Genomic DNA, 922,746 nt, shown 5'->3' on the forward strand with positions numbered 1-922,746 from the left:
CCGGAAATCTATGAAATGCAAGCGAAAGCGATTTTCTACGCTGTAGCTAAGCTCGCGGGCAAAGGAATTACTGTTAAACCAGAAATAATGATTCCGCTTGTTGGCCATGTAAACGAATTAAAGGAAATGCGCCAGCTTGTCATTGATGCCGCGGTTGCAGTCCAGGAGGAAACGGCTGTTGAGCTAGACTATATCATTGGAACAATGATTGAAATCCCTCGCGCAGCATTAACTGCAGACCAAATTGCAGAGGAAGCTGATTTCTTCTCATTTGGAACAAATGACTTAACGCAAACAACATTCGGTTTTAGCCGAGATGATGCCGAAGGGAAATTCCTACAAGCCTATGTAGAGAATAAAGTGCTTCCTGAGAATCCGTTTGAAGTTCTTGACCAAGAAGGCGTTGGTAAGCTCGTTGAAACAGGTGTTAAGCTAGGACGTCAAACTAAACCAAACTTAAAAACAGGTATATGCGGTGAGCATGGTGGAGAAAAATCATCAATCGATTTCTGCTACAGAGCAGGATTGGATTATGTAAGCTGCTCCCCATATCGTGTGCCACTTGCCCGTTTAGCTGCTGCTCAAGCAACGATTCGCAACGAAGAAATAGTCGATGAGAAACTTTTAGTTTCACAAAATTAAATAATAATTAGTAATGAGCTGTCCTTCCAATCAGGGAGGGCAGTTTCTGTTTTTACAAGTTTCATTTAGAGACAAATCCCCATAAAAAAGGTAGAATGTGATATTAGATTAGACAGCAAGGGGAAGATAGAATTATGAAACTCATTTCCTGGAACGTTAACGGGATTAGAGCCTGTGTTGGCAAAGGCTTTTTAGATTATTTTCATTCTGCTGATGCAGATATATTTTGCATTCAGGAAACGAAATGTCAGCCTGAGCAAATTAAATTAGAAATAGATGGATATTTTCAGTATTGGAATTCTGCCGAGAAAAAGGGGTATTCTGGAACTGCAGTTTTCTCAAAAAAAGAACCGTTATCCGTAAAGTATGGAATAGATCAGCCCCAATTTGATTCTGAGGGTAGAGCGATTACACTTGAATTTGAGCACTTTTATTTTGTCACGATTTATACCCCAAATTCTCAGCGGGATTTGGCACGCTTAGATTATCGTCTAACGTGGGAGGACTGTCTGCGAGACTATCTTTTAGAACTGGATTCTAAGAAACCAGTCATCCTGTGCGGTGATATGAACGTCGCCCATCAGGAAATCGATCTAAAAAATCCAAAATCGAACATAAAAAATTCTGGCTTTACACCAGAGGAACGCTCAAAAATGACGGAGCTGTTAGGCTCTGGGTTTATCGATTCGTATCGTCAGCTTTACCCAGATCAGGCAGATGTGTACACCTGGTGGTCTTATATGAACAAGGTCCGTGAGCGGAACATTGGCTGGCGTATTGACTATTTCTTAGTGTCTGAGCGCTTGAAGGATGTTGTTTTGGATTCACAAATTCATTGTGATGTAATGGGAAGCGATCATTGCCCAGTTGCATTAAAGTTAGATTTGTAATCAATAATGAATAAAGGCGATTCGTACATAAGTTAATGCGAATCGCCTTTATTTCGTGTTCCGTCATGTGTAAGGGTGTAGCCCTTCAAAATAAATCCTCATACAGCTCCGAAAATGCTTGTTCTGCGGCACTTTCAGATGAGTAAAGAGCATCATCCTCTTCGATCAGATGAAAGGATTCATTCAAAAACAAAGCTAGTCTGCCAGGATCGTGTGGATGCTGAACAATTTCCGCAGGTCTAATGTTCACGACAGATGGTGTATGAGGATTATGATAAAGTACAAACACCTCATCACCGGCCTTCGCATTTTTGGGATCAATCATATCCATTTTCCTTCCATCCTTTCTGTTCATTTTTTACTAGTGTGTGTTTATCGACTGTAATCATACAATTCTAATTCATAATGCCCTTCCTGCATGATTTTTATAAAAAAAGGAAAAGATGTTATTTTAAAACGATCAGGAATGGAATGACGTCAAATGATTCAACCTTTACGCAAAAAAATACTAATCCTCAGTATTCTTATCCCACTATTCGCTGGTTCGGCATCAGCCACCCTTCACCATGTATCTGGGCAAACGATTACAGAAATGGGCAGTCAATTAGACGCATTGCTTCAGCAAGAGCCCAATCTACAAGGTGCGATCGTTGGTATTAGTATCCGTTCAATGACATCAGGGGAGGTTCTCTATCAACAAAATGGCGATGTCCGCCTAAAACCCGCATCAAATCTGAAACTATTGACGGGTGCAGCCGCACTTTCAGTTCTTGGCGAAAACTATCGGTTTAAAACCGAACTCCTCAAAAGTGGCAAAGTAAAAAAAGGAAAGCTTAACGGCAATCTTTATTTAAAAGGAAAAGGTGATCCGACGCTATTAAAGGAAGATATCGATGAAATGGCTAAAAAAGTTCGGGAAGCAGGGATAAAAGAAATTAGTGGTCACCTCATTGGGGATGATACCTGGTATGATGATGTTCGTTATTCCCTTGATTTACCCTGGAGTGATGAGCAGACTTATTACGGTACCCAAATTTCTGCATTAACTGTGTCTCCAGATTGTGACTATGATGCAGGAACAATCATTGTCGAGATGCAATCAGGAAACGCAATTGGCCAACCTGGAAAAATAAGTCTTACTCCACCCACGAATTATGTTAAGATCAACAATCAAACAGTCACGATATCACCTGATGGAAAAAAAGAATTATCGTATGAACGTGAACACGGTGAGAATACTGTCACCGTTAAGGGCACCATTCCAATGAAAGCTGCACAGGAAAGGGAATGGGTGGGCGTTTGGGAACCAACCAATTATGCGATTGAGCTTTTAAATCAAGCGCTCGCCGATAATGGTGTCAAAGTATTGGGAGAACTGAAAACGGGTTCAACACCGAAAAGTGCCCAACTTTTATCAATCCACCGTTCGATTTCATTATCAGAATTGATGGGTCCATTTATGAAACTTAGTAATAATGGTATTGCTGAAATTTTAATAAAGGAAATGGGGAAAGTGGTGAAAGGGGAGGGGAGCTGGGAGAAAGGTCTCGAGGTTTTAGCCGAAAGGTTGGAGAAATTCGGCTTGAACCCAAACACATTAGTGTTAAGAGACGGATCTGGAATTTCCCATGCTGACCTTGTACCGGCAAATGAAATCTCAAAGCTGTTATATGCTGCACAAAAAGAAAAATGGTTTCCTGTCTTTCTTAATTCGTTGCCAGTCGCAGGGAACACAACAAAAGAAATTGGCGGCACGTTAAGGAAACGAATGAAGTCCCCCCAGCTAGCAGGAAAAATTAAAGCGAAAACCGGGACGATTTCCACAGTTAGTTCACTATCCGGTTATGTTGAAACGCAGTCAGGGGAGACGTTGATTTTTTCGCTTCTTTTAAACAACTTAATTGATGAAGAGAAGGGAAAAGCCATTGAGGACAAGATTGTTACACTTCTTGCAAAATGAAACGATGATTAGCTTTAAATTTATCTATTGACCAAAACGTAGCTTGAGAACCGCAAAAGTGGACGATAGAGAGCTTCTATTGACCAAAACGGAGCTAGAGAATCGCGAAAGTGGACGATAGAGAGCTTCTATTGACCAAAAAGGAGCTTGAGAATCGTAAAAATGGACGATAGAGAGCTTCTATTGACCAAAACGGAGCTTGAGAACCGCAAAAGTGGACGATAGAGGGCTTCTATTGACCAAAACGGAGCTAGAGAATAGCGAAAGTGGACGATAGAGAGCTTCTATTGACCAAAACGGAGCTAGAGAATCGCGAAAGTGGACGATAGAGAGCTTCTATTGACCAAAAAGGAGCTTGAGAATCGTAAAAATGGACGATAGAGAGCTTCTATCGACCAAAACGGAGCTTGAGAATCGTAAAAATGGTCGATAAAGAGCTTCTGCTATTGACCAAAACGTAGCTAGAGAATCGCGAAAGTGGACGATAGAGAGCTCCTATTGACCAAAACGGAGCTTGAGAATCGTAAAAATGGACGATAGAGAGCTTCTATCATTGACCAAAACGTAGCTTGAGAACCGCAAAGTGGTCAAATGACCTAATTTTCCTTGGATATTTCTCCTTGTTTTGAAAAAAGATAAGGATAATGATCTGTAAGGAGTGGCATTATGAGGAAAATAAAGAGGTCCGTAAGGGTATTAAGTGCAATAGCGATCATTCTAATTAGCGTTATTTCCTACAATGGGATAAAGCAAAGTCAGCGCAATTCCATTCAACAGGTGAATAATGACCAAAGTAGTCGATTTTTATATAAGACAACCAAGCTCCAAAATGTAGGGACTCAATCACATCTAATGAAGGTCAACAGCATTGCAATGGGAGAGACAATCAAAGGGCATTTGCGAAACGATCCGTCGGTCCATTTAATCAAACACACAAAAACAAATGAAAGCCATTTTAATAAAAATGAAGTGACGGTAAAATTTAAACAACATCCTACGCAAGCACAATTGAATCAAATAACACAGGAAATTCAAGGCAGGGTTTTGAAGAACTTAGATTCCACGATTGTGTTTCTCTCAGGAAATATGAATACCGATGAACTGATTCAATATTTTAAGAACAAAGATAACGTTGAATTTGCCGAACCTAACTACCTTTATTTACAAAATGAAACAGGTCCCAACGATTTGCTTTATCAAGAGCAGTATCAATGGAACTTGCCAGCTATACGGACAGAGGTTGGCTGGGATGTAACGCGGGGAAAGAGGATATTACGATTGCAGTCGTGGATACTGGAGTCGATTTAAATCATCCTGATCTTAAAAATCGCTTAATCGAAGGGTATAACGTGCTTGAAAACAACCATTATCCAGATGATGATAATGGACACGGCACCCATGTTGCTGGAATTATCGCCTCTGAGACAAATAACGAGCAAGGTGTTGCAGGCATCACGTGGTTTAATAAAATCATGCCCATCAAAGCGATGGAGGCAAAGGGCTATGGAACAACGTTTGACATAGCTAAAGGCATAATTTGGGCAACTGACCATGGTGCTGATGTTATTAACTTAAGCTTAGGGAATTATCAGCCATCAGCACTAATGAAACAGGCGGTTGATTATGCTTATAAAAAAAATGTTGTTATGATTGTTGCGGCTGGAAATGATAATTCAAAACAACCAAGCTACCGGCTTCCTATCCAGAGGTACTGGCTGTTTCTGCAGTTGATTCTTCAGGCAAGAGAGCTACTTTTTCAAACTATGGAAATTATATTGATGTGACTGCACCAGGTGTGCAAATACCAAGTACGTACTTTAATCAGCAATATGCTGCACTGTCGGGGACTTCAATGGCGGCACCACACGTTGCAGGACTTGCGGGATTGGTTCGTTCAGCTAATCCGAAGCTTTCAAATAAACAAGTAATGAGCATTATTAAAAGTACGGCTTATGATTTAGGTATTAAAGGAAATGATATTGAATATGGCAAAGGGCTTATCGATGTTCGAAAAGCCCTAGAAAAAGCAGAAGCAAAATAAATTGTAATGGTACGGTCACGAGCTCTTTCAGTAGGGCTCGTTTTTATTTTATGGAAAAAAACGGGTTTACACGTACATCGTACAAAGATTGGGAATATGAATGCATATAAGGAGGATGGTTCAAATGCCTACTTTTGATCAAGTTACAGTTACAGGTGATCTCACGGTTGATGGAAAGACACAATTAGGAAATTTATCGACGAACATTGTAACAATTACCGGAAATGAAACAGTTCAAGGAAATTTAGCCGTCAATGGAAATGCACAATTGGGGAGTTCAGCTATAAATTCAGTTAGAGTTACCGGGAATTTATCTGTAAGTGGTAATACCCAATTAGGTACATCAATTATTGATACTGTACAAATAGCTGGAAATTTGACAGTGAACGGAAACACTCAATTAGGAAGGTTGCTAACGGATACAGTGAACGTTGCTGGAAATGAATCCGTTCAGGGGAACTTAACGGTAAATGGGAATACACAGCTGGGTAATTCCCCATCAGATACGTTAATCGTATCGGGAAATGAATCCGTTCAGGGTGATTTAGTCGTCAGCGGAAATACGATTCTAGGTAATAAATCAAGCAATACAGTGAAAATAAACGGTGGCTTGTCTGTGTCAGGTGGGACACAACTAGAAGGACTAGAGGTTCATGGGAACACCCAATTTGGAACTGGCCCTTCCGATACAGTTAATATTAACGGGCAAGGCTTTGTTTCAGGAAATTTAGTTATTGATGGTTCGTTAATCGTGAACGAAAACACCCAGCTGGGTAACACTGGTTCCGAAAAAATTAATCTCATTGGCGAACTTGAAAATCGATTGGATGGAAATATTAAAATCCAGCCGAAAAACAATCTTGCATTCCTCGGTGCTGGAAATGGAATTATTTTGACTGCACCAAACAAAACATGTTGGCTATTGACCGTTGATAACAATGGAAAGTTAACAACAACCTGTGTGGATTGTCCATCTTAAATGAACAAATATCTTAAAAAGAATAGAAATAGCGCACTATTAGACTACTGATAATAGTGCGCTCTCTTTGTGTTTACATGTTGTAAATGTATCTTTGCACATGTTTTTAACGTCTTTTCTTTTTGGATTGATCGACGATAACATTGCTTTTTTTTACTGTTTCAAAAGTTACTTTGATATGAATCACTTTTTCACTAATACTCAAAACACTTGAGACCTTCCCTTTCCGACCTTTAATTTTTATATCGTCACCTACTGATGGGAATCGATTAAGAAGCTGGCATAATACAAGGTTTTTGTTATCAAAAAAATGAACAGCATACATGTTCTCTCACCTATTTCGTTTAGTATGTTGTACAAAAAAATGCAAAGTAAAAATCCTTCATAATAAATATATGAACCTCAAAAGAAATAGACCCCACCAATCTAAATAAATTTATTTATTGGACGATTCACGATATTAATTATTTATATTTCCAATCCAAAAAAAGGGAAATGCTTGTCTCATCAAGAAATGGTTACAAGGATATAAAAATTCTAGAATTGAGGCTGAGCATATGATTGAAAACGAATTAACCAAACTTTTAAATATTCAATTTCCAATTATTCAGGCCCCGATGGCTGGTGGAATTACTACATCTCAGTTGGTCGCGGCAGTATCAAATGGCGGAGGATTAGGGTTTATCGGGGCAGGATATATGAGTTCGGAACAATTACGGGACCAAATTCGTGAGGTGAAAAGATTAACCTCTCATCCATTTGGGGTAAATTTATTTGTTCCGAATGATTTTAAAGTATCAGAAAATGATGTCAATCATTCTAATAAGCTACTACAACCGATTCGGAATCAACTAGGTTTAGCTGAAACGAAAAACTATAACTTGCCAAATCAAGAGAGCAGTCTTGCCGAATTCGCTGAACAAATTAAGGTGTTGCTGGAGGAAAATATCCCAGTTTGCTCGTTTACCTTTGGGCTTCCTTCTCCAGAAATGATTGAAATACTTAAAGCAAAAAATGTTCGTCTAATCGGTACAGCAACAACGGTTCAAGAAGCTATTGCAATTGAGAAAATTGGGATGGATTTCGTGGTTGTTCAAGGCAGTGAGGCTGGTGGACATCGTGGGAATTTCATTAAAGGGGAGGAGGAAAGCTTAGTTGGTTTGATGTCGCTTATTCCACAAGTTGTCGATAATGTTGGCCTTCCTGTTATTGCAGCAGGCGGAATAGCCGATGGAAGAGGACTACTTGCGGCATTCTGCTTAGGAGCACAGGCTGTTCAAATTGGAACGGCATTTTTAACTTGTATCGAAAGCGGGGCACATCCCGTATATAAAAAGGCGATTGTTAAAGCGCATGAAGATGAAATGGTGTTAACCCGCGCTTTTTCTGGCAAATGTGCACGTGGGATAAATAACAAGTTTATCGAGGAAATGAGAGAGCATGAACCGTTTTTGCCAGAATTTCCAGTGCAAAATTCATTGACCCAAGACATTCGAAAAAAGGCTTCAGCTGAAAATAATACTCAGTACATGTCGCTTTGGTCTGGACAAAGTCCGAGATTAGCCAAAATGCAAACTGTTCAATCGCTTATTCAACAAATAATGGGAGATGTTGAAATAACACGGAGGAAATTTTGATTTTACCTTAGTTTTATTTTGTAGAAATAAATGCATAATGGTGTTTTTATAAATGATTGGCGGGATAAGACATGTTTATAACAATCGTGATCCTTGTTTCAGTATTTATCTTAATCACTTTTTTCGTACAGTAATGAATCGTAACTGGAGACTGATTTATTCGACGTTTGGCAACGATCAGTATTTTACTGTCATCGCAAAATTACAATCTGCTGGAATTAAGTATAAAGTCGTAATTCCCTTTAGCGGCATGGATACTCGTAATATTCGAGTTGTTGATAATACTCAATATGATATATATGTAAAAAAGGAAGACGAACATAAAGCAATCACAAAAATCACCTGCTGAGTTAGATGCTAAACAAAAGATAGATAGGTTAAAGTTATTTTTGCGATATCGGCTGTGTTAAACTTGTCCGTGAAATTGGAATAAATTTTGATGTTTTACCCAAGTCTTCTATAAAAATAGTAGTTTTTGAGTAAAAAAAGTAAGTTTTAACGAAGAAATCAATTATTTTTAGAAATAGAGGTTGTTTTTTATAAAAAGTGTAATGTTATATGCACGACCATTAGTTTATATGCACGTTTAAATGTGGATATGATCTAAGTTCAAAAATTTATGATACAACTTTTCAAATATATGCTCGACTTTTAAAATTTATGATACAACTTTAGAAATTTATGCACATTTAGTTACGGATATGCTCAGCTAAATGCATATATGCACGTTTTGAGCGAAGCATAACTTTAAAGGTCCTATTCTAAATAAAATACACATCAATGGTCACGTATAAAAACGTGACCATTATGTGGAAGTCAAGCAAGCTTCAAGCTCACCACTTTATGAACTTAAGTGCCTTCTGCTCAACTGCATCTTACTTACAACCACAACCTTATTTCCGCCCAAAGTCCGCCTTGATTTCTCCGAGGGTGTTTGTATCCCACTTCATAATTTTATTTTGATACGAATTTTCTTTCAGCCATTTTTCTGCCCGCTCAATCATCGTCCACACTTCTTCAGTACCGGCATTGCGTACAAGGCTTGTGTTCGCCTTTTTATTCCGGACCCAAGAAAGAGCAGTGACAGAATCTGTATATATATCAGTATTCAATCCGTTTTTATTCAGCAGTGAAAGGGCATGAACGATGGCCAAAAATTCACCGATATTGTTCGTGCCGAGTATCGGACCAAAGTGAAAGAGGACTTCACCAGTTTTCGTGGAGACACCTTGGTATTCCATCATACCGGGGTTTCCGCTGCAAGCGGCATCAACGGAGATACTGTTCTCGTTCACTACAGGTTTTTCCTGTGTTTTACTACCTCCACCAGCCTTGTTGGCAGTTGCAGTTTTCCCTTTAGAGGCAGCAGAATAGCTAGTTTTCCCCTTTTAAAGGCTTTTTCGGCCTCTGCTAAGGAAGGGAAAGATTTAAAGCTAGCGCCTTGAAAGCCTTTTGTTTGCTGTTCGCATTCAGCCCAAGTGTTGAATATTCCTGTTTTTCGACCTCTCCAAACAACATAATATTTTTTCTTTTCAGCCATGTAATCTTTCCTCCAAAAAACAATCTATGTACAGTTATTTCATTCATTATAACAAACCAATTCATCACCCTCCAAAATGTCTTTTTTCTTTTTATTGATTTATAATAAAAGAGAGGTGCGAACGTAGATCTTCTGCATATCAAACTGCTTAAGGAGGTGGTTTATTATGCTAAGAATGGTCTGGGGATTCTTTTTTCTAGGGAGTAGTGTTTTTAACCTAACCTACACGTTGTCGCAACCAGAATTTTATCAACAATTTGCTGAAATGGCACTCTTCAAAATTTACTCAGATATGATTGAAACAATAGTGGTGCCGTATGCCGAGTGGTTTACAATCATGCTCGTCATTTTTGAGTTGACTGTTGGGATTTTGGTTTTATCCAAAAACATCTATGCACAAATCGGATTGTACGCAAGTCTATTGTTTACTGTCGCACTTATCCCAGTGATTCCGCCGTATACGTTTGTAAATTTTGTCGTGGCGCTTATACCGATTTACTTACTAAGAAAATCCTATCCTAATCCTTTTTATAAAGATTTTTCTAACCTAATGCATCACCATCATCATGGGGTATGATTACATTTTTGTTAAAATTCCACAAAAAACTAGTTTTGTGGAATTTTTTATATAAACTGATAACATAAGTCGCTCGTACTTGAGGTGTTTTACATGATAAGAAAAAGAATCCGCCATATCCAACGCTATCGTGAAATTGTATATGCTTTTATCCGTTATGGATTCGGTTTTATCATAAAGGAATTAGGGCTGCTTGAAATCTTATCGTTGCCTAAACGGCTATTTGTCGAAGTGAAAACCGAGTCCCATACGAAAAATATAGGGGAACGCATTAAATTATTTCTCCAGGATCTTGGTCCGACCTTTGTAAAAATAGGGCAGGTTGCCAGTACTCGTTATGATCTTATCCCTGCTGAGATTATTGAGGAGCTAGAAAAGCTTCAGGACAATGCCCCCCAATTCGCATATGAAACAGTAGTCGAAACGATTGAACAGGAGCTCGGACACCCGATACATACAATTTTTGAGGAATTTAGTGAAATCCCACTCGCTGCCGCATCAATAGGACAAGTCCATTATGGTGTATTGAAAACAGGAGAAAAGGTTGCAGTTAAAATTCAACGTCCAAATATCACGCAAATGATTGAAACAGATTTAGAAATCCTGCATGACATCGCCTTATTGGCCGAACAGCGCCTTGACTGGGCAGCGCATTATGGAGTTCGTGATATTGTGGATGAATTCTCCAGGTCACTACGTGAAGAGATTGATTATACAGTTGAAGGTCGAAATTCAGATCGTATTGCCAAACAGTTTGTCGAGGAACCAAAGGTGATTATTCCAAAGGTGTATTGGGAGTATTCAACGAAAAGAGTCCTGACAATGGAGTATGTTGAAGGGACAAAAGTAAACGAAGAAGACAAGCTCAAACAAATAGGAATTGATAAAAAGGAATTAGCAAAGCGAATCATTGATTCCTTATTACATCAAATCTTAATCGATGGATATTTTCACGGGGATCCTCATCCTGGTAATATTTTAGCATTGCCGAATAATACCATCATATTTCTGGATTTTGGAATGGTTGGTAAACTCACACCAGAAATGAAATATCATCTTGCTTCCTTGGTAATTGCCCTCATGCGTAAAAGTACGGATGATATTATTAAATCGATCACGAATATGGGGATTGTACCTGACAATATCAATGTTCCTTCTTTAAGAGGGGAAATTGAGAAATTGAACGAAAAATATGTGGATGTTCCATTAAGTCAGACGAGTTTAGGGCAGGTAGTTAATGATTTATTTTTAGTGGCATATCGGCATAGCATCCGCATTCCCTCGGATTTAACTTTATTAGGAAAAACGCTTCTAACGATGGAAGGGATTGTCGTTAAGCTTGATCCGGAAATAAGCATTTTAAATGTAGCAGAGCCATTTGGAAAACGACTGCTTTTAGAGCGGTTTTATCCGAAAAAAGTGGCGGGTAGCCTATGGAATCAGTTGGTCAATTTCGGAGAATTGATTGCAGAATTTCCAAAAGGATTAAAAGAATTAACGCTTCTTTTTAAAAACGGGAAAATGCGCCAAGAAATTTCTTTGCCTGAAATTGATGTGATTCTAGCAAAAGTAAATAAAATTGGGAATCGGATATCCTTTAGTATCGGTCTCCTCTCGTTTAGCATTATCATGCTGGGGTTAATTTTAGGTGCTTCCATTGCTGGGCAATCTTCATTTTTGCTTATGAATATTCCAATTATTGAAATTGGGACTGGATTAGCGTTTTTTATGTTTTTTCTGCTGATTATTTCTATTTTTAGGTCTGGGAAATAGAAACGTTTAAAAGCATCGTTAAATTGTTCGTTGATTTCCGCTTCGGGTGCTCCCTTTCCGCGGGGGAGTCCAGGGAGCCTGTCTAGCTGCAGCGGCTAGGGGTTCGCAGGTCTACAGCCAATCCGTTAAGAAGGTCAAAGAACGACCTTCTTAACGGGTCGTCTTATGCCTGTCGCCCCTTGGCAAGCCGCTTCCGCTTTTCGTTCTCCTCGGAGCTATAGCGCCTGTGAGGTCTCCCAGGACACCTTCTCCCGCAGGAGTCTCGCACCTTCCACTCCAATCAACAGATTCCTAAAAAATCAACAACGCTCTTTAAAAAAGCCATTTTTAAAAATAATTCCCTCGCTTTAGGTAAACAATATTCCTATGTATTCAATTTGCTCAGCAAATTGGCAAAAAAAGCTAAAGGGGTCTGTTTACCATGGCGCTAACACCAGAGCAAAGGGTCGAATTACATGGTTTCAATAATCTTACGAAAACATTAAGCTTTAATATGTATGATATTTGCTATACTACCACCCAAAATGAGCGGGAGGCGTATTTTCATTATATTGATGAACAATACAATGCTGATCGGTTAACACATATTTTAACAAATGTATCTGATATTATTGGAGCTCATGTGCTAAATATTGCTAAGCAAGATTATGTTCCTCAAGGAGCCAGTGTTACTTTTTTGGTTTCTGAAGGACCAGTTGTCGAGGTACCTAAAGGCACGTTTGCAGAATCACCAGGTCCGCTCCCTGAAGCCGTGACGATTGCGCTCGACAAAAGCCATATTACTGTACATACATATCCTGAGTCTCATCCGGATGATGGTATTAGCACATTTCGCGCTGATATTGATGTTTCAACATGTGGAGAGATTTCACCACTAAAAGCACTGAACTATCTAATCCATTCCTTCGATACCGATATCATGACAATTGATTACCGGGTTCGTGGATTTACAAGAGACATCAGCGGTCATAAGCTGTTTATTGACCATGACATCAGCTCAATACAAAATTATATCCCCCACGAAATTAAGGATTTATATCATATGATTGATGTGAATGTGTATCAAGAAAATATTTTCCACACAAAATGTAAATTGCGCGAATTTGATTTAAACAATTATTTATTTGGTATTACAAAGGAAAACCTTAGTCCAGATGAGGTGAACGATATTACCGAAAAACTACAATATGAAATGGATGAGATTTTTTACGGGAAAAATATCATTTGATTATACAAATCCCTTTCGGTTGAAGGGGATTTTTTATATGTAAAAATTAAGCACATTTGTTTAAATTAAGTTGTTAATTGTTATATATTGTTAAGATAATACGGTATCATGTGTTTGCAATAGAGAGACGGAGTTTAGGAATGTATCCTGTTTAGTAATCTATTTCTTTTATCCGGAAAAGGAGGCTGGACCATTTGTATCGCAAGGAATTTTATGTGTTAGATAAAGAAAAAACGATTCCAGCAGTAATTCGAAATTACCAAGAAAAAGACTTTCCAGAATTGATCAATATTCAACGAGAAAGCTTTCCTCCGCCTTTTCCATCCGAGTTATGGTGGAACAACGAGCAACTAAGAAGTCATGTTTCACTTTTTCCAGAAGGAGCATTGTGCATTGAAGTTGATGGAGTATTAGCGGGATCAATGACGGGCCTGCTCGTTCATTTTGATCCATCACAACCCGAACATACATGGGAAGAGATTACCGACAATGGCTATATTCGAAATCATAATCCTAAGGGGAATACATTGTATGTAGTGGATATTAGTGTCCGTCCCACTTACCGGAAATTCGGCCTTGGTAAATGGCTGATGCACTCGATGTACGATGTCGTCATTCATTTGGGGTTAACAAGATTATTGGGCGGAGGGCGAATGCCAGGTTACCATAATCATGCCATTGAAATGTCACCTGATGAATATCTTGCAGCTGTCGTCCGTGGAGATCTAAAGGATCCCGTCATTACCTTTTTGTTAAGGTGTGGCCGAACGCCTGTAAAAGTGGTTGCCGACTATTTAGAAGACGAAGAATCACATAATTTTGGGGCTCTGATGGAATGGAGAAATCCTTTTAAGGTTCATGAAGAATCTCAAAGCTCGGTTGTTGAAAGGACATAGAGTACCTTATTTTGATAAAATAACCATTTTACTAGACTTAAGTGGACGAAGGATTCGTTATTTATATAAAAACAACTGAAAAGGGCAAAATAATGATAAAATAACGTACCTGTTGTCCAGGTTAGCCTTTCAAATCGACACTGTTTATGAGAATAACGGAACCTATGTCCGCACCACACCACAAGCATAATAAAAAAGACTACACGCAATCTCAATTAGACTGAAAGAGGCACTGAAATTTTTCAGTGCCTCCGTTTGCAAATTTAGCCTTGTTTAAGAGAATTTTTTTAACTCTTCTTCAAAGTAAAAAGTGCTGCGATCTTCTTTAATGGTATAAGAAAATCTTTTCATGTTCTTCACATATTTAAGATTTGAGATTGTAACAGTCTCACCAGTGTCTTTGATATGAACAGTTTCGCCTGTTTGATATAAGTTTTTTAAGTGTTTCAAATAGACACTCCTTTTTTAATCTCCTTTAACTATACCACAAAAAATCTAGGTTTGTATGTGTCAGTAAATGGATACTCGTAGTTTCATGGTAATTTACAGTTATATTTACTAGGCTTTCCAAACGTAGACTTGCCTAACCTTACCAAAACTGATATAATTAAAAAGAATTATTTTTGTTCCGTATGTAAGGGAAGAACATCAGTTTTCGCCTGGATATCATTGAGAGCAAGAATAGTAATACAATGTGTGTTTTACACACTAGGAGGCAACATACATGGAAAACGGTAAAGTAAAATGGTTTAATGCAGAAAAAGGTTTCGGTTTCATCGAGCGCGAAGGCGGAGAAGACGTATTCGTACATTTCTCAGCTATCCAAGGCGAAGGCTTCAAAACTCTTGAAGAAGGACAAGCAGTTACTTTTGACGTAGAGCAAGGCGCTCGCGGACCACAAGCTGCTAACGTTCGTAAAAACTAATTTTAACATTAAACACACAAAACAGACTCATTAATGGGTCTGTTTTTTTTATTAAGGCTATGTTAAAGCTCATTATTATTTTTGGCACGAGTTGATTGGAGCGGAAGGTGCGAAGACTCCTGCGGGAGCAGTGGGACAGGTGAGACCCCGCAGGAGCGTAAGCGACGAGGAGGCACACCGCCCACCCGCGGAAAGCGAAGCACCTGGAGCGGAAATCAACATTCTAATTTAACAACCTTTATTTAAAATATTTGATTTTCATATTTTAAACAGAACAGCTTTGGTAAGTTAGGAATAATTAAGCAATATCAAAATAAATATGCTATTATCGATAAGTATAGTTAAAAGAAAAGGAGAAATTAAGGTATGCGAATTCTTAAATGGATTGCTATGGCTGCAGTGTTAACATTTGCTTTATCAATGGGGACAAGCACCTTAGCATCTGATAACAACAATGACGACGATGTGATTAACGAAAAATACGGACTACCAATAGTAGTATATGGAGAAGCCTTATCAGCTAGTCAAAAGGAAGAAGTAAGATCCTTATTGGGGGTTGATGATCCAAGCAAGGTAAAGGAAATTACTGTTACAGGTGATGACCTTGTTACATACATCAATGGTGATAGGCACTCCAATATGTATTCATCAGCTAAAATAACTCGAAAAGATTCTGGTGAAGGCTTAGTTATCCGCCAGGTTACACCAGAAAATATTACTGAAGTGACAGATGAAATGTATGCGAATGCCTTATTAACTGCGGGTATTGAGGATGCAGAAGTAGAAGTGGCATCTCCTGTAAAAGTAACAGGTCACTCGGCATTAGTTGGAATTTATAAAGCGTACGATGCCGGTGAAGGTGCTGGGTTGAATAAGGAAAGAACTGAAGTAGCAAATGAGGAATTAAATTTAGCAACAGATTTAGCAAAACAAGAGGGCTTAGATCAAGATAAAGTTAGTGAGCTCTTAACAGAAATTAAGAAGGAAATTGCTGCGCAAAATCCAGCTACAAAAGAAGAGGTAGCGCAAATCATTGATGATAAATTGAAATCACTTGGAATTGAATTAAGTGATCAAGACCGTCAGCTTCTTATTGATTTGTTTGAAAAAATGCGTGGCTTAAATATTAATTTTGATAATGTGAAATCACAGCTAAATACACTTTCACAAGATATCCAAAATCGAATTAGTGAAACGATTGGGGACCCGGGCTTTTTACAAAAAGTCTCTGATTTCTTTAAAGAATTAATCAATAGTATTAAAAACATTTTTTCATAATGTTAAAAAATAAAGAAGGTAAGCTTCCAGCCATGGAACTTACCTTCTTTTCTTTATTTAGGCAGCACTTAGGGCATACACAATGTTTGTTTTTGTTGGTTTAATTGATATTTCTTTAATTTACGATAAAGGGTCGAACGGGCAATGTTCATCTTTTTTGCCACGGCAGATAAATTCCAGCCTGTTTCGTCTAATAAACGAATGAGTAGTTTGCGTTCCTCTGAATCAATTGGCGTTAGGATTTCTTTACTTGAAGCAGCAAGCGAGTTCATTTCTTGCTCCAATATATAATGGGGAAGGTCGGCTAATCTAATTTCATCTTCTTCACAAAATAACACCGCATGTTCAAGAACGTTTTGTAGTTCCCTAATGTTTCCGGGCCAATGATATTCATAGAAAAATTTACTTATTTCTTCTGAAATCGATAGTTTTTCTTTTAAATATTTTTGTGAAAATAAATCTAAGAAGTGATCTGATAATTGCTGTAGATCGTCTAATCGTTCTCGTAAAGGAGGGATATTGACTGTCACCACATTAAGACGGAACAACAAATCCTCCCGGAATTGTCCCTGTTTACAAAGGTCAAACAAATTTTTATTAGTAGCGGCAATAATTCTCACATTGACTGAGATCGGGTGGGATGAACCTAATCTCGTTACCTCTTTTTCTTGTAATACTCTTAGCAGGTGCACCTGTAGGTCTAATGGCATTTCACCAATTTCATCTAAAAATAATGTACCGCCATTTGCCTCCTCAAACTTCCCTTTTTTCCAGGTATTCGAAGCACCAGTGAAAGCTCCTTTTTCATAACCAAATAATTCACTACCAATCAATTCTTTTTGTATTGCTCCACAGTTAATGGCCAAAAAGGGTTGAGTGCTGCGTAAGCTCGATTTATGAATCGCTTGTGCGATCTTTTCTTTTCCGGTCCCACTTTCCCCTAAAAGTAAAACAGGGACATTAGAGGGAGCGGCTTTATTGCATTTAGATAATGAATTTACTAATATTTCGGATGTACCAATTACTTCTTGCCAAGGTTCCTCATTTAGTTTGTTCCGGTAAAATGTCTTGCTAACTTGATGCTGCCCTTTACCGATTAAAGAGTAGTTGGGCTGCAAATAATTCTTGGCTAGCTCGTGTTGTATCAATTGTGAAAGGGAAACAGCGAGGCCTAGAGTATGTGGTTGTGCATTTCCCCAAAATCCAGTTAAATCAATGGCTCCAATAATTTCTTTTGTAAATGGATGAGTAATCGGAGCAGAGGAGCAAGTCCATGGATGACAGCCTTGGCAAAAATGTTCTGCTGAGAAGATTTGAATTGGCTTTTTGGTGACGATACTTGTCCCAATTGCATTTGTACCAGCACTTGCTTCACTCCAATCCATTCCAAGTGAGAAGTTCATTCTTTCTGCCTCGCGCATAACATCGGGCTCGCCTTTTAAATAAATAATGCACCCCTCATGGTTAGCTAGAGTAATGAGGTAGCCTGTTCCCTTCATTTTGTAGAAGAAATCATCGATGATGGGCTTTGCATTTTTGAAGAGTTCAGATTCTGTCCATAAAAGTTTAAGATCATATTCCGATAAAATCGGTTTTGCCAGCATTTGTTGAGGATTGACTCCGGTGGTTTGACATCGCCTCCAAGAATCTAATACATTTTTTCTTAATTGATTAATTTCTTCTCCTGTTTCCCACGATTTTGTTACATATCTTTCCCATAAAGCAGTTAGTTCCTTTGTTTTATTGGGTATATCTTGGGTTGAAAAGATTGAAATCATCACTTACCCCCTTGAAACGAAGAGAATACTGAATTTTTAGAAAATTGCTACAACGGTTACATTTTACCATTTTTATTGGAAAAAATGTATGTGCCATTTTTACTTGTTTTGTCGTATTTGGATTTTTTGCAACACCTGTAGCGCTACACCTGTTGCGAATCACTACACTTGTTCATGATAAAAGGTTAGAAAATCTCACAACATCAGACTTTTAGAGTTTGGCACGGGACTTGCAACATAGATAAGTGGATAAACCAAAAGGTTTTAAGGTAAGAAAGGGAGAATCGGATGGAAAAAACGTCAGCTAGGAAAGCACAAATTCTTGCAATTGATGCAGGGGGAACGATGACCGACACATTCATTATTGATGATAATGGTGATTTCGTTGTTGGAAAAGCACAATCAACTCCTGAGGATGAATCAATTGGGCTATTAAACTCAGCAAGAGACGCACTAACCTATTGGGATACGACAGTTGAAGCAGAATTTCCAAAACTTTTAGCAGGTGTCTATTCAGGAACAGCGATGCTGAACCGGCTTGTTTCAAGAAATGGACGCAAGGTTGGTTTAATTGTAAATAAAGGGATGGAAGACTTTCATCGCATGGGCCGTGCCATTCAAGCTTACCTAGGTTATTCCTATTCAGACCGATTACACTTAAACACACATCGCTATGATCCACCTCTTGTGCCACGTGAACGGACAAGGGGTGTTACAGAGCGCGTTGATATTTTTGGTAACGTAGTAATCCCATTATATGAGCATGAAGTAGAAGGAGCGGTACAGGAACTGTTAGACCAGGACGTCGAAGCAATTGTTATCAGCCTCCTTCATTCTTACAAATATCCAGCACATGAACGGAAAATAAGAGATATTGCAAAAGAAACGATGAAGAAAGCTGGCAAGGATGTTCCGATTTTTGCATCCGTTGATTATTATCCTGTTAGAAAAGAATCACATCGAACAAACACGACAATTATTGAAGCGTATGCAGCAGATCCTTCACGTGAAACATTACTAAAAATCAATGATATGCTCCAGGACCATGGTTCCACCTTTGACCTGCGTGTTATGGCAAGCCATGGTGGAACGATCAGTACTCAAGCAAATGAGCTGGCAAGAACGCTTGTATCGGGACCAATTGGTGGCGTTGTAGGGGCGAAATATCTTGGGGAAGCATTAGGAATTCCAAATATAGCCTGTTCAGATATCGGCGGAACAAGCTTTGATATGGCGTTAATTACTCAAGGTGACTTAAGTATTAACTCAAGTCCAGATATGGCGAGATTAGTATTATCGCTCCCGCTTGTCGCGATGGATACGGTTGGAGCTGGTGCTGGTAGCTATGTTCGCATCGATCCGAATTTCAAATCTCTTACTCTAGGACCAGATAGTGCGGGTTCAAAGGTTGGAGTCTGTTATCCGGAAGGTGGAGTTACGACTGTAACCGTATCAGATTGTCACGTTGTCTTAGGATTAATCAATCCAGATAACTTCCTCGGTGGTGAAGTAAAGCTTGATCCGAAGCGTGCCTATGAAGCTGTCAAAACCCAAATTGCTGAACCATTAGGTTTAAGTGTAGAGGATGCTGCCTATGGTGTCATTGATTTACTAGAATCACAGTTACGAAATTACTTAGAATCAATGATTTTGGGCAAAGGATATTCACCATCTCAATATGTTTGCTTTTCATATGGCGGCGGTGGACCACTTCATACTGCAGGCTACACAAAAGGACTAGGCTTTGAGGATGTGCTCGTTCCAGCATGGGCAGCTGGTTTCTCGGCATTTGGTTGTGGGGCAGCTGACTTTGAATATCGTTACGACAAAACCCTCGATATCAATGTCGATGACAGAGCAGGGGATGACGTTAAGTTAAAAGCTGGAATTGAATTACAGGATGCTTGGGATGAATTAATGGAAAAAGTGGCAGCAGAATTTGAAAAGAATAAATTTGACCGTAAAGATGTAGACTTCCGTCTTTACTTCCGTATGCAGTACCAAGGCCAGCTAAATGACCTAGAAATTGAAGCACCTATTCAATCGCTTAAGAGCGTTAGCGACTTCGAGGCACTTGTTGAAGCCTTTGAAGAAACGTATACGAGGGTTTATGCGAAGGCGGCGAAATCACCTGAGCTTGGTTACAGTATTACAGGGGCGATTATCCGTGGAATTGTTGAGGTAGCCAAACCGAGAATACCGAAGGAGCCATTATTAGGAGAAAAACCTACTGGAGATGCCTTCCTGGGTCGACGAAATGTTTACTGGAAGGGCGAGTGGATCAAGGCCAATATTTGGGAAATGGAAAAAATTAATCCTGGCAATAAAATCGGTGCATTTTCGATCTTGGAATCACCGGCAACTACCTTTGTCATCCCACCAGGTTTTGAAGCGTATTTAGACGAGCGCCGTATTTTCCATTTGAAAGAACTTTAATGGGGGAGGTTTTTGAATGAAGAACACGACAGAACAAGGCTTACAAAGGAAGAGAAATATAGGCTGGGACGGTAAAACAGTAAAGCAAATGCGGCAGGAAATCGATACGCTTAGCCGTGAATCCGGGCATTACGCAGGCTTGAGAACGTTGCCGTTAAAGGAAACGGATCCCATCCGCTATGAAAAAATCTTTTCAAAATTACGCGGAGGAGTCGTTCATGCTCGTGAAACTGCGAAAAAAGTAGCTGCCTCCCCGATTGTTGAGCAAGAAGGGGAACTATGCTTCACCCTTTATACTCCAGAAGCCGATTCAGTCGTAACGAGTACGGGAATCATCATTCACGTTGGTACGATGGGCTCAGCGATCAAATATATGATCAAAAATGATTATGAAGACAATCCAGGAATCGAGGATGGCGACATTTTCTGTAATAATGATTGCCAAATCGGAAATGTCCATCCATGTGATGTTCATACCATCGTTCCAATCTTCAATGAAGGAGAACTGATTGGCTGGGTTGGTGGTGTGACACACGTAATCGATGTGGGTGCAACAGCACGGGAAGTATGACGGTTGGACCGGTCACCCGTTACGATGATGGTTATCAAGTTGCTTGTCGTAAAATCGGCAAGAAAGATACCCTTCTGAAGGATTGGGTCATTGAATCACAACGCTCAGTTCGGACGACTAAATATTGGCTTCTTGATGAGCGGACGCGGATTGCGGGCTGTCATATGATTCGTGACCTCGTGCTCGATATTATTAAAGAAGAAGGCGTCGACACCTATAAGCATTTCATTCGTGAAGTCATCGAGGATGGTCGTCGAGGCTTTGTTAACCAAGTCAAAAGCATGCTCATTCCAGGTAAATATCGTCAAGTATCATTTGTTGACGTACCTTATAAGGAATTAGATGTACCTCCTTACGCACGCGTGAACACAATCATGCATGCACCGACTGAAATGACGATTCATAAGGATGGTAAATTCCAAATTGATTTCGAAGGGGTTAACCGTTGGGGCTGGCACAGTTACAACGCAACCCCAGTCGCCATCACGAGTGGTATTTGGGTTATGATGTCTCAAACCTTAATTCCAAACGACCGTGTAAATGATGGTGCCCTATATGCATCACAATTTGATTTACCATATGGTTCATGGCTAAATCCTGACGATATTCGAACAGCCCATAGTTATGCGTGGCATTTCCTAGTTTCGGCATGGAGTCCGTTATGGCGTGCCTTGAGCCGGAACTATTTTGCCCGTGGTTACCTAGAAGAAGTAAATGCAGGGAATGCGAATACTTCGAACTGGCTGCAAGGCGGTGGGATGAATCAATTTGGAGAAAATCACGCCGTTAATAGCTTTGAATCCGCAGCTGAAGGAGTTGGGGCAAGTGCGGTTCGTGATGGCATTTCACACGCAGCTGCCATCTGGAATCCTGAAGGCGATATGGGAGACATGGAGATTTGGGAGCTTGCAGAGCCGTTGATCTACCTTGGTCGAAGCATCAAGCCAAATACGGCTGGTTATGGAAAATATCGTGGCGGTAGCGGCTATGAAACGTTACGAATGGTTTATGGTGCCAAGGACTGGACGATGTTCTTCATGGGCAACGGCTATATGTCCAGTGATTGTGGTTTAATGGGAGGCTATCCGGCTGCATCGGGTTACCGTTTTGAAGCACATAAAACGAATTTAAAAGAACGGATTGAAAAGAAATTGCCTCTTCCAACTGGCGGCGACATCGATCCTGACAATCCAAATTATGATGAGTTAATCGCTGGTGCGGAGATTATCCGGGATAAACAAGCGATTACAACTGAAACCATTTTCGAAGATTATGATCTGTACTTGAACTACCTGCGTGGGGGCCCTGGCTTTGGTGATCCACTTGAACGCAATGTCAAATCCATCGAGGAAGACTTAAAAGATGGACATCTTCTGCCACGATTTGCCGAGAAGGTATACGGTGCGGTCGTCATTCAGAATGAAAGTGGTCAATATATTGTTGATGGAAAAGCAACAGAGACTCGTCGACTCGAAATTCGGAAAGAGCGTTTGAAACGTGGTGTACCAGTATCCGAGTGGATAAAGCAGGAGCGTGAATCAATTGTGGAAAAGGATGCTTCTGTCCAAGTGCGCCACATGTATGCCTCTAGCTTTGCATTAAGTGAAACCTTTGCTCGTGAATTTAAAGAATTCTGGAACCTTCCAACCCAGTGGAAGCTAACGGAGGATGAATTGGGTGTTCCAGTGTTTGGACGTAAAATAGACCATAATAAATAATTATTATATGGAAAGAGTGGGGTGAAATCATGACACAATATGATCGCAAAACGATTGAAGAATTAATTGATGGAACGATTGATTTTTACAAACTAAAGGAAATGCTCTCAACCTTTAAAGATCATGATCGATTTGACAAATACATCAGTATCCTTCAAGAACGGGTTTCGTGGAAGGATCCGATTTTGTTACCAGCAGGGCTCCATTTATATTACGTATTAAAGCCTGGAGGAGAGCGCGTCGTCAAATGCGATTGTGGTCATGAGTTTTGTTCTGCAGACGATAATTGGAAGCTCCATGCGTTAATTAATGTACGTGATACTCCAGAAAAATTAGGTGAACTCTACCCGAAAATGCTTGCGCCAGACCCAGAGTGGCAGGTCATCCGTGAATATTACTGCCCGGAATGTGCATCACAGCTTGAGGTTGAAGCCGTTACACCGTGGTATCCAATTTTGAAAGACTTTGAGCCGGACATCGATGCATTTTATGAGGAGTGGTTGAAAAAGCCATTGCCTTTGTAAAATAACAAAAACAGGGATCGTAAACATCTTGTTTAGATTGGGCTATTAGTAAATGGGCGACAGCATAATTGCTGTTGCAGCAGATTGTCTCCGTAAGGGGTTCGGAATGGTCAACATTCCGAACCCCTTTTTAGAGTTTTCCATAATCGGATTGGCAAACCTAACCCAATCCATAATTGGACATCGCTGGTCCAGATTAATCTAAGCTAATCAAAGTGCGGTTATTGAACGGACATATAGGCCCTTATTTTGAGAAAATAACCATTTTGACAGACTTATGCGGACACAGGATACTCTATTTATATAAAAACCACTGAATTATGCCAAAAAATGATTGAATAGCGAACTTGTTGTCCGCTTAGCCTATTAAAACCACACTTTTTGCGGAAATAGAGGAACAAATGTCCGCTGCCTCATAAGTTTGTCTGGGGCGACAGCATTAATGCTGTCGCCTTTTTATGTGGATTGAAAATTTAGATAGGGCTATGTTAATTATCTACAACCAAAAAGAATATTTGCTATTTCCTTGTTAAACACTCATTATTAAAAGGATGAGTTAAAAAAGGAAAGTAGGGGTTTTGTTTGCCTGATTTTTTATCAATGGGTATTTCTGAAGAATTAGTAAAAAAATTAACGGAAAATGGAGTGGTGGTTCCAACTCCAATACAAGAACAAGCAATCCCATTCGTTATGGATGGAAAAGATATTATTGCTCAAGCGCAAACAGGAACGGGTAAAACGTTCGCATTTATTTTGCCGATTTTAGAAAAAATGGATCTAAATGCAGAGCATATTCAAGCATTGATCGTGACTCCGACAAGAGAATTAGCTCTGCAAATTACAGCAGAAGTGAAAAAGCTTATCAACGATAACGATGAAATCGATGTTTTGGCTGTATATGGTGGTCAGGATGTTGAAAAACAGTTAAATAAATTAAAGAAAAATATTCAAATTGTCGTCGGCACACCTGGTCGATTATTAGATCATATTCGGAGAGGTACAGTTGATTTCTCTAAATTAAATACACTTGTCCTAGATGAAGCAGATCAAATGCTTCATATTGGATTCTTAGATGAAGTGGAGGAAATCATTAAGGAAACACCGAATAGTCGACAAACGCTTGTTTTTTCAGCGACGATGCCACCGGAAATTCAGAAATTAGCTCGTACGTACATGCGTAATCCTCAAACTATTCAGGTGGAAAAAACTCAAGGGCCTGCACAAACAGTGAAACAAATGGCGATTTTTACAATTGATCGAGCTAAGCAAGCGACACTTATTGAGTTAATTGAAACACATCGGCCGTTTTTAGCAGTAATCTTTTGCCGGACAAAGCGTCGGGTCAGCAAACTTTATGATGCTCTACGTGCTCATGGCTTTAAATGTGATGAGCTTCATGGCGACCTAACTCAGGCGAAACGGGAACAGGTCATGAAAAGATTTCGAGATGCTGAGATTCAGTTGCTGATTGCCACCGATGTAGCTGCTAGAGGCTTAGATATTGAAGGTGTTACACATGTGTATAATTACGATATTCCACAAGACGCCGAAAGCTACATCCATCGGATTGGTCGAACAGGTAGAGCTGGGATGACTGGTCTAGCTATTACGTTGTATGCTTCCAAAGATCGTCCAGCTCTTGACTTAATTGAAGAAGAACTGAATATTACGATTAAAAAGCAAAATATAGGTAACATGATAAAAGCTGAAAATGAAGGAAATGAAACTGAGGATAAACCAGAATCAACTTCCACAAAAAAGAAAACCAAAGGTGGTCGAAAGGCAGCAACAGCATCAAGTAAACTTGGGAAAAAACCAGGGAAAAATCGTGCAGCTGCAAAAGATGGAAAAGGCGAAGGTCGCCCTTTTTCTCGAAAAAATAATAGCGATGAACTAGGCCGAAAAGAGAAAAAGTTTGATAATAAGACTCCTAAAGGAAGAAAGACAAGGGAAGACCATTTTCAATCGGCAGAACCTGGTCGTTCGAAGAAAACAGCTGGTACGTTTGATAAAACAAAAGGTTCAAGAGATGGCGAGGAACGTCGGTTTGAAAAAGCAAAAGGTTCAAGAGATGGCGAGCAACGTCGGTTTGAAAAAGCAAAAGGTCCAAGAGATGGCGAGCAACGTCGGTTTGAAAAAGCAAAAGGTCCAAGAGATGGCGAGCAACGTCAATTTGAAAAAGCAAAAGGTCCAAGAGATGGCGAGCAGCGTCGATTTGAAAAATCAAAAGGTTCAAGAGATGGCGAGCAACGTCGATTTGAAAAAACAAAAGGCTCAAGAGATGGCGAGCAGCGTCGATTTGAAAAAGCAAAAGGCTCAAGAGATGGCGAGCAGCGTCAGTTTGAAAAATCAAAAGGTTCAAGAGATGGCGAGCAGCGTCGCTTTGAAAAAACAAAAGGTTCAAGAGATGGCGAGCAACGTCAATTTGAAAAGCCAAAAGCTTCAAGAAATAGTAATCAGCGTCGCTTTGAGAAATCATCTGATACTGTCCGTGGTGCTACCAAAATAGGTTCCACTAGAAAAGGTGGAGCTTCAAAAAGAAAGTCACGGTAAAACATAAAGTCCAGTAAATAAAAACTCGTTAATAGTGTTATTTTTCAAAAAATAATCATCCCTATTGACGGGTTTATTATTTATTGGTACCATCACATTATTATTTAAATATTATAGTAAGCAATGAAGGTTATGGGTCACACTATAACTGGAGCAGCTTCTGGAGAGACCGCATCAAAGTGGCGCCGAAGGATTCACAATCTCAGGCAAAAGGACAGAAGAGTAACATAGGAATTAAAAAATATGTTATTCTATTCCCTGCTGAGATTGGAGTTAATCCAATCTTTTTTTTATTTTAAAATAATATAAGAGGTGTGTAGGATGAACCAAAGACGAGCAGTTGTAAGTGTAATTGGAAAGGACCAAGTGGGAATTATTGCAAAGGTGACCAACATATTGGCTGATAACAGTATTAATATTTTGGATATTAGTCAGACTATTTTACAGGACTTCTTTACAATGATGATGCTAGTAGACGTATCGAATAAAGAGAATCTTGACCAATTACAGAAGCAATTTGATGAAGTAAGTGCTGAGTTAGGTCTAAAAATAAACATCCAGCTTGAGGAAATTTTCCAAGCCATGCACCGGATATAGAAGGAGGGGCCACCTAGAATGAATATTGCGATACAAGAAATGATGGAAACCATCCGCATGGTTCAAATGGAAAACTTAGATATTCGTACTGTTACAATGGGAATAAATCTTCACGATTGTGCGGATTCTGATTTTGAAAAAATGAATCAGCGAGTATACGATAAAATCACAACTTACGCTAGCAGATTAAGAGAGGTAGCGGAAGAGGTTGAGAAGGAATTTGGTATACCAATCATCAATAAGCGTATCTCTATTTCACCAATCGCAGAAATATTGGGCAATGCAACGAAGGAACAGGCAGTGGAGTTAGCCAAAACACTCGATAAAGCTGCAAAGGTTCTCGGCATTGACTTTATTGGTGGATATTCTGCCTTAGTACATAAAGGAATTGCAAAAGGGGATCAAACCTTGCTGGATGCACTACCGGAAGCTTTAACGGTAACTGAGCGAGTTTGTTCTTCAATCTCTGTTGCAACAACGAGAACGGGGATTAATATGGACGCGGTAAGTAAGCTCGGACATATCATGAAGGAAGCGGCAGAAATGACAAAAGATCAAAATGGCCTAGCTTGTGCAAAGCTTGTTGTCTTTTGTAATTCCGGTTGAGGACAATCCGTTTATGGCTGGTGCTTTCCATGGCTCCGGCGAAGGAGAAGTCGTGTTAAATGTCGGCGTAAGTGGTCCAGGAGTGGTATTAAATGCACTTAAACGTCATAAAGATGCTGACTTAGGTGAAGTATCCGAGGTTATAAAAAAGACCGCTTTTAAAATTACCCGTGCAGGTGAGTTAATTGGACGAGTAGTGGCAGAGCGTCTTGGTGTTCCATTTGGAATAATGGATTTATCGCTTGCCCCAACGAATGCAATTAACGATAGCGTTGCGGAGATTCTTGAAGAAATTGGACTTGAACGTGTGGGTACACATGGAACCATTGCGGCACTTGCCTTAATGAACGATGCCGTGAAAAAGGGTGGAGCGATGGCGAGTTCTTATGTTGGTGGACTAAGTGGTGCGTTCATTCCTGTCAGTGAGGATAATGGAATGATTCGTGGAATTATCGATAAAGCCTTGACTCTTTCAAAGCTTGAAGCGATGACATGCGTATGCTCAGTCGGACTTGATATGATTGCGATCACAGGAGATGTTACGCCTGCAACACTATCAGCCATTATAGCTGATGAGGCGGCAATCGGAATGATTAATAAAAAGACAACAGCTGTTCGGATCATTCCGGTACCAGGCAAAGAAGAAGGCGAAATGGTGGAATTTGGCGGCTTGCTTGGACGCGCACCTGTCATGGGTGTAAATCCTTTTAGCTCTGAAAAGTTTATCCGTCGTGGCGGAAGAATTCCTGCTCCACTTCAGGCTTTAATTAATTAATGTTAGATCTTAATTCATAAATGTTTTAATTCATGCAAAAAGCATTGAAGGAACTATACCTTCAATGCTTTTTGTTAATTACTAAGTATTTCTTTGACCCTACCAACCTGTCCATCGAGAAGCCTAACCTTGATCCCGTGTGGGTGAAAGCTAGAGTTTGTGAGGATGTCTTTTACAACCCCATTTGTCAGTTTTCCGGATTTTTGATCCGCCTTAAGGACAATCTTGACCTGAGTACCTGGAGAGATGTTACTACGATTTTGTCCTCCCATTATACACCGGTGCGTCTACTTTGATTATTTGTTTTTTTAGTCCGTTGGCTTGTTAATTTTTTTGTTGCTGTTGAAGCATTAGCATAGGACTGATTTGCTGCCGATTTGTTTTTCTTATTTTCGAGTTGTTGCTTGATTGCTTCCTGGAGGCTCAATTTCTTTTTAGAAGTATCGGTTTTTTCTGGTTGCATTTGATCAGACATGGTATATTCTCCATTCGTTTTAGTATTTATATTAATGCTTTGTTAATTTTGTCTGTTGATTTCCGCTCTAGGTGCTCCAATCAACAGAGTGCTTAAAAATCAACAACTTTCTTTAACATAACATATATTATAATCTATTTTTCATCATTAAGGCATGAAGAATACGGCTAATTAATTATTGACTTTAAGGGGATTTCCCATTATGCTTATGTTAATTAAATAACGTATCCTCTAAAGGGGAGTAGCTTTAACAGCAAGGTCGTCATTTCAGAGTGTTTGCTCTCGGCTTTGTTGGCAGCATTGATGTTGTTAGCCAGACCTTTACCATTTTGGTAAAGGTCTTTATGTTTAGACCGTTACCAATCATAGGTAACGGTCTTTTTCGTTTATACTAATGCTTAATTTTTATTTAGGCTCTGTTAAAGCTCATAGTTGATTTTTTCACTATGTTGATTGGAGCGGAAATCAACAGGCAAACTTAACGGAGCGTTTAATAAAAAAATTTTACGGAGGTTAGGTAATCATGATTTTAAGAAAATACATGTCTTTAATGGGAATTGGTTCTGCTCAGGTCGACTTAATCATAGATAAAAATAGATATAGACGAGCTGAAATGGTGAATGGTCGAATTCATATTATCGGCGGAACGGTTGAACAACAAATCAAAAGAATTGAGTGTGATTTCGTCAAAACAAATCCGATTTTAGAAACGGAAGAAATAATTGATTCTGTGACAATATTAACGAAACAGCAAATTGATTCTGGAGAGAGGAGTCATTTTGAATTTCACTTTCAGCTTTCGGAGGATTTAGAAAGGACGTCACAAACAAGCTCATATCATTTTAAAACAAAGCTTATTTTTAATGAGGGTGTGAAAAGTCTGGATCACGATCCAATCTTTATCGTCGATTAAGTGAAATTGTTATAAGCATTGTACGCAATTTGCTATAATAAAGGAGAAATGAATTTAGGATAAAATTGGAAAACCTCTTTGTTATCGCATTTGTGTTATCTTTTTTGGAGGCGTTTCATGCAAACTTGGATTACTGATTTTATGGGGCAATTTGGTTATGTAGGTATTTTTTTGCTGATGTGTTTAGAAAATGTATTTCCGCCAATACCATCTGAGTTAATTTTACCTTTTGGAGGATTTATGACGACCTATTCTGACTTAAGTGTAATAGGGGTCATATTAGCTGCAACAGGGGGCTCGATAGCTGGTGCAATTGTTTTGTACGGAGTTGGACTGCTGCTTGATGTGGAACGGTTGTTAAAAATTATTGACCGCTGGGGGAAATATCTTCATGTAAAACAGGAGGATATTTTAAAAGCAGATGCCTGGTTTGACAAACATGGCTATTGGACAGTTTTGTTTTGTAGAATGATTCCTTTTATTAGAAGTATGATATCGATTCCAGCAGGGATGTCGAATATGAAGCTTCTTATCTTTTTGTTTTTCACAACAGTGGGAACACTAATTTGGAATTCGCTACTTGTTGGCGCAGGTGCGTTGCTTGGGAATTCGTGGGAAAAGGTCCTCGATTTTATGGGAGTTTACGCAAATATCATCTATATCATTTTTTTCGTAGTGGCATTGGTTTTACTTGTTTATTTTATATTGAAAAAAAGGGATAAAAAATAAATGGCTGACTAGGTGTCTGAATATTCACCTTGTCAGCCATATTTTTTAGGTTTCGTTTTTGTCAATTGTAACTTTATGATCCTTTGCTAATTGTTCAAGCTTATTTACATAGTCTTCAATAAGCTTTCTCCCTTTTTTTAGTTTTTCATTTGCTTTTGTAATCAGAACTGGATCTTGTGTTTCCAATGCTTTGATAATGATTGTAAATGCTTCATATTGAAGTTTGGCACCTTCGAGATAAATATCATGGATTTCCTTTAATTCTGTATTTTCTATTTTGACTGAGTTAAGCTCATCTAGAAATTTTTCATAATTCGGAATGACTTCATTTTTTAACGTCTCATACAACACCTGATCATTGGTGAAGTTTGCACCAGTAACACCTTCATAGGCTGATACGGCTTTCTTTTCGAGTTTATGAGCTGTTGTTAAGTCGCTATTAAGATACTGAAGTAATTCATCCTGAATCGGGTCATTGAAACAGCCTGATAGGATTACGAAACAAAATGCAAATAATACAATGATGCGCTTTCTCAAACCGTGCACCCCCTCATCCCTACTTTATGAGAACTGGGAAGTCCGATATGAAAGAAAATTAAATGGAAAAAAAGTGAAAAATGTTGACAAAAATATTTGTTTAATGATAATATAATAAATTTGATAAAAAAACTAATCTGTGTTAACCTTAATAAGGTACCTAATACGGAGGTGGATGTTCTGTTTAAAATCGGCGATAACATTGTATATCCAATGCATGGAGCAGGAGTCATTGAGGCCATTGAAGAAAAGGAAGTACTCGGAGAAACTCAGAAGTATTATGTCATTAAAATGCCTATCAATAACATGAATGTATTGATACCAATGGGAAAGGTTGAACGTTCGCGCATACGGATGGTTGTTGATATCCCAATCCTTGATGAGGTATTAGATGTTTTTTACCACGGAGAATCGGATCTATCGCTTACATGGAAAGACAGATATAGAATCAACATGGAGAAATTAAAAACGGGTGATATTCTTGAAGGTGCTGAGGTTGTCCGGGATCTTATGCGAATTAACAAAGAAAAGACCTTGAATTCAAGCGAAAGACAGATGCTTGATAGCGCTAGAAAAATTTTCGTTAGCGAACTAGGATTAGTAAAAGGACTCGATGAAATTCAAGCGATGGATATGTTGAGTGAAAACATTCCTTCATAAAAATATGAAATAAAAAGAGTGAAAAAGCTGAAAGGCTTTTTTTTTTTGCCTATTATTTTATTTTTTGGTAAGGACATGTTAAAGAATATTGTTTATGTTTGAACACTCTGTTGATTGGAGTGGAAGGTGCGAAACTCCCTCGCAGAAAGGGAGCACCTGGAGCGGAAATCAACAGAGTCTTTGTTATAAAATGATGTTTATAAAACCAAATCGATACCAGAATAATTGAACTCTTTTGAGGAAAAATAAAAGTTGTTGATAATGAATGAACTTCTGAAGTTCAAAAAAGGATGTGTTAATGTGAATAATAATTGGATGAATGTTTTGAATGATATAAGCAAAAATATAAATCTGTTTGGTAAAAGAAAAACGAGTAAAAAGGGAATTATGTTAGCGTCCTTTCTTGGCTTAGGAATGAGTGCTGCTGCGTATCGCATTGGTAAAAGCCAAAATCAAACCAACCAATCTGATCGCTTGCAAGGCTTAATGGATAATTTTCAAAAAAGTAAAAACATCTCGTTACCTAATGTAGCATTTGCTGAATTTGCCAAAGAGTTAACACCGAAAGTAGAAGATGCTGCATTTTCGAAGCAAAATACGAAGAATGAGGAATTCTCTGAGTCATTACCAACATCAGATTCACAACCTAAAAAAGAAGACTTTGATGATTTCGTTATATAAAATCACTAAAATAATTAGCAAAAAGGAGGTTTTCGACAATGAGCCAATCTAAGCATGAAAAAGAGCGGTTGTGGCGCGTAAAAAAAGAAGATCAACACCCTCATGGAAAAGTTAAGTCATTTGAACAGTTAGCAGAAGGTAAAGGAAATGATATCAAAAATAAATAAAAAAAGGACCAGGGTTCAAACCTTGGTCCTCTCGCTTTACTCGTCGGCTTCGTCGAAAATTTGGTCAAAAGCTTCTGAAACCATTTCAAATTCTTCATCCGTTTCAATAGCAGCAAGTTCTCCGTCTACATCGACTTTTAAAAAAAGAGATCAATATCTTCCTCTTCATCTTCGTTTTGAATATCTTCTACAAACCCAACAGCGACATATTCTGTGCCTTTTAGCTCAATGGTTCCTAGCACTTCAACTTCTTGCTCGTTTCCATCATGATCTTCAATCGTAAAAACTTCACCAACTTCAATTTTTTCCATTATGTATTCTCCCTTCTTATTTCCTATGGAAAGATCTAACTGCCTATACAATATCATCCCATAAATTGATTATTTCATACAAATTTGAGGACGGATTTATTTAATTGTTTGTTGTTGCAATCAATAAATTTATCTTTTAAGTCGAATGATGAGAGTATTCGACTATTCCTAACAATTTCCATATGTGATAAAATGATAAAGCTTTTGTTGTTCTGTATGTAATAACTAAATCTTAACTTAAGGGAAGTAATATTATGAGAAATATACGTAGCATCTTTTGTTGTTTCATCGTTTTAATTTTTATTTTGGCAGGCTGCAACGAAGAAAAGCAGATAGTTGAGACCGATATAAACCAACAAAGCTCGGGATCTAAGCAACCATCAACCACTGATAAAAAAGAGGCTGAAAATAAAACATCAAACTCTGCTGAACAAAAGGTCCAAAATAAGGAAGATCAGTCAAAAACAAAACACCAAGTAAAACAAGAAGAATCAGCATCAGCCCAAAACCAACCGAATCAAAACGAGGCTCAAAACGGAACTACCACGAGCAGTGGGGATGGCATCGAAGTGGTCGCTCAGCCTGGAGAGTATTCCAGTATTGGTAAATAAACAAAGAAAGCTTCCGGAGAATTATTCACCACAGGATCTCGTAACAACATCGATTCCATACCTTTCTTCAGCTACAGCGGAAAAAAGAAAATTGAGAAGTGAGGCAGCTTCTGCGATTTCCAGACTCTTTGATGGGGCAAAGGCTGATGGTATTAATCTCCTAGGAGTATCAGGTTATCGATCACATGCTACACAAGTATCTTTGTTTAATTACTATGTGCAAAAGGATGGATATGAAAAAGCGAGAACATATAGTGCAGTACCAGGAACAAGTGAACACGAAACTGGTCTTGCAATTGATGTTACCTGGAGGGGATGGAAGTTGTGCAGCCGAGGATTGCTTTGGAGGTACAGCGGAAGCAAAATGGCTCCAAGAAAATGTTGCTGATTATGGATTTATCATTCGCTATCCAAAAGGAAAAGATGCTATTACTGGGTACAAGTATGAACCATGGCACCTGAGATATGTCGGCAAAACGATTGCTTCAGATATTATGAATCGTGGAATAACCCTCGAAGAATATTTTAACGCGATACCAGTTAACAACTAATGATAAGAAAGGTTCTTGTCCTAAACCGTAGCTAAGTGCTTCGAAAAAGGACAGGGACCTTTTTCGTTTCTATAAGTATTTATTGAAAGATAATTACTAAAAAATTTGTTTCTAATTATTCTGTTTTATGATTAAATATTAGTAAGAATTTATTTTTATGCATAAAAATACTTTAGAAACTAAAGGTGAGATTGATGGTGGAGATTAGGAAGGCAAAGATTTCTGATATAGAGACAATACATAACCTAATAATTGGTTATGCAGAACAAAAGGTTTTATTACCAAGAACGAGAGAATCGCTTTATCAAAATATCCAAGCGATGTTTGTTGCTGTTATAGAAGGGGAAATTGTTGGGTGCGCAAGTTTAACGATTTTTGATCAACATTTAGCTGAGATTCGATCATTAGTCGTTGACCCAAACATGGGAAAGCGCGGGATTGGTAAACTCCTCGTAGATCAAATTATTGAAGAAGCAAAACGGATTGAAATTGAAAGATTGATTTCTCTAACGTACCAGGTGGAATTTTTCCAAAAATGTGGTTTTGAGGTTACGGTAAAGGATAACATGCCTCAAAAGGTATGGAGTGATTGTATCAATTGTCCAAAAATGCCTAGCTGTGATGAAATTGCGATGGTCTATTTTATAAAAAATTAATAGAAAACTAGTTAAACAGGCTAACTTTAAATGAGTTAGCCTGTTTTGTGTTTGTGGAAAAAACAAAAGACTGAAAATGGAAATTATTCTTTCGTTCAAAGAATATAGTTAGATATACATGTGGACGAGTAAGCACTATAACTTTATCAAAAGGGGTAATGTATGTATAAGAACCGGATTCCCTTTTATATAAATCTATATCGATCACGAAGGAGAAATCTTTTCAGAAGCGGTCTATTCATATTGGGAGGTACGGTACTAGTTGCGATTTCACTACAATTATTTTTAGTGAAAAATAATATCATAGATGGGGGCATTGTCGGCATCGCTATTATCCTCACTAAGTTTTTTCGCGTGAACATCGGAATTTTGCTGTTAATTTTAAATACACCATTTTTATTCATAGGATTCTATTTTCTCGGATTAAGATTTTTGCTGCTTAGTCTATATGCGAGTTTTTCATTATCAATTGGAACCTTTATCCTTGAACCTCAACCTGCCATTACAGATGATCCTGTAATAATTGTCCTAATTGGAGGTTTTTTATTAGGATTGGGTGTAGGCACGATTATTCGTTTCGGGGGATCACTTGATGGAACGGAGATTATGGCAATTCTAATTAGTAAACGTACTCCTTTTTCAATTGGACAGTCCGTTATGATTTTTAATTTCTTTATTTTTGGTTGTTCAATCTTTGTTTTCGGTTTGAAGGAAGCTTTCTTTTCGTTAGCAACTTTTTTCATTGCCTATCGAACCATTGATTTTTCAATTAAGCATAAATAATAAAACGATAATATAAAAGTATTTATTTGGAAAATAGGCAATGTACACTTTCTCTAAATCCCGAGGGTACATATATATACAAAGTATAAATGACTGTAGGGGGCAAATGAGAAATGCAAAAAAAGAATGTTGTATCCTATCTGGAAAATATGGTGGGTAAAGAATTAAAAATATATAAGGATGGACCAGAATCGAAAACAGGGAGATTAATCAGTGTTAATAAAGATTTAATTGCAATCAAAACGGAGGACAATCAAACCGTATATTATCAGCTTAAGCATATTAAGAGTATTATTGAAAACGCGAAGCATGGAAAGGGATGGGATAACACAGATGCTGACGATATAAATGAGATAAAGGCAACGAACTTTCAACATTTACTCAAACAATTGCTCCAGCAGAAAATTCAAATCAATGGAGGCGGCCCCGCGCATCGTATTGCTAAAGTGCTCGAGGTTAAAGAAGATTACGTCGTATTACTAATGAAAAATAATGAAGTGATTTATTATCAACTTGAACATATTAAAAGCATAAGTGCAGTGGATGAAAAGTCTTCATCTGATCGTGTGGAATCCTCTGAGTCGTCAGAAAGTGAATCTGAGAACATCGAGACTACAGAGTTTGACGAAACTCCTGACTACACGTCAGCTTCAGATTTTGAAAGCTTACTTAAAAAGTTAAAACATAATTGGGTTATAATTAATGGAAAAGGCCCAGAACATATTCATGGTATTTTAGTAGACTATGCATTGGACCATGTTGTTTTAGTTCATCATGATGAAGTGTTTCGCATCTATACGTACCACATCAAAAATATTAGTCTTGGCGCAAAAAAGGGTCACAAACAGCAAAAAGAAGAAGTTAATGGAAAGGAAAGAAAAGAGACTGAGCCTGAGGAAAAAGAAACATCAAAAAAACTTGTTAAATATAGTTCAAAAGTATCGAAAGTAAATGGCGAACCTGAGAAGAATACGAACAAGGGTAAGAACATGACTAAATTCCGAAGAAACCCTCCGGGTCCAAAGAAGCCATAATGTAACCGAACTGGGAAAATCATTTTGAAAAAATTCATTAACAGATTTAATTTAAAAAGGAGACTGCTACTTGAACTGCAGTCTCCTTTTAGTTTTACTTTTCTTGTTTTTTAGGACTGTCAATCAGGTCAATTTTGTTTGCATCACGGGTATCTAATGACGATCTTATAAAATAAAATAAAGTCCCGCCCGCCATCCCAAGACAAAGAACAAATCCGAACGTTAATACCCATAAATATGCCAAAAATCATCCCTCCTTAATCTGATATATATGCAACAAGATTTATGAACTTTCCATATGATAATCAGCGCTCTAGCAGAATTGGATATTTGTGAAAATGATCATAAACAGCTTTGTTTGTGATAAAAGTCATATCCGAACGATGGAGTGTATGGGTTAAAATATGGTTAGTAATTCCAATACTACGATTAAAAAAGTAGGTGGATGGGTTTGTATGTGAAAAATTTTCAAAACATTTCGAAAGAACAAGGGATAGTGGTCGCAGGTTCATTTGTATTGCTTCTTGCAGCCCTTTTTTTTCGTGAATCATTATATGGGATTTTTGGAGAACAGAACTACTTAACGATTCATTTGATTATGGAGATTTTTATCGTGTCGCTGGCTCTAACGATTGCAATCCAATCTTGGGTCGTATTTCCTCACAGCTTATCACGTTATCGTTTATGGATTGGGGCGCTATTCTTCTCCGTTTGGATATTGGAATTAGCTCATGCCATCGCCTATAAAGGAATGCCCTATTTCTTGTCAGAAAGTTCCTCATATAAAGCAACGTGGTTGTTTATAGCAACTCGTTTGACTGAAGTGGTGGGGATGATGTTAATCGTAGTAACTAGAGATAATTATGTAGCTTCAAATAGAAGATTTATTTCTTATAGCTCCACTTTTTTTACACCATTGTTTGGTTACTCATCATATTTTATCCAACTAAATTGTTACCTGAACTAGTGGTTGAAGGAATGGGAACGACTGCATTAAAGAATAACCTCCAATATTTTACGATGTTCAGCCAAATGATGGTCATTCTTTTGGTTGTCGTCCGCTCTTCGTCGAAGGAAATTTTTAGTTCGATGCTGATTTACGCATCCGCATTCTTGATCATTTCTGATTATTTTTTCACAGCTTATAAAAGTGTTTACGATATTAATAATTTTATTGGGCATGTGTTTCAGCTTGCTGGCTTTTATTTTTTACAAAGAGCTGTTTATCATACAGCTGTAATTGAACCGTTTCAGAAAAAGGCAGAAGCAGAAAATCGTTTAATTCAAAACAAAAATTATTTACAAACGATTACGTCGAATATGGGTGAAGGCCTTATAGTTATGGATGTCACTGGAAATGTTACTTATATGAATCTGGAAGCAGAGCGAATCCTCCAATGGTCCCATCAAGAACTTTTCGGAAAGAAGTTTCATGATATTGTCCATAACAAATTAGAAGGGGTAAACAACCTTTTTTGCAAATTTCCAAATGAAGATACAAATTCAAAAATGATCGTTTTTCAGGAAACGGACGATGTGTTTACGAGAAAAACCTGGAGAGAAATTTCCAGTATCCTATGTGGTAACACCATTATATGAGTATGGGCAAATTGCTGGCTCAATCATGGTGTTTCAGGATATTACTCAGCAGAAAAAAGATCAGGAATTGATTCAATACATGGCCTATTATGATGAATTAACCAGGCTCCCTAATCTTCGTTTTCTTAAAGATAGGGTGTCGGAATATTTAAATCCATCACAGAAAACAGCGATTTTATTATTTGATATTGACCGATTTAAAAAAATAAATGAAGCGCTAGGGCATTCATTTGGTGATAGTATCCTCCAAGCTACTGCAGCACGTATCAATAAAATGCTAACGCCAAGTATGGTTTTGGTTCGCCTAACAGGAGACGAATTTGCACTAATTCAATATTCGATTATTGATGAAAAAGACATCGAAACGACCTTGAAACAGGTTCAAGAAGCATTTATTGAGCCGATTGAAGCAAATCATTTGTTAATCAATATCTCTTTGAGCGCTGGTGTATCTATTTATCCGTCCCATGGTCAAAGACTAGAAGAGTTACTTCAACATGCGAACATGGCACTGACTGAAGCCCAACATCAAAATACTTCAATGAAATATTATAACCCACAAATGGACGGGAAAGCATTCGACCATCTCATCTTAGAAAATGATTTATTTCATGCCTTATCTAAAAATGAACTTTCGTTGGTTTACCAGCCACAAATAAACATACAAACAGGTAAGATAATCGGAGTAGAGGCATTATTGCGTTGGAATCACACGAAACATGGCTTTATTTCACCCTCGAAGTTCATACCAATCGCAGAAGATACGGGGTTGATCATTCCAATTGGAGAATGGGTACTGCGGACGGCTTGCAGACAATTAAAGGAATGGCAGGAACAGGACGGTCCGCCATTAATGATGGCGGTAAACTTATCAATTAGACAATTCTATCAACAGAACTTGGTTGAGATGATAAAAGGGATATTAACAGAAGTGGACCTTGAGCCGCATTTTTTAGAGCTAGAAATCACTGAATCAATGATGATGAATAGGGAACATACGCTGGAAACTTTACATTTATTAAAGGATATTGGAATACAAATTGCCATTGATGATTTTGGTACAGGATATTCCTCTCTGTCTTATTTAAAAGATTTGCCTTTTGATCGTCTTAAAATTGACCAGACCTTTGTTCGAGACCTACAACGAGATGAAAACGACACAACTATTGTTGAGACGATTATCTCGATGGCGCACCACTTCAATCTTACGGTTATAGCAGAAGGGGTAGAAACGGAGAAACAAAAGGAGATTTTGTTTAAACATGATTGTAAGCTAGTACAAGGCTATCTGTTTAGTCCACCGTTACCTGCAAATGAATTAATGATGCAATTGGAGCGCATTAAGAAAAAAGCAGATGCAAATAGCCGTAGCGAAAGCCCGAAGGCTAGTTAGGATGCATTAATTATATAGGAAAGATCTAAGTAGACCCAATTTACAGGGTCTATTTTTGTTTGTAACGATTGTTAGGGATATTATAAGTTAGTGCTAATTAATCTGGGAGATGAATAAAATGGAGCATGGAATTCATTTTAAAATAAATCATGGTGGTGTTATGTATGGTTTGTAACCATTGTGGAAAGCAAGTAGAGGGAGATGTGAATTTTTGCGATGGATGTGGTGCGCAATTAACAAGGCAAACTGGAAACCCAGACTCTCTCGTACAATCTGCTCCAAAAAATGATGCACAAGAGAACAAAGTGGTGTTTATACTTGCTTATCTTGGAATCTTATTTTTCTTACCACTTGTTACAACCCCAAACTCTCAGGTAGGTCGGTTTCATGCCAATCAAGGTCTTGTCCTTTTATTATCCGGTATTGCAGGTCAGATTATCCTTTCGATTTTAGGAGCAATTTTGTGGCGGCTATGGTTTGTGATCTCGTTGCTATCAACCCTGTGGGGACTGTTTCTTCTCATTTTAATGATTATAGGAATGGTCAACGCCAGTAAAGGAGAACAAAAGATACTGCCAGTCATCGGGAATATCAAAATTATTAAATAATGAATAGGAAACGCTAAAAAGCTGCCAATGAGTCAATGGCAGCTTTTTAGCGTCTGTGCAAACTTTGCAATCAATTCATTCATTTTTTTCGAAGAATTCTGTAACTAAATACTCCAATTGCTCAAGCTCTTTTTTTATGTTGTCTGGTTGATAAGATTTCATTGAAAAAATAGCACTTTCAATTAGAAATTTACGCGGATTTTTTGAATGTAAAATTTCATCATGAACAAAATGCAATAATTCTATAAAGGATGATAAGTCTTCATTTTCATTTAAATGGAGCTTTTTTTTCAATTGATGAATCGATTGATTAAGCTTTTGCTTGAAGGCCAGATCCGTTGAATGACAATCCGGTAGCCAACCATCAAGTGAAGAGGGTGGAATAATATTTTTACCAGTTGTGGACACTTCTTCAACCATGGCGACAATCCGCTCCACACTATAGCGAACGACATCATGGATGCTAACATTTATCCCATATGCCATCGAAAAATATCTCAAGTTGTGTTGTAAAATCCCCATGAACATAATCGCACAATCTAGTAAATAAGGCTTCTTACTTTCTCCAAAAAGATCAATAAATCGGAAGAATAACCAGCGAAGCTGCTTCAAGTTTCCAAATTTAATAAATTGCTTTAACTCCTCATCATTAGAAAAATTCATTTCTTCAAATAAGGAAACTAATTTATTGGCTCGATTCGTCTTCATCTGCAAGACAATTTGTTGAATAAAGATTTCTATATCTGCCGGGTCTTGACCGATTAGCAATTCTTTTCGGTCTACTTCTAGCTGCTGATAAATTGATTTTATTAATGCGATTAATAATTCATTTTTTGATGAAAAATAGTTATAGAATGTCCCTTTAGAAATACCGCTATAGTCCAAAATATCCTGAATCGATGTGGACTGAAAGCCTTTTTCTATAAACAATTGATGAGCCATTTTTATAACATGCTGTTTTCGATCATTCATTTTATCACCTTTAATCTTCGTTATACCACTAGTATAAATTTCATGATACAGGATTTTTTTAACGAAAACAATTTCATATATATAGCCAATAAATATGAATTGCATAATTTGAACTGATGGTATATGATATATTTCATCTGAACTGAGAGTTCAAAAAAATGTACTAATTGTCTAATAATTTAGGAGGTACAAAATGAGTCAAAATATAAACAAAACAGGTCGACCGCCTTATGGAGTGATTGCTGTTTTGATGGTTGGAGCATTTATTGCATTTTTAAATAATACGCTATTAAACATTGCTTTACCATCGATTATGAAGGATTTAGAAATTGATGCATCTGTTGCACAATGGCTTGCAACTGGTTTTATGCTCGTAAATGGTATCTTGATTCCAACTACAGCATACTTAATTCAAAAATTTTCTGTTCGACATTTATTTATCTTATCCATGAGTTTATTCACACTAGGTTCTATATTAGCAGGCTTTGCCCATGCTTTTCCTCTTTTATTAGGTGGAAGAATGATCCAGGCTGGTGGTTCTGCCATCCTAATGCCATTGTTAATGAACGTAATGCTCGTAAGCTTTCCTGTTGAAAAAAGGGGAGCTGCGATGGGAGTTTTCGGCTTAGTATTAATGGGAGCTCCAGCAATTGGGCCTACATTATCGGGCTGGATTGTTGAGCATTATGACTGGAGAATGCTGTTTCATTTCGTCACACCAATTGCCGCTGTCGTATTACTAATCGGCATTTTCTTGCTTAAGGATAAAAAGGGTAAAGTGGACATTCGTCTGGATTTATTATCAGTCCTTTTATCAAGTATTGGCTTCGGGGGCATTCTTTATGGATTTAGCTCGGCTGGAAAGGAAGGCTGGGATAGTCCATTAGTATACGGATCGATTGCCGCTGGCGTTATTTCGTTAATTTGGTTTATTTTACGTCAATTGAAGCTTGAGGCACCTTTACTGAACTTCAAAATTTATAAATACCCGATGTTTGCATTATCATCAGCGATTTCAATGGTTTTGACAATGGCGATGTTTTCTGGGATGATGCTTTTACCAATTTATGTACAAACGATTCGCGGAATTTCACCTCTTGATGCTGGCTTAATGATGCTACCAGGGGCCATCTTAATGGCGTTAATGTCACCAATTACGGGTAAATTATTTGATAAAATTGGAGGTCGTATCTTAGCAATTATCGGCCTTTCGATTACAGTTGTTACCAGTTATTATTTTAGTAAATTATCACTTGATACAACGTATACGCACCTTATCATTTTGTATTCTGTTCGTATGTTGGGGATGTCAATGGTTATGATGCCAGTTTCAACAAATGGTCTAAACCAATTACCAGCTCGTTTTTATCCACATGGTACAGCCATGAATAATACGATGCAACAAGTATCTGGTGCAATTGGTACAGCATTATTGGTTACGGTCATGTCTAATCGAACCGAATCAGCTGCAAAAGAAATTGCAGCCGATATGCAGAGTGCAGCTGCTGCAGCACCAACTGGAATACAACCAACACCTGAAATGATTGCACAAATTAAACAAGAAATTATGATGAAAGCCATGCTTGAAGGAATCAATTATGCCTTCTATGTGTCGATCTTTATTGCAGCGCTTGCCTTAGTGCTTGCCTTCTTCATCAAACGAGCTAAACAAGCAGAAGACACTATTAGTGATTCTAGCATGGAAAAAAAGATTGCACCAAAATTAGCCGAGAATAACAACTAAAAATATACAACAAGAGAAGGAATCTCCAACGTAGAGCCTTCTCTTTTTTTATGTATCGAATATAATTATTCTGCGTTCATACCCATTTTTAGGAGATTAAGAAATGTATCAAACCAATACCTTTTTTGAGAAGCTCAAGCAGCTTTTCTATTTGCTCATTCCAATACTAATTACCCAATTAGGCATGTATGCCATGGTCTTCTTTAATATTATTATGACAGGAAAATATGATTCAGCAGAGCTTGCTGGTGTCGCAATTGGCTCTTCGATATGGAATCCTATATTTACCTGGACTAAGCGGGATTCTTTTTGCCGTGTCTCCGATTGCGGCTCAACGATTCGGTGAAAAGAAAAAAGGGAAGTCTCAGCTGTGGCTGCCCATGGAATCTATATTTCTATTATTCTTGGTTTGTTTATCATTGTACTTGGCGCAATCTATTTGGATCAAATATTAGAAATGATGAAGGTTCCGGCTGATGTCCAACAAATAGCCCGTGAGTTTTTAGTTGGCTTAAGCTTCGGAATCATCCCTTTGTTTTTGTTTAATGTACTTAGATCTTTTATTTATGCACTAGGTAAGACACGAGTGGTAATGATAATTTTGCTCATATCGTTACCGATTAACTTTCTATTAAACTATCTACTCATATTTGGCCATGGCGGATTACCGGAGCTCGGTGGTGCTGGAGCAGGGTACGCGACTTCGATTACGTATTGGTTGCTTACGTTCATGTTAGTATGGGTCATTAAGTTCAATCGACCATTTTCAGAGTATATGCTGTTTTCCAGCTTGAAAGAGTTTTCCTTTTTAGAGCTTATCGGAATTTTAAAAATTGGTCTTCCTATGGGGCTTGCACTCTTTTTTGAATCTAGTATGTTTGCTTTAGTTATGGTGTTGATAAGTAAGTTTAGTATGACAACTGTTGCGGCTTATCAGGCTGCCATTAATGTTGCCGTGTTCCTTTATATGATTCCATTAAGCATCTCAATGGCTCAAACTGTTTTAATCGGGTATGAATTAGGAGCGGGACGTAATAAGGATGCAAAAGCGTACAGCTGGCTAGGAATCTATACATCTTTATTTATTGCAGCAGTTAGTGGGGTGTTGGTGTTTCTGCTTCGATTTGAAGTGGCAGCGTTCTATTCAAGTGATCCTTCAGTCATCAACGTAACGGCTGAATTTTTAGCATTCGCTTTGTTTTTCATTGTATCAGATGCACTTCAAGCAACAGCGTTGGGTGCATTAAGAGGTTACCAGGATGTTGTCATTTCCTTTTTGATAACGCTTGTAGGTTATTGGTTGATTTGTTTACCAGTGGGTTATTACTTGGCGAATTTTACAAAGTTTGAAGCGGTTGGTTATTGGATTGGATTGTCAATAGGACTATTTGCTGTAGGGGTGATTCTGTCGATTCGACTCTACTTTATTGAAAAGAAACGATTACTAGAATCAAAAGCTGGTGAAAGATTAGTAGCGGCAAAATAAGAAGGATGTTCTGAGTCAATCAGGTAAATACAACTATAAATGATATCGGTAATAAAAACAGCCCCTTTTTATGACACTAAAAGGGGTTGTTTATTATGGTATTGAAAAGGAGACGGATGAACTCTGTGTTAAGCGTTTACCTTGTTGTAGGTTGAGCTTTGCTGATCCCAACTGAAAATCCCTTCTTTCAGGCGGATGATGGAATCGAATGGACAAGGGATTATTGGAAGCTCATTATTTTTGAGGTGGTTATTTTCTTGCATCATCTGTACCCGTAGCTGGTGTAATTCAGTTTTTGATGCGACGTGGACAACCATTTCAATTGTAATTTCATTTTCTTTAATACCATGAGATGCACAAATACTATCTTGAAAGTTTTTATTGTATTTGATCATCATCGGCAAGTCCTTAAGACAAGCTACTCCAAAAACATCTTTAATAATGTCATCATATTTAAGCTGGTATCCAGTTGCAAATTTAATAAGTTTAGTTTCTGGGTTTTCCAAATAATAAATAGTTTCTATTTCATTCGTCAATGGAAGCACCTTCCTTTGTTTTGAGCATTTTTTGTGGATAACTATATTATGACATATTTTTCTTCATTATCGGGCTAATGGCGCTCAAAACAATCGAAAATTGTGGTAGTTTGTCATAATCTAGTGGAAGGAAAGAAGGGCGAGCTATCTCGTATACCGATTAGCATAACTTGAGGCAACAAATGCATCAGGCTTGATTTTCGGTTCAACGCCCATCGATTCTATTCTTGCAACCATTTCTTTAACAAAGGCACTTGTTTTATTACGGTTTCCTGCACCAATATCAATGTGTCCCTCCATCGCAAATGTTGCTCCTTGGTATAGGAAGGGCAGCACGATATTAATAAGCATTTCCTTTCGTTCTTTATCAAACAAGGCCACAATTTCTTCCGTAAGCGAAAGCTCATACGAAATTCGTTCATGCAATTGGTTCATTTTCCTAGGAATGGTAACCCTCTTAATACACGCCCACACACCTTTTCCTTCATTCTGAATCACAATTCCCGTAATAAACACAGTTTTCGTTTTGTGGACCTGAGAATCAGTTCCGACCATTAAACGAAAATTCCCACAAGGGGAAAGTGACATGAACTTCATAATCCTTTCTAACACTTGATCAAAGCTCATTGTATCTTCTTGAAGGTTTTGAAATATTGGTTCATTTATGTGACGATTTTTCATATAGCACCACCATAACTTCCCTTCTCCTAAGGGATTCCTTTTCTTATTCATATTTTATGAGAGTCGTTTTCATGTGTATTGGACGAAAGTTACTCAAATCTTTCGAAAAAAATTATATATTTACACATACTTGACCAAAAATATTTTCCAAATGTGTACCGAAATAGAAGTTCTTCCGTCTAATAGGTAGGAGGGATTGCGATGAAGAAAATCTTTGTGCTTTGCGGAATACTTATAGGAGTCATGCTTGTTGCGAGTTTTTTTCTTAATAATCGGTTTGACCTTGTAAATGAACAGGTTAAGCAAGTAAATGAAAACGCTTCAAAAGATAATGCTTTACCTAGGATAGATTCAAAGGAAAAATTAACAGGCTATTTTAAACAAATACTAGAAAATGGTGCTGAAAACAGTTATATCTTCGGAGCTAAAGAAGAGAAAAGTTCAAATCTTGCTGCTGCTGATTCGAGTGGAAAACAGGATGTATCTGAAACAAACGTCCAAGTTGAGGGAGTAGACGAGGCCGATCTTATTAAAACAGATGGGCAGTACATCTATCAGATTGGTCAAAATAAAGTGGATATTATCCAAGCTGCTCCTGTTGAAGCGATGAAGTACACGGGTAAGATTACCTTTGACAATAATTTTGCACCAACACAGCTTTTCCTTTATCAAAATCAACTGCTTGTTATCGGGAACACCATAAATATCAGCTCGCAAACTGAAAAAGCACCTGCAGGTACAGTAACAGATACGATGATGGCTCCAGCTTTTCAAGCGACCAATGCCATTTTATACAATGTTGAAAATCCTCAAAAACCCGAAAAAATCCGTGAGATAAAATTAGATGGCTCCTATGTTTCGTCAAGAAGGATTGACGGAATTGTATATTTAGTGACCAATCATTTCCCGAGCTATTGGCTTTTAGCGGAAAATGAAAACGTGGATATTCGCCCGATGATTAAGGACACTGCAGTGAGCACGAAGGAACATCCTATTGATTATAATGAAATCCAATACTTTCCGGACTCAAATGAAGCGAATTTTACCATCATTGCCGCATTGAATCTTGAAAAACCTACTGAGGAAGCATCATTCACAACCTATCTTGGTAGCGGCAGCCAAATGTATATGTCAAAGAAGAACTTATATTTTGCCGTTCCTAAATATCTTGATCAATCAATCGTTGAGAAAGGTGAGATGATATCACCAGACAGTACAATCTATAAATTCGCAATAAATGACACAAAGGTCAGTTTCCATAGCCAAGCAGAAATAAAAGGAACAATTTTGAATCAATTTTCAATGGATGAACATCATGGTCATTTTCGCTTGGTGACAACAAAAGGATATGCCTGGGATGAAAAGCAGCCTTCGACCAATCAATTGTATATTTTTGATAAAAATTTGAAACAGGTTGGTGAGATTTCGAACCTAGGTCAAGGTGAAAGAATTTATTCGGCACGATTCCTAGGTGATCGCATTTATATGGTAACCTTTAAGGAAACCGACCCGTTGTTTGTTATCGATGCGAGCAATCCAGCACAACCAAAGGTACTTGGTGAGTTGAAAATTCCTGGGCTTCAGTAATTATCTGCATCCGTACGATGAAAATCACATCATTGGCTTTGGTCAGAATACAATGCTTGTCGATGATAAGGCTTCAAACGGACCGCCTCGCGTAGTTACTGATGGTGTAAAGATGACATTATTTGATGTAAGCGATTTGAGAAATCCAAAGGAAAAGTTTACCGAAATCATTGGTGGTAGAGGGACATATTCCCCATTAAACTATGATCATAAAGCACTCTTATTTAACAAAAATAAAAATCTGTTTGCCTTCCCAATTTCCGTATATCGGAATAAGGCGGGAAGTGAGTATGAACAAATCTTTGAGTTTCAAGGTGCATACATATATAATTTAGATTTGCAAAAAGGATTTACGTTGAAATCAAAAATCACGCATGAAATGAAGAGGGACCAATACGAGAAATGGGAAAATGGCATCCAAAGACTCGTATATATTGATGAAATAATATATGCACTCTCGCCTAACCAAATAAGCGCACATGATTTGAATTCAAATGTTCAATTGGCTCAACTCAGCTTTCAGTAATGAACATTTTAAGTTATCACCAAAGAATGTAGTTGAATAGGGTTGACAGAAAAAGTGAGTTTATGATATTTAAAAAGTATTGGATTAGCACTCAGGAAACGTGAGTGCTAATTGTTTGTAAAATGGTTAGGATGTCAATCCTATATCGACCATGCTGTGTTCAATACACTTTGCACAGTTTACATAATGAAGGGAGAGATACACATGGAAAAGATGCAGTTTAAAGCAGAATCAAAACGGTTGCTAGAAATGATGATTAACTCTATTTATACTCACAAGGAAGTATTTCTAAGAGAATTGTTATCGAATGCTAGCGATGCCATCGACAAAATTTATTACAAGGCCTTAACCGACGAATCGTTGAGCTTTGATAAGGGTAACTATTTTATTAAAGTGATTCCGAATCAAGAAAATCGAACATTAACCATTATCGATACAGGAATCGGGATGACGAAGGAAGAATTAGAAACCAATCTCGGAACCATCGCGAAAAGCGGTTCGTTAGCTTTTAAGAAGGAAACCGAATTAAAGGATGGCTATGATATTATCGGGCAATTCGGAGTTGGATTTTATGCCGCTTTCATGGTGGCTGATGTTGTAACAGTAATCAGTAAAGCATTAGGTAGTGATCAAGCATACAAATGGGAATCGACTGGTGCAGATGGTTATACGATTGAAGCGGTGGATAAAGCCGAGGTTGGTACAGAGATTATATTAAAAATAAATGAGAATACAGAAGAAGAAAATTATGACGAGTATCTTGATGACTATCGATTAAAATCAATTATAAAAAAATACTCAGATTTTATACGCTATCCAATTAAAATGGATGTCTCCTGGAAAAAGACCAAAAGAAGGCAGCGAGGAATTAGAGGACTATACTGAAGAACAAATCATTAACAGTATGGTTCCGATTTGGCGTAAAAATAAAAGTGAGCTAACGGATTCTGATTATGAAAGTTTTTATGCGGAAAAGCGTTATGGTTTTGACAAACCAATCAAGCATATTCATATTAGCGTTGATGGAACCATTCGTTATAATGCGATTCTCTATATTCCAGAAAAGACACCATATGATTTTTACTCAAAGGAATTCGAAAAGGGCTTGGAGTTGTATTCCAACGGCGTATTGATTATGGACAAGTGTGCCGACCTTCTGCCAGACCACTTCAGCTTTGTCAAGGGGATGGTTGATTCAGAGGATTTGTCGCTTAATATCTCAAGAGAAATGCTCCAGCATGACCGCCAATTAAAGCTGATCGCCAAAAATATAAGCAAAAAAATCAAAAGTGAATTGCAAGCTCTGTTAAAAAATGAACGAGAGAAATATGAACAATTCTACCAATCCTTTGGTCGCCAACTGAAATACGGTGTGTACAGTGATTTTGGAGCAAATAAAGAGCAGCTCCAAGACCTTATTATGTTCACTTCTTCAAAAGAGAAAAACTTGGTAACCTTAGACGAGTATGTTTCTAGAATGCCTGGAGGATCAAAAATATATTTATTATGCATCTGGTGAGTCAATTGAGCGAATTGAAAAGCTTCCACAAGCTGAATTCGTATCTGAAAAAGGCTTTGAAATACTGTACTTCACTGAGGATATTGATGAGTTTGCCATTAAAATGCTGATGACTTATAAAGAGAAGGAATTCAAATCCATCTCTAGCGGGGACCTTGGCATTGAAGGCGATGAGAACAAATCAGAATCAGAAACGGAAGAGCAGGAAAACAAAGAGCTATTTGACTACATGAAGAGTATCCTAGCAGAAAAAGTAACTGATGTAAGAGCGTCAAAGCGCCTTAAATTCCATCCGGTTTGTTTAGCAACGGAGGGTGAAATCTCGATTGAAATGGAAAAAATCTTAGCGATGATGCCAGATAATCAAAATGTTAAGGCAGACAAAGTGTTAGAAATAAATAAAGATCATGAAGTGTTTGGAAAATTAAAGGATGCATTGGCCAGCGATAAAGATAAGCTTGATTTATATACTAAGCTTCTTTATAACCAAGCACTGTTAATTGAAGGACTGCCAATTCAGGATCCAGTTGAGTTTACAAATGACATTTGTAAAATTATGGTTTGATAAAGATTGGGAATCAGAAGAGACATTGTGCGTTTGGCGCAGTGTCTTTTTTGTTGATTTCTATTCATGATTATTTCTGATAACAGAGATATAATGGCAATAATGATAGTATTCATAATCGTTTACAAGAGTAGGAACATGTACCTGTTTTGAATTAGTTCTTTGTTACTGAAAGATATCATAAAGTGTAAATTATTTGTAAATATAATAGCTTCATTTACATCATTGTCATAAAATAAAGATTAAAAAATAGGCGATTATTTCAAGTATCTAAGTGTGAAGGAAGCTGATATGGTTTGTATGATGAATATGGAATTATTGATATAGGATCAAATACAATGAGATTGGTCATCTATAAGCGAGACAAGAGTGGACGGCTTAAGGAAATTGAAAATGTAAAAATTGTAGCACGACTGCGCGAATATTTAACTGCAGAAGGAGTCCTTTCTTCTCGAGGAATCTCTTTTTTAATCAATACATTATTAAGCTTTCAAGAAGTAACTAGGCATCACAATATTAATGAAGTGAAATGTGTTGCGACTGCATCGATCCGGCAGGCAAGCAATCAAAAACATATCCTTGCCGAAGTCGAAAAATGGACGGACTTTTCGATTCGAATCCTTTCTGAGTACGAAGAAGCCTATTACGGATATTTGGCCGTGACACATTCATTTTCATTTGATGAGGCGATTACAATCGACATCGGCGGGGGAAGTACGGAAGTTACTTACTATCAAAATCGGGAAATGAAGAACTACCACAGTTTTCCGTTTGGCGCTCTTTCGTTAAAAAAACAATTTATCGCTGGAGATACTCCAACATCTGCAGAAAAGGAATATATTAAGAAATATGTTCAGGAGAATTTTGAATCACTTTCATGGCTTAAAAATAAGCAGGTTCCAATTGTGGCGATGGGAGGCAGTGCACGAAATATGGCACAAATCCATCAAGCTATAAGGAAGTATCCATTGATGGACACACACCAATACGAGATGAGTCTAAGTGATATAGAAGAAGTAAAACAGACGATAACTGATTTATCTTATCCACAGTTATTAAAGGTTGATGGGTTATCAAATGACCGCGCAGATATTATTATTCCAGCAGTTGAGGTATTTGAATCGATTATGACGGTTACAGGCGCGAAAGCATTCCTCTTAAGCAGGAAAGGATTAAGGGATGGAATCTTTTATAAGGAATTAAGAAAGCCAAGCGATTTAAATGATTTTCCTAATGTAATCGAGCAAAGTCTATTTGAACTTTCACAGGATTATAATATCAATCAGACGGATGCAAAACACCTTTCAAAAATAACCCTTTCCATTTTTAATCAAATTCAGGAGCATGGGCAAATCAATTTTTCTGATCAGGACTACTTTTTTCTAATGAAAGCGGCTGAGATCTATAATTTTGGTGAATCACTTTCCTATGAATCAAGTAGTGAGCATACCTTTTATTTACTTACAAACAGAATGATTGATGGCATGAATCATAAAGAGCGGATTACCCTTGCTCTGATTGCCTCATTCAAAAATAAAACGTTATTTCGGCAATATATCGAACCTTATCAGGATTGGTTTTCAAAAACTGAGCAAAAAAGTATTCGCTTCCTTGGAGCCATCCTAAAACTAGCCTATAGTTTAAACAGCACGAAACGAAGTATAGTAGAGAAAATTTTGATTTATCCCGATTATGAACGGTTAGTGTTTAGAGTACTATGTGTGAAAGACTGGAAACCGGAAGAATACCAAGCAAATAAACAGAAAAAACATCTGGAAAAATGTTTGAAACTCAACATACATATTACTTTTCAAAGGCTAAAATAATAATTAACAAAATATTTACAAATCTTTTACTTATCCTTAATACCGAAAAGTGTTAATATGATAACATTTAGATATATATATCTATTTAAAATTTTGTTAATTTTCAGCGTATTAAGGAAGTGTATTAAGGTGTATGCAACAATTCCAACAAAAATCCAACTAGATAATCCGTTATTTTACAACAATAGAGAGTTAAGCTGGCTCGCCTTTAATGAAAGAGTGTTAGAAGAAGCAATGGATTCAGATAATCCGTTGTTAGAAAGGATTAAATTTCTTGCCATCTTTAGCTCTAATTTGGACGAGTTTTTCATGGTTCGGGTGGCGGGTCTCAAAGATCAGGTACAAGCTGGGTTTAACAAACCTGGAAAATAAAGCAGGCCTGACTCCTAAAGAACAGCTTAGTGCAATTTCTAAAAAAAACCATCGGCTGGTTCAATTGCAATATGAAACCTTTGCAGAAATCCTTCCAGAATTATTTAATGAACAGATAGAAATCGTTAATGACATTAGCCAGTTATCCCAGCTTAATCGGGAATATCTTGAAAATTATTTTGACGTACATATCTTTCCTGTGTTAACTCCAATGGCAATTGATGCTTATCGCCCTTTTCCCATGCTTCTAAATAAGAGCTTAAATCTCGCTGTTTTGCTCGAAGACCATGATGGCTCAGGGGAAGACCATCTTCGCTTAGCGATTGTGCAGGTACCTGCTGTATTGTCTAGATGTATTATTCTTCCATCTGAAGAGGGCTTGGATCGAATTGTTATGCTCGAAGACATTATTAGCTATCATATAGCTAAATTATTCAAAGGCTACCAAATTAAAGCTATTACACAATTCCGAATTACAAGGAATGCGGATTTAACAATCCATGAGGAAGGTGCTAGAGATCTACTCAAGGAAATTGAAGAAGAATTGAAAAAACGCAAATGGGGTGCAGCCGTTCGCTTGGAAATCAAATATGATACTTGTAATGAAACAATCTTCCGTTATCTGCAAGAAGAGCTGGAGATTCATGAGAAAGACACGTATATGATTGAAGGGTTTCTTGATTTGACATTCTTGTTTGATTTTTATAAAACCTTTTCAGGAGAAAAAGATCATTTGATATACGATGCAATGATTCCAAAATTATCGAGTCAATTACGGCCGCATGAAAATATCTTTGATACTTTGACCAAACGTGATATTCTTCTCCATCATCCTTATGAATCTTTCGAACCTGTTATTGATTTTGTTACCCAAGCTGCAACTGATCCTGATGTGCTAGCAATTAAACAAACTCTATATCGAGTAAGCGGGGATTCACCGATTATTAAGGCACTGGAAAGAGCGGCTGAAAATGGTAAACAAGTTACAGTCTTGGTCGAACTAAAAGCCCGCTTTGATGAAGAGAATAATGTGCAGTGGGCAAAAGAATTAGAAAAAGCAGGCTGCCATGTTATTTATGGCATGTCCTCATTGAAAACACACAGTAAAATAACTCTTGTTGTAAGGCGAAAAAACAATAACATCCAGCGTTTTGTTCATCTTGGAACAGGAAATTATAATGATGCCACCGCAAAGATTTATACAGATATTGGTTTAATGACCTCAAAGCGAAAGTTTGGAATTGATGCAACGAACTTCTTCAACTACTTAAGTGGTTTCACAGAGAAACCAAAGTTTTACCATCTATCAGTTGCACCATTTGATATACGTAAAGATTTTATCAGCCTAATTGACGCAGAAATTAACTATCATAATCGTTTTCGGAATGGAAGAATCATTGCCAAAATGAATTCTCTAACTGATAAGCAGCTAATAATGAAGCTTTATGAGGCTTCAAATGCTGGAGTTAGAATTGATTTAATTGTAAGAGGAACCTGCTGTCTCCGACCTGGAATAAAAGGTGTAAGTGAAAATATTTCGGTCCGAAGCATTGTTGGAAGATTTTTAGAGCACAGTCGAATTTACTACTTTCATCAAAATGGAGAAGAAAAGATCTTTTTATCATCTGCTGATATGATGACTAGGAATATGGAAAAAAGAGTGGAGATTCTATTTCCTATTTTTGAAGGTTTTCTAAAGCAAAAGCTGAAACAAATATTGATGCTTTGTATTTCAGATAATGTAAAGGCGAGAGTACAAAGCGATCAAGGTGTGTATCACTATGTAATTAGGGATCAAAATCATCCAGCAATAAATAGTCAAAAATTATTATACAAAATGGTAAATAATGTTTTAGAGGATGAAGAATAGAAAAAAAGCCTATATGGGCTTTTTTTTTCGATTTTTATAGAAATTGATGTAAGCCCTATCATAGGTATAGCGAATGATATTTTTTGTAAAACATGGTAAACAGAACAATGGATTTAACGAAGTCTAAAACACACTTGGTGACCAAATACACTTGAAATATTATTATTTTTAGTTAATAATAGTAGAGTTTTAAAAAATGAAAGTGGAGGTTTACAAGCGTTCCATGAAAACAAGGGAAGCCTATTATGATAACGCAAAGTTTATTCTCATTTTTCTAATGGTTTTTGGACATTTGATTCAATCCTACATTGATGATAATAAGTTTATCTTTACATTGTATACGACGATCTATTCTTTCCATATGCCAGCGTTTATTCTAATTTCTGGTTATTTTGCTAAAGGTTTTCGGAAAAATGGTTACTTATTAAAAGTTGCTAAAAAACTCATCATTCCGTACATGATATTTCAAGGAATATATTCGTTTTATTATTATGTTTTGCAAAATAAAGAAACGCTTGAATGGGATCCACTAAATCCTCAATGGTCTTTATGGTTTTTATTGAGTTTGTTTTGCTGGAATTTAATGTTGTTCCTATTTGCAAAATGGAAACCAATATATGGCGTTTTCATATCGATTGTTTTAGGAGTGTTGATTGGATATTTTAATGAAGTAAATGATTTTTTAAGTATCTCTAGAACTGTGGTGTTCTTTCCATTATTTCTACTTGGATATTATTTCAAAAAGGAAAATTTCAGTAAGCTATTAAATGTTAATATGAAAGTATTCTCTTTTTTCCTTTTTATTTCGATTTTTTTAGTTTTTTACTTTCTTCCAGAATGGAATTATAAATGGCTGTTTGGGTCTAGGCCTTACGATGATTTTGATGCCACAGGTTTAATTGGGGGAACAATCCGATTAGGTGTATATGGGTTAACGTTCCTTACAACTATTAGTTTTTTTGCTTTCGTTCCAAAAAAGCACTACTTTTTTACAAAATGGGGGACAAGGTCTTTATATGTCTATCTCCTGCACGGATTTATTATTAAGTATTTTCGAAACAGTGAACTAGTAAGCTTTTTTAATGAACCGTGGCAACTAATATTACTGATTGCTGTGTCCATTCTTATTATTGCTATTCTTTCAAGTAATTTCATTAATGCAATTGCTCAACCCTTTATCGAATTAAAAATATGTAGTTTGAAACGTTTTATAGTTAGTAGTTATGAAAAATTTAAAAATATGCCAAATAACGTGAGCAAGCAAGAAACGTACGAATAAATTTAATATCTAACACAAGATTTCAACATTTCATCCAGTTTTTCAACAGTGGCTTAAGTTGGGAGTGTAAGATAATGCCAGGAGTATAGAAATGAAAAAATTTACAGCCATCTTTTCCACTTTTTTCGTTATGATTGCACTGGTAATGATTAGTGCATCCGCTTTTCCTGAACAAGTCAGAATGGTTGCTTTAGGTGATTCAATCACCTTCGGAACAGGAGATCCACAAAAGCTTGGATATATAGGGCGATTTTCAGCAAAGTATGAAGCAGATAATGGGCGTTCCATTACCATCAGTAACTTTGGGATACCAAAGTATACAACGAATGATACTCTTCAGCAGCTCAAAGGGGAGCATGTAAGGCGGAGTCTAACTGCTGCCCAATATATAATCCTGTATATTGGAACCAATGATTTTAGGGTGTGTGCTGACTATAAATTCGGGGATCTTCAGAATGAGAAAATGAATCGTGGGAAACAAAGATTTTCGGACAACCTTAACAAAATCCTGACTGAAATAAGATCAGAAAATGATACTGCCCCGATTGTGGTATTAGGTCTTTATCATCCTTACACACAATATAAAAATGATCAACAAATCTATGCCACCATTAATGATTGGAATAAGGAAATATATGATTGTACAACGAAATATGAAAGAACAATCTTTGTACCAACAGCTGATTTGTTTTTTGATAAACCGAAACAAAGCTGTTTTAGTGATTCCCTCCATCTTAACGGTTACGGCTATGAACTAATGGCAAACAGACTTTTAGAAACGTTTAAAAGCATTGAATAGAGGCCCTAAATTCATTCATATGAATTTAGGGTTTTATTTTTTTGACTATGTTAATGAACGTAGTTGATTTTTTAGCACTCTGTTGATTGAAGCACCTACAGTGGAAATCAACAGACCCATTTAACAAAGCCAAAATAAGCTAATCATGAATAACAAGAACAGAAAAAAGGAAAAACTATTCCTTGAAGGAGTGATGAGGATGGAAAAAGATAATCAATATGTTGCAGCTGATCTATCGGCGAATTTAGTAAGTGAAATTAAATCGGTTGAGGAAAAATTAAGCAGACAGTCAGAGAAAGATGTTATTGTCATTGCTTATGAACGAGAGAGAAATGAATAATGCGGCGAAATCGCAAAAAAAGACGTCTATCTATAATGGAAAGACGTTTTTTTATGGAAAAATATTTTCATTCTATATCCTAAATTTGTAAAATAAACAAAAAACCAACTTGACACATAGGATTAATTTGGCTATTATTTAAATAAGATAAATATTCAGAATATTAGCTGACTGGACGACCAGAGGCTCTCGATAACAAAGGTAATTTTCTTTACCATCGAGAGTTCTTCTTTTTTAATTGGGTAATTATGATTCCTGGAGGTTCCTTAGCATGTTGTTACCGATTAGTAAGTATAGTCCACATTGTATATAAATTTATGGTCTAAATGACTGGATGGAGAAATAACTTTTTAGAGAAAACTATTTATTAATATTAAAACCAAGTTTTCCTATTCGATATTAGGGTAAAGGTGGAGGTAAGCAGTATGGAAACATTAGCATTAGATAAAGAAAAATTAAATCATATAGTAGCGTTATTAAGCAATATTGAGTATGGTTCCGTTTCTATTATTGTTCATGATGGGCAAATAACTCAAATTGAAAGTACAGAGAAGAAGCGGTTTGCAGTTGAAAAGAAGAAGAAACGGCAGAATGAAAACGTCCCAGGCAGCAATAATTTTATATCAACCAACAAACGATCTCTATGAAAGCAAAAGAGGCTGAAGCGTTTCCCAGCCTCTTAACTATTTCTCCAGTGATTGCTTGGAATAAAATCTCCAATAATCTTCATACTAACGAAGGATTATGACAGAATGGAGATGTTTAATTTGGATGAGTTATTTCCACGAAATGATACTGAAGCCGCTTTGCATGAATATAAGCTTGGACTAGGAACATTTACACAAAAAATGCCGGAAATTGCAGAAAAGTATAATGATTTCACTGCGGCATGCTTTAAGGACGGGGTCCTGTCACAAAAAGAAAAACAATTGATTGCATTGGGAATTAGCGTGTTTTCACAGGATGAATTTTGCATAATATATCATACAAAAGGGTGTTTGGATCAGGGGGCAACCGAGGAAGAAATATTAGAAACGCTTGGTGTAACGGTCGCATTTGGCGGTGGTGCAGCAATGAGTCAAGCAGTTACCCTTGTGCAGGAGTGTATCACTGATTTAAAGCAAATCAAACAATAAGATATTTTAAAATAATAATAACGTTCAGTAAAATAAAAAGATTTCAATAAGGTAAATGGTCCAGCTTGAAGAGTGTTGGTACCGTTTACCTTTTTTTATTATGGGTATAATTGAGTTTTATCAGCTTTTCATTTATTTGTAATTGTCGAAAAAATCTTTAAAATAATATTGTATTTTGATCACAGTCATAGTAATATTATCGTAATATATCAAATCTTGTCGAATTGAATTGCATTGCATAATCATATTGGACATCAATGGGGGTTACCTTATGGATAATAAATTACCATTTTCAAAGTATTTTGTTGTTGGAGTTATGTTGTTTGCATTATTTTTTGGCGCAGGAAATTTAATTTTCCCGGCTTCACTTGGTCAAAGTGCAGGTACGAATGTATGGATGGCCGTTTTAGGATTTCTCATCACTGGAATTGGTTTACCATTCTTAGGGATTTTAGCAATGGGTGTTTCAGGAAGTAAAAACTTACAAGAGCTTGCAAGCCGAGTTCATCCAATTTATGGAGTTGTTTTCACTGCCGTATTGTATTTAACAATTGGACCATTTTTTGCAGCACCAAGAACAGGAGCAGTGGCATACGATATCGGTATTGCTCCATTTGTTGGTGAAAGCTTTGGACAAGCTGGTCTAATCGTGTTTACATTGTTATTTTTCGTTGTCACACTTTGGTTTTCATTAAATCCTGCTAAAATCGTGGATAATGTTGGTAAAATATTATCTCCAGGTATCTTAATTCTTTTAGCTGTTTTATTAGTTATGGTATTCGTCAAACCGTTAGGCTCAATCGAAGCTCCTCAAGCCTCTTATGCAAACGGCTCGTTCGTCAAAGGCTTCATGGAAGGCTATAATACAATGGATGCTTTAGCTTCACTTGTGTTCGGAATCATTGTCATTAACGCGATCCGTGCAATGGGTGTCACTTCAACTCGTGGCGTTTTGATGGCATCGGCTAAATCAGGGATAGTGGCAACCGGATTTCTTGGTCTAATCTATGTTGGTGTTGCTTATTTAGGGGCTACTAGCATTAATCAATTCGGTCTTTTAGAAACTGGCGGACAAATCCTTGGGAAATCAGCGTCCTATTACTTTGGTACAGCTGGAACAGTTATGCTTTCTATTATTATCATCCTTGCTTGTTTAACAACTAGTATTGGGCTAATCACTGCCTGTGGGGAATACTTCAATACGTTATTTCCGAAAGTTAGTTACAAAGTGTGGGTTATTTTCTTCTCAACGCTATCATTTGGAATTGCGAATTTTGGTTTAGCAAACATTATTAATTACTCAATTCCTGTTTTAATGTTTTTATATCCATTAGCTGTAGCATTAATGCTCTTAACCTTCGTTTCGAAGTTCTTTAACCACGCTCGAATGGTTTATGTAGCGGCTATCGGGGTTACCTTCTTAATCAGTATTATTGATGGATTAAAAACCTTCTGTGCGTTGTTTGGTTTGGAATATTTCGGCTGGATGAAGCCTATTGTTTCATTCTATGAGAAGTCATTGCCGTTATACAATGAAGGGTTAGGCTGGCTAATACCAGTTATTGTTGCGATAGTGGTAACGGGTGCGATTGCTCATGTACAAAAAACATCTGAAAATCGTATCCAAAACAATACCGAAAAAGCAGCTTAATCTATTGAAAAGAGTAAACCTCTCCGATTTGGAGAGGTTTTTTCGTACGTTACAGCTATGGCTCGGATTTGTTTTGCAAACTGTGGGTTGAGCAGGGGATATAGGTTGCTTTTGTACATATGGGGAATTTAACCGCAGTGGATATTTGCGATTCGTGGAAACGTCCGTAAGAGAGTCTCATTCGGACAAACTGAGGAATGCACTATTTGGAAGTGTCCGCAAGAAGGCCGCAAAAGGACAAAATGAGAACCGCAACACGAAGAAATGTCCGCAAGAAGGGTGCATACGGACAAAATGAGAACCGCAACACGAAGTAGTGTCCGCAAGCAAGGATCAAACGGACAAAGTAAGAACTGCGATACGAAGAAATGTCCGCAAGCAGGCCGCAAACGGACACACCGAGAACAACAACCCGTACGATTGTCCGAAAGAGGACCGCAAACGAATAGGGCACTTAAGAAAGTAAAAAAGGATGCCGATTCATTTTGAACGGCATCCTTTCTAATAATATTATTGTTGTTCTTTTAGCTTTTCAATTTTTGGCTCAACACCAAACCACTCTTTGTAGATTTTTGAATATGTGCCATTATCAAGAACTGTGTTAAGTGCTTTATCTAAATCAGTTTTTAGCTCACTGCCTTTTGGTAATAATAAGCCATAGAATTCAGCCGCGAATGTATTTTCATCTTCAATTACGACAAGTTTGTCATTTGGATTGTTTTTCACATATTCCTCAACGACTGTGTTATCCGCAACAACGGCATCAACACCACCATTTTTTAATTCCATAATCGCTAATGGGATGTTTTCAAACTTTTTCACGTTCTCACTATTTGTTCCTAATATACCCTCAACTGCATCTTGTCCAGTTGTACCGTTTTGAACAGCAACTTTTTTATCTTTAAGGTCTGCAGCTGTTTTAATATCGCTACCTTCTTTTACCATAATCATATTTGTTGATAGGAAATATGGAACAGTGAAATCATAGGTTTGCTTACGATCATCATTAATTGTAATTGCTGAAGCAGCTAAATCTGCTCTTTTTCCTTTAATTTCAACGAAAATTGGATCCCAACCTACGTTATCCATTTGAACTTCATATCCAGCTTCTTTTGCGACAGCATTGATTAAATCAACATCAAACCCAACGATTTCGCCTTTGTCCATATATTCAAATGGGGCATACTCTGCAGCTGTTACAACACGAAGCGTTTTCTTAGTATCAGAACCACCTGTAGCTTCGTCTTTTTTATCAGCTGAACCGCATGCAGCTAGGATAAAAGTCAAAGATAATAATAGGGCAAACATCATCATAAATTTTTGTTTCATTGTGAAAAAAACCTCCTATTTTACATGGATGATCATACAATCATTCTAGTAATTTGTTTTTTGATATTCCTTATTGTAATCTTTGTTGCTTATTTATTCAATACCTTGCATAAAAATTCTTTTTGTAAAATAGTAATTTTATTTTGTCTACGTTTAGCAACCTAAAGTGGAAGAATCAAAAACGAGAATTCTCATTTTCGTTTCATGCACTAATTACTCGCTTCATAATTTCCCTCCTCGAAATTTATCATGCCACAATTCATGTAAGAAAATTACCTAAAAATTGGTTTATGCTTTTACCAAAGGGAATGTGATTCCAAATAAATGGAAAAAGTACATTTATCACGTTGGATATGGGAATGCTTCTATTGTACAAAAAGATTAGGAGATGGTTTCGAGTGGATATTGCCATTATGGGTGCAGGATTATCTGGACTCGCATGTGCCATTACCCTAGAACAGAATGGAGTTACCCCTACAATCTTCGAAAAACGAAGTAAAGTGGGGGATAGATTTGTAAATGGCGAGGTGCTGTTATCGATTTTTAATCTTCCTACTCATGACTGTATTGCATTTATGTCAGAAAAGTATGGGATTAACCTTAAACCATCAGCTAACATTCAAAAAATGATTCTTTCTTCAAAAAATGAAAAAACAACTATTGAGGCCCAATTGGGATTTACTAATATTCGCGGTCGAGAAGAGAATTCATTTGAAGCACAATTAGAAAGCCAGACTATGTCGACGATTCATTACAACTCTGAGAAAACCTATGAACAATTACTAAAAGAATATACCCATGTGGTAATGGCAACTGGTGATGGCGATTACGCAAAGAAAACTAGAAATTTTCGAGAGGATTTGACCGTTTCTATTAAAGGGGCAACAATTGAAGGGAGTTTCGATCAATATACGGTCATGGCATGGGTTGACTATGATTTAGCGCCATATGGCTACGGATTCCTTATTCCATTTTCAGAAAAGGAAGCATCAATTTCGGTGGCTATTCCGGATTTACCTAAAAATAATAAAGTAAATATCGAAAACCAATGGAATCTGTTTTTCAAAAAAGTAAGTTCTGATTTAAAGCAAACAATGAAGGTGACCGATCAGTTTCAAGTGACCGGCTATCCAATTGGAATCTGCCATTCTGCCCGAATCGGAAATACCTTTTATGTGGGAAATTGCTTCGGTAGCATGATGCCGTTCATGGGTTTTGGCCAATATGCAGCACTTCTAAGTGGGGTGTATGCAGCCTATGACTTATGTGGGTTGGGAAAATATGAGGAATTAATGAAACCACTGCGCGAAAGCTATGAGAATTCACTTGTTTTAAGAAGAATGATGGAGCTGTTGAATAATAAAGGGTTAGATAGAATCATTCATGGCTTGGAAGGCTATTGGGGTGAAAAAATATTTAATACAAAAACGATCGATCCATTAAAGGTCGCTAGTTATTTGTTACGACCGTATCTAAAAATAAAAAAAGGAGGGAGCATGTTTGAGTAATTCTGATTCCATTTCTTTAACATCTTCTGAACTTGGTTATCTCTGGACCGGATTTTCAATAAATGAATTGTCAAGATGGTTTTTAATCACTTTTCATGAACAAGCGAAGGATAATGATGTAAAAAATATCTACGCCAATGCTTTAGAAATTGCTGATAAGCTACTCGTAGGAAGGGAAAAACTACTTTCCAAAGAAGGATATCCCTTGCCAATTGGGTTTTCGGAAACTGATATCAATAAAAACGCACCAACTCTTTTTACTGACCGTTTTTTGTTAACATATATGTTGATAGGTTCGCAGCTTGGACTTGAATTCCATACTCGCGCATTGGGTTTCTCTACTAGGGAAGATGTTAGGAACTATCTATCTGAATGCTTAGAAGATGCAGTTCAATTAAATGGAAAAGTAAATGACCTCATGTTGAATAAAGGTATATATTGGCGAACACCTACCCTTCCAGCTCCTAAGAGTAACGAAAAAATTCACAAATCCAGTTATCTTGATGGATGGTTAGGAGATACTCGGCCGATGAATAGTATGGAGATTGCCAATCTATATGTGGTCATTGAACTTTTGATTATGATTGAGACCATTTGTATTGGTTTTGCGCAAATGTCAGAAGAAAAGAATATGACGGAGCTATTTTTATCTGGCGGCACACTAGCTAAAAATCAATATCATTCCTTGTATGAGCTATTGACAAAGGATGGTTTACCGATTCCACCTACCTATACATCAGAGATGACCGATTCAAATACTAGAGTCTTTTCTGATCGGATTATGGTTAGTCATTTGGCGGGTTTGATTGGATCATTAATCTCACAATATGGATTTGCACTTGGGTCTGTCATGAAACATGATTTACTTGCAACCTATTCTTCCTTGATTAGTAAGGCAGGTGCGTTTGCTGAGAAGCTCACTCGAATCCTTATTGATAAAGAATGGCTCGAAAAGGTACCAGGAGCGATCTCGCGTAAGGACATCGACTAAATAAAGGTGAGGATTCAAGTGCCTGAGTCAAACTATTAAGGTTTGGCCCGTGGCACCTGAACATCCTACTGTTATTGATACCAGTATGTTAATAAAATTGCTTAAAGCCTCTTTGCCTCGAAAAACAATCCGAACATTATCGTCCTTTTTCCTCTGAATCTGTTAAATTTTGTTCTTCCTTTATTTTAGACCATGTTTTGACATCGTCATTGCAAATACTTTGAAGTCGATCTTTATAGCGGACAAGAGTCTGAATTGAGATCTTTTCCTCAGGCATGCCAGCAATATAAAAATTAAGATCCCTTTTTAGCTCCTGCAAACTTGTTAACGTTTTGACATCCTTTATCCATAAGCTTCTGTGATTGTAGAAACCCTCAATTCCATTAAAAATAGTAATAAAGGCAGATAACATAAGAGCGAAATCGGAAATAAGGTTGTTCTGAATACTTTTTAAACCTAATAAAACAGTGACAAGAGCAGAACCGACGATTGAAGTTGTTTTAAGGAGTATCGCTTTATTTTTATGGCGCTTCCTCCTTTGTTCAAACATCATTATGTTTTCGTCGATCTCCTTTAGTAGAAGGACTAATTTTGTTTCGGTCTGCATACTTAAATATCCCCTTTTGAAATTGAAAATAAGGGAAAATTACTTCCTTTTGATAAAGTATGCAGACCGTTCCATTGGTGACTTGATGTCACATGAAATGTTTAAGCCAATAAAATATGGAATACACCCAACAGAATTGAAATAGTAATTAAAAATAGATGTGATTTCCGAGCGTTTTTTGATTTTTTGTTTTTGTTTAGGACTGTACCAAATAGTGCAGCAGTGAGTAGAATGACAACCGAACCGATTCCGGTGAACGTATTTAGTTCAAACTCGGCTTCTGTAAGTAGCATCGAAATACCATGTGAAATTCCTAACAGCAATGCAAAACTTCCGATTAATACATGATATTTACCTAAAAATTTTGAGATTGAAATAATCATTTCCTTCAAACTTGGTACAGTGGTAATTAACCTTTTCGTGGATCTTCTTAATGGAAAAATAACACCGGCTGTCCCCATTGCGATGGCGGTTCCCCAACCAACAGTTTTACCGATTTCCTCTAGTGCTCCCTCTTTCTCATTATTTTCTCTGAAGTCTTCTTTATATTCGTACACATCATCATCATCTGCAAAGACATAATGGCTACCAACATTGAAAACAAAAGCGAAAAGTATGGCAATAAATAATAATTGAATAGGTTTTTTCATCACTTAAACCTCCGATTGTTAAGCTTATTGGTTATAGGATATCCAATTAATCTGGAAAAAGGATGAAATTTGGACATGTTTAAAGCTCAAATCATCTATTCCTTGCTGACATGTATGTTTGCTTGATAGATAGTAGATTAACAGGATTAAGGAACAAGCTTATCCAAATAATCACTTCTAACGAGATTTACTATATAGCTTGATGTAAAATAAAATATGAAAGCTACTGTACCTTTTTAACCCATATAAACTTTGCATTTACTTTGAACGTTTTGGTAGTAGGGCTAATAAGAGAAAGGTGAAGAGAGATGAAGATTGGGGTTATTATCCATTCTCAGACCAATCATACCTATTTTGTGGCTCAAAGATTGAAAGAAGAGCTCTCTGCAACAGGACATTCAGTTTCTATTGTCAAAATAATCGCAGCAAACGATCGAGAGCAAGACATTAATAAAATTAAACTAGAAAATACACCAGATGTTTCTGAATACGATGGTATTATTTTCGGAGCACCAGTCAGAGGTTTTGCATTATCGCCAATTTTAACAGCATATCTTACTGGCATGAATACACTTAGAGGTAAAAAAGTTGAATGCTATGTGACTCAATTTTTTCGCTATCCTTGGATGGGTGGGAATCGAGCAATCAAGCAAATGAAAAACATATGTGAAGAAAAAGATGCTAATGTGATCGGGACTGGAATAATAAATTGGTCAAGCAAAAAGCGCAAGGTCCAAATTGAACAAATGGCAGAAAAACAAAAACAATTGTTTGTTTAAAAAGATGTAAAAAGCTTGGGGGTAGAATGTGCTTTAGCCCCCAAGCTTATTTGTGTGCTGAATTATTCAGTCTTGAAAAATCCCAATGCGTATTTAATGCCTTCTTCAATATCGTTTGTTTCATAACCAGATAAATCTTCATGGGTAATTTCTAAAGTCGTCCTTGTTAATGAATAGCCGCTGTCCAAATTTATATCAAGCATCACTTCAAACCCGTCTGCTGTTTGTGATATTTGGATAATGTCATAATCACGAATCGGCGTACCTGTTTCGTATTCTAACGGCTCTAATTCAAACATAATAAACACCTCCTCTTTATTGCTCCAAATCCTATTTAGGTTATACAAATCAAAAGTCAGATATTCTCGATAAAAATCGCTATCGAAAGCTTTTCATGTATAATGGAATCTAATCAGATTTTGCATATGAATAATTCACTGTGAGAACATATATAAGTCGGATAATATAAAAAAAGAGGTATATACATGAATGAATCAAGCTTTGAGAATTATGGATTAAGTGCGGAAATAACAAGAGCGTTAGCTGTATTGAAATACGATACGCCAACGGAGGTTCAAAAAGAAGTGATCCCGAAAGCATTGGAGAATCAAGATCTTGTCGTAAAATCGCAAACAGGAAGTGGCAAGACAGCAGCCTTCGCTATTCCGATTTGTGAGTTAGTCCAATGGGAGGAAAAAAAGCCGCAAGCATTAATCCTTACCCCTACACGTGAGCTAGCTGTTCAGGTTCGAGAGGATATCACGAATATTGGAAGGTTTAAACGAATTAAAGCATTGGCTGTCTATGGAAAAGAACCATTTGCCAAACAAAAGGAAGAACTGAAACAAAAAACACATGTCGTTGTCGGGACACCTGGTCGAGTGATGGACCATATTGAAAGAGGTACATTGGTCTTAGATGCGATTAAGTATCTTATTATCGACGAAACGGACGAAATGTTAAATATGGGATTTATTGATGAAGTGGAAGCGATTATCAATGAGCTCCCATCAAATAGGGTAACGATGATGTTTTCTGCTACTTTACCTAAAGATGTTGAAAATCTATACCATCGATATATGCAAAGTCCAATTAGCATTGAAATAGAGGCAACTGGTATTACAACCGATACGATTGATCATTCTGTAATCGAAGTGAAGGACGAGAACAAAATCTCTTTGCTTAAAGATCTTACGGTTGTTGAAAATCCTGATAGCTGCATGATTTTTTGCAGGACGAAAGAAAATGTTGAGTCAGTATTTAAGGAATTAGAAAGTGCTCATTATTCTTGTGAAAGACTCCACGGAGGCTTGGAGCAAGAAGATCGCTTTGCGGTTATGGATGGCTTCAAAATGGGCAATTTTCGTTATTTGGTAGCAACCGATGTAGCAGCACGAGGAATTGATATTGATAATGTGTCACTTATCATAAATTATGATGTTCCAATGGAAAAAGAGAGCTATGTTCACCGCACAGGAAGAACTGGTCGAGCTGGTAATAAAGGAAAAGCAATTATGTTCGTGACTCCATATGAAGGAAAGTTTCTTAGAGGAATTGAAAGATACATTGGATTTGAGATCCCGGTGATGGCTCCTCCTACTCAGGAAGAGGTTGAAAGGTGCAAAAAGGCGTTTGAAGAAAAACTCAGCGGGAGACGCGCTGTGAGAAATAATAAAACCGCACGAATCAATCAAGATATTATGAAACTCCATTTCAACGGAGGGAAAAAGAAGAAAATTCGCGCCGTTGATTTTGTCGGAACCATTACGAAGATTCCAGGTGTAAGTGTAGATGATATAGGAATTATTACGATTCAAGATAATTTGTCTTATGTGGATATTCTTAATGGAAAGGGTTCATTAGTCTTACAAGCCATGGAGAATTCAACAATCAAAGGGAAGAAGCTGAAAGTGAGCAAAGCAAGGAAATAACACATAGTAGATTCACTTTGAAAAGGATGGGAAAAATGAGCGATACAATAACAAAATTACAAAATCTACACAAATCAACGCAAAAATTAGAGGCGGCTTTACAGGAGTTTTGGGGCTTAGTTGATGAATTAGAGGAGGATAAGGAGTTCTCTGGATTCACTAAACAAAAGAACGCAAATAAGCTAAGTTCCAATTCAAATCTAGTGGTGCTAGCAGAAAAAATAGCTGAATTTAAATCCTGCTTGGATGAAATTCCCGAGGACGGAACGGTAGTGATTGATTTTGAAGATGCATTATCTGAACTGACGGATCTGATCAAGCAAAACAAATAGGATTGTAGGAGCAAGTACAAACAATTTTCTTTGCTGTATTTTCTTCTTACATTAACGAGATTTTTTTCCAAAATAGGTGTAAAATAAGGGTGAGAAATACTACACAATTAGACTTGCTTCTAATTATAATGAAGGAAGATGGGAAGCATGAACAAAGAAAAAATGTTATCCTACGGAACCTGGTGCTTTGTTGGCGATTATTGGATTAGGCGCAGTCGGTTGTGGAATGATGTTGATGGTGCAGCCTGATGGTGAAAGTATTGGTTTGTCGTTGAATCTTCTTGAAAATACACCATTTGAAGACTTTATGATTCCAGGAATTGTCTTATTCTCTATTAACGGAGTGGCTAGTCTTGTTGGCGCATTTTTATCCTTTAGAAACCATCGATATGCCGGGTTAGCAACGATGATTCTTGGGGTTGCGATGATTATCTGGATTACAGCGGAGGTATATTGGATCGGTGGGGAAAGCTTCCTACAGCCGACAATGTTTGCAGTGGGACTTGCTGAGTTGATATTAGGATTTTACCAGCAAACTCAACACCCTGATTATCATGGATTTTTTAAACATCAACACCATACTCATGCTCATTAGTTCTTACAAATACGAATAACCTTAAATAGTTAAAACCGATAACGATCAAATCGTCATCGGTTTTTTTATACCATTATTTTAATAAGGGATTGGTTTGCACTCCATTCTCTGAAATAATTCTTCCTTATTCCGTGGGACGGTATGTGTATGATCGGCCAAACCCGCTTCAATCATTGATTGAAATGTTTCAAACACCCATGGTTTTTCCAAATATGCCTGTAGCAAAAGGTGTTCTTGGTGAAAAATGTTTACCGGGTCGCCTTGGTAAATGATGTTTCCGTCATTCATGATTATGATTTCATCTGCCCACTCGTAGGCAAGATTTACATCGTGTGTTGAAAGGATAATTGTTTTTTCAGGCTGATGAAGTGAATCTAACAGGGCTACGATTTGTCGAGAATAGTATGAATCTAGGCCAGCTGTAGGCTCGTCAAGGATCCAAACATCGGGATCCATTGCCAAAATTCCAGCAATGGCAACGCGCTTTTTTTGCCCTAAACTTAGGAAATGTGTAGGTTTATCTTCAAGATCTAAAACATCTGTTTGCTTCATCGCCCAATTCACTTTTTCATGGACCTCAGTCAGTGGAAATCCTAAGTTAATTGGACCGAATGAAATATCCTGCCTAACATTAGCTGAAAATAACTGAATATCTGGGTTTTGGAAAACGATTCCCACCTGTCTCCGTAACGACAATAAGGACTTGCGGTCATAGCGCATTGGCAGACCTTTATAGCTAATCCGACCTGAAGAAGGCTGTAACAATCCGTTTAAATGAAGAAATAAAGTTGATTTTCCAGCACCATTATTACCGAGTAAAGCAATTTTTTTACCTAATTTGATGTTGAGATTAAGATTGTTTAATGCTCTTTTTCCATCGGGATATTGATGGGTTAGGCAATCGATTTCAAAAATATGATCTGTCATCCTACAGAAGCCTCCAACTATTTAGATAAATGAATAACACGCTAACTTGAATCCCGATGATGATACACCAATTGATTGGGGATAAATGGTACGTATTTTCATAAGAAGGGATATGTTCCTGATAGCCTCTTGCATCCATCGCCATCGTTAACTGCTTGGAGCGCTGAAATACACTAACAAATAAAACAGATATAAGATAACCAAAGGAATGGATTCCTCTACGAATGGTGCTATAACCTAACCTTGCATTTTGTGATTGATAAATATCGAGAGCTGTTTCGATAAAAATAAAAACATAACGATAGGTCAATTCGATCAATTCAATCAAAAGAATGGGTAATTTCAGCTTGCGTAGAACCATTAACAAATCCGTGATGGGGGTAGTCAACGTCAAGAAATATAAACTGCTAATCCCACTTAAAACAACAACAACTAGTTTTACCGATGTCCAAAAACTTTCTTCACTAATAAATATTTGCCAATCTCCTATTGGCGATGACCAGCAAATATCTGTTGGAAATACATTTCCTTTTGTAAAATGAATTAGTATCGTGAAAACACTACTTAGTAAAAATACCCCAGGTAGAATAAGTAATTTAGCATAATAGAAGACGGGGATTTTCGCAGCAAAAATAATTAATGAACTCATCACGATAAACGTAATGAGAGCCACCAATATATCCCTAACAAGTAATGAAAACAATAAAAGGGAGAGTGACAGGATCGTTTTTTCAAGCGGATGAACCTGTTTAAGACGGTTAATATAAGCATACTTATCAATGAGCAGCATCTGATGTCTGATCCTCTTTTTCTGGACTATTGGATTGCTTCTTTTTCTGATGCATGGATCCAATGAAATACCCGATAAAGCCTGCACCAATCGCTGCTTGAAGTGCAAAAAGCAAGCTTTCTGTTTCCCTGCCTGGGGGCTCCCAAATGTTTGTAAACCAAGCTTTATAGTTTGGTTGAATTTCAGAAATGGCTGCTTTGGCTTTGCTGTCTGCTCCGCCAAAATCTGTTTCTTTGATCGTTAGTAATGGAACCATTACTAGAATGATAACGAGTGAGAGGAGGAGTATACTTCTCTTCATTTATCGAACCTCCTTGGATATAACGCCAAGAAATTTTAACTCTTGCAGATTATATTTTTTCAAAAAATTCATAACGACAACAGTGAGGAGTCCTTCACTGATCGCTAACGGTATTTGCGTAAAAGCAAAAATTGCAGCAAATTTTGTAAAGGATGCAATGACTCCACCTACTTCTGATGGAAATGCCAATGCCAGCTGGAAGGATGTGACCAAATATGTACCTAAATCGCCCAACGATGCAGCTAAGAAAACAGCTACTGATAAGGACCATCCTAATCTTGTCGCAGCTTTAAAAATAAAAAAGGAAATAATGGGTCCACAAACAGCCATCGCGAACGCATTTGCCCCTAATGTTGTTAGACCTCCATGGGCTAGCAATAGCGCTTGAAACAAGAGTACAATCGAGCCAATCACGCTCATGGCAAGTGGTCCAAATAAAATAGTTCCTAAACCGACTCCTGTCGGATGGGAAGAACTTCCCGACACAGAAGGCAATTTAAGGGCGGACAAGACGAAGACAAAAGCACCAGAAAGACCAAGCATCATTTTCGTTTCGGGATTTGCCTTTACTTTGGCCTGTATCGATCGGTAGCCTATTATGAGGAAGGGAAGGGTGATAACCCACCAAAATATTGCCCATTCTATCGGTAAGAAGCCCTCCATAATATGCATAGCAGCGGCTTTATTTGGAACAATCCAAATGAAAAAAACAAAATAAATGATTTTCCAGTTAATCTTATACATAATTTCTCCTTTCAAACTTCTAAAATTGCAAAGCATAAGTGGTGAGGAGAAATGGCTGGCAAATAAAAAGCACTTCTTTCGAGTTGAAAGAAGTGCTAAAAGAACAGTAAATAACAAAAGGTAAAAAAACCAAATCTACTTGATCTGCACACCCATCCTCGTAGGTTGAAACAGTTACACGCTTCATGGCAGGTCTCCTGGCTTAGGATCATCGTCTTATTACATCCTTCCCATCAATGATTGACAGTGGATCTAATTTTGTAATCAGACTCCTCATTACAGTGGCGGGAACGTGCCGGATTTGCACCGACTTCCCTTTTAAGCTAAATCATTAACATTTAGCACCATTAAGCATATGAAGTTTTTGAAAATTTCTAATTTATCTTACCATGAGGTTAAGTTTCTATCAACAAATTCTAATTTACTTTGACAAAAATAGTAATCTTTCACATTAAAAAGGAGAGATTCGACATTTGTTAAGGTCGAATCTCTCCTTAATTTGCATAAGTTTAGCAAATTTTGCGCTTACCCCGGAAATAAATTGAAACAGGAAATAAACTATTTTAGTATGTCCAATTTATTATTTGTTCTGTGCAAATTAGAATGAGCTTCTACAAAGCCAAAATATCATTCTAGCTTAATTTAACACTTCAATTTGACTGCCAAGTAGAACAGCACGTAATGTGTTTGTTTCTTCATCATTTAATGGTAGCAATGGTAAACGAACGCCACCAACATGAATTCCTTTCATATTTAAAGCGGCTTTAACTGGTGATGGATTTGGAGCAGCAAATAATGCTTTCATGATCGGAAGAAGGCAACGGTGTGAAATACTTGCTTCCTCTAACTGTCCGTTCTTAAAGCTAGTCACCATGTCTTGCATTTCATTTCCAATAATATGAGAGGCAACAGAGACAACACCCGCTCCGCCAATGGCTAGAATAGGGATGGTTAAGCCGTCGTCACCACTATATACACTAAAATCACTAGGTGTTTCACGAATGATTTCCGCAATCGCATCTAAATTCCCACTAGCTTCTTTTATTGCAACAATATTGTTTATTTTTGAAAGTCGAACAACAGTCTCGGCAGAAAGATTGACGACACTTCGTCCGGGAATATTATAAAGCATGACTGGCAAGGAAGTTGCTTCTGCAATCACTTTAAAATGCTGATACATGCCTTCCTGTGATGGCTTGTTGTAATAAGGTGTGACAAGCATGATTCCATCAACACCAGCCTCTTCAGCAAGTCGAGTTAAAATGATCGAAGCTCGAGTGTTGTTGGAGCCCGTTCCAGCAATAACAGGAACTCTTCCATCAACAATTTCGACGACAAATTGAAAAAGTGCTACTTTTTCATCTGAAGTCAACGTAGGAGATTCTCCAGTTGTCCCAGCTACAACAATTCCATCCGTACCGTTTGCAATTAAATGATTAACAAGTGTTCTCGTTGCATTAAAATCAATTTCTCCATTTTGATCAAATGGTGTTACCATCGCAGTTAAAACCTGGCCAAAATTCATTATTCTCACCCTTTAATTAATTTTTTTCGTAATTTGAGGTGGATAGGCCTAACAAAAATCAACGCAAAAAAGCAGCAACGAGGGATCGCTGCTGCAGTAGAAACAAATTTAAAAATGAGTTCCTATGCGTGAGATAGCCCTCCATATAGGTACCCCCTATATGACAGTTCTGTATTTATTCAATAACAGACCCAGCAAATGGAAAAATGAGGTTCCAACTGCTTCGGCAAATTCCCCTTTCTGCAATTATCATAGGATCTCATTATCCTCAAATTGCTTACTAATGGTCTTTGCGCCTCTATGCTCACTTCAAAAGGTATTGAAGTAAGAAAATATTTAATTGATTGTAAATATAACAAAAATTTATGAATGTTTCAAGAGTATTTATGTAGATTGCGAGAAAAAAGAGAAATTTGACCTAATCATTGTGCTTGGACCTTCGGGTGGAATTGGACTTATGGTAGTGTAAATTTATTTGGCTATATAAACTTTGTTAGATTTTCTGACAAATTCATGGAAGTTCCTGACAAGCCTTGTCATAATAAGACTATTCAAAGAGATTATTAGAAATTCATACAATCAAAAACATCAAAATATGCTCATGAAAAGCAGTAGTTGTTCAGAATGAAAAGACCTGGTGTGTCTTTATCCTATTTATGACTACTGTTTTTTCATGGGCTTTTATTTGTGGAAATAGACCATTTGAATCGTAATATATATAATAAATGGATGAATGGATAAATTGGGGGAACAACAATGGAACAATATATTTTGTCACTAGACCAAGGTACAACAAGCTCTCGAGCAATTTTATTCAATAAAAAGGGCGAAATCGTTCATATTGCACAGAAGGAGTTCACACAAATTTTTCCAAAACCAGGTTGGGTTGAGCATAACGCAAGTGAAATCTGGGGCTCCATTCTAGCCGTAATAGCCGCATGTTTATCAGAATCCAATATTAAACCTGAACAGGTAGCCGGGATTGGGATAACCAATCAACGTGAAACAACTGTTGTCTGGGATAAAGAAACCGGAAATCCCAGTTTATAATGCAATCGTTTGGCAATCACGTCAAACAAGTGAAATTTGTGATGAGTTAAAGGGAAACGGTTACAATGATTTATTCCGAGGAAAGACAGGGTTGTTAATAGACGCTTACTTCTCCGCGACAAAGGTAAAGTGGATTCTCGATCACGTCGAAGGTGCACGAGAACAAGTAGAAGCAGGAAAATTACTATTTGGGACAATTGATACGTGGTTAATTTGGAACTTATCTGGTGGAAAAGCGCATGTAACTGATTATTCGAATGCATCTAGAACGTTAATTTATAATATACATGATTTGAAATGGGATGAAGAACTGCTTGAAATTATGAATATTCCAGCCTCTATGCTTCCAGAAGTCCGTCCTTCATCCGAAATTTATGCGTATACCGACAAGTCCCATTTTTTTAGTCAAGAAATCCCGATTGCAGGTGCGGCTGGTGACCAACAGGCCGCCTTATTCGGTCAAGCATGCTTTGAGCCTGGTATGGCGAAAAATACCTACGGCACAGGCTGCTTTATGTTAATGAATACAGGTGAAAAGGCTGTTCGTTCAGAGCATGGGTTATTAACCACGATCGCCTGGGGCTTAAACGGGAAAGTCGAATATGCATTAGAGGGAAGTATTTTTGTTGCCAGGTTCAGCCATCCAGTGGCTTCGCGATGGCTTGAGAATGCTGAAAGATGCTAAGGAAAGCGAGAATTATGCAACGAAGGTTGAATCTACCGATGGAGTTTATGTTGTGCCTGCTTTCGTTGGTCTCGGTACACCTTATTGGGATAGTGAAGTTCGAGGTGCAGTGTTTGGACTCACGCGCGGAACATCAAAGGAGCATTTTGTTCGGGCAACTTTAGAATCACTTGCTTATCAAACAAAGGATGTCTTATCTGCTATGGAGGCAGATTCAGGAATTGAACTTAAGACGCTAAGGGTCGATGGTGGTGCCGTGAAAAATCACTTTTTAATGGACTTTCAAAGCGGAATTTTAAATGTTCCTGTACAACGCCCGACGGTCAACGAGACAACTGCACTTGGCGCAGCTTATTTAGCTGGATTAGCAGTTGGCTATTGGGGAAGTCAGGAAGACATTGCGAAACAATGGGCAATTGAGCATTCCTTTGTACCAACAATGAACCAAGAAAAAAGGGAGTTGCTCTATACTGGCTGGAAAAAAGCGGTCCAAGCAACAATGGTGTTCAAATAGAATATATATTAACAAAACCGTACTGTTTTCTAAAAACGTATCAACTTTATCTTAAATATAAGTTAATACGTTTTAAGTGACTAGTTAAATTCAGAGAGACCAAAAATACATTTTCGCATATAGCGTCAGTGTGTTTTTGGTCTCTTTTATATATAGGAGGTAGACATGAAATTTACTACTCTTGACAGAGAAACGCACATCGATATTTTAAAAAACGAACGATTTGATCTGTTGGTTATAGGTGGAGGGATCACTGGTGCAGGCATTGCGTTAGATGCAGCAGCACGTGGTTTGAAGGTAGCTCTTGTCGAGATGCATGATTTTGCGGCTGGAACATCTAGTCGATCAACAAAGCTAGTTCATGGAGGTTTACGATATTTAAAGCAATTCGAAGTCAAGTTGGTCGCTGAAGTGGGGAAAGAGCGAGCGGTGGTATTTGAAAATGGCCCTCACGTGACAAAGCCAGAATGGATGCTTCTCCCCATTTACAGGGGTGGTACCTTTGGGATGTTCACTACCTCCATTGGAATCTTGGCCTATGACTTTTTAGCAGGTGTGAAAAAGAAGGAACGAAGAAAGATGCTAGATGCCAATGAAACCCTTAAACGTGAGCCATTATTGAGAAAACAAGGTTTAATGGGTGGGGCTGTTTATGTGGAGTATCGGACGGATGATGCACGGCTTACCATTGAAGTCATGAAAGCAGCGGTTGAAAAAGGAGCAGTAGCTCTAAATTATGCAAAAGCAGAGGCATTGCATTATGAAAATGGAAAAGTCGCTGGTGCCATTATCTCCAATGAATTAAATGGAACAAACTTTACGATCACAGCTAAAGTGGTCGTGAATGCGACTGGGCCATGGGTTGATTTTATTCGGGAAAAAGATCATTCAATAACTGGCAAAAGATTAAAATGGTCGAAAGGATCACATGTCGTAATCAATCAAACGAAATTCCCGTTACAGCAAGCCGTGTATTTTGATACACCTGGATGGAAGAATGATGTTTGCGATTCCGCGAGACAATAAGGCCTATGTTGGTACGACTGATACCTTCTTTGATGAGAAGATAACGCACCCGGAATGACGGAAAGTGAGTGCACCTATATTCTTGATGCGATTAACTACATGTTCCCTGATGTGAAGGTGACGGCAGAGGATATAGAGTCAAGTTGGGCAGGATTAAGACCACTCATTTATGAAGAAGGAAAGGATCCTTCAGAAATCTCGCGGAAGGATGAAATTTGGATTTCTGATTCAGGGTTAATAACCATTGCTGGTGGAAAGTTAACGGGTTATCGCAAAATGGCGGAATGGGTGGTCGATACTGTTGTCAAAAAACTTGCGCTATCTCATCAAACAGTGTTTCGTAAATGCGAAACGAGAACTATTCCTATTTCTGGTGGGGATGTTGGCGGTTCGGAAAGATTTCCTGAATTCATCCAATCTCAAGTCAAAATTGGGATGACATTGGGATTAACAAAAACGGAGGCGGTTCATTTGGCATCAAGGTATGGCTCTAACGTCCTGGAATTATATAAAATTGTGGAACAAAGAGGCGAAGAAGCAAATCGCTTTAACTTGCCAATCGTTTTATTTAGCAAATTAGTTTACGCGATTGAAAATGAGATGATTGTAACACCTGTTGACTTCTTACTTCGTAGAACCTGGAGATTTATTGTTTGATATTGCGGTAGTATATCGTTATATGGATAGAGTGATTTCTTACATGGCGCATACCTTAACATGGACGAATGATCAAATTATGTATTTCTCTAATGAACTTGAGCAGGAGATTAGACGTGCAACTGCTCAGTTCTAATGCTTCGATATTTACTCCAGCTTTGAAAGGTGATTTTGTTAGAAACCACTCAATGAAAATGGTAAAATGATAAAACATACAGAATTAAAGGGGCCAACTGGAATGAACAAAATTGATATCATTGCTCGTAGAATATTAGGCTGGAAATTAAATAGTTGGGACAAATGGTATGACTTTGAAAAAGATATGATTATTCATGATTCTGAGTTTCAACCAGAGCAAAACCTTGACCACGCGATGATCATTGTCGAACGACTGAAAGAATTGGGTTTTACTTATACGCAAAATGGAGATACAGAGGTTTGTTTCAATCAAATTTGCGCAACGGGGGATACGCTTGCTAAAGCGATTACGAATGCTGCTTACGAACTTGCAGAAAACAACCCCATTGCGGCAGAATGGCTGTAGAAAATTCAAACATACCATTAAGCAAGGAAGCAGGGGAAGGTGCTGCTTCCTTTTCTGTTATGTGATTTTATAGGTCCCGCTATTCGTTTACAGTATCAACCGTAAGCAATTGATCAGGAGGTCTTTTCCCACTTTGTAAATCATTAATGGTTAATCCAAAATCCATTTGCAAGTGGGGGTAATCTTTAAAATTTACCCAATCGCCACCCCATTCAAATCCAAGCTCTTTCGCAATTGTTACAACCTCTGTCCAATCTGAAGTCGCATTCCCGTTTCCGTCATATTGGCGATCCCAAATAACATCTCCTGTTGGTAGCTTGAGCGCAAAATCGATCGCTAGACCGAAATTATGGTACGACTCTCCTCCTTTAGCATTTGTAACAATTGTTCCTTCTGTTGAACGGCCTTGTTCGTATAATTTATTCTGATCGGCAGCGCTTCGAAAATCATCGGTAATGATGACGGTAATTCCTTTTGCAGCTGCTTTCTCTATGAGTTGATCCGTTCGTTCCTCGACGACTGGGTGAAGTGAGTCAGGCATTGGCGCATTCTCATTACCAACTGGAATTGACAGAAAGCGAAGGTATAGAATGATTCCAACTAGTGCGAGGAGTAACGTGATGAATGTGCTTCTAATCCGTTTCAGTTTCAAGTTAGCTATTCCTTTCTTTTAAACTCTTACTCTTACTTATTAAGACGATCAAAGACCTGAGAAAGATTCAAAAAAATAATAAAAAGGTCACATAGACGATTTATGTGTCTAAATGACCGATTCTTCGTTCGTATCTGCTTGTTCATTTTTTTCTAGCTTGATGCCTCCTCTTTTAAGAAGGTTCATAAATGCATCGGCAATTTGTGGGTCAAATTGTAGTCCTTTGTTCTTTTCTATTTCATGGATGGCAAACTCTATTGTATTGGCATCATTATAAACCCGTTTTGACGTCATTGCATCAAAGGAATCAGCTATCGCCATGATTCTAGCCGACACAGGTATTTCATTGCCTTTTAAACCTTTAGGATAACCATTTCCATCATATCGTTCATGATGATAATGAATCATATCTAATACCCCTAAATTTTGGATCAAAGAAAGATGTTTTAATGATTCGTAACCGATGCTCGGATGTTGTTTGATAATCTCATATTCTTCATTGTTCAATTTAGTAGGTTTTGTCAAAATCATCTCCTGGAACACCGATTTTTCCTGTGTCATGTAAAAGCCCCCCAATATATAGGGCTCTGCAAGAAGTTTTAGATAAACCCAATTCATTTGCAATCATCATCGAGTACTTTGCAACATTTTCAGAATGGTTTGCCGTATACGAATCCCTGGAATCCAATAATTTCGAAATCGTCATTATTAATTCTGTTTTATTATTTTTTTGAATGTGAAATTGTTTGGTAAATTCAACGGCAAGAAAGGTAACGGTAAAGTAAACAATCAATCGTATGATAAAGGTCAAGTTGCTATCAAGTTCACCCGTGCTGATGGTCCTTAATTCTACTAAAATAAAAGTAAAAAGAAGGTGAAACCATCTTGGTTTAGAGTAGTAGCCAACTCCTAAAAAAATTGCAATTAGCACGAACATTGAATTAAAGGAATCAAACCAGAAATTTAAAATGGGGATGGTTAATATAGAAGCATAAAAAAGACTCCGATATAAAACAGTATTATCGACAAAGAAGTTAAACTTGGAATCCAAAAAAAGCCCCCTCTGTGTTTATTTTTTTCAGCAAAAAGGCTTAGATTACACAGTGTATTTAATGATATTTTATAAGAAACTTCTAATAAAAACAGACACAATTCTTAACAGATTGTGACATTTGGAAGCATGAAAATAAAACATGTATTTATCTGCTAGGATTTTGGAATATTTAAGTAAATACGAGATTCGTAACTTTCCTTTTCAGTATTGAAACGAATTGGTATAGTTATAGAAACAAATATATTTCGTTTTTCAAAGGGTTGAGGTGTGGAAACGATGGATTTTATCGCAATTGATTTCGAAATTGCCAATAATGATTTAAGCAGTGCCTGCTCGTTGGGGATGGTATTCGTTAAAGGAAACAAAATAGTTGATGAGAAGTACTATCTCATCCAACCTCCGACACTTGTCATGGATGATAGGATGTCTAAAGTTCATGGCCTTACAATCGAAGATGTAAAAGACGCTTATCGTTTTAATGAAATATGGAATGAAATTCAGCATTACTTCCATGATTCGCTGGTCATTGCTCATAATGCACAATTTGATATGAGTGTGCTAAAGAGTTGTTTAGTAGAATATTCACTAGAAATTCCGAAGTTTCATTATACATGTAGTATTCCAATCAGCACACTCGCCTGTCGTGATATAGGGATTAGCGGCTCTTTGAAAGCTCGAACAAAATGGTTCGGAATCCAGCTCGACAACCATCATAATGCATTATCTGATGCAAGAGCATGTGCAGAATTGGTGATTAAATGTGTTGAGTTGAAGGAGAAAGAATCGATTCATTCATATCTTGAAATGCACGGGGAATTTATTTCTGTTCGTCTTTTTTCAGAGTTAAGACATCAGACTACCTTTTATAAAAGAAAACAACAGAAGAAGTTTTCGAAAATTGATATACATGAGATTACTGCTTCGATTAAGGAGTTTGATGACCAACATCCATTTTTTGAACAACAAATTGTTTTTACTGGGGATTTGCTGAGCATAGATAGAAAAGAAGCGATGCAAAAGGTAGTCGATGTCGGTGGTATAATAAAAAGTGGGGTCAGCAGAAAGACAAACTTTCTCATCGTTGGAAAGCAGGATAAATCACTCGTGGGGCCTTCTGGTATTAGTACTAAAGAAGTGAAGGCGAATGAACTAATTGAGAAGGGTTTCCCAATTAAGATTATTAATGAATCAGCGTTTTTAAGTCTACTTAATAAATAACGATCCTTCTTTATATAGAAAAGTAGAAATAGAAAAATACAATCGATGATGAAGCAACTGAAAGGAGCTTTGTCATGTTTTTTAAATTAACTAAAGAGCAACAACAAATGATGATATTAAATTGGTTGAATTTGGAATTACGATAAGATCGGTGCAAAAGATATTATTTTTGAAATGAAATTTACAAAACAAAAAGCGGTTGACCATCATCTGTTCTGAGGCCAACCGCTTTTATATTAGGCTGTGTTAAAGAACGATGTTGATTTTTGAAAACAATGTTGATTGGAGCACCTGGAACGGAAATCAACAGACAAATTTAACACAGCCTATATTTATAAAATAATACTTTACTACTGAAAAAATAGGTAGTAAACTAACTATATAGTTAGTGCGCTAACTATACAGGAGGAGAACATGGATAATATCGGTTATTTATTAATGAAGGTTTCAAAGGATTTAAAATACACACTATCAACAAAATTACTACAATATGACTTAACTACTGCTCAATGGAGTGTTCTTAAATGTCTAGACCTAGAGGAGAAGCAGCATACGACCCTTATAAGGAGAACAGCAGTTGAACTTGCAGCAAAATTAGACTTTGATAAGCCAACCATTTCAGGGATTTTAAAGAGACTCGCTGATAAAGGAATGATAGTTAAGGAATCTCATCCACATGACAGAAGGGCATCTGTTATTGTTTTGACTGAAAAAGCGAGAGGGTTGATTCCAATTCTTGAACAAATTAGTGATTCCATTATAGAAGAATCGTTACAGAGCTTTGACCAAGAAGAAAAAGAGTTGTTTATCATGTATTTAAAGAAAATGGATGCTTCATTATCTTAGGAGGGGGACGAATGTCTACTGTATTGGTCACAGGTTCAACAGGAAATATTGGACGGTATGTGATAGAGAATTTGATAGCAAAAGGTGTGGAAGTAAAGGCTGGAGTGACAAACATAGAAAAAGGCAAAACATTTTTTGTTGGAAAAAATATTAATCCGGTCTATTTTGATTTTTTAAGAAAAGATACATATCAAAATGCATTGCAAGGAGTTACAAAGATATTTTTGGTCCGCCCTCCAAAGCTGGCTTCGCCGAAAGAGGATATGCTACCATTTTTGGAACAGGCAAAAAGGATGGGTGTAGAGCATATTGTATTTGTCTCCTTATTAGGAGTAGAAAAAAATCCAATCGTTCCGCACTGGAAAATTGAGACGTATATTCGTGAACTAGGATTTCATTATACATTTTTAAGACCCAGTTTTTTTATGCAAAACATCAATACAACTCACCGCGAAGATGTTATACAAAGAAATGAATTATATATGCCAGTCGGTTCTGCAAAAACGAGCTTCATTGATACAAGAGATATTGCGGATGTGGCTGCGATTTGTCTTACAGAGAAAGGTCATCTCGACCAGGCTTATACGCTAACCGGGAATGAAGCGATCTCGTATTATGAAGCTGCTTCGATCATGAGTGAAGTACTTGGACGTAAGATAACCTATATCAATCCTGGAACCTTTGAGTTTCGAAGGACGATCATCAAACGTGGTACTCCAAAGGATTTTGCCAATGTGATGACGATGCTGTATTTCATGACCAAATTGGGGACTGCACAAATCATTACAAATACAGCAGAAATGCTTTTGAAACGACCGCCCATTTCATTTAAACAATATGTAGAGGATCATAAAAAAGATTTTATCAATCGCGATTAGAACATTCTATTATGATGAATCCATCCAATCAGTATCGGCTCCGCCTACGCCGTATACCATGATAGCCACGCATGCTATCCCCGCTACTCAATACTATAGCAATGAAATGTTAATTTTATACAAGCAATTTGTTTATGTCCTGTAAAGAATCTATTAACAAATAATGAATGAAAGATAAGGGGCATCTGAACCATTGCAATATAAAAAAATCATATTTAATGTTGCTAATTAGCTGAATATTTGTTAAACTAGAAAAAATCAAAAGGCTATGTGTAACTGGCGAAACGCGGATAACCGCGAGGGAGCACATAGTGTCGAAGCCGTTCGCCTGGGCAGAGGTAAGGGATTTTGATCCCTTACCTCTTTCTGCTTAAAGGAGATGGTTGTAAGGATTTGGGAAATTTACCTCTTTTAAAAAATGAACATCTTTTTGTAAAGCCAAGTGAAAGAACATTGTTGATTATTAAACAATCGGTTGATTGGAGCGGAAGGTGCGGAAATCAACTGACAAATTCAACGAAGTTTTTTGGAAAAAGCTTATTATTCATTTCAAAAATTAAAAATGGATCACAATGATGAAGGGGAGAAAATACAAATGAGCACAATAACTTTAGACACGGTGAAAACAATCAAAACATTAAATAATATTGCAGAAAATGGATTGAAAGTTTTTAATCAAGGTAATTTTACAATTGATAATAACAGTGAAAATCCAGATGCAATTGTTGTACGTAGCTTTAACATGCATGCAATGGAATTTGGAGACAATTTAAAAGCAATTGCTCGTGCGGGTGCTGGTGTTAATAATATTCCAGTTGATAAATGCACTGAAGAAGGAATTGTTGTATTTAATACACCTGGTGCAAATGCGAACGCAGTTAAAGAGTTGGTTCTTACAACATTAATGGCATCTTCTCGTAACCTTTTCGCCGGTGTGGCTTGGACCAAAACTCTAGCAGAAGAAGGTGACCAAGTTCCAAAGCTAGTTGAAGCTGGTAAAAAGCAATTTGTTGGAAAAGAGATTAAGGGTAAAACTCTAGGTGTAATCGGTTTAGGTGCAATCGGTGCACTTGTTGCCAATGATGCTTTAGATTTGGATATGGACGTAATTGGTTTCGATCCGTTCATTTCTGTCGATACAGCTTGGAATTTATCACGTAATGTTCAACGTGCAATGACGCTTGAACAATTATTCGCTAATTCTGATTATATTACTGTGCATGTCCCATTAACGAATGACACAAAGGGAATGTTCAATAAAGATACATTTGCGATCATGAAGGATGGCGTTACAATCTTAAACTTCTCTCGCGGAGAGCTTGTCAATGAAGTTGATATGGCTGTTGCACTTGAAGCAGGAAAAGTTGGCAGATATATTACAGATTTCCCAAATGAAAATGTATTGAAAATGGATAATGTTATTCCGATTCCTCACCTTGGTGCATCAACACAAGAATCTGAGGAAAATTGCGCAATCATGGCTGCTCGTCAAATTAAAGACTTTTTAGAAACTGGAAATATCAAAAACTCTGTAAATTTCCCGAATGCTTCACTTGAATTTACAGGGAAGCGTCGTGTAGCAGCATTTCATAAAAACGTTCCAAACATGGTTGGTCAGCTTACAGGAGCAATCTCAAGCTATAACCTCAACATTGCTGACATGGTAAATCGAAGCCGTGGTAACTATGCATACACAATGATTGATATTGATGAAAAAGTAAATGGTGACGTAGTTCCAGGCCTAGAGGAAAAAATCAACGCAATTGCAGGCATCGTTACGGCACGTATTATTTAATTTAATTTTTATATGATAAAAAAGCGAGTCGCATTTCATACTGAAATGCGACTCGCTTTTTTGCCTTTTAAGAGAGAAAAATTTCTCATGAATAATGCTTTGGCGGTTTATCTAAAAATAAGAAGAAAAATCGGTTAATATTTTTTCATTTATATATTTACATTCAGAAAATTTTTAATTAATATTAAATATGTGTAATTTTAATTCGACAAAATCCGGCAAAAATCGACAGAAATTTTAAGTTTGCATCTAGGAGGATTATCATGGATTTGTTTAGAAAAAAATCAATCTCAATGCTTATCTCGCAATCGGAAGCAAAAGGGGCTTCATTAAAAAAAGAACTTGGTGCATTTGATTTAACCATGCTCGGGATTGGTGCCATTATCGGTACAGGTGTATTTGTTTTAACAGGTGTTGTGGCAGCAGAGCATGCAGGACCGGCACTTATTTTATCTTTTATTCTTTCCGCGCTTGCCTGTGTGTTTGCGGCACTATGCTATTCGGAATTTGCTTCCACTGTTCCGGTTTCTGGAAGCGCTTATACCTACAGTTACGCCACTTTCGGTGAGCTGTTTGCTTGGATATTAGGGTGGGATTTAATTCTTGAGTACGGAGTTGCTTCCTCAGCCGTTGCAGCTGGTTGGTCTGGTTACTTTCAAGGGCTGCTGTCGGGGATGGGTATTCATTTGCCAACAGCTATTACGAGTGCATACAGCGCAGAAAACGGAACCTTTGTTGATTTACCAGCGATTATCATTGTCCTATTGATAACCTTCCTTTTAACGAGAGGAATAAAGAAATCAGCAAAGTTTAACACAATCATGGTTTTAATTAAGTTGGCCGTCATTGTATTGTTTATCAGTGTTGGGGCGTTTTATGTTCAGCCAGAAAACTGGACTCCATTTATGCCATTTGGTTTCTCTGGGGTTGCTACGGGTGCAGCCACTGTTTTCTTTGCATACATTGGCTTTGATGCCGTATCAACCGCAGCAGAAGAAGTACGTAATCCACAACGCAGTATGCCAATTGGGATTATTGCCTCACTCACAATATGTACACTTCTTTATATTATCGTTGCCCTAGTACTGACAGGTATTGTTCCTTATAATTTATTGGGTGTAAACAACCCTGTTGCTTTTGCCCTTCAATATATCCACCAGGATTGGGTGGCGGGTTTTATTTCTTTAGGAGCTATTACGGGCATTACCACTGTATTACTTGTCATGATTTACGGTCAGACCCGTTTGTTTTATGCCATTAGCCGGGATGGTTTACTGCCTCGCGTTTTATCGAAGGTAAGCAAAAAAACACAGACACCGGTCATAAACTCTTGGATTACGGCAAGCATGATTTGTTTTTTCTCAGGAGTCTTACCATTAAACAAACTCGCTGAATTAACGAATATCGGTACATTATTTGCCTTTATTGTTGTATCGCTAGGGGTATTAGTGTTACGAAAAACACAACCAAATTTGAAACGAGCGTTTATGGTACCGTTTGTACCTGTCGTTCCGATTCTCGCAGTAATATTCTGCCTTTACTTAACTTTACAGCTTCCGTTAACAACCTGGATTGGATTCACGGTTTGGTTAATAATCGGACTCGTTGTGTATTTCTCTTATGGACGAAAAAGAAGTAAATTAGCTGAAGAAAACGATATTAAACAAAAGATAAGCTAATATCATGAAATGAAAAAACCAGTCGGAAACCTGACTGGTTTTTTTGTTCAAAATGTAAAGAAACACTTCGGTTGCTAATCAAATATTACACAAGTTTTTGTCATTCAAAATCATGATATTTATACATCCCCTAGCATTGGAATCAGATTTATCCTAAGGGGGGATCAAGTGCCACTTGTTGTTAGAAGAATGCAAAAAAATTTCATAATGAGAAAAAGAATAGCAGCTCTTAGCTGGTTGCTGTTATTTTTTTCAATATTTATTGGGATCGGTAGACTAACTAGTTTCATAAATATTTCGAATTTCGTAATCTATGCAGTATTCTACTATAATATAATGAAAGTAGGTGCAAGATGAGTTCGGCATTAGAGGAGGATATTTGTGAAAGATCAGTACGAACATAATTTAAACAAAATAGAATATCTTCGCTCACAACTTGCTGAACTTGAAAGGAAGAATCAAGAGCTTACAAAGCAAATTAGGGTGAATGAAACGTTATTTCATAATGTTCTGGATGCGCTGCCTATTAATATATTTCTTGAGGACCCAGAAGGACATACGATATACGCCAATAAGCAGGCATGTGAATCCAACGGTCTTAAACGTGAGGATTTAATTGGGAAGACTGTCTTTGATTTTTTTCCTCCTTCGATCGCAAAAATTAACCGTGAATATGATCTTGAAGTATGGAAGCAGCGGAAATTGATTACAAAAGAAATTTTGGCTGGCTTCAAAGGGAAGGAACATCATATGTTTACCGGCAAAAGTATCATCCATAACCATGAATCAGAAGAAGATTTTTTGATTGGGTTTGGATTAGATATTACCGATCGGGTTAAAGCCGAGGAGCTTCTAAGAGAGAGTGAGGAAAAGTTCAGAACCGTCATCGAACAAGCTGTCGATAGTTTTTTCCTTATTGACATAGATGGAATGATAACTGATGTCAACCCAACTACGTGTGAAGTGTTGGGTTATGAAAAAGATGAGCTTTTACAAATGAATATCAACATGATCTTCTCTTGCCTTCCAGAGAAGATCAACGACTTACATCCTGATTCAAAGGACAGTTCTTCTGCTAATTTTGAAGATATCATGATTGAAAAAAATAATAACAGAATTCCTGTAGATATTAATATTAGACAGATTCATGTGGGTAAAACCTTGAAATACTTTGCGCTTGTCCGAGATATTCGTGACAAAAAAAGAGTGGAAGAACAAATCAGACATATGGCATACCATGATGCTTTAACAGGTTTACCAAACCGATGGTATATTGAATCGTATTTTGAACAATATCTTACCTACAAGGATAGTATTCCAGCAAGTCTCGGACTCATATTGCTAGATTTGGATTTTTTCAAAGTCATCAATGACACACTTGGTCATGATATAGGGGATCTTCTCTTAAAGGAAGTCTCAAAGCGTTTGCGACATGCAACTGACGACCTAGAAACAGTTCTTGCCCAGTTTGGGGGGATGAGTTTATCGTATTAGTCCCTCATATATCAGATGAGATGGAAATGTTGGTAATTTGCGAAAAAATCTTGGAGCAATTAGTGGAGACTTTTACTATTAATGGACATAAATGTAACATTTCAGGGAGTATGGGGATTAGCTTTTATCCAAAAGATGGAGAGGACCTCCATACATTAATTAAAAATGCTGATCTTGCAATGTATGGATCAAAGGATCAAGGAAGAGGCTGTATTAGCTTATTTCATCCAACTATGAAAAAACATGAGATTAATGCTGCGGAATTCAACAAACTAATTTAACAAAGCTTATAGCATTAAAGTTACACCGTCTTGTTATTTTATTAAAAATAGTGAGATGGTGTTTTTTAAAAATTGCCTCTTTTTAATGGTAGAATAGTTGTATCGTTAGCATATCACAACTACTATTTTTTCAATATTAAGAATGAATAGTTAAGGGAGGAGGCAGCAAATATGAAGTCTTCAAATACTGACACAATAGTCCCAAAACCTATCCAAATCATCCCAATGCTACCACAGGACTGGAATGATGTACGACGAATTTACCTTGAAGGTATTTCAACTGGAAATGCAACCTTTTCAAAAGAAGCACCTACTTGGGAGGAGTGGAATAATAGCCATCTAAAAGAGTGTCGTTTTGTCGCGCGTTTGGGAGATAGAGTAGTTGGGTGGGTTGCACTTAGCCCTACGTCAAATCGCTGTGTCTATGCTGGAGTTGCTGAGATAAGCATTTATGTTGAAATGAACAGCACAGGCCACGGTTTAGGAAGCCTCCTACTTCAAAAATTAATCGAAACAAGTGAACAACAAAGCATTTGGACGATTCAAAGTGGTATCTTTCCAGAAAATGTCGCAAGCTTAAAATTACATAAAAAATTTGGATTCCGTGAAGTAGGAAGACGAGAGCGTTTGGGTAAAATGGATGGAGTTTGGCGAGATGTACTATTGTTAGAAAGACGAAGCAACAAGGTAGGGATTGAATAAGGGCCGACCATTGAAAATAATGAGAAATTATCAATTGGGGTGTTTGTATTGGATAAAGGTATGGAGCAAACCTACCATTCAACTGGCTTTCACGAGAAGCTTAACCAATTAAAGGACATGATAGATAAGTCAAACTATACGGTCATTTTTTCAGGAGCGGGGATGTCAACTGAAGCTGGGTTACCGGATTTTCGTTCTTCCTCTACCGGTATTTGGAAAAATATCAACCCGATGAAGCTGGCAAGTGCGAGAGCGATGTATCAGAAAAGGGATGATTTTATCCACTTTTATCGCCATCGGGTTCATGGGCTCCAAAGTTGCCATCCTCATATTGGTCATATACTGTTAGCCAATTGGGAAAAAGAAGGTAGGATTCAATCGATTATTACTCAAAATGTGGATGGATTTCATCATCATGCTGGTAGCCAAAATGTAATTGAATTACATGGAACATTAAGAACCTGCCATTGTCAAGAATGTGGAGCTATCTTCAATATAAAAAAGTTTTTGGAGGACCCATTGGTTTGTAAATGTGGTGGCTTTATTCGTCCCTCTGTTGTTTTGTTTGGCGAACCACTTCCAGATGAGGCAATGGAACGAGCGGAGCATGACACAAATCTTGCAGAATTATTCATCGTTATGGGCTCATCGCTAATGGTTTCACCAGCAAATCTTTTTCCAATCGAAGCTAAAAGACATGGTGCAAAACTAGTCATATTAAATATGGAACAAACAGAACTTGACCATGAGGCGAATCTAGTGATTCATGGAGAAAAAATTGGTCATATTTTGCAGCTTTTATCAAATGAATAGTATTTGTCGAATAGCTTTGAAAAAAGGAAAAAAATACGAAAAAAGGAAATATTTCCTGTTAATATTTGTCTTTACGTTCATGTATTAAACCAAGTATGCTTTAATTAAGCATGGAGTATATTACATTGTAGTCATAATAAGAGGGTAGACAAATGGATTTTCAGACGAACAACATATTGTTACAAATGTTAATGGTTTTATTTCCAATAATTTTATATCAGGCATTGGTGAATAATCGCAAGCTTGAAAAGTATGAACCGTTTTACTGGAGTTTTGTCTTTTCAATCACAATGATTTTATGCCTAACCTTTGCCATAAAATTAGAAGATGGAATTTTGATTGATTTAAGAATGGTCCCGTGGTTTCTAGCCTACATCTATGGCGGAAAATCAGTAGGGATCTTTGTTACAGTCTTTTACGTCATAATTCGCTTTTTTATTGGTGGAGAAGGTATGATACCTGCCTTCACTGTTATCTTGATTGGTACGATTTTTATTTGGAGATTTCGTGATCGTTTTAGCAGGTGGGAACGGAGGTCAAGAATTCTTCACTCGATCCTGTTCTTAATCTTTTTGTCGACCCTAATCCCGATTTGTGGCTCACTGTTAATTGGGGAGTCAATTACCGGAATATAGAATGATCATTAATATAGGGTTTGTGGCAGTTAACGCTGTCACAGTGTGGCTTGCGGTTCATTTGATTGAATCGAATAAGGAAAAACAAGATCTGATCAAAGAAATGCAGAAAAACGAAAAATTACAGGTTGTTGGTCAGGTCGCAGCTAGTGTTGCTCATGAGATTCGAAATCCAATGACCAGCGTACGGGGATTTATTCAAATGTTGTCAGGCTCTAAAAATATCAGCACGGATGAAAAAAACTATCTTCATATTTGCTTGGACGAGCTTGATCGGGCAAATGCAATTATTTCAGATTACCTAAGTCTCGGGAGAAGCTATGAAATGGAACGGAAAAGAATGATTGATGTTTCTGAACTTGCGACACGTTCTGTAAATACATTAATTTCTTATGCGACCATTCAAAATGTGAATGTAACCCTTGAATCTTGTAATGGAGCGTATACCGTTGGAAACCCTAGCCGGCTTCAGCAAATGCTTATCAATTTAATCAAAAACGCAATAGAAGCTGTTCCCTCAGGAGGAAATGTTGCAGTCAGCGTTTCGAATAATAACAACATGGTTCAAATTTCGGTTCAAGACGATGGAGTGGGTATGACTGCATCGCAAATTGAGAACATTGGCCTACCATATTACTCTACTAAAGAAAAGGGGACAGGCCTCGGCTTAATGGTCACCCTACAAATCATCAAAGAAATGGACGGAGCCTGGAATGTAACAAGCACACTAAATAAAGGCACCGAATTCAAGATTACTTTCCCACTTAGGAAGGAAGGGGACGGCTCACCTCTATGAGCACAAAACATTAAAAAGCCAAGTAATCCGTGCGTATAGACAATGTCTACGAGTAAAAATAACAGAAAATCCATCAAATAAGTGCACATAGACCAGTTCTATGTGCACAAAACATGAAAAGGCCAACCAATGCATGCGTATAGACTATGGCTACGAGTACGAATATCGGAAAATCCCTCGTAAACACACATAATTTCCTAGGAACTTTGCATAATATCTTTAGATTCTATTATCTGTTTTTGGGGGTTTACTGGTGGAGGAGAATAATGATTATGTTCAACTAACAACGGGTGAAATTGCAAATCTATGGACCCAATACATGAATGATACAATAGCTGTTTGTTTTCTTAGTCATTCCATTAAAACGGTCCAAGATGAAAGTGTTAGAAACATACTTGAATACGCAAATGGGTTAGCAAAATTACACCTTAAAAAAATAAAATACTTTTTTGAGGAAGAAAACTTTCCCGTCCCTTTTGGTTTTAATGAAGATGATGTAAACCTTGATGCACCAGCATTGTTTACGGATACATTTATTTTAGTGTATATGTTAATTATGACCATTCACGGATTAACGGGCTATGCTGGAGCGGTCAGTATTTCCGTCAAACCTGAACAAAGGGCTTTCTTTATGGAATGTAATAAAGAAACAATGAACCTTCATGATAAAATTGTTAAACTCATGCAGAAAAAAGGTATTTATAGTCTACCGCCACGAATTAACCGTCCGAAACAGGTAGATTTTGTACATAATCAAAGCTATTTGGCAGGTTGGTTTTGTAAAAAAAGGCCGTTAAACGCGATTGAAATTAGTGGACTTAGCTACAATATGCAAAAAACAGTTGTAAAGGTCGTGTTAGAAATTGCCTTTGGCCAAGTTTGTCAGTCGAAAGAGCTACGGAAATATTTTCACAGGGGCAAGGAAATCTGTAAAAAGCAATTTGACCTGCTAAGTTCCATGCTGTCCAAAGATGATCTTTCATCACCACCTTCCTGGGTTTCTGAAATAACCGATTCCACGATTCCACCATTTTCGGATAAACTTATGCTATATCACACAGTCCTTTTAGTTTCAGCTGGAGTAGGGTACTTAGGAGCTGCTTTATCGGTCTCGCAACGGAGGGATCTGGCATTAAATTATACCTTTTTGATGGCAGATATTGGTCGTTATGCAGAGGACGGTGCAGAGCTCTTAATTAAAATGGGCTGGATGGAAAAGCCGCCGCTTGCTGACGACCGTGATGAACTGATGAAGCATGAGTAGTAGAGGTTGATTGGTTATGGACAACAAAATTGAACATCTAAATAGTTGGCTCTGTTAAAGCTTATTGTTGATTTTTTCACTATGTTGATTGGAGCGGAAATCAACAGGCAAATTTAACGGAGCGAAATAGTTAAAATGGTCTCATGAAGGTTTATGAGACCATAACAAAAAGAATGAGTTTACATAATTAATTTATGGTGTAGTCACAAACGCTATTATGCTACAAATAAAAAAGGAGCAGAGTCATGTACACTCTCGCTCCGTTAAGCTGTTTATTTTGAGAAGGTTGGACCAACCAATGATTTTGGCTTGATTCCGAGTAGTAGTAGACAAATGTTCGTAAAGCTAGCATGTTCGTACGTTGAAAGAATTTGTTTTAATGCAGGGAAATTTTCACTCTGTTTTAAAGTTTGCAATTCTCTTTTATAAAGGCGCAGTACAGAGTCATGAACAGAAATTGGAGTAAATTCAGTAGCTGGAATATCTAACAACAATGCCCCCATATATTGAAATTTAAAATTAAGTGCACGTGTAAGATAGACCATGTCGACCATTTTTTTGTAGAGATTTGGATATTCCTTTTCTAAACTTTTCAAAGCCTCGCTGACTTCTTCTAACTCATTGATACAACAAAAAGTAACCAAGAATTTTTCCCCTAATTTTTTTCCCCTAGTTTTTATCAAATAGAATCTGAACTATTTGATTTTATTTCTCTTTTCTAAATATTATAAATTGTACAAACAAGTCTACGACTTAAATCACTTCTTGTAAAATGGTTTTATTTTATGGTTACTATAGCTTTTGTCTATAGAAGCGAATTCTTTCATGTTTAAAAATCGTTCTGATAAATGGGCATGTTGATTTCCACTCCAGGTGCTCGCTTTCCGCGGGGAGTCCGGGAGCCTCCTCGGCGCTATGGCGCCTGTGGGGTCTCCCGTGACACCTTCTCCCGCAGGAGTCGAGCACCTTCCGCTCCAATCAACATTGTGCAAAAAATCAATATTGAATTTTTATACAGCAAAAAATAAAACGGTTCACTGTTTGAACCGTTTAGCTTAAAGTACGATTGTTCTGTTTTGTGCCATTTAGCCGGTTTATTGTGAAGTGAAGCCATTGTTTGGCCGCGTAGGAAATGTATTGATTTTTTGCCCAAATGATTGCTACGCTCCAACGAATTGTTGGATTTTCAACGCGAATGTACCGTACATTGGCTCCTAGTTTGGTACAAATACTTTGTGGCAATAACGAGACACCAAATTTGTTTGCCACCATTCCTTCTATAAATAGAAGGTGAGCACTCTCTGAAATAATGTGGGGCTGGAAACCAACCAAGTTACAAGCTTGAATAATCCGATCATTCAAAACAAAATCTTTATTAAACAAAATAAATGATTCATTCTCCAATTGGGCTAAATCGACGACCTCTTTGTCAGAGAGGGGATGGGAAGGATGAAGAATCAGCATTAAATCTTCTTCCATAAAAGCGTAATGATCAAATAATTCATTTTGAGTGGGCAAAACAATGACGCCAACATCTAAGAGATTATTTTCGATATCTTCTTCAATTTTTTTTGATCCAGATTCTTCAAATTGAAATGTAATCCCTGGATATTCTTCATGAAACATCCCCGTTATTTTTAGAAAATCCTCTGCATTAAAAATAGGTGGTAATCCGATGCGAATATGACCTGTTTTTAGACCAGTAAGATTGTCAATGTTCAATTCTAAATTATGAAAGGCTTGATCAACCAATTTTGCCTCTTCAAAAATGACCTTACCTACATCGGTTAAAACAAGTTGTTTTCGTGAGCGATCGAACAAAGTCACACCAAGCTCAGTCTCAAGATTTTTAATCATCTTGCTAATGGTTGGCTGTGTAATAAATAACCGATCAGCAGCACGAGTAAAACTATTCACCTTTGCAACCTCAATAAAATACTGCAACTGCTTAATATCCACCATCCAACACCTTACTTCTTATTAAAATACTCCTGTAATCTTAATTTTACCAAAATTCAGGAAGGAAAGGGGTGGTTCTCCTGCTTTCAGAAACATTTTTTAACAAAGGATCTACTAATTTTATTGTTGATTTCCGCATTTTAAATGAATGCAGAGGAGGGATCGATTTGTAGCTGTGACTTTTGATGTATGGAATTCATTTGTCATTATGCTATCTTTAAATACAAAGCAATAACGAATTTTGAAAAGACTGGGAGGATGCAATATGAGTTGTGGATGTTCTGTACTTGAGGATGGTCAGGCAATTGTGGATCACGTAAAAAGTAAAGGCAAAGAAAATTGGGAGCCTGCGGTAGCACATGAAATTACATGTGAGTGTGGGGAAACCTTTGTTTTAAAAACGGTTGTGATGAATTGTCCAAAATGTGAAATGACGTATGGAGTGCAGCCTTGCAGTTCAATGGATATTCATAATGTAAAGGCAGCCGGCATTCGCTATGCTTAACAAATCTTAATTACATATTGTTTTGGCTCTTGACATTATTGTAAGTGCCTCAATAAAACATAATTTAGCATCGTTATTTCTCTTCAAAAAATAACGATGCTAAATTTTTTTAAATACTCAAGTCCGATCTTCCGTTAAATATGGTTTTACATTGATCGGTTTAAAGTGAGTAAACTTATGCAACAGTGCACTTGGTTCTGTATCCACAAGGGCCATTGAACGAAATTTTTCATCCATAAACTGTTCTTCGGTCATATGATTAAATAAAGCAATAAGTGGATCATAATAATGATTGATATTTAATATCCCTAACGGTTTTTGGTGAAGCCCCAATTGCCCCCACGTAAAAATCTCAAAAAATTCCTCCATCGTACCAGGTCCTCCTGGTAGAGCAATAAAGCCTTCAGCTAAATCCGACATCATTGCTTTTCGTTCATGCATCGAATCTACAATAATTAATTCAGTTAAGTGGGGATGGGACCTTTCTTTTGAATCTAAAAATTTTGGCATGACTCCAATCGCTTTTCCACCAGCTTTCAATACAGAATTGGCGACAGCGCCCATAATGCCTAAACTTGATCCGCCATAAACAAGTGTAATACCTCGTTTTGCCAGTTCTTTTCCCAACATTTTAGCACCATCTATGTAAACTTCAGACCCTCCGTTTCTGGATCCGCAAAAAACGGCTAGACTTTTCATCATTTGTCCCCCCTAATAATTGGCATTGTCTATAAATATTCTATACACATTTTCATACATTATCTATAAAATAGTGGAGATACTGTTTAATACAACTCCAATCAATCGCAAGTCAAAGTTTCCGACAAAGTTTTTCAATTTTTTTGTTGCTATTTATATTATATGCTGATAATATAAAAGAGCATGAATTGGAAAGCTAATATTCAATATATCTGGATCTTTCCAAGCAGATAATTTTGACCACTTCCTAAGGGGAGTCAAGGCCATACGGACAGCCGGGTCAAATGCCGATTGGCAACTTTAGTTGCCTTATTGATTGAGTTAAAAGCTCAAATTTTATAAGTTGGTTACTTTACAACCAGTGCATTTTGCACACAACTTGTGAAACGGTCAATAAGAGTGGTAAAAGTAATTATTTGCTATATAGACTCTGATCCTAAAGAAGATATATTTTGAATATTAAAGTGCATTCTGCCATAATGCCTTCTGACGTTTATGGTGGACGAATACATATGGCTTTTTGTCATGGATATGCATTTTTTAATATGATGATTATATCTAAAGCAAGTGTTGTGCGCGATAATGCGTTTTGCACTTGCTTTTTTTGTTGAAAAAAAACATTAGAGGGGTCAAATCAATCTCTATTTCCTACAGACATAATGTTTGGGGACTCCTCAGTGCATCGAAAAATCTAATTGGTTAGGAGATAGGATAATGGGAAAAGCACTTATTATTGGAGCTGGCGGAGTAGCTTCCGTTGCCATCCACAAATGTGTTCAGAACAGCGAGGTTTTCGAAGAGATTTGTATCGCAAGTCGTACAAAATCAAAATGTGATGATTTAAAAGCGAAGCTAGATGGTGGAAAAACAAAAATTACAACTGCACAGGTTGATGCGGATAATGTCGATGAGCTAATTGCTTTAATTAACGAAGTAAAGCCTGATATCGTTATGAACCTTGCCTTACCTTATCAAGATTTAACGATTATGGACGCATGTCTAGCAACAAAAACACATTATATGGACACTGCAAACTATGAGCCAGAAGATACGGCTAAATTTGAATACAGCTGGCAATGGGCTTACCAAGAGCGCTTCAAAGAAGCTGGAATTACTGCCCTACTAGGTAGCGGCTTTGATCCTGGTGTAACAGGAGTATTCTCAGCTTATGCTCTAAAGCACTATTTTGATGAAATTGAATCAATCGATATTTTGGATTGTAATGGCGGCGACCATGGCTATCCTTTCGCTACTAACTTTAACCCAGAAATCAACATTCGTGAGGTTTCTGCTAACGGAAGATATTGGGAAAATGGCGAGTGGATTGAAACAAAACCGATGGAAATCAAGCGCGTTTATAACTTCGATGAAGTTGGCGAAAAGGATATGTACCTTCTTTATCACGAAGAGCTTGAATCTCTTGCAAAAAACATTCCTGGACTTAAGCGTATTCGTTTCTTCATGACATTTGGTCAAAGCTACCTTACACACTTAAAATGTCTTGAAAATGTTGGTATGACTTCTATCGAGCCAATTGAGTTTGAAGGAAAACAAATCATTCCGCTTCAATTCTTAAAAGCTGTATTACCAGATCCAGCATCTCTTGGACCACGTACAGTTGGTAAAACGAATATCGGATGTATTTTTAAAGGTAAAAAAGACGGCGTAGATAAAACATACTATGTATACAATGTTTGTGACCATCAAGAATGCTTTAAAGAAGTTGGTTCACAAGCCATCTCTTATACAACAGGTGTACCTGCAATGATCGGTGCAATGATGGTCATGAATGGAACTTGGAATAAGCCAGGCGTATACAACATCGAAGAATTTGATCCAGATCCATTCATGGATGCATTGAACAAGTGGGGACTACCATGGAAAGAAGACTTTAACCCAGTACTTGTCGATGATGAACCTATTAAAGTTAAGAAGCCGGAGCTAACTCGATAAAATGCGTTTTGAAGAGTTACCGACTCCTTGTTATGTCGTCGATGAAGGTCTTCTGGAAAAAAATCTTAAAATCCTGAACGGAGTCATGGAACGTACAGGTTGTAAGATTGTTTTAGCACAAAAAGCTTTTTCAATGTATTCAATGTATCCGCTGATTGCTAAGTATTTAAGTGGTGTTACAGCAAGTGGTTTATTCGAGGCACGTTTAGGCTATGAGGAAATGGGAAAAGAGAATCATGTCTTTTCCCGGCTTATCGTGAGGATGAAATCGATGAGATCATCTCGATTTGCGACCATATTATCTTTAACTCTTTTTCACAGGTAGAAAAATTTAAAGATAAAGCACTTAAGGCTGGCAGAAGCATTGGTTTACGGATTAATCCTGAGTGCTCGACTCAGATTGGGCATGATATCTATAACCCGTGTGCGACGGGTTCTCGCTTCGGTGTTACACTTGCCAATTTCCGTCCTGATTTACTGGATGGACTTGATGGACTTCATTTCCATACACTTTGTCAGCAAAACTCAGATGATTTAGAAACCACTTTAAATGCGGTGGAAGAAAAATTCGGTGAGTATTTACCGCAAATGAAATGGATTAACTTTGGCGGCGGTCACCATATCACAAGAGAAGATTATGATATCGCACGTCTAGAAAAGTGTATTAAGAGAATGCAAGATAAATATGGTTTAGAAGTATATCTCGAGCCAGGTGAAGCCGTTGCCCTTAACGCTGGCTATCTTGTAACATCTGTCCTTGATACACTTCATAATGGAATGGATATTGCAATTCTTGATACATCTGCATCTTGTCATATGCCAGATGTATTGGAAATGCCTTATCGTCCACCATTATTTGGTTCAGGAGAAGTAGGGGAGAAGCCTTATACCTTCAGACTTGGCGGCCAAACTTGTCTTGCTGGGGATGTCATTGGTGATTATTCCTTCGACCAACCATTAAAGAGTGGAGATCGCTTAGTATTTGGCGATATGGCAATCTACACAATGGTAAAGAATACTACGTTCAACGGTATGGCACTTCCAGCGATTGCTGTTCAAGATAAAGACGGCGAATGTCGCGTTGTTCGCGAATTCGGTTACCAAGATTTTAAAATGAGATTATAATAGAAAAAGAACCAGATTCGAAAATATGAATCTGGTTCTTTTTGTTTGCTTTTTTAGTTCAAAAATCAAAATTTTATTGAAAAAATAGGTATTGTTAAAAGAATAGGACTGCTTTTTTTAAAAATTGATTAAAATAGTCTCGTTATATGCACGAGTTTTTGTTCATATGCACGTTAAATTGTGGATATGATATAAGCGTAAAAATATATGATCCAACTTTTTAGATATATGATCCAACTTTTAAATTTTATGCACGCTAAGATGTGGATTTGCACGCGAAAATGGACATATGCACGTTTTGGACCACGTCAACCATCTTCGTAATCTTCCTCTTGCCATCGCACAACAGTCTCGTCCATTCGCAAAATTACAACTCCTTAATCTGCCAATCAATCTCCGCACTTCCAATTTCACGTAAAAAAGCATTCGCTCGTGAAAATGGCTTGCTGCCGAAGAAACCTTTGTTTGCAGAAAGTGGACTAGGGTGAGGCGATTGAATAATCAAATGTCTGGAATTCGTAATCATCTGTTCCTTTTGCTGAGCAAACCGCCCCCAAAGGATAAACACAACCGGAGTCTCCCTATTGTTCAGGACTTCGATAACCTTGTTTGTGAACTTTTCCCAGCCTAACGCTTTATGGGAATTTGGCATTCCGGAACGGACGGTTAATACAGCATTTAGTAATAACACTCCTTGCTTCGACCATTGCACTAAATATCCGTTATTTGGAAGACTACATCCGATGTCGGCTTGAAGCTCCTTATAAATGTTTTGCAGCGATGGGGGAGTCTTAACACCTGGTTTCACGGAAAAGCTTAATCCATGTGCTTGTCCGGGACCATGATATGGATCTTGGCCAATAATTACGACTTTCGTGTCTTGATAAGAAGTAAAATCGAGCGCATTGTATAGATCACTTTGATCGGGGAATATATCGTGTGTGTTGTACTCTTCTATTAAAGCTTGTTCCAAATGTTGATAATAAGGTTTTTCGAATTCTCCTTCAAGGAGTGGAACCCAATCATTTCTCAAATTATTCATTATGTACACTCTCTTTTCGTTAGTTGCGATACTCTATCCATTATAAGAACGATGTTGATTTCTTTCAATTAGGAAAAACTAAGCCCCATTCGCACAAAATAAAAAAGCACTCCTCGACATCGAGAAGTGCCTATATCTGTAGTATGCGGCCGCATATTAGAGGTTAATAGGAAGTTTTGTTTTATCTAGCTGGGTTAAAAAGCCATATGTTCATGAATTCCTCCTTTCTTGATTATATTTCTATCATAATCACCTGGACCGATGAATTGCTTTGCCTGAGGAGAGCAAACTCTAACTTTTCTCTTCACTTCCTCCATTTGTATTCGAATTAAGCTAGCCACACGGCGACCCTGCTTGGGGACTAATCCCCCTTGTATCGATTGTCTTCGGGCTTCGCTTTTCACTTTCTCGGTCGTTCTAAAACTCGTCATTACCTTGACCCGTGGCGGGACTTTCCGGATAAGCTCCTGAGCTTCTTTTCCTTCTGAACTGTTGGTTTCACTAGGAACCTTTCGTTGTAGCAGCATAAATAGTTTCATACTATCACTACCTTTCCGAAAAGAGATAGGGTGCTTTCCCTGTAGGTTAATAATTCCATGCCCACAGCAAAAAACCTTTCAAACTATGCATCTTTTTACTCGTCAATTTCTTATCATAATAGATATGAAGGGAGAAAATCTGAGATATCATTAATCGAAAGAAAAGGGATTTCTGGATAATTTGTTGGAAAAAGGATGAAGGCGCTGAGAAAATCCAATATTTTGAATTTATGTATTCTGTATTTTCCACAAGTTAGACAGTTTTTTCATGGTTTTTGGGAAGGAGATAATCTTTTAATATAGAAGAATTAAGAATATAAAACCAATGAATTTATGAATAGGAAGATGATCACAATGGAATTACATCGTCAGAAGAAATTCGATTGGAAAAGAATTATCGGAGCTTTCTTATTTATCTCGTTAATCGGATCGATTGTGTTCATTATTATTAAAATGATCTTGGCACCATCTGAGGCAGCAGAAACCGTCAATGTGAAAGTGAAACGCGATTATGTGCTAATGCTACTGCAATGCGTGTTAGGGATATTGGTAATGATGATTCCATCCATTGTCGAGAAACGGAAATCGATTGATATTCCTGATACAATGGAAATTATCTATTTTATCTTTTTATACTGTGCCATCTATTTAGGAGAAGTACAGGACTTTTATTATTTAATTCCCTATTGGGATAGTATTTTGCACACCTTTAGTGGAGCGGTTTTGGGGGTTCTCGGCATCATTTTAGTGCGATTTTTAAATGAACATGAACGTGTCGCTATTGATTTGAACCCATTATTTATTTCTATTTTCGCATTTTGCTTTTCCGTAGCGGCCGGTACGATCTGGGAGATTTATGAGTTTTTTGCTGATGGAATTTTGTCATTAAATATGCAGAAATTTATTTTAGTTGATGGCACCCAGCTCGTTGGAAGGGAAGCCTTGTCTGATACGATGTCCGACCTTATATTAGATACGATAAGTGCTTTAATCATTTCAAGCATTGCTTATCCAATTTTAAAGAAACAAAAGAAAAACTGAGGAAAGGAAAGCAAGCTAAATTTTTTACATAAGGGGTATCAAAACCATGATCATACATTGTACAAAGAAATTATTAGACCAACTGCAAGTAAAACCTGTATCAGATGTAGAAAATGAGGACATCTACTCCTGGCACGCCAACCTTCTAATGATAAATCGTAAAAAAATAGTGGTCCTCGTCAACAATCAAAATCGCTACACCATCAAAATTTGCCCATTGCAATACGCAATGGGTTTTAGCTTGTCGGCTGAAAGGGGCTCAGAATATCACTATTCCGAGCCCCTTTTTAGATTGTTTTACTCTTAGATAGAAAGATCAACTCAACTCATCTTTATGCTATTTGTGGGACTCGCCAAGTCCAGGTTAGACTTAGCTAATAAAAGCTAGGTTATTAATCGGACATAGAGTTCCTTATTTTGTTCAAATAACCTTTCTGCTAGGCATAAGCGGACATGGGATACCCTATTCAAATAAAAAACAATGAATCTTACCACATAATGAACTAATAACGTATCTGATGTCCGTTTATCACATCTAACCAACAATTTTTGTAAAAATAACGGAATGTATGTCCGTTACCACAAGTGATTTTGAAATGGTATCCAATTTTTCATAACATTACCTAAAAATAGGAAGGGTTGTCTGTTAAAATTGTGTATGATGAGGATTATAGATATTCATATTTTGATAAGGTGTTTCAAATATGAAGTCACGTAGCATGGTATAACGTGAAGCAAGCTCAATCCGCAAGTGAATATTCATCTGTTTGGGACGGGGATGATCCCGTGAAAAAGGAGGAACTGTTTTGAACGTATTTCTTGGCTATTATCTGGATTCAGACACGTATCCTGATGCACTTGGAGAGAAAGATGCATCGGTGGGTAACGTTGTAACGGGTTTTCATGGCTTAATCGGAATGATCGAAACACAGTTAGGTCTCACTTCACCAAAAATCTCAGAAAACCTGCGAATTGCTCAGTGGCAGGCGCTTCTTCGCCACCATGATACCTGGAAGTATGCCTTACTCTAAATCACTTGCAACCGACTCTTGGAATACGGCAAGAGAAATGCTGCGCCGTCGCGATGAGTTAGTTTTAGCTGGTTGGGATGCTAATGTTCATACAGGCGGAAGCATGTGGATTGATACACTTGCGCAATTAGAGCAAGCAAATACGAATAAAATAAACGGATTTTCAGATCGCGTTCGAGCAGTTTTAGCAGAATTACGTGATCGAGAACAGCTACAGATTAACTCGATTACAATCGTTGATGAAGAGGAATCGCTTTGGGAACCATGGGCTATTCAACTACTAAATGAATTAAAACGCATTGGCGTACAAATAACACGAGGTACTGCGCCAATAAAAAAAGACAATCAGCCGACAACGGACTTAGCGCTTCTACAATCCATTTTGTCTGGGGAAACCTCCTCGGGGAAGGCGAGCGGAGATGGGAGCTTGCTATTAATTCGTTCAGAGCAGGAATGGGATGCCGCTGATTTTCTGATAAGCTGGCTTCAGGAAAACGGTGGAGATGAGACAGTTTTAATAAAAAACGATGGTTCATTATTGCTACATGAGCTTCTACACCGGCGGGGTGCACCAGCTCCTGGTGTCAATGTTACGTCAAAATGGCGTGCAGTTCTGCAGGTATTGCCATTAACAATTGATACATACTGGCGTCCGATAAGAGTGGAACGAATGCTGGAGCTACTGACTATTCCGACTTCACCTGTTCCAGGACGCATTCGCAATCGGTTAGCCAAAGCACTTGCTGCAAATCCAGGGATTGGTGGTCCGGAATGGATTCAAGCGATCGATGAAGGAATGGCTGCATATGAGCAGGCATGGATTGAAGATAAGATCGATGAACAGGAAATGAAACGGAAGCGGAAAAACATCGAAGCTCAGCTTGAATTATGGGTTAATCACGATTATTACGACGCGAATGAAGGTATTCCTTATGAAAAATTGGTTCATATCTGTCAAAAGGTTGGGCAGTGGGCAGCAACTAGATTTGCGATGAACAATGACTTGATGTATGCACAAGCCTTGCAGCATACCCAAGAAGTTGTCGAGGGTGTTAAAACACTTGGCGTAACAAACGTAACACGCCTTCAGGTGGCAAGGATCCTTGAATCGGTATTAGGTGATGGTACCGTGTTGACTGACTACCATCAAGAGGCCGCAAAATGGAAGGTGGTCAATGAACCAGGTCAGATTTGGGGAAATGCTGACACCATTCTCTGGTGGGGATTTAATAAAAATATGTCAGGACCTACTATCAAAACTTGGACAAGTAAAGAACGGACATGGTTAAAGGAGCAGGGTGTCCATCTTCCGAATGAAGATATCCGTCGCCTGCGGGAAGCTTCTTCATGGCAGCGTGCAGCACGACTAGCCAATTCAAGACTCATCATGTTTGCGCCGATGAAGGCAAAGGGTGCAGAAATCCCAATTCACCCTTTTTGGGATGAAATTCGCTATGCCGTGGCAAAGGATGAGGCTATCGTCAATAAAATAACGATTGATGCTCAAGCATTGCGAAAACAGTCGAGTCATCCACTGTTTGGCAATCATGTTGAACGTTTGGCATTGAGTAAACGTAACCTGCCTGAGCCAATCCGAACATGGAAGGTGTCCGAAAATATTGTCTTGCCTCGTGTTGAGGAGTCAGCAACCAGCTTTGAAGGGTTAATTGGCTGTCCGCTAAAATGGACATTCAAGTATGCTGCAAACATCAAACCAGGAAGTATTCTCTCTTTGCCAAACGAGTCCCTCATGCTAGGGAATCTTGGACATATTGTGTTAGAATCCTTAATTAACGAAAAACCACTCTGGAACGGGGAAGAAGTGGTCATCCGTGTAGGAGAATTGTTTGATGAATTAACACCGATGCTAGCGGCTCCATTAATGGAACCACAAAATGGAATTCTTCGTAATCAAACGCGAACAAAATTGCAGACATCATTGCGGCAATTCTTTAAGGTGCTAAATCAGGCCGGAATAGCGATCAAGCATACTGAACATGAATTGCAGAAAACATGGAGTGACGGTGTGGTATTTAAAGGTCGGCTAGATCTTGTAGGTGAAACGCAAACAGGCAAAAAGATCCTTTTTGATGCGAAATGGTCAAGAAGACAAAGCAATTATAAAAAGCGACTGGAAAATTTGTCGGTCCAATTGACGCTGTACCATTGGCTGTTAGCTGAGCACGAAGATGAAGAATTACCAATTGCTTATTTTATGTTACGTAGCGGAGATTTTTTCAGTCTGCCACATGATGATTTTCCGACAGACTATCATGTAGCGGGTCCATCGTTACGAGAGTCACATGCAGTGGTGCGAAATTCAGTAGAGGAAGTTTGGGCACAACTTAGAAAAGGAACCGTTATTGCTTCAGGTGTACCGGTTACGATGGAAAATAGCGAGGATCCGTTTGTACCAACAATCGATCCACCTTGTGCGTTTTGTGAATATCAGAATCTTTGTGGTGTTAGGAGGCTGCCTGTATGAGTGGAAAATTAACGATGCTAAGTGCAGGGGCGGGTGCTGGTAAAACCACCCGCTTATCAGCGGAAATTTTAAAATCGATTCAAAACGGTGTGCCTCCTGAAAATATCGTGGCCACTACCTTTACAACAAAAGCGGCAGATGAACTGATTGAACGTGTACGACTCCAACTTCTTGAAGCAGGGGAGGCAACTTCGGCAGCCCGTATCCTTGATGGCTATGTCGGGACGATGAATAGTGTGTTTGGCCGACTCCTGCGTGAATTCGCGTTGGAATTGGGGCTATCCCCTGTACAGAAGGTCCTTGCAGAAACAGAAGCTACCGCGTTATTCCATACGATTGCAGCGGAAGTGAATGATAAATATTTTCGAGATTACCGTCAAGTATTCTATCGATTAGGTAAGGATGAACCAAATAGTGATAATGATTGGCGTAAAGATGTCCTTGCGATATTAAAAATTGCCCGTGAAAACGACATGAACCCGGAAGATGTTAAAGCCTGTGCTGATTATTCTTGGGGAATCATGTCAGCCTGGCTGCCAGAAACTCTTTCACAACCAAATCAATTAGACGAGAGGCTGAAAAGCGCATTAATAAATGCAAAATCAGAACTGCCTGGCGGTGATATGACGATAGCTACAGGAAAAGTCGTGGATGCTATTGTAGAAGCGTTAAGAGAATGGGAGCGGAACGGGTCGATTCCTTGGCAGCAGTGGGCCAAGCTTAGTAAGCTAAAACCCAGGTAAAAAGAGTGCTGACGCAGTCTCTCCCATTCATGGCGCAGCAGCTGTTCATGACCGTCATCCCGGGCTACACCAAGACTTGAAGGATGCAATGTATGCTTTGTTTCATTGTGCGGCAGAAGCAATGGAAACCTATCAGCTTGAAAAAAGCAAACGTGGCTTGATCGATTTTACCGACCAAGAATCTTTAGCCCTTCATTTACTGAAGGATGAGCAAAATGTAGAAGCCTTAAAAGACCGAATCTCCGATGTGTTCGTCGATGAATTCCAGGACTCAAGCCCACTACAAATCGCCTTAAATATGCAGCTTCGAGAGTTAGCCCAACGAGCAACATGGGTCGGAGATGTCAAGCAGGCTATCTATGGTTTTAGAGGGACTGACCCTGAGCTGATGCAAACAGCGATGACGAGCATCCCAGATTTGGATGTGGAAGTATTGGCTGCATCGTACCGTTCACGTCAATCCCTTGTTGAATTCGTCAATGATCTATTTGTACCAGTTTTTGAAGCTCGAGGCATGGCAAGAGACCGAGTTTCCTTAGATCCAAAACGTAAAGACTTACCTGGAGCAAGCCCCAGCATTGGAAACGTGGTCCTACTTAAATTCGAAAAATAAAGATACGGATGCAGCCCATATTGCATTAGGTGTTCAAAAAGTTCTCAGCCAAAAAGACCAATATATTATCGTTGATAAAATAACCCGTGGGCCTCGCTCACTAAGAGCAGGGGATATCGCAATATTGTGCCGAGCCAATGATGAATGTGTGGGTGTGGCAGAAGCACTTTCCAAGCTTGGGATTCCGGCTGACGGTAGGTGAAAGTGGACTGCTCGCAACACCTGAAGTCGTCTTTGCGGTCGCAGCAATGCGTTATTTAGTTGACCCAAAAGATACCTTGGCTCTTGTTGAATTGTTCCATTTTTCTTCCGATACTTGGGGTGAAGGGCGCTGGTTAACGGAGTGGCTTAATCCTGAAAAACGGGGAGAAATGCTAATTTCTGAACCTTTTATTCAGGATTTGGATGAGGCGCGGTCGAAAATTGCTCAGATGAGTCCTTCGGAAGTTTTAGACTTAGCCCTTGTAACGGCAAGAGTCGATGAAGTCTCATTAAAATGGGGCATGGAGGATCAGCGCTTAGCAAATCTGGACTCTCTTCGAAAAATTGCAGCTACGTATGAGGATACAGCTGCCACGAATGGGACAGCTGCTACCATAGGTGGATTTCTTTTATTCCTAAACGAAGTAGAAAAGGACAAGGACTTGAATCTCGTCGCTGAATCAACGGATGAGAACGCAGTCAGAGTGCTCACCTACCACAAGGCCAAAGGATTGGAATGGCCATTTGTCATTTTAAATTCATTAGGGAAATCATCCAAAAGAAATAAGCCACCCGTATTTGATCGGGTTACAGCTGTCAGTACAAAAGGGTTTAATGTTCAAGATCCGCTTAACGGAAGAAAACTCTACTATTGGCCGTGGCCATATGGGGGTCAAAGTAGTAATGTGGCTCTGGATGCTTTCGTTGAAAATGCGCCTGAACTAGTGCAAAGACAACAGCAGCTTATCGATGAAAATCAGCGGTTGATGTATGTTGGGATGACTCGGGCCAGGGATTATCTTGTTTTCACGGCCCGGGATTTTTCAAAAGTGGGTTGGATTGATGAATTGACAAATGCTGAGGGTCATCAGGTGCTAACACTCGGGGTTGCCAATGAAAATCAAGATGATCTTTCACCAGATAATCGGGATGGAAAAATCATCGTAAAAGGCAAGTCATTCCCATGTAAGGCAAGAGTGTTATCAATTGACGAGAGTTCCGAACCTGATATTGAACACGATGAAACAGAAGAGCTTATTTATGTCGGGCAAACAGTAGAGGGGCTCCCGTTTGTCCCAGCTCGATTTAGTCCAAGTGGACAAAAGATAGTTGTTAAACATGAAGATGAAACAAGACCTTCACCATCGACTGAAGTGGCAAATGATGCTTCAAAAATCCACCGAATCGGCAGTCGTTTACCGCTCTCAGGGAATCCGGACATGGCCGTGCTTGGTGAAATGGTCCATGCTTTCTTAGCGGCTGATGATCAAACTAAGACAAGGGATGTTCGTTTGGCAATGGCTCAGTCCATTCGAGATCGTTTCGGAATAAGTGCTCTATCAGGTGAGTCCATGCTCGAAGCTTCTGATCGATTGGAGCAGTTTATCACACAGCACTATTCAGAATTAATTTCTCAATACTTCGAGTATCCAATCCATTTGCGAAAAGGACTGCAGAAGGCTTCTGGCTGGATCGATTTACTCCTGCAAACATCTCAAGGGTGGGTAATTGTTGACCATAAATCGTTCCCTGGTAAAGAAGCGGACTGGTTATCACGTGGAACAAGCTACCTTCCGCAGCTTCAAACTTATGCAGAAGCCGTCTTCAAAGCAACAGGTATCCCAGTAATCGAAGCATGGATTCATATGCCCGTTGTTGGCGCAATGATTCATTTTACGAAGGAAGAATTGGATAGTAATGTCTCTTCCAGCAATACTTGAGGTAGCGGACATCTATTCTCTTATATTCATTAAAATGATTGTTTTGCTGGGCTAAGTGGACAACAGATACTCTATTTGATAAATATTCGCCACGATTCAATGATTTTTATATAAATAGGGTATCCTGTGTCCGCTTAAGTCTAGCAAATAGTTATTTTTATCAAAATAAGGACCGCTATGTCCGTTCAATAACCTAGCTACTATTTGCTAGACTAATCTGGACTTGTCTGGTTTAAAAATATCCTAAAAATCCAGTGTTGTTGACAACATAAAGCAAGCGATTCTTTCTTGCTTTTTGCCCTATTTTATGTCCGACCATAGTTAAAGTAGGCAGCCAAACGGTTGCTTGCTTTTTTTAATTACAAAAACACTTACAAAACTTACAGAAACTATTCATGTTTCAGGAAAACCACTAACATTAGCTACAAGTAGATTGGAGGTTATGAAACATGGAAACAGCCAAGCAGTTGGAAACGCTTCCGTTCATGAATGAAAAAGAAAAAAAATCTGGATTTTTAACTAAATTTAAGCAATTGAAGGTAGGGGTCATCCCGTTACCTCTTTATCTTGTAATAGCAGCGATTGTCTATGGTGCATCAGTCTATAACCAGCTTCCACCGGACATGATTGGTGGATTTGCGGTCATCATGGTAATGGGAATGTTACTAGGAGACCTTGGCATGAAGATTCCGATTTTAAAAGATATAGGGGGCCCGGCTATCCTTGCGCTTTTAGTCCCTTCTGTTTTAGTATTTTTTAACTTGTTAAATCCTGCTTCAATGGAAGCTGTTACGACGTTAATGAAAACATCAAATTTTCTTTATCTATATATTTCGTGTTTAGTAGCAGGAAGTATTCTTGGGATGAATCGAACCGTCTTAATTCAAGGATTTACAAGAATGTTCGTCCCGCTTATCCTTGGAACGATTGCTTCGGTTGTAGCAGGAGTATTGGTAGGCTCGCTGTTTGGATATGACATGAAGCATACTTTCTTTTATATCGTCGTTCCAATCATTGGAGGGGGAGTTGGTGAAGGAATTCTTCCGTTATCATTGACTTATTCTCAAATTTTAGGACAATCTGCAGAATCCTTTGTATCGCAAATGATTCCTGCAGCGGTGATTGGAAATATTGTCGCAATCATTTGCGCTGGTGTCTTGATGAAACTAGGCGAAAGAAAGCCGGAGCTTACCTGGGAATGGTGTTTTAGTTAAAACAAAAGGTGGAGACGGGATTAAGGAAGACACGAACATCAACAAGAATGTAGATTTCTCGTTAATGGGAGCAGGCTTACTAATTGCCTGTAGCTTTTTCATTTTCGGTGGACTTGCCCATGAGCTTCTTGGAATTCCTGGTCCAGTCCTAATGATCATTGCAGCTACTTTGGTCAAAAGTTTGAAAATCATGCCAGCCAAAATGGAACAGGGTGCCTTTCACATGTACAAATTCATTTCATCAAGTCTAACATGGCCGCTCATGGTTGGTTTAGGGATTCTCTACATTCCGCTTGAAGATGTAGTGAAAATCGTGACGCCTAGTTATATTGTGGTTTGTACTGCGGTTGTAGTAGCGATGGTAGGTACAGGTTACATTGTCGGAAAATTCATGAATATGCATCCCGTTGATGCAGCAATTGTTACTGGATGCCACAGTGGATTAGGCGGTACAGGCGACGTTGCCATATTATCAGCTTCGAATCGGATGTCCTTAATGCCGTTCGCCCAAGTGGCGACCAGACTTGGTGGAGCTTCGACCGTCATCCTGGCAACACTATTAATGAAATTATTAAGTTAATAGGGAGTTTCTTCGTAAAGGGAACTAAACTCTGTGAATGAACATTTATCGCTGTGGGGAAGAGAATTTTCTTCCCCTTTATCCAGAAACACTGAAATCCAATAATTCGACCAGCCTGTTTAGTCAACTCTCCCAAATACCTATCTTGTTCTGAATTTACTTCACAAATCCTGAATAAAATGGGCTATTACTCTAACTTCCTAATTTGTTTTGATTTTTAAATAAATACCGTAGATGTATAATGAAGATAGAAGGAATCGAAGTACATTTCGTCATCCTTTTCTAAGAATTGTCCCTAGTTGGACTGGGAGGATTGAAGAAGATGAAATGGATTAAAAAGCTTAAAAGTAGGCTAACAGGATTGACCGAAGCCGTTGGCAGGTTCCCGTTAACAACTCTTTTTCTGCTGGGAGCAGCAATCGTTAATGCTTATGATATTAGCAATGGCAAGTACATTATTTCAAAGCTTCTGTTAACATTTGTAGTTGGTGCGTTATTGAGTGCTGTGCTGCAGATGGTTTATGAGAGGTACTATTCAAAGCTTTCAATTCGTTTTGTCATAATGGGTTTGGTTGGCTTACTTACAGGTGGCTATTATCTGATTATAAGGCAAGCTCCTAAATTAAGCATGGAAATCGAAATCAGAACTGCCGTTGCCCTATTTGCTTTGCTCATTGCCTTTATATGGGTTCCAGTTATAAAAAGCAAAATTAGCTTTAATAAAAGCTTTATGATTGCCTTCAAATCCTTATTTAATTCCTTGTTCTTCTCTGGTATCATATTTGCCGGCGTCAGTATTATCCTACAGGCTATTTACCTATTGATTTTTCCAATTGATCAAGACGCTTTTCCGCAGACGGCAAATATTGTATTTATCTTATTTGCACCACTTTATTTTCTTTCCCTTATTCCTGTCTATTTAGGTCCTAAAGACGAAGCAAAGATGGAAGAAACGAAGAGTCCTCGCCAAGAAACAATCGAAAAGGCGGCGGGCTATCCTAAGTTTTTAGAAATTCTAATCTCATATATTATCATTCCGCTAATCGCTGTATTTACCATCATCCTAGTGATTTATATTATTAAAAATATTGGTGGGGAATTTTGGACCGATAACTTATTAGAACCAATGCTGGTAGCGTATGCAATCACCGTTATATTGGTCTATATTTTAGCTAGTGAGATTGAAAACAAGTTTACGGCTTATTTCCGAAAGATATTTCCAAAGGTATTGGTACCCATTGTAATCTTCCAGATCGCCTCATCCATATTAAGCCTGGCTGATACAGGTGTGACACATACCCGCTATTATGTCATATTGTTCGGTATTTTTGCAGCAATCGCAGGAATTCTACTTAGCTTTATACCTGTACGAAAAAACGGACTTATTGCAGCCATATTAATAGTTTTTGCGATTGTTTCCGTTGTGCCACCTGTAGATGCGTTTACGATAAGCCGAAATAATCAAATTAATATGTTAAAAAATGTTCTAAAAGAAAATAATATGCTCGAGAATAATCAAATCAAGCCTAATGGAAATATCTCAGATAAAGATAAGAAGCTTGTAACGAATAGCATTTATTACTTAACGAATATGGATTATACTAAGGAAATTAAATGGTTGCCGAAGGATTTTGAGGTTTACCAAGATTTTTATGATACGTTTGGCTTTTATGAGTATCAAGAGCCAGTGCAATCCAATCAACCAGTTTACCTTAATCTTGAACAGTATGCTCCGATTCGTATTAAAGGCTATGATACCTTTGTTCAAATGGAGCTTTATATGACTGAAAAGGATAGGCAAGAGAAGATTTGTGATTTTGAAAAGGATGGAAGAACATACACGCTAAAACGAGAATTTACGAAGGATCAAATTGTGCTTAAATTGATCGGAGAAAATAATAAAGAGTTGATTACTTTTAAAACACAAGAAATTTATGATAAGTTTTACGATTATAACTCTAACATTAAGGGCATGTTATCAGCTGATGAAGCCACCTTTACAAAGGAAAATGATCGTGCAAAACTAGTGATTGTGACTCAATATGTTAATATTGAAAAAGCAAATGCCGAAGCAAACAACGCCGGAATATATGTTTTCGTTGAGATCAAATAAGAAATTCTGAAAAATTTTCTGTAAGCAGCCAATGTGTTGCTTACTTTTTTTATTGGCTGTGATAAAGCTCATTGTTGTTTGTGCTACAAGTTGATTGGATCGAAGCACCTGGAGCGGAAATCAACAGGTCCATGTTAAAATATCATTGCAAAGTTAATCGGAAATAAGTCATAATAAATTAACCTTCCTGATAAAAAGAGATGATAAGGAGTAAACATATGAACGAACACAAAGAAAAAGATATCCAAGAAATACTTTCACTCATCCCATCTGATTGTGATCTCATTATTCCCCTTGGTAATGGAGAACCTGATCTCATTTTGTCCGCGATTGATGAGAATCCACAACGGTTTTCTTCCTTACACATACATCAAATGCTTGAATTAAAAGATCGAAACTACATGCATGGGCTACACCCACATATCCGTTATACTTCCTATTTTTTGAATGGTTTTGCTCGAAAAGCGTTCCTGAACGGAACGTGTGAATTAATTCCAAATCATTTTCATCAAATGCCTAAACTATTAGAAAAGACAACCAAGAACCCTATCGTAGTATGTCAAGCAACCCCAATCGATCAGGATGGGTACTTTTCTCTAGGAACTGAAGCTGATTATGCATCAAGCTTTATCGGAAAAGCACCATTTATCCTCCAAGTAAATGAAAATATGCCGAAAACGAAGGGGGATAACAATATTCACCTTTCGCAAATTCTGGGCTATGTTCGTTATGATGCTCCGTTGGTTGAACTCAAACCTGCCGTTATTTCAGATACCGATCGCAAAATTGCTGAACTGGTTGCCGAACGGATTGATCATGGGTCAACCCTCCAAGTTGGGATTGGTGGAATTCCAGATGCTGTTGTTAGTCTATTAAAGGGACATCATGACATCGGTATTCATACTGAAATGCTAACAGATGGTATTGGTGAACTATTCAAAGCAGGCGTCATTACAGGAGCAAAGAAACGAACCCATATTGGAAAAGTCATTGCAACCTTCGCCTTTGGATCTAAAAAGTTATACGATTTTATGGACCAAAATGAGCATATTGAAATGCTTTCCGTTGGTTACGTAAACGATCCACGAAATATCGCCAAAGAAGATAATATGATTTCAATCAATGCTACAACGGAAATTGATTTTTATGGTCAATGTGCTTCAGAAACCGTTGCAGGAAAATATTATAGCTCGACAGGTGGGCAAGTGGATTTTGGCACAGGAGTTCAATTTGCTCAAAATGGAAAAGGTTTTATTTGTATGCACTCCACCGCAAAAGATGGAACACTTTCAAGAATTAAACCAATGTTAACACCAGGTTCCATCGTAACCACATCCAAAAATGATGTCGATTATGTAGTCACAGAACATGGAATTACTCAGCTTAAAGGAAAGAGTCTCTCGGAAAGAACAAAGTCGTTAATTAATCTGGCACACCCGCAGTTTCGCGAAGAGCTGATGTTTGAAGCAAAAAAGATGGGATTGATTATATGATAGTTGACAGGTAGGAATTGTTGGTATTAGAATAGAAAATAATAAATATGTAACGTAAAGAAATCTTCGTTAGAGTCAAAAATCTAGATAAAATGTTTGTTTCAGGCTGATTGGACATCCAAAGGCTCCTGGACGCAATAGATGCGTTCAGGAGTCTTTTGTTTTTACTTGGAAGAAAGGGGGAGTAGAAATGAATATCGATAATCTTGAAGCGTTCATTTATGTTGTGCATTTAAACAGTATCCATAAAGCTGCCGACGCATTATTTTTGTCTCAACCAACGGTTACTGCTCGAATAAAAACACTGGAGCGTGAACTTGAGTCAGAATTATTTGAACGACAGGGTAGGAGCTTAGTCCTAAATGAAAAAGGGAAGGAGTTTTTCCCTTTTGCGGAGCAAATCATTACCACGCTTGAATCAGGGAAAAAGCAGTTAAAGAAGGCTTCGATTCATGAAGAAATAACGATTGGGGCAAATATTGTTACTTCTCAATACTTTATTCCTTATGCACTTCCACAATGGAAAAAAGCACATCCACATTTGCGATATAAAGTGATTTCTGCCTCGAATGATGCATTAGTAGAAAAATTACTACAAAAACAAATTGACTTTGCTTTTATTAAGGAAGTTGACCACAATAGTTTAATCAAACAAGAGGTACTTGATAATTCAGTGCAATTAGTCATTTTTCCAGGTCATCACTTTGAAGGGAGAACAGAAATAACCCCACAGGAATTAGCAAAGGAACCATTAGTGTTTTTTGAATGTGGTGCCTTTGATTGGAATCGGGTTCACAAAATTTTTGAGGTAAGTAAAATAGAACCCCGGATCGAATTTCAGGTCGATCACTTGGAAGTGGCAAAATCACTCATTCTCAGTGGCAATGGTATCGGATTTTTGCCCCGCTTATGTATAAAAAAGGAGGTAGAACAGGGCAAATTGATTGAGGTAGATGTTTCTGATTTAATCCAGTTAAAGCAATCAATCTATTTAACGCAAACTAACACGAACTCGGAACAATTTTTGTTTTGGGATGATGTTCGACAAGCAGTTGAAGAATTTGAAAAGCACAAAAATTCTGTTGCAGTTCAAATAGATTAATATTCTTTATTTATGAAAAAAATCTTTCTATCAGTGAAAGTATTGATAATCGAAATGTTTAAGTATAGGATAAGTCTCAACCAAAGAAAACACAGTAAATATACCTGATAAATTGGAATAAAAGCTAAAGGGGGAAAAATAAATCTGATTATCGACAAAGCTGGGATAAAAAAGGAGGAAGTGAATTGAGTTATGTGCTAGGGATTTTAGATCAGAGTCCAATTTTTCCAGAGACAACAGCCTCAGAGGCATTACATCAAACTGTTAAGCTAGCAAAATATGCGGAGGAATGGGGCTATTCGCGTTTCTGGGTTTCAGAACATCATCATACGGATCAGTTAGCTGGAGCATCACCTGAAGTACTTGTGTCTTACTTGCTCGCACAAACGAAATCGATTCGCATTGGTTCAGGCGGGGTTCTGCTCCAGCATTACAGTCCGTTTAAGGTGGCAGAAAACTTCAATGTTTTGTCTAATCTTGCTCCTGGACGAGTGGATTTAGGCATTGGGAAAGCACCAGGTGGTCTGCCTTTGTCAACAAAAGCCCTTCAATACGGTACTGTAAACGATGGCAAAGACTTTGAAAATCGTTTTTCTTTTTTAAAGCAATTAATTGAAAATTCAGTAGATGATTCTCACCCGCTCTATGGGATTCAAGCTACACCGTTACCACAAGAAACGCCCCAAACCTTCCTTTTGGGCGCTAGTTCATCAAGTGCAAATCTCGCCGCTATTCATCAGACATCATATGTTTACGGTCTCTTTTTTAATAGTGACCTTGACGAGCTTGAGGCTTCTGCGAGAGAGTTTCATCGTATTTTTCCTGAAGGACGTTTTATCGTCGGTCTTGCCGTTGTGGCTGCACCTACACAACAAGAAGCGGAACATCTTGCCAGTGATTATACCAAAATCGTTAAAGTTCATTTACAAAGCGGTCGGACCGTAAAGGTATTAACACGTGATCAAGCGGAATTATTTGGTGATCAATCGGGAGAACAGTATGAAATTGAGGAACAGGCTGCCCATATAGTGGCTGGAACTCCTGATTTAATAAAAGAAGTCTTAGAAGATTTACACAAAAAATACGATGTGGATGAATTTATTTTGCATACACCGGTTCAAAAGCAAGAAGAAAGATTTCGTTCTTTTAAATTATTGAGTCCCATTAAGGTTCCTGTATAAAAATGATTTGATCGTTTTTTGCCGCGGGTATTTAGAGAGGAGGCAATCTCATTGTCAAAGCAAAGAAAATTAAAATTTGGGGCACTTATTCACGGAGTCGGTGGCAACATTTCGGGCTGGCGACATCCAGACATACAAACTGATGCAAGTGTAAGTTTGGAGTTTTATACAAAACAAGCACAAAAGGCTGAACAGGGAAAATTTGATTTACTTTTCATTGCAGATGGATTGTATATTAACGAAAAGTCGATACCACATTTTTTAAACCGTTTTGAGCCATTGACGATCCTGTCAGCACTTGCTGCTGTCACATCACGAATTGGTTTGATTGGTACAGTTTCGACATCGTATAGTGAGCCATTTACGGTTGCACGGCAATTTGCTTCACTTGATCAAATTAGCGGCGGTCGAGCCGGATGGAATGTTGTCACGACACCACTTGAAAGCACAGCATTAAACTTTAACAAAACCGTCGCTGAACATCCAAATCATCCAAAACGGTATCGAATCGCTGCAGAGCATATTCAGGTTGTAAAGGGGCTATGGGATTCTTGGGAGGATGATGCATTTGTTCGAGATAAACAATCTGGGGTGTTTTTTGATCCTGCAAAATTGCATTCATTAAACCATAAAGGGGAGTTTTTCTCAGTACAAGGTCCACTTAATATTGGACGATCTAAACAAGGTCAGCCAATCATTTTCCAAGCAGGTTCATCGGAAGCAGGAATCAATTTAGCAGCCAAAGAAGCGGATGCCGTTTTCACCGGACATCCGACATTGGAAGAGGCGAAAAAATTCTATCAAGCCGTAAAAAATCAAGCAAAAGCATTTGGTCGTAACCCAGATGAGATTGTTATTCTGCCAGGTATCGCTCCGATCATTGGTGCAACACAGGAAGATGCAGAACGTAAATATCAAGAAATCGCCAATCTTGTATCCATTGATAAAGCGCTTGACTATTTAGGTCGCTATTTCGATCATCATGATTTCTCTCAATATGATTTGGATGCACCATTCCCAGAAATCGACGACATTGGACGTAACAGTTTCCAAAGCACCACTGACCGAATCAAACAAGAAGCAAACGCTCAAGGGCTAACACTTCGACAGGTGGCCTTAAGAGAAGCAACACCGCGAACATCCTTTATTGGAACAGCTGAAAAGGTTGCAGATTTAATTCAGAAATGGTTCGAAGAAGGTGGTGCAGACGGCTTCAACCTCGCTTCGAGCGTTCCTAATGCATTAGAGGATTTTGTTGATTACGTTGTACCGATTCTGCAGGAGCGGGGAATTTATCGTACGGAATATGAGGCAGATACTTTACGTGGTAATCTCGGACTTCCATTCCCAAAAAATCGATATACAATCGAGCCAATTAAACAATAACAGTTAACGAGATCCTATTGGTGTTAGCTACTTTAGACGGACTATATGAAGCGTGATTTCTTATATTTTAGGAGGAAAAGCAAATGAGTAAAGGTTTATCAGTGATTGTCTGGTCAAAAAAAGGATGCCACTATTGTTCAGAGGTAAAAGATTTTTTAGATGAAAAAAAGATTTCGTATCAAACAGTGGATATCACAAATCATGATGAGTATCGCGATATTCTAGAGCTAAAATATGGTGTCAGACATGTTCCAGTTGTGGAAATTGGAAGGGATGAAGTTTACGAGGGAGTAACGAAAGTCGGATTAGAACATCTCGAGAATGTCCTTAACCGTGCTCAATAAAAACCTAAATCCGATTATTTTTATATTAATAAATGGATATAAAAAGTCGGTTTTTCTATGAATAGTTTTTTCGAGCCCTTTCAGATTTTAAGTGTATTTAAGGTGAAAATTTGAAAGGGTCGAAAAGCTGTAGTGGCATATTATCAATCTGTTAAGTGTGGTGTAAGGAATGTTGAGGTTACTACTGAACAGAGGTATGACAGCGATTATTGTATTAATCGGTTCATTGTTTTTAGTATTTTCGATTAATTATTTTTTACCGAGTGATGCAGTTGATATATTATTGGCTGACAGTGGAAGTAATGAGGAAATAGCGAAAAGTTTAAGAAAGGAATTGGGCTTAGATTTACCCTTTCATGTGCAATTTATTCATTATGTAACCGGTTTGCTTCAAGGGGATTTTGGGCAATCCATCATGAATAATGAGCCTGTAGTGGACAGAATTCTCGCACAGCTACCAGCTACAATTATGCTAACAATTGCAAGTATCGTCATTGCCATTATCTTAGGAATCTCACTAGGAGTTTTAGCAGCGATTCATCATAATAGTTTGATTGATTATGTTGCTAGGATTGTTGGTTTATTCGGAATATCCATGCCGACTTTCTGGTCAGGTATTTTGCTCATATTAATCTTTTCGATAAACTTAGGCTGGTTTCCAGCGATGGGTTCGGAAGGCTTTACTACCTTAGTTTTACCTGCCATCACGTTAGGGTTAGTAGGGTCCGGATTTATTGTTCGAATCGTCCGAAATAGTTTGTTGGAAGTACTGAATGAACCATATATTTTAACACTTCGTTCAAAAGGTATGAACGAGGTAGTGGTTATTTATCGCCATGCATTACGTAATGCGCTCATTCCTGCGGTAACAATGATTGGTGTCGTAATTGGAGATTTTCTTGGAGGAGCAGTGGTCATTGAAACGGTATTTGCCAGACAAGGCATAGGGAGAATAGTGGCAGATGCTATTCTTGCGAAAGATTTACCAGTCGTTCAGGGAGTCGTTTTTTTTTCGGCCATCATCTATGTCGTAATTAATATTCTGGTAGACATCTCGTATACTTTCATCGATCCACGAATTAGGCGCGGTAAATTAGGAGGGTATTAGAGTGAGAGAAGTCGTATCGGTACCTGTAAAACAAAAAATAACCAAAATCCAGCAACAAAGAATCGTTACACTTAAGTTTCTGAAACTTCAATATTTGTTTCCTTCTTTGGCACTGCTTATGATTGTTTTTTTAACGATTTGCGCGGTCTTGCCAGAGTTTGTTGCTTCATATCCTCCAACTAAAATGTTTTCGACGCAAATCCTGCAAGGACCCTCTCCACAACATTTGTTTGGAACCGATTATTTCGGAAGAGACGTTTTTAGTGTTGTCGTGTATGGCAGTCAAACCTCAATCTTAATTGGTTTCACAGCTGTAATTGTTGGAGTGTTCGTTGGGAGTGTAATAGGAGCCGTTGCCGGGTATGTAGGCGGACTTGTAGATACAATTTTTATGAGATTGACTGAAATTTGGCAAACGATACCAGGAATGTTGTTAGCTCTGGCACTGGCGGCAGCCCTTGGTGCGAATTTTGTTAATATTGTGCTGGCGATTTCATTTGCATCTGTACCAGGATATGCCAGAGTTATGCGAGGGCAAATCATAAGTGTAAAAAATCGACCATACGTTTTAGCATCAAGATCAATTGGTACCTCTAACATGATGATTTTTTTGAAGCATATCTTGCCAAATTCATATCCACCTTTACTTGTTATGGCTTCGAATGGTCTTGGTGTAGCCATTTTAACAGGAGCAGGATTAAGCTTTTTGGGATTAGGTGTAGTGAGTGAGATTCCGGAACTGGGTGCATTTTTGTCGCAAGGAAGAGGGTATTTGGCTGCAGCCTGGTGGATTGCTACATTTCCTGGATTAGCGATTGCGATATTTGTACTCTCAGTAAATATTATTGGCGACAGTCTTAGGGATTATTTTGATCCCAAAAAACTGACATAAAGGAGAGGGGAGTTTGAAATCTTTATCAGTCAAAGATTTAACCGTAGATTTCAAAACGAAAAACGGGATATTAACTGCCATTTCCGATCTCTCTTTTGAAATAAACAAAGGAGAAACAATTTGTTTGGTTGGAGAATCGGGAAGTGGAAAATCGATTACATCCAAAGCGATTATGAGATTGATTGAATATGAAAATGGAACCATAGCAAATGGGCAAATTGTATTTAATGATGAGGATTTAGTTTTGGTTGCGAATAAACGTTTAAATAGAATACGAGGAAGAAAAATATCAATGATTTTTCAAGATCCTCTCTCTGCATTTGATCCAGTCTATACAATCGGTTATCAGTTAACCGAGACGATGGTTCAACACTTGAATGTAACAAAAAAGGAAGCATGGCAAAAAGGAATTCAATTACTTCGAAGGGTAGGAATTTCTGAACCTGGAAATACGGATGAAGCAATATCCAAATGAATTATCAGGGGGAATGCTCCAAAGAGCAATGATTGCCATGGCCTTATCGTGCGAACCTGGAGCTATTGATCGCAGATGAACCCACAACTGCCTTAGACGTTACATTACAAACACAAATTATGGATCTGCTTAACAGTTTAAAAAAAGAGTACCATATGTCGATTCTACTCGTTACTCATGATTTAGGGGTTGCTGCTCAACTAGCAGACAAAATTGTAGTGATGTATGCAGGCGAAATTGTCGAAGAAGCCACTGTTCATCAATTATTTGAAAAACCATACCATCCCTATACAAAAGGGCTTCTTCAATCAATTCCAAAAGCGAACCATTCAAGGTTATCAAAGCTCAACTCTATTGAAGGTTCCATACCAAGTCTTACCGAAATGCCTGAAGGATGTCGATTTCACCCGAGATGTTCTTATGCAACGGAAAAATGTAAATCTGAAAATCCGCCATTATCCTATATAGATAGGCGCCATAGTGCATGCTGGCATGCGAAATACTTGGTAAAGGAGAAAGATTGGTTTAATCCTCCAACTTTGAATCAATCATCATCTGTCATAAATCAAGTCGAAAAAACGAATGAAAAACCAAGTAATCACATTGAAAAAGATGATTTGTTTTTAATTCAGGAATTGAGTAAGTACTATCCTTTGGGCCATGGAGGAAAACAAATTAAAGCGGTTGATAACATTTCTTTTTCAATTAAAGCAGGAGAAAGCTTTGGCTTAGTTGGTGAATCCGGGAGCGGAAAATCCACATTAGGTCGTGCCATCCTTAAATTGGAAAAGATTACTTCAGGGGATGTTCTGTTTAAGGGACAATCCTTACAAAATCTAACTGGTCCCGAAATGCGAAAGATACGGAAAAATATGCAAATCATCTTTCAAGATCCATATGGCTCGATCAATCCACGTTGGACGATCGGAAAAATAATTGCAGAACCATTAAAAGTACATCAAAATGGTTTGAAGCAAAACGAGGTTGAAGCAGTAGTAAAAGAGCTATTAATCAAAGTGGGATTGAAGCCTGATTCGATTGAACGCTATCCTCACGAGTTTTCAGGGGACAACGTCAAAGAATTGGAATTGCCAGAGCAATCGCTGTGAACCCTGCCTTTATTTTAGCTGACGAAGCAGTATCAGCTCTAGATGTATCGGTGCAGGCACAAATTCTTAATCTTTTAAAAGAGTTACAACAATCGTTAGGGTTAACCTATCTGTTCATTGGTCATGACCTTAATGTAATGCGCTATATCTCAGACAGGGTGGGTGTCATGTACTTAGGAAGAATGATGGAAATAGCTCCAAGTGAAGAGTTATTTAAACGTCCTGCACATCCATATACGGAAGCATTAATAAAATCGATACCTCAAGCCGATCCCTTGAAAATGAAAAAGACAGTTGTTTCCATACAAGGTGAAATCCCTTCTCCAGCTAACCCGCCTTCCGGTTGTGTGTTTCGGACGCGTTGTCCATTTGCTACAGAACTTTGCAGTGCGGAAGTGCCTGAATTAAAAGAGTTTAAAGCAGGCCGTTTTGTTGCCTGCCACCACTATTCCAAAGTTTATAAGGAATAACAATGAGTGGTATTAATCAATAATCAATGAAAGGGGCAAATATTTTCATGATAAAGAAACAATCTTACAAATCGATCATCGTACTGACCGTATTACTCTTGCTCTTTTTAGCAGGTTGCTCAAGTTCAAAAAGCACGACGTCATCTAGTCCAGACTCAAAAGAAGAAACTAAATCAAGTAAGCCCATCGACGGAGGTGAATTCTCCTATGCCCTATCAACAGCTCCAGATACGTTAGATCCTCAAGTAAGTGGGATGGCTGTAGCCACGAGGGTCATAAAAAGTGTATTTGAAACGTTGGTATATCAGACGAAGGATCATAAAGTAGAGCCGTGGTTAGCAACAGATTGGGAAATATCGGATGATAACAAGACTTATACATTTAAATTAAGGAAGGATGTCACTTTTCACGACGGTTCGAAATTTAATGCAGATGTGGTGAAATTTAATTTTGATAGAATCCTAAATCCAGCGACGAGAGCGGCGACAGCGGCTGCATACATTGAAAAATTAGACTCGGTTGAGGTGGTAGATGACTACACCATTAAATTTCATTTATCAGGTCCATCTGCAACATTTTTAACCATATTAGCTCATTCCAATCTATCTATCGTTTCAAAAGAAGCTGTAGAAAAATACGGGGACCAATTTGCCACACATCCAGTAGGATCAGGGCCGTTTAAATTCGTGGAGAAGGTAGACAATGATCGGATTGTTTTGGAGAAAAATGAAAACTATCACGGGAACTATCCATTAGCAAAACATGATGGGACAGCATATTTAGATAAGCTAATCTTCAAGATTATTCCTGAAGAAGCCACTCGTATTGGCAGTGTTCAAAGTGGCCAAATAGATGCTGTTGAAACTGTACCGCCTCAGGACGTTGTTGCAATAAAAGCAAGTAAACAATTAAATATTCTAGACGCAGCAACCGCAGGATTACCGTATACATTATTCATCAATAACACGTCGGAGCCTTGGAATAATAAAAAAGCGAGAAGTGCCATTAAATCAGCAATTGATGTTGATACGATCGTTAACACTCTATACTTGGGAACGTACAAGCGAGCGTGGTCTGCGTTGGCTCCTTCTACTTTTGGCTATAATAAAAGTCTTGAAAAAAAGGAATTTTACAATCTGAAAAAGGCAAATGAGTTATTTGATGAATTAGGTTGGAAAAAGGGTTCAGATGGGATCCGCAAAAAGGATGGGAAGACTCTTTCACTTCGAATTCTTGATGATGCAGTAAATCGAGAGAAAAGGCAAGATATAACACTAATGGTTCAGCAGCAATTGAAAGAAGTTGGTGTAAAAGTAGAAATTATTACGACAAGTGATGCTAGGAGCTTCCTTAAGGATCCAAATGGATATGATATTCGTGGAAATAGTAGAGTTGCGTTAGATCCGGATGATTTACGGCTGTTCTATCATTCTCAGAAAACAATTGATACCTGGTGGAATCAACATTCCTTGGCTGAAAGATCAGGAGATTGATCATTGGTTAGAAGCTGCTGCAGTAGAATTAGACCCACAAAAACGTGCGGAATTATATAAGAAAGTACAACAGAAATTACTGGATCTGGCTGTGATTAACCCAATTTATGATTTCCCATACACGGTAGCTACTTCAAAAAAAGTTCAAGGTATTGAGTTTGACTCATTAGGTTACCCATTGTTTTTCGATGTTCATTTTACTAAATAGGCTTGAACAAATGTATTCCAGTTTTGGATTCAAAAAAAATAGTTAAAAGGGGGATACCTAAATGAAATTTGTCATTTTTTCACTTTTGAGCAATCATCCTAATGGGATAACGGGAGTGCCACCAACGGAGCAGCAATTGTTTCAAAAGGTACAAGACCAAGCGGTATTCGCTGAAAAACTTGGCTTTGATGGATTTGGTGTGGGGGAGAGGCATGGGGAGCCGTTCCTCTCCTCCTCTCCAGCAGTCGTTCTCGCGGCGATAGCAGCGAAAACCTCTAAAATCCGATTGATGACCACCGTAACCGTTCTAAGTATTCTTGATCCTATTCGGGTAGCAGAAGACTATGCTACGTTAGATCATCTTTCAGGCGGTAGATTTGAGATGATCATTGGGAAAGGGAACGACCCACGCCATTACTCGCTGTTTGGTATTACCGAGGAAGAACAATGGGATTCTCTTGCGGAGCGGTATGAACTACTAAAGCGACTTTGGAGTGAAGAGAATGTGACTTGGTCAGGAAAATATCGGACACCATTAAGTAATGTTACGACACTGCCAAGACCGTTTCAAAAGAGAATTCCAATCTGGCATGGAAGTGCATCAAGTAAGCTATCAACCGAGCTGGCGGCGAAAAATGGTGATCCAATTTTCTCGTCGAATACCTTTCATCACATGGCAAAATATAAAGAGCTGATTGAACATTATCGTGAGAGATTGGCCTATTATGGGCATGACCCTGTACAAGCAGTGATTGGATCTGGTGCGAGAGGGTTATATTTAGCCAACACTATGGAAGAAGCGATTAAAGGATACCGCCCCTATTATGATGCTTACAATCATACAGAGCCAGCTAAATACAACCAGTCTCCATTCGTTGATCTTGAAGACAATATTCAAAATGGCCCTGCATTAGTGGGCACGTCTAATCAAGTGATTGAGAAACTAATAAAATACCATAAAGCATATGGTCATCAAGTTCAGAGTATTAGTGTTGAAGGATTAGATGAAGCAGAGCAGCGTGAGCAACTGCAAAGATTTGCCGAGGAAGTCATACCTGTGCTTCGACGGGAAATACCAAATGCGATTTGGGAAGATGATAGGACTCCCAATCTCCAACAATAATAAAATATTTCTATCATTACAATAAATTTTTCTATCAGCAAAAGCATTGTCAGTAGCTTAGTTTAGGTGATAGGATAATTTTTAAATAACAAAGTTAATTAATCTTATCTGTTAAGTAAGAAAAAGACGAGGAGGTAAGATATGTCCAAACAGAAGGAAAAACAATCGCATAAGCAAATTGTGGTTTCAGAATTACTATCAGAGGATAAAGAATCAGTTGTAAAGGTATTAGTTCAAAGCTATCAACAATATGAACGGGAATTTTCAGATCCACAGGTATGGCAAGAATATTTAACGAATATTAAGGCTTCTGTTGCGAACCCAGACGTGGATAAGATATTGGTTGCAAAAAATGGACCTGGAAATTCTAGGTTCATTGCAACTCTTCACATCATCAGAAAAAGCATATGGAAAACCTGAGTTAGAAATCTTATCTCCAATCGTTCGCTTATTAGGCGTCCATCCTCAAGCAAGAGGCCTTGGTGTTGCCCAAGCGTTATTACAAGCAAGTGTTGACTACGCAAAAAAACTAGGATCAGAAAATTTGTACCTGCATTCAAGTGATAAGATGCATAAAGCCATTTCATTGTATGAATGGCTTGGATTTAAACGTGACCGTACGAAAGAATTTTATAATCATGATATTTTAGTAAAATGCTTTCGACTAGATTTATAGACTTGGAGGTGACAGAGTGACACCATCAGAATTAGAATCCAAATTAATTACAATAAGGCGACATTTACATCAATATCCTGGAAAAATCAAATGAAGAATTTGGAACAACGAAGTACATTCAAAAATGGCTTCAAGATGCCGGAATTCCTATTCGAAGCACTGGTCTTTCTACCGGAGTTTTTGCTGATATCGTTGGGGAAAAGCTTGGTCCGACAGTGGCAATTCGAGCGGATATAGATGCTCTACCGATTGAAGAACAAACGGGACTTTCCTTTGCTTCAAAAATCAAAGGTGTCATGCATGCGTGCGGTCATGATTTTCATACAGCCGCAGCCATTGGGGCAGCATTACAGTTAAAAGAATCGCAAGCTGAGTTGAATGGCACCGTCCGGTTTATTTTTCAACCTGCAGAAGAATCAGGCGGCGGTGCCGAACAGGTCATTCGGGACGGCCAATTGGAGGGTGTTGAAGCCATTATTGGGTTCCACAATAAACCGGATTTACCAGTTGGAACGATCGGTTTGAAGGCCGGACCATTAATGGCTGCGGTCGATCGATTTGTCATCACACTGCGTGGAAAAGGAAGTCATGCCGGCCTCCGACACACAGGTAAGGATCCTATTGTCGCTTCGACACATGTGATAACCGCTATCCAGAGTATTGTTAGTCGAAGCATTTCACCTTTGAAAAGTGCAGTCATTAGTGTGACGAGAATACAAGGTGGGAATACATGGAATGTCATCCCGGAACAGGTTGTATTGGAGGGCACGGTCCGGACGTTTGAGCTAACTCTTCGTGAAGAGGTTAAACAGAAGATGACACATATGTTGGATAGTATTGCTACAGCTTTTTCTCAAGAAGCTACGATTTCGTGGCACCCTGGCCCGCCTCCAGTAATTAACGATGAAGACATCACAGAGGTGGTCAGTCATTCGGCTCAGAGACAAGGATTAAAGGTCATTGTCCCGGAACCATCCATGGCAGGTGAAGATTTTGCATCATATTTAGAGCGTATTCCTGGTTCTTTTGCATTTTTTGGTACCAGCGGAACGGAGGATTGGCATCATCCAGCATTTACTGTAAATGAAGCTGCCCTTATTAAAGCAGCAAATTATTTAGCAGAAAGTGCAAAAAGTGTGCTGACCAGTTTAAGTAGTAACATAAGCGTGAATTAGAGCATACACTCATTTTCTTCTCTTCGTGAATACCAGAAGGGAGTCTTTTTACAATTAAAACTTAGTAAACTCATTTGAATAATCGAATTTTAAATAGAATAGGAGATACTGTCAATGAAAAAGATCAAATTTTTATCAATTACATTTTTCATATTGGTGTCATTTTTATTAGGGGCATGCGGCAAAGAAGAACAGGCATCATCCACATCAGCAGGAAAAACGGAAGAAAAGAAGGAGGTAACATTAAAAATTAGCGCCTCTTCCACACCTCATGCCGAAATTCTTGAATATATTGCTCCAGATCTTGAGAAAGAAGGCGTCAAACTTGATGTTGTCATTACACAGGATGGAATCCAGACGAATCAGCAGACAGCCAACAAAGAACTAGATGCAAACTTTTTTCAGCATACCCCATATTTAGAGCAAGTAAACAAAGATAGCGGGCTTGATTTGGTTAAGGTGGTGGGTGTACATATCGAACCTTTTGGTGTGTATTCAAAAAAAATTAAGAAGATTGATGAATTATCAAACGGTGCTAATGTAGCTCTTCCAAAGGATCCAGTTAACTTTTCACGTGGATTGTTATTGTTTGCAGATAATGGATTAATAAAGCTGGATTCATCAAAGAAAGGGAATTACACATTAGAAGACATTACTGAAAACAAGAAAAATATTGAATTTATTCCGGTAGATGGTCCAGTATTGGTTCGTTCTTTAGATGATGTGGAAGCATCTGCAATCAACACAAATTATGCCTTAGAAGGTGGATTCAAACCATTAAAAGACGCTCTTATTATTGAAGGAAGTAACTCACCTTATGTCAATATTTTAGTATCCCGACCAGATAACAAAGACGATGAAGCCATTCAGAAATTGGCAAAGGCTTTAACATCTGAAAAAGTAAAACAATTTATCGAAAAAAAATACGAAGGTGCTGTAGTACCGGCATTTTAAAAAACGGAACGAAGAGGAGGAACTGCTTTGATTGAATTTCGTCATGTTTCAAAAATGTTTGATAGTGGAGATAAGCAAATCGAAGCGTTGAAGGATGTTCATTTAACCGTTGAAAAAGGAGATATCTTTGGTGTCATCGGATATAGTGGTGCAGGAAAAAGCACGCTCATTCGAACAGTAAATTTATTAGAATATCCTACTTCCTGGAGAGGTCATTGTTGAAGGGAAAAATTTAGCACAATTGACCATAAAAGACTTACGGGAAGCAAAGAAAAATATTGGGATGATCTTTCAGCAATTTAATTTACTAAATTCTAAAACGGTTTTCGAAAATATTGCAATGCCCTTGGTATTGAGTAAAAAGCTGAGATGGGAAATAGAAGATCGAGTAAAAAAGCTCCTTCGCTTTGTTGGGTTAGAGGATAAAGCGGAGAATTATCCAAATCAGCTATCAGGTGGCCAAAAGCAAAGAGTAGGAATTGCTAGAGCATTGGCAACTAATCCTTCCATTTTATTATGTGATGAAGCCACCTCTGCTTTGGATCCACAAACGACGAAATCCATTTTGAAACTGTTAAAACGGGTCAACGAAGAATATAACATTACCATTCTCATCATTACACACGAAATGGAAGTCATTAAGGAAATATGCAATCGTGTGGCTGTTATGGAGGACGGTCGGGTAATTGAAACTGGAAGCGTGTTTGATGTTTTTGCCAATCCACAGACTATCACCACACGCAATTTTGTCCAGTCCGTTATTCACAATGAAGTTCCGTCCAGTGTATCCGGGATGATAGATGATAAGAGTTCTGAAAGCCGCATAATAAAAGTAAAATTTCTCGGTTCAGACACGGGTCAGCCGGTTATTTCAAGGACTGCAAAATATTATCATGTTGACCTTAATGTTTTATATGGCAATATAACGGAGCTCCAGGGCATACCCTTCGGAAATTTAACAGTGGAATTAGTCGGTGACGAAAATGAAATAGAAAGTGCTATTCACTATATTAAACAGCATGATGTTGAGGTTGAGGAGGTGACTGTAGATGGAAGTCAGCACAGAGCTTATTCTAAGCGCCTTGTGGGAAACGCTCTACATGGTTAGTATCTCCCTATTGTTTGGGGGACTTCTTGGGATTTTTCTAGGTGTTTTACTAGTTGTAACAAGAAAGGGCCATGTATTAGAGAATAAATGGATCTTTTCAATTGTCAGCCCGATAGTCAATATTTTTCGTTCGATTCCGTTTATTATTTTACTGGTGGCGATTATTCCATTTACGAGGTTAATTGTTGGTACGTCAATTGGTACGACAGCTGCAATCGTGCCCCTGGTCCTCCACATTGGTCCCTATATTTCAAGATTGGTTGAGAATTCATTGCTCGAAGTGGATGAAGGAATTATTGAAGCAGCAAAGGCAATGGGTGCAACCCCATTGGAGATTATTTTTAAATTTTTAATTCCTGAAGCATTTCCTTCGTTAATTTTAAGTATCACAACGGCAACAATTGGATTAATTGGGGCAACAGCGATGGCAGGAGCTATCGGTGGAGGCGGACTAGGGGACGTAGCGATTACTTACGGCTACCAGCGCTTTAGTACCATCACCATCTTTGCCACGGTCATCATTCTTGTTGCAATCGTTCAGGGAGTTCAAAGTCTTGGAAATGTACTCGAGAGAAAAATCAGAAGAGTTTGATAGCTTTTAAGAAAGGTAGACGGAAAAATATGAAGAGAAGAATATTATTTATTTTCCTTATGATAGGAATGTTATTAACAGGCTGCTCTAGTCAATCAACTAGTGGGACAGAAAACAAAGATTCAAAGCTTAAGAAAGTGAAGATTGGGATTAGAAGCTCGGAACTTCGAACATGGGAATATTTAAAAGATCAAGCAAAAGCAGAAGGAATTGAGCTTGAAATTGTTAATTTTTCGTCTGCCGTAGATCTTGACCAAGCATTAGCCTCAGGTGAAATTGATATTAACGCATTTCAACACGTGGCTTATTTAGATTTATTTAATAAAAACAATAAGACAGATCTCGTTCCAATTGGAACGACCATTATCGCACCGCTTGGTTTGTATTCAAATAAATACAAATCCTTGGATGAAATACCGAATGGAGCCCAAATTGCAGTACCTAACGACCCCTCAAACTGGGGGCGAGCACTTGTATTGCTGCAAGACGCTGGCTTTGTAACCGTTGTTGATGGATTTGATGGGAATGGCGGAGAGGATAAAATTAAAAATAATCCAAAAAACATTAAGATTATTCCGGTTGATGCAGCGACTACACCTCGAGTTATGGAAGATACTGCAGCTTCTATCATAAATAATGGTATTGCTGTTGAGGCCGGGTTGACTTTAAAGGATGCAATTATTCATGAAAGTAAAACAGCAAAGCCCTATATCAATGTAATCGCAGCTAGAAGTGAAGATAAAAATAATCCTACCTTGAAAAAAATAGTAAAACTATATCAATCTAAAGAAACTGCGAAATTTATTGAGAAAACGTATAACGGGAACTACATTCCAACATTCATTTCACTGGAAGAGTTAAGCACATATAAAGAAACCTATTCAAAGCATTAGGAGAGAGGGAAATGGGTAAAAACAGACAAATTAAGTTAGCTGCTTATTTAATTGGTACAGGAATGCATGTGGCATCATGGCGCCATCAGGATGCTAGTCCCAATGCCAGCATTGATGTTAAGGCTTTTCAAAAATTGGCTCAAATCGCTGAAAAAGGAAAATTTGATGTGGCGTTTGTAGCTGATAGTCTAGCAATCAATCATGAGTCGCATCCACAAATTTTGAATCGCTTTGATCCAACAGTTTTGATCACGGCAATTGCAGCCGCCACCGAAAAAATTGGCGTTGGTGCAACAGCATCGACAACCTACAGTGAACCTTATGTGCTAGCACGTCAATTTGCTTCAGTGGACCATATAAGCAATGGTCGTGCTGCCTGGAATCTTGTTACCACATCAGATGCAACTGGTGAAACAGCATTGAATTTTAGTCGTGAGACACATTGGGAACATGACCATCGTTATGAACGGGCAGAAGAGTTTGTCGATGTAGTGCAAGGTTTGTGGGATTCTTGGGAAGATGATGCCTTCCTGTATAACAAGGAAACCGGTGAATTTTACGATAAAAAGAAAGTACATGAGATTCACTATAAAGGGAAGTATTTCTCTGTTAAGGGGCCGTTAAATATTGCTCGCTCAAAGCAAGGTCAGCCTGTTATCGTTCAAGCCGGTGCATCCCAACCAGGTCAACGACTGGCAGCTCGTGTTGCAGAAGTCGTATTCGTTCATTGGGATAATATAGAGGAAGCCAAGCATTATTACAAAAAGCTGAAATCACAATTGCAGGATTTTGGCAGAAGTGAAGATGAGCTCCACATCCTTCATGGTATCTCACCAATTGTCGGTGAAACGGAAGAAATAGCACAACGTAAATATCAAACGTTACAAAATTTAATAGATCCATATGAGAGCTTGAATTTTGTGTCTGGTTATATGGGAAATGTTGATTTTTCAAAATATGACCTAGGTACTCCTGCAAGTGAGGTCGAATTTCCAGCCGTAAACAGCATTCAAAGTCATTTCAATGAAATGAAGAAGATTATTGACGAGGAAGATTTAACAGTCGGAGATTTATATAATCGCTTCTTTGGTCCAGGGAGAAGTGATGCATTCGTTGGGACGCCTGTTCAAGTAGCGGATGAAATGGAAAGATGGTTTACTGAAAAGGCTGCAGACGGCTTTATGCTCCAGTTCCCACTGTATCCTAACGATTTAGAGGATTTTGTAGAACTGGTTGTGCCCATCTTACAAGAGCGGGGATTATTTCGCTTGGATTATGAAGGAGATACGCTAAGGGATCATCTTGGTTTAAAGAAGCCAGAGAATCGCTTTACCCGTCAAAAACTAACAAAGTATTGATTGAAAAATCGAAATCATAGTAAAGTCAGTGGTATGTTGCAGCACAATAAATAGGGTTAAATTAATACACTTATGTCTTAATTCATATTTGACACATAGGAATTATTTGATATAATGATATTAATAAAACAAAGTATGCTGACTAGATCACTAGAGGCTCTCTTATTAAGATGGATTCATCTTAATTGGGGAGCTTTTTTCATTTTTTGATTACGAAAATATGTTAGATAGGAGAGTTTTGAATGGTTGAGTTTTTTAAAAGTGCGCTAGAAAGTAGAAGAGCAAAAATCATTGATAAACTAATTGCCTTAAATGTCTACAAGAAAGAAGATAAACATCTTTTTGAGCTTTCTCTCACTGAACTAGAAAATGAATATAAGAAATTTCACTAACCTGGACTTTTTTTAATTACAATTACGATAAAAACGGTAGGAATAGTATGTGTTTGCTGGACATTATTTTCAGAGGAGGATTGAGAATGAACTCATTATTAATCATCGGAGGAGACCATCTTGGAAAAATTACAAAGAAGTTAGAAGAAAAAGGATTCAACGAAGTGATTCATATTAATGGAAGAAAAACACAGATGGTACGAAAAGGAATTCCAAGGAAAGTGGATTTAATAATTGTGTTAACTGATTTTATTAATCACAATCTTTCTGGAGTAATTAAACGTAAAGCACATGAACAAGGAATACCGATTTGTTTTTCCAAACGTTCTTGGAGTTCAATCTATGAGGAACTACAAAATATATCAGCGTAAAATATACTCAATTAAGGGCCTCATTCAGTTATTTCTGAATAAGGCCCTATTTTTACCCTAATATAAACAGGACAATTGCGATGCTAAAGAAACTAACAACAGTGGATACAAACGTTGTACTTGAGACAAATTGTGGCTTCGCATCAAACTCGATTGCATACATCAAAACCGTTGCTGCAGAAGGCATGGCTGCTGTTAGGATTAACACTTTTACTAAAAGGGGCTCTAATGGGAAGAGCAAACAAATAGCCCAAGTAAGCAAGGGAGAGATGACCAAACGAGTCACTGTTCCAAGCGAAATCGCTTTCCAATCAAAATCCTTAAGCGTTAGCTCTGCCAACTGCATCCCTAACATAATCATCACGGTTGGAACTGAAGCTTGTCCGACCAAATCGAATGCCTGAAGGAAAGTGTTCGGAATACTAATATCCATGGCTTGAAATAATAATCCAATCACCATTGCGTATACACTTGGCATTTTTAAAATATTTATAACCGATGTGCGCGCACTTTGTTTCCCACGCGAGGCGAGATAGACGCCAAAAATACTCATCAGAATGAGATGAAACACCATAATTAACACGGCAAATTCAAAGCCAGACCGACCGAACGCGAACAAAACAATCGGTGCCCCATAATTACCGGAATTCATAAACACCGTCACCAACATCATCGCGCTTTCACCAGCTCCATCATAACGAAGCAAGCGACTCATAAGCTTCGTAACTCCCATCAGAGCAAACATCAGCAGGGCTGAAACGGCAGCAGCATACAAGATTTGCACATTTAATTTAATAGTATAAAAAGTATGAAAGGTTAAAGCCGGCAACATTATGTACAACGAAATAACCGAAATCCCTCGAATACTCACCTGAAATTTCTTTTGCACGACATATCCTGAAAGAAAGATCAAAAACGCAGGGAGCACAATTTCTAGTAAAACCATTTAAATTCCACCTACAAACGATTAATATTGATTAGAAGAATTTTCTTCTCGAAAACTGTAAATCACATTCAAAAACGATATTTTGAAAAACGAAGAATCATATATTATTAAATTAATATATCAAAAAATTAACATAAATATCTATAAAATAAATTAAAGATCTACAATTAATGCGTAAATGTACAATGTTATGGAGGGAAATATGAATGTCATCTTTAAATAAATTATTTCGGGCTAGAATTGGTTTCCCTGGCGATGAAACAATATCATTTGAAAACTTAGACACTATACTCGAAAAAACTGCTACATCCATTCCTTTTGAAAATCTGGCCATCATAAATAAAAGAAATAAAAAAATTACAAAACAAAACTTGATTGAGAAAATTTTAATTAAGAACGAAGGTGGTGTTTGCTATGAGATTAATACGCTTCTTTATTACTTTTTACTAGAGAACGGGTTGGAGGTGGAGCTTGTTCGCGCCCGCTCCTATACGGTGGCGTCAAGGTCTTGGAGTCAGGCGGGCAGAACACATATCCTAACTCTTGTCACTCATCAAGGAGAGAAATATGTGATTGACACCGGGTTCGGAATAAACCTATCATTGACACCGATTCCGCTTAACGGATGTGTAGCCACATCGAGAAACGGAGACTTCCGTATTAGCAGGATTGAAAGTGAAGATGGCGATTGTTATTTGGAACTAAAGCTGATGCATCGGGATGAAGATTGGGTTAGTGGGTATATCTTTGATTCCAATCATGTTTTAAAGGATGAAACGGAATTAAACGAGGTCCAACAAATTATTGTCGATCATCCATTTTCCCCGTTTAATAAAAGCCCGCTCGTTACGTTACTCACGGATTCTGGTAATATCGTACTCACAGAATCAACTTTTACACAGAGGGTTGATGGGAAAGAATACAAAGAGGAAATAGAGGGTGCCACATTTAATCGATACCTTCAACAACACTTTGGGTTGTATTGAATTTGGAACGTAAATATAACTATTACACAAAGGAGAATATGCGAATATATAAAGGATAAACGTAGGACCGTTGCAATTTTCGGTTTGCCTAGAAAAATAAATAAAGATGGTATGATACCTAATTTTGTCGATTTTATTCTGTTCTGAACATTACCACCAATAAATAGCATGGTATGGTAGTCCAAATAAAATCTATGAAATTAGGGAGATGAAATATATGAAAGCGCTTAGATGGCATGGAGTAAGAGATTTACGTTTAGAAGAAATTGAAGAATCATTCCCCAAAAAAGATAAGGTAAAAATAAAAGTAGAGTGGTGTGGTATTTGTGGAAGTGATTTACATGAATATACGGCTGGCCCCATTTTTATTCCGACCGAAGAGCCACATCCTTTAAGTGGTGATAAAGCACCAATCGTTTTAGGTCATGAATTTTCCAGGTAGAGTTGTAGAAATTGGAGAAGAAGTAACAAAGGTTCAAGTTGGGGATCGGGTGGTCGTAGAACCGATTTACGCATGTGGACAATGTGCAGGCTGTAAACAAGGGCATTATAATCTCTGTGACAAGCTTGGCTTCTTTGGACTAGCAGGTGGTGGTGGGGGATTTGCCGAGTACGCAGCGATTCCAGAAGTAATGCTTCACAAAATTCCAGAAACCGTCTCTTACGAACAGGGAGCCCTTGTTGAACCAGCAGCTGTCGCACTTCATGCTGTACGACAAAGTAGGTTAAAGGTAGGAAATAAAGCAGCCGTGTTTGGGACAGGCCCAATTGGATTATTAGTAATTGAAGCATTAAAAGCCTCGGGAGCATCAGAAATTTATGCAGTCGAGATATCCAAACAACGGCGAAAAAAGGCAGAAGAGCTAGGTGCAATTACGATTGACCCTACCGAAGTAAATCCTGTAGAGCAAATTCATAAATTATCAAATGGTGGGGTGGATGTTTCCTTTGAAGTTACAGGAGTTCCACCAGTCTTAACCCAAGCAATCAACGCTTCGAAAATTGGTGGAGAAACGATGATTGTTAGTATTTTTGAAACAGAAGCTTCTATTCATCCTCAAAATATAGTGTTAAAAGAGCGAACCGTAACAGGGATTATTGGCTACCGCGATGTCTTCCCTGCCGTTATCAGTCTAATGGCGCAAGGATATTTCCCAGCGGAAAAACTTATCACAAAACGAATCACACTAGATGAAGTTATTGAAGAAGGTTTTAATGTTTTATTAAGAGAAAAAGATCAAGTGAAGATTCTTGTAAAGGCTGAATAAGTAGTAGAGGCTGCCCCAAAGTTGGTTTTTGGAGCAGCCCTATTATTTATTCATTAACAGTCTGAGTATCACTTACAAAAGATGTATCGTGTTTACTTACTTTTTTGATCTGCCCATGTTTTTCTTGAACTAAAAGAATAGCAACTCCTCCAATAATACATGGAATGGCGAATGCAAGGAAATTCATTTGCAGTGGAAGCTGAGAACTCAATAGGAATCCACCAAGAGCAGGTCCAAGAATCCCGCCAATTCTACCAACTCCTAATTCCCAGCCAACCCCAGTTGAACGGATGCCTGAAGGGTAGTATTGTGAAACATACGAATTGGTGTTAATTTGTGTTCCAGTTGTCGTACCGCCAGCAATAAAGAGCAAAATATAAAGGAAGAAAACATTTGGTTTTAGACTTAATAGTGTTAAGGACAGAAATCCAAGGATAAAGGAGACGGCTAAAACTTTACGTGAGCCAAATTTATCAGCGAGCTTGCCTCCAAAAATAGCACCAGTGACAGCTCCTAGATTTAAAGTAACTAAAAATAGTAGACTAGATCCGAGCGGGTAACCAGATGCCTGCATCAGTTTTGGTAGCCAAGTACTTAAACCGTACATGACTAATAAGCACATAAACGCGGCAATCCAGAACATGATGGTGCTTAATCCGCGCTTTTCAGTAAACAATTTTTTGATGGACGAATCGGTATCATCGGCCGTATTCATGACAAATTGGTCATTTTCACTAAATTGAGACTGTTTATTGATTTTATTTAAGGTAGCCATTAATTTATTTGTTTTGTTTGTTTTAATATAATAACTGTATGATTCTGGTAGTGTTTTATAAAGGATCGGTAAGGTCAATAAGGGAATTCCCGCAAGAAATACAACAGCCCGCCAATCTGCAACAGGTAATATGACCATGGCTCCCAATGCAGCAAGGATTCCTCCGAAAGCATGACCGCTAAACATGATAGCTACAAGGGTGTTGCGAAGTTTCTTTGGAGCATACTCAGTCACTAGTGCAATTAAATTTGGCATAACTCCGCCTAATCCGATACCGGCAAGAAAACGTTGTACGCCGAAGCTGGATGGACCATTGGCAAAACCAGATGTAAATGTGAAAACGGAGAAGATAATGGTACAAATCAATATGACATTTTTTCTTCCGAATCGGTCAGCAAGGGGTCCAAAGACCAAAGCTCCAATCATCATTCCAAAAAGTGCGTAACTTCCCAATTGACCGCCGGTAACTGGATCCATTCCCCAAGATTCCATTAAGGATGGCATAATCGCACCTAACATGAACATATCATACCCATCGACCACAATTATGAAAATACAAGAAATTAGCAGTGATAAATGAAAGCGGTTAAATTTTTGGTTATCGATAAAATCGTTTATATTCATTTTCCTCATTCTCCATTGCCCCCTATACATAAATAATAAATAGATGGAACCTTTATACGAAAAAAAGGTTCAATTAAAAGTGATAAACGATGAAATTCGTTTTCGTTACTAGAAGATGTGAGTAGTTAATGATAAACAATAAAAACGGTTACATTTCCAGATATGCATCGTTAGAAAGTGAAAAATTGTAAAGCTAAATGGGAATCTTTTAACATTTTAAGGAAATAAAAAAGATTTTACGTTTTTATTAATAGTGAACTCGATTTCTTAATATGAATTATAATAGTCAGAAAATTAAAAATCAATAATTTTGTGAATTTTTTTAAAAAAGTTTCAGAAATTAAAAAGAGACTGTTCAAAATTGCCTAATCTCCTATTAGTGGGAGTTAGGTCAAGCTTGTAACAGCCTCTTTTTATTATGAACGATAGCCTAAATTACTGGAAATTTCATTGCTTATTTTCAAAATAAATTTACTTAGCTCTTCATCCTCATTCATTGGTATTTGTTCATTAAACCCAACCACTGCCACAGCCCCCATTAAATTTTTTTGATAATTAAAGACTGGGAACGATACAGAGGAAACAGAAGTCACAATCGGTTCATTCGCAAATGCAATTGACTTTATGCGTACTGTTTCAAGGTCCTTATCTAATTGTTCGATAGATTTCGGAAGCAGTTTATTTGTTTCTTTTTCTTTCCACTCTTTTATAAGATAAGGTTCTTTAAAGGCAAGGAAAATTTTTCCGGCAGATGAAGTTGCTGGTAATAGCGTTCCAATCTGGACACCGATATTAAAACCAAGATTATGATTAAACATTTTTATCACCATCGGTCCATTTTCGGTCCAAATCGAAAAAATAACTGAACACGCTGATTTATTATTTAATTCCTCCAGAAATGGAGTAATCCGATCAAGAACATTTTCTTGATCAGCAGCGATCAGACCGTACTCGATCAGTTTACTTCCGAGTAAATATGTACCTGTGTTTTTATCACGGTAAAGAATTTGTAATTGAACAAATGTATTTAAATATTTATAGAGGTTACTTTTCGTTATATTCGTCAGTTCTTGGATGTCAGTAAATTTCAATGGTCGATCTTGCTTTGCAATAACATCTAATATTCCTATCCCTATCTGTAAGGATTGAATGGTAGAGCCTGCTTTAATCACTTCCATCATGATCCTCCTCAATTATAATCACAACTTTAAATATAATCACTAGAATCTGAGTAATACAAAATAAATCTTATATGTTTCCAATTGATCTATAGAAATTATATCAACAGTTCTCGGACAAACCTAATAAAACTATTAAATTATTTGATTATTTAATTTTTAATAATTTTTTTATTGACAATTTTCTAAAAATTTAAGTATCATAATAGTGAACTCGGTTATCTTATTTTATAATTTTTAGCTAAAGGAGATTAAAAAAATGAAATTAGTCACATATAGTCGTGAAGGATTTACTCGAATTGGAGCTTTAATAAATGAAACAAATCAAGTGGTCGATTTAAATTTTGCTTATCAAGCTTTACTTCAATCTCAAGGGAAGCTTCGTTATGAAAAAATTGCTGAGGCTTATGTTCCTGCAGTGATGACTGATTTTTTACAGGGCGGGGATGAGAGTCTTTCTATTGCAAAGGAAGCAGTTGCTTATGCACTTGAACATGAAGGTACGTTTAAACATAAGCTTGTCTATGCATATGAGGATGTAAAAATCGAAGCGCCTGTACAAGCTCCAGGAAAAATGATTTGTGTAGGGCATAATTATCGCGAACACATTTTAGAAATGGGAAGAGAAATCCCGTCTCACCCAGTTATTTTTGCAAAATTTGCGAATACCGTTATTGGACCACAGGATGATATCCCGTTTTATCCAATTTCGGAACAGCTTGATTATGAAGCAGAGTTTGCTTTTGTCATGGGGAAACGTGCTCGGAACGTGTCAAAAGAGGATGCTTTAGATTATGTTGCCGGTTATACGATTGTAAATGATGTTACCTATCGTGATATTCAACGACGTACGTTGCAATGGCTGCAAGGAAAGACAGTAGAAGGTAGTGCACCAATGGGACCGTGGTTAATCACGACTGACGAATTGACTGACCCAAGCGGACTTGAAATGGTTTTAACGGTTAATGGAGAAGAGCGTCAACGTACAAATACAGCAAATTTTGTGTTTGATGTTAAGGATTTAGTTGAATTTTTATCTAATTTAATGACACTAGAACCGGGCGACGTGATTTTAACTGGAACACCAGGAGGAGTCGGCGTAGCTCGTAATCCACAAGTCTTCCTTAAAGACGGTGACGTTGTAAAGATTGAAATCGATCAAGTCGGTACTTTAGAAAATAAAGTTTCACGTGTGAAGGAGGGGCTGTAATATGGCAGAAAAAACAGTCCAAGGATATCGTGTATCAATTCAGAAGTCCATCGAACAGGTGGTACAGGTGTGCAAAAGTTTACCGGAAGAGGTCATTCTGTGGAAGCCTTCCGAAGAGGAATGGTCAATTTTACAAATATTATCCCATATTAATGAGGCGGTCCCATATTGGCTGAACGAAGTAAAAAGAGTAATTGAGAACCCAGGAAGTGAGTGGGGTAGAGGGCTACAAGATGAGAAGCGTTTAGCGGCAGTAACGAACACGGCCTCGTTATCAGTAGAATCTACTCTTAAAGCGGTAGAAGGACTAGAGGGAAAAGTTTTAACTGAACTATCACAATTGACAGAGGAACAATTAATAATTGAATCTCCCCATCGGAATTTTGCTAAATTTGGGAACAAACCTGTTTCGTTTATTATTGGTCATTTTATTGATGAGCATCTCGAGGGTCATCTTCAGCAAATTCAACGCAACCTTTCCAAAGTAGAAAAAGTTAAATAATTATTTTAGGGGGATAAAGGATGGCAACAAAAAATGAATTTATGAAGAGTCAAATCGTTAAGGATTTTACAAAATATATTCAGCAATATAATTTAGGTCCATTATGGGAAGCGATTCCAGAACTGATGGATCAAACGCCAGAACCTCATGCACAGGCCTACCTCTGGAAAGGTGAACTTTTAAGGAAGACATTATTGGAAGCAGCAGAAATTTTTACGCCAGAACGGGGCGGAGAACGTCGCGCCATTTATTTTCAAAATCCAGGATTAACTTATCGTCAGCCTTGGGGCTGGGCCTCAACAACCCAAACGTTGTATGCTGCAGTTCAGTTATTGCTTCCTGGAGAAGTTGCACCATCTCACCGTCATTCTCAAAATGCACTTAGGTATATTACGGAAGGGAAGGGTGCTTATACGATTGTGCAAGGACAAAGAGTTTTCATGGAAGAGGGGGATTTCCTGATTACTCCGAAAAACCTTTGGCATGGTCATGAACATATTGGTGACAAGCCGATGATTTGGATGGACGCACTTGATATTCCATTGGTGTATTCTATCGGCGGAACTTTCTTTGATCCATATCCAGGTAAGCTCGAAGATCCAACAGTACCAGATAATTTCTCAGAGCTTCGCTATCAAGGTGGGATGGTTCGCCCTATTTCGGACCGTTATTCTTCAATTGCCCCATTAGCGAATTTCAAATGGAGCCAAACGGAAAAAGCGATCAAAGGCTTGATGAATTTTGAACCCGATTTATACGATGGCTATGCTGTAGAATACATTAATCCTTCAAACGGACAAACAGCCAATCCAACAATGGGCTCATGGATGCAATTTTTACCAGCCGAGTTCCATGGAAAGGCCCACCGTCATACACATTCGTCTATTATTCATGTAAAAGATGGTGAAGGATATTCCATTATTAATGGAGTTCGTTTTGACTGGACGAAGGGTGATTACTTTGTTGTTCCAAACTGGGCATGGCATGAACATGTAGCAACAAAAGATACGTATTTGTTCTCGGTTAATGATTTGCCAATCATGGAACGTTTCGATCTCGAACAAAAGCAAGCTTTGGAAACAAACAATGGAAACCAAGAAGCACAATCAGAATTTAACGCGATTCTTACGTAATATGAAATGGAAAACACTGGAGAGCTGTAGGCACTTTCTGGTGTTTTTTATTTTTTTACGGTTTTACGCTGAAATTTTAGTAAGCTGAAAAGCACTTGCCGTTTGGATTTGAAATCAAATGAACTGTAAAATAAGAATCATAGAGTGTATCCCATATTCATTAGTAATGTTAGGAGAGAAAATGGAGAAAATAAAGGCTTGGTCAAAAAACTTGAAACGACAAATATTCATTCTTTACTTTGCATATAAGGATGAAAGAGTACCGTGGTATGTTAAATTTTTCACAGCGTGTGTGGTAGCCTATGCTTTCAGTCCAATCGACTTAATTCCTGATTTTATCCCGATTCTTGGCTATTTAGATGATGTGATTATTCTTCCGTTAGGGATCATGTTGGCATTAAAGATGATACCAAAGGATGTTCTTTCGGATTGTGAAGTGAAAGCAAATGAACTACTAAGAAACGGAAAGCCTAAGAATTGGGTAGCGGGTTCCATCATTATCTTACTTTGGATAGCTTTTATCCTATGGCTTATCTTTAAGGTGTTTGAACGATTGAGTTAAAGAGTGAATTCTAAAGATGCGGTTCGCTTTTTGGTCAGAGGATACGCATTTTTACGAAAGAGTCGACTATTTAATAGAGATGAAGATTGTTTTTTTACAATGAGAGGAAATTTCGGTCATTTTATGCTCGCAAATTTCGTGGTATGCACGTTTAAATGTGGATATGATTTAAGTTCAAAAATATATGATACAACTTTTCAAATTTATGCACGACTTTTTACCATTTATGATACAACTTTTGAAAATTATGCACGACTATTTGTGAATATGCACACCAAATTCGAAATATGCACGTTCAGTAACTTAGCAACGTTTCCCTCAAGACTCAAACATTTCCCTAGATTAAACAAAGCTGCATCATAACGAAGCAAACGGCACATTAGCTTCGTAATCCCCATCAGAGCAAACATCAGCAGTAATGAAACGGAAGCTGCATACAAGATTTGAACATTTAATTTAATACTATAAAAAGTATGAAAGGTTAAAGCCGGCAACATTATGTACAACGAAATAACCGAAATCCCTCGAATACTCACCTGAAATTTCTTTTGCACTAAATAACCAGAAAGAAAGATCAAAAAAGCAGGGAGTACAATTTCTAGTAAAACCATTTAAATTCCACCTACAAACGATTAAAATTTATTAGAAGTATTAGCATCTCAAAGTCAATACTGTATATACCCAAGAAAATATTTTGGAAAACGAAAAATTCGATATATTATTAAATTAATATATCAAAAAATTAACATATATATCTATAAAATAAATCAAAGAATATGTGATGGAGCACGAAATTACAACAGTAATCATAAAAAAGTTTCCTGAAGAGTGAAAGATACCCACCACAGGAAACTTAAATTTTCGCCTATTAGTCGGAAGCTGCCACCAACATTGGTTGCCCTGCTCCGACCCATTCTACAAGTTGCTCAACATTTAGCGGTTTACTAAACAGGTAGCCCTGTATCTCATTACAATGAAGCTCCTTTAAGCTTTGCAGCTGTTCATTCGTCTCAACACCCTCAGCAATGACAGTTAAACCAAGACTATGTGCCATAGAGATAATCGCTTTAACGAGTGCTTTATCACTATTGTTTGTCATGATATCCTTTACGAAGGGTTGAGCAATTTTTAAGCTATTTATCGGAAATCTTTTTAGGTAAATTAACGAAGAGTACCCCGTGCCAAAATCATCAATAGAGATTCGGACTCCTATATCGCGCAAAGCTTGCATTTTCAAAATCGCTTCTTCAGCATCGTATACTGCAACGGTTTCGGTAATTTCAATCTCTAAATAGTTAGGGTTCAAGCCAGTTCGCTCGAGAATGGAAGAGATCATTTCAATTAAATTTTCATGCAAAAATTGTAAAGGAGACAGGTTCACTGCTAGTTTTAAATCACAGTATCCCAAATCGTGCCAAACCTTAGCCTGCATACATGCTTGGTAAAGAACCCACTCACCGATTGGGATAATAAGTCTAGTTTCTTCCGCTAACGGGATAAATTCACCCGGTGAAACTAATCCTCCATCACTCGTACCCCAGCGAACTAATGCTTCGACGCCAATGAGCTTGCCGGTATCGATATTCACCTGTGGTTGATATTGAAGGATAAACTCATCATTTTCTAAGGCCTTCCGTAAACCATACTCAAGCGTCATTTTTCTTGTGATGTTTTCATTCATTTCCGGTGAAAAGAATTTGTAGCTGTTTCCAACTATTTCTTTTGCACTATACATGGCCATATCAGCATGCTTTAGTAGTTCCTCGATGCTACTACCATCTCTCGGATAAACGGCGATGCCTAAGCTCATTGAAACGTGCAGCTCATGATCATTAAGCTTTATCGGCTTTTCCACAATCGATTGAATTTTAGTGATGGATCGAATAATCTCACTTTCATCAGTAATATCATTTATTAAAACGGTAAATTCATCCCCACCTTGCCTGGAGATTATATCGGTTGGCCGTAGATTTTGCTGCATTTGCTTAGATACGTATTTAATTAGAAGATCTCCAACTTCATGTCCTAACGTATCATTGATATTTTTAAAGCGGTCCAAGTCAATAAAGACAATAGCAATTTTGGTAGAATTACGTTTTGCTGTTGCTAACGAAATGGTTAATTGCTCTAGAAAGTATCTTCTGTTCGGTAAACCGCTTAATACATCATGGTAGGCCATTTGTTTCATTTTACTAACTGCAGTCATTAGCTGTTCATTTTTATTGCTTATTTCCTCTGTTCGTTCAACAATCTTCATCTCTAATTTTTCAGTTAAAGTATGATAGTTTGTTAACAATGATTGATTTTCTAAGAGGGTAAAAATTTGTCGTAAAATCACTAAAAGAATGGCCACTGCTGCACCAATCATCAAACTGTTGATTTCTCGACCTTGGATGAGCAGAAAGATAAACAAAAAGATAACGCTTAAATAGGGCAATAGTAATTTTAACGAAAAAAAGTCAATTTTATATGTATTGTTAGTCTTGGCCACATCACGACTTTGCTCGACATGATCTGTTATCGCGAATGTACCCGCAACCCCCATCAATAAAAGGGCGAGCGTCCATAACGGATCATAAGGACCACCTGAAATATAGAGAGATTTAGCCGATAAGTATAAATATGCAGAGTCCGCATAGACCTGAATAATTAAACTTCCAACAAGAAAATAGAAAACCTTAGTAGAGAAAAAATGCTCAGAACCCATATAAATACTGATTGCTGCAAGAATAAGAACTAAATCTCCAATTGGATAGCCCATTGAAACAAATTTAAACAAAAAGGATCCATCTGACTGTGCTAATATATCTTTTATGATGTAGTGCCAGCTAAACGAGATAGCCACAGTCATAATAATAAAAGTATCGAGGACAAATTTTACTATATGCAATCGATTTCGCTTATACCAAATCTGAAACAAGAAAGCAAAAAGATAAAATAATATTTGAAGCATGTAAAACAAGTCTGCCCAACCCGGATAGGGAACCACTACTTTTAAGATTGTCTCATAATAAAACCAAATTCCTTCAGCAATAACATAGCTAAACGTCCCAAAAAGTATAAGTAGCCAAAAATACTTATCTTTGTTTTCCAGTTTTTTATAAACAAAAGATAATACAACGGACGCGGTGAGTGGCCCTAGTATTGAAAAAATATTACTACCAATGGTCCTCATCTGATCTTGATCTTTAAAATAATAAATCCAAATATAATAACCAACAGTTTGAAACACAGTGAAAAATATTAAAGTCTTTCTATTACAAAACGAATTCATTTTGTTCACTCCAATGAAGTACTATTTTTAAGGGTAAGTATCGAGAGTAAAATAAAAGTTATAGTGTAAAGTTGTAAGTAAAATTATATCATTATAAAAAGATAGTAAATATGGATAAAAAGGTAAATAATGGGCTAATCGTAAATTTTAAATTTGCTAGAAAATATGGTGGGATGCACATCAATTTTTTGGACTTTGTTTGAAGTGAATTTTTTGAGTATAATTTACACTCAATTTGACAGTATTAGGAGAAAACAATGGAGAAAATAAAGGCTTGGTCAAAAAACTTGAAACGACAAATATTCATTCTTTACTTTGCATATAAGGATGAAAGAGTACCGTGGTATGTTAAATTTTTCACAGCGTGTGTGGTAGCCTATGCTTTCAGCCCAATCGACTTAATTCCTGATTTTATCCCGATTCTGGGCTATTTAGATGATGTAATTATTCTTCCGTTAGGGATCATGTTGGCATTAAAGATAATACCAAAGGATGTCCTGTTGGAATGTGAAGTGAGAGCAAATAGTATGTTAGAAAACGGTAAACCAAAGAATTGGTTGGCGGGTTCAATCATTATTTTACTTTGGATTGTTTTTATCCTATGGTTTATCTTTAAGGTATTTGCGCGATGGAGTTAAAGAGTGGATTCTAACGATGAAGTTTGCTTTTTGGGTCAAAGGGATCCGCATTTTTACGAAAGAATCGGCTATTTATTGAGAAGAAGATTGTTTTTTGAAATGAGAGGAAATTTTGGTCATTTTTATGCTCGCAAACAACCTGATATGCACGTTTAAATGTGGATATGATTTAAGTTCAAAAATATATGATACAACTTTTCAAATATATGCACGACTTTTTACCATTTATGATACAACTTTTGAAAATTATGCACGACTATTTGTGAATATGCACACCTTAATGGAAATATGCACGTTTTGAGGCATACCCAAAATCCCCCTCACAAACTCAAACGTTTCACTTGAAATATCAAAAATACCAAAATTAACAATAGCTAAATAATAAAGTGCAGCTTAAGAACGGAAGGGATACATATGTCAATCAAAGTAGAGAATCTGCAAAAGCAATTTCGGGTTCACGTCAGGCAAGCAGGCTGGACCGATGCTGTACGGAGTTTGTTTAAACGGGAATATAAAACGGTAGAAGCGGTACAAAATATTTCATTCTCCATTCCATCAGGAGAAATTGTTGGATTTTTAGGGCCAAACGGAGCCGGAAAAACCACAACGATCAAAATGCTGGCCGGTTTACTTCATCCAAGCTCAGGCAAGATTCAGGTTGCCGGATTCACACCATTCGAGCAGAAAGCGGAATTCAAACGGATGATGAGCTTGGTGATGGGGCAGAAAAGCCAACTGATTTGGGATCTTCCACCGATGGAAACGTTTCTGGTAAACAAAGCGATTTATGAAATCGAAGACCGGGCCTTTCGCGAAACGTTAGACGAGCTGATTGAATTGTTAGAGCTTGAACATCTGTTAACACGACCTGGCACGAAATCTATCACTGGGGGAGCGGATGAAATGTGAATTAGCGGCAGCTCTTTTGCACCGTCCAAAGGTTTTATTTCTTGATGAACCTACAATTGGTCTGGATGTACATACGCAGGAAAAAGTTCGCAATTTTATTGGTAAATACAACAGAGAGCATAAGACTACGGTGTTGTTAACGTCGCACTACATGGGCGATGTGAAGGCACTTTGCGACAGAGTGTTAATTATTAATCACGGGAAGCTCTTGTATGATGGGGAACTGGACGTCCTAGCAGAAAAATTAACACCGTATAAATTATTAGAGGTTCAGCTTCGTTCGATTCCTGAGCTTTCATGGGAGTCATATGGCGAGCTGGTGTCTATTGAAGATGGAAAGGTAACGCTTCGTGTTCCAAGAGAACGAGTTCCAGAGGTGTCGGCTCAGTTTCTGCAGCAGTTTGACGTGACCGATTTAAATATCGAAGACCCGCCGATGGAAGAAGTGATTACGCTCGCGTTTCAGGAGGAGTCTCATGTTTCATAAATATGCTGTTCTTCTTCGGATGAAGTACGTAGAAATGTTTGCTTATCAATTAGCCACGATTGTGTGGATGACGGGAGCAATGGTACAGCCACTCATTACGATGATGGTTTGGATAAATATTTATCCAAAGCAGGAGAATACATTTATTTTTTATTTTGCGATGCTTATTTTTGTTGAACGGATGACAAGCGCCTGGGACGTTTGGGAGATGGAACGCGAAATTCGCGAGGGCACCTATTCTTATCAAATCGTCCGACCGTTTCATCCCATTCATTGGGCTATAGCTGAAAATCTCGTTTATAAAGGCTTATTTTTCGTCATTCTGCTTCCAGTTTGGGGCGTTTTGGCGTTCTTCGTGCCGGCGCTACGACTGGGACATATCACCGTTACACAATGGCTGCTTTTTCTTGTCGCTCTTCTTTTAGCCGCAGTGATTCGTTTTTTGTTCAGTTATACTTTCGGCCTCCTTGGTTTTTGGATCACAAAAGTGTCGGCCCTTTATGGTATGTTTGAGGCGGTGTCTCTTTTTTTATCAGGCCGAATTGCCCCGCTTTCATTACTACCGCCATACATTAAGGAAATAAGCTATTATTTGCCGTTTCGTTATATGATTGGATTTCCAATCGAATTGATCAATGGAGACGTACGCGGGACAGCTATCACAGCGGGCTTTTTAGGAGCTCTTTTTTGGAGTCTGTTTTTTATACTTGTATCAGCCCTGCTTTGGAAGGCTGGGTTAAAGAAAAGTCAAGCAGTGGGGGGATAGTGTGCGAAGGCATTGGCGCATTTTTCGTGAGTTTTTTCGAACTTGTTTAGTGGAGGAGCTCGAATATCGCAGTGAATTTATCGGCAATTTGCTGTCAAGCTTGTTTGGCATTGGCGTGGCAATTTTGACGATTCAGGTCTTCTTTTATCAAACCGATGCTCTTGGCGGTTGGGGATATGCAGATGTTTTGCTGCTACTCGGTGTGTTCAATACATTGCAGGGCTGCATCGATTTCGCTTTGCGTCCGAATATGTCACGCCTCTTACAACATATTCGGAAAGGAACGTTTGACTATGTGTTAACGAAGCCAGTTGACAGCATGTTTTATGTCAGCTTCCGCCATTTAATGTTTTGGCGCTTATTGGATGTAGGGCTTGGAGTCGGTCTTATTATCTATTCATTAACAATGAAGCAATATCTGCCAACCGTTTCGGATATGGTGATGTTTATCGTTAGTCTCGGATCGTCCTTTGTATTGATTTACGCACTCTGGATGATGCTGATGACGACCTCCTTTTGGGTAATTCGGATAGATGATTTATCGTTTGTGTTTAATTCCTTTTTTGAAACAACACGGTTCCCAATCGGGATGTATCGAGGCTGGCTGCGAGTTGTGCTAACCTACGTTTTACCAGCTGCTTTTATTACAAGCACACCAGCACTGTCGTTACTTGGAAAATGGAATGTCACGACAACCGCCATATCCATCGTCCTTGCAGGTTTATTCCTATGGCTATCGTGCCGGCTTTTGGCGCTTTGCCCTCTCATCGTATACGAGTGCGAGCAGTTAAGAAGCAGTGGTTGCATCTTGCCCTTTTTGGGAAGAAGTATTGCATAACATATTGAGACCCTATTTTGGAGAATCTAATTAGAAACGAAAATAGGGGTGTCATACATGAACCAAAACAATAATGATAACTATACCGTCGTGGGAACAGATATTGAGGAAGTAAAAAAATTAAACGCCCAATCTGGACTCTCATATAATGAAGCGAAAGAAGTGCTTGCTAGAATGACTGGTGGCCATGGAACGGCTATGTATGGTAACACTGATGAGGAGGAAGTAAGAGGGAAGAACGAGCGGTAACCTTTCGTTGGAAACCACGTATAACTTTAAGAATGCACATTTGGAGGATATTCAGATCCTTTATTTTAAAAATATGCAATGTCTGCCAAAAATCGTTAGTTTTCTCTTTGTAAACACTCATGAATGTTGTCAAATCAGCATTCATGAGTGTTTTTTATGGATTAATACAGGAAAGAACAGAATACATTGATAAATGTTGTGTTTCGGCATCAGAGTGATCACAATATTGCGGAAAATATTTAGAGGCATCAGCGTTTGTTATTCAGAGGTTTTTCCAAATCAAGACATAGATTTTTTTGAATTAGAATACAGCGGAAAATTATTTTTGGTTGCTGATTCATATTGTATGAATCCAGATTGTAAGTGTCATGAGACAGTTTTAAATTTTGTTCAAGTTTATCCAAGAGAAGGCAGGAAAGCTGACAGTTTTATGATAAGGTATAAACTGAACGGTAGGGGTTATAAAATTCATGCCCAGGGTAAATTCAATAGACATGAATTACGGACCATTGTTAGGCATTTTACCACCGACGACATGATTCTCCAACCTCTAAATGAACGATTTAAAGAAATGAAGGAAAAGGCAAAAGAGATGTTTAGTTAAGCACCAGTGAAGACGCCAATTTTTTAATATAAACCATACGATTTGGTGATAGTCTATCAGGAAAAATGGGTCATTTCCCCAGTAAGAGAAATTTTAATGTTGCGAGGGATTGACCCATTTATTCGATAAAATTTAATAGTTGTTTAGGGAGATATTCTATTTTGAGGAAAAAATCAAATTCACAAAGAAGTAAACAAATGAATTATTTTGAGCAAGATTCAACATTCTATTTTTGTGCAGGGGAAACTTCAGGGGGTGTACCCTATGGAATAACCTGGGAGGAAATGGTTTCTCAAGAATTAATTCTTAGGTTAGCCGAAAATAAAGACTCAAAGAAAGCTGCCGAACTTATTCATAATGCTATTACCGATATTGCCGAACAGTTAACAGGGCAAACGAAAACGGAAAATATCCGCGAAACATTAGCATACTTTTTTCGCGAAAAAAATAACCGTCTTAGCTTTCAAAATACGATTATTGCTGATGTATTGGATGAAGTAGTAGGACTGATTATAACTTATCCAGGAGACGATGCATCTGGCTTGGACGAGCCAATCCTTAGTAGATTAAGAAAGAAAAGGCGTAATCAGGAGATTTACTTTGATAAAGAAGCGGAACCAGGCGATTATTACATAGACACTGTTTCTGTAAATCCAAAGTTTCAAGGATATGGAATAGGAACAGCTTTAATTAAAGAAGCGGAAAAAGTTGCTAAAAGAATGGGGTTCAGTCGAGTTTCACTGAATGTTGCTAATGATAATCCAACGGCAAAAGCTCTATATAAAAAATTGGGTTATCATGTAGAAAAAGTCATCCAAATAAATGGGCATAATTATGACTATATGGTAAGGATTCTTAAAGGATAAACAATTCTAGTACTCTGACTCACACTTTATTAAACCGATTGATTAATGATCATCTTATATTCATCGGTTAAGTGCTGTTTTTTAGAGTAAAATGAACCTAAAGGAAGATTATTCGATTCTTCAACAAAAGCAAATAAAGGTCTTGAACTTATTGCATGAAAACGGAACTTATTTTGTAAGGTAGGAAGCCAATTTTGGTCAAGTCTAAATTATGGAGGAATCACCATGCCAAACACAAATCAAAAAATTGTTCCGCATTTATGGTATGACAAGGAGGCGAAAGAAGCTGCCGAGTTTTACGCTTCGATATTCCCAGATTCAAAAATTACAAATGTCACGACAATCCATGACACACCATCAGGCGACTCCGATATCGTTTCATTTGAGCTATGGGGGCAGAAGTTTAAGGCAATCAGCGCAGGGCCCATTTTCAAAATCAATCCGTCGATCTCTTTCACTGTTAATTTTGATCCATCACGAGATACAGACGCGAGAGAAAAAATTGATCAAGTATGGAGCAAATTGTCCGAAGGTGGCATAGCGTTAATGCCGCTTGACCAGTATCCGTTTAGTGAAAGGTTTGGCTGGATTCAAGATAAGTTTGGATTGTCGTGGCAATTAATCCTTACCAATCCAGAAGGTGAAGAGCGACCTGCAATCGTACAATCGCTTTTATTTGTCGGAGATAATTGCGGCAATGCGGAAAAGGCAATGGATTTTTATTTATCGGTATTTAAGAACGCTAAGCAGGGACTAATCACCCGTTACCCTAAAGGCATGGAACCTGACAAAGAAGGAACGATTATGTTTTCTGATTTTTGCATAGAAAATATGTGGTTTACGGCAATGGACAGCGCACACGACCATCAATTTAGTTTTAACGAGGCAATCTCATTTATGGTGAAATGCGAGACACAAGAAGAGATTGATCACTATTGGGAAAAGCTTTCCGCCGTTCCAGAAGCCGAACAATGCGGCTGGTTAAAAGATCAGTTTGGCGTATCCTGGCAGATTGTCCCAACAGAAATGGACGAGATGATGAGCAAAGGCACACCTGGAGCAACTTGCGCGTGTAACGAAAGCTTTTCTAAAAATGAAGAAATTCGATCTTACAGAATTACAAAGAGCATACAATGGATAATGAGAAAACAGCCTTTTAAGGCTCTGAATATAAATTCAGTTTATCGGGATGTAAATACCCTCTACATAAACACTCATAAATGTTGTCGTTTCAACATTTATGAGTGTTTTTTACTCCAACGGTTTCATGATAAAATGATAAAAGATGAGAATTGGAAAATTTTTAAAATTGAGAGATCGAAAAGGGAAGTAGATGATGAAAAGAAAACTACTGAAGTACATGAAAGAATTAACAGCTCTTACCGAAGAACAACAACAGGAAATTTTAGAGAGTATTTGTATTGAAGAAAATAAAAAAGGAACCATTCTCCTAAGACAAGGAGAGGTTTCCTCAAAATGTTATTTCGTTTTAAAGGGATGTATCAGACAGTATTCGATCGATGAATCAGGTAATGAGGTTACATCCAATTTCTATACAGAAGAACAGGCCATTGCGAATTTCGATTTTCATAAGCAAGATAAAACATCTAGGTACTCTTTAGTCTGTTTAGAGGATACGCTACTGGTCGTTGGTGATCTTGATACTGAAAAAGAAATGTATAACAAATATAATCAATTGGAAACTATGACACGGCAAATGATGGAGAAGAACTTTGGCGAAGTACAAGATGAATTCGCGGCATTTATCCGTTCTACCCCAGAAGAACGGTATAAAGCAATATTAGCAAAGCGACCTCATCTAGTTGATCGAGTACCTCAGCATCAACTGGCCAGTTTTCTGGGCATTACTCCTGAGTCCCTAAGTCGAATAAAGAAACGAATCAAGACCGAGAATGGATAGGAGTAATTATGCACTTTTTGGAGCCTTGCCACCTTTCACTAACAACCAGATTCCAAACCCCAACTCACCTAAAGCCATTGGCACACTAAGGATCGATTCAAGGATTCCTGTAATCGAATCAAGTTGTGGAAGAAATGAATAACAGAGATGAATCAACATATAGCTTATTGCCCCTATTAATAATAGAATACTAATGATTTTAGGTATGAAATCTGATCTGTAGACCAGGTATCCTACAATCAATAAATGTCCGCCAAAAATGATTAAACCAATAGACCAGGAAAAATCAAATGCCTCTAAAAATAGCATGACATACGTTTGAAGCTGGTCGGTTGTGAAGGTAGATAGATAGTCTGCTTTTTTCGTAAGAATCGAGACAAAGATTAAATTCAGGATGGCTATTCCTAAAATCCCCACATAAGTTAGGCGGAACCATGCACCGAGTAAGGAAAGATTTTTACTAATCGGTTTCAGGATGATGTAAAAACACCACGAGACTATAATGTCACATATGAGAATAATGAGCCAACCGAAAATACCAGCATTGAAAAGTTGGCTTGATGACAATATATTGTTTAAAGTTACGTTGGCATTGCCAGGAACAACCAGCTTACCATATACAAGCCCATAGGAAAAAAATGCAGCAAGTGCCATAATGATTAGAGATATACCGGCAGTCAGAGCAACCTTTCGTAGAAACGACACTTCTTTTTGTAAATGAGTCATAAAAATTCCTCCCTGAAATCAATTTTGTTTTATTGTAAAAGGGAGAAAATGAATTGTCATTGATTTAAGTTAAGGATCGAAAGCCGACAAGATTTATATTGGTAAGTTGGAAGTGGCTTCAAATATGATTAGGACCAAAGCTTTTTTTGCGGAAAGCGTAGGACTAATATGCTGATAAGTTAGGACCAAGTTCCCTTTTCGAAAAGGAGTAAATTTAAATGGCACGAGTACTATTTATTAATCTAGGATCAGAAGGACATATCAATCCAACAATTCGAGTTGTTCAGGAGCTTATTTCGCATGGAGAAGAGGTAGTGTATTTTACGATTGAGGATTTTCAACAACGTATTGAGAAGACGGGAGCTACTGTACGAACAATTGACGGTGAAAAATTTATTAAAGCCTTTATCTCAGGCGGGAGAAATAATTTTCTTGAAAGAATCAATGGTCTACTACGTACGGCAGATATCGTTATCCCTAAACTGCTTGAGCAAATCGAAGGTGAGCACTTTGATTATATGATCCACGATTCAATGTTTGGCTGCGGCTATTTACTTGCTCAAATCCTCAAACTCCCAGCAATCAATTCATGTACTTCTTTTGCGCAGACTAAACAATCATTCGATAAAATGGTTGAACAGCTTTCTAAAAATATTCCTTCAGAAACATACGCTGAATTTCAAAGGCTTAAGGCGGGGGTGGAGGAGAAATATGGAGTGGAAATCCATTCTCCTTATGAAGTGTTTTGTAATCCTGCATTACTTACAATCGTATATACCACAAGGGAGTTTCAACCTTTAGGAGATGAATTCGATCCAACTTACAAATTTATTGGCCCTTCCATCGTGTCCAGCGACGATTGTGACCTCACCGCTGTCATGGAGAAAAAACCAATTTACATTTCTCTGGGTACTGTTTTTAATCAAGCAATTGATTTTTATAAACTATGTTTCGAAGCATTTGCCAACACCGAACATACTGTGGTCATGTCGATTGGGGAAAAAATTCAAGCATGTGATTTGAGAGATATACCTGACAACTTCATTGTAAAAAATTATGTTCCCCAAACTGAGGTGCTAAAGCATACAAAATTATTTATCACACATGGCGGAATGAACAGTGTTCACGAGGGACTCTATTACGGGGTTCCGCTCATAGTCATCCCACAAAGTGCGGATCAGCCTGTTATTGCCGGTCAAGTTGCCAACACGAGAGCCGGTATTCAATTACAAATGCAAGATTTGACAGCAAATTTGCTGCGTGAAACCGCAGACCGTGTGTTAAATCAGCCCTCATTCCATATAGCGGTGGCTAAAATGAGCAAATCCCTGCAAAAATCGGGTGGGTACCAACAAGCCATTGAGGAAATTTTTGAATTTAAAAGGCAAAATAATATCTAACCTAAAAATCTCCATTCTTGTGAAACAAATCTATGAAACAAGAAAAATCAGGTTGTCACAGTGCTGGAAACGAAAATTTTGAGACATGATGGAGTACGAAGGAAACATGAATAAAACCATAAAACTAAGTTTTTTATATTCTCAAATATTATTTATTTTACTTTTGCCGGTATGGATTGAATTAACAAATTATCTTCATCCGATTGTGGTCGGAGTTGTTTGGTTTTGTATTTCTTTCCTTGTTTTATTTGGTGTGTGCTGGGTAAAAAAGGAAAAGATTCGTTTGTCAAAAAAAATCCTTCATGTTATTACTTTTCTTTATTCTATCGGATTGCTTGTTTTATTATTTTTCAGACCCAATGGTCAAGGTTATGGAAGCATAAATCTTATTCCTTTCGACACCATTTATTTTTATCTATCTGGTAAAGTCAATTATTTAATTGCACTTTATAATTTAGGCGCAAATATTGGTTTGTTTATACCATTTGGTTTGTATTATAGATACACAAAATGGGCACCTAGTATGAAACAATTGCTCTTGATCACCATATGTTCAATATGCACGATTGAATGGTTACAATTTACTACCAAAAGAGGAAGTTTAGATATTGATGATCTATTTCTAAACGTCTTAGGTGTGTGCTTTGGATATTTCGTTTACCCACTTTTTCGAAAAGTACTTGTTATTGAGGGATCCAAGGAAACGTAGAAAAATATGTAAACAAAAGAGCCCCCCATGTTTCTTTTGAAACCTCTCAACCCAGATGATTGAGATTGAGAGGTTAGTAGTTTTAAAATGATTATTATTTTTTAACAGCATGAATATAATGAATCGTTTCGAATGCAGATAAATAGTCTGTTCTATTACGAAAGAATTGATCATGAATGTTAAGCGGTGATAAATGTTCGTAAATGAGTAAACCTGCGTTTTCCAACATTTTCTCCATCTCATTATAAGTAAAACAAGACTTCATTGGCTCACCGGTTGCTGCAGCCATTTGAACCATATTTTGAACCCGATTAGAGAAGCCTTTTTCTTCAAATAATTTTTCGTCTGCATAATCAAAAACAATCGAACTTCCTGCTGGAACATTGGAAAATAATGAATGAATCAAGCTAGCATTTTCTTCTTTTGTTAAATAATAAGAAACACCTAATAAACTAAAGAAAGTTTTTTTGTAAGGCATAAAACCTTCCTCAACGAGATTTTGGACAGAATATTCTTTAGTGAAATCCATTGAAACAAAATGAAGATGATCTAGAATTTGAAAGTTTGCATCTTTCAATCTTGTCTTTTTAAATGCTTGTGTTGCAGGGTGATCCACTTCAAATATTTCAATATTGTCGGATAATTCTGGATGGCGGAAGCAAAATGTGTCTAATCCGGCTCCAAGAATGACGTACTGTTTTACGCCAAGCATAATTTCATTTAGTAGTACTTTTTCGCAATATGCAGCACGTGCTAGGGGAGTTGGTGAAAGCTGAACCTGAGTAATCCATTTTAAAATTTCATCTGAATTATCTTTAAACCTTTGAGAAATCTCTTTACTAAAAAACTGTATACCTTGAATCATGTTCTTGCTGATAGTTGAAAATTCATGTTCGGTCATTAAATCATTTGTAATAAAATCATTAAAAATTTTAGGTGTGTCATATTTACAGTGGTAGGCTCGACCAAAGGCTGATATTAAGGAAGTTAAACTTGATTCATTTTTCTTCATACCATAATCCTCCCTTATAACAAAAATAAGATTCCCCTGCCAGGAGAATCTTATTATACATACAAAAAATAAAGTTGTAGATTATAGCATAAATAAATTTATTTGTCAAGTTTTAAGTGTCGGAAAACAAGAACCACTAGGGGTGAAAGTGGACGAAACGGCCGAAAAAGCCGAATCGGCCACTGTTGGATTCCCTGTGAATTTATGTCAATACCCAGAGTCTTCCGATGTAAGATTTTCAATCATCTTAAAATCATACTTCTGTAACGGCTTTTCCGCCTGCCCTTCAACAACTTCACCGGTATACGAAAATCTAGATCCATGGCACGGGCAATCCCAGGTCCGCTCAGCGCAGTTCCATTCAACTTCGCATCCTACGTGGGTACATGTTGTATCTACAATGTGCAGAGTTCCTTCCTTATCCTTATAGGCACCCTTTCTTTCCCCGTTAATGCTTATGACAGCCCCTTCATCGTTAGGTAATAGATTTGGGTTTAGATTGGTTAATTCAAGTTTTCCTTTTATTAAATGTTTAACAACATCTGCATTCTCGACAAAGAAGTTTTTTAAGCTAGGGTTAATGTAAAATCTTGATGGATTAAACAGCTTTTGAAATTTGTTCTCTTTGCCCAAAACAGTGTCACATAATAGAAGGGCAGCGGCGGTTCCGTTGGACATTCCCCATTTTCTATAGCCAGTCGCGATCAATATTTTCGGCTGACCTGCTGTAACTGGCCCGATATATGGGACCTTATCCAATGTTGTTAAATCTTGCGCGGACCAGCGGTAAGGAATAGATTCGATTCCTAACACCTCGCGGCCGAAGGTTTCTAGTGCCTGGTAGTGTTTCATCGTGTTGTTACTTTGGCCAGTCTTGTGACCTTCCCCAACAATAAGGACCATTTCTTCTCCGTTAATGGTAACGGACCTTAATGAACGTGTTGGTTGGTCCGCACTAATATACATTCCACCCGAAAATTTACTTTTGGTTTTAGCCGCAAGAACATAAGATCGATCGGCATACATTTTCCCAGAATAAAGTCCGAGTCCTTCATAGAATGGAAAATGCGAACAAGCGAGAACATAATCGCCTGTAACACGGCCTCCGTCTCGAGTAAGGACTGTTGGCCGTGTTTCTGTCTCCACATTCACCGCTACAGTATTCTCAAAGATGAGTCCGCCTTTTTCGGTGATTTTTTGGACAAGATGCTTTAAGTATTTAAGGGGATGAAACTGTGCTTGATTTCGCATAATTAGCGCATTTTTAATTTTTATATCAAAGGGAATGGTATCAATCAGTTCTCCATCAATATTAAGTTTTTCATATGCCTTGGCCTCGTTTTTTATCTTTTGTTCATACTCTTCCGTGGTTGAGTATATGTAAGCGTCCTGTGTACTGAAGTCACAGTCGATTTGAAGTTGGTCAATTGTTTCTTTGATAAAGTTTAAGGCTTGAATGCTGGCTTCATAATACAACCTTGCCTTACTTTTTCCCATATTGGTTATCAATTCATCGTAAATTAAATCATGCTGGGCGGTAATTTTTGCGGTTGTATTTCCCGTTGTTCCATTCAGTACCCTGTCTGCCTCCACGATTGCAACCTTTAATCCTTTATTAGCCAAAAGGTAGGCAGTTGTTATTCCGGTGATACCGCCACCTACAATAACAGTATCAACATGAATATCATGATCTAGCTGGGGAAACTCTGGCAAAACCGTTGAATCTGTCCAAAAGGATTTAGGGAACTTTGGCAATTTCCCCTCTACAAATTCCTCGTTCGTCATCACATATCCTCCATTCGGTACTTTGGTAATATTAGGATTTCCATTCCTCACCAAGCTATACCACTCCATTAAACAATGAAAAGGAGCAACCTGAGGAGGAACTGCTATCAAATGGATCGATGTCATCGAAATGATGAAAAAATAAAGAAAGCTGGGTATCAAGAGGTTCTTGTTGATCAAGTAGTTATCAATAAAAATATGAAATTATTGTAGAAAAATGTCGTTAGTTTGAATTATTAAAAAAATAAGTGTGACATATATCACGTGTTATACTTTGTTTAGGAAGAAATCTTATATTATTTAGGGGAAAAGGGGCGGATTTCTATGTTATTAGAAGATTTAATACAACGTTTTACAGGAGAATTAAAACGGAATCCATTAGATGTTACGGAGCTGCATAATTATATTAAAAAAGGTTATCTTTTAGGTGAATTATGTATTGTAGAGTATAAAAATCTTTTTTTCGAACTAGACAAACACAACCCAGATTATATCCCTAATTAAACACTGAACTAATATCCTTATGTTTATAAGGAGCATTACCCCACGAACGCACTCTAAAAAACTGGCTCAAAGTTGAAAAAAGAGTAGAAAAACACACTTGACACATAGGATTTATTTGTATTATGATTAGTCCATGAAATTCAGATACCAAAAAATTCTGATATTGCCCACTGGTTAACCTGGAGGCTCATGTTGGTCCGATAAAAGGACTGATATGAGCCTCTTTTTATTTATTAGGCTGTGTTAAACTAAGTTTTTATTTTTTCATTCTGTTGATTGGAGCGGAATGTGCGAGACTCACGCGGCAGCAGCGGGCCAGGTGAAATCCCGCAAGCGCAAGAGCGCAGCGGAGGCTCACCGCCCGCCCCGCGGAAAGCGAGTACATGCAGCGGAAATCAACAGACAAATTTAACACAGCATACTAAATAAAGAAAGAAAGGGGGTTAAAAATGTTTTTTGTAATAGAAATCATTACTTTTTCAGATGACTCATTCGTGAATAATAAAACTGTTAGTGTCGACCGGTCAACCGATGGCTCTTTTTCTCTTGCTAGATAAGCATTTTGGAAAAGAGCTTTTTTATTACCCAAATAAAAGGAGAAAATGAATGAATGGAAATGTCGAATTTAAGCTGAATCCGAAGAAAAAATTAACTCTTCTTGATGCGATCAGCTCTACACTCGCACAAATGGCACCGGCTGCCGGTATATATTATGGATTTCCGGTAATATTTGCGGCATCGGGAATTGGTTCACCGCTCACCCTTTTAGTAGCATCAATAGCAGTAATATTGGTGGGTCTTAGCTTAACAAATTTCTCAAAAACCCATCCAAGCAGCGGCTCACTAATCCAATATATAAGTATGACGTTTGGAGATGTAGTCGGGATGGCGGCCTCGCTGGTCTTTTTAGTTGGAACCATTTTTCTGGCTGGATCTGCCTTTATCGAACTTGGAGGATGGACCGCAGATTCACTAGCATTATATGGGATACATATTCACTGGATTTACCCAACAATTAGTTTGGGATTACTCATCTGGGGCTTGACCGTTCTAGGGATTCATCGATCGACGAAAATTGCTGCTTTAGCGCTGTTCATCGAAGTTGGGGTACTAGTTGTGGTTTCAGCACTAGTGTTTATTTACCCTCCAGCTCCATTGTCGCTAATTCCGTTTGCTGCATCTTCAATCGAGGGAGGAATATCTGGATTGAGTCTCGCTTTTCCGTTAGCTGTTTATTTATTTATCGGTTTTGAAAACTCTGTTGCATTGGCTGAAGAGACGAAGAATCCAAAAAAGAATACGGCACGTGCGGTTCTTGTAAGTATCGCGATTATGTCAATCTTTTATATTTTTATAAATTACAGCATCATTAGTGGATTTTCTAATAAAGCCGAAGCATTGCTTAATAGCTCAAACCCTTTTATGGATCTTGCCAATCAATATTTAGGCAGTTTTTCCGTCCTTGCCACGATTGCAGGTTTTACCAGCATATTTGGGATGACCATTGCTTGCTTAAACGGTTTTTCGAGGATTCCTTTTCACACTGCACGTGAAGGGTTATTTAATAGAAAACTAGCTAAGGTCTCGAAATGGGGAACGCCAATAGGCTCACTTACCCTCTTATCCGGTGCAGGACTATTTGTAGCTGTTTTATTTGGCTTCCTCGGTGAGAGCTGGGTTGTTGGCTTTGGATATTTAGGTACGATTGGCACGATTCCGCTGTTGATCATTTATTGTTTATTGAATTTAGCCGTCATCTTTTATAAACAAGAAAAATGGCCGTTTCATAAGAAATTTTTGTTTCCTATCTTGGGCTTAATCAGTATTCTTGTTCCACTTTGGGCAATGATCCAACCTGGTCAGCCTGCACCTGTCAGCTTCTTCCCATGGCTGATTCTCGTATTATGTATGGCTAGTTATCTATTTTCATGGGTGAAATCGAAAAAGAAATCAGCTTCAGCAATCAACTCTGGAGTCTATGATGTCTCAATAAATAATGAACCTTTTTAAGGAGGAGAAAAGATGGTACAGACAAATACAATTAAAGAAAAATCAATAAGAGAGGATATTCAAGATTTAGTGGCTAACGTCATTCGTCCAAATGCAGAAATCATCGATAAGGAAGGCTCATTTCCTCGAGAAAATTTGAATCACTTAGCAAAGGCGGGATGGAACAGTATCCTTATCCCGGAAAAATATGATGGTCTTGGACTTGATTATGAAGCGTTTTCGATCGCTACAGAAGAAATTGCCAAAGGGTGCCCTTCAACCGCGTTAGTCTATGTAATGCATGTCGGTGCTGCGCAAACAATCGTTTATTATGGCAATGAAGATCAAAAACAGCGATGGCTACCTCCTGTTCGAAACGGGAATATTGGTACGCATTCAATGAGCGAGAAAGCAACAGGTGGACATACTTGGTTCAGTTTAAGTGAAGCCAAACGAGACGGCGAAGATTACGTATTAGATTTAGAGAAATCCTTTACCACAAGTGGCGGGCAGTCTGCGTTTTATATTTTGCAAACTCGAACACCTGGTGCAGAAAAGCCAACGGATTTAAGCTATTTTATCGTAGATGGGAAGCATCCGGGAATTTCAGCCGGGTCCTGGGATGCTTTAGGCGTTCATGGCAACCATAGCGGACCATTAAAACTGGAGGGTGTCACGGTTAAGCGGCAGGATTTATTATGGGAGGAAAATAAAGCAGTGGAAATTGCTATAAATGGAGTTGACCCGCTTTATATGCTCGGTATGGGCTCTGCATTCTTAGGTGTGGCCGAAGATGCACTGGAAAAAGCGATAGATCATGTGAAGAAAACGATTCATCGTGATTTTAATAAGAGCTTAGCTGATTATCAAGTGATCAGGGGGCAGCTGGCTGATGCCAAAATCTTAATCAGCAGCCTAAAGCCTTGGCAAATTGAGCTAGCTAAAAAATTCAATCAATTTGAGGCTGAAGGAAAAGCCTTTGGTGAATTGTTTTATGATTCGGTTGAATTTAAAGTGTATGCTACACAGGTGGCGAACAAGGTTGCAAATGTTGCGATGGACGTAACAGGGGGATACGGGTATAAAAAAGGACCAATCGAACGCCTGTATCGGGACGCAAGAGCAGGCATTGTTCTAGCTCCGTCCAACCTGTTAGCAAAAGATATCATTGGAAAAAATCTTGTTGGGTTACCTTCGGAGTTCTTCGAAGAAGGCGGAGAATAAAGTGGCATTCAAATTCCCATTATGAAGGAGTATGAACTAAAAACACACTTAACTTATAGAAATTGTTAACTTTATAAATGGTGGATGTAATAGTTATTAAAATGTTGAATACCTATCCAACTGGTCAACCAGAGGATCATATTAGTCCAAAAAGGACTTAAATGATCCTCTTTTTTAATAATTTTATTAGGAGGAATTTAGTATGGGATTAGAATTCGCTTATTGGGCACCAAACGTTAGTGGGGGATTGGTGATCTCAAACCTACCACAAAAAACAGGCTGGACCTTCGAGGACAACAAGCGCTACGCACAAATCGCTGAGGAAGTAGGATTTGATTATGTTCTGCTTCAAACTAGATTCCTAGCAAGCTACGGTGCAGAAAATCAACTAGAGGCAACAGCTCTAGCATCAGCACTTGCATCACACACGAAAAAATTAAACATTATTACAGCAGTTCTTCCAGGCCTTTGGCATCCAGCCGTTATTGCGAAAATCCTTTCAACTATTGACCAAATTGGTAACGGGCGCGCGGCTATTAATATCGTAAGTGGTTGGTTTAAAGGGGAGTTTAATAGCTATGGTGAACCGTGGTTAGATCATGATGAACGTTACCGTCGTTCTGAAGAATTTATCGAGGTCCTTAGAGAATTGTGGACAAAGGAATCGGCCAATTACCAGGGTGATTTTTACCGACTTAACGATACACCTTTGAAACCAAAGCCAGTCAAACAACCTCTGATTTTCCAAGGTGGAAATTCTAAAGCTGCAAAAGAAATGGCAGGCCGTGCATCCGATGTATATTTTGCTAATGGAGGTACACTTGATGAACTCAAAGCTCAAATTGAAGAAGTTCGTAGTTTGAGAAAAGCGAATGGGAAAGAACCAATCAAATTTGGCGTGAATGGATTTGTTATCGTTCGTGAAACAGAAGAAGCGGCGAAAAAGGTGCTTCGTGATATCGTCGAAAATGCCAATGTTGAAGCAGTGGAAGGCTTCCGCGATTCAGTTAAAGCAGCAGGTGCAGCTTCACCAGAAGGAAAAGGCATGTGGGCACAATCAAGCTTTGAAGATCTTGTTCAATATAATGACGGCTTCAAAACCGGTTTAATTGGCACGGCTGAGCAAGTCGCAGACCGAATTATTGAATTGAAAAAAATCGGAATTGATCTCGTCTTAACGGGTTTCCTTCACTATGAAGAAGACTTGCGAGCATTTGGTGAAAAAGTATTACCATTAGTTCGGGAAAAAGAACAACAACTGCAGGCTTCACTTCAAGCATAGCCTAATTAGGAGGAACGAATTTTTGCGAAAGAATAGAATCTATTTAAATGCATTTGATATGAATTGTGTCGCACATCAATCCCCTGGGTTATGGACCCATCCCAAGGATCAATCTCACCGCTACAATACGATCGATTATTGGGTTGAACTCGCTCAACTATTGGAGAAGGGACGCTTTGACGGACTATTTATTGCAGATGTGATCGGGATTTATGACGTTTATGGCGGGGATAAAACGGTCACTGTTCGGGAGGCGACACAGGTACCGGTCAATGACCCAATCTTACTTGTCTCCGCAATGGCGAACGCAACAAAACATTTGGGCTTTGGCATCACCGCCTCTACAACCTTTGAGCATCCTTATCCATTTGCACGGCGAATGTCGACGCTTGACCATCTGACAAACGGCCGCGTCGGTTGGAATATAGTCACTTCCTATCTTGAAAGTGGGACTAAAAACATTGATATAGGTGATCGCTTCCTTCATTCTGAACGCTATAGTATTGCTGAAGAATATTTGGAGGTTTGCTATAAGCTATGGGAAGGCAGCTGGGAGGACGATGCTGTCGTAAAAGATAAGGCTAAAAAAGTGTTTACCGATCCGACTAAGGTACATGAAATTAACCACCGTGGAAAATATTTCGATGTTCCGGGTATTCACCTATGCGAGCCATCGCCACAACGAACACCAGTATTGTACCAAGCAGGAGCATCATCATTCCGGAAAAGCCTTTGCTGCTAAACACGCCGAATGCACCTTTGTTTCCGCACCTACAAAAGAGGCTGTGGCCAATTATGTTAAGGAATTAAGAAAGCTAGCAGCTGAGAACGGGAGAGATCCAAAGAGCATTAAAGTGTTCACTCTTGTCACACCCATTGTTGGCCGAACTGAAGCTGAAGCATGGGCGAAATATGAGGAGCTTGAGAGTTACATAAGCTACAAAGGTGCTTTGTCATTAGTGAGCGGCTGGTCTGGGGTTGATTTTTCAGAATATGAACCTGACCAGGAAATCGAATATATTGAAACGAATGCGATTAAATCGTTGCTAGAGTCATTAACTACCTTAAGTACTGAGAAGAAGTGGACAGTGAGAGAGCTGGCAAACTTTGCGGGAATTGGCGGGATGGGACCTCTTATTGTCGGTACCCCACAACAAATTGCCGATTCTTTTGAAGAATGGATTGATGATACGGATATTGATGGGTTTAACCTTGCTTACGCGATAACGCCAGGTACATTTGAAGATTTCATTGAACTGGTTGTACCCGAGCTACAGCAAAGAGGTGTTTTAAAAACCGAATATGAAGAGGGAACACTTCGCGAAAAGCTAAATGGAAAAGGGGAAGCCCGCTTACCTGAATCCCACATCGCCCATCAATATCGAAAAATTAAAGCAAACGCAGCCCATGAGAATTAGAAATAACGCAAATTTATAAAAATAAATACTAGTATCCACATTGAATAAATACAAATAAGGGGTGTAAAAAGTATGTCAAAACAAATACAAATTAGTGCAAACAAGAAACCAGATCATCAGAAACTAACCTTTAATACCCAGGTTAAAATCGATTCTCCTGAATTTGAAAAACTATTGAGTGAAATCGAAAGAGACGCAAAGGCACGTCGTGAAGCTGGGAACAACGAACGACCATTTTATGCAATTGATTTAATTCGCCAATCGCGCTTAGGTGCGATTCGCTTACCCCTTGATAAAGGCGGACTAGGCGCATCCATTCGCGACCTTCTTTATGTGATCATTCGCCTAGCCGAAGTGGACCCAGATGTGGCTCATATTTTGCGTGCTCATTATAACTATGTAAACAATTTCCTTATTCATCCAAATGAGGAAGTCCGAAATCTATGGTTACAAAGAGTTGCTGATGGTGCCATTATTGGTATTGCTTTTACCGAAATTTCAAATAAAAATGTCGGAAGATTAATTTTCGAAACGCAGTTAACCCCAGATGGCGACAACTATCGATTAAATGGAACAAAGTATTTTAGCACTGGAACCCTGTACTCCGATTGGATTGTGGTCATGGCCTCTACTCCTGGAAGGCGAATTGGCAACTGTGATTATCCCTGCTCTGCGTGATGGTGTTGGTATCAAGGATGATTGGGATGGGTTTGGGCAAAAATTAACCGGAAGCGGCACAACTGTCTTAAATAATGTATTAGTGAACAAGGATGAAGTGATTGCATTTGGAGAAAGCCCAACTCCTTTTAATGCTTTCCTGCAATTGATTCTTCAAGCTGTTATTGCCGGGATTGTTCGCAATGTAGAAAAGGATGCAGCAGAGTTGGTGAAAAGCCGGAAACGTTCCTTCACATTTGCAGCTGGTGCCACACCAGCAGAGGACCCGCAGCTCCAACAAGTAATCGGGGAAATTTCAAGTATTGCCTATGCAGCTGAATCAATTGTATTAACTGCAGCAGAAGCACTAGATCGTGCTGTTAACTCAGCTGTTGATGGAGTGATTGATTACGCACTAAGTCATGAAGCTTCGCTACAGGCCGCGAAGGCAAAAGTCGTGATTGATTCTCTTGCGTTAAGAGCGGCATCTTTATTATTTGAGGTTGGGGGTGCATCTGCAACCAAATCATCAGCCCATCTCGATCGGCATTGGCGCAACATTCGTACCATCTCATCCCACAATCCAACCGTTTATAAAGCCCGAACCATCGGCAATTTAGTTGTAAACGAGATTGGATTACCGTTGGAGGAAGTGTATTTTTAGACGGGTTAAAAAGAACTCCGAGACATGTTGTATTTGCTCAGATTTGGAAATTGTAATCTAGAGGATTAACAAGAAATCATCGAATGGAAAAAAGGATACTGTTTATCGCTAGGACAAAAAGTCAGTTCACCTAATTTAGGGGAACTGACTTTTTAACTTTTGGCGATACTCATGTCGTCCTCGATGATTAGTAGTTTGTGCATGGTAAAAACTCCGTTCGATGGGTATGGTGGGTTGCATTTTTATTTTAGCTTATTGAAAAGGGTTGGAAATATTATTATATTTGGGAGGGTAATGCTAAATTTGAGAAAAGCAAGGACTTATTAAATTGGAGATTTTTCTATTCAGATCCCTTTTGTTGAAGACTAGGTAACCTGCAAAAGAAAAATAGGGAATGTCATTGTATTCTTTTTCGCTTAGTACTCGAATAGCAATCAAAAAATGAAGTGAGATTTTCGTAGCTAGAAAAGGCTTTTTCTCTATTTTGGAGAATACATAAAAAGAGGGTAAAATGAATTTATCAATATAGACAAATGGCCAATATTCCTGCTTTAGCTCCATTTATGGACTACTCTTTCAAATATTAACATACTATACTGTTATTTATTCTAAAAATATGAGGGGTGTATCGTATGAATGACAAAAAAGAAATCTTAGATAATGGTCCCTTTTTTCATGGTACAAAAGCAGAACTTAAAATTGGGGATTTATTAGAACCCCAAAACTTATCCAATTACCAAGATAAAAAATCAAACTATATCTATTTTACTGGAACATTGAATGCTGCTAAATGGGGTGCTGAATTAGCAAGATCTACAGCAAAAGAAAGAATTTATATCGTAGAACCATTAGGTGATTTTGAAAATGATCCGAACTTAACTGACAAGAGATTTCCTGGAAACCCGACACGTTCTTATCGATCTAAATCTCCTTTGAAAATAGTAGCCGAATTAGGGTCATGGGAAAGACATTCCGACGAAGAAATAAATCATATGCTTGCATCTTTAAAAAAGTTAACTGAAGAAGGAAAAAATGTAATATACGATTAATCCTTAAAATCCGGTGGTGCAACAACCATTAAAATAAGCACGGGAGATAAAAATATGAAACAATTGGGGACGCTATACTTTTTCTGTGGGAAAATGGGCGCAGGAAAATCAACTAAATCAAAAAAATTGGCGATAGATAAACATGCGGTACTTTTGTCTGAGGATGAATGGCTTTCATCTCTTTATCCAAATCAAATAGCATCATTTGAGGACTATATAAAATTCTCAGCGCGGCTCAAGCCGTTGGTGAAAAAGCATGTCCAAAACATATTAAGTGTCGGAACAGATGTAGTGATGGATTTTCCAGCTAACACTCAAAATCTACGAAAGTGGTTTTTGGATTTGGCTTCAGAGGTCAATGCAAGCCACCAACTAATTTTCCTTAATCTAGATAACGAGCAATGCTTACGTCAAATTGCACAAAGGCGTAACGAACAACCCGAAAGAGCAGCTTTTGATACGGAAGCGGTGTTTATTCATGTTACTAGATTTTTTGAAGCACCAGAAGCATCTGAGGGATTAAATATTTTAGAATTTAGTGGAAAAGAATAACAAGGAGCTTAACACAGCGTTGTAGAACCAGAAAGAACAGGTCATTAGATTATAAAAAACGCAGAGGATGCAACCTTTGCGTTTTTGGTGTGATTTAAGAACAGAGGGACGGTTACGCGATTTACTACGAAACTCATAAGTAGGAGGGAGGATTAACCCCCAATCACTCACACCAACCTTTTACCCCAACGGTCTTTCCCAAACCTTTCCCCAAAACAGGAAATAGGTCTTCCAAATCAAATTTGATATTCGTTATAGAAAATAAGCACAGTATTTCCGACCCCTGTTATTCACTTTAACCGGGGAATAATCTGAAATACTGTGCTATTTTTTTCAGATTATTCCTCATGTGCACTATCTTTTTCAAAATAATTAATAGTTAAACTTCCCCGTGTTTGTTTAAAGTTCTTGGTATTTTTAATATTATACTTCAAAAATATTAGATTAATAGTTTAATATAAGGATTAGAAAATAGTAATTTTTTATTTCATGCAAAAGAATGAGTGCAGAAAACAAATGTGTGAGGAGAGAATATTGATGGGGTTAAGACAAGGTAGGGTAGAAAGCACTACTACTACCACAACAGGAAATAGAGGTAAAGGGACAAATCTTTCAGTGCAATTATTTAGGCCTAATTTTAAATTTGGAAGAATAATAATTATTATTCTAATCGTCGGGCTTTTGGTTTCTATATTAGGGAATATATGGTTATTTTCAGGGGGAACTTTTAACCAAAAAACTACAATTTTTGTTGAAAATGTTCAAGAGTTAGCGAATCTTGCAACCGCTGAAGCGCAGGTTAAGACCGTAATTAAGCAAAAGGACAATAAATTATTTGGAAAAGATATCAAGCGGGATCTCCCTGGAACCAAGCAGGAATTAATATTGATTGTGCCTGCCACTGTAATTGCAGGAGTCGACTTAAAGAAGGTGTCCCCAAGCGATATTAAAGTAAATGACAAAGAAAAAGAAATTGAAATCGTTCTGCCGCGAGCTGACTTTATTCAGGACCCCGCAATTCAGATGGATAAAGTAATAACATTCTCTGATGAAGGATTATTGAGACAAGAACCTGATTGGGATGAAGGGTTTGACCTCGCGGCACATGCACAAAAGCAAATCAAGGAAGAAGTAAAAGAAACAGGACTATTAAAAACAGCAGAAAAAAATGCAGAAAAAGTATTAAAAGAGTTTTTTAAAAACCTTGGCTACTCAGTAAAAGTTTCATTTAAATAGAATCCTTAAATTTTGTTCTCTATAAAAATAGGATCCTTTATCCGCACAAAAAACCGTACTGTGAAAGCACAAGTACGGTTTTGTTTATTAGCTCCTAACCATTATCTTATGGACAAATTATGGGTGATGCGGTTTTACTTAGCCTTTCATTTTTTTACAAAGGCATTCGTCATTAGAATGTCGTTTATTTATTTTTGTAATGAAAGGATTTTGTCATTTATAATGGAGGTAAAATATATGAAATATTTAATCTCTGAATTATAGTACTTAAATTCCGAAAGATTTTAGGGGCATTTTAAGAGAATTTCTGTTTATAGATGAATTTTATGAAAACGGATTTAGGATACAGATTTTGATAACACTTAATTCTTATGAGTTTCTATTCATCAAAGTTTTACCTCATTGCTCACATTTTTCAGATGTAAGCGAACGACCAATAAGGGGGATAACTTTAATGCAAAATTCATTAGAACGATTAAGATTAGATGTGGAGTCTTTATGTAACTTTAATGTACATGTTATACCAATTGAAGATGCAGAAGCTTATTGTTTGTTTGAACAGAGCCCCGCTCAAGCTACTAATGAGGGAAACGTTTGGCAGATTTACCTTCTTGAATCCTTAACAAATGAAGATCGACTAGAAGCCGAAGCACATGAACTAGGCCATTTGTTGGTGTACTATCGACCACCTGGTCTCATAACAATGGATTCTATCGTGATGTTTGATGAAGACATGCAGGAGCTGATTGGTGAAATAGATAATGCCATTCAACATAAATTACTAATCGATGAGTTGAAAACTTATTATAACATTAATAGTAGTTTACACATCAAACTAATGGAGACATCATTAGAGGACATTTGTGCTGAGATAAGGAATTTAGTAGCCGAAAAAAATAATAAACTATTACATGCCATAGGTGTTTATTTATTTGACATTGCGCGTACAAACAAGAATGCTTCAGTAAGAGTTGACCAAAAGCTTCAGTTAAACACAACTGTTAAACATACCTTCGACGCAGCGCAGCTTTACTTATCCCAGATTAAATTAGGTCAATCACAAACTATTCAACGCTACTATGTTAATCGATTTATGAGAGATATCGGTTATGAGGAGGAACTGGATTATTTTATTTTGTGAATGAATGTACAAATACTGCTTTTGCAGAAAAGAAAAAAACCAATTATCAAAGAAGAAAGTAAAGGAACGACTTACAATTATTTAATGAATTAAACTATTGTATAGAAGAAACTACTTTTTAGGGTGAGTTATTAGAATAAATTAAGAGAATAAAAGCACCATCCCTATGTTTTAAATCAAGGTTACGATAAACATTACTACGAGTCATTTAGGATGAAAGAGTAGCCTTTCATTTGACCGACACGATATGGCAAAACAGCATCAAGACTCCTGGACAAATAAAAATTGAACCGAAGGAAGATGATGATAATGCTTGAAATTCAATGGGCGCAATGTGAATTTTCCTTTCAAGGAAGTGCTATCCTATGGAAATAACGTTATTGGATTTCATTTCTGAATTAAGCATATATCCTGCATTGATCATCACGACAATACTGACATTGGGCGTCATCATTGTCAATGGATGGACGGATGCTCCCAACGCAATTGCCACTAGTGTTTCCACTCGTTCAATTCGTACGGGTGCAGCCATTTTCATGGCGGCTGTGTTTAACCTGTTGGGTGTACTTGCCATGACTTTGGTCAATCAAAAGGTGGCTGAGACCATTTACAATATGGTCGATTTTCATGGTGATGTTGATGATGCATTGGTCGCGTTATGTGCGGCAATGATCGCGATTGTCCTTTGGGCAACTGCAGCTTGGGCATTTGGAATTCCCACAAGTGAAAGTCACGCCTTAATTGCCGGAGTTTCGGGAGCAGCCATTGCTTTACAGGGAGGATTCTCTGGAATTAATGGCAGTGAGTGGATCAAGGTTCTCTATGGTTTAGGTCTATCAACTGGCTTGGGTTTTGTGTTGGGGTTTGTGATGGTGAGGCTTGTTGAACTTATCTTCAGGCGTATGGATCATTTCAAAGCGGGCAAGTTTTTTGGAAAAGCTCAGATATTTTCTGCGGCAGGCATGGCTTTTATGCATGGTGCACAGGATGGTCAAAAATTCATTGGTATATTCTTGCTTGGTATGTTTCTTGCGAAAGGCCAGGCAGAAACTGCCGAAGTGATCATTCCAATATGGCTTATGGTCATTTGTGCTGCAGTAATGGGGCTTGGCACATCAATCGGTGGCTACCTGGATAATCAAGTCTGTCGGGATGGATATGGTCAAGCTGGAAAAATATCAGGGGTTTTCTGCTGAATTAGCAGGGGTTATGTGTTTATTTCTTTCAACTGCCACTGGAATACCGGTTTCGACAACACATACAATATCAACTGCGATTATGGGCGTGGGAGCTGCAAGGAATATCAAAGATGTCAATTTTGGCGTTGTCCGTGAAATGGTACTGACCTGGGTGCTAACATTCCCATTCTGTGGTTTAGTTGGGTACTTGATGGCTAAGCTGTTTATATGGGTTTTTTAAAACTGGAAATGGCGATATTGAAAGATCAGAAAACATCTGTTTCGCAAGAATGCGGCAGATGTTTGTTATTTTTAGAGAGTTTACATTTGTTGACCATTAACATTGGGCAGGTTCTATAAAGGCTCGGGTATTACTGAAGGTGGCTTTTCACTGTAGTTTGAAAATAGACGGAGAAATTACCGTTAAATTGAGAAATATCGATATTTACTTAAAAATAAAGGAAGTTTTTCCGCTTATCTGAACCAAATCCTTGGATTTTGGCATATTTTGAGCAGTTAGAGGAAAAATCTCCCCTTATTTCCGAATCTAAAGCTTCCTTTTTTACATTAGAGGAAAATTCTACGCTTATTTTTCTCAGGCACTGTGCGAAAAAATGCCTAGCTAAAATAAAAAAAGAGGGCAAAGTCTTATCACGCCTCGCCCCTAACTAACGATCTTATAATATTCTCTTGCTGTTAATATATAAACCAATGCATAAAACGCGGCAAAGATGAGAATGGTAGCTGCTGTACATAAGACAAAGAGACCAATATTGGTTAAGTTTAACAATGCCAGTAGTTTTGTAATGACCTTGAAGGCAAAGGCGATGTGAATAACAGCTGAAACAAGCGGAAGGAAAAATACAATCAGCACCTGGCTCATAATCGACTTTTTTATTTCATCTTTACTCAAACCGACTTTTTGCATAATCGAAAATCGTTCTTTGTCATCATAGCCTTCTGATATTTGCTTATAGTACATAATCAAGACGGTTGCCATGATGAATAAGGTGCCAAGGAAAAGACCGAGGAAGAATAAACCTCCGTATAAGGAATAAAAAGTTTCCCTTGATTCCTCTCTTCCTTCCGCAGAACCATCGATGGACAATCCATTCAATTTTTGCGATAAAGCTTTTGTAAACGCAATCTCATTTTCAGGGCTTCCTACAGTGTCAAAGCCGTAATAAAAGGATAAATCCTTCCATTCCACCGCATTCCACTCTCCAACAGGGTATAAGGATTTAATTGTTTCTATATCTTTTACAACGACTACATAACTGTCTGTCATCATTGCTGATGCATCGCCATTGATGGATAAGTCTTTTAACTGTTCTTTAATTTGAAATTTATGTCCTGCGATTGTTATGTTTTTTTTAACAGGGTCGCCCCTAAAAGTGTACAGAAGTACCTCGTTGTCTTTCAGGGTAGCGGAGAGTTTCTCCAATTGGTTGTACTCATCAAGCGGGAGTAGTTCAATCATCGTAATGTTTGAAATTGACTTTTTGGTTGTGCGATCTGTTTTAAACGTGTTTCCCACCCTTTGTGTCGGAAACATTGCAGAGCGATAAGACACTTGATCTTTTAATTTGATTTGGTATTTTCCTGCTTCCTCCTGGACCATTTTTTCCACTGTCTGTGTCTGCTCCTCAGTGAGATTTCTGGCTGAAATATCAATCTCTTTGGGAAAGCGATTTTTCAATAGATCTTCCATCCCAATATAGAGGGACACTGTGGTTGATAACATGACCAATACCATGGTTGATAGAATACAAATATTGGCTAGGCCTACTGCGTTTTGTTTCATCCGATAAATCATGCCTGATACACTGATGAAATGCTTTGTTTGATAATAGAAGTTTTTATTTCTTCGTAATAATTTTAACAAGGCGATCGTGCCGGCCGTAAACAAGGCGTATGTTCCGATAATGACGAGCAATACGGCAAAGAAAAATTTATTTAATGCAGCTATAGGTGATTCTGTTACCAGTGCGATATAGTATCCGGAATGATAGTGCTGCCACACCGATGAAGACGAGAATCCATTTCGTTTTTGGTTCTTTTTCACCGACCTGACCGCCACGCAGCAATTCAATCGGTTTTGCTAGATGGATATACCGTAAATTATTGAGAAGCGATAGGGTGAAAATGCCCCAAAAAAGGACCAAGGTCATTCCGATAGATTTTACCGAAACAAAATGCGTGAGCGGCACTTCAAAACGTAAGATGTTATTTAAAAGCAGAAACATTAACTTGCTCATGACCATTCCGCTTACTAACCCCGTGACCATACTGATGACCGTGACGAAAAAAGTCTCCCATATTACCACTCTAGCGATGTGCTTTTTCTCCATTCCAAGAATGTTAAATAGGCCAAATTCCTTTTTCCGTCGCTTGATTAAAAAGCTGTTAGTGTAAAACAAGAATATGACTGAAAAAATGGCAATCACAATGTTGCCTAAAAATAAAATCTGCATTAATGAATCACCGCCGGACATCTCTTTCAAACCCGGATTTCCAGACATAAAATGCATGATATAGAACATCGCAATCGTACAGATACAAGTAAGAATATAAGGGATATACGTCTTCCGCTGTTTATTGATATTGGTTAGGGCCAGTTTGAGATAGAAAAATTTACTCATTTCTGCCACCGCCCGTTGCAATGATATTTAATGTATCTGAAATTTTTTGATACATCGCTTCATTGGATAAGGACCCTTTATAGATTTGATGGAACACGGCTCCATCTTTGATAAACAGAACGCGGCTAGCATGGCTTGCAGCCTTTGTACTGTGGGTTACCATCAGAACCGTTTGCCCTTCTTGGTTAATTTGTGAAAAAATCTGCAGTAGATCATCAGAGGCACGAGAATCCAAGGCACCGGTCGGCTCATCGGCAAGAACGAGCTTCGGATTCGTAATTAAGGCTCTTGCAACCGCTGCCCGCTGCTTTTGACCGCCTGGAAACCTCATATGGGAATTTTGTTAAGATATCCATGATCCTTAATTTTTCGGCAAGCGGCTTTAAGCGCTTGCTCATTTCACTGTAGGATGTATCGGATAAGACGAGCGGTAAAAAGATATTATCCTTCAGTGAAAAGGTGTCGAGTAAGTTAAAGTCTTGAAAAACAAAGCCGAGATTCTGCCGGCGAAAGGCTGAAATTTCTTTTTCGCTGATGGATACGATATCGGTTCCATTAAGGAAAACCTCACCGCTGGTCGGTTTATCAAGTGCTGCTAAAATATTTAAAAGCGTTGTCTTTCCGGAACCGGATTCGCCCATAATCGCAACATATTCCCCTGCTTCAGCTGAAAAGCAAACATCTGTAAGTGCTTGAACATGATTTCCGCCGAAACGGGTTGTGTACACTTTTTTTAGATTTTTCACCTCTAGTAATGTCATGAAAAATTCCTCCGTCTCACGTTTATTTACATGTTCAGTATAGCAATGGGGGATATGCTCAGACATTGCTTTGGCTTACAAATATGCACTCAAACTTACATTATTGTAAGATTGGAAGCTCACGGTCTCATTCCACTCCAATTTCATTCGTCTCCAAATCAATGATGACCTTTGTTCCTTTTCCTACCTCCGATTCAATGGCGATACCGTGGGATAGCTTGGTCAATATTTGTTTGCATAAATACAAGCCAATCCCCGTCGATTGTTTTAACGCGCGACCATTGTATCCGGTAAAACCTTTATCAAATACCCGTGGCAAATCTTCTGCGCGAATGCCGATACCAGTATCTTCAATAATCAGTCGTTTATTTTTCATGAAAATCGAAATAGAGCCTTTCTTTGTATACTTCAACGCATTGGATAGAATCTGGTCAATCACAAAGAGCAGCCATTTTTCATCTGTTAACACGGTACAGTATACATCCGTATAGTTAAGGATGATTTTTTTTCGGATAAACATTTTGGTATTTTTTCGGATTGCCTGCTTGATAATGGTATCGACTTCATATTTTTTAAAAACAAGATCATTGGACATATTTTCTAAACGAAGATATTGCAGGACAAATTGAACATATTGTTCGATTTTAAATAATTCCATTTCAAGCTCGGAGGTTTGTACCGTTTGTTCCGATTGAAGAAGCAGCCGCATTGCCGCAATCGGTGTTTTGATTTGATGGGTCCATAGGGTAAAATACTCGACTAAATCCTTCTGTTTACTGTCAGCTTGGACGGTCAAATCGTGCTTATTTTTTAATAAAATTTGCAGCAGTTCTTGATATTGGTGTTCAATCGCATTCGTTGGGGCAGGCAATTGGCCGATTTGCAGCATAATCGTTTTTTGGGCGGTCTTAAGCAGCTTGTATCGCTTTCTAAATTTAAAAAAATCCACAACAAAAAAGATGAGTCCAATGTACAGACATAAAAGGGTACTGTAGAGAATCGGGGCGAGAGGGAGATGACTTAGCGAAAAAACAATGAGAAAACAGAGCGTAAAAAGAGCAGTGAGGGCTACCGGCTTCCAGTTTTTATGTATATATAGAAGAAATAAGTTTTCTTTATCATTTTTCATCTCAGTCCACCAAATAGCCGAGCCCTTTCTTTGTTTTAATAAAATCGTTCAGTCCTATTGCTTCTAGCTTTTTACGGAGCCGATTGATATTTACTGTCAGTGTATTATCATCAATAAAACTATCCGTTTCCCACAGCCGGGTCATCAGGACATCTCTTGACACAGCCTTGTCCTTATTTTCAAGCAGAACGTGCAGGATTTTTTGATCGTTTTTGGTTAATTCAATCCTTTGTCCACTAAAGGTGAGTGTTGAGTCACTTGTGTTCAAAATAGCCCCGCGGTGCTCGAGTAAATTGGTTTGTCCAGTGAAATCATACGTGCGCCGAAGTAAAGCCTGGACTTTGGAAGTAAGAACGTTTAAGTCAAAAGGTTTGGCAATAAAATCATCCCCACCCATATTCATCGCCATAACAATATTCATATTATCGGATGCAGAAGAGATAAAGATAATCGGCACCTTTGATAGTTTGCGAATCTCACTGCATAGGGTAAACCCATTCATAAAGGGGAGGGAGATATCTAATAATACCAATTGTGGATCAAAGGAAACAAATTGAGTCATGACGTTTTGGAAATCGGATATGTATTCGACCTCAAATCCCCATGATTGGAGGTGATTTTTGAGTGTTTTGGCGATGGTCATGTCGTCCTCGATGATTAGTAGTTTGTGCATGGTTAAACCTCCGTTCGTTGGGTGGATTGTATATTTATTTTAGCTTATTGGAATGGATTGGAACAATTATTATATTTGGGAGGGAGATAGTAACTTTATCATCAGCCACGGTGTTATAATAAAAGCAACAAAAGTCATAGCAGAGTTTCATCCGACTTATGTTTACAAAAAAATAATTGGGAGGGGATTTTTATGACCATAGCATCCAAAAAGGCATCTCTAAAATGGGTTCTCGTGGCTCTGGCTATACTGCTTGTGGTAGGATGTACTAAAAATAGTCCGGTAAGTGGAGATCAGAATCAAAAAAATAACTCCACCAGTAATAGTCAAAATCAACAAGATTCTTCCACCAATAATAGTCAGAATACCACTTCTAACGATTCTCCTTCTCCTTCGACTTCATCTGAAGATTCCAACTCAATTATCTATAAAAATACTCAATATGGATTTAGCTTTAAGCTTCCGGCAAACTGGGAAGGTTATTCAATTGTCACTGATCAATGGGAAGGTATTGCTTCAACTGACGGTTCAGTTGTTGAAACAGGTCCGATTATTTCTATTCGAGATCCTAAATGGACTGCTGAAACCCCGCGTCAGGATATCCCAATCATGGTATTTACGCTTAACCAATGGGATTCACTTAAAAAAGAAATATTTCATGTTGGTGCTGCTCCCGTAAACCCAAGTGAATTGGGTCGTAATAAAGATTATGTGTTTGCTCTACCAGCACGATACAACTATGCTTTTCCACCAGGGTTTGAAGAAGTGGAAAAAATCTTAGCTGATCATCCATTACAAACAAACGATGCACAATAAAAGGATTTACAGAAACAATTCAAATTCTACGTAGTATGTAGAACCAGAAAAAACAGTTCATTAGATTAGAAAAACGCAGAGGATGCTTTGAACTGCCCCCTGTCAAGTAGACAGTGGAAATAATAAAAATGATTTAAGCGGCTTTAGCTCTATATTCCATAGGGCTAAGGCCGTTTAATCGTTTTTGGTATCTCTCATGATTATAGAAATGGATGTATTCATCTATCGCAAGAGAAAGTTCCTCAAATGTTTTATATTTATGTAAATAATACTTCTCACATTTCAGTGTTCCCCAAAAAGATTCCATTGGTCCATTATCAATACAGCGACCAACTCGTGACATACTTTGTATCATCTTAGCCGCATCTATCTTACGTTTAAATCCTTTGGAGGTGTATTGGAAACCACGGTCACTATGGATAAGTGGATGTTCCCCAATTAATAGAACTTTAGCTTGGTCAAGCGTCTTAAATACAAGTTGATTGTTATTGGAATGTCCTAGAACATAACTTACTATTGATCCATCACAAAGATCACGAATCGCACTTAAATAGGCCTTCTTTGAATGGCCATACTTAAATTCTGTAACATCCGTAACCCATTTTTGATTTGGTTTTTCCGCAGTAAATTCCCGGTTTAGTATATTTTCTGCTACATGTTGTGGTGTAGAGCGTTTATATTGTTTTTTCTTGATTCGAATAACAGAGCGTAAGTCAGCCACTTTCATTAGCCGATAGATTCTTTTATGATTCAGTTTCTCATTAAACTTTCTATTCATGTGAAGCATCATTTGGCGATAACCGAAGGTGCCATCAACTTTTTCGTGGAGAATTTTCATTTCTTTGATAATTTCTTCATTTTGTATTGCTCTTGGAGAAGGAGGATGATTAAGCCATTTATAGTATGCGGATCGTGCTATTCCCGCGATTTCACAAAGTAAACTAATACTTAAAGTCTCTTTCTTGTTAAGCTCCTGAATGGCGATATACTTATCCTCAAATCGGATTTGACTTATTTTCGCCTCCTTTCGATCTCCTCTAACTTTTTTAAGAATAAATTCTCTGCACGTAACCGTTCATTTTCTCTTTCTAACTTTTTCATCTGAAGTTGGAAAAGCTCTACTGGAGTTAGTTCTGTTTCTTCTTTCTTCCTTCCGCGCTTATCTTTAAGTGCTTCATCGCCACCAGCTTCATACTTTTTAACCCACAGATACACTTGTTGATAAGAGACCTCGTAAGTCTCAGACGTGTATTGATAATCTTTTCCGTTCCCTAAGCAATCAAGCACAATTTGTACTCGTTCATCCCAAGTAGTTTTTCTCCCTTTAGTCATAGAGCTCGTCCTTCCTTGTGACGTATCTTTTATTTCACTATGACTATTATACTTTCTAATCCATTTTCTGAGGACAGAGGAATCTGATATATCATACATTCTAGCTACTTCACGAATAGAATATTTACCAGACAAACAATCTTTAATCGCGGCCAGCTTTAATTCTTTTGAATACTTTTTCCAGGTAGTGGACTCCTTTAGACCTTCCAATCCATATTTATCATACTTGTGTTTCCATTCCATAATTGTTGTAGGGTACACGTTGTATATTGACCCTAATTCATTCATTGAACAATGCTCTTCTAAAGCCATTACTATCTCGTATTTCTCTTCTGCAGAGTAAGATCTTTTCGACATAAAAAAACTCCCCTATAAATAGCCAGATTTTTATTTTTTAATCTGTCTACCTAAAGGGGAGCATATCACTTAACCTCTGCGTTTTTCTGTGTGATTTAAGAACAGTTGGACGGTATCAAGGCCACTATCTACCTGGCCTTGATACAATTAGCTTGTTACAAAAAGTCCTCCATTTAAGTGTAAAATTTGCCCCGTCATATAGGATGAGTCACTAGAAGCTAGAAAAACATATGCTGGCCCAAAGTCTACCTGGTTGACCTGCTCTTTTCATAGCGGTAGTACTGCCCCATTGTGCTACTTGATCGGCAGGGAAGGAGGAAGGAATAAGTGGTGTCCAAACCTTACCTGGAGCAACACCATTTACTCGTATCCCTTTTTGAGCTAAAGATTTTGCTAAAGATCTAGTGAAGGACACAATTGCTCCTTTCGTAGCAGAATAATCGATTAGTTGAGGATTTCCTTCGTAAGCAGAAACCGATGTGGTATTGATAATACTAGCACCATTTTTCAAGTGAGCAAGAGCAGCCTTTGTTAAGAAAAACATCCCAAAAACATTTACATGAAACGTTCGTAGTAGCTGCTCAGTAGGAATGAATTCAATTCCATTTTGTACATATTGAACAGCTGCATTATTGATAAGGATATCTAATTTGCCATATGCTTGCATCGTATCTGCTATCACTTTATTGCAAAAAGCTTCATCTGCGATATCACCTGAAATCATGATACAGCGGCGTCCGGTTGCCTCTATTAGCTGCTTCGTTTGCTCAGCATCCTTCGACTCATTATAAAAAACAATGACAAGATTTGCTCCTTCCTTAGCAAATGTCAAAGCAACTGCCCGTCCAATCCCACTGTCTCCACCTGTAATAACAGCAACTTTTCCTTCGAGTTTTTGGCTACCTATGTAATTCTTGTTTTCAAAAATGGGTAAAGGATTCATGTTATATTCCATGCCAGGATGTTCATTTTGGTGCTGAGGTGGGAAATTTGTCATGTTTGCCTCATTATTCATACCGCTCATAATTAAACCTCCACGTCTTTTATTCTGAAACGTTCTGCAATATGCATTCAATCATGCAAAAATAATGAACACAGGTTTGGACGAGGCCGAACTGCTAGCGGAGGTAAACCACAGAAGTTTGCAATTTTCTTGAGTTTTTGTCATTTTCCCCGTAATGTTTTAACTTCCACTTCAGGGTTTCCATATTCCGATTCTCCTTTTTAAAATAGCCAAATTTGAATTACTCAATACCTAAAAGGTTCCCAAAGCAAATATAGATAAATTATTAATTACTGTTTTTATAATTTCTATTTTTGTTTAAAAGGTATGATAAATAAAAGAAACCTCTCAATCCATTGAAAGATTGAGAGGTTTGTTGTTTATATAATCATTTTTTAACAGCATGAATATAATGAATCTTTTCGAATGCAGATAAGTAATCTGTTCTATTTTGAAAGAATTGCTTTTGAATAGAAAGAGGTGACAAATTCTCGTAAATGAGTAAACCTGCGTTTTCCATCATTTTCTCTATTTCATGATAATTAAAACAAGACTTCATTGGTTCACCGCCAGCTGCAACCATTTGAACCATATTTTGAACCCGATTAGAGTTGCTTTTTTCTTGAATTAATTTTTCATCTCCAAATTCAAAAACTATAGAACTTCCTTCTGGAACTTTAGTAACCAATTTATTAATCAACATAGCAATTTCTTCTTTTGTTAAATAACAATTGTACTCCTTGACCATTCTGTATTCTTCAAATTTTCATATTTCTTATTAACTATGTTTGAGCATTAGGTCATAATCATTGCCGTTTTCAAAAATTAAAAATGATTCCAATTGTTCAATAATTGGATGATTTTTACAAAAAATTTAGCAGTATAATTATTGGTAATTGAATGGAGGGAACAAAGTTAATGGAAGCCACAAGCAATGAATCTCTTAAGTTACCAAGAAAACTACGTGGAAGAAGTATACATACAAACATAATTCCAACCGTTTGCAAGGAACTAGTAGATTTTTATAACCTTAATCAACTAGGATTTTAAAAAAATAGATATTTATTCAGCAAGGACGGGGTTAGTTATACCACAATGAAATTAGATGTTTTTTTCAGATTGGTTTTATGCTGGATAACGTGGACAAGTATGAAGAAGAAATCAACATAGTAAATGAATATGCTGAACAATAATAGTCACTAAAAATATGAATGATCTGAAAAATAAATTTAATGAGGTTTGGTCTAGGATACTTGATAAACCAAAAGATTATTAATCCGATTTAAAAGAGAACGACTTCATTGAACTTAAGAGTGCAATTAAAAAAATTAATGATATCCTAACGTTTAAAACAACGATTCACCTATTGGATTTTATATCTGTTTACTTTAGTATCCCAAATTCAAGATACGAGGAAATAAAAAGTCAAATATTAAAAACCAAACCTAACAGTAATGGATATGATATAAGGATAGATAAGTATAAAATTATCGCTGAAGTTAAATGTAATATTCCTTTAAATAATGGAACTATATTTGGTAGACAGCAAAGTTTTTAACTCCAAAAAGATATTGAAAAGCCATTAAAAGGAACTAGCAAAATTAAAGAGATAATTAATGATGATCATTACAAGTTCCTAGGAATTTATAATAATGGTTAAGGAACAACAATTGCATTTAATAAATTTTTAAAAACAAAACATATGGAAGACCTTTATGAAAGTGTAGAAATATTAAGTGATACAACCGAATTGACTAAGGAAAAGGTATACATAGTATTGGTTTAAAAATGTCTACTCAGAAAAGCACTGATTGCTCAGTACTTTTTTAATTTCTTGAAGAATAGTAGAAATTTGGTAATATTTATCTAAAGACTACATTATTCGACGATTTTCTCTGAGAAAATTCTAAAGAAATACGGGGGAGATTATGAAACTAAAAAGCCTAGAAGTGAAAAATTTTCGTAATTTTGAAGAGGTAAATATTAATCTAACAAACCAAAATGTCATTTTTGGTATGAACGATGTAGGAAAAACAAATCTAATGTATGCTTTAAGATTCTTATTGGACAGAGATGTTAGAAAAAATGGATTTAAAGAATCTGATTACTTTAAAAACGATACTAGTAAAGTAATTAGTATAACATTAGGAATTGATTTGGAAGACAGGGAAACTGATAATGACTCAAAACACGTAATAGCAAAAGTAGGTAGAGCAAGATCTGGTACAGGTAGAAACTTAGATAATTTTTTTATACGTATTAAAGGTGTTTATGATGAAAGTGAAAATTTAGGAATACCTAAGATTTACTGGGGAAATAAAGTAGATGAACTAGAAGAACTTTTACAAAATGGAATATTAAGTCCACTTGATAGCCTATTTAAAGTTGTATATTTGGATCCTACAATAGACTTAGAAAGTACCTTTTCAAAAAACAGAAGAAAATTATTTGATCAAACTAAACTAAGTGATTCTGATGTAACTATTTCTAATGATATAAAAGGGATTGGCAAACAGTTAAATGAAAAAATTAGTAGTATGGAGGTTATTCAATCTTTTCAGTCTACTATTACGAGCGAATATAAAAAGTTAAAGAAAGAAAATATATCCATTGAAATGAAATCTGAAATATCCATTAATGGATATTTTGGAAATCTAATACCGTATATTAAAAGAGATAACGATGATAATATTTATCCTACATCTGGAGATGGAAGAAAGAAGATATTAGCTTACTCACTTTGGAATCATCTCATAAAAGCACAAGAAGGTAACAAGATTATTATTTACTTAATTGAAGAGCCTGAGAATAGTTTACACAGGTCAATGCAAATAGCACTTTCAAAACAACTTTTTGAATCAGAGGTATATACATACTTCTTTTTATCAACTCATTCTTCGGAATTACTTTACGAAATGGATAATGCGTCGCTCATTCGTATATATTCTCAAAACAAAACGAATTGTGAATCGTATATCTATCATGTTGAAGATAAGTATAAGGAAGTTAAGAAGGAGTTAAATAGATCACTCGCTACCGCTTTATTTGCTGAGAAAGTATTATTAGTTGAAGGTCCGTCGGAAAAAGTACTCTTTGAAAAGATTCTTGAAGAAGTTTATCCGACTTATGAGCTTGATGGAGGATACTTATTAGAGGTTAATGGTATTAATTTTGAACCCTATGTTAAGGTTTTAAAAGCACTAGACATAAAACCGATAGTTAAAACTGATAACGATCTTAAAGCTAAGAAAGGCTCTCCAAAAATATTTGACTTAATTGGGTTAAATAGATGTCTTAGACTTATTGAAGCTGGAGTAAAAGGCAGTGTTGAGATTAACTATTTTATATTAAATGATGAAAAAAAAGAGGTAAAAGATTTAGTACTAAAAGAAATTTTAGTAAAAAGTAAGAAACTTCAGATCTTCGGGGAATTTGAATCGGAAATTAAAACACTAATGGAAAATAAGATCTTCTTATCTAAGATTGATTTAGAGCACGATTTATTTGAAGCTATAGGTGAGAGAATGGTAGAAATTCTTGGGGATTCCCCAATTGATTATCTGCAAAATTCCAAATTATTGAATATGATTGAGTTAACAAAGGAGCTAACCAAAGAGGATTGTAATAATATTTTTAACCATGAATTGTTTAAGGCATTAAAGGAGTTGGTTCCAAATGCTAGTTGATCAAAAGCAAAGAGAAGAAATATTAGCCGATGACGGAAATATCGTAATTTCAGCAAGTGCTGGCTCAGGTAAAACTACTATCATGGTAAGAAAAATGAAACTTGAACTAGAAAATATTAAAGACCACAAAACAATTGCAGCAATTACTTTTACTGTTAAAGCAACGAGTGAAATTAGGAAAAAAGCAGGTAATCAAATTGAGAAGCAATTTGTGGCTATGACCAATGATGCCTTTATAGAACACGAAGTAATTAGACCTTTTATAAAGGATGCATTAGGAACTGAATTTAATGGGGATTATACCATTGATTATGGAGTAAAGTTCAATAAGTTTTACCAGGGATTGGAAACGCTGAAGTCAACAAATGTTTTAGGTACTTTTAGAGATAATAAAGAAAACTTCAATTTTAGACTTGCTTTGTTCATCTTAGAGAAGTCTATTGCCGCCCAAGAGTATTTAAAATCGAAATATCAGACTATCTTTATTGATGAGTATCAGGATTCAGATAGTGACATGCATCGGTTCTTTATGATGCTTAAAAATGATTTAAATATAAAGCTGTTCATTGTTGGCGATGCTAAACAGGCTATTTATATATGGCGAGGAGCAATGAGTAACATTTTTGAGCTATTACAAAAAGAGGAGTTTAACTACTATGAACTCGTTACTAATTTTAGATGTGATGAAGAAATAGAAAATTTTGCGAACCTTTTTCATAATCCAAAATATGTTAAGGACCTAAAGGATATTAAGGGCAACGTTATCTTTAAAGAGTTTAATAACTTCTCAAATTTCAGTGAGTTTAGTAACTTTAAAGGATTCGACGAGTTTTTTAGAAATCTTATAGGTGAAAAAAAGATAGATATTAGTAAAGAGATAACAATTATTTCAAATATAAATAACGATGCAGCTAGAATTGCAGAGCAATTGAATGAAGCTGGCTATAATTTTGTATTTATACCTAAAACCCCAATTGATGATGGTTTACCAAATGGATATTTACTTAAAGAGCTAGCACTCTTCACAAAAAATACAACCTATACAATATATGATTTTATTGAAAATACGAATATTGATGAAAGAAATCAAACACGATTAGAAGTTAATAAAATTATAAGTGATTTAAAGAAGGGAGATACCCTTAATTATAAAAAAATCGAAAGAATTTTATCCAATTTGGCAGAGTACTTAAGTATAAATATAAGTAAAGAGGAAACAGAAAAATTCCATGAAAGTGTTTGTGAAAGTAAATATGAAATGGCATTTACTCTTTTAGATGAAAAACATAAGGTAATGACCGTTTTTGCGTCAAAAGGATTAGAATTCGATCAAGTTATAAGTTTTGCTAGATACTATAATATCCATAATAATCAAAATATGCAGAACCATTACGTTTGTATTACGAGAGCTAAAGAAAAGTTTGTTATGTGCCTAGACAATGAGGATTATTTTCCTTTTGTTATAAAAAAAGCTACAGAAAAAGGTATTGAATATTTGTCTAAAGAGTTAGTAACTAATAGAAATTAGAAAATATAATAATTTTATATACGAGGGTTGAACCCTCGTATGTGTTTTAGATTTTCTTAATAATTCTTCAATCTATAAAAATATCCAATTTATATTATTAACTAAAACTTTCTAAATATATGAAGTAAAAAAACATTCAGAGGTGTGAGAATGTCGAGGAAAATAAAAGAGGTATTATCAGAAAGAACAGATATATCACGCTTTGTTGTACATCTTACAAAGAATACTAACGATGGTAATGCTTTAGAGAATTTAGTTTCAATACTTAACGATAAAGAAATAAGAGGACGTAACCATCATTGTCTATTTTCTCCAATGCTTCGAGCTGAAGAAGAGGATCTACAGGAAAGATTTAATGTTGTATGTTTTACAGAAACTCCCCTTGATAAAATTCATCTTTTAACAGAGATATCAAATCGAAAAGTTAATTTAGAACCTTATGGAATTGTATTTAAAAAAGAAAAGATTAGAAAATCCCGTGGAAATCCTGTTTTTTATATTTACGAAGAAAATCATATGCTAATTAGATATTTTAAAAAGCAATATGAGGAGTTTATTGAAGAATATTATAACGAAGATACTCTAGGAGCTTTTTTTACATTAGGTTCCATAATTAATATTGTTAAAAAAGGACATGATTTTCATTGGGAAAGAGAATGGAGAGTAAGAAAAAGACTAAGGTTTACTTATGATGAAATTTATGCAGTTATTGCACCCCGTAATAAGCATGAGAAAATAAAAAAGCAATTAAGAATTAACGATTTTAATTATATTCCATTTATAGATTCCAAATGGAATTACGAAGAAATGCTTGAAAGAATCTCTTACCAACTTTGGGAGATTGAGTAGTAGATAGAGATGCTCAGAGAAAAATGTATAAATAGTGATACTTATATAGTTTTAGGATAGTTTTCTTGAAGTAATTGTGACCGCTTGAAAGAGTTGACACAGTTTTTGCTTGATAAAATGCAACACTTTTTTCAGTTAAATGCTTCCTTTTTTATGGAAGTGTGGTTAGGATAGTCTTTTTAACAATCATACAACCACTATATGTCTTTACAATTATCAATACTAATATTTATACACATTTACGAAGTTGTGCTTGTTGCACTAAAGGGGCAGGTTAAATTAAGAAGGAAATGCTCTTTCAAACGTCGAATATCATGAGTAGATACCCATAATAGTTGATGAATATGTCATCAAAAAACCTATTATTTCAAGATGCTTTTGTTTTCTAACTTAAGGGGGACAAGTATGTCTAGAATACCAATTGGACCAGTTATTGAAGGTGTTAAAAAAACAGGGAAATTCGTTAAAGACAACAAAAAAGAGATTGGGGCATTTATAAGTGATGTAGGTAGTATTGGAGGAGCAGCAAAAAGTGGAAAAAAGAATCAAAAACAGACGATAAATTGCATCCAAGGCATAATAGTTATTTACATTATAAAACTAAAATACTAACGGAATTGGATAGTCAAAATAGGAATGAACTTTTTCAATATATAGATGAAATCGAACAGTTTATCCAACAGATAAAGAATGAGGAAAAAAGGGAAATTGGCGTAAAAAAGCCTATACATAAAAAAAGAATTAATAATTGGAATGATATTCTTATTCAAATTAAAGATAAGATGTCTACAAAAGATTATCTTGAATTTATTAAGATTTATAACAACCCAAATTATCAAAGTGAATATTTTAAAGGTTTTGAGGGGCAAGTCGAGAAATTCAAAAAACTCAATAATGTTGAAAATTATGATGAACTATTGAAATATATTGCAGAAATAACCAGTAGGAATATTGAAAAGATCAAGAAAGATTTTTTACTAAAAGACTAAAATATTACCCAAAATATTAAGCCAACATGGTTAAAATAAAGGGCTGAAGGGCTGCTGCATGATCCCAATAATTTGTTAAAAGGGAAATACAATACAGTATAGGCATGCTTCTTGTATGAATTTTTGAGCTTTCTCTGAGCAGAAAAGATAATGAAGGTTACAAAAAAGTGTATTGTGCATATTAAAGTAACGCGTGCATGAGTTAAAGAAATGATCGGTGCAGCGGTCATTTTTCTTATTGCGCTAACGGGGGCGATTCTTCCTTAAGGGAGATCGCTTTTTATAATTCGAGTATAGGGGCAGGTTACTTTAATAACATGTTTAATATTCTTTTATTAATTAAAAGGGAAAAATAGTAAGAACAACGTAAGCCCGAATTGCATCCTATAAACGATTACACGGTGAAATTGGCCAATTTTCTACGAACATAGACCATATGCCTGATAATCACAGATTATATCTGGATCATAATCCTGAAAATAATCTTAAGTGGGCAGAAACTAATGGGCCATCTATGATACAATTTGTTTCTTATATCTGGGAAACCAATGTGGAGAAAAAAGCATTAAATATTCTTAGCACATTAAGGAACTTAACTGCGAAATACTCCAAGAATGAAATAGAAAAAAGCGACAGAATCGTTACTTGAAATATCACCAAACCCTACTGTTTCTGTTTTAAAAGGCGTATTGGAGAGAAGTAAGAAGCGAAACCAAAAACGAAAAACAGATACTAATAGTCATCCTACCGACGTTAATGACTATGGATTCTTTCGTGGCGCTAAATACTTTGGGAGGGACCATAATTGATGAACCATAAATGATGAACCAAGAAACTTTACGCAAATTAACAGAAATGAAAATGGGTGCTATGCAGAGTTGTACCGGCAACAGAGTCAGAATAAAGAATACCGTAATATGGATTTTGATGATCGATTCAACTTGATGGTAGATTATGAGTATGATCGTCGAAAATCCAATAAGTTAGAGCGATTAATTAAACTGGCCACATTCAACGAACCAATGGCAGCAATTGAAGATATAGAATATCATCCTGACTGCAAATTAGATAAAAACCTAATACTAGAGTTAGCCACAGGGGTGCATCAGGAAACGGATAGACGTGGATTTCAAATGCCTATGGGGTTCATGCATTCCGACAATTTTACAAAGTAAAATATATTAGATTACCTGTATTACTTGATGAATTAGCTGTAGAAAAATATGAAGTAGATGGTAGCTTCCGTAAGTAATTCAAAAATATAGAAAGATTGATTTATTAATACTAGATGAGTGGTTATTAACAGACCTTTCAGAGGAAAATGTACTTCATGTGTTGGAAATTATTGAGGCAAGGTTTAAAAGAGCATTTACTATATTCTGTTCTCAATTTTCTTCAGAAGGTTGGCATTCGAAGTTAGGACAAGCACAAGTGGCTGATGCGATTCTGGACCGTATCGTTCATGATTTTTATAAGGTTTTAGTTGATGGGGAAGTCTCTATGAGAGAACGTCACGGATTGGCGGGAATTAAATGATTCCAATAGAAGTTGAGAATCGTATAGCTAAGTTTTTTTTCATAGGTATTTACCTAATGAAGTGATGAACCAAGTTGAATGTAGACTATTACCCTCCTGCATATGGACCGAAGATGAGGATTTGAATCATGATGAACTTGTTCGTTGGGCAATTGAGATTATTGACAGGGAGTTAGAGAATAAAAGATTTAAATAATACGATAACAGCTATTTGAACGGTCTCAGTTCTAATGGCTGTATACTCCTTTATTAACATTGGCTCCCTTTCACACAAAAACTTGCTCATTCATCCGCAAACCGTGGCTTAAAACTCCGCACCACTGGCTCAATTTATCTGCAATACTTAGATGAAAGGATTTTTGTGTTTTAAATCATATTAAATATATTTTATTACTATGAATAAAGAATGGATATTTAAAAACTTAAGGAGTGTAATTAAATGGAACGTCAAACATTAAGTGCAAAAGAAGCCGCAAAACTGGTTTCCAGAATTTCTTTGAAAATATGTGCTACCTAGAATCCGTTTTCATGCTCTTCGACATACTTCTGCTACATTATTAATTAATCAAAACGTACACATGAAAACGATTAGAGCCGCTTTGGTCATTCAAACATCCAAACTACCATGGATATATATGGACATTCTTTAAAAAGTGCTGATCAGGATGCAGCTGAAAAATTGGACTTTTTATTTAACAACAAAAGAGCAAGGGAACTTAAATAAAAAACAACAAACCTAAAGAGGATCTAAAAGCTCTTAAAGATGCCTATTAATTACTGAATCATTTCTTAGTTTAAGGCGGATTTGGAGCTTTTTTATGGTCATTTTTATTTATCTCAACATTAATTAATACTTGCTATACTCGTAATATAAATGTGAAGGTAATATATTTGTAGTAAATTATATTTATTGCAGAACAGGGTTTAACAACTAAATATTCATGACTTTTGACAAAACTTTTCTAAAATAATTGTCTTTTAATGGTATAATTTAGTATAAATGGTATCGTTTTTTCGCTTAAAGTGTCAGTTTTTGCAATGTAATATTGATATAGAGGAGAAAGATGAATAAAAGAGCAAGTCTTTCTATTTTTGCTTAAAAATGAGAAGATAACAAGTTTATAAGATATTTCAGAACTAAAAGGCATAAAAATACTTATTGATAAACGAACCCTTGATAAGATTATTGATCAAGAAATTATTAATTATTGGGAGAGATATATATGGCTCAAAAATTTGTTAACTTCTTAGCTTTCGTAGCTGTTATTGCAGGTGTCATATTCTATTCTAATTATGAAGATGAGGTAAAAGCTAAAAATCAATTAACTAATAAACAAGCCATAGAAATGACAAAAGAAATCGTTAAAACTCAAGGTCCATTGATATTAAAAGATTTAGGTGTTAAAGACGACGGGATTTTAAATAGAATTACAATAGATAAAGGTGTCAGAGATGATGATTATGCTGGATTATATACTGATAGAACTTATACAACTTGGAATGATAGTAATAAAATAACATATGACGAAGGCACTAATACTATTAACTTATATCCCTTTACATATCTTACTGAACGCGATGAAAACGGTGATCCAATTTTTCTTTCAAAGGATCAGTATCCTTCGAAGGTTGAATTTAGGAGATCGATGATTGAAACACTTGCACACGAATTACGACATTATTATCAAGATCGAACTGGTGAATCAATTAAACACCCATATGATGAAAGCATACCTCATGATGAACGTTGGGCAGAAAAAGATTCAAATAAATACATGGAAAAATATTATAAATCACTTCAAAATAAATAAGTAAGCGTTGAGCTTTCTTCATGTTGTCGAGAAAGAGGGAAGGTTTGCTAATTAAATTGAAAGGTTATAGCTTTATATATTTTATTCATCAGGGCTCTAAAAGGGAGGAAAAGAAGGCTAAGCGAAAAGATAATCACTTGGGGTGTTAATAATTATCCTGTTTTAGATTACCATCTTAAGTTATTTAGCCTTTTATGAAGTCGCAACTGGTAGTGTTTGGTGGCAATTTGGCGGCAAACCAGCTGTTCAATACTAATGGCTATAACAGGTAAAACAGAAAAACCCTTGCTATTGCAAGGGTTTTTGTACGTCCCAGAGAGGATTCGAACCTCCGACCTACAGTTTAGGAAACTTTTGCTTTTTGCGATTTATATAAAGGTTTATACCACTGAAAGTGTGATTTAGTTCCTACAGGCTTGCAGGTAGTAAGTCCTACGTTGCGAGAAAAATTTAAAAGAACTTTTCGTTAGCGATAAACTTATAGGTGGTTATTGGGAAATCTAGTATGATGCTACACTTGTTGGGTTTGTAAAAAAGGAAGGCAAGAAATATAACGCTTTAAACTATCATAAAAAACTGATTACCGAAAAATTCCCTTGGCTTACATTGGTAATAAAGATGGCAATGGTGGTAAAATCTTGTGGCGGTAATCAAAGATTCTTCGGTAAATACCTTGTACTGATTTTTTTAGCAAATTCAATTTATTTCCAATTATAAAATCCTAGTTGAAAAAAACAACCAAATAGTTAATAATTATAATTTTATATAGGACAATTGAATAGATATTTGATAAAATGAAAATATAAACATATGTTCGTATAGGAGGTAAATATGAGGGAGTTTACAAGTATTGACTTGTTTTCTGGTCCAGGAGGTTTGGCAACAGGATTTTTTTGGGCTGGAATAAAACCATTAATTGCTGTTGAATGGACTAATACCACAGTCCAAACATATTCAAAATCGCACAATGCTGATATATTTGAACTAGAGCAATACTTAACTGGTGAAATGAAAAATCCAGAACAGTTTTTTTTACCGAATGATAAAACCCTTTTAATACATGGTGACATAAATAAAGTATCAAATGAATTAATTATGAAATTATTAACTGAACGGTTCGGGACAAAGACGGTTGATATTGTTACTGGAGGTGCTCCATGTGAAAGTTTTTCAATGGCTGGGAAAAGAGCACATGAAGACGACAGAGATGAATTATTTTTAAACATACTTCGAATCTCAAGATTTGTAAAAAGTAAAATGATAATGTTCGAAAATGTTAAAGGATTATTATCCAAAAAAAATAAAGATGAATCAATTTTTGAAAACATTTGTGATGAATTTGAGGCGAATGACAGAGAAACTAATTACTTTCTTGCTAGTCGTAATCCAAAAGAAGTTCTTTTAAAAGCAAGTGATTATGGTGTCCCACAAAATCGAGAACGTGTTTTTTTAGTTGCAATACGACAGGATTTAAATGCAATATATAGTTATCCAGAAAAAACCCACGGTTCAGATAAAATTTTTCCATATGTAACAGTAGGTAATGCACTTTTGGATTTGCCCCAAATAAATGCTGGTGAAGAGAATAATGAATACAAATTTAGTCTTTCTGATAAGAATCTAGAAATTCAACAAAAGGAATTTCTATTTCAAATGAGGGGCTTAACTCTAGGTACACCTCAACATTTATCTGATAACGAAAATATTCTTTCCAGTCATAGAGCAGTGAATCATCGGGAAAAAATGATAAAGAGAATGGAATTAATAAGACAGGGAGAAAGTATGAAAACTGCTGCGGAACGTCTTATTTTAGAAGGAAAAGAAGATTTAAGGAAAGATGTATTTCCAGCAAAATTATATGGTGCGAGGAATAGGCGTTTAAAAGAAGATAATCCTAGTTTTACAGTAACATCACATTGCTTAGATGAAATGATTCATCCACTAAAAGATAGGGGCTTAACCCCAAGAGAAGCGGCGCGCTTACAAAGTTTTCCGGATTGGTATGTGTTTGAAGGGCCATATGTTAAATTTCATTCGGATCCTGAACAGGATCAATATGAACAGATTGGGGACGCTATTCCACCCCTGTTAGCATTTGCTTTAGCAAAAGAAGTAGTGAAAACTCTTGAACAAATATATGAGCAGTGGTCAGAAGATGAAAAACAAGAAGAATTAATAAATATATAAAATTTTCAACAAAAAGAGTAGAATTATATTCTGCTCTTTTTTTATGGTATCCTAATAACAACAACCAGAATCCAAAATATAGGAGATGTTAGGGTCGTGGAGGAAGAAAATAAATACAAAAGTGAGCATGGATTAAAAAATAAAAAAAATCTATCTTCGCTTTTAGAAATGTATTATCAAAAGGGATATATAACTCAGAATAAAATAAAATATTCTGAAGGATATAGTATTAATCCTACACAATTTAAGTCGGATCATTTAATAGAATTCGATGATGGAGAACAATGGGCTATACATTCCACTTCAACAATTAGAACAGATAGAGCTAAACAATTACAATGGGATGCAATGCATATAAAAAATTTAAATAATAAAGTTACTAAAGTGCTTTTAGTTTTTCCTGATAGTTTACCACCAAAAGAACAGCAAACCAGCCTTAGTTATCAAAAACAAATTCGAGAGCATAAAATATATTCTGCAATTGATGATTGTATTAGTACAAGTGAACTGGATCAATTAATTGAAGAAAAAGCGCTTTATTCATTAGAAATCGGAAAAAGAAAAGCTTTTGAGGGAACGAATTTTGAGGAAAAAATTGTAAATATCCTAAGTCATAAAGGAAATATAGAAAAGTGGAATACCGCCAGCAGAACACAGGATGGATTTCAATATTTATTTTTTAAGAAGGTAATAGAACTTAATGGTATAAAAAAAGGGAAAAAATTGAAAACATCAATGTGACAAATGATATTCCAAAATTACCATCTAATGGACAACCTAAAACAGATGTATTGTTAATTATTAAAACTAATAAACAAAGAATCCAGGTAACATTTTCTTGTAAAAGATCGAGTGCAAAAAGGGTTTCTATTCATCAATATAAAGCAGAGTCATTTATTAAGGTTTTAAATATTACTGATACTTCATTAAAAGAGGCATTTTTAAAATTTCAAGAGTGTGGTGGATTTAAAGAAATGAAATTAAAGTATCAAACATTATTTGAATATATGAAAGAAAATTTATCTAAATATAATAAAAAGCTTACAGAATGGGCTTATTCAGGAGCAGGGGAGAAGGGGATCCTAATATTCATTGGGCAAATTACATGTTAGTATATAAAAATCACTCTGATGAAATTGATGTTTACCCAATGGAGGAATATATTGAAAGTAAATTATCTAAACCAAATGGTCAATTGGGTACTCCATTCCAATGGACATTTCCTTCAAAAAACAAGGGGAAAAGTATCCAGTTAAAAGGCAGTATATAATGAGCAAATATACATTTCAAATTGACGAACAGTTATTACAAAATATTCCCCATCAAATTTGAAAGGGTGTTTTTATGCTATGAAGTAATTTTTTAATATTATACTGCAACTCACCAATATATAGTGGAATTAAGCTACAACCTTGGCTATTTTACTAAACACAGAATACGGATCCAAGAGAAGGAAGCAAACATGGCCATAAACTATAAGCAATGACCTAACTGTTTGCTCACGAATGGAAAAGATTATTTCCTTTATATTGACTTGCACAAAGAGGCAGATGTTGAGGAGAGACTGAATTACAAGGATGAAATAGTAGACACACGTCATTTCCAATGGCAAACACCACATACAACTGCCCAACATAAGAATTCTGGTCAAAAAACATTATTTACAATAAGAGTAGGGGAACTAATCTTCATTTATTTGTGAGAAAGTATAAATAAATAGATGGAAAAAATGAACCATTCATTTATATTGGCAAAGGTAATACGATTCGTTTTGAAGGGAATAAGCCCATAACCGTACAACTTGAGTTAGAAAATGAATTACCAGTGAAACTCTATACTGAGTTCACTAAAAAGTATAGTCTTCTCCGCGGAGAAGACTATTTTACATGAACTAATAATTCAACAGCTGGTATATCAGCAGGAGCCCAAACTAAAGAGAGAAGATTTTCTCTTTTAAGCCATATTAATTTGGAATGCTCTGTTGGTGTTGGCGTTCCGCCGGTGATGCTACATTTAATCGCAATCAAGTTAATGATAAAGGTTTCATACTCATGAGTGATATAATTATGTAATTCCTTCGTTTCAATCTCACAATGTAACTCTTCCGCAATTTCTCTTTTTAAAGCTGTGAAGATATCTTCGTTTTGCTCCACTTTCCCCCCAGGAAATTCCCACATATTCGGTATCGCCATTTGGGGTGATCTAAGGGCACAAAGAATTTCGTTTTGATCATTTTCGATAATGGCTGCTACAACTTTTACTGTTTTTTCAAGTTTATCACCTACTGTTAGTTACTAGTCTTAATCATAACATGGATTCTTGATACGAATAAACCTTCATTTTTTCGTTCTCTATGTATAGTAACTGTTTAATAAACCTTTTTTATGATTTGCAAACTTTTCCCGAATTAACAATATTTAAATGAATGATTACGGCCACAGAAATGTACCAGCTGTGACAAAGTTTTTACCATTAAATGACAAAAAATGCACCAATGAATGACAACAAGTTACCACGTTATACCTTCATGATCAAAAGTTAAATAACAGTAGTTTTGGGAATAAAAATTTTATATTTTTTAAATGAATTTGATTGATTTTCATTAAGACGGTCTTCCGCAAACGGGCCCCATATTGTAGAGTAACTCTTATATTGCATAGTAGACTCTTACTGCGCAGCAACGAACTTTAACTTTTAGATTAGATGATTTGCTTGAATGGTACCTCATAAAACGACATTGGTACCTTTTCATTTTCAAGGAAATTATTTCACATTTATGAATAATTAGAACAACGAATTGTAATTATCTGTTATTATTTTAGTGTGAAGATAGGTGAAATAGTGAAATTTTTCACTTACACTAACGAAGCAGTTTAGTTTTCTCGGACTGTGCCAGAAGGTAAACTGCTTAGCTTATTGAAAGAATATCTTGAGCAGAATGATATTATGCCGTTAAAATGGGCAACTACATATTGGTGTATAGATAAGGTTCTTAAGCTTGACTCAAGCAAAGAAGATTAAAACTCTATTACAGTAATAAACTATGAGGGAAGGTAATCACATGTTTAATGCAAAGTTAAGAAAGAATGCAATCGACAATTATAATGCAGCGGTTGAACGTTATGAAAAAGTCGCCAATGATTTAGGTGAAAATACGAATGTTCTTTATAAAGAGCGTGAAAAAGCTTTAAAACTTGTTAAATTAATAGAAGAACGAATTAATAAATTAGCAAACACTCCAAAGGAATTCAAAGTAACACTTAAAAAAATTGAAATTGAAGTGGTAAATTTCAAGACAAAACAACAAGAAATTAAAAAGGCAGAAGTTGAAGCAAAAGCAGCTGCTGGAGGTTCTGGAGCGGGTGCAACTTTAAGTGCTCTTGGAGTTGCTGTAGCGACAATGGGTCCAACAGCAGCAATGGGCATTGCCACTACTTTTGGTGTTGCATCAACAGGTACTGCTATCTATACTTTATCAGGAGCCGCTGCGACTAATGCTGCATTGGCATGGCTTGGTGGTGGTGCATTACTATTAATAGAGTTACAAAAGTTGGGGACAATCCCTGCAATGGATATAAATAGTTATGCTTCTGCTTTAGATTCTATATAGTAATGAATGATGAAGAGGTATTTATACTATCCAATAGTACACAAAGCAAGTTTATATTTCTCTAAACGGGTTTAATCTTCGGAACAGAGCTGCTCATGGCTTAATTAGTATTGAATAATGTATAAAATAATATCATGTGCTTAACTATATTTGTTATTAGTTTGTTTTTTCCTAGATGAGAATAATAGTTGAAATTGCAATTAATAAGTAGTTCCATAGATAACTAATTTAGGAGGACATAGCCATGCAACTTGCACAAGGTCCTGTTTGGACAACCTCTAACGTTAATACAATAAAAGGTGAAGATCATCTTGGTATTCGGTTTGTTGGAATTAGCATTGCTGACACACTTCAGTCTGGTATTACAAGTATCACACCCCGTGCTAGATATTGGTCCTTTTTTGCTTGGGTCCTTTATGATTTCCTTCAATATAGTTCATCTGAAAAATCGTTGAAAGAGTTTAAGAGATTTCTAAAAACACAAGAGTGGTTTTACATATTGTCCAATATCGGTTGGGCTGTGAAAAGCAAAACCGTGACAAATGCCTTAATTGGAAGTAAAAAAGGGGTTTCGGCTTGGGTGAGCAATCAGTCTGCTTTTGAGCCTGTCTTAGATTATGTTAAGGATTCCTTTGGAGGTTATGGAACTTATCGAAATGTAATGAAAATCATAGGATTAACAAGGGAATCTAATGCCGATAAAGGTGTTCAAATAGACCGGTTGACACCATTTGGTAAAGAACTGGCAGAGTCATTTGAAAATACTATAAAAGGTACAGCCTATTATCAAAGATATCGTCATTCTGATGTTCCAATTCCAAGGGATGTCCTAGTGGAATACGGATCCGTCGCGGGACTTTCGAGTATGAAGTTTGGAGTTTCAAAGGACCTTCCTATTCTGATAAACCTCTTTATTCCAAAAGAACCGAAGAGTGATCGAGCAAGGCTAAGAAAGCAATCATTGCTTTATTATATGAATATTATTAATCAGCTACCAGGACAAAAAATGTCTTTTAAGATCTGGCAAAAAACGATGTATGATGGATATTATCATCAGAAGCTTCAACTACCAAAGGAGCTTCAGACGGTTGCGATTGGCTGGGAAATCTATCATGCTCGTCAAATGTTTACGTATAGTTTAGATAGTATGTGGTCGTATGTACTTGATCTGATGTCTAGGAGGATATACACAACCTCTGAATTAATTACGCATGTTTTAGATGAATTAACGACTGCTGGGTATGATTTAAATCAAAACGTTCATCAATTGGGAGATCTCATCCCACTTCATCCAGATACTCGTCAGGAGTATGTACAGAATATGTCCTTCGATGAGAGGGGTGTGGTGACACATATTTGGGATGCTTTATTAGTGCTTTTAGATGTACGTAGTCGTCTACAAAATAGAAGTGAATTTAATGAAATGCATAGTAGCCTTTTAAAGCTAGGTGGGAGAGAGAGTATCTCCTTTAAATCTTGGGATCTTATTTGTGAGCAATATCAGGATGAATTAGTAAGTGATTTTGTGTCATATATTTTAAAATATTATATTTTAGACCAACATCAGAAGGTTGCCTTAAACAAAATCATAACGACAAAGAACGACACGTATCATTTTGTTGAAAATGATGGCAAGCTTTATTTTATAAGTGATGATCGACCTACATTTAACGTTTTTCGTGTGAACCAAGGCTTAACGATTTTAGAGGACTTACAGTTAATAAAAGGAATAAACGGTTCCTTTTCTGTAACACCTTATGGTCAGGTGAATTTAAATGAAAACAGTTAATCTTATCCATGAGTTAAATGAACCAGGATATAAAGTTTCGTTGTTCACTTCCTACTCGATTGATCTCGTCTTCTTTGAAAAGATGATCATGCGGCATTTGATAGAACAAAACTGTACGTATGTAGGGTTAGTAGTGGATCAAAACTGCTTGCAGGAGTCAATTCAAAAGCCCAATATTAAAGAGCTAGGTACTCATTATATGGTGAAAGGTGTAGAAACAAATCAGGCCTTTCACCCTAAGATGTATCTTTTGTTAGGTGAGAAGAAGGCCAAGCTCATGATTGGAAGCGGAAATTTAACACCAGCGGGCTTTATTACAAATCACGAGGTTTTCAATGTATTTACATATAATGAAGAAGAGCTGGACACAGAACATCTAGCTATTATTCAAGCAGCGTATCACTTATTTTATTCTCTCCATCACGAACAAGATCAGAAGCTTTGGAAGTTAATCTTTCAAAAGCTAGCAGGATTTCATTACTTGTTTCAACTAACAAACTCAAACGGATTGGTACATATCTTACATAATCATACCCGCTCTCTTCAGGAACAACTGGCTGGAATTTTACCAACCAACATTCGTTTAATCGAGTGCTTCTCTCCTTATTTTGACCGTTCTCTTTCAGTATTAAATACATGGGAAAATGCTTTTATTGATAGTGAAATTAAGGTGTTTTTGCAAAACGGAACAACAAACTTTCCAAAACACTTTCTGCAAAGTACTAGATTTTCTATCTATGAGGCTGTCTTTCATAAGGATTGGGACAAGCGGTACCACGGGAAGGTTTTTCGATTTGTCGGTGATGAGGAGGAAGTCATTGTTTATGGTAGTGCCAATTGTAGTCGTCAGGCATTTTTACAAACATTTAAGGATGCTGGAAATAGTGAAGCGATAGTTGTAGAGAAGGCTGCTAGAGGAACATTTGAATCGTTTTTTTCTCAAAGTATACAGATTAAACAGCTCATTCCAGATAGCTTTTCTGTTCTTGAGGAAGATGAGACCAACGAAACGTCTTTAATTCCCGTTCGCTTTGTGGAAGGAATCTATGAAAATAAGTGTCTTACAGTAAAAGTGAAAACAAATGAGTATATAGAACGTTTTTCTTTAAATGGGATAGAAGGTCATGTTAAGGCGATAGTCGCTCAGGTTTGGACGTATGAGTTTAAGGATTGTACTCCTTCTTCTATTGTGGAGTTTGTAGCCTTTATAAATGGGGAATCGCTTATTCTATCTGGATGGGTTCATCATATTGAATTACTTCAACAGCATTTTGAAAACGTGAAGAAGCTGCCATATGAGAGTTTGAAGGAGGACCCTTATTTAGAAGATTATCAAAATATCGTTAGTTTACTTGAAGATTTACATTATAGGCTAGTTCTTACAGAAGAGGATATGGAAGAAAAGAAAACCGGGTTTAAAACAAGTTCAGCTGTTCATCAACATATTGAAATAAGTGAGAGTAATGTTACAGAAATTAGTGTAAATCTCGAGGACTATTATGTTGATGAAAGCTTAGAAGAAATTAAGTATGGCTCTGTTGGTGGGGTAGATGTATTGGGAAGCCTTATCCATTCCATTCTAAGTCAATTCAACAAAGTAGGGGCAACGACTCTAGAAGTAAGCAGTGAGCAATCACCCCATCAGGGAAGTGGTGAATTAACACATGATCTGAAAGAAAAGCTGTTAAGAAGAATGTACCGATTTACAAAAAAGCTACACCAAGGTATCACTTCTTCCGCCTTTTTAGAAAAAATCTCTCCTGACGCTTTTGTGAGGAACTTGACGATTTATTGTGGTTTCTTACTAAAGGTGTATTATAAACTAGGCAATGAGTTTTACTCTAAAAATGAGATTGTGGAGGAGTTGTGTAAGGTTGTTAAAGCTCTTGAAGAGTATACTGAGCATCAAACTCTAGATATCCAGATTGAAGAAGTACAGTATTTACTTGTGCTGGCCCTATCTTCTATTGTTGCGAAAGACTTACTGTTAAAGGATGATGAAAATTACCAGCAGGTACGTGCTGAAAAAGCCAAACTAGGACTTCATCTGAAACTCATTCATCAGCGCATGCATCCGATTCGAGAATCGTACACGGAATACACAGACTTAATCCAACAGCAATTACAGATTCTTCAATTACAAGTAACGAATGAAGACATCGAAAAAACAATTGAGGAACGCTTTCCAATACTAACCCATAATCAATTTGTTGAACGATTAAAGAAGTTTGAGGGTGTTTCTGAGGATAACCTTCCTAGTGTTAATGAACCGAAACTCACATGCGACCGGATCGTAAGGTTAAACAATGACCTTAATCTAATGCAGCTATCTTTACTATCTTCTATGTTATCGGTAGACGAATGGGAGGATCACACGAGCTTTTATTTGATTTGGAGGAACACCGATCAAAGCTCGAACTTAAAAAGATTTGTTCTCTATTACAATCAAAAAAAATCAATATTAAGAAAAAAGTTTGTTTATCGAAATGGGCTTGAACCAAGAAAAGAAGAGAAAGTAAACGTAACGAAGACTAATCTCCTATCAGCTGCAAGTAAAGGAGCAGTATCCATTTTGGCTGACGGGTTCAAGGGGATAAGGGACAAATAAAAGGCTATGATGTTGAACGACTGAACCCTCTATTTTCCTTTCTAGATAACAAATTGAAATGCAACATAATTAAATTGGAGAGAGAAATATATGAATGGGGCACTTCCAGAGACAAAGCTTATTTTTAAAAAGCTTTTGAATGAAGAACAAAGAGGATATATTAAAACTTTCCTAAATGAAATAGAAACAAAGAAAGAAAAATATGAAACACAAGTTTTATGGTTAATGGATCAAAAAATTGGAGGAATTGGTGGCTACTGTATGCCCGCTGATCCGAAGAAAAACCCTTTCCCAGGAGGTTTGGAGAGGGAGCTCTTTCGACCTTTACAGTATGCAAGGTCAGAAATTGATGTTTTAGATGTTAGATTGCATGCTAGGCATGTTATACATTATAGTGGTATGCATTTAGAAGCTGTTATGAGGCTCTTTGTTGTCAGTACAAAATTAATGGGTAAATTAAGATTTTCCAAATCTACTTTAGGAAAATTAGCACATGAAGCAAAAGAAAAAAATATTTTTGATGAAGTGCTCATTAATTCATTATTTAATTTTATCGTTTTATTTAACAAGGCAAAACATGAAGTTAACATGCGTGATGAGAGGGCCAGATTATTTTCAGTAGAAGATGCAATTGTTAGCTATTTTGCAGCAAGAATAATAGGGAAAACTGTACTTACAAAAATAGAATACCCACTGTCTTTGCATACATATGAAATTAACAATGACCCATTTGTGTTTTAATTTAGTTTGTGAAAGGATACTACATGTTATTAGGTCGCAGTCTATGAAAATTAAAGAAATTCAGGGTATGAGATAATATGTGTTAGTGACTGTTATTAGAATTTCTACACTTCATGATTCCCTACTAAAATACATTTTTGCGAAGTGTTAGCATAAGTGAAAAGGAGTTTAACAATATTTCTAAACAAAGACTAGATGAGGAGCAGGAACTGATAGCCACACTGCCATACACACTTGAACAACTAAGAGATACGTGATGTAATTCTGAATGCTTACAATAAATATGATTTGCATCTAGCTTGAATTGAAATAAATCATATTATAATAATATTAGAAACAACAATAAAAGAAGCAGGGACCAATAGGGTTTTCCTGCTTTTATTCAAGTTGTTACTGAATCAATCATTGATCCTTTTTTAACACAATTAATTGAGTTAAAATTTACAAAAAAACTCTTTTTACAAAAATATCCTCGGCTATTTAGCAGGTGCGGTGTACCCTTCCATAACAGCTTATTGGTAAAACTGTAAGTTGCCTCTGAATTGATATATTTCTTACCCGAATATTATTGTAGACCTTGGCTAAATCGGGTCCCACAGGCACTATTCTTGTGTAAATATAAACCAAAATATAGTAAAATAGCAGGAGTGAAATTCCTAAAATAGCAACTCTTAGGAAGTAGTAGAGCAGGTTCTAATGGGATGGTTAGATGATTACGGAAAAGGTAGAATAAAAGCCTTGTATATAGTATCCACTTCTGTAAAAAGGCTAATTTAACACTTGGAAAAAGTCACTCAAGATATTATCCTCCACCAATAAATTATGTAGAAGAATATTTTCTTTGTTCCGAGTGGTTTGAAGTAACAGTCAATAATGACCGCCCATATTTAATGTAGTGGTTAGCGTTACATCAATAAAGTAAACATATTTTAAAGTAGTATAGGATGAATTTGGGTGAATTAAAGGAAAGGCTGTACTTCAATAATAGAGCTTAGGAGAAGGACAAATATGGTAAAATACAATTTAGAGCCAAGTGAATCAATTCTTATTCAGAGTACCGGTGTTTGTGAAGGAAGCGGGCTTATGACCGCATTTACCGATGAACTTATTCTTACTAACATGAACATTATCCATGTTAGTAAGGGCTTGCTTGGAAATACAAAAAGTGTGCGGAAGTACCCACTTAATCAGGTGAAAATCATAAATGGCGAAGCACAGGCTATTATGGGTAAAAGTACTAATGGTATACCTAATCTTCAGATATATTTTACAAATGGCCAATTGACTTTCAAATTTCAAAGCTCAGCCAAAAAGGAAATTGTGAAATATGTTAATGGAATTAGCAAGGTATTAATTGGGAGAGAGTCAAATTTAGTAGCAAATCAATTTGCAATTCCCGGAGCAGAAATTGTAGCAGAAACGCTTAAAGATACTATAGGTGTTTTTAAAGGAACATTAGGAATTAAATCGAAAAGCAAAGCTGCGGATGAACCAGGTAAAGGCTACAAAAAAATGTATCGGTTGTATGTCACCTCTTACTGGAACCAAAGGTCAAAGCATTCGCTGCAGTTATTGTGATACAGACCAAATATTATAATGAGAGAGGTTGATGACTATGGGAGTTTTAAAAGCAATTACTGATTCGGTAGGAGGATCCTTTACTGATCAGTGGAAAAAACTAATAACTGCTGGATATTTTGATGAACATACAGCTGTAGCACCTGGAATACTTAAAACGAATAACATTGGGCGTGGAGTCAATATGCATGGCTCAATGGATGTTATATCAAACGGCTCAAAAATATTTATGCCTGAAAATACAGCAGCCTTCATTTTTAGCCAAGCCGGAATTGAAAACATTATCACTACTCCTGGCGGCTATGAATATCAAGATGGTGAGGAAAGCGTATTTAATGGTAATGGTATAGCAGCATCAATCTTTAAACAGGCAAAAGACAGAATCGGCTACGGTGGTATCTCTTCTTCGGAAAAGAGAATTGCATTTGTCAATTTACGTGAAATTCGTGATATTAAATTTGGAACACGTGGCCCTCAGGTTTATAATGATATGTATTATGGTTGCGACCTCGAAATTTATGCATATGGTAGTTTTTCTATTAAAATTGTTGATCCTGAGAAGTTTATAAAAAACTTTGTGCCAGCTAACGTAAGTAGCTATTCATTTGATAATCCAAAAGTGAGATCACAAGTCCTTTCAGAATTTGTACAATCATTTATCGTTGCATTGAATTCACTTTCAACTACATATAGGATTTCTCAATTGCCTTCACAGGCAGCTGAAATTTCAAAGAGAATATCTGAGGATTCATATAATGCTGGCAAATGGATAGACCGATTCGGTTTTGAACTTGTTAAGGTTGCGGTTGAAAATATCGAGTTTTCACCAGAATCTAGAGAGCTTGTTAACCAGTTCTCTGCAAACAAGATGAATATGAGAGCGTATGAAGATGTTTCACAGAGAGCTTCCAATATTGCCGCACAGCAAAAAATTGCTCAGGGTATTCAAGATAATGGACTTGGAAACGGCGGAGGTATGCTCTTTGGAATGAACATGGCCCAGAATATTGGACCTCAAGGCCAGCCAGTTTCAACGTCAAGTTCTTCAATGTCTTTTGACGAGCAGATCGAAACATTGAAAAAGCTAAAAGAACTTGTTGATATGGGTGTTTTAACAAAGGACGAGTTTGATGCTAAAAAGAAAGAAATTATGAGGTTATAATAAAGTATCACAAATCAGATTAATAAGGGTCACAACAAGAATTTGGAGATGTATATTAGTACTGATGCTTTACATGAAATAGTGGTTACTTAAATAACATTCTTTGTCGGCTTTTCATAACCTTAGGTGTGATGCGTAATTACTTGATGAATTTATAAATATTCTTGAAATTATGTAGATATTATACAATACATTATTCATATGTAATACTCATCAACATCCCATGTGTTACCACATACACTTTGGACAAGTTGAAGCTGTTGCAAAAATTGTACAAATAAAGCTAAGAAAAAAAGTCCAATCTTAATGGTTGGACCTCTTTTCTTAGCTATTCTTAAAAACTCTTTGTGAACAATTTTTATGAAACAAGATTAAGCGAGGCGTGCCAGGCGATGAATCCAATAACTTCGTTGATTATTTTGAATTACTATTTAATAGATTAATTGAGACATTCTTAAGTCCATCAATTACAAACATTTCTGTTGCACATTCAAAGTGGACTCGGAATTGTCCATGTTTTTTATAATGCTCAATAAAAGACTCTAGTCCGCCCGTCTTGCTATCGGTAATCCCTGCAATTACATATTTCTCACCAAATGTTATTTTTATCAATACATTATTTTCACGTTCATCAATATTTACCTTTATATCTTTTTTAAAATCAATATATCTGGGTTCATCAAAATATCTAAATAGCTCTACTGAATCTTGTACTTTGGTTTTGACTTCGGCAAATTCTACTTCATCCCTGTATAATTTTCCTACTACAGGATATAGTATAGAACCTGTGGAATCCTTTAGCTCCGAAGAACCAATAAAAATCAAACCTTTTCCTTTATTCATATTCAAAGGGATTGAGAGTCCGTTGATAAATACTGTAATGTGATTTTGGTTTTCGTACTTAACTTCAATAAATCGAGTCTTCTTATATCCGATATCCACGATTTGAACGTTTCTTCCAGGAACCCCATTATTATCAATTAAATTATTTAAATAGTATTCAAAAAATCTCTTGAAATAGATGGAAGATTGAGAAATGTCTCCTAATATGGCAAAACTAATAGATATGCCTAACAGAGCTTGGTAGTTTTTGGGGTTCAGTTTCAGGCATTTTACAAAGTATTTTATAGCTTCATCATGTTGATCTATAAAACGATAATATTCCCCTTTTCTTCCATAAGCCTGATACATATTCGGTTCTAATCTGATTGCTTCATCGATATGAAATAATGATTCTTCCAAGCGCATCATGTCAAAATAACAAACTCCTGCATTTAAATGCGCCGATGCATAGTCGGGATTAATTTCTAAGCACTTATTATAATGCTTAATTGCAGACACATAGTCTTTCTTCAACCAATTGATATAACCCAAATTATAATGCAGTGGATAAGATTTTTTTAACTCTAATGCCTTTTCAAATATTCCCATAGCACTATCGTAATGTTTCAACTCACCTAAGCTTGTTCCTTTTATGAAGAGTGCTTCAAACTGGTCTTTTTCCAACGACAAAACTTTATCAGTAAATTCAATTGCTTTTTCATGTTCATCTAACATTTGGTACAAAGTTGCACATGCTATGTAAGCAAACTTTTTTGGGTAAAGCTTGGATAATGCTAAATAAATTTGTAAAGCCTCTTGGAACATTCCCTGCTTAGCTAACTCATATCCCTTTAATAGGTTCTCATTTAAAGTACTAAGTATTTCTTGTGGACCGTTGTCCCCTAAGTCATTATATAGACCCAAAGGATTTAGGTGATTCATTTCATTATCATACTTCAACAAGTCATTAAATATTTGCCTGTCCATTGGAGAGATACCAAGAGCAACGTAAACCTTTTTAAGGCTCTTTGTTTTACTAGGTTTTTCTTCCTTTTCAATTCTCCGAATAGTCTTTTCATCAACTCCGACTTCAAAAGCAAGATCTAATATGGAAAGTCCTTTTTCTTTCCTCTTTTTTCTTAAATACCTACCTATATGCATTTGTAATCTTTCCTCCTATAAACTCATAGCAAGAGTATAATGAATTATAGGAATAACTGGAAGGGCAAAACTCGGACATTTTGAGTATTAGTTTGGAATTTTATACTCTAATATTAAAAAGTCAATAATTATATCGGATAAATTCGGTATGTAGCGAGGGATAGTCACCTAGTACGGTAACTGCGTGATGTGGCGGGTGACTATATCCATTGGTCGAAATTAAACAGGAATTCAGGGAGCAATTTGATTGGACTCAAAGTGTTGGAGAATACTTCTTAATAAAAGAAATTCAGATACTTTATTAAATCCTAAGGATTTACGTACGAAATAAAGAGTTTAAATAGCCCAATTACATTATGATTTTAAAGAATATATAGAAAGTACTGGAACTTGGTTTAGCAAGAATTAACTTTTATGTTATTTACAGTAGGTCTTTATTTACACTACTAATAGAATTGTAAAAAATTGTAAAAAGAAGATAAAAGAATTTATTTTTTAGAACAACTGGGGTCCTATTTGAAGCTTTCTGAATATCGTTCATTTTATAATACTGTTTTAGTGAGGCTTATAAAGAGTTAAGGAAATAAAGCTAAAAACCTGCATTAGTTCTGCAGGTTTTTAGCTTTATTTTTAGTAGAGTGCATATTTACCATATTACACTCTTTTATTTGTGGTAAAATTTGTATCGTAAGTTAATTTATAATGAGTTGTACTAACTAAAATATTATATCAAATAAAGCTAAACAAGGTTCAATGCAATTTTAATATAATATTTAGATGTAGAAGGGAAATTGTTTTATGTATGAATTTACCGAAATTACCGATGAGATGATTAGTAATCTACTTACTCATACTGACTCCTTAATGAATCATATTTACCTTATAAACCAGTCTTTTAATTTAAAGCCTAATAAAAGACACTATGGAACTTGCATCAATTATGTGGATTTACAAGAATATAGGGAAGAATTTTTAGAGGAACTCGTAAATACAATTTGTGAATGGGTTTATTCAAATACCAAAGCACAAAAAATAATTGATCAAATGATTAATGAGGAAAATCGTTCTAGTCAGAATGCAAATTCGAAACTTCGAAAGTTGTCTTTAAGCTATTTTCGCGATAGAGATGATCGAAAATTAAATTTACAGGGTCAAATTGGCGAACTTATTTTATTTAATTTTATTCAACATTATTTTAAGGCTGTACCTTTAATAAGGAAAATGCCGATTACAACGTCCACTGGTCATGAAAGATTTGGTGCTGATGCGATTCATTATAAAAAAGAAAATGATAAAAATATTATAATTCTTGGAGAATCAAAAATTTATACAAAAGCTTATAGATTTAAAGCTGCTTTTGAAACCTCCATTACCAGTATTTTATCAACTTTCGAAAATCATAGAAAAGAGATTGGATTATATATTTACAATGATTTTCTGGACGAATCATTAGAAAAGGTTGCTAGGGCTTATAAGAGGGGGATACTCAAAAATTCTGAAGTTCATTTAGTTTGTGTTATCGGCTATAACGAGACTTCTAAATTGAAATTAACCAGTGAAGACGAGATAAAAGCTCAAATTGAAAATATAATAATAGATCAATGTAAAAAAATAGAAAATGAATTATTTGAAACAATTGAAGAAGGTTTATTGGAAAGGATTAATTATATCTTATTTCCAGTTTGGGAACTAGATGTTTTAGTAAAAGAATTTCAAGATCAGATTCGTTAATCAAATGAGGTGATACATTTGTTAGGTGACTACAAAATGAACCAATACGATAAAAGGTTAGTAACCAAGTTACTTAAATATGATTTAGAGTTTGTAGCGAATAAGCTTCAATTCATTGATAATCGAAAAATTACTTTGGAAGATAAGGAATTACCAGAACTAATCGGTTTAATCGATGAACTATCTATGAACTCAGATGAGATGTCTCAAAAAAATGTGACATTGTTGTGTACTTTACTTTTTAAATATAAGCGTGAAAATTGGACTGGGCTGACCGAATTCTTAGTTATAGCACTTTCAAGGATTGGTTTGTCTCCAACAGCAATAATGGTAGATGAAAACTATGATAGTATAAATAACAAACACTTACGGTTTAGTAGTTTTATATCAGAATTGTCAGTCTCGATTAATAGAAGGAACTTCGAAGTTGAAATCAGAGAGAATAAATTTACTTTAACAAAATTTCAAAAGGAAGTATGGGATAAAATTGATAAATATAAAATTACTGGAATATCAGCACCCACTTCTGCAGGTAAGTCATTTGTAATTTTATTAAAAGTAATAGAAAAATTACTTTCCAAAAAAGGTACAGTTGTATATATTGTCCCTAATTTGAGTTTAGTATCTCAGGTTTCTTCTGATTTTAGAAAAATTTTAAATAAATTTGGCATAAAGGACTACAAAATTTATAATTCTTTCGATGAGAATGAGAGATTAGAAAATAGAATCTATGTACTTACTCAAGAAAGGACAATAGGTGCCTTTGCATATATGGAAGACCCATTCCCAAATTTAAGATTTTTGATTGTAGATGAGATACAAAATATCGAAAGGGTGGCATCAGAAGACGATGATCGTTCTAAGACCCTTTTTGATACTTTAATTGAATTTAGAAATAATTCATTACCTGATAAAATTTTAATATCAGGGCCAAGAATAAAAAAAATTGAAGAATTAGCTAAAGATATTTTTGGAGAAGATGCAATAGAGCAAGAAACAAAACAGTCACCAGTAGTGAACTTAACATACTCTGTTAGCAAGAAAGGAAATAAATATTATTTAAAGCAATATTCAGATGTAATTGACAAGCCAAACGTCTTAATAATAAATAATACTGAATACATAAATGGAATAGGCAAGCAAAGGTATACAGAAAGTTTTCATAGATACTTAAAGTCAATAATAAAAGGTCTGGGGAAGAATCAATAAACATAATTTTTTCGCCTAATGCAGTTCAGGCGAGGAAAACAGCGCTTGCAATAAAAGAAGAATCTATAAATACAACTAGTTGTGATAAAGTCTCCGAATTAATTGATTATGTAAAAAGGACTGTTCATCCAAAATACGATTTAGTTGAAACTTTAAAGTATGAGGTAGCATATCATCATGGAAGGTTACCACATCATATTAGAAAAGTCCTTGAAAGTGCGATTACAAATAAGTTCATAAGAAATGTTGTCTGTACTACTACTTTAATGCAAGGTGTAAATTTACCGGCACAAAATGTAATAATAAGAAATCCAAATTTATTTGTCGATAAAAGAGGGGATAATCCTCCGAAGTTATCTAATTATGAATTTGCAAATCTGCGTGGTAGAGCAGGTAGATTAATGAAGGACTTAATAGGAAGAACTTTTGTCCTCGATGAAAACTCTTTTGAGATTGAGACTAATAAGCAGGAGTCACTATTTGAATCGTTTGATAAGGAATTAAGAGCCGGGTATGAAGAAAATTTTAATTTTAATAAAGATATTCTTATAGATTGTTTAGTGAATAATACCCCTTCCAATGATGATATAGACAGTTCCTATTTGTTGCCATATGTAAGATATAATTTGTTGAAATATGGGTTAAAAGCTAAAAAGAGATTGGATGAAGTAGGAATAAATATTCCTGAAAACCAATTAGTTAAAATCAAAAAAGCTGTAGAAAGTTTGTCAGTCCCAAAGGATATTTGTATACTTAATCGATATTGGGATCCAATTGAGTTGGATAGATTATATAATGAGAAAAATAAACCTTATTTACCAAGTTCCCCTAGTGAAAGAAATATTTCTAATAATCTGTACTATCTAATCTTATACATGAAAGATAAAGTTCCCTTCTACTACAAAAAGCATTTAGGAATACAAAATGAAGGCTTAATTTTTTCTCTTTGTATTAATGCTGAAAAGTGGATAAAAGAGACTCCTTTATCCGAAATTTTGGATACAGAATATCATGATGATTCAAGTAAAATTGAAAAAACTATTTCCTTGCTTCAAAATACGATTACGTACAAACTTCCAGCGTTATTAAAACCACTTTACAACATTTTCTTACCTGAAAGTAGTTTTTTGTCTTATTTGGAAATGGGATCTTATAGAGTTATTACAAGAAAATTAATTGAAATGGGAGTACCGAGAGAGACTGCATTATCTTTATCAAATAATTATTTAGATGATATTGATGTAGAAGAAATAAACTTAGATGAAATACTATATAGTAGATTAAGAAACATTAATAATCATATTAATTACTGGGAAAAAGTCCAGTTAGAAAGTATTTTATAAATATTTTCAACTTTTTTATCGAAGTATATCATTAAGAATGCAAAGGGAATTCTTTAAACTAATCTTATAAAATAAGGGTGCGAAAACTACCATTATCGCACTCTTATTTTTTGTACTGAATATTTGTTTATTCATTATTTAAAACATAATTCTAGTTTTTTCGTGCTTTTTCGACATTTTTTGGTTTTTTAACATTAATATTAGTATAACGACTATTAATCTAAACAAATTGTTTTCGTATTATATTTATCACTTGTTAATACTGAAAAGATCTATCTGAAATGTCAAATTGGGAAAATTAATTGATGTTTTTGTGCAGATTGTTAAAAATAATGCGCAAAAAGAGTAGTAGAAAACTCAGAGTAAGGCACTATCTAGAGATAAAAAATAAAGATTTATCTACAATATTTATGTAAAAGAACCTAGAGGTGTAGTTTTGAAAATTTTAAATTTGATCAAAAGGAGTGAAAATAATGATTGATGCACAACTAGATGAGGGATTATTAAAAGCGTTACGCCCATATCAGATAGAGGCCCTCTCAATGATTAGACAATATATTTCAAGTGATTCAATGAAACAGGCACTTGTTAAAATGCCAATGGGTACAGGGAAATCAACAGTTATTGCAGTAACTGGAAGCGAGCTTACTCCTAATCAGTCTGTAATTGTAGTTACTGCTACAAAAGCCGTCAGAGATCAAATAGTAAAAGATATATCAAATGAAGTATGGGTTAAAATGGGGCTTTCTTTTCGTCTTACTAAAACTATTCATATGATTATTCCATCTAAATTAACAAGCGTACCAGATTCACCAACTATTTTTATTTGTACCATTCAATCATTACTTACGCTTAAAGAAAACCACAATGAACTATATAGAGGCCTTAAAAACAAAGTAGATTTGGTATTGTTTGATGAAGGACATAAGGAACCCGCTAATACTTGGCAATCCGTCATAAGATCATTTGAGAAAAAATATTATTTTATTTACTGCAACGCCGGTTCGTAATGATAGTAATAAATTTCAACTAGATAATAATTATACTTATTCATACTATATGAAGCTGCGAAAACTCAGGGGTTATTAGAGATATTGCGTTTGAATATATGAACATTGATAACGAAATAAAGACTTTCGCTGAAAGGATATATAATAGGTATAGTGATTATGTTCTTGAAGAATCTTGTGACGAAAAAGAAATTAAGTGTATTATCCGTTGTGGAAGTGCCGATGAAATACGTGCAATGGTTGAAATATTGAAGGATAAGGTGTCAGTAATTGGTATACATGAACGCTTTAAGAATGATAGTAATGAATTATTAACAGTCCATGTTCCAGAAGATTTTAGAACAAGCGATGTAAGGATCTGGATTCATCAAAATAAACTCATAGAAGGTATTGATAATCAACAGTTTTGTATATTAGGTATTTATGAACCACTACCTGATCCACGTTCATTAATACAACAAATTGGTCGGGTTATCAGACAAGGAAGCGAACCTAGAAAGGCAATAATATTGCTAAGGGAGAATGAAACATATCAAAAAGATTGGTGGGACTCATATACAGAGTATGAAAGATTAATATCTTTAAACCCTGAAGAAATAGTATTCAGATACTATGATTATTTTATGAAGGTCAAAGATGCTAATCCTTCTACAACTTATCTTAATAAGAAGTTTTTAAAACGTTTTTCTGTGAATGATGACCAGACAATTGAAGAAAGAATAAAAAAATATCAATTACCAATGAAGGCAAATGTTTTTGAAGCCATTGAGGATATTAATGATGTAGAGTCGTATATTAATGACTTTAGCGAAAATATTATAGATGAGTTTAATAGTTTAGATTTCTTAATACTAGAAAAAATTAATATAGGAGATAAACAGACTGCCTGTATCGTATATTCAAGGTACGAAAATAGTAGTATTTTGGTTAATGATAGCTTTCTTGAAATCAAATTAGAAATTGCAGTATTTCGTTTACTTCAAAATAAGTTGTATTATTATTCTAGTAACCAATATATACCTTCTCTCATTTATGATAAGTGGAAAAAAGTTAATGCAGCTCAGTTAAAGAAAATTTTATCGAATGATTCTCATATTTCCTCAGTGACTATACAAAATGGGAGTATAAATTATAATAGTTTCAACAGAATGATTGTGGATTCACAAGATGTATCTACAATGGTTCCTGATGTAAATGATAAGTTTAATCTTTGTACTACCTTGGTAGGAAGTAGGAAGAAAAAGATAGGGACTCCGAGTATAAGGAATTACATAGGGTTTTCTAATGCACGTATATCACAAGGTACAGAATATATAACTTTACCTTCATACTTAGATTGATTAGAAGAGATAGATACGAAAATAACAAATACATCTTATCAAGAGCATGGAATTTTTAATCGCTTTGCTCCTATATCAGATATTCCAGCAAAAGTAGTCCCAAAATCAATTCTACTCCAGTCAAATGCAGAAGACATTGATTTAAGAACAAGTTATGGAACTTTAACGGAGCTAGACCAATTATTTTATACTATAAAAGATTCGAAGTTTGAACTTGAGTGGGATGGTAATTCATATGAGATAGAAATTAAATTTTCATTAAAAGAAGGTAAGTATATCCTTATATACACCCAACCTACAACTGATCCAAATGTGTATATTTTAAGAAAAAATAAAAGTAAAATTCAATTATTAGATTGGTTGAATGAAGAGCAGGCTTTTCAAATTATCGTAGAAGGTAATACCCACCGCTATTTTAGGGGGGATTTCTATAAAACTGGTATTCCTTCTGATTATAGTTGGCTTGAAAACTTTTTTGATGAATATGAATTAGCCCTGCCAACTCGAACAAAAAAAATAAACGAAAAAGGTAAAAAGAAAAACGGTACTAAGGTTTATAAAACAATGTGGGATCCAAATTCACTGTTTTATTTGGTTGCAAAAAAAGGAGCCAATATTACTACTAATACATCTACGATAAAAACCCTTTTACAAGAGGCTGATTATGTTATTTGTACGGATTTACAATCTGAGATTGCTGATTTTATTACAATTAGTGAAACAACAGATACAGTTTGTTTCATTCACTGTAAAGCGGGTGAATCCAAATTGTCTGCTTCAGCTTTTCAAGAGGTTTGTGGACAGATTGTTAAAAATCTTGATTATGTTAATAAAGAAAGCGAAAGAAGACCTAATTACTCTTATTGGGAGAAGGAGTGGGTTAACAAGTATTATAAAGTAAAAGCAAATAGGAAGATTCTTAACCCAAATAATTTGACAGCTGAGGAGATTTGGAGAAAGTTAAAGGAAGTTCAAAATAAACCAAATTCTCAAACATATGTCATAGCCTTAGTAGGAGATGCTTTTTCAAAGTCTAGATATTTATCTGAAAAAAATAAAAAGTATGAAAAGCAAAAAGCTGAAGTAATTCAAATTGACTATCTATTAAATCAAACTGCTGTAGCTGTTGGGCGAGCGCAAGCAAAATTTATTCTCTCTTTTAACAAACTATAGGAATTCTTAGAAATAATAGAAGTTGGCATGATTATGCGTTAAATTAGTGGATTAGGTAAAAGTATTACTCATATAACCCAATTCAAGTTTCTTTGTAATGTCGATAAATTTACAAGAGTAATCTAAACGCAATGTCATGAAGAATGGTAATTTTCCGTTAAAGATGTTGCACCTATAATTTAATTCCTTGAAATAATGGACTTTATGTATAAAACGTTCTAGATATTACACACTCTCAACCTTCGGAGGCATGATGTAATATTGCCTTTCACATGCTAACATGATTATTATTTGAAAAGTATAGGGTAAACATTACTACATCTATAATTTTATGCGACCACCACTCAAGCCATGTTGAGTGTGGAAACATTAAGATTGAAATTCTTCTAGCTTACCTAACTTGTGGAATGGTTCACCGTGGTTATTTAAGAGGCAAAAACGGCATTGGTAAACAGTACCTTCCGATGCCGTTTTATGGTTAACCGTCATTAATTTTATTAATTAATCGCCATTTTTCTGAAAAAGTTTATAAGTTAAACAATGATTTCTGAACAGTACAACGATACTATTCAATAGAAAATGATATTCCACAATCGGCGTGACTGCTGAAGACCAAAAGCCTAAATCCTAAAAATGAACTATACCCTGGATAACGGACACTGATAAAAAAGTGCCCCTATCCGGGGTTTTTTGTGTTTCAATAGATTTAATGAATATGGGCGGAGGATTATCATGAGTAAGAATATTTATAATGAATTCCAAATTAAAGAGCTTGAGAAGAATCCTAATGTTGTGAGCGTTTCTGAAAGGTCAATCTCGTATAGTCCTGGAATTTAAGGTAAAAGCAGTTACGGATTACAAAAGTGGAAAAACACCATCACAAATCTTTATTGAACATGGCTTTGACCTCAACATGATCGGTAAAGATCAACCTAAACGTTGTCTTAGGCGTTGGAGGGATTCGTATAAAAGGTTTGGAGAGGATGGTTTCCTTACAGAACGCAGAGGCAAAGGGAGTACAGGACGCCCTTCTTCAAAGCATCTTTCCGTGGAAGAGAAATTACGAAAAGCTGAGGCAAGAATTAAATTCCTTGAGGCAGAGAATGACTTCCTAAAAAAGCTGGAAGAGTTAGAAAGGCAGGCGCTGAAGAAGAAACGATTTTAACGGCAGCTGAAAAGTTTTCTCTAATCGAGAAAACGTTAAGAATACATCAGTTAAAGAAAGCTGTTTCCTTCCTGTGTAAACTGGCAGGTGTAAGCCGTAGTGGCTACTATGATTGGTTGAAGGCTGCACCTTTACGTGCACAACGTGACGAGCAGGATGAATTGGATATAGAGTTAATCCAAGAAATTTTCATTAGCAAAAAGGAAAAAGTAGGTGCCCTCCAGATTAAAATGATTATGGAGAATGATTATACAGCCATAATGAATCACAAAAAAATTAGGCGTCTAATGGCAAAATATAATCTTGTAACCAAAGTAAGGAAGGCCAATCCCTATCGTAAGATGGCCAAGGCAACCCAGGAACATCGAACCTGCCCTAACCTTCTTAACCGAGAATTCAATCAGGAAGAACCAGGGAAAGTCCTGCTTACTGACATTACTTATCTCTATTTTGGAAAGGGTCAAAAAGCATATTTATCTTGCGTAAAGGATGGAGCTACAAGGGAAATTATTGCGTACCACTTGTCCACATCTTTAGAGATGGATATCGTCTATAAGACGTTAAAAAAGTTAAAAGTAGCTGTCAGCAATCATTTTCACCCAGAAGCCATGTTACATTCTGACCAAGGTGTCCACTATACGCATCCTCTATTCCAAAGCAAAGTGAAAAAGCTTGGCATAACTCAATCAATGTCCCGAAAGGGAAACTGTTGGGATAACGCACCAATGGAAAGCTTCTTTGGACATTTTAAGGATTTAGCAGAGTATAAATCCTTAGATAATTTAAAAGAGGTTAAGAGAGAAGTAGATCGAGTAATCGAAGAATATAACCATCACCGTTATCAATGGGGCTTAAATAAAATGACCCTGGTACAATACCTGGGCCACTTATTAGCTGCATAGGCGCTTTTTTAAACTGTCCGTAAACGGGGGCACAGTTCAAAAAAGGAGCATTTAGGCTTTTTTACTTCAAAATCTTTGATGTTTTTCTATTGGTAAATACTTGGACAGCAAGTGTTAAATTTCGTGGCAACTGCTGGTAAAAAACATGGCAGAGATGGTACATTCTTGTGGCTGTAATCATCCAAAAGACCACAAACAAGCGGTGCATCCTCATATATGGCATGGAGGGCGATCGGTTTATCCCATTTCTTTGCCAACTTAATAAAATTCTCCAGCAGTTCAATATAACCACCGTACTCCTGTTAGGTTATTTTCTTTTCATATTTTAAAAAGTAAGGTAACCCCATCTTGCCTACGGCAATCATATCCGATTGATACTTTTTATAGATATAAATCTTTTAGATATAGGGGAAGAGGGGCTGATTTCTATGTTATTAGAAGATTTAATACAACGTTTTATAGTAGAAATGAAACGGAATCCATTACATGTTACTGAGTTACATAATTACATTAAAAAATGTTATATTTTAGGTGAATTATGTATTGTACAGTATAAAAATCTTTTTTCTGAACTAGACAAACGCACCCCTGATTATCTGCTAAATTAAACACTGAAATATAAATTTTTATGTTTCAAATGGACAAAAATGAAGTCTTAAAGTCAAATATATAAATCATAAAACGGTAGTGGATTATTCCACTGCCGTTTTTGTCATTTTATAGCAAGCAGAAAAAAATAAGTATCTCCTTAAATTTGAAAAGGGTTCTCTCAATATACGGTTTTTAAAACAAAATATGTAAAAATATATTTTTCTGAGGAGAGTTATTGGTCGCATAAGCGAACACTTTTCCTTCAATAATGCTTTTATCATTACTTACATAAACACTATCGGGTCTGGCAAATAAGGAGACTATTTAAAACATTGATCAAAAAATTGATTTTTTTCAAATGATTGAGCACATTCACAATATCTTAAGATTTTCGTTAACTTTTTCTTAAGAAATATAGAATATGATGAAAAGGAACAGAGAAAAGGTATTTTGCCAAAGAATGCGGCCCATTTCCTTGCTCTTTGAGATTAGGAGGGAATTGTATGAAGAAGGAAACGATAAAATCATATTTACTGACAGTAAGCTCTCTTATATCCATCCCATTGCTAGGTCTAATTTATGTTTACCTCAATCATCCCGGGCCTAAGGTACATAGTCTTGTCACCGATTTAGATCGTCAAATACCATTTATTAAGATATTTGTGATTCCATATCTATTTTGGTATGTTTTTATATTTATTGGTTTCCTATATTTGGCCTATAAGAATCGAAAATTATTTTTTCAAACATTGTTGCAGTTTAATATTGGTCGTTTGATTTGCTATGGCGTTTATATTGTCTATCAAACTCATGTCCCTCGGCCGCAGTTAACTGGAGATAATTGGCTAATCAATTTAGTTCATTTTGTTTATCGTTCAGATGAACCGTTTAATTGTTTTCCAAGTATCCATGTTTTGACGTCCTATTTGATGATGAAAGCTTATCTGGTTGGTGAGGGCATACCTCGTATTTATAAGGTTTCAGTTACATTGATGTCTGTTTTAATTATCGCTTCCACTCAATTTATTAAACAGCATGTGCTTTTGGATATCTTAGGAGCGATCGTGGTAGCAGAAGTAATGACGTATTTTATGGCTAAACTAGACAAAGGAATATTTGTCCGACACCTTATGCCGTCTATACAGACAAATAGGGTCAGTGGAGTAACGAAATTGGAATAGAGTAAAGTAGCAGGATAGGGATGAAAGTGCTAATGGAAAGGATTGACAAATAAATATAATTTTGATAAATTTATTGATAAAGTTAATAGTTTCTTTGGATTCAATCCAAAGATGGCATCCAAATAAGTTCCTTATTTGGTATATAAAATTTTATTTTATAGCCACCTAGTTAAAATAAAGTGTCCCATTTTCGAGGGCCTTTAATTTAACAGGTGGCTTTTATTTTTTTAAAGGAGCTGGAAACATGGGTAATATTGCTAAATTTAATGAAGAAAAAATCTTAAACGAGTATTTTGACTACTTAAAATCTGAAGAGGCAACCATCGTGTACATTACAAAAAACTTAGTCAAAGGTATTGATACTAAAAAGAAATGGATTGATGTTATTGACTTTGATTGCTGGGGTTCAATAGGAAAAAAACTGCCTTCAATTATATTGTTGTGGAATTATTTGATAGAAAGTTAAATCCTGAGTATCCCGAAAATGCCAATTCTCAATTAAAAAAGGCTATAACATGGAGAACTTGCCATAATGATATAGGTCAGCAAAGATCCAAAGGGATTCGGGGACAAATGTTTGTATTTACATGTCAGTTAATTAAAAAAAAGGGTTAAAACAGAAATAAAATCAAATTATAAAACGGGAGGTTTGGCTAAAGGTAAAGGACCCAATTCAACGATGACCCGAAAAGTTGAGGTAGAACCTAAATGGGAATACAGAATTACCAGGATGCCGGAAAATCAATGACAAAAAATTTAAATGGATAAAGAAAAACTATGGACATATATATGACCGTATATTTAACGAAAAACATGTATTAATAAACTGGTTTTTTGAGAATAGGTAGCAGATCAAATAGAGGGATAAATGTACAAAAAAACGCATGAATTGCGTTTTTTTTGTATTTCTATTGCAATTCTAATTGGAATTTCCAAAGCTTTTTAGTATTTTCTCGTAATGGGACCGTTTGTGTAGTTGTCTTCATTTTCCTTTTTGTTTAGATTCCTTTGTGGAAGGCGTATACTCACTTACAAAATATATGTTTCCCGATTTTTTTAATTTGGGGTCTGCCCCAAATCCATTTACTCGTTGCAGTTGCAGGATTAAAATAGTATATCGCTTCACCAGTTGGATCCCAGCCATTTATTGCATCCTGCACTGCCTTCTTAGAATTAGCATTTGGGGTAAGCCAAATTTGGCCATCCGCCACGGCCGTAAAAGCCCCAGGTTCAAATATAACCCCAGAAACTGTATTCGGGAAGGATTGACTATTCACTCTGTTTAATATCACAGCAGCCACAGCAACCTGACCAATATACGGTTCTCCTCTAGCTTCACCATGAACGGCATTTGCCATTAACTTAATATCATTTTGCGAAAAGCCATTTGGTAAGTTTGTGGATGTAACTTTAGTCGTATTTTTGGCCCCGGCAGGTGCTGGTTTATAGTTTTTAGTTGCCTTAACAAGTTTGGTTTTCGTTGTCGGACCCGCGACACCATCAATGGGAAGACCAAATTCATATTGAAAATTTCTTAATGCCCAGTATGTTCTCCATCCGAACACTCCATCGATTTTACCCGTAAAGAAGCCTACATGTTTGAGTCTTGATTGTAGTTCTATTACGTCACCACCCGTTGCTCCTCGCTGAATGATCCTGTTGGAAAAAGAACTGGCCTCATTGGGTTTTATTAAAGATAGAAACACAATTAAAAGGGAGATAACGAAAACAGATCTAAAAAAAATATACTTCTTGAACATAATAGCAACCCCCTAGTAAAAACTTTCTCAGTATCCTATTTTTTATAAAAATGGCATTTATTATTCGTGGTTTGTTTTGTCTTTTTGATCACAAACATGTGAAACTTCGATCCAAAGAAGTGTTGAGCAAAACTTTGCAAGTAGTTGTGTGTAACCGATAAAAAAATGAACTAATTCTGATTTATTTTTGCTGTCTTCTGGACAGCAATTGTTCTTGAGTAATATATCACGCTGATTTCGGTTGATTTTATTTTGCTAAAGCTTAAGAAGGAGGATGAAAATGGCAAATGAAATGAAAATGGATTGAGTGATTCTAGGCTCGTTAAGTCATGATTCATTGACTGGATATGAAATAAAAAAAGAATGGATACAATATTCAAGTTTTTCTGTAGTTCTAGCTATGGAAAAATACTACAATCCTAATTCCAATACTTAAAAGAGGAGCTTGCAATTTAAGCATGGTAACAAAATAAAGTATTTGAAAAATATTACTTGAATTGTCATAACGTTCTAAAACGGGTAATCTTTTAAAAGGTTTGAAAAAGATGTTGAAAGCTCAGGCAGAAAAAGCCATACAGTTTACTGATGAAATTAATATTAATACATACAGAACACTGATGACTCGAGGGCAGAAGGGGAGTTTTGTTTATTGTACAGATTCTAATCTTGTAGGATATTTGAAGGAAAGGTTTACAAAGAGAAGCGCTATTTATGAAAAGAACGAGTTTTATAAATCAGTAATTAAGGTCCTGAGGATAATGAAAGTTATTAATGTAACCTGAAAAGGTTGATTCAACCTGAAGTCTACTATTTAAAAGAATAAAGCTAGGAGAAAAAATAATTCCCCTAGCTTTTCTATGTTATATAAACTTTTTCAAATTATTATTTTCCTACAGAAGCTAAGTTCGATGTTTCCCGTGAATGATTACGAAGTTGTTTAAGTGTTCTCATTAAATTGACATGTTTTACACCAAAGTAGTCATGCATCTCTTTATAATATTTAAAAAGAGTTTCATAGACAGCTACACTTTCTGCATTTGGATAGTATGTCTTTTCAAGAGGCTGGGCCATATGCTGAATAGCCTGTTGTATATCGCTATATCCACCATTTTCCTTGTCTGCTACTACTGCTCCTAATATGGCAGCACCAATTGCTGGGGCATATTCGGACTGTGAAATTTGGATCGGCATATTGAGAATATCAGCATAAATTTGCATTAAAAGAGTATTACGTTGCGGTAATCCACCACATGCTACAATTTTTTCAACGTTCATTCCCCATTCTCGGAACGTTTCTACGATAATTTTGGCTCCAAATGCCGTGCTTTCCATATAGGCGCGATAAATTTCTTCGGGTTTTGTATGAAGAGTTAGACCGATTAATACACCCGACAGATCAGCATCAGATAAGACTGAACGATTGCCGTTATGCCAATCTAGTGCAAACATCCCATTTTCTCCTGGTATAAGGTTGCTAGCTTTCTCTTCCAGGAGATTGAACACAGATACGCCTAATTCTTGTGCTTCATCGTAATAGGATTTCGGAACATGTTTTTTAACATAGCTGCCAAATAAATCACCTACTGCGGATTGACCTGCTTCATAGGCATAAAAGCCGGTAATATTCCATCCTTAATGACACCTGAAATTCCAGGAACCTCTTTTACTTCGGAGTGCATCATCATATGACAAGTTGAAGTTCCCATCACCATAAGGAAGGTTTCAGGTTGATATACTCCTGTTCCCAGTACCGCTGAATGTGCATCAATAATCCCCGTTGCTACGGGCAATCCCTCCTGGAAGTGAAAGTTTCTCCGACCATTCCTTAGAAAGAAATCCTGCACAAGTACCAATATTTTTAATCTCTCCATCCAATTTGGAAAGAATGGTGGAACCAAATTCAAGATTCAGTTCTTTAAAGAACTCTTCAGGGAACCCATCTGTTTCACTCCAAAATGTTTTGAATCCTAAGGAGCAATTGTTTCTAATTAAGGTTGAAGTAAGAATCGAGACAAGCCAATCTACTGCTTCTATAAAATATGTCGTTGCGTTATACACATCTGGTGCATCCTCAAAAACTTCGAGCATTTTTGGGACCGCCCATTCTTCTGAGATATTATAACCTAACCGACGCATCCATTTTTCTTTTCGCTGAGTTGCCAATTTATAAATTTTTTCGGTTTGAGTTTTTGTATGATGATGTTTCCAAAGTTTCAACCAGGCGTGATGTGAATCTTGCCATTCCTTGTGAAGACATAAAGGTTTTAGGGTTTCATCGACGGTTATTAATGTTGAAGACGTAACGTCAATACCTAACCCAATAATTTGCTCTGGTTTAATTCCAGCTTTAGAGATTGCTAGGGGAATTCCTTGTTCTAATACCTCAATATAATCATTGGGGTGTTGTAAAGCACTTCCTTTTGGAATCTTTTTTGATGAATTTGGTAGAGTTTCCGTAATGACTCCGTGTCGATAAGGAATTACTTGCATTCCTTTTATTTCTCCAGTTGTTATGTTTACAATAAGAACCCTTCCTGATTCAGATCCATAATCAATTCCAATTGAGTACTTAATATTTTTCATATGTACAGCCCCTCCCTTATGAAAGCCTTTACATTACTATGTATCATTTTAACAGAATCGAGCAATATTGAGCAATACCTTTGTGTAAAAAAATCAGAATAGCGAACATATATGAGCATGAAATTGCTTGATATGTGAAAAATACTAATTTTTTATTTTATATTGGCTTGACACCCCACAAAACTCTCCGTATATTTTAAATATCGAGTATAAATGAACATTAAAAAGCAAAAACGAGCAACGAGTTACATGGTAAGGGTTAAAATGTGACCAAACAATTTTTATCGAAATGTTTATTAGGGGAGAAAAAATGCAACATACAGAGACAGCGTTTCAATCACGTACATTTAGACTTTTAAGTCCTGGTAAAGTGGAAGAAGTCATTCTTGAGCGAAAAGTACATGAAGGAGAAGTAGTGGTTGAACCAATATTAGGAAGTATTTGTCATGCGGATTTACGATATTACATGGGTCTTAGAAGTCCAGAAGTAATGGCCAAAAAATTACCAATGGCTTTGATTCATGAAGGAATTGGTAGAGTGATAGATAGCAAATCAGATAAGGTGAAGGTTGGACAAAGAGTCGTGATTGTCCCTAATATACCTGGGAGTTATTAGGGGAGGGAGACACGAAAGAATGTAGTCTTCTTTGTGAAAAAGAATTTATCGATAATTACAGTGAAAAAAATAAGTTTTTGGGAAGTGGCTATGATGGTATTGCGCAAAACCGTTTAGTTATACCAGCAGATTGCGCGATCCCAATACCTGACCATGTACCTGATGAAATTGCCGTTTTATCTGAACTGTGCACAGTTTCTTATCAAGCATTGAGCCGAGTAAAGCGTCAATTAAATTCACCAAATACTACGGTAGCTGTTTTTGGAGATGGACCGGTTGGCTATTTAACAGCTGCAATGATTCATCATGTTTATGGTCTTGATGCGACCAGATTAACCGTGTTTGGGGCCATTCCAGAGAAACTTGCACAGTTTGGATTTGCAAAGTGTGCTCTAGTTCAGGAATATGATTTTAAAGCAGGAAAAAGAATGGATGTTGTGATCGAGTGTACAGGAGGTAAATTCAGTGAAAGTGCTGTGAACCAAGGAATCGATCTATTAGCCCGTGGTGGTACTTTAGTGCTAATGGGAGTATCTGAGGAAAGGGTACCGATTAATACTCGAGACGTTTTAGAAAAGGGGCTTTCATTATTCGGAAGCAGCCGTAGTTCTTGTCCAGATTTTCATGCAGTACTGTCTGCGATGGAAGACACTGAATATCAAAAGACGTTGAGAGCAATTCTTCCAGCAGAATTTAATGCCATTCATAATGCCAATGATTTTATGAAAGCAATGGATTATGCTGCAGAGCATAGAAGCTGGGAAAGAGTTATTTTGGACTTTAACTGGTAATCAATATAAAACCATCACTACTGCCTATCTTCCTCATTTTCTTGGGGGAGGTAGGCTTTTTTTGCATAAAAAAATAGGCAGAAAACGCTAACTATAAGTTAGTATTTCCTGCCCGTTGGTCGATTTGTAGAAGAGTTTCACTGGCTTTTATAGTTGCGGGAAAATTCTGTTGTTTGGTACATTTACTTCAACTGTCGTTCCGTCCTTACCAACAAAATTTATGGTCCCACCTAAATCACTCGTAACAATTCCTTGTAAAATCGTTAAACCAAGGCTTTCTCCTTGTTTTAAATTAAAATGCTCAGGTAATCCTCTTCCGTTGTCACTAACCGCTAAATAAATTAATTCATCATTCCGTTTGCATTTTATGTCAATTACACCGGAATTCATGTTTAAGAAGGCATGTTTAATACAGTTGATGACTAATTCATTTATAATTAATGCAATAGACGTAGCCTTGTTATAGGGAATTAATATATCATCCAAATCTAATTGAATGATAATATTTGGATCGGTATTTATAAGGTCTATCACCGCTTCGATTATTTCTTTAGCATTAATTATACTTCTCCCTAATTTGTCTTTAGACAAAAGATTGTGGACAGAGGCAATGCTTTTTACCCTAGAAATAATACTATCTAATGCATCATCGATCGAAATGCCGGGGTTGTTTTTAACAAATACCTTTTGTAGGTAAATAAGTCCAACAATGGATTGAAGATTATTTTTTATTCGATGATGACTCTCCTGTAAAAAGGCTGACCTTCCAATTAATCTAGTATCTTCAATCGCAATAGCAGCATGACGGGCTAAAGTCGACAAGTATTTAGCTTCTTCATTTGAATAGACATATAAGTTTTCGTAATATAACTGGATGATACCGGTCACTTGGTTTCGTATTAATACTGGAATACAAATAAATGTTTTTACATTCTCAATTTTTTCAAACAACAAGTTAAATTCTTTATCGTTTTCATTTACATAAAATATATCGTTTTCCTTTGCAATGTTAACGATCGCTTCTTTTTTTAATTGGGCTTTTAAATTTTTCTCATTGATACCAAAATCATCGATTATGCTCCATGTTTGCTCGTCAATTAATTTGATCGAACAACCATCAGCATTCATTACATTTCTTCCTTCTTTAGCCAATAATAATAATACATCTTTAAGTTCATATTCAGATGTTAAGAATTCTGCAGCCTTAAAAATTGCTTCAAGAACAGTTTGTCTATCGTCATCCTTATACATATTGTTGTCTTTAAATTTATAATCTTCAATGGCTCTTAACAATTTTTGAGGATCCCTTTTTGCAATTTCTGCGGGTATTTCATTTCGAATTTTTCCTTTTGAAAGTATCGATATCCGATCAGATACTTTAATCGCTTCTTCCCATTGTTTCGTAACATAAATGATACTTCCGCCATCATCTTTAAACTGTTTTAATATATTATGTAACTTGGCAGCATAATTTGCGGAAAGACCCTCCATTGGTTCTTGCATAATAATAACTTCGGGTCTTTCCATAAATATTCCGGCAATATAAACGATTCTTTTGTTTTCCTCAGACAATTTGTTTACTTTGGTATGATGATTTATTTGAAAATCTAATTTCATTAAGATATTTTCCGCTCTTTTTCTAACTTTCCACCAATTTATTAAAGGCAAATATTTACGTGTAGGTAAATTCGAGTAATTAAGATGTTCGGCTACTGAAAAGTGATTAAACAATAATGGTTTTTGCTGCATGATTAATATCTTATTTTTTCTTAGATTATTGTTAACTATGAGTTGATCCTTAAATTTAAATACTCCTTGTTCTCCCAGTTTTTCTTGTGTGTCCTTTAACGAATTTATAAAAACATTCTGTTCAGAGCTGCTTTTTATAATTAATGCATGAATTTCTCCGTACCCAAGATTTAAACTAACGTTTTCCATATTTCCGTTAGAACTTTTATATGTTAAGTTTTGAATTTCAAAAATATACTTTGACAATGTAAACCTCCAAATATCATTTTTTTAAAAATTTTTTAAGTAATTAATATGTTATATTTAAATATGTGTTATACTAATAGTGTTATTTTATATCATATTAAAAAATATCTTTACAAAAATGTTTAAAAGTATTTAAGATTAATAAAATGAAAGCGTATTCTATATCGGGAGACTATCCCAAAGTAAGGGCAGAAATGATTCCAACGGAAATATCAGGTTAAAGCTATATTACCAAAAAATATCATCATGGAGAATCCTGTTACATAACTATTTTTCGATAATTAAATGCTTACTTGGGTGGGGAAGATTACATGAAAAAATCGTTACGTATTTTACTTGCTGAAGATGAATTCTTGATTTTAATGGCGTTGAAATCATATGTTGAAAATTTAGGACATGAAGTGGTTGGAGAAGCTACTGACGGAGAAAAAGCTGTAGAATTAGCACTAGAGAAAAAACCAGATCTTGTGATTATGGATATTAATATGCCTAATCTTGATGGGATCGAAGCGATTAAAAAGATAAATGAAAAATTATATATTCCAAGTATCATTGTTAGTGGTTATTCTGATGAAAAACTAATCAATAGAGCTACAGAAGAAGGCGTGCTTTATTACTTATTAAAACCAATCGATATAAAAGAATTGAAAATAGCCATAAATATTAGCATGGCTAAATTCGAAGAAATACAAAAACTGCATGACGAGTTGAACGACACCAAGACTGCACTTGACGCACGTAAACATATAGAGAAAGCAAAAGGAATTATCATGAAAAGAATGAATTTACAGGAACCAGAAGCAATGAAACGACTACAAAAAATGAGTAGAGATAACAACAAGAAGTTAGTAGTGGTAGCGAAAGAGCTTATTCAAGCAGAATCATTGTTTTATAGTGAGTAAAAACATTTTTTTGAAAAAATGTTATATATTAATTAAAAATAATCTTGACTATTGTAATACAGATTTATATAATTCAATTAACTTAAATAACTTTGTTTCTACTCTTAAGTTCACAGTAATGGAAAATTGAAAATAAAATATACGATAAATTTTATACTTACGGCTGGTATAAAATTTATCAAGGCTATGGGTGCCTTGTTTAATGAGCTTATTATGTTTTGTTTTATGAAACATAATAGGTTTGCTAAATGAGGCACTTTTTATTATGTCCTTTTGCAAACGCATTCATTACTTGAAGGGGGTGATTAACGAGGATAATTTGATTTGTAGTCTTTAATTAAAAATAAAAATTATTTCGGGGGTTACTAATGAAAAAGAAATCATTGGCATTTTTAATTGCTTTAGTTTTTTCAGTCATGTTCGTTGCGGCAGGTTGTTCTTCTGATAAAACAAGTGGGGAGAAAAAGAATCAGAAGGAAAAAGCGCAAGTGATAAAGAGCTGTTAATTGGTATGTCATTTCAAGAGATGAACAATCCTTACTTTATTTCGATGAATGAAGCATTTGAAGATGCTGCAAAATCAGTTGGCGCAAAAACAATTATTGCCGATGCAAACCATGATGTTAGTAAACAAATAAATGATATTGAAGATATGATTCAAAAAGGTATCGATATTTTATTAATTAACCCTACTGATAGTAAGGGTGTTGAAAGTGCAGTAGAAGCTGCCAAAGATGCTGGTATTATTGTCGTAGCAATTGACGCTCAAGCTGAAGGTCCAATTGATTCGTTTGTAGGATCTAAAAACTATGATGCAGGATACCTTGCTGGAGAACAAATGGTAAAAGACTTAAACGGAAAAGGTCAAGTAGCTATTTTAGATGGTATTCCAGTAGTACCTATTTTAGAGCGTGTAGAAGGTTTCAAAGCTGCTATTGCTAAAAGTCCTGGAATTGAATTAGTAGATACTCAGAATGGTAAACAAAACAGAGAAAAAGCAATGAGCGTAACTGAAAATATGTTACAAGCACATCCAGATCTTAAGGCAATTTTCAGTGTTAATGACGAGGGTGCTTTAGGTTCACTAGGAGCAATCGAGGCCTCTGGTCGTGATGTATTCCTTTATAGTGTAGATGGTCATCCAGAAGCGATCAAAGCAATTTTAGCAGATGGTCCATTTAAAGCGACTACTGCACAATTCCCAAGAGACCAAGTAAGAATCGGACTTGGAATGGCTTTAGCTAAATATTGGGGTGCAAAAGTAGTACCAACTGCCGTACCTATTGATGTTAAATTACAAACAAAAGAAAATGCAAAAGGCTTTAGCTGGTAATTTATCTACAAACGAGCGCTTTAAGGATTTTTCTTAGAGCGCTCTAATAATAACTGTAGGGAAAAGAAAGGTGATTTCATTGGATTATATATTGGAAATTGAGAATATAACTAAGGAATTCCCTGGGGTTAAAGCACTTAATGGCGTTAATTTAAACATAAAACGCGGTGAAGTTCATGCCTTAGTAGGGGAAAATGGCGCAGGTAAGTCAACGTTAATGAAAATCCTTTCGGGTGTATACAGCCCTACTAAAGGTAAAATTCGGTTAGAAGGAAAAGACGTTATCTTTAAAGATCCTAAGGAAGCACAAAAGTTAGGGATTAGTATTATCCATCAAGAGTTTAGCTTAATTCCATATTTAAATGGTGTTGATAATATTTTTCTGGGGCGTGAACTGAAGAAGGTAAATGGTTTATTGGACAAACGAAAAATGAAAAAGCAAGCTGAGGAAGTTTTGCAAAGATTAAATGCGAAAATTGATCTTACTAAATCGGTAGCAAGATTAAGCATTGCCAATCAGCAATTTATTGAAATTGCTAAAGCGATTGCCATTGATACAAAAGTGTTGATCTTCGACGAACCTACAGCGAGTTTAACTGGGAAAGAAATTGATAAATTATTTGAGTTAATTGATACGTTGAAAGCAAATGGTGTAACCATTATATATATTTCTCATCACTTGGACGAAATCTTACAAAAGTGTGATCGCCTAACGTGCTTAAGAGATGGCGAATATGTTGGCACAAGAGAAGTCGCTGATTGTACCAAACAAGATATCGTGAAAATGATGGTGGGAAGAGAAATTGTTAATGCATTTCCTGATCGGCCAACTCCTAAAGGAATAGATGAAAAACCACTCTTAGAGGTTAAAAGGTTAAATAATAGTCATGTTAAAGAAATTAGTTTTTCATTAAAAAAAGGAGAAATTCTTGGGGTCGCAGGATTAGTAGGTTCAGGCAGAACAGAAACGGTTAGAGCTCTTATAGGTGCGGACGCTGCAAAAGATAAGGAAGTCTATTTGAATGGAAAAAAGGTCCAGATAAAAAATCCTTCAGATGCTTTAACACACGGGATCTGTTTAATTCCAGAAAGCAGAAAGACACAGGGCTTAGTACTTGACATGACGGTTAAGAATAATATTTCTTTACCGATCATTAAGAAACTTTCTAAAAGTCTCGGTTTTATTGATAAAAAGAAAGAGGAAGAGATGGTTACCCAATCTATTAAAGAGCTGCTAATAAAGACCCCAAGCAGTAGGCAGAAGGTCAAACACTTAAGCGGTGGGAATCAACAAAAAGTCGTTTTAGCGAAATGGCTTAATACACAATGTAATATTTTAATTTTTGATGAACCTACCCGTGGAATTGATATCGGGGCTAAGGAAGAAATATATAAGTTAATGAGAAATTTAGCTGATAAGGGAATTTCCATTATTATGATTTCTTCAGAATTACCTGAGATATTAGGAATGAGTGACAGAGTGCTTGTTATGCACAAAGGAAAAATCCAAAAAGAAATAGATGGAAAAGAAGCAACTTCAGAAAACGTAATGCACTATGCTGTTGGGGGTGTCGCTATATGAATGGAGTACAAAATGAAACAAAGGCAATTCAGTTAAATAAAGTAAAACCATTTGCTCTAAAAGAAACCTTTAAAAACCCAGAATTTTTAACCTTACTTGGCTTTTTTATTCTATGTATCTTTTTCAGTTTTTTTACTGAGGAATTTTTTTCAGCAACAAACGTTTCGAATATTGTAAGGCAAGTATCGATTAACGGAATCTTAGCAGTTGGGATGACTTTTGTCATTTTAACTGGTGGAATTGATTTATCAGTGGGATCAGTGTTGGCCTTAACCGGAACGATCATGGCGGGTTTAATGATAAATGGTGGAATGTCGCCAATATTAGCCGTATTAATTGGTATTTTGTTAGGTGCTTTACTTGGTTATATTAATGGAATCTTTGTATCCTATGCAAGAATTCCAGCCATCATTGTTACTTTGGCTATGATGGAAGTGGCAAGAGGAATTGCACTCCTATATACAGGTGGATACCCTTTGTCAGGTGTCCCTAGTTCATTTGCTTTTATTGGAAAAGGATACCTTTTTAATGTAATTCCTATGCCGGCTGTGATCATGATTTTGGTTTTTATCGTCGCATATATTATTCTTAATCATTTACCATTCGGCCGCCATATTTATGCGATTGGTGGAAATGAGGAAGCGGTTCGTTTATCTGGTGTTAAGGTAAAAAGAATTAAGACTTTGGTTTATCTCATCAGCGGAATAACGGCCAGCATTAGTGGCTTGATTATGACAGCTCGACTTTCCTCAGGTCAACCGATGGCTGGAGAAGGATACGAATTAGATGCGATTGCTGCCGTTGTGTTAGGTGGAACTAGTATTGCCGGTGGCCGTGGACATATTTTTGGAACGTTATTGGGTGCTTTATTAATGGGTGTCTTAAGTAATGGACTAAATTTAATGGGAGTTTCTCCGTATGTTCAACGGGTTTTAAAAGGTGTCATTATCGTTGGTGCTATCTACTATAGTAGTAGAAGCCAAAAGGATTAACGGTATAGAAGAAAAGAAAATATCTGGTCAGCATGAGAGATTTCCATGCTGACTTATTAATTAAAACTCTTTATTTTACAAAGAAATGTATATATGTAAGGGAAATTAGCGTGGAAAATCTATGGAAATAAGGGAGAAGTCTGTGATGAATGGAAAAATGCAAGCAGCGGTGTTACACTCACTCGGCCAGTTTCAAACTGAGCTAGTAGATATACCTCAAATAGATGAAAATGAAGTATTAATTAAGGTAGTTTATTGCGGAATATGTGGTTCGGATGTTCCACGTGCAATGGTAAGTGGTGCGCGAAAGTATCCGCTGATTTTAGGACATGAATTCACTGGTGAGGTCGCAGAAATCGGCGCAAATGTGAAAAATGTTGAGGTTGGAGATCGTATTGTCGTTGCTCCGCTCGTACCGTGCGGTGAATGCAAATATTGTAAAGCTAGTGACTATGGCTTGTGTGAAGACTATAACATTATCGGAACAGGCAGCAACGGCGCATTTGCCGAGTATGTAAAAGCACCAAAAGAACATGTTCTGCGAATTGATGATGATCTAGATTTTGAAACTGCTGCTGGAATTGAACCTGCAACAATTGGTTATCATGGTTTGCAAAAAGCAGATATTCAACCAGGTGAAACAGTTGTCGTAATGGGCTGTGGTCCGATAGGGCAATTAACCATTCAGTGGGCTAAAATCTTTGGTGCATCAACGGTTATTGGGGTAGACATATTCGAAGATAAGTTAGAGTTGGCAAGAGAACTAGGTGCAGACCTCACGATTAATGCAAAAGAACACAATGTCGTGGAAAGAATTCGCGAATTAACGGATGGTGGAGCAGATGTCGTTGCTGAAACAGCAGGAAGCAAAATTACTCAACAGCAATCGATTTTAGCTGCTAAGAAAAAAGGTCGTGTCGTATTCATTGGCATCTCGCATTCAAACCTTCCATTAGAAGAAGAAACAACAGAACATATTCTTCGCGGTGAAATTAAAATTCAAGGTACATGGAATTCATACACCGCTCCGTATCCCGGTATTTCCTGGAAAGCAACTTTAGATTTTATGGCAAAAGGTGATCTGAAATTCAAGCCAATGATTTCTCATAAAATTAAGGTTAATGAAGTTGGCCAGTATTTAAAAGGCATGGCTGATCGAACTTTACACTATAACAAAGTTTTAGTCTCATTTGGAGATAAATAGAAGCTTACTAGTATTCAAGCTAAAAAACGAATATGAAAAATATAGAGATGAAAGGTGAGATACGATGCTCCAAAAATTAAAAGAACAAGTGTTAGAAGCCAACTTAGGATTACCTAAACATAATTTAGTGACTTTTACTTGGGGAAATGTAAGTGGAATCGATCGTGATTCAGGACTTGTCGTTATTAAACCAAGTGGAATAGAGTATTCGAAGCTTAAAGTAGAAGATTTAGTCGTAGTTGATCTAGAAGGGAATGTCGTTGAAGGAAAATTAAGGCCTTCATCTGACACTAGCACTCATTTAGTGCTGTACAAAAATTTTAAGGATATTGGTGGAATTGTTCATACGCATTCAACGTGGGCAACCATTTGGTCACAGGCAACTAGAGATCTACCAGCGCTTGGTACCACCCAGGCTGATACATTTTATGGTTCAGTTCCGTGCACACGAAGGTTAACAGAAGAAGAAATTAATGGAGACTACGAGTTAGAAACTGGAAATGTCATTGTTGAAACGTTTAAACAGCGTGGGATTAATCCAAATGAAATACCATCTGTATTAGTATATAGTCATGGTCCATTTGCTTGGGGAAAAATGCAGAGGATGCACTCCATAACGCTGTTATTTTAGAAGAAGTATGTAAAATGGGTTATCACACACTTAATCTTAGTCCATCAATCCCGCCAATGGATCTAAATTTATTAGATAAACATTATCTTAGAAAACATGGTGCATTTGCGTACTATGGTCAAAAGTAAGTATTAGGATAATATAATGAAAGAAAACATTATTTAATGTTAAATTTGACTGTCGACAAATTCGAAAAATCGAACTTGCCGGCAGTCATTTTTTTTACTCTTAATATTAATAATTTGTTGTAAATTGCTCGCAGACTTGACATTTCTTCAAAATTGAACATAATCTAAATATAACCTAAGCAAAAATAAACAAATTGTTAATAAATATTAAGGAATGGTTTTAGTTAAAGGAGTAACCAGAATGCTAGCTGCTGAACGGAAATTTAAAATCATAGAGTATGTTAAAAAAAATAATGTTGCTTCTGTTTCACAATTGTCGGAAGAGTTTAATGTTCATGAAGCCACCATCCGAAGAGATTTATCAGAAATTGAAAAGGAAGGGTTTTTAAGAAGGACTCACGGTGGCGTCGTGCTTGCAGAAGGAGTTAATTCAGAGCCATCTTTTACCGTTCGTGTTACCGAAAGGGTTGAAGAAAAACAGCGCATTGGTGCAAAGGCGGCAGAGATGGTTCAAGAGGGAGAGCATATTATTTTAGATTCAGGGACAACGACCCTACAAATTGCAAGACATCTAGTGAAGAGATCAAATATTACGGTTGTGACAAATGATATAAATGTAGCAGCAGAGTTTAGGGATTCAAAAGGTATTAAAGTAATTGTCACAGGTGGAATTTTATATCCTGAGAGCTTCATGTTAAATGGTATGTTTACGAATGAGGTGCTCAAGACATTGCATGTTCATAAAGCTTTTGTAGCTACACCTGCCATCCATCCGAAATTTGGCCTTACCCATTTTGAGGAACAGCTTGTACCGGCAAAAATCGGTATGATTGATGCAGCCCAAGAGGTTATCGTTGTGGCAGATCATTATAAAATAGGCGGAATTTCCCTTCATACAGTTGCACCCCCTAAAAAAATACACAAGCTGGTGACTGGAACGGAAGCTACAGACTTACAAATCCAACAGTTTGAAGAAATGGGAATCAGTGTATTTACCGCTTAAGCAAAATGAAGCGGGACTAAACAAAGATTTTGGATAGAGTTACAAAGGGTTGGTTATTTTGTTCAACCTTTCGACTCTATGTGAAATCTTTTTTTGTTTTATGACTCATTTTACGTTTGTTCATATTTGTTTGTTTTTGTATAAATACTGCTTGATTTTTTTGTCTAATGACATTAATATAGTGCTATGATACCGCTTTCTTTTGTGTGGTAGAGTTAGTTTATATGAGTACTAGAATAACAGATTATTAGGCTTTCTAAAATGGAGGAATGAACAATGAAGTTTTTTATCGATACTGCAAACCTAGAAGATATTAAAAAGGCATATAAAATCGGAGTTTTATCAGGGGTGACCACGAATCCTTCTTTAGTTGTCAAAGAGGGTGTTAAATTTGAAGATCGAATTGCAGAAATTTGCCAAGTAGTACCCGATTGCGAATCTGTTTCTGCGGAAGTTAGCCCAGAAGCAGTTACGGCCGAAGAAATGATTGCAGAAGCAGAAGAATTAATTAAAATTAACGGTAATGATGAGAAAATAACCATTAAACTTCCAATGAATATTGCGGGATTAGAAGCTTGTCGATATCTTACAAAAAAGGGTGTTAAAACGAACGTTACACTTATTTTCACTGTCAATCAAGCACTTTTAGCAGCTCGCGCCGGGGCTACTTATGTTTCACCGTTTTTAGGTCGTTTAGATGATATTTCAGAAAATGGAGTTCAATTAGTTGTAAATATTGCTGAAGTATTCCGCATTCACAATTTAGAGTCCCAAATTATCGCTGCTTCTGTCCGCCACCCAGACCATGTAACTCGTGTAGCTTTGGCTGGAGCGCACATTGCGACTATTCCATTTTCAGTAATAGAGCAACTTACGAAGCACCCATTAACAGATCAAGGCATTGCAAAATTTGCTGCCGATTGGGAAAAAACGGTACATATTTAAGGGTATTGAGTTCGATAAAGAAAAAAAGCCGTCACTTTTATTACGGGGGAAATGGATACCCTGGCAGTGGCGGCTTTTTACATATTGGGTACAGTATCAAAAATTTTCCTTCAAAAAATAAATCAAGCAGATATATGCAGCACTTGTATTTTTGATTTAAAACTCAGAAGTATAACAATTTCAAGGGAATCCAGTGCACCATTTTTTATTTTAAGAAAAGCTTAATTTTCTTCAACCCGTTTTTGACATTGGGATAACGGTATGGGAGATCAAATCGGGTAGTTTGCTTTAGAACACTTTTTGCATGTGAAAAAGTATCGAAGCTGCCTTTTCCATGGTAAGCCCCAATACCGCTGGAACCAACCCCTCCGAACGGTAGGTGAGGGGAACCAAGGTGATAAACTGTATCATTAATACAGCCGCCCCCGAACGTAACCCTGTTTAAGATCTCCTGTTGAATTGTTTCACTTTCGGAAAAAATATAAAGAGCAAGTGGTTTTGGATGATGTTCAATTCCTTCTATTACTTCTGTTAAACTGCGGTATTCAAGAACCGGAAGGATAGGACCGAAAATTTCATCCTGCATTATGGTGTCCTCCCAGTTAATATCAGTAAGGACAGTCGGCTCGATCACTAGCTCTTCCTTCTTTACTTTTCCACCAACGAAAGTCTTACCATTATCTAAAAAAGAACAGAGTCGGTTATAATGCTTTTCACTAACGATGTGAGTATAGTCTTTATTCTCAAGTGGGTTTTCACCGTACAACTCTTTGATTGCTGATTTAAGCTCCTGCAAAAAGTCATGTTTAATTTTTCCATGAACATATAAATAATCAGGTGCCACACATGTTTGGCCGGCATTAATAAACTTCCCCCAGGCAATCCGCTTGGCAGCTAGTTTTAAATGGGCATCGTCATGAACGATACATGGGCTCTTTCCGCCTAATTCCAATGTCACTGGTGTCAAATTTTTTGATGCCGCTTCCATGATGATTTTTCCAACGGGAACGCTTCCTGTGAAAAAGATATAATCGAATTCTTCGTTTAGGAGGATCTGGCTCGTTTCTACCCCACCTTGTACAACGGATATGTATTCCTCTGGAAAGGCTTCCTGAATGATTTTTGCCAATATTTCCGAAGTTTTTGGTGTTAATTCTGATGGCTTAATGATCGCACAGTTACCCGCAGCTATTGCCCCAATTAGGGGTGCGACAGCTAATTGGAAAGGGTAATTCCAAGGTGAAATAATGAGCGACACTCCGTATGGTTCAGAGTAAATGTAGCTCGTCGAACCAAAATGAGTGATTGGGGTTTTTACTTTTTTCGGTTTTGCCCATGAACGCAGATGACTCACGGTATAACGAATTTCTTTAAGAACGATGCCAATTTCAGTTGTGTAGGCTTCAAACTCAGATTTGTTTAAATCCGCTTTTAATGCATCCATGAGTATTTTCTCATGATGTTTAATAGCAAGTCTTAGCTTGTTGAGAGCATCCAAGCGGAAATCGATATCTTTTGTTTGATCAGTTCGGAAAAATGCCTTCTGTTTTGTTACTAAGGCTGTCACTTTGTTCATATGAGTCCTTCTTTCACCGTGAAAATTACTATTACAATTATATCTAAAATCCTTATTAGTATCTAATTTCATGGTAGGGAATACATGGCTACTCAATATAGTTCAAGTTTCAATTTATTAACTTATACACTACTTCCTCCCACCATTTTCATCACCATAGTAAACTATCCCTTATTCTCATCTGAAACCGAAAGTTTTAACACAAGAATCCATATTAGAGAAGTTGAAGAAGATTTTTTGTGGTCGGACCGGCTCGAATTCCATTTGATTGACTTGAGTAGTTTCATGGTACAATGGAAAAAATACCGACGGAAATTGAAAGATCGAAATGGCCAGGAGTTGCCATGGCTGATGATGTTGTCGGCTGCTGACGCCAAAAGGAAAATTCTCTATAGTGAAATTTTGGCTGAATTGGAGGAATGGGCGATGAATATTGAAGAAGTTCGCGAAGCGTTAATCGAATGGGAAAACTTAAGTGCTCAAAAGAAGAACCGTGTTGAATACGAAGCTCGATTAAGGGAACTGCGTGATCAATTAAGTAATCTTCAGGGCTATCATCGCAAAGGAATAAAAGAGGGATGCAAAAACATTGCCAGGAAATTGTTGAATAAAGGATTTCCACTAACGGAAATAGCTGAATTAACAGGATTGACAGAGGATGAAATTCGGGAGTTAGGGATATAATGTAGTGCATTGCATACTTAGATCAAACAAATCAAAAAAATGAAAATTTGGTTAATTTTGATCTACCACTAACCAGACAGATTGATAAAAGGCTTAATGAGTAGCTTACAAAAATGAATCTTATAATTCTTTAACATGCTAGGATTAATCCAACAACGGATTGTTCCTAGCATTTTTATGTCCGTTTTATTAAATTTACCTAAGCAGTAGGGATTTAGTGAAAAAAATAGAATACCTGAAGGGAAAGGGGTGTTTAGTATGGCGAAAATGATTCCTGACCTAATCCCGAGTACTATCGAAAACGCTGGTGAGCGGTATTTTTACGAAAAAGCGCGTGAACTTCCCGAAACATATACTGTTTTTTATTCCTATAAATATTCTATTGATGATGACCGAACCGACCCTTATGGCCTTCGGGAAGCCGACTTTGTCATTGTTCATCCTAACTATGGCTTTGTTGTAGTGGAGGTAAAGGAGGGAGAGGTCCAGTATTCAAATGGAATCTGGCAAGAATTTAGGAGCGGTGGTTATCGGCAATTGTCAAAAGATCCTCTGAAACAAGCCCGCGATTCCATGTTTGCCATATTAAATCGATATCGAGCAGTGAGCCACGACCATGACTTTCCACTCCAGGTTCCGGTATGCACTATGTTTCCCTGACACGACTAGAAAAACAGGGATTACCCCTGAGGATTTGCATGAAGAAAGCTGTTGGACATCATCGGATATGGAGGACCTGGAAGGAAAAATTAAAGCCTTATTTGCAACTTATGATAAAAGAAATCCAATTGATGCAACGAAACAACTGATCACAAAGGTTCTATCCCCGTCATTTAAAATGTTTTCAACTCTTGATGACCAGTTCACCAGGCTCACGAATCAAGCTGCCATTATTTTAACTGAGGAACAGGTACGGATTCTCGAGGAAACAGAAGAGGACCACCGTAAAATTTTCTTTGGTGCAGCCGGCACAGGTAAAACATTCATTGGAATGAAAAAGGCACTCGACTTGGCGAACCAAGGGAAAAAGGTATTGCTCACTTGCTACAACAAGCATTTGGTAACAGTGTTTAACAAGTACGCAGCACATCAGAACATTATCAGAACAAATTTTCATGACTTTTTGTACGATACATTAAAGAACAACAGATATAGCTTTGATGATCCCGTTGATTGGAATGAGTTTTACGGAGAAACTCTGCCGAATTTAATGTATGATTTGTATACCTTAAAAGAGGAACAGGAAAAGTTTGATGCGATCATTGTAGATGAGGGCCAGGATTTTAAAGGGAATTGGTATTTATGTTTGGATCAAATGTTAAAAGAAGACGGGCATTTTTATATTTTTGCTGACCGGCATCAGAATCTGTTTGGAAATGGATTGGACTCACTTAAGGATTTTCAGATGTCGAAACACAAGCTCACGATCAATCTTAGGAATACGCAAAAAATTAACGAATGGTGCCAGCCGTTAATTGGAAATTCCAAACTGAGGTACCGACTTACAGGAGGCATGCCTGTTGAATACTTTGGCTGGAAGGATTATAAGGATGAAAAGCGGCTAGTTGAAAAAGAATTAAACAAGCTCATCAGCCAAGGACTTTCACCCCAAAAAGTTACCATCCTCTCAACCCACAGAAAAGAAAAAAGTTGCTTAAAAGAAATCTACAAAATCGGTTCTGGGGAATGGCCAATCGTCCAATTAGACCAACCGAACGAGTATGGTATAACATTCAGTACCATCCGCTCCTTTAAAGGGTTGGAATCTGATGTGGTGTTCATTATTGGGGTTAAGAAAAACAGCCCAGTTTGTACCCTAGCGGATATATATGTCGGCGGAACACGAGCGCGGTTTCTTTTGAAGATCTTTCACCATGAGGATTGGTCGATAGACGAAGTGGGAAATAATCAAGTATAGAATTGTTTTTAGAAATAGGAGGAAAAGGAATGGATTGTATTGAACAAGCGATAATATTTGCAGCAACAGCACATAGAAATCAGAACCGAAAATCCACTGAAATACCCTATATTACCCATCCCTTTGCAGTAGGAATGCTTCTGCAAAAGGCAAGATGTAATGATGAAGTGATTGCAGCAGGGATTCTTCATGACACACTAGAAGACACTTCGACTACATATGCACAATTGGAAGAACAATTCGGTACGCGGATTGCCAATCTTGTGCGGGCGGCTTCTGAACAGGACAAGAGTTTATCCTGGGAGGAACGGAAGCAGCATACAATAGATGGGTTGAAAAATGCATATTTAGAAGAAATTCAAGTTATTACAGCGGATAAATACCATAATTTGAAGTCCATTCAAACAGATTTAAACCAATTTGGCGAGGAGACATGGGGACGCTTTAAACGTGGAAGACGTGACCAGCATTGGTATTATGCTAGCATTGTAAAAGCGCTGTTACCTAGAAAAAAGAATTCAAGCTGATTGCTGAATTAGAGAAAGTAGTAAAGGAGGTTTTTGGCTCCTTAGAACTCTTCACTAAAGATGAAATTTCACTTCTATTTTCCTGCACATTCGACATTGATGAAAATATAAGCCATTCTCTTGAAAAATATGGGTTAGTTCATACCGTATCTGAATTAAAAGCAGAAGCAGATTCTATTTACCGTCATAATTACGATGGGATTGTTTCTAAATTGGCTGATCTCGAACAAAGAGGAATGTGTTTTCAGTCGAATTCAGAAGGTCCTTTTCTACTAGCATCGTACTGTATCGCCTTGCAAAAGAAAACGATGTGGTCGGACAATGAGCTTTATAAATATATGAAGATGAATCGTTCAAAATTATAATTCTTGATGAGCTGTCAGCAGGACCAGTTTTTCCTTTTCTAAAAATGGACACCAGTTTTTTAATAAAATAATAAACCTAACTAAGTCAAGTCCGATCCATGGAGGTGACCAAACTGGAAGCCATTATCTTAGCTGCCGGATATTCCAGTCGAGCAAATGCCTTTAAGATGACTTTACCACTAGGGCAAATGACCGTGTTGGAGCATACTCTTTCAAAATTTGAAAGAATATGCAGCAAGGTCATCGTAGTCGGTGGGTATCAGGCCAATATCATTCAAGCTGAAGTCACAAAAATTCACAAGAAAGATATCTATTCGTTTCAACTGGAGTTTGTTTATAATGAAAACTTTGACCAGGGAATGTTTAATTCGATTCAAAAGGGATGTTCAAAAGTAAAGGAATCGACCTTCTTTATTACCCCAGGTGATTGTCCTCTTGTCAAAAAAAAGACAGTTCAGCTTTTAGCTGAAGAACAAGGGAATTTTGTCATTCCTAGCTTCAATTTTAAAGGTGGCCATCCAATTAAATTAACAAGTGAAGTGAAGCAAAATATTTTAGATACGAATCCAGATAGTAATTTGCGTATGGTCCTTAACAATTATGAAAAGAAATACGTAACTGTTGACGATCCGGGGTTCTAATGGATGTGGATACGCCGGAGGATTATCAAAAAGCGGTGGACTATTATAAAAAAAACAATAAAATGTGAAATCCGCTAGAGCCATCCCTATGTATCAAAAATAGTTCTTTTTCCTGCTTGATCTTAATTAACAGAACATTCAAACTATAATTAGTGTGAATAAATATGGCAAAGGAGTGGGGAAATGGAATTTTTATCTTTTCGACAAACTGAGGATATTGCTTATATCACTTTAGAAAATCCAGCTGAATTTAATACTTTATCGATGAAACTCCTTCAGGAAATGGACGAGCTGTTAACAAAAATCGGGGAAAAAAGAGAAGTGAAGGTAGTTGTTATTGAAGGCTCAGATAAAGTATTTTGTGCCGGGCATAGTTTAAGAGAGATTGAGGCAAAAACGGAAAATGAAGTGTTAAAGCTGTTTCAAACCTGTCAAACTGTGATGCGGACGATGCGAGACATTCCTCAGCTTGTGATTTCAAAAGTCCGAAAAGCGGCTGTTGCAGCAGGATGCCAACTAGTTGCTGCCAGTGATATGGCGATTGCCAGTGATGAAGCGAAATTTGCTACTCCTGGGATTAATAGTGGTTTGTTTTGCAGCACACCAGCTGTATTTTTAAGCAGAAATATTGGGCGTAAAAAGGCGGTAGAACTATTATTCACAGGGAACTTTATGACTGCAGACGAAGCTTTACAGCATGGCTTAGTAAATAAAGTGGTCCCTGTGGAACAGTTAGATGAAGAAACAGAAAGATTAGCGAAACAGGTAACTAAGCAAAGCTTAAATATTATTGAATTAGGCAAGAGACAATTTTACCAACAAATTAATATGGAAGATTTCCAAGCACTCAATTATGCAACAGAAGTAATTGCGCTTAACACCAAACATCCTGATGCCCAAGAAGGAATTCGAGCATTCCTTGAAAAAAGACCACCTGTTTGGAATGATACCAAGAAACCAGTTTTATAGAATAAGTTGTTTTCACAATGATATCCGATCTATTTTTTTGGATTTGTATATATTTCCATCCTGATCACTATAATAGAGAGGAAATATATAGGAATTTAGTGAATATTGGTATAGCCAATATTTCTTTAATAGGAGGTAAGCATGGGTAGAGTTATTCATTTCGAAATTCATGTAAATGATATGGAGCGGGCTAAGAGGTTTTATGGAGAAGTTTTTGGTTGGTCATTTCAGGATTGGAGCGAATATGCAGGAACACCATACTTTGGTGCAGTGACAGGCAATGACAATGAGCTTGGAATTAATGGTGCCCTCATGCAACGTCAAAGTGCGCCACTGGAATCAAACCAAAGCATAAATGCATTTGTTTGTACGTTAGGTGTGGGAGATTACGATTCAACTGAAGCGAAAATTCTTAACAATGGTGGGAAGGAAGCCATGCCTAAATATGCTTTGCCTGGAATGGCGTGGCAGGGGTACTATTTAGATCCTGAAGGAAATATATTTGGAATTCATCAACCGGATGAAAATGCAAAATAGTAGAAAATAGAATTCAAAACCCAGCTTTGATAAATTTTCAAAGCTGGGTTTAGTTATTTTAATGATCTTCTTTTGCCTGGCTATAGCTTATTCTCTTAGCCTTTTTATTGTCTTCTAAAATTAACGCTTTTTTACTCGGCATGAAAAGTGTCACGATGAAGGCAAGGATTCCTAAAATAGCAATAAACATATATGCTTCACTTGCGCCATGGATGGAGGACTCCTTCATTAGCTCGGCCTTAGACATGACATCTCCTGATTGCATCAACTTTGTAGCATAGTTCGTACTGCTTGTTGTCATGATTGTGACGACTAGTGCTGTACCAATCGCTCCTGCTACCTGACGAACTGTGTTCGTAACGGCTGACCCATGTGCATTGAGTTGCTTCGGAAGAGAATTCAGACCGGCAGTCGTGATAGGCATCGTTAACAGGGACAGACCCAAGCGCAAGACAACGGTTCGGATCATCAAATAGCTGTAAGATGTTGTTTCAGTCAAATCGGTCACGCCCCAGATGGCTGCAATCGTTAAAATTAAACCAATCAGAGCAAGCGGCTTTGCCCCGAATTTATCGAATAAACGGCCTGAAATAGGTGACATAACAGCATTTAATAAAGCTCCTGGCAACAGTAATAAGCCCGTATCAAGGACGGAAAATCCCCGACTTGCCTGTAAGTAAATGGGCAACAGAATCATATCTGCATACATGACCATCGTTAATAACGTATTCATGATGGCTGTCACCGTGAACATTTTTTCATTGAAAACGATAAGATTTAGCAGCGGGTCTGAAGATCGTAGCTGCCGCCAAATAAACAGGCCGAGAAAAATAAGACCTCCGCTTAAATAAGACAACAGGAATGTGCTTCCCCAACCATGATTCCCAGCACTGCTAAACCCATAAAGTAGCCCGCCGAATCCTAACGTAGAAAGAAGGATGCTTGTCATATCGAGTTTTGCCTTCGATGTCTCAGATACATTTACCAGGTATTTAAGCGATAGAAGTATGACGATTAAAGCTAATGGGAACATGCCGATAAAAATCCAGCGCCATGAAAAAAATTCGATCACGAGCCCCGCTAAGGTTGGGCCAATCGCTGGTGCGAATATCATAACAAGGCCAATCGTTCCCATTGCTGTTCCGCGGCCTTCTGCAGGAAATACCATAAGAACGACCATCATTAGTAAAGGCATGATAATTCCGGCACCTGCCGCTTGTATCAAACGGCCTGTTAATAGTATAGGAAAGCTTGGGGCGATCGCGTTAATGAAGGTACCAATTAACAGGAATAACATCGAACTGATAAAAAGCTGCCGTGTACTGAAACGCTTCATCAAAAAGGCTGTCACTGGGACTAAAATTCCGTTTACGAGCATGAAGCCAGTTGAAAGCCATTGAACTGTAGTTGCTGTTACCTCAAATTCCTTCATCAAATCTGGTAAAACCACGTTTAATATCGTCTGATTTAATACCGATAAAAATGAGCCTAAAAGCAGAACAAAGAGAAGAACTCCCCTTTTTATTTGTTGTTCAGGTTGATCCATCGTCTATTTCACATTCCTTCCATTTCATAACTGTAATTGACAGAGTGTCTATAAGTTGATATTGTGTCAATAAATACTAACATAGGAAATATGATAATAGCCATCTACAATTTTGGATGAAGTGTAAACTAATTGACATTTTTTTATAGGATGTCAAATAAGTGGAAGATAATAGACGAAGGGTTGATAAAATGTCTAAAAAGGAAAAGGTGGATCCGCGAATTATACGGACAAAACGAATGTTTACAGAAGCACTAATTTCATTAATTCAGGAAAACGGTGATAAAAGTAAGCTAACGGTCCAGGATATTGCCAATCGTGCCGAATTAAATCGAGCAACCTTCTATTTGCATTATCAAGATATTGATGATTTGATGGAGCAAATGATTGAGGAAAATCTTGAAGAATTAAATAAGACCATGAAAACCTTATCCGAGGAAAATCAGTTAAAGACAAAATCTTCAGCATCCCAGAACCGTCTTGACTTATTCCTGGACCAGTTATATCAGAAGGCTGGGCTCTACAAAGTGATGATGGAGAACAAGGACTTCCGTAATCGAGTGTTTAAGCTTTTGTTAGAAATTATTGAATTTTGGGATGAACATCGAAAAGAACAGGGTCGGTCGTTCAATGTACCGAATGAGATCCTTGCATCCTCAACCCTTGGTATTTTGTCATGGTGGTTAGAGGAGGGCACTCCTTACAGTCCAAGTTATCTAGCCAAGCAGATTAGACAAATGCACTATTAAATCTTGAGTAAAAAATTGTCATTAGCTTTAAACGTGTTAATAGTAGAGGTGTCAAGGTGAGTGTTACCTTGACACCTTTTTATTGATCTTAACAATCAGAATAATGATGTAGATTAAAAAGTTAATAAATAAAATATAAGACACATAATCAGAGTGAAATCACAGAATATGGTAAAATAATAGGTGAAAAGAGGCGATATGAATATGAAAATATTAAGCTCAATTGTTATCATTGTACTTGCTGTTCTTTTAGCTTTGGTGATTGGTATTATTGGCTATTTTTTTATTTTGTATCGAAAAACGCACCGAATGGACATCAGCCAACAGCAGCATGCGATAAGAAGAAATTATCCTGTTATCAGCAGGATTCGTTATTTTATGGAGCAAATAGCCCCAGAAATTAAGCAATACATACTTGATGAAGATCATGAAGGCAAACCGTTTTCCCGACTAGATTTTCAACAGATTGTGAAATTGGCGAAGTATGGGAAAAACATCATTTCCTTTGGCAGTAAACGAGACTTTGATCAACCGAATCAATTTTATCTTCGTAATGCTTTCTTTGCGAAGCAGCTAACCGATTTGGAAGCAGATAATGCAGAATACATTCATACGAAGCAGTATATCGATGCCCCAAACACTAAGCACAACAAACTGACAGAGTACCAGGAATTATTTTTTCCAATGAATGAAAAATTGATCGAAACAGAAATGAAGCCTTGGCTTTATAAGGATAAAGAGGCTATTGTGATTGGGGAGAAGACATGCAGATATCCTTTTGTGTTGAAAAGTCCGATTGGCATGTCGGGAATGTCGTATGGGGCATTAGGAGAAAATGCGATTGAAGCCCTAGGATTAGGATTGAAGGATGCATATTCCTTCATGAATACTGGCGAAGGTGGAATCTCTCCTTTTCATTTAAAAAGCGGAGTTGATCTCATCGCCCAAATTGGCCCTGCAAAGTTTGGTTTTCGTAATCCAGACGGAACTTTCTCTTGGGAGGATCTGCAAAAGAAAGCACAAATTCCTCAAGTTAAAGCGTTTGAACTAAAATTAGGCCAAGGTGCAAAAATTCGTGGCGGCCACTTAGAGGGTTCGAAAGTAACGCCACTGATCGCCGAAATTCGCGGTGTGGAGCCATGGAAAACGATTAACTCGGCGAACCGCTTTGATGAATTTTATGATTTTGATACGATGTTTGATTTTATCGAAAAAATTCGCTCGGTATCAGGAAAACCTGGTCGGAATTAAAATGGTGATTGGCAGCCAGGAGACGTTTGAAGAGTTTGCGCAATATATGGCCTATCATCAACGATATCCAGATTACATTGCCATTGATGGTGGCGAAGGCGGAACAGGAGCCACTTATCAAGCAATGGCGGATTCAGTAGGCTTACCAATTAAGCCTGCATTGATGATTGCCCAAGACGTGTTAACTGGTTATCAGGTCCGCGATAAACTTAAATTATTTGCTAGCGGAAAGCTATTTTCTCCTGATCGAATCGCGATTGCCTTAGCGATGGGAGCGGATGTCGTAGTCATCGCAAGAGGACTCATGATTTCTGCAGGCTGTATTAGTGCCGGCGTATGTGCGACGGGCAATTGCCCTGTTGGGGTCGCAACTACCAATCCAAAGCTTCAAAAAGCGTTAGTAGTAGAGGAAAAACGCTATCGTGTGACTAATTATGTGACTACTTTACGGGAAGAATTGTTCGCGTTATCGGCATCAGCCGGTCTCACCTCTCCAAAACAATTCAAGCCACAGCATGTTGTTTATGTGGATAGCAGCTTTCATGTGGTAAATCTAGCTGATTTGCCAAAATATGAATTAAAGGATCATAGGGTTTTGATTTCGTAAATATGAGGTTGAGGAGGACATCTGTTCCGTTATTTTCACAAAAAGTGTGGTTTTGATCTGCTAAACGGACAACAGATACTCTACTTGCTAATAAATTGGCATTATACAGTGGTTTTTATATAAATAGGGTATCCTGTGTCCCCTTAAGTCTAGCAAAAAGGCTATTTTATCAAAATAGGGTCTTCTATGTCCGTTCAATAACCTGCTCTGTAATTAAATTATTGATTAGCTCAGACCAATCTGGACTGGGCTTTTTTTCATTATCAAAAAAACACCTAAATAGTAGCAAACGGGCAAAAAAAAACACATAAAAATGTGTGGATTTATGTATTGAGAAAATCATCATTGAGGATTGGCTTCATCCACTTTGTCTAAAAGAATAACTTTATATACACTGCTGTAAGTAACAGGCAATCTTTTATATAACCGAAAGCCTTGCACGTTTAGCAATAAATTATTCTTCGTATTTATACAAAACCGGAACATTTCCAATACTTTTATAATGCTTTGGTGTGATGCCATATTTATTTTTAAAAAGTGCAATGAAATAGGAGATATTCTCATAACCCAGTTCGTAGGCCACTTCAGTAACATTCCGAGTTTTCAGTAAATTCTTAGCGTGAGTCAGTTTCAGGTTTGTTATATATTCCTTTGGCGTCGTTCCAATGATCTTTTTGAAAGAATTGCAGAAATTTGCCTCAGACATATTAAGATCGTGCGCCAATTTACATATGGTTAACGGCTGCCTGATATTCTCCTGTATATACTTGATAGATTGGTATATAGGATGATTGTGTTCAACATTAATGATCTGTTGTATCCCTTTAATCTGAACTAGATGATAAACCATTTCCTGTACGTAAAGATCAATCAGGAATTCTTTATTTTTATCGGCTTTTTCAGAAACATTGGTAACTTTATTCAAACATTTTCTGAACTCGTCATTAATTTTACAAAGTAAAAATTTTTCCTCATTAAGAGAGTCATAATCTGCATCTATTTCAATACTTATTTTCTCTGTCACCTTTTTTAATAGGCTGTCGTTGAGCTCAAAAACCAATGCCTTTGTAGGGCAATCAATTTCCATATGGACATTCGAGTGGGGTGGTAACACAATAAACTGACCCGGATTATATGTAAAATGAATGTCTTTGTTTACTGAAACATGCTTACAGCCATCTAGTATGGTACATAGCCTTGTATATTCATACGATTTGTAATCACATTTCATTGGAGAAAGATCATAATATAACAATCTAGTATAATCCGTTTCCAACCCGTCCGCTAATTCTATACCTCGGTTAAAATTCGTCAGCACCCTTTAAACACCTCCTTATTCAATACATTTACATCTTTATAGTACTATGAGGGTCAATATTTAAGATATGGATAATTCGTGACAAAAAAAATAGGATTACTTTTTAAAGATAATTGTTAGTTTTTAAAAATATTAAAGAATATAGTGAAAGCGTAATCTATATTACGTTTCGAGGAGGTGTAACTGGCATCGCTAATGCGGTTTCCAGGATAATCATGAGCAAAATTTTAACGATTTCTCCTGAAAAATGCACGAATTGTAGAAGCTGTGAGTTGATTTGCTCCTTTATTAAAATAGGAGAATTCAATCCGAGGGAATCAGCTGTAAATGTCATAGCTTACGAGGAAGCTGCCATTTCAGTACCTGGTCATGTGTATGCAGTGTGAAGATGCTGCGTGTATGACTGTTTGTCCCGTCAATGCGTTTTCGAGAGATGAAAACGGTGCAGTAGTATCAAATGGTGAAAAATGTATCGTATGTAAAATGTGTATTAGTGCTTGTCCCCTTGGGAATATTTCCTTCAGCCCAAGCCAAAAAAATATTGTGAAATGTGACTTGTGTGACGGAGATCCTCATTGTGCAAAAGTCTGTCCATCAGGGGCAATACAGTATGTAGATGGATCCACTGCCAACATCAACAAGAAAAGAATCATTGCTGAAAAGTTTAAGGATTTGTTTGCGGAGGTGAAGAGTTAATGAACGGTTGGAATGGAAAGATTATCCGCGTTGATTTAACAAATGAAACAATAAAAACCGAACCCCTAAATATGCAGGATGCAAAGCTTTATCTGGGAGGCAGGGGCCTTGGGACAAAAATCTATCAAAATGAAGTAGATCCAAGGGTAGGAGCTCTAAGTCCTGAAAATAAGCTGATTTTCATGACCGGTCCGTTAACCGGTACAATTGCAACCTGTGCAGGAAGATATGAAGTGGTAACAAAAGCTCCTTTGTCCGATACGATTGGAGCAAGCAGCTCAGGCGGACATTTTGGACCAGAACTGAAATTTGCAGGTTACGATGGAATCATTTTTGAAGGGAAAGCTCAAAAGCCAATCTATCTCTATATCAATGATGATCAAATGGAACTTAGGGATGGGAGTCACCTATGGGGGAAGGAAGTTCCTGCTACTACTAATGAATTGCTGAAAGAAACGGACGAGGATGCAAGAGTAGCCTGTATTGGACCTGCCGGTGAAAAGCTTGTATTGTTTGCCACCATCATGAATGATCTAAATAGAGCCGCCGGACGCTCAGGACTTGGAGCGGTAATGGGTTCCAAAAACTTGAAGGCAATCGTTGTAAAAGGTACAAAGTCGATTACCGTAGCGAAGCCAAAGGAATTCCTGAATGCTTGCATGGATTCATTGAACAAAATCAAAGCAAATCCTGTAACTGGTACCCGGATTGCCTACATATGGAACAGAGGTACTCGTTAATATTTTGAATGAGTCGGGAGGACTTCCAACCAGGAACTGGCAGGAATCTGTTTTTGAAAAAGCAGACGATATTAGCGGCGAGGCCCTTGCAGAAAAGTATCTCGTAAGAAATCGGGGCTGCTTTGACTGTTCGATCGGCTGTGGAAGGGTCACGAAAATCGAGAGATCACAATATACAAACTTTGGCGAAGGACCTGAATATGAAGCTGGCTGGTCGTTTGGAGCTGACTGCGGCATAAGTAATTTGGAAGAGGTATGCGAAGCAAACTTCCTCTGCAATGAGCTTGGCATGGATCCGATTACCATGGGTTCAACCATAGCCTGTGCAATGGAATTGTATGAGAAAGGTTACGCAACAAAAAATGATATTGGCAGGGATTTACCCTTTGGTGATGCAAATGCAATTGTTGAGCTTACTAGAATGACCGGTTATAGAGAAGGTTTCGGAGACAAGCTTGCATTAGGCTCCCATAGAATGGCTACAGAATTCGGACATCCTGAACTGTCAATGACTGTAAAAAAACTAGAAATGCCAGCTTACGACGGACGCGCCTTACAGGGAATGGGGCTGGAATATGCTACTTCTAACCGTGGAGGCTGCCATGTTCGCGGGTATATGACATCACCTGAAATCCTTGGCTTGCCTGTAAAGATGGATCCACTTGTGACCGAAGGAAAGGCTGCGATGCTAAAAAACTTCCAGGATCTAACATCTGTTGTAGATTCTGTAGGAATTTGTCTCTTTACTACGTTTGCAATTGGTCTCTCTGAGATTTCAGAAATGGTCCTGGACAGCCACAGGTATCAACTATACGGATGAAGAGGTCCTACAACTTGGTGAAAGAATATGGAACCTTGAAAAACTCATGAATATGGAATTCGGAATTACAAAGGAAGATGATACTCTTCCTCCAAGACTTTTGAATGAACCAATCACAGAGGGTCCAGCAAAAGGAAAGGTTACCGAGCTGGATAAAATGCTCCCAGAATACTATTCCTTAAGAGGATGGGATACAGAAGGTGTACCAACGGAAACGAAAAAGAATGAGCTTTCGATAGAATCATATGAAAATACAACAGTTTAAAATGATCTGAATAAAAAAGAGTCGTACCTTCCGACCTGTGCAAGAGAATTGTTTGCCGCAAATCATCACACAGATAAGTCGTACGAGTTATTTTAAAATAACACATTATGGAATATAAGTAAATGATTTACTCATATTGTGCGGCAGGTTTATACAGTAACGTATAAGCCTGCCAGCAACTTCAATCTCAGGTGATAGTTTATGATAATTAAATTTTTTGCCTATATACGGGATTATACCCACACGAAAGAAACCAATATGGATCAATGCGAAACACTCGAGGAACTCTTAAAGAAGCTTTGTCATAAGTACGGTAAAAAATTCGAAGATAAAGTATTTGAGAATAACAACCTTAGTGTAGAAATCATCATTCTTGTAAATGGACGGCATATAGAGCACTGTGAGGGGATCCATACAAAATTAAAACAGGAGGATGTCATTTCTATATTCCCTGTTGTTGCAGGAGGTTGATTCATATCAACCTTTTTAATTTAAAGGTTGTGTTAAAGCTCAGTGTTGATTTTTTACACAATGTTGATTGGAGCGGAAGGCGCTTGACTCCTGCGGGAGCAGGTGTCATGGGAGACCCCACAGGCGTTATGGCGCCGAGGAGGCTCCCAGACTCCCCCGCGGAAAGCGAGCACCTGGAGCGGAAATCAACAGCCCGATTTTACAGAGCCAACTTTTTAATAGTAAGGGGGAAATACTTTGAATGCATTGCCATTATTTGGCGTAATCATTTTGCTGCTCTTTGAAATATTAGCAGTTACAAAAACAAAAAAATTAATGGCATTACTGATCTATTCTTCGCTTGCCGAAGTAGGATATATACTTCTTGGTTTCGGCAGCGGCACTTTTGCCGGGCAAACTGGGGCGTTTCTGCATTTGGAATATCAATTTCTGATGAGGGGCTTAGTTTTTCTTTCAGCCTTCCTAATCATAAAGCGCGGCGGATCACCATACATTGAGAAATTAAGAGGAATGGGACGGACTTCACCATTCATTGCGACGATGTTTGCTTTTGGGATCTTTTCGGTCATGGGTCTTTCCCCATTTAAGGGATCGATTAGCAAATTTTTAATACAATACTCCTACATTGAAACCAGTCAATATCTTTATGCAGCCGCCGCAATAGTGGGCAGCGTTTTGGAAGCATGGTATTTTATCAGGGTCATCCATCAAATCTGTTTTGCTGAAGCAGAGGAGGGTGCACAAAATCCCGTTCAGACGGAAAAGACATTTGCAAGGTTTAATATAATCCGTTACGCGTTTGTAATGGTTCTGGGAACCCTTACTGCGTTAACTTCATTGTTCCCTGAACCATTAATTGGGTTTAGCGAACATTTGGCCACTTCACTATTTGGAACAACTGAGCTTGAACTACCAGTATTTGATTCACAATGGCCGATTACAGTATTAGTACCCTATATCGGGGCTTTTATCGTTTTCATCGTTGGTCATTTTTTGCCGAAGCTGACAGGAACACTTTCAGTCTGTATTGGAGCGGCGACAGTCGGTATGGTTTGGATGGATGGGACGATAGACGACCTGTCCAAATTTTTTACGCTAATCATATCAGGAATGATCCTTTTGGCGATCATCTATTCGATCGGATATTTTAAGAATGAAAAACACAACAATCGTTACTTTTTCTTTTTGCTATTGACTTTGGGGAGTTTGATCGGGGTAGCAACGAGCACGAAGTTTGGCAATTTCTATGTGTTCTGGGAACTGATGACCTGGGCGTCATATCTGCTTATCGTTCATGAACCAACAGAGAAGGCTTTACGTGCTGGGTTTAAGTACTTTATGATGTGTGCGACCTGGGCCTATATTATGCAGTTTGGTATATTATTGCTGCAACACAACGCAGGTACGCTCGACATGGAAATGGTTGCGAACAAACTGCCTTTCATAGAGCCAAGTCTGTTAATTGCAGTCATTTGTATGGTTGTTATTGGAACCGGTGTTAAAACTGGTCTTGTACCATTGCACAGCTGGCTGCCTGAAGCCCATCCTGCCGCGCCATCACCTGTATCATCTATTCTTTCTGGTGTCCTTACAAAAATAGGTGTTTATGGGCTTGTGAAGATTTTGTTTGCTGATTTCGGGGTGGGTTTACTGACTCAATTAGGATCTGCCGGAAAGCTTTCCTCTACTGGATTAGTACTAGCCATATTAGGAATCATAACGTCCCTATATGGAGAGATAATGGCTTTACGTCAGAAAGATGTTAAACGACTGCTAGCCTATTCGACTATGGGGCAGATCGGTGAGATTGTCGCCACACTTGGATTGGGGACTTATCTAAGTATGGTTGCCGGCCTTTACCACGTATTGAATCATGCGATTATGAAAGGCTTGCTGTTCCTTGCTGTAGGTATACTCGTACACAAATTGAAAAGCCGAGATATTACAGCTTTAAAAGGAGTCGGAAAGGTCATGCCTTTCACCGCAGGATGCTTGACTATCGGTATTCTTGCCATAATGGGTTTGCCTCCGTTCAACGGTTTCATCAGTAAATTTCTAATGCTCTATGCTGCTGTGAAATCCGGCGACTGGTATATCGCCGCTCTCCTCTTGTTTGGAAGCATTCTCGGGGCAATTTGTTACATCAGACTCATCAAAACGATATTCTTTGAAAAATATGAAGGGTCTTCCGTAACGGAAGGATCTTGGACCATGCTGGTTCCAATTGGTTTCCTTACTGGGTTGGTGTTCTTTAACGGGTTGTTCCCTCAGTTTGCCTTGAAGCTGGTTGTATCTGCAGCAAATTCTCTTGCGGCTAACGGCGGATTAACGGTAACCGCGGTCCCGCAGATTCAGGTGAGCTGGCCTGTGTTCATCATCATCCCAATGCTTGGCAGTTTGCTATCGTACTTTTTGGGTAAACGTTCCCCGAAAGTTGCAGGCTGGATATCTGTAGTTGTGATGTCGGTAACACTTGCTGCTATTGCTGTTTTACATACAAAGTTGGATATTTACTCATTAAGTTTTGCAGTGCTGATAGCCTTTGTAGGCCTGCTTAATATGCTGTACTCATTAGGATATATGGAGGCACACGGACATGCCCAGAACCGCTATTACATGTTTTTCTTAATGATGATAGGCGGGTTAATTGGAGTTGCGACAAGCAAGGATTTCTTCTCCTTCTTTATTTACTGGGAGATTATGAGCAGCTGGACGTTGTATTTTTCAATCATCCACGAGGAGACGAAGGCTGCGTTAAAAGAAGGCTTCAAATATTTCTTATTTAACTATATAGGCGCTAGTATTGCATTTTTAGGGATACTCATTTTAACTGCCAAGACAGGGGCCTTTGACATGAGTGTGCTAATGGAACGTTTGAAAGGAATAGATCTAGGTTCAGCAGGATTGGGCTTGACCTTGATCACAATTGGTTTTCTTATGAAAGCTGCGGTCCTGCCTTTCCGGATTGACTATCAGATGCACCCTTCAACCGCGCCGACACCTGTTAGCGGATATATTTCTTCCGTACTTTTAAAGTGCGCGCCATATAGTCTAATCAAGCTGTTCTTTATCATGGGAGGCGCTGTTGTAGTAGGTCGCCTTGGAATGGTCTTTAATAGTTCTGTTTTAATGTACATCGTGTCATGGATTGCTGGTCTGTCTATTGTAGGCGCGAGTGCAATGGCGCTTGTACAAAGGGGAATAAAAAGAATGCTGATTTACAGTACCGTCAGCCAGATTTGTTATATCATCCTTGGTTTAAGCCTAGGTTCAACGCTTGGACTTACCGGTGCTATGCTGCATTTTGTCAACCATATGTTTTTCAAAGATCTTCTTTTCCTAGCTGCTGGTGCCATTATGGTGCAAGCCCATATCAAAAATCTGGACGACGTCAGCGGTCTTGGCAGAAAAATGCCGGCAACATTAACGTTTTTTATGGTAGGGGCCATGTCCTTGGCAGGTATACCTCCTTTCAGCGGATTTACGTCCAAGTGGATTGTTTATGAGGCGGCAATGGAAAAGGGCGAGGTATTCCTTGCGATCCTATCACTTGTGGGAAGCGTTTTGACGATGGCATATTTTTTGAAATTTATGCATTCTGCTTTCTTTGGTATTCCTTCACACAATTCAGAACATGTCAAAGAAGCATCATGGACGATGCTGGTTCCGATGGGAGTATTATCTGTCATCAGTATTGTTTTCGGCATCATGCCAGGATTACCGCTAATGGTCATATCAAAAGTGTTATCGATAGCAGGTTTCGCCCAACCGTCCTTTACTTTGTTTCGGATTGATACGCCGATTGGGGTTTGGCAGGTTGGCATCATCACAATGACCTTACTTTTGGCGTTGATTGTTGGTTTGGCACTCCTCTTCTCCGGAAACAAAAAAATACGATATACCAACGCTTATACTTGCGGTGTATCAGACATTGATGCAGATAAAATCAATGTCTCGTCACAAAACTTGTATGAAACTCCTACAAAGCTGGTGAAGAAATTACACCACCAGGTGATCGTACCTGTTTTTGGTAATGGCGAGGAGGAAGAGGACTAATGGATATTGTAAAACTACTTTTTAATATATTGATCTTTCCGGGCGGCCTTTTTGCCATTGTCTTTGGTTTGTTTCTTACTGGTGTTGACCGAAAAATTTATGCTCGCCTTCAAAGACGGGTAGGCCCGCCAATTTTCCAGCCGTTTTTTGATACGATAAAACTTTCGCGAAAGGAAATTTTAGTACCTGTAACGGCCAACTTTACTGCTTTTAGGTTTGCTCCGTTGATGGGCTTTGCTGGTATGCTAGCGGCGATTGCCATCATTCCTGTTACAGGAATTTACTCCGGACTTTATCAATCTGGAGACCTGTTGGTGTTATTGTATTTGCTGTCAGCGCCAGCACTGGCCATGATGGTCGGGGCGTCAGCTTCAGGGTCACCTTACAGTTCTGTGGGACTTTCTCGAGAAATGACCATTATGCTGGCTTATGAAATACCTTTAGTGATTGTTTTCCTGACAATTGGAATGAGGGTCGGAATGGCAAGTGGAGGAATGGCCGAGTTTTCGCTAAGCAGGATCTTGGATTTCCAGCTCAGTAATGGATCCTTGCTTTTTGATTGGCCGATGTTGCCGGCCTTCTTGGCCTTTATGTGCTGCATCCTGGTACAATCGGAGTTGTGCCCTTTGACATACCTGAAGCGGAGACGGAAATTACCGAAGGGCCTCTTCTAGAGTATTCAGGAATGGGACTGGCCATGTTTAAACTTACTGGCGGCTTGAAGATTCTAGTATTGTCTGCCTTGTCAATCGCTCTGTTCTTTCCTTCAGGAATTGGGAACAGTTGGCTGTTAAATCTGTTATGGTTCATTTTTAAATGCATCGTTATAACTTTTTTTACAATTACACTGATTCGCGCTACAAGAGCCAGAATGCGGATGGATCAGGCATTCAAGTTCTACCTTTTATTTCCGACCGTTTTGGCTGTAATCAGTCTCGTATTAACGATGCTTTTTTTCTAAATTTAACCTTTTGAAGGGAATAATTTTTATGTCAGAATTACTTCAAAAAATTGTGAAAAAGTCTCCTTGGATTTACAGAATCAATGCCGGCTCATGTAACGGATGCGATGTGGAAATGGCAACAACCGCCCTGATTCCCTGGTACGATATTGAACGTCTTGGGTGCAAGTATTGCGGCAGCCCGAAGCATGCGGACATTGTACTAATATCGGGACCTGGTTACAGCGGTTGTGAAGGAGAAGGTTTTACGTGTTTATGATGAAGTACCGAATCCGAAGGTTGTTGTTGCAGTCGGTATTTGTCCTATATCGGGAGGCGTTTTTAGGGATAGTTATGCTATTGAAAAGCCATTGGATGAGTACATTCCGGTGGATGTGAATGTACCAGGCTGTCCCCCTCGACCTCAGGCCATTATCGATGGAGTTGCAATGGCAGTTGAAATATGGAAGACCAGGTTCTAGGGGGGATATACATGAGTAAAACGTTGAAAATGATTTTACAAAATATCATTAAAGGTCCGTCTACTATTAAATACCCCTTTGAAGATTCACCTGCACCTGGAAAAACTGAGAGGAAAAATCAAACATAACCCGGTGGCTTGTGTGGCATGCCATATGTGCGAGTATGTCTGTGCAGGGGGTGCCATAAGAATACAGGAGTCCGACGATAAACAAGGCATAGACTTTGTAGTATGGCACAACACCTGCACATTTTGCGGGTTATGCGAACATTACTGCCCCACAAAGGCAATTCGATTAACCAATGATTACCATACAGCGCATTCGCAAAAGGATAAATACAACTACACCGAAAGAACTTTGGTTAAAAAACAACCGTGTACACGCTGCGGTGAACCGATCATACCGTTTCCTTCTTATTTAATCGAGAAGTTATATGGAAAAGACGGTGACCAGAAAGGACTGACCAAAATGTGTGAGAACTGCCGCAGAAAAGCCGTATGGGAAGGTGGTGCCATTAAATGTTGACAGAAGAAGTCATCAATAATTTTAGTATGGAAATCAACCTGGAATTAGGCGGGAGATTAGATTTGAAATGGGATGTTAATAAAAAAGGCGTTGTATGCGGATGGTGCGTGCTTGTTGACCACGACGATATCTATAAGGTTGCAATGTTAATTGCTAGTTTTAAAGGAAGAGTCATGACAATTACCCCATTAAATACTCCAGCCATTATCGCCGACAATGCGCCAGGTGAGGAGTTAGTAAAAGAAAAATCGGTCAACTTGATTATCAATTATCACTTCTTTTTTGAGGGAGTAAATTTTACTGTTCGTATAACGTTGCCGGATATGGATAGAACAGTAAAATCTATAACCCCTGTTCTGAAAAGCGCAGACTGGCATGAGCGGGAAATGCATGAACTATACAACATCAAACTAGATGGCCATCCTAATTCCAAAAGACTATTTTTGGAAGAAAACATATACATGACAGATCACACTATGATCCCACTGTCTGAAGCAATGACGGGCGCAAGCACCAATACGTTGTGGGAAAAAATAATGAAGTCTGACAGTAAGGGAGCGAAAATCGGTGAGTAGCTACACTATTCCTATTGGTCCGGTACACGTAGTCCTGGAAGAACCCATTTATTTCAAACTGCAGGTGGAGGGCGAGACGGTTGTCGGTCTTGATATAAATGCCGGCCATGTCCATCGCGGAATTGAATTCCTAGCAATGCAGAGGAATTTTTACCAGAACCTAACGCTCACTGAAAGAGTTTGTTCGCTTTGTTCTAATAACCACCCATTTACCTATTGTATGGCAATTGAACAAATTGCTGGAATTGAGATTCCAGGTAAGAGCCGAGTATTTAAGAACCATTGCCGATGAAATTAAACGAATTTCATCCCATCTTTTCAATATTGGCTTGATTCCGCATATAATCGGTTTCGATTCTCTGTTTATGCATGCAATGGAGCTTAGAGAGACGATGCAGGATCTAAAAGAATCGATTTTCGGTAATAGAATGAATTTATCCGTCAATAGTATAGGCGGGGTTAGATATGATATTTCTGACGAGCAAGGCAGGTATATTCTTAAAACGCTGGATGATTTAAAAAAACCGCTTGAAGAAATTACGGGAATCTGCAAGTCTAATGCATCGATTCGCCGCAGAACTGAAGGCATCGGCATCCTTCCTAAGGATAAAGCCATGCTATATGGCATCGTTGGGCCAGTCGCGAGAGCTTCGGGTCTTGGATATGATGTGAGGGTGGACAATCCTTATGCAGCTTATGACAAATTAAAGGTAAATGCAGTGACAAGGGAAAATGGCGATGTCTATTCTAGATTTATGGTAAGGCTGGAAGAGGTTGTTGAATCTATTCATATCGTTGAGCAGTGTATAAAGCAGATGACTAACGGTCCAACCTGCTTGGATTATATGCCGGATATTCCCGAAGGTGAAGCAATTGCAAAATCGGAAGCTCCTAGGGGTGAATTAATCTATTACGCAAGTACAAACGGAACGGCGATTCCCGAACGGATCAAGTGGAGAGTCCCTACTTACCCGAACTGGGAAGCCTTGAATGTCATGCTGCCTGGAAGTAAGATTGCGGATATTCCTGTTGTAATAGGCAGTATTGACCCGTGCATTTCCTGTACCGAGAGATAAAAAACATCGATTTTTTCTAGAAGGAGGTACCGCAAGTTGCATGAGCTGGCAATGGTAAGAAGCATTTATGATGTAATAAGTGAAAAAATTAAAGAGTATGGCGTTAAAAAGGTGAAAGAAGTCAAACTTATCGTAGGGGAACTGACCGGCGTAGAAGATATGACCATGAAATCCTGCTTTGAGATCTATGTTCAGGCAACACCTGTAGAAGGAGCAAGTCTTGTTATTGAGCGCGTTCCGGTTAAAGTACGGTGCCGAATATGCGGGAATGAATACGAAACGAAGATTCCATTTTCTGAATGTGATATTTGTGGAAAGAAAAGTTTTCAAATCATTGCCTGGAAAGAATTATATATTGAAAGTTTGGATGTAGAGTAAACTTACATATTCAGTGAAGGTGATAAAAATGTGTGTAGCGGCTTTCGGGAAAATTACAGAACTCATGGGAAAAAGTGCAATAGTCAGTTTCAGGGGAGCGTTGAAGGAAGTTTCAGTTGCGCTGCTTCCAAAGGTCGGTATAGGTGATACGGTTGTTGTTCATGCAGGCTTTGCAACCGAAATACTCAAAGATCCTCAAAAGATGTATCGTGATGTGGTTGCTACAGATGCTTATGCAAGACAGCTGCTAGATGCCATTGAAAAAGAAAATAAAAGACTTCATGAGCGGGAATTAAAGATCATGAATTTTTGCGGTACCCATGAAAATACCATTGTACAATACGCCCTGCGCGATCTTTTGCCTGCCAATATACAATTAATCAGCGGTCCTGGTTGCCCTGTTTGCGTTACGCCTGAGGAAGAGATTGCTATCGGGTTGAATCTGGCAAAAAGAAAAAATATTATTCTTACAACCTATGGGGACTTATTAAGGGTGCCAACAAGATGGGGCTCTTTGGAACAATTAAGGCTTGAGGGGATTGACGTGAGAATGGTCTGTGATATCTCGCAGGCTCTTAATATAGCAAAAACAACAAAAACTGAGGTGGTCCATTTCGCGGTAGGCTTTGAAACGACCGCCCCAGGTACAGCCGCAATTATTCAGGAGGCCGGTAATATAGAAAACTTCTCGATTATTTCTTCCCATCGGATCACCCCTCCTGCAATGGAATATGTAGTTTTGAATTCAAAAATGGATATATTGCTCTGTCCCTGGACACGTAGCAATGGTTACAGGAACAACTCCTTTTGAAACAATTGTAAAACAATATGGAATCCCTTGTGTGATAAGCGGGTTTGAACCAGTTGACGTTTTAGAGGCCATACTGCAGGCAATGGTCCATTATGGTAAAAACGAGTGTGTCCTAATGAATCAATATGATCGTGTCGTAAAAGAAAAAGGGAATATCCTTGCACAAAACTTAATAAATGAAACTTTTACTCTTAAAGATGCAAGTTGGAGAGGTGTGGGGACGTTACCTCAGTCCCGCCTAGTACTTAAAAGTGAATACAGCAGATTTGACGCCGAAGCTAAATTTGATATACAGCTACCTGATATGGTAGAGACAAAAAGACAAAACTGCCTATGCGGTGAGGTACTTAAAGGGATGAAACCTCAAATGTGTCCTAATTTTGGAAAAGAATGCACACCAACGAATCCAGCAGGACCTTGTATGGTTACAAATGAAGGGGCCTGTAGCATTGCCTATATGAACCGTTCAATGTTATAAAATGATAGCTCTATACAGGGGAATACACTTTTATTATTGCAAATGAGGAGAATAAACGATGAGTGAGATAAAAGTTGTAACCAAAATTCTAAAAGCAAACGATGAGATTCATTCCCTAAATAGAAAGAAGCTTGATGAAAAGAAGATTTATGTACTAAACGTGATGAGCTCACCAGGTTCAGGTAAAACAACGATCCTTGAGAAAGTTATATCCATGTTAAAAGCGGATATTAAAATAGCTGTCATTGAAGGAGATCCCTATACGAGTTTGGATACCCAAAGAATTGAAGTGAAGGGGGTGCCTGTTGTTCAAATCAACACCTGGAGGAGCCTGCCATCTCGATGCTAACATGATTCGGAATGCTATGGATAACCTCAATCTTAATGCGATCGAACTGTTGATTGTAGAGAATGTTGGCAATTTGGTTTGCCCTGCCGAATTTGATATTGGTGAAGATATCAAAGTAACGGTAATTAGTACAACCGAGGGGACTTATAAGCCTCTGAAATGTCCTTTGGCCTTTGAAAAGTCAGGAGTTGTCATTTTAAACAAAATTGACTTGGTTAAGTATACCAACTTCGATATAGATGAATTTTATAAAAGTGTAAGATCACTTAACGAAAAAGCCATCATTTTTGAAACATCCTGTACTCAAGACTTGGGATTAGATGAATTATGCTTTTGGCTAAAAAATAAAGTACGAGAGAAACAAAATGAATAGTTTACTAGTATTGGATTATGTGAGGAGGTGGCTGATGTGAGATACGAAAGACAATTGATAATCCCTCAAATCGGGCAGGAAGGGCAGAAAAAACTGGAGCAAAGTACGGTTACGGTTATTGGTACAGGAGGGCTTGGTTCTCCTGTCCTTACCTATCTCACCAGTGCTGGAGTCGGAACGATTCGAATCTTTGATGATGATATCGTATCGGAATCTAATCTGAACTGGCAGTTTTTACATAACACAGAGGACGTGGCAAAGCTAAAAACTCAATCAGCAAAAGAAAAATTGTCTAAGCTAAATCCGAACGTAAAATTAGTTCTAATCAATGACAGACTGAATACGGATAACGCAGAAGAATATATCGCTGGTTCAGATGTGGTAGTAGATTGTGTTGATAATCTAGCGACAAGAATAACGGTCGCCCGAACTTGTATGAAACTGGACATACCGCTAGTCGAAGGCGGTGTTTATGGTTTTTCTGGATATGTAATGGATATTGGAAGAGAATGCGCTTGCCTGTCTTGTATCGGTTTTGACAATGTAATCCCGAAAACACCAATCCCTGTTTTGGGCGTTACAGCAGGAGTCATTGGCTGCATGCAGGCAAACGAGTGTATAAAACTTCTGTTAGGAATCGGCGAGCCTCTTTACGGACGTATGCTCAACTATGACGGACTTAGGGGTACTTGGGATGAAATAGGTATAGAAAAATCAGACAGCTGTTCGGTTCATGGAATTTATAAATAATAATTATAGAGAAGTACAATTTATTTAGAACCGAAGGAAAGTGCGGCAAATTTTACAGGGATGGCGACATAATATGATGATGGATGCGTATAACAGAAAAATAAATTATTTGCGGATTTCGGTGACAGACAGATGTGACCTACGGTGTAACGGTGTAAGTACTGTATGCCGAACAGCGGTGTTCAACCCCTGGCCTGTCAGGAAATTCTTTCTTACGAGGAAATTCTCTGGATAGCAAAATGTTTTGCTCGGCTTGGTGTAAGCTGAAACCTAGTCTATGTTTCAAATTGGTGGGGGAAACAAAAACTAACTACTGATGGATTGGAAAATGCCAGTCTTGAATATTCGGCGTTCAGGAAACCGATAGAATATTGGCATCAAAGCATATCACGTGTAAATTTCAAACGTTACCCCTATACTAAAGAGGATTAAACATCAGGAGGGATAAACGTGCATATTGAAATGTGGACTGATTTTGCTTGACCATTTTGCTATATTGGCAAAAGGCGTCTGGAGGACGCATTAAAGCAGATTGATCATCCAGTTGAAGTGACATACAGATGCTTCGAATTGGATCCGACAGCGGGTCGGGATATAAAAGAAAATGTATACGAAATGTTAGCGAAGAAATACGGAATGAGCATTGCTCAAGCTAAAGAAAGTAACGATAGATTGGTACAAACGGCAAAGGAAATTGGATTGGATTATCAAATGGATACTCTAATTTTGACGAACACGTTTGATGCTCATCGTTTAACCATGTACGCAAAAACACAAGGTTTAATGAAAGAAATGACCGAGCGGATTTTACGCGCCTATTTTACCGAGTCCAAACATATTGGAGATCATAAAACTCTAACAGAGTTGGCAGTGGAAGTCGGATTGAACCGAGATGCTGTTGAAAACATGCTGGAAAGTGATGAGATGGCCGATGCTGTCCGAGCAGATTTGCAAGCAGCGAAACAGTATGGCATTTCAGCTGTACCGTTCTTCCTTATTAATAAAAAATACGCTTTGACTGGCGCCCAACCAACAGAGGTGTTTGTTCAGGCTTTGAAAAAAATCATCGCAGAGGATGAAATCGTCGTTTTAAACAACCAGGACGGAGCAGTCTGTGATGACGATGGCTGTGAAATCCCTAATAAGGAGTAGAGCCTGGTAAGACTTCTTTTAAAACATAATCAATATTGAAAAAATAGACTAGTCTCCAAGTGTGGAGCTAGTCTATTTTATTATATAAACATATAGCAAAATCAAATAAATTAAGAAAAATTTAAGATAATTTTAATTGGGATTTTTAATTAAAAGCCAATAATATATATAGAAATATTGAGCGCATATACAGAATGAGAGGAGAAAATACACGATGCTTCTTTATGCAATCATAACTATAAATTTGGCTTTTGTATTATACACGATTGGTGTCTGGAGTGAAAAACAGCAGGGTAGCTTGAAAAAATGGCACTTATTAATCTTTTGGTTAGGTCTTATCTTTGATACTGTTGGAACAACGTTGATGAGTATCAATGAAAGCGGTTTTGTATTTAATTTACACGGTATTACTGGAGCGCTTGCGATATTATTAATGTTATTTCATGTTGTATGGGCATCCATTGTAATCATTGCAAACAACCGAAAAGCTCAAATGCGCTTTCATAAACTAAGCTTAGTGGTTTGGTTGATTTGGATTATTCCATTTTTTACTGGGGCTATTATGGGGATGAGTGCATAATCTTAGTTTGTGAAGAAACCGAAAGAGTTAGAATATAAAGTGAACAAAGTTCTTCTCGTTAAGAGTAGCGATATATGAAACAGCTTATATAAGTTCGAGTATAAAAGCAGTGGATTTCACCCCGAAATCGCACTGCTTTTAGCATTTTTCATTTCTAAAATAGGATTACTGTCATCAAATTTTACTTTGTTGAACTGAAAGTCTATTCTTTATAGTGGAGAAAATCCTTTTAATTTAACATACCTATTGGTTAAAAAACTAACAATCTTAAAGGGTGAAAACAAGATGAATAAGAAATCCGCACTGATAGCGGGAGCTACTGGTTTGGTAGGAAATGAATTACTGCATATCTTAATCAATAGTCAAAAATATGAAAAAATTTATGCTTTAGTTAGGAGACCACTTGAAGTTAAACATCCTAATCTTATTGAGGTAATTTGTGATTTTGAGCGACTGGAAGAAGTCGAGCAGTACTTTACTGTTGATGACGTGTTTTGTACATTGGGAACAACAATCAAAAAGGCTAAGACAAAAGAAGCGATGTATCGAATTGACGTAGAATACCCGATTGCTATTGCTGAATTGGCAAAGGAGAAAGGTGCTAAGCACTTTCTAATTGTAAGTTCTTTTCAAGCAAATAAAAATTCACGTTTGTGGTACCCAAAGATGAAGGGGGAACTAGAGGAGAAACTAAAAGGAATTCCGTATGAAGCTATGTCTATTTTCCAACCTCCTCTGCTATTAGGGAAACGTAGCGAGTTTCGCTTGTTCGAAAAAATAGCTATTGATATTGTTCGTGGTTTAGGGTCTATAGTAGGTAATCAATTAAGGAGTCAAATGGGAATAGAAGCGAAGACAGTTGCTGCTGCAATGTTTCTGGTTGCTCAGAAGGAACAAAGAGGCATCGAAACCTATTTAGCTGGCGATATGGAGAGAATCAAATCCTTAGCGTAGTCACTAACTTTTACATTTTGAGAAATACCGTTCCCTTCTCAGGTGGGAAGGGAACAGCAATCTTATTAAAGAATCTAAACCACGATCGTTGTCCCTTAGAGACTTTCATAATAATTAACCCCCAGGTACAAATCTCATAATTGGATAAAATTTACTTCTGTTTTCCGTTTTTAATTTACACTTCCATATCCTCAAACATTGCCACCAAAACAAGATGTGGCTCGGCTTGTTCAAACACCCTTTGCACTAGGTCAAACCGAATCACTTAAATAGATTTAATAATCATCAAAGGAAATTATAGGAAAATGCCTCTTGCTGTAGTAGAATAGTAGTGAAAATAAGGAAATATTCTCCTTTAAGGTGGGTTGCTTATGTGGTGGCTAATTGGGATTGGAGGACTTTTATCTTTTGGATTCTTAGTCGATCTTTGGTATAAAAAAAGGGGGATTTATCTTAACCCTGAAGAAAACGCCAAGCATGTATCAGAATCAGAAAGAATTTATACAGAGTCGTATATGCACAATTTGAAAAATAATCATCAAGATAACGGTGGTTTTTTATAGAATGGATACATTTTGATTGAAATCGAAATCCTTAATGAAACAAAAGCGATACTTCATTTTCGGGGTATCGCTTTTGATACTTATTACTAAAGCGGGATTGAACGGAAAAGCGGGTGTAATGATTGAATGATAAAATAGGTTTTGTGGTTGTTGGTATTTTTATTATTGGTTTAATTTACGGCTTAATTAAACAGATTCAACATACAATACGTATCCAAAAAGCTAGTAAACCAAATAATAGATTACTTTTTGCTAATTATCTAACATGCTTTTCTTTAATTGGATTTATCGTTTCATATGGATTAAATGGTTTAGTTGGAATACAGGAAATCCAATCTAATTTCATTACAAGTAATAATACAAGTTTCAGCTGTTCTGTATTCCTTGCACTACTTTTAATCTCGAGGTTTATCATAACCCCAAAATATTAATGACCTAATATTTATTCACTGATTTGTGACATGAAACTGTTTATTCTACTATATAAACGGAGTTGATCATATTGAGTAAAGAGCTTAAACTCTCCTCCAAACAGCGTCTCCTCAAATTACAAAATCTAATGTCTAAATACACCGATCAGGAAAGACAACTTACATTAGATGAAATCCTTGATAAATTTTATCAAGAATACAAGATCCATGCAGGTAAAAAAGCGATTCGTGATGATTTAAAGGAATTAGAAGATTCGTTGTTGTTCAATGTTACGGTTAATCAAGAAAAAGAAGGACTCGAAAAGAAATATAGCCACCAGGATAGGTTATTTGAAATACATGAATTGCGTATGCTTGTTGATGCGGTTTCAGCCGCAAAGTTTATCTCAAATGCTGAAACAGAAAGTTTAGTTAATAAAATAAACCAGTTAACGAGTGAAAATCAGGCCCAGCAATTAACGAATCGTATTTACCTTCCTGAAAATGCAAAAAACGAAAATCAACAGATAAAATATAGTATTCATGAGTTACATATAGCCATTTCAAACTTGCAAACCATTCGGTTTCAATACGGAAAATACGACCTAAATAAGAAGTTCAAATTAAGTCGCAACGGGGATTATTATTCTGTAAAACCTTATGCCCTTGTATGGAATCATGATTTTTACTATTTAATCGGGGAATATTTACCAGAGGAAGAAATACGCCATTACCGAGTCGACCGAATGAGAAATGTTACGGCAACCGAGGAAAAGTTTCAACCTGATCCCGATTTTAATAAAAATAAATATACGGAAAAGCTGTTTCATATGTACTCAGGTGAAGAGCATTTAGTCGAAATTGAATTTGATGCAGGTCTGATCAATGTCGTGATCGATCACTTTGGACGAGGCGTTTCCATTAGGCAAGTTGGAGAAAATTCATTCAGAATTTCCACGCAAGCAATTACAAGTGATGGGCTAGTAAAATGGCTGTTAACCTGGGGATGTGAAGCCAAAGTGTTAACACCACCATCATTAGTTGAACGGATGAAGGAAGAAGCAGAAAAATTATATAAAAAATATCATGGATAAGCACAGTAATTGTCTTCCCCTCACTGAAAATGGTGAGGGTATTTTGCATGCTTTTAATAAAAGTAAAATATTAAGAACATAACTGGACCCTTCCTAAATAAAGGATGGGTTAGATCCAATTAATCTGTAAAATATGGGTTATTGATGAAGTTTTGGTCGTAATAAAAATCGTTGCGTTCAAAAAATCTATTTTCAAGGAGAGGTTAGGATGAAAAAATACCTACTGGTGTTACTAACTTTTGTGTTGTTAGGACTTTCAGCTTGCTCGTCAACTGAAAAAGCAGCTTCGGATAAATCAAGTGATGATACTAAAAAAGAAGATAAAAGCGAAGCTATCCAAGTTGATAAAGGACTGCTGAATGTCGAGATTACTCTACCGGCTTCCATGTTTGAGGGTGAAGAGGCCGGAAATGATATTGCAAAAGCTGAAGCCAAAGGAGTTAAGGTTACGAAAAACGAAGATGGCTCGGTCACATACAAGATGTCTAAATTAAAGCATAATGAAATGATGAAGGAAATTGAAGCAGAGCTGACTAAAAACATTACAGATATGAAAAATGATGAAGAATTAGCTTCAATTCAAGATATTACTTACAACAAATCGTTTTCAGAGTTTACTGTAACAGTGGATAAACCGGCTTATGAAAATAGCTTTGATGGGTTAATGGTGTTCGGACTTGGGGTGTCCGGTATGTATTATCAGTTTTTTAAAGGCATTGATTCCGAAGATGTAAAAGTTAACATTTCCGTTATAGACGGAGCAACGGGTGAAGTATTAAGTGAGGCTGTCTATCCAGATGCATTAAAAGATATAGAGCAGTAGGCAGTCTAAATTTTCAAAAGGGAGATGTTAAAAATGATGAAAAAGGCTTTCTCGCTAATTCTTCTAGTATTCCTGTTGGTTACGGTTGGCTGTAATAATGAATATGCTGGTTCTTCAGAGGATAACAATAAGACAAATGAAACCGAAGCAGTGAAAAACGGAAAAGAAGATAAGGATGAAAAGAAAGAAGAAGCAAAGTTAGAAATCGTTGATCAAACAAGTGGTGCTTGGGTTGACTCTATTGGTAGCGTGTGGGTGCATTCAGCTGCTGTATATAAAAATACAGGAAATGTTCCTGTTGATATTGGTGAAACACAAATGACCTATAAAGGGAATGATGGTTCGGTTCTTGGGACGAGTACGATGATTTATTCTGTCCCGGAAATTGTTCAACCAGGAGAAACTGCTTTTGTTGGTGAAAGTACAATTTTAGATGGTCAAACTGATGCTAATAATTTCAAAGAAACAGGCTACAATTTTGGTTTTGATCAAACCAGTGATGATCCAACCATTCTTGAAACATCGGCAGTTCAAGGCATCAAGGGGGATCAGTATATTCCGTACAAGGTTACGGGTATGGTAAAAAATACGACCAAAGTTAAGCAAGATGATATCCGACTCGCAGCAGGATTATTTGATGGAGCTGGAAAGCTCGTTGGAGTATTAACTGGTTCAGTTGATATCGGGCTAAATCCTAGTGGAGAAGCAGGATTTGATTTATCATATCCAGAAATACCAAAGGAAGCAGTAGATAAAATTGTAAAGGTAGAGGTTAAGGCTTATGGGTTTAATTTTTAATATTAATTGTTAAGGTGGCCGGTATGTATATTCAATTCTTTGCTCCATATTTTAATGCGCCTAGAGGGAATTCAACAACGATTAAGCGTCTTGTTCACTTTTTACAACATAAAAATATCAATACGTCTGTTATTCCATACCTGGAAGACGATCAATGGTATCATGCGGATGCAGATATTTATCATATCTTACATGCAACCCGATTTATCAAATGGAAAAAAGAAAACAATTTTAATTTAAACCGTTCGTACCTTGTTACAATGGGTGGCACAGATATTAATGTCGATTTACAGGAAAGCATGGATGATGAGATGTTTTCCTTCTTAAATCATGCTGCATTTATTACTGTTTTTACAGAGGATGCGAGGGATAAAGTCATTCAGTTATTCTCTGGGTGGCGCAATAAGACGGTTGTAATTCCCCAAGGTGTTTGGCTCCCTTGGAACATTTCACCAATTAATAAAAGGATGATTCCCCGCATTCTTCTACCTGCTGGTTTACGCCCTGTAAAAGATGTTTTGCATGCTCTTCCTGCTCTTGATGAGTTGATTCATGAATTTCCGAATATGGATTTCTCTATTCTTGGGGCGAAATTGGACGAGACGGTCTATCAACAGGTACAGGTAGAGTCTAAGAAACGTAACTGGATGAGGTATGTTGGGGTTGTCCCATATGAAGTGATGAAGGTTTGGTACGACCAAGCTCAAATTGTCATTAATACTTCAATATCTGAAGGACAATCGCTTGCGCTAATGGAAGCTATGGCAGTAGGGCGTCCGGTAATTGCACGAAAAAATGAAGCCAATCTCAGTTTGATTCGCCATAAACAAACTGGCTGGCTTTATGAAACCATGGATGAATTTAAAGAGGCCGTTCATTCTATTGTAAATGATGTCTCATTACGTGAGAGTGTGATTCAGCAGGCAAAGGATTGGATATTGGAATACAGTTCACCTGATAAAGAAACACTTTCTTATCTCAATTTATATAAGCAGTTAAATAAATGATAAATGTTGGTTGATTAACTTTTTCATGGCTTAGAAATTCAGATGATTCAAACGTTCATGATAAAAAAACAAATTAACAAAGATGCCAGGGGAGAAGAAAAGGGAGCCTATTCTTCTCCTTTAATTTCTTTAACGATTTCTTTTGCAAAATGCCCTAGACTCCCTTCACTATATCCTCGAATCACTTCGGGAGCTAAAGAAGTTAGCGCTCGTTTAATGTATTGGGATGAAAACCCTCTTTTAGTAAACTCCTCTTCAATCTCAATCGCTGCTTTGATCGCAAGATAGGTGGCTAATTTGTTCACATCCATTAAAGCTTGTTCACTATCTATTTTTAGCGCTCCAAGACACTGATAGAGCTCAGCAATTTGCTCAGGTAAAGGGCTGTCGGTAATAAATAAGCCATTGCCATGCTCCATTAAGTCTCTCGAGTGACCCATATATTTCACTCCGAATACGTTAAGGATTGGAAATTTTGCCTTAATTTCCTTCGTATCCAGAGCGGTTGCCATATTAATTAATAGGGGAGCAGAAGCCGGGTTGGTTTGTGAATATAATGAAGAAATAAACGGAATAACACCTGTAGCAGGCAATGCTAAAATCAATACATCCGAGCGCCTTAGCTCGCTCTCTGAAAGACAATAACTATTAGAAAATTCATCAGCAAAATGTTGCGCTTTTGACATCTTAGGATGATAGGCCCCCATTTTAATATTATTCTTCTCCCAATGGGTCATCATCGCTGTACCTAATTTTCCTATACCCACTAAACCTATTTTTAACTGCTTCATTATTAGCACCTCAAATCAGACGTAGTCTAAGAATATTATTTATCATTTTTATCTTATATTCATCATTTAATTAATTCAGCTATAACTCCATCATTTTTGTTTTATCTAATCTATTTTAAAATAATAACTATCCAAAAATTCAAAAAATTGGCACAAATAAACGATATTTCCTTTATGCTTTTTCTTATAATATTACTAGAGGGAATCAAGATTATCTTTTCCCCTCAATAAAAGGAAAGCAGGTGTTATATATGTCATTCGCTCATTTTGATGAACTGTTGGAGATTTGTTGGGGAATGGCAGAAGAGAAAGAGAATCAAATGATGATTAAGCCAGTTATTGAACAGTTAGATTTCCTGCAAAATTATGATCCAAATCATTTTTGGGAAAAGGAGGAAAAGGAAATAGTTAAAGAAAGGGAATTGATGCATGTCTAGAACATATATAGAAAGTCATTAATCATCCGTCCAATTTTCCGTAAAAGGAAAAAGGGGGGATGATTTTTTTGTTGCTTGGATGTATGAGGACGGTACTTCTGCTTCTAAAAATTTCCCCAATAGTCGTGTTCAGGAAGCAACCGAAGTCCGAAAATCCCACACGCAGAATTAACGAAAAATTAACAAAAATATAGTTATTAAAGTAAATAAAAATGTAAAATATTAGTAGAAGTATAATTTGTAAAGATCTTAACAGAGGTGGTTTGATGAAATTAAAGAGTTTCATAGTTGCATTTGGGTCGTTTGTATTGACATCTACTTTATTTTATTTAGTTGGTTATTTATTTACTATACCTTGGTTAATGTTTCAATTTGAGTATACACACAATCCAAATGGGTTCTTTGTTTCAACAGGTTCATTGATTCCGATAATAATCGGTTTAGTGGTCAGTTTTATTGCCGAAAAGTATTATTTATACAAGTACGGATAAAGACTTGGTTAGGATCAATTATGATTTGTATTTGCATGGGTTAAATCAATAGTATACCCCAGTGAACGGACATCAGATCCGTTATTCTCACAAAAAGTGTTGTTTTCATAGGTTAAAAGGACAACAGGTACGTTATTGAATAATTTACTAGCAGTATTGAATGTTTTTTATACAAATAAGGCGTCATATGTCCTCATAAACCTAGAAAGAAGTTAATTTTATTAAAATAAGGCCCTATATGTCCGATCAAAAATCGTGCTCATTCCAATCTGGACTGGGCTTTTTTTCATTTCTCAAAAGATTAAAAAACCTAGTCGGAAAATCTTACATAAATAGATAAAGAATCACGAAATAAAAATATAATGATTAAACAACGTAATTAAACTTAAAAATTAATCATAAAATAGCATTCTCATTTATAAAATCGAAGGAAGAGGCTTGTATTAAAAAAATGAGTCGAAGGGTGTTGTTGTAATGACTCGGAAAGACATAAGCACCTCCGTGCCAAAAAAAGACCATAAAGGAAAAGTATCAGGGCAGCTGCCTTATATAAGTGACGTTAAATTACCAAATATGGTTTATGGTGTTTTATTCCGATCACCAATAGCGTATGGAAAAATCAAATCCATTCACTTGCCAAACCTTCCTGAAGGGTATGATGTGGTTGGAGCAGAGCATATCCCTGGACCAAATTATGTAAAAATTATACAACCAGATCAGCCTATTTTTGCCAATGAGTTCGTTAATTATATAGGTGAGCCAATCTTAATGCTGGTCGGACAAGAATTAGAAGTCCTGTACCGCCTTTTAGATGAAGTGAAAGTTGAATTCGAAGAACACGAAGCTGTTTATACACTTGACGAAGCGATCATGCAAAAATCAGCCCCCAGGGATTACGATGGCAACCTATGAATTTGGCGAAAGCATGGATGTTATTTCAGCGATCGAGCAGGGAGCGCACCAAGTGATCCATGAAGAGTATGAAACAGGTTATCAGGAGCATGTATATTTAGAGCCACAGGGAATGCTTGGGATTTATAAAGCTGATGAAATCGAAGTCCAAGGCTCAATGCAGTGTCTTTATTATATAAAAAACGCATTAATAAGTGCATTGGCCTGCGGTGATGACGAGGTAAGAGTCGTTCAAAGCCCAACCAGGCGGTGGTTTTGGCGGTAAAGAAGATTATCCTTCGATGATGGCTTGTCACGTAGCGGTAGCTGCAAAAGCACTAAAAAAATCAGTAATGCTTGTATTTGATCGATCAGAAGATATGGTTGTCACAACAAAAAGACATCCGGCAAAAATCAACTATAAAACATCGGTAGATAAAGAAGGAAATATTCAAAGCATGCAGGTTGAAATCTTCCTTGATGGCGGAGCGAATTTAGGCTTAAGCTCTGTCGTTCTGCAACGAGCCTTAATCAATAGTGCCGGTGTGTATAACATTCCGCATTTTCATGCAAAAGGGTATGTCTTAAAAACAAACACCGTTCCAAACGGTGCGTTTAGAGGCTTTGGTGCACCGCAAAGCTTCGCCGGAATTGAAAGCCATATCGGACATCTTAGTAAACTGGCAAAAATCGATCCACTCCAATATAAACGTAAATACCTTGTCAAACAAGGAGACCCCACCATCACAAAAGGTCAATTCCGCGATCCAATCTTAATGGAACAAATGATTGATGACTTACTGAATAAAACCAATTACCAAATAAAAAAGGAAGAGTTTCATCGCTTTAATCAACAAAATCACCGATATAAAAAAGGAATAGGGACCTCTCTTTTCCTGCATGGATGCGGATTTACAGGCAGTGGTGAACGGGATCATATTAAAGCAACAGTAAAGCTGGCTAAAACAAAGGATGACAGAGTATCCCTAATGATATCCAACTCTGATATGGGACAAGGTATTTTAACGACATTAAGTAAAATTGTGGCTCAAGAATTAGACCTTCCATATGAAGACATTATGTATCCTTATCCTGATACAAAAGTAGTTCCTGATTCTGGTCCGACAGTTGCTTCCAGGACTACTATGATTGTTGGAAAATTACTGGAACGGGCCGCTAAACAGCTTAAGTCTCAGTGGCAATCAGGGGTAGAACAGGAAGTCGTTGAGCACTATGTTCACCGCGAAATGATTCCATGGAACGAAAAGACTTTTACTGGAGATGCCTATCCTGCTTATTCTTGGGGCGTAAATTTCGTCGAAGTTGAAGTGGATAGTTTGACAGGTAATGTGAAATTAGAGAAGGTTTACGGAAATTATGAAGTTGGCAAAGTGATAGACGAACGGATTATGAAGGGTCAAATTGACGGTGGATTGGCTCAAGGCCTTGCATACGGTTATTTGGAAAAAATGACAACCAAAGAAGGCAAAATACAACAAAAGAGTATATCGGATTACGGGCCACCTACCTCAATGGATGTTGTCACGATTGAAAGCAAGGTTTTTGATAATCCTTATGCTGATGGGCCATATGGGGCAAAGGGTGCAGGTGAATTAACCCTAATTGGTGGTGCGCTGGCAATCCAATCGGCGATTGAAGATGCACTGCAAACATCATTTACGCAAATCCCGATTACACCTGGAAGTCATTATAGAAAGTCTAGCGATGAGAGAAGGTGAACATGTTGATTAAATTTACTCTTAATGGTCAATCGGTAGAAACTGACGCTCCTGCAACAGGAAGATTACTAGATTTATTAAGGGAAGAGCTTGGGTTAATTGGAACAAAGGAAGGGTGCGGAGAAGGGGAATGCGGCGCCTGCAGTGTTTTTGTTAATAATCTTCTGCAAAACAGCTGTTTAATTCCAATCGGCTCGATTGCTGGTGCGGATATTCAAACGATTGAAGGTCTAAGTGAAACCGAGCAATTTAAGCTTTTAGATGAGAGTTATTCGATTGCTGGTGGAGTGCAATGCGGATATTGCATCCCGGGAATGATCATGGCAAGTGCGGCACTTCTGTCAAAAAATCCTCATCCATCCGAAGCTGAAATTCGTGATGGCATTTCCAGGTAACCTGTGTCGGTGTACAGGCTACAATATGATTGTAGATGCGATTTCCTTAGCTGCTAAAAAGGGTGATGGCTTATGGTAGAGACAGTCCTCTCGTATCGGTACGATCATTTAAACCAAACCATCGACAGGTTAAATAAGGAAAACTGTGCCATCATGGCAGGTGGAACCGATATGATGGTTCTTCACAAAAGTCGGCGAGGAGTGCCACCTAATATCAATAAACCCATTATTTTTATTGACCATTTGACCGAATTAAAGCACGTAAATTCTGTAAATAACGACCTTCATATCGGGGCCTGCTGTACCTATAGTGAATTACTCCAACATCCGTCGATTCCCTTGCCCTTAAAGCACTCGATTAAAAACATTGCAGCACCTGCGATTCGAAACAGAGGGACATTAGGCGGGAATATCTGCAACGCCTCCCGGCAGGTGATACGCTGCCATTATTATATGTATACAATGCAAAACTACTGTTGCGCTCTGTCAATGGTGATCGCATGGTAGAGATTCGCGATTTTATTCAAGGTCCACGACGGGTTCAACGAAATCAAAATGAACTATTAGTTGAAATCATTTTACCGTCAGTGTTAAATCAGGACTCCCATGTTGTATTCGAGAAAGTAGGCAACCGAAACGCTGATGCGATTGCGAAAGTTTCGTTTGCCGGTTTAATAAGAATAAGCGAGAATCAAATCGTCGACGTCCGTTTTGCCTTTGGAGCTGTCGGTCCCACCATTGTTCGTTCCTACGACATTGAAAAGAAGGTACTTGGTAAAACCCTCCCATTAGCTAAGAAAGAAATTACTGCTATTATCGCAGATTTTGCACAAATCCTTAATCCAATTGATGACCAACGTTCTACCTCAGTATACAGAAAAAGGGTTGCGCTCAATCTGTTGCGGTACTTCCTCGAATCGTATTGTTATTAAAATCCTCTATTGACAAAAACGAAGCAGGGAGAAAGTCAAAGTGGTGAATAAGTTGCTTCTATTGACCAAAACGAAGAGGAGAGAAAGTCAAAGTGGTCAATAAGGAGCTTCTATTGACCAAAACGAAGGGGAGAGGACGTTCAAAGTGGTCAATAAAGAGCTTCTATTGACCAAAACGAAGGGGAGAGAACGCTCAAAGTGGTCAATAAAGAGCTTCTATTGACCAAAACGAAGGGGAGAGAACGCTCAAAGTGGTCAATAAAGAATTTCAATTGACCAAAACAAAGTAGTTAAAAGACTTCTCTGAATTTCAATGCCGCATCGAAATTCAGAGAAGACTAAGAATAAACAGGTGGTGAATACCAAATGTTGCTTATGGAAAAAGTTGCCATACTGACACGTCAAAATAAAACCTTTGCTTTGGCCATGATTATCGAATCAAAGGGCTCGACACCTAGACATGTTGGAAAAATGATTGTTTACCGTGACGGCTCAATTGAAGGGACTGTCGGCGGGGGCTTAGCGGAACATTATGTGATTGAAGAAAGTGTGAAGGCGATTCAAAAAGGACAATCGACAATTGTTGAATACAAATTGAATAAACATGCGAAAGACGGCATTCAAATGAATTGTGGCGGTACGTTACGTGTCTTTATCGAAGTCTATACATGCAGGCCAGAACTCGTCCTGGTTGGGGCAGGACATGTGGGCTATGCAATGGCAAAGCTCGCCGATCTTCTTCAATATCCATATTACATTGTTGATGATCGAGTTGATTATTGCACGAAGGAACGATTTCCGAATGCCACTAACCTTTTTGTTCATGAAAATATCGAAACAGCCTTACTTCAAGCAAACCTTAATGAAAATTCCTATGTACCGATTTTTACGAAAGACTGTGATGAATTGGCATTAAAAACGGCTTTAAAATTTCCATGTGCCTATATCGGGATGGTCGCTAGTAAACGAAAGGTTATAAATATATTCGAAAAGCTAAAAAGCGAAGGTGTTACTCTAGAACAACTGGATCGGGTCTATTCACCTATTGGACTAGAAATCGGCTCAGAAACATCAGAGGAAATCGCGATCAGTATAATTGGCGAGATTATAAAAGTAAGCAGAACCATTAAGCCTATTAAAGTAAAACAATTAAATCGATAAAAGAAGTAAGAATCTTTTATATAGAAGGCTCTTATTTTGTTTTGAAATTATTTGATATCATGTAAGAATCAGTTAAACAAAATTTGATAATTATTCCATCTGTATAATAAAAAAAGCTTAATAACCTTCACCTTTTTGGGTGAAGGTCCTTTAGGTGGAATAATGTACAATTAGTCTATGTTTATAGAGGTATAATGAATCTATAAAACTATCACTGTTAAATACGAAGTGTAATTTGGAGGAATAAATATTGAAATCATTAAAACGAATGCTTTATGAATTAACGATGGATAAAGAGTTTGTTGCCTTAAAATTTCTCATTGATCGCCCAAATGTATTCCATGTTGCAGGTGCTACCCATTTAGAAACCTGGCACTCACGGTTTTTAACCTGGCTATTGGATCCAACGGAAAGACATATGCTCGGCTATTATCCGTTTCAGCGCTTTTTAATGGCTGTTGCCGAATCCGCCGATGAGAATTTAGATGCTATAACAGATTTAGCGATGCTTAATGTAAAGCAATTCAGAGATCCAGAAGTGATTGCCGAAAAGGATATTAATAAGCTAGATGTGCAGGAGGCAGAAACGCTGGAGGAAACAGAAAAAAATGACAATCGAGGAAGGCTTGATTGCTTTTTTAAGGTAAGCATTGTTGATCAACAAGATCCTAGTAAAGAAAAAAAGCTTATCCTTGCTGTTGAACAAAAGGTCTACGCAAGAGTAGATATCAACCAATGCAATAAATACTTAAAAAAGTTTGAAGAAAAATTCAAGGACGAAACATTTTTACTTGTTGGCCTAGTTCCGAAAAGCCAAATGAAAGAGTCAAATGAAGCGACCTTCGGGAGCTCAAAATGGTTTGGAATTGATTATCAGCAATTAGTTGACATTGTTCTCATGCCATGTTTAGAAAATTCCGGATTTAAATACATATGCCAAACCGATCATTCAGCAATATTTAGACGCGTTACGAATGCCATATAAAAATAAGCGTGAAAAATTAGCTACAATTGAAGAAGAGCGCGTATTAGTTCGATCACTTTTCGATCGATTTGAAGATGTTTTTAAATCGATAACGAAAATTTCAAATGAAGAAGAAAGTGAAGAACGGAGCTATGTTAGCGCTATTGTAACTGAAACTTATGGCGATGTTTTTAGAACCATAAAATGGATCCTTGATGAGGAAAATGATGTTGATGAGATATGGAATTTTTCAGCTCCATTCACCAGAAACATATATAAAAGATGGGACGAATTGCATATCATCATTTCCTACAAAGGGGAAGAAACCGTTATTAATGGGAAGTCTGTCCCGGAACTTTGGAAAAGAACTTTAGTGTGGATTGAAGAACATAATTTACCTCTTCACCAGCTTGTAGAAGAAGGTTTTGTTTTAGGTGAGAAGGATCACGGTAACCGCTTTGCGATTGCCTTAACGCCAAATCATAAAAACAGAAAAAAATTCGCATCGGTTCATACTTACGATTCAATCCTTACTGGACAGACCTACTACCTTGAAACAAAAATAAACCCACATAGTGGGATGAAAACCATTGCAAAACTATTAAGAAAATTAGGTGTAACAGTCGAAACACCTTTGTTAAATGACCTGCAGTAGAAGTGGATTCTACTGCTTGGATTCATTTGGCTGTTGCTTTTTTCTTCGTCTATAGCCGAAATAATATACGCAAACCCATTCATGATAAGGTAGATTGCGTTCGTTTGTGCTCGTTCATTTTGACCCAAATATATGTTTAAGATTATGGCAAGGGAAAAGAAAATGACAAAAGATAAGGCGATTTTATTTAAGATTTTCATCGATAGCGCCTCCCTTACTGTTAGATACATAATATAAGCATATTAAATATTATTCACACTTATTCATATAAAAATACTGTAACACTGGAAATTAAAAACAAGGTTGATGGTTTCTATCCCCCAACCCCAACATTCACTCCGGAAGATATCTTCGTCGCTGTAGAGCGAATGACATGGAACGAATAAAATTCTCTTATAAAGGTCCATGAACCTTCGATGTGTCAAGGACAAGGGTAAATGTTAATAAATTTTTATATGAATTATGGTGTTAAGGAATATTGGATCGTGAATCCAATGTTGAATGCCGTCGCTGTGTACACATTAAATGAAGAAGAGTGTATGAACAGCATGATATGAAATCAGAACATGGAAAAATTAAAACCAAATTCCTTGAAGGTTTTATTATCGACTTAGAACAAATTTTTTAATCAGCTTTTAAGAGGTAGGTGCCAGGCAAGTCAGTTAACTGGATGATGCCGGGCACCTTTTTTAGAGAGCATTGTAAAATAACTTTGAGTTAAAAAACAAGCCTAAAATGGTAATATGTTAAGTATATAAATGAATCCGAGGAGTCGGGAGGAATCCAATCATGCCACTAGAAATCGTTCGCAATGATATTACAAAAATGAAGGTTGATGCGATTGTAAATGCGACAAATCCTGCATTGAAAATGGGCGGGGGAGTTTGTGGGGCCATCTTTCAATCTGCAGGTGCTAAAGAGCTGCAAACTGCTTGTGATGAAATTGGTGGGTGCCCATTTGGACAAGCGGTAATCACAGACGGTTTTCAGGTTACCCGCAAAATATGTCATACATACTCCTGGTCCAATATGGCAGGGCGGTTCCAATAATGAAGAAGAACTTTTAAAGCAATCCTACGAAAATTCGTTACAACTGGCGCATAAACAAAAATGTGAGTCGATTGCGTTTCCTTTAATCTCTACTGGTATTTATGGTTATCCAAAAGAAGATGCACTACAAATTGCGATTTCTGCAATCGGTACATTTTTATTGAACCATGACATGCTTGTGTACTTAGTTGTATTTGATAAAAAAGCGTTTGGTTTAAGCAAGAAACTATTTAAGTCGATTTATCAATACATTGATGAGCACTATGTAGAGGAAGCCGAAATTGTATTCCAACGGGTAAGAAATATAGAGCTGTATACGTTGGACTCAATCCAAGAAGCAGAAATTTCTGAACAGGATCTTTATAAAAAAGAGGAGTATATACCTAAGCAAAGAAATTTAGCGGATCTTGTAAATCAGCTCGACGAATCCTTTTCCCAGCGGCTGCTTCGTTTCATTGATGAAAAAGGAATGACTGACGCCGAGACCTATCATCGGGCAAATATTGACCGACGTTTGTTCTCTAAAATTCGTAATGGTGCCGATTATACTCCAAAGAAGAAAACCGCGATTGCCTTTGCGGTTGCATTAAAATTAAATTTGGATGAAACAATCGATTTATTGGCTGCAGCTGGTTATACATTGTCTCGAAGCAGCAAATTTGATGTTATCATTGAATACTTTATCCATGAAGGCAATTACAACATCCATGAATTGAATGAAGCGCTTTTTGCATTTGACCAACCGTTATTAGGTGCTTAAATGTCGCTTCGAAAGCGACCATAACGATTCTCTACTTTGTTATCCTTAGTTTATAAAGAACGGAGGATGATAAAGATGAAAAACAATCTAACTGAATTAGTATTTATTTTGGATAAGAGTGGTTCAATGGCCGGGCTTGAAGCCGATACAATTGGTGGTTACAATTCCATGCTGAAAAAGCAGCAAAATGCGGAAGGAGAAGCAATTGTTACTACCGTGTTATTCGATCATGACTACGAATTATTGCACGATCGAATTAATGTAAGAGGCATCTCTCCGATTACCGAAGAAGATTATCAGGTTGGTGGCACAACTGCTTTGCTTGATGCAATTGGAATGACCATCCAGAAAATAGTCAATGTCCAAAAAAGAACGAGTGAATCGGAACGTGCGGATAAGGTACTATTCGTGATTACAACAGACGGAATGGAAAATGCTAGCCGAGAATATTCTGCTGCCAAGATTAAAAAAATGGTTCAGCATCAAAAAGAAAAATACGGTTGGGAATTTATATTTCTAGGTGCAAACATTGACGCTATATCAACGGCAGAGCAATTTGGAATTAACGAGGACTTCGCTGTAAATTACCACGCAGACAATATTGGAACAGTATTAAATTATGAAGCGGTAAGTGAAGCAGTTATAAAGCTACGAAGCGGAAAGAAAATTGACCAGGAGCTGGAAGGAAAATATCGAAGAGGATTTTCATCGGAGATCTAAGAATTAGTTTAGATCAATACTAATAGAATTGTAAAACATAACAGTACAAGACACCTGATTTTTATGATTATCAGGTGTCTTTTTTATCTAACAATTGAATCCTATATAAACTTTTTAACAACCTCTATTAGTTTATCTTTATACAAACTAATATCAGAAATTTTATCGATATTAACATATGACCTGTCTTCATCATTAAATTGGATATACTTTTGGGCTTGGTTAAAACCAAGTCGACAAACCCATTTTCGTATACTGTTATCTAGAAGAATATTAAAGTAGCTCAAGTTATCACGATAAAATATACGATCTTCATCCACAATATCTTTTAGGAGCAGCTTAGTAATGGCATAACCTTCAATTTCTTCCTCCGAGGTTTTAATTTTTACTTCATTTTTATCTTCGTTCTCCGTTACTGAAGTTAATGTTGTTTCTTCCTGATTTTCTTCAGAATTAGTATTTTTCAATGCAGCGTTTAGTTTGTCGTTAACCAATTCGTTAATAAATTGTTTAAAGGCTTTCTTAATGATTGGTTCAAATTTCTCAATGGTATTTTTTGTTTTAACACCTGTATAAATTTGTCCTAACATAAATTTTATAAACTCTTCTGTAGGTGTCTCCCACTGATCGTTTAGAAAACTTTTAAGTTTACTTAGATATTTTAATTCTGAAGCTGTATTAAATATCTTATCAATTTCAAAACTACTTTTTTTGAATTTTGCTAATTCATGAATGGCGCTATCCTTTAGTTCAAGGATATTAAATTCAAAGAAGGGAGAGGTATCCATTTTATTTTGTTCTTCAAGATCGGTATAAAATCTGTATAAAATACCATTCGTAAGGATTGCAAATTTAGCAGAAGTTGTCCCAAAATATCTAAAAAGTTGAGAATCATGTTTTTGGAGTTTTTCATTTATCGACTTTGCTTCAATTAATATAACTGGCATTCCATCGATTATTATAGCGTAATCAACCTTTTCACCTTTCTTAATACCAACATCTGCAACAAATTCAGGTGTGAATTCTTCAGGATTAAAAATATCATAACCAAGTGTTTGAAAAAAAGGCATAATAACAGAAGTTTTTGTGGCTTCTTCGGTAGTTATTGAAGTCTGTAATTTCTCAACTCGTTTAGATAAAGTCTTAATTTGCTCTACAAAATTATCCATTGACAATCCTCCATAATTTTTTTTGGAAATATATTAGAAGAATATGTAAGCGGTTAAATCAACTTAATATTATCATATTTATTCAATAATTATGGATAAATTCAAAATATCCCCAATTTGTTAACAAATAATGTTATTTACAATCTTATATAAATAATCTGCTATGATTACTGCTACAATTTCCCAGTATCTCCCTATCAATCCTTCTATTAAAATAGTATTACAACTATATTTCTATTTTAATAGAAAAGGCAGGGATTAGAAATGAAAGCGCATAATCGCCATTTTCCATTAAAGCTTTTATTTTTCATGATTACGTTAATCTTGATGGGTAGTCTTATTAATTTTAATGTGGTTGAAGCAGCAAAACCCGATCGAATTGCACCAACAGCACCTACTAATTTACATGCAACAGGAATAAGTGATACAAAAATATCATTAGCTTGGAATAGCTCAACGGATAATACAGGTGTGAAAGCTTATGATATATACCAGAATAATAATCTAATAGGAAATACAACTTCTACTCAATTTACTGTACAAAATTTAAGTTCTAATACAGCTTATAGCTTCTATGTAAGAGCACGAGATCTGAGTGGCAATGTATCTGCACTCAGTAATACCATTAAAGTTACAACTGCAGCATCAATAATAGACGCATCACCGCAAGTGGGTTCAATCCAGATTTCCCCTATTGCAAGTGACGGTCAAACTATCAGTGGAACAGTCACGTTATCAGTGACTGCAAGCGATGATAAAGGCATCAGCAAAGTGGAGTTTTACAGCAATAATGGAGGATATTTAATTAAAACGGTGACCACTGCACCCTATAGTGTGAATTGGGCTACAGATCCTTGGGTGCCTGATGGGGAACAGACCTTAAAAGCAATTGTTTATGATACATCAAACCAAATTTCCCAGACCTCAAAAACAGTTATCGTAAAAAATTTAGTAACTCCTATTCCAAACACGTTAAAAAAGGTCGGATATTATACTGGATGGTCTACTTATTCTAATTATCAGGTAGCCAATATCGATGCAAGTAAACTAACGCATTTAAACTATGCATTTGCGAATATTTCGGCAGATGGGAAAATTGCCTTAGGAGATTCATGGGCTGATGTTGAGAAGCCTTTCCCAGGCGACACAGCTGATCAGCCTTATAAGGGGAATTTCTATCAATTAACTAAATTAAAGCAGCAGTATCCACAATTAAAAACATTAATTTCTGTAGGCGGCTGGACATGGTCAGAACGATTTTCAGATGTAGCGTTAACGGAGGAATCGAGAACTGTTTTTGCCGATAGTCTCTTACAATTCATATTAAAATATAACTTTAATGGAGTCGATTTGGATTGGGAATATCCTGTTTCCAGGTGGCGAATCAGACAATATTAACCGACCAGAGGATAAGCAGAATTTTACATTGTTATTAAAGAAAATACGGGAAACCTTTGCTGCCCAAAGTGCAAGGGATGGAAAGGAATATTTACTAACTATAGCTGGTGGAGCTGGAAGTAGCTTTGCTACTAATACTCAATTGAGTTTGGTTCAACAGTATGTTGATTACATCCAATTAATGTCTTATGATATTCATGGATCCTGGGATCTTATAACTGGATTGAATGCTCCACTATACAGGGACCTAAATTCGGGGTTTGCCTTTGAATGGAGTGTTGAGGATGCCGTTAACCTTTATCTAAATAACGGGGTTCCGGCAAATAAGCTCATCATGGGTGTTCCGTTCTATGGCAGAGTTTACAATCAGGTCAATCCATTAAATAATGGCTTATACCAGTCTTTTATAGGTGGAGGATCGGCAATGAGCTATTCCGATCTTGAGGCAAACTATGTAAATAAAAATGGTTTTATCCGATATTGGGAAACTGATTCAAAAGTACCATGGCTGTTTAACGGGTCACAATTTATTAGTTATGACGATGTTGAGTCGATCGGGTATAAAACAGCTTTTATTAAGTCGAAGGGCTTAGGCGGCGCTATGATGTGGGAGCTGAGCCAAGATCCCAATAAAGTATTATTATCTAAGATATACAATGACCTACAATAATACAATAGGTTCTGAGGATTCCTTTACGGAGTCCTCTTTTTTCATGAAATCATTTTAACAGTTAAATAATAATCATGTACTTCGAAGTATAGACGCCTTCATTGTAATTGACAGCAAGGAAAGTAATCTCTATATTATAGACATCTAATATCTATAATATGGTTAAATGGAGGCAATGTTTTGAAATATTCAAAAGCAACGAATTATGCATTGCATACAATTGTGTACATGATTCAGCATGCACAATATGGGAAATTAAGTGTACAAAAGCTTGCGGATCACTTTAATGTATCTACAACCTACCTTTCAAAGATTTTGACTCAGTTAGTGAAGGCTGGTTTGATTGAGTCAACCTCAGGTGTAAAAGGCGGATATGTTCTAAGTAAAAACATAGAAGATATTTCTTTTTTAGATGTCATAAATGCAATTGAAGGAAATGGCGCCTTTTTTAAGTGCGAATTTCAAGAAAGTAGTTGTTTGATTAATAAAGTGATGGAAGAAGCAGAAGACCTAATGGGAAATTATTTGGCAGAAAAAAAGCTATATGAAATTGCTAATCTGGATAACCGTGAATGTCACGGGGAGGATAAGCATGGAATAATACCAATGTAAATCTAATGAACTGGAACCTTATAACTAAGAGCATAACGATACAGTAAGGATCTAAGGTTTATTTATTGAAAAAAATGTGAGGTAAGACAAATTATGAATTTAAAGGTACATCTGTTATGGGCTTTTATCATTAGTGTAGTTTCACTAATTGGTTTCAGCATGATGGCTTTAACAATTAGTTCCCATCATATTGCGCTATTTGATAAAGCTGTAATATCCTTCGTTCAAGGATTTGAGAATCCAACTCTAACATCTATAATGAAAATTTTCACGTATATCGGAAATACAAAATCCGTTATCGTAGTTTCTTTACTCGTTCTATTCTTTTTATTTTTGACACTTAAAAACCATTCTGAATTTGTTCTATTCACGATTTTCATTATAGCAACCCCGATTCTCAATGGGATTTTAAAAAACTTTTTTCATCGGGCACGTCCAGATTTACATCGTTTAATTGAAATTGGAGGCTACAGTTTTCCTAGCGGTCATGCGATGAATGCGATGGCAGCCTATGGGATGATTGCGTTTTTATTGTGGCGACATCTTCGTTCAGCATTAGGGCGAACCGTTCTCATCCTGATTTGCAGTGTATTCATACTGATGATTGGTATTAGTCGGATTTATTTAGGTGTTCACTATCCTAGTGATATTATCGCAGGTTATTTTGCAAGTGGGTTTTGGCTTTCTACTGTGATTTGGTTTTTCCAGAGATACAGAGAAAAGCTGTTTGAAGCAAGAATCATCCCCAAAAAATAAAACATAAAGGGTCGAGATATAATGGAATTTTGGGAATCAAGTTTTATCGAAAAACAAACGATGTGGGGATATGAACCTTCAGACTCCGCGATTTTGACAAAGGATTTTTTTCTTGAAAGAAATGTTAAGGACATCCTGATACCTGGTATTGGATATGGCAGAAATGCAAAGGTTTTTATCGAAAATGGAATAGATGTAACAGGTATTGAGATATCAAAAACGGCGATTGATTTAGCGAGGAAAAACGGTCTTGATATTCCTATTTTTCATGGTTCTGTAACGGACATGCCTTTTGATAACAAACTCTATGACGGTATCTTTAGCTATGCACTTATTCATTTATTGAATCGTCGTGAGAGAGATCAGTTTATAAAGGATTGCTTTAATCAGTTAAAGCCGAATGGCTATATGATTTTTACAACTGTTTCAAAAAAAGCCCCGATGTTTGGAAAGGGCAAACAATTGGATAAAGACTATTTCGAGATAATTGAAGGCGTCAAAATGTTTTTCTATGATACTGACTCCATAAAACATGATTTTGAAAAATATGGACTGATAGAGATTTCAGAAATTGACGAGCCAAATAAGAACATGAAAAATAAACCTTCCATAAATTTTCACTTTGTAAAATGTAAGAAAGAGCGTTAGACAAAACCCAATAATGCTTATTTGTTCTAGTACAAAAAGAGAAGGGACCACATTTCATGAAAATCATTGGAATTGATTTATCAGGACCCGCAAACCACAAAGATACTGTTATGACGATTTTTCAAATGGAGGAAAATGAACTTATTTTTGAGAAGGCTCTAACAAATGCGAGTGATGAAATGTTGCTTGAAGCCATTATGTCAGCAGCATCTCTTGATAAAGTGGTAATTGGGATTGATGCCCCGCTATCCTATCAAGATGGCGGAGGGGATCGGCCACAGGATAAGAGCATACGAAAAGTTCTTAAGGAGTATGGTCTTTCTGGCAGCTCGATTATGCCGCCAACCTTAACTAAAATGGTCTATTTAACACTACGAGGAGTCGTTTTAACAAGGACCATAATGTCAACAAAACTTGCGGATAAAATAAAAATAGTAGAAGTACATCCTGGTGCAGCCATTGGAACTCGAATTGATAAAGAACGTTTTGAGCATGCTCGAGAATATAAAAAAGATCTGGAATCGTGCAGAGTGATTCTCGAATGGTATAACGAAATAGGATTAAAGGGAATCCCAACTGAATTTTCCGATACAACACATCAAATTGATGCATGTGCAGCAGCCCTGGCTGCGTGGTATCTGGTTGATCCGACTAAACAGCCAGTGTGGCATTGGGAAAAAATTACCCATAACCATCCTTTTGAGTTTTGTTGTTAACAAACGTGGGGGAAGATCAATTGAATCAAGGTTAGGTTTTTTGAGCGGACATATAAGACCTTATTTTGAAAAAATGCCCTAATTATTAGACCTATGCGGACGCATGGTTCCTTATTTAAATAAAAACCACAGAATCTGGCCAATAGATTTCCAAATAGAGAACTGGATGTCCGGTTAGACTATTAAAATCAACACTTTTTGTGTAAATAAGGGATCTGATGTCCACCACAAAATAATTGCAATCAAAATGCAGAGGTACCCACTAACGTGGCACCTCTGCATTTTTGATTTTTGCGAAGAAAATTGAACGTATTACCTTCTATTAATTCACTGTTTATTGTCAAAAAAATGATTGTAAGCGCATACATTATTAGTAAGACAATGGAGGTGATTGATTTGTTTTTCCAAATGAGCTCTGAGTACATCCAGTATTTAAACGATCCTAACCGAAATGGGCTAAATTATGATCAATGGAAGGAACGGAAATTACGGCAGCAAAAATCTGAAACTAGCAAGAATAAGTAGAGTAGAAAATAACGGAGTCCAATATCGAAAGAAAACCACAATCACATAAATCTATGTCTATTATTATTCAACTACACGGCATTCTACCAAAAGAATGTTGTTTTTATTTTGTCGACATACGTCGTATCGACCAGAAATAAACCAGCAGTTTTTTTAAGTTTAGCAGATAAACATTCATTAATTATTATATTTAATGCATATTTATTAATGTTTAGACGACGTTTGATGAGATTAAAGGTCGATTTTGTATGAAATCGTTTTCAAAAAGATTGGTATAAATATTCAAAAAAATAATAAAAAAACTGTTGTCAAATCGTGTAGATTTAAATATAATCTAAATATCGAGATTTTGATGTAATAAAACACTACGCGAATATGAGAGGTAATGTAACATGACTTTATCAAATACAACAGCGAATTCAACTTTAGATCAAATTAAAGAAACAATTAAAGAAAAAAATGTTGAACTATTACACTTGCAATTTGTTGATATTGAAGGGATTTTAAAGCATGTAACGGTAACATCCCTACAATTAGAAGATGTAGTAGAAGGTAAAATGATGTTTGATGGATCTTCTATTAAAGGTTTTTCTCCAATTAACAAATCCGACCTTTATTTACAACCAGATTTATCAACATTTGCTGTTCTCCCTTGGACAGAAGAGCCAGGCTATTCTGAAGCACGTTTCTTATGCTCTGTAACAAACCCGGACGGAACGCTTTTTGAAGGAGATACAAGAAACGTTTTAAAGAAAACTGTCGATCGCGTAGCTGATCAAGGTTACAGCATCTCAGTTGGACCTGAATTGGAATTCTTCCTTTTCAAAAATGATGACAATGGTTATGCTACACAAGAATTAGGCGATAAAGCAGGCTATTTTGAGCCACAACCACATGATCTTGGCGAACGCGTTCGTTTAGAAATCTATCGTGCTTTAAAAGCAATGGGCTTCACAATCGAAGCATCTCACCACGAGGTAGCTGAAGGACAACACGAAATTAACTTTAAATATGCTGATGCACTAACTGCAGCAGACTTATCAACTACGTACAAATGGGTTGTTAAAACAGTTGCGAAGAAATTCGGATACCATGCTACATTTATGCCAAAACCAGTATTTGGTATCAATGGATCTGGTATGCACGTGAATATGTCATTCTTTAAAGGAAACGAAAATGCATTCTTCGATCCTTCTGATGAGTTACAATTATCAAAACAAGCGTACCACTTTATTGCAGGTGTACTTGAAAACGTTAAGAGCTTTGTGGCTGTAACAAATCCACTAGTAAACTCTTATAAGCGTTTAGTTCCTGGTTATGAAGCACCAGTTTATCTTGCATGGTCTGCTTCAAACCGTTCAGCGCTTATTCGTATCCCAGCTAAACGAGGCCTAGCTACTCGCGTAGAATTACGTTGTCCAGACCCATCATCTAACCCATATTTAACTTTTGCAGTAATCGCTTCTGCAGGTTTAGATGGAATTTTGAAAGAACTTGAAGCTCCAGCTCCAGTTAACGAAGACATCTTCCATATGACTGAAGAAGAAAGAGCGTTTAAAGGAATCGAAAACCTTCCTGGAAGCTTAGAAGAGGCTGTTAAAGAATTAGAAGCAGGAGAAATTGGTTCTAAAACTCTTGGAGAGCATGTTTATACTGAGTATGTAGCGATGAAAAAAGCAGAATGGGATAGCTATCGCATTGCCATTTCTTCTTGGGAAATCGAAAACTATCACTCTAAATTCTAATAATATAAAGGGCTTAGCCCATGAAAGGCTGTCGACATTGTCGGCAGCCTTTTTGATCTCTAAAAATAAAGTGATATTATAATAGTGACCTTTCATTTTAAAATATGAACTTTGCAATAAAGAGGGCAAAAAAGGCAAGCGGTGCTTGTAAAACAAAACCTATTAATAGGTAAATATAAAGCTTTTTCATTGTTAATACTCTTTCGGCAATCAGAAACTTGGCAGTAATAAAAGAATAAGGAAATAAAATTAAGATAGATGTAATGATTCCTGGTACATAGGCTCGGAAGAAAATAAATTGCAAAAGGTGACCAATGCCGTTTGCCAATAGTATTCCTGGTACTAAAAATGAAAGATAAGTAGTTGGCTTCATCCCGATGAATTGTTTATTTTTTAAGGCTTTAAAACAACCGATTGAACCTATAATCCATAAAAGTGTAAAAGCAATTGAAAACTCTATTGTCGTTACACGAAAAGGGATAATATTGGAATGAACGTTAAGGAATTTCTCTACAGTTAGAATCTCCTCCATATCATGGATTAAATATAGGGGTGGAAAAAGTTTTAATAGCATCGTAAATTTTGAAAAATATATTTTTTTACTATTATTCACAAATTCCCCCCCCTTTTAAATTATCTATTCGATGACATTATAGAAACTCCTCTTTGGTTCCTTTTTTTCTATTAACTCACCCGAACGTTTTTTATAAATCATCAAATTTATTGATTATAATGAAATCATAACAAGAATTTAAAATTAGTAGATTAATTGTTGTGTTTTTTTCTAATATAATAAACGATTTTGGAGGAACACTTATGCCTAACTGGTTATTTATCTCATTGCTTGTCATTATTGTACTTATTTTTGTCGTGGTTTTTGCTTCAACAGTAGCCAATAATCTTTTCGAGCAAAACGCCAAAAAGGAAGTAAGTAGGTTATTAAGCAATATTCCAGAACAGAAAAACGATTACTTACAGGAAGAAGATTTGACAGGATTGCCTGACCCTGTTCAAAGATGGCTTGAAAGCACGAATATAATCGGGAAAAAGAAAATCATCTCAGTCCGTTTGAAGCAAACAGGTCGCATGAGGACGACGATTGATGGACGTTGGATGGAGGCTAGCGCTGAGCAATACTTCAGGATAGACGAACCCGAGTTTGTTTGGAAAGCAAAAGTGAAGATGGCTCCGCTTTTCTCTTTAGCTGGGTTGGATAGGTATTCAAATGGTAAAGGCAAGATGAGTATAAAATTGCTTTCCTTATTTCCTGTCGTAGATGCTGAGGGGCCGGAAATAGATCAAGGCACATTGTTGCGGTATCTCGGCGAAATGCCATGGTTTCCGTCTGCAGCGTTAAGTCCATACATAAAATGGGATTCAATTGATGTCAATAATGCAAAAGCGACGATGAGCTATAAGGGGGTAAGCGCATCGGGAGTTTTTACGTTTAATGCGAATGGCGATTTAGTACAGTTTTTTGCAAAAAGGTACAGAGAGGTAAAGGGAAAATATGAATTAATGGATTGGGGTGGGGTCACGAAAGAGGTTAAAGAAGTAAATGGGATTAGAATTCCGACCAAGAGCGACATCATTTGGAAAGAAGAAACTGGAGATTTTAAATGGTTTGAGTGTGAAATTGCAGCTATTGAATATAACAAACCAGAAGATGTATTAGCCTAGGAATTTGATGCTCAGGAGGGAATCCATATGAGATGGGTTGTCACGATTGTTATGATTTTTCATGGATTGATTCATATAATGGGTGGAGTTAATGAACTTGGTCTTTCAAAAATAGAGGAGCTTTCCGTCGGAACATTGATTGTACTTCCAAACTTATTACAACGGATGCTGGGAATAGTTTGGTTTGCTGCTGTTGCTTTGTTTCTCGTTTCTGCTATCGGTTTGATCATGAAACGCAACTGGTGGAAAAAGATCGCCATCAGTGCGGTCATTGTGTCACAACTACTAATTATCCTTTGGTGGCCAAGCGCTAAATTTGGAAGCATCGCCAATGTCATTATCTTAATTGGTTTGATAAATATAAAAGGAACGAGTGATTTTGGAGTAAATACTGGAATAAAAAATATCGAAACTCTTTATGAAAAATGATCTAATCTCTTAAACTGTTATTAATAAAATTCAATCATCGTAAATACAAGCTAAGTAATGCAAGTAATCATTCGTTGAAACTCCAATTAGAATAAGAATAAAGGGGGGGGGCAGTGGGACGCCTTAAGCTTGTCATAATATTAATATTTGTGCATATATTTAAAACATGTAAACTTACCTAATTATTGATTAACACTTTGACAAGATTGTAGAGAAAAGGGTTTTAAGGTAGGTGCGAATGGTCCTGGATGTAAATAAGTTGGCTAAAAATAGGGCGAAAAAACTATGTCAGAAAATCTAACACAAATGATTGCACTCGAATTTTCATTATGATATATTACTATATAAATAATCAAAAGGTTGAATCTTTTCCGAATCATCAATTAATTAACAAGGGGTAGCATCATTGAAAGGGAAACATTATTGTATGAGCAAACCATTTGATCTCGAAGATTTTACTCAATTGACAGATGAACAGTGTTGCGTGATTTATGAGATGGTCAAGAATCTACAAATTATTGCTGATCTTTCTCAAGCTGATATCTTTATAGATTGCTTGCTACCTAATCAAGACGCAGCGATTGTTGTGGCTGAAGCAAACCCTCGAACAACACAATCGTTATACAAAAACTCCGTCGTTGGGCAAATTGCTCATGATGACACAGAGCCTGGGGTATTGTTCAGTTTAAAAACGGGGAAACCCATCATCGGTTCGAGAGGGATTTCACAAGAAAATGTAGTCATGCAGCAAGATATTGTACCGATTAAGGATTCAGTAGGTAATACGATTGCTGTACTCATTAAAGAGCGTGATATCTCACAAGAGATTCAAACTGAGCAAAATATGAAAACCTTGATGAAGACGGATAACTTTAGTGAGAAAGAGAGTGTCTTTCAAACGCTAGTCATTCAAGAAATTCATCATCGGGTAAAGAATAATTTACAAGTAATCGCCAGTTTACTGCGGCTGCAAATGCGAAGATCTTCTTCAAGTGAAGCAACTGAAGTATTTCGTGATAGTGTTTCTAGAATCTCAAGCATGGCTTTAGTGCATGATTATCTTGCTCAGCATGGTATTGAAGAAGTAGATGCAAAATTTGTAATGGAGCAAATTGCCGCATTGCTTATTTCATTATCAAATAACCAGGAAAAAATGTTCGAGGTTTCTATTCAGGGAGAACCGTTATTTTTACCTTCTGATAAAGCAACATCGGTTTCTCTTGTTGTAAACGAACTTGTACAAAATTGCATAAAGCACGCTTTTCCATCACAAGAGACAGGGCTAATTAAACTGAGTGTTCATCAGCGAAAGCAAATGGCTTATATTACAGTAGCAGATAATGGGACAGGAATGGATAGTAATTTAACTGGTTTTAAAACCTCCTCTTTAGGCTTGCAGCTGGTCACCATGCTTGTAGAGGAAGAATTACAAGGTGAACTTTCGTTATTTCATTCCGAACGAGGTACTAAAGTTTCGATAACATTTCCAATTCCGGACAGGTGATGTAAATATGCAAGCAAAAATCATGATTGTGGATGATGAACCAATTACCAGAATGGATATAAGAGAAATGTTAGAGGAAAATGGCTACTATGTCGTTGGCGAAGGTAAAAACAGCGAAGAAGCAATTGAAAAAGCTTATAAACTTAAGCCTGACCTGATCATCATGGATGTTAAAATGCCAAAAGTGAATGGAATTAAAACTTCTTCGGTCATTCGAGGATTTTCAGATTGCGCAATCCTACTGTTAACCGCCTATAGTCATCGTGAATTAATTGAGCAAGCAAAACAATCCGATATTAATACATACCTTGTCAAACCTGTTCGAGAACATGATTTATTGCCAGCAGTTGAGATGACGCTTAATCAGCGCTCCCGATTTCAAGCTCTACAAGAAAAAATGGGCAAGCTTGAGCAGAAAATGGTGGAGCGGAAGCAGATAGAAAAGGCAAAAGGGATTTTGATGCAGAGGCTTATGTGCACCGAAGATGAAGCGTACAGGTATTTGCAAAAAAGAAGCATGGATACACACACTCCTTTGGGAACGCTCGCCCAACAGGTCCTACAAGAATAAATGTACTAAAAAGTAGGCTGTGTTAAAGCACAATGTTGATTGGAGCGGAAGAGGCTCACCGTCTGCCCCGCGCGGCGCTGAGCATCTGAAGTGGAAATCAACAAACAAAATTAACACAACCAAAAAGATAATAAATGAAGCAACGGCGCTTTGAACCACTCTACTAATTCGTAGAGTCGATTCAAGGCGCTTTTTATTTCACAAGCTTTTTATTTGCAACATCATACAGTAAATCTATAAGTGAGGTGATGAGGTTGGAAGAAAATTGGATTTCTAGTATTGGAATTGATATAGGAACGAGTACAACTAAATTTATTGTAAGTCAGCTCCTTATTAGCGAGGCAGGAAACAGTTTTAGTCTTCCGAGCTGTCAAATCGTCGACAGAAAGGTGATTTACTCAAGTCCGATTTATACTACTCCGTTTATGAATGAGACTGAAATTGATATCACTAAGCTCGCACAAATTTTAGAAAAAGAATACAAGGATTCACAAACGAGTATCGCAGAGGTTAAAGCAGGTGCGGTGATTATTACTGGTGAAACGGCACGGAAGGAAAATGCTGAATCGATCCTTCATTACTTGGCTGATCGGGCTGGAGACTTTGTTGTTGCAACTGCAGGGGCTGATTTAGAAGGTATTTTAGCCGGTAAGGGATCTGGAGCAGCTTTGCGGTCTAAGGATGTCGAAGGGATTGTCGCCAATGTGGATATTGGTGGAGGAACGGCAAATGTCGCACTGTTTCAGAACGGAAAAGCGGTGCAGACTATGACCTTTCATGTAGGCGGGAGGCTAATTCGGCTTACAGATGCAGGTGAAATTACGTATATCTCACCGCATATTTCCAAATGGCTTCAAGCTAATCATTTTTCCTTGAAAATAGGTAAGAATATCACATTTTCCGAATTAAAGGATATTTGTAAAACTATGGCGGAAGGTATGTTTTCACATTTAAGTGGGAAGCGAAGATATTTCGCAGATCTGTTATTGCTAGATGCAGACCCGATAAAAATTTTCCCAATCGATGAAATCATGATTTCCGGCGGGGTGGGTCAGATGCTGAAAGCAGATCGTCCTGCCACTATCCCGGAAGTAACCAAGCACGGGGATGTCGGCCCTTTATTAGCCTCTACTTTAGCTGAGGCAGTTCCTAAATTTCCCTTTGTATTTCAGTCAGCTAAGGAAACGACCAGGGCCACAGTTATTGGGGCAGGTATGCAAAATACTGAAATAAGCGGGGCAACGATTCACGTTAACGAAGCTCGATTACCAATGAAAAATGTGCCGATTGAAAAGATTCCTGTTGCGGAAAAAGGTACCTGGAATCAGGCAGACTTTCGATTGAGGCTACACAACTTACTGTTGCAGGCCGTACAGCTATACGACAAGGATCTCGATCCCCCAATTGCCCTTGCTTTATCAGAGATTCCATATTGCAGTTATGCCATGCTACAAGGATTGGCTAAAACCATTGTTGCCGAATTTTCTTTCATTTTTCCTTGTTCAAATAGTCTGGTGGTTCTATGTGAAGAGGACATTGCAAAAGCTCTAGGGCAGGCGATTACAAGGTATGGCAAGGGAAAACTTGATGTGATGTGTGTCGATCAAGTCGATTTTACTTATGGCGACTATATTGATCTGGGACTTCCGGTCGCGGGAGAGGCGATTTCAATTTCAGTCAAGACATTGGCCTTTTAAAAAACAAGGAGGTGTGAAAGGTGCACAAAAAAACAACTTTATTAGGAAATACGTACCAGTTTAATAGTTTAAAAGAAATACTGGCTAAGGCAAATGAAGAGCGTTCAGGGGACACTTTAGCAGGCATTGGTGCTGAAAATATGAAGGAGAGGATGGCGGCAAAATCAATTTTGGCTGACCTATCGTTAGCCGATTTTCGAAATTACCCATTGCTGCCACCAGAAGAGGATGAAGTAAGCAAGGTAATAGAAGAGGGAATAGATGGTCAGGTGTACAACGTAATCAAAAGCTGGACAGTGGCTGAACTTCGTGAGTTTATCCTTGATGATGCTCAATCTGGGCCTGATTTATTAACAATTAGTAAGGGATTGTCGAGTGAAATGATTGCGGCGGTCACAAAGCTAATGTCCAATTTGGACCTAATCCAAGCGGCATCAAAAATAGAGGTTATTACCCGCTGTAATACGGAAATTGGCCATAAAGGTACATTGGCCGCAAGAGCACAACCGAACCATCCGTCTGATTCCCTTCAAGGAATGCGAGCTTCGCTTTATGAGGCTTTAAGCTATGGAGCTGGTGATGCTGTAATTGGAATCAACCCTGTAATTGATACGACCAGCAATATTCACGGGCTTTTGAGTGAATCAAAGGAAGTGATGAATCAGTTTGCGATTCCAACTCAAAATTGTGTCCTTTCCCATGTAACAAGTCAAATGAGAGCGATTGAAAAGGGAGCACCAGCTGATTTGATTTTCCAAAGTCTGGCTGGTACGCAAGCAGGAAACGAATCATTTGGGATTTCTGTTTCCTTGCTGGAGGAAGCAAATGCCCTAATTCATCAAAAAGGGACAGCTATTGGTCCGAACCGCTGGTATTTTGAAACGGGCCAAGGATCTGAGCTGTCTTCAGATGCACACTTTGGCATTGATCAAGTAACGCTTGAAGCAAGATGCTATGGTCTAGCAAGAAAGTTCAACCCTTTTATGCTGAATACCGTCGTTGGATTTATTGGGCCTGAGTATTTGTATGATAGCAAACAGGTAATTCGAGCCGGTCTTGAGGATCATTTTATGGGAAAACTTCATGGTCTACCGATGGGGGTCGATGTTTGCTATACCAACCATATGAAGGCAGACCAAAATGATATGGATAATTTAAGCATGCTACTGGCAAGTGCAGGGGTCAATTTTGTCATTGGTGTTCCGATGGCGGATGATTGTATGCTCAATTATCAATCGGTCAGCTATCACGATATTGCCACGATTCGGAGTGTGTTGGGGCTAAAGCCAGCCGCTCAATTTGAAAAGTGGCTGAAGTCTCAGGGAATCATGAAAGATGGGAAATTAACAAAAATAGCAGGTGACCCAACGCTGTTTATAAATCGGAAATAGGTTAGGAGGGATGACAAATTGAAGGAAGACTTATTATCGGAATTAAAAGGTTTAACCCCGGCTCGAATCGGTGTTGGAAGAACAGGCACCCGGCCGTTAACCAAGGATTATCTCTCCTTTCGCATTGACCATGCTGCTGCCGTTGATACGGTATATGGAGAGGTTCCAGCTCAAACTCTGGAACAATTTGAATTGTTTACAATTGATACCTGTTTTGGAACGAAAGAGCGCTATTTGACCCGTCCTGATCAAGGAAGAATCTTCTCTAAAGAAGCAGAACAGTTAATCATTGAGAAATGTGTGAAAAAACCAGTGGTTCAGATTGTCATTTCAGACGGTTTAAGCGCCAATGCTATCGAAGAAAACATCATGGATGTATACCCCGCATTGCTGGATTCTCTTGAACATTATGGCTTAAATACAGGAACACCATTTTTTGTTAGGGGAGGAAGGGTAGCTTGTATGGATGTGATCGGGGAGCTACTAGAGCCAGAGGCTTTCATTTTATTAATTGGTGAACGACCTGGGCTTGTTTGTGCTCATTCCCTCAGTGCCTATATGTGTTATCGGCCACGTAAAGGAACTAAAGAATCCGATCGCATGGTCATTTCCAATATCCATCGTCGTGGGACGACCCCGATTGAAGCTGCCGCCCATATGGGGACCATGATTCACAAAATGCTGCAGCAAAAAACGAGTGGAGTAAATTTAGTTGTTTAGTAAAGACGGGACCTAAATTTAGGCGGAGGCTTAATCACGGAATTTTATCCATGTTTAAAAATCTCATTAACGAGTTAATAATTTTTATTTTTAGTGCTGTGTTATAGCTCAATGTTGTTTTTGGGCACAAGTTGATTGGAGCGGAAGGTGCGAAGACTCCTGCGGGAGCAGCGGGACAGGCGAGACCCCACAGGAGCGATAGCGACGAGGAGGCTCACCGCCCGCCCCGCGGAAAGCGAAGCACCTGGAGCGGAAATCAACACTCTATTTTACACAGCCATTTTTATAAAAGGGAGGAAAAGAAATGAGTATGGATCATGAATTAAAGAAGCATTTAAAGCCCATTCATTTATGGGCAATAGCAGTAGGTATGGTGATTTCCGGACAGTACTTCGGATGGAATTATGGGTTTGAACAGGGCGGGATTCTTGGCCTCGCGATTGCTGCATTGATTGTTACATTATTTTATACTACGTTCATGTTTAGCTATGCTGAGCTCTCGACCTCGATTCCACATGCGGGGGGCCCGTCGGCTTATGCAAGGAGAGCAATGGGTCCATTTGCTGGATTTATCGCGGGAATTGCTTGCTTAATCGAGTTTGTTTTCGCTCCACCAGCTATTGCGGTTTCGACAGGGGCTTATATTAATTTCTTGATTCCTGCTATTAACCCGGTTTATGCAACAGTCGGTGTCTTTATTCTTTTCATATTGATCAATTTAATTGGGGTTAAAGAAGCAGCGATTATTGAATTAGTGGCAACGATTGTTGCTTTGGTCGGTTTGGCAATCTTTTATGTTGCTGGTTTACCGCATGTGGAAATGTCGAACATTGTGAATAGTTCCTCGTTTGTAAATGGCGGGACTGGCATATTAGCAGCGATTCCATTTGCGATTTGGTTTTATCTGGCGATTGAAGGTGGGGCGATGTCCGCTGAGGAAGTAGAAAATCCGAAGAAGGACATTCCGAAAGGGTTTATTAGTGGAATTATTACATTAGCGTTTGCTACCTTATTTACTCTGTTTGTGACAGCCGGTTTAGGTGGCGGAAGCGGTGAGTTAGCAGATTATCCATTACCTCAGGCGTTGGCATCGATTTATGGCGAGGGAAGTGTGATTCCAACCATCGTGGCTATTATAGGATTATTTGGTTTAATTGCCAGTCTTCATGGTATTATAATTGGTTATTCTCGCCAAACGTACGCCTTAGCTCGAGATGGCTATATTCCTCGCTCATTAGCAAAATTAAACAAGAAAGGTGTTCCAGTGTGGGGCTTGTTAATCCCAGGTGCGATTGGAGTCATCTGTGCTGGATCAGCGACATTCGCCAACGCATTAATTATTTTAGCAGTGTTTGGAGCAGTCGTGATGTATTGTATTAGCTTGGTATCATTGTTTATCTTAAGAAAGAAAGAGCCGAATCTCGAACGTCCGTTTAAGGTGATGTACCCGGTTGTTCCAGCCATTGCCCTTATCCTTGGTCTCATTTGTTTGTACAGTGTGATTAAATACAGTATTTTAACGACTTCCCTTGGTATTTTTGGAACGGAAATACCCCTAGTATATGTTATTGGTGTCACGTTCTTAATCTCAATCTTATATTATGTTTTTTATGGAGCAAAAAGTGTACAATCCGTTTCAGAGGAAGTCAAAACACAGGAAGTATCGCTAGAAATTGGTTAAAATGAGAGGGTAACAGCATCATTCAGTTAGTTGGACTGGTGTCTGTTACCCTTTTTATATAGGTTTGACACAAGCATGATGTTAGAATTATTGTAAAGAAGCAACATCTTTTGGAAAGGTTGATTTGTTCATGCACAATGACAATTTAAATAAAAGTCTCAATATCCTTCGAAAAATATACTCTGATAATCTTTCTGTTACCTTAATTGCTGAAGACTTAGTTTCGTGTTCATTAGAAGATGATACGAAAATAATAAAATCCAAGATGGATGAGCTGGATTTTGATTATTTTGGAGTGGAATCTGGTGGAAAATTGATCGGTTATGTTGTGAAAAATGAACTAGGAGAACAATCGATTGCCGAATATATTCGTTATTTTGCAATGGAGGACCTCGTTTCGGAAGCGACTTCCCTAATCGAATTATTACAAATCTTAAAAGAAAAACACCCCGTCTTTATCCTGGAAAAAAATCAAGTCCGTAAGTTAATTACAGTAGCCGATCTGCAAAAGCAGCCAATCCGCATGCTTGTGTTTGGCTTAATTTCCCTGCTCGAAATGGAACTTGTCCGCTTGATTCAGAACTCCTTTCCGGGGAAGAATGGAAAACCTGTTTAAGTGAAGGAAGACTGACGAAATCCATTCAAGTATATGAATCAAGGAAAGAGAAAAACGAGAGCTTAGGACTGATTGATTGCCTGCAGTTGTCGGATAAAGGAACAATCATCAAACGAACACCTCAGCTATTGGAACAACTAGGATTTGTCTCAAAAACCGATGTAGGTCAATTCTTTCGCTCAGTCGAGGAATTGCGTAATAATACAGCTCATGCTCAGGAATATGTATATGAGGATTTTAACGAATTTCTTGAAAATATTAGTCGCGTGGAGAAAATATTGAATTTGATTTAGATATTTGCATTAAATCTTCTTGTTTTTTCATCCGACACTGATTATTCATTCGACCATATGATAATTAGGAAAATCAAATGGGGAGAAGTAAAAGGATGAAAAGTCAATTAGCTATGATGCGTTTATTTCCTGCTTCAATAAAAACTGCGGAAGGAACGAAATGGGGGTATATAAACGAACTCGGTCAGTTTGTTATTTTACCGAAGTTTGAGAATGCTTATGATTTTCAGGAGAATGGACTTGCAATCGTCTGGAGCGATGGACTCGCTGGAGTGATCGATCAAAATGGTCAGTTTGTCATTCATCTAAAATATGAATCGATTCAACCATTTTCTGAAGGTTTTGCGGTTGTCCATGAGGAAGGTCAAGGTATGAAAGTCATAGATGAAGCTGGGAAAGAAATAACAAACAAAGCTTACTCTTTTATCAGTGCCTTTCAGGAGGGCCGTGCTGTCTTTCAGGATCACATTCACGGGAATGATATTCGGTATGGCTATTTGAATTCAAAGGGAAAAATCATCATTCCACCACAATATGAATTTGCAAATGATTTTCACGGTGGGAAAGCACTCGTCCGAATAAATGATAGGACATTTGCGCTGATCGATATGAATGGCAAACAATTACAAACCTTTCCATTTGAACAAATGGGTGTGCAAAGTGAAGGTTTGGTTTCTTTTAAAAAAACCAATAATGAGAAAACTGGATATGTAAACGAATCTGGCGAAATCATGATTCCTCCTCGTTTTTCGAATGCGATGCCATTTGAAAATAGTAGGGCAGTTGTTAATACATCTGAAGACATTCGAAACCAGTACGGTCTTATTTATAAAAGTGGTGAATTTGTCATACCGCCAAACTATAATGAAATCATTTTATTAGGTGGGAATCGGGCGGCTATTGGCGAAGCAATCGATGCGAATTTTCCTTATATAGGCTCAAAGTTTTCGGTTGCTGATACAACGAATGGACGATTTCTTACTGGTTTTGATTTTGATCATGTAAATGCTTATGAAGGAGAATATAGCTCTGTAACGAAGGGATTAACCTCTTACTTTATCAACCGAAATGGTAACAAAGTTTCAAACCTTCCCAGTATAAAGGGCGTAGGAACACTTAGTCTGGAAGGAAATATCATTAAGGCATTTGTTGATGAACGAATTTCTTATTATGAACGAAACGGTAAACTTGTTTGGAAGCAGAACTCTAGTATTCCAATAACAAGGAAAGTTCGGATTGTTGAACGGAAATATAGGCCTAATAAGGATTACCTCGTTTACTACCCCCAAATTGAAGGGATGAAAGATGAGAGCGCTCAGGCAAAAGTCAACCAAACATTAAGGAAGGAATCCAAGGTTAAAAAATTACCGAGCAATGAGCAAATGAACTATAGTTATTCAGGGGACTTTTCTGTACAATTTTTACAAAAGAATTTACTCGTCCTGGAATTGACAGGCTATGAGTATCATTTTGGTGCTGCCCACGGTATGCCCAGTAAGGTAAATATTCATATTGATTTGAAATCCGGCAAAATTTATCAATTAAAAGATTTGTTTCTTCTACGTAGTGACTACGAAAAGGTTCTAAGTGGAATGATTGAAAAGAAAATCAAAGAACAGCCTGATAACTATTTTCCATTAGATAAACCAATCGAGATTAAAGAAGACCAGAGTTTTTATGTAACAAAAGATAAACTGGTGATCTATTTTTTACCTTATGAAATTGCTGCCTTCGCTTTTGGCTTTCCTGAATTTCACATTCCATACGAACAAATTAAAAGTCTCATTAATGTAAAAGGTGAGTTTTGGAATTCATTTAATAGAAACCCGTAAGTTAAAAAGTGCCTAGTACGCTTACGGACTAGGCACTCCTTAAATTCAATAAGTAAAAATGATCTCTCAAGGAGGATGGCGTTATGCCCCAATTAATTTTCAAAGGAATAGCTGTTGAACAAGTAAAAGCAATAAGCTCTGTTCTGGTTAGAGAGCTAGCAGAGTTGTGTCATTGTGAAGAAGATAATTTCACACTTGAAATCCCGCAATCTACATATGTATTTAATCAAGAAGAGGTGCCTGCTTTTCCTTTTATCGAAGTGAGATGGTTTGAACGTGGTCAAGGAATGCAGGATCAGTTTGCTGAGATCCTTACAAAACATATCCAGTCTCTAAGTGTTCCAGAGGTAGAGGTGGCCTTTAGTGTTTTTAGGGAGGCAGCCTATTATTATAACGGGAAACATTTTTAGGAATTTGGTGTGAAATTGCATCTAACTAACTTTTAAATTTTTTTGGAAAAACTAATTAAATTTATGCAATTTAGTTGTTTTTATACAGTCAATATGCAGGAAAATCACCTACTTTCATCGAATTAATAGACTAAAAGGAGGGAACGAGCAATGAGCTATATGGAGAATGAATTAAATGATTTAAAACAAGGAACAATTTATACGACTGAAGAAATAGCCAGTATTGTGAATAACAAAAAAGATGCATTGGTATTAAGTGAAGACACTTCTGTTTTTGGTCTAGAAGATACTTCATCCCGCTATTTAGTCATGAATAAATTAGAAACCTTTATCCATCGCAATGATGGAGGATCGTATTATATCCCGAGCTCAAAGCAACTTATTTATATCGTAAAAAAATGTATGTAAGCTGTTCTCTTATTGAAATTATTTAATCTTTTAATAGAAATTAAGTCCGAGTTCTTGATTCCGATTGAGTTGAATTAAGGGCTAGGACTTATTTTCTGTATGGGTAAATAAGCAGTGCTGATTAGAAAATAAAAAACTGGGAACCCTTAAAGGAATTCCCAGTTAGTTGTACCTCAACCACCGAAAAATAAATCAAGTAGATTTGAAGCGGTACTTGTTTTTTTGTTATAAAACTCCGAGTATCCACAGTTTTTACAATACACAACGGTGAAGGTATTGTGCTGTAGATCAAACATTTTTGATAGTCCTGTCCCCGTCATCGCGACCTCTTTTGTGCCCGCATCCTTGCTTCCACATTTAACACAACCTGAACCTGATCCGCTCATCAGTATTTCCTCCTTGAGATAAATGGATTTCTTCTTACTATTTACGAATAAAACTTCCAAAAAGTTTCAAAGCACGTTTCCAGCAATGTCTTAACAGAAGATACTGAGGAGGTTGTTAATTAATGAACGACTATAGTGCCCGCATCCGCGAAAAAAGTGCTATGACGGTAACCAAAAGGCGACTATGGTGCCCGCGACTCGGGAATGTAAATTATTTTGTGTAAATGATTTAATTACAATAATTTTGACTACACTTAAACTATAGTGCTCTTACTTACTAGGGGGATAGGGCAATGCTGGGGAGCAACCCGAGCACCTAGTAAGGTTCTGTACAAACGGGAGAGGTGTATTCACCTCTCTTTTTCCCTTTTGGGAGAACAAAAAGCGATAAACCCTAGGGCGCAGCCCTAAACTAAACAACAAACTTAATCGTTAATTCCAAGACGATCACTAAACATGATTTCAAACTGCTGTCTACATTCTAACCAACCTGGGATAGCGTTAGTCCATGTGTCTGTTACCCCAACAGTCGCCAAGTAAACTATCTTTCTAAGAGCATTGTCGGTTGGATAAGCCGTCTTTGTTTTTGTGACTTTTCGCAGCTGTCTATGGAATGCTTCGATGGTGTTAGTTGTATAGATTAACTTTCTGATTTCAACCTGGATAGGCAAAGAAGGCCGTTAGTTCTAGCCAATTATTCTCCCAAGACTTAACAACCGATGGAAACTTTTTATCCCACTTTTCTTTGAACTCAGTAAAAGCCATTTCAGCCTGTTCCAGCGTAAATGCCTTATAGACTTTTTTTAAATCATCCATAACCTCTTTACGATGTTTGGTAGGGACATACTTTAAATTATTGCGTAGTTGATGTATCACACACAATTGAATATCAGTCTTTGGGAACGTAGATGTTATGGCGTCTGAGAAGCCGGAAAGCCCGTCTTTACAGGCAATTAGGATGTCTTGAACTCCTCGGCTTTTCAATTCCTGGCAAACGTTTAGCCAGAAACTAGCACTTTCATTTTCACCAATCCAAATGCCAAGAATATCTTTAACACCATCGGTGTTGATGCCTAATACCGTATAGGCAGCTTTATTGATAATCCGATTTTCATGCTTAACTTTGAAGTGAATCGCATCAAGAAACACGATTGGATACACAGGGTCTAATAAACGGGACTGCCACTCATAAACGAGCGGTAATATTTTATCAGTCACCTTACTAACCAAAGAAGGTGAAACACTAATACCGTAGATATCTTTCATGTGATCCTCAATATCGCGGGTAGACATTCCTTTTGAGTAAAGTGAAATAATTTGATCCTCTAAGCCGTTAATAGAGGTCTCGTACTTTTTAATTATTTGAGGTTCATATTCACCTTTTCTGTCCCTAGGAATCTTTATTTCTGTTTCGCCCAACTTAGACTTGATAGTCTTCTTACTGTATCCGTTTCTACTATTTCCTGAGTTGTTTCCTTTCACATTGTGTTTTGAGTAACCGAGGTGGTCTTCAATCTCAGCCTCGAATACCTGTTGGAGTGTTTCTCTAAATAAGTCTCGAATCATAACTTGAATGTCATCCACTGTTTCACATTGACTGGCTAATTCTCTTATGGTCATATCACCAAAGTTTTGCATAAACGATCATCTCCTTAATTGGAAAGTATAACCATTTACACAAAAATATAGACGTTCTCCGCGACTCCAAAAAAAGTGCTCGGAAGGTAACGATCAGACGTCTATCGTGCCCGCGACTCCAAAAAAAGCGCTCGGAAGGTAACGATAAGAAGTCTATCGTGCCCGCGACTCCAAAAAAAGTGCTCGGAAGGTAACGATAAGAAGTCTATCGTGCCCGCGACTCCAAAAAAAGTGCTTGGAAGGTAACGATAAGACGTCTATCGTGCCCGCGACTCCAAAAAAAGTGCTTGGAAGGTAACGATCAGAAGTCTATCGTGCCCACGACTCCAAAAAAAGTGCTCGGAAGGTAACGATCAGACGTCTATCGTGCCCGCGCCCTCAAAAAAAGCGCTCGGAAGGTAACGATCAGACGTCTATTGTGCCCGCGACTCCAAAAAAAGTGCTTGGAAGGTAACGATCAGTCGCCTTTCGTGCCCACAACCTCAAAAAACCACGCCCACGAGTGGTAAAGATAAACCACCTATGCTGCCCCAAACACAAAAAGCTTAAAATCCGTAGCCCTATAAACAGCTCACAAAGTAATTAAACTATCAACAAACACTTCAACGCAATTTCGCCCTCTCTTTTTAGAAGCGTAAAGGGCATCGTCCGCCTGCCTGTAGCACGTATCAAATGTATCGGTTAGTCTTGCAACGCCTAGACTAGCTGTAATTTCTAGCGGCTTTCCTTCAAATTCAAAACCATAATCCTGTATAGCTCTTCGTAAGTTCTCAGCTAATTCTTTTCCAGTCTGGAGATTTGTTTCTGGCAAAAGGATAATAAATTCCTCCCCACCGAGACGTGCCGCGACATCAGTCTGTCTGAGTCCGTAACTGATGATTTTTGCTGTTTCTTTAATCACTTGATCACCTGCTGGATGTCCAAAACGATCATTAATTTTCTTAAAATAGTCCAAGTCTAACAGTATAATACAAGCTTCGCTAATAGCATCCATATTTTTTATGATTTCTTCATTAACCAATTCCGTAAAATAACCTCGTGTGAAAAGTCCCGATAAAGGATCGTGAATGGCCAAATAATGGAGGTACTCGTTTTTTTCTTCGAGTTCCCTTTTTTGCTCTTCGATTATTTTCTGTTGTTGTGCTCTAAAAAAATGATTTCTCCAAAGTATCCAAGAAACACCAAATCCCATTCCAGTTGCTGTCAAACTATTAATTCTTACATGTTCTAACAAATCTGGGGCAGTCTGTGTCCATGTGACCATCGAAAAAAATAAGAGAAATGTAATGATATAATAAGCTGCTGACACAATCGGGGGAATCAAAAATATTACACCCACACCGATACAGGCTGTTAAAAGTGGATTGATATTTGTCGTAACGAGTTGGTCACTAACGCAAAGGGAAATTCCAATAAGAAGGTTAGTTAAAATACTAAGACCTTGTATGAAATATGAAATTCTCTGGCCTTGTTTTCTGTTTTTCTCAATCCAGTAAGCTATAAATCCCAAAAAACTATTAAAAAGGAACATAATAGCATGAAAGAAAATGATGAGATAATGCCAATGGATCACGTATTTAGGACTACTCGTAATGTTAATCCAAAATACAACGATATGTACAATATTTATAATCCCCATAATAATACCCATCAAATACATTCGACGAATATTTAGTGCACTTAAATCCTCAAAAATCTTTACATCATATTTGTAAAGAGTCTTTTTAATAAAACTCATTTTGATCACCTAATTGATTTTCAGAATAAAATCTAATGAGATTACACTCCTGAAAGTTTTTTAAGGAATATTTAAAATAGTTAAAATATATCCCGCGAATATAGTATATTACTAAAAAATACTTCCATCAATTGGGAGAATACTGAAAACGTAACGCGGAGCTTTACATTCGACTAGTATTTTGTAATTTGCTTACTAATAGGTGACAAAAATAATAGTAATTTTCACTATTTTGTAACAATATTTTTAATTTTCACACAAATACAATTGCATATGTCAGAAAATTTTGATATATTATCTTCAAGGAAGCAACAAATTCCGACAAGAAATTGTCGAAAGGGGCAAGTTTATATGAGAAAACAACATTTAAATATGCAAACACTAATTAATAATAATAAACGAGATATTATTTCAAACAAAGAAGAAATCGCTCGAATCGAAAGACAGATTGATGAAAAGCACATGAGTCAGCTTCAAGACTATAAAACGTATAAATAATATGATTCAGTGAGGAGTAATCTTAAGAGATTACTCTTTTTAAATTCGTTGATTGAAAGAGCTAGAAGTAGATAAAGTGCAAAACAAAACCCATGCACAAAGGTTATGGGTTAATTGTGAGTTCATTTTTTGATCGTTTCGTTTTCAACGACAGGTATTTTGTGTTTGTTTTTTTCACGAAACATTACCCATACCAGCAAGCTTAAGGCTATCAACAGTCCTTCCAACGAAAATATATACCATGGATACGGTCCAAGTACATCTAGTAAACTTGGACTTTTTGGTTTATGGGCTAAAAACATGTAATTTCCGTTAACCGTTCTATTAATCAACATAATGAATGGCATGAGAATGTTCAAAAAGACAAACAATTTAAAAACAGACCAAATTGTCGGTCGATATCCCTTTACCCAAGTAAAATAAAGCACGACCCAGATCGACATTAAGTGGGTATAAAAGAAGTGAAAAAATCGAAAATGTGGGAAATCGTAATTAACGAGTGGTGTAAATATTGCTTGTGATGCCCCCAATAGTGCTGTAAATAATAAGATTTCATAGATGATTTTCTTCCTTGTAAAAAGAAGTAGCACGGTTAACACAAGGCTTATACTGCACAATTCCAATGGGATTGCGTGACTCACATTCCAACTGCCATTTATGAGCATCCAAATATGATAGGTGACTTCAAATAACACTAAAGATATGCCAACAATTATTTCTGCGATTCTCCCGGTGGGTTTATTGAGATGATTTCGAAAAAATAAAGAGCGAATGCACCAACAAAAAGTAAGAGCATGATAATAATATGACTTACCGAAAACATTTCAAAATCAAAGTCTTGATAACTGCCACCAAACCAATCCATTATTTCCCACCCCCCAATTCCATTTTATCATTAGGCCAACATTCATCCAATCTATAATTTCCTAGTTTTAATATTGGGAAAATATAGGGTATTTCTACTAAAAGATAGAATCGCTAAGATTTTCCCCAAATTTTTATTATTATCATCTAATTGGAAGATTTTAAGAAAAAAATCAAATTATGTAGCCGCTTTCATGAATAAAAAGGTAAAATGAAAGTGTTGAAGTTTTTCATTTTTCGATTAGGTTATACCATTTAACGATGGTTTGTCCAACAAACAAACGAGGGGAAGAGGATGCTCCAAATGGAAAAACAATATTATCCGTTGATGCAGTTTTTTGATGGCTACGTTCGGAATTATCGAAGAATGAACCTAACCACCTTGCACAACCGGTCGATGTTCACCAGAAGAGAAGTTGACTATTTTGCTAACCTAGGAGAAATGTTAGGATTTGATGCGTTTGTCGAAGATTCTAAGTATGATAAAGAATTAGGACGGTCCAGACCGATGGATTTAGCCTGGTGGAAATGGGATGCTCGTTTAGACGAAGAAAATTACATATTTCTTGCTCTGCATTTAGAACGTGAAAATGTTTGGAAAAAAGATGTCGAAACCATTGAAAAGCTTTTCTCTGATACCGAAGAGGGGTTTGTGCCACATAATGTAATTGGTATTCAGGCAATTGAATCAGAGGAGCGAATTGATTTATTAAATCGTTTTATATTAGAAAAGAATACCGTTCAAAAATCAAACGCGTTAATGATTTATCGATATTATGATGCTGAGCTAGAGATTGATCGAGTAGCTGCTTACTTTTTTACACCTGAAGGATTGTCTGATTCTAGGAAAGCTGTGTTTACGTCAGATCAAACAGGTTGCTGGTTTATGTGCTTTGATGAGGAATATGTTCCATTTAAAGACAGAGCATTGGCAAATCAGAAGTAATATTCACCCCAAAATAATGAAGAAAATAAGCTGTTGATAGCGCTCAACAGCTTTTTTTATCATCTATAAAGAGATTTTTTTCTAACATTAAAAATATAGATAAAGGAAACAGATTTATGAACCACGAATTTCCGTAAAGTACCAATTATTTTGGAGGTGATCGAGATGAAGGAGTTTGTTGGCATTTGTGATAGCTGTCGTAAGAATATTTATTGTCTAGATGGTTTTCTAAATGGAGTGCATATAATGGAGCAGGGGATTGTTTGTTTCGAATGTTATGAGAACCTGCATACAACATCAAGCAACTTGACATGTGAAAATCAAAAAGACGGACGAGCATAACTAGGAAAAAGTCATTTATGCTAAAAACATCATGTGGAATTCACAAAACCGATTGACGATTGTGATGAATCCCATTATTCTTCGACGAAAAAAAGGGATAGGAAAATTGTAGTCGAATAATATAAATAAAGCCTATATGAAAAGGATGGGTGTTATGAATGAGGAGAGAATAGCGAATGATAATGTAATCCAGTTTACCCAGTCCGAAACAAAAACTAAGACATTCCGACATGATTATCCTGTATCTGACGAGCTTCGAAATGTAATGGTACACGAGGTATTTAGCGATTTTATGAAATTTGGATTAGAGCGCTATTATAATGATTTTCTTTCAATTTCAAAAAGATTTGCAGATGATCATCAATTAAAGGGACGGAAACGAGATGAATTGATTCACAATTTGTTCTGGTGGCGGATTCTCTATGATTCAAGCACAACCTTTTGCAATAGCAGTATTGAGGAATATATAGCCGAAAACAGCCAACGCCTAAAGAAAAGGCATTTTCTGATTTCATGGCTCCGGGAATGCGATAAAGCCGTACCGAAATTTTATCATGTTGGGCATAAGTTTAATGACCGTGTTCTGGTTGTTACAGATCTACTAACCAGAAAAAACCACAACGTCATTGTTTATGATCCTTTAGCGATTCCAGCTCAAAAGGGTGAAATCGTTATGGGAACCTTAATGCCACAAGGGAACAGATTGTATTTCCCGATTGTTGATTTTTACCATTTTGACTATGATGCAAGAAAAGAAATTTCGATCAATTTAAACTACTACTATAAAAAGTATTTAGAAACCTCACCAATGCTTGAAGCCTTTATCCATGTACTTTCCGCTATGTTGCAAATTGAACGATTTGTCCACATAGATAATCAGGAAAAAACATCTTCCAATTGAATTCTTCAATATATTTTAAATCCTGTTTGCACTACATTTTATCTCAATAAAGGAGTTCCGTTGACTTGGAAAATGCAAATCTAATTTTAGCTAAACAACTGCGTCATGAACTGCATCAGCATCCAGAGCTCTCCAATCAAGAGATTTGGACAAAGCAGCATTTAATAAATTTCTTACAAAAATACACCAAGCTTGAAATTGTTGATAAGGGCAAGTGGTTTTATGCGATATTTCGCGCTGATGAAAGTAAGAAAAATATTGCATTCCGTGCTGATTTTGATGCCCTCCCAATCCCCGAAACAATTGATATTCCATATGCTTCGCAAAATCCTGGTGTATCTCACAAATGTGGACATGATGGGCATGCAGCCTCCCTTGCAGGCTTTGCGCTGGAAATTGACCAAAGCGGAGCAGATAAAAATATCTTTTTTCTTTTCCAGCATGCAGAGGAAACAGGGGATGGAGCTGCACAGTGTATTGAATTAATTAAAGAACATAATATTGAAGAAATATTTGCTTTTCATAACATGAGCGGGATGGCTTTTAACTCCGTGAACGTGATTGATGGAAGTGCTCATTGTGCATCCAAGGGAATGACAATCAATATGGAAGGCACCCTGGCACACGCCAGTCAACCCGAGGATGGGGCCAACCCTTCTTTCGCGATTGCAACGATTATTAATGCGATTCCTGATTTTATTTCAACAAAAAATAATGATGGATTGGTTCTTTGTACTGTAGTTCAAGTAAGTATTGGTGAAAAAGCTTTCGGCATTTCCGCAAGTAAAGGGGACTTGCTCTTAACGATCCGTGCACTATATCAAGCAGAATTAACAAAGCTCCAACAAAATTTAGAGGAGCTGGCCAAGCATCAAGCTGAACTCTATGGGCTAAAGGTAAGTTTCTCATACACCGATGTCTTTCCGGAAACCGCGAATCATAAAGAAAGCTCAGACAAAATCCGGAAAGCATGTCTGGAGAAGGGATTTCAGCTTGTAGAAATGAAGGAAGCGTTCCTAGCCTCAGAGGATTTCGGACACTATTTACGGGAGACAAAAGGGGCGATCTTCTACATTGGCAACGGTGAAGACTACCACCATATCCATACTTATGAGTACGATTTTCGCGATGAAATAATCGAAACCGCAGTCGAGCTTTTTAAAGGTTTAGCCGCGTTATAGGGATTTTTTGTAAAAAAATAGAAATCAAAAGAACCATATTACCTTAAAACCACCTTTTATCATTAGGAATATTAAAAAATGAAGCGTAGACAATATAAAGGTGTCCACTTATAATGATCATGCATATGAAGAAAAATACTTAAAAGGATTTGGAGCAATGACAAAAAAACAAACAGAAATAGGCTGGAGCTTTGATAACAGCTATGCCCGTTTACCTAATAAATTCTTTTCAAACCTCGAGCCAACTCCCGTTTCATCACCTGATTTGGTCATAGTGAATTCTACCCTAGCCAAAACACTAGGATTGAACGGAGAGGAACTAAACAACGAAGAAAATGTAGGCGTATTTGCTGGAAACAGGATTCCCGATGGAGCTTCTCCATTAGCTCAAGCCTATGCGGGTCATCAATTCGGCCATTTTAACATGTTAGGTGATGGTCGTGCTATTTTACTGGGTGAGCAGATCACGCCCGATGGTAATCGGGTTGATATTCAGCTCAAGGGACCTGGTCGAACACCTTATTCTCGTGGTGGCGATGGACGAGCGGCGCTGGGGCCGATGTTGCGTGAATACATTATAAGCGAAGCGATGCATGCTCTCGGTATTCCAACAACCCGAAGTTTAGCTGTTGTGACAACAGGGGAGAACATTGTTCGTGAAACGATGCAACGGGGTGCCATTTTAACACGAGTGGCCGCAAGTCATTTACGCGTTGGGACCTTTCAATTTGCAGCCGCTTGGGGAACGGATGAAGAGTTTCGAGCTCTCGCTGATTATGCGATTGAAAGACATTATCCACATGTACGGGAGGATGAAAATCGCTACCTTTCCTTACTAAACGAGGTGATTAAAAAACAAGCTTCTCTTATTGCAAAATGGCAGCTCGTTGGATTTATTCATGGAGTGATGAATACCGATAATATGACAATCAGTGGTGAAACCATTGATTATGGTCCTTGCGCCTTTATGGATACATATGACCCAGGCGACGGTTTTTAGCTCGATTGACAGGGAGGGCCGCTATGCTTACGGTAATCAACCGGGTATTGCTGGCTGGAATCTGGCTCGCTTTGCAGAAACCTTATTGCCATTGTTGCATCAGGATAAGGATGAGGCCGTTAAAATCGCGCAAGCCGCCGTTTCAAATTATCTCAAGCTTTATCAAGAAAATTTCCTTGCGGGTATGCGATCTAAGCTTGGAATTTTTAATGAAGAAGCTGAAGACGGTGCGCTCATCGAGCAACTCCTCGATATAATGAAGCAGAATCGTGCCGATTTTACCAATACGTTTCGCTCACTAACGATCAATCGCCCAGACGAAACACCAATGGCAGGGTCACCAGAATTTACGCAATGGTATGATACATGGCAGGCAAGACTGGAAAGACAGCCTGAATCAAAGGATACCTCGCAAAATTTAATGGAGGGTTCAAATCCAGTTGTTATACCACGCAATCACCGTGTCGAGGAAGCATTGGCTGCAGCGGTCAATAATAGCGATTACAGTGTAATGGAAAAGCTCTTGGCTGTACTAACAAAGCCATACGAGTATACAACGACACATAAAGACTATTGTAATCCACCTGAGCCCACGGCTAAACCGTATCGGACATTTTGTGGTACATGATTGAAAAGGCATTAACGAATCGAACCGTTAATGCCTTTTAACGTGTTGTTCGATAAGAGCCTAAGCTTCAATTTATTGTAAAAAAATGAATTCATTTGATAAAATATTAATAAGAATATACATCTTATTTTGATGTTCTCATCGTTTCAAAAACTAAAGTTGAATCCCTTGGAACAGACATGCTTTGTTAGACAAAACACTAACAAAAAGGAGCGTGGCTTTGATGGATTTTTGGGATAGTTATGGGACATCATTTGTTAATGCAGTACGCCAAAAGAAGGAAATTGATAAATACATCAGGCAGTTTCAGGTTTACACAACGGAGCAACTAGAAGAAATTATCGTTCAAGGGCAATATAATCAAGCTCAGCGAACAGCTGCGGAAAAGCTCTTAAGTAAAAATAGTTAGTTAATACGAAAGAAGAAGCCTCTTTTTACGAAAATAAAAGAGGCTTCTTCTTTTATTTTTTCGGTTTCTTGTGAGAAATGAGTCCGTCATAATTCGTTATGTAAAATTCGATGGTTGGCACTTCATCTAACAGCTTTTCTTGGACCAATAAATACCCATTGACTCGATGTAGGTTGTCATATGGCAAGATTGGATATTCCTTATGGAGTTTGACATACTGATCAACAGCTTGTTGGACCTTATCCATTAGTGGGGGAATGTGACGCTCGTGTTCTTCAAAAATTTCATAGGTTTCCTTTGACATATAAAACTTTTGCGTTGGTGTTCTTGGTAAATAACGACGGAGCTGCTCAAAGTCGATGCTGTAATCATCATGAACTAATATAGTTCGGTACGTGCCTTTTGGAAGGTTGTCTGAAAATTTTCTTACCGCTTTAACCACTTCTTCTTTAGTAATATCATCTTCGAATTTATCGTCGTCTCTTTTTTTCATTTTTCGTTTAGACTTAAAGATAGAAAAAAACGATGACGATTCTTCTGTGTCAGAAGATGTTTCAATTCGATACAAAGTTCGTGCGATTAACAGCAAACAGCTTTTTGCCTGTTCTTCAGTAAAGTAAAGTAAATCAAAAATAAACGAAATTCCCTGTTTTGTACTATCTATATGATTTACTTTCACCATGTCTTCTGAGTATCCATTTATACGCAATTCTTCTTCAATCACTTTTGCCGTTTCTATAGCGTGTTCTGTGTCCACATAAACAGTAGGATACTGATTGCTGTCCTCAACAAACGAAAAGCCATCAGGAAGATGGTTCTTTAAATAATGCTCGTACTCCTTTTGTAACTCGTCTTCTTTTGATAACATCGGAATTCCTCCATTCTCCAACTACAAATAATCCCCCCATTAATGTAGGAAACAAGGAAAGTAGGAACTAGGTGTTATACTACACTACTATTATACTACTTATGTCATAGAATAACGGAATCAAATTCGTAAAATTCTTAAAAAAGGTAGTTATGGTAAATGATAAGGTTTGCGGATTTAATGGCGGAAGTAAAACAGCCTAACACCGAAAAGTGTAGGCTGCATGAAGTGAATTTTTAATCTTTTTCCTTATTAATTTTTATGGCAGGAGTATTATTGTACATATACGTATTTGATAGTTCTTCAGCATTTTGTCCACCTGCATTCATCGCTTCTTGCAACTTAAGATTTGCCCCAACCGATTCAGGAAGCCCATTAGTAGAGGTATGTAGTTCACTATCCTCTAACTTCCTATTCAATTCAATATTTGCCTCATTCGTTTCTTGATCGAACATATTTTTATCCAAAGTAATCCCTCCAAACCATATTTTTACCAAAAACGATCCTTTCATTCTGGGATCCTTATTGATTTGGAAAAACTCCCTTACACAGTCCATATATACTATTATTCCAACTGCAACTCTTTAAGCTTTTCAATTGCCAGCTTTCTTTGTAAATTATGTGATTGCCAGCTTGCGTCCTTATCTGTAAGGAACGTCTTTCTTTCCTTAAGCAAATCCTTGAGCCCAGGTATCTCACTATTTTTATCATAGAGCTGTATTAACCCGAGTACACCAGTATAAGATAAGCTGTTTAAATAATAAGGATCAATCTTACCAGTTTGTTCGTACCGTTCGATATTTTTGGTGACGATGAACTGATTTACATCCACAATATTCATTGCTGTGTAATAGAGGAGGGAGCTAATAAAATAAAAGTGAAACAAGGACAGCTTTTCAATCCATATTTTAAACAATGTGTACATGTAGATCACGATTAGAAAAATCATAAAGGAGTGTGCCATAACTCGAATAAATGTAAAACCATAGGCATCCTCATACATGCTTAACCGGATAAAAGCAGAGCTTAACATGACAAAACTGGTGAATACTAGAGCGGTCAAGAGGACCTGAATCAATCGTTTCATTACAGCCTTTCTAGTTTCTACAAAATATAGCACCAGTACCGTAATCGATAAATTGATCAGTGTTACAAACAACAGTTCGAAAAAGCCCTTTCTAGCATATTCAGCATAGGTGAGCCCATCTGTTAGAGATCCGCTAAAAAAGTATTTAAATTGAACAATTGTAAATAGTAAATAAACAGCATTAATTAACACAAGAACAGTTACACTAATGATCGCATCAAATGAGACTGCTTTCTTTTCATTATGCATGATTACCTTTATTTTCTTTGTAAACAAAACCTGCAGTAGTCCAAAAAATGCAAAGGTATAAATGAATACCACGATAGTTCGAATAATATTTTCTGGGTTAAAGTCTTTAAACAACTGAGGAATTTCACCCATCATTAATTCAAATTGCGAATCTGCAGACATGAGGAGATTAAGGACCACAAATAAGACAGGGACAGAGATGATACAGCCAATCAAAATCTTTTTCCAGACAATGTATTTGCTTTCGTTTTTCCCTTGGATAAAAATCTTTCCGATTATGGATGCAAAACCGAAAATATATTTTACAGACTCCAATAATCTAACAAAGATATAGCGTAGAAAAACAGGCTTGCTCCAGGTTAATGTTTTCTGACTCGTAATCAATATGAGATGAAATATTACTAAAAAAGGAATGGCTAGTATATTCAAGCCATAAAAAAACTGATTAAATTGAATGAAAAAACTAATCGACAATAGCCAAATACAGATCAGTACAAGATAGCCAAACCGTTGATGTGAAAATGAAAAACCACGAAAGCGCCAAAAGAATACGGCGTAAAAAATGAAAATAAATAATAGGTAGGAGATACCGATTTCATCTCGAAAAAAAGCTTCTTCTGCAGTGATCCCAAGCCCTAAACACAGAATGAAAAAGATCCAATCAGATTTGGTTAATTTGAGTTCCATTCTTATTCAACTCCAAATGTAGAATTTCTATATACATTGCTAAACTAGGTATATAACTAAAAAAATATGCTCATATCGAGACTTTCTTTCCCCATCGATAGGCAATCCAGGTTAATGGATAAAGGGTGATGGTCAGAATGATACAAGCAATAATAAAACGATCTGACAGAAGTGGGGCAAACCATGAATGCGGAATAATTTCTAAAACCGTTAAAAACATTAGAGTAAGGTTTGGTATTAAGGCTGCAAAAAACGTTTTATTTAGTAACTTTTTTCCTCGATGACCAAAGCCTTTCCCAATTTCATAGCCTAGTAGCGCCCAAAAAAACATATAAACAACGGCAATGATCATCGGAATCGCAGTCAAATGACTCCAAATCATCGATAACCAGTTCCATTCGTAAACATTATGTATCAATGTTAATAGGCTGCCTCCACCAAAGAACAGGATGTTAATGAGGATAAACAACCATTTCATATTACTAGGTGTTACGGATAACTCTTCCTTCCAAGCCTCAGCAATCTCTGCAGGAGTGCCGAGTCGTGAGGTAATTTGTTCCATTACCTCCGTCTCGCTCATACATTTAGGTGCTTCTAAGATCATCTCATCAATATGAATTTCATATTCAAGTAAAATGCTGACTTTATCTTGATGATTTCCGAGTCTTTTTTTAGTTCAGCTAAAAACTTAATTTTCTGCTGTTCCATTATTCGATCTCCCTATCACCTTGTTCATCACTTTCACAAATTCCTGCCATTCCTGTGTTTTTTCATCCAGTACTTCTTTCCCCGCAGCTGTGATTCGGTAATACTTCCGCGCTGGCCCTTTTTCCTGCTCTTGCCAATAGCATTCGATGTATTCTTGCTTTTCAAGCTTGTGAAGGGCAGGGTACAACGTGCCTTCTTTTACACTTAAACCATTTTCACTGCGCTTTTCTAATTCCTTCACCAATTCATACCCATACATATCACGTTCAGTTAACAATTGCAGCAAAATAAGCGAAGTACTTCCTTTTACTAATTCCCGATTAAACATTTCATCACCTACCTAGAAATATTAGGTACATAGAAATTCTACATCTGCACTATTTATTTGTCAAGGGAGTAAGCGACAGGTTATCCTGCATCCTGCTACAACCAAAATAATTTCCCAACTCCATCACCTTTCCAATTTGGCAGGAAATCTCCGTTTTCTTTGTTAGATATCCTGCCAACTTTATAGACTCCCTTTTGTTATTGATAGATAATTTAGAAAATTATTGAATCGTACAAATCGTATAGATTGCTGTCGATAGGGGGTGACTACATTGTCTCTAATTCCTTTTGCGGTTGAAATGACTAATATTGTAAAGAAATTTGGAGATATTACCGCAAATGATCATGTGAATTTCACTGTAAAAAAGGGAGAAATTCACGCTTTACTCGGTGAAAACGGTGCAGGGAAAAGCACCATTATGAGCATGCTGTCTGGTACGTATAAGCCTGATAGTGGAAGGATATTTGTTCATGGGAAGGAACGTCGGATAGTTTCGCCAAAGGAAGCGTTAAGTTTAGGTATTGGAATGGTTCATCAAAATTTTCGACTTGTTGAAACATTGACTGCACTAGAAAATATCATTCTAGGTGAAAATGGTAGAATCTGGCGCGGCAAAGCAGCCATGAACAAAATGAAGCATGAAATAGAACGGATTTCAGCAAGGTTTGGCCTTCGTTTTCCAATTGATGTACCGATCTGGCAGCTTTCAGTTGGTGAGCGGCAACGTGTTGAAATTGTCAAAACTCTTTATCGTGGGGCAGACATTATTATCTTTGATGAGCCAACGTCCGTATTAACTCCCAGTGAAGCCGAGCAGCTTTTTCTAACGATGAAGGAGATGCAACGAAATGGAAAAACGATGATTATTACTACCCATAAATTGAAGGAAGTTATGGCTGTTGCAGATCGGATTTCGGTCATGCAAAAAGGGAAAATGATTGCCGGAATGAATACCAAAGATGCTTCGATCGAGGAAGTAGCGAAGCTAATGATGGGTCGGGATGTTAATGTTGTTAACTACACCGTACCAGTGCCTGACATAGGTAAGCCAATTCTTAAGCTAGAAAATCTAGTTGTACGAGCTGAACACGGTGGGAAGGCACTAGACAATCTGAATTTCACAATCCATGAGCATGAAATTGTCGGGATTGCAGGTGTTGCCGGGAACGGACAAAAGGAATTAGCTGAAGCTTTGACCGGGCTGATCCGTTGGGAAAGTGGTCAGGTTCTCTTTAAAGGTGAAAGACTGTCAAAGCCAACCGTTCAAAGCTTAATCGAAAAGGGCATTGCTCACATTCCAGAGGATCGCATGAAAAGCGGCCTTGCCGGTAGCCTCGGGTCTTTAGACAACTTATTGTTTAAATCGTATCGAACGGAAGACCGCTCTAGGTTTGGATTGCTTAAAAAGAAACATAACCAACAGTGGGCAAAGAAATTAATTGAACGATTTGATGTTCGAACCTCTGATCTTCATTGTCCTGTTCAACAGCTTTCAGGCGGGAACCAGCAAAAGCTCTTATTTGCTAGAGAAATTGATCAAAATCCTTCCTTAATGGTCGCTGTTCATCCAACTCAGGGCTTGGATGTTGGGGCAACGGAGGCGGTACATCAAATGTTGATTCAATTGAGAGATTCTAGCAGTGGAATCCTCCTTATTTCTGAGGATTTAGATGAAGTCATGAAGCTTTCAGACAAAATCCTCGTGTTGTTCAACGGTAAAATTTCCGGAGTTCTAAGAAGAGAGGAGGCTGATAAAGACATGATTGGCCGCTTCATGGCTGGATTAACTGAAAAGGAAGGAGATGTGGTATGAGTTCAAAATCAACTTTAGAAACCTCAACCGTTGATCGATTGGATCATGTACCTCGAACAAGCCGATTCACACCATTTCGACTTGTTTTTGATCCTCATAAAAAATCAAATAGTTGGTGGGTTCCGATTGTATCGATTCTATTCGCACTCGTCGTTTGTGCCGTATTTATCGCGTCAAATGGGATCAACCCATTTGTTGTTTATACAAAAATGGTACAGGGTGCGTTTGGGTCAAGCTTTGGAATAAGTGAAACACTGGTTAAAGCAACTCCTTTGCTGTTATGCGGTTTGGGAATCGCGATTGCCTACAGAATTTCGATTTGGAATATAGGTGCAGAAGGTCAATTTATTTTAGGTGCTGTGGGTGCCACAGCGGTAACAATCTATTTGCCAAATTTACCTGGACCGATCTATATTCCGTTGATGTTTTTCGCTGGAGCAGTTGCTGGTGCGGTTTGGGGATTGTTTACGGCGATCCCGCGCACTTACTTTCGGGTAAATGAATTAATTACCTCGCTCATGCTTAATTACGTAGCATTGATATTGCTCGATTATTTCGTGTTTGGTCCATGGAAAGATCCAAATGGATTTAATTTTCCGGGCACACCGATTTTTATGCCCTCGCAAATGCTCGCCAACATTGGATCGACACGACTTCACTTAGGCTTAATCATAGCTATCATCGCAGTCGTTATTTTTGCATTCCTACTTTCAAAAACGCGATGGGGCTATGAACTGCGACTGCTAGGGGCTAATCCTAATGCTGCGACCTATTCTGGGATAAAAATCAACAAGCATATTCTGGTGGTCATGTTGATTAGCGGAGGACTAGCCGGCATCGCTGGAATGATTGAAGTGACGGGAGTGGCGCATCGGCTCATGTATGGAATTTCACCTGGTTATGGCTATACCGCAATAATTGTTGCCTGGCTCGCCAAATTAAACCCTTGGGGGATGATTGTTACTTCAATTCTAATTGGTGGCTTGATTGTTGGCGGCTACAGTGTGCAAACAATGGGATTGCCAGCCTCCATGTCGTTAATGCTTCAAGGGGCTATTTTATTTTGTTTAATTGGCGGTGAGATGTTAAGTAAATACAAGGTGGTTCGCAACCGCTAAGTTAAAAAGGGAGGTCGTTGCTATGGATATGACTATTTTGCTCATTGCTGCCGCGCTATCGGCGGGGACCTCGTTGTTGTTTGCTGTTCTCGGAGGCATCTTGAGTGAAAAAGCAGGTGTGATTCATTTGGGTACTGAGGGAATTATGCTTATGGGAGCTGTGATATCGTGCATGGTTTACCTAAAGTCAGACAGCTTGCTCATTACACTAGTAGCGGCATTGCTCGCGTCTGGTGGCTTGGGCATTATTCACGCGTTCCTATGCATAACCCTTCGTGCTAATCATATTGTAAGCGGATTGGCGCTCACCTTATTTGGAACCGGATTAAGTGCCTATTTAGGAAAATCAGTGGCTGGTGTAGCTTTGCCGGTTACAGTTCCTAAGCTGAACCTTGCTGTGCTTAAGCCAATTCCTCTAATAGGGGAGCTATTTTCTGATTTGGATATTTTTGTTTGGATCAGCATCGGACTAGCACTTCTATTATATGTCTACATGTACAAAACCTCATGGGGGCTCCATTTAAAAGCAGTCGGGGATAGTCCATCAACCTCTGATGCAATGGGGATTTCGGTGCTTGGATATCGCTATGTTCATGTTGTGGTTGGTTCAATGCTAATGGGATTAGCGGGTTTTTATTTAATCATGGTGTATTCACCAAACTGGATGGAAGGAATGACGGCTGGTAGGGGCTGGATTGCCGTTGCGCTAATCATCTTCTCGCGCTGGAATCCAGTTGTTGCCTTATTTTGTGCCTATTTCTTCGGTGGTCTCGATGCATTAGGATTTCGAATTCAATTAATTGATGTAGGCATTCCTTCGTATTTTTTAAAAATGATTCCATATGTCGCAACGATCTTCGTCTTAATGTTTATTGGCTGGAAAAATCGGCATAAACCACCACTCGAACCAAAAGCATTGGGCATGCCATTTTTTCGTGAACAACGGTTTTGAATGTGAAACTGCGTTGCAAGGAGGCGGTCGTCAAGTAAAAAAAGGAAATCGGCAAGTAAGAGTTCAAAATCGGCTAGTAAACTCATAAAACGGCAAGTAAAAGTTTAAAACCCGCAAGTAAACTCGTAAAAACGGCAAGTAAATTCTTTCTTTGTCCTTGAAGCATAAACCTAAGCATACGAAAGCGTGTCCAACAAACCTGAAAGTAGGTGATGAACTCAACCACCACTATATTTTATATAAAAAGGGGGATTACACTTGAAAAAATGGTTCAAATTATTCATCGCGATGCTGATTTTCACACTCGTAACGGCGTGTTCCCAGGAATCAGCCAATCAAGCGGAATCGACGAAAAAAGATGACAAGCTATCTGAGAAATTGGAAAAGCCAAAGGTAGCCTTTGTTTATATTGGGGTGCCAGGCGACGGCGGATGGACATTCGAACATGACAAAGGCCGAAAATTAGTCGATGAGACTTTCGGGATTAAATCAACTACAGTCGAGAATGTACCAGAGGGTCCTGACGCAGAGCGAGTGATCGAAGAGTTGGCCCAGTCCCACGATATTATTTTCACAACGAGCTTTGGCTATATGGACCCAACCTATAATGTTGCGAAAAAATACCCAGATGTTAAATTCATGCACGCAACTGGATATAAAACTGCCGACAACCTATCTACATACCAGGGCAGAGGCTATCAATCTGGCTATTTAGCTGGAATTGCAGCAGGTAAATTAACAAAAAATAATAAAATTGGTTATGTTGGGGCATTCCCAATACCTGAAGTGATCTACACCATTAACGCATTTACGTTAGGGGCTCAAAGTGTTAATCCTGATGTTGAGGTTTCAGTCGTTTGGAGTAACACTTGGTTCGATCCGGCAACCGAAAGACAAGCAGCGATTAGTTTACTAGACGGAGGGGTAGATGTTCTAGCAAACTACCAGGATTCACCTGCAGGAATTCAAGCAGCGGCAGAACGTGGTGTTTGGGGAATGGGTAATGACTCTGACATGAACCGTTATGCTCCTGAAACGTATGTAACGAACCCGACTTTAAACTGGGGACCATATTATGTCGACGTCGTTCAAAGTGTCATTGATGGCAAATGGAAGTCAAAAGCAGTGTTTGGCGGTCTGAAAGATGGGATGGTGGATATCGCTCCGTTTGGTAAAAATGTACCGAAGGATGTACAGGATTTTGTTAATTCAAAGAAACAAGAAATGAAGGATGGCAAGTTTGATGTATTTGAGGGGCCACTTTATAATCAGTCAGGCAAGCAGATGTTATCTGAAGGAGAACAAATGCCTGATAAGGATATTCTTAGCATGAGTTGGTTTGTAAAAGGAATAAAGGGAACGATCCCAGAATAAATCGAAAGGATCAAGTCGATATGATGGTACAAGATCCAGTCTTAATCCAGCAATGGCATCCAGTATTTTTAGCAAAAGATTTAACAGAAAAACCCAATTCGGTAGAGATTCTTGGAGAAAAAGTAGTCGTGTTTCGAACAGAGCATGGTGTACATGCGTTTCGGGATCTATGTATTCACCGAGGAGTACCTCTTTCACTAGGAAAGGTAGTTAACAATGAAATTGTATGTCCATACCATGGCTGGAGCTACAATCATCACGGGAAATGCACCTGTATTCCAGCTCTGCCAAAGGATAAAACAATTCCTACAAAAGCTGTAGCAAAAGCCTATTCTTGTTGTGAAAAATTCGGACTCATCTGGGTTTGTTTAGGTAAGCCTGATCACGATACACCCAATATAGGAACGGAGTCACTGGATCATCCAGATTACGCAATAATTCAAATGGGACCTTATGAAGTAGATGCGGCTGGCCCTCGAGTCGTCGAAAATTTCCTTGATGTTTCCCATTTAATGTTTGTCCATGAGGGTCTATTAGGGGATAGCGATTTTGCGGAAATTGGTGATTACCAGGTCCATCAGGTTGATGGGGTACTCCTAACGGATGAAATATTCGTTTACCAGCCTGACCCTGATGGAAGAGGCTACGATGTTCAATCGAAATATACGTACAAGGTTTATCAGCCATTAATGGTTGGATTTACAAAAAAAATTACAGATTCTGAAGATTTTTTTCAATTGTTCATGATTGTCCTTCCGGTAAATGAGCATAAAAGTACGGCTTTTATGATTATGGAAAGAAATTATGCGTTAGATGAGGATGAACAGGTTTTTATCAATTTTCAAAATACGCTCATTGAACAAGACAGAGTCATTGTCGAAAATCAAAAACCAGAACTTCTACCACTTGATCTGCAAGCTGAACTCCACTTAAAAAGTGACCGGCTTAGTATTGCCTATCGGAAAATGCTACGAGAACAAGGGATAACGTTTGGTACGGAATAGGAAGCGGGAGGTAGAACTCCTGCTTCCGTTATAAAAAATTAAGATTGGGTCGAAATAAATGTTTTAACTAAATCCCAAACAGCCTTACCAAATTCTTTGCAAAAATGGTTAAAGCATAACAGGAGTCTTTTTGATTTTTCCTAATTGTGACGCCAGGATAACTTGATCACGACCATTGTTCTTCGCCTCATATAAAGCTACATCAGCAAAATGAACCATTTCCTGTAAAGAATTCTGCGCCTGATTGTTACAACATATCCCAATGCTAACGGTAATCGTCAATGTTTGCCCATTATCCAGCAAAAATGGCTGCTTATGACAAAGCTGAATGAATGACTTGGCAACCTTATCTGCCTCTTGTTCGGATGTATTTGGTAAATAAGCGATAAATTCTTCCCCACCATAGCGCCCAACAATTCCGTATTGATTAAACATATACTGTAATTGTTTTCCAAGAAAAACTAGTGCTTGGTCCCCAACCAAATGACCGAATTGATCATTAATGGTTTTAAAATAATCTACATCAATTAACAGGAGGGAATCCGGGTTTTTCTGTTTCCCTGATAACTTATATAATTCATTTGCCTTATTAAAAAACATTCCGCGATTAAATAATTTTGTTAATGGATCAAACATTGCCAGTTTTTTTAGGATCTCTTTTTCAATCGTCACTCGCTTAATTTTGTCAGCTAGACCAAGTGATAATAACATGACTTCAATAACCGCGCCTATTTTCGGGGCATAAAGTGAAATTGCTGTTAAAGGGATAACCTTATATCCAGCAAGTAAATTCAATGTGATTCCAACAATGAGAGGTACCCAAGCAATCATGTAATATTTTGCCTCACGCGTTGAAAATCGGAGAACAACGATAATCGATATAACCAATAGAGTAACAGCAGCTACTGCTGCCATACTCAATAACGTAGCTACCTTAACAGATAGAACAAATGGTGCAAGTAAAAACAATGAAAAAACGAATGATAATTTTTTAACAACCTTATGTAAAATAGGTATATGAACATCTAGTTGTAGGAAATGGCTCGTAAATAATAATGAAAAAATTGCAGTGAATAAAATAAAAAATGCATTCGACCTCAGAGCCCACCACGGGAAAGCTCCCCATAACCATTGAAAGGCAAATCCATCCCAAATTAATTGAACAAGCATAAATCCTAATAAAAACATAATATAGTAGAAATACGTTTTTTCTTTTAATGAAAAAAATAAAAAGCCATTATAGACAAGCATTGCCAGCATAATTCCATAATAGAGACCAAATACTGTTTGCGATAAATAGTTGTTCATTGAGAATGCAATTGGATCCCATAATGTAACAGGCGCCTGAAAGAAACTGTCAGTATTAATCTTTATAAAGTACGTTTTTGTTGAGTGAGTTGGTAATGGTAGAGTAAAGACCATATTCCTATGTTTTATCGTTCGAACATGAAAAGGGAATGCATAACCCATATTTTCGATGAGTTTAAGATTACCGTTTTTTTGTGTATATAAGGAAACCGCGCTTAAATGGGGTTTTTTAAGCTCTAGCACAATATTTTTCTTCTCTGCAGAAGGATTTTGAATAACAAGTTTTATCCAATAGGTTGCTTTAGATAAATCGCCCGATACCTTTGCATCTTCAATGGGGACAAACTGTTTATCTTGTACCAAAATCTCGCTTTTTGAGATTTTACTGGTTTGATCAACTAAAATCGTTAATTCATTTGTAACATCCATTTCCGAAAAGCTTTTAGGTAGAATGATTGTTTTTGTATTTGTTGAAGCATAGCATCTCTGCTGAAAAAAAATAAAAGATCCGATAGCAAAGATAGAGAATAATAGAATGAAATATTTGAAATAAGAGCAGGTTTTCATAGAATAGTCCCCTAACATTTGTTATCTAAAAATATTATATCATGAAGAGTTCGCTATTCGATGATTCAAAAATAAGGAAAGCTGAGGGGGTATCATTACATGGGAAAACCATCCAAAAGCATTGTTTGGATGGTTTTTTTCATTTTTATAACCAAAAGTCTCGACGATCATTGCGTCTTCTATCACGGTCACGATTACGACCACGACTAGTTCTTCGATCATTGTCCTCTTCGCGAATCACGACATTTTCTGCGTTGATTATTACATTTTCAGCATTGATTACGACATCATCAACATTAATTTCCACTCTACTTCTACTTCTATTTCTATCTCTGTCTCTATCTCTTCCTCTAGACATAAATTTTCCCCTCCTTTCACACGTTTACAATACAATATGCTTGTCTTAAACCAATTGTTTGGGTAAGCAGGTAAAAAAAGCAGGAGATTAATCAATCCCTGCTTTCAAATAAATATTATTCTGTAATTCATAGTGCATTCTCAAGTTGACAAGACAAATGTATCAGTTGATTTTGTGTTATGAATAGTCAAGAAATTTTCAATGTCTAAAACATTTATGGGAGGGCTAAATAAGTAACCTTGCAGCTCATCACACCCTAGTCGATATAGCGCATCTCTTTCATCGATTGTTTCAATTCCTTCGGCTACAATATTAAGATTAAGCCCATGTGCTAGGTCAATGAGTGATTTGACTAATAGTGCTTTCTTTTCATCATAATCAATATTTTTTATAAATTGTTGATCTATTTTGATTTCATCAATAGGCAATTGAAGCAAATGGATGAAAGCAGAATATCCTTTTCCAAAATCATCAATTGAAATTTGCACACCTAAATTTTTGAGCTCGTAGATGACATCTGCGACCTGGGTAGGGTCCTTAATAAACACACTTTCCGTGATTTCAAGCTTCAAATATTTTGGTTCTAGTCCAGAGATCGTTAATGCTTTAATTATTAAAGGTACTAAATGTTCCTGTTCAAAGTGTTTCGCTGATATATTTACCGCCACCGGAATTTTCCAGGCATGTTCATCCTGCCATTTCTTATTTTGCCTACAGGCTTCGATTAATGCCCATTCATCAATGTTCGTTATCAAACCAATTTCTTCTGCAATTGGAATAAAGATTGAGGGAGCAACATTACCTAGCTCGGAATCATTCCAGCGCAATAATGCCTCCAAACTCGAAACTTGTCCAAATTGAAGCTTTGGTTGATAAAATATTTCAAACCCACCTTTATCTACAACAGCTCGCAAGGAATTTTCAACGATTAGCCGTTCCTGAAATCTATCTCGCATTGACTCATTAAAAAATTGAGCCACGTTTCCTCCGTTCTCCTTTGAAACATACATCGCAATATCGGCACATTTCAAGAGTGAATCTAAGTCGCATCCGTCCTCGGGGTATAAGCTAATTCCAATACTTCCTGTAATATAGAGTTGTTCTTCGTTGAGCTGAAATGGGATAGAAAACTCTTGTTGAACTAAATTTAATGTATGAGTAATTTCAACGCGAGAAACATATTTTTGGACAATAACAAATTCATCACCACTGAGTCGAAAGACTATCCGGTTTGTATCTAACAATTTACTAAATCTAATAGCGGTCAACTGAAGTAAAGTATCGCCTGCATTATGCCCCAATGTGTCATTAATCTGCTTAAACTGGTTCAAGTCCATAAAAATAATGGCTATTTTGTCAGAGATGTTGTGGGCAATTAGGTCTGACACATAATTTTGGAAATGAAGGCGATTGGGAAGGTCGGTCAATACATCATAGTACGCCAATTGATGTAACTTTTCCTCTGATTCTTTTAACTTTTTTGTTTGAATGGTAAGAACGTTGTTCATTTCAATGCTTTCTTGGAATAATTCCTTTAGTTTCTGTGCCATTTTTTTAAGATTTTGTGTTAATGACCGAAGCTCCGAAATGTTGCTTTGTGGCCATTCAACCTTTTCGAGATTGACAAGTTTTTGCGGAAGGTTAGTTGAAACCATCGTTAACCGTTCGATGTTTTTTATAAATAGCCGACTAATAACTTGGACAAAGATAATCGTGAAAATTGAGAATAATACTGACAAACGTAGGTAACTTAAAAATTCTTTAAAGATATCGTCCTGATACTGAGAAATAGGAAATTGTATAAAAATTTTTAATGATAAACTATCTGCATTATTGATGTAAATTAACTTACCTGAACGCCACTTCATAATCGGAAAAACATCATTTTGGTCCATTGGTAGCGCTTCATAATAGTGGTTAGCAAGTTGCCTTGTATCATAAATTTCATTCCAATTATAGAATGAGCCTTTAATCGGTGATTCCTTTGTACTTGTCGAGAGTACTTTATATTGATCATCCGTGATGATGATGTTGTAATCTAATGATTGATATTGCTCAATCAGTTCATCCAATATGTTAGGATGTCGTGTGTCCTTCGCTAAAAAATCGGGGTCCGTTTGCTCCAATTGATAAAGGTCTTTCATCATATGGTTCATTGTATTTTCAGCATTGAGATAGGTTTGACTTGTAATTTCCTCATGAACATGCCAAGTGTTTGTAAGTGTACTTAGAAATAATGGAACAAGAATTAATATGATGGTGATATGGGTTAAAAATTGATGGACGGAAACATTGTTTTTATTTAACTCTATAGATTTGAGAAACCTATAAAACGGGAAATACGCGAGTGCCATATCAGCAACGAGAACATTAAATAATCCATTAAGGATATCTTTGCAAATCTGAAAGTATAAGGTTTGACCAGCTAATGAGGTCTTATTTAGTGTGAAAATTAATAAGAGCCCTAGTGATAACCAATAGCCTGCATCTACAAAAAACATTTTGCCGTTTTTTCTAAAATAAAAATATAGACCAACAACAAGAATTTCAAGAAATAATATGATGTTATAAGCTATATAAAGAAAATCATTTTTGATGAAGAAAAAAGTAAGTAAACAGCTAATTAGGGCGTAAGGAAGTCCATATAACCGAAAGATAATAAAGGTGAAAATACTTGTAAAACTGAAGCTTAGACCAAACACGAAATTCACAGGAAATATTGTTGAAAATTGGGTTAATCCTAACAGAACTAAATAGAGTAATGTGTCACGATTTAAACCTAGTTTGAAGTTTTTTACTGCTATCATGCCAATCTTCCAATCTATTGAAATTAATAGTAGCGATACGATATAGATTAACTTAATTTTTTTAAATAGAAATTCAATATATTAATATATTATCAAATCCATTTTCATTTGGGGGAAACACCAAAAACAACTCGATATGAAATTCATAAAGTTTCACAAAGCAGACATAGTTAATGAAACGGGAAAAACAATGATAATTTTTGTTAAAACATTTGATTCCTCCATCAAAGCACAATTATTATTGTATTATAAATAAATGACTATTTAAAAGGAGCCTGTTATGACGATTATTGATAAATTAAAGCTTAATAAATACACCAATCTAGCTGTTATTAATCAGCCTGCTGACTATGATGTGTTTCAAGAGCTGTCGACTATTTTTTCAAAGAATCATGATGCGATTTTTATCTTTATTACCACACTCGAGGAGATGGTATCGCAAATTAATTTCATCATTAAAAATGAGCAGATATTACAGGAGAAAGGTTATCTTTTCTTCGCTTACCCGAAAAAAGGAAATAAGCGCTTTGATACATATATTCATCGAGATGAAATGTTTCCCGCACTGAACGTTGGTGAGGATGGTTACATCGGAACAAGCGATATTAAATTTTCGCGGATGGTAAGTATGGATGATGTTTTTACGGTTGTTGGGATGAAGCGAGAAAAAAGAAAAGAGAAGAAAAGTTTGGCAAGCAGTCAATGTGTTGCTGACTATGGGGATCATGTGGAGGACGTCAAAGCACTGTTGGAAAATCATCCCGCTGAACTCACATTTTTTCAAAACCTAACACCAGGGTACCAAAAGGACTGGGCACGTCATATTTACTCAGCAAAGCAACAAGCAACACGAGACAAGCGGATTCAGCAGATGGTCGATATCCTTTCACAAGGATATAAAACGCTAGATTTATACCGCCAAAAGAAGAAATAAGAAACCTCTCTAAATAAACAACACAGCCAGGTAAACGTAAACCAAGTTCATTTAAAATATGGACTTGGTTTTTTTATTATAAAGGTTGATTCATTGACACATAAATGATGAAAATAACCTAACAAAATTATCCACTTTTGTTCATATTTCAAACAGAAATGACCATGTTTTAGAAGTATACTAGAATAACAACTAGATAAAATACCTCCAAGCAACCCAATTCAGATTGCTCATCGACTTTCATACTTCTTGGTAACCACACAAATCACCTAAATGAATCCCGTCTACACTTACATAAAGGAGTTACTTATTATGTCACAATACTCTTGGCACGAGACACTAAATGTAACAAGCAATCTCTCAATGAAAAACGATCAACGACTTCCTGTCATTTGGATCAGCGCGTTGGATTGTACAGGCTGTATTGAAGCATTCATCCGTAGTAATGAACCTTCATTTATTGATAGCCTATTTAATTTTATCTCATTAGAGTATAGTGAACTGTTATCAGCTCCAAGTGGAGAACTGGCAGAAGCGCACAAGGAATCCATTTTCGAAAAATATAAGGGTGACTATGTCCTTGCGATAGAAGGTGGAATACCTGGTAGTGATGAGTTTCTTATGATAGCTGGGAAATCAGTAACAGAGGAAATTATTGATGCGGCCAAAAATGCTAAAGCCGTTGTTGCAATAGGAAGCTGTTCATCTTGGGGTGGAATCGCTGCGGCAGGTGGGAATCCGACCAATTCTGTTGATGTGATGGCCATCTTGCCTGACGAGGTACCCGTTGCCCTAGTACCTGGCTGTCCCCAGTTCCTGAAGCGATAATCGGTACACTGCTCCATATCCATTTTCACAGGGAATTACCGGAGCTAGATAAGAAGCTGCGCCCAAAAGCTTTTTATCAAAAAACCGTTCATATGACCTGTCACCGCAAACCTTACTTTGATCAGAAATTATTTGCTGAATCTTTTGATGATGAAGGTGCACAAAAAGGCTATTGTTTGTTTAAACTCGGCTGCAAAGGACCACAGGCCTTTAATATGTGTGAATCCTACGGATTGGAACGTTGCATTGCCTCAGGATTTCCTTGTATCGCCTGCTCGGAGAAGGGTTTTTGGGATAAAGGGGGATTATTTGGGAAGAAAAGAGGCAAATAAAAAGTAGACAACTTGCAAACAGAAGGTAGTCGACAACTATTCATGTCGATTGCCTTCTGTTTTTGTTTTAATATAGATAATTCTGCGCTTACCCAGGAAATGAACTGAGAAAGAGGAAATTTTTTTAGTAAATTCAATCACCCGTTTACAGAATATTATTTGTAAAACTCGGTCAAAATACCTTTTGTTAATTAGGTAATCTCAGATTAAGATTTCAATTAACCCATAAGGAGCTGGGAAAATGGATAAACGGTATAATACTAGTGATGATGCTACTAAGGAATTGAAGAAAGCGTTAAGGAAAAGTCCTCCTAGAAAATATCCGAACATGAGCGACGCTGAGCTAAAATTAAAATTTAATGGCAATAAAAACTAAACAAATATCTTCTTAGAGGTGAAAAAGGTGACAGATAACAATCCCATTGAATACACAGGAAAAGCTCTTGATCAAAGAAATGATTTAACTGGTCCTCACGAAGGCAAAGGTTCATTCCCTGAACGTCCTAAGGATATTTCTATTAAACAAAAGGAGAGTAAGTCGGGTAAATGATCGGCAGATAATGAACTAACCTCATCATTGTATTGGATGGCATTTCCACTTGAAGGAAGTGCATACCAATGATAATATTAGAACTCCCAGCAGCGAGTTGATACAAAATGGTCAATAAGTTGCTGGTATATCTTCATTTCTTCTTTTTATAATTGGTGAAAATTTTCAATTGTAAAATAGAAAAGAAGATGTTATTATTAAAAAGTCGCACTTTTACGGGGGGAATTAAGTAACATAGTAAACTTGAAAAACTTCAAAAGTTTTTATTGCTTTCACTGTGAATATGTGATATATTAATATTTGTCGCTTCGCAGTGGCGCAAAGATAACATGCTTTGTTGCTCTTTGAAAACTAAACAAACAAACGTCAACAAACAATAATAATCATGTTTCTTCTATAATAATAGAAAACATGAGCCAACGTTTTAAAACGAGCTAAATCAACTTTCTTGGAGAGTTTGATCCTGGCTCAGGACGAACGCTGGCGGCGTGCCTAATACATGCAAGTCGAGCGGATATCAGGGAGCTTGCTCCCTGATATCAGCGGCGGACGGGTGAGTAACACGTGGGCAACCTGCCTGTAAGACTGGGATAACTTCGGGAAACCTGGAGCTAATACCGGATAATCCTTTCCCTCTCATGAGGGAAAGCTGAAAGACGGTTTCGGCTGTCACTTACAGATGGGCCCGCGGCGCATTAGCTAGTTGGTGAGGTAACGGCTCACCAAGGCGACGATGCGTAGCCGACCTGAGAGGGTGATCGGCCACACTGGGACTGAGACACGGCCCAGACTCCTACGGGAGGCAGCAGTAGGGAATCTTCCGCAATGGACGAAAGTCTGACGGAGCAACGCCGCGTGAGCGAAGAAGGCCTTCGGGTCGTAAAGCTCTGTTGTTAGGGAAGAACAAGTACCGGAGTAACTGCCGGTACCTTGACGGTACCTAACCAGAAAGCCACGGCTAACTACGTGCCAGCAGCCGCGGTAATACGTAGGTGGCAAGCGTTGTCCGGAATTATTGGGCGTAAAGCGCGCGCAGGCGGTTCCTTAAGTCTGATGTGAAAGCCCCCGGCTGAACCTGGGAGGGTCATTGGAAACTGGGGAACTTGAGTGCAGAAGAGAAGAGCGGAATTCCACGTGTAGCGGTGAAATGCGTAGAGATGTGGAGGAACACCAGTGGCGAAGGCGGCTCTTTGGTCTGTAACTGACGCTGAGGCGCGAAAGCGTGGGGAGCGAACAGGATTAGATACCCTGGTAGTCCACGCCGTAAACGATGAGTGCTAAGTGTTAGAGGGTTTCCGCCCTTTAGTGCTGCAGCAAACGCATTAAGCACTCCGCCTGGGGAGTACGGCCGCAAGGCTGAAACTCAAAGGAATTGACGGGGGCCCGCACAAGCGGTGGAGCATGTGGTTTAATTCGAAGCAACGCGAAGAACCTTACCAGGTCTTGACATCCTCTGACACTCCTAGAGATAGGACGTTCCCCTTCGGGGGACAGAGTGACAGGTGGTGCATGGTTGTCGTCAGCTCGTGTCGTGAGATGTTGGGTTAAGTCCCGCAACGAGCGCAACCCTTGATCTTAGTTGCCAGCATTTAGTTGGGCACTCTAAGGTGACTGCCGGTGACAAACCTGGAGGAAGGTGGGGATGACGTCAAATCATCATGCCCCTTATGACCTGGGCTACACACGTGCTACAATGGATGGTACAAAGGGTCGCGAAACCGCGAGGTCGAGCCAATCCCATAAAACCATTCTCAGTTCGGATTGTAGGCTGCAACTCGCCTACATGAAGCTGGAATCGCTAGTAATCGCGGATCAGCATGCCGCGGTGAATACGTTCCCGGGCCTTGTACACACCGCCCGTCACACCACGAGAGTTTGTAACACCCGAAGTCGGTGGGGTAACCGTAAGGAGCCAGCCGCCTAAGGTGGGACAGATGATTGGGGTGAAGTCGTAACAAGGTAGCCGTATCGGAAGGTGCGGCTGGATCACCTCCTTTCTAAGGATATTGTCGTAAAGACAATCGGAATGCAGACCTTCTGGTCTGTACTGTTGACCGCTTTGTTTGTTTAGTTTTGAGGGAGCAATTCCTCAAAACTTAAGGTAAATTAGAAGCGAGCAGTTCTAGGAAGCAAGCGAGGGAAGGCCGGAGTGTACTTAGCGTACATGAGGACCTGAGTAAGCGCAGCTGACAACGAAATGCGAAGCTTATCATTTACCGTTCGTTCTTTGAAAACTAGATAATCGTAAGAAGAAGAAAACAAGAAACACCACATTAGTTTTTTCTCTCTTAATAATAAGAGAATTAACCTTTAGGTTAAGTTAGAAAGGGCGCACGGTGGATGCCTTGGCACTAGGAGCCGATGAAGGACGGTACTAACACCGATATGCTTCGGGGAGCTGTAAGTAAGCTTTGATCCTGGAGATTTCCGAATGGGGGAACCCACTACTCGTAATGGAGTAGTATCTTTACCTGAATACATAGGGTATTGAAGGCACACCCTGGGAACTGAAACATCTAAGTACCCTGGAGGAAGAGAAAGCAAACGCGATTCCCTGAGTAGCGGCGAGCGAAACGGGACATAGCCCAAACCAAGAGGCTTGCCTCTTGGGGTTGTAGGACACTCAACATGGAGTTACAAAGGAACGGGGTAAATGAAGAGATCTGGAAAGGTCCGTCAAAGAAGGTAAAAACCCTGTAGTTGAAACTTCGTTCCCTCCTGAGTGGATCCTGAGTACGGCCTGACACGTGAAATCCGGTCGGAAGCAGGGAGGACCATCTCCCAAGGCTAAATACTCCCTAGTGACCGATAGTGAACCAGTACCGTGAGGGAAAGGTGAAAAGCACCCCTGGAAGGGGAGTGAAAGAGATCCTGAAACCGTGTGCCTACAAGTAGTCAGAGCCCGTTAATGGGTGATGGCGTGCCTTTTGTAGAATGAACCGGCGAGTTACGATTACATGCAAGGTTAAGTTGAGAAGACGGAGCCGCAGCGAAAGCGAGTCTGAATAGGGCGTATTAGTATGTGGTCGTAGACCCGAAACCAGGTGATCTACCCATGTCCAGGGTGAAGGTTGGGTAACACCAACTGGAGGCCCGAACCCACGCACGTTGAAAAGTGCGGGGATGAGGTGTGGGTAGCGGAGAAATTCCAATCGAACTTGGAGATAGCTGGTTCTCTCCGAAATAGCTTTAGGGCTAGCCTCACGTAGTAAGAGTCTTGGAGGTAGAGCACTGTTTGGACTAGGGGCCCTCATCGGGTTACCGAATTCAGACAAACTCCGAATGCCAAAGACTTATCCGTGGGAGTCAGACTGCGAGTGATAAGATCCGTAGTCAAAAGGGAAACAGCCCAGACCACCAGCTAAGGTCCCAAAGTATACGTTAAGTGGAAAAGGATGTGGAGTTGCTTAGACAACCAGGATGTTGGCTTAGAAGCAGCCACCATTTAAAGAGTGCGTAATAGCTCACTGGTCGAGTGACTCTGCGCCGAAAATGTACCTGGGCTAAACGTATCACCGAAGCTGTGGATTGACATCTACGATGTCAGTGGTAGGAGAGCGTTCTAAGGGCGTTGAAGCTAGACCGTAAGGACTGGTGGAGCGCTTAGAAGTGAGAATGCCGGTATGAGTAGCGAAAGATGGGTGAGAATCCCATCCACCGAATGACTAAGGTTTCCTGAGGAAGGCTCGTCCGCTCAGGGTTAGTCGGGACCTAAGCCGAGGCCGAAAGGCGTAGGCGATGGATAACAGGTTGATATTCCTGTACCACCTCATTATCGTTTGAGCAACGGGGGGACGCAGGAGGATAGGGTAAGCGCACTGCTGGATATGTGCGTGTAAGCAGTTAGGCTGGAAATGAGGCAAATCCCGTTTCCGTAAAGGCTGAGCTGTGATGCCGAGGGAAATATAGTACCGAAGTTCCTGATTCCACACTGCCAAGAAAAGCCTCTAGCGAGATAAAAGGTGCCCGTACCGCAAACCGACACAGGTAGTCGAGGAGAGAATCCTAAGGTGAGCGAGAGAACTCTCGTTAAGGAACTCGGCAAAATGACCCCGTAACTTCGGGAGAAGGGGTGCTCTTTTGGGTGTTAAAGCCTAGAAGAGCCGCAGTGAATAGGCCCAGGCGACTGTTTAGCAAAAACACAGGTCTCTGCAAAGCCGCAAGGCGAAGTATAGGGGCTGACGCCTGCCCGGTGCTGGAAGGTTAAGGGGAGAGGTTAGCGCAAGCGAAGCTTTGAACCGAAGCCCCAGTAAACGGCGGCCGTAACTATAACGGTCCTAAGGTAGCGAAATTCCTTGTCGGGTAAGTTCCGACCCGCACGAAAGGCGTAACGATCTGGGCACTGTCTCAACGAGAGACTCGGTGAAATTATAGTACCTGTGAAGATGCAGGTTACCCGCGACAGGACGGAAAGACCCCGTGGAGCTTTACTGTAGCCTGATATTGAATTTTGGTACAGCTTGTACAGGATAGGTAGGAGCCGTAGAAACCGGAGCGCCAGCTTCGGTGGAGGCATCGGTGGGATACTACCCTGGCTGTATTGAAATTCTAACCCATACCCCTAATCGGGGTAGGAGACAGTGTCAGGTGGGCAGTTTGACTGGGGCGGTCGCCTCCTAAAAAGTAACGGAGGCGCCCAAAGGTTCCCTCAGAATGGTTGGAAATCATTCGTAGAGTGTAAAGGCACAAGGGAGCTTGACTGCGAGACCTACAAGTCGAGCAGGGACGAAAGTCGGGCTTAGTGATCCGGTGGTTCCGCATGGAAGGGCCATCGCTCAACGGATAAAAGCTACCCCTGGGATAACAGGCTTATCTCCCCCAAGAGTCCACATCGACGGGGAGGTTTGGCACCTCGATGTCGGCTCATCGCATCCTGGGGCTGTAGTCGGTCCCAAGGGTTGGGCTGTTCGCCCATTAAAGCGGTACGCGAGCTGGGTTCAGAACGTCGTGAGACAGTTCGGTCCCTATCCGTCGTGGGCGCAGGAAATTTGAGAGGAGCTGTCCTTAGTACGAGAGGACCTGGATGGACGCACCGCTGGTGTACCAGTTGTCTTGCCAAAGGCATAGCTGGGTAGCTATGTGCGGACGGGATAAGTGCTGAAAGCATCTAAGCATGAAGCCCCCCTCAAGATGAGATTTCCCATAGCGCAAGCTAGTAAGATCCCTGAAAGATGATCAGGTTGATAGGTCAGAGGTGGAAGCATGGCGACATGTGGAGCTGACTGATACTAATCGATCGAGGACTTAACCAAAAACGTTTTTCTTCTTCTGCATTATCTAGTTTTGAGGGAATGAAATTACTCAAATTAATACTTGTCTGGTGGCGATAGCGAGAAGGTCACACCCGTTCCCATACCGAACACGGAAGTTAAGCTTCTCAGCGCCGATGGTAGTTGGGGGCTCTCCCCCTGTGAGAGTAGGACGTTGCCGGGCATCAAAAAAACAGCCAAAAGGGCTGTTTTTTTGTTATTGTTACATTTTTAGGTATAGATTAATAATGAAATATTGAGTTCTTATTATAACAAAAGAGAAATATCCTTTAATTATACAGCATATAATTTGGGCTTTTTCCATGTGAAATAGCCATCCGTTATTCTGTGAATGAGATATACCACTCTGTTAACAACAAAGTTTATTATTGTTGATTTGCTCATATACAAGAAGAAACCTATGAGCAGGCCAATAATAAAATATTTGATGTCGCCTTATTTATGAAATAGATTTGGGGGGATTGTTTTTGAACCTGCAAGTGATGGCATAATTGTTAAAGCTTATCGGAAATGTTTTTCGTGAATTTATTTAATTATTTACTGGTTTATATAAAATAGTTCCACTATTCGGGCTTCGCTAATAGAAGTCTTTTTTTTCATTACTAGAAAAAAATGTGAGGATTCCTCTAATAAATTCCATTTAAAAGCACCTTTCTTTATATTTTGTAATCATTCGTGGTATGTTATGAATTATTGGGATAATAGCAATATAGTGGATCGAAGTGTTGGAGGTGTTTTATGGAAATTGGAATAAGTACATTTGTCGAGACCACACCTGATGTTGTAACTGGTGAGGTAATAAGTCATGCCCAGCGCATACGGGAGGTAGTTGAGGAAATTGTCCTCGCTGATCAGGTAGGCTTGGATGTTTTTGGTGTTGGTGAACATCATCGAGAGGATTATGCAGCTTCATCACCAGCGATTATACTTGCTGCAGCGGCTTCACAAACAAATACGATTCGTTTAACAAGCGCGGTTACCGTCCTTTCCTCTGCGGATCCTGTAAGAGTTTTTCAAGATTTTGCAACCGTTGATGCCATTTCAAATGGGCGCGCAGAAATTATGGCTGGTCGCGGTTCCTTTATCGAATCTTTCCCCTTGTTTGGTTATGATTTAAATGATTATAATGAGTTATTTGAAGAGAAACTCGAACTATTATTAAAAATTCGAGATTCGGAAAAAGTAATATGGAAAGGTGGGCATCGACCCGCTATCCAGAACTTAGGTGTATATCCGAGGCCAGTACAAAATCCATTACCCGGTTTGGATTGGGAGTGGAGGAAATTCGGAATCTGTCGTTAGGGCAGGTTATCTCGGGCTACCATTGGTTTTGGCCATTATTGGTGGACACCCAACTCAGTTTGAACCACTTGTACGACTATACAAGCGAGCAGCAGCAAAAGCTGGTCATGATATTACTAAGTTGTCGGTAGCCTCACATTCACATGGGTTTATAGCTGAGAGTACCCAGATAGCTGCTGATAAATTTTTCCCTTCAACCCAATTTGTTATGAATAAATTAGGTCGAGAACGGGGATGGGGACCATACGATCGTTCAAGCTTTGATTTCGCGCGGAGCTTTGAGGGAGCTTTATACGTAGGGGATCCAGAGACGGTAGCTGCAAAAATCATTCATCTTCGAAAAAATGTTGGGATCACTCGCTTTATGCTGCACGTTCCAGTCGGGACGATGCCTCATGATGATGTGATGAAAGCAATTGAATTACTTGGTAAAGAAGTGGCGCCGATTGTGCGAGAGGAAATTACGAAATGGGAAAATGCAGGTGGTGAGGCGTCATCTTCTTAACGGATACCTTTTTTTCAAGGGACCTTATATTTTATAAGGTTCTTTTTTTCGCTCAGTGAGTTATTAAACAAGAAAAAATATATATGATAGAAACTTTTTGTTGGATAAGCCGTATATATTAAGGTAGACAAATAATTCATACGACTAACTCTTATTTATTATTTTCAAGCTAATTAACAATAAGATAATAGAAAATAAGTAGTAGTATAGTCGCAGAACTTGAGAGGATGATTTTTTTGAAGCCGAATAATCTTATTACTGCAGGTGTGCTTGGCGTCATTGTCATTGTACTTTTATTCTTTTCTGTAACTACCGTTCCATCTGGTCATAGGGGGGTCCTTTTACAGTTAGGTGAGGTCAAGAGCAGTATCTTAGATGAGGGATTCCATTTTAAACTACCATTTGTGCAAACTGTTCAACCGATTGAGGTTCGAGTTCAAAAAGAAGAAAGCTCGCAAACCGCAGCCTCAAAGGATTTACAAACGGTTACAGCAACAGTAGCTGTTAACTTTTCAGTTGATCCTGCAGGAGTAAATAAGTTGTATCAAGAAATTGGATTAGACTATAAAGGAAGAATCATAGACCCAGCGATTGCGGAGGCTTTAAAGGCTGTAACTGCACAGTACACTGCTGAAGAGTTGATTTCAAAAAGACCTGAAGTATCAGCTAAGGTTAAGGATATGCTAGAAGAGAAATTAACGAAGTATTTTATGAAATTGGAAGAAATCAACATTAAAGAATTTGCTTTTAGTGAAGAGTTTAATAATGCAATTGAACAGAAACAAACAGCAGAGCAAAATGCTTTAAAGGCTACAAGAGATTTAGAACGGATTAAGATTGAAGCAGAACAGCAAATTACTCAAGCACAAGCAGAAGCAGAATCCTTGAGATTAAAGAAGGCAGAGGTTACGCCTGAGCTGATCCAATTAAAAGAAATTGAAGTACAAGAAAAAGCATTGCAAAAATGGGATGGTAAGTTGCCTAGTGTTACAGGTGGAGCTACTCCTTTTATTGATGTAAATGGATTAACCGGAAATGAATAATTGTTAACGATCCATTTGGCTGTTGAGGTTTACTCAACAGCCTTTTTCTATCTCGGGTAAATGATATAATGACAACTCTTATAAAAACTAAATTTGCTCTATATCAGGATGAATGCTGTTTAATTTAATAAATTAAACAATATCATTATAATGTTTTTTTGTTGACTTATTTACTAGTTTGATATATTATGAATTCGAGATAATTATTTTAAAGATATTTGAAGGAGATAGAGAATAATGAATGTATTAGTTGTAAAAGCAAATAATCGCCCAGCTTCAGAAGCTATTTCAAGTAAAATGTACGAAACTTTTATGGAAAATCTTGAAGGTGTAAATGTAACGACTTATGATGTATTTGCTGAAGATATGCCTTATTTCGGCCAAGATTTATTTAACGCATTTGGAAAAGTTCAAGCAGGGGAAGAATTAACTGACTTAGAACAACGCCTATTAGCTGCAAAGCAAAAAGCTATGGATGCTCTAACAGCTGCAGATGTGGTTGTTTTCGCGTTTCCATTATGGAATTTAACAATCCCAGCAGCATTACAAACGTTCATTGACTATGTATATGCAGCAGGTTTCACTTTCAATTATGATGAAAATGGTCAATTAGTTAGCTTAATGACAGATAAAAAAGCTGTTATTCTAAGTGCGCGTGGTGGAATTTATTCAACTCCAGAGGCAGCTCCTATGGAGATGGCAGCAAACTATATTAAAAACGTTGTTGGCGGCGTTTTTGGTATGGAAATTGTCGAAGAAGTTATTATCGAAGGTCACAATGCAAATCCAGCACAAGCTGAAACAATTATTTCTGAAGGCTTAGCGAAAGTGGCTGAAGCAGCAAAAGCTCTATCAGCAGTAAAAGCTTAATAGAACTATAAAAGCAAGAAAACCATTTAAGATGCCGACTCATATATAGGGTCGGCATTTTTAATTGAGTACATAAAATACGAGTATTATTCATAAATAAGAAGAGAAGGAGGGGATAAAATGAAATCAATCGGAATCTTGGGCATCGGTCAAGCAGGAGGTAATATTGCAGAATTTGCATCTGCCTCAGGGTTTCAAAGTGCTCTTATCAATACGAATAAGCGAGATGGAATGGTAAATACAAAGGTTGAGAAAAAGTATTTTGTTCAAGGCTATATTGGCGCTGGGCAGGACCGTTCAATCGGCTTGCGGGCAGTACATGATCATTATCAAGAAATGATTGAATTTGTTAAGAAATCCTTTAAAAATATAAAGCTCTTGTTGGTTGCCTTCTCAACAGACGGAGGAACAGGATCTGGTATGAGCCCAATCTTAATTGACCTGCTTATTGACCAGCTTCCTGATGTGAAAGTTGGCGCAATCGCCGTTGTCCCAGAACGAAATGTGTTGGCAGGAAACCGGATTAACACAGCTGAATGTCTTGAGGAGCTTTCAAAAATAGATTCCATCGCTTCAGTATTTTTAGTCGATAATGACCAGGTGCGGAAGCTGAACCCTCAATCGAGTAAGCAGCAGATTTATCAATATGCAAATCAGCAGGTAATAGAAGCTATTAACAACGTATTTAAAGTGACTCAAAAAAGTTCTGTATTCGGAAACTTTGATGAGACGGACCTCTTGAATATCTTATCTACACGGGGAGTAACCCTTATTTGTCAAACACCCATTACAGGTGCCAATACAACCGCAGATGTCACAGCGAAAGTACAAAAATCCTGGTTGCACTCGATTTTCTGTCCAGTTGAAGCCCAAGGCGTCATCCGAGCTGGCCTGATTTACGATGGACCAGAAACGATTTCAAAGCTTATTAATGTCCCTGCAATCTTTGAAAAAGTCGGAGAACCGCTTCAGTTATTTGAAGGGACTTATTTTACTGAAACAGACCCCACCATTACAACCATACTATCAGGACTATCCTTCCCATCCCGTCGTCTCCAATCCCTTGAAGAAACACTTGAAAAAAATCGTGATCGCTTGCAAGCGCTTGTTAATAAAGAATTTACACAGAAATATAAATCACGGGTTACATGGGCATCCAACCTTAAAGCGAAACGTCCTGAAAAAAAACCGGAAACGCCAACGACAAAATTGTCTAAGTATCAAAAATAAATTCGTTATGTCTTACAAAAACTTTTAAAACTCCTGATACGGTGAGTGATCGATAGGATTACTCACCGTTTTTTCTTTTCTTATAACATCAGAATCTAAAATTTTTCTAAAGTGTGAAGGATTTTTCAGGTATGTTAAGGAAAAAGACCAATAGGGAAAAGCAAAAAGTATACAGTTTTTTGACCTTGGTAGTTACATATTTGGAGGGATGAAGCAGATGAAGCAACCTCATTTTTCGCATCGGCCGACAACAATGGCTCCGAATGGCATAATTACGGCACCGCATTATTTGGCCTCGCAAGCTGGTATGAAGATTTTGCAAGAGGGAGGAAACGCACTTGAAGCTGCAATTGCCGCGGCTTCGACGATAGGTGTTGTTTATCCTCATATGAATGGAATTGGCGGAGATAATTTTTGGCTGATTTATAATGCCCATGAAAAAGAATTAAAGGCTCTAAATAGCAGTGGCCGGTCTGGAGCAATGGCGACGATTGATTTTTATAAAAAGCTTGGGCTTGGGAAAATTCCCGCAAGAGGTGTGCTTGCTGCAAACACAGTTCCTGGTGCAGTTGCAGGCTGGGAAAAGGTGTATTCTTATTCAATGGAAAGAATGAAGGGGAGTAGGGATTGGGACGCGTTGCTTCAAACAGCGATTGGATATGCTAAACATGGCTTTCCGGTCACACACAGCCAAGAACATTGGACAAATGTCAATCTGGATGAAAAGGACCATCAATTTCGACATCTGCAACGATTCTCTGAATTTAAGCGGATTTTTACAAAATCATCCGGTTTATCCTATCGCGCAGGAGAGTTAATGAAACAAACTGATTTAGCCCTTACATTAGAAGGTATTGCGGAAGAAGGAAGTGCACTTTTTTATCAAGGTACTTTAGCAAAAGTGATAACGGAGGATCTTCAAGGATATGGAGGTGTTTTAACCTTTGATGACTTTGTATCGCATCGTTCAGATTGGGTTCAACCAATTAAGGTTAACTATCGCGGCTTCGATGTTTACAACCTCCCACCTAATACACAAGGCTTTGCCTCTTTATCGATTTTAAATATATTAAATCATTTTCATTTACCGTCGATTGAGGAAGGTTCAGCAGATTACTATCATTTAATCATTGAGGCGATTAAACTAGCATTCGAGGATCGAGATCAATATTTAACTGATCCAGATTTTTCACCCATTCCATTAGATGAGCTGTTATCTATTAATAGGGGCAAGGAGTTGGCTGCGAGAATTCAATTTTCAAAGACGGTCAATCTCAAAAATCAATTGGATCCAAAGGGAGATACGGTTTGGCTTGGTGTGGTTGATAAGGATGGAAATGCCGTTTCGATGATTCAAAGTATATATCATGAATACGGTTCTGGTATTATTCCAAAGGGAACAGGAGTCGTACTCCAAAATCGCGGTAGCTTTTTTTCATTAGACAGAAGCCACGTGAACTGCTTAGAGCCAAACAAAAGAACATATCATACGTTAAATCCAGCCATGCTTTTTAAAAATAAGCTACCTTACTTAGTGTATGGTACGATGGGCGGGGAAGGGCAGCCGCAAACTCAGGCAGCACTAGTGACGAGAATACTAGATTACGATTTTCCAGGTTCAGGCAGCAATTGAAGCGCCAAGATGGTTATACGGTCGAACATGGGGAGCGGAATCCAATAGTGTGAAAATCGAAGCAAGAATTCCGACTGAAGTATCCCAAGAACTTGAAGCGCGCGGTCATGTGGTGGAGGTTTTAGAGGATTATACAGATGTCATGGGCCATGCTGGAGCGATAAAAATTGACCAGGAAAGTGGAATTAAATTTGGAGGTGCAGACCCGAGAGGCGATGGAGCTGCACTTGGATATTAAGGTTAAGGTGATCCCCAGTCAAAACGGCTGGGTTTATTATTTTAAAATAAAAACAGCCCATTTAAGAACAGCTGCTCTAAAAAAGGATGCAATCTCTTTTTCCTTTTATTAACTCCCGCGATACACTTGATATCCCCAAGGTGATACGAGCAGTGGGACGTGGTAGTGTTTGGTTGGTTCGGCAATGCCAAAGCGTACGGGTACTTGTTCGAGGAATGGGGGTTCAGTAATCATAACTCTTCGGCTTCTAAAATAGTCGCCTATGTGAAAAACAAGCTCGTAGCTTCCTATTTTCATTTCTTCGCCAGAAAGAAATGGTTGGTCAAGTCGACCGTCTTGGTTTGTCACAGCCGTTTTTAACAATGTCCAATTCGAATTCGCCGCCCTTGTGGTTGCCTCAGATGTTACACTAGCCTCCTGGTAAAATAATTCAATTACCACTGCGCTTGCGGGAGTTCCATGGGTAAGATCTAAAATATGTGTCGTTAATCCACTCATGTTTGCTCCTTTACTATTTTGACATTTTCGTAAAATTGATGATGTGATATAATTTGACTCATTAGTTTTATCCATTCAGCTACGAACTCCATTTATTATATTCAATATGAGGAGGCAAACAGACCATAAAGCATCTGTTTTCTTGGTAGGTCACTTCCCGAATCGTTGCGCTAATCTCAGCTTTGCGATTTTATAAATTTCTGAAAGGGCAGACTCGAACTCTTTCTCACCAGTGTTTTCAATTCTTGTTTTCATCGCTTCGTAAATTTGGTGTTTATTTTTTCCGCGAACAGCCAAGATAAATGGAAAGTTAAATTTCTCCATATAGCGGTGGTTCATCGAAATGAATCTCTCATACTCTTCGGGTGTTAAATCCTGTAAACCGGCACCTTCTTGTTCTTTAACTGAATCCTTTGTCATAGCTACTCGATCCCCTAAATTGGGGTGAGCTTTGATTAGTGATAGCTTTTGCTCGAGTGACGAGCTCTTTACAACGGCTACCATTTCTTGGTGTAAATGTTCCAGAGAATAGAAGGGTTTTGCATTTTCTGCTTTTTCGGCAATCCAAGGCGAATGCTCAAAAATACCATCTAGTAATGTCATATATTGTTCATGAGTAGCCTGGTTAATCATTTTTATTGTTAACATGCTTATAATGCTCCTTCCGTTTACTCCATTTACATATATTAAATATATCATCTATAGTCAGAATAATTAAATAATAATAAAGATTAGTTTGGTTGTCATTGGCATAATAACTTAAAATTTTTTACAGGCTCATTCAATCTGTATAGAACATAATGACTAAAGAAATTGGTTTGTCATGTATGCAAAATGAGAATGTGACATATAGATGTAAATAAAGATTACATAAAATACTAGGGAGGAGTGAATTAAATGTCCATTCAAATTAATAGTCAGTCAGAAAATGGTCAGGTTGGAGAATTAATTGAATGGCTTGCTTCAATTGGCAAAACTGAGGATGGTGGAGTAACAAGATTATTGTACAGTAGCGCCTGGTGTGAAGCACAGCAGGCTTTAAGAAATAAAATGGATCAAGCAGGGCTAGTTACATATTTTGATTCAGTCGGAAACCTGTTTGGAAGAATACCAGGTAGTAAAGAAAATGAGAAAACGGTCCTGACAGGCTCCCATATTGACACGGTTGTAAACGGTGGGAAATATGATGGTGCCTTTGGAGTCATTGCTAGCTTTATAGCGGCCGTGCGACTTTTTCAAGAATACGGTTATCCCAAGAAAACAATTGAAGTTGTATCATTATGTGAAGAAGAAGGAAGTCGGTTTCCGTTAACCTTTTGGGGATCAAGAAATATTAGTGGTGCATACGATTTAGATCATGTACAGGATGTAAAGGATCCGGATGGCATTCCTTTTTTACTTGCAATGGAAGAAGCGGGTTTTGATCCCGTTAAGTATATCCCTCCTATTCGAGATGATATTGAAAGATTTGTTGAAATTCATATAGAGCAAGGAAGAGTCCTTGAAAAAAATAAAAAGCAAATAGGGATTGTAACTCATATTGTCGGTCAGCGGAGGTATCGCATTCAAATAAAAGGAGAAAGCAACCATGCTGGTACGACTCTAATGCATTATCGGAAGGATGCTGTCAGTACAGCAGCGCATTTGATTTCATTTTTAACTGAAATAGCAAGGAATACGGATTCTCAATTAGTCGCAACTGTAGGAAAGATTGATGTTTTGCCAAATGTCCCAAATGTTGTGGCAGGGGAAGTGGAATTCAGCTTGGATATTCGACATCACAAGGAAGATGTGATTGAAGAGTATTGTAATGAAATTTTTAATGAATTTAAACGAGTTACAGAAAAGTTAGAAATGGAAGTAACTATTATACAATGGTTGGATGTCAAACCAGTAAGAATGGATGAACAGATGTGCCAACTTGCTACGGAAATAGCTGAGATGAAGCAGTTGCGCTATCAGAATATCATTAGTGGTGCTGGACACGATGCACAAGTATTTGGTCAAATTTGCCCAACGACATTATTATTTGTACCAAGTCAAAACGGAATTAGTCATTCTCCAATGGAGTTTACTAGTTTACAAGATTTAGAAATAGGTATCGAATTATTAATGGAAGTTTTATATAAATTAGCTTATTAAGGGAAGCGTCAGTTGGGTATTAACGAAATAGAGGTGAGAATAAATGGGAGTATATGATCTTTTGATTCGAAATGGTCTGGTCGTCCTCGAAAATGGGGTTTCGAAAATGGATATTGCGATCAAAGACGGAGTTATCATCGGAATAGACAAACAGCTTTCAGGAACTGGATTAATCGAAGTGAATGCAAGTGGAACGTATATATTCCCTGGCGCGATAGATGTTCATGTGCATTTTAGTGAACCTGGCCGGGAGCATTGGGAAGGGTTTGAAACAGGCTCGCAAATGTTGGCAGCTGGAGGATGTACAACCTATTTTGATATGCCGTTAAATGGAATTCCATCGACGGTGACGAAAGAAGCTTTGCTCCAAAAAGCAAAAATCGGCTTTGAGAAATCGGTTATTGATTTTGAACTGTGGGGTGGATTGGTTCCTGGGAATGAGGGTGAATTACAGGGACTTGCAGAAGCCGGAGCGATTGGTTTTAAAGCCTTTTTATCCGATACCGGCAATGAAGAGTTCGAACGAGCCGATGATCAAACACTGTTAAATGGAATGAAGGAAATAGCCTCGCTTGGAAAAATTCTAGCTTTACACGCTGAAAGTGCTCCCATTACAAATTGGCTCGAACGTAAAAAGAAGGAAAAAGGACTTAATAGTGCCGATGATTACTTAGAAACGCGACCCGTTTTGGCAGAAGCAGAAGCGGTCGAGCGAGCCATAACCTATGCAAGACTAACAGGATGCGCCCTCCACTTTGTACATATTAGCAGTGAAGCGGCGATTGACAAAATTGAAGCTGCTAAACGTGAGGGCGTGGATGTAACGGTCGAAACATGTCCCCATTATTTACTATTTAATCATCAGGCATTAATCGAAAAAGGTCCTGTTGCAAAATGTGCTCCACCATTAAGAGTGAAACAAGAACAAGAAAAACTAATTAAGTTATTAATAGAAGGAAAGTTTGATATGATTTCCTCTGATCACTCTCCTTGTCCTTTTTCCATGAAGGATCCAACCAAGTATAATTTGTTTGATGCATGGGGTGGAATTAGCGGGGGACAATTTACCTTATTATCTATGATTCAATTAGCTCTACAATACGATATACCATTTACAAGTATTGCTGACTGGACAGCTTCAGCTCCAGCTCGCCGATTCGGTTTGACCAAAAAAGGGAAAATCGAAGTAGGGTGGGACGCGGACCTAGTGATTGTTACGCTAGAAGATTTCACTGTCACAACTGAAAACTTCCTTGCTAAACATAAACAAAGTCTCTATATCGGACACACATTCCCATGTCAAATCACCAGCACGATCAACAAAGGTAAAATGGTCTACGAAAACGGAAGGCAGAATTTTCGTAGTTCCTTTTAATAAAAACACGTATCAGGATAGGGTTTTCCTGATGCGTTTTTTAATTTTTGTTAACTGATAGTAATGGAATGATTAATCAATTGAACCTTTCAAAGAAAGTTTCTAAAAATTCATTGACACTGATAATCATTTTCAATTAAAATATAATTAAGTGATAACGATTATCAATAAAGGTTTCGTAAACCTAAAAGGAGAAATGAAAAATGGCTTCGTTATTAATTGTTGGTGCAGATCATTTAGGTGTTATTCCGGAAAAATTAACAACTGTTGGATTTGATAAAGTCCTACATATAAATGGCAGAAAAGCTCAAATGGTAAAAAAGGAGTTACCAGAAAAAATAAGCTGTATCCTTGTTTTAATTGATTACGTAAATCATAATCTGTCAACTGTAATCAAGAAACAGGCGAAAAGTCAATCTATTCCCATTTTTTATGCAAAGCGCTCCTGGTGCTCGATCTATAATGCATTAAAAGACGTAGTGTAGATAAAATTTTTTTGCTTTAATTGAGAATTATTTTCATTTTGTAAAGAGTCAGTCAAGTAAATAGTAAAGGATATAAAAATGGAATATAATGATAAAGAGCACTTCGCTTTGGAGTGCTTTTGTTATTTGTATTGTTGCAATAACACGTACAAAATGGAATAGCAGTAGTGTTAAAGGTAAGTAGAAGGGAAGTTAACGATAGTGGCTAATACGCATTCATTTTCAAAAGAGGAAGAAATATCAAATTCAATAACACATGGGATTGGTGCATTGTTAAGTATTGCGGCTCTCGTCATTCTAATCGTTTTTGCATCACTTTATGGAACAGCCTGGCATGTTGTTAGCTTTACCCTGTTTGGGACAACGATGGTCCTACTATACACAGCGTCAACGCTCGTGCATGCTTTGCGACCAGGTAGAGCAAAGGATTTTTTTGAAATTATGGACCATTCTGCCATCTATTTTTTTATTGCGGGGACGTATACTCCATTTATGTTAATTGCGGTAAAAGGCTGGTTAGGCTGGACTTTATTTGGGATTGTCTGGGGAATCGCTATTGGTGGAACTATTTTTAAATCTTTTTTTGTGAAGAAATACATGTTCACTTCCACCGTTCTCTATGTCGTTATGGGGTGGTTGATTGTTTTTGCTTGGCGGGATTTAGTAGAAAATATCCATCATACTGGATTTTTACTTCTTGTAATAGGTGGGTTATTGTATACGATTGGTGCCATTTTCTATATGTGGAAATTATTCAAACACCATCATGCTGTCTGGCATTTATTCGTACTTGGCGGGACCATTTGCCACTTCTTCTCGGTACTTTATTTACTTCGATAATAAAGGAAATGGAAAGCTAATCGGGTGAATATTGGGTCCATTTAATAGTTTTCTTTTCAAGGAGAATGTAATTTATCTTTTCTGTATTTTTACAAAAGACAGAAAAATATAACGATTGTTATTGACATTCTATTTAAAGTTATTTATGATAATAAACAAGAAAATAATCTGACCGATCGGACAGCCGAAGGTCCTTAGCCTTATTAGTCATTAATGGGTTAAGGACCTTTTTTTATTACTTAATACCAAGTTATCCAATAAGTATAATTATAATGTCTGGTGATGACGACTAGTCTTCTAGAGTCATAATTAATACTAAGGCATAAACACTACTTTTAAGGATTAAACTGAGTAAATGCATTTGATTAATATAATTAAAGGAGACGATTTATATGACAAAAGTATTAATAGTATCAGGAAGTCCAGCTCGTGTTTCGAGAACATCAGCTCTAGCTTCATTTATTCACAAGGAATTATCTGATAAAGGACATGAGGTAGAGTTTTTGTCCCTTCGTGATTTACCAGCGGACGCACTCGTTCATGCACAATTTAATGATCCATCGATCCAGGCTTCACAAACACTAGTAGAACAAGCGGAGGCACTGATCGTTTTAAGCCCAGTATATAAAGCAAGCTATCCGGGTATTTTAAAAAGTTTTTTTGATTTAATTCCGGAAAAAGGTTTAGAAGCTAAAAAGGTATTACCGATTGCAACAGGTGGTACAATCGCTCATTTATTATCACTGGAATATTCATTTAAACCGTTATTTTCGGTACTTGGTGCGAGAGAAGTTCCCCAAGGTGTCTATATTGTTGATTCACAGTTGAGTTATGTAGAAAACGATATCACCTTTATTGAGGAAGAGATTAAATTGCGGATACAATCAGCGATTGATGATGTTTCAGGTAACCGTTCGGAGAAGATTCAGTCACGATAGGAGACAATTTCCGCAAATATAATGTAATGCACTACCTTGAATGCTATTTATATGATCAGGAGGAAAGATTAATGGCTCTAACTATTAGAAAAAAAGGAATACTTGTTCTCATTTCGTTATTTTTTTTACTTTTATTAAGTGCTTGCAATTCTGAAAAGCAGAGCAGTGAAAAAGCTTCAGCAAAAAATGGTGAAACCAAAACCATCCATATCGGTTATCAAAAATTCGGAACCATCAACTTTTTAAAAGGACAAAATACGTTGGAAAAAGAATTAAAGCCACTGGGTTATAAGGTTGAATGGACGGAGTTCCCTGGAGGTCCACAGCTGCTAGAGGCATTAAATGTTGGCAGCATAGACTTGGGCCATACTGGAGAAGCACCACCAATTTTTGCGCAAGCTGCGGGAGCACCACTTGTATATTATGCAAATGAACCTGTGAATCCAAAAGGTGAGGCTATCATTGTTCCAAAAGATTCTCCAATACAGAACGTTAAGGAGTTAAAAGGGAAGAAGATTGCCTTAAATAAAGGTTCAAACGTTCATTATTTGCTTGTAAAAGCATTGGAAGCAAATGGATTGAAATATGAAGATATTGAAACAGCTTTTTTACCACCCTCTGATGCTAGAGCAGCGTTTGAAAAAGGGGCGGTCGATGCTTGGGTAATCTGGGATCCATTTTTAGCAGAAGCACAGCAAAAAACGGGTGCTCGTATTATCCAGGATGGAACAGGTTTAGTTGAGAATCGTGAATATTTCTTATCATCTAAGTCATTTGCGAAAGAAAATCCTGAGGTCCTTGACGTTATTTTCAACGAACTGGCAAAAGCAGAAAGTTGGGTAGATGAAAGCCGGAGCGAGGCAGCTAAATTCTTGGCACCACAAATTGGGATGGATAAGGAAACACTAGACATCGTTCTAAATCGCAGACCTTATGGAATCGAAAAGATTACCACTGATCGCTTAGAAAATCAGCAGAAAATAGCCGATAAATTTTATGATTTAAAGCTTATTCCGAAGAAAATTGATGTATCCGAAGCAGTTCTACCAGCAACCAATTAATAAAGGGGGAATCAACGATGAAATGGAAACAGTTTTTACCATGGGTTCTTCCGATTATTTTAATCGTCACGTGGCAATTAAGCTCATCATTGGGCATTCTCTCAGCAAGAGTATTACCAAACCCACTTGATATCTTTACTGCTGCGGTAGAGTTAACAAAGAGTGGTCAGTTGTTTACTGATGTTTGGACCAGTACAAAAAGGGCATTTACTGGATTTTTAATTGGCGGCGGAATTGGCTTTATGTTAGGGCTGGCAAATGGTTTGTCGAATATTTCGGATCGTTTACTGGATTCTTCGATTCAAATGATTCGAAATATCCCTCACCTTGCCCTCATACCGATCGTGATTTTGTGGTTTGGGATTGGCGAAGAAGCGAAATTATTTCTCGTCGCGTTAGGAACTTTTTTCCCAATTTATCTAAACACGTACCATGGGATCAGGTCGGTTGATCGTTCTTTAATTGAAATGGCAGAAGTTTATGAGCTTAAGGGATTTTCATTGTTTTGGCATATTATTTTTCAGGCGGCGTTACCTTCCATTCTTGTTGGTGTCAGATTTGCGCTAGGGATAACTTGGGTAACTTTGATTGTGGCAGAAACGATTGCAGCTGATTCAGGGATTGGATATTTGGCGATGAATGCGAGAGAGTTCATGCAGCTGGATGTTGTGGTTCTAAGCATCATTCTTTATGCATTGTTGGGGAAACTGTCCGATGTTGCAGCAAAAGTAGCGGAAAAACGATTTTTAAAATGGCATCCAAGCCATCAGAAATGATTGGAGGGTTTTGATGATGGCAGTAAAACAATCAATCGTTGAGCTTTCAACGATACAAAAAGTGTTTGACGGAAAAGAAGTATTAAGGAAAATTGATTTGCAGGTACAACAGGGCGATTTTATTGCTGTAGTCGGCAAAAGCGGATGCGGAAAAAGTACATTATTAAGACTTATAGCTGGTCTAGAAACAGCTACTACAGGTTCGATCACGGTCAATAAAGAAAAACTGAAAGGCCGAAATTTATTAGCAAAAATGATGTTCCAAGATGGTCGGCTCTTGCCGTGGAAAAGAGTGGATGAAAATGTCGCGCTCGGTTTAAAACAGGATGAGCAAAGAGCACAAATCCCGAACATTCTCGAACAAGTAGGATTGGCTGACCGTGCTAAGTCGTGGCCGGCCCAACTATCTGGTGGTCAAAAGCAACGTGTCGCACTTGCAAGAGCACTAATACATGACCCTGAGCTTTTGCTGCTGGATGAACCGCTTGGTGCGTTGGATGCATTAACAAGATTAGAAATGCATGAACTGATTGAAAAACTTTGGCGGGATAGGCAGTTTACAGCCATTTTAGTGACTCATGATGTGGAGGAAGCAGTAGCGCTTGCAAATCGAGTCATTTTAATAGATGAAGGACAAATTGTCTTAGATTTACCAATTCGCCTACCATACCCACGGCAACGAGACAATCCGCATTTTTCAAAGTTAGTTTATCAAGTTTTAAATAAAATTATGGGAAATAGGTGGGCAACCTCCCATGAGCCAGAAGTGAATGTAAGATAGCTAATTTCAACAATATTTAACAAATGCGAGATCATGACTGAGGAGGGGATGTCATGTCTAGTGAAAATCAAACAGTGAAACCATTTATCTATAAAAATAGAGGATTTAAGACAGGATTCAAAGATAGTGAGCTATTAAATTTACCTGATTTACACTTTTTTCTCTATTGTCAAAGAAATTATAAAATCAACAAAGGTGTTTTTAATACGATTGACAATTGGTTTTTTGAATATGGGATTATCCAGGTTCTTAATCGGAGAATTCATATTTTAGCATTTTTAGATTTTGTACTTAATGAAACATCTCGATTGGCTGATGATTCCAATCGCAGGAAATTTTTACGATTTGGTGTTGGAGGATTGTCAAAGAAACTGTCCGAATTCATTTCTGATACAGAGTCTGGCGGATTTATAATCTAATTTTCATTTGATAAAAGATTTTCTACTATTTTTGGATAAGGGGATGTTTTTAGTGGAAGTATTTTGGTTTATTCCAACTCATGGTGATGGAAAATATTTAGGAACAAGCGAAGGGGCAAGAGCCGGTTACCTATTCATATTGCAAACAAATCGCGCAAGCTGTTGATGAATTGGGTTATAGTGGGGTGCTAATTCCAACAGGGAAATCGTGCGAAGATTCCTGGATTGTGGCCTCATCGTTATTGTCCGTTACTGAAAAGCTTAAATTTTTAGTTGCTGTGCGCCCAGGTTTGATGGCACCTAGCTTTGCAGCAAGAATGGCCGCAACGCTAGATCGTTTTTCTAAAGGAAGATTGCTAATAAACGTGGTGGCTGGTGGAGATCCGGTAGAATTAGCAGGCGATGGACAATTTCTTGACCACGATGCTCGATACGATCAAACAGATGAATTTTTAACGATATGGAAACAGCTTTTTGAAGGAAAAGAGGTAGATTTTCACGGAGAGCATTTAAGTGTGGAGGGTGGTCAATTACTTTATCCTTCTGTGCAACAACCATATCCGCCACTTTACTTTGGGGGTTCCTCGCCAGCAGCTTTAAATGTAGTCGCGGATCATATTGATGTTTATTTGACTTGGGGCGAGCCACCCGCTCAGGTTGCTGAGAAAATAAACAACATTAGAAAGCTAGCAGCGGAAAAGGGTCGTACTGTCCGATTTGGCTTGCGCGTTCATGTTATTGTTCGTGAAACAGAAGAAGCAGCTTGGCAAGCAGCGGAAGAATTAATCCAGCATGTTGATGATGAGTCCATTGCTGCGGCACAAAAAATCTTTGCGCGGATGGATTCTGAAAGCCAAAAATTAATGACTCAACTAAATAAAGGTGATCGATCAAATTTGGAGGTTAGTCCGAATTTATGGGCTGGTGTTGGTTTAGTTCGTGGAGGTGCTGGAACGGCTCTAGTTGGAAATCCTGATCAGGTTGCACAACGAATGAAGGAATATGCGGAGTTAGGAATCGAAACCTTTGTTCTATCAGGTTATCCTCATCTTGAGGAAGCGTATCGGACGGCGGAGTTATTGTTCCCTAAACTTCCAATCAAACAAGCAAACGATTCAAATGAACGCGCTTTTGTAAGTCCTTTCGGTGAATTAATCGCTAACCAGCATCCACCAAAGCAAAAATCAGTATTAACAAAGTAGCAGATCATCTTTAACGTTAATATTTCGGAAAAATGACCATCAATAAATTAAAAGTTTGTTGTGAAACCACAGGGCTAACGATGATGGGAAGTCTTTCTTAATTGTGACAAAAATGTTTAAAATAATAGCAAAAACATTGTTTGGAAGCACATGAACCCCCAATGTGCTTCCAAATGTCATAGTTATATCACAAAAACAATTGAACCTTTCATTTATAATAAATATTGGAAATAATTTTTTTCTGAGACTATGTGAAATGTTTAACAAACTTGAAGGGTGGTCGCTTAATGAAGTTTAATCGTTTATTTGAAAAAGGGAAAATTGGACAGCTAACATTAAAGAATCGGGTTGTCATGCCGGCAATGGGTACGAGCCTGCCAGGTCCTGATGGAGAAATGAATGATCATGTCATTGCTTATTATGAAGAACGAGCAAAAGGTGGAACCAGGTTTAATTATTGTTGAATACACATCGATTGATTATAAATTAGGTCGTGCAAATTTTAACCAGCTTCGAATTGATGAAGATCGCTTCATGTCGGGCTTTTATCGCCTTGCAAATGCCGTTCATAAATATGACGCAAAAATCTTTGTACAGCTGCAACACCCAGGCAGGGAAACTACATCTCATAATTTAAATGGTAATCAAATTGTTGCACCAAGCCCTGTGACCTGTGCTGCCATTGGTGAGCAACCAAGAGAATTAACGACTGAAGAAGTAAAAGACATAGTCAATCAATTCGTAATGGGGGCAGTGCGCTGCAAGATGGCTGGTATTGATGGAGTCGAGCTCCATGGTGCGCATGGTTATTTAATTAATCAGTTTATGAGTCCAGGAACAAATTTACGTAGGGATGAGTATGGTGGTAGCTTTGAAAATCGGATGAGGTTTGTGGAGGAGATTGTCACCGGGATAAAGGAACAATGTGGTCCGGATTTCCCTGTTACGATTCGGATTAGTGTTGATGAGTTTGAAGAAGGCGGCTTGAATATTGAATTAAGTCAGGAAATAAGCCAATATTTAGAAAAAATTGGTGTTGATGCGATTCATGCAAGCTGTGGAAACTATAATTCTATGGATAAGATGGTTGAGTCTATGATGTTTGAGCAAGGCTGGAGAGTGTATTTGGCCGATGCTGTTAAAAAGGTAGTCAATATTCCCGTCATTACTGTAGGGGTTATCCGTGAGCCAGAATTTGCTGAAACCGTATTATCAGAAGGTAAAGCTGATTTTATCGCAATGGGAAGAGCCCATATCGCTGATCCTGAATGGGCAAAAAAAGCGTACGAAGGTCGTGAGAAAGAAATCAGAAAGTGTATTTGCTGTCTGAATTGTACAAGAACTGCAGGTCACGTAAAATGCTCTCTAAACATTCGTGCAGGTCGAGAACTAGAGTTTAAGGAAATGAAGAAGATAAACGAAAAGCGTCATGTAGCCATTGTTGGGGGTGGTCCTGGCGGAATGGAAGCAGCGAGAGTTCTGACATTAAAGGGCTATGATGTCACTATTTTTGAAAAGGATTCCAAGCTTGGAGGACAATTGAACCTAGTCAATCAACCACTCGCTAAAGAAAAAATGAATTGGATGATCGACTATCATCGCCACGAAATGGAACGATTAAAAGTAGATGTTCGTATTAATACAGTCGCCACGATCAACAGCATAAAGTCATTAAATCCATTTGCAGTTTTCTTAGCAACAGGTGCAGTACCAATTGTATCGCACGTAGAAGGATATGATTTAGCAAACGTTTGTGATTATGAAGATGTGTTGTTAGAAAGAAAAGCTTTTGTAAACAAAAAAATGGTGGTTATGGGTAGCGGAATGGTGTGCTATAGTGTTACGCATCAGTTGGCAAAGCAGGGGAATGATGTAACCTTAATTGAGGTGCCTACTGAGACTGGAAGCAAGGTAACTCCGCATACAAGAGCAATGCTATTGAATCGTTTAATAAAAGAGGATGTTAAGCTGATAGAAGGTCAAACAGTGGTTAAAATTCTTCCGAATACCGTAATCATTGAAGATGATGAAACTGGAAATCAAATAGAGCTTGAATTAGATTATTTTGTATTTTCAATGGGTACAGAAGCATATAATCCACTAGAAGAGCTCTTTCAACAGCATTTTGATAATGTTTTTGTTATTGGGGATGCGATAAATCCTGGATCGATTACGAATGCAATTAAGGATGGGTTTGAAAAAGCATTTGTCCTCGAAGACATAGTCACAACAAGGGTCAAAGAGAAAGTGTTAGAGGAAGTATAATAATAAGCATGTTAAGAGAACGATCATCTTGATCGCTCTCTTTTTTATGTTTTGTCACAGTTGATTGGAGTGGAAGGTGCGAAGACTCCTGCGGGAGCAGCGGGACAGGCGAGACCCCGCAGGCGCGAAGCGGCGAGGAGGCTCACCGCCCGCCCCGCGGAAAGCGAAGCGCCTGGAGCGGAAATCAACAGACTAATTAAACACAGCCTTCTTTTTGGGAAGTCTGATAAATCAGTCTTTTTTGCGCTGGTTTGGACTATATAACGAAAAATCATTGTATAATAAGGGTAGGAGAAAATGGGACAGAAGATTGATAAATTTATAAAGGGGAAATTTATATGAAAAGGTTGATTACCCTACTAACCGTTCTACTTCTCATGATCGGTCTCATTGGCTGTACCTTGAATAAAGACAATACAAGTGACGAGAACCAAAACAATGAAAAGACAAATCAAAACAGCAATAACAATAAAACAGACACTAAAAATGATAGTGATGGAGTTAAGGAACCTAAACAAACGAAAGAAACTCTGCCAGATATTAGCGAATACTATCCAATCACTAAAAATACACGATATAGCTATGAAGGTATTGGAAATGAATACTCAACTTTCACGGTCTATCCTGATTATATTTCTGAGACAAAAGTCCAACAAAGAGTTGAGAATGGTGGAACAGTGATGGCAAATGTCTTGGAGATAAAGGACGGAAAACTAACGAAGGTCTATTCTAGAGGAGAAGCATACTATCGAGAGAATCTATTAAAATTGACCGGCGAGAATCAGGAAATTATGCTGATGGAGCCACTTAAAAAGGGGACAACATGGACGTTAAAGGATGGAAGTATCAGAACGATCACGAATATGACGGTGGATCTTACGACTCCTTCAGGTAATTATAAAGCAATTGAAGTAACGACAGATAAGGGCAATGATAAAACCTTAGATTACTATGCTAAAGACGTTGGCTTAGTGAAATCTGTTTTTGTTACAGGTGAAACTGAAATCTCCTCGACCTTATCAAAAGTAGAGGAAAATGTACCACTTGTTCAAAATATTACTTTCTATTATCCGAATATTAATGACGATAAAATATATTATCAAAGCAGGCCTGTTAGCTTTTACACAAATGAAATTACAAGAAAGGTTTTGACAGCAGCATACAAAGGGCAAAGTCCGAATCAATTAGGAACGGTTTTTTCAAAAAACACAGAGATTAATAGCCTATATTTAAATCAGGATGGAAATGTTTATCTTGATTTGAATAAAGCCTTTATTGAGGAAATGAGCGCTGGTGCAGCATTTGAAGGATTAATTCTTCAATCAATTGTTAATACGGTCGGACAATATTATCAATGTGAAAAGGTATTTCTAACGATTGATAATCAACCTTATGAATCAGGTCATATTTCGATGAATAAAGGAGAATCCTTTAAGGTTCAAAGTGCTGGAACGATTGAAATTAAGTAGAATTCCAGAATTTCCATATCTAAGCTACTATGTTAAAATAAATTAAATAAATAAGGTTATCGAGAGTGAACGAGAGTGCTGGCTCCAGGACTTCACAGCAACCTACTATTTGTAAGGTGCTCCTACCAGTAAAGCCTTGGCTTTGAATGATAACGACACCATCGAAGACTCTTAGGTGCATACTGTGTGCTATAAGAGTCTTTTTCGTTCTTAACTTGAAGCCTTCGAAAAAGGAAGGGGGGATAGTTATTATGAATATTAATGGAGTAGCCAGAGAGTATATGGCCCGTTTTCAGAGTGGGGAGGAATTTTTCAAACAGGTTGCTGACCAGATTGAAAGGCAGCTAAAGGAATGGGATCCTCAATATGAAGTATTTTTAATGAGGTTCTCTTATTACGAATTAGTCATTAAGAACGGTGAGCAATACTACAACATTCAACTAACTTATTCAGAATTAGATAGTCTGCAAAAAAAGGCACCATATGCACTTGATCGAAAAATATGGAAGGACTTAAATGCTCTAGGGCTGCCAATTATAAAAGGGTATGGGAATTATATTGAATCGATTCTATAGTTATACCGTTATAATCCTTCCCTTTTTTTCATTATAATAAAAAGCAAGAAGCCGTCAATTTGTGCAGGCTTCTTGCTTTTTTATTAATCGTAATAGGTATAAAGAATTTTGACAGCATTAGAGATTCTTAAACCCGTATTTATAAAGAATTTTCATTGATTCTTGGGTTTGGAGGTATTCAAAAAAATTCAGTGCTTCCTCTGGATTTGCAGTCTTCTTCAATATCCCGACTGGATAAACAATCGGGGAATGTAAGTTGTTCTGTGCTGTGGTCATTACTTTAACTTTATTTGAAGTAAGAGCATCCGTTTTATACACCATTCCTGCGTCAACATTTCCTGTTTCAACATATGTAAGCACTTGGCGTACATCTTTTGCAAAAACTAGCTTGGATTCGACTCTTTTCCAAATGTCTAAATTCACCAAAGTCTCTTTGGCGTATTTCCCAGCCGGGACTGTCTCGGGGATTCCAATCGAAATCTTCTCCGCCTTTTCTATGTCTTGAAATGATTGGATACCTGTCTGTGCTCCCTTCGGTATGATTAAAACGAGCTCATTCCCAATTAAATCCTTTGATTGATTCTTTTCAATGAATCCATCATTGACTAGTAAATCAAATTGGTCTTTTGCTGCTGAGAAAAACAGGTCAACCGGTGCTCCCTGGATAATTTGTTGATACAATGCACCCGATCCGCCAAAGTTATAGGTTATATTCACATTAGAATGTTCTTTTTCATATTTTGCTTTAATCTCATTTAAGGCATCTTGCAGGCTTGCTGCAGCTGAAATCGTTAAATCAACCTGCTTAATAGTAGCTTCCTGTTTATTTGATTCATCATTAGAACAGCCAATGACAGTTAATGTGAACACAAAAATAAAGAGGAGGATAAGGAATCGCTTTTGCAATAGAATCACCCTTCTTAAAGTATGTATGATAAAGTATGTAATTTAAAGTATAACTTATTATAAAGAGAATGGTTCAATAAGAAAAGGAAGCAAACGTTATTTTAAAAGAATTTTGATGGTATGAGAAATATTATTAAAGGAAAATTACGGATTGTGTCGAATTACTTATTAATGTTTTTTCTGTAGATTTTTAATAATGAAAATTCTTTTTGACAATTGAATGATTGTCTCTGCCGATAACTAGAAAAAAATATAGGGCATTCACGAAATGGAGCACATCAAAGATGGATAAAAAATCCAGATCAATAAGAGGGATTATTAGCTTTTCTTTTGTTTTTTTAATGGTTAGCACTCTCCTTACGATTGGTTATATTATTTTCTCTAATTGGAATGATGCTTCTGAAAGCGTAATTAATCAAATAGAGAATGATGCGGCAAAAGATATCACCAACAAAATTGATAATCTCATCCTTATTCCATCAAATACAAATCAGGTTAATCATTATTTGCTTGAGCGTGAGATGATTGATTTTCAAAATAAGAATATTCGTGATGCATTTTTTGCTGGAATCATTAATTCGAGCAGTAAAGAAATATATAGCTTTAGTTACGGGTTGGAAAATGGCGAATATTACGGAGCACGTAGAAACGTGTTTAACGAAATCGAAATATATCGCAGTAATCCCGAAACAAATGGTCATTCCTATTATTATTCTGTCTCAAAAGAATTGACAGAGGAAGATTTTGTTGAAGATTTTGGAGCGTTTGACCCACGTACTAGACCTTGGTACACTCTGGCAAAGGAAGCTGGGAAACCAATCTATTCTCCACTTTATAAGCATTTTGTTAAGGATGACCTTGTGCTCACATCAGCCTATCCAATATATAATAAGGAAGGAAATCTTAAAGGAGTACTTGGCACACACATCACATTATCAAGCTTAAACAGTTTTTTAAAGGAAGTCGTGTCAGACCGTAAGGCAACCGCCTATGTAATCGAAAGAAATACTGGTGATATTGTAGCCAATTCTGTTGAAACAGCAAACTTTAAAAAAATGGAAGACGGAACTTATGAAAGAATTGGTATTGAAGATATTGAAACTACTTCGATTATCGATGCCTACAAGTCCTACAAAAAAACAGATAAGAAAAACTATGTTGGTAAGGAAGCTGGAGAAACCTTTCAGCTTAAGCTAACCGAATATAAAAAGGATGGTTTAGATTGGTTAATTATAACAGCAGTACCTGAAAGTCTATTGAAGAGTGAAATCAATCAAAATATCCAAACGGCAAGTGTATTATCAATTATCGCACTATTTATTTCGTTTTTTATTTATAAAAAAAGCACGGACGTCATTTTAAGACCAATAAATAATTTGATTGATGTAGCTGATCGTTTTTCAAAAGGTGATTTAAGTCAGAGGGCCTACATATATAAAAATGACGAAATTGGAAAGCTGTCAAATGCATTTAATAATATGGCTGAAGAATTAAATGTACATATTAATAGGTTGGAAGAAAAGGTTAAGGAAAGAACGGCAGAAATTGAAAGGGCTAATCATGAATTAAATTTAGCAAAAATTGAAGCTGACAAGGCAAATGAAGCTAAAAGCGAGTTTCTAGCAAATATGAGTCATGAAATTCGGACTCCACTTAATGCAATTATTGGATTCAGTGAACTGTTATCCAATACAATGAAAAACGAAATCAATCAAAATTACATTAAAACCATTAACAGTGCAGGAAATAGTCTCCTTACGATCATTAATGATATTCTTGACCTGTCTAAAATAGAAGCAGGTAAAGTTGAATTGCAGTATAAACCCGTCAAATTTCCTGCAATTTTTAAAGAGATTGAAACGATTTTTAGTCAAAAGCTTGAGAGCAAGGGAATTAAAATGATTCTTGACATCCAAACTGATATGTCAGATGTTTTTCTGTTTGATGAGGTAAGGATTCGTCAAATTTTATTGAACTTAGTAGGAAATGCTGTTAAGTTTACCGAAACAGGATCTATCAAACTGTCCATAAAAACATTGACTCCAACGTCTCATAATCAAAGTACGGTTAATTTATCACTATCGGTTGAGGATACGGGAATTGGAATACCAAATGAAGAAAAAGAAAAGATATTTGAGGCATTTACACAAATATCGGGACAAAGTATTAAGAAATATGGTGGTACAGGACTTGGGCTTTCGATTACAAAAAAACTTGTTGAAATGATGAATGGCATTATTCATTTAGAAAGCACAGTTGGTAAGGGCAGTATCTTTACCATTGAATTTACCAACGTTCAAATAGCTGCAACTGAAATGCTACCTGAAGACATAAAAAATTCCGATTTCTGCAAATATGTATTTTCGAAAGAAAAGATATTAGTGGTCGATGATATTGAAACCAATCGCTTTTTATTAAAAGAATTACTTTCTAAAGCTGGTTTAACGGTTCTTCAAGCAGAAAATGGTCAAGAAGCTTTAAATATTTGTGAAATAGAAAACCCAGTCTTAATTATTACGGACCTTGTTATGCCATTAATGGATGGATTTGAAGTGAGCTCGAGATTAAAGCAAAACAAAAAGTTTTGTGATGTTCCGATCATCGCATTAAGTGCGTCGGCTCATCAGGTAATACTAGAAGAAACAGAATTTGATGAATATTTAATGAAACCAGTGAATGCAGAGGAACTATTGGGGAAAATAGCTCAATATATTAAACCCGCTTCAAAGAGGGAACCTAACTGTAAACAACCTGTAGTAACAACCATGATACAATTCGAAAATTTAGAACCAGAGATACTTGTGGATCTAAGGGTTCAGTTAGAGCCATTACTGAAAAAATTAGACTCCTCGATCATTATCGGGAGTGTAAAAGCCTTAGCTGAAAGATTAATCCGATTAGGGGAGCAGCATCAAACGGAACTAATCATTTCAATTGGGGAAAATTTAATGTTAAGCGCTGATTGCTATGATATAGTAAACATTAAACTTCAAATCAAACAAATTGAAAAAATATTAACTGAGGATACTAGAAATGGAAAATCAAACGAATGAATTGATCTTGATTGTTGATGACAACCCTAATAATATTCAGGTCTTAGCAACTGTGATGGCAGAATGCGGGTATGAGGTTGGAATCGCCCAGAATGCATTTGAAGTATATAAATTCCTTGAAGAGAACAGACCAGAGCTAATTCTATTGGATGTTGAAATGCCTGAGATTGACGGGTATGAGGTTTGTTATACCATTAAACAAAATACAAAATATAAAGATATCCCAATCATCTTTTTGACTGTTAAAAGTGAAATTCAAGATATTGTAAAGGGTTTTGAACTTGGTGCAGTCGATTATATGACAAAGCCTTTTAATCGAAAAGAGTTAATATCTAGGGTGAAAACTCATATTTCGCTTAAACGGTCTAAGGATGAATTGGAAAGGAAAAATCGTGAACTCAAAGGTGTTATACGGGAAAGAAAACGGCTTGAGCGGGAAAAGGATTTATTAACCTTAGAACTGCGAAAGCATCGAGATATTTTAGAAGAAATGGTGGATGTGAGGACGAAAGAACTGGCTTCTGCTAACGAAAAAATTATTAATATTATTGATAGTATAACGGATGGATTTATTGCTTTAGATAGAGAATGGAGATGTATATACGTTAATCAATTTTTCCCAAGGGTTGATACTCCTTATAATTTGTTAGGGAAGAACTTTTGGGGGCTCTATCTTGAAACGGTAAATTCGGAAATGTATCATGAACTTCATCGGGCGATGAAGGAAAGGGTAGCGACTCATTTTGAAACACGTTCAATTTATGATGATATATGGTATCAAATTTCAGTATTTCCTTTTAATGATGATGGAATCTGTTGTTTTTTTAAGGATATAACGGAAAAAAAGAAAATGGAGAATGAAATGAAACGGTTGTCTGGTCTTGATCTGATCGGTCAAATGGCTGCTGGAATCAGCCATGAAATCCGTAATCCAATGACAACGGTGCGAGGATTTTTACAGCTATTAAACAAAAAAGATGAGTGCAAGGAGTTTAATGAATACTTCGAATTAATGATTGACGAGCTAGACCGTGCCAATTCGATTATTTCGGAATTTCTCTCAATGGGGAATACTAGAACAACAGATTTACAAGACTTAGATTTAAATTTAATTATTTATGATATTATTCCGTTACTCAATGCAGATGCATTTAATCAAAATAAACAGGTCCAGTTGGAAACAACTGACATCCCAAAGTTGCGATTAAATCGCAATGAAATTAGACAATTGATATTAAATCTTTTCCGCAATGGCTTGGAGGCCATGGAGCAAGATAAAATATTAACGATTAAAACTTATCAAGAAAATGATAGTGTGGTTCTTGCAATCGAGGATCAAGGTGTTGGAATTGAACCTGAAGTATTAGAAAAATTAGGAACACCATTTTTCTCGACGAAGGATAATGGGACAGGCTTAGGCCTGGGTGTCTGTTATGCCATTGCAGCACGACATAATGCAAAAATCGAAATTCAAACCGGAAAAGAAGGAACGACTTTTTATGTTAAATTTAATTTAACATAAGCCACTTGTTATTATAAACACAATAACATTTATCTAAGGTGCTATTCAAAATGAATAGTGCTTTTTTTTAGTTTTTTGTGCGTTTAAGAACGAAGTTGATTTTGAGCAATCTTTTGATTGGAGTGGAAGGTGCGAGACTCCTGCGGGAGAAGGGGTCGCGGGAGACACCACAGGTGCTTTAGCGCCGAGGAGGCTTCCGGACTCCCCGCGGAAAGGGAGCACCTGGAACGGAAATCAACAGACAAACTTAACAAAGACAAACTTTTATAGATGGATAAAAATTGGGAGTTAATAAATACTAAGTCTGTTTAATCAAACGAAAAGGAGTAAACAACATGAAAAAACGTTGCAGTTTGATTCTCTTACTCATAATGCTCATTACAATGAACGCTTCTCCTATTGTGGAAGCAAACGGAAAAGTAGCAACAAATGAAACGTGCCTGAACGAATCTGTAATCAAATTAAAATATGATATGCAAAAGGCCTGGATTGAACATGCGTGGTGGACGAGGAGTTTTATCGTTAGTAATTTAGCAGGGCTCGAGGATCAAAAGGATGTCTTAGATCGCCTTATGCAAAACCAAGTCGATATCGGAAATCTAATTAAACCATATTACGGAGAGGAGGCAGGCACCAAGCTGACCAATTTATTAAGGGAACATATTGCTATTGCTGGTCAATTGATTGATGCAGTTAAAACGAAAAATCAGGTCAATACGGAGAAATACAATAAGGAATGGGTTCGAAACGCAGATGAAATTGTCGCTTTTCTAACAAAGGCCAACCCAAATTGGTCAAAAAAAATCCTTACAGATATGTTTTATACTCATTTAAAGCTAACGACTGAAGAGGTTCAATCCAGACTCAACCGCAATTGGAAGGGCGACATAAAGGTTGCTGATATAAACGAACAACATTTAATAAAAATGGGAGATCTATTAACTGACGGCATTGTAAAACAGTTTCCTAATCAATTCAAATAATGATAATCCAAAAATGAAGCAAGGGTGTACCTTTTGTATATCTTTGCTTTTTTTGTTTTGTACTATTCCTATAAAATATAAAAAGTGATATATTGGTATAATTATAAAGAATATTTAGATAACGGATTTGTGTGTCATAGGTTGCACAAAAGCATCAAGGAGGAAACAGTGTGAAGGGTCAAGCAAAAATGATATTTACTATGCTCATCTTTGGGAGTATTGGTGTGTTTGTAAAAAATATTAATCTTTCATCTAGTGAAATAGCACTTTTACGGGGCATTATCGGAAGTATATTTTTATACGGTATTAGCTTAATTTTGAAAAAACAACTTTCATTTTCTATGATTAAGGAAAATATTGTGTTATTATCCCTTTCTGGTACTGCAATCGGCTTCAATTGGATATTCCTCTTTGAAGCTTATCGTTATACAACGATTGCTAACGCAACAGTCAGCTATTATTTTGCACCAATATTTGTCATGGCATTAGCTCCGTTCATATTGAAAGAAAGATTAACACCAGTAAAGGTAAGTTGTATCGTACTTGCTATGCTCGGTTTATTTTTAATTGTTTATTCTGGAGGAGGAGATGTACAAGGGAATTATCGTCACCCTATTGGGATTTTGTATGGATTGCTTGCAGCAGCACTGTATGCGAGCGTCATCTTAATGAATAAATTTATTAAAAATCTCTCTGGCTATGAAACGACATTTTCTCAATTAATGATTGCATCGGTCGTGCTACTACCTTATGTATACATAAAAGAAGCCATGACTTTTTCTGCACTAGACTTAAAATCGATTGTATTCATTCTTATTCTTGGAATTATTCATACTGGCTTTGCTTATTTCTTATATTTTAGCTCACTTCAAGAACTAAAAGGACAAACCATTGCAGTGTTAAGCTATATTGACCCGATTTCGGCTGTTGTGATTGCGGCGATTATTTTACATGAAGCTATGAACACAATGCAGATTGTCGGAGGCATTTTAATATTAGGTTCGACCTTTTTGAGTGAGACTTCGTGGAAAGTTAGAAAATTAGAGGTGTAGAGATCATGGTCATTAAAAATATTTTAGTTATTAGTCCGATGTATAAAGAAGTTCAACGTCTAATAGAAAAAGAAGCATTGCCATATTGCATTCATTATTTAGCTGAAGAAAGGTTAAATGAAGCTGAATTGGACTGGGCGGATGCACTCGTTTGTTTTAATTTGAAGGCTGATATTGATTATAGCGGGGTGAAATGGGTGCACTCACTAGGGGCTGGTGTTGACCGATTTTTATACGGGAAGAAGTGGGATGAGAAGGTATTATTAACGAGAACCATCTGTTCTTTTGGGCAGAGAATTGCACAATACAGCTTGAGTTATATTCTTCAGGACCTTCAAGCACATCAGAAATTTGCTGAAAACGAAAAACAAAAGAACTGGCAACCGTATACTCCTGGTTTACTTAGCGAACAAAAGCTGATGATTTATGGAACAGGTGAAATTGGGCAAACCGTTGCTAAAGTATTGTCAAGCTTTGGTGTAAAGGTATATGGGGTTTCATTAAGCGGTACGAAAAAGGACTATTTTCATGAAGTGCTTTCGATTGATACACATTACACTCGTTTAAATGAAATGAATTTTGTTATCAATACATTGCCGTTAACGGAGCAAACCTACACCCTATTTAATAAGGATATCTTTCAACATACGCGCAACATCGGTTTTATTAATGTTGGCAGAGGGGCGTCTTTGGATGAAATAGCTCTGCTCGAAGCGTTAGCTGCCAATCAGGTGCGATTTGCTGTTCTTGATGTTTTTTCTCAAGAACCCCTCCCAAAGGAACATCCATTTTGGGAACATCCAAGCATCGTGATTACACCTCATATTTCTGCTGTTACCACACCTGAAGAAGGGGTGGCCTGTTTTATTGAGACGTTAAATAATATAGAAGAAAATAAACCGCTACGAAATATTGTTAATCCTTCAAAAGGATATTAAAAAGGTGTAAAGGAGGCCATTTAAAGAAATGGCCTCCTTTTGTCATTATTCCATCATTTCAGATTGAACGTAATGATAGAGTAGCTTAGCGGTATTTTCAATAGAATCCCGATGAGTTCGTTCGAAAGCATGGGAGGAATCAATACCAGGGCCAACCAATCCATGGATGATATCATGACCAGAACGGATCGCCGCAGAAGCATCTGAACCATAATATGGATAAATATCCAGCTTATACGCTATGCCATTGTCATTTGCAAGCTTAACTAGTTTGTTTCTAAGACCTAAATGGTAAGGCCCACTTGCATCCTTTACACAAATCGAGACCGTATATTCATCTGTTGATTGTCCATCGCCAATTGCTCCCATATCAACGGCAAGATATTCTACCGTTTGGGTTGGAATATTGGAATTTCCGCCATATCCGATTTCTTCATTGTTGGAAATAAGAAAATGGGTCGTATAGGGTAGCTGAATTTTTTCTAGGACGATTTGTTTTATAAGCTGAAGGAGTATCGCCACACTTGCCTTATCATCAAGGTGTCGCGACTTGATAAAGCCGGAAGATGTGTATTCTACCCTTGGGTCAAATGAAACAAAATCTCCAACTTCAATTCCAAGTGCTTTTACATCATCCGCGTTGAGCACTTTCTCATCAATCCGCACTTCCATATTATCTTGATTGCGTTCAGCTTTATCGGCATCTTTATATACATGAACAGATGTTTGATGCATTAAAATGGTACCTCTATATTTTTTACCGGAGGAGGTAGCGATCTCACAATACTCTCCTTCAATCGAATTAAATTTAAAGCCACCAATTAAATCCAGCTTGAGTCGTCCACTTGGTTTTATCTCTTTCACCATGGCTCCCAATGTATCCACATGGGCTGTAAGCATTCGATGGTTTTGTTCATTCTGACCAGGTAGAGATGCAATCAACCCACCTTTGTGATTACGTTTAGTTTCAACACGATACTCCTTTAAAAAGTTCTCTACAAAAGTAATCACTTCATTTGTGTTCCCAGAGGGACTAGGAATTTCAACTAATGATTTTATTAAACGAACGGTTTCATCTGTGTTTGGATATGTCATTTCAAGCACCTCTCTATGTACATTCATTATCTGTCTTATTATAATCCTTTCCACCAAGATTATCTAAAAAGAACGACGCATCAAGGTTTAAAAAAATATTTGGTAAAATAGGAACAGAGTATTTAAGTTTGGATCGAAAGGATGAGATTTTTTGAATTCAAAATCGAAATGGAATAAGAAGTATCAGGAACGAGTAGTAAACCTTCCTAAACTTACCCCAAATGGTCGATTAACAAATCTGTCGCCGTATTTAAAAGGTGGATTAGCCCTCGATTTGGCGTGTGGACTTGGTGCGAATAGTCTGTTCTTGGCCCAATCAAACTATGAAGTGCAGGCAATTGATCTCTCAGATGTGGCCGTAAACTATCTTAACGAACAGGCTAGGGAGCAATCTCTACCAATTAAAGTTAAAGTCTGCGACCTTACAGACAAGAATGAACTTCATTTTAAGCAAGAAAAATTTGATCTAGTTGTGATCACCTATTATCTCGATCGTTCTCTCTTTCCACTAGTAAAAATGACTGTTAAACAAGGAGGATACTTTTTTATGGAAACTTATTTTGTTTCAGCAGAAAATAATAACAGAGAAATATCTGATCATTATAAACTTTTGCCAAACGAGTTGTTAATGGAATTTGGTAATTGGTCGGTCCTCTTTTATGAGGAAAATGAGCAGGAGGGGAGACAAACAATTTTTTGTCGGAAAGAATAGTATAAAGGTTTATTTTGATAGTGCTTAAACGCATAACTGTGTTATTGCACTAAAGTTTTTAGCATTTTTACAATATTTTTTCTTTATTCCGTATTGTTATTTCGAAATAATTCGGTTGTTTCCTTTACTATCATTTATTCTGTTAGAAATATTTTAATAGAGGTAGTTACGCATACTTTTATTTTTTAGCATAATATTTCAATATTATATAACATTTTTCTCAATTTTTTAACATTTTGTTACCTCGTTCACAAGTGTTCTAGTTCGTGCTACTATCGAGATGCGTTGAATTGCTTATTTGCTTTACAGTAAATTTCTTTGCTCAAATATGCATCAAAAAATTTCAATAGGGTGGGACAGAATATGAGTTGTATGAAGCTGGAAAGAGAATCGATTCAAAATGAAAATACGAACCTATTATTAGAGATCCTTTATCTTAAAATCCAATTGCGTGATCTATATGAAAAAACTGGGCCGGGTAATTCTGAATATATTTCTCTTTCAATAAAACTTGATATACTGCAAAATGAATATATCGATAGTAAATTAGTCGATATTATTGGACATACAGAAAAAAAAGAAACGAAAAAAATATAATTTCATTAGGAAAAATTATGATGAACATATAATCGGCGGGCTTGAAAAAAAACGCAGCAACAAGCCCGCATAATATTTTTTAAACGAAACGAACTTGAACCCATTTTCGGACACTATTGATAAACCAAATTTTTGTAGCATAGTTTAGATCTTCAATAGAAAGAGTTCTTTCCCGTATTTCCTTCGTTTTAATTAATGATTCGCGGAAGGTTCCAGCTAATAAGCCGCTTTTTACAGATGGTGTCCAACGTATTCCATCGATTTCTAACACGATGTTCCCGTTTGTAAATTCTGTTATTTCTCCATTTTCATTCCAAAGTAATATATCAAATATTTCAGCGGGTTTATTCTTTTGATACTGATAATAGATGTCACGATTTGTTGTCTTATGGTAAAGAAAAGGGTTATTTTTATGCACAGGTGAAGTCGCAACGATTACTTTTTTAGGCCCAACTGATTTGCCCACCTCGTTCCCTTCAATGTTCATTTCCCCATTTTTGGCTAATAAAAACCGAACCTTTTGTTTTTTCTCCTTTTGTTGACTAGCATACTTTAGTAAATATTTTTCGGCATCGGCTATTTGAAATTGAAACCCGAAATATTGGGCTGAATTTTTAATCCGATTTAAATGCTCTTCCAATAAAAAATATCTTTCATTCTCTAATAGCAAGCTTTCAATTAATTGAAAATCAGGGAGATCTTGTTTAAGTAGACTTGCCTTTGCGAGAATTTCATCATATTCGCCTTCAGCAGTAGAATCCCAAGTAATTCCACCTCCAACACCATATGTTGCTTGCCCTGTCTTGTGATCAATCATTACCGTTCGGATTGGCACACTAAAAGTTGCCTTGCCATCTGGAGAAATATAGCCGATTGCACCACAATAGACCTCTCTGGGTGCCTTTTCTAATTGGGTAATAAGTTCCATTGTGCTAATTTTCGGAGCACCTGTAATGGAACCACACGGAAACAGGGCTTTAAATATCTCTGTTAGCGTTACATTCGGAGATACCTTTGCACTTATCGTTGAAGTCATTTGATGAACAGTTGGATATTGTTCAATATTAAAAAGTTTTTCCACTGTTACTGTTCCTGGTTCTGCTATTATTCCTAAATCATTTCGTAAAAGATCGACAATCATCACGTTTTCAGCACGGTTTTTTTCTGAGTGATAGAGCCAGCTTGCATTCTCTTTGTCCTCGTTGAATGTATTGCCGCGTTTTAATGTTCCCTTCATCGGACGTGTCGTAATGTGATTTCCGTTAAGTTGAAAAAATAATTCAGGTGATGCCGACAAAATACTATGTTCTCCTGTATTTAGATAAGCGCAATAATTGGAGGCTTGAGCTCGTTTGAGTTGTTCGAAAAAAGCGATATCGTCACCTGCGAATTGAGAGTCTAACCTAATCGTATAATTGGTTTGGTAGGATATTCCGTTTGCAATAGCCTGTTTAATTGCGGAGATTGCAGAACGATATTCTTCCTGAGTAACAGAGGGCATCCATTCTGATAAAGAATATGGATGATTACTGCTAATTCCAATATGATCGGGTTCACTGAAAATGCCAAACCATAACAATGGCATGGATCCGCCTTCCCTAACACTAAACGCGGGTTCAAAAGCAGCAGCTCCTTCATACGAAATAAATCCTGCCGCATAATATCCCTTTTGGACTGCGTCTTCTACTAATTGAAGACAAGAAAGGACATCTTCTAATTTTTCAGTTGTAATAACCTGTACCGGATTTTTAAACGTTTTTGGCTTTGTTTCTCCATCCGGAGTGGGAAATTCAAATGATAAAAGTGGTTTTTGCTTCATAATATCAGGCATGTGAGATTTCCTTTTCATTTAGTGATTTCACAAAAAAGTTTTGGAGCATGTCGAACCCCTTTTGCGTCAATATCGCTTCTGGGTGAAATTGAACACCTTCCACTCTAAAGTGTTTATGCCGGATTGCCATTATTTCACCATCCACGCTTTTTGCACTAATCTCGAGACAGGAAGGAAGGGAAGACTCTTCAACTACTAGGGAATGGTAACGAGTAACCTGGAGCGGGGATTCCAATTCAGCAAAAATAGAACGTTGATCATGATGCATAAGTGAAATTTTACCATGCATTGGCTTAGTTGCTTTTATGATGTTCCCACCAAAAGCTTGAGCAATAATTTGTTGCCCAAGGCACACACCTAATAGAGGAATTTGCTTATAAAAAGTCTTAACCACTTCCAAGCAGATTCCAGCATTATTTGGATTTCCTGGTCCTGGTGAAATCAAAATGGCATCTGGGTTCATTTCTTCAATTTCATTTATGGAAAGCTGGTCATTACGGATGACAATGATGTCACTGCTTATTTGACGTATATATTGCACTAAATTATAAGTAAATGAGTCGTAGTTATCGATTACTAGTATCAATGTTATTTTTGGCTCCGTTTCATTAAAAGGATAAAAAGAAAATATTATCACTTTAGGTTATTACATTAGGGCTGTTTTTTCAATACATGAAAGATATTTGTATAGGTAAGGGGAATATTGGCATAAACGAAGAAGGCAGGGTGTAAATGTAAACAATTTAGAAACATAGACGTATATTCTGTAATTTTGGCTCAAAATTAATGTATAATAGTTGAAATGAGCTTACATAATCCTATAAATTGTGATGATAGAAAGTGAAAAGGAAGGTAACAAATGTTAGTTGAAAACGAAAACATTACAAGAATCTATCAAGATGGCAAGGAATACATTCTTATCGGTACTGCTCATGTGTCAAAGCACAGTGCAGAGCTAGTCAAAGAAGTAATTGAAGCAGAGAACCCAGATTCAGTTTGTATTGAGTTGGATGAACAACGGTACCAATCGATTATTGATGGTAACAACTGGAAGGATATGGACATTTTTAAAGTAATTAAAGAAAAGAAAGCCCCTTTGCTACTAATGAATCTTGCTTTATCTTCCTTTCAAAAACGGATTGCCAATCAATTTGGCATTAATGCAGGTCAAGAAATGATTCAAGGAATTCAATCAGCAAAAGATGTTGGTGCAAATCTCGTGCTGGCTGACCGAAATATTCATATTACCTTTTCAAGAATATGGAGTGGAGTGGGACTAAGAGGCAAGTCACTTCTGCTCGCCCAAGTTATTGCTAGTGTTTTTAGTAATGAAACCATTTCCGAAGAAGAACTAGAAAAAATGAAAAATCAAGATACGATTAACGCGGTTCTTAATGACTTCACACAAGCTTTCCCTAGATTAAAGAAGCCACTTATTGACGAACGTGATCAATATTTATCGCAAAAAATTAAAGAGGCACATGGACCAAAAGTTGTTGCTGTGTTAGGCGCCGCCCATGTTCCGGGAATAACAGAAGAAATTAAAAAGGAACACGATTTAAGACTACTTAACGAAGTTCCCAAAAAATCAAAGGCACCAAAACTGATTGGCTGGCTGATTCCAATCTTTATTATATCGATGATCGCTTATACTTTTTACAATAATCCGTCAGCTGGCATACATCAGACAATGAGCTGGGTCCTTTTTCACGGGACATTCTCTGCGCTTGGAACAGCGCTTGCATTCGGTCATCCACTGGCAATATTAACTGCATTTATTGCTGCCCCGATAACGGCATTAGATCCGATTACTGCTGCGGGGTGGTTTGCAGGATTTGTCCAGGCGTATTTTAGTAGACCAAGTGTAAGGGACTTTGAAAATTTAGCTGATGATGTTTTTAGTTTTAAGGGATTTTGGCATAATAAAGTGACACGTGTATTACTTGTTGTTGTTTTTGCTAATTTAGGAAGTTCATTAGGGACATTTATAGGTGGGGCAGATGTAGTCCGGTTGTTCTTAAAACACCTAATGTAAGAATAGAGTTGAACATTAGAGAGGTTCTCCTACGAGATTCCTCTCTATTTTTTTAGTTCTCCTAAGAGAACCGCTTATTAGATGTTCATTGATTCGGTAATTAATATACCATAAAATTATTATGTTAACTCAGCCTGTGCGAAAAACGGAAGATTGTAAACGTAATCTCCCGTTTTCTGTTTAATCTTGAAGATGTGCACCATCAATCACTTTTTTTATTAGTGTTTTATAATTCTTTTTGAGGGTATCAACCGATACAGAAAGCTGTTTTGATAAATGGACAAGATAGTCATTATCATACCGTAGCCATGAAGTGAAATTTCTCTTTACGAAATGTTCTGCCGCTTCATAGGTAGGGAAATGCTCGTCTGCTTTATTCCCGTTATGAATAACTTCAAAGTGTTTGTCATTATTTTGACGAATAAAAGTAATGTCACCTATGCGATTTTCATAGGAAGAACCGTAATGTGCTGCTTTAACATTGATTTCATTTCGATCGGCATCTAATTTAGGTGGAACTATACTGAATACATTAACAACAAATTTGTCAAAAGCATCCCGCGTTAGCTCACATCCTGATGCCTTCGGATGACCTCCGCCCCCAAACCTTGTGGCAAATTCAGACACATTTACATGATCGTGAATCGTTCGAAAACCAACCTTTTTCGTCCCAACATTAAGTAGGATAATCATATCGAGGTGGGGATTGAGTTTATTTAATGCATTTCCTAGCTCTGATAAATATTGCTCTGCATGAATGATTCCAACACAGTATTCATCGGCCAATGTTTGAACCATTTGCCTGTTTTTCGAGTTAATATAACGTTCAATTTTCTTCTCTTCAACATCTAACAACATATTTTCTGTTTCAGTTAAGGCAAAGCTATTAGGATTTTCCCGTAGTCTTTTCAAGATGCTTTCTTCAAAGGGTTCACGGTCAATAATATAAAACAAATCATTAAGCCTTTTTGCTGTCACATTATTATTTGCATCCCATTCCCATGTATCATACTGCCTGACTAAATCAATAAATTCCTCAAGGCTTTTGCTTGGCTGTATTTTCTTTTGTTGCAGCAGGTAATCATAAAACAATGAGGTTGCACATGTCTTTTTGCCACTTTCATATTCAGGGATGACTGTACCCCAAGCATATTGATTAAAATGCATCGCTGTCACGTGATGATCGATCATTTTGATCGGGCGACCTGCTTTATGGCGCTGTTCAAGTTTTTTTTCAATACTTTCGTTCACAGCCAGGTCGGTAATATAAGTTTCTGTATTAAAAAAATCTGGATTCTCAATAAAATTTTCGACACGTTGATTTAATATTCGGTATGAGCAATATGAAACATAAGCATCATCGCCAAATGCCAATTTCGCAATGATTCCACAGCCGAGCCCATCAAGGTCGATATCAGTAAAAAGTTTCATGAGGTTAAGTCACCATCTCCTGTAAAATTTTCCATAAAGCTTATTTTAAACTAGGTTGTGAAACTTATACAGTCCTTTATAAGAATTAATATATAAATAAGTGCTTAAATAAAGATTTTACTCCTAAAAAATTATTAATGCTGTTAATTTCACATTCATTAATACTGCCTTATCCGTAAAATTAGACAAAGCATGCTGCACGAACTATACTTTCATTGAAATGACTTTTTGGAGAAAAATAGGGTAAATTTTGAGATGTTTAGTTTTCGGAAAATTTTGTCATTATGATTGTTTACCACTTTACTTGAAGTAGAGGGGGAAGGAAAATGACGCCATATATTATCTTGTTAATCACAACGTTTTCATTCGTATTAAATATGATTGCTTCTAGCACTTTAAAGAGATTAGTGGAACGCGCACGAGAAGCAACTGTTTCTGGTGATGAAATTGCGAGGGCTATTTTAGGTATGAACAAGCTGCAAAATGTAAAGATCAGAAGAACAGACGTTATTGGAGAAAATTTATATGATCCTCTTATAAAAGTGATTGTATTAGATCCTGAGGTATATGGACGAAAAACTATTTACGCACTAGCTGTCGGTTGTCATGAAGCTTGTCACGCATTAAAATTTCAATTTCTAAGGTTTGTATTTACTCCGATTTCCCTAATCGCAAAATATATTTTTATTCCTCTCTTTCTTCTTGCCTTTTTTATTGATTCCTCCCTGTTGCATCATTGTGTTCTATTGGTTTATATTTTTCTTTTTATTTTAAGATTAATCATTGAAGTGTTGGATGAGGTCAAAATAAACACAATGTCAATTAGACTACTTCACAAATCTAAGCTTGTTTGCTTTGAAGAAATAAAGGAGGCACAGAAGCTTTATTATTTTTTTAACTTCACTTACCTCGCAAGTTTACCATTAAAAATAATGATCGGGTGATAAGTTAACATCAACCAAAATTTGTCCATTAATATAAATCAGTCCGACGATCCTCAAAAATTGGGATTGTTTTTCGAACGGAATCGACCTCATTTAAATTAAGTTCCACATAAAAAACACCTTCACTCTGATTGTCACTCAGGAGAAGTTCTCCCCAGGGGGCTATGACCATCGTATGCCCATTAAATTGGTTGTTCGGGTCACTTCCAATGCGATTTACCCCGACTATATAGCATTGATTTTCGATTGCACGCGCTTGAAGCAATATACGCCAATGATCGATTCTTGGTTTTGGCCATTGCGCTGGAATAAACATAATTTTAGCACCTGCAAGAACATGGAGCCGAATCCACTCAGGGAAGCGTAAATCATAACAGATGACTCCACCACAGATCGTTCCATCTAACTCGAATACATTTCTTTGCTGTCCTTCATTAATGAATTGATGCTCATCCATAAGCTTAAACAAATGGGCTTTATCATACTCTGCCACTATTTTTCCGTTTCGATTGACAACATACATTGTATTATAAAAGCCAGTAGCTTTTTTTGTTGCAACTGAACCGGCGACAATATTTATCCTGTAGTGCTTTGCTAGTGATGAAAGCATCGACTTGGTTTTTTCTCCATTTTGATCAGCAAGTTCATTCAGTACATCGAGGGCATAGCCTGTATTCCACATTTCTGGAAAAACAATGACATCAGCACCAGCTTCAGAACATTCTTCTATATATTTCTTAGCTACTTCATAGTTTTTTTGGGGATTTGCATAATCAATATCCATTTGAACGCATGCGATCTTCATTATTAAACACCTCAAATCATTATTGATTTAAGATTATTAAATTTCAAACAATCCTGCAATACGTAACGATACAGTTGGACAAAAAATGAGAGGCACATTCTCGATTAGAATGTGCCTCTTAAGTATGAATTAAATAAACATGGTTCCAGCAACGATAAAGCTGAAAAGAGAACCTAAAACGATGCTTACAGCTGACAAGAACATTAAAATAACACCATGTACAACATTGCGTTCATGATATGTCATGAAGCCCATCGCTAAGGCAGCTGTACCAAATAATAATGGGATAAACAATAATGAAACTGTAAAAAACACCCATCCTAATGCAGCGTAAACGATTCCTGATTTCTTGTTTTCGCTAATCTCCTGAACCAGCGTGATGTTACCACAGCTTTGACAAATTGCACCATCTTGAGAATTATACATACAATCCACTCCAATTCCTTCTTAATTTAATTTTTAGAGCCTTTAATAGAAGTTCATAGAAGTTATTTTTTTAAACCAAAATGTTCACAAAGTTGATTAATAAAATTCACACAATAGACAAAATTTAATGATTTATCCATAGATTAACATAATATTAAGAAAAATCAAGACAAAAACTCAAAAAATATTATTGTAATAAAATGTAATTACTACCGCGATAGGGATAACGGAAGTTAAGCTGATCTTCCTAGCGATAAGGGATTATAAGAGCATTTGTAAGGTTTGTGTTATGTTTATTAACGTTTATTGTTAGAAAAGTTATGATTGTTCCCATTTTTACAATAAATCAACCTGAAAAGAGTTTATTCTATGTGTATACCAAGCAACAAACACTAAGCAACTAAATCTTAAATTAGTAATAGGAGGTTATAAAATGTGTGGTATTGGCGGTGTGATCTTTAAAAATCCTAAACATGAAAAGCAAACTGGAAAAGTAATCCTAACGATGCTTGATAGTTTGTACCGAAGAGGTCCAGACTCAACTGGAGTCGCTTTACTTCATCCTAAAGAAGAAAATGTTCTATATGTTGATGTGAATTATGAAAGAGCAGGTAATGGGCAACGGATCTTAACTCTTTTAACAGAAAGTGCTGAAATTCTTCAATCTTCAATCCATGGCAATTATGTTCGAGCAAAAGTATATTTTACAGGTGATGAACAAAGCTTGATCAATGAGCTAAACGAACTGGATCGAGATGTGTCAGTCGCAAGCTTTGGTCAACAAATTGAGGTATTGAAATATTTAGGTGGTGCAGCAAACCTGGAATCACAATTTGAATTGTCAAATTACAATGGTCAGGTAGCAGTTGGTCATACGAGAATGGCAACAGAAAGTAAGGTCGATATCTCGCATTCACAGCCACTATGCTGCTATGAGAGTAAAGATTTAACCATTATTCATAATGGTCATGTGACTAATTATATTAAACTCCGATCCTACTACGAAAGGAAAGGTTATACCTTTCTTACTGGGAACGACTCGGAGGTCATCGCAGTGTATTTAGTAGATGAAATGAAAAATGGTGCGAGTTTAGAAGAAGCAATGAGATCTTCGGTTACGGACTTAGATGGATCCTTCAGCTACATTGCCGTTACCCCTAGTGCTGTTGGTTTAGCGAAGGAGCCATTCGGAATGAAGCCGATGGTTTTAGCAGAAACAGATGAGTTCATCGCTTTTGCCTCTGAAAGCTTAGCGATAACACGAGAATTTGGTGAAAACTTAAAAATCAGTGAACCAAAAGCAGAGGAGGTTCTTGTATGGAATCTGTAAAAGATGCGATATTAATAGATTGTAAAAAAACACCATTAACACAAATTAACCAGACGATTCGTAAAGCTGCTGCCGAAAAGGTGAAAGAAGTCGTAGTCGAAAATCCGATGGCAAGTCATAATCTCGGGGTTGGGATTACGGATCCTATTAATATTACTATCAATGGGGATGTTGGCTATTATGCAATCAGCTTATGTGACAACGTTACCGCTAAAGTTAATGGAAATGCTGGCTGGGCTATTGGTGAAAATTTAATGAATGGTGAGATTATCGTCGAAGGAAATGCTTCATCAGCCTGTGCGGCTTCCCTACGTGGCGGAACAGTAGTCGTAAAGGGTGATGTTGGAGCTCGCGCTGGGATTGGTCTTAAAGGCGGGAAACTAATCATCGGTGGAAGCTGTGGCTATATGACCGGCTTTATGATGCAAAAAGGAACGATGATCATTTGTGGTGATACAGGAAAAGCAATTGGAGATTCTTTATATGACGGTGCCATTTATGTTGGTGGCCAAATAGAAGAACTTGGGAATGGGACAAAAATTGTCGAGGTAACTAAGGAAGAGTACGAAGAAGTAAAAAGTTTACTTGATTCCTATAACGTACAAGCACCACCGAGCTTTAGAAAAATTATACCAAACGGAATGCTTCATAATTTTAATAAAAAGGAGTTTAGCGTATGGAAAGAAATATTATAAGAAAAAGCAAAGTATGGAGTCCGGAGAAAATTGAAGAGATACAAGAAAAAGCAGAGCTAGGACGTTATCGTATTCGCGGTCAAGCAACAAAAAGACAGGATTTACCATCCTTTGATGACCTTGTGTTTACCCCTGCTGGACTTTCGCGGGTTCCACTTGAAGGCTATCGCGAAAAATGCGAAACAAGAGTTGTGATCGGTGAGGGCAGAGTAAAACGCCCATTAGTCCTTGAAACACCCATAATGGTGGCTGGTATGAGCTTTGGCGCAATTAACGCTAATTCAAAAAAGGCGTTAGGAATTGCCGCAACCCGCTGCGGAATCAGCACATGTACCGGTGATGGAGGCATGCACCCTGTTGAACGAGAAGCATCTGAAAAATTAGTGTATCAATTGCTGCCGAGCCGATATGGCTTGAACCCATATGATCTAAAAAAGGCTGATGCGATTGAAATCGTTGTGAGCCAAGGGGCTAAACCTGGTACAGGCGGAACATTACTTGGGCATAAGGTTTCTGAGGAAGTGGCCAATATGCGAGACCTTCCTGTTGGTGTAGATCAGCGGAGTCCTTGCCGTCATCCAGATTGGATGGGACCAGATGATTTGGGGGTCAAAATCCAACAAGTTCGAGAAGCAACTGATTATGAAGTTCCGATTTTCATCAAAATTGGTGCTGGTCGCGTCTATGATGATGTCAAGCTGGCTGCTAAAGTCGGTGCTGAAGCAGTGGTTATTGATGGAATGGAGGGAGGAACGGCAGCCTCTCCCGAAGTTCAGCTTGATCACACAGGTATTCCAACGCTTGCCGCTGTAGTGGAGGCTGCTGAAGCACTTTACGATATCGGCATGAAGGATGAAGTGAAGCTAATCATTGGCGGTGGAATTTGTAATGGTGCCGATGCAGCTAAAGCGATTGCTTTAGGAGCAGATGTAGTTTATATGGGGTCTGCAATGCTCATTGCCTTAAATTGTAACAGCGCACAATACATTGATGATTATAAGGCACTTGGTACAGAACCGTCTGCGTGCCACCATTGCCACACAGGCAAGTGTCCTGTCGGAATTGCGACGCAAGACCCAGAATTAATGGCCCGTTTAAATCCTGAGGAGGCAGCTGATCGCGTAGAAAACTACATTAATTCGATCACAATGGAGATGCAAATTTTCGCTCGCTCCTGTGGTAAGAGCAAGGTAAGTGATTTAGATCCAACCGACCTTCGCTCACTGACTTTAGTTTCCTCTTATATTACAGGTGTGCCACTTGTGGGCCTAGGTCGTAAAAAGCCTTATTACGCTAGCTTCGAAGAATCACATCACTTAGCAGATTTATTGAATCGATAAAAAATGGAATAAAGGGTGATGAATATTGATCGGAATTGCTGAAAGCAACAAAGGGGTAATGGAAGAAACGATAAAGAAAATGGAAAATCAAGATATTCAGTTTATCCTAGCTTCATTTTCTGATCTAAATGGCGCTTCACGTGCAAAGCTTGTACCAGCTTCAAGAATTGAGTCTGTTTGTAAGAACGGAGCAGGATTTGCTGGATTTGCAGTAGGTGATCTCGGTCACGAACCACAGGATCCCGACCTATTATGCATTCCAGATTTGCGATCGATGACCGTCCTTCCTTGGAAAAAAGACATCGCCTGGTTTGCAGGAACTCTAACAGAAGATGGAACAGCCTGGCCGTTCTGCTCACGAACGATACTATTAAAGGTAGTTGAAAGAGCAAAGAAATTAGGATATGTCATGAAAACAGGAATTGAACCGGAATTTTTCTTGCTCAAGCAGGATGAAAACGGAATGCTTAAGCCTCATGATGAGTTTGACATGGAGCAGAAGCCTTGTTATCAGCAACAAGCATTGATGCGAAATATTGAGTTTTTGAGCACGCTTATAACCAATATGAATGAGCTTGGTTGGGGAGTTACCCAAGCTGATCATGAAGATGCAAACGGTCAATTTGAAATTAATTTTGACTTTTCGGATAGTGTTACTTCGGCAGATCGCATAACCTTTTTTAAGTACATGGTCCGTTCCATGGCAGAAGAGCGTGGGCTTATATCAACCTTTATGCCTAAACCTTTTTCAAGCCTCACTGGAAATGGTAGTCATATGCATTTAAGTTTATGGGATACAGATGATAAAAGAAGAAATGTGTTTGAGGATCCTTTTGACCAAAGAGGATTCGGTTTATCTAGAACTGCTTATCATTTTATTGGAGGCATTCTTAACCATGCAAAGGCGTTATCAGCATTAGTTTGTCCAACCGTAAACTCTTATAAAAGATTAACGGCTATGGATTCCGCTTCAGGAGCCACTTGGGCACCAAACATTATCGGGTATGGCGGGAATAACCGCACTCAATATATTCGAATCCCTGCTTCGGGTAGAATCGAATTCCGCGCAATGGACGGGTCTGCCAATCCTTATTTAGCCACTGCCGCCATCCTTGCAGCTGGTTTAGACGGAATAGAAAAACAATTGGACCCGGCGAACCTTCGAGCGGTAATCTCTTCCGTAATGGCGGTACAAATACCGAGTTAAATCGGTTGCCATCAACATTAAAGGAAGCAATTGAATTATTAGAGCAGGATGATGTGTTAATGACATCGCTAGGAAATAATTTTATGAACACCTTTATAGCGAGTAAGAAGGCCGAGTGGGCACAATACCATAGCTATGTCAGCTCATGGGAAATTGATAAATACCTAAAAGGTTATTAACTGATGATCGAAAGGGGGTGTCAAATAAGAACTCTCTTTCGACTCATTGATAACGATGCCAAATAAATACGGGAGTGGGATAAGATGGGGAATGAAACAATTTACGATACAATCGTGCTCGGAGCAGGATCAATGGGTTCAGCTGCTGGGTATTATTTAGCGAAACAAGGTAAGAAGGTATTGATGCTCGAACAATTTACAAGTCCAAATTTAATGGGCAGTCACTCTGGGGAAACAAGAATGCTTCGGTTCGGTTATGGTCAAGGCGAAAAATATGTTCAGCTTGTCAAAGAAGCTTTTCGATTGTGGAAGGAATTGGAGGAGAAATCCGGGAAAACCTTATATTACCAAACTGGGGCGTTAATGGCCGGAAAGCCAGGTTCTGATTTTGTAGCAGAAACGATTAAAAGCTCACTTAAAAATAATCTGCCAAACGAAGAGTTAACTGCACAAAAGGTTATGGAACGTTGGCCTGGGATTCAAATTCCAGAGGATTATGTTGCTTGTTTTGATCCTCAAGCTGGATTTTTACTTTGCGAGGAAGCGATCGTCACTTTCTGTGAAGAAGCAAAAAAATTAGGTGCAGACCTAATTGAAAACAATCCTGTTTTAAACATTTCGTTGGACAAAGAGATCGTAGAGGTTATAACGGAAAAAGGGAGCTTCCAAGCTAAGAATCTCATTGTGACGGCTGGAGCTTGGATTCCTAAAATGTTAGATAAACTAGAAATACCGATAACAGTGTTACGAAAAACAGTTGGCTGGTTTACCCCAGATGCTGAGGGAAAATTTGACCATGGTAAATTTCCAGTGTTTGTTTTTGATACAGAGGATGGACATTATTATGGATTTCCAAATTATCGAAACACTGGCTTGAAAATCGGTAGACATGATACGGGAATTGAATGCACGGCTGATACTGCTGATAGAGTATTCGGTTCTTATTGTGAAGATGAAGGCGATTTGCGAGGATTTTTAAGTAAGTATATGCCAGATGCAGCGAATGAATTAGCCGATGGGAAGGTAGGTTTGTATTCTTTAACTCCTGATTCCGATTTCATTATTGATTTCCATCCTGAGTATTCAAACGTTGTGATGGCAGGTGGCTTTTCTGGACACGGTTTTAAGTTTTCCAGCGTTGTCGGTAGCATATTAGCAGATTTATCTATTAAAAAAGAAACGGAACACGACATTTCCTTCTTTGGATTAAAAAGGTTTGAAAAAGCTGAAATTAAGAACTAATATAGAAACGAGCACTGCTATACAGTGGTGCTCGTTTCTTGTTAGTTTATGACAATCATTTGTGAAGGGCTTTTAGATTATGGGACGATCTTTCCAGATGCTTTGTAAAGTTGGTACCATTCTTCCCTTGTCAGGGTAATTTCTGAGCCTTTACACGCATCCTTTAGTCTATCGGCATTCGTTGTACCAAGAACAACTTGAATGTTGGCAGGATGGCGTGTAATCCATGCTGTAGCAATTGAAGTGGTGGAAACGTTATATTTGTTTGCTAGTGCTTGCAGTATCTCATTTAATTCAGGGTAATGCTCAAGATCACCGAGAAACGGTCCTTCAAAAAAGCCTTTCTGGAATGGGGACCAAGCCTGTATGGTGATATCTTGTAAACGACAATATTCCAACACGCTGTTATCGCGATTAATCGATTGCTCAATATTCATATTTAGGGCAATTCCTGAATCGATCATCGGCGTATGTACGACGCTAAATTGAAGCTGATTAATAACAAGTTTTTGTGATAGATCCTTTTGGAGCAATGCTATTTGCATAGGGTTAAAGTTGGATACACCAAAATATTTAACTTTCCCACTTTGATAAAGGTGATCAAAAGCCTCTGCAACCTCTGTTGGCTCCATTAACGGATCTGGACGATGCAGGAGGAGAATATCAAGATATTCTGTTTTCAATCGCTTAAGGATTCCATCCACAGATTGAAGGATGTGCTCCTTTGAAAAATCAAAATAGTTTTCCTGAGCACGTATTCCGCATTTGCTTTGGATAATCATTTTCTCACGAACACGGTTATTCATGCCTATTGCTTCCGCAAAAAGTTCCTCACTTTTTCCTCCGGCATATATATCCGCATGATCAAATAAATTGATTCCTTCCTCCATAGCCGTTCGAATCAACCGTTCTGCTTCTGTTACTGATAATTGCGGTAATCGCATATTGCCCATGATCATATTAGAGACAGTAAGCTCAGTATGGGCGATTTTAATATACTTCATCATTATAACCTCCTTGATGCTTAGACCTAGATTGATTTTTCAGTGCTTTATTATATTATCACATCAAAATGAAAAGAGGTAATGTTCGGTCGCGCGATGACTAGGTTTAGTATGAATCCTTTGTTCAAGTTTATTGTTGATCTTGCAATCAATGGAAGATTTCTTTTTGTAATACCGATGGGAATAGCTGAATAGATTTGAAAATGGCAATATTTTTCCTGAAATATACGAAAAAGGTCGGGTTGATGCATGATGAAAAAGCGATTCTGGATTATTTTATTCATTTTTATCACAATTTTCATGGGACTAGCTGGTTGTACCGAGAAATCGGCAAAGGAACAAGCATTAGAAAAAAAAATCAACGAATTGGAAAATAAAATCGATCAAGGGAAAAAAGCAAAACAAAGTGTTGAAGTACCAAAATCGATTGTCGTGAACGTGATCGATCCTAATAATAAAAAAGTGCTTAGAAGTATTAATCCGAAGGAAATGGGATTTGGAAAGGATGATAGCATGTATAGGCAGGAGCTCGAACAGTGGGCGAAGGAACTCGCTCGCGGGTCAGAAACAACTCCTGGCTATGATCAACGGAATATTCCAGATCGAATCGGTCCTGGACGGTCAAATTATAAAAGGTACACCGCGCGTGATCCTTGAGGAAGAAGAGCTGGTAAATCGAATTATTCAAACATCTGCCAAAGGAGGGACCGTTGAAATACCATTAACCGTTCAAGAGAGTGGTTATAATGCAAGTGAGGCCACTTCATTAAATGAAGTAGTCATCGCAACCTATACGACCAAATTTAATCCTACTGTAACCGGAAGAAACAAAAATATTGAACTGTCTGCTGCAGCGATTCATCATGTTATCGTCGGAGTAAATGATTATTTTTCATTTAATACGACAGTTGGACCAAGTGATGAGGCACATGGCTATCAGCCTGCTCAGGAAGCAGTGGATGGCAAATTAGTGATGGGAATTGGTGGAGGTATTTGCCAAACATCATCGACATTATTTAATGCAGTGGATCAAATTGGAGTAAGCTATGTTGAGAAACATCATCACTCAGTAACAGTCGGTTATGTCCCAGCAGGTAGAGATGCTACCGTGTCTTATGGGGGGTAGATTTCCGTTTTCAAAATACTACCGGTGCACCCTTCTTGATCTCAACTATTTACGGTAATGGAACATTAACGGTTGAAATTAGGACTTCATCACAATATGCTGGAGTCGTGAAGAGGGCAATATAGGTAATTGGAAATTTAGTCAGTCATTTATAGACGATAAAAAGCAGCACTAGATTTAATCTAGTGCTGCTTTACTATTTACTCCGTGATTTTCGATTTTGCACCTTCAGAAAGATTGTAATTATATTTTGTCCGATCAACAGGAGTGAAGTTTTCTGGTGTATAGAAACGCAATAAATCTCCGTTAACAACTTTGTCTGAAAGCTGTAATTTTTGCTCTACACTATTTTGCATTTTTTTAGCCTCTTCAATTTTTTCCTGTGCTAAATCCAACCCTGTTGTAGAATCGTAATAATTCCCATCAATTGAAGTAATGGTCGAACTTACAAAGTCACCATTTCTAAATGGCACAAGATCATCATGTTGTTCTGAAAGAAGGTCTGTTCCAAATTGAATATACTCTTTTGAATCAATCCCTAGTAAGTGAAGTAGGGTAGGGAGTATATCGACTTGACCACCATATTCATGGTTGATGCCACCTTCGATTCCAGGAACTCGAATGAATAAAGGTACACGCTGTAAACCAGTGCTTTCAAATGAGTTAATTTCCTTTCCAAGCACCTGCTCCATTGCCTGGTTATGGTTTTGTGAAATACCATAATGGTCACCATACATAATAATAATAGAATGATCATATAGACCTGATTTTTTCAAATAAGCAAAGAATTGTTCCAAGGCTTCATCAGCATAGCGAACGGTTTGGAAATAGTTATCGACTGATTGATCACCCGTTGTGTTAGGTGCAATCGTTGTATCTTCTTGGTCCATGTTATACGGGTAATGGTTCGAAACAGTAATGAATTTTGTATAAAATGGCTCTGGCACCGTTTCAAGTAATTTTGCAGACTGCTCATAAAACGGTTTGTCCATTAAGCCATAATCCGCTAGGTTTTCATTTGTCATTTGATAAGAATTTTCATCAAAGAATTTATCAAAACCAAATGACTTGTATATTTCATTGCGGTTCCAGAAGCTGCCAGAATTGCCGTGAAAGACTGCTGATGTATATCCTTGCTGACCCAGAATAGCAGGGGCAGCCTGATAAGTGTTCAATCCTTTTGTCGTATAAGCAGACCCTTGCGGTAAGCCGTACAAAGAGTTTTCTAATAGAAATTCCGCATCGGCTGTTTTTCCTTGTGCTGTCTGGTGGAAGAAGTTATCAAAATAAAGTGTATTTTGTTCACGTACAAGTGAATTTAAAAACGGTGTAACTTCTTCACCATGCAATTTGTAATCAATAATAAACTCTTGCATTGATTCAAGATGTAAATAAATCACATTCATTCCTTTACCAGCACCAAAATACTGAGGATTTGGTTCAGCATAATTAGATTTTGTAAAGTTAATGACTTCAGTAATGTCATTACTATCTGCTAAAACTCGCTGTGCAGAGGCCTTTGTGCTTTGTACTGCATCGTAAATGGTGTAATTATACATACCTAAATATTTTACAATATAATTACGATCAAAGCCTCTAGTTAACAATTGGGGCCGGTCAGCTTCAGCTAATCCAAGATTCGCAAAGGAAATCCCTAGTGCTAATGTAAAAATGGCTGCTACTTTACTGCGGCTCATATCTTTTCGTTCTATTTTAATAAATCGGAATGAGAGCAATATGACTAAAACAATTAAGTCAATAAAGAATAAAATATCATATGGTCTTAATAATGACCCTACACTTGTGCTGACATCACCAAAGTTTTGGGTCTGAGTTAATGTTGGCAGGGTGATAAAATCATTAAAAAAGCGATAATATAATACATTCGCATATAAAAGGAATGATAAAAGGAAATAATTGAGCATTAGAAATGTATACTTGTTTCTTCCTCTAAAGAATAACGCAACGCCAAGAAATATTATAGAAGATCCTAATGGATTAATTAATAATAGAAATCTTTGAATTGTGTTTTCGATTCCTAAGTCAAATTGCGTCAGTTGAATCAAATACGTTTTCAACCAAAGCAGGATAACAGCCATAAAGAAAAAGCCAATATATTTATTCAAAATACCTTGACCCTTTTGAAATAAGCTATTCATGTAAACACCTACCTTCTAGCAAATAATTATTGCATAGTTTTACTCATTTTTAAATATGTTATTTGAACTAAAAAAGTTAGTTTTTGTCAGTTATGTTAATGATTGAGCAAAATGAAATGAAATAAAATTGTCTTGCACAGGAGATTACTATACTACTTTTTAATAATAAGTCAAGAATTTATATGTAATTTTTTATAAAAAACACTCTCGTAACCTTCACGATAGTTGATTATACTAGAATAGTATTTTTTTTTACAACTATATAAAGAAAGAGTGACTGGTTAGATGTGGTTTTTAGGGGCAATTTTAACAACCTTTTGTTTCGGGATTAACAACACGATTTTTAAATGGAGTACAGGTAAAGGTTTTTCTAAGATCCAACTTCAATTTTTCTTTTATTTCACTGCATTTATTTTGACCCTTTTTTCGGAATCGGGACAAGCTCATTTCAACTGAATATAACAACCATGTTACTCGGAGGAATTATTGGCATTTTGAATACAAATGGAAACATACAACTTTCCAAAGCTTACGAAAATGGACCTGCTAGCTTAACCGCTCCAATTGTTTCAGCGAATGCGATTTTTCCTGTATTAGGTGCCTGGGCTCATTTTTCATGAAAAGATAACGACCATTCAGTGGATTGGAATATTATTAATATTGTCTTCTGTAGTCGCAATCCAATATACCCCGAAAAGACTAAAGCACAATACACAATATTCAACATGGGTTTTTCGAATTGTTCTAGCTTTTCTATCTTTTGGTATTTTAGGTGTGCTCATGAAATTAACATCGTATCTCCATATTGAATCGATAAATATTCTTATTTCATTATATGGGGGAGGAAGTGTTTATTTATTGGTACACATGCTTAAAAACAAGGAAGAAATCAATTTACCTGGTAATGAAGCTTGGTGCAATTGTCGGTATTATTAGCATTATCGGCTATAGTAGTTATTTCTTTGCTCTTGAGACGGGTATCGCTAGCGTGGTCTTTCCTGTTGTTAGCTTAAATTGCCTCGTTGTTGTATTTGTCGGTTGTGTCCTATATAAAGAGAAACTGAAGGTCTATCAGGTCGTGGGACTTTTCTCAGCCTTGGTAGGAATCGTTTTAACAAAAATATAATGTATTATAGTAATTTAGCGGTTCTTCTTTTTAGAAGGATCGCTATTTTAAATGGACAATCAATCATACGCAAAATGAATTTCATGACATATGTTATGTATTGATTTGCCAAATATGCAGGCTTGTTTTATAAAAGGAGATATATTTTATTGATTGATCAGAATAAATTTTAATAAATAATAAGAATCATCCATCTCATCTGAATATTAAACAAAATGTTCGACCTTCGTGTTATTTCCTTACGAGTCTTATTGATCCAATTCACACATAAGCATATTGATAGAAGGATTTTTGGAAAACGGGTAAAATTTAACCAAAATGAATGGAGGGAATTTCATGACTACCTATAAGTCAAGAACAGAAGTTCCAATCAACGAAAAATGGAATTTAGCGGACCTATACACTGACCTTAACAAATGGGAAGAGGACTTAGCTAAAATTGAAATAATGGTAGGGAAACTTAAAGAATTTGACGGAACCATTCATGATGGAAAAAGCTTATATCAGTATTTAAAACAGAGTGAGGAGTTATCCTTTTTATTTAACAGAGTTTACGCTTATTGTATGTTAAAGGTGGATGAAGATACACGAAATACGTCGTCCCAATCATTATTGGATCGAGCGAGGAGTCTTAGTGTAAAGGTAAGCTCGGCGACATCCTTTTTCATGCCTTATTTATTGAGCTTGGATGAGGAAACCTTAAAGAGTTATATTTCTGAAGAAGAAGGCTTAGATTACTTTGCAGAAGATCTGTTTGACTCCTTTCGCTATAAGGCACATGTATTAAGTAAGGAGCAGGAATCGATTTTATCTCAGTTAGGGGAAGCTTTATCAGCACCGTCCAATACGTTTGGCATGATTAATAATGCTGATATAAAATTTGGAGATATTGTTGCTGATAATGGTGAAAAAATTGAACTAACACGTGGGATGTATTCGAAAATAATAGAGGATGAAGATCGTAACAAGCGGCGGGAAGCCTATAAGGCTTATTACAAACCATATGTGTCTGCTAAAAATACGATTGCTTCAACCTTATCAGCTGCAATTAAAACCAATGCGACCATGGCGAGAATTAGAAATTATCCTTCTGCATTAGAGAAAGCTTTATTTGGTGATAATGTTCCAAAGGATGTATATACAAATCTCATTCTTTCCACTAAAAAAAACATCGCCCCTTTGCACCGATACACGAATATTCGCAAGGAAAAATTACAATTGGACGAACTTCGTCAATATGATCTGAGCGTGCCTTTAGTCAAGGGTGTAAAAAAGGAAATCCCTTATGAAGATGCCTTTAAGTTAATGCTCAAAGGATTAGAACCGTTGGGGAGTGAGTACCTCAACATACTCCAAGAATTTAAAAATTCTCGCTATATTGATGTGCGTGAAACCCCGGGAAGAGGTCTGGGGCTTATAACTTAGGGGTTTATGGAGTACACCCATACATTCTTTTAAATCATCAGGACGATTTAGATAGTTTATTTACATTAGTACATGAATGTGGACATGGAGTACATAGCAAATTAAGTTCACAGCATCAGCCACAGATCACCGCTCGCTATAGTATATTTGTTGCCGAGGTCGCTTCAACTGTGAATGAAGTGCTGATGATTAATTATTTAATTAACCACGAGCAAGACCCAGAAATGAAACGTTTCTTAATTAATCATTTTATCGATAAGTTTAAAGGGACCTTTTTCACTCAAGTGATGTTTGCTGAATTTGAAATGAAGACTCATGAATTGGCCGAAAAAGGGCAGCCGCTAAATGTGGAAGTTTTTAATGAATTATATGAAAGCTTATTTATTGAATACAATGGACCTGAGGTTGTATTAGATGAAGAAGTAAAATTTGGTTGGTCGCGCATTCCGCATTTTTATCGACCATTTTATGTATATAAATACGCAACAGGCTTCGCGTCTGCTATTCATATTGCAACGAAAATTCTTGAAGGTGATCAAAAAACCTTAACGAGTTACCTAGAATTCTTAAAAAGTGGCAGCTCAGATTATCCGCTTCAGTTGCTGCAAAAAACAGGAGTAGATCTCACTGCATCAACACCTATCGAAAACACTCTAATGAGGTTTGAAGAACTGGTCAAAGAATTTTCAAATTTGTAATGAACAAAAATGAAACCAGACAACAGTCAAAAAGTTGACCACTGTCTGGTTTTTTCTTATTGATGGCATAGGTAAACTTTAATATTGAAGTAGACGGTAAAAACGAAACCGATTGTAAAAAAAATCACGCCACTGATTGAGGTCGGAGAGAAGAAATCCATTAGCGCCACTATGGTTCACCACCTTTAACGAGTATATAATGTAAACAAAATTCACCAATTAATAGAATAAAATGGTGAGACGAAAAAATATATCTTAATACGATATATTGTGATATTTTATATTATATCGTGATAAGATATATTTATCAATATGAAAGTAGGGAAAATAGTTGAAAAAACCTGTTTCGAAGGAAGTTTATGAATATTTAGCAGAATTTCGCTATCAATTACGTAAGTTTCAAAAATTTAGTGAAACAGCGGCCAAACAGATTGGGATAACACCACAGCAGCATCAATTGATATTAGCTATTAAAGGCTTTCCAGGTCGGGATTATGTTACGGCAAGAGAGTTAGCGGAAAGATTACAAATTACCCATCATGCTTGTGTTGGATTAACGGACCGATGTGAGGCACTTGGGTTAGTATCTCGCAGGAAAAATCCCGAAGACGGCCGAAGCATTCTTATCGAAGTAACTCCGCATGGAAGTCAATTGTTAGAAAAGCTTTCTGAGATTCATTTAGAGGAAATAAAACAGATCGGCTTTTTTAAAGAGTTTTAAAATAGGCTGTAAAAAGAAAGGTCTTGATTTTTGAGCACACTGTTGATTGGAGCGGAAGGTGCGAGACTCCTGCGGGAGAAGGTGTCGCGGGAGACCCCACAGGCGCTAAGGCGCCGAGGAGGCTCCCGGACTCCCCGCGGAAAGGGAGCACCTGGAGCGGAAATCAACAGTCAAATTTAACCCAGTTTAAAATAAAAAAGAGTGCCCTTTCCTCTTAGTAATACAGTGTATTACTTAAAGGGAGGGACACTCTTTTTATTATGATTTTTATCTTACACCCTTCATATAACTTTGAATTTTCGGTGCAAGCATTAATAGAATAATACCAAGTAAAATTGAAGCTCCACCTATTCCTCCAAAATAAAGAGTTTCAGTGTCAGCAGAGTAAAACTTAACGAGCTGGGCATTAATCGCTTGTGCAGCAGCACTTGCTAAGAACCATAAGCTCATGATTTGTGCAGAGAAAGCAGCTGGTGCTAATTTGGTAGTTGCAGATAATCCTACTGGAGATAATAATAATTCTCCGAATACACAGATTAAAATACTTAGCGCTAACCATAATGGGTTAACTAATGAATCATCTCCACCAATCATCGCAGGTAAAAGAATCACAAGGAATGAAAAACCTGAGAAAAGCAATGATAACGCAAATTTTTGTGGAATCGTTGGTTGACGCTTTCCTAATTTCACCCACATCCAAGCAAAAATTGGTGCAAAGGTAATAATAAATAATGGATTTAATGATTGGATCCATGCAGGAGAGATATTAAAACCTGCAAAATTCAACTGTGTACGTGTTTCAGCATAGATTGCAAGAATCGTTGAGCCTTGTTCTTGAATTGCCCAAAACATTACGGCAGCAATGAATAGTGGAATATATGCGATCAAACGTGAACGTTCAACAGCAGTTGTTTTTGGACTGCGATACATGATAATGAAATAAGTAGTTGGAATCAGAATCGCGAGAATTGTAACTAGATTAATAAAGCTTTCAAAAGTTAAAAGTCCCATTGGAATTAATATGGCGAATAAAATAGCGATAATCGCAACAGCTAAACCAATAAAGGTGAAGGTTTTCTTCTTTTCTGAAGGCGAAAGCGGATTCGGAACATTTGTTCCAGCTAGCCCAAGGTTCTTTTTCTTTGTTAAAACAAACATAACTAATCCTAAGAACATTCCAATTGCAGCAACACCAAAACCTAAGTGGAAGCTTGTTTTCATTATAGATCCGACAATTAGCGGAGATAAGAACGCTCCCATGTTAATTCCCATATAGAAGATTGTGAAACCTGCATCACGACGATTATCTTGCTCACTGTACATATCACCAACTATGGTTGAAACGTTTGGCTTCAATAAACCAGTTCCAAGCACAATCAGGACCATGGAAAGGATAAACATCGTAAAGCTTCCAGGGATAGCTAAAACAATGTGACCTAACATAATTAATATTCCACCGTAAAATACCGCTTTAGATGGACCGAATATCCGATCAGCTAACCAGCCACCGATAATACCACTCATATAAACTAATGAACCGTAAATGGATACGATGGATGCTGCGAGGGATTGGTCAATCCCTAATCCGCCTTTAGAGATTTCAAAATACAAATAATATACGAGGATCGCTTTCATCCCGTAGTAGGAGAAACGCTCCCAAAATTCTGTGAAGAAAAGAGTGAATAAGCCTTTAGGATGTCCAAAGAATCCTTTTTGCGGAACACTATCCACAATTTTCTGTCTATTAATTCCTGACATGTTACAACCTCCTTGTTATTTTAATATAATACTTATACGAGTTTGATAATGTCAAAACCTATTTTTTAGTGACATTATCGATGAATGAAAAAACATTGAAATTGCGGCATTTATCGCGGTCTTTACGGAAAAAGAAAGTTTTTTTAGAAAAATAAAGTTTTTTTGATATAATAAAATTTTATAAATATCCAGAAATTTAAGGGCGTATGATTTAGACCGTATAGGTGTGTGTTTTGATCGATTAATCTTTTTAGTGGCAGCTAATTGTGGTGGGCATTGAAGGTTGACAGAGGTCTTTTTGTTGGATATTGTAAAAATAGATAAACACGGAAGGGTGACCCAATTAAATGATTTTATAATCCTATTTTTCGAAGACTATAAATTAATGACAAGCGAATTAGCGGTGAATATACTGCTCTAATTTGTGTTGTTTTTAATTTGCGTTTTCAGGATAGGATTGGCTTCATTATGTGGGTTCAAATAGGGAGATCTCCCTATATATTTGTGAACCTAAGCCTCCTATCCTGAATGCAGGTAGGAGGCTTTTTTATGAGTCTCCATCATATTTGAAAATGGAGATGATCTTATGCTATTAGAAGCAAATCAGATAAAGCAATACATGAAAGACAAAATTTTATTAGATATTGAACATCTAACGATTGGGTCAAATGATCGAATTGGCCTGGTAGGCCGAAACGGTTCAGGGAAAACAACCCTATTGGAGATTTTAGCAGGTAAGAGGACTCCCGATAGCGGCGTCATCACCATAAATACATCTTTAGAGTTTCTACCACAGCTGAAAAGGACAAATACAACCAAAAGTGGTGGTGAAGTTACGCAGGAATATATTAACCAAGCGATTACGAGTAATGCAGAGATTCTGTTTGCGGATGAGCCAACAACCCATCTTGACACAGCGCATATTGAATGGTTAGAGGAAAAGCTTGCGAATTGGCTTGGAGCGCTCGTTCTTATCTCACATGACCGCGCCTTTTTGGATTCGCTTTGTACAGTCATTTGGGAAATAGATAACAAAAACATAACGGTGTACAAAGGAAATTATTCTGATTACGTTGACCAAAAAGAGCTGGAACGGCGGACACATCAGACAGAATATGAAAAATATGAAAAAAAGAAAAAGCAACTGGAAGAAGCAATTATTTTAAAGGAACGAAAAGCAGAAAAGGCGACAAAGAAGCCGAAAAATGTGAATTTAGCTGAAGCGAGGAATTCAAAACCTTATTACGCAAATAAGAAAAAAAAGCTGCAACAAACGGCCAAAGCAATGGAAACTCGTCTAGAAAAGCTAGAAAAAGTAGAAAAGGGTGGAGAATTGGCGCCAATCAAGATGAATTTGCCCAATGAAGCCATCTTTAAAAATAAGATTGTTCTTCGAGTTAACCATCTGCAAGGAGCAGTCGGTAAGCGAATTTTATGGAAGGGAGGGAGCTTTACTGTTCGAGGCGGGGATAAGCTGGCCATTATTGGTGCGAACGGAAGTGGGAAAACGACCCTACTAAAGAAAATGATTGAGGGAGATAGTGCCATTTCTATTTCGCCGTTGATGAAGATCGGTTACTTTAGTCAAAATCTCGATAGCCTTTTAGCCGAAAAATCAATATTGGAGAACGTGCAGCTAACCTCAAATCAGGATGAAACGTTTATCCGCACCGTATTAGCTCGACTTCATTTTTTCAGAGAAGATGTTTATAAGAAAGTTGGAGTACTAAGTGGAGGTGAGCGAGTAAAAGTTGCCTTTGCTAAATTGTTCGTTAGTGACATCAATACATTGATTCTAGATGAACCAACAAACTTCTTAGATATTCAATCGGTTGAAGCATTAGAATCACTGCTTGAACAATATGAGGGAACCATCATCTTCGTTTCCCATGATCGCCGGTTTATTTCGCAAATAGCCAATCGAATCATCGAAATTAAGGATGGACAGCTCCAGCTATTTGAAGGTCCCTATAACGAATTCATTCAGTATAAACCAATGCAAGCAATCCAGGTTGATTACGAAGAAAAACGTCTGCTGATTGAAACGAAAATAACCGAGGTGTTAAGTCGCCTTAGCATTGAACCATCTCCGGAATTAGAAATTGAGTTTCAAAGATTATTAGCGGAAAAGCGGACTATGTCCTAACTATTCAACGATTCTATTCCGTTCATTCTGTGATTTTCGAAACGATTTCTGCTATACTTGAAATAGAACATATATTCTGTTGTTTGGTATTAGGAAGTTGGTGTTTTGTGTTAAACGAGGTATGTATTTCAGTTAGAACGCTAGTTGAATATGTGTATAGCAGCGGGAGTATTGACTCTCGTTTCCGCTCGCAATCCACGTTCATTGATGGCACAAAGATTCATCAAAGTGTCCAGAAAACCTATGCTGAAGGAGATTTGAAAGAACTGTATCTTCGGGCAGAGATACCATTTGAAGATCAGATTTTCATCATTGAAGGCAGATGTGATGGTCTACTATTTCAGGACGACGGAAGTGTTATGGTCGATGAAATCAAATCATTCTCACTGCCGCTTGATCAGATCGAGCCCGAAGGATATCCAGTACACTGGGCCCAAGCTAAAATGTATGCCTATCTGTATGCGCTTGATCACCATCTTGAACAAATATCTGTCCAGTTGACTTATGTGCATGTTGAAACAGAAGAAAAAAAGTATTTGAAAAATAAATACCATATCGATGAACTCGAAGTTTTTGCATTAGAGGTGTTAAAGGGGTATGCACCGTTTTCGAAACTACAACATGCACATTCGCTGAAACGGAATCGGACGATATCCCAATTAACCTTCCCATTTGTAACGTTTCGAGAAGGGCAAAGAAAGCTTGCGGCAGCAGTTTTTAAGACAATCTTAAACGAAAAAAACCTTTTTGTTAAGGCGCCAACCGGAATCGGAAAAACAATATCAACGCTGTTTCCTGCTGTTAAGGCTTTGGGAGAAGGGCATATCAACAAGATATTTTATTTAACAGCAAAAACCATAACGAGAACGACGGCCGAGGAAGCTTTTCGTCGGATGCAAGCGAATGGTGTTGAGTTGAAAACGGTCACAATTACGGCCAAGGATAAGGTTTGTTTTCAAGAGGAAACGAAATGCCAACCAGAGTATTGTTCATTTGCTAAAGGTTATTATGATCGGATTAATGAAGCAGTCTTAGATATTCTTGCACATGAGCATAGCATGACTAGGGGTGTAATTGAGGAATACGCCCGTAAGCATTCTGTCTGTCCATTTGAGTTTTCAATTGATTTAGCCTATGCTGCTGATGCGGTTATATGTGACTATAATTATATTTTTGACCCGCGCGTGTCCTTAAAACGTTTACTAGAGGAGCAAAAAAAATCTACTGTGCTGTTAATTGATGAAGCACATAATCTCGTTGATCGAGGTCGAGAGATGTTTTCTGCTTCATTAAATAAAGCTGATTTTCTTTCACTGAAAAATGAACTTAAAGGTCGACAACATGAACTTTACCAGATTGCAAATAGCTTGAATTCTGCGTTTAATAAGATAAAAAAGGAAATGAATGATCAAAAAGAGTATGTACTTTCTTCACTTGATCCTGAATTCAAAGATAAATTAACCCTATTTATCAGATTGGCGCAACAAGTTCTTGTACAGGATGATACTTTTACCGAGATTCTATTGGATACCTACTTTAATGCTCAAAGGTTTTTGAGAATTTATGAACTTGTTGACGAACATTTTGTTATTTATGCTAAGAAATATAGAAATGACTTGATGCTTAAGTTATTTTGCCTTGACCCATCCAGTCTTTTAAGGCAAATGACCAAAGGGGTTCGGGCAAAGGTGTTTTTTCTGCAACACTTACGCCATTGCCATATTATCAAGAAATACTTGGTGGAACAGAGGAAGACTACCTTTTGTCCATTCCTTCACCGTTCAAACAGGAACAGGTCGATGTCTATATTCAGCCTTTGTCTACCCGATTACCACATCGTGAGCGAACGAAGGAACAGATTACGGCGATGCTCCAATCATTAATAAAGAGTAGACAGGGAAATTACTTGGTGTTTTTTCCATCGTATCAATATTTAATCACTGTGTTTGAACACTTCAAACAGATCGACACGAAAACGAAAACGTTAGTGCAAACAAGAGATATGAATGAAGATGACAGGGAGGCGTTTTTAGAGACATTCCATGCTGACGAAAAAGAACCATTGATCGGTTTCGCGGTCCTTGGCGGAATTTTTTCAGAAGGTGTTGATTTGGTTGGTAATTCATTAAATGGAGTGGTCGTGGTGGGTGTTGGCTTACCCCAACTCAGTTTTGAACGTAATCTAATGAGGGATTTCTTTTCAGCAAATAACAAAAACGGGTATGAATATGCGTATGTGTATCCTGGAATGAATAAAGTGTTACAAGCTGGCGGAAGATTGATTCGATCAGAAGCCGACCAAGGGACGATTGTTCTTGTGGATGATCGCTTTTTAAAGAATCCCTATTTACCCTTACTTCCAGTACAATGGCAACATTTCACCATTATATAAAAGGAAAAAGCAAGAATCTCTGTTTTGAGAATTCCTGCTTTTTCCTTTTATTACTAAGACTGGCAATAACCTATATGTTTATTGAATAAAATAAAACAACAAGTGCTATAAGTCATTGTTTTTGACAATGTTTTATTTCTATTATTAGATTAAATTATTGAAATATTAAAACAGTGTTTTTGTCGCCATTCAATTTTTGTGAATCGTATACTAGCGGGGGAACGATAATGATTAGATGCGCTGTTTCAGCTGTAGTGGGGTTTATCCTGATATTTATTGAATCGATGATCGTGATGAAATTAAAAGGGTACGAAACAATCGAATTTGGTGGAATTGCGCCGTTTATGAATGTTTGGGCGATGAATTTCGTGTTCGTGTTCGCTATCCTAACTCAGGTCATAAATTGGTATGAGACGAGAGAGGAATTAAAAGAAGATAGGAATATATAAATTTATGTAAACAGAGACCTAATCCGGGTCTTTTTCTTTAGCCGTGGATTTTAATTGGAAAAAAGTTGTAATGAAGCTCCACGATAAATTTCCGCAATTTTCAACCAATTCAGATAAAATATGGTATAATGAAACAAAAAGGAGGTAATGGTGTGGCAGAGACGATTGAAAAGGTTGTAAATGCAATTCAAGATGAGTATCCAGATGATTTTGCGTGGTGTTATGGATGTGGTCGACTAAATGAACACGGACATCAGCTTCGGACAGGTTGGCAAGGGGAAAAAACATTGACAATTTATGAACCGAAGCCAGAGCATACAGCTCTACCAGGTTTCGTTTATGGTGGTGTTGTTGCTTCTTTAATTGATTGTCACGGGACTGGGTCCGCGGCATTGACATTACATAAGAAGAATGGACATGAGGTCGGAGATGGCGTCGAACCGCCTCGTTTTGTAACCGCTTCCCTAAAGGTGGATTTCCTAAAGCCTACGCCTCATGGTGTACCACTAAAAGCTGTGGGAACGGTCCAAGAAATCCATCCAAAAAAGTTTAAAGTCGAAACAGAAGTATATGCAAATGATACCCTTTGTGCTCGTGGTGAGGTTGTCGCTGTTGTGATGCCGAGTACCTTTGTAAAAAAAGACTAAGATTATGATTGTGATTATGTACTAAAAGTGGGGAAATTTGCTCTTCTCCACTTTTTTTCTTGCTTTTATTTATATAGACAACTAAAAGAATTTACCACTAGTCACACAAGCGAAACTTTAAAAGCGTATAATAAAGATAAGGTAAATGTTTTTATCCCTAACAGCTTGAACGAAATATGATTTCAAAACAATCACTTGGGGGAGTCAAATGGAAGCCTTCTTGTTAGGATTTAACTGGGGGATTGGGGACTCATATTGGTTGGTTTTCTTATTTGGGGAATGATTATTGCTTCAGGTCTGTTTTTCCTTCATGCCATTTGGAAAAAATCATGGAAATCGTATGTTTACAGTGGTTTGTTATTTTTAATCCCTTCAATGATGTTATTTACTCAGCCAGGATATACGAGACTATTTATTCTTTTGCCAATCATAGCCTTTATTTTGGCACTTTACACAAAAGGTAAACGATAATAACATTATGTTAACTATTCGGATAATTAGTTGGTAAGGAACTCATGATAGTATGGGTTCCTTTGTTTATTTGGAACGATTACGTTCTTATTCTTGTGTCTATTTATACAAAAACTCCGTTTAAAACTGTATAATTAAAGGTGCGAAAAATTAGTCTCCAATAATGGAGGAGGATCAATATTGTATCAAGCTGCAGAGCAAATATTAAAAACGCATTTTGGCTATGATGAATTCCGCGATGGTCAAAAAGCCACGTTGAAACACATCTTTAGCGGTGACAACACACTTTGTGTAATGCCTACAGGAGGAGGGAAATCTCTCTGCTATCAAATCCCCGCACTTGTTTTTTCTGGAACAACCATCGTCATCTCTCCACTTATTTCCTTAATGAAGGACCAAGTCGATACACTTCTACAGCTAGGAATCTCTGCTACATACATCAATAGCAGTTTATCAAGTGCAGAAATGAATGAAAGGATGATGCTCGCACGAACAGGTCATTATAAGCTCATTTATATCTCTCCTGAACGTCTGGAATCAGGGCAATTTTTAAGTGAGTTAGAAGGAATCGAGATTCCGCTCATCGCTGTCGATGAGGCGCACTGTATCTCGCAATGGGGCCATGATTTTCGTCCGAGTTATCTCTACATCTCTAGCATCCTAAACCACATTCAATCAAAACCGATTATTCTTGCGTTAACAGCAACAGCGACAACACAGGTTCGGAATGATATTTGTCAATCACTACATATCTCACAGGAAGTTGTAACAAGCTTTGAGCGAAATAATCTTTCCTTTTCAGTCGTTAAAGGACAGGATCGAGATCGATTTTTGCTTGATTATTTAAAGAAAAATGAAAAAGAGTCAGGGATTATTTATGCAGCAACACGCAAAGTAGTCGATACGCTTTATCAAACACTTCAAAAAGCGAATATAAATGTTGCACGTTATCATGCAGGCTTAAGTGATAATGAGCGATTTCAACAACAAAATGATTTTTTACAGGATGAAAAACCGGTCATGATTGCGACAAATGCCTTCGGAATGGGGATCGATAAATCCAATGTTAGATTTGTTATTCACTACCAAATGCCTCGAAATATGGAAAGCTATTATCAAGAGGCGGGTAGGGCTGGTCGTGATGGTTTAGAAAGTACCTGTATATTAATGTACGGTCCAAGCGATACACAAGTACACCGTTTTTTAATCGATCAGTCATTAGAGCGTGACCGAATCGGGCTCGAGCTCGAAAAGCTCCAGCAAATGGTTGCATATTGTCATACGGAGCATTGTCTTCAATCATGGATTGTCGAATATTTTAATGAAGCCTCCAAAGGTCCGTGCGGACAGTGCAGTAATTGTACCGATATAAGGCAGTCAGTTGATGTTACGAAGGAGGCGCAAATTGTCCTGTCCTGTATCGTCAGAATGGGGCAGCGATTTGGCAAGGCCGCTGTCGCGAAGGTGTTAACCGGATCTAGAAGCAAATCGGTTACACAATTCAGATTTGATCAGTTAACAACGTATGGAATGATGCAGGAGAAAAGCGTGAAGGATGTAACAGAATTTATTGATTATTTAATCACGGAAGATGTTATTGGAGTAGAAAATGGTCAGTTTCCAACCATCTATGTTTCAACTAAAGGAAAAGCCGTACTTACCTGGAAAACAAACGGTTACGAGAAAAGAAGAAATTAGGGCAAAAACCATTTCTAAAGCTGATCCTTTATTTGAGGAGCTTCGTTCACTCCGAAAGACGATTGCTGAACAGGAGAAAGTACCGCCTTTTGTGATATTCTCTGATTCTAGTTTACAAGATATGTGTAAAAAACTGCCTAAAACAAACGGAGAATTTTTACAAGTTAAAGGTGTTGGTGCTCATAAACTAGAAAAATATGGACTTCCGTTTCTTCAAGCCATTCGAACTTTTTGCGAAAATCATCCAGATCGAGAACCAAGCTTAGTGGAGGAAAATGGATTACATTTAGAGGAAGAAAAACTTTCTAGAACAAAAAGAGAGCAAAGTGGTGTGAAAGAAACAAAGCCCTCACATCTAATCAGTTATGATCATTACATGGAAGGAGTATCCTTTGCTGATATCGCAAAAGTGCGTAACATGTCCCTTATCACCATTCAATCTCATATTATTCGATGTGCAGAGGAGGGGCTCGACATCAATTGGGACAAGGAGTTACCGTTGGAATACCGACCGAAAATTGAAGAAGCGGTTAGGACTGCCGCGACTGATAAACTTAAACCAATTAAGGAACTGCTTCCAGAAGAGGTTTCATACTTTATGATTCGGGCTTATTTCTTCCTAAATCAACCTAAATAATCAAAAACCCGACTATTCGAATAGTCGGGTTTTTGATTAAAAGAAGCCCTGCAGTAATTGTCTAAAGCTAAAAGCCCCTAATGAAGTAACACTCATGATCAAAACAGCCAGCGATAAGTATAGTGAATAGCTAGATTTTCTGAAGATGCGGTATAAAAAGTAAGAAGAACAAACAATGCCAAACAAAAACAAAATCGTCCAAAGAGAATTAATTAATGTAGCACTTTCAAAATGGAATATGTAATAAAAATAATAGTAGAGATTTGAAAGTAATAATACGCTCAGAATGAGCTTGTCTAACCTTATCACCTTCAACATGTCATCATCACCCCCGTCTAACATTACCCATATTTTAACATTATTTTAGTATTATTACAAATATTCTGACATTAAATCCAATCGCATTATGAATGTTAGAAAAAAAGAATTATTTTCCTATTCACCAATAGTGTTGTAGAACAGTATGTTATAATTACAAAGACGGAACATTCAATCAATTGTTGTCGGAAATTGTGCGAATTTAATTCTGGTTACATATAAAATGTTCGATAATCATTCGGTAAAGGAGAGAGTACGGATGCGGGTAGGAATTAAGAGAATGACGGAGGAGCAAGCGAAAATTACTTTACAGGAAGCTGCTGGGCTTGCAATCATTACGATTCATCGTCCTCAGAAACGTAATGCGTTGACTGCAAATATGTGGGATCAATTGGCACAAATTGGAGAACAGGTTTTAGAAAATCCCAAAAATAGAGTATTGCTGCTTAGAGGAGCAGGAGAGCAATTTACAGCGGGTTCGGACCTAGGTGAATTTCATGAAATGACATTAGAAGAAGCGGAGAATGCCTTTGTGTTAATGGAAAAAGCCATTTCCACAATTGAAGGCTTGCCTCTACCCACCATTGGAGTCATAAATGGACCAGCAATGGGAGCTGGATTAGAGCTTGCGCTTGCCTGTGACATAAGAATCGGATCCGATAAAGCAAGATTAGGAATTCCAGTTGGGAAATTAGGGATCACCTTAAATAATAAATTTGCCAAGCGAATTGTTGATTTAGTGGGTCCAAGTGTAACAAAAGAACTAGTCTATTTAGGAAGAATATTAAAGGCTGAAGAGGCATATTCCTTAGGCATGCTAAATTATTTAGTAGAAGAATCAGAATTAGACCGTTATGCTTTTAAAATGGGCAAATTAGTTGCATCAATGTCACCTGCATCACTTCTTGCTGTGAAAAAATCGGTCAATGAATGCATTAATAGTGCTCCTGTCCTATGGAATGGTTCTACACCTTTTGTTGATGAGCACGATTTCCCAGAAGGAGTAGCAGCGTTTGTTGAAAAACGTGCCCCTCAGTTTATGCGTCGCACATAAGACTCATCAAGATATTTGCAGTTTATACTTAAATAAAAAATGGAAAGCTCAAAGATTTCTAGAGCTTTCCATTTTTTTTGCGAGATGGATAGTAAGATTTACGGAATATAGTTCAATGTTTAAGTTTTGCTGAAAATGGTAGCGAATGTCTTTTTGCATTTCTTCAATCATTTCAATGATATTACCACCAAAGGGGTATTTAATCGAGATGCTTGCACGGAGGATCGGTAAGCCTTCCAAATGAAACTCAACCGACTTGCATTCCTCAATGAGAGGATATTGAGAACAAATGATTTCGATCATATTTTGAAATACTTTCTTATGTATTTTTATCGCTCCACGGTGAAAATCGGGATGAACAATCGTGTTTTCGCCAATTCTTTCTTTTTTTGATGAGAAAATATCAACGCCCCGCTGAATAAGCTTCTTAAAGAAATTTTGGTCAACTTGTTTGTATGGAATGGGAATAATGTGTTTTCCCTCTGTTTTGCGAATAAATTGTGCAAGTTTTATTTCACTAGAAGTACGGATATCCTCAACATAATAATAGTGCTTTATATTACCAAGCTTTAACCGTTCTGCGATTAAACGAGTCATCTTATCTGAAGTTCCGATTATCAATATCCGGTCTATATAGTAATTACTGATGGCCATTTGGACTTCCTTTAAGTGATCTTCATCAAAAAAGGTTGCCCGCTTAACGGCAGTGAGTGCATTCTTCTCAAACTTGGCCGATGTACCGGCAATTCTTTGCCCGTTGAAAATTAGCAAGCCATCATCAATGAGTGCGGGGATTCTATGCTTATGAGCAAAAGCTATGGCGCTTGTACTTTTTCCAGTCCCACTAGCTCCACTTAGAGAAAAAACTTCCATATAGACGCTCCTAAATAGTTTGACTTTTCTATATTTTATTGTATTTTCCGTTTTATGTCATCAAAATGCGTTTGACAGATTTTTCAGTCGTAAAATGAAATAAGGAGGGAGCTTATCCTTATTTTTTCAGCATAATTTTACCCTTTAAAATAGGTTTACCAGAACATAAACCGTTCAATAAAATCATCTCATCATTTTTCTCCACATTTAGTGTAACAATATCACCAACAAACACTGGTGCGAGAAATTTAAGTTCGTACTTTTCCGGCCAAGCGCTATCCGTAAGTAAATGACAAGAAAGAACACTCCACACTTTTCCCATTGATAGCATTCCATGGGCAATTTTATCCTGATACCCATGATCCCGAGCGTAATTGGAATCTAAATGAACGGGATTGTAGTCGCCGGATATGTTTGCATACCCTTCAATATCAACCTCCGTTATGATGAAGCCAATCGTTTTCATGAGAGATCACCTGCAATAAGTTGTGAAATTCCTTCAAAACAAAGGACTTGATCACAATCAACAATCCGAAGTATTTGGTTAACCACTTGATAGTTTTTCCGCATTGTTTTCTCCTTTAAGAGAACCTGTGCAAAATATGGTGTGTTAATATACATTGTTTGATGATGAATACATTCCTGTGACCGATGAATAAGCGGCTCTTTTAGTGTCCATGGTATCTCAATCCATTTATAAGCAATCATCGGCATCGTAGGAGGAAGCGGAATGGTTTGATGACCATTGCTTTGAGCGCTTTCAATATTTGTGTAAATTGGATTACGGTCATCTGTAACTTTGATGTATTGCCTTACATCCTGTTCCCGAAACACTATTTCTATACTCTCTGTTTTCACATAACCACCTCAAAAAGTATTGCAACGCCGATTCCTCCGCCACTGCCCACCGCTGCTATTACATATTTTGCATTCTTTCGCCTTTTTACCTCATGAACCAATCGGGTGACAAGGATTGCACCAGATGCCCCGTATGGGTGTCCCATTGTTAAGGCACCGCCACATACATTCAGTTTATCGGACGGGATAGAAAGCTGTTCTTGGCAGGCAACTATCTTTGATGCGAATGCTTCATTTATTTCGATTATATCAATATCGTCCATTACCAATTTGTTTCTTGATAAAAGCTCTGTTATTGCAGGGACAGGGGATATGCCTGGAAAATTTGGATGTACGCCTGAAACGACACTATCGACAAAGCGTATCACAGGATTAAACCCATTCATCTTGGCCAATTTCTCTTCCATTACCAGTACAGCACTGGCACCATCATTAATCCCACAACTATTTGCAGCGGTCACAGTACCATTTTCTTTCATAAAGATTGGCTTTGCTCGTTTTAAAAGAAGTTCATAATTACGCTTCTTCGAAAATTCCTCATCAACGGATTGAGTGGAAATCGGTACAATTTCTTCATTAAACAAGTCTGCTTGGAAAGACGCCCAGCTCCGCTCATAGCTTAATAAAGCAAATTGATCTTGTTTCGTTCGACTTATCCCATACTCTTTCGCTACTAATTCTGCAGCGACTCCCATATCTGGATCACCAATACTGTCTGGAGAAAAACGGGCCCGTTCTGGAAATGGTGAGGTGCTTGAGCTTTCAACACCACCCGCAAGGTAGCAGTTTCCTGCGCGACCTTGAACAAAATAACAAGCCATGCGAATCGCTTCTAACCCAGCACTGCATTGACGGTCAATTGTTATACCTGTTACAGAAAGAGGTAGGCCAGCTTCGAGTGAAGCAACCCTTGCTACGTTTCCACCAGGACCGACGACATTCCCTAATATCACTTCATCTATTATATTTTCTAAGCCTTCTGCAAGACTTTGAAGAACAGGCGCTGCAAGCTCATGTGGCTGAATATGTCGGAGCATTCCATTTTTTTTCCCAATCGGTGTGCGTTTGGCTTCAACAATTACTGCTCTGTTAATGGCTCATCACCTCTCTTTCAAGTTGTTCCTTTAATTGAGCTCTAGCAATTTTTCCACTGATCGTATAGGGCATTTTATCGACGAATACCCATTTTCTCGGTATTTTATAAGAGGAAAGTGCTTCTTTACAATAGCGAATCAACTCTCGCTTCGTAACGTTGCCAATGATTACTGCGCAGGCAATTTGTCCCCAATATTCATCCTGAATTCCGATAACCGCCACTTCTTCTACCTGTTCATGGGTGGAAATTACTTTTTCAATCTCCTCAGGAAAAAGATTAATCCCACCATATAAAATCATGTTTTTTCTCTTCCTACTATAAATAAATAGCCGTCCTGATCGAGGTAGCCCATATCATCTACAGTTACCCAACCATTAGAATCAACAATGGAGTGGATGGTAGGCAATTGGTGTTGGAGATAGCCAAGAAACAGCATATTGCTGCGAATATATATTTTCCCGATCTCAAAAGGATTGGCCAACTCAAGATTATTACGGCGAATTTGAAGCTCAACACCATAGCACGGCTTTCCAACCGAGCCAGGTTTTATAAGATTCTCATTTTGTGATAGGACGGTAACAAAGCTCAACTCACTTGCACCATAAAATTCAAAACTAGTTAATTGCAGGAACTTTTTATGGATTAACTCTTTTGATCTATCCTCCCATTTTGCACCGGAGGAAATTAATTTAATAGGTTGTGAAATCGTTATGTCTTCCTTTAAGAAAGCATGAATCATTGTGGGTACAACGAACATGGTTGTAATAGACTGTGCTTGAATAATGGAAAGTGCCTGTTTCGATGTGAATTTTTTTAGTAAAGAAACAGTTCCACCTAAATACAAGGTGCTAACGGCTCCATATAAAAAATGTGAGTGGATGAGTGAACCAGGAATGAGAACCCGTTCTTGTTCATTCATATGAAAGTCAAACCTATTACACTTGAAGCTTGCGATCCATGATTCATGGCCGCGAATAAACGCCTTTGGTTCGCCCGTTGTACCTGAAGTAAAGCCCATATAAAATGGGAGATCGGCATTGATCTTTTTTGGTAGAATCTCTTTAAAACTCAAAATTTCTTCCATGCAATCTTCGATCATGATGATATTCGTGCATAAGTGTTTTACCTTTTCTAGCAAAATTCTCGATGTAATGAAGAGGGAGGGACGGGAAATGGCAAATCGTCTCTCGATTTCGATCGGATTCCACCTTGGGTCAAAAAGGACAGCGGTCCAACCAGCAGCAGCTGCGCCTGAAAAGAATTGGAGGAAGGGGACACCATTAGGAAGATAGATTCCAAGTGTTTTATGTTCATCACCGAACGAGTCAAGCCACCGTGCAGTTTTATTAATTAAATTCGCCCATTCGTGATATGTAATCTTTTCCTCTTGTGTTTGAAGTGCTATTTTATTTGGGAATTGCAAAGCGTGCTTTGCATAAGGTTCTGTAATATTACCCATATATCTCACCTTCTTAGTTTTCTAGCTTCATACAAAAGAGACACAATAAATGTGTCTCCGTAGAATTAGGATGCTTTTGCTAATTTTTGTTGGAATGCAGGATGTTTTCTTAAGCGATAAACGATATAGGAAGCAAGTGTTGCTTTTAATATATCGCCTGGGATGTAGACAAGACATAATTTAGCAGCATCCAATACTGGAATATCCATAACGAACGCCTGTACGGGAACTCCAAAAAGGTAAAGCATGAATATTCCAACCGTTAAATTTACTAATAAAATATTTCGTAATTTAACTGAACGAAACCGTGAAATCAGATAACCGATTACGAATGCAGTAAGCGGATAGGCAAATAAGTAACCAGCACTTGGTCCAACGAATACACTAATTCCACCTCTACCACCTGATAACAATGGCATACCTGCTGCAACGAGCAATAAGAAGACGGATAAACTTGTAGCTCCTAGTCTTGCTCCTAAAATCCCTCCAGCAAGTAAGACTCCCAAGGTTTGCAGCGTAATCGGTACTGGTGTGAAGGATAACATAATTGGTGGAACGATTCCAAGTACACCCATAACAGCTGCAAACAATGCAACATAAGTAATTTCCTTAATTTTCATCATAATACCCCATTTTTCATTATTAATAGATAATTTGGACTTTTTTCATAATCCTATTTTAGATGGGATGAATATAATATGTCAACACATTTTATTTTTTGGTTAACGAAGATGACTTTCAATGAATGACGGAGGGTATGGCAGGTTATTTCTGTTTTACCATCTAAATAATTGTGTACAAAAATGAATGAACGAGGTGTTGGGTTGTGGGGAAAGAAAAGAAAAGGGCAATCAATAGTAACCATGGTTCAAATAATGTGAGCCCAGGTATTGTTTTAAGTTCAGGTCCAATTGAAGCCACACCAAATACAGTTATTATTTCGCTAAATATTATTAACATAGACCCAAAGCAAACAAAAGAGGTCATCATTGAAATGAAAAATTGGACAACTTGTCCACCAGAGGAACTAGGAAAAACGGTTTTGTTAGGTGGGGAACCTCTTGATCCAGAAGATATTGGCTATGAAGAGGCAGGAGATGAGGAAGGTGTTGAATTTGATCCAACCATCCATCCGTTAGATATGTTGGAAAATTTCCATGTCATAACAAAACCACTATTTTTCAAAATACCACCGCAAATGCAGTTAACCGTTCTGGCGGATTTCCCCCAACCGCCTTTATCGACATCAAATCCTTGTTATGAGGTACGAATTTCAGTTGTGAATCTAGAAAACCTTTTAATGAGTAGTTATGGTGTTAATGAAGAATTCGATCCACAAGTGGGAAATACAGTGTTACACCAACAGTTTTATTCCAATCCCTATTTGCATTTACCATTTCCAGAAGTTCCAAATAAGAAAAAAAGCTAAACAAGTTCAAGAAAGAGTGAGGTTCCTCATTCTTTTTCATTTTATATATTGAATAATATTATATCGATAAAGTATAATTATGATTTGTTGCTGAATGATAATGTAATTTGTTAAATAAATATTCATATATTTGCGATTTAGGAAAGAAGGGAAAGACAAGTTGGATCCACTTCAGTATATTGATCAGCATAAAGAAGCATTGCTGAATACGTTTCATGAGCTACATGCACTGGCAGAGCCAAGCTGGGAGGAGAAAAAAACCTCAGCTTATATAGAAAATCTTCTTAGAAAAGCTGGACTAAATGTAAAAACCTTTAACCAACATTACGGGATTATTGCTGAGATACCTGGACTGACACAACACGTTGTTGCACTCCGTGCCGATTTAGATGCACTCTTACAAGAGGTGAACGGGGTTGTCAAAGCCAATCATTCCTGTGGTCATGATGCCCACAGCACGATGGTTTTGTACACCGCACTGTCCATTGCTGCTAGTGGTTTTGTGCCAAAGCAGACTCTACGCTTTATTTTTCAGCCTGCCGAAGAGAAGGGTGAGGGCGCACTTCAGATGATAAAAGAAGGTGCACTTAACAATGTCTTTTCTTTATTTGGAATTCATTTACGTCCAATCTTTGAAATTCCACCGATGAAAGCATCACCAGTTATTGTTCATGGATCAGCCGGAACGGTAAAAGGAACGATCCAAGGAATACAGGCCCATGCTTCAAGACCGCAGGACGGAATCAATGCGATTGAGGTTGCGGCGATGCTTGTTGAAAAATTAAGAAATGTTTCACTAGAAACAGATGTACCGTACTCAATAAAAATGACACAGCTACAGGTTGCGAATGAGGCTTCCAATATCATTCCTGGTTTGGCGGATTTCAGTCTTGATTTAAGAGCCCAAACAAATGAGGTAATGGATGAGCTTCAAAAAAAATTGACACAAATCGTGTCCGAGGTTTCAACGCTTAGCGGCGCGAAAATAAATTGGAAATTAGCTGACCTCGTACCAGCAGCCATCCAAAATGAAACGGCTAAGAAAATAGCTACACAAGCAATTGTAGACATTTTAGGTAAAGAGAATATTATCCCAGTTTGCACCTCAAATGGTGGCGAGGATTTTCATTTTTATACGGCAAAGAGTAAAGGATTAAAAGCGACAATGATCGGATTAGGGTGCGGCCTAAGTCCTGGGCTACATCATCCAGAAATGACTTTCCATTTGGATGCCTTATTATATGGAACAAAAATATTAACAAAAACGATATTGCTAGCATCAGAACAATCATCATAAAACTTATTACAGCTTAGAGGTGTATCATGTCAAATTCACAACATGCAAGACAACCATATTATGAAGAAAATAGCAGCAATCCATCATCACAGTCAGGGGAACTGCTTGAACGAAAGCTTAAAACAAGACATCTTTCCATGATTGCGATTGGCGGGACGATTGGAACGGGTCTCTTTTTAGCAAGCGGAGCGACAGTTGCCCAAGCAGGACCAGGTGGAGCCTTGGCCGCCTACCTTATTGCCGGAATCATGGTATTCTTTCTGATGACAAGCCTAGGAGAAATGGCTGCATTTATTCCGATAACAGGTTCATTTAGTACGTATTCATCTAGGTTTGTTGACCCTGCATTAGGGTTCGCAATTGGCTGGAATTATTGGTACAACAATGCGATTATCGTGGCTTTAGAATTATCGGCTTCAGCTTTAATTATGAAATATTGGCTACCAGATGTACCAGGGATTATTTGGAGCGCTTTGTTTTTAGTCCTTATTTTAGGGTTAAATATATTGTCGGTTAAAGGGTATGGAGAATCTGAATTTTGGTTTGCTTTAATTAAAGTGGCAACGATAATTATTTTTATCGTAATCGGTCTATTGATGATTTTCGGTATTATGAATGGTCATGAGGGTGGCTTTGAAAACTTTACAAAAGGGGAAGCTCCATTTAAAGGTGGGGTTCTATCTATTATAAGTGTCTTTATGATTGTTGGTTTTGCCTTTCAAGGTACAGAGCTGGTCGGTGTAGCAGCAGGTGAAAGTGAGAACCCTGGGAAGGATATGCCAAAAGCGATTAAACAAATCTTTTGGAGAATCCTATTGTTTTATGTATTAGCAATCATTATTATTGGTAGTTTGATAAGCTACAATGATCCACAGTTATTAAGCTCAGATTTAGAAAATGTCGCGGTTAGTCCATTTACACTTGTGTTTAAAAATGCTGGTTTAGCCTTTGCAGCGGCGTTGATGAACGCTGTCATCCTAACATCTGTTTTATCTGCTGGAAATTCTGCGTTATATGCAGCAGCACGAGTACTTTGGGTATTAGCGAAAGAGGGTAAGGCTCCAAAATTCCTGAAAAAGGTTAATAAAAGAGGATTGCCGGCAAATGCCTTATATGTGTCTACATTTATCGGTATGTTCTGTTTCCTTACCTCACTGTTCGGTGACGGAACGGTTTATACGTGGTTATTAAATGCCTCTGGTTTAGCCGGATTTCTATCCTGGCTAGGTATTTCGATCACACATTATCGCTTCCGTAAAGCCTATGTAGCGCAAGGCCGAGATTTAAATGATTTGCCTTATGTTGCAAAGTGGTATCCATTTGGGCCAATTTTAGCGACTGCATTATGTATTGTTGCCATTTTGGGCCAAAATTATGGAGCCTTTTTCGGACCTGGATATTGATTGGTATGGAATTTTAGTTTCCTATATTGGACTTCCATTATTTTTATTGACTTATCTTGGTTATAAATGGGTCAAGAAAACAAAAGTCGTTAAACTCAACGAGGCAGACTTTAGTCAAGAGTAATTAGAATACTAAGTTAAATGTTTTAGCGCCCATTTTCAAAAAAGAACGGTTTTGTCTCACCATGTAGACAGACTGTCCTCTTTATAATGTGGCGCTTTTATTTGAATGGAGGTAGATCTCAGTGAAAAACAACGATGAGGATATTGAAATACGGGCCCTATACGAAAATAGCGAACTAGAGCAGGTTCGTGCCCTTGAAGCAAAGATTTGGGGAGAACATGATTCGATTCCTACCCACCAAACGATTACCGCAGTGAAGAATGGAGGTTTGGTTTTAGGTGCCTTTTCTGATGGACAGCTGATCGCATTTCAATATAGCTTTCCTGGATTTAATGGACAAACCGTCTATCTCTGTTCGCATATTCTTGCCACTTTGCCAGAATATCGTAATAAAGGGATTGGTGAAAAATTAAAATATGCACAAAGAGAAGCGGCATATAAACTTGGTTACGAATTGATAACGTGGACGTATGACCCATTAGAAAGCATTAACGGCTATTTAAATATTGGAAAACTAGGCGGTCGATGCTCGAGTTATATATCCAATTGCTATGGAGAAATGGAGGACTTGCTAAATAAAGGAATTCCGTCTGATCGTTTTCTCGTTCATTGGCAAACCCTGGCACAGGAGGGACCAAATTCATCCATTGTTTGCGCTGAATCTGATGGATGTTCAAACACAATCAATTCGTGGGAAGTTCAAGAAGATGGATTGGTGTATCCTGGAGCAATCGAGTATAACAAAATCCCGAATCTTAGTACAGAGCTAATTTATGTAGCGATTCCGAAAAACTTCCGGGAAATTCGTGAAACCAATCATGCCGCGGCACTTTCATGGCGAATGCAAACGAGAAAGATTTTCACACACCTGTTTCAGTGTGGCTGGGAGGTTACGGGTTATCAGAAGAATAATCAGCCTACCATACCTGTGAATTTTTATGTGCTAACAAAGCGTGAAGGATAGAGGAGTGTCGATGATGAAGATTAAAAGAGTAATTCTGCGCCATATGAAACTCGATTTACTTACTCCGTTTACAACTAGCTTCGGAACTGAATATGATCGAGAGTTTATTTTGGTTGAAGTTATCAGCGAGGACGGAATTTCTGGCTGGGCCGAATCAGTAGCGATGCTTGATCCTTTATATAATGAAGAAACATTGAAATCGAATTGGCACATTCTTGAGGATTATTTGATCCCCATCCTATTACAAAATACAATCAATCACCCTGATCAGCTTACCGAACATTATTTTCAGCACATTCGTGGAAACTACATGGCAAAGGCTGCGCTTGAAGGAGCTGTTTGGGATCTTTATGCCAAAATGCAAATGGCCCCGTTAGCGACTGTAATTGGTGGAATGAAAAAAACGATTGACGTTGGCGTTAGCATTGGAATTAAAGAAAGTATAGAGGAAACATTAGAAATCATTGGCCAACGACTATCAGAGGGATATAAAAGAGTTAAGTTAAAAATCAAGCCAGGCTGGGACGTCGAATTAATAGATCGAGTTCGACAAATTCACCCAGAAATTCCGCTTATGGCTGACGCTAATTCGGCTTATACGTTAAACGATATTGATCGCTTAGCAGCCCTTGACCCGTATCATTTAATGATGATTGAGCAACCACTAGCTTATAACGATATTATTGATCACGCCGAATTACAAGCGAGACTCACCACTCCGATTTGTCTCGATGAAAGTATCCACTCTCTAGAGGATGCAAGAAAAGCGATAAAGCTTGGAAGCTGCAAAATTATTAATATTAAAATTGGTCGTGTAGGCGGAATTACTCCATCACGAAAAATACATGATTTATGCCAATCTGAAGGAATTCCACTATGGTGTGGCGGAATGCTAGAATCTGGAATCGGGCGGGCACATAATATTGCGATTACCTCATTGCCTAATTTTGTTTTACCAGGGGATACTGCTGCGTCCTCGCTTTACTGGGCGGAGGATATTATCGAACCAGAAGTAACGGTTGAGAACGGTACTATTAAGGTCCCAATTCAGCCTGGTATTGGGTATGAAGCAAGCTTAGAAAAAATCGAAAAATATACCATATCCAGTAAAATATATAAATAAACCAGATTTAGCCTACATATTTTCCAAAACAAAAAGCACATTATGAGTGCTTTTTGTTTTGGATGAAATGAATTGCAGTGTGCGTTTTACATTAATATGTGTGATTGATACCCTTAAGACTTCTGTCGATTATAGCCTCTGTCGCCATAGGGCATAAGCTGTTGTAACCATTTTTCCTCTAGTTTGGCTAATTCTCGCTTTTCATCAAAATATCCTGTTTCTTTTGGTTTGAGGACTTCTAGTATTTCTATTTCAAAGGCATCACTGCCGTATTCCGTCCATTCTTTTTGAAGCAATGGGTTATTATTATCGCTTCCGTTATCTAACATGAATTTCTTTCCATTTAGTGTTTTAAAATTTCTTGTGGCACTAATAAAGATTTTTCCGTTTTTTGTATTCTTGATTTGATAAACACCAGCTTCGATTTTTGTTTCTTTATACAGCTGTTTCAGCTCTTTTTTTCGCTCCATCGTATAATCTCCTTTTTGCTAATTTATCTGTTGATTTCCGCTCCAGGTGCTCCAATCAACAGATTGAAAAAAAATCAAATCGTTCTTTAATACTTCTTTTTGATTTTTCATTTTTTAATCCAGTACTCACTGCCATCTTTTTTTCGATCCATGAAGCCATATTCAATTAAGTAGCGTCTTAGAGTGACAAAATCAGGATGAATGAGCTCTAAAATATCATTTATCTCACTTTCAGTATAGGTTTTATCAGCTGTAAACCTAGTTCTGATTTCTTGAAGGATAATCAGTTTTTGTTTTTCTCGGGACGGAAATACTTTTAGAGGCCCATTTGCGCCTTCTGGAAAATATTTTATTAAAATTTTATGTTTTTCTTCCTCGGTTACATTGTAACGGTCATCAATCATCGTAGCGGTTTTGTGGGGTGGAAGAAAGGTAGGGGCGTGCTGATCTTTTTCCTTTAGCAGTTCCATCATGGTTAAAAACAACTTAGCTTGGCGCTCTTTTTCCTTTAATACAAAGCGGTGATTACGAATTGTTGAAGCACTGCCAATACCCATTTCTTGTTGAATTTCAGCATCGTTTTTTCCTTGGTAAAAAAGGCGTAAGAGTCGACTCTGATGCTCTGTCAAACCTGGTTAATTTTTTATTAAGTCCAATTAAATAATCAAAGACTGACTGATGTTTGTCTTGAATATGGATAGTCATAAATTTCTCAGCTTCAAATAAAAGATCATCCTTTGGATAAATGATACCTTTTTCAATTTTATTTCCACAAAGCAAGCAAACTAAGTGATGGGTTTCTTCTATATAACCACGTTTAAGAGCTTCAAGATCGGCATTCCAAAATAATTCAGTACCTTCCATTTTCCAAACACATCCTTCGTTTGTTTGTATCAATATAAACATTATATAATTATGTTGATTAAATAACAAACATTTATTATGTTTGTTTATAAAATGATAAATTAAAAAACGCACACCACTTGGTATGCGCTTAAATTTTTGGCTGTGTTAAAGAACAATGTTGTTTTTGAGCAATCTGTTGATTGGAGCGGAAGGTGCGAGACTCCTGCGGGAGAAGGTGACACGGGAGACCCCACAGGCGCTATGGCGCCGAGGAGGCTCCCGGACTCCTCCGCGGAAAGCGAGTACCTGCAGCGGAAATCAACAGACAAATTTAACAAAGCCAAATTTTTAAAAAAATAGTTGTTAATAAAATAATATTTCTTTTGTTGCCCGGGTACTCGCTTGGTGTTAGACCAACATATTTTTTAAATACATTGCTGAAATAATTTGGGGTATTAAATCCTAACTCCTCGGCAATTTGTTCTAGCGTTGCATCAGAGTGTCGAATCAAGGCGATCGCTCTTTGCAATCGTATGAATTGAACATATTCGACATAGCTACGACCCGTCTCTTTTTTAAACAGCCGACTGAAATAGGTTGGACTAAAATTAATATGAGCAGCTACTTTTGTGACAGTGATTTCATCTGCATAATGTTTATCGATATAGTCAATGCTCTTTTTTATTTGTGGTTCTCTGGCTGTTTCATCAAAATATCGGAGCACTAGACGGTTGTAGGGTGGTGTCCGCCTTGCTGATTTAGCTTCAATATAAGATAAATGCAGGTTTTGTGGTTCACTGTAAATGGATCCCATTCCGATAAACAGATAAATTCCGAATACATCTTGTAATTCTTGAATGACGGTTAAGATGAGATCCTCACCTTCCTTCCAAAACCGTGGGGAGCAATAAACGGATGGAACACGGATCAGCATGAGCAAGTGCTTTCGATAGGGAACAAAGAAAACTTGTCTATCAACTCTAGAAAAATATTTATTAAAGCACTCCTGAATTACTTGTGGAGCTTGAAAACCCTCATTTGCTTCACGATAAGGATCTTTTACAAAGCCTTGAATAAAACAGACTGTATTTGGAATCGAATTGGTAGTAGAAAATAGTTTTGAATCAATGATTTCTTGTTCAGAAGTAACATCACCGCGAAGCAATCGCCTAAGAAACAGTTCCTGAAGGGCTTCATTATCATCGAAATCGTGGTATTCAAAAATTGGTTGAGAACTTTGATTTTTTTCCTTTGCAGAATGATCTTTCAGCATAGCTTGTTTAATATTTCGGATGAAATGACTTTTCTTTAGTGGTTTCACAAAGAAATGAGGTAATTTCAGTTTGATTGTCAGCGCTGCTGTATGTAAAAGATTGTGATTAATAATTGGAAAAATTAAAAGTTGATTATTTTGTTTTTTTAATCTGTGAATAAACACCCAATCAAGTAGTTTACTTATTTCAATGACAAGTATTTGCAAATCATGCGTCGGATCTAAACTTTGCACTACTTTTGAGTTTGATTGAAATTCCTCGTGAATCCAGTTTGAAATGATTTCCTTTTCATGATTATCATGGATGAGTAGCTGAATGCTATACAAGTAATCCCCCTCCATTCAACATTCATCGTTACTTATCCCTTTTCTATCATAACATATATAAATTTTGAATATAGCAAATATTTATAAATTTATGACAATTTAGTGCAAGGTATTGCAAGAAAATATAAAGTAAAATCAAAACAAGCAATCATCCATCAATTGTTGCTGTTTTTCGTAAAGGGGGAAAGGTTTTAAATCAAGGGGGTTTACTGATTAAATTTTTACCGAAAAGAGGGGGAGAAGAACCAATGGCAGGAGAATTTACAGAGTACGATTATGTCGAAGCAGGAAAGATAGACGTAAAAGATTTACCACCATTAGATGCCGAAACAAGTAGTATCATGAAAAATGAGTTTGGGACCGGTATTAAGCTTACAATATTCTACTATTTATTTGTCTTCACCATTCCGGTATTAAACTGGTTCGCTCCAGATTTTATGTTTTCGCGTATGTGGGGTGGAATGAGTTACTCTTGGTTTTTCACAAGTATAGTTTCAATGGCTATGGCTTTTATCATCGCTTTTGTACATACGCATCTGTATGAAAAACGTTTAAAAGTTAATCAGAGCCTTGACACTAACGCGAACAATTCGAAAGACGGGAGGAGTGTTGTATGATTCAAATGCTGCTTGAACCAAAGATGTTAATGACGATACTTCTGATGGGAACGATCGTCTATATCACATATTTAACAAAACGGAATACCAGTTCATCTGACTTCTTTGTTGGCGGAAGAAGCTTTGGTTGGTTTACAAATGGCTCGGCAATCGGTGGAGACTACTTGAGCGCAGCAACATTCCTAGGAATTGCAGGTTTGACTTTCCAATTAGGCTATGATGGTGCATACTATGCATTCTGTTTCTCAATTGGATTAACCCTATTAGCCATTTTCGTTGCTGGTCCACTCCGCCGATTTGGCGCATTCACTGTACCTGATTTTCTAGCTTACCGCTTTCATAGTAAACGTGCAAGATTAGCAGCTGTAACAGTTGTATTAGCGATTTCAGGATTTTATGCTGCACCACAGCTTTTAGGTGCTGCTCAAATTTTAACGATGTTCTTTGGAACCACTTATGAATTTGGAATCATATTTACTTGCGCAGTTATGATCTTCTACGTTGGTGTTGGCGGAATGAAGGGCACAACACTAAACCAAGCGCTTGAGCTTTGGATCCGTCTTGGCTGTTTCATTCTTATGGTTGCTGCGGCGATTTACGGAGGTTTACATTACCCAAAAATTTTAGCATCTCTGACTGACTTTACAGGTTCAATTAAAGGAACTGCCGCCTTTGCTTTAGATGGCAAAGATGTCGTTCATGATGGAAATTCTTGGTCTGGAACAGGAAACTATTTCCCAAGCTTCTGGCAAACTATTTCGATGACAATCGCTCTTTCACTGGGAACAATGGGTCTTCCACATATCTTATTACGATTCTATACAAACCCAAGTGCAAAAGCTGCACGTAAAAGTGCTCTTATGGCGATTGGAATCGCTAGTGTATTCTTCTTCTTTGCAGTTTACCTTGGTGCTGTAGGACGCGAAATTTATCTTTCCGGAAATGCAGACCCACAAGTTATCAAAGACCTGGTACTTGGTGGTAATAACATGGTAATCCCTTCAACAGCTCAGGCTCTTGGTGGTAAATGGTTATTAGGTTTAGTTATCGCTGGTGCGTTTGCTGCGATTTTCTCAAATCTATCAGGTTTATTTATTGCTAGTTCTGGTGCACTTGCTCATGACCTATATGCAACGTTCTTCCGCAAAAACATTACAGAAAAAGAACGTGTTATTGCAGGTAAGGTTTCCATCGTAATATTAGGAATTTTATACGGTGCGCTAGGTTTAATGGTAAAAAATGCGTCTATTGGGCATCTAGTTGCTTTAGCATTTACCGTTGCAGCTAGCACCTTTACACCGATCTTTATTTTGGGAATATGGTGGAGAGGGATGACAGAGAAAGGTGCCATTGCTGGTCTAGTTATCGGATTGTTAGTTTCCATGTATTGTATCTTCCTTCCAACAACATTACCAGAGATTTTACAGTTCAAAATCCCGGGTATTATTACCGTTCCAATTGGATTTTTATCTGTCTTTATTGTTTCTAAGCTAGACCGTAAAGTTCCTGCCGATGTAAACGACTTTATGAAAAAGGTTCACTCCAAAGAATCAGAAGTAGCATAATATACAATATTTTTTTGACGACGCTTACACTGCTCAACAAACAATAGAAAGCAATAAACAAATGGACGGGCTGCAAATTGTAGCCCGTTTTTAGTTCATGATGATAAAAAATACATCAATGAAAGAATGACTCCAATTAAACCAAGACAAGAAAGTACAGAACGGACCCAATCTCTTCCCTTTTTTTGAAATAATGCCACAAAACCGAAACTAAATAGGAAACTAACAATAAATAACATAAGGACAAACATCATTGCTGGCATTGTTAAATCCCCCATAAATAAAATATCTTTCTATTTATACATATCTTCTTTGCAGCTAGTCTAATGAGCATTAATCCATAAATTTAATATAAATTTCTTACCTTCACTTTTTAAGGAGAAACGTTTATAATGTTATATGAGATATTATGACCTAGTCATAAAAACTACAATGTTAGGGTGATGGAATGAAACGAGTTGGAATTATCGGAATTGGTACATATGTTCCAGAACAAATTGTTACAAACGCTGATTTAGAAAGTAAAATAGATACAAATGACGAATGGATTCGTACCAGAACAGGTATTGAAGAACGCAGAATAGCTAATGAAGATATTGACACCTCGCACATGGCGATTATCGCTGCGGAGCGAGCACTAGAAAATGCTGGACTACAGGCAACGGAAATCGATATGATTCTTGTTGCGACGGCTACACCGGATCATCCCTTTCCTTCGGTAGCTTGTATGGTGCAAGAGGCACTTGGCGTAAGAAATATTCCGGCAATGGATGTGAGTGCTGCTTGTTCTGGTTTTATATATGCAATTGCAACCGCTAAGCCATTTATTGAAACGGATACGTATCAGAATGTTTTAGTTATTGGGAGCGAGAAATTTACGAAAACGCTGGATTGGTCTGACCGGACTACCTGCGTCCTTTTTGGCGATGGGGCTGGTGCCGTTGTTCTAAGTGAAGTCTCTAGTGACAAAGGAATATTATCAGTTGATTTAGGGGCAGACGGCAGTGGTGCAGATCATTTATACATTGATGCTGAAACTGGCAAAATTAAAATGAATGGTCGCGAGGTTTATAAATTTGCTGTACGGCAAATGCCGGAGTCTAGTCTTCACGCTATTGATAAGGCTGGGCTAAAAAAAGAAGATGTCGATTTTCTAATTCCGCATCAAGCAAATATTCGTATTATCGATGCAGCAAGAGAACGATTAGGTTTAGCGCAGGAAAAGGTTTCGACCACTGTTACTAAACATGGAAATACCTCTGCAGCCTCCATTCCACTAGCATTGTTTTCGGAAATCGAAAATGGCTTGATTCAAGATGGGGATGTCATTGTCCTAGTAGGATTTGGTGGGGGCCTAACGTGGGGCTCGATCTGTTTAAAATGGGGTAAATAAATAGTCATTGGGGAGAAAAAGCGAATGAAAAAAAGAGTAGTCGTAACAGGTATTGGAGCTATTACTCCACTTGGAAATGATGCTTTTACCACTTGGGAAAATATTAAAAATGGGGTTTCCGGAATTGCACCCATTACAAAATTTGACATGGAGAAATTCAATGTCAAGGTTGGTGGAGAAGTAAAGGAGTTTAACCCAGAAGATTATATGGATGGAAAAGAAGCAAAAAGAATGGGTCGTTATACCCAATTCGCAGTTGCAGCAAGTAAGATGGCGATCACAGATGCAGGCGTTAAAGTAGGAGATAATATCTCAGCAGAACGTATTGGCGTTTGGATTGGCTCAGGAATAGGCGGATTGGATGAGTTTGAAACTCAGCACAAACGCTTTTTAGACAAAGGACCTAGACGGGTGAATCCTTTCATTATTCCGATGCTAATTCCAGATATGGCTGCAGGCAGGGTCTCCATTGAGCTTGGCGCAAAAGGAATCAATAATTGCTCCGTTACAGCATGTGCCTCTGGAGCAAATTCAATTGGAGACGCCTTCCGAGTCATTCAAAATGGAGAAGTTGACATGATGGTGGCAGGCGGAACAGAAGCAGCGATTACAGAAATGACGATTGCAGGCTTCTCAAATATGACTGCACTTTCTACCAATCCAGATCCTAATTCAGCAAGTAGACCGTTTGACAAAAACCGAGATGGCTTTGTCATTGCTGAAGGAGCGGGCATATTAATTTTAGAAGAGCTTCAACATGCAGTAGCTCGTGGAGCGAAAATTTATGGAGAACTTGTTGGTTACGGTGCAACAGGGGATGCTTACCATATTACAACGCCTGCACCAAATGGCGAGGGTGGGCAACGTGCGATGAAACTAGCCATAAGTGATGCAGGAATTACGCCAGAACAAGTGGATTATATTAATGCACACGGTACAAGTACGTATTATAATGACCTGTATGAAACAAAAGCGATTAAAGAGGTTTTTGGAAATGCAGCTTACCAATTAAAGGTTAGTTCCACAAAATCGATGACGGGGCATTTACTAGGAGCAGCCTGGGCAATCGAAGCTATTTTCTCTTTATTCATCATTAATGAAGGTATTATTCCACCAACCATTAATTTAGAAACAAAGGATGAAGAGCTAGATTTAGATTATGTTCCAAATGTTGCAATCAAGCAGGATGTTAATGTAGTTCTATCCAATTCATTAGGATTTGGCGGACATAATGCTTCATTAATATTTAAAAAATACGAATAAAAGATATCACTGCATTTCGTGGCAAACAAATTGGCTGCGAAATGCAGTTTTTTTTACCTAAAATGAAAACAAAGCCCTCAATGGGGCTTTGAAACAGGAACTTTCTCGATCTGCGGTAAATAATTTTTCTTGTTTAATAGTAAAGGAAGCATAAGGATTAGCGCTGAGAAGATGACTGCTGCCTTTAGTGATACAAATGCCCAGAGCGAAATTGAAATGGAGAAAATAGTACAAAATGAAAGGATTACTTTATACTTGTTAATTGCTCTTGTTAATTTTAATTTCTTTCGTCTTTTTTTATATTCGGCTAAATCATAAACGTTTTTCATATTTCCTCCTCAGCATTTCTAATTTTCAGATAATTAATACTATTAATAGCACTACATTTTTCTTTTGTCAAGTGCATAAATTTACATTTTTGTGAAGATTCCTCACGGTAAATCGCTATTTGTGTAAAAATAGTAATGGTATTGTTTGGTTTTATCTGTAAAATTTGAAGGTTTTGTTAACTTTGTCATATTGGAAAATAAAAGTGATATAATAAAATAAAGTCAAATAAACACAGGAGTGATTGCCATGAACGAGGCAAAAGAAAAATTATTAAAGCTAATAAACGAAATTCCAGAAAGTGAAGTAGCTGATGTTTTAGACTTTGCAGAGCATTTACCAGAATTACATTTATATAAGGAATTAACTGATGAAAGTAAGGATATGGCGATCCAATATTTCGATTGCGACATCTCTGATGAAGTTTGGCAGGATATGTAGCTCTATTCCATAAACACACAGCATTTTAAAATGCTGTGTGTTTTTTTATTTTCATCTTGTGATTATATTAAGTTTTAGCATGTTTTTCCTTTTAAAAGAGATAAATAATTTTCTTTATGAGGTGAATGTTAAAACAGAGGTGATCATTTCATGGATCTATTTAATAAACACCAACTCATCCCGGTAGAAGACGGTTATAAGATCGTTTTATATGTAAATAAAAATGCTACCGAATTTAGTACCGATCTGGATGTCAATCAGAAAACTAAATTAGTAACGATGGATCATGCTATACAAATTTATATAAAAGAGAAAATCCCCAAAGGGCTAGTCGTTAAATCCGTGCAAATTATGATGGGAACAATCTTACTTACCACTATTAGTATTATGGGTAATGACCAGGATACGGCAGCTGCTTCCACTTCAACTGTGAGTACCACTAATGGATCAACGTATACGGTTGTGGCTGGTGATAGTTTATGGGGGATTGCCAATCGATTCGGTATTACTGTAAATATGTTAAAAAGCGCCAATGGTTTAACAACGGATCTCCTTCGGATTGGTCAAACATTAGTGATTCCCTCCGCATCTGCAACGAGTGAAACTACTAACCCTTCCTATAGTAATATCACCTATCAAGTTGTTTCAGGTGATAGTTTATGGGGGATTGCAAAAAAATTTGGTACCACAGTAGAGGCGATTCAAAAAACAAATCAGTTAACAACGACTACCTTATCGATTGGGCAAACATTATTGATTCCAACTTCAGCCACGAATCCCAATCCAACGCCACCACCTGGTACCTGCACCTGTCCAAACCATAACTTATACGGTGAAGGCTGGAGATAGCCTTTATGCTCTAGCAAGGCAGTTTGCCACCACCGTTGATAAAATAAAGCAAGCGAATCAATTAACGACTGATATCATTAATATTGGACAAATTCTCGTCATTCCAACGGCTGTCACACCAGCCCCTACTACTGGAACTGAATCAAGTGCAACCGTCATTCAAAAACAATTGCAGTCACTTGGTTACTACGCAGTTCCAACGATGACAGGAACTTACGATTCAACCACTATTCAAGCATTAAAGAACTTTCAAAGCGATTATGGTCTCACTGTAACGGGGACAGAGGATTCCGCAACGGTAACAGCGATCCAACATGCACTAGTGAAAAAAGAAATCGTTAGAGATACAAATAATTATATCGGTGTCCCTTATTTATGGGGCGGGGCAACACCCACAGGTTTTGATTGCTCAGGCTTTGTCTATTTTATGTTTAATAAACATGGAGTAGAAATGTCAAGAACGACATCGAGTAATCTCTATTTACAGGGCACCCCTATTTCGCGGAGTAAATTACAGCCAGGGGATTTAGTTTATTATGCTGTAAATTCACCAGGTGTGATCTCGCACGTAGGTTTTTATGTTGGAGATAATAAATTTGTATCGGCAACAAGTTCCAAGGGAATCCAAGTTGTTTCTCTAGATAATTCCTATTGGTCACAATATTATGTTGGTGCCAAAAGAATCTATTAATGTTTATTGAGAGCTCACTCTGTTGAGCTCCTTTTTTAATTTGGTGATTATTTCAAAAACAGAGCTTTTCATTTTATGGATGATGCATTATAATCAAACTGTATTACGTTTGATAGTACACTTAATACACGTAGTACACGTAGTACACATAGTACAATTAATACAGCTTAATACTTAGTCTGTAAACGAAGTGGTGCTAGCCACCAGATTGGAGGGTTTTATGTTTGAGCTAGACTTAAGGAGCCGAAAACCCATTTATGAACAACTCGTCGATAAGTTAAAGGAACTTATTATGAACGAAATTCTCAAACCAGATGAGCAGCTCCCATCAGTTCGGATGCTGGCAACTCAGCTCACGATTAATCCGAATACCATTCAGAAGGCTTATCGAGAATTAGAGGTTCAAGGCTTTATTTATTCTGTAAAGGGTAAAGGCAGCTTTGTCAATCCGAGTAATCAAACAAAGGATGTAGAAAAAATCGCAGGGGTGAAAAAAGAATTGGAAAAGCTGATCATAGAAGCTCTCTATCTAGGTGTTTCGGCTGATGAATTGGTCGAACTTATTCTAAAATTAGACGCTGCAAAAAAGGGAGGGGATCAAAATGATTAAATTAACACGTGTCAGTAAAGCATTTGATACCTCACCAGCGATTGAAAACGTCACCCTTTCGATTGCTAAAGGTTCCATTTATGGATTAATCGGCTCGAATGGTGCTGGAAAAACAACCTTGATGAAGCTAATTGCCGGTGTTTACAAGCAAGAACAGGGTAGCGTTGAGATTGGTGGTTCACCAATCTTTGAACAGGTTGAGCAGAAACAAAAGGTTTTTTATCTTCCTGATACACCTTATTTTTTGTCTCAATATACAACCAAGCAAATGGCTCGCTTTTATAAAAGCATGTATCCATCATGGAGTGACGAGCGCTTTCATAAATTAATTGCATCATTTGAGTTAAATATTCATAAAAAAATTCTGTCATTTTCCAAAGGCTGGCAACGCCAAATTGCTTTTATTCTAGCTCTTTCCTCTAAGCCAGACATTTTGATTCTAGATGAACCGATGGATGGACTTGATCCAGTTGTACGAAAGAAAATAAAAAACATTTTGATTCAAGATGTTGCTGATCGAGATATGACGATTTTAATCTCATCACATAATCTCCTTGAAATAGAGGATATTTGTGACCATATAGGCGTGATTCATAAAGGAAGGCTTTTATTTGAAAAAGAACTGGATGAATTAAAATCAGATGTTCATAAGGTTCAGGTAGCTTATAAGTCCGGAACTGTGCCTGAACAGCTTTTACAACATCTTGAAGTTCTCCACAAAGAGCAAAGAGGGAGTGTTTACCTTTATATTGTAAGAGGGGAAAGTGAACGAATCACAGAACAAATTGGCGCAACAAATCCCGTCCTATTTGACCTGCTACCGCTAACACTTGAAGAAATTTTTATTTATGAAATGGAGGATATTGGCTATGCAATCAAAAACATCATCGTTTAATAAAGAGATTCTCCTCCAAGTTGTTCGGAGTGTGGGCTGGGTATCAATTGTATATTTTTTGGGTCTGTGTATTGCTTTACCAATTCGTATGATGATGACGTACTCTAGAAAACAATTTGTTAACGTTCAAGTCGACAGTTTATTTCAATATGATTATCATATTCAAGTGGTTTTATTGGTGGTCATTCCCATAATAATGGCAGTCTTCTTATTTCGTTTTTTACACGTAAAACAAGCTGCTGATTTAATTCATAGCTTGCCAGTTAAGCGTTCAAAAATCTACCAATATTATGTATTAACTGGTCTTGTGCTACTTATTGTTCCGGTCTTATTAAATACGATATTGATTCTACTTACTCATGGCGCACTTGATCTTAGTCCTTATTTTGGGGTCAAAGACATCTTATATTGGACTGTTACGACCATTCTGATGAATATAGTTCTTTTTTTATCCGGTGTTTTTATCGCAATGATGACCGGTATTTCCGCTGTGCAGGCCGTATTAACCTATGTTTTTTATTTTTCCCAGTTGGGATAACGCTGCTTATTTTTTATAATTTGAGACTGCTGCTTTACGGATTTCCTAGTGATTACTTTTTAAATAAGGATTTGGAGAAATATTCACCGATTACTTATGCATTGGTGCTTGATAACCGTCCACTGCAGTGGAGCTATGGTATTAGTTATTTTGCATTGGCACTTCTTTTGTATAGTTTATCTTTCTATTTTTATAAAAAAAGGAAAATCGAAGTAACCTCCGAAGCAATTGCCTATTCAAACTTAAGAGTCGTCTTCAAATACGGCGTTACAACCTGTGTTATGCTATTCGGTGGTGTTTATTTTAGTGAGGTTCAAAATACGGATTTAACATGGATTATTTTCGGTTATTGCTTAGGAGCCATGATTGGCTATTTTATCGCAGAAATGGTGCTCCAAAAAACGTGGCGTATATTCGGAAATTTAAAAGGCTTAATTGTGTATGGGATCATTGTTACTGTAACGATTGTTTTTGTACAATCACTTGGTTTTTATGAGAAAAAGTTGCCAAAGCAAGAGGATATAAAAAGTGTCATTTTAACCAACCAACCGTATGTATTTTCAGATAAAAGTGAGTCATACGCACCGTATTTTGTGCCTTCTGAACTCGAAAGCAAGAACAATATTAAAGAGGTGCTCGAGCTACACAAACAAATTATTGCAGATAAAAGCCTCAATCAGAAACTACAAGAGGGGCAATATGAAATAGCGTTTTTCCTCTACACACTTAATGATGGGAGCCAAATTTCCCGCCAATATCGAATCAATCAAGAACTTTATGAGGATTCGTACCGAAACATCCATGAGTCTAAAGAGTACAAACAAGCATCCAATGAAATCTTTCATCTGAACGTAGAAAAAATTAATCAAATAAAAATTTCATCAAACTCTTTCTCAAATCACTTTGTGACGTTATCGAATTCACAACAAATAGCGGAGGCAATTGCTGCTTTAAAACAAGATATTTTATCTGAGTCCTATCTGGATGAGCGTTATTTTGAAGGCCGCGGTTCGGGGATTGAAATCTTTTTTGGTAAAGACCGTTCTGTTTATTTAAACCATAAACCAAACTATGAACATTTTACCCAATGGCTCATTCAAAATGATCTTTTTGAGCAAGCTAGTGTGCAGGCTGACGATGTTGAGAAAATCGTCGTCGCTGATTTAAAAATGGATCCATTTACCGATCAGTATAACGACCCACAATTGTTTATTAATGAAATAGAAAATCAAAAAGAAAAATTGACCATCACGGATAAGAAACAGATCGAACTCTGTTTAGCGCAAGCAAGCTCAATGCCAAATCACAAATACTCTGCTGTTTTTTACTATAAAGGTGAACATCTTGCTGAAACCTACTTTTTTGATGAAGAGCATGCGCCTGATTTTATTAAACAACACTTTAAATAAGGGGATATTATTATGGCAGAAATTGATATTGCGCTCATCTATTCCCTGTACTCAAGGAGATTACACACAATAGCATACTCTGTCTTAAAAGATCACTTTCTTGCTGAGGATGTTGTGCAAGAAACCTTCTTAAAAGCTTATAAAAATATCGATAGTGTTTGTGACCAACAAAAAATTGCACCCTGGCTTGCACAAATTGCGGTCAGGACAGCTATCGATTTTCTCAGGGCAGAAAAAAGAAAAAACTGGCTTCCATCTGATCAAAGTATGATTGAAGCGATATTATTTGTATCAAACAGTCAGGATTTAACAGAAAAAGAGGTTGAACAGAATTTTTTTCAAAAAGTACTGAATGATTCCATGGCGCAGCTAAAAAAAGAGTACAAGGAAGTATTAGTATTGCAACTTAAATACGGACTAAAGGAAAAAGAAATTGCGTGTCAATTACAGCTACGTTCCTCTACGATAAAAAATCGATTGTATCGTGCAAGAAAGCAATTACAAGCCGCTTTAATTAATAAATTTTCGGCTTAGCCATTTTTGCATGAGTTAAGACTCATTTCTTGCTTGAGACCAGCCAAACGAGCGACAGAAGTGGATGTGCTGCGGGCGATGCGTAGAGTAGTTTAGCAAAATTTGATGACGCATGATTTCCCTTTTTACTGGATAAAGTAACAATTAGGCGGAATAACCAAGGAGGGATATCATGGAAAGCACTCATCAATTTGTTGAGAAGCTTAAACAAAATCAGAAGAAACAAGAAAAAAACAAAAAGACACATGGAAGTGGTCATCCAGAACGACATCTTCCACAAAAGCAGCATGATTAAAGTTTAGCTGAATTTAATATTATAGTTTTTACAGGTGATAGCATCGGTAGCAAAGCGTACCGATGCTTTTTTGTGCATCCTTGAATATCGTTTCCAAATCAGGGCAACTTATGAAAGGTATGGCAATTCAACAACGTAATAAAGCCAGAGCCAAAAAACTTTTTGATGGAGGAAGCCGATGAATTACCGTAGATTATGGGTAACATTAAGTCTCGTTATTATTATTTCTTTTGCTATTTTAGGCTATTACGGTGGAAGAATCTATCAGGTAATGCCGCCGATTCCGGACCGTGTCGTAACAGATGATGGGACAGTATTATTCAACAAACAGGATATCCAAGCTGGACAAAATGTTTGGCAATCAATTGGTGGACAGGAAGTCGGAAGTATATGGGGACATGGAGCCTATGTAGCACCTGATTGGAATGCCGATTGGCTTCATCGCGAATCAATGTTCTTATTGAATAAATGGAGCACTGCTCAATTTGGTATGCGTTATGATGATTTGAACGAAGAGCAACAAGCTCAGTTACAAGCACGGCTAAAAAAAGAAATGCGTACCAATACGTACGATAAAGAAAAAAATGAAATAACGATTTCAAGTGATCGTGCCGATGCCTATCGCTACTTAAGTGGTTACTATGCTGGAATATTCATGAATGACCCAGATTTAGATGAATTACGGGACCATTACGCTATCCCGGTCAATACGATTAAAAATCAAGACCGGATGGATGATATGAATTCATTCTTTTTGGAGCACTTGGGCTACAGCTACAAACCGACCAGGAAGTGATATTACTTATACGAATAACTGGCCGAATGAAGATTTAATCGATAATCGTCCAACCAGGAGAAATGGTGATTTGGTCGGTTGTAAGTTTTGTGATGCTTCTTGCAGGAGTAGGGGCACTTACATGGTATTTTGCCGTCCAACGTCATCACGAACCACATGTTAAAGAAGTATATCCAGAGAAGGATCCGTTGCTCGCCTTGTCTCCGACACCGTCGATGAAGGCAACTTTAAAATATTTCTGGGTGGTTGCAGCTTTAGTTGTCGTGCAGGTTGGTCTTGGCGCCGTTACAGCTCACTACGCCGTTGAAGGTGCAGGATTTTATGGAATTCCAATCCAAAAATGGCTTCCTTATTCTGTTGCTCGCACATGGCATACCCAATTAGGGATTTTATGGATTGCGACCGCTTGGTTAGCAGCCGGTCTATTTATGGCTCCCGCCGTTTCTGGTTATGAACCGAAATTTCAAAGATCACTTGTAAATGTTTTATTCGTCGCACTGCTAATTATTGTAGTGGGCTCCATGGCAGGTCAGTGGATGGGGGTATTCCAAAAGTTTGATCACAAAACAAATTTTTGGTTTGGACATCAGGGCTATGAATACGTTGACTTAGGTCGCTTTTGGCAATATTTCTTAACTATAGGTTTGTTTATCTGGTTATTTTTAATGGGAAGAGCTTTATTACCAGCATTTAAAAAATCTCGTGAAGATCGCCATCTACTCGCCATGTTTCTAATCGCTTCAACTGCGATTCCGTTATTCTATGTTCCTGGATTGATGTGGGGCCAGCATACGCATCTCGCGATGGCAGAATATTGGCGCTGGTGGGTTGTACACTTATGGGTAGAAGGATTTTTTGAAGTATTCGCGACTGTTGTTATCGCGTTTTTATTTACTAGAATGGGATTACTCAGAACAGCGACTGCTTCTTCCTCAGTACTATTTTCAACCAGTATTTTCTTGTTTGGCGGGATTATCGGGACGTTCCACCATCTTTATTTTAGCGGCACCCCATTAGGTGTACTAGCTTTTGGTGCAGTATTTAGTGCGTTAGAGGTCGTACCTCTTGTGATCATCGGCTTTGAAGCTTATGAAAATTTAACCTTAAGCCGTACAAAACCTTGGGTTAAAGCTTACAAATGGCCAATCTACTGCTTTGTAGCGGTTGCGTTTTGGAATTTAGTCGGAGCTGGATTATTTGGGTTCTTCATTAATCCGCCAATTGCCTTATATTATATGCAAGGCTTGAATACAACACCGGTACATGGTCATACAGCATTATTTGGCGTATATGGGATGCTAGGCATCGGATTAATGCTTTTCTGTTTAAAAGGACTAACAGGGCAAAGAAAGTGGAAAACAAAGCTTTTAGCCTTTTCATTTTGGGCGATAAATATCGGACTTGCGTTAATGGTGTTAATAAGCTTAATTCCGATTGGCTTAATGCAGACGTGGGCTAGTGTTGAGCATGGTATGTGGTACGCAAGGTCAGCTGAATTTTTACAACAGGATACCGTCCAAGTATTCCATTGGTTCCGTATTGTGGGGGATACAATATTTGCAATTGGAGTTGTGACATTGGGTTGGTTTATCCTAGGCCTGAAAACCGGCTGGTCGTTTATTGAACAAGCAAGAGATTTTGATCATTCAATTAAAAAATAGAAACGTTTCATTTATAAAAAATGAACATTTCTTCGGATGGATAAATTACAAAAATATGAAGCAAAATAGAGCTGGGAGTAAATTGCCAGTGCTCTTTTATAACGATGAATAGCCAGGAGGAGAGAGTATGTCAAGCGTTAAACTAGCGATTATTTACTACAGTTCAACCGGAACAAATTATCAGTTAGCAAAATGGGCGGAAGAAGGAGCAAAAGAGGTAGGTGCAGAGGTTAAGGTCCTTAAAATTCCCGAAACCGCTCCACAAGCTGCCATTGATTCGAACCCGGCTTGGAAGGCACATGTTGACGCAACAGCTAACGTGCCTGCGGTGACACTAAATGATTTAGAGTGGGCTGATGCGATTATTTTTAGTGTTCCAACTCGCTTTGGGAATGTACCAAGTCAGGCGAAAGCGTTTATCGATACGACAGGTGGACTATGGTTTAACGGGAAGTTAGCCAACAAAGTAGTAAGTGCAATGACTTCTGCACAAAACCCACATGGTGGTCAGGAAGCAACGATTTTGGCTCTTCATACAACATTTTATCATTGGGGATCAATTGTCGTAGCGCCAGGCTTTACAGATCCATCTATTTTCGGTGCAGGTGGTAACCCATATGGAACAAGCGTTTCTGTTGATCAAAATGGTAAAATGATTGAGGATGTTCAAGGTGCGGTTAAACACCAGGCGAAACGAACGGCTACCGTTGGTGAATGGGTTAAAAAAGCGAACCAATAAATTATCCTTTGAAAACAAACAATCCCCTTCAACAAAGGAAGGGGATTGTTTGTTTTAATTAGAACGCTCAGTTAACCATTGGTCAACTAATGGATAGGTTTTTCTAACCGCTGTACCACCAACACAAACGGAAACATGACCAGTCGGCATGACTTCGAATGTTTTGTCCTTACTAGATACTTTATCTAATAAAGGTTGGACTTGGTTTGGAGCGGCAATATGATCACGCTGTGCCGCAATATTTAAGATGTTCGCTTTGATATTGCTTAATTTAACTTGACGGCCGCGAATATATAATTCGTCCTTGATTAGTTTATTTTTTTGATAAAACTCACCAATCCATTGTCTAAATGCTTCACCAGGGAAAGGAATGCCATCGGCCACCCATTTTTGCATCAGACTCCAGCTCTTAATGAATTCTTCATTTTCGTAGCGATCTGCCAGACTTACATATGGTCCAATATAATTTACTAATGGTTTTAATAATTTGTTTCCTAAGTCAATCATTTCACCAGGGATGATTCCTAATGTGTCGACGACTTTATCTAAATTAAAATATCGCTCGTCGAGCCAGTTTGTAAACAACCCAGTATCCTCAAAGTCAAATGGGCTCGTTAAAAAGACTAAATTGCGAATTGGCCAATCTTCATGCAAGGATGCAAAGATTGATGTCAGCGTACCACCCATACAATAACCAAGCAGGCTAATTTCGTCAGCACCTGATTTGCGTAAAACTTTTTGAACGGCACGAGGGATATAATCTAAAACATAATCATCAAATTTTAAATGACGATCCTCATATCCAGGAGTACCCCAATCTAATAGATAAACATCATGTCCTTGATTGGTTAAGTATTCAATAAAGCTACTTCCAGGTGTTAAATCTAAAATATATGGTTTATTAATAAGTGCATAGATAATCAAAAGCGGGACTTTTTTCGTTTTTTCAAGTGTTGGCTGATAACGATAAAGCTTAGCTTTATTCTTTGTCCAGATTACTTCCTTTGGAGTTAAGCCCACCTGCGGTTCAGGCTCTCTTGTCAAAACTTCTGATACACGAGCAAAACGGTGATAGCTTTTTTGAACCTCCTCAGGCATTACGCTTAACCAAGATTCAATATCTTTTGTCGTTGAAAAAACCATCTTTCTCCTCCTTTAAACCTTATAATTAGCTCGATAATTTTTTATATAATTAAACAGATAAGTTCACTCGGATACACTACTTGCGGTTATGTCATCAAGTATGGATCGCAATTGCTGTAGCGTATCGAACATCATCCGCCGAAAAAAATTACATGTAAACGCCACCATTTACATTGATGCATTGTCCTGTAATATAATCGCTGTTAGCAAGGAATACGCAAGCATCTGCGATTTCAGTTGTCGTTCCTAAACGTTTCATTGGAATTTTTGAAACAATTTGTTCCATGATATTTTCCGGAATTTCCGCTGTCATTTCTGTAAGGATATAACCAGGGCAAATCGCATTTACAGTAATCCCACTTTTTGCAGTTTCTAATGCAAGTGATTTAGTGAAACCAATCATTCCAGCCTTTGCAGCAGCATAGTTTGTTTGTCCGAATGCACCAGCTTGGCCAACAATCGAGCTGATATTGATAATACGTCCATATTTTTGCTCAAGCATTGTGTTAATAACAGCAGAAGTAGTGTGGTAGATACTATTAAGGTTTACATTAATAACTTCGTTCCATTCTGCTTCACTAAGCTTACGGAAAGTACGGTCACGCGTAATTCCTGCATTATTAATTAAGATATCAATGCGGCCAAACTCATTTATTGTTTTTTCAATCAATGATTTAGCTTCTTCAATGTTTGAAACGTTTGCTTTACAGCAAATAGCAGATCCACCAGCTTGGGTAATTTCATCTACAACGTTTTCAGCAGCAGTTGAGCTCGCGTTGTAGTTGATAACAACCTTAGCTCCTTTTTTCGCGAATTCCTTAGCGATTGTTGCACCAATTCCTTTAGAACTTCCAGTTACAATGACGACTTTATCCTTTAAGCCATATGTATCCTCTAACGTATTTAACTGGTCTTTTTCGATGATTGCCATGTTCATGCTCCTTTTCAATTTGTTTTTGTAATAGATAGTAGTAATCTAATTATTTTTCCACTGGAGTGGAATTTCGGACTGGTTCTTCAGTGATTTGAATTGCTTTTAATAACGTATCGATTTTTTTATCTAGCTTGGCAATGCTAGCTTTAAGTTTATTAATTTCAGATGCAGCACTGTTCGTTAATAATTCTTCTTCGATTTTCTCATCTAAGTTTTCGACCTTTTCTTCGAGATTAATAATCAAAGAAGCGATGCTTGAAATTTCTTCTCTAGTTGGCATATTTGCTTGTTTTAAATAGCCTTCTGTCGTTTTTTGAACCATTTGTTGATATTGTAAATATCCGTTTTGTACTTGACCCATCCACTCAGAGAAACCTTCCTTTTGCATGGTTTCATGAATTACTTCATTCCATTTTGTTTCCGTTTTGTCATACATACTTTTCCAAACTTGAAACGGATCTAAAAAGTTCTTTTCTGTCACTAGGTCTCTACCCCTTAAAAATTTTCTAGCTTTTTAGAATCTTTAAAAAACTATTCTTTCAATAGCATAAACTATTTTGTTAATATATGGTTAGCAAAAAAAATACTAAATTACGCCTAATCTCACTAAAATACGACATAATTTTAGTGAAAGTCGTAATTTGACACCATTATTTGTCTATTCTTGCAAGAAAAGTAAAGATTGACAGTGTTAACAAATAGGTGTAAATTACACCTAAGAGTAAATTAATTTGACCTAAATTTGCTAGTTTATGAATAGGTTAAAAAATAGGTCAAGTTTCGCTTATGAATAAAGGGAGGGTTTTAGATGGCTTCTAAAAAAGAAGAGACTCAGTTAGTAAACGTATTGGATGTATTTTGGGATGGCTGGTTTAACAGCTACCGTACGTTCCATACAATCCAAAATGGAGTAGAAGAGAAATCACTGCAAGCGTTCGAAAGTCAAAAAGAATGGATTAAATCAACTGGTGATACACTTGCTAAATTGGAAGAGGATTCTAAACGTTTGACAACAGAATGGATTTCTAATTTACAGGAGGTCTTTAGTAAAGCACATCTTGACCTTGGATACCAACAGACGTCTGAGTGGACAGAGCGTATTGAAGAATTCGGTCATAAAGCGCAAAGCTTAGCATTTGGTCCAAGCAAGGGTTCATTGGAGGTTGCTGAAAAAACACTTTCGCAATTAGAAGAAACTTTCAAAAACGTCATTGATCAACAACAAAAAAATCGTGAAGAAGTATTAAAAGCAGTTGAAGGATTTGTTGATACATTAAAGCAATCTCAGGCTAGTGCTACAAAATCATTAGAACAGTACAATCCTTTGATTGCGAAGTAAGGGTAGGGGTTGAGAACATGCAAGAGCTTTCCTACAAGGATATAAATATTGGCGATAAAGCAAGCTTCGAAAAAACAATAGCAGAATCCGATATCTATCAATTTGCAGGAATAACGGGTGATTTTAACCCATTGCATGTTAACGCTGACTTTGCGAAAAATTCTTTATTTAAAGAACGAGTAGCTCATGGAATATTAACAGCGGGCTTTATTTCCACCGTATTGGGGATGAAGCTTCCTGGAACAAACTCAGTCTATTTATCGCAAACGTTAAACTTTCTGGCGCCAGTAAAAATTGGTGATACAGTTAAAGCTGAAGTAACAGTCATAGATAAGCATGATGAAAAAAAAATCATTCGACTTAGGACAGTGGTGAAAAACCAGCTAAGGGTGACCGTAGTGGATGGTGAGGCAACTGTACTGAAGCTAATATAAATCCCTGTAAACAATATGTCCTACTCATTTGCAAATCTAACTAACCGTACAAAACATTGCCGGAATACATGCATGTTTTGTACGGTTTTTCCACATAAAAAGCGAGTGGGGAAACCCAAACTCGCTTTTCTTTATATATTTCTGTTCTGCTCCAATACTTCAAAAATGGTACTCGTTAAACTTTGTGGACCTTCTGCATCAAGACCAACCTCCCAAAGCATCATCCCACCAAATCCGTGATCTAGAGCTAACTGAGTCTTTCGTTTCATGGTACTACCACCATTAAAATAATAGGTTATACCATTTAGGACCATCATATCCTGGTTAGCGTTGTTTGGGTTGCTTTTGATAATGGTTTCATAAGAAACCTGTTTTTGTTTTGGATCCTCTGGTTGAGCATAAAAAGGTACACCTAATACCAGTTTTTCTTTTGATAAGTTTTGAGAATCAAATAATTGTGTCCAATAGCTTACGATTTTTTCAGTAAATGGGTACGGGGATAAATTAGCTCCATTATAGCCACCATCCCACTGACCATCATAGGCCATAATATTTACATGATCTACATATTGAAACATTGAAGGCTCATATTTCACAAATTGAGCTTCGGTAAGAGTCCCACCATGGATTTTTGCATGGACAGCGATTGAAAGCTCTTTTGCTGATGGATGAAGCACTTCTGATAATTCTTTGATAAAAAGAGTTAAGTTTTTGGCATCCTCAAGTGACCGTGGATGCTCGAAATCTACATCGATCCCATCTAAACCTTCACGTTCAGCGATAGCGGAAAGTTCTGACACGAGCTTTGTGCGTGAAGTTGGATTTGATATCGCACTTTTAAAATAGCTATAGGATTCACCGCCACGGATATGATACCAGCCACCAACGGCGAGCATCACTTTTGTCCCGCTATTGTGAGCCAACGTTTTTACCATTTGTAAATTTTTTTGTGCATGATCGCCATTTAACAGGATTTCACCATCGCTTGTTGGATGAGCAAAAGAAAAGATCACATGAGTTAATTTCGAATATTCAATAACATTTGGATCACGGAAATCCTGAACATAGCCAATCAATACAGATTGTTGGTTCTCAGTCCATTTAGGCAGCTGCTTTTGCTCAAGTTTTTTGACAGAAACTGGTGTAGGAGTTGATGTACGGGATGCCTTATTTTGAGAATCAGTTGAGAATAGTTTTCCTGCTAGAAACCCACTTGAAAAAACGAGAAGGAATAGAAGAACCGTAAGGAGAGTCCATTTTTTCATAAATATTAACCTCCCTAAGTTTAATTCACCTTAGAAAGTGTAACAGAAATAATGTATTGTGGGGATTGGTAAAATACCCCTTTTCATATTTTTGAAGAGTTTTAGATGGAGGGCTTTGCAATTTGCGGATTGTCTTACAGCATTAGCGCAAATATTTATTTTCTAATGCTTTTTTGATTTGCTCTGGCATAATCGCAGGCATGTTAGGTGGCTTTGGCCAATGCATTCCTGTCGGGTACATTAAATTAGCTGGTGATACATTATGTGCTAAATCGCCTAAAATTGGATTAGGATCTGCATAGTCTCCATAGCGATTGTTATTAAATAGGAAATGACCTAATTCATGAGCAAGGATAAAGTCATTCAATCTTGCACCATTTGATAAAATAATGATTGGATAGTCAATATACGTAATGGCGAGAACTCGTGCGCCATCCTGTTGCATACTGCCGATTCGTTCACCATTCATATAATAAAGATAAACATCGGCCTCTGCACAAAACTTTTTAGCTAACGTTAACAAAAGCTTGCCATTTTTATCAAGCTTGCGTTGCTTCATCGCGATCTTCTCAGAATTCACATCGATTCCATTAATCCGTTGCTCAAATATGATCGTTTTCAGTAAATTGAACTTTATGCCTAGCTGCTTGCCGTCTATTTTTTTATTCCATATCGAATTTGCGCAGGCTATTTCTCTTTTTATCCGGATTGGTGTACTATTTTTTGCAGGATTGGATTCAACCTGAGCTCCAGGAAATACTAACGCACATACATTTAGTGTTCCACTAAATCGTGTTTCACGATTCTTCTTCATTATCGACCACACTTTCACTTGTATTTCTATTTTTATATGAAAAATTATCAAAGTGGTGTGGACAAACTCACTACGATGTGGAAGTATAATTTAATGAAGTGAGTACTACTATCATTGTGTTAAATTCTTTATCACTTGTGGTAGCTAATATAGGTAAATATAATGAGTAAAAAGTCGAAAGGGTGGACGTTGCATTGAAATTGTATAATTCAGTGTTGGACTTAATCGGAAATACACCGATTGTCAAAATAAATAAATTACCATACTCAAATGGGGCAGAAGTATTCATAAAATTGGAGTCATTTAATCCAGGTGGAAGTGTTAAGGATCGTGCTTCCATTAACATGATCGAACGGGCTGAAGCAGAGGGAAAGCTCATTCCAGGTAGTAGCACCATCATTGAACCTACCTCAGGTAATACTGGTATCGGAATTGCGATGGTGGCAGCGGTAAAAGGTTATCCATGCATCATTACGATGCCTGATAACGCAACAGAAGAGCGGGTTAAAATATTAAAGGCGTACGGGGCGAAGGTTTATTTAACTCCCGCTAGTCAGAGAATGCAGGGAGCAATTGATAAAGCAAACAGCTTGAAAGATAGCATTCCGAACAGTTTTATTCCAATGCAGTTTGAAAATCCGGCCAATGCTGATGCACATCGTCACACAACCGCCGTCGAAATTCTTGAAGCATTTGATGGTAAACTAGATGCACTTGTCTTAACAGCAGGAACCGGCGGGACTGTAACAGGTGTTGGAGAAGAACTAAAAAAACAAATACCAGAATTGAAAATATACGTGGTTGAACCATTCGGATCACCTGTTTTATCAGGAGGAAAACCAGGATCTCACAAGATTCCCGGAACAGGTCCTGGTTTTATTCCTAAAATATTAAACCGTGACATATACGATGAGATTCTTCATATAAAAGATGAAGATGCACAGGTGATGGCCCGCCGATTGGCAGCAGAAGAAGGAATTTTTGTCGGTGCTTCTGGGGCATCCTCAGCATACTTTGCGCTGGAGGTCGCTAAAAAGCTGCCGCAAACCGCAAGAGTCCTTTGCTTAGCACCTGATACTGGTGAGCGCTACCTATCATCAGATTTATTCCCAAGCTAAACGAGTTTATTTTCGTTTCGTTTGAATATTTATTTTCGGTGAGGCTGGTCTCGAAAGGGCTTGGTTGATCAAATCTTGGTCAATTAAGCCTTTACTTATTAACTTTTCCAAATCAACGGTTAGGTTAGCACTTTCCATATGGAGATTCTCGATTGTAATCTGGTCGATTGTCATTTTAGAGGGAACCTGCTGTTGGCTACCTGACTTTAGCTCTTTAATTTCGATCGATTGTTTTAGATCGATTAATTCATTTTCCAGGATATCTAACCTATTTTGCAATTTAGAATGGTCCTCACCTGTTTTTTCCAAAACAAGGGAGAGGATTTTGCTTACAAATTTGTTTAATAGAAATGCAGGAATCATCCAATCACACACTAACATTTTGTAGTAAAATTCACTTAATGGTACAATATGCAGCAGCAAATCAAGAGGTTCATTGTGTTTTGATTAAATATCATCAGTTGTCTAGCAATCTACGCCAAAATCTGCTAAAATATTATGAAATTTCTTTTTATCGAAATATTAATTAATGGTAAACTGATAACATCACATTTCAAAAAAAGAGAGGCATACTAGAACATGATTAAAGCTATTTTTTTCGACTTAGATGATACATTGCTGTGGGATCAAAAGAGTATTAAGGATGCATTTATTGCTACATGCAAGATTGCTGAAGAACGATACAATTTAAATCCAGACCAATTTGAAGAGGCCGTTCGGGATGCAGCTCGCGAATTATATTCTTCCTATGAAACCTATGGATTTACCCAAATGATTGGCATTAATCCTTTTGAAGGACTTTGGGGTAATTTTTTAGATGAACAAGAGGATTTTAAAAAAATGGCGGCGATTGTGCCAACCTACCGTAAAGATGCCTGGACAATTGGTTTGAAGAAAATGGGAATTGATGACCCTGAATTCGGTCATGAACTAGCTGAACGATTCCCAGAAGAACGCCGCAAAACTCCTTATGTTTATGAAGAAACATTTAAAATTTTGGATGAGTTAAAGGGAAATTACGGTTTATTAATGTTAACGAATGGTTCTCCGGATTTACAAAATACAAAGCTATCGATAACACCTGAGCTTGTTCCGTATTTTGATAAAATTCTCATTTCTGGTGATTTCGGAAGAGGAAGCCTGACCCAACTATTTTTGAGCATGCCTTAAAATTGATGAATGTGCAAAAAGATGAAGTATTAATGGTCGGGGATAATCTCATGACAGATATACTTGGTGCTAACAAAGTGGGCATCAAATCTGTTTGGATTAATCGCCACGATAAAGAGCGGAATGAAGTGATTCCAACCTATGAAATCAGCCATCTGGACGAGCTGTTTCAAATATTAGAGGATCTTAAAGTAAAAGCATAGGGATGAATAGAGGAAAAGGATTGCAGACATGCCAGGATTTGGGTGTTTAGCAGTCCTTTTTATTTATTGGGGTTATCAAGTTTTATCACAATACCTTAACTGCTATATTTGATTTTTTAAAAGAAGTATTTAGGGTATGTTTGTACCCTAAACAAATATTAATAGATTTTTACATTACAGCTAAGGTGATTGTAGAATAAGACAAAAAATAACACAATACGCTTACTGATGAAAGAATATTCATTTAATTTCGATAAATCTAACAGGAAAATCAGAACATATACTCGAATACTATCCTTATAGCAATTAAAGGAGGTTGGTTCGGGTGCCTTACGGATTTATAAGTCATATAGAAAATAAGGGCTATAGTTCAGAAACAATTAAAAGCTATGAAAAAGTCATTGGGCAATTTTTCTATTACATCAAGAATACATATCCTGATAACAAGGAACCGTTTCAAATTTCTCCTTTAGATATCAAGAATTATTTAGAGGAACAGCTCGAAAAAGGTAAAAGCATTACAACGATCAATAAAGAATTGGCGATTATAAAAACGATGTTTAACTATTTTTGGGAAATTGATAGAGTCCCAGTGGATCCAGCTGTAAAGATAAAGCGGTACAAAAAACATGAAAAGCTCAAACTTGATCTAAGCTACGGTCAAATTACCGAGCTTTTACATCGTACACTCCATCACGATGAATACTCATCTCTTCGAAAAGCGATTTTTTTGTTGGCAGCAAAAGGACTAAAAACTGCAGATTTTCGTTTTAAAAAAGAGGATGTATCGGTTTTACATGACACCAGGTTCAGTGGAAATCCTGTTAAAAAACCGCACGATTACTTTAGAGGGGATCGAAGCCGACAGCTTCTTAGAGTACTTTCATGAGTGTTTAACGAATAATAGTGATTATGTGTTTGTTACCACCCCGCGTGGGGCAGAGAAGGGTGGGCCGATACAGGTCATGTCAATCCTCATTCATTTACGAGCTATTTCGAATGATTTTCTGGGTGACAGAGTCCCGCTAACCCTTATTGCAATGAGGCGTGCAATGGCATATGAGCTATACCAAAAAAAATACTCGATTCAAATGATTGCCCGTGAGCTTGGAATTGAGGAGAATTCAGCGTCTAATTATTTAAAAAATATAACCGAAGCATTATATCTTCAAAAATTATTATAATTCTGTTTTTAAGAAAGGTAGATTTTAAAGCGATGAGAGTTATATCCTTATGCCCGAGTAATACAGAAATCATGGAGTTTCTAGGGTTAACACAATGGTTAGTTGGCGTTGATGATTATTCTGACTGGCCAGAGTCAATTGTTAACCTGCCTAAATTAGGTCCTGATTTATCAATTGATATCGATCTTGTTGAAAAATTAGAGCCTGATCTTGTGCTAGCTTCATTAAGTGTCCCAGGTATGGAGAAAAATGTTGAAGCTTTAGAGGAGCGTGAAATTCCACATATCATTCTTAATCCAAATGGATTATTGGATATTGAACAGGATTTAATCACCACGGCAAATGCTTTAGGTAGACCCGAGCTTGGTTTAGTAGCAGCGAATGCTTTTCGTGGTCGACTTGAAGCAATAAAACAAAAATATTCAACTGTACAGTACCGCCCTAAATTATATTGGGAATGGTGGCCAAAGCCGATTTTTACCCCAGGGAAACTTAACTGGTTAACTGAGCTCTCGGAGGCTGCAGGGGCGATTAATGTTTTTGAAAACGTGGATGCAGCAAGTGTTCAACGCGATTGGGAGGAGGTAGTAGCTCGTAAGCCTGATTACATTTGCCTCGCTTGGGTAGGGGTTCGCAAAGAAAAGGTTCAAAAAAGTGTTGTATTGAAACGTCCGGGATATGAGAATCTACAACTTGAAAATGAGGATAAAATTCTTATTTTAGAAGAAGAATTGTTTTGTCGTCCTTCGCCAAGATTACTCGAAGGTCTAGAAAAGTTAATTTCACTAATCCATCCTGACAATGAATAACAAATTTACTATGAAGCATGATTCTTACAACTAAATTGGGGATCATGCTTTTTGCTGTCAAAAAATCACAAGAAGAAAACCCCCTGAACTAAATAAAATAGTGCTATAATAAATAATTGTGTGCAAGAAAAGTTATGAGGTATATTTAGGAGATGGATTTAATTGAAAAGTATTTTTCAACAAAAATGGGTGGTCATTGGACTAGCTATTTTCTGTTCGTTGCTGTGGGGCAGTGCATTTCCAGTTTTAAAAATTGGCTATGTCGAGCTGCAAATGGCAAAGGATGATACGATTGCCCAAATTGTATTTGCCGGGATGCGTTTTTTTCTTGCAGGAGTCCTAATATTAGCATTTTTATTTATAACAAACCGGAAGCAGCTGTTTGTGAAGCGCTCCTCGATTGTTATATTGGTATTATTTGGTGTTATACAAACTGCACTGCAATATTTTTTCTTTTATAATGGCTTAGCAAAGGTTTCTGGGATGCAGGGATCGATTCTGACTTCTAGTGGGACGTTTTTGGCTGTTTTTTTAGCCCACTTTTTCTATCAGGATGACAAATTAAATTGGAAAAAAGCGATTGGAATCTTAACAGGAATTGCAGGAATTATTGTTGCCAATTGGGGTAAAGACCTTCAGTTTACATTTCATTGGACCGGGAAGGTTATATAATCCTATCGGCTTTAACAAGTGCGATTACTACAATCATGGCTAAGGAATTAGCAAAAGAAATTCACCCGATAACACTAACCGGCTGGCAGTTAACGATTGGCGCTTCGTTGCTGTTGTTGATTGGAGTTCCACAGTTAGACGATCATTCGCTCACGTTTACACCATTTGGCTGGGGATTACTACTATATGCTGCTTTGATTTCATCGGTTGCCTTTGCCTTGTGGTTTTCGATATTGAAGTACAATAAGGCTGGGGAAATGAGCATCTATAATTTCTTAACACCAATTTTTGGAGCTTTTTTATCAGCGTTGTTTATTCCAGGGGAAAGAATGACGATTTTTATGTTTGTTGCGATGCTGTTAGTAGCAGCAGGAATCATCGTAATTAATTACCGTGGGAAAGAAAACAAGATTGAAATGCTTACCAAGTATAAGAACATAAGTTGATTTTCCGAAACATTAATAGTAGTAAAAAAAGCCATGATTTTAATCTTGGCTTTTTTTACTATTTCTTTGTTAATAATGCACTACAAAAATACGTAACTAGAACAATACAACAACAATAGAAACAAGCACCAGATTATTTAATATTACTAATAGAATCTCTTTTATTCGCATATAAATGATTTGTATATTTGTGAATAGAAGGGAGTCATTATTTTGGAAATAACGTATTTAGGCCATGCTGGTTTTTGTGTTGAGACGGAGAAAACTATCATTATAATGGATCCCTGGCTTTCACCGACGGGTGCTTTTGAAGGTTCCTGGTTCCAATTTCCGCAAAATCATCACCTTGCGGCCTATGTTCATGAGAAGTTAAATAATACAAATAAGGATCGCTATATTTATGTTAGCCATGAACATAAAGATCATTTTGATCTTAAATTTTTAAATAGTTTAGAAAATCGGGATTTTACACTAATTATTGCAAAATTTCGTAGAGCTGAATTACGTCGTATTTTTCATGATTATCATTGTAACAAAGTCATTAGTTGTGCCGATGGAGAAGAAGTTGTAATAAAAGACGGGTCTATAAAAGTGTACTTAATTGATACGGAAGTTAATCGCGACTCATCCATTTTAGTCAAAACAAATACAGGTTCTTTTCTTAATCTCAACGACTGTAAAATGATGGATAGGCTCGCTGAAATTATAAAAAACGAAGGGAAAGTCGATATATTTACCTCACAGTTTTCAGGGGCAATCTGGCATCCAACCTGCTATGATTATTCCAAAGAACAATATGGGAAAATTTCTAAAAAGAAGGTCCGCAGTAAGTTTGAAGCTGTTGCGAGGTCGATTGAAACAGTAAAACCTCGTTTATGGCTGCCATCCGCTGGGCCGCCGTGTTTCCTTGATCCAACTTTATTCCATTTGAATTTTGAACATATTAATATTTTCCCTCGTGCTCCTGAAGTGATTAGATTTTTAAAGAAACGATTAAAGACAATGACAATCGAAACACCTAATATTATGCCTGGCGATATTTTAGATGTAAAATCAGGGAACTTCATCCATCTTTCAAAAATACGGGTTGATGAGGCCAATGTGGAAAGCTACATAAAAGAATATGCAGCCAAGTTTGAAAGTTTTTTTGTAGCAAGGAAAAAAACTTATTCAACAATAGATCCCCAAGTCATATGGAGTAAGCTTCAAAAAGAATTGGAAGATAAATTAACACATTTACATTTGCATAAGCGAATAACCGTACCCCTTTATTTTTGTTTTAATGATCAGCCAGACAAAGTCCTGCGAGTTAATTTCCTAGAAAAAAAACTTGAATTTGTAAAAGATATTCAAGATAAACAATATTATTCTATCCGAATAAATTCCTGGGATATAGCCCGTATTTTTGACAATAAATTAACTTGGGAAGATTTTATGCTGTCTTTCCGGAATGAAATTAAATCGGGAGCCTGATATATTTCAAGCACTAATGCATGGATTTTTAATAAATGAAGCAGAGGATATTAATCCATTTTGTGAAAAGGTATTAGCCAATGAATTCAATCAAGAACGTATAGTCGTTGAGGCAAATGGAACCCGTTATGCAATAAATCGCTATTGTCCACATGATGGAGGGGATCTTTCACAAGGATGGATTGCTGGTAAGCAGGTCATTTGTCCAAGGCATCGCTGGGTATTTGATTTAGAGAATTCTGGAAAATGCACGACGAATGATTGCAGCATCCATTCATTTCCTCTGGAAGATGATTAAAAAATCGTACAATATTTTTTCCTCCCTGGTTAATTAGGCTTAAGGTTAATTGTTAACATGTATATTTACGAATTCAAAACAATTAAGCAGCCTACTCTCCTTAAGAATAAGGAGAGACGGCTGCTTAAATTTACCTATTATATCTTTGAAAGAATATCTACATAACGGTCAACATAAACATTTGGATGATAATCATATTGAATAGTGGATAGTGCGTTTTGAATAATTTTTTTCCGAAGTGGAGTATCTTTTAAAATTTTTTCTATACAGTTTACACCCATATTAATATCACCTAGTTTGTATAGCATGCCGTTATGCTCATCAATAATAACTTCGTTTTTTCCTGGACTGTCTGAGCTTACAACAGGACATTTACATGCCATCGGTTCTAATAACGAATTTCCTAACCCTTCTCGCAAGGAGGTAGAAAGTACACAGCCGCCTGAATCTGTTATTATGGAGTAAATTTCAGGCATATTTTCATTAAAAACATGGATCACTTTATATTTTAATTGATGCGTTGAACAAAGCTTATGCAAATTTTCAATACTGTTTGATGATTTTGGATTACTTAAAAACCAGGCTTCGACCGGATATTTTTCTCAAGCATTCTATAAATCTTGACGAATTCTTTCCAGTTCTTTAAGCCTTCTACTCTTCCAACAAAAGCAATAACGGAATGTCCCATAATAGGCTTTGGTGATTCTGCCCAGGTTCTTTTTGAAGCATTTAGATAGTGAAATATTGGATCAACTGTATTTCCATCTATAAATATCGGAACATCCTCTCTAAAGTATGGTTTCACTAATGGTTCCAAATATTTAGCAATGCAAACAATTGCATCAACAGATTTACTTATATTTTTTTTCTTAAGTTGTTTTACTACACCCTGGCTCCAACCACGAAGTTCATAAATTTTCTTTCCTTGATAATTGTTTGGCAGGTATTTAAGATAGTCAAGAGAATAAACGAAGATAATACAATCATAACCTCCTTTTTCAACCATTTGCTGAAAATGACTAGTATTTTCAATATAATAATGAGGAATTTCTCTAAACATTTTTGCACCGTCACCACGGGCCAAAAAAAACACTTCTGCCTCAATTCCTCTGCTTATGAATGCATTGATGCGATTCCGCGTCGAACTTACCACGCCACCATCTGTTGATTTATTAATAACATATAGGATTTTAACCATTCATTATTCACCAGCCTTTTTTGTTAAACTGAACAAAGTACAGTGTGTTTCGATTCCATTTTCAAATGGTAGCTACACCTTATTTGAAATACCATTAATGCTATTCTATTCATCACTTAATAAAAAAGTATTAGGGCTAAGGTTCAAAAATCCTTACAATAGTAAGTTTTTAAATTGTCGTTTTGCAATACAATCAAAAATTTGTAAATGAAGTTAGTAATTAAGGATTAATTACTACATATGCCGTTTCCATTTTAACTTTTATTCATTAGATATAATAAATACGTCCAAAGGAGAGTTAGGTATGAAAAATCCTTTTTGTATGTCAGTCTATGTATTTGGAGATTACACAAAATATATACCTTACTATATATATAGTATTTTAAAAAGTTATCCTGATTATTTTGTAAAAATTTTTTGTATGGATCATTTGTCAGAGCAGGAGAATCTTTGTCTTGATTTAATAAGAAAGAATTTATCAACTAACTTTGAAATAAAAGAAAAATATTTTCCTTTCCCAAAATTCAGGAAAAATAAATTAGGAAAACCTTTTCGATTTTTAATCCCCCATGAAGAATTTTCAGAGTTTGAAAATGTCTATTTGGGAGATGTTGATTATCTGATTGTAAAAGAAAACCCTTCTATTTTAGAAGGGCATTTAGAACATTGCAAAAAAATCGGTCTTCCTTATAGTAATCAAATCCGTCCTAATACCAAAAGACTAACCGGACATCATTTTTTAATAGTCAAAGAATATTATCATTTAATGCAACCAATTATTGAGTACTATCAAAATCACCTTGATGAAGTTTACAATGAAATGAAGTTAAATCGTTCAGATGAAAAATTTCTATATAAAATAGTGGAAAAGGGCATAGGCTTTGGAAAAATGAAAGAGAATCATTACAGACCGCACCATGGTTTTCATTTAGGAATAATGAGAACGAATGGCTTTAAAAAATACGTTCAAGAAGGACCTACTAATCCATTTAGCAGCCTTCCACCATACCCAATATTAAGAAAGCAGTTATTAGAGTATTATCAAGATCCCTTATTTCAGGAAATCATCAATAATAACCCTATCCATGAAATCATTAGTCTTAAGGAAAAATTACAAAAAATATCAGAAATTGAATAAGTCATTTCTAACTAAATAAGACAATATAAAACACCACCGATTGATGAACTTTAAAAACAGTAAATTAATCGGTGGTGTTATTGTTTGGAAAAGAAGTATATTCAAGAGAAATCGTTCTTGAACTATTGTTAGAGGAGTTTCTCGAATTTTTCAAACTCTAAATGGATGTAAAAAACTCTTCCCATTCCTTCCAGCACGATTTCCAAGTCCATTCCTTTAGAATTGTTTCACGAATTGATTGTCCCATTGATTTCTGTTTATCAGGATGTTTTATTAAATGTTGAAGGGCTTCACGGATCGATTGTGGGTTTCTTTTAACAATAATACCGTTCACATATGGTTTGATAAGCTCTGGAACAGACCCAACATTCGTTGAAATAATAGGTACTCCGCACGCAGCAGCCTCAAAAACCGGGTTAGGATGACCCTCAGAGATACTAGAACAAATAAAACAGTCTAATCCCTGATAAAATTCCACCATTTTCTCTAATGGGACATAATTTTCGGTAAATGTTCTTATATCAAGCTTTATATCTAATCCTTGTATTGCGGAAGTAACTATATCAAAACCTTCAAATGAACGACGTCCAGCCCCGTCAATTCGGCCTACCCATCCCACAGTAAACGTAGACTTTGAAATTGGGTATTCAGAAGGTTGAAAAAAGTTTTCATCAATTCCCACTCTCGTATGATAAATGCGGCGGTGAGGAGAGAAAAGTTGGAATAATTCATCTGAAAGAGAATTAACCCCCCTTAACCCACTAAAAAATGTGATGAAATCAGTTTTATAGGTACCTTTGCTCGTCATATGCCGCTTAAATTGCCGAACAGATGTAAGTCCTGCAGCCATTTTATTGACAGGAATCCCTTTTTGATAGAGACCTATTGCATGCCCTACTGACATCGCATAAATTAAATCATATTGGTTAATGTCCTTTTTTGTAACTTGTTTATAATATTTTATATCAAATTGTAGTTTATTAGTCGGTAAGCTCATTATTTTCTTTGCTCGATTATCAAATGCCCATCCAGGATGGTCAGGTACCAATAAAATCTTCCTAACAGGTAACTTCGATTCATTCATAATGTTTTCTCATTCCTGTCCTCTGTCCATATTTATTATCATTGCATTATTAATAGTATTCATAATTCATAAATAAGTTCTAGTTCAAAAATAAGTAAATCCATTAGAATTAATACGCTTGGTAATTAATGTCCATCTTATTTTTTATGAAGGAATAGGAAAAAGTCCCTCATTTACAGTTATTCACTGTAACAATAAGGACTTTTTTTCGGAATTAGAAAGGGTAATTAGATTTGGCTTTCCCTAGCTTTAAAAGCAAGATAGAGGCAATAATCTTTCACTTTATCAATATCTAAATCCTCAATTCTAATATGATCGTATTCACCGCGTTCAAATCGAAATTTAGAAAAAATATCTTTTGTATGCCAACAATGGATGTGTGCATGATCATGTACCGAATCAGATGAAGTGCTGAGAAAATCCAAATTCTTTTTATCAATTATAAAGTTTGGAATGTAGTGATTCACCGCAATTTCATTACTATACATATTAATAACACCGCCGTACCACCCTGGCCATTTACCCTTTTCATCTTTAAAGTCATGGGTTAGTAAATACTTTGCAATCTTAACGGCCTGTTGCGATACCCTGATAACTTCATTCGGCGGACCATAATGTGTTGCACCAATATTATGGCGCCCTTTGTGGTTTAAACCGTGAATTTCAGCAACTCGTTTAATGTTTTCTTTTACTTCACTGGTAGAAACATAGCCGCCTTTTCCAGTCGTGTAGTGTTCAGGATAATAATCATTCCAGGCAGGTGTCAGGAATATGTCGGCATCAGTCCTTAAAATATAGTCATATTGATTTAAAATATCTATTTGCGGGTCAAGATAGTAGTGTATCGAATTGATTCGCGGATATTTTGCAACTTCTGGAGGTTCACTGGCTTTTTTAACTTCAACCTTAATACAATCATCTGGAATATTTGTAAGAGCATCCTTTGTCCCAAATACGACCAATTCAGTATCACTAGATTGAATGTATTTAAGTGAAGTATAAAGCCAGCTAAACTGTAGCAACAATCTCTTTCTATTTTCTAAAAAAACAACCACTGCTCTTTTCAATTATTTCACTCCTAGTATGATTATTTACTTATTTATATTCAGAAATAATCGAATGGGGTGGGGAAAGCATTTTTAAAAGTAATTATGTTAATAATTATTGTTTCATTGGAATCTCAAAAATCTAAACTATTTTATAGTAGTCTTTATACCAATCAATGAATTTTCCAATTCCTTCCTCAATTGATGTTTTTGGTTGAAAATTGATTTTACTAAATAAATCTTCAACATCAGCAAAAGTTTCAGGAACATCTCCATCCTGAAGGGGTAAAAATTCTTTCTTAGCATTAATGCCCAATTTTTCCTCGATAGCATCAATAAATTTTATTAAATTTACTGGACTGTTATTTCCAATATTAAAAATTTGAAATGGCGCTTTACTTTGGTTAGGTTGTAAATTGCGGCTACTATTTGGAATAGGGGGGAGTGGGATCAATCTAACGATGCTTTCAATAATATCATCTACATAAGTAAAGTCACGTTTCATCAGTCCATAATTAAAAATCTTGATTGGCTCATTGTTTAAAATTGATTTTGTAAATAAAAACAATGCCATATCTGGTCGTCCCCATGGTCCATATACTGTGAAGAATCTCAGTCCAGTAGTAGGCAGTCCAAATAAATGGCTATAAGTATGAGCAAATAGTTCATTTGTTCTCTTGGTGGCTGCATATACACTGATAGGATGGTCCACAGGTTGTTCCGTTGCAAATGGCAATTTGTCGTTCATTCCATAAACTGAACTTGTTGAAGCGTAAATAAGATGCTTAACCTTTACGCGCTTGCTCTCTTCTAAAATATTTAAAAATCCAGTAATGTTAGAGTCTACATAAGCGTGTGGATTTGTAAGGCTATATCGTACTCCAGCCTGGGCACCTAGATTAATAACTACTGTAGGCTGATGGTGGTTAAATATTTCATTTATTTCTTGTTTATCTTCCAAATTTACTTTTTTAAAAGTGAAACCGCTACAAGGCAATAATAGGTTTAGACGCGATTTTTTTAAAGAAACATCATAATAGTCATTTAAATTATCGATACCGACGACCTCGAAGCCATCCTTTAGAAGTCTTTTAGTTAGATGGAAACCAATAAAACCTGCACATCCGGTAATTAATATCAATATTTTTCCTCCTAGTACTTGTCTAAAAATGAATTATACTTTTCTAACTACATTTGCATTTTTTATAAAATGCGATTCTAAGGAAGTAACAAGACACTTTGCAAAAACAAAGCATCTTGTCATGATTATTTACTCTCTAGTCCTTGCTGGGGTTACTTTCTTGCGATTAGTTAAGTGATCTTACTCGTAATTTACTGAACTCTTTTCTTAGTTCCGGCAGTCTTTGTCGCAACTGCGATCGTCGTTAGAGCGGCAGTCTTTGTTAGAGTGTGGCTTTGGCTTGTGCGGTGGCTTTGGCTTGTGCGGTGGCTTTGGCTTGTGCGGCGGCTTTGGCTTGTGCGGTGGCTTTGGCTTGTGCGGCGGCTTTGGCTTGTGCGGTGGCTTTGGCTTGTGCGGTGGCTTTGGCTTGTGCGGCGGCTTTGGCTTGTGCGGTGGCTTTGGTTTGTGCGGCGGACAAGGTGGTGCTGCCGTTGTCGTCGGTGCTGCTGTTGTTGTTGGAGCTGCGGTCGTTGTCGGTGCTGCCGTTGTCGTTGGCGCTGCTGTTGTCGTTGGCGCTGCTGTTGTTGTCGGTGCTGCGGTCGTTGTTGGAGCTGCGGTCGTTGTCGGTGCTGCGGTCGTTGTTGGTGCCGCTGTTGTTGTCGGAGCTGCCGTTGTTGTCGGTGCTGCCGTTGTTGTTGGCGCTGCGGTCGTTGTCGGTGCTGCTGTTGTTGTCGGTGCGGCTGTCGTTGTTGGTGCCGCTGTTGTAGTCGGAACTGCTGTTGTTGTCGGTGCTGCCGTTGTTGTTGGCGCTGCTGTTGTCGTTGGCGCTGCTGTTGTTGTCGGTGCTGCGGTCGTTGTTGGTGCTGCGGTCGTTGTTGGTGCTGCCGTTGTCGTTGGAGCTGCAGTCGTTGTCGGTGCTGCCGTTGTCGTTGGTGCAGCCGTTGTTGTCGGCGCTGCTGTTGTCGTTGGCGCTGCTGTTGTTGTCGGTGCTGCGGTCGTTGTTGGTGCTGCGGTCGTTGTTGGTGCCGCGGTCGTTGTTGGCGCTGCTGTTGTTGTCGGTGCTGCCGTTGTTGTCGGTGCTGCCGTTGTTGTTGGCGCTGCTGTTGTCGTTGGCGCTGCTGTTGTTGTCGGTGCTGCGGTCGTTGTTGGTGCTGCTGTCGTTGTTGGTGCTGCCGTTGTCGTTGGTGCCGCTGTTGTCGTTGGTGCCGCTGTCGTTGTTGGTGCTGCGGTCGTTGTTGGTGCTGCTGTCGTTGTTGGTGCTGCCGTTGTCGTTGGTGCTGCCGTTGTCGTTGGTGCCGCTGTTGTCGTTGGTGCCGCTGTCGTTGTTGGTGCTGCCGTTGTCGTTGGTGCCGCTGTTGTCGTTGGTGCCGCTGTCGTTGTTGGTGCTGCGGTCGTTGTTGGTGCTGCTGTCGTTGTTGGTGCTGCCGTTGTCGTTGGTGCCGCTGTTGTCGTTGGTGCCGCTGTCGTTGTTGGTGCGGCTGTCGTTGTTGGCGCAGCCGTTGTTGTTGGAGCAGCGGTCGTTGTCGGTGCTGCCGTTGTCGTTGGCGCTGCTGTTGTTGTCGGAGCTGCTGTCGTTGTTGGTGCCGCTGTTGTAGTCGGAACTGCCGTTGTTGTCGGTGCTGCCGTTGTTGTTGGCGCTGCTGTTGTCGTTGGCGCTGCTGTTGTTGTCGGTGCTGCTGTCGTTGTTGGTGCTGCCGTTGTTGTTGGAGCAGCCGTCGTTGTCGGTGCTGCGGTCGTTGTCGGTGCAGCCGTTGTTGTCGGAACTGCCGTTGTTGTTGGTGCTGCTGTTGTCGTTGGTGCCGCTGTCGTTGTTGGTACTGCCGTTGTCGTCGGTGCAGCCGTTGTTGTTGGAGTTGCGGTCGTTGTTGGTACGGCTGTCGTCGTTGGTGCTGCTGTTGTTGTTGGAACTGCCGTCGTTGTTGGAGCTGCGGTCGTTGTCGGTGCTGCGGTCGTCGTTGGTGCCGCGGTTGTTGTTGGTGCGGCTGTTGTTGTCGGTGCCGCGGTTGTTGTTGGTGCTGCAGTCGTTGTTGGTGCAGCCGTTGTCGTTGGTGCGGCTGTTGTTGTCGGTGCTGCGGTCGTTGTTGGTGCTGCAGTTGTTGTTGGAGCAGCCGTCGTTGTCGGAGCTGCGGTCGTTGTTGGTGCAGCCGTTGTTGTTGGAGCAGCCGTCGTTGTCGGAGCTGCGGTTGTTGTCGGAGCCGCCGTTGTTGTTGGCGCTGCGGTTGTCGTTGGCGCTGCTGTCGTTGTCGGTGCTGCCGTTGTTGTCGGAACTGCCGTTGTTGTCGGTGCTGCGGTCGTCGTTGGTGCCGCGGTTGTTGTCACTTCAGGACATTCCCACACACCACAAGCACAGCCACTAGTACATTCACACGCACCTTCACTTAATACTCTTTGAAACTGCGCACAAACACGTTTACCATTTAACAATTCTTCTGAGAATGTTCCAGCTGATGCACAGATTTCAAACGTTCCGGATGTGTTTATTCGTAATTTTTCATCATTGTCATTGCTATAATATTTATATCTAAAATCGCCACAATCCATTGGAGATACAAAGCCACCATGATTGGCACAAAAACTCCATGAGGGAGGACTGGCACTAGATTTAGCAACTGAAATAAACGGTCCATTAAAATCAAAGAAAAATTTGTCAATTAAAGGGCTCGGTTCATTTGGATCATTTGGATTTAGTTTTAAAGTATTATTGGTTACCACAAATTTGATACATGAACCGTCATCATTAACTGTCGCTACAACTGTTGCCCGGATTTCCCTGCTGCCAACCATTCCTGATAGCTGAAGATGGCATACCATATATTTCTCACTCCTTTACATATCTTTTCAGGGACATTTTCTCAATACTCTGTCCATTTACCATATGTAATAACAAAAAATATGAATAGACATTTATATCTATTTTTAAACAAATTATTGGTCTCTTTCACACCACTGTTATTTCGGACACATATACATATTCAAGGAAATGGTAAAAGGAGTGTTATCATGGGTATTGTTGAAGAAAAGCCGCTTGTTTCTATTGTATTGCCAGTAAAAAATGAAGGTGAGAACATTAAAAATACTATCAACTCTTTATTTAAAACTAAAACGGACTACCCTTACGAAATCATTGTAGTTGATGACAACTCAGAGGACGGGTGTTGTGATTATTTAAAAAAATCTCAGGATAAAAAAATCAAACTGGTTCATGCCAATAATGCAGGAGCTGCTTTAGCTAGAAACATCGGCGGTGAGCAAGCCACAGGAGAGTATGTCATATTTTGCGATTCACATTTGTTTTTTGAGGATTACTGGATGGATAGATTATTAGAACCTTTAAGATCTGGAATCGCTGATGCAATAAATCCAGGCATTGCTAGCGCCGATAGTCCTGACAAAGTTGGATATGGTTATACATGGAATGAAAATTTAGAACCAAAGTGGAATATTGGAAAAAGGGGACTATTTGCATCCCCACTTATAGCTTCAGGATGTTTGGCGATGAGTAAGAAAGTATTTGATGACATTGAAGGATATGAAAGAGGATTCCGGGTATGGGGCAAGAACGATGATGATATTTCTTTGAAACTATGGTTATTTGGTTACAACTGCTATGTTTTACCTGAAGTAAAAATCCGCCATATTTTTAGAAAGAAATCCCCGTTTAAGTTAACATGGAATGATATCAATTATAACTTTATGCGTATGGCTTACAGCCATTTTAACGAAGAAAGAATTGAAAAGTGTAAAAAGCTGATCAAACATTCGGACGCAGACAGAATCGTAGAAGAAGTGTTAAAAGGTGATGTTTTAGAGCAGAGGGAACGATACTTTAAAAAACGGAAGTATGACGATGATTGGTATATGAAACGGTTTAATATTCAGTTCTAAAATGATAACCTCTCCGAAATTAAGGAGAGGTTATTTCTTTTGTAAAAAAAAGAACTCAATCACATATTCCCTCCGCGAAAGCCGTTTCCAATTTCACTTTTGTCCATATTATATCTTCGAAAGAACTGAAAGGAGATTGAAATGGGTGTTCCCAAAAAAACCTCAAAAGTATCTGTAATTATTCAAGCCCAAAATGAACAAGAAACAATTGGGGGACTAATCAATGAAATCAAAAGACTAAACCCTCATGAAACCATCGTTGTGGTGAACGGCTCAACCGACGATACAGAAAAAATTGCAAAAAATCTTGATTGCAATGTCATAATTTTTTCTGAAGCATTAGGGATCAATGTAGGCAAGTCAATAGGCGCATTAAAAGCCGAAGGAGACATACTTCTTTTTTTGGATGGTGATATGGTAATAAAGGCTGAAAAATTAAAACCCTTTATTACCGCAATAGAAAATGGTAATGATGTTGCATTAAACGATTTAAATATTTTGATTAGAAAAAAGAGAATTTTTACAACTTCTCTTTGTAAGGTTGCCTTGAATACTTTACTGAAAAGGAGAGACCTGCTTGTCAACTCCTTTGTTGCGATACCAAATGCAATTAGCAAGGCAGCCCTCCGCAAAATTGGCTGGTGGAATTTAACTGACCCGCCAACAACTCAAGCGATGGCGGTTCTTCACAATTTAAAAATAACTATACCAACAAAAATAAATGTAGTCGGACTTAACCCGATCAGGAAAGAAACACATAAAACAAGAGAAAGAAATTCACCCTATATGAAATCAACAAGCCGAATAGTAGGAGATCACATATCAGCTCTAAACCTGCTTATTAACGAAAGAGGGAAAAGAGGTGGCTTTACGGGAGAGAGAGATTTTACTGTCTTAAAAAAGGTGAACTCTTATCCATTCCAATTTGAAAAACACTCTAAAGTAAAACGAAGTGCAGTAATCTCAGTAGATTCGAAAAAGAAAAACTTAGAGTCAAACATCCGGCAATTACTTCATGCAAATGTGGAAGACATTGTCCTACTTATTGAAAAGAATAATTTGGATTCAATAAATAAGTATACAGAAATGGAACAAGTTACTCTGGTTGAACTTCCTGAGACATACCAGCCGTTCATGTCAAGGGTTTTAGGTGCCAATAACGCCACTGGTGAAAACATTCTATTCATAGAAAGCGATAAGCCTATAACGTCCTGGGAGGTATTGAATTTTTATACTGAAGCAGAAAAAGGAGTCGGTATTGTTTTAAATAAAGACTCCCATTTCCTTGAATCGATGTATCCTATATGTCAACAAACCATCATTAAATGTTTTCTAAATACGATTATAAAAAAGCCTTCCTTTTTAAATAATTCTCTATACAGCACACCTCATGTTTTGAACAGAAAAGTACTCGAACAGATTGGAACTGAATCTCTTATGATTCCAGCGTTGGCTTATACAAAGGCAATAACTGCAGGTTATACAATTTCAGCACCTTATGCGATAGGGGAAGAGGGGATTCAATTGGATGATGATTTAGTACTCGGTGATCATCTGGAGGCTATTAAATATTACCTATCAAAAGCGGGCATAAGGGGTGGCTTTAATGACGGTGGGAAAAACCGTAAATTGTTGGAGCAATTAAAAATTGAAGAAGGAGATCTTGATGTTGAGTAAAATTGCTATTATTGGGTTGGGGTATGTGGGTCTTCCACTTGCCCAATTATTTTTACAAAATCATCACACTGTCTACGGTATAGATTATGATGTAAAAAAGATTGAATCAATTAATAAAGGGAAAAGTTATTTAAGTGATTTCCAAGATGAAGATATTGAAGGAATGGTTCAGACCGGAAATTTTCAAGCAGGAAATTCTTATGAGGTAATTTCAAAGGCCGAAGTAATCATTCTTTGCGTTCCAACACCTTTATCAGAAGATGAAACACCAGATATTTCCTACATTAAAAACGCTATATACAAATCACTTCCATTTTTAAAGGAGGGACAATTAGTTATTCTCGAAAGTTCTACTTATCCTGGAACAACCGAAGAAATCATTGTTCCTTTAATCAGCCAAAACAAGGAATTTTCTATTGGTAAAGATTTTCATATCGCTTACTCACCAGAAAGAATTGACCCTGGTCAGAAGCAATTTGGTTTAGAGGATATCCCTAAAATAGTGGGAGGGGTCACTCAAAAATGTACAGAGAGAGCCAAAAGTATCTATGAAACTATTTTTAAAAGTGTTGTAACCGTTTCATCCCCTAAAGTTGCGGAAATGAGTAAGCTCGTTGAGAATACCCAGAGACTTATTAACATTTCTTTTATGAATGAGCTGGCAATCTTTTGCGACGAAATGGATATCAATCTTTGGGAAGTTATCAATGCTTGCAGTACAAAACCATTTGGCTTCACTCCATATTTTCCTGGACCAGGAATTGGTGGGCATTGTATTCCAGTAGATCCACTCTATTTATTATGGAAAGCCGAAAAACATCATTTCGAATTGACATCCATTAAAGTTGCTCATGAAACAAATCAAAAAATGCCTCAATTTGTTGTAGAAAAAATTGCAAAACACATTAAAAAACCATTATCAACTGCCAATATATTTGTCATTGGCGTCACGTATAAAAAAGACGTAAATGATGTACGAGAATCAAAAGCACTAGATATTCTGACAAGCTTGGTGGAACTGGGATCGAAAGTTGATTACCATGATCCATTTATACCCCAAATATCTATTAAGGATTCAGAACTCCAATCCATACCCTTATCTACTGAAAAACTCCGAGCAGCTGATTGCACATTAATCCTTACTGATCACTCCAATATTGATTATGACATGATTTTAGAAAAATCGAATCTAATCATCGACACAAGAAATGCAATGAAAAATAAAAAGCACCTTGGAAAGGTTGTTTTATTGTAATTTTGGTTCATATGAGAGGTACTGACTGGACAAAAGCACGTAACTTTGGCATAGAGGATCGCAATAATATTGAGGAATATTCATTCAAAGAGAGGGGAGGGTTTAGAACCTCTCTTTTTATAGTAAAAATTCTTTACCTTCCATTCTCAAGTGGGTTAAAAACTGCATTTGAGAACGAATATTCCTATAATAAGTTTAGATGACATATAATTAGGTAGGTATTAAGGAGAAACGAAACCTAGAAATTTCAGAAATATTAGGCTGTATTCAGAAGGAATAAGGTACGGAAGAGATTGCTCTTTTAGAAATTTTTTAACATTCAAACAAGAAAATTTAGAAATAGAAAAACTAGTTGACTCACATCATAAAACTAAAAAACCTGGTGTAATGGTGAGAAAGCAAATGTTTTTAGAAATCGTAATGTAGTCGAAGTTTGTGCATCAGTGGGAATCACTTTATAAACGTTTCAAAAATGGTTAAAAAACTAATTTAAAATAGGTGAAGATAAGTGAACAACATATATAAGATAAAAATCGTTTTTTAAGTTTACATAATATCTATTTAAGGAAGTTAAATATAAAACCGATTTAATATCTCAATTCCTAAGAATACTTAAGAAATTGAGACAGAAACGAAATTTTTAGTTTAAAAAATATTTATCCATTAGATTACTTATGTACATATAAACCGCGCGAACATGAACTTTTAGTCCGTGCGGTTTAATTTTTTTCACACAAATCACTTTCAAATGTTCGCTGTCTTATTTTGGTTTCACTTGCTTTACAATGGTATTTTGCAATTCCCAATGATGATTAGACCATTTCCAGGTTGAATCTACATACCCAATCATTTCATCATTATAACCATCACTAATTAATTGTCTTCCTTTAAGACCAATTGACAAATCCCTTAATCTTACTGGTTTTAACGTTTTTAGACCACTTACCATTAATTCAGTTGGTTCATTCAACATTCCATTTTGATAAATTCCTTGCTGATCATATCGCTTTTTTTGTTTGTTTAAATCTATTACAAACGTTTGACCTGTTTGATTGATTTGAACTGATGCTTTATATCCATTCTTAAATTGTGCTGTTACCGGTAATTCTTCCGGCACAATCATCCTGCTTAGGTTTTCATCTTTTAATGTATATATAATATAAGTTGCTGCTTTGTCGTCATCCTTGCTAGAAATGTATATAAAAATGTCTTTTATTGAATCCTGATTCATGTCTTTAAATATTATCTTTGGCTCTATCCCTTTTGGTAAAGGAATTTGATAGCTTTTTTTTGAGACAATAACCATTTCCAGCCGATCATTTTCTTTTTTAATTAACTGAATTTTCTCTAAATGACGATCACCAGTAAGCTCAGTCCTATATGTTGCTATACTACCCAGTCCTTTATCCTTTGCGTACACACCGGATGTCGAAATAAGACAAAGTAAAAGGCTGACGTTAATAAAAAAAATCAGATGTTTCCTCATTGGATATCACCTTCCCTACTCGTAATGTATCCAACATCAGGAAAATAATGCAAAAACTAAAGCTTATATGTAAAAAAATAACACCTCATATCAACTTATATGAGGTGTTACACGTTTTAGGTTTTAAGACTCTGATTTTTCCTTATAAAGTCTGACTAATTTTCCATTATCTGATTCATCCATAAAGAAAGACCCATTTTGATATCGATCATTAAATCGTATATCAGCACATAGAATCGATTCTGTTTGTCCTTTTTCGGATTCGATGTGAACAATATCTGGATTATGAACCGTTTCAAATCCAATCACACGATGTGGATTTGACTTAAGCTCTCTCAGTACAACTACGCCACGTTTTGCACGTGAAGATAATTCGAATTCATTTAACTTCATTTTTTTCACAGCTCCACGTTGCGTTGCGATCACAATAGACTCCGTGTGCTCCGGTTCAACCAATTTTCCGCCGATTACGTAATCCCCATCTTTTAAGTTCATACCTTTCACACCAGCTGCACGGGCTCCAACAATACTAATTTCCTCTTCATTAAACCACAAGGCGTAGCCATAATGTGACATTAGGAACAATTCCATCTTACCTTCTGTGAGATGGACGTCAATGACCTCATCATCCCCCTTTAGATTAACGGCTACAAGTGGTTTTGAATAACGTTGTGCTTTATAATGATTTAACTCGGTCTTTTTAACCATCCCATTTTTGGTAACAAACAATAGATATTGGTTTGGATTAAAATCCTTAATCGGTAATGCTCTAATAATCGATTCATCTCGATCAATTGGGATAATGTTTGCAATATGCTGTCCCATGTCTTTCCAGCGAATGTCCGGCAATTCATGAACAGGACAATATAAGTAGTTTCCTTTATTCGTAAACAACAGCAATACATCGGTTGTGTTCATATCAAGCTTTGCCAATAATCGATCAGAATCCTTAATCGCGAAATCCTGTCCGTTTGATGCGGCGAAAGACCGTTGGCTAGTACGCTTTACATAACCATGCTCCGTTACCGTCACGATAACATCTTCGTTAGCAATCATAACCTCAAGATTAATTTTAATTTCTTCTATTTCAGCTTGTACAATACTACGACGTTCGTCTGTAAATTTCTTTTTCACTTCTTTTAATTCTTTTTTTATTACATTAAGGAGCTTTTGTTCGCTTCCTAAAATGGCGGTGAGTTCTTCAATTTTTTTCGCTAGTTCCTCTGCTTCATTCCGTAAAGCAGTGATATCTGTGTTCGTTAACCGATATAGCTGCAAGGATACAATCGCTTCTGCTTGCGCCTCAGTAAATTGAAATCTAGCAATCAAGTTATCCTTCGCATCTCGTTTATCCTTTGAAGCTCTAATTGTGGCAATCACTTCATCGAGAATGGAAAGAGCTTTCATTAGACCTTCAACAATGTGCTGCCGTTCACTTGCTTTTCTTAGCTCATATTGTGAACGTCTCGTAACAACTTCCTTTTGATGTTCAATATAAGCTGAAAGAAGCTCTCTCACACCCAATTGCTTCGGACGCTTGTTATGAATGGCAACCATATTAAAGTTATAGGTCACTTGAAGATCACTATTTTTATATAAATAATTTAAGACACCCTCTGCATCAGCGTCCTTCTTCAATTCAACAACAATTCTTAAACCCGTTCGATCCGTTTCATCGCGAACTTCAGAAATACCCTCTAGCTTTCGATCTAAACGAAACTCATCCATCTTTTTAACTAAGTTCGCTTTGTTCACTTCAAACGGAATTTCAGTAATGACAATTTGCTGTTTACCGCCACGAATGGTTTCGATTTCCGACTTACAGCGGATAATAATTTTCCCTTTACCTGTCTCATAAGCCTTTTTAATTCCCTCAACACCCTGAATGATCCCGCCAGTAGGGAAATCTGGCCCCTTCATGACGGTCATAATTTCATCAACTGTCACATCAGGTTTGTCCATTTTCATAATGACGGCGTCAATTACTTCTCCTAAATGGTGTGGTGGAATTTCAGTCGCATATCCAGCAGAAATTCCTGTCGATCCGTTAACCAACAGGTTTGGAAAGCGTGCTGGAAGAACGGTTGGTTCCATTGAAGTATCGTCAAAGTTTGGTACAAACTCTACCGTCTCTTTATCGATATCTCTTAAAAGCTCTGTAGCAATCGCCGAAAGTCTCGCTTCAGTATAACGCATTGCCGCTGGAGGGTCTCCATCCACACTACCGTTATTCCCATGCATTTCAACTAGAACATTGCGAACCTTCCAATCCTGGCTCATTCGGACCATGGCTTCATAAACGGAAGAATCACCATGGGGATGATAGTTACCAATTACATTCCCGACCGTTTTAGCTGATTTTCGGAACCCTTTGTCATGCGTATTCCCTTCAACATGCATCGCAAATAAAATACGGCGTTGAACTGGTTTTAATCCATCACGAGCATCAGGTAATGCCCGTTCCTGAATAATATATTTACTATAACGGCCGAAGCGGTCACCTAGAACCTCTTCAAGAGGAAGATCGCGGAATTTTTCTACTTGACTCATCCTTCAGTCTCCTCCTCTGCTACACTGATATTCTCATTTTCAAGAATGTTACCATCCTCTTCTAAACCGAAAGCCACATTCGATTCAATCCATTTTCTTCTCGGTTCTACTTTATCACCCATTAACGTTGTGACACGACGTTCCGCTCTGGCTGCATCATCAATGCGAACGCGAATGAGTGTTCGGGTATCAGGATTCATCGTCGTATCCCATAGCTGATCGGCGTTCATTTCACCAAGCCCTTTATAACGCTGAATCATGTAACCACGGCCAATCTTTTTCATTGCATCCTGAAGGTCATCATCACTCCAAGCATACTCAATGACTTCCTTTTTTCCTGCTCCTTTACTCACTTTATATAAAGGTGGCAGCGCAATGAAAATCTTGCCTTTTTCGATTAATGGCTTCATATATCGATAAAAGAAGGTTAATAGAAGAACCTGAATATGCGCGCCATCTGTGTCCGCATCGGTCATGATGACGACCTTATCGTAATTGATATCCTCTATGCTAAAATCAGAGCCAACACCACCGCCAATCGCGTGGATGATGGTATTTATTTCTTCGTTTTTAAAAATATCGGATAGCTTTGCCTTCTCCGTATTAATAACCTTACCTCTTAATGGCAGGACGGCTTGAAAGCGCCGATCGCGCCCCTGTTTTGCAGAGCCACCTGCGGAATCTCCCTCAACTAAATATAGTTCATTTTTTTGGGGATTACGGGACTGTGCTGGAGTTAATTTACCAGAAAGGACCGCTTCAGAGCGTTTTTTCTTTTTCCCACTTCTTGCTTCTTCACGTGCTTTACGTGCAGCTTCACGTGCCTGATAAGCCTTTACTGATTTTTTTATCAAAAGGGAACTAATATCGGGGTTTTCTTCAAGAAAATAGGAGAGATGTTCCGATACCACCGCGTCTACTGCAGAACGAGCTTCACTTGTTCCAAGCTTACCTTTTGTTTGTCCTTCGAATTGCAATAATTCTTCTGGAATCCGCACGGAAATAATCGCTGATAAGCCTTCACGAATATCCGCACCATCGAGATTTTTATCCTTTTCCTTTAACAATCCTACCTTGCGAGCATAATCATTGAAAATCCGAGTCATCGCTGTTTTTGATCCAGCTTCATGGGTACCACCGTCTTTTGTTCGAACATTATTAACAAAGGATAGTACATTTTCAGAATATCCATCGTTAAATTGAAACGAAAAATCGACTTCAATCCCGTTCTGTATGCCTTCAAAGCTAACAACAGGGTGAAGGACATCCTTTTCCTCGTTTAAATATTCAACAAATGCTTCGATTCCGTTCTCATAATGAAAAACCTCTTGAACATCGTTCCGTTCATCAATCATTTCAATTTTCATGCCTTTTAACAAAAAGGCGGATTCACGCAATCGTTCACATAACGTTTCATAATTGTACGTAGTTGTTGAAAAGATGGTTGGATCGGGTTTGAAATGGATGGTCGTACCTGTTTGGTTTGTTTTCCCGATTTTCTCCAGTGTTGTGACTGGTTTTCCTCCATTTTCAAAACGCTGCTCATAAATAAATCCATCACGTTTAATCGTGACGATGAGCCATTCTGATAAGGCGTTTACGACGGATGCACCTACACCATGCAAGCCACCGCTCGTTTTATACCCACCTTGACCAAATTTCCCACCTGCATGGAGGACAGTAAGAATGACCTCAGGGGTTGGTTTTCCGAGCTTATGCATCCCAGTTGGCATGCCTCGTCCTTTATCCTGGACACTAATTGAATTATTTTTATGGATTTTTACAATGATATGATTTCCGAAACCTGATAATGCTTCATCAACAGAGTTATCTACTATTTCATATACGAGGTGGTGAAGACCGCGGGCATCGGTGCTGCCAATGTACATTCCAGGCCTTTTCCGAACTGCCTCGAGCCCCTCGAGCACCTGGATGGCGTCATCATTGTAATCAAATACTTGCTGGTTCCTTGCCACGAACATACCCCTTTCATACTTACAAAACCTAAATGGTGTTACACCATCATAATCATGGAACACCATGTTGTCTAACTTTGATACTATTCGTCTAATGATTCGTATTTTCCTGTTGTTTTTTTGAAAATATCATTTCAGAACGAACGTTCGAGATAGTATATTTTATCATACAAAGTTGAAGTGTCTATGCTTTATTGTATCGATTTATTTGTTTTTGGCAAACGGTTCTTGGAATTGCTCACGAATTTGTAGAAATTACATGAAACTGCAGACCTTACCAATTTTACCTTTTTTATTGTTTTTTTACATAGCTATATAAATCTGTCAGTTGCTTTCCGCTCCAGGTGCTCCCTTTCCGCGGGGAGTCCGGGAGCCTCCTCGGCGCCTTGGCGCCTGTGGGGTCTCCCGAGACACCTTCTCCCGCAGGAGTCTCGCACCTTCCGCTGCAATCAACAGTTCGCTCAAAATCAACAAGGGTATCAAACACTGCTTTTTACAAAATAAATTGGCATGAGATCGGTCTCATGCCAATTTTCATTCCTATTTGGTTAATGCGTGCTCGACCTTGATACAACGATCCATAATGACCGTGTAGCCTTTTTCTGTAAGCTGTTTAAATACTCCCTCGTGTTCTACACCCAGTTGGGCCCAAAAGATATCAGCATCTACTTTCAGGAATTCCTCAGCTACCTGTGGTAAAAACTCTGAGCGACGAAAAACATTGACAATATCAATATGCCCCTCAATGTCGGTTAAACTAGCAACTGCTTTCACCCCGAGAACTTCTTCTACTTGTGGATTTACAGGAATGATTTCATAACCAGCATCCTGCATAGCTTTTGAAACAGTGTAGGATGTTCGTTCAGGATTGTCACTTAATCCAATTACTGCAATTCTTTTTGCTTTTTTTAAAAATGCACCGATTTGTTCTCGACTAGGATTTTCTATTGCCAAATTTCAACACTCCCACCATCAATAGTCAACTTGTAATATTATTTTACCTATATTAAGGAAATATTCCCATTAACTTGCTTGGCGATGTTTACCGATCTTAACAACAAAATGACATTTAAGCTTAATACATGTTAGTTATTCTTGAGCAACCTCTTTATTTGGTATTTGCAGAGCGGACCAAGCTGTAGGTGCTGCAAAATATCGAGACCAGCTTGCTACACCAGCAAGCTGGTATTTGGTAACCAATTCTGATCGTTTTTTCAATGATACCTCATCTTCAAGCCAAACCTTATAGGTGGCATGATCCGGTTCAGAATAATATTCCGCATAGTTTTGTCCACTCTCTTCATCATAAACAGGAGTAAGCTGATGCTCCTGTAACCACTGGCTAATTTCTGTCATCGACATCGCTTTTGAGGTAACCTTTATCGCACCATCAGCATCGGTTTCTTCCTTCCATAACCTTGTATAGAGCGGAACACCAAGTACTAATTTTTCATTTGGAACTTGTTTGAGCAGACTTTGCAGGTTATTTTCAACCCAAGGCAGGCTTGCCACACTTCCCGAAACAGGAGAACTTCCCCAATGCTCGTCATAGGCCATAACAACTAAATAATCTACGATTTCGCCAAGTTTTTCTCGTTCATAAAACCCTGACCAGTTTCCACTTGATGAAATGAAGGTGATGTCCATTGAAACATACAATCCCGCTGCATGTAAATACGGTGTAGCCTCTCGCACGAATTGCGTAATAAGCGGTCCGTCCTCATCGTTAACGTTTTCGATATCAATGTTTATTCCATCCAAGTGATACATTTGACTAAAGGAAAGAAGCTGACGAATAATGTTTTGTCTTGTTTCGAAATTAGTTAAGGCTGCGTGGGTTAAATCAGGATTAAAGTCATTTGAAAAGAGCCCCCATACCTGATAACCTTTTCCCTTTGCCCAGTTCACATAATCAATTGACGCGATATTATGAACCATACCATCTGCCGCCGCTAGCTTGAACCAAGTTGGAGAAACAATATTAACACCTGGCATATCAGCAATTGAATTCGTATTAGGGTTCTTTGAATAAACCGCTTCCCATGTCAAATGGAATGGACTTGCTAAAACAGGTAGTGTTACTTTAGTGTTCGAACGCTCAACGTATACCATCTCTGTTTTTTTTGCTGATACGAATTTCTTATTGATATACCCGGCTATTCCGTTTTCTTTTCTCACAAAATAGTAATCTCCCCTTTCGCTCTCAATATAAATTGACTCATTAGCCTTTGTTTGCGCAGTATAGGGGGACATCAGCGTATTTTTCAAGCGCAGACGCAGGTTTTCCTCATTGGTGTCTTTCGTCGTAATGTTCGCAGGTTTAAGCTTTTCTCCGTTTTTCCTGATAAATACAGCTTTTGTATCTTCTGAAATTTCGAATTGAATCGGATAAAACGGCAGTATCGTTTTAAGTGCAATATAGTGCTCGCCAGCCTTTTTTGTCAATGCAGGAATCTCGATGTTTACCGGCTTTTGGTTAATAAAGTATGTTAACGATTCAGACGGCATTTGCACCACTTTATCTGCAGTAGTAATAATCACTGACTGTGATGTTTCATCAAACCATACACTGTTATCAAGTTTCTTTAAGAATTGAAACGGAATGTAAATGTTCTCATCAATTAGTATGGCATTCCCTGTTTGCTGTCCTGAAAAAACGATTGGATATTCCCCTTTAAAATATGCCGCTTTTTCTTTTGAGGCAAATGGATAAAAGAATAGCAGAATACTAGATAAGACCAAAAGGACACCAAAAATAATACCAGCAATTAGGTAACCAGTAGGAATTGATTTTTTCTTGTGAAGTTGTAATCTTGCCAGGCAAATCTCCTCCTAATAAACAAAATCTGTTTTATTTAAGTACAAATAAAATATATTTATAAGACACTAGATTAATCTTATCAAAGGATTTACTGGAAAAAAAGCGGATAATTGAACTACAATCTACACAAAAATATAGTTTATAACCTTAAAACGAAAGAAAAGCTACGGAATACACATGGAGTTTTTGAAAAAAGATGATACAATATAATAACGAATTATGAATAGGTTGAAGGAGACATTTTATGGCAATTAACGCAATTATTTTAGTCATCGCATACTTACTTGGCTCAATTCCCTCGGGTCTTATTGTTGGAAAAGTATTTTACGGAATTGACATACGTGAGCATGGAAGTGGAAACTTAGGTGGGACCAATACATTTAGAACGTTAGGTAAAAAAGCAGGAATGACCGTCACCTCTGCTGATATTTTAAAAGGAACCTTAGCTGTCTTGCTGGCAAAATGGTTTGGCGCTGATTTACATCCGCTGATTGCAGGCGTTATTGCAGTAATTGGACATATGTACCCCATTTTTGCCAGGTTTCAGAGGAGGAAAAGCAGTTGCAACCTCTGGTGGAATTCTATTAGCATATGCCCCATTTATGTTTATTATTTTGTTAGTAACCTTCTTTATTAGCTTGTATATTACTAAATATGTTTCCCTATCATCCATGTTGGCAGCAGTAGCCGCTCTCACCTATGCACTGATTGATGGAGATCTAGCATTAATTATAGTTGTCGGAGTACTAAGCTCTTTTGTTATTTACCGTCATCGAGCAAATATAAAACGAATTATCGATAAAACCGAACCTAAAATAAAGTGGCTGTAGCCAACTTCCTTGAAGATGACAACGATTAAAATTCTAAAGAACCTTTATGAAGGTTCTTTTTTATTTCAATTATTAAAATATAAAGAATATTTGACATTTTTTTCGTAAATATCATGTCCTTAATTGGATTTATTTGGTATGATATCTGTACATTGATGTGATGAATATCACCGACAAATATTTTTTCAATAATCGACATACTTTAATCTTCTTCTTCATAAAATTTTTGTAGATTAAACGATAGATGAATGAACAGACAACAAACTACAAGCATAAGGATGGTTGGTAATGCAAATGGATAATTCGCTTTTTGAACAAATGCCTTTTCCTTACTTTATCATTGATACAAAATATCAAATTTTGTTTTCATCGAAGTCTGCAAATGAACGATTTTCAGATTCTATTTCTTTTTTGGAGTTAGTCCATTCTTCGCATTGGTCGATCGTAAAAGAGTTCTTACAAAACAATGTCGAAGCTGATTTATTGGATCTCAAAATGCTGGTAAATGACAACCAAATTGGATTATTTAACGTATACAAAATCATCCCAAGTGACGGTTCCACCCATTTACTTTGTGTACCGTCTGTTGTATCTTCACCAGAGATTCATGAAATGCTGGATACTGTAGAAAGAAAAATATCTCATTTAAATGTTGAATTAGAAGCAAATAAGGATTGTTTTACTCAAAAGATGACTCAAATGAAGGATGCTGCTATTCTTTCAGAGCATTTGGCCACGATTGGACAACTCGCAGCAGGGATTGCCCATGAAATTCGGAATCCACTTACAACAGTAAAAGGGTTTATCCAGCTAATCCAACCTCATTTAGCTGAAATTGGCAAAGAGGAATATGCCATTATCGCTTTAGAGGAAATTGATCGGGCAAATGAAATTATTTATGAATTTTTAAATGCAGCAAAACCCCAACAAAATAAAAAGCAAATCATTGAAGTGGATAAATTAGTTAAAGACATCGTCATGCTTTATGAAAGTGAAACCATTCTCCGGAATATTGAGTTAGAAATGTACTTGGATGATGTAAAAGCTCAGCTTTATATTGATATAAAGCAAATCAAGCAAGTGTTGGTTAATCTGGTGAAAAATGCGATTGAGGCTATCGATCAAAATCCGAACAAAGAAAGCGGGTTAATTCGAATCCAATCGATTATCCAAGACGGTTCAGTCATTCTACGGATTGAGGATAATGGAATTGGGATGGACAATGAGACGATTGAAAATCTTTTTGTACCTTTCTTTTCGACGAAAGCTGAAGGTACAGGGATCGGACTTACTGTTTGCAAAAAAATCATTGAGGATCATGCTGGAACGATTACTGTAACTAGCATCCCTTCTCTCGGAACATCCTTTGTCATTCAACTACCAATCTATCTAAACTAATGCTGTTTAATATTTTCCATTTTATGTTATCCTATCTAATCGTGTGACTTATGTCTATGAGTCATGAATTTGTCAAAAAATAATGAAAATTCCTTCCTGTTACAGGATAAAATAATAGTAACGAATGGAGGAAGGTGTTATTTATGATAAATTCAAAAGGTAATCAAGATGAGTTCATCTTTTCTACTACTGCAAGTAGCGTGAATGGTGATAGTCCGGTTGATGAATTCATATTGGAACTTTTTGATTACTCTCCCAATCAGACTTGTGACGGTTCTCCTAAAAAAGTTATTACCAACTTTGAGGAACTAATTGATTTTTTTGAGACAATTGATTAATTCACCTTTGCCAACCGATAGAATTCAAAAAGGGTCTGACTCACTAAGGCAGTTTTATGAGGTTTACACCTCTGCTTTAGGAATCAACCCTTTTTTTGTTTCGATATTTATAATTAAGTAAATTTGAATGCACAAAATATATTATAGTAAAATAAACGATACTTTTTTACTTTTAAGGAGTCTATTATGAAAAAAAGTGCAATGATTACAATTTTCCTATCTATTGTTACGATTGGAGTTGTCTCTTTCTTCTTTTTGCAAACAAGTTTAGGCACTACCGCAAATAATGAAACAAAAAAGGTCAAAGTTACTGCCCATTCAGCTCGAACCCAATTTGATTCAAAAAAAGAACTTGTCCAAACCGCTACAGTTGGTGCTATTGGAGATATTTTAATTCATGACTGGGTATATGAGGATGCTAAAACAGGTTCTACCTATGATTTCAAACCTATGCTCTCACCTATAAAATCCTATTTGCAACAGCCAGATTTCCTAATTGCAAATCAAGAAACCATTCTCGGTGGTGTTGACCTGGGACTTTCTAGTTATCCGACCTTTAATAGTCCGCAGGAAGTTGGAGATGCTTTTATTGATGCTGGCGTCGATTTTGTGACAAATGCAAATAACCATAGTCTGGATAAAGGAGAAAAAGGGATACTTACTGAGATAGACTATTTTAATAAAGTGGGCTTGCCTTATGTTGGTGCGTTTAAAGACGCACAGGACCAGCAGACGATAAGAGTGATGAACATAAATGGTATAAAGGCAGCCATCCTTTCCTATACATACGGAACGAATGGGATTCCCATTCCAGCCGGAAAAGATTACCTAGTTAATTTAATTGATCAGGAAAAAATGAAAGCAGAGATCGCGCGAGCAAAGCAAATGGCTGACGTCGTTATAATGGGTGTGCATTGGGGCAATGAATATCAACGGATGCCTTCTGTTGCTCAAAAAGATCTGGCTCAATATCTAGTTAATGCTGGCGCTGATATCATCATTGGGCATCATCCTCATGTCCTTCAGCCAATGGAATGGCTGAAGGCTGATGACGGACGTGAAGCATTTGTTTTTTACTCACTAGGAAATTTTCTGTCAGGTCAAATGCATGATTATAAGGACATTGGTGGACTAGCGACAATTACGATTAAAAAAACGATTAAATCGACTGGTGTGGAAATACAATTGTCAGATCCTTCCTTTATCCCAACTTATGTTTCCAATCAAGAATTAACCGACTATCGTGTTGTTCCACTTAAAGATGCTACTGCTTATGGATTACCTAATGCAGCAGAGAAAAATGAAGAAATCACAAACCATATGGCACAATGGCTTACCAAATAATAATATTTTACATCTATCAATACCGAATTGGTTTTACAGCAAATGCAATAAAATCTTTTTATCCGTTTCGTGGCAAATGTATTACAGAATCTTGAATTTACTATGTATATAGGGGTTTTGTCATCGACATTCGTATTTCACACTTTTATAATAAAACCATACCAAGGAGAGGAGTTTTTCAGAAATGAAAATCCACGTAAGTCATGAAGCAGCAGAATGGTATAAGGATGAATTGTATTTAAATAAGGGTGATTACGTTCGTTTCTATGCTCGTTATGGTGGAGTAAGTACATTCCAAAAGGGTTTTTCCCTCGGTCTCTCAACTGATGAACCAATGGATATCGGAGCAAGTGAAGAAATAGATGGAGTGACTTTTTTTATTGAAGATAAGGATTTATGGTATTTTGATGATAAAGATCTTTATATTGATTTTAATACAAGCTACTCTGAACCAGAATTTCGTATTTCTGAATAAAGAAAGCAGGCACCCTCGCCTGCTTTTTTTGTATTATTCTTTCGTTACCAGATTAACTCTTCTAATCCTTCTTTCAGAAGAATCTCTTTTTGTTTTTCACCAAGTAAATCAAAATGAGGATATTGGATATTTCGACCATCAATCCATTCGGGTCTTAAACCGTATTGCTTCCCCCATGAAATTAACTTATCAAGATCACTGCAGCCAACTTTTGTAACTGTTTTACACTCTGGAAACCGGTCATCAATCCAGTAATGTGTAATAAAAGCAATTTTCCCTTCAGACACCTTCTGCTTCCACTCTAATAATTCTTTCCGCTTTATTCCAAAAGCCATAATCACACCTCTTGCTAACTTATTCCGGTTGCTTTTTTGCTTTTTCATAAGCCGCGTGCCACTCAGGGTAAGAGCGCTTAATCGAAATCGGGCGGAATGAATCCTTTTTGACACATACATGTTTCGATTCGCCTGTTACCGAAAGTTCGTTACGATCATTAAAGATTTCATAACCATAGGTTACGCGAAATCCGTCGTATGCTTCAATCCAAGTATGTATAACGGCTGATTCACCATAGCGCAACGGTTTTTTATAAGAAGCTGCGATATCGATAACAGGCGAAATAATACCGTCTTTTTCCATTTCAGCATAATTATAGCCTAAGTCCTGAATTAATTTTGTTCTCCCTAGCTCCATCCAAACGAGGTAATTTGCATGGTACACTACTCCCATTTGATCCGTTTCCGCATATCGTACTTCTATTTCCTTTTTTGAGACTAGCATGTAGTGATTCCCCTTTAACTAAATATTTAAGCTTCCGAACCAACAAACTTTGTTATCATCATTTTACAAATCAAGAAAATGGTCCTAATCTCCATTTAATAGTTTTTTAAAAGCGATTTTTATATCTTTCGTATCAATCAGACTTGCAATTTCTGAAAATGTCCCATTGTAAATTTCATCTACGATTCTTAAGGCTTGTGCTTGAATGGCTTCGTCGATCACATTGGTTGCTAAACGACCATTTCCTTTTGGAGAGTTTTCTTGTAAATACTTGTAAACATATTCCTTTGCCTCTTCCGTCAGCTCATATTGATACAAACCTGCATAGCGAACCATAATTTGAAGCAGTTCTTCAATTGTATAATCTTGAAAGGTAATGAACTTTTTAAAACGGGAACGCAAACCTGGGTTGCTTTCTAACAACTGATTCATCTCATTTGGATAACCAGCGAGAACAACGACCAAATTTTCATTATGCTTCGTCATCTCATCAACTAGCGTATCAATCACCTCTCTGCCAAAATCTCCATTTGTTTGGCCTAAAAGGGAATACGCTTCATCAATAAATAAAACGCCGCCAAGTGCATCACGGATTTTTTTCTTAGTCTTGATGGCTGTTTGTCCAACATAGCCTGCAACAAAATCAGCACGACTTGCCACGACTAAATGGCCTCGTTTCAGAATCCCACAATCCTTTAGCAATTCCGCATATATTTTTGCGACAGTGGTTTTACCTGTACCTGGATTTCCAGAGAAAACAGCATGCAATTGAATCGGTACCACTGGAAGCCCATGTTCTCTTCGATGCTGTTGGATCTTAACAAAAGAAACAACAGTCGCGACCTCATTCTTCACTTCTTGAAGCCCAATTAATTGCTGTAATCGTTGTGATGGAACTTCATTCTGTGTTGGCTCAGTTAATTCAAAATCTCCCTTTTCTAGGAGCGTGTATTCGATCATGTTGTCACTAAGGTCGTTTTCTGCACCCTTTTTAAATATAGCATCTATTATGATATTTTTGACAGTCCTTGCATTTCCAAACGTTTCATCTACTCGCTCTTTATCCAGCCTATTCATTATCTCATGCTTTGCAGTATCCGTTAGAAGATAATCATTATCACCGGCTACCTTTTCTGCAATCAACATTAATTCTTCATTTGAATAATTTGGTAAGTGGATTTGATTAGAGGAAGGAAAACGGCTTCGCAGACCAGGATTTGCCTGCAGGAACGTCCGCATTTCCTCAGGGTAGCCCGCAAGTACAACAGCAAATTTCCCTCCGTATTCCTGACCAGTCATGAGCGAGACGAGGGTATCGATGGCGGTTTGTCCATAGTCATTACCCGATTGTCCTTCTCTGCTTAAGCTATAGGCTTCATCGATAAATAACACTCCGCCTAATGCTTTTTCAACTATGGCTCGAACATTTTCTTCCGTTTGTCCTACAAAGGCTCCAACAAGTTGAGACCTGTCCGCTTCTATTACCTCTTCTCTCGGTAAAATTCCAAGTTCATAATAGATTTTAGCCAACAGTCGAGCCAGTGTCGTTTTACCCGTTCCAGGATTCCCTGTTAAAATCATATCCAATCTAATTTCATCGTGGATATGAAAACCAAGTTCTTTTCTTTTTTTATTGTATTTTAAAAAGCGATACAATTGATTTACTCTTTCCTTTACTTCGCTAAGGCCAACCATTGATTGGATTAATTCCAACGAGCTTAGCTCCGGTGTTTCCTGTGTGATTGAATTCTGCCCTTTTTTATTTTCCCACTCGGATTTTACTTGCTCAAGCAGAAGGAGCTGATATTTCATTTCATCATAGCTTGCGGAATGATAAAAGACGCCGGTTAGTGATTGTTCAAAGCTCTCTGTTGCTTTTTTTAACTCAGTGACAATTTCAATCCCTTCATTTATCAGATTAATGAGCCCATGATAGTGTTGGATCAGCTTCTCATTAGATAGAGATTCAACAACCTCTAAGCGCTTATGTAAATTTTTTAAATGTAGCTCTGCTTCACTTAAAAAATGGCGACATAAAGAAAGGTAGTGGTCTGCTCCTTTCTTTTTGGCCTGTTTGTTATCCGTTTCTCTTAAGGGAGGAAATGTTAAGTGTTCAAAAAGATTCATTCTATTACTCGCATCATTTTGTGCCAAATAAGATATTGCCTGTTGATTAAGCGGATTTAAAGTTAATGCTTTTTCCATCCAAGCATATCCTAGTGAATCCGCCTTACTTCGTCCTGCCCTGGATAAGGCAGCAAGAGTTAGCAGCTTCGAAATTAACTGAGGATTAGAATCTTCATCGATATTTTTCATCAATGAAAATAGATCGGCCTCATCTACGAGGTAGCCTTTCTCATTGATCACTTTCTCCCATTCATTAATTTTCGAAATAATCTGTTGCTGATTCTTCTGTTGTATCACCATGTATCACTTCTTTACATTAAATTCACTATTCTTATCTTACCCATTTGCTTATTGAAAAAGAAAGTACTTTGCTTATGAGAAAAATTTGAGCGAATGAGGGAAAACAACGATAGAAAAGACCCATCCAGCTTGGATAGGTCTTTTCTATCACTACTATATTATTTGCGGGCGCGTGCTTCATCCTTTACTTCTAATCGCATTGCATCAAGGCTTTCCCGTCGCCGTTCATTTTTTGCTTCGATTTGTTCTTTTTCCTCAGAACTAGCAAATTCCAAAGCCGCTTCAGCTTCTTCCATGTTTTCAATCGTGTTGCAGATCATTTCCTGAAGCTTTTCTACGTTATCGCTGCGGTCATCTGGGTTTGGCTTGTTGTTGTAGTTTGCCATCCTTGGTCCTCCTTTGTAATGGGCTTGTTACAAAATTAGTTTGTTACGAAACGGAAAAAATATAAAGGAAAACATTTCAAATTTCCTACCTGAATCGTTTTAAGAGAAGCAAACAAAAACCCACCGATTGGTGGGTTGAATCCATTTATATTATTCCCCTTTGGTTTGGATAACTTGGGCATGCTTACCTGATGTATCCTGCATTTGCTTCCCCTTATTTCCTCCAAAGCCACGGGGTTGCGTTCCAAGGGTTTCTGGTTGAAAAGCTTGATGTCTCTTCTTTTGATTTCCCATTAATATCCCTCCTCAAAAATAGCTTACCCATTTAAGAGGGAATGATAATTAGGAAATAGAATCAAATTTACTCAGCTTTTTCCAATCTCTTTTCCTCGATACGATTTTCGATTTTTTCCATTGCAGCACGATCACTTAATAGTTGACGTTTATTTTCTGAAACTAATTCTGCAAAGGAACGTTTTCTAGGTTTTCTCATGTTAATCACCTTCCTTGTGTTTATTGTATCAGCTATTATGGACGGAAACGGTTACAATTATTACAACTTTTTGAAAATTTCTTTAAGTATTTTTTATAGTAATAATCTTAATTACCGAATTTTATATATTTAAGCTAAAAAGAATATAAAAAGGACCAACTGAAAAAGTTAGTCCCTACAAAAATTAATTATTGTTTTCCATATCCTCTAATTTCATTTGACCGTTAATTTTATGTGTAATAACTCCTTGTTCATCAATAAAAAACGTTGTCGGTATAGAGACGATTCCGTAGTCCTGATTTACTTCATTTTTTTCATCTAATAGGATGGGAAATGTATATCCACCATTTTTAACAAAGCCAGCTACATCGTTTTTAGGATCCATATTAACCGCTAAGATTTCTACGTTTTCTTTATTAGACACATAAAATTTCTGCATTTCAGGCATTTCTGCTTTACATGGAGGACACCATGTAGCCCAGAAATTCAGCATTACTTTTTTACCTTTGTAGTCAGATAACTTAACTGAATCTCCAGTTAAAGTTTTTAATTCAAAATCTGGCGCTTTATTTCCGACCTCAATGCCAGTTTTTTGTGAATTGGTATTGGTTTCTTCTTTATCCATTGCATGCACCATGGCAACGGCAAACAAGGCCACTAAAATAACTGCAGCAATTACTTTTTTAACCATGCTGCGCCCCCTTCATTTCTTTAAAATATATTCTTCATTATTTTAACCTAATAATTAGTGAAAAATAAAGATATTAACAAGATAAATATGTTACAATTCTGAAACCTAAATGCTGGCACATAAAAAGACGTCCGATCTATGATGACCGGACGCCCTTAAAGGAGTTAATTATTATCCCTTAATTTTTTCACGTAATACCATTTGTAAGATACCACCGTGACGGTAGTAATCGATTTCTACTTCAGAATCAAAGCGAACGATTACTTCGAATTCTTTCTTATTACCAGCTTCATCAGTAGCCGTAACTTTAAGAATGTCGCGTGGTCTTACGTTTTCATCGACTTGAACATCGATCGTTTCTTTACCAGTTAAACCAAGTGTTTCTGCACTTTCGCCTGCTTTGAATTGAAGCGGAAGAACACCCATTAACACTAGGTTAGAACGGTGGATACGCTCGAAGCTTTGAGCGATAACAGTTTTGATTCCTAATAGGTTAGTACCTTTTGCAGCCCAGTCACGAGAAGATCCCATACCGTAATCGTTACCAGCAAGGATTGCTAGACCAGTACCATCTTCTTTATATTTCATACATGCATCAAAGATAGAGGTTACTTCACCTGTTGGCCAGTAAGTAGTGAATCCACCTTCTGTACCTGGAGCCACTTGGTTACGAATACGAATGTTAGCGAATGTTCCTCTCATCATTACTTCATGATTACCACGGCGTGAACCGTAAGAATTGAAGTCACGAGGAGAAACGCCTTTTTCTAGCAAGTATTTACCTGCAGGTGTATCTTTACCGATTGATCCAGCTGGTGAAATGTGGTCAGTAGTTACTGAATCACCAAATTTACCAACTACACGTAAACCGGATAATGGCTTAACTTCTTCTGGATCTGGTTTTAAACCTTCGAAGAATGGAGGGTTCGCAATATAAGTAGAATCCTCATCCCATGTGTATAATGGCTCATTGCTAGTTTTGATTTCGTTCCAACGAGCATTGTCACCGAATACGTTTTCGTATTCTTTGCGGAACAATTCAGGTGTAACTGTTTGTTTAACCACTTCGTTTACTTCAGCAGTTGATGGCCAAATGTCTTTGAAGAATACATCGTTGCCAGCTTTATCTTTACCAATCACATCGTTTTGAAGGTCGATATTTACGTTCCCAGCTAATGCATATGCCACTACAAGAGGTGGAGATGCAAGGTAGTTACCTTTTACGAGCGGATGGATACGTCCTTCAAAGTTACGGTTACCAGAAAGTACTGAAGTAACAAGAAGATCGCTATCAGCAACAGCTTTTTCGATTTCATCTTTTAATGGGCCGGAGTTACCGATACAGGTAGTACATCCGTATCCAACTGTATTAAATCCTAATTGCTCAAGGTATGGAAGTAAACCAGAATCACGAAGGTATCCAGTTACTACTTTAGAACCAGGAGCTAATGAAGTTTTAACAAATTTAGGTACTTCAAGACCAAGTTCAACTGCTTTTTTCGCAACTAAACCAGCACCAACTAGTACGTATGGGTTAGAAGTGTTTGTACAGCTAGTGATTGCAGCGATTGCAATCGCACCAGTTTTCATAACAGCTTCATCACCATTGTCAAACTTAACAGTGATTTCTCTGTCAAGCTCAGCTTCAGTTAAGCCGAAACCTTGATTTCCTTGTGGTGCGCTAACTGCATTTACGAAAGTTTCTTTCATTTGAGAAAGTGGAATTAAATCTTGTGGACGCTTTGGTCCAGAAAGATTTGCTTCGATTGCAGTTAAGTCAATTTCAATTACTTTAGTATAAACAGGCTCATCGCTTGGATCTAAGAATAAGCCGTTTTCTTGGCAATATTTTTCTACTACTTTAACGGCTTCTTCATCACGGCCAGTTAAACGTAGGTATGCTAAAGATTCGCCATCAATTGGGAAGAATCCGCATGTAGCACCATATTCTGGAGCCATGTTTGCAACGGTTGCACGGTCTGCTAAAGGTAAAGAAGATACGCCAGGACCAAAGAACTCAACGAATTTACCAACAACGCCAGCACCACGTAGAACTTGGGTTACTTTTAATGCAAGGTCAGTAGCCGTTGCTCCGTTTGGAAGCTCACCAACAAGTTTAACCCCAATAACTTCTGGTACTGGGAAGTATGAAGGTTGACCAAGCATACCAGCCTCTGCTTCGATACCACCAACACCCCAACCAAGAACACCGATACCGTTGATCATCGTTGTATGGGAGTCTGTACCAACTAAAGTATCAGGATATGCTTCAAGCTCACCATCTTCAGTTGTTGCAACATGAACAACATCAGCAAGATACTCAAGGTTAACTTGATGAACAATACCTGTTGCAGGTGGAACTGCACGATAGTTGTTGAATGCTTTTTGTGCCCAGCTTAGGAATTGATAACGCTCAGCGTTCCGTTCAAATTCTAATTCCATGTTAGCTTCTAAAGAACTTGCTGTACCATAGTTATCAACCTGTACTGAATGGTCGATTACAAGGTCAACCGTTTTTTCAGGATTGATTTTATCAGGATCTCCACCCATGTCAGCCATTGCTTTACGTAATGAAGCAAGGTCAACTACTGCTGGTACCCCAGTGAAGTCTTGAAGAATAACACGTGAAGGTTTGAAAGGAACGTCGATATCTTTTACTTCGCTTGTTCCCCATTTTGCAAGGTTTTCTACGTGCTCTTTCGTAATAACGCGTCCGTCGTATTGACGTAACACAGATTCAAGCAACACTTTAATGGAATATGGTAGTCTAGAAATGTTTCCAAGACCCGCTTCCTCAAGCGCGCTCAATCGATAATAATTGTACTTTTTGCCGTTCAAATCAAACGATGTCCGTGATTGGAAAACGTCATTTTTTGCTAAAACATCATTTTTTGACATATGTATTACCCCCTATTCGTACTCAATTATACCAAAACAAGGTTAATTGTCGAAAAGTTTGAATTTTTTCATCCATCCGAACTTTTCTTGCAATTCCAATTTTAATACATTGTGAGTTATAAGTAAATAACAAGAAAGTTATTGCTTTTTATAAGTTTTTCTTATTGTATAAAATATTTTAATCATGGATAGATAAGAAACCTTTATTTTAGAAGGATGCCTATTTTGCCAAGATGCCCCATCGACTTGTAGCTATTATATAAAAATAACATTAAACCTGTTGTATGACATTTTTTACCTTGGAGAAAATATCAATCGGAGGTGAAAATTTTGTCTAAACGAAAAGCAAATCATGTCATTCCAGGGATGAATGCAGCTAAGTCTCAAGGGATCGGTGCGGGTTTTAATGAAGAATACTCAAACGAGCCTTTAACGGAAATGCAAAAACAAAATAATAAAAAACGAAAGAAAAATCAATAGACGCTGGTCGCTAGAGCTAGACAATTGAGATAGGGGGAGGCGACTAACCTCCATTTATCCCTCTCACACCACCGTACGTACGGTTCCGTATACGGCGGTTCCAGTTAAGTCAAACGCTGTGAGTCATATCTTGCAGTAATACTTTTTAATCCTAAGGAATGCCAATAGGTATTCCTTAGTGTTTTCTGTAGGATAGGGCTTTTAGATATTCTCCAGTAAGCCTTTCTCGTATTTCCCCATTCATATGCTTTCCCTTTTGGTACTCCCAGTTCGATAAGCTTCTTTACCTTAGTTTTTGGGAGTTTCCATTCTTTCCATCGAATCATCCTTAACCTTCGGTTTAACCATCCTTCTAGTTTTGCAAATACGGAGCGTGTATCCGCAAGGTGATAATAGTTAACCCAACCAACCAGATATTCATTAAGCTTATTGATCCTTACTTCCATTGCGATTGATTTACGTCTACTCGTTAGCTTCCTGATTTTATCCTTAAATCGCTTAATAGACTGTGGTGAAATCCTAACCTTCGGTTTTAAGTTGCTTGAAAAGCTAAATCCAAGAAACTTCCTTTTCCAAGGTCGGTCAACAGCACTTTTTTCCCTGTTAACTTTCAACTTAAGTTTCCCTTCAATAAACCGAGTCATCGCAACCATTACTCTCTCTCCTGCACGTTTGGATTTGACGTAAATATTACAGTCATCTGCGTATCGAACGAATCTATGTCCTCTTCGCTCGAGTTCTTTATCCAATTCATCCAAGACGATATTAGAAAGCAAGGGGCTTAGCGGCCCTCCTTGCGGAGTTCCTTCAAGATTAGGACTGACAAGTCCGCCTTTCATTACACCCGAGGATAAATATTTCCGTATCAAATGGAGTAAAGTTTTGTCTTGAATTCTAGTAGCTAATTTACTCATTAATCTATCGTGATTAACTTTATCAAAGAATTTTTCAAGGTCGATGTCTACAACCCATCGATATCCTTCCTCTATATAACTTTGGGCCAAAATTACTGCATCATGGGCTCGCCTCCTAGGACGAAATCCAAAGCTACATTTTGAGAAACTTGGGTCATATATTTTGGTTAGCACTTGGGTGATTGCCTGTTGAATGAAACGGTCTGTCACGGTTGGGATTCCTAATTTCCTTTTTCCTTTGCCATCTGGTTTCGGGATTTCGACTCGACGGACTGGGAGAGGAATATAGGTCCCATCTGCTAGGGATTGACGCAGTTCATTCCAGTTAAGCATGATATGTCCGCGTAGAGCCGTGACGGGCATTTCGTCAACTCCATGTTTCCCTTTATTCTTTTCTACTCTTTTAATAGCGTTAAGTAGATTATCCCGTGACAGGACTTGTTCCATTAACATTGATATAACCTCCCGCGTAAGTAGGTGTTCTGTTTGTGTTCTTTCCGTTCTCCACCCTGTTTAGGGACCCCCATGGGTTCACCATTTCTTTCCGTAAACAGGTTCATTGTTTTCTGCTTCATTGAAAAGAAAGATACGCCTAGTTCCTACTTTCCATAACTGGTTCAGCCCTTCCTTAACCTCTTAAGCGATTAAGTACTATGGCTTCTGCTGACGCCTGTCGTTCAACCAATCCTCACGGATTGGCTTACCGCATGAGTACGGCATATCGACAGGTTCTCCCCGGGTAAGAGTGCAGACTTTCCTTCCATGTCCCCGCCTCATTTACTCTGTGACATCTTCGGCAGTATGGGCTTTATCTTGTATTGCAGACTCATCCAATGTCACCTAGCCTTATATGAGATTCGTGTTCCTCGGGGCAGAAGTTTGCCGCCGACTTCCTTCAGGTATGAGGGTCACCCCTCATACCCTTGTCTTAAGCTACAGCTACTACTGCCTTCGCTGTTCGGGACTTTCACCCTAGAGCCTGCACCCATGCCGGGCACACAATGAAAAACAAGCGGCTAATTAATCATAGCCGCTTGTTTCTTTAATATTCATTACTTGGAAGATTTACCTCATGGATAATGTTTTCTAAATCTGAGCGAAATCGTTCTAATTGAGCACGTTGATGGTCGGATGCCACCTCTAATGCATTTTCAATTTGCTGATACGCTTCATTAACCTCATTTTTTAAATGCTTTAATTGATGACCGTAGCTTGCACTATCTTGTACAATTTCGCTATATAATCCTTGTACATCCTCAATTCCTTGTTGTGCTGCTTGAAAGGCTTGCTGCTTATTTTTATGGTAAGGCATTACATTTTCACTCCTAATACAATGTTAACGTTAAATTGTGCAATTTTATTAAATAATATTCAGTATAAATATTACGGTGAAATCGCACCCTATCCATAGGAGGGATGAAGATGAACAAAAACGATGGGAAAGATATGCGAAAGAACGCTCCAAAAGGTGGCAACAGCGGCCAACCAGAGCCTTTAAGCGGTTCTCATAAAGTTAAAAACCGAAACCACACAAGACAAAAACATAACCAACATCACGACATGTAGAAAAGCGGAAGCGACCGTTCAGCGGCGTATGGACTGAAAAGTGGAAGCCCCTAGCCGCTGGAGCTAGACAGATAGAAAAGCGGAAGCGGCTTGCTCAGGGGCGACAGGCATAAGGCGAGCCCTGCAGGAAATCCTGATTTCCGGAAGGGATTGACTTATGACCCCGAGCCCCTAGCCGCTGGAGATAGACAATAAAAAAAGGTTGCGCTGGTTAGGAGCCAGCTGCAACCTTTTTAAATGCATCAATGATGATCATTTCTTCATCTTTCGTTACAGTGCGTAGATCTAGATGAATTTCTTCGTTTTGAATTCGAACAATAATCGATGGGACATGTTCCAATCGAAGCTTTCTCGCTAAGTGCTCAGCATTTATGTGAGTATGCTTCATTGCAACGACAGTAGTTGGCAATTCAACATCCGGCATCGTTCCCCCTCCAACTTGGCTGGTACCATTTAGGGTGCGGACTTTAAACTCACTAGGTACTTTTAACGCAAAAGCTTCGGCACGAACCATTAATTCTTCTTGGGTATATAATAAATCACGAATCGTCGGGATATTTTTTAAATCCGATCCGCCTTTAACGTAATCGATTAATGTTCCTTCCAATGCGGCTAATGTCATTTTATCGACCCGAAGCACACGAGCCAGCTGATGTTTCTTCAGCCTATCAATTAACGCTTTTTTTCCTGCAATAATTCCAGCTTGTGGCCCGCCAAGAAGCTTATCACCACTAAAAGAAACGAGATCAGCACCCGTGCTTAAAACCTCCCTAACAACCGGCTCATCCCCGATTCCATGCTGTTTAAAATCATACAAAACTCCACTACCAAGATCCTCATAAAAAATGACGTCGTCTTGTCTTTGCGCTAATTGCACTAATTGATCTGTTTCCACAGATTTTGTAAAACCGATTGTTTTAAAATTACTAGTATGTACCTTTAATATCATAGCGGTATCGCAGGATAATGCATTTTCATAATCGTATAAATGGGTTTTATTGGTCGTCCCAACCTCTACTAGTCTAGCCCCGCTTTCTTCCATTATCGAGGAAATTCGGAATGAACCACCTATCTCAACGAGCTGCCCTCTTGAGACAATCACTTCTTTTTCAAAAGCTAATGAGCGTAGCACAAGATAGACCGCAGCTGCGTTATTGTTAACGACCATAGCTGCCTCTGCTCCGGTGATTTCCTTAATAAGTGTCTCAACATGACTATGTCGCGAGCCTCGTTCTCCTTCTTCAATTTTATACTCAAGGTTAGAATAATTTTGGGCAGTGTCAAGGACATGCGCTGCAGCACGATCACTCAACCGTGCTCGTCCCAAATTTGTATGCAGGATTGTTCCTGTCGCATTGATAACCCGTTTTAATGTGTAGCTTGTTTTATTTTTTACAGTGGCCTCGACAAGAGCATACAATTCCTCTGTGAAAAATGCAGTCCCCGGTTCAGAGCCTTTCCAAATACCCATTAATAATTCTTCTCTCACTGTATCGAGTGTCTGTTTAAGTATATTCGTTAAATAGCTGGACTCTACCCCGTTCTCAGAAGCCATTTGTAAAAACCGTGGCTCTCGTTGAAGCTCATGAACAGGGGGTAATAACCGAAGTAAATGTTTCAAAAAATCCCCTCCAAACAAATTAACCATTGTTATTATACCAATAATTCTAACCATGAAAAAGAAAGGGTAAAATCTTCAAATATATTTCACATAAAAGAAAAGCCGATGGCCCTTTCGCTCGTCACACATCAAACTTTTTACACCTTCTTATCTTAATAAAGAAAGACCGCTTTTATAAAAAGTCGGTCTTTAAGCAAACTAGTATGATTCCATTTTGTCAATCAGTTCATTTGAACTCGGAAATTTTCCTGTCTCTTTTTTGGAATAGATTTTTTCATTGTTAACAGTGACTTCAAAAACACCACCAGATGAAGGTATTAGTTCTAATTTTTCAATTTCACCTCTAAAATGGGTAAACAATTCTTCCGCGATACTCGCGGCTTTAGGTGCAAAGTTTCACATCATACAAAATTCTACAACAACATTAAATTTTTTCAATTTCCTGCTCCTTTCTACCTGTTTTTATTATACATTAACAGCATGAAGTAAAAATATTGTAGTATAAACTCGTAACACTCTGCAAAATATCTGTTTGAATATGTGCGAGATTGTTTAAATAAAGGTATACTAGACACTGGAGGTGGAAAATGGTGAGCGAACAAGAAAAAATACGCCTAACTTCATTATCTTCTAAGGCTGGCTGAGGCTGTAAAATTGGTCCTGAGGACTTGGCGCAAGTGTTGCGTCTTTTACCAAAACAAGAGCCAGTACCCGAATTATTGGTTGGGCATGAAACATCTGATGATGCTGGAGTTTTCCAATTAACGGACTCGATCGCGTTAATTCAAACCCTTGATTATTTTACGCCGATTGTGGATGATCCATATAAATTCGGACAAATTGCTGCGGCAAATGCTTTGAGTGATGTGTATGCGATGGGCGGGGTTCCTAAAACAGTCCTTAACATCGTAGGTTACCCAGTTAAAAAATTGGGACCTGAAATACTATCAGAAATATTACGAGGGGCAGCAGATAAAGTAAAAGAAAGTGGTGCGGTAACAGTTGGTGGACACTCAATTGATGACCAAGAGCCTAAATTCGGTTTATCTGTAACGGGAATTGTACATCCAGACCATATTTGGAAAAATATCGGTGCAAAGCCAGGTAATGTACTGGTTTTGACCAAGCCAATTGGGGTTGGTATTCTAACAACAGGTATTAAGCGTGGTGCAGTAACAGCTGAGCAAGAACAAATCGTAACAGAAACGATGGCTTATCTTAACAAAATTGCCGCTGAAAGCTTAGCCGGGCTAAACCCGTTTGCTGTAACTGATGTAACAGGCTTTGGATTATTAGGTCACGGAAGTGAAATGGCTCGAGGAAGTAATGTAAGCTTCGAAATCACACTTTCAAAAATACCAGGTACTAGAGGGAACCTTTGAATTAGCTGCTCAGGGCGTCATTCCTGGTGGCTCCAAGGCTAATCATAAGTGGCTACTAAATGATGTAGAGTATAACGGAATCTCAGTAGATGAGCAGTTAGTCCTATGCGATGCTATCACTTCAGGTGGATTACTCGTTGCCCTTGATGAAAGCGAGGCACTTCAATATATTGAAAACTTAAAGCAAAAAGGGCATTCCATCGCTGAAATTGTTGGTATTGTAACAGAAAAGAAAGACAAGTTAATTTATGTGAACCGATAAATACAATCGTTATATTGTTGATTAGTATAATGAAAGTAAACAAGTAACCCCCCTTTGCCTTGAATATGGCACTGGGGGGTTACTTTAGTTATTAAACAGTAGTCGTTTTCGCTTGTTTAAGTTTTTCAAGCTCTATTTGAACTTCGTCTTGAAGGGCTTTATTTAAATACTGTGCTTCTTTTGATAAATTCATTTCATAAAAGGACTGTGAAGCACTGGCTTTTGCCTCTAAATTTAATATTTGCTCCTCCATTCGTGCAAAACCTTTAACTGCACTCTCTGGAGAAAACGATGCAAGAGATCCATTTACTTGATTCGTAACCTCAGCAACATTTGCTCTTGCGATGAGAGCAAGTTTTTTTGTTGAAGCTCCTCGTATGTTTCTTTTAATTTTTTTACTTGTGCATAAACGGTTGTCGTTTGCTTTTTTACCGTTTCGTATGTAGCCTTTGCGATCGTCAGTTTTTTCTCCTGAGCAATTTTATCCTGCAATGCAAGTTTCGCAATGTCTTCTTCATTTTGATCCACGGCTAATTGCGCTTGTCGAGCTCGCTTTTCAATCACGCTTTGTGCTTCAGTAATCAGGGCTTCATATTTTTTTTCAATAAAAAGCTGATTAGCTAGGGCATTTTCTCCCTTTTTGATTTCTTCTTCTAACTCTCTTAAATATTGCTTCAACATAGTAGTAGGATCTTCCATCTTATCGATTGCACAATTGATATCGGCAACTACTATACTTTTTATTCTTTTAAAAATACCCATTTATTTTTCCTCCTTATTATTAATACTCCGCTCCCATTCATCAAGGAAATCTAGCTTTTGTGTTGGTAAAGTAATATAGCTTTCTGGCATATTCATTGATGTGTTTGTTGATTTATTTGACTTATACCAGTAGTAAGCGCCAACTATCAGACCTAATAGAACAATCCAGTTTGGTAACAACCCCCAAAGACCGATAAAAAGAAATCCGACGCCAATTCCCTTAACGATTGCCTTTTTAGCTGCCAGCTTGTAAAGTGTAAATCCAACTCCTGCCAATCCGAAGTAAAACAAGAACGGGAATAATAGGCTACTGTGTGCGGTGTAATCCATTTGAAATCTGTGCTGGCCTCCCATCATGTACCCCGAAGATCCTCCAAAATGTCCAAATCCGCCATTTTGAAAACCATGTCCGCTGAAACTCTGTCCTGGTGATGAAAAGCCTGCCATTGAAGTTGAACTACATTGAAAAACAGCCAACTTCACTAGATGAATGAACACAAGTGCCGCTATTGCAACGGAGATCATCCAAAAAATCTTTTTTTTCATCATTTCACCTCCTTTCAAATTGGAATGTTCATCTGGGTGAGTTATTTAGCTAACGTAACCGTAAACGTTTTTAATTCTCCATTTCGATAAACTTCTAACTTCACTTTGTCTCCGACTTTTACATCTGTATAAAGAATTTTTCTTAAATCACTTGCTCCTTCGACCTTTGTTCCATTAAAGGATACAATCACATCTTGGACCTCAAGACCTGCTTTACCTGCATTAGAACTTGAATCCACATTTGTTACCATCGTTCCATAGTTAATATTTTCTGGTAGGTCCTGTAGATATTGTGCAGGGATTTGCTCTAGATCAGCCAGGCTAACTCCTAAGTAAGGTCGAGAAATTTCACCTTTTTCGATCAATTCATTCACAATCGGAATGACATCATTACTAGGGATCGCAAAGCCTAAGCCTTCCACACCATCTTCTGAAATTTTCAAGCTGTTAATCCCAATAACAAGCCCTTCCGTATTTAAAAGTGCACCGCCGCTATTGCCTGGGTTAATAGCCGCATCAGTCTGAATGACATTTAAATCCCATTCTCCACTTGAGGTTGACACTGCCATAGAACGATCGGTTCCGCTAACAATCCCTTGAGTAACGGTACCTGAAAGATCAAGACCAAGTGGGTTACCGATTGCAACGACCTCATCTCCTGCACGCAATGTTGATGAATCACCAAAGCTGAGCACGGAGCTCACATATTTACCATCAATTTCTAGTACTGCTAAATCGGTAAGCGCATCAGCACCGATAATTTTTGCCGACGTTTTTTCACCATCCGCAAGCGTAATCTCCACTTGACTAGCACCTTCAATGACATGATTATTCGTCACGATATAGGCCTTATTTCCATCTTTCTTAAAAATAACTCCTGAGCCTGTCCCGCTTTCGACCTCCTGTACTTGCTGGGAAAAACGGTTACTTGACTGTTGAATATTTGATACACCTACGATTGATTGTGATGCAGATGCCACCATGTCGGAAATCGATGAGCTTTGAGAATTATTTGTTTTTTTTGCTGTAACCGGTGTGGTTTTGGTCGCCACATTGGTAGTTTCTGTTTTTGCGGTTTGTTGAGTTTCGTTCCCAATATTAATATTTAATCGATCGAGTACTTGGCTTGAATAAGGACTTGTAATAACGGCAAGGGTTAGCACCGATCCAATAATTCCACCAGTTACAGTTGATACAAATTGTTTTCCTTTAGACTGTTTATGAACGACGATTTGACGTTCTTGACCTTCATAATTTTCCATGCAAAATACCTCCAAAAATCGAATTTATGTGACCTTCTTTGTAGAAAATCTAAAGTGATTATTTATCTGCTATCATCTTACCGAGAAAATATGACAAACTTATTAACAAACTTGGAAAAGAAAATGAATAGTCATGAAAAAATCATTAAAAATGCAAAAAAATGACTACCTCGTAAGGCAGTCATTTTTTAAAACTCATTTACATTTTCTTATTTGGGATGATGATGACAAACTTTGTCCCTTGCCCTTGTTGACTGTGAACAGTAATCTCTCCATCGTGTAACTGGACGAGCTGTTTTACGATCGACAAGCCTAAACCAAATTCACCATATTGATTATTTTTACGAGACAAATCTGCTTTGTAAAACCTCCGCCAAATCGATTCGATCTCCTCTGGAGGTATCCCAATTCCACTATCTTCAATTTCAATAATTGTTTGATTTTCTGCTGTTTTTCCGCGCAACCAAATATGTCCATTATTTGTGAATTGAATACTGTTTTTCGTAATATTTATTAAGATTTGAATCATACGGTCATAATCTGCATGGACAACTGTTCCAGGTTCTACCTCTACGACTATTTGGTTATTTTTCTCTTCAGCCTGGAACAGAAGAGTTTCCCGAATAATTTCTAGTAATTCATCTAATTGTATTTCTTCCTTCATTAATTTAATTTGATTTGAACGAATTTTTTCATAATCAAGATTTTCATTGACTAGTCGAATTAATCGTTTGGTTTCTTTGCTTACGAGGTTAATCCCTTTTTCCTTATCCTCGTCAGAGATCATTCTGCTTCGCATTCCTTCAATGACACCGCTGATAGTGGTTAACGGTGTCCGCATTTCATGGGAAACATCAGCCATGAATTGCCGTCTCCGATTTTCTAAACTATCGATTTCGTTGCTTGAACTTTTTAATTTTCCAACCATTTCATTAAAGTCATTAGCAAGCTCACCAATTTCATCAAAGCTAGACGATGGCAGCTTCACATCATAATTTCCAGTTGAGACCATCGAGGTGGCATCACGAATACCTTGGATTCTTCGAACATGAATTTTTGAGAGAATCCAACTCATCAACAACGTAACAGATAATGAAATGATAACGGTATAAAGCAAATAGTCATTGATTTGACTAATCATTTCACGTGAACCCTTTACGGGAGAGAATAGCAAAATTCCGCCTAGAAAATTGCCCTCTTTCATGTATGGAACTCCAACAAGGGAAACATCAGAATCGTATCTTGTGTCCCGCTTCACAACGAGGGTTTCTCCTTCAGTAATGACTTTCCATTCACTCTCTTTTAATTCAATTCTCGGAATTTTGCCGAAGTCAGGATAAACGACTCTTCCTTCATTATCAAAAATGATAAAATCAATCTGCCTCGCCTTTAAAAGCGAGCTATATTGATTTAATATTTGTCTGCTTCCAACCTGCATTCGGTCAAATTGCCTCAGAATATTTTCACCATAGTTAGTAAGCTCTTCTGCTTTGTTTTTATAAACATAATTCTCAACATAATTGGTAAAGATGATGCTCAAGATAAGGAAAGCGACGATAAGAATACTAAGATGGCTAATAAAAAGCTGATAAATATACCTGAGCTTAAGCTTCATCCTCTACCACCGACTCATCAAACTTATAGCCTACACCCCAAACGGTTTGAAGGAAGGGCTGCTTTGCTGTGCCAATTTTACTGCGTAACCGTTTAATGTGGACATCGACGGTCCGTTCATCCCCATAATATTGATAGCCCCAGACACGCTCCAACAGCTGTTCACGCGAAAATACCTGACGGGGATGTTCGATAAAATAATAAAGAAGGTCGAATTCCTTCGGAGTGAGATTGGTAATCTGTTCATCATTTAGAAATACTTCCCTTGTTTCTTTACTGATTCTAAAAAACTGTGTCTCTAAAAAATGATTACGAAGCGATTCATCCTCCTTTGCTGCATTTCCAGCTCGGCGTGAAACTGCTTTGATTCTTGCCATTAACGCGAGTGGACTAAACGGCTTTGTCACATAATCATCGGCACCCATCTCAAGCCCTAATACCTGATCGGATTCAGTGTCTTTCGCCGTGAGCATGATAATCGGAATGGTTTTGTTTTCTTCTCGGATTTTCCGGCAAATGGTTACTCCATCCATATTAGGCAGCATCCAATCGACGATCAGTAAGTCCCAGTCACCGTCCTTATACCGTTGCAAGCCTTCAAGACCATCATTTACAAATTCACCTTGTATGCCTTCTTTAAGAAAGAACATTTCAACCATCGAACAAACGCTCTCATTGTCCTCAATCATTAATATTTTCATCCATAACACCTTCCTGTAGGTAAAGCTTTTACTAAAAAAGCTGATATTTTCTTAAGATAACACATTTATTTTAGAAGTTCTAAATCAAAGGTAAATCGTATTGGCGTAAGGTTCAACCGTTTTTTCAATTTATCCTAAATATTTAATACAGCAGCAACAGTTTGTTAATAGTTTGTTCATTTCTAGTGGAAAATCTTTAAGTTATTGGGTTTGTAGTAATATTCTTACAAAAGAGATCAAAAAAAGGATGACCCTGAATCATCCCTTCAATACTTTAATGTATTCTTTTTAACAGTATATCTTTACCTTGTATGTGTGGTGGTTTTCATCCAGCGATCACTTGTTCGTTTTATTTCAACTAATGTATTTTCTCCTGTTTTGTTTTTATAAAAAACATAGCCACTATCATCCTTAACGAAAATAGCCGGCCTTCCGACACATCCATCCTGACAGCTGGAATAAACGATGTCTAATAGCGATAAAGAGCCAACATCCGACTTGCCATTGTTTATGATTTCGTCCGTTGTGACCTCTGTATAACCTTTTAGCTCAACATTAAAGCTTCTTTTAACATTTTCAACGATAGGGATATTGAGCTCCTGAGCATTTTGTTCCATTTGTGCAAAGGTCACCAAATCATTTTGATAAATAAATTGAATATACCCAACTCGGATGATGAAAAGGGCAAACACACCAGTTAACAGCAGATATATAGTGCGAACACGTTTCTTGGTTCCTTGATTCATTTTGTCCACCAGCGTCCCTCCGCAACTTCTTTTCTACTAATATATGCTCGTCTTTTTTTCAATAGAATGAGAAGGGAAGTTCAAATACGTTTTTTTCAAAATGTTAAAAGACCATGAACATTGCAAGGTTCACGGTCTTTGTCAAGAATTAATATTTTTTTATATCGGCATCTGCTTTTTTATCCTCTAACCAAGAGGTATACTCCGTTTGCAGTTTTTGATCTATTAGGGTTGCTTTAATTTCTTCTTTATGATCCTCATATTTCGCCTCTGCGGCATCCTTCTTTTCTACCACTTTAATAATATGGTATCCATAATCAGTTTTGACGGGATCACTTATTTCATTCACAGCTAAAGCAAAAGCAACTTCATCAAATTCGGCAACCATTTCACCCTCAGCAAAGAATCCAAGATCCCCACCATTATCCTTAGTGGTCGTGTCGGTTGAATACTCCTTTGCCAACTTGGCGAAATCTTCACCTTTATCAAGTTTTTCCTTCACTTCTTTAGCCGTGGCTTCATCTTCAACTAATATATGACTCGCCTTTACTTGTTCTCCTTCATTGAAGGTTGCTTTATTTTCCTCAAAGTATTCTTTCATTTCCTTTTCGGTAACCTTAATCCCTGGCTCTAATAGTTTTTTGGAAGTTAAATAGGATTTAATATCATTTTTTACATAGTCTAGTGTATAGCCACTTGATTCTAACATTGATTCAAAGGCCTCTTTTCCTCCATAAGATTCCTGTAGTGCAGCTATTTCTTCATCGATTTCACTTGTGGAAACAGAAATTTTTTCTTTATCTGCTTCTTGTTGTATTAATTTTTCAGAGATAAGCGTATCTAATGCTTCTTCTCCATACTGTTCTTCAAGCAGGCTATACAATTCATCCTTTGTGATTTTCTCACCATTAACTTCTGCAGCTATATCTTTTTTCAAACTGAAATAGGCAATTAGGATGATCGAAGCAACAAGCAATACTCCTGATGATATAAATAAAATCCCTTTGCGTGTTTTTAATTTTGCTAACATAGTTCATCTCCTTAGTGTTTTCGTTCTTCTATATGTTAAACACTAAATGTGAACAAATTATTTCAAAACGATGAAAGGGGTATGAAAAATGAAAGTAGTTACCCAATTCCCTTAAAAAACAGCCCGATAGGAGGAATATGTTTCCTAAAGGGCCGTACGTTTAACTAGCTACTGATTTCTTTGGGCCAAGCTTATCAAGCATATCAATCGTCATATCAGGGAGTTTATATTTTGCTGTAAAGCCCCATTGTTCGAACGCAGCGCTTGCATCAATGCAGTTTGGCCAGCTATCAGCAATCCGTTGGCGAATCGGATCTACGTTATAATGAAGCTTAAATTCAGGTATGTGCTTGCGGATTTCTGCTGCAATCCCCTCTGGATCGAAGCTCATTGCCGTCACATTAAAGGAATTTCGATGCTTTAGCTTAACTGAATCTGCCTCCATTAAGTCGATTATTGCCGCTAATGCATCTGGCATATACATCATATCCATATAGGTGTCTTTCGCGATATAAGAAGTATAGCTCCCTTGCTTAATCGCATCATGGTAGATTTCTACTGCATAATCCGTTGTTCCGCCACCAGGTGGAGTTTTATAGGAAATCAGACCCGGGAACCGTAACCCGCGTGTATCTACGCCATAGCGAAAATAATAGTAGTCTGACAAAAGTTCGCCTGTTGCTTTATTGATTCCATACATTGTTGTTGGGCGCATGAGAGTGTCTTGTGGGGTGTTATTTTTTGGGGTTGTTGGGCCAAAAGCGCCAATGGAGCTTGGGGTAAATAACTGACATTGCCAGTGCTTGGCAGTCTCGAGAGCATTAACAAGTCCAGCCATATTCACTTGCCAGGCTAATAGTGGATTCATTTCTGCTTTTGCCGAAAGAAGTGCAGCTAAGTGGATGATACTATCAACACTGTACTTTTGTGCAAGGCGATACATTGAATCACCATTGAGAACATCTAAAATTTCAAATGGACAGGCTTGGATGATTTCGTTATCGGTTGGACGAATATCCGTTGCCAGAACATTATCTTGGCCGTACAAACGCCTTAACATCTCGGTTAATTCCGTGCCAATTTGACCTAAGGCTCCTGTAATCATAATTTTTTTCATTGGATTTCCTCCGATATAAGGAGATATTAAATAATACCCATTTCTTTTCCGACTCTTCCATATATCGAAATGACGACATCAAGCATGTCTTTCGTATGAGCTGCTGTTGGCATATTCCGGATACGGCCAGTACCTTTGGCAACAGTCGGAAAAACAATGGCTTTCGCGTATACCCCTTCTTCTAGTAATCTTTTACTAAACTGCTGAGTTTTAAGTTCGTCCCCAATTATACAAGGCGTAATCGGTGTTTCGCTATTTCCTGTATTGAAGCCAAGCTTTTTTAATCCAGCCTTTAAATAACTACCATTTTTCCATAATCGCTTATTTAGATCATCACTAGTACTTAAAATTTCTAGCGCTTGGATACAAGCTGCTACATCTCCAGGTGTTGTGGCCGTCGAAAATAAAAACGGACGACTTCGAGTTTTTAACCAATCTATTAGATTTTTCTTTCCAGCAACATATCCACCGACAACACCAATGGCTTTCGATAAAGTTCCAATTTGGAAATCAATTTGATCGGAAAGCCCAAAATGCTTTACAGTACCTGCACCTCCACCTAATACGCCAGAACCATGGGCATCATCGACGTACGTAATCAGGTCAAATTCTGCTGCGATTTTTACGATTTCGGGCAGCTTTGCAATATCACCATCCATCGAAAATACACCATCTGTAATCACCATTACTTTGTTGTAGAGTCCGGATTCGGTCGCAGTCTTAGCTATTTGGTATAAATCCTCCATATCTGAATGGCGATACGTAATGATTTTTGCCTTAGAAAGTCGACATCCATCAATTATGGAAGCATGATTTAATTCATCAGAAAGAATGGCGTCATGTTGATCCATTACCGCAGAAATTGCCGCCATATTGCAATTAAAGCCAGATTGATAGGTAACTGCGGCTTCTGTTTGTTTAAATAAAGCTAATTTCTCTTCAAGCTGTACATGAAGCTCAAGCGTTCCATTTATCGTCCGAACAGCACCCGCTCCTACCCCAAATACTTCAATAGACTTAATTGCTGCCTCCTTAAGCCGTTGATCAGTCGCTAGCCCCAAATAATTGTTAGAGGATAGATTAATGAGCTTTTGACCGCTAATTATAATCATCGGGCCATTTGATGACTCAAGTGGATCGATGTGATGGTATAAACCTTTACTCTTCAAATCCAGTAAATGATCCGTTAAAAATTGCTCTAATAAATGACTCCCCATCGTTCTACCTCCTCGCCTTGCTTACTACATAATCTATGCAGTTTTCCTGAAAAGTGTATTCTTCGAATTTATGGAATCACGAGGAAGCAGCGGTATGTCTTATAGTAAATGGACTGAAACAGTTACATATAAAAAGCGGAAGCCCCTTTTCATTAGGAGCTTCCGCCTTTTCTGCTATGTAATTAACTTACATTCCTCAAACCACGCAGCAGTTTACCTTCGCTTGACTTTTGATTTCTTCGATGAACAAGTATGACTAACTGAATAAATAAGAGCGGTAAAAATGTTTTATTGTAAGCTAAATACCTCGACTCCCATTGTGGAGTAAATTTATTTTTATATTCATGTAATCCCTTAAACTTGTAAAACATGTGGCCGTGCTCAAACACAAGACGAGCCAGTTTTTCGTACATGGATGATTGCTTCGTTACACCGACATTAGCAAGCGGTGACATTCCCATACTGCACCAATCATAGCCATGGTCCTTACACCATTGAAAAATTGATAAAAATAAGAAATCCATCGTCCCATGTGGACAATTCTCTACATGTCTCATTAAATCAATTGTGATCGTTTGCTTTCTTTTTTGCTTATCACAAGCAAGTGAAGTAAACGCAATGACTTCTCCATTTGGATTGGTTATCGTAGCTATCGGAAATCGAGCAAGATAATCCTTACAGAAAAAGCCGACAGAATAACCCTTTTCTTTTCTGCCACCCAGCCAGGAATCTGATATAGCTTGAACTTTTCCGAGTAATTCATAAGAATGAGGCGGATAGGATACTTTAAATTGAAACTCATTCCGTTCAAATTTATTTTTTCTCGTTCTTAGCTTTGCACCCTTTTTACCTGCCAGAGTAAATTCATCCAAATCAACCTTTGCTTCTTCACCAAGCTTGAATAATTGATAGTCAAAGTTTCGATAATGAAGGAGAAATCGTTCTGAAACCTGATAAAAAACAAGATTTTTCCTCAAACCTTTACTAAATTCAGTAAATTCAACCATAGCTTCTCTAATATATTCTTCTTTTCCAATTGGGTCACCTAGAACAATGAACTTATTCCCTATTTTTTGATAAACGAATAATACCTTATTATTTTTTGTTCGATACACTTCTTTATCATTAAGGAATGTTAAGTGGGATAGATGAGTTCCTCCATTGTTTTCAATAAAGGCTTGCACATCATCCAAACTCTCTTCTATTCCAATAAATTGCTTTGATTTTATTAATATAAGATTGATAAAAATTAGAACTATTATTCCGACAAAAATGAGAACAAACGATTCCATAGCACCCTCCCTATCATAATTATTCAAAAGCATTAAAATCATATCATACATTGCTTTAGCACGCGATATTATTTTTCTATACAAAAATCGATGACTTCAATAAACCCACCCTTTTATCCTTCTATACCATTATTGGTGCTCATAAACATAAAAACTATTTAAAGAGAGCTGACATTTTCGTCAGCCCCCAAAGGATTAATCCCATTTTTTATACCAGTGGACAAGCTTTTGCTTGAGAATGGTTAAGGCCGTTGTTTCTCCCCTCGCTGACTTTTGTTTATGCCATTCATTGTAGCTGGCAACTGCGATGAGGATTGAGCCCGTAATTAATAAATAAGCCCACCACGGCATATTCCCCCAAAATGGACGGGTTTGTAAAAATACGTTCAATAAAAGAACTCCTGAACCAACAAGAAAATAAGATTTAACCTTCATAAACATTCCTGAAAGCATGGAAGCTAGTGATAATGATCCTAAAATTAACGCATCATAGACCGTTGAACTTTCCAACCCATCCTGAATGAGTGCTAATGAAATGAGGATCAATACGAACCAATGAAGTCGATTCATAAGCTGCTGATATTTCCCATTTAAGCAACGTCCTAAGTAAATAACGACAATCAGCCATGGTAAGACAACGATTTCCCTTTCGAGCAATGCTGGCAGTTGAAGGTTCAAGACCGTTGAATAGTAGGGCTCGAGTAAATAAATTCCTGCTATAAGTTTAATCCACACCCTATAGCGTTCTGGAACTCTATTAAATTGCAGCGCTAAACCTACTGAAATCAATATACCTGGGATAAATTTAGACCAGATAGCGTCTGATATAAATAAATAACCCGAACCAAGATAAAGAAAGGCTGTAATGGTATACCCATCAAGCTGGATAACAGTACCTTTTTCATCCTCTTGGTAAAATTGGTTGTAGACGATTTTTCCGATAATAAATAACAGGATACCGAATATGCTGACAATCAAAAGTTTGGTCTCAGTTGGATAATCAGCATTTTGTAAATACTGCATGGTCGCCCCAAAGAGCAATAACAATGGTAAGACTGTCATTTTCCCCCATTCGACTTTGATTAAATATAGGAGTAAACAGACACAGTATAGGATCGTAACAATATACAAGTTTATCGAGTATGGATAACTACTTATAAACCCAGCGATCCCAATCATCGAAAATGGTACTAGATAGTATTTCGTATAATGCTGAAATCTATGTCCTGCCAATAACCCATATACAGCGATCATTAAACTTGTAATGAAAAATGCATACGACAATTCTAATTTAATATGATAGTTCATCATTCCCGTTAACACTGTTAAGTAAAGTGTAGTAAATCCTGCATATAAGAACGTTTTACACTTCCACTCGGTTTTGACCAAATATGCACTAGTCATATATAGGACAATGCCGATTAGAAAACTAATAAACGATTTTTCCACAAAGCTAAAAAAGCTTAAACCAAATGCTAATGGGAGGTATATATGCCCAACCCATGCAAAGCCATTGGCGATACTCGCGCTATAATTTTTCATTAAATAGGATAAAGAGAGTAAAAGTACAGCTGCAATGATGTTTTCTAGGTAAATTATACTTGTTGGGACCATTACCTTAAGGTAAATCGACTGTAAAATCGTAAAATAGGAAATCAAAGTCGTTACTGCTATAAGGTAAGGGATCCACTTATACTTTGTCAGATTGAAGAACGCCACATAAACTCCAATACCACCTAAGAAAACCAGCGGGCGCATCCATAGCTCATTCACATTAAAGGTGACCACAAACAGGATCCCGAAAGTGTAAAATAGTTGTGCAATCATAAATGAGTTCCAAGCTAATTCCTCTTTTTTAACTTTTTTCCAGCCGAAATAGGATATAAAGCAAATTGCACTTCCTAGAATAGCATTCATCGATATCCCTAAATATTGTTGATAAAAGAATGAATTTAGACGTAGCACTTCACCAAATGCGGAAAATGCCACTGCATTGGAAAGTGGCAAAAGCCAAGAAGCAACATTCTTATACCCCTTACGATCCTCTAAATGGATACATAAGTACAGTGGTACAGTAAATAGTATTAGGATGATACCTAGCTCGAGCTGATGTTGATCGATGAGTGCAAGAAAGATGATAGCCGACATGACGAGTAAGCCAATATCCCGCGAACTCTTTATGATACTTGAAAGCATCGGGAAATGGATGACACTGCCAAGTATCGTATACAAGCCAAAACCAATAAGAAAAATCGGTGTATGCAAATCGTCAAGACCAAACCAGGAATTGAAGAATTGTATCAGTTCATACATTCCTGCAACAATGAAGATAGGACTTAAATACTGAAATAACAAAGCCTTCATTTCATTAGCTAAATAAAGAAATTGACCAGATAAAAGAAAATATGCCAGAATAAGTGCCCAAGATGGATTTTCCATCCTCATATTCGTAAACAATGCATCCATACTGATATAGACAAACGCAATCATAGACACTATAGAACTTGTCAGCTGAAAAACTTTCTTCCACTGTTGTTGTTCATCCAATAATTTAGGCACTGCCAAAAAACTAATACCAACAAGAACAAATAAAACCTCGTAATAATCGACTAACACAGAATTTTCAATTACTTGATATGCCCCATAAACAATTAACGCACTAAAAACGAAGTGATACTCCTTCCGACCACTTACGTAAACCATTGCTAAATACACAGCTGCCGTAATAAAAAGGTTGATTCCATTTACTAGATGATTTTCATAAAAAACCATCGTTATCAACGAGGACAAAATCAGTTGGATTTGCGCAAACACTACCAGTTCCTTTGTGAAGAGTTTGTAAGCATCCTTTGTTTTAAAGCGATGAAATAGAAAAACAGTTAAAACATTGTAAAGCATGAAGCCAAAATAAAACCAATCACGCTCTAATTTAAACGAAGCAATCAAATAGGCAACAGCTACTGTTGTAGCCAGATAAGAAAACCAAACAAACAATCTTGATGATAGCCTTTTAGCAATCAAAAGGTAGATTGGAATGACTAGAAGACTACTTATAAATCCAAATAGAAAGCGTCCCTCGCCAGTAAAGGAGTAATAACCACCTATTAGTTCGAACCATCCAATCGATAATAGAAATATTGGTAAAAACAAACTACCTAGAACAATAAAAGCAAAACCAGTTTTTTCAATTTTTAGTACCTTGTTTGCTAAGTAGGAAATCCCAAAAAAGAGGAGTGATACAAGTCCAATTAACCCGCTTTTCATCCAATTTTCCATCGTCGCCCAATTACTTGTGGCCACGAATAGCCCGCCAATTAATAACAAAATGACTCCAAGATTTAAGGACCAAGATATATTTCTTTCCCTTTGCTCCTCCTGTGACAATCTTTTCTTTTCTTGTATTTGCTTTGGTGGAATCGGTTTAACATGCTTTTGTTTTATTTGTTCTGGAACTTGCCTAGAACTTTGCAGTTGTATTTCCGGTTTTTTCTCATGCGGTATTTCCATTCTGTTATCTTGCTGAACAGATAACTCAGCGTAATATCGTTGATATGCTTTAGCCATTTCATTAAATTGTTTGCCTGAAATGTAATCTTCTTCAACTAAATGATGTAATTCAGTCATAAAGACTTTTTTCCGCTCTTCCTGTTGACTCATTGTCTACCTGCACCCCCTTGTTCTTTCCAAATATTTCTTAAGTGTAATTTTACACTATTTTTAAAATAATTCAATATGTTTCGAAACTATCTTAATACAGTATTTCTCGACGCGTTTTTTAATAAAATACGTTCATTTGTATGTAATATGTCACAGTTAGACAATATTTTGAAACAGCTTTTCGAACGTTTCATGACACAATCCTTAATTTATAGAATTACCTTCTCTTTTTATATACGATTAGCACATAAACATTACTAACACAAGGATAGAAAAAACGCATTATTCTCCTATGTTATTAACTTTAGAGGTGACAATAAATGGTGAAATACGACTTAGTTTTATTACATGCACCAAGTGTATACGATTTCAGAGAAAATTCCTTATTAGCAGGACCGATTAGCGATGTGGTACCATCCTCGCCTGCTTTTGAAATGTACCCAATAGGTCTTACCAGCATTGCAGACTATTTAGAGCGTTACGGCCTACGAGTAAAAATCATTAATATTGCCAACCGCATGCTAATGAACTCCAATTTCAATGTCGAGAAAAAATTAAAAGGCATTAAAACAAAAGCGTTTGGAATCGATCTTCATTGGCTTCCTCACGCACACGGCAGTATTGAACTGGCGAAAATCGTAAAAAAACTACATCCTGATACACCGATGATTTTTGGTGGCTTATCAGCAACGTATTATCATAAAGAATTACTTGAATATCCTTTTATTGATTTCGTCATGCGTGGTGACTCGACTGAAAAATTAATGCTCATGTTAATTGAAGAAATCAAATTCGGTAAAAAGAATTTTTCTGATATTCCTAACCTAACTTGGAGAAAGGAAAATGGGGATGTAATCTACAATCCAATTTCTTATGTTCCTGATAGCTTAGATGAATTCGATGTACCCGGTTACCGCTATTCAATTAAGTCAGTCTTTAAATATCTCAACTTTAAAGATCCACTTCCATACAACGGCTGGTTACAATATCCGAATACAGCAATTTTAACTGCCCGTGGTTGTACACAAGGTTGTTTGATTTGTGGTGGATCAAAGCAGTCTTACGAACAAAACTGTAACCGACCAGGTTTGGCTTTACGTTCTCCAGCTAAGCTAGTAGAGGACATCCAATTTATACAACGTTTTAGCCGAGCACCAATTTTCATCCTCCATGATATTCGACAAGGTGGAAAAGCCTATGTTGATGATTTCTTAAACCGATTAAAACAAATTAATCTAAAAAATGAACTTGTATTTGAATTGTTCCAATACGCAGACGAAGAATTCTTTAAACAAATTAATGAAGCAGTTCCAAAGTATAGCATGGAGCTAACTTTAGAAACTCACGATGAAGGAATTAGACGTTTCAATGGGAAATTCCGTTGTACCAATAAAAAGGTAATTAATACTTTAAACTATGCGTTAAAGCACGGATGTGCAAAAATTGATTTGTTCTTCATGGTTGGTATTCCAGACCAAGATTATGCTAGTGCACTCAAAAATATTGACTTTGTTGAAGAAATACACAATTCTTGTAATCAGGACCGTCGCTTATCGTATTTTGTTGCACCATTAGCACCATTTTTAGATCCAGCGAGTCCAGCCTTTGAGAATCCAGAATTATATGGATACAAAAAGTTTTGTCATACACTCGAAGATCATCGTGAAGCGATAAAGGCGCCTTCTTGGAAATACATGTTAAGCTATGAAACAAACAAAATGACAAGAGATGACATTGTTAACTCTACCTATGAATCTGCTAGTCTACTAAATGACTTTAAGCTCAAGTATAACTTGATTGACAAAGCTACACATGAAGATGTAAAAGGGAAAATCACTGCATCGATGAAATATATTGAAAAGATTGATCATTTAATGACTCTTCCTGAAGCTGAAAAAACAGCTGAACTATTGAAGATTAAAAAAGAGATTGAAGGCATTAATGAATACAGTATTTGCGGAGAGCACGAGTTAAAATGGGAAGTTAAAAAGCATTATGCTGATTTCTTGTCACTCACAGTTGTCGGCATGGAACTACTTCTAGAAGATATTACCGTAAATTTGAAAAAACAACTTTCGTTCAAAACACGTACTCAAGTTAATTTAGACAATTAATAAAAGGACAAAAAAAATCACACGTTCATTCGTGTGATTTTTTTTGGGAATGATTTCTTAAATTTAATCTTCCCCTTTTTCAGAAAGCATGAGAATGGCTTCTTCATTTTGAGCGATTTTTGTTAGATGGGCATCTAATCGTTTATGGATTAAATGAAGATCTTCATGGCGATGAATTTCTTTAATTTGCTTTGCCATTGGAAGAACTTCCTCTCGTTGGAATTCTTCCATTTTCTCAACAATTTCTTTAATATCTGATAAATCGATTTGATTGACCGAAACGCGATGTTCAATACTATCCATCTTTTCTAAGCGGGATAACCGTTGTTCCAAGGCATGAATCGAATCATCAATCCTTGACACGTTTTCTTTAATATCTTGTACATTTTGAATTAATTGTTTAAGTAATTCCTCCATAGCTGTCTCTCCAATCAGTTTACGCATTAAAGCTATTTTATCATTTATTGAACTTGAAAATTTGTGAAGATTTTATTACTTTTCACCTATAGCAACGATGTTTATTCTAATAAGACAGTTTATCTACTATATTTTCCACAAAAAAGCCTTTCATACCTAATCGGCTGTTTTCCATCATATAAATCAATAAAAGGTTATAATAGAAATAGAATATTTAAAACCATACTATTATAGGAGGTTGTTTATGAGTTTCTATCAACAGTTGAATCATTACTATGATCTTCTTTTCCCTGCTAATCCTGCTCAAATACAATTTATTGAGAAACACTGTGCACCAGGGGCACGGATTCTAGATATAGCTGCGGGAACAGGCAATCAAGCGCTTCTGTTAGCTAAAAAAGGGTTTGAAGTAACAGCAACAGATATCGAACACGAAATGGTCGAAAAAATGAAGGAAAAGGCAGAAAACGATAATGTTGACCTAAATGTCATGAAATTGAGCATGGAAAAAATCGAGTTACTTGATACCGTTACATTTGATATGATTATTTGCATCGGAAATTCAATCGTGCATTTACAATCCCTCGAACATATACGGCAAATGATAACCAATCTGTATAAAATGCTTGAAAGCGATGGTACATTGATCATCCAGTCAGTTAATTATGACAGAATTATTGCTGAACATATCACTAGCTTACCTATCATTAAAAAATCAGAAGGAATAACCTTTGAAAGAACCTATGATATCCAAGATAATAAAATCCTATTTACAGGTGCTCTCACAGTTGAAATGAATGGAGAAACCCAATTCTTTGAAAACACAGTTGAACTATATCCCCTTCAGTCCTATGAAATGGTATCTGTACTCCAAGAGGCAGGATTTTCAGAAATAGCACTATATGGAGATTTTCAAGAACATGAATACACGGTTACTTCCCCTGCTATGATTGTGATAGCTAAAAAGTAAAGGCTGCTGATGATTAGTCAGACAGCCCTTTTACTTTATTGTCAGTAGAGTCTTTGATCACAAATTTATCAGGAGGAATATTTGTCATGAATGGACTAACATGAACAATCGATGCAATGTAAAGCTCATGCATCGCACGCGTACAAGCAGTGTAAAATAATTTCCGTTCACTTTCCTCAATATATTGGGAGCTATCATAAATGATCACAGCATCAAATTCGATTCCTTTAGCAAGATAGGAAGGTATGACAACCACTCCAGCTTCAAAGGCAATCGTACCTTTTTCAACCAAGCGAATCGGGATCTGGTCTTTTAATGCAGCATATGCGTTTTTACTTTCTAAAGCGGTCCGGCAAATAACTGCTATCGTATTGTGTCCTTCTTTTTTATATTGCTGAATTTGATCAAGCAAGTTAAGGTGAAGTTCTTGTTTCGACGGAAGAATTGCAACCACAGGTATAGTTCCTTCACGATTAAACGGGACAATTTTTTCTCCATCCTCGACAATATAACTTGTAAATTCGACAATCGGCTTAGTAGAGCGATAGGTTTGATTTAAAACATAAGTAGCAACAGAATCCGTCTGCTCAACCCTTTCGGTTAAAGATTTTGCTGTGCCACTTGACTCTGTGTAAATCGCTTGATTGATATCACCGAGCAGGGTCATTTTACTATATGGAAACATTTCTTTTATAAACGCAAGTTGAAATGGGGAGTAGTCCTGAGCTTCATCAATAAAAATATGCCGAATAGAGCTATTGGTTCTTTTCCCAAGAATCAAATCCTGTAAGTACACAAAAGGTGTCGCATCCTCATATAGGATTGATTTATTTTCTAAATTCAGATTGGTCATTTTGCATATTTTTACCCAATTTTCGATTGGCTGAGGATTTTCTTCTTGAAATAATTGCTGATAGATCGCTACCATATCGACAAAATGAAATGCTTTTACGCGATTAAAAAGCGGCTTCATTTTTTGCTTAACAAGCATCTCAGCTAACAGCTCTTGCTCGCGTTCAAAGTCATCAAACGAGTTAGCGGAATAAAAACCTTTTTCCTCTAATTTCTGATACGCATCGATAAAATCGTCCTTGTCTAAAAATTGAACAGCTTCCTCTACCCATTTTTTCTTTTTTTCAAGTTTAGCGTATTTTTTCAGTTCTTTAAATAACCACTCTTTAACAAGCTGAATACGATTTGGTATTGAGAATCCTCGATCTAAGCTATAGAAATAATCATAGATTTGTTCTTTTGAAACAATCATTTTCTTCCGAAAAACAATTGGTTTGAAAAATAAACCCTTTTCGGCTAATTCTTCAACATGAGCTTCAATAAGTTGTTTGAATGCCATGCTACTCTTATAGCGAATGCTTACAAGTCTTGTTTGATATTCCGGTGCTTCTTTTTCAGTTAACAAATATTCAATTTGATTAAATGGGTCTTCTAGCATGAACGCTTTGCTTAACCGCTGATCAAGATATTCTTGAAAGGTGCTTTGCTGCATATTTTCCTCTCCCAGCTCTGGGAGCACCGTTGAAATGTAACTATTAAATAATGGATTTGGTGAAAACAAAATGATATTTTCCGGTGATAACGTATTACGGTAACGATAGAGCAAATAGGCAACCCGCTGCAAGGCCGCAGATGTTTTCCCGCTTCCCGCTACTCCCTGCACTACTACAATCTGACTCCGCTCATTACGAATAATCTCATTTTGTTCCTTTTGAATGGTTGCGACAATACTTTTCATTTGTGTATCGGCATTATTCCCTAAAACCGCCTGAAGCATTTCATCACGAATGGTTACCCCAGAATCAAACATCCCAGTAATTTGACTATCTTTAATGATAAATTGCCGTTTTAAATTCATTTCGCCACTTATGGTTCCAATGGGTGTTTTATAATGTGCTGGACCTGGTGGAAAATCGTAATACAGACTTGAGATTGGAGCCCGCCAATCATAAATGAGGAATTCTTGGTCGTCTTGATCCATAAAGGATGCAATTCCAATATAGATTGTTTCAGCAGCTCTTTCACCATCTTCGAAAAAATCAATTCTGCCGAAATACGGTGAATACTTCAAACGGGTTAACGTTTGCATTTGTCGATGAATATGAGTATGGTTTCGTTCACGTTCACCTAGCAATTCCGCTTGCTGCCTTAAGCTCGTATGCGTTTCGATAACGTCATCCGGTTCATCCATATTAACGGTAACATCACTCCAAAATGTTTCGCGCAGCTCTTTTACATCTTTCCGAACGTTGCCGCCTTTTTCCTGCAAAAGCATCATTTTTTGATCAATTTCTGTAACTATGCTATTTACCCTTTCCTGTTCCAAACCCCATTCAGGATGTTTATCGTGGCTCATCGAATTCCTCCCAAAAATTATTTCTAAACAAATCGTTGACTTTCATGTTTGTTTGTGTTAATGTTATTATAGGATATATTTAAAGAAAATGTTTCGGTATTATATCACCATTGATTATCATATCATGGCTATTCATTATTTACAATTCAAAATATAGTGTTTCCATTTCAAACGACAAATTAGCGTCGTTTTTTTATTTGTAAATTTTTAAAGGACCTTCCTCAAAAGTGTAGAAGGTCCTTTATTTTATACTGGGCTGATAGTAAGCAACCGTGTTCTTTCCTTTATTTTTTGCTTCATACATCGCCTTATCTGCACGTTGTATCAGTAATTCCTCATCCAATCCATCATCTGGTGATATGCTTGCTCCAATACTTGCTGTGATTTGCACAGATCGACCATTTAGGATAAAAGGCTTTGAAAATTTGTTTTTAACACAGGCGACAATCTCAATTGCCGAGCTCTTATTACAATCAGTTAGCACGATTATAAACTCGTCTCCTCCCAGCCTGGCAACCATATCTTTCTCACTTATACACGATTTCAGAGTGCTTCCAACCTCTACCAGTAGCAAATCACCAATATAATGGCCAAATTCATCATTTACTACTTTAAATCCATCTAAATCGATGAATAACACAACAAACGACTTATTATCCAGTTTTATTTGTTGGATTGATTTTTTTAAAAATTTATATAGTAGGGAGCGGTTGGGAAGCAATGTTAATTCATCATAGTAAGCCATCTGCGTCAGTTGCTTTTGTTTTTTCATTAACTCTTTATGATAGAAATCGGCCTTGTCATACTGCATTCCTAGCCAATAAATAATCATCGTAACAGCGATTAAAACAGATAAATCAATTTCTAACCTTAGGATGCTATGAAGTGAAATAAAGTTGTATATACAATAGGGTATGCCGACTAACAAACTGATAAACGTTGTTATTATTCTTCCTTTATAGCCCATCATTCCACCGCCGAATTATCAATTTTTACGATGAAGATCCACTTTCGTGAAATATTTTGATAATCATTATTTTAACATAGATTATTTAGACATAGCGAAATTTCATGAAGCTTGTCCTAATCATTTATAATGTTTATTTTTTTATCATAGTTTATATATAATCGCTATGCTTTTTTCGTTTATCCACCCTTCATAAAGCATAAAAAACCCTGCTCCGTTTAATTGTAAACGTGCAGGGTTTTATGGTTTGAGTTCGACATGGGATTCCGTCTTAATCACTTCCTAATCAATAATTTGATTGCTTACTATATTCATGAATTTGTTCATTTGTTAAATTCTTAATGAAATAAGTAAATGAAATATACTCCATCCCATAGTTTTCACAAGCACTTTTGTAATTTTCATAAGCTTCGCGATATATTTCCATCCGTTTATCCTCCTTTTAACTGTTATATAACAACTTATTTAAGTTAATACTAATATATGACAGATTGAATGATTCGTCAATGAATTTTTCAAAAAAAGTTCAAAATTTAGCCACAAAAAAAGACAGACCTGTTAAATTGAATTAAAGGTCTATCTTTGTATGTATTATTCGCCTAAATCAACATTGTGGTACACACGTTGAACATCATCTAAATCTTCAAGCGCATCAATCATTTTTTCAAACTTTGCTAGTCCATCTTCCGGTAACGTTACGTCATTTTGCGCTAGCATTGTCAGCTCAGCAACCGTGAATTCTGAAACTCCAGCGCTCTTCAATGCTTCCTGTACGGCATGAAACTGTTCTGGCTCTGCATAAACGATAACCGCATCATCCTCTTCAATGATGTCACGAACGTCTACATCTGCTTCCATTAGTATTTCTAGAACATCATCTGCTGTTTTTCCTTCAAGTCCTATAACTGCAGTAGCATCGAACATGTAAGCAACAGAACCACTTACACCCATGTTACCTCCATTTTTCCCGAATGCTGCACGAACATCAGACGCAGTACGATTGACATTATTGGTTAATGCGTCGACAATGACCATCGACCCATTTGGTCCAAAACCTTCATAACGAAGCTCAGAGTAGTTTTCTTCAGAACCGCCTTTTGCCTTATCAATGGCACGATCGATAATGTGCTTTGGTACATTGTACGTTTTTGCACGCTCAAGTACGAATCTTAATGCTTGATTTGACTCAGGATTGGGTTCTCCTTGTTTTGCTGCTACATAAATTTCAACGCCAAACTTGGCATAAATACGACTTGTATTTGCATCCTTTGACGCTTTTTTGTCCTTAATATTGTTCCATTTACGACCCATCATGAACACTCGCTTTCAACTTTTGCTTGTATACCAATAAAACTTGGCTAGATTCAACTATTATATTATACCTTAATTACACCATTTGTTAAGTGCTTGGAACATAAAAGGAATCGAGAACATTCATTGCGTTTAATTTTTATTCCGTATTATGTTGGATGAATTGTAGATAATGGAATGAATTAAATTCAGAGCCAATATGATTAATAATAACGATTTACTTTGCGGAGGTGTAAATGATGAGCTTTTATCTCCCATTTATTATCGGTATTCTTTTGTTAATCGGCATCTCCATTTATTCTCTGTTCTGGTTTACGAAGAAAAAAACAAATTCAGTTAGAAAAAAAATCTTAAGTGGTGATAGGACATATTTATCCCATTGGACCTATGATGATTCTATTAATTTCGCCTCCTTCCAAGGAAGGGCTAGTGCTTTATCGTGGTATAAAAAGAAACTTGAACACGTAAAAGAAGTCTATATTTGCCCGGATGGAGTGCTAATCGGAGATGTTATATTTTACAGTTGGAATCGTTTTGCTTATTTTAAGGATTTAAAGATTACAAACGGGAATCCAGCATGCATTTTTATCAAAATAGAATTTTCAGCTGGAGAGACAGAAACGGTTGCTGAATTTCAAATTCCTATACCTCCTGGAAAAGAACAAGAGGCAGAAGAAGTTCTAGACACATTGTATGGAATTGTTCGGTTTTGTTATTAAGGGTCGTTTTTCATCACAAAAGAAAACAGAGTCTCCATTACTTGGGACTCTGCTTCTCACTTTTTGTATTCAAATTACTAATCGTGATAAGAACAACAATAATCAACCACACTTGTAACCTTCAATAAGAATGACTCATTTGCAGGGACAAAGAACACGCCCGTACCATTGATCTCCTGCCATTCCTCACCCATTAATTTAAATTCCAATTGACCAGAAAGGATTTCCATTTCCTCTTTCTGTGAGGTTGAAAACTCATATTCTCCAGGAAGCATAATTCCCAATGTCTTTTTTGTACCATCTGAGAAAAATACTGTTCTGCTCGTTACTTTTCCATCAAAATAAATATTGGCCTTTTTTGCTAAACTAACATTTGTAAAATCCATCAATATCACCCTTTCAAATCCCAATTTATCATAAAATAATAAAAATTTAAACAAGTCCTTTAGTGAGAAAATTGAATGAGCGAGCATGGCCATTCCAAAATTATGATAAATATGATAAATTTAGATATTATTGATTTGATTGTTAGGATGTGATGGCTATTAAAAATAAAAATGCTTTAATGATCCTCTTCTTTATTATGTTTCTCGTTTATGTCGGATTTGGAATCATGATTCCAGTCCTTCCGTTCTACGCTGAGGAGATTGGAGCTTCTCCGACCGAACTCGGATTGCTCATGGCAATCTATTCGTTAATGCAACTTATCTTTGCACCAATGTGGGGTAAAGTGTCTGACCGAATTGGTCGGAAGCCGGTTCTGTTAATCGGGATAGCCGGACTTGCCCTTTCATTCTTTATGATGGCGGTCTCAACCAACCTATGGATGCTTTTTCTAGCCAGAACGATCGGAGGTGTTCTTTCTGCGGCGAACATGCCAACGACGATGGCGTATGCCGCTGACATTACAACACCAGAGGATCGTGGTAAAGGGATGGGAATGATTGGGGCTGGAATTGGATTAGGATTTGTATTCGGACCAGCAATCGGAGGTATCTTTTCTAAGTATAGTCTCACCCTACCATTTTATCTGTCTGGGATTTCTGCACTGTTAACACTTGTGATGGTCGTTCTATTTTTAAAAGAGTCATCAACAATTGAAAGCCGAATCCATAATAGCACAAACAAAGGATCGATCTGGGATGCTTTTAACGGCAACCTTTCGATTTTGTTCATTTTACAATTATTCATTTCTCTCTCTTTCAGGTCTGGAAGCAACATTTGCTTATTTTGCGGCTGAAAAAGCTGGAATGGATTCGACCGAAATGGGATATGTGTTTATGATTATGGGGCTAGCTGGTGCATTTGTACAAGGCGGCTTAATGGGGAAATTAACAAAGAAATTTGGAGATGGACCAGTTATCCAAGGCGGAATTATTATTTCTATCATTGGATTTGCGTTAATTCTGCTTACCAATAATTTTGTAACGGCAGCTGTTTATTTAACCATTTTTGGAATAGGAAATGGCGTGATTCGCCCAAGTATTTCTTCTGTTTTAACAAAAAGCTCTTCAATCGGATATGGAAGCACAACTGGACTCCTTTCTTCCTTTGATTCAATCGGCCGAATTGTTGGTCCCGTACTTGGTGGATGGTTATATTCTCTATCAATCGGACTTCCTTACATTTCCAGGAGTGGTTCTATCCGTTATTGCGCTAGTCCTTTATCAAGTATACAAAGTAAAAGAAAAGGCATTACGTACAAATCCTTCTTTATAAATTGGCTCTATTTAAGAACGATGTAAAGTTTTGAGCGCTCTGTTGATTGGAGTGGAAGGTGCGAGACTCCTGCGGGAGAAGGTGTCACGGGAGACCCCTCAGGCGTAAAACGCCGAGGAGAAAGAAAAGCGGAAGCGGCTTGCCCAGGGGCGACAGGCATAAGACGAGCCGGCATGAAGGTCGTTCTTTGACCTTCTTGACGGATTGGCTGTAGACCTGCGAGCCCCTAGCCGCTGCAGTTAGACAGGCTCCCGGACTCCCCGCGGAAAGGGAGCACCTGGAACGGAAATCAACAGACAATTTTAACACAAAAAAATTAAAAAAGTCGACTCAAATGGCAGTCGACTTATTTAATTTATGTACATTTTACTCATCGATTGGATCGGTGCGAAATGTGTGAAATTTATTTGAACTGCCAAATGCTTTGTCTAGAAAGTGTACAGAAATATACAACCAAAAAATGGCTACAGTAGAAACAACTAAGAACCAACCGTCCCTAATAACAAACCAACCTAAACGATAACAAGTAAAGTATATTAAATAGAGAAAAAAGATCACGATTGCCTGTATAACCCAGTGTAATTTTTTTAAAATGATGATAATCATTATAATTGAAAAAACAGTATAGTTCATTATAACAATGCTTGAACGACTCCAAATTGGGTTAGATAACCATTCTGTATTAAAGCTTTGTATTCTAAATAAAATAAAAATCCCCCATAGCAGTAACACAGTATACAAGGGAAATAATGCAAGCAATATATATAAATAATAGGCAATCGACTTCATCCCCTGTTTCAATTTAGCATACATCATATTTGCAATCCAAAAGAAAATTGAAATTAATACGAGGGTCATCCACGTACGATACCAGTGATGCTGATAAATATTTAATGCCAAAAATAATTCTTCAACTAATCCATAAATCCCGGCAAAAATAAAAACCCAATAATACCTTAGATTAAAGATGACATATAACAGAGCAGATGCGGAGACAGATACTTGAGAAAAGACATTCCCTGCAAGGTTATCATCAAATGCAAGAGGAGGATTCTTGGTAATCTTCGGAAAATACTCATACGAATCTAAATAGATAAGTACGACTGTTTCAAAGATAAAAGTTAACCCTAAAATCGACAAGAAATAGGCAAATGTAAACAGTTTCCTATCAGCATGATAAATCACGACAAATATTTCAACGATCGATACTAGTCCTAAAAGTAGGTACCAAATGGTATTTGTCCAAAAAGTGGCTTCCATAATTACCCCGTGTACTGAAAATTTATGATAAGTATGCAGATATAGTTATCGTTTACAAATTGAAACCACAATATTCGACTAAAAAACCACCTTATCGAATAACAGACAAGGTGGTAATGATTTTTATAAATTTAACTATCTTAATAAACGTCTTTTCTCATAAACATGAAAAAGGATACAAATGCCCCAAGTGCTCCCCAGACGAGGAGTACCAATAAAGTAAATCCAAGATTCATGCCTTCAATTGGAGGAGTTCCCCCTGTTAGATAAATGGTAGGAGTCAAATTCACCATAAACAAATATTTGGCTGATTCCCAAGAGGAAACCATATTCGTTAAAATCATTCCTGCGATTAAACAAGCAAGCATGACACCCATTCCAGCTGCTGTACTTTTAATCAGGGTTGAAAGCATAAAGGATAATGTACCGACTACTAGTGAGACAAACCATGCTAAGCCAAATACCATTAACAAAAACTTCCACTGTGGAACAAGATGTACTGCCTCTGTGCTCAGTTCACCATTTTTTACAGAAAAACCAGTTAAGAGCGGCGCCGACCATCCGCTATAACCAAACACAATTCCTGAAATGACATAGGACAAAACAGCAAAGGACATTATCAAAAATGATACAGAAAGAATAAGCGTAATGTATTTACTTAATAGGATGCGCCACCTCTTCACCGGCCTTGTTAGCAAAAGCTTAATTGTTCCTCCACTATGCTCGGAGGATACGATGTCTGATGCTATAATCATCACGAGCAATGGAAGCAACAGCTGAATTGCATGCTGGAGAAATTCGCGAACAAACGTTGGGGCTCCAGGTTCTGTTGGATTGACATCATGATCTAAATAATATTGCTGTTGCTTAACAGAAATTTGTAGCTGTTGCTTCCACTCTTCGGAGATTCCCGTACTGGTTAGACGATTTTGCTTATTAATAATATCCTGCTGCAAAGTTGTCCGCCAATCTCTTGTCCCAAGCGTTTCTTGAATGCGCTCCTGCTCACGAAATTGTGCGTAAGTAAACATAGAAATCAGAACAACCATAATCAGGATCACGACAACCAATTTCTTTTTTCGTACAATTTTCAATAATTCATTTTGGATGAGATTAATCAATCGAATCTCCTCCTGTCATTTCTAAAAATAAGTCTTCAAGTGAAGGAAGCTTCCGATTCATTTCTAACACCGCTACGTTTGCATTCACCAATGTCCGGTTCCACTCACCAACTTCACCCTCGACGTATGGTGTGAAGATTAATTCCCCTTCCACTTTCAAAATCTCTGTCATCTCTTTTAATAACTTTATTCCTTTATCACTCGGTTTCAATCTCCAAATTAGTCTTTCCTGCTGGTTAAGCAAATGTTCAACCGTGTCTGTTTTGATGACACGACCCTTGGAGATAATCGCTACCCGATCACACATAAGCTGAATCTCGCTTAACAAATGACTTGAAACTAAAACACTTAGACCTTCTTCTTCTGCTAAATAGCGAATGAATTGACGCATATCGCGAATTCCTGATGGATCGAGGCCGTTCGTTGGTTCATCAAGAATTAACACTTTTGGTCTTCCTAAAAGTGCTTGAGCAATACCTAGCCGTTGTCTCATTCCTAATGAATAAGTTTTAACCCGATCATGGATTCTTTCTTGTAATCCTACCATCTTCGTCACCTCAAGAATACGTTCATCCCCCACATTGTTTAGCATTACGGCAAAATGCTTTAAATTCTCCCATCCTGTTAAATAAGGATACATTTCTGGATTTTCAACAATACAGCCGAGATTTTGCATCGCTTCTGTAAATTCCTTTTCCACATTATGACCACATATATGGATAGACCCAGCGCTGGGGCGAATTAAACCGACCAGCATTCGAATCGTAGTTGTTTTCCCTGCACCATTAGGACCTAAAAACCCAAAAACCTCACCTTGTTTTAAAGAAAAATCAATCCCTTTTATGATCTCTTTTTTGCCGATAACCTTCCGTAGCCCTTTAACAGACATCGTTATTTCGCTCATATACTCCCTCTTTTACATTGTGATTAATGAAGCAACCCGTTCAGCAATCAATTGATAGCCTTCAGTGTTCGGGTGAAAATGATCAGAAAATAAGTAATCATTCACATTTAATTGAAATAAATCAAATGTCGGTACAAATACGGTATTAGGATACATTGCGCTTATTTCCGCACTTTTATAGTTCCATTCACGAACAACCTTAGAGGTATCCTCTGCTTTTTCTAAATCTATAAATGGATTGTACAATCCAATGAAGAAAATATCTGCAGTCGGGTTTACATTTCTGATATCAGTAAGAATGGTATGTAGATTTATATCAAATGCTGCTTCAATTGGTTGCAAGCTCTCTGGACTCATATCGCCCAAACCTTGACCACCTCGAAATAAGTCATTTCCGCCAATTGTAATTAAGAGAATATCTGCATTTTCAACTTGCCTTTGCACTTCCTTCTGTTTAACCTGCTGTGCTAATTGTTCTGTAGTAAGTCCCTTTATCCCAAGATTTGAAAGAGCAAGCTTTTGGTCAGTCTTTTTTTCTAGGTTTTGGACTAAATAACCAACATACCCTTTCCCTTCTGTATCCCCTGTTCCTCTCGTTAAAGAATCGCCTAGGGCCACAATTTGCACCGCTTCCTCCTCTTTTTTCGTTTCCTTTTTCACAACCTTCTCTGTGTTTAATGTGGTTGGGTTATCAAAATAGTCAATTAAAGTAACCCCGAGTCCAACAACACAAATAAGCAACGCTATACATGAGGTTATCGCTACAAATAATACCGATTTATTTCTCAAATCTATTTCCCACCTTTAACCTATCATTTCGACTTAGTTGGTTTAAGCTAATACTGACATTATATCCTTATCCTTTGTAAGAATAGAAAAAAATAAGGAAATTTTTTCTACAATCGACTATCGCAACAAAAAAAATGCTGAGGATTAGCTGGCTTAGTAACCAGTTATCCTCAGCATTAAATATTTTTTATAAAATTTTATATTTTCATTACTCCGCCAGTATTAGCTGAAGTAACAAGCTTCGAATAGCGAGCCAGGTAGCCCTTCTTCACCTTTGGTTCAAAGCCCTTCCAGTTTTCTTTACGTTTTGCCATCTCTTCATTAGAAATTTCAAGCTGGATTTTACGGTTATTCAAATCTAGCTCAATGATGTCTCCATCTTCAACAAAAGCAATTGGTCCACCTTCTGCTGCTTCCAGGTGAAATATGGCCAATCGAGATTCCTCTCGATGCCCCGGAGAAACGACCATCTGTAATCAAACCAACCTTGGCACCAAGTCCACGCCCAACGATTTGGGAAGTAGGTGCAAGCATTTCTGGCATTCCAGGTCCACCCTTTGGCCCTTCATAACGAATGACAACCACATGACCTTCCTTTACTTTTCCTGTAATGATTCCTGACAACGCTTCTTCCTGAGAATCAAAGCAGATTGCCGGACCACGATGATAGCCTCCAACAGCTGGATCAACTGCCCCAACTTTAATGATTGATCCATCTGGAGCTAAATTCCCGAATAACACGGCTAATCCCCCACGTTCTGAGTGAGGATTATCTAATGGACGAATGACATTCTTATCTAAAATTTCAGCACCGGAAACATTTTCGCGTAGTGTTTTACCAGATACAGTTAAACAATCACCGTTAATTGCGTCCGGTTTTTTTAATAACTCATTAATGATTGCACTTACGCCACCGGCATTATGAACATCTTCAATATGATAATCAGATGCAGGAGCAATCTTGGCAAGATGCGGTACACGAGCAGCAATTTCATTAATACGTTCTAATGAATAGTCAATTTCGGCCTCATGTGTTAGAGCTAACGTATGAAGAACCGTATTGGTTGAACCGCCCATTGCCATATCCAATGCAAATGCATTATCAATAGCATCGATTGTAACAATATCACGAGGCTTAATATCTTTTTGAATTAATTCCATTAATTGTTTTGCAGACTGTTTAACAAAGTCTTTTCTCTCTTCTGCTACGGCTAAAATCGTTCCGTTTCCAGGTAAAGCTAATCCAAGTCCTTCAGCCAAGCAGTTCATAGAGTTTGCTGTAAACATTCCAGAACAAGAACCACAGGTTGGACATGCCACTTGTTCAATTTCTTGTAATCGAGCTTCATCAATTTTTCCAGCTTGGAACGCTCCAACACCTTCAAAAACGGAGGTTAAATCGAGTGGGTTCCCTTGAGAATCTACCCCAGCCTTCATCGGCCCACCACTTACAAAGATGGTTGGAATATTGATCCGTAACGCTGCCATCATCATCCCAGGTGTGATTTTGTCACAGTTTGGAATACAAACCATCCCGTCAAACCAGTGTGCATTTACAACGGTTTCAACGGAATCTGCAATGATTTCACGACTTGGAAGCGAATAACGCATTCCGATATGCCCCATCGCAATTCCATCATCCACACCGATCGTGTTCATTTCAAAGGGTACTCCGCCAGCTTCTCTGATCGCATCTTTTACGATTTTACCAAACTCTTGAAGGTGGACATGTCCTGGAACAATGTCAATATATGAGTTAACAACGGCGATAAACGGTTTGTTGAAATCTTCTTCCTTTACCCCTGCAGCACGAAGCAAACTGCGGTGAGGCGCACGATCGAACCCACTTTTTATCATGTTACTACGTAATTCAGCCAAATTCATTACCTCCACAAATATTACTCTATTCAGTAAATTTTAATTTTTTACTATTGTACCATTATTTCTACTATATTTATAGATTTTACGACAATTCTTTATCTTTTTCGTTCGATTTCATTTTTTATAAACAAAAATATAAAACCTAGCATACACTAGGTTTTAAACTTTATTTTATTCTATTATGATATACCCTCTAGTTCTTTTACTAATCGAAGAAATTCAGGTTTGTTTCTCTGTGCTAAGGAGATGTCGATCTCTTTCATAATTTGTTCTTTTCTAAAATCACATAGGGACTTTTCGAGTAGCATTTCCGCAATTAGTGCATCCGTCATGTTGTCTTTTATTTCCAAGTGTCGTGGAGCCTTCGGCATGTTCTGTCTCATAGAATTCGGCAACTTATGTTCCATAGAGATCAACTCCTTGTCCTTTTTTATATTATAATATAATTATTAGAAATTTCAATACTTTTTATTTAAAATTATATAAAAAATTTAAAAATTCTGAAATTTTACCATTAATCTCCTATTTTCAAAATAGGCCTCCCATTTCTGATGAACTGTAGCAACAGTTTTGTTGGATTTCATATAATACTGTAGATTGTCCAAAGGGGGTGAAATTATGAGCTATAATTCAGGTGGCTACGGAGCAGGATTTGCGCTAATTGTTGTTCTGTTTATCCTATTAATCATTGTTGGCACTCGTTTTGGATACTAAGGATCCAAAACCTATGACAACAGACTAACGAATAATCGTTAGTCTGTTTTTGCTTTAATCTATTAATTCAAGAAAATGATGTAAAATTCTTGCAGTTAATCCCCAGATAACCTTGTCCTCATATTTGTAAAAATACTCATCGATATGGGTTTTATGCCAATTATAATTTTCTCCACCAATAATAAGTTCATACGGAAAATCTTGTTCAGGTTGGGCAATTAAATGGACTTTATAAATTTCTGGTTGAACATTTCGAAAGAATTCAAGTGGGACTGTAAATACCTCTGCGACTTCAGATTCATTTGGTACGATAAGTTCAGGCTGATCAATCACACCAACAAAGGGGTAAATGATCCTTCCTAAAGCATTGACCATGTAATCTAGAGGAACGACGTGACGAATGCTATTTACAGAAATCCCTAATTCCTCAGAGGTCTCACGAAGGGCCGTATACTGCTCGTTATGATCATCCGGATCAATTCTTCCACCTGGATAACAAATTTCTCCTGGCTGTCGTCTCATATTAAAGGCTCGTACTTCAAAAAGAATATGAATGCCATCTTCCTTCTCTATTAAAGGCAATAGTACGGCAAACTTTGAAAACTTAGCGCTATCTAAAATGGATAATTGGCGATTTTCTAATTTTGTGATAATTTGATAAATGTCCAAAGAACCTCCCCCTTCATCAAATCGTTCTTTTATCTCTATTATACTTCTATCTATGTTCTCTATATGACAAATGATAACGCTTGTACAATATTTAAACAATGTTTTTACACCGTGATTGCATAGGGCCTGACTATTTGTTTTTATTTTCCCCTAATTTGTCTTTATTTGGTAATGTCGGGCTTGCAGCACCAACAAATCCTGTCTTGTTTCCGCGATTGGCGGACATTGGATCTTCTACAATGCTGGATGCGATATTTGATTTTGGTAATTGTGAAAATTCTTTTCCTCTTGGCATAACTTTACCTCCAATGTAAAAAATTTATTGACCATCGAATAAAAAGACTTGTTAAAGCATTCGATGAAACAAGACCCAAGAACATGTCCTAACTCCATACACATATGCATATATTGTTGAGAAACTTTGAATTAGTGAGGAGGAACAGGAATGTTTGAAAAAGCTATCCTTAGTATGTCATTGCTACGAATACTATCTGGGAGCATTGAAATAATGGTTGCCTTGCTTTTTCTCAAATACAATAACATCGAAAAAGCTTTAGTTTTAAATAGTAGTCTTGCTCTTGTTGGGCCAATTATCCTGATACTAACAACTACGATTGGGTTAGTTGGAATCGCCGAGAAAATTTCCTTTATTAAAATCCTTTGGATATTTACTGGTGTTGCTTTTATTTTGTATGGGGTGAAGAGTAGCTAACTGTATTGTTACTCTTCATTTTCTTTTATTCGTTACGAGATAATAATGCCCTTTCTAAATTATAAGACTCATCGATCATTGTTTTATTTGATGATAGATACGGCGTAGATGGTAATTGAAAAGTATTTAAATCAACGATATATTTCGGTCGTCTTTTTGCTTCCGTGTATAACTTTCCGATATATTCACCAATTAACCCGATGGCTATAAGCTGCAACCCTCCGATCAGCCAGATTGAGGTAATGAGTGAAGTCCATCCTGTTACAGTCGTTCCAAAGAATTTTAAAGAAAAGAAATAAAGGCCAAATAACAGACTGACAAAAAAGGAAATAAAACCTGAAAAAAGGACCAGTCGTATTGGAGTAACCGAAAATGACGTTATGCCATCGAGTGCAAAAGCTAACATTTTTTTAATTGGATACTTAGATTCACCTGCAAGTCGCTTCTTCCGTGCATAGTAAACAGAGGTTGAACGAAATCCAATTAATGGTATAATGCCACGCAAAAATAAATTAACCTCTTTAAACCTCTCTAGTTCCTCTAATGCCCTTTTACTCATTAGTCGATAATCTGCATGATTATAGACCAATTTAACCCCCATTTTTTCCATTAACCTATAATATCCCTGTGCTGTAGTCCGTTTAAAATACGAGTCAGTTTCTCTGTTATCGCGAACTCCAAATACAATTTCATAACCCTCGTTATATTTCATGACAAATTCTCGGATAACTTCGATATCATCCTGCAGGTCTGCATCAATAGAAATTACACAATCGGACATATCCTTTGCTGTTAATAATCCAGCCAGCAATGCATTTTGATGTCCCACATTTCGAGATAATTTGATGCCTCTAACCCTTTCATTCTTTAATCCTTCCTTATAAATGATCATCCAAGTATGATCCTTGCTTCCATCATCAACAAACAAAAGTCGGCTTTTCTTCGATATCATGCCCTCTTTCATTAACTGTTCTAATAAACCATTTAATTGTGAAATTGTGGATTCTAGCACTTCTTCCTCATTGTAGCAAGGAATTACAATTGTAAGGGTTGGTTCCATCATAATCGTATCCTCCCAGATGCTTAAAACACTTTATATAAGTAAATTTTCCATGCAGAGTTCTTTGATTCAAAAACCTTTTCCAGAGTTAAACCATTCTCTTTAGCATTTAATATTGGAATACCTGAAAACAGGTACTGTCCACCCATCTCCTTAAAAGGTTCTAAGTTAAGACTGACTCTCGATAATTTCTTTTTTGAGTGTTTTTTTAACATATATGATTTTCCAAGTTCATCTGTAAAAAAATAACAACGCCCACCCCATTTATCAAAGTACTTTCGAATCCTTTTATCTTTCTTCAATTCCTTTTCAATTATTGTTCGGAATTGGTGTTTATACTTTAAGGGATAAAAATTGTTATACGTATCGAGCGTATAAAATCCATTGTATTGAGCAATTGCAGGATGGAGTCCGATACTGGCAACCCGATATTGCTCAACCGGCATATTAATATAATTTTTAATCGCTTGGAATTGATTTTCGGCATAAAATTCCTTTACGGTGGGTTTTTTATGATAAATGATTTCGTCATTATAAAGGAATAACAACAAAATTTGAGCTGCTATTAAAAGATTTACAAAGTGTTTCATTCCTTTTCGATATTCCCATAGAACGCTTAATCCGAGTGCAAAGCTTACATAAATGACAAGCGGCCTTAGGAAATGGAAGCGAGCAAAGTTAAAGGTGTTCATAAAATGAAAACGTTTTGTTATTGGCTCCCAACCCTTATAAAACCAAAAGGCATACCACAACGATAAGCCAAAATTAAGAATAAAGAAGTAGATGAATAATCTATTTCTCCTCCATTGTTTATGAATTATTACCAAGATAAGCGATGCAACAAGAACAGGTAAAATAATCAATGTATGACCCGTCATGACATGTGTGTGTCCGTAAAGAAAATTTTTAAAGGTAAGTCTCATGACCCTCCATAAAGGCAAGTTTGTATGGAAATATTCATCGCGACTATTCGGTTCAACCGAAAATAAGAAAGAATACACCAATCGATATTCAACAACTAAGAAGATGAATGTCATATAAGCAAGTGCTGAAATAAAGCGAAGGTTCCAATTTTTTGATTTTAAAACATCCCATAGCCAAAGCATTGCCATAGCTGTTAAGAAAAAGAAAAAACCTAGGACGATGCTTGCATAAAAAGGCAATAAGGTGAGAACTAAACTATTTCCCCAGGTTTTCTTCCCTTTTCGGATATTGAGGAAAGCCCAAAGCGCAAGTGGCATACCTAATGTACTGAGCATTCCAGATGGCCAAAAGGGAGTTAATGAAAATGCTAGGGCAACTCCTACTGTGATCGGCTTGTCTTTTTCATCCACTAAAAAATGGTCTTTAAGTAAAAGCCACATTCCAATAAATGCGAAAATTCGAGTGATGGATTGACTTAAGGCATATGCGGTCATCGTTGGAAATAAAGCATACAACCATACAATCCCACTAAATTCAGACCCAAAGGCATTTCTTGGTAAACCGTTTATGATTTGTGGAATGGTTGCATTAAAGCCTCCAAAAAGCTCTCCACTCTTTGCTAATACCTTATACCATGCAATATTTGAATCTAAATTATCATGCACTCTAATATGAGCATTTTCTCCTAAAATAAACAGGGGCGACAAATAGATGAAGATAATTAGGAAGGCAAACAAGATTAAGATAATTTCATTATTTTCCCATTTTTCTTTCACTCGTTACACCTCACCGTACTCGTTCAATCGAAAATCCTTCAAGATTGTTTTTAAGTTTTGCTAAATCAAATATTTTATTCCTTATTAACGACAATTTGGAAGGTAATTTCCAAAGCTGTTTTAAAAATATTTGTGGTACAAGCAACGGGAACTGAATAAACTGTACGAGCATTTGTTTTAGGCAGGAGGAATGTTAATGTCTACTTTTATTAGTTATTTGTTTTTAGGACTATCATTAGCCGCACCTATTGGTCCAGTAAATGCAGCGCAAATTGAGAAAGGGATTAAAAGTGGATTTTTCCATGCGTGGTTTGTTGGTTTAGGAGCCATGGTTGCCGATGCGTTTTATATGTCACTTGTTTATTTAGGCTTTGTTCATTTTTTGGAAAAGCCAATCATCCAAGCATTTCTTTGGTCATTTGGATGTTTTGTCCTCATTTATACGGGTGTAGAAAGCTTAATTGGTGCTGGGGCTATTAAGACTTCCCATACCCGTAACTCCGAACCATTAACAAAATCTTTTATGTCTGGATTTTTTATGTCAATATCAAACCCATTAACCATCCTCTTTTGGTTAGGGATTTATGGATCGGTATTAGCTAAAACCGTGTCGAATTATAGTTTGGACCAACTGATTCTTTATAGTGCTGCGATTTTCTCAGGACTCCTTATTTGGGATCTATCGATGGCCTTACTTTCCAGTACATTTCGTCAATATTTATCGAGTTCATTACTAACCTTAATTGCCTACATATCAGGACTTTCCCTTATTGGTTTTGGTTGCTATTTTGGCATAGAGGCCTTCCGAGCATTATTTCTCCTCTAATAATTCGAATTTTTCAAATAGTGAACTTGGATTTGGTTTTTTGCCTTTTTTCGATAAAAAGTGAATAATAACGGAAACAACCCCAACAAGTACAATGAAACATATACTGACAAAAAATCCGGGACGAACAGATTCATGAAATAACGTCCCGCTAACAGCTAGTAATATTAGTAAAATGGCAATAATCCTTTTGACATGTCCGAACCATGTAATTTTTATTAATCTTTTCACAGAAACCAAAACAAATAACCAATTATATAAGAGCATTAATCCTGCAGCTGTTGTAATATACTCGTATATTTTGTTTGGCATCACAAGAGCCATTACAATGGATACGATTAGGCCGCACACAGTTAATGCAAGCGCGTACATTGGAGTTTTAAGCTTTCCTTTCTTTGCAAAACGCTTTGGAGCATCTCCGTCTTCGGCTAGAGTTACTAACATGCTCGTGACTGCAAACAGGGATGCTGACATAGTTGAAAATCCAGCAATAATTAACGCTCCATTAAAAAGGTGTGGAAAAAAAGCCAGATTGTAACTTTTCATTGCAATAACAAAGGGACTTTCTTCCGAATTAAAGCTTTGCCATGACACCATACTTACAGCAAATCCAATCGAGATAATATAGATCGTGGTTAAAACCAAAATCATAATTTTTCCTGATTTTCCCGCATCTTCTTTGTTTTTGAGCCTGACGGACATGATGCCCATTATTTCTATACCTCCAAAGGCATAGAATGCAAAGATTAGTCCTGACCATAATCCTTTAAGACCTGAAGGAAAAAAATCATGAGCCTGACTCGGAACATTGAATACTTCCTTTCCATTGTCAAGAAAACCTAGTAACCCAGCACCAGCAAGAATAATAAACATAAGGATCGCAGCAATTTTCACAACAGCAAAAAGATTCTCCATTCTTTCAAAGCCTTTAACACCCGTTAAAACAACAATAATTCCCAATACAGCAAAAATAGTTGCAAAAACCCATAAAGGTATGTTTGGGAACCAAAACTTTGAAAAGATCGATAATGCTGTTAGCTGGCTACCCATTATCAACATTTCAGAAAACCAGTAAACCCAACCACTACTAAATCCCGCCCACCTGCCAAACGCTTTTTTTGCATAGGACCGAAATGAACCCTTTTGGGGGTCATTTGCATACATTTTTGATAGTGCGTCAAACACAATATACGTTGCAATGGCAGCTAAAATAAAGGCAAGGAGCATGGAAGGTCCTGTAATTCGAATCCCAAGTCCAGAGCCCAAAAAATATCCTGTTCCAATAATGCAACCGACACCAATTAATGATAGCTGCCACCACTCTAACAAATTTTCTCCCTGCTGGCTTCTACTCTTTTTATCGGTCAATTGAAGCCTCCTTTAGCCAATTCGACGTACGTCTCAGTAGAATTTACAGACAGTGTTATTTTGTGTTGGAATTCGATGGCTATTCTAAATTAAGGGTTGAAACATTTTACTCATAAAAAAAGACATTTTCCGACATGAAAATAGGAAAAATGTCTTATCTTGCGCTTTCCCGAGAAATAATTTTCAAAAAGTCAATACTTTCCAGGTGGTTTTTTCTTTAAACTTTGAACTTTTTATGATTAATTCTTATTGACTGCATCTTCAAACGGTGCATAGAATACACCTTTTGGAGCTAAATATTCCCCTTCTTGAAATCGGGTCTCCCCATTCACGATATAGTCACCAGGATGGAAATAGTCAAAAAGCCCACTTATACTATGTAATAGGATAAAATTCTCATTTAATTCATCCATTAATTCACGGTATCCTTCATAATCGATGATCTCAAAATCCTCATCCAGTTCGAAATTTTCCTTAATTGATTCAATAAATTCATCATGGTTACTCGTAGCTATATAAAGATCGACATCTAAACAATCTAAACATAAGAGTACCTCTTCACCCTTTATCCGCTCATAAGAACGATTTACTATTTCTTGTAATATAGAAAGGATTTTTTCGGAATTAACAAGCTCTTTCGTCGTTTTAAGCATAATGTTACCTCCTTTGTATGTGTTTCGTGTCCTTAGTGATTAACCTTATTATTCCACAGACTATTTTCCATTTTGTATAAAAACCTGTCAATAAAAAATTACATATATGAAGAACAAATATTCGCTTCTCCCAACAAATCCCCATCGTTAAATATTCATGAAACAATCAAAAATATACATACTATTACAAAAGAGTGCAATTGAAAAGGAGTAGGTGAACCATTAAATGAAGCTAAAATGTATATGTAGTCTGTTTCTTTTTTGCTGCTTGAATACAATCTTCCTGGCTAATTCTCCCGTTAATGTGTATGGAAGAATGATTGAAACAGAACAAAAACCTGAACCTGCCTATGCAAAATGGGGCAGACTGGCCATGAAGAAAGCAAAAGAACATTATCCTAAAGCAGATATAATAGACTATCTCCATGTTGGAAGAATTGAAAGTGCTAAAACCACAACCGAAACCTTTAAACTTTGGTTAAAGGAAGGCAGTAAGGAATTCGGAGTTATCATTAAAATTGAATTTGATACAACAACAGAACAAGTAAAACGGATTTCGTATCAAAAAACATCACGCTAACTTTTAAGATCAGGACGAACACTGGATAAAATTCAGTGTTTTTTCATTTCAAAAGAAGATTCCTTAAAATGTTTTTCCGACAAAATGAAATGAATTAATATTTCATCCGACAAAACGCGCATTGTAATCGTTAACATAGCAGGAATTTGTCGAGCGTATGTTCTTGATTATCTATTGCTCCAGTCATATACTAATAACAATATATCTTGATACACCGCCTTTTTCCTAAGTTTTATGTATTTTTAAAGGCAGTCTTCTTTTGTGTATGCCACTCGATTAATTCCTTTTTAAGGCTATATCGCCAAAGTTGTTTTTCCTCATTTACAGCGGAAATGAACCGCAATTCGAAAAAGATTACTTTTCGTAGAAAAATTTCAATTTATTAAGAAAGGGAGTATGAAAATGATTAAAGTAACTGTAACAATTAACTACCAGGGTAAGAACTACGTAACAAATGTTTTAACTGATAAAGAAACAGGTGAGGAAACGATTAAGCAAATGGCATTTGAACAAGTAAGAAAACAGTGGTCAAGATAATACACAACAAAGCAACATCAATTTAAACACCTCTTCCTCTTTTCTAAACCAACTTAAGCATAAACAGGTTTAGAACGTAAAGAATACTTAAGGAGGAGGTGTTTTTTTGGTTTCATTAACTGATATATTCGTTGCTCGCGAGAATATGCGTGGATTGATCCATGTAACTCCACTTGATTATTCTAAAACGTTTAGCACGCTTGCAGGCAATGAAGTGTACTTAAAGCTTGAAAATCTTCAAAAAACTGGTTCTTTTAAGGTGAGAGGTTCTTTTAATAAAATGCTTGCACTAAAAAACGAGAATGTACATAAAGGGGTCATCGCAGCATCTGCAGGAAACCATGCCCAAGGAGTGGCTTTTTCTTCTAGTCTACTCGATCTTCCTTGTACGATTGTCATGCCGAAAGGAGCTCCTATAAGTAAAATATTAGCAACCCGAAAATATGGTGCAGAGGTTGAATTGCATGGAACTGTTTTTGATGACGCGCTTGCTTATGCCTTAAAACTAAAAGAACAAAATGGTTCAGCCTTTGTCCATCCCTTCGATGATCATTATGTTGTTGCTGGACAAGGTACAGTCGGATTAGAAATACTTGAACAACTTCCTGATGTAGAAGCGATTGTTTGTCCAATTGGTGGAGGTGGATTAATCTCCAGGACTTGCAATGGCCATTAAAGAACAAAAACCATCTGTTAAAATATACGGAATTGAAGCTGAAGCATGCCCGAGCATGAAGCAATCACTTTTAGTAGACCACACCGTGACGGTTGATTCTCAACCAACGATGGCAGACGGCATTGCTGTTAAAAAACCTGGTGAGCTCCCCTTCCAAATTGTACAAAAATATGTTGATGAAGTTTTTTGTGTAGATGAAATGGAAATTGCAAGAACCATGTTAATGCTATTAGAACGCAGCAAACTACTTGTTGAAGGATCTGGAGCCTGTTCGCTTGCATCATTACTCTACCAAAAAATTCCTATTGCTGGAAAGAAGACCGTGGCTGTCATCAGTGGAGGAAATGTCGATGTAAGTTTTATTTCGAGAATCATTGAACGTGGAATGGTAGAGGCTGGAAGATTTGTTCACTTTAGTTTATTTTTAAAGGACAAGACCGGGCAAACTCGAGAAACTCCTCCAAAATATCACCAATTTAGAAGCGAATGTCTTGAATCTTTCACTAGACCATATTGGTGAAAAAATATTTCCAGGATATGCTTTGCTTCATCTATCATTGGAAACTAAAGATCATAGTCATGTAGAATATATTTTTAAAGAATTAGCAAAAAAAGGATATGAAATCCAGCAGTGATCAATTGACATAAGAAAAGCTAATGGCGCCTAGAGCATGACACCCATCAAAGTTTTAGACATTCCTGACTCAAAATGAAAAATGGCTCCGAATCTCATTTGGTGGCCATTTTTTCATTTTTCGAACTAAAATTGGTGATGAAAATAAGACAAACATAGGACTGTTTGTGTTATTCTTGAAAGTAACGCAAAAGCAAAATAGAAAATCAACAAATAAGGAGTTTCAGCATGAAGGATTATCAAATACTATTTTTAGATATTGACGGAACGATATTGCGTCCCGACCATACGATTGAAGATACAACGATTAAGGCCATAAATGAAATGAAGGAAAAAGATATTCATGTGGTATTATCCACTGGTAGACCGCTTCATGAATTGACCGAAATATCAGCTGAGTTGAATGTGGATTCATTTATCGCCTACAATGGCTCATATGCTATTTATAAAGGGAAGGAAATTTTTAAAAAGTATATGGATGACAGCATTCTATCCCATTATTTAGAGATAGCAGAAGAAAACCAACATGACTTTATCCTTTACTCTAACAGCCATAACCTATCGACAAACCTTAATTCTCAGAAATCTATGGATTTTTATACTAAGTTCGCATTAACCAAAAACAAACAATTTCTCCCGGAGCATTTGAGTCATATTTTATCAGCAACAGTTCTTACTAACGATCAAAATGAACAAGCCCTTTATCCAGAATATGAGGGAATTTTCTTTTCACCTGTAAATGTAAATGGAATGCAAAACTGTTTTGATATCTTAATGGATGATATTAACAAAGGAGTTGCAGTCCAATCGATGCTTTCATATTTAGATATCCCACGTGAGCATGCAATTGCCTTTGGCGATGGACTAAATGATAAAGAAATGCTTTCTTATGTAGGTGAGGGCTTTGCAATGGGAAATGCCCATCCAGCCTTATTTGAGTATGCTAAGCATAAAACGACAGATGTTCATAATTCTGGTATATACAATGGTTTAAAAAAGTTAGGTTTACTCATTTAAATAACACAACAGTAAAGAAGGAGTCCCTCATATAGGATGACTCCTTCTTTATTTATTTGTATCCCCTTTTCAATTTCCAGTAAATTGAGGCTTCCTTTTCTCGAATTGTGCCCTTATTCCCTCTTTGTAATCTTCTGTCTGGAGGAGCACGGTTTGGACCATATTTTCATTCATTAATGCCACGTCAAGATTACTTGACCCAGCACGGTTTAATAAATGTTTTACATATTTATTACATAACGGAGCACCGTTAATAATAAACTGGGAAAAATCAATCGCTGTTTTAAGAAGGTTGGCGTTTCCGTTTATTATTTGATTCACGATTCCTTTTTCAAGTGCTTCCTCTGCAGATATTTCTTTACCTGAAGAAATCCACTCTTTAGCAACCCGTAATGGAACATGTTCGACTAAATGCTTTGTCATACCAAGATCTGGTATAAGCCCTAGCTTTGAATAATTTAATGCAAACTTTGCTTTTCTTTCAGCAATAATAAAGTCCGATGCTAAAGCAATGCTAAATCCTGCACCTGCTGCATAGCCCTGAACCGCAGTTATCACATATTTATCTAAATCGACGATTGTTTTTGCTAATGATGAGGTTAACTCAATCCATTTTGTGGTCTCTCTTGCATTCTCCAGAGACATCATCACCTCTAAATCTGCACCAATACAAAAAGACTTTCCCTCTCCAGAAAGGATAATGACTTTTACATCTGGATCTTCCTCAGCTACACGTAACGCTTCTACAACCATAACAACCATTTCCTCATTCAAAGCATTTGTATGGTTAGGTCGATTCAAGATGATGTGTCCAATTTGGTCTTCAACTCTGTAAATGACGGGACTTGACATTTTGATTTCTCCCTTCAACTAATAAGTTTGGAGGCCGGGGACTTTGACTCATCGTTCTATTTCCTGTCACGGCTAAGTACTTATTTTATATAATTAACATTCCATTTTACGAGCTAAATCCCTTTTCGATTCGAGAGTCATTTCTTACAACTTTATGTCAAATATTACCACTATCATTATGTTCACTACGATAATATCCTACTGAATCATGAAATGAACCAGATATATCGATAAAAAAACAGGCGACTCTTTTTTGGAGTCACCTGTACTTTTAATTCTTGCTAAGGTCTAGTTTATATATACCAAATCCCTGTTCATCTAGTTCTTTCGTAAATGAAATTCGACTTCCTGCTTTAATATAGAGCGCTCCTTTTGGTGATGTCGTAAAGCTAATTTTAACATTGTTATTAATCGGAGCTATTGACCAGTTTTGGTCTACCTTTGGTGTAATTTCCTTTAGTTCAAATATATATTTCATTAAAATTTGCCGATTTTGATCGACAGAATCAACGACGATCTCATTTCCCCCTAATCCAGGAAAATTACCTCCTCCATCCGCGCGATAGTTGTTGGTGACAACAATAAACTCTTGTTTTGGATCAATTGGTTTATGATTATAAGTAAGATTAATCACCCGACTGGACGCTGGATTAATTAGTTTACCAGTTAAATCATATTTTGGAGGTTTCGTCACATCAAATTGGTACTGTATCCCGTCAATAACGTCAAAATTAAAGACAGGATAATTCGTGTTTAGTAGAGCTTGAACATCTGTTTTTATCGGGTCAATTGTATTAAATTGCCCTGCAGACATTTCAAGCCATTCCTTCACTACTGCCCCTTTTACCTTAATAGCCTGCAAAGTATTGTCGTACAAATACAAATCGCCAGTACTCCGAATCGATAAATCCCCTTTTTTAATTTCTGTATAATCTTCAAAGCCATTTCTACCTGCCTTAAACGGCGCACTAACTGAAAGGATTGGCAATTGACGGTATTCTGGCTTATTCTTTTTTATGTAATTTTGTACGTACCATTTTTGTGCATTCGTGACAACTTGAATGGAAGGATCATCCTGCACTAATGCAAAATAACTTTGAATATCATCATTTGTCCTTCCCATTGGTGTATTAATGTAATTTATCGTTTCTCGATGATCTCTCATGACTGCTTTAACGATTGACTTGTCTTCTTCTACAATACTTTTCACATTAAGATTTCCTAAAGCTGTATCCATATCTTCAAGCCATATTTCTCGTGTGAAGGATTGTGAATCGACAACTTTCCATTTTTCATTTTCTATATTTAACTGTAAATCAATAATTCCAAGTGACCCACCACCATAACCAGCTTGAACAGCGGGAACACCATTAATGGTCCCCTTTCGATTGTCTATGCCAGCCAATGGTTGCTTATCTGGGCCTAACAATGTTCCATCTTGTGCAGTTGCCGCTTTCAGCCGGAAATAGTTTATGAGTATGGGAAAATGTAATTGCATCTATCCCTGGTATTTCGCTTAGCGGAAAAACAGCATTTTCGGTTTCACTTCTTGAGGGTCTTAACCCAGTATGAGCCAATACAATAACAAGATCGGCTCCTTTCTTTCTGATTTCTGGAATAAACTTTTTGGCAGTCTCAACAATATCTTTAACCACCACTTTTCCTTGTAATATCCCTTTATCCCATTGCATTGCTTGTGGAGGTAGAAAGCCGATAAACCCAATTTTTAGCACATGCTTTTTTCCGTTTTCATCAATGAACATTTTCTTCATAATACGGTATGGCTTGAACATATTTTTATCGTTTTGCGGATTTGCATCATGGTCATCGATAAAAACATTTGCATTCACATAAGGAAATTCAGCATCGTTATATGCTTCCTTAAGAAAATCAAATCCAAAGTTAAATTCATGGTTACCTAAGGTTGCTATATCATATCCCATCCTATTCATCGCTTTAAACACCGGATGGACCTCGCCAGGCTTTAATACATTATATTTTGCTTTATAGGTGGCAAGCTGAGTGCCTTGAATTAAATCACCATTGTCAACAAGAATACTATTCTTTACTTCCTTTCTGGCATTTTTAATTAACGTTGCTGTTTTCGCTAACCCGACCTTTGGATAGACTTCATCCTTATTGTAGTCATAGCTTAAAATATTTCCATGTACATCTGTTGTTTCCATAATTCTTAGTTTTAATAAAGCAGGTGTCGTTCTTTCATCCTTCATGGTGGCCAAGATTACCTCCTTGCCACATGCTGTTTGCTCCGCACCAAAAGCTGAGAATAATCCGATTGCCAGGCTAAATCCAAGAGAAGCTGATAGAAGTTTTTTTAGATGTGGCTTTTCCAAAAAAATCGCTCCTTGTATCATCATGCTTACATATTTCGATAATGCGAACCCATGTAGTTAAACGCGGTTTGTAATGATGATATTGTTTCCAAAATCTTGTTTTAATACCAGAAAAGTTTCGAAGCAAATATTTATTGAGATTTAACTTGTTTATTAATGTGGTGATTTATGTTAACCTACATTTAATAAAGTTTACATTTCTTAGTTTATTCAATTTTTTATAGGCGGTGAGTTTAATGTTTTTAAGAGGGCATCATCTTTTGTGTATTCAAGGTTTTCGCGGCATGGGTTATAGTGAGGATTTTGTTAAAAACATGACTGAAATAGTCGCTGAAATTCAAGACAGAGATAATGATTTTCCTATTAGAGTGGTAGCTGGTTTCGATAACGCTTGTATGTCCTGTCCAAATCGCGGAGATCGAATTTGTGAAGCAAATGAAGGCTCTCAAAAACATGTCATCACGATGGATTTGAATGTAATCCAGCACTTAGGTTTAATTGTTGGGAAATACTATCAAAAATCAACATTGATGGATCTTGTCGCTAAAAGAGTAGATCCTGATGATTTAGATGAGCTTTGCAAAGGCTGTTCCTGGCTACAATATGGGGTATGTAAGCAAGGAATAATCGAAATGAAGGATCGATTTGGAGTAATTGAAAATCAACCTATCATGGCAAAAAAGAGATGACGTAATAATAAATACGTCACCTCTTATCCCTTATAATTTATCCCCTAATTTGTCCATTTCCGTATATATAAAACTTACTAGAAGTAAGCGCTGGTAAACCCATTGGTCCACGTGCATGGAGCTTTTGTGTACTTATTCCAATTTCTGCCCCATAGCCAAATTCAAATCCATCAGTAAAACGCGTTGAAGCATTATGATAAACAGCCGCAGCGTCCACTTTTGTTAAAAAGACATCTGCATTTTCATTATTCTCGGTGATGATGGCTTCTGAATGTTTTGTTCCATATTGATTAATATGCTTGATAGCCTCTTCAACACTATCAACAACCTTCATGCTAACTTTTAGCGCTAAATATTCTGTGTGCCAGTCTTCTTCGGTCGCATGCTTTGCTGCTTGAAAAGTTTGACAAACCTTTTCATCACCGAATACTTCAACACCATAGTCATCAAGCGTTTTTAATAGTTTTTCCCCATTTTCAGCAAACCATTTTTCATGAATTAAAATGGTTTCAATCGCATTGCATACGGATGGACGCTGTGTTTTGCCATTTATAGCGATTTGCTCTGCCATTTCAAAATTAGCAGTTTCATCAATAAAAATATGACAATTTCCTGCACCAGTTTCCAAAACTGGTACGGAAGCTTCACGAACAACTGTATCAATTAGGTTTTTTCCACCTCGAGGGATCAGTACATCCAAATACTCGTTGAGATGGAATAATTCATTTGCAGTTTCGTGACTCGTATCTTCTATTAATTGCACCGCGGTTAATGGTAGATCAGTTTGTGCCAAGGCACGATGGATTGATTGAACTAAAGCCATATTTGAAAAACGAGCCGAAGAGCTTCCGCGTAGGATGACCGCATTGCCAGTTTTTAAAGACAAGGTTGCTGCATCAATGGTTACATTGGGTCTTGCCTCGTATATCATCCCTATGACGCCAATTGGAACTCTTCGTTTCTTAATGACAAGCCCATTATCTTTCTGAATACTTTCAAGTGTTTCCCCAATTGGATCTTTAAGCTCTATTAGCAAGCCAATTGCCTCTGCCATATCCTTGATGCGTTTTTCGTTTAATAAGATTCTGTCTAGAATCGATTCATTAAAACCTTTCAATTTTCCTTGCTCTATATCTTTTTTGTTTTCAGCAATAATCGTTTCTTGGTCCTTCAAGAGCTGCTCAGCAATTTTTGCTAACGCATTGTTTTTTTGTGCAGTCGACACCCCGATTAAGGCAAAGCTCGCCTTTTTGGCTAATGCTCCTTTTTCTTTCACTTCACTCATTTTTTTCTCCCCCTTTACACTTTTACCCATTTATCACGATGAATGACAGCAATTGCTGCAGTTGTTGTAAGCTCGTCTGTCCGCTTGCCTTTGATTTTGTTTAAATCAGCTGAAGAATATAAAACTTCTCCCTTACCCAGTAACCCAGATGAACCATACACTTCCACGACTTCACCTTTTTCAAATGAACCTTCAACTTTATAGATGCCGGCAGGTAATAGACTTTTACCATTAAATAAAAGTGCTTCCTCTGCCCCTTGATCCACATGAATTTTACCAGAAATCTCAGAATGTAAGGCAATCCATTGTTTATTATTCGTTACGGTCGGTAGTGCATCACCACCGATATAAGTCCCATCGCCTTTGCCTTCTAAAATCTCAAGTAATTTCATCCTTCCTTTTCCATGACCAATAAACACTCGAACACCTAATAATAAAGCCGTTTTGGCAGCGATGAGCTTTGATAGCATCCCACCTGTTCCAACATTCGAGCCTGCTCCTTCGGCAACATTCAGCATTTCGTCTGTCACGACATGAAGAAAATCCAACTTCTTCGCATCAGGATTGGTTCTAGGATTCGCATCATATAAACCATTTATATCCGTCAAAATAATGAGCTGTTCTGCATGAACAAGACCACTTACTAATGCAGAAAGCATATCATTATCACCAAATGTCAGCTCTTCAACGGAAACCGTATCATTTTCATTAATAATCGGGAGAATCCCTCTTTCTAGTAACTCTGTCAAAGTTGAATAAGCATTTCGATATCGGTCTTTCTTTGAGAAATCCTTTCTCGTAAGTAAAATTTGCGCGGGAACGATATTAAATTTGCCGAGTTGCTCCATGTAGGATTGGATTAATAGGCTTTGCCCAACTGCAGCAGCAGCTTGTTTCCCTTTTAAAGTGACAGGTCTTGAAGGATAGCCGAGACGTTTAAATCCAGCTGCCACAGCACCTGAAGAGACTAGCACTACCTCGTGTCCTTCTGAGCGAAGTGCGGCAATGGCTTCAATATGATCGGTGAATTTTTCATAATCGATTTCACCTTTTGAATTAGTTAATGAGCTACTTCCGATTTTTACGACTACCCGCTTTTTTTCCATTTTTTCAAGCCTCCGTGATTGTTAAAAGTGCAAGCGATGTTGCTTGCAGAAGACATTTTTATTTTTTAATAAAATGTGTTAATGACGTTGTTGATTTTTAAGCAATCTGTTGATTGGAGCGGAAGGTGCGAGACTCCTGCGGGAGTAGCGGGACAGGTGAGACCCCACAGGAGCTTATGCGCCGAGGAGGCTCACCGCCCGCCCCGCGGAAAGCGAGTACCTGGAGCGGAAAGCAACAGACATATTTAACAAAGTCAAAATAAAATAAAAAGCCCTTTTCGTCTTAAATAAATAAGGACGAAAAGAGCTTGATTCCGTGGTACCACCTTTTTTGGATGTAGCAAATACATCCCACTTTAACTGATAACGCATGACCTGCGCCTATGCTTTGTACATAGGACTCAAAAGGTAGGTTCTGCGGCTTTAATGTGACGGGGTCTTCCAGCTCCTAAACCCCGCTCTCTTGCACTTAAGTGGCACGCATACTAGTCCTTTTTCAACGTTCATTAATTTTAATTTATTATGGCAGAACAATCGGAGCAAAGTCAAGAATGTTCGGCCTACTTTTTTAAATTATTATATGAGCCGCCATATTTCGTAATAGGATTATACTGGAACGGCGACGAAAAACTCTTCGTAAAGTGCTTGAACAGCACGTTTTTCTAAGTCTTCTTTTACAGCAAACATCATGCTAACTTCAGAAGATCCTTGGTTAATCATTTCAATATTGACATGAGCTTGAGCTAACGCTTTCGCAGCACGTGAAGTTGTCCCTACATTATGGCGCATTCCTTCACCAACAACCATAATAAGGGCTAAATCATGCTCAATTATTACTTCATCTGCATTTAGTTCACTATAAATTCGATTAACAATTTCTTTTTCTGCCTCTGCACTCATTTGGTTTTGGCTTAAGATAATCGAAATATCATCAATTCCAGATGGAATATGCTCATAGGAGAAGCCAAAGTCCTCTAAGATTTGTAATAATTTCCGTCCAAATCCAATCTCTCTATTCATTAAATATTTACCAACATAAATACTACAGAATCCACCATCACTTGCAATCCCAACAACTGGACCGACTGAGCTACTACGTTTGTTTACAATTCTTGTCCCCGGTGCTGAAGGGTTATTCGTATTTCTTACGTTTACTGGAATTCCTGCTCTAAAGGCTGGAAGTAATGCTTCCTCATGAAAAACAGAAAATCCTCCGTAAGATAGCTCACGCATTTCACGATACGTCATTTCTTTAATTTCTTTTGGTTGATGAACAATATTTGGATTCACAGAATAAACTGCATCGACATCCGTAAAGTTTTCATACACTTCAGCTTTTGTGGCATTAGCTAAAATAGAGCCAGTTATATCCGAACCACTTCGTGAGAAGGTCAATACTTCACCAAACTCGTTATATCCAAAGAAACCAGGGAAAATAACAATACCAGAATTGTCACGAAGCGAGTAAAGTCGTTCATAGGATTCAGGTAAGGCTTGAGCATTTCCAGGTTCATTACTTACAAGAAGACCTGCATCTTTAGGGTTTACATAAGAAGCATCTACTCCCTTATGTTGGAAGTATGCTGCAATTAGCTTTGCGTTGTTATCTTCACCGCTCGCTTTAATTGCGTCAAGATAACGCTCAGGTGAGCTCTTATCACCATCCAATAATAGCAGTAGATCTTCTCTAATTTTATTAATAATTTCAAAAGGAATGTTCAATTCATTAGCTATAGTAGAATATCTTTCTACAATTTTATCAACTAGATCGCCTGCTTCACCATGCTCTAAATAGCGCTCAGCACATGCGATTAACATGTCAGTAACTTTTATATCATCAGAATATCGTTTTCCCGGTGCAGAAACTACAACTATTTTTCGCTCAGGATCTGATGTAACAATATTAAATACTTTTTCAACTTGTTCACCTGATGCCAATGATGAACCACCAAATTTAATGACTTTCATTCTAACAACCCCTGCTCATAAAATTCTATTGTCAAATTTATTTCTTATTATCACTCTTTATTCCAAAAGAATCAAGAACTTTCTTCTTCTGATGTACATTTGTTTTTTTCAGGAGGACGTTTATTAAAATTTTAATAGAAAAAAGGTTAGTTCTGGCCTTTGAAAGCTAAACTAACCCAACTCACTTACTTATTATATTAAAAAAACTTAACATTTGCACGTTCTCATTTTATCAGTTATACATTCCTTGATTCTTGTTAAAAGTGTACCTAACTAAAATGTTGTGGAGTATCATTTACTACACGATTTAGTTCTTTTATATCGGCCTCATGCTGAATCGAACGGGAAGAAAGAAGTTCAATTGTTTTTTGATTAGAATTGATTGATTGCAACCGTTTTATTTCTTTGCTAATAAAAGATTCCAGATGTTGGTATTGAACAATAATACTGCTGATTTTCCGATCCTTTCTAGCTTGATCATGTTCAATTTTATCGAGACATTGTTTCATTTCATCGTAATTTTTTTCGATAGCCTCTATTCGTGAATGAACATTCTCAATGTCTGAGCCTAGCTTTTCGTACCATTTTACTGTTTCGCATTTTAATTCAATCAGATCCTGTTCCATTGAAGTTAACGTTTTCTCAAAGCTGGTTAGTTCTTCCCTCAAAACATCACGCAATAATGATTTGATTTCATCGCTCATTCTCTCTTCCTCCATTAATAATTTTCCATTATGTATGTGGGTCAAAGGTGATCGATTCAATCATGTAAGCGCTTAAAATTTTAATGTTTAATTACAATTTATTAGTACCTTACTCTTTTATTTTAACATTTTTCAGAAAATGTGTACTCTTCTTCACAAAATGGTCATATTGTTTGGACTGATTCATATAAATGAAAAAGAACAATGTAATCACTCCTTATGCTTCAAAAAAATAAAATGATCGAACATTTTAGCTAGGGGTGGTACCTTAAGCTAGAAATCGATCATTTCTTTTTTTAATAAATGCTGAAAGTCCTCCCAACGGGAATTACTGTCTAAGTAGTCATCACTTAAAATGGTGGAAAGCAGTTGGTGCTTTTTTATGGGATCCTTAACTTTTGCTAAAATAGTCATTCGAGCCTCATACAAAAATTCTATATAAGCGTCATAGCGATCATCAAATAATTGTTCAAGCTGCTGCTTTAGCTTCTTTGCTAAAAGCGGACTAGCACCTGAAGTGGAGATAGCAAGTGACAGTTTTCCACGTTTAACTGTAGCGGGAATATGAAAGTCAGAATGGTCTGGATTATCTATTAATGAAACAAGCTGATTTTCCCTTGCAGATGCTTTTACGAATTGATTAATGTTACGATCGTTCGTTGCAGCAAACACGAATGTAGCATGCTCGATATCTTCTGGTTCAAATCGCTTCCTTTTCCAAGTAAACACGTTATCTTGGGCTAGCTTTTCAAGCACACCCGTCAATTCTGGACTCACAAGCTCTAACCTAGCACCAGAATCGATTAGGGAGCACAATTTTCTTTCAGCAATTTTCCCCCGCCAACAACGACAACTATTTTTTCAGCTAAATTCACATAAATAGGATATAAGTTACCCATAATCAGACCATTCCTTCTTTATTTACTTGCTAGTTATTTTTCTATTTTTAATGTTTTTCTATTTTTAATGTGATACTTTATCAAGCAAACAATCAATCACGGATTCCTTGTTTGGCTTTTTTATAATTTTACTTGGAACAATTGCGTTGGCAATGGCAGTTTGGGCTGTTTTTTCGCCCATACAAATAATCTCTGATGTTTCTAGTAAAGTTTTAGAAAATATAACACCTTTCTCTATTTCAGCTAAAAATACACCTATTGACTGACTACTAGGAAAAATGATTGTATCAAGTTTCGCTTCCTTAAGCATCAACTTTATTACTGGATCAAATTTATCATCATTTTGAAGTTTACTCGTAATCAACAGTTCGCTCTTCTCGTACTGTTGAATATAACGACCATCCCCGACAACGAGAAGTTTTGAATCATCAATTAGGTCCTTTTCTATATCTGCCATGATTCCTCGCATATTAAGTGCTTGAAGAGATTTTGTAGAAGCAGCGTAAATTTTCGCGTTAATCTCTCTTATATCGATCTTTTCCCTAATTAATAAATTAAAAAAGTCATTTACACTTTCTGGCGATGTGAATAGGATTTGTTCATATTCACTAATATGTTTGAGTGTTTGCTCATTATCTGTGGAGTCAATTTTCTTCCATTTCGGATATTCATAAACGTCTGCACCGAGACTTGTCAGCTTTTGAGCTAGTTCACTTTGTCCTACACCTGTACGGACTAACAGAATTTGTCTTCCAAACAATGGTTTTTTTTCAAACCAACTAATTTTATTTTTGAGTGAAACTATGCCACCTACGAGTGTAATCGCAGGATTCGTAAAGTTCAAACGTGTAGCTTTTTCCGCGATCGTAGATAATGTCCCTTGGAGTGTTTTCTGACGCCCAAACGTTCCCCATTGAATTAATATAACTGGTGTAGTCGCATCTTTGCCATGCTTTATTAAATTATTGCAAATATTGGGTAGATTGGAAATACCCATATAAAAGGCAATGGTGTCAATTCCATTTGCGAGACTTTGCCAATCTAATACAGGAATCCCCTCAACTGATTTATCATGTGCAGTTACAATTGCAAAGGTTTCACCAAATCTCCTGTGTGTGACAGGAATTCCCGCATACAGTGGAGCAGCCATTCCTGATGATATCCCAGGGATCATTTCAAATTCAATTTTGTGATTTGCTAATGCTTCGGCTTCCTCTCCTACTCTGCCGAACACACCCGGATCACCGCCCTTTAATCGGACCACCCGCTTACCCTCTAACGCCTTTGAAACTAACACTTCATTTATCTTTTCCTGACGCATCGTATGACGGTCGGGTAACTTTCCACAATAAATAAATTCACATTCATCCGGGCGAATTCTAGAAGTTTAGGATTGGCAAGGCGGTCATACAAAATCACTTCGGCTGACTTGATTGCTTCTATTCCTTTTAAAGTTATTAAACCAATATCCCCCGAACTGGCTCCAACTAATAATACTTTTCCTTTATTCATGGTGTTTTCCACCTTCCTCATGCCAAACATTTTTGTATGTAAAAGGGGAACTGCCAATGAGTTCCCCTTTATCACTTTATATTATGTTATCATACCACATTGAACAAATTTTCTTGATTAAATTTTTTGGATATATACACCATCGGTAACAACTTCAACAGGATAAACTTTAACTTGTCCGGAATCAGGCGCTTGGACCTTGCCATCTAGTAGTGAAATTTTCCAGTCATAGACCGGACAATAGATAAAATGCCCGCTAACTAAGCCGTCAACAAGTGTTCCTCCCTTTGGGTGGGGACTACGGTTCTCGACAGCCTTCACATCTCCATTTGAAAGACGAAATAAGACGATTTCTTCATCCTTAATTTTTACAATTTGACCTACCCTTTCAGGAAGTCTTGAATAAGATGCTGCTTCAATTTTCTCCATTTTAGTCCCTCCACTAGTTTAACACTGGAACTTGCGTTGTCTGATAATATTTCTCACGGATATCTTTATTGTCGATAGCTTCTTTCCATGGCTCAATGTATTTGGATAAGGTTCTATCCATTCGCTCATTTAATTCTTTTCGTGTTTCCTCATTAGCCAAAACCTCTTTAATATGGTCAAGACCAAGACGTTCAATCCAAGGCGCAGTTCGCTCTAAATAGCTAGCTGTTTCACGATAATATTGCATATAAGCTCCAGTAATTCCCATTACTTCATCTTGTGTTTTCACTGTACATAATAGATCTGCTGCACGAAGATCCGTTCCGCCATTTCCACCAACATAAATTTCCCAGCCACCGTCAACACCTACGAAACCAATGTCTTTAATGCCAGCTTCTGCACAGTTGCGCGGACAAGCTGAGACGCCCATTTTAACTTTATGTGGTGTATCTAAACGTTCAAATTTCTTTTCCAAGTCAATTCCTAGACTCATTGAATCTTGTGTTCCATAGCGACAGAATTGAGCTCCAACACATGTTTTCACGGTACGAAGCGTCTTTCCATATGCATAACCTGATGGCATTCCAAGTTCTTCCCAAACCACAGGTAAATCTTCTTTTTTCACACCGAATAGTCCAATCCGTTGACCACCAGTAAGTTTTACAAGTGGGACTTCATATTTTTCTGCCACTTGTGCAATCTTTCTTAAATCCTGAGCATTCGTAACTCCGCCATACATTCTTGGCACAACAGTATACGATCCATCTTTTTGAATGTTTGCATGCATTTTTTCATTTACTAGGCGGGAATCACGATCATCCTTGTATTGATCCTGATAAATCATTCCTAAATAGTAATTGATAGCCGGACGGCATTTCGAACAACCTTCCTCTTGCTTCCAGCCTAAGACATACATGACTTCTTTTATATTAGATAAGCCTTTTTCTTTTATCTGAGCAACGAGATCATCTCGACTTAAATCGGTACAAGAACATATGCCTGCTTTTTTTGCCCCTGCATCATATTGATCTCCAAGTGTATGTTCCAGGATATCTGAAATCAAGGATTTGCAACGACCACATGAACGCCCGGCATTTGTACAACTTCCCACTTCCTCGACTGTTGTTAGGCCAAGTGAGTTAATCGCTTCGACGATGGTTCCTTTTGTTACTCCATTACAACCACAAACGAGATCATCTGCTGACATAGAAGCGACATCACTTGCTAAAGCTTCGCCACCACAGCCTGTATGCAGCAATGAAATGCTTGTCATTCCGCTAATATCCTCTTGCGTGCTCAACATTTTATACAAGCGGGTACTATCCTTTGTATCCCCATACAAGACGATTCCAACGACTTTGTTGTCACGGATCAGAATTTTCTTATAAACACCATCAAACTCGTTGTGGACCTTAATTGATTTCGTCGTTGCTGAGTCTAAAATTTCACCTGCTGAATAGAGATCAACATTTGATACTTTCAATTGTGTTCCAGGTAACAGAACCTTCATAAGGCTTTGTTTCGGCTCCACATAGATGTGCTGCTAGAATTTTCCCTTGTTCATATAAGGGTGCAACCAATCCGTACACCGTTCCACGGTGCTCTGCACATTCACCAACTGCATATACATTCGGAATGCTTGTCTCCATGAAATCATTAACCACAATCCCACGATTAACTGGAACACCGCTTTCTTTAGCAACAGCTGTATTTGGTTTAATTCCCACGGCCATTACAACAAGATCCGCATCGATTTCTGTTCCGTCAGAAAAACGTAATCCTTGAACACGATCATCTCCAAAAATCTCGGTTGTCTGTTTTTCTAGCAAGAAATTCATACCTTGCGCTTCTAGTTCAGCTTTTAACATCGCAGAAGCATTTGGATCAAGTTGTCTTTCCATTAAATCAGGCATTAAGTGGACGACATCGACCTTCATGCCCAAGTTCAACAAACCTCTAGCGGCTTCTAAACCTAGCAAGCCACCACCGATCACGACAGCTTTTTTATATTCTTTTGCCACTTTGATCATCGTTTCACAATCATTGATATCACGGAACCCAGTAACCCCAACTTTATCTGAACCTGGAATAGGTAACATAAATGAGCTTGAGCCTGTTGCAATGATGAGTTCATCATATTCAACTACTCGACCTTGATCTGATTTTACAAGTTTTTTGTCCGGATAAATTTGTACGATGGCCTCACCAGTATAAAGTTGAATATCGTTTTTTTGATACCATTCCCAACTATTCATAATAATTTCAGGGAAAGATGTATCTCCTTGTAAAACGGTTGAGAGAAGGATTCGATTGTAGTTGGGATGTGGTTCATTTCCAAATATCGTAATTTCAAATTCATTCGGAGACAGTTTAATTATTTCTTCAATTGTACGTACCCCTGCCATCCCGTTACCAATCATTACTAAACGTTTTTTATTCATGAATGTTCCTCCTTGAAGAGCACATTTTTATTTAAATTGTCTGTATGTACATATAGTAAATCTAAAAACGATTTAAGTTTGTGAAGTTCGTCACATAACAAATAGAAATTGTTCATTTTTTCACATATTTATCATTTTTTCTAAATTAATAGGAATAATGCAAATAATCATGACGACAGTTTTTGCATACACATACATTTCACCTATAGTTTTGGAGAAAAACGTCTTGTTTTGATAGCTTTTGTCATGAGGCAGGAAAATCAGGTATGGGATGATGAATACTATCAAAAAGGAATTTAATAGACCTGAATCTAGTAAATAGACTATGAATCATATAGAAAGGGTTGGCATAAACATGAATAGTCCATATATAAAAACATATACCCTCCAAGAAGTAGCAAAACAAATTTGTGTACCAGTTGGTACGATCAAGAGATGGGAAAAGGCGCTGGATGAATTACTTATTGTTCCAAGGACAAAACAGGGAGCTAGGTATTACACAGAAGTCGAGTTAACTTTTTTAGAAAAAGTTAAGGATTTACGAGAACGCAACAGTATGAACCAAATTAAAACCATACTACTGCAGCAATCTAATCTAAAACAAGATCAGTTTAATGAAGAATTTCTTCCCCTCCTCCAATTTGTGAGAAGGATAATGAAACTGAGCCATCCGCTGAAAATGTGGAGCTGAACCATACTCGACCAATCATCGTTCATTGGCAAAAAGCCGAGTTAGAAGCGGCACTGGAACGGAATCAGTCAGAATCATCCATACCACTAACAGAAGAAGTAAAAAACGAAGAAAAAAAACCGATCGGGAACATTGACGAGGACTTTGAAACCTCCCTTATCACGAGATTATCAAGCAGCGAGGTAGAAACAAAACAAGAGACAACAAATTTAGAAGAGTTTTTCAAGGTTATGGATGCGTATAAACAAAGCTTGTTAGACGAAGTGAAGTTAGAAATTCGCAATGGAATCCGAAAAGAGGTCATTGAAGAAGTGAAAAAGGAGATTTCAAAAGGCTCCGTCCAAACTGTCAAAGCTCTTTCCAACTCGATTTATAAATTGAGTGAGAATACCAAATCAGAACTCCAAGAGCTCTCTAATAAAATTTATGAATCCTCAGAAAACACAACTGAAAACATCATGACACTATCCCATGTGATAACCGCAACTTCAGAACACACCTCTGAAACGATTGAAACACTTTCGAATCAACTGATGACAAATTCTGAATCGACTTCAGAAACCATTTCAGCCCTTTCGAATAAAATTGAAGCCAACTCTGAAAACACGAAGGAAAGAATTGACTATCTAACAGAAGAAATTGCGGCATCTTCATCCTCTACAACAGAAACAATTGCAACGCTATCCGATAGAATTGCACAAAGCTCTGAAAATACGAATGAAACCATTGCAACTTTAACGAATCAAATTGCAGCAACATCTGAAAACACATCGGAAACCATTACATTTTTAACAAAAAGTTTCGCTTCAGCCTCTGAGGACACGAAGGACTCGATTCAGTCACTAGCAGAAGGATTCGCTATCTCCACAAAAAATACAAACCAATCTGTTCATACGCTAACAAGAGCCCTGCATCAAGCAACAGATGAGACCCATCATGAATTACGAAATTTAGTTGATGCGCTAAACAAAGATAGAGAACTCTACATTGAAACGCTTCACCAGGAAAGGATGCATTTTAAACAAGAAATCCGAACCCGTGAAACGATGTTCCAGGATATGGTCGCCAGCTTTAGAAATACAGCAGGAACAAAAGAAGAAGCAGACAAGAAATGGTGGAAGTTTTGGAAATAACAAATCGTAAAGTACGAATAAAAGGAGGATCTCATTTTGAACACAAGTGAAGTTGCAAAATTATTGGGTGTTTCAGTGAGCACGGTAAAACGGTGGGTGAAGCAGTTAGATTTGCCAATGGAACGCAATGATCGCGGTCACTATTTGTTTAACGATGAGGCTATCAAAAGTTTAAGGTTTATCCAAAATCAAATTAATGATGGCGTACTTCTTCATGAAATCACGACTTTACCTGAAAAGACCATTCGCTCAGGAACATTAAAAACACCAAAGGAACATGATCAACTGGTGGAGGAATTAACATCAAAGCTGAATAGCTTAGAACGAAGATTGGATGAAAAAGCTGATTCAGTTACATCCTACCAGCTTTTGCAACACAGAAGAGAAATCGAGGACCTACAAGAACTTGTTGCCTCCCTTTCGACTCAAGTTGTAGAATTAGAAATCGAAATCAGTGAATTAAAAAAGCAAAATGCAACGGAACGACCTCTTGTTTTTGATCAACCTAGAGGTACAAAAAAGAAAAATATTTTTAGTAGCATATTTGGGTTTTAATAGAATTAGCATTTAACTCCTTCCAAGCATTCAATCCTATGATCGAACCGATATAATGTTAATTAAAAGGGCATGGTTTCTTACACCATGCCCTGCTCATATGTGTTTAGTTTCGATGAAAGAATCCCAATACATCTGATGTTTGTGTAATATTCACAAATGAATGAGGATCAACTTCTTTAATAATCGCTTTTACATCTGCCAGCTGATATCTTGTTATCACGGTCATTAATATCTTCCGTTTTTCTCCTGTATATGCACCTTCACCATCTAGCATTGTAATTCCACGATATAGATTAGCGAGCAGTTTATCCTTTAATTCTTCACCCTTACTTGATACAATCATCAGCGTCAATTTAATATGCTTTGTATGAATCATATCGATGACCTTACCGGATGCGTAGATTCCAAGGAGTGTATTTAATGCAGCATCCCAATTAAAAACAAAGCCGGAAATAACCACAACGACTGCATTTAAAGCTGAAAATAATACTCCTAGTGGAAAATCTCTTTTTTTGCAATCAGTAAGGCAACTATATCAAAACCACCTGTACATCCAGAGGCTCGAAAGACAAGCCCTATCCCAATCCCAGAAATAACACCGCCGAACAAAGATGAAAGGATCGGTTCTGATGAAATTGGTATAACCGGAATTAAATATAGACTCGCTGATAAAACACTTACAGATAGAATGGTATAGCCAATAAATTGCCTACCTAAATGATAGAAGCCAACAATTAATAACGGGAGGTTCATAATAAAATTTAGTAAACCCGTATTTAAAGGAGTAATAATTCCCAATAAGATAGCAAGCCCACTTAGACCAGCACTTAAAATATGATGTGGGATTAAAAATAAATTATAAGCTACCCCAATAATAATAGAACCAAATATGATAACAAAAATTCTACCCATACTTTCACCTCTTAAGCATACTTTCTTCATTATAGAGGAGAAAGAAGAAATAAAAAATTAAAAGTAATTTCTGACAGATTAACCGAAAAATGAGAAATAAATTTACAGGTCAGACGCATTATAGACAATTTTTATTTTTGAAACAGCCTCTTCCGCTCGATTTCGGGCTAATTCAACTGTTTCTGCAGCATTTAATGCGACTGCCATTCGGCGACCAATCTTTGTTTCTGGCTTACCGAATACTCTAATTTGTGTATTTGGTATGGCAAAGCTGTCCTCAATTCCTGTGATTTGATAGGATTTGCTTTCCTCCCATGCTTTTACGGTTCGACTAGCTCCAGGAGAAAGCAATTGGATTTGTGGAATTGGATAGCCTAATATTGCTCGTACATGTAGAGCAAATTCTGACAGATCTTGAGTTACGAGCGTAACCATTCCTGTATCATGTGGTCGCGGTGATACCTCGCTAAAGTAGACACAATCCGGCGAGAGGAACAATTCTACTCCAAAGATCCCATAACCGCCAAGAGCGTCTGTGATTTTTTTTGCTACAGCTTGAGCTTCTGCAATTTGCGCCTCTGACATTGGATGTGGCTGCCAGGACTCTATATAATCTCCATCCTTTTGAATATGGCCTATTGGAGCGCAATAAGTTGTACCAGAGACAGATCTCACGGTGAGCAACGTAATTTCAGAGTCAAAATGGATGAATTCCTCAACAATCACCCTTGTCTTCTTACCTCTTCCACCTTCCATTGCCTCATTCCATGAGTTTTCAACATCATCCATACTGCGGCAAACGGTTTGACCTTTTCCAGATGAACTCATCACAGGTTTAATGACACATGGTGTACCAATTTCAGAAACTGCAGCCTTTAATTCATCTAACGTATTTGCAAACGCATATTTCGCAGTTGGCAATCCAAGCTTCTCACTCGCAAGTCGGCGAATACCTTCACGATCCATGGTTAGGTTTGCAGCTAAAGCAGTTGGAACAACCTGATAACCCTCCTTCTCAAGTTCAATTAAGGTTTCAGTTGCAATTGCCTCAATTTCAGGAACGATTAAATCCGGCTTTTCCTTTTCAATTACACGACGTAATTCAGCCCCGTTTAGCATATCAATACAATAAGAGCGATGTGCAACTTGCATCGCAGGAGCGTTTTCGTATCGATCGACCGCAACGGTCTCGACACCGAGGCGCTGTGCCTCAATAATAACTTCTTTTCCTAATTCCCCAGAACCTAATAAAAGTATTTTTTTAGAAAAACCAGTATATGGCGAACTTACCATAATAAACCCTCCCTCAATGTCTGTTATTTAATTATTCCACTTTACATTTTAGATGGTTTCACAAAACAAAACAACGTTAAACACGAATATTATCTACTTTTCCACCAAAATAATTCGTATTCCGAAATAGCAGCAATACACTTGTCCTCGTTAGATGGACAATAAATAATTTTGAAACCCATGACACGTGATTAGTCACTATCTAAACTTTTGTCATTATATATAGTAATTTCTTTTGAGGAGATGAGCATATGTCCTTTTTTCAAGCAATCGCCCCCAGATGTTGTAACAGTTATGTGGCAAAATAATCCACTTCGTAATACTTCTCCAGGTATAATCATTGACGCAAATATAATTGGCAGTGCAGATCCTTGTTCAAACGTTCTTCGTAGAGGTAGACGCTTTAGAGTAGCGGAGGATTGTCTTTTGGAAAATGATTTTTTAGTGGAGTATGAAAAAAGATTTGGCGTATTCGGTGTAACTGTGTTTATAAGAAAGAATTGAAGACACTTTTTTGGACCAACACTACACTAAATAGTTGGTCCATACATAGAGAAATCAAAAAAATGAAAACTTCTTCAATAATTGTCATGATTGACTTTTATTCATGACCAAAATTGGATAAAATTTTACCAGAATGGAGGTTTTCATTTGCGGAGATTATTCCAATACATCATCATCATCTTTGCTTTCATCATTGCTTGGCCAATTGTAAAAAATCAATTAGAGCAAAGCCAATACGGCATGTATTTTCAAAAAATCTCGTCTGGTGTAAAAGTAGTACAAAACACACCAGAATATGAGCAAGCAATCGATTCGTTTTTCGAGAGTATCCATGAACTTCTTATCTTTCTTGATCAAACCATCGAACAGAAGCCTGATGAGAAGCAAGATACAAAGAAAGTTCCGGCTAAACCAGAGCTGAAACAACCAGCTTCGAATAACTTCTCGATATATAATATTGAGCTTGGAAATCAGAGACAGTCTGTTGAAGAAATAATGGGAAGCGAACAGCGCTCGACGATGAATGAGTATGGACTACAATGGAGTGCATACCATCAAAACTACCACAATTTCGTGATGGTGGCTTACGATAAGAACAATAAAGTAGTAGGATTATATACAAACCAGGATCTTGTTAGCTCAAAAAAGGAATCACGCTTGGAAGTTCTAAGGATACAGTCCGAAAACAACTTGGCGAACCGTTATCAAAACTTGAAAAAGGAACCGTTTATTTTCAATTTGACAAAAAGCGTGACTATGATGTTTACCATTTAGATGGAAGCTACATCACCTTTTTTTATGATAAGCATGAGCACAATACCGTTACGGCTGTCCAAATAATCAATGAAAAAGTTGAGCAATCAAAGCAGGATTTTTATGCGTCTGAATCAACGCAATTACGAGAAGGCTTTGAATACCAGCTATTCGATTTAACTAACGCAACAAGAGTCAAGTTTGGTTTACCTGTTTTAACTTGGAATGCTAATGTAACGGGTACAGCGCGAGAGCATAGTTTAGATATGGCTGAAAATCATTACTTTGATCACCAAAATCTTAAGGGTCAATCCCCCTTTGATCGTATGAAAGAAGATGAAGTTGTTTTTACCTCTGCTGGAGAAAATTTAGCGTATGAACAATTTAGCAGTATTTTTGCGCACGAAGGTTTAATGAATTCACTTGGTCATCGTGAAAATATATTAAGGACAGAATATGAATTTTTAGGTGTGGGTGTCGCATTCAATACAGAAGCCCAACCCTACTATACAGAAAACTTTTTTGCTAATTAAAAGTAAGAAGCGGAGTGATTGATTTTCTCACTCCGCTTTTTAAATCTTATATTAATTTAAAAACATCTCGAATTGCATAGGTTATTCCATCTTCATCATTGCTCTTGGTTACAAATGATGCTTGGTCTTTAATCTCCTGTGGGGCATTTGCCATCGCGATTGAATGGGTTGCGACCTCAAATTGTGACAAATCGTTTCCACCATCACCAAAAGCATAGATTTCATCAAACTGAAGCTCATTAAGTTGTGCAAAGCGATGCAAGGCAAGACCTTTATGTGCCTCGATCGAAGTGATTTCAACATTATTTGGGAATGAGGACGCCATCGAAATTTTTTCAAATTGTGCAAGTTCCTTTTTTACACGATCTACTTTTTCAAGCTGATGTGGATAAACTAGTGCAATTAACTTATAAATTTTAAGGTCTTGTTTTTCCAATAATGCCTCATAATCAAACGAATCGAAAAGATTGTCTAGCTCTTCCGGGGTTTTATGATGGGTCGGTGGGAGTGTAGATGGAAAACCGCCTTGATCCGTATAAATCAAAATTCCTACCCCTAACGATTTTAGGCTCGAAAAAATTGGCATATAGATCGAACGATCAAGTGTAGCTTCAAATAACAATTCTCCTGTTTTTGAGAAAAGAATGGCCCCATTTACACAAACAATTGGACAGTTCAATTCCTTAATGCCAGGAACTTTGATTACATCACTAAATGCCCGCCCTGTATTAATGATGACTTCAATTCCCTTTTCCTTAAGCCCGACAATAGTTTCCAGACTTGCTGATGTAATTTCTAAATTTGTATTTAATAAAGTCCCATCAAGATCAAGCGATACACATTTCACTCTTAACATACACCTCAACTATTATGAATTTTTCAATATACGTTTAATTTTAGTTGAAGTTCTCGGAATGGTCAAAAGAAACCATCAATACAATTCTCCACAACAAAGGAATACTCAGCATACAAAAGCACTACAATGAAGTAGCGCTTGAGGAAAAAATATTATGATTCAGTTTAAAATACTTTTCACTGAAATCATCCAAAATTAATTCAGAAACAGGGACTATTTTTATTTGCTTTTTCTTATAAAGCTGCATTGATTGGACAATACCACGAGAGCAAACCTTGCCTGTTATTCCAACATGCCCGATGGCAATTCCCCGCCCATTTTCTTCAGTAATTTGAGCGAGAAAACCCATTTGTTTGGCAACATGAGCACTGGATGAGATATCATCGAGAAATACATCCCTCACTAAATATGGAACACCTAACTCTTTAGCAATTTTAGGGATTTTGGATTTAGGAGAAGTGGCACTATCGACGAGATAAAGTTTTTTTTCTTTGGCAACCTCCACAATACCTCTGACAATTTCTTCATTTTCAATCGCTAACGAACCCATATGATTGTTTAATCCTTTTGCATACGGTACGCTCTTTATGGCTTCTCTAACTCGTTTTTTTACTTCAATTTTGGAGAGATTAATTGTAATTGGTTTTGGACCAAGCCAGGACAGCTTGCCTTTTTTGGGTTGCATTGGTAAATGCACCATAACCTCAAATCCGTTTTTATGGGCCCATTTTGCATGCTCCTTTGATTTTTCCGTAAAGGGCATGACAGCAGCAGTAATATTGATGTCACCTTCCAAAAAATCCTCTACTCCCCCTATGCCTCCTCCAAAATCATCAATGATGATTGCTGCTTTTAATGGTTTTGTTTCTGCCTTTCCATTACGAATGGGAAGATAAGTACTAATTAACATTACCGAGAAAATGATACAGAATATTTTCTTCATAAATATCCTCCAATTTTCTGTTTCCGTTAATTTAACCAAACAGACATGGAGCGATACATTTCATCCCGCCACACTTTATCGTATTTTTTTACGAGGCTGTGTTAAAGCTCAATTTGTTTTTGTGCACAAGTTGATTGGAGCGGAAGGTGCGAAGACTCCTGCGGGAGCAGCGGGACAGGTGAGACCCCGCAGGAGCGATAGCGACGAGGAGAAGGAAAAGCGGAAACGGCTTGCAAAGGGGCGACAGGCATATGACCCCGAGCCCCTAGCCGCTGCAGCTGGACAGGCTCACCGTCCGCCCCGCGGAAAGCGAAGCACCAAGAGCGGAAATCAACTCTCAAATTTAACACAGCCTTTTACAAAAAAATCACACGGATAAAACGTCCCCTTCGGAGTATTCTATAATTTGTGTTTTAAAAAAAGGAGGAATTTCCATGACAATTGATACAAATAAACTGAAACAAGCTGAGGCAGCTACATCTCTTGCAAAGGATTCCATCACCCAGGCGATTGAACAATCTGCAGCGAACACTACTCTGGCTAAAGAAGCATTGAAACAAGCTGCTAATGAAATTGCTCAAGCCCAAACCTGTGTTAGCCAGGTTCAATCTGAGCTTCAAACGGAAGAATCTTCAAGTTAAAAAACATCCGCGGAACTGACTCGCCAATTTCTAAAAAAGGAAAAACCACTCAAAAGGTCATTGATTTACGATCCTTTTGAGTGGTTTTTTGTGTAATGATTTTTGATAAAAAACTATCTTTATCTTTAAATCTCACCCCGCCCTGCGGAAAGCGAAGCGCATGGAACGGAAATCAATGGACAAGTAATAGGCATAATACGCAAAAGAACGGGTTGCCTCTAAAAGTTATACGCTTTTCGCTTATTTCGTTTTATATGCCATTTTTCTAATGATTTGTTCATGCTGAGGAAAATCCTTCAGTAATTCTTCCTGCTCAAACAACTCAAAATCTTCAAAATCAAATCCAGGTGATACCATACAGCCCACCAATGAGAAGGATTTCTCTTCCATCACTGATGATCCAAAAATTGAATTCTTTGGAACCAACACCTGAGGTACCTCTCCCTCTTCAAGGTTTAATCCTAATTTGATTTTTTTGTATTCCCCGAGCTCATCGATCACGTGAACAATTAACGAGCTTCCTCCGTGGTAATACCAAAGTTCATCTGATTTCAATCTATGAAAATGAGAAATATCCTCTGACCTTAACAGGAAATAAATACTCGTATATAACTTGCGCTTTTTTCCATTACCAATAATTCCACTATCCGTAATGATGGTTTCCGACTCATATGTACTTTTAAAATATCCGCCCTCTGGGTGGGCACTTAAACCAAGGTGATGGATCCAATACTCTGCATTCTTATTATTCATAACAATGTCCTTTCAAGTATATGTATTTGTTAGCAGCAGACCTAACACTATCTTAGCAAATTGTCTTAAAAGTAACAAAGGGACAGTTCTTTTAAGAGTCAATCGAAAGTTCTCGCGAAAATAGGCACGACTAGCGGATTATTCTAGTTGCGCCGTTAATATATGGAAAAGAGTTGAAGTTGTGAACTAATTCTGATTATATTCATATTTATATTTGTTTTAACGTAGGCGACAATAATTTACAAAATAAGTCGAATTACTCCCCTTTTTTTCCTTCCTATCTTTCATTCTTTGTATTATGCTAAATATATAGAAAATTCAGAACAAACGAGGTGAAGTTTGAATGAACACAATGTTTATTGCTGGTCATGCAAAATTACCATCTGGAATGGCTGCTAAAAGTGTATTTGAAACATTGACGATAACAGCTGAAATTGATAGGAAATATGGGGTAATTGTCGCAGCGTCATGTACGCTAGCCACGGATCACGGGAAGGAATATATTTCTAGAATGTTAAAAGGACACAGTCTGCGTGATGGGATAGATGAACCTCTCAATCACATTCGAGATAGCTATTTAGGAAAAGCGAATAATGCCCTAATTGCCGCTTTAAAAGATTTATATAAACAATATGAACTACAGTTTAAATGTATCGGCGAAGTGAAAACGAATTAAAACAGAAAGACCGAAGTCTTCACTCGGTCTTTCTGTTTTTATGGAAATGGTATTTGAGAATTGTTGAGCCCTTCTTATTTTTATTAATTTTTAACCGCTTCTTTATCACTTTCAAATGGCCATGCAGGCAATGGTTGATTTAATGGTTTGTCTTCGCGGTAGCCGAGTGCATATTCTGCTTGCATGATCGTATGGATTTCCCGAGTTCCTTCATAGATAACCGGTGCTTTAGAATTTCGGAGGTATCGTTCTACTGGATATTCGCTAGAGTACCCATAAGCACCATGGACTTGAACCGCATCATCTGCGGCGTTATTAGCAAAATCACAAGCAATCCATTTAGCCAGTGAGGTTTCTCTAGTGTTTCGTTTGCCTTGATTCTTTAGTTCCCCTGCTCGATATACTAATAGGCGACTTGTTTGTAAGCCAGCTTCCATTTTGGCAATCATTTGTTGAACAAGCTGATGTTTACCAATTTCTTTTCCAAATGTTTGTCTTTCATGGCAATACTTCACGCTAGCCTCCATACTAGCCATAATCAACCCAACCGCTCCTGCAGCAACTGTAAATCGTCCGTTATCTAGCGCGGCCATCGCAATCTTAAATCCATCCCCTTCATTTCCAAGCAGATTTTCCTTTGGTACCCTTACTTGATCAAAGAATAGTTCGCCCGTATTTCCTGCGCGAATTCCCAACTTCCCTTTGATCGCTTTTGATGAAAATCCTGGCATCGTCCGTTCCACGATGAATGCGGAAATTCCATGGTGGCGCTTTTCTTTATTGGTATAAGCAAATACGATAAAATGGTCAGCATAATCACATAAGGAAATCCATGTTTTAGAGCCATTTAAAATGTAATCATCCCCATCTTTTACCGCAGTTGTTGCGATGGAAGCAACATCAGACCCTGCACCGGGCTCCGTTAATCCAAACGCAGCAATTTTTTCACCCTTTGCTTGAGGAACTAAATATTTTTGTTTTTGTGCTTCAGTACCAAATTGCAATAATGTTAAGCTGTTTAAACCTGTGTGAACTGAAACGGCTGTCCGGAATGCCGTATCTCCTCTTTCAAGTTCTTCACAAACAATTGCCAGTGAATTATAATCCATGCCACTGCCTCCGTACTGCTCCTGGATACATACTCCCATAAGATTTAACTCAGCTAAACGTTTTAATATATCAGCATTAAAATACCCTTTTTCATCCCATGCTTGGATGTTCGGCATAATTTCTTTATCGACGAAGCTTCTTACCATCTTCCTTAACATCACTTGCTCTTCTGTAAATTCAAAGTTCATCTTAACGTCCCCCTAAATAATATGATTTTGTTTGAAATACTCAATTTCTTTTATGTCATAACCTAAGTTTTGTAAAATTTCATTCGTATGTTCCCCTGCCATTGGCGGATAGCGTTTCATTGTTACTCCTGTCCTTGATAGTTTAATAGGTGAGCCGACAAGCTTGATCTCTCCTGCTTCTGGATGATCCATTTCCACGACCATTTCTCGTGCAGCAATTTGTTCATTGTAAAAAACTCGGTCCATTGCATTAATAGGTCCACACGGAATATTATGTTTGGAAAAAAGCTCAATCCAATCATCCATAGTGCGATGAGAGAGTCGATCTTCTAGAATTCCAGTTAATTTCAGACGATTTTCAACCCGTGCTGAATTCGTTCGAAATTTTTCATTTTCGGCAATTTCTCTAAGTTCTAGTAATTCACATAGGGTTGCAAACTGACGATCATTTCCGACAGCAATAATCATTTCGCCGTCCTTTGCACGGAATGTAGAATAGGGAACAATGTTTGGATGTTCGTTGCCAAGTTTTTTCGGAACTTTTCCGGAAATTAGATAGTTACTTGCTATATTGGCAAGCGATCCAACTGCGCAATCAAGCAGAGACATGTCAATTTTTTGACCCAAACCAGATTTCTCTCGTTCAAGTAATGCAGCTTGAATGGCAATGGCAGAATATAAACCTGTCAAAATATCAACCATTGCCACACCGATTTTTAATGGACCACTTTCATCTGTCCCCGTGATGCTCATAATTCCACTCATTCCTTGAATAATAAAGTCATATCCAGGTAAATGCCGATAAGGTCCCGTTTCACCAAATCCTGTGATCGAACAAAAAACGATGTTTGAATTTATTTGTTGTAAATGATCATAATCTAGCTGCCATTTTTCCATTGTCCCCGTCTTAAAATTGTGAATGACAATATCTGCATCTTTGACAAGCTGGCGTATGATTTCTCTCCCTTCTTCCGTTTTTAAATTAATCGTCAGACTCCGTTTATTACGATTTGCACAAAGAAAGTAGGCGCTTACATTATTCTTATAAGGAGGTCCCCAGCCTCTTGTTTCATCACTTCCACCCGGTCCCTCAACCTTTATAACATCTGCCCCAAGATCTGCTAGGATCATCGTACAATATGGGCCTGCTAGCACCCTAGTTAAATCTAATATTTTTATACCTGAAAGTGCTCCCTTCACGATCTTCCCTCCTTTTTGATGAAGTTTTTAAGCCATACAAAAAGCCAGCCCTAACACATCCAAAAATGTGGAAGGACTGGCTTATGATTCATGAGTAACATCCAGGTAAAGAATGTGCAATGAATCTTAACAGTCAAATCATGTTCTTGCAATAAAGTAAAGCTAATCAACATTCTTCTCTTCCTTCTGTTGAGTGACAGATAGGGTGAAGAACTTACTTTTATTATACAGAATTTTCTGAATACAGCAAGTTATTTTTTAATTTTTACAAAAAAAATGCACTATTGTAATTTGCTTTTGCAGCATTCATATATAGCATGTTATCAAATCAACGGACAAGGTAAACGTTCGAAGTGCAAAAAAGAGGTGCCCCTAAAAGTTATATTTTGGGGACACCCTCTTAATACCTTATTTATGAATATAAGCTAATACTTCCGAACGTTTCGTAGCATCGTCAACGAAAATTCCACGTACCGCAGACGTTACAGTTTTAGCTCCTGGCTTATTCACACCGCGCATGGTCATACACATATGCTCAGCTTCTACCACAACCATCGCTCCATGTGGTTCAAGCGTCTCCATAATGGTATCGACAACTGTAGCAGTTATTCTTTCCTGTAATTGCGGGCGCCGCGATACCGCTTCAACAGCTCGTGCTAGCTTACTTAACCCAGCTACTTTTCCATTACGAGGAATATAAGCTACATGAGCAACTCCATAAAATGGAACGAGATGATGCTCACACATCGAGTAAAAAGGTATATCCTTCACTAATACCAGTTCTTCGTGGTTTTCGCTAAAAATAGTATCAAAATATTCCTTCGGGTCAATCGTCAACCCCGAAAACACTTCCTCATACATTTTTGCAACCCGTTTCGGAGTATCGAGCAGACCTTCTCTGTTCGGATCCTCACCAACTGCTTCTAATATTAAACGTATCCCTTCTTCAATTTGGGCACGATTTACCTTTGACATTTTGTTTCCCCCTACTAATCATTCATTCTTTCTATACGCCGCGCTTGTTACCCCAAATATAGGTGTGCAGCTGCGGCAGGACCTTAACATTTTGAAATTCATCATCCGACATAACCTTATCAATCAGCCATTCATATCTATCGAGAAGCTCCATTACAAGTTGCTGTTGATTTTCTGTTTTACTATCAGCATTCCCAACTTGAAGAAAAAAAGGCACATCCTGATATCTTAGATGAACTTGTTTTGCAAAACGATAGTCTTCCTCATCAAAGACTACGACCTTTAGACTAAAATGCTGTTCCCTATTACCACTTTTTAAATTTTCAATAATGGAGTCTAATTTAGTAAAGTCCGTATTCATTTTAGAACTTGGTGGTTTTGGTGAAATCGTTAATTCATCAATGTCTAAAAACCAGTTCTGCCATTTGCTCCCCTGCGTTTCGACACCAATTTTAATTTGGTTTTCTTTTAAAAGACTAATGAGTTCACTCATATCCTTGAGCAAGGCAGGATTGCCACCTGGAAATGGTTACAAATGAAAAACCGTTTCCGCCAATTGCTTTTAGCTCTGACCAAATTTCATTAGCATCCATTTGCTTAATCAAGTGTTTTCCTGTTCCGTCCCATGTAAAGGCTGAATCGCACCAAGAACAGGAATAATCACAGCCAGCAGTACGAACAAACATCGTCTTTTGGCCAATTACCATTCCTTCACCTTGTATCGTTGGACCAAAAATCTCCATTACTGGCAGCTTACTCATTCTCCATCCACTCCCGTCTTGCCTCAGCATAGCTGGTTGGGGTTTCATAAAGACGAATAAATTCCACTCTTGCACCCAAATATTGCTGCTGTCTTTCTTCTTTTTCTAAAGCTTCCTTCATTTTTTCATAAATCCAAACAACCATATTTTCAGCCGTTGTATTCATCGGCGGCAATGTTTCATTTAAATAGCGATGATCAAGAAAAATCTCAATTTCTTCTTTCCAAATTTGTTTTAAATCAGCAAAGTCCATCATTAAACCGCGTTCATCAAGAAATCCACTTATCCCAAAGATCACTTTATACGTATGTCCATGAAGATTCTTACATTTCCCCTCATAGGCATGCAAATGATGAGCGGCATCAAAGGTAAATTCTTTACTAATCATGACACGTCTGGAATGATATTTTAGCTGGTCACGGCGAATATCTTCATCAATTTTTTGGAGCTTATCCACGATGCGAAAGCCATACATAAGTTTAGCGCTCCTTTCTGTCTAATAAATAATCCTGTAGGCCTTTTTGGCGGAGCTTACAAGCTGGACATTCACCACAACCATCTGCAATGATTCCGTTATAACACGTTAAAGTTTTTTCACGCACAAAATCAAATGCACCAAGTTCATCCGCTAATTGCCATGTTTCTGCTTTATTTAGCCACATCAGTGGTGTGTGAATGACAAATTGATAATCCATTGAGAGATTCAATGTTACATTTAAAGATTTAATAAACACATCCCGGCAATCCGGATAGCCACTAAAGTCTGTTTCGCAAACACCCGTAACAATATGTTTTGCACCGATTTGATTCGCCAATACTCCTGCGAAGGACATGAATAATAAATTACGCCCAGGGACAAACGTTGATGGCAGACCGCCTTCATCCCCTTCCTTCACAGCAATATCAGCTCTAGTTAAAGCATTTGGTGCCAATTGATTTAATAAAGACATATCTAAAATATGATGTTTTATTCCAAGTTCACTCGTTATATTTTTTGCGCACTCAATTTCTGTTATGTGCCTTTGATTGTAATCGAATGTCACAGCAACAACTTCTTTAAATTGTTTTATTGCCCAAAATAAACAGGTTGTACTGTCCTGGCCTCCACTAAATACAACTACGGCCTTATCGTTTTTCATAAATTTTCTACTCCTTTACATCAAAAAAACAGCACTACTAAGAAAGCAGTCCTGTTTTCCTTAGTTTTTTTGAGAGGGTAGCTAGAACCTCTTTATATCATTGTGATTAATATTTTAACATAATTTGAAACCAATTTATTATATCATAACTCATTCAAAAGTACATATATAAAATAAACTTTGCTTAATTTCCTTTAACCTGACTTTCCCCTTTTGAATAACATATATGTACAAAGAGGAGGGATTAATTATGTATTATTATGGTTATGGATTTGACCCAATGCATCCAAATACAAGAGATAGTGAAATTAGAAACGTTAAAGGTGCCTGTCAGAAGTTTATGAATTACCATGTACTCGGTCAAATGACAGACGGAACACAAGTTGAGGGTATTATTGAGGACATGGATAATGAAAATGTTACAATGTTAGTGCCCGAAATGGTTGAAGAGGAGGTTCATGAATCTCCAGAATCTCGGGTTTACGGAGATTTTGGCTATTATGGCGGTGGCTATGGCGGCGGCCGAAGAAGATATAGACGTTTCCGGCGGTGCCGGCTCCCTATACGGTTTTTGTTTACCCATTCATTGTCCCGTTTCCGTATTATTATTAATTCGATTTAGACATAGTTTAAATTTATTAAAGGTTTGAAAAGGCTGATCATCAGAAGATCAGCCTTTGCTTTTTATATCATTTGGTGCTCAGCTTCTAGACTCATCGCTGGACCAAAAAATTCATAATGAATTTGTGAGTCTGTAACTCCTAACTCATTTAGATTTAGAACAATAGCCCGTAAGAATGGTACAGGTCCACAAACGTAGTAGTCAGCATTATCAACTAGCACATTTTCCTTTAGCCATGCCTTATCAATATAGCCTGCTTTTATAAAATAATCCTCATTTCGATCAGTCTCTGAAGGATTTTCATAAACGTAAGAAAGCTGATAATGTGTAAGTTTATCGGTTAAAGAGGCTAATTCAGTTTTGAATGGTTGCAAATTGCCGTTTCGTGAAGCATTGATAAAGTGGATCTCGCGATTTGATTGCTTATCAGCAAGATTGTTTACCATACTCATAAACGGAGTAATACCAACCCCACCGCTTAAAAAGACAACAGGCGTATCTGTATCGGTATTTAGAATAAAATCACCAGCTGGAGCCGTTACTTCTAATTGGTCACCTGTATGAATATGATCATGCAAATAATTCGATACCTTCCCTTGCGGAGTATTTTCCTCTGCTTCACGCTTGACGGAAATTCTGAAATAGTCTTTTCCAGGTGATGCGGACAGGCTGTATTGGCGATTTAATAAATACTTCTCGCCTGGAATTTGGATTCTAATTGTAATATATTGCCCAGGTTTAAATTCAGGTACACTTAAATCATCCGTTGGAGCGAGATAAAAGGAAGTGATTACTTCACTTTCTACTACTTTCTCTATTACCTTAAATGGTTTAAATTCACGCCACCCGCTTAATGATGCAGCTGCCTCATCATACATTTCCTTTTCAATATCGATAAAGACTTGCGAAATAACACCATATGCCTCACCCCAGGCATTTAGGATTTCATCAGTAGCCGCATCCCCTAGCACCTGCTTGATCGCTCCAAGTAAATGCTCGCCCACGATTGGATAGTGCTCCGGTTTTATAACAAGACTACGATGTTTATGGGCAATTTGCTTCACGACCTGGAATGATCATTTCCAGCTTATCAATATAAGTGGCTGCAGCTAAAACGGTATTTGCCAATGCTGTTTGCTGACGACCTCTTTGTTGGTTGGCATGATTGAAAATATTTAATAGCTCAGGATGATTCGTAAACAAATTTTGATAAAATACGGTCGTAATTTCTGTTCCCTTCATCTCTAATACAGGAACTGTTGCTTTAATGGTTTCAATTGTTTTTTGCGATAGCATCTCGAAATCCCCTTTTTCGAATAAAGTAGTATGTAAAATACATCTTTATAATATAGAAAATTTTCTGGAAATGCAATATATAAAATACATCTTTAGAAAAAATGGAGATCATTATGCTAAAATGGTAGTAGCAATTGAATGTGAGGGAAAAAATATGCATTTAACTACTTATTCCGATTATTCGCTTCGTGTTTTAATATTTTTAGCGACAAAAAACAATCAGGACTTATCCAATATTCAGGAAATCGCTGAAACATATGATATTTCTAAAAATCATTTAATGAAGATTATTCATCATTTAGGGAAATTGGGCTATATAGAAACCATTCGAGGGAGAAATGGGGGCATTCGTTTAGCCAAATCACCGTCAGAAATAAATCTGGGTGAAATCATTCGCCATACCGAGGAAAATTTCTTTATCGTCGAATGTTTTGAAAAACACAATAATAAATGTGTGATGACGCCAGTGTGTTCGTTAAAGCATATTTTTCGAACTGCCCTAGAACAATTTCTTCTGGTGCTTGACCAATATACACTTGACTCAATTGTCCATGAAAATCCTCTAATGAAGGATTTTTTCGGAACACAAATGAAATCTTCTGAAACACAATCTTCATAATCTAAAAACTCATCGGGTAACCGATGAGTTTTTTATTTGGATAAATATTAAAGCGCACACTCTTCAATTTCAAAACCAAGATCCTTAATCATATCCCAATCCGCTGTTGGTTCTTGGCCGGCTGTTGTTAAGTAGTCTCCTACGAAGATTGAATTTGCAGCATAAAGTCCTAATGACTGCAAAGAGCGAAAATTAACTTCACGTCCCCCAGACATCCGAATTTCCTTCGCTGGATTAACAAATCTCATCATCGAAAGCAGCTTCAAGCATTTGCGCGGATTCAGTTGTTTCTGTCCTTCTAGTGGTGTACCTTCGATTGGATTTAAGAAATTACATGGAATCGAATCAGCATCTAATTGACGCAAGGTTGTCGCAATTTGAACCGCCTCGAGATCGCTTTCACCCATTCCAAAAATCGCACCTGAGCAAGGTGACATCCCTGATTCCTTCGCTTTCTCAACTGTATCAACACGGTCTTCATATGTATGGGTTGAACATACATTTTCGTAATTGCCCTTACTCGTGTTTATGTTATGGTTATAACGATGAACACCAGCCTCTGATAACTTCTTAGCATGCTCTTCATTTAAAAAGCCAAGACAGCAGCAAATCTTAAGGTCAGTTGTTTCGCGAATTTCTTGGACAGCCTCAATGACATGATCAATTTCTCGATCTGATGGGCGGCGTCCAGATGCAACGATGCAATAGGTACCCGCTTTTCGACGAATCGATTCCTGAGCTCCTTCGACGATTTTCTCCTTTGTTAACCAACCATACTTTTCAATCGGGGCATCAGAAATAATTGATTGGGAGCAATAGCCACAATCTTCAGCACATAGTCCTGACTTTGTGTTGATAATCATATTTAACTTTACTTTGTTGCCAAAATAATGATGACGTATTAGGTAGGCCGCATTCAGGATTTCAAGTACTTCCTCTTCCTTTGCTTGAACAATCGCAAGTGCTTCCTCTTCCGTAACTTGATATCCTCCAATCACGTTCTCAGCTAAGGTTTTCCAGTCTCTTTTTGTTTGAATTTCCATCCTTTATTCCCCTTTTCTGTTGTAAAAACATTTCAATAAATACATTTATAATTATGTTAACTTAAAATATTATTTAGTTAACATATAAAGAAAAGTACCATAAATTGACACGATTTACAATTATGAATTTTCATAAATCATTAATTGTTTTACAAAAGTTAACTTTGAAGGCGAATAATTCTATACATCATTATGCACAAATCGGTGAAATTAAGATTGAGTTATTTTTTATAAATAGCTCAAACCATTTGGCGGGAGTGATGGATCATGGCTAGAAACAAACTTTTGGTTCCTGGATCAGAAAATGCGCTACAGCAAATGAAAGAGGAAATCGCCAACGAGTTTGATGTTCAACTTGGTGCTGATACAACCGCACGTGCTAATGGTTCTGTCGGCGGTGAAATGACAAAGCGTTTAATCGCCCTCGGAGAACAATCCTTAAGAAATCAACAAGGACAATAATGCTGATTTCTATATGGAATGGAGCCCATTTTTGGGCTCTTTCCTCATGCTTTGAAGGGAGGTCAAGATTCATGACAAATAAGAATGATAACCGAGAACGTCGAAATAAATATCCTCGTAACAAAACGCAAGATACAGAGTTTAACAAGGAAACAGATATTAGAAGCGAAATCACAAAAAAAGACTTAAAATCAAAAAAATCAAATTAATATCGAAAGCGGCCCTTAATATCGAGGACCGCTCTTCCCTTTTTCGGATCTCTTTATTAAGCTTTGTATGATTGAGTCAATGGATTATTTAGCATACAATGGTGAAAAGAGTGCTGAAGGAGAGAAAAATGAGCAATAAAATAGCAGTGGTTACGGGGGCTTCAAGTGGATTTGGGCTCTTATGTTCTATAGAACTAGCAAAGAACGGATTTCATGTCTTAGCAACAATGAGAGATAGCAAAAAATCAACGGAACTGTTAGAAACGGCAAAACAACAAAATGTAGCGCAACAGTTGACAATCCACACACTTGATGTAACCTCATCTAAATCAATTAAAGAATTCAAATCAAATCTTCTTCAATATCCTACAATTGACGTCCTCGTCAATAACGCAGGGTTTGCGCTTGGTGGTTTTAGCGAAGAGGTGTCCGTCGAGGAGTACCGGTTACAATTTGAAACCAATTTCTTTGGAGTAATTTCAATTACTCAGGAAATCCTCCCAATCATGCGTTCACAGGGGTACGGGAGAATTATTAACATGAGCAGCATAAGCGGCAAAATTGGCTTTCCCGGTTTATCACCATATGTGGCCTCAAAGCATGCATTAGAAGGATATAGTGAATCATTGCGTCTTGAATTAATACCGTTTGGAATCGACGTCGTTCTTATCGAACCAGGTTCTTACGCAACAAAAATTTGGTCAATTGTCGATAAAATAAAAATAGATTTAGAATCACCTTATAAATCCTATTTGACAGGAATTATCAATGAAATCGAAACTGGAAAAACGAAACATGGCAACCCGCTTGACGTGGCAAAGTTAGTAGCACTAATAGCATCCGATCGTAAAAGACCTCGTTTCAGATATCCAATCGGAAATGGTGTCAAATCAACGATTCGGTTGAAAAGCCTTCTCCCTTGGGAAGCAATTGAAAGAATTATTTTGAAAAAAATAGGGTCTAAATTGGATAATAAATAGAGAAAAGCTCATAGTAAATGACATAAGAGATATGACACTTTAGGAGGTAATTATCTTGGAGCGTGAACAATTCGAACGACTAGGCGATCAATTGCGAGAAATTGGTCATAAAAGACGCCAGCTTGCTGAACAGGTGTTTCACGAGGTACAGGAAGGCGATGGACCCTCATCTAAGGACCTGTATCAGCAATTGAGCCATATTTCTGATCAAGCAATAGAGATCATTACCCAACAAAAACAACTTTTTGATGCAGAAGTGCAAAGAATCTAACCATTTGTTAAAGACACAACAGATTCTGGTGTGTCTTTTTTGTTGTATTTTCATCCAGTTGATCTCTTTACGGCTGTGTCCTTGAGAAAAAAACTGGTTGCTTTCGTTGCAATCTAAGATACAATGAGAAGAGCAATGAACGTGAATAAGTACATTTTTGAAAATCACCCAACATATGGATAATTCATCAAATATTGGGGAAAATAGAATTTGAACAATGAATTGGATGAACAACTGGAGGCAACTAAATGTTGAAATTAGTAACAAATATGGAATTCGAAATAACAAGCAGCTTTATTCCCAATCTCAGTAATGCAGACAAGTTAAAAATTGTGGAGGTTACACCTGGAAGCGTCGTTGTACAAATGCAAAATTCTAACTGCAGGGGAGTCTTTCCAGTCGATAATTTTCAATACTGGATCAAGCGCAGCTCCCTCATTCATATTGTTGATTGTGAAGAAAAATCCTCGTAATAAAGACATGAAACACTGATCATTGATCAGTGCTTTTTTGTTTAAGTGCAGTTAAAAAAGGCTTTGAATAAAAACATCCGTCACCATAGACGACGGATGTACTCATATACTTATTTTTCAAGCCATTGATTATGATAAATCAACGGTTCGAGTTCATGCCTCTTTTCCCAGTTCGCTAGCTCTAATAAAGGCTTCTCTGGGTAGTGATCGGTGTACCCGATCGAAATGAGAGCTAATGGATCAATATGTGGTGGAATATTCAGGATATCACGAACATCATTCTTTTTATAAAAGCTAACCCAACCCATCGCAAGTCCCTCTGCACAGGCAGCAAGCCACATATTTTGGATCGCACAAGCTGTCGACAGGGCATCCGTTTCCGGTATCGAATTACGCCCTAGTACATGCGAACCCCCTCTAGTCGGATCACAAGTTACACAAATAGTTAAAGGTGCTTCTTTCAGTCCTTCAATTTTTAAATCAAGAAATTTGGACTCCTTTTCCCCGTCCTCCTCGTAATGGATCGCCAGCGCCCGCCGCTCTTTATCGGCAGCCCAAGCTAATTTATCTTTGATATCTTGTGAAGTGATTAAAATAAAATTCCACGGCTGACTAAAACCAACTGATGGTGCATGATGAGCAGCATTAAGGATTCGATTAAGCTTTTCTTCTGGAATCGGATCTGGCAGGAAACTACGAATATCTCTTCTGTTATAAATCACTTTATAAATTGAATCTCTTTCCTCTGTTTTAAACAAACTCTACTCCCCCTTTTGTTTATCTTTAAAATGGACATTGATGACCATAACCTCAGCCTGTGAGCCGATACGGATTGGTGGACCCCATAATCCAAACCCGGACGAAACAAGGGAATGCATGCTCCCTTTTTTCAAATAACCATAATCATTTTCATAGATTAAATCGGTTAATAGATTGGCTGGTGCTAATTGGCCTTTGTGAGTATGGCCAGATAGAAGGAGGTCAATTCCATTCAGCTCTGCCTCTTTTAGATCTTTAGGCTGATGGTCCATCATAATCATTGGTCTTGTAGCATCTAGTCCTTTTAAATATGTACTTAATACTTTTCTCGTTTTATCTGTATGTTCCTTCCTTCCAATTAAATAAAAATCATTAATCAAAACATACTCATCCATTAACACCCGAATACCCAGATTATCCATTTCTGCTAAAATAGCATCCTTATCATTTCCGTAATAATCATGATTGCCTAGTACTGCATATACACCTAGTGGAGCATCAATTTTCCCCAAAGTCTCCCCCATATTTTTTTCTAGATAAGGCTGAATGTTATCGTTGATTATGTCACCCGGTAATAACACAATATCCGGTTTTTCCTGATGGATTAAGCTAATAAGGCGATCTAGATGGGACTTACCTACCATTTGACCTAAATGAAGATCAGATGCCATAAAAATCTTGAGATTTTTATTCTGTGCTGTTTTATTAACTTGAATATCGTACGTCTTAACAACGGGAACCCACGCATTATAAGATCCATAAATAAAGATAAACAGGTAAAAGGACAGGACTGCTATTCCGATCCAGAACACCTGTTTCTTTTTTAATAAGAAGTGGACAATATTTGCAATAGGCAAAACGATAAAGCTATACCCTAAAATCGCCATCCAAAAACCGCTTATCCATTGCAGACCGGCATAAGGGAGATAAATTCCTATAAAAATAGAAAGTGATAAAAACACCATTGAAGTTACATAGCTCTTTTTATATTTCGCAAATTTCGCAGACTTAAGCCAAGCCCAGCCATTAAAACCAATGTAATAGCAAATCAGTCCGTAGATAACAATACTAATAATAATGGAGAAAATAGATAGAATGGACATGTTTGTTTACACCCTTTAATAAGAAATTATTGTCGTTTGCACTTTGATAGATTCTCATGAATAAAATCTTACAAGTAACGAGAGTAGAATTCAAATAATGAACGATGAATAACTAAAAATACTTTAAATATTAATCAAATTTTGAATGAAATCCCGAATTGCTTTGAAAATGAAACACGACGTTGTAAAATAAGCGAAGAAAGGATGTGAAATTATGGCGTTAATTTTGCCGCACATAGAAGATGCCAATACAACCAACTATATCCCTCCGAAGGGTGATTACATACAATTTTTAGATGAAGCTCATTATACTGAGAAGGTACGTGAATGGGGTTTAAGTGGATCCAAGGAAGCAAAGAAGGAGTTCTGGTACAAAGAACGCACGCTTCAACGAATAGTTTCGATTAAAGGATATGAGTCATATGGAATAACCGGAGAGTACAATACATTAGTGATCCAATTCAAGGATGGAAACTTATCCTGCATCCATCCTGCTCTTCTAAAAGAAATGCAGTCTGCAAGCTTTGGGAAGGAAATGATTACACAACAATCTGTAACCACATTAGACGAAATCGCTGTCGAGGATGCGCCACAGACTGATCCTGCGGACACAAGCCCTACTCCGGCACAGATAAATACGGATCAGCCTAAGCCGAAAAAATCAGCAAAGGAAAAAAAAGAAAAAGCACCAAAGCTAGTTCTTCCGGCAGAGAAGGTTCATTTTACCGCTCAAGTTAAACAGTTTGCCCTTAGCTGGAACCATTTTAATGAGGAAAACGACGAGGTGATAGTACTCGAAAACGTTGTAATTGAGGCAGAAGAACCACTTGAAGTGGGACTTGCTTGGTGTGCACATAGTAAAACATTAAAAAAGTTTGAGCTTTCGGTAGGAGAAAAGCTTGAATTTGATGGAAAAATTGTTAAAAAGTCATTACCAAAAGGCAAGGATGTTGAAGACGAAGCACTGCTACTCGAGACTTCTGTTTCCTATAAAGTCAACAACCCTTCAAAAATAAAAAAAATATAAATAATTCAAACCCTACACTTTACACTGTTGTAGGGTTTTTGCTATTCAATGGATCTCATTATCGACTCAATGCAAGAGCATAATCCCACATACATATTTCATTTCTCTTTTGCAAATAATGAGGCAAAGTATCTCCAATTTACTTCATTTTAGGAGGTGAATCTTTTGCCAACCGTCAATCTTGAAGGGGTAAATGTATACTTCGAAGTGAAAGGTCAAGGTGTCCCGATTGTTTTCATCCATCCCCTCTTTTAACCAGTGCCAATTTTAAATATCAAATCGAGGAATTATCGAAGTCATTTCAAACAATTGTGTTTGACATTCGTGGTCATGGAAATAGTGCTATTTCCGATTATCCGCTCACCTATGCCCTTATTTGTGATGATATTGTCCATCTATTAGATAAATTAAAGATTGAGAAAGCCTTTATTTGCGGTTATTCTACTGGTGGTTCAATTGTTTTAAACTTTTTACTATCCTATCCCGAACGAGCTATAGGTGGTATTTTAATTAGTTCGATGTCAGAAGTAAATGACTGGTTGTTAAGAAAGGAAATTGCCCTAGCTGCGTTTTTATCGAAAAAAAAATGGATGAAAGCTCTTGTGACATCTGTTTGTTATGGAAATTCCGACACAAAAGAGACCTTTACAGAGTTGTATAACGAGGCCAAAAAAGGAAACGCCAAAAATATTCAGCAATATTATCAGCATAGTTTAACGTATTGTTGCACATCGCAATTACCGAGGATAAAACATCCTGTTCTCCTGTTATATGGTGAAAATAACAAACAATTTCAGCCGCATGCGCAATTAATCAGTAAAAGTCTTCGAAATAATGAATTAATCTTTATAAAAAACGGCAAACACCAACTCCCTACAAAATCTGCTTCCGAAGTTAATCGAGTAATCAAGGAATTTGCACTTAAGTATACATAATTATTCATACTATTATTTAAACACTACAAAACCACGCTGAGCCATTGTGGTTTTTTTAATATGGTTTTGAATGAAAAATAAACACTGAATGATAGAAAAAGCCAGGTAGAGACCTGGCTCTTATTCGATATAGCCTTTTTCTTTTAACTGTGCATATGCTGCATCTTTATTTTCCTTTGAAACTTGATATTCCAGCTTGTCCTCTACTACTTTTGCACAAATCCCACCAAATGGCTTTAAGTCGGCTTTAACCTCTTTAATATCAAAAGATCCTTTTACAGGGTATTTTACCTTCATTTTCTTCACCTCCATTAATTAAATATAATCAAATACCCACTGGATTTCAGTTACATAGATTACAGTACTATAAAAATCGCCAATTTTTAGGAACGTTTTTGATCGTTCTCTCTTATTAGAACCAATTATACCAAGAAATATTAATGGAAAATTTTTTCAACAGTAAATATGAATAACTCAGAAGGATTCTTTTGTATAAATGCAGAATATTGAAACATCAATTACACTCCCAAACGTGGAAACCATTCTTAACTTTTAAGGAGATTTGGTATGTCTATCCAAAATAATGAGAAAGAGACACAGGCTCCATCAACAAAAATGATTCCCTATAATCATACTCTGGCTCCACTGTTTATTCGTGATGCTCTGTTTTCCCTCATACCAGAAGGAACTGAGCATATTTATGTGATCGGAATAGGGTCTAATCAAATTAGTGGTGACAGTCTTGGTCCATTTGTTGGCACATTACTATATGATATTTATCCAAACCATCTGACCATTATCGGTGACCTACAGAATCCATTAGATGCATCAACTATTCTGAAAGAAATCTCACGATTAAAACTTCCAAAAAACACCTTTATTGTAGCCATTGATAGTGTTTTAGGCTCGGAGGAATTATTAAATTCCATTGTTGTTCAAAATGGATCTATACGACCAGGTCAAGGACTTGGGAAAATCCTCCCATCGATTGGGGATTGTCGAGTAATGGGTGTTGTGTTGGAAAATGATCCGGTCAGAAATGAATCCCTTCTTTGTACCAATCTTCATCTCATTTACACGATGGCAACCAATATAGCAAAGGGTATTTCTCTAGCGGTTCGGCAATATTATAAATATCCCGCCCAGCATCCAGTATTACTTTAATAGTGATTGAATTTCTATTTTTATTAAGACATGTTAATGAATAGGTCTGAATACAATGGAATGTTGAAATTAGGGGCCCTTTTGTGGGGCGATAGTGAAAGGAAGGATATATAATGTTTAAAAAAATTGCTGCGGATGCGCTAGGTTTATCAGATATTGGTAAGATCATTGATCCATCTGACTATGATAAAACAGATGCAGATGATTACGTCATGCATGAAGATAACGAAAAAATATACTTTTTGATCAAAACGAAAAAAGATGAATATTGTTTCACCAACCTTGCATTAATTCATGTTGATGGAGAAAGTGCTGTTTCCTCCAAACGAACGTTAAAACGGTTTCCTTACTCACGTAAGCCGATTTCGAATGTTTTACTGGAAACAGCGGGTAAAATTGATCTGGATGTGGAAATAAAATTCAAAATGGGTGAGGTACAATTTGACATTGATGTCCAAAAAAATCAAATTGAGAAATTAAAAGATTTATATAAAACACTAATTCATATATCTGATACTAATCACGAAAATGGAATAATCAGCAGAATGGCGGAACAAAGCTTAGACAAAGCAATAACCATATTGCAAAACACTCGAACAAACTCTGATGGTAATCTCGCCTCACAATACGAGGAGCTAACTGAATACGGGTTTAAATGGTTAACCACTATCCGTGAGCAGTACCACGAAAAAGACTTTGGCAAAGTTTTTGAAAAGTATATTAATAATTAAAGGATTGAAGTTCATCTTCTATTCTAGTGAAAGAACATCCTTTCTTAAAACTTGGTTGATCTCCAACCAAGTTTTTTTGAGTGTCTAGCTTTCAATTTTTACACAAAAGTTGATTGAATGGGTAAGCAACCTCAAACTTTTAGATACATTCAAAAAACCATGTTAGATTATCTAACACGTTCATTGCCCCCCACTTTCTCTTCCCTTATACTTCAAACTATCAACAGGATAAAGTGTTCAAAATTGAACGACAAATGCTCTCTAGGGTTCCGTTTAAAGATGAATCTTTAAAGTCTGGTCCGAGAGAGGGCGTACAGCACATTGCTGTATACACGGAGGGAGAAAAGCCCGGGAGAATTTCACAAAATTCTTCCGGGCTTTTCTCTTTTCCGAATTCAATTGGAAAAGGGGAAATGAAAATGGAACAAAATACCACACTGGTTAAATCACTCAAACTTCATCAAGTTGTCTTTATGGGGCTTGCTTGGATGACACCCATGATTTTCTTCACAGTTTATGGTGTTGCTCACGAAGCTGCTGACGGAATGATGGCTGCTGCCTATATCGTCGCATTTATCGCCATCTTCTTTACTGCCTATAGCTATAGCAAGATGGTTATGGCCTACCCGATTTCGGGCTCAGCTTATACGTATACAAAAAAGGCGATCTCGAAGAAAGCAGGGTTTCTAGTTGGATGGGCACTGCTATTGGATTATATCTTTTCTCCTATTATCGCAATCCTAACTTTCGGGATTTTTATGAATACTGAATTTCCTGCTATCCCTGTTTTTATCTGGATTTTAATTATGAATGCTGTGTTAGCGGTCGTCAATATTGTTGGAATAAAATCGGCAGCACGCGTTAGTGGGATCTCTGTCATCGTGCAAATTGGTTTTATTCTACTGTTTTGCATCCTTGTCGCCAAAGATATTTTAACAGGTGATACTGGCCCGATCTTCTCTCTAGCCCCATTTTTTGGTGATGACGTTTCATTTGGTGCTGTTTTTTCAGGCGCTGCTCTAATTTGCTTCTGTTTTCTAGGCTTTGATGCAGTAACGACGATGGCGGAAGAAACGATTGACGCTAAAAAGACTATTCCTAAGGCTATTTTTCTCATTGTGCTTATCGCTGCGACAATGTATATCGCCATTTCGTATTTGACCCAAATAGCCTATCCTGATTTTACATTTACGAACTCTGACAATGCAGCCTATAGCCTTGTTAAAATCGTTGGTGGGAACCTGCTTAGCTCGATTTTTATAATGACCTTAATGATTGCAACCTTTACTCAGGGAGTTTCTTCCGTCACAAGCGTCAGCCGCTTCCTTTATGCACTTGGACGTGAATCGATTTTACCGAAAAAGTTATTCACCTCCCTACACCCTAAATACAATACACCAGTCGCTAATATCGTTTTCGTTGCAGTGATCTCCATGTCAGCTGTCTTTATCAATCTCGATTCAGCGGTGATGTTTGTAAGCTTTGGGGCTTTAACAGCATTCACCTTTGTTAACTTGTCAGTTATTTCGCATTACTATATCAAATTAAAAATGCGTTCACCAAAAGAAACGTTGTTTTATCTCATTTTCCCGCTTGTCGGTGCCAGTTTTATCGGTTGGCTTCTAACCTTACTTGACAAATTCACCTTATTTGTCGGAGTTATATGGGTTGCTGTTGGTTTTGTCTACTTGTTTATTAAAACAGAGTGGGCCAAAAACAGACTCAAAAAGGTCATCGTCTCCCCTGTTCGGCCATTTGAGAAAAAAACCATGTAAGATTATCTTACAAGTTGATTGTTTACAAACGATTCTGACATATATACTAAGAATAACTCTACTACCCCTAATTAAATATAGGTTTCCAACTATACTGGAAACAAAAAAGCTCTCTAGGGTTCCGTTTGAAGAAGAAATTCTTTAAAGACTGGTCCGAGAGAGAGCGTACAGTCGTATGACTGTATACACGGAAGGATAAAAGCCTGGGAGATCTACATCTCTCCAAGCTTTTATCCTTTTTTCTTTTTTGAGCTTAAATGCAGCAAAAATAAGGAGGAAATTATATATGAATACACTTTCTGCAACAACTGTAACTAAAACCATTCCTGCTGGAGGAAAATGGTCGGCTCGTATAAACCGCGGGAAACTTTTAAGTATTACCGCTCTAGAAGACGGCGCCAATTTATCCGTTTTATTTTATAACGCAAATGATTTATCTGAACGCTATAACATGCCTGATACATTAAAAGCACAGCACACCTCCCATTTAACAACTGGAAATGTGCTCATGAGTGATAACGGTCGCGCGATGGTCAGCATCATTGAAGATTCACTTGGTTGGCACGATACAATCACAGGCTATTCTACTCGCAAGCTGATTGATGAGAAATATGGAAAAACAACCTATCAAGAAAGTCGGAATGATTGGTTTCGAAGCGGTGAGGAAAATTTTGCGATTGAATTATTTCGCAATGGTTTAAGCACACGTGACCTCGGACCTGTCCTAAATTTATTTTCAAAAGTGTATTGCGATGAAGATGGCAACATGCATTTCGTAGCAGGACACGCAAAAAAGGCGCCACGGTCACGCTTAGAACAGAAATGGATATCCTCATGATTCTATCGAATACTCCAAATCCGCTCGACCCAAATCATATTTACCCATCTGCTTCGATCAATGTATCAATATCGGATGCAGAACCTGTAGCCGAAAATGATGTTTGCTTGAATCACCGCCCAGAAAACCGACGAGCATTTGAGAATACATTCGATTATTTGTTACTTACTGAAGGAGGAAGAAAATAATGGCCGTTCTAAATTATGTTGTGAGTGATCGAAAATTAATAGATGTTGTTTATAATGAGACCCTTCTTGCTGGTGATGGCTGGACCTACACTTTGGAACGTGGTCAAGTTCTTCGTATTGTCGATTTAGGTGGCAATCAAGCCGCTGACACCCTTTTCTACGATGCTGATAATCTCTCCGATCATTACAGTGCCGTAAACACAATTGGACGCCAAGGGAATGTTTATTTATCAACCGGTTCTGTCCTTGTCAGCCAATCCGGTAAGGAACTTGTCAAGATCGTCGCAGATACTTGTGGTCGCCACGATACACTTGGTGGTGCCTGTTCTGCCCAAAGTAACACAGTGAGATATTCGCACGATACATTGCCAATGCATAATTGCCGCGATACCTTTATGCTGCAGCTATCAAAATACGATAATCGCTTTTCAAAGCGCGATTTAGCCCCAAATGTCAATTTCTTTATGAATGTCCCATTAACACCAAATGGCGGACTGACCTTTGAAGATGGTGTTTCCTCTCCAGGATTGTATGTGGAAATGCAATCGATCAATCGGACCATCGTGGTCATCAGTAATTGTCCACAATTAAACAATCCATGTAACGCCTATAACCCGACCCCGGTTCAACTATTAATATGGGAAAAATAATAACAAGGAGTGAACATCATGTTAAATAAAGTACTGATTGCTAACCGCGGCGCCATTGCCGTACGAATACAACGAACTCTACGCAGCATGGGGATCGCCTCTGTGGCTGTCTATACAAAAGCCGATCAGGACAGCTTGCATGTCGACCTTGCTGATGAAGCCGTATTAATCGGTGAAGGTGCGGCGAAAGATAGTTATTTAAATGCAGACCTAATCTTAAAAGTAGCCGTAGAAGCTGGTGCAGATGCCATCCATCCTGGCTATGGGTTTTTAAGTGAAAACGCAGACTTTGCTCGTGCTTGTCGCAAGCAAGGGATTGCCTTTATCGGTCCAACTCCCGAACAAATGGAATTATTCGGGTTAAAGCACTCTGCTCGTGACGTTGCCGAGAAAGCAAGCGTTCCTCTACTACCTGGAACACCATTGATAACTGATTTAGATTCAGCACTAAATGAGGCGAACACAATTGGATATCCAGTTATGATCAAAAGTACGGCTGGTGGTGGCGGAATCGGAATGCGTGTCTGCCATGATTCTCAATCATTAATCGATGCATTTGATTCCGTTGGTCGCCTTGCGAAAACGAACTTTAATAATGGTGGTGTATTCCTAGAAAAGTTCATCCGAAAAGCACGACATGTTGAGGTTCAAATTTTTGGAAATGAATTTGGTGAAGTCGTAGCCCTTGGTGAACGAGATTGCTCAATCCAACGTCGCAATCAAAAGGTGGTAGAGGAGAGTCCTGCCCCATGCCTCTCCCCTGCTGTCCGCGAAGAAATGTGTGCTGCCGCGAAACGTTTGGCTAGTGAAGTTGGCTATCGCAGCGCTGGTACGGTTGAATTTTTATATGACCCTGAAGCCGAACGTTTTTATTTCTTAGAAGTGAACACTCGGCTCCAAGTAGAACATGGTGTAACGGAAGAAGTATTAGGAATTGACTTAGTAGACTGGATGGTTCGTGAAGCTGCTGGTGAGCTGCGTGAACTAGATTCGCTTGTAAATACTCCGAAAGGCCACAGTATCCAGGCACGAATTTATGCTGAGGATTGCCTAAATGATTTCCGTCCAAGCGGTGGAAAGCTTGATCACGTTTATTTTTCAGAACATGCAAGAATTGAAACATGGGTTCGGGACGGACTTACTGTTACCTCCCTCTACGATCCTATGCTCGCGAAAATTATTGTTCACGGTGATACACGTCAAGAAGCATTAGAAAAATTAAGTGTTGCTCTAAGTGAAACAAGATTATATGGCATCACAACAAATCTTCAATATTTACAAGCCCTATTAAAAGAAGAAGACTGTCGCTCTGGTAATGTGCATACGCAAATGCTTAAAAATTTTCATCCTAGTGAACCTGCAATCGAAGTGTTAGACGGTGGGATTCAAACAACGGTTCAAGATTGGCCGGGACGCGTTGGCCATTGGGATGTTGGTGTTCCACCTTGCGGGCCGATGGATCCACTCTCTTTTCGCATCGGGAACCAATTGCTTGGTAATAAAAAAAGTGCAACAGGTCTTGAATTAACGCTACGAGGTGGAGCGTATAAATTCCGCGGTGATACGACCTTTTGCCTAACTGGTGCGGATATGAAGGCTGTGCTTGATGATGAGATGGTCCCTATGTACAAGGTGATCAAAGCAAATCGTGGCCAAGTATTGTCCTTCGGTGAAGCCGCTCAAGGGATGCGTACGTACTTCCTTGTAGAAGGCGGATTGGATATGCCTCTTCATCTCGGTAGTGCCTCCACCTTTACACTTGGAGGCTTTGGCGGTCATGGAGGTCGTTCACTTAGAACAGGTGATGTGTTAGCTTTTCATACGAATCATAAAACAGAAAATGCAAGTATGTTTGCTGAAGAGCTTCCTATGCTCAAGCGTCCTCCGATGACGAAGGAATGGACAATTGGGGTCATTCCTGGACCGCATTGTACAGAGGAATACTTGTTACCGAATTATTTGGAACAGCTTACAGAAACAAGCTGGGAAGTTCACTTCAATAGCTCACGTACAGGAGTTCGCTTGATCGGTCCTGCACCACTTTGGGCTCGAGCAGATGGTGGCGAGGCTGGTCTTCATCCTTCAAATATCCATGATAATGCATATGCGATTGGAACACTTGATTTAACGGGTGATATGCCAATCCTGCTAGGTCCTGATGGCCCGAGTCTTGGTGGCTTTGTTTGCCCCGTTACAACAGCTTCGGCTGAGTTTTGGAAAATCGGTCAATTACATCCAGGTGACAAGATTAAATTTAAATTACTAACTTTAGAGGAAGCAAAAGAACTGCGTGATGCTCAAGAGCAATTTTTGAATGAAATTGGTCAGAATCAAAATAAACAAGATGCTCCCCTTCCTTCCTTACCAGATCGTGAAAAACTGTTTTCACCGAACTATCCAGTGTTAGTTGAGCGGAACGATGGCCGTTTTCCAATGACGATTCGTGCTGCTGGTGACGAGCATGTCCTGATTGAATACGGAGAAATGGAGTTAGATCTTCTTTACCGGTTTCAGGTTCATGCATTAATGGATGGTATTAACGCTCGTAAAGATATTCCGGTCCTTGATTTGACACCTGGGATTCGCTCCTTACAGGTTCATATTGATTCTACTAAAATGTCGATTTCCACTCTTTGTGACACAATCGAATTCATTAACCGGAGCTTGCCACCACTAGAAACAATGGAAGTGCCATCAAGAATTGTTCGTCTGCCTCTTTCATGGGATGACCCAGCAACGCAGCTTGCGATTGAACGCTATCAGAAAAATGTACGTCCCGATGCGCCATGGTGCCCTAGCAATCTAGAGTTTATCCGCCGTGTGAACGGCTTGGATCAACTTGACGATGTAAAACGAATTGTTTTTGATGCCAATTATCTAGTCCTTGGTCTTGGTGATGTATATTTAGGCGCTCCTGTTGCAACACCAATTGACCCGCGCCACCGCTTAGTAACAACCAAATATAACCCTGCACGGACTTGGACACCTGGAAAATGCCGTTGGAATTGGCGGAGCTTATATGTGTGTATATGGGATGGAAGGTCCTGGTGGATATCAGTTTGTTGGTCGAACCGTTCAAGTATGGAATGGTTTGCGTGAAACAGAAAGCTTTTCCGATGGTAAACCATGGCTACTCAGGTTCTTTGACCAGATCCAATTCTACCCTGTTTCAGCCGACGAGCTGATAGAAATGCGCGAAGATTTTGTTCGCGGTCGCTTTGAAGTTGACATTACAGAGACAACATTTAACCTAGGAGACTATTTGTCATTCTTAGATTCCATTAAAGAAAGTGCAGATGATTTCCGAACTACTCAGCAAACTGCCTTCCGCGCAGAACGAGATCGATGGCAGGAGCTTGGACTCGCAGAATATGTTTCCGAGCACGATGTGGCTGAACCGGTTGAAGAAGTAATCCCTAAAGGGTCAGAAGCAGTTCGTTGTTCCTTACCGGGCAGTGTGTGGAAGGTACTTGTTGAACCAGGCGATGTCGTTCAGAAGGGTGATACGTTGATGATTGAGGAAAGCATGAAGATGGAGTTTCCACAAATTGCTCCGTTTGTTGGTGTCATAGCTTCCGTAAATGTTTCGCCAGGTGACGAGGTTCATGCTGGTCAATTGATTCTTTCTATTAAAAAAGAAATGCGAGGTGCCGTTAATGAAAACGACAAGCTTCCCCCAAACCCTGTCTATTCTTGAATTAAAAGAAAAATATAAAACTGGAAAACTAACACCGGATAACGTAATAAGTGACATTATTGCTCGTACCGCGGACGATAATGAATTTAATATTTGGATCACTCCCCCTTCTTTTGAGCTGATTCAACCTTATTTAGATAGACTAAAAAAGATGGACCCAGAGCAAAAACCGCTCTGGGGAATCCCATTTGCGATAAAAGATAATATCGATTTAGCGGATGTGCCGACTACTGCCGGATGTGCTGAGTATGCCTTCAAACCAGATGAACACGCTACTGTAGTTGCTAGATTAATAGATGCTGGAGCCATTCCTGTTGGTAAAACCAATCTCGATCAATTTGCAACCGGACTAGTTGGAACGAGAAGCCCTTATGGAGAAACGAAGAATGCGCTTAATCCTGAACTGATCAGTGGTGGTTCCAGCTCCGGTTCAGCTGTTAGTGTTGCGCGTGGGCTTGCTGCTTTTGCTTTGGGTACAGATACAGCAGGGTCTGGCCGTGTACCTGCAGGCTTAAATCGACTTGTCGGCTATAAACCAAGTCTTGGTGCATGGCCTGTTAAAGGCGTAGTTCCAGCTTGTGCTAGTTTAGATTGTGTAACTGTATTTGCAAACACTTTAGCTGATGCTGAGCTCGTTGATCAGGTTGCACGTGGCTTCGAGCAGATGGATCCATGGTCACGTACAATTGAAAGAAAAGCAAACGCTATGCCAGAGAAGATATACTTGCCACAGGTTGCTCCTAGTTTTTTCGGAAGTTTTTCGGTGGAATATCAGCTTGCATGGGATAAAGCAATAGACCGACTGAAAAGCTTGGGAATCACGATTGAATATTTGGAAACTTCTTATTTGTCTGAGGCAGCCGCTATTCTATACGACGGTCCTTGGGTAGCAGAACGATGGGCTGATTTAGGAGAGTTTATCTCAGCTAACGAGGGTGTCACTTTCCCTGTCACTGAAGCAGTGTTGCGAAGTGGGGCAAAGCCAGAATATGATGCTCCTTCCATCTTCAAAGCAATCCATAAGTTACAGAAACTAAAGAGCAAAGCACATTCACAGCTGCGGAATGCTGTTCTAGTTTTACCTACATCAGGCGGAACATGGACCCGAGATGAAGTTCGTGATAACCCAATTGAAACGAATAGCAAAATGGGCTTATATACGAATCATTGCAACCTTCTTGATCTTTGTGCTGTGGCCGTACCGTCAGAAGATGCGGCTGATCATCTTCCATTTGGCATTACCTTATTTTCTGAGTTTAACAATGAACATTTGATAATGGGGTTAGCTGATTTATTTTTAAATGGGACTAGTGCTTCTGTTAAGAGTGATACGACCTTGGTCGCAGTTTGCGGTCTTCATATGCGCGGCTTCCCGCTTGAACAACAAATGATTGAGCACGGAGCTCAGTTTATTCGCGAAAGTAAGACGGCGGAGAAATATAAGCTGGTGAAATTGCCGACGGCACCTGTAAAACCTGGTTTAATTCGTACTTTTTCTAGTGAAAATGGTGCCGCTATTGAGCTTGAGCTTTGGGAAATGCCACTTTCGACATTTGGAACTTTTGTAGCAGGAATCCCGGCTCCGCTCGGTATTGGAAAAATTGAACTTGAAGATGGCTCGTTTGTACCAGGTTTCATTTGTGAACGTTCTGCTGCCGCAACTGCAGAAGATATAACAAAATTTGGTGGCTGGCGCGGTGTTTTTGTATCATCATAAAATTAAGGGGAATCGCGTTTGTGCGGATTCCCCTTTACTTATTTGAGAAAATCTTAGGTATATTTAAACACTGCTTTCATATCAATGAGGTTTCAATATGACTTTAATACAGCCATCAGTCTTAGTATCGAAAATCTCATACCCTTTTTTGGCTTCATCTAGTGGAATGGTGTGAGTCACAATATCACTTGGGTCGACCGTTCCTTTCGCAAAAAGGTCGTAAAGATACGACATATAAGGGATAACGGGTGCCTGTCCGGTTCGGATATTGATATTCCGTGCAAAAATGTCCCCGAATGGGAAGGCATTATACCGCATTCCATAAACCCCTGTAATTTGGATGGTCCCCCCTTTGCGAACCGCTTGGGTCGCTGTTACAATTGCACCCATTGATCCACCATGTAGCTTTAAACCTGTAGCTATAAACTCTAATGGAGTCATTTTTCCATCCATTCCAACACAGTCAATCACAACATCTGCTCCTCCATGTGTGATTTCTTTCAGATAATTTCCGACATGCTCTACTTTTTCAAAATTTATAATCTCTACATTGTTCGTTCGTTTAGCATGTTCTAGACGATAATCAATATAGTCGACAGCGATGACACGTTTAGCCCCTTTAAACCAAGCAAATTTTTGAGCTAACAGTCCAACTGGACCGCACCCTAAAATAATGACCGTATCTCCATTCTTCACACCCGCGTTTTCAACTGACCAATAAGCAGTAGAGGCAGCATCAGCTATTAAAATCAGCTTTTCATCTTCGACTTCACAATTCTCTGGTATTTTAAAAGGTGTAAAATTCCCATACGGTACTCGTAAATATTCTGCTTGTCCACCAGGGTATCCTCCAGTTGTTTCTGAATAACCAAAGAATCCTCCCGTATCGCCATGCGGGTTAGAATTATCGCATTGGCTTGTTAAATCGTGTTGACAATACCAACAGTTCCCACAGCTTACATTAAAAGGGATAATGACACGATCGCCTTTTTTAAGCTTCGTCACTTCAGGGCCAACTTCCTCGACAATCCCCATTGGCTCATGTCCAATAACGTAATCCTCATACATATTTGGAATCATTCCATGAATTAAATGTAAATCCGATCCACAAATGGCGGAGCTTGTTACTTTAACAATGATATCGTCCGCTTTTTGAATCGTAGGATCTTGGACCTCTTTCACAGCAACATCTTTTATCCCCTGATAGGTTACAGCTTTCATTATTTTTCCTCCAGTTACTGCTTATTTATTTGGTGTTGCAAATGTTCCCTGGCGATCTGTATCGATTGGGAATAATTCCATTCGGGCAATACTGATGGCCATATCAGCTGATTTCAAATCTAACTCGATTTGCTTATTGACATCATTTGGATAGAGCCAGCCTTTACTAATCATTAAGTCAGTCAATTCTCCATGTAAATCAATTGCTTCCTCCATTTGCTTATAAAGAACTGCGCGCAATTCCGGAACTCGTTGTTTCTGTTAATGTGACAGCGTAATATCGAATTCCTGTTTTAACACCTAATAAAAAGTCAACAGCAAAGGCAGAATCAGCCATCTTCGGCATACCTTCAGCATATTTAGGATCCAAGTAATCTTGATTCATGTTGCATCTCCCATCACCATTTTCCTGTTTTAGCTTTTGAATACAGTTCTTTCAGTTCTTGAATCGCTAACAGTGACTGTTGAACATCTTTTTCCATTAATGCTTTCAGATCATTGTCAAAGCAAATCCCTATCATTAGCTTACTTTTCATTAAACTGGCTGTTTTAAAATTTAACATTTCATGTGTATCCATCGTTTCATGGAAAGCTAAGGCTGATTGATCCAATTTTTACCGCCCCTTTCAAAATACTAACTGTGGTTAATTTGCCAACATTCCATCATTTTATTTGATTATCGGATATTTCCCTTAAATTAACAGTTCTTATTCAACACAATCTGTAAACAATGAAAAATAGAGGGAATATGAAAGGAGCTTAATTATGAAGAAATACATGGGTTTACACGAAACCCTGGAAGTACACGAATTGATTACCTTTAAAAATCTTTGTTTAACAAAAGCCTTTATCATGAGTAAATTTGCACAAGACCCTGAACTAAAAGTGATTCTATCAACTGATGTTGTATCAGGGAGACAACACGTTGGACTGTTACAGGAGTTCATAACAGATCGGAGTGAAGAAAATGAATAACCTAGTAAAAAGTTTGATGGGTATGGGTGGGATGACTGACCAAGTGATTGCCTCAGACTTTTTAATCTCTGCAAAAGCTGGTATTCGTAATCTTGCCTTTGCCATTACGGAATGTGGAACGCCTGAAGTAAGAACTGAGCTGCGAAGTCAATTAAAAGCAGCGGTGGAGACCCATGAGAAAATTTCAAATTTCATGGTATCCAGAGGGATGTACCATCCTAATGATTTGTCGGAACAATTAAATTTAGATCTTTCGATTACAGAGACGGCCCTTAATTTAACTGGTGACTCAATGGATTCTTAATAAATTTTCAATATAAAAATACCTTGCAGGTGAACGCAAGGTATTTTTGATGTTTAATTTAATAATTCATTTGTGGATAGATTTTCTTCGTTAGACATCCAAATGGACGATAATGAACCATTTAATTTTTCTAGTTCGGCAAAGACAGCGTCATAATCTTTTTTCTCATCTGCTTTAAATGACGTATTTAAATACGTTATTACACCTTCTTTATTTACAACAAACACTGACCGTATCGCAACCTCACCTTTATCATTAAAAACTCCATAGCTTTTTACAGTTTGCTTGTGCCAATCTGATGCAAGTGGATAAGGAAGTGTTCCCATACTCGCTTCAAATACCCTGTGCGAGTGAATATGATCTACACTAATCCCAATTACTTCTGAATCAAGGCTTTCAAATTTTTTATAATCCTCTTTCCAAGAGGCGATTTCTTTGATTCAGCCTGGTGTAAAATCCATTCCATAAAATGCGACGACAAGGTTCTTTTTGCCGCGATATTCACTTAAGGTCAGCTTTTCTATTTTTGTTGAAGGTAACGTAAAATCAGGTGCCATTTCTCCAATTCTTAACGTTGACTGCCCCATATAATCCCCCCTTAAACTTTAATTGAGTTCATTCCTCCTTAGTATGAGCTATTTTTAAAACTGTCATGTTTTCCAGCTTTTTTTGTTTTTACCATTATTGAAATCCTTTTAGATTTGGTAACACTAAGTTGAACAATAGGAGGTGTTTTATGAAGGACTTTGAAATACAGCGGGACTTCATTACCGTCGAAGATCTTGAAGGAGTCGAAAAACGATTAGCGATAGAAGCTTTATTTGATATGGAAGATAAAACCTATGCTTTCTTAAGATCTCCACTCAATAAGAATGATTTATTTGTCATGAGGGTAGAAGATGACGAAGATGGACAAGTACTAACCAAAGTAAAAAATCAAAAAGAAAAAGAAATGATTTTTGATGCCTACGAGATTGCAGTATCTGCAAATCCCGCAGAATAATGGGAAAAAATGATGAAAAATATTATTGACGTGATCGATCAAAAAACAAAGAAACAATTGGAACAAGAGATCAATGGATTAAAATTCACAAAAAACTTCCGTTCACCAACAGCTGAGGAATGGTATATTTTTTTACCGAGTTATAAAGATCCGATAACAGGTGGGGCGGCTGGCAAAACCATCATTCATTACAATCTTTACGATACAAAACATTTCTATATCAACACGACCATCATTTTTGATGATCCTTTACTATTTCATCGCGAAGTTCATCCGCTTGTTTACGGAATTTGTGATGAGATTATTAATCGTCTTGTCGGTTATGCAGATACTTTGTTATCGGTTCACTGTGGTGAGAATTCCTATTCTGCTGAATACAAACAATAAAGATTGAGGGATACAAATGATAAACGAAACATTAATACATGCAATAAAAGAATATTCTATCCCACTTAATCATACTAGTGATTTAGATTTTTTGATTCAAAATATTCAGAACCAAAAATATGTATTACTTGGAGAATCCTCTCATGGGACCTCTGAATTTTACAAAATTAGGGCAGAGTTATCTAAAAAGCTCATAAGTGAGAAAGGATTTACTTTTTTGGCGGTTGAGGGTGATTGGCCCGCTTGTTTTGAAATCAACCAATATATAAAAGGAATCGACCATGTGGACTCCAATGCACGTGAAGTACTGAAATCCTTTAATCGATGGCCAACCTGGATGTGGGCAAATGAAGAAATGATTGAATTAATCGATTGGTTAAAAACTCACAATCAAACTCTCCCTAAAGAAAAACAGGTTGGCTTTTATGGCATTGATATTTATAGCCTTTGGGAGTCAATGGATGAGATCATTAAGTACTTAGAAAAAATCAATTCACCGGATCTTGAAAAAGCAAAAGAGGCGTTCTCCTGCTTTGAACCATATAATCGTCAACCCGAAAAATATGGGGTCTCAGTAGCGTTTTATAACGAGGGATGTCGGAATGAAGTCATAGGTCTATTAACAAAAATGAATGAAGAAAAAAGAAAGCACATAAAAAACGAAGAAGACCGCTTAAATCTTGAAGTGAATGCACTGATTACAGCAAATGCGGAACAGTATTACACAACGATGATTACAGATGATAACGAATCATGGAATATACGCGATCGTCATATGGTAGAAGTAATTAATAAAATAACACAAACGTTAGATAGTAATGCAAAGGGAATCATTTGGGAACACAATACCCATGTCGGTGATGCCCGAGCGACAGATATGGCTAATGAAGGGCTTGTAAATGTAGGACAATTAATGAGGGAGCAACATGGTTCCCATGAAGTATTTATTGTTGGATTCGGAACCCATCAAGGAACGGTAATCGCGGCAGACCAATGGGGCGTGAATCTCGAGGTGATGATCGTTCCTCCTGCACAAAAAGGTAGCTGGGAAGATTTGCTCCACCTTGCTGGGTCACATGATAAGCTGATTATGATAAATGAAGAAAACAGGTCCACTTTTAAACAAAGACTTGGACATCGTGCAATTGGAGTTGTTTATAATCCAAGGCATGAGCATTTTGGTAACTATGTACCTTCAGTTATTTCTGATCGCTATGATGCATTTATTTTTGTAGACCATTCTAATTCCCTAAACCCACTAAAAATAGAAAAAGTGTATTTATAACAAAAAGCAGATCACGGTCTGCTTTTATGTATTCTTAAAGGCCAACAATATTTTTCGGTATAATAAATAATACCAAGACTCCCCACGAGGCTTAGGGTGCGTTTTTTTGTCTTTAAACATAACTTTTGAGTTGCGAAATTTCTCCAAATAATAATGTAATAATTCTTCCACTTCCTGAAATTGTTCATTTTTTCTTACGTAAGCAGGAAAGGAAATAATTTCATCAAACGCAAATTTCTCTGCGCCGATGACGATTTTCGTTAATACCGCCCCAAAATAAAATGATATTGGTAAAGGGACTTCCTTTTGATACACTAACAATTCGTCAAATATATTAGCAGCAACTTGAAAATTTTGACGTTGTAATTGTTCAATCGCTTCATTATTTTTATCATACAAACGATCGTATAACGGAAGCTTCTGCTCCACTTTTTCTACTGCCTGCAGTATATCAATATCCTTCACTTCACGAATAACCTTCCATTTCTCGATGGCCTGGTGAGGGAAACCGGTTAACACATCAATCAAACCGAGCGCCCATACAGCGTCGACAAAAGACGGCTCCTCTTTAAGGATGGGTTCAAGCAGATTAGACGCCTCTTCGTACATTTCATCCTGCATATAGGCAATGGCACGGTTATATAATTGAATTAATTGTTCCATTTGACATCCCTCAATTATGATCTATTTATCCGCACTGTCATCACTTGAGTCGACATAGATTTTGTTTTCCAAGGATGATTCTTTTTCATTATTTATTTTTAGTTTAATCGGTTTTAATTCCAACAATCTTTTTTTAAATTCCTGAATGTAATCACTTTCTGATTGCATTAAAATCCCTCCATAGCACAGCTATACTTCGTTATCGAATGGTTTTCTAAACTTAAGTTACTACAATCTAAACTATCCGTCTACAAATAAAGAAAAGCGCAAGGCGCCCGTTTATCGGCGACAAGCACAAGACGCGCCGGCCGAAAGGTTGTTCTTTGACCTTTTGGACGGAGTGACTTGTGACCTCGAGCCGATGGCGCCTGGAGCTAGACACCGATCAAAGTTTTTACTTTATTAACTTTTATAATAAAAGAAGAAACTTAGGTTATTCCATAGTTTCTTCTTTCGTGTTAGTCTATCGTTAAAATTAATTAATGACGACAATTATCAATATCTATTACCTTCTTCGACGATGGTCGTTTTTTCCGTATCGTGTATCGAACCAGAAATAATCGAAATCATCTTTTACTCCGCTGCTCGAAGTTTCTCTTCTGCCCGTTTTTTTATAGTCCTTCTCTTCATCCTGGTGTTTTTCTTTATCTTCTTTATGTTCTTTTTTTTCATTTTTATATTTATTGTGTTGATCTTTTTTTTGATCCTTCTCTTCTTCTTTATATACTTTAATCTCTATTTTCTTATGGCTTTTTTCCTCGACTTTATATTTTTTTTCATGATCTTTTTTATGATCCTTCTCTTCGTCTTTACATTTCTTGTCTTCGTCCTTTTTCTTGCCCTTCTCTTCATCTTTTTTATGATCTTTCTTTTCAGCTACACATTTTTCTTTTTTGGATTCCTTATCATGATCTTTTTTACACACTTTCTTACAATGCTCTTCTTCCCCATCTTTAAATCCATCTTTAAAACCTTCACGATAGCCTTCTTTGTATCCTTCTTTTAAACCATCATAGTAACTCTTTTTTGAGTGGTCTTCCCAGTTATTCATATCTCCCATTTGTTCCTTCGATCTCCTTTTTATATAATTTAAAAAACCTTATATAAGTTATTCGAAAGGTGATTATTATCTTGTACATATACCCAGCGAAAGGAGAATTGGTTGCTTTACTCAAAAAATGGTGAATTCCATATATTCATCCAACCACTCACACTAATTGAAGCTTGCTAAAAATAATGATTAAATACAAAAAGCATGTCTCTTTTAATAAGAAACATGCTTTTTGCAGATCATATCACTAATTTAAAATAATCACTTTAACTGTTCTGACTCCCCAGTTGAAGGCTGCGGCTTTTGAAGGCATCAACACATCAATTTTGTGTCCAACAATAGCTGAACCAGTATCGCCAGCAATCGCTTCTCCATATCCTTCCACCCACACCCTTTTACCTAGTGGAATTACAGATGGGTCAACAGCGATTAGCTTCATATTAGGATTTTGACGAATATTATAACCTAATTTTGTAACGGCGCCAGATTCCTCCTGGAACTGTATGCGGTTGCAGTAACATAAATTTCTTTTCCATTTCCAGCTGGAGCAGCTGCTGTTTGTTGAGGAGCGGCTGCAACGGCTTTCGCTGCCGCCTCACGTTCAATGCGAATCGCATCTTGTGCTGCTTTTAATTGGGCTTCTATCCCATTCTCTTGCTGTTCAATTTGGCTGTATTTTGCTTGCATCGCCGATAACGTTTCTTGGCGAGTTTGCAGGTTTTGATTTAATTTCGTTTGTTGTCCTGCAAGTACAGCTTGTTCTTCTTCAAGTTTTTGTTGTTGCTGATCAATTTCCTTTTTGTGATCTTCAATTTGCTGTAAATCTAGCTTTTGAGCTTCCAAAATATCATTATCAGCATTTAAGATTGCACTTACGGCACTGGCACGTTGAAGAAAATCATCAAAACTCTTTGACTCTATTAAAACTTTAATCACCAAATTGAGATTATTATCATTTTGAAGAGCCTTAAGTCTGTTTTCCATAACGTCTTTGCGATTTAGGATTTTATCCTCAAGGATGACGATTTGCTGTTTATTTTCTTCAATCAGCAGATTCATTTCGTCAATTCGCTTTTGGGTGTTTGCCATCGATTGTTTATTCTCTGTTATATATTGATTCAGAGAGTCCATTTCTCGTTGGATATTGTCTATTTCAGTAGAAATAGACTGCTTTTCTTTAGCTTTTTGTTCAAGCTCTTGTTGAATATTCTGTATCGAGCCTGTGTTGGCTTGTGCTGTAGACACAAACGAACCAGAGATACATAACATCGATGTAAAACTAAAGAGAATCATACGCTTAATATCTGGCATGCACTTCTCCTCCTTGCCAACTAATTATAACAGAAGAATTAAACTGTTATGTTACAAAAGGATTAAAAATGCTGTAATAGTACGTACAAATATTGGTAAATATGTCGTATGCAGCATAATAAATGACAAAAATGTCATTGCAATAACAATATGAACAACTCCAAAAAATCGGTCGATAATAGCCAAAAGCGCGGCTCGAACAAGCCGAGTTTTCGGCTTTTTTCGTTTATATGTATTGATTTTACCGAAATGTAAGCGTTTTATATTTTGGCACACTAATTGCATTATTAAAATGGTGAATACAAAAACAAAGGGGTTGTTGAAATGAGTAGAAGCGAAAATCAAAGCAGTGTTGTAGAAGCAGGACAAGCGACTCGATTAATGAAAGCAGCAGTAATAAGCCAATTTCATCAAAAGCTTGAAATCAAAGAGGTTCCTGTACCAGAGCTTGGCTATGGAGAAATCCTTGTGAAAATTAAAGCTTGCGGAGTTTGTCATACAGATTTACATGCTGCACATGGGGATTGGCCAGTTAAACCTATGCTTCCACTTATTCCAGGTCATGAAGGTGTAGGGATTGTTGAAGCGGTGGCAGAAGGTGTAACGTCGATTAAGGTGGGCGACCGTGTTGGTGTCCCATGGTTATATTCCGCTTGTGGTGAATGTGAGTATTGTTTAACAGGGCGTGAAACATTATGTCCAGATCAATTAAATGCTGGCTATTCCGTTGATGGTGGATATGCTGAATATTGTAAAGCACCAGCCAATTATGTTGTGAAAATTCCTGAATCCCTAGATTTTCACGAGGTTTCCCCGATTTTTTGTGCAGGTGTAACAACCTATAAAGCGTTAAAGGTTTCAGAAGCAAAACCAGGAGATTGGGTAGCCATTTATGGAATTGGCGGGCTTGGACACGTTGCTCTGCAATACGCCAAAGCTATGGGCTTTAACGTAATTGCTGTTGATATTCAAGATGACAAGCTCGAGCTTGCGAAACAATTAGGAGCAGATCTTACAGTGAATGGATTAAGAGTGAATCCAGCTGAAGAAATTCAAAATCAGGTAGGTGGCGTCCAAGCAGCAGTTAGTGTTGCTGTGACAGCAAAAGCTTTTGAACAAGCATACCGTTCCGTTAAACGTGGTGGAACACTAGTCGTCGTTGGTCTACCTAATGCAGATCTACCAATTCCAATTTTTGATACAGTCTTAAATGGAGTAACGGTGAAAGGCTCTATCGTTGGGACAAGAAAAGATTTACAAGAAGCGATTGAATTTGCCGCTCAAGGAAAAGTACGAACCAATATTGAAGTACAGCCTCTCGATAATATTAATGAAGTATTTGATCGTATGGAAAAAGGTGGAATCAACGGCCGAGTCGTTCTTACATTAGAATAGTCCAACCTGTCCTCTTCAATACATGATGAAAGGTCAACGAGTCCAATCTCGTTGACCTTTTAATTTGATTAATTGATGCTGCAGTCCAACAATCCAATATCATATTCCACTTACCTTTTCTGATTCCTTCTTCTCGTTTAATAAATAGCGAAGCTTTCTCATTGTAATTTGCAAACGTTTTGCTGCTTCTTTACGGTTTCCTAGAGTTTCTTTTAATGTTTTTTGGATAAATGCCTTTCCAACAATTGCTTCAAGTTCCTTTATCCTTATGAGGATTTCTTCTAAATTTATTTCTTTCTCCTGTTCGAAAGTCAGCAGCAAACTTTCTACCCAATTTTTCAAAAAATCCTCTAATGGGTGTTCCTGATGTGTTTTTTTGCTAATCAGATTCTTTATCGGTGTATAGGAAACAGAAGGAAGCTTCAGTACCGGTAAATCTTTTGCCGTGATTAGTCCATCGGTAGTTTCTGAAAGGGTGACGACTCTTGTAACATAATTTGATAGTTCGCGGATATTTCCAGGCCAATCATATTCCTGCAAAATCTTAATTGCATCGCTTGAAAAAGAAATCGGTATAGATGTCACTCGTCCCACTAAATATTGTAACAAGTGAGGAAGATCCTCCTTCCGTTCTCGTAAAGGAGGAATTTTCAAATGGACAACATTCAACCGGTAATATAAATCCTCACGAAATTTTTTATTTTGAACCGCTTCCAATAAATTTTCATTTGAGGCTGCGACAATCCTAGCATTTGTACGAAAAGTCTTTTCACTTCCGACACGCATGAACTCTCTTGTTTCTAAAACCCGTAATAGCTTTACTTGAATCGATAGTGTTGCTTCGACAATTTCGTCCAGAAATAAGGTCCCTTTGCTAGCAATTTCAAATAAACCCTTCCGCTGCTGAGTAGCACCTGTGAAAGCTCCTCGTTCATGACCAAAAAGTTCACTTTCTAATAACGATTTTGAAATTGCTCCACAATTTACCCCAATAAAGGATTCTTTGCTTCGTTTGCTAGATTCATGAATAAAACGGGCCAGGACCTCTTTTCCTGTACCAGTTTCGCCTTCAATTAATACATTAATATTCTTTCTTGCCACCTTATAAGCGGTTTGAATGAGATAATTCATTTCATTTGTTTCACCTATAATCAAGCCGACTTGATGAGCTAAATCGCTGATGTGCTGCTCCGTTGTCTCTTCGGATGTAGCTAGCAAATTTTCGATTTGCTTTTCTAAAACATCAATATCATCAAACGGTTTCTCGATATAGTCAATCGCACCAAGCTTCATCGCTTCAACAGCCGTATTAATCGTACTGTAGCCAGTCATAATGATCGCCTTACATCCTGGCTGCTGCTTTTTTAACGCACGCAGTATGCTTAATCCATCCGAGTTAGGGAGTTTTAAATCAATCATTGCGGCATGAAAAATTTGTTTATTAAAATCAATCTCAAAAAATTCATATCCGCTATTAATCACCGTAACTTGATAGCCTTTTGAGGTAAACAAATGGGATAGAAAATTTCCAATCGCGATTTCATCATCAACAATCAGAAGTCTTGTCACTATCTCACCCCCACAATCTTAGCCTGATGAAGTGGAATTCGTAGTGTGAAGGTACTCCCATTATGAATTTGACTGAGAACATCAATCGTTCCCCCATGACTTTCTGCAATCCCAAAACTAACTGATAATCCCAATCCAGTCCCTTTATCACTCTCTTTTGTTGTATAAAACGGATGAAAAATTTCCGAAATCCGATGTTTTTCAATCCCTATTCCATTATCCTCGACTGTCAAGTGTACTTCATTGTTTAAAAGGAACGTCCGAATCCTCATGAGTTTCAGCGGTTTATTCGATAATTCTAGTGCATCTCTCGCATTCAGAATGAGATTCACAACCACTTGCTCAATTTGCTGCTGACTTCCTTCAATTAATGGCAAGTGCTCTAGTAAGTCTAGTTCAATCTCAATATCGCTCTTTTCCAATTGATATTTTAATAAATACATAACCTGTTCGATTGCATCATTTAACGAAAATGACTCAAACGTATATTCATCCTGCCTTGAAAAAGTTAGTAGACTTTTAATGATTTGTTTACAGCGGTCTCCACAGTTTTTAATATCCTTTAAGAGCTGATGGGATAGTTCATCTGTAGGACGATTTCTAAGGAGCAGCTGGGAATTCCCCAGTATCGCAGTAAGAGGGCTATTAAGTTCGTGTGCAACTCCTGCTGCCATTTCACCGATTGCGGCCAATTTACCAGAATGAAGAAGCTGGGCTTCCATTTTTCTTTTTTCTGTTACATCCTTCATATATAAAATCACACCATATACTTCCTGTTGATTGTTTTGGATAAGATATGTATGTGATTCACAAATCTTGCTGTGATGAAAATATAAATCCATATAACCTGGCTTTTGAGTCCGAAATGTGTCAAGAATAAAGGCACGACACGATTCCCCCAAAAATGAAAAGGAAGGGCATTCCTCCGTAAGATTAAAGAAGGATTTCACTTTATCATTACACTGAAGGACATTTAGATTATGATCAAAAATAAAGATCATATCATCGACTGCCTTAAAAGTATCTTCCCATTGCTGCTTGCGCTTTAGTACTTCATTATATAATTGTGTATTTTCAATACTGATGGCTAAATGATCGGTTAGCTGTTGTAGAAAAGCAACATCGTCCTCACTCCATTTAGAATCATCCTGTCTACCGATACTAAATACACCAATTTCTTTATTCTTCATAGTCAATGGCAGAACAATGACTGTTTTAATCCCGCTATCAATTAAAGATTCTTTTTCAAAAAAGTTGTCTTGGGTATTTTTCAATTGTTTATGTATCGTTTGATTATTTTTTAAGGCTGACCAATAGAGTGAGTGTTCAAATGGAATAACCGAACCGAGCATCAAATGCATCGAATTTTCTGGGTAAACATTTGATAGAATGAGTTCATCATTTTTTAATAGCAATAGACTTACTCGGTCACATGGCATTAGTCCCCTTAATTTATCAATGACATTTTTTAATATTTGATTGAAGGTTGAATTGATGTTGATGCTCTTCATCACTTCATTTATGATTTCTAATTGCATGTTTTTCTTCTGAAGCTGCTCAACCGTATTCTTCATTTCGGTATAATAATTTTTCTTTGATGACTTTACTCCCGTGAGTAAAGCAATCATATCTTTTTTATCCTGTAACATATTTCACCACCTACAAAGCATTGGTTAGTAATTTTTTGGCATCCACTAGTGTCATATCACGTGGATTTGTGATCATACATGCATCCTGCAAAGCTAGTTTACTTGCCCAATCTATGATATCCTCTGTCATGCCAACTTCACTTAACGTTTGCGGAGCACCGATATCGGCAGCAAGCTCTTTTACAAAACGAATTCCTGCTCTCCCAGCTTCCCTTTGGGTTAATCCTCTAGTATCAATCCCCATACATTCTGCGATTTCAACAAATCGGTCTGGTGCAGCAATAAAATTAAAATCCATTACATAAGGAAGAAGAACGGCATTGATTTCTCCATGAGACATCGGTAATTTTCCGCCAATCGCATGGGAAAGAGCATGGACTGCTCCAAGGATTGCATTAGAAAATGCAAGTCCAGCCTGAAGACTTGCCATCGCCATCGCTTCTTTTGCTTCTTCATTCGTTTTCGACGCAACAGATGGCCGTAAATATTTTGATACAAGCAGTAAAGCATTTTTCGCTTGTACATCCGTAAGAGGAGTAGCAGCAGTACTTACATACGCTTCGATTGCATGGGTTAAAACGTCCATACCAGTTGCTGCGGTCAAACTTGCATCCTTTGTAACAAGCGTGTAAGGATCAATAATTGCGATATCTGGGACTAAATTTTTAGAAACGATAATCATTTTTTTCTCTCTTTCAGAATCTACAATGACAGAAAATTGCGAAACCTCAGACCCCGAACCTGCGGTCGTCATGATCATGATCATAGGTGGTAGTGGTTTTTTAATCTTATCGACCCCTTCATAATCATTTATTTTCCCACCATTCACACTGAGGATGGCAATCGCCTTTGCAGCATCTAATGCACTGCCACCACCTAATCCAATGATCGCGTCACATTCATTCTCCAGATATAAGTGACAGCCCGCCACAACATCATGATCACGTGGATTAATACTTACATCGATGAAGGTTGCAAACGGTAAATTCGATTCTTTGCAGACAGTCATTAATACTTCTAACCAACCTGCATTAGCAACTCCTAAATCACTTACAATCAACACTTTTTTTGCACCAAGACGGAGACAAGCATCCCCTGCTTGCTTGATTGAGTTCTTCCCAAAGATAATCTCGGGTGTTACAAATTTATTAATGTGCATAGAATCACCTATTAAATAGTTTTGTTATTACAATATTAACCAACATGCGCTAAAATTTCTGTTTCTTTTTGTCGTTTTTTTAATATTTAGTATTTTTAAAAGATAATAAAAAACGACAGCAATTTTGCTGTCGTCAGATTGTCGAGAAAGGATACTTTTCTCGGAAATTTTTATTTTGTCATACCAACTGGCCGGTTGATTTCCGTTCCAGGTGCTTCGCTTTCCGCGGGGTGGGCGGTGAGCCTCCTCAGCGCTTTTGCGCTTGCGGGGTCTCACCTGTCCCACTGCCCCCGCAGGAGTCTTCGCACCTTCCACTCCAATCAACCGGGTGTATCAACCTGAGGAATGGCCACATACTTTTTCTAACCTTGCCAAGTGTGTGGAGACAATTCAAATCGGGCGGACAATGAGTGCGCTATTTCCCTAAATATCACCTTTTATGGAATCATTCCGGACATTTGATGCGTTATTTTGCAAAAAGTAACGTTAATAGGCTGCCAAATAGCTAAATAAAAGCTTCTATGTCCGATAGAAATTTAAATGACCGCATTTTATGACAAATAGCGTATCCTATGTCCGCCTTCCACCAAACTAACGCTGTAAACTTAAAAAGAAAAAGGCTGTCGAGAGATTCTCGACAGCCTAACGACAGCAATTTTGCTGTCGTTCTGTATATCTTATGATCGTAATAATCTTAACCCATTTAGTATTACAAGGATGGTGCTTCCTTCATGCCCAAGGACCCCGATTGGCAACGCTAGGAACTGCAGGAAGTTGGAAGCTATTAATAACATGATTACCGTTATTGAAATGACCACATTTTGTCTAATAATCGTGTTCATTTTTTTCGAAAGCTTCACTGCTTCGGCAATTTTTGGCAAATCATTTTTCATTAGGACGACGTCTGCTGTTTCCAGTGCAACATCCGTCCCTTCTCCCATTGCTATGCCAACATTTGCTGTTGCAAGTGCAGGAGCATCATTGATCCCGTCTCCAACCATGGCAACAATCTTGTATTTTTCCTTTAATTTTTTGAGCTCCTCCACTTTCGTTTCAGGAAGGCACTCAGCAAAGTACATATCAATTCCACTTTCAGCAGCAATACTGGAGGCCGTTTTTTTACTATCACCTGTTAGCATAACGGTATGGATTCCTTCGTTTTTTAACGCTTGAATCGCTTGAAGTGCTTCTTCACGAACACTGTCTTTTAATGTTAATACTCCGGCAATCCCTTTTTCATCACGGGCAAACACGACCGTTTTCCCCTGTTCTTGAAGGGTGGAAGCAATACCGTTTTGAAACTGCTCTGCTTCTATGCGGTTTACAAAATCTGCTTTACCGACCTTCCATTGAACACCATTAATGGTAGCCTGCACACCATGACCCGCAATGTCCTCCATATTTTCTGGTTTGACCAATTCAGTAACCTTTGTTTTGGCAAAGCGGACGATAGCAGTAGCAAGTGGATGGTTCGAGTACGCTTCAAGCGATGCAATATGAAGCAGTAACTCTTCCTCTGTTAAATCCTCTCGTACAATACAATCCGATACTTCAGGTTTCCCCTTGGTTAATGTACCTGTTTTATCAAAAGCAATTGCTTGCAAATTCCCGAGATTTTCAAGATGCACACCACCCTTAAACAGGATTCCGTGACGGGCACCATTCGAAATCGCTGATAAAGTGGCTGGCATAATCGAAGCAACTAGAGCACATGGAGATGCAACAACAAGTAAAATCATGGCTCGATAAAAGGTTTCAGTCCAGCTCCAGCCAAGTGCAAAATGCGGAACAAACATCATTAATGCAACTATCAATAATACTGTTTTAACATATTTCCCCTCAAATTGTTCAATAAATTGTTGAGAAGGTGATTTTTCACTTTGCGCTGATTGAACAAGCGTGATAATTTTTTGAAATAATGTTTCGCTATTCGGTTTTGTCATTTCCACCAAGATTGATCCACGAAGATTGACTGTTCCTGCAAACACTTCATCGTGAAGCGATTTACTAACGGGCATCGATTCACCCGTTATCGCGGCCTCATCAATATTTGTTTGACCTTCAATTATGGTACCATCAGACGGTACTCGCTCACCTGGCTTAATTAACAGAATATCCCCAACAACAAGGTCGGAAACGGACACTTTTTCTTCAATACCATTGCAAACACGCAGTGCTTCTTCAGGCTGTAAATTCATTAAAGCCGAAATTTCTTTATGACTTTTGTTCATCGTATACGTCTCAAGTGCACCACTTAAGGCAAAAATGAAGATTAAAATTGCACCCTCCGTCCAGTAGCCTATTATGGCCGAACCGATTGCCGCAAAAATCATCAACATCTCAACATTTAATTCTTTATTTTCAAAGGTTTTTTCGATTCCTTCCTTAGCTTTTGAAAATCCACCAATTAAATAGGCAACAAGAAAAATAGCAACGGACGTGGTGTGCCAATTTGCAGCCAGAAGCCATCCAATGAAGATAAGCAATCCACTAAACAGAGCGGCAACTAATTCTAGATGTGGTTTTATTTTTTCAAAGAAAGGAGTATCAATCTGAACTGTTTGTTCAACTGGTTTTATTTCTGCAAGCATACAATACCTCCAAATTTAATATTCATCGAGACAGATTCTCATTTACACAATAATTAGTTGAGAATACTATTTTAGAAAACTATTCTTATTGTTTATAATGATGTGAAAAACCCGCATGATTTCAACTTCATAATTATTTTATAAACCTATAATAACATATACATAGAATTAAATAAATAGTAATTATTATAAATTAATAATTACTATCGATAATGATTTTCATACTCAACTACACTTGTAAATCACATTTCCTATAGTATGGTAAAATGTTCGGAACGGAACATGATCCTCTTCCATTAATAGAGTTTAGGAAGCCTGCTAAAATTAAAGAATTTATAGAGGTAAATTGGAAAAGAAATTTCGTTAAATTCTGGAAGATTCTTGATGTTTACATAATTAAATTATCGCAAATAACATACATGTTAAAAAAATAATAAATGGAATGGTACATCCCTTCTTTTGAATAGCTTTAATGAAAAAGCTCTCTAGGAGGAAGCATTGTGGGACATTATGTTCAAGTTGAACAAGATGTTTTTGTTTATGTTGAGGACCTAAATCCCAACAGCGACAAGGCGATATTATTTCTACACGGTTGGCCAGCAAATCATAAAATGTTTGAATACCAATTTGACCACCTCCCACGAATGGGCTATCGTTGTATCGGCTTAGACCAACGTGGTTTCGGAAAGTCAGATAAACCTTGGAGTGGCTACGACTATGATCGCTTAGCAGACGATGTTCGGTGTGTCATTGAGGCGTTTTCATTAAAAAATATCACGTTGTTAGGACACTCCACTGGCGGCGCTATAGCCATTCGTTACATGGCTCGGCACAATGGGTTTGGAGTTTCAAAGCTCGCACTTTTAGCAAGTGCTGCACCGAGCCTCATCCAACGCCCTTATTTTCCACATGGATTAAATAAAGATGTTGTGCTGAAAATCATTCAAGACACCTATAAGGACCGACCTAACATGCTCCGTGACTTTGGGAACATATTTTTCTTCCAATATGTAACAGACACTTTTTCAGATTGGTTTTTCAACTTGGGGCTCGAGGCAGCCGGATGGGCAACAGCAGCCATTGCGAACACTTGGTTAGGCGAAGAAGGACTATTTGAGGATCTCAATAAAATTAATGTACCGACGCTTATCCTTCACGGTATTCACGATCAGGTATGTCATTTCGCCTTGGGAGAGGCACAGAAGCAAGGAATTAAAAATTCCACGCTAATCCCTTTCCAATATAGTGGTCATGGACTTTTTATAGATGAATGGGAGAAGGTGAACAAAGAACTAGCTAAGTTTATTGGATAGGCCATATTTTCATTGGTGTGAAAAAAGTTTGTTAGATAACCTTACAAACCTATTTCACAATACTGAAATCAAGGATAAAGTATGGTTAATCAGTGAGATTCTACAAAATATTCAAAATGCACCAAACTTTACAAAACGATAACAAAAGCCACACACCGTATTTACAGAATAGATCTATAATAATCCTAAGGAGGAGATACCATGACAATTAATGACAAAGTTCTATATTCTGGAGATGTTTATAAAATAATTTTTGATTATAAAAATGGGCACTTTGAAATCATGCGAGACGATTTATTAAGAAAAGTAGAATTAGTTAAAGAGAATGAAATTCAAAGATTGTAGCGTGGTAATGATGTGCAAAAGAAAAAAACAGGCATCATCCCACAATAGGATGACGCCCGACACCTCTACTATTAAAATGCTTTACGGTAAATATCTGCCATCTCTGAAATCAGTGGATAGCGAGGGTTTGCAGTTGTACATTGGTCTTCAAAAGCACGTTCTGCCAACCAATCTACCTTTTTGTCAAACTCAGCTTTATCTACACCTGCAGCCTCTAGTGTAAGGGGCATACCTAGCTCCGTTGCCAAATTTATAATGGCTTGAATTAGACTTTCGACACCTTCTTCGGTCGTACGTGCAGGTAATCCGAGCATTCGTGCGATTTCAGCATAACGCTCGTCAGCAATAAACCGCTCGTATTTAGGGAAACTCACAAATTTCGTCGGCTTCGTCGCATTATAACGAATAACATGAGGCAGCACAATCGTGTTCGCACGGCCATGCGGGATATGGAACTCTGCACCAAGCTTATGAGCTAAGCTGTGATTGATGCCAAGGAACGCATTCGTAAACGCCATCCCGGCAATCGTCGATGCATTATGCATTTTCTCACGAGCTAATTCATCACTGCCATTATGGTAAGCTTTTGGCAGATATTCAAAAACGAGCTGGATCGCCTTCATGGCTAATCCATCTGTATAATCACTCGCGAACACAGAAACATAGGCTTCAATCGCATGGGTTAACACATCCATGCCAGTGTCGGCTGTAATATGCTTCGGTACAGTCATCACAAATTGTGGGTCAATGATCGCAACATCTGGTGTTAACTCATAATCAGCGAGCGGATATTTCATTCCTACCTTTTTGTCGGTAATAACCGAGAAGGCCGTTACCTCAGAACCCGTGCCCGATGTGGTTGGAATCGCCACAAATTTGGTTTTAATACCGGAATGAGGGAACTTTACAATCCTTTTACGGATGTCCAAAAACTTCTGCTTTAATCCAAAGAAATCAGTATCTGGATATTCATAGAATAAGCGCATTCCTTTGGCAGCATCCATTGCTGAACCGCCACCAAGAGCAATAATCACATCTGGTTGGAAATTGATCATTTTTTCTACACCTTTAACTACCGTATCGAGCGACGGATCAGGCTCAACATCAGAAAAAACATCAACATGAACAAAATCTGGGCGTTGTCTTAAGTAGTATTGAATTCTTTCAACATAGCCTAACTTCACCATTCCAGGATCAGTCACAATGAGGGCTCTTGAGATTCCTTCCATTTTGGCTAAGTACTGTGTGGAGTGTTTATAGAAAAACATTTTTGGTGGAATCTTAAACCACTGCATATTCACATTCCTTTTCGCCATCGTTTTTGTGTTAACCAAATGCACGGTGCCAACATTTGCACATACTGAATTTCCTCCATAGCTTCCACAGCCTAGTGTTAACGAAGGAATGAAAGCATTATAAATATCTCCGATTGCCCCTTGCGATGAAGGTGCATTTAGAATAATCCGCCCTGCCTTCATTCTTGTACCAAACTCTTTCATAACGGCATCGTCGTTTGAATGAAGAACCGCTGAATGACCTAATCCACCGAATGTAAGCATTTCTTCAGCTCTTGTCATTCCCTCATCTAAGCTATTTACTTTATAACAAGCAAGGACTGGGCTCAGCTTCTCACGAGATAATGGATATTTCGGGCCGACACCCTTCAATTCTGCCACTAGTATTTTAGTAGATTCTGGCACAAATACGCCAGCTAATCTAGCAATTTTTGCAGCTGGCATTCCGACGATTTCGGCATTAACCGCGCATGTATTTTCATTAATCACCAGCGCTTCAACTTTTTTCTTCTCTTCCTCATTTAAAAAATAACAATCATTTGCGAGCATTTCTTTTTTAACATCGGCATAGATTTCTTTATCAATAATAACGGCCTGCTCTGAAGCACAAATCATTCCATTATCAAAGGTTTTCGATAAAATTAAATCATTTACCGCTCGTTTAATATTTGCGGATTTTTCTATATAGCAAGGAACGTTCCCGGGTCCAACACCAAGTGCAGGTTTTCCAGAGCTATAGGCGGATTTAACCATACCCGAACCGCCGGTCGCTAATATAAGTGAAATATTTGGATGGTTCATTAATAATTTAGTAGCTTCTAAAGAGGGTTTTTCGATCCATTGGATACAATTTTGTGGTGCGCCTGCTGCTATCGCTGCATCTCGTAAGACTCGTGCGGCTTCACTGCTGCATTTCTGTGCTGAAGGATGGAAGGCAAAAATGATAGGATTTCGTGTTTTGATCGAGATTATTGCTTTAAACATCGTAGTGGATGTTGGATTGGTTATTGGAGTAACCCCCGCAATCACTCCAATGGGTTCTGCGATTGAATAAGTACCTGCATGTTCATTTTCATGAATATACCCAACGGTTTTATTCTCTTTAATATTGTTAAATATGTACTCTGTTGCAAAGATATTTTTTATTATTTTATCTTCATAAACACCGCGTCCAGTTTCCTCGACAGCAAGCTTTGCTAACGGCATATGTTGATCTAACCCTGCAACAGCCATTTGTTCAACTATATGATCAATATGAGCTTGATCAAACTCCATAAATTCTTTTAATGCTTGGTTTCCATTTTCGACCAGCTTACTGATCACTTCTTCTACGGTATTGATTTCTTCAATTGTTTGGACATTTTTAACCGTTTTTTCTTTTACTGCCATGTTAATACCCCCATTTTGTCGAATTCAATTTGTAAAAACAATTCTTCAAATGCTTTTTTGAGTATTTCTTCTGGTAGTTCTGAAAGCGATTACAACTCTGTTCAAACTAAACTATTTATCCCCCCTTCTTACTTTATGTATGTAGAATAACAAACAAATTATTTTCTTAATATTACATTTATCACTATTATTCCCTTTATTATAAAAATTTCAATAATTTCAATTTTATATTAAAAGATCGTTTAACGCTCCTTCAAGCGTCGGAAACAAAAATGCAAACTGTTCTTCCATTAATTTTACTGGAATAACATGCTGCCCTTCCAGAACGAGAGCACTTTTCTTTCCGAGTGCCATTTTCAGAGCAAACTCAGGAACTGGCAACCAGTGTGGCCGATGCAACACTGAAGCAATCGTTCTCCCGAAATCCTCCATCTTAACCTGGGTTGGAGCGGTAACATTTACTGGACCCTTCAGTGCTTGATGTTCCAGTGCAAATACAATGGCACGAACCACATCCTGTACATGAACCCAGGACACCCATTGTCTTCCCGATCCTACCGTTCCACCACCAAATAGTTTATATGGAAGGACCATAAGTGGTAGTGCTCCACCCTCTCTTCCGAGAACAACTCCAAATCGCATATACACAGGACGAATTCCTAATGCATTCACGCTTTCTGCTTTCTTTTCCCAATCACAAACGGTTTTTCCGAGAAAATCCGCTGCTACCTCCTTCGAATCTTCAGTATAAATTGCAACATTTGATGCGGGATAAATACCAATAGCACTGGCATTTACCAAAACTGCGGGTTTAACAGCTAATGCAGCAATGATTCTTAATAATTCATTTGTTGCTTTCATTCGACTATCATAAATTTGCTTCTGATGGCTTTCGTTCCAGCGACCATCGTTGATCGAAACTCCAGCTAAATTTATGAAGGCATCTGCTTCGTTAATTTCTTTTTCTGGACAAGCCCCATGTTGTAGCCATTTAATATAGGTGACTCGACTATTAGACGGTTGTGCTTTCCTTGTTAGGCAGACAATGTCATGTCCGTTTTCAAGCAAAAGCTCGGTCAGTTTTTTTCCAATAAACCCAGTGCCCCCAGCAATCACAATTTTCATCTATTTCACCTTTTTCTAATTTTGATATTTAAATTATCTCATAATCCCTATGTAAATAGACAAATACTATGTCTTTGATTACGATTATTTCTTTTTTGCATATAGTATCGTATTAAACCTAAAGGATGTTGTTAGATGTGTTGGAATTTTAGTAGACAGCAAACCAATCCAATGATTGGGCAAGCATGGACAGGAAGACATGTGGTATTAGTGCAATGCTCGATCGATAGTCAGTTCTCTCACCTATATAAAAGTAAGCATGCACCTCTTGAGCCCCCTCAATCCAATTGCGCAGAAACCCTATCCCAGCTGTTAAGTATTGGCTATCGGATTCATGCAAGTGCACCAATCTCTGCCAATCAAATTCAGTATTTTCTAGTGCTATAAATGAAAAAAAGGCTGAAACCAGTTGTTTGAACTGTGCTTCAGCCTTTTTTCTGTATTTTTGAGATTTCAATCGCTAGTTTCAAAAAATCTGTCATAACCCTCCTATGTAATAAAATCTTCTTTGCTGATACTTACAATAATTATCAATTACCTGGGCAAATTGCTTAACTTGTAAGAAAATGTTCAAAAACAAATATTAAATGCGATGATTCGTGAGGTAAAGTTAAACAGTATGTGTATTTATGGTCTTATAACTTAACAATAGGGTTTACAGTTTTTATAGGAGGAGAGAAAATGCCAAACAACAAAGAAATGGATATCGTATGTACTCAACGTCTTGTCATGGATTTTCTTGCGGTATCCCAACAAGCAGCGATTGCCTCTTATCCTTGGATAGGTAAAGGAAATAAACATGACGCTGACGGTGCTGGTACCGGTGCGATGCGTGACAGAATGAACCAGATTGATATGTGTGGAGTCATTGTCATCGGTGAAGGCGAAATGGATGAGGCACCGATGCTTTATATTAATGAAGAACTCGGAACGAAAAATGGTCCCCACGTTGACATTGCAGTTGATCCGGTTGAAGGTACGACATTAATGGCAAAAGGACAGGATAACTCCTTGGCAGTCATTGCGGTTGCTTCCCGTGGAGCATTATTACATGCTCCGGATATGTACATGAAAAAAATCGCAGTCGGGCCAAAAGCTAAAGGCTGTATTGATATTGAATTACCATTAATAGACAATATGGTAGCCGTTGCGAATGCACTTGGCAAAGAAGTACAGGATTTAACTGTCATGATTCAAGACCGAGAACGACATAACGCCATCATTCAGGAAGTTATTTCTGCAGGTGCTAGAGTGAAGCTTTTTTCCGATGTCGATATAACGGGTGCAATTGCAACCGCATTTGATGAAATAGATGTTGATCTAGTCGTAGGAATCGGTGGTGCACCAGAAGGAGTCATTGCAGCAACCGCTCTAAAATGCTTAGGTGGAGATTTTCAAGCTGTGCTGATGCCACAAAATCAGGAAGAATGGAATCGTTGTATAGAAATGGGAATTCCCCATCCTGACCTCCCATTGAAGCTCGAAGAAATTGTTAAAACAGATGATTGCTTCTTTGTTGCGACTGGTATTACAGATGGAACCTTTTTAAAGGGTGTTACAAAAATCAAAGAATCCGGTGCGATGCAGACTCATTCAATCGTAATCGCCGGCGGAAAAATGAAAAGCTCACAATTTGTTGACGCAACGTTTTATTAGAGTAGAGCTGGAAGTGCAGAATAGCTGTTTTCTTTTTGGACCTGGGTTTGGGCCTGGGTTTGAGCCTGAGACGTGCATATCTGAATTGAGATGAGCATATCTGAATTGAGATGAGCATATCATAACTGAGACGTGCATAATTTCTAAAAGTTGGATCATATAATTTAAAAGTTGGATCATATAATTTTTGACTTGTATCATATCAGGTTCTAAACGTGCATATCGTCATAAAAATATTCATATATTCTGAGCCAGAACCTTCTTTTATATTAATTTATAAATTTTTTTTAAAAAAACACACTTTTTAAGTCGAAAAAATCTAGTAACTGCATAAGAATGAGTAGAATCTTTAGCTCTAATGAAAAAAGGGTGTCAGGTTAAATCCTGACACCCTTACTTTTCTAATAAGAATGAACTATAATCCAGCAAATTATTGATTTACACTATTCTTGGTTGGATCTTATTCCCCAACAATTTTAGCATCCTTCGTCATGGCTTCAGTAAGGGTAATTCCTTCTTCTTTCGCTGCTTTTTTGTTGATATACAAATCTAGCGTTTCAGGGAAACCGACCGGAATTTCACTTGGTTTCTTACCTTTAAGAACATCAACCGCCATATTACCAGTAGAATACCCTAGGTCATGATACTCAAAGCCATAAGATGCAAAGGTTCCGCGTTTAACAGAATCCCCTTCCCCAACGAAAGTAGGAGTATCATGGTCATTGGCAACTTTTATGATAGATTCAAGCGATGCGACAACTGTATTATCCTTTGGAACATAGAACACATCGACACGATCTACTAATGATTCTGCTGCTTGCTTCACTTCTGAACTAGTCGAAATCGATGCGAAAACAGGCTCTAATCCAATTTCCTTTAGCACTTTTTTGGCGTTTTCAACATTCGTAACGGCATTTGGTTCCCCAGAATTATAGACAATACCGACTTTTTTTGTATCTGGGAAAAATTCCTTAATCGATTTAATTGTATTCTTAATCGCATTTGGATGAGTATCTGACGTTCCAGTAACATTTCCACCTGGCTTTTCTAAGCTTTCAACTAAATTTGCACCAACCGGATCAGTAATCGCTGTGAAAATAATCGGAATATCCTTAGTTGATTTCGCCGCTGCTTGAGCACTTGTGGTCGTAATCGCAAAAATAAGATCACTTCCATCTGCCACCATGTTTTGGGCAATCGTCATATTGTTATTGATATCTCCCTGTGCATTCTGATAATCAATCGTTAAGTTCTTTCCTTCTATGTACCCTGCATCTTTAAGTGCATCCACAAATCCCTCTCTTGCTGCATCTAGCGATGGATGCTCAACGAGTTGAAGGATGCCAATTTTTACATTTTCCTTTTTTGTCTTAGCACTGGTGCTGCTTTCTTTACTAGTTGAACTACAAGCTGTAAGTACAAGCATTAGAACACTTAATATAGCTATTAGTTTTGTTTTCATTATGTAACCCCTTAATTAGTTTTAATTACTTTTATGATAAAACCGTAATCTCCCAATAATTATTTTATAAAAATACTCTTCCTTACACCTCACACCCCTTCCAACTTCTATAGTTAAAAGCATTAATGTTTCGACGCGTTAAAGCGTGTTGGTATTTTCATATAATAAACGAAACTATCAATCTTGTCAATTAATTATTTGAAAATTGTAATTTCATAGACAACATGCATAATATTTTATGGAACGGGGAAAAATAAAAATCGTTTGCTAGTGAATTTGTACTTGGCTAGGTACCGTTTTACTGGGCTTTTAATTGTTATTTGCTCACAGAACTGGCCTACGCGCACTAATTCAGTGAATTTTCCATTTTTGCATTCATAGTCCTTAGCTATGTGCACATTTTATTGTCCTTTTCTTTGTTTTGCACTTATAGAACTAGTATAGGTGCACTAATTCAATTAAATTTTTCAATACTTGCACTCGTAGACCTTGGCTATGTTAATAAGCAGTCCCTTGACATGAAACCAAATGGTTTTATATAATAAAATAAGCGAAACCAAATGGTTTCATTTTTACAAAAGAAAGTAGGAGATTCCATGGAAAATACACTACAGGACATTAAACAAACAGTTGTCATGAATGCACCTATTCAAAAGGTATGGGAAAAAGTAGCCACATCAGAAGGTATTGCCGCGTGGTTCATGCCCAATGATTTCAAAGCTGAGCTTGGTCATGAATTTCACTTGCAATCCCCTTTCGGCCCCTCTCCATGTAAAGTAACAGAAATCGATCCTCCAAATCGTCTTTCATTTACTTGGGATAAGGATGGTTGGTTTGTCACGTTTGAATTGAAGGAAATAGAGGATAAAACAGAATTTACGTTGACACATGGTGGCTGGAAGCAGGCAGATGAAATCATTGCCAAAGCAAATCAAAAAGCTTCAGTTATCCGCGACAATATGGCATCAGGTTGGACAGGTATTTTAGAAAAACTACGTCAGTTAATGGAGAACTAATATGTCCTCCTCAGCAAAAAAGCATGATGTATTTCAAGCGATTGCTGATCCAACTAGACGTGAGGTGCTTCGCTTATTGGCAGAAAAAGAACGGCCGATATCGGAAATTTCATCCCATTTTCCAATCAGTCGAACGGCAATCGCCAAGCATCTGCAAATTCTGACTGAAGCCGAGTTGGTAAGCGGGAAAAAATCCGGAACGCGAAAAAATCTTTCAACTTCACCCCGAACCGCTAACTGAAATTAAACAATGGCTAGCCTTTTACGAGCAATTTTGGAGTAATAAGCTTTCAATACTCAAGCATCTTGTCGAGCAAGAAGACGAGTTTGAAATCGAAGAACAGGACGAATAACATAAAAAGAACGCTAGTCACATCCCATAGCAATGGGTAGATTCTAGCGTTCTTTTTGATAGCCCTAGTCCCTTGTTTCAAAAGCTGTCTTACCAACAACCTCTTCATGCTTCATTTTAATCAATGGAATTAACAGAAGCGTTCCAATCAAGAATAAAGCTCCAGAAATTAAATAAACACCAAATAATGTAACCGGCGTTTTGAGGAGACCGGAAAGAGTCATTCCCACGACCATCATGCCCATAAACATCGGATTTAGCACACCATTAACCCGGCCGACAAATGCCTCATCAGAATTTTGAAGAATGAGAGTGTTGATGCCGATGTGGATGCATGGGAAGAATAGCCCATTAAAAACCTGTAAAACGATGGTGAGGGTAGAACTAGTGGACCAGCCAATCCCAATCGTAGCAATCATACTAGCGAAAATACCAATTGCAAGTAATTTTTGCGGTGAAATTTTCTTTGAAATCGCCATAACGATGCCACCACCGACTAACATCCCTATACCATTGGCAACGAGGAGCCACTGTAGAAAATCTTTGGTCATACCAAGATTTTCAATCGCAATAAAAATCCCAAGCGGTTGGATAAGACCTACCGCTAAACCACATACTGCAAACATTCCGCCCATAACTTTGAGAACGGTCTTTGACATAACATAACGGAATCCATCTGCAAGCTCTTTCTTAAAGTTGTTCTCCGTTTTTTCTGCTTTTTCAAGGTCGCGAGGTAATTTTGATAAAACTAAGGCAGATAAGAAGAACATAATGCCCATGACAGCAATCGAAACGTTAATTCCATATTTCTGATATACAAATGTGCCAATCATTGGTCCAACCACCATAAAAATCGCCATTAAGGATTGAAACATGGCCATTACCGATTGAAGCTGCTCTTCTGGAACATGCCGTTTAAACAATCTCATCGCTGAAGGCATGGAAAACTGTGATAAAATGGCTGATGCCAAGGTTGCGAAAAATATCGCATGCCATGATCCATAGACAAGCGCTAACAACACAGCAAACACGGAAATTCCTGATAAAATATCGCACCATACCATCGTCAACTTCGGTTTCCATCGGTCTGCAAAGGTACCACCAATAAAGGAAAAGATAAAGATTGGTACAAATTCTGCAACAGAAATTAACGATACATAGAGCGGATCATTGTTGGTAATATCGGTTACGTATAGGAGGATCGCAAAGTTCCTCACCCAAATACCTAGCTGCAATAAAAAATTAGATGTCATAATCGCCAAAACGATTTTATTTGCAAAAATACTGCCAGTTTGTTGCCTATTGGTGCCTTGGCTTCCTTGATTTTGAGACATTTCCAACATCATCACCCTTTCACCTACCATTGACCAGGCAGGTCATTATTCGAAAACAAGAATTCATATTCTATCAGAAATAATCATAATTTAACAGAGTTTTTTCCAAAATAAAACACAAACCCTCCATATTTTGACCGACATTTTACGAGACCATTCGCGAAGATGGTAATTTTTCCAATTAAGAATGGCATGAGATCGTTAGTAAATAATAGAAACATACTAAAAAAATCTAAAAATAAAGGAGCGAACGACATGAAGAAAAAAGAATCAAAAAAAGAACAACTCCAAGACCAAGCCTATGGTGATGAATGGGGCCCGGTCGAAAATGTTTCATATAATGAAAAAACAGGACAGCCGGTGCCCCAACCAAAGGATTACGATGAAATAGAATATTAATCAGAAAAGCGCAAGGCGCCCATCAAATATCTATTCATTCTAATACTAAGCAGAAAAAACTGCCCCAAACATAATAACTTGGGGCAGCTCTTAAGTCTAAAATTAACTTGTTAGCTGTAACGAAATGGTCACCGTGAACCTTGACTTCCTTCGCTTCTGTTTCTAAAGTAAGCCCATTTAAATCGATTACTTTTTTCATTCCTTCATATGTACCAAATGTTACATAACGTCGAAGCTGGGATTTTACCCTGGCGACAAGCTCCATCGGGTTAAACGGCTTAGTGACATAATCATCAGCCCCAACCTGGAGACCGAGAATTTTATCGGTATCCTCACTTTTCGCACTCAATATAATAATCGGAATATTTTTTTGTTCACGTATTTTATAGGTGGCAGCAATTCCATCCAACCTCGGCATCATTACATCCAAAATAATCAGGTGAATCTCCTGCTCATTTAAGATTTCTAATGCTTCAATCCCATCAGCTGCTTTTAATACGGTAATCCCTTCATTTTTTAAATAAATTTCAATCGCATCTCGTATTTCTTTTTCATCATCGACAACGAGAACATTGTAATGATTCATATTCACCCTACTTTCTATGTGCCATCATTTCTATCATAAGTGTAATCAACAAATCTTAACATTTTTTAAGGATAAATCTTAAGAAATTCTGAAGATTTTTGAGGTCAACATTTAAACGTAAAATCTTTTTCTTGGAAATCCATAAATTAAAGTATAAATGAATTCGACCTTGAGTTACTGTCGTTTTTTGCCGTATTTCGAAAGAATTACTCTATCTATATAATTATTTGAAAGGAAATGTAGAGAAGTTTTTTATGATGGTAGCAGGAAAAAACTAAGTCTTTCCCAAAATAGTATAGTAGACGAAAACGTGGAAGGGTGGTTATAACCTTGGCTTCAGAAATATCCTTAAAGCAAATCGTAGAAGGTATTCCTAGTTCCTTGTTAAGTGCCTCGGACCGTGATTTAGAAGGCTTCCAAAAAATCATTGACGAAACCATTAAACTTAGAGAATCTCATCGGAATCTTCAAAAAATGATTCGTAATTTCTCGTCCTCCACCACAATTAAAAGCTCTTAATTCTTTCGATTAGAACCATTTGGGGAGGTCGGAATACCTTCCCACTGTTCTTTTTTTATACAAAAAGAAGAAGTCGAAGTTTACACTATACACGACTTGTAAACGTTCATATATTTGTCAAAAATAAAGAAGTATTCAAGTGTAAATCTATAGTAAAATAGTTAAAAATAAACATTTATTGAAATGAGGATAAAATTATGGAAGGCTTATTGACTGTTAATCTATGTGATCTGCAAAATAAAATTGAGTCTTTAAAGAATCGAATGATTGATACAGGACTTAAGCATGGCCTTAACCATGGCAAAACGATTCAGATCAGCCAAGAGCTTGATGCATTAATCTTTGAATATCAGCATTTAATTCGTAATTAATCACATAGTTCCATCGCTTTTTTAAGTTTGTTTAATTTTTCATCCAATCATACAAACTTCCTTGTTATTTATAAATGTATCTTCATTTATAAGGTGGTTTAATCATGCTTGCCACCTTAATTTATAAATATTTATTTCAAAGAAAACGTTTTTACTCCACTATATATTTCTCCCCTGTTTCCCAACCCATTACAATTTTCCATAGATTCCCAAGCAGAAGTTTCATATAATAAATTATAGCTATCCCATTTATACTAAATTATCTGAAACGGACTGGACAGATTGAATAAGAATAAAAGGATCAAAAAGATGCTGATCATACTATTTTGCTTTGCTATTATCTATTTCGGGTTTTTACAATTTAAAATTTCCCAATATAGCCATTTAGGTGTGCCTGATAATGTCGATTATCTGATCGTACTTGGGGCAAGGGTTAAGGGTACCACTCCTTCATTGGCTCTTGAGGAACGTATTGCTAGTGCAGCTGATTATTTGAAGAAAAACAAGGATACATTTGTGATTGCATCAGGAGGACAAGGAGCCGGTGAGGACATTTCAGAGGCTGAATCAATTAAACAAGAGTTGATGAAGCGCGGCATTGACAAATCTAGAATTAAACTAGAAGACCGCTCAACCAGTACCTATGAAAATATTAAATTTTCTAAAGCACTCCTCCCTAGTAGTGCAAAATCAGGATTGATTGTCACAAATAATTTCCACCTATACCGTGCTCTATTGATTGCGGAGGATTACGGACTAACCATCTCGGGGATTCCTGCCAAAACACCACTGATTGCGATTCCAAAATCCTTTTCTCGCGAGTATTTGGCTATTACGAAGTACTATTTAATGAAGATAATAGATTAGCTTTTTGTATTTATGAAGACGACTGAGCCCTAGCTAATTAAGTAGCTAGGGCTCAGCGTTTTAAACCTCAATCTTTTGTTAACTAAACAAAGCTTAATACGTCTCTAACAGACTTAACAATCTGGTTTGCCTTAGATAAATCAAGGTTTCCTGAATCAGGATTGACATAAGCAATGGTTCTCATTCCTGCGCTATTCCCGGCATCGACACCGTTATTTGAATCTTCAAGGATTGTGCAGTTTTTAGGAAGAACATTTAATCTTCTTGCTGCCTCTAAAAAGATATCCGGAGCAGGCTTTCCATGCTCAACTTCATCTCCATTTACGATTGTGTCAAAAAAGGAGAGAATTTCAAATTTATTCAGTACAGCCTCAATAAATTCCTTTGGAGATGACGAGGCCAATGCAATACGGTAATTTAAATCTTTTAGCTTATTAAGAAGCTCACGTATTCCATCAATCGGTTGTAGTTCATTTTGCTCTATGTATTTCACTTTTTCTTTATCGGCCACTTCGACAATTTGTTCAGCTCTTAAGTCGAGCCCATCCTCTTTAATAATCGACTCCCAAACATCCATCGAGCGCATACCCACATATTTCTTCATTCGTTTTTGATCAATGTTTATGGAAAAATATTTCGTCGCAACGTCCAGTTCAATTCGTTCGTGCATCGGCTCACTGTTAATTACTACGCCGTCCATATCAAAAATAAATGCTTTCTCCATTCCTTGCACCTCATTCTTGTGTACTTTTCTGGCTTTAAGACTCATTATAAGCCAAAGGAAGCATTTTATTTAAAGAATGAAAATTTAAATATTATAGTGCAAGCCAGTGTTGAATAGATTGTTACAATGAAGGCTTACATATATAGAAAGTGGGGCTAAGGGATGAAGGCAAAAATCCACCGATGCAATTGCCGCAACACTTGGTCTATTCAAAATAGAAAAACAAAAATGACAGCAAAATCAGTACTGCTAAATGGAGAATGGGCAGTTGAATTAAAACCCGAGCGCCATCGAAACCCGAAAGGCTTCGTAGCAGCAAAGGACAGTCGTCAGATTATCTTAAACCCTTCTAGGGAATTACTGGAACAGTACAAAATTGTCACCAAATTAATTTATGATAAATATCGTGTTAATTTTAATTTTAACAATGGGAATGATTTATTTTTTGCCGAAGATGGTGCCTGCTATCTTGTTCATAAATCAAAATAAGGAAGCAGGCGAACGATTCTCCTGCTTCCTTGCATTTCTATATATTTTTGCACATATCATACCAGACCACGCCACCATGAACTGATTTAGATACTCCATAGTTTTGATAGCCATGCTTTTCATAAAACGGAATTAAACTTTCTTTACAAGTTAGCGTGATGGTCTCGCGTTGCTTATCTTTTGCCTCTTGTTCAAGCCTTTCTAGTAATATAGAAGCGATTCTTCTATTTCGAAAATGGGGATGAACGGCCAATCCTAAAATCGATTGGTGACCGCCCATGGTCGGATTCGCTGAAATTTCTCCGAATAAGTCATCTGTGATAAATGGTGAAGGAATAACGGGACCATTAATTAATCCTGCTAAAATCCCATCCTCTTCAGCTACAAGAAAGCTATCGGGTATGACCTTGATTCTTTGCTCAAACGCTTGGTGTGTTGCAGCTTCTTCAGGGGTAAAACACAATTGCTCGATCTCAACTAGTTTTAATAAGTCATCTCTTTGTACGTTTCTGATTTTTAACATTACTATAGTTGCCTCCTAAGACTAAGTTGTCGGAATGTTTTTATCCAGATGCATAACCTGTTTTATTTTCTTAAATATCTTCAAATCAACCTGTATTTTTCACAAGTCCTGGCCAAAAAGGTATTGACGATAAACTGAAGTGTTCCATCTAGATCAATCGGCATTCCAAAGCCACCTTTTTGTTCAATAGAAGCGAATCCATGCAGTAAACTTCGCAAACCACGGACCGCGTGAATCGCATCATCATCCTCCAAACCAAATTCATAGATGACATTTAGAATAAGCTTCACAACTTCTTCCGCTGCATACTTATACTCTCCATCACCTTGATCAGGGGTGCGGATTGTAGCTTCATAGGTTCCCGGATGATTCCGTGCAAAAGCCACATATCGATTTGCGATTGCTGTAATAGCCGCCTCTTTTTCGTTTCCTATTATCGCTTCAGACATTTCTACCCTCAATTGCCGAAGTTCCGGAAATAGCTAGCCTATTTCGCAAATCATTTAAGCTTTTAACATGGTTGTAAAGAGATGGTGATCGTATGCCTAATTTTTTAGCAACCATCGCTAATGTAACGTTTTCTAATCCAAATTCATCAGCTAATTCAGCAAAACTATTAAGCAATATCCCTGAATCTATCCCTACTCTTGGTGACATATGATATTTCAACTCCTTAACGCTTCATCAAATTATTTTCTGCTTTTATAATGGCCTGCTCGAGCTCCATCATTGGATTCCGCAGCATATCCCCATGACCAACAGCAAGCAAGCTAGGCTGAAATTCTCTGATCTTCTTAGCACTCTCGACTGCAGCATGTTTATTCCATGTTGCAAGGGCTGGAAATGGAAACATAAGACTGTATTGGCCAGAGACATTGATTCCACCCCTGATTTGTATGGCGTCGCCGGCAATCATTGAGCCATTTCTTGTATCAAAGAAAGCCATCGACCCTGGTGTATGCCCAGGAACAGCAATCGATACAAGCGAACCGATTTTATCTCCATCATTCAAGAGCACATCAGGTGTTGTTTTGATTTTCTTTGGTACACCACCTTTTATAGGCAACTGCGGTTCAGTCTCATTTAATGAACAGTCACCTGCTAACAGGCGTGAGTCTCGTTTTGAAATGTATACTTGAACATTCGGCAAAATCCTTTTCAAAGCATCCAATGCCCCGACGTGATCCCCATGGGCATGGGTAAGGACGATTCTTGTAATTGGCTTCCCGATTTTATTCGCTGTTTCAATAATCCCCTTTGAACTATAAGGAAGTGCCGCATCAATTAATGTCAATCCCTCTTCTTCCTCAACAAAGTAACAATTAACCTGGAAAAAAAGTGGCAGGAAGGTCATCTGTGTAATCGTTCCTTCGTGAATTACTCTCATAAAATCCCCTCTTTTCGTTAATCAACGGAAAAACTAATACCATTAGTTTTATCGTAACTAATGGTATTAGTTTTCGCAATAAAAAATTCCAATTTTTTAAAAATCAATGTTTAACTTCACTCGAATGATATATTTTATCAATATTGGTTTATAATGGAGATTGAGTTGAGTTATTCGATGGATGGCTTGATTTCAAACGCAGAAAATCATTATCTAATCAAATTCAAACAATCCGGAGGTAGAAGAACATGACATTGCGATTGAGCCCGTATTTAATGATGAATGGAAATGCAAATGAGGCAATTCAATTTTATTCAAAGGTTTTAGGTGCGGAGGTCCTTTTCAATCAGACCTTTGGTGAAATGCCGGAAAATCCTGAGTTTCCTTTACCGGAGGAAGCAAAGAATTTAGTTTCACATGCGATGATTAAAATTGGCGAATCTGATTTAATGTTCTCAGATAATTTTCCAGGTCAACAAAGCCAAAGCGGCAACCAAGTAACGATTTGTATTACAGTAAAAGACGCTGACAAATCAAAGCAAATTTACGAAGCACTCCTTGAAGGCGGTGAGGTAAAAATGCCATTTCAGGAAACCTTCTTTAGCCCAGGCTACGGCATCGTCACAGACAAATTCGGCATCACCTTCCAAATCTTCACCGAAGGAGAACATTAATTTAGCAAGGAAGCATGAGGGTTCTCGTGCTTCTTTTTTTATTGGCGTGGGTTCGAATTTATCGGACAGTTCGGCGACTTGGCTGCTTCAGTTTGTCCGATACAGCCTTTCTATCGGACAGTTCAGCGCTTTGGCTGCTTCAGTTTGTCCGATACAGCCTTTCTATCGGACAGTTCGGCGACTTGGCTACTTCAGTTTGGCCGATACAGCTTTTCTATCGGACAATTCGGCGACTTGGCCGCACCAGTTTGACCGATACAGCCTTTCTATCGGACTGTTCGGCGACTTGGCCGCTCCAGTTTGACCGATACAGCCTTTCTATCGGACAGTTCAGCACTTTGGCTGCTTCTGTTTGGCCGATACAAGACCATTCCATCAAACAAAATCACAAACCTCAAATATATTTAAAGTATTCGCATCATCAACCAGAAAATAGCAAAATAAAAGACTGAGGATCTATTGCTCCCCAGCCTCTTGATCAACCAACTTCGTGCGACATAAAAACTCAATCCAACGAAATAGAAATAAACTTTGTTTCCAAAAACTCTTCAATCCCATGATGACCACCCTCGCGGCCTAGTCCACTTTGCTTAAATCCGCCAAATGGCGCCTGGGCAACTGACGGCAACCCATCATTTAAGCCGACAATCCCATACTCCAACTGTTCACTTACCTTCAAAGCCCGGCTCAGGTTTTGAGTAAAGACGTATGCCGCTAAACCGAATGGCGTATTGTTAGCTCGCTGAACAACCTCCTCAGCACTTTTGAAGGTTGCAATTGGCGCTAGCGGTCCAAATGTCTCCTCGTTCATGCAGACCATATCATCACTAGCATCAAGCAGCACGGTCGGTTCAAAGAAATAACCCCCGTTCAAGGAAAGTCGCTTTCCTCCAGTCTTAACAGTACCGCCTTTTTCCAATGCATCGGCAATTTGCCCTTCGACTTTCTTCAACGCCTCCCCATCAATCAATGGCCCGACCACAACACCTTCCTCCATGCCATCACCAATTTTCATTTCTCTAACAGCCTCAATGTATTTTTCGCTAAAAGCATCAGCAATCGATTCCTGGACGAAGATTCGGTTCGCACAAACACAAGTTTGTCCTGGCATTTCTAAATTTCGAAGCAATTGCTCCAGCAACTGCCTTATCAAGATTCGCATCATCAAATACGATAAATGGCGCGTGCCCACCTAACTCCAATGAAACCTTTTTAACCGTCTCTGCCGCACCGCGCATCAGGATTTTTCCGACTTCAGTTGAACCAGTAAAAGTGATTTTGCGAACTCGTGGATCCTCTAGCCATGCTTCCCCAATTGCTTTTGGATCACCGGTAACGATTTGCAAAACACCATCTGGAATTCCAGCCTCTGCCGCTAATTGGACTAATTTCAACGCCGTTAATGGCGTTTGTTCGGCTGGCTTCACAACTGCCGTACAACCTGCCGCTAACGCTGGTGCAACTTTGCGTGTGATCATTGCAGCTGGAAAATTCCAAGGTGTAATTGCGGCAATGACACCGACTGGTTGTTTTAACACCAATATTCGTTTGTCTTCATGAGAAGCAGGAATCGTTTCTCCGTAAATCCGCTTTCCTTCTTCCGCATACCATGAAATAAAACTATTCGCATAGGCCACCTCACCCAATGCTTCTTTAAACGGTTTACCCTGCTCGCGTGTCATGATTTTTGCAATCTCTTCTTTATTTTCATCCATTAATCTGTACCATTTATTTAATATTTCGCCGCGTTCAGCAGCTGTTTTTTTTGACCAAGCTGGCAATGCTCCATATGCCGCGTCGACTGCTTGTCTTGCTTCAGCCGCACCACCGTTCGGCACGGTTGCAATGACCTCTCCATTTGCTGGATTGATGACAGGAATAACCGATAATCCATCTTTATCTACAGATGATTCTGATAAATATGTTTGTTTTGCAGTCATTTCAATACTCCTTTCCTATTAAAAATTTAGATTCGAGAAAAGTTTATCAAATAACCTCGTTTCATCTCAAATATTAAACAACGTATCTTCTATAAATTTGAAGTCTTTTCTTTTAATAGAGAAGACATACGACCTTTTTCCTTGCGCATTCCGATCCCAACAAGTGTCTCGTCACTCGCATCTGAATCAGTCACAGCTTCTGGATGCTCTACTTTTTTAATAAACGATCGGGTCCGTTCATGCTTAGGGTGGTGGAACAATTGCTTTGGATGACCTTCTTCTACGATAATCCCCTTGTCCATAAAAATGATGCGATCTCCGATATCCTCAGCAAATTTCATTTCGTGTGTCACGATGACCATGGTCATGCCTTCTTCTGCAAGCTCCTTCATAACATTTAATACTTCCCCAACAAGTTCAGGATCAAGAGCCGAGGTCGCTTCATCAAACAACATCACCTTTGGTTCCATTGCAAGGGCTCTTGCAATCGCTACACGTTGCTGCTGTCCTCCTGAAAGCTGACTTGGATAATGATTCATTCGATCAATTAATCCAACCTTTCGCAAATAGCGCTCCGCTGTTTTCCGAGCTTCCTCCTTCGACTTTTTCCGGATTTTCATTTGAGCGGCCATGACATTTTCTAATGCAGTCATGGTTGGGAAAAGATTAAATCTTTGAAAGACCATGCCAATCTCTGTTCTTAATTTTGCGACGTGCTTTTCATTATATTTTTTCGATGGTTCCACGAAATACTCGCCCTCGACCTTCACAAAGCCCGTCGAAGGTGTTTCAAGAAAATTCAGACACCTGAGCAAAGTCGATTTCCCTGAACCGGATGGCCCGATGATGACCACCTTTTCGCCTTTTGTAACCTTAAAGTCGATTCCTTTTAAAATCTCATTTTTCCCAAACGACTTGTGCAATTCTGTAACCTCGATCATCACCTCATGCATGTTTTAATAACCTCCGTTCCAGCAATCGTATAATTTGTGCCATTGGTAAACTAATTATTAAATAAGCTAGTGCTAAAAGTGTATAGGATTCGATTGTTAAAAATGTCTGAGAAGCGTAGGATTGTGTTCGTAGGAGTAATTCATTAACTGTGATAAAAGCTAACAAAGAAGTATCCTTTATCATCATGACTAGATAATTGCCTAAGACAGGAATAGAAGATCTGGTTGCTTGCGGCATAATGATGGACCACATCGATTGACGTTTTGTATAGCCTAGTGCCAGGGCTGCTTCGTTTTGACCTTTGTCGACCGATAAAATGGATGACCGTATTACTTCTGATAAATAGGAACCGTAGTTAATTCCGAGCCCTAACATCCCAGCCATAAATGGACTAATTGTAAACTGAAATTCCGGGTTCCAAACTTGAACAAATAGCTCAATCAATAACGGGACAACATAGTACATATAAACAAGTTGTACGAGCAGTGGGGTTCCGCGAACAATTTCTAGAAAAAATACTAGTATACCGTTTAATAGTTTTGATTTTGAAATCCGCCCAAGCGCAATGAACACTCCGAGCACTATCGCTAAGGCAAAACCGCTGATTGTTGCTTTAATCGCAATCCACATTCCTTCAACCAGGATCGGCAGAAGATCTGCCGATGCCGTCGTGAAATCCAAATTTTCAATAACATTCATTTGAAACACCTCTTTTCAGTTTATCCAACTATACTGATGGTTTTACCAAAGTTATTCTTTTTCCTCATAGACATAATCTTCATTTAACCCATACTTTTTCAATACTTCTAAAATAAAGCCGTCTTCCTTCATTTTCGCCATTTCCTTGTTAACCGCTTCAACCAATGTCTTGTCCTCTTTGCGAGCTGATGCGGCAATCTTTCCTGTTGCTTGCGCTTTATATGGTGAAACGATTTTTAGACTTAAGGTTGGATCCTGTTTAATCGTGTAAGCTGCGACCACACCATCTGTTAACGTTGCATCGATTTTGCCCGTATTCGCTGCTAACAGTAGATCAGCTGATGACCCATAAATTTCAACACTGCCAATTTTGCCTTCTTTTTGAAGATTTTGAGCCAGTTCTAAAAAGGTTACCCCTTTTTGTGCCCCAACTTTTTTCCCTTTCAAATCTTCAATTCCCTTAATTGTTGAATCTTTTGGAACGACTAATGCTTCACCCTGTTGGTACCAAATATCTGTGAAAAGAGCGATTTTCTCTCGTTCAGGCTTGCGGTACATTCCATCTGTGACCATATCAATGCTACCATTGTTCAACTCTAGTAATAGATTCTCAAACTTAACTTCTTTCATTTCAACCTTAGGAATCCCTAAACGCTTGGCGACTTCCTTAATGATCTCCGCATCAATCCCTGTAAATTCCTTTGTGTCCTTGTCAATATAGGCAAATGGCGCATCATTTGAGGATCCTACCACCAATACCCCTTTTTCTTTCGCCTTTTGTAGCGTATCTTTTTTATCCGCGGATGCGCTGGTTGAGCTTTTTTCACTACTTCCGCCACATCCAGCCAGAATCCCCGCCAATAACGTGACCAACAAAAACAAATTCAATACTTTTTTCATTTCCATTCCCCCAATAAATGTTTTTACTAACACGAATGTTTACAGTCATTCATGTAAGATTGTTTATCAATTGTTGATAGATTCTTTTGTAACATAGGATTATAGACTTCAAATCTACTTAAATTGCTGTTTATCTTATTCTACAAAATATGCCCTAGCTCTTACTTTTTCGAGGTTATCACGAATATTCAAATTATTCCAATTACATGTTAGATAATCTAACAGATATTTTCAGTGAGATTATCTTACAAATTCAACTTTGTCTCATCGTAATGTGTGGAACGCCGTCCTTTCGCTCGGACTTTCTTCCATGAAGTGTAAAGTATAAGAAGGTACAAGCAAATCCAACTATGGCAGCAATGACATAAATCCCTCTCAACCCGACCAGTGGAATAAAGAAGCCTAACAAATATGGACCAAAGCCAATTCCTCCATCGATAAAGACAAAGAATGTCGAGGTCGCTAAGCCGATCCGTTGTCGTGGGGCTACTTTGACAGATATTGCTTGGGCACTAGACATAAACGTACCAAACCCTATTCCAATCAAGGCTGCGGCGATTAATAAAAGCAAACCATGTTGTGCCTGGCTTAAAATCCATAAACCAATTGAAAAAATAACGAAGGCTGGGTACATCACAAAGTTTTCACCCTTTTTATCAAACCAAAGGCCAGTAAATGGTCTAGAAATTAAAATGAATAACGCATAAACGATGAAGAAAAAGCTGCCGGCCTCAACCAGCCCAATCTCAAATGTATAAGAGGTTAAAAAGCTTAGAACTGCTGAGTAGCTAAAGCCCATCAACACACTGATAAGGGCAATCGGCAATGCTTTTGGTTCAATGAAATTAGTCAATTGGAAACTCTTCAAGTTGACAATATATTCATTTGATTTCGGAAGCTTCGGTACTTTTAAGAAAAAAGAGGAGAGAAAACAAATTAGTAAGACGGCGGTACACATGATGAAAATCAGATTAAATTGGTCAAATCGTGATAGGTACATCCCGATAAAAGGACCAATCGCTGAGGCGAGTGTGGTGCTCATCGCATAATAGCCTGTCCCTTCACCGCGCCGTTCGTCTGGGATAATCAACGAGATAATGGTACCAGTAGCTGTAGAAGCCACACCAAATCCTGCTCCGTGTAAAAAGCGAACAACAAACAAAAATGCCAAACTATTAACGACAAAATATAATAAGGTAGTAATTAAGAATAAAGTAAGTCCTATATACAGCATTCTCTTCATGCCGACAATCTCGATCAATTTTCCTGCAAACAATCGGCCAACAAGGGCCCCGACGATGAAAATTCCTGATGCTAGCCCTGCCTGACTTGGTGAGGCTGCAAAATATTTGACAGCAAATACAGTCATGACCATCATTAACAAATAGTAAGTTAAGTAAATAAAGAAATTTGTTAATGAATTAATCAAGAAATCCTTCGTCCATAAACGTGGTCTATTCATCAAATTTCCTCTCTTAATAGTTTTTCTTTTTTTAAAGATATTCAGGGTGGGGAATATGGCGTAAGTAAGGATTCACTTACTTACGCCTTGCACTTATACATTCACAATTTTTTTTGAAAAAATGCTCTCAACTGGAATATATGGATATCCATGTGCTTTTGCGACAGATTCATAAGTAACATTCCCATTGAGAACATTGATTCCTTTGGCGATGGCTGGATTATCCTTTGCGGCATCAACGTACCCTTTATTTGCGATTTGAACTCCGTACGGAACAGTCACATTCGTTAGCGCGATCGTTGATGTTCGAGCGACAGCCCCAGGAATATTCGCAACTGCATAGTGGATCACACCGAACTTTTCATAGGTAGGCTCACTATGGGTTGTAATATGATCAATTGTCTCGATTGATCCACCTTGGTCGATCGCTACATCCACAACGACTGAGCCTGATTGCATCGTTTTAATCATGTCTTCCGTAACTATTCGCGGTGCGCGTGCACCCAGAATGAGAACCGCGCCGATAAGCAGGTCCGCTTTTTTAACAGCGGCAGCGATATTATAGCTATTGGACATGAGTGTGTTTAGCTTTCCTTGGAACAAATCATCAAGCTGGCGAAGTCGGTCCACATTCGTATCAAGAATCGTAACCTTTGCACCTAAGCCAATCGCCATCTTTGCAGCATTCGTTCCCACAATTCCACCGCCAATAATCGTGACTTCAGCAGGCTCTACCCCTGGTACACCACCTAACAAAATCCCTTTTCCACCTTTATGCTTTTCAAGATACTGCGCTCCGATTTGAACGGCCATTCGACCAGCAACCTCACTCATCGGTGTTAGTAATGGAAGTGCCCCATTATCAAGCTGTACTGTTTCATAGGCAATGGCTACTACATTGCTATCTATTAGCGCCTGTGTCAATTCTGGTTCTGGTGCAAGATGTAAGTAGGTGAAGAGGATCAAGCCTTTGCGAAAATATTGATACTCTGAAGGCAACGGCTCTTTTACTTTCATCACCATATCTGCACTCCATACTTCGGATGCTGATGGTACGATTTTCGCACCAACTTTGATATAATCCTGATCGCTAAAGCCACTTCCCGTACCGGCTCCAGTCTCAATCCAAATTTCATGCCCATTTTTCACGAAGTCTGTAACACCGGCTGGGGTAATACCAACACGATTTTCATTATTTTTAATTTCCGTAGGGATTCCAATAATCATGGTCAACACTCCTTGGTTTTTTATTTGGAGAAGTCTATTTGATTGAAGCTAATTCAATAAGGAACCTATTCGGGCCGAAGCATCAGCTAAAAGACGCGACTGCCTTCCACTTTGGTGTCCATGGTTACATCTAAACGTGCATATTTCCACTTTGGCGTGCATATTCACATCTAAATGTGCATAAATTTCAAAAGTTATATCATAAATTTCAAAAGTCGTGCATATATTTGAAAAGTTGTATCATATATTTTTGAACTTGTATCATATCCACATATAGACGTGCATATCGACTAGATAACGTGCATAAAACACTCTCATCTTTTTTAAAAATCAACTTTATTTCTTAAAAAAGCCGTTTTCTTCACAAAAATTTATATATTTTCAAGAGAAAATAGCTATTTTAATAGACAATGGGACAATTAATCTAAAAATATCTGACATTTTTAAAACTCGAGCGTATTGAAAAGCATTTACCCTCAAGGTTTGGATGTAATCTTCTGAAAAAGCTTTAGAGCGACAGGGATCCTTTAGCTAGCTCTTGCTCTACCGCTGTTAACGTTTCATCTAATATTTCAATCATTTGTGCGATTTCTTCTTTCGAAATGATTAACGGTGGGGCAAACACGAGTGTGTCCTGGTCAAAGGTTACAGCACGGATGATTAGACCTCGTTTTGCAGCTTCTGATACGATTTTTGGAGAAAGAATCTTTTCAAAGCCTTCACCTGTCTCCTTATCCTTCACGAGTTGAATGCCACCCATTAAACCAAGTGCTCTCACATCTCCGACAATGGAATGCTTTTCTTGAAGGTACTGGAAGCCCTTCAGCATTTCCGCCCCCATATTTTTGGAGTTTTCAACCAGATTGTCGCGTTCGATAATTTCAATATTTTTCAAAGCAACAGCACAGGCAGTTGGATGTCCGCTGTAAGTGTAGCCATGGAGCAGAGTATCCTTCGAAAGCTGAATGAAATCCTGGTGCATTTTATCGGATAACACAACGCCACCCAGCTGTGAGTATCCACTCGTAACCCCTTTAGCAAAGCTCATCATATCGGGAACGATTCCGTAGTGCTCGATTCCGAAAAACGTGCCAGTTCGGCCAAATCCGGTAATGACTTCATCTGTAATCATTAAAATTCCGTATTCATCACAAATGCTTCGAACCCCTTGCAGATAGCCTTCAGGTGCTATATTGACTCCACCGGCTCCTTGGACAGGCTCTGTAATGAAGGCGGCGATTGTTTCAGGTCCCTCTAGTTCAATCGCTTGTCTCAATGCCTCTATCGAGGAACCATCAACATAATAGAAATCCGGCGCTAATGAATTAGTGAAATCTCGGAATGGCTTTAATCCTGTAGCACTTGTTGCCCCCATTGCCACACCGTGATAGGACTTTTGACGAGAGATAATTTTTTGGCGGTTTGGTTGACCCTTTAAAATCCAATAATGGCGCGCTAGTTTAAATGCCGTATCATTTGACTCTGAACCACCAGATGTAAAGAACACAGCGTTTAGATCACCAGGTGCTAGAGAAGCGATCTTTGCTGCTAGGCGAATCGCTGGCTCATTACTGAGAGTTGAAAAGCAAGAATTGAATGCGAGCTTTGCCATTTGGTCATATGCCACCTGAGCGAGCTCCTTATTTCCATGGCCAATGTTGACATTCCAAAGCGAGGACATTCCATCGATCACTTTTTTTCCTGAAATATCGGTTAAGAACACGCCTTTTCCTTCAGTAAAAATAAAGCTTGGTCCGTGTTCCTGTTGTTGAGCGATTGAGGATGTGGGATGCATAAAGTGCTTTTTATCTAATTCAACTAATTCCTGAGCTAATGTAACATCTTTTAACATATACGACACGACCTTTCTTGTATTTGTTTGCCTTTACTAACTTACTAGCAAACATCATGCCAAAGTTGATTTGCTGTAAAATCAGGGTTTTTAAGGTGGATGAACTCGAAAATGATTCAAAAATGAATCATTTTACTACTTTTGTGATTCATTTCTTGATTGTAAACCCTTTTATGATTTATATTTGAATCACCACATCGGGAATAATATTATTTTCAAGAAAAAAGGAGTGGTAAATTTGCAAAAATCTGTTGATAAAATGCTTTTGGACCTGATTATTGAAACTTCGAATAATAATATTACGATTGCTGATGCCTTGGGCTACATTGTCCATTCCAACCCAATCCATTGGTCGATATATGGGATTACTCCGGAACAATATAAAGGAAAAACCGTTTATCAGCTTCAAGATGAAGGCGTGCTTACCCCTTCAATTACTGTGATGGTGTTAAGAGAAAAAAGAAAATGGAAATCATGCAAAATACACGTACCTGGAAAAATCATCATGACAACCGGCTATCCGTTATTTGATCAAAATGGTAAGCTCCTATTTGTTCTCAGCTATTCACAAGACCAAACAGAGATTAGTAATTTACAGGATCGGTATGAACAATTAGAACGAAAATTAAAAGGATACCAGACTGAAGTCGAGGAGCTCCGTGGCAAAGAAGTTGGCATCCTGTACCGTAATAAGGAAATGGATCAAGTAGTCAAAACGATTCAGCGGGTCGCCGAAACGGACGCGACAGTGTTGCTATTAGGGGAATCTGGGGTTGGTAAAAGTATGTTCGCTCGCCAGCTTCACAACCAAAGCGGGCGTCATAAAGAACCGTTTATTGAAGTCAACTGTAGCACCATTCCTGAAACGTTGTTCGAATCAGAAATGTTTGGTTATGAAACAGGAACTTTTACTGGTGCCCAAAGGCAAGGAAAACAAGGGCTCATTGAGCAAGCGCACAATGGAACACTTTTTTTGGATGAAATAGGTGAACTCCCGTTAGCCATGCAGGTTAAACTTTTAAAGGTACTGCAGGAAAAGAAGTTTATGAGACTTGGTGGCAATCGCGAACGCCATGTTGATTTTCGCCTTGTTACAGCAACCAATCAAAATTTAGAGGAAATGGTCCAAACAGGTACCTTCCGACTAGATTTATATTACCGTCTGAACGTGATTCCGCTCCAAATCCCACCGTTACGGGAGCGAAAAGAGGACATAACCTTCTTAATAAATCACTATCTCGAACTAATAAATAACAAATACGGAACGAGGAAACGTCTCCATGCCTCCACCTATGAAATACTCATTCAATATAGTTGGCCAGGAAATGTCCGTGAACTGGAAAATATTATTGAGCGACTTGTTCTAACAACTGAGGAAAATATTATTTTCCCTTCTACCCTCCCTTCTTCCATTATTGGAGACCGGGAACCTGATGGTGCCACAGGATCTGAGCTCGAACAAGTTATTGGCGATGAATTTGATTTGAAGACCGTTCTGGAAAAGGTTGAGAAACTTTTATTTACGAAGGCGGCTAAGCAATGTAAGTCAAGTTATGATATGGCTAAACTGCTCGGAATCAGCCAGCCCTCTGTTGTTCGGAAAATGAAGAAATATCGAGATTAAATATCCGAAGCCTCCATGCATTTTGCAGTGGAGGCTTTTCTTGCGCCACTATTTACAATGTTAGATTTCCTAACATCACACTTGAATCCGCCACAATTACGGGTAAGATTAAGTCAATAGCATGATTCAAATAATTTCGACAAAATGATCAAAAGAATAGGTGAGGTAAATGAATTTAAGAATGGAATTATCACAAAAACAAACACAGAATCTGACATTGACTCAAGAATTGAGCCAATCAATAAATATCCTTCAATATTCAACATTTGAGCTCGTCGATTATCTTCAGCAACAGGTTGTTGAAAATCCTGTCTTAGAGGTTAAGGAACGTTGGATTTCTATTGCTGGACTTCATCAAACTAAAAATACAGCTAATCAAAATCAGAAATTTGATCCTATCCTACACTACGCTACCCAACAAACTTCACTTGAACAGCATTTAATGGAACAAGTTATGATGTTGCCTGACATGGATCCTACAAAAGAAAAGATGCTTTCTTTTTTAATAGGAAATATTAATCATCTTGGATATTTAGAAATAGAACCTGCCATTGCTGCGAGAATTTTCGAGGTTTCTTTATCAGAAATGGAACAGGTTATCGGTATTCTTCAATCACTTGACCCAATTGGAGTAGGAACTAGAAATTTACCACAATGTCTACTTCTGCAAATTAGCAAACGATGTGATGCTCATCCATTAGCTGCTCCTATCGTAAAAAATCACCTAGACGATCTAGCCTCAAAGAATTATCGAAAAATCGCAAAATCTCTAAGTGTTGACATTCATAAGGTGCAGGAGGCGGAGGATTTCATCAAGACGCTTAACCCACGTCCATGTAGTGAATTCAATTATGAAATGACTCATTACGTGACTCCAGACATAACCGTAAAAAGACTTAACGATGACTATAAAATCATCGTAAATGACAATTTAATACCTGAACTCAAGATTAACCAATATTATGGTTTGAATTCTAGTGAAATGGACGGCGCGAATGATTTTTTAAAGGAAAAATATCATGAAGCCATGATATTAATGAATAGCCTGACCCAAAGAAATCGTACACTTCTTAAAGTAACTCAGGTAATCGTTGCAAAACAATCTGACTTTTTTAAAATGGGGTTAAGCGGATTAAAACCAATGACATTAAAGGATATTTCAGAGCAATTAGGTTATCATGAATCAACGATTAGCCGGGCAACCAGCAATAAATATATTCAAACACCACACGGAATCTTTTTACTACGCAGCTTGTTTACGAGTGGGCTGAACACCACCAATGGACTAGAAACAGAATCCTCTACTTGTATTAAAGAGAAAATCAGAGCATTAGTCGAAAAGGAAAATAGGTTAAAACCCTATTCCGATCAACAGCTAGTGCTACTTTTAGAAAAGTACGGAATTCTTATTTCACGCCGAACCGTTGCAAAATACAGAGAAGAAATAGGGATCCCAGGCTCCTCAAAAAGAAAAAGATATTAAACACGTCGCTTTAATAACCTCATCTCCCAACTGAAACCCTGATCAACCAAGAACAGCAAACAGCTTGCGTTTTATCAGGGTTCCTTGCTCTATCCCCTTATATAAAACTGATACTCCCCTTCATCAGTTTCGACCTTAAGCATGCTAATTTGTTCCTTTCTGTCGAACGAATTTCTGGCAATTTGGCTTTATTTTCATCAGAATCACTTGATTATGAAAGCGTTTTCAAATATACTAATAGTGGGAAGGATGACATCGGTGGTCATCAGGGTATTCAGCGTAGGTGGGGCTGATACTAATTGATTTTTTTAGGAATTGTGAGCGATTGGCTCTATTTCTTTAACTTCTAATGGGAGCGTGCATATGTAATCGCATCCCAATTAACATGAAAAGGCACCTTCCAATTAAAACTTGGTCGGTGCCTTTTTTTGGGATTTTTTCACGTGAGCCTCATTCGTAAGCATCTCTATTATGCTACCTTTTGTTCCATTTCTTTTTTATACTGAACGGCTGATAATAGTTTCAAGCCTCTTAACTTCCTTATTTGTTCTTCAAGCATAGCGAATGCCTCTTGTTTTTTTCCAGAATGCATTAGCTTTTCAATATCAAGATAGGAACGGTGTAGCGGATCCTTAATGTTAGCTAGATTCTCTTCAAACGTTGTAAGATCATTATCTTTTAATGCTAACATTGCGCAATAGTATGATTTGAATTCGTTATCCATTAACTTTGGGAGATACTTTTTCGCTTCGGTAAGTTTATTTTGATTGATAAGTAGTGCCATATTAGCGAAATGTTGGAGTTGTTCATTTTTGATTGTTTTAACAGCCTTCTCAGCTTCTGCCAAATTACCACAGTACAAATGGAACAAAAATTGGTTGTGTTCGTTCTTTGATTTCTTTAGGTAGTTCATTATTTTATCGATATTTTTTTCATAGAGCGCCGGATACAATGTCATATACATGACAGCCGCGATGAAAATAATAAATACTATAAACATGATCCAAGATGGAGCATTTAGTAATCCCATAATAAATGAAATGAAAATTAAAAGTGTAAAAAGCCAAACCAATAAAATCCCCCCTTTTATATTATAGGCACTGTTAAATTTGTCTGTTGATTTCCGCTCCAGGTGCTCCCTTTCCACTCCAATCAACAGAACGTTCACATAACATAAATTCTTTAACATAGCCTATTTATAAGTAAATCTTATTACAATTTTGTTCTTCTGGAAATATTATTTTCTAAAATTTCTATTTTTTCTGATATTTAATTTAAATGATAATTATTTTCATTAATCCCCTTTCAACATAACACTTATTCAATTATTATAGTAATATTGCTAAGTAATCGAAAAAGAATGAGAGGCACAACACATGCTGCGTAACAGAAATGTTTGGATTATATTAATAGGAGAATTTATAGCCTGGGTCGGACTTTGGCTTGGAATAATTGGGAATTTAGAGTTTATGCAAGAGAAAATACCTTCTGATTTCTTAAAATCGTTACTCCTCTGTACCTGGATTGTTAGCAGGAATTATTGTCGGTCCATATGCTGGCCGAATGACAGATCAAACAAATAAAAAAACCGTCATGCTTATAGCTGGCTTTATTCGAATGATTAGTGTCATCTTCATGCTAATTGCTTTGGCAACCTGGGTCGATTTGGTGGATGATTGTTTTTCTCGTTTTACTGCAAATCTCAGCAGCCTTCTATTTTCCTGCGCTGCAAGCAGCGATTCCTCTCGTTGTCGCCGATAAGGACTTGATTCAAATGAACGGGATTCATATGAACGTTTCAACCTTATCGCGGATTGCCGGAACAGCTCTTGCGGGACTATTGTTAGTCATCGTACCACTGTCTATCGTCTATGTAACCTCCCTAGTGGCATATCTTGGTTTATTTATTTTGACCATGTTCTTAAATATCGAAGACCAGAATGATAAATTGCCAACTGTAAAGGAAAAAGCAACTAAAACGAGCTTTAAGGATGTCTTTCCGATCATTAAGCGCCTCCCAGTTGTCTATATGACGCTAATTATGACACTTGTCCCATGTCTGTTTTTAGGTGGCATTAACCTTGTTATTATCAATATTAGCGAAATACAGGATAGCGCTGCGATTAAAGGCTTGATTTACACAACAGAAGGAATTGCCTTTATGATTGGGGCATTTTTTATTAAAAAAATTAGTGATAACGTTTCGGAATACGTTATTTTGTTTGGGACGGCCATTTGCATCGGAATATCACAAATGATGCTTTTCTTTGCCGAAAGCCAGGTTGTCACCTTGTTGGCGTTTGTACTGTTTGGCTTATCCGTGGGCTCTTTCTTTCCAACTGCTGCCACGATTTTTCAAACAATGGTACCAAAGGAATTTCATGGGCGGTTCTTTTCGTTTCGCAATATGCTCGATCGGGTCACCTTCCAAATCGTCTTATTGATTACTGGATTCCTGCTAGATTTAATGGGCTTACAGCTAATGAGCGTCTTATTTGGGGGCATTTCGCTCCTGATGACAGCAATCTTTTTATTAAAAACAGTGAAGCTAAGAGGCACACCTAAAGGTGAGATGAAAATAGATTCGTAAGGCTTGGTTACAAATCCTGCGTATTGGGTTTTCAGGGTTAATTTGCTGATTCTTGCTTCTTATTAGCCGATTTCTGGGTTTTATTAGATAATTTTCTCGTTCTATTAGATGATTACCGCCTTTTATTAGAACATTCTTGTGTTCTATTAGCCGATGATATATTTCTGTCACATTCCGAGTGATAATTGAAACCTACCTAAACAACATGAAAGCACAATCCCAACTATGTGGATTGTGCTTTTGTTTAGTCATCCTGTTTTCCTTTGCCTTTTTCTTTGTCGTGCTTCTTCTCTTCTTTTTGTCGACCTTTTTCATACTCTTTTTCTTTTTTGTCATCCTTCGAATCTTCGTCTTCTCTATTCTTCTCATTTTCCTTTTTACGATTCTTTTCTTCTTCCTTCAAACGAGCTTGGATTTGCTTTTCTACCAGTGACAAATCAAATTTCTCTTTAGAGAATTCCGACATTGATCCTGTCATAACTTCTTTAAAAATCTTTGTCACTGTTGCTCCACTTGATCCAGACAAATAGTGATTTTCATCCGTCTGATCATAGCCTAACCAAACTGCGCCAACAACTTCTGGAGAATAGCCGACAAACCAATGGTCCTTTGTCCCACTTGTATTGGCAAAAGGAAGCTCGGTCGTGCCGGTCTTTCCGGCTATTTCTAACCCTTGAACTTTCGCGCTCTTACCAGTACCTTCTTCGACGACCCCTTTTAGCATATAGGTCATTTTTTGGGCCACGTTCGGTTCTGTTACTTTTGTAGCTGTTTGCTTCCATTTCGCGATGACTTCGCGATCAGCATCTTCAATTTTTACAATGGAATGCGCGGCGACCATTTCTCCGTTATTCGGGAAAGCAGAAAACGCTTGTGCCATCAATAACGGCGACACTCCCTCACTCATTCCACCTAGAGCTAAACTAGGGGTGTAGTCTTCCTCCGTTAACGATATTCCAAAGCGCTCAACGGCACTGGTCCCCGCATTCAAGCCCATTTGCTGTAACAACCATACTGGCGGTACGTTTAAGGATTTGATCAATGCTTCATACATTGTCACCTCACCGCTGAACGTCCGGTCATAATTCATAGGCCTATATCCATTAATATCTAGTGGAGAATCCTTCAGCTTATCGAAAATTTCATATCCTTGTTCCAATGCTGGAGTATAAACAGCCAATGGCTTCATCGTAGATCCCGGCTGACGCTTCAGTTGAGTCGCATGATTAAAGCCGCGAAAAACATGCTCTCCTCTCCCGCCAACTAAAGCGTTGATTCCTCCTGTTGAAGGATTAATAAAAACAGCCCCGCTCTGCACCAATTGATCTGGTGTACTAACTGGAAACATTTCTTCGTTCTGATACACCTGCTCGGCTGAAGTTTGAATGGTTGGATTTAATTCAGTGTAAATATGAAGTCCACCTGAAAGGATCTCATTTTCTGTAAGACCATATTTTTTGATGGCTTCTTCAATAATATAATCGACGTAATGTGGATATTTTCCTTTATATTCATCATTCGCTTTTCCTTTTAGGACCACCGTTTCTGCTTTTGCCTGTTCAACATCCTTTTGCGTAATATAGCCTTCCTTCTCCATTAAGGACAAGACTAGATTTCTTCGTTCGATCGACTTTTCCATTTTTTTAACAGGAGACAATACTGATGGTGCTTTGATTAATCCGGCCAGCATCGCAGACTCACCGATTGTCAATTCATTCGCATCTTTACCAAAATAGGTTCTGGCTGCAGTCTGAATACCCCATGCCCCTTCGCCAAAATAAATCTGGTTTAAGTATCGTTCCAGTATTTCTTCCTTTGAATAGGTTCGTTCAATTTTCTTCGTTAAAATGAGTTCTTTTATTTTCCTTGTATATGTTCGTTCATGCGTTAAAAAAGCGTTTTTTGCAAGCTGCTGTGTGATGGTGCTGCCTCCTGCGACAACTTCACCACTTATCATGTTCTGAGTCAAAGCACGTACAATGCCGAGATAATTAACTCCATTATGCTTATAAAACTGCTGATCCTCTGTTGCCACGACAGCATAAATCATATGTTTTGGTATTTGATTAATATTAATACCTTCTATGTTCGAAGAGGCAATTTTACTCGCAATACGACCATTTTTATCATAAATAATGGTGGGCTGCGGCGCTGGTTTATCTAATTTACTAACATCACTGGTCCAAATAAAAAGATTCACGACAAGTAATCCAATCATGATGATTGCCGCGCCAGCGATTAATACCTTTTTGATAGGGATTGTTCGCAAGTGCTTCCATATATTCTTTGATGATTTTCGTTGTTGCCTATTTTCCACTCTTCCCACTTTTATTTCACCCTCAAGTCTTTTCTTTAGTAAATCTTTCTTAAATGGATGAGACCCTTTAATGTTCCCCACACAAAAAACATCTAACCATGATGGGTAGACGTTTAAATTGCACTTATATTATTCTTGAATGTATTCCATTTTGTGTCCGTAAGAGTTAACTCAATGTTAGGAGATCCTAACGGCGTTCAGCATAAAGAAAAAACTGCCCCGTTTTCTGAGCAGTTTTTCCGAGAATAACAATCTATAAAACTTTTATTTCATTACCATTTTTCCATGGGGTGCTCTTCTTCTCCGTCTCGTCTGCGTTTTCCGCATCGCCTGAACGAGGGTGATCAACGAACCGAAGACCATTAGACCAACGCCAATATCAAATCTGTAGTCAAGCACCTGGGTTCCGGCGATAACGAGGCCCATTCCAAAAATAGCAAAGATGAGCTTTTTATTATTAGCATCTTGTTGCGCCATGATTTTGTTCTCAAAGGCAACCGAAGGACGGACACGTAGCTCGCCGGATTCCAGTTGATCAATCGCAGAAAAGATTTTCTTCGAAGTAGGGAGAATTTTCAATACCGTATCCTTTACTTCATCCAAAATCGTATCCTTACCGACGTTGCTTCCCTCACTTTTCATCATATCCTCGACGTATGGTTTTGCCAAAGAGATTAAATCAAACTTGGAATCCAAGCCCATACAAATACTAAACACTGTAATGATGGCCTTGCCTAAAAAGGTTGTTCGAGATGGAATTTGAAACGGCTGCTGATAAAGGAAATCTCGCATTTCCTCAAGGAAATCGTCATTATTGAGCTTTTTCACATCAAAGCCATTACCAGTGAAGTTTTCTAGTAAAACCTTAACATTTTTACCTAAAGCAGCTTTATCGGCGTGCTTTCTTAAAAAGCCAAGGTCATCAAGCGAATCAACGACCCCATTGCTATCCTTTAAATAGACCGACATCGCCAGTTTAAACATATTTTCCTTCATTGAATCAGAGATATTTCCAACCATCCCAAAATCAATATAAGCAATTGTCCCATCTTTTTTAACTAAAATATTGCCTGGATGTGGATCGGCATGGAAAAAACCATCCTCAAGTAATTGCTGTAAATAGGAAAGATAGAGTATTTTTGCTAGTTTATGTTTATTGATCCCTGCTTCATCAAGCGCGTCAATTTCATTAATTTTTACTCCATCGATAAATTCCATCACGAGCATTTTACTAGATGAGTAGTCGCCATAAACCTCCGGGACCGTGACCCCTGGAAAGCCTGTAAAATTTTCACGAAACTTTTCAATGTGCTGTGCTTCCTTCTCATAATCTAGCTCTAGCGTGATCACATCTTCAAATTCCTCATAAACATCCTTTAAATCTACAAACTTTCCTACTTTGGTGAAGCGACGGGCAAACGCAATCAACACTCTTAACGTTGCTAGGTCCAGTGTAACAATTTCTTCGATCCCAGGTCTCATTACTTTCACGGCAACCTTTGTTCCATCGGCAAGGGTTGCTTTATGAACCTGGCCTAAGGATGCAGCAGCAACAGGGCTTTGATCAAAGCTTGCAAAAACATCCATAATCGATTTTGACTGTTCTTGCTCTATTCTATGAATAATCGCTTTCGTATCTACCGGTGAAACAGAATCCTGAAGCTTTGAAAGTGTATCCGTATATTCCTTAGGTAAAATATCGACGCGCGAGCTGACAAATTGGCCAAGCTTGATGATTAGCCCACCCATTTCTATAGCTAGTGCAGTAAATTGATTAGCCTGAGAAAGATAAAGATCATGATACTTTCGTTCTTTTTTCTCGTGAGACATAAATCTTTTCGTTTTCCCAAGCCACCAAAACTGGAGCATAAAACGAAAGAACATCAGGCTCGTTTTGCGAAATCTCTTGTTGCGGATTAAGCGGGCGATTTCACGCATACCGTTTCTCCTTTTCTACAAATGCTCATTACTCTTGCTCTTCGTCTTCTTTTTCTTCCGTTTTATCAAAAATCTCTTGAGCGATTTTTTCAAAACGTTTTGATTTGTTGAAGAAGAAGTTTGCAAACTTGTTCATAATTTCAGATTTAACCAAAATGACTGTGCCTTTACGCGCATCGCCAAAGACGACGAATTTTTCTCCGGGTTGAATATTTAGCTCTTCTCGTGCTTCGGCCGGAATCACAACCTGACCTCGTTCTCCTACACTTGTTGTTCCGAAAATTTTACCATGATTCATCATAATATAATCGCCTCCTACTTGTAGGATAAATCATACTTTTCATACGAACCATATATTTCACAAATTATACATATGGCGATTAGGTGACTTGTTTTCATTAAATGATTTCATAATTTTATAAGGTAGACATGAGTAACTTATCTTTAATTTCCCCTATTGCAGACGTCAGGTTGACTATTCCCAATCCATCATCTAAATTTCTATTTATAATAGCCTACATATTTGTGCACAAAATGTCGGATGGATCAATTCAACACCTGTTATTCTTTTGATGAAGGAGGTCGACTAAATGGATTTGCTAAAGAACATGAATGCTGCGCTACTATATATAGAAGATCATCTTACAGATGGTATTGATTATAAAAAGGTTGCGAGATTGGCTTGTTGCTCAGAATATCACTTTAAAAGAATGTTTTCTTTCCTTGCGGGAATTTCGTTGTCCGAATATATACGGCGCAGACGGCTCACCCTTGCAGCGTTTGAACTCAAGGATAGCGATAAAAGGGTAATTGATGTTGCCGTAAAATTCGGCTACAACTCTGCCGATTCATTTACCCGAGCCTTTCAGAGCTTGCATGGAATCACTCCAACTGAAGCAAGAAATAGCGATCATCAGCTAAAGGCATTTCCACCAATGACCTTCCAGTTAACGATTAGAGGAGGAACAGAAATGAATTATCGTATCGTCGAAAAAGATGCCTTTCGCATCATAGGGCTTAAGAAAAGAGTGCCAATCGTCTTCAACGGCGTTAATCCGGAAATTGCAGCAATGTGGGCAAGTTTAACGATGGAAAAAATCGATAAGCTAAAAAAATTATCAAATGTTGAACCAATTGGAATCATTAGTGCATCCACCAATTTTTCAGAGGGCCGGATGGAGGAAAAAGGTGAGTTAGACCATTATATTGGTGTGTCAACCTCCTCGGATTGCCCTGAGGAATTCGCTTCACTGGAGGTTAACAAATCAACCTGGGCCGTTTTTGAAGCCGTTGGACCATTTCCTGAAACCCTACAAAATGTGTGGGGCCGAATCTATTCTGAGTGGTTTCCTTCTTCTAATTATGAGATTGCCGAAGGTCCTGAAATCTTATGGAATGAACACAAGGATACCAGCTCGCGTACATTTAAGAGCGAAATATGGGTACCGGTTTTAAGAAAATAATCATTGTATTTTGTAGTTTGGGCACATGGGACTCCATGTGCTTTTTTACATTACATCTCAGATATTCATATTATTATTTTAAAAACATTTCAAATCAACGCCATTAGTAGTAAAATGACTAAATACATTGAATTCCAAAAACTTCTGTAGTTTTAACATTGTCGTGAGGTGACGAATATGAAAATCGGAATCATTGGCTTAGGTGATATTGCAAAGAAAGCGTACTTGCCGGTCCTTTCGGAAAAAGAAGGAATTGAACTAGTGCTATGTACAAGGAATGAAGAAACGCTTAACACCCTTTCAAAAAAATATCGAATCAAGGAAAAAGTTCAGACTGTTGACGAACTGATCTCTTTAGGAATCGATGCTGCCATCCTAAGTGCTGCAACAGACGCGCATTATCAGATAGCAGAAACATTGTTACAAAACGGTATTAACACTTACATAGACAAACCAATCTCAATGAATTTTCTCGAAACTGAAAAAATCGTTAAACTAGCAAAACATAGTGGTAAAATTGCGATGGTTGGCTTCAATCGAAGATTTATTCCGATGGTGAATGAACTAAAACAGCATGGGAAAGCAAATCTCATCCTTATGCAAAAAAATCGGTTCGCAGCTCCAGACTTTGTTAGAAGATTTGTTATTGATGATTTTGTACACGTAGTGGATACACTGAGATTTTTAATGGATACAGAAGTTAAGGATGTTAAGATTGAGTTCCAAAAGTCTGGAGAAAAATTGAATCAATTAGTGATTCAACTCATCGGTGAAGGCTGTTTGGCTATCGGAATAATGAACCGAAATAGCGGTGTGACGGAAGAAACAATCGAGTATCACACTGGCCTCGATAAATATGTAGTAAACAGCTTAGTTGAAACAACACATTATCATAATAAAAAAACTAGCATCACGAAATTTGGGGACTGGGAACCAACTCTATATAAACGTGGATTCTATCAGATAACGGATTATTTCATTGATTGCGTCCAAAATAACAAAATGCCAAGTCCATCGATGGAGGATTCCCTTATCACACATGAAATATGTGAAAGAATCGTAAAGTATATAGATTCAGAAGCTTAAAAAAAACGATGACACTAAAATTAGTGTCATCGTTTTTTGTATGAACGTATTCCCTCAATGATAACAAGATTATTCCATTAGAGTCCTTCAACTTGGTCCCCATTTTTAAAGAAAGTAGACTAAGTACCCTTGAATCATACAAAGGCCATATGGAATAATAATTTGTAAGTGTTTGTTAAAAGACATCTAACATGAATTGGAGTGATAAAATGATTACAAATTTGGGTCAGGTTATGGTGTATGTCCAAAATCAAGAAGAGACAGCGAAATTTTGGACAGAAAAATTTGGGTTTCACGTGATTTCTGAACAAGAACTCGGAGAAGGAATAAAAGCAATCGAATTGGCTCCTTCACCTAATGCAGAAACGAGCATTGTCCTCCACAATAAGGAATTCGTTGCCAGCATGAACCCAGATATGAATCTTAATACTCCTTCGTTAATGTTTGTCACTGATAATCTCGACCAACTATATGAAGATTACAAAAGTAAAGATGTAACAGTTGGCGATATTGTCCATCTTCCAGGTGCCAGAGTTTTTAACTTTGCTGATAATGAACAAAATTATTTCGCCGTGATGGAAAAAGAGAAATAAAGCATTTACGTTACTATATGAATAAGAAAAAAGTGCCAGGTTTCATCTTAATTGACGAAAACTGGCACTTTTTTGGTATTATAAACTGTATTTTTCAATTATTTTCATTGCGCTTTTCATTGTTGCATTCGTTAGTTTCGTTTTCTTTGTATTTTTTACAATAGTGGTTAAGTTGTGACATAGCTTTATTTGGTTTGTTTTACGGTCTAGTTGGCTTAAGGCATGTGCCAACGCAATAATTGGCCGCTTGTTTTCTGCTATTACCTTATTATTATTCAATATGTACCACGTATCATTCTCTCTTTTTGCTTTAAGCGCTACATTTATGGGTTTAGATTCATCTTTAATGGGTTTAGATTCATCTTTAATGGGTTTATGCTCCTCTTTTATGGGTTTAGATTCCACTCTAATGGATTTAGATTCTTCTTTGATATATTCGCGACTTAATTCATGAGCATATTGCAGATACTTTTTATCTTTAGCCTCGTCTTGATAATAAATTTTGATAAGAGGCCGTGGCTGTTTTGTCTTTTCTCAATGATATAACGGGTAATTTGAAAATTGGGATATTAAATCGATGTAAAGATTTCTAATATGTTGGAAGTATTGATTAGCTTCCTGTTTCGCGAAGTATTGGCTATTCGAAAATTCGATTTTTCCATTATAAAGAAGGATTTGATGAAGTTTTTGACAATCAGTATATATATCTATGAGTTCATTTTTATGGAGGTCATTTTGCTTAATCATTTCAAATGTCTTTTCTAGAGAGTACCCTTCTGCAATATTTGAAGAAGGATTGATGTGCTCAACGTTAAAATGATATTTTTCAATAAAACCATATTCATTTACTTTTACGATCCCAACTCCGATCATTTGATCCTTCGTCGAACCGTCAATATAGTACTCAATCATTTAGTACACCGCTTTCTCTGATATCGTCCATGAACTTCCCGCCTTAGGAAAACACTTTAAGTTATTCTAAAAAAACATTATCAATCTCATTTCTGTATAACACCTTATAAATCCTTTAAAAAAAGAAAATTTTCACGTTACCACACTAAAGCGATGGGGGACAGTCCCCCATCGCTTTAGTGTGGTAACGTAGCTTGATTAGAGCATTGTTATGGCTTCTTTTATATATTGGATAAAGGCCTTGGCTTCTTCTGTTTCTATTTTAGATAGGATATAGGTTGATGATGTTGGAGGAATGATTTTTTCTGGATTTAAATCTATTAATCTGTGTGCCACTATATCCTCTTGCACCATCGAAACAGGCAAAAAGGAAACACCTAGACCCTCTTCGATGAATCGTTTCGATACCTCTACCTGATTTACGGTCATCGTTTTGACCAATGGGTAGTGCTTTTTGACTTGAGCTAGTAACCGCTCCCAATAGTCAGGATGATTATCCGTAATCAATCGATATTTCTGCAAAATTTGCTCCTCGGTTACACTCTCTTCATCCTCTGAATGATGGGGTCCCACAAATAAAACGGGCTCCTCGTGTACAAGCTCGCATTTCAAACTTAGTTGAACAGGTCTAATTCGGGTTAACCCAATATCTGCTCGTCCAGCGCTAACTTCCTCCCCAATTTCATAGGATTTCAGCACATTGATAATCACTTCGATCCCAGGATTTCCCTTTGTAAAAGTCCGCAATAACGAAGGAAGAAACGACGAAGCGATTTGAGGAGCCGTCGCAATGATCAGTTTTCGGTTGAACCCTTGCTTCCACGATTCAAAATTTTGCATTCCTTTCTCATATGTGGAAACTAGCTCGCTCGCAAACATTAGAAATTCACGACCCGCAGCAGTTAGTGATATCTTTGTCCCGATTCTTTCAAATAATAATGTATCGATGCTCTCTTCTAGTCTTTTAATATGCTTCGTAACGGCAGGTTGAGTTAGAAACAATTCATCTGCTGCTTTCCGAAAGTTTTCATATTTTGCGGCAATGACGAACGTCTGGATCCATTTGATTTCCATTTAAACGAGCTCTCCTCTCTAATCAATAACAAACTGTTATTAAAAATGAACGTTTTTGTTATTTTTCATTATATGTAAATTTTTGTATAATTCAAATAACAATTACACAAAGGGGAGATATAATATGACACAAATTCAATCAAGAGCATTTATTGCCGAGAAATTCAATCATCACGCCAATCAATATGATGAACAAAGAAGGAAGTTGATTCCATGCTTTGATCATTTTTACTCAATTCCCATTTCCCTTATAAACTCAAAAACTTCAACACCAGCTGTTTTAGATGTTGGAGCAGGTACTGGTTTATTTTCATCCTACATTCTAGAAAAATATCCAAATGCCTACATGACCCTAATTGATCTATCAGAAAATATGCTTGAAATCGCAAAACAGCGTTTCTCCACTTTGTCAGATGTGAATTATATTGTGGATGATTATACAACACATCCATTTCAACAAAAGTTTGATATCATCGTCTCCTCTTTGTCGATCCACCACTTAACTGATATGGAAAAGAAAGATTTTTATCGGCAGGCTTATTCAATGCTTAATGACGGCGGAGTTTTTATCAATGCGGACCAAGTATTAGGACAAACTGAATTTCTTGAAGAGCTTTATAAAAAGGATTGGAGCATTAAGATTGAAAACAGTGGTCTAACTCAGGAACAAGTAACTGCAGCCTATGAACGAACTAAGCTAGACAAAATGTCCACATTAGCAGACCAATTATACTGGTTAATGGATAGTGGATTTCAGGATGTCGATTGTGTTTATAAGTATTTTAACTTTGTAGTGATGTTTGCGAGGAAATAATTACTGCATTTCGGACTTATGAGACTTTCATAAGTCCTTTTTTCTTACTTTTAAACCCTCTCTCTCACAAAATCCATTTATCACCTTTTACTTTTCTTATAAGCCAAAGGTGTCATATTCATGATTTTCCGAAATTGATCAATAAAATAGCTCGTACTATTAAATCCAACCTCATAGGCAACCTCGGTCACATTGGATGTTTCTTGCTGCAAGAGAATAAGGCTTTGATGGATACGATGGTTCGTAACATAGTTCATCGGGGTTTCTTTTAACATCCGTTTAAAATATCGACAGCACTCAGAACGACTCAATTGGCCGGCTTGTGCAATATCCCCCAACGTAATTTTTTCATGATAGTGTAGATGAATCCAGTGGAGCATTTCCTTCATGCGTTGACTTTTAGCAATTTCTGTTTGGGCGTATTCGAGTTTAAAGCCATGAATAATCAGGCTTTTCCAGATAGACGCAAGCTGGACCGTGACATCAAGCTCATACAATGGGTATTTTTCCATAATTAATTGATAGATTTTAAAAATTAAGTCTAAAATGTTTCTTCCCCATGTGTCTTTTGAATTTAAATAGACATATGGTTGATTGGTAGCTTGAATATAGGGATAGACATAAGTGTTATATAGCTCCTGAGATAAAACAAAGTGCGGAGTAACATTTAAACAAATATAGGTGCAATCCGATTCGTTGTAATCTTCTGCCATGTGCAAACATCCACTATTCAAAAATAAGCCATCACCTTCTTGGACTACACACTTTTCCTCATTAATTTGAAACAGTGCTTCCCCTTTGATCACGAAGACAAATTGAATTTCATCATGCCAATGAAGCGGGATATAACCATGAACATTTTGATTTATGGTTGTTTCATAGCATGCAAGCGGTAATACAACAGTACGATGCTCCGTTAGCTCCTTTAAGCTCTGATCGATAGCGAAGTTTTTTATTTGCAATCGAATTCACCTCAATATCCTGATATTTTTCTCTCCAATATCGGTATTTTTTCGTCCAAATTTCTATTATTATAACACTATTATGATATTTCGGATGGAGAAACGACTATGAAAACACATAATCGAAAAACAGGATTTATTCTCGTTATTACAGGTGCCATCTTTTGGGGTGTTGGCGGCACAACTGCCCAAAAGCTCTTCCAACAATTTGGAATCGAGGTAAACTGGCTCGTAACAACGAGATTGTTGGTAGCTGGAATGTTGCTTTTAATGGTGCAGTACTTCAAAAAGGACCGCTCACAAATTCTTGGAATATGGAAAAAGAAAAAAACAGCCTTGCAGCTGTTAACTTTCGGATTGTTGGGTATGTTAGCTGTGCAATACACATACATGGCATCGATCAAACACGGGAACGCAGCGGTTGCGACTTTATTGCAATATTTGGCACCCGTGATGATTATCCTTTATCAATTTTTACGAAAGCAATCGCTGTTCACGCGTCAAGATTTTTTCACCGTTTCCTTAGCTTTGTCTGGAAGTTTTTTCTTATTAACAAACGGCTCCTTTGATGATTTTTCGGTTTCAACCCCTGCCATTGTTTGGGGACTACTTTCAGGTCTGGCACTTGCTTTTTATACATTAAATGCTATTCCATTATTAAAACAATTCGATTCACTTGTCGTCGTCGGCTGGGCGATGATTTTGGGTGGATCTGCACTAAGTTTTGTTCACCCAATTTGGCGAATAGAAATAACACATCTTCCGCTTGAAGCCCTTCTTTATTTGATTTTCATCGTCCTATTTGGAACGATGCTGGCATTTTGGTTTTATATCGAAAGCCTGCAAAGCCTCTTACCAAAAGAAACGAGTCTTCTCGGAAGCCTTGAGCCACTCGCGGCTGTCCTCACCACCGTTATTTGGTTAAAGGAACCGTTTGGAATGTACCAATGGCTTGGAACAATCTGCATTATCGGTATGATTTTTTTATTAGCCTTAGGAAAAAGAAAAATATAGAAGCTTCCAAACCGGAGCCCTCACAATAATATATATTGTGGGGGTTTTCCTTTTTCGCACGAAAATAATACATTCATAAAGATTAATTCGCCCCTCCACAGGCAATATTAATAAATAAACTCATACTTAAAAAGATTTTTGTTTAAGGAGGAAATGAATCGTTTTGGAAAATAAAAAAAAGCCGTTGCTAACTGATGAATTTTTAGATGAATTAGCCAGTGAAATAAATCAGGAGTTTGGAGGTATTGAATTTAAAATTAAGAAAGAAGCAGTTTCAGAGACAAGTACAAGCGATGAAAACGAAGTGTGAAGAATGTGGGAATGGCGGTCACCAGGACTTAGTCATTTTATTAGACAAACCCCTTATTGACCTGTTGCTCTTTCGATCGACTTCCGTTTTGGTCGATAGAGGCTTGCTATTGACTACTTTCTCTTTCGATTGACTTCTGTTATGGTCAATAGAAGCTCGCTTTTGACCACTTTCTCTTTTGATTGACTTCGGTTTGGTCGATAGAAGCCCAGGTATTGACCACTTTCTCTTTTGACCGACTACCGTTTTGGTCGATAGAAGCCCAGGTATTGACCACTTTCTCTTTTGACCGACTTCCAGGTTTGGTCGATAGAAGCCCCCTATTGACTACTTTCTCTTTTGACCGACTTCCAGGTTTGGTCGATAGAGGCTCGCTATTGACCACTTTCTCTTTAGACCGACTTCGTTTTAGTCGATAGAAGCCCCCTATTGACCACATTTTCTTTCGATCGACTTCGGTTTAGTCGATAGAGACCCTTTATTGACCACTTTCTCCATTAACCCGACTTCGGTTTGGTCGATAGAAGCCCCCTATTGACCACTTTCTCTTTTCACCGACTTCCGTTTTGGTCGATAGAGACCCTTTATTGACCACTTTCTCCATTAACTCAACTTCGGTTTGGTCGATAGAAGCCCTTTATTGACCACTTTCTCCATTAACCGACTTCGGTTTGGTCAATAGAGACCCTTTATTGACCACTTTCTCCATTGACCGATTTCGGTTTGGCCCTTTATTAAAACTCAATCGATTTTCGAGTTTGGTCCCCTCAATAAAAACGGAAGGTACCTATGCACCTTCCATTTACATTAATTTTATTTTTACTGTCTAGGTCCGCCAAATTCAACTCCTAATTCAGCAAGCTGTGTCTGGGCTTCTTCGCGTGTGATTGTTCCTGCACGTTCCTGCTCCATGATGGCTTCGACTTTTATTCGAGTTTCCTCATCTAAATCGGCAAACCGATCACCTGGGTTACCGCCACCACCGTCTGGAGCTCCGCCACCCATTCCACCAGGACCACCACCGGCACTGTTGCCAGTTGTGACGCCTGATTCATTTAGCCATGTAACAGAATCGCTTACTGTAAATTCTACGACTTTTGTTCCACCCTTTTCCGTTGTACCATCTTTATATATGCCGTTTGATTCACTACCAGTCACCGTTCCACCTGAAAATAGTGTATAGGACTCATCCTTCTTTATTTTATCAGAGCTAATAAAAACGGATTGATAGTCCTTGGCTGGCTTAAAGGTGACGATATTGTTTCCTTCGCTATCCTCAAGATGTACAACCGTTCCCGCTTCCTGGGTTTCCGGATATGTCATTAGAATCGAATTTTGACTTGATTGTTCGGATGATGCTTGTGCCATTCCCGAACTACCGGCAGCGATCAATAACCCACCATTCATTTCAAAGCTTGAATCATAATCAAGTGATCCATTGCCAGATGAAGTTGGTCCGTTTACAAAGACTGTTCCAGCTGTCATTAAAATTGAACCGTTTGCATCTAACCCATCTCCATTTGCGTTAACAACAATATTTCCGCCATTGATCGAGAGTAAATTACCTTCGGTGGTTGCTTGAATATCCATACCTGATCCGTCGGCTCCTCCGCCAACATTGATTCCATCATCACTTGTTGTCACATTAATTTCCCCATCAAAAATGGTAATCGAATTACCTTCGATTCCTTCATAGCTCTTTGTAACGTTAATGGTTCCACCTGATGTAATAACCGATGTATCTGCATGAACTCCATCGTCACCACTGGCAATTTTCAATTCTCCCTCAACGATGTTCACGTTTTTGTTACTGTGGATCGCGTCGTCAGAAGTATCGAGATTGAATTGACCACCACCAATTACAATATCTACAGTTGCTTTTAAGCCTTTTGCACTGTCTGATTCGGTAGTATCTGTTGTGGTAGTAGAGGTTGTGGTATTCGTTCCGTTACTCATCCCTCCATTTTTGCCGCCCATTCCCATTCGATCATCATTTGTCTTAATGGTTTCTGGACTTCCGCCACCCGTCGCAATGGTGTAAGCACCGTCCGTAATCCATAGTGATGATTCCGCTTGGACACCGTCATTAACGGCTGTGATGTCAATTGTACCACCTTGAAGGACAATGGCCCCTTTCGATGTATCCTTATCGTTCGATGATTTAACACCATCCCCACCAGCATGAACCGTGATTGTTCCCTCTTTCACCGCGACGATGTCTCTTCCCATTAAACCATCGTCTTTGGCATCGATTTGAATGACCCCACCGGTAATTTTCAGCTCATCTTTACTGGTGATACCATTATTGTAGTTAGCATCGACGACCAGTTTCCCTTCACCATTTATCGTCAAATTGTCCTTACTAAATAGTGTTGCATTTGGTTCATCCGTGGATGAATCATCAAACACATAATTTCCCCCATCTGAGAGAAGGTTTTCAGTTCCACCTTCAAGCGAAATGACAGTTTTCTCTGCCTTGGATACAAAAATCGCGGCTGAATCATTATTGTTAATTTCCACTCCATTTAATACAAGTCTTACAGTGTTCTTGTCCTCGGCATCGACTACAATTTGTCCATCAGCCAAGCTGCCACTCAAAACATACGTCCCTCCCGCTTTGATCGTAAGGATATTATTTTGAAAAATTACAGCAGCTGACGTGTCAAAGTTTGCTTCTGTCCCATTTAGTTCAATGTAGGTGGGATTTTCATTTTTCCAAGCGATATAGGCATCGTCCTCATCATACTTTACAAGTTTACTGATGCTATCATTAATATCGTCAGCGGTCATCGCTTTTACATTTTCTGCCTTTGCTACTAGGCTTGTTGTACTTGATTCGCTATCGCTATCACTATTGCTGCATCCAAATAAAAATGCTGTGCATACAAGTGAGGTAGCGGCTGCTTTATAAAAACTTGTTTTTTTGTTCATTCTGCTAGTCTCCTTTATCTAATTCCCTATAAAATGGTGTCGTTCTCGCCCATGGACCATATTATTACGGACGAACCTTAACAAAACCTTAAAAAACAAATAGGAATAGAGAGTCGCCTATCATTCCGATTTTTTTCATTTGCAAATCTGAAAAATAGCCCTATAATCAAACCTAACAAAATCGACAAAATTCCAGGTTGTGCTGAATGTAAAAAGGAGTCCGGCGAATGAAACTATTAATTATTGAGGATGACCAATTTCTCTCCGATACAATAAAGGAAATGACACAGGCAATGTTTGATACAGAGCAGGCGTTTGATGGTGAAGAGGGATTATTTCTCGCACAACAAAATATTTTCGATGTGATTATTTTAGATATCATGCTTCCACATATGAACGGTTATGAAGTACTCCAGCAGTTACGAAATGAGAGCATTTCTACCCCTGTCATCATGCTCACGGCGAAGGATGGTATTGATGATAAAATTAAAGGTTTTAAAGTCGGAGCAGATGATTATTTAGTGAAACCCTTTCATCGCGATGAGTTATTATTGCGATTAGAAGCCCTTGTCCGAAGATCTGGTGGGGAGTTTAAGGAAAATGTGCTGATTTTTAAAGAGTTAAAAATGAATTTAAAAACCAAAACTGTGACTATAGGCGATGAGCTTGTGAAATTGAATGGAAAGCAGTTTGATCTGCTTGAGTATTTACTCAACAATAAAAATAATATTTTGACGAAGGAACAAATTTTTGACCGAATTTGGGGCTTTGAATCAGATACGTCCACCACCGTGGTCGAGGTATATGCGAGCAACTTACGAAAAAATTTGAAGAAATTTCAATACGATCACTATATCAAAACGTTTAGAGGCTTAGGATATATGTTGACAGATAATGGTGACGATAATGGTTAAACGAAGATTTTTCCAAAAAGAACAACTAAAATTTATGGTGCTGAATTTAATTGCATTCACCGTTATTTTTTCAATTTTTGGTGTGATCATCTATAGCCAGGTTGAGCATACATTGATTTCCAAAACCGACAAAGAGCTATTGGCATTCAAAGAGAAAATAAAGAATGGACCGCAATTAGATGGAAAATCCGCTCAGCCAAATCCAGACTTTACAAATAAACAAAAAGATAAGCCGAGGGATAATATGAATCCCCGAATTATGGTGGTTGATTGGAATGAAAAGGGAGAAATTATCAATCAAGAACAAATCGGAACACTATTCTATGAAAACTATCTTACCCAATATCAGCTCGACAAAAATACGCTTAACACGATTACCAACATAACCATTAATGATAGTGATTTCAGGTATATACTCGTTGAGAATACCAATAAAAATGATGAAATCGCCTATACTCAGCTCTTGTTGAACATTGATCCAGAACAAGCGATTCTCAATAACTTTGGTAGATTGCTCATGGTTTGTTCCATCATATTTGTCCTTTTATCCATTTCAGCAAGTTTTATTTTATCAAAAAGGATGATGAAACCGATTATTCACTCTTGGAATAAACAAGCAGAGTTTGTTGAAAATGCATCTCACGAACTACGAACACCTTTAACGATTATTCAAAATAAATTGGAGCTATTGCTGACAGAACCACAGGCGAAAATTATCAACAAATTTGAAAATATTGCGTTAAGTCTTTCTGAAACAAGGCGCTTATCGAAGCTGACGTCGGATTTGTTGACCTTAGCCAGAGCCGATTCTGCGGAAACGGAGCTTGTGAAAACAGAGGTGCAGGTGGATTCCTTTGTTGAAAATCTCTGTGCACCCTATATGGAAATTGCCGAGTCACAGGATAAACATTTTTGGCTCAATTTAAATTGTAAAACGAATATCAAAGCAGATGAAGTACGACTCCATCAGCTTCTCGTGATTCTGCTTGATAACGCGTTAAAGTACACTGGGGAAAATGATAGCATCGGTGTCAAAACTTACAATGAAGATCATAGAATTGTCCTTGAAGTAACGGATACCGGAATTGGAATTAAAGAAGAAAATCTTCAATATGTGTTTGAACGATTCTTCCGAGAAGATAAAGCCCGTACGAGAGAAACCGGTGGTGTTGGGCTTGGTCTATCCATTGCCCAATGGATTGTAAAAAAGCACGATGGATCAATCAAAGCGAAACGAAATGAAACAAAAGGTACAACTTTTATAGTTAAATTACCAATCTAAGGAAAGTACATTTTAGTTAACGAGTACCGTTACCTATTGTAGGACGTAAGCGACTATTTTGTTTAACATGGTAGAGGACATACGTTCCGCTATTTTCACAAAAAATGTTGTTTTGATTGGCTAAACGGACATCAGGTTCTCTATTTGATAATATATTGGCATTTTTATATATTTTTAATCTAAATAAGGTATCCTATGTCCCCTCAAGTCTAGCAAATAGGATATTTTATCAAAATAAGGTCCTCTATGTCCGCTCAATAACATAGCTTAGGAATTAGCTCAGATCAATCAGGTCTGGGCTTTTTTCATCTTCAAAAACACCAAAACCTTGCACTTATGCAAATTCACGTATTTCGTTAGGAAAAGAAGAGGAACCCTCTCCACGTAATTTGCTCCTTTTTTCTTTTAAGGTTTGTTTAAGGTTTGTCCTTAATAATGTGAAACGTGGTACTTGAGAGAGAGAAGGAGTGCTGAAAATGAAAGCCATGAGTTTAAATGGCATTAAAGGCCGAACTGAATTAAAGCATGAAATAACGAAGATGGATTGTCATCTCTTACGTGAAAAATTAAAACATGTGATGAAAACCGATCCCCATGCCAAAACGGATGGAAAATATTTAATTCGAAGTGTCTACTTTGATAATTTTGAAAATAAAATTCTCCAGCAGAAAAAGGAAGGCATGCTAGATCGTGATAAATATAGAGTCAGGCTCTATGACTACAATCCAAACCTATTAAATCTCGAAAAAAAAGCAAACGCAATAATTTAACCTATAAGGATAAATGCAGAATCACCTCTGAAGAGTATGAAAAAATTCGATTCGGTGATATCAGTTGGATGGAACATGATTCAAGACCACTTATTCAGGAATTATTTTTTCAAATCATGATGTTTCAAATTAAACCCGTAACAGTGGTAGATTACGAACGTGAAGTATTTATTTACGAACATGGCAATGTCAGGGTTACTTTTGACAGCTCGATTAAAACAAGCTTTCGAAATAACGATGTACTAAATCCCGATTTAGCAATGGTTGAAACGAACCCCGAAATCGTGATTTTAGAGGTAAAATATGATGAATATTTGCCAGAGGTGATTCGGCGATTGCTTCAAATCGGATCGCGAAAAAAAGGTACGTACTCAAAATATCAAGTTAGCAGAATGTATGGATAACAAAAACTTTAACATTTTTGGAGGTATACAGCATGGAAAGTATTAATTTTAACGATATTTTTAAATCAAGCATACTCGAAAAGACAAGCAGCTTTTCTTTTATCGATGCCCTTCTGGGTCTGTTGATAGCATTTGCAATTGGTGCATTCATTTATTTTATTTACAGGAAAACATTTACAGGTGTAATTTATTCGCACACCTTTAATATTTCTTTGATTATCATGACAATGGCTACAACGCTGATTATTTTGGGAATTTCTTCGAACGTCCTGTTATCGCTTGGTATGGTTGGTGCCTTGTCCATCGTCCGCTTCCGGACACCGATTAAGGATCCAATGGATATTGTTTACCTATTTTGGGCGATTGTTTCTGGGATTTTATGTGGTGCGGGCTTTATTCCACTTGCGATTATGGGCTCGATTCTAATTGGCATGGTGTTAGTCTTGTTTATGAATCATTTTAAAATTGAAAACCCATATTTATTGGTCATTAAATATAGCGAATCAAATATTGAAAATTCATTAGAGCATATCATTTCTGGTCATTCAAAAAAACATTCCATCAAATCGAAATCGATTATGCCAGGAAATGATTATGAAATAACCTACGAAATCCGTGTAAAAGAAGGCGAAACAAACTTCATCAATAGCATCTCCAGCTTAAACGGAGTAAAATCTGCGATCATGTTAAGCTATGACGGGAATTTCACAGCTTAAAAACCAAAGGAAGTAGGAGCATTATCTCCTGCTTCTTTTAATGATTATTCCCACATCGGACTTTGATTACCAAGATAGTTCCCATGCCTGGCACACAAGTAAAAGAGCGTAACCATTTCTGATTACACTCTTTATTACATATTTGACCTTTAACAATCTAAACCAATCGAAATATATTTCACTTCTAAAAACTCTTCGATACCGTAATGACCACCTTCCCGGCCAAGACCGCTTTCTTTGTACCCACCGAATGGAGCTTGGGCAGTTGATGGGAGGGCATCATTAAGACCGACAATACCATATTCCAGCTGCTCGGTAATCCGAAAAGAACGACTTAAGTTTTCTGTATAGACATAAGCTGCAAGTCCGTAACGTGAATGATTTGCCCGTTCAATAACTTCTTCCTCGGTTTTAAAAGTAGAGATTGGCGCCAGAGGCCCAAAGATTTCCTCCTTCACACATTCCATTTCATCGTGAACATTGGTCAATATGGTTGGTACATAAAAATAACCATCATTTTCGTTTGGCATCTCACCGCTATACTGAATCTTTGCCCCTTTATTCACTGCATCCCTAACTAATGTATCCACTTTAGAAAGAGCTGCCAGATCAATTAACGGACCTATATCGGTTCCCTCGTTAAGACCGTTTCCCACCTTGAGCTTTTCTAATTCTAATTGAAAAATAGTAATAAATTCATTTGCGATACTTTCCTGAACATAAATTCGATTCGTACAAATACAGGTTTGACCCGCATTACGGAATTTAGATTGGATTAGTCCTTGAGCTGCTTTTCGTAAATTTGCATCGTCCATCACTATAAATGGAGCATTTCCACCTAATTCCAGCGATATTTTCTTAACATTTTCTGCTGCTCCACGCATTAATGTTTTGCCAACTTCAGTCGATCCGGTAAAGGTAATTTTCGTCACTCGATGGTCCTTCAGCCAAACCTCCCCAATCTCTGCAGATTTACCGGTGATAACATTAATAACTCCTGCAGGAATTCCAGCTTCATGAGCTAACTCAGCCATTTTTAAAGCTGTAAGTGGAGTCTGGTTTGCGGGCTTGATTACGCAAGTGCAGCCAGCGGCAAGGGCTGGGGCCACTTTTCGAGTAATCATCGCTGCCGGAAAATTCCAAGGGGTAATCGCTGCTACCACCCCAACAGGTTCCTTTCTAATCAGAATTCTTTTGTTATGGTGGGATGCCGGAATGGTTTCTCCATACACCCTTTTTCCTTCTTCAGCATACCAGGACACGAAACTGTTAGCATACTGAACCTCGCCTAAAGACTCGGTTAAGGGCTTTCCTTGCTCTAACGTCATGATTCTGGCAATTTCTTGTTTATTTTCATCCATTAATTGATGCCATTTCATTAATAGACGATAGCGCTCATCTGCTGTTTTTTTCGACCATGTTTTAAACGCTTTGTACGCAGCTGTAACAGCCTCTTCCGCTTCCACTGCACCTCCTGTTGGAACCGCCCCAATAATCTCCTTGGTAGCCGGATTGATAATCTCTGTAAAAAATTCATAATCGTTACCGACCCAATGCCCATCAATAAACATAGGATAAACTTGATATTTTTGTTTGACTCTGTCCATTTCTTACCTCCTAGCAGATACAGCAGGATGATTTTGATAGACTGCTTCCACTGCTTCCTCTAGAATTTGTAATCCTTCTTCTAATTGATCATCTGTAATCGTAATTGGCATGAGGATTCGGATGACGTTTCCATACAAACCGGCACTTAATAAGAGAAGTCCGAGTCGTTCGGCTTCTTTTACGATTTGAGAAACCGCTTGTTTATCTGGTTTTTTAGTTATTTTATCTGTAACGACTTCCATGGCACACATTGCACCAAGTCCTCGGACATCCCCGATAAAGTCAAATCGATATGACAATTCCTCCATCTTTTCGATTACTCTATTACCCAATAACCGAGCCCGATCATTTAAATTTTCCATTTCAATAATATCTAAAACCGCCAACGCAGCTCGGCAGCCAAGCGGACTTCCCGCATAGGTTCCTCCAATTTCACCAACATCAGCTGCATCCATAATTTCCGCTTTGCCGATTACCCCACTTATCGGTACGCCTGCTCCCATGGATTTTGAGATGGTGATAAGATCGGGAACTACTTCAAAATGATCAATCGCGAAATATTTACCGGTACGGAAAAACCCGGTTTGGATTTCATCTGCTACAAACAATATCCCATATTGAGTACATATTTCTCTCACCCGTTGTACAAATCGAATATCCGGAACAATAAAACCACCTTCTCCTTGAACCGGCTCCATTACAACAGCAGCGACTGTCTCCGGTGCTACTTCTGCGAGAAGAAATTGTTCAAATTGCTCGATGATCATGTCAGTGTATTGTTGTTCAGTCATCCCATTTGGGCGGCGATACACATATGGGTAAGGTGCCTTATATACCTCAGGGGCAAAAGGACCAAAACCAAGTTTGTACGGCTTCACCTTGCTTGTCATCGTCATCGTCATTAATGTTCTACCGTGGAAACCTCGTGTAAATGAAATGATTCCTTGACGTTTCGTATATTTTCGTGCCATTTTCACAGCATTTTCAACCGCTTCTGCACCACTATTGAAAAAAGCAGCTTTTTTTGCAAAATCACCAGGGGCCAACCGGCAAAGGCGTTCAGCCAGATTGATGTAGGATTCATACATCATCACATTAAATCCAGTATGAATAAATTGACTAATTTGCTCCTGAAGGGCGTTGGTTACATGAGGATGGGAATGCCCAACATTAATCGTTCCAATCGCTCCGGCAAAATCAATAAAGGTATTCCCATCGACATCCTCAACTAATGCTCCGTCAGCTCTATTTACAAATGCATGACTATTATTACTAATCCCTTTCGGAACATATTGCTTTCTCCGCTCCAATATTTCCAGCGATTTTGGTCCCGGTATATTGGTTTGGAGTTTGACATATCTCTTTTTCAATTTGGAATCCTCCATTTCTATCAATATACAAATATCACTCTACTAGATCTTTACTTGGTTCAGTACCTCCTTAAAGGTAGCAACAACTTGGTCGACTTCTTCATAGCTAATCGTTAAAGCTGGTTCAATTCGAATCGTTTTTGAATTGATAAGTGTTCCCGCTACAAGAATACCCCTGTCAAACATTCCTTTCGAAACTTCATAACCAATTTCGTCTTGATGGAATTCAATTCCAATCATTAGACCTTGACCACGGATTTCAAGAACCTTTTCCTCATGTCCTTCCGCTGCCTCTTTAAGTTTGTTTAAGAAATATGCACCTACATTTGCCGCTCTTTCTGGTAGGTTTTCTTCTATTAATACACCAATTGTTGCAATAGCTGCTGAACAAGCCAACGGATTACCGCCAAAAGTGGTGGTATGCATAAACGGATTTGGGAACCAACTCTTAAATACTTCTTCTTTTGCAACGATAGCTCCAGCCGGCATTACTCCTCCACCAAATGCTTTTGCTAAACAGATAATATCCGGCACCACATCATATAATTCAGCTGCAAACATTTTACCGGTACGACCCATTCCAGTTTGAACTTCGTCGAAAATTAATAAGCTACCATATTCGTCGCAAAGCTCTCGAACTTGTTTCAAATAATTTTCCGGTGGTAAAATAATGCCACCTTCCCCTTGAATCGGTTCAAGGATTACAGCTGCCACGTCTTCTCCAACAGACGCACAAACTTCAAAGGTTTTTCTCATCATCTCAATATCACCAAACGGGACATGTCGGAAGCCTGGAATTAACGGAAGGAATGGTTTACGGAACATTCCTTTTGCAGTCCCTGATAATGAGCCAAGGCTCTTACCATGAAACGCACGGGTTGTGGAAATAAATGTAGTTCGCTCACTGTACATTTTTGCTAGCTTTAACGCCGCTTCCACGCTTTCAGTCCCACTGTTGGTAAAGAAGGCATATTTAAGATCACCAGGTGTTATGTCTGCTAAAATTTTTGCAAGCATGGCACGAAGAGGATCCAGTAGATCCTGACTGTGCAGGGCTTGACGCTTCAATTGATCTGTTACCGCCTTTACTACTTTTGGATGACGGTGACCAACATTATAAATGCCGAATCCACCAAGACAATCGATATACTCTTTGCCATTTACATCCTTAAAACAAGCACCATTATCAGACCACTCAACCGCCGCAAACTGACCATCCTTGGTTACCGTTTTTCGATAAGAAAGGAAGCCCGGGTTCACGTTTTCACGAAATCCATCGACTGTCTCCTTGGTAATCCAAGCGGCTTCCTCCTGAGTAATGTTCTCTTTTTCTATTAAACTCAAAACCTTGTTAATATAGTCCGTCACCTGGTGCTTCTTCTCACTGTTAACCTCTCGCGTTATCTCAATAGTCATATTATCGCTCCTCTTTTTAATTGATTTACTTACTGTTCAATCCATCTTTAATGTTTTTGGCAGACAAAACTCACAAATCATTTTCTCAAACCTATTAATTTGAAAACCACCCGATTGGCTCCACTTGTAGATTGATATTAATTTGTTTGATTTCTTGGAATTCCTCAAGTCCGAATGTTCCGAGGCTGCGCCCAATTCCACTTTGTTTATAGCCACCCCACGGGGCTTCATTATAGGTTGGGTGATATGCATTAATCCAAGTAATTCCGGCACGGACCTTCTTAATGACTCTTAACGCCTTGGCTCCATCCTTAGAAAACACCGCTCCTGCTAACCCATATACAGTGCCATTTGCCAATTTAATCGCTTCTACCTCATTCTTAAACTTCTGAATGACGACGACAGGACCAAATATTTCCTCTTGAACAATTCTCATCTCTTGAGCTACATCCACAAATACTGTAGGCTCAACGAAATAACCTTTATCCAAACCATTCTCCATGATGCGTTTTCCACCACATGCTAATCTGGCACCTTCCAGCTTTCCAATTTCAATGTAAGATAGGACTTTTTCTAAATGTTCCTTGCTTACAAGCGGTCCCATTTCCGTTGATGGATCATGCCCAGGTCCAACTTTAATTTTTTGCGCCCGTTCAACAAACCGGTTAACAAACTCATTGTATATCGCTTCTTCGACTAAAATTCGGGAACCTGCAGAACATACTTGGCCCGCACCGGAGTAAATTCCGAAGAGAGCATAATCCACCGCTGTCTCAATGTCGGCGTCAGCAAAAATGATATTTGGCGATTTCCCACCTAATTCCAACGAAACCTTTTTCATCGTATCAGCAGCATTTTTCATGATATTCTTTCCTGTTTTGGTACCCCTGGTAAAAGAAATCATATCCACATCCTGGATGGGTAGTGATTTCCTGTCCGACTACCGGACCAGCCCCCATGACCATGTTGGCCACCCCTTTTGGTAATCCTACTTCTTCAAAAATCTCGAACAATTTTTTCGGAGTAATCGGTGTCACTTCTGAAGGTTTAAACACGATGGTATTGCCGGCAGCTAAGGCAGGCGCAATTTTCCATACACTCATTAACAGCGGATAATTCCATGGTACGATAAGACCACAAACTCCTACCGGCTCTCGAACAACCATTGCCTGCATTGGATCAGCGACATGATAAGTTTGACCATCCGGCTTTGTAATAAGTCCTGCATAATAGCGGAAACATGCGGCTGCGTCAGCGACATCATAGCCAGCTTCCCTAAGCGGTTTTCCATTATCCAGCGTTTCAAGCTGCGTTAGTTCTTCTGCATATTCTTCTATTTTGTCAGCAATTTTGAATAAATATGAGGCTCTTTCAACTGGTGCAATTTCGGACCATATTCCTTGTTCAAAAGCAGTTCTTGCTGCAAAGATAGCAGACCGAACATCGGCGATCGATCCTTCAGGAGCAAACGCGATAACTTCACCATTTGCCGGATTGATTACTGGGCGTGTCGTTTGATTTTCTGAATCCTTCCATTCACTATTAATAAACATCCTTAATTGAATTACATTATTTTTGATCTCAGCCAATTTTGAATTCCTCCTTTTTATCTCTTGCTTATTATTAATGCAAGAAGCGTGCCAAACATAAAAGCTATAAAACAATCCACTTTTTTTAAAGTGAATCTATCTTTCTATGCAATTTTGCATAGGTTTATGTCATTTTGCATAGCATTTAGGTGCAAAGGTATCAGTGTCATTTTTTTAGAAAGATCCTCTCTATAGCTTAATAAAAAAAGGGGATAACAAAAAAAGCCGCCTCAGATTTTTCAATCTGAAGCAGCTTTACCATTATCGGGTCGAAATATTTTCGATTTTTATATTTTTCTCATTCATTATTTTTTGATATTTCCTACTGACTGAGGATTGACTAATTCCAAGTGCTTTGGCCGCCCTAGTTGTCGTTTTATACTGTTTCATCGCTAAAACAATCAGCTGTTCCTCTACCTGATCAATTGCTTCTTGAAGTGGAATAACCCTTGAAATAATCGGTTTCATTTTCTTATATTCATAACCTAATGATAAAAACTGACTGACAAACTCTGCATTAATAGCAGGATCATCCGCTGTCACAACTAACCGTTCTATGATGTTTTGGAGTTCTCGTACATTACCCGGCCATGGATAAAATTCAAGGACATTAATTGCATCAGGTGTGAGATGGTAATTTCGCTCATATTTTTCATTCAGTTGTTGTAGAAAATGGAATGCCAGCAAGGAAATATCCTCCAGGACGCTCTCTTAATGCCGGAATATGAAGGGGAATGACATTTAAACGATAAAATAAATCCTCACGGAATGTGCCCTCTTCGACCATTTTTTCCAACTTCTTATTAGTGGCCGCGATGATTTGAACGTTTACCTTGAATGGTGTTGTACTCCCAATCGGAATAACTTCCTGCTCCTGCAGCACCCGCAATAACTTTACCTGAAGATGCATGGGCATCTCTCCAATTTCATCCAAGAATAAAATCCCACCATCGGCCTGTTTGAAATATCCTTCCTTTCCATTTTTATCAGCACCTGTAAACGCACCTTTTGCGTAACCAAAAAGTTCACTTTCCAATAAATTTTCCGGGATGGCTCCGCAATTTAACTTAAGAAAAGGTTGATGTGATCGTTTTCCAAGCTGGTGAATGGCTTGGGCAATTACTTCCTTTCCAACTCCAGACTCTCCGTGCAAAAGTACTGTTGAGGAGAAATCAGCAATTTTTTTAACCTGACTCATAATTTTTTCCATTTTAGGACTGCAGAAAATTAATTTTTTCATGAAACGGTCTTTATTTTTAAAATTATCTAATTCCTTTTTATACTGCTCTGATATTTTTCGGATTTCCTGAAGCTCATTTTTTAAGCGAGTTGTTTCAGTTATATCACGGGATGCAATGATAATTCGATCTAATTGATTATTTTCATTAAAGATTGGATTGCCAACTGCAAGAATTTTCCTGCCTGTTCTTGTTTCTTGAACAACCGAAACCTTCTTTCCTTTTTCCAACACTAGCCTTGTTACTGAAGGGGTAAATAACCCCTTGTCTTCTAAATCGAGAATGTTTTTGCCGATCATTTCTTTTAAATCAACCTGCCAGAAGTCACGGATAATATTTTCGCTATAACGAATTAATTCCCCCTTTGCATTTACCACTAGGATTTCATCATAAATACTAGATAAAATCGCATTTAAATCTTTATTTAAATCTTTAATGTATTCGATCTCCATAGCCATTTCTTCGACCATTGGAAGATCCTGGACAACAATGACAATTCCTTCGACTTCGTTATTATAGTTTTGGATGGGGCTGTAATCGACCAACACACCCATCTCATTCGTGATTTCAAGTTGATTTAATATAGTTTTACCCGTTGCAAAAACATTGTTAATATGATTTCCGCTAAATATCTCATCACTGGGAAAGTTCAAAACTTTATCTGCGGTAGATTTAATCATTTTTAAGCCCGCTTCATTACAATTAATCACTCGTTTTTCTTTATCCAGAACAAAAATCCCCATCGGAATCGAGGTTAGGAGAATCTTAAGTAAATCAACACTTTTATTCTCCTGCCTAAGAAGCTCAGCTAAAGCATCTTCCCTTTGAAGGTAGCCTTTTGGTTTTCCATCCTCATCTTTAATAATCACAATTGGTTCGCCAATTATTTGAAACAGTGCAGGCAGAGAAATATTTTTACCTAGTTGACAAATATTTGAGATGGACTCAGATTCTTTTAAAAGAGTTTCTATTGAAAAATCTGAGCTATTGAGATTTTGTAGAACTCGATTATTTAACTTAACATAAGCAAACAATTGACCCAGTTTTTCTAAAAAAACAATCGGTTCTTTTATTTGCAATAAAGATGACTTAATCGACTCATTTTGATCAACTGATATTGTAAGAATTGGTTTGATTTTTTCTTTTGCGACGGAAAACATATTTTATCCATCCCTTCATAAAGCCTATGAATCTTATATTATCATATTATTTTGAATTTTTTAAATATAAAGTCGGTTGCTAAAGAATACTCTCCGATTGTTGAGCCTTTAGGCGAAGGCAGAGGTGGAGTTGCACTTACACCTAAACCCTATAATTGGTCACTACGTCACTTTCTTACGTATAAAAAAAGAAGATGATTGCTCATCTTCTTTTTTCTTCTTATTAGTCACTCCCTGTTACGAATAAATCCTCTTTAATATACGCTAATACCATTCCAGGAATTACGCGGTCACCAACTTGCACCTCGAGCGATTGAATTTCCCCACTTACTCCTGTACGAATAGGCTGTATACTTCCGTTAACTCCTTTGATCTGAAACAACGCATCCCACTCATAAATCCTTGCCTCATTCTGAACAGAAACGCTTTCGACCTTTCCATAAACTGGGCTTATGACTACTCCATACTCCATGTTCATCACTCCTATATTAATATTGCTCCTGAAATGGTTGAGACTGCAGTACCATATTGAAGAAATCCTGGAACGCGGGAATGTCCTCTTCTACTACTCCCAGTTTTTCTGACCAATGGCTATCTTCGTGGGAATCCTCCTGTGAGAGCAGAACCATGTTCCCAGATTGCATCGAGGTAACCATCGCTTTTCCAAAAAAGTGCTGTGAATAGCCAATAATTAAATCATATCGATGCTGGTTGGAAATAAGGCAAAAGTAATGTACTAACTGTCTCCCTTTTTCTTCTGATAAAATGTCTAATTTCATCATGATTCCCTCCATTAATATTATTTATATTTCAACCAGCCTCTTAATCTTGATGCTTCAGCTAGTCTTCTTACCCCTTCCATATAAGCGGCTACCTTCATATTGACGTGATAGGTTTTGGAAGTGTTATAAACATTGATAAAAGCTAACGTGATTTTTTCTTTTAAACGGGTATCTACCAGTTCTTCGTTCCAGTAATAACCTTGATTGTTTTGACACCATTCGAAATAAGAGACGATTACCCCACCGGAGTTGGCTAAAATATCGGGAACGACCAAAATTCCACGCTCATCAAGAATAGACAATGCTTCCTTTGTTGTTGGTCCATTGGCAGCCTCAATCACTATTTCACAGTTGATTTTATTGGCGTTTTGGATGTTAATTACTCCTGAAATAGCTGCCGGAATGAGAATATCACATTCTTTTTCTAATAATTCAAAATTGGAAATAGAGTGAGACAAAAGGTTCGAGACGATCCCAAAGGAATCTCGGTTATCAATTAAATAGGGGATATCTAACCCATTTTCATCGTATAATCCGCCTGTTGCATCCCCAACTCCAATCACCTTCACACCTAACTCGTATAAATAACCAGCTAAATAGCTTCCAACATTGCCAAATCCTTGAATAATGACTCTCATATCTTTTAATGATTTTTTCTTTAACTCGCATACCATTTGAAGGGTATATAGTACACCTTTTGAGGTAGCCGTTTCCCTCCCTTTAGAGCCTCCTAGCGCGATGGGCTTTCCAGTAATAAAGCCTGGATTATCAAATTCTCGAATATGATCATATTCATCCAACATCCAAGCCATAATTTGCGAGTTTGTATACATGTCAGGAGCCGGAATATCCTTTGTCGGTCCTACCAGTTGACTGACTGCCCGCACATATCCCCTACTCAATCGCTCTAGTTCATCCAGACTCATTTTACGTGGATCACAAACGATGCCACCCTTTGCTCCGCCGTATGGTAAATCCGTTATCCCGCATTTTAGACTCATCCACCCAGCGAGAGCTTTTACTTCTTCCGGTGTCACATCTGGGTGAAAACGAATCCCACCTTTCGTTGGTCCTGCGGCATCATTATGCTGTGCCCTGTACCCATGAAATATCTGAGTTTGACCATTATCCATTCGTACAGGAATACTAACTTCAAGGAATCTCATTGGTTTTTTTAAAAAATCATAAACTTGTTCTGGATAATTGAGGATACTAATGGCTTCCCTGAGTGTTTCCTGGAAATCCGATAATGGGGAATCCTTTTTCCTTTCAACTGCTTGACTCTTCGATTCAACCGACATCCTAACACCTCATTTAGTTTTGTTATTAAAGGTATAAGCAAGATTCGTGCCAAACTGTTAAATTCATATTTTCCAATGGGTGATTTCTTTTTTTAAAAAAACAGATGATTGTTTTATGAAAAAATAGCTTACTTATGCAAGATTGCATAAATGTTCCGAAAAAAGAAAGCGCATTCATTTTGATGAATGCGTTAAGAAAGTAGTTATTAGATTTGTTCTTCTGCTGTAAATTGTGGCGGTGCCACCCGGAATGCTTTGGTTAAAACCAGAAGATAGATAAAACCTAGACTGAACCAAATGATTCCCATGACAAGAGAGCTGACCTCAAGATTAATCCAAAGGATTCCAACCGATCCAGCGCCCAATAACGGCATAACGATGTATTGAAAAATTTCTCTTGGAGACTTATATCTTTTTTCTCTAATGGCAAAATGATTGATCACGGAAAGATTGACAAATGTAAAGGCCATTAATGCACCAAAATTGATAAGGGATGTAGCCGTCACCAAATCAAAGAACCATGCAGATAATGATATTACACCTACAATAACAACATTAATTGCCAGTGTCCTCCATTTTGGATGAATATAAGCAAACCATTTATCCGGAAAGACCTTATCCCGTCCCATTACATAAAGAAGACGTGACACACTCGCATGTGAAGCAAGGCCTAGACGCCAAAGTATTTACAAAGGTGGTACACAAGAAAATCGATTGGAATAACTTCCCACCCACATATAATGCAATTTCTGGCAAGGCGGCATCAGGTTCTTTAAATCTTGAGATATCCTGGAAAAAACAGCTGAATAAAGAACGATGTGGTTATAAAAATGACTCCCCCCACAATGCCGTAAGCATGATCGCTTTTGGAATAGTCTTTTCTGGATTTGGGGTCTCTTCCGACAAGGTTGTAACAGCATCAAAGCCTAGGAATGAAAAACAGAGAATGGTTGCCCCTGTTACTAGAACAGGCAGGTTCATTCCTTCCACGAAAAATGGTTGGAAACTGAAAACCGTTCCCGTTCCTTCCCCTTGATTGAGTCCTTTAATCACTAGAATAATGAACACAACCATAATTAAAATTTGAACGAACACAAATAATGTATTGAAATTGGCCAAAACATTAACGCTTCTCAAATTTAGAAAGGTGACGATCCCAACAAACAGTAATACCCATATAAAATCTGGAACAGATGGGAACATAGCATTTAAGTAAAGCTTTGTTAATAACGCATTCACCATAGGTAAAAAGAGATAGTCAAGTAACGACGACCAGCCGACTAAAAAACCAAGATGGCGATTCATTGCTTTTTGCGTATAAGTATAAGCTGAACCTGCTTCGGGAAATACCCGTACCAATTTTCCATAGCTTATCGCAGTGAAAAGCATCCCGATTAAAGCAATAATGTACGCAGTTGGGACATGTCCTTGTGTTTGCCCAGAAACTATTCCAAAAGTGTCAAATACGACCATTGGTGTCATATAGGCTAAACCCATAATGACAACCTGCCACAGTTTTAACGATCTTTTCAGCCTAACGCCATTTTCCACATATCATTCCTCCAGTTTTGTTTTTCAACTTTTGAACGTCAACATTTGTAAGTAGCCCCTTAGTTGTTTCTTAATTTTCTTTTCCCCCTCTCAAGTTAAGTCATGATGTAATGATGCAATAACCGTGCCAAGTTGGTTCTTTCTATGTAACAGTATTTTTATAAGTTCAGGTATTGATTTTTCATTATTTTAAATATTTTGAATTATTCATCTGTGCATACATTATTCCACATTAAATAAAAATTGTCATTCCTATATTGCTAAGGGCATGTGTGTAGTCTTTTTTTGATTGGCACAAAACTTGCATTTTATAATTATCAAACGAAAGCAGGAGGAGATTATTGATGCAATATCCGCTATCACCAGATGTTCAACCCGAATTCTGTACAACAGGATCGTTTATGCGTTTGCCTTCTAAAAGAGAAAATGCAAAGTTAGCTATTGTAGGTATGCCGTTTGACACAGCTGCCTCCTTCCGTGTCGGGGCACGGTTTGCTCCTCAGGCGATTCGTCAAGCTTCAATGACCTTATTTCCTTACCACCCAATCCATAAGGTTTATCCTTTTGATGATTGCCAAGCTATTGACATTGGAGATGTATCCGTCATTCCGCACAATATTCATCGAAGTTATGATGTAATTGAAAAAGCAGTAAGAGGTTTGATGGAAAAGGGGATCATTCCAATTGGACTTGGAGGAGACCATTCGGTTACGCTAGCAAATCTTCGTGCTGCTAAAAAGGTGCATGGACCAGTGGCAATGATTCATTTTGATTCGCATACGGACACGTGGGATACTTACTATGAGGAAAAATATTGGCATGGCTCCCCATTCATACGTGCATATGAAGAGGATTTGTTAATTCCGGATAAGGTTTTTCAGGTAGGAATTCGCGGAACACTGAATCATCCGGGAGATATCGACTCTAGCAAGGAGTTAGGCTATCACGTGATTACAACCCCAGGAATTAAAAGAACGCGGATACCATGATGTCGTGAATGAAATGAAAGAGAAAATCGGGGATACTCCCTGTTTCCTAAGTTTCGATATCGATTTTGTAGACCCATCCTGTGCACCCGGAACTGGACACTTGAAGTCGGAGGGTTAAACAGCTTCGAGACCTTACAAATGGTTCGTTCCTTAACAGATTTTAATTTTATCGGTTTTGATTTAGTAGAGGTGCTTCCTCCATATGATCCAACCCAAATTACATCATTGCTAGCCGCAACAATTATTCATGATTTTGCTAGTTTAGTTGCATTAGGGTTAAAAAAATCCTCAGTTATAAACGAGTCTTAATATGATAAAAGAGCTATAGGATTTTTACATTCAACATTTTTAGCCTACAAAAGTAAAAGAGACAGGTACCATCCAATTTTTGGATACCGCCTGTCTCTTTCTTGTTTATTAGAAATAGTGGTAACAAAGAAAAAAATGTAAAAAGTTCAATTTGTAAAATGTGGGTTTGATACAATAAAGAATTTGTTAAAGTGATTCCCCAATGAAGAAAACTCATAGCGAAAAAAACAAATATAATCCGAACTATCCAATTTATAATGAATTTTTCCTCCTGTTTTTAATCAGTCATTTGACTCACGAATTTTAAAACTAATTTCATATCAAATTTACATTCACATCAAACTAGCTAAACAATCAAGGATTATGATGACATTATAAATAATGTAGCTGATGGGGGTGTTGTTATCATGCTAGAAACGGTGACAAGAGTGGTAATTTGCATATGTTTTTGGTTGTTTAGCTTCTAAAAGCCGAGATAAGTTTTTGTTGGGTTTTGCTCTATGAATTAATTTTTTAAAAAAATTATTTTGTTTTACATCTCCCTTTCCTCCTACCTATCCCACTATTTTCCTTCCATTGAACTTATATTAATCTTTCACTGCTTCTTTTTTTATTGGTACTTTTACCGTATTTGTATTATTCTAAATATTAAGACAAAGTCAAATGGAGGTGGTTAGATTGAAAAAAGGGCTTCATATTTTGTTCGGTAAACCATTTAAAAAAGGTGATAGCTTCTTATCAAAATATTTTCGTTTTACTTATTGGGGTATGATTGTTTTTTACTTTTTTTCCTTAAGCATTCTTGGACTTGGTTCCTACTATAATCCCAATTCAATTACTGGCTTAATTATTTGGGCGATCTTTTTGCCTTCCGTGTTTCGATTAACCTATAATTTGGTTGGAAAACTTAATGGTTTAGAAAAAGACGCTTAATTTCACTTCTGATAAATGCTACCCATTAACATTTTTTGTCATGAAATCCTCTCCTCCACCATAAAAAATAATATAGAATGTGGAAATGGAGGGCTTTTTGTGAGTCGAATCTATCATTTGGATGCCGGATATATCACGATCCCAGCTGCTAGTAAAATTGTTCATCATTTTCTTGGAATTGTTCAAGAGGATAAAAGCCATTATATTAAAATTTTGCGTGGTGCGAAAAAAGGCTGGTTTGGCGGGAAAATGCATGGTCGAAGAATGTTCCAGGTCCGTCGCGAGGAAATTATTAATTACGCGAAAGAACTCCAAAGAGCTGAACAGTACAACCTTTTTACTTTTGATAGCAGACAAAAGGACGGTCCTCCTCCTCTCAGCTAAAAAAGAGGCAGAAGAACTGTCCTCTTTTCTATTTTCCTGAATAATAGGGACAAGTTATGATGTGGTCGTCTATGATTCCAATTGCTTGAAGGTAGGAATAGATTGTAACTGGTCCAACAAACTTAAAACCTCGTTTTTTCATATCTTTACTGATTTGCTCTGATAATTCACTCTTGGCCGGTAGCTGATCTACAGATGTCCAGCTATTGATGATTCGTTTTGAATTAGTGAAATGCCATACATAATTTGATAGGCTGCCAAACTCCTCCTGAACCTTTTGTGCTGCAATTGCGTTTGCACGAACAGCTTTTATTTTTAATGGATGGCGAACTACTTCACCTGTCGTTACAATCTGCTCTAGCTCTTCATCCGTTAATGTTGCACAAGCGTTTATATCAAAATCTCGAAAAGCTTTACGATAACCATCTCTTTTCTTTAAGATGATCAACCAGGATAGCCCGGATTGTGCACCCTCAAGATTCAAAAGTTCAAATAAATAGGTATCATCATGACTTGGTACACCCCATTCTTTATCGTGATACTCTTTCATCAATGGATTTGATTGTGCCCAAGCACAAATTTTTTCTAAATGGTCCACTTTGATTTCTCCTATCTGTTGTTTTTATTGTTATGTTGCTTATGTCCGCCTGCTACTGGACATTTTAATTAAGTTAGGACTAGAGTTTGTCCGATTAGCCGCTTCTATCGGACACTTTGGCAATGTTCGGGCTCGAGTTTGTCCGATTAGCCATCTCTATCGGACATTTTTAAGATGGCCGTGCTTGGCTTTGTCCGATTAGCCGCTTCTATCGGTCACTTCGACGATGGCCGGGCTTGAGTTTGTCCGATTAGCCGCTTCTATCGGTCACTTTGGCGTTGGTCTCGCTTGGTTTTGTCCGATTAGCCGCTTCTATCGGACACTTTGGCGTTGGCCGTGCTCGACTTTGTCCGATTAGCCATCTCTATCGGACACTTCGACGATGGTCTCGCTTGGTTTTTTCCGATTAGCCGCTTCTATCGGTCACTTTGGTGATGGCCGGGCTCGTTTTTGTCCGATTAGCCGCTTCTATCGGACACTTTGGCGATGGTCGAGCTTAGGCTTGTCCGATTAGCCGCTTCTATCGGACACTTTGACAATGTTCGGATTCGAGTTTGTCCGATTAGCCGTCTCTTTCGGACACTCTTATGAAGTTCGCCCTCAGTTTTGTCCAATAGCCGTTTATCTAGTCTTTTACAAAAGAGCCTATCTCTCTACTCCCTACTGTTTCTTTTCTGTACTTCTAAAATCTCTTTCAATGTACCGTTAATGTTATTGAGTGCAATCAGAATAACCCCTAGCATGATAAAGGTTACGAGCTCCTTTGTGTATACTGCTACAATTCCTAAAACAAACAAATAGACCGTATTCATCATATTTTTCACCGACACATTCCTCCTCAAACTATCTTCAAAAACCTCAAATTGTATTAATTAAATTATACAGTTATATATCATGTAGTTAATTATTAATTTCTATTTTTTAACGACGAAACCATCCCTACTTTCTAACAATATCTAGCTTTCGTAATCCATCCTGGTACTCAAAAGCCAAAAGCAAGACAGACAATTCACCCAACTACATTACTTAGTAAAATAGGAAGCAGAGCCTGCCTTTGCTTCCTTTTCTATACATATCACTCAGTTGTTTGGAAAAAATATGTAGCGTGCTTTTGAAAAAGGATGTGTTCTTTTATGGAATTTTTTGTTGCACAGGCCTCCCTTTCCTCAATGCAATGGATTTTAAGAGCCATTCTCGGCTTTCTTTACCTTATCATCATTGCAAAACTTATGGGCCAAAGATCGATTTCGCAGTTAAGATTTATTGATTTTACAATTGTCATCTTAATTGGCAATATCATAGCTCACCCACTATCTGATGAAGGACTTGGTCTAAAGGGATCGATGCTCACCATGTCCGCTGTCGTCGTACTTTATGTCGGTGGCGTTTTATTAAGTTTGCGCTGGGCGTGGTTAAGACGGTTCTTTGATCCATCGCCCCTTACGCTTATTAAAGATGGTGAAATTCAATTCACGAACCTTCAAAAAGCAAGACTCTCCATCGATACTCTGTTATCGGAATTACGGAAAGAGAAAACGGAAGATATTCAAAAGGTTGCACTCGCTTTGTGGGAACCAGGAGGAACAATCTCAGTTATTTTAAAATCACAGCACCAACCAATAACACCAGCTGACATGTCTTTATCAACCAAACCTTTTCAACTACCTCAAACGATTATTAAGGAAAGGAAGATAGAGTACAAAGCACTTCAACAGCTTGGAAAAAACGAACAGTGGCTATTAGAGCAACTCAGAGTTAGCTACAACATTGAGCTAAATAATGTGTTACTTGCAACGATTGATAACAATTTCAACCTCAAAATATTCTTGTATTAAGGGAGAATGCTTCGCTTCCCCCTCTTTTTCTCGGTTTGGGAAAGTTGTGTACCACCCAAACCTACCATCGAATTACCTCAGCAAAATCAACAATCACTTCCCCAGAAAGGATTGACCAATTCTATCTTGTATGGTTAAAATTAATAAGAGAAAAAATGTGAAATAATTCACAAATTAGACACATTTTCTCAAAATTTTATTTAGGAGCGTACATACATAATGAAAAGAATCGTAACACTTAGCACTCGTAAATTAATGGACACTGCAAAGCACGGCGGTTGTGGCGCATGCCAGACATCTTGCCAATCAGCTTGTAAAACTTCTTGCGGAGTTGCAAATCAAAAGTGTGAAAACTCATTAAACAACTAGAAAAAGAAAGTTACCGCCCAACTGTAATCAGCTGGGCGGCAATTTTTATTTTTAAAGGAGATTATGATTCAATATGATTCATCAATATAAATTAAATGGCTACAACATCGTCCTAGACACATACAGTGGGTCCGTCCATGTCGTTGACGACCTGGCGTATGATGTGATCGGACTGTATGAAAATACACCGATCGAAAAAATCGTCAGCTTAATGCTTGAAAAATATGATGGTAACGCCGAAATTACCGAAAATGAAATTCGTGAAACGATCACCGCTGTTGACGAACTAAAAACGGATGGACAGCTTTTCACAGAGGATGAATATCAAAACCTGTCGATAGATTTAAAAAATCGCAAGACTTATATCAAAGCACTTTGCTTTAACGTCGCCCACACCTGTAACCTTTCCTGTGAGTATTGCTTTGCAAGCCAAGGAAAATACAATGGCGACCGTGCCATCATGAGTCTTGAAGTAGGAAAAAAAGCAATCGATTATCTGCTCGAAAACTCAGGTCACCACCGCAATCTTGATATCGACTTCTTTGGTGGCGAACCGTTAATGGCTTGGAATGTCGTCAAGGAGATCGTCGCATATGCGCGAAGCAAGGAAAAAGAATTCAAAAAGAATTTCCGCTTTACGTTCACGACGAACGGCATGTTACTAACCGACGAGGTCACAGAATTCCTCAATAAAGAGATGTACAATGTTGTCTTAAGTCTTGATGGCAGAAAAGAAGTTCATGATAGCCTTCGCAAAACGGTGAATGGGAAAGGCAGCTATGATCATATCGTTCCGAAATTCAAGGAGTTTATCGAGAAGCGTGGCGACAAGGAATACTATGTACGCGGAACGTACACACATAACAATGTCGATTTTACTAACGATATTTTCCATATTGCCGACCTAGGCTTCGATAAATTGTCGATGGAGCCTGTCATTTGTGACCCGAAAGAACCATATGCCCTAACTGAAGCCGATCTACCTGAAATATACAACCAGTACGAAATTCTTGCCAAAGAAATGATCAAACGCGGGGAAAACGGCAATGGCTTCACTTTTTATCATTACATGCTTGACCTTTCTGAAGGCCCTTGTATTCAAAAAAGATTAACTGGCTGCGGCTCAGGAACAGAATATCTCGCAGTCACACCTTGGGGCGAGCTTTTCCCTTGCCATCAGTTTGTCGGTGATCAAGAATTCAGCATGGGTAATCTTTGGGAGGGCATCACGAAACCAGAGATTCAAACTCAATTCAAGCAGAACAATTGCTATTCGAAACCAGAATGCCAGGACTGTTGGGCGAAGCTATACTGCAGTGGCGGCTGTCCTGCAAATGCATTGCATGCTACAGGCTCTCTAAATGGTACGTACGATTTCAGCTGCGATATCTTTCGCAAACGAATCGAATGCTCGATGATGGTAAAAGTAGCTGAATCGCTTTCAATGATGGAGTAATATAACATAAACAGGAGGCTCTTCCAACATCATAGGAAGGACCCCCTGTTTTTTCAATTTCTCCATTCGCTCACTTATGCATATTTTTGTAGTTTTTCATAACAAATGACATCGTCATACGATGATAGTAAGTTTTCAAAGATCCCCTCCCACTTTTGTGTTAAGGCGTATTTTCGACCTTCCATTCCCATTTGATATCGAAGGCTATCGTATTTGAGCAAAACGAGGATGCTGTAAATAAAGTCGGAAACATTTCTTGGCTCCACTAGCTTTCCAGTTAATCCAGATTGGACGATGCTTTTAACCCCACCAGAATTTGCCCCAACAACCGGTGTTCCGCATGCCAGCGCTTCAAGGACGACATTCCCAAAGGTTTCCGAACTCGAAGGAAAAACAAAAATATCGGATGCGGCATATGCCTCTGCCAATGCTTCCCCTTGTAAATAACCTGTAAAAACCATGTTACCCGGTGCTTCTTTTTGCAATTCTGTCCGCAACGGACCATCCCCAACAATCAACCATTGAACATCTTGGTTGATTTCTTCAGGTTGCGATTTAGCTATCAAAAGAACAAGATCAACATTTTTTTCGGGAGCTAAACGACCAACATAGGGTAGAAGGTACTTTTTTCAATTCCCAACTTTTTCCTGACTTGTTGTTTATTATAGTTAGGATGAAAGAGCCGGCAATCAACACCCCTAGGCCACAATTCGAGATTATTAAACCCATGGCTTTTAAGCTGTGACATTGTTTCAATTGAGGGAACGAATATTTTTTTAAAATGACGGTGGAACCAATTTAGGTACTTCCAGAGGTATTTTGCAAGAAATTGAAGGTCGTAATATTGTAGATAATAATTAAAATCCGTATGGTAGGAACCAACAAGGGGACTGACACAGTGCCTCACCTCCCCCATAAGAATTCAGAGATATTATCTACTGAAAGGACAAAGATGATTCATCCGCCATGACTTTTTTCCAATTCCCCCCACATTACAACGGAAATAGTCCCGAACTTATTTTACTAGTATAATCAATCAGCCTCTTATCATCAGAAATCTACTCTATTTTCCAATTTTCGAGATGTTATTATAATAATATTTGTCATTAATTGAGGAACAAAAAGACTTGTTTCGCTTTATTTTTCGGAATATTATGTAAATATAACGATACAAAAACGAAAGGGTGAAGATGATTTTGAAAAATGTTTTAAAAACTAGTTTTGCCTCCGCTCTCCTTGCTAGCACATTATTCACTGGAACCACAGGAACTTTCGCATCAATAGAGGATGGAAACCTATTACATCAATCTGAATCCAACCCTCAAACCACTCATTCCAAAACCGCACTAGATTTAGCGATCGTAAATGATGAAAAACTAATAGACTCCTTTATTAAAAGAGGTCTTCTATCCGCTACTGCATCAGAAAAAGAAAAACAAACCTTTCTTACAAATTATCTTAAAGTAAAAGGAAAAGTAACCGAAAATAAGGAGTCCGATCCCCTTGCTGCAAAGGTTAAAGCGAGTGATGCAGTAAAAGACAAGAACTTTAAAGAATACAATAATGGTCTAGTAAATGGGAAAGGTCAGAAAAATGGCCAGTTAAAGGGCACTCCTACTCCTATTAAGGAAGCTTCTTATAACGGGGAAAAGCGTGAAGACAATGTCCTCGTCTTAACAGTTGAATACTCTGATTTTGCGCATAACCAAATCAAGTCAACAGAAACTGACAATTACTACAAGGATTATACTCTTGGACATTATGAAAATATGATCTTTGGTGAAGATGGCGTTGAAGGTCCTAACGGTGAGGATTTTGTCTCGATGAAACAATATTATCTCCAACAGTCCAGGTGGTACATATTCTGTTAAAGGGAACGCTTATGGATGGTTAAAACTACCTGGAACGGCTGCCTTTTATGGTGGGGACAGAGAAACTGGACACGATAATGTGAATCCTGGGGGTTCGAAACAGGTCATTGTTGATGCATACGAAGCAGCATTGACAGCTGGAGTACCGCTTGAGAACTATGACAGCGAGGATCCTCACGATTTAGATGGTGACGGCAATCTGTTAGAGAAGGACGGGCTCGTAGATCACTTAATGATCATCCATGCAGGTATTGGCCAAGAGGCAGGTGGTGGCTCATTAGGAGATAATGCCATATGGTCTCATCGTTCCGCAAAGTTTGTTGACCCAGATGGATTAGACCCCTCTTCAGGTAAACCTGGATTTTATGATTACACCATCATGCCTGAGGATGGCGCAGTTGGAGTATTCGCTCATGAATATGGACATGACCTCGGCCTTCCAGATGAATATGACACCATCTACTCTGGGGCTGGAGAAGCCGTTGCGTACTGGTCAATTATGGCGAGCGGTTCTTGGGCCGGGGCTGTCCCTGGAGCAGAGCCAACTGGCTTTTCTCCATATGCGAAAGAGTACTTCCAATCCTATTTAGGCGGAAACTGGACAAATGACACGGTTGAATTGGATTGGGATAATGTTTCATCAAAAGGGACTCAATTTCTACTAGATCAAGCAAACTCACCAAACGGGACAAACTCATCTATTTTGAAGGTGAATCTTCCTCAGAAAAAAGTATATGTAAATAAACCGAAAACCTGGAAGCTATGAATATTGGGGCGGTCAGAAGGATGAAATGGATACAAATATGGTCACTGCCGTTGACTTAACTGGAAAGACAACCGCAACTTTAACATTTGATGCTTGGTATGATATCGAAGAACAATGGGATTTTGCTTTTGTTCAAGTTTCAGAAGACAATGGTACTACTTGGACCTCATTGGGCAATGATCATACCCGTTCAGATGTCGTTCCTGAGGGGTACCCTACTATTCTAGATTCAATGCCAGGCTTCACTGGAACTTCTAATGGAGAATGGCAAGCGCAAAGCTTTGATTTATCCGCTTATGCTGGGAAGAAGATTGATTTACGTTTCCGTTATGCAACTGATTGGGGTACATCCAACGTAGGTTTCTTTGCAGATAACATTAAAGTGACAGCAGATGGACAAACACTCGTTGATGATGGCGCTGAAAGCACCGCCTCTTCCTTTGCATTAAATGGTTTCAGTCGCTTTGACGGAAACAAGCTTGGTGACCACTATTATCTAGTAGAATGGCGAAACCATGCAGGTGTGGACAAGGGACTTGGTAATATCCGCCGCGGGTATTCGTTAATGAGCTATGATAGTGGTTTAGTGGTTTGGTATGTTGACCCAACCTATACGGATAACTGGACAGGAGTACATCCAGGCGAAGGTTTCCTTGGGGTCGTTGATGCACATCCAGAGACGAAACTAGTCTTCAGCGACGGTGCCGTTGCGAACACTCGATTCCATGTTGCAGATGCGGCATTTGGTTTAAACCCTACCTCAGGGCTTGCCATTGATTATGGAAATAATTTAACGTTAAATTTAGACCCACAGAAAAATGTGTCCTTATTTAGCGACAGCAACTCCTTCTTAAATTCGTTCTTACCAGACGCTGGCAGAGAACTTGGAAACTTCGGACTAAAAATTCGAGTAAACGGTCAGTCATCTGATAAATCTGTTGGAGCCATCGTAATTTACAAATAAAATAATAATAAACGGAGCTGTCATTTTGACTGCTCCGTTTTTATGGTACTAGTATTATTTTGATAAATGATATGGCACAGTTGTAACAATTACGTTTTTACGGTAAAGCAAGAAGGAAGAAATCAATAAGCTTGATTGGTTATGCAGAACATTCTCCCAGCTATGCTTTGGAATAAATTGTGGAATAAAAACAGTCACACGGAAATTTGATTCACTAGCTTTATGTTCAACCGTATCAACAAATTTTGTTAACGGTGTAATAATGCTTCTGTAATGAGAATGAAGTGTTACAAGCCGAACATTCTGGCTGAAAATTCTTCCATTTTTCCTCAAACAGTTTTTCATCCTGTCTTTCAAAAGCTACATAAACGGCAATTATTTGATCTGGCGAAAGAGATTTAGCATAGTTCAGCGTGTTTTCCACCACATTCGTAATCCCTGCCACGGGAACAATGATGACATTCCCTTCAATTGGTATAACTGGCATCCGATTTGCAATTCGAAGCTGTTCCCCCACCGCATCATAATGCTTTTTAATTCGATGGAATAAAAGAATAATGATGGGAAGAAAAACTAATATGGACCAAACTTGTGCAAATTTCGTTAAGAAAAATATGATCGTAACGATACAACTAATGGCAGCACCGGTAGTATTAATGATAAATTTAATGATCCAACCTTCTGGTTTTTCACGAATCCATTTAACCATCATTCCAGTTTGGGACAATGTAAATGGAATAAATACACCGACTGCATAAAGCGGGATGAGGTGCTCGGTTTGGGCATGAAAAGCAAGAATTAAAATGATGGATGATAGTCCTAAAATGATGATCCCATTGGAATAGCCTAATCGGTCTCCACGAACAAGGAACATTCTTGGAATAAATTTATCTTTTGCAAGATTAACCGCAAGAAGCGGAAAGGCAGAATAGCCGGTGTTTGCAGCTAAAATCAGGATTAAGGCTGTCGTTCCTTGTATAAAGAAATACATAAAATTCCGACCAAAAATTTCCTCTGCAATTTGAGAAACAACGGTTACCTCAGCTTTTGGAGTAACACCATAAAAATAGGCTAATGTCACGATTCCTGATAAAAGAATGGCAAGTAAAACCCCCATCATCATTAACGTTTTCGCCGCATTGTTTGGTGCAGGGTCCTTGAAGTTCGGAATCGCATTTGAAATGGCTTCAACTCCAGTTAAAGCAGAACTTCCTGAAGCAAATGCCCTTAAAAGGATAAATAAACTAATTCCCGCAATCGGTGTTCCAATCGGGGTGTGTAGTTCTGGAGAAACACCACCCGTAATAATATTGTAAACTCCAACACCAATTAAAATAAATAATGCTAACACAAATAAGTATACGGGATAAGCTAAAATGGAAGCAGACTCGGTTACGCCCCTTAAATTTAACAATGTAATAAGGATGACAAATACAATGGCAATTTCCACATTAAAGTTATGTAAGGTTGGAAAGGCTGAGGTGATCGCATCTGTTCCTGCCGACACACTAACGGCAACAGTTAGGATATAGTCTACTAATAGAGCCCCTCCTGCAATTAAACCTGGATTTACCCCAAGATTATTTTTTGATACAACATAGGCACCACCGCCATGAGGATAGGCAAAAATGATTTGACGATAGGATAAAATAAGAGCGGCTAAAAGGATTAATACTCCCACAGCAATCGGTATCGAATACCAGAATGCTGCAGCACCTATAGTCACCAGGACAATCAGGATTTGTTCCGGACCATATGCCACTGAGGATAGGGCATCAGATGAGAGAATGGCTAATGCCTTTGTTTTGTTAATTTTTTGTTCCCCTAATTCATGGGATTTTAACGGATGTCCAATAAGAAATCTTTTTACTGCTGAAAACATTAATGCTCACCTTCCAATAATGCTGATTAAAAATATCTTGCCCTATTTAACTTAAATCTCGCAAAAAGAGCCATATTTTTTTATAAAAATAAAAAAGTGTCTACAAGTCATCGAAAAAAGACCTGTAGACACTCTATTTTCTTTGTGTCACAAGCTCCACTCCTTCTCAATTAACGCTTACGAGGTTAGCTGTCGGATTCGGACCTTTGAGTAGCCCTACCTTAAAAAGGATTCACCCCAGGATTATTGTTAATCCATAAAAATGGGTCCCCCGTACCATATGGTTTAAGCGATTTAGAAATTGAAACTGTGATTATCTTACTCCTGAATTCTGTAAAAGTAAATAATTTTTTTGGTATTCGAAGAAAAATCCTCCACAGTGATAAATGTCCTATACAAGCTCGCCCTATTAACATACACATAGACTATAACGAGTTTGTCCGAAAGGAGTAAAACCATGTCAAAGGACATAATTTCAAATGTTAGAGTAGCCTTGGCCCACACAGTACAAGCTATTCGATTTGCCAAAAGTACTCTAAGCCTGTTTCAAAAATTGTCCTCATTTCCTTCAACACCAAATCCATTAAAAGAACTATATTATCAAGATGCGCTCGATAATCTCACAGAAGCATATCTTGGAATTAAAGCGTTACTTTTCGATGCTCAGTATCCAATTGATCCAAGTTATCCAACTCCTCCTATCATTCCCCCAGTACAAGATAACCAACTTCTTATGAAACTATCCAACAATCGTGCGTCACTAGTGCTTGCTCGAACGAACAATGCTATTGCAATGCTTGACCAAGCAATTTTGTTGAGTGATGAAAACGATTCATTCAACGGCCAACTCGTATTCATTCGATGTGATCTTAATTCAGCACGAGATGCTCTAGTTGCAGGGTTTAATTCAGCTTTTTTCGTATCGGATTAAGTTAGTTACCTTAAAAGGTAAAAAAGGGACGATTCCAATCGTTACAGGAACGTCCCTTTTTAGTTCGTCTATTGTTTTAAAAATTACTCGTTCAATGAAAATAATCATAAGCATTTTTCGCTAATAATATAAAGGTTACGAAGATAAAAAGTGCACGGACGTAGCCGCTTCCCTGCTTGATGGCAAATTTTGAGCCACAGATTGCACCGGCAAGTTGCGCAAGTCCCATTGGAATCCCGTAAGCATAATTGATTTGGCCTAAATACATAAACATAAGTAATGCTGCTACATTACTTCCAAAGTTTAAAAACTTGGCATTCCCAGCTGCCTTTAAGAAATCAAAACCGACCATTAAAAATGTAAAAATTAAGAAGGATCCTGTTCCAGGTCCGATAAATCCATCGTAATAACCAATTGCAAAGATGGCCACTAAAAACATACTCATGTGGAAAGCCGATAATTTTTTATCACTTGAAATGCTACCCCAATTTTTCTTAAACATTGTATATATGGCCACAACAGCCAGCATGATAAGCATCAAGGGCTTCAGAATTTCTGGATTCATCAAATGGACGGTCCAAGCGCCAAGCATCGACCCCAAAAAAACAAGCGGAAAATATTTGGACACCGATCTCAAGTCTAGTTTACCTGAACGATAAAACATGATTGTGCTCGTTAACGAACCAATCGTCCCGGCCAATTTATTTGTTGCTACGGCGGCCGCAGGCGTTAGTCCAGTGAATAGCAAAGCTGGCAATGCAATCAGGCCGCCACCTCCCACCACCGAATCGATAAATGCAGCTAAAAAACCAAAGACAAGCAAAATAACTAATAATGAAGGATCTAATTCAACTGGCATCCAATCAGCCTTTCTATGTATATCAATCGGGTGAAGACCAATAATTATTTTTATAAAATCATCATTGATCCAAATATTAATATAACATGTCATTTTCTAATAAACGTTATTTTAATATATTTTATTTTTCTCAACCAGAAAAAAACGTTATAGAAACCTAAAATTCCTCTTACACAAGGCACCGCCCCCTGCTTCCGAGCATGATTTACGATATAATAGAATAAACTGGAAGTAGTAAAAGACTATTTTGCTGAAAAGAGTGATATTGATGGAACCGATTACTTTTAAAGCATTTGCCATTACGAATGAAATTGACTTGAACAAAATCGCGATTCATTGTGGGATTCCAAAAAATTCACTTGGGAAGAACCGTTAATTTTGAGAAGCACCATGCTAAACAAATTCCTTTATCAGAAAGTGGACGAAACACAACAGATTCTTGTTTTTTCCTTCGGCTCTGTTGTCTTCATTAATAACAAAGGTAATGATGTAATAAAAGAGTTTTTATCGTTTATCCATTCATTTGAACCTGAAATTGATCTACGCAAGTTTGAACTATATACGGATGACTACAGTCTCCACCTCGGGGAATCAGATAAAATGGAACTAACGGACAAATATGTAATTGTGCCTCAATATGAAGAGTTTTACCCTGAATTGATTTCCACTGTGCTCGCAAAATCAGTGGCGCTTGAGAAAACGGAAGAACAGCTAGGAAATATCCACGATAAACTCGAAAACATGATTGACCGTTTAGAAAAAGGAAAGCTACGAATCGGCAACAAAGAATTAGCCAGAACGACAGCGAAAATTGTCCGGCACGAGTATAACACCCTTTCCTATATCATGATTTTGGACAAACCTGATATTACCTGGACGAGCAGCACAGCTGGAGAATTTTATGACAACATGTTTGATTTTTTCGAATTAAACGATCGCTATAAAATCTTAAAAAGCAAAACAGAAATCCTTTACAATATTATGGATGGTTTTTCAAACATCAGCCATTCGATTCGCGGGTTGTTTGTTGAATGGATTATCGTCATTTTGATTGTATTTGAAATTGTCCTTACGTTATTGCAGATTGCCGGCATCATTTCCTAAATCGAATAAAGAAAAATGGACTTTGCTTGGAAGAAGCAAAGTCCAACATTTATATATGATATGTTTTTCCATCTAGAGCTCTCAAGACTTATGCAATTCTGGAGGCCACGAGGTGGTTGATAAACGTATAATCTCGGTATTGACTGAAATAAAGCTTTTCGGCCGCCTCCCTATTATCTAGCTTGAGCCAGCCACCATCTCTTTTTAACACTCCGACACCTTTATACGGAGTTTCAGCCATTTTTTCGGTATAGATACAAACTTTATGTAAGGAAAATCTCTTGGTTGGATGATCAATGTTTACCCAAACTTTTTGCTTATCTACAAAAAGAATACCCATCTTTCTCACCCATTCATATTTAATTTTTCCCAAAAGCAATCTATGACCAGCAACTACTACTATTCTTATTATAGCGAAAAAGCGAGAAAATTGGTAATATTTCATACATAATCGAATAAAAAGAAAAGCCCTTCCAACGAAATGCTGGAATGAGCTTATGTTTTGTCAATTAACGTCTATTAAATTCGTTCGGATTTGGACCTCTACGTCGATTGATGTTTAATTGATTAATTTCTGCTAGTTCGTTTGAAGTAAGCTCAAAATCAAACACATTGAAGTTTTCTTCAATTCGTGACGGTGTAACTGATTTTGGAATAACGATGGAATTGTTTTGGATATGCCAGCGTAGGATGACTTGTGCTGGTGTTTTACTATGTGCAGCAGCAATCTTCACAATGACCTCATCCTTCAGTACATCTCCGCCTTGCTCCAGGGGACTCCACGCTTCAACATAAATGTTATGCTTTGCACAAAATTCCTTTAACTCGCTTTGGACAAGGTATGGGTGGCATTCAATTTGGTTTAAGACAGGTGGAACTTCACATTCCTTCAATAATCGTTCTAGATGCTCAATTTCAAAATTACAAACACCAATTGCTTTCACTCGACCTTCATGATAAAGCTTTTCCATTGCTTTATATGTATCTACATATTCATCATATTGTGGTGTTGGCCAATGAATTAAATATAAATCGACATAATCAAGACCTAATCTTTCAAGGCTTTCATCAAACGCACGCAATGTATTTTCATAGCCTTGATCACTATTCCAAACCTTTGTTGTTATAAAAAGCTCCTCGCGCGGTACAGAGGCTTCCTTGATTGCTTTTCCTACACCTTTTTCATTCTGATAGATCATAGCTGTATCGATTGACCGATAACCTACTTCAATGGCTTTCGCTACTGCAGTAGTTGCTTGGTCATCCGCTACCTGCCATACTCCATACCCTAGTTGTGGCATTCGTAATCCGTTGTTTAATGTAACAAAATTCATCTGACATTTCCTCCTTACGATTCTACCATGAATAATATCTGCGATTTCAAACTCTTTACTCAAGTATGTTATCACCCAATAGTAATCATACAAAAGATAGGGAAAAATGTTAAATATTAAGCCTTTTTCAAAACAATGTAATTAGTCGTGCGTGCGCCTAGGGCATCATCTACAAGTACGAATTTCGTAAAATTCCTCAACATAATGCATGTAGACCAGGTCTATGTGCACTAAAAATAGAAAAGACTAGTCTAGCGTGCGCATAGCCACCATCTACGAGTACGATTTTCATAAAATTCCTCTACAAAATGCACGTAGACCCGGTCTATGTGCACTAAACATAGAAAAACCTGTTCATTCGTGCACCTAGACAAAGTCTACGACTTTCGAGTTCGAATTTCCAATTATCTGGAAACTCTATCAAAAGCAAAAAGAAGCAGGAGAGTCCCTGCTTCTTATCTATCTGAAACTGTATTCGAATAGTGAGCTTACTGGTTTTTCATCATGTATCCGTTTAATTGCTTCAACAAGCAATGGAGCTGCTGATAAAGTGGTTATTTTCTCTATTACTTTCTCTTTTGGCATTTGAATTGTGTTCGTCACCACTAACTCTTTAATAGGGGAAGCTTCAATTCGGTCGACTGAACACCTGGTAAGAACAGCATGAGTTACACATGCGTATACCTCTTTTGCCCCTTCATTCATTAATGCATTAGCTGCAGTCGTTAGAGTATCTGCCGTATTGACTAAGTCATCAATAATGACGGCCGTTTTCCCTGCAACCACACCAATAACCTCAATTGTTTCCTCGCAGTCTGGTTCAGGATCTCGTTTATCAACAATAGCAATCGGAGCATGCAAATGATTCGCCATTTTTCTCGTTCTTATTACACCATTTTTATGCGGAGCGACCACCACAATATCATCCAAATTTTTATCCTCAATATAATGTGTAAGGATCGGAGCTCCAAATAATTGATCGACCGGAATGTCAAAAAATCCTTGGATTTGTGGTGAATGTAAATCAATCGTTACCACTCTTGTGGCTCCAGCGCGTTCTAATAGATTAGCGACAAGCTTTGCTGTAATCGGTTCCCTTGCACGAGCTTGTCGGTCCTGTCTGGCATAGCCAAAATAAGGAATCACCACATTAATTTCTTTGGCTGAAGCTCTTTTAAGGGCATCCAACATGATTAGAAGCTCCATCAAATGTGTATTGACTGGCTGCGATGTGGATTGGACAACATAAACGTCACAACCACGAACCGTTTCTTCAATATTGATTTGAATTTCCCCATCACTAAATTGTTTCACTGAACACTTCCCAAGCGAACAGCCTAAAAGCTCAGCCATCTCAGCAGCAAGCTCATGATTAGAATTTAATGCAAAAATCTTTAACTCTCTCTTTTCGTGAACACTCACTATTTCTCCCCCAATCAAAAAACAAACACTAATCTTTTATTCTAATCTTACTATAAGTTTCCAAGGATTAAAAGGAAGCGGAAGAAACAAGTCCCATTTCTTCCTAATGTACGTAGTTCTGAATTACTTCTGGTACTTCAAGAAGTGTGTTTAATGTAAAAAAAGCCCTTTTTGGTTCCACATTGACATCAACTTCGTTAAATTTCCATTCCGTTTCGGCGGGAATATAGATTGCATTAATTTCTTTTTCAAGAGCTGGTACAATATCTGTTCTTAGTGAATTTCCGACCATCCATGTGATTTCAGGGTCTGCATCAATGGTTTTTAATATATCAGATAAAGCAGTTGTATCCTTATGTTCAGAGATGAAAATTCGATGTTCAAAATAGGTTGTAAGCTCTAGCTGAGTTATTTTTCGACGCTGATTCGCCTCATCTCCACCAGTGTGCAAATACAATTCATGCCCTGCGTCTTTTAATTCTTCTAACGTTTCATTCATGAACGGAATAGGCTCTACCGGAATCTTAAAAACAGTCATTCCCAACTCCCTTAAATAATCGATATCAGACCGTTTCGTTTCTTTTCCAAATTGGTTGCAAAAGTATGTATACGTATCAACAAACGACTCAGGAAACCGGCTCTGAACGCAAACCGTGCTCGGAAATAGCCTCCAAGTCAATTTCGAGTTGTTTTTGTCTTATTTCTTCCCTTGTCAAATGGTCAAACCATGAGGTCATTTGGGTAGCAAACATATCCGTCACCTGGTTAAAATAACGATTACAATAGGCAAGTGTATCATCTAGATTGAACAAAATCGTTTGTTTTTCCATGATTATCCCTTCCTTCTACGATGCCTTCTTGCTTCTATTATTTTCCCAAAGGATAAAATACATAATACACTTTCCTACTTTCTTTAATGGAGAGTTAAATTTGTCTGTTGCTTTCCGCTCCAGGTGCTCCAAACAACAAAGTGCTCAAAAATCAACAAACTTCTTTAACACTGCCTTCTTAAGAAATATAGAGGAGTTCTTTTTTTACGAAAGTACTATCACACATTAGAAAAAATTTGATGGATCACTTTTTCCGATTTTTCATCGGCTAAAAGAAGGATTGAATCATTCGGTTCAATTACAGTCTCTCCGCGCGGAATGATAACATCCTTATCGTTCCTTAAAATGGCGATTAAAACACATTTAGCTGGTATATTTAAATCCTTTATTGCTTTTGACACCGCAAGCGCATTGGGATTTACAGAAATTTTCACAATCGAAAAATTACCACGATTTAATTTCATTAACGTTGTTAGATTCTCCATGTCCATTTCTTCTACAACAATATGTGCCAAAAGCTCTGATTGATTAATTGAGACATCAACGCCCATGTCATGATTATAGAGCCAAGAATTGCGAGGATTGTTTACACGTGCGACTACACGTGGAATCCCAAATTCAAACTTGGCGATAGTAGAAGAAACAAGATTTATTTCATCACTTCCTGTTACAGCTACTAGTACATCCGCATGCTCGATCCCTGCCAATTCAAGAGTGGCAGGATCTGTGCCACTACCATAAATAATTCTTTCTTTAGAAAAATCCTGGTTTAATTTTTCGATGAGAGGTTCACGATTTTCGATTATCTTGATATTCATATCATTTTCTAGTAGTAATTCAGCAATATGTGATCCAGCTTGACCTCCGCCGATGATGATAACCTCCATTATATTCTCCCCCTTATATTAAACCCAACATGGCCTTTAACTTACCTTGTGCAGAACAAGCAGCTACAATATAAAGGACATCATGTGCTTCTAATATCGTACCTGGATACTGGGATAAAGGCTTTATTGCCTCGAGCAATGCTGACAATTCTTATTTCCCCCATAAATGTAAACTCACTTACTGGATGACCAATTAATAAAGCAGGTGTTTCGATTCTAATCATTTCCACATTCCCATTTTCAGGAGACCAAACACTATCAAGCTGGTTATAGCTTAATAATTCAGATATTCGATCAATCCCCCATAAAATGGGGGATATCGTTTGAATGCCAAAACTTTGATAAATATCCGCTTTCCTTGGGTCATAGATTCTAGCAATTACACGAGGAACAAAATATCTATTTTTAGCAATACGGGCAATTAGTGCATTCGTTTCATCGTTATCAGTACAAGTAATGACTGCATCAGCCATGTTGATGTTTGCTGCCTCTAGGACTGCCTTATCAATCCCAAACCCAACAATTGTTTGTCCATGGAAAACACTGGGCAACTTCTCAAACCCATCCTCATGCCGGTCTATTATCGTTACATCATGTCCCTTCGCCTGCAATTTAATTGCTAAGCCAGCTCCCATATGACTGCATCCAACAATAATATCCTTCATCTTTTTCACCCTTTTCCACATTTTCTTTTGCCTCATTATTTATGAGCGAATCCTCTGGAAAAAGCTTTACGTATTTCTTCAATAACTAGAATAATAGGTGGAATACAGAATAGGAAAAGCCAGCTTTTCCATCCTATTTCTGCAGTACCAAATACCTCTTGTAAAATAGGAACATACATGATCATAATGAGCAGAAGAATTTCAAGCACAATCCCTAAATTTATGGTTCGATTTTTAAACAACCCTTTTTTAAATACAGATTGGATTTCTGTGCGGCAATTCATAACAGCTCCAATTTGACTGAACACAATACCTGGATAGGGTCATCGTCGTAGCTATGATGTATATTTCACTACCATCTTTAGCCCAGATTCCGTGTGAATAACCATTAATATAATTGACAAAGAAGTAGGCAAACATCGAGACTATTGATTCTAAAATTCCATACCAACAGAAGGCTTTTAACATAATCCTTTTATTTAATAAAGGCTCCTTCAAATTTCTTGGCGGCTTGTTCATAATTCCTTTTTCCGGTTCTTCAGATCCTAATCCTAATGCAGGAATTAAATCAGTACCAAGGTCAATAAATAAAATCTGCATAATGGTTAATGGCAAAGGGATCGCCCCTTTTGACAATAAGAAAAAGGCTGACGGCACTGCTTCTGGAACATTACTATTTAAAATGTACAGTAAGAATTTGCGAATATTGTTATATACGGCGCGACCTTGTTCCACTGCGTGAACGATTGAAGCAAAATTATCATCAGTTAAAATCATGTCGGCAGCTTCTTTTGCTACGTCCGTTCCAGCAATCCCCATTGCAACACCAATATCGGCTTTCTTTAAAGCCGGTGCATCATTCACACCGTCACCCGTAACCGCGACGATTTCTCCCATTTGCTGTAAATTATTAACCACTCGGTACTTTTGTTCGGGAGCAACCCGCGCAAAAATGATATCCTCTTTTAATGCCGTCTTTAACTCATCATCAGACATATTTTCTAATTCTACTCCGGATATCACACGTGGATGGTCGCTTTTGACAATCCCAATTCTTTTGGCAATGCTTTCGGCTGTTAATCCGTAATCTCCTGTAATCATGACAATTCGAATTCCTGCCTTATGAGCTTCGGCTACAGCATCGGTTACCTCAGGACGAGGAGGATCGGCCATGACAACTAAACCAACAAAGGTCAGCTTTTGTTCGATATTTTCTGGTAAATATGAGCTTAAATTAGCCGGGATATCATTGTCATCTTTTCCAATATAACGAACAGCGATTGCTAAAACACGCAAACCTAAACGTGCATAATCATCATTAGCCGCGATTGCATTATTTCGAATAGTATCTGACATTGGTTCAACTGTTCCATTAACATATACTGTATCGCATAAATCGATTAATTCCTTAGGTGCCCCTTTGGTAAAAGCAACGCGATTTTTTCCATTTATGTGCTCCTCTAATTGATGGATGGTCGTCATTCTTTTCCGTCTAGAATCAAAGTGTAATTCACGAATTCTCGGAAGTGCTTTTTGTAAGTCTTCAACGCGTAGCCCTGCCTTTTCCGCAACCACCCCTAAACACGCTTCTGTAGGGTCACCAAGTACGGTATAGCGTGAATTTTCTTCATTTGGTGGAACAATTCTTGCGTTACTACAAAGACTGGCAGCTGTTAAAATTAATTTTAATGCCTCATTGGACTCGATTGAAATGAACTGACCATTATCAACCATGTTCCCTTCCGGTGCATATCCAGTACCAGTGACTTCAATTTCACGGTCCGGTAACCAAATATGGTTGACGGTCATTTCATTCTGGGTTAATGTCCCTGTTTTGTCCGTACAAATAACGGATGTACATCCCAGTGTTTCGACTGATGATAGATTTTTTACTAAGGCATTTTTCTTTGCCATTCGTTGCACACCCTGTGCTAACGCAAGCGTGACAGTCGGTGATAATCCCTCAGGAATAAAGGCTACAATCATACCAAGGGCGAATATAAACGATTCTGCAATCGGATCTTTTACAAAGAAAATAGCTAATAAAAAGAAGGCCACACCAAATGTAAGAGCAATAATTGAAATTTGTTTTGTCAACCGATTCAGTTCTTTTTGTAAAGGGCTCAATTCTTCCACAACATTTTGGGTCAATCTTGCAATTTTCCCAAATTCGGTTTCCATTCCCGTTTTGATCACAACAGCTAGTCCTGAACCACTGGAAACCGTGCTTCCTGTGAAAATCAAATTAGAAGTTTCAAAGCTTGTTAAATCCTCGCGCTGGATCGCATCAGAAAATTTTCGAACCGGGTTTGATTCACCAGTCAGAGTCGATTGATTCAGCTGTAAATCACTAGCATGTATCAGCCTAGCATCGGCAGAAATTTTATCGCCTTCTTCAACCAGCATCACATCACCTGGAACAATATCATCAGCAAGAATTTGTGCCTCTTGTCCATCCCGAAGGACCCGAGCATAGGAAGAAAGCATTCCTTTTAATGCTTCCGTTGCTTTACTTGCGCGAAATTCTTGAATAAAGCTAAATATGCCATTAATTATATTGACACAAAACACAGCAATACCAAGTTGGGGCATCTTTGCTATAAACGCAAGCGAACCACTAATCCATAAAAGAATGGCCATCATACTTGTGAAATGAGCTAAAAATTTTATATACAGAGGTTTTCCTCTTTTTTCTTTAATTGTATTTTTTCCGTACTGTACAAGTCTTTTTGCAGCTTCTTTAGTCGATAAGCCTCCTTCACTTATATGAAAATGTTCAAAGACTTCACTTGGATTTAATTTAGAAATCGCTGATTCATTCTCTTCGAATTTCATTTTCGCATCCATTTTAAAGTTCCTCCGTATAATAACGTTTTACGAACTCATGAACTTTCTATTAAAATGCTAAACTTATAAACACATCTAAAGTGGTTGGGTAAACATTTGAGTAGATGCAGCCGCAATGCCTGAGGCAGCGTCTGCATTCGCAAGAAGTTATTTATGAGGATAAAAAGAGAGTATTGTTAATTTAATATTACTCCCGTTTTTTGTGAGTGTAAATTTTTAATTGTAGGAATTTTCCTTATTCTTCAATAGATGCTTTAGGTTCAAATTATGTATGTTAACCAACATATTTTTTCCCTGAATGAATCTTAATTCATTCATAGGTGATGAAACTTGTTCCAACATTCTGTACAATAGAGCAACAAGCTTTTTTACTATTTTCGTAGGATGTTCAAAGGGGTGAAGACTTGAAACGAATTCATTACAGTTGGATTATATTAATGATTACATTCTTTTCCATTATTGCAGCAGGCATCGTTCGATCATCATCAGGCGTATTTATTGTCCCGTTTGAGAATGAGTTCGGTTGGGACCGATCGACCATCTCCTTCGCCTTTGCGACGAGCTTATTTCTCTATGGAATTTCCGGACCGTTTATGGCTGCACTAATCGAGGCCATCGGTTTAAAGAAAATGATGATCCTTGCGATGACAACACTAGTAGTTGGTGTTTTACTTACATTTATAATGGAAAAACCTTGGCAATTGCTTTTGATTTGGGGAATTATCATCGGCTTAGGCTCTGGGCTTTTTTTAACGGTGTTAAGCCCCTATATTGCAAATCGTTGGTTTGAAAAGCGGAGAGGATTAGCGGTGGGCATTTTAACTGCCAGTACTGCCACTGGACAATTAATCCTACTGCCAGTACTAGCAATCATTATTGAATCCCATTCTTGGAAGTGGGCAATGGGACTTATTTTAATTCTAAGTACCATAATGTTAGTGATTATATTACTTTTTATGAAAAACTCACCTGGTGAGATCGGTATTCTTCCATATGGACAGGAAGAAGCAAAACAGATACAACAAATTGCCCCAAAGAAAAATCCAATAATAATCGCTTTTCAAACATTATTTGAAGCGGTAAAAGTGAAGGAGTTTTGGTTGCTTGCTGGGAGCTTCTTTATTTGCGGGTTATCGACGAGCGGATTAATCGGAACTCATTTCATTTCCTATTGTATCGGCTTCGGTTTTACAGCTGTGACAGCAGCATCGATGCTTTCTTTTATGGGAGTCTTTGATTTAATTGGCACTACTCTTTCCGGCTGGTTATCTGATCGCTTCGATAATCGCTGGTTATTGTTTTGGTATTACAGTTTAAGAGGAGCCTCGCTTGTCTTTCTTCCATTTGCACTAGATAATGGTTCACTAATGTTCCTCATTATTTTTTCTGTGTTTTATGGCTTAGATTGGATTGCAACAGTCCCACCTACGATCAACATATCGAGGCAGGTATTTGGAATCGAGAAAAGCGTGGTCGTCTATGGCTGGATCTTTGCCGCACATCAAGCTGGTTCTGCTGTCGCTGCGGGCGGCGCAGGAATCATCTACAAAGTGTTCAACTCGTACACATGGGCATTTGTATTAGCAGGGGGTTTTTGTTTATTGGCTAGCCTATTTGTCATTGTTCTTAAAAAACAAAAAATTGTATTAGAATAAACATGCTGCCAACTCGGTAAAAAAGCTATCCCTTTCAACAGTAGATAGCTTTTCTGTTCTTATTAATATCCCGGTAATTTGGCTACTACATTTCCTTTGCCATTTCAGTTCTATTAGGAGCAAGCGGCGGCTGTTCTAGCCATTTATTTTCGACCATTAGACTAAACCATTTCTTTGTTAACATAAGGTTTTTCAGAATCGTTCCCTCATAAGCTGCTACAAGATCGGTTCTCATTGAAGATGCTAGTCCTGCCCCATGATAGTTTTGAGCAGCTTGGACCAAGAAACCGATATGATACACCATTAATTTATCCGAAAAGGGAGAATCCGTTGAAGTTGTCACTTCTGTTTCCCAAGATTTCGGAACAGGCAAGTTATCATTTTGCATAATTTTTGCAAAGGTTTTTATTTGTTGATCTGACGTTTTTTCGGAATCCGTTAAGAATTCCCTTACTTCTTTTGAGTATGCTACTTGACTGAAAGCAATTGAAAGCGTTTTGGCCATAATGCTTTTTTTAATATTGAAAGAGATCGTAATGATTTCTGTTGCAGCTAATTTTCTCCCCTTTCCAAAAAATCCATCTGAGAAGTCTTTACTTGAAATATATTCAGGGTGTTCAGATGGATAGAATAAAGGGTCTCTTTGAAAACTTCCTTTCTCGAGCAGTAGATCAATTGTTTGATTATACATCTTTTTCGCATCGTTATCACATGAATCATAAAAATCCCTTAGATCTTTTCTGACAGATACAGAAAATGCTGTACTGTGGCCAAGCAACCCATGCAGTGTCATAATATGTAAATAATTCAGACAAAAGATATCCGTAAACAATCTTGGTTTACCTTGAAACAGGTCCGATTCATTAAATCCAATTGGTACTGGAAATCCCTCTTTCTCTATAAAGGATATGATTTGTTTCTTATGATTATCGAATATTTGAATAGCTTCCTCAAAAATGGCTTTAATTTGCTTGTCTTCAATAATTGTAACCATGTACCTATTTACCGCATCCGTCATTGTCCCGTTCATAAACTCTCCCCATAATGTGCCTATTTCGGAGGAAGTTAGTTTTAAATTATTCACTTCCACAAAATCACCTCAATCGTATTTTAAATATTTGTTTCACTATCCAAGAAATTACAAATATTCTTTACCTTTGATATGAATTTAGTCTTTCCTATTTAAATTAATTCATTTATTTTATTCGTGAATATCATAATTTTATTGAAGGAACACTTGGTTTTACTACTTGTAAAAAGGAAGTAAGCATTTCAGAATGAATATTCCAATTCAAATGGTACAATACAGAAAGAATATTCAAAAAACGGGAGGTTTTTAATCATGAACATATTTGCAATCGTTGGAAGTTTAAGAAAAGAGTCTTATAATATGCAACTCGCAAAAACATTACAGGAACGGTACAAGAACAAATTAAATATTGAAATCGCCGATATCCGTTCACTTCCACATTTTGACCAAGATGAAGAAAATTATCCACCCCAAGCCGTTAAAGATTTTAAACAGGCCATTGCAGATGCAGATGGAGTGATAATTGTTACTCCAGAATTCAATTGGTCTGTTCCAGGAGTTCTGAAAAACGCAATTGATTGGGCTTCTCGGGTAGATAAGGTGTTTATTGGAAAGCCGGTCATGACTATTGGCGCTACTCCTGGAATGCTTGGCACTGTAAGGGCGCAAATGCATTTACGCGAAATTCTGGCATCCCCTGGTGTTCAAGCTAGAATTCTTCCACCTGGTGGAAACGAAGTATTGATTAATTTTGTTAATCAGAAGGTTGATGAACAAACAGGTCAACTTGTAGATGAAGCAACTCTTGGATTCTTAGATGAAAAAATTGGGAAATTTATTGAATTTGTTGGGTGAACGAAAACGTTTTGATAAAAATGGAGCGAATTTATAGTAAATATGAGTCCTCAGCTTTTTGGTTGGTCTCATTATATGGGTATGTGCACATTTTTTGATGAACAAGTTGATAGGTAAATGGCTTAGGAATATGATGCTTTGAGATTAAAAAAGCAAAGGAGCCTAAATTTCATGTTCCCTAATCATTTCCATCCTTATCTTTATCATCCATATGGTTACGAAGCTTATCCTACCTTACCAATGTATGAAGAAATTGATTTTCCTGAATTATATGATGAAAGAATTTTCGGAGGAGGATTTCCACCTCCGTTTTCACAACCTGGTCAGGGTCCTGTTGGTGGTCCGCCATTTGCACCACCAGGTCAAGGTACTGTTGGTGGTCAACCAACTGCACCACCGCCTTCTGGACCGCCACCATCATTTGTCCCAACACAAACACAACAAGCTCAAGCCTTTGCAGTTGATCCTGGTGGGATTAGAAGATGTTTGTTCAGATACACGTATGTATGGCTTAGAGGATTTCAGCAATTTTGGTTTTATCCAACCTTTGTTGGCCGAAATTCTGTCTCCGGATATCGCTGGACAGGATTTAGATGGGTGTATTTTGGTATAAGCTTACGACAAATTCAATCTTATACTTGTGTTTAAAAAATAATTACAAGTTTCCCACAAACAACCCAAAAAGCAGTGTGAATTCAAACGGAATCACACTGCTTTATCTTATTTATTGGTTTTCTTCAACTACCGGGTGACTGGTTCAACAAGAGTGACGTCGCCTATTGCTGTACATACGGACATTCGTTCCGTTAAATTGACAAAAAGTGTTGTTTTAAATGGCTATCCGGACAATGGATTCCTGATTCGTGAATAAGTCAGCATGATTTATTTGTTTTTATTTAAATAAGACACCCCATGTCCGATTAGAGTAGTAAAAAGGGAAATAAATCAAAAATAAGGTCCCATATGTCCGCTAAAAAGTTCGTTTCTCATCATGACTTAATAATAGGTTTAAATTATACCTTGTTCGACCATAGCATCCGCTACTTTTAAAAATCCAGCAATATTCGCACCAATCACAAGATTTCCTGGCACCTCATAATCGTCTGATGCTTGCATGCTCTTTCGATAAATATCCTTCATAATATTTTGTAATCTCGAATCTACCTCTTCTAGTGTCCACGCAAGTCTGGCGCTATTTTGTGCCATTTCTAATGCAGAAACTGCAACCCCACCTGCATTAGCTGCTTTGGCAGGAGCAAACAAAACATGCTTTTTGATAAATGTTTCGACTGCTTCTTGGGTAGAAGGCATATTTGCCCCTTCACCCACTGCAATTACACCATTGGAAATTAGAATTTCTGCTGCTTCCTTATTTAACTCATTTTGCGTTGCACAAGGTAAAGCTATATCGCACGGAATGGACCAGATGCCTGTACATCCTTCTTGATAAATCGCATGCGGATGTTCTTTAATATATTCGCAAATTCTTTCATTACCTACTTCTTTTAATTTTTTTACTGTATCTAGGTTTATTCCATTACAATCATAAACATAGCCACTTGAATCACTACAAGCGACCACTTTTGCACCAAACTGCATCGCTTTTTCCATCGCATAAATCGAAACATTACCTGAACCTGATACTACAACAGTATTTCCACTAAAGCTTAATCCCTGACTTTTTAACATTTCATCGACAAAGTATATTAACCCATACCCAGTTGCTTCTTTCCTACCTAAGCTACCTCCATACCCAATGCCTTTTCCAGTCAGGACACCTGCTTCATAGGCGCCTTTTAATTTTTTATACTGCCCGAACATAAAACCGATTTCTCTTGCTCCAACTCCGATATCACCAGCAGGAACGTCAATATCTGGTCCGATATGTCTGCTAAGCTCAGTCATAAAGCTTTGACAAAAGCGCATAATTTCTAAATCAGATTTACCTTTTGGATCAAAATCAGAACCGCCTTTTCCTCCGCCAATTGGCTGCCCTGTTAATGAGTTTTTAAAGATTTGTTCAAACCCAAGAAATTTTATAATGCTTGCATTTACCGATGGATGAAATCTTAGTCCACCCTTATACGGTCCAATCGCACTACTAAATTGAACACGAAAGCCCCGATTCACTTTTACGTTTCCGTTATCATCTACCCACGGAACTCTAAATGTAATCAAACGCTCTGGTTCAATCATTCTTTCAAGGACTCCGAGTTTAATATAGTTCGGATTTTTCACAAGAACAGGTACTAAAGATTCAAGTACTTCTTTAACCGCCTGCTGGAATTCCCATTCATTTGGGTTACGCATTTGAACACTCTCAAATAAACGATTGACGTAATTTTTGACGATTTGTGTTTGACTCTCTTCTACTTTTTCCAGCACTTTCATCACTTTCAGCCCCTAATGTATATAAAGTTGATATTGCCTTTTCATAAATGTGTTTTCATTTTATAATTTAATAATTAATAGTTTCAATATTCATTTCCGATGAAATCAATGCATTTGACGCATAAGACGGAGTGGTTAAAAAATGGAAACAAGACAAATCCAATATTTCTTAGAAGTGGCAAAAAGAGAGCATGTAACAGAGGCAGCAGATTCCTTACACGTAGCTCAATCTTCCGTTAGCAGACAAATATTAAATTTAGAAAACGAATTAGGTGTGGAACTGTTTATCCGAGAGGGAAGAAGCGTAAAGTTAACCCCGTTAGGCAGAATTTTCTTTGAGCGGATGAAGCAAGTGTGGAACTTGATGGAGGATGCAAAGAGAGAAGTTGAAGAATCGTTAAATCCTGAAAAAGGGACCGTTCGGATTGCATTCCCGATTAGTTTAGCAGCTTACACCGTACCTTCTATTATATATGCATTTCGAACTCGGTACCCTGAAGCCAAATTTCAAATGAGTAACGCACTTTATCATGATTTGATTGAAGGTGTTATAACTGGGGAATTCAATTTGGCTATGATTGCACCTATGCCCAATCTGGAAAAAGAGAAAAAAATAACAGGAGCCACTCTTTTCACTGAAAACATTGTGGCACTCATCCCTATTCATCACCCATTGGCAGATCGGGAATCGGTTAGGCTACGGGACTTAAGGGATGACCCATTCTGTGTTCTGCCTGAAGGGTTTGTTTTCCGCGATCAAGTGGTTGAAGCATGTCTTCATGCTAACTTTTCACCACAAATTGCATTAGAAGGAAAAGATATTGATGCTCTAAAAGGCTTGGTCTCTGCAGGTTTAGGTGTAGCATTAATGCCAGAAATGACCTTGGTAGATAACACGCCTCGATCTACCGTCATCCTACCATTAACTGATGCGAATCTTACACGGAATGTCGGTGTCATCTACCCTACCCAACGAAAACTGCTCCCAACCGAAGCATTGTTTTATGATTTCCTGCTTGAGACGTATGAACGATTGAATGAATTTAAAAAATAAAAAAAGGATATTTGGTTTTAGCATAGGCTTTAGTTAGTTAATAGGAAGGATGCGGACAATTATTCAACTCGATTGAAGAGTTTTGTCCGCAAGAGACAGTGTTGCGGACAGTTCTCGGACTCTGATGTAGCGTTTTGTCCGTAAGCTTAACTGTTGCGGACAGTTCTTCAGCTCGATTGCAGCGTTTTGTCCGTAAGCTTCTCCGTTGCGGACAGTTCTCCGGTTCTGATCCTGCGTTTTGGCCGTAAACTCGGTGTTGCAGGCATACTTAATATTCAATCAACGATTAGTGCTGAAATATTTTACAAATAACATAGGTATAAGGAATGTACTGAAGCTAAGTATAGATTCTAAGATGATATGATCCGTCTGAACAATACCAACAGATTTTAATGAAGCATCAAAAATTAGAAAGGAAATAGACGATAAGAAATACCAAAAGTTGTGCGCCTCAAAAATGATTAAAATAGAAACAATCATTCCAAACAGGATTCCTATCGGGCTTGTAATCGTTGTGCTTTGACGTGTTAATTGTGTAATCCATTCCACATGGATTGTTCTTAATTTTAAGACAGCATATAAAATAACGTTTAATTGAGTGAATATGGTATAGAAGGCGGAGACTAAAGTAAGAAAGGAAAGCAACTTTTTAGGCCTTTGTTCTAATTTTCCCCACCACGTTTTCATCATCGGAAAAAACGGAACAAGTAACACAAAGGTAAACCACTCTTTCCACCAATGTCCCTTAAAAATCTCCAAGTATCTAAATAAGAATTCTATCCCTGTAAAGAAAGCAGCAAGTACAACACTCCAATACCATTTGCATTGAAAAGCAATGTACAAAATTGAAAAAGATGGGATTATTTGTGCATTTATCAAAGCGCCAATATGTGTATCATATTTTCCCTTTATGATTCCGGGATAATACGTATATGCGTTTCCCCATGAATAAACAATATAATCGAAAAATAAAACTGCTCCAGAAACGGCAAAATAGTGCAATAGTAATAATTTATTTGGATTTTTCCAGTATGCTAAACCAACCACCAATATTGATAAGATTATTAAAGTTAAATAACACCAAGCCCCAACACCCACTCAATATTCCTCCGATGTCTTGGTTTGTATTTTTGGAAAAAAAATTTCATTTAAAGAGTTTTTGACATTATAGATTATCATCGTTTTAGTGTTTCCCGCATTTCTTACTTTAAATCACAAGTATGGACAAGATTAATTACATTTTGTAAAATTAAATTGTGCACAATATAATTAATGATAAGGAGCGACATTAGTGGATGCTGAGCATTTTTTAAAGCTTGAAAATCAATTATGTTTCGCCATTTATGCATGTTCCCGAGAAATAACACGCCTGTACCGCCCTATTCTAGAGCAGCTCGGCCTTACGTATCCTCAGTTTTTAGTGTTGACGGTTTTATGGGAACATAAGCGCTTAACAGTTAAAGAAATAAGCGAGCTCTTGTATTTAGACAGTGGAACCCTAACTCCGATGCTCAAACGCATGGAAGCAATGGAACTTGTGATTCGGGAGCGTGCCAAGGACGATGAGCGCAAAGTGTTTATCGAACTTACAGATAAAGGCAACAATCTAAGAGATGCTGCGATCGAATTACCTGAAAAATGCATCCCCCATTTTGGACTTAATAAAAATGAGTACCTTGATTTACTCACAAACATCCATAACATGATTGAAAATCTGCAAAAAACAACAAGAACAACTTAAGAGGTGAACACGATGAATGCACTACTACAACACCATATCGAGGGAGAAGTATCCTTTAAGGACATCATTCTAAATCAAAAAAACTTAGTCGTATTCGTAAGACATCCTGGCTGACCGGTTTGCCGAGAAATGCTTACGCAGTTGCGTGAGAGGTATCAAGAATTAACTGCATCAGACTACCAGGTTATAGTGATTACTCCGTCTACTAGCTCTTACCTTGAACAATTTGTTAATGCATTTGGTCCCTATCCATTCCCAATCTATGGTGATCCAAAGCGTGAGCTATATAACAATATGGGACATTTAACGATGCAAAAATCGAAGCTGCTTTTGAAGGCGGCCAAAATTTTTATCACAAAAGGTTCTAAAGCCTTTTTTCCCGAAGATGTAGACCAAAAACAGCTCATTCAAACAGCCATGAAAACTCATGATGTTTTTATTCAAGGTGGAACGTGGTTATTTGATGCACATGGAAACGTTCTTTGGAACCATATTGACACCGCACCTGAAGACCATGCATCAATTGATTTAATACTCTCTAAAATGAATCGCTAAAAAAAGCAGTGAGATTTGGAATCTCACTGCTTTTTTTGTTCGTGAAGCTGTCAATTTGCACCAAAATTATGCTGTTGTTGAATAAAAGTTAATGATTCTATGAATTTTGGTCAAAACAAATGACACTTAAGAAGCAGGAGAACAGCCCCTTGCTTACCACTGTGTGAATCTTAACCTGTTGATTTAAGAAATTTTGTTTTTAATAAATCTGACTATTTTTTAAGGATTAGCAGTAGATCTTTATAAAAATATCGATTTTTTCTAAAGAAATTGCTGTTTTTTTAGATTTTAGCCTTTTATCTTAATAACAGTGAGGAGATTTCGGTAATTTTATGCACGAAAGTGACCTGATATGCACGTCTAATTGTGTTTATGATATAAGTTAAAAAATATATGCACGACTTTCGAATAGTTATGATACAACTTCTGAAATTTTTGCACGTTTTATTGTGTATATGAACGAGAATGTAGATATATGCACGTTTTGGCTTTGGCTACAATTCCCTTAGTGGCATGTTCCTGACTTTTGGAATATTACCAATTTTAATAATGAAATAGATCATACCAGTTTTGAAAAAGTTTATGGCAACTCCTTTTCATGTTACAATAGAAGGAACGTTTGTTCTTTACAAAAACTTTTTCAATAAATAGATATAAGCAATGCATTGGGAGGGTAAATTTAATGCCTGTTTCTTGTTTATTAGAATTAGCACCAGGAAATTCCTTTGAGGGTTTTTGTCTTGTAAAAGAGGTAAAGCAGGAAAAAACGAAAAAAGGTGATCCTTACCTCAACATCACGATCGCAAAAAAGCACAAATTAGTAGCCTGCAAGCTGTGGAATAATGGGTTTGGAGGTCGATCCGTTGAAGAGCTGTTAGCTATTTTCTCAAATGGAGCGATGTTGCACATCACGGGAGATGCATCTGAGTATAATGGGCAAGTGCAAATGACGATTAACGGATACCGTTTAGCACAAAAGGACGAAGTTGATTATCGGGATTTCATTGAAGCTGCCCCTGAAGCGGTTGAAAGCATGGAGGAGGAAATTCATTTCTTCATTAATGAAATCAAAATCCCGATCCTGCATCAAATCACGTCAGAGTTATTTGAGGAAAATAAAAAGTACTTCATGCAGCATGTAGCAGCCGTTAAAATGCACCATAATTTCAAAAGTGGACTCGCCTTTCATACATTATCTCTACTTAGAATCGCAAAGAATATTTGTGATCAATACGGTGAGGCTGTAAATCGCAGTAAAATGTATGCAGCCTTAACCCTGCATGATATGGGAAAAATCATCGAGATGACTCGTGATTATACAGCTCCTGAGTATACCCTGTTTGGACAATTTTTAGGGCATATTCAAATTGTGAACCAAATGATTGACCGAAAACTCGTCGCGATTCGTAATGAACGCTCCGTTACCTTAGAAGAAGTGACGGTTGTTTATGAGTTAATGAATATTATCTCCAGTCATCACGGTCCGCTAAGCAATGGCTGGGGCAGCACAGCCGAACCAATTACACTTGAAGCACACCTTTGCCATATGATTGATAACATTGATGCGAAAATTAATATGATTTCAAAAGCGATGACCGATATGCAAGAAGGTGAGGTTCAAAAGGTTTGGGGTCTTGGAAAGATCTATAAGCCAAAGGAAGTAGATTACTAGAATCTGCTAGAAAATGAATGACCATTACCCATAAAAAAATCAAACTATCCGATTCCAAACCTTACGGACTGGTGAAACGTTGATTTACTTGGGCATGGTCCTTCTTTTTAAACTAACTAGCCCCCACAATGAATTGGAGAAGTGGCTTCAACGTTAACCTTAATATACTTTTGATACCTTCTTAACAATTTCTACATCTTTCATTTTTCCAATAACGGTTGTATCCGATGCTTGAAATCCTGTGCCATTAAAAGCATGGCTTTTTTTTGCTTCCATTCCAGATCCTGAGACAAGTAAGTCGATAAACTGCGGCACATCTTCAGGAACCATATCCTTATACCAATTTCCATCAGGGTATGAAATAACTACGCATTTATCATGGCAACGCCCATTACAGAGTGTTCTAGTTGTATGAATGACTTGATCTAACCCGCTTGTCGAAATCTCATTTCTAATCGATTGGGTCAAATCTTCTGCACCTGCCTTTTTGCAGCTGCTTCCGTTACAAATAAATAGATGATGCTTAGTTGTAGATAAATCCCAAGTCGCCATGTCCTATCCCCTTTTCGTTTCATTAAAGTTTTCGTATCTAATTATTTATAATTCTATGATAAGTACCTATTATCCATAGCCAGCTTAGTAAATTGATTCACCTGATCTATGGATATTTCACTCCCCACTCGAGCCATCATGAAATTCACATCATAGCATGCGATATCGGGCTCATTTGTTCGAAATTCTTGAAATCCAACTGACTCCAGAACATGTTTCAACATGCTTCTATATTGAAGAGGGTCGCCATTCGTCATCTTTAAGTCCCAATGCCAGCAACATTCTAAAGAAATGACTATGGACTTTTCTGTTTCTTCGAGAGAAAACAAATCCTGAAGCAATTTTTTCGCCACTTTTTGATTTCGCAACCGAGGTGCTACCTCAATCACACCTAACATTTTTAAAAAATCTAGCCCTCTCCACCTTTCATCCGTTTCAGGTTCAAGAATAATCGTGTAGCCAACAATAGAATGATTGTGTACCGCAAGGGCCATTTTCCCCTGCTTCGTTTCCATTGCCTTACACATCGCCTCTTGTTGCTTAATTGGATCACGAAAACGATTGAGATGGTGGTCAAACTGACAATATTCTAATGTTTTCACTACATCCTTTTGATTAGTAATGATGGTGTAAGACATGGAATCACTCCCCTTTTTTCATTTTATAAAAATTGGAAATGAATCATGACCAAAATAAAAAGAGCATACAAACCTCATAGGTTTATATGCTCACATTAAACAATCGTATGCTTTACAAAAAATAAATGCACCCAAAACTGTCATGATAGTAAACACCTTCCTATTTCCCGTAGGTCACGTCATGTTCAATAAACAGGCAGGTCTCCTGACTTAACATCGTTGCTCCCTGCGTCTTCCCACTTTACGAATAAAGCAGTGACATTTTGCAGATTGCTCCGAATTACAGTGGCGGGAACCGTGTCGGACTTTCACCGAACTTCCCATTTAAGCTATGCATTTTAAAATGCACAACACCTGTTTAGAAAATATTGATTTTTCTCATAATACATGATTGATATTTTTATGTCCACTATTAAGTCTTAAAAAAATACCAATTCAACTAATTACTTGAACATTTCATTTTCTAAAACAATCACATTTTCATTGAAAGATGCTCTACCTACATGTTTCGTGTTTTCAACCAAGCGATAAATATTATCACAGCATTGTTTTGCACCAATGAGTAATAACGGTACACCAATAAAGTCAATTTTCAACCCTCTCGAAAAAATCCCCCCAATGACATAGCAATGGGAACAGTTGGTGAAGTATTAGAGAAGACTATTTTCTCAGAGAAATGGAAATTATTTTGTAATAGTAAAGCCAATTCTTTTAATGCTGGTACAACGAGTTTGTTCCTTTTCCTTCCGATGGAATAAACTGGGTTGCCTTCTTCATCTTTGCCATGAAAAATGATTTTTCCAAAATCCTCTTTCGTTAATTGATTAAAATATTTTACATTTAAAATTTCTTCTGAGGTTAGCTTACGTTCCGATTGAGGTAATTGTTTTAAATGATAAGCTGCCGCTAAAGACGTGGTATGTGTTCCGCCGTAGTCATTATAAATATAAATCAAAATAACCATCCTTTACCATCATTCATCTGTTTGTTATTATGCACATTGATTCTTTTTTAATTCGAATGAAGGAAATTGCGGCGATGGTACCAATGGATATTGCAGATGCGGAAGGATATGAGCATCATCGCTTCCGACTCGATAAAATTATGACCATTCACTAGGTGTATATGGATTCAATTGTAATTTATATAATATGAAAGCCCATATCTCCAGCTATGAAATGGGCTTTTACCGTGGTATAATCAAGACTTAAGTTTCAGCAAGAAATATCGCAAAAATGGAGGTTTTTTTTTGAATGCGATCGTAAACCAATTTAGTAATATTTCTAATAAAAGGAAAGTTGGATACATTATCCTTATCCTAAGCTTTGTCCTGTCAGTTCTTTTTGTTCAACACAATTATTCCTTCTACCAACAACCAATAGCAAAAGTAATCAAAACAGACATAGTAAATAAAACTGAACAGACGGATGCGTATGACAATAAAGACCTACTATACACACAGGCTATAATTGCAGAATTAAAAAATGGAGACGAAAAAGGGAGTCGAATCTACTTAACGAATGAATATTCAGCTTCCGGAGCATATGACCATGAATATCATATTGGAAATGAATTATTTGTTTCGGTCGACTCCAATAATAATAAAAATAATCAAATAACCGGATCGATTATCAATGTTAAACGCGACAAATACGTTGTAATTGTAACATGGGCTTTTATTTTCACCTTACTCCTTGTTGGGAAAAAGCAAGGCTTATTTTCGATTATAAGTTTAGTAGTCAACGCAGTACTTTTGTCCTATGCATTGGATGCTTACATTGATTCATCCGACATTAGTTTGTTGTTGATATGTAGTATTAGCGCTATTTTATTTACTTGTATTTCTTTGTTACTTGTTAATGGTTTTAATGAAAAAACCTATGCAGCAATCGTTGCGACCTTATTAGGGACTTTTCTGTCACTGTTTATTGCATATCTTGCACTATGGTTTACTGACGAACAGGGTTTGCGTTATGAAGAAATGCAATTTATCACGCGCCCTTATAAAATCGTATTTTTGACAGGTTTATTGCTCGGTTCATTAGGTGCCGTAATGGATATAGCCATAACAATGTCTTCCTCTATCTTCGGGTTGTATGAAAAAAATATCAACATTCCAGTTAAAGCTCTTAAAGCTTCAGGAATTGACATTGGTAAAGATATTATGGGTCCAATGACAAATATATTGTTTTTTGTTTATATTAGTGGTTCGATACCTATGCTTATTTTGTATTTAAAAAACGCCTCACCATTAGGGTTCACCCTTTCCATGAACCTTTCACTTGAATTCGCTCGAGCACTTGCAGGTGGCATTGGTATTGTATTAACCATCCCAATTGGTCTTTACACCTCCATTTTCTTTGTTAATCGAAAGAGGGCAAAATCATGAATGTATTAGTGCTATTGGCAGCTATTCTATTTGTTTTGATGATGTTAATTGGTGGTAATAAAGGTGTCCGATCTTTTCTTGCCTTATTTTTTAACTTTGGCGTCCTCTTTCTTTCCATTATCATTATGACCAATCCAGCGGCTAATCCCATTATCATCACATTGATTGCATGTATCGTGATTAGTTGTATCAATCTATTTTTTATCAATGAAGTGAACACAAAAACAATAATTGCCTTCATTTCAACGATTATAACTTCAGTAATTTTAATTTTCTTCATAGTCATTGTGGCGAAAGGTGCGATGATTCAAGGATTTGGAGAAGAAGAAGTAGAGGAACTTAGTATTTTTTCACTTCATATTGGTATTGATTTTATGAAAATTGGGGCTTCCGTGATTATAATTAGTACAATTGGCGCCATTATTGATGTAGCGATCTCGATTGCCTCACCCATGCGCGAAATATTCAGCCATAATCCGTTAATAAGTCGAAAGGACTTATTCCTTTCTGGATTAAGTATTGGGAATGATATTTTGGGTACATGTGCAAATACGTTGTTTTTCGCCTTTTTTGGAAGCTATTTGGCATTGCTTATTTGGTTTAAAGATTTATCTTACTCCGTTGGTGAGATTATGAATTCGAAAATTTTCAGTGCAGAAATCATCAATATCCTATTTGCCGGTATCGGCGTAGCCTTAAATATCCCCATTACCGCACTGTTGACGGCCTATTATTTAGTTAAAACAAGGAAAAATAACGAATCAGTTTAGACGGTGAAATGTGTCCAATGGGCATTCCAGGTGCAGAATGATATGAACATCATCGAATCCCACCGATAAACAGCCAAAAGCCCATTTCAGCTGAGCCTGAAATGGGCTTTTGGATTAGAAGCAGGAGAACCGTTCCCCTGCCTCAATAATGGAATCCTTGTTTTTTTATTGTCGGACTTGAGTTCTTTTGATATTCGTCAAAGCCGATATCATAAAAACGGGCGATTTTACTTGACCAATCGCTGGAATCTTGGCCGTTTGTCCGTTCTGACATATAGGCTGACATCGTCGCATCATATTCGTCCATGCTTTCCTTTTGAACTTCGACATTATACTGCTCTTTAAGATGAGTTGCCTTAAGTGGCAGTCTTGGTTTTTGCTCTGGAATGGCTCTAGGTACTCCGACAACCAGTCCCGAAACCGGAAAAACATATTCTGGCAAATTCAACAAATCCACAAAGGCTTGCGGATTTCTTCTGACTCCACCAATTGGAACAATTCCAAGCCCCATGGACTCCGCTGCTATAACCGCGCTACCAAGAGCGATACCAACATCAGTTGAGCCGATCAATAAAGCTTCTATATCTTCGACAAGCTGAAGCTGAGTATCATGCTTTTCAGCAGCCAGCTTCGCGCGGTAAAAATCTAGACAAAACACAAGGAAAACCGGCGCCTCTTCAATCCATCTTTGGTTGCCCGCAGCCTTTGCCAATTTTGCTTTCTTTACAGGCTCCCTCACTTCGATAATGCTAACTTGCTGACCATTAGCCCAATTTGGCGCCGCCATCGCCGCCTTAATCATCGCTTCAACCTGTGCTTTGCTGACATCTTTTCCAGGATCGAATTCCCGAACTGAACGATGGTTTGTTATTAGATTAATTATTTCATTCATGATAAAATCACTCCTCGTATATACTCTACTCCACGAGTTGCTGAAAATTCAAACATTGAAGATTGTTTTATCCGATAAAATATCATGGTGTATCCGAATTTTTAGTAGGATCTCGCTTTCGGTTTGTCTGCTTGAAGCTTGCTTGCGGAATGGTTCACTCCGCGCTCGCTTCGGTTTGTCCGTTTGGTGCCTGCTTACGGACAATTTCACTGTCACTAGCTTTCGGTTTGTCTGTTTGAAGCTTGCTTGCGGACAATTTCACTGTCACTAGCTTTCGGTTTGTCCGTTTGAAGCTTGCTTGCGGACAGTTGCACTCGCACTGGCTTTCGATTTGTCCGCTTGGTGCCTGCTTGCGGACAGTTGCACTGTCACTAGCTTTCGGTTTGTCCGTTTGAAGCTTGCTTGCGGACAGTTGCACGCACACTAGCTTTCGGTTTGTCCGCTTGAACCCAGCTTGCACCTAGTTCATATTTGAGTAAATGAATAAATATTTCCTGTCTATAGTATCCTATACCGTACCTTAACTTACTTAATACCTTCTAAACTTCTTTCCACAGCATGGCCGCCGAATTCGTTGCGCAATGCAGCGACTACTTTTCCTGTAAACGTATCATGGTCTAATGAGCGATAACGACTTATTAAAGACATGGCGATGACAGGGGTCGCAGCTTGAAGGTCTAGTGCTGTTTCGACTGTCCACTTTCCTTCTCCAGAAGAATGCATGACACCTTTGATTCCAGCTAGTTTTGAATCCTTCGAAAAAGCCTGCTCTGTTAGCTCCATTAACCACGAGCGGATAACGGACCCATGATTCCAGACTCTCGCTACTTTTTCATAATCAAAATCAAATTCACTTTTCTCTAATACTTCGAAGCCTTCTCCGATTGAGGCCATCATTCCGTATTCGATTCCGTTATGAATCATTTTTAAAAAATGACCACTGCCTGCTTTGCCAGCATAGATGTACCCATTTTCCACCGCTGTATCTCTGAAAATCGGTTCAACCCTAGTCCATGCTTCAGGATCGCCGCCAATCATATAGCAGGCTCCATTCCGAGCACCTTCAGTCCCCCCAGACGTTCCGACATCCATAAAACTTACGCCAATTTTCTGTAGTTGTTGATAACGGCGAACCGAATCCTTATAATGCGAATTTCCCGCCTCGATCACAATATCTCCTTCATTAAGAAAAGGCGTGACATCGCTTATAACCGAATCAACAACTGAATGGGGTACCATAATCCAAAGGATTCGAGGTTTTTCTAATGATTTAACAAGCCCTTGTAAACTATCGGCTCCCTCACCACCATATTGATTCATTTCTTCTACTGCTTCTACATTCACATCAAACGCCGCAACATCGTAGTGATGATCGATTAAGTTTTTTCCTAAATTCAGCCCCATTTTACCTAAACCAATTAAACCAATTTTCATGATTTTCCACCTCGTATTTCAATTATTTTTTACCACCATTTAAAACCATCTTCCTGCAATAATCTGTCCGAAGCCTCCGGTCCCATTGAACCAGCTTCGTAATATTGAAGCGGGACGCTATTGTCAGCAAACGCCTCTAAAATGATTTGTACCCACTTCCAAGACAATTCCACTTCATTCCAATGAGCAAAAAAAGTAGAATCTCCCCTTAACGCATCATAGATTAATAGTTCATAGGCTTCAGGTACGTCGATTTTACTAGCTGAAAAGTCTACAATGATTGGTTCGATTATTCCATTCAATGGATTTTTACTATTTAATTGCAGGGATACCCCTTCATTCGGGTTTACATGGATGATTAATAAATTCGGTTCCGTTTTTTGGACGATGTCGCTATACAAATCCTTCAATGGATTGTTGAATTCAATGACGATCTTTGTTGATTTTTCTGTCATTCTTTTTCCTGTTCGAATATAAAATGGAACGCCCTCCCAAAAGGGGTTATCAATCCATAGACGGGCAGCCACAAAGGTATCATTCACCGAAGATGTCTTTACTCCAGGTTCTTCAAGATATCCAACAACTGGCCTCGATTTGATTTCCCCGATCGATATTGTCCGCGCACGACATTTTGAGCTACTTCATTTTTCGTTAATAAGCGCAGTGATTCCATTACTTTTCTTTTTTCCTCGCGAATCTCTTCTGCATTAATTCGCTTCGGTAAACTCATAGCAGTCATCATAAGGAGCTGCAGCATATGATTTTGCACCATGTCACGAATGGCCCCGGCCTTATCATAATAGCCTGCCCTCTCTTCCACCCCAACAGTTTCACTTGCCGTAATTTGTACATTTGCAATATATTGATTGTTCCATAATGACTGCAGGACAGGATTAGCAAATGCTAACGCTTCTAGATTTTGAACCATTGGCTTTCCAAGATAATGATCGATTCGATAAATTTCATCCTCTTCAAAAACTTTGCTTAGTTTATCATTTAAGAGTTGGGCGGATTTCAAATCATGACCAAAAGGTTTTTCAATTATTAATCGTTTCCAACCATCCGTCGTTCCTAAGCCACTTTCCTGAATGTTAAAGGCAATCACTTCAAAAAATTCAGGCGCAACCGATAAATAGAACATCCGATTGTCCATGATGTCCAAGTCATTTTCATTTTGTTTAAGAACCGCTAATAACTGCTTATAGTCTTCTGCATTGTTAATATCCAATTGACTATATCGAAATTTCTTTACGAACTCGCTCTTTTTGGATTTATCATTAATTAAATGCCTCGAGTAGGTGTACAACGAATCGGTTACACGATTTTGAAACTCTTCATCTGATAGGAGGTTTCTCCCAACACCAATGACGGAAAAAGAATCAGGTAATCTTTGATTTAAAAATAAATTAAACAAAGCAGGATAAATTTTTCGCTTCGCTAAATCCCCTGTTGCCCCAAATAAAACAAAAGTCATTGAGTCCACTGACTGTTCCCTTTCGACATTTCGGGAATTTCTCTTCTCATGATGAACATGTGAAACGATTGATAAATTACTCATCATCCTCTTCCCTCCAACCTCGATCTTGCATCGGTATTTTTGATTTTCACAGTGCCATCTTCTCTACATGCAACAGTATATCGTGCAAAATTTCACATGATAAGTACGCACTTAAACTTCATATAGTGTGCAAAAGTATACTAACTGAAATCACTTTTATTGAGTTAAAAACGTCGATAGCAGTATACTTTTCCACACTATCTGATTAAATTGTGCCTACTTTTTTTTCGTAAAAGGGCTTTTATGATGGATGTAAGCTTTCAAAAAACTTTTACGAAAAAGGGAGAGACCATGATGAAATTACAATTAGCTTTAGATCTTGTTGATATTCCAGGAGCAATCGAGGTTGTAAGGGAAGTAGAAGAATACATTGACGTCATTGAAATTGGTACACCAGTTGTGATTAACGAGGGACTTCGAGCAGTTAAAGAAGTAAAAGCTGCTTTCCCGAACATTACGGTATTGGCTGATCTTAAAATTATGGATGCAGCTGGTTATGAAGTTAGTCAAGCGGCGGCAGCTGGTGCTGATATCATCACGATTCTTGGCACGGCAGAGGATGAGTCAATTAAAGGTGCTGTGGTAGAAGCTAGAAAACAAAATAAACAAGTGCTTGCTGATATGATTGCCGTAAAAGATATTGCCAGTCGGGCAAAGGAACTGGATGAGCTTGGCGTGGATTATATTTGCGTTCATACTGGTTACGACCTTCAAGCAATCGGGAAAAACTCTTTTGAAGACCTTTCCACAATTAAAAGCGTTGTAAAAAATGCCAAAACGGCGATTGCCGGTGGAATAAAGCTAGAAACCCTTCCAGATGTCATTAAAGAACAGCCTGACCTTGTCATCGTAGGTGGAGGAATTACAAGCAAGGAAGATAAAAAAGCTGTTGCCGCTAAAATGAAAGAATTAATTGCATTAGGATAAGCGCAGAATATGCAGACGACCCAATATTTGGATAAAGTGATCACAGAATTAAGTCAAACGGCCCCTTTAATCTCAAATCATGAGGCAGAACAGTTAGTCAACAAAATGTTAGAATCAAACAAAATATTCGTTGCTGGTGCTGGTCGATCTGGATTCATGGGCAAATCATTCGCAATGAGAATGATGCACATGGGAATTGACGCCTATGTAGTCGGTGAAACCGTGACCGCTAATCTAGAAAAAGAGGATTTGTTAATCATCGGCTCTGGTTCAGGCGAGACAAAAACGTTAGTTTCGATTGCTGAAAAGGCAAAAAGCATTGGAGGAACCGTTGCCGCCGTAACGATAAACCCTCATTCTACTATCGGTAGTTTAGCTGACATTATCATTAAATTGCCTGGATCCCCGAAAGATCAATCAGCTGGGGATTATAGAACAATCCAACCAATGGGATCCCTATTCGAGCAAACGATGTTGTTATTTTATGATGCATTAATTTTGCGCATTATGGAGAAAAATGGGTTAGACTCCAATACGATGTATGGGAAGCACGCAAACCTAGAATAAGGATTTTTAGTCGGTATTAACAAGTAATCTCACGCCAAAAAAGATGGACACAATATTGAAGCTGTCTCCAAACTATGAGTTGGAAACAGCTTCTTTTTTTGCAAAACCCTAATAAAAGTTCTGATTTTTACAATATAAAAGAAACAAAGATTAGTATACTAACTGTTGTTAGAGTTGATATGTACGATTTTTAACGTTAGTGTGCAAAAATATACCATCGGGAGGGTAACAATGAATCATCTGCGAAAAAAAACCTTGTACTGTGAAAAAGAACTTACACTTTCAATCATCGGTGGAAAATGGAAAATGCTCATTTTATGGTATTTAGGGAAAGAAGGAACAAAACGATTTGGTGAGCTTCGAAAGTTGATTCCAGATATTACGCAAAGAATGCTGGTAAATCAATTGCGAGAATTAGAAGAAGATAACATCGTCGATCGTAAAGTTTATCCAGTTGTTCCACCTAAAGTGGAGTATTCATTGACTCAACAAGGAGAAAGCTTATTGCCTATATTAGAAGAAATGTATACATGGGGTAAAAATTATATGGAAACAAATCAATCAAATGAATTACACTATCATGATGGAGCTCAAAAATAATGCACTCATGAAAACGGGAGGTCTAGTCACTTGAAAAAGTGTGGTTATTAGTGGACTGGAACTTTAAAGAGGACAATGAATGATCTTGCCTTAATCGATTAACCAGCGAAAAAAAATAAGGGGAGATTTTTCCACTAAATTCAGAATGTGGCTCAATTCGGGGTAAATAAGGGAAGGTTTTACGCTTATGCAGAGCAAAATCCCCGATTTTTACTATTTTGGAATCAATAGAGGGAATTTCTTCCTCTATTTAAGCTATTTTTGATTGCATTTCCAAATTAAGAGAAATTTTTCCTTCTATTTTTTTGATAACATTCACCCAATTGGATAAATACCGTCTATTTATCCAATTGGGTGCTTAACCTGATCCCCCAATCGATATGAGCGGACCCTCTTGACCCTGGATGCGGGAATCAGCATCATTTTATTGACTAGTTGAGAAAGTACTTTTATTACCGTCTTATTACTTAGCCTTAAATACTCCGCGACTTCTTTAGGGTATATGGCTTCCCCTTTCCGTATCGCGAGCCGAAGCACTTCCTTTTCGACAAAGGACAGAGATGTCTGGTCCAGTTCATCCCCCAGCCATCGGCCAATCACTTGCTGAACAATTTGTTGACATCGACGAGGATTCTCTTTTACCTGATCATAAGAAAAGCGGATCACGGTCCATCCATCTATCACCAACTGGTTTTGACGTTCCAGGTTGTCTGAAAATTGCCATCTGCTAACATTCTTTAGGTGAGGACCATATCCGTCGACCTCAAGGCAAATTCGAATGGCCGGACGAATATAAGCAAAATCCAAATACCTTTTGCCATCCTTGAAATCGTTGACTTCAAATTCTGGATGGAGATACCGGAAATGGTAAAATAACGGCCACCACACTTGCCTCAAAAATAACATTTCAGCATGGGTGTGACCTTCTTGTAAGCGCCGTAACCGTTCTCCGGTTCTCGCCTGCAAGTGGGCATTCATAAAGGACTGATATTCTTCTTCAAATCCCATAGCATCCCTTCTCCTATCTTTTGTTCTTGTTTTTTACAGCACCCTTTATATACATCAAAAAGATGGACTTCTCATGAGTTTTGTCATAATCATCTTCAAATGCAGAACGTCCACGACATGGGCATTTATCGATGCAACGAATGAATGAATGAATGAATGATCTCCTCCATTTATTCATTTGAACTTCGGACAGATTTTTATAATTAATGAGTGTTAAGGCGAGTGAAAAAAGTGGTTTAATATGGCTTCAATTGAAGAAAGTAAAAGGTCAATAAAGCCTTGCGGATTAGCTCTTATAAAAAAGAAGAAATTGAGGAATTAGAACTATTTTCAGTTTAATAGAATTCTTACAATTGTCAATCCATTTTCTTAATCATTCGACAATACCATTCTGCCCCTTTCTATTTCCAGGTAAAAAACTTATTATGTTCAGCCTCCCCAACCTTAAGGAGAGGCTTTTGGCTAAAAACTTCAGTTAATATCGTGGGGTTCACCGCCATTAAGCTTGCAGCTGAAATGCACGTTGTGAATATGCTTGCAAATTTTAGAAGAAGGATACACAAAAACCCACCCTCTCCTTCAAATCTAGCTATTCCACACTCTTTCCCGATTCAATCAAGACCTTGTTGGTGGCTAAGAAAATGGCCAGAATCATCACGAGCAAGCCAGTCCCGATCAATAGCCATTCGATTGCGATCACATCTGCCATTGGACCAAAAATCAGCATCCCCGTCGGCATCATCGACGTTGAGATCATCCCAAACACACCAAAAATCCTTCCTAAATAATTCTCATCAACCGACTCCTGTAATAACACCGTTGTTGGCGTATTAAACATCGGCATCGCAACTCCGAAAATCCCCATAAAGACCAGGTAAATCCAGAATACCGGCACAACCCCTAGCGCTACAGTGCAGACACCCATAATAATGCTGGAAATTGCCATTGTTTGTACCTTGTTCTTGAATCCTCCCCAAGCAGCGATCAAACCGCCGCCAGCCATCATTCCAACCGAAAAGGCAATTTCGATTGCCGTCAGGCGCCACACATCATCGCCAAAGCTACGCGTCACCTGTAGTGGGGTTAAGAACGCTGCGGGGGCAAATAACACAAAGAATATCGCGAAGAATGAAAAGAATGTTTTCAAAAAGTCATGATTTTTAATAAAAAGAATGCCTTCTTTTAAATCATGAAAATAACTCGTTGTTTGCGGTTCCGTTGCCTTCGTATGTATAGATATTTTCAAGAACAATAGTAAAATTAAAATCGCAATCGCCGCCGTCACTACATCAATAAAGAAAATGATTTCAATCGAAGCCAGTGACAAAAGGGCAGCACTCACCATCGGAGCAACAAACATGTTGACAGCTTGCAACGTTCCATTGATACCATTTACTCTTGTCAGTTCATCTTTAGGTACTAATTGGGGCAAAATCGCGCCAACGGCAGGTGTTTGAATCCCTGTCCCGACCGCCCGAATCGCAGCCATGACAAACATGAGCCACACCGATTCGTAACCCATCAAAAAGAGAATCGCTAATATTAGCGTCGCCGCTGCAATCATCGCATCCGATAACATGATCAACCGTTTACGATTATATCGATCGGCCCAAACCCCGGCAACAGGCGATAACAAAAAGGTCGGGATGAAGCCACAAATAATAAACACGGTCATCATAACACCCGACTCCGTCTTCAACGTCACATACCACATAATCGCATATTGAACTAAAGACGTACCAAATAAAGAAATAGTCTGACTGCTGAGAAAAAGAAAAATACCCTTCCTCCAATGCTCCATAAGCTGCTCCGTTGTACTTGTCATCTCATCACTACCTTTTCTGGAAGCAAAAAAAACGGTTCTTCTGCTTCCTAATAATAATGATTTTGTTTCTCCTAAGCAAAATGATATAGGATTGAATGCTAATATCAAAGTAAAAATTACGTACTAGCTGATTTTTTGAGGAATGATTATGATGATTTGGATTGCCAAAATCCTTTAGTTTAAGAAATAATAGACTTCACCTTTTCTTACAAAAAGAAGCCGCATTTCGATAAATGCGGCTTCCTTCTATTTTATAAGATTCTTTTTCCTAACTATTTATCACTAAAAAACAGGACATGGCCACTCGGCCCCATTTCCCCCACCGAATAGGTGCTTGAGAACATACAACAAGATTTTTATCTCAAACGTCTTTTTTAAATAGAATTCTTCTGGCTAAACAATTGATTAACAGACAAAAACTTGCTGTCAGTGATTACTAGATAAACTGCCATTACTAGAAATGCAAGATCTAATTCATACCCTGCCATTTGTCCATTACCCAATAAACCAAGGGAAAGTTTTACTTTTAGTATTGCTCCAATCATTAATAATGCATACAAAGCGGATACGTATCTAGTAGCCAAACCAATAATTAAAGCGACACCACCGATGATTTCAAGCAAAGCAACGCCATACGCCATAAAACCTGGCAATCCGATGCTGCTAAACCAGCCTACGGTATTTTCGATTCCACCCTGAAACTTTACAATTCCATGGATTAAAAATAATACCCCTAATGTTACTCGTAAAATAAATGCTCCGATTTCGTTTTTAAAATTCAATGTTATACTCTCCTTATTTATGTTTTTTATTAAAAAATCTCAAAACCAATTATTATTAATTCGAGATAGATTAGAAAAAATTAAGATAATATTATTTAATTATCTTGTCCATTCCTTATATGCAATCCACCACTTGGATGACTAATGATCTTCGCACATCATAATAAATCCAAGATTCATAGGACAACGAAGTTCATCAATCATTTCAGTTTACATTTGTGATACCTCCTTCAAAATAACCCATTGTAATAACCAAAAACCATAGCTAAAAATGGGTTCAAACACAAAAGTTTCCTCATATGAATCATTGTTCTATTATAAAATACTAAAAACAAGCATGAATTGTCAACTTCTTTTTTATTAATATGAAATAAAGTTTGTTATTAGAAAACTATCTGAGAAGAATATAGGTGTAACCTTTTCGATCGGCTCGATCCTAATTCTTATTGGTGTTCTATTTGTTATGAATGAGAGAAAATAGCATTAATAAACCCCTTCAATTGAATTTGAAGGGGTTTAAGTACTCATATTTTATTTATCTATAAAGTAATGACTTTTACTAAAAATAAACCTTTTTCCCTCGTACCAGTTAACATAGCTACTTAACAAGCTAACTTAACACCTTACATATTTGCGTTTAAACCCGAGCTTGCCTCGATCGAGTTCCTTTTGAATAGTTTCAGCTGCTAGGAGGATACTGCTTTTTTTATTGTCCCGCTTGATTTCTACTGGTCCGATTGCCTTTGCAGTTTCCAACGCCTTATTATGTAGAGGCACATACGAAATCCCGACTGTGTAGATAAAATTATTCATAGCGGATTTCGTTCGATCAGGAGAAGCGTGAATCGTTTGTTCCACCCTATCAAGCATACTGGCAATCTTACTTTCACTAAATTCACTGTCCAGGCGATTCCCCAATAGCCAGCAATAACAGCTCCAGCCTGCCGACATTCTTAGTTCCTCCCCGCTAGCAATCCATTTATCTGCAACAGCTTGCGCAATATCAGTTTCAGCTAAAGTTACTGCAACCACATAATCGGATAGCATATAAAAGTATGCCCCATCAATCCACCGCTCAAAATCCGTCTCAGTCATCATCTTGGGGTCTGCAATAATGCCTGCAAAATACATCGCATCGTAATTACCGGTGGCATAAAGCTGTTCGGCTAAGGGCTGATCTTTCTTGATTTTCTTAGCGATCGGCTTCATTTTGCCTGTAGCGACGCCAAAAAGTGGCTCATGTGCACCATTGCCTATATAAGTCTTTTTGTTTCGTTCACTGCCGAGTGTTGAGAGTTCCTGCATCACAGTTTCAAAGTTCATACTTTTGCACTTCCTTTATTTTTCATCATATCCACTTATATTCGTTTTTTCCAGCTTGAATATAGCACTCCAAAAATTCCGAGAGAAACTACAAAATATAATAAAATCTCTTCTAAAATCGCTCCATTAATAAGATCAAATAAATTCAGTACTATAAGAATGATGACACCTAGGTAAAGGATTCCAAATAAAAAACTATTGGTTTGGAGTTGGATAAGCTTTCCTCTTTCATCTTTTCCCTCAGCACTATCTTGAAACTTAAATTGAATAAAATGACTAACTGTGATTAAAAGTAATAAAGCAATTTTAAAGATTAACATATTCTTATTCCTCCTCATAATCAAATACATCTGTTATTGGTTTACCGAATGCTTTTGCAATTTTGAATGCTAATACTAATGATGGGTTGTATTTGTTTTTCTCCAAGGCAGCGATTGTCTGTCGGCTAACCTCCACTCGATCGGCGAGTTCCTGCTGTGTCCAGCTTTTTTCTGCCCTACATACGACTAATTTATTGCTAAGCACCATGCTCACCTCCTAAAATAAGAATATCCTTTTTTTAACAATTTGTCAAAAATATATTACATTTTGACAAGAATATATTACATTCGGATTAGAAAAAACCAATCGTTGAAAGCAAAGTGGGTGAGATGTTTAGCAATGATAATTGTGAGATATATGTTCTTTTAAAATCACTATCGGGAGATTCACATTCAATGCTTACAGTACAATGGACAAAAGCAACATGTCCCATAATCCTTTTAGTTGTTTTTATTTCTTTTAAACCTTGCCAACTATTCTAGTACACACTTAAATACTTATTTGCTATTATTAAATTAATGGAAAAATTATCTAATGGGGATACGGCTTGGATTAGTCTATTAAATTAAGAGGTGGCTTTTATGACAGGTACAATCGCAGTTATTATGATTTTCTCCATACCTATTATCGGAATTCTGACAACTCATTTTCAAAAACAGTCTAAAACTAAACTTAAAATGATTGAATCTCAATTAGAACTTGAAAAAATCAAACAGGAAAACTTTGTTTTAGAAACTGAAAAAATGCGCTTGGAGCTCGAACAGATGAAACTTGAGAATTCCCAAGACAAGATCAAGCTTCTTTAATTGGATTTTTTAGCTGATTCTATTCTCAACAGCGAAATTAATTGAAATAAACCCGCCCGTTTAATATTTGCGGACAAGGAGTACGCTATTTTAATTAAATCAGGTATTTTGAAGGTGAATGCGGACATCAGGTACGCTATTTACTAAAAACGCGTGTCAAATAGCTCTATTTTAGGCCAATAAAGGAACGTATGTCCGTTTGACCTTTTAAAATATCCTTTTTTCAAGAAATAGCGGAACGTATGTCCGCTTCCGTTTATTTATGGATTGGGATTATCATATACGTTTTAAAAAAAGAAATAAGGAAGCCGCATCGAGCAATGGATGCGGCTTTCATTTTGTTGATTCTTGGTTTCTTGAAGGTTCAATTAATTACACAGATCTGTTTAATGGCGAAGAAAATTTTAGATGAAATTTAAGGAAAACCAATCTATAATGGATTTCCCCACCTTTGCTAATTATATCTTTTCTGGAAATAGATAACTTATTCATTTAAAATTCACAAATGTTGTAACCCCATTTTGAATTTAGCCTGTGCTAAAAAACTCTAAGTACAGTCCTCAGTCTAACTACTAGTAAATTCTAAGTTTTTGAATGTTGTCTTGTCATCTTAGATTTTTCCGTTGCAAGAACTTTTCGTTGTTGTTGCAGATCTGCCATATAATTTTCCAAACTTTGCATTAATGAATCTGGACAAAGACGTTCAAGCTGCAATTTTTTTAGTTTGAATTGTATCATCTCCATGTCGATGCGATTCATTGTACTAATAATCTCGGAAATTTCTTTTCGAACACTCCGTACCCTTTCTTGTTTAAACTGTTGCTGCTTATGCTGAATTAGCTCTTTAGCCTTTTCGATTTCATGTGCTGTAACCAAATCGAGTACGTATTTGACAATTTCTAAATTACTCATCTTTTAACACCTTATCAATAACTCGGTCAAACATTTCCATCGCTGCTTTGCGATCTTCTGTAGATAGTTGTTGACTAATTAAAATGGGAGTTAACTCCTTTAATATATCCGTTACAGCTTTCCCCTTCGCTTCAATCTTCTCGCGAGCTTGACGACGAGAGGCAATTTCTCGCTCTGTAATTTGCTCAAGCTTTCTAATTTCCGCATCGATTTCATCTATTTTTGCTTCACTATTCGCACGGATCTCCATAATATTCACGAGTTGTTTTCCTATTTTCATTACATCTGATGCAATGTCCATTTTGCGCATGTCTAATGCATGTTTATTTTCGATTTCCTTCATTTGAAGTTCTGTGTTTTCCTCAAATTTAACAGGGGTAATCACTTCACCTGTATAGACTGGCTCTTCAAGTTGCAGTCGTTTTCGTCTCGTTGTCATACGGTAACTCGCTCCTTCTCCATTTTTGTTACTAGTTCTTGAATCTCTTTGATATTCCGCTCAATGTCTTCTACATAGGTAACACTTGATGCATTTAGATCTTGTGAATTCATCATTTTTAAATAGTCATCGAAGTTTTCATCCATATTTTCATGATTCACTTTTCGCAATTCCTTTAAATCCTTTATAACCGTTTCAACTGTATCTTGCTCCCATTTTAGGGTGCCTTTCTCAACATCGCCAATTAAACGAATCTGCCATCGATTTGCCTCGATGACATAGAACACCCCTTCAATAAAGATGCTGACAGCAATGGACAAATTACGTGTGGAAGTCGCCCCAATTTTTTTAAGGAAGCTGGCTAAAGCATTATGAGTCTCACGAGAAAAGGTTTTTCCCACTAGTTTTCCGGCATATTTCAGCCCTTTTTTGGCAACATTTGCAACGCCTGCTCCGGCTCCACCACGTCCACCATAGCGAGCTAAAAAGGTTTTTAATGCTCCATCCGTTGCCCGATGAGCAATCTTCCTACTTATGCCTTCTACAATTGGCTCAAAATGATTACTAATCATTTCAATTTTAGTTTGAAAGTTTACAATGGCTTCATTCACTAACTCTTCTAATTCCATATTAAGTTTCGTTAGTTCCTGCTCTATATAATAAGAAATTTGCTTTCGTTCTAATTTTTCATAACGAGGCATTAAATGTGTCTGAACATAACCCGTACATTCTTCTGCTGACGCCCATTTATTAGAACTGAGTATTTCCCTCTCTATGACTTGATTCATTTTTTTACGGGAATCCGCAAAATATTTCGGGATTTGACGGTCTAACCGTTCAAAGGTTTCATCGATCTTCAAATTCGCTTTCGTTTTTTTCAGTTGTAATTCCTGAATGGATTGTTGAAGCAATACAAGTTCTTCATTACTAACTTTCGCTAAAGCTAATAGTTGTTGCCAGTAATATTCAGCCTGTTGCAGTAGTTGAATTTGATAGTTTTGAAGTACATGCTCTACTTGGTGTTTACGATGCTCTGATTGCACCTCTTGTCGGACTGCATTCCACAGATCGTTTGCAACAGGAAGTTTAACGCCCTCTCCAGGAATACTCGGTATGATAAAATACGTCACATCCGTATGCAATAAATCTTGAGCATATCGGATAATTTCTTTTATTCGAACATCTTTTACGGTTGCCGTTTCAGGTGCACGGTTAATTACTAAGAAAAAACGAATATCCTCTTGTAGGAAATGTTGTATGTATTGTAAAAACACTGCATCATTTTCTCCGAGACCCACTCGATAATTGACGACGTAAATAATCACATCGCTGTTCGGAATAAAATCTTTTAATACATCTTCGTGTTCCTTATGAATTGACCCATAACCTGGAGTGTCAAACAAACGCATCCCTTGTAACCCTTGTGGCATATTTGGAATGTTTAATCGTAATCTTGATACCTCACTCGAGCTTTGTGCTGACTCATCACGAAATTGTTCCATCGTTAGTTGGCGAAGACGGGCATTTTTTAACAACGCATATGGGGTTATGTCAGTCTCCTCTTCATACTCATATAGCTCAACGACCGTTCCAGTCGTAGGACTTGATGATACGGGCAGCACTTCCTTGCCAAGTAACCCATTAATTAAGGATGATTTTCCCGAACTCGTTTCACCAAGAAGCGTTACAAAGCTTTCAGGATAGTCAATTCGTTCCTGTAATAAATCGAACATGGGCTGAAGCTCTGGATCCTTTGTTTTTTCAATGATTGGTAAAATCGCATCCATGTTTTGCTGTAGGAACATAATTATTTCAACTCCAAGGATTTAATGTAGGCTAAATCGTCCATTAACTTCTGTTGCTGCACTTTATATTCATCCATTTCAACGAAGCGAATTCTTCGTTGTTCTTCATATGTATCCTCTAGAATTCGTTCTTGTTCTACTTTAATCTTTTTGGCTGTACCACGGATTGAGAAGATGTAGGATGATAATTGTTCAGTCAATGATTTATCTATTTTTCTCGCGAAGTTGTTAATCGGTTCTTCTAATTGATCCATCGTGTTCCGCTGACGAGATTCCTGTGTGACTTGCTTGGCTTTTTTCCCAATCATACCAGCTATAGTCGTAAATAAGACGGTCGCTCCAAGTGCTGCCCAGCCAAACGGATTGCTAGAAAGCAATAGGACGGCAGCTCCTGTACCGAGTGTAAAAACACTCTGAATTCCTTTTTCAAATTTAATTTGTTCTTTTTTTGAGAAATTTTCAAAAGAGTCAAAAGAACCGTCCATATCCCGTACTTGTAAATGATGAAAGGACTCCTCCACCCTAAGCTTTAAGTCGGTCATCTCTTCCAAATATGCTTCTAAAATGTCATCAGTTACGTCTTTTTGACAATCTTGAAATGCATTTGATAAACGTTCACCGTCAACGACATTTCCTTTGACAATCCGTTGCATATCAGCTCGCAAATTTTCTTTTCCATCACGGACAATGGTTCGAACAAATGTAGATAATCTTGCTTCCTCCTCCGATAACATCTTCTCTAACGAACGGAGCACTTTATTATTCTCTTCGACCATTTTCTCAAGTTCTTCTTCTTCACGTCTCAACCACTCATAATGCTCATGTGGTCCTTTTTCAAAAAGCTCAATTTGTTTTTGCAGGACTGTTTTAACATCCGCAAAGGCCTTTTGCTGAATAGACCTTAGCTCGTCATCAAGTGCAGTTGACCACGAGGTTGAAATCGCTGCAAATAAGTGCTCAAATGCCGAAAGTCCAGAGGTTTCACGTAATTGGGAGTCATTTGTTAACTGTGCCTTCAAAGCAGCATAAACGTTAATGATACGTACGTCGATTGGTTGGTTCATCCGATGTGCATCGCGAATATCTTCAAGCACTCGGATGTTATGAGCCTTCCCGTCTTCCACCTCTTGTTGGGATTCATCATTCCATTGGTTCTGGATAAACCACGCTTTAGACAGCTTTGGCCAAACAGCTTTTAGAAAATTCGCCTCCTGTTTCGTAATAGGCGGCACGGTCCGGAGCATGAAAATAGCGGCTGATAGCTTTTCGATATAATCCATGGTCATTTTAATATTGCTTTGGGTAAGACTTCCTACACCAGGTAAATCAACAAATACCACACCATTTTTTAATAGTGGATGGTCTTTAAATACTTGAATAAACGTTACCTTTTTTTCATTACCAGGATTATAGTCATTATGTACATACTGCACGAGTTGCTCCGGATTTGAAATGGATATAGGTGGCTCATGTTCGAAATGAACCATAATGGGAGCTCCCGATTGACCGTATCGAATCTCGACCGATACGCAAGTAGTTTCATCGGCATCAACGGGTAAAATGAGCTCGTCCATTAACAAAGCATTCAAAAAACTACTTTTTCCTGTTCCTTGAATACCGAGGACCGGCACATAAAACTCCTGTGATTTACTGTTTTTAATTTTGTGCTGAATTGTTTGGAAATAAGATAGCTCTGTATTCGAATCTGGCATTCCTAACACTTGGTTAAAAATATTAATGACCCGCTGTTCTTCAAATAAGGCTTGAATCATATAATTTACGACTCCTTTTTCACAAACCATTTTTTATAAAACGGTAAGTTCACGTATTCTAGTTCCTTTTGCACTTCCTCCAGCTTTTTCAAAATTGGCTGCTGATTTAAGCTTGATAATAAAGTACCTTCGATTTCAGCAATCGACTGCTGCACGAGATCAAAGGGTACGGGGTTCGTAATCTCCTTTGCCAGCTGTTCGCGTGTTATCTCAGCTTCCGCTACCACTCGATTAACGATTTCACATTGCTCTCTTTGAATCGACTGCAGCTGTTCCTTTTGTGCATCCTTTAAGACTTTTACAAGCTGTTCTCGATTTTCAGCTAAAGTTTGGAGTTGTTCTTCAAAACTATTTTGTTGGGCTGATAAAGCAGTCATAGAAACTTCTAATAAAACCTGTTTCATCGAGTCAAATTGTGCTTTTTGAGATTCTATCACTTGTTCAAATAATACTTTAATAGATTGTAGTTCTGCAGCACGCTTTGCCAATTCTTCCTGTTGCTGTTGAAGGGCATTAAATTGTATTTCAAGTTTTGTTGTGACAACTGTCGTCATATCCTCGAAGCTTTGTTTTATGACGGTCACTTCTTCCGCTAAAACATTATTGGCTTTTTTCGTTTCATTGATAAACTCCTTCATCGATTCATCTGCTGATGCTTGTTGCTTTTCAATGGCTCGATTAAAAATTGTATCAACCTTCTCGTTTATTGCTTGAATGGTGTTCTCCTGAATCTGTTCCACCTTTTCAAACTTTGAATCGACAGATGATTTTACTTTTGATAATAAGTCTAATACGTCAACTACATCCCTGGAAAGACGAGACATCGGCTTTTGTGAATTCGCCAACACTTCTTCAAGTGTGGACAACTGAGACGAAAGAACAGATTGCAGTGTTGTAAATTGATTTTGGCTATCCTCGGACAGACGACGTAGCCCTGCCGTTACTCCACCTTCAATATTCGAGGCAAGACTCGTTTGGAGGTCATTCATAATTCCTTTTGTTGCTTCATCTATATCGATCATTAATGATTTTCCCATTTATTTCACTCCAGTTTGGTTAATCAAGGCATTTAAATATTGATTATAGGCATACATCATCATCCCTGAATCAATCAGGTACGGCATTTTCTGTTGGATAAACCTTGTCAGTTGGGTCGAATCATGCACAATGGCATTAGAAGACCCGAGCTCTAAATGCATGATGGAAAAAAGTGGACTAGCATCATTAACCAACACCTCTCCTTGCCTAAACATTTCTGATTGTTTTAATTCCATTAAAATATCAACGGCTTCTACATACGCTCCGTTTTCAAAAAACTCTTTAAAAGACTGCATCACCAGATTACAAACAGTCTGACGGACTACTGGCATCCTTAACAACTGACTATTTTTAAGCTGTGATTGAGCCTGACCCGCTTGAACAATATTCACTAAAACATACATGTTAAAGCCACTTTGCTTCATCATAAGCTCTAGGATTTTTCTATTTGCCTCTTGCAGTTTCATTTCATATACAATAAAAAGGTTTCCTTTAATAAGCAACCCCGTATCAACTAAATTTTTTTGCTCTTCATTCGATAAGGGCTGATTGAAGTATCGTTGCGAAAACTGTGCTAAGGCTAAATCATCCCAACCTAAAAGAACTGTTTGTTTATGTATTTTTTGTTTTCGATTTAATGTTTCAACATGATTCGTACATTTTTGAAAAATCGTTTGCAGGATGGATCTGCTCATTTCATATAACCGAAATGTCGATTCATCAACTTCCATTTGAACCATGTTGCCAGACTGGAGAATCAGTTTTTCCTTTTTGATTTTCACAGCATTTTGAAACATGGTCTTCTCGTTTGCTTTTAAGGCTTTATCTAATGAATTTTGAATCTGGACAAACACATGCATAATCGCTTGAAGGTCATTCAATTCATTGTGATGCCTTTTCTTCTCTTTTAATGCCGCCTTTTTATCCTCTTGCATTGATTGGAGCTCGACCATTGCACCTTGAATCTGATTCTCCCATTCCATTAATTTCTGGGAAAGTGCCCCAGTAAAGCTTCGTTCAAACTGTTGAAGATTTCTCTTAATCCCTGGGCTTATCTAATACTTCAACATCATAGTATTCGGTTTCATAGCCCCAATCTTTATTGAAAATAGATCCCAATAAACGCTTTGTTTTTCCTAAAAACTTACTTGATTCGACTCGACGTGTTTTTGTTTCCGTTTTTGATTTTAGCTCAAAAAAATTATGATGATTTTGTCTTGTGGAACGAACCGCAATCGAGCGAATGATTTCAGTTAAATTTAAGCCTTGTTTTTCCATAAACTTTGTTACATCTGAGTTCACCGTCTTTATCGTTGTTAAAAATTGATTTTCTATTTTACTCGACTTGTCCTTCATTTCATTTAATATGTATTTTGCTTTATCTAAATCACTATTGCTTAAATGATCAATTTTATGCTCGAATGACGAGATATCCTTTTGAAACTGTGTTAATGTATTTTCTAGCTCCAGCTTTTTTTGTTCGACCTTTTTCCTCTTTTCTTTTGATGATCGAAGCTGTTCCCCGAGTTTTTCTCTATTTGTTGAATTTCCTGGTCAAACGACGCCTGACTACCAGATAGTTTTCTCTCTTCCTCAATAATAGAAGCAATCATGGTTTTTAAACTATTCCCCCGAGTATGGAAAAGCTGCGGCCCCTTTTTTTCTTGGTATGATTGAATCATATGTATTAGGTTTTGAATTTGCGATTCTTTTATCTTTTGTGATGAGCCTTCGCGCCGTCCATCCACTGCTCGCTTGGCAGAGAGCTGAACGATTTGAACGATTTCATGCAAGTTTGTATCTATCGCATCCAAAATACGTTTCGTTCGATTCATATGCTCTTCGGCAATCACCTTCCGAGTTTTTTCCACTCGACCGTTTTTACCTAGCTTTGGTTCAAGTGAATCCAACATGTTTTGGACAATAATCATCGGCTTATGTTGGTCATTGATTTGGGCAAGGATCCTTTTTGTTGTTTCGTCTGAATTTGTTTTTAATGTAACGACATACAAACAGAGGTCAATCGTCGGTAGAAGCGTGGATAATGTCAATTCCTCATGTCGCTCGAGCCCATATGCATCCAATCCAGGGCTATCAATAATTTGAACTTCTTTTGGTAGTAAAAAATGCTTGGATTGCAAATGGATTTCTTTTACCTTGTATCGATTGTTCTGATTTTCTGATTCATCACCATATTTTTTTAAAGCAGCTGCCACATTTTCCTCATCCACTTTTACATGACGGTCGTCTTCAAATATTATTTTTGCATTAGTTGTTGGTCCTTTTGAACAAATAATAATAGAGCCAGAACTTGGCCTGACGGCTGTAGGCAGAATATTATCACCTAGTAAGGCATTCAATAGAGTGGATTTCCCACTACTAGTAACTCCGACAAGTCCAATCCGAATCGTCTCGTCTTGCCATCTCTCAAGTTTCGAATCCAAATCAATGGTATGGTTTTTAAAATATTTTCTTGAAACCTCATCCCTTTTTAATAGGCTATTAATCTTTTTTCCAAAATAGATTTCATTCAATAGATTCATTCCTTTTTTTAATAGCAGTAAACAGATTAACCTTATTGTACAATAATTGTTAAAATTTAGGGATGTTGTATCAAAAAAATAATTTTGCAAATTTTAAAAACTAGACAAATAAAGCGATCTCATCAATACTTTATTTACTTGATTCAAGTTCATAAATCTAATATCAACAGTAACAAGGCTTTAAGAACTAAAAAAAGAAGTTCATCCAAAATTTGCCACACAAAATTAGAGATTGGACAATGATCCCTATACCTATCTGTGGTGATTTAAAAAAGGAGTACCTTGGATTTGATTACCCTTGCTATAGGAGCATTACCAGCGTTTATAGCTGGGATTGGAACACATTTTTATATAGGATATACAGATTTTCTCCATTTACTTCCAGTTTATTTTTTAGTCATTTTATATTTGGGAGGATTGGGATTATCTTATCCTTTTTTAAAAAAGAAATAAGGAAGCCGCATCGAGCAATGGATGCGGCTTTCATTTTGATCTTAATTTCATTTTTCATGTTCATTCTATAAGTAAAGGACGAATCGTTATCAATTTCTATAAAGAACAATGATTGTTCCAACAACGAATATGGTAGTAAAAATCAGTTTGTTGTATTTGGCCAACCATTGCGGCAAATAGATGTCAAAGCCAACCTTAGGATTATCTGCGTATTTATATCCTAGAATGGTAAATGGGCATTTTCCTTTGAATACGACTAGCACAAGTCCCTCAAAAATAACCAATCCGATTGCAATCCAGGTGTACAGGTTAATTCGATTAAAGATTCCAGAGTAGAGAATATAAAAAATGGCCGTTACATAAAAAACCCAAATAATAGTATGGACTAATTTAATATAAAACAAATTATTCTTCATTTTTTTCCCTCTCCATTCTTACTGGACTTCCCCCTATATTATATCGTTGCATAAAATTAAATTGGAATTTTTAATTCTTTAAAGTAACTTCTTCAATAATTTAAACCCGTTGCAGTTACCGATCTAGATGAACTTACTTCCTTGCTATGTTAGCACTACTGTAATAGGTACCAAATCTGTTGGTATACGAAAAAACATCCCTTGTTTTAAGGAATGTTTCACGTTAGCTTGCTGTTTTTAATGTTAGTTTGAAAGCTTCTTATATTTTCAAATAAGGATTGAAACCCGTAAAATAAAAATGCCTTAGAAAAGAAGTAGAGAAAAAACTGGAAGCTATTCATTCGGACTAAAGTATAATACCTATATTTTTTTGCAAAATATGATATCGGAAATGCAAAGAGAAAATTTGTTATTCCGTTGAGTAAAATAAACCGTTTAAAATTTCCATACGACCATTTTAGTAACCAAATAGAGGCTGCTAAAAAAGGACCAAATTGAAAGGGGAATTCCCCAAAAAGAAAGGAATTGGGCTTATTATAGAAAACCCACCACCTCTTTTTTTTCCCAATTCGTGCATGAAGTAGTTCTACAATGCCAATTAATATGGATGCAGGAAAAAATCTTTTTATGTTCCGGGATCCTAATAAGGGTATTGTCAACCATGATAGTAAGACCATAGCAACATTAAGGTATCTTTGAGCTTTTATTGTCATAGCCCTAATCCTTCCTTTCTCAAAGAGTAGTTTCCCCTTTACTTGTAAAAATATCTCATAATTTACTTGTATCTTCTTCAACTCCTGAAAGCATTTGGAAATTGGCTGAACTCTACACCGGAATTGAATCTGTATTTTTCTCATTTTCTAATATCACGTTTGCTGTTTCGATTGGATGACTCAGAGGAAAATGATGCCCATATGGAACCTGCATGACATCTCCCAGTTTTGCAGGCAATTCATAAGCCCGATCATGATTTCCCCAAATAATCTCAATATCACTACTCACAACATCGTTCAGTTCCATTCCTTCCAGGTTCGACAACCATCCATCCATTTGAACTGTTGTATTCAATATTCTTGGTGAGGTAAAACTACTTTTGACCTTTGCCACATAGTTTGGAGGCATCTCATCTCCACTACGAAACATTCCTGTATCCAAGAAATATTTTTCTAACATATTCAAACTCGCTTTCTTTACCATCCATTTTTTCAAAAAATCCGGTAACACGGGGAGCCTCTTTTTCAACACTGGCGGTTGCAGCAGTGTGATGGTGTCTTGTGGACGAAAATAATGTTGTTTGCATGCAGCCAGCAACACTATCGCTCCAAAGGAATGTCCAATTAAGTGCGCACCTTCAGAAGCATCAGTCAAAAGTCCTTTAACTGCTTCAAGATAAATATCCATCTTATTTTTTCCTTTTTTAAAAGGAGAACGGCCTAAACCCGGAAGATCGACGACCCACACAGGTCGACCTGTTTTTTCATATAAATGTCTCGCTAATGGAAACAAATCCTCGCCATCACTGAGTAAACCATGGAACAAAATAAATGGTTTGCCTTCACCACTTTTTTGATAAACGACAAGGTTTTCGATCCTTACTCTGTCAAACTCGTTATCGAGCTTATTGGTAGGAAACGTTAGACGATAATCTAAATCCGCTATCACCACAGGTAAAAAAATCGCTGCACTATTTTCTTGGAACCAACCCTTCCCCATTACCGTTTCCACCATATCATTTGAAAAATCTCTTTTCGTAATGAAATTTAACCCATCCGCCGGGATTCCTGTTAGTTTACTTCCTCCAGCATTTAATAATGCTTTCATCATTTGGATGGGAACAGATTTAGTGGGTGTTTTCACATTCAGGCTTTCCGTCATGATTTCAAGTAATTCGGGCATAGTAAGATCATTACTTCGGTCCGGAACAAGTGTATAGGTTCCGCTCTTCGGTTCTCCTTGTTTCAAAATCTCAATAATAAAATTTGCTAATAAATCGTTAGCAATAAGCGGTAAGCGGTAGTCTCTTCCTCCAGGTACAACGGGCATAAGACCTTTCTGTAAACTTTTCACTAGCAACCCTACACCTGCCAGCTGCTCCGTACTCCCAGTCTGACTCGGACCAACCACTGTCGGAGGATTTATGACAGAAATAGGGTAGCCGACTTTCATTGCTTGCTGGCGCAGATATAGGTCTGCTAAAAATTTCGTCCGTTCATACGGATTTTTTATGTTTAAATACTGCTGTCCATCATGAAATACATCAATATCCACGTTGCTATTGTGATCATCAAAAGGACTCATATAACCGACGACATGAATCAATTGCTCTAAACCTTTTGTAATATGAATGGTTTGTGCCAGTTCGCTCACATGCTTTGCGCCGTTTAAAAATGCAGCAGTTGCCTGTTGTTCAGGGACGGTAATGTCCATTGGACCACCAGCATGTATGATTACATCGCTCTTTAATACCAGTTGAGTATCTTCATCCCGTAGCCCTAAACCTGGTTTTGTTAAATCCCCTTCTACAAACTGGAGGCGATGCACTTGATCTAGGAAAATCGCCTTTGCTTTCGTTATGGACCTTACTAATAGGATGATGTCTACCTGCTCTGTAAATAATTGTTGGACAAGCTGCTTACCAATGAATCCCGTACCGCCGATTATAAAAACTCTTTTCATCCGTATCCTCCCCTTTTTAGTACTACTTAGTTCTAATTTTGTGTAAAAAAAATTGCCTCTTTAGCGAAGCAATCTCATAAATTGTTGAGCTGTTTTCGTGATGATGGTAGCATCTTTTTGAGTTTCTGCAAGAAATAATGAGCCTTCCAAATTAGTGATAAATAACGCAGCTACTTCATCCGGCTGTTTCGTATGACGAAATTCTCCTCGTTCCATGCCTTGTTTAAAGAGGATACAAACCTTTAATTTCAATTCTGCGAAAAACAATCCGATTCTCTCTTTCAGTTGATTAGCATGCGCTGGGCATTGGATCGCTAGTGTTATAAATGGACAGCTACCTTGATACTCCCTGCCTCGCACCCCTTGTGACAATTGCGTTAAAAAGGTCAACACTCGTTGTTCAACTGATAATTGTTGCTGATTCAGTACTTCATCCAATGCTTGATTGTATACCGTAATCCAATAATCAACGACCGCTGCTAATAATTCATCTTTATTTGAAAAATGATAATACACATTTGACTTTGACACCTTACTAACGCGAACTAATTCATCCATGCTCGTATAGGCAAAGCCCTTTTCCAAAAATAAATTGGCCGCTACTTCAATCACACGCTTTTGATTCATTAATTTATTCTTCATCATAATTAGTACTATACAGTACTAATTCATTTTTCACAAGTATAATTTACTGAAAAAATTAACAATACAATAAATACAAAACATAGCGTTAGAGACTTTAAATGTAACTCAAGGCCCTTTGTTCTTGATGTTTATGATGCATATCACAGAAGAAAATCCATAATGGGTATAGTATCGTGAATGTAGAGACATCACGGGAGGCAAGATTATGGGACGATATGAACAACAGAGAGAATTTTTAAAATCAAATTTTCTCGAATTCAAACACATTAAAACCGATAAGGCTAAGGGGTTGCCAAAACCGCTGACTGTTAAGCCCTATGACCCCTCATCGATCATAATAGATCTGCCTGAAATTTATGAGGATATGATAAAAAGACAAAGTATTTACGAATGCATAAAGGAAAGGAGAAGTACACGGCTTTATTCTGAGGAAAGATTAACCCTTGAGGAGTTATCTTATCTATTGTGGGCTACACAAGGTATCACTGGTACCAATAAAGGCGGACTTATGCTCCGAACTGTCCCCTGCAGTGGAGCCACACATACATTTGAAACCTATCTATTCATTATGCGGATAGAAGGCCTTCAACCTGGGATTTACAGATATCTTCCAGTAGAGCACAAACTTTTATTTATGGATGAATTGTCTGAAATAGATAACAAAATCGATGCTATTACACTAGATCAGCCATTTGTACCTAACTTTGGCAAACGAGCTGCAGCAGTATTTGCATGGAGCACAACTCCGTACCGTTCGGAATGGAAATATGATATTTCAGCACACAAGAAAATTCTTATCGATGTTGGACATATATGCCAAAACCTATATTTAGCTAGCGAATCCATCAATGCAGGAGCATGTGCGATTGGTATTTATGACCAAAAATTAATTGATGAGGTTTTAGGTTTGGACGGAGATGAAGAGTTTGTCCTATACCTAGGCGCCGTTGGAAAAAAACGAAAATAAAACAATAGGCTAAAGGGTTATATTTGGTCATTATTGTAAAGCCTGTATCGACGATTACTTGGTAATCAACGATACAGGCTGCTTTTTATCAGTTTTCTTATTAAAAAAATTTTTTTGTCATCAGCAATCACGATTACTGTAGTTCCGACAAATACTAGATCCCTTTTTCAAAATTTTATTTAATTCTACTATTCGCCCATTCTTTCAAGATTCATTGAAAAACTATCGAGCAACCCACGCACTTCATCTGTTGAATTCGTGTTCATTAATTGATTTCTTAATTCACTAGCTCCTCGAAATCCTTTGACATATATCTTAAAAAAGCGGTGAAGAGCTTTGAACGGACGCAGCTCTAATTTTGAGTATTGATCATGTAGATCCAGATGCAACCTTAAGAGATCAAGCAATTCCTTACTGCTATGATCTTTCTGCTCTATTTCAAAGGCAAATGGATTTTTAAAAATACCTCGCCCGATCATAACCCCATCAACACCATATTGAGAGGCAAGCTTCAAGCCAGTTTGACGGTCAGGAATATCCCCATTAATTGTCAGGAGTGTATCTGGTGCCACCTTGTCACGAAGTTTCTTGATCTCTGGAATCAACTCCCAATGAGCATCTACTTGGCTCAATTCCTCTGTTGTCCGCAGATGAATGGAAAGATTTACAATGTCTTGTTTCAATATGTGTGTCAACCAGTCGTGCCATTCGTCAACATCATTGTAACCAAGCCTTGTCTTTACACTTACAGGCAAACCACCTGCTTTTGCTGCTTCTATTATATTCGCTGCAACTTCCTGGAACGAAGAATAAGGCCGCTTCCCTTGCCATTCTGTGCCACATTGGGTACAGGACAGCCCATATTGATATCGATACCCCGAAAGCCTAGTTTCGCCATACCCATACTCATTTGCCGAAAGTATTCAGGCTTATCCCCCCATATATGGGCTACAATGGGTTGTTCATCCTCCGTAAAAGTCAAACGCCCTCGCACACTTTTGATCCCCTCTGGGTGACAATAGCTTTCTGTGTTTGTAAACTCTGTAAAAAACACATCAGGTCTGGCTGCTGCGCTTACTACATGACGAAAAACAACATCCGTCACATCCTCCATTGGTGCCAATATAAAAAAAGGTCGTGGTAAATCACGCCAAAAATTATCTAACATCTTCAATTTCAATCCTCTCATAATGGGATACCAAGCTAGTCCCTTATCCCAAAATTAAAAAGCAGAATGTCCCTGCTTCTTTTACACTTATACCATGGTTAAGTACTTTTATCAAACAATCTAAAAAAGACAGATTGCTAAAACAGCAACCTGCCTTCACTCTTACTTCTCGTTTTTCTTTAATACCTCAACAATACTTGCCTCACTAACATTTCCAGCCGCATCAGTGGCCGACACGGTTAATACATTTTTATGTTTTTGCTTTGACACCAATACCTCAAACTTCCCGTTAACATCGGCTACAGCTGTTCCTAGCTCTACATTGTCCATCATGACCTTCACACTTGCACCAGCTTCCGTTGTACCTGTCACCACGGTATCATTTTGGATGACATCATGGACTTTTGGTGCTTCTGGTGCGGTTACATCGATAACTATCACGACTGTCCCGTCACTTACATTGCCAGCAGCATCTGTGGCTGTAACCGTAAGCTCAGTTCCAGCTTTTTGCTTTGCGATTTCGATATCAAAGCTACCGTCCTCTGATGCAGTACTAGTTCCAACTACAGATCCAGCAATAGACACTTCAACCGTTGCACCTGCTTCTGCCTTGCCAGTTACGTTTGTCGATTGGTCGGTCACTTCATTTACAGAAGGAGCATCTGGAGCAACACTGTCCTCAACTTGTTGGACAATTCTACCTTCCACCACTGGTGAAACAGGGTTGGACTTTTCCAAATAGGAAGTAAACACCTCAAAGTCGACAATGTATAACTCGGTGATTCGTCCTTGGTCTTTCGCCGTTTTAAACATGCTGTAACCATCGCCACCGTCCGCTGTGAAGGCATTCGTCGCGATGCGATATGTTTTATCAGGTTTGAGTTCTTCATAACCGTCAGCTGTTAAAGCCTCGACATCCCAGACGCGATCACCTACTGGTTTCGCCGGATCGTACTTGAACTTCAATCCTGAAACCTGCATGAATCCACCTGCACCAGGAGTGCTCACACTGTGCTCTAAGGCAGCAAGAATTTCTGCACCAGTTAGGTCAAGCGTAACAAGGTTGTTGCCGAAAGGTAGTACCGTTAACACTTCTCCTAACGTGATATCCCCCTGATTAATCGAGGCACGAATTCCACCGCCGTTTTGCATCGCAATATACGTAGGGATGAACTCATTTGCTTTCGCGACCATGCCGTCCGCAATTAAGTTCCCTAGATTGGTTTCCTTGCTGCGAACATCACCACGTTCCCCATTTAACGCAACTGATGTACTTCCGACTACCTGTTTTTGTAGTTCAGTTAATGGTGCTTTATACTCCTCCACCTTCGCTTTTGCTTCAGCATCCTCTGGGTAATTACTTAATGGCTTTAACTCACCAGCGTAATCGGCAATCACACCTTTTTCATCAAAGGTAACGTCAAGTACTCCAAGATATTTTAAATACTCATTTGCTTGGACGATTAAAGTTGGCTCCGCTTTTTCTATCACAACAGGAGCATCTAGTTTTGTATGGGAATGCCCGCCAACAATCACATCAATTCCGTTTACCTCTTTTGCCAGATCCAAATCTGATTGATAGCCTAAGTGGGATAAAGCAATAATTTTGTCCACACCCTGTGCTTCAAGCAACGCTACCGTCTCATTAGCTTTTTGGACTGAGTCTTCAAACTTAATATTATCTCCAGGATTCGCAAGGAATGATGTATCTTCTGTTGTTAAGCCAAAAATCCCTACCTCTTCTCCATCCACTTCTTTTATAATAGCCGGGAAGATTTCTCCTTGTTCATTCGTTCCACCGACTGAGTTTTTGAATAGTGGCCCTAATTCAGAATCATTTGTCATGTTGACGTTGGAAGACACAATTGGGAACTTAGCCTGCTTAATGAAATTCGCTAGCGTTGCTGAATCCTTATCAAATTCATGGTTTCCAAGTGTCATCGCATCAAACCCTAATTGATTCATAAAATACAAGTCTGCTAGACCGAGATATCGTCTGAAGTATAATGTTCCTGAAAACACATCCCCAGCATGTAGCAACAAGCTATTTTCCTTTTGGGAACGTAACTCGTTCACAGCCGAAATCAGTCGTGGGAATTGCTCTACATAGGCATGTGAATCGTTTACATGAAGGAGTGACATCGTGAATGGCCCTTCTTCTACGGCTAAATCTAACTGCGCAACAAGGGCATCATGGTCACTAGCGCGTCCATGCTCTTCCATATATGGAGAGTTAAAGTTCACGATATCCAGTTTCGCTGCTCCAGCTAAATTGTTGGATACTAAAATATGATCCAATACTTGTGCATTTCCTTGATAGTTGTAAGTGTATCTTTCAGAAGCTGGTAGCGTTTCGACTAGGTTCGTTAAGTCATCACCTTTTAATGCGGCTAGTGGTGCAGAAAACTCAAAATCGTTTAAGTCTCCTAATACGACAACATTGGCATCCTCGTTCTTTTCTTTAACGTCAGAGACAAAGTTATTAACGATTTGGGCAATTTGTACTCGTTGTGCTTCACTTTCAAGTGTCGGCGGTTGATTTTTTCCAAATAAAGGCTGATCTCCACCTTTAGAGTTAAAGTGATTGTTAATGACAACAACTTCTTCACCATGGAACGTAAACTCCGCGGCTAACGGCTTACGGCTACTGTTGAAAGCAGCATTTGTTGGGTCAATCCGACCTGGGTTTAAAGTAAGCGAGCCATTTTCATAGGCAACTGCCGTAGTGGCATCTCCTTTTGGTGCCTCGTTTAACTGCACACGATCCGGATTGTATAGATAACCGACACGGATGTTTCCACCTGGGACTCCTCCATCCTTCCCATCCTCAGGAGCAATTTCTGTCCAAGCATAGGTCGGCCCACCAAACCCTTTAATTGCCTCACTTAATGCCATATAGTTTGCATCTGCCTTGACAACACCGTCGTTCGTTTCCCCACTTTCGTCAAGCACCTCAACAAGACCAATAATATCAGGAGAACCTAAGTTATCAACCACTGATTTTGCTAGCTTATCGCGTTTGACGGTATCGGAAGCGGCGAAGTTTTCAATATTGTAGCCGGCAATAGTTAGTTTATCTTCTTCTTTTTGAATCGTCGTGACTTCATTCGTTATTTCCTTTTCTACTAATTGAGGTAAATTAGCTGCTTTTGTTAAGATTTTAAAATTACTAAACGAATAACTCACCACTCCAGTAACGGTTCCAGCAAAAGAGTCTCCTGCTTTTGTTACAAAGCTTCGATCATCAAGTTGTAGAAGCATTTTCTCAGGATTTTGGTTTTCCTTAGTTAATAAAGGTGTTCCTTCTTTTGTATATTCCTTTCCAGCAATAGGACCTGTAATGACCGGTACTTCTCCATATTTTTGTGGTCCGGTTACAGTAGGATTTTCGATGGAAACAAGCATTCCTTCTAAGCTCTCATAAAAATCAATCCCATCTTCAGCTGGATCAAATGCTGCAAATTGATCGTTATCAATGTCGGATGTTGGTGGTATCGCGTCCTTACCGATGATAATTGGTGTTGGAAGCTCGTTGCCACTAGAAACCTTTGTAATTTTTCCCGATTGAGCATTAATTTCTGTCATCGCTAAATCCGTTTGCAGCTTCTCGGCATAACCATCTAGTACCCACTCTTTGACAAGTCCCGAAACGGTTACACAATCCCCCACGGCAACACCGTGTGATGGCTTGTAAACGAGAAGACCTTCTGAGGTATTAGAATTGTCATCTGGGTTTGGATCCTGGATGTAAAAATTGCTACTGTCTACAACATAAGTAACTACCCCTGGTACATCTACTACATTTTTATCTTTATAAGGTGAAGTATGTGATTGACCCTGAATGTCGCGAATGTTTAATCCTAGTTCGCCATCAATAGGTTCGTCATCAGGAGGTGGCGTTGTGCCATCAAATGAAAAGGCCGTTGGCGATTTTAGACCTGGTACGGAAAAATAAGCTTCAAGTGAACCGGGTAACAAAAACCTTTTGACCGACGATTGAGGGATTCGTTAATAAACCATAGTTTGAACGAAAACTAGTAGGAATTTGAACGGGTAATAGTTTCGTTGCATCCCGTTCCGTTGGGCTATCGGCAATAGCAAAGTTGGTATCTGCTGCAAATGGAGCATCAAAATCATATGTAGCTTTACCACTACTGCCGCTTGTTGTATAACCGACAATATACCCAACAACGGTAGCTGTCCCCGTATTATTCGCAATGGCTTGTCCAACTGTAATTGGTTCAGACGCCAATGCCCGATAGGGGAGAACTAAACTAATCAATAAAACAAACAAAGTCGTTAGAGCAACAAGCTGTTTTCTAAGCCTCTTCAAGTGTGTTCCTCCTCTTTTTCTCATATAGTAACTTTATAAAATAGTACTTCCAAATCTATGAAATCTCTCCTCCTTTCACATAAAGGAAGCACTAAAATATACTACTAAATTACCATTTCTCTTTATTAATTCGTTCTGATTAACGAAAATATCACACACTCTCTACAAAACTTTAAATATCTTTACAAAAGGAAATTTCGGATTTCTAAATTTTCACCACTATCATACTATTTATGAATCGATTTTTAATGAGAACTATTGCCTATAACCGGCCCCCTACCTTTCACGCACATATTAGCGCACAAAAGACGATTTCAACCAATTTACGATTGTTCAGCAAGTGTTGGGCCGATGGTTGGAGGATGAACTGGATCATACCTCTCTGTCGTTGTCGAAAAGGAAGTGCATCGGTTAGTGATTCGAAAGGGATATCTTAAAAAAGTCGAGGAGTATTTGAGACTAAGTGCCAAGACGATAAAAAAGTACTTTCTCAACAAGTCGATAAAATGATGCGGATTCTTGCATCTGGGGTCAATGGGGTCCGATGTTATCGGTTGGGGGAACAGGTTAAGCACCCTATCAGATCAATAGACGGTATTTATCTGTTAGTGAATTTCATCGAAAAAATAGAAGCAAAAATTCCACTTAATTTTGAAATCTCATCAAAAAAAGCTTAAATAGAAGGAGAAATTCCCTCTATTGATTCGAAAAAAGAAAAAATAGTTGATTTTGCTTTGCATAAGGGGAAAATCTCCCTTTATTTACCCCGTAACGAGCCATATTCTGCATTTAAGGGAAAAATCTCCCCTTATTTTGCTCTCGCTGGTTAATCCAAGGACCATTCAAGCTACTCAGGTTCCAGTCCATTAGAATACTCTCCTTAAGGAGGAACAACTGGATAAACTATACAACCTACAACATTTACTTTTTCTAATTCTCGTAATTGTTTTACCAGCATTCTTTGCTTGATATTAATGAATCTACATAACCAAAGCAAGTTCACAATATATGGTAACGTGCAGTGCTATAATAAAAAAATACTGCCTTATGAAACAAAATAGAAAATTGGGGTTTAAGTATACCAATGTAAGTGGAGTGGAGTTGATTTTGAATGAAAGAAAGAGCTCACCCATTATTTCTCATCCGGGGTGTAATTTTCATAACAGCCTTTATTTTTTACATACTTAATTTAATATTCCCAACAACACGGCTAATTGAAGTATGTTTAAATACGACAGCCATCCTTCTACTCGTAAGTGCACTAATTGGCGTATCACGGTTTTATTTCGTTCTATCCGTTAGCTTTTTAGTAAGCTCGCTTTTTCTTACCTATTATTATCATGGGTTATGGAGTCAAATAACTGAAGGTTTTTCGTTAATGTTAAAACTGATTTTGTTCATCGGAATGATTCCACTTATTTCTGTGCCAGTTGATGACCAGATTGGAATGATTCAAAAATTGATCAGAGTCTTAAATCAAAAGGTTTCATCCTTTAAAGTATGTCATATCTCTTCTTTTCTATTAGCCAATTTCATTAATATGGCCGCTCTACCAATTTCAAAATCTATTTTTTACCATAAAGGAACTGAACCTGCCGAAACGGTTAATGCCCAACTTTCGTTTCGGTCCTTTGGATTAGCGATGATGTGTTCACCAATTGGTGCAGCTATTGCCCTAGCTGTCGATATATCTGGCACGACTTGGCTATCCTTGCTTTCAATCAATCTCTGTCTTGTAGCGATTGGACTCTGGCTATCTTTTTTCTTTACCAAAAAAGATCGACTTCGCAGTGAACAAAATAAATTAAGCCAACAAATACAGTTAGAAAAACAAGATTATTTGTCTTTACTGACGATATTTCTACCATTCTGCGTTTATTTTTCATTCTTACTTGTCTCAGAACGATTTTTCTCGAGCTGGCATGATGGAAACCATTTTATTTAGCGTCCTGCCCTTCACTTTTTTCTGGAGTATTGGTATAAAAAAGTTGATCAATTGGTGGAATGCATGCCGTGTGCAAATCTTTAAGATCACTCCGAGTTTTTTTGGTCAATTTTCGGTCATTATCACGGCCGGTTTATTCCTCCATACCGTTGAAGCACTTGGATTAAGCCAATCATTAGTACGTTTTTTACCAGGTTTAGGAACGGATTATTCAGCCATCTTCTATATCCCTGCTATCATCGTCATTGTGCTGAGCCTATCCATGCTAGGTGTCCATCAATTTGTAGCAATGATATTTGTAGGTCAAATTTTAAAACCAGAGGCGATTGGAGTCTCTCCAGCAATCTATGCCAGTGCACTGCTCGTTGGATTTGCGACTGGAATGCTGGCTAGCTCCTTTAGTGGGGCATCCATTACAATGAGCAGTTTACTTCCTGGAACAACATCTTACCAAATCGCAAAAAGAAATTACCCTTTTTCATTTACGTTCATTGCCATTTCAATGTTATTTCTAATCCTCGTACACTACTTAATGTAAATGACAATTGGGGACGATTCTTTAGCTTTAAGTAGCCAAGAATCGCCCCCATCCGTAATCTGAGACAATAGATTAATTGTTGGGAATTTGAATGCCACGCCAGCCATTTACATCGCATTGGCCATATTCATTATCCCCTACAGCCACCACCGTGCCGTCCGATTTTAGGCCGAGAGTATGAGCGCAACCCGCAGCTATTGCCACAATATCGCGCCAACCGTTTACATCGCATTGGCCATGCTTATTCAAACCCGATGCTACCACCGTGCCGTCCGCCTTAAGCCCGATGGTATGATAACTTCCCGCCGCTACCGCCACAATATCGAACCAGCCGTTTACTTCGCATTGACCATGTTTATTCTGACCCACAGACGCCACCGTCCCGTCCGATTTAAGACCGATGGTATGAAGGTAACCCGCACCTACCGCCACTATGTCGCGCCAGCCACTTACATTGCATTGGCCATACCGATTATTTCCCACAATCGTCACCGTGCCGTCCGATTTAAGTCCAACGGTATGCCAGTCACCCGCACCTACCGCCACCATATCACGCCAGCCGCTTACATTGCATTGGCCTTCAGTATTTCGACCCACTGCCACCACCGCGCCATCTGATTTTAGCCCGATGGTACGACGCCAACCACCCGCAACCGCTACAATATCGCGCCAGTCGCTTACTTCGCATTGGTCCTGCTTATTCCAACCCACAGCCACAACCGTGCCGTCCGTTTTTAGACCGATGGTATGGGCATTACCCGTGTTCTTCGCCATATGCACATTACCTGTCGCTACCGCCACCATGTCTCGCCAGCCGCTTACATCACATTGGCCATATTTATTATCACCAACAGCCGTCACTGTGCCATCGGATTTAAGACCAACAGAATAACGGTTTCCAGCCGCTATGTGGTGTTTAGGCCACCGTTTCACCTTTAAAGTCGCTAGTTCCTTTGAATCGTAATCCAAGTTTTACCTCCCTCTATTAATGAAAGTTTTTCTATGAATTTCGCTGTAATACTACCATTTTCTCCAATGATATTGTTACGCCTCAATTTTATTTTTGATATGTTCTTTCCTTACTTTATCTCTTTTTGTTATTAATAAAAAGTTTAAATTGCAAGTGCTGACCATATGAGATATGATCAAAAAAGTGATTTTTAAAAATTAAGCCCCAGTTAGTAAAAATGCTTAAACTCACCATTCTTTTGCTATAATAGGAAGGGTAAAAATAGATAGAGGTGACCTTTCTTGGCTATTCATGTTGTACTATATCAACCAGATATTCCGTCTAATACTGCAAATATTGCACTAACTTGTGCCGCAACGGATACGTCCTTGCATTTTATCCGACCACTTGGCTTTTCAACAGATCCAGAAATGTTAAAACAAGCTGGTATCGATTTTTGGGACGCAGTAAATATAACGTATTATGACTCCTTGGATGACTTTTTTCAAAAAATCAAGGTGAGTTTTACTATATTGAGACCTTTGGTGAAACAACCCATTCGTCCTTTGATTTCAGTGATGTAACAAAGGAACATTATTTTATGTTTGGTAAAGAAACAACCAGGTTTGCCAAAGGATCTACTTTACCAAAATAAAGATCATTTTTTGAGAATACCCATGAATGATCATGTTCGCTCCCTGAATCTATCGAATACAGCTGCAATTTTGGTGTATGAAGCTTTGCGTCAGCAAGGATTCCCCAATCTAAAATAAAAAATCTTCCACATCGGAAGATTTTTTATTTTAGCTATTCGCTAAGGTAAAGTCCTAAGTTCCTATTCTGTATTTATTCTCTACGATGATAAGTATTCTCCCCGACAGAAATCAGCTTCTTACATTTGACGAACGACTGTAAAGTTACCTATACTTGTCAGGTAACTGATTAGTTTCTTATATTTGAAGTCTTAATATTTCTTTTAAGGAGTAGATATTTATGGAAAAGGTTACACCATTCTTAATGTTTCAAGATGGTAAGGCAGAAGAAGCAATGAATCATTACATATCAATTATTGACGATTCAGAAATTACCAGTATTGTTCGTTATGGAGCGAATGAGTCTGGGGATGAAGGAACCGTAATGCAGGCTACTTTTTCCTTAAAAGGGCAAGAATTTATGTGCATTGACAGTAATATAAAACATCAGTTTTCCTTTACACCCTCATTTTCTCTTTATGTGACTTGTGAAACTGAAGAGGAGCTTGACACTCTTTATGAGAAACTCCTCATAGATGGTCAAGCACTTATGCCGTTAGGTGACTATGGTTTTAGTAAGAAGTTTGGCTGGTTAAATGATAAGTTTGGTGTTTCGTGGCAACTAAATCTTCCAAAATAAATATAAGCAAGGGGATGGTTCTATTGTTTAGCTGATATTTACCATTTAGGTAAAATAGGAAAACAGAAGAACTGTCCCCTGTTTTCTGTCATGAATGAAAAATGCTATTACTCCGCGAAATAATCAAAATCCATATTTATTGTATACAACACCAAACACCAATATTGTATTCCAACATGTATATTGCAAGGTATTTCCCATTTAAACTCCGAATTCATAAATAGTGTGAAATTAAGTATAGTATGATTAGTATTTTTCAAAGAAATCCACGTCTATTGTTAACAATCCAATGGGTCGCCTTAATGCCAAAACAAATTTTCAGAAAATTACAAATAAAAATGTATCCGCTTTCATAAAAATCTTATATAATAAATTTATCTACTTTTTTAGGGAGGTAATTTATTGATTATTCCGAGAGAGGACATTCATTTTCTAGTAGAACAAATAAGAGAAAAAGATACCCATCTGGTATACCAGCTTATTAGTTACATTATTCAAAAAGGCAATTTTGAAGACATCGGGTTGGATATGGATTTTTCTCCATTACCAGAAAAAGAAAAATCACTGCTAAATTGCGCAAAAATGAACACTGAAATCGACGAGCTTGTCGTATGGTATGAACAGAATATATAGATGAATATTGAATATAGTGGGAACAATGATTACTTCCGTTCCCATTGTTCCCATTTTACCTTATAATACATAGAACACTGTATGGGTTTTTTTACTTTATTTCTTCCCATAAGAGTCTTAATTTAGATAAAATAACATTGCTTACTTCATTATTAGCGCTATCCACATTCCAATTCCAGGTTGATCCTTACCACTTTTGAAATGAATACTTATTTAAACTTCATTTTATATGAAGCCACGAAGGATTCTTCAGGTTCAAGTTTATTGATCCCAAATTTCTCCTTCAAACTTCCAGATGTATTATATTTGTCTGCAATACCGTACCATGGCTCAATACAAACAAACGGAGCCATCTTGCCATCTATGTATTTCGACCAAATCCCAACAAAAGGGAATTCTTCAAACATTACCTCTACACCATGCTCTGACTTTTTAGATACCAGTGTAATTTGATCTATATTACTATAAACAAGAGCATCATGCGCAAATAGCGAATCTGTTAGTGGAATCTTTGTAATTTCATTCGCAGATCCTTTCTCGTAAATTAGCCCTTCCTTTAATTCATATTCCATTACATCAATATTCGCAGCAGGCACAAGGAGTAAACTATAGTCCTCAATGGTCTCATTTTCTAAAAGCGGAATCCTAAATGCAGGATGAGCACCAATCGAAAAATACATCTCTTCCTCGTTGGCATTAATTATTTTCCAATTTACGGTGAGTGAATCGTGATTAAGACTGTAACAAATAATCGCTTCAAAATCATACGGATAAACATCAAGGAAACGTCCTAAAGAATTAAAGCGAAATGAAACGTCTGTTGTGTTTAGTTCATCTACCTCAAATTCAACATCACGTAAAAAGCCATGTTGAGACAACTTGTAGGTCTTTCCCTCGAGCTGATAAAGATTATCCTTTAATTGCCCGACAATTGGAAATAAAACTGGAGAAACACGTCCCCAATAGGCTGGATTCCCATTCCACATATAGCTCAGCTTATTTTTCTTGTTCTTCACATTACGTACTTCTGCTCCATTTTTACTGATTTCCACCTTCAACCAATCATTTTCAATTACAATCATCTTCCTATCCCTCATCTCAATTGAATGCATTGTTTACTCTTTTTATGTTTAATCGTGCCAACGCCCTCTTCACGGTGGTAAAAGCAACTATAGAAAATTTTCACCCCACTTGCCTTTTACCACCCACTCTATTATAAGCTTTTCTAGGGTAATAATTGCTTGCATTAATTTCTTTTTTGTTCGGCATGATATCTATCTTTTTCAAATTCTACATTAGATGAATTCAGTCTTCTTCATCAGTCAAATTACGCAACCCAAACGATTAATAATGTTATTAAAAACTAAAAGGAAAAATCGTTATAAATGTCGAATCATTTTTAAAGAGAAAATTTCTTTACTTACCACACTCCCCCACTCTTACTTCAAACTATCCTCGAAAGGAAGATCCCTAATGGAAAAGGAATACCTTGATTTAAAATTGGACTTTATGTTCAAACAATTATTTGGTCAGAAAAATCGGAAGCATATTACCATTGCATTTTTAAATGATTTGTTAGGCCGAAAAGGCGATAATCGGTTTACTGATCTACATTTTGAGAATACGGAAAATGTAAAGGACCGTCCAGATGGAAAAACAGTCATTTTTGATGTAACAGTTTTTACCTCATTTGGAGAGCGTATAAACATTGAAATTCAACTAATCAATCAACAAAACATGCCTGAAAGAACTCTTTATTACTGGTCGCGGATGTTTTCCTCAAGTTTAAACTCCAGGAGATTCTTATTCAGAACTTCCCACTACTATTATTATCCCTATCTTAAACTATCCCTTATTTTCAAGCGAAACAGAGCGATTCCATACTGTATTTCATATTCGAGAAGACCAAGAGGGTTATTTGTGGTCGGACAGGCTCGAAATTCATTTAATAGATTTAAGTAAATTCATGTTACAATGGAAAAAATACCGCAGGAAGCTTAAGGAGCAAAACCATCAAGAACTGCCTTGGCTGATGATGCTTTCAGCTGCCGATGTCCAAAGGAAAAAACTGGATGATGAAATGTTGGCTGAACTGGAGGAATGGTCAATGAATATTGAAGAAATTAGAGAAGCCTTAATCGAATGGGAAAATTTAAGCATTAAGAAGAAAAACCGCACTGAGTATGAATCACGCTTAAAAGAACTTCGTGACCTTCTGAATAATTATCAAGGCTACCACAGAATGGGAAAAGAAGAAGGTATTGAACTGGGTAAGCAAGAAGGTATCGAACTTGGAAAACAAGAAGGAATTGAACTTGGAAAACAAGAAGGAATTGAGCTTGGACTCCAAAATGTAGCAAAAACCATGCTAAAAAAAGGAAAATCAATTTCTGAAATAGTTGAATTGACCGGATTAACTGAAAAAGATATTAAAAGACTTTAACAACTCTTTTTTCAAACGCCTGCCTTAACCCAAAAAGCCTTTCCGTTATCCATGAAAAAACAGTTAATAAATGGGGTTACAATCAGGATAACTCCAAATTGTAACCCTATAACTCTATTCAGCTTAAAGCAACTGCCTCAACTCTTTTGTCATTTGCTCAACTAATTCGGGTCTGCCATGAAACTGAGCTGGCGTATTTTGAAATAGTTCAATTTGCCAAATACAATCCTTTTTCACTGCAACTAGCGTCTGGTGAGCATTTACATTAGGTTCAATATCTGTTTTTCCTGGTGGAATCATCCCTGCAATCGCGTGTAATAAAGCCGCTTCAGTACCTAACGCTCGTATAGATTTAACTTTCGTTACAAAAGGAGCGGTAGGATGGTTATCAAATATAGGTTTAACATGGGACAAAATCTCCGCTTTTCCAACTAGCTTACTTCCATCAAAACCAATTTGTACGCCCTGTTCAGAATATAGATTCGCCATACCCTCGGCATCACGCTTATTCCATGCCTCAATTAATTTATGATATAGTTCTTGGATTTCATTATGGATTGAAACGGTCAAATCTAAATCCCCTCTCTGCAAAAAAATGGTGAATCGATAATTGGGATCATCTCTATCTCCGGTAGATTCTGAAAAGTACCCTGTACTCTCATTTCCCACAACAATTGTTATATTTTTATTACTACCACATGGTCAAAGTTCATTTAAGCCTATTTATTGATTAATTCTGTCCCATATGAGTTATCAATTGCACAAAGCCATTCGCCTTTTTGATTTTTCTTAAAGACATATGTTGCCCTTCTATCCATTGAATATTCCGAATCCTCTTTATCAGCAGCAAGGAGCGTTTGGGATAACACTAAAGCAGTATCTCCTGTTTCTAAAATAATCATTTCCCCTTGTGTAGGTACAACACTATTATTAAAGTATTTTGCAATCGCGATAAATGCTTTTTTGATTTCGTCTTTGCCTCGTGCAATCATTCCAGGTTTAACAACTAAAATGGCATCATCAGTATAATAATTCATCAATGTCTCAAAATCTTCTTGTTTTATTGCAAGGTCACATTTTTTAATTAGCTCCATTAATTCATGTTCCATTAAATATCCACCTCCTGAAATCTTCCACATGTAGAACTCCTTTTAAAATACAGCAAAATGATGAAAAAAAATAGAGAAGAAACACCTCTTCTCCATTTTTATAGGCTTTTTAAATTCCCTTAATTAATCTTCTCAATCATATCCTTTTTCTTTTTTCTCTCTTGTGAAAATATGCTCCAAATACTGGGTGAATTCCGATTCTCCAGAATAGGACAAACACAGATATTCCTTCGCTCGTGTCTTCCCCTAATTGGGATCAATTCATATAGCGATATTCTCTCAGACTATTCAATATAGAGATTTCCTGTAATAGTTTCTCTCCAATATTCGTTTCTCTAACCTTTTTTCTCTTTAACTCTTGATCTACCACCCTTTTAATGGATAAAACGTCAGTCCCGTTAAGTAAGACATCTTCTTTTGAATTAAAAAGCTTATGGGCGACCAGCTGCATACCGTAGGAATTATATAGTAACGTATATCCTGCTATGCCTGTTGTTGATTGATAAGCTTTGGAGAAGCCTCCATCTATCACGATCATCTTACCATTGGCTTTAATTGGATTTTCTCCCTCAATTTCTTTAACTGGTGTATGCCCATTGATAATGTGACCCTGGTCAGGATTCAGACCAAATTCTGTTAGGATCTTGCGGCAAATTTCTTCATTTTCACGTAAATAGTAATATGGATTCTTTCTCTCTTTATGGGTTGCCTTTTCCTTAATAAAGTACCTCTCAAAAGTGGTCATTTCTCTTTTTCCAAAAAGTGATGAATATTCTCCTGTCCATAAATACCAGACCATATCCGTCGCAAGATCATCTGTCGCTTCAGGGTGTGCAAAAGCATGCCGCAAATACTGTTCAAAAACATCAAGTAATTCACGACCTGAATAAGTATTATTTTCAATCACCATTTTTTCCATATTCCCTTTTTCATCTAAAGGAATACAGCCATGTATTAATAGGTTCCCATTATATTTTAAATAAAGACTCCCTTTCTTCATAAGGAAATACATATGTCTGGCCAACTTTTCCGAATGCTGGACTGAAAATAATAATCTTTCCATAACCTGCCTTTCTTCTTCTAATAATTGATCAGGCTGCTCTGGATTTACCGTTGTAAAGCAAGTATTTTCTAGAGGGTAGGTTTTCCCATCAATCGTTATCTCGTTCTTTTCATAATCAATTTTCTCCAGCAATAGCCTTTCTGACATATTAAAATACGGGCGTCTCTTGATTATAGGCATTTCGAGTTTGAACTGAATCATCGCAATGGCTTGATGAATTTTCGTTATTTGTAATGTTTCATGATCAGATTGTTTCTTATCGAATTGTACCTTAGGTCTGAAAGCCGGATTGTCCTGATAGTATTTCTCCGCAAGATTTAAGAGAGGTCTAAGATTGATTCCATATACATCTTCAATAATATCCAGATTGTCATATCTTGCGCTGATTCGAATGATATTAGCCAGACAAACCATTGAACCTGCAAAAGCACCTATCCATAGTACATCATGGTTTCCCCACTGAATATCAACAGAATGATAATTGATCAGAGTATCCATGATTTTATCAGGTTCAGGTCCACGATCATAAATATCCCCCACTACATGGAGATGATCGACAACCAACCTCTGAGTGGTATACGCAAGCCCTGTTATGAGTTTATCAGCCTGACCTAAGGAGATAATCTGCTCAACAATTTCTTTGTAATACTGTTCCTTATTTGTAGATTCATTTGTTTTGTATAACAGTTCTTCTATTATATATACAAATTGACTCGGCAATGCTTTTCGTAATTTCGAACGTGTATATTTGAAGGAAGCATGAGAAATAAGCCTGATCATCCGCTCGATGATGACTATATACCATTGATTTAATTCTTGTTTATTACTAAAATGACTTTTCATTAATTTTAATTTTTCTTCAGGATAATAAACTAATGTCGCAAAATCATTTATTTCTTTTTCAAATAAAACATCTTGAAACAAGTCTCTGATTCTCTTTTTTACATTCCCTGAACCATTTCTTAACACATGTTGAAAGGCTTGATACTCCCCATGTAAATCACTGACAAAATGTTCTGTTCCCTTTGGCAGATTAAGAATCGCTTCCAGATTAATAATTTCAGTTATTACTTTTTCTTCACAATCATATTTTTGGACAAGTAAATCTAAGTATGTTGAGTTCAAAATCATGTGTCCCCTTTCAAAATCACCATTTATTTACTACTTTGTAGATTAAGTATCATTTTTATATTATTTAAAAACTTAGATAATAGTTATTTTACTATATATAACCCTTCTGTAAACCGGTTTCTTAAACGGTGGATAACATGTGAAGTTAAAACAAAAATTCCAACAAGTTCTGAATTCCGATGAGTTAACCGCAGAAATGGATACATCTGTTTGTTGAATTGAAGTGAAGTTATGTCTAATTTAACCATGGGGACGTCTCTCCTATTTCCCTAATATTTTACACTATCTCCACTAATCCCGTAGCATTACAAATTATGGAGTGAATATGATATGGGATTTAAGGCACATCAAAAGTGTTTTAACCCACCCTTCAGGGAATTAAAAAGAGGTTTCCCAAAGATTTGGGAAGCCTCTTTCATTAGACCTTTTCTTAAGAAACGCCTCATTTATTTTTTTCAGATTGTCATAGCCCTTTGATTTGATGATTTGAGCACCTCCATCAGGAGAGGCTATTCTTTATACTTCCTATTAAACATTTTTCTTTCTTCTCTTAAGAATAAAAAACAAACTTATCACTACTGCAACAAGTCCAGCAACTAATAAAACAATATTTAATGTATTTACTTTTTCAAATTCAAACTCAACATCATTTATTTCATTTGGAATAAACACCCATTCTAATGTTTTCCCATCGTTTTTAACTTCTGAAGCATTATTTTCTCCTGCTTTTACTGGTAATACTAAAGTAAAACTTAAATCCATCTGATTTATGACGGATGAAGCAATTTCTGCATCCATGCTGTCACTATCGATTTGCTCAGTCATTCCTGTAAAATCAAACTCACTTTTTACAGCATAAGTATTTTTGAAAAATCCTTTTTTCTCATTAACATTAAATTTGAATAATTGTTGTTCATCTGTTAAATCTGAGGATACTTCCTTAAAGTCTTCAAAGTGCTTTGTAACTTTAACACCCAAGTAATCATCGTCTTTATAATTACTTGCTTTAAATCCTTTTTCTTCAGCACCTTTTTTTAATTCATTAAGACTTGAATTTACATCGCCACCGAAAGAAGCAATCTGTTCATCTAAAGCATAAATTAAAGTTAAATCACTGCTACCGTCCTTATTAATCTTCAAATTAGATTTTACTTTAACACAACCTGTGGTCATCAATATAACTAATAACGCCATTAGTGTTAAAAGACCTTTTCTCAGTCTAATTCTTGACATATTTACCCACCCCTACCAAATAATATAAAAACATTTAATATTATTGCAAAACGATAGTAAAATAGTACTCTTATTTGTACTATTAACTCTTTACATACATTACTATAATCACAAACGAATTAAGGCAAAATTAACTGATATGAGTACGGTTAATTATCGGACTCATACCCAGACAGTAACCTAATATTCGTGTCTAACCTTTTGGCTTCAGATCAAGCCCGCCCCGTCCCCTTTTGAACATCATACAAAAAATCAATAAACAATAACCATCACCGTGTACCTAGTCACTTTTAATCTACAAAATCAAATAGTGTTTCTGCAATTGTAATATGTTGATATTCTTTTCTAAGTAAATCTAATTGCTTATGGTAAAATCTTGGATATAATTCTAGTAAAACAAACTCAAGTTCTTCTTTGTTTAATTTTCCCAATGGATTTTTTCCTTCTGGCCCATTTATATTGGTTTGAAAATATTTATCTACTTTTTTGTAAATATTAAAAAGGATTAGGGATCCATTTGAATGATTTGTATTTATTGCTGCTAAAACATATGCCATCTGTTTTACTGCTTTTCTATATCGTTCTAATAGTTGATTCTTTTGGATGTTTTCAGTTTTATAGGTTGGATGAATTTTATGATTAGATAGAACGTCCCATCCCTTTTTAATATAAAATTCACGTGCTTCATCTTCCATTCTATAAAAATCATCGTTTTGGTATTCAGGACTGTCCATTTTCTTCAATATGATAAAACGTGTTCCTTTATTTAAATACAGATGAAGTCGTTTCGGATCATCTTGATAATAGGAAATCCTATTTAAATGTTCGATCCAACGAATAAGGAAATTCCTCTCAGTTTTCCCTACGTATACCGTATTTAGTTTTTTATTGATGATTGCATATACGCCTCTGCTTAGCAAATCATGTTTCACATTAATACCCCATTTATTAAAGCAATTATCTGGCACTATTTATCCTTTAGCTTTCTTTATTTCTGCTTCCCTACTTACCTCTTTTTTTCCATTCATTAATTCATTTAAAGTATAGTACGTATGAGACAGAAAATTTTTCTCCTTAGGTTTTGGTAAATGATTAAGAAAGTGCTCCACTTTAAGTAAGTAAAATTTATACTCCTCTTTTTCTCCAAATCCGAATGTACGCTTCCGTTCATGAATATATCCAAGCAAACGATCTTTCCATTTATCATTTAGAAAACTGATATCCTTTTCTAATTCAATTGATTCCGGTTTTAGTACAAATGCACATTCTACGCTATAAAGTGAATCCATAACACCTCCAGCTTTACGGAGGGCCATATATTTCGCTTCTTTATATTTTCTAGGATGTGGATGAGCATGGACCAGGTATTTCTTGATAATATCTTGAGTTTGTGCAGCTGGGAGTGAAATTACTTCCTTCATCAATAAGACCTCCTGATATGAAAGTTCATCAAAACCATTTTATAAAACCTAATAATAAACATCAGTTAAACTACTATAGCTAAGATAGATTTCTATACTCAATTTTATACCCCTTCCATTAAACAGGAAAATTACCAACATTATTGTGAAATGTCAATTAACTTCAAATCCGGTACACAGTTACCGCTGACACCTATTTCTCAAGTTACCAGGCGTCTAAAAATGAAAAAAAGACAAACGATTAAATATTCCCATCGTTTGTCTCTCTATTAATCAATGTATTTATCATAAAACAATTAACAAACTCTTAATCGTAAAAAATAATCTCCAACCTCTTCATAATTCCAAGTACATCTTCCATTAATTTATGTTCTTCTTTATTGTTTAACTCGAAGGGAAGAGCATCGAGGCTCTGTTCTACCTCATCTTGTAGTAGCTTCTTATCCTGTGTATTTCGCAACTAAAAAGTGAGCCATTTCGCAATTTAATTTTGAGCCACTACTTCCTCACTTAATTTCATCCATTCTTGCGCTTCTTTCATTCTAAAAGAAGGACCATTCATATTTAGTACATGGGATTTATGTGTTAGGCGGTCTGTTAATGCTGCAGTAAAACTGGATCATGGAATATCTCTTGCCACTTAACGAAAGGTAGGTTGCTAGTGATTATGGTCGATTTCCTACCAGCTCTTAATGACAAGTGCGTAAATAATAGCTCGGCCCCTTCTTTATCAAAGGAAATATATCCGAGTTCATCTATAATAACGAGATCATACTTTTCAAATTTCAATTCAAATGATCTTAAAGTTCTTTCAGAACGGTACTCCTTTAACTGATTAATGAGGGATGGCACTGTCGCAAAAAACACTTTATATCCAGTTAAACAAGCCTCAATGCCAAGTCCTATGGCAGTATGAGTTTTACCCTTATGAAAAGTTTTCCATAAGGGTAAAACCCACTTGGCCACTTCTATAGGAATTGCCGCAGCAAAGAAACGGACAAGCACGTATTTTATCAAGTGCCATGACCTCATTCAAAATCTGAAGAGAGCACGCTTGGAAAATCGTTTAGAAGCTTGTTTGAAACATTATACTAAGTACAAGCTTCTCATTATCGATGAAATTGGCTATTTACCGATTGACGCGGAAGATGCGAGCTCTTTTTCCAGCTGATTGATATGCGTTACGAAAAGCGAAGTACTGTATTAACCACAAATGTGAATTTTAAATCTTGGGATGAGATCTTTCAAGAGCCGAAGTTAGCAAACGCAATTTTAGACCGAATTTTACATCATGCGACTGTGGTTACAATCGTAGGGGAGTTATATCGTTTAAAGAATCATTTTGCGAAGGAAAACGAATAATTTTGTACGTTCTTATACAAGCGAAAGTGTACATATTTGTGTTGACATTTATACCCGTAATAAAGAATATGGAAAAAGAGGTCAACAATTAGCTCACATTTGGCAGAATTAGTTTATAATATCAGTTTACTATGGAAAAATGGGGTCAGCACCCCACTGTAGTAACGCTTTACTCCACCAGGGGACTAACCCCAAAACTCCTCTAAAATAGTCTTTGTAATTTATTATAACGAAAGTGTCCAATTTACCGTGTCCGTTTTTTAGTCTAACATCAATACATACTTTTTCAATTACGTTTTTTTGTTCATCTAATAACACAAATTCATCATTTCATCAAAAAGTAAAACCATCGTTTAAACTAATTTATTTTGAATTGAGGATTTTTCCATTTTCAATTGCCTCTGCAATTTCTTCGGCGTCCCCTTCCGAGACTAGTTCTCAAGTTAAGTGTTGATATACAAGAGTTTCCTACATTGAACAGCATCCCCCCAGTCCTAAAAAACTGTAAACATAAGGTCTATAACATGCTCCTCCAGACGTTTGTGTACTTCCATCTGTATAAATTACTCTTTCTCGTGACCAGCCATATCTCCATCACCAAAATTAACATACATTTATTACTCTAACTACCAATTAAATAAATTCACGAAATAGCTTTAATTTGATGATTATTTATAAGAAATTTGTTCCATATTTGTATTTGTATATGAGATAATAAATCCAAATATTTCAAATATCTAAAAGTTGTAAACTCATGTCATTTAAGAACATTAATTTTAAAAATGAGTATAGATCATTATAACTTTTATATTATTCATTAAACTTCTTTCTTCGAATAAAAGTTTGTCTCTCCAATGAATCACTAAAGAAATTTATTAGAATATTACATAATTAGTATATAATTCCTATTATTTCAAATCGCATACTCAATAAAGGAGGGAGGCTTTTGCTTTCTATTAAAGAAATAATACATAGAGCTGATGAAATTACTATACAAGAAATTATAGGCAGTCAAACTGTTAAAATTTTAAATTTAATCAACGAAAGTAACTATAATAGCAAATTCAAAAAAATTATTTTAGAGTTCCATTCAGAAGAAAAAATACTTTCTGATAAAAGATTGAGAGATATAGTAATAGACTTATTACGGCTAGAAGAAATTAAAGCTTTAGCAAAAATTTTAGGTGTATATAACTCTCATGATGAAATATACGATATCTACAAAAAGGTTAAAAATATAAATTTCAGAAAAAACTCAGAGAGTATGAATTTACTTTTTTCTATATTTAATGTAGATAAAAAAATTTTTCCCGAACAATTAGTAGAAACACCTTTTCATACTGAAATCACTGGAAATTACCAACTGTTCAAGCACCAAAGAGATGCTGCAACAAAAGTAATGAACATCTTAAAAGCTGGAAATGAAAGAGTATTACTACACATGCCAACTGGATCAGGTAAAACTAGAACAACGATGAATATCATATCTGACTATCTTCGTATGAATGAAAAAAAAATGGTGATTTGGTTAGCGAATACCGAGGAATTATGTGAACAAGCAGCCTCTGAATTTGAAAAAGCTTGGTCTTTTTTAGGGAATAGAGAAGTTTCTGTTACTAGATTTTGGGGAAGTTCTGAAATTCAATTAAAAACACTTGATGATGGTCTACTAGTTGCCGGACTACCTAAATTAATAAGTAAATCTAAAGGAAGTATCGGAAGAAGGTTTATGGCCGAGTTAGCTAATAAAGTTTCACTCATTATCTTTGATGAAGCTCACCAATCTGTTGCACCTGTTTACAATGATATAGTGAATATTTTGTTAGATATTGGGGATTCAAAAAAACTAATTGGTTTAAGTGCCACTCCAGGTCGTAGCTTTGGAAATCTGGATGCCGACTTAAAGTTATCACGCTTTTTCCACAAGAAAAAAGTAAAGCTAGAAGTAGATGGATACGACAGCCCAGTAGATTATTTAATTGATGCTGGGTATTTAGCACATGTTAACTTTAAACCATTGATTTATGACAACCAAAAAGCAGTATTATCTGAAACCGAAAAAGAAGATTTAAAAAGAGTGCTAGAATATCCAAAATATTTACTTAATAAGTTAGCTGAAGATGAAAAACGTAATCTACTCATCATTAATGAAGCTATTCGTTTAACATCACACCATAAGAGAATTATCTTGTTTGCTCCATCTGTTGAAAGTTCTAATACTATTTCCTTCATATTAGAATCGCAAGGTATTCATTCCCGGTCTCTTACTGGTGAAACAGATAATAATACAAGAAAAGATATTATCGAGGATTTTAAAAGTGATGATTCTACTCCAAAAGTACTTTGTAATTATGGAGTTTTAACAACTGGATTCGATGCACCTCGGACTAGTGCAGCTATAATTGGGAGACCAACAATGTCACTGGTACTATATAGCCAAATGGTAGGTCGCGCTATTCGTGGAATCAATGCCGGTGGAAATAGAAATGCAGAAATTATAACAGTAATTGACCAAGATTTACCGGGCTTCAGATCGGTCGCAGAAGCATTTGAAAATTGGGAGGATGTATGGGAATGAATAATGCACAAAGTATAGATCAATCTTATGTACCAGCACACTTAGCTATCGAAGCAATGAGAGATAACGGATATAAAAATACAGCATATGCGGTTGCAGAATTAATTGATAATTCCATTCAAGCAAATGCCAATTATGTTCAGATAATGTGTAAAGAACAGGATATGTTAGTTAAACAGAAAAACCTTCCTAGATTGACAGAGTTGGCTGTCTTAGACAATGGTGATGCTATGGATGCTGATGTATTACAACTTTGCTTACAATTTGGAAATGGTACGAGACTTGAAAGATCAAAAAGGACTGGTATTGGAAGGTTTGGTATGGGGCTTCCTGCCTCTTCAATTTCTCAATGTACACGTGTTGATGTATGGAGTTGGCAAGATGGTGTAGAAAACGCATTACATACTTATCTAGATATTTTAGAAGTAAAAGAAAGTAAAACAGCTGAAATTCCAACACCAACAAAAAAAGAAATTCCTTCTATTTGGAGAAAAGAAGGCGTTATTTTTGAAAAAACAGGAACATTAGTCGTTTGGTCTAATTTAGATAGATTTATGTGGACAAAAGGACAAACACTAATAAACCATTCTGAACTAGTAATTGGAAGAATGTACAGAAAATTTTTAAATGATGGGCGGATAAAAATAGATTTTACCATTTTTAATACAAGTAGACCCGGTGATGAAGCTACACATCACTTTTCATTACCCAACGATCCTTTATATTTAATGGAGAAAACGAGTTGCCCTGCCCCATATAATGAAGTACCAATGTTCGAACCATTTGGTTATGAAAAGTGTTTTGATATTACTTGGAATGAGGAAATCCATCCTGTATTTGTTAGACTCTCAGCTGCCAAAGATGAAGCGCGTGAAAGTGACGGAATTGCGGCAGGTTCTAAACCTTACGGTAAACATGCTAGTAGTAATATTGGTATCTCCATTCTTAGAGCTGAACGAGAACTTGACATGGATATAACTCTAGTAAACAACTATGATCCTAGAGAACGTTGGTGGGGAATCGAAGTTGAATTTCCACCAGCCTTAGATGAATTAATGGGCGTATCTAATAATAAACAAGCCGCGAGGAATTTATCTGATGTTTTAAAAATGATAGATGATGTAAAAAAAGAACAAGAAAAAGGTCGTACTTTACTTGATATAAAAGCAGAATTAGAAGAAGACGACGACCCACGAGCTCCTTTAATTGAAATCTGCGAGTATATTAATCGACACTTAAGTAATTTAAGAAAAGTTGTTAAAGGACAAAACAAAGACAGTAAAGCTACCATTAATCAAGCAAAAAATGAGAAAGTGGAAAAAAAGGCTACTGAAGTTACAAATTTCCGTAAAGAACAAGGCTATGTTGGTCAAAGTGATGAAGATGAGAAGAAACCACCTCAACAAAGAAAAGAAGAAATTACAGAAACGTTGATTGAGACTGGTATTGACGATGAAAGCGCTCAAAAAGTTGCTGAACGTTCAGTAACGAATAACTCAAAGTTCAATTTTATTGAATTTGCATTTGAAGGTAATGCATTCTTTACAGTACGAACTAAGGGTGGAGCAATTAATGTTATGATTAATAAGTCCCACCCTGCTTACGAAAATTTATTAGAAGTACTTAATGAAACTATAGAAGGAACTAGTGTAACAGATTTGAAATCTAGATTAGATAAAGCATCTATGGGCTTGAAATTATTATTGGCTGCATGGGCAAGATATGAAGATGAAACCCCAGATGGATTACGTAGAGATCAAGTTCAAGAAGTACGTGAAGACTGGGGTAAATATGCAAAGCAGTTCTTGAGATACTAAATATGGCTAGTTCAGTTATTCATACAAAAGATATTTTTCCTTTTCTTGAACTGGAATTATTAAATATGAAGCGACAGCTTATTATTGTATCCGCATTTGTCAAAACCGAAGCTCTTAAGAGAATTGATCAATGTATCAATACCGATATCGAAAAAATCTTATTAGTACGCTTCAGGAAAATCGATTTAATTTCAAAAGCGACTGATTTAGACCTATTTAATTATTGTAAAAACAATGGTTGGAAGATGTATTTTAATCTAGGTCTTCATTCCAAAGTTTTTGTTTTTGATAAAAAAAGATTTTTCATAGGTAGTTCAAATGTGACTTTATCAGGTTTAGGCATTTCTGATAATCCAAATATCGAAAGTGGCGTAAGTGGTACATTCGAACAAGATGATTACCTAAGAATCCTAAGCTTCTTTGAAATTTCAGAACTAATGACAACTAGCATTATAAACGAATTAGACAAACAGTTAATAGAATTAACAGATATTGAACCTATACCTGAATGGAATCTTGAAAATATGAATCTATTTAGAGAAGATTCTCTAAAAAAATTATGGGTTTTAGAGTTTTTATCAAGTGCTAGTTCATTCGATGTGAGAAGCAGTGATTTAAAACTCTTAGGCCTAACTAGGACCCAATCTTATGACGAAGATTTATTAAGAGAAACGTTTATGAATTTAAAATGTTATAGATGGTTACTTAGTTCATTCGAAGACGAGATATATTTTGGCGACTTAACGACGAAGCTTCACAACACTCTAATTGACGATCCTAGGCCCTATCGAAAAGATGTAAAAAGCATTCTGACAACTTTGTTAAATTGGATTATTGAATTAAAAATAGATGGTATTATAATTGATCGACCTAATTATTCACAACGAATTAGAAAGGTTAACATATTTTAAGTTTTTCATTGGAGTTCATCCTCCAATGAAAAACTCCCAACTTTAATGCTGGAAAAGCAACTGAGGTACTAACAAACATAGCAAATTTTATAATCTAAATTGCTAATGAATAGGAGGGCTTTTTAATGAACATTAATAAAGCAAAAACTAAAAAAACCAATGATAAATCGAGCGCTCTTAGTATTCTAAATGCAGGGAATCTTGATTCCATTAGTAATCGTAAACCTGTACATATAGCAATGTTCAGTGGTGGTGCAGCATCCGCTTATGTAGCATATTATATTGTACAAAAATATGGGAAAGAAAATTGTGTTTTATTTTTTACCGATACACTTTGGGAAGATATCGATAATTATAGATTTATGGAGGAAGTAGCCGAATATATTGGGCTTGATATTACTTATCGTACAGATGGTCGAACACCTGAAGAGGTATTTTACGATGTACGCTTTTTAGGAAATTCACGTATGGCCAAGTGTTCCGAAGAATTAAAAGTACGTCAAACTCTAATTTACTTAGAAGAGCTTAGAGATATACATAACCTAGAACCTATTCTATACTTTGGTATTGGTCCACATGAACAACATCGAGCAGTTAATCTTCAAAATTTTTATGAACACAATCCGATAGAGCCTATTGCAACACGTTTTCCTATGATTGAAACGTTTAAGGAAGATTTAGATGCAAAAAAAATCATTCGTGATGAATGGAAGATCAATCTTCCACGAATGTATGGGCTTGGCTTCTCACATGCCAACTGTGCTGGTCGTTGTGTACGTGGCGGTCTAGGGCATTACGCCTTACTTTATAAAGTTTGGCCAGAACAATATATAGAGCAAGAAGCAATGGAAGAACGTTTCCGTGAAAAGTTTAATAAAGACGTTTCTATATTAAAGCGAAATGGTGGACCTTTTACTTTACGTGAATATCGTGAGTTTATGGATCGTGATGGCGTAGAGGTATATCTAAGCGAAAAAGAAGATACGATTCCTTGTATTTGTTCATATTCTTAAAAAGTCAAATGCAGCCATTCGATTATCGAATGGCTGCATTTATTTATTTCACTTCTTTTAAAATACGATATAAAATGTATTTCACTTCTTCCGGATTCATCGTTCGACCACCAGCTGTAACTATTCGGTGTAACTGATTATAAATTGTATTCCCTTTCACCGATAAGTCCATTTCCTTAATAGTAGAAATAACCTGCTCGCCCTCGGTTACTCTAATCGTTTCTGAATCCACGATCGTTAATAATTGTGTCAATGTCGCAAAATATGAATCATACGTGACATCAGACCAATCTTCTAATTGAACACCCACCACATTAACAATAAATGAATCAAAGTTTTGTTCCTGCTCTAAAATTTGAACTAACTCTTTTAATTGTGGTGACTTTTGAATAGTGTCTGCATGCTTCACTCGTATTTGTTCGACATTTTGAACTTCAAATACCGCAAATGTTTCTTTCAATAAATCCTTTTTGAACGATTCTACGAAAACTTCTAAATACTCTTTAATTTCATGATATTGCTCTATTGATAGTGCAAAATTCATGAATTCTTTACTCGCCACTAATGGATCCATTTCGCTTGAGCGAATAATTTGTTTAACCTTTAAAACTTCAGGTGGTTGTTTATTTGTAATTTGTGTGAATCGAGGTAATTTTAATAACCATTGATTTAATTCTTTAAATAAAATATTGGGAGGCAGCGTATTTTCACCATCTAAATAGATTTCATTCAAATACTTAAGCATCTCCATAGTCTCTTCATTTAATGAGTAAATTTCATATTCATAAAATTCAGCTGACTGTTCAAGAATCTCATATAACATCTCCGCATTCATTTCGGTAAGACTGAAATCATTCGAATAAAATGCCATCTGATGCCACTTATCTTTAAGTAGTGCAACGACTAGTAAAGGTACTAATGGTGCACGAATTCCGAATGGTTTTAATAAAGCAATTGAAAATAAACCATAAATAGAATTTCTCTTTGAACCTTCTAAATGTTCTAGAAGTCTTTTTCGCAATTCTGTAAGCTCATGGACAGATTGTTTGTCTAACTCAACAAAGTTAAAGTTTAAATTTTTAAAAGTTGTTGCATAAATTAAATAATCCGTCCGTTTCCTGTTAAATTAAATGTACCATCAAACGTTTGTTGTAGAATTTGTTCTAAAATACTTACTGCTGATTTACGTTGTATTGACATAATAGAGCGTTTATTAAAGCTTTCATTACGGATTTCTGGTGTAAAAGGGAAACGATCAAACATCCATTTATCTAGGAATGATTCAAATTGATACACGTTGTTAAAAGAAACTTCTTGTCCTCCCAAATAATGACGAACGCCCTCTTTATTAAATTTCTTTAACAGCTTCAACATTTGTTGAACAACAAATGTAATTGTTTCAATTCGTAGTGAAATTTCTTTTTTCAAATTTGCGTCTTTTTGTAAGATTTCTGGCATTTGTAGTATTTTATTCAATATTAAGTATTGATTGATATGCTCACTTATTTTTACGAAATTAATGTTAGTTACACCGAACAAGATATCATTATGGGTGTAATTCTTTATTCTTTTTTCTACTTGCTCTAGTTCATTTTTACTTCGTGTTATTACATACAAAAGCATCCCATCTTCATACTGATCAATTTCAAACGGCTGCTCTCCAAAGATAAATCGCGTTTCAATGTAACGAGTCATACTTTTTGTATTGTTATAACCTAATGGAATGTAATACTTCTCTCCAAAAAGATCTTCAATTGCTTTAATTCGCTCTTCATCGGTTAAAACCGATGATTCTTCTACCACTCTATACACATCTTCAAATGCTACTAAAGAGCCTTCATATAACTCATATGCTTTAGTAAACGGATTTAAACGAAATAGTTTTACATGCACTAACTCTTCAATCGCTTGATGTGCTATAGCCCCATCGATGCCTAATGCAAATTGTAAAAACTCAGTTGTAATTGAAAAACGATTATTTAATAAATTCAATAACGTCGCTAGTTTAACAACACGTAGAGATATTTTCGACACTTTATAATTAATTGCTAATCGATAAAATTTCATGGAATCGAGGGTTAGAATCATAGAATCGTCTGGATAAAAATATTCAAATAATCTATCGGCATAATACCAGGACCCTTGCATATTGTCTACCTTAAATTCATTTAGAAACATATACAAAGTTCGATCATTTTGCCCAAGTAAATTCGATACACCTGGTAATAGTTGTATTGTTAAAGGATGAATGGGCTGACATCCTTCAATGATAGTCCCCCCTATTTCCTCGGTTGTCATATTTGGGAAAAGATTATATTTCATAATTAAATAATGCAAATGTTCGTAGTCGCTTGCTAAAAACATATCTGGCTCATAATCTTTCGGTTTGTTGAGTAATTTATATGCAGATCGATAAAAAACAGACGAATCACTGTCTAATCGATGCTCAAAAAAACGCTTCTCTACACGTTCTAATTCCTCTTGAGTTAAGCTCGTATTAGCATTTACATATTGCTGTAATCCCGTATGTGTAATCATTAACAAGAATGCATTTTGTTGTCGATTAACCATCTCAGCTAAATCCTGTATATGCTGCATAGTTAAATGAATTTGCGTATTAGAAACTGTTTGTAGGAACCTTCCAAATTCATCAAATACAATTAATAAGCCAGTTTTTTTCTTCGCCAGCTGTTTAAAAATATAATGTAGTTGTTCTGAAAATGCGATTTTATGTGGATTATGATACGCTGTTCCAAAAGCAATATCTGGATAGATTTCTTTAAATAACAGAATCGCCGACTCAGAATCATTATTTAATTGTTCATTAAATTTCTCTATCGTGTACTGTGATTTTTGAAGATATTTTTTCAAACTCACATAAACATCTGGAAAATTCTGTTCCCAAATATCTATTAATTCTAAAATATAAGCAGTATCATGTTTAAATTTTAATACAATGCCATTTTCTTCGCATTTCCTTTGAATACTTTCTAAAATAATAGATTCAAAATCACCCGTTTTGCCCGTAATCGTTATAGGCAACCATTTTACTTTGTTTTTTATTAATTTTTCGCGTAAATTGATTTCTAATTCTGGACTTACCGTATGTACATCTTGAAAGAATTGTTTTATAGCTTTATTAATTTTATTCTGTGTGAGTAAAGATGTAGTCATCGCACCCACTAAGGATTTTCCGGCTCCGTATGGTCCCACTAGTAAGTGCGCATGTTGCTCTGTTTCAACTAAATCTTTGATTATTCGATTCATAATATCTAATTGTTTTATATTCGGAACATAATTCTCAAATAATTGGATTTTTCCAATATCATGCATAATATTAATACTTGGTTGAAAGGACATTATTTAAATACCTCGTTTTCGTAAGCTACTTTCATTTCATCTAACCACGATGTATCTGTATTTAAACGAATCACATCTAAACGATTTGTTCTAGTAAATATAATTGGATAGTGTTTTTGCACTTCCTCTAAGTACTTAATAATAGCATCTCGATTTAAATTAAATACTTTCCCCCACAACTCTTCCCCGTCTATTAAATCGTTAAGGCTCACTTCTTTTATGTCATGTTTCTCTGAATATTTTAAGAGAGTTATGTAGAGAATATTTGCTATTAAATTATAAGGCGTTTCTGATTTAACGAAATTTGCACCTATCGTTTGATGTATTAATCCTAATGATTCGAATGGACTTCTAATTACATCTTCAGGCGTTTGGTTGCTATAGTCTTTCGTTGTATAAAGTTGAATAAGACAATCTACATCTCGTTTTAATGAGTTCAGCGATACTTCTTTTTCAAAGTTCTCCTTCACCCATTTTTCCAATTTTCCTACAAGCATCTGTTTTGTAAAAACACGTTCATTAAATACATTAAAGAACCAATACCAAGTTGATGCTTCATTTTTTTCAGTTACTAGAATATAGTGCAATATATACAATGTATATCTATTTTTTATATATGGATCATATTTAAAAATAACTCTAGCTAAATCCGTCATGGCAAATTCAGTTTTAATAGAACGTTTTTCCACGATTAGTTGTGTTACGTTTAGCCAATGTCTAATTGATTTGGCCATATTTTTACCTACACCTAAAATTTCAAAATGCTCAGGTTCATAGAAAAATCGGGGATTCTTGTTTACTTCTATTAAACCTTTAGTAAGCCATTGCTGCCTTAAATAGAATGTTTGGTGTTGACCAAAGCCCATTTTTTAAACGCCACCTTAAAATCTTTTTGTTTTTCACAAGAAAACATTTAATTCCATTTTAACCTAAAAGTACCCTAAAGAGAGGATTATTTTAAACATAGTCTCAGAAACCCCAAATAATAGATGATTAAATTTTTTGAGGAAGGATATAAATATATTTATAACATCGAGGAATTATCTCATTAATAACAAACAGAATAGCTTTGATACAGAATGCTCAGTAATCTTTCTTTAAAATTTATCAGACAATAAAGTTACTATTTAATTGCATCATAGAGGTGTAAATCATGATATATGTATTGTGTGGAAAAGAACTTAAAAATGGACAAGCAGTTAGAGTTTACAGAAACATTAGAAAGAATGTATTTTCAATTCAGGACAAAAAAACAAGAAGGATAATTGCATATGCCGATAGTCTTCTTTTAACTGATGTAGAAATGAAAATTGGACGAGCCTGAACAATTGAGAACTAGAAAAGAACGACAAAAAAATATTCATGCTTTTATTGTTGGTACCTATTTAGAAAGTAATAAAGAAATAATTAAATCTAGCAATTGGAAACCAGTATATTATAATCCATATAAAACAGATACATTCATTAATTTAGAAAATGGTATGCCCGTCTTTAAAGCACTAAGTAGCTACTTAGAAGACGGCAAATGCTTCGTTTTAATGGAAGAACATTAACAACGCTAAGTTATATAATGCCATAGCATTACATGCTGTGGCATAAAGAATACTCCTTGCCATTTCATTTTTCCAGATTCTCTATTAGTGAAATTTTCAACTTCAAAATAATAATACAAAGAAGCTGTTTCAATTTGCTCCAACATCTGCTTTCCGAGATTATTGGTTATTAACCGAACTTTACTCATCTTCAACCTCGATTAAGAAGATTTTTTCTTTGAAGCCACCCCGCTTTTCTGCCTTATGCTTACGGACTGCCTCTAATTTTTCGAAAGATGTACCATGACATTCAGCGAGAGCATGGATAATTTCTTGTAGGCCAGCAGCTCTTCGATGGCGTCATCATCATTTTAAGCTTTAATATATTCCTCGAGTTCTTCATAGGATTTTTTCTTTAGCTCTTTTATGTATTCATCGTCAGTTAATATTCGAGTAAAGAACTGTTTTCAGTTTTTTTTGATTATTTCTGGAATGCGAACACTGACTAGTTTGTTGTGAATTGGCATGGTACCCCACCTAATAAATCTTCAACTACATCCTTTTTTTACTAATAACCTTACTAATCTATGAAAAGCTGCAGGATTTACAGCCTGAACATCTATAAATGCACCCGTAAATAGTATTTTTAATGATTTAAATTGAAGAAGCTATCCCTATACAAAAGTGGGACAGCCACGTCGTATTTCTACCCCAACTCTTTGACCCTTCGTTAATCCGTCAATATAATAATTTATCATTTTGTACACCGATCCTTTAAGTATCATATGGTAATGGCCTCATAGAAAAAACATTTATATTAAAAAAACAAATGAGTTTCTTTTCTATAAAACTCCCCTAATTTCTTTTTATCAATGAAATTTACCATTAGCCTCCAAAGACACGACAAATTACTTCTTACTCGACTGGAATCCCAACTGCTATATGATACGATTTATGATCTGCCTCTTAAGCAACCGATCGTTATATCAAGTTAATTATATTTTTACTATTGATATGTCATTAATTTAGATTTATTATATTAGTAGAGTAATAAGATTGTAACAAAAGTTTCATAAAGTTTATCAATCACGCAAAAATGTAACCGCTCACAAAATCATTCATGAGTCCTTTTACTAGGAATTCTTTTCGTATTTAGGAGGCCAGGAGTATGGAGAATCCATTTATAACTGCACTTGAAGCGATTTTAGATCGCAAATATATCATTACCAACCCCTCAAAAACCTTACGATATCGCAAAGGCTATCGCTCAGGACGCGGGGATGCACTAGCTGTCGTTAAGCCAGGAAATTTGACAGAGCTCTGGCAAATCCTAAAAGCGGCTGTCAAATTTGACAAAATCATCATTATGCAAGCGGCAAATACAAGTTTGACAGAAGGCTCTGTTCCTGCAGGCGGCTATGATCGTGAGGTCATCATAGTGTCAACCACACGGATGGACAACCTTCAGTTAATCAACCAAGGCACTCAAGTTTTGGCCTTTCCAGGCACAACACTCTATACACTTGAAAATGCGTTGAAACCGCTTGGGAGAGAACCACATTCTGTGATTGGCTCGTCATGTCTCGGTGCATCAGCCATCGGCGGGATTTGTAATAACTCGGGCGGCTCACTTGTCAAACGCGGCCCTGCTTATACTGAGCTGTCACTTTTTGCCCGTGTTGATGAAAATGGCGAGTTGCAACTGGTGAATCACCTTGGAATCGACCTAGGCGATACACCTGAAGAAATCGTTGCCAATCTTGATGCTGGAAATTTCGATCTGGATGCTGTCCCTGAATCCTCAAAACACGGGCACAATCATACTTATCAAACGCGCGTGCGCGACATTGATGCAGATAGCCCTGCTAGATACAACGCTGACCCCAATCAGCTCTATGAATCTTCAGGTTCTGCTGGCAAAATTGCTGTTTTCGCCGTTCGGCTCGATACTTTTCCGAAAGAACAAAATGAAAAGGTTTTCTATATTGGAACCAATACCCCGCGCGTGCTAGAAATGATTCGGAGAAAAGCACTATCGGAGTTCGAAAACCTCCCTGTCGCTGGCGAATACATGCACCGTGAGATATATGATATTGCCAAAAAATACGGTAAAGATTCATTTATTGTCATCAATAAACTTGGTACTGACCGTTTGCCTTACCTTTTTGCCTTAAAAGCGAATGCAGAGCGGATTTTGGACAAAATGAAAATCTTTAAGCCTTATCTTCCTGACCGTATCTTGCAAAAACTCAGCTATCTTTTCCCGAACCATTTGCCAAAAAGAATGGAAGAATTCCGCGAAAAGTATGAACACCATCTAATGCTCAAAATGTCAGGCGAAGGTGGCGCTGAGGCGGAGGCTTATCTGACAGAACTTTTTAAAGAAGCTGAAGGTGATTTCTTTGTTTGCACGCCAAAAGAAGGGGCGGATGCTTTCTTGCATCGGTTTGTGGCGGCAGGCGCTGCGATTCGGTTCCAGGAGGTGCATCAAGACGAAGTCGATGATATTTTGGCACTGGATATCGCCTTGAGACGTAATGATATGGACTGGTTCGAAGAACTGCCCGAGGAAATCTCCAGCCAGATTGTGCATAAGCTTTATTATGGACATTTCCTTTGCCACGTGCTGCATCAGGACTACATCGTGAAAAAAGGAGTCGATGCGCATGCCTTGAAGGAAAAAATGTTGAAGCTTCTGGATGCACGCGGTGCGATTTATCCAGCGGAGCATAATGTCGGTCATCTATATGAAGCCGCACCATCGCTGGTTGATCACTACAAAAATGGCGACCCAACCAACAGCTTCAACCCAGGAATCGGGAAAACTTCTAAACTTAAAAATTGGGCTTAATCATCATCATATAGAGTGCACCTTTTGACAAATTTGGTTTACAAGTAAGACTTAGAAAATATGCTGAATTTTAATTTATTGCGATTGAAAAAGAAAAACTGAAAGTCCACCACGGGCTTTCAGTTTTTTTAAAATAAAATTTTAATAAAAGACTGATTCTATTAGTAAAAATATTAGTACTAAAATCACCTAGTTTTTAGACCCAACTGTTGAAAGCAAAGATGAATGGTTAAACCTTCAGATTTATTCTAGTCTAGTGAATCTGCTTTTCAAACAATAAGTATCGGTCATTATTTTTTGCAATAATGCTCCATAACACCAGATTCACAATGAATAGTCCTACTGAAATCAGAATGATTAACTGAACTCCAAGTAAAAACAGTCCGCTAACCTGGCCAATCAACAGTGCAATGACTGGTAGAAGGATAATGCCTCCAAAGTTCTGGGCCTCCTGATACGTTTTCACCCTTGATGATATAAGGATATTCAGCAGTACCGTCAGCAGGATCACCATTGGGGAAAGACCGGTGATTAATGCCACCCAGTTACCCGATGGGAAGATCAGCTCACCAAACAATTGATACCCCAAAGAATTGATAATGACTCCACACAGTACAAAACTGATGACAGATACACAAAATGGCGGTAAGAATGATGCGATTGTCTTGCTCAAGAATAGCTTTTTAATGGAGATTGGAGAAAATAATAAACTTTCAAGCGTTCGGTTTTCCTTCTCTCCAACAAAGCTGTTAGCGGCCACTGACATCGCTGTAATAATCGGTACCAGCAAAAATAAGTTTGGTAGCATAAAATTTATGAACACATAAATAATTTGCTGCTCCATTGTATAAGAAGAAAACTTATCACCCGTAGTACTCTTTAGAAAAGAATCTATTAGTTTCTGTACATCATTTCCGGCAATTTTTTCGGCATCAAAAAATAGAGCACTTCCCACCAAAATGGAAGGGAAAATAACCGAAAACAGAATCGGGATGATAATCATGGTTACCAGCAATGTTTTACTTCTAAAAATATCTTTTAGATCTTTTTTAATCAAAGCTTTGCTAATATAGGTACCCATTATTTATACCCCCTTACCTTGAAATAAATCGATTGTAAATCATTGTTCATGATCGTAACCGAATAAACAGGATCCGTTTTTAGCAAGCTATTTAGCACATCGGGGATATCATTTTTTGAAGGCAAATCGAACGCCACCATGGAATCTTCTATTACTCTGCAAGGAAACCCAGAGAAATGGTTATTTTGTGGTTTAAATGTCGTATTCACTTTAACGGTGACATTTTGAACATATTTTTCCTCTAACTCTGTTAATGTTCCTTGTTCCGCTATCGTTCCATTTTCGATAAAAGCAAAAGAATCACAGATTGTCTCCAATTGATGGAGGACATGTGAACAAATAATCATCGTGGTCCCTGTTTCCTGATTATATTTTTTCAAATAGGATAAGACCATCTGAATTCCATCAGGATCCAATCCATTTGTCGGTTCATCTAAAAACAGAATGTCGGGTTTATGTAACAGCGCTTTAGCCAATGCCAACCGCTTTTTCATTCCAGGTACTATACTTTCCCACTGGTTTATCGCGATGCTCTGTCAAATCAAACAGGTCAAGTAGCACTGTCACTCTCTTCTTATCTGTGACCCCATATAATTCAGCGAATAATTCCAGGTTCTCTTTTCCACTCATCTGGTGATACAGTCCCGCACTTTCCGTCACGATTCCAGATATTTTTCTAATTGAATCTCCCTCTGTGTCTGGGTCCATTCCATTTAATAAAATCGACCCCTTTTCCGGTTTAATCACTCCGTTCAAAATACGGATAAAGGTCGTTTTCCCTGACCCATTGGGGCCCAATAACCCTACTATTTCCCCTTTTTCCACCTTGAAGTTAACATTTTCTAATACTTTTTGTTGACCAAACGATTTATACAAACCAGATACGCTTATGAAACTAGTCATTTATTTCACGGTCCCTCCAGGTCTCTTAGGGATTTTTTCCCATTATATATATTCAATACAAAAATCTTAAATACCTTTATGGTTTTCATTTATTTAAAGCAAGGCTCTAACCTGAAAAACCTAATTTTTATTTTTTAGGGAGTTAAGATATGTGGCATTAGTTGAATGGTTGCAAATGGTGAATGATTACATCGAAGATTATTTACTCGGTAAAATTTACAATAACTAGACGATTGATATTGCCGATAAATATGGCTACGATATTCCTGAAGGATGTTTAAAAGCATTTCGTAAACAGCAAGGATAAGACAAATGAAGTAGGAAAAGACAATGCAAGTCTAAAATCCTATAACCGCCAGATCTAACTGGTTAGTTTGAAAGGAGCCGAACCAATGAAATACAAAATGATAGAAACTGAGGCATTCCAAGTAATTGGTATTAGAGAGAACATTTCATGTACGACAAAGGACACCGATGCAACGATTCCAAAGCTCTGGGGAAAAGTCGCTCAAGATGGAACCCTTGATTCATTAGCCGAACTAAATAGCGGGTCTATAAAAGGAATATTAGGAATTACCGATAATTATCAAGTAATGGAAGACAGAATGGATTATTGGATCGCCACAGCCTTTAGAGGAGACCATGTACCAAATGGCTTTTCCAGCCTTGAAATACCTGCTTCGAAATGGGTGGTATTCGAGGTAAACGGTTCAATACCAGAAGCCATCACTCATACGTGGAAACAAATATTTTCAGAGTGGTTCCCAGCTAATGGATACCAACCTGCTAGTATCCCCTCTTTAGAGGTATATGTTGGAGCTTATCCGAATCCATCCTGTGAAATTTGGGTACCAATTAAGTAGAGGCTAAGCGTGCATAGTTCCACCATGTACAAGTATAAGAAAAACCACTATCTCTGATTCATTAACATTTTTGCCTCTTTTAGATCGATTTTGGCCTGATGTCCATGCTTATGGAGAAGGTGTAACAGATTGCTGCCATTTAATAATGTGAGTGGCTTGTCCTTTACAAAGCTGTATGCATCAGGACCAAAATCTGCGGTCGAGACTAAGATACCTTTTGTCGCACCTTCATTCATTACGGTTCCATATAAATCACGAACTGCGGACACACCCACGACATTTGTATACCTTTTTGCTTGAATGACAATTTTCCCACCTCTAATCGGATCGGGATCAAATGCTATTGCGTCCACTCCACCATCCCTACTAGCCCTTGTAATCTTAACTTCTCCACCCGAACTGTTAAATTCTTTCTCGAAAAGCTCTCTTATTAAATGCTCAAAATCCTGCCAGTCCATTGCAGCTAAATTGGTTTCATTGTCAATATCGGCCGTTACGCCATATGATTCAACAAATCGGCTATCCTCTTTGTTTATTTTAAGAATTGGGGCAATTGGGGTCAGACTAAATAATTTACTACTGCCAACCCCTTTTAAGTTTTTAAAACATGTTTTTGAGTCTACTAATTTCAAATTAATTTCCATAAACTCTGGCTTATTTGTTTGTATCGAGAGAATACAAATGTTCTCATTTTTACCAGTTGCTTTATTTATCGTATTAACCCAACCGTTATATACAATCGAGTCAACTGCATTAATTTTGTCTGCTTCAAACAATTCATGCAGGGTACGCAATGTAATATCGTAAAGGAGTTTATCGTACATTTTTCTTAGCGCTGCTTCAGTAGTAAACGATTCTTTGTATTCATCTTTTGTTGCGACATATTTTACCTCTTTTAGAGTAGGCAAATCCGAAAGATCAGGGAGACTGTATTCAACGATTAATGTCCGATTGGCAGGATTATAATCAATTTCAAATTCTTGTGGAAAATAATCAGGGTATACGGAATTTGATAAGACAATATCACAGTATTCAATGATTGCTTCTGTTTCTCCAGTTAAATACTGCTGCTTTTTCTTGTCAATTGCATCGTTCTTTTCGTTCTTTTTCGTCTCGAATAAATTTTCTTGTTTCTTCCATTTTTTCAAGTCTTCTTCATATATAGCATAATCTCTTACATACTTTTCTTGAATACTCTTCACCATAACTTGATGTTTCTCTAATGCAGCCTCGTATGCTTGGTTAGCCTGATCCATTTTTTTATGTTTACTTGAGAGTAAAATTTTATCAATAAGACTTAATGTTGGCATAAAGGACTTTTTCTCTGGCTTAGGTGGATAGGATGGATCACGTGGGCTTTTCGGTTTTGGAATTGAAAACTTCGAACGATCCTTTAAAGAATTCCAATCGACTTTGTCATCGATGTTTAATGTATGTAGTAATGTATTATCAATCATTTCCAGTTGTTTTTGTGCCTCTAGTGTTTGCTGTTCGGCCATTGACTTTTTCTGGGCTTTTTCCATCACGGCATTTTCACGTTCACGCTTTTTTCTTTCCGCTTCCTGTTTCTTTTCCCACATTTCATCCCACTGCTGCTTTTGAATAAACGCTTTTTGCTCCACTACATTCCTATCATTTCCTTTAATCATACGGTACTTATGTAATCCTTCATGCCTTATCTCGATCGAATACATGAGAACCACTCCTTATAAGATAAGTTTCTCCGTTGAGGGCTTTTACTCTTTATTTTTTCACAAAAATCATTATTGTTCTTATCGGCCAATTAGTGAGATAACAGGATTTTTCCCGTTCGATAATGGAATCATTCATGATAAAAAGTTCCAAACTGCCAACAAAACAATAAAAAATATTAATTCATTCCTTGTGGAACACTAAGCCTGAAGTAAGGTCACATACCTTTGATTGATAATAAATTCTGAAAATAAGGTTCTAGAAAAATATATACGTTAAATATCAAGGTACAAAATGCGGAGGGTAAGAAATGAAAAAAGTCTTAAAAATCATTGCTGGTATATTCGCGGTATTCTTCTTGACTGTTGTTGTTATTTTAATCATTGATATTTCCAACGATGTTGAGTATAAAATTGTAGAAGAGGACCAGCAAGGAAATGGTTTGTATTTACGAGTGACAACAGAAGCAACAAGTGAGGATGATTTGAGGACCATTGTGGAGGAAGTGAAAAAAGAAAAAAGAAGCACTGGAATTGATGCCATTTGGGTGTGGATCCATGACCCAAGTAAGAAACCATTTGGGAATTTACTGGCATTCCGGAAGAATTCCCTATAACCAAAGAGGTCAAATCATGCTTGGTGCAGATGACAGTAATTATTTATTCGAAATGAAATAGCGCCCCTCTAAGTTATATACAAATTCCCAAATGAATGAATTGGATCATTCGCAGATGACTAATTATCACTAGAAAACTTAAGTCGCTATTATGAGGAGATGAACCGATGAAAACGTTCGATTTAAAATCAGGAACAAAAGTGATGGTTGATGAGACAAGGATTGTAATTGAAAGGACTGGTGGGAAAAGTGCGATGAAGGGATTGTTTGCCGGTCGGACAATGGGGCAAATGACCATCAAAACGTCGGCGCTGACGGGCTTGATTTTTTTTGCAGACTTTTTGGTGATTTGCGCATCTGGGCTCCCCACTCCTAATGATTTTAAAATTACAAGTGTGGCAGAGATTAAACAATATCCGAATTGCATTGTGGGCAAAGAACAAGAATTAGAAGAAATTTATCAATACATCAGTGGATTTGTTAAATAACCTACCTTCATTTCAAGTGCAATTCGTAACCAAATACTTTCCCTATAGTTAATATTGGAGAATATTCAGGTTGACACAGTGACTTAAGCATATATTTGAACAGCAAGTAACATCAATCTGAGGTGAATCATATGTCATTAAATCTAAACGAATTTACTATTTATGATGAACATAATCGAGAAGTTATTGGCCATTTTCAAGGTAAATATCACGAGGACAAAAATTTCTATAAAGGCAGACTTGTCAAAGGCTCACTGTTTACAACATTTTTTGAATTTCACGACGCTCGACCAGGTTGGGAGAATGAAGGTGTCGAGTATTCTTTCAATTCTGTCTCACAATTACTTATTGATTATAAAACGGAAGTAAGGAAAGGGTTAATTTTTAGTAAGACATTACATATTCTATCTGTTGGAGTGGATTATTCTAGTGTAAATCCCAATGCTCGTTTGTCCATTTTTGAATTCGAAGTAGATGAAGCTACAGCAAAAAGAGTTATTGAGAGATATAATCTTTCTAAATCAAAGTACAAACCGGTTGAACAAGTTCCTACTACTATTAATGATATTGATCTTATGTCAGGCTATGAATTTGAAGATTTTTTGGGTGACTTTTTTAGCCAACGCGGCTATAAAGTATTGCCTACTGGCTATTCTCAAGATCAAGGTATTGATTTAATCATCGAAAAAGACGGAAAGAGAATTGGAGTTCAAGCTAAGTGCTATTCAAATCCTGTTGGAAATAAAGCAATTCAAGAAACGGTTGCAGGTATTAATTATCATAACTGTACACACGGAATGGTTATTACAAATTCCAGTTACACTAGACAGGCTTTAGATTTAGCGAGTAAAAACAATATCATCTTATGGGACCGAAATAAGCTTAATGAAGAGATACATAGGATTGTGTAGAATTAAGTGGACATACGTTCCGTTATTTTGACAAAAAGTGTGGTTTTCGTAGGCTAACTGGACACTAGATCCTCTATTTGCCAGAAAGTGAGCAATATTCATTGGCTTTTATTAAAATAAGATATCTCTTGTCCTCCTAGAGTAGATAAACGGCGGAAAAATCAAAAATAAGGTCCCTCATGTCCGCCTTATTCACATGCTTCAAATTTTTAAATTAGCCTTTTTTTGTTAAAACAAAAAAGGTGACAAGCTCCATCCAAGTTTCTGGATGATGCCTGTCACCTGTTGTTCTTTGGGCTCTATATATTCGCATTTTTTACAGGTATCATCTACATTTCCCTTATAAAAATTGACCATTCCCGAAATCATTCGGAAATGGCCAATGGATTTAACTCCTGCAATAATTCCACAACCTGATCTTCATTATAAAACGCGACTTCCTCTTGACCCGTCCACATCCGAAGTCGTTTCTTTAAAACCTGAAAAAACTCGGTGTAGGAATAGTCCTGCCCTTGCATCGAGCAAAGTCCCTCAATAACACTTCTCGGCCCATGATAATCAAATACTTGGCCGTCTATTACAAATTTTTTCAATAAGTCCACCACCCGTGTTGACTCTTTTTATTTACCACATTTCATCATATATTCAGTCCACTTTGTGAATGACCCCACCTATCTTCGAACCTATTCCATTTTTTATTTTCCTAAAAAAACAATAGACTATTATAATAAAATAAATACAAACTTGGGGGTATGATTATGTTCCTACACAAGATTGATGAGAAAGTTTCATTAAAATTAATTGAGTTAAATGATGCTGAAAGAGTTTTTGAACTAACAGACAAATCGAGAAATTATTTACGAGAATGGCTGCCATGGCTTGACATCACCAATCATGTCGAAGATACGAAAGAATTTATCCGAGGCTGTTTAAAAGGATATTCTGAAAATAAAAGTTTAACTACGGTTATTTTATTCAATGGTGAAATGGTTGGAGTTGCAGGCTTTAATAGTCTTAATTGGTCCAACAAGACGGCCTATATTGGATATTGGCTTGGAGAAGAATATCAAGGAAACGGGATTATGACCAACGTTGCTAAAGCGTTGACCAACTATGCTTTTCATTATCTCCACTTAAATAAAGTAGAAATTCGTGCTGCCGTCGAGAATAAAAACAGCAGGAATGTCCCAGAAAGATTAGGCTTTATTAATGAAGGAACGATCAGGCAAGCTGAATGGCTTTATGACCATTTTGTTGATCATACCGTTTATGGAGTATTAGCAAGCGAATGGAGAGAAATTCATTCATAACAATAATATTAAAAGTTATATCTCTTTTTAATATTATTACAGATAAACTAGGGACGATCTCCTAGTTTTTATATGTTAACATAATCATACTATCGTTAACAGTATTTTTTCGAAGTCCCTTGGTGGACATATATTCTCAAATTCCCTTTCTAAAACTTCATAAATTTATTTTTTCTAAATAAGGATGATTTTCAGTCACTTTTACAGGGGGGACGGTCGATCCCCTGTTTCAACTGATAGTTATAACAACATTCCCTTTTTTGTGTCCTTTTTCAACATATTTGTGAGCTTCGATTATATCTTCGATGGAATAGGAGCGGTCGATTAAGGCTTTTATTTTCCCATTTTCAATAAGGACTTTGAGAAAGTTTAACGCTTCAGCCGTTTCCGGTGAATTTCGACTTAATAGTAATTTTTTACTACTTGTCAATTTTGTCCATAGCATCTGTCCACTAGGAAGCGGTTCGGTGATATTGATATAAGTACCATTGTCTTTTAAAACTTTCATACAAGCTGAAAAAGAACTTTTGTTTACTGCTTCAAAAATAACATCATAAGTTTCGCCACTACTAGTAAAATCCTCAGCAGTGTAATCAATGACCTTATCGGCTCCCAAAGACTTCACCAAATCTAAATTGGCTGAACTGCATACACCCGTTACATAAGCCCCAAAATACTTTGCGAGCTGGACGGCATAACTTCCAACACTTCCTGAAGCACCATAAACGAGAACCTTTTGGCCTCTTTGAATGTTGGCTTTTCTTAGAAAATATAATGCAGTACGTGCCCCAATTGGAATGGCTGCTGCTTCCTCATAGGTAATATTGGATGGTTTATGGGTTACGGGTCCGTTTTCTGCTAGACATATATATTCTGCGTAAGCACCAAAACCATTAAGTGAAGCAGCAAATACCTGATCGCCTTTGTTAAACCTTTTAACCTCTTCCCCTATCGACTCCACTTCTCCAGCTAACTCCATCCCTAATATCTCTTTTTTAGGTTTTCTAAGACCAAGAGTGATACGGGCAGGAAGCCAAATCATTCGAGGTACTGAAAAACTTCGAGATCGAATATCTGCTACTGAAACAGTTGTTGCCTTCACTTTTACTAATATTTCTTTTTCTTTTGGAACAGGTTTTTTAACATTTTTCAGTTGAAGAACCTCTGGGGGTCCGTATTTTTCATATACAATTGCTTTCATTCATCTTCCTCCAATTCGTCATACACATTTAATCTTACGAACCAGATGAAAAAATAGAACAATAAACAGGTGGAGGGTTATTCTGCCTGGAAATACTTATGGACATCCCATGGGTACTCTTTCATTGACACAATAAGGAGTGGACAATAAAATATAACAGGTAACTCATTTAACAAATGTGTTAAATATAGAAATCAGAGAGGAGTGGAATCCGAGAATGAAACAATATAATACGAAGGCAATCATGTCGTCTCTGCTCATCTGTGGTTTTGTTGGTATGTTCAGTGAAACAGCACTCAACATCGCAATCAGTAATTTAATGGTTGTATTCCAAATTACGGCTGCTACTGCACAATGGTTGACGACGGGATTCCTGCTTACTCTTGGCATTCTGATGCCAATGACAGGCTTGCTCCTACAGTGGTTTTCGACGAGACAATTATTTATTGGTTCTCTTGTGAGTTCGATTTTGGGTACATTGATAGCCGCACTGGCGATCAATTTCGAAATGCTGATGTTTGCTCGCGTTCTACAGGCGGTCGGTATGGGTATATTAATACCGCTTATGTTCAATACAATCCTCGTTGTGTATCCACCTGATAAGCGTGGTGCAGCGATGGGATTTGTAGGATTAGTCATTATGTTCGCTCCTGCGATTGGCCCGACTGTTGCAGGGCTTCTAATCGAATATTTCACATGGCACTATATCTTCTGGCTATCACTACCGTTTTTAGTCTTCGGTCTGTTGGTAGGGTTAAAGTACTTGGAAAATGTATCTGAAGTTACAAAGCCTAAAATTGATCTCCTGTCAGTCGTATTATCAACGATCGGCTTTGGCGGGGTTGTTTTTGGTTTTAGCAAAGCGGGTGAAGGTGCGGAGAACTGGACCAGCCCAGCCGTTATTTATTTCATCATCATTGGTCTGGTTGCTCTCGTCCTGTTCACGCTGCGCCAAGTGTATATGCGTGAGCCAATGATGGACCTAGGTGTGTTTAAATTCCCAATGTATAATGTTGGCCTGCTTATGGTATTGTCTTGTATGATGATTATCTTATCTAGCATGATTATCCTGCCAATGTTTCTTCAAAATGGGATGAAGCTATCCGCGTTCACCGCCGGGCTTATGCTTTTGCCGGGAAGTGCCCTAAACGGTATACTTTCTCCGCGAATGGGGCGTTTATTTGACAAATATGGTCCAAAATGGCTCGTGATTTCTGGTCTTGCAGTCGTTGCGTTTATGTTATGGGGCCTTTCCGAGATTACGCCTTCTTCTTCGATTGTGTATATCGTAGCCCTGCATATAGGACTGATGGTTGGGATCTCGATGGTTTGGATGCCGGCACAAACCAATGGACTGAACCAACTGCCGCCAGAACTTTACCCGCATGGTACGGCCGTCATGAACACGCTACAACAGGTTGCGGGTGCAATTGGTACAACTGTTGCAATCATTATTTTAACAAGTGGTATGGAGCAATATATGCACAAGTCCACAGCTCCCACCGAGCCAACTGAAGTTGCTAATGCCATGACGTTAGGTTCGCAGAACGTGTTCTTGTTTGCAATGATTGTGACACTGATCAGTTTGTTTCTAGCATTCTTTATCCGACGTGTCATCGTTCAACATTCGGCAATGAATTCGATGCATTAATAGTTCAAAAGGGAGCATGAATATGGCTCCCTTTTCATTATGTAAACCTATCTCTTTTCAATTTTATCATCAGGATAGTGGGCAAATCTTCCAGGAGTTACGTTCATTTACTGGATCTGGGCGGTTCCATGGCCTGACTCCAAATTTTGTTTTTTGATAATCCCAGAGTGCTTCGCGAATCTCTTCTTCTGTGTTCATTACAAACGCACCGTACTGTGCAATCGGTTCAGGAATTGATTCACCTTCTAAAACTAAAAGATGACTTTCTGTTGCTTCATTTAAAACATTTGAAATTGCATTAAGAGATTTTTTTAAAATCTAACGTCTTCTCTTATTTTATCTAAGGATTAATCTGAGGATATTTAATAGGATATGCTGAAATAATATTATTTTTTTTCAAAGAAAACTATTGGATTTGCAGGTTTTATAAATGAAGGAACTATCAGGCAGAGGCTGAATGGTATTATGACCATTATTTTGATTATACCGTTAATGGAATATTACCAATCGTACGGAGAGAAATGTTTTCAAAACACTAACGATAAAAAATTTAACGGGTTCCGTTTCCTTTCGCAATAATTGAATTTGCAATCGAAAATGTAACTAATTTTGTTTTTTGCATATTTAATTTTACATTACTATAGCATTAATTTTGTTTAAACTTTTCAATATCTCTTTTATTTTTCTGCACTTGGATATTTAATCCATCTAGATCTGCATCAATCATACGTACCTGTCTATCTAAGCGGTCAAAACGCTCGTGAATTTCATTTTTGCTGTCTTCAACATGTTTCTCCACGTTTTCAACATATGGTGTCAAATCTTTAACAATTGAGCTTCTAAGACTATCAATCTTAGTTTCTAATCGATTTTGACCAATTTCTAATCGATCTTGACCAGTTTCTAATCGAACTTGACCAGTTTTAAGGCCTTTGAGCTCGCCCAATATTTGTTCCAATATTTTTTCCACATTAAAACCTCCCCTAATTTTTATTTTATTATACCAGCTAATTAGAATTTCCGCAGAGAAAAAAGGTGACAAGATGTCAGGCACCATTCGATTTGTTCCGTTTTACCAAACAGAGCGGGTGTTCTATCTATTTTAATTGGTATGATAAAATGGTAGTATTAGGCCTGCATTAAAATTAATGACAAGAACAAAAAACTATTTAGTTTCTGTATTCTTTTTAAAGATACCAACTAGGAGTGTAATAAGCCCAATCAAGAAAAGAACGCCAAACAACATTACCATAGCCCCTGCTCCAGCGAAACCATCACCGACATACACTCCAACTGAAATTCCTACTAACCATGAAAGGAACGGAGCTATTCCAAACATTATGGCTATTCCCCAAATGATTAATTTTCTTTTCTCTGACATACCACGACTTGATTTATAACCTAGTAATATTGATCCAGTCAATTCAAGTAACGCTACTCCTATTGCCACTTCTTCACCCCCCTATATATAAACTTTACCACAATTAACCAAAATAAATTTAACATTATTCTGAATCATGAAAACTTATATACAAATTTTGCATACTGTAGCTGAGACAACAAAAAATAGGATATGAAAATCATTTTGATTTCACATCCTATTTACCGAGCTAATTTATGAGTTAGCAAACCGAAAAGAGAACACGTTAAAATTAAATCAGGTTCCCTTTCTCATTATGTAAACCTATCTCTTTTCAATTTTACCATCAGAATAGCGGGCAAATCTTCCTGAGTTACGGTCATTTACTTGGTCTGGTCGGCTCCATGGCCAGCCTCCAAATTTTGTTTTTTGATAATCCCGAAGTGCTTCGCGAATCTCTTCCTCTGTATTCATTACGAATGGGCCGTATTGAGCAATCGGTTCAGTGATCGGTTCACCTTCTAAAACAAGAAGATGACTTTCTTTTGCTCCATTTACGATGGTCAGTTCTTGTTCACCTGCCAGTTTGGCCTGATTCCCTCCTGTAATCACTTCATCCTCAATTTTTAGTTCATTTCCTTTGTAAAAATATAAATTGCGATTGAGTGTCGCTGAAACAGCCGGTAATGTAACGGATGCTTCTGGTTCCATAGAAATGAGGTAAATCCCCACATGATGGTTCTCGTCTTTGGCCCATGATGCCTTATTTGGTTCAAGACTTTCCTTTCCATCCAGTGATCCTGAAATAAGCCTGATCGTTGTTTTCTTCCCGTTATCTGCCGTTAACTCAATCACCGGAATGTCCTCTGCCCATAACATTTTATATTCCGGATCTGCCATTTTATTTTCAGAGGCAAGATTTAACCAAATTTGAAAAAGCTCAAGCGGATTGTCCTGATCCTGATGAACAAGTGGAAACATCTCTGAATGCAAGCATCCCTTCCCCGTTGTTAACCACTGGACATCACCATTTCCATATCGCCCTGAAGCTCCCGTTGAGTCAAAATGGTCGACGAACCCTTCTAAAACTACTGTTACCGTTTCAAAGCCCCTGTGAGGATGGTATGGAAATCCTGGAACTGTTTGTCCATGATACATCCGAAATCCGTCTTTTCCAGTAAAATCTTCGCCTAAATTTCTTCCTGCTAACGAAACATTCGGTCCTTGTGATTCATTCCCTGCTGGATAGGCATCATTGTGATGAACCGCAAACAAAAATGGACTTTCTGCCTTCCATTGAAAACCTAACTTCTGCTGTTGAAGCACTTTTTTATTGTTCATAGTCTCGCTCCTCATTTCTTTGTTCTTGAAAAAGGCAGGAATACTTATCATAATCAAGCATTAAAGTTTTCCCAACTCGTCCAAAAAGGCAGGTCTTTTTTTATTTAAGGACATTAGTTCGTTAATCAGGTCCACTTGTTTTGGCTTTCCTGCTATTTTTTTATATTCCTTAATTTTACGACATACACCTTGATATTCTCTGCGATTGGATGAATTTCTTGCAATGGAGGTAATATATTTTTGATAAATTTCAATGACTTCTTCTTTATATTGCTGTGATAGCTTCTTAGAGTAATTTTCAATATAACTAGGATTTTTTCTGACGAATTCCAACATTTCTTCCAAATCATTTTCAAACTCGATCATTTTGAGGAATATGTCTCTGTGATTCCAGCCTTTTTCAGTTTTCAGTTCTTCTTTTAATTTTGTATAGAAATCACCCTGATGTTCTTCTTGGGCTATTTCTTTTAAGTCATGGTAATAATCAAAATCACCCGCTAACAAAAGTTCCTTTGCTAATTGACTTTGTTCCTTTTTTAATGAAAGAGATTTATAGGCTGTATACCGATATTTCTTCCATTTAGATAGTAACCCTCGATATTGTTGATCCTGAATTTCTCCTTCTTTCGCCACTTCGATCACTTTATGGTAATTTTCCGCTTGTAGATAGTTAGTTATTAATTTCTCTCTGAACGATGAAAACTGAAGGTGTTCGTAAATAAATTGTTCGGCATCTTCCTGTGAACCGTATTGCTCAATCAGTTGAAACAATAGTTTGAGTAAACTTTCATTCCAATAGTCAGTGTATCGATCACTTGAACGATCAACAAGCATGGACTCCATTTTCAATCTTAGCTCTGCCCTAAAATTATCTTCATCCGCAAATTCAAAGCAAATTTGAAGTAACTCGATCTTGTAATCCTCCCAACCATCAAAAACCGCTTGATCGAGCTGAACTAATAGTTTTTCAAATATTTCTGTTCTTCGATGGCTTTTCTCGTTCTGGTTAGTAACAATTTCTTGTATTAATTCTAATGTTTCCGTGACAAGATAACCAATATCACCATCGGAATCATCCGCATATTGAAACGCCCCAATTGCTTTCTTAAGCAATAGTAAGGAAAGCTCTAGTGCAAGTAGTACATCTGCAGTATCTCTTATCTTATCTATAACATCTCCCAATTCATTAACAAACGCGCTCGTCTCTCGATACTTTATAAATCCTTCTCTACCTTTATACTTCCTGATAATGGCATTGATTAACTCCTGACATGACTCAAGCTCATGCTCATGATCACCCTTTGCGTACTTGAGGATGAGACTGGTTTCTAATGTCGGATCATTACTTGCGATATTTAAAATAATATTGACCAATTCTTCTTTTGGTAACTGACTCATTACTTCTTCAATTGTAATTCGTTTCTGGTTTTTTTTCGTTTTCTTCCCGCTAGACGGGACGGGATTTAACATTTCATTTAATTTATAATAGGAAGCAACCTCATGTTTACATACCGGTCCAAAATCATAGGGACAATCACACTCAGAATATACAATATCACCGTTATCCCCAAGCTCAACTAACACCTCATAGTCATCGCTTCCTTCAATATAAAAAGCATAAACATTATTGCCTTGTTCAAAAGCTTCTGCGACATGTCCATTTATGTAATAATTGTATCCCCTGCTTACGATTGTTTTGTCTATCTTGTTTTCAAAATTATTAATGTTCATCTCATGTCCCTCACCAGTTCCACTGATTAACTTTTTCTTTTTCTATCTCTAATCTATTATGTATTATTTTTGTTTAAAATCCTACAGGAGAGACAGGCCCTTCACTAGCATTTTCATCCCTTACGCTTTGATATATGATTATTAGTAAGAAGTTTCTTTAAGGAGTGTGCATTAGGTTGAATGAACAAACAAAAATATGTGCGGAGCTTATTCAAAATGCCAAAAACATCGTTGTTTTAACAGGGGCAGGCATTAGTACAGAGTCAGGGATTAAGGATTTTCGTTCACGAACTGGGATTTACCAGATGGCACCTGGAAACGATTCTGTCGATTGATTATTTTTATCAACATCCGGACCAATTTTATCTTTTTGCTTTTGACCATCTCTATCACCCTGCTGCTGAGCCAAATGCTGGACATAGAATTTTAGCAAAATGGGAAAAAGAAGGCCGCGTTACATCCATCATTACCCAAAACATTGATGGACTTCATCAAAAGGCGGGAAACGAGCATGTTATTGAATTTCACGGAACGATGAAAACGGCCACCTGTCCAAACTGTCAAACCCAATATAGCGCAGACGAAATGGTCCTGCGCAAAAGCAAAATGCCCGACTTCTATGTGTGCGACAAGTGCCAAACCGGTCATCCTCAGGAACGCTACATTAAACCGGATGTTGTCCTTTTCGGCGATACGGGCGAATGGTTTACTGAGGCTGGTTTCCAAACGATTCTCGGACAAATCGAACAAGCTGATTGTGTATTGGCTTTGGGAAGCAGCTTAAAGGTCACACCGTTCTCTCATTTTCCGGAATATAGAGGTGCTGGTGTCCCGTTGATCATAATTAATATAGGAAAAACAAGGTATGATTTTCTCAATGATACCTATGTCGTTCGGGAGTCAATTGGTGAGTCGTTGATACAAATCGATAACTTTTTAGAAAGATAAAAAAGGTGACAGGTACTATCCAATTTTCTGCATGACGCCTTATTCTTCTAGACCGAGTGAAATTTGTTATCGCCCGAATTTCTCGTTTGCCAGACCATTAAGTTATCTTAACTATAGCAAAAACACGAAAGTCTGGTTTCACTTTTCCTTGGAAATTCGATTATTCATTATTTTGAAACTGTTTTTCCGTTTGGTTTCTATTAAAATAGGATTAAGTACATATCAGGAGGTTGGTTTGAACTTGGAAAATTTAGCTCATACACTTGAATTCGTCTCAGGGAAAATTTATATGGTTGAAGCTCAAGACGGGACCGTTGAAAGATATAGAGTACTAGCGGAAACGCCTTCCCATTTTATCTTTTATAAAGGGAATGACGAAAATGTCGATGTCATTGAAAAAGCAAAAAATGAGATCGTTGGAATTTATGAAGTGAAGGATTGGGTTGATTCACAGGAAATTTGAAGCATTGGTACGATTCTTTTACTTTGAAAAATTTGATTTTCGCCGTTTGCTCTAATACGTTTAAGTAGGTTAAACCAAGGATTTTGAAAAATTTCGCAGAAAAGGGAAGCACACAATAGTGGCTTCCCTTTCTTATATATACGGACATACGTTCCGCTATTTTGTCAAAAAGAGTTGTTTTGATAGGCTAAGTGGACATAGAATCCCTTATTTGTAGATATATAGGCAATATTCATTTGTTTTTAGTTAAATAAGAGACTCCATGTCCGCTAAAAGTAGCAAAATGGTGATTAAAACAAAAATAAGGGTCCTCATGTCCACCAAATCCAGATGAAGTTCCATGTTGATAAATGGCCTTAGATTATTTCTCGCCTCAATACAAAAGGTTTACTTATTTAACCCTAGTCTTACTTCTTTTATCCTCTCAACATACTTTCTTGCTTTTTGAGTGATATTTTCATAATCTCCCATTTTAGCAGCTCCAGGTTAAATTCCCGCCAACACCTACTGCCACACAGCCTGCCTTGTACCATAGCTCCAAATTGTCGAGAGTCACACCGCCAGTTGGCATAATATTAACCTGTGGAAGAGGTGCTTTAACTGCTTGTACAAACTCAGGTTTATACATGTTGCCAGGAAACAGTTTAATGATATCGACACCATATTGGAGAGCTGTTTGCATTTCCGTAACGGTCATGCAGCCTGGCAAATAAGGAACTTGGTATAAATTGCACAGCTTTGCCGTTTGTTTATCGAAGCTAGGACTGACAATATATTTGGATCCGGCAAGTATGGCAATTCTAGCCGTTTCCGGGTCCAATACGGTTCCTGCACCTATGACGACCTCGGAATTCTCAGCATAACGGTCCGAGAGTTCCTTTATTGCCACGATGGCATCCGGTGTTGTAAGTGATAATTCAATGGTACCTATTCCCCCTGAATGAGCGCATCAAATACTTTGATCGCCTCTTCCTTCGATTCTGTTCTAACAATTGCAACTACCCCGGAATCGGCTATTTTTCTCAAAACGCTTACTTTTTTCATAATATCCCCCATCATATTTCCCTTTTTCGTAAACTTATTTGTACTACCTGTATCTCCTACTGTACTTAGGCTGAACAAATAAATCTTATTACATAATTGTATTATAAAAATCACTCACCACAAAGGTTCATCTTTACTAGTTAATTTCCATAATCGACCGAAGGGTTTCAAATAATTCCTAAACTCTCAATCCGCGGATTTTACACACTCTTAGGTGCGGATGTCCTTTTTAATAAATAGTTAAAAGACATAACCCAGTTTTCTGGATGATGTCTTTCACTATTGCCCTTTCTGATTGATTAAAGTCTTTTCTTTAATTCTTCAATTACTCTAAAATCGAGCTTTGTAATCTTTGCGATTGAGTTTAAACTAATCCCCTCTTTAAGCATTTCTAGGGCTATCTCACTTCTTGCTTGTGTACTACCTTCTTTTATTCCTTTTTCTCTCCAAGAATTAGGCAACTTAAATATTTGCTCCGATTCTTGCTTATCCAGTTGATTAATTTCTTCCATCAATTTTGCCTCCTCCTGTGTATTTAAGATTAAATATGTTTCAAAGAAGCCGTTTATGAGTTCTGCTTTAGCTGGATTTAGTTCCATTTTTACTAACATCCGTAAAAATTCCTTTTTACATGAACCTTTTCCTTTTCAGTGTACCCCATTTTACTAAGGAGAGCCGCAGCTACAGGATTATTGGTTTGTACATATTCACGCCAATTCATTTTCTTTAGTTCTAGCATCAGGAACTGAAATGTTAAAACATGAAAAAAGGGGAAAGTAACATTGAATTGGTTTAGTTCATTACGTTTTGATCATAAGTAAAGATGGCAATTGGTAAAACTGATTTCCTAATATCTATTATAAAGGAGACTGAAATATTGATACATTCTTTCATGAAACTTAGTCTGTACATAACTTTGGGGCTCAACGTGGAAGTTTAATTTCAATTGTAGTAGTTGGGAGTATAAAGTAGCGAAAGATGAAGAAGGAACAATTCAATAAATATTATCCAAAATACACACTTACACACCCCTCTTTTTGGGCTGTTGCTAAACAGTTTAGTATAAAATTCTGGATTTGTTTTTGATCCCAATCTTCAAATTTATTTTCAGACTGTGATTCTTCATTTTTATAAAATTGATTAAATTCAATCAAAGCCTTTTCAATTTGATGTATTGAAAATGTTGAGCTGTCGCCCGTTCCACTAACTCCTGCATAGTAATTATTTGCATCAAGTAAATTGTATAGTATTGTAGCATTGTAGTTCCCCATGCTAAAACGTGCATAAGCAATTTCTTCTCCTGCATTATTGTATCCAGAAATATCATGACCCATTTAAAATCCTCCTTAAATTGATTTACCAGAATTGTTGTGCTAGACGATTAGTTTCTAAATGCAAATAAGTAGATTACATGTTTTATCACTCCTTTCAGATTGATTTTTCATTAAACATTTATTTTAAAGGCTTTGTTAAAGAAGAATGTTGATTTATTGCATTGTTGATTGGAGCGAAGGGTGCGGAGGAGTACGGGACTGGAGAGACCCCGCAGGCGCCTTAGCTCCGAGGAGGCTTACCGTTATCGCCCACGGAAAGCGAAGCACCCGTATCCGAAATCAACAGTCAAGTTTAACACAGCCATTTTAAAAAGCATGGAAGAAAAAAGTGTTAAGGTAGAAAAATGGTGAAGACTCAATTTGGAGGTTACAAGAAATGGTTTTGAATAATTGATCAGTGGGAATTTAATAAGTACAAAAATTTTAAGAAGTGTTTGAAAGAATAAGAGGAATGCGAGAGGTTTTCCATTTAATAGTTTCATAATTCAGCAAAATTTTCAAGATTATTATTATAAAAAAACCACCCAATGTATTGGATGGTCGTTTAACTTATTTTATCGACGAAAACTGGAACACAAGAACCGCGCTTATGAATCAAGTACAAATTGATATCATAAGAACCATTACAAAGGCTAGATTAATCTAAGCTAATCAAATCTAGGTTTTTGAACGGACATAGAAGTCCTTATTTTAATAAAATTACCAATTTGCTAGACTTAAGCGGACACAGGATTCCTTATTTATCTAAAAACCAATGAATCATACCAAATAATGATCAAATAGAGTATCTGATGTCCGCTTAGCTTATCAAAACAACACTTTTTGGGAAAATAACGAACCTGATGTCCGCCCCGACAAGTTTGTCTACAGACAACGACTTCATAGCACTATAAGCATTAAGTCTTCTCTCTCTTCTTCCCTTAAAAAAGCTTAAATCTTGCTTACAACTCAGAACTTGCCCAAATTCCCTGTTTCCATTGATCACGATCTTCATCGCTCAGCCTTGGACCTCTGTAACATTTCCTTACCGCACCTTTTGTTTGATAATAAAGACAACATGAAGGTTTTAAAAATATTGACTTCCCATTTTTGGAGATTTTAACAAAAAAACAAAGAGAAAGCCGACTCTCCTTTTAATATAAGCGAGTCGGCCTTTTTTACAGGAATCCTTTAACAATCTCTTTAAAATCCTGTTCCTTATTTATAATGCTTTTTCCTCAAAATTTAAGTTAACTTCCTTTTTTCTAAAAACAAATTTCCCCAGTGTACTCGGTAAGGCAATCATTGCTGGCAAAAAGATTGGAAGCAGTACAAAGCAAAGTACAACGAGTCCAGTAATGACAGCTATGGCCAATTCCGATAAAAGCACCATTCCAGAAGGCATCAGTGTGGCAAAGGTGCCCCCAAGTATAATGACGGCAGCATTTATGACACCGCCGATATTCGCTGAAGCAAGAACAATGGCTTGTTTCGGCGACATGTGAGGGTACTCCTTAAAGCGCATCATTAGAAAGATACTATAGTCTACTCCTAAGGCCACTATGATGATAAAGGAGAAGAATGGAACAAAGGAAGATAAACCTTCATAACCGAGTATGTCTATGAAAATAAAGTTGATGATGAACATGGCTGCATAATATGCTCCTACAAGGGATGCAGTTATGAAAACCGGTGTCCAGAACGATCTGATCACAAAGAACAACACAAGCAATACCCCGATAATGACAATCGTCGTTGTTCTATTAAGATCCCTGCTCAATATATCATTCATATCATTGGTGGTCGCACTTGGTCCCGAAGTACCAAATTTGGCATCGGAAAGCTCTGTACCTTTTAGCCCATTTGCAACCGTTGCATTTATTTTGTTGATTGTACTCAATGCTTCCTTTGAATATGGATCATCTTTTAAAACAACGATCAGCTTGGTAATTTTTCGATCTTCGGACATGAATGTGTCGATCGATTTTTCAAAATTCTTGTCTGCCAATGCTTCTTTCGGAATAAAGAATGTTTTATTTGTTTTATACTGCGTTAAGAATCCGTTGGTTTGGCCCAGTCCATCAGATATTTGTTTTAAACCACCGTTAACCTCGGACAGTTTTTGCCCAAAGACACTGAACCCAGTTAGACCGTCCGCAAGCAGCTGCTGACCCGATTTCATCTGGCCAAGCCCGACGTTTACACGATCCATATTGGTTACGATGGTGCCAATTCCCGAAGAAGCTTGACCCAGTCCGCCTTCAATTTCTTTCAAGCCATTTGCCATTTGCGATAAACCGCTGCTCATGCTGGAAAGACTTTTGTTTGCTTGGCCGAATCCGGCAGTTACGGCATTATAGTTGTTATTTAAGGCATGGATCCCTTCAGGGGTAATTTGGCTTAACGACGATGTTAATTGATCAATTGTTTGTTTTAATGCCTGGTAATTTGGGTCACTATTGGCATTGGCATAACTGCTTCCTAAAGCAGTCACCATCGATTGCATTTGAGACAGTGCACTTTTCACACCAAGAAGAGCCTCTGCTGCAGCTTGGTAATGGGTACCCATCTCCGAATATCCAGACTGCATTTTTCCATAGTTATCAGCCAACAGTGCGACTCCACCGCTCATTTTTGATAGATTCGTTTCGATGGTAGCAATACCACTCGTAATGGATTGTGCTTTACTTGAGCCATTATCTATTCCGGCTTGGATTTGGACTAATCCATTGGATAAGGCGGTCAATCCATCCTGAAGCTTAGCAGTACCATCTACCATTTGACTAACCTTTGAAAAATCCGCAGATGCAAGCTTTTCTTGGGCCTGCTTTAATCCGTCATTAATTTGATCTACACCATTTTGCGTTTTTGAAATTCCGTCTGTAACAGATCCCATTTGATTGTCGACGTAAAAACCATCAATTGGCTCTCCCTGAGGTTGTGTGACTGAGGAGACCTGTTTCACGCCTTTCATATTTTTGAGTCTTTCCGTTACGTTATCAACGACAGCTAGCGATTGATTATTATTTAATGCATCGCTATTTTCAATGACAACCGTAGCAGGCATTGCCTGGCCTTTGCCAAAATGGTCTGCGACAAGGTTAATACCCTTGGAAGAAGGATACTTATCTCCTAGTTCTCCAATTGTATTAAAGTTGAGTTTTTCCTCATGCAAATACACCATTGGTCCAATAATCAAAAGGATCACAATCGCTGTAACAAGAGGATGCTTAGTCCCGAATGTGGATGTTCTTCCCCAGAATTTGTTTTCCTTATGTCCTAATACATTCTTGGATGGCCAGAAAAGTTTTTTTCCTAACACTTTCATGATAAACGGTGTTAACGTCAAAATTTCAAGCAACAGGATTGTAACACCAATTACGACAACAACACCTGATTTATAAATAGGAGATTCGGCAAATACTAAGGCAAGGAAAGCAATAAATACTGTTAGGATACTATAAGCAATTGTTTTACCTGCTGTTTTATAGGTGTTCACAATCGATTCATCAATAGAGCGGCCGTGAGATAGTTCCTCCTTAAACCGATTAAACAAAAGGATGTTGTAATCAGTACCGATACCAAAGAGAATCAGCACCAGCAGCATCTGAGTAAGGCTAGTAATCGGAAATCCGGCTTTATCAATTAATTGTGCGGCGATTCCCATCGAAACGAGATAAGAAAAAGCTACTGCAACCAAAGATACTAAAGGTGTTACAACTGACCTAAACGCAACAATCAGTACGACTAAAATAAAAATAACGGTCAACGCAGCGCTCTTTTCAACTCCCGATAAAGACGCCTTTAGATAATCGTTATTGATGAAGTCTTCCCCGCTAAGATAGTATTCAACAGGTACAGACTCTAGCTTCCTGTCAAAATCTTGTTTTATATCATCTATTTCTCTTGCTTTCTTATCAAGCTTAAAGCTCACCATAAGAGTTGTGCCATCTTTAGAAACTAATGAGCTTTTTGCATCGGGCATACTAAAAGGATCAATCATATCAGTAATACCCAGTTCTTTGTGACTATCGTTAATGTCCTTTACTACATCACCGATTTTTTTCATTTCTTGCTGAGAAATTTTATTTTTATCATAAAAAACGATTAAGTTGTTCGTACCCTTAGTCGTATCCATCTTTTTCAGGATATTATCTGCAATAACTGAAGGGCTGTCGTTACTCGTTCCTTGTTGCCCTTTTGACCGCAGTATGGCATTAATGTCCGGCTGGATGACTGTTAGTAAAATCGTTGATACCAGCCAAATAGTAAATATGGCCCAACGCCCTTTTATGATGGTTTTCAATTTAGTGCACTCCCCTTATTTTGCTTTAATGTTTATGTCTGTGTAGGATTTATCCCAAAAATACTAAACATGAAGCAATTCTTCCTTCACTCTTGACACTATAGCAAGGGAAAAGGAAGGATTCAAAAAGCAAAATAAAACGAGTGCATTAAAATAATACATTTATCACAATTTGTATTATGAGAACATCACCTGATTAAAGATTTCAAATAACTCCTCTTTCTCGTATTTATATTCTTTGCTAATCCAATTCTGGAGAATCGTCATAAATGACGTTGCATATAAATCACACATGACATCAGGATACTTAGACTGATTGATTTTGGTTGAAATGGGCTCATTTCCTGTTATTGAATGTTCCCGCATGATATCACTTGCGATTTTCACCATGCTCTTGAATAATATGTGCCCATCCGACCCTAATAAAGTATTTTCGAATAAGACGAAATGATCTTCTACATAATCAACCAGTGATTTAAAAATGTTTGAATCCGATTTTTGATTCAATTGAATAAGCTCTTCAGATATATGATAAATAAAATCTCGTAATAAACTATATTTATCTTCATAATAGCGGTAAAACGAAGTACGGTGAATTAATGCATCCTCACATATATCTTGAACCGTGATGGAAGAAAACCGTTTCGTTTGCAGAACATGGATAAAGCTCTGTATGATTTGGCGTCGAGTGCGTTCAGTCGTATAGTTCATCGTACACATCCTAATTTAATTTTGGGTTATAAGTATTTATGGAAAGGTATATTTGTTTCAAATTTTAATAAAATCAACGCAAAGAAGGATAATCTGAGCGTTTTGTTTTTTATTCTTATCCAATAAAAAAACGCTTAAGACCTTGATCATATACTTTTAAAGCAATTTTACACAATCATAGCGGATTGCTTCAAGAATGCTGAAATTCTTTTCTACTTACACTTATTAAAGAAGTACCAGCATCGTCCCTATGATTCCTCATAAAGTGCTATAATTATATAATTCTATTACAACGTATTTATGAGGTGGCATCATTTGGGAAAAAGAATAGGGATTTATTTAGTAGGGCTAGCTTGTACTGCTTTAGGTATTGCTTTTATCATTCTCTCCTTACAAGGAGCAGGTCCATGGGACTCTGTCGCTGTAGGTTTAACCAACTCTTTTGGGTTAACCATCGGAACGTGGTCAATTATATCTCAAATTGTTTTCACTTTAATTACTTGGATTCTTGAAAAAACCAGATTTAGAATTGAATCTATGATTCCAATCATAATACGTAGCTGTTTTTTGGATTTCTGGTTTTATTTCGTTTTAAAAAATGTGGATTTTTCAAATTCTTGGGAGCTAAAGTGGTTAAGTCTAATCCTCGGAGTACTTCTAGCAGGTGTAGGAATGGGTATTTATATGGAGGCTAAATTTCCGAAAACACCCATTGACGGATTAATGGTGGCTTTAAGCAATAAATTAAACTGGAGTCTCACTATTTCAAGAATGAGTATTGAAATATGTGGCGTAATCCTTGGATTTTTGTTAGGCGGACCTGTGGGAATTGGCACGTTGGTTACAGCTTTATTTTTAGGAAAGATCATCCAGACATCTAATCATAAAGTAAAAAAGATATTACAATTTCAAACCCAAGCACTATAATGATTAGGTAAAATTTAAAAAGGATGCCAGGCATCCTTTTTTTATTTGCCCTAGGTTTCCGATATAGGAGAATTTATTTTATAAAGAATCTTTGAATTGAATTCTAGACCATTTTATTTGAAAATTAGGAATTTTTGCTTGATTTTTTAATCTACAAGGTTATAATAAATAGCATAATCTAATTATTCATATCAGAAAGGTCGGTTTTAAAACATGCCAAAAGCTACATTTAAAGCAAATGCTCATTTACAATCAGGAGTCCAAGTGAAAGTTAAGTCCAGAAATTTCGAAGTAACCATTGATGAACCAAAAACACTCGGAGGAACGGATACTGGTATGAATCCTGTTGAACTGGCGCTTTGTGCCTTAGGAGCTTGCCAAGCCATTGTGGCACGAGTGTATTCTAGAAAGTTTAATATTCAACTTGACGATTTCAGAGTAGAACTTGAAGGTGATCTCGATACGGATGGCTTCTTGAATAAATCTGATGTCCGTCCAGGTTTTAGTGATATTCGCTATAACATTCATATTGAAACAGATGCGCCAAAAGAAAAGGTGGAAGAGTTTATCGCCTTTGTAGAAAGTAAATGCCCTGTAGGCGATACAATTGCTAATCCAGTAAACTTAAAGTTAAATCAAATACTAATTAGTTCTAGTGTTAAGTAATGATTGAATAATCGTTTGCAGAAAAGGGAAGCACACAATTATGGCTTCCCTTTTCTTAATTTAAGTCATCCTCATATATACGGACATACGTTCCGCTATTTTGATAAAAAGTGTTGTTTTGGTAGACTATGTGGACATTGAATCTCTTATTTGTTGGGAATTTGGCCTAATTCAATTGTTTTTAGTTAAATAAGATACTGTATGTCCGCTTAAAGTAAAAAAAATGTGATTAATTCAAAAATAAGGTCACTCATGTCCGCCAAGACCAGATGGAGTTTCCAATTGTTCGATTTTCACAAAAAGTCCTGGTGTTTTATTTCTCTAATAAAGCAACTGCCCGAACCGGTGCCCCATCAGAGTTCTCGTATTTTATCGGAAAGGCGCAAAATGTAAATAACTCCGTTCCAACCTCCCCTAATCCCTTCAGATTCTCAATCACAACGATATCGGTTTCAACAAAAATCCTTCGATGGATGGTCAGGTTTTCATCAGATATTGCATCAATGCCCATTACATCTAATCCCACTCCCTTCTTTTTGCTGCGGATTAAATAGTCAGCAACTTCCTCGGTGATTGTCGGGTACTCTCCAAAATAGGTGTCTGTTCCCCAATACTGATCCCAGCCTGTATAAAACAAAATGAATTCTGCCTGCTCTACCCTTCCCTTTACACCTTCAATATATTTCATCGTGATTTTTTGTCCTTCTCCTAAATCACTGCAATCTATAACTATTCCTTTACCAATAAATTGATCAACGGGAAACTCATCTAATGTGGTTCTATTTGCAAAAACATGTGAAGGAGCATCCATGTGCGTACCTGAATGGGAAAAAAGGGTCAGCAATGTTCCTTTGAAACCGTGCTCATCGTAAGAACATGTAGTTTCCAATTTCGGATTGTCATCCCCTGGGTAAACGGGCATTTTTTCGGAAATGGTATGTGTTAAATCAATTACTTTCATCAACAACCCTCACTTTTACTATTAGTCATGTTTAATCCTATTTTTATTACATATTTTAGGCAATATTTTTGCAAAAATAAAGAATCCAAAGATGTATGATAGATAAAAAAGGATTAATCTAAATGTATGGAAAACAATAATGATTAAACTTGATTTTTTTATGGTAAATACACTCTCAACCCCATCATCCCCAACAAAACATTACGAGTTCATTTTTTATGCCCTTGAAGTAATGTCATTGATTATAAGAAAAGGAGGTGGATAACATGGGACATTTGGGATTTTCATATGTAGGTTTCATCTATTTATTGATGCTGTTTATACCTAACCTTATATGGACTAAAAATAAACCTGGAAGGCTATGAGGATATTGTTGTAAAGGAAAATAAGTTTCTTTTGTTTTTCGAACGGGTTGGGCAAGTTTGCGTAACGTGTGCTGCGTTGATTTTTAGTGATTTTAATATTCGTTCGTTTAATTTATGGAGTAGTTGGCTTGTTCTTTCTTTTATACTAATGCTTATGTATGAGATGTACTGGATTCGATACTTTAAAAACGAGCATACCCTAGAGAACTTCTATAGTAGTTTTGGTGGCTTTCCTGTAGCAGGAGCAAGTCTGCCGGTATTGGCCTTTCTATTATTAAGTATTTACGGGAAGGTAATTTGGCTTAGTGTTTCGGTAATTATGCTCGGTATTGGACACATCGGAATCCATTTGCAACATTTAAAGGCGATTACAAAATGAGATTATCAATTTCAGGTCAAAATATGAAAAAATAATACTAATTATGATTACTAGATTTCATATTTCATATATAAATGACAATAAAAAAGGCTTACCATCTGAAAAGAGTTTTGGCAAGCCTTTTTTAAGTGATTTGTATCGCAATGGCAATTATTTTAATTCGCATTTTCGACTAAACACCTTTTAATTGAAAAATTTATCAAATTAAAATTCCTTACCCCATTCATCATCTAAAATTTCACCTTTTTCAGTAATATATTCCATAATGACCGAACCACGTTGCAATTTAGCTTCACTTTTTAAAAAAGATATGAACTCATTAAGAATTTTTTCGTCCTCATCGTTTCTTTTACGGGGAACAACAATACGGATCGTTGGTGCAACATCGAACTCTTTATAACTTCTAGGATTACCAGGATCAATACCCAGTTCTTGCCCAATTTTTTCATTGATAAAGAAAACATGGAAATCGGTTGTTTTTCCAAAAGTCTCCTTAATAAAAGGACGTATTTCAGTTTCTAATTCATCAGTCCATTTATCAGCAATATATGTATCAACCATTTGTTCTGCTTCATCATCGTAATAAACTAGAAATTGTGTATTAGTTTTCTTATCCCTAACCTTTGCGGCATATTCAAATTCAAAGTTCCCCATATTATCATACAAAGTGTCATATATCTCGAAGTTATTATTAAATTTATCTTCTAAATATTGCTCAGCTTGAATCTTTATCTTTTCCTCTTCATCTTTATCAGGCTTCATTTCTAACACGAAGGCAACTACAAGTAGTCCAATTCCTAATATAATGACACCAAAAACACCAAGTGTAATTTTTAGAAGTTTATTCAAAACATCCTCCTCCCCTATATAATAATTTACCACAAAAACCCAGTAATCCCTCTTAAAGTATTTGACAAAAGTGTATTATTAAATCTTTGCTGATAATCTACGGATTCATATTTATCATTTGTGTTTTTCCGGAAAATCTGACTGTCCATATTATATTTTCAATTGATATAAGCATGCTTTATTAAATACGAGTTTTTTTCATCTATAGTACCCAAAACCTGGAGGTTTGCGGAATCAACTTTGAACACCCGAACCATCCCTCTATTGCAAATTTGACATGGGATTGACCTAGTGTTATCTTTTGATTGAACAATGTTCAAAACTTTGTTCAGTTTATAAAAATGGAGATTGATATGATGAAAACTTCCCAAGTAAAAGAACGGATCATCAATGCTACAACCATATTAATTGAGGAATGCGAATCCATAGACAATGTGACGATACGAGACATTGCTGCTAAAGCAGATGTTGGTGTAGGACTTATTAACTACCATTTTCAAACAAAAGAGAACCTGATAAATCAATGTGTTCAAAAAATAATAGGCAACATTATTAATAGATTTGAGGGTATGTCCGAAGGTGTTTCTTTAGAGCCTTTGGAAAAACTCCGTTTTCTTACAAAAGCAACCTGTTCTTTCTTAGCTAATAATCAAGGGATTTCTAGGGTATCTATTCTTTCTGACCTATCCGCCGGAAACACCTTAGACAACACATCCCAAACGATAAATGCCTATCTGCCTATGATTAGGTCCATATTAGGTGATACAAAAACAGATGACGAGCTGTACATTTCTACTCATATCCTTATTTCGACTCTGCAATCAGCATTTTTGAGAAGAGAGGTTTTTCTCCAGAATGTACAAATTGATTTCTACGATACTGTTCAGCGGGAACTATTCATCGATAAGGTTATAGATATGCTTTTCCGTTAAAAAGTACTGCCACCCACTATGGACGATTATTAAATTTTTAAAAAGGAGATTTTTAAAATGAAGGTAGTTGCAATAATGGGAAGTCCTCATAAAGGTCAAGGGTATAAAATTGTTAAGGAAATTGAAACGGAATTAAAGTCGTTGGGAAACGTAGATTTTAAATACATTTTCCTTAATGACATCAATCTCCACACCTGCAAAGGTTGCTTTGCTTGTATTTCTAAAGGGGAAAGATTTTGCCCATTAAAGGATGAAAAGGTACAGATCGAACAAGAGCTTTTAAGCTCAGATGGGGTCATTCTTAATTCACCAGGTTATGCACAAAATGTTAGCTGGTTAATGAAAAATTTTATTGACCGTTTTGCGCATAGTTTACATAGACCGAAATTCTTCAATCAATCGTTGATGCTTGTGGCGAACGGAGGCTCAGGTTTGAGTAAAGTCATAAAGGCCCTTTCACTTACATTGGGTGGAAGCAAAATCATTTGCAAACTTTGTATCACGACTACTCCTTGGGAAGCAACTGAAAAGTATAAAAAAGAAACGAAAAGAAACATTAGCCGATCAACAAAGAAATTTTTACAGTCAATGAAAAAGAAAAAACAAGGTCCTCCTAATTTAGGTAATTTAATATGGTTTAAAATTTTCAAAAAAATGGCTGCCCTTTCAAGAAAAAATCTACCTGCTGATTACGAGTACTACAGTGAAAAAGACCATTATTTCTACGATGTTAAAGTGAATCCTTTTAAAAACGGCATTGCCCATCTCATTGCGCATATCGCTGTATGGAGTATGAAAAGGAAGGTTGTATTCAAGTAGTCATTATTAAAATTCCCCACGTATTAAAATATAGGTTTTAAATAAAGGGTGAATGAACGATGTTTACACGAAAAACAAACTATATTTCTGGGAAAGATAGTGTTGCAGAATTAACGAAAATGAATTTCGGAGGCTTTGAGCAGTGGCTATTAATACGGGGTGAAAGTGGAATGAATCCGATTCTATTATTTCTACATGGTGGACCCGGTACACCCAATATTGGAATTGCTGCTGATACTCAAAAACAGTTAGAAAAGAACTTTATTGTTGTGAACTGGGATCAATTAGGTGCCGGTCTTTCCTATAATCATGAAATTCCAAAAGAAGCTATGACAATTGAAAAAATGATTGGCTATACAAAAGAAGTTATCCAATATTTGCTAAAAAGATTTAAAAAGGAAAAATTATTCTTAGTGGGGCATTCTTGGGAAGTTTACTTGGAATATTAACAGCCAAAAGACATCCGGATTATATAGAAAAATATGTTGGGATTTCTCAAGTTGTAGGTGGACCTGAAACGGAGAAGCAGTGCTACGAATATTGCTATAAAACAGCCATTGAGCGAGGTAATAAAAAGGCAATCAGAAAGCTCAAACAAATTAAGGAGCCCCCATATGATGATTGGAAAAAAGGCCTGCAGGTTCGATCCGCATTAAGCAATAAGTTTGGAGCATCCGTAAAGAACGGCGGTCTCCCCTCTTTATACTTTAAAAGAATGTTGTTAAGTCATGAATATACTATATTTGATATCTATAAATTCTTAAAAGGATTTTCATTTAGCTTGGATTGTCTTTGGCCTGAGATTATGAAAATGAATTTATTAAAAGAAGTGGATAACTTAACCATGCCTATATATTTCTTTTTGGGAAAGCATGACTACTCTGCGCCTAGCTTGTTAGCTGAAGAGTTTTTAAGCAATTTAAAAACTAGTCAGAAGCAAATTGTTTGGTTTGCTGAGTCTGCCCATATGTGCAATCTAGAAGAACAAGAAAAATTCACGGCTAATTTGGAACATGTATTATCGCTTTAGAAAAAATTAAATATCATATCATTCCTTATCCTTCTAATTTTTTACCTAAATTTTTGTTACAATTATTGCTGTTATATATTTTATTATCGGTCCAAACGACGAGAGCTTTAACGACGAAACGAGGTATAATATGAAAATTGATATTCCAAAAATTTCTCATGATTTATCTGCGAAGAATTTTCAAGATATTTATTTTGAGGAAGATCCAATGTTTGAAATGTGCTTGATCATCGATTCTGAATTTGTAAATGAGGCTGTTAATAGAGTCCGACTATCTGATTCAGTAATCAGAAATTGCAAATTCACTAATACGGATTTTAATAATATTTCGATTACAGATGTCCGTTTCGAAAACTGCGATTTATCGAATGTGAATATGAGCAATTCTTCCATTCATCGAGTCGAATTCATTAATAGCAAATTACTCGGTTGTAACTTTCCAGATTCTTATATTGGGAATGTTAAATTCGATAACTCGATATTAAACTTGGCTACATTCGGGCATTCAAAGCTAGAAAAAGTCATTTTCAAAGAAGTTTCACTACAAAGTACAGATTTTTATGACTGTAAACTTAAAAAAGTAGAATTCGAAATATGTAACCTTAATGGAGCAAATTTTGAACAAACATCACTTAAAGGAATCGATATTAGTTCATCTAATTTTGAATCGCTTATGGTTTCAATTGAAGATTTAAAAGGATGTAAAGTCTCAACCTATCAGGCGATTCAGTTTGCATCGCTATTGGGCTTGATTATTAAAGATTAGACGTTAAATTTCGTGTAAGTATGAGAATTTCCTAATTTAAACGGAATTTTTCCCTTTATTTTTCAAACATAGCGAAATCTACATTCTGCTATAACAAAGATTAATAGCCGTAATATTGCCGAAATAAAAAATGCATCGTGCTACAAAATAAACCCCCTTTCATTCCTTGTACTTCATGAAAGGGGGCTTATCATTTTATTTATTTTAGATTTGCAAACCATCCCATTACCGCAGAAAATGCAAAGTTTATACCATTAAATATCAAGTTTTCGGGTACCGAGCCATTTTACCATTTCGGGATCCCAGTGAGAAAAGAACAAGCTTTCCTTCGTGTCTAAAGTAGCAATTTTTTCCATATCCTCTAAACTTAAGTCAAAGTCAAAAATATTGAAATTTTCGATGATTCTTTCCTGCCGTACCGATTTCGGTATCGCCACCACTCCCCTTTGTGTCAACCACCGTAAGATAACCTGCGCAACAGATTTATCGTGCTTTTTAGCAATGGAAGCTAAAACTTCATTCTGGAAGATATTGTTTTTTCCTTCAGCAAATGGTCCCCATGACTCGATTTGAACATTATTCTCTTTCATAAGTTTAGAACTTTCGATTTGCTGACAGAATGGATGTGTCTCTATCTGGTTTACAGCAGGAACTACTTCATTATGAATAATAAAATCCGTCAGACGATCCGGATAAAAGTTGCTGACTCCAATGGCTCTAATTTTTCCCTCATGGTACAGCTCCTCCATCGCCCGCCAAGAACCGTAAACATCGCCATATGGCTGATGAATTAAATATAGATCTAAATAATCCAGTTGCAGTCTTTCCAGTGATTTTGTGAATGCTTTTTTTGTATTTTCATAACCAGTGTCCTGAACCCAGAGTTTTGTCGTAATAAACAATTCCTCTCTTGGCACTCCACTTCGCTTTATGGCTCTGCCTACCGCTGCTTCATTTAAATATGAAGCAGCGGTGTCGATGAGACGATAACCAACTGTAATAGCATCGTAAACAGCTTGTTCACATTCTTTTTCATCTTGAATTTGAAAAACACCAAAGCCAAGTATTGGTATCTCTACACCATTGTTCAATATAACTTTTTGCATTTTGGAAAACCTCCAGTTTATGAAAGATTAAGTGTCTATTATTTTCCCGTTCTATTTGCGTATTTTGCAGGGTAACGATCCCCCGAAATTTTAATTATTGATAGTGCATCATTCAATTCATCTAATTCCCTAGGTGCCAGTTCAACTTCTGCTGCACACAGATTTTCCTCAAGTCGTTCACGTTTCCTTGTACCAGGAATGGGAACAATCCACGGCTTCTGGGCAAGCACCCATGCTAGTGCGATTTGAGCTGGTGTTGCATCTTTCTTTGCAGCAATCTTATTGATCAATTCAACCAATACCAGGTTTGCCTCGATATTCTCTCGCTTGAAACGTGGTACAATACTGCGGAAGTCGGAGCGATCAAATGTTGCATTTTGATCAATTGTTCCGGAAAGGAAACCCTTGCCTAGAGGGCTGAACGGTACAAAGCCAATTCCTAGTTCTTCAAGGGTTGGCAGAAGTTGTTCTTCTGGACTTCTCCACATCATGGAGTACTCACTTTGAATCGCCGTCAACGGCTGAACCGCGTGCGCACGGCGAATCGTTTCCACTCCTGCTTCTGATAGCCCCCAATGTTTCACCTTCCCATCCTTGATTAGGTCTTGTACCACTCCGGCTACTTCCTCGATTGGGACATTAGGATCAACACGATGTTGGTAGTATAAATCGATCGTGTCAACTTTAAGACGTTTAAGCGAGCCTTCAACGGATTGCCGAATGGTCTCTGGCTTGCTGACTAGCTCCTGATTGCCGTCTACCATTTGGATACCGAATTTAGTGGCAATGACCACTTTCCCCTTGTAAGGTTTAAGCGCTTCTCCAACCAACACCTCATTCACATATGGTCCATATACTTCTGCTGTATCAAAGAACGTAACGCCTTGATCAACTGCTGCATGAATGAGCGATATCATGTCGTTCTTATCCGCTGCTGGACCGTATCCATAACTCATTCCCATACAACCTAGACCGATCGCAGAAACTTCTAATCCATTATTTCCCAACTTACGTGTTTGCATGATGTAACTTCCCTTCAGCGTTATTAACGATTAGATTTTTAGAGTTGCTTTTTGCTATTTACATTGACATCGTTTTCTTTAAATCATGTGTTTCCGAAAAAAATTATGATGGGTGATAGCTTGCATCCTCATTATGCAATAATTGAAATTACGGACGATATCACAATCGTATCAAATCATTGCATAATCCTCTCACAACCGTTTACGCGGAAAGAATATTAGCTTTATAATGAGACCATCAAGGATGAGAATACAAAGGAGATTATTATGTTTGAACAATTATATAGACAAAGAGTAGAGCTTACCAAAATCATCGAGGATCATATAGGACAAGACGGTTCTCAAATTACTGCTATTCCGACTTTATTTTTCTCCCGTTTCTCAAATATGACTGGACCAAACTATGGAGTTTACAATCCATCCTTATGCATTATCGTTCAAGGGATGAAGGAAGTGTTGTTATCACAGGAGCGGTTTCAGTATGGTCCTGCTGATTACCTTGTAGCCTCCGTTAATCTGCCAATAAGTGGACAAGTTACGGAGGCCTCGACCGAAGTTCCTTATCTGGCACTAAAACTTGAATTTACACCGAGTGAAATATTGGAGGTATTACGTGAATTCCAAATGGAAGAGAAAAAGAAGGAAAATGCTAAACGTGGTTTGTATGTCAGCAAAATAGAGCCCTCTCTGTTAGACGCGGTAACAAGATTAGCTCGGCTCTTAGACCAGCCTAAGGATATCCCGGTACTTGCCCCACTAATTAGAAAAGAAATTATCTACCGAGTTTTGCAAGGTGAACATGGAGGTACACTAAAACAAATAGCAATAGAAGGAAGTTCGACCAATCAAATCAGTGATGTGATTGAACATATCATGAATAACTATGAAAAATCTTTTAAGATTGAGGAGCTTGCGGAAATAGCCAAACTGAGTGTTTCTTCACTGCATCGGCACTTTAAAGAGGTCACTGCGATGAGTCCGATTCAATTCCAGAAACAATTGAGACTACAAGAAGCTCGGAGCCTGTTACTATCCGAATCAGCGGATGCAGCAGAAGTGGCGTTCCGGGTTGGATATGAAAGTCCATCACAATTTAGCCGTGAATATTCGCGAATGTTTGGTTTTCCACCAAAAGAAGATATTAAGCGTTTGAGGGCGAACGATGATGAATCTGAAATGAATAATCTTGGATAACCACAAATAGGGATTTTGTTAAAGAGAAATCAATTGTTTAATAATGTGATTGTAAAGGAATGTAATAAATTCCGAGGTTTCATGATAAAATTATAGGACCAAATTAGCCATTGATCTACAAATTGGGTTTATTGTATGTAATGGTTTACTCATAATATAAGGCTTTTTTGCCAAGGATAAAAACCGAATCGTTTCAGCAATTTTTTCTTTGGAGGAACGGAAATATGAATTCGAATAATGAAATAATGTTGTCATCCTTTACGCTTCCGAATGGAGTGGAATTGAAAAACAGAATCGTTATGGCTCCGATGACCAATTTTTCTTCAAATTCTGATGGAACTGTTACAGATGCAGAGGTGAGATATTATGGTCGTCGATCAAGCGGAGCCAGTATGGTGATTACTGCTTGTACATATATAACGCCTAATGGAAAGGGATTTCATGGAGAATTTGGCGGAGATAGTGATGATATGATCCCTAGTTTAAAGCGAATAGCTCAAGCTATTAAAGAAAAAGGTGCCAAAGCAGTCCTTCAAATATTTCACGGTGGCAGGAGTTGTCCACCTGAATTGGTACCAAATGGCGAAATTGTCAGTGCCAGTGATGTTCCAGCAGAAAAAAGTGGTGTGTCAACAGAAGAACCTGATGTTAAGCCAAGACCGTTAACTGAGCAAGAAGTAGAAGATATGATTACAGCATTTGGCGAAACGACCCGGCGGGCGATTGAAGCAGGATATGACGGGGTGGAAATTCACGGCGCAAACGGCTACTTAATCCAGCAATTCTTCTCTCCCCATTCGAATCGTCGCGAAGATCGCTTTGGCGGGAGCTTGGAGAAGCGAATGACTTTTCCTCTAGCCGTAGTCGACAGAGTAATAAAGGTTGTAAATGAGCATGCCCCTTCTTCCTTTATTGTTGGCTATCGTTTTTCACCAGAAGAACCAGAGTCACCCGGTATTACAATGGACGAGACGCTTATGCTAGTTGATGCTTTAGCAGATAAAGAGCTCCATTATCTGCATGTTTCGTTAACTGATTTCTTTTCCAAGCCTAGAAGAGGGGTTGCGGACCTTAATAAAACAAGAATTCAATACCTGCTTGAAACCATTGATAATCGGGTTCCATTAATTGGTGTTGGCTCCATTTATTCTGCTGAAGATGCTCGAAAAGCCTTTGATACTGGTGTTTCTCTCCTGGCATTGGGGCGAGAATTGATAATTGATCCTGATTGGGTGCAAAAAGTAACTGAAGGAAAAGAGATCGAGATTGTGACCAAGATCGATAAGGACAAGCAACAAGAATTGATGATTCCTGACCCATTATGGAAAGCGATCATCCACACACCGGGATGGTTTCCAGGGATTTCATGATCGAAGTGTACTATCAGATAATATTTCGAATAGCTCTTTTCAATCAAATAGAAAAAATGCCCACTCATCTAGTTGGGCATTTTTTTCATAAAACTTTCGATTGTACCTATAAAAAATTTATGCTGCAGGGTTTACTTCTAATTCCACTTTGATTTTGATATCTTTCCCTACAAGTACGCCACCTGTTTCAAGAGCTGCGTTCCAAGTTAGGCCGAATTCTTCACGGTTAATTTTAGCTTCTGCTTCAAATCCGTAAACCTCTACGCCCCATGGATTTGTCCCTTTACCACCAAATTCAACATCAAAAGTAACTGATTTTGTTACATCCTTAATTGTTAAGTCACCCGTTACTTTATAATCATCTCCATCCTTTGAGATGCTGGTTGATTTAAAATCAATCGTTGAGTAATTTTCAACATCAAAGAAATCTGCTGATCTTAAGTGATTATCACGATCTTCGCTACGTGTATTAATGCTTGCCACGTCAAATTTGAATCCAATTGTAGCTGTAGTAAGATCTGTTAACTCTGCCGCTTCTACTTCTGCGGTATACGTTTCAAAAGTCCCTTTTACTTTTGATACCATCATGTGTTTAACTTCAAATCCAATGCTTGAGTGTGATTGGTCTACTGCCCATTTTGTCATTTTAAACTCCCCCAATATATTTTATTTTTTATCTCGAATTCGAGATATATATCCAAAAAATTGTTTACCCAGTCTTTTTAAAACCAGGTAAACCCGTAGAGATTTTTAATCCGATCTATAGTTCTGAGGTATATTTCGAATTAATTTATCTCTAATTCGAGATAAATTTACCATATTTTCATTTTGATTGTCAATGCTTTATGAAAAAATATTTATAAATTTTTTTAGGTTGATTTTTATTTTTCTTTCGCCCATTTTACTCTTCAAAATGAAAACGAAGACATGAATCCACCGGAAAAGGTTGTCTCCTTTACATTATCTTATAGAAAGTTGGGGATAATAGATGAAAACACTCGAAAGGAGTGTGTTTATGCATGTCACTCTTACCATACTAACCATTTTGGCATCCTTAAAGTGGGCTGATTGGAAAAACTGGAGAAACTACCATGCAAGTATGTTCATCATTTCAACAGGCGGCCTTCTTTATGAGTACATTGTACAAGAAAATACCTTATGGAAGTTCCATTCGGATTTCATATATGGAAATCAAATGGTTGTGATAGTTTACGCTGTTATTACGATGCCAATTAGTGTCTTGATTTTCCTGACTCATTTTCCAGAAAAATGGATTAAAAGAATCTTTTACATACTGCTTTGGTCTGGAACTTATATATCAGTAGAGTGGATTTTATTAGTATTTGAGAGAATTTCTTACCAGAATGGCTGGCATATTTGGTTTTCTTTTTTCTTTGATCTTGTCATGTTTTCTGTTATTGCGCTGCACCACTACAAACCAGTTGTGGCTTATATCCTATCTATTTTTATTATTATCTTCTTAATCCATTACTTTGATATTCCATTTAAGTTCATAGCATGATATTGATTCCTTGTTGATCCCTTCCCTTCTTATAAAAAAACATGTAACTTATCTTTTTTCAAATCACGGTTCATGATATTTGAATTTACAGAAAGAAATACTATTTGTGGGATTTAATTAATATGGAGGTTATTTTATATGACAAAGAAGCCAGTCCTTACGTCCTCTGAACTTGGAACATTATGGCTGACATATCAAGAAAAAACAATGAAATTACATATGTTGGATTATTTTATTGAAAAAGCCGATGATGAAGAATCGAAAGATATTTTGACTAATTTGCATAGCGAAACAGAGCTTTATGTTGGGAAAATAACGGATATGCTTAAGAGTGAAGGTGCCGTAATTCCGGTAGGGTTTTCTACTCAGGATGTAAACATAGAGGTGGAGAAGTTATATGATAACGGTTTCGATATCCTATTCATACGCCTTATACAAGAAATAAGTATGGGGATGCACTCATTAAATATCACGATGGCCTATCGAGAAGATATTGTCTCAATGTTTAAAGATCTTACCGCATTGACTCAAAAGTATTACAATCTTTGTACGCAATATTTGCTTAATAATGGGATGCTTGCCCGACCACCCTATGTTTCCATGCCAAAATCAGTTGAGTATGTGAAAGACCAAAGTTATTTGGGGGGACTTGCGATTCATCCCTTTAGTGACAAAAGAACGCTAAATACGGTTGAGGTTGCTCACATTCATCATGCAATTGAATCAAATATCATTGGGATGCAAATGATTACGGGTTTTGCCCAATGCGCAAAGGAAGAAGAAGCCAAACAATTCTTTCACGAAGGAGCAGAACTTGCGAAAAGCATTGTAAAGGATTTGAGTGAAGCCTTGCTGCATGATGGGATACAAGCCCCAGTACCATCAGGCGGTCATGCTACCCGGTCAACTGTGGCCCCATTTTCAGACAAATTGATGATGTATTGCACAAGTCTTTTCTGCAGCTTTTCGATGGGCAGCAACTCATTAGGAACCGCTTTTAGCTTACGAAATGATTTACCAGCTAAAATGTCGATTTTTATGAAAGATATTTTTGAATATGGCCATAAGGGAGCCAAAATCATGATAAAAAATGGGTGGATGGAAGAACCACCTCAAATGGAAGAACGACAGCAAATATTGAATAAATAAAATTCCAAAACACTTGTGAATGAGTTCTCCGCAAGTGTTTTTTCATTTTCAATATTATCTTGTGGCTACTGTTGACTCTTTTCTATTTTTTAAGACTTGCCGAATATTTGAGATGGTAAACATCGCAATCGCTGACCAAATGCAAGTAAAGGTGACAACATGGTCTTTTGTGAAGGGTTCCCCGTACATAATTACCCCAAGAATCAAACTAATGGACGGAGCAATATATTGTAGGATGCCCACCATGTAAAGAGGAATTTTTTGTGCACCAATTCCAAACCACAACAGTGGTAAAGCTGTAGCGATACCTGATCCGAGTAAAAATAAATCAGTTTTAAGTGACATTGTCGCAAAGCTATTCTGATCATTTATACCTAAATAAGCTAAAAACAAAAGGGCAAAAGGTAAAATAAAAATAGTTTCCAAGAGCAAGCCTAATATGGAATCTACTTGTATTAGTTTTTTCGATAATCCATAAAAACCGAAGGATAAGGCTAATACTAGTGCAATCCACGGGAACTTTCCAATCGATAGCGTCATATAAAGAACACCGATTCCAGCTAAGACAAATGAGATAGCCTGAGACATATTTATTTTTTCACCTAATACAAAAACACCTAACATAACAGCGATAAGTGGATTAACATAGTAGCCTAGACTCGCCTCCACAATGTGGTTCGTATTGACAGCAAAAATATATGTGACCCAATTAATACTTATAAATAAAGAAGCCAGTAAAAGTCCGAGCCAAGTTTTTTTCTGTCTCATTTGAACTTGAAAAAAGTTTTTTAATCGTTTTCTCTTTAAAAGAAATACGATAATGAGGACGAAAAAAAACGACCATACGACTCGATGGGCTAATATTTCAAGTGCAGGAACTTCACCTAGCATTTTCCAATAGATTGGTAATACTCCCCACACGATATAAGCACCTGCTGCAAAGATCATACCTATTACATTTTCACGTTCCATTCTTTTTTCTCCAGACGTTTTTATTAGAGTTGTAATACTCCTTTTAAGCTTACGTTTCATTCCAGTATTAAATCCCCTAATCACTCCTAGTTTAGAAATATTGACCTTTTATCTTGAGTTTCCCAAAAAATTTTCTTTCGTTTTCCCCTATCCCTCTGGCATATGTTTACATTCTATTAACTTATGATATATTTGTATAATATAACAAATGCTCAGAAAAAAGGACAAAATCTAGCATTTTAAAGTCAGATACAGAAAGTAGATTTTATATGAAACTTTTCTTTGCCCGTTTATTGCGTTTAATATTTGGACTGTTTTTATATTCTCTTGGAATCGTCGTGACCATGAATGCCCATATTGGATATGCCCCCTGGGATGTATTACATGTCGGGTTGGCCAAAACAATTGGTATGAGCATTGGCACCGTTTCAATCATAGCTGGAATCGTGATTGGAATCGTAACCGTATTGCTTGGTGAAAAACTCGGACTCGGTACCCTGTTAAATATGGTGTTAATCGGAGTGTTTCTGGACATCCTTATTGGATTTGATTTCATTCCTGTTGCAAACAATTTCGTGTTTGGAATCATCATGATTATCATTGGTTTGTTTATTATCGCGTTAGCTTCTTACTATTACATTGGCTCAGGATTTGGAGCTGGCCCAAGGGACAGTTTGATGGTGGCACTTACTAGAAAAACAGGCTTACCAGTTGGTGTCTGTCGGGGCACAATCGAGCTTTTGGCGGTCTTTGTCGGTTGGAGACTCGGAGGTATGGTTGGGATCGGAACGATTCTTTCTGCGTTTGTCATTGGCTTTTGTGTTCAGTCAACCTTTAGATTACTTCAATTTGATGCCACTACCGTTAAACACGAAACATTAGACCAAACAATAAAATTACTCATTGGCTTAAAAAAAGAGCCATTGAAAAATACAGATTTTCCTGGAAATCATTAATTTCCGCAATTATAAATGTACATTATGGCACGAACACTGATGGACAAAGTCCCTACCTACCGACATAAATATAAATAAATTAGCTTTATCCTAGAGTTGCTATGTGTAGCAACTTTTTTTTCATTTATTTCAATGCCTGATATTGTAGTTTTACAAATAAAAAGAATCCATTTTGACAGCAGTTTGTTCAAAAATGGATTCGTCTTAAGTACTTAAGTATTCAATTTTCAAGGTATATTAATTTGTCCTTACTTTGCACGAAGCACCCCATTCCGGGTCGACCAATCCTGAAAAAGACCATGTTTTTCCTTGGTCCTGAGAAGTAAACTTCGCCAATACCTTTCCGCCCAAATAATCCCCATCTTGACCTTGATTCACTAACAAAGTACCTTCCGATCCATTAAAGGTAGGAATCTCAGCTACTTTGAAGAAGCCCTGATATTCTGCCGGTATCGGAACCTCTACGCGTTCCCAGTTTACTCCACCGTCAGGAGTCCGATATAAATTTGGACTTGGAGGCTGTCCTTCATAGTTATATACACCAAAAGAGACAAACCCTAATTGATTGTTAATGAACCCTCCATCTGTTACTAAATTACTGGTGCCATCGACCGACCCAACGTTGTTCCAAGACTGACCACCATCGTTTGTTTTAAAAATAAAGTTTGCCTCCCAACTCATTGTTTTATCCCCTGTAACGATGAGATAACCATCCTGAGCTGACGTGAATCCTAGTATTTGTAACCGCAAAGCCGGCAGCTGGTCCGAAACCAATACCTCATTCCAAGATTCCCCTTTATCCTTACTAATAAGAACGCTCAATCCTTTGTTAAGTACAAACGCAGTTATGTCCGGTGTAATCACATAGCTGTCATCAACTAGTTCCGAAGTGTTGTATCCATCAAATAATAAATATTCGCTCGGAACAGGTACCACCCGCCACCTTTTACCCTTATCATAAGTAACCCTAAGCTTATTATCCCGAATCTCATAATCAATGCTTTCCGATTGTTCCTCAATTCCGGCTTTCTTTCGATATTCCTCCATTGATTCAACAGGTGGCAATCCGATTTGAGTATCAGTTATTCGTTCAATATTTGTTATTGTGTAGGTTAAGTTTTCAGCCTCCTTATTGATTGTCAGCTTCCAAACGATATTTGGAACCCTTCTATTTTCTCGCATTCTTCCCCAGCTGTAATCGATTTTTGGGGTCCCTTCAGGTAACCAAACATCAAAAACTACCGCAACAACAAAAGAGTTATCATCTCCCGATAACTTTGTAAATCTTGTAAAACCAGTACCAGCAATCGCCCCATCACTCTCTAGTTTTTTCATGAAATCGAATAAGATTCGGTAAGTAATGTCTTCTGGTTTTTGATCATCTTCATATACTTGGCGGGTGTATGGGAGTTTGGTGTTTATATCTACCTTTTTTACCTCGACTGGTTTTGTATTTGGAATTTTAGTATCCTCATTATTCATTTGAAAAATAATGAAGGTAACGATAAATATAGAAGTAGAAATTAGTAACCAACCCTGTAATTTATTCATATGAATCATCCTTCAATAATTTACTCATTATTTGTCTAAACCGAAACATCATCTTCACGGTAAAACTGTCTATATACATAACGCTTTGGAATAATCAGATCCTCCTTGCCTGGAACATATAAGGAGATTGATGGTCCTGAGTTTACCATATCAGGTGTGGAAGGAATATGTATTTTTCCCTTTTGATCTATAAAGCGAATCCCTTCCGAACTACTCCAAGTTCTTATTCCTTTATACAGGACAGCATAATTATCTTCATTCCAATCTTTTACTTCACTTTTGATAGGAATCAATTTCAGCATATTAATAACAATCGATAAATCATTGTTCGGATCGTAAACCGTTGTTCCTTGCCCATTCCAATCTTGTTTATGAACCTTTACCTTATTACCCTTTGTATAAATTAAATATCCTGATTGCAATTTTTGATTTTGATCAAACCCGTAAATATACATATAAATTTCTGTGATCGTCCCGTCTTGTTCAAATTCTATTTCTAAGTTATTAGTCATTAAAAACGGTTCTAGTTCCATCTCTTCTTTTACAGAAGCTAGGATTCCATCGAGCTTCGTTGTATAAAAATTATCATTTTTCAGCTTTATTCCAGTATCTGTTTTTAACTCGTAAATTTTCCAGGCTAATGCTCCATTAAAATTAACAGCATTTGAGCCAACATAATATACTCCCAAAAGGGTTGACAGTGAAATGAAAATAGCACTCCATTTCCAATAGATTGGAAGAATGGGCTTAATACTATTAAAATATATTTTTATCTGTTCAAGAGACTGTTCTGTTTTCTTCGAAATGGGGATAAATGTTTCACCATGAAAGTAGAGAAAGTACCATTTTTTATTTTCCTTTATTTTTGTTAAACTTGCCAAGGGAAAATCATGACGGTCCGTGGAATTTCTTGAGACAATCACCAATTGCGTATCATTGATATCAATCTGACTGCCAACTTCGAATATATAATCTTTTTTCATATGCTTGCGATAAACAATAAAAATACGGATAAACATTATTAATAGCAGAAAACTGATTCCGATAAAGATCGGAATATTAGTTTTCAATTGTCCAATTTTTGTAATTGTGTACAATACCTTCCACAACATTACATAAAGAAGTAGGATTATCAGGCTACTTTTTCTTCCAAAAATTAAATCCAATAGTATCAGTCTTCTATATAATTTTTTTGTCAATTTATTTTCAATTACCATTCTAATTACCCTTTCCCTCGATTTTTTCAATCATTCAATCCTTATCGCCTTCCTGAAATCCAAATTTTTCCCATTTCTATCGTAACATAAATAGAATCATTTGTCGGGAGTGGGCTCCTTAACATAGCACTGTTAGATACTAGATTCATTAGCAGAACAGGCCTTATTCCATTAATGGTTAAAACATAAAGAAAGAACACAATTCTAGCTGTAGAATCACGCTCTTTATGGGGTAACTAAAATATTTATCTCAATAGCAAAATCAATTAATTCTGCCTTCATTAACTCTCCTTTATTTAGCATTTGATGTGCCTTTGCTAAAAATTTCACATCAGATAATCTGGATTATCTTGTGGACCTCCATCTTTAATTTCCTCAAAAATATTTCCTTTTTCTTGAGAAGTGGTTTGTGTTGTGTTTTGTGCCACACCTGGGATTAATGGAAAATACAACTCAACTAGTTTCTTGAACTCTCCGACAGTTAATGGTTTCGCATTTTCATTTAGTTCGTACCCAATAAGTCCATTCGGTTCAATCGTTGCTATTTTGACATCTCCAATATTCGCTATACCATGATTTCGCAATCTCATTTCCAATTGGTCAACGGTTAATCGTAATTTTTTAAGATTCTCAGTATTTAATGTACCGTTTTCAATCACTATTTTAGCTTTACCGGTGATGAATTTTTCAAAAAAATTAAATTTAACTTCTAATACTTCAATCAGAATACTTGAAATGACAAAAATGGCAGCCCCTAAAACAGCCTTTATTACACTTTTTTCTACAATAGGTTGCACGATAATTGTTCCAATTGAGATCATAACGATTGTTTGAGCAAGGGTCATTTGGGATATTGATTTTCTTCCCGCCAATCTCAAAAGCAATATTCCAGATACAATTAATAAAAATGACTGCCAGATAAAGGACATATCCATATTTTCAACCTCCAAAACAAGCTATTCAACTGAGCTGAAAGATCACTTTCTATGACCCACACTTATGAATTTTCGTAATTGAACTTCTGCTGAATTTATGATTCCTTTTGCATTCAATAGTTCACATAATAATGAGCATTTATATTATTTCCTCAGCTTTTTAAATTATTTTAGATCTTAACTTAATTAGTCTGATTCGATATAGAATAATCGTAATCATAATCAGCAAAATAAGTTTAAGGATGTGAGTAAAATGCAGAATGAAATAATCGTTGAGGAATTGAATACGTTACTGAGAGGAACCTACATGGGAGTACGGGCACTTGAGCACCATATTCATCAGCTCGATAATGCAGATTTGAGGCAGTATTTCCAATCTATACAACAAGAGGCAAAGCAGAATGCATCCAAATTAGCTGAGCGAATTCAAAATCTAGGAGGAATGCCTGCCGATGATGAAGGGATTTCCGGTTCAATGCACAGCTTCATGCACAAAGTAATGCTTCCTCATGATAATAGGAAAATCATTGAGGATGCTTTAAAAGGCATGGATAACTATGGTGTAGATTATTCAGAGGAACTTGTAAGAGGAGATTTAGATGCAGAGAGCAAACGAATTGTTGAAGATGTAATAAACACCAACCGTAGACATGTTGAAAAGTTACGGGAACTACTTCATTAAACGTGCAAGGACCATCAAAGCCAGTTGATGGTCCCACTTTATTCTCACCGATAGCTATTAAATCAAATGAAAAAGCTTCTTCCTGTTCATATATCCCTTGATTCATCGTTCTAATTCTTTGATTACCATTAACACCCTGCCGGTTTGAACTCAGCAGTTATCGTTTGATGACCTTGATTCTGTTCATATTCTTGCTGTTGCTCAAGCTTGAATTTTTCTAAAATTGGTAGATCATTCGTTGAGAAAAGATAACTTTCCACTGTTGCCACATGTTCGTGCCAAGCCCAGTTGGGAACAACAAAGTAATCCCCTTTTGACCAATCAAATCGAACTCCGTTAATGATCGTGTACCCCGATCCTTCATGAACGTGATAGATTGAAGCATGAGTATGTCGATGCGCCTTACCTTTAAATCCGGCTGGGAGCATTTGCATCCAAGCAGCAATGGTTGGACAGGCTGTTTCGCCATTAGAAGGATTGATATATTCAACAGCATAGCCATCGTGTAGATCTGGGTCATAGTTTGATAAACCTTTTAGAGCAGCTTCCGTACCTACCCATTTAAAGGCGGCAAGCGGAGCCTTTTTAAAATATCGATCAGAAATCGGACGAACCATCCCACCTTGATAATGCCCTGCCGAATAATTATCTGGAACCTTTGGCTGCTCAATTTTTTCAGGATACGGTTCGAAGAAGGTGCCACCAAGATAGTAAACGGTTGGGATATCAAGACAATCCATCCAAATCATTGGTTTGTCGCCAGGATGACCATGACCGTGCCAAAGCCCGCCTGGTGTGGTTAAGAAGTCCCCTCGTTCCATATAAATGCGTTCACCTTGAACAATCGTGTAAGCCCCTTCTCCTTCCATGATAAAACGAAGGGCGTTTTGGACGTGGCGGTGTGATGGTGCCGTTTCCCCAGGTAAAATAAGCTGAACAGCAGCATAAAGTGTTTGGGTAGTAGATGCCCAGCCCCACGGTTTTCGATAGTTGAGCCCTGGATTTTGCAAATATATGGCTCGACGTTCTCCACCTCTTTCAGGAGTAAAAATTTCTGTGGCTTCCATTAATTTATTTTGCAATAGTTCATATTTCCATAGATATGCTTGTGCATGTGGCTCAGGCGTATGCTTCATTAAATCGGGAATGGCATTCCATAATGGCCCCAAATTGTATTGCTCAAGGTCGCGATTGAAATCTTGGACAAGCTTACTATCATAAAATTCAAGTTTTTCAGCCATATGTTTTACTCCTTTGCTCTCTTTAGGATAATGAAACTTCTCTCAGTACGGATTAACTGCCCGTTAATCTGCAATAAATTTGACTAAGTTCCGCTGGATTTGTCCGTAATGCTTGATCACATGCTCGACTAGCAAGTGATCAACAATAAAGGATATTGGTTTCATTCCAAAGCGTGGATTTCGGCTTGGCGCTTCTACCTTTAAAAAGTCTTCATCAAGCTTAGTTAGGGTCATTTCCACTTGTTTTTTTATAATGTTCAGTTCATCAAGAACCTCGGTAATCGTGCGGGTTTCTGTATTTGAAACAGCTTCAAGTCGGTCATAATCTTGTAAACCCCTCCCCAGACGTTCCCAGGCGAAGCTAAAAGCATTTCAATCTCAGTCAACCAATAGGGAACTGCCTCTGCGACATGGCAAACAATTTGCATTATAGACCATTCTTCCGATGACGGTTTCCATAGGATTACCTCTTGGTTTAAGTCCTGGACCTCATCTATAATTTGGTCAATCGCTTGGTTAATTTGTTCAATGGATTTATGAATAATGGTTTGCGTCATTATACTAATACCTCCGCAGTTTGCTTTACTCGATTTTCTAAAGCACCAATCTTGGCAATTTCAATTTTTACAACATCGCCATCCTTAAGGAATACTTGAGGATTTCTAGCAACTCCAACTCCTCCAGGTGTCCCTGTGAGAATGACATCACCTGGTTCAAGTGTCATCAAGCCGGATAGAAACTCAACTAAATACTGCACCGAGAAAACCAGATTGGCTGTATTGGATTGTTGACGAACCTCACCGTTAACAGTTAATGTCACCTCAAGCCCTGATGGATTTTCTAGTTCATCCGCGGTGATGAGCCATGGACCCATTGGAGCACTTCCATCCACCGTTTTCCCTTGCAGCCATTGGATCGTTCTACGCTGGATGTCGCGGTATGTAACATCATTTACGATTGTATAGCCTGCTACATAATCAAGTGCATCAGCTTGTGAAACATTCCTTGCTCGCTTGCCAATAACAAACGCAAATTCCGCTTCATAATCTAGTTGTTCAGAAACAGGGTAAAATGGGATATCCTCCTCTGGTCCAATCACCGTATTGGCAAACTTTGCAAATACAACTGGAACTTCAGGTAATTCTCTGTTCATTTCTAAAATATGCTCGCGATAATTGTGACCTACGCAAATCATTTTCCCTGGGTTTGGTACTGGAGCATTTACCTTCACAGTATCTTTTTGGTGAACAAGTTCTTTTCCGTTATATTTTTGTTTTTCTAATGCAAAAGAAATGGCTTTCTTCGCTTCCACTAAGCTTTCTTTTCCGCCTTGCAATAAACCAACTACATCAACCGGAACATATGCCTCGGCAATTTGCTGCGCTCTCAATTTTCCTTCTGATTCTAATAGAGCTTGATAAGCAAGATGTAAGTCCACTACTTGATTGTCGATAATGGCGCCTGCCCGAGAAACACCTGCTTTTGTAAAAGTAATAAGTTTCATTGCCATTCCCCTTTCGATCCATTCCGTTTTGATTTTTTCAGATAAAGATGAATATTTTTATCTGTAAATTACGAATATTATGCATTTATAATATCAACGATGGTTTTTTATAAAAACGAGATTGTTCTTCTATATGGAACTGTCGAAAAAAATTTAAAAAATGTCTCGGTTTTAATGGCAATTTAACACAGGCCATTCCTAGAAAACGTATTAGTCTCTTCCAATGTTTAGTCAAAACAGAAAAGCATGAATAGAAACATATCTATTCATGCTTTCATCAACACTTCAATTTAATTTCATTACTTCCTAACCAAATTGTAATTCAAACCTTTCTTCTTTCGCTTTTTAACAATTTCAGATAAGTTTTGTCCGGCCGTTTTTACTTCCTCAATCATCCACTGTTTTTTCTTAAGACGCTGCACTGGTCCAACAATGGAAACAGCAGCTATTACCCGCTCCTGATTATCCCAAACAGGGGCACCAATCGATATATAATCTTCGCAATATTCCTGTACACAAATCGCATATTTCTGCCGTTTAATTTCTGTTAGTCTCTTCTCTAATTCCTCTCGTGTTCCAACCGTTTTAGAAGTATATTGTTCAAGTTTGTTAGGTACTAATTTAGCAATGGTTTCTTCATTTTGAAATGCTAGCACAACTTGCCCACTACAAGTACAATGAATGGGCAGGCGCATCCCAATGTGAACAGCAGGTTTTACAGGATTTTCAGATTCAATTTTTTGTAAATAGATCATGTTAGTTCCTTCTAAAATCCCAAGCAGGGCTGTTTCTCCTGTTCTTTCCGTCAGTAAATTTAAAATTGGGATAGACTCGTTGATGATCGGTAATTGATAGTTTACGATATTGGTTAATGCTAATATTGAGGTTCCTAAGCTATAGCGGTTTGTTTGCGCGTCTTTATGAACAAATCCTTCACTGCCCATGGAGAGCATTAATCGATGAACTGCACTCTTACTTAACCCTAAAATTTTGGCCATTTCGGTTACACCGAGCTCAGGATTATCCATTGAAAAGCACTTTAAAATCGCTAAAGCATTTGCTAATGATGAGGACCTTTCCTTTTTCAAGCTTCCTCCCCCTAATTCCTAAAAGCATTTATCTAGCCCGTTTATCTTACTTCCTAGAAGAGAATTAGAACCAACCCATTGGATTGGTTCTATCCTAATTTATAAGCGCTCCCAAATCGAGGCAATTCCTTGTCCTCCACCGATACAAACAGCAGATGCACCGTATTTCGCATTGCGTCTTACTAATTCATATGCAAGTGTTAAGGTGATACGGGTTCCACTTGCAGCAAGTGGATGGCCTAAAGCAACAGCTCCGCCATTAACATTGCCAATTTCCGGGTCGAACCCTAACTCTTTTTGACAGGCTAGGTATTGAGCTGAGAAAGCTTCATTTATTTCGATTAAATCTAAATCCTCTATTTTAAGCTTTGCTTTTTTCAACGCATTTTGAATTGCCAGAACCTGTCCAATGCCCATATATTTCGGCTCAACCCCTACAACATCCCATGAAACAAGGCGAGCGATTGGCTTTAGACCTTTTTCTTCTGCATAATCGCTGGTGGTGATAATCATTGCTGCTGCACCATCTACCATCCCACTTGCATTCCCAGGTGTGACAACACCATTCTCAACAAAACGTGCTTTTAATTTACCAAGTTGTTCCATGCTTGTGTTTCTAATATGTTCATCTTTATCAATTACTTTATCGCCTTTTCGGCTTGAAATCGTAACAGGAACAATCTCCTGTTGGAAATACCCTTTTTCCGTTGCAGCTATAGCCCGCTCATGGCTTGATAGTGCATGGGTGTCAGCCTCTTCACGAGAAATGCCATACTTTTTTGCGATATTTTCTGCAGTATCTGCCATAGTACATTCGCCTACTGTGTCATATAAACCATCAAATACCCAGTCTTCAATGACAGGACCACCTAGCTTGCTCCCCCATCTCATCCCTGCAATTACATGTGGGACATTGCTCATACTTTCCGTTCCGCCAACAAGTACAACCTTAGCTTCCCCTGTCATGATATACCGAGCTCCCGTTAAGATCGCCTCTATTCCACTACCGCATAATCGATTAATCGTTATTGCCGGAACATGAATGGGTAGACCCGCCTTTAAGGCAACATGTCGGGCAAGAAGATGGGCATCTTTACTAGATTGCTGGACATTGGCGAATACTACCTGATCAATTTCCTCAGGATTTAGCTTTGCTTTACGAATCGCTCCACGTGCAGCTTCTACCCCTAAATCTGTAGCAGAAATTGAGCGAAAAGTTTCCGCTATTTCCGTAAACGCTGTGCGAGCTCCCTCTACTAAAACGATGTTAGTCATTTTTCCATCCCCTCTTTCTAAGCGCTTTCATAAATACTATTTTTAACCCCTATAAAGTTCAAATTCTATCTTTATTTTAAACACGATTTTCCCTCAATGTTATCCGCATTATATAGGAAATCAGGTGTGATTCTTCGTTTGTTTTGTCTGAGAAACCTAAAATATCGCCATCGTAATATTAGAGATAGTATAATGATAGGTAAAGAATTACGGGTGGTGATCATTTGGTGACTAGTAGTTCAGAAAACAAATACATCTTGTCCTCCGTAAAAAATGCGATGAGGATTCTCCGTCTCTTTAAAGTAGGCAGAGAGGAATTTAGCGTAACTGATATAGCAAAACAGACTAACTTACCAAAAAGTACTGCCTCGCGACTGATCACCATGATGGTCGATGAAGGGTTTTTAACAAAAAATCCAAAAACCAATCAATATCGACTGGGATTATCCATCCTCAGTTTGGGAGGGGTGATCAACAGTCATCGAGAATTGTATATGGAAGCTCAACCCATTGTTCATCAGATTGTAGAGGAACTAGGCGAAACTGCTCATATCTGTCTTTTGGAGAATGATGAAATTGCCTATTTATTCCGCACGGAAGGTAAAGAATCTGTCCGTCTCTTAACCTATATGGGTCGAAAAAACCCCGTTCATTGTACGAGTGAGGGCCTTGCCATATTAGCTTTTCAAGATGAAAAAGTCATTCAAAAATATTTAGAAAAAGATCTTTATGCCTATACGGAATCAACTATTACTGATAAGGAACAATTACAAGATTTTTTGCTTAGGATTCAAAACGACGGTTATGTCGTTTCTAAGGATCATTATTACGAGGGGTTTGTAGGAATTGCTGCGCCTATTCGTGATTATACTGAAAATGTTGTTGCATCAATTTCAGTTGTTGGTCCAACCTCCAGAATTACTGAAGAAAAATATCCATATTTTATTAAAAAAATAACAAAGGCTGCCGAAGAAATTTCCATGTTAATGGGGTATTATTTTGATTAAAAAAGTAACTCTATCTCAAGTTTGAAATAGAGTTACTTTAATGTCTATTATAATAGGTAAAAAGTGTTTCCTTCTGGTCCTAATGGTAAATGCCCTTCTTCTAAAAGCTCAACAATAGTAGATAAATAACTTTTTCCACTTGCCACTTCTGCCGTGCAGGCAAGGACGCTTATATACATCGCATGCCCCACCAGAAATTTTATAACTTTCTCATCAGTGAACGTTTTAAATGCCTGTGAGTATGCTCGATGAAATATAGCTTCTGGTACTCTGTCCACCACATCATGTAAAATCTGCTCATTGCCTTGGGAGATAACATCCTTCTTAAGTTGTTCAGGTACTTCTTTTAAAACGTCCCAGAGCTGACTTCCTTCAAAAGTGATCTTATCTATTGTTTGGGACACTTGCTCCTTTGTGATCCATTTAATTTCGTATTTTTGAACACCCATTTCTTCCATAAATCTGTCTAATTTACTTTCCGCTTCTAGATCAAAGTTCCCTACTTTTGAATACCAATCAATGGTGGTTAGTTTTTCAATCAAATCGTTAACAGTACGGGCAACTGTCCCGTATTTTCCTTCATTAATTAATTCGGCTATTGCCATAGTATTCGCTCCCTTCACTTCAATGTACTGGCTTTTTAATATTTCGTTGTTAATTCTGGTGGTCCGAATTTAGGACCATATGGACCTTCCTCTAACCAGCGACCAAGTCTTGGAGCCACAGGAACAAGAGATGCAGCAAGCTCGCGCTTTAAATTCATTTCTGGCGAATCTCCCTGAAGGTGATGTAGTGCGGTGGTTGAGCAATCACGGTTCCAATTCGCCGCAATCCGACGTTCATTAGCAGCAGCATAAATTGCCTGTTTACGTTCTACCTCTGACTCAGCTTGAAGTGCTTGCTCAATCCCCTTAACCGCAATGACTACATCTGGCACCCCTGAGTTTAGTCCTCGTGCGCCAAATGGAGCAAATAAATGCGCTGCTTCACCTGCAAGAATCACTCGGCGCTTTTCATCAGTAAACGAATTCGCCACTACTTGGTGGAAACGATAAGTCGATACCCAAGTCACTCGATCAGCGTATTTCGGATCCATCACCTTCGGAAGCCATTGTTTCACTCCTTCGATGCTAGTAAAGTCATCCGGATTATCACCTTCCAGTAATTGAAGATCTACTCGCCAACCACCTTTAAATGGTACGAACATAACATTACGACCACCAACAGCTTGATGTTGATAATGGAAAGTACGTTCTAACGGTAATGGATTTTCTTCATCTTCTTTTACATCAAGAACAAGGAATGTATCCTGTGTCCGTGGACCTTCTAAAGCGAGACCAGCTTGTTCTCTTATCACTGATCGGGCACCATCGCTACCAATGACATATTGAGCTTCCCAGGTTTCTCCTGATGCAGTCGTTATGACAGCTCCATGATCTGTTATTTCAAGTTCCTTTACTGGTGAATCCCAAACAATCTCCACACCTGCTGCTAGACAAGCTTCGTACATATGTCTTTCAATTTCATCTTGATGAAGTGATGTAAAATGAGGTAATTTGTTAGGATCTTGATTATTCGTAAATCCATAATTCCGAACATAAACTTCCTTTCCTTTGTACAGCGTACGATTGATTGGCCAAATAATGCCATTTGCCGCAAGAGTAAATCCTAGACCTTTTGAAACTTCCTCTAGGTGTGCTAATGTTGCGTTGTGGATATATATTGCTCTACTGCCTGGACGTGGACGGCCATGTGGATCTGCTTCAATTACTACGGAATTTATTCCCTTTTGTTTTAATGCGAGACCTGCTACTAATCCAACTGGCCCTGCTCCCACAACGATAACATCTGTTTTGTTTGTTTTTCCCATAATTCTCCAGCTCCCCTTTAACAATTAACTATTGTGTTTAATTTGTTAATTAGATTATAGAAAAGATCATCTGTTGTAAGAATGTGATTGTTCTTCTATGTGGGACACTTTGTTTTTATTTTTATAAAATTCAGAAATTTATATCCGTAGATTTCAGGGTTCTATCAGAAGATCTCAGGGCTCTATCCGTAGATTATAATTATTCTAAACATATACAACCCCGACACTCTATTTTTCAACTCGAGAAAACGAGAAAAAACAACAATAAAGCCGTTCAATAATGAACGGCCCATTCTATCAATCATCTATTTACTAGCAGAACTATACTCTGTCACGCCAGCATATTGTACATCTACTGTAAATTCTCCAACCTTTTCAATTTCAATCCGGATGCGGTCCCCAGCTTCAATTGGACCTACACCCTCAGGTGTTCCAGTAGCAATAATGTCGCCAGGATTAAGGGTCATATTATGATTTGCTAGTTCAAAGCATTTGAAGCAATCATAAATTAAATGCTTTGTACTTCCATCCTGTCGGAGTTCATCATTTACCCATAGCTTCATCGCCAAGTCATTTGGATTTTCAATTTCATCTGCTGTCACAATCCATGGGCCGATAGGGGTAAATGTATCAAAGGATTTTCGCCACGTTCTTTCTTCATTACCTCTCACCGAAATGTCAATTAGTGCAAAATAACCAAAAATATAATTCTTAACTTCTGATGCTTGAACATTCTTAGCTTTCTTCCCAACAACATAGCCCAGTTCAGCCTCATGGTCGGTTCTACGGTCTTTAAAAGGTAATAAAACGGGATCAGAAGGACCAGATAAGGATTCAGGAGATTTTAAAAACAGCCCAAGTTCTTCAATAGTTCGAGGAGCATTATTGAACAATTTGTTCATTTCGATTTGGTGGTTTCGATAGTTTACAGGAGCAGCCCAAATTTTCCCTGTTGTCGGAACCTGGGACTTAAACTGTACTTCACCTATTGCGAAAGCTTGGCATGCATCTAATTCTAGCTCAATCTTTCCCTTTAACTGGTCAAAATTTTCAACCAGATTAAGAAAAGATTCAGGGGTATTTTCTGGTTTCCACCCTACTACATTTGAAATATCAACTACCGCTTCACCTTTCACTACACCGAGGAGATTATCATTAAAGATTGCTATTTTCATTCTGTTTCCTCCTATTTATTCAACGTCTCCTTCAGGGACAAACACTTTCTCGATTGTTTGATGACCATCGTTGGCTTTATAATTTTCACTAAATTCAAGTTCTAATTTTTCCATAACCGGTTTATCGTTAAATGAGAAAAGATAGACATCACTATCGCCTGTATTAACGTGTTCATGATAGCTCCATGGCGGCAAAATAAAGAAATCCCCTTTCTCCCATTCAAACTTTTGACCATCAATAATCGTATAGCCTTTTCCTTTTAAGACATGAAAGATAGCGCTGTGTACATGACGATGTGCCTTTGTTTGTTGTCCTGATGTTAATTTTTGCATCATCGTACCGATTCTGGAATCAGCAGAACCTCCCGTTGTCGGATTAATATATTCAATCGCGTATCCATCAAATGGATCGTAATCTGCTTCATTCATTTGACTCAATAGATACTTTACCCGATCAAATTTATATCCATAGATAGGGGATGGGTATCCTGGTGTTTTGTTTTCATTTAATTTCTTAAATGCACCCAATGAGAACTGCTTGGTAGAATAATTATCAGGAGATTCTAATGGATAGGATCCTTCTTCATAAGGTTCAAAAAAGGACGCAGCTAGGGTTCGAACTAACCCTACGTCAAGACCATCCAGCCAAAATACCGGTTCTGTCCCTTCATGTTTATGTTCATGCCATGTCCATGCAGGAGTTAAAACCATATCTCCGCGCTCCATGTAGGTTTTTTCACCATTTACGGCTGTATAAGCCCCACTTCCTTCAATAATAAAACGGATCGCCGACTGTGAATGATGATGGGAGGGAGCACTTTCCCCTGGAAGCAATAGCTGAATTCCAGCATAAAGGGTATGAGTTCCATATCCAATTAGGCCATACTTTAATAAACTGGGGTTTTGCAAATACACAACACGGCGTTCTGCATCCTTCCCAGGTTCTAGTAGATCGCCGGCTTTCAATACATATTCACGTAACGTTTTCCATTTCCACAAATAAGGTTCAACATGATGAACAGGCTCTTTTGTTACCATATGTCCAAGGTCATACCAAAGTGGTCCAAGGTGATTTTTTTTCATCCCTTCATAATACTGATCCAAATCATCCTGAGTTGGGACAGAAGGTTTCTCCATTACTATCACTCCTATTGTGTATTAGGATAAGCTTTAACACTTATAACGTTCGGCTTGAATGACATAATTAGCAATTCTTCGCTTAACTTCGATGATAGTTTCATAGCTGCTCATAATCATTCGGCTAGCAGTTCGAGAGAATAAATCCTGATCCTCAAGATAATTAATGATGTTCAAGGCTCGAATCCCAATTTGTTGAGATGTTTCATGAGTGAACACCTTCGTACAATCAAGTTTCAGTTTATTTTCCACTTCACCAGTTTCAAGCACTGCTTTCTCTGCTCTAACGATTGCACTTTCTACACCATAAATCGAAATCACCAAATCTGCTAAAAATGCCGCGATTTCCTGCTCAATATTAAAATTAGTCAAGTCTTTCTCCTTTATCGTTTTAACAGTTGCGATAAATAGTTTTTTCATAAGCTGTAATACTTGTTTTTCACGTACAAGTAACCCCTCTTGCCTCTCATTTTTCTCTTCTAGCTCTTCAAAATATTTTAGTACTGAACTAGCAATAAGAATTCTATTAATCTCGTTTGTTCCTTCAAAAATACGATTAATTCTAGAATCCCGATAAAGCGTTTCGATTTCATATTCAGACATGTACCCATAGCCACCGTGAATTTGCAAAGCCTCATCTACAACGAAATCGAGTATTTCTGTCGACATCACTTTATTAATAGAACATTCTACTGCAAATCGCCCGATCGTTGATCCATAATCTGCTCGAGTTAGTTTCATTTCCTCAAAACCAGCTTGCATTGCGCCTGCGGTACGATAAACTGCACTCTCATTTACGTAGGTTTTAATCATCATGTCTGCTAGTTTATTTTTGATTAAATTAAACTCGGATAAGGATTGGTCAAATTGCTTACGTTCCTTTGCATATTTCACAGCTAGTTCAATTGCCCGTTTAGCTGTACCCAGGGAGGTCGAGGCAATTTTATGCCGACCGATGTTCAGCACGTTAAAGGCAATAACATGGCCCCGACCAATCTCACCAATTATATTTTCAATTGGGACATGAACATTTTCTAGGATAAGGGAACGAGTTGATGAACCTTTTAGTCCCATTTTTTCTCTTCTATACTGGTTGAAACACCTGAATAGCTTTTTTCAACGATGAAAGCAGTAAATTTTTGTCCATCTACTTTTGCATAGACGATAAATACATCAGCAAAGGCAGAATTTGTTATCCATTGTTTTTCTCCGTTTAAAATATAGTACTGACCACATTGGGATAAAACGGCTGTCGTTCTTGCACTTAACGCATCTGTACCTGGAAGACGGTTCCGTTAAAGCGTAAGCAGCAATTGTTTTACCATTTAAAATGTCAGGAAGGTACTGCTCTTTTTGTTTTTTTGTTCCAAAATAAGCAATTGGAAGGGCACCGATCCCGGTTTGACCTCCGAATGTAATTGAAAACGATCGTCCTGCAGCCATTTTTTCAGAAATTATGGTCGCACTGACTTTACCTAACTCCAATCCGCCATCCTCAGAGGGGATATCTGCACTGATTAGGCCAAGCTCTCCTGCCTTTTTTATTAAATTAATTGTTTCAGAGAATTCCTGATTCTCTATTCTTTCTAGTTTTGGGTACACTTCGTTCATAACGAACTTATTGGTCATTTCCGCCAACATGATATGTTCATCTTCAAAATCCTCAGGGGTAAAAATATCCTCAGGCAAAATTTCACTATATAAAAAATTTTTCTTTTCTTGTTTTATCATGCCTTACCCCTCCACAGTTTCAATTATTGGAGCCATCTTTTCGCGAATATATTCAGGGATTGGTTGCGCTTTTGGCCTTTCTCCTGCAAAGGAAGTCCATGCACGCATTTCGTAACCTTCTGCAACAATTTGATCCTTTCTAACAAAAACATGCTTAATTTTAAAAACTTTATTATGTAGCTCAATAACTGAGCTTTGTACGGTTACGTTATCTTCAAACAATAATGGCATTTTGAAAACACAATGTGCCTCTAATAAAGGTACACCAATTTGAAGTTCAGCAAATAGCTTGGAAGAAGGATAACCTATTGCAGATAAATAAGCATGGGATGAATCATCCATCCATTTATAAAAATTTGGGTAAAAAACGATACCAGCTGCATCTGTGTCTCCCCAACGTACATCAAACTTAAATTCATTTAACATACTAAACCCCTCTTTTCATGATTAAATAGTACGACTAATATTTGCACCAATTTCTTCACGAAGTTTTAATTTTTGAATCTTACCACTTGCAGTTACAGGAAATGCATCAGTAAAAATCACCATTTGCGGAACTTTAAAGATCGCAATGTGTTCTTTTAAATAAGAAATAATCTCTTCTTCCGTGCAAACGTTTCCACTTTTCAATTTAATAATGGCACAGACAATTTCCCCTAATGTTTGATCAGGAAGTCCAATGACTGCTGATTCAACCACTTTTGGATGCTTTGCCAGTACCGCCTCTATTTCTCCCGGATAAATATTAAATCCGCCACGGATAATCATTTCCTTCTTCCGGCCGACAAATGTTAAATAGCCTTTCTCATTTAAAACGCCTAAGTCGCCACTATAAAACCATCCGTCATTGTCTAGGACCGCTGCTGTTTGATCCGGCAATTGATAATATCCCTTCATCGTCCCGAAGCCTTTGATTGCAATTTCCCCTGTTTCTCCTGCTGGGAGGGTTATCCGGTTCTCATCGACAATTTTTAGTTCCACTCCAGGAATTGGTCTACCGAGTGTTTCTGTAATATTTCGTTCTTCATCTTCATATGGTGTCATGGTAACAGTTACCGTTTCTGTAATACCAAAGGATTGGCAGAGATTAATCCCCAATCTGTCTCTTATTTCTTTAACCTTTGATGCAGGAATTGGCGATGCGCCAACGATTCCAGTACGTAACGAAGTTAAATTAAAATCATCAAAATTCTCTGTTTCTAATAGTTTAATAAACATCGTTGGAACACCATTTAGGATCGAAACCTGTTCTTGTTCAATAAGACTAAAGACTTCCTGAGGCTGAAACCGTTCTAATAAAACAATTCGAGAACCAAAAGACACCGCACAAAACAAATTAACGGCCATTCCAAAAATGTGGAATAGTGGCGATGGTAGGATTAAAACATCATTTTCTGTATATTTCAGTTCTGTTGCCAAGGTTAATGCCGACTTTACAATTGCTTCATGAGTAATCATGACGCCTTTCGGAACACCCGTTGTCCCAGAAGTATATAAAATACAAAACACATCATTTTGTGCATCAATACTCGTTTGTTCTAGTTCTGTTTGACTCTTAGCCACGAGCTGCTGATAAGGGATAAAATCATTTCCTTCAAATCGAACAGAAATGACAATAGGAACATCAAAAAGTAGTTCCTTTAAGTGGTTATTTTTTCGAAATTCCTCTGTGACAAACACAGCCTTTGGCTCAGAATTTTTAAGGATAAAGTGAACCTCATATGCTTTATACATTGGATTAAATGGGACAAGTGTTGCCCCTATTTTGGCAACAGCAAAAAATACAACGATTGTTTCGTACCAATTGGGAAGGGCAATTGCAACTCGGTCGCCTTTATTAATTCCTCTTTTCGCTAAAGCTGCTGCGAGCTTATCTGCGTCCCTTTTTATTTCAGAAAACGCTATTCTCCTTTTTAAATCATATATTGCTTCCTTGTTGCTAAATGCTTTATCGGCCATTTCCAGCAATCCATAAACCGATAATAGATTTGGGTTATGATGGTTCAAAACATTCAACTCCCCACTCATTTTCTAAGACAGAATTGATGAAAAATGAAGTATCCGGGTCATGATCCGGATACTTCATTTGTACTTTTTACTTGTACAATCGAAACCCTTCTCTTTATTTACCAACATAGACTGGTTTTCTTTTTTCAACAAAGGCCGTAAGCCCCTCTTTCCGATCTTCAGTTGAGAATGCATTTCCAAAACAAGTACTTTCAATAATTAAGCCTGACTCAAGATCAGTGTTCCCACCGGTGTTCACAGCAAGCTTTACCATTTGCAGAGCAACTGGAGGTTTTTGTGCTAATTTGCGTGCCCACTCCTTTGCAACTGGTAACACCTCTTCTACTGGAACAACTTTATTTACAATGTTTAGTTCTAAAGCACGATTTGCATCGAACATTTCACCAAAATATAGAAGCTCTTTGGCAACTCCTTGACCCACAATTTTTTGTAAGCGTTGAGTTCCGCCTCCGCCAGGAATGATGCCTAATCCAACCTCTGGAAAAGCAAACTTCGCCTTTTCTGAACTAATTCGCAAATCACATGCTAACGCAAGTTCAAGGCCCCCACCTAGTGCAAGTCCGTTTAAGGCAGCAATCACAGGCTTATCCAAATTTTCAATTTTTGAAAATAGCTCTCTTGAAATTTTGTTCATTTTATTGATACCTACTAGATCAAGATTAGCCATTTCGTTAATATCGGCGCCAGCTACAAAAGCTTTTTCTCCTCTTCCAGTTAGGACAATTGCACGCACCTGATTATCGGCCTCAAGCTCACCAAACAAATTCGATAGTTCATTAAATACCTTTGTGTTTAATGGATTGACTGGTGGACGATTGATGGTCACAACCGCAACCTTATCATAAATTTCGCAAATTAAATATTCATAACTCATTGTCTTATCCCCCTATTATTCGTAGTCGTAGAATCCTGCGCCTGTTTTCTTGCCATGTCTTCCCGCTTTAACCAATTGCTTTAATAACTGTGGAGGAGCATAATAGTTTTCGCTAAATTCTTCTTTAAAATATTCCATCACGTGGTAGCCAATATCGACGCCTGCAAAGTCTTGAAGTTCAAATGGTCCCATTGGATAATTCAAACCAAGCTTTACTGCTTTATCAATATCTTCATAGGTAGCTACTCCCTCTTGTACCAATCGAATTGCTTCAATAAATTGGGGTAGCATAATTCTGTTTACAATAAAGCCTGGTGAATCTTTTTTCACTTCTACTGGTTCTTTAGATAACTCCTTAGATAACGCTTTCAATTGTTGTACAGTTTCATCGCTTGTCTTTAAGCCTCGAACGACTTCCACTAGCTTCATAATTTGGGCTGGGTTAAAGAAGTGCATCCCGGCCACAAGCTCCTGGGCGTTTCGTCGCTGACGCAATTTCTGTGATGGACATAGAGGAAGTATTGGTTGCGAGAATTACACCTTCTCGGACAATATGATCAAGAGACGAAAATACCTCTTTCTTTAGGTTTAGATCTTCAAGCACTGCTTCTATAACAACATCGACATCTTTAAAATCTTCTATGCTCGTTGTTGTTTGAATACGATTTAAGGCTTCCTGCTTCTGTTCCTCTGTCATTTTGCCTCTTGCAACACTTTTATCCATAAATTTACTGATCCGATTTAAAGCGCTTTCTAAAAATCGCTCCTCTATATCTCTTAAAATAACGTTGAAGCCATTCATCGCTGCAAGATTTGCAATCCCCGATCCCATCGATCCCGCTCCAACTACTCCAATTGTCTGAATTGACATATCAGCATCTCCTTATTGATTGACTTTTATTAATATTCTGTAAATTAATTATACTGAATATCTCATATCCAGTTGTACCTACAAAATGAAGGAAAACTATTCACATTTTTCGTCAAAATTACGGTAAGAAATATGTACGATATTCTAAATATTATATCGGGAAAGAACCAAAGTTTCACCTTCCGAATACAACCAGAAATCCAGAAGAACGGCTCTTCTGGATTTCCTAATTATTTAACAGCTTCTTTTTCCTTGCTAGTTGGTCCAACTATCTGTTTAATTTTAAAAGTAATAAGAGCATTCCAGCTTCCAGAGGATTGCCCATCCGCCAAATAGACTGGCTGGCTACTTTCATCAAGCATACTAATCAGCATTGCTAAATGCCTTCCTCCTGATTCAACCTTTGCCATACGAGCATACTCAGGAAGCATTGCGTAGGCGGCTTTATAATCCTTATTCATTATGAATTGAATAAATTGTTTGTCAAGTGCGTGCTCTACCACGGTAGGTTTATTGTGTCTCCCTCTAACTAAGTTATGGGACAGAGCACCACTCGATACAAAGACTACTTTTTTCTCACTTTGACGGAGAACTTTCCCAATCGCTTGCCCCCACTTAAATGTTTCTTCTAGACTAGCAGCTAGCGTTACAGACAAATTAATGACCGGAATATCTTCCTCTGGAACAAGGTAACGTAAAGGGACAACGGTTCCGTAATCCCACAAATAGTACGGATCATCAACCCCTTGAACCTCTATTCCGGCTTCTTCCCGGCCTCTCACCATTTCATAGGCAAGGTCTGAATCTCCTGGAATATTTATATGGAACATCTCGAATTAAATCTGGTGCTTCAAAAGCAGTAAGAATTCCTTGATGAACTGGAGTACAATCTACATAATGAAAAAAAGTTGATGGCCAATGACACGAAACGAGGACGATAACATCTGGTGAAATTTTTTTTATTTCCTTTGCGACTTCCTTCATAGCTGAAACCATGTCCTTTTGAAAGTTGGGTACCTGAGATTCATGGCAAATACTTGGGACATGCGGTACTAGCATACTTAATTCAATTGTCATTTAAGTATCCTCCTAAACTAATTTTCTATTTTTTTCAGACATAGGTACTCCCGCTACACCCCAATGAGTATTTGGTAATTCCGTTACTAGAACTCGAATGCTTTCCTTCGGAGCATCTAAAGTTTCAGCTACTGTATCGGTAATATTTTGAATCATTTCTGCAATTTTTTCCTTTGGTCTACCTTCCAATATTTGAACATTTATGATCGGCACGAGAAACCCCCTCCCATTCTAACTCTTGACTGAAACCAGATGAAGTTAATTCGCTACTGCAAAGGACACATCTCCAAGTCCATCAAACTTTCCCGTTACCACATCACCGATTTTTAACATAATGGCGCTTGTAATAGCACCTGACAAGATGACATCACCTTTTCGCACTTTCTCACCTTTTCGACAAAGCATCCTTGCCAGCATGGCGATTGCTGCAGCTGGATGACCCAAAACAGCCGCACCTGCACCTAGCTCCTTAATTTCTCCATTAATAGCAAGCGTCACTCCAAGGAGGTCGAGTTCAAATTGTTCAGTTTTTTTTAAAGAGGTACCAAAAACCACTCTAGAGGTAGATGCATTATCTGCAATAACGTCCTGGAAGAGTGAAATTGAAGTTCTCGTAGCGGCTATCGATAATTTCAAGTGCCGGAACAACATATTCTGTTTTCCTCAGCACATCCGCAATAGAAACCTCAGGTCCCTCAATATCTTCCCCGATGACAAAAGCAATCTCTGCCTCCACCTTTGGATGAATTTGATCCTTTAAATGTAGTTGTCCACCATTTTCAATGACCATATAGTCAAATACATAACCATAAATCGGTTCATTTACATTCATTTGGACCATTTTCGCTTTGCTGGTCAGTCCCATTTTGGGCCCGATCATTCTTTTTCCTTCCTGCAGCTTCATTTTCACAAGTTCCTTCTGAATGTTATACGCTTCATCTACAGTTAGTTCCGGAACTAAGGTGAGCTGTTATCCTCTCAATTTCTCGCTGTTCCATTTCTGCTTTAACTAAATAATCCGCCAATTCCTTATATTTAACTGTCATGTTGTCCCCTCCCCTAAACCCTTGCGGTTGTGGTACGTTTGGCAATTTCAGCCGCAACATCAACAATCATATCTTCTTGACCACCAACCACATTTCTTTTGCCAAGCTCAACTAATATATCCCTTGAATCAATTCCGAACCTTTTCGCTGCGGATTGCGCATGTAATAAAAAGCTGGAGTAAACACCAGCATATCCTAGAACGAGGCTGTCCTTTGTGATTTCTTGTGGCTTTTCTAAAATAGGAGCAATGATGTCTTCGGCAAGATCCATCATTTTGAAAAGATCAATCCCTGTTTTAATTCCGAATTTTTCACATACAGCAACAAGTACTTCTGTTTGGGTATTTCCTGCTCCAGCACCAAGGCATCGGATGCTTCCATCGATCCGCGTTGCACCTTCTTCGATTGCTGCTAGCGTATTGGCCATCGCCAATGACAGATTGTTATGACCGTGAAAACCAATTTCTATCGATAAACTTTGTTTGAGTGCCCGAATACGTTCTGTTACTTGGTGGGGTAGAAGAGCTCTGGCAGAATCAACCACGTAAACAATATCCGCACCATAGCTTTCCATCAGCTTTGCCTGTTCTACAAGTTTAGCTAACGGGGCCATGTGCGCCATCATTAAGAACCCTACCGTTTCAAGTCCCAATTCTTTTGCTAAAGAAATATGCTGCGAGGATACATCTGCTTCCGTTACATGTGTCGCAACCCTTGCCATTTTGGCTCCTAATTTCGCTGCTTGCTTTAATTCAGATTTTGTCCCAATCCCAGGTAATAGTAAAACCGCAATTTTTGCTTTTTTTACCGAAGAGGCGGCTGCTTCGATCAATTCCATTTCATTTGTTCGCGATAATCCATATTGTAAAGACGAACCCCCTAATCCATCACCATGTGAAACTTCTATATAAGGTACATTCGCTTCATCTAAACCTTTGGTTGCTCTCAAAATTTGTTCAACGGTAAATTGGTGGCGGATAGCATGGCTTCCGTCTCTTAGAGCAACCTCAGTTATGAAAATTTCTTTATTTTTGTTCATCAAACTTAGTCCTCCTTTCCTGATAGGACAGTCTGCGAAATTCGATGCTTTGCCCATTCTTCCGCCACTTTAACGGAAGCTGCAGTCATAATATCCAGATTCCCTGAGTATTGTGGCAAATAATCCCCTGCCCCTTCTACTTCTATAAATATGGTAACCCTTTGTCCATCAAAAATCGGATCTTGCCTTAATCTGTATCCTGGTACGTATGACTGGACTTCTTTTTCGATCTCCCTAATGGATGACGTTACTCTTTCTTGATTTATCTCAGACCCACTGATTAAAACATGAACTGTGTCTCTCATCATAATGGGAGGCTCGGCAGGATTTAATATAATGATTGCTTTGCCTTTTTTTGCCCCTCCAATTTTTTCGATTCCTCTAGCAGTTGTTTCTGTAAATTCATCTATATTTGCACGCGTTCCTGGCCCGGCACTTTTACTTGAAATGGTTGCTACGATTTCGGCATATTCCACAGGATGAATTCGATTAATTGCATGAACGATTGGAATCGTAGCCTGACCACCGCATGTTATAAGATTAATATTATTAGCCTCGAGGTGAGCATTTAAGTTAACTGATGGTACAACCAAGGGACCTACAGCTGCTGGTGTCAGGTCTAGCACCTGTTTTCCTGCTTCCCGAAGCAGTTTTGCATGTCGAATATGTGCTTTTGCCGATGATGCATCAAAAATAATATCAGCAAGCTCCGGCCTTTCTAGAAATCCCTTTATTCCCGTATCAATCGTTTCGCATCCAAATTCCCTTGCTTTTTTTAGTCCATCTGAATCTGTGTCGATGCCAATCACTGTTGTCAATTCAAGAATGTTAGACTTACCCAGTTTTATCATCAGATCGGTTCCAATATTTCCAGATCCTAGAATCGCCACTTTTACCTTTCTCATGACTCCACCCCTCATTAAAAATGAACCTTGACTGATCCAATGTGAGCAAATCGTGCAGTAAATGTTTCTCCTGCCTTTGCTTCTACAGCCGCTGAAAGAGCTCCTGATAGGATCACTTCCCCAGCTTTTAAAGTAATGTCAAAATCCGCCAAACGATTGGCCAGCCATGCTACACAAGTCGCCGGGTTTCCTAGAGCGGCTGACCCCACACCTGTATTGACTATCTCGCCATTTTTTTCAAAAACCATGCCAAGTAATTCTAAGTTCACATCCTCAATCTTTGTTCGCTTTCCACCTAATACATAGAACCCGGACGAAGCATTATCGGCTATTGTATCTGGAAGTTTAATCTTCCAATCTTGAACCCTACTATCGACAATCTCCAATGCTGGGACAATATAATCCGTAGCCTTTAACACATCCAATGTGGTCGTATTCGGGCCCTTTAAATCCTTTTTTAAAATAAAGGCAATTTCAGCTTCCACTTTTGGCTGAAGCACTTGATTTAGAGGAACTTCCCCCCATTTTCGATCACCATACTGTCAAGAAGGTGGCCATAGTCCGGTTCATCAACACCAAGAAGCTTTTGCATCGCTTTTGAGGTGAGTCCAATCTTTTTGCCTATAATCTTTTGACCCTTTGCCATCTTTTTTTCGATATTATTCAGTTGGATTTGATAAGCTTCGTTAACCGTTAAGTTTTTATCAATTAAGGTTAGTGGAAGAATTCCGACTCCCGTCTTTTCTGCTTCTTCTAAAAGATTAGCAAACTCATTAATTTTGTTTGTTAAAATCGTCAATCTTCTCCATCCTTCCTACAATTTGATTGTAATGTTTGAAAGTTCCGAGTAGAAATCAAGACTGTGCATACCGCCTGTTCTCCCGATTCCGCTATTTTTCATCCCACCAAATGGGGTCCTCAAATCGCGGAGGAACCATGTGTTGACCCAAATAATTCCTGCTTCAATTTGATGTGCAACACGGTGAGCTCTTCTGAGATCATTTGTCCAAATCGTTGCACTAAGCCCATAATGCGTATCGTTAGCTTGCATTATGACCTCTTCTTCCATATCAAATGGCATCACCGTAACAACTGGTCCAAAAATTTCTTCACGAACACATCGCGAATTTCGATCAAGCTCGGTAATAATAGTGGGTTCAAGGAAGTAACCCTTTTCCATTCCTTCAGGTCGTTTTCCCCCGTTAGGATTGATCCTTCGTTCCGAGCAATTTCAACATAGCTCATGACACGTTCATAGTGTTCTTGACTTACTAAGGCGCCAACATCCGTATCTTTTTCTCCTGGCAGACCCACTTTTAACTCCTTCACCTTTTCAGTGAATTTTTCTAAAAACTCTTGATAGATTGGACGCTCCACATAAATTCTTGATCCACATAGACAAACTTCCCCTTGATTAATGAAGCTTGATTTTATGGTAGTTTCGATTACTTCATCCAGATTAGAATCGGCAAAGATGATATTAGGATTCTTGCCGCCAAGTTCATAGGATAGTTTTTTCAAAGAATCAGAGGCAGCTTTCATGATGGCTGAGCCAGTACCTGGCTCACCAATAAAGGATATCGCATCAATATCTGGATGTTCTGATATGGCACCACCCGCAGAGTTTGCCCCGAAACCGTGAACAAGATTGACAACACCGTCCGGTACTCCAGCCTCTTTGCAAATTTCCATTAAAACCGTTGCTGTCATTGGAGTCCACTCCGCTGGCTTAATAACAGCTGTATTTCCCATACCTAGACAAGGTGCTAGTTTCCATGTAAGGAGCAGTAAAGGTAAATTCCATGGTTTTATGATACCGACCACCCCAACCGGACGTCGGTATGCGTAATGAATGGCTTGATCATCTTGTTGATAGGAATCATTCCCAACTGAAGTAATATAGTCGGCAAAAAAGTGGAAATTATAAGCGGCACGTGGGATATCAATCTTATTTGCAAGTGAAAAAGGTTTTCCAGTGTCAAGCGATTCTAAGTGAGCCAGCTCTTCTTGTCGTTCTAAAATTAGGTCACCAATTCTACGAAGGATTTTTGAACGTTCATTTAATGTCATTCTTTTCCACGGACCGTTTAAAGCTCTTCGTGCGGAACGTACTGCAAAATCCACCTCAGCTTTTCCGCCCTCCGCTACTGTTCCAAGGACCTCCTCTGTTGCTGGATTAATATTTAAAAACGTTTTCTGATTCGTAGACTCTACGAATTGTCCATTAATGAAGTGTAAACAATTGATTGATTTCACCTTTGTTTCTACGTACATATTAAAACCTCCTATAATTCTGAATTTTTAGTATTTTCTTAATACCAATGTTACCGTTTACAAATAAAGACGACAATCTTGTTGTTGCTCTATGTGAAACAAAGGGAATTATTTTCAAAAAAATTTTTAATAAAAGTAAATTTAATAGTTTTTATAATTTTCAGAATTTATTTCTTTCCAAAAGAAAACTAATTTGATATATTCTCCACATATAGACGATTAGTTTCTTATCAAGATCAAGGAGGATTTTGTTTGGAAAATCAAAACGAGGATTCCTATTTATCTTCCGTAAAGAATGCTTTGAGAATCATGCAATGCTTTTCAGTCGATGAACCTGAGAAGAAAGTTGGTGAAATTGCAACGAAACTTGGAATCAATAAAAGTACAGTTAGTAGAACCCTTGCTACACTTGCAAGTGAAGGATTTGTTATGAAAAATCCAGAAACGAAAAACTACCGTTTGGGTCTTACCATTTTGACATTGAGCGGAGTCGTTAATACGCAATTTGACATCTACCAAGAGTCCCAGCCCGTGTTAACCAAATTAGTCCAAACAACTGGTGAAACCGCTCATATTTCTATCCTTGATCATGATGAAGTTATTTACTTACAAAAAATTGAATGCAGTCATCCTTCTAAGGTTTTAACCAATATTGGGCGACGAAATCCCCCGTATTGCACGAGTTCCGGAAAAGTCCTACTTGCCCACGGGGAAAATGAAATAGTCGAAAGAGTGATATCAAAAGGACTAAAAAAAATAACATCAAAAACAATTGTCGATCCAGAAATTTTTCATCAGCATCTAACCCAAATTAAAGAAAGCGGTTACGCAGTAAGCATCGAAGAATTTAGTGAAGGTGTGAACTCAATCGCAGCTCCAATCTATGACTATCGAGGTAAAGTGATCGCCGCATTAGCCATTGTTGGTCCGAAACAACGGATACAGTCTACTAAACTACATGAACTAATCAAAAAGGTTATTCATGGAGCGATGGAAATCTCTAGCAGAATGGGTTACAGAAAACGATAATATCATAATTTAGGAGCGTGATTTTATGTATGACTTTCATACCCACTTCATCCCAGAAGAAGTCATTTTTTGGTTAAAAGACAATATGCAAGCAGTGAATGCAAAATGGATAAAAAAGGAAAATAGTTCAGAAGACTTCTTATTAGTTAATGGAAAATGGGGATTTGAGTTAAAAGAAGTATTCTATCACTTAGATTTATTTTTACACGAACAAGAAAAAGCTGGTGTAAACCATTCGATGATATCTCCAGTACCTCAGCTATTCATGTACGATTTTCCCATTGAAATATCAATGGAAGTCTCTAAACTCTACAATCAATCATTATCTAAACTGGTAAAAACTCATCCAAACAAATTATCAGGTTTAGCAACAGTCCCATTAACGAAACCTGATTGTGCTGCACAAATCTTAAATGAGGCAATGCATAATGGCCTCCAAGGAGCCATTATTGGTCCAGGCTTACCAGGTCATTTACTTTCGGATCCGTTTTTCACTCCATTTTTTGAAGAGGCTAACCGCCTTAAAGCCATTCTTTTTATCCATCCCTTATTAAGTGAGGACCCACGATTAAAGAGTAAAATGATGCCTAATTTAATCGGTGTCCCTTGGGAAACAACTGTTTGTGCGACGGATCTACTGTTAAGTGGTATGTTGGATCAATATCCAAATATGAAAGTTCTACTTGCACATGGTGGTGGTTTTCTTCCATATCAAATAGGGCGACTTGATAAAGGCTTTGAAAAATGGACGGCAGTGTCTACCAATTTACAAGCACCACCATCACAATACTTGAAGCGATTCTGGTTTGATAATGTTCTTTGGAACCCAGAAAGCTTGGAGTATCTCATCAAAACGGTGGGTGTAAATCGAGTGGTTCCAGGTTCAGACTATCCGTTTGATTTATGTGCTTGGCCACCAAAGGAAACACATTATCAAGGGATTAAAAGTTTACTTGAATAAGCATTTGTCGATAATTATTACCATCAGCCTTCCCGCTTCAATTTAAAATCATGTTATTGACGGGTAATAAAAAATGAAACTGCATCCTCGATTGTTAAATTGATTTCCTATCGAAGGTGCAGTCTTCATGTTTTACTCTTTACTATGGATGCATGATCGTATTTTTCTCTATCTCATTTCCATACATATCATAAAGCTTAAGTGCCATCATTAAATTAAATCGAACCTCAGCGTCACTTAATTGGACCTCCAATAAAGATTCAATTTTCTCCAAACGGTAGAGTAACGAACTTCTGTGAATATAGAGCTCTTCTGCAGTACTTTTTACATTGCCATTATTTTGAAGAAATGTATGTAGTGTATTAACCAGATCCGTATTTTTTCCTTCAGAATAGCTCAACAGGGGACCTAGTTGTTTTTTTACAAAAAGGTCAACAGCAATAGAATGATTCAAATGATGTAAAATAGCATAAGAACCAAGCTCATCAAATAATGAAAAACCGATATGATTTAATCGGCTACTAACTATGTTTAGTGCCTGAATGGCTTGTTGATAGCTTACGAAATAGTCATTGATTGTAGTCGTTTTTCCTCCTACCCCCATTAATAGTTTGCTTTTAATAGAGGTTTCTTTAGCCCAACTACTAATCTTATTGAAAAGTGTCAGCCAAAACTTCTTCGAAAGGCTTCCTTCGCTATTCTCTGGGACTATTAGTATATACTTCTTATCATGGTAGGAAGCTAAAATCGAAGGATTATCCTTCTTAAGATTGGACTTAATATAATCCCATATAAGGTCTTTTTTCTTCTCCTGGTCAAAAAGATTGATGCCTTTTAATTCCGATTCATCAAGTATCATGGAAAAAACAGCAAGTTGATGACTTTGAAAGAGATTCCATTGAAAGAGATTAGCATATTGAATAATTGTATTATTATCTTCAATTTTTTCTGTTAACAGTTTATTGATAAAACTATCTTTCGCCTGTTCTTTTGCATCAAAAACAAGCTTTTGCTTGATAAATTGGATTGAGCAAACATTCCTAGCTAACTCGATGGTTAAGCGATCAAATTCATCTAAATCCTCTATAGGCTTTCGAAGAGCTAAATAACCAACTGCATTCCCTTCACCTTTTATCATCCAAAATGTGTATACCTCTAAACTGTTTGGATCGTCTATTGTAAAATAGTCCCGGTTAGTAACATGATTTTTTTCTGTGATGGCAAATGAAGAAATACGTTCCTGAGCTTCCTTTCCGATTTTCTCAACTAAGGTATCACAAGCAATCATTCTCATAAAACGATCAAATAAGAAAATTGGATTTTGAAACAGGTTTGCAAGCATAGAAGTAATTCCATCAAAATTGTCAACCTCAACAGATTCCTTGACGAGTGCCTGTTGATATTCCAGAAAAAATTGAAGACGATTCTTATGTTCTTTCTCATTATTAAATAAGCGTGCATTTTCAATAATGGTAACTACATGATTAGATAACAGTTCCAACATTCTTAAATCATCTTCTGAAAAAACTTCATCTTTTTCGTTCTCTATGTGGAGCACCCCGATAGTATTTAAGTCAATCACCAAAGGAATAGTCAATTGTCGACCGCCAGTTTTTTCTAAGTAGGGAAAATAATTTAGTAAATAGTTTTCTTTAATTATGATTTTTTGAGGATGTTCAATATTTCCATAGGAAGGTTGTTGAAAAACGAAACAGTTATCTTTCTCGTTAAATAAATAAATACAGGCAAAATCTGCATTTGTTCCTTTACCAGCTCTAGATGTTACTTCGGCTATATGCTTTTCGATTGGGGCGTTAAGGGACAGATTCTTACTTATCCATTCAATTCCCTCTATTTTTTTAATTTGAGATTTTTTTTGACTTACCATTCTCATTGCTAGAGCAACGTCTTTTCCAAATTCCTCAAAATGTTTTTCCATATCTAAAAGCGGGATATAATTTAAAAAGCCAACAATGCAAAATCCCAATTGTTCGTTCGCATCATTTAACGGAACTGTAAACCAAGTTTTAACATTCGCCTCTTTTAAAATTTTTGAAAGCTGACAGAAATCCGGTGGATCAGCATTTTCATAGGTTAAGCTTTGAGAAAATAGCTTTGGGGAGCACTGATTTATATAAATAGGAAAAGAATCTGACACGGATGTTAAGTTTTCGCTCCAAGCTTTCGGAACAAATTTTCCATCCTTGCTAAGGATTACACCGACAAAATCGCAATATAACTCGGCGTGGAAGGATGAAGTCAAATATTGAAGCACTTCTTCCTCCGTATCAAATTTTATTAGGTGTCGTGCTGTTGATCGCAGGTGATTCTCTAATTTTTTTATTAATCGATCTTTCTCATGAACTGGCACTTCACATCCCCCTTTCTTTCCCATCATTATTATTGTAATGCAAAAATATGATTTTTAATAATAATAATTTTCGTAATTTTTAAATTATTTATCCATTACCAAATCACCACATTAAAAAGTCCAGAAGGTTATTTTCTTCTGGACGATTCCATCATCTCTAACTGCTTTTAGCTTATATTCGAATGTTAGTTGGATTAATAGATCTCATTGATTATTCTCCTTAGATGGAACAGTAATCATACTTTACATTTGACTAACAAGCCTCAACTTTCAAACCAAGGTAAGCTGACATCACCTGAGGGTTGGCAGCTATTTCCTCGCTTGAACCATGTAAAATAATGTTCCCTTGATCCATTACATAAGCCCTATCTGCAACTTTAAGAGCGGCTTTAACATTTTGTTCGACCAAAATAATCATTGTACCTAGGTCATTCTTAATTACCTTTAGTGTATCTAAAATTTCATTGACAATTTTCGGTGCCAAACCCATAGAGGGTTCATCCAATAATATTATTTTCGGATTCGACATTAAGCCTCGGCCAATAGCTAACATTTGCTGTTCGCCTCCGCTTAGGTTTCCTCCAATATTATTCAAATGTTTTTTTAAACCTGGAAACATATCCAGTATTTTCGTTAAATTATCCTGGGCAAGATTCTTTTCTTTATAATATTTGGAATACATCCCCAACATTAGGTTTTCTTTTACAGTCAGATTCGTAAAAATCTGCCTGCCTTCTGGAACTAAGCTTAGTCCCTTCCCCACTACTTTATGGGCAGGGTATTTATTCATTACCTTGTCATCTAGCATGACGGTTCCAGAAGTTGGTCTGTAGAGGCCTCCTAAGGTATTTAGTAAGGTACTTTTCCCAGCCCCATTTGCACCGATAATTGCCACAATTTCACCTTTATTTACTTGTACGTTAACTCCGTGGAGAATCTCAATTTTCCCTATATGAGTAGTTAGGTCTTGAACTTTAAGCATATTCAACCGCCTCCTCTCCTAAATAGGCAGCAATCACCTGTTCATTTTTTTGAATTTCTTCAGGTGTACCCTCGGCAATTTTCTTGCCAAAGTCAATAACGACAATTCGGTCAGCAAGCTCCATAATTGTTGCCATTTTGTGTTCTACGAACAGAAAGGAATGACCTTTTGCCTTAAGGTCTTGAATATATCCAGCCATCCGATTTGTTTCTGTATCATTTAATCCAGCCATCGGTTCGTCTAACATAATAAATTCTGGTTCATACACAATCGCCCTGGCGAATTCTAATTGTTTTTGCAAGCCGTAGGACAGCTGTCCCGCCTTCTCAAACATTAACTCTTCTAGCTCAACCATCTTTATTGCTTTTAAAGCTAAGTCATAGGCTAAATTTTCATCCTTTTTAATTCTAGGTAAACGAAAAGCAGAATTTAATACATTTGTCTTTAATTTAACGTGAGCTCCCATCATCACATTTTCCAGAACCGTCATATTTTTGAAGATTTGAAGGTTTTGAAAGGTTCTCGAAATCCCCTGCTCAGCTAATTGAGATATTCTTTGTCCTGTTAGTCTTTTACCTTTAAAAACTACCTCTCCTTTCGTTGGAGGAAGGAAACAGGAAATCATATTAAATAGAGTGGTTTTCCCTGCACCATTTGGGCCAATGACAGCTACAATTTCCCCTTCACCAACTTCAAAACTAACATCTGAGACAGCAGTAACTCCACCAAATTGTTTTGTTAACCCTTTAACTTCAAGTAAATTGGGCATATTAAACTCCTTTCTCAGAGACCATCTCTTTTTGAAGCTTCGCAGCTAGATGCTTTTTATTTTTATCCTTTTGAAAAAGCTTTGTTATTGAGGGCATTAGCCCCTTCGGCAAAAACATCATCATTAATATAATGATAAATCCGTAAACAACAATCTCCACTTCCCCACTGATCCCAAAATACGTATGGCCTACAAAACGAATGGCTTCATTTAAAAACATGATAATGGTTGTTCCTAAGACTGCTCCCCAAATGGAACTTGCTCCTCCAACCATAACCATTATTAAAAACAGGATTGATTTTGTTATATAAAATGTGGGCGGGGCTACAAAGGTAATGTAATGAGCATAGACACTTCCAGCTAATGAGGCGAAGGCGGCACTTAAGGCAAAAATGGCAACTTTGTATTTTGAAACTTGTACGCCGAGCGTTTCAGTTGCAATTTCACTATCATGAATACTCCTTAAAACTCTTCCTACATGTGAGCGCACGATATTCAGGGATAAAATTAGTACGAGAATAGCAATCCCCCAAACAAAAAAGTAGAAAAACAACTTATCAATGAGTGATATCCCAAAAATAGAAAGAGTAGGTATGCCAACTAATCCAGCAGCTCCTCCCGTCCATTCATTCAAACCTAAAATTAAAATATAGAAAATAATGTTAATTCCAAGTGTAGCTAAGGCAAGAAAATGCCCCTTCAGTTTTAAAATGGGGATCCCTATGACATAAGCAAGAATGAACGTAAAAACCATCCCAATCAAAATGGCTAGCCAGGGAGATATTTGATAGGTTGTTGTTAGAACTCCAGAAGCGTAGGCTCCAATTCCAAAGAATGCGGCATGGCCAAGCGAGATTTGCCCGGCGTAACCGATTAATAAACATAAGCCAATCGCCACAACTGAATAAATCCCAATTAAAATTAAAATGGTAAAAATATACTGAGATTGAATAACGAAAGGAAGGATTAAGACCAGTGCTGTTAAAAACAATAGTGGCTTTGCCCTACTGCCATGTAATTCATTTTCCAACTTCATTATATACACCCCCTATTAAACTCTTTCTCCCGAAGCTCTGGCGAATATTCCATTAGGTTTAAGGAATAAAACCAGGATTAAAACAGCAAACGTAATCGCATCACTATAGAAGGTCGATATATAGGCGCTTGAAAAGGCTTCCAACAATCCAACAATTAGTGCCCCTGCTACAGCTCCAGGAATACTGTGCATTCCTCCTATCACCATTCCTACAAAGCCTTTTACTCCAATCAAAAAGCCCATCTCATAGGTTGCATCAGTAATAGGGGCAATCATAATCCCGGCAATCGCACCTAAAGCCGCAGCAAGTGTAAAGGCCAAGGCCGACATCGTACTTGTATTGATCCCCATCAGCTTTGCCGCACGCGGATTCTTTTCACTGGCTCTTAATGCAGATCCAATATAAGTTTTTTCAAAAAACAGGTAAAGAACGGCAAGCAGGATCAATAATACAACAAAGATGATAATACTTTGCGGATTGATCATGGCACCCATGAACTGAAATGGTTCTCCCTTAATAATCGGAGCCAATTGTTTTGGATTTGTTCCCCATACGATGAGCCCCATACCTTTTAAAAAGGTCGACAATCCAATCGTGATAATGATCAAGATGATGACGGAGGTGTCTCGAGCATATAATATGGCCGTTCTTTCAATAATCAATCCAATTACTGCTGTAATCAGGGTTGCAAGAATAATCGAAACAAACATCGGGAATCCAGCATTTGCAAAGGTAATGCAAGTTAATGCCCCAATCATGGCAAATTCACCTTGAGCAAAATTTAAGACTCCCGTTATGTTATATATGGTTACAAAGCCAATAGCCAATAATGCATAAATACTCCCAACGGTTAAACCCGTTACTAAATACTGCATTAGTAAGTCCATTCTCCCACCCCTTTCATTATGCAGATGACATATAAGAGGACAAACCATCTTATATGTCATCCTCTAAACTATGAAACTTACTTTTAGTCGTTATACTTCCATTGATTATTCTCAATTCCAAGGATGGCAAATCCATCTTCATGTGGTCCGACATAATCAGACTGTAAATTAAACGTACCTGTTAAGCCTGCGTATTCTTTTACATCCTTCTTTAAATAGTTATGAATCTGTTCCTGGAGTGGTATTTCCAGCTTTGATAGCATTAATTAATATTTGAAACCCATCTGCAGCATGGGCTGTAAAGTTATCTGGATCACTATTAAACATTTCTCGATAATCTGAGCGAAATGCAGCTAAACGCTGCTTTTGATCTCCATCCGGCAACTGATCTACAACACTTAATTTACTTCCAATGACATATAGATTTTCATTATTATCTTTAACTTGGTCTAAGAATCCTTGATTGGCCGAAGCAGAAGATTGAATCATCGGTATTTCGAATCCTAAAGATTTAAAGTTTCGAGCTACAATTCCAGCTCCAGGAGTTCTTGACCATACAACCACAGCTTGTGGGTTCTTTTTACGAATATTAGTCAATTGAATCGTCATATCTGTTGCAGTGGCATCGAATTCTTCGTGTGCTACGATCTCAATCCCATTCTTTTTCGCAACCTTTTCAAAGGATGGAAGCCCATCAACACCAAATCCATCACGTGCATTGATCCATGCTACCTTTTTGATATTGTTTTTCTTAAAGAACTTAATCATTAAGTTTGAATTGGTTTCGTTGCTTGGTGCCATTTGATAGATTCCTTTTGTGCTAGGAGCCACTGGAGCTACAGTCATTAATGGCAGCCCTGCCCCAGTTACCTTTGGTAAAATGGCCATTGATGTACTTGCCTGCGTTGCTCCAACTATTGCCACTACACCTTCAGAAATAAGTTTATCTGCTGCAACCACAGCTTTTGTATCGTCTGTTTCATAGTCTTGCATTACGATTTCTATTTTCTTACCATTAATTGGTCCTTCGTCATCTAATTGTTTTTGGAGAACCTTTACTAAGTTTGCTTGCGTTGAACCCAAGGTTGATGCAGGACCAGTTTGAGCAAAAATAGCTCCAATCTTAATCACGTCTGCCTTAGAGCTTCCTGAACTTGTTGTGGCTGAATTACTAGAATTACATGCAGTAAAAACTAATAATAGAGAAACAATTAAACCTAACAACCCAAACTTCTTCATTTGTTTTTCCCCCTTTAGTTAACTTCGGTTTTAATGTAGTAAAAAAAGAGAATCATCACGCCAACTGCGAAAATGAACTAATATCTTCGCATTAAATCCTCCTTTACCTTTTTTGTGTTTTTTCTGAGCACATTAGCTTGTTTATTAATTATGTAAGGATCCCTCAGAAATGTAACCGCTTTCCTAAAAATCCATTAACAAAGGTGATAATAGTGTTTTTGAACCAGTTGGCTTAAACTATCCCTATTATAGATTGAATTTTCAGAATACAATACCGACAAAACAAACGAATTGACTCTCAATTTTTCCGCAAATTTGTGGAAATAAGAATAAAGTAAAAAGCGTAATCGGGTGACAAACCGATTACGCTTCTTTCTAAAACAACTTAGGGTATTATAGGGAACTAAGACAAATCAAAGCTTAATATTTCATAGATTGTATGATCATTTTGAGTATATAGGCTATTTCAGGTTCCTTTTTAAACAATTCCGTACCTGTTAAATTCCCTTGCTTTCTTTTAACCTAGTGGTTCTTCTCCAAATCTTTCCCATAGAACTGGGAATATTTCTTCTAAATCATCTTCTTCCCAATCAAATTCTATGTCAGTTATTGGTTGTAGCCCCTTCTTGTCAAGAGCTTCTAATAACTCATTATGGATTTCGTCATTCCATTCAATATCACCCGTCTTTATAAGCGTATAGGCATCTAGCCCAACTGAGAGTAATTCTTCATTTTGAGGAAAGCCTTCATCATCAAGGTTATCATCATTTATGTATTCTGCTAAAAATTCGGGGTCTTCCATTACCTTGTTATATATTTCTTCTCCCTGACCAATCAGCCATCCTCTGAAATAGTCAAAAGCATCGTCAGAACAGCCACCCATCAAAACATATGCCGCTCCCCATAAACGGGATTGATAACTAGCGTACATTATTTCTTGAAATATAAATTCAAAGTCTACTACTTCTTCTAATCTCTTTTGAGCTAATTCCTCTGTTAACCATTCTGCTTGATCAAATTCTCTGGACTTTTCAATTAATCTCCAAAATTCCTTCTTTTCCAATGTATACACCCTTTCCTTAATTAATTTATCTCTAAGTATTTATTCATACTCATCACTTACCAAGAAATCAATCATAACAGAAACAATTTCACTAGACGCGTCCTGTTTGAAATACACTTGATATAAGCCATCGCCATAACCTGACATCGCTACCGCTCCACCGGGAACGATCCCACCTTGCTGTTCAGAAGCAACTGCATCACAGCATGCAACATAGTATTTGGAAACATCGTCATCCATCTCAATATCGTACACATTTTCTACTTCATCAATTATTTTTTCATCAACGTCAAAAAAGGCTAAATCAAAAATCCCGGCTTGGGCTGAATCGACCGCGATCAACTGATTGATTGGGATCCATTCCTCTTCAGGCTCAATATTTCCCCAAAAAACTACAAGTTTTTGGACAACCTCTTCCTCATTATACGAAATAGCAACTGACCAATTCCCTCGTTTAGCTGGCTTTAGAAGAACCTGCAAACCTTCACTATTTTCTTCATCGTAACCATAGCAAGGATCGCTTATTATAAGCTTGCCACTCGTCACCTGGAATGTCCCTAGTAACATAGTTTCATTTTTATATTTAGAAACCTCATTTTCGATAAATTCTTTCAAAGACAAGGCTACACTCCTAGTGCTGGTTGTTTCATGATTCCAGATATATACTTGACTTTGCATGAACTTTTTTCTAACACGAAAGCATAGTTTATCTCCTGTTCCGTTCTCACCAATCGCTATTAAATCATTTGATAAAGCTTCTTCTCGTTGATCAAGGTTTTGTCTTACGATATCGTCCCACGTGTGTTTTAGATTTTTGGTATCCTTAATCGGATAGAGCATCCATTCACCAATCTCTGGGTTATTTATCAACATAAAAAGTTCTTTATATTCGCATGGAAACAAAGCACCTAGCTTCTCTTCTGCTGCTTTTATATGTATTTCATCCACTCCTTTTTTTCTTGTTGGGAGAAAATCAATTAGATTCTTCATGATTGACCTACCTTTATCAAATTATAAAAAATCAACATAATTATCCTATTAATGGGTACTAATTAAAATATAATATTCTTTCAAGTAAAACGAATAATTGTTTATCAAGCTATACATTTCTTATTTTCAACCATTCATTTTCTATAATACTCATTTCCCACGAACTCCAATATTCATCACCAATTTTTGCAGAATCTCTAAGTAAGCCCTCTTTTTTAAATCCTGCTTTTTCATAACAAGCTATGGCTGGAGCATTAAAGTCATATACTCCTAGACTAACTCTATGTAAATGTAGGTCCTCAAAGGCAATTTTAAGAATTTCCTTCATCATTATCTGACCTATTCCTTTTGCTCTGACATTCTTATTACCAACTAATACTTTACCTACTCTTCAGATTTATTGTTTCTATCAATTTTCCCTAAAGCAATATGACCAATAACATCTTTAGTTTCTTTATCTATCACTTTATAAATTAAACTATCACAATTATCACTATTTGCATTCTCAATATATTCTTCCAACTGATTAACAGTTAATGGAAATTCGAATGTAGGTCCACCCCATTGTAGCAAGAACTGAGGAGACTCAATCCAATTAATCAGCTGTTTAAAATCCATTCTTTCAAAAAATTTGAGTTCAATCATTTTTGATTCTCCTCATATTATTTATGAATGTCTCTTTAAATCTGGTCGGATCATCCACTCTAAGAGCTACTTGCTCAAATTCTTTTTCTTTCCCCATTAAAAGGGTTGCTCTTAACGGATGCTTTAATTGCAAAATAATATTTGGGTGTACCGTTTCAAAATCCCTCGCTATAAATTCAATTGTATTTTTTGAACATTTCCGTTTTAACAGCTCTGGTTCATCGATCAATTTCACAATGTCAGTCCACTTTATTTCCATTCGTTTCATCAACCCAAGTGAAAGATACATACCTACTTCTGTAACGTGCAGGGCATTATGGCGAACTGCCTGTATGTCCCCCACAAAGAAAATGACTGAATAGATATTTATGATGAGTAAAACAATCGAAACGATTAAAACCTTTTCATGCAGCCACCAATGAATCCCTATTGTTTCTAGGATAATTGCATGAATCATCATTATTTGAAAAGCAATTAAACTCGAATTGCGGTGTATTGTAAACTTGTTATTACTTATATGCGGCTTCTTGCTCCAGCTTGCAAAAGCATAGTAAAACATTAGTATTTCGGAACAAATAATTCTAATAATTGGAGCAGCCTTCCTGTGATGATCAACTGCGGAAGGAAATGAAAAAACAATTGGAAGAGAACTCTGCTTAACGGAACGTATAACATTTGGAAAATTTTTAAATAACGACACAAGAATGTATATCTCAAACAGGATAAGCGCACCCTCAACCCCAAATCCAATCCATGGTACTGCTTCATATGTCCCTAAATACTCCATCGGAATAATGAAACGTACTAATACAAGACCACCTGCTAAAGAGATAAGGATATTTTTCCAGTTCCAATGTCGCTGCCATGCAATATACAAAATGGGAGCAATCAATGCTAAATCAAGGATTGAACCAACTACTGCACCATTTGGATTATCAGCTAAAAAATTGACTCCAAATGAAGTATGATACAAAGAAAAATTAGTACCCAGCACAATCAGAAGTAAAAAGAGCAGACTATTTTGATAGAGAACTCTATTTAAAGCCATAATAAACACCCTTTCCCTTTTCATTAAATGATACCATAAATTTCCATGTTTTATATCTAATACTTTTCCTTCAAAAAAATAAACAATGACCACTTTTTCTGCATTGAGCCCATTTAAAACAGACGCAATCTTCTAGATTTGCGCCTGTTTGTTGAAGAACAATATATTTTTCATTTATTGCAGTAATTCATATATATTTCATAAAAACAATTCTTTTATCAAGATGAATTTATCAAAGTTTATGATTTGAATTTCCTTTTACATTCAATTAGGAATTGGAATCCATACAGGAAAAAAGCTTTATAAAATAAATAAATACAAAATTGAAATTGGTTTAATTCAACTAATTTAGCTACTTTTAACTTTTCCGTCAACTTTGTAATAACAAAAGCGAAGAATGCATTAATACTTGCATTGAGAATGATAAACTTTTTAAAATTACCATAAGTCAGCTTTAGTATCCAAAATGTACGTACCTCTAAATAATATCTTGTACAAAAAACAAAGTCTCTGACCTAGGATCAGAGACTTTGTTTTAATTAATATTATTTTTTTGTATCGATAAACTCCTTTTCAACAGGAAGTTGTAAGTTGGATACCATATTGTTAACGGCACTAAACAAGCCTTTTACAGAAGAGGTCATGATATCAGTGTCCATTCCGCAACCCCAATAAATAACACCGTTCGTTGCAGTAATTCCTACATAAGATACAGCATTTGACCCTGAGCCTGCTTCTAGTGCATGCTGCTTATAGACCAAATCTGTAAAGTTGATACCTAATTTGGTTTGAAGTGCATTGCTGATTGCATCAAGTCTTCCGTTGCCCTCACCCGAAAATTCATGTACTTCATCATTCATCTGGATCGATACAATCGTTTCATAATGACCATTTTGCGTGTATTGGTATCGGATAAATTCAACAGGAGCGTTAATATTCACATATTCGTTGACGAAAATGTCATAGATTTCATTCGGCATAAGTTCTTTTTGATGATGATCTGAAACATTTTTCACACTATATCCAAAGCTTTCACGCATTTTGGCAGGTAAATCCATTCCATACTTTTGCTGAAGGATATAACCAATTCCCCCTTACCAGATTGACTGTTAATTCGGATGATATCTCCTTCATATTCTCTTCCAATATCCATCGGATCAATTAATAAATAAGGTACTGTCCAATACTGACGCTCTTTTTCCTCACGCCATTTCATCCCTTTAGCAATGGCATCTTGATGGGATCCAGAAAAAGCAGTAAAGACAAGCTCACCAGCATATGGATGTCTTTCGTGAACCCTCATTCGTGTTAATTTTTCATATTTAGAAATAATAGAAGGGATATTTTCAAAATTCAGCTTTGGATCTACTCCATGTGAAAACATATTTAATGCTAGCGTGACGATATCGACGTTCCCTGTTCTTTCCCCGTTTCCGAACAATGTTCCTTCGACTCGTTGCGCTCCGGCAAGCATTCCTAGCTCGGCATCTGCTACCCCAGTTCCTCTGTCATTGTGTGGATGCAATGATAGGATGACGTTTTCCCGGTTGGTCAGATGATCACTCATATACTCAATTTGACTTGCATAAACGTGTGGCATTGACATTGATACAGTTGCTGGTAGGTTAATAATGACCTTGTTATCAGCTGTCGGCTGCCAAATATCAAGAACCTTGTTACAGACTTCAAGCGCAAACTCCACTTCTGTACCCGTGAAGCTTTCTGGAGAATACTGAAATTGGAAATTCCCTTCCGTTTCAGCAGCGTATTTTTTAAGCAAATTTGCTCCAGTTACTGCAATATCAATAATTTCTTCCTTAGATTTTCTAAATACCTGCTCACGCTGTGCCACAGAGGTGGAATTGTACAAGTGTACCACTGCTTTATTCGCACCCTGTAACGCTTTAAATGTTTTTTCGATAATGTGTTCTCTTGACTGTGTTAATACTTGAATAGTCACATCATCCGGAATCAAATTTTCTTCAATTAATGTACGTAAAAAAGCAAATTCTGTTTCCGAAGCAGCCGGAAAACCAACTTCGATTTCCTTGAAACCTACTTCTAGCAGCAACTGAAAATACTCTAACTTTTCTTCTAGACTCATCGGAACGATCAAAGCCTGATTACCATCGCGAAGATCCACACTACACCAGGTAGGAGCTTCTGTAATATACTCTTTCTGTGTCCATTTCAAGCTTTGCACTGGGGGCATAAAGTAACCTCTAGAATATTTATCGATATTTTTCATTCTGACTCCCACCTTTTTATTTATTCATTGTTAGTTTTAAAATAAAAAAAGCCTCGTCTCTATAAAAATATAGAGACGAGGCTTGGCTCGCGGTACCACTCTAATTGATTAATCATCATAAGATTAACCCACTCATTTTCGGTGGCTATCACCACCTATCTTCATAACGGTAGAAAACCGACATCCCCTACTAAAGATTTCAGGGAGTAGCTCTTGGATGAGTTCGAAGGTTATAACTACCGATTTTCACCAACCATCGGCTCTCTGAAAAGTTTATAGATCCTTTTACTATTTCCAATCTTTGCTTATGATTATGTAATTAAATTTGATAATATATCGATTAACCCGAGATGTCAATACTAAATTTCCGAAAATAAAGATAACTATGAATGTTTAACACTTATTTTTAATAATAGCCCCTAAATTTTAAGGGTTTTTACATGTACTATTATTTCTGCTTTTAGGAATACTTCCACATAAAAGTAAATCTCCTAAACAGTGTGATGGCATTGTGCGGACATGCATTCCGTTATTTGAATAAAATTTGATGATTTCACTTTTTATCGGACATACGTTCCCCTATTTCTCTTGAAGGTTCCTCCTTTGCTTGATTTTTTAGCAAATAAAGAATTCAATGTCCGAAAGTATTCAAAAAATAGAGTTTATTTTTAAAATAACGTACTCAATGTCCAATCTTGTATTATATCTGGATCGGCCCAACAGAAATAGACGTGATCATCTAACTGATAATCACGCCCGAAGATTGAATAAGAAAGCTTGTCATGGTGCTACATATAAATCTCACATTGGTTTAAAAAGTACCAATTGTAATCTTACTATAATTCTTTCCACCTGACAACGTAACAGATCACCATTGGCTGGTACCCAAATCTTCATTTCATCCATTCTTGGACTTCATCTTCTTTTTTTTCTGTTTTGTTCTTTGATGAATTTCCTAGCGTTTTTCATTCCACCCATACTATTAAACATTTCATTTATCTTTTCTTTTTCAATCATTTTAGAATTCAAGCCTTCATACTTTGTTTCCCTCTTAAGTTTCCAATAGCTTTCTAGCCTTTCAATTGGCAACGTTCCGTCTTTAATTGCGTTCTGCACTGCACAGTTTGGCTCCTTTGTGTGAGTACAGTCGTTAAATCTGCAATTTGAAGCAAGTTTATCAATATCAGCAAAGGATTTCGTTAAATCCGCATTAATAATTCCAAGTTCCCTCATACCCAGGAGTGTCTATCACAACTCCCAAATTCGGCAACATAATCAGTTCACGCCTTGTTGTCGTATGTCTGCCCTTATCATCATTTCTTAACCCATTTGTATCTAAAACATATTGTCCGAGGAGACAATTGATTAAAGTCGATTTTCCAACCCCTGATGATCCGATAAATGCTACTGTCTTACCATTAGAAAGGTATCGTTTTAATGATTGATACCCTTCATCAGTTGTACTTGTTACAACAAGCACGTCGACACCTATTGCAATAGAAGATATTTCGTCAAGCCTTACCTCAATTTCCCTACATAAATCTGATTTTGTAAGAACAATAACCGGTATTGCACCACTGTCCCATGCAACAGAAAGGTAACGCTCTAGTCTACGAAGATTATAATCATTATTCAGTGACATACATATAAAAACTGTATCAATATTTGTAGCTACAACCTGAATATCTTCCTTAGCACCTGCAACTTTCCGTGCAAAAACACTTTTCCGTGTAAGTATATGGTGAATAATTCCATTTCCTTTTGAATTATCGGTTCTGTCGACCATAACGAAATCTCCAACGGCAGGATATTCAGAAGGTCCCTTAACATTATAGTGAAATTTTCCTGATATCTCAGCAGCAATTTCACTATTTTCCGTAATCACCTTAAATAAATTTTTATATTGCGTTGATACTCGACCAATAAAAAGATCTTTATATATTTTAGACTCTTGTATAAATTCTTCAGAAAGTCCTAGATTTTTCATATTAAAATTTTTCAACTTGATTTCCTCCTAAAGTTTAGATCATAACCTTTGGGAGGTTCTATGCATGTTTTTATTTTGCACATACCTCCCCATTTGTTACAATCTCAACGTTTTGCTTGCTATTCATAAAAACAACAACTCCTTTCCAATATTTATAAGTATAACTATATCACGATGTTCAACATTTTTATTTAAGAACTATGCTTGAAGATACATATTAACCTCTAATAAGTAAAATATTTATAAAAAAAATGAGCTGCTTAGCAACCCATTTTGAGATTCGCACCCGATAATCGAGTATTGACTTCTATTTATGATTTATAAGACGAGTGAGTATACTTCCTATCAGCGAAATGAATAGATAAGCTAAAAGTAATACAATATAGGTATCATTCGTTACAATTGGAAAAAAAACTAGCAATACAATGAGTGTGATGCAAGGCATAACGTACCAAGAATTCTTAATGGAGCCAATAATTGAAATCACCAAAACGATTAGGGGATAAATAAACAGACCAAAAGCTAGGTCCTCCCCATATATATCAAAATCTCCACCTTGCCTAATACCTTGTAATAAGAAAGCGATGCACAATATAACAAACAATGAAATAAAATATAGAAAATACCTTCGATTAATGTTAATAAATTTCAAATGCTTATCCATTTCAACTACCCCCTCATTAGCTTCATAGATTTGCATCTGCTATAAAAATTTGGATTGCTTGCTGTTGGAAATCAGTCAATATGCTCAATCACATCATTAATTGGTATTTCTTCTTTATTCAAAAACTACCTCTAACCATATTTTAACATAAATTTATTATTTTTTTATTTTTATGCTGAATCCTCGTTAATTGGAATTACAGGACGGTAATGTAAATTTAAAAATCATTACGTTCCTTAAAACTCTATTTATATCTTCAACTTGGCTAATAAAGTTTTTCTAATGAATTTTCAACAAAGATCATCCTTCGTGAGATTTGATTTCTTCGAAGGGATAGGGGTTGACGATCCCCTTTCGAGTCAATTGCGCGGGTCATTATACAATATTCTCCTACGGATTTAGGATTCCATTTTATCGAGAATCGCTGCCATTCGAAATTCTCTCGCTGTTCAACCTTTGCTTCTTGCCAGGTTTCCCCACCATCCGTTGACACCTCAACTAATGAAATGGACGAGGACCCCCATGCCCAGCCCCAAATTTCCGTTTCTTCTAGTTTCAGGCCTTCTCCGTTCTGCGGTTGAACAATGATGGAGTTCGGACTATTTTCCCAGACAGGAGTTTCTATTATTTTCCCATCAACGGTTTCTCGATCCATATAATACTTGGTAGTAAATGCACTCGTACTTCTAACATTTGAAACTACTAAATTTGTCAGCCACTTTGTCGAGTTCGTTCCATAATATCCTGGAATCACAAGGCGAACAGGTCCTCCACGTTCTATCGTTAACGGTTCTCCATTAATAGCTAACGCGATGAGTACGTTTGGATCTATAGCTTTTTCTATTGGAAGATCTTTTTCGTACCCAGGAGTAATGAACATTGTCATAAATTCCTTGATCAATCCCTTTAGAAATAACAAATTGTGCTTCGTCTTTTACTGTCACAAGCTTTAACAAATCTACGAGTCTTACACCTGTCCAAACCACATTTCCGATTCTTCTTTGTGGTACTTTAGGATTTAGTGGACTTCCTGCACACTCATGAAAAGCCATCACAGACGTTTGCGGTAACAATCGCAAATCCGCTAAACTGAATTGCGTTGGACAGTCAACGAGTCCTTCAATTGTAAGTGTCCAATCATCTAGGTCTACATCAGGAATTCCAAGGTGCCATACTTTAAACAAGTCAGGTTCAGCTGTAATTTTGCTCGATAGAATGCTAGGGTCACGTTTCTGAATAAGTCCATAGCCTGTAAATTTCATTGGTTGCCCTCTTTTGGATGAATTGGTCATTGGATAATCTCCTTTTACAAAATATTCGCCTTCATTAATGCGGAAATCTGTTGCTCATCGTTTTTTGATATTTGTTCTAGTTGATTTATAACTAGTTCTTGCCGCTTAATAGAGTGGTTTTGACTTAACTTAGCTTTTCCTTCTAGCTTATTGATTTTAATTTTAAAACCTTGAACCCCTTTGTTCATACCAGCGAGAAATTCAGCATCTACATCCTCTAATCTGTATGGACTGTCAGGTGCTTCATATTTCAACACCATATCATGTAAGGAGTCCATTAACTCATTTTCGTCCTCTAATAACTCTACCTCTCCATAAACATGAACGGTCACGTAATTCCATGTTGGGACTGCTTTATTCGTCTCATACCAAGATGGGGAGATATAACAATGTGGACCGTGAAAAATAGCTAGAACCGTTTGATTTTTGATATCCTTCCACTGCGGATTTGGACGAGCAAAGTGTCCATATAAATAAGTATTTTCCTTGTTCAAAAGTAACGGTAAATGAGTTGCAAATGGCATTCCATTGTGTTGAGAAAAAAGAGTAGCAAAGCTATGTTCTTTTATTATGTCAAAAGCCATTGTTTCATCTATAATTTTAAATTGTGAAGGAATATACATGGATGATAGTCCACCTTTCAAAACATTATATGAGTGCTTTGGTCATGATAAAGTCAATTTGCTCTTCATCACCCATGAAAAAAGAGTGGGCTCCGGTTTGGACAAACCCCATTTTCTTATAAAAAGCTAGAGCATTTTCATTTTTTTCCCATACACCTAGCCAGATTTTCTTTTTATTATGTTGTAAAGCAATTTCCAAAGCTTTATTTAGCAGATATTTGCCAAGTCCGCTTTTTTGAAATTTGCTCCTAATATAAATCCTTTCGATTTCCAGTGATTCATCACCCATTTCTTCAGACTGAGCATCATTGATATTAACCTTTAAATAACCAGCCACTTCATCGTGAAAATAGACAAATAAGAACTCTGAAGATACATTGGATAATTCTTTTTCTAATTGTTTTAAGTTAAATGCCCTTTCCAAATAGGCATTCATATTTTCAGGTGAGTTCTGATCCTTAAAGGTATCATTAAACGTTTCATAACTAATTTCTTGAAGGATACTTGAATCTTCAAGAGTGCATTTTTTTATCTTGATGGTCATTTTAATAGCCGCTCCTTTATAAAATCAATAATTCCTCTTATTTCCTTTTTTAACGAATTCCCAGTCTTTTTCAATATTTTTTCTTACTCTTTGAAGAAGATGGAAAATGGCTTCTACTTCTGTCTCGGAAAATCCCTCTAATGCAACGCTTTCGGAATAATCATGTTCTCTTTTTATAAATGGGTAAACTTTTTGCCCTTTTTCTGTTGGAAAGAGCTTATTTATTTTTTTGTTATGTTCATCATCTTTCTTTTCAATAAACCCATTCATTTCAAGTTTTTTTATTGCACGAGCTGCTGTTGTTCGGTCTACTTTTATGATTTCAGCCAGCTTTTCTTGGATGATTCCTGGATTTTCACAGATTCGCACTAAGTACAAATACTGTCCTTTCGTAAGGTCAAATTCTTTAAATTCGATATTGCTTATTGAATCTAGTGCCCTGGCAATCATTCCAATTTCACGGAGGATTTCCTTCATAATTAACTCCTTATCCTGCATTTTTTGTTGCATTTACTATAAAATTGATATAAATTAAATTTATCCTAATTTTATTGTATTTGCAACAAAATGATGAAGACCATTAAAAAGGACTGATAAAAATGAAAGCAAAAAGAATAACGATTGATGAAGATTTAAAAGTAGCTTTTTCTATAAGGAAAAAAGTATTTGTGAAGGAACAAGGCGTACCATTAGAAGATGAATTTGATCATTTTGATAAATTAAATGGAGAATGCGATCACCTACTCGTTCATTATCATGATCAACCAGTGGGCACGGGAAGACTTCGGTTCGTTGAAGGTGTAGGGAAATTAGAACGAATCTGCGTCCTGGAACCATACCGAAAATTTGGGATTGGAAAAATCATTATCCAAGCATTAGAAGAACTTGCTGAAGAACGTGGAGTGTCCCAGGTTAAATTACACGGACAAACACAGGCAGAAGGTTTTTATAAAAAACTAGGGTTTAGGACATCATCTGATGTATTTATGGAAGATGGAATTCCACATATTCTCATGCTCAAAGAATTATCAGCTAAAAAATGATAACGAGGTCGAGTAAAGCCAAATTTGTTGTTTATGTATTAGGAATTTTAGTATTAACGCTTGGTATTGCTTTCACTATACAATCAGACCTTGGAACATCACCCTTTGATGCGCTTTTGGTAGGACTGTCTCTAAATGTGGGGCTTACCGTGGGAAGCTGGGAATTCATCATCGCATTATTACTGATAGGTTGTAATTCATTGTTAGAGAGAAAAAGACCAGAAGTTTTGGGGTTGTTGACAGCGCTTATAACGGGTATTGGGATTGACATGTGGCTTTTTTTATTGGGAAAGATAATCACACCTGAATTATGGTACAGCAAATTAATTTGGTTTTGTATCGGCTTAGTTGTTATAGGATTAGGAACGGCAATTTATTTACACACAAATTTTGCCCCGATTCCGATTGATCGTTTAACATTGATCATAAAACAATTAACTAGAACAAATATTACGTTTTCCAGAACATTCTTATACCTCATATTCTTGATATTAGCAATCGCTTTTGATGGACCTATTGGCCTTGGCACTGTATTAACCGTTTGTTCAGGGGGTCTGATACTGAATAACTTTATGCCATTGACTAAAAGGGTATTGGACCGCATATTAATACACTCTAGTACTTCACCAAATTATGATAAAGAAAAAAACCATTCTAAATAGAATAGAATGGTTTTTAGTAGTTCTTGTCCTATTACAATTAGTCCCTATTCAAATGATAGATTAGCTGAACAACGCCAGAGGAGAACGACCTTGTATTAACCAATTTCAAATTTAACCTCTCTTGTATATCAATAAACAATGGTTTTCCTACTCCTAAGATAACAGGGTGTATTGATAATCTAAATTCATCAACTAGCTTTAAATTAATAAAGCTTGTAATAAGGCTAGCTCCACCATATAACCAAATATCTTTACCAGGCTTATTTTTTAATTTATTTACTTCTTCAAGGATCTGATCATTTATATATATTGCTTTATTATTAATCCCTTTTTGCTTTCTGGAAAACACATATTTTTGTTTACTATGTATTGCAGCCCATATTTCCTTTTCAGATTCATTATTTCCTGTTTCTGGAGTATATTGTCCCCATAAATCATAACTCTTTCGTCCATATAATATTGTATCAATTTGATTTAAGAAATTAATAAATCCCATGTCAGAGTCCATTATGCACCAATCAACTTCTCCATTTTTCCCTTCAATAAAACCATCTAAAGTAACGGCTAAATCTAAAATTATTCTTCTCTTTACCTCTATAGACATTGTTTGGTCTCCTTAAAGTTTGTTAATATTACTTTTCGCTCCAATTCATTAATAATTCATTTGCCAATTTAACTATAATACCTTTATGCTAGATCGTCCGTTCATGAAACAAGAAAAGGTCTATGCGCACAAATCCAATCCTCACTCGTCGAAAAGTAATCATAGAACTAGTCTAAGTGCACAAATCCGATCCTCACTCCTCAAGAAGTGATCATAAAGCCTGGCTATGCGCACAAATCCAATCCTCACTCGTCGAAAAATGATCATATAACTAGGCTATATGCACAAGCCTAGAGTGAGTGGCTTTGGTGTCTTCCACTCTACTGAGTGCATATTTAAGTACTAATCTGGTGGATGATCCGGAAGTTTTTCCATATCCTGATACTAAAAGATAGGGCAATTTTTCTTGTAAGATTAATTTTCTACTTTCCACCCTCTATCCATTCCATCTAAATAATGCCTTTGAAGGCTATTCTTTTCGTTTTTTGAATCTTTCACATAAATGTCCATCGAAAACTGTTTGGGAATTCCGTTTAGTTCGCTACTTATTGAAGCTGCTATCTCATCCATTAGCTCGAAGGTCTTTTCATTGTTAAGCCCTGTCCTTTTCCATGATAACTCTGCTATAAAAAAGTTTTTTTCTAATCTTGTTTGGGGATCGGGAGAAAAAAAGTCAAATACTATACCTGCTACTCCTATATTATGCTCCTCCTGAACCTTGAGGCTATACTTTAAATTTGGATACTTTTCATCTAGGATCCTACGTATTTTGGATTCTAGTTCCATAGATGCCAAGTATGCGCCATATGCATCAAACATTGTTAATTCATATCTTGAGGTCTCAAAGACAGCATCTTTATCATCTGTTGGTCGCATTTTAATGTTATAATCCGGAATCAAAAAATTATATTGAGATGAATAAACTTCGAAGTCTTTGTGATATTTTTCTTCATAATAGGCTAATACTTCTTTTTCCGCTTTTGCCTTGCTTATTGGATTTCCAAAAAACGCATTAATGAAATAGACGATTGCAGCTACCAATAGGACAGACAAAATTATAAATATTTTTTTCTTCAATGACATCATGGTCACCCCAATATAAATTTGACTTCAACTTTAATATAGCATCATTTCCATCCCCAAGATTTATTTTTCAAAAAAAAGACACTGGTTTCATATGACAAAGCCAATGTCTTGCTAGACTCATAAAGTCTCTAGTATGTATGGGGGCTGTCTCCAAAATGCTTATTGGTTGTACTCATAGTAATCCTGGGAATGGTAAGTTCGAAAACCACAAGATTCATATAGTTTAAGTGCATGGTCATTTTTAGCCTCTACCTCTAGAAAAATGGGTAGTCCTTTTTGGTGCTCCACCAGTACGACCTTTGCTAAAGCTTTTCTGCCAATCCCTTTTCCTCGTAGTTCTGGAAATACTACAAATCCATAAATCCATGCTTCCCCATTCAATTCTGAAACACGCATTTTGCCGGCAATTCTTCCTTCAGCTTCAATAACTAGTCTTTTGTCACTGCTATTCTCGTCAATGAGTTGCTGGATTTCCCTTGACTCTTGCTCCCCATCCCGAAGCCGGCGATGTCGAGTTGAATTTCTGCTTCCGAATCTTCCTTTGAAAAAGAGGGTCTTATCTTAATACCATCATCCTCAGACAAATCTTTTTGATGCCATTGCATTTGATACTCTGCAATCGAAAATGTGCATGGTATGGTTGATAAGAACGCTTTTGCTGTATGAGATTTTGAAGGAGCATTTAACAAAATGGTTTCAATATTCCATTTCTTCGCTTCTTCAATGCCTAATTTTAGCAAGCTAGAAAAAATTCCTTTCCTTCTGTAATCAGGGTGAACCATCCCACAAAGCTCTACCTTATTTCCGAAACCGTAGCTTCCAAGGAATCCGACAAGTACCCCATCTTCATAATGGAAAAAGTCTTCCTGTCTATCCCCGCTCCGATTTTCAAGCATATCGAAATTTAACTTTAGCAGAAATCCGCCTTCTTTTTCGCAAACCATTTGAAGTTCTTTAATTTTTAGTAATTCCTGGAACAGTTGGCATATTTTCCTACCCCTAATCGATTTATTTTTTTAACATGGAAACTTCACTATAATTATTAATATTATTCGATGTGTTAAGTGGGTAGTCCTTTTTTGTAAAATGAAGGTGGCATAATCCACCTCTTCATTATTAGGAGTGCAAAGTTTGCAGGGGGAGCCTAAATAAAAAGTTCAAAGAAAAAAGCCTACAGGTTTTGAAAAAAACAAGTGGCTAATCAAAGAAATTACTCTATAAGGATCAAACATAATATGTGTTATTGATTTACAGGCTTTGCTTTATTGATCATATCTTTCTAATAACAGTTTAGATTAATGTGAATTGACGGCTTATTAATCAATATCCTTCACAAGCGTCAATACCCCTGTAACAGCCTCCTTTATCGCTTCCTCCCTTGTATCTCCGAATCCATTATGACAGTACCATTTTGAGTGTTCAGCATTGGCCACAGCATGCCAATGACTGCCATTACGAAACACTTCAACCAATACACCGCAAGTTGGATCATCATAATGCCAACGCTCTGTTGCCCGTAGTAGATTTGAATCAAACGACATCCGATTACCTCCTTAACTGCACCTATTTCATAATTTATTGAAGATATTTTCCTTCAAAACAACCATTAATATTCAAATCCTTACTAATGAGATTTTTCTAAGAAAACGTTAAAGAATGAATTCAATCAAACTTGTCCAAAAAGTAAACAAGAAGATTCACGTTCTGCTAAAACATGTAAAAAGCTTATGGGATGTAAAATCCTAATCATGTACAATAATATTATGGCTATGATACTCCTAAATCTTCTTAAAATTTTTCCGTAAGGAGCATCGCTTAGCATCGAATAACGCTAGGAAAGAGAATGGACAACTACAACCAATAACCACATTATGATACAGGAAAGACCGAAAGGAGCAGAACCCTTGAAATACAAAATGATTGAAAAAGATGCATTCCAAGTGATCGGGATCAAAGAGAAATTTTCATGTGCAAAAAAGGACACTGATGAAGTTATTCCAAAGCTTTGGAGTAAAGCCAATCATGATGGAACTATTGATATATTAAGTGAATTGAATAATGGACCAATTAAAGGATTATTGGGGATTACGAATAATTACCGTGCAGCAGAAGACACGATGGATTATTGGATTGCCACTGCCTTTAGCGGTGATCATGTACATGATAGATTTTCTTGCTTAGAGATACCTTCTTCAAAGTGGGTGATATTTGAAGTATTCGGTTCGATTCCAGAGGCCATCGTCGATACGTGGAAACAAATTTTTTCAGAATGGTTTCCTTCCAAAGGATATCAGCCTGCCAACCTACCATCACTTGAACTATATATTGGAGCGTATCCGAATCCTTCCTGTGAAATTTGGGTGCCAATTAAATAAGAAACTCGAAAAAATAGTTTTCATGACAAAGGAGTCTAATTCATTAATGGATAGGACTCCTTTTACATAACAATCCTTGAATAACGAAAGCTGCAATATTAAGACCACTATCAAATTTATGAAACCAATTCCTTCTCCTAAACGTATCAAATATAAAATAACAATTATGTAACAACAAATAACTAATTGTATAAAAATGGATTTATATTTTACAAATGGGGTGTCTTGTTGGAAAGTATTAAGGAAACGAATAATAAGAAAGGTATTGGAGCTGGTCTCCTTGCTTTTTTAGCAATATTTGCTGGGAAGTTAAAATTCCTTGTTGTTTTTGCCAAACTTATTAAATTTAATACATTAATTTCGATGTTTATTTCGATCGGGGTTTACGCTATTGCTTATGGCTGGAAATTTGCAATTGGCTTTGTTTACTTAATGTTTATGCACGAGATGGGGCATCTGGTTGCCATGAAGAAACAAGGTCTGCCTGTTAAACCAGCGATTTTCATTCCGTTTGTGGGTGCTGTAATCGGTGTAGATCCAAAACTCATTCGTAATGCCAAGGTCGAATCATACATTGCTTTCGGTGGTCCAATTCTTGGTACAATAGGTTTTCTTCCATTTGCAGCACTGTATTGGTTCACACATGAACCGCTTTGGGGTGTGTTAATGTTTGTGGGTGCTTTCCTAAATTTTTTCAATCTTGCACCCATATCACCGCTCGATGGCGGAAGAATTGTCGGGGTTTTATCGCCAAAGCTTTGGGTTTTAGGTCTTGTTGGAATGGCTGTATACACGTACTTCCATCCGAGCCCGATTATGTTTCTGATTCTTATTTTTGGTACAATTGCCCTATTTGATCGAAGAAAGCAAGTTAAGCAGCACGACCTTTTAAGCGAGAAGATCTCCTTCCTGGAGAAGGATTTATCTGGGGTTACTGGAACCTTTGAAGAAAACGAATTGGTATTAGAACAAATCTTAATGGAAGAAAAAAGCACAGAGAAGCTTGGCTATTTCCAGAAACGCAAAATTAAGAAACAACAAGAACTCGTAAAATACAAAAAAGAGATTTTACTAGATAAAGTCGATAGGCTAAGCCGTTATAATGCTGATGAGTTAATGGATTCATTCAAAGCTGAAATGACCAATAACCTAAATGAATTCAGATCGGAATTGGCAAGATTGAAAGGCTACTATAATGCGGAAACAAAAATAAAATGGATCGTTCTACTAACCTATCTTGCACTTGTACTTTTTCTTGCCTTATTCGTTGGATACGGACAAGATATCATGGATGCTCATAGCCAAGAAATTATTAAATAAAAAATGGTGGGCTCCTATAAGAAAATAACAAAGACGAATTCGCACTGGAATTCGTCTTTTTTCTGTACAAAGATAGATGTTGTTTAAATAAATTTTATTGAACTAAACTCACCATGCGGATGATATTGTAATTGGAATTCCTTATAGATCGACTCGAGCTTAAATAGCGGTAATTCATAAAGCTGCTTATCATCATCCTTGTATACGTTAAAAAATATAAGTTTATTAATTAGTTTTTGGCGTTTTTTTTCTTTTTTATTATTCATGTGAAACACTCCTTTAATTATCGAATGTTTTTGGCTTTTACTATTATCAGGAACTTTCCATTTGCAATATTATATGAGAAAAACAATCTCGATTATTCCGATTAATTTAATTGGTTTTATTATTAATTTTATTTTATTACCACAATTCGCATCTGTCAAGTGTGATTTTACTAATAAATGAATTTTTTACGAAACATTATTTAAACTTAGACTCTTTTTTATTAAATTGGCTTTGTTAAATTTGTCTGTTGATTTCCGCTGCAGGGTACTCGCTTTCCGCGGGGGAGTCCGGGAGCCTGTCTAGCTGCAGCGGCTAGGGGCTCGGGGTCATAAGCCAATCCGTCAAGAAGGTCAAAGAACGACCTTCTTGACGGATTGGCTAATGCCTGTCGCCCCTAGGCAAGCCGCTTCCGCTTTTCGTTCTCCTCGGCGCCATAGCGCCTGTGGGGTCTCCCGTGTCACCTTCTCCCGCAGGAGTCTCGCACCTTCCGCTCCAATCAACAGATTGCTCAAAAAACAACATTGTTCTTTAACACAGCCATCAGGTTAAATATACAAAATACTCACCACAACAATAAAAATATAATAAAAAATGATAATAATTTATTGTAAAACGATATATCGTATGGTAAATTCAAATTGAAAATAATTATGTGAGGTGCTTTTTATGAAACGTGGTTCAACACTGTTTTTAAAGATAGCTGTTTTTCTTATTGGAACCCCAGTTCTTGCGTTGTGTATATATGGGTTGCTTTGGTTACCAAAAAATCCAGCAAATCCAGATTATGCCCATATACTCTATCCAATTGTCATAGGTATGTATGTATCAGTCATACCGTTTTTCATTGCATTATTTCAGGCTTTTAAACTTTTAAGCCATATTGATAAGAACCAAGCTTTCTCTGAATTGTCTGTTAAAGCTCTAAAGAATATCAAATTCTGTGCCATGACAATCAGTGGTTTGTATGTGGTAATTGAACCATTTGTTTTCCTCGTTGCAGATCTAGATGATGCACCGGGTCTCGTCTTAGTCGGAATGGTCCCTATCTTTGCTTCAATGGTAATCGCAGTATTCGCTGCTGTTCTACAAAGGCTTTTAAAAGAGGCCATTGATATAAAATCTGAAAATGATCTAACGGTCTGAGGTGAAAACAATGGCGATTATTATCAATATAGATGTGATGTTGGCTAAAAGGAAAATGAGTGTTACGGAGCTTTCGGAGAGGGTTGGAATCACAATGGCTAACCTTTCTATCTTGAAAAATGGTAAGGCAAAAGCGATTCGAATATCAACTTTAGATGCCATTTGTAAGGCTTTGGATTGCCAGCCAGGAGATATTTTAGAATACCAAAGTGATGAAGACGATCAATAATAATAGAAAACAACTTTCTTAACCTGACAAGGTCATTGTTTTAACAATAAGCACTCTGAAGACAGCATCAGCAGCGTTTTCAAAGGAATAAAGCCCCCAATTGGAAATCCTCTAGGGGGCATTCTTATTGATTTAACAATATACCATTCATTCATATAATGCGAAATAGCAAGATCATCCCTCCTCCTTTTAGGATGACCTATTATTAAATGAGGATTCTTATTAAAATCGTTGCCGGTTTAACTATTATTCTCTTTCATTTCCCTTATTTTTCTTTTTCTGATTAATACGAAAATGATCAATCCTGTGATGACGAAAAATAGGAGAACGGTGTATAGAATATAGGTTGGATTTTTGTTGATTTCCTCTGGCAATAACCGATTAGCTAGTGGTCCAATTGATGTGAACAAAGGAATAAGAATCGTAATCCAAGTTTTTGTGTAAAGGGCTGATGCAATAAATATGATTGCACAGCTGATGGCAATGACGTTATTTTGAACTGGTGTAGCAACGTAAGTAGGCTCAAACCCTTGTTTTTTATACCAAAAAAGTAGAACTACACCTAAACCTGTAACCATGATAAATGTTGCTAAAAGCAGGAAGTAACCCCATTTTGATTGGTATACCTTTGGAATTACTTTAAACAAAAATAGGCCATAAATTGCTACTCCTAGCATTCCAGCTATTACGGCAAGGATAAGAATTTCTTTTGATAATGAAAAGTGACCCTCAATTGCAGGACCGATACTAAAATAAGCAGCCAATAGAAGAATCGTCATTGGTAGCAAAAGCAACATTTGCGGGAAATCCGTTTTCATCGAATGGCCAATGCTTTTCATATATTGCTTAGGACTCTCTCCTATGATCTCCTTTATATCTTTACCGTCTTGCTCCGCTTGAAATAAATGATCCTCGAGCTCCTCTGTTATCTCATTAATTTCGTTATCATTTTTTCCTTTTGAAATTAAATAGAGGCGAAGTTCAACCAAAAATTGTTCTGCTTCCTTAGAAAGCATCGTTCACCAACTCCTTTTAGAAAACAAATAGTTTATTTATCTCTTATTTTCGAGCACATTGTTTACTGCGCCATTCAGCTGTTCCCATCGTTGGATGAAATCAACTAACTCCTGTTCCCCCTTCTCAGTAAGTGAGTAGTATTTTCTTTTTGGGCCTGCTGTTGATTTTCTTAAGGTTGTGCTGACTAATCCTTCCTTTTGCATTCGAAGCAATAATGGGTAGATCGTCCCCTCACTGAAGGACTGAAACCCATAGGACGTAAGCTTTGCGGCTAGTTCGTACCCGTAGATCTCTCCATCCTTAATAATGGCTAAAAGACAACCGTCCAAAATTCCTTTTAACATTTGTGTCGTATCTGCCATAAAAGCCACTCCTTTCAATACCTTGCAAAACAAGGTATATGAGCACTTGAAAATACCTTGCAATACAAGATATAGTTTGAGTATAAGACATACTATCTTGCATTACAAGGGTATTGAATGTAAATAAATGGAATTAATATGAATTCCCTTACAAAAAATTTCAATCTACCATTTTGTTTTAGATATTTTGATAAAATAGGACTAGTTTAGGAGAAATAATAGCTATTATTGAGGGAAATATCAAAATTTTATGAAGAAACCGAGGTTTTTTTGAAAAGACATTTATTTTTAAAAAAATCGGGTGGAATTCGGCTGATATATGCACGCTAATTGACTCATATGCACGTTTAATTGTATATATGATAAAAGTCCAAAAATATATGATACAACTCTGGAATTATATGATTCAACTTTGAAAAATTATGAACGTTTAGTTGTGAATATGCACATCAAAATCAATATATGCACGTTCTTTTCAGAAATCACAGAGAATCAACGCTCCGGTATACTAGTATTTAGGAATGCAGCGCCTAACTTATATAAACAAAAGAAGACGGCCGCACCGACCGTCCCCCTGTTTCCTTCCTATTAATATATCTGCCCTACTTGATTCCGTCCCGATGCAATCGACCAGGTAGCGTGGATGTTCGGAAAGAATGGAAGATATCAGTTTCTTTACAGCAGGGTGATCGGATGAAAACACCTGATTTTTATCATGGCATAGCTCAACCAGTTCCCCTTTCTCCATCACAGCTAGTGAATCAGAAATGGAGTAAGCTGCTTTAATATCATGCGTAATAAATAGATACGAAAGGCCAAACTCCGACTTTAACTCCCTTAATAAGTCCAAGATATGCGTCTGATTTACCATATCCAAACTACTTACAGACTCATCCAATACAATCAGCTTTGGTTTTAAGGCGATTGCTCGTGCAATATTGATTCTTTGCAACTGACCGCCGCTGAATTGCCGAGGATATTTCTTCATATCGTCTGAGGTTAGCCCGACCATCTCTAGTAAACCAGCAATCGTTCTTTTTTGCTCTAGGTCGGACAGTCTCTCGTAGTTTTCTAACGGTTCCCCGATGATTTGTTCCGCTGTCAGCCTAGGATTTACCGATGAGTAGCAATCTTGAAATACGACTTGAAGATCCCGTCGAATCTGTTTGCGAGCGTGTGAATCCATCGAGTAAAGATCTTGACCTTGAAACATCACCCTGCCCTTTTGTGGTTTTTCCAATCCAAGGATAACCTTGCCCAACGTACTTTTTCCAGCTCCGCTTGTTCCAAGAAGTCCCAAACACATACCAGGTTCTATCGAAAGGGAAACATTAGAAAGAATCGGGGGTTGCTGATTCGAACGCCAAAACAAACGGGATGCGCCATAGGTATGGGTAACTTCCTCTACTTGCAGTAAACTCATAAGCTCCCCCCTTTTATCAAAAAATAGTTTACGTAGCTTCCAATTTATAAAATTAACTGCTTTAGTTGTTCGTCCAATGGTAAAGTTGGTCTAGCATGTAACAATTTTTTCGTATACTCATGCTTCGGTCGATCAAACAGTTGGAAGACATCTGCTTGTTCAACGATCCGCCCCTTGTGCATTACAGCTACTTTGTCAGCAAGCTCCGAAATGACTCCTAAATCATGCGAAATCAACAGGATCGATGTCCCACATTCGGTTCGAAGTTGGTCTAACTGTCTCAGCACTTCTAACTGGTTCGTTACGTCGAGTGCTGTTGTTGGCTCGTCTGCAATAACGACGGACGGGCGCAAGCACATAGATATGGCAATCATTACCCTCTGCAGCATTCCTCCACTAAGTTGAAAAGGATACCAGCGCATTAGTTTAGATGGCTCCGGCAGATTGACAGCATCCATTGAGGATATTGCAAGCTCGATTGCTTGTTTTTTCGTTAGGGCTGTATGGGTGCGAATCGTTTCGATAAATTGATTCCCAATCGTATAGACAGGAGAGAAGGCATTCATTGGATTTTGCATAATGAAGCCGATTTCTTTCCCACGTATGCCCCGCATTTCCTTTGGTCTTAATCCATTTAGCTCACGACCATGTAGTTTGATGCTTCCTTCGACGGCTGTTGTTTTCTGATCTAAAAGCTGCAGTAGGGTCATACAGGTAATGGTTTTCCCGCTACCGCTCTCTCCTACAAGACCAAGCACTTCTCCTGGTTTTATTTCAAAATGGATATCCTGAATGAGCGGAAGCATCCCTTGCTTTGATTTTACCTTGACATTCAGGCCGCTCACCTGCAAAACATTGCGATGGTTTTCACTCAACACTCTCAGTCCTTTTTAAAAACGTCGTTTTACACTAAACCGATCCGACAAAGATTCCCCCAAAATATTAAAGGTCATCACAACGAGCAAAATCATCAGACCTGGATAAAGCATTAATTCTGGATGGCTTCGTATATACGATTTCCCTTCATGAATCATTGCCCCCCATTCTGGAGTTGGGGGCTGTATGCCTAGCCCCAAGAATGACAACGCGGAAATATCCATGATTGCCCATCCCATTTCAAGTGTCCCCATCACGATAATCGGTGGTAGTACATTTGGGATCATATGCAACCTAATAATTTTCCATGGTGATGATCCGCTAATCCGGGCTGCCGTAATGAAATTTTGCTCCTTCATACTGACAACCAAACTTCGGAACATTCGGGCATAATACACCCATTGAACCATCATTAACGCCAAAACGACTTGCCACAGTCCTGGACCTAATAATCCGACAATACCAAGAACGAGTACCAGATTCGGAAACGCCATGACACCCTCACAGAACCGCATTAATAAAATATCAATCCAGCCACCTCTGTACCCCGCAATCGTTCCGACCAACAAACCAATTCCTAGCGAGGAAATAAAAATTAAGGTTGCAAAACCTAAGGAAACACGGGCACCAAATAGAATACGTGACAGATTGCACCGACCCAAATGGTCAGTCCCAAAAGGATAATCGAACGATGGAGGACGTAGCTTGAGCGCTAAATTGACTTGAACCGGATCATGTGGAGCAATCCAAGGTGCAAAAATCGTTACAAGGAATAAAAGTAATAAAATGACCGAGCATACGGTCACGGTCTTCTGACTTTTGATGAACATCCGTATACTCGAAATCAAGATTCAGTCCTTCCTTTCCAAGAAATGCGGGGATCCATATACAACTGAATGAGATCGACGATAAGATTGCATACAATGAATAGACATGCAGCTAGAATCACATAGCATTGGATAACAGGAATGTCACGATTAAAAATTGCCTCGACAAAATAACGTCCGAATCCTGGCCAGGAAAATACTTGCTCCACGATAATTGTTCCGGTGAGCAATTTCCCCAAATTCATCCCTAGACCTGTAATGACTGGTGAAATAGCAATTTTCAACACATATTTCACCATAATCAATTTTTCATTAATGCCCCGCGTTCTGGCGTATAACACATAAAACTCCTGCAGTTGTTCTAGCACACTCGCTCGCAGCAAACGTGTATAAATCGCGATTAGTGCTAAGGACAACGTTACACTTGGAAGCACAAGATGCTCCCACGACCCTCTTCCCTCAACTGGAAACATGTCTAATTTGACAGAAAAGAAGAAAATCAATAAGTAGCCAAGCCAAAATTGTGGAATAGAAGCACCAAAAAATGAGAGGAACCTACTAAAAGTATCAATCAGATTATTTTTGTATATTGCTGACAAAAATCCTAACGGGATACTAACAAGGAGGGCAAGCAAAATACTGCTAAATGCAAGTTGGAGCGTTGCAGGTATTCTGGTTGTAACTTCTTCCCAAACTGGCTCATTCGTAAGATAAGATTTGCCGAAATCTAGTCGGCAAATCTTCTTAACTGTTTCAAAATATTGTATTATCAAAGGTTGGTCTAACCCAAATTCATGTCTTTTCTCAGCCAAAATCTCCTCTGTTGGATGAATATGGGCCGCAGTCAAATACGCTTCAGCCAGGTCAACCAGGTGATAAACGGATCAGTAAGAACATGATGAAAATAGCAAAGAGAACAATAGGAATGATCGCGAGAATCCGCTTTGCGATATAACTAAACATGAATTGCCTCCTTGCGTTTTACTGACTGATTTCAATCCCGTTAAAAGGATGTTCATCACGATTGGCTGGAAAGATGAACTCTTTTACGTTTTTCTGGTAAACAACGGTTTTCTTGATATAAGAAATTGGTACTATAACCGACTGTTCCTGGAGAGTGTTCAAAATAGAACTATAAAGCTTTTGGCGCTCTTTCTCATCCGTAGAGGCAAGCGCATCCTTTACTTGCTGATCCAACTCTGGTTTCATGGACAAGCTGGAATGGGCTTCTGAAACACCCCATCCTTTTTTAGCTACAACATTGATAAAGGAATGTGGATCATAAGGTGCCCCATAGTTGTACCAAAAATCAATGTCAAAATCACCTGCTTTACGACGTTGAATTTGAACTGTCAATTCAACACCCGTAATGTTTAGTTTGACACCAATTGCAGCCCATTCTGCCTGCATGGTTTCCGCCATTGCTTTTTGGATTGGGTCTGTTTTGTCATAGATTAATTCCAGTTCAAGTGGTTGGCCATTCTTCTCTCGAACTGTTTTTCCAGAAGGAAGCTTCCAACCTGCCTCTTCGAGATAAGACTTTGCTTTCTTCACATTGTAGTTAATTGAATCGACATCAATATCGGTATAAGGGAAGTTTTTGGATAAAATATTGTCTGCTTTCTCCTCTAATCCAAGTGTAATCCCTTCCACCATCGCATTTTTGTTAAATCCATATTGCAGAGCTAAACGGACTCGCAAATCTGCTAGCTTTTCATTCGTTGTATTTAACAACAAACTTCTCGTTCCAACGGGCTCGGACAGGTCGGTTACGTATTTATCAGATTCTTTTAATTGATTAAAGGAATCCATACTGATAACGCCTTCTCCGTAGATTAAATCCAGTTCACCTTTTTCAAAAGCCATAACGCGCGTTTCTGCGTCCGGGATAATCTTTACCGTTACTTTATCAATCTTTGGGCTCTCACCCCAGTAATTAGGGTTGCGGGTAAACACGGCATATTCGTCTTTCTTATAATCAGCCAACATCCAAGGTCCGGTCCCAACTGGCTTTTTTATTCCCTTAGAGGTATCTCCATCATCTGGGAAACCAGCCTCCCCCAAGAAACGAACAGGTCGCACAAGCGACAAATCCTGCAATGCTGGATAATAAGGTTCCTTCAAAGTCATTTTAAATGTTAGATCGTCTACTACCTCGGTCTTCTCAAGAACATTGATAACACCAAGCCAGCTATGTAAATTTGAATTTTTCATTACAGAGTCAAAGTTCTTTTTTACAACAGCAGCGTTAAATGGTGTGCCATCAGAAAATTTCACATTTTCACGTAGCTTAAACGTATACTCTTTTCCGTCTTCCGAAATCGTCCAAGATTCAGCAAGATGCGGCTCAAGCTTTCCGCCTTCCTTGTAACTGATCAGTGGCTCATATATCATTGATTGCGCAAATAATTGCGAAGGATTATAAACATGAGGGTTCATCGTGCCAATATCCCTTGGCCAAGAAACCGTAATCGATTTTTCTGTTTGTTTTGTTTCTTCTTTCGATGTTGATTCAGTCTCCTTGTTAGTACATCCTAAGAGAAAGCTAGACATAAGTAAGCTTATGACTAAAAGTAAAATCATCTTCCTTTTTAAAATAAACATGATGTAGTAATTCCTTTCTCGCCTAAAATAATAATAATGATAATCATTATCACAACTATAATAGTATGATAGTATTTCTGTCAACAACATTATGAATCTATGTCAAGAAATTTGATTGGAGGATCCATTTTATGTTTTTTATTCAAACAAAAAACCATGGGAACCCCCCATGGTTTTTCGTTTATTAGATACGCACAATCGAGCAGAGCAGAGTCCCCTCTTCTCAACTCATTTAGTATACTGTTCGTCTTAAGGCAGGAAGAGATCTCCCCAAAAATAGTGAACGAGCTAAAGTGAATAAGATAAATGCGAACCAGAGCCCATGATTTTTCCAAAGCGGAACAAATAGCCATAGTGTAAGGATAAAAATTAAAAAGGATAAAATCATAGAATTTCGAATCTGTTTTGCTGCTGTAGCACCAGTAAAAATACCGTTTAGTTGTAAACCCCAAAAGCCAACCAGTGGAAAAATAATAAGCCATGGCAAATATTCAGTAGAAGTCTCCTGTATTTCCAGATTGGTAGTGAACCAGGTAATGATTTCATCCCCAGCCACAAATAACACCACTGCAAGCAACAGTGAAACGGTACTTGACCATATCGCTGTCAGTTTAATCGTGTGGTTATAAAGGATTATATTTCTCTCTCCGATTGCTCTTCCTACCAAAATACTACTTGCATTCGCAAAGCCACCTAAGATATAAGAGATAATGAATTGAATTTGCATTAAGATCGCATTTGCAGCCAAAAACTGCTCACCCATAGCTGTCCCTTTTGCAGTAAATAAGCCGAACACAGAAAGTAAGAAGAGCGTTCGCATAAAGAGATCGCCATTCATATAAAGCATTTTCGTGATTGAGGCTTTATGAAAAAATAGTGACCAATTCCAGCGGATACCCTTTAACTGCTTATTCATGCCCAGAATGATTAAACCAATCAGGAATCCGCTAAATTCAGCAATCAAGCTTGCAGTTGCTACACCCACGGTTCCCATTAGAAATACTTTTACAAATATAAGATCGAGAATGATGTTTGTTATATTCATAAAAAGCTGTACAAACAGAGAAAGTCTTACCTTTGACATACCAATTAGCCATCCTAAAATAACGTAATTGAGCAATGTTAATGGCGCTCCCCAGATTCGGATATCAAAATATTGAATAGCTTGTTTCTCCACTGCTGCACTTGGCTCCAAAAAAGAATCGCAAGTTGTTTAATCGGGACCTGTAAAACGATGAATAAGGCTCCAAAAATAATCGCTAAACCCATCGGTCGCAATAAAGACATGAGTACTTCAGTCTGATTATTTGCACCCTGAGCTTGAGCAGTAAAACCTGACGTACTATAGCGCAGAAATCCTAGTAGCCAATATAAATAGTTGAAAATCAAAGTTCCGATCGCAACACCGCCAATATAGGCAGGATTAGGCAATTGCCCCATTACTGCCGTATCTACTGCCCCTAATAATGGGGTTGATAGACCTGATATGATAAGAGGAACCGAAAGCACCAAATATTGACGATGACTGTATGGATGTTTAGCAACTCCTGAAATGGCTTCCTTCATGAAAATCCCTCTATTCTTTGATGATTACGCTACTCTAAATTGATTCTAATATTACTATTTTGATATAAACATGTTTGAAAAATATGTATAAAAGCGTAATGATAAATTTAACGACTAAACATTTAAAAGTCAATAGTTTTAGCTCTTAAAAGAAAGATCCCTCACTTCAGCGCGAGGGATCACTCTTATAATATGTTTTATGATTGGGATGGCGGACATCTGTTCCTTTATTCTCACAAAACATGTTGTATTGATAGACTTTACGGACAAGAGGTTCGTTATTTAATGATAAATTGGCATAATTCATTGGTTTTTATATGAATAAGGTATCATATGTCCTCATAAGTCAAGAAAAATCGTATTTTATCAAAATAGGGGCCTCTATGTCCGTTCAACAACCATGCTTTGATTAGAGACTGGGCTCTTTTCTTCTCCTCTTATTTCCGCCAACCTTCCATGCTCGATAAGTTTGGCTAGATACGAGGTGACATAGGCAGCCGCAAAGCTGTGGCCGTTAAGGTTATATTTTTGCATGGGGCCTTCAAGCTCACGGGGCAGCCCATAAGCTTGGAAGGAAATTTCCTCATTAGGGTTGTAGTAGCATAGATTATATCGAGCGTGTGCTCCCCGCTCTACACCAAATACGGATTGATAGCTTCCTGGCCACATCAACCCTCTATTTCGATCACAGGAGGAAACGAGGACGATGCCCTCTTTTTCCGCTTCGTCACAAATTTCCCGAAACGCTGCGACGTCCTTTTTTAAGCTTAAGCTTAAATTGATAATATGGATCTCATTGAACATACACCATTCAATGGCGGCACACAGCACCTCCGCATGAGTGAATAAATTTTCATCAAACACTTTGACAGCATAGATTTCCGCTTCAGGAACTTGATCAGATAAAATACCTGCCACCGCTGTTCCATGCCCTAAGCGATCCGTAATATCATCGTTAAGTTCTATTCTGCCTTCTTCGTTAACGGATAAGGCGATGCCCCCGACAACATTTTGAATGTGTGGATGCCAGGTATTAATTCCGCTATCAATAACGGCAATTTTGATCCCTTTACCCTTTCCAAGATCTTTGTCCGTATGACACTCACGCCAGCCTTCCATCCCAATTCATCTCCTTTGTCCTCGCCATCTGTCCTTGTTCAATCAGGATCGAACGGTCGACCCAATCTATGTTTTGCATGCGGTGAGTAATGACGATGACCGTTTTGTTTTTCATTTTTTCTTGCAAAACCGAAAAGATTTTCTGTTCGGATTCTGTGTCGAGATGGCTTGTCGCCTCATCGAGGATTAGAATCTCCGGATTTTGGAGCAATGCTCTTACAAGCTGAAGACGTTGTTTTTGACCAGCTGACAGATTCCGACCCTGTTCACTAAGATAAACATACAGCCCTCCAGCAAGTAATTTTTCATCATCCCAAAAGCCCATGTCGTTGAGCAACTTTTCTATCTGATTTTCGGTAGCTTCTCTATTTCCTGTCCGCAGAAAATCAGCAATCGACCCTGACCAAATCGGATCATCACAAGATATTAGGCAAATTTGCTGATGCCAGCTTGCCTTTTTCACGGACTGAATATCAACTCCATCACAGGTAATCATCCCTTTTGACGGTCTATATATTCTTGCTAGCAAATCAACAATCGTGCTTTTTCCTGATCCACTCTCACCGATAATCGCAAGTTTCTCACCTTTGCTGATCGTAAACGTGATATCTTTCAGTATTGATTGATGGCCATCATAGGAAAAATCAACACCATTAAACTCAATCGAAGAATGAAAGATTGCTAGTTCCTCGTGTCCATCCTGTTCAATTGAATAATGGAAAAATTCTTTAATACGGCTCACGGCTGCCTTGCCAGACTGTAATTTTGTATAGAGCTGCGCCAACCCTTGGACAGAACTGAATAAATTTGCTTGATAAGCTGTAAAAGCTAATAGTGAACCAAGAGTTAATGTACCCTCTAACACCTTGTTTCCTAAAAACCAGATTAGCATTAACGTAGAAAGCCAAACGAGTATTTGCGGCGCCCCTTGTGCACTTGTATTAATAATGGCTAGTTTAATCGTCTGTTTGTTCATTTTTTCAAGATGGGCATGGTATTTCTTTTCTACCAATGTGTACAGACTACCTGCTCGAATAAACTTCTGTGAAGACAGTGATTCATACAAAAAACTTTGGATCATAGCGCCTATTTCTTTTGCCTGCATATTCCCAATGTATAAAAGATTTCGGAATGTATGGGTTACCCAAAGTAAAATTGGCAGCAGTATGGAGCATAAAAGAGTCATGAACCAATCTATTTTCATCAGTACAATCATACTAAACAATAAAGTCAAACAAAGATTGATTAGCTGTAAAACACTATCGGTATATAATCGTTGAATTTCTCCAATATCCTCGTTAAGACGAGTGGTTAAATCTCCTATTCTTCTTTTTGCCAATACTTGTAAAGGAAGCTTGAGAATTTGCTTGTAAAAGGTCATTCTCATATCAACCGTCATTTGCAAGCTTGTTTTCATATAGATAAAGCGGTTGATGGCAGAAATGATGTATGTTAGTAGAAGTAATAGGATGGAGATGAATAGCACCTTTTCAAAGGATACACTCCTGCGGATAAACACCTCATCAATCATCATTTTTCCAACAAGGGGTTGAAGAATAAATAATACCGAACCAACAATACTCAACACCAAAACGAGTGACAGCCTCAGCCAATAGGGACGAATAAATCTAGTTAAAATTTCATTCATACGTAATAGCACATTAACCCTGTTCCACAGGCTTCAGGATGATTACGGATTTTTTTACACGTTTCAATTACTTTGGCAGGGTCTGATTCCACATTCATTTTATCAATGACAGCCTTGACCATTTGCAGGCTCGCTAGTTTTCGATATGGTGCGCCTTCGCGTCCGACAATTTTTAGCGAATCAACTCCTGCTTCCTTTAACCGTGGTAGGGCGCATAAGCCACACGGTCCTAACGGCAAGCCATTTTCGGCAATTTTACCGCCGCAATCATTAACAAACCACACATAATCCCGATAATCCTGGATTTGTTCCTCAAGCTTGCCCTTTTCTTTCTCGCTAAAACCCTTATTTCCATCGGCCGAAATCGAATGATAGTCCCATTGAACTTGCGAACAAAAGGCGCTCACACGATTATGGGTGGTCATACAAAAGCTTTCTTCATAAACACAGCCGTCATTGAGCAAGAACACTTCAATTTCAATATCTCCCGCTGCTTGCTTTAATGTGGCGATTTCATTAAGCTGAACCGACCTTGGCAAAACGATGCGGTCCACGCCGATTTCTTTGTAAAGGTCTATGCTACCGGTGTTCATCGATGCCGCCAAACTGCTGACATGAAGCTTAGATGTCGGGATGTGGTGCTTGATTGCCATCATCAGACCGATATCACTAACAATGAAGGCATCGACGCCGATCTCCTCGGTACAGTATTTAACTAGATCTAATAGCAATGGGTATTGGTCATCGATATAATAAGGAGCATTTAAGGTAATGAAGACAGGGATTTGGTAGGAATGGGCCCGTTCGACCGTTTGCTTTAATTCACGAAACGAGGCGATGCCGGCATATGGATTGCGCCGATTCAGCCAGACGCCCGGTGAATAGCGGTCAATCCATTCTGTCGGTGTGATACCACAATAAAATTCATTGGCCCCGTTTTCCGCTAGCATTTCCACCTCTTCCAATGAACCTAATGGCTGTAAAATGTTCATCTCTTTCTTCCCCTTTCACATGTTTGCTTAAACTGGAATGCGCAGACTGTAGACAATCCTGGCATTGGCGATTTCCTTAATTTTTCGTAGGCTCCGTTGTAGCATGGTGCGGTTATGAGCATAAAAGGCGGTATTTCCCTTTTGATACATGCCTGTGTTCATTTCCAGGGATATTGCGATGCTTTAATTCAAACACATAATGTTGACATTGCTGCTTACAATGTGGTTCGCCACGAAACTTGTCCTTTTTGTCGCAATTCATAAAACCGACCATGCACGCACTGCCACTCGCTGTTACCCCGAACGGATAATGGAATGCTAACGAATAGTTTTCATTTTCTCCACCATGAAATTCGGAGCCTTGGATTAATTCATCAAATTCAATTGACTTAACATCGCCATTTTCCAAATAGGTCGTAAACCATTCTGATAACAGGCCTGTCTGTTTAAAGTACTGTTTACCCTTTTCCGGGGCCTTGTCGGCATTATAGTCGCCGGCTATTCGGGGATCGCGAATATTTTTATTAAGCAAACGACCAATCGCAATCTGTAAGTGGGGAAACTTTTTTTGCACGGTGTGATATACACCCCAATCATTGACACATATTTCGATTGCTTTTCCTGTCTCCTTTGACGTTTCATTCAAATAAGAGAGAATTTCTAGCAGGTGCGAGTATTTTGGCTCATGAACATACGGTGTGGCGAAAGTAAAATCATAGCCATTTTCCCAACAATACTCTAATGCCTTCTTAACCGTGGCCAATGGCATTAAACGATACTGGCAAAATTCCGAACCAAAATATATACGTGTTGGTGCGGACTTGTTCGAAAAGACCTGTTCCCACTCGTCAAAAAATTGCTTCTGCATTTCTGCTTCAATCGGATTCAGCTTTCCATAGGCGAGCCAAGGTTTCTCGATGTTCGTTAACTCCTTCAATGACTGCACCGCAACGGCGAACTCTGCCATACAAACCACCTCATTTCTTAAGAATTTTATGAGACTCTTGCTTTTAAAAAAACAGGTAGGGAAAAGCTCCCCCTACCCGCCTATTTTTGAATTTTGACGACGCGTACATCCATTCCATCGGTTGGCAGCTTTATGATTTTTTCAACATTCAAATCACGGTCTGCAACAATAAAGTCATTCCCACCAGCACCCAAATAAAGCTTTGTTTCATCCAAACTGGTGTTTAAGCCATAAATACTTCCAGTTGGTGGCTTCGAATCCTTAACAACTTTACCAGTAGCCAACTCGACCTTATACCAATGATTAAGAATGGCATAGCCATACTTTTCTTGCTTATCGACAACAGCTGAAAACATCCCAATTGGCTCACGATCAAATGCAACTGACTTGATTTCTTCCGTTTTCATATTCATCCACATTAGACCTTCTGTTACTCTACCATCTGGATAAGACTTAATAATCGGGAAGGAATTAAATCCGTTTTCTTCCCCGCGTGGGAAAAGGAGTAGGAATCCACCAATCCCGTCTTTTTCAGGATTTTCCGCATTCTTTATTCCTTGTTTCAACGAAAGCTCCCATTTTTTAAGGTCTAGTTTATAAAGATCATATCCCCAAACAAACACTGCGTTCGGATCTCCTTCTTTAAATTGAAGTGCCTGTATTCCATAAGGGGCTTTAAGATCTCTGGTTACTTCTTTTGTTTTAAGGTCAATTTCCAGTAATTTCGACGGATGCGATTTGAAGATATTGATCCGTTTTTCGCCTTGAGTAACAAATACATAGGCTTTCGAACCATCAGGAGAAATCGTTGCCCCCAAAATCCGGCGATCGAGCAAGCCTTTATCCGTTCTTGCTGTTAAGGTGATTTTATCGATGACTTTGTTATTAACCGTATCAATCACATAAATGGACTTACGGTCATTTGCGTTGACGATTCCCTTTTTGCCATCCTTTGTAAAGCTCATATCGCGAACTGGTCCATCCACTTTAATACTAGCCACAACCTCTGGTACAGCTGGATCAACCACGATCACTTGTCCATAACCGGATACAATAGCTCTTTCAGTATAGGACTTCTCCTCAGCTGCAAAAACATGGATGGTAGAAAAGCTGATTAAAACAATAAGTAAGAAAATAAATGGTATTTTTTTTAGCCTGCTCAACTGACCGTACACCCTCCTTTGTCACCGGCAATCACATTGATGAAGTGTGGATTCTCCTCATTAATGCGAACGAACGCCTTTAGACCAATCGTCGTCCACTCATGCATCCAATTGCAGTAATGCATGTTTGGCTTGCGGTGATCACCGTGTCGTTCCAATGCTTCATAATAGCAGCCGCCAGTACAAATATTTTTTAAAGAACAGGATCGACAGCTTTGTTTGTTGTCGACATGCAGTTCTTCCAGTAGCTGTTTTTGCTTGTTGCGATCCAATCCATCATAGATATTGCCCATTTTAAAGCGCTCATCTTCATTAAAGCGGTGGCACAAATACAGACCACCGTCAGGACTTACAGCAAAGAAGCCCAATCCTGCGCCGCAACCATAGGATTTGTTTTCCCCATTGTGCAGCTCTTTTAATAGATTCGTTAGATTTGAGAAACCTAGATACTCATTTTTCAGCGCATGCTCCACATAAATATCGGAAATCTCATCAAACTGCTTCAGCATCTTGTTTAAGTCAGCTTCGTTCAACTGAAGATTCATATCTGATTCCGAAACTGGAGCAAAACCGACTTCAGAAAACCCTAACCGAAGTAGTCGCTCAAGCGATGCACCAATATCTTCAAATTCTTTCGCCAGCGTTACCCGCGTTCCGACTGGTGCAGTGCGTTCACTTTCCATTAAGCGAGTGGCATTTCTTTTGACTAGTTCAAACGAGCCTTGGCCACCTTCAAACGGTCGGTTCTTGTTATGAATCTCTTCGGATCCATCCATGCTGATGGAAACGCCGATTCCATATTGATTCAAGAAATCAATCTTTTCTTTTGATAAAAGAGTTCCATTGGTAGTTAGGGAATAGTTAACTTGTTTCCCTTTTTCTTGCCTTCCTCTGCGCTATATTCGACCACATATTTCAGTACTTTCCAATTGATAAATGGTTCCCCTCCAAACAAAACAATCGTCACAGAATCTTCCTGATAGCTGTGCTCTAATAGATAATCGACCGCCTGTTTGGCCGTTGCTTCTGACATGTACTTCTTTGGTGCACCGTATTCACCACCATCCGCATAGCAATAGGTACAGCGCAGATTGCATTCATTAACGAGATGGAGAACAAGGGTTTTCACTGGCATTTTTTCTGTATTTTTCGGAGCAGGCGGAGAGTTTGAAAATCGTTTACGTTGATTCTCTGAATCTAGCGCCAAAATTTCTAGCTCAGCTAACTCTTGCACTAGAGATTCATAGTTTTGCTGTACTTCTCCGATTAGGTTATCATCCTGTAAATGATACGAGTCCCCTTCTCGAACCCCGTTGTTTTTGAAAAACTGAATAAAATCAACAGCTTCTTGATCAAGATTGAGGATGTTACCAGGTAAGCCCATGATACAAATAATGCTTTTGATTGGATTCAAAGGAAAGAATATTCGTTAAGCGCATTGCTGTCGGCTCCTCTCATCTTAATGAATGTTGTTAACATAGTCTGGCACTGTCGAGATATGGTGGGAGGTAGCTTCAAAGATTGCACCGTCAATCGTTGCCTTCGCATGAATCGTCGCTGCACCTGCGTTTTCCTGTGTATATTCTCTTTCCGCATTAACCCCTTCACCTAATGGCGTGAATAAACCATTTTCACTAATACTTCCAATAAACTTCAGATAATCTGCACTTTCATTTTCCGGATAAGGCAGCACTGTCCAAGTAGCTTTAACCGGCATTAATTTTAAGTCGTCCTTTGTGTCCTTTTTACCATCGGGACCATTGCTATAGGCATAAGCCGTATACTGTGTGCTTACCTTTTGCATTGTAGCAACATCGCCCATTCTCGCTACACCATATGGCGGATCGACTTTAATATAATCGACGTTCTGATACACCGTTAACTTGTCATGAACAACACCACTCTTGAGTTTTAAATCGGCTTGTCCAAGCTTCACATTATCACTCACTTCAATCGTCAGAAGCACCTTTTCAGCAGATTCTGGCTTCACGCTCTTTACAACCATTCCTTCCAGGAAGCGTGATATCGTTGGTGGTCAATTTTGACAGATTCATCCCATATATCTGTAGCTCTGCTGTTGTACCTTTCTTCACTTCTTTTCCAGCTACAAGGATAATTTCTGGGCGTTTTGATTGGACCTTATAGTATGTTTCCTCTGCGCTAATTCCTAAATTGGTAACTTCAGACCAATCGCCCTCAATGATTGTGCCGTTTTTCAGGGCATTATAAGTTCCACGTTGCTTCGTACCTTTGTCATTCGTATACTGTGTACGGAGCATGAACCCACCAAACATATCAACGCTACCAGTTTGCGACAGCTTTTCATCACTATTTAAAAATTGAACAGATTTCGTCTCAGTCAGCTTGGCACCATCTTGTTTCATTTCGCTTTCGCCAATATAAAAGCCCTTTGTCGCTTGATAGCCGACAACCTTCCATTTACCTGGAAACATCATATTTTGTACCCTTCCACTTTTCCCAGGTTTTTTCATCAAATGAATATTCCTTACCTAAGTATTTAAGTGCCTCTTCGGCTTCCTTCGGCCAGTCTAAGTGCCGATTGTTTAAATAAATGGATGGATACATCACAAGATGGAAGTCCTTTAAATTGGCCCATTCCTGCTCTGTTCTCCGCTGCGCTTCAAATCTTCCGCCGGCATGACAGGTAATACAGCTGTTATTAACGGCTTCACTTTCTGTTGACGGTTCAGCATAAGAGGGTTTGCTTGCCATCCAGTATTGAACTGATTCTGCTTCCTCAGGAGTCAATCCCTGTTCAGCACTTAAATCCTTAATAATTTGCTCACGCTGTTCATCTGTAAGTTGAACGCCATGGATTCTTTCCATTCTTTGAACGGTATTAAGCCAGCCCTCTGGTGTTTTTCGTACGTCACTAATTCTTTCTGCTTTTTGACCATTGCCGCCGTGGCAGCTTAAACAGCTTTTATCTACCTGCTCACTAATGACGTAATTACTGCTTACTTTCTCCGCTTTTGATGCCTGCTCATTCGAACAAGCTGAAATGAATAGGACTGCCATCACAAGGAATAAAAAAATAAATATTTCTGTTTCTTCACGATTTCACCACCTTCTTTTAAGGTTTTACGTATTTCAGCTTTTTCCAGTCATTCGCAGCAACAGGACATTCATCTGCCCATGATCCATAATTGGTTAATCCGTCAGGAACTTGTGCTGCCCACCAACAATCACCGTAGCAGCCATAAATATCCCGATAATGCGGCTGACATAAGCCTTCTAGGCCAGTGCCTGAAAAATCAGTTTCCCAACCTGGGTCAAATAAACTTGTACAACCCATCGGCAAGAAAGCTAATCCTTCAGCTTCGGGTTCCTTCTTGTTGTCAATAATCGACTCTAAATACTTTCCTTTCTTATTTACAGATTTGAAATGTTTCACCTAGCAAGCCTCCTTTTTCAAACGTTAAGAATAATTGGATTTTATCAATTTTCTGTCAACTCTAACTCTCCTCACCATTAAACAGAGGTAAAGTTTTTATCAAATTTGTTTGACAATAAAGGGAACTGAGTTAGAATTATATTTAACATAACATTACGCGTTACATTTTCTTACATATTACGACATTATAACAATTTTCTTAAATTTTATGGGGCTATATGTCGATAAAAGAAGAGAAGAAGCGTCTAAATCAGGGAATTTTAGTTTGAATTTTCCAAAAAATCAATTTACTATTATAATAATAGAAGCCATTGGGGGAATAACGGATGGAAGACATTTTGATTGTGGAAGATGATAGAGATATTCAAAATCTATTAACCTTGTGCTTCGAACGGGAAGCACTGCCTTATTCCATATCTTCTTGCGCTGAAGAAGCCCTTGAAATCGTCAAAAAACAAACTCCAGGTCTCATCTTGCTGGATGTTATGCTTCCAGATATGGACGGATTCGAGTTATGCAAAAAACTCCGTTTGCAAACGAGCAATCCGATATTATTTCTCTCCTGTAAAAACAGCGACAATGACAAAATACTCGGATTGAGTATAGGCGCCGATGATTATATCGAGAAACCATTTAATATTGATGTGTTGATTGCCAGAATTCGAGCCCACTTACGGAGGAATCGATTGTTAGTAAACAAAGAGCGAAGCAATCGCTATATTGTCTTCGATCAAATAAAAGTGGATCGGAAGGCCCGAGAGGTGTTCCGCAATCGGATGCAAATCCACTTAACATCAAAGGAATTTGATGTCTTGCTTTACTTCCTCGAACACCCATCACAGGTATTAACAACAGAACAAATTCTTGAAAAAATATGGGGTTTTGACACTCTAAGTGAAAAGAGAACCGTAGTTGTTCATATTTCCAGTTTGCGAAAAAAGATTGAAGAAGATCCATTAGATCCGCGACATATTTTAACCGTTAGAGGAGTTGGCTATAAATTTGTCCTTGATTAAACAGATAAAACGATCTCTATTTTTAAAAATATTAGCGGTGATGCTGTTATTATCCTTTAGTTCCTTTTTAGTATTGGGCATCTATAGTGTCATTGAAGTAAGATCCATTTACAAACAGCTGACCAATGAGCAGATTAATAGAACAGTGAAAACCACACTTGATCAGCGGCGCGCCTATCTGGAAATGGAATCAACCTTGATTCAAAAGGATATGGAAAAAGTAGAACAAAATCTCATTCTTTTGCAAAAACAAGCCGAATCTATCTATTCTCAAAAAACTACCCCTTTTTTATCGCCTCCAGAACTACAGCTAGTGAAAGATCCGATGGGGTATTATTGGGAGCCTACCACACTAAAGGACGATAGCGCCAATATTTTTGTCAGTGCCCGTTCAACTATTAAGGAAGCATCACTTTATAAGGATTTACAACGAGCAAAATTATTAGAGCCTTTATTAAAACAAACCGTTAAAAATGAAAATACGTTAAAAGCCGTTTTTTTTATTCTATCCGAGTCAGCCTGGATCTCCTATCCGGAAATTAATGCTCCATTTGAAGTAGCAAGCAATAAATTGCCCCCCGATATTCTTGTCCAGGAGCATGAATTTTACTATAAGGCAGATGAAGTCCACAACCCTCAAAAGACGGTTCAATGGACAAACAAATATCAGGATATCACCCAATGGGGCTGGGTCATAACTGCATTAGCTCCTGTCTATTTACCAGATGGCACCTTTCGTGGTGTAATTGGTGCAGATTTCCCGATCAAAAGGATTACCTCGCGAATTAATAACCTTACCTTTAAAGAGCCGAATGCTTTTGCCTTTATATTGGAACAAAATGGTGATTTGTTAGCTGGAAATGAGGATAAATTCAAGAAAAAATTTAACAATCAATCCACATTAGAAATCTCCAATCTAAACAAAACTAAAAAAAATTTCAATCAAGTTTGGACAGATGCTAACGGTGAACACAGTTACCTACTATCATCGGAAATTCCCAATACGAAATGGGTCCTTAGCTTTAGTATCCCTGAGAATGATATCGTGCAGCCCATTATTAATGAAGCGAACGAGCAGCTTTCGTTAAAAATAAAGCAATTTATTAATCGTCTCCTTCTTTTCCTTATTTTCACAAGTGGATTATTGGTTATTTTGACCTACAAAGTTTCGATCAGAATAACCAGACCGGTTAACCATTTAACATCCATGCTACGTAGTAATGCGATCGGAACCTCCGGAAAGCAAATTGAAGTGGAAACAGAAGATGAAATCGGTCAGCTAACGACAACATTTAATGAGATGAGTGTGACGATTCAAAGTTTAATCAACGAATTAAAAACTAGGGCAGATAGGTTAGAAGAACGCGTTTCGGAACGAACACAGGAGCTTGCCCACAGCAATCAACAGCTATTGCACACGCTTGAACAATTAAAAGAATCGGAGCAGGCACGAGCGGAACTGATCTTGCATATCTCTCATGACCTAAAAACGCCATTAACGAAGGTAAAGGGCTTTTTACAGGTCATTAAAGGCTTTGATTTAGATTTTACGAAGCAAAAAGAATATATTGATTTGATTTTGCTTCAAACCAACAGGATCGTTGAGTTGATTAATGATTTATCAGACCTATCAGCCTTGCATTTCAAAGAATTACCGTTTGAAAAGGAATGGTACCCCGCTGATTTTCTGATTGACCAATCGATTGAGATGGTTTGTAAAACAGCCACAAAACGAAAGATTCATATCTCTACAGATTATGAGGATGACCTACCGTTAATTTTTGTTGATCCAAAGCGTATGAACCGCGCCTTGACAAATATCCTCTCTAATTCGATTAAATATGCCAAAATAGATCGTGATATTGAGATTAGCTGCCGGGCCTATTCGAAAAACGAGCGCTGCCTTCTTTCTTTTCAAGATAATGGGATTGGCATAAGTGAAGAAAATCTGAAACGGATTTTCGATTTATTTTATCGTGAACAGCGAACGAATGAAGCTATATATGGCAGCGGGATTGGGATGAGTATCGTCAAAAACATCGTTGAAGGGCATGATGGATTCATTGAGGTTCAAAGTAAAGTGAATGTTGGAACGGTCATAACCATTTCTTTACCAATAGAATAGCGATCTTCCTTACAAAGGATTCCCGATTTTCAGTCCTTCTTTTCCCACAAACATCCTAATTACTGCCCCTTTCTCATATACTTGATGAGTGATGGCTAAAATTAGGAGGATTCTATGTACAATCGAAAACAGGATGCTGTGAGGCCCTATTTGACGACTCGTAGCTTACATCCTGAAAATCAGGAAACCCCGATTCAGTTCATCAAAAATGATACGATGGATCATCGCTTATTTTATCGGAGAAACCACTTTCCATATCCTAGTCTGACTTATTTAAATTATTGGTTACCAATTAACGGATTAGTCAAATCTCCTACTCTCTTTACCTTAGCTGACATTGTAAAAATGCCAAGCAAAACAGTAAAGACCGTACTTGAATGTGCGGGGAATAAACGAAATTTATTTATTTCTAAAGTATTTGGCGAACAATGGGAAAAGGGAGCGATGAGCCAGGCGAATTGGAAAGGAGTACCGCTACGAGATATACTACAACGAGTAGGGATCGGTGATGGTGCTAAGGAACTGATTGTTGGAGGATATGATTATGGAAAACGGACGGACACCGATAGGACTTATTCTTTCATTCGAAGCCTGCCAATTGAAAAGGCGCTCGAGGATGATACGATTATTGCCTATGAATTAAATGATCAGCCAATTCCATTTAAACATGGTTATCCATTGCGGATAATTGTGCCAAAATGGTATGCAATGGCTTCTGTGAAATGGATTCATCAAATTACGGTCTCAGATTCGCATTTTAGTGGACCCTTTCAATCGGTTGATTATGTTTATTATCCAAATAAGAATAATAATCAGAATGCCTTTCCGGTCACGACGATGAATGTTAATTCAACGATTCAAAAACCATTAAATATGGACATTTTAAATACCAGGTAAGCATGTGATTGAAGGAATTGCTTGGACTGGTAATGGTGTGATCACGAAGGTCGAACTGAGCTTTGATGGGGGTCACCAATGGGTAACTGCAAATTTACAGTCAACAGACCGTTCAGATTCAAGTTGGATTACCTGGTCATTTGAATGGAACATACTCGAAAAAGGTGAATATACAATCTTATCGAAGGCAACCGATACCTTTGGCAGAACCCAACCGAAAACACCTTTTTGGAATCGAAAAGGCTATGGGTATAATGCAATTGATAAAGTTCAAGTTAAAGTGGAATAGTCAGACTCGATAGAAGTTAATTATTTGACATTTTTGTTGATCTTAAGCGAATGAACCGAGCTCTGACGAATATCCTTTCTAATTCTATTAAATATGCCAAAATAGATCGGGATATTGAGATTAGCTGCCGAGCCTATACGGAAAATGGCCGCTGCCTTCTTTCTTCTTTTAGGGGAAATAGGCTTATCTTTAAAGCATAAATGGAGACGGTGGAACCGTCCCCATTTTGCATGAAATGAAACTACACAGATGCAGCCACTTACCTGTGGTTTTCCTTCTCTTTTTCTTTAAACCTATCCCCATACTTGTAAGAAACAGGATCATGTTAGAACGGACTAATGAAATATCAAGGAAAAAAAGTCTCTTCAGGTAATCCAGTGGCTTTGGCAAATTCAGCTGTAATTGTACCACTAAGCAAATAACGGGGTCGCCCCCATTATTTGCCAACCGCTTTTTGTTCATTTAATATTCCCCGGTATGAACCTCATTTTCCCCTAGAATTGCATCCAAATAGGTTTTCAATCAACTTCTTATATTTTTACATTTATTTAACATTTTTAGGAGCCTTTTGAACGAAAACAGAATCGTATTCGGTCAATCGGGCTAATGCCCGCTCTTCTGCCGGTATTCTTTTTGATAAGATTCCAATATTTAGCAAAGCAAAAAGAAGGGCCGTAAAATAGGCATTGAACAGCAATGGGATAACCAATAGCTCAAGACTGACTACCACATAATTTGGATGCTTTAAATAGCGGTATGGCCCCTTCTTGATGGGACTTGCTTTTGGAAGAACGATAATTTTTGTATTCCAATGCCTTCCCAGAGAAGTCATAGCCCAAATTCTTCCTGCCTGTGTTATAAGGAAGAAAGTCAGCAAGATCGGCCAAATTTGGGATATTCCCCTATTAAAATAAATAACCTCATAAATTAAGAATACAAAAAACATCATATGCATCAACACAATAAAATAGTAATGGGTTTGACCAAATTCTACCCCTCCCTGCTCCTTCAACCATTTTTCATTTCGCTTGGCAATTGTTAATTCCACCAAACGCTGGAGGGTTACAAGAGAAAGAAATCCATAAAAAAACATCATCTTTATTCCCACCTGATTAATAGCATTTCCGAACTGAATCCTGGTCCCAATGCTGCTGCAAATCCGACATCCCCTTTTTCAGCCGTTTCCATTATTCTTTTAAAAACAAAGAAGACCGTGGTAGAAGACATATTTCCATAATTCCTTAATACATCACTGGATGCATCAATCATTGATTCGTTTATTCCTATTGCTTTCACATATGCTTTCAATACTTTTTTTCCTCCGGGATGGACAATAAAATGATTAATTCTTTCCCACTCCCATCCTATATTATGTAGGAATTCCGTGACATTTGGCTTGAACCATTTTTCTACAATTGTTGGAATATCTTTTGTAAATATGACAAATAAACCGCCGTTCCTAACTTCCCATCCCATTACATCAAGCGATTGGGGCATCAAGGTGGACCGGGTTGCGATAATGGCTGGTGACCCATTCATTACCGTAAAAGCCCCTGCATTCGTCTTATCTCCGCAAACTAATGCACACGCTGCTCCGTCAGCAAATAAAGACGTTCCAATGAAATTACTTTTTGAACGATCATTTATCTGAAAGGTTAGGCTGCACAATTCTACCGAAAGGACAATGACTCTTGATTTCTGGAAATGCCTGGCAAAACTCAAAAGCTCTTGATAAACCCGATGCACCGCCTGCACAGCCTAACCCCCAGATTGGAATTCTTTTTGTATGGGGCGAAAATGGCAATATATTCATGAGCCTCGCTTCAATACTCGGTGTTGCCAAACCTGTACTTGAAATAAAAAAAATGGCATCTATATCTTCATGCGGAACAGCTTGCTTTAGAAATGTTGAGCTCGTCAAACAATTTTCGATTGCCTCAATGCCTAATGAAATGGCAGCGTCAATATAGGTTTCATTTTTCTCGGAAAATGTGTGTTCTTGAGTATACCATTCCAATGGTTTAACAAGATGCCGTTTTTCAATTTGACTATTTTTAAATGCGGATAATAATCGGTCAATATCCTTAAAAGAAGCTGAAAATAGCCTCTTGGCAAATTCCATTGCCTGTTGTTGCCCAATAACGTTTTTCGGCACAGCCTCGCCAATTGAGACAATAGACGGCATGCTATCTCTCTCCTTAACAAATCAGTTAGGTTACTTTTTCCTGATTTCCCAAAAAGTATGTATTGGTTGTTACTTATTCCGTACAGTAAGGGTACTTCATTAACCACTTTGGCAGGTTTCAAGCTCCATTTTGGTCAATAAAAGCCCGCTTCTAACCACTTTTACTGCTCTCAAGCCAGTTTTGGTCAGTAAAACCCCAACTCAGGAGTTCAAACCCCAGTGTTTACTTATTCGATTAGTAACTTAAACATGTGTTATATTATGTAAACCTGTTTCAACCAAAATATATATTTGATAATTTTTCAGCCGTTCTTGTAGCTAACGCTTGTGTGGTCAACGTAGGATTTGGCCCACCAATACCATTAAAATGAACGCTATTGTCTGCTATAAAAAGCCGTTTTACTTGATACGCTTCACAATTAAGATCTACAACAAAACCCATTCGCATTGTAGATTCAATATGCCCAAATAAATGAGCTGGCCAATCGGTGCGTATGATCTTCTTTGCACCAGCTTTTTGTAACATTTCGGCTGCCATTTTTACTAGCGTGGTTCGCTTCTGTTTATCTTCGTTACTAGCGATATACCTTACTACCGGGATCGGTCCGTGTTCATCTTTTACTAAAGGATCAATGGTGACACCATTCTTTTTATTAGGCTGATCATCAGTAAAGATCATTAAGCTTAACGTATTTTTATAATTTGACATCCATTCTTTTAATTCGTCTCCTACTACTCGTCCTTGTAGATTCCAAGGGTCTGAGGGTAATGGATTCTGTCCAAAATGATATCCATTTTCGCTGAACCCAAAGGTTAAAGACGAAAATAAGCCTGGGCTGACTCCAGCTGGTTGGATACATCCTAAACCTGGATAATCAAACCGTCCTCCTGATGTAGGTCCAACAAATGGATTCACGTTTGGTTGGCCTAATATGGCCATTAGATCCTTTTCATCAAATACACCCGTAACCCAATCCCAATAATGGTTCGTTAATCCTCTTCCAACCCACGAATTATGCGGGAGATTTGAATTTAGCCACAATCTTGGACTTTCGATACACCCTGCTGCCATTACAACTATTTTTGCGTACAATTCACCTGGACTCTCCTGTCCATGTATCTCTGTACTGAACTCCAGTTGCACGAAGTCCCTCCTTCGGATCTTTTTCCGTCAAAATCTTTGTAGTATATGTATTAGGGCGAACTTCAACATTTTTGGTTCTTAAGGCAAGTGGAATGTAGCTGACATTGGTTGGGCGTTTCGCTATCTTTTCAACAGAAGGTCCATGAGGACAACCATTTACACAATGGCCGCATAGCGTACACCCCTCTAATTTTGATACTTCCTCTAAACTAGTCTCGGGATTCATTAACCGCACATTTGGTGGCAAGATGGCATTAGGTTGAGGACGGTATCCAGGCGAAGTTGGATTTAACGTATTCAGCATTGACCAACCAGCTTTTTTTGCACCGAAATAAAACAATTCCTCCTTTGCTGTCGTGGGGGCAGGGCGAACGGGCAATGTAGCTTCCACCTTTTCATAATACGGAATTAACTCTCGATAAGAAATGGGCCAGACCTCATCTACTGCCATTGAAAAAGCTCTAGGTGAATTTCCCCAATAAACTTGTGTTGTCCCTCCAACCCCGGTGGACTGCCAAACAAGTCCATTTTTCGGGACATTCCGATACCATGCTGGACGTCGTCGATCCGCAGGTCCCCACCTGAAACGACCAAATTCAGGGGAATTCATCGTATGTTCATGTTTGGTATATTGTTGCCGTAAAAGATTAATATCCAAATCTTCCTCATTGGAACTACTGACTGCTCCACGGTCTTGGTTAGGCTTGTCCCATTTTTTATTCCCATACCAAGGACCGGCTTCAAGGATGATGACCTTGATTCCTAGTTCTCCTAACTCTTTGGCTATAACCGCCCCACCTCCACCAGAACCAATTATGATCACGTCGGCATCTGTATTCATTTCTTTTTCTCCTCTTCTGAAAATTGATCGAATAAAAACCCTCGAACTGCCTTATAACCTAATGATGGACCGGGATAATCCAGGCTCTTCCATATTAATGATTGTCTTTCAAAATGGTGATTCTCAGGGTTAGCTAATCGAGTTGATCCTAGTGAAAACCATTCAGAATAATAACCAAACGTAACCATTTGATGCAAAGCCGCTACAACATTTTTTATTAATCCTGCATTGTTTCGAAAAGGAGAAGGAAGGATTTCTAAATCAACTTGTAGATTTTCTAATAATGCTATTGCCTCTAACCGGTCGTCAAAGGAAAGAGCTGCAAATGGGCCCCCTTCTGGATACGTTGAAAAATCAAGGGTTCCTTTCATTTTTCCAGAAACGACTAGCTGATAAGCTGTTATATCAAGTATTCTCGCTGTTTGAGAAGATAACTGGGCAATTTTCACACCCCATTCCCCTTGGATTGATACATAATGATTTAATGTCCAATCAATATATTCATCTAATCGTAAATCTAATGCCCCTAAGGTTCCAGGAATCATTACATCCACAAAAGCCATAAATGTTGCTTTTGTATGAGAAATACTATCAGAATTTATCATGTGAAAAGGCATGTTAAGTGTGGTGGATGCTGACATCATTTTATTTTCTGTAGCAGTTTGGTTGGTCATAATATTATTTATTTGCTCGAAAATATTTTCCCAATATGGTTGTTTAGATTCTGATTTCCCCTCTAATTGCTCCAAAATATCATCCCCTCCTATCGATCGAATTTGGTTTACATTTGTTCCTAAATTATTATTTCTTAATGAGGTTTTTTTAGACGTTGAAAGATTGTTTCAAATTCAATTGGGGAAGAAATACAATAATTAAATAAATGAAAAAAACCTTTTTATGTAAAAGGTTTGAATTTTTTTACATATTTATTAATCACTTCGAAAAAAATAAGCCTACATAAGTCATTTCGTATATATTGGAGGATCAATCTTGGAAACGAATAACTCGATTCGATTAACGGCTCCAGAAATTACGAGCATTTGGACTCAATACATATTTGATTCAATGTCCATTTGTTTTTTTCTTTATGCACTCGAGCATATCGAAGATCAAGAAATCAAATCACTTTACCAAACTGCCCTTGGATTATCAAGAAAGCATATTCAAGAAACTACCGAATTCTTGGTGAAAGAAAACTACCCTATTCCTCATGGGTTTAAAGAAAAAGAAGACGTACATGCTATCGCACCCCGTCTTTTTCAAGATCCTTTCTACTTAAATTATATGTATATCATGACGGTACAAGGGTTAACTGGATATTCACTATCTGTTAGTTCGGCGATTCGATCGGACATACGGAAGTTTTATATCACTTGCGTAACAGAGACGATGATGCTGTTTGATCAAACCATTGATGCTATGCTTAGGAAAGGACTTTTTGTACGGCCTCCTGTTATTTCACCACCGGATACGATTGATTTTGTTCAACATCAAAGTTTTTTAACTGGATGGTTTGGAAAACGACGACCGATGAATGTAATGGAAATAGGAGATATTTTTTTCAACATGACGAAAATGCATTTACATGCTGCCATAAAGATTGGATTTTCCCAAGTGACCCAATCAGAGGAGGTTCGTCAACATATTAAAAGAGGATTAGAAATTAGCAATAAACATTTAAGAATATTTGAATCACTTTTTAATGAAGAGAAATTAAATTCACCCATTTCTTGGCAATCGATGATAACAAACTCTACAACTCCGCCCTTTTCGGATAAATATATGCTCTACCAAATTCAATTATCAACCCAATTATCGATAGGGTATTATGGATATGCATTGAGCGTTAATTCAAGGAGAGATTTAGGTCTTCATTACGTTCGATTAACAGTTGAACTTATGAAATTTGCAGAAGACGGAGCAAACATCATGATAAAAAATGGATGGTTAGAGCAGCCTCCAACTGCAAGTGATAGGGATTTCCTTACGAGGCAAAAGGGTTAATTATATTTTCATTCTTAAAAGGTACTAGTAGCAGATGTGCGTACCTAAATGCTAAATTTGAATAGTAGTTCGGTTTTGTAAGACGAATTCGCACAGGAATTCGTCTTGTCTTTTTTGTATATGTTCCAGGATCATTGTTTTTTGGAAAAGCAGAACTAATTTCGTTCAATATTGGTTCCTTTCGGGTAAAAATTGTAGAGTTTCATTGTGAAATCTTGTTTATTTTCGAAAAGAAATCAATTTTTACAGGAAAACTAGTATATTTCATTTGTTTTATGCACGCAAAATGCCTGATATGCACGATTGATAGAGGATATGATTTACGTCCAAAAATATATGATACAACTTTGGAAATATATGATTCAACTTTTAAAAATTATGCATGTTTAGTTGTGAATATGCTCACCAAAATGGATATATGCACGTTTCAAAAAATGATCCACTATTTTTTTGAAAAATGGAGACGTCTGAACCATCTCCATTTATCGATCCACCTTCTTTATTTTTCAATAGCCTCATTTATCAAACCTGCGAGCACAGTAGCACCATCCCGTGTTAAGTGTACTCCATCAGGAGCAAAATAACCTGGTTGGTTAGCACTTTTTGTATACCAGTCTACAAGCGTTGTTTGCGGTTCAGTTAACACAAATTTAGCTAGAATAGTATTAACTTCTGACTCCCATGCTCTTGGTACCCGTGTATTCACAAATATGACTTGTTTTGGATTTCCAAGTGATTGGTAGAGGGCTTGCAATTGATCCAAAGTAAAAGGGCCATTGGTCCCAAGGTGAATGATAATGACATTCCCAAGGCTCCCTTTCGACTGTAAATTGATGATATCCGGAATCGTATGAATCAATTGCCTTCCTACTTTTCCATCCACAACTATTCCTGGGATTAACTGTTTTAAATAGGGTTCAATATCTAGCATGATGGAATCGCCAATTGCCGTAACTTTGACTTCTGTAGCATTTGTGTCCGATGACGCTTCGGGTGTCGGTTGTGCTTGCGCTGTAGCGGAAGGTGCTGGTGCTTCAAGCGTTTTTGCTTTAGGTTTAGCACTCTCACTTTCCTTCGCTATCGAAGGAGCAGCCTTCATATCGGCTCCATCGTGACGAATAGGCAGAGCCAAAAAAAGAATTCCAACTAAGATCGCAACGGAGCTTTTCACAATCACCAGGTCGGGAAATGGTACCATAACGGATCGGATTTTCAATCCAGCGATACGACACAGTTGCTAAGACGATTGTTATAAAAATCTGTAAAATGATGCGCAGCCATTGAATTCCAGCTACATTACTGATTGGATTGCTTAATATGATAACAGGAAAATGCCAAAGATAAATTCCATATGATCGTTCACCTAACCACTTAAGCGGTTTCCATGCAAAAAATGACCCCAGCATACTTGTTGGTTGTACAATGACTGCTATAAGAATCGCGCTAATGATCGAGAGCAGGACCAATCCACCACGAAACAAAAATACGTTGTATTCACTCACACCGAATATAAATCCCAATAAAATAATAAGACAAACCATACCTAACGCATCCATTAACCATCTTTTCGTTTTCGAAATAGGCTCCTTTAACGCATGACTCTGATGCAATATCGCCAGTGCACAGCCAATCAATAACGCAAATGACCTTGTATCCGTGCCAAAGTAGACTCGACTCGGATCAATGCCTGGTTCAAATAGCCACGCCATCAAGCTAGCCGAGACGACTGCCAATCCTAATGATAGCCCTAGAAGCCATTTGGAATTCGACATCCAACGCAAGCCAACCCACAGTAACAATGGAAAAAATATATAAAATTGTTCTTCTACCGCTAAAGACCACAGATGTTCAAACGGTGACCTTTGACTAAAACTCTGAAAATATGAAACATCATGAAAAATATACCACCAATTACTAACATAAAATACTGCAGCCAAACTATCCTTCCGAATAAGCGGAAGCTGGTCTTGATTAAAAAAATAAGACCATACACTAACAGCAATGAGGACCGTAAAAAGTGCTGGCAAGAGACGCTTAGCTCTTCGTATCCAAAAACCCTTAAAATCCAATTGATGATTCTCGTTCCATTGACGCAGTAGGATTCCTGTAATCAAATAACCCGATAAGACAAAAAAAATCCCCACACCTAGTAATCCACCAGGTGCCCATCCGTAATGAAGATGATAAATCATTACTACCGCCACCGCTAATGTACGAAGACCGTCAAGCCCATCTATGTAGTGTCTACGCTGCAACTCATCTCCCCCTTTGCTCCATTTTATGTTTGGTCATTATTGCCAATGTCCAAAAAAATCACAAAAAAAGAGAAAATCAAAAGAAAGAAATGAATTCAAATAAATGGTAACAAAAACTTGATTATGCTATGTTTATTTAAAAAAATGGCAGGTGTATAGATGGAACGTCATGGAAAAGCAATTATTATCGGTGGGGGAATTTCCGGGAAATTGGCGGCAAGAGTAATGTCGGACTTTTTTATGGAGATTGTTATATTAGAACGAGATCCAGAACCTGATGGACCCTTTCCGAGAAAAGGCGCGCGGCAAGGGGAACATTTGCATGCTCTCCTCCATGCCGGAGAAAATGGGCTCGAGGAGTTATTCCCTGGTATAACTGGAAAGTTTCACCAAAGTGGTGCGCTGAAAATAAATTCAACTAAAGACCTCGCTTGGTTTCATCATGGGGTTTGGAAGCTTCGGTTTGATGGAGGATATTCTACCACTTTACAAACACGGCCGCATCTCGAATGGCATATTGAGCAGTATATCAAGGCCATTCCGAATGTATCGATTTTCTATAATCAAAGTGTGGGCAATTATTTATATAATAAAGAGCAAAATCGTATCACTGGTGTACAAGTAAAAGAAACTACGAATACAACAAAAAACTTTACAGCAGATTTAATCGTGGATGCTAGTGGTGCAGGTAGTTTTAGCACTGGTTGGTTAAAGGAGTTAGGAATTACGATTCCTCATCATAAAGTGGAAATAGGTTTAAGTTATGTAAGTCAACTTTTTCATCTCCCTGACAATGTGTCTCGAGATTGGAAGATTAAATTACTCTATCCAACGCCACCCCATGAAAAAATCGGCGGAACGATTTCGAAGGTGGAAGGTGAACGATATATTGTAACCATAATGGGGTACCAACACGAAATTTACGAAAAAGAAGTTTTAGAGAATGATAATGGCTTTTTAGCATTAACAAGAAGACTACCCAAACTAGATATCTATCATGAAATCAAGGATGGGACTCCTTTATCCAAACCCTCTATCTACCGCGTACCTTTTATTTTGTGGAAACGATTTGACAAGCTGAAGGAATTGCCTGATGGTTTATTATTGATTGGGGATACAGTATGTAGAATCGATCCAGTCTTTGGCCAAGGTATGAGCCTGGCTGTGCTGGAAGCTCTTACCTTGCAGAAGTTATTACGTGAAAGTAATAATCCTCTCCAAAAGACGATTTCAATTTTCCATAAAAATGTTTCGAAGATCATTTCTCCAATCTGGAATATGGTGGTTACTGAGGATTTTCGATATCACAGTATTTCTGGGAAAAAACCATTGGGTCTCAGACTTCAGCAATGGTACGCCAAAAATATCTTTCTTTTATCAGCTAAAGATGAAACAGTACTAAACGCCTTCATAAAGGTTATGAACCTAGTAAAACCTATTACGATATTGATGCAACCAAAAATATTATTAAAAGTTATAGCAAAGAGTTTTTCAAACAAATAAATTATAAAAGGGACGGGTCTAGTCTCCTATGGTAGAAGTGTAATCCAAACCGTCCCCTTGATACGTTCAATTATTTATACTAAACGCAGCCTAAAACATTATCCCACGTCTTCAATCGAATTCTCTGTCGAATCCTTTTTTTTCATTTTATAACCCATATAAAGCAGCATAAACCAGATAGGTGCAACAATTAACGCAATTCGCATTTCTGGAATAAATGACATTAAGACAATGACTAGTGCTAAAAACGCCAATGCTAAATAGGTTGAAAATGGGTATAACGGCATTTTAAATGCTAATTTTTCAATTTCATTATTAGTTTTTGATTGTCTGAATTTTAATTGTGTAATCAGGATGATCGTCCAACTCGTAATAACCGCAACCGTGGCAACGGAAGAAATATACAGAAACACTTTTTCGGGAACGATGTAATTCAAAACGACTGCTACAACTAATAATAAGGATGAGAACAGGATACCACGTCTTGGATTGCCATTCTTGTTAAGCTTCCCAAAATATTTCGGACCGTTATTTTGCAGAGATAAATTGTAAAGCATTCTCCCCGAACTGAATAAACCACTATTAAAAGCAGAAAGAGCCGCTGTTATGACAACAAAGTTAATGATATGTGCCGCACCAGGTATACCTACTTTATCAAAAATTAATACAAACGGGCTGCCATTTGTCCCTACCTCATTCCAAGGATATAAGGTCATCATTATCCCTAATGCACCAATATAAAAAATTAATATCCTCCAGACTACATTGTTAATGGCTGATGGTATTGATTTTTGGGGATTTTTGCCTCCCCTGCCGTAATTCCAATCAACTCTACCCCACCGAATGAAAACATCACAAGAACCAATGACAATAACATGCCTTTGATTCCATTTGGCATAAATCCTCCATGACTCCAAAGATTGTCAAAGCCGATTGGCTGACCACTGTTTCCGATTCCAAAAAAGATAATTCCTATTCCAAGGAGAATCATTCCAATAATGGCAACCACTTTTATCAGCGCAAACCAGAATTCAAACTCACCAAATGCTTTTACATTAGCAAGATTGATCATTGTAATGACAATAAGAACAGCCAAGGCTGTCAGCCATTGTGGAATATCTGGAAACCAGAAATTCACATAAACACCAACTACTGTTATTTCAGCCATTCCAACAACAACCCACATAAACCAATAGGTCCATCCAGGTAAAATAGCCTGCAAACGCCCCTAAATATCGGTTTGCATATGTACTAAAGGAACCTGACACCGGTTCATCAACAGCCATCTCCCCTAGTGCTCTCATAATTGTAAAAATAACTAATCCTCCAACTAAATAAGAGAATAAAATGGATGGACCAGCCATCTGAATAGTAGCGCTTGAACCATAAAACAGGCCAACTCCAATTGCACCTCCAAGTGCAATTAATTGGATATGTCGGTTATCCAAACCACGTTGAAGCTTCTCACTTTGATGATTTTTACTCACTCAATACTCCTCCTACCAAAAAACAAATAAATAAGACCATATAAAACAATTTCCTAACAAAGATGATTCACACCTGCTACTCCTTTCTTTTAAGCGATTATAACATTCAAGAATATTCTCGCAATGACACAAATTAACGCTTCAATGCTTTTGTTTGTTAAATCATAAAAGTTTATGATTCATCATTCTGTAACCAACGAAAAAAAGACCTTTAACAAAGGCCTTTTTTCATATCAAATCTTAAAATGGACTACTTAGTCCTACTGAAATCATTATCGAACAAAAAAGCCGTTTTGCATTAAATGACTACGTTAATGAGTTCAATAAGACTGTTTTATGCCCTTTTCAAATTCGCTTCAAATAAATCTATAATTTCCAAAAACCTTTCTGCTTCTCTGAAAGTATGGTCTGCTAACAGCGGATGAATATTACTTTTTATACGACACTGTTCGATTAACTCTCTTGCTGTCTTCTTAAAATCTCTTAAGGAAGCAACGGATACTTTATTTTGATTTAAAAATTGACTTAAAATCGGTTTTGTTTCCGATTGAGGACGCATATAATCCAAATCAATTGCCTGAAACAATAATTGATCAAAGTCATGACTGAACTCTCTAGCCTGATCAACTAATTTTCTTTCCGAAGGATCTAAAAGATGTCCAATAAACTTTGCATGATCAGCCATTATTTTTAGAAAAAATACATTTTCTTGAATCACTGCATCTGGTGCAGGAGCTAATTTCCCTTCATTTAAATCCTTTAAACGATTAGCAAAATAGGCTGCTTCTCTGCTAATATGGTCAACTAATAAAGGAAAATTGTTTGTACGGATTTGGCAGCGTAAAGTTAATTCCAATATCCTCCTTTTGTAACTCCATATAGCAACAGCTGCTTGATAGACCTCGGAATTAAAAGCCTGAACTTGTTGTAAATCCGAATTTACAGTAAATCTAGATAACTTTTCTTCTATCCTCTCAAATAACGAGATAAATTGTTGTGCTTCTTCAATTAATTGTTTTTGTTCATAGGTGAATCCAAGGCTTAAAAATAACGCATGTTCTTTCATAATCCTAGACCAAAAGGTGATTTCATCTAATGATCTAACAACAATCGGATTTGTTGCCATAATGCCCCTCCTTTATAAAACACCTCCTTCCCATTTATATGAACCTATGTTCGTCCAAAATAACCGATTGACGTTTGTATATATTCCAATGTGATGAATTATTTCGAAATTGTACTATAATAGAACTACTTAAATTTTCGCAATACAATAAAAATATCATATCGAGGGATACAGCATGACCTATATAAAAAAAGGTACAAAGGAATTTCTATTAACAAACCTGGCACTTTTTGCAGCAGCATTTATTACGTTTGCAAATCTTTATTTAACTCAGCCATTATTACCACAGTTTTCAGCAGAATTTAATGTTTCACCCGCAATCGCAAGTTTATCACTATCTTTAACAACCTTCGTGCTTTCTGTTAGTTTACTTTTGTTTGGTTCACTATCTGAAAGTTTGGGTCGCAAACAATTAATGGCAATTTCTATTTTCGTTGCATCAGCCCTAACAATTGTCATTGCATTTATGCCTAACTTCCACATGCTATTAGTGTTACGTGTCATACAAGGGGTGGCATTTGCAGGTGTTCCCGCCATTGCGATGGCCTATTTGGGGGAAGAAATGGATCCTAAAAGTATAGGAATAGCAATGGGATTGTATATAAGCGGAAACTCATTTGGTGGTCTAGCGGGGCGAATCATTATGGGAACGATGACAGATTTGTTTAGCTGGCAGATCGGTATGATTTTTCTAGGCATTTTAAGTTTACTAATTAGTATTTATTTTGTTTGGGCACTTCCGAATTCCAGACATTTTATATCACAACCAATGCAATTGAGCTCATTATCAAAATCGCTCCTTCACCATCTAAAGGATTCTGGATTACTTTGTTTATTTGGAATCGCCTTTACGTTAATGGGTGGATTTGTAACACTTTATAACTACATAAGTTATAAGCTCCTAGCTGCACCTTATCATTTGAGTTCGACAGTAGTTGGTTGGATTTTTCTCGTCTATTTAGTGGGTACATTCAGCTCTGCTTGGTTTGGAAGCCTATCGGACAAATTTGGTCGTCAGAGGGTTCTTTATACAGGTATCCTTATCATGCTTAGTGGTGCAGTTTGTACATTACACATGAATCTATGGTTAGACCTGCTTGGGATAACATTGTTTACATTTGGATTTTTCGGAGCACACTCCATTGCAAGTAGTTGGGTTAGCCAACGGGCAAAAAAAGAAAGAGCACAAGCATCTTCGCTGTATTTATTTGCCTATTACTTTGGCTCAAGCATTGGCGGTACTACAGGTGGATTTTTCTGGGTTCACTGGGGGTGGCGTGGAGTTGTATTTTTTATATCGGCCCTTATTCTGTTTGCCTTTCTATTTGCCTTTACATTGAGTAATATTAATCGGACAAGTCGTAGTAAAGCGCAAACAGAAGCAGTTTGACCGGACGATATATTAGCGGATTATACTCTCTTATTAGCCGATTTTGCACTTCTATTTGCGAATTTGCATCTGCTATTAATACATTTTACAATCCTATAAGCTAATCACATATTGGGATTGTATACAAATAGATTAAATATACTCAAAAAAAGATGACAGATAGCGACCAAAAATCCGGATGCTATCTGTCGCCTTTGAACTGTAATTTTATCTCCTTTATTTGTTCAATGTGTCGCTGCTCATGTAAATAGATTAATTCGATCCATTGATCAAGAGGCAATTCACCAAAGGCAGGATGCTTTACAGACTTTTCCGTTAAAATGAAAGTATCTTCTATCGTGCAAAGGAGACTCATTAATTTTTGTCTCGAATTGCTCAATAAATCAATGATTTGCTCCACATCTAATGGTTCATTAGCTGGTTCAACAATTTTTGGTGCTTGAATCTTGTTTGTCCGATCCAATATTCGTTCAACCTTTTTACGTTCTAAGTCCGTCTTTTTATTTTGTTGTAAACCCCAATCAATAGCTTTTATAGTGGCTTTTTCAACTAAATTTAAGTGATGGCAAACTTGCGCAATACTCCACTTTTCAAGACCAGGTTTTCGATTAAATTCTTCATTGCTTAATAAATTTATCTGTTGGATTAGATTGTTTCTTGCTTCATCCAAGTTATGGGAATGTATTTTAATCAAGTTACTTCTCCCTTCATTAGAAAATGATTATATAGATTTCTATTCATTTATATTGGACCTATTACAACTTTTTCTCTTAGTTTTTCATTTTTCAAACATACTCTCTACTTTTAAAGTCGACTGAGTTGAATAAGCCTACGCGCAATCATAATATTCCAGATCAATAAAAACACCACTGAAAACATCGAAATGTATAAACCTATTGTTGGAATGAAGAGACCAAAATCAAGGATACTGGATCCGATTCTTAAATAAGCCGTGGTTTTGCTAAAAATATGACTTTTGAGCATGACAACTGAGATTAATAGACCGGATATAGAGCCCAGAATGTAACTGATGTAGAAAGTTGTGCCATTGAAGATAGCCAGCATCCCTTCCCCAGCAGCCAGAATCATATTTTTCTGTATCTCCGTTGTTGCAACGGCATATTGATTGCTGAGGTAAAGCATCTCAAAAACAGGTCTTGCGACAATGAAGGCGATAATTCCAAGAAGACTTGTGATAAGGAAGATTGAGGTGAGAGGTTGATTAATTTTTCTAAGGATAACAAAGAAGGAAAGGATCATCAAAAGCGCTAGAACATTGTATACAATCATCAAAAATTCAAACGATAAAATACCGAGAAGCCAGTTATTCTGAAATAACTCGTACCATTCCAGTACACTTCCATCAAGAGGTGGTGGCCACGTGATGAAAATAATAAACTGCATTAGAATTATTGCTACCATAATCACGGCTGCTACACTTCCAGATTTGTAGAGAAGCCTCCAGTTTGAATCTACCACCTCCGCACCAGAAACCAAATGGGGATTTTTCTGAAACATTGATAATTCCTCCTTTCAGCTTTAGTATAAATCAGTGTCTAAAATATGGCAAAATCATAAACAAAAAGGAGAAGCTCCATATGAAACTTCCCCTTTTCGATAAAATTTATCTATCGATCATTTCTTCAGATAAAGAGATAAATTCCTCAACATCTCTTTCCATTAATTGTATCCCAGCCTCCCAAAAAGCTGGTTTTGTCAGGTCAACACCTAAATGCTTCATGGCTAGATCTTCTACTTTCATCGAACCAGTGTCGCGCAGTAGAGCGATATATTTTTCCTCAAATCCATGTTGATTCTTTATATACTCTGCGTAAATTCCTAAGCTGAATAAAAAGCCAAATGTATAGGGGAAATTGTAGAACGGCACATCGTCAATATAGAAATGTAATTTACTACACCAGAAGTGTGGATGGTAGCTTGCTAAGCTGTCACAATACGCTTCTTTCTGGGCATTTACCATGAGTTCATTCAATCTTTGTTCTGATACAATTCCATTTGAACGCTCTTCATAGTACTTATTTTCAAATAGGAATCGTGCATGTATATTTAAAAACATGGCAACAGCATTGCCGATTTTAGCATCTAAAAGGGTGATTTTTTCTTCTTTTGTTTTTGCATTAGCAACAGTCGCATTGCCAATAATTGTTTCAGCGAAAGTACTGGCGGTTTCGGCAACATTCATGGCATATCGGCGATTTAACGCTGGCAAATCCTTCATAACAAAGCTATGGAATGCATGGCCTAATTCATGAGCTAACGTGCTCGCATCTGATGGTGAACCAGTAAAGGTCATAAAAATTCGTGATTCTTCCCATTCTGGCAGTCTAGTACAATATCCACCAGGCCGTTTATTCGGCCGATCCTCTGCTTCTACCCAGCGATTTTCCAAGGCATGTTTGGCAAAGGCTGAAATTTCCTCCCCAAAGGTCGCAAAGTTATTGATGACAAAATCACAGGCTTCGTCATAGGTAAAGCGTAGTGGCTTCACGCTACCAAAAGCTACTGGGGCATCGACATCCTGCCAGCCTAATTTTTCTAACCCTAAAATTTTAGCCTTTTGATTTATAAAGCTAATGAAAGGTTGTTTACGCTCTGCGACAGCTTTCCACATCGCATCAAGCGTTTCTTTAGACATGCGGTTATATTCTAATGGTTCATCTAAATAGGATTGGCGGCTGTGAGCTTTTTGCAAGGTGATACGATACCCATCTATATGATTCAACGTATCAGCAAAAATTGGCGCAAATTTACTCCAAGCCTCCTCCCAGTTTTCAAAAAGCTGTCTTCTTACCTCAGCATCGGGATCTGCGTACATCCGATTCATTGCCTGACCCACGGAATATTGGGTTGTCTTTCCCTCTTTATCCGTAAATGGGATGGTCATAATCGACACTGTCGTATCGTATAATCGACTCCAAGCCGATAAACCATCCTTATTTAATTCAGTGATTATTTTCTCCTCTTTCTCTGAAAGGAGACGTTTCCCTTGATCACGAATTTCATTCAAAGCAAATGATATTTTGTTTAATTCCGAGTCTTGTAAAAAATTTAGCCAATCTTGATCAGAAATGCTAACAAGTTTTTTCTTGAAAATCGTTGAGAGATTTTCGACCTCACTTGCTAAATCCATCACTTGACCCTTTACCACATTCGCATATTCATCATTCATGTTTGCATCATGGTACATCTGTACAAAGGTACCAGTCTGCCCTAACCCTTTCCCAACACTTTCTTGTTTCTTTAAGATTTCTTTTAATGGATTCGCTGTTTTGTCTTCCTCAGAATTCCATTGTTTAACTAATTGTTGGTATTGTTGTATCTCTGTTTTGATATTATGTATTTTTTCTTGTAATTCCTCTGACCTTGTTCCACCAGCAAAAATTGAATCCAAATCCCAAGTATCTGCGTATTTCATTTTGCACACTCCTTTTCGAAGAATCATGCGTTTAACTTTGTGTATAATCCTTTAGTTTTTCCACCATTCTTTCTTCCAATGGTTGACTTTTTTGTTCCGTAAAATTAAAAGAAACTAAAGATACTTCTCCTATCGCAATCACTTCTTCAGTTGTTTGATCTATTATTTTATGCTTTAATGTTACACTAGTCCGTCCAATCCGACTGACCCATGTTTTAACAACAAGGTTTTGATTGATGTAAGCCTGTTTTACGAAATCACAATGTGCAGAGGCAACGACAAAAGACCATTCTTGGGTGTTTTCGAAAATATGAGTATCAACAAAGAAATCAACTCGCGCCTGTTCGAGATAGATAAAAAAACTGACATTATTGATGTGTCCAAATGCATCCGATTCACAATATCTAGTTCGGATATATGAATTGTGTTCCATAACTACCCCCTACTATCACTATTTTAGACTCAGCCAAATATCTTGAAACATTACCAAGCTGATTATTCTGTTTTCAGTCTACCATTTTACAACTATAATTTAATGATTCTAAATATTCATATTTTAACCGTTTATAAATGGTACCAAAAAATCCGGTTTTCCAGTGATAGGATTTTTCTATTTTTGATTATATTTGTATTATAAAAGATTCTCTAGTTCCAACATGTAAAAAAGCAAAAAAGTCCTTACTGCTTAAAAGCAAAAGGACTTAAATATGATTAATTATTAACTATTTTTTTCTTATTAACTCATCCCTATCGGACGCCATTGGTGGCTGTTCCATCCATCCATTATTTATCATGATATTAGCTCCATCTTCAGCATACATTTGAATTTCTAAGGATAGCCTGTTATACATAGCGCTAATATCGCCCCTAGGACTTTGACTGATCGCTGTACCATAGTACCCAACACTTAAAGATATCAAACCAGAAGTGTAGAACATCATAAGCTTATCAGAAAATGTATACTCTGTACTATTGGTTATTTCTGATTCCCATCCCATTGGTGCTGAAAGTTTACTTTCCTCCAACTTACCTCTAAATAACTTAATATGCTTATTTCCAATTTCTAAACCTTTTAAAAAGAATTGTTTAACAACCTTATCCTGAGCAACCTGACTAAATCCTATAAGTGAAGCTACTCCTAAAGCATTTCTTTGCAGATTCGCAAATAAAAGATCTACTTCAGATGCAATTAATGGCCTTTTCTCTCCAAACACATCTAACATAAACCCTTGCTTTTTCACATATTCAACCTTCTCTAAATTAGGCAAACTTGGAGATCTAATTAGTAAGCCTTTAGACAATAATAATTCAGTAGAAATTTTATATAATTGCATGGTTTGACTCATACATTCCATATAATATGTTTTAATGTCATTTCTTACAGATGCTGCAATACTCCCAGCATATAATGTAAGTCCTACCTTAGCCATTTGGTTTACAAAATTTAATACAAAACTGTCGGAATACAGTCTTGGAGCAGCTAAATCAACATCCTCGTTAATGCTAAAGCCATTCGGAATTGCATTTTTTTCCTCTGTTAATATTTCCGTTATTTTTTTAACATGGGATTTAGATAATTCTAGAGCAAATTCGATTATTGGCTTAATTTCATTATCCTCTGCTTTTTCTAAAAAAAAGTAAGAATACAAATGCTTGAGCTATCATTTAAGTATTGAGACCAAAGTTGAGCCATTTCACCTGCTGTTAGCCTAATTTGCTTACCTGTTCCCTCCATTATTAACCTCCAAAAAACATATACTAAAAAATACCTTCCCCCTTAATTAACTAAAGTATGTATAAATTTGATCTATTTCTAAAGATTAACCGGTATAACTATTATAGAATTTGATTATTTCCCCTTTTTATTGGCGGAACCAAAACCTCCCTATTTTTCACATCATATACCCCACTTGGAGTCAAACGAATAAATGGTAAATGTGTGGCGGAGAAAAATAATAAGGTAAAGGCAGGGTCGTTATATTGATAGCCTCTTTCTTTTAGTAATTGGATCATCTTCTTCTCTTCTCTAATTAGTAAGTCCATATCTAAATCAGACATGATACCCGATAATGGTAAAAGAATTTCGTGCAGAATTTGATTTTGTTCAACCAAAACCATTCCACCGCCTATTGCCTGCATACGTTCAAAAGCCATGAGCATATCTGATTTTCTTTTACCGATAATGAAGAAATCACCAGTACCAGAATACGAACTCACAAATCCACCTAAATCTTGAGCAAATCCTTTCACTAATGTATTAATTCTCCATGACCCGTCACGTGCAACCATCATAAGGAAGCATTCATCATCGTCAAGAGGTAATTCATCACTAGTTAAATCGATAATACTTTCATATGGTTTTGTAATAACATTATTTACCAAATTAATACCAAATGAGTTTGAGAAGTTCAAATCATCATCTTTTAAAGACAAGCTTTGATTAAGATGCGATATTTGATACTTATGCCAATCAATTAAAGGGAACACATTCGTGTCTTTGCCATCTTTCTTGATCCATTTCCCTTTTGCTATCACACTGATAGGTGTTGGATTTTCTTTGCTCTCTAAAATATTAATATTCGCTATTCTTCCTGTTGCAATAGACCCATGTACATGTTCAACATTATAATAGCGAGCGATATTGTAGCTGGCCATATGATAAGCATCAATTAAAGGGATACCCTGACTAATAGCCATTTTGATCAGTTCATCTGTCATTCCGTTTTCATAAAAGAAAGGATGTGAACCGTCCGAAGTAAAGAAAAATCGATCAAATTGTTGAATCCCCAACTGTATTAATTCCTTTAATAGATTATCTAAATCTGGTCGAATCGACGAATGCCGAAGTGACACTGTATACCCCTGCATTAAACGAATAATAGCTTCTTGACCAGTCATGGCTTCGTGATCGCAGTCTGCACCTAATAGCATTAATTTTGCTAACGTACGCTCAGAGGCTCCTGGAAAGTGACCTTCTATTTTTTTATTCAATCTTTTTGTCTCTTGGACCCAGGAAAGCATTTGATTGTCACCATTTACTAATTTCGGCCATGCTGTTAGCTCTCCACCCTGCAGCACAGATTGATGTTGGAGCCAAGATACTACATCCTCCGTATTGAAAATATCCTCATGATTCGGCAACTCTGTTTGGGCATCAAAACGACACCACCAGTACATGCTAGATGGGATGTTTTTGAATTCATCTAATAATTCAAAGGCTACTTTGGTGGGAAGCGTCAAGAAGAAGGCTAAATTATCACAAATTAAAGTAGTTGTTCCGTACTGTCCAGCATGTTTTGCTAGTGTAAGAGGATTGTACAACTGAAAAGGGTGAGCATGCGGCTCAATATACCCAGGTACTACATAGTGCCCCTGACAATCGATAACCTCGCAACCATTTAGGTTTTCTGGTAGATTATCCCCCACATAAACAATCCGATCCTCATATATCCAAATATTCGCAACCAGCCATTGCTGTATGTAGCTATTTAAATACGTTGCATTTTTTAGTATAATGTGAGGGTTTATTTCTCCATCCAGTACCGCTACTTGATCTCGTATTTTTTTGTTGCTCCATCGATAATTTTTATTTTCCACCTCAAAAACCCCCATAAATTCTTATCATTTCTATAACCCAGCACATATTTAAAAGTCTTGTTTAATAATCTGAATATTACGATATTAAGCGTTAATATTCAACTATTCTGAATCACTATTCAGAAATTCAAAAAAGCCGTTTCCACTAAAAGTGAGAAACAGCTTTTGTTTTAATAAAATATCTTTTTTTGAAGCAAGTCGATTGCCTGCTGAATATCCTTCAACTCTTCTGCCGATAACCCCTTAATACGCTGAAGTAAATGAGCCTCTGCGCATTGAAAAGTTTCCTTCATCATGAGTACTCCGTCTTCTGATAGCGTAATATATTGCTTTCGTCTATCTTCCTTATCATCTAATTTTCTGATTAAGTTTTTCAAGGTTAACTTCTTAATTTCACGACTTGTATTTGGTAAGGACATATGGTGACATTCACTAATCTCACTTAAGGTCATCGGTTCACTTACTGCTAAATGTTCAAGCATACTATATTGAATTGGGGTAATCTCATCAGATTTACAGTTTTTTGTTAACTCGTATGTCAGACGATGAACGGACGCTGAAAAAGCAATGAATTTTTCAAAGAAGACTTTTTGGACCATTAGTACCACCTCTTATAACAAAATAACAAAATAATTATCAAAAAACAATTATCAATTGACAACAAATTAAATTGACCTTACTATATTGTTATCAAATGATAAGTTTAAGGGGTGGTTTTATGAACGTATTGATTATTTACGCTCATCCGAATCATGAAAGCCTTTGTTATGGATTTCTTCAAAAGATAATTAGCGGAAGTAAAGAGAATCAAACCATTCGTGAGATACAGGTGTTAGACTTATATGAAGAAAATTTTAACCCCCTGCTCACTTTTAATAAGGAAAAACGCCGGCGCGATATGCATCGGGACCCTAATCTAGAGAAGTATCGAAACCAAATTTTGTGGGCCGATAAACTAGTATTTGTTTATCCAATTTGGTGGGGTAGACCGCCTGCCATGCTACTTGGTTACATTGATCAAATGTTTGCTTCCAATTTTGCTTATAAAGATAAAGGGAAATATCTTTCAGAGGGATTGTTAAAAGGAAAATCGGCTGTCTGCGTTTCAACCATGAAAGGCCCAACACTTTACCCATTGTTTCTATTAAATAATGCGCATAAAACTTTAATGAAAAAAGCCCTTTTTCAATTTGTTGGGATAAAAAAAGTGAAATTTTTCGAGTTCGGTAACATGGAACAGCCAAATGGAAAACAGAAGGCCAAATTAAACAAGGTGTTTCAATATTTTCGAACGATTAGTTCGTTATAATCACAAGCACAAAGACAAAGAAATTGATACCGTCCAAAACAAACCTCTTTGATTTAGCAAGGCAATTCGGGGTGACAGACCATCGGATTCTGATTAGTGCCTGTCACCCAATTTTCAAACTAGTTATTTATTTTGACTTTTTTGGGCTTTTAATGCGATTTTTTCGAGTCCATTCCCTCTTGCTTCCGCGAATTCTACATCTGCTTTTGGTAAAGCGTTGTCCTTTTTAGCTTGATTTTTATTATTAGCCATTTTTTCACCATCCTTGTTGTATATTTCGATATGTCCTAATGGATGCTGAAATGGATCCTACGCTTATATCCTTGCCCTATTTCTTCCATTGTTTATATTCAGCTCCACGATTTTAGTTTGCATCCTTTTTTGTACGCTATGCTATTTGAATTCCCTTAGATATTGCGGTTCGTTTTTAATACTGAGAAAGTCAGATAGCTACATCTAATAAAAATTGGCCCCCACCCTTGTGAGAACCAACTTCAATTCTAATAATTGCTATTTATAAATTTAAGGAACCTTTCCCTAAAACCGTTTAGAGAGTCTCTGTTTCAAGTTTGAAACCTTCCAAAATGACATCTTCATCGATTTCAAGCATTAGACATCGTTTTCCCTGATACATTATATATTTTACTTTGTGCAGTTCTTTCGGATTAATTGATACATCTGCAACACTTGTATTGATTTTAATCTTCTTTGGAATTAAACTGCTCGCTTTAAATTCATGATTAGCATCATCGACCACAGCTTTAAAGGCATGTTCCACCTTAGCAGTATCAACATTTTCGATCCCGCTCACCGTTAAGATGCGTTCAACATCCTTATAATCCAACATCGGAGGTTCGCTTTCTTCTTGTTCAGCACTGTCCTGCACCAGCTTATCAATTTCCTCATAAACATTCGTTATGACCTTAGTATCAACCTCGTCTCCGACCACATTAATTAAGATTTGCTCAAAACAGCCCTTATTTTCCATCGCCGTAATAATGCCTTCACAATTGAGAACATCGAAAACAAATGTTTCACTCGGTTCATTGACTTTTCCAGAACAATATAGGATGTGATTCACATCTGCAGCATTATCATTAAAAGCCGGGAACAAAAAACCTGATAAAGGCTGAGCTAAATTAATAATTGGATCAAAGGCGTTATTAGGTTTGAATTCTTTCTCGATATAATCAAACAGCAAGGCCTTTTTCGGTTGGTCTGATTTGTTTTGACTGCAAAGGATAAATTCATTGGAGTAAACTTCATCATCCCCGCCCTCTTCAGATTCAGCGTTTCGTTTGCTAGTCGGTTTTCGTAATTCTCCTCGAATGAAGGTTACCATTGTATCGAATTCATAAACAGTATGAGCATACATCTTCTCAACCATTTGAAGCATATTTTCAATCCAAGCCTCAGTTGTGTCCAAATGTAACCCTTCATAAAGAATCGTTTGTGCGCTTCCTTCGACATCCCGTTGAAATTTGAGTTCAAACAGTTTAGTATCAAGCTCTCCAGTTAAAACCTTTTTAAAGTTTGTCAAAAACAACTCTTGTGATTCTTGTTCCATCATTTGAAAGGGTTGACAGACATGATGGTAAATCTCACCTGACTCTTTCTTAACATAAACATTTAAAATTTCTCGAATTCTCATAATATGATCATTATCTAGCTTGAATTGCTTCCGAATATTAGCGATGTCCTTTTTATTCATACGACTCAACTCCCATCCATGATTATACTGTTCAAAAAGAAAAATAGTAATACTTGATATTTTTTACTCTTAGAAAAATAATCTTCAATATTGTCAGATTACTATAGAAAAAGCTATGCTATAATTTCATAGAGACGTTTTGAAATGTGTAATCCTTTTAATGTTTTATGATTGTTGGCAATTACGAGATTTTGGACACACTCACCACTTGCTCCATCGTTGGTTGTTAAGTCTACATATTTAGGGGAGGTACATCAATGGAGATAGGTTTTCTCACCATCCTTTCATTAGGATTTGTCCTTGGCATTAAGCATGCGATTGAACCCGATCACGTCATCGCCGTTTCAACCATTGCCAGTCAAAGCAAACAATTATTTCGTTCAACCTTAGCAGGTGTTTTCTGGGGATTGGTCATACCGCAACGTTATTAGTTTTTGGAATAGTCCTTATCTTAATGAAAGGAGAAATCCCAGAAAAATGGGCAATGTCATTAGAATTTTTAGTAGGCATTATGCTTGTGTATCTGGGCGTTAAAACAGTCCTTTCATTTAAAAATATCCATTTACATCGACATAAAGACGATGAAAATGAACAACATAAGCATCTCCATTCTCATGTACATATGGGTCATCATAATCATAAACACAAACATAATAAAATTTCCTATTTAAATTCAATGTTGATAGGTATCGTTTCACGGTCTTGCAGGAAGTGGAGCCATGGTCCTATTAACGATGAGTACCGTATCAGGCATTTGGGATGCAGCCATTTATATCATTATTTTTGGTGCAGGAACCGTTATTGGAATGCTATTTTTTACAACCATTATCGGGATTCCATTTGTCCTTAGTTCGAAAAAAATAAGCCTCAATCAAACACTCACTCAACTTACCTGGTCTAATTAGTATCGTGTTCGGGATTTACTACATGTACAACCTAGGGGTGACAGAAGGATTATATAAGCTGTGGATCCAATAGGGTTAGCTTTCTTGATCTAAATCTGATGCTTAGGCAACCTACATATACGTTGTATTCTTAATTATATTTATAAAATACGCTGGTTTTCCGATCTACTCTTTCGGAAAGCCAGCGTTTTTTTATTTGAATCGACAAACCTTCATACACCAAATAAAAAGTTACATGTATTGCTTTTAACTCATACTATACAAATATGATTTATTGACATTAAGTTAGGGAGTGAATTAGGTTATGGGTCTGGAATTTGTTGATCTTTTTGATCATTGGGCGGAATCATATGACCAATCGGTATCAGGTAATGACCTTGAATATAGAGAAGTTTTTTCTCACTATGATGACATCCTTCAAGCAGTTGCCAAACTTGTGGAAGGAAACATTGTTGAGTTTGGTGTAGGTACAGGCAATTTAACACAAAAGCTTGTTGAGAAAAGCTGTAACGTGGTTGGATTTGAACCCTCTTCATCCATGCGAGAAATAGCGAAAAATAAATTATTTCAAGTTCAAATTGAAGAAGGTGATTTTCTTCATTTCAAAACAATGCAGACCATAAATGGATTTGTTAGCACCTATGCTTTCCACCATTTAACTGATAGCGAAAAAGCTGAGGCCATTTCTTTATATCGAAAATGCTTAATTAAAGGTGGAAAAGTCGTTTTTGCAGATACTATTTTTGAAAGTGAAAGTCATAAATTGCAAGCAATCAAAAATGCTCAACAGCAAGGCTTCCTAAACTTAGCGAAGGATCTAGAAACTGAATACTATACAACCATTCCCGTTTTAAAGGCTGTTTTTCATAAACATGACTTCCATGTACTGTTTAAACAATTAAATCCATTTGTATGGTTGATTGATGCGACAAAATTATAAGCTATTTTGTTTTCCAAGACCAACTTGTGCCTTCCTCCAAGGTTGGTCTATTCTTAGGTTTAGATTGAATTCTTTAGTTAAATCAACCAGATTAATTAATTTTCAAATGCTGTATTTTTACTATTTCTTAATTTCGCAATAATAAAGAGATCCTTATAGAATTTTTCGATTTTTTCAATCGACATGCCATGAGCGCGAAATGTATTCAAGGTTTCTCTGTTCAAACAGCAGCCATCACAAATTTTCTTCCATGCTGGTGTAAGCATATTCTGTAGCGTGGATAATGCTTTATTTTCCATCTTAACATGTTCAAAGAGAAGAATTTCGCCTTCAGGCTTACACACTCTTTTCATCTCTTCAATGGCCTGTTTCATATTAGGAATCGTGCAAAATACAAGCGTCGCAACGACCGTATCGAATGTATTATCATCAAATGGTAATTGCTCAGCACTTGCCTTAACAATTTCAATCGGCACCACGGCCTGTTTATGCTTTTCCTGCGAACGGTCAATCATATGTTGGCTTGGTTCAATTGCCATAACGTGATCAACACCTCTATATAATGGAAAATTAATTCCTGTTCCGGAACCAAGCTCAAGCACTCTTCCATGTGCGCTTGCTAAAAGTTCAATTCGAACTTTTTTAAATTTCGACTGTTCTAAAGGGCTCATAAAAAAATCATACCACCGTGCAAAAGAACTACTCATCATTTTAACCCCACTTCACTGCGATCCAGTGAACTTCTGTATTATTATTTAAATTTAAGCAACATAAATCCATATTACAATAAGTGAATACCTTAAACCATAAAATCTAGAATGGCAGAAACAAGTTGGGGCGAAAAACAAAAAACTAGTGGGAACATCTCAGGTTGTTGAGAAAATGGTTTTATTCAACTCAACCTGACTGTTCCAGGAAGAACAGATTCGGTCTAGATTTATGAAATTAGTAAAAAAGGAGAAATTCCCCATCTTAGATTGCTTGGCAAGGTGCCTAGCAATCTTCTTAAGGTTCTGTGCCACTGCCGTCATGAGTGCTTGTTCCTGGGTTTTCTCTTTTCCGGAACCTGGCAACGGCGAAGCCCATGGAGTGTTTTAGCATCCGCGAAGCTTCGCTCTATAGTTTGGCAACGTAATTGGTATATGTCATTCCCTATCTGACTTTGGCGATTTTGGACTACCCTTTCCTTGTACGTTTCCCATATATGGCGTTGAATAATTCTTTGCTTATTCGCACTTGAGGTACATTGTTTTAGGAATGGGCATTCCTTGCATACATCCGAATCTGACCGGTACTCTTTATACCCCTGACGGTTTGTGGTGCCATAGTTTAAGGTTTTGCCCGCTGGGCAAATATAAACATCGAGTTCAGTGTCGTAAGTGAATTGGGATTTAGAAAATTTGCCATCTGTGTTTGGTGCTTTACGCTCTGCAATAACAGGGAAAAGGTTCATATCCAGTGTCTTTTTACAAATGTATGCCGTGAAGTATCCCGAGTCCAAAGCTAATGCTTCTAAGGTCTTTGTAAAACCAAATCTTTCAATCTGACTTTTCAGTCTTTCCAAATAAACGGTTGCGTCGTTGACGTTACCTGGGGTCACGAATACATCTGTAATAATGTTAAATTTGTGATCAACCGTACAATGATCCAAAAAGAAAAAACCTTCTGGCTTTCCCTTACGGTTCATAAATCCGCATTCAGGATCCGTGGTACTTTTTTTCAGTTTCTTTTCTGTTGTAACCTCCCTGGCTGGAGGTAAGGGCTTTTTTCCGTGTGCTTCACGATCCTCGTTCACTGCCTTTTCGAGTTCTACCAAATACTCGTGCGGTTGGTCTGTCACCACCTGCATGGTATAAGCATTCTTGTTAGCATTTGCCTGAATATGGGTGGAGTCGGAAATGAGGAGACGCCCAGCCACCATATGATGATGAATCGCTAAATGTACTACTTCATCAAAAATATCCTGAAAGGCGGTTGTACCTTTAAATCGGTTATTTCGATTCCAACTGATCGTTGAATGATCAGGCACAGAATCTGAAAAACTCAATCCTAAAAACCATCTATACGCAGCATTAGGAATGATTTCTTGCTCTATCTGTCTTTCAGAGCGGATGCCATAAAGATATCCAATTAGCATCATTTTGAACAGAACAACCGGATCAAGCGAAGGCCTTCCTTTGGTTTCACTGTAAAAAGGACGCACCTTTCCTCTGATGAAGGAAAAGTCTACGTGTTCATTAATTAACCGAAGGAGGTGGTTCTCGGGAACCAATAATTCTATATCTACAAGTTCAAGTTGGCTTGTTTTAGATTGATTTGAATTCGTACGATTTAGCAAGATAGTCACGCCTTCCAAGTTTTTTCTATATCTAAATTATACCAAATTAACGCGTTAATTCGGTGAAAAAACGTGACTTTCTCAACAGCCTGAACATCTTCCTCTATTCCGTAAATATTGGATCAATATTTACATCAACATGATGAATGTGTCATAAATTCTCCACAACTGTAATCTTGTCATAAAAGCATAAAGAAATGTAATGAGCTTGTTCTTAACTCTAATATTTGTCCGTGTTAGTGTATTACTATACGATTTTTAAGGAGGTAGCTCACATGAAAAAAACGAATTTCAAAAAATTCATCGTAGCTTGTGTAGCTACATTTACATTTATTGGAGTTCATAACAATAAGGTCGAGGCAAGCGCCGAAGATCAAGTTATAAATAAAGGACAGCATACTGATCAAACAACGGTGGAAGAAACTTCACAAGCAAGTACTGATACTACCGATTGGATTAATATTGAAGAAATGCTGCAAAAGGAAAATAACCCCTTTGTCGTAGCCATTGAATCATTAATCCCCATTACGACAAATTCAGAATATAAATTATTAAATGGTACTAATCAAGGAGCACAAACACGAGAAATTGAAGCTAATACACTTGTAAAAGAACCCGTGAAGCCCGCTGTTACCATTTCAGAAGCGGAACAAGATTTATTTGCCCGCTTGGTTGAGGCTGAAGCCAAGGGTGAGCCGTATGAAGGAAAATTAGCAGTTGCAACAGTTGTATTGAATCGAGTTGATTCACCTGAGTTTCCAAATAGTATTACAGATGTCATTTATGAGGTAGTTGGCAAAAGCTATGCCTTTTCACCTGTACAGAATGGCGAAATTAATAAACCAGCATCCGATGAGGCTAAACAAGCCGTAAATGAGGCACTTACTAGAAAAGATCGTGTAAATGATAGTATATATTTTTATAATCCAGAAATAGCTACAGACGAATGGATTCGTTCACGCCCAGTTGATACTACAATTGGGAACCATACTTTTGCAAAATAAACAAAGAAAGAGTCGTCGATTATGACGGCTCTTTTCTTTGTTTATTTGATTATTAAAATATGGTGCCGATATTTGCAAATCGTTTCGTTTTAAGATTCTTTAATTCGAGATAAATTAGAATAAAAATGCATCTAATGCATATTGACCCGGACCAATTAAGGCAAGTCCGATTGCTACTGCTAATAAGGTTAAGTTATATTCGTATCCATTTGATGTGGACCATAATCCATTAGAACCATGAACCTTAACTATCGCTATTACCATCGTTCCTGCAATAATAAGTCCGGCAAGTGGAGTTAAAAGTCCTAAAGCTAATAATAATCCACCAATAAGTTCTGATAAACCAGCGAATAGAGCAACTGTTACACCTGGTTTCATACCGATTGATTCAAACCAGCCTCCAGTACCCTTCAATCCGTATCCCCCAAACCAGCCAAATAATTTTTGAGCACCATGACCAATGAATAATACACCAATTACTAAACGAATCAATAATAAACCAAAATCTAACATGTTTTTATTTCCTCCTAATTTTCTTTTATCTCGAATTCGAGATATATTTTAAAAAAATATTTGTTTTGTTCTATAAGTGCTTAGTTCTGAATACACCCCGATATCCCAATCAATTTATAGATAGAAAACACACGTATTTTCTTTTAGACAATTCACCTCTTGAAAAATATTTTTAATTTGAATATCTCGAACATGAGATAATATTAATACTAAATCATTTTTGTGTCAATCATTAATTTCGATATTTTATAAAGCATGTGCTTGTTGGGTAACTAATTGCTTTAAAAAACTACAAAAGAATGATCATGAAAATTTAAAAACTAGAAAATATATGTCGAGTAGCTCGGCTTTAATACAAAGATGGTATTTGTTACATCAATGTAACGTAGTGTATCTTTTAGTGGTGGTATGGTAATATAGTGTTATTGTGTGTTTCAGTAAGATTTATAAAGAAGGAGAATCAAACTTTCATGTTCTCAACCGATGTTATAGCTTCCTTTAATGAGTTAGAAGCTTCTATATACAACTATGTTTCACAAAATGGAGAAAAAGTTGCGTATATGCGGATTCGCGAACTTGCGGATGAAACTCATGTCTCAACCGCAACCATCTTACGTTTTTGTAGAAAACTTAATTGTGAGGGATTTTCCGAGTTTAAAGTAAAACTGAAAATGTATTTAGAAAAAAATAAGAAAACCGTGATTAAAAATCCCCAGCATTCAATTGTTGAGTTTTTTGAGAGGACGTTAAAAGGAGATATAGAAGAAATTATTAAGGAAGCAGCCAACCTCATTCATCATGCCGATCATGTTATTTTTATCGGAATCGGCAGCTCTGGCATTTTAGCAGAATATGGTGCCCGCTATTTCTCAAGTTTAGGTAAGTTCTCCTTATATATTAAAGACCCGCTTTTCCCGATTCACTCTAAGATTCGCCATAACAGTGTAGCCATTGCCCTGTCTGTCACTGGAGAAAATAATTTTACCGTCACTCACCTTCATCAGCTTAAACAAGAAGGTAGCAAAATTATAAGCATTACAAACAATAAGCTTTCCACCATTGCCAAAATCTCGGAAATCAACATTCCCTATTATGTATCAGAGGAATTTATTGAAGAAGCTAATATTACTACTCAAGTACCAGTGGTTTACATATTGGAGAGCTTGGCTCGTGAAATATATCGGCTAAATCAGTAAGCCGGTATATTTGTGGTTGGCTTATCGTTACCTTCTCTACACTTTTTTCGCGGTCAAGGGCACGACCACTCGCTTATCGTTACCTTCTCCACATTTTTTTCGTGATCAAGGGCATGATCGCTTCTCTATCGTTACCTTCCAATACTTTATTCGCGATCAAGGGCACGATTGCTTTTCTATCGTTACCTTCCCAACACTTTTTTCGCGACCAAGGGCACGATTGCCTCTTTATCGTTACCCTACCAACACTTTTTTCTAGGCCAAGGGCACGATTGCCTCTTTATCGTTACCTTCCCAACACTTTTTTAAAGACCAAGGGCACGATTGCCTCTTTATCGTTACCCTACCAACACTTTTTTCTAGATCAAGGGCACGATCGCTTCTCTATCGTTACCTTTCCAACACTTTTTTCAAGACCAAGGGCACGATCGCTTCTCTATCGTTACCTTCCCAACACTTTTTTCGCGACCAAGGGCACGATCGACTCAAAAAGTATCTAGGAAACTTCCCAACGACATACCATGACGCCGAATATCCTGCAACAGCAGTAAAAAAGGCATATAAAAAACAGGTGGCTAAACGAATCAGCCACCTGTTTTATCACTAGTAAACATACTTATCTCGACCTGCGAACACTCCAAATAGAATCATTAGTATTGTAACAACTAACATCGAAACTAAAGGAATGGTCCAATCATCAGTCATATCATATAAATATCCGATCACCAAGGGGCCGACTGCTGCTAGTATATATCCGATTGATTGTGTCATACCAGATAATTCTGCAGCCTGGCGTGCATTCCTTGCGCGAAGTCCTAAAAGAGTTAATGCCAATGGAAAACAGCCACCCAAACCGATTCCTAAAGACATGATGCTCAAAATCATCATTAAATTGGAATGGCTCCATAATAATCCGGCAAACCCAATGACAGAGCAAAAACCAAGCGCAACAACCAGCCATTGTTGAGAACGGAAGCGCCCTGCGATAATGGGAACTACAAAACTAAAGGGTAAACCAATTAGCTGTGCTAACGAAAGCAGCCAGCCAGCACTCGCCATACTGATTCCTCTATTAATTAGTATTTCTGGTAACCATGCAATCGTGACATAAAACGAAAAGGATTGTAAACCTAAGAAAAACGCAATTTGCCATGCCAGCAACGAGCGCCAAATTTGGCTCGATTGAACTGTTTTCACCTTACCGTGACTACCATTATTAAATTTATCAAGATAAATCCAGACAACGATCGCCACAACGACAGGAATACCCCAAATAATTAACGAATTTTTCCAGCCGAGATTTAACCCACTTGCTAAGGGAATACTTACTCCAGAAGCCACCGAGGCCATCAACCCCAATGAGGTTGAATACACACTTGTCATCAGACCCACCTTGGTTGGGAATTTTTCCTTTACAATGACTGGCAAGAGAACATTACATATCGCAATCCCAACCCCAACAAATAAAGTCCCAGCAAAGAGGAAAAACTTTATTTCTGCGAACCTAATGATTATCCCAAATAAAAGGCTTAGTAAGCCAATTAGTAACGCCCGCTCATTTGACAGGGCATTTGCTAACTTTGGAACAAGTGGAGACACAACTGCAAATGCAATTAAAGGAAGGCTCGTTAAAAAACCAACACTCCAATGAACGAGCTGTAAATCATTCTGAATTAGCCCTACTAATGGCCCAATTGAAGTAATAGCTGGGCGTAAATTAAATGCCACAAGGACAATACCTGTAATTAGAATATATAGATATAATGATTTAGATTGTGCAGTTGATTTTATCATTTCCATAGAGAGTATCTCCTTTTCCTTAAACACCTCTATTACAATAGCACATTGTATGGTGGTGTGCACAAGAAATGTTTTACCGAGATACCTTTCTTTTTTCCAAAACTATTCTTCAAGGCTTATTGGTTTTAAATCCTTGACTCCATCATCCAACGGTATTAATTTTTCCCTAATAATTTGAAAAATATATAATAGTGAGTCCAGAACAGTGAAAACCAACATCAGTTGGATCTTCTTCATCCGTACTAAGGAGGCTAAACCAAACTTTGTTAAGTAAGGGACGACAATATAGGTAAACAGAAAATGAGCACCAAAATTTATCATGATATATTGATTTAATTTTCCAAATGTCCACTTTAGTATCCATAATGACCCTACAAAAAACGGCCCCCACATGAACGGTATGACCCCAGTTGCATTCGGGATAAGCTGCACATACCACCACCACCATTTCCTTTTTTTAGCCATCACATTCACACGTTGAACCATCCATACACTGAACAAAGCAGTCGGTAAAAACCGTTTAAGGTCCCTGTTTTTTAGTAGTGGAATCGTCATCCACGGAAGAACCATGATTAGTAGCAGAAATATTTTCGGATACTTTATTATTTTCATAAATACCCCCCTGTTCAATCCATACGGTGTATCTTTCCCATTTCTTAACAGCATCATGATAATTATAATTGTGGTGGAGCGAAATTATTGTGTCCTATTTTTCCCATCGCCAAAAAGAAATAAAAAAAGAGCAAACCCGTCAAGGTTTACTCTTTAAACATGATCATCATCGTTTAGTGAATGTATCAGCGGTTCTTTTAACTCAATGAATTCTGGTGATGCATGGGTTGCCATGATTCCATGGTAACTAATATCCAGTCCCACTTCCTCTTCTTCCTCGGTTGAGCGAATCGGAACCCAAATATTAATTAATTTTAGGCTCAGCCATGTTAAGGCAAAACCCCAAGCACATAAAACAACTAAACCTATTACCTGAACAGCTAGTAAATGCCAGCTTCCTTCTGTAAAAAGGCCGCCATCACTTGCGAAAAGTCCTACCGCTATTGTCCCCCATACTCCAGACACTGCGTGAACAGGGAAAGCACCTACTGGATCATCTATTTGTCTAGCTTCTAACCAGTTTGTTGCGGTCATCATTAATACACCAGCCACAGCTCCGATTAAAATCGCAAGCACATCGCTTACAAAAGCACAACCTGCAGTTATCCCAACTAAACCAGCGAGCGAACCATTGATAACAGATGGGGCATCGGATCGTCCATAACGAAAAAGTGTATAAAACATTGTTGCCGCACCACCTGATGCCGCAGATAGCATGGTTACGATGGCAATATGGCCAATCCGTACGTCGGTTGCAGCAAGTGTACTACCTGCATTGAAACCAAACCAACCAAACCATAATAAAAATGCTCCCACAGATGCCAGCGGCAGATTGCTCGGTAATGCAATCGAACTCGTCCCAATATCAGAAAATTTCCCTTTTCTCGGTCCAATTAGAATAGCAGCCGCTAATGCAGCAAAGCCACCCAAAGCATGAATAACAGCTGATCCAGCAAAGTCCTGCATCCCTAAATCACCTAACCATCCGCCCCCCCAAACCCAATGGCCAGCAATGGGATAAATGAAGGAAGTCATTAGGATAGCATAGAGCAAATATGCACGAAAACTGACCCGTTCCGCCACTGCTCCAGAAACAATCGATATTACAGCTATAACAAAAGCACCTTGAAACAACCAAAATGTATCTAGTGAAATGGTAAGGTCAATATGCGATAGATTCCCTTTAATAAAGAAACCATTTGAACCGAATAGACCTAGTTTGTCCGAACCGTACATTAGTCCAAATCCGATTGCAAAATAACATAGTGTCCCAATCGTAATATCTGCAAAAACCTTCATGATGATATTCACACTATTTTTAGCGCGAACAAAACCCGCTTCAAGAAGGGCGAACCCTCCCTCCATCAATAAAATCATCGCAGCAGTTAATACAACCCAAACGGTATCCATTCCTGGAACTGTAAAGACTCAATATTCACTTAGACGAACCCCCGCTTCCTTCCAAGCTATTACTTCTCCCATTAAAAGCCCAGATAGGAAAACCTCTTCTATGTTTGGCTCTGAATGGACTAAAGAAATCAGCTTTTCTAAACCAGAAATTTTTTGTTTAATTTTTTCGATACTTTTAAATCTTTCCTTTACATAGACCATATATTCGACTGCTTGATGATGACTTGGAGCTCGACTAGTAAACAGTTTTTTAATCGGAGACAACGATCGGTACATGGCATCTTCCACTCGTCTTTTCTCTTCGTATTTAATAATTTTTTCCTTAATCATCTGGATTTCTTCTTCTTTATCCCTCTTGATGCTGTGTAACGCAGTGATGAATTCATTTGAATTGATTTGAAAAACATTTTCTTCATTCACTTCATCAATTAAAATCATGTTAACTCTCCTTACAAAACGTGTCACTTCTTCTACCATTATATAATAACTTTTTAAGGAGTCAATATATTAAAAATATTTTGCTAGAATCTTAGAATAAAGAAAATTTTCATTATTTTCTAATACAATTATCGCATTATGGAGAAAAAAAATAAGCAGGAACCTCAACTGAGTTCCTACTTATTGAAAATATATTTTTATTTTTCTAAAGGGTGTAATTTAATACCGAAGGATGATTTTCGCATTCCGGCTTTCATTGTTTTTTCCATTGGTCTTGTTTCCGGGAATGTTGCCACTAAGAAAATGTACAAGCTTGAAACGGAAATAAAAAATATCATCGCTGGCACATAGCCTGATGAGCCTAAAATAAAGCTCCATGTAATAGTAGCAATGGTTTGTCCTGCATATGCTAATGCCCAAAATAATCCGAACATAATCGTCAATCTTTGTGGTGTCATCCCTTTTAATTCATGCGGGAGATTTAAAAAGATTGGGTATTGGATAAACATCGCAAAGCCAGAAATCGCAATAAACGAATAAGCTAGAAGCGGATGAGTTTTGGCAAAAAATAACGCGATTGCAAATGCTCCAACCATCGCAACTCCTGAAAGGACTAGTGTTGGCTTGCGACGAATCCCTTCATTACCGATTCGAATCCCAACAAATGTTCCTAAAATTCCAAAGCCAGAAATTAATAAGTTTGTGATTGAGCCGTTTAGTAACGTATATTGATCAAAAATCGCTTTAAAGCTTACAAGTGACAATACATAAAGAGTTAAAAAGGAAGCAAACGCCAAACCATAACGCCATAAAAATGGATCCTTTAGTGCGTCTTTATAACCATATTCCTCCATTTGTCCGTCATTACTTGATGTTGTTTCAAAATTCTCTGCTTTCAACAGCCAGCCTACAAAAAACAAGATTGTTAATGAAGCAAATACGGTTAGGGTTAAACGCCAATTCGCCACCATTTGCTGTGCAAATAACGTAAATAATACCGCCACAATAAAAGCTCCAACATTATAAGCTACAGTGTTTGCTGCATTAATACGCAGCTTTTCTTTTGGGTTTGTTACATAGTTAGCAACGACTGGATTCATATACACTATGACCATTGAGCCACCAACAGCCATAACCATTCTCGCAACTGTGTATGCCCAATAATTAGGTAGATATATAGCCACAAGCCCCATCATTAGTAAACCAATTGCTGTACCCGCTGCTTTTTTCGGTCCCAGTTTCATTAAGATTACTGCCGCTAAAATATTAGCAAAAACACGAGCTGTTGTAATAGAATAATTAACTAATTGTGAAATAACAGGATTTACTGGCCCACCAAAAAATGTTTCCGTGATTTGCGGTGTTAAAGACGATCCAGCGACCCAGTTCATCGCAAACGTTACATACGCTAGCCATAGCACCGCCATCATAAAATACCCTTTGTTTTTGTTTGTTGTTTCCATAATGCCACCTCATTTATGATGATATAGTTTAAGATTTATCACTAAATCTTAATTGACAAATATTAGTTTGTGAAATAATTCACATAATCTCTTGATGTAAGTTAGTATAGCACCATCTTGTGAAATACTTCACATAAAATTGTTAACAAAATATGTATATTTTGTAAGCCTTTGCTGTAACCGATATCATTATTTCGCTTTGATATTTGCACTTTAATCGCAAGCACAATGAAAAAAACATTTTTGCAAAAGTCGAACAAAAAAGAACCTATTAAAAGGTCCTTTTGAGCTATAATCTCAGTTGATTCGTCACGTTAATAGATTTCCTGTTTCTTAAATACGATGACTTTGAAGGAATTTAAACATTCTTACTGCCTGCCACTCCATTAATGGAGTAGCTTGCTATAATTTGGGCATTTAATGAATGAGCTACTGAACAATATTTATCTTTAGATAACGTTACCGCTCTTATCACCTTATCTTCAGGGAGATTTCCTTCAAGTGCATAATGAATATGAATGGTTGTAAATCTTTTCGGATGGTCTTGTGCTCTGTTGCCCTTGACTTCGATATTAAAAGAAGTCGGATCCAGCCTCATTTTTTTCAAAATCGAAATAATGTCAATACCTGTGCAGCCTGCTACAGCATTTAACAGTAGCTCTGTTGGTCGAGCTCCAGTATCTTCACCACCCATTTTTCCAGATGCATCCATTTTCACAACATGGCCAGATGGATTTTCTCCAGTAAACGCCATATTTCCAGTCCATTTCACCTTAATCTCCATCCAACGTTCACTCCTTTAACTAAATATGATATATTCTACGCTTAAATGTAACTATAATAACGATTTTCCTACTCAGTTAGGGCGATTCAAAAAATATTATTCCATATATATAGAATAAAATCTTATCCGAGGTGACATATATCATAGTCACAAAATTGTAACAATGTTAGAATTAATAAACACTCAATTTACTTTTTTTATCATTTTAATGTGAAAAATGAATATTAAATTCAAAAACCTATAACATTACTGATGCATATTAAATCTTCGTATTAGTATCCAAAGAGATATTCTCATTTTACCTTTACACGGTACTATCATGACAATCATTCGGAGGTAGTTTGTTATGTTTACTAGGTTGCTTCAACACCCCATTCATTTTCGATATGCCTTTTACGCCCTTATGCTTTTTAGTATTGTTATAAATGGATTTGTCTTTGAAAATGAAAACAACTTTTATATTCTCTATATTTTTTCCTCTCTATTTCTTGGTATTGGTTTTTATTCGATGGCGAATTGGGCTATCACAATCCTTACTGTTCTCTTAGTATTATGTCGATTTTTCCTCATACCTGAACCTTCACATAGCTTCATTACCTTTATCACCTATTTAATGACTTATTTATTAATGACTTTTATTTCAGTTGGCTTAATGCGAAATGCACAGAAAATTAAAGAAGAGCAATTATCACTTACTACAGCCCTCTCAAAAGCACTGGACTCACGTGATGCATATACATCATTCCATTCTGTCAACACCTCAAAGTATGCTGTTGAAATTGCCCAAAAGATGAAGTTGCATGAGGATATGATTGATTCAATTCGAATTGGAGCATTACTACATGATATTGGAAAAATTGGGATACCTGAGGATATATTGACCAAGCCTGGTAAATTAACAAAAGAAGAATTTAATATTATTAAAAATCACCCTGAAGTTGGACACGAAATGATAAAACATGTTACAAGCTTAAAGGAAAAAGGAATTTTGGATATCGTTTTATATCATCATGAACGATTTGATGGAAAAGGATATCCATTGGGGCTAAAAGGAAACGAAATCCCATTACCTGCACGAATCGTAGCTTTAGCTGATGCATTTGATGCAATGACTAGTACACGAGTCTATAGAGATCCCCTACCAATTGACTATGTTCTTAATGAAATTTTTTGTAACAAAGGAACGCAATTTGATCCCGAGGTCGCGGATATTTTTTTAAGCCAATTTCCTGACTTTTCTGGTTCTTTCCAGGAGAAAGTATCTTGAATGTTATTAACACACTTTAAAAATGCTTGTGTCATATCCGCAAGCATTTTTTTGATTTTCATTTTAACTGTGGCTGATTTGAATATGAAATTAATACTTCAGGTTCCAGTTTGATTAACTTTATTAAATGAACTTAAATGACAAAACCAATGTGCAATAAGGTAAAAGATCGTTAGGATAATAAAAGAATACGTATAGGCCCAATCCACCTTTTTATACAAATCAATCATCGACAGGATTGGCAGACCTATATAAGCACCAAACCCACCAAAAGTAAGTGCCTTTATGGCTGGATGAATATTAGGTTTATATTGTAACAGCAGCATAACGATAACTGGTAGAAATGAAAGTCGAAACGAGAAGTTTATTGTAGCGACTGGTACTACCTTTACCTGGATAGGCCCATTTCCCGAAACTTACCCCAATCGTATCAAGAATTTCGGATAACACCATGACCGCTAACCCTGCTGAAAAAATACGAGCAGAACATTCCCGATTTCGAACGATTCCCCAAACCGTCCATGGCACCACTATCATCGCTAATGCAATCCACCATTGCCATGTAAAGAGAAAGGAATCTTTAACAGCTTCCACGATTAAATCGTTGGCATCGGTAATCATTTTGGTCGCAGTGTTGATTTGGTCCAATCCCTCTTGATAAGACATTTAGTTCCCTCCTACTTAACTGTCATATTTATAGTGTTTACCACTAAATTCCTCACTATTCCAGACCGTTGAAAAATAGAAAGCAAATCAGTCCCACCCAAAAATGAATATCGCTGCAGTGAATCTATGTTTTAAAATTTGTTCAGATTAATTCCTGAACCCTATAGTGAACCAAGTTTAGTTGTTGATTTTGCCCCTACTTCGTTGGCGATTTCGAGATATTCTTTCAATTGATGATCGTTTTGTGGGATTCCTTTTTCGTGAAAACAGTACAAGATAGTAGATAAGAATGCATCCCCCGCTCCAGTTGTATCGATTGAATTCACTTTGAGACCAGGAACTGTTATTGTTTTACCACCATGAAGGACTTCCGCACCATCGCTGCCGCGTGTTATGAAAAGAAAAGGAATGTCCCATTTCTTCAGTTGCATTAAGCCTTCGTTTATTGTTTTTGCTTCTGTTAAAAATAATAATTCATCTTCCGCCATCTTTACGATATCTGCTTTCCTAATATAAGTTAATATCGTATCACGGCAATTTTCTTCGCTATCCCAGCGTTTCAGACGAATATTTGTATCGAAAGCAACGATGTTTTTATATTTTCTAGCATAGTTTAACGCTTGTTCAGTTGTACTTTTCGCAGTGGAATGAAACAATGTACCCGAGCCGAAATAAAAAATTTTTCCTGCTTGAAATGGATCCTCATGCAATTCGGATGAAGTTAGCCATTCGTCAGGCGTTTCGTTTATGTACGCGTGAAAATATCTGTCACCAACCTCATTAAGATGTACATATACACAACAAGCCTTCTTTTGAGGGGTGTGAACACAAAAATTTATATTAACCTGTTCTTTTTTTAGTTCTTTTTCTGCGAAATCACTATTTTCATCCAATCCTAACTTACAAAGATAATAGGAAGGTAGCCCGCTGCGGCTAATCCTCACAGCGACATTTACCGTGGCACCCCTAAAAAAGGCTGATAGCTCATATTTGACTGCTCTTTAGAAATGAGATCAACAATAACTTCACCCAAAGAAACGACACCTTGTTTACCCAAATTCATTCTCCTTGCTTATTGTTTTTCTTAAAATCATGCACCCTTCGATGATGACCTAATCTAAGCACACAAAAATACTGACCAATTTCTACACGGGAAAGGAAGCACAATCTCTCCGTTTACTTTTACTTACTTTTACTTAAATATAATTGATTTTACTTATTTTTTGTGTATAATTACTTATAAATACTTATAAAAGTTGGTGTTTTTACTTGTTTCAGGAGGAGCGATTAGCATTAATTTTAGAATATCTTCAAAAAAATAACCGGATTTCGGTCGAACAAATTTGCACCCTTTTTCATGTATCCCGGGATACTGCTAGACGTGACCTCGTCAGGCTTGAAGAAGATAAAACCATAGTGCGTACTCGAGGCGGTGCGATTTTACCCACGGTCCATCATGAAATTAAGGATTACAGTAACCGACTTCACATTGTTTCCGAGGAAAAAAGAACAATTGGACAAATTGCCGCTTCTCTCATTACATCAGGTGACAGAGTCATTTTGGATGCGTCAACGACTGTGCAATCGTGTGCAGAACAGCTAGGACCTATTGATTGCACTATTATAACAAATTCAATTAATCTAGCCGAAGTGCTCTCGAGCAACCCAAGTGTTACGATTCAATTGTTAGGAGGAACTCTTCACAAAGAGCATCGTTTTTTATATGGATCTTCCGTAGTTGAAAAATTATCTGAATATATTGCCGACAAAGCCTTTATCGGAGTGGTAGGAGTATCTGAACACGGCTTAACGCTCGCACATGAAGAGGATGGCATGGTAAAACGGAAAATGATTAAACAAGCAAAACAAGTAATTGTCCTTGCCGACCATACTAAACTTGGGAAAACTGAATATTTCCGTTTTGCTAATCTTGCTGATATCGATCTTTTAATTACCGATCAAACACCTCAGCAGCAGTTTTTAGATTTGTTGAAAGAACACAAAGTCGAATTATTAACTACAGATAATCCTGGACAAAGAGTGTCTTTAACAGATGATGATATGGTTGTAGGTATTATTTTCATTACGTTATTGGCGTGACGCGTAACGGCGGCGTAACAATAGAAAAAGCAAGGGACGGTTCTACTTCTGCTTCCGACAATGTCAGGAGCAGAAGCACCGTCCCTTGCTTCCTAAAATAAGCTTGCTATTGCTTGGATTCCAGTAAGGATGATTCCGATGATAAAGCCGCATACTGCACCGTTTACGCGAATCCATTGAAGATCTTTGCCGATGTTGTTTTCCATCATATCGATAAGTGTTTCAGTATCTAGTTTATCTAAGTTTTCTTGGACAAGATGGCCGATTTGTTCATGATTATTTTCAACAAGGATGTAAATTTGGTTTTGAATCCAATGATCAACTTTTTTGTTTTGCTCTTTAATATTTTCTAGTACATGTTTAACGAATGGGATTAAATACGTATCGATAAACGATTCTTCTTCAATAAGCTCGAGTGTACTTTGTTGGAATTGCGAGAGTGTTTTTGTGATCGCGTGATCCGGCTTCCAGTTTGCTATAAATTGATTTTTCCAATTCTCAATTCCATCGAGCAATTCTTTATTGGCATTAATGTCTTGGAGTTCGTTTCTAATATAAACCAGTAATGCCTCCCGATTCTGATCTCGTTCATCCTGCAAGCTGTGAACGCCATTCAACAATAATTTTTTCACAATACTACCTAATTTTTCTTCACTAAGAAGATTTCGAATCGAATTTAGCGCAAACTGAAGAATACCATCAACTTCAATTTTATTTAACATATTCATTGAGACTGCCCCAAGCCGATAACTAGTTTCGTCACTTCGTAACCAATTCTCCGCCTTGTTAAGCGCATGGTCTAATACACGCTCATCAAATTTTTCCTTAAGCAAATGATCACTGAAAACCTGAAGTATATTACCCATATCGATTTTTCCGGCTGTTGCGACTAGCTGCTCTTTCACAACCGGTGTTAATTTTTCAACGTCGATATACCCGATCATTTTTTTGATAAGCTTGACAAGACCCTTCCGAAAAGCGTCCGTGTATAATTCCTTTTCAATTTTAGAAATAAACAAATTAGTAAACTCAACCTGTTTTATTTTTGCTTGAATGCTTTCTTTTGAGAGCCAATCCTTTTTCACCGTTGTCACAAGTGCATTGGTCATTCTTTCTCGATTTTTTGGCAGGAGCGCTGTGTGTGGAATAGGAATTCCAAGTGGATGACGGAATAATGCAGTAACCGCAAACCAGTCAGCTAAGCCACCGACCAAGCCAGCCTCGAAGCCACCTTGTAATAAATCAATCCAAACGTTTCCTTGAAAAGGAATTGTGGCAATAAATCCGACACTCATTACTAATAATGAATATCTCGCTATTTTTCTTGATTCTTTTCCTTTTGTGATAGACATAATATTGTATCATCCTTATCTTTTTGCATGCAAAAAATGGGTGAATTTTACACATTTACCCATCTTTTGGTCTTTTCATTTAGGCTGTGTTAATTTTGTCTGTTGATTTCCGCTGCAGGTGCTCGCTTTCCGCGGGGTCTCCCGTGACACCTTCTCCCGAAGGAGTCTCGCACCTTCCGCTCAAATCAACAGATTGCTCAAAAATCAACATGGATCTTTAACACTACCTTCAAATAAAATAATAACAATTTGAGTCGAAAAGCGCTAGTTTGTAATACTGCAATGCTTTTCTTGTATTAAAAATTGCGTCTTACTCGAAAATACAATTACGGTTATTCAAGTTGGACGATTCATACTTCAGTACTATTTAGTTGCGACATACTGCCTTTTCAATTCCTCAATAAATGCATTTACTTCTTCTTCTTTTGTTGCCCATGAGGTCACAAGACGAATAGCACAGTGAGTCTCATCAACGTTTTCCCAAATATGAAAAGAGTACTGCCTTTCAAGCTTGTTAATGACTGATTTAGGCAAAATCGGAAAAATTTGATTGGAAGGTGAAACAGTTAGAAATGGGATGTTCATTTGGCTCATTTCCTTACTTAGCTTCTCTGCCAGCGTATTTGCATGTTTTGCCAGTTCAAAAAAAAGGTCGTCACGGAAAAGTTCGAGAAACTGGATCCCCAAAAGCCTCCCTTTTGCCAAAAGCGCTCCCTTTTGTTTCATATAATAACGGAATTCCACTTTCAGCTCATCACGACAAAGCACCAATGCTTCCCCGATCAGTGCGCCATTTTTCGTTCCACCTATGTAGAAAGCATCGACAAGATTAGGAAGATCACTAAGCTCAAGGTCATTTTGAGAAGAACACAAAGCGGATCCTAATCTTGCTCCATCCATAAAGAGGATTAACTTGTTTTCGGAGCAAGATTGGCTTAAAGCTTTGAGTTCTTTTTTATTATAAATTGTTCCGATTTCAGTAGAATTCGAAATATAAACAAGCTTTGGTTTAACCATATGCTCATCAGGATGGCCATCTAGTACTTCTTGAAGCTGGATAGGAGTTAACTTTCCATCTGTCGTATCAATCGATATGATTTTATGACCAGTGGACTCGATTGCTCCTGTCTCATGTGTGTTAATATGTCCAGTTTGAGCTGCAATAGCAGCTTCGTGCGGTCTTAGGAAGGCAGCAATGGCAGTCAGGTTCGTTTGCGTTCCGCCTGAGAGTAAGTGAATTTCGACATCGCTTCGATCCATTTTCTCCTTTAACAGTTCAATCGCTTTTTTAGTATAGCGATCTTCGCCGTACCCTTCTTCCTGTTCGAAGTTAGATTCCATTAATGCGTTCAAGATTCGAGGATGCGCTCCCTCACTATAGTCATTTTTAAAGCTGTACATTAATGTATGCCCCCGTTTGAATTTTTACTTCTATCCTAGCATAATATACCAAAAATCCAAACTATTCCGGAAAAATTTCATAGCTATACAGCTAGTATGTCTTAAGCTATTAGATTAGTAGTTTTTTTCAAGTTTCTTTCAAACCTATGATTCCTCCTGCCATTCTTTACAAACATCGACCCAAGCAGAATAATTTGAGTATTTTTCAAGTTCTTCAATGGTCAGTTCAATTGCACTATTGCTACTTCCACATGCTGGGTAGACTGTCTGAAACCGTTTTAGCGATTCGTCTAAATACACTGTTACTCCATCATTAATTGCAAATGGGCACACACCACCTACTCCATGACCAATTAATACCTCAACCTCATCAGCCTTAAGCATTTTGGCTTTTGATTGAAACTGAGCTCTATATTTTGGATTATCAACTTTGGCATCACCCGCAACGACTATTAAAATAGGGGTTTGTCCTACCACAAATGTTAACGATTTTGCAATTCTTTTCGGTTCACACCCTACTGCTTGTGCAGCCAATTCAACAGTTGCACTTGAATCATTGAATTCAAGTATTCTATCTTCCATCTCCCAAATCTTAAAAAATTCTCTTACCTTCTCAATTGCCATTTTTTTACCCCCGCTGTTGACGAAACAAACCTTCGTACATTGTTTTTCATTCAAGTTTAGCTTTAAAGCTTTTTAAAAATCAAGCAAGAAGCATGACGACGCTACAAAGCATTATTCATAGGAATCGCATCCGATAATAATACTAATTGCTCATCAGGGATTTCATTATGAACAGGTATAGTTAATGGAGCAAAATTCCCAAAAGGAACTCTTACATACTCTGCTTGACTACCACAATAATCACCAAATAGTCTAGAACATCCATAACAAGCACCGATTCCACCCTCTCGATTTACTTCACTACATTGACTCTCTAGATTAGATTGACAGTAAATGCATTTCCCACAAGCAATATTAAAGGGGATAACAACTTTATCCCCTTGTTTCAAGAAATGCACTTCATTGCCTATTTCTTCAACGATTCCAATTGCTTCATGTCCTAAAATATAGTCCTTTTCTAAACTAGGAATCATACCATGATACGAATGTAGATCAGACCCACAAATGGAGGCATGAGTAACTTTGACGATGATATCTTCTGCATGCTTTAGTTTAGGCTCGATTACTTCCTTCAACTTTACATCCATAAACCCCTGGTATGTTACAGCTTTCATCAGATTGCCTCCATTACTTCTCATCCGTGACGGTTAATAAATAGTCAATTAAAGCCTGTTGCTGCTGTTGATTAAATCCCGTTGTCTCATCAATCCAGAACTCATGGCCCTCCCCTGTTACATTTGCACTTTTTACTGCTTCATTTTTCTTATTTTCTGCAATAACCTTCATTCGAAGCTTCGAATCAATCAATGCCAACAAACTATTCCTCGAATCTGGTACGTTGTTCTTTAGGTACGTTCCAGGCACCCCTAAGTCTGTTAATAAATTTGGGCCAACTGCTACACCACCATCATGTAAATAAGGTGCACTCCAATATAAGCCATAGAGACTTGGTGTTTTATAAGCTCCTCCAGTATCACCATGTGCCCAACCTAGTTTAAGTTGTTCTTCCTGTTCCTTTGTCATCTGTATTCTATGTTTTATTGGATTTTTTGGAAGTGGCACCGGCGTTTGATCATCATACATGACTGGCTCATCAAAATAATTTTCTGTTTTCTTAAATGCCTTTGCCCTAGAGTCGTTTGTCCCAATTACTTTGGGCGAAATCAGTTTATTATTTGTTAAGTACTGGCCACCATGACAAGAAATACAGCCCCCTTGTTCAAAAATCCTTCTCCCTTCATCCTTTTGACTTTTTTGAATTTCAAGACTGGTTTTCATTGGATGTAGTGAATTCATAAAAGCCGACACAGCATTCATTTGCTCCCATGCACGATAACCAGGTGAGCTGGAAAGCAAACCGATGCTTGTTAAAAAAGAAATCTTTGGAAAACTTGCTGATGGAATTAATTCATTTACCCCATCCACTCCTGGAGTTGGATCGACCTTTGCAAAAAAGTCAGTTGGTTTTTCACCAGATTTCGGATCATATCGAAATTTTTTATTTGCTGCATTTTGTAGTAAGGTCCCCAGATATACTTCTTTATCAATATTTAACACGGGCTTACTGATATTCGTTTGGGAGACAGCATCCATATTTTGTGAATGAGCATTATTGATTGCTGCACTTATTCCCTTAAAAGGTCCTATTTGTCCTTGACCACTCCAGCCATATGGATGATCTCCCTTTGTATAAGCATCAGGGATTTGAACTGGATTGTTATGAAAATCAATTGTCGTATCATTACTTCCTTTAGGCCATTTGACAATCTCACGATCAACATATTCCTCGAGTGCCTCGATATCAGGGAGGGCCTCAGATTTTCCTTCTGAGGTTGTCACTACCCGCTTCGTATCCTTAATAAAATTCTTAAGATTTTCCATTTCAGTATGAGTAAAATAGGACGCTGTATTGGTACCTAATGCTAAGGTTAAGCCAATATTTAAATCAGAATTTGGAATTCCTTGAACTACATTGCCTTCTTTATCAACGGTGGCGTGACACACTGCACAGCTTATACCAGCCTTAATTCGACCATCATCATATTTAAATTTAACACCAACTGGTGCATATGCACCCTTTGCAACATCCAATCCAGTTTCTATTAATTCACCCTTCTCAATGGTTCGATTCCCTATTTTGACTGTTTTCGCTGCTTCTACCTTTAGGTTATGGGTTCCATTCCCTTTAAGTTTTAAGATCGCTTTAGTTATGTTAGGTATAGTAAAAGTCCCGTTAAACAAGCCTAAAACATCTGTGAAAAATACTTCATTCCCAAAGGTTTCTTGATAGAATAATTTTTTCCCTAATTGAACTGCGTCTTCACTATTCTCTAGTTGGACATTGGTTTCCTGATTAATTTTGACTATACCAGAGTTTTCATGATTTTTTATTTTTTCATCTGGGGGAACATAGGCAAATTCAGGCTCCGTGATGGATAAAAATAAGGTTGCCCCTATTACTCCTACTATTAATACAAGGACGATAATAATACTTTTTCGCACGAGAGTAATCTCCCCTTTTTTCGAACAAGATGTTTTTAATATTTAACATAAGCCGGGGTTTATTCTTTTTTGAAATATATTTTTGCGTGTTAATCTGTTACCGATAGGTTTTATTTGAAACTAAACAAGAATCCACTGTAATCATTATTAATTTGTTGTGTTTTGTGCATATTAAAAAACGATACTAAATGAAAGGGAGTTGGATGCGAAATGTCAAAACAAGGCGTACAAAACAAGGACCAAATCCGAAAGCAGCTTGAAAGACAAGATAATCGAAATGACATTGAACTTGGTACTGACTACCAGATTGGAAACAGCAAATCACAAAGTCAGAAAAAAAGCGGACGCCAAATCAATAAAAAATAAAAGCAAAGGGATGGTTCTTCTGATTCCAACAGATTTGGATGCAAGAGAACCATCCCCATGCTTCTTATTCTTATTCTTATTCTTTTTCTTTGATTTGTTCGCGGATGGTTTCGAGTTCTTTTAATGTAAGTGCTCCAAGTGATTTTCTTATTTCATCCTCGAGTTTTTTCCGATTGCTTTCCCGATAAAGATCCCACCACGCTCTTAATCCCTCTGTTTTATCCAGAAGATATTCAACATCCAGCTCCTCGAGGTCATCATCGGATAGATATTCCATTACTGCGCCTAGCATCCGATTCAATTGGGCAATCTCATCCTTTCCTTTGTTATTATTGGGATCTAAAGCATCTATCACTTGCTCCTGATCTGTATCTTGATTGATTGGTGTAGATTTTCGGGGCATTTTTTTCCTCCTTGTTTGCTTGTACTTTTCTTTGTTATCTACAATTTTCCAACTATTGATATCGTTTACTTCAAGAACCACACTCATTCATTACTTTTATTATTCCTTGTAAACTATTATTAAATCGCGTAAGATTTAATCGTGCACGATATATTTTTTTCTAAATTAACGTTTCTAGGAGGAACGATCAATGACAACTGTTTATGATTTTTCTGTAAAAAAGCCAAATGGAGAGCTTAAATCTTTAGTAGAATTTGAAGGTAAAACATTATTGATTGTCAATACGGCGAGCAAATGTGGATTAACTCCACAATTCAAAGGACTTCAGGAATTATATGATAAATATAAGGAGCATGGGCTAGAGATACTCGGATTCCCTTGTGATCAATTCAATAACCAAGAATTTGCTAATATTAATGAAACAACTGAATTTTGCCAATTAAACTACGGAGTCACCTTTCCGATGTTTGCCAAAATTGACGTAAATGGGGAAAACGCTGAACCGCTGTTTAACTTTTTAAAAGAACAGAAAAAGGGCGTCCTTTCAAAAAATATTAAATGGAATTTCACAAAGTTCCTTATTGATAGCAAAGGTCAAGTGATTGAACGATATGCACCAACAACTACTCCAAGTAAAATCGAGGATGATTTAGTAAGATTATTTTCTTAACGTTACTCAAATCGATTGATTGAAATGAGAGGTGATCAGGATGGAAGATTTTTTACCGATAAAACAGCAGCTGTGTTTTTCGATTTATGAAACATCCAGTGAGTTTACAAAGTTATATACCAGCGTCTTGCAGCCTTTTGGTTTAACGTATCCACAATATTTAGTTTTATTAGCACTTTGGGAAAAGGATGGAGTAACGCTGAAAGAGCTGGGAACATCTTTGAACCTGGGAACAGGGACATTAACACCGATGATCACTCGGATGGAAGCGAACGGCTGGGTGCGAAAAGAAAGATCGAAAGAGGATGAACGAAAGGTCTTTATTTTTCTCCAAGCTAAAGCAATCAAGGATAAGCAGGACATTTCTAAAAAAGTCGCAAAAGAAATCCAATCTTGCAAAATTGAACTCGATGAATACGAGCAGCTTATGAAGCAACTACGCCATTTAAAACAAAAACTAAGGAAACGTGGGAATGATACTCCTGCTAACAATTGACTTTTGTTAATTAAATGTTAGGTTTCACAAACTGAGATCCTTATAAGCAGAAAATGGAGTGGTCATTCAACATGTTTACTGCCACTCCCCTTCATTTTTTACTTCAGATATTGTGTAAACTATTTCATATCACTTATCTTCACATCAAAACTTAATAACAAAACTAAAATGATGATAATCGATAAAAACCAGGCTATCAGAGGGTTTCTGTGGTGAATTGGTAGAATAGTAAAAATAATGAAAGTAAAAAAAATCGACCACCCAAAAGTCCAGCCATTATGATATGTAATAAAACCAAGCTTACTATTTACATATTCAATCATTATATAGAGTCCCGACCACATAAAAAACCAATAAACCCGTCTTTTCCTGTCTTTGGGAAATCTCCCTAAATAGATTAGTACTGTTGCGGAATAGGAAACAACCATTGCTAGAACCGTGATGATTGTATGATTGGGAAGAAATACATCGTGGAAAAGCCACATGGATTTTTTGTATAAAAGGAAATTATACAAAAAATCGCCAATTATTAAAAAGAGGATTGTTGGATAATATCTTTGCCAATTCCGCCAATCCCCCCATATAAACCCAGCAAATAAATAAAGGATATTGATAATGATATACATAGCTTCATTCCTTAAAGAAGAGTACCATTAAATTTCCCATTTATAGGAGAAATGATTCAGTATCTTCTTTTTCGCTGTCTTTATCGATTAGTTTTGCCTTTTCCGGTAACTGGTGGACTGTTCAGGCTGCTTTATTCCCAATGTTCAGGTCTTCTTAGTGAAGGTGGTAATTTTGTCTGTTTGTCACCCTTTGCCGAATTCACTTGTACTTGGGTAAGAAAAATACTGCCAGTAAGATTCGCCCCACTTAAATTGGCATCTCTCAAATCAGCACCGATTAGGTCACAATAACGGAGATCGGCTCCCTTTAGGTCTGCTGCAATCAGAAGAGCTCCTCTTAAGTTAGCACCTCGTAAGTCTGCGCCACGCAGTTTTGCACCAATTAAGTCTACCCCTCGCCCCAATTTTCGTTGTTTTTTCGGTCTTGGTGCATTGCCACGCACAACTTTACTCGTATAAAGGAGCAATTCATTTACACGAACTCGATGCATGGGGACATCAAGAGCAAGGATTTCTTTAGGACTCAAATTTGTTAGCGACTCTATGTTAAAGATGCTCTCATTTAATTCATTCTTTATTGGTTCAGTTTCTTCTATATATAATGCCTCGTATAAGTAACGGAGCATTTCATAGAGTTGTTGCATGATTGGGAACACATCAAACATTTCCTGTGCTAATTCTGGATGTTCACGCCAATCATTCCCGTTATAGCTGAATTGCGACACTTTTTGTCCAGCGCCAAAGCATTCATAAACGGTACACCCCTTAAATCCTTTATTTCTAAGATGACGATGAATGCTGCAAGAATAATCGGATTGGAGATGATGACAAGGTGTTCCGCTTGCTTTATCATAAGCAAAATCAGCAGAATTCGCATACGGCAATGCGACACAGCAAAGTCCAAAACAATTGCTGCAATCTGCTTGAAAATGATTAATTTGTTTTGTTATTAATATCTTTGACAATTTACACACAACCTTTGATGTATAATAATCATCGATTTTACTATATCCTTAACCAACTACCCAGAAAATAGCGAGAAAACTAGATGGATGGCCGTACCCCAAATAATGACGGCTGAGAGCTTATTTAGGATGCGAATGAATAACACTGAATTATTTAACCTGCCAATTTGCCGCCCAACAAAAGCAAGCGAAAAAAACCAAATCCAAGAAATCGAAATACATGCGATTGAAAATACAAGTTTCTCTGTCCCTGTATACGTGAGGGAATTTGTGCCGATTACACCAATTGTATCCATAATCGCGTGGGGATTCAAAAGAGAAACTGACATCGCAAAGGCAATTTGCTTTCTAGTGGAAAGAGCCTTTCGTTCGAATGAGGTTGAATTAGGGTTGCTGTTCCAGGAAACAAAACCCATGTACGTTAAAAATAAAATGCCGGCTAACAATAACACAAGTTTTATCCAGTATATACCAAACACTAGCACCGATACTCCTAAAACTGCTAATGAAATTAAGACTGTATCACATAGCGATGCTGTAATAATAACGGGCAGGGTCCTCCTAAATTTCGTTTGAGTTGCCCCTTGATTAAAAACAAATACATTCTGGACTCCTAATGGAAGAATGAGCCCAAATGCTAAAATAATTCCATGTATCACTGCACTTATCATTTAAACGATACAATCCTTTCAAGCTATTAGTCTTATTACTAAATCATACTTGAATTGTATCAACGTTGGTAGTATCTAAATTTTTGGGGAATCGTGAAAATGGAGATGAATAGCTTGGTGGCGGGTGATATGGTGAGTGCACGATTGCTATCTGTTTGCTCCGCAATGTTGAATTGATTGTTTGTTCGCCCGCCATTTTAGCCCGTATGAGAATTAAACTACGCGGATTTACATACTTACTTCTTTGCTATGTTGTTCATTAATTTGATCGATCCAAAATCCATATGGGGATAACATTGGGATTGAAATCTTTTGTATTCGTTTTCTAAATCTGTTAGAGATAATTCAAACAAATGCTGATCTTCTTTTTTATATACATTAAAGGCAATTAGTGCATCAATTAATTTCTTTCGTCTATTTTTTACTGCTCTTCGAAGAATTTCTCCCACCCTTATCACTCCTAATTTCTGATTTACTTTTGTTTTACTTGTCTTTGCTTTCCGCTCTAGGTGCTCCAATCAAAATCGTACTCAGAAATCTTCAATGCTCTTTAACAAGCCTTACTAAAAAGCATTAGGGATTGATTGTTCGAAACACCTCAAAACAAAAAGGCTCTCTATTTTAGGTCCACAACCCTTTAATAGAGAGCCTCCAGTGTTCTAGTCGGCAATGCATTGTTACTTTTCATATTATATTGTTGATTTTTGCAAAATATGATTATTTTTAAAAAACAACCCGATTATTAGCCTAAGTTTATTGCTGTCGTTGCTTCTTGACTTGCTTTTAGGGCTGAATCCAAATCTTCAAGAATATCCTCTATAGCTTCTGTCCCAATGGATAGACGAATTAATTCCGGTGTCACACCTGCGGCTCTTTGCTCATCCTCTGACAATTGTTGATGCGTAGTGCTAGCAGGATGAATAATAAGAGATTTTGAATCACCGATATTGGCTAAATGCGAGAATAGTTGGATTGAGTCAATGACCTTCTTCGCTGCTTCTTGCCCACCTTTTACGCCAAAGGTTAAAATTGCCCCTTGTCCGTTCGGTAAGTATTTTTGCGCTTTAGAGTAAGATGGATGGCTTTTTAAACCAGGATAGCTAACCCAACCAACAGCTTCATGTTTTTCTAAAAATTGTGCTGTTTTCAATGCATTCTCACTATGCCGTTCCAATCTTAAGTGAAGTGTCTCTAATCCTTGCAATAGGAGAAATGAGTTGAATGGTGATAACGCAGAACCAAGATCTCTTAATAATTGTACACGGGCTTTAATAATATACGCTGCTTCACCAACAGCATCAGTGTAGACAAGTCCATGATAGCTTGGGTCTGGCTCCGTTAAACCTGGGAACTTACCGCTCTTTTTCCAATCGAATTTGCCGCTATCAACAATTACACCGCCAATCGTTGTTCCATGGCCACCAATGAATTTAGTTGCAGAATGTACAACAATGTCTGCGCCAAATTCAATCGGGCGCAATAAATATGGGCTTGGTACAGTATTATCCACAATTAAGGGAATGCCATTTTCATGGGCAATATCCGAAACAGCTTGGATATCAAGGACGTCCCCTTTTGGATTTCCAACTGTTTCAGCATAAATGGCTTTTGTTTTCGAAGTAATCGCTTTTCTGAAATTTTCTGGATCCTCTGGATCCACGAAATTCACCTTGATCCCAAATTTCGCTAATGTTGCAGAAAATAAGTTATATGTTCCACCGTACAAGCTGCTAGAGGATACAATTTCATCACCTGCAGAGGCAATATTGACGATGGCAAACGTTGTCGCCGCTTGACCTGAAGAAACAGCTAATGCCCCAACACCCCCTTCTAAGGCTGCGACTCTTTGCTCAAATACGTCTGAAGTAGGGTTCATAATACGACTGTAAACATTACCTGGTTCACTTAAATTAAATAAATTTGCAGCATGATCACTGTCATGAAAGACGAAGGAAGATGTTTGATAAATAGGAACTGCTCGAGATAATGTAGTTGGATCCGGCTTTTGTCCTGCATGAATTGCTTTCGTTTCAATACGTTGACCTTTTTCGTTTGCCATGTTTTTTTCCTCCCAGGTTTTCTTTTTTAATACCGATAAATTCAATAGGATTAATTAACTTTAAATAATAATATATACTATTTCTATTTTTTGTCAATATAAAATTAAAAATGTTCAGACTATTTTATTTTCAACTAATGGATAAATGGCGATTATAGCTACAATAAAAACCAGACAAATTGAACATTTACTTCTCAAAATAGATTAAGTCATTGAATTTTTAGCTAACTTTTGCCTTGTTTAGTCTTTCGTGTACTCTCGGAATAACTAGTTTCCCGACCTCAGTAATCGTCTCAAGATGCGGAAAGCCACGCAACAGGACTTTATCAAACCCTAATTGCACAAACTCCACAATTCGATCCGCCACCTGGTCTGGCGTACCAACAAGGGCAATTGAATTACCGGATAAAACTTGGGTTAAGCCGGCCCATAGATTGGGACCAATTTTAAAATCATGGTCCTTTCCAGATTTCATTAGCTGATGCAATCGCTTCACGCCAACGGAATCCCCTGTTTCCGTCATTTCACCTTTCTTTTCGAGCAGTTCACGTGGTGTTTTGCTTAACAAGCGCTCTGCTTTTTGCCAAGCCTTTTCTTCTGTTTCATCAAGAACAACCTGAAATGAAATGCTATAGCTTAGTTCACGATTTCTCTCAGCAGCTAGCTGTTTTATTTCAGCAATTCTTTTCTCAGTATTTTCAAGTGTTTCTCCCCAAAGCATATATACATCCGCTTCGTCTGCAGCCACTTTTTTACCAATATCTGATGCACCACCAAAGAAAATTTTCGGGGTTTTCGAAGGCTTTGGATATAGAGTTGCACCTTTTAAATGATAAAATTCACCCTCATAATATACTGTTTCACCCGCGAATAACTTTTTTAATATTTGTATGTATTCACGAGTTCGCCGATACCGCGCCTCATGATCAAGATGATCCCCATCACTTGCAAGCTCTGTTGGAGAACCACCTGTCACAACGTTTACAGAGACCCGATCTCCTGACCAGTAACTTAACGTTGAAAATTGTTTTGCCAGCGCAGTTGGAGCAATTAAATCTGGCCTGGCAGCAAATAATATTTTCAGCTTATCTGTATAGGCAATCAAGTTTGCTGCAACAACAATCG

838 protein-coding genes, 3 rRNA genes, 99 pseudogenes, 10 riboswitches and 2 other annotated features (2 of these 952 only partly in view) are annotated in these 922,746 nt (G+C 37.5%); of the genes and pseudogenes, 512 read left to right on the top strand and 428 right to left on the bottom strand.

Features of this window, described 5'->3' with window-relative positions; all coding sequences use genetic code 11:
• Positions 1-642, top strand: a pseudogene (gene ppdK / locus RGF10_RS10495) (pyruvate, phosphate dikinase); it begins 2,033 nt to the left of the window's first position.
• Positions 643-776: 134 nt separating this feature from the next.
• Positions 777-1,532, top strand: a complete 756-nt coding sequence (locus tag RGF10_RS10500; RefSeq protein ID WP_318508967.1) for an exodeoxyribonuclease III — start codon at positions 777-779, stop codon at positions 1,530-1,532.
• A gap of 85 nt (positions 1,533-1,617) precedes the next feature.
• Here RGF10_RS10500 and RGF10_RS10505 read toward each other — a convergent pair whose 3' ends face one another.
• Positions 1,618-1,863 (bottom strand): transcriptional regulator SplA domain-containing protein, encoded by a 246-nt coding sequence (locus RGF10_RS10505; protein ID WP_318508968.1) that lies wholly within the window; start codon positions 1,861-1,863, stop codon positions 1,618-1,620.
• A 150-nt stretch (positions 1,864-2,013) separates the two neighbouring features.
• Between RGF10_RS10505 and dacB the strand changes: the two genes are divergently transcribed.
• The 4 genes and pseudogenes from dacB to RGF10_RS10525 all read left to right on the top strand — a co-directional run bounded on the left by dacB (position 2,014) and on the right by RGF10_RS10525 (position 6,512).
• Positions 2,014-3,492 carry a D-alanyl-D-alanine carboxypeptidase/D-alanyl-D-alanine endopeptidase gene (dacB, locus tag RGF10_RS10510; protein WP_318508969.1) on the top strand — a complete coding sequence of 493 codons (1,479 nt, stop codon included), beginning with the start codon at positions 2,014-2,016 and terminating at the stop codon, positions 3,490-3,492.
• Between the two features lie 666 nt (positions 3,493-4,158).
• Entirely contained in the window at positions 4,159-4,800 is a 642-nt protein-coding gene (locus RGF10_RS10515) for a S8 family serine peptidase (RefSeq protein ID WP_318508970.1), read from the top strand.
• A pseudogene (locus RGF10_RS10520) lies at positions 4,704-5,533 on the top strand (S8 family peptidase). Before RGF10_RS10515 ends, RGF10_RS10520 begins: the two are co-directional and overlap by 97 nt.
• Positions 5,534-5,657: 124 nt before the next feature.
• Positions 5,658-6,512 (top strand): hypothetical protein, encoded by an 855-nt coding sequence (locus tag RGF10_RS10525; RefSeq protein WP_318508971.1) that lies wholly within the window; start codon positions 5,658-5,660, stop codon positions 6,510-6,512.
• A 106-nt stretch (positions 6,513-6,618) separates the two neighbouring features.
• Here the strand turns inward: RGF10_RS10525 and RGF10_RS10530 are convergent, their stop codons facing one another.
• Positions 6,619-6,837, bottom strand: a complete 219-nt coding sequence (locus RGF10_RS10530; protein WP_318508972.1) for a hypothetical protein — start codon at positions 6,835-6,837, stop codon at positions 6,619-6,621.
• Positions 6,838-7,069: 232 nt separating this feature from the next.
• Here RGF10_RS10530 and RGF10_RS10535 point away from each other — a divergent pair, with 232 nt between their 5' ends.
• Positions 7,070-8,149 (top strand): NAD(P)H-dependent flavin oxidoreductase, encoded by a 1,080-nt coding sequence (locus RGF10_RS10535; RefSeq protein WP_318508973.1) that lies wholly within the window; start codon positions 7,070-7,072, stop codon positions 8,147-8,149.
• Between the two features lie 52 nt (positions 8,150-8,201).
• On the top strand, positions 8,202-8,498 hold the full coding sequence (locus RGF10_RS10540) for a hypothetical protein (RefSeq protein WP_318508974.1): 297 nt from the start codon (positions 8,202-8,204) through the stop codon (positions 8,496-8,498).
• 544 nt (positions 8,499-9,042) lie between these two features.
• Here RGF10_RS10540 and RGF10_RS10545 read toward each other — a convergent pair.
• A pseudogene (locus RGF10_RS10545) lies at positions 9,043-9,689 on the bottom strand (viroplasmin family protein).
• Positions 9,690-9,855: 166 nt separating this feature from the next.
• Here RGF10_RS10545 and RGF10_RS10550 point away from each other — a divergent pair.
• From RGF10_RS10550 to RGF10_RS10565, 4 genes are all read left to right on the top strand, one after another.
• Complete coding sequence (locus RGF10_RS10550; protein ID WP_318508975.1) at positions 9,856-10,266, top strand: hypothetical protein; 411 nt, start codon at positions 9,856-9,858, stop codon at positions 10,264-10,266.
• Between the two features lie 93 nt (positions 10,267-10,359).
• Positions 10,360-12,039, top strand: coding sequence for an ABC1 kinase family protein (locus RGF10_RS10555; protein WP_318508976.1), 1,680 nt, complete (start codon positions 10,360-10,362; stop codon positions 12,037-12,039).
• 421 nt (positions 12,040-12,460) lie between these two features.
• Positions 12,461-13,267, top strand: coding sequence for an adenosylmethionine decarboxylase (speD, locus tag RGF10_RS10560; RefSeq protein WP_318508977.1), 807 nt, complete (start codon positions 12,461-12,463; stop codon positions 13,265-13,267).
• Between the two features lie 194 nt (positions 13,268-13,461).
• On the top strand, positions 13,462-14,163 hold the full coding sequence (locus RGF10_RS10565; RefSeq protein WP_318508978.1) for a GNAT family N-acetyltransferase: 702 nt from the start codon (positions 13,462-13,464) through the stop codon (positions 14,161-14,163).
• 273 nt (positions 14,164-14,436) lie between these two features.
• On the opposite strand, the gene RGF10_RS10570 is transcribed toward RGF10_RS10565, so the two are convergent.
• Positions 14,437-14,613: a hypothetical protein gene (locus tag RGF10_RS10570; RefSeq protein ID WP_318508979.1), complete on the bottom strand. Its 177-nt coding sequence runs from the start codon at positions 14,611-14,613 to the stop codon at positions 14,437-14,439.
• 274 nt (positions 14,614-14,887) lie between these two features.
• Here RGF10_RS10570 and RGF10_RS10575 point away from each other — a divergent pair, with 274 nt between their 5' ends.
• Positions 14,888-15,088, top strand: a complete 201-nt coding sequence (locus RGF10_RS10575) for a cold-shock protein (RefSeq protein WP_318508980.1) — start codon at positions 14,888-14,890, stop codon at positions 15,086-15,088.
• Positions 15,089-15,454: 366 nt separating this feature from the next.
• Entirely contained in the window at positions 15,455-16,366 is a 912-nt protein-coding gene (locus RGF10_RS10580; protein ID WP_412176697.1) for a DUF1002 domain-containing protein, read from the top strand.
• A gap of 68 nt (positions 16,367-16,434) precedes the next feature.
• On the opposite strand, the gene RGF10_RS10585 is transcribed toward RGF10_RS10580, so the two are convergent.
• A complete protein-coding gene (locus RGF10_RS10585; RefSeq protein ID WP_318508981.1) occupies positions 16,435-18,144 on the bottom strand; it encodes a sigma-54-dependent Fis family transcriptional regulator in 1,710 nt (569 codons plus the stop codon).
• A 288-nt stretch (positions 18,145-18,432) separates the two neighbouring features.
• Between RGF10_RS10585 and RGF10_RS10590 the strand changes: the two genes are divergently transcribed.
• The 6 genes and pseudogenes from RGF10_RS10590 (at position 18,433) to RGF10_RS10615 (ending at position 27,924) form a co-directional block, all read left to right on the top strand.
• Positions 18,433-20,580 carry a hydantoinase/oxoprolinase family protein gene (locus tag RGF10_RS10590; protein ID WP_318508982.1) on the top strand — a complete coding sequence of 716 codons (2,148 nt, stop codon included), beginning with the start codon at positions 18,433-18,435 and terminating at the stop codon, positions 20,578-20,580.
• 16 nt (positions 20,581-20,596) lie between these two features.
• Positions 20,597-22,869: pseudogene (locus tag RGF10_RS10595) on the top strand (hydantoinase B/oxoprolinase family protein).
• A gap of 29 nt (positions 22,870-22,898) precedes the next feature.
• A complete protein-coding gene (locus tag RGF10_RS10600) occupies positions 22,899-23,393 on the top strand; it encodes an acetone carboxylase subunit gamma (protein ID WP_318508983.1) in 495 nt (164 codons plus the stop codon).
• A gap of 582 nt (positions 23,394-23,975) precedes the next feature.
• Positions 23,976-25,946 carry a DEAD/DEAH box helicase gene (locus RGF10_RS23805; RefSeq protein ID WP_412176698.1) on the top strand — a complete coding sequence of 657 codons (1,971 nt, stop codon included), beginning with the start codon at positions 23,976-23,978 and terminating at the stop codon, positions 25,944-25,946.
• 150 nt (positions 25,947-26,096) lie between these two features.
• Positions 26,097-26,174, top strand: a riboswitch (glycine riboswitch).
• Between the two features lie 93 nt (positions 26,175-26,267).
• Positions 26,268-26,543, top strand: a complete 276-nt coding sequence (locus tag RGF10_RS10610) for an ACT domain-containing protein (RefSeq protein WP_318508984.1) — start codon at positions 26,268-26,270, stop codon at positions 26,541-26,543.
• A gap of 18 nt (positions 26,544-26,561) precedes the next feature.
• Positions 26,562-27,924, top strand: a pseudogene (locus RGF10_RS10615) (PFL family protein).
• Positions 27,925-27,998: 74 nt separating this feature from the next.
• Here RGF10_RS10615 and RGF10_RS10620 read toward each other — a convergent pair.
• Both RGF10_RS10620 and RGF10_RS10625 read right to left on the bottom strand, forming a co-directional pair.
• The gene (locus tag RGF10_RS10620) at positions 27,999-28,196 is read right to left on the bottom strand and encodes a YwbE family protein (RefSeq protein ID WP_318508985.1); all 198 of its coding nucleotides are present in this window, start codon (positions 28,194-28,196) and stop codon (positions 27,999-28,001) included.
• The gene (locus RGF10_RS10625; RefSeq protein ID WP_318508986.1) at positions 28,196-28,399 is read right to left on the bottom strand and encodes a hypothetical protein; all 204 of its coding nucleotides are present in this window, start codon (positions 28,397-28,399) and stop codon (positions 28,196-28,198) included. Before RGF10_RS10625 ends, RGF10_RS10620 begins: the two co-directional genes overlap by 1 nt.
• Before the next feature lie 523 nt (positions 28,400-28,922).
• On the opposite strand from RGF10_RS10625, the gene RGF10_RS10630 reads away from it, so the two are divergent.
• Positions 28,923-29,312 carry a sporulation protein gene (locus tag RGF10_RS10630; RefSeq protein ID WP_318508987.1) on the top strand — a complete coding sequence of 130 codons (390 nt, stop codon included), beginning with the start codon at positions 28,923-28,925 and terminating at the stop codon, positions 29,310-29,312.
• A gap of 117 nt (positions 29,313-29,429) precedes the next feature.
• Positions 29,430-30,041 (top strand): DedA family protein, encoded by a 612-nt coding sequence (locus RGF10_RS10635; RefSeq protein ID WP_318508988.1) that lies wholly within the window; start codon positions 29,430-29,432, stop codon positions 30,039-30,041.
• Between the two features lie 45 nt (positions 30,042-30,086).
• Here RGF10_RS10635 and RGF10_RS10640 read toward each other — a convergent pair whose 3' ends face one another.
• Positions 30,087-30,578, bottom strand: coding sequence for a hypothetical protein (locus RGF10_RS10640; RefSeq protein WP_318508989.1), 492 nt, complete (start codon positions 30,576-30,578; stop codon positions 30,087-30,089).
• Positions 30,579-30,758: 180 nt separating this feature from the next.
• Here RGF10_RS10640 and RGF10_RS10645 point away from each other — a divergent pair, with 180 nt between their 5' ends.
• From RGF10_RS10645 to RGF10_RS10655, 3 genes are all read left to right on the top strand, one after another.
• Entirely contained in the window at positions 30,759-31,238 is a 480-nt protein-coding gene (locus tag RGF10_RS10645) for a CarD family transcriptional regulator (protein WP_318509412.1), read from the top strand.
• Between the two features lie 300 nt (positions 31,239-31,538).
• A complete protein-coding gene (locus RGF10_RS10650) occupies positions 31,539-31,919 on the top strand; it encodes a hypothetical protein (protein ID WP_318508990.1) in 381 nt (126 codons plus the stop codon).
• 38 nt (positions 31,920-31,957) lie between these two features.
• A complete protein-coding gene (locus tag RGF10_RS10655) occupies positions 31,958-32,086 on the top strand; it encodes a DUF6254 family protein (protein ID WP_318508991.1) in 129 nt (42 codons plus the stop codon).
• A 36-nt stretch (positions 32,087-32,122) separates the two neighbouring features.
• Here the strand turns inward: RGF10_RS10655 and RGF10_RS10660 are convergent.
• Positions 32,123-32,397, bottom strand: a pseudogene (locus RGF10_RS10660) (DUF1292 domain-containing protein).
• A 254-nt stretch (positions 32,398-32,651) separates the two neighbouring features.
• On the opposite strand from RGF10_RS10660, the pseudogene RGF10_RS10665 reads away from it, so the two are divergent.
• The 4 genes and pseudogenes from RGF10_RS10665 to RGF10_RS10680 all read left to right on the top strand — a co-directional run bounded on the left by RGF10_RS10665 (position 32,652) and on the right by RGF10_RS10680 (position 36,032).
• A pseudogene (locus RGF10_RS10665) lies at positions 32,652-33,559 on the top strand (D-alanyl-D-alanine carboxypeptidase family protein).
• A 194-nt stretch (positions 33,560-33,753) separates the two neighbouring features.
• The gene (locus tag RGF10_RS10670; RefSeq protein WP_318508992.1) at positions 33,754-34,215 is read left to right on the top strand and encodes an N-acetyltransferase; all 462 of its coding nucleotides are present in this window, start codon (positions 33,754-33,756) and stop codon (positions 34,213-34,215) included.
• Positions 34,216-34,458: 243 nt separating this feature from the next.
• Complete coding sequence (locus RGF10_RS10675; protein ID WP_318508993.1) at positions 34,459-34,998, top strand: YitT family protein; 540 nt, start codon at positions 34,459-34,461, stop codon at positions 34,996-34,998.
• Between the two features lie 113 nt (positions 34,999-35,111).
• Entirely contained in the window at positions 35,112-36,032 is a 921-nt protein-coding gene (locus RGF10_RS10680) for a hypothetical protein (RefSeq protein ID WP_318508994.1), read from the top strand.
• A gap of 94 nt (positions 36,033-36,126) precedes the next feature.
• On the opposite strand, the gene RGF10_RS10685 is transcribed toward RGF10_RS10680, so the two are convergent.
• Entirely contained in the window at positions 36,127-36,276 is a 150-nt protein-coding gene (locus RGF10_RS10685; protein ID WP_318508995.1) for a hypothetical protein, read from the bottom strand.
• Positions 36,277-36,489: 213 nt separating this feature from the next.
• Here RGF10_RS10685 and RGF10_RS10690 point away from each other — a divergent pair, with 213 nt between their 5' ends.
• From RGF10_RS10690 to RGF10_RS10705, 4 genes are all read left to right on the top strand, one after another.
• Positions 36,490-36,999, top strand: a complete 510-nt coding sequence (locus tag RGF10_RS10690) for an MASE3 domain-containing protein (RefSeq protein WP_318509414.1) — start codon at positions 36,490-36,492, stop codon at positions 36,997-36,999.
• The gene (locus RGF10_RS10695) at positions 36,984-37,631 is read left to right on the top strand and encodes an MASE3 domain-containing protein (protein WP_318508996.1); all 648 of its coding nucleotides are present in this window, start codon (positions 36,984-36,986) and stop codon (positions 37,629-37,631) included. Before RGF10_RS10690 ends, RGF10_RS10695 begins: the two co-directional genes overlap by 16 nt.
• Entirely contained in the window at positions 37,567-39,024 is a 1,458-nt protein-coding gene (locus RGF10_RS10700) for a putative bifunctional diguanylate cyclase/phosphodiesterase (RefSeq protein WP_318508997.1), read from the top strand. The genes RGF10_RS10695 and RGF10_RS10700 overlap by 65 nt, the downstream gene beginning before the upstream one ends.
• A gap of 164 nt (positions 39,025-39,188) precedes the next feature.
• The gene (locus RGF10_RS10705; protein WP_318508998.1) at positions 39,189-39,632 is read left to right on the top strand and encodes a zinc-ribbon domain-containing protein; all 444 of its coding nucleotides are present in this window, start codon (positions 39,189-39,191) and stop codon (positions 39,630-39,632) included.
• Positions 39,633-39,707: 75 nt separating this feature from the next.
• Here the strand turns inward: RGF10_RS10705 and RGF10_RS10710 are convergent, their stop codons facing one another.
• The gene (locus RGF10_RS10710; protein ID WP_318508999.1) at positions 39,708-40,604 is read right to left on the bottom strand and encodes a TetR/AcrR family transcriptional regulator; all 897 of its coding nucleotides are present in this window, start codon (positions 40,602-40,604) and stop codon (positions 39,708-39,710) included.
• A 193-nt stretch (positions 40,605-40,797) separates the two neighbouring features.
• Between RGF10_RS10710 and RGF10_RS10715 the strand changes: the two genes are divergently transcribed.
• Both RGF10_RS10715 and RGF10_RS10720 read left to right on the top strand, forming a co-directional pair.
• Entirely contained in the window at positions 40,798-42,348 is a 1,551-nt protein-coding gene (locus tag RGF10_RS10715) for a DHA2 family efflux MFS transporter permease subunit (protein ID WP_318509000.1), read from the top strand.
• Between the two features lie 103 nt (positions 42,349-42,451).
• Positions 42,452-43,834: pseudogene (locus RGF10_RS10720) on the top strand (MATE family efflux transporter).
• A 128-nt stretch (positions 43,835-43,962) separates the two neighbouring features.
• Here RGF10_RS10720 and RGF10_RS10725 read toward each other — a convergent pair.
• Together RGF10_RS10725 and RGF10_RS10730 are read right to left on the bottom strand one after the other, a co-directional pair.
• Positions 43,963-44,370, bottom strand: a complete 408-nt coding sequence (locus RGF10_RS10725) for a hypothetical protein (RefSeq protein WP_318509001.1) — start codon at positions 44,368-44,370, stop codon at positions 43,963-43,965.
• A gap of 144 nt (positions 44,371-44,514) precedes the next feature.
• Positions 44,515-45,051 (bottom strand): ribonuclease H-like YkuK family protein, encoded by a 537-nt coding sequence (locus tag RGF10_RS10730; protein ID WP_318509002.1) that lies wholly within the window; start codon positions 45,049-45,051, stop codon positions 44,515-44,517.
• Between the two features lie 201 nt (positions 45,052-45,252).
• On the opposite strand from RGF10_RS10730, the gene RGF10_RS10735 reads away from it, so the two are divergent.
• The 12 genes and pseudogenes from RGF10_RS10735 (at position 45,253) to RGF10_RS10790 (ending at position 59,010) form a co-directional block, all read left to right on the top strand.
• Complete coding sequence (locus RGF10_RS10735; protein ID WP_318509003.1) at positions 45,253-46,638, top strand: beta-propeller domain-containing protein; 1,386 nt, start codon at positions 45,253-45,255, stop codon at positions 46,636-46,638.
• Between the two features lie 31 nt (positions 46,639-46,669).
• Positions 46,670-47,164: a beta-propeller domain-containing protein gene (locus RGF10_RS10740; protein ID WP_318509416.1), complete on the top strand. Its 495-nt coding sequence runs from the start codon at positions 46,670-46,672 to the stop codon at positions 47,162-47,164.
• A 204-nt stretch (positions 47,165-47,368) separates the two neighbouring features.
• Positions 47,369-49,248: pseudogene (gene htpG / locus RGF10_RS10745) on the top strand (molecular chaperone HtpG).
• A gap of 296 nt (positions 49,249-49,544) precedes the next feature.
• Complete coding sequence (locus RGF10_RS10750) at positions 49,545-51,074, top strand: Ppx/GppA phosphatase family protein (RefSeq protein WP_318509004.1); 1,530 nt, start codon at positions 49,545-49,547, stop codon at positions 51,072-51,074.
• Positions 51,075-51,227: 153 nt separating this feature from the next.
• Positions 51,228-53,316, top strand: a pseudogene (locus tag RGF10_RS10755) (RNA degradosome polyphosphate kinase).
• A gap of 223 nt (positions 53,317-53,539) precedes the next feature.
• Positions 53,540-54,595 carry an acyltransferase family protein gene (locus tag RGF10_RS10760; protein ID WP_318509005.1) on the top strand — a complete coding sequence of 352 codons (1,056 nt, stop codon included), beginning with the start codon at positions 53,540-53,542 and terminating at the stop codon, positions 54,593-54,595.
• A gap of 91 nt (positions 54,596-54,686) precedes the next feature.
• Positions 54,687-55,394, top strand: coding sequence for a GDSL-type esterase/lipase family protein (locus RGF10_RS10765; protein WP_318509006.1), 708 nt, complete (start codon positions 54,687-54,689; stop codon positions 55,392-55,394).
• A gap of 199 nt (positions 55,395-55,593) precedes the next feature.
• The gene (locus RGF10_RS10770) at positions 55,594-55,734 is read left to right on the top strand and encodes a hypothetical protein (protein WP_318509007.1); all 141 of its coding nucleotides are present in this window, start codon (positions 55,594-55,596) and stop codon (positions 55,732-55,734) included.
• 425 nt (positions 55,735-56,159) lie between these two features.
• Positions 56,160-56,381: a YezD family protein gene (locus tag RGF10_RS10775; RefSeq protein ID WP_318509008.1), complete on the top strand. Its 222-nt coding sequence runs from the start codon at positions 56,160-56,162 to the stop codon at positions 56,379-56,381.
• A gap of 105 nt (positions 56,382-56,486) precedes the next feature.
• Positions 56,487-56,870 (top strand): carboxymuconolactone decarboxylase family protein, encoded by a 384-nt coding sequence (locus RGF10_RS10780; RefSeq protein ID WP_318509009.1) that lies wholly within the window; start codon positions 56,487-56,489, stop codon positions 56,868-56,870.
• A 271-nt stretch (positions 56,871-57,141) separates the two neighbouring features.
• Positions 57,142-58,521 (top strand): branched-chain amino acid transport system II carrier protein, encoded by a 1,380-nt coding sequence (gene brnQ, locus RGF10_RS10785; RefSeq protein WP_318509010.1) that lies wholly within the window; start codon positions 57,142-57,144, stop codon positions 58,519-58,521.
• Positions 58,522-58,815: 294 nt separating this feature from the next.
• Positions 58,816-59,010 carry a hypothetical protein gene (locus tag RGF10_RS10790; RefSeq protein ID WP_318509011.1) on the top strand — a complete coding sequence of 65 codons (195 nt, stop codon included), beginning with the start codon at positions 58,816-58,818 and terminating at the stop codon, positions 59,008-59,010.
• 21 nt (positions 59,011-59,031) lie between these two features.
• Here RGF10_RS10790 and RGF10_RS10795 read toward each other — a convergent pair whose 3' ends face one another.
• A complete protein-coding gene (locus RGF10_RS10795) occupies positions 59,032-59,850 on the bottom strand; it encodes a basic amino acid ABC transporter substrate-binding protein (protein WP_318509012.1) in 819 nt (272 codons plus the stop codon).
• A 398-nt stretch (positions 59,851-60,248) separates the two neighbouring features.
• Between RGF10_RS10795 and RGF10_RS10800 the strand changes: the two genes are divergently transcribed.
• The gene (locus RGF10_RS10800) at positions 60,249-61,358 is read left to right on the top strand and encodes an NAD(P)/FAD-dependent oxidoreductase (RefSeq protein WP_318509013.1); all 1,110 of its coding nucleotides are present in this window, start codon (positions 60,249-60,251) and stop codon (positions 61,356-61,358) included.
• Positions 61,351-62,349: a DUF3231 family protein gene (locus RGF10_RS10805; RefSeq protein WP_318509014.1), complete on the top strand. Its 999-nt coding sequence runs from the start codon at positions 61,351-61,353 to the stop codon at positions 62,347-62,349. Before RGF10_RS10800 ends, RGF10_RS10805 begins: the two co-directional genes overlap by 8 nt.
• Positions 62,350-62,485: 136 nt before the next feature.
• On the opposite strand, the gene RGF10_RS10810 is transcribed toward RGF10_RS10805, so the two are convergent.
• Positions 62,486-62,956: a DUF4231 domain-containing protein gene (locus RGF10_RS10810; RefSeq protein WP_318509015.1), complete on the bottom strand. Its 471-nt coding sequence runs from the start codon at positions 62,954-62,956 to the stop codon at positions 62,486-62,488.
• Positions 62,957-63,057: 101 nt separating this feature from the next.
• Positions 63,058-63,606: a hypothetical protein gene (locus RGF10_RS10815; RefSeq protein WP_318509016.1), complete on the bottom strand. Its 549-nt coding sequence runs from the start codon at positions 63,604-63,606 to the stop codon at positions 63,058-63,060.
• A 308-nt stretch (positions 63,607-63,914) separates the two neighbouring features.
• Here RGF10_RS10815 and RGF10_RS10820 point away from each other — a divergent pair, with 308 nt between their 5' ends.
• A complete protein-coding gene (locus RGF10_RS10820) occupies positions 63,915-64,385 on the top strand; it encodes a flavodoxin family protein (RefSeq protein ID WP_318509017.1) in 471 nt (156 codons plus the stop codon).
• A gap of 62 nt (positions 64,386-64,447) precedes the next feature.
• Here RGF10_RS10820 and RGF10_RS10825 read toward each other — a convergent pair whose 3' ends face one another.
• A complete protein-coding gene (locus tag RGF10_RS10825; RefSeq protein ID WP_318509018.1) occupies positions 64,448-64,684 on the bottom strand; it encodes a hypothetical protein in 237 nt (78 codons plus the stop codon).
• Between the two features lie 186 nt (positions 64,685-64,870).
• Here RGF10_RS10825 and RGF10_RS10830 point away from each other — a divergent pair, with 186 nt between their 5' ends.
• From RGF10_RS10830 to RGF10_RS10840, 3 genes are all read left to right on the top strand, one after another.
• Positions 64,871-66,316, top strand: coding sequence for a DEAD/DEAH box helicase (locus RGF10_RS10830; protein ID WP_318509019.1), 1,446 nt, complete (start codon positions 64,871-64,873; stop codon positions 66,314-66,316).
• A 35-nt stretch (positions 66,317-66,351) separates the two neighbouring features.
• Entirely contained in the window at positions 66,352-66,648 is a 297-nt protein-coding gene (locus RGF10_RS10835) for a hypothetical protein (RefSeq protein WP_318509020.1), read from the top strand.
• Positions 66,649-66,838: 190 nt separating this feature from the next.
• Complete coding sequence (locus tag RGF10_RS10840; protein ID WP_318509021.1) at positions 66,839-67,243, top strand: hypothetical protein; 405 nt, start codon at positions 66,839-66,841, stop codon at positions 67,241-67,243.
• A 78-nt stretch (positions 67,244-67,321) separates the two neighbouring features.
• Here the strand turns inward: RGF10_RS10840 and RGF10_RS10845 are convergent, their stop codons facing one another.
• The 5 genes from RGF10_RS10845 to dapA form a co-directional block, all read right to left on the bottom strand.
• The gene (locus RGF10_RS10845) at positions 67,322-68,170 is read right to left on the bottom strand and encodes an energy-coupling factor ABC transporter ATP-binding protein (RefSeq protein ID WP_318509022.1); all 849 of its coding nucleotides are present in this window, start codon (positions 68,168-68,170) and stop codon (positions 67,322-67,324) included.
• Between the two features lies 1 nt (position 68,171).
• Positions 68,172-68,960: a cobalt ECF transporter T component CbiQ gene (gene cbiQ / locus RGF10_RS10850; RefSeq protein WP_318509023.1), complete on the bottom strand. Its 789-nt coding sequence runs from the start codon at positions 68,958-68,960 to the stop codon at positions 68,172-68,174.
• Positions 68,947-69,261 (bottom strand): energy-coupling factor ABC transporter substrate-binding protein, encoded by a 315-nt coding sequence (locus RGF10_RS10855; protein WP_318509024.1) that lies wholly within the window; start codon positions 69,259-69,261, stop codon positions 68,947-68,949. Before RGF10_RS10855 ends, cbiQ begins: the two co-directional genes overlap by 14 nt.
• Positions 69,262-70,005: an energy-coupling factor ABC transporter permease gene (locus RGF10_RS10860; RefSeq protein ID WP_318509025.1), complete on the bottom strand. Its 744-nt coding sequence runs from the start codon at positions 70,003-70,005 to the stop codon at positions 69,262-69,264. It lies immediately after the preceding gene.
• Positions 70,006-70,174: 169 nt separating this feature from the next.
• A riboswitch (cobalamin riboswitch) is annotated at positions 70,175-70,369 on the bottom strand.
• 273 nt (positions 70,370-70,642) lie between these two features.
• Positions 70,643-71,530 (bottom strand): 4-hydroxy-tetrahydrodipicolinate synthase, encoded by an 888-nt coding sequence (dapA, locus tag RGF10_RS10865; protein WP_318509026.1) that lies wholly within the window; start codon positions 71,528-71,530, stop codon positions 70,643-70,645.
• 126 nt (positions 71,531-71,656) lie between these two features.
• Positions 71,657-71,839, bottom strand: a riboswitch (Lysine riboswitch).
• Between the two features lie 447 nt (positions 71,840-72,286).
• On the opposite strand from dapA, the pseudogene glpK reads away from it, so the two are divergent.
• The 3 genes and pseudogenes from glpK to RGF10_RS10880 all read left to right on the top strand — a co-directional run bounded on the left by glpK (position 72,287) and on the right by RGF10_RS10880 (position 76,006).
• Positions 72,287-73,779: pseudogene (glpK, locus tag RGF10_RS10870) on the top strand (glycerol kinase GlpK).
• A 165-nt stretch (positions 73,780-73,944) separates the two neighbouring features.
• A pseudogene (locus RGF10_RS10875) lies at positions 73,945-75,598 on the top strand (glycerol-3-phosphate dehydrogenase/oxidase).
• 102 nt (positions 75,599-75,700) lie between these two features.
• Complete coding sequence (locus RGF10_RS10880; protein WP_318509027.1) at positions 75,701-76,006, top strand: BC1872 family protein; 306 nt, start codon at positions 75,701-75,703, stop codon at positions 76,004-76,006.
• Positions 76,007-76,085: 79 nt separating this feature from the next.
• Here the strand turns inward: RGF10_RS10880 and RGF10_RS10885 are convergent, their stop codons facing one another.
• The 3 genes from RGF10_RS10885 to RGF10_RS10895 all read right to left on the bottom strand — a co-directional run bounded on the left by RGF10_RS10885 (position 76,086) and on the right by RGF10_RS10895 (position 77,709).
• Positions 76,086-76,658, bottom strand: coding sequence for a M15 family metallopeptidase (locus RGF10_RS10885; RefSeq protein ID WP_412176699.1), 573 nt, complete (start codon positions 76,656-76,658; stop codon positions 76,086-76,088).
• A 108-nt stretch (positions 76,659-76,766) separates the two neighbouring features.
• The gene (locus RGF10_RS10890) at positions 76,767-77,183 is read right to left on the bottom strand and encodes an HD-GYP domain-containing protein (protein WP_318509028.1); all 417 of its coding nucleotides are present in this window, start codon (positions 77,181-77,183) and stop codon (positions 76,767-76,769) included.
• Entirely contained in the window at positions 77,167-77,709 is a 543-nt protein-coding gene (locus RGF10_RS10895) for an HD-GYP domain-containing protein (RefSeq protein WP_318509029.1), read from the bottom strand. The genes RGF10_RS10890 and RGF10_RS10895 overlap by 17 nt, the downstream gene beginning before the upstream one ends.
• 279 nt (positions 77,710-77,988) lie before the next feature.
• Between RGF10_RS10895 and RGF10_RS10900 the strand changes: the two genes are divergently transcribed.
• From RGF10_RS10900 to RGF10_RS10950, 11 genes and pseudogenes are all read left to right on the top strand, one after another.
• Complete coding sequence (locus RGF10_RS10900) at positions 77,989-78,930, top strand: exonuclease domain-containing protein (RefSeq protein ID WP_318509030.1); 942 nt, start codon at positions 77,989-77,991, stop codon at positions 78,928-78,930.
• A gap of 414 nt (positions 78,931-79,344) precedes the next feature.
• The gene (locus RGF10_RS10905) at positions 79,345-79,776 is read left to right on the top strand and encodes a MarR family winged helix-turn-helix transcriptional regulator (protein WP_318509031.1); all 432 of its coding nucleotides are present in this window, start codon (positions 79,345-79,347) and stop codon (positions 79,774-79,776) included.
• A gap of 11 nt (positions 79,777-79,787) precedes the next feature.
• Entirely contained in the window at positions 79,788-80,654 is an 867-nt protein-coding gene (locus tag RGF10_RS10910; protein ID WP_318509032.1) for an SDR family oxidoreductase, read from the top strand.
• Between the two features lie 262 nt (positions 80,655-80,916).
• A riboswitch (ZMP/ZTP riboswitch) is annotated at positions 80,917-80,995 on the top strand.
• 254 nt (positions 80,996-81,249) lie between these two features.
• Positions 81,250-82,449 carry a phosphoglycerate dehydrogenase gene (locus tag RGF10_RS10915; protein WP_318509033.1) on the top strand — a complete coding sequence of 400 codons (1,200 nt, stop codon included), beginning with the start codon at positions 81,250-81,252 and terminating at the stop codon, positions 82,447-82,449.
• Positions 82,450-82,712: 263 nt separating this feature from the next.
• Positions 82,713-84,128 (top strand): branched-chain amino acid transporter BcaP, encoded by a 1,416-nt coding sequence (locus tag RGF10_RS10920; protein WP_318509034.1) that lies wholly within the window; start codon positions 82,713-82,715, stop codon positions 84,126-84,128.
• 483 nt (positions 84,129-84,611) lie between these two features.
• Positions 84,612-85,903: pseudogene (locus tag RGF10_RS10925) on the top strand (diguanylate cyclase domain-containing protein).
• Positions 85,904-86,074: 171 nt separating this feature from the next.
• Positions 86,075-86,605 (top strand): GNAT family N-acetyltransferase, encoded by a 531-nt coding sequence (locus RGF10_RS10930; RefSeq protein ID WP_318509035.1) that lies wholly within the window; start codon positions 86,075-86,077, stop codon positions 86,603-86,605.
• Positions 86,606-86,653: 48 nt separating this feature from the next.
• Positions 86,654-87,418, top strand: a complete 765-nt coding sequence (locus RGF10_RS10935; RefSeq protein ID WP_318509036.1) for an NAD-dependent deacylase — start codon at positions 86,654-86,656, stop codon at positions 87,416-87,418.
• Positions 87,419-87,570: 152 nt separating this feature from the next.
• Positions 87,571-88,053 (top strand): LytS/YhcK type 5TM receptor domain-containing protein, encoded by a 483-nt coding sequence (locus RGF10_RS10940; protein ID WP_318509037.1) that lies wholly within the window; start codon positions 87,571-87,573, stop codon positions 88,051-88,053.
• Between the two features lies 1 nt (position 88,054).
• Complete coding sequence (locus RGF10_RS10945) at positions 88,055-88,849, top strand: HAMP domain-containing sensor histidine kinase (RefSeq protein ID WP_318509038.1); 795 nt, start codon at positions 88,055-88,057, stop codon at positions 88,847-88,849.
• A 253-nt stretch (positions 88,850-89,102) separates the two neighbouring features.
• Positions 89,103-90,113, top strand: coding sequence for a DUF3231 family protein (locus RGF10_RS10950; RefSeq protein WP_318509039.1), 1,011 nt, complete (start codon positions 89,103-89,105; stop codon positions 90,111-90,113).
• Between the two features lie 272 nt (positions 90,114-90,385).
• Here RGF10_RS10950 and RGF10_RS10955 read toward each other — a convergent pair whose 3' ends face one another.
• Both RGF10_RS10955 and RGF10_RS10960 read right to left on the bottom strand, forming a co-directional pair.
• On the bottom strand, positions 90,386-90,757 hold the full coding sequence (locus RGF10_RS10955) for a hypothetical protein (RefSeq protein ID WP_318509040.1): 372 nt from the start codon (positions 90,755-90,757) through the stop codon (positions 90,386-90,388).
• Positions 90,758-91,163: 406 nt separating this feature from the next.
• Positions 91,164-92,072: a LysR family transcriptional regulator gene (locus RGF10_RS10960; RefSeq protein WP_412176724.1), complete on the bottom strand. Its 909-nt coding sequence runs from the start codon at positions 92,070-92,072 to the stop codon at positions 91,164-91,166.
• 265 nt (positions 92,073-92,337) lie between these two features.
• Here RGF10_RS10960 and RGF10_RS10965 point away from each other — a divergent pair, with 265 nt between their 5' ends.
• Positions 92,338-92,577 (top strand): hypothetical protein, encoded by a 240-nt coding sequence (locus tag RGF10_RS10965; RefSeq protein WP_318509042.1) that lies wholly within the window; start codon positions 92,338-92,340, stop codon positions 92,575-92,577.
• Between the two features lie 117 nt (positions 92,578-92,694).
• Here RGF10_RS10965 and RGF10_RS10970 read toward each other — a convergent pair whose 3' ends face one another.
• Positions 92,695-93,276: an LOG family protein gene (locus RGF10_RS10970; protein ID WP_318509420.1), complete on the bottom strand. Its 582-nt coding sequence runs from the start codon at positions 93,274-93,276 to the stop codon at positions 92,695-92,697.
• A gap of 714 nt (positions 93,277-93,990) precedes the next feature.
• Here RGF10_RS10970 and RGF10_RS10975 point away from each other — a divergent pair.
• Together RGF10_RS10975 and nspC are read left to right on the top strand one after the other, a co-directional pair.
• A complete protein-coding gene (locus RGF10_RS10975; protein ID WP_318509043.1) occupies positions 93,991-95,229 on the top strand; it encodes a saccharopine dehydrogenase family protein in 1,239 nt (412 codons plus the stop codon).
• 1 nt (position 95,230) lies between these two features.
• Positions 95,231-96,354 (top strand): annotated as a pseudogene (gene nspC / locus RGF10_RS10980) (carboxynorspermidine decarboxylase).
• Positions 96,355-96,721: 367 nt separating this feature from the next.
• On the opposite strand, the gene RGF10_RS10985 reads toward nspC, so the two are convergent.
• Together RGF10_RS10985 and RGF10_RS10990 are read right to left on the bottom strand one after the other, a co-directional pair.
• Complete coding sequence (locus RGF10_RS10985; RefSeq protein WP_412176700.1) at positions 96,722-97,396, bottom strand: uracil-DNA glycosylase; 675 nt, start codon at positions 97,394-97,396, stop codon at positions 96,722-96,724.
• 194 nt (positions 97,397-97,590) lie between these two features.
• Complete coding sequence (locus tag RGF10_RS10990) at positions 97,591-97,935, bottom strand: hypothetical protein (protein WP_318509044.1); 345 nt, start codon at positions 97,933-97,935, stop codon at positions 97,591-97,593.
• A 354-nt stretch (positions 97,936-98,289) separates the two neighbouring features.
• On the opposite strand from RGF10_RS10990, the gene RGF10_RS10995 reads away from it, so the two are divergent.
• The 32 genes and pseudogenes from RGF10_RS10995 to RGF10_RS11145 all read left to right on the top strand — a co-directional run bounded on the left by RGF10_RS10995 (position 98,290) and on the right by RGF10_RS11145 (position 129,580).
• The gene (locus tag RGF10_RS10995) at positions 98,290-98,976 is read left to right on the top strand and encodes a DUF2238 domain-containing protein (protein ID WP_318509045.1); all 687 of its coding nucleotides are present in this window, start codon (positions 98,290-98,292) and stop codon (positions 98,974-98,976) included.
• 46 nt (positions 98,977-99,022) lie between these two features.
• Positions 99,023-99,283: a DUF6933 domain-containing protein gene (locus RGF10_RS23810; RefSeq protein WP_412176701.1), complete on the top strand. Its 261-nt coding sequence runs from the start codon at positions 99,023-99,025 to the stop codon at positions 99,281-99,283.
• A 499-nt stretch (positions 99,284-99,782) separates the two neighbouring features.
• Positions 99,783-100,007, top strand: a complete 225-nt coding sequence (locus tag RGF10_RS11000; RefSeq protein WP_318509046.1) for a hypothetical protein — start codon at positions 99,783-99,785, stop codon at positions 100,005-100,007.
• Positions 99,979-102,492 (top strand): PD-(D/E)XK nuclease family protein, encoded by a 2,514-nt coding sequence (locus RGF10_RS11005; RefSeq protein ID WP_318509047.1) that lies wholly within the window; start codon positions 99,979-99,981, stop codon positions 102,490-102,492. The genes RGF10_RS11000 and RGF10_RS11005 overlap by 29 nt, the downstream gene beginning before the upstream one ends.
• Positions 102,489-103,235 (top strand): UvrD-helicase domain-containing protein, encoded by a 747-nt coding sequence (locus RGF10_RS11010; protein WP_318509048.1) that lies wholly within the window; start codon positions 102,489-102,491, stop codon positions 103,233-103,235. The genes RGF10_RS11005 and RGF10_RS11010 overlap by 4 nt, the downstream gene beginning before the upstream one ends.
• 88 nt (positions 103,236-103,323) lie before the next feature.
• Positions 103,324-103,848, top strand: a complete 525-nt coding sequence (locus RGF10_RS11015) for a UvrD-helicase domain-containing protein (protein WP_318509049.1) — start codon at positions 103,324-103,326, stop codon at positions 103,846-103,848.
• Positions 103,814-104,050, top strand: coding sequence for a hypothetical protein (locus RGF10_RS11020; RefSeq protein WP_318509050.1), 237 nt, complete (start codon positions 103,814-103,816; stop codon positions 104,048-104,050). Before RGF10_RS11015 ends, RGF10_RS11020 begins: the two co-directional genes overlap by 35 nt.
• Positions 104,025-105,770, top strand: a complete 1,746-nt coding sequence (locus RGF10_RS11025; RefSeq protein WP_318509051.1) for a 3'-5' exonuclease — start codon at positions 104,025-104,027, stop codon at positions 105,768-105,770. Before RGF10_RS11020 ends, RGF10_RS11025 begins: the two co-directional genes overlap by 26 nt.
• 449 nt (positions 105,771-106,219) lie before the next feature.
• Positions 106,220-107,564 (top strand): annotated as a pseudogene (locus RGF10_RS11030) (2-hydroxycarboxylate transporter family protein).
• 322 nt (positions 107,565-107,886) lie between these two features.
• Positions 107,887-109,677 carry a DUF4153 domain-containing protein gene (locus RGF10_RS11035; RefSeq protein WP_318509052.1) on the top strand — a complete coding sequence of 597 codons (1,791 nt, stop codon included), beginning with the start codon at positions 107,887-107,889 and terminating at the stop codon, positions 109,675-109,677.
• Positions 109,678-109,895: 218 nt separating this feature from the next.
• The gene (locus RGF10_RS11040; protein ID WP_318509053.1) at positions 109,896-111,170 is read left to right on the top strand and encodes an acetyl-CoA hydrolase/transferase family protein; all 1,275 of its coding nucleotides are present in this window, start codon (positions 109,896-109,898) and stop codon (positions 111,168-111,170) included.
• A gap of 190 nt (positions 111,171-111,360) precedes the next feature.
• Positions 111,361-112,272: a LysR family transcriptional regulator gene (locus RGF10_RS11045; protein WP_318509054.1), complete on the top strand. Its 912-nt coding sequence runs from the start codon at positions 111,361-111,363 to the stop codon at positions 112,270-112,272.
• Positions 112,273-112,457: 185 nt separating this feature from the next.
• On the top strand, positions 112,458-113,453 hold the full coding sequence (locus RGF10_RS11050; protein ID WP_318509055.1) for an MsnO8 family LLM class oxidoreductase: 996 nt from the start codon (positions 112,458-112,460) through the stop codon (positions 113,451-113,453).
• A 51-nt stretch (positions 113,454-113,504) separates the two neighbouring features.
• Positions 113,505-114,839: an LLM class flavin-dependent oxidoreductase gene (locus RGF10_RS11055; RefSeq protein WP_318509056.1), complete on the top strand. Its 1,335-nt coding sequence runs from the start codon at positions 113,505-113,507 to the stop codon at positions 114,837-114,839.
• An 83-nt stretch (positions 114,840-114,922) separates the two neighbouring features.
• Positions 114,923-115,183 carry a glutaredoxin family protein gene (locus tag RGF10_RS11060; protein ID WP_318509057.1) on the top strand — a complete coding sequence of 87 codons (261 nt, stop codon included), beginning with the start codon at positions 114,923-114,925 and terminating at the stop codon, positions 115,181-115,183.
• A gap of 169 nt (positions 115,184-115,352) precedes the next feature.
• The gene (locus RGF10_RS11065) at positions 115,353-116,291 is read left to right on the top strand and encodes an ABC transporter permease (RefSeq protein WP_318509058.1); all 939 of its coding nucleotides are present in this window, start codon (positions 115,353-115,355) and stop codon (positions 116,289-116,291) included.
• A gap of 1 nt (position 116,292) precedes the next feature.
• The gene (locus tag RGF10_RS11070; protein ID WP_318509059.1) at positions 116,293-117,183 is read left to right on the top strand and encodes an ABC transporter permease; all 891 of its coding nucleotides are present in this window, start codon (positions 116,293-116,295) and stop codon (positions 117,181-117,183) included.
• Between the two features lie 13 nt (positions 117,184-117,196).
• Positions 117,197-117,658 (top strand): ATP-binding cassette domain-containing protein, encoded by a 462-nt coding sequence (locus RGF10_RS11075; RefSeq protein WP_318509060.1) that lies wholly within the window; start codon positions 117,197-117,199, stop codon positions 117,656-117,658.
• 221 nt (positions 117,659-117,879) lie between these two features.
• A pseudogene (locus RGF10_RS23815) lies at positions 117,880-118,089 on the top strand (oligopeptide/dipeptide ABC transporter ATP-binding protein); the annotation flags it as partial.
• A 171-nt stretch (positions 118,090-118,260) separates the two neighbouring features.
• Positions 118,261-119,237 (top strand): annotated as a pseudogene (locus RGF10_RS23820) (ABC transporter ATP-binding protein).
• A 47-nt stretch (positions 119,238-119,284) separates the two neighbouring features.
• On the top strand, positions 119,285-120,730 hold the full coding sequence (locus RGF10_RS11090; protein WP_318509063.1) for an ABC transporter substrate-binding protein: 1,446 nt from the start codon (positions 119,285-119,287) through the stop codon (positions 120,728-120,730).
• Positions 120,731-120,999: 269 nt separating this feature from the next.
• Positions 121,000-122,061: an LLM class flavin-dependent oxidoreductase gene (locus RGF10_RS11095; protein WP_318509064.1), complete on the top strand. Its 1,062-nt coding sequence runs from the start codon at positions 121,000-121,002 to the stop codon at positions 122,059-122,061.
• Positions 122,062-122,202: 141 nt separating this feature from the next.
• On the top strand, positions 122,203-122,481 hold the full coding sequence (locus RGF10_RS11100; RefSeq protein ID WP_318509065.1) for a hypothetical protein: 279 nt from the start codon (positions 122,203-122,205) through the stop codon (positions 122,479-122,481).
• A complete protein-coding gene (locus RGF10_RS11105; protein ID WP_318509066.1) occupies positions 122,414-122,737 on the top strand; it encodes a GNAT family N-acetyltransferase in 324 nt (107 codons plus the stop codon). Before RGF10_RS11100 ends, RGF10_RS11105 begins: the two co-directional genes overlap by 68 nt.
• 16 nt (positions 122,738-122,753) lie before the next feature.
• Positions 122,754-123,912: pseudogene (locus tag RGF10_RS11110) on the top strand (amidohydrolase).
• Between the two features lie 114 nt (positions 123,913-124,026).
• Positions 124,027-124,866 carry a MetQ/NlpA family ABC transporter substrate-binding protein gene (locus RGF10_RS11115; protein WP_318509067.1) on the top strand — a complete coding sequence of 280 codons (840 nt, stop codon included), beginning with the start codon at positions 124,027-124,029 and terminating at the stop codon, positions 124,864-124,866.
• A 27-nt stretch (positions 124,867-124,893) separates the two neighbouring features.
• Positions 124,894-125,974: pseudogene (locus tag RGF10_RS11120) on the top strand (methionine ABC transporter ATP-binding protein).
• Positions 125,916-126,566: a methionine ABC transporter permease gene (locus RGF10_RS11125; RefSeq protein WP_318509068.1), complete on the top strand. Its 651-nt coding sequence runs from the start codon at positions 125,916-125,918 to the stop codon at positions 126,564-126,566. The pseudogene RGF10_RS11120 and the gene RGF10_RS11125 overlap by 59 nt, the downstream one beginning before the upstream one ends.
• Positions 126,567-126,595: 29 nt before the next feature.
• Positions 126,596-127,459, top strand: coding sequence for a MetQ/NlpA family ABC transporter substrate-binding protein (locus tag RGF10_RS11130; protein WP_318509069.1), 864 nt, complete (start codon positions 126,596-126,598; stop codon positions 127,457-127,459).
• Between the two features lie 11 nt (positions 127,460-127,470).
• Positions 127,471-128,817, top strand: coding sequence for an LLM class flavin-dependent oxidoreductase (locus RGF10_RS11135; RefSeq protein WP_318509070.1), 1,347 nt, complete (start codon positions 127,471-127,473; stop codon positions 128,815-128,817).
• 242 nt (positions 128,818-129,059) lie between these two features.
• Positions 129,060-129,209 (top strand): Fur-regulated basic protein FbpA, encoded by a 150-nt coding sequence (locus RGF10_RS11140; RefSeq protein WP_318509071.1) that lies wholly within the window; start codon positions 129,060-129,062, stop codon positions 129,207-129,209.
• Positions 129,210-129,295: 86 nt separating this feature from the next.
• Positions 129,296-129,580 carry a DUF2325 domain-containing protein gene (locus RGF10_RS11145; RefSeq protein WP_318509072.1) on the top strand — a complete coding sequence of 95 codons (285 nt, stop codon included), beginning with the start codon at positions 129,296-129,298 and terminating at the stop codon, positions 129,578-129,580.
• A gap of 52 nt (positions 129,581-129,632) precedes the next feature.
• Here the strand turns inward: RGF10_RS11145 and RGF10_RS11150 are convergent, their stop codons facing one another.
• Positions 129,633-130,526, bottom strand: coding sequence for an AEC family transporter (locus RGF10_RS11150; protein WP_318509073.1), 894 nt, complete (start codon positions 130,524-130,526; stop codon positions 129,633-129,635).
• Between the two features lie 206 nt (positions 130,527-130,732).
• Between RGF10_RS11150 and RGF10_RS11155 the strand changes: the two genes are divergently transcribed.
• Both RGF10_RS11155 and RGF10_RS11160 read left to right on the top strand, forming a co-directional pair.
• On the top strand, positions 130,733-131,512 hold the full coding sequence (locus RGF10_RS11155) for an arylamine N-acetyltransferase family protein (protein ID WP_318509074.1): 780 nt from the start codon (positions 130,733-130,735) through the stop codon (positions 131,510-131,512).
• 217 nt (positions 131,513-131,729) lie between these two features.
• Positions 131,730-132,780 (top strand): annotated as a pseudogene (locus tag RGF10_RS11160) (2,3-butanediol dehydrogenase).
• 46 nt (positions 132,781-132,826) lie between these two features.
• Here RGF10_RS11160 and RGF10_RS11165 read toward each other — a convergent pair.
• Both RGF10_RS11165 and RGF10_RS11170 read right to left on the bottom strand, forming a co-directional pair.
• Positions 132,827-134,188: an MFS transporter gene (locus tag RGF10_RS11165; protein WP_318509075.1), complete on the bottom strand. Its 1,362-nt coding sequence runs from the start codon at positions 134,186-134,188 to the stop codon at positions 132,827-132,829.
• Between the two features lie 407 nt (positions 134,189-134,595).
• The gene (locus RGF10_RS11170) at positions 134,596-135,360 is read right to left on the bottom strand and encodes an IclR family transcriptional regulator (RefSeq protein ID WP_318509076.1); all 765 of its coding nucleotides are present in this window, start codon (positions 135,358-135,360) and stop codon (positions 134,596-134,598) included.
• Between the two features lie 256 nt (positions 135,361-135,616).
• Here RGF10_RS11170 and RGF10_RS11175 point away from each other — a divergent pair, with 256 nt between their 5' ends.
• The 4 genes from RGF10_RS11175 (at position 135,617) to RGF10_RS11190 (ending at position 138,764) form a co-directional block, all read left to right on the top strand.
• Positions 135,617-136,567, top strand: coding sequence for a fumarylacetoacetate hydrolase family protein (locus RGF10_RS11175; protein WP_318509077.1), 951 nt, complete (start codon positions 135,617-135,619; stop codon positions 136,565-136,567).
• Position 136,568: 1 nt separating this feature from the next.
• The gene (locus RGF10_RS11180; RefSeq protein WP_318509078.1) at positions 136,569-137,069 is read left to right on the top strand and encodes a DinB family protein; all 501 of its coding nucleotides are present in this window, start codon (positions 136,569-136,571) and stop codon (positions 137,067-137,069) included.
• A 20-nt stretch (positions 137,070-137,089) separates the two neighbouring features.
• Complete coding sequence (locus RGF10_RS11185; protein WP_318509079.1) at positions 137,090-138,202, top strand: cupin domain-containing protein; 1,113 nt, start codon at positions 137,090-137,092, stop codon at positions 138,200-138,202.
• A 181-nt stretch (positions 138,203-138,383) separates the two neighbouring features.
• Positions 138,384-138,764 carry a YkvA family protein gene (locus RGF10_RS11190; RefSeq protein ID WP_318509080.1) on the top strand — a complete coding sequence of 127 codons (381 nt, stop codon included), beginning with the start codon at positions 138,384-138,386 and terminating at the stop codon, positions 138,762-138,764.
• A 245-nt stretch (positions 138,765-139,009) separates the two neighbouring features.
• Here RGF10_RS11190 and RGF10_RS11195 read toward each other — a convergent pair whose 3' ends face one another.
• Both RGF10_RS11195 and RGF10_RS11200 read right to left on the bottom strand, forming a co-directional pair.
• The gene (locus RGF10_RS11195) at positions 139,010-139,375 is read right to left on the bottom strand and encodes an AEC family transporter (protein ID WP_318509081.1); all 366 of its coding nucleotides are present in this window, start codon (positions 139,373-139,375) and stop codon (positions 139,010-139,012) included.
• Between the two features lie 257 nt (positions 139,376-139,632).
• Positions 139,633-142,038 (bottom strand): DUF4084 domain-containing protein, encoded by a 2,406-nt coding sequence (locus RGF10_RS11200; RefSeq protein ID WP_318509082.1) that lies wholly within the window; start codon positions 142,036-142,038, stop codon positions 139,633-139,635.
• Between the two features lie 257 nt (positions 142,039-142,295).
• Here RGF10_RS11200 and RGF10_RS11205 point away from each other — a divergent pair, with 257 nt between their 5' ends.
• From RGF10_RS11205 to RGF10_RS11240, 8 genes and pseudogenes are all read left to right on the top strand, one after another.
• A complete protein-coding gene (locus RGF10_RS11205; protein WP_318509083.1) occupies positions 142,296-142,676 on the top strand; it encodes a YkvA family protein in 381 nt (126 codons plus the stop codon).
• 414 nt (positions 142,677-143,090) lie between these two features.
• Positions 143,091-144,072: pseudogene (locus tag RGF10_RS11210) on the top strand (ATP-binding cassette domain-containing protein).
• The gene (locus RGF10_RS11215; RefSeq protein ID WP_318509084.1) at positions 144,062-144,838 is read left to right on the top strand and encodes an ABC transporter permease; all 777 of its coding nucleotides are present in this window, start codon (positions 144,062-144,064) and stop codon (positions 144,836-144,838) included. The pseudogene RGF10_RS11210 and the gene RGF10_RS11215 overlap by 11 nt, the downstream one beginning before the upstream one ends.
• Position 144,839: 1 nt before the next feature.
• Positions 144,840-145,629: pseudogene (locus tag RGF10_RS11220) on the top strand (ABC transporter permease).
• A gap of 104 nt (positions 145,630-145,733) precedes the next feature.
• Positions 145,734-145,925 carry a gamma-type small acid-soluble spore protein gene (locus RGF10_RS11225; RefSeq protein WP_318509085.1) on the top strand — a complete coding sequence of 64 codons (192 nt, stop codon included), beginning with the start codon at positions 145,734-145,736 and terminating at the stop codon, positions 145,923-145,925.
• A 765-nt stretch (positions 145,926-146,690) separates the two neighbouring features.
• Positions 146,691-147,395, top strand: a complete 705-nt coding sequence (locus tag RGF10_RS11230; RefSeq protein ID WP_318509086.1) for a GNAT family N-acetyltransferase — start codon at positions 146,691-146,693, stop codon at positions 147,393-147,395.
• A 225-nt stretch (positions 147,396-147,620) separates the two neighbouring features.
• Positions 147,621-148,536: pseudogene (locus tag RGF10_RS11235) on the top strand (VOC family protein).
• A 195-nt stretch (positions 148,537-148,731) separates the two neighbouring features.
• Positions 148,732-149,316, top strand: coding sequence for a Crp/Fnr family transcriptional regulator (locus RGF10_RS11240; protein WP_318509424.1), 585 nt, complete (start codon positions 148,732-148,734; stop codon positions 149,314-149,316).
• A gap of 6 nt (positions 149,317-149,322) precedes the next feature.
• Here the strand turns inward: RGF10_RS11240 and RGF10_RS11245 are convergent, their stop codons facing one another.
• Entirely contained in the window at positions 149,323-150,042 is a 720-nt protein-coding gene (locus RGF10_RS11245) for a DUF4386 domain-containing protein (RefSeq protein WP_318509087.1), read from the bottom strand.
• 218 nt (positions 150,043-150,260) lie between these two features.
• On the opposite strand from RGF10_RS11245, the gene RGF10_RS11250 reads away from it, so the two are divergent.
• Complete coding sequence (locus RGF10_RS11250) at positions 150,261-151,442, top strand: macrolide family glycosyltransferase (protein WP_318509088.1); 1,182 nt, start codon at positions 150,261-150,263, stop codon at positions 151,440-151,442.
• Between the two features lie 106 nt (positions 151,443-151,548).
• Positions 151,549-152,151 (top strand): VanZ family protein, encoded by a 603-nt coding sequence (locus RGF10_RS11255; protein WP_318509089.1) that lies wholly within the window; start codon positions 151,549-151,551, stop codon positions 152,149-152,151.
• Between the two features lie 94 nt (positions 152,152-152,245).
• Here the strand turns inward: RGF10_RS11255 and RGF10_RS11260 are convergent, their stop codons facing one another.
• Complete coding sequence (locus tag RGF10_RS11260) at positions 152,246-153,163, bottom strand: class I SAM-dependent methyltransferase (RefSeq protein ID WP_318509090.1); 918 nt, start codon at positions 153,161-153,163, stop codon at positions 152,246-152,248.
• A gap of 207 nt (positions 153,164-153,370) precedes the next feature.
• Positions 153,371-154,948: an FAD-dependent oxidoreductase gene (locus RGF10_RS11265; RefSeq protein ID WP_318509091.1), complete on the bottom strand. Its 1,578-nt coding sequence runs from the start codon at positions 154,946-154,948 to the stop codon at positions 153,371-153,373.
• A gap of 324 nt (positions 154,949-155,272) precedes the next feature.
• Here RGF10_RS11265 and yppF (RGF10_RS11270) point away from each other — a divergent pair, with 324 nt between their 5' ends.
• The 13 genes and pseudogenes from yppF (RGF10_RS11270) to RGF10_RS11330 all read left to right on the top strand — a co-directional run bounded on the left by yppF (RGF10_RS11270) (position 155,273) and on the right by RGF10_RS11330 (position 168,083).
• Positions 155,273-155,452, top strand: coding sequence for a YppF family protein (yppF, locus tag RGF10_RS11270; RefSeq protein ID WP_318509092.1), 180 nt, complete (start codon positions 155,273-155,275; stop codon positions 155,450-155,452).
• 606 nt (positions 155,453-156,058) lie between these two features.
• Positions 156,059-157,462 carry an APC family permease gene (locus RGF10_RS11275; protein WP_318509093.1) on the top strand — a complete coding sequence of 468 codons (1,404 nt, stop codon included), beginning with the start codon at positions 156,059-156,061 and terminating at the stop codon, positions 157,460-157,462.
• A 12-nt stretch (positions 157,463-157,474) separates the two neighbouring features.
• On the top strand, positions 157,475-158,665 hold the full coding sequence (locus tag RGF10_RS11280) for an acyl-CoA dehydrogenase family protein (RefSeq protein WP_318509094.1): 1,191 nt from the start codon (positions 157,475-157,477) through the stop codon (positions 158,663-158,665).
• Positions 158,666-158,867: 202 nt separating this feature from the next.
• The gene (sfnG, locus tag RGF10_RS11285; RefSeq protein ID WP_318509095.1) at positions 158,868-159,947 is read left to right on the top strand and encodes a dimethylsulfone monooxygenase SfnG; all 1,080 of its coding nucleotides are present in this window, start codon (positions 158,868-158,870) and stop codon (positions 159,945-159,947) included.
• Between the two features lie 22 nt (positions 159,948-159,969).
• A pseudogene (locus RGF10_RS11290) lies at positions 159,970-161,365 on the top strand (LLM class flavin-dependent oxidoreductase).
• Positions 161,366-161,437: 72 nt separating this feature from the next.
• A complete protein-coding gene (locus RGF10_RS11295) occupies positions 161,438-162,043 on the top strand; it encodes an acyl-CoA dehydrogenase family protein (protein WP_318509096.1) in 606 nt (201 codons plus the stop codon).
• Complete coding sequence (locus RGF10_RS11300) at positions 162,021-162,686, top strand: acyl-CoA dehydrogenase family protein (RefSeq protein WP_318509425.1); 666 nt, start codon at positions 162,021-162,023, stop codon at positions 162,684-162,686. Before RGF10_RS11295 ends, RGF10_RS11300 begins: the two co-directional genes overlap by 23 nt.
• A 632-nt stretch (positions 162,687-163,318) precedes the next feature.
• Positions 163,319-163,735: an NAD(+)--rifampin ADP-ribosyltransferase gene (arr, locus tag RGF10_RS11305; RefSeq protein ID WP_318509097.1), complete on the top strand. Its 417-nt coding sequence runs from the start codon at positions 163,319-163,321 to the stop codon at positions 163,733-163,735.
• A gap of 54 nt (positions 163,736-163,789) precedes the next feature.
• A complete protein-coding gene (locus tag RGF10_RS11310; RefSeq protein ID WP_318509098.1) occupies positions 163,790-164,287 on the top strand; it encodes a P-loop nucleotide/nucleoside kinase family protein in 498 nt (165 codons plus the stop codon).
• 537 nt (positions 164,288-164,824) lie between these two features.
• Positions 164,825-165,523, top strand: a complete 699-nt coding sequence (locus RGF10_RS11315; protein ID WP_318509099.1) for a DUF4230 domain-containing protein — start codon at positions 164,825-164,827, stop codon at positions 165,521-165,523.
• 454 nt (positions 165,524-165,977) lie between these two features.
• On the top strand, positions 165,978-166,664 hold the full coding sequence (locus RGF10_RS11320; RefSeq protein ID WP_318509100.1) for a hypothetical protein: 687 nt from the start codon (positions 165,978-165,980) through the stop codon (positions 166,662-166,664).
• A 365-nt stretch (positions 166,665-167,029) separates the two neighbouring features.
• Entirely contained in the window at positions 167,030-167,860 is an 831-nt protein-coding gene (locus tag RGF10_RS11325; protein WP_318509101.1) for an inorganic phosphate transporter, read from the top strand.
• The gene (locus RGF10_RS11330) at positions 167,823-168,083 is read left to right on the top strand and encodes an inorganic phosphate transporter (protein ID WP_318509102.1); all 261 of its coding nucleotides are present in this window, start codon (positions 167,823-167,825) and stop codon (positions 168,081-168,083) included. Before RGF10_RS11325 ends, RGF10_RS11330 begins: the two co-directional genes overlap by 38 nt.
• A gap of 423 nt (positions 168,084-168,506) precedes the next feature.
• Here the strand turns inward: RGF10_RS11330 and RGF10_RS11335 are convergent, their stop codons facing one another.
• The 5 genes and pseudogenes from RGF10_RS11335 to RGF10_RS11360 form a co-directional block, all read right to left on the bottom strand.
• Positions 168,507-169,907 (bottom strand): ABC transporter permease, encoded by a 1,401-nt coding sequence (locus tag RGF10_RS11335; protein ID WP_318509103.1) that lies wholly within the window; start codon positions 169,905-169,907, stop codon positions 168,507-168,509.
• Complete coding sequence (locus RGF10_RS11340; protein ID WP_318509104.1) at positions 169,795-170,484, bottom strand: ABC transporter permease; 690 nt, start codon at positions 170,482-170,484, stop codon at positions 169,795-169,797. The genes RGF10_RS11335 and RGF10_RS11340 overlap by 113 nt, the downstream gene beginning before the upstream one ends.
• Positions 170,477-171,245: pseudogene (locus RGF10_RS11350) on the bottom strand (ABC transporter ATP-binding protein). Before RGF10_RS11350 ends, RGF10_RS11340 begins: the two are co-directional and overlap by 8 nt.
• Positions 171,246-171,372: 127 nt before the next feature.
• Positions 171,373-172,374: a sensor histidine kinase gene (locus RGF10_RS11355; RefSeq protein ID WP_318509107.1), complete on the bottom strand. Its 1,002-nt coding sequence runs from the start codon at positions 172,372-172,374 to the stop codon at positions 171,373-171,375.
• Between the two features lies 1 nt (position 172,375).
• Positions 172,376-173,047, bottom strand: a complete 672-nt coding sequence (locus RGF10_RS11360) for a response regulator transcription factor (protein ID WP_318509108.1) — start codon at positions 173,045-173,047, stop codon at positions 172,376-172,378.
• A gap of 192 nt (positions 173,048-173,239) precedes the next feature.
• Between RGF10_RS11360 and RGF10_RS11365 the strand changes: the two genes are divergently transcribed.
• On the top strand, positions 173,240-173,863 hold the full coding sequence (locus RGF10_RS11365) for a hypothetical protein (protein ID WP_318509109.1): 624 nt from the start codon (positions 173,240-173,242) through the stop codon (positions 173,861-173,863).
• A gap of 133 nt (positions 173,864-173,996) precedes the next feature.
• Here RGF10_RS11365 and RGF10_RS11370 read toward each other — a convergent pair.
• The 3 genes and pseudogenes from RGF10_RS11370 to RGF10_RS11380 all read right to left on the bottom strand — a co-directional run.
• A protein-coding gene (locus tag RGF10_RS11370) for an IS3 family transposase (RefSeq protein WP_318509110.1) occupies positions 173,997-175,552 on the bottom strand; the annotation gives its coding sequence in 2 pieces (ribosomal slippage) (positions 173,997-174,913 and positions 174,913-175,552; 1,557 coding nt in all).
• Positions 175,553-175,699: 147 nt separating this feature from the next.
• Positions 175,700-176,567: pseudogene (locus RGF10_RS11375) on the bottom strand (SDR family oxidoreductase).
• 376 nt (positions 176,568-176,943) lie between these two features.
• Positions 176,944-177,282, bottom strand: a pseudogene (locus RGF10_RS11380) (SAM-dependent methyltransferase); the annotation flags it as partial.
• Positions 177,283-178,483: 1,201 nt separating this feature from the next.
• Between RGF10_RS11380 and RGF10_RS11385 the strand changes: the two are divergent.
• The 11 genes and pseudogenes from RGF10_RS11385 to RGF10_RS11435 all read left to right on the top strand — a co-directional run bounded on the left by RGF10_RS11385 (position 178,484) and on the right by RGF10_RS11435 (position 190,843).
• Entirely contained in the window at positions 178,484-180,241 is a 1,758-nt protein-coding gene (locus tag RGF10_RS11385) for an ATP-dependent nuclease (protein WP_318509111.1), read from the top strand.
• The gene (locus tag RGF10_RS11390; protein WP_318509112.1) at positions 180,231-181,769 is read left to right on the top strand and encodes a UvrD-helicase domain-containing protein; all 1,539 of its coding nucleotides are present in this window, start codon (positions 180,231-180,233) and stop codon (positions 181,767-181,769) included. The genes RGF10_RS11385 and RGF10_RS11390 overlap by 11 nt, the downstream gene beginning before the upstream one ends.
• A gap of 150 nt (positions 181,770-181,919) precedes the next feature.
• A complete protein-coding gene (locus RGF10_RS11395; RefSeq protein WP_318509113.1) occupies positions 181,920-182,618 on the top strand; it encodes a hypothetical protein in 699 nt (232 codons plus the stop codon).
• A gap of 405 nt (positions 182,619-183,023) precedes the next feature.
• The gene (locus tag RGF10_RS11400; RefSeq protein WP_318509114.1) at positions 183,024-183,230 is read left to right on the top strand and encodes a hypothetical protein; all 207 of its coding nucleotides are present in this window, start codon (positions 183,024-183,026) and stop codon (positions 183,228-183,230) included.
• A 5-nt stretch (positions 183,231-183,235) separates the two neighbouring features.
• Entirely contained in the window at positions 183,236-183,607 is a 372-nt protein-coding gene (locus RGF10_RS11405; protein ID WP_318509115.1) for a hypothetical protein, read from the top strand.
• 878 nt (positions 183,608-184,485) lie between these two features.
• Positions 184,486-184,782, top strand: a complete 297-nt coding sequence (locus RGF10_RS23825) for an ATP-binding protein (protein ID WP_412176702.1) — start codon at positions 184,486-184,488, stop codon at positions 184,780-184,782.
• Positions 184,783-184,858: 76 nt separating this feature from the next.
• Complete coding sequence (locus tag RGF10_RS23830; RefSeq protein WP_412176725.1) at positions 184,859-185,143, top strand: ATP-binding protein; 285 nt, start codon at positions 184,859-184,861, stop codon at positions 185,141-185,143.
• Between the two features lie 1,223 nt (positions 185,144-186,366).
• Positions 186,367-186,954 (top strand): hypothetical protein, encoded by a 588-nt coding sequence (locus tag RGF10_RS11415; RefSeq protein WP_318509116.1) that lies wholly within the window; start codon positions 186,367-186,369, stop codon positions 186,952-186,954.
• Positions 186,955-187,785: 831 nt separating this feature from the next.
• A complete protein-coding gene (locus RGF10_RS11420) occupies positions 187,786-189,141 on the top strand; it encodes a DNA cytosine methyltransferase (RefSeq protein WP_318509117.1) in 1,356 nt (451 codons plus the stop codon).
• A 348-nt stretch (positions 189,142-189,489) separates the two neighbouring features.
• Positions 189,490-190,411, top strand: a pseudogene (locus RGF10_RS23835) (MspI family type II restriction endonuclease).
• 264 nt (positions 190,412-190,675) lie between these two features.
• Positions 190,676-190,843: a DUF3427 domain-containing protein gene (locus RGF10_RS11435; protein WP_318509427.1), complete on the top strand. Its 168-nt coding sequence runs from the start codon at positions 190,676-190,678 to the stop codon at positions 190,841-190,843.
• A gap of 175 nt (positions 190,844-191,018) precedes the next feature.
• On the opposite strand, the pseudogene RGF10_RS11440 reads toward RGF10_RS11435, so the two are convergent.
• Positions 191,019-191,387, bottom strand: a pseudogene (locus RGF10_RS11440) ((deoxy)nucleoside triphosphate pyrophosphohydrolase); the annotation flags it as partial.
• Positions 191,388-192,202: 815 nt separating this feature from the next.
• Here RGF10_RS11440 and RGF10_RS11445 point away from each other — a divergent pair.
• The 7 genes and pseudogenes from RGF10_RS11445 (at position 192,203) to RGF10_RS11470 (ending at position 200,629) form a co-directional block, all read left to right on the top strand.
• Positions 192,203-192,751 (top strand): hypothetical protein, encoded by a 549-nt coding sequence (locus RGF10_RS11445; RefSeq protein WP_318509120.1) that lies wholly within the window; start codon positions 192,203-192,205, stop codon positions 192,749-192,751.
• 49 nt (positions 192,752-192,800) lie between these two features.
• Positions 192,801-192,869 (top strand): annotated as a pseudogene (locus tag RGF10_RS23840) (hypothetical protein); the annotation flags it as partial.
• Between the two features lie 126 nt (positions 192,870-192,995).
• Complete coding sequence (locus RGF10_RS11450; protein ID WP_318509121.1) at positions 192,996-194,540, top strand: hypothetical protein; 1,545 nt, start codon at positions 192,996-192,998, stop codon at positions 194,538-194,540.
• Positions 194,527-197,148: a phospholipase D family protein gene (locus tag RGF10_RS11455; protein ID WP_318509122.1), complete on the top strand. Its 2,622-nt coding sequence runs from the start codon at positions 194,527-194,529 to the stop codon at positions 197,146-197,148. Before RGF10_RS11450 ends, RGF10_RS11455 begins: the two co-directional genes overlap by 14 nt.
• Before the next feature lie 90 nt (positions 197,149-197,238).
• A complete protein-coding gene (locus tag RGF10_RS11460; RefSeq protein WP_318509123.1) occupies positions 197,239-197,889 on the top strand; it encodes a hypothetical protein in 651 nt (216 codons plus the stop codon).
• 1,008 nt (positions 197,890-198,897) lie between these two features.
• Complete coding sequence (locus RGF10_RS11465) at positions 198,898-199,467, top strand: hypothetical protein (protein WP_318509124.1); 570 nt, start codon at positions 198,898-198,900, stop codon at positions 199,465-199,467.
• Positions 199,468-199,504: 37 nt separating this feature from the next.
• Complete coding sequence (locus tag RGF10_RS11470) at positions 199,505-200,629, top strand: SPFH domain-containing protein (RefSeq protein ID WP_318509125.1); 1,125 nt, start codon at positions 199,505-199,507, stop codon at positions 200,627-200,629.
• Between the two features lie 414 nt (positions 200,630-201,043).
• Here the strand turns inward: RGF10_RS11470 and RGF10_RS11475 are convergent, their stop codons facing one another.
• Positions 201,044-202,612, bottom strand: a complete 1,569-nt coding sequence (locus tag RGF10_RS11475) for a tetratricopeptide repeat protein (RefSeq protein WP_318509126.1) — start codon at positions 202,610-202,612, stop codon at positions 201,044-201,046.
• Positions 202,613-203,410: 798 nt separating this feature from the next.
• On the opposite strand from RGF10_RS11475, the gene RGF10_RS11480 reads away from it, so the two are divergent.
• From RGF10_RS11480 to RGF10_RS11510, 7 genes and pseudogenes are all read left to right on the top strand, one after another.
• Complete coding sequence (locus tag RGF10_RS11480; RefSeq protein WP_318509127.1) at positions 203,411-204,343, top strand: HamA C-terminal domain-containing protein; 933 nt, start codon at positions 203,411-203,413, stop codon at positions 204,341-204,343.
• A gap of 36 nt (positions 204,344-204,379) precedes the next feature.
• Entirely contained in the window at positions 204,380-205,552 is a 1,173-nt protein-coding gene (locus RGF10_RS11485) for a DEAD/DEAH box helicase (protein ID WP_318509128.1), read from the top strand.
• Between the two features lie 101 nt (positions 205,553-205,653).
• A complete protein-coding gene (locus tag RGF10_RS11490; protein WP_412176726.1) occupies positions 205,654-206,895 on the top strand; it encodes a helicase-related protein in 1,242 nt (413 codons plus the stop codon).
• Positions 206,896-207,368: 473 nt separating this feature from the next.
• Positions 207,369-207,905 (top strand): DEAD/DEAH box helicase, encoded by a 537-nt coding sequence (locus RGF10_RS11495; protein ID WP_318509130.1) that lies wholly within the window; start codon positions 207,369-207,371, stop codon positions 207,903-207,905.
• Between the two features lie 98 nt (positions 207,906-208,003).
• On the top strand, positions 208,004-209,245 hold the full coding sequence (locus tag RGF10_RS11500; protein ID WP_318509131.1) for a helicase-related protein: 1,242 nt from the start codon (positions 208,004-208,006) through the stop codon (positions 209,243-209,245).
• Positions 209,246-209,557: 312 nt separating this feature from the next.
• Entirely contained in the window at positions 209,558-210,418 is an 861-nt protein-coding gene (locus tag RGF10_RS11505) for a hypothetical protein (protein WP_318509133.1), read from the top strand.
• Between the two features lie 732 nt (positions 210,419-211,150).
• Positions 211,151-212,485: pseudogene (locus RGF10_RS11510) on the top strand (IS3 family transposase).
• A gap of 86 nt (positions 212,486-212,571) precedes the next feature.
• Here RGF10_RS11510 and RGF10_RS11515 read toward each other — a convergent pair.
• Positions 212,572-212,742 (bottom strand): hypothetical protein, encoded by a 171-nt coding sequence (locus RGF10_RS11515; protein ID WP_318509135.1) that lies wholly within the window; start codon positions 212,740-212,742, stop codon positions 212,572-212,574.
• A 171-nt stretch (positions 212,743-212,913) separates the two neighbouring features.
• On the opposite strand from RGF10_RS11515, the gene yppF (RGF10_RS23845) reads away from it, so the two are divergent.
• The 3 genes from yppF (RGF10_RS23845) (at position 212,914) to RGF10_RS11525 (ending at position 214,723) form a co-directional block, all read left to right on the top strand.
• Complete coding sequence (gene yppF / locus RGF10_RS23845; protein WP_412176703.1) at positions 212,914-213,093, top strand: YppF family protein; 180 nt, start codon at positions 212,914-212,916, stop codon at positions 213,091-213,093.
• 486 nt (positions 213,094-213,579) lie between these two features.
• Positions 213,580-214,257: a phosphatase PAP2 family protein gene (locus RGF10_RS11520; RefSeq protein WP_318509136.1), complete on the top strand. Its 678-nt coding sequence runs from the start codon at positions 213,580-213,582 to the stop codon at positions 214,255-214,257.
• Positions 214,258-214,501: 244 nt separating this feature from the next.
• Positions 214,502-214,723 carry a hypothetical protein gene (locus RGF10_RS11525; RefSeq protein ID WP_318509138.1) on the top strand — a complete coding sequence of 74 codons (222 nt, stop codon included), beginning with the start codon at positions 214,502-214,504 and terminating at the stop codon, positions 214,721-214,723.
• Positions 214,724-215,282: 559 nt separating this feature from the next.
• Here the strand turns inward: RGF10_RS11525 and sleB are convergent.
• The gene (gene sleB, locus RGF10_RS11530) at positions 215,283-216,017 is read right to left on the bottom strand and encodes a spore cortex-lytic enzyme (protein WP_412176704.1); all 735 of its coding nucleotides are present in this window, start codon (positions 216,015-216,017) and stop codon (positions 215,283-215,285) included.
• A 545-nt stretch (positions 216,018-216,562) separates the two neighbouring features.
• Between sleB and RGF10_RS23850 the strand changes: the two genes are divergently transcribed.
• Complete coding sequence (locus tag RGF10_RS23850; RefSeq protein ID WP_412176705.1) at positions 216,563-216,799, top strand: DNA/RNA helicase domain-containing protein; 237 nt, start codon at positions 216,563-216,565, stop codon at positions 216,797-216,799.
• Positions 216,800-216,899: 100 nt separating this feature from the next.
• Here RGF10_RS23850 and RGF10_RS11535 read toward each other — a convergent pair whose 3' ends face one another.
• The 3 genes from RGF10_RS11535 to RGF10_RS11545 are packed head-to-tail and all read right to left on the bottom strand — an operon-like array spanning position 216,900 to position 218,600.
• Positions 216,900-217,640, bottom strand: a complete 741-nt coding sequence (locus RGF10_RS11535; protein ID WP_318509430.1) for an FGGY-family carbohydrate kinase — start codon at positions 217,638-217,640, stop codon at positions 216,900-216,902.
• Positions 217,598-217,807 carry a hypothetical protein gene (locus RGF10_RS11540; RefSeq protein WP_318509140.1) on the bottom strand — a complete coding sequence of 70 codons (210 nt, stop codon included), beginning with the start codon at positions 217,805-217,807 and terminating at the stop codon, positions 217,598-217,600. The genes RGF10_RS11535 and RGF10_RS11540 overlap by 43 nt, the downstream gene beginning before the upstream one ends.
• Complete coding sequence (locus RGF10_RS11545) at positions 217,782-218,600, bottom strand: FGGY family carbohydrate kinase (RefSeq protein ID WP_318509142.1); 819 nt, start codon at positions 218,598-218,600, stop codon at positions 217,782-217,784. The genes RGF10_RS11540 and RGF10_RS11545 overlap by 26 nt, the downstream gene beginning before the upstream one ends.
• A 310-nt stretch (positions 218,601-218,910) precedes the next feature.
• Between RGF10_RS11545 and RGF10_RS11550 the strand changes: the two genes are divergently transcribed.
• Both RGF10_RS11550 and RGF10_RS11555 read left to right on the top strand, forming a co-directional pair.
• Positions 218,911-219,216, top strand: a complete 306-nt coding sequence (locus tag RGF10_RS11550; protein ID WP_318509144.1) for an alcohol dehydrogenase catalytic domain-containing protein — start codon at positions 218,911-218,913, stop codon at positions 219,214-219,216.
• 77 nt (positions 219,217-219,293) lie between these two features.
• Positions 219,294-220,007: a zinc-binding dehydrogenase gene (locus tag RGF10_RS11555; RefSeq protein ID WP_318509146.1), complete on the top strand. Its 714-nt coding sequence runs from the start codon at positions 219,294-219,296 to the stop codon at positions 220,005-220,007.
• A 147-nt stretch (positions 220,008-220,154) separates the two neighbouring features.
• Here RGF10_RS11555 and RGF10_RS11560 read toward each other — a convergent pair whose 3' ends face one another.
• A complete protein-coding gene (locus RGF10_RS11560) occupies positions 220,155-222,002 on the bottom strand; it encodes a histidine kinase dimerization/phosphoacceptor domain -containing protein (RefSeq protein WP_318509148.1) in 1,848 nt (615 codons plus the stop codon).
• Positions 222,003-222,313: 311 nt separating this feature from the next.
• On the opposite strand from RGF10_RS11560, the gene RGF10_RS11565 reads away from it, so the two are divergent.
• From RGF10_RS11565 to fsa, 9 genes and pseudogenes are all read left to right on the top strand, one after another.
• Positions 222,314-222,904 (top strand): ANTAR domain-containing response regulator, encoded by a 591-nt coding sequence (locus RGF10_RS11565; protein ID WP_318509149.1) that lies wholly within the window; start codon positions 222,314-222,316, stop codon positions 222,902-222,904.
• 368 nt (positions 222,905-223,272) lie between these two features.
• The gene (locus RGF10_RS11570) at positions 223,273-223,410 is read left to right on the top strand and encodes a hypothetical protein (protein WP_318509151.1); all 138 of its coding nucleotides are present in this window, start codon (positions 223,273-223,275) and stop codon (positions 223,408-223,410) included.
• A 5-nt stretch (positions 223,411-223,415) separates the two neighbouring features.
• A complete protein-coding gene (locus RGF10_RS11575; protein WP_318509153.1) occupies positions 223,416-224,237 on the top strand; it encodes an ABC transporter substrate-binding protein in 822 nt (273 codons plus the stop codon).
• A gap of 79 nt (positions 224,238-224,316) precedes the next feature.
• Entirely contained in the window at positions 224,317-225,819 is a 1,503-nt protein-coding gene (locus tag RGF10_RS11580; RefSeq protein WP_412176706.1) for a sugar ABC transporter ATP-binding protein, read from the top strand.
• Positions 225,816-226,811, top strand: a complete 996-nt coding sequence (locus tag RGF10_RS11585) for an ABC transporter permease (RefSeq protein ID WP_318509157.1) — start codon at positions 225,816-225,818, stop codon at positions 226,809-226,811. The genes RGF10_RS11580 and RGF10_RS11585 overlap by 4 nt, the downstream gene beginning before the upstream one ends.
• Before the next feature lie 145 nt (positions 226,812-226,956).
• Positions 226,957-228,015, top strand: a complete 1,059-nt coding sequence (locus RGF10_RS11590; protein WP_318509159.1) for a galactitol-1-phosphate 5-dehydrogenase — start codon at positions 226,957-226,959, stop codon at positions 228,013-228,015.
• Between the two features lie 64 nt (positions 228,016-228,079).
• Positions 228,080-228,774: pseudogene (gene araD, locus RGF10_RS11595) on the top strand (L-ribulose-5-phosphate 4-epimerase).
• Between the two features lie 241 nt (positions 228,775-229,015).
• Positions 229,016-229,777 (top strand): DeoR/GlpR family DNA-binding transcription regulator, encoded by a 762-nt coding sequence (locus tag RGF10_RS11600; RefSeq protein ID WP_318509161.1) that lies wholly within the window; start codon positions 229,016-229,018, stop codon positions 229,775-229,777.
• A gap of 276 nt (positions 229,778-230,053) precedes the next feature.
• Complete coding sequence (fsa, locus tag RGF10_RS11605) at positions 230,054-230,722, top strand: fructose-6-phosphate aldolase (RefSeq protein WP_318509163.1); 669 nt, start codon at positions 230,054-230,056, stop codon at positions 230,720-230,722.
• 205 nt (positions 230,723-230,927) lie between these two features.
• On the opposite strand, the gene RGF10_RS11610 is transcribed toward fsa, so the two are convergent.
• Positions 230,928-232,298 carry an aldehyde dehydrogenase gene (locus tag RGF10_RS11610; protein ID WP_318509165.1) on the bottom strand — a complete coding sequence of 457 codons (1,371 nt, stop codon included), beginning with the start codon at positions 232,296-232,298 and terminating at the stop codon, positions 230,928-230,930.
• An 84-nt stretch (positions 232,299-232,382) separates the two neighbouring features.
• Here RGF10_RS11610 and RGF10_RS11615 point away from each other — a divergent pair, with 84 nt between their 5' ends.
• The 7 genes from RGF10_RS11615 to RGF10_RS11645 all read left to right on the top strand — a co-directional run bounded on the left by RGF10_RS11615 (position 232,383) and on the right by RGF10_RS11645 (position 237,939).
• On the top strand, positions 232,383-232,982 hold the full coding sequence (locus RGF10_RS11615) for an Rpn family recombination-promoting nuclease/putative transposase (protein WP_318509168.1): 600 nt from the start codon (positions 232,383-232,385) through the stop codon (positions 232,980-232,982).
• Positions 232,983-233,240: 258 nt separating this feature from the next.
• Positions 233,241-233,642 (top strand): NERD domain-containing protein, encoded by a 402-nt coding sequence (locus RGF10_RS11620; protein WP_318509170.1) that lies wholly within the window; start codon positions 233,241-233,243, stop codon positions 233,640-233,642.
• Entirely contained in the window at positions 233,599-234,900 is a 1,302-nt protein-coding gene (locus tag RGF10_RS11625; RefSeq protein ID WP_318509171.1) for a DEAD/DEAH box helicase family protein, read from the top strand. Before RGF10_RS11620 ends, RGF10_RS11625 begins: the two co-directional genes overlap by 44 nt.
• A 29-nt stretch (positions 234,901-234,929) precedes the next feature.
• Positions 234,930-235,427 (top strand): HD domain-containing protein, encoded by a 498-nt coding sequence (locus RGF10_RS11630; protein ID WP_318509173.1) that lies wholly within the window; start codon positions 234,930-234,932, stop codon positions 235,425-235,427.
• A 463-nt stretch (positions 235,428-235,890) separates the two neighbouring features.
• Positions 235,891-236,433 carry a nucleotidyltransferase family protein gene (locus tag RGF10_RS11635; RefSeq protein WP_318509174.1) on the top strand — a complete coding sequence of 181 codons (543 nt, stop codon included), beginning with the start codon at positions 235,891-235,893 and terminating at the stop codon, positions 236,431-236,433.
• Between the two features lie 183 nt (positions 236,434-236,616).
• Positions 236,617-237,402 carry an enoyl-CoA hydratase-related protein gene (locus RGF10_RS11640; RefSeq protein ID WP_318509176.1) on the top strand — a complete coding sequence of 262 codons (786 nt, stop codon included), beginning with the start codon at positions 236,617-236,619 and terminating at the stop codon, positions 237,400-237,402.
• Between the two features lie 141 nt (positions 237,403-237,543).
• Positions 237,544-237,939 (top strand): VOC family protein, encoded by a 396-nt coding sequence (locus tag RGF10_RS11645; protein ID WP_318509177.1) that lies wholly within the window; start codon positions 237,544-237,546, stop codon positions 237,937-237,939.
• A gap of 58 nt (positions 237,940-237,997) precedes the next feature.
• Here the strand turns inward: RGF10_RS11645 and RGF10_RS11650 are convergent, their stop codons facing one another.
• Positions 237,998-239,485: a DHA2 family efflux MFS transporter permease subunit gene (locus RGF10_RS11650; protein ID WP_318509179.1), complete on the bottom strand. Its 1,488-nt coding sequence runs from the start codon at positions 239,483-239,485 to the stop codon at positions 237,998-238,000.
• Positions 239,486-239,646: 161 nt separating this feature from the next.
• Here RGF10_RS11650 and RGF10_RS11655 point away from each other — a divergent pair, with 161 nt between their 5' ends.
• Together RGF10_RS11655 and RGF10_RS11660 are read left to right on the top strand one after the other, a co-directional pair.
• Positions 239,647-240,234, top strand: coding sequence for a TetR/AcrR family transcriptional regulator (locus RGF10_RS11655; protein ID WP_318509181.1), 588 nt, complete (start codon positions 239,647-239,649; stop codon positions 240,232-240,234).
• A gap of 204 nt (positions 240,235-240,438) precedes the next feature.
• Positions 240,439-242,092: pseudogene (locus tag RGF10_RS11660) on the top strand (glutamate synthase-related protein).
• A gap of 454 nt (positions 242,093-242,546) precedes the next feature.
• On the opposite strand, the gene RGF10_RS11665 reads toward RGF10_RS11660, so the two are convergent.
• On the bottom strand, positions 242,547-243,410 hold the full coding sequence (locus RGF10_RS11665; RefSeq protein ID WP_318509183.1) for a helix-turn-helix transcriptional regulator: 864 nt from the start codon (positions 243,408-243,410) through the stop codon (positions 242,547-242,549).
• Positions 243,411-243,785: 375 nt separating this feature from the next.
• Between RGF10_RS11665 and RGF10_RS11670 the strand changes: the two genes are divergently transcribed.
• From RGF10_RS11670 to RGF10_RS11770, 22 genes and pseudogenes are all read left to right on the top strand, one after another.
• A complete protein-coding gene (locus RGF10_RS11670) occupies positions 243,786-244,106 on the top strand; it encodes a 4Fe-4S dicluster domain-containing protein (RefSeq protein ID WP_318509184.1) in 321 nt (106 codons plus the stop codon).
• The gene (locus RGF10_RS11675) at positions 244,106-244,846 is read left to right on the top strand and encodes an aldehyde ferredoxin oxidoreductase N-terminal domain-containing protein (RefSeq protein WP_318509186.1); all 741 of its coding nucleotides are present in this window, start codon (positions 244,106-244,108) and stop codon (positions 244,844-244,846) included. Before RGF10_RS11670 ends, RGF10_RS11675 begins: the two co-directional genes overlap by 1 nt.
• The gene (locus RGF10_RS11680) at positions 244,815-245,666 is read left to right on the top strand and encodes an aldehyde ferredoxin oxidoreductase C-terminal domain-containing protein (protein ID WP_318509188.1); all 852 of its coding nucleotides are present in this window, start codon (positions 244,815-244,817) and stop codon (positions 245,664-245,666) included. Before RGF10_RS11675 ends, RGF10_RS11680 begins: the two co-directional genes overlap by 32 nt.
• The gene (locus tag RGF10_RS11685; protein ID WP_318509190.1) at positions 245,605-245,931 is read left to right on the top strand and encodes an aldehyde ferredoxin oxidoreductase C-terminal domain-containing protein; all 327 of its coding nucleotides are present in this window, start codon (positions 245,605-245,607) and stop codon (positions 245,929-245,931) included. The genes RGF10_RS11680 and RGF10_RS11685 overlap by 62 nt, the downstream gene beginning before the upstream one ends.
• A 201-nt stretch (positions 245,932-246,132) precedes the next feature.
• A complete protein-coding gene (locus RGF10_RS11690) occupies positions 246,133-246,402 on the top strand; it encodes a ubiquitin-like small modifier protein 1 (RefSeq protein WP_318509191.1) in 270 nt (89 codons plus the stop codon).
• Between the two features lie 237 nt (positions 246,403-246,639).
• The gene (locus tag RGF10_RS11695; RefSeq protein WP_318509193.1) at positions 246,640-250,458 is read left to right on the top strand and encodes a proton-conducting transporter transmembrane domain-containing protein; all 3,819 of its coding nucleotides are present in this window, start codon (positions 246,640-246,642) and stop codon (positions 250,456-250,458) included.
• A pseudogene (locus RGF10_RS11700) lies at positions 250,458-251,419 on the top strand (respiratory chain complex I subunit 1 family protein). Before RGF10_RS11695 ends, RGF10_RS11700 begins: the two are co-directional and overlap by 1 nt.
• Positions 251,420-251,649: 230 nt before the next feature.
• The gene (locus RGF10_RS11705; RefSeq protein ID WP_318509195.1) at positions 251,650-251,880 is read left to right on the top strand and encodes an NADH-quinone oxidoreductase subunit B family protein; all 231 of its coding nucleotides are present in this window, start codon (positions 251,650-251,652) and stop codon (positions 251,878-251,880) included.
• A gap of 153 nt (positions 251,881-252,033) precedes the next feature.
• Positions 252,034-252,405 carry a 4Fe-4S dicluster domain-containing protein gene (locus RGF10_RS23855; RefSeq protein WP_412176727.1) on the top strand — a complete coding sequence of 124 codons (372 nt, stop codon included), beginning with the start codon at positions 252,034-252,036 and terminating at the stop codon, positions 252,403-252,405.
• Positions 252,399-252,980 carry an NADH-quinone oxidoreductase subunit C gene (locus RGF10_RS11710; protein WP_318509196.1) on the top strand — a complete coding sequence of 194 codons (582 nt, stop codon included), beginning with the start codon at positions 252,399-252,401 and terminating at the stop codon, positions 252,978-252,980. The genes RGF10_RS23855 and RGF10_RS11710 overlap by 7 nt, the downstream gene beginning before the upstream one ends.
• Entirely contained in the window at positions 252,973-253,272 is a 300-nt protein-coding gene (locus RGF10_RS11715; protein ID WP_318509198.1) for a nickel-dependent hydrogenase large subunit, read from the top strand. The genes RGF10_RS11710 and RGF10_RS11715 overlap by 8 nt, the downstream gene beginning before the upstream one ends.
• Entirely contained in the window at positions 253,217-254,056 is an 840-nt protein-coding gene (locus tag RGF10_RS11720) for a hydrogenase large subunit (RefSeq protein WP_318509199.1), read from the top strand. The genes RGF10_RS11715 and RGF10_RS11720 overlap by 56 nt, the downstream gene beginning before the upstream one ends.
• Before the next feature lie 36 nt (positions 254,057-254,092).
• Entirely contained in the window at positions 254,093-254,434 is a 342-nt protein-coding gene (hypA, locus tag RGF10_RS11725; RefSeq protein ID WP_318509201.1) for a hydrogenase maturation nickel metallochaperone HypA, read from the top strand.
• Positions 254,435-254,462: 28 nt separating this feature from the next.
• Entirely contained in the window at positions 254,463-255,245 is a 783-nt protein-coding gene (hypD, locus tag RGF10_RS11730; RefSeq protein WP_318509203.1) for a hydrogenase formation protein HypD, read from the top strand.
• Positions 255,220-255,723, top strand: a complete 504-nt coding sequence (locus RGF10_RS11735; RefSeq protein ID WP_318509204.1) for a HypD family hydrogenase formation protein — start codon at positions 255,220-255,222, stop codon at positions 255,721-255,723. The genes hypD and RGF10_RS11735 overlap by 26 nt, the downstream gene beginning before the upstream one ends.
• 58 nt (positions 255,724-255,781) lie before the next feature.
• On the top strand, positions 255,782-256,072 hold the full coding sequence (locus RGF10_RS11740) for a GTP-binding protein (protein WP_318509206.1): 291 nt from the start codon (positions 255,782-255,784) through the stop codon (positions 256,070-256,072).
• Positions 256,029-256,445: a hydrogenase nickel incorporation protein HypB gene (gene hypB, locus RGF10_RS11745; protein ID WP_318509208.1), complete on the top strand. Its 417-nt coding sequence runs from the start codon at positions 256,029-256,031 to the stop codon at positions 256,443-256,445. The genes RGF10_RS11740 and hypB overlap by 44 nt, the downstream gene beginning before the upstream one ends.
• Positions 256,446-256,481: 36 nt before the next feature.
• Positions 256,482-257,195, top strand: a complete 714-nt coding sequence (locus RGF10_RS11750) for a HesA/MoeB/ThiF family protein (protein WP_318509210.1) — start codon at positions 256,482-256,484, stop codon at positions 257,193-257,195.
• Between the two features lie 495 nt (positions 257,196-257,690).
• Positions 257,691-258,347, top strand: coding sequence for a DsbA family oxidoreductase (locus RGF10_RS11755; protein ID WP_318509432.1), 657 nt, complete (start codon positions 257,691-257,693; stop codon positions 258,345-258,347).
• 214 nt (positions 258,348-258,561) lie between these two features.
• Positions 258,562-258,927 carry an HsmA family protein gene (locus RGF10_RS11760; RefSeq protein WP_318509212.1) on the top strand — a complete coding sequence of 122 codons (366 nt, stop codon included), beginning with the start codon at positions 258,562-258,564 and terminating at the stop codon, positions 258,925-258,927.
• A 285-nt stretch (positions 258,928-259,212) separates the two neighbouring features.
• Positions 259,213-259,881 (top strand): NAD(P)H-binding protein, encoded by a 669-nt coding sequence (locus RGF10_RS11765; RefSeq protein WP_318509214.1) that lies wholly within the window; start codon positions 259,213-259,215, stop codon positions 259,879-259,881.
• Positions 259,882-260,252: 371 nt separating this feature from the next.
• On the top strand, positions 260,253-260,444 hold the full coding sequence (locus RGF10_RS11770) for a hypothetical protein (protein ID WP_318509215.1): 192 nt from the start codon (positions 260,253-260,255) through the stop codon (positions 260,442-260,444).
• A 256-nt stretch (positions 260,445-260,700) separates the two neighbouring features.
• Here the strand turns inward: RGF10_RS11770 and RGF10_RS11775 are convergent, their stop codons facing one another.
• Complete coding sequence (locus RGF10_RS11775) at positions 260,701-260,859, bottom strand: hypothetical protein (protein ID WP_318509216.1); 159 nt, start codon at positions 260,857-260,859, stop codon at positions 260,701-260,703.
• A gap of 87 nt (positions 260,860-260,946) precedes the next feature.
• Between RGF10_RS11775 and RGF10_RS11780 the strand changes: the two genes are divergently transcribed.
• The 4 genes from RGF10_RS11780 (at position 260,947) to RGF10_RS11795 (ending at position 264,576) form a co-directional block, all read left to right on the top strand.
• Entirely contained in the window at positions 260,947-261,948 is a 1,002-nt protein-coding gene (locus RGF10_RS11780) for a helix-turn-helix transcriptional regulator (protein ID WP_318509218.1), read from the top strand.
• A gap of 208 nt (positions 261,949-262,156) precedes the next feature.
• A complete protein-coding gene (locus tag RGF10_RS11785; RefSeq protein WP_318509220.1) occupies positions 262,157-262,771 on the top strand; it encodes a hypothetical protein in 615 nt (204 codons plus the stop codon).
• Positions 262,772-262,804: 33 nt separating this feature from the next.
• Positions 262,805-263,569 (top strand): FxLYD domain-containing protein, encoded by a 765-nt coding sequence (locus RGF10_RS11790; protein WP_318509221.1) that lies wholly within the window; start codon positions 262,805-262,807, stop codon positions 263,567-263,569.
• Between the two features lie 23 nt (positions 263,570-263,592).
• Positions 263,593-264,576, top strand: a complete 984-nt coding sequence (locus tag RGF10_RS11795; RefSeq protein ID WP_318509223.1) for a glycosyltransferase — start codon at positions 263,593-263,595, stop codon at positions 264,574-264,576.
• Positions 264,577-264,683: 107 nt separating this feature from the next.
• On the opposite strand, the gene RGF10_RS11800 is transcribed toward RGF10_RS11795, so the two are convergent.
• Positions 264,684-265,367 carry an NAD(P)-binding domain-containing protein gene (locus RGF10_RS11800; RefSeq protein WP_318509225.1) on the bottom strand — a complete coding sequence of 228 codons (684 nt, stop codon included), beginning with the start codon at positions 265,365-265,367 and terminating at the stop codon, positions 264,684-264,686.
• A 251-nt stretch (positions 265,368-265,618) separates the two neighbouring features.
• On the opposite strand from RGF10_RS11800, the gene RGF10_RS11805 reads away from it, so the two are divergent.
• From RGF10_RS11805 to RGF10_RS11865, 13 genes and pseudogenes are all read left to right on the top strand, one after another.
• A complete protein-coding gene (locus RGF10_RS11805) occupies positions 265,619-265,804 on the top strand; it encodes a hypothetical protein (protein WP_318509227.1) in 186 nt (61 codons plus the stop codon).
• Positions 265,805-266,070: 266 nt separating this feature from the next.
• Entirely contained in the window at positions 266,071-266,295 is a 225-nt protein-coding gene (locus RGF10_RS11810; protein WP_318509229.1) for a hypothetical protein, read from the top strand.
• 474 nt (positions 266,296-266,769) lie between these two features.
• A complete protein-coding gene (locus RGF10_RS11815) occupies positions 266,770-267,207 on the top strand; it encodes a hypothetical protein (protein ID WP_318509231.1) in 438 nt (145 codons plus the stop codon).
• Positions 267,194-267,472: a molybdopterin cofactor-binding domain-containing protein gene (locus tag RGF10_RS11820; protein WP_318509233.1), complete on the top strand. Its 279-nt coding sequence runs from the start codon at positions 267,194-267,196 to the stop codon at positions 267,470-267,472. Before RGF10_RS11815 ends, RGF10_RS11820 begins: the two co-directional genes overlap by 14 nt.
• Positions 267,473-267,488: 16 nt before the next feature.
• On the top strand, positions 267,489-268,925 hold the full coding sequence (locus RGF10_RS11825; RefSeq protein WP_318509235.1) for a xanthine dehydrogenase family protein molybdopterin-binding subunit: 1,437 nt from the start codon (positions 267,489-267,491) through the stop codon (positions 268,923-268,925).
• Positions 268,926-268,927: 2 nt separating this feature from the next.
• Positions 268,928-269,320 (top strand): (2Fe-2S)-binding protein, encoded by a 393-nt coding sequence (locus RGF10_RS11830; protein WP_318509237.1) that lies wholly within the window; start codon positions 268,928-268,930, stop codon positions 269,318-269,320.
• A 153-nt stretch (positions 269,321-269,473) separates the two neighbouring features.
• Positions 269,474-269,847, top strand: a pseudogene (locus tag RGF10_RS11835) (FAD binding domain-containing protein); the annotation flags it as partial.
• Positions 269,821-270,252, top strand: a complete 432-nt coding sequence (locus tag RGF10_RS11840; RefSeq protein WP_318509433.1) for an FAD binding domain-containing protein — start codon at positions 269,821-269,823, stop codon at positions 270,250-270,252. The pseudogene RGF10_RS11835 and the gene RGF10_RS11840, both read left to right, overlap by 27 nt.
• A 366-nt stretch (positions 270,253-270,618) precedes the next feature.
• Complete coding sequence (locus RGF10_RS11845) at positions 270,619-271,413, top strand: XdhC family protein (RefSeq protein ID WP_318509239.1); 795 nt, start codon at positions 270,619-270,621, stop codon at positions 271,411-271,413.
• A 250-nt stretch (positions 271,414-271,663) separates the two neighbouring features.
• Complete coding sequence (locus RGF10_RS11850; RefSeq protein WP_318509240.1) at positions 271,664-272,398, top strand: PD-(D/E)XK nuclease family protein; 735 nt, start codon at positions 271,664-271,666, stop codon at positions 272,396-272,398.
• Entirely contained in the window at positions 272,388-273,032 is a 645-nt protein-coding gene (locus RGF10_RS11855; RefSeq protein WP_318509242.1) for a hypothetical protein, read from the top strand. Before RGF10_RS11850 ends, RGF10_RS11855 begins: the two co-directional genes overlap by 11 nt.
• A 789-nt stretch (positions 273,033-273,821) precedes the next feature.
• Positions 273,822-274,842, top strand: a pseudogene (locus tag RGF10_RS11860) (macro domain-containing protein).
• 75 nt (positions 274,843-274,917) lie between these two features.
• Positions 274,918-275,562, top strand: coding sequence for a vWA domain-containing protein (locus RGF10_RS11865; protein WP_318509244.1), 645 nt, complete (start codon positions 274,918-274,920; stop codon positions 275,560-275,562).
• Positions 275,563-275,663: 101 nt separating this feature from the next.
• On the opposite strand, the gene RGF10_RS11870 is transcribed toward RGF10_RS11865, so the two are convergent.
• Entirely contained in the window at positions 275,664-276,731 is a 1,068-nt protein-coding gene (locus RGF10_RS11870) for a type I restriction endonuclease (RefSeq protein ID WP_318509246.1), read from the bottom strand.
• A 264-nt stretch (positions 276,732-276,995) separates the two neighbouring features.
• On the opposite strand from RGF10_RS11870, the gene RGF10_RS11875 reads away from it, so the two are divergent.
• From RGF10_RS11875 to glnA, 8 genes are all read left to right on the top strand, one after another.
• Positions 276,996-278,129: a glycosyl hydrolase family 18 protein gene (locus RGF10_RS11875; RefSeq protein ID WP_318509248.1), complete on the top strand. Its 1,134-nt coding sequence runs from the start codon at positions 276,996-276,998 to the stop codon at positions 278,127-278,129.
• Positions 278,071-278,799, top strand: coding sequence for a glycoside hydrolase family 18 protein (locus RGF10_RS11880; RefSeq protein ID WP_318509250.1), 729 nt, complete (start codon positions 278,071-278,073; stop codon positions 278,797-278,799). Before RGF10_RS11875 ends, RGF10_RS11880 begins: the two co-directional genes overlap by 59 nt.
• A gap of 180 nt (positions 278,800-278,979) precedes the next feature.
• Positions 278,980-279,411: an RrF2 family transcriptional regulator gene (locus tag RGF10_RS11885; protein ID WP_318509252.1), complete on the top strand. Its 432-nt coding sequence runs from the start codon at positions 278,980-278,982 to the stop codon at positions 279,409-279,411.
• A 93-nt stretch (positions 279,412-279,504) separates the two neighbouring features.
• Positions 279,505-280,167 carry a phosphatase PAP2 family protein gene (locus RGF10_RS11890; RefSeq protein WP_318509253.1) on the top strand — a complete coding sequence of 221 codons (663 nt, stop codon included), beginning with the start codon at positions 279,505-279,507 and terminating at the stop codon, positions 280,165-280,167.
• 21 nt (positions 280,168-280,188) lie between these two features.
• Complete coding sequence (locus RGF10_RS11895) at positions 280,189-280,815, top strand: class I SAM-dependent methyltransferase (protein WP_318509255.1); 627 nt, start codon at positions 280,189-280,191, stop codon at positions 280,813-280,815.
• 56 nt (positions 280,816-280,871) lie between these two features.
• Positions 280,872-281,531, top strand: a complete 660-nt coding sequence (locus RGF10_RS11900) for a DUF429 domain-containing protein (RefSeq protein ID WP_318509257.1) — start codon at positions 280,872-280,874, stop codon at positions 281,529-281,531.
• A 396-nt stretch (positions 281,532-281,927) separates the two neighbouring features.
• Complete coding sequence (locus tag RGF10_RS11905; RefSeq protein ID WP_318502336.1) at positions 281,928-282,056, top strand: hypothetical protein; 129 nt, start codon at positions 281,928-281,930, stop codon at positions 282,054-282,056.
• Between the two features lie 392 nt (positions 282,057-282,448).
• Positions 282,449-283,801, top strand: a complete 1,353-nt coding sequence (gene glnA, locus RGF10_RS11910; RefSeq protein ID WP_318502338.1) for a type I glutamate--ammonia ligase — start codon at positions 282,449-282,451, stop codon at positions 283,799-283,801.
• A 97-nt stretch (positions 283,802-283,898) separates the two neighbouring features.
• On the opposite strand, the gene RGF10_RS11915 is transcribed toward glnA, so the two are convergent.
• The gene (locus tag RGF10_RS11915) at positions 283,899-284,414 is read right to left on the bottom strand and encodes an HXXEE domain-containing protein (RefSeq protein WP_318502339.1); all 516 of its coding nucleotides are present in this window, start codon (positions 284,412-284,414) and stop codon (positions 283,899-283,901) included.
• A 203-nt stretch (positions 284,415-284,617) separates the two neighbouring features.
• On the opposite strand from RGF10_RS11915, the gene RGF10_RS11920 reads away from it, so the two are divergent.
• From RGF10_RS11920 to RGF10_RS11985, 14 genes and pseudogenes are all read left to right on the top strand, one after another.
• Complete coding sequence (locus RGF10_RS11920) at positions 284,618-285,481, top strand: DUF6544 family protein (protein WP_318502341.1); 864 nt, start codon at positions 284,618-284,620, stop codon at positions 285,479-285,481.
• A 27-nt stretch (positions 285,482-285,508) separates the two neighbouring features.
• The gene (locus RGF10_RS11925) at positions 285,509-285,910 is read left to right on the top strand and encodes a hypothetical protein (protein ID WP_318502342.1); all 402 of its coding nucleotides are present in this window, start codon (positions 285,509-285,511) and stop codon (positions 285,908-285,910) included.
• 406 nt (positions 285,911-286,316) lie between these two features.
• Entirely contained in the window at positions 286,317-287,414 is a 1,098-nt protein-coding gene (locus tag RGF10_RS11930; protein WP_318502344.1) for a sensor histidine kinase, read from the top strand.
• A gap of 7 nt (positions 287,415-287,421) precedes the next feature.
• Positions 287,422-287,985 (top strand): ANTAR domain-containing response regulator, encoded by a 564-nt coding sequence (locus RGF10_RS11935; protein WP_318502346.1) that lies wholly within the window; start codon positions 287,422-287,424, stop codon positions 287,983-287,985.
• A gap of 254 nt (positions 287,986-288,239) precedes the next feature.
• Entirely contained in the window at positions 288,240-289,682 is a 1,443-nt protein-coding gene (locus tag RGF10_RS11940) for an ethanolamine ammonia-lyase reactivating factor EutA (protein ID WP_318502348.1), read from the top strand.
• A 20-nt stretch (positions 289,683-289,702) separates the two neighbouring features.
• The gene (locus tag RGF10_RS11945; protein WP_318502350.1) at positions 289,703-291,073 is read left to right on the top strand and encodes an ethanolamine ammonia-lyase subunit EutB; all 1,371 of its coding nucleotides are present in this window, start codon (positions 289,703-289,705) and stop codon (positions 291,071-291,073) included.
• Positions 291,074-291,091: 18 nt separating this feature from the next.
• Positions 291,092-291,793, top strand: coding sequence for an ethanolamine ammonia-lyase subunit EutC (eutC, locus tag RGF10_RS11950; protein ID WP_318502352.1), 702 nt, complete (start codon positions 291,092-291,094; stop codon positions 291,791-291,793).
• Between the two features lie 103 nt (positions 291,794-291,896).
• Positions 291,897-292,082: pseudogene (locus tag RGF10_RS11955) on the top strand (hypothetical protein).
• A 21-nt stretch (positions 292,083-292,103) separates the two neighbouring features.
• Positions 292,104-293,474 carry an ethanolamine permease gene (gene eat / locus RGF10_RS11960; protein WP_318509434.1) on the top strand — a complete coding sequence of 457 codons (1,371 nt, stop codon included), beginning with the start codon at positions 292,104-292,106 and terminating at the stop codon, positions 293,472-293,474.
• A gap of 130 nt (positions 293,475-293,604) precedes the next feature.
• On the top strand, positions 293,605-294,090 hold the full coding sequence (locus RGF10_RS11965) for a hypothetical protein (RefSeq protein WP_318502354.1): 486 nt from the start codon (positions 293,605-293,607) through the stop codon (positions 294,088-294,090).
• A gap of 86 nt (positions 294,091-294,176) precedes the next feature.
• The gene (locus tag RGF10_RS11970) at positions 294,177-294,383 is read left to right on the top strand and encodes a hypothetical protein (protein WP_318502356.1); all 207 of its coding nucleotides are present in this window, start codon (positions 294,177-294,179) and stop codon (positions 294,381-294,383) included.
• Positions 294,384-294,478: 95 nt separating this feature from the next.
• The gene (locus tag RGF10_RS11975; RefSeq protein WP_318502358.1) at positions 294,479-296,215 is read left to right on the top strand and encodes a WG repeat-containing protein; all 1,737 of its coding nucleotides are present in this window, start codon (positions 294,479-294,481) and stop codon (positions 296,213-296,215) included.
• 83 nt (positions 296,216-296,298) lie between these two features.
• A complete protein-coding gene (locus RGF10_RS11980; RefSeq protein ID WP_318502359.1) occupies positions 296,299-296,625 on the top strand; it encodes a DUF1904 family protein in 327 nt (108 codons plus the stop codon).
• 150 nt (positions 296,626-296,775) lie between these two features.
• A complete protein-coding gene (locus RGF10_RS11985) occupies positions 296,776-297,033 on the top strand; it encodes a hypothetical protein (protein ID WP_318502361.1) in 258 nt (85 codons plus the stop codon).
• 173 nt (positions 297,034-297,206) lie between these two features.
• Here the strand turns inward: RGF10_RS11985 and RGF10_RS11990 are convergent, their stop codons facing one another.
• The 3 genes and pseudogenes from RGF10_RS11990 to RGF10_RS12000 all read right to left on the bottom strand — a co-directional run bounded on the left by RGF10_RS11990 (position 297,207) and on the right by RGF10_RS12000 (position 300,795).
• Complete coding sequence (locus RGF10_RS11990) at positions 297,207-297,419, bottom strand: zinc ribbon domain-containing protein (RefSeq protein WP_318502363.1); 213 nt, start codon at positions 297,417-297,419, stop codon at positions 297,207-297,209.
• 425 nt (positions 297,420-297,844) lie between these two features.
• Positions 297,845-299,057: pseudogene (locus tag RGF10_RS11995) on the bottom strand (IS256 family transposase).
• Positions 299,058-299,628: 571 nt separating this feature from the next.
• Positions 299,629-300,795: a GGDEF domain-containing protein gene (locus RGF10_RS12000; protein WP_318502365.1), complete on the bottom strand. Its 1,167-nt coding sequence runs from the start codon at positions 300,793-300,795 to the stop codon at positions 299,629-299,631.
• A 351-nt stretch (positions 300,796-301,146) separates the two neighbouring features.
• Between RGF10_RS12000 and RGF10_RS12005 the strand changes: the two genes are divergently transcribed.
• Positions 301,147-301,293 carry an FbpB family small basic protein gene (locus RGF10_RS12005; RefSeq protein ID WP_318502366.1) on the top strand — a complete coding sequence of 49 codons (147 nt, stop codon included), beginning with the start codon at positions 301,147-301,149 and terminating at the stop codon, positions 301,291-301,293.
• Between the two features lie 122 nt (positions 301,294-301,415).
• Here the strand turns inward: RGF10_RS12005 and RGF10_RS12010 are convergent, their stop codons facing one another.
• The gene (locus RGF10_RS12010) at positions 301,416-302,066 is read right to left on the bottom strand and encodes a YwaF family protein (protein ID WP_318509436.1); all 651 of its coding nucleotides are present in this window, start codon (positions 302,064-302,066) and stop codon (positions 301,416-301,418) included.
• Positions 302,006-302,158 carry a hypothetical protein gene (locus RGF10_RS12015; protein ID WP_318502368.1) on the bottom strand — a complete coding sequence of 51 codons (153 nt, stop codon included), beginning with the start codon at positions 302,156-302,158 and terminating at the stop codon, positions 302,006-302,008. The genes RGF10_RS12010 and RGF10_RS12015 overlap by 61 nt, the downstream gene beginning before the upstream one ends.
• 303 nt (positions 302,159-302,461) lie before the next feature.
• Here RGF10_RS12015 and RGF10_RS12020 point away from each other — a divergent pair, with 303 nt between their 5' ends.
• The 5 genes and pseudogenes from RGF10_RS12020 (at position 302,462) to RGF10_RS12040 (ending at position 307,564) form a co-directional block, all read left to right on the top strand.
• Entirely contained in the window at positions 302,462-303,103 is a 642-nt protein-coding gene (locus RGF10_RS12020; RefSeq protein WP_318502369.1) for a hypothetical protein, read from the top strand.
• A 496-nt stretch (positions 303,104-303,599) separates the two neighbouring features.
• The gene (locus tag RGF10_RS12025) at positions 303,600-304,346 is read left to right on the top strand and encodes a hypothetical protein (RefSeq protein ID WP_318502371.1); all 747 of its coding nucleotides are present in this window, start codon (positions 303,600-303,602) and stop codon (positions 304,344-304,346) included.
• 65 nt (positions 304,347-304,411) lie between these two features.
• The gene (locus tag RGF10_RS12030) at positions 304,412-305,527 is read left to right on the top strand and encodes a M20 metallopeptidase family protein (protein ID WP_318502373.1); all 1,116 of its coding nucleotides are present in this window, start codon (positions 304,412-304,414) and stop codon (positions 305,525-305,527) included.
• A gap of 157 nt (positions 305,528-305,684) precedes the next feature.
• A pseudogene (locus RGF10_RS12035) lies at positions 305,685-307,155 on the top strand (protein adenylyltransferase SelO).
• 223 nt (positions 307,156-307,378) lie between these two features.
• Positions 307,379-307,564 carry a hypothetical protein gene (locus RGF10_RS12040; RefSeq protein WP_318502374.1) on the top strand — a complete coding sequence of 62 codons (186 nt, stop codon included), beginning with the start codon at positions 307,379-307,381 and terminating at the stop codon, positions 307,562-307,564.
• Positions 307,565-307,616: 52 nt separating this feature from the next.
• Here RGF10_RS12040 and RGF10_RS12045 read toward each other — a convergent pair whose 3' ends face one another.
• The 5 genes from RGF10_RS12045 to RGF10_RS12065 form a co-directional block, all read right to left on the bottom strand.
• Complete coding sequence (locus RGF10_RS12045) at positions 307,617-308,432, bottom strand: DUF3939 domain-containing protein (RefSeq protein ID WP_318502376.1); 816 nt, start codon at positions 308,430-308,432, stop codon at positions 307,617-307,619.
• A 236-nt stretch (positions 308,433-308,668) separates the two neighbouring features.
• Positions 308,669-308,899, bottom strand: a complete 231-nt coding sequence (locus tag RGF10_RS12050; protein ID WP_318502378.1) for a hypothetical protein — start codon at positions 308,897-308,899, stop codon at positions 308,669-308,671.
• 98 nt (positions 308,900-308,997) lie between these two features.
• The gene (locus RGF10_RS12055; protein ID WP_318502380.1) at positions 308,998-310,455 is read right to left on the bottom strand and encodes a DUF4153 domain-containing protein; all 1,458 of its coding nucleotides are present in this window, start codon (positions 310,453-310,455) and stop codon (positions 308,998-309,000) included.
• A gap of 70 nt (positions 310,456-310,525) precedes the next feature.
• The gene (locus RGF10_RS12060) at positions 310,526-311,092 is read right to left on the bottom strand and encodes a hypothetical protein (RefSeq protein WP_412176728.1); all 567 of its coding nucleotides are present in this window, start codon (positions 311,090-311,092) and stop codon (positions 310,526-310,528) included.
• A 51-nt stretch (positions 311,093-311,143) separates the two neighbouring features.
• The gene (locus tag RGF10_RS12065; protein WP_318502384.1) at positions 311,144-311,491 is read right to left on the bottom strand and encodes a PadR family transcriptional regulator; all 348 of its coding nucleotides are present in this window, start codon (positions 311,489-311,491) and stop codon (positions 311,144-311,146) included.
• A gap of 271 nt (positions 311,492-311,762) precedes the next feature.
• On the opposite strand from RGF10_RS12065, the gene RGF10_RS12070 reads away from it, so the two are divergent.
• The 5 genes from RGF10_RS12070 to RGF10_RS12090 all read left to right on the top strand — a co-directional run bounded on the left by RGF10_RS12070 (position 311,763) and on the right by RGF10_RS12090 (position 317,752).
• Positions 311,763-313,304: an ABC transporter ATP-binding protein gene (locus RGF10_RS12070; RefSeq protein WP_318502386.1), complete on the top strand. Its 1,542-nt coding sequence runs from the start codon at positions 311,763-311,765 to the stop codon at positions 313,302-313,304.
• The gene (locus RGF10_RS12075) at positions 313,301-314,422 is read left to right on the top strand and encodes an ABC transporter permease (protein WP_318502387.1); all 1,122 of its coding nucleotides are present in this window, start codon (positions 313,301-313,303) and stop codon (positions 314,420-314,422) included. The genes RGF10_RS12070 and RGF10_RS12075 overlap by 4 nt, the downstream gene beginning before the upstream one ends.
• A gap of 22 nt (positions 314,423-314,444) precedes the next feature.
• A complete protein-coding gene (locus RGF10_RS12080; RefSeq protein WP_318502389.1) occupies positions 314,445-315,374 on the top strand; it encodes an ABC transporter permease in 930 nt (309 codons plus the stop codon).
• Between the two features lie 258 nt (positions 315,375-315,632).
• Entirely contained in the window at positions 315,633-316,748 is a 1,116-nt protein-coding gene (locus RGF10_RS12085) for a BMP family ABC transporter substrate-binding protein (protein ID WP_318502391.1), read from the top strand.
• Between the two features lie 20 nt (positions 316,749-316,768).
• Positions 316,769-317,752, top strand: a complete 984-nt coding sequence (locus RGF10_RS12090) for an aromatic ring-hydroxylating dioxygenase subunit alpha (RefSeq protein ID WP_318502393.1) — start codon at positions 316,769-316,771, stop codon at positions 317,750-317,752.
• Positions 317,753-317,860: 108 nt separating this feature from the next.
• On the opposite strand, the gene RGF10_RS12095 is transcribed toward RGF10_RS12090, so the two are convergent.
• The 3 genes from RGF10_RS12095 to RGF10_RS12105 form a co-directional block, all read right to left on the bottom strand.
• Positions 317,861-319,627: a sensor domain-containing diguanylate cyclase gene (locus tag RGF10_RS12095; protein WP_318502394.1), complete on the bottom strand. Its 1,767-nt coding sequence runs from the start codon at positions 319,625-319,627 to the stop codon at positions 317,861-317,863.
• 145 nt (positions 319,628-319,772) lie between these two features.
• The gene (locus RGF10_RS12100) at positions 319,773-319,985 is read right to left on the bottom strand and encodes a hypothetical protein (protein ID WP_318502396.1); all 213 of its coding nucleotides are present in this window, start codon (positions 319,983-319,985) and stop codon (positions 319,773-319,775) included.
• A gap of 140 nt (positions 319,986-320,125) precedes the next feature.
• Positions 320,126-322,792: a putative bifunctional diguanylate cyclase/phosphodiesterase gene (locus RGF10_RS12105; RefSeq protein WP_318502398.1), complete on the bottom strand. Its 2,667-nt coding sequence runs from the start codon at positions 322,790-322,792 to the stop codon at positions 320,126-320,128.
• A gap of 280 nt (positions 322,793-323,072) precedes the next feature.
• On the opposite strand from RGF10_RS12105, the gene RGF10_RS12110 reads away from it, so the two are divergent.
• The 13 genes and pseudogenes from RGF10_RS12110 to ggt all read left to right on the top strand — a co-directional run bounded on the left by RGF10_RS12110 (position 323,073) and on the right by ggt (position 337,527).
• On the top strand, positions 323,073-323,726 hold the full coding sequence (locus RGF10_RS12110; RefSeq protein WP_318502400.1) for a YdeI/OmpD-associated family protein: 654 nt from the start codon (positions 323,073-323,075) through the stop codon (positions 323,724-323,726).
• 312 nt (positions 323,727-324,038) lie between these two features.
• Positions 324,039-324,554 (top strand): NADH-quinone oxidoreductase subunit B family protein, encoded by a 516-nt coding sequence (locus RGF10_RS12115; RefSeq protein WP_318502402.1) that lies wholly within the window; start codon positions 324,039-324,041, stop codon positions 324,552-324,554.
• 56 nt (positions 324,555-324,610) lie between these two features.
• Complete coding sequence (locus RGF10_RS23860) at positions 324,611-324,886, top strand: hypothetical protein (protein ID WP_412176729.1); 276 nt, start codon at positions 324,611-324,613, stop codon at positions 324,884-324,886.
• Between the two features lie 241 nt (positions 324,887-325,127).
• Positions 325,128-325,262 carry a hypothetical protein gene (locus RGF10_RS12120; RefSeq protein ID WP_318502404.1) on the top strand — a complete coding sequence of 45 codons (135 nt, stop codon included), beginning with the start codon at positions 325,128-325,130 and terminating at the stop codon, positions 325,260-325,262.
• 27 nt (positions 325,263-325,289) lie between these two features.
• The gene (locus tag RGF10_RS12125) at positions 325,290-325,436 is read left to right on the top strand and encodes a hypothetical protein (protein ID WP_318502405.1); all 147 of its coding nucleotides are present in this window, start codon (positions 325,290-325,292) and stop codon (positions 325,434-325,436) included.
• Between the two features lie 445 nt (positions 325,437-325,881).
• A 16S ribosomal RNA gene (locus tag RGF10_RS12130) occupies positions 325,882-327,433 on the top strand.
• Positions 327,434-327,749: 316 nt separating this feature from the next.
• Positions 327,750-330,688 (top strand): 23S ribosomal RNA (locus RGF10_RS12135).
• Positions 330,689-330,752: 64 nt separating this feature from the next.
• A 5S ribosomal RNA gene (gene rrf / locus RGF10_RS12140) occupies positions 330,753-330,869 on the top strand.
• The 16S, 23S and 5S rRNA genes sit together here, the layout of an rRNA operon.
• Before the next feature lie 575 nt (positions 330,870-331,444).
• Positions 331,445-332,513 (top strand): annotated as a pseudogene (locus RGF10_RS12145) (LLM class flavin-dependent oxidoreductase).
• Between the two features lie 236 nt (positions 332,514-332,749).
• Complete coding sequence (locus RGF10_RS12150; protein WP_318502407.1) at positions 332,750-333,556, top strand: prohibitin family protein; 807 nt, start codon at positions 332,750-332,752, stop codon at positions 333,554-333,556.
• A 237-nt stretch (positions 333,557-333,793) separates the two neighbouring features.
• Positions 333,794-334,426, top strand: a complete 633-nt coding sequence (locus tag RGF10_RS12155) for an FMN-dependent NADH-azoreductase (RefSeq protein ID WP_318502408.1) — start codon at positions 333,794-333,796, stop codon at positions 334,424-334,426.
• Positions 334,427-334,546: 120 nt separating this feature from the next.
• A complete protein-coding gene (locus tag RGF10_RS12160) occupies positions 334,547-335,656 on the top strand; it encodes an FtsZ/tubulin family protein (RefSeq protein ID WP_318502409.1) in 1,110 nt (369 codons plus the stop codon).
• A gap of 217 nt (positions 335,657-335,873) precedes the next feature.
• Positions 335,874-337,527 (top strand): annotated as a pseudogene (gene ggt / locus RGF10_RS12165) (gamma-glutamyltransferase).
• A 108-nt stretch (positions 337,528-337,635) separates the two neighbouring features.
• Here ggt and uraH read toward each other — a convergent pair.
• Positions 337,636-338,025, bottom strand: a complete 390-nt coding sequence (gene uraH, locus RGF10_RS12175) for a hydroxyisourate hydrolase (RefSeq protein WP_318509438.1) — start codon at positions 338,023-338,025, stop codon at positions 337,636-337,638.
• Positions 338,026-338,175: 150 nt separating this feature from the next.
• Positions 338,176-338,673, bottom strand: a complete 498-nt coding sequence (gene uraD, locus RGF10_RS12180) for a 2-oxo-4-hydroxy-4-carboxy-5-ureidoimidazoline decarboxylase (RefSeq protein WP_318502413.1) — start codon at positions 338,671-338,673, stop codon at positions 338,176-338,178.
• A 249-nt stretch (positions 338,674-338,922) separates the two neighbouring features.
• Between uraD and allC the strand changes: the two genes are divergently transcribed.
• The 14 genes and pseudogenes from allC to RGF10_RS12250 all read left to right on the top strand — a co-directional run bounded on the left by allC (position 338,923) and on the right by RGF10_RS12250 (position 352,353).
• A complete protein-coding gene (gene allC / locus RGF10_RS12185; RefSeq protein ID WP_318502415.1) occupies positions 338,923-340,167 on the top strand; it encodes an allantoate deiminase in 1,245 nt (414 codons plus the stop codon).
• A gap of 43 nt (positions 340,168-340,210) precedes the next feature.
• Positions 340,211-341,542 carry an allantoinase gene (locus RGF10_RS12190; RefSeq protein ID WP_318502417.1) on the top strand — a complete coding sequence of 444 codons (1,332 nt, stop codon included), beginning with the start codon at positions 340,211-340,213 and terminating at the stop codon, positions 341,540-341,542.
• 203 nt (positions 341,543-341,745) lie between these two features.
• The gene (locus tag RGF10_RS12195) at positions 341,746-342,027 is read left to right on the top strand and encodes a DUF2325 domain-containing protein (RefSeq protein WP_318502419.1); all 282 of its coding nucleotides are present in this window, start codon (positions 341,746-341,748) and stop codon (positions 342,025-342,027) included.
• 201 nt (positions 342,028-342,228) lie between these two features.
• On the top strand, positions 342,229-342,867 hold the full coding sequence (gene trhA, locus RGF10_RS12200; protein ID WP_318502421.1) for a PAQR family membrane homeostasis protein TrhA: 639 nt from the start codon (positions 342,229-342,231) through the stop codon (positions 342,865-342,867).
• A gap of 392 nt (positions 342,868-343,259) precedes the next feature.
• Positions 343,260-343,805 carry an NADPH-dependent FMN reductase gene (gene ssuE / locus RGF10_RS12205; protein ID WP_318502423.1) on the top strand — a complete coding sequence of 182 codons (546 nt, stop codon included), beginning with the start codon at positions 343,260-343,262 and terminating at the stop codon, positions 343,803-343,805.
• A 71-nt stretch (positions 343,806-343,876) separates the two neighbouring features.
• A complete protein-coding gene (locus RGF10_RS12210; protein ID WP_318502424.1) occupies positions 343,877-344,866 on the top strand; it encodes a sulfonate ABC transporter substrate-binding protein in 990 nt (329 codons plus the stop codon).
• Between the two features lie 17 nt (positions 344,867-344,883).
• Positions 344,884-345,642 carry an aliphatic sulfonate ABC transporter permease SsuC gene (gene ssuC / locus RGF10_RS12215; RefSeq protein WP_318502426.1) on the top strand — a complete coding sequence of 253 codons (759 nt, stop codon included), beginning with the start codon at positions 344,884-344,886 and terminating at the stop codon, positions 345,640-345,642.
• Between the two features lie 16 nt (positions 345,643-345,658).
• On the top strand, positions 345,659-346,423 hold the full coding sequence (locus RGF10_RS12220) for an ATP-binding cassette domain-containing protein (protein ID WP_412176730.1): 765 nt from the start codon (positions 345,659-345,661) through the stop codon (positions 346,421-346,423).
• Between the two features lie 53 nt (positions 346,424-346,476).
• On the top strand, positions 346,477-346,842 hold the full coding sequence (locus RGF10_RS12225) for a hypothetical protein (RefSeq protein ID WP_318502429.1): 366 nt from the start codon (positions 346,477-346,479) through the stop codon (positions 346,840-346,842).
• Positions 346,843-346,894: 52 nt separating this feature from the next.
• Positions 346,895-348,044 (top strand): annotated as a pseudogene (ssuD, locus tag RGF10_RS12230) (FMNH2-dependent alkanesulfonate monooxygenase).
• A gap of 287 nt (positions 348,045-348,331) precedes the next feature.
• Positions 348,332-348,508: an oxidoreductase gene (locus tag RGF10_RS12235; RefSeq protein WP_318502431.1), complete on the top strand. Its 177-nt coding sequence runs from the start codon at positions 348,332-348,334 to the stop codon at positions 348,506-348,508.
• Entirely contained in the window at positions 348,450-350,309 is a 1,860-nt protein-coding gene (locus RGF10_RS12240; RefSeq protein WP_318502433.1) for an oxidoreductase, read from the top strand. Before RGF10_RS12235 ends, RGF10_RS12240 begins: the two co-directional genes overlap by 59 nt.
• Before the next feature lie 338 nt (positions 350,310-350,647).
• Entirely contained in the window at positions 350,648-351,778 is a 1,131-nt protein-coding gene (locus RGF10_RS12245; protein WP_318502435.1) for a GerMN domain-containing protein, read from the top strand.
• A gap of 53 nt (positions 351,779-351,831) precedes the next feature.
• Positions 351,832-351,934: riboswitch (SAM riboswitch) on the top strand.
• 95 nt (positions 351,935-352,029) lie between these two features.
• Positions 352,030-352,353 (top strand): hypothetical protein, encoded by a 324-nt coding sequence (locus RGF10_RS12250; RefSeq protein WP_318502437.1) that lies wholly within the window; start codon positions 352,030-352,032, stop codon positions 352,351-352,353.
• 117 nt (positions 352,354-352,470) lie between these two features.
• Here the strand turns inward: RGF10_RS12250 and modA are convergent, their stop codons facing one another.
• Positions 352,471-353,259: a molybdate ABC transporter substrate-binding protein gene (modA, locus tag RGF10_RS12255; protein ID WP_412176622.1), complete on the bottom strand. Its 789-nt coding sequence runs from the start codon at positions 353,257-353,259 to the stop codon at positions 352,471-352,473.
• Between the two features lie 284 nt (positions 353,260-353,543).
• Between modA and RGF10_RS12260 the strand changes: the two genes are divergently transcribed.
• From RGF10_RS12260 to RGF10_RS12285, 6 genes and pseudogenes are all read left to right on the top strand, one after another.
• Positions 353,544-356,312, top strand: a complete 2,769-nt coding sequence (locus tag RGF10_RS12260) for an ATP-binding protein (RefSeq protein ID WP_318502441.1) — start codon at positions 353,544-353,546, stop codon at positions 356,310-356,312.
• Positions 356,293-356,643 (top strand): annotated as a pseudogene (locus RGF10_RS12265) (response regulator); the annotation flags it as partial. The gene RGF10_RS12260 and the pseudogene RGF10_RS12265, both read left to right, overlap by 20 nt.
• A gap of 138 nt (positions 356,644-356,781) precedes the next feature.
• A pseudogene (locus tag RGF10_RS12270) lies at positions 356,782-357,834 on the top strand (ATP-binding protein); the annotation flags it as partial.
• 335 nt (positions 357,835-358,169) lie between these two features.
• Complete coding sequence (locus RGF10_RS12275; protein WP_318502443.1) at positions 358,170-358,817, top strand: glycosyltransferase; 648 nt, start codon at positions 358,170-358,172, stop codon at positions 358,815-358,817.
• Positions 358,818-358,987: 170 nt separating this feature from the next.
• Entirely contained in the window at positions 358,988-359,869 is an 882-nt protein-coding gene (locus RGF10_RS12280) for a DMT family transporter (RefSeq protein WP_318502445.1), read from the top strand.
• A gap of 5 nt (positions 359,870-359,874) precedes the next feature.
• Positions 359,875-360,807: a D-2-hydroxyacid dehydrogenase gene (locus RGF10_RS12285; protein ID WP_318502447.1), complete on the top strand. Its 933-nt coding sequence runs from the start codon at positions 359,875-359,877 to the stop codon at positions 360,805-360,807.
• Positions 360,808-360,852: 45 nt separating this feature from the next.
• On the opposite strand, the gene RGF10_RS12290 is transcribed toward RGF10_RS12285, so the two are convergent.
• Positions 360,853-361,902 (bottom strand): M42 family metallopeptidase, encoded by a 1,050-nt coding sequence (locus RGF10_RS12290; RefSeq protein ID WP_318502449.1) that lies wholly within the window; start codon positions 361,900-361,902, stop codon positions 360,853-360,855.
• 151 nt (positions 361,903-362,053) lie between these two features.
• Here RGF10_RS12290 and RGF10_RS12295 point away from each other — a divergent pair, with 151 nt between their 5' ends.
• Both RGF10_RS12295 and RGF10_RS12300 read left to right on the top strand, forming a co-directional pair.
• On the top strand, positions 362,054-362,614 hold the full coding sequence (locus tag RGF10_RS12295) for a class I SAM-dependent methyltransferase (protein WP_318502451.1): 561 nt from the start codon (positions 362,054-362,056) through the stop codon (positions 362,612-362,614).
• A gap of 363 nt (positions 362,615-362,977) precedes the next feature.
• Complete coding sequence (locus RGF10_RS12300; protein ID WP_318502452.1) at positions 362,978-363,211, top strand: hypothetical protein; 234 nt, start codon at positions 362,978-362,980, stop codon at positions 363,209-363,211.
• A gap of 79 nt (positions 363,212-363,290) precedes the next feature.
• On the opposite strand, the gene pabB is transcribed toward RGF10_RS12300, so the two are convergent.
• On the bottom strand, positions 363,291-365,042 hold the full coding sequence (pabB, locus tag RGF10_RS12305; RefSeq protein WP_318502454.1) for an aminodeoxychorismate synthase component I: 1,752 nt from the start codon (positions 365,040-365,042) through the stop codon (positions 363,291-363,293).
• Entirely contained in the window at positions 365,035-365,628 is a 594-nt protein-coding gene (locus RGF10_RS12310) for an anthranilate synthase component II (protein ID WP_318502456.1), read from the bottom strand. Before RGF10_RS12310 ends, pabB begins: the two co-directional genes overlap by 8 nt.
• Positions 365,629-365,901: 273 nt before the next feature.
• Here RGF10_RS12310 and RGF10_RS12315 point away from each other — a divergent pair, with 273 nt between their 5' ends.
• On the top strand, positions 365,902-367,077 hold the full coding sequence (locus RGF10_RS12315; RefSeq protein ID WP_318502458.1) for a TraB/GumN family protein: 1,176 nt from the start codon (positions 365,902-365,904) through the stop codon (positions 367,075-367,077).
• A 180-nt stretch (positions 367,078-367,257) separates the two neighbouring features.
• Here the strand turns inward: RGF10_RS12315 and RGF10_RS12320 are convergent, their stop codons facing one another.
• On the bottom strand, positions 367,258-368,508 hold the full coding sequence (locus RGF10_RS12320) for a DHH family phosphoesterase (protein WP_318502460.1): 1,251 nt from the start codon (positions 368,506-368,508) through the stop codon (positions 367,258-367,260).
• Positions 368,509-368,834: 326 nt separating this feature from the next.
• Between RGF10_RS12320 and RGF10_RS12325 the strand changes: the two genes are divergently transcribed.
• A complete protein-coding gene (locus RGF10_RS12325) occupies positions 368,835-369,452 on the top strand; it encodes a zinc metallopeptidase (RefSeq protein WP_318502462.1) in 618 nt (205 codons plus the stop codon).
• Positions 369,453-369,480: 28 nt separating this feature from the next.
• On the opposite strand, the gene RGF10_RS12330 is transcribed toward RGF10_RS12325, so the two are convergent.
• Both RGF10_RS12330 and RGF10_RS12335 read right to left on the bottom strand, forming a co-directional pair.
• The gene (locus RGF10_RS12330; RefSeq protein WP_318502464.1) at positions 369,481-370,257 is read right to left on the bottom strand and encodes a carbon-nitrogen family hydrolase; all 777 of its coding nucleotides are present in this window, start codon (positions 370,255-370,257) and stop codon (positions 369,481-369,483) included.
• Between the two features lie 129 nt (positions 370,258-370,386).
• Complete coding sequence (locus RGF10_RS12335) at positions 370,387-370,683, bottom strand: hypothetical protein (protein WP_318502466.1); 297 nt, start codon at positions 370,681-370,683, stop codon at positions 370,387-370,389.
• A 433-nt stretch (positions 370,684-371,116) separates the two neighbouring features.
• Here RGF10_RS12335 and RGF10_RS12340 point away from each other — a divergent pair, with 433 nt between their 5' ends.
• From RGF10_RS12340 to solA, 6 genes are all read left to right on the top strand, one after another.
• A complete protein-coding gene (locus tag RGF10_RS12340) occupies positions 371,117-372,013 on the top strand; it encodes a class II glutamine amidotransferase domain-containing protein (RefSeq protein ID WP_318502467.1) in 897 nt (298 codons plus the stop codon).
• Positions 372,001-372,708: a GltB/FmdC/FwdC-like GXGXG domain-containing protein gene (locus RGF10_RS12345; protein ID WP_318502468.1), complete on the top strand. Its 708-nt coding sequence runs from the start codon at positions 372,001-372,003 to the stop codon at positions 372,706-372,708. The genes RGF10_RS12340 and RGF10_RS12345 overlap by 13 nt, the downstream gene beginning before the upstream one ends.
• Complete coding sequence (locus tag RGF10_RS12350) at positions 372,690-374,048, top strand: FMN-binding glutamate synthase family protein (protein ID WP_318502469.1); 1,359 nt, start codon at positions 372,690-372,692, stop codon at positions 374,046-374,048. The genes RGF10_RS12345 and RGF10_RS12350 overlap by 19 nt, the downstream gene beginning before the upstream one ends.
• A 25-nt stretch (positions 374,049-374,073) precedes the next feature.
• Entirely contained in the window at positions 374,074-375,255 is a 1,182-nt protein-coding gene (glnT, locus tag RGF10_RS12355; RefSeq protein WP_318502470.1) for a type III glutamate--ammonia ligase, read from the top strand.
• Positions 375,256-375,260: 5 nt separating this feature from the next.
• On the top strand, positions 375,261-375,434 hold the full coding sequence (locus tag RGF10_RS12360) for a hypothetical protein (protein WP_318502471.1): 174 nt from the start codon (positions 375,261-375,263) through the stop codon (positions 375,432-375,434).
• 84 nt (positions 375,435-375,518) lie between these two features.
• Entirely contained in the window at positions 375,519-376,676 is a 1,158-nt protein-coding gene (gene solA / locus RGF10_RS12365) for an N-methyl-L-tryptophan oxidase (protein WP_318502472.1), read from the top strand.
• A 77-nt stretch (positions 376,677-376,753) separates the two neighbouring features.
• Here the strand turns inward: solA and RGF10_RS12370 are convergent, their stop codons facing one another.
• Positions 376,754-377,680, bottom strand: a complete 927-nt coding sequence (locus RGF10_RS12370) for an aldo/keto reductase (RefSeq protein ID WP_318509440.1) — start codon at positions 377,678-377,680, stop codon at positions 376,754-376,756.
• A 249-nt stretch (positions 377,681-377,929) separates the two neighbouring features.
• Here RGF10_RS12370 and RGF10_RS12375 point away from each other — a divergent pair, with 249 nt between their 5' ends.
• Both RGF10_RS12375 and RGF10_RS12380 read left to right on the top strand, forming a co-directional pair.
• Entirely contained in the window at positions 377,930-378,337 is a 408-nt protein-coding gene (locus RGF10_RS12375) for a hypothetical protein (protein WP_318502473.1), read from the top strand.
• Positions 378,327-378,806, top strand: coding sequence for a VanW family protein (locus RGF10_RS12380; protein ID WP_318502474.1), 480 nt, complete (start codon positions 378,327-378,329; stop codon positions 378,804-378,806). The genes RGF10_RS12375 and RGF10_RS12380 overlap by 11 nt, the downstream gene beginning before the upstream one ends.
• 200 nt (positions 378,807-379,006) lie before the next feature.
• Here the strand turns inward: RGF10_RS12380 and RGF10_RS12385 are convergent, their stop codons facing one another.
• Complete coding sequence (locus tag RGF10_RS12385; RefSeq protein WP_318502475.1) at positions 379,007-380,965, bottom strand: lipoteichoic acid synthase; 1,959 nt, start codon at positions 380,963-380,965, stop codon at positions 379,007-379,009.
• Positions 380,966-381,812: 847 nt separating this feature from the next.
• On the opposite strand from RGF10_RS12385, the gene RGF10_RS12390 reads away from it, so the two are divergent.
• From RGF10_RS12390 to RGF10_RS12400, 3 genes and pseudogenes are all read left to right on the top strand, one after another.
• Positions 381,813-382,091, top strand: coding sequence for an EamA family transporter (locus RGF10_RS12390; RefSeq protein WP_318502477.1), 279 nt, complete (start codon positions 381,813-381,815; stop codon positions 382,089-382,091).
• Between the two features lie 336 nt (positions 382,092-382,427).
• Positions 382,428-384,214, top strand: a pseudogene (gene pepF, locus RGF10_RS12395) (oligoendopeptidase F).
• Between the two features lie 331 nt (positions 384,215-384,545).
• The gene (locus RGF10_RS12400; protein ID WP_318502479.1) at positions 384,546-384,935 is read left to right on the top strand and encodes a MarR family winged helix-turn-helix transcriptional regulator; all 390 of its coding nucleotides are present in this window, start codon (positions 384,546-384,548) and stop codon (positions 384,933-384,935) included.
• Between the two features lie 267 nt (positions 384,936-385,202).
• Here RGF10_RS12400 and RGF10_RS12405 read toward each other — a convergent pair whose 3' ends face one another.
• Positions 385,203-386,693 (bottom strand): peptide MFS transporter, encoded by a 1,491-nt coding sequence (locus RGF10_RS12405; RefSeq protein ID WP_318502481.1) that lies wholly within the window; start codon positions 386,691-386,693, stop codon positions 385,203-385,205.
• Positions 386,694-387,279: 586 nt separating this feature from the next.
• Between RGF10_RS12405 and RGF10_RS12410 the strand changes: the two genes are divergently transcribed.
• From RGF10_RS12410 to RGF10_RS12440, 7 genes and pseudogenes are all read left to right on the top strand, one after another.
• The gene (locus RGF10_RS12410; protein ID WP_318502483.1) at positions 387,280-388,839 is read left to right on the top strand and encodes a Vga family ABC-F type ribosomal protection protein; all 1,560 of its coding nucleotides are present in this window, start codon (positions 387,280-387,282) and stop codon (positions 388,837-388,839) included.
• A 107-nt stretch (positions 388,840-388,946) separates the two neighbouring features.
• Positions 388,947-391,231: pseudogene (locus RGF10_RS12415) on the top strand (ATP-dependent DNA helicase).
• Between the two features lie 227 nt (positions 391,232-391,458).
• Positions 391,459-391,680: a hypothetical protein gene (locus tag RGF10_RS12420; RefSeq protein ID WP_318502485.1), complete on the top strand. Its 222-nt coding sequence runs from the start codon at positions 391,459-391,461 to the stop codon at positions 391,678-391,680.
• Positions 391,681-391,832: 152 nt separating this feature from the next.
• Positions 391,833-392,327: a PaaI family thioesterase gene (locus RGF10_RS12425; protein ID WP_318502488.1), complete on the top strand. Its 495-nt coding sequence runs from the start codon at positions 391,833-391,835 to the stop codon at positions 392,325-392,327.
• Positions 392,328-392,582: 255 nt separating this feature from the next.
• Complete coding sequence (locus tag RGF10_RS12430; RefSeq protein WP_318502490.1) at positions 392,583-392,798, top strand: hypothetical protein; 216 nt, start codon at positions 392,583-392,585, stop codon at positions 392,796-392,798.
• A 180-nt stretch (positions 392,799-392,978) separates the two neighbouring features.
• Positions 392,979-395,133 (top strand): annotated as a pseudogene (gene recQ / locus RGF10_RS12435) (DNA helicase RecQ).
• A 577-nt stretch (positions 395,134-395,710) separates the two neighbouring features.
• Positions 395,711-396,505 (top strand): enoyl-CoA hydratase/isomerase family protein, encoded by a 795-nt coding sequence (locus tag RGF10_RS12440; protein WP_318502491.1) that lies wholly within the window; start codon positions 395,711-395,713, stop codon positions 396,503-396,505.
• A gap of 48 nt (positions 396,506-396,553) precedes the next feature.
• Here RGF10_RS12440 and RGF10_RS12445 read toward each other — a convergent pair whose 3' ends face one another.
• The 7 genes from RGF10_RS12445 to RGF10_RS12475 form a co-directional block, all read right to left on the bottom strand.
• Complete coding sequence (locus RGF10_RS12445; RefSeq protein ID WP_318502493.1) at positions 396,554-397,378, bottom strand: hypothetical protein; 825 nt, start codon at positions 397,376-397,378, stop codon at positions 396,554-396,556.
• Between the two features lie 118 nt (positions 397,379-397,496).
• Positions 397,497-397,844, bottom strand: coding sequence for a MaoC/PaaZ C-terminal domain-containing protein (locus RGF10_RS12450; protein WP_318502495.1), 348 nt, complete (start codon positions 397,842-397,844; stop codon positions 397,497-397,499).
• Positions 397,841-398,236 carry a MaoC family dehydratase gene (locus tag RGF10_RS12455; RefSeq protein WP_318502497.1) on the bottom strand — a complete coding sequence of 132 codons (396 nt, stop codon included), beginning with the start codon at positions 398,234-398,236 and terminating at the stop codon, positions 397,841-397,843. Before RGF10_RS12455 ends, RGF10_RS12450 begins: the two co-directional genes overlap by 4 nt.
• Positions 398,233-399,330: an acetyl-CoA C-acyltransferase gene (locus RGF10_RS12460; protein ID WP_318509442.1), complete on the bottom strand. Its 1,098-nt coding sequence runs from the start codon at positions 399,328-399,330 to the stop codon at positions 398,233-398,235. The genes RGF10_RS12455 and RGF10_RS12460 overlap by 4 nt, the downstream gene beginning before the upstream one ends.
• Positions 399,326-399,631: an AMP-binding enzyme gene (locus RGF10_RS12465; RefSeq protein ID WP_318502499.1), complete on the bottom strand. Its 306-nt coding sequence runs from the start codon at positions 399,629-399,631 to the stop codon at positions 399,326-399,328. Before RGF10_RS12465 ends, RGF10_RS12460 begins: the two co-directional genes overlap by 5 nt.
• On the bottom strand, positions 399,628-400,791 hold the full coding sequence (locus RGF10_RS12470) for an AMP-binding protein (RefSeq protein ID WP_318502501.1): 1,164 nt from the start codon (positions 400,789-400,791) through the stop codon (positions 399,628-399,630). The genes RGF10_RS12465 and RGF10_RS12470 overlap by 4 nt, the downstream gene beginning before the upstream one ends.
• Before the next feature lie 65 nt (positions 400,792-400,856).
• Positions 400,857-401,411 carry a biotin transporter BioY gene (locus tag RGF10_RS12475; RefSeq protein WP_318509444.1) on the bottom strand — a complete coding sequence of 185 codons (555 nt, stop codon included), beginning with the start codon at positions 401,409-401,411 and terminating at the stop codon, positions 400,857-400,859.
• Positions 401,412-401,617: 206 nt separating this feature from the next.
• Here RGF10_RS12475 and RGF10_RS12480 point away from each other — a divergent pair, with 206 nt between their 5' ends.
• The 5 genes and pseudogenes from RGF10_RS12480 to menC all read left to right on the top strand — a co-directional run bounded on the left by RGF10_RS12480 (position 401,618) and on the right by menC (position 407,131).
• Positions 401,618-402,220, top strand: coding sequence for a hypothetical protein (locus RGF10_RS12480; RefSeq protein WP_318502503.1), 603 nt, complete (start codon positions 401,618-401,620; stop codon positions 402,218-402,220).
• 160 nt (positions 402,221-402,380) lie between these two features.
• Complete coding sequence (locus tag RGF10_RS12485; RefSeq protein ID WP_318502505.1) at positions 402,381-403,517, top strand: amidohydrolase; 1,137 nt, start codon at positions 402,381-402,383, stop codon at positions 403,515-403,517.
• 137 nt (positions 403,518-403,654) lie between these two features.
• Positions 403,655-405,044: pseudogene (locus RGF10_RS12490) on the top strand (amino acid permease).
• Positions 405,045-405,165: 121 nt separating this feature from the next.
• Positions 405,166-406,008, top strand: a complete 843-nt coding sequence (locus RGF10_RS12495; protein WP_318502506.1) for a GNAT family N-acetyltransferase — start codon at positions 405,166-405,168, stop codon at positions 406,006-406,008.
• A gap of 13 nt (positions 406,009-406,021) precedes the next feature.
• Positions 406,022-407,131, top strand: coding sequence for an o-succinylbenzoate synthase (menC, locus tag RGF10_RS12500; protein WP_318509446.1), 1,110 nt, complete (start codon positions 406,022-406,024; stop codon positions 407,129-407,131).
• Between the two features lie 113 nt (positions 407,132-407,244).
• Here menC and RGF10_RS12505 read toward each other — a convergent pair whose 3' ends face one another.
• From RGF10_RS12505 to RGF10_RS12515, 3 genes and pseudogenes are all read right to left on the bottom strand, one after another.
• The gene (locus RGF10_RS12505; RefSeq protein WP_318502508.1) at positions 407,245-407,601 is read right to left on the bottom strand and encodes a GIY-YIG nuclease family protein; all 357 of its coding nucleotides are present in this window, start codon (positions 407,599-407,601) and stop codon (positions 407,245-407,247) included.
• 107 nt (positions 407,602-407,708) lie between these two features.
• Positions 407,709-408,465, bottom strand: a pseudogene (locus RGF10_RS12510) (DUF2087 domain-containing protein).
• 313 nt (positions 408,466-408,778) lie between these two features.
• Positions 408,779-410,047 carry a helix-turn-helix transcriptional regulator gene (locus RGF10_RS12515; protein ID WP_318502510.1) on the bottom strand — a complete coding sequence of 423 codons (1,269 nt, stop codon included), beginning with the start codon at positions 410,045-410,047 and terminating at the stop codon, positions 408,779-408,781.
• Positions 410,048-410,295: 248 nt separating this feature from the next.
• Between RGF10_RS12515 and RGF10_RS12520 the strand changes: the two genes are divergently transcribed.
• Together RGF10_RS12520 and RGF10_RS12525 are read left to right on the top strand one after the other, a co-directional pair.
• On the top strand, positions 410,296-410,664 hold the full coding sequence (locus RGF10_RS12520; RefSeq protein WP_318502512.1) for a DUF485 domain-containing protein: 369 nt from the start codon (positions 410,296-410,298) through the stop codon (positions 410,662-410,664).
• Positions 410,661-412,229 (top strand): sodium/solute symporter, encoded by a 1,569-nt coding sequence (locus RGF10_RS12525; RefSeq protein ID WP_318502514.1) that lies wholly within the window; start codon positions 410,661-410,663, stop codon positions 412,227-412,229. The genes RGF10_RS12520 and RGF10_RS12525 overlap by 4 nt, the downstream gene beginning before the upstream one ends.
• A 95-nt stretch (positions 412,230-412,324) precedes the next feature.
• Here the strand turns inward: RGF10_RS12525 and RGF10_RS12530 are convergent, their stop codons facing one another.
• Entirely contained in the window at positions 412,325-412,492 is a 168-nt protein-coding gene (locus RGF10_RS12530) for a hypothetical protein (RefSeq protein WP_318502516.1), read from the bottom strand.
• A gap of 185 nt (positions 412,493-412,677) precedes the next feature.
• Here RGF10_RS12530 and RGF10_RS12535 point away from each other — a divergent pair, with 185 nt between their 5' ends.
• Together RGF10_RS12535 and fabF are read left to right on the top strand one after the other, a co-directional pair.
• Positions 412,678-413,622, top strand: coding sequence for a beta-ketoacyl-ACP synthase III (locus tag RGF10_RS12535; protein ID WP_318502517.1), 945 nt, complete (start codon positions 412,678-412,680; stop codon positions 413,620-413,622).
• Positions 413,623-413,646: 24 nt separating this feature from the next.
• Positions 413,647-414,885 (top strand): beta-ketoacyl-ACP synthase II, encoded by a 1,239-nt coding sequence (gene fabF, locus RGF10_RS12540; RefSeq protein ID WP_318502519.1) that lies wholly within the window; start codon positions 413,647-413,649, stop codon positions 414,883-414,885.
• A gap of 77 nt (positions 414,886-414,962) precedes the next feature.
• Here fabF and RGF10_RS12545 read toward each other — a convergent pair whose 3' ends face one another.
• A complete protein-coding gene (locus RGF10_RS12545) occupies positions 414,963-415,214 on the bottom strand; it encodes a hypothetical protein (protein WP_318502521.1) in 252 nt (83 codons plus the stop codon).
• A 247-nt stretch (positions 415,215-415,461) separates the two neighbouring features.
• Here RGF10_RS12545 and RGF10_RS12550 point away from each other — a divergent pair, with 247 nt between their 5' ends.
• From RGF10_RS12550 to wrbA, 12 genes and pseudogenes are all read left to right on the top strand, one after another.
• Positions 415,462-415,653, top strand: a complete 192-nt coding sequence (locus RGF10_RS12550; protein WP_318502523.1) for a DUF2281 domain-containing protein — start codon at positions 415,462-415,464, stop codon at positions 415,651-415,653.
• 150 nt (positions 415,654-415,803) lie between these two features.
• Positions 415,804-416,502, top strand: coding sequence for a LysM peptidoglycan-binding domain-containing protein (locus RGF10_RS12555; RefSeq protein WP_318502525.1), 699 nt, complete (start codon positions 415,804-415,806; stop codon positions 416,500-416,502).
• Positions 416,486-417,193 (top strand): C40 family peptidase, encoded by a 708-nt coding sequence (locus RGF10_RS12560; protein ID WP_318502527.1) that lies wholly within the window; start codon positions 416,486-416,488, stop codon positions 417,191-417,193. The genes RGF10_RS12555 and RGF10_RS12560 overlap by 17 nt, the downstream gene beginning before the upstream one ends.
• Positions 417,194-417,413: 220 nt before the next feature.
• Complete coding sequence (locus tag RGF10_RS12565; protein WP_318502529.1) at positions 417,414-417,803, top strand: GntR family transcriptional regulator; 390 nt, start codon at positions 417,414-417,416, stop codon at positions 417,801-417,803.
• Positions 417,796-418,698 carry an ABC transporter ATP-binding protein gene (locus tag RGF10_RS12570; protein ID WP_318502531.1) on the top strand — a complete coding sequence of 301 codons (903 nt, stop codon included), beginning with the start codon at positions 417,796-417,798 and terminating at the stop codon, positions 418,696-418,698. The genes RGF10_RS12565 and RGF10_RS12570 overlap by 8 nt, the downstream gene beginning before the upstream one ends.
• A complete protein-coding gene (locus RGF10_RS12575; RefSeq protein WP_318502533.1) occupies positions 418,673-419,236 on the top strand; it encodes a hypothetical protein in 564 nt (187 codons plus the stop codon). The genes RGF10_RS12570 and RGF10_RS12575 overlap by 26 nt, the downstream gene beginning before the upstream one ends.
• A 71-nt stretch (positions 419,237-419,307) precedes the next feature.
• Complete coding sequence (locus RGF10_RS12580) at positions 419,308-420,645, top strand: DUF6449 domain-containing protein (protein ID WP_318502535.1); 1,338 nt, start codon at positions 419,308-419,310, stop codon at positions 420,643-420,645.
• 12 nt (positions 420,646-420,657) lie between these two features.
• Positions 420,658-421,179, top strand: a complete 522-nt coding sequence (locus RGF10_RS12585; protein ID WP_318502537.1) for an RNA polymerase sigma factor — start codon at positions 420,658-420,660, stop codon at positions 421,177-421,179.
• A 172-nt stretch (positions 421,180-421,351) separates the two neighbouring features.
• Positions 421,352-421,474 carry a DUF4023 family protein gene (locus RGF10_RS12590; RefSeq protein ID WP_318502539.1) on the top strand — a complete coding sequence of 41 codons (123 nt, stop codon included), beginning with the start codon at positions 421,352-421,354 and terminating at the stop codon, positions 421,472-421,474.
• A gap of 271 nt (positions 421,475-421,745) precedes the next feature.
• Positions 421,746-422,433 (top strand): annotated as a pseudogene (locus RGF10_RS12595) (hypothetical protein).
• Entirely contained in the window at positions 422,333-423,931 is a 1,599-nt protein-coding gene (locus tag RGF10_RS12600) for a cbb3-type cytochrome c oxidase subunit I (RefSeq protein WP_318502543.1), read from the top strand. The pseudogene RGF10_RS12595 and the gene RGF10_RS12600 overlap by 101 nt, the downstream one beginning before the upstream one ends.
• Before the next feature lie 127 nt (positions 423,932-424,058).
• Complete coding sequence (wrbA, locus tag RGF10_RS12605; protein WP_318502545.1) at positions 424,059-424,670, top strand: NAD(P)H:quinone oxidoreductase type IV; 612 nt, start codon at positions 424,059-424,061, stop codon at positions 424,668-424,670.
• Between the two features lie 54 nt (positions 424,671-424,724).
• On the opposite strand, the gene phaC is transcribed toward wrbA, so the two are convergent.
• From phaC to RGF10_RS12620, 3 genes are all read right to left on the bottom strand, one after another.
• Positions 424,725-425,813, bottom strand: a complete 1,089-nt coding sequence (phaC, locus tag RGF10_RS12610) for a class III poly(R)-hydroxyalkanoic acid synthase subunit PhaC (RefSeq protein WP_318502546.1) — start codon at positions 425,811-425,813, stop codon at positions 424,725-424,727.
• 148 nt (positions 425,814-425,961) lie between these two features.
• On the bottom strand, positions 425,962-426,744 hold the full coding sequence (fabG, locus tag RGF10_RS12615) for a 3-oxoacyl-[acyl-carrier-protein] reductase (RefSeq protein WP_318502548.1): 783 nt from the start codon (positions 426,742-426,744) through the stop codon (positions 425,962-425,964).
• Between the two features lie 49 nt (positions 426,745-426,793).
• Positions 426,794-427,228: a poly(R)-hydroxyalkanoic acid synthase subunit PhaE gene (locus RGF10_RS12620; RefSeq protein WP_318502550.1), complete on the bottom strand. Its 435-nt coding sequence runs from the start codon at positions 427,226-427,228 to the stop codon at positions 426,794-426,796.
• A gap of 327 nt (positions 427,229-427,555) precedes the next feature.
• Between RGF10_RS12620 and RGF10_RS12625 the strand changes: the two genes are divergently transcribed.
• Both RGF10_RS12625 and RGF10_RS12630 read left to right on the top strand, forming a co-directional pair.
• Positions 427,556-428,086 carry a hypothetical protein gene (locus RGF10_RS12625; protein WP_318502552.1) on the top strand — a complete coding sequence of 177 codons (531 nt, stop codon included), beginning with the start codon at positions 427,556-427,558 and terminating at the stop codon, positions 428,084-428,086.
• A 17-nt stretch (positions 428,087-428,103) separates the two neighbouring features.
• Positions 428,104-428,520 carry a MaoC family dehydratase gene (locus RGF10_RS12630; protein WP_318502554.1) on the top strand — a complete coding sequence of 139 codons (417 nt, stop codon included), beginning with the start codon at positions 428,104-428,106 and terminating at the stop codon, positions 428,518-428,520.
• A gap of 131 nt (positions 428,521-428,651) precedes the next feature.
• Here the strand turns inward: RGF10_RS12630 and RGF10_RS12635 are convergent, their stop codons facing one another.
• Together RGF10_RS12635 and RGF10_RS12640 are read right to left on the bottom strand one after the other, a co-directional pair.
• Positions 428,652-429,785, bottom strand: coding sequence for a glycoside hydrolase family 18 protein (locus RGF10_RS12635; protein ID WP_318502556.1), 1,134 nt, complete (start codon positions 429,783-429,785; stop codon positions 428,652-428,654).
• Between the two features lie 142 nt (positions 429,786-429,927).
• On the bottom strand, positions 429,928-430,599 hold the full coding sequence (locus RGF10_RS12640) for a M48 family metalloprotease (RefSeq protein WP_318502560.1): 672 nt from the start codon (positions 430,597-430,599) through the stop codon (positions 429,928-429,930).
• Positions 430,600-430,793: 194 nt separating this feature from the next.
• Between RGF10_RS12640 and cysK the strand changes: the two genes are divergently transcribed.
• Complete coding sequence (gene cysK, locus RGF10_RS12645; protein WP_318502562.1) at positions 430,794-431,717, top strand: cysteine synthase A; 924 nt, start codon at positions 430,794-430,796, stop codon at positions 431,715-431,717.
• Positions 431,718-431,723: 6 nt separating this feature from the next.
• Here cysK and RGF10_RS12650 read toward each other — a convergent pair whose 3' ends face one another.
• Positions 431,724-431,996 (bottom strand): hypothetical protein, encoded by a 273-nt coding sequence (locus RGF10_RS12650; RefSeq protein ID WP_318502564.1) that lies wholly within the window; start codon positions 431,994-431,996, stop codon positions 431,724-431,726.
• Between the two features lie 300 nt (positions 431,997-432,296).
• Here RGF10_RS12650 and RGF10_RS12655 point away from each other — a divergent pair.
• The 8 genes and pseudogenes from RGF10_RS12655 to RGF10_RS12690 all read left to right on the top strand — a co-directional run bounded on the left by RGF10_RS12655 (position 432,297) and on the right by RGF10_RS12690 (position 437,972).
• Positions 432,297-433,090: pseudogene (locus RGF10_RS12655) on the top strand (HAD family hydrolase).
• A 325-nt stretch (positions 433,091-433,415) separates the two neighbouring features.
• On the top strand, positions 433,416-433,979 hold the full coding sequence (locus RGF10_RS12660) for a tyrosine-type recombinase/integrase (protein ID WP_318502566.1): 564 nt from the start codon (positions 433,416-433,418) through the stop codon (positions 433,977-433,979).
• Positions 433,980-434,055: 76 nt separating this feature from the next.
• Positions 434,056-434,274, top strand: coding sequence for a terminase gpP N-terminus-related DNA-binding protein (locus RGF10_RS12665; protein ID WP_318502568.1), 219 nt, complete (start codon positions 434,056-434,058; stop codon positions 434,272-434,274).
• A gap of 32 nt (positions 434,275-434,306) precedes the next feature.
• On the top strand, positions 434,307-435,083 hold the full coding sequence (locus RGF10_RS12670) for a cobalamin-binding protein (RefSeq protein ID WP_318502570.1): 777 nt from the start codon (positions 434,307-434,309) through the stop codon (positions 435,081-435,083).
• Positions 435,084-435,245: 162 nt separating this feature from the next.
• Complete coding sequence (locus RGF10_RS12675; RefSeq protein ID WP_318502571.1) at positions 435,246-435,755, top strand: DMT family transporter; 510 nt, start codon at positions 435,246-435,248, stop codon at positions 435,753-435,755.
• 35 nt (positions 435,756-435,790) lie between these two features.
• Positions 435,791-436,201, top strand: a complete 411-nt coding sequence (locus RGF10_RS12680) for a DMT family transporter (RefSeq protein WP_318502573.1) — start codon at positions 435,791-435,793, stop codon at positions 436,199-436,201.
• A gap of 213 nt (positions 436,202-436,414) precedes the next feature.
• Complete coding sequence (locus RGF10_RS12685; RefSeq protein WP_318502575.1) at positions 436,415-437,674, top strand: MBL fold metallo-hydrolase; 1,260 nt, start codon at positions 436,415-436,417, stop codon at positions 437,672-437,674.
• The gene (locus tag RGF10_RS12690; protein WP_318502577.1) at positions 437,652-437,972 is read left to right on the top strand and encodes a Rieske (2Fe-2S) protein; all 321 of its coding nucleotides are present in this window, start codon (positions 437,652-437,654) and stop codon (positions 437,970-437,972) included. The genes RGF10_RS12685 and RGF10_RS12690 overlap by 23 nt, the downstream gene beginning before the upstream one ends.
• A 137-nt stretch (positions 437,973-438,109) precedes the next feature.
• Here the strand turns inward: RGF10_RS12690 and RGF10_RS12695 are convergent, their stop codons facing one another.
• Both RGF10_RS12695 and RGF10_RS12700 read right to left on the bottom strand, forming a co-directional pair.
• Positions 438,110-438,511, bottom strand: coding sequence for a glycosyltransferase (locus RGF10_RS12695; protein ID WP_318502579.1), 402 nt, complete (start codon positions 438,509-438,511; stop codon positions 438,110-438,112).
• A 32-nt stretch (positions 438,512-438,543) separates the two neighbouring features.
• On the bottom strand, positions 438,544-439,170 hold the full coding sequence (locus RGF10_RS12700) for a glycosyltransferase family protein (protein WP_318502581.1): 627 nt from the start codon (positions 439,168-439,170) through the stop codon (positions 438,544-438,546).
• Positions 439,171-439,474: 304 nt separating this feature from the next.
• Here RGF10_RS12700 and RGF10_RS12705 point away from each other — a divergent pair, with 304 nt between their 5' ends.
• Positions 439,475-440,308 (top strand): hypothetical protein, encoded by an 834-nt coding sequence (locus RGF10_RS12705; protein WP_318502583.1) that lies wholly within the window; start codon positions 439,475-439,477, stop codon positions 440,306-440,308.
• A 157-nt stretch (positions 440,309-440,465) separates the two neighbouring features.
• On the opposite strand, the gene RGF10_RS12710 is transcribed toward RGF10_RS12705, so the two are convergent.
• The 3 genes from RGF10_RS12710 to RGF10_RS12720 all read right to left on the bottom strand — a co-directional run bounded on the left by RGF10_RS12710 (position 440,466) and on the right by RGF10_RS12720 (position 443,582).
• Positions 440,466-441,392 carry a glycosyltransferase gene (locus RGF10_RS12710; protein WP_318502585.1) on the bottom strand — a complete coding sequence of 309 codons (927 nt, stop codon included), beginning with the start codon at positions 441,390-441,392 and terminating at the stop codon, positions 440,466-440,468.
• A 227-nt stretch (positions 441,393-441,619) separates the two neighbouring features.
• Positions 441,620-442,459 (bottom strand): DUF7164 domain-containing protein, encoded by an 840-nt coding sequence (locus RGF10_RS12715; protein ID WP_318502587.1) that lies wholly within the window; start codon positions 442,457-442,459, stop codon positions 441,620-441,622.
• 121 nt (positions 442,460-442,580) lie between these two features.
• On the bottom strand, positions 442,581-443,582 hold the full coding sequence (locus RGF10_RS12720) for an NAD-dependent epimerase (RefSeq protein WP_318509448.1): 1,002 nt from the start codon (positions 443,580-443,582) through the stop codon (positions 442,581-442,583).
• A 256-nt stretch (positions 443,583-443,838) separates the two neighbouring features.
• Here RGF10_RS12720 and RGF10_RS12725 point away from each other — a divergent pair, with 256 nt between their 5' ends.
• From RGF10_RS12725 to RGF10_RS12745, 5 genes are all read left to right on the top strand, one after another.
• Positions 443,839-445,950 (top strand): hypothetical protein, encoded by a 2,112-nt coding sequence (locus tag RGF10_RS12725; protein WP_318502589.1) that lies wholly within the window; start codon positions 443,839-443,841, stop codon positions 445,948-445,950.
• 171 nt (positions 445,951-446,121) lie between these two features.
• Positions 446,122-446,355 carry a hypothetical protein gene (locus RGF10_RS12730; protein ID WP_318502590.1) on the top strand — a complete coding sequence of 78 codons (234 nt, stop codon included), beginning with the start codon at positions 446,122-446,124 and terminating at the stop codon, positions 446,353-446,355.
• Between the two features lie 203 nt (positions 446,356-446,558).
• The gene (locus tag RGF10_RS12735) at positions 446,559-447,443 is read left to right on the top strand and encodes a glycosyltransferase family 2 protein (protein WP_318502591.1); all 885 of its coding nucleotides are present in this window, start codon (positions 446,559-446,561) and stop codon (positions 447,441-447,443) included.
• A 141-nt stretch (positions 447,444-447,584) separates the two neighbouring features.
• Entirely contained in the window at positions 447,585-449,120 is a 1,536-nt protein-coding gene (locus RGF10_RS12740) for a glycosyltransferase family 2 protein (RefSeq protein WP_318502593.1), read from the top strand.
• Positions 449,110-450,375, top strand: coding sequence for a nucleotide sugar dehydrogenase (locus RGF10_RS12745; RefSeq protein WP_318502595.1), 1,266 nt, complete (start codon positions 449,110-449,112; stop codon positions 450,373-450,375). The genes RGF10_RS12740 and RGF10_RS12745 overlap by 11 nt, the downstream gene beginning before the upstream one ends.
• A gap of 760 nt (positions 450,376-451,135) precedes the next feature.
• Here RGF10_RS12745 and RGF10_RS12750 read toward each other — a convergent pair.
• The 5 genes from RGF10_RS12750 to RGF10_RS12770 form a co-directional block, all read right to left on the bottom strand.
• A complete protein-coding gene (locus RGF10_RS12750) occupies positions 451,136-451,861 on the bottom strand; it encodes a hypothetical protein (protein ID WP_318502596.1) in 726 nt (241 codons plus the stop codon).
• Positions 451,862-451,984: 123 nt separating this feature from the next.
• Positions 451,985-454,411 carry a DNA topoisomerase IV subunit A gene (gene parC, locus RGF10_RS12755; protein WP_318502598.1) on the bottom strand — a complete coding sequence of 809 codons (2,427 nt, stop codon included), beginning with the start codon at positions 454,409-454,411 and terminating at the stop codon, positions 451,985-451,987.
• Complete coding sequence (parE, locus tag RGF10_RS12760; RefSeq protein ID WP_318502599.1) at positions 454,408-456,387, bottom strand: DNA topoisomerase IV subunit B; 1,980 nt, start codon at positions 456,385-456,387, stop codon at positions 454,408-454,410. The genes parC and parE overlap by 4 nt, the downstream gene beginning before the upstream one ends.
• 540 nt (positions 456,388-456,927) lie before the next feature.
• The gene (locus tag RGF10_RS12765; protein WP_318502601.1) at positions 456,928-457,341 is read right to left on the bottom strand and encodes a CoA-binding protein; all 414 of its coding nucleotides are present in this window, start codon (positions 457,339-457,341) and stop codon (positions 456,928-456,930) included.
• A gap of 135 nt (positions 457,342-457,476) precedes the next feature.
• On the bottom strand, positions 457,477-459,129 hold the full coding sequence (locus tag RGF10_RS12770; protein ID WP_318502602.1) for a glycosyl hydrolase family 18 protein: 1,653 nt from the start codon (positions 459,127-459,129) through the stop codon (positions 457,477-457,479).
• A 323-nt stretch (positions 459,130-459,452) separates the two neighbouring features.
• On the opposite strand from RGF10_RS12770, the pseudogene plsY reads away from it, so the two are divergent.
• From plsY to RGF10_RS12795, 5 genes and pseudogenes are all read left to right on the top strand, one after another.
• A pseudogene (gene plsY / locus RGF10_RS12775) lies at positions 459,453-460,038 on the top strand (glycerol-3-phosphate 1-O-acyltransferase PlsY).
• 288 nt (positions 460,039-460,326) lie between these two features.
• Positions 460,327-461,436, top strand: coding sequence for an ATP-binding protein (locus RGF10_RS12780; RefSeq protein ID WP_318502604.1), 1,110 nt, complete (start codon positions 460,327-460,329; stop codon positions 461,434-461,436).
• A gap of 143 nt (positions 461,437-461,579) precedes the next feature.
• Positions 461,580-461,774: a hypothetical protein gene (locus tag RGF10_RS12785; protein WP_318502605.1), complete on the top strand. Its 195-nt coding sequence runs from the start codon at positions 461,580-461,582 to the stop codon at positions 461,772-461,774.
• 186 nt (positions 461,775-461,960) lie between these two features.
• Positions 461,961-463,118, top strand: a complete 1,158-nt coding sequence (locus RGF10_RS12790; protein WP_318502607.1) for a CapA family protein — start codon at positions 461,961-461,963, stop codon at positions 463,116-463,118.
• A gap of 184 nt (positions 463,119-463,302) precedes the next feature.
• Positions 463,303-463,593, top strand: coding sequence for a HesB/YadR/YfhF family protein (locus RGF10_RS12795; protein ID WP_318502609.1), 291 nt, complete (start codon positions 463,303-463,305; stop codon positions 463,591-463,593).
• A gap of 44 nt (positions 463,594-463,637) precedes the next feature.
• On the opposite strand, the gene RGF10_RS12800 is transcribed toward RGF10_RS12795, so the two are convergent.
• The 8 genes from RGF10_RS12800 to acnA all read right to left on the bottom strand — a co-directional run bounded on the left by RGF10_RS12800 (position 463,638) and on the right by acnA (position 471,268).
• Positions 463,638-463,928 (bottom strand): hypothetical protein, encoded by a 291-nt coding sequence (locus RGF10_RS12800; protein ID WP_318502611.1) that lies wholly within the window; start codon positions 463,926-463,928, stop codon positions 463,638-463,640.
• Positions 463,929-463,947: 19 nt separating this feature from the next.
• Positions 463,948-464,373, bottom strand: a complete 426-nt coding sequence (locus RGF10_RS12805) for an acyl-CoA thioesterase (RefSeq protein ID WP_318502612.1) — start codon at positions 464,371-464,373, stop codon at positions 463,948-463,950.
• Positions 464,374-464,457: 84 nt separating this feature from the next.
• Entirely contained in the window at positions 464,458-466,800 is a 2,343-nt protein-coding gene (locus RGF10_RS12810; RefSeq protein ID WP_318502614.1) for an AAA family ATPase, read from the bottom strand.
• 158 nt (positions 466,801-466,958) lie between these two features.
• Complete coding sequence (tlp, locus tag RGF10_RS12815; RefSeq protein WP_318502616.1) at positions 466,959-467,186, bottom strand: small acid-soluble spore protein Tlp; 228 nt, start codon at positions 467,184-467,186, stop codon at positions 466,959-466,961.
• Positions 467,187-467,336: 150 nt separating this feature from the next.
• Positions 467,337-467,480, bottom strand: a complete 144-nt coding sequence (locus tag RGF10_RS12820) for an acid-soluble spore protein N (protein WP_318502617.1) — start codon at positions 467,478-467,480, stop codon at positions 467,337-467,339.
• Positions 467,481-467,547: 67 nt separating this feature from the next.
• Positions 467,548-467,679 carry an FbpB family small basic protein gene (locus RGF10_RS12825; RefSeq protein WP_318502619.1) on the bottom strand — a complete coding sequence of 44 codons (132 nt, stop codon included), beginning with the start codon at positions 467,677-467,679 and terminating at the stop codon, positions 467,548-467,550.
• Positions 467,680-467,863: 184 nt separating this feature from the next.
• Positions 467,864-468,370 carry a peroxiredoxin family protein gene (locus tag RGF10_RS12830; RefSeq protein ID WP_318502620.1) on the bottom strand — a complete coding sequence of 169 codons (507 nt, stop codon included), beginning with the start codon at positions 468,368-468,370 and terminating at the stop codon, positions 467,864-467,866.
• A 171-nt stretch (positions 468,371-468,541) separates the two neighbouring features.
• Positions 468,542-471,268, bottom strand: a complete 2,727-nt coding sequence (gene acnA / locus RGF10_RS12835; protein WP_318502622.1) for an aconitate hydratase AcnA — start codon at positions 471,266-471,268, stop codon at positions 468,542-468,544.
• 330 nt (positions 471,269-471,598) lie between these two features.
• Here acnA and sspO point away from each other — a divergent pair, with 330 nt between their 5' ends.
• Positions 471,599-471,748: a small acid-soluble spore protein SspO gene (sspO, locus tag RGF10_RS12840; protein WP_318502623.1), complete on the top strand. Its 150-nt coding sequence runs from the start codon at positions 471,599-471,601 to the stop codon at positions 471,746-471,748.
• 104 nt (positions 471,749-471,852) lie between these two features.
• Here sspO and ltrA read toward each other — a convergent pair whose 3' ends face one another.
• Positions 471,853-473,115, bottom strand: coding sequence for a group II intron reverse transcriptase/maturase (gene ltrA, locus RGF10_RS12845; protein WP_318502625.1), 1,263 nt, complete (start codon positions 473,113-473,115; stop codon positions 471,853-471,855).
• A 589-nt stretch (positions 473,116-473,704) separates the two neighbouring features.
• The gene (locus RGF10_RS12850; protein ID WP_318502626.1) at positions 473,705-473,974 is read right to left on the bottom strand and encodes a hypothetical protein; all 270 of its coding nucleotides are present in this window, start codon (positions 473,972-473,974) and stop codon (positions 473,705-473,707) included.
• A gap of 110 nt (positions 473,975-474,084) precedes the next feature.
• On the opposite strand from RGF10_RS12850, the gene RGF10_RS12855 reads away from it, so the two are divergent.
• Positions 474,085-474,228: a small acid-soluble spore protein P gene (locus RGF10_RS12855; RefSeq protein ID WP_318502628.1), complete on the top strand. Its 144-nt coding sequence runs from the start codon at positions 474,085-474,087 to the stop codon at positions 474,226-474,228.
• Positions 474,229-474,439: 211 nt separating this feature from the next.
• Here the strand turns inward: RGF10_RS12855 and selA are convergent, their stop codons facing one another.
• Positions 474,440-475,849 carry an L-seryl-tRNA(Sec) selenium transferase gene (gene selA / locus RGF10_RS12860; protein ID WP_318502629.1) on the bottom strand — a complete coding sequence of 470 codons (1,410 nt, stop codon included), beginning with the start codon at positions 475,847-475,849 and terminating at the stop codon, positions 474,440-474,442.
• 198 nt (positions 475,850-476,047) lie between these two features.
• Positions 476,048-476,233: pseudogene (locus tag RGF10_RS23865) on the bottom strand (Rdx family protein); the annotation flags it as partial.
• Between the two features lie 203 nt (positions 476,234-476,436).
• Between RGF10_RS23865 and selD the strand changes: the two are divergent.
• A pseudogene (gene selD / locus RGF10_RS12865) lies at positions 476,437-477,493 on the top strand (selenide, water dikinase SelD).
• Positions 477,494-477,584: 91 nt separating this feature from the next.
• Here selD and RGF10_RS12870 read toward each other — a convergent pair.
• From RGF10_RS12870 to RGF10_RS12925, 12 genes are all read right to left on the bottom strand, one after another.
• Positions 477,585-477,884, bottom strand: coding sequence for a PspA/IM30 family protein (locus RGF10_RS12870; protein ID WP_318509450.1), 300 nt, complete (start codon positions 477,882-477,884; stop codon positions 477,585-477,587).
• Complete coding sequence (locus tag RGF10_RS12875) at positions 477,800-478,255, bottom strand: PspA/IM30 family protein (protein WP_318502631.1); 456 nt, start codon at positions 478,253-478,255, stop codon at positions 477,800-477,802. The genes RGF10_RS12870 and RGF10_RS12875 overlap by 85 nt, the downstream gene beginning before the upstream one ends.
• The gene (locus tag RGF10_RS12880) at positions 478,256-478,804 is read right to left on the bottom strand and encodes a hypothetical protein (protein ID WP_318502633.1); all 549 of its coding nucleotides are present in this window, start codon (positions 478,802-478,804) and stop codon (positions 478,256-478,258) included.
• A gap of 38 nt (positions 478,805-478,842) precedes the next feature.
• Positions 478,843-480,063: a S1C family serine protease gene (locus RGF10_RS12885; protein ID WP_318502634.1), complete on the bottom strand. Its 1,221-nt coding sequence runs from the start codon at positions 480,061-480,063 to the stop codon at positions 478,843-478,845.
• 199 nt (positions 480,064-480,262) lie between these two features.
• Positions 480,263-481,678 carry a HAMP domain-containing sensor histidine kinase gene (locus RGF10_RS12890; RefSeq protein WP_318502636.1) on the bottom strand — a complete coding sequence of 472 codons (1,416 nt, stop codon included), beginning with the start codon at positions 481,676-481,678 and terminating at the stop codon, positions 480,263-480,265.
• Positions 481,668-482,378 carry a response regulator transcription factor gene (locus RGF10_RS12895; protein WP_318502637.1) on the bottom strand — a complete coding sequence of 237 codons (711 nt, stop codon included), beginning with the start codon at positions 482,376-482,378 and terminating at the stop codon, positions 481,668-481,670. Before RGF10_RS12895 ends, RGF10_RS12890 begins: the two co-directional genes overlap by 11 nt.
• A gap of 302 nt (positions 482,379-482,680) precedes the next feature.
• Positions 482,681-483,133, bottom strand: a complete 453-nt coding sequence (locus tag RGF10_RS12900; protein WP_318502639.1) for a hypothetical protein — start codon at positions 483,131-483,133, stop codon at positions 482,681-482,683.
• Between the two features lie 139 nt (positions 483,134-483,272).
• Positions 483,273-484,154, bottom strand: a complete 882-nt coding sequence (locus RGF10_RS12905; RefSeq protein WP_318502640.1) for a peptidylprolyl isomerase — start codon at positions 484,152-484,154, stop codon at positions 483,273-483,275.
• Positions 484,155-484,314: 160 nt separating this feature from the next.
• Positions 484,315-485,271, bottom strand: coding sequence for an L-threonine 3-dehydrogenase (locus RGF10_RS12910; protein WP_318502642.1), 957 nt, complete (start codon positions 485,269-485,271; stop codon positions 484,315-484,317).
• 26 nt (positions 485,272-485,297) lie between these two features.
• Complete coding sequence (locus RGF10_RS12915) at positions 485,298-486,488, bottom strand: glycine C-acetyltransferase (protein WP_318502644.1); 1,191 nt, start codon at positions 486,486-486,488, stop codon at positions 485,298-485,300.
• 182 nt (positions 486,489-486,670) lie between these two features.
• On the bottom strand, positions 486,671-487,780 hold the full coding sequence (locus RGF10_RS12920) for a phosphatidylglycerol lysyltransferase domain-containing protein (RefSeq protein ID WP_318502646.1): 1,110 nt from the start codon (positions 487,778-487,780) through the stop codon (positions 486,671-486,673).
• 195 nt (positions 487,781-487,975) lie between these two features.
• Entirely contained in the window at positions 487,976-491,437 is a 3,462-nt protein-coding gene (locus RGF10_RS12925; protein ID WP_318502647.1) for a hypothetical protein, read from the bottom strand.
• Positions 491,438-491,757: 320 nt separating this feature from the next.
• Between RGF10_RS12925 and RGF10_RS12930 the strand changes: the two genes are divergently transcribed.
• Complete coding sequence (locus tag RGF10_RS12930; protein ID WP_318502649.1) at positions 491,758-493,551, top strand: TIGR04190 family B12-binding domain/radical SAM domain protein; 1,794 nt, start codon at positions 491,758-491,760, stop codon at positions 493,549-493,551.
• Positions 493,552-493,614: 63 nt separating this feature from the next.
• Here RGF10_RS12930 and RGF10_RS12935 read toward each other — a convergent pair whose 3' ends face one another.
• Complete coding sequence (locus tag RGF10_RS12935) at positions 493,615-493,968, bottom strand: hypothetical protein (protein ID WP_318502651.1); 354 nt, start codon at positions 493,966-493,968, stop codon at positions 493,615-493,617.
• 244 nt (positions 493,969-494,212) lie between these two features.
• On the opposite strand from RGF10_RS12935, the gene RGF10_RS12940 reads away from it, so the two are divergent.
• Entirely contained in the window at positions 494,213-494,938 is a 726-nt protein-coding gene (locus RGF10_RS12940; protein ID WP_318502653.1) for a class I SAM-dependent methyltransferase, read from the top strand.
• 13 nt (positions 494,939-494,951) lie between these two features.
• Here the strand turns inward: RGF10_RS12940 and helD are convergent, their stop codons facing one another.
• The 4 genes from helD to RGF10_RS12960 form a co-directional block, all read right to left on the bottom strand.
• The gene (helD, locus tag RGF10_RS12945; RefSeq protein ID WP_318502655.1) at positions 494,952-497,306 is read right to left on the bottom strand and encodes an RNA polymerase recycling motor HelD; all 2,355 of its coding nucleotides are present in this window, start codon (positions 497,304-497,306) and stop codon (positions 494,952-494,954) included.
• A gap of 241 nt (positions 497,307-497,547) precedes the next feature.
• Positions 497,548-498,276: a GGDEF domain-containing protein gene (locus tag RGF10_RS12950; protein ID WP_318502657.1), complete on the bottom strand. Its 729-nt coding sequence runs from the start codon at positions 498,274-498,276 to the stop codon at positions 497,548-497,550.
• Between the two features lie 283 nt (positions 498,277-498,559).
• Complete coding sequence (locus tag RGF10_RS12955) at positions 498,560-498,700, bottom strand: hypothetical protein (protein WP_318502658.1); 141 nt, start codon at positions 498,698-498,700, stop codon at positions 498,560-498,562.
• Positions 498,701-498,864: 164 nt separating this feature from the next.
• Positions 498,865-499,584 (bottom strand): YebC/PmpR family DNA-binding transcriptional regulator, encoded by a 720-nt coding sequence (locus RGF10_RS12960; RefSeq protein ID WP_318509451.1) that lies wholly within the window; start codon positions 499,582-499,584, stop codon positions 498,865-498,867.
• A gap of 236 nt (positions 499,585-499,820) precedes the next feature.
• Between RGF10_RS12960 and RGF10_RS12965 the strand changes: the two genes are divergently transcribed.
• Positions 499,821-500,303, top strand: coding sequence for a hypothetical protein (locus RGF10_RS12965; RefSeq protein ID WP_318502659.1), 483 nt, complete (start codon positions 499,821-499,823; stop codon positions 500,301-500,303).
• 77 nt (positions 500,304-500,380) lie between these two features.
• Here RGF10_RS12965 and RGF10_RS12970 read toward each other — a convergent pair whose 3' ends face one another.
• Positions 500,381-500,692 carry a pyrimidine/purine nucleoside phosphorylase gene (locus tag RGF10_RS12970; protein ID WP_318509453.1) on the bottom strand — a complete coding sequence of 104 codons (312 nt, stop codon included), beginning with the start codon at positions 500,690-500,692 and terminating at the stop codon, positions 500,381-500,383.
• Positions 500,693-500,847: 155 nt separating this feature from the next.
• Between RGF10_RS12970 and RGF10_RS12975 the strand changes: the two are divergent.
• Positions 500,848-502,022 (top strand): annotated as a pseudogene (locus RGF10_RS12975) (MFS transporter).
• Between the two features lie 366 nt (positions 502,023-502,388).
• Here the strand turns inward: RGF10_RS12975 and RGF10_RS12980 are convergent.
• From RGF10_RS12980 to RGF10_RS13005, 6 genes and pseudogenes are all read right to left on the bottom strand, one after another.
• Positions 502,389-503,282 carry a hypothetical protein gene (locus RGF10_RS12980; protein WP_318502661.1) on the bottom strand — a complete coding sequence of 298 codons (894 nt, stop codon included), beginning with the start codon at positions 503,280-503,282 and terminating at the stop codon, positions 502,389-502,391.
• Positions 503,283-503,422: 140 nt separating this feature from the next.
• On the bottom strand, positions 503,423-504,403 hold the full coding sequence (locus RGF10_RS12985; RefSeq protein ID WP_318502663.1) for an ABC transporter permease: 981 nt from the start codon (positions 504,401-504,403) through the stop codon (positions 503,423-503,425).
• Positions 504,396-505,307: an ABC transporter ATP-binding protein gene (locus tag RGF10_RS12990; protein WP_318502665.1), complete on the bottom strand. Its 912-nt coding sequence runs from the start codon at positions 505,305-505,307 to the stop codon at positions 504,396-504,398. Before RGF10_RS12990 ends, RGF10_RS12985 begins: the two co-directional genes overlap by 8 nt.
• A gap of 12 nt (positions 505,308-505,319) precedes the next feature.
• A complete protein-coding gene (locus tag RGF10_RS12995) occupies positions 505,320-506,096 on the bottom strand; it encodes an SGNH/GDSL hydrolase family protein (RefSeq protein ID WP_318502667.1) in 777 nt (258 codons plus the stop codon).
• Between the two features lie 197 nt (positions 506,097-506,293).
• Positions 506,294-507,974, bottom strand: a pseudogene (gene ilvD / locus RGF10_RS13000) (dihydroxy-acid dehydratase).
• A gap of 182 nt (positions 507,975-508,156) precedes the next feature.
• Positions 508,157-508,384 (bottom strand): IDEAL domain-containing protein, encoded by a 228-nt coding sequence (locus RGF10_RS13005; protein WP_318502668.1) that lies wholly within the window; start codon positions 508,382-508,384, stop codon positions 508,157-508,159.
• Positions 508,385-508,595: 211 nt separating this feature from the next.
• Here RGF10_RS13005 and RGF10_RS13010 point away from each other — a divergent pair, with 211 nt between their 5' ends.
• Entirely contained in the window at positions 508,596-508,691 is a 96-nt protein-coding gene (locus RGF10_RS13010; protein ID WP_412176623.1) for a YjcZ family sporulation protein, read from the top strand.
• Between the two features lie 54 nt (positions 508,692-508,745).
• On the opposite strand, the gene RGF10_RS13015 is transcribed toward RGF10_RS13010, so the two are convergent.
• Both RGF10_RS13015 and RGF10_RS13020 read right to left on the bottom strand, forming a co-directional pair.
• On the bottom strand, positions 508,746-509,360 hold the full coding sequence (locus RGF10_RS13015; protein ID WP_318502669.1) for an NUDIX hydrolase: 615 nt from the start codon (positions 509,358-509,360) through the stop codon (positions 508,746-508,748).
• 130 nt (positions 509,361-509,490) lie between these two features.
• Positions 509,491-509,655 carry a hypothetical protein gene (locus tag RGF10_RS13020; protein ID WP_318502671.1) on the bottom strand — a complete coding sequence of 55 codons (165 nt, stop codon included), beginning with the start codon at positions 509,653-509,655 and terminating at the stop codon, positions 509,491-509,493.
• 150 nt (positions 509,656-509,805) lie between these two features.
• On the opposite strand from RGF10_RS13020, the gene RGF10_RS13025 reads away from it, so the two are divergent.
• Complete coding sequence (locus RGF10_RS13025) at positions 509,806-510,072, top strand: YqhV family protein (RefSeq protein WP_318502673.1); 267 nt, start codon at positions 509,806-509,808, stop codon at positions 510,070-510,072.
• 25 nt (positions 510,073-510,097) lie between these two features.
• Here the strand turns inward: RGF10_RS13025 and RGF10_RS13030 are convergent, their stop codons facing one another.
• A complete protein-coding gene (locus tag RGF10_RS13030; RefSeq protein WP_318502675.1) occupies positions 510,098-511,135 on the bottom strand; it encodes a glycosyltransferase family 2 protein in 1,038 nt (345 codons plus the stop codon).
• Between the two features lie 20 nt (positions 511,136-511,155).
• Complete coding sequence (locus tag RGF10_RS13035) at positions 511,156-512,832, bottom strand: DUF6044 family protein (RefSeq protein ID WP_318502677.1); 1,677 nt, start codon at positions 512,830-512,832, stop codon at positions 511,156-511,158.
• A 196-nt stretch (positions 512,833-513,028) separates the two neighbouring features.
• On the opposite strand from RGF10_RS13035, the gene RGF10_RS13040 reads away from it, so the two are divergent.
• Positions 513,029-513,658: a LysE family transporter gene (locus RGF10_RS13040; protein WP_318502679.1), complete on the top strand. Its 630-nt coding sequence runs from the start codon at positions 513,029-513,031 to the stop codon at positions 513,656-513,658.
• Here the strand turns inward: RGF10_RS13040 and RGF10_RS13045 are convergent.
• Both RGF10_RS13045 and RGF10_RS13050 read right to left on the bottom strand, forming a co-directional pair.
• Positions 513,644-515,026, bottom strand: a complete 1,383-nt coding sequence (locus RGF10_RS13045; RefSeq protein WP_318502681.1) for an amino acid permease — start codon at positions 515,024-515,026, stop codon at positions 513,644-513,646. The two genes, RGF10_RS13040 and RGF10_RS13045, sit on opposite strands and share 15 nt — an antisense overlap.
• A gap of 239 nt (positions 515,027-515,265) precedes the next feature.
• Positions 515,266-515,679, bottom strand: coding sequence for a hypothetical protein (locus tag RGF10_RS13050; RefSeq protein WP_318502683.1), 414 nt, complete (start codon positions 515,677-515,679; stop codon positions 515,266-515,268).
• 226 nt (positions 515,680-515,905) lie between these two features.
• On the opposite strand from RGF10_RS13050, the gene RGF10_RS13055 reads away from it, so the two are divergent.
• The 4 genes and pseudogenes from RGF10_RS13055 (at position 515,906) to RGF10_RS13070 (ending at position 519,123) form a co-directional block, all read left to right on the top strand.
• Positions 515,906-516,259 (top strand): YqzG/YhdC family protein, encoded by a 354-nt coding sequence (locus RGF10_RS13055; protein ID WP_318502684.1) that lies wholly within the window; start codon positions 515,906-515,908, stop codon positions 516,257-516,259.
• A 402-nt stretch (positions 516,260-516,661) separates the two neighbouring features.
• Positions 516,662-516,796, top strand: coding sequence for a BA3454 family stress response protein (locus RGF10_RS13060; RefSeq protein ID WP_318502685.1), 135 nt, complete (start codon positions 516,662-516,664; stop codon positions 516,794-516,796).
• 106 nt (positions 516,797-516,902) lie between these two features.
• Positions 516,903-518,107: pseudogene (gene ilvA / locus RGF10_RS13065) on the top strand (threonine ammonia-lyase).
• A gap of 227 nt (positions 518,108-518,334) precedes the next feature.
• The gene (locus tag RGF10_RS13070; protein ID WP_318502687.1) at positions 518,335-519,123 is read left to right on the top strand and encodes an HAD family hydrolase; all 789 of its coding nucleotides are present in this window, start codon (positions 518,335-518,337) and stop codon (positions 519,121-519,123) included.
• Positions 519,124-519,192: 69 nt separating this feature from the next.
• On the opposite strand, the gene RGF10_RS13075 is transcribed toward RGF10_RS13070, so the two are convergent.
• Complete coding sequence (locus tag RGF10_RS13075) at positions 519,193-519,975, bottom strand: enoyl-CoA hydratase/isomerase family protein (RefSeq protein ID WP_318502689.1); 783 nt, start codon at positions 519,973-519,975, stop codon at positions 519,193-519,195.
• A gap of 271 nt (positions 519,976-520,246) precedes the next feature.
• Positions 520,247-522,350 (bottom strand): annotated as a pseudogene (locus tag RGF10_RS13080) (bifunctional 2',3'-cyclic-nucleotide 2'-phosphodiesterase/3'-nucleotidase).
• A 215-nt stretch (positions 522,351-522,565) separates the two neighbouring features.
• Here RGF10_RS13080 and RGF10_RS13085 point away from each other — a divergent pair.
• Complete coding sequence (locus RGF10_RS13085; protein WP_412176624.1) at positions 522,566-523,018, top strand: DUF1284 domain-containing protein; 453 nt, start codon at positions 522,566-522,568, stop codon at positions 523,016-523,018.
• Between the two features lie 37 nt (positions 523,019-523,055).
• Here the strand turns inward: RGF10_RS13085 and RGF10_RS13090 are convergent, their stop codons facing one another.
• The 9 genes and pseudogenes from RGF10_RS13090 to nirB form a co-directional block, all read right to left on the bottom strand.
• Entirely contained in the window at positions 523,056-524,303 is a 1,248-nt protein-coding gene (locus RGF10_RS13090) for a glutamate-5-semialdehyde dehydrogenase (protein ID WP_318502693.1), read from the bottom strand.
• Between the two features lie 14 nt (positions 524,304-524,317).
• Positions 524,318-525,409: a glutamate 5-kinase gene (gene proB / locus RGF10_RS13095; protein ID WP_318502695.1), complete on the bottom strand. Its 1,092-nt coding sequence runs from the start codon at positions 525,407-525,409 to the stop codon at positions 524,318-524,320.
• Positions 525,410-525,699: 290 nt separating this feature from the next.
• Positions 525,700-525,918: a binding site (T-box leader), on the bottom strand.
• A gap of 97 nt (positions 525,919-526,015) precedes the next feature.
• Entirely contained in the window at positions 526,016-527,377 is a 1,362-nt protein-coding gene (locus RGF10_RS13100) for an aspartate kinase (RefSeq protein WP_318502697.1), read from the bottom strand.
• 269 nt (positions 527,378-527,646) lie between these two features.
• Positions 527,647-528,081 (bottom strand): hypothetical protein, encoded by a 435-nt coding sequence (locus RGF10_RS13105; RefSeq protein ID WP_318502699.1) that lies wholly within the window; start codon positions 528,079-528,081, stop codon positions 527,647-527,649.
• Positions 528,082-528,354: 273 nt separating this feature from the next.
• Entirely contained in the window at positions 528,355-528,858 is a 504-nt protein-coding gene (locus RGF10_RS13110; RefSeq protein WP_318502701.1) for an NAD(P)-dependent oxidoreductase, read from the bottom strand.
• Positions 528,859-529,044: 186 nt separating this feature from the next.
• Positions 529,045-530,301 (bottom strand): uroporphyrinogen-III C-methyltransferase, encoded by a 1,257-nt coding sequence (cobA, locus tag RGF10_RS13115; RefSeq protein WP_318502702.1) that lies wholly within the window; start codon positions 530,299-530,301, stop codon positions 529,045-529,047.
• Entirely contained in the window at positions 530,283-530,492 is a 210-nt protein-coding gene (locus RGF10_RS13120; RefSeq protein ID WP_318502704.1) for an SAM-dependent methyltransferase, read from the bottom strand. Before RGF10_RS13120 ends, cobA begins: the two co-directional genes overlap by 19 nt.
• Before the next feature lie 117 nt (positions 530,493-530,609).
• The gene (gene nirD / locus RGF10_RS13125) at positions 530,610-530,921 is read right to left on the bottom strand and encodes a nitrite reductase small subunit NirD (RefSeq protein ID WP_318502706.1); all 312 of its coding nucleotides are present in this window, start codon (positions 530,919-530,921) and stop codon (positions 530,610-530,612) included.
• A 13-nt stretch (positions 530,922-530,934) separates the two neighbouring features.
• A pseudogene (gene nirB, locus RGF10_RS13130) lies at positions 530,935-533,362 on the bottom strand (nitrite reductase large subunit NirB).
• Positions 533,363-533,717: 355 nt separating this feature from the next.
• Here nirB and RGF10_RS13135 point away from each other — a divergent pair.
• The 3 genes from RGF10_RS13135 to RGF10_RS13145 are packed head-to-tail and all read left to right on the top strand — an operon-like array spanning position 533,718 to position 535,741.
• Positions 533,718-534,053, top strand: coding sequence for a MerR family transcriptional regulator (locus tag RGF10_RS13135; RefSeq protein WP_318502708.1), 336 nt, complete (start codon positions 533,718-533,720; stop codon positions 534,051-534,053).
• On the top strand, positions 534,044-535,186 hold the full coding sequence (locus RGF10_RS13140) for a hypothetical protein (protein ID WP_318502710.1): 1,143 nt from the start codon (positions 534,044-534,046) through the stop codon (positions 535,184-535,186). The genes RGF10_RS13135 and RGF10_RS13140 overlap by 10 nt, the downstream gene beginning before the upstream one ends.
• A gap of 36 nt (positions 535,187-535,222) precedes the next feature.
• Positions 535,223-535,741, top strand: a complete 519-nt coding sequence (locus RGF10_RS13145; protein WP_318502712.1) for a MerR family transcriptional regulator — start codon at positions 535,223-535,225, stop codon at positions 535,739-535,741.
• A gap of 106 nt (positions 535,742-535,847) precedes the next feature.
• Here the strand turns inward: RGF10_RS13145 and RGF10_RS13150 are convergent.
• Both RGF10_RS13150 and purT read right to left on the bottom strand, forming a co-directional pair.
• A pseudogene (locus RGF10_RS13150) lies at positions 535,848-536,656 on the bottom strand (YitT family protein).
• Positions 536,657-536,758: 102 nt separating this feature from the next.
• Complete coding sequence (gene purT / locus RGF10_RS13155; protein ID WP_318502714.1) at positions 536,759-537,949, bottom strand: formate-dependent phosphoribosylglycinamide formyltransferase; 1,191 nt, start codon at positions 537,947-537,949, stop codon at positions 536,759-536,761.
• Between the two features lie 1,023 nt (positions 537,950-538,972).
• Between purT and RGF10_RS13160 the strand changes: the two are divergent.
• Both RGF10_RS13160 and RGF10_RS13165 read left to right on the top strand, forming a co-directional pair.
• A pseudogene (locus RGF10_RS13160) lies at positions 538,973-539,029 on the top strand (hypothetical protein); the annotation flags it as partial.
• Between the two features lie 74 nt (positions 539,030-539,103).
• Complete coding sequence (locus RGF10_RS13165; RefSeq protein ID WP_318509456.1) at positions 539,104-539,739, top strand: CAP domain-containing protein; 636 nt, start codon at positions 539,104-539,106, stop codon at positions 539,737-539,739.
• Between the two features lie 46 nt (positions 539,740-539,785).
• Here the strand turns inward: RGF10_RS13165 and RGF10_RS13170 are convergent, their stop codons facing one another.
• Complete coding sequence (locus RGF10_RS13170) at positions 539,786-540,595, bottom strand: HAD family hydrolase (protein WP_412176625.1); 810 nt, start codon at positions 540,593-540,595, stop codon at positions 539,786-539,788.
• Between the two features lie 121 nt (positions 540,596-540,716).
• Positions 540,717-541,538 carry a divergent polysaccharide deacetylase family protein gene (locus RGF10_RS13175; protein WP_318502718.1) on the bottom strand — a complete coding sequence of 274 codons (822 nt, stop codon included), beginning with the start codon at positions 541,536-541,538 and terminating at the stop codon, positions 540,717-540,719.
• A 434-nt stretch (positions 541,539-541,972) separates the two neighbouring features.
• On the opposite strand from RGF10_RS13175, the gene RGF10_RS13180 reads away from it, so the two are divergent.
• On the top strand, positions 541,973-542,179 hold the full coding sequence (locus RGF10_RS13180) for a hypothetical protein (protein ID WP_412176626.1): 207 nt from the start codon (positions 541,973-541,975) through the stop codon (positions 542,177-542,179).
• Positions 542,180-542,419: 240 nt separating this feature from the next.
• Here the strand turns inward: RGF10_RS13180 and RGF10_RS13185 are convergent, their stop codons facing one another.
• Positions 542,420-542,932: a cupin domain-containing protein gene (locus tag RGF10_RS13185; RefSeq protein WP_318502720.1), complete on the bottom strand. Its 513-nt coding sequence runs from the start codon at positions 542,930-542,932 to the stop codon at positions 542,420-542,422.
• A gap of 343 nt (positions 542,933-543,275) precedes the next feature.
• Here RGF10_RS13185 and RGF10_RS13190 point away from each other — a divergent pair, with 343 nt between their 5' ends.
• The gene (locus RGF10_RS13190; RefSeq protein ID WP_318502721.1) at positions 543,276-543,608 is read left to right on the top strand and encodes a DUF3870 domain-containing protein; all 333 of its coding nucleotides are present in this window, start codon (positions 543,276-543,278) and stop codon (positions 543,606-543,608) included.
• Positions 543,609-543,691: 83 nt separating this feature from the next.
• Here RGF10_RS13190 and RGF10_RS13195 read toward each other — a convergent pair whose 3' ends face one another.
• From RGF10_RS13195 to queC, 6 genes and pseudogenes are all read right to left on the bottom strand, one after another.
• Positions 543,692-544,906, bottom strand: a complete 1,215-nt coding sequence (locus tag RGF10_RS13195; protein WP_318502722.1) for an acyl-CoA dehydrogenase family protein — start codon at positions 544,904-544,906, stop codon at positions 543,692-543,694.
• A 12-nt stretch (positions 544,907-544,918) separates the two neighbouring features.
• The gene (locus RGF10_RS13200) at positions 544,919-546,106 is read right to left on the bottom strand and encodes a CaiB/BaiF CoA transferase family protein (RefSeq protein ID WP_318502723.1); all 1,188 of its coding nucleotides are present in this window, start codon (positions 546,104-546,106) and stop codon (positions 544,919-544,921) included.
• Positions 546,107-546,514: 408 nt separating this feature from the next.
• Positions 546,515-547,081, bottom strand: a complete 567-nt coding sequence (folE, locus tag RGF10_RS13205) for a GTP cyclohydrolase I FolE (RefSeq protein ID WP_318502725.1) — start codon at positions 547,079-547,081, stop codon at positions 546,515-546,517.
• Between the two features lie 31 nt (positions 547,082-547,112).
• Positions 547,113-547,842 (bottom strand): annotated as a pseudogene (gene queE / locus RGF10_RS13210) (7-carboxy-7-deazaguanine synthase QueE).
• On the bottom strand, positions 547,835-548,317 hold the full coding sequence (gene queD / locus RGF10_RS13215) for a 6-carboxytetrahydropterin synthase QueD (RefSeq protein ID WP_318502727.1): 483 nt from the start codon (positions 548,315-548,317) through the stop codon (positions 547,835-547,837). Before queD ends, queE begins: the two are co-directional and overlap by 8 nt.
• A 4-nt stretch (positions 548,318-548,321) precedes the next feature.
• Positions 548,322-548,981, bottom strand: a complete 660-nt coding sequence (gene queC / locus RGF10_RS13220) for a 7-cyano-7-deazaguanine synthase QueC (protein WP_318502728.1) — start codon at positions 548,979-548,981, stop codon at positions 548,322-548,324.
• A gap of 54 nt (positions 548,982-549,035) precedes the next feature.
• Positions 549,036-549,078: riboswitch (PreQ1 riboswitch) on the bottom strand.
• Positions 549,079-549,231: 153 nt separating this feature from the next.
• Here queC and RGF10_RS13225 point away from each other — a divergent pair.
• Entirely contained in the window at positions 549,232-549,603 is a 372-nt protein-coding gene (locus tag RGF10_RS13225) for a hypothetical protein (protein ID WP_318502729.1), read from the top strand.
• Positions 549,604-549,665: 62 nt separating this feature from the next.
• On the opposite strand, the pseudogene hmpA reads toward RGF10_RS13225, so the two are convergent.
• Positions 549,666-550,899 (bottom strand): annotated as a pseudogene (gene hmpA / locus RGF10_RS13230) (NO-inducible flavohemoprotein).
• A 154-nt stretch (positions 550,900-551,053) separates the two neighbouring features.
• Here hmpA and RGF10_RS13235 point away from each other — a divergent pair.
• Positions 551,054-551,518: an RrF2 family transcriptional regulator gene (locus RGF10_RS13235; protein WP_318509459.1), complete on the top strand. Its 465-nt coding sequence runs from the start codon at positions 551,054-551,056 to the stop codon at positions 551,516-551,518.
• A 47-nt stretch (positions 551,519-551,565) separates the two neighbouring features.
• Here RGF10_RS13235 and bioB read toward each other — a convergent pair whose 3' ends face one another.
• Positions 551,566-552,561, bottom strand: coding sequence for a biotin synthase BioB (gene bioB, locus RGF10_RS13240; RefSeq protein ID WP_318502730.1), 996 nt, complete (start codon positions 552,559-552,561; stop codon positions 551,566-551,568).
• 267 nt (positions 552,562-552,828) lie between these two features.
• On the opposite strand from bioB, the gene RGF10_RS13245 reads away from it, so the two are divergent.
• From RGF10_RS13245 to RGF10_RS13265, 5 genes are all read left to right on the top strand, one after another.
• Positions 552,829-553,023: an alpha/beta-type small acid-soluble spore protein gene (locus RGF10_RS13245; protein ID WP_318502731.1), complete on the top strand. Its 195-nt coding sequence runs from the start codon at positions 552,829-552,831 to the stop codon at positions 553,021-553,023.
• A gap of 71 nt (positions 553,024-553,094) precedes the next feature.
• Entirely contained in the window at positions 553,095-553,232 is a 138-nt protein-coding gene (locus RGF10_RS13250; RefSeq protein ID WP_318502732.1) for a hypothetical protein, read from the top strand.
• Between the two features lie 128 nt (positions 553,233-553,360).
• The gene (locus RGF10_RS13255) at positions 553,361-554,212 is read left to right on the top strand and encodes an SDR family oxidoreductase (protein ID WP_318502733.1); all 852 of its coding nucleotides are present in this window, start codon (positions 553,361-553,363) and stop codon (positions 554,210-554,212) included.
• Positions 554,213-554,267: 55 nt separating this feature from the next.
• Positions 554,268-554,483 carry a hypothetical protein gene (locus tag RGF10_RS13260; RefSeq protein ID WP_318502735.1) on the top strand — a complete coding sequence of 72 codons (216 nt, stop codon included), beginning with the start codon at positions 554,268-554,270 and terminating at the stop codon, positions 554,481-554,483.
• A gap of 248 nt (positions 554,484-554,731) precedes the next feature.
• Positions 554,732-554,956 (top strand): hypothetical protein, encoded by a 225-nt coding sequence (locus RGF10_RS13265; protein WP_318502737.1) that lies wholly within the window; start codon positions 554,732-554,734, stop codon positions 554,954-554,956.
• Positions 554,957-555,066: 110 nt separating this feature from the next.
• On the opposite strand, the gene bluB is transcribed toward RGF10_RS13265, so the two are convergent.
• Together bluB and RGF10_RS13275 are read right to left on the bottom strand one after the other, a co-directional pair.
• On the bottom strand, positions 555,067-555,714 hold the full coding sequence (gene bluB / locus RGF10_RS13270; protein WP_318502739.1) for a 5,6-dimethylbenzimidazole synthase: 648 nt from the start codon (positions 555,712-555,714) through the stop codon (positions 555,067-555,069).
• A 3-nt stretch (positions 555,715-555,717) separates the two neighbouring features.
• Positions 555,718-556,818: a metallophosphoesterase gene (locus tag RGF10_RS13275; protein ID WP_318502741.1), complete on the bottom strand. Its 1,101-nt coding sequence runs from the start codon at positions 556,816-556,818 to the stop codon at positions 555,718-555,720.
• Positions 556,819-557,032: 214 nt separating this feature from the next.
• On the opposite strand from RGF10_RS13275, the gene RGF10_RS13280 reads away from it, so the two are divergent.
• Positions 557,033-557,845: a hypothetical protein gene (locus RGF10_RS13280; protein WP_318502743.1), complete on the top strand. Its 813-nt coding sequence runs from the start codon at positions 557,033-557,035 to the stop codon at positions 557,843-557,845.
• 311 nt (positions 557,846-558,156) lie between these two features.
• On the top strand, positions 558,157-558,780 hold the full coding sequence (locus RGF10_RS13285; RefSeq protein ID WP_318502745.1) for an alpha/beta fold hydrolase: 624 nt from the start codon (positions 558,157-558,159) through the stop codon (positions 558,778-558,780).
• Positions 558,781-558,900: 120 nt separating this feature from the next.
• Here the strand turns inward: RGF10_RS13285 and RGF10_RS13290 are convergent, their stop codons facing one another.
• A complete protein-coding gene (locus RGF10_RS13290; protein WP_318502747.1) occupies positions 558,901-559,077 on the bottom strand; it encodes a hypothetical protein in 177 nt (58 codons plus the stop codon).
• Between the two features lie 270 nt (positions 559,078-559,347).
• On the opposite strand from RGF10_RS13290, the gene yyaC reads away from it, so the two are divergent.
• From yyaC to atzF, 8 genes and pseudogenes are all read left to right on the top strand, one after another.
• Positions 559,348-559,944 (top strand): spore protease YyaC, encoded by a 597-nt coding sequence (gene yyaC / locus RGF10_RS13295; RefSeq protein WP_318502749.1) that lies wholly within the window; start codon positions 559,348-559,350, stop codon positions 559,942-559,944.
• A gap of 113 nt (positions 559,945-560,057) precedes the next feature.
• On the top strand, positions 560,058-560,675 hold the full coding sequence (locus RGF10_RS13300) for a PH domain-containing protein (protein WP_318502751.1): 618 nt from the start codon (positions 560,058-560,060) through the stop codon (positions 560,673-560,675).
• Positions 560,676-560,925: 250 nt separating this feature from the next.
• Positions 560,926-561,032, top strand: a riboswitch (guanidine-I (ykkC/yxkD leader).
• 62 nt (positions 561,033-561,094) lie between these two features.
• Entirely contained in the window at positions 561,095-562,450 is a 1,356-nt protein-coding gene (locus RGF10_RS13305) for an APC family permease (protein WP_318502754.1), read from the top strand.
• A gap of 102 nt (positions 562,451-562,552) precedes the next feature.
• Positions 562,553-562,662: riboswitch (guanidine-I (ykkC/yxkD leader) on the top strand.
• A gap of 74 nt (positions 562,663-562,736) precedes the next feature.
• Positions 562,737-563,476 (top strand): annotated as a pseudogene (locus tag RGF10_RS13310) (urea amidolyase associated protein UAAP1).
• A complete protein-coding gene (locus RGF10_RS13315; RefSeq protein ID WP_318502757.1) occupies positions 563,476-564,126 on the top strand; it encodes an urea amidolyase associated protein UAAP2 in 651 nt (216 codons plus the stop codon). The pseudogene RGF10_RS13310 and the gene RGF10_RS13315 overlap by 1 nt, the downstream one beginning before the upstream one ends.
• 18 nt (positions 564,127-564,144) lie before the next feature.
• A complete protein-coding gene (uca, locus tag RGF10_RS13320) occupies positions 564,145-567,225 on the top strand; it encodes an urea carboxylase (RefSeq protein ID WP_412176627.1) in 3,081 nt (1,026 codons plus the stop codon).
• Positions 567,146-567,823, top strand: coding sequence for a biotin/lipoyl-containing protein (locus RGF10_RS23870; protein WP_412176628.1), 678 nt, complete (start codon positions 567,146-567,148; stop codon positions 567,821-567,823). The genes uca and RGF10_RS23870 overlap by 80 nt, the downstream gene beginning before the upstream one ends.
• Complete coding sequence (gene atzF, locus RGF10_RS13325; RefSeq protein ID WP_318502759.1) at positions 567,783-569,540, top strand: allophanate hydrolase; 1,758 nt, start codon at positions 567,783-567,785, stop codon at positions 569,538-569,540. Before RGF10_RS23870 ends, atzF begins: the two co-directional genes overlap by 41 nt.
• Positions 569,541-569,621: 81 nt before the next feature.
• On the opposite strand, the gene RGF10_RS13330 is transcribed toward atzF, so the two are convergent.
• From RGF10_RS13330 to RGF10_RS13340, 4 genes are read right to left on the bottom strand one after another with little or no spacing between them, the layout of a single operon-like run.
• Positions 569,622-570,761: a zinc-dependent alcohol dehydrogenase gene (locus RGF10_RS13330; protein WP_318502761.1), complete on the bottom strand. Its 1,140-nt coding sequence runs from the start codon at positions 570,759-570,761 to the stop codon at positions 569,622-569,624.
• 21 nt (positions 570,762-570,782) lie between these two features.
• A complete protein-coding gene (locus RGF10_RS23875; RefSeq protein WP_412176629.1) occupies positions 570,783-571,001 on the bottom strand; it encodes a hypothetical protein in 219 nt (72 codons plus the stop codon).
• Entirely contained in the window at positions 570,982-571,146 is a 165-nt protein-coding gene (locus tag RGF10_RS23880; protein WP_412176630.1) for a hypothetical protein, read from the bottom strand. The genes RGF10_RS23875 and RGF10_RS23880 overlap by 20 nt, the downstream gene beginning before the upstream one ends.
• A gap of 13 nt (positions 571,147-571,159) precedes the next feature.
• Complete coding sequence (locus RGF10_RS13340; RefSeq protein WP_318502763.1) at positions 571,160-571,372, bottom strand: spore coat protein; 213 nt, start codon at positions 571,370-571,372, stop codon at positions 571,160-571,162.
• A gap of 154 nt (positions 571,373-571,526) precedes the next feature.
• On the opposite strand from RGF10_RS13340, the gene RGF10_RS13345 reads away from it, so the two are divergent.
• Together RGF10_RS13345 and RGF10_RS13350 are read left to right on the top strand one after the other, a co-directional pair.
• A complete protein-coding gene (locus RGF10_RS13345; RefSeq protein WP_318502765.1) occupies positions 571,527-571,736 on the top strand; it encodes a hypothetical protein in 210 nt (69 codons plus the stop codon).
• Positions 571,729-572,040, top strand: coding sequence for a spore coat protein (locus RGF10_RS13350; protein WP_318502767.1), 312 nt, complete (start codon positions 571,729-571,731; stop codon positions 572,038-572,040). Before RGF10_RS13345 ends, RGF10_RS13350 begins: the two co-directional genes overlap by 8 nt.
• A 53-nt stretch (positions 572,041-572,093) precedes the next feature.
• Here RGF10_RS13350 and RGF10_RS13355 read toward each other — a convergent pair whose 3' ends face one another.
• Positions 572,094-572,627, bottom strand: coding sequence for a redoxin domain-containing protein (locus RGF10_RS13355; RefSeq protein WP_318502769.1), 534 nt, complete (start codon positions 572,625-572,627; stop codon positions 572,094-572,096).
• A 149-nt stretch (positions 572,628-572,776) separates the two neighbouring features.
• Here RGF10_RS13355 and RGF10_RS13360 point away from each other — a divergent pair, with 149 nt between their 5' ends.
• The 3 genes from RGF10_RS13360 to RGF10_RS13370 are packed head-to-tail and all read left to right on the top strand — an operon-like array spanning position 572,777 to position 574,715.
• On the top strand, positions 572,777-573,043 hold the full coding sequence (locus RGF10_RS13360) for a DUF1292 domain-containing protein (RefSeq protein WP_318502771.1): 267 nt from the start codon (positions 572,777-572,779) through the stop codon (positions 573,041-573,043).
• A 9-nt stretch (positions 573,044-573,052) separates the two neighbouring features.
• Positions 573,053-573,430, top strand: a complete 378-nt coding sequence (locus RGF10_RS13365; RefSeq protein ID WP_318502773.1) for a hypothetical protein — start codon at positions 573,053-573,055, stop codon at positions 573,428-573,430.
• 16 nt (positions 573,431-573,446) lie between these two features.
• Positions 573,447-574,715, top strand: coding sequence for an erythromycin esterase family protein (locus RGF10_RS13370; RefSeq protein ID WP_318502775.1), 1,269 nt, complete (start codon positions 573,447-573,449; stop codon positions 574,713-574,715).
• Between the two features lie 24 nt (positions 574,716-574,739).
• On the opposite strand, the gene RGF10_RS13375 is transcribed toward RGF10_RS13370, so the two are convergent.
• The 5 genes from RGF10_RS13375 to RGF10_RS13395 all read right to left on the bottom strand — a co-directional run bounded on the left by RGF10_RS13375 (position 574,740) and on the right by RGF10_RS13395 (position 577,740).
• The gene (locus RGF10_RS13375) at positions 574,740-575,378 is read right to left on the bottom strand and encodes a tetratricopeptide repeat protein (RefSeq protein WP_318502777.1); all 639 of its coding nucleotides are present in this window, start codon (positions 575,376-575,378) and stop codon (positions 574,740-574,742) included.
• 21 nt (positions 575,379-575,399) lie between these two features.
• Positions 575,400-575,546 carry a hypothetical protein gene (locus RGF10_RS13380; protein WP_318502779.1) on the bottom strand — a complete coding sequence of 49 codons (147 nt, stop codon included), beginning with the start codon at positions 575,544-575,546 and terminating at the stop codon, positions 575,400-575,402.
• A gap of 337 nt (positions 575,547-575,883) precedes the next feature.
• Positions 575,884-576,438, bottom strand: a complete 555-nt coding sequence (locus tag RGF10_RS13385; protein ID WP_318502781.1) for a hypothetical protein — start codon at positions 576,436-576,438, stop codon at positions 575,884-575,886.
• Between the two features lie 238 nt (positions 576,439-576,676).
• Positions 576,677-576,814 carry a 3D domain-containing protein gene (locus RGF10_RS13390; protein WP_318502783.1) on the bottom strand — a complete coding sequence of 46 codons (138 nt, stop codon included), beginning with the start codon at positions 576,812-576,814 and terminating at the stop codon, positions 576,677-576,679.
• An 80-nt stretch (positions 576,815-576,894) separates the two neighbouring features.
• Positions 576,895-577,740: a coiled-coil domain-containing protein gene (locus tag RGF10_RS13395; RefSeq protein ID WP_318502785.1), complete on the bottom strand. Its 846-nt coding sequence runs from the start codon at positions 577,738-577,740 to the stop codon at positions 576,895-576,897.
• Between the two features lie 381 nt (positions 577,741-578,121).
• Between RGF10_RS13395 and adhP the strand changes: the two genes are divergently transcribed.
• Positions 578,122-579,135 carry an alcohol dehydrogenase AdhP gene (gene adhP / locus RGF10_RS13400; protein WP_318509461.1) on the top strand — a complete coding sequence of 338 codons (1,014 nt, stop codon included), beginning with the start codon at positions 578,122-578,124 and terminating at the stop codon, positions 579,133-579,135.
• A gap of 99 nt (positions 579,136-579,234) precedes the next feature.
• On the opposite strand, the gene RGF10_RS13405 is transcribed toward adhP, so the two are convergent.
• From RGF10_RS13405 to RGF10_RS13420, 4 genes are all read right to left on the bottom strand, one after another.
• On the bottom strand, positions 579,235-580,704 hold the full coding sequence (locus RGF10_RS13405; protein ID WP_318502787.1) for a sigma-54-dependent transcriptional regulator: 1,470 nt from the start codon (positions 580,702-580,704) through the stop codon (positions 579,235-579,237).
• Positions 580,704-582,353, bottom strand: a complete 1,650-nt coding sequence (locus tag RGF10_RS13410; protein WP_318502789.1) for a GAF domain-containing sensor histidine kinase — start codon at positions 582,351-582,353, stop codon at positions 580,704-580,706. The genes RGF10_RS13405 and RGF10_RS13410 overlap by 1 nt, the downstream gene beginning before the upstream one ends.
• A 10-nt stretch (positions 582,354-582,363) precedes the next feature.
• Complete coding sequence (locus RGF10_RS13415) at positions 582,364-583,512, bottom strand: iron-containing alcohol dehydrogenase (RefSeq protein ID WP_318502791.1); 1,149 nt, start codon at positions 583,510-583,512, stop codon at positions 582,364-582,366.
• A 677-nt stretch (positions 583,513-584,189) separates the two neighbouring features.
• Positions 584,190-586,103 carry a heavy metal translocating P-type ATPase gene (locus RGF10_RS13420; protein ID WP_318502793.1) on the bottom strand — a complete coding sequence of 638 codons (1,914 nt, stop codon included), beginning with the start codon at positions 586,101-586,103 and terminating at the stop codon, positions 584,190-584,192.
• A gap of 500 nt (positions 586,104-586,603) precedes the next feature.
• Between RGF10_RS13420 and RGF10_RS13425 the strand changes: the two genes are divergently transcribed.
• Positions 586,604-587,416, top strand: coding sequence for an alpha/beta fold hydrolase (locus tag RGF10_RS13425; protein WP_318502795.1), 813 nt, complete (start codon positions 586,604-586,606; stop codon positions 587,414-587,416).
• Positions 587,417-587,617: 201 nt separating this feature from the next.
• On the top strand, positions 587,618-587,761 hold the full coding sequence (locus RGF10_RS13430; protein ID WP_318502797.1) for a hypothetical protein: 144 nt from the start codon (positions 587,618-587,620) through the stop codon (positions 587,759-587,761).
• A gap of 71 nt (positions 587,762-587,832) precedes the next feature.
• Here the strand turns inward: RGF10_RS13430 and adhE are convergent, their stop codons facing one another.
• Both adhE and RGF10_RS13440 read right to left on the bottom strand, forming a co-directional pair.
• Positions 587,833-590,445, bottom strand: coding sequence for a bifunctional acetaldehyde-CoA/alcohol dehydrogenase (gene adhE / locus RGF10_RS13435; RefSeq protein WP_318502799.1), 2,613 nt, complete (start codon positions 590,443-590,445; stop codon positions 587,833-587,835).
• Positions 590,446-590,670: 225 nt separating this feature from the next.
• Entirely contained in the window at positions 590,671-591,570 is a 900-nt protein-coding gene (locus tag RGF10_RS13440; protein WP_318502801.1) for a TIGR01777 family oxidoreductase, read from the bottom strand.
• Between the two features lie 135 nt (positions 591,571-591,705).
• On the opposite strand from RGF10_RS13440, the gene RGF10_RS13445 reads away from it, so the two are divergent.
• Positions 591,706-591,957 carry a hypothetical protein gene (locus RGF10_RS13445; RefSeq protein ID WP_318502803.1) on the top strand — a complete coding sequence of 84 codons (252 nt, stop codon included), beginning with the start codon at positions 591,706-591,708 and terminating at the stop codon, positions 591,955-591,957.
• A 294-nt stretch (positions 591,958-592,251) separates the two neighbouring features.
• Entirely contained in the window at positions 592,252-593,226 is a 975-nt protein-coding gene (gene glpX, locus RGF10_RS13450; RefSeq protein WP_318502806.1) for a class II fructose-bisphosphatase, read from the top strand.
• Positions 593,227-593,686: 460 nt separating this feature from the next.
• Here the strand turns inward: glpX and RGF10_RS13455 are convergent, their stop codons facing one another.
• Positions 593,687-594,688 (bottom strand): ABC transporter substrate-binding protein, encoded by a 1,002-nt coding sequence (locus RGF10_RS13455; RefSeq protein WP_318502808.1) that lies wholly within the window; start codon positions 594,686-594,688, stop codon positions 593,687-593,689.
• Positions 594,689-595,284: 596 nt separating this feature from the next.
• Here RGF10_RS13455 and RGF10_RS13460 point away from each other — a divergent pair.
• Positions 595,285-595,704 carry an SRPBCC family protein gene (locus RGF10_RS13460; RefSeq protein WP_318502810.1) on the top strand — a complete coding sequence of 140 codons (420 nt, stop codon included), beginning with the start codon at positions 595,285-595,287 and terminating at the stop codon, positions 595,702-595,704.
• Position 595,705: 1 nt separating this feature from the next.
• Positions 595,706-596,057 (top strand): annotated as a pseudogene (locus tag RGF10_RS13465) (ArsR/SmtB family transcription factor).
• A gap of 64 nt (positions 596,058-596,121) precedes the next feature.
• Here RGF10_RS13465 and RGF10_RS13470 read toward each other — a convergent pair.
• Positions 596,122-597,399: an MFS transporter gene (locus RGF10_RS13470; RefSeq protein WP_412176731.1), complete on the bottom strand. Its 1,278-nt coding sequence runs from the start codon at positions 597,397-597,399 to the stop codon at positions 596,122-596,124.
• Between the two features lie 246 nt (positions 597,400-597,645).
• On the opposite strand from RGF10_RS13470, the gene RGF10_RS13475 reads away from it, so the two are divergent.
• Positions 597,646-597,789 (top strand): hypothetical protein, encoded by a 144-nt coding sequence (locus RGF10_RS13475; protein WP_318502814.1) that lies wholly within the window; start codon positions 597,646-597,648, stop codon positions 597,787-597,789.
• 127 nt (positions 597,790-597,916) lie between these two features.
• On the opposite strand, the pseudogene RGF10_RS13480 reads toward RGF10_RS13475, so the two are convergent.
• A pseudogene (locus RGF10_RS13480) lies at positions 597,917-598,375 on the bottom strand (response regulator transcription factor); the annotation flags it as partial.
• Between the two features lie 330 nt (positions 598,376-598,705).
• Here RGF10_RS13480 and RGF10_RS13485 point away from each other — a divergent pair.
• The 3 genes from RGF10_RS13485 (at position 598,706) to RGF10_RS13495 (ending at position 600,132) form a co-directional block, all read left to right on the top strand.
• Entirely contained in the window at positions 598,706-598,894 is a 189-nt protein-coding gene (locus RGF10_RS13485; RefSeq protein WP_318502816.1) for a hypothetical protein, read from the top strand.
• Positions 598,895-599,091: 197 nt separating this feature from the next.
• Positions 599,092-599,265: an aspartyl-phosphate phosphatase Spo0E family protein gene (locus tag RGF10_RS13490; protein ID WP_318502818.1), complete on the top strand. Its 174-nt coding sequence runs from the start codon at positions 599,092-599,094 to the stop codon at positions 599,263-599,265.
• Positions 599,266-599,547: 282 nt separating this feature from the next.
• Positions 599,548-600,132 (top strand): YdcF family protein, encoded by a 585-nt coding sequence (locus RGF10_RS13495; RefSeq protein ID WP_318502820.1) that lies wholly within the window; start codon positions 599,548-599,550, stop codon positions 600,130-600,132.
• Between the two features lie 82 nt (positions 600,133-600,214).
• Here RGF10_RS13495 and RGF10_RS13500 read toward each other — a convergent pair whose 3' ends face one another.
• Entirely contained in the window at positions 600,215-600,856 is a 642-nt protein-coding gene (locus tag RGF10_RS13500; protein ID WP_318502822.1) for an HAD family hydrolase, read from the bottom strand.
• A gap of 162 nt (positions 600,857-601,018) precedes the next feature.
• Between RGF10_RS13500 and RGF10_RS13505 the strand changes: the two genes are divergently transcribed.
• Positions 601,019-601,345: a hypothetical protein gene (locus tag RGF10_RS13505; protein ID WP_318502824.1), complete on the top strand. Its 327-nt coding sequence runs from the start codon at positions 601,019-601,021 to the stop codon at positions 601,343-601,345.
• Between the two features lie 37 nt (positions 601,346-601,382).
• On the opposite strand, the gene RGF10_RS13510 is transcribed toward RGF10_RS13505, so the two are convergent.
• From RGF10_RS13510 to RGF10_RS13525, 4 genes are all read right to left on the bottom strand, one after another.
• Positions 601,383-601,868 (bottom strand): GNAT family N-acetyltransferase, encoded by a 486-nt coding sequence (locus RGF10_RS13510; protein ID WP_318502827.1) that lies wholly within the window; start codon positions 601,866-601,868, stop codon positions 601,383-601,385.
• An 80-nt stretch (positions 601,869-601,948) separates the two neighbouring features.
• Positions 601,949-602,317 carry a TetR-like C-terminal domain-containing protein gene (locus RGF10_RS13515; RefSeq protein ID WP_318502829.1) on the bottom strand — a complete coding sequence of 123 codons (369 nt, stop codon included), beginning with the start codon at positions 602,315-602,317 and terminating at the stop codon, positions 601,949-601,951.
• Positions 602,310-602,525, bottom strand: a complete 216-nt coding sequence (locus RGF10_RS13520) for a TetR family transcriptional regulator (protein WP_318502831.1) — start codon at positions 602,523-602,525, stop codon at positions 602,310-602,312. The genes RGF10_RS13515 and RGF10_RS13520 overlap by 8 nt, the downstream gene beginning before the upstream one ends.
• A gap of 16 nt (positions 602,526-602,541) precedes the next feature.
• Positions 602,542-603,255 (bottom strand): MBL fold metallo-hydrolase, encoded by a 714-nt coding sequence (locus RGF10_RS13525; protein WP_318502833.1) that lies wholly within the window; start codon positions 603,253-603,255, stop codon positions 602,542-602,544.
• A gap of 248 nt (positions 603,256-603,503) precedes the next feature.
• Here RGF10_RS13525 and RGF10_RS13530 point away from each other — a divergent pair, with 248 nt between their 5' ends.
• Positions 603,504-603,929: a VOC family protein gene (locus RGF10_RS13530; protein ID WP_318502835.1), complete on the top strand. Its 426-nt coding sequence runs from the start codon at positions 603,504-603,506 to the stop codon at positions 603,927-603,929.
• A 505-nt stretch (positions 603,930-604,434) separates the two neighbouring features.
• Here RGF10_RS13530 and RGF10_RS13535 read toward each other — a convergent pair.
• The 7 genes and pseudogenes from RGF10_RS13535 to RGF10_RS13565 all read right to left on the bottom strand — a co-directional run bounded on the left by RGF10_RS13535 (position 604,435) and on the right by RGF10_RS13565 (position 612,963).
• A pseudogene (locus RGF10_RS13535) lies at positions 604,435-605,869 on the bottom strand (NAD-dependent succinate-semialdehyde dehydrogenase).
• A gap of 89 nt (positions 605,870-605,958) precedes the next feature.
• Positions 605,959-606,822 carry an amino acid ABC transporter ATP-binding protein gene (locus tag RGF10_RS13540; RefSeq protein WP_318502837.1) on the bottom strand — a complete coding sequence of 288 codons (864 nt, stop codon included), beginning with the start codon at positions 606,820-606,822 and terminating at the stop codon, positions 605,959-605,961.
• The gene (locus RGF10_RS13545; protein ID WP_318502839.1) at positions 606,815-607,522 is read right to left on the bottom strand and encodes an amino acid ABC transporter permease; all 708 of its coding nucleotides are present in this window, start codon (positions 607,520-607,522) and stop codon (positions 606,815-606,817) included. Before RGF10_RS13545 ends, RGF10_RS13540 begins: the two co-directional genes overlap by 8 nt.
• A 51-nt stretch (positions 607,523-607,573) precedes the next feature.
• Positions 607,574-608,422: a substrate-binding periplasmic protein gene (locus RGF10_RS13550; RefSeq protein WP_318502841.1), complete on the bottom strand. Its 849-nt coding sequence runs from the start codon at positions 608,420-608,422 to the stop codon at positions 607,574-607,576.
• A 253-nt stretch (positions 608,423-608,675) separates the two neighbouring features.
• On the bottom strand, positions 608,676-609,884 hold the full coding sequence (locus RGF10_RS13555) for an MFS transporter (RefSeq protein ID WP_318502843.1): 1,209 nt from the start codon (positions 609,882-609,884) through the stop codon (positions 608,676-608,678).
• 93 nt (positions 609,885-609,977) lie between these two features.
• Positions 609,978-611,111 carry an alanine dehydrogenase gene (gene ald / locus RGF10_RS13560; protein ID WP_318502845.1) on the bottom strand — a complete coding sequence of 378 codons (1,134 nt, stop codon included), beginning with the start codon at positions 611,109-611,111 and terminating at the stop codon, positions 609,978-609,980.
• Positions 611,112-611,619: 508 nt separating this feature from the next.
• The gene (locus RGF10_RS13565) at positions 611,620-612,963 is read right to left on the bottom strand and encodes an aminotransferase family protein (RefSeq protein WP_318502847.1); all 1,344 of its coding nucleotides are present in this window, start codon (positions 612,961-612,963) and stop codon (positions 611,620-611,622) included.
• Positions 612,964-613,201: 238 nt separating this feature from the next.
• On the opposite strand from RGF10_RS13565, the gene RGF10_RS13570 reads away from it, so the two are divergent.
• Positions 613,202-614,587 (top strand): sigma-54 interaction domain-containing protein, encoded by a 1,386-nt coding sequence (locus tag RGF10_RS13570; RefSeq protein ID WP_318502849.1) that lies wholly within the window; start codon positions 613,202-613,204, stop codon positions 614,585-614,587.
• A 169-nt stretch (positions 614,588-614,756) separates the two neighbouring features.
• Complete coding sequence (gene rpoN / locus RGF10_RS13575) at positions 614,757-616,070, top strand: RNA polymerase factor sigma-54 (protein WP_318502851.1); 1,314 nt, start codon at positions 614,757-614,759, stop codon at positions 616,068-616,070.
• 469 nt (positions 616,071-616,539) lie between these two features.
• On the opposite strand, the gene RGF10_RS13580 is transcribed toward rpoN, so the two are convergent.
• Positions 616,540-617,142, bottom strand: coding sequence for a hypothetical protein (locus RGF10_RS13580; RefSeq protein WP_318502853.1), 603 nt, complete (start codon positions 617,140-617,142; stop codon positions 616,540-616,542).
• Between the two features lie 304 nt (positions 617,143-617,446).
• Between RGF10_RS13580 and RGF10_RS13585 the strand changes: the two are divergent.
• Positions 617,447-618,660 (top strand): annotated as a pseudogene (locus RGF10_RS13585) (MFS transporter).
• A 244-nt stretch (positions 618,661-618,904) separates the two neighbouring features.
• Here RGF10_RS13585 and RGF10_RS13590 read toward each other — a convergent pair.
• The 3 genes from RGF10_RS13590 to RGF10_RS13600 all read right to left on the bottom strand — a co-directional run bounded on the left by RGF10_RS13590 (position 618,905) and on the right by RGF10_RS13600 (position 623,216).
• Positions 618,905-620,941, bottom strand: a complete 2,037-nt coding sequence (locus RGF10_RS13590; RefSeq protein WP_412176732.1) for a transglycosylase domain-containing protein — start codon at positions 620,939-620,941, stop codon at positions 618,905-618,907.
• 300 nt (positions 620,942-621,241) lie between these two features.
• On the bottom strand, positions 621,242-622,915 hold the full coding sequence (locus tag RGF10_RS13595) for an ABC1 kinase family protein (RefSeq protein ID WP_318502859.1): 1,674 nt from the start codon (positions 622,913-622,915) through the stop codon (positions 621,242-621,244).
• Between the two features lie 28 nt (positions 622,916-622,943).
• Positions 622,944-623,216: an AbrB/MazE/SpoVT family DNA-binding domain-containing protein gene (locus tag RGF10_RS13600; protein ID WP_318502861.1), complete on the bottom strand. Its 273-nt coding sequence runs from the start codon at positions 623,214-623,216 to the stop codon at positions 622,944-622,946.
• A 289-nt stretch (positions 623,217-623,505) separates the two neighbouring features.
• On the opposite strand from RGF10_RS13600, the gene RGF10_RS13605 reads away from it, so the two are divergent.
• The 3 genes from RGF10_RS13605 (at position 623,506) to RGF10_RS13615 (ending at position 626,057) form a co-directional block, all read left to right on the top strand.
• A complete protein-coding gene (locus tag RGF10_RS13605; protein WP_318502863.1) occupies positions 623,506-624,378 on the top strand; it encodes an AraC family transcriptional regulator in 873 nt (290 codons plus the stop codon).
• A gap of 177 nt (positions 624,379-624,555) precedes the next feature.
• A complete protein-coding gene (locus tag RGF10_RS13610) occupies positions 624,556-625,464 on the top strand; it encodes a Gfo/Idh/MocA family protein (protein WP_318502865.1) in 909 nt (302 codons plus the stop codon).
• A 209-nt stretch (positions 625,465-625,673) separates the two neighbouring features.
• Positions 625,674-626,057, top strand: a complete 384-nt coding sequence (locus RGF10_RS13615; protein WP_318502867.1) for a VOC family protein — start codon at positions 625,674-625,676, stop codon at positions 626,055-626,057.
• Between the two features lie 78 nt (positions 626,058-626,135).
• Here RGF10_RS13615 and RGF10_RS13620 read toward each other — a convergent pair whose 3' ends face one another.
• From RGF10_RS13620 to RGF10_RS13630, 3 genes are all read right to left on the bottom strand, one after another.
• The gene (locus tag RGF10_RS13620) at positions 626,136-626,336 is read right to left on the bottom strand and encodes a hypothetical protein (protein ID WP_318502869.1); all 201 of its coding nucleotides are present in this window, start codon (positions 626,334-626,336) and stop codon (positions 626,136-626,138) included.
• Positions 626,337-626,591: 255 nt separating this feature from the next.
• Positions 626,592-626,969 carry a hypothetical protein gene (locus RGF10_RS13625; protein ID WP_318502871.1) on the bottom strand — a complete coding sequence of 126 codons (378 nt, stop codon included), beginning with the start codon at positions 626,967-626,969 and terminating at the stop codon, positions 626,592-626,594.
• 198 nt (positions 626,970-627,167) lie between these two features.
• Positions 627,168-628,043, bottom strand: coding sequence for a LysR family transcriptional regulator (locus tag RGF10_RS13630; RefSeq protein WP_318502873.1), 876 nt, complete (start codon positions 628,041-628,043; stop codon positions 627,168-627,170).
• Positions 628,044-628,167: 124 nt separating this feature from the next.
• On the opposite strand from RGF10_RS13630, the gene RGF10_RS13635 reads away from it, so the two are divergent.
• Entirely contained in the window at positions 628,168-628,857 is a 690-nt protein-coding gene (locus tag RGF10_RS13635; RefSeq protein WP_318502875.1) for a class I SAM-dependent methyltransferase, read from the top strand.
• Positions 628,858-628,937: 80 nt separating this feature from the next.
• On the opposite strand, the gene RGF10_RS13640 is transcribed toward RGF10_RS13635, so the two are convergent.
• On the bottom strand, positions 628,938-629,819 hold the full coding sequence (locus tag RGF10_RS13640) for an AraC family transcriptional regulator (RefSeq protein WP_318502876.1): 882 nt from the start codon (positions 629,817-629,819) through the stop codon (positions 628,938-628,940).
• Positions 629,820-629,927: 108 nt separating this feature from the next.
• On the opposite strand from RGF10_RS13640, the gene RGF10_RS13645 reads away from it, so the two are divergent.
• Both RGF10_RS13645 and RGF10_RS13650 read left to right on the top strand, forming a co-directional pair.
• Complete coding sequence (locus tag RGF10_RS13645; RefSeq protein ID WP_318502878.1) at positions 629,928-630,833, top strand: EamA family transporter; 906 nt, start codon at positions 629,928-629,930, stop codon at positions 630,831-630,833.
• A gap of 163 nt (positions 630,834-630,996) precedes the next feature.
• A complete protein-coding gene (locus tag RGF10_RS13650) occupies positions 630,997-631,143 on the top strand; it encodes a hypothetical protein (protein WP_318502880.1) in 147 nt (48 codons plus the stop codon).
• 145 nt (positions 631,144-631,288) lie between these two features.
• On the opposite strand, the gene RGF10_RS13655 is transcribed toward RGF10_RS13650, so the two are convergent.
• Both RGF10_RS13655 and RGF10_RS13660 read right to left on the bottom strand, forming a co-directional pair.
• Entirely contained in the window at positions 631,289-631,582 is a 294-nt protein-coding gene (locus tag RGF10_RS13655) for a hypothetical protein (RefSeq protein ID WP_318502882.1), read from the bottom strand.
• A 380-nt stretch (positions 631,583-631,962) separates the two neighbouring features.
• Complete coding sequence (locus tag RGF10_RS13660) at positions 631,963-634,074, bottom strand: carbohydrate-binding domain-containing protein (RefSeq protein WP_318502884.1); 2,112 nt, start codon at positions 634,072-634,074, stop codon at positions 631,963-631,965.
• Between the two features lie 227 nt (positions 634,075-634,301).
• On the opposite strand from RGF10_RS13660, the gene RGF10_RS13665 reads away from it, so the two are divergent.
• The 4 genes and pseudogenes from RGF10_RS13665 to RGF10_RS13685 all read left to right on the top strand — a co-directional run bounded on the left by RGF10_RS13665 (position 634,302) and on the right by RGF10_RS13685 (position 638,160).
• Entirely contained in the window at positions 634,302-634,988 is a 687-nt protein-coding gene (locus RGF10_RS13665; RefSeq protein WP_318502886.1) for a response regulator transcription factor, read from the top strand.
• On the top strand, positions 634,981-636,270 hold the full coding sequence (locus RGF10_RS13670; RefSeq protein ID WP_318502888.1) for a sensor histidine kinase: 1,290 nt from the start codon (positions 634,981-634,983) through the stop codon (positions 636,268-636,270). Before RGF10_RS13665 ends, RGF10_RS13670 begins: the two co-directional genes overlap by 8 nt.
• A 539-nt stretch (positions 636,271-636,809) precedes the next feature.
• Positions 636,810-637,444, top strand: a pseudogene (locus RGF10_RS23885) (polyphosphate polymerase domain-containing protein).
• A 32-nt stretch (positions 637,445-637,476) separates the two neighbouring features.
• Positions 637,477-638,160, top strand: coding sequence for a DUF4956 domain-containing protein (locus RGF10_RS13685; protein ID WP_318502894.1), 684 nt, complete (start codon positions 637,477-637,479; stop codon positions 638,158-638,160).
• 149 nt (positions 638,161-638,309) lie between these two features.
• On the opposite strand, the gene RGF10_RS13690 is transcribed toward RGF10_RS13685, so the two are convergent.
• The 9 genes and pseudogenes from RGF10_RS13690 to RGF10_RS13730 all read right to left on the bottom strand — a co-directional run bounded on the left by RGF10_RS13690 (position 638,310) and on the right by RGF10_RS13730 (position 650,175).
• Positions 638,310-639,731: an NAD-dependent succinate-semialdehyde dehydrogenase gene (locus tag RGF10_RS13690; protein ID WP_318509463.1), complete on the bottom strand. Its 1,422-nt coding sequence runs from the start codon at positions 639,729-639,731 to the stop codon at positions 638,310-638,312.
• 39 nt (positions 639,732-639,770) lie between these two features.
• A complete protein-coding gene (gene gabT / locus RGF10_RS13695; RefSeq protein WP_318502896.1) occupies positions 639,771-641,138 on the bottom strand; it encodes a 4-aminobutyrate--2-oxoglutarate transaminase in 1,368 nt (455 codons plus the stop codon).
• 42 nt (positions 641,139-641,180) lie between these two features.
• Complete coding sequence (locus RGF10_RS13700; protein ID WP_318502898.1) at positions 641,181-642,554, bottom strand: putrescine aminotransferase; 1,374 nt, start codon at positions 642,552-642,554, stop codon at positions 641,181-641,183.
• Between the two features lie 94 nt (positions 642,555-642,648).
• Positions 642,649-644,107, bottom strand: a pseudogene (locus RGF10_RS13705) (aldehyde dehydrogenase family protein).
• Between the two features lie 297 nt (positions 644,108-644,404).
• A pseudogene (locus tag RGF10_RS13710) lies at positions 644,405-646,541 on the bottom strand (sigma 54-interacting transcriptional regulator).
• 223 nt (positions 646,542-646,764) lie between these two features.
• Positions 646,765-647,013, bottom strand: coding sequence for a biotin/lipoyl attachment domain-containing protein (locus RGF10_RS13715; protein ID WP_318502900.1), 249 nt, complete (start codon positions 647,011-647,013; stop codon positions 646,765-646,767).
• Between the two features lie 16 nt (positions 647,014-647,029).
• Positions 647,030-647,320: an SAV0927 family protein gene (locus RGF10_RS13720; protein ID WP_318509464.1), complete on the bottom strand. Its 291-nt coding sequence runs from the start codon at positions 647,318-647,320 to the stop codon at positions 647,030-647,032.
• A gap of 20 nt (positions 647,321-647,340) precedes the next feature.
• Positions 647,341-648,624: a Glu/Leu/Phe/Val family dehydrogenase gene (locus RGF10_RS13725; RefSeq protein WP_318502902.1), complete on the bottom strand. Its 1,284-nt coding sequence runs from the start codon at positions 648,622-648,624 to the stop codon at positions 647,341-647,343.
• 206 nt (positions 648,625-648,830) lie between these two features.
• A pseudogene (locus RGF10_RS13730) lies at positions 648,831-650,175 on the bottom strand (APC family permease).
• Between the two features lie 344 nt (positions 650,176-650,519).
• Between RGF10_RS13730 and speB the strand changes: the two are divergent.
• The 3 genes and pseudogenes from speB (at position 650,520) to RGF10_RS13745 (ending at position 652,790) form a co-directional block, all read left to right on the top strand.
• Positions 650,520-651,473 (top strand): annotated as a pseudogene (speB, locus tag RGF10_RS13735) (agmatinase).
• Positions 651,474-652,151: 678 nt separating this feature from the next.
• Complete coding sequence (locus RGF10_RS13740) at positions 652,152-652,406, top strand: hypothetical protein (protein WP_318502905.1); 255 nt, start codon at positions 652,152-652,154, stop codon at positions 652,404-652,406.
• Between the two features lie 99 nt (positions 652,407-652,505).
• On the top strand, positions 652,506-652,790 hold the full coding sequence (locus tag RGF10_RS13745) for a hypothetical protein (RefSeq protein ID WP_318502907.1): 285 nt from the start codon (positions 652,506-652,508) through the stop codon (positions 652,788-652,790).
• A 28-nt stretch (positions 652,791-652,818) separates the two neighbouring features.
• Here the strand turns inward: RGF10_RS13745 and RGF10_RS13750 are convergent, their stop codons facing one another.
• Both RGF10_RS13750 and RGF10_RS13755 read right to left on the bottom strand, forming a co-directional pair.
• On the bottom strand, positions 652,819-653,388 hold the full coding sequence (locus RGF10_RS13750; protein ID WP_318502909.1) for a DNA-3-methyladenine glycosylase I: 570 nt from the start codon (positions 653,386-653,388) through the stop codon (positions 652,819-652,821).
• A gap of 653 nt (positions 653,389-654,041) precedes the next feature.
• Positions 654,042-654,212 (bottom strand): hypothetical protein, encoded by a 171-nt coding sequence (locus tag RGF10_RS13755; RefSeq protein ID WP_318509680.1) that lies wholly within the window; start codon positions 654,210-654,212, stop codon positions 654,042-654,044.
• Between the two features lie 309 nt (positions 654,213-654,521).
• On the opposite strand from RGF10_RS13755, the gene RGF10_RS13760 reads away from it, so the two are divergent.
• The 3 genes from RGF10_RS13760 (at position 654,522) to scfB (ending at position 657,048) form a co-directional block, all read left to right on the top strand.
• The gene (locus tag RGF10_RS13760; RefSeq protein ID WP_318502911.1) at positions 654,522-655,223 is read left to right on the top strand and encodes a DUF421 domain-containing protein; all 702 of its coding nucleotides are present in this window, start codon (positions 654,522-654,524) and stop codon (positions 655,221-655,223) included.
• A 219-nt stretch (positions 655,224-655,442) separates the two neighbouring features.
• Complete coding sequence (gene scfA, locus RGF10_RS13765) at positions 655,443-655,592, top strand: six-cysteine ranthipeptide SCIFF (protein WP_318502913.1); 150 nt, start codon at positions 655,443-655,445, stop codon at positions 655,590-655,592.
• Positions 655,593-655,665: 73 nt separating this feature from the next.
• Entirely contained in the window at positions 655,666-657,048 is a 1,383-nt protein-coding gene (gene scfB / locus RGF10_RS13770; protein ID WP_318502915.1) for a thioether cross-link-forming SCIFF peptide maturase, read from the top strand.
• 74 nt (positions 657,049-657,122) lie between these two features.
• On the opposite strand, the pseudogene RGF10_RS13775 reads toward scfB, so the two are convergent.
• Positions 657,123-657,617: pseudogene (locus RGF10_RS13775) on the bottom strand (glycosyltransferase); the annotation flags it as partial.
• Positions 657,618-657,643: 26 nt separating this feature from the next.
• Positions 657,644-657,964, bottom strand: a complete 321-nt coding sequence (locus tag RGF10_RS13780; protein WP_318502917.1) for a glycosyltransferase — start codon at positions 657,962-657,964, stop codon at positions 657,644-657,646.
• Between the two features lie 280 nt (positions 657,965-658,244).
• Here RGF10_RS13780 and RGF10_RS13785 point away from each other — a divergent pair, with 280 nt between their 5' ends.
• The 3 genes from RGF10_RS13785 to RGF10_RS13795 are packed head-to-tail and all read left to right on the top strand — an operon-like array spanning position 658,245 to position 660,649.
• The gene (locus RGF10_RS13785; protein WP_318502919.1) at positions 658,245-658,919 is read left to right on the top strand and encodes an immune inhibitor A domain-containing protein; all 675 of its coding nucleotides are present in this window, start codon (positions 658,245-658,247) and stop codon (positions 658,917-658,919) included.
• Entirely contained in the window at positions 658,885-659,685 is an 801-nt protein-coding gene (locus RGF10_RS13790) for an immune inhibitor A domain-containing protein (RefSeq protein WP_318509466.1), read from the top strand. Before RGF10_RS13785 ends, RGF10_RS13790 begins: the two co-directional genes overlap by 35 nt.
• 25 nt (positions 659,686-659,710) lie before the next feature.
• Positions 659,711-660,649, top strand: coding sequence for an immune inhibitor A domain-containing protein (locus RGF10_RS13795; protein WP_318502921.1), 939 nt, complete (start codon positions 659,711-659,713; stop codon positions 660,647-660,649).
• 54 nt (positions 660,650-660,703) lie between these two features.
• Here RGF10_RS13795 and RGF10_RS13800 read toward each other — a convergent pair.
• Positions 660,704-662,531, bottom strand: a pseudogene (locus RGF10_RS13800) (APC family permease).
• A gap of 158 nt (positions 662,532-662,689) precedes the next feature.
• A riboswitch (cyclic di-AMP (ydaO/yuaA leader) is annotated at positions 662,690-662,833 on the bottom strand.
• A gap of 155 nt (positions 662,834-662,988) precedes the next feature.
• Here RGF10_RS13800 and RGF10_RS13805 point away from each other — a divergent pair.
• Positions 662,989-663,462: a hypothetical protein gene (locus RGF10_RS13805; RefSeq protein ID WP_318502923.1), complete on the top strand. Its 474-nt coding sequence runs from the start codon at positions 662,989-662,991 to the stop codon at positions 663,460-663,462.
• Positions 663,463-663,553: 91 nt separating this feature from the next.
• Here the strand turns inward: RGF10_RS13805 and RGF10_RS13810 are convergent, their stop codons facing one another.
• Positions 663,554-664,321 (bottom strand): TSUP family transporter, encoded by a 768-nt coding sequence (locus RGF10_RS13810; protein WP_318502925.1) that lies wholly within the window; start codon positions 664,319-664,321, stop codon positions 663,554-663,556.
• A gap of 390 nt (positions 664,322-664,711) precedes the next feature.
• Between RGF10_RS13810 and RGF10_RS13815 the strand changes: the two genes are divergently transcribed.
• Positions 664,712-665,425, top strand: coding sequence for an RMD1 family protein (locus RGF10_RS13815; protein ID WP_318502927.1), 714 nt, complete (start codon positions 664,712-664,714; stop codon positions 665,423-665,425).
• Between the two features lie 88 nt (positions 665,426-665,513).
• On the opposite strand, the gene RGF10_RS13820 is transcribed toward RGF10_RS13815, so the two are convergent.
• From RGF10_RS13820 to RGF10_RS13860, 9 genes are all read right to left on the bottom strand, one after another.
• Positions 665,514-665,765 carry a hypothetical protein gene (locus RGF10_RS13820; RefSeq protein ID WP_318502929.1) on the bottom strand — a complete coding sequence of 84 codons (252 nt, stop codon included), beginning with the start codon at positions 665,763-665,765 and terminating at the stop codon, positions 665,514-665,516.
• Between the two features lie 169 nt (positions 665,766-665,934).
• The gene (locus RGF10_RS13825) at positions 665,935-666,759 is read right to left on the bottom strand and encodes an aldo/keto reductase (RefSeq protein ID WP_318502931.1); all 825 of its coding nucleotides are present in this window, start codon (positions 666,757-666,759) and stop codon (positions 665,935-665,937) included.
• Between the two features lie 459 nt (positions 666,760-667,218).
• A complete protein-coding gene (locus tag RGF10_RS13830) occupies positions 667,219-668,184 on the bottom strand; it encodes a ribose-phosphate diphosphokinase (protein ID WP_412176733.1) in 966 nt (321 codons plus the stop codon).
• 100 nt (positions 668,185-668,284) lie between these two features.
• A complete protein-coding gene (locus RGF10_RS13835; protein ID WP_318502935.1) occupies positions 668,285-668,719 on the bottom strand; it encodes an HAD hydrolase-like protein in 435 nt (144 codons plus the stop codon).
• 88 nt (positions 668,720-668,807) lie between these two features.
• Positions 668,808-669,011 (bottom strand): hypothetical protein, encoded by a 204-nt coding sequence (locus RGF10_RS13840; protein ID WP_318502937.1) that lies wholly within the window; start codon positions 669,009-669,011, stop codon positions 668,808-668,810.
• Between the two features lie 218 nt (positions 669,012-669,229).
• Positions 669,230-669,898 (bottom strand): potassium channel family protein, encoded by a 669-nt coding sequence (locus RGF10_RS13845; RefSeq protein ID WP_318502939.1) that lies wholly within the window; start codon positions 669,896-669,898, stop codon positions 669,230-669,232.
• 80 nt (positions 669,899-669,978) lie between these two features.
• Complete coding sequence (locus RGF10_RS13850) at positions 669,979-670,563, bottom strand: potassium channel family protein (protein ID WP_318502941.1); 585 nt, start codon at positions 670,561-670,563, stop codon at positions 669,979-669,981.
• Positions 670,564-670,598: 35 nt separating this feature from the next.
• The gene (locus RGF10_RS13855; RefSeq protein WP_318502943.1) at positions 670,599-670,847 is read right to left on the bottom strand and encodes a cation-translocating P-type ATPase C-terminal domain-containing protein; all 249 of its coding nucleotides are present in this window, start codon (positions 670,845-670,847) and stop codon (positions 670,599-670,601) included.
• A complete protein-coding gene (locus RGF10_RS13860; protein ID WP_318502945.1) occupies positions 670,813-673,410 on the bottom strand; it encodes a cation-translocating P-type ATPase in 2,598 nt (865 codons plus the stop codon). Before RGF10_RS13860 ends, RGF10_RS13855 begins: the two co-directional genes overlap by 35 nt.
• A gap of 404 nt (positions 673,411-673,814) precedes the next feature.
• Here RGF10_RS13860 and RGF10_RS13865 point away from each other — a divergent pair, with 404 nt between their 5' ends.
• Positions 673,815-675,065 carry an MFS transporter gene (locus tag RGF10_RS13865; RefSeq protein WP_318502947.1) on the top strand — a complete coding sequence of 417 codons (1,251 nt, stop codon included), beginning with the start codon at positions 673,815-673,817 and terminating at the stop codon, positions 675,063-675,065.
• 85 nt (positions 675,066-675,150) lie between these two features.
• On the opposite strand, the gene RGF10_RS13870 is transcribed toward RGF10_RS13865, so the two are convergent.
• Positions 675,151-676,155 carry a DUF3231 family protein gene (locus tag RGF10_RS13870; RefSeq protein ID WP_318502948.1) on the bottom strand — a complete coding sequence of 335 codons (1,005 nt, stop codon included), beginning with the start codon at positions 676,153-676,155 and terminating at the stop codon, positions 675,151-675,153.
• Between the two features lie 252 nt (positions 676,156-676,407).
• Between RGF10_RS13870 and RGF10_RS13875 the strand changes: the two genes are divergently transcribed.
• Together RGF10_RS13875 and RGF10_RS13880 are read left to right on the top strand one after the other, a co-directional pair.
• Positions 676,408-676,950: an NADPH-dependent FMN reductase gene (locus RGF10_RS13875; RefSeq protein WP_318502949.1), complete on the top strand. Its 543-nt coding sequence runs from the start codon at positions 676,408-676,410 to the stop codon at positions 676,948-676,950.
• Positions 676,951-677,121: 171 nt separating this feature from the next.
• A complete protein-coding gene (locus RGF10_RS13880; RefSeq protein ID WP_318502950.1) occupies positions 677,122-677,598 on the top strand; it encodes a hypothetical protein in 477 nt (158 codons plus the stop codon).
• A gap of 360 nt (positions 677,599-677,958) precedes the next feature.
• Here RGF10_RS13880 and gdhA read toward each other — a convergent pair whose 3' ends face one another.
• On the bottom strand, positions 677,959-679,341 hold the full coding sequence (gdhA, locus tag RGF10_RS13885; protein WP_318509468.1) for an NADP-specific glutamate dehydrogenase: 1,383 nt from the start codon (positions 679,339-679,341) through the stop codon (positions 677,959-677,961).
• Positions 679,342-679,483: 142 nt separating this feature from the next.
• On the opposite strand from gdhA, the gene RGF10_RS13890 reads away from it, so the two are divergent.
• Complete coding sequence (locus RGF10_RS13890) at positions 679,484-680,395, top strand: glutamate biosynthesis transcriptional regulator GltC (protein WP_318502951.1); 912 nt, start codon at positions 679,484-679,486, stop codon at positions 680,393-680,395.
• Positions 680,396-680,674: 279 nt separating this feature from the next.
• Here RGF10_RS13890 and RGF10_RS13895 read toward each other — a convergent pair whose 3' ends face one another.
• Positions 680,675-681,493 carry a hypothetical protein gene (locus tag RGF10_RS13895; RefSeq protein WP_318502952.1) on the bottom strand — a complete coding sequence of 273 codons (819 nt, stop codon included), beginning with the start codon at positions 681,491-681,493 and terminating at the stop codon, positions 680,675-680,677.
• A 193-nt stretch (positions 681,494-681,686) separates the two neighbouring features.
• Between RGF10_RS13895 and RGF10_RS13900 the strand changes: the two genes are divergently transcribed.
• The 3 genes and pseudogenes from RGF10_RS13900 to RGF10_RS13910 all read left to right on the top strand — a co-directional run bounded on the left by RGF10_RS13900 (position 681,687) and on the right by RGF10_RS13910 (position 684,363).
• Positions 681,687-682,136, top strand: a complete 450-nt coding sequence (locus tag RGF10_RS13900) for a MarR family winged helix-turn-helix transcriptional regulator (protein WP_318502954.1) — start codon at positions 681,687-681,689, stop codon at positions 682,134-682,136.
• 126 nt (positions 682,137-682,262) lie between these two features.
• A pseudogene (locus tag RGF10_RS13905) lies at positions 682,263-682,691 on the top strand (peroxiredoxin-like family protein); the annotation flags it as partial.
• Between the two features lie 682 nt (positions 682,692-683,373).
• Positions 683,374-684,363 carry a 3'-5' exoribonuclease YhaM family protein gene (locus RGF10_RS13910; RefSeq protein ID WP_318502956.1) on the top strand — a complete coding sequence of 330 codons (990 nt, stop codon included), beginning with the start codon at positions 683,374-683,376 and terminating at the stop codon, positions 684,361-684,363.
• Between the two features lie 159 nt (positions 684,364-684,522).
• On the opposite strand, the gene RGF10_RS13915 is transcribed toward RGF10_RS13910, so the two are convergent.
• The 3 genes and pseudogenes from RGF10_RS13915 to RGF10_RS13925 form a co-directional block, all read right to left on the bottom strand.
• Entirely contained in the window at positions 684,523-684,915 is a 393-nt protein-coding gene (locus RGF10_RS13915) for a (2Fe-2S) ferredoxin domain-containing protein (RefSeq protein ID WP_318502958.1), read from the bottom strand.
• 53 nt (positions 684,916-684,968) lie between these two features.
• On the bottom strand, positions 684,969-685,553 hold the full coding sequence (locus RGF10_RS13920) for a hypothetical protein (RefSeq protein ID WP_318502960.1): 585 nt from the start codon (positions 685,551-685,553) through the stop codon (positions 684,969-684,971).
• 177 nt (positions 685,554-685,730) lie between these two features.
• Positions 685,731-685,926, bottom strand: a riboswitch (cobalamin riboswitch).
• Positions 685,927-685,996: 70 nt separating this feature from the next.
• A pseudogene (locus tag RGF10_RS13925) lies at positions 685,997-686,508 on the bottom strand (DUF3189 family protein).
• A gap of 38 nt (positions 686,509-686,546) precedes the next feature.
• On the opposite strand from RGF10_RS13925, the gene RGF10_RS13930 reads away from it, so the two are divergent.
• From RGF10_RS13930 to RGF10_RS13940, 3 genes are all read left to right on the top strand, one after another.
• Complete coding sequence (locus tag RGF10_RS13930; RefSeq protein ID WP_318502962.1) at positions 686,547-686,672, top strand: hypothetical protein; 126 nt, start codon at positions 686,547-686,549, stop codon at positions 686,670-686,672.
• A gap of 130 nt (positions 686,673-686,802) precedes the next feature.
• Positions 686,803-687,942, top strand: coding sequence for a YibE/F family protein (locus tag RGF10_RS13935; RefSeq protein ID WP_412176631.1), 1,140 nt, complete (start codon positions 686,803-686,805; stop codon positions 687,940-687,942).
• A complete protein-coding gene (locus RGF10_RS13940; protein WP_318502964.1) occupies positions 687,939-688,712 on the top strand; it encodes a YibE/F family protein in 774 nt (257 codons plus the stop codon). Before RGF10_RS13935 ends, RGF10_RS13940 begins: the two co-directional genes overlap by 4 nt.
• A 142-nt stretch (positions 688,713-688,854) precedes the next feature.
• On the opposite strand, the gene RGF10_RS13945 is transcribed toward RGF10_RS13940, so the two are convergent.
• The 4 genes and pseudogenes from RGF10_RS13945 to zwf form a co-directional block, all read right to left on the bottom strand.
• Positions 688,855-689,604 (bottom strand): NADPH-dependent oxidoreductase, encoded by a 750-nt coding sequence (locus RGF10_RS13945; protein ID WP_318502966.1) that lies wholly within the window; start codon positions 689,602-689,604, stop codon positions 688,855-688,857.
• A 154-nt stretch (positions 689,605-689,758) separates the two neighbouring features.
• Positions 689,759-690,022 carry a hypothetical protein gene (locus RGF10_RS13950; RefSeq protein ID WP_318502968.1) on the bottom strand — a complete coding sequence of 88 codons (264 nt, stop codon included), beginning with the start codon at positions 690,020-690,022 and terminating at the stop codon, positions 689,759-689,761.
• A 107-nt stretch (positions 690,023-690,129) separates the two neighbouring features.
• Complete coding sequence (gene gnd, locus RGF10_RS13955; protein WP_318502970.1) at positions 690,130-691,038, bottom strand: phosphogluconate dehydrogenase (NAD(+)-dependent, decarboxylating); 909 nt, start codon at positions 691,036-691,038, stop codon at positions 690,130-690,132.
• A 29-nt stretch (positions 691,039-691,067) separates the two neighbouring features.
• Positions 691,068-692,521, bottom strand: a pseudogene (gene zwf / locus RGF10_RS13960) (glucose-6-phosphate dehydrogenase).
• 369 nt (positions 692,522-692,890) lie between these two features.
• Between zwf and hxlA the strand changes: the two are divergent.
• The 3 genes from hxlA (at position 692,891) to RGF10_RS13975 (ending at position 694,690) form a co-directional block, all read left to right on the top strand.
• The gene (gene hxlA, locus RGF10_RS13965; RefSeq protein WP_318509471.1) at positions 692,891-693,523 is read left to right on the top strand and encodes a 3-hexulose-6-phosphate synthase; all 633 of its coding nucleotides are present in this window, start codon (positions 692,891-692,893) and stop codon (positions 693,521-693,523) included.
• A gap of 9 nt (positions 693,524-693,532) precedes the next feature.
• Positions 693,533-694,090, top strand: a complete 558-nt coding sequence (hxlB, locus tag RGF10_RS13970) for a 6-phospho-3-hexuloisomerase (protein ID WP_318502972.1) — start codon at positions 693,533-693,535, stop codon at positions 694,088-694,090.
• A 231-nt stretch (positions 694,091-694,321) separates the two neighbouring features.
• Positions 694,322-694,690 (top strand): winged helix-turn-helix transcriptional regulator, encoded by a 369-nt coding sequence (locus RGF10_RS13975; protein ID WP_318502974.1) that lies wholly within the window; start codon positions 694,322-694,324, stop codon positions 694,688-694,690.
• A gap of 342 nt (positions 694,691-695,032) precedes the next feature.
• Here the strand turns inward: RGF10_RS13975 and RGF10_RS13980 are convergent, their stop codons facing one another.
• The 6 genes from RGF10_RS13980 to RGF10_RS14005 all read right to left on the bottom strand — a co-directional run bounded on the left by RGF10_RS13980 (position 695,033) and on the right by RGF10_RS14005 (position 700,153).
• A complete protein-coding gene (locus RGF10_RS13980) occupies positions 695,033-695,698 on the bottom strand; it encodes a DUF559 domain-containing protein (protein ID WP_318502976.1) in 666 nt (221 codons plus the stop codon).
• A 589-nt stretch (positions 695,699-696,287) separates the two neighbouring features.
• Positions 696,288-697,523 (bottom strand): MFS transporter, encoded by a 1,236-nt coding sequence (locus RGF10_RS13985; RefSeq protein ID WP_318502978.1) that lies wholly within the window; start codon positions 697,521-697,523, stop codon positions 696,288-696,290.
• Between the two features lie 374 nt (positions 697,524-697,897).
• Positions 697,898-698,305, bottom strand: coding sequence for a DoxX family protein (locus RGF10_RS13990; RefSeq protein WP_318502980.1), 408 nt, complete (start codon positions 698,303-698,305; stop codon positions 697,898-697,900).
• Positions 698,306-698,920: 615 nt separating this feature from the next.
• Positions 698,921-699,628, bottom strand: coding sequence for a DNA alkylation repair protein (locus RGF10_RS13995; protein ID WP_318502982.1), 708 nt, complete (start codon positions 699,626-699,628; stop codon positions 698,921-698,923).
• A 35-nt stretch (positions 699,629-699,663) separates the two neighbouring features.
• Positions 699,664-699,948, bottom strand: coding sequence for a hypothetical protein (locus RGF10_RS14000; protein ID WP_318502984.1), 285 nt, complete (start codon positions 699,946-699,948; stop codon positions 699,664-699,666).
• Between the two features lie 4 nt (positions 699,949-699,952).
• Positions 699,953-700,153, bottom strand: a complete 201-nt coding sequence (locus tag RGF10_RS14005) for a helix-turn-helix transcriptional regulator (protein ID WP_318509473.1) — start codon at positions 700,151-700,153, stop codon at positions 699,953-699,955.
• A 377-nt stretch (positions 700,154-700,530) separates the two neighbouring features.
• Between RGF10_RS14005 and RGF10_RS14010 the strand changes: the two genes are divergently transcribed.
• A complete protein-coding gene (locus RGF10_RS14010) occupies positions 700,531-700,755 on the top strand; it encodes a hypothetical protein (RefSeq protein WP_318502986.1) in 225 nt (74 codons plus the stop codon).
• 582 nt (positions 700,756-701,337) lie between these two features.
• Here the strand turns inward: RGF10_RS14010 and RGF10_RS14015 are convergent.
• The 8 genes from RGF10_RS14015 to RGF10_RS14050 all read right to left on the bottom strand — a co-directional run bounded on the left by RGF10_RS14015 (position 701,338) and on the right by RGF10_RS14050 (position 709,255).
• Positions 701,338-701,667 (bottom strand): hypothetical protein, encoded by a 330-nt coding sequence (locus RGF10_RS14015; RefSeq protein WP_318502988.1) that lies wholly within the window; start codon positions 701,665-701,667, stop codon positions 701,338-701,340.
• Positions 701,660-702,106, bottom strand: a complete 447-nt coding sequence (locus RGF10_RS14020) for a hypothetical protein (protein ID WP_318502989.1) — start codon at positions 702,104-702,106, stop codon at positions 701,660-701,662. The genes RGF10_RS14015 and RGF10_RS14020 overlap by 8 nt, the downstream gene beginning before the upstream one ends.
• The gene (locus tag RGF10_RS14025) at positions 702,103-703,911 is read right to left on the bottom strand and encodes a dynamin family protein (protein WP_318502991.1); all 1,809 of its coding nucleotides are present in this window, start codon (positions 703,909-703,911) and stop codon (positions 702,103-702,105) included. Before RGF10_RS14025 ends, RGF10_RS14020 begins: the two co-directional genes overlap by 4 nt.
• Before the next feature lie 2 nt (positions 703,912-703,913).
• Complete coding sequence (locus RGF10_RS14030) at positions 703,914-705,683, bottom strand: dynamin family protein (RefSeq protein WP_318502993.1); 1,770 nt, start codon at positions 705,681-705,683, stop codon at positions 703,914-703,916.
• 5 nt (positions 705,684-705,688) lie between these two features.
• Positions 705,689-706,720 carry a coiled-coil domain-containing protein gene (locus tag RGF10_RS14035; protein ID WP_318502995.1) on the bottom strand — a complete coding sequence of 344 codons (1,032 nt, stop codon included), beginning with the start codon at positions 706,718-706,720 and terminating at the stop codon, positions 705,689-705,691.
• Positions 706,721-707,704, bottom strand: a complete 984-nt coding sequence (locus RGF10_RS14040; protein ID WP_318502997.1) for a hypothetical protein — start codon at positions 707,702-707,704, stop codon at positions 706,721-706,723. It lies immediately after the preceding gene.
• Between the two features lie 55 nt (positions 707,705-707,759).
• A complete protein-coding gene (locus RGF10_RS14045; RefSeq protein ID WP_318502999.1) occupies positions 707,760-707,999 on the bottom strand; it encodes a hypothetical protein in 240 nt (79 codons plus the stop codon).
• Positions 708,000-708,181: 182 nt separating this feature from the next.
• The gene (locus RGF10_RS14050) at positions 708,182-709,255 is read right to left on the bottom strand and encodes a dynamin family protein (RefSeq protein WP_318503001.1); all 1,074 of its coding nucleotides are present in this window, start codon (positions 709,253-709,255) and stop codon (positions 708,182-708,184) included.
• A gap of 297 nt (positions 709,256-709,552) precedes the next feature.
• On the opposite strand from RGF10_RS14050, the gene RGF10_RS14055 reads away from it, so the two are divergent.
• Positions 709,553-709,717, top strand: a complete 165-nt coding sequence (locus RGF10_RS14055; RefSeq protein WP_318503003.1) for a hypothetical protein — start codon at positions 709,553-709,555, stop codon at positions 709,715-709,717.
• Between the two features lie 89 nt (positions 709,718-709,806).
• Here the strand turns inward: RGF10_RS14055 and RGF10_RS14060 are convergent, their stop codons facing one another.
• The 3 genes from RGF10_RS14060 to RGF10_RS14070 all read right to left on the bottom strand — a co-directional run bounded on the left by RGF10_RS14060 (position 709,807) and on the right by RGF10_RS14070 (position 713,436).
• Positions 709,807-710,133, bottom strand: a complete 327-nt coding sequence (locus RGF10_RS14060; protein ID WP_318503005.1) for a hypothetical protein — start codon at positions 710,131-710,133, stop codon at positions 709,807-709,809.
• Positions 710,134-710,958: 825 nt separating this feature from the next.
• Positions 710,959-712,809 (bottom strand): alpha/beta fold hydrolase, encoded by a 1,851-nt coding sequence (locus RGF10_RS14065; protein ID WP_318503007.1) that lies wholly within the window; start codon positions 712,807-712,809, stop codon positions 710,959-710,961.
• A 60-nt stretch (positions 712,810-712,869) separates the two neighbouring features.
• Positions 712,870-713,436, bottom strand: a complete 567-nt coding sequence (locus RGF10_RS14070) for a TetR/AcrR family transcriptional regulator (protein ID WP_318503009.1) — start codon at positions 713,434-713,436, stop codon at positions 712,870-712,872.
• A gap of 223 nt (positions 713,437-713,659) precedes the next feature.
• On the opposite strand from RGF10_RS14070, the gene RGF10_RS14075 reads away from it, so the two are divergent.
• Positions 713,660-714,421: a SagB/ThcOx family dehydrogenase gene (locus RGF10_RS14075; RefSeq protein ID WP_318503011.1), complete on the top strand. Its 762-nt coding sequence runs from the start codon at positions 713,660-713,662 to the stop codon at positions 714,419-714,421.
• A 188-nt stretch (positions 714,422-714,609) separates the two neighbouring features.
• Here RGF10_RS14075 and RGF10_RS14080 read toward each other — a convergent pair.
• From RGF10_RS14080 to RGF10_RS23890, 4 genes and pseudogenes are all read right to left on the bottom strand, one after another.
• A pseudogene (locus RGF10_RS14080) lies at positions 714,610-715,589 on the bottom strand (tRNA dihydrouridine synthase).
• 162 nt (positions 715,590-715,751) lie between these two features.
• On the bottom strand, positions 715,752-719,567 hold the full coding sequence (locus RGF10_RS14085; RefSeq protein WP_318503012.1) for a 5'-nucleotidase C-terminal domain-containing protein: 3,816 nt from the start codon (positions 719,565-719,567) through the stop codon (positions 715,752-715,754).
• Positions 719,548-719,922, bottom strand: a complete 375-nt coding sequence (locus RGF10_RS14090) for a DUF6359 domain-containing protein (protein WP_318503014.1) — start codon at positions 719,920-719,922, stop codon at positions 719,548-719,550. Before RGF10_RS14090 ends, RGF10_RS14085 begins: the two co-directional genes overlap by 20 nt.
• 880 nt (positions 719,923-720,802) lie before the next feature.
• Positions 720,803-720,925, bottom strand: coding sequence for a winged helix-turn-helix transcriptional regulator (locus RGF10_RS23890; RefSeq protein WP_412176632.1), 123 nt, complete (start codon positions 720,923-720,925; stop codon positions 720,803-720,805).
• Positions 720,926-721,033: 108 nt separating this feature from the next.
• Here RGF10_RS23890 and RGF10_RS14100 point away from each other — a divergent pair, with 108 nt between their 5' ends.
• Both RGF10_RS14100 and RGF10_RS14105 read left to right on the top strand, forming a co-directional pair.
• Positions 721,034-721,867, top strand: a complete 834-nt coding sequence (locus tag RGF10_RS14100) for a hypothetical protein (RefSeq protein WP_318503016.1) — start codon at positions 721,034-721,036, stop codon at positions 721,865-721,867.
• Positions 721,868-721,937: 70 nt separating this feature from the next.
• A complete protein-coding gene (locus RGF10_RS14105) occupies positions 721,938-722,405 on the top strand; it encodes a hypothetical protein (RefSeq protein ID WP_318503018.1) in 468 nt (155 codons plus the stop codon).
• A 72-nt stretch (positions 722,406-722,477) separates the two neighbouring features.
• Here the strand turns inward: RGF10_RS14105 and RGF10_RS14110 are convergent, their stop codons facing one another.
• Positions 722,478-723,374 (bottom strand): RCC1 domain-containing protein, encoded by an 897-nt coding sequence (locus RGF10_RS14110; RefSeq protein WP_318503020.1) that lies wholly within the window; start codon positions 723,372-723,374, stop codon positions 722,478-722,480.
• 282 nt (positions 723,375-723,656) lie between these two features.
• Between RGF10_RS14110 and RGF10_RS14115 the strand changes: the two are divergent.
• The 3 genes and pseudogenes from RGF10_RS14115 (at position 723,657) to RGF10_RS14125 (ending at position 725,379) form a co-directional block, all read left to right on the top strand.
• Positions 723,657-724,127, top strand: a pseudogene (locus RGF10_RS14115) (tRNA (cytidine(34)-2'-O)-methyltransferase).
• 220 nt (positions 724,128-724,347) lie between these two features.
• Positions 724,348-724,746, top strand: a complete 399-nt coding sequence (locus tag RGF10_RS14120) for a VOC family protein (RefSeq protein WP_318503022.1) — start codon at positions 724,348-724,350, stop codon at positions 724,744-724,746.
• A gap of 402 nt (positions 724,747-725,148) precedes the next feature.
• A complete protein-coding gene (locus RGF10_RS14125; RefSeq protein ID WP_318503024.1) occupies positions 725,149-725,379 on the top strand; it encodes a hypothetical protein in 231 nt (76 codons plus the stop codon).
• A gap of 209 nt (positions 725,380-725,588) precedes the next feature.
• On the opposite strand, the gene RGF10_RS14130 is transcribed toward RGF10_RS14125, so the two are convergent.
• The gene (locus RGF10_RS14130) at positions 725,589-726,461 is read right to left on the bottom strand and encodes an aldose 1-epimerase family protein (RefSeq protein ID WP_318503026.1); all 873 of its coding nucleotides are present in this window, start codon (positions 726,459-726,461) and stop codon (positions 725,589-725,591) included.
• Positions 726,462-726,852: 391 nt separating this feature from the next.
• Between RGF10_RS14130 and RGF10_RS23895 the strand changes: the two are divergent.
• Positions 726,853-727,822: pseudogene (locus RGF10_RS23895) on the top strand (Rpn family recombination-promoting nuclease/putative transposase).
• A 123-nt stretch (positions 727,823-727,945) separates the two neighbouring features.
• Here RGF10_RS23895 and RGF10_RS14145 read toward each other — a convergent pair.
• The 4 genes from RGF10_RS14145 to RGF10_RS14160 form a co-directional block, all read right to left on the bottom strand.
• Complete coding sequence (locus RGF10_RS14145) at positions 727,946-728,392, bottom strand: SgcJ/EcaC family oxidoreductase (RefSeq protein ID WP_318503027.1); 447 nt, start codon at positions 728,390-728,392, stop codon at positions 727,946-727,948.
• A 149-nt stretch (positions 728,393-728,541) separates the two neighbouring features.
• Positions 728,542-728,931 carry a YybH family protein gene (locus RGF10_RS14150; protein ID WP_318509479.1) on the bottom strand — a complete coding sequence of 130 codons (390 nt, stop codon included), beginning with the start codon at positions 728,929-728,931 and terminating at the stop codon, positions 728,542-728,544.
• A gap of 256 nt (positions 728,932-729,187) precedes the next feature.
• Complete coding sequence (fbp, locus tag RGF10_RS14155; protein WP_318503029.1) at positions 729,188-731,119, bottom strand: fructose-1,6-bisphosphatase; 1,932 nt, start codon at positions 731,117-731,119, stop codon at positions 729,188-729,190.
• 534 nt (positions 731,120-731,653) lie between these two features.
• Positions 731,654-732,358 carry an LPXTG cell wall anchor domain-containing protein gene (locus tag RGF10_RS14160; RefSeq protein WP_318503031.1) on the bottom strand — a complete coding sequence of 235 codons (705 nt, stop codon included), beginning with the start codon at positions 732,356-732,358 and terminating at the stop codon, positions 731,654-731,656.
• A gap of 82 nt (positions 732,359-732,440) precedes the next feature.
• Between RGF10_RS14160 and RGF10_RS23900 the strand changes: the two are divergent.
• Positions 732,441-732,542 (top strand): annotated as a pseudogene (locus RGF10_RS23900) (IS3 family transposase); the annotation flags it as partial.
• Between the two features lie 106 nt (positions 732,543-732,648).
• Here the strand turns inward: RGF10_RS23900 and RGF10_RS14165 are convergent.
• From RGF10_RS14165 to RGF10_RS14175, 3 genes and pseudogenes are all read right to left on the bottom strand, one after another.
• Positions 732,649-733,290 (bottom strand): GIY-YIG nuclease family protein, encoded by a 642-nt coding sequence (locus tag RGF10_RS14165; RefSeq protein ID WP_318503033.1) that lies wholly within the window; start codon positions 733,288-733,290, stop codon positions 732,649-732,651.
• Positions 733,291-733,329: 39 nt separating this feature from the next.
• Positions 733,330-733,779: a hypothetical protein gene (locus tag RGF10_RS14170; RefSeq protein WP_318503035.1), complete on the bottom strand. Its 450-nt coding sequence runs from the start codon at positions 733,777-733,779 to the stop codon at positions 733,330-733,332.
• A gap of 484 nt (positions 733,780-734,263) precedes the next feature.
• A pseudogene (locus tag RGF10_RS14175) lies at positions 734,264-734,811 on the bottom strand (ATP-binding protein).
• On the opposite strand from RGF10_RS14175, the pseudogene RGF10_RS14180 reads away from it, so the two are divergent.
• The 5 genes and pseudogenes from RGF10_RS14180 to RGF10_RS14200 form a co-directional block, all read left to right on the top strand.
• Positions 734,726-735,141: pseudogene (locus RGF10_RS14180) on the top strand (ATP-binding protein); the annotation flags it as partial. The pseudogenes RGF10_RS14175 and RGF10_RS14180 sit on opposite strands and share 86 nt — an antisense overlap.
• A gap of 946 nt (positions 735,142-736,087) precedes the next feature.
• Entirely contained in the window at positions 736,088-737,719 is a 1,632-nt protein-coding gene (locus RGF10_RS14185; protein ID WP_318503038.1) for a DEAD/DEAH box helicase, read from the top strand.
• Positions 737,716-739,536, top strand: a complete 1,821-nt coding sequence (locus RGF10_RS14190) for an ATP-binding protein (protein ID WP_318503040.1) — start codon at positions 737,716-737,718, stop codon at positions 739,534-739,536. The genes RGF10_RS14185 and RGF10_RS14190 overlap by 4 nt, the downstream gene beginning before the upstream one ends.
• Before the next feature lie 2 nt (positions 739,537-739,538).
• Positions 739,539-740,447, top strand: coding sequence for a phospholipase D-like domain-containing protein (locus RGF10_RS14195; protein WP_318503042.1), 909 nt, complete (start codon positions 739,539-739,541; stop codon positions 740,445-740,447).
• A gap of 125 nt (positions 740,448-740,572) precedes the next feature.
• Positions 740,573-741,460: a hypothetical protein gene (locus tag RGF10_RS14200; protein WP_318503044.1), complete on the top strand. Its 888-nt coding sequence runs from the start codon at positions 740,573-740,575 to the stop codon at positions 741,458-741,460.
• Between the two features lie 43 nt (positions 741,461-741,503).
• On the opposite strand, the gene RGF10_RS14205 is transcribed toward RGF10_RS14200, so the two are convergent.
• The 3 genes from RGF10_RS14205 to RGF10_RS14215 form a co-directional block, all read right to left on the bottom strand.
• Complete coding sequence (locus tag RGF10_RS14205) at positions 741,504-742,481, bottom strand: hypothetical protein (RefSeq protein WP_318503046.1); 978 nt, start codon at positions 742,479-742,481, stop codon at positions 741,504-741,506.
• A 77-nt stretch (positions 742,482-742,558) separates the two neighbouring features.
• Positions 742,559-744,820, bottom strand: coding sequence for a DUF6079 family protein (locus RGF10_RS14210; RefSeq protein WP_318503048.1), 2,262 nt, complete (start codon positions 744,818-744,820; stop codon positions 742,559-742,561).
• On the bottom strand, positions 744,820-745,686 hold the full coding sequence (locus tag RGF10_RS14215) for a DUF4007 family protein (protein WP_318503050.1): 867 nt from the start codon (positions 745,684-745,686) through the stop codon (positions 744,820-744,822). The genes RGF10_RS14210 and RGF10_RS14215 overlap by 1 nt, the downstream gene beginning before the upstream one ends.
• 287 nt (positions 745,687-745,973) lie before the next feature.
• Here RGF10_RS14215 and RGF10_RS14220 point away from each other — a divergent pair, with 287 nt between their 5' ends.
• Both RGF10_RS14220 and RGF10_RS14225 read left to right on the top strand, forming a co-directional pair.
• Positions 745,974-746,144, top strand: a complete 171-nt coding sequence (locus RGF10_RS14220; protein ID WP_318503052.1) for a hypothetical protein — start codon at positions 745,974-745,976, stop codon at positions 746,142-746,144.
• Positions 746,131-746,373: a hypothetical protein gene (locus RGF10_RS14225; RefSeq protein WP_318503054.1), complete on the top strand. Its 243-nt coding sequence runs from the start codon at positions 746,131-746,133 to the stop codon at positions 746,371-746,373. Before RGF10_RS14220 ends, RGF10_RS14225 begins: the two co-directional genes overlap by 14 nt.
• A 5-nt stretch (positions 746,374-746,378) precedes the next feature.
• Here the strand turns inward: RGF10_RS14225 and RGF10_RS14230 are convergent, their stop codons facing one another.
• Both RGF10_RS14230 and RGF10_RS14235 read right to left on the bottom strand, forming a co-directional pair.
• A complete protein-coding gene (locus tag RGF10_RS14230; RefSeq protein WP_318503055.1) occupies positions 746,379-746,561 on the bottom strand; it encodes a hypothetical protein in 183 nt (60 codons plus the stop codon).
• Positions 746,554-746,879: pseudogene (locus RGF10_RS14235) on the bottom strand (phosphoribosyl-ATP pyrophosphohydrolase). The gene RGF10_RS14230 and the pseudogene RGF10_RS14235 overlap by 8 nt, the downstream one beginning before the upstream one ends.
• A gap of 641 nt (positions 746,880-747,520) precedes the next feature.
• Here RGF10_RS14235 and dld point away from each other — a divergent pair.
• Positions 747,521-749,203, top strand: a complete 1,683-nt coding sequence (dld, locus tag RGF10_RS14240; RefSeq protein ID WP_318503057.1) for a D-lactate dehydrogenase — start codon at positions 747,521-747,523, stop codon at positions 749,201-749,203.
• A gap of 253 nt (positions 749,204-749,456) precedes the next feature.
• On the opposite strand, the gene RGF10_RS14245 is transcribed toward dld, so the two are convergent.
• Genes RGF10_RS14245 through RGF10_RS14255 form a run of 3 tightly spaced genes read right to left on the bottom strand, consistent with a single transcriptional unit; the run spans position 749,457 to position 751,187 of the window.
• Positions 749,457-750,284 carry an ABC transporter permease subunit gene (locus RGF10_RS14245; protein WP_318503059.1) on the bottom strand — a complete coding sequence of 276 codons (828 nt, stop codon included), beginning with the start codon at positions 750,282-750,284 and terminating at the stop codon, positions 749,457-749,459.
• Positions 750,284-750,778, bottom strand: coding sequence for an ATP-binding cassette domain-containing protein (locus RGF10_RS14250; RefSeq protein WP_318503061.1), 495 nt, complete (start codon positions 750,776-750,778; stop codon positions 750,284-750,286). Before RGF10_RS14250 ends, RGF10_RS14245 begins: the two co-directional genes overlap by 1 nt.
• A complete protein-coding gene (locus tag RGF10_RS14255) occupies positions 750,753-751,187 on the bottom strand; it encodes an ABC transporter ATP-binding protein (protein WP_318503063.1) in 435 nt (144 codons plus the stop codon). The genes RGF10_RS14250 and RGF10_RS14255 overlap by 26 nt, the downstream gene beginning before the upstream one ends.
• A 392-nt stretch (positions 751,188-751,579) precedes the next feature.
• Here RGF10_RS14255 and RGF10_RS14260 point away from each other — a divergent pair, with 392 nt between their 5' ends.
• Positions 751,580-752,050, top strand: coding sequence for a GyrI-like domain-containing protein (locus RGF10_RS14260; protein ID WP_318503064.1), 471 nt, complete (start codon positions 751,580-751,582; stop codon positions 752,048-752,050).
• A 47-nt stretch (positions 752,051-752,097) separates the two neighbouring features.
• Here the strand turns inward: RGF10_RS14260 and RGF10_RS14265 are convergent, their stop codons facing one another.
• On the bottom strand, positions 752,098-753,744 hold the full coding sequence (locus tag RGF10_RS14265; protein WP_318503066.1) for a restriction endonuclease: 1,647 nt from the start codon (positions 753,742-753,744) through the stop codon (positions 752,098-752,100).
• Between the two features lie 308 nt (positions 753,745-754,052).
• On the opposite strand from RGF10_RS14265, the gene RGF10_RS14270 reads away from it, so the two are divergent.
• The 3 genes from RGF10_RS14270 (at position 754,053) to RGF10_RS14280 (ending at position 755,757) form a co-directional block, all read left to right on the top strand.
• Complete coding sequence (locus RGF10_RS14270; RefSeq protein WP_318503067.1) at positions 754,053-754,358, top strand: hypothetical protein; 306 nt, start codon at positions 754,053-754,055, stop codon at positions 754,356-754,358.
• Positions 754,359-754,525: 167 nt separating this feature from the next.
• A complete protein-coding gene (locus tag RGF10_RS14275) occupies positions 754,526-754,846 on the top strand; it encodes a hypothetical protein (RefSeq protein WP_318503069.1) in 321 nt (106 codons plus the stop codon).
• Positions 754,847-754,977: 131 nt separating this feature from the next.
• Complete coding sequence (locus RGF10_RS14280; protein WP_318503071.1) at positions 754,978-755,757, top strand: restriction endonuclease; 780 nt, start codon at positions 754,978-754,980, stop codon at positions 755,755-755,757.
• A 365-nt stretch (positions 755,758-756,122) separates the two neighbouring features.
• On the opposite strand, the gene RGF10_RS14285 is transcribed toward RGF10_RS14280, so the two are convergent.
• Complete coding sequence (locus RGF10_RS14285) at positions 756,123-756,350, bottom strand: hypothetical protein (protein ID WP_318503073.1); 228 nt, start codon at positions 756,348-756,350, stop codon at positions 756,123-756,125.
• Between the two features lie 165 nt (positions 756,351-756,515).
• Here RGF10_RS14285 and RGF10_RS14290 point away from each other — a divergent pair, with 165 nt between their 5' ends.
• Positions 756,516-757,067 (top strand): GNAT family N-acetyltransferase, encoded by a 552-nt coding sequence (locus RGF10_RS14290; protein ID WP_318503075.1) that lies wholly within the window; start codon positions 756,516-756,518, stop codon positions 757,065-757,067.
• A 229-nt stretch (positions 757,068-757,296) separates the two neighbouring features.
• Here the strand turns inward: RGF10_RS14290 and RGF10_RS14295 are convergent, their stop codons facing one another.
• Entirely contained in the window at positions 757,297-758,268 is a 972-nt protein-coding gene (locus RGF10_RS14295; RefSeq protein ID WP_318503077.1) for an NAD(P)-dependent alcohol dehydrogenase, read from the bottom strand.
• Positions 758,269-758,485: 217 nt separating this feature from the next.
• Between RGF10_RS14295 and RGF10_RS14300 the strand changes: the two genes are divergently transcribed.
• Positions 758,486-759,919 carry an MDR family MFS transporter gene (locus RGF10_RS14300; RefSeq protein ID WP_318503079.1) on the top strand — a complete coding sequence of 478 codons (1,434 nt, stop codon included), beginning with the start codon at positions 758,486-758,488 and terminating at the stop codon, positions 759,917-759,919.
• Between the two features lie 69 nt (positions 759,920-759,988).
• Here the strand turns inward: RGF10_RS14300 and RGF10_RS14305 are convergent, their stop codons facing one another.
• The 5 genes from RGF10_RS14305 to RGF10_RS14325 all read right to left on the bottom strand — a co-directional run bounded on the left by RGF10_RS14305 (position 759,989) and on the right by RGF10_RS14325 (position 764,351).
• Entirely contained in the window at positions 759,989-760,237 is a 249-nt protein-coding gene (locus RGF10_RS14305; RefSeq protein ID WP_318509481.1) for a pirin-like C-terminal cupin domain-containing protein, read from the bottom strand.
• A gap of 328 nt (positions 760,238-760,565) precedes the next feature.
• Positions 760,566-760,889, bottom strand: coding sequence for a hypothetical protein (locus RGF10_RS14310; protein ID WP_318503081.1), 324 nt, complete (start codon positions 760,887-760,889; stop codon positions 760,566-760,568).
• Positions 760,890-761,084: 195 nt separating this feature from the next.
• Complete coding sequence (locus RGF10_RS14315) at positions 761,085-761,369, bottom strand: hypothetical protein (protein WP_318503083.1); 285 nt, start codon at positions 761,367-761,369, stop codon at positions 761,085-761,087.
• 234 nt (positions 761,370-761,603) lie between these two features.
• A complete protein-coding gene (locus tag RGF10_RS14320; protein ID WP_318503085.1) occupies positions 761,604-762,620 on the bottom strand; it encodes a pirin family protein in 1,017 nt (338 codons plus the stop codon).
• A 60-nt stretch (positions 762,621-762,680) separates the two neighbouring features.
• Positions 762,681-764,351 (bottom strand): SWIM zinc finger family protein, encoded by a 1,671-nt coding sequence (locus RGF10_RS14325; RefSeq protein WP_318503087.1) that lies wholly within the window; start codon positions 764,349-764,351, stop codon positions 762,681-762,683.
• A gap of 176 nt (positions 764,352-764,527) precedes the next feature.
• Here RGF10_RS14325 and RGF10_RS14330 point away from each other — a divergent pair, with 176 nt between their 5' ends.
• From RGF10_RS14330 to RGF10_RS14340, 3 genes are all read left to right on the top strand, one after another.
• On the top strand, positions 764,528-764,686 hold the full coding sequence (locus RGF10_RS14330; RefSeq protein ID WP_318503089.1) for a Sir2 family NAD-dependent protein deacetylase: 159 nt from the start codon (positions 764,528-764,530) through the stop codon (positions 764,684-764,686).
• The gene (locus RGF10_RS14335; protein ID WP_318509483.1) at positions 764,682-765,299 is read left to right on the top strand and encodes an SIR2 family NAD-dependent protein deacylase; all 618 of its coding nucleotides are present in this window, start codon (positions 764,682-764,684) and stop codon (positions 765,297-765,299) included. The genes RGF10_RS14330 and RGF10_RS14335 overlap by 5 nt, the downstream gene beginning before the upstream one ends.
• A 235-nt stretch (positions 765,300-765,534) precedes the next feature.
• Entirely contained in the window at positions 765,535-765,762 is a 228-nt protein-coding gene (locus RGF10_RS14340) for a hypothetical protein (RefSeq protein ID WP_318503091.1), read from the top strand.
• Positions 765,763-766,234: 472 nt separating this feature from the next.
• On the opposite strand, the gene RGF10_RS14345 is transcribed toward RGF10_RS14340, so the two are convergent.
• The 5 genes from RGF10_RS14345 to RGF10_RS14365 all read right to left on the bottom strand — a co-directional run bounded on the left by RGF10_RS14345 (position 766,235) and on the right by RGF10_RS14365 (position 773,136).
• Positions 766,235-766,651, bottom strand: a complete 417-nt coding sequence (locus tag RGF10_RS14345) for a beta/alpha barrel domain-containing protein (protein ID WP_318503093.1) — start codon at positions 766,649-766,651, stop codon at positions 766,235-766,237.
• Positions 766,652-767,105: 454 nt separating this feature from the next.
• Positions 767,106-767,417: an RpnC/YadD family protein gene (locus tag RGF10_RS14350; RefSeq protein WP_318503095.1), complete on the bottom strand. Its 312-nt coding sequence runs from the start codon at positions 767,415-767,417 to the stop codon at positions 767,106-767,108.
• A 393-nt stretch (positions 767,418-767,810) separates the two neighbouring features.
• Complete coding sequence (locus RGF10_RS14355; protein ID WP_318503097.1) at positions 767,811-768,140, bottom strand: hypothetical protein; 330 nt, start codon at positions 768,138-768,140, stop codon at positions 767,811-767,813.
• Positions 768,141-769,341: 1,201 nt separating this feature from the next.
• Positions 769,342-772,425: an MMPL family transporter gene (locus RGF10_RS14360; RefSeq protein WP_318503098.1), complete on the bottom strand. Its 3,084-nt coding sequence runs from the start codon at positions 772,423-772,425 to the stop codon at positions 769,342-769,344.
• 177 nt (positions 772,426-772,602) lie between these two features.
• Positions 772,603-773,136, bottom strand: a complete 534-nt coding sequence (locus RGF10_RS14365; protein ID WP_318503100.1) for a TetR/AcrR family transcriptional regulator — start codon at positions 773,134-773,136, stop codon at positions 772,603-772,605.
• A gap of 315 nt (positions 773,137-773,451) precedes the next feature.
• Here RGF10_RS14365 and RGF10_RS14370 point away from each other — a divergent pair, with 315 nt between their 5' ends.
• Positions 773,452-774,063, top strand: coding sequence for a YczE/YyaS/YitT family protein (locus RGF10_RS14370; RefSeq protein ID WP_318503102.1), 612 nt, complete (start codon positions 773,452-773,454; stop codon positions 774,061-774,063).
• 213 nt (positions 774,064-774,276) lie between these two features.
• A complete protein-coding gene (locus RGF10_RS14375) occupies positions 774,277-774,729 on the top strand; it encodes an OsmC family protein (RefSeq protein WP_318503103.1) in 453 nt (150 codons plus the stop codon).
• A 313-nt stretch (positions 774,730-775,042) separates the two neighbouring features.
• Here RGF10_RS14375 and RGF10_RS14380 read toward each other — a convergent pair whose 3' ends face one another.
• The gene (locus tag RGF10_RS14380) at positions 775,043-775,690 is read right to left on the bottom strand and encodes a cyclase family protein (protein WP_318503105.1); all 648 of its coding nucleotides are present in this window, start codon (positions 775,688-775,690) and stop codon (positions 775,043-775,045) included.
• 396 nt (positions 775,691-776,086) lie between these two features.
• On the opposite strand from RGF10_RS14380, the gene RGF10_RS14385 reads away from it, so the two are divergent.
• Positions 776,087-776,434: a hypothetical protein gene (locus RGF10_RS14385; RefSeq protein ID WP_318503107.1), complete on the top strand. Its 348-nt coding sequence runs from the start codon at positions 776,087-776,089 to the stop codon at positions 776,432-776,434.
• A 204-nt stretch (positions 776,435-776,638) separates the two neighbouring features.
• Here the strand turns inward: RGF10_RS14385 and RGF10_RS14390 are convergent, their stop codons facing one another.
• Entirely contained in the window at positions 776,639-777,283 is a 645-nt protein-coding gene (locus tag RGF10_RS14390) for a hypothetical protein (protein WP_318503109.1), read from the bottom strand.
• 353 nt (positions 777,284-777,636) lie between these two features.
• Between RGF10_RS14390 and RGF10_RS14395 the strand changes: the two genes are divergently transcribed.
• From RGF10_RS14395 to RGF10_RS14415, 5 genes are all read left to right on the top strand, one after another.
• Positions 777,637-778,215 (top strand): TetR/AcrR family transcriptional regulator, encoded by a 579-nt coding sequence (locus RGF10_RS14395; RefSeq protein WP_318503111.1) that lies wholly within the window; start codon positions 777,637-777,639, stop codon positions 778,213-778,215.
• Between the two features lie 57 nt (positions 778,216-778,272).
• Positions 778,273-779,034 carry a flavodoxin family protein gene (locus tag RGF10_RS14400; protein WP_318503112.1) on the top strand — a complete coding sequence of 254 codons (762 nt, stop codon included), beginning with the start codon at positions 778,273-778,275 and terminating at the stop codon, positions 779,032-779,034.
• A gap of 59 nt (positions 779,035-779,093) precedes the next feature.
• A complete protein-coding gene (locus RGF10_RS14405) occupies positions 779,094-779,483 on the top strand; it encodes an alpha/beta fold hydrolase (protein WP_318503114.1) in 390 nt (129 codons plus the stop codon).
• Entirely contained in the window at positions 779,459-780,064 is a 606-nt protein-coding gene (locus tag RGF10_RS14410; protein ID WP_318503116.1) for an alpha/beta hydrolase, read from the top strand. Before RGF10_RS14405 ends, RGF10_RS14410 begins: the two co-directional genes overlap by 25 nt.
• Positions 780,065-780,194: 130 nt before the next feature.
• Complete coding sequence (locus RGF10_RS14415) at positions 780,195-780,830, top strand: pentapeptide repeat-containing protein (RefSeq protein ID WP_318503118.1); 636 nt, start codon at positions 780,195-780,197, stop codon at positions 780,828-780,830.
• Positions 780,831-781,084: 254 nt separating this feature from the next.
• Here the strand turns inward: RGF10_RS14415 and RGF10_RS14420 are convergent, their stop codons facing one another.
• Complete coding sequence (locus RGF10_RS14420) at positions 781,085-781,936, bottom strand: aldo/keto reductase (RefSeq protein ID WP_318503119.1); 852 nt, start codon at positions 781,934-781,936, stop codon at positions 781,085-781,087.
• Between the two features lie 38 nt (positions 781,937-781,974).
• Positions 781,975-782,958 carry an aldo/keto reductase gene (locus RGF10_RS14425; protein ID WP_318503121.1) on the bottom strand — a complete coding sequence of 328 codons (984 nt, stop codon included), beginning with the start codon at positions 782,956-782,958 and terminating at the stop codon, positions 781,975-781,977.
• A gap of 267 nt (positions 782,959-783,225) precedes the next feature.
• Between RGF10_RS14425 and RGF10_RS14430 the strand changes: the two genes are divergently transcribed.
• Both RGF10_RS14430 and RGF10_RS14435 read left to right on the top strand, forming a co-directional pair.
• Positions 783,226-784,152: an AraC family transcriptional regulator gene (locus RGF10_RS14430; RefSeq protein WP_318503123.1), complete on the top strand. Its 927-nt coding sequence runs from the start codon at positions 783,226-783,228 to the stop codon at positions 784,150-784,152.
• 224 nt (positions 784,153-784,376) lie between these two features.
• Positions 784,377-785,522, top strand: a complete 1,146-nt coding sequence (locus RGF10_RS14435) for an NADH-dependent flavin oxidoreductase (protein ID WP_318503125.1) — start codon at positions 784,377-784,379, stop codon at positions 785,520-785,522.
• Between the two features lie 117 nt (positions 785,523-785,639).
• Here RGF10_RS14435 and RGF10_RS14440 read toward each other — a convergent pair whose 3' ends face one another.
• Entirely contained in the window at positions 785,640-786,167 is a 528-nt protein-coding gene (locus RGF10_RS14440; RefSeq protein WP_318503127.1) for a YceI family protein, read from the bottom strand.
• A 343-nt stretch (positions 786,168-786,510) separates the two neighbouring features.
• Between RGF10_RS14440 and RGF10_RS14445 the strand changes: the two genes are divergently transcribed.
• Both RGF10_RS14445 and RGF10_RS14450 read left to right on the top strand, forming a co-directional pair.
• The gene (locus RGF10_RS14445; protein ID WP_318503129.1) at positions 786,511-787,044 is read left to right on the top strand and encodes a CBO0543 family protein; all 534 of its coding nucleotides are present in this window, start codon (positions 786,511-786,513) and stop codon (positions 787,042-787,044) included.
• A 138-nt stretch (positions 787,045-787,182) separates the two neighbouring features.
• Positions 787,183-788,193, top strand: a complete 1,011-nt coding sequence (locus tag RGF10_RS14450; protein ID WP_318503130.1) for a DUF3231 family protein — start codon at positions 787,183-787,185, stop codon at positions 788,191-788,193.
• Between the two features lie 54 nt (positions 788,194-788,247).
• Here RGF10_RS14450 and rarD read toward each other — a convergent pair whose 3' ends face one another.
• Positions 788,248-789,165, bottom strand: a complete 918-nt coding sequence (rarD, locus tag RGF10_RS14455) for an EamA family transporter RarD (protein ID WP_412176734.1) — start codon at positions 789,163-789,165, stop codon at positions 788,248-788,250.
• 269 nt (positions 789,166-789,434) lie between these two features.
• Between rarD and RGF10_RS14460 the strand changes: the two genes are divergently transcribed.
• Entirely contained in the window at positions 789,435-790,121 is a 687-nt protein-coding gene (locus RGF10_RS14460; RefSeq protein WP_318503134.1) for a YczE/YyaS/YitT family protein, read from the top strand.
• A gap of 237 nt (positions 790,122-790,358) precedes the next feature.
• Here RGF10_RS14460 and RGF10_RS14465 read toward each other — a convergent pair whose 3' ends face one another.
• From RGF10_RS14465 to RGF10_RS14475, 3 genes are all read right to left on the bottom strand, one after another.
• A complete protein-coding gene (locus tag RGF10_RS14465; RefSeq protein WP_318503136.1) occupies positions 790,359-791,672 on the bottom strand; it encodes a WD40/YVTN/BNR-like repeat-containing protein in 1,314 nt (437 codons plus the stop codon).
• A 35-nt stretch (positions 791,673-791,707) separates the two neighbouring features.
• Complete coding sequence (locus RGF10_RS14470) at positions 791,708-792,769, bottom strand: hypothetical protein (protein ID WP_318503138.1); 1,062 nt, start codon at positions 792,767-792,769, stop codon at positions 791,708-791,710.
• Positions 792,770-793,215: 446 nt separating this feature from the next.
• Positions 793,216-793,818 (bottom strand): DUF421 domain-containing protein, encoded by a 603-nt coding sequence (locus RGF10_RS14475; protein ID WP_318509485.1) that lies wholly within the window; start codon positions 793,816-793,818, stop codon positions 793,216-793,218.
• Between the two features lie 259 nt (positions 793,819-794,077).
• Here RGF10_RS14475 and RGF10_RS14480 point away from each other — a divergent pair, with 259 nt between their 5' ends.
• The gene (locus RGF10_RS14480) at positions 794,078-794,506 is read left to right on the top strand and encodes a DUF2383 domain-containing protein (protein ID WP_318503140.1); all 429 of its coding nucleotides are present in this window, start codon (positions 794,078-794,080) and stop codon (positions 794,504-794,506) included.
• Between the two features lie 128 nt (positions 794,507-794,634).
• Here RGF10_RS14480 and RGF10_RS14485 read toward each other — a convergent pair whose 3' ends face one another.
• From RGF10_RS14485 to RGF10_RS14510, 6 genes are all read right to left on the bottom strand, one after another.
• On the bottom strand, positions 794,635-795,747 hold the full coding sequence (locus tag RGF10_RS14485; protein ID WP_318503142.1) for a cupin domain-containing protein: 1,113 nt from the start codon (positions 795,745-795,747) through the stop codon (positions 794,635-794,637).
• 63 nt (positions 795,748-795,810) lie between these two features.
• Positions 795,811-795,981: a hypothetical protein gene (locus RGF10_RS14490; RefSeq protein WP_318503144.1), complete on the bottom strand. Its 171-nt coding sequence runs from the start codon at positions 795,979-795,981 to the stop codon at positions 795,811-795,813.
• 23 nt (positions 795,982-796,004) lie between these two features.
• Positions 796,005-796,304, bottom strand: coding sequence for a hypothetical protein (locus tag RGF10_RS14495; RefSeq protein WP_318503146.1), 300 nt, complete (start codon positions 796,302-796,304; stop codon positions 796,005-796,007).
• Complete coding sequence (locus tag RGF10_RS14500) at positions 796,304-797,251, bottom strand: fumarylacetoacetate hydrolase family protein (RefSeq protein WP_318503147.1); 948 nt, start codon at positions 797,249-797,251, stop codon at positions 796,304-796,306. Before RGF10_RS14500 ends, RGF10_RS14495 begins: the two co-directional genes overlap by 1 nt.
• Positions 797,252-797,550: 299 nt before the next feature.
• Positions 797,551-798,339, bottom strand: a complete 789-nt coding sequence (locus tag RGF10_RS14505) for an IclR family transcriptional regulator (protein WP_318503149.1) — start codon at positions 798,337-798,339, stop codon at positions 797,551-797,553.
• A gap of 99 nt (positions 798,340-798,438) precedes the next feature.
• Positions 798,439-799,614, bottom strand: coding sequence for an acetyl-CoA C-acetyltransferase (locus tag RGF10_RS14510; RefSeq protein WP_318503151.1), 1,176 nt, complete (start codon positions 799,612-799,614; stop codon positions 798,439-798,441).
• Between the two features lie 227 nt (positions 799,615-799,841).
• Here RGF10_RS14510 and RGF10_RS14515 point away from each other — a divergent pair, with 227 nt between their 5' ends.
• Complete coding sequence (locus tag RGF10_RS14515) at positions 799,842-800,621, top strand: IclR family transcriptional regulator (protein ID WP_318503153.1); 780 nt, start codon at positions 799,842-799,844, stop codon at positions 800,619-800,621.
• Positions 800,622-800,668: 47 nt separating this feature from the next.
• Here the strand turns inward: RGF10_RS14515 and RGF10_RS14520 are convergent, their stop codons facing one another.
• The 16 genes and pseudogenes from RGF10_RS14520 to RGF10_RS14610 all read right to left on the bottom strand — a co-directional run bounded on the left by RGF10_RS14520 (position 800,669) and on the right by RGF10_RS14610 (position 816,648).
• The gene (locus tag RGF10_RS14520) at positions 800,669-801,226 is read right to left on the bottom strand and encodes a hypothetical protein (RefSeq protein WP_318503155.1); all 558 of its coding nucleotides are present in this window, start codon (positions 801,224-801,226) and stop codon (positions 800,669-800,671) included.
• Positions 801,227-801,261: 35 nt separating this feature from the next.
• Entirely contained in the window at positions 801,262-802,491 is a 1,230-nt protein-coding gene (locus RGF10_RS14525) for an NAD(P)/FAD-dependent oxidoreductase (RefSeq protein ID WP_318503157.1), read from the bottom strand.
• A 305-nt stretch (positions 802,492-802,796) separates the two neighbouring features.
• On the bottom strand, positions 802,797-803,666 hold the full coding sequence (locus RGF10_RS14530; protein ID WP_318503159.1) for a fumarylacetoacetate hydrolase family protein: 870 nt from the start codon (positions 803,664-803,666) through the stop codon (positions 802,797-802,799).
• Positions 803,667-803,681: 15 nt separating this feature from the next.
• Positions 803,682-804,803, bottom strand: coding sequence for a cupin domain-containing protein (locus tag RGF10_RS14535; RefSeq protein ID WP_318503161.1), 1,122 nt, complete (start codon positions 804,801-804,803; stop codon positions 803,682-803,684).
• A gap of 33 nt (positions 804,804-804,836) precedes the next feature.
• A pseudogene (locus tag RGF10_RS23905) lies at positions 804,837-806,534 on the bottom strand (acyl-CoA dehydrogenase family protein).
• Between the two features lie 3 nt (positions 806,535-806,537).
• On the bottom strand, positions 806,538-806,960 hold the full coding sequence (locus tag RGF10_RS14555) for an acyl-CoA thioesterase (protein WP_318503167.1): 423 nt from the start codon (positions 806,958-806,960) through the stop codon (positions 806,538-806,540).
• A gap of 21 nt (positions 806,961-806,981) precedes the next feature.
• Positions 806,982-808,562: a class I adenylate-forming enzyme family protein gene (locus RGF10_RS14560; RefSeq protein WP_318503169.1), complete on the bottom strand. Its 1,581-nt coding sequence runs from the start codon at positions 808,560-808,562 to the stop codon at positions 806,982-806,984.
• A gap of 94 nt (positions 808,563-808,656) precedes the next feature.
• On the bottom strand, positions 808,657-809,436 hold the full coding sequence (locus RGF10_RS14565) for an enoyl-CoA hydratase-related protein (RefSeq protein WP_318503171.1): 780 nt from the start codon (positions 809,434-809,436) through the stop codon (positions 808,657-808,659).
• Between the two features lie 15 nt (positions 809,437-809,451).
• Positions 809,452-810,307: pseudogene (locus RGF10_RS14570) on the bottom strand (3-hydroxyacyl-CoA dehydrogenase family protein).
• Between the two features lie 230 nt (positions 810,308-810,537).
• Positions 810,538-811,384, bottom strand: a pseudogene (locus tag RGF10_RS14575) (extradiol ring-cleavage dioxygenase).
• Positions 811,385-811,396: 12 nt separating this feature from the next.
• Positions 811,397-811,597, bottom strand: coding sequence for a 4-oxalocrotonate tautomerase (locus tag RGF10_RS14585; RefSeq protein WP_318503176.1), 201 nt, complete (start codon positions 811,595-811,597; stop codon positions 811,397-811,399).
• A gap of 45 nt (positions 811,598-811,642) precedes the next feature.
• Positions 811,643-812,430 (bottom strand): annotated as a pseudogene (locus RGF10_RS14590) (2-keto-4-pentenoate hydratase).
• A 13-nt stretch (positions 812,431-812,443) separates the two neighbouring features.
• Positions 812,444-813,469, bottom strand: coding sequence for a 4-hydroxy-2-oxovalerate aldolase (gene dmpG, locus RGF10_RS14595; protein ID WP_318503178.1), 1,026 nt, complete (start codon positions 813,467-813,469; stop codon positions 812,444-812,446).
• A 5-nt stretch (positions 813,470-813,474) separates the two neighbouring features.
• Positions 813,475-814,374, bottom strand: a complete 900-nt coding sequence (locus RGF10_RS14600; protein WP_318503180.1) for an acetaldehyde dehydrogenase (acetylating) — start codon at positions 814,372-814,374, stop codon at positions 813,475-813,477.
• Between the two features lie 14 nt (positions 814,375-814,388).
• Positions 814,389-815,167 (bottom strand): annotated as a pseudogene (locus tag RGF10_RS14605) (2-keto-4-pentenoate hydratase).
• Between the two features lie 21 nt (positions 815,168-815,188).
• A pseudogene (locus RGF10_RS14610) lies at positions 815,189-816,648 on the bottom strand (aldehyde dehydrogenase).
• Between the two features lie 252 nt (positions 816,649-816,900).
• Between RGF10_RS14610 and RGF10_RS14615 the strand changes: the two are divergent.
• Positions 816,901-817,677, top strand: a complete 777-nt coding sequence (locus RGF10_RS14615; RefSeq protein ID WP_318503182.1) for an IclR family transcriptional regulator — start codon at positions 816,901-816,903, stop codon at positions 817,675-817,677.
• Between the two features lie 25 nt (positions 817,678-817,702).
• Positions 817,703-818,638: an amidohydrolase family protein gene (locus RGF10_RS14620; RefSeq protein WP_318503184.1), complete on the top strand. Its 936-nt coding sequence runs from the start codon at positions 817,703-817,705 to the stop codon at positions 818,636-818,638.
• A 142-nt stretch (positions 818,639-818,780) separates the two neighbouring features.
• Here RGF10_RS14620 and RGF10_RS14625 read toward each other — a convergent pair whose 3' ends face one another.
• From RGF10_RS14625 to RGF10_RS14720, 20 genes and pseudogenes are all read right to left on the bottom strand, one after another.
• Positions 818,781-821,033: a helix-turn-helix domain-containing protein gene (locus RGF10_RS14625; RefSeq protein ID WP_412176735.1), complete on the bottom strand. Its 2,253-nt coding sequence runs from the start codon at positions 821,031-821,033 to the stop codon at positions 818,781-818,783.
• A 229-nt stretch (positions 821,034-821,262) separates the two neighbouring features.
• Positions 821,263-821,991, bottom strand: coding sequence for an ABC transporter ATP-binding protein (locus RGF10_RS14630; protein ID WP_318503189.1), 729 nt, complete (start codon positions 821,989-821,991; stop codon positions 821,263-821,265).
• Positions 821,984-822,760: an ABC transporter ATP-binding protein gene (locus RGF10_RS14635; RefSeq protein WP_318503191.1), complete on the bottom strand. Its 777-nt coding sequence runs from the start codon at positions 822,758-822,760 to the stop codon at positions 821,984-821,986. Before RGF10_RS14635 ends, RGF10_RS14630 begins: the two co-directional genes overlap by 8 nt.
• Before the next feature lies 1 nt (position 822,761).
• Positions 822,762-823,796 (bottom strand): branched-chain amino acid ABC transporter permease, encoded by a 1,035-nt coding sequence (locus tag RGF10_RS14640; protein ID WP_318503193.1) that lies wholly within the window; start codon positions 823,794-823,796, stop codon positions 822,762-822,764.
• Positions 823,797-823,811: 15 nt separating this feature from the next.
• On the bottom strand, positions 823,812-824,684 hold the full coding sequence (locus RGF10_RS14645; RefSeq protein WP_318503195.1) for a branched-chain amino acid ABC transporter permease: 873 nt from the start codon (positions 824,682-824,684) through the stop codon (positions 823,812-823,814).
• An 83-nt stretch (positions 824,685-824,767) separates the two neighbouring features.
• On the bottom strand, positions 824,768-824,947 hold the full coding sequence (locus tag RGF10_RS14650; protein ID WP_318503198.1) for a hypothetical protein: 180 nt from the start codon (positions 824,945-824,947) through the stop codon (positions 824,768-824,770).
• A complete protein-coding gene (locus tag RGF10_RS14655; RefSeq protein ID WP_318503200.1) occupies positions 824,904-825,923 on the bottom strand; it encodes an ABC transporter substrate-binding protein in 1,020 nt (339 codons plus the stop codon). Before RGF10_RS14655 ends, RGF10_RS14650 begins: the two co-directional genes overlap by 44 nt.
• A gap of 517 nt (positions 825,924-826,440) precedes the next feature.
• Complete coding sequence (locus RGF10_RS14660) at positions 826,441-826,995, bottom strand: DUF4240 domain-containing protein (RefSeq protein ID WP_318503203.1); 555 nt, start codon at positions 826,993-826,995, stop codon at positions 826,441-826,443.
• 30 nt (positions 826,996-827,025) lie between these two features.
• On the bottom strand, positions 827,026-827,976 hold the full coding sequence (locus tag RGF10_RS14665) for an SMI1/KNR4 family protein (RefSeq protein WP_318503205.1): 951 nt from the start codon (positions 827,974-827,976) through the stop codon (positions 827,026-827,028).
• Positions 827,977-828,085: 109 nt separating this feature from the next.
• Positions 828,086-828,621: pseudogene (locus tag RGF10_RS14670) on the bottom strand (GNAT family N-acetyltransferase).
• Positions 828,614-829,669 (bottom strand): beta-carotene 15,15'-monooxygenase, encoded by a 1,056-nt coding sequence (locus RGF10_RS14675; protein ID WP_318503207.1) that lies wholly within the window; start codon positions 829,667-829,669, stop codon positions 828,614-828,616. Before RGF10_RS14675 ends, RGF10_RS14670 begins: the two are co-directional and overlap by 8 nt.
• A gap of 545 nt (positions 829,670-830,214) precedes the next feature.
• A pseudogene (locus tag RGF10_RS14680) lies at positions 830,215-831,917 on the bottom strand (2-isopropylmalate synthase).
• A gap of 68 nt (positions 831,918-831,985) precedes the next feature.
• Positions 831,986-832,228, bottom strand: a binding site (T-box leader).
• 604 nt (positions 832,229-832,832) lie between these two features.
• Positions 832,833-833,150 carry a ribosome small subunit-dependent GTPase A gene (locus RGF10_RS14685; protein WP_318503209.1) on the bottom strand — a complete coding sequence of 106 codons (318 nt, stop codon included), beginning with the start codon at positions 833,148-833,150 and terminating at the stop codon, positions 832,833-832,835.
• On the bottom strand, positions 833,128-833,919 hold the full coding sequence (gene rsgA / locus RGF10_RS14690) for a GTPase RsgA (RefSeq protein WP_318503211.1): 792 nt from the start codon (positions 833,917-833,919) through the stop codon (positions 833,128-833,130). The genes RGF10_RS14685 and rsgA overlap by 23 nt, the downstream gene beginning before the upstream one ends.
• Positions 833,920-834,211: 292 nt before the next feature.
• Positions 834,212-834,568, bottom strand: a complete 357-nt coding sequence (locus RGF10_RS14695; protein WP_318503213.1) for a DUF2651 family protein — start codon at positions 834,566-834,568, stop codon at positions 834,212-834,214.
• 265 nt (positions 834,569-834,833) lie between these two features.
• On the bottom strand, positions 834,834-835,448 hold the full coding sequence (locus RGF10_RS14700; RefSeq protein ID WP_318503215.1) for a molybdopterin-dependent oxidoreductase: 615 nt from the start codon (positions 835,446-835,448) through the stop codon (positions 834,834-834,836).
• Positions 835,366-835,860, bottom strand: a complete 495-nt coding sequence (locus RGF10_RS14705; RefSeq protein WP_318503217.1) for a molybdopterin-dependent oxidoreductase — start codon at positions 835,858-835,860, stop codon at positions 835,366-835,368. Before RGF10_RS14705 ends, RGF10_RS14700 begins: the two co-directional genes overlap by 83 nt.
• Positions 835,861-835,874: 14 nt before the next feature.
• Positions 835,875-836,483 carry an FMN-binding negative transcriptional regulator gene (locus tag RGF10_RS14710; protein ID WP_318503219.1) on the bottom strand — a complete coding sequence of 203 codons (609 nt, stop codon included), beginning with the start codon at positions 836,481-836,483 and terminating at the stop codon, positions 835,875-835,877.
• Positions 836,484-836,508: 25 nt separating this feature from the next.
• Positions 836,509-837,027, bottom strand: coding sequence for a spermidine/spermine N(1)-acetyltransferase (locus RGF10_RS14715; protein ID WP_318503220.1), 519 nt, complete (start codon positions 837,025-837,027; stop codon positions 836,509-836,511).
• A 24-nt stretch (positions 837,028-837,051) separates the two neighbouring features.
• A complete protein-coding gene (locus RGF10_RS14720) occupies positions 837,052-837,504 on the bottom strand; it encodes a MarR family winged helix-turn-helix transcriptional regulator (protein ID WP_318503222.1) in 453 nt (150 codons plus the stop codon).
• A gap of 122 nt (positions 837,505-837,626) precedes the next feature.
• Between RGF10_RS14720 and RGF10_RS14725 the strand changes: the two genes are divergently transcribed.
• On the top strand, positions 837,627-838,070 hold the full coding sequence (locus tag RGF10_RS14725) for a GNAT family N-acetyltransferase (RefSeq protein WP_318503224.1): 444 nt from the start codon (positions 837,627-837,629) through the stop codon (positions 838,068-838,070).
• Positions 838,067-838,732 carry a YczE/YyaS/YitT family protein gene (locus RGF10_RS14730; RefSeq protein WP_318503226.1) on the top strand — a complete coding sequence of 222 codons (666 nt, stop codon included), beginning with the start codon at positions 838,067-838,069 and terminating at the stop codon, positions 838,730-838,732. The genes RGF10_RS14725 and RGF10_RS14730 overlap by 4 nt, the downstream gene beginning before the upstream one ends.
• A 37-nt stretch (positions 838,733-838,769) precedes the next feature.
• Here RGF10_RS14730 and RGF10_RS14735 read toward each other — a convergent pair whose 3' ends face one another.
• The 5 genes from RGF10_RS14735 to RGF10_RS14755 form a co-directional block, all read right to left on the bottom strand.
• Positions 838,770-839,336, bottom strand: a complete 567-nt coding sequence (locus RGF10_RS14735; RefSeq protein ID WP_318503228.1) for a dihydrofolate reductase family protein — start codon at positions 839,334-839,336, stop codon at positions 838,770-838,772.
• 414 nt (positions 839,337-839,750) lie between these two features.
• Complete coding sequence (locus RGF10_RS14740; protein WP_318503230.1) at positions 839,751-840,413, bottom strand: YfjL-like protein; 663 nt, start codon at positions 840,411-840,413, stop codon at positions 839,751-839,753.
• A gap of 168 nt (positions 840,414-840,581) precedes the next feature.
• Positions 840,582-840,893 (bottom strand): GNAT family N-acetyltransferase, encoded by a 312-nt coding sequence (locus RGF10_RS14745; protein ID WP_318509488.1) that lies wholly within the window; start codon positions 840,891-840,893, stop codon positions 840,582-840,584.
• Positions 840,851-841,366 (bottom strand): GNAT family N-acetyltransferase, encoded by a 516-nt coding sequence (locus RGF10_RS14750; protein WP_318503232.1) that lies wholly within the window; start codon positions 841,364-841,366, stop codon positions 840,851-840,853. Before RGF10_RS14750 ends, RGF10_RS14745 begins: the two co-directional genes overlap by 43 nt.
• A 372-nt stretch (positions 841,367-841,738) precedes the next feature.
• Positions 841,739-841,963: a hypothetical protein gene (locus tag RGF10_RS14755; protein ID WP_318503234.1), complete on the bottom strand. Its 225-nt coding sequence runs from the start codon at positions 841,961-841,963 to the stop codon at positions 841,739-841,741.
• Positions 841,964-842,326: 363 nt separating this feature from the next.
• Here RGF10_RS14755 and RGF10_RS14760 point away from each other — a divergent pair, with 363 nt between their 5' ends.
• The gene (locus RGF10_RS14760) at positions 842,327-842,797 is read left to right on the top strand and encodes a GyrI-like domain-containing protein (RefSeq protein WP_318503236.1); all 471 of its coding nucleotides are present in this window, start codon (positions 842,327-842,329) and stop codon (positions 842,795-842,797) included.
• Between the two features lie 228 nt (positions 842,798-843,025).
• Positions 843,026-844,117: a site-2 protease family protein gene (locus tag RGF10_RS14765; protein ID WP_318503238.1), complete on the top strand. Its 1,092-nt coding sequence runs from the start codon at positions 843,026-843,028 to the stop codon at positions 844,115-844,117.
• Between the two features lie 83 nt (positions 844,118-844,200).
• Here the strand turns inward: RGF10_RS14765 and RGF10_RS14770 are convergent, their stop codons facing one another.
• Complete coding sequence (locus RGF10_RS14770; protein ID WP_318503239.1) at positions 844,201-844,383, bottom strand: Fur-regulated basic protein FbpA; 183 nt, start codon at positions 844,381-844,383, stop codon at positions 844,201-844,203.
• Positions 844,384-845,050: 667 nt separating this feature from the next.
• On the opposite strand from RGF10_RS14770, the gene RGF10_RS14775 reads away from it, so the two are divergent.
• Both RGF10_RS14775 and RGF10_RS14780 read left to right on the top strand, forming a co-directional pair.
• Positions 845,051-845,527, top strand: coding sequence for a DUF2975 domain-containing protein (locus RGF10_RS14775; protein WP_318503241.1), 477 nt, complete (start codon positions 845,051-845,053; stop codon positions 845,525-845,527).
• A gap of 10 nt (positions 845,528-845,537) precedes the next feature.
• Positions 845,538-845,756 (top strand): helix-turn-helix domain-containing protein, encoded by a 219-nt coding sequence (locus RGF10_RS14780; protein ID WP_318503243.1) that lies wholly within the window; start codon positions 845,538-845,540, stop codon positions 845,754-845,756.
• Positions 845,757-845,995: 239 nt separating this feature from the next.
• Here the strand turns inward: RGF10_RS14780 and RGF10_RS14785 are convergent, their stop codons facing one another.
• The 20 genes and pseudogenes from RGF10_RS14785 to qhpC all read right to left on the bottom strand — a co-directional run bounded on the left by RGF10_RS14785 (position 845,996) and on the right by qhpC (position 863,735).
• Positions 845,996-846,772, bottom strand: a complete 777-nt coding sequence (locus tag RGF10_RS14785; protein WP_318503245.1) for a DUF1129 family protein — start codon at positions 846,770-846,772, stop codon at positions 845,996-845,998.
• A 36-nt stretch (positions 846,773-846,808) separates the two neighbouring features.
• Complete coding sequence (locus tag RGF10_RS14790) at positions 846,809-847,135, bottom strand: PadR family transcriptional regulator (protein WP_318503250.1); 327 nt, start codon at positions 847,133-847,135, stop codon at positions 846,809-846,811.
• Between the two features lie 535 nt (positions 847,136-847,670).
• Entirely contained in the window at positions 847,671-848,558 is an 888-nt protein-coding gene (gene nikE / locus RGF10_RS14795; RefSeq protein ID WP_318503252.1) for a nickel import ATP-binding protein NikE, read from the bottom strand.
• A 44-nt stretch (positions 848,559-848,602) separates the two neighbouring features.
• Positions 848,603-849,364: a nickel import ATP-binding protein NikD gene (gene nikD, locus RGF10_RS14800; RefSeq protein ID WP_412176736.1), complete on the bottom strand. Its 762-nt coding sequence runs from the start codon at positions 849,362-849,364 to the stop codon at positions 848,603-848,605.
• A gap of 84 nt (positions 849,365-849,448) precedes the next feature.
• Entirely contained in the window at positions 849,449-850,282 is an 834-nt protein-coding gene (gene nikC / locus RGF10_RS14805; protein WP_318503261.1) for a nickel ABC transporter permease subunit NikC, read from the bottom strand.
• A pseudogene (gene nikB, locus RGF10_RS14810) lies at positions 850,279-851,224 on the bottom strand (nickel ABC transporter permease subunit NikB). Before nikB ends, nikC begins: the two are co-directional and overlap by 4 nt.
• Positions 851,225-851,242: 18 nt before the next feature.
• Entirely contained in the window at positions 851,243-852,865 is a 1,623-nt protein-coding gene (gene nikA / locus RGF10_RS14815) for a nickel ABC transporter substrate-binding protein (RefSeq protein WP_318503263.1), read from the bottom strand.
• Positions 852,866-853,097: 232 nt separating this feature from the next.
• Positions 853,098-854,042, bottom strand: a complete 945-nt coding sequence (locus tag RGF10_RS14820; protein ID WP_318503265.1) for an MATE family efflux transporter — start codon at positions 854,040-854,042, stop codon at positions 853,098-853,100.
• Complete coding sequence (locus RGF10_RS14825) at positions 853,988-854,431, bottom strand: MATE family efflux transporter (RefSeq protein WP_318503268.1); 444 nt, start codon at positions 854,429-854,431, stop codon at positions 853,988-853,990. The genes RGF10_RS14820 and RGF10_RS14825 overlap by 55 nt, the downstream gene beginning before the upstream one ends.
• Before the next feature lie 381 nt (positions 854,432-854,812).
• The gene (locus RGF10_RS14830) at positions 854,813-855,550 is read right to left on the bottom strand and encodes a S8 family serine peptidase (protein ID WP_318503269.1); all 738 of its coding nucleotides are present in this window, start codon (positions 855,548-855,550) and stop codon (positions 854,813-854,815) included.
• A complete protein-coding gene (locus tag RGF10_RS14835) occupies positions 855,534-857,198 on the bottom strand; it encodes an ABC transporter ATP-binding protein (RefSeq protein ID WP_318503271.1) in 1,665 nt (554 codons plus the stop codon). The genes RGF10_RS14830 and RGF10_RS14835 overlap by 17 nt, the downstream gene beginning before the upstream one ends.
• A complete protein-coding gene (locus RGF10_RS14840; protein WP_318503273.1) occupies positions 857,195-858,190 on the bottom strand; it encodes a peptidase U32 family protein in 996 nt (331 codons plus the stop codon). The genes RGF10_RS14835 and RGF10_RS14840 overlap by 4 nt, the downstream gene beginning before the upstream one ends.
• A gap of 112 nt (positions 858,191-858,302) precedes the next feature.
• The gene (locus RGF10_RS14845; RefSeq protein ID WP_318503275.1) at positions 858,303-859,157 is read right to left on the bottom strand and encodes a hypothetical protein; all 855 of its coding nucleotides are present in this window, start codon (positions 859,155-859,157) and stop codon (positions 858,303-858,305) included.
• A gap of 80 nt (positions 859,158-859,237) precedes the next feature.
• Entirely contained in the window at positions 859,238-860,320 is a 1,083-nt protein-coding gene (locus tag RGF10_RS14850; protein WP_318503280.1) for a YncE family protein, read from the bottom strand.
• Positions 860,317-861,096, bottom strand: a complete 780-nt coding sequence (locus RGF10_RS14855) for an SPASM domain-containing protein (RefSeq protein ID WP_318503281.1) — start codon at positions 861,094-861,096, stop codon at positions 860,317-860,319. The genes RGF10_RS14850 and RGF10_RS14855 overlap by 4 nt, the downstream gene beginning before the upstream one ends.
• Before the next feature lie 74 nt (positions 861,097-861,170).
• A complete protein-coding gene (locus tag RGF10_RS14860) occupies positions 861,171-861,704 on the bottom strand; it encodes a 4Fe-4S cluster-binding domain-containing protein (protein WP_318503287.1) in 534 nt (177 codons plus the stop codon).
• 75 nt (positions 861,705-861,779) lie between these two features.
• The gene (locus RGF10_RS14865) at positions 861,780-862,325 is read right to left on the bottom strand and encodes a hypothetical protein (protein WP_318503292.1); all 546 of its coding nucleotides are present in this window, start codon (positions 862,323-862,325) and stop codon (positions 861,780-861,782) included.
• Positions 862,291-862,776 (bottom strand): hypothetical protein, encoded by a 486-nt coding sequence (locus tag RGF10_RS14870; RefSeq protein WP_318503294.1) that lies wholly within the window; start codon positions 862,774-862,776, stop codon positions 862,291-862,293. Before RGF10_RS14870 ends, RGF10_RS14865 begins: the two co-directional genes overlap by 35 nt.
• Positions 862,760-863,359 (bottom strand): c-type cytochrome, encoded by a 600-nt coding sequence (locus tag RGF10_RS14875; RefSeq protein WP_318503296.1) that lies wholly within the window; start codon positions 863,357-863,359, stop codon positions 862,760-862,762. The genes RGF10_RS14870 and RGF10_RS14875 overlap by 17 nt, the downstream gene beginning before the upstream one ends.
• Before the next feature lie 55 nt (positions 863,360-863,414).
• Complete coding sequence (gene qhpC, locus RGF10_RS14880) at positions 863,415-863,735, bottom strand: quinohemoprotein amine dehydrogenase subunit gamma (protein ID WP_318503297.1); 321 nt, start codon at positions 863,733-863,735, stop codon at positions 863,415-863,417.
• Positions 863,736-864,061: 326 nt separating this feature from the next.
• On the opposite strand from qhpC, the gene RGF10_RS14885 reads away from it, so the two are divergent.
• The 4 genes from RGF10_RS14885 (at position 864,062) to RGF10_RS14900 (ending at position 868,062) form a co-directional block, all read left to right on the top strand.
• Positions 864,062-864,751, top strand: coding sequence for a response regulator transcription factor (locus tag RGF10_RS14885; RefSeq protein ID WP_318503299.1), 690 nt, complete (start codon positions 864,062-864,064; stop codon positions 864,749-864,751).
• Positions 864,738-866,876, top strand: coding sequence for an ATP-binding protein (locus RGF10_RS14890; protein ID WP_318503301.1), 2,139 nt, complete (start codon positions 864,738-864,740; stop codon positions 866,874-866,876). Before RGF10_RS14885 ends, RGF10_RS14890 begins: the two co-directional genes overlap by 14 nt.
• Before the next feature lie 114 nt (positions 866,877-866,990).
• Positions 866,991-867,773 (top strand): molybdopterin-dependent oxidoreductase, encoded by a 783-nt coding sequence (locus tag RGF10_RS14895; RefSeq protein ID WP_318503302.1) that lies wholly within the window; start codon positions 866,991-866,993, stop codon positions 867,771-867,773.
• 4 nt (positions 867,774-867,777) lie between these two features.
• Entirely contained in the window at positions 867,778-868,062 is a 285-nt protein-coding gene (locus RGF10_RS14900) for a molybdopterin-binding protein (RefSeq protein WP_318503304.1), read from the top strand.
• Between the two features lie 544 nt (positions 868,063-868,606).
• Here the strand turns inward: RGF10_RS14900 and RGF10_RS14905 are convergent.
• The 4 genes and pseudogenes from RGF10_RS14905 to RGF10_RS14920 form a co-directional block, all read right to left on the bottom strand.
• Positions 868,607-869,155, bottom strand: coding sequence for an isoprenylcysteine carboxyl methyltransferase family protein (locus RGF10_RS14905; protein WP_412176737.1), 549 nt, complete (start codon positions 869,153-869,155; stop codon positions 868,607-868,609).
• A 5-nt stretch (positions 869,156-869,160) separates the two neighbouring features.
• Positions 869,161-870,247 (bottom strand): annotated as a pseudogene (locus RGF10_RS14910) (type III polyketide synthase).
• A 274-nt stretch (positions 870,248-870,521) separates the two neighbouring features.
• Positions 870,522-872,232 (bottom strand): annotated as a pseudogene (locus RGF10_RS14915) (GMC family oxidoreductase N-terminal domain-containing protein).
• On the bottom strand, positions 872,229-872,981 hold the full coding sequence (locus RGF10_RS14920) for a hypothetical protein (protein ID WP_318503308.1): 753 nt from the start codon (positions 872,979-872,981) through the stop codon (positions 872,229-872,231). The pseudogene RGF10_RS14915 and the gene RGF10_RS14920 overlap by 4 nt, the downstream one beginning before the upstream one ends.
• Before the next feature lie 241 nt (positions 872,982-873,222).
• Between RGF10_RS14920 and RGF10_RS14925 the strand changes: the two genes are divergently transcribed.
• Positions 873,223-874,236: a DUF3231 family protein gene (locus tag RGF10_RS14925; RefSeq protein ID WP_318503310.1), complete on the top strand. Its 1,014-nt coding sequence runs from the start codon at positions 873,223-873,225 to the stop codon at positions 874,234-874,236.
• A 499-nt stretch (positions 874,237-874,735) separates the two neighbouring features.
• On the opposite strand, the gene RGF10_RS14930 is transcribed toward RGF10_RS14925, so the two are convergent.
• On the bottom strand, positions 874,736-875,335 hold the full coding sequence (locus tag RGF10_RS14930) for an SGNH/GDSL hydrolase family protein (RefSeq protein WP_318503311.1): 600 nt from the start codon (positions 875,333-875,335) through the stop codon (positions 874,736-874,738).
• A complete protein-coding gene (locus tag RGF10_RS14935; protein WP_318503312.1) occupies positions 875,301-876,491 on the bottom strand; it encodes an acyltransferase family protein in 1,191 nt (396 codons plus the stop codon). The genes RGF10_RS14930 and RGF10_RS14935 overlap by 35 nt, the downstream gene beginning before the upstream one ends.
• A 159-nt stretch (positions 876,492-876,650) precedes the next feature.
• On the opposite strand from RGF10_RS14935, the gene RGF10_RS14940 reads away from it, so the two are divergent.
• On the top strand, positions 876,651-877,994 hold the full coding sequence (locus tag RGF10_RS14940) for an NAD(P)/FAD-dependent oxidoreductase (RefSeq protein WP_318503313.1): 1,344 nt from the start codon (positions 876,651-876,653) through the stop codon (positions 877,992-877,994).
• Between the two features lie 98 nt (positions 877,995-878,092).
• On the opposite strand, the pseudogene RGF10_RS14945 reads toward RGF10_RS14940, so the two are convergent.
• Positions 878,093-879,481, bottom strand: a pseudogene (locus RGF10_RS14945) (amino acid permease).
• Between the two features lie 334 nt (positions 879,482-879,815).
• Positions 879,816-880,607: a DUF2935 domain-containing protein gene (locus RGF10_RS14950; RefSeq protein ID WP_318503314.1), complete on the bottom strand. Its 792-nt coding sequence runs from the start codon at positions 880,605-880,607 to the stop codon at positions 879,816-879,818.
• Positions 880,608-880,782: 175 nt separating this feature from the next.
• Between RGF10_RS14950 and RGF10_RS14955 the strand changes: the two genes are divergently transcribed.
• The gene (locus RGF10_RS14955; protein WP_318503316.1) at positions 880,783-881,997 is read left to right on the top strand and encodes an MFS transporter; all 1,215 of its coding nucleotides are present in this window, start codon (positions 880,783-880,785) and stop codon (positions 881,995-881,997) included.
• 181 nt (positions 881,998-882,178) lie between these two features.
• On the opposite strand, the gene RGF10_RS14960 is transcribed toward RGF10_RS14955, so the two are convergent.
• The 8 genes from RGF10_RS14960 to RGF10_RS14995 all read right to left on the bottom strand — a co-directional run bounded on the left by RGF10_RS14960 (position 882,179) and on the right by RGF10_RS14995 (position 889,629).
• Entirely contained in the window at positions 882,179-882,691 is a 513-nt protein-coding gene (locus tag RGF10_RS14960) for a DinB family protein (RefSeq protein ID WP_318503318.1), read from the bottom strand.
• Positions 882,692-882,801: 110 nt separating this feature from the next.
• Positions 882,802-883,515: a hypothetical protein gene (locus RGF10_RS14965; RefSeq protein ID WP_318503319.1), complete on the bottom strand. Its 714-nt coding sequence runs from the start codon at positions 883,513-883,515 to the stop codon at positions 882,802-882,804.
• Between the two features lie 106 nt (positions 883,516-883,621).
• A complete protein-coding gene (locus RGF10_RS14970; RefSeq protein WP_318503321.1) occupies positions 883,622-885,433 on the bottom strand; it encodes a M3 family oligoendopeptidase in 1,812 nt (603 codons plus the stop codon).
• A gap of 31 nt (positions 885,434-885,464) precedes the next feature.
• Complete coding sequence (locus RGF10_RS14975) at positions 885,465-885,866, bottom strand: acyl-CoA thioesterase (RefSeq protein WP_318503322.1); 402 nt, start codon at positions 885,864-885,866, stop codon at positions 885,465-885,467.
• Positions 885,867-886,155: 289 nt separating this feature from the next.
• Positions 886,156-887,082, bottom strand: coding sequence for a DUF3231 family protein (locus RGF10_RS14980; protein ID WP_318503324.1), 927 nt, complete (start codon positions 887,080-887,082; stop codon positions 886,156-886,158).
• Positions 887,061-887,168 carry a DUF3231 family protein gene (locus RGF10_RS14985; protein WP_318503327.1) on the bottom strand — a complete coding sequence of 36 codons (108 nt, stop codon included), beginning with the start codon at positions 887,166-887,168 and terminating at the stop codon, positions 887,061-887,063. The genes RGF10_RS14980 and RGF10_RS14985 overlap by 22 nt, the downstream gene beginning before the upstream one ends.
• A gap of 101 nt (positions 887,169-887,269) precedes the next feature.
• Positions 887,270-889,030: an adenine deaminase C-terminal domain-containing protein gene (locus RGF10_RS14990; RefSeq protein WP_318503328.1), complete on the bottom strand. Its 1,761-nt coding sequence runs from the start codon at positions 889,028-889,030 to the stop codon at positions 887,270-887,272.
• 170 nt (positions 889,031-889,200) lie between these two features.
• Entirely contained in the window at positions 889,201-889,629 is a 429-nt protein-coding gene (locus RGF10_RS14995) for a MarR family winged helix-turn-helix transcriptional regulator (protein WP_318503330.1), read from the bottom strand.
• Positions 889,630-889,748: 119 nt separating this feature from the next.
• On the opposite strand from RGF10_RS14995, the gene RGF10_RS15000 reads away from it, so the two are divergent.
• Positions 889,749-890,339, top strand: coding sequence for an NAD(P)H-dependent oxidoreductase (locus RGF10_RS15000; protein WP_318503332.1), 591 nt, complete (start codon positions 889,749-889,751; stop codon positions 890,337-890,339).
• A 123-nt stretch (positions 890,340-890,462) separates the two neighbouring features.
• On the opposite strand, the gene RGF10_RS15005 is transcribed toward RGF10_RS15000, so the two are convergent.
• Both RGF10_RS15005 and RGF10_RS15010 read right to left on the bottom strand, forming a co-directional pair.
• Positions 890,463-890,591, bottom strand: a complete 129-nt coding sequence (locus tag RGF10_RS15005) for a hypothetical protein (protein ID WP_318503334.1) — start codon at positions 890,589-890,591, stop codon at positions 890,463-890,465.
• Positions 890,592-890,886: 295 nt separating this feature from the next.
• A complete protein-coding gene (locus tag RGF10_RS15010) occupies positions 890,887-892,050 on the bottom strand; it encodes a DUF4317 domain-containing protein (protein ID WP_318503336.1) in 1,164 nt (387 codons plus the stop codon).
• A 257-nt stretch (positions 892,051-892,307) separates the two neighbouring features.
• Between RGF10_RS15010 and RGF10_RS15015 the strand changes: the two are divergent.
• Together RGF10_RS15015 and RGF10_RS15020 are read left to right on the top strand one after the other, a co-directional pair.
• Positions 892,308-893,028: pseudogene (locus tag RGF10_RS15015) on the top strand (urease accessory protein UreH).
• Positions 893,029-893,259: 231 nt separating this feature from the next.
• On the top strand, positions 893,260-893,895 hold the full coding sequence (locus RGF10_RS15020) for a class I SAM-dependent DNA methyltransferase (RefSeq protein ID WP_318503338.1): 636 nt from the start codon (positions 893,260-893,262) through the stop codon (positions 893,893-893,895).
• Positions 893,896-893,990: 95 nt separating this feature from the next.
• Here RGF10_RS15020 and RGF10_RS15025 read toward each other — a convergent pair whose 3' ends face one another.
• Both RGF10_RS15025 and RGF10_RS15030 read right to left on the bottom strand, forming a co-directional pair.
• Complete coding sequence (locus RGF10_RS15025) at positions 893,991-894,605, bottom strand: class I SAM-dependent methyltransferase (protein WP_318503339.1); 615 nt, start codon at positions 894,603-894,605, stop codon at positions 893,991-893,993.
• A 267-nt stretch (positions 894,606-894,872) separates the two neighbouring features.
• A pseudogene (locus tag RGF10_RS15030) lies at positions 894,873-896,233 on the bottom strand (IS1182 family transposase); the annotation flags it as partial.
• A gap of 275 nt (positions 896,234-896,508) precedes the next feature.
• Between RGF10_RS15030 and RGF10_RS15035 the strand changes: the two are divergent.
• Complete coding sequence (locus RGF10_RS15035) at positions 896,509-897,237, top strand: cell wall hydrolase (protein ID WP_318503341.1); 729 nt, start codon at positions 896,509-896,511, stop codon at positions 897,235-897,237.
• Positions 897,238-897,351: 114 nt separating this feature from the next.
• Here the strand turns inward: RGF10_RS15035 and RGF10_RS15040 are convergent, their stop codons facing one another.
• Positions 897,352-897,750, bottom strand: coding sequence for a DoxX family protein (locus tag RGF10_RS15040; RefSeq protein WP_318503343.1), 399 nt, complete (start codon positions 897,748-897,750; stop codon positions 897,352-897,354).
• A 470-nt stretch (positions 897,751-898,220) separates the two neighbouring features.
• Here RGF10_RS15040 and RGF10_RS15045 point away from each other — a divergent pair, with 470 nt between their 5' ends.
• A complete protein-coding gene (locus RGF10_RS15045; protein ID WP_318503345.1) occupies positions 898,221-898,946 on the top strand; it encodes a MurR/RpiR family transcriptional regulator in 726 nt (241 codons plus the stop codon).
• 603 nt (positions 898,947-899,549) lie between these two features.
• Here the strand turns inward: RGF10_RS15045 and RGF10_RS15050 are convergent.
• From RGF10_RS15050 to RGF10_RS15075, 6 genes are all read right to left on the bottom strand, one after another.
• On the bottom strand, positions 899,550-900,746 hold the full coding sequence (locus RGF10_RS15050) for a CynX/NimT family MFS transporter (protein ID WP_318503347.1): 1,197 nt from the start codon (positions 900,744-900,746) through the stop codon (positions 899,550-899,552).
• 102 nt (positions 900,747-900,848) lie between these two features.
• Positions 900,849-901,358 (bottom strand): hypothetical protein, encoded by a 510-nt coding sequence (locus tag RGF10_RS15055; RefSeq protein WP_318503349.1) that lies wholly within the window; start codon positions 901,356-901,358, stop codon positions 900,849-900,851.
• A 153-nt stretch (positions 901,359-901,511) separates the two neighbouring features.
• Positions 901,512-902,768, bottom strand: coding sequence for an ammonium transporter (locus tag RGF10_RS15060; RefSeq protein WP_318503351.1), 1,257 nt, complete (start codon positions 902,766-902,768; stop codon positions 901,512-901,514).
• 18 nt (positions 902,769-902,786) lie between these two features.
• Positions 902,787-903,206, bottom strand: coding sequence for a hypothetical protein (locus RGF10_RS15065; protein ID WP_318503353.1), 420 nt, complete (start codon positions 903,204-903,206; stop codon positions 902,787-902,789).
• A gap of 197 nt (positions 903,207-903,403) precedes the next feature.
• Positions 903,404-904,669 carry an MFS transporter gene (locus RGF10_RS15070; RefSeq protein ID WP_318503355.1) on the bottom strand — a complete coding sequence of 422 codons (1,266 nt, stop codon included), beginning with the start codon at positions 904,667-904,669 and terminating at the stop codon, positions 903,404-903,406.
• A 358-nt stretch (positions 904,670-905,027) separates the two neighbouring features.
• Entirely contained in the window at positions 905,028-905,453 is a 426-nt protein-coding gene (locus RGF10_RS15075) for an OsmC family protein (protein WP_318503357.1), read from the bottom strand.
• Between the two features lie 346 nt (positions 905,454-905,799).
• Here RGF10_RS15075 and RGF10_RS15080 point away from each other — a divergent pair, with 346 nt between their 5' ends.
• On the top strand, positions 905,800-906,720 hold the full coding sequence (locus tag RGF10_RS15080; RefSeq protein WP_318503359.1) for an HD-GYP domain-containing protein: 921 nt from the start codon (positions 905,800-905,802) through the stop codon (positions 906,718-906,720).
• A gap of 98 nt (positions 906,721-906,818) precedes the next feature.
• Here the strand turns inward: RGF10_RS15080 and RGF10_RS15085 are convergent, their stop codons facing one another.
• The 3 genes from RGF10_RS15085 to RGF10_RS15095 all read right to left on the bottom strand — a co-directional run bounded on the left by RGF10_RS15085 (position 906,819) and on the right by RGF10_RS15095 (position 908,330).
• Entirely contained in the window at positions 906,819-907,118 is a 300-nt protein-coding gene (locus RGF10_RS15085; RefSeq protein WP_318509490.1) for a CBO0543 family protein, read from the bottom strand.
• A complete protein-coding gene (locus RGF10_RS15090; RefSeq protein WP_318503361.1) occupies positions 907,027-907,386 on the bottom strand; it encodes a hypothetical protein in 360 nt (119 codons plus the stop codon). Before RGF10_RS15090 ends, RGF10_RS15085 begins: the two co-directional genes overlap by 92 nt.
• Positions 907,387-907,547: 161 nt before the next feature.
• Complete coding sequence (locus RGF10_RS15095; RefSeq protein WP_318503363.1) at positions 907,548-908,330, bottom strand: PfkB family carbohydrate kinase; 783 nt, start codon at positions 908,328-908,330, stop codon at positions 907,548-907,550.
• 325 nt (positions 908,331-908,655) lie between these two features.
• Between RGF10_RS15095 and RGF10_RS15100 the strand changes: the two genes are divergently transcribed.
• Entirely contained in the window at positions 908,656-909,486 is an 831-nt protein-coding gene (locus RGF10_RS15100; RefSeq protein ID WP_318503365.1) for a DeoR/GlpR family DNA-binding transcription regulator, read from the top strand.
• A gap of 92 nt (positions 909,487-909,578) precedes the next feature.
• Here the strand turns inward: RGF10_RS15100 and RGF10_RS15105 are convergent, their stop codons facing one another.
• From RGF10_RS15105 to RGF10_RS15125, 5 genes are all read right to left on the bottom strand, one after another.
• Positions 909,579-910,838 carry a DUF445 domain-containing protein gene (locus RGF10_RS15105; RefSeq protein WP_318503367.1) on the bottom strand — a complete coding sequence of 420 codons (1,260 nt, stop codon included), beginning with the start codon at positions 910,836-910,838 and terminating at the stop codon, positions 909,579-909,581.
• Between the two features lie 363 nt (positions 910,839-911,201).
• Entirely contained in the window at positions 911,202-912,239 is a 1,038-nt protein-coding gene (locus tag RGF10_RS15110) for a threonine aldolase family protein (RefSeq protein ID WP_318503369.1), read from the bottom strand.
• 144 nt (positions 912,240-912,383) lie between these two features.
• Positions 912,384-912,863 (bottom strand): YbaK/EbsC family protein, encoded by a 480-nt coding sequence (locus tag RGF10_RS15115; RefSeq protein WP_318503371.1) that lies wholly within the window; start codon positions 912,861-912,863, stop codon positions 912,384-912,386.
• 101 nt (positions 912,864-912,964) lie between these two features.
• Complete coding sequence (locus RGF10_RS15120) at positions 912,965-913,477, bottom strand: alcohol dehydrogenase catalytic domain-containing protein (RefSeq protein WP_318503373.1); 513 nt, start codon at positions 913,475-913,477, stop codon at positions 912,965-912,967.
• Between the two features lie 13 nt (positions 913,478-913,490).
• The gene (locus tag RGF10_RS15125) at positions 913,491-915,365 is read right to left on the bottom strand and encodes an electron transport protein (protein WP_318503375.1); all 1,875 of its coding nucleotides are present in this window, start codon (positions 915,363-915,365) and stop codon (positions 913,491-913,493) included.
• A gap of 210 nt (positions 915,366-915,575) precedes the next feature.
• Here RGF10_RS15125 and RGF10_RS15130 point away from each other — a divergent pair, with 210 nt between their 5' ends.
• Complete coding sequence (locus RGF10_RS15130; RefSeq protein WP_318503377.1) at positions 915,576-915,731, top strand: hypothetical protein; 156 nt, start codon at positions 915,576-915,578, stop codon at positions 915,729-915,731.
• A gap of 76 nt (positions 915,732-915,807) precedes the next feature.
• Here the strand turns inward: RGF10_RS15130 and RGF10_RS15135 are convergent, their stop codons facing one another.
• Positions 915,808-916,134, bottom strand: coding sequence for a hypothetical protein (locus tag RGF10_RS15135; RefSeq protein ID WP_318503379.1), 327 nt, complete (start codon positions 916,132-916,134; stop codon positions 915,808-915,810).
• Between the two features lie 190 nt (positions 916,135-916,324).
• Here RGF10_RS15135 and RGF10_RS15140 point away from each other — a divergent pair, with 190 nt between their 5' ends.
• Both RGF10_RS15140 and RGF10_RS15145 read left to right on the top strand, forming a co-directional pair.
• Complete coding sequence (locus RGF10_RS15140) at positions 916,325-916,804, top strand: glutathione peroxidase (RefSeq protein ID WP_318503381.1); 480 nt, start codon at positions 916,325-916,327, stop codon at positions 916,802-916,804.
• A 40-nt stretch (positions 916,805-916,844) separates the two neighbouring features.
• Positions 916,845-917,300, top strand: a complete 456-nt coding sequence (locus RGF10_RS15145) for a MarR family winged helix-turn-helix transcriptional regulator (protein WP_318503383.1) — start codon at positions 916,845-916,847, stop codon at positions 917,298-917,300.
• 119 nt (positions 917,301-917,419) lie between these two features.
• Here RGF10_RS15145 and RGF10_RS23910 read toward each other — a convergent pair whose 3' ends face one another.
• The 6 genes from RGF10_RS23910 to RGF10_RS15170 form a co-directional block, all read right to left on the bottom strand.
• Positions 917,420-917,926 (bottom strand): CBO0543 family protein, encoded by a 507-nt coding sequence (locus RGF10_RS23910; protein WP_412176633.1) that lies wholly within the window; start codon positions 917,924-917,926, stop codon positions 917,420-917,422.
• A 131-nt stretch (positions 917,927-918,057) separates the two neighbouring features.
• A complete protein-coding gene (locus RGF10_RS15150; protein ID WP_318503385.1) occupies positions 918,058-918,891 on the bottom strand; it encodes a pentapeptide repeat-containing protein in 834 nt (277 codons plus the stop codon).
• 56 nt (positions 918,892-918,947) lie between these two features.
• A complete protein-coding gene (locus RGF10_RS15155; RefSeq protein ID WP_318503387.1) occupies positions 918,948-919,562 on the bottom strand; it encodes a LysE/ArgO family amino acid transporter in 615 nt (204 codons plus the stop codon).
• Positions 919,563-919,798: 236 nt separating this feature from the next.
• Entirely contained in the window at positions 919,799-920,011 is a 213-nt protein-coding gene (locus RGF10_RS15160) for a Fur-regulated basic protein FbpA (RefSeq protein ID WP_318503389.1), read from the bottom strand.
• Between the two features lie 293 nt (positions 920,012-920,304).
• Complete coding sequence (locus tag RGF10_RS15165) at positions 920,305-921,621, bottom strand: homocysteine synthase (protein ID WP_318503391.1); 1,317 nt, start codon at positions 921,619-921,621, stop codon at positions 920,305-920,307.
• 220 nt (positions 921,622-921,841) lie between these two features.
• On the bottom strand, positions 921,842-922,746 hold the 3' portion of the coding sequence (locus RGF10_RS15170; protein ID WP_318503393.1) for an LLM class flavin-dependent oxidoreductase. The gene runs 217 nt beyond the window's last position; 905 of the gene's 1,122 nt are visible here — the last part of the coding sequence; the start codon falls outside the window, past its right edge; its stop codon occupies positions 921,842-921,844.

The organism is Bacillus sp. T3 (assembly GCF_033449965.1).
GTDB lineage: Bacteria > Bacillota > Bacilli > Bacillales > Cytobacillaceae > Bacillus_BU.

Coding starts and splice junctions, on each gene's coding strand:
- RGF10_RS11395 (WP_318509113.1), top strand. CDS start 181,920: ATGTCGAGGAAAATAAAAGAGGTATTATCAGAAAGAACAGATATATCA.
- RGF10_RS14100 (WP_318503016.1), top strand. CDS start 721,034: ATGAAAGAAAGAGCTCACCCATTATTTCTCATCCGGGGTGTAATTTTC.
- RGF10_RS14025 (WP_318502991.1), bottom strand. CDS start 703,911: ATGTTCCTACAGCAAAACATGGATGCGATTTTACCAATCATTGAAAAA.
- RGF10_RS12370 (WP_318509440.1), bottom strand. CDS start 377,680: ATGAAGTATATTAAAATCGCCCATACTGAGCTTACTGTCTCTAATATG.
- RGF10_RS13305 (WP_318502754.1), top strand. CDS start 561,095: ATGGAACAAAATACCACACTGGTTAAATCACTCAAACTTCATCAAGTT.
- RGF10_RS13525 (WP_318502833.1), bottom strand. CDS start 603,255: ATGAGAGTAATTCACGAAGGAACGATTACACAGATGACCTTCCTGCCA.
- RGF10_RS10775 (WP_318509008.1), top strand. CDS start 56,160: ATGGAAACATTAGCATTAGATAAAGAAAAATTAAATCATATAGTAGCG.
- RGF10_RS12590 (WP_318502539.1), top strand. CDS start 421,352: ATGGAAAGCACTCATCAATTTGTTGAGAAGCTTAAACAAAATCAGAAG.
- RGF10_RS14730 (WP_318503226.1), top strand. CDS start 838,067: ATGATAACGAGGTCGAGTAAAGCCAAATTTGTTGTTTATGTATTAGGA.
- RGF10_RS15010 (WP_318503336.1), bottom strand. CDS start 892,050: ATGAATAAAAAGGACATCGCTAATATTCGGAAGCAATTCAAGCTAGAT.
- RGF10_RS11610 (WP_318509165.1), bottom strand. CDS start 232,298: ATGAACAAAGTGACAGCCTTAGTAACAAAACAGAAGGCATTTTTCCGA.
- RGF10_RS14060 (WP_318503005.1), bottom strand. CDS start 710,133: ATGAAGAATAATTTGTTTTATATTAAATTAGTCCATACTATTATTTGG.
- RGF10_RS13850 (WP_318502941.1), bottom strand. CDS start 670,563: ATGAAGGATATTATTGTTGGATGCAGTCATATGGGAGCTGGCTTAGCA.
- RGF10_RS12405 (WP_318502481.1), bottom strand. CDS start 386,693: ATGTCAGGAATTAATAGACAGAAAATTGTGGATAGTGTTCCGCAAAAA.
- RGF10_RS14275 (WP_318503069.1), top strand. CDS start 754,526: ATGAAAACGTTCGATTTAAAATCAGGAACAAAAGTGATGGTTGATGAG.
- RGF10_RS13805 (WP_318502923.1), top strand. CDS start 662,989: ATGTCAAAGGACATAATTTCAAATGTTAGAGTAGCCTTGGCCCACACA.
- RGF10_RS11765 (WP_318509214.1), top strand. CDS start 259,213: ATGAATAAGAAATCCGCACTGATAGCGGGAGCTACTGGTTTGGTAGGA.
- RGF10_RS11965 (WP_318502354.1), top strand. CDS start 293,605: ATGCACAATGACAATTTAAATAAAAGTCTCAATATCCTTCGAAAAATA.
- RGF10_RS14830 (WP_318503269.1), bottom strand. CDS start 855,550: ATGGAAGGCTGGCGTGAGTGTCATACGGACAAAGATCTTGGAAAGGGT.
- RGF10_RS11775 (WP_318509216.1), bottom strand. CDS start 260,859: ATGATAAACCTCGAGATTAAAAGTAGTGCAAGGAATACAGAACAGCTG.
- RGF10_RS12075 (WP_318502387.1), top strand. CDS start 313,301: ATGAGTTCAAAATCAACTTTAGAAACCTCAACCGTTGATCGATTGGAT.
- RGF10_RS13120 (WP_318502704.1), bottom strand. CDS start 530,492: ATGAATAAAGGAAAAGTATTATTAGTTGGAGCCAGTTCGGGGGATATT.
- RGF10_RS14150 (WP_318509479.1), bottom strand. CDS start 728,931: ATGGAACATGAATTAATGGAGCTAATTAAAAAATGTGACCTTGCAATA.
- RGF10_RS12710 (WP_318502585.1), bottom strand. CDS start 441,392: ATGAATGAATCGAAGTTACCTGTTAGGAAGATTTTATTGGTACCTGAC.
- RGF10_RS12565 (WP_318502529.1), top strand. CDS start 417,414: ATGTTTGAGCTAGACTTAAGGAGCCGAAAACCCATTTATGAACAACTC.
- RGF10_RS11670 (WP_318509184.1), top strand. CDS start 243,786: ATGCAGTGTGAAGATGCTGCGTGTATGACTGTTTGTCCCGTCAATGCG.
- RGF10_RS15040 (WP_318503343.1), bottom strand. CDS start 897,750: ATGTTAGATTTTGGTTTATTATTGATTCGTTTAGTAATTGGTGTATTA.
- RGF10_RS14845 (WP_318503275.1), bottom strand. CDS start 859,157: ATGGCAGAGTTCGCCGTTGCGGTGCAGTCATTGAAGGAGTTAACGAAC.
- RGF10_RS13375 (WP_318502777.1), bottom strand. CDS start 575,378: ATGGAACAATTAATTCAATTATATAACCGTGCCATTGCCTATATGCAG.
- RGF10_RS14835 (WP_318503271.1), bottom strand. CDS start 857,198: ATGAATGAAATTTTAACTAGATTTATTCGTCCCTATTGGCTGAGGCTG.
- RGF10_RS15000 (WP_318503332.1), top strand. CDS start 889,749: ATGAACGTATTGATTATTTACGCTCATCCGAATCATGAAAGCCTTTGT.
- RGF10_RS12100 (WP_318502396.1), bottom strand. CDS start 319,985: ATGTCTAGAGGAAGAGATAGAGACAGAGATAGAAATAGAAGTAGAAGT.
- RGF10_RS12325 (WP_318502462.1), top strand. CDS start 368,835: ATGACGCCATATATTATCTTGTTAATCACAACGTTTTCATTCGTATTA.
- RGF10_RS14130 (WP_318503026.1), bottom strand. CDS start 726,461: ATGATTGTAATTGAAAATGATTGGTTGAAGGTGGAAATCAGTAAAAAT.
- RGF10_RS14635 (WP_318503191.1), bottom strand. CDS start 822,760: ATGCCCAATTTACTTGAAGTTAAAGGGTTAACAAAACAATTTGGTGGA.
- RGF10_RS12670 (WP_318502570.1), top strand. CDS start 434,307: ATGAGAGTTATATCCTTATGCCCGAGTAATACAGAAATCATGGAGTTT.
- RGF10_RS10705 (WP_318508998.1), top strand. CDS start 39,189: ATGGTTTGTAACCATTGTGGAAAGCAAGTAGAGGGAGATGTGAATTTT.
- RGF10_RS14405 (WP_318503114.1), top strand. CDS start 779,094: ATGTTTACACGAAAAACAAACTATATTTCTGGGAAAGATAGTGTTGCA.
- RGF10_RS13835 (WP_318502935.1), bottom strand. CDS start 668,719: ATGACTGTTTTTAAGATTCCGGTAGAGCCTATTCCGTTCATGAATGAA.
- RGF10_RS14325 (WP_318503087.1), bottom strand. CDS start 764,351: ATGAACATTAATAATTTTGAAAACAAGATAGACAAAACAATCGTAAGC.
- RGF10_RS14120 (WP_318503022.1), top strand. CDS start 724,348: ATGGAAAAGGTTACACCATTCTTAATGTTTCAAGATGGTAAGGCAGAA.
- RGF10_RS10995 (WP_318509045.1), top strand. CDS start 98,290: ATGGAATTACATCGTCAGAAGAAATTCGATTGGAAAAGAATTATCGGA.
- RGF10_RS10530 (WP_318508972.1), bottom strand. CDS start 6,837: ATGTATGCTGTTCATTTTTTTGATAACAAAAACCTTGTATTATGCCAG.
- RGF10_RS10505 (WP_318508968.1), bottom strand. CDS start 1,863: ATGGATATGATTGATCCCAAAAATGCGAAGGCCGGTGATGAGGTGTTT.
- RGF10_RS13500 (WP_318502822.1), bottom strand. CDS start 600,856: ATGGAGAAAGCATTTATTTTTGATATGGACGGCGTAGTAATTAACAGT.
- RGF10_RS13105 (WP_318502699.1), bottom strand. CDS start 528,081: ATGAGCGATGAAATCAAATCATTATTGCGTGATGTTTTGAGGGAAGAA.
- RGF10_RS14035 (WP_318502995.1), bottom strand. CDS start 706,720: ATGGGAAAATCATTAATGATCGATATAGATGAAGCAACAAAAGGAATT.
- RGF10_RS12290 (WP_318502449.1), bottom strand. CDS start 361,902: ATGACATATCCAAACACAGATGAAACCGTTCGTTTAATAAAATCATTA.
- RGF10_RS12805 (WP_318502612.1), bottom strand. CDS start 464,373: ATGCTAGTCTCAAAAAAGGAAATAGAAGTACGATATGCGGAAACGGAT.
- RGF10_RS13610 (WP_318502865.1), top strand. CDS start 624,556: ATGAAAATCGGAATCATTGGCTTAGGTGATATTGCAAAGAAAGCGTAC.
- RGF10_RS11135 (WP_318509070.1), top strand. CDS start 127,471: ATGGGTAAAAACAGACAAATTAAGTTAGCTGCTTATTTAATTGGTACA.
- RGF10_RS15155 (WP_318503387.1), bottom strand. CDS start 919,562: ATGATAAGTGCAGTGATACATGGAATTATTTTAGCATTTGGGCTCATT.
- RGF10_RS12240 (WP_318502433.1), top strand. CDS start 348,450: ATGTCATTGCTTATTATGAAGAACGAGCAAAAGGTGGAACCAGGTTTA.
- RGF10_RS14930 (WP_318503311.1), bottom strand. CDS start 875,335: ATGAAGGCTGCTCCTTCGATAGCGAAGGAAAGTGAGAGTGCTAAACCT.
- RGF10_RS12465 (WP_318502499.1), bottom strand. CDS start 399,631: ATGATTTTATATGGTGGGATTAATCTTTTTCCTGAGGAGATTGAAAAA.
- RGF10_RS15025 (WP_318503339.1), bottom strand. CDS start 894,605: ATGATGAGTAGTTCTTTTGCACGGTGGTATGATTTTTTTATGAGCCCT.
- RGF10_RS12260 (WP_318502441.1), top strand. CDS start 353,544: ATGGATAAAAAATCCAGATCAATAAGAGGGATTATTAGCTTTTCTTTT.
- RGF10_RS13195 (WP_318502722.1), bottom strand. CDS start 544,906: ATGAACTTTGAATTTACAGAAGAGCAAGTGATGTTAAGGAAGATGGTA.
- RGF10_RS11475 (WP_318509126.1), bottom strand. CDS start 202,612: ATGCATATAGGTAGGTATTTAAGAAAAAAGAGGAAAGAAAAAGGACTT.
- RGF10_RS15105 (WP_318503367.1), bottom strand. CDS start 910,838: ATGTCTATCACAAAAGGAAAAGAATCAAGAAAAATAGCGAGATATTCA.
- RGF10_RS11575 (WP_318509153.1), top strand. CDS start 223,416: ATGTCATTTCAAGAGATGAACAATCCTTACTTTATTTCGATGAATGAA.
- RGF10_RS10880 (WP_318509027.1), top strand. CDS start 75,701: ATGAACAAAATTGATATCATTGCTCGTAGAATATTAGGCTGGAAATTA.
- RGF10_RS13685 (WP_318502894.1), top strand. CDS start 637,477: ATGGAAAGTATTAATTTTAACGATATTTTTAAATCAAGCATACTCGAA.
- RGF10_RS12015 (WP_318502368.1), bottom strand. CDS start 302,158: ATGGATTGGTTTGGTGGCAGTTATCAAGACTTTGATTTTGAAATGTTT.
- RGF10_RS14555 (WP_318503167.1), bottom strand. CDS start 806,960: ATGTTAAATGAATTTAAGTTTGATGTACGTTGGGGAGACACAGATGCA.
- RGF10_RS10655 (WP_318508991.1), top strand. CDS start 31,958: ATGAGCCAATCTAAGCATGAAAAAGAGCGGTTGTGGCGCGTAAAAAAA.
- RGF10_RS11095 (WP_318509064.1), top strand. CDS start 121,000: ATGAAATTTGTCATTTTTTCACTTTTGAGCAATCATCCTAATGGGATA.
- RGF10_RS13330 (WP_318502761.1), bottom strand. CDS start 570,761: ATGAAAGCTGTAACCTATCAGGGGATAAAAGATGTTGCTGTGAAAGAG.
- RGF10_RS14450 (WP_318503130.1), top strand. CDS start 787,183: ATGACAAAGAAGCCAGTCCTTACGTCCTCTGAACTTGGAACATTATGG.
- RGF10_RS13890 (WP_318502951.1), top strand. CDS start 679,484: ATGGAAACAAGACAAATCCAATATTTCTTAGAAGTGGCAAAAAGAGAG.
- RGF10_RS14070 (WP_318503009.1), bottom strand. CDS start 713,436: ATGAATCAAAAGCGTGTGATTGAAGTAGCGGCCAATTTATTTTTGGAA.
- RGF10_RS14565 (WP_318503171.1), bottom strand. CDS start 809,436: ATGAGTTATGAATATTTAATTTGCGAAATTTATGATAAGGTTGCGGTT.
- RGF10_RS11005 (WP_318509047.1), top strand. CDS start 99,979: ATGATACCTGGAAGTATGCCTTACTCTAAATCACTTGCAACCGACTCT.
- RGF10_RS23850 (WP_412176705.1), top strand. CDS start 216,563: ATGTTGAAAGCTCAGGCAGAAAAAGCCATACAGTTTACTGATGAAATT.
- RGF10_RS13180 (WP_412176626.1), top strand. CDS start 541,973: ATGACAATTGATACAAATAAACTGAAACAAGCTGAGGCAGCTACATCT.
- RGF10_RS11105 (WP_318509066.1), top strand. CDS start 122,414: ATGGACCTGGAAATTCTAGGTTCATTGCAACTCTTCACATCATCAGAA.
- RGF10_RS14040 (WP_318502997.1), bottom strand. CDS start 707,704: ATGGAATGGGAGAATCAGATTCAAGGTGCAATGGTCGAGCTCCAATCA.
- RGF10_RS12195 (WP_318502419.1), top strand. CDS start 341,746: ATGGCTTCGTTATTAATTGTTGGTGCAGATCATTTAGGTGTTATTCCG.
- RGF10_RS14065 (WP_318503007.1), bottom strand. CDS start 712,809: ATGAAAAGAGTTTTTATAATCGGCGGTACGGGATTCATTGGTAAGCAG.
- RGF10_RS14725 (WP_318503224.1), top strand. CDS start 837,627: ATGAAAGCAAAAAGAATAACGATTGATGAAGATTTAAAAGTAGCTTTT.
- RGF10_RS10770 (WP_318509007.1), top strand. CDS start 55,594: ATGGAAAAAGATAATCAATATGTTGCAGCTGATCTATCGGCGAATTTA.
- RGF10_RS15130 (WP_318503377.1), top strand. CDS start 915,576: ATGTCAAAACAAGGCGTACAAAACAAGGACCAAATCCGAAAGCAGCTT.
- RGF10_RS14895 (WP_318503302.1), top strand. CDS start 866,991: ATGTACAATCGAAAACAGGATGCTGTGAGGCCCTATTTGACGACTCGT.
- RGF10_RS11455 (WP_318509122.1), top strand. CDS start 194,527: ATGAAAACAGTTAATCTTATCCATGAGTTAAATGAACCAGGATATAAA.
- scfB (WP_318502915.1), top strand. CDS start 655,666: ATGATTCATCAATATAAATTAAATGGCTACAACATCGTCCTAGACACA.
- RGF10_RS13010 (WP_412176623.1), top strand. CDS start 508,596: ATGAGCTATAATTCAGGTGGCTACGGAGCAGGATTTGCGCTAATTGTT.
- RGF10_RS13175 (WP_318502718.1), bottom strand. CDS start 541,538: ATGAAGAAAATATTCTGTATCATTTTCTCGGTAATGTTAATTAGTACT.
- RGF10_RS12905 (WP_318502640.1), bottom strand. CDS start 484,154: ATGTTAGCAAAATTAAAAACACGCAAAGGGATTTTATTTATATCATCA.
- RGF10_RS13265 (WP_318502737.1), top strand. CDS start 554,732: ATGTTGAAATTAGTAACAAATATGGAATTCGAAATAACAAGCAGCTTT.
- RGF10_RS14780 (WP_318503243.1), top strand. CDS start 845,538: ATGGCGATTATTATCAATATAGATGTGATGTTGGCTAAAAGGAAAATG.
- RGF10_RS13985 (WP_318502978.1), bottom strand. CDS start 697,523: ATGACAAGTACAACGGAGCAGCTTATGGAGCATTGGAGGAAGGGTATT.
- RGF10_RS11385 (WP_318509111.1), top strand. CDS start 178,484: ATGAAACTAAAAAGCCTAGAAGTGAAAAATTTTCGTAATTTTGAAGAG.
- RGF10_RS13940 (WP_318502964.1), top strand. CDS start 687,939: ATGAATGTATTAGTGCTATTGGCAGCTATTCTATTTGTTTTGATGATG.
- RGF10_RS14160 (WP_318503031.1), bottom strand. CDS start 732,358: ATGTCAAGAATTAGACTGAGAAAAGGTCTTTTAACACTAATGGCGTTA.
- RGF10_RS15110 (WP_318503369.1), bottom strand. CDS start 912,239: ATGTACAGCTTTAAAAATGACTATAGTGAGGGAGCGCATCCTCGAATC.
- RGF10_RS12190 (WP_318502417.1), top strand. CDS start 340,211: ATGGGAGTATATGATCTTTTGATTCGAAATGGTCTGGTCGTCCTCGAA.
- fabF (WP_318502519.1), top strand. CDS start 413,647: ATGAAAAAAAGAGTAGTCGTAACAGGTATTGGAGCTATTACTCCACTT.
- RGF10_RS11180 (WP_318509078.1), top strand. CDS start 136,569: ATGGCAGAAAAAACAGTCCAAGGATATCGTGTATCAATTCAGAAGTCC.
- RGF10_RS14000 (WP_318502984.1), bottom strand. CDS start 699,948: ATGTTAATCTTTAAAATTGCTTTATTACTTTTAATCACAGTTAGTCAT.
- RGF10_RS12090 (WP_318502393.1), top strand. CDS start 316,769: ATGATGGTACAAGATCCAGTCTTAATCCAGCAATGGCATCCAGTATTT.
- RGF10_RS15055 (WP_318503349.1), bottom strand. CDS start 901,358: ATGAAAATAATAAAGTATCCGAAAATATTTCTGCTACTAATCATGGTT.
- RGF10_RS12330 (WP_318502464.1), bottom strand. CDS start 370,257: ATGAAGATCGCATGCGTTCAAATGGATATTGATTATGCAAATCCCCAA.
- RGF10_RS11500 (WP_318509131.1), top strand. CDS start 208,004: ATGAACATTGATAACGAAATAAAGACTTTCGCTGAAAGGATATATAAT.
- RGF10_RS13445 (WP_318502803.1), top strand. CDS start 591,706: ATGTGTTGGAATTTTAGTAGACAGCAAACCAATCCAATGATTGGGCAA.
- RGF10_RS11990 (WP_318502363.1), bottom strand. CDS start 297,419: ATGAGCGGATCAGGTTCAGGTTGTGTTAAATGTGGAAGCAAGGATGCG.
- RGF10_RS14400 (WP_318503112.1), top strand. CDS start 778,273: ATGAAGGTAGTTGCAATAATGGGAAGTCCTCATAAAGGTCAAGGGTAT.
- RGF10_RS10590 (WP_318508982.1), top strand. CDS start 18,433: ATGGAAAAAACGTCAGCTAGGAAAGCACAAATTCTTGCAATTGATGCA.
- RGF10_RS12105 (WP_318502398.1), bottom strand. CDS start 322,792: ATGATAGCAGTAAAAAACTTCAAACTAGGTTTAAATCGTGACACATTA.
- RGF10_RS12960 (WP_318509451.1), bottom strand. CDS start 499,584: ATGGGTCGTAAATGGAACAATATTAAGGACAAAAAAGCGTCAAAGGAT.
- RGF10_RS11525 (WP_318509138.1), top strand. CDS start 214,502: ATGGGTAATATTGCTAAATTTAATGAAGAAAAAATCTTAAACGAGTAT.
- RGF10_RS10920 (WP_318509034.1), top strand. CDS start 82,713: ATGGATTTGTTTAGAAAAAAATCAATCTCAATGCTTATCTCGCAATCG.
- RGF10_RS10500 (WP_318508967.1), top strand. CDS start 777: ATGAAACTCATTTCCTGGAACGTTAACGGGATTAGAGCCTGTGTTGGC.
- RGF10_RS11460 (WP_318509123.1), top strand. CDS start 197,239: ATGAATGGGGCACTTCCAGAGACAAAGCTTATTTTTAAAAAGCTTTTG.
- RGF10_RS13050 (WP_318502683.1), bottom strand. CDS start 515,679: ATGCTTAAAACGACGAAAGAGCTTGTTAATTCCGAAAAAATCCTTTCT.
- RGF10_RS12410 (WP_318502483.1), top strand. CDS start 387,280: ATGCTATTAGAAGCAAATCAGATAAAGCAATACATGAAAGACAAAATT.
- RGF10_RS10985 (WP_412176700.1), bottom strand. CDS start 97,396: ATGAATAATTTGAGAAATGATTGGGTTCCACTCCTTGAAGGAGAATTC.
- RGF10_RS13245 (WP_318502731.1), top strand. CDS start 552,829: ATGGCTAGAAACAAACTTTTGGTTCCTGGATCAGAAAATGCGCTACAG.
- RGF10_RS13545 (WP_318502839.1), bottom strand. CDS start 607,522: ATGAATGTTATTGAAAATTTGGATTTCACGACGGCATCGGCAGATCTT.
- RGF10_RS13625 (WP_318502871.1), bottom strand. CDS start 626,969: ATGATTGAGTACTATATTGACGGTTCGACGAAGGATCAAATGATCGGA.
- RGF10_RS12875 (WP_318502631.1), bottom strand. CDS start 478,255: ATGGGTATTTTTAAAAGAATAAAAAGTATAGTAGTTGCCGATATCAAT.
- RGF10_RS11480 (WP_318509127.1), top strand. CDS start 203,411: ATGTATGAATTTACCGAAATTACCGATGAGATGATTAGTAATCTACTT.
- RGF10_RS13725 (WP_318502902.1), bottom strand. CDS start 648,624: ATGTCGGTTGAATCGAAGAGTCAAGCAGTTGAAAGGAAAAAGGATTCC.
- RGF10_RS14300 (WP_318503079.1), top strand. CDS start 758,486: ATGAAACAATATAATACGAAGGCAATCATGTCGTCTCTGCTCATCTGT.
- RGF10_RS10940 (WP_318509037.1), top strand. CDS start 87,571: ATGGATTTTCAGACGAACAACATATTGTTACAAATGTTAATGGTTTTA.
- RGF10_RS14675 (WP_318503207.1), bottom strand. CDS start 829,669: ATGGCTTTAAATAGAGTTCTCTATCAAAATAGTCTGCTCTTTTTACTT.
- RGF10_RS13860 (WP_318502945.1), bottom strand. CDS start 673,410: ATGGATGCGAAAATGAAATTCGAAGAGAATGAATCAGCGATTTCTAAA.
- RGF10_RS13135 (WP_318502708.1), top strand. CDS start 533,718: ATGAATAGTCCATATATAAAAACATATACCCTCCAAGAAGTAGCAAAA.
- RGF10_RS12220 (WP_412176730.1), top strand. CDS start 345,659: ATGGCAGTAAAACAATCAATCGTTGAGCTTTCAACGATACAAAAAGTG.
- RGF10_RS13630 (WP_318502873.1), bottom strand. CDS start 628,043: ATGGAAATCAAATGGATCCAGACGTTCGTCATTGCCGCAAAATATGAA.
- RGF10_RS14750 (WP_318503232.1), bottom strand. CDS start 841,366: ATGGTTTGCGAAAAAGAAGGCGGATTTCTGCTAAAGTTAAATTTCGAT.
- RGF10_RS11920 (WP_318502341.1), top strand. CDS start 284,618: ATGCCTAACTGGTTATTTATCTCATTGCTTGTCATTATTGTACTTATT.
- RGF10_RS14350 (WP_318503095.1), bottom strand. CDS start 767,417: ATGTTAGTAAAAATGGAACTAAATCCAGCTAAAGCAGAACTCATAAAC.
- RGF10_RS10765 (WP_318509006.1), top strand. CDS start 54,687: ATGAAAAAATTTACAGCCATCTTTTCCACTTTTTTCGTTATGATTGCA.
- RGF10_RS13720 (WP_318509464.1), bottom strand. CDS start 647,320: ATGAAATTAGACATTTTATCAGAAGAAAAAGGGAGACAGTTAGTACAT.
- sleB (WP_412176704.1), bottom strand. CDS start 216,017: ATGTTCAAGAAGTATATTTTTTTTAGATCTGTTTTCGTTATCTCCCTT.
- RGF10_RS11825 (WP_318509235.1), top strand. CDS start 267,489: ATGATGGCTTGTCACGTAGCGGTAGCTGCAAAAGCACTAAAAAAATCA.
- RGF10_RS13025 (WP_318502673.1), top strand. CDS start 509,806: ATGTTTGAAAAAGCTATCCTTAGTATGTCATTGCTACGAATACTATCT.
- RGF10_RS10680 (WP_318508994.1), top strand. CDS start 35,112: ATGCAAAAAAAGAATGTTGTATCCTATCTGGAAAATATGGTGGGTAAA.
- nirD (WP_318502706.1), bottom strand. CDS start 530,921: ATGGAGAAAATTGAAGCAGCATCTTATTCAAGACTTCCTGAAAGGGTA.
- RGF10_RS11640 (WP_318509176.1), top strand. CDS start 236,617: ATGGAATTTTTATCTTTTCGACAAACTGAGGATATTGCTTATATCACT.
- RGF10_RS11100 (WP_318509065.1), top strand. CDS start 122,203: ATGTCCAAACAGAAGGAAAAACAATCGCATAAGCAAATTGTGGTTTCA.
- RGF10_RS10625 (WP_318508986.1), bottom strand. CDS start 28,399: ATGTCTGATCAAATGCAACCAGAAAAAACCGATACTTCTAAAAAGAAA.
- RGF10_RS15045 (WP_318503345.1), top strand. CDS start 898,221: ATGTTCTCAACCGATGTTATAGCTTCCTTTAATGAGTTAGAAGCTTCT.
- RGF10_RS11735 (WP_318509204.1), top strand. CDS start 255,220: ATGGTTACAGGAACAACTCCTTTTGAAACAATTGTAAAACAATATGGA.
- RGF10_RS13875 (WP_318502949.1), top strand. CDS start 676,408: ATGAACATATTTGCAATCGTTGGAAGTTTAAGAAAAGAGTCTTATAAT.
- RGF10_RS10535 (WP_318508973.1), top strand. CDS start 7,070: ATGATTGAAAACGAATTAACCAAACTTTTAAATATTCAATTTCCAATT.
- RGF10_RS12475 (WP_318509444.1), bottom strand. CDS start 401,411: ATGAAAATTAAGGAAATTACTTATGTTGCATTGTTTGCAGCTGTTATG.
- RGF10_RS14510 (WP_318503151.1), bottom strand. CDS start 799,614: ATGACTAACATCGTTTTAGTAGAGGGAGCTCGCACAGCGTTTACGGAA.
- RGF10_RS13945 (WP_318502966.1), bottom strand. CDS start 689,604: ATGAATGAAATAATTAATCTAATAACAAACCATCGTTCAGTTCGGGAA.
- RGF10_RS15070 (WP_318503355.1), bottom strand. CDS start 904,669: ATGGAAACAACAAACAAAAACAAAGGGTATTTTATGATGGCGGTGCTA.
- RGF10_RS12520 (WP_318502512.1), top strand. CDS start 410,296: ATGGCAGGAGAATTTACAGAGTACGATTATGTCGAAGCAGGAAAGATA.
- sfnG (WP_318509095.1), top strand. CDS start 158,868: ATGGGATTAGAATTCGCTTATTGGGCACCAAACGTTAGTGGGGGATTG.
- RGF10_RS14500 (WP_318503147.1), bottom strand. CDS start 797,251: ATGAAACTTATTACTTTTACAAAAGCAGGTGTTTCTCGGGCAGGCGCC.
- RGF10_RS13700 (WP_318502898.1), bottom strand. CDS start 642,554: ATGACTATTGAGATAACGCGAGAGGTTAACAGTGAGAAGAAGCACCAG.
- glpX (WP_318502806.1), top strand. CDS start 592,252: ATGCCAAACAACAAAGAAATGGATATCGTATGTACTCAACGTCTTGTC.
- RGF10_RS14195 (WP_318503042.1), top strand. CDS start 739,539: ATGGCTAGTTCAGTTATTCATACAAAAGATATTTTTCCTTTTCTTGAA.
- RGF10_RS11265 (WP_318509091.1), bottom strand. CDS start 154,948: ATGACGAACGAGGAATTTGTAGAGGGGAAATTGCCAAAGTTCCCTAAA.
- RGF10_RS14855 (WP_318503281.1), bottom strand. CDS start 861,096: ATGGATGGATCCGAAGAGATTCATAACAAGAACCGACCGTTTGAAGGT.
- RGF10_RS14375 (WP_318503103.1), top strand. CDS start 774,277: ATGCCAAAAGCTACATTTAAAGCAAATGCTCATTTACAATCAGGAGTC.
- RGF10_RS11800 (WP_318509225.1), bottom strand. CDS start 265,367: ATGAAGCAGTTAAAAATAGGTTTAGTGGGTATAGGAAAATTAGGTACA.
- phaC (WP_318502546.1), bottom strand. CDS start 425,813: ATGGTTTTTTCAACGACAAAAGATATTGAATCTTGGTTAAGCGTAATG.
- gdhA (WP_318509468.1), bottom strand. CDS start 679,341: ATGAAAGTGCTGGAAAAAGTAGAAGAGAGTCAAACACAAATCGTCAAA.
- RGF10_RS11600 (WP_318509161.1), top strand. CDS start 229,016: ATGCTAGCTGCTGAACGGAAATTTAAAATCATAGAGTATGTTAAAAAA.
- RGF10_RS13385 (WP_318502781.1), bottom strand. CDS start 576,438: ATGGGAGATATGAATAACTGGGAAGACCACTCAAAAAAGAGTTACTAT.
- ltrA (WP_318502625.1), bottom strand. CDS start 473,115: ATGTTAATGGAACAAGTCCTGTCACGGGATAATCTACTTAACGCTATT.
- RGF10_RS12830 (WP_318502620.1), bottom strand. CDS start 468,370: ATGGTTAAAAAAGTAATTGCTGCAGTTATTTTAGTGGCCTTGTTTGCC.
- RGF10_RS14190 (WP_318503040.1), top strand. CDS start 737,716: ATGAATAATGCACAAAGTATAGATCAATCTTATGTACCAGCACACTTA.
- RGF10_RS10835 (WP_318509020.1), top strand. CDS start 66,352: ATGAGCGATACAATAACAAAATTACAAAATCTACACAAATCAACGCAA.
- RGF10_RS13100 (WP_318502697.1), bottom strand. CDS start 527,377: ATGAAAGTCATTAAATTTGGTGGTTCATCATTGGCATCAGGTGAACAA.
- RGF10_RS11445 (WP_318509120.1), top strand. CDS start 192,203: ATGTTTAATGCAAAGTTAAGAAAGAATGCAATCGACAATTATAATGCA.
- RGF10_RS11690 (WP_318509191.1), top strand. CDS start 246,133: ATGATAATTAAATTTTTTGCCTATATACGGGATTATACCCACACGAAA.
- RGF10_RS14485 (WP_318503142.1), bottom strand. CDS start 795,747: ATGGCTGAAAAACTTGAATTTTATGATAGTAAGCTTGTCCAAGATTTC.
- RGF10_RS14995 (WP_318503330.1), bottom strand. CDS start 889,629: ATGGTCCAAAAAGTCTTCTTTGAAAAATTCATTGCTTTTTCAGCGTCC.
- RGF10_RS14600 (WP_318503180.1), bottom strand. CDS start 814,374: ATGAGAAAGGTAAAAGTGGCGATTCTAGGATCTGGAAATATTGGAACC.
- RGF10_RS11330 (WP_318509102.1), top strand. CDS start 167,823: ATGGTCAAGCTGGAAAAATATCAGGGGTTTTCTGCTGAATTAGCAGGG.
- RGF10_RS11975 (WP_318502358.1), top strand. CDS start 294,479: ATGAAAAGTCAATTAGCTATGATGCGTTTATTTCCTGCTTCAATAAAA.
- nikD (WP_412176736.1), bottom strand. CDS start 849,364: ATGCTTCCGCTCATTCAGGATATCCATTTTGAAATAAAACCAGGAGAA.
- RGF10_RS10555 (WP_318508976.1), top strand. CDS start 10,360: ATGATAAGAAAAAGAATCCGCCATATCCAACGCTATCGTGAAATTGTA.
- queC (WP_318502728.1), bottom strand. CDS start 548,981: ATGAAAAACGATAAGGCCGTAGTTGTATTTAGTGGAGGCCAGGACAGT.
- RGF10_RS10730 (WP_318509002.1), bottom strand. CDS start 45,051: ATGAAAAATCGTCACATAAATGAACCAATATTTCAAAACCTTCAAGAA.
- RGF10_RS13815 (WP_318502927.1), top strand. CDS start 664,712: ATGCTAAACAAATTCCTTTATCAGAAAGTGGACGAAACACAACAGATT.
- RGF10_RS14365 (WP_318503100.1), bottom strand. CDS start 773,136: ATGAACTATACGACTGAACGCACTCGACGCCAAATCATACAGAGCTTT.
- RGF10_RS12955 (WP_318502658.1), bottom strand. CDS start 498,700: ATGGAAATATATCGCGAAGCTTATGAAAATTACAAAAGTGCTTGTGAA.
- dmpG (WP_318503178.1), bottom strand. CDS start 813,469: ATGAACAAAAATAAAGAAATTTTCATAACTGAGGTTGCTCTAAGAGAC.
- RGF10_RS11415 (WP_318509116.1), top strand. CDS start 186,367: ATGGCTCAAAAATTTGTTAACTTCTTAGCTTTCGTAGCTGTTATTGCA.
- RGF10_RS14210 (WP_318503048.1), bottom strand. CDS start 744,820: ATGTCCTTTCAACCAAGTATTAATATTATGCATGATATTGGAAAAATC.
- pabB (WP_318502454.1), bottom strand. CDS start 365,042: ATGCCTGATATTATGAAGCAAAAACCACTTTTATCATTTGAATTTCCC.
- RGF10_RS14260 (WP_318503064.1), top strand. CDS start 751,580: ATGAAATACAAAATGATAGAAACTGAGGCATTCCAAGTAATTGGTATT.
- RGF10_RS11260 (WP_318509090.1), bottom strand. CDS start 153,163: ATGAAGAAAAATGAATCAAGTTTAACTTCCTTAATATCAGCCTTTGGT.
- RGF10_RS14535 (WP_318503161.1), bottom strand. CDS start 804,803: ATGGAGAAACCTTCTGTCCCAACTCAGGATGATTTGGATCAGTATTAT.
- RGF10_RS12250 (WP_318502437.1), top strand. CDS start 352,030: ATGAATATTAATGGAGTAGCCAGAGAGTATATGGCCCGTTTTCAGAGT.
- purT (WP_318502714.1), bottom strand. CDS start 537,949: ATGGTAAGTTCGCCATATACTGGTTTTTCTAAAAAAATACTTTTATTA.
- RGF10_RS12910 (WP_318502642.1), bottom strand. CDS start 485,271: ATGAAAAAAATTATGATTACAGGAGCCTTAGGTCAAATTGGCACGGAA.
- RGF10_RS11325 (WP_318509101.1), top strand. CDS start 167,030: ATGGAAATAACGTTATTGGATTTCATTTCTGAATTAAGCATATATCCT.
- RGF10_RS12630 (WP_318502554.1), top strand. CDS start 428,104: ATGCAAGAGCTTTCCTACAAGGATATAAATATTGGCGATAAAGCAAGC.
- RGF10_RS14445 (WP_318503129.1), top strand. CDS start 786,511: ATGAAAACACTCGAAAGGAGTGTGTTTATGCATGTCACTCTTACCATA.
- RGF10_RS12225 (WP_318502429.1), top strand. CDS start 346,477: ATGTCTAGTGAAAATCAAACAGTGAAACCATTTATCTATAAAAATAGA.
- RGF10_RS12300 (WP_318502452.1), top strand. CDS start 362,978: ATGAGTTGTATGAAGCTGGAAAGAGAATCGATTCAAAATGAAAATACG.
- RGF10_RS11820 (WP_318509233.1), top strand. CDS start 267,194: ATGGCAACCTATGAATTTGGCGAAAGCATGGATGTTATTTCAGCGATC.
- RGF10_RS13605 (WP_318502863.1), top strand. CDS start 623,506: ATGGATTTGCTAAAGAACATGAATGCTGCGCTACTATATATAGAAGAT.
- RGF10_RS11045 (WP_318509054.1), top strand. CDS start 111,361: ATGAATATCGATAATCTTGAAGCGTTCATTTATGTTGTGCATTTAAAC.
- RGF10_RS11570 (WP_318509151.1), top strand. CDS start 223,273: ATGAAAAAGAAATCATTGGCATTTTTAATTGCTTTAGTTTTTTCAGTC.
- allC (WP_318502415.1), top strand. CDS start 338,923: ATGTCCATTCAAATTAATAGTCAGTCAGAAAATGGTCAGGTTGGAGAA.
- RGF10_RS10780 (WP_318509009.1), top strand. CDS start 56,487: ATGGAGATGTTTAATTTGGATGAGTTATTTCCACGAAATGATACTGAA.
- RGF10_RS11360 (WP_318509108.1), bottom strand. CDS start 173,047: ATGCACAAACTACTAATCATCGAGGACGACATGACCATCGCCAAAACA.
- adhE (WP_318502799.1), bottom strand. CDS start 590,445: ATGGCAGTAAAAGAAAAAACGGTTAAAAATGTCCAAACAATTGAAGAA.
- RGF10_RS14440 (WP_318503127.1), bottom strand. CDS start 786,167: ATGACAAAATGGGCAGTAGACCAATCACACTCAAGCATTGGATTTGAA.
- RGF10_RS13030 (WP_318502675.1), bottom strand. CDS start 511,135: ATGATGGAACCAACCCTTACAATTGTAATTCCTTGCTACAATGAGGAA.
- RGF10_RS11895 (WP_318509255.1), top strand. CDS start 280,189: ATGGAATTTTGGGAATCAAGTTTTATCGAAAAACAAACGATGTGGGGA.
- RGF10_RS10715 (WP_318509000.1), top strand. CDS start 40,798: ATGAGTCAAAATATAAACAAAACAGGTCGACCGCCTTATGGAGTGATT.
- RGF10_RS14280 (WP_318503071.1), top strand. CDS start 754,978: ATGTCATTAAATCTAAACGAATTTACTATTTATGATGAACATAATCGA.
- RGF10_RS11040 (WP_318509053.1), top strand. CDS start 109,896: ATGAACGAACACAAAGAAAAAGATATCCAAGAAATACTTTCACTCATC.
- RGF10_RS11320 (WP_318509100.1), top strand. CDS start 165,978: ATGCAAAATTCATTAGAACGATTAAGATTAGATGTGGAGTCTTTATGT.
- RGF10_RS13440 (WP_318502801.1), bottom strand. CDS start 591,570: ATGAAAATTGTGATTGCTGGGGGCACTGGGTTTATTGGAAAAAAACTG.
- parC (WP_318502598.1), bottom strand. CDS start 454,411: ATGAGTCAAGTAGAAAAATTCCGCGATCTTCCTCTTGAAGAGGTTCTA.
- RGF10_RS15060 (WP_318503351.1), bottom strand. CDS start 902,768: ATGGATACCGTTTGGGTTGTATTAACTGCTGCGATGATTTTATTGATG.
- RGF10_RS13645 (WP_318502878.1), top strand. CDS start 629,928: ATGAAAACACATAATCGAAAAACAGGATTTATTCTCGTTATTACAGGT.
- RGF10_RS13455 (WP_318502808.1), bottom strand. CDS start 594,688: ATGAAAACAAAACTAATAGCTATATTAAGTGTTCTAATGCTTGTACTT.
- RGF10_RS14625 (WP_412176735.1), bottom strand. CDS start 821,033: ATGGGAAAGAAAGGGGGATGTGAAGTGCCAGTTCATGAGAAAGATCGA.
- RGF10_RS15075 (WP_318503357.1), bottom strand. CDS start 905,453: ATGGAGATTAAGGTGAAATGGACTGGAAATATGGCGTTTACTGGAGAA.
- RGF10_RS12375 (WP_318502473.1), top strand. CDS start 377,930: ATGATGAAAAAGCGATTCTGGATTATTTTATTCATTTTTATCACAATT.
- RGF10_RS12925 (WP_318502647.1), bottom strand. CDS start 491,437: ATGAGTCAACAGGAAGAGCGGAAAAAAGTCTTTATGACTGAATTACAT.
- RGF10_RS13365 (WP_318502773.1), top strand. CDS start 573,053: ATGATGAAAAATATTATTGACGTGATCGATCAAAAAACAAAGAAACAA.
- RGF10_RS14495 (WP_318503146.1), bottom strand. CDS start 796,304: ATGACGCAAACCATTATTCATAAATCCATTGAACAAATTAACCAAGCG.
- RGF10_RS10670 (WP_318508992.1), top strand. CDS start 33,754: ATGGTGGAGATTAGGAAGGCAAAGATTTCTGATATAGAGACAATACAT.
- RGF10_RS11645 (WP_318509177.1), top strand. CDS start 237,544: ATGGGTAGAGTTATTCATTTCGAAATTCATGTAAATGATATGGAGCGG.
- RGF10_RS13910 (WP_318502956.1), top strand. CDS start 683,374: ATGCCTGTTTCTTGTTTATTAGAATTAGCACCAGGAAATTCCTTTGAG.
- RGF10_RS12920 (WP_318502646.1), bottom strand. CDS start 487,780: ATGGAATCGTTTGTTCTCATTTTTGTCGGAATAATAGTTCTAATTTTT.
- RGF10_RS11280 (WP_318509094.1), top strand. CDS start 157,475: ATGGTACAGACAAATACAATTAAAGAAAAATCAATAAGAGAGGATATT.
- RGF10_RS13510 (WP_318502827.1), bottom strand. CDS start 601,868: ATGTTAAAAATCAGAAACGTACAAAGAGATGACTTATTAAAACTAGTT.
- cbiQ (WP_318509023.1), bottom strand. CDS start 68,960: ATGCTGCTCATTGATAAGTATGCTTATATTAACCGTCTTAAACAGGTT.
- RGF10_RS12445 (WP_318502493.1), bottom strand. CDS start 397,378: ATGGAAGTTTTTTCTCTAAGTGGAGCTAGTGGGACTGGAAAAAGTACA.
- RGF10_RS14955 (WP_318503316.1), top strand. CDS start 880,783: ATGACCTATATAAAAAAAGGTACAAAGGAATTTCTATTAACAAACCTG.
- RGF10_RS12550 (WP_318502523.1), top strand. CDS start 415,462: ATGAACGAGGCAAAAGAAAAATTATTAAAGCTAATAAACGAAATTCCA.
- RGF10_RS13660 (WP_318502884.1), bottom strand. CDS start 634,074: ATGAACAAAAAAACAAGTTTTTATAAAGCAGCCGCTACCTCACTTGTA.
- hypD (WP_318509203.1), top strand. CDS start 254,463: ATGTGTGTAGCGGCTTTCGGGAAAATTACAGAACTCATGGGAAAAAGT.
- RGF10_RS11805 (WP_318509227.1), top strand. CDS start 265,619: ATGTCATTCGCTCATTTTGATGAACTGTTGGAGATTTGTTGGGGAATG.
- RGF10_RS11790 (WP_318509221.1), top strand. CDS start 262,805: ATGATGAAAAAGGCTTTCTCGCTAATTCTTCTAGTATTCCTGTTGGTT.
- RGF10_RS12005 (WP_318502366.1), top strand. CDS start 301,147: ATGAGAAAACAACATTTAAATATGCAAACACTAATTAATAATAATAAA.
- RGF10_RS11635 (WP_318509174.1), top strand. CDS start 235,891: ATGGAGGTGACCAAACTGGAAGCCATTATCTTAGCTGCCGGATATTCC.
- RGF10_RS11065 (WP_318509058.1), top strand. CDS start 115,353: ATGTTGAGGTTACTACTGAACAGAGGTATGACAGCGATTATTGTATTA.
- RGF10_RS12020 (WP_318502369.1), top strand. CDS start 302,462: ATGGAAAAACAATATTATCCGTTGATGCAGTTTTTTGATGGCTACGTT.
- RGF10_RS11255 (WP_318509089.1), top strand. CDS start 151,549: ATGAATAAAACCATAAAACTAAGTTTTTTATATTCTCAAATATTATTT.
- RGF10_RS12965 (WP_318502659.1), top strand. CDS start 499,821: ATGATGAGCTTTTATCTCCCATTTATTATCGGTATTCTTTTGTTAATC.
- RGF10_RS11770 (WP_318509215.1), top strand. CDS start 260,253: ATGTGGTGGCTAATTGGGATTGGAGGACTTTTATCTTTTGGATTCTTA.
- RGF10_RS14755 (WP_318503234.1), bottom strand. CDS start 841,963: ATGTCGTTTGATTCAAATCTACTACGGGCAACAGAGCGTTGGCATTAT.
- RGF10_RS13040 (WP_318502679.1), top strand. CDS start 513,029: ATGTCTACTTTTATTAGTTATTTGTTTTTAGGACTATCATTAGCCGCA.
- dapA (WP_318509026.1), bottom strand. CDS start 71,530: ATGAATTTTGGCCAGGTTTTAACTGCGATGGTAACACCATTTGATCAA.
- RGF10_RS10790 (WP_318509011.1), top strand. CDS start 58,816: ATGAGAACCGCAACACGAAGTAGTGTCCGCAAGCAAGGATCAAACGGA.
- RGF10_RS14320 (WP_318503085.1), bottom strand. CDS start 762,620: ATGAACAATAAAAAAGTGCTTCAACAGCAGAAGTTAGGTTTTCAATGG.
- RGF10_RS15135 (WP_318503379.1), bottom strand. CDS start 916,134: ATGCCCCGAAAATCTACACCAATCAATCAAGATACAGATCAGGAGCAA.
- RGF10_RS11420 (WP_318509117.1), top strand. CDS start 187,786: ATGAGGGAGTTTACAAGTATTGACTTGTTTTCTGGTCCAGGAGGTTTG.
- RGF10_RS12785 (WP_318502605.1), top strand. CDS start 461,580: ATGATAAATTCAAAAGGTAATCAAGATGAGTTCATCTTTTCTACTACT.
- RGF10_RS13460 (WP_318502810.1), top strand. CDS start 595,285: ATGGAAAATACACTACAGGACATTAAACAAACAGTTGTCATGAATGCA.
- RGF10_RS14985 (WP_318503327.1), bottom strand. CDS start 887,168: ATGGAGGGAACAGGTAAGCAAATTAGGCTAACAGCAGGTGAAATGGCT.
- acnA (WP_318502622.1), bottom strand. CDS start 471,268: ATGTCAAAAAATGATGTTTTAGCAAAAAATGACGTTTTCCAATCACGG.
- RGF10_RS10830 (WP_318509019.1), top strand. CDS start 64,871: ATGAATGAATCAAGCTTTGAGAATTATGGATTAAGTGCGGAAATAACA.
- RGF10_RS12735 (WP_318502591.1), top strand. CDS start 446,559: ATGGGTATTGTTGAAGAAAAGCCGCTTGTTTCTATTGTATTGCCAGTA.
- RGF10_RS11565 (WP_318509149.1), top strand. CDS start 222,314: ATGAAAAAATCGTTACGTATTTTACTTGCTGAAGATGAATTCTTGATT.
- RGF10_RS12625 (WP_318502552.1), top strand. CDS start 427,556: ATGGCTTCTAAAAAAGAAGAGACTCAGTTAGTAAACGTATTGGATGTA.
- RGF10_RS13170 (WP_412176625.1), bottom strand. CDS start 540,595: ATGTTAAGAGTGAAATGTGTATCGCTTGATCTTGATGGGACTTTATTA.
- RGF10_RS12530 (WP_318502516.1), bottom strand. CDS start 412,492: ATGCCAGCAATGATGTTTGTCCTTATGTTATTTATTGTTAGTTTCCTA.
- RGF10_RS11890 (WP_318509253.1), top strand. CDS start 279,505: ATGAATTTAAAGGTACATCTGTTATGGGCTTTTATCATTAGTGTAGTT.
- RGF10_RS14380 (WP_318503105.1), bottom strand. CDS start 775,690: ATGAAAGTAATTGATTTAACACATACCATTTCCGAAAAAATGCCCGTT.
- uraD (WP_318502413.1), bottom strand. CDS start 338,673: ATGTTAACAATAAAAATGATTAACCAGGCTACTCATGAACAATATATG.
- RGF10_RS13600 (WP_318502861.1), bottom strand. CDS start 623,216: ATGATGAATCATGGTAAAATTTTCGGAACAACAAGTGTAGGAGAACGA.
- yppF (WP_318509092.1), top strand. CDS start 155,273: ATGTTATTAGAAGATTTAATACAACGTTTTACAGGAGAATTAAAACGG.
- RGF10_RS15165 (WP_318503391.1), bottom strand. CDS start 921,621: ATGGCAAACGAAAAAGGTCAACGTATTGAAACGAAAGCAATTCATGCA.
- RGF10_RS15090 (WP_318503361.1), bottom strand. CDS start 907,386: ATGTCTTATCAAGAGGGATTGGACCAAATCAACACTGCGACCAAAATG.
- RGF10_RS12795 (WP_318502609.1), top strand. CDS start 463,303: ATGAAAATCCACGTAAGTCATGAAGCAGCAGAATGGTATAAGGATGAA.
- RGF10_RS13420 (WP_318502793.1), bottom strand. CDS start 586,103: ATGCTTGCAGAAATAAAACCAGTTGAACAAACAGTTCAGATTGATACT.
- RGF10_RS11015 (WP_318509049.1), top strand. CDS start 103,324: ATGTATGCTTTGTTTCATTGTGCGGCAGAAGCAATGGAAACCTATCAG.
- RGF10_RS14710 (WP_318503219.1), bottom strand. CDS start 836,483: ATGTATATTCCTTCACAATTTAAAATTATAGATGAAACAATGGCTTTT.
- RGF10_RS10760 (WP_318509005.1), top strand. CDS start 53,540: ATGAAAACAAGGGAAGCCTATTATGATAACGCAAAGTTTATTCTCATT.
- RGF10_RS10825 (WP_318509018.1), bottom strand. CDS start 64,684: ATGTTTGAATTAGAGCCGTTAGAATACGAAACAGGTACGCCGATTCGT.
- RGF10_RS14460 (WP_318503134.1), top strand. CDS start 789,435: ATGAAACTTTTCTTTGCCCGTTTATTGCGTTTAATATTTGGACTGTTT.
- RGF10_RS13280 (WP_318502743.1), top strand. CDS start 557,033: ATGGCGTTAATTTTGCCGCACATAGAAGATGCCAATACAACCAACTAT.
- RGF10_RS12890 (WP_318502636.1), bottom strand. CDS start 481,678: ATGAAGCTTAAGCTCAGGTATATTTATCAGCTTTTTATTAGCCATCTT.
- RGF10_RS10515 (WP_318508970.1), top strand. CDS start 4,159: ATGAGGAAAATAAAGAGGTCCGTAAGGGTATTAAGTGCAATAGCGATC.
- RGF10_RS14950 (WP_318503314.1), bottom strand. CDS start 880,607: ATGGCAACAAATCCGATTGTTGTTAGATCATTAGATGAAATCACCTTT.
- helD (WP_318502655.1), bottom strand. CDS start 497,306: ATGAGCCACGATAAACATCCTGAATGGGGTTTGGAACAGGAAAGGGTA.
- RGF10_RS11840 (WP_318509433.1), top strand. CDS start 269,821: ATGGTAGAGATTCGCGATTTTATTCAAGGTCCACGACGGGTTCAACGA.
- RGF10_RS14045 (WP_318502999.1), bottom strand. CDS start 707,999: ATGGAAAAACAAGGCTTAAATTTAACTGAAATCATTCGCTCGATTGCG.
- RGF10_RS11485 (WP_318509128.1), top strand. CDS start 204,380: ATGAACCAATACGATAAAAGGTTAGTAACCAAGTTACTTAAATATGAT.
- RGF10_RS12980 (WP_318502661.1), bottom strand. CDS start 503,282: ATGGAAGCCACTTTTTGGACAAATACCATTTGGTACCTACTTTTAGGA.
- menC (WP_318509446.1), top strand. CDS start 406,022: ATGAAGATTAAAAGAGTAATTCTGCGCCATATGAAACTCGATTTACTT.
- RGF10_RS11390 (WP_318509112.1), top strand. CDS start 180,231: ATGCTAGTTGATCAAAAGCAAAGAGAAGAAATATTAGCCGATGACGGA.
- RGF10_RS14785 (WP_318503245.1), bottom strand. CDS start 846,772: ATGCTTTCTAAGGAAGCAGAACAATTTTTGGTTGAACTTCGCCTCTAT.
- RGF10_RS12505 (WP_318502508.1), bottom strand. CDS start 407,601: ATGGAGCGAAAAAAAGAGCTGAAACAGCTGTATAAAGAAACAAAAATC.
- nikE (WP_318503252.1), bottom strand. CDS start 848,558: ATGAGTTTACTGCAAGTAGAGGAAGTTACCCATACCTATGGCGCATCC.
- RGF10_RS23855 (WP_412176727.1), top strand. CDS start 252,034: ATGTGCGAGTATGTCTGTGCAGGGGGTGCCATAAGAATACAGGAGTCC.
- RGF10_RS13555 (WP_318502843.1), bottom strand. CDS start 609,884: ATGAATAGACCACGTTTATGGACGAAGGATTTCTTGATTAATTCATTA.
- RGF10_RS12210 (WP_318502424.1), top strand. CDS start 343,877: ATGGCTCTAACTATTAGAAAAAAAGGAATACTTGTTCTCATTTCGTTA.
- RGF10_RS14940 (WP_318503313.1), top strand. CDS start 876,651: ATGGAACGTCATGGAAAAGCAATTATTATCGGTGGGGGAATTTCCGGG.
- RGF10_RS12245 (WP_318502435.1), top strand. CDS start 350,648: ATGAAAAGGTTGATTACCCTACTAACCGTTCTACTTCTCATGATCGGT.
- RGF10_RS14705 (WP_318503217.1), bottom strand. CDS start 835,860: ATGACCAATTCATCCAAAAGAGGGCAACCAATGAAATTTACAGGCTAT.
- RGF10_RS10635 (WP_318508988.1), top strand. CDS start 29,430: ATGCAAACTTGGATTACTGATTTTATGGGGCAATTTGGTTATGTAGGT.
- RGF10_RS11275 (WP_318509093.1), top strand. CDS start 156,059: ATGAATGGAAATGTCGAATTTAAGCTGAATCCGAAGAAAAAATTAACT.
- RGF10_RS12850 (WP_318502626.1), bottom strand. CDS start 473,974: ATGCCTTACCATAAAAATAAGCAGCAAGCCTTTCAAGCAGCACAACAA.
- RGF10_RS15145 (WP_318503383.1), top strand. CDS start 916,845: ATGGAAGATTTTTTACCGATAAAACAGCAGCTGTGTTTTTCGATTTAT.
- RGF10_RS12990 (WP_318502665.1), bottom strand. CDS start 505,307: ATGAGCGAAATAACGATGTCTGTTAAAGGGCTACGGAAGGTTATCGGC.
- dacB (WP_318508969.1), top strand. CDS start 2,014: ATGATTCAACCTTTACGCAAAAAAATACTAATCCTCAGTATTCTTATC.
- RGF10_RS13430 (WP_318502797.1), top strand. CDS start 587,618: ATGACAATTAATGACAAAGTTCTATATTCTGGAGATGTTTATAAAATA.
- RGF10_RS12055 (WP_318502380.1), bottom strand. CDS start 310,455: ATGGAACTCAAATTAACCAAATCTGATTGGATCTTTTTCATTCTGTGT.
- RGF10_RS10900 (WP_318509030.1), top strand. CDS start 77,989: ATGGATTTTATCGCAATTGATTTCGAAATTGCCAATAATGATTTAAGC.
- dld (WP_318503057.1), top strand. CDS start 747,521: ATGGAGAATCCATTTATAACTGCACTTGAAGCGATTTTAGATCGCAAA.
- RGF10_RS11115 (WP_318509067.1), top strand. CDS start 124,027: ATGAAAAAGATCAAATTTTTATCAATTACATTTTTCATATTGGTGTCA.
- RGF10_RS12450 (WP_318502495.1), bottom strand. CDS start 397,844: ATGAAAACGATTGGCTTCATCATAACGGAGGTTGATATTGAAGGGTAT.
- queD (WP_318502727.1), bottom strand. CDS start 548,317: ATGTATGGCTTTCGCATCGTGGATAAGCTCCAAAAAATTGATGAAGAT.
- RGF10_RS11215 (WP_318509084.1), top strand. CDS start 144,062: ATGTTTCATAAATATGCTGTTCTTCTTCGGATGAAGTACGTAGAAATG.
- RGF10_RS11925 (WP_318502342.1), top strand. CDS start 285,509: ATGAGATGGGTTGTCACGATTGTTATGATTTTTCATGGATTGATTCAT.
- bioB (WP_318502730.1), bottom strand. CDS start 552,561: ATGGAAATTCAAACAAAAAGAGACTGGAAAACCTTAGCTGAGAACGTG.
- RGF10_RS15115 (WP_318503371.1), bottom strand. CDS start 912,863: ATGGCAATTGAGAAGGTAAGAGAATTTTTTAAGATTTGGGAGATGGAA.
- RGF10_RS15005 (WP_318503334.1), bottom strand. CDS start 890,591: ATGGCTAATAATAAAAATCAAGCTAAAAAGGACAACGCTTTACCAAAA.
- RGF10_RS12345 (WP_318502468.1), top strand. CDS start 372,001: ATGGAATCTGTAAAAGATGCGATATTAATAGATTGTAAAAAAACACCA.
- RGF10_RS11175 (WP_318509077.1), top strand. CDS start 135,617: ATGAAATTAGTCACATATAGTCGTGAAGGATTTACTCGAATTGGAGCT.
- RGF10_RS10970 (WP_318509420.1), bottom strand. CDS start 93,276: ATGAAAAGTCTAGCCGTTTTTTGCGGATCCAGAAACGGAGGGTCTGAA.
- gnd (WP_318502970.1), bottom strand. CDS start 691,038: ATGAAAATTGGTTTAATTGGTTTAGGTAAAATGGGGCTGAATTTAGGA.
- RGF10_RS11855 (WP_318509242.1), top strand. CDS start 272,388: ATGCCATATAAAAATAAGCGTGAAAAATTAGCTACAATTGAAGAAGAG.
- RGF10_RS14650 (WP_318503198.1), bottom strand. CDS start 824,947: ATGCTATCAAAGCTGGAAATACCACTCCAGGAACAGATTCATAACTAT.
- atzF (WP_318502759.1), top strand. CDS start 567,783: ATGAAAACGACAAGCTTCCCCCAAACCCTGTCTATTCTTGAATTAAAA.
- RGF10_RS11400 (WP_318509114.1), top strand. CDS start 183,024: ATGTCTAGAATACCAATTGGACCAGTTATTGAAGGTGTTAAAAAAACA.
- RGF10_RS14975 (WP_318503322.1), bottom strand. CDS start 885,866: ATGGAACACAATTCATATATCCGAACTAGATATTGTGAATCGGATGCA.
- RGF10_RS12825 (WP_318502619.1), bottom strand. CDS start 467,679: ATGAGAAAACCTAGAAAACGTTCCTTTGCAGAATTAGTTTCAGAAAAT.
- RGF10_RS11190 (WP_318509080.1), top strand. CDS start 138,384: ATGGAGAAAATAAAGGCTTGGTCAAAAAACTTGAAACGACAAATATTC.
- RGF10_RS13550 (WP_318502841.1), bottom strand. CDS start 608,422: ATGAAAAAAGTATTGAATTTGTTTTTGTTGGTCACGTTATTGGCGGGG.
- RGF10_RS13760 (WP_318502911.1), top strand. CDS start 654,522: ATGGAATTTTTTGTTGCACAGGCCTCCCTTTCCTCAATGCAATGGATT.
- RGF10_RS14645 (WP_318503195.1), bottom strand. CDS start 824,684: ATGGACTTACTAATGCAGTATTTAGTAACGGGTTTAACCGTTGGGAGT.
- uraH (WP_318509438.1), bottom strand. CDS start 338,025: ATGAGTGGATTAACGACACATATTTTAGATCTTACCCATGGAACTCCC.
- RGF10_RS11650 (WP_318509179.1), bottom strand. CDS start 239,485: ATGGATCAACCTGAACAACAAATAAAAAGGGGAGTTCTTCTCTTTGTT.
- RGF10_RS11470 (WP_318509125.1), top strand. CDS start 199,505: ATGGGAGTTTTAAAAGCAATTACTGATTCGGTAGGAGGATCCTTTACT.
- RGF10_RS13980 (WP_318502976.1), bottom strand. CDS start 695,698: ATGGGATTTGAAGAAGAATATCAGTCCTTTATGAATGCCCACTTGCAG.
- RGF10_RS10525 (WP_318508971.1), top strand. CDS start 5,658: ATGCCTACTTTTGATCAAGTTACAGTTACAGGTGATCTCACGGTTGAT.
- RGF10_RS15065 (WP_318503353.1), bottom strand. CDS start 903,206: ATGATTTTAATTGATGAAGTGAATGAAGAAAATGTTTTTCAAATCAAT.
- RGF10_RS12790 (WP_318502607.1), top strand. CDS start 461,961: ATGAAAAAAAGTGCAATGATTACAATTTTCCTATCTATTGTTACGATT.
- RGF10_RS10975 (WP_318509043.1), top strand. CDS start 93,991: ATGGGAAAAGCACTTATTATTGGAGCTGGCGGAGTAGCTTCCGTTGCC.
- RGF10_RS11465 (WP_318509124.1), top strand. CDS start 198,898: ATGGTAAAATACAATTTAGAGCCAAGTGAATCAATTCTTATTCAGAGT.
- RGF10_RS11935 (WP_318502346.1), top strand. CDS start 287,422: ATGCAAGCAAAAATCATGATTGTGGATGATGAACCAATTACCAGAATG.
- RGF10_RS12950 (WP_318502657.1), bottom strand. CDS start 498,276: ATGATGGGCTATAAAGGAAGAATAATAACAACGTTTATCAGTTTGTTA.
- RGF10_RS12155 (WP_318502408.1), top strand. CDS start 333,794: ATGAATGTATTAGTTGTAAAAGCAAATAATCGCCCAGCTTCAGAAGCT.
- RGF10_RS13920 (WP_318502960.1), bottom strand. CDS start 685,553: ATGTCTTACACCATCATTACTAATCAAAAGGATGTAGTGAAAACATTA.
- RGF10_RS11155 (WP_318509074.1), top strand. CDS start 130,733: ATGTCATCTTTAAATAAATTATTTCGGGCTAGAATTGGTTTCCCTGGC.
- RGF10_RS10795 (WP_318509012.1), bottom strand. CDS start 59,850: ATGAAACAAAAATTTATGATGATGTTTGCCCTATTATTATCTTTGACT.
- RGF10_RS13655 (WP_318502882.1), bottom strand. CDS start 631,582: ATGTGGTCAATAGGGGGCTTCTATCGACTAAAACGAAGTCGGTCTAAA.
- RGF10_RS13190 (WP_318502721.1), top strand. CDS start 543,276: ATGAACACAATGTTTATTGCTGGTCATGCAAAATTACCATCTGGAATG.
- RGF10_RS14475 (WP_318509485.1), bottom strand. CDS start 793,818: ATGTCCTTTATCTGGCAGTCATTTTTATTAATTGTATCTGGAATATTG.
- RGF10_RS14620 (WP_318503184.1), top strand. CDS start 817,703: ATGTATGACTTTCATACCCACTTCATCCCAGAAGAAGTCATTTTTTGG.
- RGF10_RS11165 (WP_318509075.1), bottom strand. CDS start 134,188: ATGAGGAAAATGAATATAAACGATTTTATCGATAACCAAAAATTTAAC.
- RGF10_RS10575 (WP_318508980.1), top strand. CDS start 14,888: ATGGAAAACGGTAAAGTAAAATGGTTTAATGCAGAAAAAGGTTTCGGT.
- RGF10_RS14735 (WP_318503228.1), bottom strand. CDS start 839,336: ATGTCTATAGAGGTAAAGAGAAGAATAATTTTAGATTTAGCCGTTACT.
- RGF10_RS14770 (WP_318503239.1), bottom strand. CDS start 844,383: ATGAATAATAAAAAAGAAAAAAAACGCCAAAAACTAATTAATAAACTT.
- RGF10_RS14530 (WP_318503159.1), bottom strand. CDS start 803,666: ATGAAAATAGCAATCTTTAATGATAATCTCCTCGGTGTAGTGAAAGGT.
- RGF10_RS12690 (WP_318502577.1), top strand. CDS start 437,652: ATGAAATTAAATCGGGAGCCTGATATATTTCAAGCACTAATGCATGGA.
- RGF10_RS14215 (WP_318503050.1), bottom strand. CDS start 745,686: ATGGGCTTTGGTCAACACCAAACATTCTATTTAAGGCAGCAATGGCTT.
- RGF10_RS14840 (WP_318503273.1), bottom strand. CDS start 858,190: ATGAACATTTTACAGCCATTAGGTTCATTGGAAGAGGTGGAAATGCTA.
- RGF10_RS10630 (WP_318508987.1), top strand. CDS start 28,923: ATGATTTTAAGAAAATACATGTCTTTAATGGGAATTGGTTCTGCTCAG.
- RGF10_RS14480 (WP_318503140.1), top strand. CDS start 794,078: ATGCAGAATGAAATAATCGTTGAGGAATTGAATACGTTACTGAGAGGA.
- RGF10_RS13690 (WP_318509463.1), bottom strand. CDS start 639,731: ATGTTTATTGATGGGCATTGGGTCGGTAACGATTATGAATTTTTTACA.
- RGF10_RS13840 (WP_318502937.1), bottom strand. CDS start 669,011: ATGGAAAAACAAACGATTTTGTTCAATCTAGATGATACACTTGCCTAT.
- RGF10_RS12570 (WP_318502531.1), top strand. CDS start 417,796: ATGATTAAATTAACACGTGTCAGTAAAGCATTTGATACCTCACCAGCG.
- RGF10_RS10820 (WP_318509017.1), top strand. CDS start 63,915: ATGAAGATTGGGGTTATTATCCATTCTCAGACCAATCATACCTATTTT.
- RGF10_RS11830 (WP_318509237.1), top strand. CDS start 268,928: ATGTTGATTAAATTTACTCTTAATGGTCAATCGGTAGAAACTGACGCT.
- RGF10_RS11550 (WP_318509144.1), top strand. CDS start 218,911: ATGCAACATACAGAGACAGCGTTTCAATCACGTACATTTAGACTTTTA.
- RGF10_RS14250 (WP_318503061.1), bottom strand. CDS start 750,778: ATGAAAAAGCGGTTGGCATTGGCTAAAGCGCTGTTACATAAACCCGAC.
- RGF10_RS12335 (WP_318502466.1), bottom strand. CDS start 370,683: ATGTATAATTCTCAAGATGGTGCAATTTGTCAAAGCTGTGGTAACATC.
- proB (WP_318502695.1), bottom strand. CDS start 525,409: ATGGAAAAAAAGCGGGTAGTCGTAAAAATCGGAAGTAGCTCATTAACT.
- RGF10_RS14715 (WP_318503220.1), bottom strand. CDS start 837,027: ATGACCATCAAGATAAAAAAATGCACTCTTGAAGATTCAAGTATCCTT.
- RGF10_RS14435 (WP_318503125.1), top strand. CDS start 784,377: ATGAATTCGAATAATGAAATAATGTTGTCATCCTTTACGCTTCCGAAT.
- hxlB (WP_318502972.1), top strand. CDS start 693,533: ATGCAGACGACCCAATATTTGGATAAAGTGATCACAGAATTAAGTCAA.
- RGF10_RS14170 (WP_318503035.1), bottom strand. CDS start 733,779: ATGAAGGAAGTAATTTCACTCCCAGCTGCACAAACTCAAGATATTATC.
- RGF10_RS12095 (WP_318502394.1), bottom strand. CDS start 319,627: ATGAAAACCTGCTCTTATTTCAAATATTTCATTCTATTATTCTCTATC.
- RGF10_RS13395 (WP_318502785.1), bottom strand. CDS start 577,740: ATGCCAGATATTAAGCGTATGATTCTCTTTAGTTTTACATCGATGTTA.
- RGF10_RS14200 (WP_318503044.1), top strand. CDS start 740,573: ATGAACATTAATAAAGCAAAAACTAAAAAAACCAATGATAAATCGAGC.
- RGF10_RS12535 (WP_318502517.1), top strand. CDS start 412,678: ATGAAACGAGTTGGAATTATCGGAATTGGTACATATGTTCCAGAACAA.
- RGF10_RS12935 (WP_318502651.1), bottom strand. CDS start 493,968: ATGGAGGAATTACTTAAACAATTAATTCAAAATGTACAAGATATTAAA.
- ald (WP_318502845.1), bottom strand. CDS start 611,111: ATGATTATTGGAATCCCTACGGAAATTAAAAATAATGAAAATCGTGTT.
- RGF10_RS13345 (WP_318502765.1), top strand. CDS start 571,527: ATGAAGAAATACATGGGTTTACACGAAACCCTGGAAGTACACGAATTG.
- fabG (WP_318502548.1), bottom strand. CDS start 426,744: ATGGCAATCATCGAAAAAGACCAGTTAAATACGTTAGAGGATACATAT.
- RGF10_RS12930 (WP_318502649.1), top strand. CDS start 491,758: ATGGTGAAATACGACTTAGTTTTATTACATGCACCAAGTGTATACGAT.
- RGF10_RS11060 (WP_318509057.1), top strand. CDS start 114,923: ATGAGTAAAGGTTTATCAGTGATTGTCTGGTCAAAAAAAGGATGCCAC.
- RGF10_RS13350 (WP_318502767.1), top strand. CDS start 571,729: ATGAATAACCTAGTAAAAAGTTTGATGGGTATGGGTGGGATGACTGAC.
- RGF10_RS14865 (WP_318503292.1), bottom strand. CDS start 862,325: ATGGTTGTAAAGAGCGTGAAGCCAGAATCTGCTGAAAAGGTGCTTCTG.
- RGF10_RS13380 (WP_318502779.1), bottom strand. CDS start 575,546: ATGCAATCAGAAAGTGATTACATTCAGGAATTTAAAAAAAGATTGTTG.
- RGF10_RS10845 (WP_318509022.1), bottom strand. CDS start 68,170: ATGACAGATCATATTTTTGAAATCGATTGCCTAACCCATCAATATCCC.
- RGF10_RS11315 (WP_318509099.1), top strand. CDS start 164,825: ATGGGGTTAAGACAAGGTAGGGTAGAAAGCACTACTACTACCACAACA.
- RGF10_RS11810 (WP_318509229.1), top strand. CDS start 266,071: ATGAAATTAAAGAGTTTCATAGTTGCATTTGGGTCGTTTGTATTGACA.
- RGF10_RS10945 (WP_318509038.1), top strand. CDS start 88,055: ATGATCATTAATATAGGGTTTGTGGCAGTTAACGCTGTCACAGTGTGG.
- RGF10_RS14825 (WP_318503268.1), bottom strand. CDS start 854,431: ATGAAGGAAGCCATTTCAGGAGTTGCTAAACATCCATACAGTCATCGT.
- RGF10_RS14465 (WP_318503136.1), bottom strand. CDS start 791,672: ATGAATAAATTACAGGGTTGGTTACTAATTTCTACTTCTATATTTATC.
- RGF10_RS12940 (WP_318502653.1), top strand. CDS start 494,213: ATGAGTTTCTATCAACAGTTGAATCATTACTATGATCTTCTTTTCCCT.
- RGF10_RS14425 (WP_318503121.1), bottom strand. CDS start 782,958: ATGCAAACACGTAAGTTGGGAAATAATGGATTAGAAGTTTCTGCGATC.
- RGF10_RS11590 (WP_318509159.1), top strand. CDS start 226,957: ATGAATGGAAAAATGCAAGCAGCGGTGTTACACTCACTCGGCCAGTTT.
- RGF10_RS11615 (WP_318509168.1), top strand. CDS start 232,383: ATGGCTACTCAATATAGTTCAAGTTTCAATTTATTAACTTATACACTA.
- speD (WP_318508977.1), top strand. CDS start 12,461: ATGGCGCTAACACCAGAGCAAAGGGTCGAATTACATGGTTTCAATAAT.
- RGF10_RS13915 (WP_318502958.1), bottom strand. CDS start 684,915: ATGGCGACTTGGGATTTATCTACAACTAAGCATCATCTATTTATTTGT.
- RGF10_RS15140 (WP_318503381.1), top strand. CDS start 916,325: ATGACAACTGTTTATGATTTTTCTGTAAAAAAGCCAAATGGAGAGCTT.
- RGF10_RS13615 (WP_318502867.1), top strand. CDS start 625,674: ATGATTACAAATTTGGGTCAGGTTATGGTGTATGTCCAAAATCAAGAA.
- RGF10_RS14255 (WP_318503063.1), bottom strand. CDS start 751,187: ATGACTAGTTTCATAAGCGTATCTGGTTTGTATAAATCGTTTGGTCAA.
- RGF10_RS11495 (WP_318509130.1), top strand. CDS start 207,369: ATGATTGATGCACAACTAGATGAGGGATTATTAAAAGCGTTACGCCCA.
- RGF10_RS11450 (WP_318509121.1), top strand. CDS start 192,996: ATGCAACTTGCACAAGGTCCTGTTTGGACAACCTCTAACGTTAATACA.
- glnA (WP_318502338.1), top strand. CDS start 282,449: ATGACTTTATCAAATACAACAGCGAATTCAACTTTAGATCAAATTAAA.
- RGF10_RS10810 (WP_318509015.1), bottom strand. CDS start 62,956: ATGCAGACCGAAACAAAATTAGTCCTTCTACTAAAGGAGATCGACGAA.
- RGF10_RS12745 (WP_318502595.1), top strand. CDS start 449,110: ATGTTGAGTAAAATTGCTATTATTGGGTTGGGGTATGTGGGTCTTCCA.
- uca (WP_412176627.1), top strand. CDS start 564,145: ATGTTAAATAAAGTACTGATTGCTAACCGCGGCGCCATTGCCGTACGA.
- RGF10_RS11200 (WP_318509082.1), bottom strand. CDS start 142,038: ATGAATTCGTTTTGTAATAGAAAGACTTTAATATTTTTCACTGTGTTT.
- nikA (WP_318503263.1), bottom strand. CDS start 852,865: ATGTTTATTTTAAAAAGGAAGATGATTTTACTTTTAGTCATAAGCTTA.
- RGF10_RS11900 (WP_318509257.1), top strand. CDS start 280,872: ATGAAAATCATTGGAATTGATTTATCAGGACCCGCAAACCACAAAGAT.
- RGF10_RS11195 (WP_318509081.1), bottom strand. CDS start 139,375: ATGGTTTTACTAGAAATTGTACTCCCTGCTTTTTTGATCTTTCTTTCT.
- RGF10_RS13795 (WP_318502921.1), top strand. CDS start 659,711: ATGGATACAAATATGGTCACTGCCGTTGACTTAACTGGAAAGACAACC.
- RGF10_RS13930 (WP_318502962.1), top strand. CDS start 686,547: ATGCACATTGATTCTTTTTTAATTCGAATGAAGGAAATTGCGGCGATG.
- RGF10_RS14720 (WP_318503222.1), bottom strand. CDS start 837,504: ATGAAGGAAATCCTCCGTGAAATTGGAATGATTGCCAGGGCACTAGAT.
- RGF10_RS13075 (WP_318502689.1), bottom strand. CDS start 519,975: ATGTCAAGTCCCGTCATTTACAGAGTTGAAGACCAAATTGGACACATC.
- RGF10_RS12635 (WP_318502556.1), bottom strand. CDS start 429,785: ATGAAAAAATGGACTCTCCTTACGGTTCTTCTATTCCTTCTCGTTTTT.
- RGF10_RS12160 (WP_318502409.1), top strand. CDS start 334,547: ATGAAATCAATCGGAATCTTGGGCATCGGTCAAGCAGGAGGTAATATT.
- RGF10_RS14525 (WP_318503157.1), bottom strand. CDS start 802,491: ATGGGAAAAACAAACAAAACAGATGTTATCGTTGTGGGAGCAGGGCCA.
- RGF10_RS13410 (WP_318502789.1), bottom strand. CDS start 582,353: ATGTTACAGGATAAAAAAGATATGATTGCTTTACTCACGGGAGTAAAG.
- RGF10_RS11355 (WP_318509107.1), bottom strand. CDS start 172,374: ATGAAAAATGATAAAGAAAACTTATTTCTTCTATATATACATAAAAAC.
- RGF10_RS14290 (WP_318503075.1), top strand. CDS start 756,516: ATGTTCCTACACAAGATTGATGAGAAAGTTTCATTAAAATTAATTGAG.
- RGF10_RS11145 (WP_318509072.1), top strand. CDS start 129,296: ATGAACTCATTATTAATCATCGGAGGAGACCATCTTGGAAAAATTACA.
- RGF10_RS14245 (WP_318503059.1), bottom strand. CDS start 750,284: ATGGGTACCTATATTAGCAAAGCTTTGATTAAAAAAGATCTAAAAGAT.
- RGF10_RS12705 (WP_318502583.1), top strand. CDS start 439,475: ATGAAAAATCCTTTTTGTATGTCAGTCTATGTATTTGGAGATTACACA.
- RGF10_RS14270 (WP_318503067.1), top strand. CDS start 754,053: ATGAAAAAAGTCTTAAAAATCATTGCTGGTATATTCGCGGTATTCTTC.
- RGF10_RS11205 (WP_318509083.1), top strand. CDS start 142,296: ATGGAGAAAATAAAGGCTTGGTCAAAAAACTTGAAACGACAAATATTC.
- RGF10_RS12880 (WP_318502633.1), bottom strand. CDS start 478,804: ATGATGAAAAAAAAGATTTTTTGGATGATCTCCGTTGCAATAGCGGCA.
- RGF10_RS12340 (WP_318502467.1), top strand. CDS start 371,117: ATGTGTGGTATTGGCGGTGTGATCTTTAAAAATCCTAAACATGAAAAG.
- RGF10_RS13360 (WP_318502771.1), top strand. CDS start 572,777: ATGAAGGACTTTGAAATACAGCGGGACTTCATTACCGTCGAAGATCTT.
- RGF10_RS13235 (WP_318509459.1), top strand. CDS start 551,054: ATGCATTTAACTACTTATTCCGATTATTCGCTTCGTGTTTTAATATTT.
- RGF10_RS14490 (WP_318503144.1), bottom strand. CDS start 795,981: ATGACCCTAACTAAGCTTGATGAAGACTTTTTAAAGGTAGAAGCGCCA.
- RGF10_RS14965 (WP_318503319.1), bottom strand. CDS start 883,515: ATGTTTCAGAAAAATCCCCATTTGGTTTCTGGTGCGGAGGTGGTAGAT.
- RGF10_RS10930 (WP_318509035.1), top strand. CDS start 86,075: ATGAAGTCTTCAAATACTGACACAATAGTCCCAAAACCTATCCAAATC.
- yppF (WP_412176703.1), top strand. CDS start 212,914: ATGTTATTAGAAGATTTAATACAACGTTTTATAGTAGAAATGAAACGG.
- RGF10_RS12915 (WP_318502644.1), bottom strand. CDS start 486,488: ATGGGGAGTCATTTATTAGAGCAATTTTTAACGGATCATTTACTGGAT.
- RGF10_RS14870 (WP_318503294.1), bottom strand. CDS start 862,776: ATGATGTTTCCAGGTAAATGGAAGGTTGTCGGCTATCAAGCGACAAAG.
- RGF10_RS12700 (WP_318502581.1), bottom strand. CDS start 439,170: ATGGTTAAAATCCTATATGTTATTAATAAATCAACAGATGGTGGCGTG.
- RGF10_RS12110 (WP_318502400.1), top strand. CDS start 323,073: ATGACGATTATTGATAAATTAAAGCTTAATAAATACACCAATCTAGCT.
- yyaC (WP_318502749.1), top strand. CDS start 559,348: ATGTCTATCCAAAATAATGAGAAAGAGACACAGGCTCCATCAACAAAA.
- RGF10_RS14015 (WP_318502988.1), bottom strand. CDS start 701,667: ATGAGTAATTTAGAAATTGTCAAATACGTACTCGATTTGGTTACAGCA.
- RGF10_RS11870 (WP_318509246.1), bottom strand. CDS start 276,731: ATGGATAATTTTGTAGAGCAAATTAAGACTTTATCTAAACGAGTTGAG.
- RGF10_RS23870 (WP_412176628.1), top strand. CDS start 567,146: ATGTGTGTATATGGGATGGAAGGTCCTGGTGGATATCAGTTTGTTGGT.
- RGF10_RS12440 (WP_318502491.1), top strand. CDS start 395,711: ATGCGGGTAGGAATTAAGAGAATGACGGAGGAGCAAGCGAAAATTACT.
- RGF10_RS13515 (WP_318502829.1), bottom strand. CDS start 602,317: ATGTCTGAAGCGATAATAGGAAACGAAAAAGAGGCGGCTATTACAGCA.
- RGF10_RS13070 (WP_318502687.1), top strand. CDS start 518,335: ATGAAGGATTATCAAATACTATTTTTAGATATTGACGGAACGATATTG.
- RGF10_RS11130 (WP_318509069.1), top strand. CDS start 126,596: ATGAAGAGAAGAATATTATTTATTTTCCTTATGATAGGAATGTTATTA.
- RGF10_RS13855 (WP_318502943.1), bottom strand. CDS start 670,847: ATGAATTGCCGCACAGAAATCCAATCTGTATTTAAAAAAGGGTTGTTT.
- arr (WP_318509097.1), top strand. CDS start 163,319: ATGAATGACAAAAAAGAAATCTTAGATAATGGTCCCTTTTTTCATGGT.
- adhP (WP_318509461.1), top strand. CDS start 578,122: ATGAAAGCAGCAGTAATAAGCCAATTTCATCAAAAGCTTGAAATCAAA.
- RGF10_RS13055 (WP_318502684.1), top strand. CDS start 515,906: ATGAAGCTAAAATGTATATGTAGTCTGTTTCTTTTTTGCTGCTTGAAT.
- RGF10_RS10815 (WP_318509016.1), bottom strand. CDS start 63,606: ATGAAAAAACCTATTCAATTATTATTTATTGCCATACTTTTCGCTTTT.
- RGF10_RS14640 (WP_318503193.1), bottom strand. CDS start 823,796: ATGAAGTTGGAAAATGAATTACATGGCAGTAGGGCAAAGCCACTATTG.
- RGF10_RS10620 (WP_318508985.1), bottom strand. CDS start 28,196: ATGGGAGGACAAAATCGTAGTAACATCTCTCCAGGTACTCAGGTCAAG.
- RGF10_RS14355 (WP_318503097.1), bottom strand. CDS start 768,140: ATGGGTCATGATATTTCTGGATACAATAATGCAGGAGAAGAAATTGCT.
- RGF10_RS12750 (WP_318502596.1), bottom strand. CDS start 451,861: ATGAGGAAACATCTGATTTTTTTTATTAACGTCAGCCTTTTACTTTGT.
- RGF10_RS11760 (WP_318509212.1), top strand. CDS start 258,562: ATGCTTCTTTATGCAATCATAACTATAAATTTGGCTTTTGTATTATAC.
- RGF10_RS12285 (WP_318502447.1), top strand. CDS start 359,875: ATGGTCATTAAAAATATTTTAGTTATTAGTCCGATGTATAAAGAAGTT.
- RGF10_RS10580 (WP_412176697.1), top strand. CDS start 15,455: ATGCGAATTCTTAAATGGATTGCTATGGCTGCAGTGTTAACATTTGCT.
- RGF10_RS12120 (WP_318502404.1), top strand. CDS start 325,128: ATGGATAAACGGTATAATACTAGTGATGATGCTACTAAGGAATTGAAG.
- RGF10_RS15080 (WP_318503359.1), top strand. CDS start 905,800: ATGTTTACTAGGTTGCTTCAACACCCCATTCATTTTCGATATGCCTTT.
- RGF10_RS13490 (WP_318502818.1), top strand. CDS start 599,092: ATGGAAGGCTTATTGACTGTTAATCTATGTGATCTGCAAAATAAAATT.
- RGF10_RS12320 (WP_318502460.1), bottom strand. CDS start 368,508: ATGAAACTTTTTACTGATATCGACCTTGATGGGCTCGGCTGTGGAATC.
- RGF10_RS14520 (WP_318503155.1), bottom strand. CDS start 801,226: ATGGCAATAGCCGAATTAATTAATGAAGGAAAATACGGGACAGTTGCC.
- RGF10_RS11090 (WP_318509063.1), top strand. CDS start 119,285: ATGATAAAGAAACAATCTTACAAATCGATCATCGTACTGACCGTATTA.
- RGF10_RS10710 (WP_318508999.1), bottom strand. CDS start 40,604: ATGAATGATCGAAAACAGCATGTTATAAAAATGGCTCATCAATTGTTT.
- RGF10_RS15050 (WP_318503347.1), bottom strand. CDS start 900,746: ATGGAAATGATAAAATCAACTGCACAATCTAAATCATTATATCTATAT.
- RGF10_RS11245 (WP_318509087.1), bottom strand. CDS start 150,042: ATGACTCATTTACAAAAAGAAGTGTCGTTTCTACGAAAGGTTGCTCTG.
- RGF10_RS14560 (WP_318503169.1), bottom strand. CDS start 808,562: ATGAGTGGGGAGTTGAATGTTTTGAACCATCATAACCCAAATCTATTA.
- RGF10_RS14295 (WP_318503077.1), bottom strand. CDS start 758,268: ATGAAAGCAATTGTATATGAAAAATACGGACCCCCAGAGGTTCTTCAA.
- RGF10_RS11980 (WP_318502359.1), top strand. CDS start 296,299: ATGCCCCAATTAATTTTCAAAGGAATAGCTGTTGAACAAGTAAAAGCA.
- RGF10_RS11170 (WP_318509076.1), bottom strand. CDS start 135,360: ATGATGGAAGTGATTAAAGCAGGCTCTACCATTCAATCCTTACAGATA.
- RGF10_RS11880 (WP_318509250.1), top strand. CDS start 278,071: ATGGAGTCGATTTGGATTGGGAATATCCTGTTTCCAGGTGGCGAATCA.
- RGF10_RS12680 (WP_318502573.1), top strand. CDS start 435,791: ATGGCTAAGGAATTAGCAAAAGAAATTCACCCGATAACACTAACCGGC.
- RGF10_RS13250 (WP_318502732.1), top strand. CDS start 553,095: ATGACAAATAAGAATGATAACCGAGAACGTCGAAATAAATATCCTCGT.
- wrbA (WP_318502545.1), top strand. CDS start 424,059: ATGTCAAGCGTTAAACTAGCGATTATTTACTACAGTTCAACCGGAACA.
- RGF10_RS14775 (WP_318503241.1), top strand. CDS start 845,051: ATGAAACGTGGTTCAACACTGTTTTTAAAGATAGCTGTTTTTCTTATT.
- RGF10_RS12740 (WP_318502593.1), top strand. CDS start 447,585: ATGGGTGTTCCCAAAAAAACCTCAAAAGTATCTGTAATTATTCAAGCC.
- RGF10_RS12855 (WP_318502628.1), top strand. CDS start 474,085: ATGAACAAAAACGATGGGAAAGATATGCGAAAGAACGCTCCAAAAGGT.
- RGF10_RS10735 (WP_318509003.1), top strand. CDS start 45,253: ATGAAGAAAATCTTTGTGCTTTGCGGAATACTTATAGGAGTCATGCTT.
- eat (WP_318509434.1), top strand. CDS start 292,104: ATGGATCATGAATTAAAGAAGCATTTAAAGCCCATTCATTTATGGGCA.
- RGF10_RS10905 (WP_318509031.1), top strand. CDS start 79,345: ATGGATAATATCGGTTATTTATTAATGAAGGTTTCAAAGGATTTAAAA.
- RGF10_RS14415 (WP_318503118.1), top strand. CDS start 780,195: ATGAAAATTGATATTCCAAAAATTTCTCATGATTTATCTGCGAAGAAT.
- RGF10_RS12895 (WP_318502637.1), bottom strand. CDS start 482,378: ATGAAAATATTAATGATTGAGGACAATGAGAGCGTTTGTTCGATGGTT.
- RGF10_RS14885 (WP_318503299.1), top strand. CDS start 864,062: ATGGAAGACATTTTGATTGTGGAAGATGATAGAGATATTCAAAATCTA.
- RGF10_RS13255 (WP_318502733.1), top strand. CDS start 553,361: ATGAGCAATAAAATAGCAGTGGTTACGGGGGCTTCAAGTGGATTTGGG.
- RGF10_RS13415 (WP_318502791.1), bottom strand. CDS start 583,512: ATGCACATTAATAAATTTGTAACACCCGAGATTATCTTTGGGAAGAAC.
- RGF10_RS13595 (WP_318502859.1), bottom strand. CDS start 622,915: ATGCGTGAAATCGCCCGCTTAATCCGCAACAAGAGATTTCGCAAAACG.
- RGF10_RS12420 (WP_318502485.1), top strand. CDS start 391,459: ATGATTAGATGCGCTGTTTCAGCTGTAGTGGGGTTTATCCTGATATTT.
- RGF10_RS14430 (WP_318503123.1), top strand. CDS start 783,226: ATGTTTGAACAATTATATAGACAAAGAGTAGAGCTTACCAAAATCATC.
- RGF10_RS11250 (WP_318509088.1), top strand. CDS start 150,261: ATGGCACGAGTACTATTTATTAATCTAGGATCAGAAGGACATATCAAT.
- RGF10_RS12600 (WP_318502543.1), top strand. CDS start 422,333: ATGGTGATTTGGTCGGTTGTAAGTTTTGTGATGCTTCTTGCAGGAGTA.
- RGF10_RS13290 (WP_318502747.1), bottom strand. CDS start 559,077: ATGAAGGTAAAATACCCTGTAAAAGGATCTTTTGATATTAAAGAGGTT.
- RGF10_RS13090 (WP_318502693.1), bottom strand. CDS start 524,303: ATGAGTGAAGTGAAAGAAAAAGGAGCATTAGCCAAAAAGGCGAGCTTT.
- rarD (WP_412176734.1), bottom strand. CDS start 789,165: ATGGAACGTGAAAATGTAATAGGTATGATCTTTGCAGCAGGTGCTTAT.
- ssuE (WP_318502423.1), top strand. CDS start 343,260: ATGACAAAAGTATTAATAGTATCAGGAAGTCCAGCTCGTGTTTCGAGA.
- RGF10_RS14685 (WP_318503209.1), bottom strand. CDS start 833,150: ATGAGGGAACTTGGAATTATTAATGCGGATTTAACGAAATCCTTTGCT.
- RGF10_RS12885 (WP_318502634.1), bottom strand. CDS start 480,063: ATGGAAAATTATGAAGGTCAAGAACGTCAAATCGTCGTTCATAAACAG.
- RGF10_RS10540 (WP_318508974.1), top strand. CDS start 8,202: ATGATTGGCGGGATAAGACATGTTTATAACAATCGTGATCCTTGTTTC.
- solA (WP_318502472.1), top strand. CDS start 375,519: ATGGGGAATGAAACAATTTACGATACAATCGTGCTCGGAGCAGGATCA.
- RGF10_RS11625 (WP_318509171.1), top strand. CDS start 233,599: ATGACTTTCCACTCCAGGTTCCGGTATGCACTATGTTTCCCTGACACG.
- RGF10_RS11815 (WP_318509231.1), top strand. CDS start 266,770: ATGACTCGGAAAGACATAAGCACCTCCGTGCCAAAAAAAGACCATAAA.
- RGF10_RS11740 (WP_318509206.1), top strand. CDS start 255,782: ATGAGTGAGATAAAAGTTGTAACCAAAATTCTAAAAGCAAACGATGAG.
- RGF10_RS14395 (WP_318503111.1), top strand. CDS start 777,637: ATGATGAAAACTTCCCAAGTAAAAGAACGGATCATCAATGCTACAACC.
- RGF10_RS12115 (WP_318502402.1), top strand. CDS start 324,039: ATGTCACAATACTCTTGGCACGAGACACTAAATGTAACAAGCAATCTC.
- RGF10_RS12470 (WP_318502501.1), bottom strand. CDS start 400,791: ATGGGTAATATTACAGAACCTTATGCAAAGCACGCTTTGCAATTCCCA.
- RGF10_RS14700 (WP_318503215.1), bottom strand. CDS start 835,448: ATGTTCATTACTCCTGGGTACGAAAAAGATCTTCCAATAGAAAAAGCT.
- RGF10_RS14265 (WP_318503066.1), bottom strand. CDS start 753,744: ATGTATTCGATCGAGATAAGGCATGAAGGATTACATAAGTACCGTATG.
- RGF10_RS11310 (WP_318509098.1), top strand. CDS start 163,790: ATGAAACAATTGGGGACGCTATACTTTTTCTGTGGGAAAATGGGCGCA.
- RGF10_RS11035 (WP_318509052.1), top strand. CDS start 107,887: ATGAAATGGATTAAAAAGCTTAAAAGTAGGCTAACAGGATTGACCGAA.
- RGF10_RS23910 (WP_412176633.1), bottom strand. CDS start 917,926: ATGTATATCATTATCAATATCCTTTATTTATTTGCTGGGTTTATATGG.
- RGF10_RS13780 (WP_318502917.1), bottom strand. CDS start 657,964: ATGGGGGAGGTGAGGCACTGTGTCAGTCCCCTTGTTGGTTCCTACCAT.
- RGF10_RS11985 (WP_318502361.1), top strand. CDS start 296,776: ATGAGCTATATGGAGAATGAATTAAATGATTTAAAACAAGGAACAATT.
- RGF10_RS10700 (WP_318508997.1), top strand. CDS start 37,567: ATGTGTTTACGAGAAAAACCTGGAGAGAAATTTCCAGTATCCTATGTG.
- RGF10_RS11365 (WP_318509109.1), top strand. CDS start 173,240: ATGACCATAGCATCCAAAAAGGCATCTCTAAAATGGGTTCTCGTGGCT.
- RGF10_RS11140 (WP_318509071.1), top strand. CDS start 129,060: ATGGTTGAGTTTTTTAAAAGTGCGCTAGAAAGTAGAAGAGCAAAAATC.
- RGF10_RS14875 (WP_318503296.1), bottom strand. CDS start 863,359: ATGGCAGTCCTATTCATTTCAGCTTGTTCGAATGAGCAGGCATCAAAA.
- RGF10_RS13060 (WP_318502685.1), top strand. CDS start 516,662: ATGATTAAAGTAACTGTAACAATTAACTACCAGGGTAAGAACTACGTA.
- RGF10_RS10990 (WP_318509044.1), bottom strand. CDS start 97,935: ATGAAACTATTTATGCTGCTACAACGAAAGGTTCCTAGTGAAACCAAC.
- RGF10_RS12000 (WP_318502365.1), bottom strand. CDS start 300,795: ATGAGTTTTATTAAAAAGACTCTTTACAAATATGATGTAAAGATTTTT.
- RGF10_RS13300 (WP_318502751.1), top strand. CDS start 560,058: ATGTTTAAAAAAATTGCTGCGGATGCGCTAGGTTTATCAGATATTGGT.
- RGF10_RS13825 (WP_318502931.1), bottom strand. CDS start 666,759: ATGAATTTTGTTACATTAAACAACGGATTACGAATGCCACAACTAGGG.
- RGF10_RS13370 (WP_318502775.1), top strand. CDS start 573,447: ATGATAAACGAAACATTAATACATGCAATAAAAGAATATTCTATCCCA.
- RGF10_RS14630 (WP_318503189.1), bottom strand. CDS start 821,991: ATGCTTAAAGTTCAAGACCTAACTACTCATATAGGGAAAATTGAGATT.
- RGF10_RS14905 (WP_412176737.1), bottom strand. CDS start 869,155: ATGTTTTTTTATGGATTTCTTTCTCTTGTAACCCTCCAGCGTTTGGTG.
- RGF10_RS11150 (WP_318509073.1), bottom strand. CDS start 130,526: ATGGTTTTACTAGAAATTGTGCTCCCTGCGTTTTTGATCTTTCTTTCA.
- RGF10_RS12025 (WP_318502371.1), top strand. CDS start 303,600: ATGAATGAGGAGAGAATAGCGAATGATAATGTAATCCAGTTTACCCAG.
- rpoN (WP_318502851.1), top strand. CDS start 614,757: ATGAATTTAAGAATGGAATTATCACAAAAACAAACACAGAATCTGACA.
- RGF10_RS11875 (WP_318509248.1), top strand. CDS start 276,996: ATGAAAGCGCATAATCGCCATTTTCCATTAAAGCTTTTATTTTTCATG.
- RGF10_RS10610 (WP_318508984.1), top strand. CDS start 26,268: ATGAACCAAAGACGAGCAGTTGTAAGTGTAATTGGAAAGGACCAAGTG.
- folE (WP_318502725.1), bottom strand. CDS start 547,081: ATGTCAAAGGTAAATCGTGCCCAAATTGAAGAAGGGATACGTTTAATA.
- RGF10_RS11585 (WP_318509157.1), top strand. CDS start 225,816: ATGAATGGAGTACAAAATGAAACAAAGGCAATTCAGTTAAATAAAGTA.
- RGF10_RS14010 (WP_318502986.1), top strand. CDS start 700,531: ATGACAGGTACAATCGCAGTTATTATGATTTTCTCCATACCTATTATC.
- RGF10_RS12275 (WP_318502443.1), top strand. CDS start 358,170: ATGAAAAAACGTTGCAGTTTGATTCTCTTACTCATAATGCTCATTACA.
- RGF10_RS12350 (WP_318502469.1), top strand. CDS start 372,690: ATGGAAAGAAATATTATAAGAAAAAGCAAAGTATGGAGTCCGGAGAAA.
- RGF10_RS15035 (WP_318503341.1), top strand. CDS start 896,509: ATGAAAAAAACGAATTTCAAAAAATTCATCGTAGCTTGTGTAGCTACA.
- RGF10_RS13820 (WP_318502929.1), bottom strand. CDS start 665,765: ATGGGTATTCTTTTTGTAGATAAGCAAAAAGTTTGGGTAAACATTGAT.
- RGF10_RS13275 (WP_318502741.1), bottom strand. CDS start 556,818: ATGTCCATTCTATCTATTTTCTCCATTATTATTAGTATTGTTATCTAC.
- RGF10_RS12080 (WP_318502389.1), top strand. CDS start 314,445: ATGGATATGACTATTTTGCTCATTGCTGCCGCGCTATCGGCGGGGACC.
- RGF10_RS13975 (WP_318502974.1), top strand. CDS start 694,322: ATGAATCATCTGCGAAAAAAAACCTTGTACTGTGAAAAAGAACTTACA.
- RGF10_RS12575 (WP_318502533.1), top strand. CDS start 418,673: ATGCAATCAAAAACATCATCGTTTAATAAAGAGATTCTCCTCCAAGTT.
- RGF10_RS11010 (WP_318509048.1), top strand. CDS start 102,489: ATGAGTGGAAAATTAACGATGCTAAGTGCAGGGGCGGGTGCTGGTAAA.
- fsa (WP_318509163.1), top strand. CDS start 230,054: ATGAAGTTTTTTATCGATACTGCAAACCTAGAAGATATTAAAAAGGCA.
- RGF10_RS23810 (WP_412176701.1), top strand. CDS start 99,023: ATGATCATACATTGTACAAAGAAATTATTAGACCAACTGCAAGTAAAA.
- RGF10_RS14860 (WP_318503287.1), bottom strand. CDS start 861,704: ATGGGCTTACCTGGTAACATCCTCAATCTTGATCAAGAAGCTGTTGAT.
- RGF10_RS11865 (WP_318509244.1), top strand. CDS start 274,918: ATGAAAAACAATCTAACTGAATTAGTATTTATTTTGGATAAGAGTGGT.
- RGF10_RS12235 (WP_318502431.1), top strand. CDS start 348,332: ATGAAGTTTAATCGTTTATTTGAAAAAGGGAAAATTGGACAGCTAACA.
- RGF10_RS13540 (WP_318502837.1), bottom strand. CDS start 606,822: ATGCATGAGGTGATGATCGAGGTTACAGAATTGCACAAGTCGTTTGGG.
- RGF10_RS13635 (WP_318502875.1), top strand. CDS start 628,168: ATGACACAAATTCAATCAAGAGCATTTATTGCCGAGAAATTCAATCAT.
- RGF10_RS11225 (WP_318509085.1), top strand. CDS start 145,734: ATGAACCAAAACAATAATGATAACTATACCGTCGTGGGAACAGATATT.
- RGF10_RS13315 (WP_318502757.1), top strand. CDS start 563,476: ATGGCCGTTCTAAATTATGTTGTGAGTGATCGAAAATTAATAGATGTT.
- RGF10_RS13185 (WP_318502720.1), bottom strand. CDS start 542,932: ATGAATAATAAGAATGCAGAGTATTGGATCCATCACCTTGGTTTAAGT.
- RGF10_RS11295 (WP_318509096.1), top strand. CDS start 161,438: ATGTCAAAACAAATACAAATTAGTGCAAACAAGAAACCAGATCATCAG.
- RGF10_RS10860 (WP_318509025.1), bottom strand. CDS start 70,005: ATGTATAAGATTAACTGGAAAATCATTTATTTTGTTTTTTTCATTTGG.
- RGF10_RS11125 (WP_318509068.1), top strand. CDS start 125,916: ATGGAAGTCAGCACAGAGCTTATTCTAAGCGCCTTGTGGGAAACGCTC.
- RGF10_RS12065 (WP_318502384.1), bottom strand. CDS start 311,491: ATGTTTAATCGGGAATTAGTAAAAGGAAGTACTTCGCTTATTTTGCTG.
- RGF10_RS10585 (WP_318508981.1), bottom strand. CDS start 18,144: ATGATTTCAATCTTTTCAACCCAAGATATACCCAATAAAACAAAGGAA.
- RGF10_RS12045 (WP_318502376.1), bottom strand. CDS start 308,432: ATGTTATCAAAAGAAGACGAGTTACAAAAGGAGTACGAGCATTATTTA.
- RGF10_RS14665 (WP_318503205.1), bottom strand. CDS start 827,976: ATGAAGAATCTAATTGATTTTCTCCCAACAAGAAAAAAAGGAGTGGAT.
- RGF10_RS13810 (WP_318502925.1), bottom strand. CDS start 664,321: ATGCCAGTTGAATTAGATCCTTCATTATTAGTTATTTTGCTTGTCTTT.
- RGF10_RS11845 (WP_318509239.1), top strand. CDS start 270,619: ATGTTGCTTATGGAAAAAGTTGCCATACTGACACGTCAAAATAAAACC.
- tlp (WP_318502616.1), bottom strand. CDS start 467,186: ATGGCAAACTACAACAACAAGCCAAACCCAGATGACCGCAGCGATAAC.
- RGF10_RS12810 (WP_318502614.1), bottom strand. CDS start 466,800: ATGGTGATACAACAGAAGAATCAGCAACAGATTATTTCGAAAATTAAT.
- RGF10_RS13020 (WP_318502671.1), bottom strand. CDS start 509,655: ATGCCAAGAGGAAAAGAATTTTCACAATTACCAAAATCAAATATCGCA.
- RGF10_RS13005 (WP_318502668.1), bottom strand. CDS start 508,384: ATGGAACATAAGTTGCCGAATTCTATGAGACAGAACATGCCGAAGGCT.
- RGF10_RS13085 (WP_412176624.1), top strand. CDS start 522,566: ATGTTTTTAAGAGGGCATCATCTTTTGTGTATTCAAGGTTTTCGCGGC.
- RGF10_RS15020 (WP_318503338.1), top strand. CDS start 893,260: ATGGGTCTGGAATTTGTTGATCTTTTTGATCATTGGGCGGAATCATAT.
- RGF10_RS12040 (WP_318502374.1), top strand. CDS start 307,379: ATGGATTTTTGGGATAGTTATGGGACATCATTTGTTAATGCAGTACGC.
- RGF10_RS13880 (WP_318502950.1), top strand. CDS start 677,122: ATGTTCCCTAATCATTTCCATCCTTATCTTTATCATCCATATGGTTAC.
- RGF10_RS12555 (WP_318502525.1), top strand. CDS start 415,804: ATGGATCTATTTAATAAACACCAACTCATCCCGGTAGAAGACGGTTAT.
- RGF10_RS10910 (WP_318509032.1), top strand. CDS start 79,788: ATGTCTACTGTATTGGTCACAGGTTCAACAGGAAATATTGGACGGTAT.
- RGF10_RS12315 (WP_318502458.1), top strand. CDS start 365,902: ATGTTAGTTGAAAACGAAAACATTACAAGAATCTATCAAGATGGCAAG.
- RGF10_RS13670 (WP_318502888.1), top strand. CDS start 634,981: ATGGTTAAACGAAGATTTTTCCAAAAAGAACAACTAAAATTTATGGTG.
- RGF10_RS14970 (WP_318503321.1), bottom strand. CDS start 885,433: ATGAAATACGCAGATACTTGGGATTTGGATTCAATTTTTGCTGGTGGA.
- RGF10_RS12800 (WP_318502611.1), bottom strand. CDS start 463,928: ATGGCTTTTGGAATAAAGCGGAAAGAATTATTAGAGTGGAAGCAGAAG.
- RGF10_RS13530 (WP_318502835.1), top strand. CDS start 603,504: ATGACATTGCGATTGAGCCCGTATTTAATGATGAATGGAAATGCAAAT.
- RGF10_RS10965 (WP_318509042.1), top strand. CDS start 92,338: ATGAGTTGTGGATGTTCTGTACTTGAGGATGGTCAGGCAATTGTGGAT.
- RGF10_RS11240 (WP_318509424.1), top strand. CDS start 148,732: ATGAAAAGAAAACTACTGAAGTACATGAAAGAATTAACAGCTCTTACC.
- RGF10_RS14655 (WP_318503200.1), bottom strand. CDS start 825,923: ATGAAGAAGTTTGGGTTGTTAGGTTTAATTGTTTCTCTATTATTAGTT.
- RGF10_RS10550 (WP_318508975.1), top strand. CDS start 9,856: ATGCTAAGAATGGTCTGGGGATTCTTTTTTCTAGGGAGTAGTGTTTTT.
- cobA (WP_318502702.1), bottom strand. CDS start 530,301: ATGCGTCAGGAAAAGATAAATGAAGTGTTAGTTTCAAAGGCGTTAGAG.
- RGF10_RS14230 (WP_318503055.1), bottom strand. CDS start 746,561: ATGAGTAAAGTTCGGTTAATAACCAATAATCTCGGAAAGCAGATGTTG.
- RGF10_RS14790 (WP_318503250.1), bottom strand. CDS start 847,135: ATGGCAGATACGACACAAATGTTAAAAGGAATTTTGGACGGTTGTCTT.
- RGF10_RS13470 (WP_412176731.1), bottom strand. CDS start 597,399: ATGTTGGAAATGTCTCAAAATCAAGGAAGCCAAGGCACCAATAGGCAA.
- RGF10_RS12585 (WP_318502537.1), top strand. CDS start 420,658: ATGGCAGAAATTGATATTGCGCTCATCTATTCCCTGTACTCAAGGAGA.
- RGF10_RS10855 (WP_318509024.1), bottom strand. CDS start 69,261: ATGAAGAGAAGTATACTCCTCCTCTCACTCGTTATCATTCTAGTAATG.
- RGF10_RS12545 (WP_318502521.1), bottom strand. CDS start 415,214: ATGAAAAACGTTTATGATTTAGCCGAATATAAAAAAAGACGAAAGAAA.
- RGF10_RS14220 (WP_318503052.1), top strand. CDS start 745,974: ATGATATATGTATTGTGTGGAAAAGAACTTAAAAATGGACAAGCAGTT.
- RGF10_RS13845 (WP_318502939.1), bottom strand. CDS start 669,898: ATGGAGGTTATCATCATCGGCGGAGGTCAAGCTGGATCACATATTGCT.
- RGF10_RS11620 (WP_318509170.1), top strand. CDS start 233,241: ATGGCGAAAATGATTCCTGACCTAATCCCGAGTACTATCGAAAACGCT.
- RGF10_RS11630 (WP_318509173.1), top strand. CDS start 234,930: ATGGATTGTATTGAACAAGCGATAATATTTGCAGCAACAGCACATAGA.
- RGF10_RS12640 (WP_318502560.1), bottom strand. CDS start 430,599: ATGAAGAAGAATCGTGAAACACGATTTAGTGGAACACTAAATGTATGT.
- RGF10_RS11185 (WP_318509079.1), top strand. CDS start 137,090: ATGGCAACAAAAAATGAATTTATGAAGAGTCAAATCGTTAAGGATTTT.
- ssuC (WP_318502426.1), top strand. CDS start 344,884: ATGAAATGGAAACAGTTTTTACCATGGGTTCTTCCGATTATTTTAATC.
- scfA (WP_318502913.1), top strand. CDS start 655,443: ATGAAAAGAATCGTAACACTTAGCACTCGTAAATTAATGGACACTGCA.
- brnQ (WP_318509010.1), top strand. CDS start 57,142: ATGGATAATAAATTACCATTTTCAAAGTATTTTGTTGTTGGAGTTATG.
- RGF10_RS14075 (WP_318503011.1), top strand. CDS start 713,660: ATGGGACGATATGAACAACAGAGAGAATTTTTAAAATCAAATTTTCTC.
- RGF10_RS12820 (WP_318502617.1), bottom strand. CDS start 467,480: ATGGGAAATCAAAAGAAGAGACATCAAGCTTTTCAACCAGAAACCCTT.
- RGF10_RS12385 (WP_318502475.1), bottom strand. CDS start 380,965: ATGAATAGCTTATTTCAAAAGGGTCAAGGTATTTTGAATAAATATATT.
- RGF10_RS13665 (WP_318502886.1), top strand. CDS start 634,302: ATGAAACTATTAATTATTGAGGATGACCAATTTCTCTCCGATACAATA.
- RGF10_RS23880 (WP_412176630.1), bottom strand. CDS start 571,146: ATGAATCAAGATTACTTGGATCCTAAATATGCTGAAGGTATGCCGAAG.
- RGF10_RS13475 (WP_318502814.1), top strand. CDS start 597,646: ATGAAGAAAAAAGAATCAAAAAAAGAACAACTCCAAGACCAAGCCTAT.
- RGF10_RS13565 (WP_318502847.1), bottom strand. CDS start 612,963: ATGTTAAAAGATGTTACATTAGCTCAGGAATTAGTTGAATTAGATAAA.
- RGF10_RS12525 (WP_318502514.1), top strand. CDS start 410,661: ATGATTCAAATGCTGCTTGAACCAAAGATGTTAATGACGATACTTCTG.
- RGF10_RS13520 (WP_318502831.1), bottom strand. CDS start 602,525: ATGTCACCAAGAGTAGGGATAGATTCAGGGATATTGCTTAATAGTTTT.
- RGF10_RS11710 (WP_318509196.1), top strand. CDS start 252,399: ATGTTGACAGAAGAAGTCATCAATAATTTTAGTATGGAAATCAACCTG.
- RGF10_RS11340 (WP_318509104.1), bottom strand. CDS start 170,484: ATGAGTAAATTTTTCTATCTCAAACTGGCCCTAACCAATATCAATAAA.
- RGF10_RS12780 (WP_318502604.1), top strand. CDS start 460,327: ATGCAAATGGATAATTCGCTTTTTGAACAAATGCCTTTTCCTTACTTT.
- RGF10_RS13505 (WP_318502824.1), top strand. CDS start 601,019: ATGAAGGCAAAAATCCACCGATGCAATTGCCGCAACACTTGGTCTATT.
- RGF10_RS11785 (WP_318509220.1), top strand. CDS start 262,157: ATGAAAAAATACCTACTGGTGTTACTAACTTTTGTGTTGTTAGGACTT.
- RGF10_RS14020 (WP_318502989.1), bottom strand. CDS start 702,106: ATGACAACGAGACGAAAACGACTGCAACTTGAAGAGCCAGTCTATACA.
- RGF10_RS11795 (WP_318509223.1), top strand. CDS start 263,593: ATGTATATTCAATTCTTTGCTCCATATTTTAATGCGCCTAGAGGGAAT.
- RGF10_RS14030 (WP_318502993.1), bottom strand. CDS start 705,683: ATGATTCAAGCCTTATTTGAAGAACAGCGGGTCATTAATATTTTTAAC.
- RGF10_RS15120 (WP_318503373.1), bottom strand. CDS start 913,477: ATGAAAGCTGTAACATACCAGGGGTTTATGGATGTAAAGTTGAAGGAA.
- RGF10_RS12665 (WP_318502568.1), top strand. CDS start 434,056: ATGTCAATCCTCATTCATTTACGAGCTATTTCGAATGATTTTCTGGGT.
- RGF10_RS11545 (WP_318509142.1), bottom strand. CDS start 218,600: ATGAAAAATATTAAGTACTCAATTGGAATTGATTATGGATCTGAATCA.
- RGF10_RS13995 (WP_318502982.1), bottom strand. CDS start 699,628: ATGAACTTTGAAACTGTGATGCAGGAACTCTCAACACTCGGCAGTGAA.
- RGF10_RS11675 (WP_318509186.1), top strand. CDS start 244,106: ATGAACGGTTGGAATGGAAAGATTATCCGCGTTGATTTAACAAATGAA.
- hxlA (WP_318509471.1), top strand. CDS start 692,891: ATGAAATTACAATTAGCTTTAGATCTTGTTGATATTCCAGGAGCAATC.
- RGF10_RS11520 (WP_318509136.1), top strand. CDS start 213,580: ATGAAGAAGGAAACGATAAAATCATATTTACTGACAGTAAGCTCTCTT.
- RGF10_RS13225 (WP_318502729.1), top strand. CDS start 549,232: ATGTATTATTATGGTTATGGATTTGACCCAATGCATCCAAATACAAGA.
- RGF10_RS14695 (WP_318503213.1), bottom strand. CDS start 834,568: ATGGATAAGCATTTGAAATTTATTAACATTAATCGAAGGTATTTTCTA.
- RGF10_RS13715 (WP_318502900.1), bottom strand. CDS start 647,013: ATGGAGTATGGAGTAGTCATAAGCCCAGTTTATGGAAAGGTCGAAAGC.
- RGF10_RS10915 (WP_318509033.1), top strand. CDS start 81,250: ATGAGCACAATAACTTTAGACACGGTGAAAACAATCAAAACATTAAAT.
- RGF10_RS14420 (WP_318503119.1), bottom strand. CDS start 781,936: ATGCAAAAAGTTATATTGAACAATGGTGTAGAGATACCAATACTTGGC.
- RGF10_RS10600 (WP_318508983.1), top strand. CDS start 22,899: ATGACACAATATGATCGCAAAACGATTGAAGAATTAATTGATGGAACG.